General features: G+C 39.0%; 707 protein-coding genes, 3 rRNA genes and 100 pseudogenes (1 of these 810 only partly in view). 306 read left to right on the forward strand and 504 right to left on the reverse strand.

The window, feature by feature from the left end; genetic code table 11:
• The first annotated feature begins 76 nt into the window (after positions 1–76).
• The gene (locus tag P4S71_RS00005) at positions 77–1195 is read left to right on the forward strand and encodes an ISAs1 family transposase (RefSeq protein ID WP_337149777.1); all 1119 of its coding nucleotides are present in this window, start codon (positions 77–79) and stop codon (positions 1193–1195) included.
• A 33-nt stretch (positions 1196–1228) separates the two neighbouring features.
• On the opposite strand, the gene P4S71_RS00010 is transcribed toward P4S71_RS00005, so the two are convergent.
• The 3 genes from P4S71_RS00010 to istA all read right to left on the reverse strand — a co-directional run bounded on the left by P4S71_RS00010 (position 1229) and on the right by istA (position 4691).
• On the reverse strand, positions 1229–2269 hold the full coding sequence (locus tag P4S71_RS00010) for an IS481 family transposase (RefSeq protein ID WP_337149778.1): 1041 nt from the start codon (positions 2267–2269) through the stop codon (positions 1229–1231).
• Positions 2270–2400: 131 nt separating this feature from the next.
• Positions 2401–3129 carry an IS21-like element helper ATPase IstB gene (gene istB, locus P4S71_RS00015; protein WP_337149779.1) on the reverse strand — a complete coding sequence of 243 codons (729 nt, stop codon included), beginning with the start codon at positions 3127–3129 and terminating at the stop codon, positions 2401–2403.
• A gap of 11 nt (positions 3130–3140) precedes the next feature.
• Positions 3141–4691 carry an IS21 family transposase gene (gene istA, locus P4S71_RS00020; RefSeq protein WP_337149780.1) on the reverse strand — a complete coding sequence of 517 codons (1551 nt, stop codon included), beginning with the start codon at positions 4689–4691 and terminating at the stop codon, positions 3141–3143.
• A 219-nt stretch (positions 4692–4910) separates the two neighbouring features.
• On the opposite strand from istA, the pseudogene P4S71_RS00025 reads away from it, so the two are divergent.
• Positions 4911–5429, forward strand: a pseudogene (locus P4S71_RS00025) (IS3 family transposase); the annotation flags it as partial.
• Between the two features lie 436 nt (positions 5430–5865).
• On the opposite strand, the gene P4S71_RS00030 reads toward P4S71_RS00025, so the two are convergent.
• The 20 genes and pseudogenes from P4S71_RS00030 to P4S71_RS00125 all read right to left on the reverse strand — a co-directional run bounded on the left by P4S71_RS00030 (position 5866) and on the right by P4S71_RS00125 (position 56771).
• A complete protein-coding gene (locus P4S71_RS00030) occupies positions 5866–6267 on the reverse strand; it encodes a hypothetical protein (RefSeq protein ID WP_337149781.1) in 402 nt (133 codons plus the stop codon).
• The gene (locus tag P4S71_RS00035) at positions 6242–6772 is read right to left on the reverse strand and encodes an MBL fold metallo-hydrolase (protein ID WP_337149782.1); all 531 of its coding nucleotides are present in this window, start codon (positions 6770–6772) and stop codon (positions 6242–6244) included. The genes P4S71_RS00030 and P4S71_RS00035 overlap by 26 nt, the downstream gene beginning before the upstream one ends.
• Positions 6769–7446: a hypothetical protein gene (locus P4S71_RS00040; RefSeq protein WP_337149783.1), complete on the reverse strand. Its 678-nt coding sequence runs from the start codon at positions 7444–7446 to the stop codon at positions 6769–6771. Before P4S71_RS00040 ends, P4S71_RS00035 begins: the two co-directional genes overlap by 4 nt.
• A 94-nt stretch (positions 7447–7540) precedes the next feature.
• Positions 7541–19744, reverse strand: a complete 12204-nt coding sequence (locus tag P4S71_RS00045; RefSeq protein WP_337149784.1) for an amino acid adenylation domain-containing protein — start codon at positions 19742–19744, stop codon at positions 7541–7543.
• Positions 19745–19746: 2 nt separating this feature from the next.
• Positions 19747–24414: an amino acid adenylation domain-containing protein gene (locus P4S71_RS00050; RefSeq protein ID WP_442961649.1), complete on the reverse strand. Its 4668-nt coding sequence runs from the start codon at positions 24412–24414 to the stop codon at positions 19747–19749.
• 26 nt (positions 24415–24440) lie between these two features.
• Positions 24441–29708: pseudogene (locus tag P4S71_RS22970) on the reverse strand (non-ribosomal peptide synthetase); the annotation flags it as partial.
• A gap of 89 nt (positions 29709–29797) precedes the next feature.
• Positions 29798–36673, reverse strand: a pseudogene (locus P4S71_RS22975) (MupA/Atu3671 family FMN-dependent luciferase-like monooxygenase); the annotation flags it as partial.
• Complete coding sequence (locus P4S71_RS00065; protein WP_337149787.1) at positions 36670–39093, reverse strand: non-ribosomal peptide synthetase; 2424 nt, start codon at positions 39091–39093, stop codon at positions 36670–36672. The gene P4S71_RS00065 and the pseudogene P4S71_RS22975, both read right to left, overlap by 4 nt.
• Positions 39027–44255 carry an amino acid adenylation domain-containing protein gene (locus P4S71_RS00070; RefSeq protein WP_337149788.1) on the reverse strand — a complete coding sequence of 1743 codons (5229 nt, stop codon included), beginning with the start codon at positions 44253–44255 and terminating at the stop codon, positions 39027–39029. Before P4S71_RS00070 ends, P4S71_RS00065 begins: the two co-directional genes overlap by 67 nt.
• The gene (locus P4S71_RS00075) at positions 44240–47419 is read right to left on the reverse strand and encodes a non-ribosomal peptide synthetase (protein ID WP_337149789.1); all 3180 of its coding nucleotides are present in this window, start codon (positions 47417–47419) and stop codon (positions 44240–44242) included. The genes P4S71_RS00070 and P4S71_RS00075 overlap by 16 nt, the downstream gene beginning before the upstream one ends.
• A 92-nt stretch (positions 47420–47511) precedes the next feature.
• Positions 47512–49203, reverse strand: coding sequence for a cyclic peptide export ABC transporter (locus P4S71_RS00080; RefSeq protein WP_008138112.1), 1692 nt, complete (start codon positions 49201–49203; stop codon positions 47512–47514).
• 12 nt (positions 49204–49215) lie between these two features.
• Positions 49216–49587: a penicillin acylase family protein gene (locus tag P4S71_RS00085; protein WP_337149790.1), complete on the reverse strand. Its 372-nt coding sequence runs from the start codon at positions 49585–49587 to the stop codon at positions 49216–49218.
• On the reverse strand, positions 49503–49754 hold the full coding sequence (locus tag P4S71_RS22980; RefSeq protein ID WP_442961639.1) for a penicillin acylase family protein: 252 nt from the start codon (positions 49752–49754) through the stop codon (positions 49503–49505). The genes P4S71_RS00085 and P4S71_RS22980 overlap by 85 nt, the downstream gene beginning before the upstream one ends.
• Before the next feature lie 94 nt (positions 49755–49848).
• On the reverse strand, positions 49849–51681 hold the full coding sequence (locus P4S71_RS00090) for a penicillin acylase family protein (protein WP_337149791.1): 1833 nt from the start codon (positions 51679–51681) through the stop codon (positions 49849–49851).
• Between the two features lie 170 nt (positions 51682–51851).
• Positions 51852–52766: a chlorinating enzyme gene (locus P4S71_RS00095; RefSeq protein WP_008138108.1), complete on the reverse strand. Its 915-nt coding sequence runs from the start codon at positions 52764–52766 to the stop codon at positions 51852–51854.
• A 59-nt stretch (positions 52767–52825) separates the two neighbouring features.
• Positions 52826–53065: an acyl carrier protein gene (locus P4S71_RS00100; RefSeq protein ID WP_008138106.1), complete on the reverse strand. Its 240-nt coding sequence runs from the start codon at positions 53063–53065 to the stop codon at positions 52826–52828.
• Positions 53066–53092: 27 nt separating this feature from the next.
• Positions 53093–54531 (reverse strand): annotated as a pseudogene (locus tag P4S71_RS22985) (amino acid adenylation domain-containing protein).
• A 77-nt stretch (positions 54532–54608) separates the two neighbouring features.
• The gene (locus P4S71_RS00115) at positions 54609–54797 is read right to left on the reverse strand and encodes a hypothetical protein (protein ID WP_337149794.1); all 189 of its coding nucleotides are present in this window, start codon (positions 54795–54797) and stop codon (positions 54609–54611) included.
• 76 nt (positions 54798–54873) lie between these two features.
• Entirely contained in the window at positions 54874–55446 is a 573-nt protein-coding gene (locus P4S71_RS00120) for an alpha/beta fold hydrolase (RefSeq protein WP_337149795.1), read from the reverse strand.
• Positions 55447–55656: 210 nt separating this feature from the next.
• Positions 55657–56771 (reverse strand): annotated as a pseudogene (locus P4S71_RS00125) (IS3 family transposase).
• A gap of 77 nt (positions 56772–56848) precedes the next feature.
• Between P4S71_RS00125 and P4S71_RS00130 the strand changes: the two are divergent.
• Together P4S71_RS00130 and P4S71_RS00135 are read left to right on the forward strand one after the other, a co-directional pair.
• On the forward strand, positions 56849–57280 hold the full coding sequence (locus tag P4S71_RS00130; protein ID WP_337149796.1) for a hypothetical protein: 432 nt from the start codon (positions 56849–56851) through the stop codon (positions 57278–57280).
• Between the two features lie 94 nt (positions 57281–57374).
• The gene (locus tag P4S71_RS00135; protein WP_337149797.1) at positions 57375–58328 is read left to right on the forward strand and encodes a hypothetical protein; all 954 of its coding nucleotides are present in this window, start codon (positions 57375–57377) and stop codon (positions 58326–58328) included.
• A gap of 135 nt (positions 58329–58463) precedes the next feature.
• Here the strand turns inward: P4S71_RS00135 and P4S71_RS00140 are convergent, their stop codons facing one another.
• The 3 genes from P4S71_RS00140 to P4S71_RS00150 form a co-directional block, all read right to left on the reverse strand.
• Positions 58464–59504 carry an IS481 family transposase gene (locus P4S71_RS00140; RefSeq protein WP_337149778.1) on the reverse strand — a complete coding sequence of 347 codons (1041 nt, stop codon included), beginning with the start codon at positions 59502–59504 and terminating at the stop codon, positions 58464–58466.
• Between the two features lie 380 nt (positions 59505–59884).
• Positions 59885–62056: a S46 family peptidase gene (locus P4S71_RS00145; RefSeq protein WP_337149798.1), complete on the reverse strand. Its 2172-nt coding sequence runs from the start codon at positions 62054–62056 to the stop codon at positions 59885–59887.
• 310 nt (positions 62057–62366) lie between these two features.
• On the reverse strand, positions 62367–64154 hold the full coding sequence (locus P4S71_RS00150) for a M61 family metallopeptidase (protein WP_337121013.1): 1788 nt from the start codon (positions 64152–64154) through the stop codon (positions 62367–62369).
• A 204-nt stretch (positions 64155–64358) separates the two neighbouring features.
• Between P4S71_RS00150 and P4S71_RS00155 the strand changes: the two genes are divergently transcribed.
• The 6 genes from P4S71_RS00155 to P4S71_RS00180 all read left to right on the forward strand — a co-directional run bounded on the left by P4S71_RS00155 (position 64359) and on the right by P4S71_RS00180 (position 71645).
• Complete coding sequence (locus P4S71_RS00155) at positions 64359–65894, forward strand: GGDEF domain-containing protein (RefSeq protein ID WP_337149799.1); 1536 nt, start codon at positions 64359–64361, stop codon at positions 65892–65894.
• Positions 65895–65969: 75 nt separating this feature from the next.
• Entirely contained in the window at positions 65970–67313 is a 1344-nt protein-coding gene (gene ppnN, locus P4S71_RS00160; RefSeq protein ID WP_337149800.1) for a nucleotide 5'-monophosphate nucleosidase PpnN, read from the forward strand.
• 10 nt (positions 67314–67323) lie between these two features.
• Entirely contained in the window at positions 67324–68097 is a 774-nt protein-coding gene (gene xni / locus P4S71_RS00165; RefSeq protein ID WP_096794594.1) for a flap endonuclease Xni, read from the forward strand.
• Positions 68098–68166: 69 nt separating this feature from the next.
• Positions 68167–68544: a DUF3192 domain-containing protein gene (locus tag P4S71_RS00170; protein WP_007376313.1), complete on the forward strand. Its 378-nt coding sequence runs from the start codon at positions 68167–68169 to the stop codon at positions 68542–68544.
• A gap of 17 nt (positions 68545–68561) precedes the next feature.
• A complete protein-coding gene (locus tag P4S71_RS00175; protein WP_337149801.1) occupies positions 68562–70250 on the forward strand; it encodes a hypothetical protein in 1689 nt (562 codons plus the stop codon).
• 387 nt (positions 70251–70637) lie between these two features.
• Complete coding sequence (locus tag P4S71_RS00180; protein WP_007376316.1) at positions 70638–71645, forward strand: isocitrate dehydrogenase; 1008 nt, start codon at positions 70638–70640, stop codon at positions 71643–71645.
• Between the two features lie 67 nt (positions 71646–71712).
• On the opposite strand, the gene P4S71_RS00185 is transcribed toward P4S71_RS00180, so the two are convergent.
• The gene (locus P4S71_RS00185; RefSeq protein WP_337149802.1) at positions 71713–74733 is read right to left on the reverse strand and encodes an immune inhibitor A domain-containing protein; all 3021 of its coding nucleotides are present in this window, start codon (positions 74731–74733) and stop codon (positions 71713–71715) included.
• Positions 74734–75221: 488 nt separating this feature from the next.
• On the opposite strand from P4S71_RS00185, the gene P4S71_RS00190 reads away from it, so the two are divergent.
• On the forward strand, positions 75222–76946 hold the full coding sequence (locus P4S71_RS00190) for an acetolactate synthase 3 large subunit (RefSeq protein ID WP_337149803.1): 1725 nt from the start codon (positions 75222–75224) through the stop codon (positions 76944–76946).
• Entirely contained in the window at positions 76946–77443 is a 498-nt protein-coding gene (gene ilvN, locus P4S71_RS00195) for an acetolactate synthase small subunit (RefSeq protein WP_007376319.1), read from the forward strand. Before P4S71_RS00190 ends, ilvN begins: the two co-directional genes overlap by 1 nt.
• A 91-nt stretch (positions 77444–77534) precedes the next feature.
• Here ilvN and P4S71_RS00200 read toward each other — a convergent pair whose 3' ends face one another.
• From P4S71_RS00200 to P4S71_RS00270, 15 genes and pseudogenes are all read right to left on the reverse strand, one after another.
• Positions 77535–77810: an HU family DNA-binding protein gene (locus P4S71_RS00200; protein ID WP_002962474.1), complete on the reverse strand. Its 276-nt coding sequence runs from the start codon at positions 77808–77810 to the stop codon at positions 77535–77537.
• 206 nt (positions 77811–78016) lie between these two features.
• A complete protein-coding gene (locus P4S71_RS00205; protein WP_096794590.1) occupies positions 78017–78556 on the reverse strand; it encodes a DUF3833 domain-containing protein in 540 nt (179 codons plus the stop codon).
• Position 78557: 1 nt separating this feature from the next.
• Positions 78558–79045, reverse strand: a pseudogene (locus P4S71_RS00210) (chalcone isomerase family protein).
• A gap of 54 nt (positions 79046–79099) precedes the next feature.
• Positions 79100–79600 (reverse strand): DUF2878 domain-containing protein, encoded by a 501-nt coding sequence (locus P4S71_RS00215; RefSeq protein ID WP_337149804.1) that lies wholly within the window; start codon positions 79598–79600, stop codon positions 79100–79102.
• Positions 79578–80838: pseudogene (locus tag P4S71_RS00220) on the reverse strand (class I SAM-dependent methyltransferase). The gene P4S71_RS00215 and the pseudogene P4S71_RS00220 overlap by 23 nt, the downstream one beginning before the upstream one ends.
• Before the next feature lie 39 nt (positions 80839–80877).
• A pseudogene (locus P4S71_RS00225) lies at positions 80878–81613 on the reverse strand (DUF1365 domain-containing protein).
• Complete coding sequence (locus P4S71_RS00230) at positions 81606–82862, reverse strand: NAD(P)/FAD-dependent oxidoreductase (RefSeq protein ID WP_337149805.1); 1257 nt, start codon at positions 82860–82862, stop codon at positions 81606–81608. Before P4S71_RS00230 ends, P4S71_RS00225 begins: the two are co-directional and overlap by 8 nt.
• Positions 82859–83569, reverse strand: coding sequence for an SDR family NAD(P)-dependent oxidoreductase (locus P4S71_RS00235; RefSeq protein ID WP_337149806.1), 711 nt, complete (start codon positions 83567–83569; stop codon positions 82859–82861). Before P4S71_RS00235 ends, P4S71_RS00230 begins: the two co-directional genes overlap by 4 nt.
• A 2-nt stretch (positions 83570–83571) precedes the next feature.
• Positions 83572–84000, reverse strand: a complete 429-nt coding sequence (locus tag P4S71_RS00240; RefSeq protein WP_007376327.1) for a nuclear transport factor 2 family protein — start codon at positions 83998–84000, stop codon at positions 83572–83574.
• A gap of 1 nt (position 84001) precedes the next feature.
• Positions 84002–85395, reverse strand: a pseudogene (gene phrB / locus P4S71_RS00245) (deoxyribodipyrimidine photo-lyase).
• The gene (locus P4S71_RS00250; protein ID WP_096794581.1) at positions 85395–86348 is read right to left on the reverse strand and encodes a YbgA family protein; all 954 of its coding nucleotides are present in this window, start codon (positions 86346–86348) and stop codon (positions 85395–85397) included. The pseudogene phrB and the gene P4S71_RS00250 overlap by 1 nt, the downstream one beginning before the upstream one ends.
• An 8-nt stretch (positions 86349–86356) precedes the next feature.
• On the reverse strand, positions 86357–87037 hold the full coding sequence (locus P4S71_RS00255) for a ChrR family anti-sigma-E factor (protein WP_007376330.1): 681 nt from the start codon (positions 87035–87037) through the stop codon (positions 86357–86359).
• Positions 87030–87653 (reverse strand): sigma-70 family RNA polymerase sigma factor, encoded by a 624-nt coding sequence (locus P4S71_RS00260; RefSeq protein WP_002962457.1) that lies wholly within the window; start codon positions 87651–87653, stop codon positions 87030–87032. The genes P4S71_RS00255 and P4S71_RS00260 overlap by 8 nt, the downstream gene beginning before the upstream one ends.
• Positions 87654–87721: 68 nt before the next feature.
• Positions 87722–88300, reverse strand: a complete 579-nt coding sequence (locus P4S71_RS00265) for an LON peptidase substrate-binding domain-containing protein (RefSeq protein WP_337149807.1) — start codon at positions 88298–88300, stop codon at positions 87722–87724.
• Positions 88301–88535: 235 nt separating this feature from the next.
• Entirely contained in the window at positions 88536–88808 is a 273-nt protein-coding gene (locus P4S71_RS00270) for a hypothetical protein (RefSeq protein WP_337149808.1), read from the reverse strand.
• Positions 88809–89109: 301 nt separating this feature from the next.
• On the opposite strand from P4S71_RS00270, the pseudogene P4S71_RS00275 reads away from it, so the two are divergent.
• A pseudogene (locus tag P4S71_RS00275) lies at positions 89110–90800 on the forward strand (alkaline phosphatase D family protein).
• A gap of 54 nt (positions 90801–90854) precedes the next feature.
• Here P4S71_RS00275 and P4S71_RS00280 read toward each other — a convergent pair.
• The 3 genes and pseudogenes from P4S71_RS00280 to P4S71_RS00290 all read right to left on the reverse strand — a co-directional run bounded on the left by P4S71_RS00280 (position 90855) and on the right by P4S71_RS00290 (position 95454).
• Positions 90855–92332: pseudogene (locus tag P4S71_RS00280) on the reverse strand (cellulase family glycosylhydrolase).
• A 323-nt stretch (positions 92333–92655) separates the two neighbouring features.
• Positions 92656–93009: a hypothetical protein gene (locus P4S71_RS00285; RefSeq protein ID WP_096794578.1), complete on the reverse strand. Its 354-nt coding sequence runs from the start codon at positions 93007–93009 to the stop codon at positions 92656–92658.
• Positions 93010–93102: 93 nt separating this feature from the next.
• Positions 93103–95454: a TonB-dependent receptor gene (locus tag P4S71_RS00290; RefSeq protein WP_337149810.1), complete on the reverse strand. Its 2352-nt coding sequence runs from the start codon at positions 95452–95454 to the stop codon at positions 93103–93105.
• Between the two features lie 219 nt (positions 95455–95673).
• Between P4S71_RS00290 and trhA the strand changes: the two are divergent.
• From trhA to P4S71_RS00305, 3 genes and pseudogenes are all read left to right on the forward strand, one after another.
• Positions 95674–96301: pseudogene (gene trhA, locus P4S71_RS00295) on the forward strand (PAQR family membrane homeostasis protein TrhA).
• A 281-nt stretch (positions 96302–96582) separates the two neighbouring features.
• Complete coding sequence (locus P4S71_RS00300) at positions 96583–97449, forward strand: hypothetical protein (protein WP_337149811.1); 867 nt, start codon at positions 96583–96585, stop codon at positions 97447–97449.
• Positions 97450–97623: 174 nt separating this feature from the next.
• On the forward strand, positions 97624–98277 hold the full coding sequence (locus P4S71_RS00305) for a hypothetical protein (RefSeq protein WP_337149812.1): 654 nt from the start codon (positions 97624–97626) through the stop codon (positions 98275–98277).
• 695 nt (positions 98278–98972) lie between these two features.
• Here P4S71_RS00305 and P4S71_RS00310 read toward each other — a convergent pair.
• The gene (locus tag P4S71_RS00310; protein ID WP_337149813.1) at positions 98973–100241 is read right to left on the reverse strand and encodes an IS110 family transposase; all 1269 of its coding nucleotides are present in this window, start codon (positions 100239–100241) and stop codon (positions 98973–98975) included.
• A gap of 313 nt (positions 100242–100554) precedes the next feature.
• Here P4S71_RS00310 and P4S71_RS00315 point away from each other — a divergent pair, with 313 nt between their 5' ends.
• From P4S71_RS00315 to P4S71_RS00330, 4 genes are all read left to right on the forward strand, one after another.
• On the forward strand, positions 100555–101841 hold the full coding sequence (locus P4S71_RS00315) for an ATP-dependent nuclease (protein ID WP_337149814.1): 1287 nt from the start codon (positions 100555–100557) through the stop codon (positions 101839–101841).
• Positions 101784–102230: an ATP-dependent endonuclease gene (locus P4S71_RS00320; protein ID WP_337149815.1), complete on the forward strand. Its 447-nt coding sequence runs from the start codon at positions 101784–101786 to the stop codon at positions 102228–102230. The genes P4S71_RS00315 and P4S71_RS00320 overlap by 58 nt, the downstream gene beginning before the upstream one ends.
• A 393-nt stretch (positions 102231–102623) precedes the next feature.
• Positions 102624–103727 carry an ISAs1 family transposase gene (locus tag P4S71_RS00325; protein ID WP_096793603.1) on the forward strand — a complete coding sequence of 368 codons (1104 nt, stop codon included), beginning with the start codon at positions 102624–102626 and terminating at the stop codon, positions 103725–103727.
• Between the two features lie 178 nt (positions 103728–103905).
• Positions 103906–104964 carry a hypothetical protein gene (locus P4S71_RS00330; RefSeq protein WP_337149816.1) on the forward strand — a complete coding sequence of 353 codons (1059 nt, stop codon included), beginning with the start codon at positions 103906–103908 and terminating at the stop codon, positions 104962–104964.
• Positions 104965–105281: 317 nt separating this feature from the next.
• On the opposite strand, the gene P4S71_RS00335 is transcribed toward P4S71_RS00330, so the two are convergent.
• Together P4S71_RS00335 and P4S71_RS00340 are read right to left on the reverse strand one after the other, a co-directional pair.
• Positions 105282–105593, reverse strand: a complete 312-nt coding sequence (locus P4S71_RS00335; RefSeq protein ID WP_149603666.1) for an MGMT family protein — start codon at positions 105591–105593, stop codon at positions 105282–105284.
• Positions 105583–106479 (reverse strand): LysR family transcriptional regulator, encoded by an 897-nt coding sequence (locus P4S71_RS00340; RefSeq protein WP_008137116.1) that lies wholly within the window; start codon positions 106477–106479, stop codon positions 105583–105585. The genes P4S71_RS00335 and P4S71_RS00340 overlap by 11 nt, the downstream gene beginning before the upstream one ends.
• A gap of 122 nt (positions 106480–106601) precedes the next feature.
• Between P4S71_RS00340 and P4S71_RS00345 the strand changes: the two genes are divergently transcribed.
• Positions 106602–107684 (forward strand): efflux RND transporter periplasmic adaptor subunit, encoded by a 1083-nt coding sequence (locus P4S71_RS00345; protein WP_096794571.1) that lies wholly within the window; start codon positions 106602–106604, stop codon positions 107682–107684.
• Between the two features lie 2 nt (positions 107685–107686).
• A pseudogene (locus P4S71_RS00350) lies at positions 107687–110754 on the forward strand (efflux RND transporter permease subunit).
• Between the two features lie 108 nt (positions 110755–110862).
• Here the strand turns inward: P4S71_RS00350 and P4S71_RS00355 are convergent.
• The 11 genes and pseudogenes from P4S71_RS00355 to P4S71_RS00405 all read right to left on the reverse strand — a co-directional run bounded on the left by P4S71_RS00355 (position 110863) and on the right by P4S71_RS00405 (position 127226).
• Positions 110863–111195: a PBPRA1643 family SWIM/SEC-C metal-binding motif protein gene (locus tag P4S71_RS00355; RefSeq protein WP_096794569.1), complete on the reverse strand. Its 333-nt coding sequence runs from the start codon at positions 111193–111195 to the stop codon at positions 110863–110865.
• A gap of 446 nt (positions 111196–111641) precedes the next feature.
• Positions 111642–112679 carry a 23S rRNA pseudouridine(2604) synthase RluF gene (gene rluF / locus P4S71_RS00360; RefSeq protein ID WP_337149817.1) on the reverse strand — a complete coding sequence of 346 codons (1038 nt, stop codon included), beginning with the start codon at positions 112677–112679 and terminating at the stop codon, positions 111642–111644.
• An 86-nt stretch (positions 112680–112765) separates the two neighbouring features.
• A complete protein-coding gene (locus tag P4S71_RS00365; protein WP_337149818.1) occupies positions 112766–113836 on the reverse strand; it encodes a DUF418 domain-containing protein in 1071 nt (356 codons plus the stop codon).
• A gap of 30 nt (positions 113837–113866) precedes the next feature.
• Positions 113867–115081 (reverse strand): EAL and HDOD domain-containing protein, encoded by a 1215-nt coding sequence (locus tag P4S71_RS00370; protein WP_007376348.1) that lies wholly within the window; start codon positions 115079–115081, stop codon positions 113867–113869.
• Between the two features lie 90 nt (positions 115082–115171).
• Positions 115172–116707, reverse strand: a complete 1536-nt coding sequence (locus tag P4S71_RS00375) for a glycogen synthase (protein ID WP_337149819.1) — start codon at positions 116705–116707, stop codon at positions 115172–115174.
• 86 nt (positions 116708–116793) lie between these two features.
• Positions 116794–118095 carry a glucose-1-phosphate adenylyltransferase gene (glgC, locus tag P4S71_RS00380; protein WP_008137132.1) on the reverse strand — a complete coding sequence of 434 codons (1302 nt, stop codon included), beginning with the start codon at positions 118093–118095 and terminating at the stop codon, positions 116794–116796.
• A gap of 14 nt (positions 118096–118109) precedes the next feature.
• Complete coding sequence (locus P4S71_RS00385; protein WP_337149820.1) at positions 118110–120647, reverse strand: glycogen/starch/alpha-glucan phosphorylase; 2538 nt, start codon at positions 120645–120647, stop codon at positions 118110–118112.
• Positions 120640–122702: pseudogene (gene glgX, locus P4S71_RS00390) on the reverse strand (glycogen debranching protein GlgX). Before glgX ends, P4S71_RS00385 begins: the two are co-directional and overlap by 8 nt.
• Positions 122695–124923, reverse strand: coding sequence for a 1,4-alpha-glucan branching protein GlgB (gene glgB, locus P4S71_RS00395; protein WP_337149821.1), 2229 nt, complete (start codon positions 124921–124923; stop codon positions 122695–122697). The pseudogene glgX and the gene glgB overlap by 8 nt, the downstream one beginning before the upstream one ends.
• Positions 124923–126914 (reverse strand): 4-alpha-glucanotransferase, encoded by a 1992-nt coding sequence (malQ, locus tag P4S71_RS00400; RefSeq protein ID WP_337149822.1) that lies wholly within the window; start codon positions 126912–126914, stop codon positions 124923–124925. The genes glgB and malQ overlap by 1 nt, the downstream gene beginning before the upstream one ends.
• Positions 126915–126923: 9 nt before the next feature.
• Positions 126924–127226, reverse strand: coding sequence for an isoamylase early set domain-containing protein (locus tag P4S71_RS00405; RefSeq protein WP_007376355.1), 303 nt, complete (start codon positions 127224–127226; stop codon positions 126924–126926).
• Between the two features lie 371 nt (positions 127227–127597).
• Here P4S71_RS00405 and P4S71_RS00410 point away from each other — a divergent pair, with 371 nt between their 5' ends.
• Entirely contained in the window at positions 127598–128560 is a 963-nt protein-coding gene (locus P4S71_RS00410) for a hypothetical protein (protein ID WP_337149823.1), read from the forward strand.
• A gap of 31 nt (positions 128561–128591) precedes the next feature.
• On the opposite strand, the gene P4S71_RS00415 is transcribed toward P4S71_RS00410, so the two are convergent.
• On the reverse strand, positions 128592–129020 hold the full coding sequence (locus tag P4S71_RS00415; RefSeq protein ID WP_007376357.1) for an Lrp/AsnC family transcriptional regulator: 429 nt from the start codon (positions 129018–129020) through the stop codon (positions 128592–128594).
• A 197-nt stretch (positions 129021–129217) separates the two neighbouring features.
• Between P4S71_RS00415 and P4S71_RS00420 the strand changes: the two genes are divergently transcribed.
• The 6 genes and pseudogenes from P4S71_RS00420 (at position 129218) to P4S71_RS00445 (ending at position 138514) form a co-directional block, all read left to right on the forward strand.
• Positions 129218–130423, forward strand: a complete 1206-nt coding sequence (locus tag P4S71_RS00420) for an aspartate aminotransferase family protein (RefSeq protein WP_337149824.1) — start codon at positions 129218–129220, stop codon at positions 130421–130423.
• Positions 130424–130473: 50 nt separating this feature from the next.
• Positions 130474–131507: pseudogene (astA, locus tag P4S71_RS00425) on the forward strand (arginine N-succinyltransferase).
• Between the two features lie 7 nt (positions 131508–131514).
• Complete coding sequence (gene astD, locus P4S71_RS00430; protein ID WP_337149825.1) at positions 131515–132981, forward strand: succinylglutamate-semialdehyde dehydrogenase; 1467 nt, start codon at positions 131515–131517, stop codon at positions 132979–132981.
• Positions 132982–133016: 35 nt separating this feature from the next.
• Complete coding sequence (locus P4S71_RS00435) at positions 133017–133820, forward strand: DUF1338 domain-containing protein (protein WP_337149826.1); 804 nt, start codon at positions 133017–133019, stop codon at positions 133818–133820.
• Positions 133798–134742: a hypothetical protein gene (locus P4S71_RS00440; RefSeq protein WP_337149827.1), complete on the forward strand. Its 945-nt coding sequence runs from the start codon at positions 133798–133800 to the stop codon at positions 134740–134742. The genes P4S71_RS00435 and P4S71_RS00440 overlap by 23 nt, the downstream gene beginning before the upstream one ends.
• Before the next feature lie 820 nt (positions 134743–135562).
• Positions 135563–138514 (forward strand): TonB-dependent receptor, encoded by a 2952-nt coding sequence (locus P4S71_RS00445; protein ID WP_008137163.1) that lies wholly within the window; start codon positions 135563–135565, stop codon positions 138512–138514.
• 527 nt (positions 138515–139041) lie between these two features.
• Here P4S71_RS00445 and P4S71_RS00450 read toward each other — a convergent pair.
• Positions 139042–140321 (reverse strand): annotated as a pseudogene (locus P4S71_RS00450) (flavohemoglobin expression-modulating QEGLA motif protein).
• A 146-nt stretch (positions 140322–140467) separates the two neighbouring features.
• Here P4S71_RS00450 and P4S71_RS00455 point away from each other — a divergent pair.
• The 7 genes from P4S71_RS00455 (at position 140468) to P4S71_RS00485 (ending at position 147277) form a co-directional block, all read left to right on the forward strand.
• Positions 140468–140725 carry a DUF3081 domain-containing protein gene (locus tag P4S71_RS00455; protein WP_007376364.1) on the forward strand — a complete coding sequence of 86 codons (258 nt, stop codon included), beginning with the start codon at positions 140468–140470 and terminating at the stop codon, positions 140723–140725.
• Positions 140725–141030 carry a hypothetical protein gene (locus tag P4S71_RS00460; protein ID WP_149605466.1) on the forward strand — a complete coding sequence of 102 codons (306 nt, stop codon included), beginning with the start codon at positions 140725–140727 and terminating at the stop codon, positions 141028–141030. Before P4S71_RS00455 ends, P4S71_RS00460 begins: the two co-directional genes overlap by 1 nt.
• A gap of 440 nt (positions 141031–141470) precedes the next feature.
• Entirely contained in the window at positions 141471–142046 is a 576-nt protein-coding gene (gene betI / locus P4S71_RS00465; RefSeq protein WP_007376366.1) for a transcriptional regulator BetI, read from the forward strand.
• A gap of 1 nt (position 142047) precedes the next feature.
• Complete coding sequence (gene betB, locus P4S71_RS00470; RefSeq protein ID WP_149615223.1) at positions 142048–143511, forward strand: betaine-aldehyde dehydrogenase; 1464 nt, start codon at positions 142048–142050, stop codon at positions 143509–143511.
• 11 nt (positions 143512–143522) lie between these two features.
• A complete protein-coding gene (betA, locus tag P4S71_RS00475; protein ID WP_096794553.1) occupies positions 143523–145190 on the forward strand; it encodes a choline dehydrogenase in 1668 nt (555 codons plus the stop codon).
• Between the two features lie 158 nt (positions 145191–145348).
• Complete coding sequence (locus tag P4S71_RS00480) at positions 145349–146566, forward strand: BCCT family transporter (protein WP_033038804.1); 1218 nt, start codon at positions 145349–145351, stop codon at positions 146564–146566.
• Positions 146567–146575: 9 nt separating this feature from the next.
• Positions 146576–147277, forward strand: a complete 702-nt coding sequence (locus tag P4S71_RS00485; RefSeq protein WP_007376370.1) for a TorF family putative porin — start codon at positions 146576–146578, stop codon at positions 147275–147277.
• A 29-nt stretch (positions 147278–147306) separates the two neighbouring features.
• Here P4S71_RS00485 and P4S71_RS00490 read toward each other — a convergent pair whose 3' ends face one another.
• From P4S71_RS00490 to fdxA, 5 genes and pseudogenes are all read right to left on the reverse strand, one after another.
• On the reverse strand, positions 147307–148482 hold the full coding sequence (locus P4S71_RS00490) for a putative bifunctional diguanylate cyclase/phosphodiesterase (protein WP_337149828.1): 1176 nt from the start codon (positions 148480–148482) through the stop codon (positions 147307–147309).
• A complete protein-coding gene (locus P4S71_RS00495) occupies positions 148464–149231 on the reverse strand; it encodes a hypothetical protein (RefSeq protein ID WP_337149829.1) in 768 nt (255 codons plus the stop codon). Before P4S71_RS00495 ends, P4S71_RS00490 begins: the two co-directional genes overlap by 19 nt.
• 398 nt (positions 149232–149629) lie before the next feature.
• Positions 149630–150808 carry an IS4 family transposase gene (locus P4S71_RS00500; protein ID WP_050484169.1) on the reverse strand — a complete coding sequence of 393 codons (1179 nt, stop codon included), beginning with the start codon at positions 150806–150808 and terminating at the stop codon, positions 149630–149632.
• Positions 150809–151143: 335 nt separating this feature from the next.
• A pseudogene (locus P4S71_RS00505) lies at positions 151144–153386 on the reverse strand (DUF5916 domain-containing protein).
• A gap of 147 nt (positions 153387–153533) precedes the next feature.
• Positions 153534–153857: a ferredoxin FdxA gene (fdxA, locus tag P4S71_RS00510; protein ID WP_024599924.1), complete on the reverse strand. Its 324-nt coding sequence runs from the start codon at positions 153855–153857 to the stop codon at positions 153534–153536.
• A 194-nt stretch (positions 153858–154051) separates the two neighbouring features.
• On the opposite strand from fdxA, the gene P4S71_RS00515 reads away from it, so the two are divergent.
• Both P4S71_RS00515 and P4S71_RS00520 read left to right on the forward strand, forming a co-directional pair.
• Positions 154052–155659 (forward strand): NAD(P)/FAD-dependent oxidoreductase, encoded by a 1608-nt coding sequence (locus P4S71_RS00515; protein WP_002958627.1) that lies wholly within the window; start codon positions 154052–154054, stop codon positions 155657–155659.
• A 95-nt stretch (positions 155660–155754) separates the two neighbouring features.
• On the forward strand, positions 155755–157254 hold the full coding sequence (locus P4S71_RS00520) for an amidase family protein (RefSeq protein ID WP_096794550.1): 1500 nt from the start codon (positions 155755–155757) through the stop codon (positions 157252–157254).
• Between the two features lie 31 nt (positions 157255–157285).
• Here the strand turns inward: P4S71_RS00520 and P4S71_RS00525 are convergent, their stop codons facing one another.
• From P4S71_RS00525 to dapA, 21 genes are all read right to left on the reverse strand, one after another.
• Positions 157286–158590 carry a DEAD/DEAH box helicase gene (locus tag P4S71_RS00525; RefSeq protein WP_002958629.1) on the reverse strand — a complete coding sequence of 435 codons (1305 nt, stop codon included), beginning with the start codon at positions 158588–158590 and terminating at the stop codon, positions 157286–157288.
• A 90-nt stretch (positions 158591–158680) separates the two neighbouring features.
• On the reverse strand, positions 158681–159910 hold the full coding sequence (locus P4S71_RS00530; protein WP_337120954.1) for a beta-ketoacyl-ACP synthase: 1230 nt from the start codon (positions 159908–159910) through the stop codon (positions 158681–158683).
• Positions 159910–160635 carry a 3-oxoacyl-ACP reductase FabG gene (gene fabG, locus P4S71_RS00535; RefSeq protein WP_337120953.1) on the reverse strand — a complete coding sequence of 242 codons (726 nt, stop codon included), beginning with the start codon at positions 160633–160635 and terminating at the stop codon, positions 159910–159912. The genes P4S71_RS00530 and fabG overlap by 1 nt, the downstream gene beginning before the upstream one ends.
• Positions 160632–161087, reverse strand: coding sequence for a hotdog family protein (locus P4S71_RS00540; protein WP_337121199.1), 456 nt, complete (start codon positions 161085–161087; stop codon positions 160632–160634). The genes fabG and P4S71_RS00540 overlap by 4 nt, the downstream gene beginning before the upstream one ends.
• Positions 161080–162249 carry a beta-ketoacyl-ACP synthase gene (locus P4S71_RS00545; RefSeq protein ID WP_337120952.1) on the reverse strand — a complete coding sequence of 390 codons (1170 nt, stop codon included), beginning with the start codon at positions 162247–162249 and terminating at the stop codon, positions 161080–161082. The genes P4S71_RS00540 and P4S71_RS00545 overlap by 8 nt, the downstream gene beginning before the upstream one ends.
• Complete coding sequence (locus P4S71_RS00550) at positions 162246–162806, reverse strand: DUF3261 domain-containing protein (RefSeq protein ID WP_337120951.1); 561 nt, start codon at positions 162804–162806, stop codon at positions 162246–162248. The genes P4S71_RS00545 and P4S71_RS00550 overlap by 4 nt, the downstream gene beginning before the upstream one ends.
• Complete coding sequence (locus P4S71_RS00555) at positions 162794–164032, reverse strand: NAD(P)/FAD-dependent oxidoreductase (protein ID WP_337120949.1); 1239 nt, start codon at positions 164030–164032, stop codon at positions 162794–162796. Before P4S71_RS00555 ends, P4S71_RS00550 begins: the two co-directional genes overlap by 13 nt.
• Before the next feature lies 1 nt (position 164033).
• Positions 164034–166274: a transporter gene (locus P4S71_RS00560; protein WP_337149830.1), complete on the reverse strand. Its 2241-nt coding sequence runs from the start codon at positions 166272–166274 to the stop codon at positions 164034–164036.
• A 46-nt stretch (positions 166275–166320) separates the two neighbouring features.
• Positions 166321–166830, reverse strand: coding sequence for an outer membrane lipoprotein carrier protein LolA (locus P4S71_RS00565; protein WP_007378691.1), 510 nt, complete (start codon positions 166828–166830; stop codon positions 166321–166323).
• Positions 166831–166853: 23 nt separating this feature from the next.
• On the reverse strand, positions 166854–167282 hold the full coding sequence (locus P4S71_RS00570; RefSeq protein ID WP_007378690.1) for an acyl-CoA thioesterase: 429 nt from the start codon (positions 167280–167282) through the stop codon (positions 166854–166856).
• Positions 167275–168819 (reverse strand): HAL/PAL/TAL family ammonia-lyase, encoded by a 1545-nt coding sequence (locus tag P4S71_RS00575; protein WP_337120945.1) that lies wholly within the window; start codon positions 168817–168819, stop codon positions 167275–167277. Before P4S71_RS00575 ends, P4S71_RS00570 begins: the two co-directional genes overlap by 8 nt.
• Positions 168812–169780, reverse strand: coding sequence for an LpxL/LpxP family acyltransferase (locus tag P4S71_RS00580; RefSeq protein ID WP_337120944.1), 969 nt, complete (start codon positions 169778–169780; stop codon positions 168812–168814). Before P4S71_RS00580 ends, P4S71_RS00575 begins: the two co-directional genes overlap by 8 nt.
• The gene (locus P4S71_RS00585) at positions 169770–170519 is read right to left on the reverse strand and encodes a glycosyltransferase family 2 protein (RefSeq protein ID WP_337120943.1); all 750 of its coding nucleotides are present in this window, start codon (positions 170517–170519) and stop codon (positions 169770–169772) included. Before P4S71_RS00585 ends, P4S71_RS00580 begins: the two co-directional genes overlap by 11 nt.
• Positions 170512–170877 (reverse strand): ApeI family dehydratase, encoded by a 366-nt coding sequence (locus P4S71_RS00590; RefSeq protein ID WP_337149831.1) that lies wholly within the window; start codon positions 170875–170877, stop codon positions 170512–170514. Before P4S71_RS00590 ends, P4S71_RS00585 begins: the two co-directional genes overlap by 8 nt.
• Positions 170861–172225 (reverse strand): AMP-binding protein, encoded by a 1365-nt coding sequence (locus P4S71_RS00595; RefSeq protein ID WP_337149832.1) that lies wholly within the window; start codon positions 172223–172225, stop codon positions 170861–170863. The genes P4S71_RS00590 and P4S71_RS00595 overlap by 17 nt, the downstream gene beginning before the upstream one ends.
• Positions 172218–172784, reverse strand: a complete 567-nt coding sequence (locus P4S71_RS00600; protein WP_007378684.1) for a hypothetical protein — start codon at positions 172782–172784, stop codon at positions 172218–172220. The genes P4S71_RS00595 and P4S71_RS00600 overlap by 8 nt, the downstream gene beginning before the upstream one ends.
• A 4-nt stretch (positions 172785–172788) precedes the next feature.
• Entirely contained in the window at positions 172789–173034 is a 246-nt protein-coding gene (locus P4S71_RS00605; RefSeq protein WP_002958648.1) for an acyl carrier protein, read from the reverse strand.
• A gap of 21 nt (positions 173035–173055) precedes the next feature.
• Positions 173056–173313 (reverse strand): phosphopantetheine-binding protein, encoded by a 258-nt coding sequence (locus P4S71_RS00610; protein ID WP_008137204.1) that lies wholly within the window; start codon positions 173311–173313, stop codon positions 173056–173058.
• Positions 173310–174050 (reverse strand): lysophospholipid acyltransferase family protein, encoded by a 741-nt coding sequence (locus P4S71_RS00615; protein ID WP_033040640.1) that lies wholly within the window; start codon positions 174048–174050, stop codon positions 173310–173312. Before P4S71_RS00615 ends, P4S71_RS00610 begins: the two co-directional genes overlap by 4 nt.
• A 34-nt stretch (positions 174051–174084) precedes the next feature.
• Complete coding sequence (locus P4S71_RS00620) at positions 174085–174798, reverse strand: beta-ketoacyl synthase chain length factor (protein WP_198403034.1); 714 nt, start codon at positions 174796–174798, stop codon at positions 174085–174087.
• 116 nt (positions 174799–174914) lie between these two features.
• Positions 174915–175832, reverse strand: coding sequence for a 4-hydroxy-tetrahydrodipicolinate synthase (gene dapA / locus P4S71_RS00625; protein ID WP_096794539.1), 918 nt, complete (start codon positions 175830–175832; stop codon positions 174915–174917).
• Between the two features lie 171 nt (positions 175833–176003).
• Between dapA and P4S71_RS00630 the strand changes: the two genes are divergently transcribed.
• Both P4S71_RS00630 and P4S71_RS00635 read left to right on the forward strand, forming a co-directional pair.
• Positions 176004–176657, forward strand: a complete 654-nt coding sequence (locus tag P4S71_RS00630) for a DUF6058 family natural product biosynthesis protein (RefSeq protein ID WP_007378679.1) — start codon at positions 176004–176006, stop codon at positions 176655–176657.
• Between the two features lie 129 nt (positions 176658–176786).
• Positions 176787–177647 (forward strand): delta-class carbonic anhydrase, encoded by an 861-nt coding sequence (locus P4S71_RS00635; RefSeq protein WP_008137213.1) that lies wholly within the window; start codon positions 176787–176789, stop codon positions 177645–177647.
• Between the two features lie 77 nt (positions 177648–177724).
• Here P4S71_RS00635 and P4S71_RS00640 read toward each other — a convergent pair whose 3' ends face one another.
• The 7 genes from P4S71_RS00640 to P4S71_RS00670 all read right to left on the reverse strand — a co-directional run bounded on the left by P4S71_RS00640 (position 177725) and on the right by P4S71_RS00670 (position 182238).
• On the reverse strand, positions 177725–178489 hold the full coding sequence (locus P4S71_RS00640) for a 2-keto-4-pentenoate hydratase (protein WP_337120938.1): 765 nt from the start codon (positions 178487–178489) through the stop codon (positions 177725–177727).
• A 138-nt stretch (positions 178490–178627) separates the two neighbouring features.
• On the reverse strand, positions 178628–178975 hold the full coding sequence (locus P4S71_RS00645) for a hypothetical protein (protein ID WP_337149833.1): 348 nt from the start codon (positions 178973–178975) through the stop codon (positions 178628–178630).
• 108 nt (positions 178976–179083) lie between these two features.
• Positions 179084–179242, reverse strand: coding sequence for a hypothetical protein (locus P4S71_RS00650; RefSeq protein WP_337149834.1), 159 nt, complete (start codon positions 179240–179242; stop codon positions 179084–179086).
• A gap of 26 nt (positions 179243–179268) precedes the next feature.
• On the reverse strand, positions 179269–179424 hold the full coding sequence (locus P4S71_RS00655; RefSeq protein WP_337120935.1) for a hypothetical protein: 156 nt from the start codon (positions 179422–179424) through the stop codon (positions 179269–179271).
• 302 nt (positions 179425–179726) lie between these two features.
• A complete protein-coding gene (locus tag P4S71_RS00660; RefSeq protein WP_007378673.1) occupies positions 179727–180014 on the reverse strand; it encodes a putative quinol monooxygenase in 288 nt (95 codons plus the stop codon).
• A gap of 79 nt (positions 180015–180093) precedes the next feature.
• Positions 180094–180909 carry a 2,5-didehydrogluconate reductase DkgB gene (dkgB, locus tag P4S71_RS00665; protein ID WP_337149835.1) on the reverse strand — a complete coding sequence of 272 codons (816 nt, stop codon included), beginning with the start codon at positions 180907–180909 and terminating at the stop codon, positions 180094–180096.
• 156 nt (positions 180910–181065) lie between these two features.
• Entirely contained in the window at positions 181066–182238 is a 1173-nt protein-coding gene (locus tag P4S71_RS00670; protein ID WP_337149836.1) for an MFS transporter, read from the reverse strand.
• Positions 182239–182354: 116 nt separating this feature from the next.
• Between P4S71_RS00670 and P4S71_RS00675 the strand changes: the two genes are divergently transcribed.
• The gene (locus tag P4S71_RS00675; RefSeq protein ID WP_337149837.1) at positions 182355–183242 is read left to right on the forward strand and encodes a LysR family transcriptional regulator; all 888 of its coding nucleotides are present in this window, start codon (positions 182355–182357) and stop codon (positions 183240–183242) included.
• Positions 183243–183274: 32 nt separating this feature from the next.
• Here P4S71_RS00675 and P4S71_RS00680 read toward each other — a convergent pair whose 3' ends face one another.
• Together P4S71_RS00680 and P4S71_RS00685 are read right to left on the reverse strand one after the other, a co-directional pair.
• Positions 183275–183571 (reverse strand): hypothetical protein, encoded by a 297-nt coding sequence (locus P4S71_RS00680; protein ID WP_007378868.1) that lies wholly within the window; start codon positions 183569–183571, stop codon positions 183275–183277.
• A gap of 182 nt (positions 183572–183753) precedes the next feature.
• The gene (locus P4S71_RS00685; RefSeq protein WP_007378869.1) at positions 183754–184023 is read right to left on the reverse strand and encodes a hypothetical protein; all 270 of its coding nucleotides are present in this window, start codon (positions 184021–184023) and stop codon (positions 183754–183756) included.
• Positions 184024–184262: 239 nt separating this feature from the next.
• Between P4S71_RS00685 and P4S71_RS00690 the strand changes: the two genes are divergently transcribed.
• Together P4S71_RS00690 and ykgO are read left to right on the forward strand one after the other, a co-directional pair.
• A complete protein-coding gene (locus P4S71_RS00690) occupies positions 184263–184529 on the forward strand; it encodes a type B 50S ribosomal protein L31 (protein WP_007378870.1) in 267 nt (88 codons plus the stop codon).
• The gene (ykgO, locus tag P4S71_RS00695) at positions 184529–184663 is read left to right on the forward strand and encodes a type B 50S ribosomal protein L36 (RefSeq protein ID WP_007378871.1); all 135 of its coding nucleotides are present in this window, start codon (positions 184529–184531) and stop codon (positions 184661–184663) included. Before P4S71_RS00690 ends, ykgO begins: the two co-directional genes overlap by 1 nt.
• 63 nt (positions 184664–184726) lie before the next feature.
• Here ykgO and P4S71_RS00700 read toward each other — a convergent pair whose 3' ends face one another.
• From P4S71_RS00700 to P4S71_RS00735, 8 genes and pseudogenes are all read right to left on the reverse strand, one after another.
• Positions 184727–185113 (reverse strand): OsmC family protein, encoded by a 387-nt coding sequence (locus P4S71_RS00700; RefSeq protein ID WP_096794534.1) that lies wholly within the window; start codon positions 185111–185113, stop codon positions 184727–184729.
• Between the two features lie 72 nt (positions 185114–185185).
• Entirely contained in the window at positions 185186–185575 is a 390-nt protein-coding gene (locus P4S71_RS00705) for a cytochrome b562 (RefSeq protein ID WP_096794533.1), read from the reverse strand.
• Between the two features lie 135 nt (positions 185576–185710).
• Positions 185711–187489 (reverse strand): sugar phosphorylase, encoded by a 1779-nt coding sequence (locus tag P4S71_RS00710; RefSeq protein WP_033030120.1) that lies wholly within the window; start codon positions 187487–187489, stop codon positions 185711–185713.
• A gap of 39 nt (positions 187490–187528) precedes the next feature.
• A complete protein-coding gene (locus P4S71_RS00715) occupies positions 187529–188761 on the reverse strand; it encodes a glycosyl transferase (RefSeq protein WP_096794532.1) in 1233 nt (410 codons plus the stop codon).
• Positions 188754–190499: an HAD-IIB family hydrolase gene (locus P4S71_RS00720; RefSeq protein ID WP_007378876.1), complete on the reverse strand. Its 1746-nt coding sequence runs from the start codon at positions 190497–190499 to the stop codon at positions 188754–188756. Before P4S71_RS00720 ends, P4S71_RS00715 begins: the two co-directional genes overlap by 8 nt.
• A 145-nt stretch (positions 190500–190644) precedes the next feature.
• Positions 190645–191881: pseudogene (locus tag P4S71_RS00725) on the reverse strand (uracil-xanthine permease family protein).
• Between the two features lie 9 nt (positions 191882–191890).
• Positions 191891–192520, reverse strand: a complete 630-nt coding sequence (upp, locus tag P4S71_RS00730) for a uracil phosphoribosyltransferase (RefSeq protein WP_007378878.1) — start codon at positions 192518–192520, stop codon at positions 191891–191893.
• Between the two features lie 146 nt (positions 192521–192666).
• Positions 192667–193560 (reverse strand): annotated as a pseudogene (locus P4S71_RS00735) (phosphotransferase); the annotation flags it as partial.
• Positions 193561–193652: 92 nt separating this feature from the next.
• On the opposite strand from P4S71_RS00735, the gene P4S71_RS00740 reads away from it, so the two are divergent.
• Positions 193653–194912: an IS4 family transposase gene (locus tag P4S71_RS00740; RefSeq protein WP_337119945.1), complete on the forward strand. Its 1260-nt coding sequence runs from the start codon at positions 193653–193655 to the stop codon at positions 194910–194912.
• A gap of 1105 nt (positions 194913–196017) precedes the next feature.
• Entirely contained in the window at positions 196018–196686 is a 669-nt protein-coding gene (locus P4S71_RS00745; RefSeq protein ID WP_337149838.1) for a hypothetical protein, read from the forward strand.
• Here P4S71_RS00745 and P4S71_RS00750 read toward each other — a convergent pair.
• Complete coding sequence (locus P4S71_RS00750; protein WP_096792602.1) at positions 196618–197715, reverse strand: ISAs1-like element ISPsesp1 family transposase; 1098 nt, start codon at positions 197713–197715, stop codon at positions 196618–196620. The two genes, P4S71_RS00745 and P4S71_RS00750, sit on opposite strands and share 69 nt — an antisense overlap.
• Positions 197716–197739: 24 nt before the next feature.
• On the opposite strand from P4S71_RS00750, the gene P4S71_RS00755 reads away from it, so the two are divergent.
• On the forward strand, positions 197740–198114 hold the full coding sequence (locus P4S71_RS00755; protein ID WP_337149839.1) for a hypothetical protein: 375 nt from the start codon (positions 197740–197742) through the stop codon (positions 198112–198114).
• A gap of 547 nt (positions 198115–198661) precedes the next feature.
• On the opposite strand, the gene P4S71_RS00760 is transcribed toward P4S71_RS00755, so the two are convergent.
• From P4S71_RS00760 to P4S71_RS00805, 10 genes and pseudogenes are all read right to left on the reverse strand, one after another.
• Positions 198662–199636, reverse strand: coding sequence for a transposase (locus tag P4S71_RS00760; protein ID WP_337149840.1), 975 nt, complete (start codon positions 199634–199636; stop codon positions 198662–198664).
• A 105-nt stretch (positions 199637–199741) separates the two neighbouring features.
• Positions 199742–199849 (reverse strand): annotated as a pseudogene (locus P4S71_RS00765) (transposase); the annotation flags it as partial.
• A gap of 363 nt (positions 199850–200212) precedes the next feature.
• On the reverse strand, positions 200213–200443 hold the full coding sequence (locus tag P4S71_RS00770; protein WP_337149841.1) for a hypothetical protein: 231 nt from the start codon (positions 200441–200443) through the stop codon (positions 200213–200215).
• 111 nt (positions 200444–200554) lie between these two features.
• Positions 200555–201442: an AbiTii domain-containing protein gene (locus P4S71_RS00775; protein WP_337149842.1), complete on the reverse strand. Its 888-nt coding sequence runs from the start codon at positions 201440–201442 to the stop codon at positions 200555–200557.
• Between the two features lie 107 nt (positions 201443–201549).
• Entirely contained in the window at positions 201550–201996 is a 447-nt protein-coding gene (locus tag P4S71_RS00780) for a hypothetical protein (protein WP_182672628.1), read from the reverse strand.
• 106 nt (positions 201997–202102) lie between these two features.
• The gene (locus P4S71_RS00785) at positions 202103–202429 is read right to left on the reverse strand and encodes a hypothetical protein (protein WP_337149843.1); all 327 of its coding nucleotides are present in this window, start codon (positions 202427–202429) and stop codon (positions 202103–202105) included.
• Between the two features lie 388 nt (positions 202430–202817).
• Positions 202818–203222, reverse strand: a complete 405-nt coding sequence (locus tag P4S71_RS00790) for a hypothetical protein (protein WP_337149844.1) — start codon at positions 203220–203222, stop codon at positions 202818–202820.
• 529 nt (positions 203223–203751) lie between these two features.
• On the reverse strand, positions 203752–204117 hold the full coding sequence (locus tag P4S71_RS00795) for a hypothetical protein (protein WP_337149845.1): 366 nt from the start codon (positions 204115–204117) through the stop codon (positions 203752–203754).
• 335 nt (positions 204118–204452) lie between these two features.
• A complete protein-coding gene (locus P4S71_RS00800) occupies positions 204453–205541 on the reverse strand; it encodes an IS91 family transposase (RefSeq protein ID WP_337149846.1) in 1089 nt (362 codons plus the stop codon).
• Positions 205538–206371: a tyrosine-type recombinase/integrase gene (locus P4S71_RS00805; protein WP_337149847.1), complete on the reverse strand. Its 834-nt coding sequence runs from the start codon at positions 206369–206371 to the stop codon at positions 205538–205540. The genes P4S71_RS00800 and P4S71_RS00805 overlap by 4 nt, the downstream gene beginning before the upstream one ends.
• 306 nt (positions 206372–206677) lie before the next feature.
• On the opposite strand from P4S71_RS00805, the gene P4S71_RS00810 reads away from it, so the two are divergent.
• The gene (locus P4S71_RS00810) at positions 206678–207646 is read left to right on the forward strand and encodes an integron integrase (RefSeq protein ID WP_337149848.1); all 969 of its coding nucleotides are present in this window, start codon (positions 206678–206680) and stop codon (positions 207644–207646) included.
• 184 nt (positions 207647–207830) lie between these two features.
• On the opposite strand, the gene P4S71_RS00815 is transcribed toward P4S71_RS00810, so the two are convergent.
• The 5 genes from P4S71_RS00815 to P4S71_RS00835 form a co-directional block, all read right to left on the reverse strand.
• Positions 207831–210086 carry an acyl-CoA dehydrogenase gene (locus P4S71_RS00815; RefSeq protein WP_337149849.1) on the reverse strand — a complete coding sequence of 752 codons (2256 nt, stop codon included), beginning with the start codon at positions 210084–210086 and terminating at the stop codon, positions 207831–207833.
• Positions 210087–210576: 490 nt separating this feature from the next.
• Entirely contained in the window at positions 210577–211605 is a 1029-nt protein-coding gene (locus tag P4S71_RS00820; RefSeq protein WP_096794516.1) for a zinc-binding dehydrogenase, read from the reverse strand.
• Between the two features lie 10 nt (positions 211606–211615).
• Positions 211616–213028, reverse strand: a complete 1413-nt coding sequence (locus P4S71_RS00825) for a TolC family protein (protein WP_096794515.1) — start codon at positions 213026–213028, stop codon at positions 211616–211618.
• The gene (locus P4S71_RS00830; RefSeq protein WP_096794514.1) at positions 213021–216173 is read right to left on the reverse strand and encodes an efflux RND transporter permease subunit; all 3153 of its coding nucleotides are present in this window, start codon (positions 216171–216173) and stop codon (positions 213021–213023) included. Before P4S71_RS00830 ends, P4S71_RS00825 begins: the two co-directional genes overlap by 8 nt.
• A gap of 9 nt (positions 216174–216182) precedes the next feature.
• Positions 216183–217352 carry an efflux RND transporter periplasmic adaptor subunit gene (locus P4S71_RS00835; RefSeq protein ID WP_096794513.1) on the reverse strand — a complete coding sequence of 390 codons (1170 nt, stop codon included), beginning with the start codon at positions 217350–217352 and terminating at the stop codon, positions 216183–216185.
• Between the two features lie 119 nt (positions 217353–217471).
• Between P4S71_RS00835 and P4S71_RS00840 the strand changes: the two genes are divergently transcribed.
• On the forward strand, positions 217472–218410 hold the full coding sequence (locus tag P4S71_RS00840; RefSeq protein WP_007375510.1) for a LysR family transcriptional regulator: 939 nt from the start codon (positions 217472–217474) through the stop codon (positions 218408–218410).
• A 30-nt stretch (positions 218411–218440) separates the two neighbouring features.
• On the opposite strand, the gene P4S71_RS00845 is transcribed toward P4S71_RS00840, so the two are convergent.
• The 8 genes from P4S71_RS00845 to P4S71_RS00880 form a co-directional block, all read right to left on the reverse strand.
• Positions 218441–219439, reverse strand: a complete 999-nt coding sequence (locus tag P4S71_RS00845; RefSeq protein WP_337149850.1) for a GGDEF domain-containing protein — start codon at positions 219437–219439, stop codon at positions 218441–218443.
• Positions 219440–219853: 414 nt separating this feature from the next.
• On the reverse strand, positions 219854–220825 hold the full coding sequence (gene moaA, locus P4S71_RS00850; protein WP_007375513.1) for a GTP 3',8-cyclase MoaA: 972 nt from the start codon (positions 220823–220825) through the stop codon (positions 219854–219856).
• Positions 220826–220920: 95 nt separating this feature from the next.
• Complete coding sequence (locus P4S71_RS00855) at positions 220921–223155, reverse strand: xanthine dehydrogenase family protein molybdopterin-binding subunit (RefSeq protein ID WP_337149851.1); 2235 nt, start codon at positions 223153–223155, stop codon at positions 220921–220923.
• Between the two features lie 68 nt (positions 223156–223223).
• Positions 223224–223712: a (2Fe-2S)-binding protein gene (locus P4S71_RS00860; RefSeq protein WP_007375515.1), complete on the reverse strand. Its 489-nt coding sequence runs from the start codon at positions 223710–223712 to the stop codon at positions 223224–223226.
• A gap of 102 nt (positions 223713–223814) precedes the next feature.
• Complete coding sequence (locus P4S71_RS00865) at positions 223815–224429, reverse strand: nucleotidyltransferase family protein (protein ID WP_096794509.1); 615 nt, start codon at positions 224427–224429, stop codon at positions 223815–223817.
• Entirely contained in the window at positions 224423–225451 is a 1029-nt protein-coding gene (locus P4S71_RS00870) for an XdhC family protein (protein ID WP_096794508.1), read from the reverse strand. Before P4S71_RS00870 ends, P4S71_RS00865 begins: the two co-directional genes overlap by 7 nt.
• Positions 225452–225611: 160 nt before the next feature.
• Positions 225612–226301, reverse strand: a complete 690-nt coding sequence (locus P4S71_RS00875; RefSeq protein ID WP_337150159.1) for a DUF6279 family lipoprotein — start codon at positions 226299–226301, stop codon at positions 225612–225614.
• Complete coding sequence (locus P4S71_RS00880; RefSeq protein ID WP_337149852.1) at positions 226229–226456, reverse strand: hypothetical protein; 228 nt, start codon at positions 226454–226456, stop codon at positions 226229–226231. Before P4S71_RS00880 ends, P4S71_RS00875 begins: the two co-directional genes overlap by 73 nt.
• A gap of 595 nt (positions 226457–227051) precedes the next feature.
• Here P4S71_RS00880 and P4S71_RS00885 point away from each other — a divergent pair.
• Positions 227052–227777 carry a tetratricopeptide repeat protein gene (locus P4S71_RS00885; protein WP_007375520.1) on the forward strand — a complete coding sequence of 242 codons (726 nt, stop codon included), beginning with the start codon at positions 227052–227054 and terminating at the stop codon, positions 227775–227777.
• 62 nt (positions 227778–227839) lie between these two features.
• Here P4S71_RS00885 and P4S71_RS00890 read toward each other — a convergent pair whose 3' ends face one another.
• The 11 genes and pseudogenes from P4S71_RS00890 to dnaK form a co-directional block, all read right to left on the reverse strand.
• Positions 227840–229258 carry a coniferyl aldehyde dehydrogenase gene (locus tag P4S71_RS00890; protein WP_096794507.1) on the reverse strand — a complete coding sequence of 473 codons (1419 nt, stop codon included), beginning with the start codon at positions 229256–229258 and terminating at the stop codon, positions 227840–227842.
• A gap of 180 nt (positions 229259–229438) precedes the next feature.
• Positions 229439–230908 (reverse strand): SLC13 family permease, encoded by a 1470-nt coding sequence (locus P4S71_RS00895; RefSeq protein WP_007375522.1) that lies wholly within the window; start codon positions 230906–230908, stop codon positions 229439–229441.
• Between the two features lie 9 nt (positions 230909–230917).
• Positions 230918–231874, reverse strand: coding sequence for a porin (locus P4S71_RS00900; RefSeq protein ID WP_007375523.1), 957 nt, complete (start codon positions 231872–231874; stop codon positions 230918–230920).
• A 174-nt stretch (positions 231875–232048) separates the two neighbouring features.
• On the reverse strand, positions 232049–233413 hold the full coding sequence (locus tag P4S71_RS00905; RefSeq protein ID WP_096794505.1) for a sigma-54-dependent transcriptional regulator: 1365 nt from the start codon (positions 233411–233413) through the stop codon (positions 232049–232051).
• Positions 233406–235135, reverse strand: a pseudogene (locus P4S71_RS00910) (sensor histidine kinase). The gene P4S71_RS00905 and the pseudogene P4S71_RS00910 overlap by 8 nt, the downstream one beginning before the upstream one ends.
• Positions 235136–235511: 376 nt before the next feature.
• Complete coding sequence (locus P4S71_RS00915) at positions 235512–235775, reverse strand: CBU_0592 family membrane protein (RefSeq protein WP_007375526.1); 264 nt, start codon at positions 235773–235775, stop codon at positions 235512–235514.
• Between the two features lie 150 nt (positions 235776–235925).
• A complete protein-coding gene (locus P4S71_RS00920) occupies positions 235926–236177 on the reverse strand; it encodes a hypothetical protein (RefSeq protein ID WP_096794503.1) in 252 nt (83 codons plus the stop codon).
• A 42-nt stretch (positions 236178–236219) separates the two neighbouring features.
• Complete coding sequence (locus tag P4S71_RS00925) at positions 236220–236624, reverse strand: DUF1761 domain-containing protein (RefSeq protein WP_033029847.1); 405 nt, start codon at positions 236622–236624, stop codon at positions 236220–236222.
• Positions 236625–236747: 123 nt separating this feature from the next.
• Positions 236748–237208: pseudogene (ybaK, locus tag P4S71_RS00930) on the reverse strand (Cys-tRNA(Pro) deacylase).
• A 99-nt stretch (positions 237209–237307) separates the two neighbouring features.
• Entirely contained in the window at positions 237308–238447 is a 1140-nt protein-coding gene (gene dnaJ, locus P4S71_RS00935) for a molecular chaperone DnaJ (protein ID WP_007375530.1), read from the reverse strand.
• A 200-nt stretch (positions 238448–238647) separates the two neighbouring features.
• Positions 238648–240564, reverse strand: a complete 1917-nt coding sequence (gene dnaK, locus P4S71_RS00940; RefSeq protein ID WP_007375531.1) for a molecular chaperone DnaK — start codon at positions 240562–240564, stop codon at positions 238648–238650.
• A gap of 240 nt (positions 240565–240804) precedes the next feature.
• Between dnaK and P4S71_RS00945 the strand changes: the two are divergent.
• The 5 genes and pseudogenes from P4S71_RS00945 (at position 240805) to P4S71_RS00965 (ending at position 247075) form a co-directional block, all read left to right on the forward strand.
• A pseudogene (locus P4S71_RS00945) lies at positions 240805–241619 on the forward strand (thioesterase family protein).
• 184 nt (positions 241620–241803) lie between these two features.
• A pseudogene (locus tag P4S71_RS00950) lies at positions 241804–242969 on the forward strand (PqiA/YebS family transporter subunit).
• Positions 242966–244621, forward strand: a complete 1656-nt coding sequence (gene pqiB / locus P4S71_RS00955; protein ID WP_096794502.1) for an intermembrane transport protein PqiB — start codon at positions 242966–242968, stop codon at positions 244619–244621. Before P4S71_RS00950 ends, pqiB begins: the two are co-directional and overlap by 4 nt.
• Positions 244621–245229, forward strand: coding sequence for a PqiC family protein (locus P4S71_RS00960; RefSeq protein WP_096794501.1), 609 nt, complete (start codon positions 244621–244623; stop codon positions 245227–245229). Before pqiB ends, P4S71_RS00960 begins: the two co-directional genes overlap by 1 nt.
• A 463-nt stretch (positions 245230–245692) precedes the next feature.
• Positions 245693–247075 carry a Na+/H+ antiporter NhaC family protein gene (locus tag P4S71_RS00965; protein ID WP_096794500.1) on the forward strand — a complete coding sequence of 461 codons (1383 nt, stop codon included), beginning with the start codon at positions 245693–245695 and terminating at the stop codon, positions 247073–247075.
• A gap of 67 nt (positions 247076–247142) precedes the next feature.
• Here the strand turns inward: P4S71_RS00965 and P4S71_RS00970 are convergent, their stop codons facing one another.
• Positions 247143–250025 (reverse strand): insulinase family protein, encoded by a 2883-nt coding sequence (locus tag P4S71_RS00970; RefSeq protein WP_096794499.1) that lies wholly within the window; start codon positions 250023–250025, stop codon positions 247143–247145.
• A 240-nt stretch (positions 250026–250265) separates the two neighbouring features.
• Between P4S71_RS00970 and P4S71_RS00975 the strand changes: the two genes are divergently transcribed.
• Positions 250266–250682, forward strand: coding sequence for an MAPEG family protein (locus tag P4S71_RS00975; protein ID WP_033038149.1), 417 nt, complete (start codon positions 250266–250268; stop codon positions 250680–250682).
• A gap of 67 nt (positions 250683–250749) precedes the next feature.
• On the opposite strand, the gene P4S71_RS00980 is transcribed toward P4S71_RS00975, so the two are convergent.
• Positions 250750–251490 carry a peptidylprolyl isomerase gene (locus P4S71_RS00980; RefSeq protein WP_096794498.1) on the reverse strand — a complete coding sequence of 247 codons (741 nt, stop codon included), beginning with the start codon at positions 251488–251490 and terminating at the stop codon, positions 250750–250752.
• Positions 251491–251739: 249 nt separating this feature from the next.
• On the opposite strand from P4S71_RS00980, the gene P4S71_RS00985 reads away from it, so the two are divergent.
• Complete coding sequence (locus P4S71_RS00985; RefSeq protein ID WP_096794497.1) at positions 251740–251925, forward strand: hypothetical protein; 186 nt, start codon at positions 251740–251742, stop codon at positions 251923–251925.
• Between the two features lie 87 nt (positions 251926–252012).
• Positions 252013–253631: pseudogene (gene ushA / locus P4S71_RS00990) on the forward strand (bifunctional UDP-sugar hydrolase/5'-nucleotidase UshA).
• A gap of 29 nt (positions 253632–253660) precedes the next feature.
• On the opposite strand, the gene P4S71_RS00995 reads toward ushA, so the two are convergent.
• Both P4S71_RS00995 and P4S71_RS01000 read right to left on the reverse strand, forming a co-directional pair.
• The gene (locus P4S71_RS00995; protein WP_096794495.1) at positions 253661–254605 is read right to left on the reverse strand and encodes a hypothetical protein; all 945 of its coding nucleotides are present in this window, start codon (positions 254603–254605) and stop codon (positions 253661–253663) included.
• Positions 254598–255493: pseudogene (locus P4S71_RS01000) on the reverse strand (hypothetical protein). The gene P4S71_RS00995 and the pseudogene P4S71_RS01000 overlap by 8 nt, the downstream one beginning before the upstream one ends.
• A gap of 221 nt (positions 255494–255714) precedes the next feature.
• Between P4S71_RS01000 and P4S71_RS01005 the strand changes: the two are divergent.
• The 3 genes from P4S71_RS01005 to P4S71_RS01015 all read left to right on the forward strand — a co-directional run bounded on the left by P4S71_RS01005 (position 255715) and on the right by P4S71_RS01015 (position 263269).
• Positions 255715–256569, forward strand: a complete 855-nt coding sequence (locus tag P4S71_RS01005) for a S1/P1 nuclease (protein WP_337149853.1) — start codon at positions 255715–255717, stop codon at positions 256567–256569.
• A gap of 43 nt (positions 256570–256612) precedes the next feature.
• Entirely contained in the window at positions 256613–259819 is a 3207-nt protein-coding gene (locus P4S71_RS01010) for a TonB-dependent receptor (RefSeq protein WP_337149854.1), read from the forward strand.
• Positions 259820–260149: 330 nt separating this feature from the next.
• Positions 260150–263269 (forward strand): TonB-dependent receptor, encoded by a 3120-nt coding sequence (locus P4S71_RS01015; RefSeq protein ID WP_337149855.1) that lies wholly within the window; start codon positions 260150–260152, stop codon positions 263267–263269.
• Positions 263270–263321: 52 nt separating this feature from the next.
• Here the strand turns inward: P4S71_RS01015 and P4S71_RS01020 are convergent, their stop codons facing one another.
• Positions 263322–263753 carry a MarR family winged helix-turn-helix transcriptional regulator gene (locus P4S71_RS01020; protein WP_096794491.1) on the reverse strand — a complete coding sequence of 144 codons (432 nt, stop codon included), beginning with the start codon at positions 263751–263753 and terminating at the stop codon, positions 263322–263324.
• Between the two features lie 150 nt (positions 263754–263903).
• Between P4S71_RS01020 and hmgA the strand changes: the two genes are divergently transcribed.
• Both hmgA and maiA read left to right on the forward strand, forming a co-directional pair.
• Positions 263904–265205, forward strand: coding sequence for a homogentisate 1,2-dioxygenase (hmgA, locus tag P4S71_RS01025; RefSeq protein ID WP_096794490.1), 1302 nt, complete (start codon positions 263904–263906; stop codon positions 265203–265205).
• 2 nt (positions 265206–265207) lie between these two features.
• Positions 265208–265837: a maleylacetoacetate isomerase gene (gene maiA, locus P4S71_RS01030; RefSeq protein ID WP_096794489.1), complete on the forward strand. Its 630-nt coding sequence runs from the start codon at positions 265208–265210 to the stop codon at positions 265835–265837.
• A gap of 33 nt (positions 265838–265870) precedes the next feature.
• On the opposite strand, the gene P4S71_RS01035 is transcribed toward maiA, so the two are convergent.
• Positions 265871–266104, reverse strand: a complete 234-nt coding sequence (locus tag P4S71_RS01035; RefSeq protein WP_007582405.1) for a TIGR02647 family protein — start codon at positions 266102–266104, stop codon at positions 265871–265873.
• A 122-nt stretch (positions 266105–266226) separates the two neighbouring features.
• Here P4S71_RS01035 and P4S71_RS01040 point away from each other — a divergent pair, with 122 nt between their 5' ends.
• On the forward strand, positions 266227–266529 hold the full coding sequence (locus tag P4S71_RS01040; RefSeq protein WP_096794488.1) for a DUF1496 domain-containing protein: 303 nt from the start codon (positions 266227–266229) through the stop codon (positions 266527–266529).
• Positions 266530–266583: 54 nt separating this feature from the next.
• Positions 266584–266892 (forward strand): VF530 family DNA-binding protein, encoded by a 309-nt coding sequence (locus tag P4S71_RS01045; RefSeq protein WP_010553962.1) that lies wholly within the window; start codon positions 266584–266586, stop codon positions 266890–266892.
• Between the two features lie 50 nt (positions 266893–266942).
• Here P4S71_RS01045 and P4S71_RS01050 read toward each other — a convergent pair whose 3' ends face one another.
• The 8 genes and pseudogenes from P4S71_RS01050 to P4S71_RS01085 all read right to left on the reverse strand — a co-directional run bounded on the left by P4S71_RS01050 (position 266943) and on the right by P4S71_RS01085 (position 279197).
• Positions 266943–268562, reverse strand: coding sequence for a diacylglycerol kinase family protein (locus P4S71_RS01050; protein WP_096794487.1), 1620 nt, complete (start codon positions 268560–268562; stop codon positions 266943–266945).
• 560 nt (positions 268563–269122) lie between these two features.
• On the reverse strand, positions 269123–269749 hold the full coding sequence (locus P4S71_RS01055) for a TetR/AcrR family transcriptional regulator (protein ID WP_096794486.1): 627 nt from the start codon (positions 269747–269749) through the stop codon (positions 269123–269125).
• Positions 269750–269845: 96 nt separating this feature from the next.
• The gene (locus P4S71_RS01060) at positions 269846–271264 is read right to left on the reverse strand and encodes an efflux transporter outer membrane subunit (RefSeq protein WP_337149856.1); all 1419 of its coding nucleotides are present in this window, start codon (positions 271262–271264) and stop codon (positions 269846–269848) included.
• Positions 271261–274395 (reverse strand): efflux RND transporter permease subunit, encoded by a 3135-nt coding sequence (locus tag P4S71_RS01065; protein ID WP_096794484.1) that lies wholly within the window; start codon positions 274393–274395, stop codon positions 271261–271263. The genes P4S71_RS01060 and P4S71_RS01065 overlap by 4 nt, the downstream gene beginning before the upstream one ends.
• 12 nt (positions 274396–274407) lie before the next feature.
• Positions 274408–275576, reverse strand: a pseudogene (locus tag P4S71_RS01070) (efflux RND transporter periplasmic adaptor subunit).
• Between the two features lie 308 nt (positions 275577–275884).
• Positions 275885–277165: a hemolysin family protein gene (locus tag P4S71_RS01075; RefSeq protein WP_008134367.1), complete on the reverse strand. Its 1281-nt coding sequence runs from the start codon at positions 277163–277165 to the stop codon at positions 275885–275887.
• A gap of 153 nt (positions 277166–277318) precedes the next feature.
• Positions 277319–277999, reverse strand: coding sequence for a substrate-binding periplasmic protein (locus P4S71_RS01080; RefSeq protein ID WP_096794483.1), 681 nt, complete (start codon positions 277997–277999; stop codon positions 277319–277321).
• 88 nt (positions 278000–278087) lie between these two features.
• On the reverse strand, positions 278088–279197 hold the full coding sequence (locus P4S71_RS01085; protein WP_337120883.1) for an arginase family protein: 1110 nt from the start codon (positions 279195–279197) through the stop codon (positions 278088–278090).
• A gap of 465 nt (positions 279198–279662) precedes the next feature.
• On the opposite strand from P4S71_RS01085, the gene udp reads away from it, so the two are divergent.
• Positions 279663–280418: a uridine phosphorylase gene (gene udp, locus P4S71_RS01090; protein ID WP_096794481.1), complete on the forward strand. Its 756-nt coding sequence runs from the start codon at positions 279663–279665 to the stop codon at positions 280416–280418.
• Positions 280419–280486: 68 nt separating this feature from the next.
• On the opposite strand, the gene cdd is transcribed toward udp, so the two are convergent.
• Both cdd and ppc read right to left on the reverse strand, forming a co-directional pair.
• Entirely contained in the window at positions 280487–281413 is a 927-nt protein-coding gene (cdd, locus tag P4S71_RS01095) for a cytidine deaminase (RefSeq protein WP_337120881.1), read from the reverse strand.
• Positions 281414–281548: 135 nt separating this feature from the next.
• A pseudogene (ppc, locus tag P4S71_RS01100) lies at positions 281549–284194 on the reverse strand (phosphoenolpyruvate carboxylase).
• 120 nt (positions 284195–284314) lie between these two features.
• Here ppc and P4S71_RS01105 point away from each other — a divergent pair.
• The 5 genes and pseudogenes from P4S71_RS01105 to P4S71_RS01125 all read left to right on the forward strand — a co-directional run bounded on the left by P4S71_RS01105 (position 284315) and on the right by P4S71_RS01125 (position 288145).
• Positions 284315–284713: a thiol-disulfide oxidoreductase DCC family protein gene (locus tag P4S71_RS01105; protein ID WP_096794478.1), complete on the forward strand. Its 399-nt coding sequence runs from the start codon at positions 284315–284317 to the stop codon at positions 284711–284713.
• A pseudogene (locus P4S71_RS01110) lies at positions 284710–285431 on the forward strand (SDR family NAD(P)-dependent oxidoreductase). The gene P4S71_RS01105 and the pseudogene P4S71_RS01110 overlap by 4 nt, the downstream one beginning before the upstream one ends.
• A 9-nt stretch (positions 285432–285440) precedes the next feature.
• Entirely contained in the window at positions 285441–286049 is a 609-nt protein-coding gene (locus P4S71_RS01115) for a flavin reductase family protein (protein WP_337149857.1), read from the forward strand.
• Positions 286050–286150: 101 nt separating this feature from the next.
• The gene (locus P4S71_RS01120; protein ID WP_138490371.1) at positions 286151–287371 is read left to right on the forward strand and encodes a M24 family metallopeptidase; all 1221 of its coding nucleotides are present in this window, start codon (positions 286151–286153) and stop codon (positions 287369–287371) included.
• Between the two features lie 114 nt (positions 287372–287485).
• A complete protein-coding gene (locus P4S71_RS01125; protein ID WP_096794475.1) occupies positions 287486–288145 on the forward strand; it encodes a DsbA family oxidoreductase in 660 nt (219 codons plus the stop codon).
• A 278-nt stretch (positions 288146–288423) separates the two neighbouring features.
• On the opposite strand, the gene P4S71_RS01130 is transcribed toward P4S71_RS01125, so the two are convergent.
• The 4 genes from P4S71_RS01130 to P4S71_RS01145 form a co-directional block, all read right to left on the reverse strand.
• Positions 288424–288624 (reverse strand): hypothetical protein, encoded by a 201-nt coding sequence (locus P4S71_RS01130; RefSeq protein WP_337149858.1) that lies wholly within the window; start codon positions 288622–288624, stop codon positions 288424–288426.
• 1218 nt (positions 288625–289842) lie between these two features.
• Positions 289843–290364: a hypothetical protein gene (locus tag P4S71_RS01135; RefSeq protein WP_337149859.1), complete on the reverse strand. Its 522-nt coding sequence runs from the start codon at positions 290362–290364 to the stop codon at positions 289843–289845.
• A 348-nt stretch (positions 290365–290712) separates the two neighbouring features.
• Positions 290713–291881 (reverse strand): IS3 family transposase gene (locus tag P4S71_RS01140; RefSeq protein WP_442961640.1). Its coding sequence is split into 2 segments (ribosomal slippage): positions 290713–291635 and positions 291635–291881, totalling 1170 coding nucleotides; the frame shifts between segments, so codons are not numbered across the junction.
• 844 nt (positions 291882–292725) lie between these two features.
• On the reverse strand, positions 292726–293484 hold the full coding sequence (locus tag P4S71_RS01145) for a hypothetical protein (protein WP_096794473.1): 759 nt from the start codon (positions 293482–293484) through the stop codon (positions 292726–292728).
• Positions 293485–293784: 300 nt separating this feature from the next.
• Between P4S71_RS01145 and cysB the strand changes: the two genes are divergently transcribed.
• Positions 293785–294762: an HTH-type transcriptional regulator CysB gene (cysB, locus tag P4S71_RS01150; protein ID WP_337149861.1), complete on the forward strand. Its 978-nt coding sequence runs from the start codon at positions 293785–293787 to the stop codon at positions 294760–294762.
• 184 nt (positions 294763–294946) lie between these two features.
• Here cysB and P4S71_RS01155 read toward each other — a convergent pair whose 3' ends face one another.
• From P4S71_RS01155 to P4S71_RS01200, 10 genes and pseudogenes are all read right to left on the reverse strand, one after another.
• Positions 294947–295225: a peptidylprolyl isomerase gene (locus P4S71_RS01155; protein ID WP_149605028.1), complete on the reverse strand. Its 279-nt coding sequence runs from the start codon at positions 295223–295225 to the stop codon at positions 294947–294949.
• Between the two features lie 237 nt (positions 295226–295462).
• Complete coding sequence (locus P4S71_RS01160) at positions 295463–297172, reverse strand: FAD-binding oxidoreductase (RefSeq protein ID WP_337149862.1); 1710 nt, start codon at positions 297170–297172, stop codon at positions 295463–295465.
• Positions 297169–298926, reverse strand: coding sequence for an alpha-keto acid decarboxylase family protein (locus P4S71_RS01165; protein ID WP_337149863.1), 1758 nt, complete (start codon positions 298924–298926; stop codon positions 297169–297171). The genes P4S71_RS01160 and P4S71_RS01165 overlap by 4 nt, the downstream gene beginning before the upstream one ends.
• Positions 298913–300517 carry a flavin monoamine oxidase family protein gene (locus tag P4S71_RS01170; protein WP_337149864.1) on the reverse strand — a complete coding sequence of 535 codons (1605 nt, stop codon included), beginning with the start codon at positions 300515–300517 and terminating at the stop codon, positions 298913–298915. The genes P4S71_RS01165 and P4S71_RS01170 overlap by 14 nt, the downstream gene beginning before the upstream one ends.
• Positions 300475–300705 (reverse strand): FAD/NAD(P)-binding protein, encoded by a 231-nt coding sequence (locus tag P4S71_RS01175; protein ID WP_337149865.1) that lies wholly within the window; start codon positions 300703–300705, stop codon positions 300475–300477. Before P4S71_RS01175 ends, P4S71_RS01170 begins: the two co-directional genes overlap by 43 nt.
• Before the next feature lie 241 nt (positions 300706–300946).
• The gene (locus P4S71_RS01180) at positions 300947–301369 is read right to left on the reverse strand and encodes a thiol-disulfide oxidoreductase DCC family protein (protein WP_337149866.1); all 423 of its coding nucleotides are present in this window, start codon (positions 301367–301369) and stop codon (positions 300947–300949) included.
• A 24-nt stretch (positions 301370–301393) separates the two neighbouring features.
• Complete coding sequence (locus P4S71_RS01185) at positions 301394–301921, reverse strand: response regulator transcription factor (RefSeq protein WP_337149867.1); 528 nt, start codon at positions 301919–301921, stop codon at positions 301394–301396.
• Positions 301918–303159 carry an ATP-binding protein gene (locus tag P4S71_RS01190; RefSeq protein WP_337149868.1) on the reverse strand — a complete coding sequence of 414 codons (1242 nt, stop codon included), beginning with the start codon at positions 303157–303159 and terminating at the stop codon, positions 301918–301920. The genes P4S71_RS01185 and P4S71_RS01190 overlap by 4 nt, the downstream gene beginning before the upstream one ends.
• Before the next feature lie 61 nt (positions 303160–303220).
• Positions 303221–303625, reverse strand: coding sequence for a nuclear transport factor 2 family protein (locus P4S71_RS01195; protein WP_024595765.1), 405 nt, complete (start codon positions 303623–303625; stop codon positions 303221–303223).
• Between the two features lie 8 nt (positions 303626–303633).
• A pseudogene (locus tag P4S71_RS01200) lies at positions 303634–304940 on the reverse strand (amidohydrolase family protein).
• Between the two features lie 153 nt (positions 304941–305093).
• Here P4S71_RS01200 and P4S71_RS01205 point away from each other — a divergent pair.
• Positions 305094–306173: a ketoacyl-ACP synthase III gene (locus P4S71_RS01205; RefSeq protein WP_182712350.1), complete on the forward strand. Its 1080-nt coding sequence runs from the start codon at positions 305094–305096 to the stop codon at positions 306171–306173.
• Between the two features lie 70 nt (positions 306174–306243).
• Positions 306244–306630 carry an SMU1112c/YaeR family gloxylase I-like metalloprotein gene (gene gloA2, locus P4S71_RS01210; RefSeq protein WP_002959006.1) on the forward strand — a complete coding sequence of 129 codons (387 nt, stop codon included), beginning with the start codon at positions 306244–306246 and terminating at the stop codon, positions 306628–306630.
• 34 nt (positions 306631–306664) lie between these two features.
• On the opposite strand, the gene P4S71_RS01215 is transcribed toward gloA2, so the two are convergent.
• Positions 306665–308029: a leucyl aminopeptidase family protein gene (locus P4S71_RS01215; protein ID WP_337149869.1), complete on the reverse strand. Its 1365-nt coding sequence runs from the start codon at positions 308027–308029 to the stop codon at positions 306665–306667.
• An 87-nt stretch (positions 308030–308116) separates the two neighbouring features.
• Positions 308117–308539 (reverse strand): hypothetical protein, encoded by a 423-nt coding sequence (locus P4S71_RS01220; protein WP_002959004.1) that lies wholly within the window; start codon positions 308537–308539, stop codon positions 308117–308119.
• A gap of 103 nt (positions 308540–308642) precedes the next feature.
• On the opposite strand from P4S71_RS01220, the gene P4S71_RS01225 reads away from it, so the two are divergent.
• The 3 genes from P4S71_RS01225 (at position 308643) to P4S71_RS01235 (ending at position 313465) form a co-directional block, all read left to right on the forward strand.
• A complete protein-coding gene (locus P4S71_RS01225; protein ID WP_337149870.1) occupies positions 308643–308813 on the forward strand; it encodes an oxidoreductase-like domain-containing protein in 171 nt (56 codons plus the stop codon).
• A 321-nt stretch (positions 308814–309134) separates the two neighbouring features.
• Positions 309135–311789, forward strand: coding sequence for a TonB-dependent receptor plug domain-containing protein (locus tag P4S71_RS01230; RefSeq protein WP_337149871.1), 2655 nt, complete (start codon positions 309135–309137; stop codon positions 311787–311789).
• Between the two features lie 242 nt (positions 311790–312031).
• Entirely contained in the window at positions 312032–313465 is a 1434-nt protein-coding gene (locus tag P4S71_RS01235; protein ID WP_337149872.1) for a tetratricopeptide repeat-containing sulfotransferase family protein, read from the forward strand.
• Here P4S71_RS01235 and P4S71_RS01240 read toward each other — a convergent pair.
• A complete protein-coding gene (locus P4S71_RS01240) occupies positions 313462–314370 on the reverse strand; it encodes an alpha/beta fold hydrolase (RefSeq protein ID WP_337149873.1) in 909 nt (302 codons plus the stop codon). The two genes, P4S71_RS01235 and P4S71_RS01240, sit on opposite strands and share 4 nt — an antisense overlap.
• Positions 314371–314498: 128 nt before the next feature.
• Between P4S71_RS01240 and rlmF the strand changes: the two are divergent.
• Positions 314499–315430, forward strand: a pseudogene (rlmF, locus tag P4S71_RS01245) (23S rRNA (adenine(1618)-N(6))-methyltransferase RlmF).
• Positions 315431–315452: 22 nt separating this feature from the next.
• On the forward strand, positions 315453–316457 hold the full coding sequence (gene ltaE / locus P4S71_RS01250) for a low-specificity L-threonine aldolase (protein ID WP_337149874.1): 1005 nt from the start codon (positions 315453–315455) through the stop codon (positions 316455–316457).
• Here ltaE and P4S71_RS01255 read toward each other — a convergent pair.
• The 7 genes and pseudogenes from P4S71_RS01255 to P4S71_RS01285 form a co-directional block, all read right to left on the reverse strand.
• The gene (locus tag P4S71_RS01255; protein ID WP_008133830.1) at positions 316431–317024 is read right to left on the reverse strand and encodes a thymidine kinase; all 594 of its coding nucleotides are present in this window, start codon (positions 317022–317024) and stop codon (positions 316431–316433) included. The genes ltaE and P4S71_RS01255 overlap by 27 nt on opposite strands.
• Positions 317025–317083: 59 nt before the next feature.
• Positions 317084–317554: a methylated-DNA--[protein]-cysteine S-methyltransferase gene (locus tag P4S71_RS01260; protein ID WP_096794457.1), complete on the reverse strand. Its 471-nt coding sequence runs from the start codon at positions 317552–317554 to the stop codon at positions 317084–317086.
• Positions 317554–318907: pseudogene (locus P4S71_RS01265) on the reverse strand (DNA-3-methyladenine glycosylase 2 family protein). Before P4S71_RS01265 ends, P4S71_RS01260 begins: the two are co-directional and overlap by 1 nt.
• Before the next feature lie 74 nt (positions 318908–318981).
• A complete protein-coding gene (locus tag P4S71_RS01270) occupies positions 318982–319593 on the reverse strand; it encodes a superoxide dismutase (protein ID WP_008133824.1) in 612 nt (203 codons plus the stop codon).
• Between the two features lie 22 nt (positions 319594–319615).
• Positions 319616–320122, reverse strand: a complete 507-nt coding sequence (locus tag P4S71_RS01275) for a hypothetical protein (RefSeq protein ID WP_007375592.1) — start codon at positions 320120–320122, stop codon at positions 319616–319618.
• Positions 320123–320198: 76 nt separating this feature from the next.
• Positions 320199–320681, reverse strand: coding sequence for a GNAT family N-acetyltransferase (locus P4S71_RS01280; protein WP_337149875.1), 483 nt, complete (start codon positions 320679–320681; stop codon positions 320199–320201).
• Between the two features lie 12 nt (positions 320682–320693).
• Positions 320694–325457: a PAS domain-containing protein gene (locus P4S71_RS01285; RefSeq protein WP_337149876.1), complete on the reverse strand. Its 4764-nt coding sequence runs from the start codon at positions 325455–325457 to the stop codon at positions 320694–320696.
• A gap of 244 nt (positions 325458–325701) precedes the next feature.
• Here P4S71_RS01285 and P4S71_RS01290 point away from each other — a divergent pair, with 244 nt between their 5' ends.
• The 5 genes from P4S71_RS01290 (at position 325702) to bfr (P4S71_RS01310) (ending at position 331184) form a co-directional block, all read left to right on the forward strand.
• Positions 325702–326580 (forward strand): cation diffusion facilitator family transporter, encoded by an 879-nt coding sequence (locus P4S71_RS01290; RefSeq protein WP_096794452.1) that lies wholly within the window; start codon positions 325702–325704, stop codon positions 326578–326580.
• A 101-nt stretch (positions 326581–326681) separates the two neighbouring features.
• On the forward strand, positions 326682–327752 hold the full coding sequence (locus P4S71_RS01295) for a PepSY-associated TM helix domain-containing protein (RefSeq protein ID WP_096794451.1): 1071 nt from the start codon (positions 326682–326684) through the stop codon (positions 327750–327752).
• A 74-nt stretch (positions 327753–327826) separates the two neighbouring features.
• The gene (locus tag P4S71_RS01300; protein WP_337120851.1) at positions 327827–329962 is read left to right on the forward strand and encodes a TonB-dependent receptor; all 2136 of its coding nucleotides are present in this window, start codon (positions 327827–327829) and stop codon (positions 329960–329962) included.
• Between the two features lie 274 nt (positions 329963–330236).
• The gene (gene bfr, locus P4S71_RS01305) at positions 330237–330707 is read left to right on the forward strand and encodes a bacterioferritin (RefSeq protein ID WP_007375598.1); all 471 of its coding nucleotides are present in this window, start codon (positions 330237–330239) and stop codon (positions 330705–330707) included.
• A 12-nt stretch (positions 330708–330719) separates the two neighbouring features.
• Positions 330720–331184 (forward strand): bacterioferritin, encoded by a 465-nt coding sequence (gene bfr / locus P4S71_RS01310; protein WP_002958984.1) that lies wholly within the window; start codon positions 330720–330722, stop codon positions 331182–331184.
• A gap of 67 nt (positions 331185–331251) precedes the next feature.
• Here the strand turns inward: bfr (P4S71_RS01310) and P4S71_RS01315 are convergent.
• The 3 genes and pseudogenes from P4S71_RS01315 to P4S71_RS22990 all read right to left on the reverse strand — a co-directional run.
• Positions 331252–331445, reverse strand: a pseudogene (locus tag P4S71_RS01315) ((2Fe-2S)-binding protein).
• A 367-nt stretch (positions 331446–331812) separates the two neighbouring features.
• On the reverse strand, positions 331813–332184 hold the full coding sequence (locus tag P4S71_RS01320) for a hypothetical protein (RefSeq protein WP_337149877.1): 372 nt from the start codon (positions 332182–332184) through the stop codon (positions 331813–331815).
• 367 nt (positions 332185–332551) lie between these two features.
• Positions 332552–332863, reverse strand: a pseudogene (locus P4S71_RS22990) (transposase); the annotation flags it as partial.
• Between the two features lie 33 nt (positions 332864–332896).
• Here P4S71_RS22990 and P4S71_RS01325 point away from each other — a divergent pair.
• Positions 332897–333073: pseudogene (locus P4S71_RS01325) on the forward strand (IS110 family transposase); the annotation flags it as partial.
• Positions 333074–333101: 28 nt separating this feature from the next.
• On the opposite strand, the gene P4S71_RS01330 reads toward P4S71_RS01325, so the two are convergent.
• Positions 333102–333293 carry a hypothetical protein gene (locus P4S71_RS01330; RefSeq protein WP_337149878.1) on the reverse strand — a complete coding sequence of 64 codons (192 nt, stop codon included), beginning with the start codon at positions 333291–333293 and terminating at the stop codon, positions 333102–333104.
• Positions 333294–334086: 793 nt separating this feature from the next.
• Here P4S71_RS01330 and ltrA (P4S71_RS01335) point away from each other — a divergent pair.
• A complete protein-coding gene (ltrA, locus tag P4S71_RS01335; RefSeq protein WP_337149879.1) occupies positions 334087–335100 on the forward strand; it encodes a group II intron reverse transcriptase/maturase in 1014 nt (337 codons plus the stop codon).
• Positions 335097–335441: a group II intron maturase-specific domain-containing protein gene (locus P4S71_RS01340; protein ID WP_337149880.1), complete on the forward strand. Its 345-nt coding sequence runs from the start codon at positions 335097–335099 to the stop codon at positions 335439–335441. Before ltrA (P4S71_RS01335) ends, P4S71_RS01340 begins: the two co-directional genes overlap by 4 nt.
• A gap of 83 nt (positions 335442–335524) precedes the next feature.
• On the opposite strand, the gene P4S71_RS01345 is transcribed toward P4S71_RS01340, so the two are convergent.
• The 3 genes and pseudogenes from P4S71_RS01345 to P4S71_RS01350 all read right to left on the reverse strand — a co-directional run bounded on the left by P4S71_RS01345 (position 335525) and on the right by P4S71_RS01350 (position 337655).
• Positions 335525–336298 carry a hypothetical protein gene (locus tag P4S71_RS01345; protein ID WP_337149881.1) on the reverse strand — a complete coding sequence of 258 codons (774 nt, stop codon included), beginning with the start codon at positions 336296–336298 and terminating at the stop codon, positions 335525–335527.
• 264 nt (positions 336299–336562) lie between these two features.
• A pseudogene (locus tag P4S71_RS22995) lies at positions 336563–336829 on the reverse strand (transposase); the annotation flags it as partial.
• Between the two features lie 160 nt (positions 336830–336989).
• Entirely contained in the window at positions 336990–337655 is a 666-nt protein-coding gene (locus tag P4S71_RS01350) for a hypothetical protein (RefSeq protein WP_096794446.1), read from the reverse strand.
• A 687-nt stretch (positions 337656–338342) separates the two neighbouring features.
• On the opposite strand from P4S71_RS01350, the gene ltrA (P4S71_RS01355) reads away from it, so the two are divergent.
• Entirely contained in the window at positions 338343–339698 is a 1356-nt protein-coding gene (gene ltrA, locus P4S71_RS01355) for a group II intron reverse transcriptase/maturase (protein ID WP_337149882.1), read from the forward strand.
• 68 nt (positions 339699–339766) lie between these two features.
• Here the strand turns inward: ltrA (P4S71_RS01355) and P4S71_RS01360 are convergent, their stop codons facing one another.
• On the reverse strand, positions 339767–340423 hold the full coding sequence (locus P4S71_RS01360) for an AbiU2 domain-containing protein (RefSeq protein WP_096794445.1): 657 nt from the start codon (positions 340421–340423) through the stop codon (positions 339767–339769).
• Between the two features lie 606 nt (positions 340424–341029).
• Between P4S71_RS01360 and P4S71_RS01365 the strand changes: the two genes are divergently transcribed.
• Positions 341030–341368: a hypothetical protein gene (locus tag P4S71_RS01365; RefSeq protein WP_008134410.1), complete on the forward strand. Its 339-nt coding sequence runs from the start codon at positions 341030–341032 to the stop codon at positions 341366–341368.
• A gap of 594 nt (positions 341369–341962) precedes the next feature.
• On the opposite strand, the gene P4S71_RS01370 is transcribed toward P4S71_RS01365, so the two are convergent.
• Positions 341963–342874 (reverse strand): LysR family transcriptional regulator, encoded by a 912-nt coding sequence (locus P4S71_RS01370; protein ID WP_096794444.1) that lies wholly within the window; start codon positions 342872–342874, stop codon positions 341963–341965.
• A 190-nt stretch (positions 342875–343064) separates the two neighbouring features.
• On the opposite strand from P4S71_RS01370, the gene P4S71_RS01375 reads away from it, so the two are divergent.
• The 3 genes from P4S71_RS01375 (at position 343065) to P4S71_RS01385 (ending at position 345916) form a co-directional block, all read left to right on the forward strand.
• Positions 343065–343742, forward strand: a complete 678-nt coding sequence (locus tag P4S71_RS01375; RefSeq protein ID WP_007375605.1) for a glutathione S-transferase family protein — start codon at positions 343065–343067, stop codon at positions 343740–343742.
• An 86-nt stretch (positions 343743–343828) separates the two neighbouring features.
• Positions 343829–344956: a zinc-binding dehydrogenase gene (locus tag P4S71_RS01380; RefSeq protein WP_337149883.1), complete on the forward strand. Its 1128-nt coding sequence runs from the start codon at positions 343829–343831 to the stop codon at positions 344954–344956.
• Between the two features lie 399 nt (positions 344957–345355).
• Positions 345356–345916: a TMEM165/GDT1 family protein gene (locus tag P4S71_RS01385; protein ID WP_337150160.1), complete on the forward strand. Its 561-nt coding sequence runs from the start codon at positions 345356–345358 to the stop codon at positions 345914–345916.
• A 121-nt stretch (positions 345917–346037) separates the two neighbouring features.
• On the opposite strand, the pseudogene P4S71_RS01395 reads toward P4S71_RS01385, so the two are convergent.
• The 4 genes and pseudogenes from P4S71_RS01395 to P4S71_RS01410 form a co-directional block, all read right to left on the reverse strand.
• Positions 346038–348190, reverse strand: a pseudogene (locus tag P4S71_RS01395) (TonB-dependent siderophore receptor).
• 87 nt (positions 348191–348277) lie between these two features.
• The gene (locus P4S71_RS01400) at positions 348278–348805 is read right to left on the reverse strand and encodes a DUF6436 domain-containing protein (RefSeq protein ID WP_007375609.1); all 528 of its coding nucleotides are present in this window, start codon (positions 348803–348805) and stop codon (positions 348278–348280) included.
• Positions 348789–350255 (reverse strand): methyl-accepting chemotaxis protein, encoded by a 1467-nt coding sequence (locus P4S71_RS01405; protein ID WP_337149885.1) that lies wholly within the window; start codon positions 350253–350255, stop codon positions 348789–348791. The genes P4S71_RS01400 and P4S71_RS01405 overlap by 17 nt, the downstream gene beginning before the upstream one ends.
• A gap of 136 nt (positions 350256–350391) precedes the next feature.
• Positions 350392–350946, reverse strand: a complete 555-nt coding sequence (locus tag P4S71_RS01410) for an isochorismatase family protein (protein WP_337149886.1) — start codon at positions 350944–350946, stop codon at positions 350392–350394.
• Positions 350947–351418: 472 nt separating this feature from the next.
• Between P4S71_RS01410 and P4S71_RS23000 the strand changes: the two genes are divergently transcribed.
• The 3 genes from P4S71_RS23000 to P4S71_RS23010 are packed head-to-tail and all read left to right on the forward strand — an operon-like array spanning position 351419 to position 355609.
• Positions 351419–352117 carry a hypothetical protein gene (locus P4S71_RS23000; RefSeq protein ID WP_442961641.1) on the forward strand — a complete coding sequence of 233 codons (699 nt, stop codon included), beginning with the start codon at positions 351419–351421 and terminating at the stop codon, positions 352115–352117.
• Positions 352047–353516: a two-component regulator propeller domain-containing protein gene (locus P4S71_RS23005; RefSeq protein ID WP_442961642.1), complete on the forward strand. Its 1470-nt coding sequence runs from the start codon at positions 352047–352049 to the stop codon at positions 353514–353516. Before P4S71_RS23000 ends, P4S71_RS23005 begins: the two co-directional genes overlap by 71 nt.
• Complete coding sequence (locus P4S71_RS23010) at positions 353513–355609, forward strand: EAL domain-containing protein (protein ID WP_442961643.1); 2097 nt, start codon at positions 353513–353515, stop codon at positions 355607–355609. Before P4S71_RS23005 ends, P4S71_RS23010 begins: the two co-directional genes overlap by 4 nt.
• Positions 355610–355657: 48 nt before the next feature.
• Here P4S71_RS23010 and P4S71_RS01420 read toward each other — a convergent pair whose 3' ends face one another.
• Complete coding sequence (locus tag P4S71_RS01420; protein WP_096794438.1) at positions 355658–356554, reverse strand: cation diffusion facilitator family transporter; 897 nt, start codon at positions 356552–356554, stop codon at positions 355658–355660.
• Between the two features lie 446 nt (positions 356555–357000).
• Here P4S71_RS01420 and P4S71_RS01425 point away from each other — a divergent pair, with 446 nt between their 5' ends.
• Together P4S71_RS01425 and P4S71_RS01430 are read left to right on the forward strand one after the other, a co-directional pair.
• On the forward strand, positions 357001–357954 hold the full coding sequence (locus P4S71_RS01425; protein WP_007375614.1) for a slipin family protein: 954 nt from the start codon (positions 357001–357003) through the stop codon (positions 357952–357954).
• Between the two features lie 21 nt (positions 357955–357975).
• The gene (locus P4S71_RS01430; RefSeq protein WP_008134418.1) at positions 357976–358431 is read left to right on the forward strand and encodes an NfeD family protein; all 456 of its coding nucleotides are present in this window, start codon (positions 357976–357978) and stop codon (positions 358429–358431) included.
• Between the two features lie 34 nt (positions 358432–358465).
• Here P4S71_RS01430 and P4S71_RS01435 read toward each other — a convergent pair.
• Positions 358466–359337 (reverse strand): annotated as a pseudogene (locus P4S71_RS01435) (SMP-30/gluconolactonase/LRE family protein).
• A gap of 154 nt (positions 359338–359491) precedes the next feature.
• On the opposite strand from P4S71_RS01435, the gene P4S71_RS01440 reads away from it, so the two are divergent.
• Positions 359492–360328 (forward strand): patatin-like phospholipase family protein, encoded by an 837-nt coding sequence (locus P4S71_RS01440; RefSeq protein WP_096794436.1) that lies wholly within the window; start codon positions 359492–359494, stop codon positions 360326–360328.
• A gap of 9 nt (positions 360329–360337) precedes the next feature.
• Here the strand turns inward: P4S71_RS01440 and P4S71_RS01445 are convergent, their stop codons facing one another.
• From P4S71_RS01445 to P4S71_RS01455, 3 genes are read right to left on the reverse strand one after another with little or no spacing between them, the layout of a single operon-like run.
• The gene (locus P4S71_RS01445) at positions 360338–360583 is read right to left on the reverse strand and encodes a hypothetical protein (RefSeq protein WP_008134420.1); all 246 of its coding nucleotides are present in this window, start codon (positions 360581–360583) and stop codon (positions 360338–360340) included.
• Positions 360580–362175: a PepSY-associated TM helix domain-containing protein gene (locus P4S71_RS01450; protein ID WP_337149887.1), complete on the reverse strand. Its 1596-nt coding sequence runs from the start codon at positions 362173–362175 to the stop codon at positions 360580–360582. Before P4S71_RS01450 ends, P4S71_RS01445 begins: the two co-directional genes overlap by 4 nt.
• Positions 362172–362459, reverse strand: a complete 288-nt coding sequence (locus P4S71_RS01455) for a hypothetical protein (protein WP_007375620.1) — start codon at positions 362457–362459, stop codon at positions 362172–362174. The genes P4S71_RS01450 and P4S71_RS01455 overlap by 4 nt, the downstream gene beginning before the upstream one ends.
• Before the next feature lie 642 nt (positions 362460–363101).
• On the opposite strand from P4S71_RS01455, the gene P4S71_RS01460 reads away from it, so the two are divergent.
• From P4S71_RS01460 to P4S71_RS01470, 3 genes are all read left to right on the forward strand, one after another.
• On the forward strand, positions 363102–363323 hold the full coding sequence (locus tag P4S71_RS01460) for a hypothetical protein (RefSeq protein WP_007375621.1): 222 nt from the start codon (positions 363102–363104) through the stop codon (positions 363321–363323).
• 180 nt (positions 363324–363503) lie between these two features.
• Positions 363504–365528 (forward strand): hybrid sensor histidine kinase/response regulator, encoded by a 2025-nt coding sequence (locus P4S71_RS01465; protein ID WP_337149888.1) that lies wholly within the window; start codon positions 363504–363506, stop codon positions 365526–365528.
• A gap of 32 nt (positions 365529–365560) precedes the next feature.
• Positions 365561–365800 (forward strand): hypothetical protein, encoded by a 240-nt coding sequence (locus P4S71_RS01470; protein WP_077535661.1) that lies wholly within the window; start codon positions 365561–365563, stop codon positions 365798–365800.
• Positions 365801–365909: 109 nt separating this feature from the next.
• Here P4S71_RS01470 and ahpF read toward each other — a convergent pair whose 3' ends face one another.
• Both ahpF and ahpC read right to left on the reverse strand, forming a co-directional pair.
• The gene (gene ahpF / locus P4S71_RS01475) at positions 365910–367490 is read right to left on the reverse strand and encodes an alkyl hydroperoxide reductase subunit F (protein ID WP_337149889.1); all 1581 of its coding nucleotides are present in this window, start codon (positions 367488–367490) and stop codon (positions 365910–365912) included.
• Between the two features lie 155 nt (positions 367491–367645).
• The gene (gene ahpC / locus P4S71_RS01480) at positions 367646–368215 is read right to left on the reverse strand and encodes an alkyl hydroperoxide reductase subunit C (RefSeq protein ID WP_007375625.1); all 570 of its coding nucleotides are present in this window, start codon (positions 368213–368215) and stop codon (positions 367646–367648) included.
• Positions 368216–368472: 257 nt separating this feature from the next.
• Here ahpC and P4S71_RS01485 point away from each other — a divergent pair, with 257 nt between their 5' ends.
• The 3 genes from P4S71_RS01485 to P4S71_RS01495 all read left to right on the forward strand — a co-directional run bounded on the left by P4S71_RS01485 (position 368473) and on the right by P4S71_RS01495 (position 370195).
• Positions 368473–368892, forward strand: a complete 420-nt coding sequence (locus P4S71_RS01485; RefSeq protein ID WP_033030720.1) for a DUF3429 domain-containing protein — start codon at positions 368473–368475, stop codon at positions 368890–368892.
• A 67-nt stretch (positions 368893–368959) separates the two neighbouring features.
• Positions 368960–369361, forward strand: coding sequence for a hypothetical protein (locus P4S71_RS01490; protein WP_008134428.1), 402 nt, complete (start codon positions 368960–368962; stop codon positions 369359–369361).
• A 3-nt stretch (positions 369362–369364) separates the two neighbouring features.
• Positions 369365–370195 carry a class I SAM-dependent methyltransferase gene (locus tag P4S71_RS01495; RefSeq protein WP_096794431.1) on the forward strand — a complete coding sequence of 277 codons (831 nt, stop codon included), beginning with the start codon at positions 369365–369367 and terminating at the stop codon, positions 370193–370195.
• Here the strand turns inward: P4S71_RS01495 and P4S71_RS01500 are convergent.
• Complete coding sequence (locus P4S71_RS01500) at positions 370181–371788, reverse strand: GMC family oxidoreductase (protein ID WP_337149890.1); 1608 nt, start codon at positions 371786–371788, stop codon at positions 370181–370183. The genes P4S71_RS01495 and P4S71_RS01500 overlap by 15 nt on opposite strands.
• 101 nt (positions 371789–371889) lie before the next feature.
• Between P4S71_RS01500 and P4S71_RS01505 the strand changes: the two genes are divergently transcribed.
• The 4 genes from P4S71_RS01505 (at position 371890) to P4S71_RS01520 (ending at position 376251) form a co-directional block, all read left to right on the forward strand.
• Entirely contained in the window at positions 371890–372897 is a 1008-nt protein-coding gene (locus P4S71_RS01505) for an AraC family transcriptional regulator (protein ID WP_337149891.1), read from the forward strand.
• 28 nt (positions 372898–372925) lie between these two features.
• On the forward strand, positions 372926–373921 hold the full coding sequence (locus P4S71_RS01510; protein ID WP_337149892.1) for a Gfo/Idh/MocA family protein: 996 nt from the start codon (positions 372926–372928) through the stop codon (positions 373919–373921).
• 441 nt (positions 373922–374362) lie between these two features.
• A complete protein-coding gene (locus tag P4S71_RS01515; RefSeq protein WP_007375632.1) occupies positions 374363–375103 on the forward strand; it encodes a FadR/GntR family transcriptional regulator in 741 nt (246 codons plus the stop codon).
• 284 nt (positions 375104–375387) lie between these two features.
• Positions 375388–376251 (forward strand): DMT family transporter, encoded by an 864-nt coding sequence (locus tag P4S71_RS01520; protein ID WP_337149893.1) that lies wholly within the window; start codon positions 375388–375390, stop codon positions 376249–376251.
• Positions 376252–376331: 80 nt separating this feature from the next.
• Here the strand turns inward: P4S71_RS01520 and P4S71_RS01525 are convergent, their stop codons facing one another.
• From P4S71_RS01525 to P4S71_RS01535, 3 genes are all read right to left on the reverse strand, one after another.
• Positions 376332–377321 (reverse strand): MFS transporter, encoded by a 990-nt coding sequence (locus P4S71_RS01525; RefSeq protein ID WP_337149894.1) that lies wholly within the window; start codon positions 377319–377321, stop codon positions 376332–376334.
• On the reverse strand, positions 377321–377527 hold the full coding sequence (locus tag P4S71_RS01530; protein ID WP_337149895.1) for a hypothetical protein: 207 nt from the start codon (positions 377525–377527) through the stop codon (positions 377321–377323). The genes P4S71_RS01525 and P4S71_RS01530 overlap by 1 nt, the downstream gene beginning before the upstream one ends.
• Before the next feature lie 73 nt (positions 377528–377600).
• Positions 377601–378695: an NADH:flavin oxidoreductase/NADH oxidase gene (locus P4S71_RS01535; RefSeq protein WP_337149896.1), complete on the reverse strand. Its 1095-nt coding sequence runs from the start codon at positions 378693–378695 to the stop codon at positions 377601–377603.
• Positions 378696–379172: 477 nt separating this feature from the next.
• On the opposite strand from P4S71_RS01535, the gene P4S71_RS01540 reads away from it, so the two are divergent.
• Together P4S71_RS01540 and P4S71_RS01545 are read left to right on the forward strand one after the other, a co-directional pair.
• Entirely contained in the window at positions 379173–381587 is a 2415-nt protein-coding gene (locus tag P4S71_RS01540; RefSeq protein WP_337149897.1) for a TonB-dependent receptor, read from the forward strand.
• Between the two features lie 85 nt (positions 381588–381672).
• Positions 381673–383253 (forward strand): tetratricopeptide repeat-containing sulfotransferase family protein, encoded by a 1581-nt coding sequence (locus P4S71_RS01545; protein WP_337149898.1) that lies wholly within the window; start codon positions 381673–381675, stop codon positions 383251–383253.
• 87 nt (positions 383254–383340) lie between these two features.
• On the opposite strand, the gene P4S71_RS01550 is transcribed toward P4S71_RS01545, so the two are convergent.
• From P4S71_RS01550 to P4S71_RS01595, 10 genes and pseudogenes are all read right to left on the reverse strand, one after another.
• A complete protein-coding gene (locus P4S71_RS01550) occupies positions 383341–383829 on the reverse strand; it encodes a GNAT family N-acetyltransferase (protein ID WP_096794423.1) in 489 nt (162 codons plus the stop codon).
• 417 nt (positions 383830–384246) lie between these two features.
• Positions 384247–384549, reverse strand: a pseudogene (locus P4S71_RS01555) (hypothetical protein); the annotation flags it as partial.
• Between the two features lie 215 nt (positions 384550–384764).
• Positions 384765–384938: pseudogene (locus P4S71_RS01560) on the reverse strand (transposase); the annotation flags it as partial.
• 214 nt (positions 384939–385152) lie between these two features.
• Positions 385153–386128 (reverse strand): annotated as a pseudogene (locus tag P4S71_RS01565) (transposase).
• A gap of 691 nt (positions 386129–386819) precedes the next feature.
• A complete protein-coding gene (locus tag P4S71_RS01570; RefSeq protein WP_096794420.1) occupies positions 386820–387236 on the reverse strand; it encodes a GFA family protein in 417 nt (138 codons plus the stop codon).
• 227 nt (positions 387237–387463) lie between these two features.
• Positions 387464–387661 (reverse strand): annotated as a pseudogene (locus tag P4S71_RS01575) (transposase); the annotation flags it as partial.
• Between the two features lie 37 nt (positions 387662–387698).
• Positions 387699–388373 (reverse strand): annotated as a pseudogene (locus tag P4S71_RS01580) (IS30 family transposase); the annotation flags it as partial.
• A gap of 8 nt (positions 388374–388381) precedes the next feature.
• A protein-coding gene (locus P4S71_RS01585) for an IS3 family transposase (protein WP_096794087.1) occupies positions 388382–389562 on the reverse strand; the annotation gives its coding sequence in 2 pieces (ribosomal slippage) (positions 388382–389304 and positions 389304–389562; 1182 coding nt in all).
• A gap of 77 nt (positions 389563–389639) precedes the next feature.
• Positions 389640–389933: pseudogene (locus P4S71_RS01590) on the reverse strand (transposase); the annotation flags it as partial.
• Between the two features lie 256 nt (positions 389934–390189).
• Positions 390190–391089, reverse strand: a complete 900-nt coding sequence (locus P4S71_RS01595) for a LysR family transcriptional regulator (protein WP_096794418.1) — start codon at positions 391087–391089, stop codon at positions 390190–390192.
• Between the two features lie 471 nt (positions 391090–391560).
• On the opposite strand from P4S71_RS01595, the gene P4S71_RS01600 reads away from it, so the two are divergent.
• The 5 genes from P4S71_RS01600 to P4S71_RS01620 all read left to right on the forward strand — a co-directional run bounded on the left by P4S71_RS01600 (position 391561) and on the right by P4S71_RS01620 (position 396901).
• Positions 391561–391971, forward strand: a complete 411-nt coding sequence (locus P4S71_RS01600) for a DoxX family protein (protein WP_096794417.1) — start codon at positions 391561–391563, stop codon at positions 391969–391971.
• Entirely contained in the window at positions 391968–392450 is a 483-nt protein-coding gene (locus tag P4S71_RS01605) for an efflux RND transporter periplasmic adaptor subunit (protein ID WP_337149901.1), read from the forward strand. Before P4S71_RS01600 ends, P4S71_RS01605 begins: the two co-directional genes overlap by 4 nt.
• A gap of 11 nt (positions 392451–392461) precedes the next feature.
• Positions 392462–393061, forward strand: coding sequence for an efflux RND transporter periplasmic adaptor subunit (locus P4S71_RS01610; RefSeq protein WP_337150162.1), 600 nt, complete (start codon positions 392462–392464; stop codon positions 393059–393061).
• Positions 393062–393077: 16 nt separating this feature from the next.
• Positions 393078–396182 carry an efflux RND transporter permease subunit gene (locus P4S71_RS01615; protein ID WP_096794415.1) on the forward strand — a complete coding sequence of 1035 codons (3105 nt, stop codon included), beginning with the start codon at positions 393078–393080 and terminating at the stop codon, positions 396180–396182.
• Between the two features lie 143 nt (positions 396183–396325).
• Complete coding sequence (locus P4S71_RS01620) at positions 396326–396901, forward strand: TolC family protein (protein WP_442961650.1); 576 nt, start codon at positions 396326–396328, stop codon at positions 396899–396901.
• On the opposite strand, the pseudogene P4S71_RS01625 reads toward P4S71_RS01620, so the two are convergent.
• Positions 396891–397424, reverse strand: a pseudogene (locus P4S71_RS01625) (transposase); the annotation flags it as partial. The gene P4S71_RS01620 and the pseudogene P4S71_RS01625 overlap by 11 nt on opposite strands.
• A 229-nt stretch (positions 397425–397653) precedes the next feature.
• Entirely contained in the window at positions 397654–398943 is a 1290-nt protein-coding gene (ltrA, locus tag P4S71_RS01630; protein WP_337149902.1) for a group II intron reverse transcriptase/maturase, read from the reverse strand.
• Between the two features lie 1235 nt (positions 398944–400178).
• On the opposite strand from ltrA (P4S71_RS01630), the gene ltrA (P4S71_RS01635) reads away from it, so the two are divergent.
• Complete coding sequence (gene ltrA, locus P4S71_RS01635) at positions 400179–401534, forward strand: group II intron reverse transcriptase/maturase (RefSeq protein ID WP_337149903.1); 1356 nt, start codon at positions 400179–400181, stop codon at positions 401532–401534.
• Positions 401535–401656: 122 nt separating this feature from the next.
• Here ltrA (P4S71_RS01635) and P4S71_RS01640 read toward each other — a convergent pair whose 3' ends face one another.
• From P4S71_RS01640 to P4S71_RS01650, 3 genes and pseudogenes are all read right to left on the reverse strand, one after another.
• On the reverse strand, positions 401657–402091 hold the full coding sequence (locus tag P4S71_RS01640) for an AraC family transcriptional regulator (RefSeq protein WP_337149904.1): 435 nt from the start codon (positions 402089–402091) through the stop codon (positions 401657–401659).
• Positions 402092–402181: 90 nt separating this feature from the next.
• Entirely contained in the window at positions 402182–403231 is a 1050-nt protein-coding gene (locus tag P4S71_RS01645; protein ID WP_337149905.1) for a DUF6414 family protein, read from the reverse strand.
• 512 nt (positions 403232–403743) lie between these two features.
• A pseudogene (locus P4S71_RS01650) lies at positions 403744–404147 on the reverse strand (hypothetical protein).
• 256 nt (positions 404148–404403) lie between these two features.
• On the opposite strand from P4S71_RS01650, the gene uvrA reads away from it, so the two are divergent.
• Positions 404404–406962, forward strand: coding sequence for an excinuclease ABC subunit UvrA (gene uvrA, locus P4S71_RS01655; RefSeq protein ID WP_337149906.1), 2559 nt, complete (start codon positions 404404–404406; stop codon positions 406960–406962).
• Positions 406963–407014: 52 nt separating this feature from the next.
• On the opposite strand, the gene P4S71_RS01660 is transcribed toward uvrA, so the two are convergent.
• Positions 407015–407506 carry a DUF2798 domain-containing protein gene (locus tag P4S71_RS01660; RefSeq protein ID WP_096794411.1) on the reverse strand — a complete coding sequence of 164 codons (492 nt, stop codon included), beginning with the start codon at positions 407504–407506 and terminating at the stop codon, positions 407015–407017.
• A gap of 64 nt (positions 407507–407570) precedes the next feature.
• The gene (locus tag P4S71_RS01665; protein ID WP_337120831.1) at positions 407571–408161 is read right to left on the reverse strand and encodes a rhamnogalacturonan acetylesterase; all 591 of its coding nucleotides are present in this window, start codon (positions 408159–408161) and stop codon (positions 407571–407573) included.
• Positions 408162–409170: 1009 nt separating this feature from the next.
• Here P4S71_RS01665 and P4S71_RS01670 point away from each other — a divergent pair.
• From P4S71_RS01670 to P4S71_RS01715, 10 genes and pseudogenes are all read left to right on the forward strand, one after another.
• On the forward strand, positions 409171–412200 hold the full coding sequence (locus tag P4S71_RS01670; RefSeq protein WP_096794409.1) for a TonB-dependent receptor: 3030 nt from the start codon (positions 409171–409173) through the stop codon (positions 412198–412200).
• Between the two features lie 313 nt (positions 412201–412513).
• Complete coding sequence (locus P4S71_RS01675; protein WP_337149907.1) at positions 412514–413887, forward strand: glycoside hydrolase family 28 protein; 1374 nt, start codon at positions 412514–412516, stop codon at positions 413885–413887.
• Between the two features lie 14 nt (positions 413888–413901).
• Positions 413902–414531, forward strand: coding sequence for a bifunctional 4-hydroxy-2-oxoglutarate aldolase/2-dehydro-3-deoxy-phosphogluconate aldolase (eda, locus tag P4S71_RS01680; RefSeq protein WP_007377238.1), 630 nt, complete (start codon positions 413902–413904; stop codon positions 414529–414531).
• 64 nt (positions 414532–414595) lie between these two features.
• On the forward strand, positions 414596–416041 hold the full coding sequence (gene uxaC, locus P4S71_RS01685; protein ID WP_337149908.1) for a glucuronate isomerase: 1446 nt from the start codon (positions 414596–414598) through the stop codon (positions 416039–416041).
• Between the two features lie 57 nt (positions 416042–416098).
• Positions 416099–417781 (forward strand): DUF4861 domain-containing protein, encoded by a 1683-nt coding sequence (locus P4S71_RS01690; RefSeq protein WP_337149909.1) that lies wholly within the window; start codon positions 416099–416101, stop codon positions 417779–417781.
• A 44-nt stretch (positions 417782–417825) separates the two neighbouring features.
• Positions 417826–418650 carry a glycoside hydrolase family 88/105 protein gene (locus tag P4S71_RS01695; protein ID WP_337150163.1) on the forward strand — a complete coding sequence of 275 codons (825 nt, stop codon included), beginning with the start codon at positions 417826–417828 and terminating at the stop codon, positions 418648–418650.
• A 29-nt stretch (positions 418651–418679) separates the two neighbouring features.
• Positions 418680–419873 (forward strand): glycoside hydrolase family 88/105 protein, encoded by a 1194-nt coding sequence (locus P4S71_RS01700; RefSeq protein WP_096794406.1) that lies wholly within the window; start codon positions 418680–418682, stop codon positions 419871–419873.
• Between the two features lie 9 nt (positions 419874–419882).
• Positions 419883–420790 (forward strand): annotated as a pseudogene (locus P4S71_RS01705) (glycoside hydrolase 43 family protein); the annotation flags it as partial.
• Between the two features lie 36 nt (positions 420791–420826).
• Positions 420827–421567: a hypothetical protein gene (locus tag P4S71_RS01710; RefSeq protein WP_337150164.1), complete on the forward strand. Its 741-nt coding sequence runs from the start codon at positions 420827–420829 to the stop codon at positions 421565–421567.
• A gap of 221 nt (positions 421568–421788) precedes the next feature.
• Complete coding sequence (locus P4S71_RS01715) at positions 421789–422520, forward strand: alpha/beta hydrolase (protein WP_157770570.1); 732 nt, start codon at positions 421789–421791, stop codon at positions 422518–422520.
• 170 nt (positions 422521–422690) lie between these two features.
• On the opposite strand, the gene P4S71_RS01720 is transcribed toward P4S71_RS01715, so the two are convergent.
• The 6 genes from P4S71_RS01720 to kduD all read right to left on the reverse strand — a co-directional run bounded on the left by P4S71_RS01720 (position 422691) and on the right by kduD (position 428428).
• Positions 422691–423707, reverse strand: coding sequence for a LacI family DNA-binding transcriptional regulator (locus P4S71_RS01720; protein ID WP_007377232.1), 1017 nt, complete (start codon positions 423705–423707; stop codon positions 422691–422693).
• Positions 423708–423970: 263 nt separating this feature from the next.
• Positions 423971–425272, reverse strand: a complete 1302-nt coding sequence (locus tag P4S71_RS01725; protein ID WP_007377231.1) for a TRAP transporter large permease — start codon at positions 425270–425272, stop codon at positions 423971–423973.
• On the reverse strand, positions 425272–425763 hold the full coding sequence (locus P4S71_RS01730) for a TRAP transporter small permease (RefSeq protein WP_007377230.1): 492 nt from the start codon (positions 425761–425763) through the stop codon (positions 425272–425274). Before P4S71_RS01730 ends, P4S71_RS01725 begins: the two co-directional genes overlap by 1 nt.
• Before the next feature lie 6 nt (positions 425764–425769).
• Positions 425770–426747 carry a TRAP transporter substrate-binding protein gene (locus tag P4S71_RS01735; protein ID WP_337149910.1) on the reverse strand — a complete coding sequence of 326 codons (978 nt, stop codon included), beginning with the start codon at positions 426745–426747 and terminating at the stop codon, positions 425770–425772.
• 52 nt (positions 426748–426799) lie between these two features.
• Entirely contained in the window at positions 426800–427642 is an 843-nt protein-coding gene (gene kduI, locus P4S71_RS01740; protein WP_007377228.1) for a 5-dehydro-4-deoxy-D-glucuronate isomerase, read from the reverse strand.
• A gap of 21 nt (positions 427643–427663) precedes the next feature.
• Positions 427664–428428: a 2-dehydro-3-deoxy-D-gluconate 5-dehydrogenase KduD gene (gene kduD / locus P4S71_RS01745; protein WP_008134475.1), complete on the reverse strand. Its 765-nt coding sequence runs from the start codon at positions 428426–428428 to the stop codon at positions 427664–427666.
• A gap of 131 nt (positions 428429–428559) precedes the next feature.
• Between kduD and P4S71_RS01750 the strand changes: the two genes are divergently transcribed.
• The 8 genes from P4S71_RS01750 to P4S71_RS01785 are packed head-to-tail and all read left to right on the forward strand — an operon-like array spanning position 428560 to position 434967.
• The gene (locus tag P4S71_RS01750) at positions 428560–430062 is read left to right on the forward strand and encodes a tagaturonate reductase (protein WP_337149911.1); all 1503 of its coding nucleotides are present in this window, start codon (positions 428560–428562) and stop codon (positions 430060–430062) included.
• Between the two features lies 1 nt (position 430063).
• Entirely contained in the window at positions 430064–431551 is a 1488-nt protein-coding gene (locus P4S71_RS01755; protein WP_008134477.1) for a UxaA family hydrolase, read from the forward strand.
• Positions 431552–432502 (forward strand): sugar kinase, encoded by a 951-nt coding sequence (locus tag P4S71_RS01760; protein WP_096794401.1) that lies wholly within the window; start codon positions 431552–431554, stop codon positions 432500–432502. It begins immediately after the preceding gene.
• Positions 432502–433095 (forward strand): pectinesterase family protein, encoded by a 594-nt coding sequence (locus tag P4S71_RS01765; RefSeq protein ID WP_337149912.1) that lies wholly within the window; start codon positions 432502–432504, stop codon positions 433093–433095. The genes P4S71_RS01760 and P4S71_RS01765 overlap by 1 nt, the downstream gene beginning before the upstream one ends.
• Complete coding sequence (locus tag P4S71_RS01770; protein WP_337149913.1) at positions 433068–433550, forward strand: hypothetical protein; 483 nt, start codon at positions 433068–433070, stop codon at positions 433548–433550. The genes P4S71_RS01765 and P4S71_RS01770 overlap by 28 nt, the downstream gene beginning before the upstream one ends.
• A 25-nt stretch (positions 433551–433575) precedes the next feature.
• Positions 433576–433803 carry a hypothetical protein gene (locus P4S71_RS01775; RefSeq protein ID WP_337149914.1) on the forward strand — a complete coding sequence of 76 codons (228 nt, stop codon included), beginning with the start codon at positions 433576–433578 and terminating at the stop codon, positions 433801–433803.
• A 20-nt stretch (positions 433804–433823) separates the two neighbouring features.
• Positions 433824–434207 carry a hypothetical protein gene (locus tag P4S71_RS01780; RefSeq protein WP_337120815.1) on the forward strand — a complete coding sequence of 128 codons (384 nt, stop codon included), beginning with the start codon at positions 433824–433826 and terminating at the stop codon, positions 434205–434207.
• Positions 434185–434967: a hypothetical protein gene (locus tag P4S71_RS01785; RefSeq protein ID WP_337120814.1), complete on the forward strand. Its 783-nt coding sequence runs from the start codon at positions 434185–434187 to the stop codon at positions 434965–434967. Before P4S71_RS01780 ends, P4S71_RS01785 begins: the two co-directional genes overlap by 23 nt.
• Positions 434968–435071: 104 nt before the next feature.
• Here the strand turns inward: P4S71_RS01785 and P4S71_RS01790 are convergent, their stop codons facing one another.
• Together P4S71_RS01790 and P4S71_RS01795 are read right to left on the reverse strand one after the other, a co-directional pair.
• A complete protein-coding gene (locus P4S71_RS01790; RefSeq protein ID WP_306724873.1) occupies positions 435072–435689 on the reverse strand; it encodes a LysE family translocator in 618 nt (205 codons plus the stop codon).
• A 61-nt stretch (positions 435690–435750) separates the two neighbouring features.
• The gene (locus tag P4S71_RS01795; protein WP_337149915.1) at positions 435751–438237 is read right to left on the reverse strand and encodes a S9 family peptidase; all 2487 of its coding nucleotides are present in this window, start codon (positions 438235–438237) and stop codon (positions 435751–435753) included.
• Positions 438238–438403: 166 nt separating this feature from the next.
• Here P4S71_RS01795 and P4S71_RS01800 point away from each other — a divergent pair, with 166 nt between their 5' ends.
• From P4S71_RS01800 to P4S71_RS01810, 3 genes are all read left to right on the forward strand, one after another.
• Complete coding sequence (locus tag P4S71_RS01800) at positions 438404–439408, forward strand: LacI family DNA-binding transcriptional regulator (protein WP_008134483.1); 1005 nt, start codon at positions 438404–438406, stop codon at positions 439406–439408.
• On the forward strand, positions 439405–440628 hold the full coding sequence (locus P4S71_RS01805) for a glycosyltransferase (protein WP_337149916.1): 1224 nt from the start codon (positions 439405–439407) through the stop codon (positions 440626–440628). Before P4S71_RS01800 ends, P4S71_RS01805 begins: the two co-directional genes overlap by 4 nt.
• A gap of 121 nt (positions 440629–440749) precedes the next feature.
• On the forward strand, positions 440750–441976 hold the full coding sequence (locus P4S71_RS01810) for a threonine/serine ThrE exporter family protein (protein WP_008134486.1): 1227 nt from the start codon (positions 440750–440752) through the stop codon (positions 441974–441976).
• Positions 441977–442333: 357 nt separating this feature from the next.
• Here the strand turns inward: P4S71_RS01810 and P4S71_RS01815 are convergent, their stop codons facing one another.
• The gene (locus P4S71_RS01815) at positions 442334–442681 is read right to left on the reverse strand and encodes a hypothetical protein (protein WP_337149917.1); all 348 of its coding nucleotides are present in this window, start codon (positions 442679–442681) and stop codon (positions 442334–442336) included.
• A 260-nt stretch (positions 442682–442941) separates the two neighbouring features.
• Positions 442942–444666 (reverse strand): ubiquinone-dependent pyruvate dehydrogenase, encoded by a 1725-nt coding sequence (gene poxB / locus P4S71_RS01820; RefSeq protein ID WP_337149918.1) that lies wholly within the window; start codon positions 444664–444666, stop codon positions 442942–442944.
• Positions 444667–444982: 316 nt separating this feature from the next.
• Here poxB and P4S71_RS01825 point away from each other — a divergent pair.
• The 3 genes and pseudogenes from P4S71_RS01825 to P4S71_RS01835 all read left to right on the forward strand — a co-directional run bounded on the left by P4S71_RS01825 (position 444983) and on the right by P4S71_RS01835 (position 448723).
• Positions 444983–446637 (forward strand): annotated as a pseudogene (locus P4S71_RS01825) (pseudouridine synthase).
• A 182-nt stretch (positions 446638–446819) separates the two neighbouring features.
• Positions 446820–446975 (forward strand): hypothetical protein, encoded by a 156-nt coding sequence (locus P4S71_RS01830; RefSeq protein ID WP_337149919.1) that lies wholly within the window; start codon positions 446820–446822, stop codon positions 446973–446975.
• A 158-nt stretch (positions 446976–447133) separates the two neighbouring features.
• Positions 447134–448723: a tetratricopeptide repeat-containing diguanylate cyclase gene (locus tag P4S71_RS01835; protein ID WP_337149920.1), complete on the forward strand. Its 1590-nt coding sequence runs from the start codon at positions 447134–447136 to the stop codon at positions 448721–448723.
• Positions 448724–448759: 36 nt separating this feature from the next.
• On the opposite strand, the gene P4S71_RS01840 is transcribed toward P4S71_RS01835, so the two are convergent.
• Positions 448760–448978, reverse strand: a complete 219-nt coding sequence (locus P4S71_RS01840) for a DUF6500 family protein (RefSeq protein WP_007377212.1) — start codon at positions 448976–448978, stop codon at positions 448760–448762.
• Between the two features lie 29 nt (positions 448979–449007).
• Positions 449008–449262, reverse strand: coding sequence for a hypothetical protein (locus P4S71_RS01845; RefSeq protein WP_007377211.1), 255 nt, complete (start codon positions 449260–449262; stop codon positions 449008–449010).
• 480 nt (positions 449263–449742) lie between these two features.
• Between P4S71_RS01845 and P4S71_RS01850 the strand changes: the two genes are divergently transcribed.
• A complete protein-coding gene (locus P4S71_RS01850) occupies positions 449743–450168 on the forward strand; it encodes a hemerythrin domain-containing protein (protein WP_337120807.1) in 426 nt (141 codons plus the stop codon).
• Positions 450169–450254: 86 nt separating this feature from the next.
• Here P4S71_RS01850 and P4S71_RS01855 read toward each other — a convergent pair whose 3' ends face one another.
• Positions 450255–450668: a hypothetical protein gene (locus P4S71_RS01855; RefSeq protein WP_337149921.1), complete on the reverse strand. Its 414-nt coding sequence runs from the start codon at positions 450666–450668 to the stop codon at positions 450255–450257.
• Positions 450669–451084: 416 nt separating this feature from the next.
• Here P4S71_RS01855 and P4S71_RS01860 point away from each other — a divergent pair, with 416 nt between their 5' ends.
• The 10 genes and pseudogenes from P4S71_RS01860 (at position 451085) to P4S71_RS01905 (ending at position 467418) form a co-directional block, all read left to right on the forward strand.
• A complete protein-coding gene (locus P4S71_RS01860) occupies positions 451085–453445 on the forward strand; it encodes a TonB-dependent receptor (RefSeq protein WP_337149922.1) in 2361 nt (786 codons plus the stop codon).
• Between the two features lie 10 nt (positions 453446–453455).
• Positions 453456–455608: pseudogene (locus P4S71_RS01865) on the forward strand (FAD-dependent oxidoreductase).
• Positions 455609–455610: 2 nt separating this feature from the next.
• Positions 455611–456428 (forward strand): annotated as a pseudogene (locus tag P4S71_RS01870) (DUF547 domain-containing protein).
• A complete protein-coding gene (locus tag P4S71_RS01875; RefSeq protein WP_337149923.1) occupies positions 456415–457749 on the forward strand; it encodes an ABC transporter substrate-binding protein in 1335 nt (444 codons plus the stop codon). The pseudogene P4S71_RS01870 and the gene P4S71_RS01875 overlap by 14 nt, the downstream one beginning before the upstream one ends.
• Positions 457746–459513, forward strand: a pseudogene (locus tag P4S71_RS01880) (ABC transporter permease). The gene P4S71_RS01875 and the pseudogene P4S71_RS01880 overlap by 4 nt, the downstream one beginning before the upstream one ends.
• Before the next feature lie 39 nt (positions 459514–459552).
• The gene (locus P4S71_RS01885) at positions 459553–460191 is read left to right on the forward strand and encodes an ATP-binding cassette domain-containing protein (protein ID WP_337149924.1); all 639 of its coding nucleotides are present in this window, start codon (positions 459553–459555) and stop codon (positions 460189–460191) included.
• Positions 460192–460223: 32 nt separating this feature from the next.
• Positions 460224–460904 (forward strand): CDP-alcohol phosphatidyltransferase family protein, encoded by a 681-nt coding sequence (locus tag P4S71_RS01890; RefSeq protein WP_182720929.1) that lies wholly within the window; start codon positions 460224–460226, stop codon positions 460902–460904.
• Positions 460897–461688 (forward strand): sterol desaturase family protein, encoded by a 792-nt coding sequence (locus tag P4S71_RS01895; RefSeq protein ID WP_337149925.1) that lies wholly within the window; start codon positions 460897–460899, stop codon positions 461686–461688. The genes P4S71_RS01890 and P4S71_RS01895 overlap by 8 nt, the downstream gene beginning before the upstream one ends.
• 430 nt (positions 461689–462118) lie before the next feature.
• Entirely contained in the window at positions 462119–464245 is a 2127-nt protein-coding gene (locus P4S71_RS01900) for a family 16 glycosylhydrolase (protein WP_337149926.1), read from the forward strand.
• A 239-nt stretch (positions 464246–464484) separates the two neighbouring features.
• Entirely contained in the window at positions 464485–467418 is a 2934-nt protein-coding gene (locus P4S71_RS01905; protein ID WP_337149927.1) for a TonB-dependent receptor, read from the forward strand.
• A 244-nt stretch (positions 467419–467662) separates the two neighbouring features.
• Here the strand turns inward: P4S71_RS01905 and P4S71_RS01910 are convergent, their stop codons facing one another.
• The gene (locus tag P4S71_RS01910; protein ID WP_007377195.1) at positions 467663–468421 is read right to left on the reverse strand and encodes an SDR family NAD(P)-dependent oxidoreductase; all 759 of its coding nucleotides are present in this window, start codon (positions 468419–468421) and stop codon (positions 467663–467665) included.
• Between the two features lie 130 nt (positions 468422–468551).
• Here P4S71_RS01910 and P4S71_RS01915 point away from each other — a divergent pair, with 130 nt between their 5' ends.
• Both P4S71_RS01915 and P4S71_RS23015 read left to right on the forward strand, forming a co-directional pair.
• Positions 468552–469454, forward strand: a complete 903-nt coding sequence (locus P4S71_RS01915; RefSeq protein WP_337149928.1) for a LysR family transcriptional regulator — start codon at positions 468552–468554, stop codon at positions 469452–469454.
• A gap of 3 nt (positions 469455–469457) precedes the next feature.
• Positions 469458–469690: pseudogene (locus tag P4S71_RS23015) on the forward strand (IS110 family transposase); the annotation flags it as partial.
• A gap of 39 nt (positions 469691–469729) precedes the next feature.
• Here the strand turns inward: P4S71_RS23015 and P4S71_RS01925 are convergent.
• Positions 469730–470539: an SDR family NAD(P)-dependent oxidoreductase gene (locus P4S71_RS01925; RefSeq protein ID WP_007377192.1), complete on the reverse strand. Its 810-nt coding sequence runs from the start codon at positions 470537–470539 to the stop codon at positions 469730–469732.
• Positions 470540–470599: 60 nt separating this feature from the next.
• Positions 470600–470953: a MerR family transcriptional regulator gene (locus P4S71_RS01930; RefSeq protein ID WP_096794380.1), complete on the reverse strand. Its 354-nt coding sequence runs from the start codon at positions 470951–470953 to the stop codon at positions 470600–470602.
• Positions 470954–471835: 882 nt separating this feature from the next.
• On the opposite strand from P4S71_RS01930, the pseudogene P4S71_RS23020 reads away from it, so the two are divergent.
• A pseudogene (locus P4S71_RS23020) lies at positions 471836–472102 on the forward strand (IS110 family transposase); the annotation flags it as partial.
• A gap of 35 nt (positions 472103–472137) precedes the next feature.
• On the opposite strand, the gene P4S71_RS01935 reads toward P4S71_RS23020, so the two are convergent.
• Positions 472138–472422, reverse strand: a complete 285-nt coding sequence (locus P4S71_RS01935) for a hypothetical protein (RefSeq protein ID WP_007377189.1) — start codon at positions 472420–472422, stop codon at positions 472138–472140.
• 453 nt (positions 472423–472875) lie between these two features.
• Between P4S71_RS01935 and P4S71_RS01940 the strand changes: the two are divergent.
• Positions 472876–473490, forward strand: a pseudogene (locus P4S71_RS01940) (TonB-dependent receptor); the annotation flags it as partial.
• 51 nt (positions 473491–473541) lie between these two features.
• Here the strand turns inward: P4S71_RS01940 and P4S71_RS01945 are convergent.
• From P4S71_RS01945 to P4S71_RS01955, 3 genes are all read right to left on the reverse strand, one after another.
• Positions 473542–475014: a S41 family peptidase gene (locus tag P4S71_RS01945; protein WP_337149930.1), complete on the reverse strand. Its 1473-nt coding sequence runs from the start codon at positions 475012–475014 to the stop codon at positions 473542–473544.
• A gap of 129 nt (positions 475015–475143) precedes the next feature.
• A complete protein-coding gene (locus tag P4S71_RS01950; RefSeq protein ID WP_337149931.1) occupies positions 475144–475461 on the reverse strand; it encodes a hypothetical protein in 318 nt (105 codons plus the stop codon).
• 421 nt (positions 475462–475882) lie between these two features.
• Positions 475883–476281 (reverse strand): GNAT family N-acetyltransferase, encoded by a 399-nt coding sequence (locus P4S71_RS01955; protein ID WP_337120797.1) that lies wholly within the window; start codon positions 476279–476281, stop codon positions 475883–475885.
• A 147-nt stretch (positions 476282–476428) separates the two neighbouring features.
• On the opposite strand from P4S71_RS01955, the pseudogene P4S71_RS23025 reads away from it, so the two are divergent.
• Positions 476429–476694: pseudogene (locus P4S71_RS23025) on the forward strand (IS110 family transposase); the annotation flags it as partial.
• 36 nt (positions 476695–476730) lie between these two features.
• Here P4S71_RS23025 and P4S71_RS01960 read toward each other — a convergent pair.
• From P4S71_RS01960 to exaC, 5 genes are all read right to left on the reverse strand, one after another.
• Positions 476731–477549 (reverse strand): hypothetical protein, encoded by an 819-nt coding sequence (locus tag P4S71_RS01960; protein ID WP_337149932.1) that lies wholly within the window; start codon positions 477547–477549, stop codon positions 476731–476733.
• A 264-nt stretch (positions 477550–477813) separates the two neighbouring features.
• A protein-coding gene (locus tag P4S71_RS01965) for an IS3 family transposase (RefSeq protein WP_337149933.1) occupies positions 477814–478928 on the reverse strand; the annotation gives its coding sequence in 2 pieces (ribosomal slippage) (positions 477814–478676 and positions 478676–478928; 1116 coding nt in all).
• A 367-nt stretch (positions 478929–479295) separates the two neighbouring features.
• On the reverse strand, positions 479296–479529 hold the full coding sequence (locus tag P4S71_RS01970) for a hypothetical protein (protein ID WP_007379016.1): 234 nt from the start codon (positions 479527–479529) through the stop codon (positions 479296–479298).
• Entirely contained in the window at positions 479526–479903 is a 378-nt protein-coding gene (locus P4S71_RS01975) for a hypothetical protein (RefSeq protein ID WP_337149934.1), read from the reverse strand. Before P4S71_RS01975 ends, P4S71_RS01970 begins: the two co-directional genes overlap by 4 nt.
• A gap of 350 nt (positions 479904–480253) precedes the next feature.
• Positions 480254–481774 (reverse strand): acetaldehyde dehydrogenase ExaC, encoded by a 1521-nt coding sequence (exaC, locus tag P4S71_RS01980; protein ID WP_337149935.1) that lies wholly within the window; start codon positions 481772–481774, stop codon positions 480254–480256.
• Positions 481775–481936: 162 nt separating this feature from the next.
• Between exaC and P4S71_RS01985 the strand changes: the two are divergent.
• Positions 481937–482829: pseudogene (locus P4S71_RS01985) on the forward strand (helix-turn-helix domain-containing protein).
• A gap of 82 nt (positions 482830–482911) precedes the next feature.
• Entirely contained in the window at positions 482912–483943 is a 1032-nt protein-coding gene (locus P4S71_RS01990; RefSeq protein WP_337149936.1) for a LacI family DNA-binding transcriptional regulator, read from the forward strand.
• A gap of 95 nt (positions 483944–484038) precedes the next feature.
• Here P4S71_RS01990 and gtfA read toward each other — a convergent pair whose 3' ends face one another.
• A complete protein-coding gene (gtfA, locus tag P4S71_RS01995) occupies positions 484039–485511 on the reverse strand; it encodes a sucrose phosphorylase (RefSeq protein ID WP_337149937.1) in 1473 nt (490 codons plus the stop codon).
• Positions 485512–485686: 175 nt separating this feature from the next.
• Between gtfA and P4S71_RS02000 the strand changes: the two genes are divergently transcribed.
• The 3 genes from P4S71_RS02000 (at position 485687) to P4S71_RS02010 (ending at position 490746) form a co-directional block, all read left to right on the forward strand.
• Positions 485687–486916 (forward strand): MFS transporter, encoded by a 1230-nt coding sequence (locus P4S71_RS02000; RefSeq protein ID WP_007378862.1) that lies wholly within the window; start codon positions 485687–485689, stop codon positions 486914–486916.
• Positions 486917–487083: 167 nt separating this feature from the next.
• Entirely contained in the window at positions 487084–489474 is a 2391-nt protein-coding gene (locus tag P4S71_RS02005; protein ID WP_008139277.1) for a TonB-dependent siderophore receptor, read from the forward strand.
• A 324-nt stretch (positions 489475–489798) separates the two neighbouring features.
• Complete coding sequence (locus P4S71_RS02010; protein WP_096794365.1) at positions 489799–490746, forward strand: carbohydrate kinase family protein; 948 nt, start codon at positions 489799–489801, stop codon at positions 490744–490746.
• A 45-nt stretch (positions 490747–490791) separates the two neighbouring features.
• Here P4S71_RS02010 and P4S71_RS02015 read toward each other — a convergent pair whose 3' ends face one another.
• The 3 genes from P4S71_RS02015 to P4S71_RS02025 form a co-directional block, all read right to left on the reverse strand.
• Positions 490792–491181: a nuclear transport factor 2 family protein gene (locus tag P4S71_RS02015; RefSeq protein WP_058553102.1), complete on the reverse strand. Its 390-nt coding sequence runs from the start codon at positions 491179–491181 to the stop codon at positions 490792–490794.
• An 82-nt stretch (positions 491182–491263) separates the two neighbouring features.
• On the reverse strand, positions 491264–491914 hold the full coding sequence (locus P4S71_RS02020) for a DsbA family protein (RefSeq protein WP_096794364.1): 651 nt from the start codon (positions 491912–491914) through the stop codon (positions 491264–491266).
• Positions 491915–491954: 40 nt separating this feature from the next.
• Entirely contained in the window at positions 491955–492833 is an 879-nt protein-coding gene (locus P4S71_RS02025; protein ID WP_096794363.1) for an MBL fold metallo-hydrolase, read from the reverse strand.
• A 119-nt stretch (positions 492834–492952) separates the two neighbouring features.
• Here P4S71_RS02025 and P4S71_RS02030 point away from each other — a divergent pair, with 119 nt between their 5' ends.
• Entirely contained in the window at positions 492953–493840 is an 888-nt protein-coding gene (locus tag P4S71_RS02030) for a LysR family transcriptional regulator (protein WP_096794362.1), read from the forward strand.
• A gap of 95 nt (positions 493841–493935) precedes the next feature.
• Here P4S71_RS02030 and P4S71_RS02035 read toward each other — a convergent pair.
• From P4S71_RS02035 to P4S71_RS02045, 3 genes and pseudogenes are all read right to left on the reverse strand, one after another.
• Positions 493936–494314: pseudogene (locus tag P4S71_RS02035) on the reverse strand (STAS/SEC14 domain-containing protein).
• Positions 494315–494412: 98 nt separating this feature from the next.
• Positions 494413–495105, reverse strand: coding sequence for a cupin domain-containing protein (locus P4S71_RS02040; RefSeq protein WP_337120792.1), 693 nt, complete (start codon positions 495103–495105; stop codon positions 494413–494415).
• Between the two features lie 49 nt (positions 495106–495154).
• Positions 495155–495775 (reverse strand): glutathione S-transferase family protein, encoded by a 621-nt coding sequence (locus tag P4S71_RS02045; protein ID WP_337149938.1) that lies wholly within the window; start codon positions 495773–495775, stop codon positions 495155–495157.
• 389 nt (positions 495776–496164) lie between these two features.
• Here P4S71_RS02045 and P4S71_RS02050 point away from each other — a divergent pair, with 389 nt between their 5' ends.
• On the forward strand, positions 496165–496683 hold the full coding sequence (locus P4S71_RS02050) for a TetR/AcrR family transcriptional regulator (protein ID WP_008139285.1): 519 nt from the start codon (positions 496165–496167) through the stop codon (positions 496681–496683).
• Positions 496684–496767: 84 nt separating this feature from the next.
• On the opposite strand, the gene P4S71_RS02055 is transcribed toward P4S71_RS02050, so the two are convergent.
• The 5 genes and pseudogenes from P4S71_RS02055 to P4S71_RS02075 form a co-directional block, all read right to left on the reverse strand.
• Positions 496768–498237 (reverse strand): carbon starvation CstA family protein, encoded by a 1470-nt coding sequence (locus tag P4S71_RS02055; protein WP_337149939.1) that lies wholly within the window; start codon positions 498235–498237, stop codon positions 496768–496770.
• A gap of 268 nt (positions 498238–498505) precedes the next feature.
• A complete protein-coding gene (locus P4S71_RS02060) occupies positions 498506–499423 on the reverse strand; it encodes a carbohydrate kinase family protein (RefSeq protein WP_337149940.1) in 918 nt (305 codons plus the stop codon).
• A 2-nt stretch (positions 499424–499425) separates the two neighbouring features.
• Positions 499426–500949 carry a mannitol dehydrogenase family protein gene (locus P4S71_RS02065; RefSeq protein WP_337149941.1) on the reverse strand — a complete coding sequence of 508 codons (1524 nt, stop codon included), beginning with the start codon at positions 500947–500949 and terminating at the stop codon, positions 499426–499428.
• Between the two features lie 60 nt (positions 500950–501009).
• Positions 501010–502731 carry a purine-cytosine permease family protein gene (locus tag P4S71_RS02070; protein WP_337120791.1) on the reverse strand — a complete coding sequence of 574 codons (1722 nt, stop codon included), beginning with the start codon at positions 502729–502731 and terminating at the stop codon, positions 501010–501012.
• Between the two features lie 372 nt (positions 502732–503103).
• Positions 503104–503777 (reverse strand): annotated as a pseudogene (locus P4S71_RS02075) (HAD family hydrolase).
• A gap of 427 nt (positions 503778–504204) precedes the next feature.
• Between P4S71_RS02075 and P4S71_RS02080 the strand changes: the two are divergent.
• Together P4S71_RS02080 and P4S71_RS02085 are read left to right on the forward strand one after the other, a co-directional pair.
• Positions 504205–505731: a catalase gene (locus P4S71_RS02080; protein ID WP_337149943.1), complete on the forward strand. Its 1527-nt coding sequence runs from the start codon at positions 504205–504207 to the stop codon at positions 505729–505731.
• A 99-nt stretch (positions 505732–505830) separates the two neighbouring features.
• On the forward strand, positions 505831–506346 hold the full coding sequence (locus P4S71_RS02085; protein ID WP_337149944.1) for an ankyrin repeat domain-containing protein: 516 nt from the start codon (positions 505831–505833) through the stop codon (positions 506344–506346).
• Positions 506347–506418: 72 nt separating this feature from the next.
• On the opposite strand, the gene P4S71_RS02090 is transcribed toward P4S71_RS02085, so the two are convergent.
• From P4S71_RS02090 to P4S71_RS02100, 3 genes are all read right to left on the reverse strand, one after another.
• Positions 506419–508581, reverse strand: a complete 2163-nt coding sequence (locus tag P4S71_RS02090) for a M1 family aminopeptidase (RefSeq protein ID WP_337149945.1) — start codon at positions 508579–508581, stop codon at positions 506419–506421.
• Positions 508582–508817: 236 nt separating this feature from the next.
• Positions 508818–509573 carry a hypothetical protein gene (locus P4S71_RS02095; protein ID WP_337149946.1) on the reverse strand — a complete coding sequence of 252 codons (756 nt, stop codon included), beginning with the start codon at positions 509571–509573 and terminating at the stop codon, positions 508818–508820.
• Positions 509567–510430 (reverse strand): ABC transporter ATP-binding protein, encoded by an 864-nt coding sequence (locus P4S71_RS02100; protein WP_337149947.1) that lies wholly within the window; start codon positions 510428–510430, stop codon positions 509567–509569. The genes P4S71_RS02095 and P4S71_RS02100 overlap by 7 nt, the downstream gene beginning before the upstream one ends.
• Before the next feature lie 509 nt (positions 510431–510939).
• Between P4S71_RS02100 and P4S71_RS02105 the strand changes: the two genes are divergently transcribed.
• The 3 genes from P4S71_RS02105 to P4S71_RS02115 all read left to right on the forward strand — a co-directional run bounded on the left by P4S71_RS02105 (position 510940) and on the right by P4S71_RS02115 (position 512953).
• On the forward strand, positions 510940–512280 hold the full coding sequence (locus P4S71_RS02105; RefSeq protein ID WP_337149948.1) for a sensor histidine kinase: 1341 nt from the start codon (positions 510940–510942) through the stop codon (positions 512278–512280).
• Complete coding sequence (locus P4S71_RS02110; RefSeq protein ID WP_337149949.1) at positions 512274–512633, forward strand: LytR/AlgR family response regulator transcription factor; 360 nt, start codon at positions 512274–512276, stop codon at positions 512631–512633. The genes P4S71_RS02105 and P4S71_RS02110 overlap by 7 nt, the downstream gene beginning before the upstream one ends.
• 80 nt (positions 512634–512713) lie before the next feature.
• Positions 512714–512953, forward strand: coding sequence for a LytR/AlgR family response regulator transcription factor (locus P4S71_RS02115; RefSeq protein WP_337149950.1), 240 nt, complete (start codon positions 512714–512716; stop codon positions 512951–512953).
• 61 nt (positions 512954–513014) lie between these two features.
• Here the strand turns inward: P4S71_RS02115 and yddG are convergent.
• Positions 513015–513928: pseudogene (gene yddG, locus P4S71_RS02120) on the reverse strand (aromatic amino acid DMT transporter YddG).
• A 447-nt stretch (positions 513929–514375) separates the two neighbouring features.
• On the opposite strand from yddG, the gene P4S71_RS02125 reads away from it, so the two are divergent.
• The 7 genes from P4S71_RS02125 to P4S71_RS02155 all read left to right on the forward strand — a co-directional run bounded on the left by P4S71_RS02125 (position 514376) and on the right by P4S71_RS02155 (position 522048).
• The gene (locus P4S71_RS02125; RefSeq protein ID WP_004334664.1) at positions 514376–515029 is read left to right on the forward strand and encodes a TetR/AcrR family transcriptional regulator; all 654 of its coding nucleotides are present in this window, start codon (positions 514376–514378) and stop codon (positions 515027–515029) included.
• 3 nt (positions 515030–515032) lie between these two features.
• Positions 515033–515515, forward strand: a complete 483-nt coding sequence (locus P4S71_RS02130) for a putative 4-hydroxy-4-methyl-2-oxoglutarate aldolase (protein ID WP_182692420.1) — start codon at positions 515033–515035, stop codon at positions 515513–515515.
• 435 nt (positions 515516–515950) lie between these two features.
• Positions 515951–517126 carry an amidase family protein gene (locus tag P4S71_RS02135; RefSeq protein ID WP_337150165.1) on the forward strand — a complete coding sequence of 392 codons (1176 nt, stop codon included), beginning with the start codon at positions 515951–515953 and terminating at the stop codon, positions 517124–517126.
• The gene (locus tag P4S71_RS02140; protein ID WP_337149951.1) at positions 517123–518706 is read left to right on the forward strand and encodes a gamma-glutamyltransferase family protein; all 1584 of its coding nucleotides are present in this window, start codon (positions 517123–517125) and stop codon (positions 518704–518706) included. Before P4S71_RS02135 ends, P4S71_RS02140 begins: the two co-directional genes overlap by 4 nt.
• Positions 518694–519518, forward strand: coding sequence for a sulfite exporter TauE/SafE family protein (locus P4S71_RS02145; RefSeq protein ID WP_337149952.1), 825 nt, complete (start codon positions 518694–518696; stop codon positions 519516–519518). Before P4S71_RS02140 ends, P4S71_RS02145 begins: the two co-directional genes overlap by 13 nt.
• Before the next feature lie 3 nt (positions 519519–519521).
• Positions 519522–520751 (forward strand): pyridoxal-phosphate-dependent aminotransferase family protein, encoded by a 1230-nt coding sequence (locus P4S71_RS02150; protein ID WP_337149953.1) that lies wholly within the window; start codon positions 519522–519524, stop codon positions 520749–520751.
• A 13-nt stretch (positions 520752–520764) separates the two neighbouring features.
• A complete protein-coding gene (locus P4S71_RS02155; RefSeq protein WP_337149954.1) occupies positions 520765–522048 on the forward strand; it encodes an allantoate amidohydrolase in 1284 nt (427 codons plus the stop codon).
• A 128-nt stretch (positions 522049–522176) separates the two neighbouring features.
• Here P4S71_RS02155 and P4S71_RS02160 read toward each other — a convergent pair whose 3' ends face one another.
• The 8 genes from P4S71_RS02160 to P4S71_RS02195 all read right to left on the reverse strand — a co-directional run bounded on the left by P4S71_RS02160 (position 522177) and on the right by P4S71_RS02195 (position 527735).
• Positions 522177–522479 carry a hypothetical protein gene (locus tag P4S71_RS02160; RefSeq protein ID WP_337149955.1) on the reverse strand — a complete coding sequence of 101 codons (303 nt, stop codon included), beginning with the start codon at positions 522477–522479 and terminating at the stop codon, positions 522177–522179.
• A 44-nt stretch (positions 522480–522523) separates the two neighbouring features.
• Entirely contained in the window at positions 522524–522772 is a 249-nt protein-coding gene (locus P4S71_RS02165; RefSeq protein WP_008133477.1) for a DUF1272 domain-containing protein, read from the reverse strand.
• On the reverse strand, positions 522766–523128 hold the full coding sequence (locus P4S71_RS02170) for a 2OG-Fe(II) oxygenase (RefSeq protein WP_170071259.1): 363 nt from the start codon (positions 523126–523128) through the stop codon (positions 522766–522768). Before P4S71_RS02170 ends, P4S71_RS02165 begins: the two co-directional genes overlap by 7 nt.
• A 234-nt stretch (positions 523129–523362) precedes the next feature.
• Positions 523363–524901, reverse strand: a complete 1539-nt coding sequence (locus tag P4S71_RS02175) for a glucan biosynthesis protein (protein ID WP_337149956.1) — start codon at positions 524899–524901, stop codon at positions 523363–523365.
• A gap of 363 nt (positions 524902–525264) precedes the next feature.
• Positions 525265–525714, reverse strand: coding sequence for a hypothetical protein (locus P4S71_RS02180; RefSeq protein WP_337149957.1), 450 nt, complete (start codon positions 525712–525714; stop codon positions 525265–525267).
• 41 nt (positions 525715–525755) lie between these two features.
• On the reverse strand, positions 525756–525992 hold the full coding sequence (locus tag P4S71_RS02185) for a hypothetical protein (protein WP_337149958.1): 237 nt from the start codon (positions 525990–525992) through the stop codon (positions 525756–525758).
• 116 nt (positions 525993–526108) lie between these two features.
• Positions 526109–526657, reverse strand: coding sequence for a hypothetical protein (locus tag P4S71_RS02190; RefSeq protein ID WP_337149959.1), 549 nt, complete (start codon positions 526655–526657; stop codon positions 526109–526111).
• Between the two features lie 172 nt (positions 526658–526829).
• Positions 526830–527735 carry a hypothetical protein gene (locus P4S71_RS02195; protein ID WP_337149960.1) on the reverse strand — a complete coding sequence of 302 codons (906 nt, stop codon included), beginning with the start codon at positions 527733–527735 and terminating at the stop codon, positions 526830–526832.
• A 384-nt stretch (positions 527736–528119) separates the two neighbouring features.
• On the opposite strand from P4S71_RS02195, the gene P4S71_RS02200 reads away from it, so the two are divergent.
• On the forward strand, positions 528120–529388 hold the full coding sequence (locus P4S71_RS02200) for an IS110 family transposase (RefSeq protein ID WP_337149961.1): 1269 nt from the start codon (positions 528120–528122) through the stop codon (positions 529386–529388).
• 34 nt (positions 529389–529422) lie between these two features.
• Here the strand turns inward: P4S71_RS02200 and P4S71_RS02205 are convergent, their stop codons facing one another.
• The 4 genes from P4S71_RS02205 to P4S71_RS02220 form a co-directional block, all read right to left on the reverse strand.
• Positions 529423–530076, reverse strand: coding sequence for a hypothetical protein (locus P4S71_RS02205; protein ID WP_337149962.1), 654 nt, complete (start codon positions 530074–530076; stop codon positions 529423–529425).
• A 95-nt stretch (positions 530077–530171) separates the two neighbouring features.
• Entirely contained in the window at positions 530172–530543 is a 372-nt protein-coding gene (locus P4S71_RS02210; RefSeq protein WP_337149963.1) for a hypothetical protein, read from the reverse strand.
• Between the two features lie 528 nt (positions 530544–531071).
• Positions 531072–531323 carry a Rho-binding antiterminator gene (locus tag P4S71_RS02215; RefSeq protein WP_337149964.1) on the reverse strand — a complete coding sequence of 84 codons (252 nt, stop codon included), beginning with the start codon at positions 531321–531323 and terminating at the stop codon, positions 531072–531074.
• A 10-nt stretch (positions 531324–531333) separates the two neighbouring features.
• Positions 531334–532173 (reverse strand): DUF417 family protein, encoded by an 840-nt coding sequence (locus P4S71_RS02220; protein WP_337149965.1) that lies wholly within the window; start codon positions 532171–532173, stop codon positions 531334–531336.
• 284 nt (positions 532174–532457) lie between these two features.
• Between P4S71_RS02220 and P4S71_RS02225 the strand changes: the two genes are divergently transcribed.
• Positions 532458–533924 carry a DASS family sodium-coupled anion symporter gene (locus P4S71_RS02225; protein WP_033038247.1) on the forward strand — a complete coding sequence of 489 codons (1467 nt, stop codon included), beginning with the start codon at positions 532458–532460 and terminating at the stop codon, positions 533922–533924.
• A 97-nt stretch (positions 533925–534021) separates the two neighbouring features.
• The gene (locus P4S71_RS02230) at positions 534022–534456 is read left to right on the forward strand and encodes a GNAT family N-acetyltransferase (protein ID WP_337149966.1); all 435 of its coding nucleotides are present in this window, start codon (positions 534022–534024) and stop codon (positions 534454–534456) included.
• On the opposite strand, the gene P4S71_RS02235 is transcribed toward P4S71_RS02230, so the two are convergent.
• The 3 genes from P4S71_RS02235 to P4S71_RS02245 form a co-directional block, all read right to left on the reverse strand.
• Positions 534443–535093, reverse strand: a complete 651-nt coding sequence (locus tag P4S71_RS02235; protein WP_337149967.1) for a trimeric intracellular cation channel family protein — start codon at positions 535091–535093, stop codon at positions 534443–534445. The two genes, P4S71_RS02230 and P4S71_RS02235, sit on opposite strands and share 14 nt — an antisense overlap.
• Positions 535094–535839: 746 nt before the next feature.
• Positions 535840–536436, reverse strand: coding sequence for an RDD family protein (locus P4S71_RS02240; RefSeq protein WP_337149968.1), 597 nt, complete (start codon positions 536434–536436; stop codon positions 535840–535842).
• A gap of 105 nt (positions 536437–536541) precedes the next feature.
• On the reverse strand, positions 536542–536712 hold the full coding sequence (locus P4S71_RS02245) for an ATP-binding cassette domain-containing protein (protein ID WP_081824533.1): 171 nt from the start codon (positions 536710–536712) through the stop codon (positions 536542–536544).
• Between the two features lie 225 nt (positions 536713–536937).
• Between P4S71_RS02245 and xdhA the strand changes: the two are divergent.
• From xdhA to puuE, 8 genes and pseudogenes are all read left to right on the forward strand, one after another.
• Positions 536938–538436, forward strand: a pseudogene (xdhA, locus tag P4S71_RS02250) (xanthine dehydrogenase small subunit).
• Positions 538423–540763, forward strand: a pseudogene (xdhB, locus tag P4S71_RS02255) (xanthine dehydrogenase molybdopterin binding subunit). Before xdhA ends, xdhB begins: the two co-directional pseudogenes overlap by 14 nt.
• Positions 540756–541646 carry a xanthine dehydrogenase accessory protein XdhC gene (gene xdhC, locus P4S71_RS02260; RefSeq protein ID WP_337149969.1) on the forward strand — a complete coding sequence of 297 codons (891 nt, stop codon included), beginning with the start codon at positions 540756–540758 and terminating at the stop codon, positions 541644–541646. Before xdhB ends, xdhC begins: the two are co-directional and overlap by 8 nt.
• On the forward strand, positions 541643–542143 hold the full coding sequence (uraD, locus tag P4S71_RS02265; protein WP_337149970.1) for a 2-oxo-4-hydroxy-4-carboxy-5-ureidoimidazoline decarboxylase: 501 nt from the start codon (positions 541643–541645) through the stop codon (positions 542141–542143). Before xdhC ends, uraD begins: the two co-directional genes overlap by 4 nt.
• Positions 542140–542478 (forward strand): hydroxyisourate hydrolase, encoded by a 339-nt coding sequence (uraH, locus tag P4S71_RS02270; protein ID WP_024593716.1) that lies wholly within the window; start codon positions 542140–542142, stop codon positions 542476–542478. The genes uraD and uraH overlap by 4 nt, the downstream gene beginning before the upstream one ends.
• Positions 542479–542480: 2 nt before the next feature.
• Entirely contained in the window at positions 542481–543845 is a 1365-nt protein-coding gene (gene guaD, locus P4S71_RS02275; protein ID WP_337149971.1) for a guanine deaminase, read from the forward strand.
• 5 nt (positions 543846–543850) lie between these two features.
• Positions 543851–545062 (forward strand): urate hydroxylase PuuD, encoded by a 1212-nt coding sequence (locus tag P4S71_RS02280; RefSeq protein WP_337149972.1) that lies wholly within the window; start codon positions 543851–543853, stop codon positions 545060–545062.
• Position 545063: 1 nt separating this feature from the next.
• Complete coding sequence (gene puuE / locus P4S71_RS02285) at positions 545064–546002, forward strand: allantoinase PuuE (RefSeq protein ID WP_337149973.1); 939 nt, start codon at positions 545064–545066, stop codon at positions 546000–546002.
• A gap of 96 nt (positions 546003–546098) precedes the next feature.
• On the opposite strand, the pseudogene P4S71_RS02290 reads toward puuE, so the two are convergent.
• Positions 546099–548602 (reverse strand): annotated as a pseudogene (locus P4S71_RS02290) (S8 family serine peptidase).
• A 580-nt stretch (positions 548603–549182) separates the two neighbouring features.
• Between P4S71_RS02290 and P4S71_RS02295 the strand changes: the two are divergent.
• From P4S71_RS02295 to P4S71_RS02310, 4 genes are all read left to right on the forward strand, one after another.
• Complete coding sequence (locus P4S71_RS02295; protein ID WP_096794322.1) at positions 549183–550685, forward strand: curlin; 1503 nt, start codon at positions 549183–549185, stop codon at positions 550683–550685.
• A 78-nt stretch (positions 550686–550763) separates the two neighbouring features.
• Complete coding sequence (locus P4S71_RS02300) at positions 550764–551123, forward strand: curli production assembly/transport protein CsgE (RefSeq protein WP_337150166.1); 360 nt, start codon at positions 550764–550766, stop codon at positions 551121–551123.
• Positions 551113–551535, forward strand: a complete 423-nt coding sequence (locus P4S71_RS02305; protein ID WP_033015061.1) for a curli assembly protein CsgF — start codon at positions 551113–551115, stop codon at positions 551533–551535. The genes P4S71_RS02300 and P4S71_RS02305 overlap by 11 nt, the downstream gene beginning before the upstream one ends.
• Positions 551535–552308 carry a CsgG/HfaB family protein gene (locus P4S71_RS02310; protein ID WP_337149974.1) on the forward strand — a complete coding sequence of 258 codons (774 nt, stop codon included), beginning with the start codon at positions 551535–551537 and terminating at the stop codon, positions 552306–552308. The genes P4S71_RS02305 and P4S71_RS02310 overlap by 1 nt, the downstream gene beginning before the upstream one ends.
• 65 nt (positions 552309–552373) lie before the next feature.
• Here the strand turns inward: P4S71_RS02310 and P4S71_RS02315 are convergent, their stop codons facing one another.
• The 4 genes from P4S71_RS02315 to P4S71_RS02330 all read right to left on the reverse strand — a co-directional run bounded on the left by P4S71_RS02315 (position 552374) and on the right by P4S71_RS02330 (position 557107).
• Entirely contained in the window at positions 552374–553063 is a 690-nt protein-coding gene (locus P4S71_RS02315; protein WP_337149975.1) for a helix-turn-helix transcriptional regulator, read from the reverse strand.
• Between the two features lie 96 nt (positions 553064–553159).
• A complete protein-coding gene (locus P4S71_RS02320) occupies positions 553160–554671 on the reverse strand; it encodes a trehalase family glycosidase (RefSeq protein WP_337149976.1) in 1512 nt (503 codons plus the stop codon).
• A 14-nt stretch (positions 554672–554685) separates the two neighbouring features.
• Complete coding sequence (locus tag P4S71_RS02325; protein ID WP_033028472.1) at positions 554686–555924, reverse strand: MFS transporter; 1239 nt, start codon at positions 555922–555924, stop codon at positions 554686–554688.
• A 175-nt stretch (positions 555925–556099) separates the two neighbouring features.
• On the reverse strand, positions 556100–557107 hold the full coding sequence (locus P4S71_RS02330; protein ID WP_007378432.1) for a LacI family DNA-binding transcriptional regulator: 1008 nt from the start codon (positions 557105–557107) through the stop codon (positions 556100–556102).
• A 285-nt stretch (positions 557108–557392) separates the two neighbouring features.
• On the opposite strand from P4S71_RS02330, the gene P4S71_RS02335 reads away from it, so the two are divergent.
• Positions 557393–559645 (forward strand): TonB-dependent receptor, encoded by a 2253-nt coding sequence (locus P4S71_RS02335; RefSeq protein WP_337149977.1) that lies wholly within the window; start codon positions 557393–557395, stop codon positions 559643–559645.
• A gap of 62 nt (positions 559646–559707) precedes the next feature.
• Here the strand turns inward: P4S71_RS02335 and P4S71_RS02340 are convergent, their stop codons facing one another.
• The 7 genes from P4S71_RS02340 to P4S71_RS02370 form a co-directional block, all read right to left on the reverse strand.
• Positions 559708–560817 carry an ISAs1 family transposase gene (locus P4S71_RS02340; protein WP_337149978.1) on the reverse strand — a complete coding sequence of 370 codons (1110 nt, stop codon included), beginning with the start codon at positions 560815–560817 and terminating at the stop codon, positions 559708–559710.
• A 130-nt stretch (positions 560818–560947) separates the two neighbouring features.
• Positions 560948–561466 carry a hypothetical protein gene (locus tag P4S71_RS02345; RefSeq protein ID WP_007378435.1) on the reverse strand — a complete coding sequence of 173 codons (519 nt, stop codon included), beginning with the start codon at positions 561464–561466 and terminating at the stop codon, positions 560948–560950.
• 75 nt (positions 561467–561541) lie between these two features.
• A complete protein-coding gene (locus P4S71_RS02350; protein ID WP_337149979.1) occupies positions 561542–563080 on the reverse strand; it encodes an EAL domain-containing protein in 1539 nt (512 codons plus the stop codon).
• 88 nt (positions 563081–563168) lie between these two features.
• Positions 563169–563792, reverse strand: a complete 624-nt coding sequence (locus tag P4S71_RS02355; protein WP_337149980.1) for a GDSL-type esterase/lipase family protein — start codon at positions 563790–563792, stop codon at positions 563169–563171.
• On the reverse strand, positions 563792–564301 hold the full coding sequence (locus P4S71_RS02360; RefSeq protein WP_337149981.1) for a DsrE family protein: 510 nt from the start codon (positions 564299–564301) through the stop codon (positions 563792–563794). The genes P4S71_RS02355 and P4S71_RS02360 overlap by 1 nt, the downstream gene beginning before the upstream one ends.
• A gap of 206 nt (positions 564302–564507) precedes the next feature.
• Positions 564508–565605, reverse strand: a complete 1098-nt coding sequence (locus P4S71_RS02365; protein ID WP_096792602.1) for an ISAs1-like element ISPsesp1 family transposase — start codon at positions 565603–565605, stop codon at positions 564508–564510.
• 180 nt (positions 565606–565785) lie between these two features.
• Complete coding sequence (locus P4S71_RS02370) at positions 565786–566259, reverse strand: flavodoxin family protein (protein ID WP_007377069.1); 474 nt, start codon at positions 566257–566259, stop codon at positions 565786–565788.
• 124 nt (positions 566260–566383) lie between these two features.
• Between P4S71_RS02370 and soxR the strand changes: the two genes are divergently transcribed.
• The gene (soxR, locus tag P4S71_RS02375; RefSeq protein ID WP_337149982.1) at positions 566384–566815 is read left to right on the forward strand and encodes a redox-sensitive transcriptional activator SoxR; all 432 of its coding nucleotides are present in this window, start codon (positions 566384–566386) and stop codon (positions 566813–566815) included.
• Between the two features lie 544 nt (positions 566816–567359).
• Here the strand turns inward: soxR and P4S71_RS02380 are convergent.
• The 43 genes and pseudogenes from P4S71_RS02380 to tagH form a co-directional block, all read right to left on the reverse strand.
• Positions 567360–568526, reverse strand: coding sequence for a lipase family protein (locus P4S71_RS02380; protein WP_096794312.1), 1167 nt, complete (start codon positions 568524–568526; stop codon positions 567360–567362).
• Between the two features lie 27 nt (positions 568527–568553).
• Complete coding sequence (locus P4S71_RS02385; protein ID WP_007377072.1) at positions 568554–569072, reverse strand: DUF6795 domain-containing protein; 519 nt, start codon at positions 569070–569072, stop codon at positions 568554–568556.
• Between the two features lie 321 nt (positions 569073–569393).
• A complete protein-coding gene (locus tag P4S71_RS02390) occupies positions 569394–569549 on the reverse strand; it encodes a hypothetical protein (protein WP_337149983.1) in 156 nt (51 codons plus the stop codon).
• Positions 569550–569708: 159 nt separating this feature from the next.
• A complete protein-coding gene (locus tag P4S71_RS02395; RefSeq protein WP_337149984.1) occupies positions 569709–569906 on the reverse strand; it encodes a hypothetical protein in 198 nt (65 codons plus the stop codon).
• A 59-nt stretch (positions 569907–569965) separates the two neighbouring features.
• Positions 569966–570304, reverse strand: coding sequence for a hypothetical protein (locus tag P4S71_RS02400; RefSeq protein WP_337121173.1), 339 nt, complete (start codon positions 570302–570304; stop codon positions 569966–569968).
• Positions 570298–571071, reverse strand: coding sequence for a ChaN family lipoprotein (locus P4S71_RS02405; protein WP_337149985.1), 774 nt, complete (start codon positions 571069–571071; stop codon positions 570298–570300). The genes P4S71_RS02400 and P4S71_RS02405 overlap by 7 nt, the downstream gene beginning before the upstream one ends.
• Positions 571072–571291: 220 nt before the next feature.
• The gene (locus P4S71_RS02410; protein WP_337149986.1) at positions 571292–571711 is read right to left on the reverse strand and encodes a hypothetical protein; all 420 of its coding nucleotides are present in this window, start codon (positions 571709–571711) and stop codon (positions 571292–571294) included.
• 163 nt (positions 571712–571874) lie between these two features.
• Positions 571875–572648, reverse strand: a complete 774-nt coding sequence (locus tag P4S71_RS02415; RefSeq protein ID WP_337149987.1) for a ChaN family lipoprotein — start codon at positions 572646–572648, stop codon at positions 571875–571877.
• Between the two features lie 292 nt (positions 572649–572940).
• A complete protein-coding gene (locus P4S71_RS02420; protein WP_096794307.1) occupies positions 572941–573666 on the reverse strand; it encodes a hypothetical protein in 726 nt (241 codons plus the stop codon).
• The gene (locus P4S71_RS02425; protein ID WP_337149988.1) at positions 573663–574535 is read right to left on the reverse strand and encodes a hypothetical protein; all 873 of its coding nucleotides are present in this window, start codon (positions 574533–574535) and stop codon (positions 573663–573665) included. The genes P4S71_RS02420 and P4S71_RS02425 overlap by 4 nt, the downstream gene beginning before the upstream one ends.
• A 184-nt stretch (positions 574536–574719) precedes the next feature.
• Positions 574720–575037 carry a hypothetical protein gene (locus tag P4S71_RS02430; RefSeq protein ID WP_096794299.1) on the reverse strand — a complete coding sequence of 106 codons (318 nt, stop codon included), beginning with the start codon at positions 575035–575037 and terminating at the stop codon, positions 574720–574722.
• 9 nt (positions 575038–575046) lie between these two features.
• A pseudogene (locus P4S71_RS02435) lies at positions 575047–576678 on the reverse strand (RHS repeat domain-containing protein); the annotation flags it as partial.
• Positions 576679–576927: 249 nt separating this feature from the next.
• On the reverse strand, positions 576928–577050 hold the full coding sequence (locus P4S71_RS02440) for a hypothetical protein (RefSeq protein ID WP_337149990.1): 123 nt from the start codon (positions 577048–577050) through the stop codon (positions 576928–576930).
• A 379-nt stretch (positions 577051–577429) separates the two neighbouring features.
• The gene (locus P4S71_RS02445; protein WP_337149991.1) at positions 577430–577594 is read right to left on the reverse strand and encodes a hypothetical protein; all 165 of its coding nucleotides are present in this window, start codon (positions 577592–577594) and stop codon (positions 577430–577432) included.
• A pseudogene (locus P4S71_RS02450) lies at positions 577594–581908 on the reverse strand (RHS repeat-associated core domain-containing protein). Before P4S71_RS02450 ends, P4S71_RS02445 begins: the two are co-directional and overlap by 1 nt.
• Entirely contained in the window at positions 581908–582219 is a 312-nt protein-coding gene (locus P4S71_RS02460) for a hypothetical protein (RefSeq protein ID WP_337121165.1), read from the reverse strand. Before P4S71_RS02460 ends, P4S71_RS02450 begins: the two are co-directional and overlap by 1 nt.
• Before the next feature lie 65 nt (positions 582220–582284).
• On the reverse strand, positions 582285–582413 hold the full coding sequence (locus tag P4S71_RS02465; RefSeq protein ID WP_337149993.1) for a hypothetical protein: 129 nt from the start codon (positions 582411–582413) through the stop codon (positions 582285–582287).
• On the reverse strand, positions 582385–582756 hold the full coding sequence (locus P4S71_RS02470; protein ID WP_337149994.1) for a hypothetical protein: 372 nt from the start codon (positions 582754–582756) through the stop codon (positions 582385–582387). Before P4S71_RS02470 ends, P4S71_RS02465 begins: the two co-directional genes overlap by 29 nt.
• Positions 582753–583781, reverse strand: a complete 1029-nt coding sequence (locus tag P4S71_RS02475) for a hypothetical protein (RefSeq protein WP_149613847.1) — start codon at positions 583779–583781, stop codon at positions 582753–582755. The genes P4S71_RS02470 and P4S71_RS02475 overlap by 4 nt, the downstream gene beginning before the upstream one ends.
• Positions 583782–583783: 2 nt before the next feature.
• Entirely contained in the window at positions 583784–584074 is a 291-nt protein-coding gene (locus tag P4S71_RS02480) for a PAAR domain-containing protein (RefSeq protein ID WP_007377083.1), read from the reverse strand.
• Between the two features lie 40 nt (positions 584075–584114).
• On the reverse strand, positions 584115–584471 hold the full coding sequence (locus P4S71_RS02485; RefSeq protein WP_007377084.1) for a hypothetical protein: 357 nt from the start codon (positions 584469–584471) through the stop codon (positions 584115–584117).
• Positions 584472–584478: 7 nt separating this feature from the next.
• The gene (locus P4S71_RS02490; RefSeq protein ID WP_008137752.1) at positions 584479–586356 is read right to left on the reverse strand and encodes a type VI secretion system Vgr family protein; all 1878 of its coding nucleotides are present in this window, start codon (positions 586354–586356) and stop codon (positions 584479–584481) included.
• 73 nt (positions 586357–586429) lie between these two features.
• The gene (locus P4S71_RS02495) at positions 586430–586909 is read right to left on the reverse strand and encodes an Hcp family type VI secretion system effector (RefSeq protein ID WP_007377086.1); all 480 of its coding nucleotides are present in this window, start codon (positions 586907–586909) and stop codon (positions 586430–586432) included.
• Between the two features lie 239 nt (positions 586910–587148).
• On the reverse strand, positions 587149–589752 hold the full coding sequence (gene tssH / locus P4S71_RS02500) for a type VI secretion system ATPase TssH (RefSeq protein WP_008137754.1): 2604 nt from the start codon (positions 589750–589752) through the stop codon (positions 587149–587151).
• A gap of 22 nt (positions 589753–589774) precedes the next feature.
• On the reverse strand, positions 589775–590764 hold the full coding sequence (gene tssG, locus P4S71_RS02505) for a type VI secretion system baseplate subunit TssG (protein ID WP_033028453.1): 990 nt from the start codon (positions 590762–590764) through the stop codon (positions 589775–589777).
• Positions 590761–592587 (reverse strand): type VI secretion system baseplate subunit TssF, encoded by a 1827-nt coding sequence (gene tssF, locus P4S71_RS02510; RefSeq protein WP_008137759.1) that lies wholly within the window; start codon positions 592585–592587, stop codon positions 590761–590763. Before tssF ends, tssG begins: the two co-directional genes overlap by 4 nt.
• Entirely contained in the window at positions 592584–593069 is a 486-nt protein-coding gene (tssE, locus tag P4S71_RS02515; RefSeq protein WP_007377090.1) for a type VI secretion system baseplate subunit TssE, read from the reverse strand. The genes tssF and tssE overlap by 4 nt, the downstream gene beginning before the upstream one ends.
• A 17-nt stretch (positions 593070–593086) precedes the next feature.
• Positions 593087–593863 (reverse strand): type VI secretion system accessory protein TagJ, encoded by a 777-nt coding sequence (locus P4S71_RS02520; protein WP_007377091.1) that lies wholly within the window; start codon positions 593861–593863, stop codon positions 593087–593089.
• Between the two features lie 2 nt (positions 593864–593865).
• Complete coding sequence (gene tssC / locus P4S71_RS02525) at positions 593866–595230, reverse strand: type VI secretion system contractile sheath large subunit (RefSeq protein WP_337150167.1); 1365 nt, start codon at positions 595228–595230, stop codon at positions 593866–593868.
• 197 nt (positions 595231–595427) lie between these two features.
• A complete protein-coding gene (gene tssC, locus P4S71_RS02530; RefSeq protein WP_007377093.1) occupies positions 595428–596918 on the reverse strand; it encodes a type VI secretion system contractile sheath large subunit in 1491 nt (496 codons plus the stop codon).
• Positions 596915–597418, reverse strand: coding sequence for a type VI secretion system contractile sheath small subunit (tssB, locus tag P4S71_RS02535; RefSeq protein ID WP_007377094.1), 504 nt, complete (start codon positions 597416–597418; stop codon positions 596915–596917). The genes tssC (P4S71_RS02530) and tssB overlap by 4 nt, the downstream gene beginning before the upstream one ends.
• Positions 597419–597434: 16 nt before the next feature.
• On the reverse strand, positions 597435–598010 hold the full coding sequence (locus tag P4S71_RS02540) for a hypothetical protein (protein WP_337149995.1): 576 nt from the start codon (positions 598008–598010) through the stop codon (positions 597435–597437).
• Positions 597973–598548 (reverse strand): type VI secretion system protein TssA, encoded by a 576-nt coding sequence (locus tag P4S71_RS02545; protein WP_337149996.1) that lies wholly within the window; start codon positions 598546–598548, stop codon positions 597973–597975. Before P4S71_RS02545 ends, P4S71_RS02540 begins: the two co-directional genes overlap by 38 nt.
• 203 nt (positions 598549–598751) lie before the next feature.
• A complete protein-coding gene (locus P4S71_RS02550) occupies positions 598752–599549 on the reverse strand; it encodes a PP2C family protein-serine/threonine phosphatase (protein ID WP_007377096.1) in 798 nt (265 codons plus the stop codon).
• A complete protein-coding gene (locus P4S71_RS02555; RefSeq protein WP_337149997.1) occupies positions 599542–599727 on the reverse strand; it encodes a hypothetical protein in 186 nt (61 codons plus the stop codon). Before P4S71_RS02555 ends, P4S71_RS02550 begins: the two co-directional genes overlap by 8 nt.
• 112 nt (positions 599728–599839) lie before the next feature.
• Positions 599840–600268, reverse strand: coding sequence for a type VI secretion system-associated protein TagF (gene tagF / locus P4S71_RS02560; protein WP_337149998.1), 429 nt, complete (start codon positions 600266–600268; stop codon positions 599840–599842).
• A complete protein-coding gene (gene tssM, locus P4S71_RS02565; protein WP_337149999.1) occupies positions 600250–602508 on the reverse strand; it encodes a type VI secretion system membrane subunit TssM in 2259 nt (752 codons plus the stop codon). The genes tagF and tssM (P4S71_RS02565) overlap by 19 nt, the downstream gene beginning before the upstream one ends.
• 17 nt (positions 602509–602525) lie before the next feature.
• Positions 602526–603758 carry a type VI secretion system membrane subunit TssM gene (gene tssM / locus P4S71_RS02570; RefSeq protein ID WP_337121158.1) on the reverse strand — a complete coding sequence of 411 codons (1233 nt, stop codon included), beginning with the start codon at positions 603756–603758 and terminating at the stop codon, positions 602526–602528.
• Between the two features lie 10 nt (positions 603759–603768).
• Positions 603769–604146: a type VI secretion system protein TssL, long form gene (gene tssL / locus P4S71_RS02575; protein WP_337150000.1), complete on the reverse strand. Its 378-nt coding sequence runs from the start codon at positions 604144–604146 to the stop codon at positions 603769–603771.
• A 142-nt stretch (positions 604147–604288) separates the two neighbouring features.
• A pseudogene (locus P4S71_RS02580) lies at positions 604289–605047 on the reverse strand (DotU family type IV/VI secretion system protein); the annotation flags it as partial.
• A 19-nt stretch (positions 605048–605066) separates the two neighbouring features.
• Positions 605067–606395 (reverse strand): type VI secretion system baseplate subunit TssK, encoded by a 1329-nt coding sequence (gene tssK, locus P4S71_RS02585; protein WP_008137773.1) that lies wholly within the window; start codon positions 606393–606395, stop codon positions 605067–605069.
• A 16-nt stretch (positions 606396–606411) separates the two neighbouring features.
• Positions 606412–606875: pseudogene (gene tssJ / locus P4S71_RS23030) on the reverse strand (type VI secretion system lipoprotein TssJ).
• Positions 606876–606890: 15 nt separating this feature from the next.
• Positions 606891–608162 (reverse strand): type VI secretion system-associated FHA domain protein TagH, encoded by a 1272-nt coding sequence (gene tagH, locus P4S71_RS02600; protein WP_337150002.1) that lies wholly within the window; start codon positions 608160–608162, stop codon positions 606891–606893.
• Positions 608163–608684: 522 nt separating this feature from the next.
• Here tagH and P4S71_RS02605 point away from each other — a divergent pair.
• Together P4S71_RS02605 and P4S71_RS02610 are read left to right on the forward strand one after the other, a co-directional pair.
• On the forward strand, positions 608685–610658 hold the full coding sequence (locus P4S71_RS02605) for a serine/threonine-protein kinase (protein WP_008137777.1): 1974 nt from the start codon (positions 608685–608687) through the stop codon (positions 610656–610658).
• A 208-nt stretch (positions 610659–610866) separates the two neighbouring features.
• Positions 610867–611214, forward strand: coding sequence for a hypothetical protein (locus P4S71_RS02610; protein ID WP_337150003.1), 348 nt, complete (start codon positions 610867–610869; stop codon positions 611212–611214).
• 90 nt (positions 611215–611304) lie between these two features.
• Here P4S71_RS02610 and P4S71_RS02615 read toward each other — a convergent pair whose 3' ends face one another.
• Positions 611305–611676 carry a DUF1294 domain-containing protein gene (locus tag P4S71_RS02615; protein WP_033039797.1) on the reverse strand — a complete coding sequence of 124 codons (372 nt, stop codon included), beginning with the start codon at positions 611674–611676 and terminating at the stop codon, positions 611305–611307.
• A 51-nt stretch (positions 611677–611727) separates the two neighbouring features.
• On the opposite strand from P4S71_RS02615, the pseudogene P4S71_RS02620 reads away from it, so the two are divergent.
• A pseudogene (locus P4S71_RS02620) lies at positions 611728–612260 on the forward strand (hypothetical protein).
• Positions 612261–612322: 62 nt separating this feature from the next.
• Here the strand turns inward: P4S71_RS02620 and P4S71_RS02625 are convergent.
• A complete protein-coding gene (locus P4S71_RS02625) occupies positions 612323–612865 on the reverse strand; it encodes a carboxymuconolactone decarboxylase family protein (RefSeq protein WP_007377107.1) in 543 nt (180 codons plus the stop codon).
• Between the two features lie 111 nt (positions 612866–612976).
• On the opposite strand from P4S71_RS02625, the gene P4S71_RS02630 reads away from it, so the two are divergent.
• Positions 612977–613564 (forward strand): TetR/AcrR family transcriptional regulator, encoded by a 588-nt coding sequence (locus tag P4S71_RS02630; RefSeq protein ID WP_007377108.1) that lies wholly within the window; start codon positions 612977–612979, stop codon positions 613562–613564.
• A gap of 66 nt (positions 613565–613630) precedes the next feature.
• Here P4S71_RS02630 and P4S71_RS02635 read toward each other — a convergent pair whose 3' ends face one another.
• The 5 genes and pseudogenes from P4S71_RS02635 to P4S71_RS02655 all read right to left on the reverse strand — a co-directional run bounded on the left by P4S71_RS02635 (position 613631) and on the right by P4S71_RS02655 (position 619090).
• A complete protein-coding gene (locus P4S71_RS02635; RefSeq protein WP_337121153.1) occupies positions 613631–615751 on the reverse strand; it encodes a methyl-accepting chemotaxis protein in 2121 nt (706 codons plus the stop codon).
• Positions 615752–615856: 105 nt separating this feature from the next.
• A pseudogene (gene arsJ / locus P4S71_RS02640) lies at positions 615857–617073 on the reverse strand (organoarsenical effux MFS transporter ArsJ).
• A gap of 24 nt (positions 617074–617097) precedes the next feature.
• Complete coding sequence (locus P4S71_RS02645; RefSeq protein WP_337121152.1) at positions 617098–618108, reverse strand: ArsJ-associated glyceraldehyde-3-phosphate dehydrogenase; 1011 nt, start codon at positions 618106–618108, stop codon at positions 617098–617100.
• Between the two features lie 32 nt (positions 618109–618140).
• Complete coding sequence (locus P4S71_RS02650; RefSeq protein WP_096794284.1) at positions 618141–618497, reverse strand: metalloregulator ArsR/SmtB family transcription factor; 357 nt, start codon at positions 618495–618497, stop codon at positions 618141–618143.
• A gap of 164 nt (positions 618498–618661) precedes the next feature.
• On the reverse strand, positions 618662–619090 hold the full coding sequence (locus P4S71_RS02655) for an organic hydroperoxide resistance protein (protein ID WP_024594483.1): 429 nt from the start codon (positions 619088–619090) through the stop codon (positions 618662–618664).
• 123 nt (positions 619091–619213) lie between these two features.
• Here P4S71_RS02655 and P4S71_RS02660 point away from each other — a divergent pair, with 123 nt between their 5' ends.
• The 3 genes from P4S71_RS02660 (at position 619214) to astB (ending at position 622784) form a co-directional block, all read left to right on the forward strand.
• Positions 619214–619648, forward strand: a complete 435-nt coding sequence (locus P4S71_RS02660; RefSeq protein ID WP_337121204.1) for a MarR family winged helix-turn-helix transcriptional regulator — start codon at positions 619214–619216, stop codon at positions 619646–619648.
• A gap of 45 nt (positions 619649–619693) precedes the next feature.
• The gene (locus P4S71_RS02665; RefSeq protein WP_337121151.1) at positions 619694–620800 is read left to right on the forward strand and encodes an L-dopachrome tautomerase-related protein; all 1107 of its coding nucleotides are present in this window, start codon (positions 619694–619696) and stop codon (positions 620798–620800) included.
• A 637-nt stretch (positions 620801–621437) separates the two neighbouring features.
• Positions 621438–622784, forward strand: coding sequence for an N-succinylarginine dihydrolase (gene astB, locus P4S71_RS02670; protein WP_337150004.1), 1347 nt, complete (start codon positions 621438–621440; stop codon positions 622782–622784).
• An 87-nt stretch (positions 622785–622871) separates the two neighbouring features.
• Here the strand turns inward: astB and P4S71_RS02675 are convergent, their stop codons facing one another.
• The gene (locus P4S71_RS02675; protein WP_337150005.1) at positions 622872–623726 is read right to left on the reverse strand and encodes a mechanosensitive ion channel family protein; all 855 of its coding nucleotides are present in this window, start codon (positions 623724–623726) and stop codon (positions 622872–622874) included.
• Positions 623727–624001: 275 nt separating this feature from the next.
• On the opposite strand from P4S71_RS02675, the pseudogene P4S71_RS02680 reads away from it, so the two are divergent.
• Positions 624002–624674 (forward strand): annotated as a pseudogene (locus tag P4S71_RS02680) (SDR family oxidoreductase).
• 127 nt (positions 624675–624801) lie between these two features.
• Here P4S71_RS02680 and P4S71_RS02685 read toward each other — a convergent pair.
• The 8 genes and pseudogenes from P4S71_RS02685 to P4S71_RS02715 all read right to left on the reverse strand — a co-directional run bounded on the left by P4S71_RS02685 (position 624802) and on the right by P4S71_RS02715 (position 628473).
• A complete protein-coding gene (locus P4S71_RS02685; protein ID WP_337150006.1) occupies positions 624802–625140 on the reverse strand; it encodes a carbon starvation protein CstA in 339 nt (112 codons plus the stop codon).
• A 252-nt stretch (positions 625141–625392) separates the two neighbouring features.
• Positions 625393–625774: pseudogene (locus P4S71_RS02690) on the reverse strand (VOC family protein).
• A 410-nt stretch (positions 625775–626184) separates the two neighbouring features.
• The gene (locus P4S71_RS02695) at positions 626185–626547 is read right to left on the reverse strand and encodes a hypothetical protein (protein WP_337150007.1); all 363 of its coding nucleotides are present in this window, start codon (positions 626545–626547) and stop codon (positions 626185–626187) included.
• Positions 626548–626755: 208 nt separating this feature from the next.
• Positions 626756–626913: pseudogene (locus P4S71_RS23035) on the reverse strand (transposase); the annotation flags it as partial.
• Positions 626914–626999: 86 nt separating this feature from the next.
• Positions 627000–627629, reverse strand: a complete 630-nt coding sequence (locus P4S71_RS02700) for a hypothetical protein (protein ID WP_337150008.1) — start codon at positions 627627–627629, stop codon at positions 627000–627002.
• A gap of 201 nt (positions 627630–627830) precedes the next feature.
• Positions 627831–627986, reverse strand: coding sequence for a hypothetical protein (locus P4S71_RS02705; protein ID WP_337150009.1), 156 nt, complete (start codon positions 627984–627986; stop codon positions 627831–627833).
• 4 nt (positions 627987–627990) lie between these two features.
• Positions 627991–628170, reverse strand: coding sequence for a hypothetical protein (locus tag P4S71_RS02710; RefSeq protein ID WP_337150010.1), 180 nt, complete (start codon positions 628168–628170; stop codon positions 627991–627993).
• Entirely contained in the window at positions 628171–628473 is a 303-nt protein-coding gene (locus P4S71_RS02715; RefSeq protein WP_337150011.1) for a BrnT family toxin, read from the reverse strand.
• A 387-nt stretch (positions 628474–628860) separates the two neighbouring features.
• Between P4S71_RS02715 and P4S71_RS02720 the strand changes: the two genes are divergently transcribed.
• Positions 628861–630174, forward strand: coding sequence for a M20/M25/M40 family metallo-hydrolase (locus P4S71_RS02720; RefSeq protein WP_337150012.1), 1314 nt, complete (start codon positions 628861–628863; stop codon positions 630172–630174).
• 6 nt (positions 630175–630180) lie between these two features.
• Here P4S71_RS02720 and P4S71_RS02725 read toward each other — a convergent pair whose 3' ends face one another.
• Positions 630181–631074 carry a LysR family transcriptional regulator ArgP gene (locus P4S71_RS02725; RefSeq protein ID WP_337150013.1) on the reverse strand — a complete coding sequence of 298 codons (894 nt, stop codon included), beginning with the start codon at positions 631072–631074 and terminating at the stop codon, positions 630181–630183.
• Between the two features lie 95 nt (positions 631075–631169).
• Between P4S71_RS02725 and P4S71_RS02730 the strand changes: the two genes are divergently transcribed.
• On the forward strand, positions 631170–631772 hold the full coding sequence (locus P4S71_RS02730) for a LysE/ArgO family amino acid transporter (RefSeq protein WP_337150014.1): 603 nt from the start codon (positions 631170–631172) through the stop codon (positions 631770–631772).
• Positions 631773–631859: 87 nt separating this feature from the next.
• On the opposite strand, the gene P4S71_RS02735 is transcribed toward P4S71_RS02730, so the two are convergent.
• From P4S71_RS02735 to P4S71_RS02750, 4 genes and pseudogenes are all read right to left on the reverse strand, one after another.
• Positions 631860–632657: a response regulator transcription factor gene (locus tag P4S71_RS02735; RefSeq protein WP_007379040.1), complete on the reverse strand. Its 798-nt coding sequence runs from the start codon at positions 632655–632657 to the stop codon at positions 631860–631862.
• A gap of 154 nt (positions 632658–632811) precedes the next feature.
• Positions 632812–633528 (reverse strand): SIR2 family NAD-dependent protein deacylase, encoded by a 717-nt coding sequence (locus P4S71_RS02740; RefSeq protein WP_337150015.1) that lies wholly within the window; start codon positions 633526–633528, stop codon positions 632812–632814.
• Positions 633525–634539, reverse strand: a pseudogene (locus P4S71_RS02745) (Kelch repeat-containing protein). The gene P4S71_RS02740 and the pseudogene P4S71_RS02745 overlap by 4 nt, the downstream one beginning before the upstream one ends.
• A 105-nt stretch (positions 634540–634644) precedes the next feature.
• Positions 634645–635277, reverse strand: a complete 633-nt coding sequence (locus tag P4S71_RS02750; RefSeq protein WP_337150016.1) for an NAD(P)-dependent oxidoreductase — start codon at positions 635275–635277, stop codon at positions 634645–634647.
• Positions 635278–635378: 101 nt separating this feature from the next.
• Here P4S71_RS02750 and P4S71_RS02755 point away from each other — a divergent pair.
• Positions 635379–636277 (forward strand): annotated as a pseudogene (locus P4S71_RS02755) (LysR substrate-binding domain-containing protein).
• Positions 636278–636298: 21 nt separating this feature from the next.
• Here P4S71_RS02755 and P4S71_RS02760 read toward each other — a convergent pair.
• Positions 636299–637165 (reverse strand): diguanylate cyclase domain-containing protein, encoded by an 867-nt coding sequence (locus tag P4S71_RS02760; protein WP_337150017.1) that lies wholly within the window; start codon positions 637163–637165, stop codon positions 636299–636301.
• A 474-nt stretch (positions 637166–637639) separates the two neighbouring features.
• On the opposite strand from P4S71_RS02760, the gene P4S71_RS02765 reads away from it, so the two are divergent.
• The 3 genes and pseudogenes from P4S71_RS02765 to P4S71_RS02775 all read left to right on the forward strand — a co-directional run bounded on the left by P4S71_RS02765 (position 637640) and on the right by P4S71_RS02775 (position 642261).
• Positions 637640–639700, forward strand: a complete 2061-nt coding sequence (locus P4S71_RS02765) for a TonB-dependent receptor plug domain-containing protein (protein ID WP_337150018.1) — start codon at positions 637640–637642, stop codon at positions 639698–639700.
• 99 nt (positions 639701–639799) lie between these two features.
• Complete coding sequence (locus P4S71_RS02770) at positions 639800–640240, forward strand: YfiR family protein (protein ID WP_337150169.1); 441 nt, start codon at positions 639800–639802, stop codon at positions 640238–640240.
• 4 nt (positions 640241–640244) lie between these two features.
• A pseudogene (locus P4S71_RS02775) lies at positions 640245–642261 on the forward strand (EAL domain-containing protein).
• Positions 642262–642297: 36 nt separating this feature from the next.
• Here P4S71_RS02775 and P4S71_RS02780 read toward each other — a convergent pair.
• The 13 genes from P4S71_RS02780 to P4S71_RS02840 form a co-directional block, all read right to left on the reverse strand.
• Positions 642298–642933 (reverse strand): methyltransferase family protein, encoded by a 636-nt coding sequence (locus tag P4S71_RS02780; protein ID WP_337150019.1) that lies wholly within the window; start codon positions 642931–642933, stop codon positions 642298–642300.
• A gap of 626 nt (positions 642934–643559) precedes the next feature.
• Positions 643560–643674, reverse strand: a 5S ribosomal RNA gene (gene rrf, locus P4S71_RS02785).
• Positions 643675–643885: 211 nt separating this feature from the next.
• Positions 643886–646775, reverse strand: a 23S ribosomal RNA gene (locus P4S71_RS02790).
• Between the two features lie 298 nt (positions 646776–647073).
• A 16S ribosomal RNA gene (locus P4S71_RS02795) occupies positions 647074–648609 on the reverse strand.
• The 16S, 23S and 5S rRNA genes sit together here, the layout of an rRNA operon.
• An 870-nt stretch (positions 648610–649479) precedes the next feature.
• Positions 649480–652824, reverse strand: coding sequence for a type I restriction endonuclease subunit R (locus P4S71_RS02800; protein ID WP_337150020.1), 3345 nt, complete (start codon positions 652822–652824; stop codon positions 649480–649482).
• Positions 652825–652883: 59 nt separating this feature from the next.
• The gene (locus P4S71_RS02805) at positions 652884–654623 is read right to left on the reverse strand and encodes an SWIM zinc finger family protein (protein WP_337150021.1); all 1740 of its coding nucleotides are present in this window, start codon (positions 654621–654623) and stop codon (positions 652884–652886) included.
• A gap of 8 nt (positions 654624–654631) precedes the next feature.
• A complete protein-coding gene (locus P4S71_RS02810; RefSeq protein ID WP_337150022.1) occupies positions 654632–654790 on the reverse strand; it encodes a hypothetical protein in 159 nt (52 codons plus the stop codon).
• Between the two features lie 51 nt (positions 654791–654841).
• The gene (locus P4S71_RS02815; protein ID WP_337150023.1) at positions 654842–656371 is read right to left on the reverse strand and encodes a restriction endonuclease subunit S; all 1530 of its coding nucleotides are present in this window, start codon (positions 656369–656371) and stop codon (positions 654842–654844) included.
• Complete coding sequence (locus P4S71_RS02820) at positions 656361–656483, reverse strand: hypothetical protein (RefSeq protein ID WP_337150024.1); 123 nt, start codon at positions 656481–656483, stop codon at positions 656361–656363. The genes P4S71_RS02815 and P4S71_RS02820 overlap by 11 nt, the downstream gene beginning before the upstream one ends.
• A complete protein-coding gene (locus tag P4S71_RS02825) occupies positions 656473–657939 on the reverse strand; it encodes an ATP-binding protein (protein ID WP_337150025.1) in 1467 nt (488 codons plus the stop codon). Before P4S71_RS02825 ends, P4S71_RS02820 begins: the two co-directional genes overlap by 11 nt.
• Positions 657929–658513: a DUF1016 N-terminal domain-containing protein gene (locus tag P4S71_RS02830; RefSeq protein WP_337150026.1), complete on the reverse strand. Its 585-nt coding sequence runs from the start codon at positions 658511–658513 to the stop codon at positions 657929–657931. The genes P4S71_RS02825 and P4S71_RS02830 overlap by 11 nt, the downstream gene beginning before the upstream one ends.
• Positions 658503–660188 (reverse strand): type I restriction-modification system subunit M, encoded by a 1686-nt coding sequence (locus P4S71_RS02835; protein WP_337150027.1) that lies wholly within the window; start codon positions 660186–660188, stop codon positions 658503–658505. Before P4S71_RS02835 ends, P4S71_RS02830 begins: the two co-directional genes overlap by 11 nt.
• A 463-nt stretch (positions 660189–660651) precedes the next feature.
• The gene (locus P4S71_RS02840; protein ID WP_045984404.1) at positions 660652–660897 is read right to left on the reverse strand and encodes a YfhL family 4Fe-4S dicluster ferredoxin; all 246 of its coding nucleotides are present in this window, start codon (positions 660895–660897) and stop codon (positions 660652–660654) included.
• Positions 660898–661137: 240 nt separating this feature from the next.
• On the opposite strand from P4S71_RS02840, the pseudogene P4S71_RS02845 reads away from it, so the two are divergent.
• The 3 genes and pseudogenes from P4S71_RS02845 (at position 661138) to P4S71_RS02855 (ending at position 662623) form a co-directional block, all read left to right on the forward strand.
• Positions 661138–661400, forward strand: a pseudogene (locus P4S71_RS02845) (helix-turn-helix domain-containing protein).
• Positions 661387–661728 (forward strand): HipA N-terminal domain-containing protein, encoded by a 342-nt coding sequence (locus tag P4S71_RS02850; protein WP_337150028.1) that lies wholly within the window; start codon positions 661387–661389, stop codon positions 661726–661728. The pseudogene P4S71_RS02845 and the gene P4S71_RS02850 overlap by 14 nt, the downstream one beginning before the upstream one ends.
• Positions 661729–661801: 73 nt before the next feature.
• On the forward strand, positions 661802–662623 hold the full coding sequence (locus P4S71_RS02855) for a type II toxin-antitoxin system HipA family toxin (RefSeq protein WP_337150029.1): 822 nt from the start codon (positions 661802–661804) through the stop codon (positions 662621–662623).
• A 109-nt stretch (positions 662624–662732) separates the two neighbouring features.
• Here P4S71_RS02855 and trhP read toward each other — a convergent pair whose 3' ends face one another.
• Entirely contained in the window at positions 662733–664118 is a 1386-nt protein-coding gene (trhP, locus tag P4S71_RS02860; protein WP_337150030.1) for a prephenate-dependent tRNA uridine(34) hydroxylase TrhP, read from the reverse strand.
• Positions 664119–664334: 216 nt separating this feature from the next.
• Between trhP and ndk the strand changes: the two are divergent.
• From ndk to der, 9 genes and pseudogenes are all read left to right on the forward strand, one after another.
• Positions 664335–664767, forward strand: a pseudogene (ndk, locus tag P4S71_RS02865) (nucleoside-diphosphate kinase).
• 168 nt (positions 664768–664935) lie between these two features.
• A complete protein-coding gene (locus P4S71_RS02870; RefSeq protein ID WP_007377441.1) occupies positions 664936–666066 on the forward strand; it encodes a bifunctional tRNA (adenosine(37)-C2)-methyltransferase TrmG/ribosomal RNA large subunit methyltransferase RlmN in 1131 nt (376 codons plus the stop codon).
• A 116-nt stretch (positions 666067–666182) separates the two neighbouring features.
• Positions 666183–667975, forward strand: a pseudogene (pilW, locus tag P4S71_RS02875) (type IV pilus biogenesis/stability protein PilW).
• Positions 667972–668820: a RodZ domain-containing protein gene (locus P4S71_RS02880; protein WP_337150031.1), complete on the forward strand. Its 849-nt coding sequence runs from the start codon at positions 667972–667974 to the stop codon at positions 668818–668820. The pseudogene pilW and the gene P4S71_RS02880 overlap by 4 nt, the downstream one beginning before the upstream one ends.
• A gap of 5 nt (positions 668821–668825) precedes the next feature.
• Positions 668826–669944, forward strand: a complete 1119-nt coding sequence (ispG, locus tag P4S71_RS02885; RefSeq protein ID WP_337150032.1) for a flavodoxin-dependent (E)-4-hydroxy-3-methylbut-2-enyl-diphosphate synthase — start codon at positions 668826–668828, stop codon at positions 669942–669944.
• Between the two features lie 136 nt (positions 669945–670080).
• Entirely contained in the window at positions 670081–671361 is a 1281-nt protein-coding gene (gene hisS, locus P4S71_RS02890; protein WP_008139559.1) for a histidine--tRNA ligase, read from the forward strand.
• A gap of 19 nt (positions 671362–671380) precedes the next feature.
• Positions 671381–672001 carry a YfgM family protein gene (locus tag P4S71_RS02895; RefSeq protein ID WP_337150033.1) on the forward strand — a complete coding sequence of 207 codons (621 nt, stop codon included), beginning with the start codon at positions 671381–671383 and terminating at the stop codon, positions 671999–672001.
• Positions 672002–672011: 10 nt separating this feature from the next.
• Positions 672012–673190, forward strand: a complete 1179-nt coding sequence (bamB, locus tag P4S71_RS02900) for an outer membrane protein assembly factor BamB (RefSeq protein WP_008139563.1) — start codon at positions 672012–672014, stop codon at positions 673188–673190.
• 93 nt (positions 673191–673283) lie between these two features.
• Positions 673284–674750 (forward strand): ribosome biogenesis GTPase Der, encoded by a 1467-nt coding sequence (gene der, locus P4S71_RS02905; protein ID WP_033017497.1) that lies wholly within the window; start codon positions 673284–673286, stop codon positions 674748–674750.
• 80 nt (positions 674751–674830) lie between these two features.
• Here der and P4S71_RS02910 read toward each other — a convergent pair whose 3' ends face one another.
• Together P4S71_RS02910 and P4S71_RS02915 are read right to left on the reverse strand one after the other, a co-directional pair.
• Positions 674831–675334: a TFIIB-type zinc ribbon-containing protein gene (locus P4S71_RS02910; protein ID WP_337150034.1), complete on the reverse strand. Its 504-nt coding sequence runs from the start codon at positions 675332–675334 to the stop codon at positions 674831–674833.
• A gap of 40 nt (positions 675335–675374) precedes the next feature.
• Positions 675375–675962, reverse strand: coding sequence for a DUF4202 domain-containing protein (locus P4S71_RS02915; RefSeq protein WP_084166005.1), 588 nt, complete (start codon positions 675960–675962; stop codon positions 675375–675377).
• Between the two features lie 226 nt (positions 675963–676188).
• On the opposite strand from P4S71_RS02915, the gene P4S71_RS02920 reads away from it, so the two are divergent.
• Both P4S71_RS02920 and P4S71_RS02925 read left to right on the forward strand, forming a co-directional pair.
• A complete protein-coding gene (locus P4S71_RS02920; RefSeq protein ID WP_337150035.1) occupies positions 676189–677916 on the forward strand; it encodes a DUF885 domain-containing protein in 1728 nt (575 codons plus the stop codon).
• Positions 677917–678035: 119 nt separating this feature from the next.
• Positions 678036–679343, forward strand: a complete 1308-nt coding sequence (locus P4S71_RS02925; protein WP_337150036.1) for a DASH family cryptochrome — start codon at positions 678036–678038, stop codon at positions 679341–679343.
• A 29-nt stretch (positions 679344–679372) separates the two neighbouring features.
• Here P4S71_RS02925 and P4S71_RS02930 read toward each other — a convergent pair whose 3' ends face one another.
• On the reverse strand, positions 679373–680455 hold the full coding sequence (locus tag P4S71_RS02930; protein WP_337150037.1) for a YeiH family protein: 1083 nt from the start codon (positions 680453–680455) through the stop codon (positions 679373–679375).
• Between the two features lie 121 nt (positions 680456–680576).
• Between P4S71_RS02930 and P4S71_RS02935 the strand changes: the two genes are divergently transcribed.
• Positions 680577–681455: a LysR family transcriptional regulator gene (locus P4S71_RS02935; protein WP_337121129.1), complete on the forward strand. Its 879-nt coding sequence runs from the start codon at positions 680577–680579 to the stop codon at positions 681453–681455.
• A gap of 81 nt (positions 681456–681536) precedes the next feature.
• On the opposite strand, the gene P4S71_RS02940 is transcribed toward P4S71_RS02935, so the two are convergent.
• From P4S71_RS02940 to P4S71_RS02970, 7 genes are all read right to left on the reverse strand, one after another.
• Positions 681537–681896, reverse strand: coding sequence for a GFA family protein (locus tag P4S71_RS02940; RefSeq protein ID WP_337121128.1), 360 nt, complete (start codon positions 681894–681896; stop codon positions 681537–681539).
• Between the two features lie 455 nt (positions 681897–682351).
• Entirely contained in the window at positions 682352–683449 is a 1098-nt protein-coding gene (locus tag P4S71_RS02945) for an ISAs1-like element ISPsesp1 family transposase (protein ID WP_096792602.1), read from the reverse strand.
• Positions 683450–683484: 35 nt separating this feature from the next.
• Positions 683485–683961: a TlpA family protein disulfide reductase gene (locus P4S71_RS02950; RefSeq protein WP_337150038.1), complete on the reverse strand. Its 477-nt coding sequence runs from the start codon at positions 683959–683961 to the stop codon at positions 683485–683487.
• 83 nt (positions 683962–684044) lie between these two features.
• Positions 684045–685484 (reverse strand): hypothetical protein, encoded by a 1440-nt coding sequence (locus tag P4S71_RS02955; RefSeq protein ID WP_337150039.1) that lies wholly within the window; start codon positions 685482–685484, stop codon positions 684045–684047.
• 41 nt (positions 685485–685525) lie between these two features.
• Positions 685526–686011, reverse strand: coding sequence for a hypothetical protein (locus tag P4S71_RS02960; protein ID WP_337150040.1), 486 nt, complete (start codon positions 686009–686011; stop codon positions 685526–685528).
• A gap of 1088 nt (positions 686012–687099) precedes the next feature.
• Positions 687100–687297, reverse strand: coding sequence for a tautomerase family protein (locus P4S71_RS02965; RefSeq protein WP_007377422.1), 198 nt, complete (start codon positions 687295–687297; stop codon positions 687100–687102).
• A gap of 123 nt (positions 687298–687420) precedes the next feature.
• Complete coding sequence (locus P4S71_RS02970) at positions 687421–688341, reverse strand: LysR family transcriptional regulator (RefSeq protein ID WP_024604337.1); 921 nt, start codon at positions 688339–688341, stop codon at positions 687421–687423.
• Positions 688342–688902: 561 nt separating this feature from the next.
• On the opposite strand from P4S71_RS02970, the gene P4S71_RS02975 reads away from it, so the two are divergent.
• Positions 688903–689388, forward strand: coding sequence for a hypothetical protein (locus P4S71_RS02975; protein WP_337121123.1), 486 nt, complete (start codon positions 688903–688905; stop codon positions 689386–689388).
• 33 nt (positions 689389–689421) lie between these two features.
• Here the strand turns inward: P4S71_RS02975 and P4S71_RS02980 are convergent, their stop codons facing one another.
• Positions 689422–690627, reverse strand: a complete 1206-nt coding sequence (locus tag P4S71_RS02980; protein WP_337121122.1) for an anhydro-N-acetylmuramic acid kinase — start codon at positions 690625–690627, stop codon at positions 689422–689424.
• Positions 690628–691323: 696 nt separating this feature from the next.
• Between P4S71_RS02980 and P4S71_RS02985 the strand changes: the two genes are divergently transcribed.
• The 8 genes from P4S71_RS02985 to P4S71_RS03020 all read left to right on the forward strand — a co-directional run bounded on the left by P4S71_RS02985 (position 691324) and on the right by P4S71_RS03020 (position 696867).
• Positions 691324–691593 carry a reverse transcriptase domain-containing protein gene (locus tag P4S71_RS02985; protein WP_337150170.1) on the forward strand — a complete coding sequence of 90 codons (270 nt, stop codon included), beginning with the start codon at positions 691324–691326 and terminating at the stop codon, positions 691591–691593.
• A gap of 149 nt (positions 691594–691742) precedes the next feature.
• Positions 691743–692267 carry a hypothetical protein gene (locus tag P4S71_RS02990; RefSeq protein ID WP_337150041.1) on the forward strand — a complete coding sequence of 175 codons (525 nt, stop codon included), beginning with the start codon at positions 691743–691745 and terminating at the stop codon, positions 692265–692267.
• Positions 692255–692392, forward strand: a complete 138-nt coding sequence (locus P4S71_RS02995; protein WP_337150042.1) for a hypothetical protein — start codon at positions 692255–692257, stop codon at positions 692390–692392. Before P4S71_RS02990 ends, P4S71_RS02995 begins: the two co-directional genes overlap by 13 nt.
• Before the next feature lie 53 nt (positions 692393–692445).
• Positions 692446–692613: a trypsin-like serine protease gene (locus P4S71_RS03000; RefSeq protein ID WP_337150043.1), complete on the forward strand. Its 168-nt coding sequence runs from the start codon at positions 692446–692448 to the stop codon at positions 692611–692613.
• A 63-nt stretch (positions 692614–692676) separates the two neighbouring features.
• Positions 692677–693165, forward strand: a complete 489-nt coding sequence (locus P4S71_RS03005; RefSeq protein WP_337121120.1) for a GNAT family N-acetyltransferase — start codon at positions 692677–692679, stop codon at positions 693163–693165.
• Between the two features lie 174 nt (positions 693166–693339).
• Positions 693340–694368 (forward strand): NADP-dependent oxidoreductase, encoded by a 1029-nt coding sequence (locus P4S71_RS03010; RefSeq protein ID WP_101216278.1) that lies wholly within the window; start codon positions 693340–693342, stop codon positions 694366–694368.
• A 50-nt stretch (positions 694369–694418) separates the two neighbouring features.
• On the forward strand, positions 694419–695036 hold the full coding sequence (locus P4S71_RS03015; protein ID WP_096794241.1) for a glutathione S-transferase family protein: 618 nt from the start codon (positions 694419–694421) through the stop codon (positions 695034–695036).
• A gap of 211 nt (positions 695037–695247) precedes the next feature.
• Entirely contained in the window at positions 695248–696867 is a 1620-nt protein-coding gene (locus P4S71_RS03020) for a methyl-accepting chemotaxis protein (protein ID WP_337150044.1), read from the forward strand.
• A gap of 104 nt (positions 696868–696971) precedes the next feature.
• Here the strand turns inward: P4S71_RS03020 and P4S71_RS03025 are convergent, their stop codons facing one another.
• The 3 genes from P4S71_RS03025 to P4S71_RS03035 form a co-directional block, all read right to left on the reverse strand.
• Complete coding sequence (locus P4S71_RS03025; RefSeq protein ID WP_007377413.1) at positions 696972–697280, reverse strand: YkgJ family cysteine cluster protein; 309 nt, start codon at positions 697278–697280, stop codon at positions 696972–696974.
• 344 nt (positions 697281–697624) lie between these two features.
• Entirely contained in the window at positions 697625–698032 is a 408-nt protein-coding gene (locus P4S71_RS03030; protein WP_007377412.1) for a phosphate ABC transporter substrate-binding protein, read from the reverse strand.
• 253 nt (positions 698033–698285) lie between these two features.
• A complete protein-coding gene (locus P4S71_RS03035) occupies positions 698286–700214 on the reverse strand; it encodes a RecQ family ATP-dependent DNA helicase (protein WP_337150045.1) in 1929 nt (642 codons plus the stop codon).
• Positions 700215–700461: 247 nt separating this feature from the next.
• Between P4S71_RS03035 and P4S71_RS03040 the strand changes: the two are divergent.
• Positions 700462–701765 (forward strand): annotated as a pseudogene (locus P4S71_RS03040) (NAD(P)/FAD-dependent oxidoreductase).
• A gap of 95 nt (positions 701766–701860) precedes the next feature.
• On the forward strand, positions 701861–703360 hold the full coding sequence (locus P4S71_RS03045; protein ID WP_337150046.1) for a DUF2235 domain-containing protein: 1500 nt from the start codon (positions 701861–701863) through the stop codon (positions 703358–703360).
• Positions 703361–703771: 411 nt separating this feature from the next.
• On the opposite strand, the gene arfA is transcribed toward P4S71_RS03045, so the two are convergent.
• Together arfA and P4S71_RS03055 are read right to left on the reverse strand one after the other, a co-directional pair.
• Positions 703772–703972, reverse strand: coding sequence for a ribosome alternative rescue factor ArfA (gene arfA / locus P4S71_RS03050; RefSeq protein WP_007583517.1), 201 nt, complete (start codon positions 703970–703972; stop codon positions 703772–703774).
• Positions 703973–704176: 204 nt separating this feature from the next.
• Entirely contained in the window at positions 704177–706717 is a 2541-nt protein-coding gene (locus P4S71_RS03055; RefSeq protein ID WP_337150047.1) for a TonB-dependent receptor plug domain-containing protein, read from the reverse strand.
• A gap of 670 nt (positions 706718–707387) precedes the next feature.
• Here P4S71_RS03055 and P4S71_RS03060 point away from each other — a divergent pair.
• Both P4S71_RS03060 and hemH read left to right on the forward strand, forming a co-directional pair.
• Positions 707388–708715, forward strand: a pseudogene (locus P4S71_RS03060) (HD domain-containing phosphohydrolase).
• Positions 708716–708789: 74 nt separating this feature from the next.
• Positions 708790–709808: pseudogene (gene hemH, locus P4S71_RS03065) on the forward strand (ferrochelatase).
• Positions 709809–710672: 864 nt separating this feature from the next.
• Here hemH and P4S71_RS03070 read toward each other — a convergent pair.
• Positions 710673–711830 (reverse strand): benzoate/H(+) symporter BenE family transporter, encoded by a 1158-nt coding sequence (locus P4S71_RS03070; RefSeq protein WP_337150048.1) that lies wholly within the window; start codon positions 711828–711830, stop codon positions 710673–710675.
• Positions 711831–712206: 376 nt separating this feature from the next.
• Between P4S71_RS03070 and P4S71_RS03075 the strand changes: the two genes are divergently transcribed.
• On the forward strand, positions 712207–712911 hold the full coding sequence (locus P4S71_RS03075; protein ID WP_033030033.1) for a hypothetical protein: 705 nt from the start codon (positions 712207–712209) through the stop codon (positions 712909–712911).
• Positions 712912–712999: 88 nt separating this feature from the next.
• The gene (locus P4S71_RS03080) at positions 713000–713743 is read left to right on the forward strand and encodes a reprolysin-like metallopeptidase (RefSeq protein WP_007378991.1); all 744 of its coding nucleotides are present in this window, start codon (positions 713000–713002) and stop codon (positions 713741–713743) included.
• Positions 713744–713837: 94 nt separating this feature from the next.
• On the opposite strand, the pseudogene P4S71_RS03085 reads toward P4S71_RS03080, so the two are convergent.
• Positions 713838–715060, reverse strand: a pseudogene (locus tag P4S71_RS03085) (alkaline phosphatase family protein).
• Positions 715061–715250: 190 nt separating this feature from the next.
• Between P4S71_RS03085 and dgt the strand changes: the two are divergent.
• The 4 genes and pseudogenes from dgt to P4S71_RS23040 all read left to right on the forward strand — a co-directional run.
• The gene (gene dgt / locus P4S71_RS03090; protein ID WP_337150049.1) at positions 715251–716717 is read left to right on the forward strand and encodes a dGTPase; all 1467 of its coding nucleotides are present in this window, start codon (positions 715251–715253) and stop codon (positions 716715–716717) included.
• Between the two features lie 238 nt (positions 716718–716955).
• Positions 716956–717507: a hypothetical protein gene (locus P4S71_RS03095; protein WP_337150050.1), complete on the forward strand. Its 552-nt coding sequence runs from the start codon at positions 716956–716958 to the stop codon at positions 717505–717507.
• Positions 717508–717538: 31 nt separating this feature from the next.
• Entirely contained in the window at positions 717539–718303 is a 765-nt protein-coding gene (locus P4S71_RS03100; RefSeq protein WP_337150051.1) for a hypothetical protein, read from the forward strand.
• Positions 718304–718308: 5 nt separating this feature from the next.
• Positions 718309–718463: pseudogene (locus P4S71_RS23040) on the forward strand (cell wall anchor protein); the annotation flags it as partial.
• A 759-nt stretch (positions 718464–719222) separates the two neighbouring features.
• On the opposite strand, the gene P4S71_RS03105 reads toward P4S71_RS23040, so the two are convergent.
• The 4 genes from P4S71_RS03105 to P4S71_RS03120 all read right to left on the reverse strand — a co-directional run bounded on the left by P4S71_RS03105 (position 719223) and on the right by P4S71_RS03120 (position 723652).
• A complete protein-coding gene (locus P4S71_RS03105) occupies positions 719223–720326 on the reverse strand; it encodes a DUF1570 domain-containing protein (RefSeq protein ID WP_337150052.1) in 1104 nt (367 codons plus the stop codon).
• Positions 720327–720328: 2 nt separating this feature from the next.
• Complete coding sequence (locus tag P4S71_RS03110) at positions 720329–720814, reverse strand: hypothetical protein (protein WP_033037885.1); 486 nt, start codon at positions 720812–720814, stop codon at positions 720329–720331.
• A gap of 321 nt (positions 720815–721135) precedes the next feature.
• A complete protein-coding gene (locus tag P4S71_RS03115; RefSeq protein ID WP_337150053.1) occupies positions 721136–722233 on the reverse strand; it encodes a Fic family protein in 1098 nt (365 codons plus the stop codon).
• A gap of 267 nt (positions 722234–722500) precedes the next feature.
• A complete protein-coding gene (locus P4S71_RS03120; RefSeq protein WP_337150054.1) occupies positions 722501–723652 on the reverse strand; it encodes an ISAs1-like element ISPsesp1 family transposase in 1152 nt (383 codons plus the stop codon).
• 799 nt (positions 723653–724451) lie between these two features.
• Between P4S71_RS03120 and mntA the strand changes: the two genes are divergently transcribed.
• From mntA to P4S71_RS03145, 5 genes are all read left to right on the forward strand, one after another.
• The gene (mntA, locus tag P4S71_RS03125) at positions 724452–724841 is read left to right on the forward strand and encodes a type VII toxin-antitoxin system MntA family adenylyltransferase antitoxin (protein WP_033037881.1); all 390 of its coding nucleotides are present in this window, start codon (positions 724452–724454) and stop codon (positions 724839–724841) included.
• The gene (gene hepT, locus P4S71_RS03130; RefSeq protein WP_033037879.1) at positions 724834–725259 is read left to right on the forward strand and encodes a type VII toxin-antitoxin system HepT family RNase toxin; all 426 of its coding nucleotides are present in this window, start codon (positions 724834–724836) and stop codon (positions 725257–725259) included. Before mntA ends, hepT begins: the two co-directional genes overlap by 8 nt.
• A 991-nt stretch (positions 725260–726250) precedes the next feature.
• Positions 726251–726613, forward strand: coding sequence for a hypothetical protein (locus P4S71_RS03135; protein WP_337150055.1), 363 nt, complete (start codon positions 726251–726253; stop codon positions 726611–726613).
• Between the two features lie 83 nt (positions 726614–726696).
• Positions 726697–727269, forward strand: a complete 573-nt coding sequence (locus tag P4S71_RS03140) for a hypothetical protein (RefSeq protein ID WP_337150056.1) — start codon at positions 726697–726699, stop codon at positions 727267–727269.
• The gene (locus tag P4S71_RS03145) at positions 727270–727611 is read left to right on the forward strand and encodes a hypothetical protein (protein ID WP_096794225.1); all 342 of its coding nucleotides are present in this window, start codon (positions 727270–727272) and stop codon (positions 727609–727611) included. It begins immediately after the preceding gene.
• A 481-nt stretch (positions 727612–728092) separates the two neighbouring features.
• Here P4S71_RS03145 and P4S71_RS03150 read toward each other — a convergent pair whose 3' ends face one another.
• A complete protein-coding gene (locus P4S71_RS03150) occupies positions 728093–728812 on the reverse strand; it encodes a hypothetical protein (RefSeq protein WP_008136853.1) in 720 nt (239 codons plus the stop codon).
• 541 nt (positions 728813–729353) lie between these two features.
• On the opposite strand from P4S71_RS03150, the gene P4S71_RS03155 reads away from it, so the two are divergent.
• A complete protein-coding gene (locus P4S71_RS03155; RefSeq protein WP_337150057.1) occupies positions 729354–732506 on the forward strand; it encodes a DUF3427 domain-containing protein in 3153 nt (1050 codons plus the stop codon).
• Between the two features lie 84 nt (positions 732507–732590).
• On the opposite strand, the gene P4S71_RS03160 is transcribed toward P4S71_RS03155, so the two are convergent.
• The 9 genes from P4S71_RS03160 to P4S71_RS03200 form a co-directional block, all read right to left on the reverse strand.
• Complete coding sequence (locus P4S71_RS03160) at positions 732591–733382, reverse strand: hypothetical protein (protein WP_337150058.1); 792 nt, start codon at positions 733380–733382, stop codon at positions 732591–732593.
• Entirely contained in the window at positions 733316–734908 is a 1593-nt protein-coding gene (locus tag P4S71_RS03165) for an ATP-binding protein (protein ID WP_337150059.1), read from the reverse strand. Before P4S71_RS03165 ends, P4S71_RS03160 begins: the two co-directional genes overlap by 67 nt.
• Positions 734886–735104 carry a hypothetical protein gene (locus P4S71_RS03170; protein WP_337121110.1) on the reverse strand — a complete coding sequence of 73 codons (219 nt, stop codon included), beginning with the start codon at positions 735102–735104 and terminating at the stop codon, positions 734886–734888. The genes P4S71_RS03165 and P4S71_RS03170 overlap by 23 nt, the downstream gene beginning before the upstream one ends.
• Before the next feature lie 8 nt (positions 735105–735112).
• Positions 735113–735559, reverse strand: coding sequence for an ABC-three component system middle component 1 (locus P4S71_RS03175; protein WP_337121109.1), 447 nt, complete (start codon positions 735557–735559; stop codon positions 735113–735115).
• A complete protein-coding gene (locus P4S71_RS03180; RefSeq protein ID WP_442961644.1) occupies positions 735552–736334 on the reverse strand; it encodes an ABC-three component system protein in 783 nt (260 codons plus the stop codon). The genes P4S71_RS03175 and P4S71_RS03180 overlap by 8 nt, the downstream gene beginning before the upstream one ends.
• 53 nt (positions 736335–736387) lie before the next feature.
• Positions 736388–736810 (reverse strand): hypothetical protein, encoded by a 423-nt coding sequence (locus tag P4S71_RS03185; protein ID WP_337121108.1) that lies wholly within the window; start codon positions 736808–736810, stop codon positions 736388–736390.
• 1709 nt (positions 736811–738519) lie between these two features.
• Positions 738520–739617 carry an HNH endonuclease gene (locus tag P4S71_RS03190; protein WP_337150060.1) on the reverse strand — a complete coding sequence of 366 codons (1098 nt, stop codon included), beginning with the start codon at positions 739615–739617 and terminating at the stop codon, positions 738520–738522.
• The gene (locus tag P4S71_RS03195; RefSeq protein ID WP_337150061.1) at positions 739614–740210 is read right to left on the reverse strand and encodes a class I SAM-dependent methyltransferase; all 597 of its coding nucleotides are present in this window, start codon (positions 740208–740210) and stop codon (positions 739614–739616) included. Before P4S71_RS03195 ends, P4S71_RS03190 begins: the two co-directional genes overlap by 4 nt.
• A 207-nt stretch (positions 740211–740417) precedes the next feature.
• Positions 740418–741662 carry a UPF0149 family protein gene (locus tag P4S71_RS03200; protein ID WP_337150062.1) on the reverse strand — a complete coding sequence of 415 codons (1245 nt, stop codon included), beginning with the start codon at positions 741660–741662 and terminating at the stop codon, positions 740418–740420.
• Positions 741663–741891: 229 nt separating this feature from the next.
• Between P4S71_RS03200 and P4S71_RS03205 the strand changes: the two genes are divergently transcribed.
• The 4 genes from P4S71_RS03205 to P4S71_RS03220 all read left to right on the forward strand — a co-directional run bounded on the left by P4S71_RS03205 (position 741892) and on the right by P4S71_RS03220 (position 745194).
• A complete protein-coding gene (locus P4S71_RS03205; protein ID WP_337150063.1) occupies positions 741892–742629 on the forward strand; it encodes a substrate-binding periplasmic protein in 738 nt (245 codons plus the stop codon).
• Positions 742630–742675: 46 nt separating this feature from the next.
• Positions 742676–743263 (forward strand): substrate-binding periplasmic protein, encoded by a 588-nt coding sequence (locus P4S71_RS03210; protein ID WP_337150064.1) that lies wholly within the window; start codon positions 742676–742678, stop codon positions 743261–743263.
• Positions 743264–743276: 13 nt separating this feature from the next.
• Entirely contained in the window at positions 743277–743411 is a 135-nt protein-coding gene (locus P4S71_RS03215) for a hypothetical protein (protein ID WP_337121103.1), read from the forward strand.
• A 184-nt stretch (positions 743412–743595) separates the two neighbouring features.
• Positions 743596–745194: an ABC-F family ATPase gene (locus tag P4S71_RS03220; protein ID WP_081824564.1), complete on the forward strand. Its 1599-nt coding sequence runs from the start codon at positions 743596–743598 to the stop codon at positions 745192–745194.
• A gap of 908 nt (positions 745195–746102) precedes the next feature.
• Here the strand turns inward: P4S71_RS03220 and katG are convergent.
• Positions 746103–748283, reverse strand: coding sequence for a catalase/peroxidase HPI (katG, locus tag P4S71_RS03225; RefSeq protein ID WP_337150065.1), 2181 nt, complete (start codon positions 748281–748283; stop codon positions 746103–746105).
• A gap of 709 nt (positions 748284–748992) precedes the next feature.
• Here katG and P4S71_RS03230 point away from each other — a divergent pair.
• Positions 748993–749847, forward strand: coding sequence for a tetratricopeptide repeat protein (locus P4S71_RS03230; protein WP_007379037.1), 855 nt, complete (start codon positions 748993–748995; stop codon positions 749845–749847).
• Between the two features lie 20 nt (positions 749848–749867).
• On the opposite strand, the gene P4S71_RS03235 is transcribed toward P4S71_RS03230, so the two are convergent.
• The 5 genes from P4S71_RS03235 to P4S71_RS03255 form a co-directional block, all read right to left on the reverse strand.
• Positions 749868–750188 carry a hypothetical protein gene (locus P4S71_RS03235; protein ID WP_007379036.1) on the reverse strand — a complete coding sequence of 107 codons (321 nt, stop codon included), beginning with the start codon at positions 750186–750188 and terminating at the stop codon, positions 749868–749870.
• A 9-nt stretch (positions 750189–750197) separates the two neighbouring features.
• Positions 750198–750959: a nuclear transport factor 2 family protein gene (locus P4S71_RS03240; RefSeq protein ID WP_096794213.1), complete on the reverse strand. Its 762-nt coding sequence runs from the start codon at positions 750957–750959 to the stop codon at positions 750198–750200.
• Positions 750960–751040: 81 nt separating this feature from the next.
• On the reverse strand, positions 751041–751784 hold the full coding sequence (locus tag P4S71_RS03245) for a ferredoxin--NADP reductase (protein ID WP_096794212.1): 744 nt from the start codon (positions 751782–751784) through the stop codon (positions 751041–751043).
• Positions 751785–752158: 374 nt separating this feature from the next.
• Positions 752159–752863, reverse strand: coding sequence for a purine-nucleoside phosphorylase (deoD, locus tag P4S71_RS03250; RefSeq protein ID WP_024596283.1), 705 nt, complete (start codon positions 752861–752863; stop codon positions 752159–752161).
• Positions 752863–754095 carry a phosphopentomutase gene (locus P4S71_RS03255; protein ID WP_033028666.1) on the reverse strand — a complete coding sequence of 411 codons (1233 nt, stop codon included), beginning with the start codon at positions 754093–754095 and terminating at the stop codon, positions 752863–752865. Before P4S71_RS03255 ends, deoD begins: the two co-directional genes overlap by 1 nt.
• 192 nt (positions 754096–754287) lie before the next feature.
• Between P4S71_RS03255 and udk the strand changes: the two genes are divergently transcribed.
• The 3 genes from udk (at position 754288) to P4S71_RS03270 (ending at position 757300) form a co-directional block, all read left to right on the forward strand.
• Positions 754288–754920 (forward strand): uridine kinase, encoded by a 633-nt coding sequence (gene udk, locus P4S71_RS03260; RefSeq protein ID WP_007376640.1) that lies wholly within the window; start codon positions 754288–754290, stop codon positions 754918–754920.
• Between the two features lie 17 nt (positions 754921–754937).
• A complete protein-coding gene (locus tag P4S71_RS03265; protein WP_337150066.1) occupies positions 754938–756164 on the forward strand; it encodes a NupC/NupG family nucleoside CNT transporter in 1227 nt (408 codons plus the stop codon).
• A gap of 380 nt (positions 756165–756544) precedes the next feature.
• Positions 756545–757300 (forward strand): substrate-binding periplasmic protein, encoded by a 756-nt coding sequence (locus P4S71_RS03270; protein WP_337150067.1) that lies wholly within the window; start codon positions 756545–756547, stop codon positions 757298–757300.
• 239 nt (positions 757301–757539) lie between these two features.
• Here the strand turns inward: P4S71_RS03270 and P4S71_RS03275 are convergent, their stop codons facing one another.
• The 12 genes and pseudogenes from P4S71_RS03275 to P4S71_RS03330 form a co-directional block, all read right to left on the reverse strand.
• Positions 757540–757749 carry a cold-shock protein gene (locus P4S71_RS03275; RefSeq protein WP_002959120.1) on the reverse strand — a complete coding sequence of 70 codons (210 nt, stop codon included), beginning with the start codon at positions 757747–757749 and terminating at the stop codon, positions 757540–757542.
• Positions 757750–757989: 240 nt separating this feature from the next.
• Positions 757990–758693 (reverse strand): annotated as a pseudogene (locus P4S71_RS03280) (hypothetical protein).
• A complete protein-coding gene (locus P4S71_RS03285; protein ID WP_337150068.1) occupies positions 758690–759430 on the reverse strand; it encodes an iron transporter in 741 nt (246 codons plus the stop codon). Before P4S71_RS03285 ends, P4S71_RS03280 begins: the two are co-directional and overlap by 4 nt.
• Positions 759417–759770 (reverse strand): cupredoxin domain-containing protein, encoded by a 354-nt coding sequence (locus P4S71_RS03290; RefSeq protein ID WP_337150069.1) that lies wholly within the window; start codon positions 759768–759770, stop codon positions 759417–759419. Before P4S71_RS03290 ends, P4S71_RS03285 begins: the two co-directional genes overlap by 14 nt.
• The gene (locus tag P4S71_RS03295) at positions 759763–761076 is read right to left on the reverse strand and encodes an ATP-binding protein (protein WP_337150070.1); all 1314 of its coding nucleotides are present in this window, start codon (positions 761074–761076) and stop codon (positions 759763–759765) included. The genes P4S71_RS03290 and P4S71_RS03295 overlap by 8 nt, the downstream gene beginning before the upstream one ends.
• 26 nt (positions 761077–761102) lie before the next feature.
• Positions 761103–761760 (reverse strand): annotated as a pseudogene (locus tag P4S71_RS03300) (response regulator).
• A gap of 8 nt (positions 761761–761768) precedes the next feature.
• Positions 761769–762416, reverse strand: a complete 648-nt coding sequence (locus tag P4S71_RS03305) for a tetratricopeptide repeat protein (protein ID WP_337150071.1) — start codon at positions 762414–762416, stop codon at positions 761769–761771.
• A 27-nt stretch (positions 762417–762443) separates the two neighbouring features.
• Complete coding sequence (locus P4S71_RS03310) at positions 762444–763214, reverse strand: SDR family oxidoreductase (RefSeq protein WP_337150072.1); 771 nt, start codon at positions 763212–763214, stop codon at positions 762444–762446.
• Positions 763207–763899: a TenA family transcriptional regulator gene (locus tag P4S71_RS03315; protein ID WP_337150073.1), complete on the reverse strand. Its 693-nt coding sequence runs from the start codon at positions 763897–763899 to the stop codon at positions 763207–763209. Before P4S71_RS03315 ends, P4S71_RS03310 begins: the two co-directional genes overlap by 8 nt.
• Positions 763892–765361, reverse strand: coding sequence for an AMP-binding protein (locus P4S71_RS03320; RefSeq protein ID WP_337150074.1), 1470 nt, complete (start codon positions 765359–765361; stop codon positions 763892–763894). Before P4S71_RS03320 ends, P4S71_RS03315 begins: the two co-directional genes overlap by 8 nt.
• Positions 765358–766011, reverse strand: a complete 654-nt coding sequence (locus tag P4S71_RS03325; RefSeq protein ID WP_337150075.1) for a thermostable hemolysin — start codon at positions 766009–766011, stop codon at positions 765358–765360. The genes P4S71_RS03320 and P4S71_RS03325 overlap by 4 nt, the downstream gene beginning before the upstream one ends.
• Positions 766012–766355: 344 nt before the next feature.
• Positions 766356–770375 (reverse strand): rhombosortase-dependent M36 family metallopeptidase, encoded by a 4020-nt coding sequence (locus P4S71_RS03330; RefSeq protein ID WP_337150076.1) that lies wholly within the window; start codon positions 770373–770375, stop codon positions 766356–766358.
• Positions 770376–770505: 130 nt separating this feature from the next.
• On the opposite strand from P4S71_RS03330, the gene P4S71_RS03335 reads away from it, so the two are divergent.
• On the forward strand, positions 770506–771006 hold the full coding sequence (locus P4S71_RS03335) for a hypothetical protein (protein WP_096794200.1): 501 nt from the start codon (positions 770506–770508) through the stop codon (positions 771004–771006).
• Positions 771007–771028: 22 nt separating this feature from the next.
• Here P4S71_RS03335 and P4S71_RS23045 read toward each other — a convergent pair whose 3' ends face one another.
• Entirely contained in the window at positions 771029–771559 is a 531-nt protein-coding gene (locus tag P4S71_RS23045) for a GGDEF domain-containing protein (protein ID WP_442961645.1), read from the reverse strand.
• A gap of 83 nt (positions 771560–771642) precedes the next feature.
• The gene (locus P4S71_RS23050) at positions 771643–772470 is read right to left on the reverse strand and encodes a cache domain-containing protein (protein WP_442961646.1); all 828 of its coding nucleotides are present in this window, start codon (positions 772468–772470) and stop codon (positions 771643–771645) included.
• 454 nt (positions 772471–772924) lie between these two features.
• On the opposite strand from P4S71_RS23050, the pseudogene P4S71_RS03345 reads away from it, so the two are divergent.
• From P4S71_RS03345 to P4S71_RS03365, 5 genes and pseudogenes are all read left to right on the forward strand, one after another.
• A pseudogene (locus P4S71_RS03345) lies at positions 772925–774735 on the forward strand (glycoside hydrolase family 3 protein).
• Between the two features lies 1 nt (position 774736).
• Positions 774737–775468: a 5-oxoprolinase subunit PxpA gene (locus tag P4S71_RS03350; RefSeq protein ID WP_007376657.1), complete on the forward strand. Its 732-nt coding sequence runs from the start codon at positions 774737–774739 to the stop codon at positions 775466–775468.
• A gap of 299 nt (positions 775469–775767) precedes the next feature.
• Positions 775768–776454, forward strand: coding sequence for a 4'-phosphopantetheinyl transferase family protein (locus tag P4S71_RS03355; protein WP_149615016.1), 687 nt, complete (start codon positions 775768–775770; stop codon positions 776452–776454).
• 448 nt (positions 776455–776902) lie between these two features.
• Positions 776903–778969 carry a TonB-dependent receptor gene (locus tag P4S71_RS03360; protein WP_337150077.1) on the forward strand — a complete coding sequence of 689 codons (2067 nt, stop codon included), beginning with the start codon at positions 776903–776905 and terminating at the stop codon, positions 778967–778969.
• A 152-nt stretch (positions 778970–779121) separates the two neighbouring features.
• Positions 779122–779508, forward strand: coding sequence for a hypothetical protein (locus tag P4S71_RS03365; protein ID WP_337150078.1), 387 nt, complete (start codon positions 779122–779124; stop codon positions 779506–779508).
• A gap of 145 nt (positions 779509–779653) precedes the next feature.
• Here the strand turns inward: P4S71_RS03365 and P4S71_RS03370 are convergent, their stop codons facing one another.
• From P4S71_RS03370 to P4S71_RS23060, 13 genes and pseudogenes are all read right to left on the reverse strand, one after another.
• The gene (locus P4S71_RS03370) at positions 779654–780571 is read right to left on the reverse strand and encodes a heme ABC transporter ATP-binding protein (protein ID WP_337150079.1); all 918 of its coding nucleotides are present in this window, start codon (positions 780569–780571) and stop codon (positions 779654–779656) included.
• 3 nt (positions 780572–780574) lie between these two features.
• Positions 780575–781627 carry a FecCD family ABC transporter permease gene (locus P4S71_RS03375; RefSeq protein ID WP_033023434.1) on the reverse strand — a complete coding sequence of 351 codons (1053 nt, stop codon included), beginning with the start codon at positions 781625–781627 and terminating at the stop codon, positions 780575–780577.
• A gap of 2 nt (positions 781628–781629) precedes the next feature.
• A complete protein-coding gene (locus tag P4S71_RS03380; protein WP_442961648.1) occupies positions 781630–782595 on the reverse strand; it encodes a heme/hemin ABC transporter substrate-binding protein in 966 nt (321 codons plus the stop codon).
• A 570-nt stretch (positions 782596–783165) separates the two neighbouring features.
• The gene (dapE, locus tag P4S71_RS03385; protein WP_337150081.1) at positions 783166–784380 is read right to left on the reverse strand and encodes a succinyl-diaminopimelate desuccinylase; all 1215 of its coding nucleotides are present in this window, start codon (positions 784378–784380) and stop codon (positions 783166–783168) included.
• Positions 784381–784575: 195 nt separating this feature from the next.
• Positions 784576–786288 (reverse strand): (2,3-dihydroxybenzoyl)adenylate synthase, encoded by a 1713-nt coding sequence (locus P4S71_RS03390; protein ID WP_096794193.1) that lies wholly within the window; start codon positions 786286–786288, stop codon positions 784576–784578.
• Entirely contained in the window at positions 786285–786449 is a 165-nt protein-coding gene (locus P4S71_RS03395; RefSeq protein WP_232525558.1) for a hypothetical protein, read from the reverse strand. The genes P4S71_RS03390 and P4S71_RS03395 overlap by 4 nt, the downstream gene beginning before the upstream one ends.
• A gap of 53 nt (positions 786450–786502) precedes the next feature.
• On the reverse strand, positions 786503–787903 hold the full coding sequence (locus P4S71_RS03400) for a condensation domain-containing protein (RefSeq protein WP_337150082.1): 1401 nt from the start codon (positions 787901–787903) through the stop codon (positions 786503–786505).
• Positions 787870–788319: a phosphopantetheine-binding protein gene (locus P4S71_RS03405; RefSeq protein WP_337150083.1), complete on the reverse strand. Its 450-nt coding sequence runs from the start codon at positions 788317–788319 to the stop codon at positions 787870–787872. Before P4S71_RS03405 ends, P4S71_RS03400 begins: the two co-directional genes overlap by 34 nt.
• Positions 788320–788497: 178 nt before the next feature.
• Positions 788498–790027 carry an amino acid adenylation domain-containing protein gene (locus P4S71_RS03410; protein ID WP_337150084.1) on the reverse strand — a complete coding sequence of 510 codons (1530 nt, stop codon included), beginning with the start codon at positions 790025–790027 and terminating at the stop codon, positions 788498–788500.
• Position 790028: 1 nt separating this feature from the next.
• Positions 790029–790241: an MbtH family protein gene (locus P4S71_RS03415; protein WP_008139329.1), complete on the reverse strand. Its 213-nt coding sequence runs from the start codon at positions 790239–790241 to the stop codon at positions 790029–790031.
• Positions 790234–791418: a condensation domain-containing protein gene (locus tag P4S71_RS03420; protein WP_337150085.1), complete on the reverse strand. Its 1185-nt coding sequence runs from the start codon at positions 791416–791418 to the stop codon at positions 790234–790236. Before P4S71_RS03420 ends, P4S71_RS03415 begins: the two co-directional genes overlap by 8 nt.
• Positions 791415–793502, reverse strand: a complete 2088-nt coding sequence (locus P4S71_RS23055; RefSeq protein ID WP_442961652.1) for a phosphopantetheine-binding protein — start codon at positions 793500–793502, stop codon at positions 791415–791417. The genes P4S71_RS03420 and P4S71_RS23055 overlap by 4 nt, the downstream gene beginning before the upstream one ends.
• Before the next feature lie 114 nt (positions 793503–793616).
• A pseudogene (locus tag P4S71_RS23060) lies at positions 793617–796438 on the reverse strand (non-ribosomal peptide synthetase); the annotation flags it as partial.
• A gap of 130 nt (positions 796439–796568) precedes the next feature.
• Between P4S71_RS23060 and P4S71_RS03435 the strand changes: the two are divergent.
• From P4S71_RS03435 to P4S71_RS03445, 3 genes are all read left to right on the forward strand, one after another.
• A complete protein-coding gene (locus P4S71_RS03435; RefSeq protein WP_008139325.1) occupies positions 796569–797906 on the forward strand; it encodes a salicylate synthase in 1338 nt (445 codons plus the stop codon).
• A 130-nt stretch (positions 797907–798036) separates the two neighbouring features.
• Entirely contained in the window at positions 798037–799347 is a 1311-nt protein-coding gene (locus P4S71_RS03440; RefSeq protein ID WP_337150088.1) for a lysine N(6)-hydroxylase/L-ornithine N(5)-oxygenase family protein, read from the forward strand.
• Between the two features lie 127 nt (positions 799348–799474).
• Positions 799475–801499, forward strand: a complete 2025-nt coding sequence (locus P4S71_RS03445; protein WP_337150089.1) for a S9 family peptidase — start codon at positions 799475–799477, stop codon at positions 801497–801499.
• Between the two features lie 519 nt (positions 801500–802018).
• Here P4S71_RS03445 and P4S71_RS03450 read toward each other — a convergent pair.
• Complete coding sequence (locus P4S71_RS03450; protein ID WP_007376673.1) at positions 802019–803620, reverse strand: isocitrate lyase; 1602 nt, start codon at positions 803618–803620, stop codon at positions 802019–802021.
• Positions 803621–803862: 242 nt separating this feature from the next.
• Between P4S71_RS03450 and P4S71_RS03455 the strand changes: the two genes are divergently transcribed.
• Complete coding sequence (locus P4S71_RS03455; protein ID WP_337150090.1) at positions 803863–806043, forward strand: malate synthase G; 2181 nt, start codon at positions 803863–803865, stop codon at positions 806041–806043.
• Positions 806044–806269: 226 nt separating this feature from the next.
• Here P4S71_RS03455 and P4S71_RS03460 read toward each other — a convergent pair whose 3' ends face one another.
• The 4 genes from P4S71_RS03460 to P4S71_RS03475 form a co-directional block, all read right to left on the reverse strand.
• The gene (locus P4S71_RS03460) at positions 806270–806995 is read right to left on the reverse strand and encodes a YebC/PmpR family DNA-binding transcriptional regulator (protein ID WP_007376676.1); all 726 of its coding nucleotides are present in this window, start codon (positions 806993–806995) and stop codon (positions 806270–806272) included.
• Positions 806996–807127: 132 nt separating this feature from the next.
• A complete protein-coding gene (locus P4S71_RS03465; protein ID WP_337150091.1) occupies positions 807128–807733 on the reverse strand; it encodes an HAD family hydrolase in 606 nt (201 codons plus the stop codon).
• A gap of 331 nt (positions 807734–808064) precedes the next feature.
• The gene (locus tag P4S71_RS03470) at positions 808065–808559 is read right to left on the reverse strand and encodes a DUF6702 family protein (protein WP_337150092.1); all 495 of its coding nucleotides are present in this window, start codon (positions 808557–808559) and stop codon (positions 808065–808067) included.
• Positions 808559–811006, reverse strand: coding sequence for a M1 family metallopeptidase (locus P4S71_RS03475; protein WP_337150093.1), 2448 nt, complete (start codon positions 811004–811006; stop codon positions 808559–808561). Before P4S71_RS03475 ends, P4S71_RS03470 begins: the two co-directional genes overlap by 1 nt.
• A 1090-nt stretch (positions 811007–812096) precedes the next feature.
• Between P4S71_RS03475 and P4S71_RS03480 the strand changes: the two genes are divergently transcribed.
• The 5 genes and pseudogenes from P4S71_RS03480 (at position 812097) to P4S71_RS03500 (ending at position 818625) form a co-directional block, all read left to right on the forward strand.
• Positions 812097–812333, forward strand: a complete 237-nt coding sequence (locus P4S71_RS03480; RefSeq protein WP_007376681.1) for a hypothetical protein — start codon at positions 812097–812099, stop codon at positions 812331–812333.
• A 79-nt stretch (positions 812334–812412) separates the two neighbouring features.
• Positions 812413–813658 (forward strand): annotated as a pseudogene (locus P4S71_RS03485) (exonuclease SbcCD subunit D C-terminal domain-containing protein).
• Positions 813655–817305, forward strand: coding sequence for an AAA family ATPase (locus P4S71_RS03490; protein WP_337150094.1), 3651 nt, complete (start codon positions 813655–813657; stop codon positions 817303–817305). The pseudogene P4S71_RS03485 and the gene P4S71_RS03490 overlap by 4 nt, the downstream one beginning before the upstream one ends.
• Before the next feature lie 28 nt (positions 817306–817333).
• Positions 817334–817993: a class I SAM-dependent methyltransferase gene (locus P4S71_RS03495; protein ID WP_337150095.1), complete on the forward strand. Its 660-nt coding sequence runs from the start codon at positions 817334–817336 to the stop codon at positions 817991–817993.
• A 167-nt stretch (positions 817994–818160) separates the two neighbouring features.
• A complete protein-coding gene (locus tag P4S71_RS03500) occupies positions 818161–818625 on the forward strand; it encodes a hypothetical protein (RefSeq protein WP_033028639.1) in 465 nt (154 codons plus the stop codon).
• Between the two features lie 96 nt (positions 818626–818721).
• Here the strand turns inward: P4S71_RS03500 and P4S71_RS03505 are convergent, their stop codons facing one another.
• Genes P4S71_RS03505 through P4S71_RS03515 form a run of 3 tightly spaced genes read right to left on the reverse strand, consistent with a single transcriptional unit; the run spans position 818722 to position 820148 of the window.
• Positions 818722–819114 (reverse strand): ACT domain-containing protein, encoded by a 393-nt coding sequence (locus P4S71_RS03505; RefSeq protein ID WP_337150096.1) that lies wholly within the window; start codon positions 819112–819114, stop codon positions 818722–818724.
• A gap of 19 nt (positions 819115–819133) precedes the next feature.
• A complete protein-coding gene (locus P4S71_RS03510; protein ID WP_337150097.1) occupies positions 819134–819691 on the reverse strand; it encodes a DUF6942 family protein in 558 nt (185 codons plus the stop codon).
• 1 nt (position 819692) lies between these two features.
• Positions 819693–820148, reverse strand: a complete 456-nt coding sequence (locus P4S71_RS03515; protein WP_002959175.1) for a YaiI/YqxD family protein — start codon at positions 820146–820148, stop codon at positions 819693–819695.
• 130 nt (positions 820149–820278) lie between these two features.
• On the opposite strand from P4S71_RS03515, the gene P4S71_RS03520 reads away from it, so the two are divergent.
• Complete coding sequence (locus P4S71_RS03520) at positions 820279–820800, forward strand: lipocalin family protein (protein WP_007376693.1); 522 nt, start codon at positions 820279–820281, stop codon at positions 820798–820800.
• A gap of 208 nt (positions 820801–821008) precedes the next feature.
• Here P4S71_RS03520 and P4S71_RS03525 read toward each other — a convergent pair whose 3' ends face one another.
• Genes P4S71_RS03525 through P4S71_RS03535 form a run of 3 tightly spaced genes read right to left on the reverse strand, consistent with a single transcriptional unit; the run spans position 821009 to position 823295 of the window.
• A complete protein-coding gene (locus P4S71_RS03525) occupies positions 821009–821344 on the reverse strand; it encodes a DUF3325 domain-containing protein (protein WP_007376694.1) in 336 nt (111 codons plus the stop codon).
• A complete protein-coding gene (locus P4S71_RS03530; RefSeq protein WP_337150098.1) occupies positions 821341–822942 on the reverse strand; it encodes a PepSY-associated TM helix domain-containing protein in 1602 nt (533 codons plus the stop codon). The genes P4S71_RS03525 and P4S71_RS03530 overlap by 4 nt, the downstream gene beginning before the upstream one ends.
• A complete protein-coding gene (locus P4S71_RS03535; RefSeq protein WP_337150099.1) occupies positions 822939–823295 on the reverse strand; it encodes a hypothetical protein in 357 nt (118 codons plus the stop codon). The genes P4S71_RS03530 and P4S71_RS03535 overlap by 4 nt, the downstream gene beginning before the upstream one ends.
• A 346-nt stretch (positions 823296–823641) precedes the next feature.
• On the opposite strand from P4S71_RS03535, the gene P4S71_RS03540 reads away from it, so the two are divergent.
• From P4S71_RS03540 to P4S71_RS03550, 3 genes and pseudogenes are all read left to right on the forward strand, one after another.
• Positions 823642–823998, forward strand: coding sequence for a VOC family protein (locus P4S71_RS03540; RefSeq protein ID WP_337150100.1), 357 nt, complete (start codon positions 823642–823644; stop codon positions 823996–823998).
• A gap of 150 nt (positions 823999–824148) precedes the next feature.
• A pseudogene (locus tag P4S71_RS03545) lies at positions 824149–824727 on the forward strand (uracil-DNA glycosylase family protein).
• A gap of 304 nt (positions 824728–825031) precedes the next feature.
• Positions 825032–825898, forward strand: a complete 867-nt coding sequence (locus P4S71_RS03550) for a bile acid:sodium symporter family protein (protein WP_007376699.1) — start codon at positions 825032–825034, stop codon at positions 825896–825898.
• 407 nt (positions 825899–826305) lie between these two features.
• On the opposite strand, the gene P4S71_RS03555 is transcribed toward P4S71_RS03550, so the two are convergent.
• Positions 826306–827214, reverse strand: coding sequence for a LysR family transcriptional regulator (locus P4S71_RS03555; protein WP_337150101.1), 909 nt, complete (start codon positions 827212–827214; stop codon positions 826306–826308).
• A 121-nt stretch (positions 827215–827335) separates the two neighbouring features.
• On the opposite strand from P4S71_RS03555, the pseudogene P4S71_RS03560 reads away from it, so the two are divergent.
• The 11 genes and pseudogenes from P4S71_RS03560 to P4S71_RS03610 all read left to right on the forward strand — a co-directional run bounded on the left by P4S71_RS03560 (position 827336) and on the right by P4S71_RS03610 (position 836826).
• Positions 827336–828553: pseudogene (locus P4S71_RS03560) on the forward strand (acyl-CoA dehydrogenase family protein).
• A 9-nt stretch (positions 828554–828562) separates the two neighbouring features.
• Positions 828563–829384, forward strand: coding sequence for an SDR family oxidoreductase (locus P4S71_RS03565; RefSeq protein ID WP_337150102.1), 822 nt, complete (start codon positions 828563–828565; stop codon positions 829382–829384).
• Between the two features lie 13 nt (positions 829385–829397).
• A complete protein-coding gene (locus P4S71_RS03570) occupies positions 829398–830471 on the forward strand; it encodes a phosphotransferase family protein (protein WP_033040831.1) in 1074 nt (357 codons plus the stop codon).
• Positions 830471–831175: a histidine phosphatase family protein gene (locus P4S71_RS03575; RefSeq protein WP_337150103.1), complete on the forward strand. Its 705-nt coding sequence runs from the start codon at positions 830471–830473 to the stop codon at positions 831173–831175. Before P4S71_RS03570 ends, P4S71_RS03575 begins: the two co-directional genes overlap by 1 nt.
• A gap of 12 nt (positions 831176–831187) precedes the next feature.
• Positions 831188–831934, forward strand: coding sequence for an SDR family oxidoreductase (locus P4S71_RS03580; RefSeq protein ID WP_007376705.1), 747 nt, complete (start codon positions 831188–831190; stop codon positions 831932–831934).
• A gap of 324 nt (positions 831935–832258) precedes the next feature.
• On the forward strand, positions 832259–832768 hold the full coding sequence (locus P4S71_RS03585; protein ID WP_033028630.1) for a hypothetical protein: 510 nt from the start codon (positions 832259–832261) through the stop codon (positions 832766–832768).
• A 101-nt stretch (positions 832769–832869) separates the two neighbouring features.
• Positions 832870–833244 (forward strand): hypothetical protein, encoded by a 375-nt coding sequence (locus tag P4S71_RS03590; RefSeq protein ID WP_337121068.1) that lies wholly within the window; start codon positions 832870–832872, stop codon positions 833242–833244.
• 77 nt (positions 833245–833321) lie between these two features.
• The gene (locus P4S71_RS03595; RefSeq protein ID WP_337121067.1) at positions 833322–833636 is read left to right on the forward strand and encodes a hypothetical protein; all 315 of its coding nucleotides are present in this window, start codon (positions 833322–833324) and stop codon (positions 833634–833636) included.
• 3 nt (positions 833637–833639) lie between these two features.
• Positions 833640–834185 (forward strand): hypothetical protein, encoded by a 546-nt coding sequence (locus tag P4S71_RS03600; protein WP_337121066.1) that lies wholly within the window; start codon positions 833640–833642, stop codon positions 834183–834185.
• 197 nt (positions 834186–834382) lie between these two features.
• Positions 834383–835516 (forward strand): hypothetical protein, encoded by a 1134-nt coding sequence (locus P4S71_RS03605; RefSeq protein ID WP_337150104.1) that lies wholly within the window; start codon positions 834383–834385, stop codon positions 835514–835516.
• Between the two features lie 434 nt (positions 835517–835950).
• Positions 835951–836826, forward strand: a complete 876-nt coding sequence (locus P4S71_RS03610) for an SdrD B-like domain-containing protein (RefSeq protein ID WP_337150171.1) — start codon at positions 835951–835953, stop codon at positions 836824–836826.
• A 58-nt stretch (positions 836827–836884) separates the two neighbouring features.
• Here P4S71_RS03610 and P4S71_RS03615 read toward each other — a convergent pair whose 3' ends face one another.
• Both P4S71_RS03615 and P4S71_RS03620 read right to left on the reverse strand, forming a co-directional pair.
• Complete coding sequence (locus P4S71_RS03615; protein ID WP_033028627.1) at positions 836885–837217, reverse strand: hypothetical protein; 333 nt, start codon at positions 837215–837217, stop codon at positions 836885–836887.
• A 122-nt stretch (positions 837218–837339) separates the two neighbouring features.
• Positions 837340–837909: a short-chain dehydrogenase gene (locus P4S71_RS03620; RefSeq protein ID WP_337150105.1), complete on the reverse strand. Its 570-nt coding sequence runs from the start codon at positions 837907–837909 to the stop codon at positions 837340–837342.
• 227 nt (positions 837910–838136) lie between these two features.
• Between P4S71_RS03620 and arfB the strand changes: the two genes are divergently transcribed.
• Positions 838137–838550 carry an alternative ribosome rescue aminoacyl-tRNA hydrolase ArfB gene (gene arfB, locus P4S71_RS03625; RefSeq protein ID WP_007376712.1) on the forward strand — a complete coding sequence of 138 codons (414 nt, stop codon included), beginning with the start codon at positions 838137–838139 and terminating at the stop codon, positions 838548–838550.
• A gap of 543 nt (positions 838551–839093) precedes the next feature.
• Here the strand turns inward: arfB and P4S71_RS23065 are convergent.
• The 4 genes and pseudogenes from P4S71_RS23065 to P4S71_RS03640 all read right to left on the reverse strand — a co-directional run bounded on the left by P4S71_RS23065 (position 839094) and on the right by P4S71_RS03640 (position 841692).
• A complete protein-coding gene (locus P4S71_RS23065) occupies positions 839094–839669 on the reverse strand; it encodes an FUSC family protein (RefSeq protein WP_442961653.1) in 576 nt (191 codons plus the stop codon).
• A 57-nt stretch (positions 839670–839726) separates the two neighbouring features.
• A pseudogene (locus P4S71_RS23070) lies at positions 839727–840142 on the reverse strand (DUF2955 domain-containing protein); the annotation flags it as partial.
• Between the two features lie 10 nt (positions 840143–840152).
• Positions 840153–841217, reverse strand: a complete 1065-nt coding sequence (locus P4S71_RS03635) for an HlyD family secretion protein (protein ID WP_337150106.1) — start codon at positions 841215–841217, stop codon at positions 840153–840155.
• Positions 841207–841692: a MarR family transcriptional regulator gene (locus P4S71_RS03640; protein ID WP_337150107.1), complete on the reverse strand. Its 486-nt coding sequence runs from the start codon at positions 841690–841692 to the stop codon at positions 841207–841209. Before P4S71_RS03640 ends, P4S71_RS03635 begins: the two co-directional genes overlap by 11 nt.
• 714 nt (positions 841693–842406) lie before the next feature.
• On the opposite strand from P4S71_RS03640, the pseudogene P4S71_RS03645 reads away from it, so the two are divergent.
• Positions 842407–843509, forward strand: a pseudogene (locus tag P4S71_RS03645) (ISAs1 family transposase).
• 205 nt (positions 843510–843714) lie between these two features.
• Here the strand turns inward: P4S71_RS03645 and P4S71_RS03650 are convergent.
• Together P4S71_RS03650 and P4S71_RS03655 are read right to left on the reverse strand one after the other, a co-directional pair.
• Positions 843715–844598 (reverse strand): annotated as a pseudogene (locus P4S71_RS03650) (spermidine synthase).
• A pseudogene (locus tag P4S71_RS03655) lies at positions 844591–845213 on the reverse strand (fused MFS/spermidine synthase). The pseudogenes P4S71_RS03650 and P4S71_RS03655 overlap by 8 nt, the downstream one beginning before the upstream one ends.
• Before the next feature lie 532 nt (positions 845214–845745).
• Here P4S71_RS03655 and P4S71_RS03660 point away from each other — a divergent pair.
• Positions 845746–846126, forward strand: coding sequence for a hypothetical protein (locus P4S71_RS03660; RefSeq protein WP_337150108.1), 381 nt, complete (start codon positions 845746–845748; stop codon positions 846124–846126).
• A gap of 263 nt (positions 846127–846389) precedes the next feature.
• Here the strand turns inward: P4S71_RS03660 and P4S71_RS03665 are convergent, their stop codons facing one another.
• Positions 846390–847364, reverse strand: coding sequence for a transposase (locus P4S71_RS03665; protein WP_337150109.1), 975 nt, complete (start codon positions 847362–847364; stop codon positions 846390–846392).
• A gap of 84 nt (positions 847365–847448) precedes the next feature.
• Between P4S71_RS03665 and P4S71_RS03670 the strand changes: the two are divergent.
• Positions 847449–848288 (forward strand): annotated as a pseudogene (locus P4S71_RS03670) (transposase); the annotation flags it as partial.
• A 46-nt stretch (positions 848289–848334) separates the two neighbouring features.
• On the opposite strand, the gene P4S71_RS03675 reads toward P4S71_RS03670, so the two are convergent.
• The 3 genes and pseudogenes from P4S71_RS03675 to P4S71_RS03685 all read right to left on the reverse strand — a co-directional run bounded on the left by P4S71_RS03675 (position 848335) and on the right by P4S71_RS03685 (position 853057).
• The gene (locus P4S71_RS03675; RefSeq protein WP_337150111.1) at positions 848335–850725 is read right to left on the reverse strand and encodes an SEC-C metal-binding domain-containing protein; all 2391 of its coding nucleotides are present in this window, start codon (positions 850723–850725) and stop codon (positions 848335–848337) included.
• 410 nt (positions 850726–851135) lie between these two features.
• A pseudogene (locus P4S71_RS03680) lies at positions 851136–852227 on the reverse strand (IS91 family transposase).
• Positions 852224–853057, reverse strand: coding sequence for a tyrosine-type recombinase/integrase (locus tag P4S71_RS03685; RefSeq protein ID WP_337150112.1), 834 nt, complete (start codon positions 853055–853057; stop codon positions 852224–852226). Before P4S71_RS03685 ends, P4S71_RS03680 begins: the two are co-directional and overlap by 4 nt.
• A gap of 606 nt (positions 853058–853663) precedes the next feature.
• On the opposite strand from P4S71_RS03685, the gene P4S71_RS03690 reads away from it, so the two are divergent.
• Positions 853664–855964: an Lcl domain-containing protein gene (locus P4S71_RS03690; RefSeq protein ID WP_337150113.1), complete on the forward strand. Its 2301-nt coding sequence runs from the start codon at positions 853664–853666 to the stop codon at positions 855962–855964.
• A gap of 93 nt (positions 855965–856057) precedes the next feature.
• Here the strand turns inward: P4S71_RS03690 and P4S71_RS03695 are convergent, their stop codons facing one another.
• Entirely contained in the window at positions 856058–856558 is a 501-nt protein-coding gene (locus P4S71_RS03695) for a lactoylglutathione lyase family protein (RefSeq protein ID WP_007583656.1), read from the reverse strand.
• A gap of 114 nt (positions 856559–856672) precedes the next feature.
• Between P4S71_RS03695 and P4S71_RS03700 the strand changes: the two genes are divergently transcribed.
• On the forward strand, positions 856673–857539 hold the full coding sequence (locus P4S71_RS03700; protein ID WP_337121061.1) for a LysR family transcriptional regulator: 867 nt from the start codon (positions 856673–856675) through the stop codon (positions 857537–857539).
• A 10-nt stretch (positions 857540–857549) separates the two neighbouring features.
• Here the strand turns inward: P4S71_RS03700 and P4S71_RS03705 are convergent, their stop codons facing one another.
• From P4S71_RS03705 to P4S71_RS03760, 12 genes are all read right to left on the reverse strand, one after another.
• Positions 857550–858263 carry a glycosyltransferase gene (locus P4S71_RS03705; protein WP_337121060.1) on the reverse strand — a complete coding sequence of 238 codons (714 nt, stop codon included), beginning with the start codon at positions 858261–858263 and terminating at the stop codon, positions 857550–857552.
• A gap of 27 nt (positions 858264–858290) precedes the next feature.
• Positions 858291–859037 carry a TIGR04282 family arsenosugar biosynthesis glycosyltransferase gene (locus P4S71_RS03710; protein WP_096794167.1) on the reverse strand — a complete coding sequence of 249 codons (747 nt, stop codon included), beginning with the start codon at positions 859035–859037 and terminating at the stop codon, positions 858291–858293.
• A 241-nt stretch (positions 859038–859278) separates the two neighbouring features.
• Positions 859279–860031 (reverse strand): glycosyltransferase family 2 protein, encoded by a 753-nt coding sequence (locus P4S71_RS03715; RefSeq protein WP_007378780.1) that lies wholly within the window; start codon positions 860029–860031, stop codon positions 859279–859281.
• The gene (locus P4S71_RS03720; RefSeq protein WP_337150114.1) at positions 860024–861019 is read right to left on the reverse strand and encodes a 4Fe-4S binding protein; all 996 of its coding nucleotides are present in this window, start codon (positions 861017–861019) and stop codon (positions 860024–860026) included. The genes P4S71_RS03715 and P4S71_RS03720 overlap by 8 nt, the downstream gene beginning before the upstream one ends.
• A gap of 83 nt (positions 861020–861102) precedes the next feature.
• Complete coding sequence (locus tag P4S71_RS03725; RefSeq protein WP_337150115.1) at positions 861103–862377, reverse strand: NAD(P)/FAD-dependent oxidoreductase; 1275 nt, start codon at positions 862375–862377, stop codon at positions 861103–861105.
• A 29-nt stretch (positions 862378–862406) separates the two neighbouring features.
• The gene (locus tag P4S71_RS03730) at positions 862407–862772 is read right to left on the reverse strand and encodes a hypothetical protein (protein WP_337150116.1); all 366 of its coding nucleotides are present in this window, start codon (positions 862770–862772) and stop codon (positions 862407–862409) included.
• Between the two features lie 205 nt (positions 862773–862977).
• Positions 862978–863787 (reverse strand): glycosyltransferase 87 family protein, encoded by an 810-nt coding sequence (locus P4S71_RS03735; RefSeq protein WP_337150117.1) that lies wholly within the window; start codon positions 863785–863787, stop codon positions 862978–862980.
• A 13-nt stretch (positions 863788–863800) separates the two neighbouring features.
• Positions 863801–865309 carry a glycosyltransferase gene (locus P4S71_RS03740; RefSeq protein WP_007378777.1) on the reverse strand — a complete coding sequence of 503 codons (1509 nt, stop codon included), beginning with the start codon at positions 865307–865309 and terminating at the stop codon, positions 863801–863803.
• A gap of 3 nt (positions 865310–865312) precedes the next feature.
• The gene (locus P4S71_RS03745; protein ID WP_337150118.1) at positions 865313–865678 is read right to left on the reverse strand and encodes a hypothetical protein; all 366 of its coding nucleotides are present in this window, start codon (positions 865676–865678) and stop codon (positions 865313–865315) included.
• A 47-nt stretch (positions 865679–865725) separates the two neighbouring features.
• Positions 865726–866169 (reverse strand): hypothetical protein, encoded by a 444-nt coding sequence (locus P4S71_RS03750; protein WP_337150119.1) that lies wholly within the window; start codon positions 866167–866169, stop codon positions 865726–865728.
• A 524-nt stretch (positions 866170–866693) separates the two neighbouring features.
• Positions 866694–867371 (reverse strand): haloacid dehalogenase type II, encoded by a 678-nt coding sequence (locus P4S71_RS03755; RefSeq protein ID WP_337150120.1) that lies wholly within the window; start codon positions 867369–867371, stop codon positions 866694–866696.
• Between the two features lie 80 nt (positions 867372–867451).
• Positions 867452–868228 carry a DODA-type extradiol aromatic ring-opening family dioxygenase gene (locus P4S71_RS03760; RefSeq protein WP_337150121.1) on the reverse strand — a complete coding sequence of 259 codons (777 nt, stop codon included), beginning with the start codon at positions 868226–868228 and terminating at the stop codon, positions 867452–867454.
• 106 nt (positions 868229–868334) lie between these two features.
• Here P4S71_RS03760 and P4S71_RS03765 point away from each other — a divergent pair, with 106 nt between their 5' ends.
• The gene (locus tag P4S71_RS03765) at positions 868335–869237 is read left to right on the forward strand and encodes a LysR family transcriptional regulator (RefSeq protein WP_337150122.1); all 903 of its coding nucleotides are present in this window, start codon (positions 868335–868337) and stop codon (positions 869235–869237) included.
• A 53-nt stretch (positions 869238–869290) separates the two neighbouring features.
• On the opposite strand, the gene P4S71_RS03770 is transcribed toward P4S71_RS03765, so the two are convergent.
• Both P4S71_RS03770 and P4S71_RS03775 read right to left on the reverse strand, forming a co-directional pair.
• Positions 869291–869866, reverse strand: coding sequence for a DJ-1/PfpI family protein (locus P4S71_RS03770; protein ID WP_033030093.1), 576 nt, complete (start codon positions 869864–869866; stop codon positions 869291–869293).
• 86 nt (positions 869867–869952) lie between these two features.
• Positions 869953–871196 (reverse strand): annotated as a pseudogene (locus P4S71_RS03775) (NADH:flavin oxidoreductase/NADH oxidase family protein).
• Positions 871197–871278: 82 nt separating this feature from the next.
• On the opposite strand from P4S71_RS03775, the gene P4S71_RS03780 reads away from it, so the two are divergent.
• Together P4S71_RS03780 and P4S71_RS03785 are read left to right on the forward strand one after the other, a co-directional pair.
• Complete coding sequence (locus P4S71_RS03780; protein ID WP_337150123.1) at positions 871279–871572, forward strand: MerR family transcriptional regulator; 294 nt, start codon at positions 871279–871281, stop codon at positions 871570–871572.
• Complete coding sequence (locus P4S71_RS03785; RefSeq protein ID WP_008134402.1) at positions 871569–871703, forward strand: hypothetical protein; 135 nt, start codon at positions 871569–871571, stop codon at positions 871701–871703. The genes P4S71_RS03780 and P4S71_RS03785 overlap by 4 nt, the downstream gene beginning before the upstream one ends.
• 36 nt (positions 871704–871739) lie before the next feature.
• On the opposite strand, the gene P4S71_RS03790 is transcribed toward P4S71_RS03785, so the two are convergent.
• The 5 genes and pseudogenes from P4S71_RS03790 to P4S71_RS03810 form a co-directional block, all read right to left on the reverse strand.
• Positions 871740–871931 (reverse strand): DUF3185 family protein, encoded by a 192-nt coding sequence (locus P4S71_RS03790; RefSeq protein WP_007378812.1) that lies wholly within the window; start codon positions 871929–871931, stop codon positions 871740–871742.
• A gap of 103 nt (positions 871932–872034) precedes the next feature.
• Positions 872035–873500, reverse strand: a pseudogene (gene rmuC / locus P4S71_RS03795) (DNA recombination protein RmuC).
• Between the two features lie 1129 nt (positions 873501–874629).
• Positions 874630–877775: pseudogene (locus tag P4S71_RS03800) on the reverse strand (DEAD/DEAH box helicase).
• 422 nt (positions 877776–878197) lie between these two features.
• The gene (locus P4S71_RS03805; RefSeq protein WP_337150124.1) at positions 878198–879160 is read right to left on the reverse strand and encodes a transcriptional regulator; all 963 of its coding nucleotides are present in this window, start codon (positions 879158–879160) and stop codon (positions 878198–878200) included.
• A 15-nt stretch (positions 879161–879175) separates the two neighbouring features.
• Complete coding sequence (locus tag P4S71_RS03810) at positions 879176–880414, reverse strand: AAA family ATPase (protein ID WP_007378808.1); 1239 nt, start codon at positions 880412–880414, stop codon at positions 879176–879178.
• 774 nt (positions 880415–881188) lie between these two features.
• On the opposite strand from P4S71_RS03810, the gene P4S71_RS03815 reads away from it, so the two are divergent.
• Entirely contained in the window at positions 881189–882403 is a 1215-nt protein-coding gene (locus tag P4S71_RS03815; protein WP_008134405.1) for a hypothetical protein, read from the forward strand.
• Positions 882404–882468: 65 nt separating this feature from the next.
• Here P4S71_RS03815 and P4S71_RS03820 read toward each other — a convergent pair whose 3' ends face one another.
• Both P4S71_RS03820 and P4S71_RS03825 read right to left on the reverse strand, forming a co-directional pair.
• Entirely contained in the window at positions 882469–883344 is an 876-nt protein-coding gene (locus P4S71_RS03820; protein ID WP_007378806.1) for a DNA replication terminus site-binding protein, read from the reverse strand.
• Positions 883345–883693: 349 nt separating this feature from the next.
• The gene (locus P4S71_RS03825) at positions 883694–883837 is read right to left on the reverse strand and encodes a hypothetical protein (protein WP_337150125.1); all 144 of its coding nucleotides are present in this window, start codon (positions 883835–883837) and stop codon (positions 883694–883696) included.
• Positions 883838–884201: 364 nt separating this feature from the next.
• Between P4S71_RS03825 and P4S71_RS03830 the strand changes: the two genes are divergently transcribed.
• Entirely contained in the window at positions 884202–885551 is a 1350-nt protein-coding gene (locus P4S71_RS03830; RefSeq protein WP_337121048.1) for a class II 3-deoxy-7-phosphoheptulonate synthase, read from the forward strand.
• A gap of 62 nt (positions 885552–885613) precedes the next feature.
• On the opposite strand, the gene ppsR is transcribed toward P4S71_RS03830, so the two are convergent.
• Positions 885614–886423: a posphoenolpyruvate synthetase regulatory kinase/phosphorylase PpsR gene (gene ppsR, locus P4S71_RS03835; protein ID WP_007583184.1), complete on the reverse strand. Its 810-nt coding sequence runs from the start codon at positions 886421–886423 to the stop codon at positions 885614–885616.
• Between the two features lie 156 nt (positions 886424–886579).
• Here ppsR and ppsA point away from each other — a divergent pair, with 156 nt between their 5' ends.
• On the forward strand, positions 886580–888955 hold the full coding sequence (gene ppsA, locus P4S71_RS03840) for a phosphoenolpyruvate synthase (RefSeq protein WP_337150126.1): 2376 nt from the start codon (positions 886580–886582) through the stop codon (positions 888953–888955).
• An 84-nt stretch (positions 888956–889039) separates the two neighbouring features.
• Here ppsA and P4S71_RS03845 read toward each other — a convergent pair whose 3' ends face one another.
• Positions 889040–889249, reverse strand: a complete 210-nt coding sequence (locus tag P4S71_RS03845; RefSeq protein ID WP_007583189.1) for a PGPGW domain-containing protein — start codon at positions 889247–889249, stop codon at positions 889040–889042.
• A gap of 145 nt (positions 889250–889394) precedes the next feature.
• On the opposite strand from P4S71_RS03845, the pseudogene ydiJ reads away from it, so the two are divergent.
• Positions 889395–892441 (forward strand): annotated as a pseudogene (gene ydiJ, locus P4S71_RS03850) (D-2-hydroxyglutarate dehydrogenase YdiJ).
• A 140-nt stretch (positions 892442–892581) separates the two neighbouring features.
• On the opposite strand, the gene P4S71_RS03855 reads toward ydiJ, so the two are convergent.
• Positions 892582–893781: a cation:proton antiporter gene (locus P4S71_RS03855; RefSeq protein ID WP_337150127.1), complete on the reverse strand. Its 1200-nt coding sequence runs from the start codon at positions 893779–893781 to the stop codon at positions 892582–892584.
• Positions 893781–894992 carry a tyrosine-type recombinase/integrase gene (locus tag P4S71_RS03860; protein WP_008138992.1) on the reverse strand — a complete coding sequence of 404 codons (1212 nt, stop codon included), beginning with the start codon at positions 894990–894992 and terminating at the stop codon, positions 893781–893783. Before P4S71_RS03860 ends, P4S71_RS03855 begins: the two co-directional genes overlap by 1 nt.
• A gap of 148 nt (positions 894993–895140) precedes the next feature.
• Between P4S71_RS03860 and P4S71_RS03865 the strand changes: the two genes are divergently transcribed.
• From P4S71_RS03865 to P4S71_RS03880, 4 genes are all read left to right on the forward strand, one after another.
• Positions 895141–895704, forward strand: coding sequence for a YSC84-related protein (locus P4S71_RS03865; RefSeq protein WP_337150128.1), 564 nt, complete (start codon positions 895141–895143; stop codon positions 895702–895704).
• 291 nt (positions 895705–895995) lie between these two features.
• Positions 895996–896280 carry a BrnT family toxin gene (locus P4S71_RS03870; protein WP_008138995.1) on the forward strand — a complete coding sequence of 95 codons (285 nt, stop codon included), beginning with the start codon at positions 895996–895998 and terminating at the stop codon, positions 896278–896280.
• A 4-nt stretch (positions 896281–896284) separates the two neighbouring features.
• Positions 896285–896467, forward strand: a complete 183-nt coding sequence (locus P4S71_RS03875) for a hypothetical protein (RefSeq protein ID WP_008138997.1) — start codon at positions 896285–896287, stop codon at positions 896465–896467.
• 2 nt (positions 896468–896469) lie between these two features.
• Complete coding sequence (locus tag P4S71_RS03880) at positions 896470–896631, forward strand: hypothetical protein (protein WP_008139000.1); 162 nt, start codon at positions 896470–896472, stop codon at positions 896629–896631.
• 204 nt (positions 896632–896835) lie between these two features.
• On the opposite strand, the gene P4S71_RS03885 is transcribed toward P4S71_RS03880, so the two are convergent.
• The 4 genes from P4S71_RS03885 to P4S71_RS03900 form a co-directional block, all read right to left on the reverse strand.
• Positions 896836–897873 carry a patatin-like phospholipase family protein gene (locus P4S71_RS03885; protein WP_337150129.1) on the reverse strand — a complete coding sequence of 346 codons (1038 nt, stop codon included), beginning with the start codon at positions 897871–897873 and terminating at the stop codon, positions 896836–896838.
• A gap of 128 nt (positions 897874–898001) precedes the next feature.
• Positions 898002–899408 carry an alanine/glycine:cation symporter family protein gene (locus tag P4S71_RS03890; RefSeq protein ID WP_096794639.1) on the reverse strand — a complete coding sequence of 469 codons (1407 nt, stop codon included), beginning with the start codon at positions 899406–899408 and terminating at the stop codon, positions 898002–898004.
• A 121-nt stretch (positions 899409–899529) separates the two neighbouring features.
• A complete protein-coding gene (ctlX, locus tag P4S71_RS03895; protein ID WP_337150130.1) occupies positions 899530–900441 on the reverse strand; it encodes a citrulline utilization hydrolase CtlX in 912 nt (303 codons plus the stop codon).
• Entirely contained in the window at positions 900438–901508 is a 1071-nt protein-coding gene (locus P4S71_RS03900) for an ornithine cyclodeaminase (protein ID WP_337150131.1), read from the reverse strand. Before P4S71_RS03900 ends, ctlX begins: the two co-directional genes overlap by 4 nt.
• 172 nt (positions 901509–901680) lie before the next feature.
• Between P4S71_RS03900 and P4S71_RS03905 the strand changes: the two genes are divergently transcribed.
• Entirely contained in the window at positions 901681–902112 is a 432-nt protein-coding gene (locus P4S71_RS03905) for an Lrp/AsnC family transcriptional regulator (RefSeq protein WP_007377579.1), read from the forward strand.
• A gap of 69 nt (positions 902113–902181) precedes the next feature.
• On the opposite strand, the gene P4S71_RS03910 is transcribed toward P4S71_RS03905, so the two are convergent.
• The 3 genes from P4S71_RS03910 to P4S71_RS03920 form a co-directional block, all read right to left on the reverse strand.
• Complete coding sequence (locus tag P4S71_RS03910; protein WP_337150132.1) at positions 902182–903219, reverse strand: patatin-like phospholipase family protein; 1038 nt, start codon at positions 903217–903219, stop codon at positions 902182–902184.
• A 282-nt stretch (positions 903220–903501) separates the two neighbouring features.
• Complete coding sequence (locus P4S71_RS03915; RefSeq protein ID WP_337150133.1) at positions 903502–904491, reverse strand: LLM class flavin-dependent oxidoreductase; 990 nt, start codon at positions 904489–904491, stop codon at positions 903502–903504.
• A gap of 141 nt (positions 904492–904632) precedes the next feature.
• Entirely contained in the window at positions 904633–905376 is a 744-nt protein-coding gene (locus tag P4S71_RS03920; RefSeq protein WP_337150134.1) for a siderophore-interacting protein, read from the reverse strand.
• Between the two features lie 134 nt (positions 905377–905510).
• Between P4S71_RS03920 and P4S71_RS03925 the strand changes: the two genes are divergently transcribed.
• From P4S71_RS03925 to P4S71_RS03935, 3 genes are all read left to right on the forward strand, one after another.
• Positions 905511–905930, forward strand: a complete 420-nt coding sequence (locus P4S71_RS03925; RefSeq protein ID WP_337150135.1) for a MarR family winged helix-turn-helix transcriptional regulator — start codon at positions 905511–905513, stop codon at positions 905928–905930.
• An 80-nt stretch (positions 905931–906010) separates the two neighbouring features.
• The gene (locus P4S71_RS03930; RefSeq protein ID WP_007377584.1) at positions 906011–906424 is read left to right on the forward strand and encodes a S24 family peptidase; all 414 of its coding nucleotides are present in this window, start codon (positions 906011–906013) and stop codon (positions 906422–906424) included.
• On the forward strand, positions 906412–907671 hold the full coding sequence (locus P4S71_RS03935) for a Y-family DNA polymerase (protein WP_008139018.1): 1260 nt from the start codon (positions 906412–906414) through the stop codon (positions 907669–907671). The genes P4S71_RS03930 and P4S71_RS03935 overlap by 13 nt, the downstream gene beginning before the upstream one ends.
• Before the next feature lie 18 nt (positions 907672–907689).
• On the opposite strand, the gene P4S71_RS03940 is transcribed toward P4S71_RS03935, so the two are convergent.
• The 9 genes from P4S71_RS03940 to asd form a co-directional block, all read right to left on the reverse strand.
• Positions 907690–908160: a hypothetical protein gene (locus tag P4S71_RS03940; RefSeq protein ID WP_149606767.1), complete on the reverse strand. Its 471-nt coding sequence runs from the start codon at positions 908158–908160 to the stop codon at positions 907690–907692.
• Positions 908161–908601: 441 nt separating this feature from the next.
• The gene (locus tag P4S71_RS03945) at positions 908602–909120 is read right to left on the reverse strand and encodes a DUF4240 domain-containing protein (protein ID WP_007377587.1); all 519 of its coding nucleotides are present in this window, start codon (positions 909118–909120) and stop codon (positions 908602–908604) included.
• Complete coding sequence (locus P4S71_RS03950; protein WP_007377588.1) at positions 909120–909311, reverse strand: YwbE family protein; 192 nt, start codon at positions 909309–909311, stop codon at positions 909120–909122. The genes P4S71_RS03945 and P4S71_RS03950 overlap by 1 nt, the downstream gene beginning before the upstream one ends.
• Before the next feature lie 69 nt (positions 909312–909380).
• A complete protein-coding gene (locus P4S71_RS03955) occupies positions 909381–909662 on the reverse strand; it encodes a hypothetical protein (protein ID WP_337150136.1) in 282 nt (93 codons plus the stop codon).
• Between the two features lie 17 nt (positions 909663–909679).
• Positions 909680–909892: a hypothetical protein gene (locus tag P4S71_RS03960; RefSeq protein WP_007377590.1), complete on the reverse strand. Its 213-nt coding sequence runs from the start codon at positions 909890–909892 to the stop codon at positions 909680–909682.
• Between the two features lie 143 nt (positions 909893–910035).
• Positions 910036–910509 carry an ion transporter gene (locus P4S71_RS03965; RefSeq protein WP_337150173.1) on the reverse strand — a complete coding sequence of 158 codons (474 nt, stop codon included), beginning with the start codon at positions 910507–910509 and terminating at the stop codon, positions 910036–910038.
• A 5-nt stretch (positions 910510–910514) separates the two neighbouring features.
• The gene (locus P4S71_RS03970; RefSeq protein WP_337150137.1) at positions 910515–910751 is read right to left on the reverse strand and encodes a hypothetical protein; all 237 of its coding nucleotides are present in this window, start codon (positions 910749–910751) and stop codon (positions 910515–910517) included.
• A gap of 98 nt (positions 910752–910849) precedes the next feature.
• The gene (locus P4S71_RS03975) at positions 910850–911980 is read right to left on the reverse strand and encodes a DUF748 domain-containing protein (RefSeq protein ID WP_337150138.1); all 1131 of its coding nucleotides are present in this window, start codon (positions 911978–911980) and stop codon (positions 910850–910852) included.
• 253 nt (positions 911981–912233) lie between these two features.
• A complete protein-coding gene (gene asd, locus P4S71_RS03980; RefSeq protein ID WP_008139027.1) occupies positions 912234–913373 on the reverse strand; it encodes an aspartate-semialdehyde dehydrogenase in 1140 nt (379 codons plus the stop codon).
• A gap of 268 nt (positions 913374–913641) precedes the next feature.
• On the opposite strand from asd, the gene P4S71_RS03985 reads away from it, so the two are divergent.
• Positions 913642–914061, forward strand: a complete 420-nt coding sequence (locus P4S71_RS03985; RefSeq protein ID WP_007377594.1) for a hypothetical protein — start codon at positions 913642–913644, stop codon at positions 914059–914061.
• 92 nt (positions 914062–914153) lie between these two features.
• Here P4S71_RS03985 and P4S71_RS03990 read toward each other — a convergent pair whose 3' ends face one another.
• The 6 genes and pseudogenes from P4S71_RS03990 to P4S71_RS04015 form a co-directional block, all read right to left on the reverse strand.
• On the reverse strand, positions 914154–916787 hold the full coding sequence (locus tag P4S71_RS03990; RefSeq protein ID WP_007377595.1) for a TonB-dependent receptor domain-containing protein: 2634 nt from the start codon (positions 916785–916787) through the stop codon (positions 914154–914156).
• 74 nt (positions 916788–916861) lie between these two features.
• Positions 916862–919657 (reverse strand): hypothetical protein, encoded by a 2796-nt coding sequence (locus P4S71_RS03995; RefSeq protein ID WP_337150139.1) that lies wholly within the window; start codon positions 919655–919657, stop codon positions 916862–916864.
• A gap of 304 nt (positions 919658–919961) precedes the next feature.
• Positions 919962–921302, reverse strand: coding sequence for a tetratricopeptide repeat protein (locus tag P4S71_RS04000; protein ID WP_337150140.1), 1341 nt, complete (start codon positions 921300–921302; stop codon positions 919962–919964).
• A gap of 51 nt (positions 921303–921353) precedes the next feature.
• Positions 921354–921958: pseudogene (locus tag P4S71_RS04005) on the reverse strand (energy transducer TonB).
• Positions 921959–921967: 9 nt separating this feature from the next.
• Positions 921968–922378, reverse strand: coding sequence for an ExbD/TolR family protein (locus tag P4S71_RS04010; RefSeq protein ID WP_007377599.1), 411 nt, complete (start codon positions 922376–922378; stop codon positions 921968–921970).
• 50 nt (positions 922379–922428) lie between these two features.
• Positions 922429–922746, reverse strand: partial view of a MotA/TolQ/ExbB proton channel family protein gene (locus tag P4S71_RS04015; RefSeq protein WP_007377600.1) — the 3' portion only. The gene runs 210 nt beyond the window's last position; only the last 318 of its 528 coding nucleotides appear in the window; the start codon falls outside the window, past its right edge; its stop codon occupies positions 922429–922431.

Below are 922746 nucleotides of genomic sequence, written 5' to 3' on the forward strand. Positions count from 1 at the left end.
CAGGGCAAGATCATACTTAACTTGATTATTACTTCGAATCTGTGATCAAATCGCCTTTTTCTCAAAGGCGATTAACATGTCATTCATCAACCATTTCAACGACATTCAAGATACTCGTTCACACATCAACAAAAAACATGAATTGCTGGATGTTATATTCCTTACAGTCACTGCGATTATTTCAGGTGCTGAAGGGTGGAAGGATATTAAGCAATTCGGTGACAGTAAACTGACTTGGTTACGTAAGTTTCGTTCATTTGAAAATGGTATTCCTGTCGATGATACGATTGCTCGTATCATTAGCTCACTGGCCCCTGAAGCTTTATTAGCTTGTTTTGTTTCTTGGGTTAATGAGCTTAGAGATGCGAATAATCAAAGCGTCATTGCCTTTGACGGTAAAACACTTCGCCATTCTTATGATGGTGATAAAAAAACAGCTATTCACAGTGTTTCAGCTTATGCAGTTGAACAGGGCCTAGTACTAGCACAATGCAAATCAAAAAGTAAGAAGAATGAAGTATCAACAGTGATGGCACTTATTGAATTACTTGAGCTTAAAGGCAATATCATCACAGCAGACGCGATGCATTGTTTAAAGAAAGTGACGAAAGCCGTCAGCAAGAAAGACGGAGACTATTTGCTGCAAGTGAAGAATAACCAAGGAAAATTGAACAAAGAAATTCAAGCCTACTATCACAAAGTCAGACGAGAGCAGCCATCACTCATCCAGCAAAATAGCCATGAAACAGTAAATGATGGGCATGGTCGAATAGAGCAGCGCACTTACACTCAACTGTTGGTGACAGATTGGCTTGAGCAGCGCCACGGTTGGGTCAATTTCAACTCCATAGTCGAGGTAGTACGACAGCGTTATGTTGGTGATAGTCATACAATGGAAACGAGTTATTACATCAGCTCGCTAGGGATAAACCCAGAGCAAGTAGCCAAGTCTATTCGCCAGCATTGGGGAATAGAAAACTCAGCACACTGGGTATTAGATATGACATTTAAAGAAGACGATTCACGTATTCGTCGAGGTGATGCCCCCGAGAATATGGCGACCTTTAGACGATTTGCGATGAACTTAGCGAAATTAAGCGCGATAAAAGACAGTATGAAAGGTAAGTTGAAACAGGCTGCTTGGTCAGATGAGGTAAGAGAGCAGCTTATTTGTACTAGCTCAGACTTGATCTGACAGTTACCCATTTTTCTAATGGTGACTGTTAGTTTAGATTTGAGCTAAATTCTTTTCTGCCCAAACCGTTTTTCCATCCAGTAATGTTTCAAGTGGTGTTCGACCGCAACATACTTTTCCTTGATGAGTCCGATCATTGTTGTAGTAATCCATCCATTCGTCCAGATCTTTTTGTAGTTTTTCCATTGAATCGTACAACTTTTTGCGGAATGTGATTTGATAGAACTCGTTCAAAATCGTCTTATGGAAACGCTCACAGATACCATTTGTTTGCGGGGACATTGCTTTCGTTTTTGTATGGTCGATGTCGTTAATTGCCAAATATAGCTGATAATCATGATGCTCAACTCGCCCGCAATACTCAGTTCCTCGGTCAGTTAATATTCTAAGCATAGGCAATTTGTGACCTTCGAAATAAGGCAATACTTTATCATTGAGCATGTCAGCCGCTGTAATTGGCGTTTTCGTTGTGTAGAGCTTCGCAAAGGCGACTTTACTGTAGGTATCCACAAAGGTTTGTTGATAGATACGACCAACACCTTTAAGGTTACCAACATAAAATGTGTCTTGTGAGCCAAGATAACCGGGATGCGCTGTTTCAATTTCACCACAGGCTTCATCGTCATGTTTTTTCTTTTCTAGCGCAGCAACTTGAGCGTCAGATAAAATAATGCCTTCATTAGCGACTTTGTTTTCCAATGCTTTCAATCGTTTTTTGAAGTTTTCTAAATCGTGACGCAACCAGATTGAACGAACACCACTACCTGAGACAAACACGCCTAACTTACGAAGCTCATTGCTGGTTCTATGTTGACCGTGAGCAGGATAGTCAACTGCATAGTTAATGACGGCTTGCTCTGTTTCTTCGTCAACGCGATTCTTTATATTTGGTGTACGGCGGTTCTTTTCGATTAATGCATCAATACCACCTTCATTAACGAGTTCTTGATAACGATAAAATGTATCTCGTGATACGCCCATGACTTTACAGGCTCTTGATACATTGCCTAGTTCTTCGGCAAGGTTAAGTAAACCAGCTTTGTGTTTTATGATTGGATTGTTAGTATGCAACATGAGAGTTACCTTTTTGTTTGTTTTGATTTAAAGATTCGACACCTTTATCAAAACGGGTAACTCTCACTTTTTCAAGTTGAATTGTCAGATCTTGTCTGAACTAATACAGCTTATTTTAGGATAAATAACGCTCAAGTATGATTTTGCCCTGTCGATTCTCCTTTTAAATTCAACTTAATTGCACCATGAATCAGCCTATCTAAAATAGCATCAGCATGCGTTGATTCACCGATCATTTGGTGCCAATTTTCCTGTGGTAACTGACTAATGATGATGTGTGATTTATAACCATATCTAGCATCGATTAATTCAAGTAAGTCACTTCGTTGCTGAGCACTGAGTGGCTCTAGCCCCCAATCGTCTAAAATAAGTAAGTCGTATTTAATGAGTTTACCCAATAATTTTCGATAACTGCCATCGGCCTGTGCTAGAAATAGACTTTCAAGTAATTCTTTTAATCGAATATAGAAGACACTTTTCCCTTGTAAACAGTGCTCGTGACCCAAGGCACACGCGAGGTAGGTTTTGCCACAGCCTGTGGCGCCTGTAATTAATATATTCTGATGTAAACTCAGCCAGGTGCTTTGGCTGAGGCTACGTATTTGTGCTTTATCTAGATTGCGCTTCGGCGAGTAAATGAGTTGATTTAACTGACCCGGTACGCGGAATTTTGCTTGTCGCACTAGTCGCTCTATTTTTCTTTGGTCACGCGTATCAATTTCATGCGTTAGCAATAAACTGACGCGCTCTATAAAGCTTTGTTCTTGATATAGGTTTGGCTGTTCAAGCTGCTGCTTGAGTGCTTGCTTTATACCCGATAACTTGAGCAGTTGAAGTTGCTGATTAATTGTTTCTATCATGTTTGCATTCCTTAATGGTAGTAATCTGTGCCACGTATGTTGCTATGTGTAATTGGCTTTTCTGGCTCTGTTTGGAGTGTGGGTAATGGTTGTTGGTCTAACCCTTTTTGCAGCATTTGCTTAATAGATCTGAGTGTGGTCGTATTCATGCAAATTGCTCGGTAGCATGCTCGCTCGAGGCGTTCCTTTGAATACGTTTTAGCTAAACTTAACACCCCTAAACAAGTGCGATAAGCTTGCTCTGGATGACGTTTGCTATTAAGCAATAATTCAACGACTTGATGAGTATAATCACCGATACTCAATGCCCATGAGCGTAAATTTATCGGTGACTGCTCATGCTGTTTTTGATGCGCCTTTGGCATATGATGTGTCTGTGTCGTATGTCCGCCTAAACGGTTTGAGCGTGGATGCTGTGCTATTAAAGTACCGTCATAATAAAGCTGCACGAGTTGATTGGATATGTGTGCGCGTAATTGTTTTTTAACCCACAGATAAGGCACGCTGTAGTAATGTTTTTCTATTTCAACATGGTAATCAATATGCACACGCACTGTTTTGATTTGTGTATATTGATAGGGCTTTTCAGGCAATGGCTTTAATGCGTTTTTATCCACCATATCAAATAGCTGTTTACGTGATTGTTGATATTGCTTCATCACCTTATTGTTCATCATATCCAGTAGCTTTGCTATTTCATGATTGAGTTGCGCTAAGCTGTGGAAGGTTTGGTTACGTAAGCGTGCCATGATCCAACGCTCAACAATTTGTACGCCCACTTCAGCCTTCGATTTATCTTTGGGTTTATAAGGTCTAGCCGGAATGACAGCAACGTTAAAGTACTCGGCTAACTGGTAGTACGTCGGATTTAAATCAGGCTCGTAGCGACAGGTTTTACTGACAGCACTTCTGAGATTGTCGGGAATAACAACGTCAGGAACGCCGCCTAAAAATTCAAAGCAACGCGCATGACTCATTACCCAATCTTCAAGTTGCTGACTATACGTTGCTTCAGCATAGGTATAATTTGATGCACCTAGCACAGCAACGAATATCTGAGCAGTGCGTTTTTCCTGTGTCGTCGGACAAGTAATGGTAATTGTGGGGCCACAATAATCCACAAACAGCTTTTCACCCCCTTTATGCTGCTGACGCATTGAGAGTCGTTGCGTACCTAACCATTGTTTATAAGCTCGGCAGAAGTGACTGTAGCTGTAATAAGACTCACCCATTTTTTCAAGTAACTCATCAAACACGAGCTGTAATGTTAGGTGTTTATGTTGTTTTAAGTCTTTATTGATATTTAACCAGTCAGGCGTTGGGTGTCTTTTTTTACGCGTTGAGAAGCGCTTGAGTTTGGTGTTGAAAAATGTATTTTGCTGTTTATCCTCAGGTATTGGCCATTGATTTAAGCCTAACTCATTGGCCTTTTTAAGGTAATTAGCCACAGTACCAGGTGAAATATTTAAACTTCTGGCAATCTCTCGATGGGATAATTGTGCTGAGTACTTCAGCCGTAAAATGGAATGTAATTTACTCATAGATATAGGTCTTGTTGTCATTGTTGGTATCCTCATCAAACGATTCAGATAACGGTTTAACACACCTACAAAAATGATAAAACGTGAACTCGGTTACGAGTGGTATTAAGCTTTGAACGGCAAAATCATTAAGAGCATAAAAGTGATCATTTACAAGTGATTTTAGTGATCAAAGCTTAATGAGAATAAGCGATCAAAGTTAATGCAATTGGGTGATCAAAGCAGGAGAGAATATGCAATGTTGTTGAGCCGGATACCGTGTGGTGCGGTGATGTGACGTATATTTGGACAGGCAATCGCTGGGCTTATTTAGCCGTGGTTATTGATTTATTTGCACGCAAAGTGGTTGGCTGGGCAATGTCGTTGTCACCAGATACTAATTTAACGCTAAAAGCGCTTGAACTCGCATATGAAAGCAGAGGGAAACCGACAGGACTCATGTTCCATTCAGACCAAGGTAGCCATTATACAAGTTTAAAATATCGCCAACGTTTATGGCGCTATAAAATCACACAAAGTATGAGTAGACGTGGAAATTGTTGGGATAATGCGCCAATGGAGCGATTTTTTAGAAGCTTTAAGACGGAATGGATGCCAAAGATTGGATATGGAAACTTTACAGACGCTAAATATAGCGTAAGTGATTACATAAATGGATATTACAACAATGTTAGGCCGCATCATTATAATGCCGGTTTAGCACCAAATGAATCTGAGGTTAGATATCAAGATTCTAAAACTGTGGCCAAAATTAGTTGACCACTACACAATGATATTAGTGAGTTACAAGATAAAGCAACCGATTGGTTATGGACTTATAATAATGAACGCCCTAATATGCGCATAGGTGGCATAACACCCATACAAAAACTGGAAAAGTTAAACAACGGAAATTCTACAGATAGCCTCCATTAAAAATGGGGGAATTACCCTCCTAATAGCAATATAAAAACGCCATTTCAAAAGAGAATCACACCAAGATATACGGTGACTATTGGGTTTCAAATGGTGGCACCAATAAAGCAAAGATAAAACTTAACAAATATTGAAAAACCAAGCGTGTTAAAAATTGAAGAAACGATTGTCGCTTTTTTAACATGTATGCAAAAAATGGATCGCTTCAACTTACGACAAGAAGCCCTAGAATGAAGAAACGTCCACTTTTATTGGCCAAAAATTAACTCCGAAATTTGAGTTATAAATTTATAGTCTTCCTACCAAACATTTTTTCACATTTTATATCGGTATCATGACATAACTGAAGCATCTTATTTGACTGAATAATTTGTTCGGAGTCGTCATTATAATCAAGCCCCATAAAGTAGTTAAACCAAGGTTCAAGACCCAGCGCATAAATATAAACTTCTTTTGGTTTGAAGATTTCAACCATGCCGAAACCAAGCTTAGAGTCACAACCATTCAGGCGACGTGAGTTTTTAATTTGCTTGCTGACCTTTTTTGTATGTAATGCGCCATACATCCAGGTATAAGGTGCACCAACACATTCCATGCCAATGGCAAGTATATCAACATCGCCGACCGCTTTTTGAATATGACGATACATGTTTGGATCAAGGTTGGCTGAATCTGCACCCAAAAAACTTCTTACCGTACAGCTCAATAAACCAAGCGGCTTTTGATCTAATGTTCAAATCACCATGTTCGCCTAAAAATGGCAAAGCTATAATTTTTCCACCTGGTAAGGCTATTTCTTCCATATCTTCAACTTCCATCACTTTGAAGTTCAGCTGCTGCAACATCAACTTCAGCGAAGGATCAGCTAACATTCCACCATTATTTTTTGGAACGATCAGAGTGTCTGTCTTATGGCGTAATTGTAATAAGGTTTCTAAATTTACATGATCTTGATGTGAATGAGTCAAACATATGTAATCTATTTTATCCGGCAGCTGATTGAAACTAAACACATCTCCAATATAAGATTCGTGAACTGAGGCTATTACAGGGTCAATCAGGATACTAATATCTTTAGTTTCAATTAAGAATCCGGCGTGGCCCGTATATTCTAATCGAATACCATCGGTGACTGGCTTGTATTGATTTTTCGGTGACTCAGTAGTAAATAAATCTTCTTTGGTCAACCCCCTCGACATTTGCACTGAGCAAATAATTCATCCAATTCTTGCGCACTTAATGGATGCTGACGAGCTTTTGATATTCTATCGAGTATCGGCGAAGTGAAATTGAGATCAATATGAATATGAGCATCATCTACCAAGCGTGGTGTACTAAATACAAATGGCCGTTGGTTGGTATCTGATACCAAACCAAAAGCTACCGTTTGTAGCTGTGGCTTATAGTAATCACTCTTGTACAGCAATCCTTCAAGCAATCGATAAGACGGATTGTGTTCCATATCAAAAAACAGTTCTATATAGCCTTTTAGGGCGTCCGGAAGTTGTTCATATAGATATTCAATAGACTCACCAGTCTTGTGCGCCCGGATCAATTCGTCAAGCTCGCTAACTGCCGCAGACAATGCAACCAAATCAGAACATTCGTTTTTAGAGAATTCGATCAACGCTCTAATATCTTCTATTTGGTCTTCGCTACAGGCCAAGAAATCAGAACCCGACATGCCTGGTTCCTGATTGGCCATAATGTGCAAATGTGCATTATTAACAAACGATTTCATAATTCGAGTATGCGTATGCACTAAATGTCTTGCGCCCTGTACAGGCGGCAACAAGTATGGCCATGCATACCAGTTGTTAAATAAAGGTTCGAAATATACCTGCTCTTTTAAATAATACATTGCTTTTACCTTTTTTATTATATTTTAATTGTTAAATTAGATAGTTATACCAATCGCACTAAATAAGTGTTTATCCTCATTGCATATTGATCACTTATTTAATGCGAATGGTATTAAATTTATAACGATTCGATGTACAGGGCTCAATCTGCGTTAATGTTCTGTGTTCAATAATTTTATATGCTACATCGGTGACACACGGTGCTTGCAAAATACTTTGATGCCCGCCTTCTAACATATGATGATTAACAGTATCAGCTACGTATTTCTGCCATTGATTCCCAAGATGAATATCACAATCGGCAGATTGAAGTACCAACAAATCATCAAGCTGATACGAATCGCTGTGGTATGACCATTTACTCTGTGCTTTTATCACAGCTTCCATACCCTCGGTCCAGCTAGAATCTCCGAAATCTTCCTCCAACGAGTCATCCAGTACCGATATGTCCTGCTCGTCTATACTTTTGTATTCGGCATAACCATCTAAGACAATAAGCTGTGCTGGTTGATGGAATTTAGTTTGCAACAATTTAACCATTTCAAAGGCAACAGCGGCCCCCATTGAATAGCCCAGCAATACATAAGGCCCTTCATTTTGATGTTGCAATAGTCGCTCAACGTAATGTTCTGCCGCCGCTTCAACGCTACAGTGAACCTCACTTTTTCCGTCAAGACCTGACGGGTTAAAAGCATAAACACTTTGCTGCTTACCAAGATTGCTTGCCAGTTCTGAGAAGATATGACTGTATCCTGCAAAGCCCGGCACCATATACATTGGCACATTGTTACTATCCGTATCACCGCACTGAATTTCGACAAGCAAATCAAATACCTTACCCTCCCCACTGCGAAAAATAAGTTCCGCCTGACTGCGAATGGTTTGGGCATGCATTAACTCAAACAAGGCAATCTCGACACTAAACTCAACTTTAATTTTTGCTACTAGTTTCATTGCCAGCAACGAATGACCGCCAATCATGAAGAATTGATCTTCAACACTGATAACCTTTTTATCCAGCGTTTCCTGCCAAATTTTAGTCAACTTATGCTCTGTTTCGTTTTCCGGTGCCACATAAGTATTTTCCAACGTCTGTGCCAATTCAGGAGCAGGCAAAGCTTTGTAGTTAATTTTGCAACTTAAAGTCAGTGGCATTGAATCCAGCCAGACAAACACAGAGGGCATCATAAACAGTGGCAGTTCGACTTGCAGTTTACTGCGACATTGTGCCAACAGCAGTGCTTTTTCCTCATCGCTACCGTTTTTTTCATGTACAAGATAGGCTACTAGTTGTTTGTCAATCCCTTCATTACGAGCTACAACAACGGCATCTTTAATGCCATTACACTGGTGCAATTGATGTTCAATCTCACCTAGTTCTATACGTAAACCGCGCAATTTTACCTGGGTATCAATACGGCCGACAAATTCCAGGTTACCGTCAGGCAACCAGCGCACCATGTCGCCTGTTTTGTATAAGCGGGTCGAATGCTCATCGGTAAACGGGTTATTAACAAACTTCTCTTGCGTCAATTCAGCTCGGTTCAAGTAACCCCTAGCTAAACCAACACCACCGATAAGCAGTTCACCAACTACACCCTCTGGTAACAATTGCACCCCCTGATTAACTACATACATTTGAACATTGTCTATTGGTTTACCCAAATGCAGGTTCGTTTGACCAGTTTCAAAGGTGCCAATACTAGCCATTATCGTGCATTCTGTAGGGCCATATGCATTGTAAAATCTACGATTCTGACTCCATAACTGAGCTGTTTCTCGCGAACAAGCTTCGCCGCCAACCATCAGATGTGTCACCGAGGTAAACTGGTTAATATTGAGCTGCGGCAATAATGCTGGAGTTAAAATCATATGGGTCAATATATTATTTTGAACCATTGCGCCCAAATCATCGAGCGATTTGGTCGTTTGAGCCGATGGCAAATACAACTGGCCACCGCCACATAACGCCATGGTCCACTCATAAATAGAAGCATCAAACGCAATTGAAGCAAACTGCAATACACGACTTTGGGTATTGATATCAAATTCATTGACTAATCTGGTAGCAAAATTGCACAGCCCCTGATGCTCAATCATTACACCTTTTGGCAATCCTGTTGAACCTGAGGTGTATATCACATACGCCAATTGATTCGATAATTCTAACAAATCAATATTGTCACTTGGGCAAGCAGCTAATTCCTTTTGCACTTGCTCACTGTCCATACAGACGTTTTGTACACTTGTGTTCAATTTATTAGCAAGTGAATTTTGAGTCAATATCCAGTTAACATTACTGTCTTCAAGTAAATAGTTGATACGTTCCTGTGGTGAATCCATGTCTATAGGCACATAGGCACAACCTGCTTTAAGTATACCCAATATGCCAATGAACATATCTAAAGAACGAGTCATACATAATGCAATCAAGGTGTTTGGTTTTATGCCTAGTTCCTGTAAGTAATACGCAACTTGGTTAGCTTTTTGGTTAAGCTCACCATAGCTCAACGTATACTGTTCAAACACTAACGCTGTTGTATTCGGATGATTTTTCACCTGATCTTCAAACAACTGATGGATACCACAATCACTAGGATACTGCTTTTTAGTATCGTTATATTGACATAACAACTTACTGCTTTGATTATGAATCAACATGTCACAACGATTATGTGACTGTTCTATATCAGCCAACATTGCGTTGAATGCATTAACATAATATTCGCCTATCTGTTCAATCAAAGCGCTGTCATACATATCTTCATCAAAGGTGATGGTCAATTTAAGTTTGTCCAGACCAATGGCTCGCGAGAAGTTAATCGTAAAGTCAAAGTTGGTTTGACCAAAGCCCTGACCATCGCTGAACTCCATATCAGACTGATCTGCCAAATCTTCATACGCGTGGAAATGAGTGTAGTTAAACACAACCTCAGCAAATGAACGACCGGTATCACGCTGTATCGCAGATGACGGATAATGACGATAGGCCATAGTGTCTGTCATTCGGTTTCCTACCGATTGAATCAGATCAGCCCAGCTTCCCTCGGCCAATTCAAAGCAAACTGGAATTGAGTTCAAAAACAAACCAATGCCTTTATCACCACCTTCATACTCAGGACGTCCGTTGACAACAATGGATGTCAGTGCATGTGACTCGCCGCTAAGCATAGACAATACTTTACTATGCGTCGCCAGCAATACTGATTGTACCGGTACACCCTGATCTTTAGCCAGTTGCAACACCAAGCCTGACAACTCAAAAAAGGCATCTACACCGTATTCCTTTTTCACTCGGCTGCGATGTTGCTCAACAACAGATTTGCACGGTATCTGCTGCATCAGCGCTTCTTCAAGCATCGATTGCCAGTAAATTTTAGCTTTCGGGTTTTTCAGGATTTGTATTTCCTGGGCAACAAAGTCACGAAACACAAATTCCTGCACAGCTTCAGGCAATGTATTGCCAGCCAGAAGCGTCTGATAATGAATAAACAACTGGCTGACAAACATTGAATCACTCCAGCCATCAATCACGCCGTGGTGGAATTTAAGTCCAAATTGGATACTTTGCTTAGAGCGTTTGTGAACAAACACCTTGAACAATGGCCCTGTCCAATTAAAGCTAATAGTTTTTTCAAGCTCTACCCAGTCAACAATATGTTGATTTTGTTCGGTTTCGCTCATGTCACTAATATCTTTGAACGTCAGCGGTAAATCTACGGTTTTATAGATTCTTTGCAACGGTCTTTCACCGTCTAAATAAAAGCCAGTGCGCAGTGCCGGGTGACAGGCGAATAAATAAGACATGGCTTTGACAAAACAGTCGTGATCCCATCTAGTTTTAATCTGTATGCTAAAGATATTATGATAATCTTCACTGTCGCTTTGCAATTGCGAATGGAAGACCATACCCGTTTGCAATTCAGACATAGGATAAACATCTTCATAAAGCACCTTGTCATCACCCAGAGCTTCGCGCTCTTGTTTGCTCAGCATTGAGAATGGTTCAACTTGGATATTGGATATTTCGTTATCACCACCAGTTTCAATATAGGTAGCCAACTTTTCTACCGTCTGATATTTGAAAATATCCTTAACGCTGATACTGCCATCACCGTTATGCAACTCGTTCACTTTAGATACAATACGAATCGACAAAATAGAGTCACCGCCTAAGTTAAAGAAGTTGTCATTGATGCCCACTTTTTCTATGGCCAAAACATCCTTCCATACGTCACACAAAACCTGTTCGATATCGTTTCGAGGCGCGAAATAACTGGTCAGCTCCACTTCGCTTATCTTAGGTTCCGGTAAGGCTTTACGGTCAATTTTTCCATTAGTGGTCAAAGGCATGCTTTCAAGCACAACAAATACTGACGGCACCATGTGCTCAGGCAGTTTTGCATGCAAGTGGTTACGCAACCTTTCTATCAATGATTTTTTGCCTTCATCATCTTGTGGTAAATCTGTACCAGCCACATACCCTGCCAATTGCTTGGTCGGTGATGCGCCGTCATTGCTTTGCTCATGCACAATGACTACAGATTCTTTAACATCTGGAAAGCTGGTAAGCTGGTGTTCAATCTCGCCCAGTTCTATACGGAATCCGCGTACTTTAACCTGATGGTCAACACGGCCTACAAATTCAAGCTCTCCTGTCGGTAACCAGCGTACCTGATCACCGGTTCTGTACAGAGATCCTGTCTGCTCAGCAAACGGGTTAGCAATAAAACGCTCATCCGTCAGTTCGGCCTGATTCAAGTAACCACGGGAAACACCACGCCCACCAATGTACAGCTCACCAACCGCACCCATCGCTGACAATTGACCATACTCATCAAGCACGTAGGTTTGAACGTTTGACAGCGGTCCACCGATTGAGATCAAACGGCCATCTGCTTTGTAATTACCGGTAAGCTCTGCATAAGTTGCGAAGGTTGTAGTTTCTGTTGGGCCATATACATGGAGCAATTTAGTCGGTTTACCATTATCTAAAATGCGCTGTACAGCCTCGTAGTTAACCTGCTCACCACCAAACAATAAACAGCTTAAATGTCTGAGCAAGGCAGGGCGCTCATAAGCCACCTGATTCACAAGTGCTGTGGTCAGAAACATTACTGACACAGAATCATCTATCAGTTTTTGCTCCAGCGCCTCGGGGTTAAGTAGCGTATCTTTGTCAATGTACGCCACACTTGCACCATTACACAAAGCCCCCCAAATCTCAAAGGTCGCCGCATCAAAAGCCGGTGTAGCAGCATGGGCAACCACGTCTTGTACGCCAATCTCAACATAATGCTGATCACGCACTAAGCCCACCACGTTATGGTGATTAACCATTACGCCTTTAGGCTGACCGGTTGAACCTGATGTGTAAATTACATACGCTAATTCATTTGCACAGGACGCATTGGCAAAACAATCCGGATTTTCGATACTGTATTTGCCGCGAACGCGCTGCCAGATTCTGGAATCAAGTGCCAAAACACGTAAGTCTTCAAACGGCATATCTTCAATCAGCTCGTCCTGGGCCAATACCCAGCTGATTTCCGCATCTTCGACAAGGTAATCAATTCGTTCTTCAGGTAAATTCGGGGCAATCGGCACATAGGCACCACCAGCTTTAAGTATCGCTAGCATACCCACCACCAGATCAATGGAAGATTCCATGCAAAGACCAATCAAAGTCCCCGGCTTCACACCTTGTTCAAGAAGGTAATGGGCGACCTGGTTAGCCTGTTCATTAAGCGTTTGATAGCTAAGAGTTTCACCCTCAAAGATTATCGCTGTGCTTTGCGGATTTACAGCGACCTGCTGCTCAACCAATTGATGGATGCCACTATCGTACGGATAATCCCTCTGGGTGTCATTCCAATCAGTCAACAGGGTTTTACGCTGTGACTGGTCGAGGATAGGCAGCGCCTGAACCTTCTGTGTTGGCATATCAACGATAGCTTTGACCAATTCTTTAAGACCATCGGCAAAGCGCTGCAAAGTTTCCGGCAGGAATACTGAGGTGTTGCAAGTCCATTCAAGCATCAATTCATCAGCAAGCTCGGTCACATGCAGACCCAATTCGTAATCAACGCTTATATCTGCATCTTCTGTTTGATAAGGCTTAAACGTCAACCCTGACAAGTCAAGTTCACCCTGTTCAAAATTTTGCAGCGCAAAGACAATTTGATATAAGGCGTTGTGGTTGAAGTTACGTTCAGGGTTAAGTTCATCAACCAGCATTTCAAACGGAATATACTGATGGCTGTATGCATCAATAATGCTTTGCTTGTTACTGGCCAGCAGTTGTTCAAAATCAGGGTTACCGTGGAGGTTACAGCGCAGTACCAGGTTGTTAAGGAAAAAACCGATTAAAGGTTCGACTTCCTGCTGGGCACGACCAGCAATTGGTGTGCCCATAACTACATCGGTGTCGTTGCTGTAACGCGCAATCAATACCGAGAATGCAGTTTGCAGGAACATGAACATGGTCACATCGTTATCTTTGCAAATTGCCCTGACCTGTTCGGTTAATACCGGATCAAAGTGACTAACGCAGGTAACACCAACGAAGGACTGAACCTCAGGACGTGCTTTGTCCAGCGGCAAACTGTGCACTGGCTGGATACCACCAAGGTGCGTACGCCAGTAATCAAGCTGGCTTTGCTGCACCTCACCTTGCAACCAGTTGCGTTGCCACTGGGCAAAATCGGCGTACTGGATGGCTGGCATTGTCAATGGGTTGTCTTGACCTGCAACATAAGCACTGTACAAAGCATTAAGCTCCCGGGTGAAAACACCCATCGACCAGCCATCAAAGGCAATATGATGGGTTGTGATCAACAACAGATGATGTTGCTCATCCAGTGTCAACAGTTGTGCCCGCAGCATCAGATCATTTCCTAAGTCAAACGCATGCTCTGACTCATGACGCACCAAACGATTTACTTCAAGCTGTTGTTCATCCGCCGATAAATAGATCAATGAAGTCTGTTCAAGGATAAAATCCTGTGCCTCTCGTATCCGTTGAAAAGCCTGCCCGTCTTGTTCAAAAAAATTGGTACGCAATACTTCATGACGGGCCACAATGGTGCCCAGCGCCCGTTCGAAGCTAAGATGATCCACTCCTCCTTCAAACGACAACAGGGTTGGCATATTGTAATGACTGCTGCTCTGCAATTTGTCAACAAACCACAAGCGCTGCTGGGCAAATGATAATTGCAAATTCTGGTCGCGAGAAACCACCGAGATGTTATTTTTCTTTACCGTTTCAGCGGTTGCTATCACTTTAGCCTGCATTATAATAGTCTGATTGTCGAAAATCTGACGAACACTTAATTCCACTGACAAGGCGTGCTTGATGGCACTGACCAAACGGGTTACCAGCAAAGAGTGACCACCGAGTTCAAAAAACGATGCGTTGGTTGAAATGTTTTCAATTGATAACAACTCACTCCAGATATCCGTCAGTTGTTGTTCAATTTCGTTAGCAGGTGTAACGTAGCCGATTTTTGCAATAACCGCCAATGGCAATGCTTTACGGTTTACTTTACCGTTAACAGTCAATGGGAAGGTATCAAGCACTATATAAGAAGTAGGCTGCATATATTCTGGGATACGATTGGCCAGCCATTGACGCATGTCGCTGATCAAGACTTGTTCATCTTCGACTTTTTTGTATGCAACCAGATAGGCAATCAATTGTTTGTCTGAACCTTCGCCGCTGACAGCGACCAAAGACTCGCTGATGTTTTCATGCAAAGTTAATACGTTGGAGATCTCACCCGGTTCAATCCTGAACCCCCTGATCTTGATTTGTTCATCGACTCTGCCAATAAATACCAAATTGCCGTCTGCACCTATACGAACCAAATCGCCCGTTCGATAACAGCGGATAGACGGGTTTGTTCCATAAGGATCAGCGATAAAGCACGATCCCATCATTTCAGGCTGGTTAATATAACCACGCGCAACACTTATGCCTGCAACATACAATTCCCCTACAACACCTTTTGGTACCGGACGTTGTTTTTTGTCAAGTACATACAAACGGGTATTACTGATTGCCTTTCCAATGGTCAGTGGTGCATTAACAACAACCGGTGCAATACTGGCACAAACTGTAGTTTCAGTAGGGCCATAGGCGTTAAACATTGGATAGTGTGAGCCCCACAATTGAGCAAGTTGCTCATCACAGGCTTCACCGGCAACCACCAGACTTTTCAAGCTGTATGGCTTAGTAACATCCATATGCGGCAACAATGCTGGTGGTAGGGTAGCGTGAGTGATTTTTGACTCAACCATGTAGTCTTGCAATAACACAGGTGTTTGCTTTTGCAAGTCTGTACAGATATGCAACTCGGCACCGTTAAGCAATGCCATCAACCATTCCCAGGTTGCCGCGTCGAAACTCATAGAAGCGAACTGGATCACACGACTGTTACTGTCAACACCAAATCTTGCCCGTTGATCGCAAGACAGACTAACCGCGCCCTGATGTTCAACCATAACGCCTTTGGGCAATCCGGTAGATCCCGAAGTGTAAATCACATAAGCCAGATTGGACGGTTTAACCATAGTCTCAGCCACATCCGGTGATGTTGTCGGATACAGGCCCAAGATACTGGTATTGCCAATAAATACTGAGATATCAGCGTCAATAGACGTACGTTTCAACACTTCAGGCTGAGTCAATACAATGGTTGCACCACTGTCACTGAGCATATGTTCAATGCGAGCCACAGGATAATTCGGGTCAAGTGGCACATAAGCACCACCAGCTTTCAAGATGCCCAATACACCAACCATAGTGTCAAGTGAGCGATCAGCACAAATACCTACAGGCATATCTGGTTTGATACCATTTTCGATCAAATAATGAGCTACCTGATTGGCTCGCTCGTTTAACTGACGATATGTCAATGAGTGACCGGAAAAAACCACCGCCTTATTGTAAGGCGTTGCTTGAGCTTGACGCTCAAACATCTGATGAATACACAGATCCGTAGGATAATCACTAATGGTACCATTGCCGCTTGCCAACAACTGTTGTTGCTCGACATCAGATTGCAACGGCAGGTCAATGATTTTACTGTGAGGCGCAGCGATAATGCCTTCAAGCAACAGAGCAAAACTTTGCGCCATGCGTTCAATGGTAACTGCTTCAAACAAGTCGGTATTGTATTCCCAGCTTGCCGTCAAACCCTGCTCAGATTCCTGCATGCTTAAGCTTAAATCAAACTTGGCAACACTGTGTTGCTGTTCAACTGGTTTGAGGTTCAAACCCGACAGGGTCAATTCTTCCATTTGGTTGTTCTGCAAGATAAATACCAGCTGGAATAATGGACTGTGGCAGAGGTTACGTACTTGTTGGTGTTTCTCAACAAGCATTTCAAAAGGTACGTGTTGATGATCAAACGCTTCAAGAGTGGCCGTTTTTGAACGCTGCAAACACTCAACAAAACTCGGATCCCCCGATAAGTCATTGCGTAATACCAAGGTGTTAACAAAAAAGCCAATCAGCGATGAAACCTCAGTCTGGGTGCGGTTTGCCACTGGGGTGCCCATCACGATATCGGTTTCATTTGAATAACGCGATACCAAAAGTGCAAAAGCTAACTGCAAGGTCATAAATAAAGTTGAGTCGTTATCAAGACTCAACTGATTGAGCTGGTCATTGAGATTTTTGTCCAGCTGCTGACAATGAACGGCACCAGCAAAGGTCTGCTGCTTAGGTCTGGTTTTATCCAATGGTACACTGTGTACCTGCGGCAAGTCTTCAAGTCGCTTTTGCCAAAAATCCATTTGCTGGGCAAGAAAATCTTTACCCTGCCACTCACGCTGCCAGCTGGCAAAATCGGCGTATTGAATTTCCATCGGTTGCAACATATTGTGTCTGCCATCAATGTGAGCATTATACATAGCACCCAATTCATAGATGAATACTCCTAGTGACCAGCCGTCTGTAGCAATGTGATGCATGGTAATCAGCAACGTATGCTCTTCATCCGCTTCTTTGAGCAGACAAGCCCTGATCATTAAATCATTAGCCAAATCAAACGGCTTTTCTGCTTCTATCCTGGTATAGGCTTGAACTTGTTCCTGTGCCAAACCGGCTTCAACAGCACTAAAGTCCACTTCAACCAGTTCAAGACCATTATCTGCATCCAGCACTTGTTGATGCGCAACACCAGCTTCACTGGTCAGATAAACCGTACGCAAGACTTCGTGACGTACAATGATGTCATTAAGTGATTTTTTAAGTGCATCGACATTTAATTGCCCTGACAGCTTTAGGCCAAGCGGCATATTATATTGGTTGCCCGCGCCTTCAAACTGGTCAATAAACCATAGCCTTTGCTGGGCAAACGACAACGGTAAAGGTTTACCATCACGCGCCACAGGCACTATCTGGGGAATTTCGTTTTTCTTTTCACCAGTTTCAATCAACTTAACCTGTGAGACGATATCTGCCGCTTCAAACAGCTCCATAATGGTCACTTTGACATTGAAATGCACCATTATTTCAACTTCAAGACGTATTGCGGTCAGCGAGTTGCCGCCGAGGCTAAAAAAATTATCATTCAAACTAACCTTTTCAACACTCAACAGCTCTTGCCATATGGTGGCTAGTTTGATCTCAAGCTCGGTCGTCGGCGGCACAAATTCGCACTCGTCAAACCAAATAGGCTCTGGCAAGCTTGAGTGATTGACATCATCGTTTTCATTGAGCGGCAATGCGGACATTATTTTGTATCCCACAGGTACCATAGCTTTTTCAATGCGACCGCTTAACCAGCGGTTTAATTCGTTGATGAAATCTTGTTCAACTTCAGGCATTTGTTCGGCAACCACATAAGCTGCCATTTTTGATTCATCACCTGTGACCACAACTCGGGCATCGGTCAACTGTGGATGTTCTATCAAGGCATCGGCCACTTCAGCAAGGTTAAAGGTCAACCCGTCAACCTTGATTTGATTGGCCAGTTTACCGACGAAAACCAAGCTAGCATCCGCCATTCGACGTACCAAATCACCTGTTTTGAACAACTGTTGTCCGGCAGTTTTGGCAAACGGATTGTTGATAAAACGCTCATCAGTCAGCGTCTGGTTCTGCCAGTAACCACGACCTACAATAGGGCCACCGATATGCAACTCACCAACCACACCTGTCGGTGATTGGGCACCGTACTCATCAAGTACATAAATTTTAACACCCGCAAGTCCATCACCAAGATTTTTGCCGATATCACTTGTAAGTTTAACAAACGTAGATATACCACACGTTTCCGACGAGCCATAAATACCAAGCAGATTTTGCGGTTTGCCATTGGCATTAACCTGTGCCAGTGCTTGCGCTTTTGGCTCGCCGCTAACCAGCAAATAACGCAAAGTGGCAAACGCATCAGCTTGCTCATCGGCGATACGGTTAAACATCGCTGCGCTAACAGCAAGCAGTGATACGGACTCAGTTTTAAGTTGTTTTGCCAATGCGCAGATATTGCTCTGAATAGCAACCAGTTTGGCACCACTGCAAAGGGCAGCCAAAATTTCAAAGGTGGCCAATGACAATGCCGGATTGATCAACTGTCCAACCACATCTTTTTGAGCAATACTGACAAACTGACTGTCGTTTAACAATGCGGCAATATTTCTATGGCTGGTCATTACTCCTTCAGTGGCGGTAGAGGCATCGGCATAACTGACATACGCCAGCTGCCCCGTAGTATGACCCAAAGTTTTGCTGTCAGGATTTTGCTCAGAATAACGACCCAACAGGCGTGTTCTAATATCGTTGTCCATCGGCAACATTTTGAGCATTTCAAACGACTCGTCTGACAACAACTCGCTTTGAGTCAATAACAAGTTAATGCCGCTGTGCTCAACGATATGGTCAATGCGATCTTCATCCCACTCAGGGTCAATCATCACCCATGCACCACCGGCCTTAAGCACCCCCAGCATGGCGATAACCCGATCACCAAGTGTGGCTGAAATATACTCAATACATATGCCCACTACAGTGTCAGATTTAACTCCTTGCTCCAGTAAATAATGAGCAACTTTATTGGCCTGTTCGTTAAGTTCAGCATAACTTAAACTGTCATCATCAAACACGACGGCTGTTTCTTGTCCGTGTTGTTGTGCCTTGGCTTCAACACGCTGATGAAGACAGAGAGACGCTTCACTTTTAGCAGTGTTGGCTGTAAGTTTTTTCTGTAGCAGTGCCCTTTGCTGCGGGTTAAGTTTTGCCAATTGCTGTTTAAACTGTTCGGCTTTGTTGGTGTTAATCTTGTCACTCATTATCATTCTTCCTTATTTGCCAGCGCAGATTCGATATCTGCCTCAGACATGTCTTCTAACTGTGCGAATAAATCGTTCATTGCTTCCTCATCTAGGTTATTAATATCCGGTTCAAGTAAAAGCGCATCAACCTCTTCGTCCTGTAGATGTTCCTGGGTAATTGGCAATACCATTATTTCCGTTTCCGGGGCTTGTATAATACCGTGTATCAAAGTTTGCAGACTATCGGCAAAGCGCAATAAGGTTTGTTGTTCAAATACGGCCGTGCTGCATGTCCAGACCAGTTCCAGCTCATTTTCCAGCTCGGTAACGTGCAGGCCCAACTCATAGTCCGGCGTCAACTGGTTGTCTTCATGCTGGAATGGTTTAATGGTCAAACCCGACAGTTCAAGTGGGGCTTGTTCAAAATTTTGTACTGCCAACACCACCTGATACAGCTCGTTGTGACTGAAACTGCGCTGAGGCCTGAGTTCATCAACCAGCATATCAAACGGAATATGCTGATGAGTAAAGGCATCCAGCAGGTTCTGCTTATTTTCAGCCAACAGCGAGGTGAAGGTAGGATTACCCGATAAGTTATTGCGCAACACCAAAGTATTGACAAAGAAACCAATCAATTCAGCGGTATCCTGTTGGGTACGACCTGCTATCGGTGTGCCCATAATAATATCGGTCTCATTACTGTAACGGGACAACAAAACCGAGAACGCCGTTTGCAAGAACATAAACAGGGTTACGTCATGGCGTTGACAAAAATCATTGATCTGCTCTGTCAATTCGCCATTCAGACGGCAACGATGCTCTGCGCCGACATAGGTCTGTTTTTGTGGTCTTGGATTATCCAGCGGTAAACGGTGCACTGATGGTATGTTGTGAAGATAGTTGCGCCAGTAATCCAGATGCCCTTCCAACACGTCACCACTTAACCTGTTGCGCTGCCACTGTGCATAATCAGCATACTGCACCGGCAACGGTGCCAATGTGTTATCTTGCCCGGTAAGATAAGCGGCGTACAACACGCCCAGCTCACGGGTAAATATCGCGGTAGAAACCCCGTCAAAAGCAATATGGTGTGTGGTCAGCAACATAATGCGCTCAACCTCACCACCATTTTGATTGTCTGACAATGTCAGAATACGGGCACGCAGCATCAAATCAGTGCTTAAATTAAATGGCCTTCTGGCTTCAACGGCCGCAAGAGTTTTAACCTGGGCATAACAGCCTTCGCGGGTTTCATCTTTAATCAGTTGTTGTTCAAGTACAAACGGTACCGCTGGATAAATCACCTGATGGGCCTGACCTTCGTGCTCTTCAAAACGAGTAGACAATACCTCATGGCGTTCAATCAGTGTGGTCAATGCCCGTTCGAAACAGCCATGGTCAAAATGACCACCAACTACCATCACGTTTTGCAGGTTGTAATGGGCACTGCCTTCGAGTTGGTCAACAAACCACATACGTTGCTGGGCAAACGACAGCGGCAGGTTTTGCTCTCTAGATACAATGTCAATATTGACCTGTTCGACCTTGTCCGCCTCATCTATCACCTTAGCGAGCATAACAATGGTCTGATTTTCGAAGATATCACGCAACTCCAGTCTTACCGAGAACACATTGGTAATAACAGAGGTCAACTTGGTGATCATCAACGAGTGACCGCCCATTTCAAAAAACGATACATCGGTGCTTACCTTTCTCAGTGACAAGAGTTCAGTCCATATTTCACACAATTTCCGTTCAGTCTCGGTTACTGGCTCTACACAATCAGACGCTACAACATCATCAAACTCAGGTAACGGCAGTGACTTGCGGTCAATTTTTCCGTTTACTGTCAGTGGCATCACATCTAGCACCACAAATGACGATGGAATCATGTGCTCTGGTAGTTTAGTCTGTAAATGACTACGGTAATGCGTGACCAATCCACTGCCTTCTCCCTGTTGTTCAAATGCTTCAGGCACCACATAAGCCACCAGACGTTTATTCAGAGACTCAATATCTGCCAAATCTTCCAATGCCAGAACCAACGCTTCTTTAACACCGTTGATACTGGTTAATTGATGCTCAATTTCACCTGGTTCAATCCGAAAACCACGTACTTTGACCTGATGGTCAACCCGACCAATAAAGTCTAATGTACCGTCCGGCATCCAGCGTACCAGATCACCTGTTTTGTACAGTCGCTCAGCCGGATCGTCGTTAAACGGATTAATGATAAACTTCTCGTCTGTCAAGTCTTGACGGCTGAGATAACCTCTGGCAACACCACGACCACCTATTAACAACTCCCCCACTGCGCCTGCTGGCAACAATGTTGCGTGCTGGTCCATCACATAAACCTGTACATTAGCCAGAGGAGCACCGATGGTAATTTGTCGACTGCCTTCAGTGTAATTGCCGCTTAACTCAGCAAACGTAGAGAAAGTTGTCGCTTCAGTTGGACCGTAAACGTGTAACAGTTTTTTCGGTTTACCATGGTCAATGATAAGCTGTACTGCACTATAGTTAACCTGTTCACCACCGAACAACAAGCAACTCAATTTGCTGAACAATGTCGGACGCTGAAAAGCGGCCTGATTAAGCAATGCTGTAGTAACAAACATCACTGAAACAGATTCACGTTGTAGTGCCTCGTCCAGTTTGTCGACCTGCAACAACGTATCTTTGTCAATGTAAGCGACTTTTGCGCCATTACATAAAGCCCCCCATATCTCAAACGTAGCCGCATCAAAAGAAGTACTGGCTGCCTGTGCTACCACATCACCCAAAGCGATAGACACATAGTTCTGATCGCTGATCAAACCAACAATATTTTGATGATTGACCATAACCCCTTTAGGCTGACCTGTTGACCCGGAGGTATAAATTACATAAGCCAGTTGTTTTTCGCTAAACGTATCGTTAGCCACATTATGGCTATGATAGTTAACCAATTCATTCAATTTTGCATCGTCTAAACACAGTATGGACAAATCGGTTACCGAAGTCTCAAACTTTGACACCGCATCGGTAAGTACCAACTGTATCGAGGAGTCTTCAACTATGTAGTCAATCCGTTCCTGTGGCAATTCCGGGTCAATCGGTACGTATGCTGCGCCAGCTTTAAGCACCGCCAACATACCAATCACAATTTGCTGCGAACGTGCCATACAAAGACCAACCAAGGTATCAGTATCAACCCCCTCTGCCTTAAGGCAATGGGCAAGCTGATTAGCTTGTTCATTCAATTCACTATAGGTTAACTGATACTCACCAAAAGCAAGCGCTGGTGCGTTGGGATTAAGCACTACGTGCTGTTCAAACAACTGTTGCACACTACTTTGTTGCGGGTAATCGACCTGTGTATCGTTCCAATCGTTAACCAGTGTCTGACGTTCTGCTTCACCAAGCAAATAGCAAGGATTGTGCTGCTGGTCAACATCCGCCAGCAACGCTTTGAATACATTGATGTAATAGCCACCCATGCGTTTGATCAAAGCTTCGTCGTAACGATTCATGTCAAAGTTGATATACAATGACAAATTATCTGAGCCCATAGCAGTTCTTGAAAAGTTAACCACAAAATCGTAGTTGGTTTGTTCAAAGCCCTGCGAGTCCAGCACCTGCTCATCCAAATCAACTTCAATATCACTAAAGGCGTGGAAGTGGGTGTAGTTGAATATCACCTCAGAGAATGTACGTCCGGTATCCCTTTGGATAGCCGATGATGGATAATGACGATGAGCCATTGATGTACTCATGCGCTCGGCAACCGAAGCCACCAACTCTGACCAGCTGCTGTCCGGAGCCAAATCAAAACATACTGGCATTGCGTTCAAAAATAGTCCCAGACCGCGATCACCACCTTCATATTCAGGTCGACCGTTAACTACTACCGACGACAACGCCTGTGAATGACCACTCATGCTGGTCAATACCTTAGCATGTGCGCTAAGCAATACCGACTGTAAAGGTTCGCCAAGTTTCTTGGCTACGGTATACAGTTGTTGAGACAAATCCGAAAACCCTGGAACATTATATAATTTGTCAATGCGGTCTTCATGCTGGTTGTTACTTTTAAGTTTGTTCGGAATTTGCTTCAACGGCGCATCTTCGAGTACCGACAACCAGTAGTTTTTCGCATCAGGATCGGCCAATGCAGTCAGTTCCAATGCAACAAAATCACGAAACACATATTCTGTCTGCGGTGCAGGTAATGCTTTGCCTGCCATTGAGTTCTGATAATGAATAAATAACTGGCTGATAAAACTTGAGTTACTCCAGCCATCATAAACCGCATGGTGGAAGCTCAGGCAGAATTCAAAGCTGTCTTCAGTGCGACGGTAAACAAACAACTTAAAAAGCGACCCATCCCAGTCAAACTCTACACTTCTTTCCTGAATCAGCCAGTCGGAAACAAACTGATCCTGTTCATTTTCAGACAAATGACGTATATCACCACAGACAAGTGGTAATTGTTCAAGTTTGTTTACACGCTGCAATGGACGATCGCCATCCATGTAGTAAGCGGTACGCAATACAGGATGCTGTTCGAACATCAGACGCACTGCCCGTTCGAAGGTATTCTGATCCCAGGGCATCTTGATGTGATAACTGAAGATGTCATGGTACACCTCGCCGCTGTTTTGCAATTGCGTGTGAAATACCATGCCCAGCTGCAATTCAGACATCGGGTAAACATCATCATAAAGCGCTAATTGGGCTTCTCCAATTTCTTCACGCTCAGCATCGTTAAGCAATGAGAACGGTGCAACTTTAAGCACAGGCTTGTCATCTGTTGCATTGTCGACCATGTACTGAGCCAATGCTTTAGCCGTTTGGTGTACAAAAATGTCTTTAACAGTCAAGTTCGCATGATCACTGCTTTCAAATGCCTGATTGACTTTGGAAACCACCCGTATAGACATAATAGAGTCGCCACCAAGGGTAAAAAAGTTATCTCCTATGCCAACCTGGCTGATGCCAATAATTTGCTCGAAGGCTTCACATATTACCGCTTCTACCTCATAAGAAGGCGCGACGTATTCAATCTGTTCAACATCAAAATCTTGTGGTTTAGGCAAGGCTTTACGGTCAATTTTACCATTTACCGTCAACGGCATAACAGGTATCACTACAAACACCGACGGCACCATATGCTCCGGCAGTTTACCATCCAGATAGGTACGATAGGCGGCAATCAAGTCACGATATTCAATCTCGTCATCATTGCTCTCAGGGTTAACGTAAGCAACCAAACGTTTGATTTCTGTACCTTCATCCTGACACACCATAACAACGGCATCTTTAACACCAGCACAGGTCACCAGCTGGTGCTCAATCTCGCCCAGTTCAATACGGAATCCTCTCAGTTTCACCTGATGGTCAACTCGGTCAATATATTCCAACAGCCCCTCTGGCAACCAGCGCACTAAGTCGCCTGTTTTATACATACGCCCAGTTGGGTCAGCAGAATATGGGTCAGCTACAAACTTGTCTTCTGTCATGCCCGGTTGATTCAGGTAACCTCGAGCTACAGCGGCACCACCTATATACAATTGGCCAACCGCACCGATCGGCATTTCTTTTAAGTCATCTGAAAGTACATACACTAAAGTGTCGCCAATGGCGCGACCGATAGACAACGACTGTCTGTGGTCAAAATCACGTGCTATAACATGGCAACAAGCAAAAGTTACACATTCTGTAGGACCATAACCGTTAACTACCCTGATATCAGGATTAGCGTCAAACAAGTTTTTCACTGACTTACTGGAGACCACATCACCACCGGTAATAATGGTTTCAAGTGATGTATTGGCGCTTTGAGGGCTGTCTACCCAGAGGTCAAACAAACGTGCAGTCAACCATGCCAGATTGACTTTATTCTCAGCAATCGTTTGATTAACCAGATCAATATCCACTTTTTCGTGTGAATAACATACCGCAGTACCACCACTTAGCAATGGCACCCAAATTTCAAAAGTCGCAGCGTCAAATGATATAGGCGCAGCTACCAAAACTTTAAGGGGCTCATTTATACCCACATAATCACCGCTGCCATGAACCAGTCGGACCACGTTTTGGTGAGTGACCATAACGCCTTTTGGCTGTCCGGTTGAACCTGAGGTATAAATCACATAAGCTAGTTGCGACGATTTATGTGCGACTTCAACATTATCGGTTTTGTATCTGCCTAACAAACTAGTTCTGATGTTCTCGTCGAGCGGCAAAATTTTAAAATCATCAAAATCAAGCTCGCTCATCAAGTCGCTCTGGGTCAAAATAAGTTCAACCTTGGAGTCTTCAAGCATAAAATCAATACGATCTGCCGGAAGATTTGGATCTATCGGCACGTATGCCCCCCGGCTTTGAGTATACCCAGTATACCCACCAGCATATCCAGTGAACGGTCCAGACATAGTCCAACCAAGGTGTCAGGTTTAACCTGTTGGTCCAGCAGATAATAGGCAACCTGATTAGCTTGCTCATTAAGCACTCCATATGTCAGCTCTTCATCTTCATAAACCACTGCAATGGCATTTGGATTACTTAAAGCCTGGGCTTCAAACAAGTGATGAATACAGGCATTTTCATCAAAGCCTCTTTTAGTCTCGTTCCACTGGTTATATCGCTGATGTTCTGCGTTGGTCAGCATCGGCAAATCAGTAATTTTACCGTCTGTTCCTGCCAAAATACCATCAAGGATAACTTCCATATGGCCAAGCAAACGCATAATGGTTTCTTCGGAAAAATCTGCTCCCTTATAATCCACTGAAAATTCAAGTTCAGGCCCTACCGCGACACTGAAGGACAAACCATAGTTGGTCTGTTCGTCATCGGCAAAATCATCAAACGCCAGCCCGTTGTAACCAGTGCCGTCATCCACAAGCTCTTCGATTGGGAAGTGGTTAAATGCAAATAGGGAGTTAAACAGTGAGACATTTTTTTCTACGCCACTGAGGCGCTGAATGTCAAGCAACGGCAGATAGCTAAACGACTCTCTTTCTACCCCTTGTTTGTGCAACTGCTGCAACCATGTATTGATATCGGTTTCTGTATCAAAGTCCATGCGTACTGGCAAGGTGTTGATAAACAAACCAGCTATCTGCCCGACATCAGCCAACTTGGCAGGTCTTCCTGCGGTAGTCTCACCAAAGACCACAGTTTTCTCACCACTGTAACGGTGCAGCAAGTAACCCCAGGCACCCTGAATGATGGTGTTAAGGGTAGTTTTAGTGGATTTTGCCAGCTGCTGTAATGCTGCGGTTTTATCTTCAGGTAAATAAACTGCGGTATAACCTGAGCCAGTATCCTGTGACTCAACTTTTAACTGATCAATACCAATTTCAGTCGGTGATTCAAAATCACCTAGCATCTGCTGCCAGTAAACACGTGCTGCCGGTTTGTCCTGATCGTTCAACCACTGAACGTAGCCACGATATGGGACCAACGTCGGCAATTGCTCAGTGCGACCCGCCTTAATGGCTTCATAACACAGTATTACGTTTTTAAGCACAATCGCCTGAGACCACGCATCCATTACAGCATGGTGATAAGACAATAATAAACGTACAGTTTTGTCATCCAGCTGAAACATTGATAGTCTCATCAAAGGTAGCTGGGTAATATCAAAGCCCTGCTTTTTGTCAGCCCGTCGGTAGTTTTCAAAGGATTTTCGCTGTTGTGTTACATCCATATCACGCAGGTCTTTAACCGTGACATCTAATGAGCCGTTGGCAACCACCAATTGATGCATCTGCTCGCCGACAAACACAGTACGGAACACATCGTAATGATTCACAACCTGCTGCCAAGCCCGACTGAATGCGTCAATATCCAGATCACCGATAACGTTCAGGAATAGCTGGGTTATATAAGCTGATTTATCCATCAGGCTGTGGAACAACAAACCCTGCTGCATCGGTGTAGAGACATAAACATCTTCAAGGGTAGGGTGATCAACCTGCCATTGTTGCAACTCTTGTGCATTTATCTGTGCCAGTGGGAAATCACTTGGGGTATAACAACCCGCTTCATCGCTCTGGCAATGTTCGACAATCTGCTCAAGGCCTGACTTAATGCCCTCAACCAGATCCGTCATCATCTGATGATCGTATTGCTTTGAGTTATAACCGATAGCGATAGTCAATTGACCTTCAAGAACACTGCCGACAATGCTCAGCTGATGCTCACGCTGGCGTTTAACGCTGATGATATTACCGGCGCTCTCATCTGCAATACTAAAGATACTGTCGGTGCCCATGGCTTGGTCAACCTGACCAATATAGTTAAAAATAATCGGCGATTCGTTGCCGTGGCATTGATTGTTGATCCCTTCGTCACGGACAAGGAACTTAAGCAAACCAAATCCGATGCCTTTGTTGGGCACCTGACGGGTTTGCTCTTTAACAGCCATAATTCTTTGTGCAATATCAACACCTTTCTCACTGTGCAATGTCAATGGATAAATGCTGGTAAACCAACCCAGGGTATCACTATGATCAATAATTTCATTAAGCGCTTCACGGCCATGCCCTTCCATATCAACCCGAGCGGCAGATTCACCACTCCAGTCATTAATGCCTGACAGCAATGCCGTCAGCAGTAAGTCGTTGATCTCGGTACGATATGGTTTATTGCTGTCAGTCAACAGCGATGTGGTTTTCTCAGCATCAAGGGTGAATGAAACTTGCCCGGTTGTTGCAACAGTATTGTCTACCACTTCACCATGACCTACAGGCAATGGTGCTACTGCAATTGACAGTTGCTCCAACCAGTAATCACGCTCTTGCTGCACCGCATCGGTGGCAGCATGTTCAAGCAGAAATTTGCCCCATTGTTGTAAGGACGATGTTTTCGCAGTCAGTTTAACGGGTTTTCCGCTAGTAAGTTGTTCATAACCAAGCTTTAAATCAGTCAGTAATATACGCCATGAAATACCGTCGACCACCAAATGATGCAATACCAGCAACAGGCGTTGCTCACCCTGCATTGAGGTGAACAATACCGCTTTAAACAGAGGCCCGTCTGTGATGGACAAACTTGCCTGAATCGCTTCACCACGAGTTTCAAGCGCTTGGGTTTGTTGTTCGGCACTTAGGCCGTCAAGATCTTCAACAACCACTGAGGCTGCAACCATGGCGTTGTCAAATATCTGGTAATTGGCTTGCCATTGGTCCTGTTCTTGAGTAAAGCGCAATCTCAACGCATCATGACGCTGATACAAAGCCGTAACCAATTGCTTTAACAGCGCCTTATTAAATTTTTTCGGAGCTTTAAGCAACAAAGCATGATTATAGTGCGAACGGTCAACCGCATCGCCACTTTCAAGATACCAATGTTGTACAGGTAATAGTGCCTGTCCTGCTTCGCTTGGTGTTTGCGGTGCTACAATGGAAATATTGCTGCCTACCACCTGCAATGCCAATTCGCGAATGGTTTGGTGTTCAAACAATTGGCGTGTCGCCAAACCAAGACTATTGCGATTACACGAAGCTATCATTCTTATGGACAGAATTGAGTCACCACCAATAGAAAAGAAGTTGTCAGTTACACCAACCTGCTCAATACCCAACTCGGTTTGCCATATTTCACACAACTGACGTTCAATGTCAGTTACTGGTGCTACATAAGTCGATTCACTCAATATTTGGCTGTCAGGCTCCGGCAACGCATTACGGTTGATTTTTCCATTTGGCGTCAATGGCAACCCATCGAGCTGGACAAAAGATGCCGGGATCATATATTCCGGTAAAGAGGTTTTAATGTGCTCGCGCAGCAAATCTTCATCGATATTAACACCTGACTCAGTAACCACATAGGCTAACAAACGTTTGGGTTCACCCCATGCAATTACAACAGCTTCTGTGACTTTTTTATAACTCAGCAATGCAGATTCTATCTCGCCAAGTTCTATTCGGAAACCGCGTACTTTAACCTGTTCATCGATACGACCAAAGTATTGCAGGCCACCGTCAGGCAACCAGCGTACCAGATCACCGGTTTTGTATATCCGACCTATTACATCGTCATGTGCAGTGAACGGGTTATTGATAAACTTGTCAGCAGTCAGCTCTTCGCGCTGGTAATAACCACGCGTTACGCCGTCACCGCCGATAAACAATTCTCCCACAGTACCTCTTGGCACTAATTGCTGATATTGATCCACTACATAGAATTGAGTGTTAGCAATGGGTGCGCCAAGATCAACACTTGTCAGCGTAACATCTGAAATGGCCGACCACACCGTAGTTTCAGTAGGGCCGTACATATTAAACACCTGACCTTGCATATGGCTTAGTACTTGTGAGGCAAGCTCTGGGGATAATGCTTCACCACCAATACACAAGTGTTTAAGTTGACCAAGTGCCGATTGACCATCAGTTTCCATTACCATTTCATGGGCAAATGTAGGTGTACACTGCATGTGGGTAATCTGATGTTCAGTCATCAGTTGCGCAGGTGACCAGTGGTTCTCAAGACGCCTGGCCAGCAATTGCTGTTGTCCTGCCAACTGCCTGACATTTTGCTGCAATTGATGTAACTGCGGCAAATGATCTATGCTCAGTTGATGATCAACGCCAAAGTCAATCAAACAGGCAAGCTCTGTCACACCAATTTCCTGTAGCTCTTGAATCTGGCTCATACAGCTCTGAGGCGTGCCCATCAGGCCGCTGGTTTGGAAATGACGTTCAAAACCCATGTCCAACAGGGCATCTACGTCGTTGTACAGGTCAAGACCCGCTTGCTCTGCCAGAGGTCTAAGCAGATTAATAGACTGACGCAGGTAGTTTTTGAAAGGTTTTTCAACAATCGCTTTAACCTCGTCAATGTTCTCGCCGACAAAGGTATGGAGCATCACGGCAACCTTGAAGTCCTCGACGCGGTAACCGGCTTCTACTAAGGCGTCCTGATAAACCTTGATGTTTTTTCCAAGGGTTTCTTTGCCCTGGCTCAACAAATGGGTCAACAAGTGCGCACCAGTCAATCCTGCATTTCGGAAAGTCTCGGGATTGCCACCGGCAGTGATCCAGGTCGGCAATGTTTTTTGCACCGGTTGTGGGTGCAGATAAATCTCTACTTCTTTTCCTATACCATTGGTGCGCAGCATTGGCGCACCTTTCCAGAACTCTTTGAGCACTTCGGTATTGGTTTGTAACTTCTGATGACGGGTATGATAATCATCAGGGGCTAAAACAAAATCATTTGGATGCCAACCGGAAGCCAGGGATAATTCAACGCGACCATTGGAGATGTTATCTACCATCGACCATTCTTCGGCGACACGTATTGGGTCGTGCAGTGGCAATACCACACTACCCGAACGAATAGCAATATTATTAGTAATAGCAGCAACCGCAGCAGCAGCTACAGATGGGTTCGGGAACGGATCACCAAAGCTTGCAAAGTGACGTTCAGGGACCCAAATCGCTGCCATGTCGTGAGTATCAGCAAATTTGGCCCCTTCAAACAACAAATGGTATTTATTAACCGACTGATTACTTTCTTCAGCGGCAAAATAGAACAAACTGAAGTCAAGTGCCTTGGTGTTTTCAACCGGCACCGGACGGTCTGGTTGAACCACCACTTTGTGGCCGTTACCAAGGGTCCAGAACAATTCCAGCACCGAGATATCAAAACTGATACTGGTCACAGCAAGCCAGTGGTCCTGACCTTGTGATGTTCCAAACTGCTTATCCAAACCGGTAAACAAATTAAGCACGTTATGATGTTCAATCATAACTCCTTTGGGTTTACCTGAAGAACCAGAGGTGTAAATCATGTACGCCAAATCAGATGAAGTCAGACCAATGTCGTCTTTATCCATATTGGTTATTGCTTCATTAGTCCATTCACTGCGGTCATCGATGTAAACTTTCTGCATAGTTTCAGCAAAAGATGACTGGGTAAAGCTGTTACGTTGGGTCAGCAACAACTGTGCGTTGGAATCGCTGAGCATATGGTTAAGGCGATCAACTGGATAACTAGGATCAAGTGGCACATATGCTCCACCCGCTTTAAGGATTGCCAACAGACCAATCACCATATCCAGTGAACGCTCAATACACAGCCCGACCAAATGACCAGATTTAACCCCTAACACCTTGAGATAGTGAGCCAACTGGTTGGCTTGAAGGTTAAGTTGCTCATAGCTTAAGCTGTTGTTTTCATACACCACGGCTATAGCCTGTGGATTCAGTACAACCTGCGCTTCAAACACTTCGTGAATACATAACTCTTTAGGGTATTCAACTGCGGTATCATTCAACTCATCAATCAGCGTATTGCGCTCTTGCTCGCTAAGTACTGGCAACGACTGAATGTTAGTGTCTGGGTTAGCTACAATACCCTGCAACAGAATTTCCATACTGTTACCGAAGCGTTCAAGGGTTTGCTCATTAAACACAGCCGTATTGCAAGACCAATCAAAGATCAGATTGTCGCCATCAAAGTTAACATGCAGACCCAGTTCAAAATCAGGACTAAGCTGCTTGTCATCGTTTTCGTAAGCACGGGTTGTCACGCCAGACATGTCCAGCTCGCCATGTTCAAAGTTTTGTACCGCAAACACAATCTGGTTAAGCGGACCATAACTCATACTACGCTCAGGTTTTAGCTCTTCTACCAACATTTCAAACGGAATGTACTGATAGGTGTAGGCATCAAGTAAACGGGTTTTGTTTTCCGCCAGCAATTCAGTGAAGGAAGGATTACCTTCAAGATCGCTGCGCAGCACCAAAGTATTAACAAAGAATCCAATCATCTGCTCAAGATCCTGATGATCACGTCCGGCAGTCGGCGTACCAATCACGATATCTGTTTCATTGGAATAACGCCCGATCAACACTGAAAATGCACTTTGCAGCAACATGAACAGCGTAACGTCTTTGCTCTGGCACAAAGCCTGAATCGAACGACCCAGCTCAGGATTCAATGGACGCTTTTGAGTGATACCAACAAAAGATTGCTGTTTGGGCCGTGGATAATCCAGCGGCAAACTGTGCACCGGTGGCATACCTGCCAAATGTTGTGACCAGTACCCCAGACCTTTGACCAGTTCATCACCTACTAACCGCTTTCGCTGCCAGTTAGCGTAATCAACATATTGCAGCTCAAGTGCTGGCAATGGGTTTGCTTTGCCGTTAACAAAAGCACTATACAAACGGTTAAGTTCGTCAGTAAAAACCCCATTGACCAACCATCAAACGCGATGTGATGCAGCATCAGCAACAATACATGTTCGATATCACCTTCAGCGTTGTTAACGGTTACGATGCTCGCTCGCAACATTAAATCGGCGCTCAAATCGAACACTCGTGCCGTTTCGGCCTGTACTCTTTGTTCAAGCTCTTGTTGCTGCTGTTCAAATGGTAAGTAAGTCAAAGACGTCTGTTCAAGTTTAAACTCGGAATTACTTTGAATGGTTTGACAAGGCTGTCCGTCAATCTCTACGTAAATAGTTCGCAGAATTTCATGACGTTCCATAATGGTTCCAAGCGCATGCTCAAGGATGGAAATATCAAGTTCGGCGCAGAATACCAGCGGGCTTGGCATATTATAATGACTGCTGCCCTCTAACTGGTCGATAAACCACAAGCGCTGCTGGGCAAAAGATAACGGCAATACACTGTCGCGAGCTACGTTGCTAATGCTGACATGTTCAACCGTTGCAGCACTATCGATCACTACAGAAAGTGCAATAACTGTACTATGTTCAAACACATCACGCAGCGCCACGGTAACAGAGAACACTTCATTGATGGCTGTGGTCAAACTCATTGCTAGCAATGAGTTACCACCAAAATCGAAAAACGGCACGTCGGCTGAAATGGTCTCTACCGGCAACAATTCAGACCAGATTTGACACAAACGCTGTTCGGTTTCGGTTGTTGGTGCGACATATTGTACCTGCATCATCTGATTTAAATCAGGCTCAGGCAAACGTTTTCGATCTACTTTACCATTGGTGGTCAGCGGCATTTTGTCTATGCTCATAAAGATCGACGGTACCATGTGCTCTGGCAATCTGAGCTGTAGTTGCGTACGCAATTGCGCCGTTTTTATATCTTCATTGCCTGTCTCAGACAGGACATAACCCACCAGATAACTATCCTGATGATAAGTAACTACCGCATCTTTAACATCGGTGCAACTGCGTAGGTGTTGTTCGATTTCGCCAAGCTCAATCCTGAAACCACGCAGTTTGATCTGATGATCAACACGGCCAACATATTCAACCACACCCTGTGGTAACCAGCGAACCAAATCACCAGTTTTGTAAAGTCGCGAAGCCGCATCATCACTAAAGGGGTTGGCAATGAATTTTTCTTCTGTCAATGCCGCCTGATTCAAATAACCACGGGATACTCCATCACCACCGATGTACAGTTCACCAACAGCACCTATCGGCACAGGCTGACCCTGATCAGACAAAACATAAACCAAAGTATCGGCAATGGCTCGCCCGATAGGAAGTGATTGGACTGATTCGATATCACGGTCGACAACATGACAACAAGCAAAGGTGACACATTCTGTCGGGCCATAACCGTTAACTACCCTGATGTTCGGATTCATATCATACAAGCATGCTACTGACTTGGCAGATACCACATCACCACCGGTCACTATCGTGCGCAATGGTGTATGTGCGGTATCTTTTGCGTCAACCCACACGTCAAACAGCCCTGCCGTCAACCACGCCAGATTGATCTTATTTTCGACTATGGTACGGTTGATTTGGTTAACATCAATTTTGTCTTGCGGGTAACAACACACAGTGCCGCCATTTAACAGCGGCACCCAAATTTCAAAGGTTGCCGCGTCAAAAGAGATTGGTGCGGCGTGCAACACTCTAAGCGGCTCATCGATACCTATGTACTGAGCTGCTCCACAAGTTAAGCGAACCACATTTTTATGGCTGGCCATAACACCTTTTGGCTGTCCTGTTGAACCAGAGGTATAGATCACATACGCTAGATGATCCGAATGTTGCTCCACACTATCAAGGTTGTTTGTGCTGTATTTGGTCAATATGCGTGAACGGATGCTTTCATCCAGCGGCAATACTTTCAAGTCATCAAAATCAAGCTCTGACATCAATTCGCTACTAGTCAATACCAATTCAATACCGGCATCTTCGATCATAAAGTCGATGCGGTCTTCCGGCAGGTTCGGGTCAATCGGCAAATAGGCACCACCGGCTTTAACAATGCCCAGCATACCAATAAACATATCCAGAGAGCGATCAACACACAGCGCGACCAAAGAATCCGCTTTAACCTGATTTTCAACCAGAAATCCGGCGACCTGATTAGCCTGCTCATTCAGTTCTTGATAAGTCAGTGACTTATCTTCAAAAATCGCTGCTACATTATTGGGGGTCGCTGCTACCTGCGCTTCAAACATCTGACCGATACAGGCTTTGCTGTCAAAATCGGTGGCGGTGTTATTCCAGTCAATCAGGATTGACTGTTGCTGCGCAGTATCAAGTAGCGGCAATGCCTGAATGCTGGTGTCTGGGGCGGCAACAATGCCTCTAAGCAATACTTGCATGGTTTGGGAGAAACGTTCAAGGGTCTCAACTTCAAATACTGCGGTATTGCATGACCAGTAAAGTTCCAGTTCACCGTCTTTTTCAGTAACGTGCAGACCCAGTTCATAGTCTGGACTCAATTGAATGTCATCGCTTTCAAACGGTTCAAGACTTAGATCGCCAAACTCAAGATTACCGTGATCAAAGTTCTGCACAGCAAACACCACTTGATATAAGGCGTGATGAGCCAAACTGCGCTGGGGCCTAAGTTCGTCTACTAATACCTCAAACGGCATATGCTGATGGTCAAAGGCTTTAAGCAACTGTGTTTTTTGTACGGCCAGCAAATCACTAAAGCTTGGATTACCCTCAAGATTACAGCGAAGTACCAGTGTGTTGACAAAGAAACCAACCATCGAAGCCACTTCAGCCTGAGTTCTGCCCGCAACCGGGCTACCAATCACAATATCGGTTTCATTTGAGTAACGAGCCAACATGACTGAGAAAGTCGTTTGCAAAAACATAAACAGGGTTGAGTTGTGGTCTTGACATAAAGATTTGATTTGTGCGGTCAAATCACTATCGATAACAGTGGCATGGCCGACTCCGACAAAGGTTTGTTTTGCCGGACGCGGTTTGTCCAGTGGCAAGCTATGTACCGTTGGGATATCGGCTAGATACTGAGCCCAGAAGTTGAGCTGTCCCTGAAGTTCTTCGCCCTGCAACCAGTTACGCTGCCAATGAGAAAAATCGGCATACTGAATTGGCATCGGTGCTAATTCGGGAAGTTGACCTGTGATATATCCTTGATACAAAGCGCCCAATTCGCGAGTGAATGCACCGAGGGAAACACCATCAAAAGCAATGTGATGAATGGTTAACAGAAGGAATCTTTCAGACGTTTCAAGCTCGATGATCTGCGCACGTAACATCAAATCACAGCTCAAATCAAACGACTGACTTGCCTGATCCATAGCGTATTGTTTAACTTGCTTATATTGGTCAGCCGAGTTCAGCGTTACTTGCTCAAGCACAAACCTGGGCATAGGTTGAATTACCTGACAAGTTTGGCCGTCACGCTCAACATAACAGGTGCGCAACACTTCATGACGTTCAATAAGGCTGGATAATGCTTGTTCAAAAGCACCGTAATTAAAATCACCTTTAAGGCGCAACTTGTTTTGCACATTGTAATGGCTACTGCCTTCAAGTTGATCAACCAGCCACAATCGTTGCTGGGCAAAAGACAACGGCAAAACACTATCGCGCGAGACCTTGCTGATGTTGACATGTTTAACCGTTACCACACTGTCAATCAATGCACCGAGTGCATGAATGGTGTTGTGTTCAAACACATCACGCAACGCCACAATCACAGAGAACGTTTCATTAATGGCGGCGGTCAGGGTCATGACAAGCAGCGAGTTTCCCCCAAAACAAAAAACGGCAGGTCGGCTGAAATGGTTTCTACTGACAACAAATCTGACCAAATTTGACACAGTTGCACTTCGGTAGCGGTAGATGGTGCGACATATTGTGTCTGTGTCATCTGGTTCAAATCAGGCTCAGGCAGCCTTTTACGATCCACTTTACCATTGCTAGTCAACGGCATTTTGTCCATGTTCATAAAGACCGACGGTACCATGTACTCAGGCAGCCTAGCCTGTAGTTGCGCACGCAATTGTGATGCTTGTACACCTTCGTTGCTTGCCTCAGTCAATACATAACCCACCAGATAACTGTCTTGATGGGAATTACCCTGATGGTAAGTGACTACCGCATCTTTGACATCAGTGCAGCTACTTAAGTGTTGTTCGATTTCACCCAGCTCAATTCTGAAACCACGTAGTTTTATTTGGCTATCTATACGGCCGATATATTCAATCACGCCTTGTGGCAGCCAACGAACCAAATCGCCGGTTTTGTACAGTCGCGCAGCCGCATCGTCATTGAATGGGTTAACAATGAACTTCTCCCGAGTCAAAGCAGCTTGATTCAAGTAACCACGGGACACGGCATCACCACCGATATGCAGCTCACCAACGGCTCCTACTGGCACAGGCTGGCCCTGCTCCGACAATACATATACCAAAGTGTCGGCAATGGGGCGACCGATAGGCAATGACTGCGCAGGGTCAATATCCCGGTTGATAACATGACAACAGGCAAAAGTGACACATTCTGTCGGCCCGTAACCATTCACAACCCGAATATTCGGATTCATATCATACAAACGGGTAACTGACTTGGCAGATACCACATCACCACCGGTCACTATGGTAAGCAGCTGTGTTTGGGCGGTATCTTTACCGTCAACCCACACGTCAAACAGTCCGGCGGTCAACCATGCCAGATTGATCCCGTTTTGTTCGATGGTGCAGTTAATTTGGTCAACATCAATTTGCTCATGTGGGTAACAGCAAACAGTGCCACCACTGAGCAGCGGTAGCCAAATTTCAAAGGTGGCAGCGTCAAAAGAGATTGGCGCTGCCTGCAACACTTTAAGCGGCTGGTCAATACCTATGTATTGATCAGCGCCACTGGTTAAACGAACCACGTTTTTGTGGCTGGCCATTACACCTTTTGGCTGTCCTGTTGAACCGGAGGTATATATCACGTAGGCCAATTGTTCAGAACTTTGACCGCTGATATCAAGGTTTTTGGTACTGTACCCGGTCAATGCGCCTGCCCGGAGCCTTTCATCCAGTGACAATACTTTGAAGTTGTCAAAATCATGCTTTGACATCACTTTGCTGCTGGTCAGTATCAGTTCAACACTGCCATCAGCGATCATAAAGTCGATGCGCTCTTTGGTCAAGTTAGGGTCAATCGGCAAATAAGCACCACCGGCTTTGACAATGCCCACCATGCCAATGAACATATCCAGTGAGCGATCAATACACAGTGCTACCAAGGTATCCGCCTTGACCTGATTTTCTACCAGAAATCTTGCGACTTGATTGGCCTGCTCATTCAGTGCTTGATAAGTCAATGACTCACCTTCAAAAACCGCGGCAATATTGTTGGGATTCGCAGCCACCTGCGCTTCAAATAGCTGGCCGATACAGGCATTGCTGTCAAAATCGCTGGCGGTGTTATTCCATTCGGTCAGGATTGACTGTTGCTGCGCTGTATCGAGTAACGGCAATGACTGAATATTCTGCTCCGGCATATCAACGATGGCACTCAGCATGATCTCAAAGCTTTCTGCCAGTCGTTTGGCTGTCTGTTCAGTAAACACACTAGTATTGAAATCCCATACCAAACTCAAGCCGTCGTCCATATCGGTGACATGCAGACCCAGCTCATAGTCAGGGCTGTGCTGTTTGGTTTGGGTTTCAAACGGTTTAAGGGTCAAACCCGCAAAATCAAACACCGCCGGCTGATAATTTTCGACGGTAAAGATCACTTGATACAGTGAGTTATGATCGGATCTGCGATGTGAAATTAATTCATCCACCAACAGGTCAAACGGCAGATGCTGATGGGTAAAGGCATCCAGCACCATTTGTTTGTTGTCACCGAGCAAGTCGGTAAAACGGGGATCACCCTCCAGTTTCGAGCGCAATACTAGGGTATTGACGAAAAAGCCTATCAGTGGCTCGGCATCTTCATGGCTGCGACTGGCAATGGGTGTACCCATCACAATATCGGTCTCATTGGCATAACGACCCAGCAATACCGAGAATGCAGTTTGCAGCAACATAAACAAGGTCACGTTGTGGCTTTGGGCCAATGATTTGACCTGTTCTGTCAAGCGGTGGTTTAAGCGACAGCTGTATTCTGAGCCAACAAAAGTCTGCTTTGGTGGGCGTTTTTTATCAAGGGGCAAGCGGTGCACCAGCGGCAGCTCGGTAAGTTGCTCACGCCAGTAATCAAGCTGCTGAGACTGTACCTCCCCTGGAACCAATTACGTTGCCAGCAAGCGAAATCGGCATATTGTACTGTTAACGGCGGCAACGGATTGGCTTTATTGTTAACAAATGCCGTATACAACTCGCTTAACTCGCGAGTGAATATGCTTAAACTTACACCGTCAAAGGCGATATGCGGTACAGTTAGGATCAATACGTGATCGTCCTGCCCCTGCACCACAACATTGGCACGCAACATCAGTTCACAGGTCAAATCAAACGGTTTTAGCACCTGCTCACGAGCAAGTTTTTCAATCTCTGTTACTTTTTCATTGACGGGCAAGTCAACCACACTAGCCTGTTCAAGAATAATGCTGACTGCACTTTGGATTAATTGATAAGCCTGACCACCACGATCGGTAAAGGTAGTTCTAAGTACTTCATGACGTTCAACCAAAGCGCTTAATGCACGCTCAAAACAAGTGTGGTCAAACTGTCCGCTTAACTGAAAAATGCTTTGCAAATTGTAATGACTGCCACCTTCAAGCTGGTCGATAAACCAAAAGCGTTGCTGGGTAAATGATGCAGGAAGCTCTTGCTCTCTGGAGACCACCGGTAATTTAACCACAACCGTTGCATGGCTGTTTTCAATCACTTTAGCCAGTTCTCCAACGGTATTGTTATCAAACACCTGTCGCAAGCTCAAACTCACTGAGAACGCGCTGTTAACAGCACTGGTTAAATGAGTCACCAAAAGTGAATGACCACCCAATTCGAAGAACGATGCATTGGTACTGACTTTTTCAAGCTTTAACAATCGCGCCCATACAGCACATAATTTTTGCTCGGTGTCAGTCACCGGAGCGACAAATTCAGTCTGCATCCATTGACTCATGTCCGGCGCTGGTAAGGCTTTGCGATCGACTTTACCTGTTTGGCTTAACGGTAGTTTATCAAGAGCAATAAAAGTGGCTGGTTGCATATATTCAGGCAAACGGCCTTTAAGCCACTGGCACACTTCATTGATAAATTCAGCATTGGCAGTTACAGATGCACTGGGCACCAGATAGGCAATCAGTTGTTTGTCTGAGCCTGAACCGCTGACCAAAATGAACGACTCGTCAACGCCTTCGTTTAAATTCAAGGTTCGGACAATTTCACCCGGCTCGATTCTGAAACCGCGAATTTTCACCTGATCGTCTACACGACCAACAAAGACCAATTCGCCGTCTTCACGTAAACGCACCAAATCACCGGTACGATATAACTTCTGGCCCGGGTATTGCGCGTGCTCGATAAAAGTATCAGCGTTCAGTTTTGACTGGTTAAGATAACCCATGGCGATACCGTCACCACCCAATACCAACTCTCCGACAATGCCGATAGGCAAGAGGTTTTGCAACGGATCCATGACCATAGCAAAGCCGCCATCTATGGCTTGACCTATAGGGTAATCGGTGTTTTGTGACAGTTCTTTAATGTTGTAACTTGTACTGAAAGTGGTGTTTTCAGTAGGGCCGTAAACGTGTAATAGGTTAGTCGGCTTACCTGCTGTGAATATACGCGAGACAGCATCGTTGTCGACTAACTCACCACCAAACAGTACGTTTTTAAGCGTGCTGAAACCAGCGGGGTTGATCAACGACATTTGATTGAAAAGCGCGGTGGTCAAGAACAGGGTTGTGATCTTTTTATCTACCAGTGTTTCACTCAACAACTTAGCGTCAAGCAACACTTCTTTGCTAACAAATTGCAGTTGGGCACCGTTTAACAATGCCCCCCAAATTTCAAAGGTCGCGGCATCAAAAGAACAGTTAGACGCCTGTGCAATTACGTCTTTTTCGTTCAATTCTACATAGCGGGTATTTTTAACCAAACGCACTACGTTCAACTGATTGACAACAACCCCTTTAGGCTTACCGGTGGAGCCTGATGTATAGATGACATAAGCTAACTGTTTTGCAGGGTCGGTTGGTATTATTGTTAGATTATCTACACCCAATTGCTCTAAAGTCCCGGCCTGAAATAATACATCTACCGCAATTGGTGCAATTGAATGAGATGAAAACACAGACATACATTCGCTGTGGGTCAACACCACTTTAAGATCTGCGTCTTTAAGCATGTAGTCGACACGCTCGCCTGGATAATCCGGATCGATTGGCACATAAGCAGCACCCGCTTTTAAAATGGCCAGCATGGCGACAATCATGTCTGCGCCCCGATGCATACAAAGACCAACAAAACTGCCCTGGATTACGCCCTGCTCTATCAGATAATTGGCCAGTTGATTGGCCTGTTGGTTAAGCGTTGCATAGTTGATGTTTTCATCATCTGACAACATGGCAACATTGTCAGCATGTTGCTCTACCTGTTGTTCAAATAGCTCGACGATGGTACTAGCTTTTGGATATTCACCATGCATTTGCATCAATTGCTGCTGTTGCGCTTTATCGCTGCTCGATACCAGAGATAGCTGTTTAACATCAGTAATATCATTAGCAAAGCCGACAAGAATTTCCTGCATCGCAGACAAAATGCGGGTGATGGTAACATCTGTAAATTGCTCCGCGTTATACTTGAGCAACAATTCCAATCGCTCGCCCGGCATAACCTGTAAGGTCAAAGCGAAGTTGCTTTGCTCGTCATTTTTAAGTGAATCAAGGTCAAAAACAGATTGCGGATTTTTAATAGCTTCGTCTATCGGGTAGTTTTCAAAAACCACCAATGAATCAAACAAAGCAACATCATGGCCTAACGGGCTTGTCGCCTGAATCGCAGGCAAAGACAAATAACCATGCTCTTTACGGGTAATACTGGACTGATACAGATCCTGTAACCATGATTCAAGTGGTTGATCTTGTGAAAAATCAACGCACACAGGTAATGTATTAAGAAACAAACCAACCATTTGCTCAACACCGTTCAATTCTTCAGGTCGACCAGCAACGGTTTCACCGAACACCACCTGCTCTTCACCGCTGTAACGATGCAGCAAGTAAGCCCATGCGCCCTGAATAACGGTATTTAAGGTTGAATTACTGCGTCGCGCCAGTTGTTGCAGTTGTTCTGTCTGAGATGCTTCCAGCAACAAGCGCATCACTGGGGCGGCAGTAGTATTTTCGCCAACCACTGGCTTTTCAACACCCAGACGGGTTGTGACCTCAACGTCTTTTAATGTTTCCTGCCAGTAATTTTCGGCAACACCACTATCTTTTTGTTGCAACCATTTAATGTAGTTCGCATAAGCAGGTACTGCTCTCGATTGAATCTGCTCACCCGTGTTTAAGCTGTGATAAGTCTGGAATACTTCGGCAAAAAGATTAGCCACTGACCAACCATCAAGCAAGGCGTGGTGACTAGTCCACAGAAAACGAAATTTATCATTCGATTGACGGATCAGGGCAAAGCGCATCAAAGGCCCAAACTCGATATCAAAACCTTTGAGCTTATCGGCCTGACAATACTCGTCAAATTTGCTTTCAAATGATCCTGAGCCAGTTGACCAGTCATCTTCAAACCATGGTAATACCGATGCTGACAACACCAGTTGGTCCATTTGTTTGCCAACAAAAACAGTGCGCAATACCGGATATTGCTGTTGCATTTTCTGCCAGGCGCTCTTAAAGGCATCTACGTTTAAATCTTGCCCCAAATCCATCGATAACTGGGTCAAATAAGAAGACTGTTCCAACGCACTGTGGAACAACATGCCTTGTTGCATCGGTGTTGAGGCATAAAGGTTTTCAAATTTCGGATATTGCTGCTGCCATTGATCCAGCTGTGACTGACTTACGGTAGCCAGCGGAAAATCACTCGGGGTAAAGCTGCTGACACTAGCATTTTGACAGTGATTGATGATGTCTTTTAACGCAGTTTCAAACGCATCAGCCAGTGTTTGCATGGTTTCACAGTCAAAGCTCAAACCGTTATAGTCCATCTCAAAGGCCAAGTTAGCACTGGTTACCATGCCGTTGAAGCCAATCACATACTCTCTTTGACGATTTTTACTGATGGCGTCTCCGGCAAACCCTTCAGCCATAGTGAACAAGGTATCACTGTCGGCGTGGTGGTCAAACTGACCCAGGTAGTTAAATACAATCGAAGAAGGCGCAGCTAACCTTGCGGCTTTTAAATCTTCGTCGGCTGCTAAATCGTGTAACAAACCAAAACCAATGCCATGGTTTGGCACATTGCGCAATTGCTCTTTGGCCGCTTTGATCACTTGTGTGATTGAATCAGGCTCGGTTACGTTTAACGTTACCGGATAAACACTGGTGAACCAGCCGATGGTTTGACTGAGATCCAATTTGTTACTTAACGCTTCGCGGCCATGGCCTTCCAAATCAACGCGAACTTTATCCTGACCTGTCCAGCGACTCATTGCGATGAACAAAGCCGATAACAATAGGTCATTAATTTCTGTGTGATAAGCCTGATGACAACCGGTTAACAACGCCTGTGTATGGCTTTGGTCAAGTTTGACGGTTATTTTTTGTGTAGTACTGTGACGGTTATCTTCAACCTGATGATCAACCAACAATGCCGGCACTTCAATATTAAGCTGAGCCAACCAATCTGCTCGCTCAGCTACAAGCTGTTCAGTTTGGGCATAATCGACTAAAAACTCTCCCCATTGCTGCAATGAATTAGTTTTGGCCGCTAGCTTAACAGCATTGCCCGCGACAAGTTGCTGATAACCCAGAGTCAAATCTTGTAACAAAACACGCCAGGAAACACCATCAACAATCATGTGATGCATTACCAGTAATACTCGACTGTCATTGCCATCGGCTTCTAAGTAAACGGCTTTAAACAACACGCCTTCACCCAATATAAAACTGCTTTGTGCCTGCTGGCCAATTTCGGCCAGACGGGTTTGATAATCTGAATGCGACAAACCACGTAAATCCTGATAGCTGATCGCATCGTCAATCATCATTGGCGTAACTGTGGTGTAGTTGGCCAACCATTGGTTGTCTTGTTTTGAAAAGATCAGTCGAAGTGCGTCATGACGCTGACACAAGGCATTCATCAAGGGATTTAGCTGCTCGGCAGTAAAATCTACTGGCACCTGTAACAATAGCGACTGATTGAAGTGATGCTGGTCTGTAGGGTCCACATTTAACCACTGCTGCATGATTGGCAGCAAAATTTGCTTGCCCAGGCTGTCGCCTTGAAAGACTGTTTCAGTTTTTTCGTAATTGCCTGCATCGCCAGTTCAGCAATCGTATTAAATTCAAATACCTGTCTGGCAGTAATTTGGACCCCCTGCGCACGGGCACTGGAAATCACCTGCAATGTCATGATGGAGTCACCGCCGATACTGAAGAAGTTATCGTTAATACCAACCTGCTGAAGACCCAGTACGTCTTGCCAGATTTGGCATAAGGTTTTTTCCATATTGGATTGTGGTGCAAGATAACGACCAAATTGGTCAGCTTTATCTGGCTGTGGTAATGCTTTGCGATCAACCTTACCGGCTGTTGTCAACGGCATGGCATCCAATACAACATAAACAGACGGGATCATATAACCTGGCAGCTTCTGCGCAAGTTGTTGTTGCAACTGTACCGTTAATTCTGCCGTATTCTGAGCAACGACATAGGCAACTAATTGTTTTGGTTCGTCGTTCAGTAAAACAAGGCATTCACTGACCTGTTCACAAGCCAAAATAGCAGCTTCAATTTCAGGGAGTTCGATACGGAACCCACGCAGCTTAATCTGGTAGTCAACACGGCCAACAAATTCAAGGTTGCCATCTGGCAACCAACGTACCATATCGCCAGTTTGGTAAAGCCTATCACCGGCGTCAGTAGTAATGAATTTCTCATCGGTCATATCGGCGAGATTATGATAACCTTCTGCCAGTCTTTGACCTCCGATATACAGCTCCCCAACGTGACCTACTGCCACTTCACCACGATTGTCATCTAGGACAAAAAGCTGTGAACCACTGGCAGGCCGTCCAATAGGCACTTGTTGGTTCTGACCTTTATAGTCTGCCGTATCAAATACACTGGCAACAACGGTTGCTTCTGTTGGACCATAGGTGTTTAGAAGTCGAACTTTGCGGTCAACAACCTGTTTCCATTTCTGCAACGCTTTGAAAGACATAGCTTCGCCACCGAGGATCACAAGTCGCAAATCGCTGTTGTTAAGCTTTTCAAGCTCGGCTTTGTCAGCACACAAACCATGCCAAAAGGCAGTGGGTAAAGTGATCACGCTCAAGCGGCTTTCGATAAGCTGGCCAACAAATTGTTCGCGCCCGGCCATGATCCCCTCACTGCTGACAACCAACGCTGCCCCCACGGCCAATGAAGCGCAAACTTCTTCGATAAAAATATCAAATGACAAAGAAGAAAACTGTAATACGCGATCATCTTTATTAACCTGATAATCATTTTTAATTACATCACAATAATTGGCCATGGCGCGGTGTGATACCACAACGCCCTTTGGCTGACCAGTAGATCCTGAGGTATAGATTATGTATGCGGGGTCAGAATCTACCGTTTTCAATTCTGTATTTGCGCTGGAGTATTGCTCAATATCTTCCATAATATTTTCAATACAAATAATTTTTCTCGGATCGAAAGCTAGGCTATCGACCAGCTTAGCTTCGCTTATCAACAATGCAGGTGCACTGTCTTTGAGCATAAAGCTCAAGCGTTGTTCCGGATAATCAGGGTCCAGTGGCACAAAACAACCACCCGCTTTAAGTGTCGCCAGCAATGCCAGCACGCCATACCATGAACGGTTAATGCAAACGCCAACACGGTCACCTGCTGTTAAGCCCTGCTCTTTAATATAGGCGGCCAACTGATTGGCACTTTGATTCAATTCTCTGTAGCTAATTTGCCTGTCCTGAGCCACAATAGCAATGCTGTCAGGTCTGTAGGCAACCGCCTGTTCAAACTGATGATAAAATTGTTGGTTTTGACTGCTGTCAACTTGTTTGTCATTAACACTGTAGTCTAATAATTGCTTTTGCTCGGACTCTGGCAAAAGTTGAATTTGATGGATAGGTGTTTCGGCATTGCTGAGCAACGTATCAATTAAATGGTTGGTACGGGCTTTAATCAACGCAATGTCGGCACTGTCAAAATAGGCAAAGTTGTAATCAAATTGAATTTCAGCGGTATTATTAGTTTCAGATGCCCACACCGTTATGCTGATTGGGGTCGTATCATGGTTATTGCTCAAATAGGCCAACTGGGTCTGACGACCTTCGATCACCAAATCATTTTCAAGCTGGAGGTAGTTAAATGCAACATCGTAGACTGAATCAGACCCCGGTGGCAATTTCAAATCATTGTTCAAATGACCGATTGAGTAATGTTGATGACGATAGTTTTTCTTTTGCTGACTGAAGATTTCCCTGCTGATGTCGACAAATGAGCGTTGATCATCAACATCCAGCAGCAATGGGCTGACACTGGTGAATACCCCGATCATCTCCTTTTGGCTATGGCCTTTACGGTTATGTACCGGCACCCCGAAAACTAGTTTACGGCTTTTGTAAAATTGACTGAAATAAATAACAAAAATGTTCAAATAAACTTGATTAACACCAATGCCATACTGCTTGGCAAACCCGGCAACTGCTGCAATTTGGTAGGTAGTAAGATCAAGTACCTCACGTGCGCTGGGCACCTTTTTAGGATTTTTAATCTTGTAAATATGCTGAGCTTGCAACAAGCTATCAGGTAATTCTCGACAGTACTCCGCCCAATAACTTTTGTCTTTTTGAAACTTTTTGCTGTCCAAATAACGCAGGTCTTCATCGATAATCGTCTCCCACGGGATCTGTTCGGTAATAACTGTATCATCGTCGTTGTATAAACCACCGAGCTGTTTGATCCAGTTGGCAAATCCCCACCCATCCATACAGAGATGATGACCGAAACAAATATAACGATATTCGTCATCGGCAATTTTTAACACAAACGCTTTGAATAACTCTTTATTTTCTATTTCCAGTGGCGCTTCAAACAACTCGGTTAACCATTGTTCGGCACTTTCTAAGGGATTAGGCAGGGTTGAAAAATCATGTACCGATAAAGTTAGCGTACGCTCATTGCTAATGGTCTGACGGATGCCTTCATCGTCGGCAATAATACGGATGCCGAATGCGTCATGACGCATAACAAGTATCTGATGAGCTTTAGTTAGTTTATCTACATCAACCCTACCAAAGCGAACATAACCACCGATATTGTACAATGGGTTATCAGGATAATGCAGCTGGTCAAAATAAATATCTTGCTGCGTTTGCGACAAAGGGAAGTGTTTAGTTGTCATTGCTGAAGATTTCCTCATGGAATAAAATTTATTATTATTATTTCCGGACCATCAGAAAATTCTGATGGTCCTTATTTGGCTATCGTTATGTATTAAGCCTTGCGGGCTGCATCTGTGCTAGATGGAACGTCAGATATTCTCTGTCCTCGTTCCATAATGATCATGTGGTCTGCAACATCAAAGAATCGGTCATCATGACTGACTACAACAACCGCTTTTCCCTTGCTTTTAAGCTCAGGCAATATCTCGTAATAGAAGATTTTTTTAAATTCAGGATCCTGATCGGCAGCCCATTCATCAAAGACGTAAATTTGCTTATCTTCAAGGAAAGAGACTAGCAAAGCCAACCGCTTTCTTTGCCCATCAGACAAACTAATGGTAGAAAAACAGCCATCTGAAAAACTCACAACATGATCAAGTTTCAGTGTCTTTAAATACTTTTCAACCTCTTCAGGAGCAGCATTTTTAGTGGTACCCAATAGGCGATCAAACAGATAAAAGTCAGTATAGATAGCTGTCACTTCATTTCGAAAGCTGCTTACCCAATCTCCGTCAACCAGCTGATTACCCATGAAAATTTCACCGGAATCAGCTAGGTAGTGTGAAGAAATCAATTTAGCTAACGTTGATTTACCCGACCCGTTGCCACCAACAACAAAAGTTATTTCACCTTTATTAATCTCAAAATCCAAGGGTCCAATGGAGAAGTTTTTGGTTTCGTTTCCTTCTTTTGCAGTGTACTGGTAGGTAATTGCATTGAAGCGCAATGTCTGCCAACTAGGCAACGGTTTTACTTCAGGGGAAATATTTTCAAGTGGCATTTCATCGAACAGTTTTTCAGCTTTGGTCAAAGACACGTTTGCCGTATTTAATTCAGGTATTGCCATCATGACAACGCTGATAGGACCAGTAATATACAAAAGTACCATTATAGAAGCGAATACTTCAGCTTGACTCACTGAATTAAAATTGAGGAATATAAACGCCATAAACCCGATGATAAAGAAACTCATCATGTCACCGTAATTAGTTGCACAGCGAACAAAGGTAACCACAACTTTATTTAACCCGCGGTATTCTTTTTCTACCTTTATCAATGTGTTTTCAAAGTAATCTTCACGTTTAGCATGACATAACTTGAGTTCTTTCACCCCATGGGTATTACCACGAATTCCCTCAAGCAACTCGTCAACTTTATCGCGAGTTCTAACTATAAATTTAATACCAAGTAAAATAGGGATCATAAAAGTTATGCTGCCGAATAGAATTGCGCCGCAAATAAACACGAAAATCTCTGTATTGACATACAATAGATAGCCCATCATACCAATGATGGTAACGATACTAATTAATAGCTCAGGCAGCATCATTGAACCCGCTACAATGGCTTTAACGTCAGAAGTAAACGAAGCCAACAAACGTGAAGAACCCACATTTTCAAGGTTGGATAAACGAGACTTAAAAATAACATTATAGTACTTCAGACGTAGTGCTGATGCAGTATCAATAGCAACATGTAACAAAGTTAATTGTGATAAAGTACGGGTGGCTAGTATTACCAAACAGGACACTAAAAACACCAAGCCAAATTTGGCATTACTCAATTCAAATCCCATAAAGTAGCTTGGTGTTTGCTGTGCTACCTCAAAACCTGTGTTATCCGTAAAACTGTTCAGTACAACAGGGATCAGGAATGCGTATCCAATTCCGGCCAAAGTACCTAACAGCAAAGAACAAAAGACCTTAAACGGTGCCGTGGCAATTAATATTCTAAAAATTTTCATTCTTATTTACCCCTAATCAGCCGTTTTGGGAACAACTAAATTCAACGTTTTCACTACTTCATTTTGTCCTGTAACCAGCAAGTGATAATCACCGTTGGCAAAAGTTTCTATAGAATCATCGTAATGGTCGCTTACTAAATTGCCTGACTGCCCAGTAGAGTTTTGATAGAAATAGTCTTGCTTATTGTCAGAAAACTGGATGATTTGTCTATAACTTGAACCGACCATTTGGTAATAGCCCTTGCCTTGTTTGAAACTAAATTCCGACATATTGATGCTATTTGGTGATCCTCCCTTAGCTATTTCACGCTCAAATATAATATCCAAACCTTTGATTGAACTAAATGGACGATGAACAAAAGCACATGGTGCACCGCCCCCCATGTCCAATCTGATATATCATCACCAAGCAGACCTTCTAGCTCTTCATAAGTTTCTTGTATTGCCTCAATTTGAATGTTTTCGCAACTTTCTTTTTCATTAGAACTTAAGCGGTCACACCAATTAACAGTTTCACTGTTTAGCAAATCGTTGATTTGCGTGATACTCATGTCATTAATAAAAGCCTGCTGAATTGATTTTAGGTTCTGCCTCCCCAGTAATCTTCAAACTCATCGTTCAATAAAAGAGGTCGCAAATGACGCATCAAGGTAAAAACACCGTAGTGCCAATACTTTCAGGCCCAGTACTACCATCCCAGTCACGCAAGATATTAAGCATTTGATTAACATGTTCATCTGAGGTTTTAAGGTTTATTAAGGTAGGTAATATAACCAGAACTTCTTCGTCAAACATATCCATTTGCATTGACTGTTGATCGGCAAGAGAAATCTTTTCTGATTTATCCAACTTAGCTTTAATCAAATTTTCAATTCTATTTGCCCGATGAGGACCAGCCCAATCACGGGATATAAAATGATCACCTCCATTAGACACAACTTTATTGTTTGCTGAGATGAGGTACCCTTGCGGTGGGTTAAAACTTTGTGGCATCTGATCGATTGGAATATAGCCTTGCCACGCATATTCCAGATCCCAACCTGGTACAGGAATACTACCCTGTCCTTTACCCCTAATTGGCACTCTTCCAGCGCCTAATTGACCAATATTTTGTTGAGCATCAACATAAAACATATTTACTACGGGCGTAATAAGCAAGTTCATAGCCTTATTGAAAGACACCCAATCATGCGCATAATTAAGTGCAAAAAAGGCTTCATATGAAGTGTCTTTTTCTTCGTTACCAGCCCAGCGCAATGATACTGGCTGTTTAAAAACATCAACCACATCAGAAATTATAGGGCCATATTCAGTTGACCTTACTTTAATTTTTAAAGGCTTCAGTGGTTCACGTAATATGGAAGGAAAATCAGCTTTAACGTTAATCGTTTCGATAGAAGTCTCAAAATCAATCCAGCTATCACCACGTCGATATTGATTATTATTTGCAAGGTTAATTTCTTCATAATACAAGTCCATGGTATCAGCCATCATGTTTGTACTACTCCAACCTATATTTGCATTTTTACCTTGCATGATTATAGGAAGACCTACCAAGCTTGCGCCAGTTACATCAAGTTTTTCGCCTTTTAGTGAAACCGTATACCAATACGATGGCAACTGTATAGCCAAATGAGGATCACTCGCTAAAGTAGCAAGGTCATTCTTGGTATGCTTACCTGAAAGTACCCATGCGTTGCTGCCAACATTCTTTCCACCAATGCCCCACTCATTTTGAAGCTGGGAGTTCAACGTATTTAATGCAGTCAGGCTATCTGTAGCTAATTTTGATGCATTAACTGTGGACTTAGTTTCTTGAACCTCCTCGTTAGTCATTAATAACTGTGCTTTTTCAGCACTAAGTAATTTGGAAATAACAAGGCGTTGAATATCTTTTTGAAAGTTACCAGCCAGTCCTAAACCGAACATTTTATACCAGGCTAGTGAATGAGATGGATGCCAGCGTTGAGGTTGAATACCCATTATAGAAAACTCAACAGGCAAGCTTTGAGCACTGTCTAACCAACTGTTGATCCCCGCAGAATATGCCTCCAAAGAATTTTGAGCCGGCCTTCCTAGTGAGTCCCAAGCCTCATTTGTATTTTTAGAAATACCCATGGTACGCATATAAATATCAAGATTAACCGCATCTTTACCAAAAATTTCACTAAGCGTTCCTGTAGCCATTCGACGCTGTAATTCCAATTGCCATAATCTGTCCTGAGCATGAATAACACCCATCGCAAAGAATGCATCATTATCATATTGAGCAATAATGTGTTTAACACCTTGAGCATCTGTCTCAATTTGAACAGGAGCCTGTATACCAGCAACTGATATATTTCCAGATATTGTAGGCTTTGTGTTTAATAAGTAAGAATATCCATTACCTAGTATAAAAATCACAGGGACAACAATCAGGCCGATGAATAAAAAAAGTATCGGTGAATTTTTATAAGCCAGTTTAAAAACTTCCATAGTATCAAACCCTTAAATGTTATTTAAAATAGTTTAACTATCGTTTTGACAAACCAGAACTATCAAAATTACACCTTGATACCAGTCTGGTATTTTTATTATTTTGCCCACCCTTTCCCTAACGACTTTAAATAAAAGAGATTGGCAACAACAGCTTTTAGCTATCAACCTTATGCTGTAAAGGGATTACCTTTAAGGTTTTGCGATACAACTCGGTTGCTTTGCTCTTTGTTTTCTCCTGCTACAAGAACAACACCATATTTGTCGAGAGAAACCTTGCTGCCGTATTCATCAATAGAATCGGAATCTGGGTAAATTTTCACTGATGAAGGCACATAGCGGGCAGTAACCGCTAAGCGAGTTTGATTTTTAGTAATATTAGGCAAAGATGAGTGCATCAGCGTTGACCAAAATATGACAAATTGTCCTGCTTTCATTTCTAAAGAAACAGCTTTTGACTCATCAGGAATAAAGGCCTTGTCTTTTTGCAGATTGCGATAATCGTAACCAAAAAAACCTCGCTTAACACCATCCTTTTCCATACTATTAACTGTTTCTGGTGAATACTTCATTTCAAGTGTTTCATCGTATACCATTTCTTCATGTGTACCCGGTATGAAACGTAGGCAACCATTTTCTTCTGTAACATCTGTTAACGCAGTCCACACAGTAACTGCGCCACCAAAGTCACCTTCCATCGGCCAAACGACTTGTGGTTTTCCCGAGGCATGAGCAAAAGTGTCGGCCTGATGCCAATCAGTTCCTTCATCTCCAGGATATTTTGGAAACATTTCACTGCGCCAGCAAATTAAATCTGGACCTAGAATACTTGCTATTTTATCTGTAATTTCTGGACGAACTACATGTTGACTAAGCTCATCAACATCGAGGTGACGATCATAACCAGAAATAACACTAGTATTATCAAGATCATAAGCTGCATTTGTACGATCGAATAACGCAGCCCGTATTTTTTTATATTTAGTAAGAATTTCTTCCCTTTCATACAAATCAAAAGGACCTGCAAAACCCTTATCTCTGAATGACTTAAGTTCTTCAGAGGTTAAACTATACGAATTATTCATAATTATTATTTCAATCCATATTATTATTAGTTGAATATTAACTTACGTTATTGATAAAATTAGGCACTAGCCGAAGCTGACAAATATGAAGCTACCCATCCTTTTAACGTTGGGTTCTCCATTAATTTAGACGTTGGCACTTCAATATTTAGTGCATCTTCAATTTGAATTTGTAAATCAACAACTGTCAAAGAAGATGCTCCTATATCGAAGAAATCTTGCTCCTGTGAAATACCATCAAAAATTGGTTTTTCTTTAAAAATGCCTTTTATAACTTCATTTATTTTTATTTCACCCATTATTATTTCTCCTTATTACTGGTTTAATTACATTCTTATAGATTTATTGTGAAAAGCTTTTTTATCAATTTTTCCATTTTTACTGATGGGTAAATTTGAACTAAAATTAATTACATCGGGGATCATATAATTGGCTAATTTAGTAGAAAGAGAACTTTTCACTCCTCTAACAGTCCATTCAGTATCTTCACCCACTTGCAAATATGCAGTTAATAGTTGTTCACCAACACCATGTTCTTCTAATAAAACTATCGCATCATTGACATGTTCCAAAGTTAAAATACTACTTTGAATTATTTCTAATGAAACTCGATAACCTCGTATTTTTATTTGATTATCTTTTCTACCTACAAATTCAAATTCTTCGTCCAAATTTTTTCGTACTAAATCTCCGGTACGATAAAGTAAGCCTTTATCAATACTTGGTTCTTTGAAAAAATTTATACTTTTAGAATTTAAATAACCTATTGCAATACCAAGGCCAGACGTAACTAACTCACCGACTTCACCATCAGCAACTTTTTCTAAATTACCGTCAAGTAAATAGACTTGGGTTCCAGTAATAGCCCTACCGATTGGCACAACATCATTCGGTCTATTTAAAACAGTCATACGGTGGCAACACGTAAAAGTGGTATTTTCAGTAGGCCCATACCCATTTATTACAGTAATTTCTGGATATGCATCTAAAACCGTATTAATAAGTTTTGAAGAAAGAACATCTCCTCCTGCTAATAACGTTTTAATTGGAGAAAGAGCAGAGATATAACGGCTTGCGATAAGATGAAATAACGCAGCTGTCAGCCAGAGAATAGTGACGTTATTGTCTTTTATTTCACGGGAAAATAGCTTAGGGTCAAGAATTGAGCCTGAATAGAGTACTAAAGTTGCTCCTGTACATAGCGCCCCCATATTTCAAAGGTTGAAGCATCAAAGGACAATGGTGCAAATTGAAAAATGTTATCTGTTGACTTAATTTCAATATAATTTGTATTTTTCACAAGACGAACAACGGCTCGATGAGGAATAACAACACCTTTTGGTTCACCTGTAGAGCCTGAAGTGAACATGACATAACATTTGTCATCCAATGCATTTTCACTCAAACAAGTTGACGTTAAATCAATGCCGTCGGATTGAGATAAGTCATCCATTAGAGTAATATCATTCAAATAGATAGCAGTCCGCTTATTATCAAGTAACTCACTACATTCGCCATTTGAAATAACTAACTTTACATTGGCTGTGTCTAAGTTTTTAATACTAGTGGATATAGGGGTATTATGATCAACAGGTAGATATGATGCACCACATTTTAAAATAGCCAGCATTGCTACAATCACTTCCAACGATCGAGTCATTGACAAGCCAATAACATCTCCTTGCTGCGCCCCACAAGACAATATATGTTTAGCAAAAATATTTGCCTTTATATTGAGTTGATCATAGCTTAGCTGTTTTTTCAAACTTAACCGCGGTATTATTTGGACTTATCTTTGATTGTTTTTCTACAAGTTCATGTACTAATAAAGCATCTTCACTTTTATACAACATTTGATAATTCCATACTTAAATAACTAGAAATATATTCTAAAGTTGTTGAGTTTTGGCGAATTAACCCATAATGGTCCCCTAAAGGATCTATATATAACTGTGAACCTTTGATTACTTTATGAATTTTAATGGCACTACTCTCATTGGTTTGCTGATCTTTTTCTCCACCAATAATCAATGTTTTCGTATTTATTGAACTCGCTAGTTTCTCAAAGTTGGTATCACGATATGATAAGTAATTAATTGCGTACCGATTAAAAAAATGTGGTTGTGAAAAGGGTAAATTTACGCCAGAAGGTATTTCTGACCTTGTAGGATTTTTTAGGCTGGAGCCGATTAAGAATAAATTCGGCTTTACTTCTATCAATCGCAGCAATTGGTAGTAAGTTATCAATATCTATTCCGTACTGAGTAACACAATCACGATCATTTAATAGGACAAATTCTCCATTAACGAGAATTAAATAACTGAACCTATTTGGATTTTGATTTGCAGCGGCTAGTGCAATCCCAGCGCCAGAACAATAACCAACTAATATAGTATCCTCAATATTTTTGTGATTTAGTACAACCATTAAGTCTTTAACATGATTTTCGACAGTGAGTTCACCGTCTATTACCTGTAGGGAAGAAGAATCGAGTATCAACCGACTTTCATAAGTAATAATATTAAATTGGTTATGAAAATAATCAAAGAATGAGTTAGCTACATCTAATTTAAGTCCAAATGGTAATATCAGACAAATCCAAGGAACATCCTCAGAATAAAAAGATATACGATAATCAAGAGAAATTTTATTATTTTTAACAGAAGAATATTTTGACAACTTAAATCCCTATAAGTATTAGATGAAGTTCTTATCCGTGAAGCCTTGGTTTATTACATTTTCTTAACACCTTATTTATATTATTCATTCATAAAAGAATGTCAACCAATAAAATATCTTAGAGTTTTATTTCTCATCACTTGCAGCGTAAATAGATGAATGAGCGAATTTATACATAAAAGTCACATTGACGTGGTAATCCCCCCATTTTTAATGGAGGCTATTTGTAGAATTTCCGTTGTTTAACTTTTCCAGTTTTTGTATGGGTGTTATGCCACCTATGCCCATGTTAGGGCGTTCATTATTATAAGTCCATAACCAATCGGTTGCTTTATCTTGTAACTCACTAATATCACTGTAGATATAATGACTTAGCCAGTCATACCTAACCGTGCGATTAAACCGCTCTACATAAGCATTTTGTTGCGGGTTACCTGGTTGAATAAATTGTAATTCAATATTATTATTTAACGCCCACTCTGCTAATTTATGGCTAATATATTCAGGCCCATTGTCACACCTGATAGCTTTTGGCTTACCACGCCATTCTATAATTTGATTGAGTAAGCGGATAACACGCTCAGCGGGGAGTGATAAGTCAGCATCTATTGTGAGTCCTTCGCGATTGAAATCATCAATCACATTGAACAAGCGACACCCTCTGCCATCAGATAATTGGTCGTGCATGAAATCCATTGACCAACATTCGTTAATGGTCTCAGGGACAGCCAATGGTTCAGGCTTCTTCCTTGTTAGACGTTTTCTAGGCTTTATTCGCAGATTCAACTCAAGCTCACGGTAAATACGATAAACGCGCTTATGATTTCATGTGTAGCCTTTAACATTGCGTAAATATAAAAAACATAAACCGAATCCCCAATTACGCTGACATTGGCTTAAATCCAATAGCAACGCTGCAATTTTCTCATTTTCATCAGACAGTTTTAGCGTATAGCGATAGCATGTTTCATTTATCATAAAAGTACGACAGGCTAGGGCAATACTTATTTTATTTGTGCTAACGACTTCATGAGCCAAGACTTTGCGCTCAGAAGCCTTTACCATTTTTTTGCCATTGCCTCCTGAATGACCTCAGATTTTAGCCGCTCTTCAGCATACATTTTCTTTAAACGGCGATTTTCATCTTCAAGCTCTTTCATTCGTGTCATTAAAGACGCATCCATGCCGCCGTATTTTGCGCGCCATTTATGAAAGGTTGAGTTGCCCATACCATGTTCACGGCATAGCTCAGGAATAGGCACGCCGCTTTCTGCTTGTTTTAAAATGGCGAGGATCTGACTGTCTGTAAAATGTGCTTTTTTCATAATTTTCCCCTGTGTTTACAATAAGAGAAAACTCTACGTTTGGCATCTATTATTTTTCGGGAGGATTACCGATTGTTTTGGAAGAGTTTAATGGCAGTGAGACAAAGCCGTATGTGAATACCGTTGAAGATGCGGTATCGATTGCAAATGAATCTGCAATGTCTGTGATTCATCAGCCAATGTTTCTTTCTGCATGGAAAGACGCAGTATCTTTATATCCTAAGTATTTTGTCATACCTCAAAAAGGCATCGATCAAGTAGAAAATTGGCGTGAATTAGCTCCAAACTGGGATGAGAAAAGTAATTTAGGCAACTTAAAACCTAATTCTAGATGGACGCTACTCGCGATCTGGAGCTTGGTGGATGCAAAAAAAGTACGAAGTATTCTCAAAGAATTGGGACGCGATGCGTCGCAACAGGGTCTGGACCTAATGAGTTTTCAATGGCTTGCAAAGTCTACAGCTACAAACCGTAGAGACATACTAACTAGACTTTTTGCATATTACTAAAAACGTCTAACAAGCAATGTTTCGTTCCTCAACAAATTATAGCCCACTATTTTAGTCCGCTTATGTGAGCGTTATATTCACAAGGAGTTTTGAATTGGCAATAGATGTTGCTTTTAGCATTCAGGCAAATGATTATTTAGACCCTGATCGAGCATATGATCTTTACTGGTCTGGCGTTATCACAGATAAGAAGAAGTTTCTTTGTCCAGGAACTGATTGCACGGCGCAAGTAACCTGCGCAAACTTGGATGAAGATCTTCTAGATATGAAGGTCGTCCCGCACTATCGAATCTACGGAGAGCATTCTAAAGACTGTGAAGTTTTTGATAATAAGCCTCTCAATCTTCAATATGAAGATGGCACATCTGTAAAGGAAGAAAAGCGGACTGTAGATGAATCTATTGTAGATACCTTTCTTCTAGAGCGACCAGATTCTTATTATGATGAAGCTCGATCTGACCGTGGAGCTAATAATCAAGTTTTTAAAAAGCCCGAGTTTGTCCGCAGATCAAAAGACACGAGACTAAGAGAAACAGGAAGTATCGGGAATATATACTCTGTTCGGTCTGTTGTTGGAAGATATATCAGATATAGAAACGATGGCTCCATTAAGCAGCGTAGAGTAAACATATTAGGCAAAGACATATATTACCGAAGTATATTTAAATGTATATGGGAGCAAGACTTGAATGAGCTTCTAAGCTATCCTGTAATTTACTATGGATGGGCATTTATAAATAGGCTTCCATCGGGCGCTGGATATCAGATTAAATTTAAGAAGAAATTCAAGAGAGGCGATGATGAATATACGAGCACGATAATGATCGCCGATCGTTTGATTGAAAGCTATAAAATAAAAAAGTTAGTTGCAACAAGGCTTGAAAAGATAAATGCACAAGATAAGCCAACAGCGTTTGTATTTGTGTATGGTGAACCCAGTGAGAACATATCACAGGCGGGTAACAAATATGCCAACTTCTCAATAAAAAACCTAGACATGATAGACATTAATTATGATTGTCCGTTGCCAAAAGAATATAACAAGTAAAGCCAGCCGACGCATAAATGAGAGCGAATGGGTCAAACTTTGACTTCACACATTAAAAACCTTCATTGTCTGCTAATGTGTACTAGCTCAGACTTGATCTGACAGTTACCCATTTTTCTAATGGTGACTGTTAGTTTAGATTTGAGCTAAATTCTTTTCTGCCCAAACCGTTTTTCCATCCAGTAATGTTTCAAGTGGTGTTCGACCGCAACATACTTTTCCTTGATGAGTCCGATCATTGTTGTAGTAATCCATCCATTCGTCCAGATCTTTTTGTAGTTTTTCCATTGAATCGTACAACTTTTTGCGGAATGTGATTTGATAGAACTCGTTCAAAATCGTCTTATGGAAACGCTCACAGATACCATTTGTTTGCGGGGACATTGCTTTCGTTTTTGTATGGTCGATGTCGTTAATTGCCAAATATAGCTGATAATCATGATGCTCAACTCGCCCGCAATACTCAGTTCCTCGGTCAGTTAATATTCTAAGCATAGGCAATTTGTGACCTTCGAAATAAGGCAATACTTTATCATTGAGCATGTCAGCCGCTGTAATTGGCGTTTTCGTTGTGTAGAGCTTCGCAAAGGCGACTTTACTGTAGGTATCCACAAAGGTTTGTTGATAGATACGACCAACACCTTTAAGGTTACCAACATAAAATGTGTCTTGTGAGCCAAGATAACCGGGATGCGCTGTTTCAATTTCACCACAGGCTTCATCGTCATGTTTTTTCTTTTCTAGCGCAGCAACTTGAGCGTCAGATAAAATAATGCCTTCATTAGCGACTTTGTTTTCCAATGCTTTCAATCGTTTTTTGAAGTTTTCTAAATCGTGACGCAACCAGATTGAACGAACACCACTACCTGAGACAAACACGCCTAACTTACGAAGCTCATTGCTGGTTCTATGTTGACCGTGAGCAGGATAGTCAACTGCATAGTTAATGACGGCTTGCTCTGTTTCTTCGTCAACGCGATTCTTTATATTTGGTGTACGGCGGTTCTTTTCGATTAATGCATCAATACCACCTTCATTAACGAGTTCTTGATAACGATAAAATGTATCTCGTGATACGCCCATGACTTTACAGGCTCTTGATACATTGCCTAGTTCTTCGGCAAGGTTAAGTAAACCAGCTTTGTGTTTTATGATTGGATTGTTAGTATGCAACATGAGAGTTACCTTTTTGTTTGTTTTGATTTAAAGATTCGACACCTTTATCAAAACGGGTAACTCTCACTTTTTCAAGTTGAATTGTCAGATCTTGTCTGAACTAATACAGCTAATGGCTGTGAGTTCGGCCACTCGACAACATAAAATGTTGTTTATAATTGGCAAGGTATTTTACTGTGTCGGATGGCGTGGCTTCGCCACTTATCCGACCTACGTCAAAATGTAAGTTGGTTAAGCCGAAGGCGCCACCCAACAAAGCTTCAGATTCACGCCTTGAAGGTCAGCAGCTGGCAATTAGTAGCCATAAATAAACGAATCAAACATCAACAAAAAAGGCGCTTCCTTTACGGTAAGCGCCCTTCTCTAATCTCACTAATTACTTATTTTACGATTGTCATTTCGTCTAACAAGTTTTGTGCATTATCTACTTTATCCATTACCCACAGCATGTAGCGCGAATCAACGTGGATTGAGCGATTAAGCTCAGGGTTGTAATCCCAATCACCAATAATACTTTCGTAAACACCGTCAAACAGTAAACCAACAAGCTCTGCTTTGCCGTTAAGTGTTGGCGAACCTGAGTTACCACCGGTAGTGTCTACATTTGATAAAAAGTTAACGGGTACTGTATTCATGCCACCTGTGTAATCACCGTAAAGCTTGGCTTTAATTTGCTCTTGTAACTTTTTAGGTGCATTAAATGGGTCAACATCGGTGTTTTTAGCAAGTAATCCTTCAAGCGAGGTAAACGGTGTTGCTACCAAGCCGTCTTGAGGTGAGTAGCCGCCTACGGTGCCATAGGTAACACGGAGTGTGCTGTTGGCATCGGCGTATACAGGTTTGTTTTTAGCTTTGTTAAACGCAATGATTGCGCTCATTAGCTCTGGGCGAGCTGCTTGTAATTTACCTGCAAGTGCTTTTGATTTATCTTCCTGTGCTTTCATTACTTTAAATATTGCTTTAGCGTACTGCACAAATGGGTCTTGGCTTTGATTTAGCTGGCTAAACGATTGTTCAAATAATGAATTGCGAACAGTTGCATTATCAAGTCTTGACTGTTCATACATGCTATCAAGTAACGCGCTTTGGGTTGCTTTATCAAACCCATTTTGTACTTTAAATACGTTATCAACCTCGCTAAAACGCTCTTCTTTTGGAAGTGCTGCATACAATTCTAAAAAGTGCAGTAAAATAGCTTTGTCTACTTTGCTATCATAACGGCGCGTCATGCGCTCAAGCCCTGCTTTAATGCGAGGTAAGTCACGCTCTTGATAACCCGATTCACGTTCGCTATTTGGCTTTTGCTTTTCGTAACCTAAGCGGTATAAACGTCGTGCTGTGCTGATCATCTGTGAGCGGTGCACATAACCTAACATACGATCGCGTTCACTGTGCTCTTGTGATTGCGCAATTAGCTCTGATAGCTCACCTAGTACACTTCCGTATTGCTCTTTACGTGTACTATCGCTATTGATCCAATTAGTTAGTTCTTGTTCAAACTGTTTTTTACGCTCAAACATAGTACCTTTTTTAAAGCTTTCGATCATCGAACCATAATTTTTAATGTAGTTGTTGTAACCTGCTATGGTGCTTTCGTAAGCAATACGCGCTTTACTGCCGTCTTCTGAGTTTTCTTCAATAAGCGACACGTATTTTGAGTTATGAACGCGTGCTTTAGGGTAGCTGTCGTTAAATACGTTATCTACCTCTGTTGCTATACGGTAGCGGTTAGTGCGCCCAGGGTAGCCTGTAACCATTACAAAGTCGCCTTCTTGCACGCCTTTAGCACTTACTTTTAGGTAAGAGTCTGGTACGTAAGGTACGTTGTCTTCGCTGTACTCTGCTGGTTTTCCATCTTTGCCTACATAAGCGCGGTAAAAACCAAAGTCGCCTGTGTGGCGCGGCCACATCCAATTATCTATATCGCCGCCGTATTTACCTACGCCCATTGCCGGTGCATAAGTTAAGCGTACGTCTTTAATTTCAAGTGACTTAATTAGGTAAAACTCTAAACCACCATGAAACGAATACACGTTACAACGATAGCTTTCGTCGGCTTCACACTGGGCTACTAGCGCTTTTTCATTTTTTTCGAGTGCGTCGTAGCGTGCTTTTGCTGTTAACTCGTTAGTACCTTTAATTACTTCATCTGTTACGTTGGTAACCGTTTTTGTTACATAGACGCGTGAGCCCGGTGCTGCAGGTAAATCTTCTGTAGGACTTTTAGCTAAAAAGCCATTTTCTAAAATATTGTTTTCAGGTGTTGAGTTGTATTGTACCGAGCCATAAACACAGTGATGGTTTGACACAACTAAACCCTTAGGCGATACAAACGATGCTGTACAGCCACCTAGGCTAATTACCGCATTCATTGGGAATTCGGTTAATTTAGAAATAGATTCAACATCAATTTCAAGCCCTTTGGCTTTTAAAATTGATTCTAACTCTGGAAGTTGGTGTGGTTGCCACATGCCTTCGTCGGCTATGGCACTACTTGAAAGTGATAAAGAAAATGTGGCTACTAATGTAGCTACAAGAGGTTTTAAACGCATTATAGAATCCTTTTTATTGTTTGTTCGATAGTAACCGATTTACTTATTAAATAATTGAGCCATTACTAAGAATGATAAATGACAAAGTAAAGGGAGCACACACTCCCTTACTTTAAATGAATGTATTTAAACTAGATTTAATACCAATCTGCTTATATATTAAGTCTATTTAACGTTAAGAAAATCACGCTAGAACTAGGCAAAAATTTTTGTATCTAGTTGTTCTAAATAAAAAATTTTTAACGACGTTATAGTGAAATTTAATTCGTTAAATTGTTCAAGTATTTATGCAGGTTGGTATAAATCACTTTTAGTCTTTTTTTACATCTGCAGGGTGTTCTACACCGATCCACGCTTTAAATAGGGCTTTTTGTTCAAGCGTAGCGTCTTTATTAGCAACTACTTTTTTAGGTTTATCAAAATCTTCTGATAATACTAATGTTAAGCTATCAAGAGCATCGCGACGAATATAGTCAACGGTTACTTTCTCGCCTGCTTTAAATGTTTCTAGGCTCGTTTTTAAATCTTTACCTACATGATGCTTATTTATAGCAACAATTTTATCATCGGTAGTTAAACCCGCTTCCCATGCACTTCCGCCACGACGAACGTAACTTAGTGTTAGTAACTCACCGGTATTTTTAGCGGTGGCGTCAATACTCGCAAGCGCTTTTGCTTTCTCTGGTCGTTCATATTTTAAGCCCACTTTAGCAAGTAACTCATCAAAGTTGATACTTGCAGGCGATTCTACATTTTTTTGCCACCAGCTTGAGTAATCACGCCCTGTTAAATCTTTTAAAATGTTAAGCACATCTACGTCTGTAAACCCTGCTGGCATTTTATGATTGTTATAAAGTGCTTTGTGCACATCGCGGTAGCTTATTTTACCTTGGCTTTTTTCTAGTAAGTCGATATCTAAAGCAAGTGAAAGTAACGAACCTTCTGAATATATATTGGTGCTGTAGTTACGTGCGTGATCGCCACCTTGATTAATCCATTTATCAAAACTTGTTTCACTTGCGCTTTGCACTTCACGGCCCGGTGTTTGTAAATGACGGTTGATTGTTTTACTCATTACTTTAAAAAATTCATCTGTTGTTTGAATGCCTGAGCGCACTAATAAATGATCTTCAAAGTAACTTGTTGAACCTTCTGCGATCCAAAGTAGTTTAGAGTAATTCATATTCGTGTAATCGTACGGCACTAAACCCTGTGGGCGGTATGCTTTTACATTCCATGTATGAATAAATTCGTGTGCGGCTGTGCTTATAAAACCTAAGTAATCTTCTCGGCTACCAAATCGATCGCGTGGGCGTTGTATAATAGTAGAGTTTAAATGCTCAGTTGCACCACCCGCTCCCGACGTTGCATGTACCATAAATACATAACGTTCATACGGATAGCCATCCCAAATTACATTACCTGTCGCTACTAGCTTTTTCAGATCTGTAAGCATTAAATCTACATCGTAGTTACCATCGCCCCATACAACTAAGTCATATTCGCGGTCATCTACTTCAAATGTGTGTAATTGATTTATACCTGTTTCGATTGGCGAATCAACAAGCACATCGTAGTTAGCTGCTTTGAATGAATTTTTACCCTCTAAATTATCCATACCTGATACAGAACGCCATTTTTTAGGTATATCTAAATTGACTGTTACTGGCTCTTGACGAAACGACTCGCTAAACATAAAAAAGCCTGATGCATCAATAAATGCATGGCTGTCGTCAATATGACGGGCGCGTTTGCCTAGTTCATTTGCATACACTTGATAATCAACATTAACTTCTGTTGGCTTATTAAGATGTACACGCCATGTACTATGGTCAATTTTTTCCCACGTTAACTCTTTGCCATCTTCATCTTTTGCATTGAAGTAACGTACGCCATTGGCTAAGTTTAAAATTTCGTATCGCCCGGTACGCCAAGCAGGAAGTTTTACATCGATATGAGATTGTGCTGATTTTGGAAATTCAACACTTACATTACCCAAATGATGCTGTGGTTCAGATATTTTTAATTCGTAATTTACATCAGCAAAAGCTGAAGTAGAACATGCAGCTACAATCGATAAAGCTAATAACTTTTTCATAAAAACTCTTAATAGAAACTTAATTATTAGCTAGATTAACAAGCTCGGATTTAAATGTGAATTAAATACGATAAAGAGTCTTGTACATGAGTTTATACGCATTAGCTTACTAAAATTACTAAGTTTTTAGTTAGATAACTACACATAACAAAAATTTGTTGTAAACTGAAGATAATATAACTAATACGATGGCGGTAAGCTTAGGTGTCTGATAAATCTAACGCTACAGATAGGAAACTAAAACAAGCAATTAACGCCCGAATGGCTGTTGAAGACGCGCGTAAATATCAGGTGGACACTCTTTCTGATTTCTCAGCTAAATTATCATTGAGTTGTAAAGGACTTGATACTGAATTAGATAATAGGCTTGCTAAGTTCAGGGCTGCACTCATTAAAGGTGTCAGCTTTGAAGATCTATCGCCATTGATAAGTGAAACAATTGTTTTATTAAAAAACCAAGAATCAGTACAACTCTCCCAACAACGAGATTTGTATAGCAGCGTACAGAATGCTGGTAAACAACTGCAAAAAACAAAAGGGTTACCAGAGGATACACGTAGAACACTTCGCCATTTATTAGATCACGAAATTAATCAAGTGCACTCTACCCATGATTTTATACCTTTACTTGACCAACTAATTTCTTTTTATCATCAAACATTAAGTCTCAAACTAGAAGCTGCGTCTGACGATAAATGTACTGCAACACCTGAGCTTGCACAAAAATTACTAAAATTAGCTAACGAATTAGTGTTGGAAGACGAAGCAACTGAAGAAATTAAATACATAAAAAATTGTATTACAGAAAGCGACACGTTAGATGCACTGTTAAAGGCTTCTATTAATATAATTAGTGTTATTGTAAAGAATATTAATAAAGAGCGTAAATCGGCACAAAGCTTTTTATCTTCTTTAAACCAAACACTTGAAGATTTACATCATTCAATTGTATCAACAAGTAAACACTCAAAATCGATGGAAGTTGAGTTTGATATTTTGAATAAAAGCATTGAAAGTAAAATTAAAAATCTTAATGTGCAAACTCAAAATGCAACTTCTATATCATCTTTAAAAGAGTTGGTTGATAACGAATTAAAATCGCTTAGTGAAGACTTTATTGCAAAAGAAAAACTTGAACGCACTGACAGAGAAATGCTGGTTTCTAGCTTTGATGAAATTAATGGTCGTATTGGTACCCTTGAAAGCAAACTAACAAAATATAAAAAACGCTTAAACGAACAACGTTTTAAAAGTCTATTGGATAGTTTAACAAAACTGCCTAATCGTGCTGCATTCGATGAACGTTACAACCATGAAATACACCTATTTAATGTTCAGTCATCGGATGTCACTCTTGCGGTGATTGATGTTGACCATTTTAAATCCATTAATGATAGATTTGGTCATACTGCTGGGGATATAACACTACAAGTTATAGCCAAAGCACTACAAAAATCTGTTAGAAAATCAGATTTTATTGCCCGTTATGGCGGTGAAGAGTTTGTTTTACTTATGCCTAGTACTTCGCTCATAAATGCTACGGCCCCTCTTGATAAACTGAGGAAGATAATTAAAAGTATTCCTTTTAAATTTAAAGATAAACAAATTGAAATAACTATTTCTCTAGGTGTTACTCAGTTAAAGAAAGGCGATACACCTATAATCGCTTTTGACCGAGCAGATGATGCTCTTTATGAAGCGAAAAATACAGGTCGGGATCGTCTTTGTATAAGTAAATAATGTCATATTTTTTATTTTAAATAAAAGATATCACGAAGTGGTAATTTACATAAAAGAATAGCAAGGAGAACGCCGATGCTAATACAATTAAACCCAACTGGGGTTTTAGATTTATTGTCACAACTAGAAGTTGATTTATTAGAGCAATCATCCACTAGCGAGCGCTATAAACTATTTAGAAATTGTGCACTTGCTGTGCTAAACGTGGGGAGTCATACGGACGCCAGCAACGAAATTTATGATAAATATCAAGATTTTGATATACGCCTATTGAGCCGTGAACGCGGGATTAAAATTGAGCTTGAAAATCCACCCTTAACTGCTTTTGTAGATGGTGAGATTATCACCGGTATTCACGAACATATTTTCTCTGTTATCCGCGATATTTTATTTATATGTCAAAAATACGAAAAAAATCTTAAAGAACAAAAAGCCATTACTCATATGGTGTTTGACATGCTAAGAAATGCCGATGCATTGCGCGTAAATAGCGAACCTAGCATGGTAGTTTGTTGGGGCGGACATTCTATTAATGAAGTTGAATACAAATATACTAAGCAAGTGGGATACGAATTAGGCTTACGCGGTTTAAATATTTGCACAGGTTGTGGACCTGGCGCAATGAAAGGCCCTATGAAAGGAGCCACCATTGGCCACGCGAAACAACGCATTAAAGATAATCGTTACTTAGGCTTGACTGAACCAAGTATTATTGCTGCTGAACCACCGAACCCAATTGTAAATGAGCTGGTAATTTTACCTGATATAGAAAAGCGTTTAGAGGCATTTATACGCACCGCTCACGCTATAATTATTTTTCCTGGTGGAGCTGGCACCGCAGAAGAGCTTTTGTATTTATTAGGTATATTGTTACATCCTGACAACGCCAAACAATGCATGCCTGTGATTTTAACGGGCCCAAAAGAAAGCGAAGCTTATTTTAAAGAACTGTGCGAATTTGTTGAAATGACATTAGGTAAAGAAGCGCTCAACAAATTTGAAGTAATTATTGATGACCCTAAATTAGTTGGACAAACATTAAAGTTAGCAATGACTGATGTACGCAATTATCGTAAAAGCGAAGGTGATGCGTATTACTTTAACTGGACGCTAAAGATTGATAACGATTTTCAGCAACCTTTTGCACCAACCCATGAAAATATGGCTGGTCTTGATTTACACCTTAATCAACCGAAACAGTTATTAGCAGCTAATTTACGACGAGCATTTTCAGGAATTGTTGCCGGCAATGTAAAAGACGAAGGTATAAAAGCGATTAAACAAAATGGCCGTTATATTTTAAGCGGTGAGCCCGCTTTGATGAAAGATATGGATAAACTGCTTCAGGCATTTGTTGACCAAGGACGTATGAAACTCCCTGGTAGTAAGTACACTCCATGTTATGAAATAAAAGCATGAGTTTTATAATTTGAAACCACATTTACTTCTTATAGATGCGCTTAATCTAATTAGGCGCATTTACGCGGTTGACGTAAACCAAAAACACCACAGTGATGATCAAATGATCGAAGCATGTTGTGCTAGAGTAGCTCATGCATGCAAAAAACTACTTAACACTACCAACGCCACCCATGCTATTGCTGTGTTTGATGGTGACAGAAGTTGGCGTTACCATTTCTATAAAAATTACAAACATTCACGCTCGCCAATGCCACAAATTTTGAAGGATGCATTAATACATTTCAAAACAGCCATTGAAGAAACAGGTATTGTAGTATTTGAACCTATTAATGACGAAGCTGACGACATTATTACCACTCTTGCGTGTAAAGCTGCAACGAATAATGTAAGCAACACAATTGTATCTACTGACAAAGGTTTCTTACCTCATTTAGGTCAATACATAACTATTTATGATTACTTTAAAAAGCAATACCTTGATGAGCACAGTATAAAAGAACGTTTTGGAGTTCAACAAAGTAGGTTAGTAGACTTTTGGGCACTCGCTGGTGATAAAACCAATGATATTCCAGGCGTAAAAGGCATAGGGATAAAGTCGGCTCAACAACTTATTAATAATTATAATACTGTTGAGCAAGCGCTAGAAGATAAATTACTAAGCCCAAGTATTCATAAAAAGCTAGAAGCAAATATGGATATGTATGTAATCTCAAAACAACTGGTTAGTTTACGCACGGATATAAACTTGGGTTTTAGTTTAAAGCAATTAAGGCTTAGTTAGTCGCATGTTTATAGCGTGTGCTAATTACAATACGTATACTATTATTAGATTCTGTGACCAGAGTAAATAATGTTGAAAAAGTTTTTTAGGTATTTAATTCTAGGTTTAGGGCTATATGCGCTAATAGCAACATTGGTGATCACTTTCTATAAAGATGACCCCCAAGCGATGATTTGGCAAGACCGCGAAGCATTTAATAAACGTTATATCGAAAAGCTTTCACTAGAGCAGCCTACTACTATTAATAGTGTACTTGACTACTTAGGCAGCCCAGATCTTACTTTTGCAAAACGCAATAGTGATGAAGTACTTCAAATCATTTTTTATCGCACGCAACATAAAACGTCCGATGGCATAACAACCATAGATGAATGTACCGGACTGTTATTTAAAAATGGTCAACTTATTTTGTGGGGGCCTAGTGCTTATAAAAAATATCAGGATTAAAACTAGGTGAAGGCATAATGAATGAGCCTATTTCTGTCAAACTAAACCAATTACTTGAAAATACAAAACTATTTTTAACTTTATATAATGTAAAAAAACAATGGCAGACAGTCTACCCTGCAGTATGTAAACTTTCTGAGCAATACAGAGAATTATATGAGCAATACCCTGTAGCTTTACAAGCTAGGTGTGCTGTATTTAACCCTAAATATAGTTATTCTGTTAATTTGGTTATCAATCAATGTGTTTTAACCGCTGCTTTGTGTAAAAGCCAGCAATACAATAATCAGCTTAGTGAATTATATATCTGTGCTGCACTTGTTGATCACTTATGTGTGGGTGAGCAACTAAACAAGCTTTCCAAACAATTAAAGTTTAGTGATAGTGATAAAAAAATATGGCAACTACGCCACCAGCTCACCGCTAAAATAATCTTAACTGGTGGTGATTCAGCAAAACCAATAACGCAAGTTCTTGCAAAACTAAGTAAGTACAAGCAAGCATTAGTCACTACACCAAAAATAATGCTTTATGATGGTGGCATTACGCTTGTTGCTATCGCTAATATAATTGCAATGAACATTACTTATAGCCCTTCTAAACAACATATTAGTCTTTTTAAAGCTCTCGGCGATTTATATATACGTACACCTAACCTATTTGCGCAACAGCTAATAAAATTTTTAATCGCACATATAGGCCCATTATTACCGGGTAGCCGAGTTATATATAATGATCAATTAATGGTGTATTTGGCCAGCGACAATCAGCAGCGTCATATACTAATAAACGTCGAGAATAAAAATAAAATAGCGTGGTATAGAGTCAAGGCATTGCTAAACAGCAACGCTATCCAGTGGCAATCAAATGATTCACGTATCCAAATTAGTGTATGGGACAGTGAGCATATAACTTCCACTGCCAATATACTAAATAATGGGTCGCTAGCTTTGATAGAGTTAATTAGTCGTCTTAAGTTGCAGCATGAATACAGCTACAAAGCGTTAAGCCAAATTATGGCGCCTTATCCTAATGTAATAGAAAATCTATGTGAGGCTGTAAAACCTTATAATAATGAACATCAAGCGGCTAAAAATTTGAAACATAGTCTATCTATGGTTGGTTATTTTAATGCCCCTGCAATTATTCAGCGAGTTATATTTGAGCAACTGGTTAAGGTAACTCCTCACCCTTTACAACAATTTGTTTTAACGCGACTAGAGTGCATAGTAGAAATTATTGCTCTATTGGTTAGTAAAAATAAAATGATTCAATTTGAACATATCGCACTTCCTCTTTATGGCTATGCTTATTTTTTATTAACACAATGCAGTACACATATATCTAGAAAAATAATGATTGATGAAACACCTAACACCACATTGAATACGCCTATTAGTGCCTTTTTTGGTGTTAGTTCATTAGACACTGAGCAGCTAAAAGCACAACTTACATTACTATTAAGTGATAACCCTTGGGCAATCGCATTATTGGAAGCTGAACATCTTCCAAAAAAGCAGCTCAACGAACGCAGTAAACTATGGGTAGCAATAAAGGCGCTTACACAAACCGTATTTAAACCGCAGCTAAAGCTAAGCACTTGGCAACAGCAAATATTAGATCAGCAATTAACTACTCAAAAATGGGAAAACCATCACTTATTTAATGAACAGCTCCAAGAGCTTGCCTTATCTAATACTATTTAATACCAATCCGTAATAATACTTAATCAATTTGAGGGATTAAACCTGACGCTAACTGCGTTTAATCTACTTGCAATAAGCAAGCTAATGACGCGCAAATTCGCCTTTTTTCATTGAAAATCTCTGGCTAGAAAAATAATTTTAAATATCATTATGGTTCAATATGTTAGTAAATATCTTGTTCTGTGTTCAGGTTATTTAGTCTTTTTATTTCCATTATAAATACAATTTATACCCAGTATTTGTAGTATAAACTAGCAAAATGGGCGATAAGTTGGTATAAATGCGCCCTTACAATTTTCAATCCCATTCACATAAATGACCTAACAAGCTGTTACTCTCTCAGAGTAATAATTTATGTGCAAATCAAAATCTTTAAAGGAAAAGTCAATGGCCAAACAAACCATCACAGTGATCAAAGGCGACGGCATCGGTCCGAGCATTATCGACTCAGCACTTGAAATATTAAAAGCCGCAGGTTGCGACTTTGATTATGAATTTGTTGATGCAGGCCTTGCAGCACTTGAAAAAACAGGTGAGTTACTTCCGCAAGAAACGGTTGATACCATTGCTAGAAATAAAATCACATTAAAAGGTCCTTTAACTACGCCTGTAGGTGAAGGTTTTACGTCTATTAACGTAACGCTTCGTAAGCAATTTGGTTTATACGCTAACGTACGCCCAGTTAAATCATTTGTTGGTACTAAAGCGCGTTACGACGATATTGATATCATTACTATTCGTGAAAACACCCAAGGTATGTACTCAGGTGCTGGCCAAGTAGTAAGTGAAGACGGTAATGAAGCACAAGCAAAATCGATAATTACGCGTGAAGGCGCAGAAAAAATCGTAACTTTTGCATACGAGCTAGCGGTACGCGAAGGTCGTAAAAAAGTAACTGCCGTTCATAAAGCTAACATTTTAAAATCAACATCTGGTTTGTTTTTAAAAGTAGCACGTGAAGTAGCAGAGCGTTACCCACAAATTGAATCAAATGAAATGATTGTCGATGCAACATGTATGAAGCTGGTAATGACACCTGAAGAGTTTGACGTAATTGTTACGACTAACTTATTTGGTGATATTTTATCTGACCTTTGTGCTGGTTTAGTTGGCGGTTTAGGTATGGCACCTGGTGCTAACATTGGTGAAGACGCAGCAATTTTTGAAGCTGTACATGGTAGCGCGCCTGATATTGCAGGCAAAAATCTAGCTAACCCAACATCTGTAATTTTAGCATCTATTCAAATGCTTGAGCATTTAAATATGGGCGATACAGCAGAGCGTATTCGTAGTGCTGTTGCTGATGTAATTAAATCAGGCGACCGTACAACTCGCGATTTAGGTGGCAGCCACGGTACCACTGATTTCACTCAATCAGTAATTGACCGTTTATAATTAATATTTGTTATTAATTTAAAAAGCCCGCTAATTTAGCGGGCTTTTTTATGTTTGCTAACTACGTTTATACTAACCTAGTGTATTTATGCAAGTTAGTATTAAACCTAAATAAGCCCAAAAGTAGTAATCCTAATAAACCTGAAAGTGATCCGCCACTTGACCCCGAACTACTTTGTTGTTTTTGCACAGTAGCAGATAACTCTTTAGTAAAAGTATCATTGGTTTGAGTATCAGTAACATTCAACGTTACGTTATATGTCCCGTCAGTTTGATAAGTATGTATTGGGTTTTGTAAATTTGATAACGCACTGCCATCACCAAAATCCCAACTGTAAGTATAACTATTAAAGCCGCCGGTTACTTGGGCATTAAATTGTGCGCTTAAATCACTAACGGTAGCGTTTGCGTTTATGCTAAGCGGAACAGTTGCAGTTACATCAATCGCTTTAGTTTGCTCCGTGCCTTCGTTATCCGTCACTGTAAGCGTTACTTGGTAATCACCAGAGTATAAATAATTATAAGTAAGCGATTGCGTCGTTAAAGTACTTCCATCCCCTAGCTGCCAATTATAAGTATACGGTGCGACCCCACCTGTAAGCGAAGCCTCAGCTGTTAAAGTTCCTTGGTTTATTTCATATTCAATTTCATTTACAGATAATGGTTCAGCTAGTGTAACTTGAACTACAGCTACTTGATCTGAAGTACCATTACTTGCCATAAACTCAACGTTGTAAGTGCCATAGTCTTGGTATTCATGAGTAGGGGTTAACTCTATGCTTGAGCTACCATCATCAAAATTCCACGTAAATGTATCCGAAGGCGTGAGTGCAAAACCTTCTACATTAAAATTAACGGTTAAACCTGTTTTGGTAAAATTAATACCCTTAGTGACATCGTAATTAAGCTCTACTTCTATGTCTTCACTATCAGCTGACTGATTTATAATATTAAACCCAAAACCAACCTGTGGAAGCATAACACCCGATGGTTTTTGTGCTGAAAAGCTATAATCGTTTTTATCAGTGAACTGGGTGATAGCTGATAAATCATCATCACCTAACCCTGCCCTTTGTTGGTATAGACTAAAAGCAGCATCACGTATTTGAATTGCTGAAGCAGCCGGAGTTTGCGTACTGCCTTTATTTATTGAGCGCTGATCGGCATCTACCACTAATGCAAAACCACTGCCTGGATGCTCGGTAGTGTTATTATCTGCTTGAGATTCATTGCTGTACCACAATAATAACCCCGGTGAGTACTGCTCTGCTTGTAAGCTATTGTCAACGTCTGTGTATGAACGCAATTGTAAATAGTAATGTGATGGTGATGCATATGTGTAATTACCAATTTTTTCAAAGCCATTAAACTCAGTGTTAACTTGATCCTGTGCATTATTTTGCCAAATTAAAGTATCACTTTGCTCAATGCGCATATCATCAACAACAAAACCATAATAATGTGTGTTCGCATCTGTTATGTATTCAATTTTTAAATCAATTGTTTGCCCAGCATAAACTGATAAATCAAACTTATGGGTTAAATAGCCGTTAGGTTGCTTAGCATCACTATTAAGAAATGAATCACCTGAGATATACGGACCAATATCACCGTAGTATGGATTAAGCGCTTGCGTATAATTACTCGCGATTGGCTCGCCATTTACTTTTACTTGAACTAAATCGTAATCGCGCTCAATACTGTAATAAGCAATAAAGCTTAAAGTAAGTGTCTCAGTTATGCTTGGTAGCGCTATTGTATTCGCTAAGCTGTTGCTAATATTGTCGCCCGTATTTGAATAGTATTGAAAATCACCTTCTACTGGAGCCCTAAATTTTTCGAGCCTTGGTGGCAGTGTTATTTTTATTTGATTTTGCAGTTGTGAAGTACTCGCAGTATTAATTAATGTTTGCTGTGAGTTAGCCTCTATCTCATCCATATCAAGCGTAAGCTGGTTAACCCAGTTACCCCGGTATCGTTTTTGTAAATACTCAAGCGCATAAGGACTAAACATAACCGGCTCTGAGCCTCTTGGCGAACCAGCCCAACTTCCTGTCGACATAACTGACCAAGACGCGACGGGCTCACCTACCGTGTTAGATTGCAAGTCGTATTCATCCAATAATCCTAAGTCATGTCCAAACTCATGCACTACCACACCAATCCCTGCATCAATAGGGTTAATGGTATAACCAAAGAGCTTAATATTGCTGCCTGCGATCTCGCTCGGCCCGCTATTTTCATCAAACACATAGTAGCGGTGCGACCAAATAGCATCGGTGCTTAGGTAACCGCCACCTGCTTCCTCACCAATACTTGAATGAAAAATCATTACATGGTCAATGATGCCATTAGGTTCATTAACAATACCGTCGCCATCAATATCATCTAAATCGGTTAAATCATAATCCGCTAAATTAATATTAAACTTTGCAACCGCCTTCTCCACAGCCTCTTTAATTAAAGCGGGTGCATTTATATCCCGTGTACTGCCTTGGCGCTCACCATATATTTTTGCATTGCTATCAGCGGTTACCCAGCCATATACCTGTCCGTTAAAGTTTAAGCTGTTCCCCGAAGCCACTTTATAATAATCAGCAGCCGTTTTTAAGCTTTGTCCATCAGGGCCCGTATAACCTTGAGTATTAAAAAGCATTTGCTGATAGTGCTCAGTTGAATATTCAGCGTAAAACATGTCGGTGTCTTGCTCTACAAGCTGATTGTCGTCATGTTTTAGATCAGGGAAATCAATTAAGATAGCTAACACTTTTACATCATTAACACTTTGATCTGGCACTAGTGACGTTGAAAAAGCAACCTGCTGTTTATTTGTGTTTGAAAAAACGTTAGAGGAGGATTTAAATTGCCTAAAGCCATTTTTAATTGAGTGATTGGCAGCTTCTTTATTACTCATATATGACTTAAATGAACTATCTAACTCACTTGAAGATATTTGGTCTCTTTTTTTAAGCCAATATAAAATACGTTCTTCGTTAGTTATACCAACATCATGCGGACTTATATTATTAGCTGCCACTATTGGGCTTAATAGCGTAGTTAAAAGCGCAATTAACATCACTTTTTTCACTGTGTTTTCCTCAAACATAATTATGTAGTAATCATACCTAATAATAGGAATTTAAACAGGCGATAAAAACATATAGTTAACATATGCAATAAAAGTTAATGGTCTCTCACTATTTTTTTATATCTAAAATCGAACCCACAACCTAAAGTGCATAATTTCTGCTAGTAAACTCAGTTAAACACAGAGTTTCTGCAGATTTAAATTAAAAAAAGCCACAAAACGAATTTAAAATGCAAAAAACCGCTTTCAAGGTTGACATAAAGGCTCAAAACCCTTAAAAATAAACCTATACAGAATTTTTAATTTAAAAGCAGTGTTTTGCTAAGTAGAGTAAAAACTATGAACACACACATTAATCTTTTAGTCGTACTCGTACTGGTCTTAGTTATAAGCCTAGCGGGGATGTATTAAAAGGTGATACTGCTTTTAAAAACCCTCGCACTACGCGGGGGTTTTTTTATGCATAAAAAGCGCACAGAGGAATGAGGATGAGCAAACAAGAATATAATGGTTCTGAACTAGTTGTTCAGGCATTAAAAGATTTAAAGGTTAAATACATATTTGGCTACCCCGGTGGTTCAGTATTAGATTTATACGATGCACTTTTTCAACAAGATGATATTGAACACATACTCGTGCGTCACGAGCAAGCTGCTACGCATATGGCCGACGGCTATGCACGAGCAACTGGTGACGTGGGTGTTGTGCTTGCAACCTCAGGCCCTGGCGCTACAAACTGTATTACAGGTATTGCAACGGCCTACATGGATTCAATTCCTATGGTTGTATTATCAGGCCAAGTACCTACAAATTTAATTGGTGACGATGCATTCCAAGAAACTGATATTGTTGGCTGTTCTCGCCCTATAGTTAAACACAGCTTTAATTGTAGAAGTGCTAAAGACATCCCTGCAATACTCGCTAAAGCCTTTTATATAGCCAGTACAGGTCGTCCAGGCCCAGTTGTAGTTGAACTCCCTAAAGACATGCTAAACCCTGCGATTAAGTTTGAATACGAATTTCCTCAAACAACAGAACTTAGAACCTACAGTCCTAATACTAAAGGTCACTCTAAGCAAATTCGAAAAGCTGTTACTGCCATTTTAGAAGCTAAAAAGCTTGTTATTTATTCGGGTGGCGGCATTGTTATTTCAAACACGTCAGAGCAATTAACACACTTAGTTGAATCGTTAAATGCGCCAATTACAAACACACTAATGGGATTGGGTGGTATTTCAGGTGTGCACCCTAACTTTGTCGGTATGTTAGGCATGCACGGTACACTAGAAGCAAACAAAGCAATGGCTAACGCCGATGTTATTTTGGCATTAGGTGCCCGATTTGATGACAGGGTAACTAATAATGTTCAAAAGTTTTGCCCTAATGCCACAATTGTACATGTAGATGTAGACCCAACCTCTATTTCTAAAACAATCAAAGCGCATATTCCCGTTGTGGGTTGCTTAGCAACGGTGCTGGAGCAACTACAAGCAGGTATCGATAAAAGCCCAATTAAAATCGACCGCAGCGCACAAGAAGATTGGTGGCGTCAAATTATCAGCTGGCGCGAACAAAAATGTTTAAGCTACAACACTGATAGCGAAAAAATTAAACCACAAGCCGTTATAGAAGCTGTTTATAAAGCCACTAATGGCGATGCTTACGTAAGTTCTGACGTTGGTCAGCACCAAATGTTTGCAGCGCAATACTACCCATTTAAACATCCTCGTCAGTGGATAAATTCAGGCGGCCTAGGCACTATGGGCTTTGGTTTACCTGCTGCAATGGGTGTAAAGCTAGCCTTTCCGGATAAAGAATCTGTATGTATTACAGGTGATGGCTCTATTCAAATGAATATCCAAGAACTATCTACCTGTTTACAGTACAACCTTGCGGTAAAAGTTGTATCACTTAATAACCGCTCTTTAGGTATGGTACGTCAATGGCAAGATATGGTTTACGGCGGACGCCATTCATCATCTTACATGGATTCCCTCCCTGATTTTGTTAAGTTAGTTGAAAGCTACGGACATGTAGGTATTCAAGTAAATACGCTTGATGAACTACAACCTGCAATTGACAGGGCGATGAGCATAAACGACCGCTTAGTCTTTTTAGATATTCTTGTCGACGAAAAAGAGCATGTATATCCAATGCAAATTAAATTAGGTGGCATTGATGAGATGTGGTTACGTAAAGGAGTAAAAGCATAATGCGTCGTATTTTATCTATATTATTAGAAAATGAACCCGGTGCTCTATCACGTATTGTTGGGCTTTTTTCACAACGTGCATACAATATTGATAGCCTGACTGTAGGTACAACTGATGATCAATCATTATCGCGTATCACTATTACCACCATGGGTGATGACCGTGTTGTTGAGCAAATAACAAAGCAAGTTAATAAACTTGTTGATGTATTAAAGATTATAGATTTAACCGAGATGAGTCACATCGAACGCGAGCTTTTATTAGTTAAAGTATTCGCGCAAGATGAATCAACCCGTGCTGCAGTAACCCGTGTGGTCGATGTTTTCCAAGGCGCTATTTTAGATATGGGACGTCAAAGTTACAGCCTACAACTTGTTAGTAGCACAGATAAGATAGAATCATTTTTAGATACGTTGCGACATGAAACTGACATTATTGAAGTTGTGCGCTCAGGTGCTGTAGGCATAGGAAGAGGCGATAAAGCCTTAAAAGCATAACTTACCTATAATTAAGCCATTGAAATTTGGCTTTTTAATAGATAAAAAAAAGGGCTAATTAGCCCTTTTTTTATTTAATTTGTTAAACCTATTAAGGGTTTACTTGGTCTTTAAGACCTTTACCTGCTTTAAAGCTTGGGATAGTTGCTGCTGCGATTTGGATCTCAGCACCCGTTTGTGGGTTACGGCCAGTGCGAGCTGCACGTTCTTTTACTGAGAAAGTACCAAAACCAACTAACGCTACTGAATCACCTTCTTTTAAAGAAGAAGTTACAGCACCGGTAAACGCGTCAAGAGCACGAGTAGCGGCAGCTTTAGAGATTTCTGCATCAGTAGCAATTTTTTCAACTAATTGAGCTTTATTCATTGTTAGATTCCTATTCGTTATTATTTTGCCTTCGCAAATCCTATCTTTATGCATTTTTAAACAGTTAGCAACAGCAAATTGCATTTTTTGTTTAAAATCTTCAAAAACACATAAAATTTAAATAATTCTCGGTAAAATACAGCATGTTGAGTTAACAACAACTTAATTTAAGTACAATTTTGGTGCAACTTAGGCAACATAATAAACTATATTTTTTCGATAACTAAGGTCACTTCCCCGACCTCGACACCAAACTTAACAATAGATGTGCGGTTTATCAAGCGCGTTTGTGTAACCAAGTACATCCAATCGTCAAAATTAACGTTTAAAGTGCTGTCATCATATGCAAGTTCAACATTATAGTTCCAATGAAATACACTGCCATTACTTTTCCCTTTAGCTACACCAATAACATCATCAGCAGTGCCCGTTAGGCTGTTATCGTTATTAAGCGTTACTTTCCAAATACGTTTTTGTGTTTCACCATCATCGTAAACAAAATCTTCCTCAATAACGCCCTGGTTACCATCCCACGTTGCATTCATATCAACAACCAGCTTGCGGGTCAATTCGCCCTTAAAGTCTTGTACAACGCCATAGGCTTTTAAATTTCCACTAAAAAATGTTTTAAAGTCGAAATTTGGCGATGTGTTTTTATAATGTTCAACATTTGGCGCTGAACAGCTAATTAAAAGTAGAGCTGATGAGCAGATCAATGCTGTTTTTAACGTGTTTAATATATTCATATTAATTCCCTAATAGTTGCTTTCGTAGTTTTGGCTCAGAGGTTTTTTCATCAAGCCAAATAGCTAAAAAGTCACTCGAAAATTGAGGTTCATCAATTTCACCCATTTTTTCATCATTATGATAAAAAGTGCTCATACCTTGCTCATTTGTCACTAATGTTAGTGAGTCACCCTTTTTTATATCAGGCCAAATAGACAATAATTTACTGTCATATTTATCAGCTAGCTCTTTTTTCCAAGATGTTCCCACTGCTCATTTGTTGCTTTAACTATTTCTTTAGCTTCAAAGTCGCGTAAATAGGTAAGCTTAAACTTAATAGGATGTGTTCCTGCGCTGTAATTACCTGAAGGGGTAAATAGCACAGCGTCATATACATCCCAAAATAAATACTCCATTCGTGCTTCGCCTACTTTATTGAATTGTGTGTTAGCTAAAACAATTGAAGTTGTAAGCAAATAAAAAGTAACTGCCTTTAGTAAAGATTTCAAAATAAGCTTCCTTTGAGTCAATGGGTAATGTTACGAAATAGAAATTATGGAAGATCAGCGATTGATAAATAACTTGATTTTTTGGTTTATAAAAAGAATAACAGTAAACACTGTAGACCAAAGCGCCCCGTAAACGAGCCAGAATTGCCATAAAGGGAACCCTAAACTTATTACTTCAAAGCGTGCTCCAGCCCAATAACTTGCTGGCGCAAAAGCCATGCATACTAAAAAGGCCTGCCAAAGTTTTAACCTACCTAAAAAGATCATTGAGGTGTTTAAAGAAAGTAATAATGCAACCCATAAAAAGGCGAGCCATAGAGGAAAGGGATAAACTTTAAATTCTAACAAGCCTAACTTTACCGCTATAAACTCTAACAACATTGCTAAAGGTAGGGCTTTAATTAGTAGTAAGGTGTCTTGTTTTTTCTGCTTTGACAAACAAAACATTAAAACAATAATTAATCCGCTAAAAAATAGCGAATCAGCCTCAAGCAGCAATGATAAAAACCACACTGCTTGAAATAAAACAAAATTAATAACCGAGCGCAATATCATCGTTATCGCTCATAAACCTCGGTTTACGTGCCATTAAATGCACTGTGCTTGTAGCTCTAGCTCTAAACGCACCTTCGCAATAAGCAAAGTAAAATAACCACAAGCGATAAAAGCGTTCATCAAATTTTGAACGGTCCAAATCTGGCCAGCTTTTTATAAAACGGGTTCGCCAATCAGCTAATGTTCGTGCGTAGTGAGCGCCAATATCATTAACAGTATGAATTACCATGTCGGTATTATTTTTAATCTGCTCACTCATTTCGTTAAGTGATGGCAAACATCCGCCCGGAAAAATATACTGTTGGATAAAGTCAGAATTTTTTAAGTAGTGCTTATAACGCTGATCGCCAATAGTTATAGCTTGAATGAGCATTGCGCCATCGTCTTTTAAGAGCTCACCACACTGAGTGAAGAAGCTAGGTAAATAGTCATGACCAACCGCTTCTATCATTTCAATAGAAACAAGCTTGTCGTATTTACCTTTTAGTAATCTGTAATCGAGCTTGAGTAATGTTATTTTATTCTCAAGACCAAGCTCAACAATCTTGTTAGCTACATAATCATGTTGCTCATCAGATATGGTTGTTGTAGTTACATGGCAATCGTAATGTGTGGCTGCATATATAGCAAAAGCCCCCACCCTGTACCAATTTCAATTACTGAATCATTTTTTTGAAGCTCAACTTGCTCGCAAATGCGTTTAAGCTTGTATTGCTGCGCCTCTTCAAGTGTTGCTTCTTTAGTAGGATATACAGCACTTGAGTAAAGCATTTCTTTACTTAAAAATGATTCGTACAAATCATTACCTAAGTCGTAATGAGCAACAATGTTCTTTTTAGAGCCTGATTCAGAATTTTTATTTTTTATGTGATTAAATCGGTGTGCGATATTACTAAAAAATGCGAATTTTTTTCAAACTCATCGAGTTGCTTTTCGTTTATAGCAAATATTTCTATAAATGAAGTTAAGTTGTCACAAGACCAGTGACCCAAAATATACGCTTCACCAGCGCCAACGCTCCCAGATAATGCAAACGCTTTATACATAGCTTTATCATTAACTGTAACAGTTGCTTTTAGTTCTGAAGATGAATCCCCAAAAATAGTTCTTTCGTTTCCCTCAATCAAAACTATTTGACCAGTTTTAATTGACGAAAAGGCTTTAGTTACTAATTTTTTATATATGTTAGTTAACCAACTAGTGCTTTGTTCACAATTTAAGCTCGACACTTTATCCATTAAAATACCTATTTATTGTTCTAACTATCTGTATATGTTTTATGGCCTACCTGAGTGACCTAAAAAAGGCACTCGCTTTATAAATAACTTTAGCGCTTGATGGTAAATACCTTTAAATATCGACCACGTCATGGCCGGAAAACGTTTTAGTAACTTACTGACTTCTTGATTAGTAAGCTCTGCACGTTTCAAACGAAGTGTTGCATCAAATAATAATACTTCATCTCGTTTATTTTCAATATGTATCAATGTTTTATCAGGCGACTGTCGAATATGCCAATGATAGTTCATATCTAAATTCATAAAAGGTGATACGGAAAAAACCTTCTTAAAGTTCACTTTTTTTCTAAGGAGACTAAATAGTAATGGCGTTCATTCCACGGTGTATTACTTACTTCAGCAATCATATACGTAAAGCTATTATCGCTATTACCAAAAAGTAAAAATTAACAGGGCTAAAATAAACCCCTAAACAGCGTAGTTGCCCAAGCATATAAACATGAGTAAATGTTTCCTTTATACCTAATGAAGAAAGTTGCTTATGAGCACGTTCAATAATGGGAGATTGGTCAGAAGCTGATAAACTTTGAAGGTAATCTGCCTCGTTAAACTTTAAGGCTTTTAAGCCTGATGTACCTAAGTTTTTATGTACACCATTTAATTGCTGAGGATTGTTTAGATCGACCCACATCATATACAAAGGATAGCTAAAACGATGTTCTTTAACAGCAAAACGGCGATGTTTTACATCGCCTAAATAAACTGCACTAGTCAAATTCGACCCCAAGCTGTTTAGCCACATCTACACCACTGTGTACACCATCTTCATGGAAGCCATTGTACCAATAAGCACCACAAAAATAACTATTATTGTTCCCATCAATACTGTGTTTTAATTTTTGAGCAGCAATAGATTCTTGGTTAAATACAGGGTGATGATAGGTAAACTCGCGCAAAATTTTACTTTGGCTTATTCCTTCAAGATGATTAAGCGTTACACAAAACTGTGTATCCGATTGTATACCTTGCAAAATATTCATTTGGTAAGTAACAACAGCTGCTTTATCAGTGTTGTTATTAAGTAGGTAGTTCCAGCTTGCCCATGCCGCTTTTCTATCTGGTAAAAGGTTTGTATCGGTGTGCAGCACCACTGAGTTTTCAGTGTAAGCTATTGCCCCCAATACTGACTTTTCTTGCTCCGTAGCATCACCAAGTAGTGCAAGCGCCTGATCTGAATGACAAGCAAATATTACTTTATCAAATTTACTTTGCTCACCATTGGCAAACTCTATTGTTACTTCATCATTTTGACGCGTAACAGATTTAATATTTGTATTGAGGTTAATTTTGTCGGCAAAGCCTCTGATCAGCGGCTTAATGTACTGACGAGAGCCTCCTAGTACTACATACCACTGTGGTCTATTGGTTACATCTAAAAGCCCATGATTAAAGAAAAACTTAACAAAAAACTCAACGCCTACGTTTTCCATTTCTTTAATACTGGTAGACCAAATAGCCGCGCCCATAGGAAGAATATAATGGTATTTAAAAAAGTCGTTAAACTGGTTATCGTTAAGCAATTGTCCTAATGATTGTTCAGATTGATAGTCACCTTTTTCATGCATTGCTTTGCACAGTTTGTTAAACCTAACAATGTCGTACAATAAACGCCAAAATTTTGGTCTGAAAATATTACGGCGCTGTGCAAACAAACTTGTAAACGTATGGCCATTATATTCAAAACCAGTGGCTTCGTTGTGAACACTAAAGCTCATTTCTGTTTTTTGTTTATTGACACCAATACGCTTTAGCAGTTTTTCAAAGTATGGGTAAGTTCGGTCATTAAACACAATAAAGCCTGTGTCTATTGCGTATTTTATGCCGCTTACATCAACATCAACTGTTGCAGTGTGGCCACCTATGTAATCATTTTTTTCAAAAATGGTTACATCATAATGTTTGTGAAGCAAATGCCCACATGTTAAACCAGATACACCAGTTCCTATTATTGCTATTTTTTTCAACGGGCTAATCCTTTTGCGATTCTAAGCCAAAGTGGGAGTGGTAAAATACGTAATGCTTTTAATATAAGTGTAAAACGATAAGGGAAATGAACGTCTTTGCGGCGTATTTGAATACCCTTAATCATGTAGTCAGCGGCTTTTTCAGCGGTAACGGCCATAGGCATCGGGAAATCATTTTTACTAGTGAGCGGGGTTTTTACAAAACCTGGATGAACTAAAGTCACATCAACATCATTTAAATCAACAGCTAAGCTTTTTGCTAAGTAACTTACACCCGCTTTTGATGCACCATAAGCTTCTGAACGAGGTAGCGCAAGATAAGTAACACTTGAGCTAACTAAAACAAGCTGGCCGCCTGGATTTATTTTAGGAAGTAACGCCTCAAGGCAATACCCCATAGAAAGTAAATTGACGTTTATTACACGCGCAAATAATGCACTATCAAAATTTCGCGCATCATCTATATATTCACAGTTACCGGCGTTTAAGATAACTCGATCAAAATGAGGAAAGCCAATAGTAGACTCTTTTATATCTTGCAGGTTAGTTGCATCAAATTTACAAGCTTGAATATTGTCGTATTTAGCAAGCTCGGCGAGCTTTTCACTATTACGTCCGCAAGCTATAACAGTGTCTCCTAGCTGCGCATATTTAATTGCTAGCTGCTCGCCAATACCTGATGTAGCACCCGTTATAAGTGTGATCATAATTAACCTGTCCTTTTATCAATTAGCTTTATAACGCTACCAAGTAAAGGAATGTGTTTGTATAACAACTCGCCCACATTAAAGTAGTCTCTGTGCTTGATAATTTTGCCATCTTTAAAAATAAGCTTGCTATGACCTTCTACCGAAATAGTTTTACCTGATGAGAGCTTTGGATGTGCATAATGCATAGTCCAATAAATAAAAGCATTGTTACCGCTATTAAACGAATCACTAATATCAAACTGACAATGCTTAACATTGCTGTATAAGTTAGCAAAGTACCTGCGCAATTCTACAATGCCATTAATTTCATGCATCGGGTCTATAAACTGTATGTTGTCACAGTAAATATCACTCAATAAATCAAGATTAGTGCTATCAAGCTGTTGGTATATTTCAACAAATTTATCTACTGGTAACTGGTTATCCATATCACACCTTAAATGCAGCAAGTGCACGTTCTCGTGCCGCTTTATGATCAACTATTGCTGGCCAGTAACATTCCTTATCTTTGCCTGTTGCGGCTAAATAAGTGTGTGGAAAATGAATGTGTTTATCTGGCACGTTTTCAAGCTCTGGCAAATACTTACGGATAAACTTGCCCGTTGGATCAAAGCGCTCGCTTTGTCTGATAGGATTAAAAACTCTAAAGTAAGGCTGAGCATCACAGCCCGTACTTGCAGCCCACTGCCAACCACCATTATTTGAGGCTAAATCGCCATCAATTAAGTGCTGCATAAAAAAGCGTTCACCTTCACGCCAGTCTATTAATAAATGCTTAGTTAAAAAGCTTGCAACAACCATTCGTAAACGATTATGCATCCAACCGGTTTGCTTAAGTTGTAGCATTGCTGCATCCACTAACGGGTAACCTGTACGCCCTTCACACCATGCTGTAAATTCATTTTCGCTTTTACGCCACACTACAGCGTTATACTTTTCGTTAAAGTTATCACCGCGCGAAAGCTTCGGAAATTCAGCAATTAAATGCCTGTAAAATTCGCGCCAAACAAGCTCGTTAATCCACGTAAACGTTTTACTTTTTGATGTAGTTAAAATATCAGGATAACGCTGCTGAATATTAATAAGCAGTTGCTTTGTGCTTACAATACCTAGTGCTAAATACGGGCTTAAACCCGATGTGCCTTTTACACTGGGAATATCACGCTGGTCGTCGTAACTTGTAAGTTTGTCGCATATAAAATTATCAACTACGGTAGAGAGTGTTTCGTCGTCAACCAGCCACTTATCTGAGCACCCATCATTTTTTAGTAAATCACTCTCGTCAAATTCAATAGGGTCAGAAGTTAAAGGCCATTGTGGTAAACTAAAGTGTGTATCTTGATACTGCTTTAACCATGCACGTTTAAATGGAGTAAACACTTTATACATTTCATTACTTTGATTTTTAACTGAGCCTGCAGGCGCAATTAAATCACCTTCGTACAAAGTAAAAGTAATTGAACGCTCATCGCATTCATGCAAAATTGCTTTATCGCGGTTTACTTCATTAAGCTCATATTCTGTATTAGCAATTACGTGTTTTACATCGTTTGCTTTACAAAAGTTAATGAGCTCGCGCGTACAATCACAAAAGCTAGGCGCTTCAATAATATGTAAAGTAATACCGTAATCAGCAAGTTGGGATTGAAGATAAGTAACTCGGCGCTTGAGTAAGTCAATCTGAATAGGCGCTGTTTGGTGTTGTTGCCACTGCTTTTCAAACACAAAAAAATGGCGTGTTTAGCGCCATTGTTTAGCGCTTGAATTAACGCTTCGTTAGAAAAAAGGCGCAAATCGCGCCTAAACCAAAATAATGTATCCATTAAATACCAAATCGTAGTTTTAAATCGTGAGGGTATGGGTTAAAAAACACTTGTTTTTCAAGGTACTCATTCGGATGAACTTTCAAATGATGTTTTAACAAGGTAAGTGGTACATACAATGGCACCAATCCTTCGCGGTATTCATCTATCGCATCACGAAGTTCTTGTTTTTCAACCTTCGATAAATCAGTTTTAAAGTAGCCTTGTAAGTGCATTAGCGTGTTGCAATTATTTCTGCGAGAAGCTGGCTTTTTAAGGCCTGTCATCAAACCTAAAATATATTCATCAGCAACTGCATTTATATCGTCACCTACAAACGTTCCAAGCAGGTTACCCAAATCACGATAAGCTTGATAATTGTGAGCCATCAACAAATATTTATACTGAGAGTGAAATTGAGTAAGCTTGTGAACAGTAAGCGGCTCTTGTACTAACTTTTGCCAGTTTTTAAATACGTAAATTCTCATTACAAAGTTTTCACGTAAATGGATATCGTTTAAACGCCCGTTTTCTTCACATGGCAATAATGGGTTGTGCTTCATTATTTGCTCAGCAAAAAAACCAACGCCTTCTGAGGTATTACCCGTGCCTGCTTCATTGTATATTTTAATGCGTTCCATACCGCAACTTGGACTTTTCGCGCAAAATACAAATCCACTCAACTCTTTAGCTTGTTCTGTTGCAACTTTTTTACCATATTCGGTAAGTTGTTGACCTACTTCGCCAGTGCCATCTGGGCGACATACTTTAATAGTATCGCCCACTTTAACTTGGCGAATAGTTGGGCGAGGTATCGGTAAACCAACAGCTACTTCCGGACAAAACCGTGTGTATTCAACGTGTTTACCTAGCTCATCCATACAAAAATTTGATTTTTTATGACCCGTATCAAATCTAACTTTTTCGCCTGCTAAGCAGGCGCTTATACCTATTTTTATTATATCTGTGTGCATATATTCTCTTAGTAAATCAAATTACCTATTGGATTTAGTAACTTGCTGAAGCCCTTATTAAAATGTAGCGCACTACTGACAACTGTAAAGCACAAACACCCGTCTTTCGTTAAAGGTGTATGCTGATGACTACCATCTTGCCATATGAAGTCGCCTGGTACGTAACTACCATCTTCGTCACTAAACTCACCATCTAGGAGTAAAGTAACTTCAAATCCAGTATGCGTATGCTCTGGTATTTCACCACCCGCATCAATGTGTAACAGGCTAGAACGCAGCGCACCATCATCAAGCGAAACTCGAGATCGCGCTAACTTACCAACTTGTGTAAATTTACTATGAGAAATACGCGTTAAAGCACGTGGAAGCTGGTAGTTATGTTCATTTACTTTAATAGAAACAGGCTCTACCTCATAAACTTCGTCGATAGAATCATCAGATGTGATCATATCAAGAACATTCAATTCAAAGTCTTCAAATAACTCAGATTGCTCTGTTTGAACTGTCTCAAATTGGACTGGCTCTTCACTAAATAACGCGTCTGCGTTACTTGCTTCAATTTTAGCGACTTTAGCTTGGCACACAGGGCACATATCTACATGTATAGAAACGGCTAAACTCAGTGATGTAGCAAGTGATGCATCGCAATACTGTGTCAGTAAAGTTTCACTCGGGTGATGTTTAATCATGCTGATCTCCCATTTCATTACGTAATTTTTGCAAGGCCAAACGTAACCGTGATTTTACCGTGCCTACTGGAATGTTAAGTTGATGTGCAAGTTGCTCTTGCGACATATCTTGAAAATAAACGCCTCTTACCACTTCACGTTGAGCGATTGGTAGCTTGTCTAAATAGCGTTTAATTTGCTTGTCTTCTAAATGATCACTGTATTCGTGATGTGTATCTTGTGATTCGTTTAATAACGGCCAAATATCTTCGCTTATGTTTTCTTCTTTGTTACTTTTCATTTTGCGAAGCATATCGAATGAAGCATTACGCATAACGGTATAAACCCACGTAGTCGCTGCACCTTTATCACTGTGATACAAATGTGCTTTACGCCAAACAGACGTTAACGTCTCTTGAACAAGCTCCATTGCTTGAGCTTCAACACCAAACTGCTTAATTCCAAAGCGTTTAATTTTTGGCGCAAAATATTCAAATAAATAGGAAAACGCTTTTTTATCGCGTGATTGCGCAACGTCTATAAGCGCTTGCATGAGCTCTTTACTCGGCGTTTCTGGCATGGCAGTGTACTTACCTGTATTAGGTTCACAACGTGGTGACTGTTGTTGACTTACCATAATAATTTATCCCATTATTGCTTTTGTATTAAGTAATACGGGCAATAATTAATTTAGGATCATAAAATTTAGGCAAATTCGTTATTAATCACAGTATGGAGGAAATTCAGTAAGTTATCAAAGTTCGTTTCAAACGCAAGTTGCTGTTTTTTCTCGATAGAAATAGGTAGGAGCTCAAGCCAACGTGCTGCAACCCAAGGCAACTTGTCAAAATGAGTTTTTTTGTACAGTAAACTAAGTTCCGGATTACTTTCAAAGACGTTTAAAAGCGCATCATGTAATAGGTAATGTTCGCCAATTGAATTGTTAATGTCTTTATACCAATAAGGCGTATTACAAGGCGATATCAGCCCATGTCGCAGTTCGTCTTCGTCTTGGTAAGCATCATTAATTTGCACGTTTTTAGATGCATATACATCAATTAATAATACATCGTTATCGTCTTGGTCAAAATCGATTATATCAACAAGACAACCTTGCGCACTTATATTAAAAGGCGTGTCATGCTCAAATGTACAAAGCACAAACCCTGTATTATTTTTTAATGCGTTTTTAACCATATTTAAATAGCGAGGCTCAAATATGCGTAATCGCGTATAACCTTCAGGTAACATAAAAATGGGTAATGGAAAAATCGCACGTTTCATAAAGTCTACTTATTTCAAACACTCTGCCTTTACTTACGTGCGCTTTTGCTAAGTCGATCAGCTTTGCATGAATCGAATTAATTACCTACTTCACCATTGGTTAAATATTAAACCAGCTCCCCATGCTTTTTAGTACTTGGACTGAGTAATATGCACTTATCATACTGGCTACTGGCGCTAACATTAAAGCAAATAACCCAAATTCACTGCTCATCGTTTTAATCCTTTAAATGGTTTATTTAACGTTTTTAACACTCGCGTCAGTATTTTTAGACGCAGTATTCTCGGTTAAAACAGCCTCATCTAATATTCCAACTAAAACAGTTTTAGCATCAAAATAAAGCGTTTCTTTTAATGACTTTTCAAGTTCGAATGTTGTTTGCTTAACGTAGCTTGTTACACTTTGAGCTAATATATCAGTAACATCTAGGTCCACTTCTGTTGCGTGTACTTGCGCAGAACCTAATACTAATAAACTTGCCATAGCGATTTTAATTGAATATTTCATAATGGTATTCCTTGTTTGTATATTGTTTGATTAGACGAAGTTATATAATCAAGGGTTGTGCCAACATGAAAATAAAATTAAAGCATTGTAATTAAATAGGTTTTTATAAATTTAATTAATTTCAAAAATTCACACTCTATTAATCTAACCACTTAATTTTATTTTTTGACCAATATTTGGTTAATAATTAAGATCTATTTACCCACGTTAATAAAAGTCACAGTAAATACATTTAGCGTTTATAAAAACGTCATATCTAAACGTTAAAGTTCCATTACTATAAATAATTGAAAAGTGCAGTATGTCTATCTTATCTCGTCGTGGTTTTTAAAAACATCAGTAGCCAGTGTATTTACCGTTGCTATTTCCAGCGCTATAACAGGCTGCGCTCAAACACTAGCTGACAGACCATTATCAGCAATTGAGTTTAAGCATGGTGTTGCCAGTGGTGATCCACTCAGTAATGCTTTAATAATTTGGACGCGAGCCACAACCTCTCAACCATCTTCCATTGCGACTGTTTCATGGGAGCTGGCAACTGATCCTGATTTTAAAAATATATTACGCAGCGGTTACGAACAAACAGATAAAAGCCGCGACTTTACTATAAAAATAGACGTGCAAGATCTTGCACCAAATACCGAATACTTTTACCGTTTTATGGGTTTGCAAACACAAAGCCCTATAGGCCGAGCTAAAACACTGCCAATAAGTAATGTTGAACAAATAAAAATGGCTGTTGTGTCGTGCTCAAACTACCCTGCTGGGTACTTTAATGCCTACACTGATGCCGCCAAGCAAAAGGATTTAGATGTAGTACTGCATTTAGGAGATTACATTTACGAATACCCAATGGGTGGATACGCCACTGAAAATGCTGAAAAAATTGGCCGCCAATTAGCCGCCGATAACAGCGGTGAAATTATTACTTTAAGCGACTACCGCAAACGCTATGCAATTTACAGAACAGACAAAGGTCTACAAGCACTTCACGCAGCAGCGCCTTTTATTGCAATATGGGATGACCACGAAGTTGCTAATGATACATACAAAAATGGCGCGGAAAATCACAACACTAACGAAGGTGATTTTTTTAAACGTCGTGCAGCGGCTATTCAAGCTTATTACGAATGGCTGCCAATTAGACCGCCTATGGGCGAACAAAGCCCGCAAATATATCGCACGTTTGATTTTGGTAATTTAATAAGCTTACACATGCTAGATACGCGCGTAATAGCACGCGATAAACAACTCGCTTACAGCGACTATAAAAACCCCGAGACCAAGCAAATGGATATTGCGCGCTTTGTCAGTGATTTAAATAATCCAAAAAGGCAGTTACTAGGTAAAACACAACTAAACTGGCTCACGAGTGCAATAACTGAGTCAAATGCAAAGTGGCAAGTATTAGGGCAGCAAGTACTCATGAGCAAAATGTGGCTGCCTACTGAAATATTCTCGCAATCCGATCGCACTAAAATCCCGATGGTATTAAAAGAGCTTGTTGCAATTAAAAAAACAGTGTTAGCAAATAAAGCGGTAACACCCGAGCAACTCGCACGCGTAAATACTTTAATGCCTTATAATTTAGATGCGTGGGATGGTTACCCAAGCGAGCGCGAAGCATTATACAAAAGCGTTACTGCATTAAATAAAAAGTTAGTCGTGGTTGCAGGTGATACGCACAATGCGTGGCATGGCACATTAAAAAATGCAAAAGGCGAAAGCGTAGGAGTAGAGTTTGCAACACCTGGTGTTACATCCCCGGGTATGGAGCATTATTTAGCGCTTAATACAGCACAAGCAAAGCAGATGGCTGACTCGCTTTCATTGTTAATAAACGACTTAAACTATTGTGACTTATCACACCGTGGCTATATGTTACTGACTATTACTAAAGAGCAAATCACAACCGATTGGCGCTATGTAGATAACATTAACACTTCAAGCTACAGCATTGTTAATCAACATCAAAGTGTTTATAAAGGATAATAAAAAAGAAGGTAAACACATTATTTACCTTCTCGTTTATTTTATTAAACGCGCTTAATTACAACTATAAAGAAGCGTCCACGAAGCATCACTTCCTGGAAGGCTGTTTGTATACCAATTTGCACTGTATGCATTGCCTTGATATTGTATTTTGTCGTCGGTGTTATTGTGTGTAAATGGACCGGCCGAATAATCCTTTTTCACCCAATTAGGGTATGTATTAATACCATTACAATCGGTTGAACTTACAACGCTACATCCATTTGCATCAACATTTGTACCAGCGGGTGTATCTGGGCACTGATCAATATCATCATTCACTCCATCATTATCCGCATCACTTTGTGGTTCAACTACTTCAACAGCACAACCCACATCATTAACGGTTTCCCCTGCAGGTGTATTTGGACATTGATCAACACTATCGCTAATACCATCAGCATCGGCATCAGTTACCGCACAACCAATACGATCAACCACTGTATCGGCAGGAGTATTATCACACTGATCAAGGCTGTCACTTATACCATCGCCATCAGAGTCTAAAGCAACGGTACTGCCACCCCAACCTTGAATGATCTCTTTAACTTTAGTGCCTGAAGCGGTTAATGAATTCCAACTGCCGCCAGGGGTGAATAACGAAGCCCCTTCGTTTTTATCATTAATAGACCAGTTAGCGTGACTAATATTGTTTGTTTTAAAAAATGCCATCCATGCATCTGTTTCATTAGCATTAACACCACCATTGCCATCAGCATTAACTGTCCCCCACTCTGTAGCAAACAATGCAATACCGTTGTCGAGTGCTGTTTGCGCTTTATTTCGATATGATTGTCCGTGCGTGCCAGCATAAAAGTGCAGAGTGTAAGCAATATTGGCGCGATCTATCGGATCTTGTGATGCCACATCAACGTCTTGAGACCATGTTGGTGTACCAACCACAATTAAATTATCAGGATCGATTGCTCTAATTTTATCAATTACAGTTTCGGCGTAAGGCTTAATATCGTTAACCCATGAAATTTGTAACGGCTCGTTATAAATCTCATAAATAACATTATCGTATTGCCCATACTTTGTAGCTACGTCTTCAAAAAATCGAACGGCAGTAGCCTGATCTGTATGTGCTTCATGGCTATGAAAGTCAATAATAACGTACATATCTTCGCTAATAGCAGCATTTACAACAGTATCAAGACGGCTCATATTCCCATCCCAGTCATAATTTAAGCTACCACCAGCACTTGACCCATGGCCTATTGCCGCGCGAATCAATGTTGCATTAAATTCAGACTTAGCACGTGCTACTGTTTCTGCGGTATAAAATTTTTCAGCCCCCACCCCGTGTTACTCCAGAATAAGCTGGTACCTGCAAAGCTCGTATTTTCACCACCAGCAAGAATTTGATTACCGCTAACCGTTAATTTCTCAACAGCGGCATTAGCCATTGTTGAACAACCTAATAATAAAGCTAACGATAAGCTCGTCAGTTTAAAGTTCCTTTTGTTGTGATTAATTAAACTGTTATTCATAATATTTCCTTAAATTGAAGTTATCAGTCGTCATTTCGCTGATGTAATAAAGTAAAACCGCAAAAAAACAATACAAAATAAGTGTCATTTATATTTTACGTAAGTTAAAAGTACCAACTTATTATTAACATTAACTGAACAAAAAATTCACGAAGCACTGCCGTGAATTAGGAAAAGGAGAATAAAAGGCATGTTTAACGAAGTTCGAAGATTTTGTCGGGGATATATTGTTTTTTACACTTTTTTTACATTAGGTAAAAATAAAATGTTTAAGTAGAGTAAATAGGTAGCCATCGATTAAGAAACACCTCCTTGCATACATTTCAGTCAATTATATTGGGCAACACCTTACGTCCTAAACGATAGGCATCTGCAATACTCAATACCCAAATAACAATCATTAAAGGCACATACTTATATTCAGCGAATTGGGCGCAGGCGTCAGAAGGTTGTTGCGCGGCTTTTAAAATGGCCGTAACCGACATAGGGATTTTTCCGTGTACAATTTCATTTGCAGTACACTGTGCAATCGCAAATATATCTTGAAAGGTTAAAATTAAAAGAACAGAAAATACCCCCGCAAAAATAGCGCCTATAAGGTGTTTTTTTAAAGAAAAATGCCCCGCTCCAGGATAAACAATGGCGGTAAGTAAAGCAGCTTTAAGATCTGGTTTCATATTTATCCAATATAGAAATTACACTTTTTAAAGTGGTCACATAAAAAAGCCACTTTGCAGTGGCTCAATTAAAATATCAAGTAGTTAAATGTATTATTGTCCACCAAACCCGAGAGTTAACTCAATACCAACAAAACGAGGTGCCCCTGCAACAAATGTTGGATTGCCAAATCCCCCTCCAGTATTACCTGCATCAACTAAATACTCTTTATCTAATAAGTTACTGGCAAAAATACTAACGGCCCAATCATCACCACTTGCAATTCCTAAGCGCGCACTGACTAATCCAAGCCCTGGTTGGCTAATATCTAAGCCTGATATTGGCGCATTTGCTGGCTCAAAATACACTTCAGAGCGGTAGCTATATATTAAAGAGCTCGTTAAATTAAGTGAGTTTGACAATTCTGTTGAATAAAACAGCCCCGTACTAAACGTCCACTCTGGTTGTAATCTAAATTTATTACCTGCGAGGTTACCGTTATTACTATCATCATCTATTTCAGCATCAAGGTAAGCCGCATTGGCAAATACCTCAAACTCATTATTAATTAACGCCCTTACTTCAGCCTCTGCGCCAACATTAGTGGCAGAGCCCGCATCAGCAGAAAACGCAACGCCTTCATCATCCTGTAACGTAACCTGAAAGTTAGAGTAATCTTGATAAAATACAGCGACAGAGTAATCTAAACGCCCGTCAAGCGCTTTGCCTTTAATACCGGTTTCGTAGTTCCAAATAATTTCCGCTGGAACTTCTGATATAGAGGCTTCAGCATTCCCTTGTTCGTCGTTAGCCGAACTTACTTCAAGTACTTCCGAACGACGCCCTTTTGAAATAGTCGCATACATATTTGTAGTAGGGTTTATTATATAAAGCGCATTAAAACGTGGCAGCCAATCATCATAATCAGCATCGCCATAGAATGTTTCACCATTTGTATCAACCGTAAACAATGGCGCTTGTGTTAAAACACTATTGGGTGCAGCAGAGCTATAACCACTGCGCTTTTCTTCTTTTATATAACGAAGACCCGCTGTTAACTCCAGTGCCTCAGTTGCAGCATAAGTTACATCAGCAAACGCTGAGTACGCTTTGTTTTCACCATAGTTTGTAAACTCTAATGAATATGGCAACTCGTTTATTGCACCACCTGTTAATACTGGCGTTAAAATATTAACGCTACCATCATTATTAATACAAGGAACACCTGTACCCAATACGCCTAAGCAATTTAAGAATATAGACTCCTCTGTACTAAATGGAATACGCTGGCTACCCTCTTCTTCAAAGTAACTCACACCAAAAATACTAGTAAACTTATTCTGCGTATAAACAGCGCGTAATTCTTGGCTAAATTGATCGCCCTCAGCAGCTTCTGCAAATTCTAAAAACCATGCCTGCGTACCATCAGCATCAAACACTTCTAAAGAATCAAAGTTACGCCCTGCGGTAATTGAGGTGATTGTTAAATCGTTACTTACATCCCAATTTACAGTCAAATTTAAATCGTTAACTGTGCGCTCCACACCTAAGTCTTTTTTTCCAAACACAAACTCTGCATACGGACTACCTGGCATTTCAACAAAGCTATATGGACTTGTATCACCACCGGTTGGTGCATAAAGCCCATTTTTAAAAGATGTACCCGAGTCATCATTTTTTTCATACGTATACACCAAATCAATCGTTACATCGTCACTAGGTGTAATACGTAAAGACGGACGATAAGAAAAACGCTCAATAGCATGCATGTCATCTTGCTTAAACCCAGCCGGATTTTGGGAGTTACTATTTCCTGCAATATTTTTTATAAACCCATCACGTTCACGATAAGTAAAAGCAACACGGCCTTGCATTAAATCATTACCACCCGTTACAAAACCACTAACACCTTTGGCCGAGTAATTACCAACGGATACTTTTAATTGCGCCGAAAAATCTTTTTCTGGTTTACGTGTTGCTACACTAATAGCACCTACAGAAGCTGCTGTTCCAAACAGTGTCGCTTGTGGTCCTTTAACAACTTCAATCCCTTCTACATCAAAAAGCTCAAAGTATGAGCCACGAGAGCGTGATACATCTGCTCCGTTATAATAAATAGACACACGAGGGGATGATTGAGACGACCCACTATCAGACGTAATACCACGAATTACAAAGCCTGGGTTGTTAGGGCTTTGCTCTTGAATAACAAGCCCTGGTGTTATTTCAGATAAAGTGTCGAGTTCGCCAATACCTAAGCTTTCTAAAAAGTCGCCATCGTAGGCACTTATTGTTACAGGCACATCTTGTATTGATTGCGCACGCTTTTGAGCAACAACCACTATTTCATCAAGTTCTTTATTTATGGTTTGATCTGCAAAACTATTTGTTGATGTAACGCAAATCATCGCCACAGACAATTTAGTAAGTTTAAGAAAAGGCCGTGTTGTTAATTTATTTTTCATGTTTTTCACTGTTCGTCCGGTTAATTGTTTTTAGGAATTACCGGTAATCTAACGAACTATTACGACTTTTTTACGTCTTATTAATTACGCATTGGTTAAATTGATGTTTCAACTTTATGAAAAACAATAAATTATTGTATTCATATAAAAATTATAATATTGAAAAACTCAGCGTACACTTGTACACTAAAATTCATTCAAATAGTGGTAGGATCTGTTATGTCGTTAGAAGCGCCCTATTCTAAAAAAGAAGAACAACTAAACGTAATTAGCCATGCACTTGGTATTGTATTTGCCGCATTTGTTATGTGGGATTTATTTAGCCAAGCCACCAGCACTAAAGCGTATATTAGTACTGTAATTTATGGCAGCAGTCTATTTGTACTATTTTTGTCATCCACTTTGTACCATGCCAGTATTCAACCGCGCTTAAGAGCCTTTTATAAAAAGTGCGATCACTGCGCCATATACTTATTAATTGCCGGCACCTACACTCCCTTTTATTAATCTCATTAACTGGTGCTTGGTCATGGGCAACTCTTACATTTATTTGGACTGTGGCACTAGCAGGCGTTGCATACAAAGTATTTGTAAAAAACGGTAATAAAAAAATATCACTCGCCACCTACTTACTCATGGGTTGGTTTGCACTGGCTATTGTTTATCCGCTTTATTCAAGTGTTGATGTAAAAGCACTTTACTGGCTACTTGCCGGCGGTATTTTTTATAGTTTAGGCACTTTTTTTACAGTGCTAAAAGCACCCAATTTAGCCACGCTATTTGGCACTTATTTGTTATTGCTGGGTGTGTTTGCCATTATATTTCAATTAGTAATTATGTTTATTGAGCTGGTATAGCCATTTAAAATGGTCAGGTTTGAGCGATAACCGGTCATTGAAAGTGGCTAAATATCGTCGTTAATTGATTGGTCAAACTGCTCTTTGCTCATATATTCATGTAAATGAGCGACAAGCGCATATTGTTCAATTTAACTTTAGTTAAAGTTTTAGAAAACTTAGGGATAGTAATACCTTAGGTTATTTGTTAAAACTATATAAAGTAGATAAATGAGCGTTTAGTCGGCAGAAATATGCGCGATGAGCGCACTATTAGATGGTTAATCGAAGTATGAGTAGAATTGTACCTGATAGAAATTGGTGGCAAGCGGAATCTAAAAGACGCGACGGTCTATCAACTTGCCCTTATGCAAATTCCCATAAATGCCCACGGTACTTTGAGAGCTTAGTTTTGTTATCTCGCATTAATATGATTGCAGGGATTACAAAAAGTAAAACTGAAGAACTAATTTCTTTCTGGAGCAGGACAAGTTTTTCTTCACTTTGTGATGAAGAAGTTCCAGCAATTTATACAAAAGAGTCTGGAGGTCTGTCGTCCGTCAGTAATTTTTGTCCTGAAGTTTCGTTTAAATATTTGCATTATTACGCTGACTATATGTATAAATATGTTGATGAAATAGATCAGGATCTTGGTACTCGCATAGCACAACGTGATAATTTGCCAAATGACTGGAAGTCCTCATGGATGTCGGTTAATCCTAAGTATTATTTAGACTGCGAAGTATTTGATAGCGTGAGGGATTTTAATAAAAACCTAGCTAGTAGCTTTATTAATAGATTGCACCCAAATATTATTCAACAAATTGACCGAATGGATAATTGTTTGGACCAAAATGACCCTGCGGGAGCTATACACGCTGCTGCCAATATATTAGAAACAATGGCAAAAGACATTACTCAAAATCCTAATGTCTCGAACCAATCATTAGGTGGTTTTTTTGAGCAATTTAAAAAGGTCTCAAAGTTACCTGAAAATCTTATTAACGCAATAATGGATATCTATAAGCTTCGTAATCAGTTGCCCACGGCGGGTCATGGTAGTCTAGCTAAACCGGATTTAACGATGGTCGAAGCTATAAGTATTGGGGCTATGACGAAAGCAATTCTCGAAATTGAGTATCGTAGTAAAACCATTTAACAAATGACTATTGTGCGACTATAGCTGGTACTTTGACGAAGTTCGCCTTGGACCTATAAGCAGACTAAATAGGGGGAAATACAATCGTTCAAAAGTCAATTTTTTATACGAAAGCAGACATAAAAATATATAAAAGTGTGATTAGTCATACCACACCATTTCAAGGAGTATTAATTGGACACCAGTGAATGGAAAAATAAGACTCTTACGGAATTATCTCTTTTAGAGTTAGCATATGCACATTTAGGTGGAGCTACTTTTTACCAACTTAAAGACGGCCACCTAAAATCAATCCTACCGATTGCACTTCAAGAAATTAATCACGCTAAACATATGGAGTATTCAAAAAACTTTATACCTGTTGTTGGTGCTTTTGCAGTTATAGAACAAATAGGTTTTTGTTACGCGCGTACGGATATGGATGAATTTTCTAATTCGGCCTCTAGTCCCATTTTAAAAGCCTTATATTATTTTGCTGAGTATCCCGAAGGTCACATTGATACGAAAGCAATATATGCATTACGCAATTCATTTCTTCATAACGCAAGTTTAATGGCAATTGCACAGCATAGTAACAAGCCCAGTTTTAATTTTAGATTTGATAGAGAAATACAAACTTTAGTTGAATATTCATCTGTGAGTTGGGATGGAAACATTGAAAGCTATAAACCTGAGATGGCTACTTTAATTAATCCAAACAAAATTATAGATCTTGCCTCAGCGGTTACACAGAACACTCTGGAATGCTTAGAAGCTGGTAGTTTAAATGTGACCCTTGCAGGTGGTGAAAAAGAGCTGTATTACAGGTATCTAAAGCATTTCAGTTAATGCAATATAGCAATATTGAGCTCCAAGAAAGGTTGAGCATAAATGCCTAGCAAGTGATTAATGTTATCACCTTCTGCTCATAGCACCTTGGCGAAGTTCGGCTAGGAGCGATAACCGGTCATTGGGATTGGCTAAATATAATTGCTTAACGGTTAAACATTAGGTTTAATGGATACATAATAAACGCTGAGTAACTCAGGGACAGCTTAGATACGATAGACACGCCAGTAATGTTGGCTTGATATCGCTTAGGCAATAAAAGCAAGTTCCCATAGTGTAAACAACACCAACTCTGACACACCGAGCAGGTAGCGCCTCAGTCCAACAAGCGATTATGCAACACAAACTGCGTGTCGCATAAATACTAAAATGTTATAGCTCAAGTGAAACGTCAGAAGTGTTTCCTTTTGCTCGCTAATTTTAAGATTTTCACAGGGTTTACAGCTCGCCAGCGTTGTTCCTGTTGCTTTCGTTAAAGTCTGGTAGAATTTGGGTAATAAAACGCGGTCATCGAAGGCTGCACTATTTGGCAAAGGAATGGCCGTCAATATCAACCGTCCGTTCCTTGCTCAGTGCAACTCCAATATCACCGTAAAAAAATCAATCAGTTGTAGTGGATTTTAGCATCGCCATACTTTTTGTTTGGCGGCACTCACGTCAGCTATAACAACACGCCCTGAGGTGGACAGCAAGCGCTAAAGCTCACTTTCCACCGCAAATTTTAACAGCGGTGAACCCTTACTTTTCAATGCGGTTAAGTAAGTTGATTCATCGTAGGGCGTATGTGTTTTCCAGCACCTAAATAGAATTCGTATCCACTTAAATGCCAATGATCTGATGATGGTATTATGGGGTTTTCCTTTGGCTTCTTGCTGCCGATAATAGGCTTTTGCCCAAAATGAATAGCGCACAGATAATCCAGCCCATTCCACAAATGTTTGCCTTAAAAATTTAGTGCACGAGTATCGCCAGTGTATCCATTCCTTTTTGCCACTGCGTTCGGTTACTGGAGCAATGCCTGCGTATTTTTGTATGTCAGCGGCGCACTTATAGCGGTCACGATTTGACCCCATAGCGGCTAATAATCGAGGTGCTAATTGTGGGCCTGCACCTGGTAAACTATCAAAAATAGCGCGATCTTTATGTTGCTTATAAAGCGTTTTAATTTCGTCATCAAATCGTGTTATTGCCAGCATGAGCTGTTTTAGTTGAGGAACGAGGCATTCAATAAGCAATAAGTTTGGCGTGATCACCGCCATATCATCGGTAAGAATTTCAGCATCCTTTATTTCTTTTATCCGCTTTTCATTAACGAGTGGGTAGCGGGAATTATGTTGATTAAAGAAGTCGAGTAGTGTTTGTTTCCTCGCTTTTTTAGCGTGAGCAAGAGAGGGCCAGCGCAGTAAGAAGTCACAGAATATTTGAGTGTCTTTTTCTTTAAACCAATCAATCACGTGGGGATAATAATTTTTTAGCGTTGTGGCTATTTTATTGGTTAAATTAACACGATCTTGTACTAGTTTACGTCTGTATTCGACAAGCTGCGCAAGACACCTAACGTCCTCTGAATCCGGCCTAATAACCGTTAATTTATCCATGTGAAGTTGTAAGATTTCAACTTGAATAATTGCATCAGTAGGATCATCTTTAGCCCCGCTGTGCGTAAATGCAGCACGGTATTTAGCAACACTTGATGGGTTAATCACAAATAATACAATGTGCTTAAATTTACTGAGTGCATATATAAGTGGGCCTTTTTTTAGCTCACACGCGACGGCAACAGATCTGCCGTTGTAGCGTTGTTTTAACTCAAGCGCCCATGCATTAATTGACTTAGGTTCAGAGGAAATCACACTTAAATGTTGTGTATTTGTGTCACGATTTATTTCACAAATATCGTGTTTACGGTCAGCCCAATCGATCCCGATAAGGGCTGCAAAATCTGAGACGTTAAAGGCTTCCATTTTGGGCCTCCTAGAGGTAAAGTGAAAGAATAAATAGAGGCTAATAGTGTTTCTCGCAGGTCTTATAGATAGTCGGCATTACGACAATCCCTGAGTATGCGTATTGAAACAAATAACTCCTGTTGATCCGAAAGTCTTGTTACAAACATTGATTGTTTCCGCTCAAATATTCGTGATCAACAGAAGCATATTCCATGTATTAATGAGATAGGTAAATACATTAATTAATGGAACGGAGTAACTATAAGGCGCTTAAATCCGACGTCGAAAGAGCCGGCGCGGTTTAGCGCGGCGTTATAACTCAGGAGGCAAAATGGAACTCTCGAAAATAAAAATAATAAACTTCAGATCTATAGAAAATATAGAATTCTCGTTGAGAAATTACACATCTTTGATTGGCGCTAATAATACTGGTAAGTCAACAATATTTAGTGCGATAGATTACTTTCTTAATCAGGTTAAGCCTCAGTTTTCTGATTGGAGAAATAACAATTATGATGAGCCCATCATAATTGAGTGCTGGTTTGAAAATTTGCAGGGGTGGGAATCTGCGTGTCCCGGAGTTGCTGGTATTGTGCAGAACAATGAGATCCATCTACGCTTAGTAGCATCCGCCGATGTTGAAACCTCTTCAATTAACGTTGATTACGAAGCTCATATTCGGGAAGAACAAATTGATGGTTGGTCATCTGGCTGGAGAGATCTTTCTCAGACCATTAAGGATATTGCAGCTGAGCAAGGTATAACAGGAACTAGTTGGCGAACAGTATCAAACCGAGAAACCATAAAGCAGTATCTAAGAGAAAATGATGCAGACCTGATCACTACAGGTGACTATGTATGGACTGATGAGGGCATAAGTATTAAACCTGCCCTGCAACAAGCTTTACCAAAGTGTGTAGTTATTCCAGCGGTTAGCAAGATTAGTGATGATTTAAAAACAACAGGGAAATCGCCCTTTAATCAATTGCTTTCTTCTGTTGTAATGCCAGTCATTTCGCGCTCGGACGAGTTTAGAACTCTGCAGACAGCTATCCAGGCATTAACTGAAAAAATGCAGGGGCAAGCCGAAGACGAATTTGAAGAGATCAGAGGTATAACTGATTCATTGACTACTCGTTTGTCAGGTATTTTAGACGCCGAAGTACTAATGAGCCTTAATACTCCTGACTCAGAGAAGTTTATTAACTCTGGAGCGACCCTTTTAGTCAATGACGGTCATACTACGTCTCCAGACAATCAGGGCAATGGTGCACAACGAGCTTTGACTTTCGCATTATTAGAAACAATAGCACGAATGGAAAGCGCTCAAGGTGGCGAACAAGTTAAATCTACATTGTTACTATTTGAAGAGCCTGAACTTTATATCCATCCTCATTTAATGAGAAAACTAAAGGGTATACTTGAAACTATTGGTGCAAGTAGCAATTGGCAAGTTGTTTCAACTACTCACTCACCATTTCTCATTGATGTAGCTTCTGACCCTAAGTCTTTGGTGTTGGTATCTAGAAATGGGAGGGAGAACCCTCGGAAGTTAAACAGTTGCAATCTGATCCATTCGCCGTGGCGGCGAATGGCGCTCAAGAACGACAAGCTTTAAGAGCAACCTTAGATTTTCACCCCACAGTTTGTGAAGCATTCTTTGCTAGTTGCGTTGTTTTAGTCGAGGGTGACAGTGAGGTGGCTGTCTTTAAACGGGCATATGAAATACTTGAAGCATTTGAAATGGAATCAAGTAATGTTGAGAACACTACAATTGTTTCTTGTGGTGGTAAGTGGACGATCCCTGCAATAGCAAGACTCTTAGCTAATTTCGAGGTACCGTTTAGAATTGTCCATGATATGGACAAAAAAGATCGTACTGAAGAGGAGCTTCAGGAGTTGACAGGTATTGATCCCTATCGAGCTAATGCAAAAATTGATAGTGCAGCACCAAATGTAGAGAAGTTTGTAGTCAGAAGATACGTTAGAAGATTTGCTATGGCCTGATGCTCGACCAGCAGGAAAAGACAAGCCTTATCAAGCTTGGAAGAGAATTAACTACTTGCTCGAAAATGTCGATGAGCTTCGTGAGCTAACAGGTTTTAGAGATTTGCTCTCTTTTGTGTATGAGCAGTAGTGGTTAGAGAGTTATAACAAAGCATTTAAGAGTGATTCCCAACGATTGGCATTTTCAGTTCAAGGTTGGGTTTCGTGTTTTCGGCGCAATGGGTAAAGAGCGATAAGCGGTCGATCAGGTGAGTCGTTTTTAACTTAGTAAGAATAAGAGGACACTTTCCTCTTTTTACATATTTATATAAGTTACACAGGGCAAGATCATACTTAACTTGATTATTACTTCGAATCTGTGATCAAATCGCCTTTTTCTCAAAGGCGATTAACATGTCATTCATCAACCATTTCAACGACATTCAAGATACTCGTTCACACATCAACAAAAAACATGAATTGCTGGATGTTATATTCCTTACAGTCACTGCGATTATTTCAGGTGCTGAAGGGTGGAAGGATATTAAGCAATTCGGTGACAGTAAACTGACTTGGTTACGTAAGTTTCGTTCATTTGAAAATGGTATTCCTGTCGATGATACGATTGCTCGTATCATTAGCTCACTGGCCCCTGAAGCTTTATTAGCTTGTTTTGTTTCTTGGGTTAATGAGCTTAGAGATGCGAATAATCAAAGCGTCATTGCCTTTGACGGTAAAACACTTCGCCATTCTTATGATGGTGATAAAAAAACAGCTATTCACAGTGTTTCAGCTTATGCAGTTGAACAGGGCCTAGTACTAGCACAATGCAAATCAAAAAGTAAGAAGAATGAAGTATCAACAGTGATGGCACTTATTGAATTACTTGAGCTTAAAGGCAATATCATCACAGCAGACGCGATGCATTGTTTAAAGAAAGTGACGAAAGCCGTCAGCAAGAAAGACGGAGACTATTTGCTGCAAGTGAAGAATAACCAAGGAAAATTGAACAAAGAAATTCAAGCCTACTATCACAAAGTCAGACGAGAGCAGCCATCACTCATCCAGCAAAATAGCCATGAAACAGTAAATGATGGGCATGGTCGAATAGAGCAGCGCACTTACACTCAACTGTTGGTGACAGATTGGCTTGAGCAGCGCCACGGTTGGGTCAATTTCAACTCCATAGTCGAGGTAGTACGACAGCGTTATGTTGGTGATAGTCATACAATGGAAACGAGTTATTACATCAGCTCGCTAGGGATAAACCCAGAGCAAGTAGCCAAGTCTATTCGCCAGCATTGGGGAATAGAAAACTCAGCACACTGGGTATTAGATATGACATTTAAAGAAGACGATTCACGTATTCGTCGAGGTGATGCCCCCGAGAATATGGCGACCTTTAGACGATTTGCGATGAACTTAGCGAAATTAAGCGCGATAAAAGACAGTATGAAAGGTAAGTTGAAACAGGCTGCTTGGTCAGATGAGGTAAGAGAGCAGCTTATTTTAGGATAAATAACGCTCAAGTATGATTTTGCCCTGATAAGTTACATAAAGCAGAATATATATAGCTAGTAATAACTTATGCTTTTTGATATTAATACAAACTCATAAAATAAGGACGTTTTCGTGCTAAAAAAGGGAAAGTGTCCTCTGATAAAGTTGTTATTCATCATATTCGTAGTAGGTAAAAATGGATAGTACAGAAAAAAAACTCAAAGTTATCATCCCACAAGATGTTCAACAAAAAATAGACAATGATGAGTACATATTAAGAGGTAGTCAAGTTAGAGATAATTTGGGGAAAATTGTTTGTAACTTAGAGACATTGGATGTTGAAGGTGATGATTATTTTTCTCCTAGTCTTTTCTTGATACAAAATAACCACACGTTTATATCTCAATCTGTTATCTCGAAAAAGCTTATTAGTGACCTTGAAAGCACTAAAAGCAAGTTTGCCGCAATAGAAAACAAGCTTGATGAGGTGATTGAGTTTCAAACGAATTCCTTGATGTCAAAAGTTTTAATTTTCAATGAGTTGTTTGCTACATTCCAAGAAAAAAGTAGCCTCTCAGATCAACGTTCGGTCTTCTCTAGTGGTGTTAATGCTGCTTCAGAAATAGCTGCTAACTTAGAGTTGTATCTTAAAAGATATTTAGATGGGACAACCGTCTTTCATCAAAACTCACACTATAATAGTCAGCTTTACTCTGACTATAAGAAGATAGATGGATACAAGCCAAGTATAAAAAGAACAAAGTTTAGTAAGTTTTCTGATAGCAAAGCTTTTTATTTTACCTACGCATTTATGAACATCATTAACAATCTAAATGTTCTTAGTTTGTGTGTAGATAAAAAGGTTCATCCCAGATATCAAGATAACCTCCTTGAAGTCAGAACCAAACTGGTTAGTTTGATAGAAATTCTGATTAATGGTTTGTGTAATGAAAATGATATCTATCAAATGTGTTATTCAACTAATTATTCAAACTCATATTACCCATTGGAAAAATTGATGGAAATAGTCGAGTTTGACTCTAAAAGGTCAATAAACGATCTAATCTTAGCTCATTATCCTACAGAAGTTAGTGTTAGTTATGATGAAAGCCGCGTAGATTCGTTGAATACTTGTATTTCATTGGTTAAGGAAATTGACAACCTGTTATCTCGAAGTAATCAACTTTCTGATTTGAAATTAGAAGAAATACCTGAAATTACCGAGCTTGTATGGTTGGCGCTGAATGATGAATAACTAGTTGCTCAATTTCGTTTGTAAACTCACTGGGACAATTAACAGTTGGCTTGGCGCTTCGAGCAAGTATAGCCAATAGTCAATTGCCCCTTAGCAAAATGTTATCAACGGCGGCTTCTGGCACTCTCCAGCCAGTCGACAACATAAAATATTGATAATAATTGGCAAGGTATTTTACTGTGTCGGATGGCATGGCGAAGCCACTTATCCGACCTACGTCAAAAGGTAGATTGCTTAAGCCGAAGGCGCCACCCAACAGAGTATCAATTCACGCCTAGAGGTCAGCTATGGCACTTACCTGCCCATACATAGTCATATCACTCCCACCGGCACTCGCGCATATTTACTTTGTCATTTTTAAACAATACTCCTTCTGATAATAACTTTTCACGTTGTTCTTGGTATTTTTCGCTACCTTCAGGGAATGATATTTTACCTTGGCTATTCACTACCCTGTGCCAAGGTATAACTGAGTCGTTTGGCATCACTTTTAATAAGCGCCCAACCAACCGTGAGTTTTGAGGATAACCCGCAAGAGCTGCAACTTGACCGTAACTTGCTACTTTACCTATTGGTATGCCTGCGATAACAGTATAAATAAGTGTTTCTTTATCAATATCAGCGTTCATTTAAATACGCCTCACTAAGTACTTTAAATTGCTCCCATATAGTGCGCGCTACAGGGCCATGATGCACTGCATGTTGTCTAAAGGCTCTAATTTGTGCACTAAACTTATGCTCACGGTCAGTTATGTGTATTTCTTGAAGTAAGCCTGCTTTTATTTCAGGGTCGCAGTGCTCTAGGCTCATCATTGCCCAACCTGCGCCTGAGAGTAAAAACGATTTTAAGGTCGATACATCATCAATTTTCATCATGGCCGAGCCTTTTGAGTACGATAGTCTGTCACTGTCGATACTCAAATCACTTTCAAACATGGCTAAACACGGATACGTTTGCAGTTCGCTATAGGTTAGCTTTTGAGGAAGTACGCCTTTAGCGCTGACAATGCCAATATCGAGCCTGCCTATAGGTACGCTTTCTAAATCGCCTGTCGCGTGAAATAAATCAAACCACGGGCCAATGCCTAATTCAGCTTGCCCACTGTTTACTTGCTCTAACGAAATAAAGCGCTTCCCGCTTGTTAAGCTAAATTCCGTGCTGGTAAACAACCTAAAAGTATTACTTATGATCTCGTTGTAACTTTGCATATGGCAAAGTTGTTCGTAACAAATTCTAAATTGGGGCTCATTCCCGAGTGCTAATTCTTTAGCAAGCTGTGCTAACTCGCCGTTCGCATGCAGGAGTTGCTGCGCCTCGCGGTGAAAAATACGCCCTTTTTCAGTAAGCTGTAATCGGTACTTACTTCTATCTAGTAACTCAAATCCTATTTTTTCTTCTAGTTTTTTAATAGCAAGTGTAAGCGCGGGCTGCGTTTTATGTAGCTTTAGTGCTGCCCCACTTAAGCTTGCGCTTTGCACTATGGCATCTAAAATTATTAATTGATTCAGCTTCATATACCGCCCTGCAACATTATAAGTAAAACTTATTGAGTTTCTAAAATTTAATGATTTTTATTTTATATGTTTGCAGCGTATGCTGCACTTAATTATTTTGCCATCACTGCAACGGAGAAGACATGAAACTCTTTCGTCTATGTTTATTAACAACGACCTTACTTAGCTTAATAGCCTGTTCTGAGCCAGAACAACAAGTTAAAGAAGAGCCCATTCGCCCTGTTAAATTATTCAACATAGGTCATGATTCTCAAATTAACATTCGCAGCTTTCCTGCTGAAGTTGTTGCAAACCAAGGGTCATACCTTGCTTTTAGAGTAAATGGCGAGCTTGTAAAATTTCCTGTCTTAGCAGGCGAACATGTAGAGAAAGGCCAACTATTGGCAAAGCTCGATCCTGAAGATTTTGAATTGCAATATGATGATAGAAAAGCTAGGTATGAACTTGCAAAATCTCAACTTAACCGAATAGAACAATTATTTGAAAAACGAATTACTAGCCAATCAGAGCTCGATAAAGCAACTGCTGATATGCAAGTTGCTGAATCAGCATTTAAAATTGCACAAACAAACCTTGAGTACAGTGAATTACGTGCTCCTTTTAGTGGCATCGTCGCTAAAGTATTTGTTAAAAACTTTGAAAATATTCAAGCGAAGCAAAATATATTACGTTTAGAAACCCGCGATTTAATGGACGTTGAAATACAAGTTCCTGAAAAAATAGTTGCACGCTTTAATAAAGGCACTAGCTACCAACCTACTGTTAAATTTGACGGTTACGACGACAAAGAATACACCTTAACGATAAAAGAATGGGATACGCAGGCAGACCCTGCAACACTTACTTATAAAGTTGTTTTTTCTCTGCCTGTACCCGATGACTTTAATTTACTTGCTGGCATGACAGGCAGTGTACTAATTGATTTGAGTAAAGTAACTAACTCACAAGTTGCTTACACAATTTTACCTATCGAATCCGTTTTTTCTGATCCCCAAGAAACCATTAAAAACAATGCATATGTTTGGCTTTACGACGAGCAAACAGGTCAGGTTCATAAGCAAGCGGTAGAAATCGGTCAACTTCATCGCGACGGCATTGAAGTACTAAGCGGCATTAAAGAAGGTCAAATAGTTGTGGCTGCGGGTGTACACTCAATAAAAGAAGGAATGAAGGTACGCGCGTGGAATAAAGAGCGAGGCTTATAACAATGAGCTTTGCACAACTCTCCATAGAAAAAAAGTAATCAGCTGGATGTTTACGTTGCTGCTATTAATTGGTGGTAGCGTATCGTATTTTGATTTAGGGCAATTAGAAGACCCTGAATTTACACTCAAAAAGGCCATGGTTATAACCATGTACCCAGGTGCTTCACCGCAACAAGTTGAAGAAGAAGTAACCTTCCCAATCGAAAATGCGATTCAACAATTACCTTATGTCGATTATGTAACGTCAATTTCGTCAAATGGAAAATCGCAAATTACAGTAGAAATGAAAAGCACCTACCGTAAAGAACAACTGCGACAAATATGGGATGAAATGCGTCGTAAAATTAATGATCTCTCCCCCTCATTACCTACCGGTGTCTACCCAAGTATAATTTTAGATGATTTTGCCGACGTATACGGTGTGATGTATTCGGTAACAGGCGATGGCTATTCGTATGATGAACTTAAAGATTACGTAGACTATTTAAAGCGCGAGCTGGTACTTGTTAAGGGGGTTAGTAAAGTTACCGTTGCTGGAGAGCAGCAAGCACAGGTTATGGTAGAGATATCGACTCGTAAATTAGCGCAATTAGGCATAGCTCCTAGTCATATATTTCAACTATTACAATCGCAAAACACGGTATCAAACGCGGGTAAAATTCGCGTAGGCGATGAATCAATCCGTTTTCATCCAACGGGTGAGTTTAAAAATGTAAAAGAGCTTGAAACGCTACTGATTTCAAAAACAGGCGCAAGTGAGCTAATTTACTTAGGTGATGTAGCCAAGGTACACAGAGAATATGCCGAAGTACCAAGTAATATTATTCGCTACAATAATGAACAAGCATTATTAATAGGTGTGTCATTTACCTCTGGTGTTAACGTGGTTGATATAGGCAAGCATATAGATGAACACTTGGCATCGCTTGAGTATCAACGACCACATGGCATTGATATTAGTTCGGTATACAATCAACCTAAAGAAGTTGAAAAGTCAGTTGATGGATTTATTATCAGCTTGGTTGAAGCTATTGCGATTGTAATTGTGGTTTTGCTTTTGTTTATGGGGCTAAAAAGCGGCATTTTAATTGGTGGTATTTTACTACTGACCGTACTAGGTACGTTTATATTTATGAAGTTGTTTGCTATCGATTTACAGCGCATATCGCTTGGGGCACTTATTATTGCACTAGGGATGCTGGTTGATAACGCAATAGTAGTAACCGAAGGGATACTAATAAACCTTAAACGTGGCCAAACAAAACTCAAAGCAGCAGTTAATATTGTTGAACAAACTAAGTGGCCTTTACTAGGTGCAACAGTCATTGCGGTAACCGCGTTTGCACCAATAGGTTTAAGCTCTGATGCCAGTGGTGAATTTGCCGGTAGCTTATTTTGGGTGCTGTTTATTTCGCTTTTATTAAGTTGGATAACAGCTATTACATTAACGCCATTTTTTGCCAATTTAATGTTTAAAGAAACTCAATTCAAAGGCGAAAATGACCAAGAAGATGAAGACCCATACAAAGGCTTTATTTTTAATGGCTATAAGGCTGTATTAGATTTTTCTCTACACTTTAGAAAAACCACGCTTATATTAATGGTTGTTTTACTGTGTACTGCGGTTGTTGGTTTTGGCTCTGTAAAACAGTCATTCTTTCCTGCCTCTAATACACCTATGTTTTATGTAGATTACTGGCAAGCACAAGGTTCTGATGTTCGCTCAACCCTTGAGGGAGTTAAACAGCTTGAGGCGTTTTTACAAAAAGAAGAACTCGTTGAAGAAGTAACAAGTACCACAGGGCAAGGCGCACCGCGCTTTATGCTTACCTACGCGCCAGAAAAGTCATACCCAGCTTATGGGCAATTGATTGTTCGTGTTGCCGATAGGGAAGCTGTTGCCACTATAATGCAAAAAGTCCGTGATTATTCAAATCAGTATGCGCTTTCTGCACAACTTAAAATTAAACCAATGGAAATAGGCCCTTCTACCGATGCCAAAATAGAAGCCCGTTTTTCGGGCCCTGATCCTGTTATTTTAAGGCAACTGGCCGCTAAAGCCGAAGAACTGATTGGTAACGATGATGGCGCATACAATATTCGTAATGACTGGCGCGCACGTACCAAAATGATTCGCCCACAGTTTAACGAACAAAAAGCACGCCGCTTAGGCATTAGCAAATCAGACTTGGATGATATATTACTCACCAGTTTGTCAGGTAAGCAAGTAGGTGTATATCGTGATGGTACGCAGTTGCTGCCTATTATTGCACGATCCCCAGCTAACGAGCGCTTAAACGTAGAAAGCGTTCACGACCTTCAAATATACAGCCCAGTACTTGGTGTATTTGTACCAGTAACCCAAGTAGTAGACGAGTTTATTGTACAATGGGAAGACAGCCTAATAATGCGCCGCGACCGTAAACGTACTATTACTGTGATGGCCGATCATAATGTACTCGGCGATGAAACCCCAGCTAAACTATTTGCGCGTATTCGCGGCCCAATAGAGAATATGGAACTGCCACGTGGTTACCAACTGGAATGGGGCGGCGAGTTTGAGTCATCAAGCAAGGCTCAAAAAGCAATATTTGGCTCTTTACCATTGGGTTACTTAGCTATGTTTGCAGTAACTGTATTATTATTCAACTCAGTTAAACAACCTTTGGTAATTTGGGCAACCGTGCCTCTTGCTATTATTGGCGTAAGTGCAGGGTTATTGATTATGAATACACCATTTAGCTTTATGGGTTTGCTTGGTTTGTTAAGCTTAAGCGGTATGTTGATCAAAAATGGGATTGTGTTGGTCGATCAAATAAATCTCGAATTAAGGGAAGGTAAATCGCCTTATGAAGCCGTATTTGACTCTGGTGTGAGTCGTGTACGCCCAGTTGCTATGGCCGCTATAACCACTATTTTAGGTATGATCCCGCTGCTATTTGACGTGTTCTTCCAGTCAATGGCGGTAACCATAATGTTCGGTTTAGGCTTTGCCACCATACTAACCCTCATTGTAGTGCCAGTACTTTACACGGTTATATTTAGAATTGATTACGAACCGCGTAAGTAGTTAAACATCTAATCGGTTAACATAAAAAATGCCACTGGCTCAAGGTCAGTGGCATTTTTATTTAATACCGATGAAAAAAGAAAGGCCATATATTGAGTGGTTAATAAATTAGCCGCAACACTTTTTGTATTTTTTGCCACTACCACATACACAAGGTGCGTTACGCTCTGGTACTTTATCAAATACTTGTGGTGTTGACTTGCTAAGCGCAAAGTCTAGTTCGCGAATATCTTCTGGTACGTCTGCTTTAATTCCAATCGAAGCAAACAGCGAATGATCTTCTAGTATTGCTTCTATTTCTGATTGTCGTTCAGCTGAGTTTACAATTAGCGTTAACGGGTGCAACTCTGTGCCTACCTTTGCAGTACGATTTGGCGCAAATCCATTACTGTTATTTTTACCCATTATATCGGGCTTACCCATAAAGAAAAACTTTGACATGCTACTTCTATAACCTTTCTACATTATTAAGACGGCGCATCTTAACAGCTTACCCAACATATAACTAAGTGTACTTGTTAATGCACAATATAAATTAGGCTTTAGCGTATATACGCCTAATATAACGACATAAATAAGCTATTTAATGGATTTAAAATAGAGATTTAGACAAACCTTAAATTCGTAATAGAGTGAAATTACGCTGACTCAACTTAGAGACATTTTAGTATCTAATATCAATCTGCAATAATACTTAATCAATTTGAGGGATTAAATCTGACACTAACTGTGTTAAAAATTACTGATATACGACTGCATGGATGCAGGAGTAATTAGTGATAACAACTAAATAAGAAATTTTTGCCTTGTTATCGACACTATTTTCTTACCTCAAAATAACACACTTAATTAAGCTAAGTGGTATAACACCACCACTTAGCTGCACATTATTTTTTTAAACTGAGAATACGGCCTGAGCTTGGTTGTGAGTCTGATTTAGCATTAGACGACTTATTCTCTTTAATACTTTTTGGCTTACCAACATACGTGGTAGAACGCTTTTGATAAGGCGCTTTACTGCGCTCATTTTTGCGCTCGCCATTAGCATTACTACGCTCAGAGTTGCGACTTGAATTTCGCTCAGTACTACGCTCGCCACTTTGTTCGCCTTTATTAAAACGGCGAGGATTTTCACCCTGAAAATCACGTTTTTTGGGAGCCGACGGCGTATTATTTTCTGATTGTTTGTTAGCATCAAGCGAATGCTCTTGGGTTTTACCTGAGTCAGAAATCGAGTCGTTTATTTGCGCCATTTCAGTATCAGACAAATGACGCCACTGCCCTACCTTTAAACCTTTTAGTGTTACGTTCATTATACGTGTGCGCTTTAACGTAACCACTTCGTAACCTAAATATTCACACATGCGGCGTATTTGGCGGTTTAAACCTTGGGTAAGTACTATTTTAAATTCTTTAGGGCCACTTTGCGTGACTTTACATTCTTTAGTGACGGTATCTAAAATAGGCACGCCATTGGCCATTTTTGTAACAAACTGACGATTAAGCGGTTTATCCACCGTAACAACGTATTCTTTTTCGTGATTATTGCCCGCACGCAAAATTTTATTAACGATGTCACCTTCGTTAGTTAAAAATATAAGCCCTTCAGACGGTCTATCTAAGCGCCCTATTGGAAATATACGCGTAGGATAGTTAACTGCTCGTATAATATTACTTTGAATTTTACTTTCGGTAGTACACGTAATACCAACGGGTTTGTTGTAAGCGATATAAACGCGCTTTGGTGTGGCTTTAAGTGGCTTGCCATCAATTAATACAACATCGGTAGCGGCTACTTTTACGCCCATTTCTGGAGAGTAGCCATTAACGCTGACACGACCCTGCTCAATATATTTATCGGCTTCGCGGCGTGAACAAAATCCTGTTTCACTAATAAATTTATTTAAACGTTTTAATTCGGTCATGGCACTTATAGCGTAGTAATTTTTAAGGCGAGTAGTGTAAACCACCCACACTATTTTTTCGCCCCTAATTTAGAATTTATAGGTGTTTAAGCATTAATTTTTGCTTTCGTTAATTTACGCCATACAAATTCAAGCGGGCCTTGGTTAAAATAGCGGCTGTATATAAAGGTAAATATGAGCTGCATTACAACTAATGCCGTTGCCAGCACCCAGTAATCAATACGATCAAAACCGAGCACCCAGTGTGTAAATAGCACTTTATATAACAATAGTTGCATGAGTGTTTGGCTAATATACAAGGTAAATGCTAAGCGCCCTGTTTGCTGAATAAGCTTGCCAACGTGTGCGCTGTTATTGCAAAATTTAACAATTAAATGAATATACAGCGTCGCCATTCCAAGTGCCGCAAACATATTTATTAACTCTTGTATGGCATACATAAAGCCACTACTGTATTGCGAGGTATAGAGCCTAAATGCACTCAAGATCGTGGTTGCAATAACGATTGTTACTAGCTGTTTTGTGCTTAAGCCTTCACTAAATACCCCCTGTTTATACAAGTAAATACCAATGAGCATAATCCCTGCACACATCCACAAGGTCATTATCGGCACTATAAATACCATTAATGCATTCATACCGAAATTAGAAATAAAATAATCAAAATAATGTGGGCTATATAAAGAAATAAAATCTTGAGAGTCGCGATAAATAATATCCACAGGTGCACTATACATAACCAGCCCAGTGGTGATGCCACACAGTAAAATAAATGCAAGACCTCGCCTCAAAAGTAACGCATTATCGCTTTGTAGGTATTTCAGAGTAAACCAACCTGAAATGCCATAAACAAATAAAATATCACCAGCCCAAAGTAAAAGCCCATGCGCTAAACCAAACAGTATTAACCAGTAAAGCCTACTTTTTAACTGCACATCAGACTTATAACGTTGCCATTGAATATAAAGCCCAGCCCCAAACAGCAAACTAAACAGCGTTCTAAAACGACCGTCTACAAATAAGGTACTAAAAATATAAATAATAGAGTCACTAACAGGGGCATTACTGTGCGCAATGTAGCCTAATTCAAAAACACCAAAAGCATAGCTATTCATGTAAACTAAGCCCAGTACAGCTATGCCACGAATGAAGTCCATATTGTAATTGCGCATTAAAGCTAGTGTCCGTTAAATATTGTTCTTATAGCTGTCGGCCCAATTGACCGACTGCTGGTAGAGTGCAGGCAGTATAGCATTGTCTATATTCAACAAAAGCCCAGCTTGCTCTAACGCCCACCAGCTTCCAGTTTCGTATGCTCTAACAACATTTAAAATATAGTAAAGGTTATTTTTATCATTTAATAATGCAGCTTTTATCTCATCTGGAAAAGGCAGCTTTTCAACGAGTAAGCTCATCGGTTGATCAAGTATTGCATCAAGCAATGAAAATAAACCGGTTAAAAAAGCCTCTCCAGTTTGGCTCTTTGCTACATTTTTTGCTAAAAGCTCACAAAAACGAGCACGAACAACGCAAACCTGCATTAGCTCAGCAGGCTTTTTTCCTGCTGTATGAGCGGTAACAATAAGGCTCACAAACTTTTTAAGACGATCATGCCCTAAATAGACAAGTGCTTGCTTTAATGACGATATTTGACTTTGTATAGGAAAAACACCACTGTTTATTAAACGCAGTAGTTTATATGCAAGGGCGGCATCTAGCTCAAACAACCCAGATATAACTTTTATATCTGGGTTTGGCTTCATTATTTCAGCATAAATAGCGACAACTAACCCATAATTATAATCGATATCGTTTTGCTTGATCATAGTGGGTTTTGCAAAAAAATAACCTTGGAAATAATCAAACCCCATATCAAAGGCTAATTTATAGTCGTCTTGAGTTTCTATTTTTTCGGCTAATATTTTTATTTGTTTATGTGCTTGCAGCTTTTTAACGATGGGTTGTATTTCGTTAAGCGGTGTCATTCTTATATCAAATTTTATTAATTTGACGAGCTTTAAAAAACGATCCCACTGTGGTTTATACACAAAATCATCGAGTGCGAGTTTATAATTACTATGAAATAAACCTCGGCATAGTTCGTAGTTATCATCGTTTGGCTCAATGGTTTCAAGTAGTTCGATTACAACATCTTGGCAAGGCAAAAAAGCGCATAAGTCGAGCTTCAATGATTCAGGACCAATATTAATGAGTGCTTTTTTACCTGATGTAATATGGCGAGTACCTAAGTTAAGTTGATTCTCCATAATAAGACGAGCGGTCGCTTGGCCTTCTGCAATATCAGGAAAATAATTTTTAGGGCTATCACGAAAAAGTAGCTCGTAAGCTACTACATTTTGACGACGATTAAATATTGCTTGCCTTGCAACAAATACAGACACATTACCTACTTCTTGTTTTTTATTTCAGACTAAGTCATTAAACATTAAAGCGATACAATTGTCACTGAACTTTGCAAAGCACGTAATAATTTACCTATATAAGGTTGTTATATAAGCAGTTGCGATTTGCGTCCATGAAAAACGGGCTTGCTCAGCACCCTTTTTTACTTTATGCCACTTTTGAGGTTCTTGCTTTTTAATTGAGAGTGTTTCGTCTAAACAGGTGATTAAATTACTAGTTTGAATGGCTAATGTGTCGCCACTAAAACTAAAACCATTTTCATTATGCTGAACGGTGTCTTTTAATCCGCCAACACTATGCACCAAGCAAGGCTGTCCCGCTCGCATTGCCAGCATTTGACTTATACCACATGGCTCAAACGAACTTGGCATTAAGAACAAATCACCTAGTTGATACATTAAATCACCAACACCTTGACCATAACCTTGCAAAAATAAAAGGTTAGAATTGCGTGCCATTGCTTTAGTAAAAAGACTTTCAAGTTCTTTGTCACCCGAACCTAAAACAATGAATCGACCACCGTATTTATTAACTAGTTGGCAAACGTTATCAATCGCTAAAGTACCGTTCACCTGCTGGCACAACAACAAGACTTTTTGCTCTGTAAGTCGGCCTACACTTGTTACTAATGGGCCATTATTTGCTGCTGCTTTAAATTGCTGTAGTCGCTGGTGCGCAATATAATAACCACTTTGAAGCTGTTTATCGTTACTCATCCAGCTAAATAAAGTGTTCTCTATTTTTTTATATAAAGTATTTAAGTCTGCATTTTCATTTGTTAACTTAGGATACTCACAGCCATTTAAAATACCAACCAGCTTGCCTTGTTCTGCCGCATTTTGCAGATCTTGCTCAAGCCCTTCGCCGCCAAAAAAACCATGTTCATAATTACTTGGTTTAAGTACTTCTTGGCTATAGGTTGGTGATACAACATGTACTTTATCGCATAGGTTAATGGCACTGCGCATTGGGTTAAAACAATGCGGGTAACGTGGATCACATAAATGTTGACCGTTATAACTAAGCGAAGGAAACCATGCTTCTAGACTCGAGTCATCGTGCTTAAAAGGCCTTATTCCCTGCAGCGCTATGTTATGTACAGTGTAGGCTATATGTATGTTATTTAGTGCGCTATAACGTGGCTCAAATTTAATTAAAACGGCAACACACGCGCTGTGCCAATCATGCAAATGTAATGCATTAGGGCGTGTAAGTACCCCTTGTAATAATGCCTCACAAACTGCGGCATTAAATAAAGCAAACTTGGTTGCATCCGTGGCAAATGGCCTACCGGGTGCATCGTTGCAGTAAACAGTGCCAGATTCACTAAACAATGGGTGGCTAATAACAATTTGGCTGACATTACTTTGCGTTTGTCGTACTTTAAAAAGTGTTAAAACATGTGGCTGTGCATTAAAAGCAACCGTTACTTCACCGAGATAAATACGCTCAATAAACGCAAAGCCGTAATCAGGAATAACAACATCTACAGTTACACCTTGCTCTGCCAACGCCTTTGGTGCATCACGCACTACATCAGCTACTCCACCTACTTTAGCGCCTGGTAACGCGTCGTTCTCTGCTGCAACCATTAATACATGCATTAATTTACTACTTCCTTTAACCTAATGAGCCTGCTCAATAAAGAGCAAGCCTTGTTGTCATGCTTAAAATTAGTTAGCTAGTTTATTTAAGCTAACTTTTTATTTTCATTTGCTTGGCGCGCAAGCTTTTTTGCAAGCTCAGTGAGCATATCACGGGTCACGAGTACGATGCCTTTTTTAGACACTCTAAAGCCATTGTCTTCATCTGTCTTACGATCAAAACCAATTTCTAGTCCTGCTGGTATCTCACAGCTTCTATCTATTATCGCCCGCTTAATTTTGCAGCCTCTATTTATAATTGCACCAGGCAATATAACTGACTGCTCTATCTCGCAAAATGAACGAATATGTACATTTGAAAACAATAAAGACTTTCTAACAGCAGAGCCCGAAATAATACAACCACCAGAAACTGTTGAGTCTAAGGCCATTCCGCGCCTATCATCGTCATCAAAAATAAATTTAGCGGGCGGTAATTGTTCCTGATAGGTCCAAATTGGCCACATCGGATCGTATAAATCAAGTTGCGGCTCAGGCATTACCAGTTCCATATTAGCTTCCCAGAATGAATCTAGTGTACCTACATCACGCCAATAAGGTTGCCCTTCTTGGTTTGGATCTCTAAATGGGAAGGCAAATACGTTATGCTCTTCTATTATCGCTGGAATAATATCGTGGCCAAAATCGCGACCAGAGCCTTCATTTTCAGCATCTTTTTTGAGCTGTTCGAACAAAAATTCGGTGTTAAATACGTAATTGCCCATTGAAGCTAAACACGTACCTGGCTTACCAGGTACTGAACTTGGCATTGCAGGCTTTTCGTCAAAACGGCAAACACGATTTTCCTCATTAACGGTCATTACACCAAAGGTATCGGCGGCTTCTTCTACGGGTACTTCGATGCAACAAACAGTCATGTCGGCGCCATTTTCTACGTGCTTAGCTAAAAGAGCACCGTAATCCATACGATATACATGATCGCCCGATAAAATCATCACATATTTTGGTAGTTCATGACGAATAATATCTATATTTTGAAAAACAGCATCGGCGGTTCCACAATACCAATCATCGCCTTGACGCTGCGATGCAGGTAGAATTTCAACCGACTCTCCCAATTCCTTTTTAAAATGCCCCCAAGCACGGTTAACGTGCCTAATAAGTGAATGAGACTTATATTGTGTGGCAATACCAACGCGCCTAACGCCTGAGTTAATACAGTTAGATAACGGAAAGTCGATTATTCGATGTTTACCACCAAAGTAAACCGCAGGCTTTGCTCGCCAGTCAGTCAGTTCATGCAGGCGTGAACCGCGACCTCCAGCCAGTATTAGTGCGTAAGTTTCTCTGGTTAGGCTGCTTATATAACGATTTTCGTAGTTGGGCATAATACTCTCTCCATTTAGTTTTTGCTGTTAGTGGTATGACTTTTAGTTGTCGTTAAGTCTGTTGCACTAATGTTGAGGGGTTCTAAATGCCAAATGTCGTCACTGTATTGGCTTATGGTTCTATCACTTGAAAACATGCCACTGGCTGCTGTATTTAAAATACTAATTTGTGTCCAGTAGGCTTGATCAGTGTAGGTCTTCTCTACTTGTTTTTGAGCATCAACATAGCTTTCAAAATCATGCGCGACCAACCAAGGATCGTTCGGGCTCTTAATCGCATTGATCACGTCATCAAATAAGCATGGTTCGAATAAATTAAAATGGCCACTTTCTAAAAGCTGCATTACGTTTGCCAAGTCACTATTTTGTGAAATTAAATGATCTGGATTATAACGTGATTTAATATCATCAATTTGATGTGCTTGAGCACCAAACAAAAAGAAATTATCAGCACCCACGGCATCTCTAATTTCAATATTTGCGCCATCAAGTGTACCTATCGTCAATGCACCATTCATCATGAACTTCATGTTACCTGTACCTGATGCTTCTTTACCTGCGGTAGACACTTGCTCTGACAAATCGGTTGCAGGGCAAATAACTTCCATTGCTGTTACGTTATAATTTGGTAAAAATGCTACGCGTAAATACGGTGCTGCTAATGGATCTTTATTAATAACCTCAGCCACATTGTTGATTAGCTTAATAATTTTTTTAGCCATGTAATAGCCTGGCGCTGCTTTACCACCGAGTAATACACAACGCGGAACAAGCCCTTGCGTATCACCGCGACGAATACGGTCATATAGATGAATTACATGCAACACATTAAGTAGTTGGCGTTTGTATTCATGAATTCGCTTAACTTGTACGTCAAACATCATCGATACATCGAACTCAACACCGCAACGCGCTTTGACTAAATCAACAAGGCGTTGTTTGTTTTCGCGTTTAGCTGATTGCCACTGAATATGAAAGGTTTGGTCATCAAAAAATCGACGTAGTTGACTAATTTGACTAAAATCGCCTACCCAATCGTTACCAATTTTTTCGCTAATTAAGTTGCTTAGAATAGGGTTGCAGTGAGCAAGCCAACGACGTGGTGTTACGCCATTTGTTTTGTTATTAAACTTATCTGGCCACAGTGCATAAAACTCTTTAAACAAGCCTGCTTTTAGTAACTCAGTATGCAGTGCCGCGACTCCATTTACGGAGTAACTACCGACTATTGCTAAATAAGCCATACGAATTTGCGGCTCATCACCTTCTTCAATAAGCGATAGCGCTCGCTGTTTGTTAACATCCCCTGGCCACTGCTGTGCAACTTGGGCTAAAAAACGTGCATTTATCTCGTAAACTATTTCTAAAATACGCGGTAATAACCTTGCAAACAAAGATACTGACCACTTTTCAAGTGCCTCAGGAAGTAAGGTATGATTTGTATAGGCCATTGTTTTAGTAGTAATTTTCCAAGCATCTTCCCAATCAAGTTCGTAGTCATCCATTAAAATACGCATCAGCTCTGCAACAGCAATACTTGGGTGCGTGTCGTTTAATTGAAACACATGAAAATCAGAAAAATCAGAAAAACTCTCACCGTGTTGTGCAACCCATTGATCAACAATGTCTTGAATACTCGCAGACGATAAAAAATACTGTTGGCGTAACCTAAGTTCTTTACCATTTTCGCTACTGTCGTTTGGGTAAAGCACCATAGTAATTTGTTCAGCTAGATTTTTTTGTGCTACAGCTTCTGAGTAACTACCAGCATTAAACTCAGTTAGATTAAATTCATCTGTCGCTTCTGACTTCCACAGACGAAGTGTATTAACAATATTATTTTTATAGCCAGGAATTGGTACATCATAAGGCACAGCTAATACATCGTGCGAACTCATCCATTGACGATGCTCTCGGCCATATTTATCTGTATAGCTTTGCACATAGCCACTAAACTTAACGCGCTTTGCATGCTCTGGAGCACTCAGTTCCCATGGATGTCCTTCACGAAGCCAGTTGTCGGGTTGTTCTATTTGATTTCCGTCATTTATAGACTGATTAAACATACCGTATTCGTAACGAAGGCCATACCCAATTACAGGCAGGGCCAAACTTGCACAGCTATCTAAAAAACAGGCTGCTAAACGCCCTAAACCACCATTACCTAGCCCTGCATCATGTTCGGCATCTTCAAGCGTTTCGACTGTTGTACAATATTCTTGTAATGCAGAAGCAACTTGATCATCTAAATCTAGATTTAAAATAGCGTTACCCAGTGCTCGTCCCATTAAAAACTCAAGAGAAAGGTAAGCCGTTTTACGGCGCTTTTGCTGTCTAATTTGTTGATTGGTTTCTCTGCAACGAGCAACAAGTCGATCGCGAATAGTGAGCGCTAATGCATGATATAAATATAACTGTGATTCGCCGACCTTATCTCGGCCGAGGGTGTAATAAAAGTGACGTGTTAAATCATCTTTTAACGTACTTTCATCAATAACAGGGCCTTCTTGCCAACCCTTTACTACACACACTTGTTCATCTTGCTTAGCCATGACCTACTTCCTCTAAATTTGAACTGAAAACCCAGCTACTTTGTGCAGAAATTTCAACCATCGCATCGTTGTTACTACTTACAGATGCATTATTTACACTTGATAAAACCATTTGCCAAGGCGCACTTATTGGAGATTGCGGCAATTGGCAGGACATTACTTTTTTACTCGCATTAAAAATTATTAAAAGTGCATGTTTATTTTGCTTATCGAGCAAGCTGTACATTAAAAACTGACGCGTATTTTCATGCCAATGCGCGTCAGTCATAGTTACACCTTCTTCGGTAAACCACCTAACTGTAAAGCGCTCATCAATATCATCTAAAAACACACTGTGTTTAAACGCACTGTGGGCACGTCTGATTTTTAGTGCATCGTCTATAAAACGAGTCAATGTATGATTTAATTGTGAGTCTTTCCATGCAAGCCAACTGGTACGATTATTTTGGCAATAAGCATTATTATTTCCCCCTTGCGAGTGCGCTATTTCACTCCCAGATGAGAGCATAGGAACTCCTTTGGACAAAATAAGTGTAAGCAAAAAGTTTTTTTGCTGTTGCAAGCGGAGCGCTGTTATTTTGGGATCATTTGTAAACCCTTCTACACCACAATTAAAAGAATGATTAGCACTGTGACCATCTCGATTTTGCTCACCATTTGCCTCATTGTGTTTTTCTTCGTAGCTAACTAAGTCAGCAAGCGTAAAACCGTCGTGACTCGTTATAAAATTTATACTATTGAGCGGACCGCGCTCACTGTGCTCGAAGATATCAAATGAGCCATGTAAACGTTTGGCAACGGTGGCGATAATGCCTTCTTCACTTTTCCAAAAACGCTTTATTACATCACGATATTGATCGTTCCATTCTCGCCAAGGTGCCGGAAAAGCACCTAACTGATAGCCACCAGGGCCTATATCCCACGGTTCACTAATGAGCTTTACTTTGTTTAAAATAGGATCTTGGGCAACCGCTTGTAAGAAAGTATGAGAAGCGCTAAACCCAGATTGAGAACGCCCTAAAATAGTCGCCAAATCAAACCTGAAGCCATCAACTCCCATTACTTCAACCCAATAACGAAGACTATCGAGTACAAGTTGTAATACACGAGGGTGGTCAATATTAATCGTGTTACCGCATCCAGTATCGTTTATATATAAATCTGGTCGATCGCTTACAGTGCGGTAATAAGCTAAGTTATCAAAGCCTCTAAGTGACAATATTGGGCCATCATTACCGGCCTCTGCGGTATGGTTGTAAACAACGTCGATAATAACTTCAATGTCGGCCGCATGAAGCTCTCGCACCATTTGCTTAAACTCATTTATATCGTCTTTAACCAAGTAGTCATTATGAGGTGTAAAAAGTTAAGCGTGTTGTAACCCCAATAATTTTGCAGCCCTTTACCCGTTAAAAATTGTTCACTAATAAATGAATGAACAGGTAAAAGTTCCACAGCTGTAATACCAAAGCTCTGTAAGTGTTCAATAAAACGGGGATGACTTAGTCCTAAAAATTTCCCTTGTAGGTACTTAGGTATTTCGGGATGACGGCACGTTGCTCCTTTCACATGGCATTCGTATATAACCGTATTTGACCATCTATGGTTTGGCTTTTTATGCGCGTACAACACAGGTGCTGCTACTTTTGACTTAGGTATATCAATCGCATTATTTACGGTGCTTTTAGTGCCGATTGGCATTTGCCCATAATGACGCTCACTCCAAGTAAACTCACCAAATAAGTCTTTTGCGTAAGGGTCTATTAATAGTTTGTTTTCGTTAAACAATTGACCGTGCTTAGGGTTATATTCACCCTCTACTCTAAAGCCATACAAAGCACCTGCATTTAAAGGAAATATATGAATACTCCAAATGCCGCCTTCGTTAATGCTCATTGCCACCTTTAATATTTCTGAATGGCCACTTTTGTCAAATAAACATAAATAAGCTTGAGTTGCTTTTGGCGCATAAAGTGCAAAATTTACACCGCCGTCAGTAACACTTGAACCTAAGGGTTCAACTTGGCCGTGAGTGACTTCAAATTGATTACTCATCTTCGACCTTTTGTAAATAAATAGTAGTTAAACCACCAATGGCAATAGAAATGCTTTGAGCGAACCCATGATTAGGGCTGTCGAAGGTAGTAACTGTCTTTGATTCGTTTTGTGTAACGTCTATCCCTGAGCCAAAATAATCGGTTTCATCTGTATTTAAAATTACTTTATAGCGGCCTTTATTTGGCACACCAATGACGTAATTTTGATAAGACTCTGGAGTGAAATTAGCTATAACAACCACTAAATTTCGTGCATTTTTGGCATACCGTACAAAACTTAAAATACTTTGAGCGTTATTGTTGTTATCTATCCAATCAAAGCCTGCTGCACTTGTGTCAAGTTCGTACAAAGCAGGTTGGTTTTTATATACATGATTGAGTGTTTTAATTGTTTGTTTTATACCATTGTGACTTTGATGCTCTAATAAGTGCCAATCAAGCGAATGATCGTGGGCCCACTCAGTGCGCTGAGCTATTTCACAACCCATAAACAATAATTTTTTACCTGGATGCGCCCACATAAACGCATAATAAGCTCGAAGGTTTGCGAACTTTTGCCAATCATCCCCTGGCATTTTTTCAATAAGTGAGCCTTTGCCATGCACTACTTCGTCGTGACTCAATGGCAGTATGAAGTTCTCACTAAAGGCGTATACCATCGAAAAGGTTATTTCGTGATGGTGGTGCTGTTTGTAAAGCGGATCGCGTTGCATATAGTGCAAACTATCGTTCATCCAGCCCATATTCCATTTATAGCCAAACCCTAAACCGTTATGCTCAACACTTTGTGTAACACTTGGCCATGCAGTTGATTCTTCGGCTACCATCATGATGCCAGGGTTGTTTTTATAACTTCGTAAATTAACCTGCTTTAGGCACTCGATTGCACCAAGGTTCTCGCGTCCTCCATAACAATTAGGGATCCATTCACCTTCTTTACGGCTGTAATCTAAATACAACATTGAAGCCACTGCATCTACTCGTAAACCATCAAGCCCAAATTGGTGTAACCAATACATTGCATTAGAAATCAAAAAGCTTTTAACTTCAGGGCGATCGTAATTATAAATATAGGTATTCCAATCGGGATGAAAACCTTGACGCATATCGGCATGTTCGTACAAATGAGTGCCATCAAAACGATGCAAACCATGCGGATCACTTGGAAAATGCCCAGGTACCCAGTCGAGTAAAATACCTAAATTTGCTTTATGGCATTGCTCTACAAAATATTTAAAACTGTTATAGTCACCAAAACGGCTAGTAGGTGCAAATAAACCAACGGGTTGATAGCCCCACGAGCCATCAAACGGGTATTCACTGATAGGCATAAGCTGTAGGTGGGTGAAATTCATTTCAAGTGCATAGCTAACTAGCTTGTCAGCAAGCTCTACGTAACTTAAATAACGATTATTTTCAGCGCGTTGCCATGAGCCTAAATGCACTTCATAAATACTAATTGGTGCATCAATATGGTTACGCTTTTGTCTATTTTTTAAGGCCTGTTCATCAAGAATTATAGGTTCTGGTTTGTATTGCAATACACTGGCAGTACCGGGGGCTTGCTGCATTTTAAACGCATATGGGTCTGCTTTTTCAAACACGTCTCCACTTTGTGCGGTAATTGCAAATTTATAGCACATGTCAGCTTTAAGGCCTGGTATAAATAATTCCCATACACCACTTGCAGGATGAAAGCGCATAAAGTGACGATTAGCTTGCCAAAAATTAAATTCACCAATAATTGATACACTTGCTGCATTTGGCGCCCACACACAAAAACGCACCCCCTCTACATTTTGTTGAGTGCTAAAATGTGCACCAAAGTGTGAGTATGCATGCTCTAAACTACCTTCGTTAAATAAGTACATTGCCTGTGTATCGAGCGCAGTGTCAAAACTGTATTCATCGTAAAACGTAACGGCTGTATTTGTGTATTCAACATCACATTGATATGGCGCGCTTGGCAATGTTTTTAGCTTTGCAATAAACAAATCACTTTGCTTATATCGCAGCGCTTTTATTTTTTTACCGCCAAGGTTAATTACAACATTCAACGCAGTGGGTAAGTAAAGTCGTAACTCTGTGTCTGTGTTTGTTAGTTTATGTGCCCCAAGAAAGCTAAACGGGTCTTTAAAACGACCTGCGCTTAACGCTTGTACTTGATCATCATAACTATTAAAAGAAGATCCAATATTATCTACTGCTGAGCTACTCATTAACCTTTCCTTATTGAATCTATTGCAGCTAACAAAGAGGCATTTTTACTAAAAATCTCTTCGCAAGTGTGTGTTAAAACACGCCGCCAATTGGGATACTCGGTATCTGTTCCTGGAATATTCACACTGTAAAGCTGCTCATCTAAATCATCTATTTGCAGCGCAAGTAATCGTGATTGCGACTTTGCTAAACATAAGGCAAGTGATTTATAAACGTCCATTGCATTAGCTTGTAGGTTAAGTTCTTTTGTTTGATTGACATTAATAAAGCGCAATAATCGCTCTTGCTCTTCAACACGTTGGTGGGTTAAGTCGTTGCATTGCTGCTCGTTAATTAAACTGTATTGCTGCTTTATATCTAAATCATCGTGTTGCCACCAGCCCATAAAAGGAGGCACATCGTGATTGGCAATCATTAATAAGCAACGTGATGGTAAATCGTTAACCAATAAAAATTCATCATCGTGCTGTTTTTCAAAATAAAATAAGCTGTTAGAAAAAATACCGCTAGAGGCTAAAGCATCTCTTACCTCAGGGGGGACTACACCCAGATCTTCGCCAATAACAATACTTTGATTAATATGCGATTCAATTTTTAAAATTGCGAGTAAATGCTCAAACGGATAATAAACATAACAGCCATCTTGTTTACCATTCGTTTCAAAACACCACCATAAACGCCTAATAGCCATTACATGGTCAATTCTGAGACCACCTACATTTTGCATGTTTGCGCGAATAAGTGAGCGATAAAACTCGAAGTGATTATTGCTAAGACTGCGAGGATTGAGTGCCGGAAGCCCCCAATTTTGACCTGCTTCAGCCCATGGGTCTGGCGGGGCACCAACACTTGCCTCTTGGCTAAATAATGATTGCTGATTTTTAAATTCGGCCCCATCGCCAGCACACCCAACAGCTAAATCGTTGATTAAACCAATAGCCATTCCCAGCTCTATACAACTTTTTTGACAAAGTGCTAACTGTAAATACGCTTGCCACTGCAAATAATAGTCAAACGTTAAATTATCTGATTCAAGGGTATTTAGCGTACTTGTATGAGTGTTACAAAATGCTGTAAACGCTTGTCGACGCTCATTACTGGCAGTTAATTCAAACTGACTATAAAGCGCTTTAAATAACGTATATTTAATACGACTTACGTTTTCGTAATTTATAAATTGATCATTGCTTTGCATGAGAGAAATAACATCATCACTTTGCATTAAAGCATTTAGCTCTGCATTGTTATTAGCGTCGTCACATAAATCAATGGCAATATATAAAGGGTTTAGCAAAGCACGACTGTTAGGGCTATAAGGACTTGCTCGCTCTGGCATATCGGCAAATAATAAATGAAGTGGATTAAGTAAAATATAATCCATGTTTTGCGCACTACATAAATGAGTTAACGATAATAAATCGCTAAAATCGCCAACACCTAATAGCGCTTTATTTTTTAAAGTATAAAGCTGAATAGAGAGCCCTGTACGCTTTATATCATCTACTTGATATACTTGTTCAGGAACAGACCAAACCTGTGTATTTGAAAATTGCTCGCCTACTTTTATCGTTGCATCATAATATCCAGCTGGGATAAAAGGTAATTCAAGCGCAACCTCAATATATCGCACGCCATGCAAGTAATATTCACCTGTGACAGGTAAATCACGCATAGTTTGAAATGCCAAGTCAAGACCAAGCGCCTCTACTTTTATGCCTACACATAAATGCTGTTGACGCTCATCTATACGAATCTTTAAGGTATTTTCAGGCCATTCAAGCAAGCTAACACGCGGAACTAATTGCTGCCAAGTAGCTGCATCTAATTCATAGTTAAGATGCGCTATTTGATTAGCATCGTTAGTGTCAATACCACAGCACTGTAAAGCTTGCTTTCGTGTATCGTTGCTAAAAACAACCTGTTCACCAGTGTATTTAGTGAATTCATAACCAATGCCATGCAGGTAAAATAACTGCGAAAGAGCGTCCATTTATTGGCCTTAATTTATACGTTGCGTATTCACTATGCTATTTTCTGTGCCAAATGTATTACCAATGTAACCGTCGGCTTGGTGGTCGTTATCCCAAATATCTCCATTGATTAGATAACGAAAATGGAACTGCTGATCAATAGGAAGGCGTTGCTTACACTTAAAAACGCCCTGTTTTTTATTGAGCTTCATTGGCACTGGCTGCCAATCATTAAATTCACCTAGCAAACAGACTTGCTCTGCCTCAGGGTGAGTGAACTCAAAAGTAACTTCAGCTTCATCTTTTGTTTTAAAAAAACGTTTATTCAACATAGCAGGCTCCAACTAAACCATAAAGGGTAATTAATCTTTGCCACAGGCCATACAACTAAACAAAAAGGCGATGTGGATTCCATTCAAAATCATTAAACACGTTGTAAGTTAACCAAAACTTTATTTACGCATTATTACAGTGCAGCAATTCTTTTTTTGCACCTAAAAAGTGCAGTTAGTATCTAAACATTCACTTTTGTAAAGCTCAATATTATAGAGCAATATTTAAACCAACTAGACGTGCCACACTTTATTTATTGTCTCAACTTTTATTAGTACCAAACATGAAATAATTCAAAAGTATTACTTAAACTTATAAAATTCTTTTGTTATGCGCTTTTATAAACGATAATAAACCGCATATTAATACTTTGAAATATCATAATTTTCATGTTGAAAAAAGCATTCTAATAACTATAGCAATCACCTTTTTAATAATAGCCACACTTATTGGTTCTTCAATCTATACCCTTTATAGCAAAAAAGAAATCTCAGTTGATCCTAAATTAAAAGAAATATCAGGTATAGAATTTGATAAGCAAAAACGCCTATGGGCTATTAACGATGGAGGCAATGAACCCAAACTATATAGGCTCAACAAAGATGGCTCTATCGCCAAAGAAATCTTAGTTGAAAATGCCAAAAACATAGACTGGGAAGATATGACTCAAAACAAGTTTGGGCATTTTTTCCTAGGTGATTTTGGCAATAACAAAAACGATCGCAGATGGCTCACTATTTATAAAATAGAAAACCCAATAGATATAAAAACAGATATAACTCAAGCAGAAATTATAAAATTTACCTACCCAGAAATGGATGGAAGTCCAATAAAACCCAATAATCGAAATTTTGATTTAGAAGCATTTGTCGCGCTTGGCCGTCATTTATATTTATTTACTAAAAACCGCACTGAACCGTTTGATGGTATTACTAAGGTATATAAAGTGGGCGATCACGCCGCTAACTTTAAAGCTGAGTTAATCGATTCTTTCAAAACATGTACTACATTAGAAAAACTATGTTGGATAACATCAGCAGCCTTAAGTCCTGACCGTAAAAAATTGGTATTACTTGATTCAACCAGTATTTGGTTATTTGAAAACTTTGAAGGTGATAAATTTTTCTCTGGTGATGTATCAAAAATAGACCTAGGGATTGTTACTCAAAAAGAGGCTGTTACGTTCTTTGACGACAACACCATTGTATTTACCGATGAAGAGTTTAAAGGTATTGGCGGTAATGCTTACTTTATTAAGCTTGATGAAGCAAATAAAACAGTGGTGAAAAGAGTAAAAGTGACGCCAAAAATAACCAATGCATCAACAAAGTAATCTGATGCATTGACATGATACATACTCAGGCTCATCGCTTAAATTTGGTTTCTAAAATAACAGACGATGTTGTACGCTCTACCCCATCAAGGTTGCCAATATCGTCTAGCAAATGACTAAGTTGCTCCAAATTTTGTGCTTGAACTACCGCAATTAAATCAAACTCGCCACTTATTGCATAAAGCTGTGAAATAGCGTCAATTTGTTTTAGTTCTAAGTTGGTTTTAGTGGTGAGCTTTTGCTTTACTTTTATTGATACATGCGCCGATACCATTTTGTTTAAATAGTCATCTCCGTAGTCTACGCTATACCCTTTAATTACCCCGCTTTCTTCTAACTTTAACATTCTACTTTGCACTGTAGAGCGCGACAGGTTCAATAGTCTGGCAAGGTCAGAAATACTCGCGCGTGCATTTGTTTTTAGTATCGATAATAGCTTTTCGTCTTGTGGAGTTATCATAATGGTTATTTATTTCGTTATTTTGCCTTTTATTCTAATCATTTTTCACAAAATAGCACTGCAATTTTAACTGCGAACCTTCGATAATAGTGTCCAATAAAAAATAATAACGTGTTTGCTCAAGAATAACGGCTATATTCTTCTTTAATTTAGCAACTAATCTTTTATCTAAGCCCATTTAATTTAGGTGTACAAAAATGCAAGTAACTAGAGACTTATTTAACGACGTAATGGTACCAAACTATAACCCATCAGCAATTATCCCAGTTCGTGGTGAAGGTTCACGCGTTTGGGATCAAAATAATAATGAGTTCATTGATTTTGCCGGTGGTATTGCCGTTAACTGTTTGGGTCACTGTCATCCTGCATTAGTTAAAGCATTAAAAGAGCAAGGCGAAAAAATTTGGCATTTATCAAATGTTATGACCAATGAGCCAGCACTTCGTTTAGCTCAAAAAATGGTTGAAGCAACATTTGCTGATAAAGTTTACTTTGCAAACTCAGGCGCAGAAGCAAACGAAGCCGCGCTTAAATTAGCTCGTCGTTATGCATTGGACGTATATGGCGCTGAAAAAACGCAAATTATTGCATTTAATAAAGGTTTCCATGGTCGTACATTCTTTACAGTAACTGTGGGCGGGCAAGCGGCTTATTCAGATGGCTTTGGTCCAAAACCAGCTGACATAGTACATTGTGATTTTAACGATATAGCGGCATTTGAAGCGCTGATCAGCGATAAAACATGTGCTGTTATGATGGAGCCATTACAAGGTGAAGGCGGTATTATTTCACCAACAGATAAATTTGCTAAAAAAGTACGCGAACTTTGTACTAAACATAACGCGTTACTTATTTTTGATGAAGTACAAACGGGTGTTGGTCGCACAGGCGATTTATACGCTTATGAAGGTTTAGGGGTTGTTCCTGACATTTTAACAACGGCAAAAGCATTGGGTGGTGGTTTTCCAATTGGCGCTATGATCACACGTACACCGATTGCTGAGCATTTAAAAATTGGTACTCACGGTTCTACTTATGGCGGTAATCCGCTAGCTTGTGCTGTAGCTGAAGCCGCATTTGATACAGTAAATACACCAAACGTACTAAACGGAGTTAAAGAGCGCGAGCAATTATTCCGTGACGGATTAAACGCAATTAACGAAAAATACAACGTATTTAGCGAAGTACGTGGTAAAGGCTTATTAATTGGCGCAGTACTAAATGACAAATTTCAAGGACGTGCACGCGACTTTTTAGTAGCCAGTGCTAATAATGGTTTAATGAACCTTGTAGCTGGCATGAATGTAATTCGCTTTACACCGTCTTTAGTTATTCCGTTTGAAGATATTAAAGAAGGCTTAGCGCGCTTTGAAAAAGCAGTTAGCGATGTAGTAAACGGTTAATAGAGTTTAAATTAGCACGCCTACAAGCGTGCTATTGGAGCAAGCAATAAATGCAAGTATTACGTCCTATTACTGCCAATGATTTTGACGCGCTTAAACAAATAGCGATTGAATCCGGTCATGGGTTTACCTCTTTACCTGTGGACGATGCACAGCTTAAAGAAAAAATTGAACGTGCTGAAAAAAGCTTTGCCAAAAACATTAACCAGCCACTTGATGAAAGCTATTTATTTGTTTTAGAAGACAGTGAAACAGGTGACGTTATTGGCACAACCGCTATAGAAGCCGCAGTAGGTTTATCGGTGCCTTTATATCATTATCATTTGGGTAAAACAGTACACCACTCGCCTACTTTAAATGTATATAACACCGTTGATATTTTAAGCATGTGTAACGACTACACAGGTTGCTCAGAAATATGCACATTATTTTTGCGAGAAAATAGCCGCAAAGGTTTAACGGGTCGATTTTTATCACGTTCACGCTTTTTGTTTATGGCTCAGCATAGCGAGCGTTTTGCCGATACCGTTATCGCAGAAATGCGCGGTGTTAGCGACGAAGACGGTCATTCTCCTTTTTGGCAATGGCTGCAAGAGCACTTTTTAGTATCGAATTTCCACAAGCGGATCACTTAGTTGGCTTAGGCGATAAGGTATTTATTAGCGAGTTAATGCCTAAATACCCTATTTATGTGAACTTGCTTAGTAAAAAAGCCCAAGCAGTGATTGGGCATGTGCATGAAAAAACAAAACCTGCGCTAAAACTATTAGAAAAAGAAGGGTTTGAGCACAGAGGCTACGTTGACTTATTTGACGCAGGCCCAACAGTTGAAGCAAAGCTTGGAAATATTCGCAGCATTCGCGATTCTCAAGTTTGCCCTGTTACGATTGGCGAGCTTGATCACATATCACAAAATAGCTCTGATACGCTGGCTGTATGCAATCAAGGCGTAAGTGGCTTTAGAGCAACATTTACCAAAGACGCACATTACAATCATGCAAAACATACCCTCGTCATTAGCCAAGATGTGGCTAATGCGCTTAATTTAAGCCAAGGAGATGCAGCGCGATTTTTCCGCCTGTAAATAATTTATGAATACACACCTAATTAATAACCAATGGCATGTGGGACTTGGTCCAGCATTTGAGTCAATCAATCCAAGTAATGGCGATGTGGTATGGCAAGGTAATGGCGCAAACGCCCAGCAAGTAGATTCTGCTATAAAAGCAGCTAGAGCCGCGCAATTACAATGGGCAGACAAACCACTTGAAGAGCGTATCGCCATTTTAGAAAACTTCGCAGCACAATTAAAAGAACACAGCGAAGAATTTGCTAGCATTATTGCACGCGAAACGGGTAAGCCATTATGGGAAACCCGTACCGAAGTAGGCGCAATGACAGGAAAAGTAGCTATATCTGTAAAAGCCTACCATGAGCGTACAGGTACAACCGAAAACCCAATGCCCGGTGCTAAAGCGTTTATTAGACACAAACCGCATGGTGTTGTGGCTATTTTTGGCCCGTATAACTTTCCTGGACATTTACCAAACGGGCATATTGTTCCTGCAATTTTAGCCGGTAATACCGTTGTATTTAAGCCATCAGAATTGACTCCGCACGTTGCAGAATTTACCCTCTCACTTTGGTTAAAAGCAGGTTTGCCAGCGGGTGTTATTAACCTTGTGCAAGGTGAAATTGAAACAGGTAAAGCGCTTGCTTCTCATAAAGATATAGATGGCTTGTTTTTTACCGGTAGCTCAAACACAGGCCACTTATTACATAAACAGTTTGCAGGACACCCTGGCAAAATTTTAGCACTTGAAATGGGCGGCAATAATCCTCTTATTGTAAAAGATGTGAGCGATATAAGCGCCGCTGTACACGATATTATTCAATCAGGCTTTATTACCTCAGGTCAACGTTGTACGTGTGCACGTCGCTTATTTATTGAAAAATCAGCCAACGGTGATGCTATTTTAGAAAAGCTAATAAGCGCAACTAAAAACATAGTTGTAGACGACAGTTTTGCTACAGAGCAGCCTTTTATGGGTGCAATGATAAGCGAAAAAGCAGCACTGGGTATGGTTGCCGCGCAAAGTGAATTAGTCTCAAAAGGCGCGCAAATCCTTGTTGAACTTAAGCAATTAAATCCAGGCACAGGTTTTGTAAGCCCGGGCATTATTGATGTAACAAGCATTACCGACATGCCAGATGAAGAGCATTTTGGGCCGCTAATTAAAGTGTATCGTTACACCGACTTTGACAGCGCAATTATTGAAGCCAACAACACAAGCTTTGGTTTATCTGCAGGTTTACTTAGCGACAGTGAAGATGACTACACTCACTTTTTAAAGCGCATTCGTGCCGGTATTGTTAACTGGAACCGCCCTATTACAGGTGCCTCTAGTGCAGCTCCATTTGGCGGTATTGGCGCCAGTGGAAATCACAGAGCAAGTGCCTATTACGCCGCCGATTATTGCGCATACCCTGTAGCATCTGTTGAGTCAGATAAAGTGAGCTTACCGCAAACTCTAGCACCAGGCTTGGTAATTGAATAAGCAATAAAACCAAATTTTAGATTTAAGGACTTAACATGCATACTGATGTAAATACATTATTTGAGAACCTTTGGGAAAACTATTTAAACGTAACTCCATCGGCAGATAAAATTCATGACCTTTTAGGTTCAACGCAAAAAGATGACATCATTAACGATCATATTGCGCTGCGTACATTTAATATTGAAAAAGTGGGTCTTGAAAAGCTCGCCGCTCACTTTTTAGCAATTGGTTACAAAGAATGTGGTGAGTACCACTTTGAAACTAAAAAACTTTACGCAAAACACTATGAGCATAGCGATCCTAATCAGCCAAAAGTATTTATCTCTGAACTATTAGTAGAAAAATGCTCGCCAGAGTTACAAGCCATCGTAACCGATATGGTAAGTCAAATTGACGAAAGTGCAGTTACAGCAGACAACTTTTTATATTCAGGCACGCATTGGCAAGTAAGCACCGATACTTACAAACAACTGCTAGCTGAAAGCGAATATGCAGCGTGGATGTCGGCGTGGGGTTACCGTGCCAATCACTTTACCGTAAATATTAATACGCTTGCTAAGTTTGATAACATTCATGATGTTAACCAAGCCCTAAAAGACGCAGGTTTTTCGCTTAATACATCAGGCGGCGAGGTTAAAGGCTCTCCAGAGGTGTTACTAGAGCAATCGTCAACACTTGCTGATGAATACTCAGTTACCTTTAGTGACGGTGATATGAGCATCCCTAGCTGTTTTTATGAGTTTGCTATTCGTTACCCTAAAGCAGACGGTGAGCTTTATACTGGTTTTGTTGCAGCCTCTGCTGACAAAATATTTGAAAGCACCAACGCTCGATAATAAAATTCAAAATTTAGTACAAAAAAGCCCGAAAGGGCTTTTTATAAAGACAACACTGGAGATACTTGGTATTTTTAAAGAAAAAGGCATAAATATGAAGTTTTTTAAAATATGTATTCTTATCAGTTTATTAGTTACACCTTCTTTAATTTATGCGAACCCTTCCCTCACTATTTTATCTTATTCGTATTTTTCAGATGAAGATGCCGATTCAAGATCCGGCGAACAATACTATAATTTTTTTCAGCCAATTTTGAACACGTATTTTAATACCGTTTTAACGAGAACAAATCATGCTCGATTAATTAAACGTTTATCGACTAACGAGGCAGTTTGTAGCTTTAATTTAATAAAAACAAAAGCTCGAAACAAACAGCTTGTCTTTTCTCAAATTCCAACTTATATGCATCAGCAACGCAGATTATTCGGTTTCAAAAACACTTTAAAAGATTTACCTACAAAAGTTTCTATTTCAAAATTACTTAATAACAAACACACCTTTGCCATAGTTAGTTCAACAAGTTATCAACAATTAGATGTGATATTTTCGGATTATAGAACCCAAGTAGCAAAAATAACAGGCGTAAACAGCTTTGCTCAACTTAGCCAATTATTAATTCATAAACGTGTTGATATGATCATCGATTATGAAAACACTATGAAAATGAACTTAACAGATACGCAATTTTCTCAGCTAGAAAGTCGAGACATTAGTGAATACCCCGAGTTTATAAATGGGTACTTTGCTTGTAGTAAAACTTCAGAAGGAAAAAAAGCAATCGCCTTAATTGATAATTACATGAAAACACCTGCAGCCTATGATTTTTTAAAGCAGACTCACCATAATTCGACTTCGCCAGAGGTAGCAGAGCGGATGATGGCAATATATAAAACTACGTTTAATATAGCTCAACACAAATGAATATTAAGATTACCGATTAATTTTATTAATCGGTAAGCTCAACTAAATAAGTTAATGCTATTAATACGCTTAATTCAGGTGGTATTTCCCTGTGCCATACAGTGTAGATGCACTTCCGCTTGACGTGTTTTTTGCACTAATAAACTCAACAACTACCTAAACATCTGAAACAGTGAAAATTACTGCAGAACCTTATCGTTTCATTGTTATAAGCTGTGTGACAAGTATTATCATTAATAATGGGGCAGTCTGTTTGTAAAGGCAAAACACGGTACTACTTATACGGTAGTATTTACGGTTCATTTTGCGGTTTAATGTTTGATGAAGCGAACTCCCCACCCGACAGTACTAAACAATAAAACCAGTATTTTGATTCTGTATTTCCGTCCCTACTTGCGACAATATAAATGAAATTATCAGCCTATTCAGTTACCTAAATAGAACAACAGTGGTTTAATTATCAGCTGTATAATAGGCGCTTATAAAATTAGCTACGACAACCCACTACAACGTTTTAAACGTGCAGAAATCATCGCTTCAAATGAGCAAGCGAAAAGCAATGTTTTGACGGCTTAACACAGAATACTTGTGTAACTGCATTTTTTAGATAAATCACAGATAATTTTCATTCTATTAAATAGACTATTTTTATTATTTAGAGAGTTAGAATCGCCCCTTCCGTCATAAATCAGTACTTAACAACTAATTTAAAACAAATAAATGAAAGTTAAAGCTATTTACATTCTAAAAAATAGTGTTAATGTTTATGGTGATTTATTAATCAAAAGTAAGTCAAATAACAATGAATTAGGGAAAATTAATGAAAAAATTTAACAAGAAATTATTATCTATCGCTATTGCTGCCTCTATCAGTATTTCTAGCACTGCGTTTGCTGCTGATACTGGTGGACTGAAAATAAGAGTTACAGATAAACAAGGCAATCCAGTAGCTGGCGCAACCATTTCAGTGCAGTCACCAGAAAGTTTAGTTAGTAAAAAAGGAGTATCTGACTCTGCAGGTTATGTTTTACTTAGGGGCTTAGATCCATCAAGTAAATATGTGGTCGATATTACAGGAAATTCAATTCAACCATTCGAAGCAAAAAATGTTCGAGTAATTACAGACAAAAACTTAAATTTAAATTACTCAGTCGTTTCCAGTACTGATTCAATAGAGAAAATTGTTGTATCAGGCCGTTCTGTAACTGCAATTGATACTACATCATCGTCTACTGGTCTTGATGTTACTCTTGATATGACGGAATCGCTTCCTACTGGTCGAAGCTTTCAAAGCTATCTTCAACTAGTACCTGGTGTAAAACCTACTACCGATGGCAATCCATCGTCGAAGTCAGGTGTCAACTATTCTGATATTGGTGGTACTGTTGGAAGTTCAACAGACAACGTTTATTATATTGACGGTGTTAATGTAACAGATAATGTTGATGGTACAGCCGGTGGTAATATCAACTCAGAGATAATTCAAGAGCAGCAAGTCATTACTGGTGGTGTAGCAGCAAAGTATGCCGGTGGAGCTGGTCTTGTATCGCGTGTTGTTACAAAATCTGGTAGTAATGAGTTCCATGGCTCTATAAATTATTACTTTCAAAATGACAGCTTAGTCGCCGATTACGAAAATGAGTCAAAAGAAAATAATAATTTCTCAAATTATGACACTGCAATTACCCTAGGTGGGCCAATTATCAAAGATAAACTTTGGTTTTTCGCGTCTTATCAACTCAAAAATAGTGACAGCGACATCAGCGATCCTGACACTGGTGCATTCAGCCATTCAGTAACAGATGAGTCTGATCTTGGCTTTGGTAAGCTTACATGGCAAGCAACTGACAACGATCGACTCGTCTTTACTTACTTTAATGATCCGAGAGAAAAATCAGGTTCAACATCAACTACAACGGCATTTAATAGACAGTCAGGTACAAAACTTGGTGGCGACAACTATAAACTTGATTATTCACATTCGTGGGAAGATTTAATTATAAACGCCGGTTATATGAGTCATGAAGCTGAATATTCGTCTGTAGCATCAGATAAATCAACACGCAGTGATGTTGCCTTTTTAAGTGCATCGCCATCTAAAGCTCAAACCGATATCGGGGGTTTAGGTGCTGACACTCTGAGGGATCGAAATAAGAAAAGCGCATACATTAACTTTGAATATTATTTAGATACTGATTTTGGTGAACATACTATCGAAGCTGGTTACTCTGTTGAAACAAACGAAAATATTACAAACAGTGTTTACAATGGTAGTACTCAATATAATTCTATTGCGGCCGCTGATAGTGGCGTGTCATTTGAAACATACGCAATAGGCTCTTGGACTGGTGAGAAAGGTCTTGCAGCGGCTGATTACGTGCGTGTTGCAAAAGCTCTAAATGATAGTGGTAACTTACACGGTGCAGATACAAGTGGCGATGGTATAGTCGATGAAAATGAAGTTAAAGCTATCATATTTAGTAGCAGTGCAGGTAACCCTACCGGTGATATAAATGCTTATCAAATAGAACAAGTTCAGCAAGCAAAGTCTAAACTTGAAACTAAAGGTAAAATGATCTATCTACAAGACAGCGTAACATACGAAAACCTAACCGTTAACGCAGGTTTGCGTGCTGAAAAGTGGGATCATATAGCATCAACAGGCGAGACTATATTTACTTTTGATTGGGAAATAGCACCTCGCTTAAGCATTGTATACGATATTTTTGGTGATGGTGATTCTAAAGTTTGGGCGTTTGGTGGCAGATATTACGATCCACTTCGTACTGACATGACTTCTTTTGCGGGTAATTTAACCGGTTCTGTTTTAGAAGAACGCGTATATGTCAACGATGACTGGGTTACCTTTAGAACACGCGGTGGTGCAAAACAGCAAGATGCCTTTTTCTCACCGAGTACTAAAACACCTTATACGGATGAATACTTAATTGGTTATTCAACGAATCTGACCGAAAGTACTAATATATCCGTAACGTATACTAAGCGTACTACTAAAGATATTATGGAAGATTACGATTTAAGTATCTATTCCGAAGAAGGCTACTTAGCAGGAACGGACCTAGAACTTCCTCTTTCATATTTTGGTTATGATGAAAACCCAGGTTCTAACTATGTTATTGGTACTCTTGCTGGCGGTAAACGCGAGTATACAGGTATTGAAGTAACGTTTAAAAAACTTCGTACTGATAATTGGTTTATGCTTGCGTCATACACAAACAACGATGCAAAAGGTAATTCGAATTCAGATGGCAACGCTGATTTCCAAGGTGACTGGGAAATTTTAGATCCTCGTGCGCCAAATATGTATGGCAAACAGCCAGGTAATGTTGAGCATCAGTTTAAATTGTTAGGTACATATTATTTTGATAATAATATTGAGGTAGGTGGTGTATATAACTGGAATTCAGGTACTCGCTATAGTAAAACGCAATCAATTTCAGGACGGTACCTACCACTTCAAGTTGATACTGCCTATGACTTTGGCGGTTATACAACTAATTGGGTAGCTGATGGAAACGTAGGTAGCGAAGTAACACCATCTTATGGCACATTAGATATTCGTGTTAAATATACTCATGACTTTGATGGCTATAAAGCAGAGTTCTTTTTAGATGTATTTAATTTGCTTGATGATCAAGCAACAACGGTTGAACAGAGCTTAGAAAAAGGTGATGGTACATTTGCATTTGGTCAAGCAACCGACTGGGTTGAGCCTCGTCGTTTTTACTTAGGCGCTCGACTTTCATTCTAAGTTATTAATAACTGAATAATGAAATGAAAAAGCCCGGATATAAATATTTTATCCGGGCTTTTGTATTTTTATAAAAATGACCTAGAGTAATAACTTAAAATAAACGACTAGGGCATGTTGCTCTTTGGTGGTTGGTATGAAAGTAAGAGAAATGTTCGAGTTAGCATAAAGCCATCTGCAAAGGGATGGTTGAAATTAGCTGAAATGGTCGAATCTGTCGAATTGTTAATACCAATTCAACAGACAGACAAATTGTGTTCAAGAGACAAGGACGCAGGTAAGACGCGGAAGCTGTGCTCGGCTCTTACATGGAGTAAACCAATAGGGTAAAGCAGGAGCAGTTACCGAACCACGAGGTTAAAAACCTCGCGCCGCGATATGATTCTCCCTGATTTAACGAAATTCAATCGACAAAGTTCAACACGCCTTAGCCGTTAACATATAAACTAGCTTTGTCACGCCAAAAAGCTTATTAGACATCAACAGTTCTTAATTCTATTAAAGGACTTAATTTCAATAATTTATAATTATAAAAATAACGGCTTATAATCGTTTTCTAACTTTTCAAACGATAAGTCGCCAATAAAACGACCGAAGCTCAACCAAGTGGCCAAACCGCGTAAATCTTTAAAGTGTGGCGGCACAAATTGTGGGCTCTCTATCACACCTAAATCATGAAGCTGCGATATTAATCTAAAGTCATCTATCGATATTTTACCTACCAATAATAAAGGTAGCCTATCGATTCGACCAAGCTGGATTGCTACGCGTATTAAGTTATAAACCAGTACAAAGCCTTTAATGTAGGCAATATCTTTTGTAAACGGCAGACCTGTTGGCGTACTACCTCTAAATACACGCTGCGCAAGTGTGTAACTGTCATCTTTTGATAAACCTTGCGCTACGTAGTCACGGTAAATATCTACAAACTCAGCGCCATCTATTACCTTTGTAACGGCTTGAATACGATTCACTAATTTAGATAAACGCCTTGGGGTCGATTTTAATGTAATAATTTCGGTAAGTACCGCTAAACCTTCTTGGGTAATAGTCGAGCTTGGCGTACCTTTACTTAAACAGGTTAAATAAGGCTGAGCCAAACCATTTTGAGTTGTGCCTACGTGTATCCACCCTTCGTGAACTTCTAAAATATCAAGCTCACGCTGGGAAAAACTTACATCTTGATTTAGTTTTATATTATTTGCACCGGCGGCTGCATCACTGACAATCCCATCGCTAAGCATAACCTCTACGTTTATACCTGCCATGCTGGCATTTACTTGCTCAGACAAAATACGCACCGCATCAACAGCAGCAATATTTTTAGGGTCGTCAGGTAGTATGTCGGCTATGAGTAAATTTTGCAGCGGTTTATCTAGCATATTAGCTAGCTCAGAAAGTGAGGGCTCACCGGCATGAAATAAATCTTTAGGATGACCAAATAACTCTACCGATAAGTCATGGAACTCAGGTGTGCCACGATACTCAAGCATGCTTAATACTGTTTTATACTCTGTGCACATTTTTCCCATGTATTGAGCAATGGGATTTAACTGCCCCAATTGATTAATAATGTTACGGTGCAAAGTAGAAAACGCTTGGCGTAACTCGCTAGGTACAAAACCAAGATCGCGCTGTTGATAGTATGCACGATCGATCAGTGGATTTTTTGACATTTTTGTCTAAAAAACTCCTCTTTAGTTTGTTTATCCCAATTAATAGCATCGAGTATCCTAATAGGCGTTTGCAATGCAATTAATTGATCCGATAACTCACGAGTTTTTAGTAGTAACGCCTTGTCTATCATGGTGTAAGCTCAACAATAAATGAGTTTTGAGCATAATTTAAAAAGGCTAAATTACAAAGCAATATCACACTTTTTTAGCTATTGTTTTTAAGTTGATCGACCCTCATATCTGTATCGTATGAGTTACTAAATAAAAGGTATAAAGCATGAAAAACGAACTCGACAATAAACAGATTTTGGCCGTTTATGAACGTATAATTCAAAAAGGCGAAATGACTGATGAAGGTAAACATTATCAAGGGGTTACTGCTTATTCTGACGTAGACGGTTACACCGTATATTTACAAGGTAGCGGCGTAGAACTGCGCTTTGGTTTTCATAATACTTACCACCTTGACTACCAACATGAAAAGCATAAAGACGACTTTTTGAAAAAATTATATAACATTGCAAACGAGCGATAATGCACCCACGAAAACTAAGACACCGCCCTACCAGTAAGCTCAATACTACTTTTATTAACCAAGTAGTAGAAGAGCTTCAAGCTGATCCAAGCAAAATCTCAATTATTCAAAAAAACCTAGAACAGTACCGCTCTCAAACTCATTTAAAGCGTGGTTTTTTACTGGCTATAGAGCGTTTTGATTGGGTCTTTGAGGCAAGCAAAGATATAGACTTTATTTGCCAGCAAATTTTAGCTGATGACTACATTGGCAATAGACTAAGACGTTACCCCCTACTATTTAAAGGCGTTATTAATAACGCTTAATTGCAATAAAAATTTAAAATCAGAGCATCATGTTGTCCGAATCTAGTTTAAATATTAATTAATTTATAGGTCAACTATTTACACATGTGTTTATTAGAACACTAACTAATTGTAGGTTTAATACTCTTTTGCATTAAAATAACACTATTAGTACTCTAACTATTACGGTACTAACGATTTTATAATAATTTTCTTAATTTATTATAGTAACGAAATCATCACCATTTCAAAAACTCAAAAAACAAACTTAACCATTTGATTTTATTGAATACACATCCACTTTAAAATCATTGCATTTATTCTATTAATCACTAGATCATTAATGTTCTATCTACATTTTAATATCTCGGTGTTTACCTTAACCTTGAATTATTAGAGCTATTACCTTAAGCTTATCTTTATTGAACGTTCAATTAATAATAATTATGCCTAAAGTCGGAATGGAACCTGTTAGACGTCAGCAGCTAATTGACGCAACTATAGAGTCAGTTGCTACTAAGGGACTTCAAGGCACAACGATAAACAGCATTAGTAAAAATGCAGGTTTATCATCAGGTATCATTAGCCATTATTTTGGTGGAAAGCAGGGGTTAATTGAAGCCACGGTTAGATACTTACTAACAAGCTTAAAGCAAGGCTTAATAAGTAAAGTAAGTCATCAAACCACTGCCACTGAGCGTTTAATGTTTATTATCGAAGCCAACTTTGCGCTTGTACAACAGCGTAATGATACAACCCGAACGTGGTTGAGTTTTTGGGCGCAATCGATGCACGATGAAGAATTACACAGACTACAAAACGTAAACAGTAAACGCTTGCAAAGTAATTTAGCATTTTCTTTTAAGCAATTAATGCCTATTGAGCAAGCAAATCAAGCTGCAGAACTTAGCGCCGCGATGATCGATGGCCTATGGTTAAGAGCAGTACTGAGTAAATCAGACAATAATCAGTTTAAACACAGTGAAAAGTTAGCAAAAAGCTATGTACTTTCACTTATCAAGCAATATGGAGCCTAGCGTGACTACACCTGTCTATCAAAATTTTATTAACGGCCATTTTCTTGCAAATCAGAGCGGCAAAACATTTGATGTAACAAACCCAGCAACGGGTGAGGTTATTTACGCAGTAGAAATTGCCGACGAATTTATTCAAAACGCAGCCATTGCCAGTGCAAAGCAAGGTTTTGCACAGTGGTCAGCAATGACACCCATTGAACGTAGTCGTATTTTATTAAAAGCAGTGGCTATTTTACGCGATCGCAACGATGAGTTAGCACTCGTAGAAGTACTAGATACCGGTAAACCAATGCAAGAAGCAAATTGTGTTGATATTGAAACCGGCGCTGATGTAATTGAATACTTTGCAGGCCTTGCACCAGCACAAGTAGGCCAACAACAAATGGTTGGTGATGACTTTTATTACACACGTAAAGAGCCATTAGGTATCTGTGCGGGTATAGGTGCATGGAACTACCCACTACAAATTGCATGTTGGAAGTCGGGCCCTGCCCTTGCTGCTGGTAATGCATTTATATTCAAACCATCTGAAGAAACACCACTTGGCGCAATTAAACTTGCAGAAGTATTTGTTGAAGCTGGCGTACCTGCAGGTGTGTTTAATGTTGTTCAAGGCGCAGGCGATGTAGGCCAGTGGCTAACGCAGCATAGCGATATTGATAAAGTGTCGTTTACGGGTGAAGTAGGCACAGGTAAAAAAGTAGTGGCAAGTGCTGCCGGTACGTTAAAAGATGTCACGATGGAACTTGGTGGTAAATCTCCACTATTAGTATTTGATGATGCCAATATAGAGCAAGCGGTTAGCGCTGCTATGTTAGGTAACTTTTATACGCAAGGCGAAATTTGTACTAACTGTACACGTATTTACGTTCATAAAAATGTATATCAGCAGTTTATTGATGAGCTTAAAGCGCGCACTGAGAAAAACATTATTGCTGGCGACCCGCAAGATTTAAATACAAACTTTGGCGCACTTATCTCTAAAAAGCACCAAGAACTAGTAATGAGCTACGTTAATAAAGGTATTGAAGAAGGTGCAACGCTATTAACTGGTGGTACAACGCTTTCACCTGAGTCTGCACCTAATGGCTATTTTGTAGCACCGACTGTGTTCATTGATTGCAACGACGATATGACTATCGTTAAAGAAGAAATATTTGGCCCTGTAATGAGCGTGCTTGTTTTTGACGACGAAGACGATGTTATTGCACGCGCTAACGCAACTCACCTAGGCTTGGCCGCAGGCGTATTTACTAGCGATATTAAACGTGCGCACCGCGTTATTCATAAGTTACAAGCTGGTATTTGTTGGATTAATGCATACGGTAACTCACCTGCTGAAATGCCAGTTGGCGGTTATAAGCAATCGGGCATTGGCCGTGAAAATGGTATACAAACTCTTGATCAATACACGCAAACTAAGTCTATTTATGTTGGTATGGCCGACATAGAAAGCCCATTTTAAGGCGCCCTACTATGAGTAATCATTACGACTATATTATTGTTGGCGCGGGTTCGGCGGGTTGTGTTTTAGCAAACCGTTTATCTGAAGATTCAAGTAACCGCGTGTTACTACTAGAAACTGGCGGTAGCGATAAAAGTATTTTTATAAAAATGCCAACCGCGTTATCTATTCCTATGAATAGTGACAAATACGCATGGCAGTTTCATACGCAGCCTGAGCCTCATTTAGATAACCGTGAAATGCATTGTCCTCGAGGCAAAGTATTAGGCGGCTCGTCATCTATTAATGGCATGGTATATGTACGTGGCCACGCAAAAGATTTTGACGAATGGCAGCAACACGGTGCAAACGGTTGGGATTACCAATCGTGTTTACCGTATTTTCAAAAAGCAGAAAGCTTTTACCTTGGTGAAAATACTTACCGTGGTGGCAAAGGCCCGCTTGGCGTTAATAACGGCAACGAAATGAAAAACCCGCTTTACCGTACGTTTATAAAAGCAGGTGTACAAGCTGGTTACGCTTCTACAGATGATTATAATGCGTCGCAGCAAGAGGGTTTTGGCCCAATGCACATGACCGTAAAAGACGGCGTGCGAAGCTCTGCGTCTCGTGAGTATTTAGACCCTGTTAAATCGCGTAGTAATTTAACGATTATTACCGGTGCACTCGCACAACGCGTGATTTTAGATGGCAAAAAAGCCACAGGCATTGAATACAAAGTCAATGGCGACGTTAAAACCGCACATGCTGCAAAAGACGTTGTACTAAGTGCAGGGCCAATTGGCTCTCCACATATTTTACAACTCTCTGGTATTGGTGATACTCAAGCGCTTGAAAAAGCAGGCGTTGAAGTACAGCATCATCTACCAGGTGTTGGTCAAAACTTACAAGATCATCTTGAGTTTTACTTTCAATACAAGTGTAAGCAACCTATCACGCTTAACGGCAAGCTAGGCATTGTTTCAAAGGGGTTGATTGGCGCGCGCTGGTTATTAACGCGTTCGGGTTTAGGTGCAACGAATCATTTTGAATCGTGTGCGTTTATTCGCTCAAAACCAGGTGTTGAATGGCCAGATATTCAGTATCACTTTTTACCAGCGGCTATGCGCTACGATGGTAGAAGTGCATTTGCAGGTCATGGTTTTCAGGTACATGTTGGCCATAACAAGCCAAAAAGTCGTGGTAGTGTCACTATTGCCTCTGCGAACCCTGAGCAACCACCAACCATTTTATTTAATTACCTTGAACACCAAGACGATATTGAAGGCTTTAGAGCGTGCGTTCGCCTAACACGCGACATAATCGAGCAAAGTGCCTTTGATGAATACCGCGATGAAGAAATTCAACCAGGTAAGCATATCCAAACAGATGAAGAAATAGATGCCTTTGTACGCCAAGCCGTAGAAAGTGCCTACCACCCTTCTTGCTCATGCAAAATGGGTGAAGATGATATGGCCGTTGTTAATTCAAATACGCAAGTACATGGCATTGAAGGACTACGTGTTGTTGACTCTTCTATATTCCCAACAGTTCCTAACGGAAACTTGAATGCGCCTACTATTATGGTTGCCGAAAAAGCAGCTGACATAATTTTGGGTAAAAACCCATTACAGAAATCGGATGTGAATGTTGCCATAACAACAAACTGGCAAGAAACACAACGTAGTTCAAAGATCTAACTTTAGCCACATGCTCAGGTTTAGCCTCGTCGGGCTAAACCTGAGCGTGCCTTGCAGTGGCACACGATGTAAATAGGTTACGTTGTGTTAATGCGAGAATAAAACAATAAAATACGGAGTGCTTATGAATTATTTTTATTCATTATTGGAGGGTAACAATGACTATTTGGCTTAATGCAGGCATCATTTTTACTTTACTCGCAGTTGTTATTATCTTACTTAAATGGGGTAATGTACGTGTAGTAGGTGTAACACCGGTAAAAACCTTTACGTTTATAGCGATACTATTTACATCAGGCCTTGATGTTGGCCTTATTATGTTTCCTTTAACTGAGTTTGCAGGTTATGCAGACATAAAAGCAAGCCCAGAATACGCGTTTGCAAATCCACTGGCTATTGAATTTGGCTATTGGGGATTCTTGATCTGGGGATTTTACTTTCTTACGTGCTTTTATTTCTGTGTAATAGAACCTAAAGTTAAATTTTTCGAAATTCCTTGGGTCAAATTTATCAATAATGTTGTAATTATTGGCACATGTGCATTTACCGCTTATTTACTACTTACAAATTTACCTTGGTACTTACCCGAATTAGGTGACGGTACAAGTGTAGTTAGCGAGTTTTATTTAATTGTATTTGCTGCGATTTGTTTTGCAGTGTACTCAAGCACCGACATTAAATATGTGCGTATTTTAAGTATTGCGACTACGTGGTTATTCTTAGCGTTAATAGGTTTCATGTGGGTTGGCGCGTTTGTTATTGGTGATAGTGAAATGTCTGCGTTTACTAATAACTTGGGCTCAATTGGCACTTACTTTGCCAACATTAACGAATTTGTTTTACCGTTGAATGATTACCATGAGTTTTACTTATTTTGGTGGTTTGCGTGGAGCATAATGATTGGTCAATTTACATCACGCTTTGTTGGTGGACTTAAAACATACCAAGTATTAGGTGCGATGTTGATATTCCCTTCTATTCCTATTGCGATATGGTTTAGCGTACTTTATCACTACCATGAAGCAGGGATCCCAACTCAAGGTATTAAAAACTTTGCTATGGTATTTGTAGGTATTGTATTTGTAATCAACTCACTCGACTCGTTAGTGCGTTTATATACAGATAACCTAAACCTTACTGTTAAACGTTTTGGTAAAATGAAATATATACTTGGGAATGTTGTCGCTCTGTCTCTATTAACACTATTATTTAAACTAGAGTTTTTACAAATTCAGTGGGTAGGCGCATTAGTTATTGGACTATTCTTTCTGTGTGCTGCTTTTATTGGATACAGTAAATTTAAAACAGTCAAAAATATAGACAGCTCACCAAAAGCAAACAAGATTGATTACACAAAAATAGACACAGTACACTAGGGATAAACAATGAATAACAAACTAAAACAACTTGTAGTAGCACTACCATTTGCACTTTTATCAACAACGGCAGCTGCTGATTGGTCAACAACAATCACGGCAGCGTCTGACTACACATTTAATGGTGTAACACAGACAGATAACGACCCTGCAATTCAAGGCAGCTTAGATTATGCTTTTGATAGCGGTGTATACGCCGGTGTTTGGGCATCAAATGTAGATTTTGGTGATGACACTGATTTTGAACTTGATGCTTATGTAGGCAAGTATGTGCAGCTTGATGAGCAGTTTAGCGTTGACTACGGTATTGCTTATTACACTTATCAAGGTAATAACAGCGATGGTAACTACGCTGAAGCTTACACTAAGTTTGGCTATGCGAGTGAATACGGCCAAACTGAGCTTAACTTTTGGTATAGCTGGGATTACTTTGGTCAAGGTGGAGGTCATGTAATCTCAATGGTTGCACACACCTATGAGCTGGCTCCAAATCATGCACTACGTGCAAGTTTTGATATATCAAACTCACTTGATGGCCAAAAATGGGCGTGGGACGTTAACGAGAAAAAATCATACAACCATTACCGTTTAGCATATCAAACTAGTTATGAAGGGTTTGGTATTGAAGTGGCGGCTGAAAATACGAGCCTTGACTACGATTACGCAGATGAGCGTATCGTACTTGCCATATCACGTACTTTTGATTTGTAAGTAAAACACATCAATAATTAAAAGGCTTCTTATGAAGCCTTTTTTATACTCTCAAGATAAGCGCATAAAGAACTCGCATCTAACGGTTTAGAAAAATAATAACCTTGTAAATGCGAAACGCCTAAACTGTATAACTTTTCGCTCTGATCAATTGTCTCAACACCTTCAGCAACCACATCAAAGCTAAGTGAACTGGCCATTTGTACCACTGCATTTACTATACTCAGACCTTTTTTATCGACATCTTGAATAAACGTTTTATCTATTTTTACGATATCCACACCAATATCTAACATACTTGATAAGGATGAATAGCCAGTACCAAAGTCATCTATCGATATCCTAGCCCCTAACTCTTGCAAAGATTTAACCGTTGATAAAAATGTACTTTTATCCTTAGCAAATACTGACTCAGTGATTTCTATATGTAACTTATCAGCTGGAAAGCTAAGTTTTCTTAAAATATCAGCAACTTCAACAACAAATTTTTGCCCTTGAAGCTGCATAACAGAGACATTAACACTAATTGATAAATCGGGAATGATTCTTTGAAACTCGAGCCCTTGAATACACGCGTTTTTTAAAACCCAGAGTCCAATTTCACTAATCATCCCATATTGCTCTGCAATAGGAATAAACTCATCCGGTAGAACCGGTTCACCATCCATTTGCCAACGTAAAAGTGCTTCAACTGAACTGGGGAAATTTGTATTCGAATCTATAATAGGTTGAAAAACAAGCGATAAACTTCCGTCTTGTACCGCAAAAGAAAGCCTGTCATTTAAGCGTCTTATACGCTCAAGTTGCATACGCAAATTATCATCAAAATAACTAATTTTTCCTCTATTAATACGCTTTTGATGATACATCGCCATATCTGCGTTTAGTATTAATTCGTCCAAATCACTGCCATGTTCAGGATAAAATGCAATACCTATCGTTGCACCTATTCCCGCTTTGTAATGGCTATTCGAGTGTACTTGTGTAATGGCACTAATGATTTTATTTGCAAAATCATTAGTTTTATCCTTACAGTTATAATCAGTAAGTAACAAAAACTCGTCACCTCCCCACCGACATTTATACTCATTTTGGCTACACACTGCTGAAATTCTCTGGGCAGTTTTTGTTAAAATCTGATCGCCAACCTCATGCCCCATAGTATCGTTAATATGTTTAAAGCCATCTAAGTCAATAAATAACAACGCAAATGATTCATTAGGGTATCGCGATAGCCTTTTTTTGACTCTTTTAAAAAAGCGTTTCTATTCAATAATTGAGTAAGGGAATCGCTATTTGATAGATGATAAATTTCTTGTGTTCGTAATTCGACACGCTGCTCCATCAGTTCTAATAGTTCAATATTTTGATTTTTTAAATGGATGGCATTTTGCGTAAAGTTTGCAGCCTTGTGTAAAGCAATAAGCGTAACAAACCCAAAGCCTATACCTAATACTCCTAATACATTTTGATAATGTTCTTCAGATAGGGTCAGTAGCACTGAATATGGTATCAATAACAAAAATGCGTAAATAAAACATGTTGGTCGATGCGCTGAAAGAATATTTGCAGAGCCACCACCTAGTGCAGAAAAAATGAGGATTATACTTGTAAGCTCTAGGACGCTGAAAGATGAATGGAAATACAATCCATAACAGCACCAAATCAACGCAGTGAGGGTTACACTTAAAGAGAATCTATATAAATCAACATAACTCGCTGCTTTACTGCTTCGTTTAAAATAGTAAACATCTATGAAACGGATCCCTAAAACAACAACCATGATAAACCACCAAATAAGCTTATCGGTAACTGAAGTAAAAGACTTATCACTAAAACCAAAAACTATGCCCGTACTAGCAATAAAAGATATAAACAATCCAGAGTAGGCATTTAAATAAAGGATCCGCACACTATCATTTAATTCTTTTTCTATTAGAGGGCTCACATGCATTAAAGATATGCCTTTGTTTAATATTATCAACTTTTTATACTACTAAACGTAAGCTTTAAATTCGATATTGTCCAATATAAGGTGTCTTTTGATGTGTTTATTTTCAGTGCTATAGAAGGTAAAAACGATAGATATGAGCGTTGTTCTTCACAAAGCGAAGACCCTATGTACTTGCTATGTTGAATTAATTTTATTGAGGAAGTAGTTCAGCAAACACTACCTTTACTGAAAATTTAAATCTGCTAGGGGCTGTTTATCTTTCGAGGTTAAATTTGCAGCAGTCTGTTTGGTATTTAGGCAAGGCAGAGTCTATGTAGTGTGGTTATTTCCCATAAATAGGCGATAACGTGGAATAAATGCCAAACATGCGCTGCCCGAAGGGCTGAGGGATCCCCACTTTATCCAGCGGCCTCTTTTTGATAATTAGAAATAAAGTTTTTTAAACTTTTTTCTATATAGCTTTGTGTAATACGTCTCTTACATAGCTTTATGACTTGCTTGGCTAAGGTTAAAAATGAAAGAACTCGGCGATTCTTAACACTATTTGCTTGAAATTTTATATGCCACTTTCTTTTTTCTGCTTCACACCCTATAAACCATAACGCAGTGCTCGCTATTGTGGCTATCAAGCATAATATTCCTATTCTATTTATGCCGGTGCTTTTACTAAAACGCCACGAAAAACCATATCTCAAACTTTTGTCATCGCGGAAATTTTGCTCTATTTGCATTCTTTTACTATATAAACCAACTACTCGCTTACTCGTCATTGTATTGTCTGATGTCGCGAGTAACCATGGCTCTTTCGCTAAGTTTTGATACATTTTTGTATCTTTCGTAAATCTGCTTTTTCCTTTTCTTCCTTTATTTTTTCCATGATATACGTGTAAAAATGCATCGCATGCTGTCGGGCTGGACTGAGTTAGTCTTGCTTGACCTAACGCCTTTGGTATATCGCTGGCACCAGCCCTAAGTTGTTTTAATGTATGCCATTGTGATTGCATGGCTAGTTTACACTTCATTGAGCCTCTTAATCGACCTATCATATGCCAACCAAGTTCGCGTACTTTACTATACCAAGGCGTAAGAAAGCCGCCGTCTGTTACAATATAGACACTAGGATGTCGTCCAAGCACTTCATAAAGTTCATCTAAAAACAGGCTGTTGGTTGCTGGGCTATCAAAATTCTTCTGCTCAACAATCATGTTATAAATCACGATAGAGCGCCCATCCACAAGTAAGCTTGCTCGCAGTAAGTGATAGTCGTGACCACAGGCACCGCTCCAGTCAACGGCAATTGCAAGCATTGGTAAAGAGTCGATAATAGGATGAGCTAATGCTTTATAGATAGCGACCCTTTCATTGTAGAGGTGAGTATTTTTTAAGAAGCGATCAACGCGTTTTATTTTATGTTTTACATCCACAGCGCCAGACAAATTTCTGCCGATTTCAGTTAAGGTAAGTTTATTACCCGAAATTAATGCATTACTGCAGCTTAGTAATGTTTTTACTCTGGCATTATTGAATGGCGCTAATGCATGTTTAAAGTACTTATGGCAAACTGATGTGTCAGGCATAGCAGTTGTGACTTATGTGGGTTGTGGTGATTTACATAAGATCATAAATTGCTGTGCCTGTCACGTTTTGGGGATTCGTCAGCCCGAAGGGTTCTGCCTAGGGGCAATTTACTCTTTGTTGCTTGGTTTTAACTTAGCCCGCTAGGTTACAAACCTCACGCCGCGATTAAATCGCCCCTAGATTGAACAAACTTTAATCCTGAAAGGTCAACAGGCCCTAGTAAAAGAAATTTACTATTAAACTCGAAACTATACATATGATTATTGTAATTAAATAAAATTGTAACAGTCTTTCGAGGTGACTAATAAGCATTAATCACCTCGTTTTAGCTACTTTAAAGTTGCCATGCATAGCTAACTTTTGTAAAAAACGTACGCTGATCTCGTTCAATATTTTTGAGTGAATCGTCTTGGTACCCTCTATCTGAATACCCTAAATAAAATAATGTTTGTGCGTTAATTTTATATGAGTAAACAAGCTGGCTACCATAATCCTTATTAGTTTGACTAACCTGATAAAAGTAAGCTTTTTCGTTACGATCTATATCTTCAAATTGTAAAATTAACTTAAGTATTGAACGCATACTGAATTTATAATGAAGCCTAAAATCAACCAAGTTCGCTGTGAATACACGATCCCCTTGTGGGTTGTCTAATTGGCTGTAATTATGTTTCACATCAAGCTGCCAGTGGTCGTTAATATCCCATATTACTTGAGTTTGGGTATCAAACACATCGCCAATCTGCTCATTCGCATAATCAATTCGGCTAGCGTATTCAAGATATAACGAAAGCTTTAAATCTTTAGTAGGTTTGAATCCAGTGTAAATATATCCAATATTTTGATTATAAAAATTATCGTTATAATTTTCATAACGGTGCACTAAACCAATTTCAAAAATGGATTGTTTTTGACCTTTGAAGCTTAAAAAACCTTCGTATTCTTCTTCAAGTAAGTCGCCGTTTTGCGCCCACGTTTTATCCCAGTCAGCTTCATATGACCATGAAGTAAGTAAATCTGACTCATCTCTGTACCATGTTTGTCCGCCACCTAAGCCTACTTTTTCATAATCGACTTTAGCTTGATAACCTAAATCAGTGCGGTAATCCTGCCCAATATTTTCATAAGAGGCGAACAATTTGTAATCACGTTTATCACGGGTAAGTTCCAGGGCATATGCTTCATCTGACTGAGTTTCAGATAAGTTATAGTTTTCAATTAAAAACGCCGAGTTGCGAGTATCAGCCGTCGATACTTGATACAAAAGAGTATCCGATTGATTAAACCAATAACTACCATCAACTGACAATACTGTATTATGGTAGCTATCACTTTCTCTATGTGTGCTTGAAAGTCCAATAGTACCTTGCTGACCAATATCATATTGATAACGCCCAGCCACCGCATTCGTTTTTTCGTTTAAGCTTGCAAAGCCAGAGCCCTGATTCGTTGGCAGTAAAATATTACTGTTGTCGTCGTCAGCCAGCATTAAAGCATAACTATGATTGCCTGTTTTACCCGTTAATTTTGCGCCTAAATTAGGCTCTGCAATTGTACGCGTGTATAAAAGTTCAAATAAGCTGCTTTTAAAGTAAGAAGCACCATCTAAAAAGAAAGGACGCTTTTCAGCGTAATAAATAGAGAAGGTTGTGTTTACATCAAGTTCTAAAGAGTCTGTTTCTACTTGCGAGAAATCAGGGTTAATTGTTGCGTTTAAAACAGCGTCTTTTGTTAAACCCCAGCGTAAATCTAAGCCCACTTCAGTGTCTATATCGCCATTATTCCAATCACCCGGTAATTCAGGTTTGTTATCGTTACGAAGTGCCGTCAAGGTAGGTGTTAATTGAATATTTTTACTTGATTCAATGTCACTAAAGCCAACTAACTTATCAAACTGACAAAGGCTGCATTTCACATTTCTGTCAAAGCCCATGTTTGATAGCTGATATAATACATCTCGTTGATAGTTTCTCATTACAGAAAAACCCCACGTTAGCTCATTTTTATTTTCAGGAAAACGCAGTGCTTTAAAAGGAATACGCATTTCAACAACATAACCTTTCTCGTTAATTTGTCCTGCGCTATCCCAAATAGCATTCCATGAAGTATCAGAGCTCCACCCATCGGTATCGGTCATTCGTATATCGCCTTGCGCGCCCAGCGGGTTCACATGGAATTCATAGCCACTGCGTTCATCATTAAATGTATCAATAACTAGAATAACTACGTCGTCTTCCCAGAGCGTATCACGATCACGAAGTGATGCACGAATTTGCGTAGGGTCTGGGTCTTGTGCAACATAGGCAACATATAAGTTTGTGCCATCTTCATAGATAAAGGCATCAGTTTTTACAGGAGGAGTGCCTTTTTCATTAGGCTCGTCTTGGTAGAGTAAGGAAACACGTGTCGCATCTTTCCAATGCGCTTCATCCATAACACCATCAACGGTGATATTTGAAGCAATGCGGGATAAGGATACTTGCTGTCTTTCAGCGGCTACATCTAGGCTGGATAGTAATAAAGAAAAACTTGAAAGTATAAAAATAATTTTTTTATTATGGTTATAAAGAGTTGCATAAACATCCATTTAAATTTGCTTTACTCGTTGTGAGTAATTTATAGGATGAATTGTAATTTAAGCGAGTACATTTGTTAATACCTTGCAAAGATTATTACGCTAAATATTAACGAATTAATAATAAAGGACTAATTTTAAAATGATAATTAAGTTTCGAGTAACTTAAGTTTGTTGTCTATACCATTCCATACATCAGCGTCCTCTGGTGCAGGTTTAACCTCTGTAATGCGCGGCCAGACCAGTGCAAGTTCAGCATTTAATTCAGTAAACTCTTTTTGAGACTCTGGTAGCTCATCTTCTTGGTATATCGCATCAGCTGAACACTCAGGGACACATAAGCCACAATCAATACAATCAATCGGGCTAATTGCTAAAAAATTAGGGCCTTCAAAAAATGCATCTGCTGGGCACACTGATACGCAATCGGTGTACTTACATTTTATACAATTTTCGGTGACAACAAACGCCATACTATTTTAATACCTAAGATTTTGAACAACAGTTGTGGATCATACCCATCCACCCCAAAAATACAATAAATAAGTGCCATATCAGGCTATTTTAACGTAAAATGCGCGCCTAATGTTTGCACACTCGTTGTGCCCTGCATCCCCTTATTGTGAGCGGTAATAATACCCCGCTATGACACCTAAAAGAGATATAAATGATACGTTTAACCGAAATAAAGCTGCCACTTGATCATGACGAAGACGCAATTGGTCAAGCAATTGTAAATAAACTAAAAATCCAACCTGAACAATTGCACAGTTTTAATGTGTTTAAACGTGGTTATGATGCACGTAAAAAATCAGCTATTTTACTTATTTATACACTCGATATAGAAGTTGATAACGAAGCCGAGCTACTCGCAGCATTTGAAAAAGACCAGCATGTAAAAGTAGCACCAGACACAAGTTATAAATTTGTAGCCCAAGCTAACAATAATATCAAAGAGCGCCCTGTCGTGATTGGTTTTGGTCCTTGTGGTTTATTTGCGGGCTTATTACTTGCTCAAATGGGCTTTAAACCCATTATATTAGAGCGCGGTAAAGAAGTACGTGAACGTACAAAAGACACGTTTGGCTTTTGGCGTAAACGCACACTTAATACAGAATCAAATGTACAATTTGGTGAAGGTGGCGCAGGTACATTCTCAGACGGTAAGTTATACAGCCAAGTAAAAGATCCAAAGCATTATGGCCGAAAAGTCATTACTGAATTTGTAGAAGCAGGCGCACCCGATGAAATTTTATACGTAAGTAAGCCACACATTGGTACGTTTAAACTTGTCACCATGATTGAAAAAATGCGCGCTCGTATAATAGAGCTTGGCGGCGAAATTCGCTTTAGCACACGTGTTGACGATATTCATTTAGACGACGGGCAAGTAACAGGTTTAACGCTTTCAAATGGCGAGCAGCTAAACACTCGCCATGTTGTATTAGCCGTTGGCCACAGCGCACGTGACACGTTTGATATGATCCACAAAAAAGGGATTTATGTTGAAGCAAAGCCATTTTCAGTCGGTTTTAGAATCGAACATAAACAATCAATGATCGATGAATGTCGTTTTGGCACAAATGCAGGAAACCCAATTTTAGGCTCTGCCGATTATAAACTTGTGCATCATTGCGACAATGGCCGCACGGTTTACAGCTTTTGTATGTGCCCAGGTGGCACAGTAGTCGCGGCAACCTCTGAAGAAGGCCGTGTTGTTACCAATGGTATGAGTCAATATTCACGAAGTGAGCGCAACGCTAACAGCGCTATTGTGGTAGGTATATCACCAGAGCAAGATTTCCCTGGTAATCCACTTGCTGGAATAGACTTACAACGCAAACTTGAAGAGCAAGCGTATGAGCTTGGTGGTAGCAACTACGATGCACCAGCGCAGTTAATTGGAGATTTCTTAAAAGGTAAATCATCTGCAGATTTAGGAGAAGTACAACCCTCTTACACACCTGGTATTAAGTTAACTGACTTGAGTAAAGTGTTACCACAATTTGCAATTGATGCCCTTCGCGAAGCGATACCAGCGTTTAATAAACAAATTCGTGGTTTTTCAACTAACGACGGTTTATTAACCGGTGTGGAAACACGTACTTCGTCGCCTATTAGTATTAAGCGTGATAAAACATTCCAAAGTATTAACACCAAAGGGCTTTACCCTGCAGGTGAAGGCGCAGGTTACGCTGGCGGTATTTTATCAGCGGGTATTGATGGTATTAAAGCAGCTGAAGCAGTCGCACTGTCTATGTTAGAAAACGCTTAAACCTCTTTTTTAAGCTGTTTATCGAAAAGCCTCACTTTGTGAGGTTTTTTTGTGCTAAATGTATAGAAAATAATAACACCTCAAGCACCTCAACAATGATCAAAACATTTACCTTTTCGTTGCTTATTGTATTAGCAATTTTTAACGCTAAAGCACAAGAGCTAAAAACCATCGATGAAATCCACACTGCATATAAAAATAATTCTATTAATGCACAGCAACTCACCCAAAGTTATATAGAGCGAATTAATAAACTTAACCCACAATACAATGCAGTTATTAGTATTGAACCTACAGCTATTGCTCAAGCTAAAACGTTAGATGAACTTGCCGCCAAAGGCTCTTGGGCAGGTCCATTACACGGAATACCTGTACTTCTTAAAGATAATATAGAAACGAAAGGCACACTTCCCACAACGGCTGGCTCTTTAGCACTTAAAAATAACGTTACTAATAATGATGCTTTTGTTGTTAAACAACTACGTAATGCGGGCGCTATAATTTTAGGCAAAGCTAATTTAAGTGAATGGGCAAATTTTCGTTCATCCTATTCATCGTCAGGCTGGAGTGCCGTAGGTGGGCAAACACATAATGCGCACGATGTAACACGTAATCCATGTGGTTCTAGTGCAGGCTCTGCTGTGGCAATCGCACTTAACTTTGCGCCTATAGCATTAGGGACTGAAACAGACGGTTCAATTACGTGCCCTGCCTCAGTAAATGGAGTTTATGCAATAAAACCGAGTATGGGCCAAGTATCACGCTCAGGTGTAGTGCCTCTTTCTAGCAGTCAAGATTCAGTAGGGCCGATGGCGCATTCACTTAAAGATGCACTGCTGGTTTTGTCGGTTTTGCAAGGTGAGGACCCCCTTGATGCAACAACTACAGGGTTTGAATTAAAAGCAGGTAATCTAAAATCAAAATCGTCACTTATTATCGGTGCGCTACCTAGCGATAAATTTACAATTGAAACGCAGCGCCTTTATGCCAAGCAGTTACAAGCATTAAAACAGGCTGGGCACACTGTTATTAATGTAGTTATTACTGATAACTTAGATACGCTATTTGTTGATGAATACTATATTTTACTTTACGACTTTAAAGCCGAAATTAATCACTACCTCGCAAGCACTCCCGCACAAGTAGCTGTTAAAAGCCTAAAAGCACTTATTAATTTTAATATTCAAAATAAAAATACAGAAATGCCCCACTTTGAGCAAGATATCCTAGTTCAATCGCAGGCTATTGATTTAACAAACAAACAAAAATACCAAGAGACTAAAGAACGCTATCGCACTTTAGCAACGACAGCCATTGTTAATGTATATAAAAACAACAAGCTTGATATTGTTATAGCGCCTACAGTATCACCCGCCTGGAAAACAGACTTAGTTAATGGTGATAATTTTAATGGCAGTAGTAGTTCGTTATCTGCTATTGCAGGAACAACGCACATAACCCTACCTGTCGGAAAAGTAAGTGGTTTACCGGTTGGTTTGTCCATAATAGCAAATAAAGAGGACGAGCAAGCGGCTTATGTATACGCAAATATTATTGATGAGGTGTTATCACTAGGCACAAAAAAACCTGAGTAAACTCAGGTTTTTTTAAACTAAACGGCGTTAACTATGACTTTTTAAGTGACAGTTTTTCGCCTTTTAAGCTTTTACGAACGCTTGAAATACGTGAGCGATTTACTGCTCGCGCTTCACCGGTTGCTTGTCCTGATAACTTGTTAGAACGTGTACGGCGTAAATGCGCTGGTTTTTTACCAATTTTATCAATGAGTACTTCACGGTTACTTACTTCGTAACCTTCTAAATATACACGTTTGATTTTTTGACCGATTAACGTTTCAATTTCAAACAAAGTGTTTTCTTCTTCGCGGCTAACAAATGAAATTGCTTGACCTTGGCGACCAGCACGACCTGTACGGCCAATACGGTGAACGTAATCTTCTGCAAGCCATGGTAAATCAATATTAATTACACGAGGTAAACCATCAATATCAATACCGCGAGCAGCCACTTCTGTAGCCACTAATACGCGCACTTTACCTTCTTTAAATTCACGAAGTGCACGACGACGGTTACCTTGAGATTTGTCACCGTGGCAAACGCCCGCCGGAATACCATCAAGGTTAAGCTCTTTTACAAGCTCGTCAGCCGTTTCTTTCATGTTTACAAATACAAGCACTTGTTGCCAGTTTTTCTTACCAATCAATTCAGAAAGTAGCTCTTGCTTACGACGTTCTTCAACAGGGTAAACAACATGCTCAACAGTGCTTGCTGTACTGTTAGTTTGATCAACACGTACTATTTCAGCTTGTTTTAATACCTTAGATGCAAACTGTTTAATTGCTGCAGGGAATGTAGCTGAGAAAAGTAAAATCTGGCGCTCTTCTGCACAGCTTTTAATAACGTTTTGCATATCTTCAATAAAGCCCATATCAAGCATACGGTCAGCTTCATCAAGAACAAGGTGCTTAACACTTGCAAGGCTTAAGTTACCTAAACGAATATGATCAAATAAACGACCTGGTGTAGCAACAACAATATCCACACCTTCTTTTAAAGCGTTTGCTTGGCCGGCGGTACTAACACCACCAAATAAACTAACGACTTTAAGCGAAGTATGCTTTGCAAAATCTCTGAAGTTATTTGCAATTTGTTCTGCAAGTTCACGCGTTGGCGCAAGTACTAATGCATGAGGTGCATTCGTTGTGCTGAGTTCAGACTCAACCAATTTTTGGATGATAGGTAAAGCAAACGCGGCAGTTTTGCCGGTACCAGTTTGTGCACTGGCTAAAACGTCTTTACCTTTACGAACAGCAGGAATAGCTGCGCGCTGAATGGGCGTAAGAGTGTGATAGTTAAGTTCGTCCAACGCCTGGATGATTTCAGGAGCGAAACTAAAAGATTTAAAATTCATGCTGTATAACCTACGGCCACATTATCAAGGGTCGCAAATTATACAGCAAAAACGAGTCAACAGTTAGTCATTAGTTCTATTTTAACGCGTTTAATCTGCTTTATAACGTTTAAATATTAAAGAGGTGTTAATACCACCAAACGCAAAGTTATTACTCATCACATAATCGGTATTAATCTCACGTCCTTGATGCCTTATGTAATCAAGCTGAGCACATTCGTCATCAACGTTATCTAGATTAATTGTTGGTGCAAACCAATTATCAGCCATCATATTAATGCTTGCCCATGCCTCTATTGCCCCACAAGCACCTAATGTATGCCCCAAATAACTTTTTAACGAGCTAATAGGTTTACTACCCAATGCTTTAAACGTTGCGTGAGACTCGGCAATATCACCTTTATCTGTTGATGTACCATGAGCATTAACGTAACCAATTTTTTCTGGTTCTAAATTGGCATCTTGTAGTGCCATTTCTATCGCTAGTTGCATTGTTTTTGATGTTGGTTGAGTAACGTGCTGTCCATCAGAATTACAACCAAAACCAACCACCTCAGCTAATATTGTTGCTCCGCGCGCTTTTGCATGTTCGTATTCTTCTAAAATAAGTGTACCCGCGCCTTCGCCTATCACTAAGCCATCACGATTTACATCAAAGGGACGAGGTGTTTGCTTTGGTGTGTCATTTTTTGTAGATGTTGCATAAAGCGTATCAAATACTGCAGCCTCTGTGATGCATAATTCCTCCGCTCCACCAGCCACCATTATTTTTTGTCGGCCAAACTTAATCGCTTCATAGGCGAAGCCTATTCCTTGAGATCCCGATGTACAAGCAGAGCTTGTTGTTATAACACGCCCTTTTAAACCAAAAAACACACCAACATTTACAGGGGCAGTATGTGCCATCATTTTAATGTAACTCGTGGCTGTTACACCTGACATCGACCCCGTTTCCATCATATTTGCAAAGGCGAGTAGTGGCTCAGTAGAGCCCGTAGATGAGCCATACGCTATGCCCGTAGAGCCATCTGTTAGACTGTCGTGCTCTAGTAGTTTGGCTTGTTCAAGTGCGCATTCAGTAGCACGAGTTGACATAAGTGATACTCGCCCCATTGAACGGATTTGTTTTCGTTTGTAATGACTTGGTCGCTCAAAGTGTTTAACTGGCGCGGCTAAACGGGTATTGAGTTCGTTAGCTATATCCCACTCTGGCATAGTAACAACCGCATTTTCGCCTTTAATTAAGGCTTGTTTAAATTCAGACCAATCATCACCCAATGCAGTGACCACTGACATACCGGTTACGACAACGCGTTTCATCAAACCATGCCACCATTAACAGAAATTACTTGGCGTGTAATATATGCTGCGTCATCAGACATTAAAAAAGCGACGGTTCCTGCAATTTCTTTAACGCTCCCCATGCGCTTGAGGGGGATCATTTTCATCATTTCATCAATAGGTAATTCGTCAGTCATCGCCGTTTCTATCAAACCAGGTGCCACACAATTAACTGTGATTTTGCGTTTTGCCAATTCTAATGCAAGTGCTTTAGTAGCTCCAATAATACCAGCTTTTGCTGCACTATAATTTACTTGCCCTCGGTTACCTGCAATACCTGATACCGACGACATTGTAATTATTCGCCCACCTTTACGGCTTTGTACCATAGGCATTACAGTTGGGTGTACTACATTATAAAACCCATCAAGGCCTGTACGTATTACACAATCCCAGTCTTCCCCTTGCATAGCAGGAAATGCCATATCGTTAGTAATACCTGCATTACACACCACGCCATAATAAGCGCCATGCTTAGCTATATCTTCTATTATTTGTGCTTTGGCTTGCTCTCTGTCGCATACATCAAATTGTAATAAACTGGTAGCTCTACCTAATGCATTAATCTCATAGCATGTTGCTTGAGCCTGCTCAACACCCGATCTGCAATGCACTGCAATATCAAACCCTTGCTCAGCAAGTTTTAACGCAATAGCTTTACCAATACCACGGCTTGAACCTGTAACTAAAATTCTTTTTATCATTGATTTTCTCTTATAAATTCCAGCGGATTTTCAGGCTGAAATACATTAATTTTTGCTTGGCAAAGTACAGTCTCACAATCATGTATTTGGCATTCAAATACACTCAAACCTGACTCTTCTTGATATAGCTTTTTCACTTCAATAGTCAGCTTACTGCCGTTTTTAAAACACGGTAGATAAGTTTGATATTTTCGCGTACCAATTAAAAAACCAATTTTTACAGGTTTATTTTCATCATTCGCCAACGCGCCAGCGTAAGCGGCAATAGACTGCGCCATATACTCAACGCCAATATAGCTAGGTACACCATTAATCGCAGGACTAAAAAAAGGGCTTTGCTCAGTGATAGTAATAATGCATTGTGCTTCATCTTCGCTATACGCTAAAAGGCTGTCGATTAAAATCATAGGCGCGTCGTGCGGGACTACTAGCTCTATAGGGTAATTAGTCAACATTAACTCCCAATATTAAGCTGGCATTATTACCGCCAAATGCAAATGAATTAGATAAGCAGTATTTAAGAGCGGGCTTAAACGCTTGTTTTATTATTTTTATATCAGCCAAATCACCGTCTTCTTTAATTGCGTTATATGGCAGTATATGTTGGCCGCTGTCTTTTAATAATAACCAACATATACCGGCTTCAATGGCGCCTGCAGCACCTAAAGTATGTCCTGTTAAATGCTTACTTGAGCTAAGCGGGGTATTGTTGCCAAACACGCGATTAATTGCAAGTGCTTCCATTTCGTCATTTTTGAAGGTGGCCGTACCATGGGCATTAATATAGTCAATATCACCAGAGGATAACTTTGCACTTTTTAATGCTTTTTCCATTGATTCTTGAGCACCCATTCCATTAGGATCAGGTGCAGACATATGATGAGCATCAGAACTTTCCCCACTGCCTACTAGCATAATGCCGTTATTTATTATTGGTGTATTTTTAGTCATTACAAATAAAGCTGCCCCCTCACCAATATTAATGCCGTCTCTATTGCTAGAAAAAGGCTGACATAAACCTGAGCTTAAAGAGGCTAGCGAATCAAAGCCATTAATTGTTAATTGACACAAACTATCTGCACCACCACAAATTACTACATCAGCTAAATCAGCATTTAACAACGCACGCGCACTAATTAGCGCTTTTGCACTTGAGGTACACGCTGTAGAAATACTGTAACAAGGCCCTAATGCACCTATTTTATGTGCAATGTAATGAGCGGGTGTAGCTAACTCTTGATCACTGTAACTAAAGTCATCAGGCCAGAGCTTTGTACTTTCATAGCTTTTACGCGCTCTTTCACCATCATGAATACCTGATGTACTAGTACCCATTACAATTGCAATACGCGACCTATCAATATGCGAAAGTTTATCTAAGGTTGGCTTAATCTGTTCTAAAGCTAGATCAATAAATGTATTGATACGTTTATTATTTGATAAAGCAATAGACTGAACTTGCCCTACATACAGCAGGGCTTGCTCAGCACTTAAACTTTTATTTAAAGTTAATAAAGGAGTTGCAGGGTTATATTTATTTAAGCTTGTTGTGGTTGCATCTTGGCCTATGCCCATCGCACTCACAATGCCTAAATCATTCAGCCAATATGTCACTGTTCTACCTTTTTAAATGTTATTTGATACTGATGTAAAATATTGTTCAACGTTGTCGAATCATCACTATAGTCAATAGTGATAAATGTACCCTCATCGTTAAATACCTCCCGATTAGAGTCAACCTGCTCTATTAAAGCACCCTCTAACTGCTTTTGTAAAAATGCTACTGGCCAATGTACTAATGCAATATCCGCCAAAATATAATGAGGGTCTATCCCTTCTACCGCCAACATCTTTCTTGTTTTTACTGGACCATTTAAAGGTTTTTCTAGCTCCATAATTGGAAAGCCTTGCACTGTCATTAACAATAACTTAATTGCACCTTTGCCATTTATAGCTAATTGAGCAAATACAGTGTGTGTGTTTTGCTGATTCGTAATATACAAAACATGCTGCCAAGACTGGCCAAACATTTGTGTTGGGACGCTATTAATATTTAATTGGATATTAGGCGATAGATACACTCTATTTTTAGATGCTGTTAAACTCGTACATGCACTCAATACAGCAAATATAAATACAATACACACCGCATACTTAATTAATTTTGACATAACTGAGCCAACACATTTAAACGACGTTCACTTTGCGCAACAAATGGATTATTAGTATCCCATGCATAGCCCGCTAAAATAGCACTGATCATTTCTCGTACTTGGGTATTTTGTTCAGAGTAAAATATTACATCCTGAAAACGTGTATCGTACCACCCTGTTACAAATGTTCTAAAACAATCGACTCCAGCTTGTAATGGCTGTGCGTAGTGGGTGTCAAAATCAACGTTCTCATCTTTTAAATAGCGATCAACAAGTGGGGCAATTAAATTTGCTGATTTGAGTGCAATTGTTACACCTGATGAAAATACAGGGTCTAAAAACTCCCCCGCATTACCCAATAAAGCAAAGTGCTTACCATATAACTTACTCACATTTGCCGAGTAACCTTTAATATTCCTTGCAGGAGTTAATAACTGACGTTGTGCCAACAGTGTTTTTAAATAAGGGTCTTGCTCTATAAATTGATTTAGCACATCGCTAGATTCGTCGTTATTAAGACGCTCCGACTGCGCCACAACACCAATACTCGCAGTACCATCACTAAAGGGAATAAGCCAATACCACACATCAGAATATTGAGGATGTACGGTAATCAAAATTTTATTGCGATCGAAGTTTTTATCACTAATATTGTCTTTAAAGTGGCTAAAGTAAGCGCTGCGTACAGGAAAGTGAGAGGGAAGCTCTAAATCTAACAATTTTGGTAATACACGCCCAAAGCCACTTGCGTCCAATACAAACCGAGCATTAACGCGGTAAGCTTGCTGCTGCTCGTTGTGCACAAGTAACGACGCACCATTTAATTCGTCATTATAATCGACTACAGTGTGTCTATATCGAATTTCTACGCCTTGGTCTTGTGCTTTGTCTGCTAATAACTTGTCAAAGTCGGCTCTTTTTACTTGGTACGTAGTGCCTGGGCCATCAGTGAATTTTTCGGTGAAGTTTATAGTTGTATTTTGCCCCGCCCGATGAAAAGCAGCACCATCTTTAAATTGAAAACCTAAAGACGCTGCATTGTCATGTACTGAATCAATTAAAGCTGCCTCTTCTAAGTAGGCCATGCATTGCGGTAATAAGCTTTCACCAATTGAAAAACGCGGAAACACCTGTTGCTCGAGTACAAGTACCCGCCAACCTTTTTGAACTAACAGGCTACTAGCCAGAGCGCCTGATGGACCCGCGCCAATAACAACAACATCGTACTGCTCAAGGTTATTCAATTTATTGTTCCTTTTGAGGCTTTAAAACACTTAGCGGTGATAAAAAATAAATAGCTAAGATCCCGACCATTACACTCAGCCCAAAGCTAAAAATAGCAGGGGTTTCAGAGGCACTCAGCATGCCAAATACCCACATTGATGACGCTGCAGATAAACTAATCGCCAGTACATTTTTGGGCTCTAACTTATTTATTTGATAAAAAACGAGGTAATCAATTGCTAAAGCAATAACAAGTAATGCACCGAGCAAATTAAATAACGACAAGCTACCTTGAATTGCGTTACATATCCAAAGCATACTCAATACCACAAAAGATAAAATGGTTACTTGCAGAAGCGCTATCTTAATCGAAAATCGCCAGCTAAATAGTAGCCAGCTGATCAGACCCGCGAGAACCAAGCTTAATAGCAAATATTCGCGGTAGTCACTTAATAAAGCACTAATTTGTTGAGGTTTGTTATAAATATAAACACCTTTGCTTTTTTCAACTTCATTAATTAATTGATCAGATGAAATACCCGAAATAGACATCCATGTTATCGATTGACTTGGCTCAACAACCATTTGAGAAAGCAGTAACGGTTTAAATGTACTCGCGACGAGTGTTTCATAAGTGATTAACGGTGATTTTGTACTTGCAAGTGCTTGCCCTGTAACGCGCTCTGCAATATCCAAAGTCCCTTTGTTTTTAGCCTGTTCAAACACAGCCTGGTTATCGCCCTGTCTTTGTAAACTAGGCAACCAATGGCTAATGCTATTATGTTTAAAATTTGGGTCTAGTTGGGTTAAGCGTGTTAAAAATTGTTCTTGTTTTTGTAAAAGCGCTTCGTCGCTATTTGCAAACATAAAAACAATTTGGCTGTCCCATTGTCCAAGTAATAACAAATGCTTTTTTTCGTTTAGCATTAAGTGATCGGAGCTTGCATTTAATAGCTTTACATCATCATTAAAGCTAATTGGTTTAATTAAAAATAACGCACTGATAAAGGCCAGTAATGTAATAAGTATTGGTGTTTTTAGGTGGTTACAATATTCAAAAACATTGATGAGTTTTTTACTCATTAATAAACTCGAAGGCGATAACGTGAGCGTAGATTGCCACAATGGCAAAACTAACACGGTAAATAGCCATGCACTCACCAAACCGGCAATAACAAACACCCCAACTTGAGACAATAACGTCAGTGGCGCACCGAGTAAGCAGCAATAACCCAGCGTAGTCGTAATAAGAGACAGTAAAAGCGCAGATTGTGTCCCTTTGCTGTAGCCTTTTTCATGCTCTTTTTTGGCTAAATCAGTCATGCCATGAAATGCATAATCAATGGCAATACCAATCAAGGTAACTGCAAAAACAAGCGTTAATAAATGAATAGTCTTAAATAGCAACACCATAGCGATAGCGCCACCAGTAAGTGCGCTCAGTACGGTAAAGCTTGCTAATAAAATACTGTTTAAACGCCTAAATACCCAAAATACCATAACAATAAGGGCTATTAAGCTAATGCCACCAAACAAGCTCATCTCGTATTTAGCTTGTTTAGCATTTTCAGCCGTATGAAATAGCACACCGGAGTAAGTAATGCTTAAATCAGGGTAGGTTTTATTAAGTATATTGATCTGTTTAATTATCGCGCCAGCTAAATCAATTGATTTATTAACCCCTAAATTTTCAGGCGCTAAGTTTGCCAAAATGACACGGTATTCAACGCCTTTTAAACGTCGAGTTAAACGGCCTTGTTCAAGCGTAAACAATTGGCTTTGTTTTAAGTTATCTTCTATAAATGCCGCTAAGCTCAAACTTGTATCTTTGCTTAAGGTAGCACTTACAAATGGGTTGCCTAACTGATTTAATTGCGCAAGGTAATAATGTTCAAACGTTGTTTTGTTGCTTAATGTTTGTTTGTAAGTATCACTTAATAACGCATGTTTGAAAGGTGAGAATGTTTGCGCTAAATCGTTAACGGACGGAAAGTTAAATGTGCTTTTAATTGCATTATCGTCAAGCCATTTTTGGAAATCATCAAATGCTTTATTTTTATTATTTCCTGCAAACGAGAACATAACACGGTTAGCATTTTGTTGAAAAAAAACATCTTCCGCATAGGCAATTTGAGAGTGTGATTTTGGTAACAAGCTAAACATATCGGCGCTAAACGTTGGTTTAGACAGCCAAAAAGCTGCAGCAAAAAGTAAAATTAAACTGCTAAACCACCCTACAATAACGGTAATTCGTTTTGTCACTGCACTATTCCCTTAATTAACCACTGCATTATTTAAAAACATAATTTTATTTGGGATAAGTAAACTCAATTTTTGTGTTATTTCCTGAGTGCTCATTTAGTGTAATACTGCTCACTTGCTTAGCAGTATTACATAAAATAAAATCACTAAATAATTGCTGTAGCATCGCTTCTTTTGGTGTTAACTGTGTGCAACCGTCTTGCATTTTAACAATGTCAAAACGTGTTTCCAGCGCACTCATATTTACGCTAAGTAAGTCACTCAGTAATCCTACAAATTGCTCGCTACCGGGTTGTGGTATTAACTCACCATTGGCATTTTGTGCAAGCACTTTGCCGTTTTCTATTATGAGCATACTCTCAACAGGCATTTTCACTTGCCAAATTAGTTTTTCGTCAATTAACGAAAAAACACCCGACGAAATAAAAGGCTTAGCAAATCCATTAAATTGCTTATATTGCTTAAACTCACCTTTAATAGCTGCTGCATTTACTACAGAGCAAAACAGCAAAAAGCTAATGGCAATGCTCAATGTAAAACATTTTAAAAAATTCATTTAATCGCCTATAAAATAAAAATTTAATTCAAAACTGCTTTTAACTTATTAAATAAAATAGCGGGTGATTCAAATTGCATTTCTTTGGAGCTGATCTCAACCGCAACTTGCGTGGTTGAGGCTTTAGTAAGGCGCTTATTAGTTAGCGAGTCAGTGATTACGTAGTCAATCCGTAGTCGATTCTCGAATTCTTTTAAATAAGCCGCTACTTTAATTTTTTGAGTAAATACCGCTGAGGCAATATACTTTATTTGCATATCAACAATAGGCCACGCGTAGCCCGACTCATGCATTTGTGGGTAATCGTAATCAAATAAACGCAGTAACTCACAGCGCGCTACTTCTAAATAACGTGGGTAATTACCATGCCATACAACATTCATTGGGTCGCAGTCATGAAATGGAATTTCAATTTCTACCACATGCGTTAATAATGCACCTTTACTATTCATACAACGCCCAACGTTTAGTTTGAATATACCCTATTGTTTGCCTTAGCACGGCTTCCATTGGTCTATCCTCTGTGAGGTTTTCAAAGTAATCAGTTATATCGGTATACATGTTTTGCATATCTTGCGTTAAAGTCGAAAACTCAAGATCGCCTTGCTTAATACGTAATCTAACACCTTGAATACTGGCTAATAACGTACTTGCTAACACTTGTTCTGTTAGCTGTAAAATACGTAAACAATCGCGTGACGCAATAGTCCCCATACTCACTTTATCTTGATTATGGCACTCTGTAGAGCGAGAAAAAACGCTGGCCGGCATGGTTAATTTCAATGCTTCAGCAGTGTAAGCACTACAGCCAATTTGAACCGCTTTAAAACCATGATTAATATAACGGCGCTCTGGTGCACTATCAGACAAGTTTGAAGGTAGGCCGTTGTTGTACTTAGTATCAACCAAAGAAGCAATTTGTCTGTCTGCTAAATCAGCAAGGTTTGCAACGGCTGTTTTCATGCTATCCATTGCCATTGCAATGTGGCCACCGTAAAAATGCCCGCCGTGCAATACATGCTCACCTTGGCCGTCAATTATTGGGTTATCGTTTGCTGAGTTAAGCTCGTTTTCTATCATGTGCCTAAAAAACGGCAGACTGTCTTGCAGCACACCAATAACATGGGGTGCACAACGGATTGAATACCTATCTTGAAGTCTGTCTGCATTACGAGGGTGATCGTGATGGTTTAAATCTTTTCTTATCCAACGCGCAATTTGTTGCTGCCCTGGGTGCGGCTTAACTGAAAATAATATCTCATCAAAATGATGGCTATTTCCTTTAAGTGCCAAGCTTGCTAATGCAGTAATACGGCTCGCCAATTTAGCCAAGTAATTAGCCCTATCAAATGCTAAACACGCTAATGCAGTCATTACCGCTGTGCCATTCATAACGGCAAGACCTTCTTTTGGCCTTAGTGTTAGTGGCTCTAAGCCAACTTCTTTCATAACTTCAGCACTGTTACGTACTTGGTCTTTGTAAAACACATCACGCTCGCCTACCATCGCACCAGCAACGTAAGATAACGGTGTTAAATCACCGCTGGCACCTACTGACCCTTCTTGTGGGATCACAGGCACTATATCGTTATTTAAATAATCTTTAAGTAGGTGCAGCATTTCCCAGCTAATACCAGAATAGCCTTGTGAAAGTGATGTTAAGCGGGTCGCTAAAATTGCACGCCCTTGCACTTTATTAAATACATCCCCCAGTCCACAGCCGTGAAAGCGAGTTAAATGCAGAGGTAATTCATCAACTAAATCAAGGGGTACTGCAACTGTTACAGAATCACCGTAACCAGTTGTAACGCCGTAAATTACGCCATCTTCTTTTAAAAGTGTGTCTAAAAAACACAAAGCGCTATTAATTTTAACGCTAAAAGTTTCACAGCTATTTAATTGCACTTGTGTTTGATTAAAGGCAACTCGAACAATATCTTCAATTGATAATCGCTGATTGCCAAAAAGCTGTATATTTTGTTCAGTCACACTTGCTCTCCATTGATTGATCGCGCACTACCTGCTGATCACTTTTCCAAAAATCGTAAAAATTAAACCACTGATAAGGATATAAAGCTGCGTAATAACTCAAACGCTCTGCATAGTCAGTAATAATAAGTGTTAGCGCCTGCTGTCGCTCTCGTCGAGGCATTTTTAATGATTGGCTGTAATGCTCAAATATCACTTGATACTTTTTGCTTTTTTTATCTTTTAAACAAAACAAAAAGTAAACGGGACAATCAAGCAACGCGGCTAATATAAAAGGCCCCTGTGAAAATGGGGCGTTTTTTCCTAAAAATGGTACCTGTACCGACCGAGAAGCCGTTGTTGTGCTTGTTCTGTCACCAACAATAACGATTATTTCCCCCAGCTCTACTTTTTCTTTTAATAAAATAGCTAAGTCAGGGCCCATATCAGTCACTTGTATTAAATTAACCGACACATCTGGGTTAATCTTTTTAAGCATTTTATTAAATTCAACAGCGTGATGAGTAAACACCAATACATTTATTTTTTTACTGCTGCGGTGTTGGCTAAGTGCCCTGCATACTTCTAAATTACCCAAGTGAGAACCTATAAAAATAGCCCCTTGGTTTTGCTCATCTAACTCAGCAAATAAATGCTCATTAGTGTACTTAATATCACGTTGGGTTATTCGCCCAAGCCAAGCATCAATTTTATCTAATGCGCTATCTGCAAAACTGCAAAAGTGTGTTAATTGCATTTTAAACGTAACAAGTTGTTTGCAGCCTTGGTAAACATTAACCTGCGCTAAAAACGCTTTAGATGCTTTACGTGCTACTTTTCCTGTTAAGAAAAGATAAAAAACCACAGGAAACAAAACAATCCACAGTCCTTTTCTACCCAGTAATTTATGGGCAAATAACAGTATTTGAATACCTAAAAAATTACCGCGTTCCTGCATTTTAGACCAATGTTTAGCGGCCATAACGCCTCTTTAATTTATGACAAATTAACACAGGAGAGCGAATCAACATGCCAAAAAACAAACGAGTGTGTAACCAGGAAATACGCGCATTATCGTGCAATGGTTGAAAATGAGAAAGCCCATTTTCAGGGTAAATTACTTGGCTAGGTAAAAATACAAAAGGCACATTGCGCCAATATAAACGCACTAAAATTTCAGGGTCAAAATCCATGCGTTTTCCAAGCGACACCTCATCAATTAGCTTTGTACTTTGCTCAAGTGGATACACTCTAAAGCCACACATCGAATCTACAATTGTAAAACTTAACGTTTCAATCCATACCCACACATGCGTTAAATAACGTGCTAAATAACGGTGTTTAGGCACTGAGTCATCATATATTGGGCAACAACTTATAAGCGCTTTAGGCTGAGCATTTGCAAGTGCTATTAGTTTTTTAATGTCAGCTAAATCATGCTGCCCATCTGCATCAACCTGTATCGCATGTGAAAAACCTAGCTTATGTGCCTGCTTTAAGCCTGTTTGTACCGCGCCGCCTTTGCCCTGATTATCGTCGTGGGTAACTACACTCAACTGCGCGTATTTTGCATCAAGGTTACTGAATACATTTTTAGCTTCGGCGTTGCTTGCGTCATCAACCATAATAATAGGAAGATTAAATGACGATAATTGGCTCAGTACATCATCAATAACCGTAATATGATTATAATTTGGGATAACAATGCAAAAGTTATTCATTTATTAGGCTATCAAAAACAACACGGCCAGATGCATGCTGTCCTTTGTTTGAATTATAAGAAAAGGTATATTTATTCTCTGCTTTTTGCTCAAGCAATAATTCAACTGTTATACCTGGGGTGATCACTACCTGAAACTTTAATACTTCAACATTTTTAACAGGTTGCTGAACCTTATAATATTTACAAATTGCAGCCACAGCCCAGTCTAATTGCACAACACCTGCGAGTATTGGGCCATCCGTAAAGTGTCCTTTGAAATAATCTAAATCATGGGGGACTAATAAACTGAGCGTGTAACCCCACTCTGTTTTTTCATAGGTAAGTAAATCAGGCTGCGTTTTAATCAACTTTTTCAAAAAGACACTCCAGCGCTTTTAAGTTTAATTTAGCTTGTGAGTTATAAGGTAATTGCTCTACAAAACGCCATTTTTTAGGAGTACAAATACGTTCAAAACGCACCAAAGCATGCGCTTTGAGTAGATTATTAGTTGCTAATTTCCCATCACTATTAAAAAACATCTGCCCCTTTTGAGTGAGTACAATAATAGCGCCTACAATTAACCGTTCACCAGGTAAAGCAATCACTTTAGCTTCACTGACCCATTCACTTGTACATAAGTGTTGCTCTAGCTCATCTAGGCTTAATCGCTTTTCTTCTAATTTTATAATCCGGTCAAACCGGCCTAGTAATCTAAATTGGCCATTTTGAAATACTTCTCCTCTATCGTCCAAAGGATAATTTTTATCGTGCACCAATGGCGAGCTCAATACCAGACGCTGATCGTTTTGCGCCCTTACTTGAATACCCGAAAATGGCTGCCAAAAGCTAACTTTATCGAGTGAAGTAACTTGTCGATATGCTATTCCGCCGGTTTCTGTACTACCAAAAACTTGTGTAACAGGCTTATTTAATTGCTTATATAGTGACACTGCATCTTCATCGAGTAATGGCCCACCTGATGAAAAAATCCATTGTAAATGCGCTTTTTCATCCACCAGCACATTGTCAATACACAAACGTTTTAATTGTGCAGGGCTTGAAACAAGTACCACTTTTTTAAATAACCTAAGCTTTTTAGCTACATGCTCGGGGTAATGCAGTAGTTCTGTATTAACAACTTTCCCTGCACGCAATGGCCACAGTAACCTAAACAGTAAACCGTATATATGCTGATGCGAAACACTTGCTATAAAAATAGGATTATCAATCAGTGCGTAGCTGTTAATTAATGTATTTACTTCTTTATTTATTACCTGCCACGTTTTTACAATTGGCTTTGCTTTACCCGACGAGCCCGACGTATAAAAAACGATTGTACCTTCTTCAGGCCAATTAATTGTTTCAATGAATACAAAGTGAGGTTGATTGGCTAAAGTGCTTACATCTAAAAAATCAGCCGCTAAATCAGCTATTAATTCAGACTCACCAATAAAAAACGGCGTCTGTTTAAGCAAGGAGTTTAACGTTTCAGGTTGCCCATTAGGCGGCAAAATCACTGTATTTCCGTGTAATGCCAAAGCAAATAAGTACACGGAAAATTTGTAGGCGTCTGTGGTGTATAAAACAACCGATGATGTAGCGTTTAACGTTGATAGTTTTGCTAAAACCTCATTTATATCACTAACAAACTCACGCTCAGAAATATCATTATCAGTATGATTAAAACATGTTCTTATTGCATTACTTTGAAAAGCATTAAACACCGGCGTTCCTTTTTACTTTTTGTCTGACTAACCACTCTATAGCAAACAATGTGCCCATAGCTAAGTAAGCAATAAAACCATTATAAAAAGCCCAGGTTTCTAGGCTACTAAAAATACTGGTGTACAGGGCAATACCACCGTTTAATACAAAAAACAGACACCACACTAGCGTTACTTTTTTTGTATAAATCAGAGCGTTTTCATCAAGTGAGGGCTCAGTAATGCGCGCAAAGGTTTCAATAATAGAAGGCCCTTTATACAAAGAATACGCAAACACAACTAACATAACTAAATTAATGATTACGGGATACAAACGCAGCCCTAAGTCGCTATCCATTACCTTGGAAATCAAAATAGTAATGACTGCTAAAAATGTAGCGGGCTTTAACCACGGCATTTTATCAAATAAGGCTCTGCTTAACCAAAGTCTAAGCCCGAGTAAAAATAGCAGTAATACTGTAATAATCTGACTATTAAAACGCGTAAGGCCTACGTACACAATAATAGGGTAGCAAGCCAAGCAAATCATAATTAACGTTGTTAAAACTGCTTTTAACATAGTATTAGTTAACTAACTTTTCTATTTCGGTGACTATATCTTGCACTGTGCGCACAAGCTTAAAGGCATCAGGCTCAATTTTTTTACCTGTGATTTCTCTTAATTTCACAACTAAGTCAACTGCATCAATACTGTCTAAATCAAGATCTTGGTATAGGTTAGCCTCTAAGCTAATATCTTCTGGGTCTATTTCAAATTCGTTTTCTAAAATGCCGTGTAATACATCATAAATTTCAGCAGCAGTTTTCATTTTTCTTCCTACTTTTATATATTAAGAACGTGCTTGTTCAATAAATTTTGCTAAAGAATTAACTGAGGCAAAGTGCGCTTTAGTTTGCTCAGAATTTGCATCTATTTTCACATCAAATTGCTTTTTTATCGCAAGGCCAAGCTCTAACGCATCTATGCTGTCTAGCCCTAGCCCATCTACAAATAAAGCGTCATCGTCTTTAATGTCAGCAGTGGTCATGTCTTCAAGGTCAAGGCTTGAGATAATCAGTTGTTTTATTTGTTCTTTTAATTCGCTCATATATTTTTTAGCTCTTGTGTAAAATAATGTTGTAAATCTTTAGTCAATTGGCGTGATTGCATTGCAGGCATATCGCTGTCGTACGTTGCACAATTAAACTGCTGGCTCGTAAGCCTCATTGTAAAATGCGCCTGATATGGCGCGACTTTATACCAAGGAGTGCCTTTGGTTAAAGTGTTTGGTTTCATTTTAATTAAAAAAGTAGTGATAGGCGCATTACATCTAATTGCAATATTTGCAGCGCCACGTTTAAACTTTAATTTTTTGTGAGGCTCTGTCCGTGTCCCTTCAGGAAATACAATTAAGTTATTACCCGTTTGTAAACTTTGCTCGCACTCTCGTAATAACTCTTGCGGATCATCATTACTTATATAGCCTGTGCTTTTAATAACGCCGCGCACAAAAGGGTTTTTAAATAAATGCGCCTTTACTACGCAATCTGCGTTTTTTATCACCGAAATTAAAACAACAACATCAATTAAAGAAGGATGGTTTGCTAATATCAATTGTCCTTTTAAGCTTTCAATTTGTGCTTTATCGTTAACATGAAACCGAATAGCACCCAGTAAATGCATTAAGCTAACAAACAATTTGAAGCAGTAATGCACTGTTTTTCGAGCTTTAAGCTTTTGTTTAACTGGGTTATTTTCAAATAAACGCTGAGCGGGAAAAATAATAAAGGCTAATACTAAACCACCAATTCCAAAAACTGAAAAGCAAAATGCAGTAGTAATCATTCGCCAAAACAATCCACATAGCCTTTGTGCATTTTTAAGCATGGTACGTAAGCTGCCAATCGTGCTCAAGCGCGTTATGAACAAGTAATATATTGCTGCGCTCATACAAAGCTTTAGCGCATTGGATACTCATTGGTAAGTCGCTTTTTTCCATGCCCGTATTAAATACTTTTTTTAAACTAAAATGAGGTTCGCCTTCTTGCGGGGCTCTGATTATTAAACCAATTGAGTGTGCTATTTGCTGTTCATCAGCGAACTGCACGTAAATGTCAGGGAGGGTTTCATCGGTATGGACTATTAATATATGTTGCTGTTCACTATCAATAAGGCGTACAACGCCATCTACTAGTGCATAAATAAAGCTTTCAGCGCCTGCCGAAATTGCATTTGTAGCACTTGTATTACCCTGTATTATCCCAAAAAGTCCTGAAGCCGCATTATGCACACTTAGCCCAAAACCAGTTGGCGACAAAGGCTGATCATTTACTACATCAACAAGTAAGTTAGACGTTTTGTGAAAATCGCCGTGGCGAGAAGAGAAAACACTAGGTAAATTAATATAGCTACCTTGAGCACTTACTTGATGGGCACTAAAGAGCGCCATTTTAATAAAAGGAGTCATGCGGCGTCGCTGCATAGCAGGCACCCAACTAAGATTTAATACGGAGGAATCAAACCAATTACTCTCTTTTATTTGTCGCTGTTCAGGCTTTATCCATATAGCGAGTTCTTCAACAACAAATTTCACAGATATACATATTTTATTAATTATAAGGACGAGAATTTTACCGATATTAGCAATAAAAGTAAATAATCATTAAATAAAAGCCAGCAACTAAAATCATTCAGTACTGGCTCATATTACTAAGAAAGTAGAGCAATATTTTTTATATCTATATAGTCAGCCTTACCGCCTACTACATCACTTTCGTTAAGTTGATTTATTAATGGCAAACCGATTTTTTGTTGCTCCTCGCTAAGCGGTAAATACGGTAATCTAAATACTGGATTTACTGCACCTGTCATCATCAACGCGGTATTAATAGCAATCGGGTTTGGTTCACAGAATAACCAGTTCATTAATGGTTGTAACGAAGTATTTAGCTCGTTATTTTTAGTATCCATTAATTGGCGAAATAACCCAGGTATTAAGTTAGAAGTAACCGAAATAACACCGTGCGCTTTATGTGTGTGGCGCGCATCGTGGCTTTCGTCATCGTTACCCGACCAACATGCAATACCTTGTTGCTCATAATGGGCAATGCGTTCATTGCCGCCACACTCTTTAACACCAATAAAATATTCGTGCTTTGCAAGTGGCTCAATAATATCAGGTGTTAGGTCTTGACCTGTGCGCCCTGCTACGTTGTAAATAAAGGCTGGGCCAATATCAAGCACACGCTTAAAGTGCTCTTTAACACCCGCGATTGACGTACGTCCGTAGTACGGGTTAATTTGCAGTGCTGCATCCATACCGCTGGCAAAGCCATATTTAGTTGCTTTAATCGCTTCACGGGTGTTGTTACTACCGGTATTACCAACAATAACCAGTTTGTCGCCATACTTGTTTGCACTGTGCGCTATAAGCATTAAATGCTCTTCCCAGTTCATTAACTGGCCTTCGCCTGTTGTGCCACCGACTACAATGCCATCAACGCCCGCTGCAATTTGTATTGCAACGAGTTCATCGTACTTTGCTAGGTCTATTTCACCGTTTGCTAAGTATGGCGTTTTAATCGCTGTAATAAGGCTTGCTTGTTTAATTTGTTCTAGGGTGCGCATAAAAATTCATTATTTATAAAACTTGCGCTATTTGTAACATATTTGCCAGTACTTTTGGAGGTGTAAGCGCATATTTAATTATAAAATACCTTGTGTTATTGAGTTTGTTAATTCAAAATTAAGCACTGTATACATAAACAGTATTTGTATTTTAACGATACCAGAGGCTTTATGCGTTTATCTGACTACTTAGCAACTCATTTTTATAACACCGATGAACTATGCCAAGCATTAAATATAGATTCAGACATGCTTTTAACTTGGCAAGAGCAAAGTGTTTTCCCCAAACCAAGTTATTGTATTAAAAGTCAACTTAGTTGTAGTTCATATTCAGGTTTGTATGAATGCGAAGAGTATGACGATTACTACCCACGCGGCTGTGTAAATTGGGGGCAAGGTTTAATAAAACAAAAAATAGAATCATCAAGCCATGCTTTTAATTACTTTGCACAACAATACATTGCCATTTTGACTAAATTAGCTCAGCAAGGGTTTGAATTTAATGAAGAGTTATTTGGCTGCGAAATAGACGAGCACTTACAACAAGTCTGGCAACAATTTTTATGCAGTAAATACGGCGTACTTACTCAAAATGGATTAATAGACGAAATAGTCGCTGTTGATATTGGTCGCTTAGTTGTAGACGATATTACCGAACTACGAAGTAAAGCGAGTTTAGACAAAGACGAGCGTTCTTACTTACATCCCGCTATGAAGCTTTTAAACCGTGCACTGAGTCATGGTGCCGATCATGAAAAGCAAAGCACATTACGCACTCGCTACATTGATGCACTTGTTTTAAAGTATGATTTGTCTATTAAATAACATTATATTAAGTTGATTATTTACTATTTTAGGATTATTTTTAGATTAAATGAGATCTATTAACGTAACTATCACGTATCAAACGAGCGAAAATTCGCAATAAAGCACCTTAATAAAGGCACTGACTCAATGACAATGAAAACAAAAATAAGCTTAATTTCTGCTGCACTCACAATTCTTTCTTTTAATACGCTTGCTAAAGCTAACCACGAGAACGTAAGCGATGACGTAGTAAAAACACAGCGCGCCGCACTTGCTAAAAACACAATTAATAAAGGTTTTGGCCCTCAATCTCCGCGTAATATTGATAATCATAAAGGCGAGAATACAGTAATATTTTCTGATGCGCCTGCTTCATCACAAATGAACTTATGCAATATCCATTTTCATAAAAATGCAGAACACGCCGGCGGCGAGTTTAGTAAATATGCAGGCAATGGCGATGGTCATGGCTATCAAAGTGGCTATGTGTATTCAGGCTCTTTAACTAAAAATGAGAGCAAACCTACAAAAATAAAGATTTGTCCGAGCGAACACGGCGCTCTTTCAGTAGGCGACACCATTGAAGTTCACAATGTGCATAGCAGTGCAATGGTTAAACCTGGCCCTACACTGGGTAGTTGTTTGAGTGATTCGATTAAAAATCCGCAACTACGTGTTGAAGCGCAAGTATACGTATTAGTAAACGATGCAAACGCGCTTGATTTTAACGAAATAAGTAACGTGTCATCGGTTAATGGCTATTACCAAGCAGCGAATGCACTTACTAATACTGGTGAAGCAGTTATTTATACCGGCTCTACCACTGGCCCTGGTTACAATGAGGCAGGCTCTCCTTTCCAAGTAACATGGTCAGTTAAACCAAAAGTAGCAAAAGTAGATATAAACAGTGTAGGTAAGTGGTGTGAAAGTAATACCTTTAATGAAGATCATGCTCACGGTGTAAGAAATCTCGTAATAAACCCTGCATTACTCTCTAAAATCAAATAATTAAAATTTAGCCTAATAAAAAACAACCCACTAATTAGTGGGTTGTTTTATTATGACCGTTAAAATGAGTATTACGCTTAATGGGATAAAAATGTCACATTAAATGTATTTAAATCTTCATATGTAATACATGTTTGCTCATTGGTATTAAGCTCAACAACACCACAATAAGAACCTGTTATAAACACTTGCCCTGCTTTTAAGCTAATTCCCTTTGCTGATAAGTAATTAACTGCCCAATAAAGTGGAAGTTGCGCAAATTCAGCAGGATGCACACCCGCTAAATTTAACTCCAGCTCAGTTTGCTTAACGTTTATATTTACAGTACTTGCGTTATACGCTTTGGCTTTATCTATTTTCGGGCCTAAATACACGCCTTGATTAGATAAACCATCAGCCAGCTTTTCAATGTGAGTGCTTGGAGTGTCTTCATCAAATCTTTTTTGAATAAGCTCAAGTGCCAAGTGGACGCTGGCAAATGCAGTATCCACGTCTTCATTTGTATAGGTTTTATTACTTGGTAAATCGCTTTGTAAAATAAATGCAATTTCTGGTTCAATAAGCGCTTTATTGTTTGTTGTATACAGTGGGCAATTTTCAGCTTGTTTTATAGGTGCATGTAAAAGAGGCGCTAATATAATTGAGCCATCATCTAAAGGCAGCATACACTTCCAGCCATATACAGTTTGATCATTTAAGTAAATCATCAACTTTTGTACTTCTATCGCATCGTCAGTCGAGTCTAGTACTAACTCTTTGGGAAAGTTTGAACGCGCTGGGTTTTCTTCTCTTTGTGCTAATAAATGAGTAGCAATTAGTTTTAGCTGTATTGAGTTGTTCACATAAATCTCTTTAAAATACGTTGCTGGTTAAGCAGTAAATAGGAAGGATTATATTATTAATATATTAGTTTAGGCATTGGAACATCATGTTAAATGCCTCTAGTTAAAATTGTATTTAAAACAAAGCGTGGTAATTATTTAAGTATCAACAGATTTAAGCGAGCGTAAAAACAGCCCTAAGCCACCAAACGCTAAAATTATAATAACAATCAAATCAAACGACGTCATAGTTCGCATACTAAATCGAACACTCGATATAACGCCAAATATTAGTGCTGTTAACGAGCCAAGCGATAGCACCCAGCCTAAAATGTTTTTAGAATTATAAAAAATTAGGCCCACACCAAAAAGAAACGGGATCATAACCATGCCGCCTGTAACGCCAAAGCCACCTAAAGCATTAACACTATAAATGCGAGAGCTTAGTCCAAAATTAGAAGTCACCGAAATTGCGTTTAGCAGCATATAAAAGCCACCGCACATCATAATTAATTATTCCTTTTATATTTTTAACTTAATCGTTTTAAATGGTAATTGCTCAACTATTAACATTGACCGCGGTCTACAAATCAATCAGTGCACACGCGAAAACACTTATTGCGTAATTACATGCCAAATAACATAAAACCAAGATAAAAAACCATGCAAAATTGCCCATAACACAGACTCGTTAGCACTCCATGAAATAGCAATTGCTAGGGCTGTACCAAAAGAGACTCCATATTTTACTATTTCATTTCTTGAGTTTCTCATTAATTATATTCCTAATTTTTAACTTGTTAGCTGCTTGATTTGCTTACTAAAACTGAAAGCTCTTTACCATCAATATTGATACTTGCTTCTTTGCCTAGTTCAACAACTAAAGAGGGAGCCATGTGTTTTCCACCTAGCTTCAGGTCAGTTGCTAAACTAACAGAAGAATCATCAATTTGCATTAGTAAGAGCAAAACCATATGAATTATCAACTAAAACAGGTGGGCCAAGTAGATTTTCTATTACCATAAAATTTGGCGTTCACTACAAAACTATCTTAGATTTCGACACACTACGAATTCATAAAAAGAGTCCTATTAGGTTGCATTGATATATTGGGGAAGTTGAGTATTTTAGAGGCAGGTTAGAGTGAAAAAATAAAAAGGTGATGTAAGTTAACAGCACCTATTTGAGTATTTACTTTATTACATGTAATTTAGCTAAGTATTTTAATACATACCATAATAAGCACTATAAAAATAATTTAACCAATTGATTTATATACATCGATACTACTATTGGTTAAAAGCCCAGTAACTTGCATACCAAACGCTTTAAAGTGTGGCTCGTTTTTATGCGCTTCAAAGTGTTCGTCAGACGCCCACTGTTCGCTAACTACATAGTCAGTATGTTCATCATCACTTTTTACCGATAATTCATAACGTAAGCACCCTACTTCTTGGCGCGATGACTTTTGTAAGTTTTCAAGTGCTGTAAGCATCACATCTGCATCAATATTTTTGCACGACAGTGCAGCTATAACCGTTAACATGTGTATTCCTTTTTAAAAGTTAAGGTGTAGATAATCTACACCTTAAAATATTTAGTTTAACTTTGCGTTTGAGGTAAGTTTACTGATCCCACTGCGGCGCAAAGTCTGGTGTTGCTTGGCGGTCGCCACAATCTAGAGCGTCAATGCGGGCTATGTCTTCATCATCTAATTTAACGTGGTCGTTAAAGTTATCTTCTAAATTTTTGCGCTTAGTTGATGATGGAATTGTCGTCATACCGCTGGCGTTAACCCATGCTAAAACAACTTGTGCTGGACTTGCATCGTGCTTTTTAGCAATGTCGATAATGGTTTGATCTTTAAGTACTTTGCCTACTACAAATGGCATGTACGCCGTTACGTGTATATCGTGCTGAGCACAAAACGCACGCAATCTAGTATTAGTTAAATATGGGTGAACCTCAACCTGATTGGTAAATATTTCACGCGAGTCGAGTGTTTGCATTGCTTCATTTAAGTTTGCAATGGTGAAGTTTGATACACCAATGTGTTTGGTTAAACCAAGCTGCTTCGCTTTTAGTAATTCAGTGAGGTATTCACTCATTGGCTCGTCGTTAGCAGGCGATGGCCAATGAATTAGCAGTAAGTCGACCGAATCAACTTGTAGCTTTTCAAGTGACTTTTTAACGCTTGGAATAAAGTCGCTTTTGTTTAATTTGTTATTCCACACTTTGGTGGTTAAGAATATTTCACTGCGCGGAATATTGCTGTCTTTTATAGCTTGGCCTACTTGCTCTTCGTTGCCATAAATTTGTGCGGTATCAATATGGCGAAACCCAACTTCAAGTGCCATTTTTACTGAGTTATAGGCAGTGTCGCCCTCTAAGCGGAATGTTCCCATACCTAGTTCTGGCATTTCTATTACACGTTTTGTCATGGTTTATCCTTATAAAATAATCGGTTAAAAACAAGCTCTTTTAAAGCTTTACGAAATACACCTTTTACTTCTTATTGCGACTGTCACTTAAAAATCTATGACCTTATAACAGGTATGAGGTCATTAATTTTAGTTTCAATCTTAACAGCTAAGACTTTATGCTTGCTGAATTTCACGTTTATCAAGCATACCGCTGTAGCGTGTAACACCGAGGGCTAAAACAGAGATAACAGCGCCTATCCATGCTGTGTCTTGCAGAGTCATGTTCTCTACTACGCTACCGCCAATAATTGAGCCAAGAGCAATACCAATATTAAATGCGGCTATGTTTAAACCTGATGCAACATCTACCGCATTTGGCGTGTGCTTCTGCGCTTGCTTTACTACATAAAGTTGCAAGCCTGGCACATTGCCAAAAGCAAATGCGCCCCAGACTAGAATAGTAAGTACAGCGGCAATTTTTGATTCCATCGTAAAGGTAAATATCAGTAAAATAACACTCAAAGCGCTGAATATAATACTCAAAGCGCTAATTGGGCCGCGCTTGTCGGCCAACTTTCCACCCCAAATATTACCTACCGCTACCGATACGCCGTAAACAAGCATTATTAAGGCAATAGCCGAAGGCGCAAAGCCTGTTTGTTGCTCTAAAATAGGTGCTAAATAAGTAAACGCTGTAAACGTGCCGCCGTAGCCCAATATCGTCATTAAATACACGAGTAATAAACGCGGTTTTACAATTACTTGTAGTTGTTCTTTAAACGTGGCTGGTATTGATTGTTTTAAGTTTTTTGGCACTAAAATAGAACTGCCGATTAATGCAATTAAACCTAATACCGACACAACTAAAAACGTTGCACGCCAACCAAAGTGTTGTCCAATCCATGTACCTAGTGGCACACCAGTTACGAGTGCTACAGTAAGCCCGGTAAACATAATGGCAATTGCACTGGCTTCTTTGTCTTTGCTTACTAGACTTGTGGCAATAATCGATCCGATTGAAAAAAACACACCATGGGCAAGCCCCGTTAATATGCGCGCAAGTATTAATGTTTCGTAACTTGGCGCTTGCCAAGCAAGTAAGTTACCCAATACAAACAAGCCCATTAAGCTTATTAAGACCACTTTACGATTCCAACGACCCGTTAAAGCTGTTAGCACCGGTGCACCAATAGCAACGCCAACCGCATATAAACTTACAAGCAAACCTGCTGAAGGTAGGCTTACGCCTAAGTCGTTTGCAATGGTGGGTACTAACCCCACTATTACAAACTCAGTTGTTCCTATTGCAAATGCGCTTAAGGTAAGCGCCCACAAAGCCAATGGCATAGTTATATCCTCATTAATATATGAAGAATATAGTTTGGCTAAAATATCGTTTGCAAAAAATAGCATTAGTGACAAAATACTTTTGTTAATAATGCAAAGATGGTGTTGGTATATTTATGGCTGTTCATTCAAAAACTGAAGATTTAGAAACGTTTATAACGGTAGTCGATTGCGGAAGCTTTTCGGGGGCGGCTAATTTGCTCGATCAACAAGTGGCTAAAGTGTCGCGAGCTGTATCACGCCTTGAAAATACACTGAAATGCACTTTGCTAAACAGAACAACACGCCGATTAGAACTTACCGAAGAAGGCCATACTTTTATAAAATATGCGCGCGAAGGATTAAATACGCTTTATACCGCTGAAGAAGCCATAAAGCTTTTAAAACAAGCGCCAAGTGGCAAGCTGCGAATAGATGCGGCAAGCCCTTTTGTATTGCACCAACTTACGCCTTTAATTGGCGAATTTGCTAAGCAATACCCGCACATAACGCTTGATATAACCTCGCACGATAGCATTATTGATTTACTTGAACATAAAACCGACCTAGCCATACGCATTGGTGATTTAAAGGACTCAAACCTACATGCTCGTAAGTTAGGCCATAGTAAACTGCGTATAGTCGCAAGCCCTGAGTATTTAAAAAGTAACCCTAAAATTAATGCTATAAATGATTTAACCAGCCATAAATTAATTGGTTTTACCGACTCACCTAAACTTAATAGCTGGCCGTTAATTCAACCTTTAAAACTAAGCTATTCGCTGAGCGCGAGTAGCGGAGAGACAGTACGACAATCATGTTTAGTAGGGCAAGGCATTGCTCTACTTTCGGATTTTATGATTGGAAATGACATAAATGAAAAGCGACTTATTGAATTACTACCCAATGCGGTTATGAGGCCAAATAATCGTGAAATTATACAAGCGGTTTATTATAAAAACAGCGCAGTTTCGTCTCGTATTGTCGCTTTTTTAGATTTTATAAAACCAAAACTAACTTTGTGATCTTTTAAAATAGAAATAATAAAGGTAATAAATTAATCATCGAGTGTTATTTGATAACCAACATAAATAACCATGGCTCTCATCCTCATCTCTCTCCATGATATAAACTGCGTTTGCCTAGTTATGTACGCTTCCCAATCGTTACTAGGAAATAAATTAAATTGTTTTTCATCCGTTATTTCAAAACCGCCTCCGGCCAATAAACTATCAAAATCATTATACTTTGTATGTGAGCTAATAAAGTCAGGTGTCATTAGTTTATTAAGCGGTATTTGATTATCTTTCACTATTGTTTTTATATTATTTACTAACTTATTAATGTCTGCCACTGTTGACTCCTGTTAACTGACTAATTTTAACAAACATTTCTTAAAAACTTGAATTATTAAACTAATTTAGCTCGGTATAACCAAACTTTAATCAGAGAGTAAATTTATATTAGTCTAATAACGCTTTAATCATAAAGTTAAATTATTCGTATTTAGAGTAAAACTAAGCATCTAAAACAATATTAGTTTTGATGCTCATATTGACCTCGATAAATTTCAAAAACTTTTAATACCGTATGCTGTTCTTTAGATAAATTATCAAACCAATCGTCAAACAATTCATCATTGTCTTGCTCACTGAGTGCCATATATTGTGCCAATAACTCAACAATGTCGTTGTGGTTACAACTTAAAGGATTAAGTTGATGTGCTAAGGCACTATGGTCACGCTCTCTTAGGGTATCCATCACCCCTTGATCTATTTTTTCTTGTTGTTGTACTGCGTCGCTCATACATTACCTCTGTGATCAACTGTAAATGCGGTTTTAACGTTTTTATTAGCTTAAATATAGTTATAACAGCCTAAACGCTAATAGCCAGCATTTTTAATCTAAGTGCTTATTTTTTGATTTATTTGCACAAATAGCCATCAAACTGGTGCTTTTCACTGCTTTTAAAACTATTTGCAAAGCACAAAAAAATGCGTTAAATTAAATGATATATTATCACATATCATTTATTGAGGCGCATTATGAAACCAAATATTCACCCTGACTACCAAGTAGTTGCTTTTCACGACACCGCTGCCGACTCTTATTTTATTATCGGTTCAACAATTAAAACCAACCGCACTGTTGAGGTAGACGGTAAAACTTATCCGTATGTGCCTATTGATGTGTCGAGTGATTCACACCCTTTCTATACAGGTAAGCAAAAAACCGTAACCACAGATGGTCGTGTTGCACAGTTTAATCGTCGATTTAAAGGTGTTTCAACGAGTAAAAAAGAGGAAAAATAATGAAGGTACTTAGCTCACTCAAAAGTGCAAAACAGCGCGCTGGTTGTCAAATAGTTAAACGCAAAGGCCGTGTATTTGTTATCTGTAAAAGCAACCCTCGCTTTAAAGCCGTTCAAGGGATGAAAAAGAAGTAATCTCAGCGGGGTATTAATACATAATTAGGTAGCTTATTTAAGCTACCTAATTTTAGGACGTTACTATTTTACAATGACTGAAAATTCAGGCACGGCCTGAATTACTTTTTTAACAGTACACGTATTAACAGCAGCTATAAGGGCTTTTTTATATTTTTCAGGAAAACCCTCTGGTAGGTTAATTTCAATAGCAAATAACTTTTTACCATTGTCATCAACGTTTTCATTGTTTTGTGTTAGCGTCATTCCTTGTGTAGAAATATCACGTTGTTCACAAAATTTTCGTGCGTAAAACCCTGCGCATAGCACCATGCTCACTAAAAAATAGTCAAAAGGTTCAGGGTGTTCGGCACTCCCACCCGCAGCAATACTTTGATCGCTTATCACTTCTAAATCGCCAAATTTTGCACTTTGCTTTTGGCCTTCTAACATTGAAACTGAAATTTCCATTGTTATTCCTTATATAACCTAAATGTTGGTTAAAATATTTACTAATACATAATTTTTTAGTTTGAGCCTAGATTACGAACCAAACAATAATTCAAAAAAGCCTGGTGGCTCATGTAGTTTGTGATATTTTTTACGTAAATCATCTATATTTTTTAATGATGCTTTCGCCTCTGCGAGCCCTTGTTCATTAGCCGCATTTTTAGCAAGCTCAGCCTGAGTAATTACTTTATCAAGGCCTTGTAATGACTGTTCGGGCTCTTTATAAAATTTGGCTGTTTTACTTACTTTTACCAGCTTAATAAACTTATCGATTGCGATATTAAATTCTTTTAGATCAGTTGCTTGTACTGCTTGTTTATAAGCAAGCCCTGTGTTTTTCATGTTTATTTCGAGATCAACAGGCTGATCAGCAAATGCTAATGAACTAAATAACAATGTGAAAAATATATAAAAAGACTTCATGAACAACCTTACTAAGTTAAAAACCTACAGATTGTATCAAGGATAGAAAAGAAAGTAACTCGGGTAGTAGAATAGATCGAAACTAACTGTAAAGCCCCTTTACAGTTAGTTTGATATTTAAATTGTTAAAAATATTTACTGCAGGTTGCTCAACCACACGCTTTGATATGGCTCGAGTTCAATATTTAGCTGCCCTTCTTCTATTGTGTTTACTGCGACTAAATCGAACCATTGCTGCGTATTAATTAGGTTTAAATCGGCTAGTATTAAGGTTTGTGCTTTATCGCTTATATTATAAACACAAAATATACTTTGCTTTCGATCGATGCTTTGTCGCCAAAAACCAAATAATCCCCCCGCTAAATGCAGCGTAAACTGCGTGGCATTAGGATGAAACGCACTTTGCTTTTTACGTACACCCAATAACGCTTTAATACCGTTAAATACTTTATGATGATGGCTGTATTTTTCACCAATCGCTGCTAACAATTTTGACTCTTGCCAACGATGACGGTTAATGGCTCTGTTGTGTTGAGAGTTTTCAAAACGCTCGTAATCGTTTGTTGTGCCAAGTAAACTATGGATATAAAGCCCTGGTATTCCCTCAAGTGCAAACATAATTGCGTGTGCACACATAAACCGTTCAAGGCCAAATTTGTCTGGGCCGTTATGTGTTCCTTGTAGCGCATCGAATAATGCAATGTTTAGCTCATACGGGGTATGTGTGCCGTCATTACTGGTACGCATTGAAACACGCCCACCAAATTGCATCGTTGTGCTTACGAGTGAAGCCACTTCGCTAGGTTCTAATAGACCCTCAATTGGCCTAAGCCCAATTCCGTCATGCGATGCTATAAAGTTAAAGTAGGCTGTGCCGTTTTGCGCCGGCGGCATACTCATCATCCAGTGTTTAAGTGCTGTGCTATCACCACTTAACAAAGTGTGTAGCAATAATGGTGGCAGTGCAAAGTTGTAAATCGCATGCGCTTCATTGGCGTTACCAAAATACGATAGGTTTTCTTGATTTGGGATATTGGTTTCGGTAATTATGACCACACTTGGCTCTACATGCTCAATAAGCGTGCGCATTAGCCTTACGGCTTCATGTGTTTGTGGTAAGTTAATACAATTTGTATTTAGTTGCTTCCATAAAAAAGCAACTGCATCGAGTCTAAATAAGCGCACACCGTTGTCTAAATAATGCCGAATTATACCCACAAACTCTTTAAGTACATCAGGATTGCCAAAATCAAAATCAACCTGATCGTGACTAAACGTGCACCATACGTGCTTTTCGCCGCTTGGCGTTGTTACGGTATTCAATAACGATGAGGTACGCGGGCGTACAACTTGGCTTAAATCATCAGTTAAGCTTGCCGTTTTAAAGTAATCTTTACCTGGGTGTAAATCGTTTAAAAAATTCTCAAACCATACGCTTCTGCTTGAGCAATGGTTAATTACTAAATCAGCCATTAGCTTTACATCTTTGGCTATGTTTTGAATATCCCCCCAATCCCCTAGCGATTCGTTAACTTGCACGTAGTTCATTACTGCAAAGCCTTCGTCTGAGCTGTACGGGTAAAATGGTAATATATGCAGCGCATTAAGTTGCATATCGCATTGATCTTTTATAAATCGGTGTAGTGTTTTGAGCGGAGCTTCCATTGGGCTTGATACCGCAAAATCACTATTATCATGCTTAATAATTGAATCGCCATAAGCTATCAATACTATATCTTGTTCATCCCACCTGTTTGTATGCGGTGTCGGGTCGCGCAGTGGACTGCTGCCTAAAATAATCTTAATCAATTGCTGAGCAAGCTCAGCAATTGATAAGGGCAGTTCAACATCCTCATAAATTATTCGAAGATGTTGCTCTACCCGCTGTAAAAATAGTTCGTTAACTGTGCTCACATGCGCCCCTTTTATTTTTTAGTTACTTAACCTGAACATTTATTTTTTAGGTTGGCTATATTCTTTGTTATCTAACTCCACTGCTTCTTTTAAGCGCTCAAATACATCTGGCATTGCTGACACAACACGGTTCCAACTTGGTACAAATGGCGCTTCCATTGGGTTATCTAAAAATTGTTGCCCTGCATTCATAATATTTTGTGCAAACATTTCTACTGCTTTTTCTTCTTGATGCACATCAAGCGTTAAGCCATTCATTATTGCATCATTATGGTAGGTTTCTATAAAATCTAAACCAATACGGTAATACGTTGCTTTGAGTGAGCGAATAGTTTCACTGGTAAAAGTAACGCCTTGTGTTGCTAGCTTTCTAAATAAAGCTTTGGTTATATCAATCGACATCTTAGATAACCCAGCACTTTGATCATCAAGTGATAGTACTTGGTGTTTGTGATCGTAGTTATCGGCGATATCTACTTGGCACAAACGATTATGTGAATAATTACGATACATTTCACTTAGTACGCCAATTTCTAATCCCCAATCACTTGGGATGCGAATGTCGTTTAATACATCACGTCTGAACGAAAACTCACCTGCTAATGGGTATCTAAATGAGTCCATGTATTCCAAATAGTCGCGGTTACCTAATATAGTTTTGAATGAACGCAGTAGTGGCGTTACTAATAAGCGTGATACACGGCCGTTAATTTTTCCGTTTGCTGTACGCGGGTAAAAGCCTTTACAAAATTCATAGTTAAAACGCGGATGCGCAACAGGGTAAATTAAGCGAGCAAGTAGGCTTCTGTCGTAGGTTAAAATATCGCAATCATGCAGCGCGATAGATTCTACTTCTGCTGTTGCTAGCTTATAACCCATGCAGTACCAAACATTTCGGCCTTTTCCAAGCTCTCTTGGCGCTACGCCTAGCTCTTGTAATTCTTTATCAAGAGCTTGTAAGCGCGGGCCGTCGTTCCAAAGTACTTTGTGGTTTTGATTTAACTCTTTAAAAAAACCAAGTGCGTGGCGATACTGTGCTTCGTCAGCTCTATCTAGGCCAATAGTAATTTGCGATAAATACGGTACTTCACGCAACTCGCTAACTATATTTTGCAGCGCAGGGCCTTCTAACTCGCTAAATAACGATGGTAATATAAGCCCCATTGGACGCTGCTTACTAAACCCGATTAATTCTTTTTCTAGCTCTTCAATTGGTCTGTCAGCTATATTGTGTAATGTAGTAATTACGCCATTTTGGTAAAAATCAGCCATGAGATGTTTGCTCCTCAGTAATACTTAAAATACTGTTAATACAAGGTAGTGATGTTATTTCTTCAATCCAACCTAATGGTGCTGGCGATTGTGAATAGCGTGCCTTGTTATGTGACAATTTAACCGGTTTTTTGCTCGCCGGATTTGCAATAATAATGGCAATATTGGCTTGCTCTAACATTTGCTTATCGTTATCGCTATCGCCCAATGCTATGACTGTGAGAGGCTTTCTAAAGTGATGGGTAAACTGCTTAACCAACCACTGCTGTGCAGCGCTTTTGTCTGTATTTTTGGCAATATGAATAAAGCGCCCTCCTACTTTTATGTCGTAACCAAGCGCTTTAACATCTTCGACAAAGGTATTTAGTAAGTCATCATTGCCATACCAATAAAGTGGATCTGAGTAGTCTCGCGTTTGCGCACGCCTTGCTTGTTCGTCACTCAACCCTGTTAACTCAGAGATTTGTTCACCGGTTAAGTTACTAAATAATTTATAATGCGCTTTGTATTTAGAATCGAGCGACTCTAAATCACTTAATAAACGCGACAAAGGCTTAGCTAATACAAAACACCAATAAGCGCCAACTTTTTTACAACCAATCGGTTTAAGTTCAAAGTAGTGATCGGGTATATAAACTGCAGCGCCATTTTCAACAATAAAAGGCTGTTGGATGTTTAATTCGTTTTTAATTTCAACCACTTCGCAAAATGTTTTACTGGTATTAAACACCACTGGGATATGTGCGTTTTGTAACTGTTGCAATAACACACTCACATTACTGGTGTTGTAATCGCTATGATCGAGTAAAGTGCCATCTAAATCGGTAAAAATAATTGGCTGAAGGGTGTCATCGCTAATTAAATGCATCCCACTTATATCGCGATTAGCATCAAGCTCAATCAGTGCGTTTGCTTTACTGCTCAAAGTATTTAAATTTTCGCGTGTAATACGCTCAAAATGAGAAATAAACCACACTAACTGCGCATTAGTCATCGTGCCTGATCCTGCACCTTCTTTAGCAATTAGTTTTTGCTCTTGCTCTTGTCTCCATGTAAATACATCACTAAAGCTTGGCGCTTTAAGCATTACGGTGTAATCAATTTTATTAAAAATTGCTTTATACTCATTGGCTAAACAACTGTTTATACAACGACGCCACACGCCCTCCTTATCATGAAGCTGCTCCAACTCATTAAGCGGTTCACTCAATGAAAATAATGGCTGCGGCTCACTGCCTACACACCATCCTTCTAAAATAACAATATCGACAGGCGTTGAATTAGCTAACCATTCATTTTGAGAAACGCAATCATCAATGTGTTTATTAAAGCGTGGTAATGGCACATTTATATCACCTGCTAATAGCTGCGAAATAGTGCTATTCATCAACTCCGTGTCATGAGTACCTGGTACTCCACGAGTTGCAAATAGTGGATGAACATCCTCAGCAAGTTGTTTACGCGCTTGCTTAGCTAAATAAAAATCGTCAATAGATAATGCGACACTGTTAAGGGATGTGTTTTTAGAAAACCACGTAACTAAAAAATCAGCGAGTGTTGTTTTCCCTGATCCTTGGCATCCATTTATGGCAACAAAAATAGGAGTATTTGTTTTTTTAGATTCGAGGATGTCATGCGCGAGTGGAACAAAGTATTGCTCACTCAAATATTGATACTTTAAAGGCAGTTGGTGCTTTGCTAAAAACGGGGTTATATCCACAATATTGGCCTCTGACATAGTAACTCCTTGCATACAATACGTTCTGAAGGAGTAAATGCAGATACTAGACCAATATTTTTTTTGTATATTTTTTAATAGGTTAAAAAAATAGCGCATTTAAAATGCGCTATTATGGTGCAAACTAATTAGTTAATGTTCAAAATTAAGCCTCTACAGGCTCTGCTTTAGGTAATATTAAGTTAAGTACGATACCTAAGATGGCGCATAAACTTACGCCCTCCAAACTAAATTGGCTACCACCAACATGCATTCCTCCAATACCGCACACTAAAATAAGGGCAACAATGCTTAAGTTGCGCGGCGCAGTTAAATCATCTCCCGACTTAACCAGTGTATTTAGGCCAACAACGGCAATAGAACCAAAAAGTAGAATCATAATACCGCCCATTACAGGTACCGGTATTGTTTGCAGCCCAGCCCCCATTTTAGCGATAAACGCTAAAGCAATAGCAATAATGGCCGTCCACATCATTACTTTTGGATTAAAGTTTTTGGTAAGCATTACTGCCCCCGTTACTTCTGAGTAAGTAGTGTTAGGCGGGCCACCAAATAATGACGCGGCTGATGTAGCTAAGCCGTCACCAAACAAAGTACGGTGCAAGCCAGGCTTTTTCAAAAAGTCTTTGTTGGTTACTTGGCTAATCGCCATCATATCGCCAATGTGTTCAATGGCTGGCGCAATAGCCACTGGCACCATAAACAAAATAGCTTGCCATTTAAATTCTGGCCATGTGAAGTTAGGCACAGCGAACCATTGTGCATTACTTACTGCGTCAAATTGCACAACACCTAAAATAAGCGATAAGCCATAACCCGCTACAACCCCTGCCAGAATAGGAATAAGTTTAAATACCCCTTCCCCATACTGCAAAAACAAGCGTTACTAATAACGAAAACATCGAAATAAAAATAGCGTTATTGTAATCAATAATTTGAAGACTGCCGTCGCCACTTTTACCCATCGCCATATTTACAGCAACAGGTGCAAGGGCTAAACCAATAACCATAATTACGGGGCCTACAACCACAGGTGGTAAAATTTTATGAAGCGTTGCTACGCCTTTAAATTTTACTAATAAGCTCAACAGCATATATGCAAAACCTGCCGCCATTAAGCCCCCCATTGTCGCGGGCACACCCCACATTTGCACGGCAGCAATAATAGGTGCAATAAAAGCAAATGAAGAGGCTAAAAATATAGGCACTTGACCTTTAGTCACTATCTGAAACAGCAAAGTACCAATGCCTGCGGTAAACAATGCCACACTCGGATCGAGCCCTGTTAATAGCGGCACAAGCACCAATGCACCAAATGCTACAAACAGCATTTGTGCACCCGTTAAAATGGTTTTTATAGAAAATGTGGCGTTATTTTGCACTGAACACTCCTAAACTGTACCGAATATTTTGTCGCCCGCATCACCTAAACCGGGCACTATGTATCCTTTTTCGTTCAGGTGGCTGTCTACTGATGCAGTAAATATTTCTACGTCTGGGTGAGCCTCAAGTGTTTTTGCAACGCCCTCCGGTGCTGCTACAAGTATAATAACTTTAATTTCTTTACAGCCTGCTTTTTTAAGCATGTCGATAGTGGCAATCATTGAGCCACCGGTTGCAAGCATTGGGTCAATTACTAGGCTCAAACGCTCGTCAATATTACCTACTAACTTTTCAAAATAAGGGATTGGCTCTAGCGTTTCTTCGTTACGTTGAAGACCTACAACACTAACCTTAGCGGCTGGTAGTAATTGCATTACACCGTCCATCATACCAAGGCCTGCACGTAAAATAGGCACTACTGTAATTTTTTTACCTTTAATGTGCTGCACATTTAATTTATTGCCGTCCCAACTGGTAATTTCGTTATCTTCAAGTGGAAGGTTTTTAGTAGCTTCGTAGGTTAATAATGTGCCTACTTCAGAGCACAGTTCACGAAAGCTTTTAGTGCTAATGCCATATGCGCGCATTAAACCAAGTTTATGTTGAACAAGAGGATGAGTAATAACGTGAATAGCCATGATAAAAACCTACAGAGACAATAATTAGCGGTATTTTATATTAAAAAAGGTCATTTGACCTGTAATTTTAATGGGATTTTCATATGCTGTGCAAAAATCTATTGCTTTGCTTGATATTTATGCAAGTGGCTAACACAGTCTGTTTATTAAATATTAGCTGCTAACCAGTTATTTACTTGCTTAAGCATATAGCTATTTATTTTTTGATGTTCAGGACTCCAGCCAACTAAAAACCGATAAAAGTCAGCCCATGCCGCAGGCCATAAAACGAGCCAATCGTCAGCTATTTTACCTGCTGGTGCTGTAGGGTGATAAATATTAATAGCAGCCTTTAAATTATCAAAATAGTACACAAGGTAATCCTCAGCCCATTCGTGTAATTGTGCATCACTTAAGCAACTGGTCATAAAACACATTACATCAATTATCCCACTACCTGCACCTATATACTGAAAATCATAACCGAGTATTTTATCGCGCTCATTTGCTGCAAAGTTAGCAAGTTTTGCATCGCCATGAATCAGCGTTTTATACGCACAACTTTGTAGTTCCTCATCTATTTTATGTGCAAAATTTTTAATATCGGACTTTTCATTCGCGTTTGTTTTTAATTTATTAAACTCATCTGGCCGCGTACTTAAATGCCAATAATTGCCTTGCCGCCACAAGCCGTCAACAGGTTTGTTTAGGTTAAATGCATGAAAGTGCGCAAGCCACTTTAATATAGCTTTTATATGTTCGCTTTTCGCTTGAGTAAACCCATGCTTGGTAAAGTCTTTAAACACCAGCGCGTATTCATCATCTTTATTAATTGCGCTTATACATTCAATACTTTGCGCATGTACTGGTAAATGCTGGCTATAAAGCTTATAAAAAGTGTATTCAACGCTATAGGAATGCTGCTTTCTTTTAAGTGCAAATTCGCTTTGTTTAATTTTTGGATGGTTTATATAGCTAGGTATTTTAATCGCTTTAATAACACATGCCTCATCATCAAGCTGGCACTGCACAATACTGCCACAGCCACTCCAAAGGGATGTTCATAGGTTGGATCTTAAGAAAACTTGAAGTTGAACTCTGTTAATGATCAAATAGTTACGCCAATAAAAACATGACTAAAAACAGAGTTCACATGCAGATTAACCAAGTTTCAAACCAATTAAAAGCCCTTATCTCAGAAAAACACCTCATTGAGCTTGCAAAAACCTCTGGATTTCAAGTTCGACACCGTTGCCTGTCGATCGTTTCTCTGCTCAAAGCCGTATTTAAAAGCTTATCTTGCCTGCAAGACGCTAACTTGTCAGATATCCATCAAAACTTGCGAACGCAGGCTGATTGCACGATAAGTTATAAACCCTTTCATAATCAAATTCGAAAACCAGCCTTGACTGAGCTTGTCCGTGAGCTCGTTATTCAAGCGATGTCTAAATTGACTGTAAACACGCTGGATAAAACCTTTTTTACCCAGCGAGGAATACAGCGAGTGTTATTGCAAGATGGTTCTTCATTTGCTCTACATGATGAATTAGCGCAGGTTTTTGCTGGTCGTTTTACTGCTGTAAGTCCTGCCGCAATTGAGTTGCACGTTACCTATGACCTATTTAATGAACAACCCTGCGAAATAGATATTCGTCCTGATGTTGAAACTGAGCGCGCCTTTTTACCAGGTAGCCACACACTTGAAGATACGTTATTACTTGCTGATGCTGGGTATTTTGACTTAGATTACTTTGAGCAAGTAGCTCAAGATGGCGGATATTTTTTGATCAGAGCAAATAAAAACATTAACCCAATCGTTACATCAGCTTATTGCGCGGGTATAGAACTTAAGGAAAAGAACATTAAAATCAAAACGTTACTCGATAAATTCGCAAGCCAACCACTTGAATTAACAGTACGTTGGAAGAAAAATGGGCCCGAGTACAGGCTTATCTATTTACCAAATGAAAAGCGCCCCGTTTTCCTTGTTACTAATTTAAAAGAGGCACAGTTTAGCTTTGACGAACTACTCGATATATATGCAACTCGTTGGCAAATTGAGTTGTTTTTCAAAGAACTAAAGTCATGGAATAACCTTAAAGGGTTCATCACACGAGATCCTCATATTGCCGAATCATTGGTTTGGCTGAGCATACTGCAAACACTTATCAAGCGTTTTATCTGCCATAGTGCAGCGGGTATGTTTAAGTGTGCGATCTCGACATTTAGAGCGAGTAAGTGCAGTTATCTTTGGTTGGATGATATTCTGGATTGCATAGAACAAACACGGTGCAGCCATAAGATACATCGTGTATTTGAGCTACTAGCGGTAAATTGTAAGCGGCAAAGCATTGAGAAAAACAATGATATTTGCCGTTTTAAGATAGGAAGTCACACGGTCTGTGTTCCTTAAGAACTAAGCTATGAAGGGATGTTAACGTATCGCCAATTTCAATGTGCTTAAAATGAGGTTGTAATAAAGGAATGTAAAATGCCATGGTAATATTAAATAATTAAATTTTTTGTAGTTTAACATTAGTGGGCGTTTTTAATAAAACTACTTAATAAAAACCGAACGGTTTAACAAAAATATACATTTCTTTTTGACTGACACCCATCTTAATTTATCTATACAACTTGTTTCTAAAAATGCAAAATTTAGGATGGGCGTCTGGCTTATTTATCTTTGTTTTTTAGCAAGCTTGTGACGCATCATTACTGGGAAATGGGATACATGATAATTAACAAAAGCAAAAACTTAGATGTTTATACATCGGCTCGTCTTGACTTCAAGGGAGCGTCCATATGTGTCATGTTAATTTGTTTTATTAATATTTAGTCAAAGTTAGACATAGCCAAAGTATAACTTGTATAAAGCAATGCAGCGTCTGCTCGGATAACGTGTTCTAGTAACGCCTGTGCTCCTAATTATACTGATGGGCATTGACATAAACTATAAGCCTGACTTAATATCAACTGGCTAAAAATCAAGCAGGAAAGAAGTAAATTTATTCTACAGGATGCTTACCTCTTTTTTCTAAAGAACATTTCTTTTTGACTGACACCCATCTTAATTTATCTATACAACTTGTTTCTAAAAATGCAAAATTTAGGATGGGCGTCTGGCTTATTTATCTTTGTTTTTTAGCAAGCTTGTGACGCATCATTACTGGGAAATGGGATACATGATAATTAACAAAAGCAAAAACTTAGATGTTTATACATCGGCTCGTCTTGACTTCAAGGGAGCGTCCATATGTGTCATGTTAATTTGTTTTATTAATATTTAGTCAAAGTTAGACATAGCCAAAGTATAACTTGTATAAAGCAATGCAGCGTCTGCTCGGATAACGTGTTCTAGTAACGCCTGTGCTCCTAATTATACTGATGGGCATTGACATAAACTATAAGCCTGACTTAATATCAACTGGCTAAAAATCAAGCAGGAAAGAAGTAAGTTTATTCTACAGGATGCTTACCTCTTTTTTCTAAAGAAACATAAAGCAAAGGAATCGCAAATGAAAGCCGATGGACATATAAAGATATCTGTAGAAGCAATTACTCAAATGCAAAAAAACTGTCAAGTGGAAAGGAAACTCTGTAGCCTTCCAATATTCGTAAATGGGACTTATCAGTGGAGCAACCCCGAAGTTTCAAATCGAGCTGATTTTATCTCTGCATTTATTGCCTACATGGTCAACCTTAGAGCATATAATTTTAACGCTTTCGATCCTAGAAAAAATCTTGCAAGACGAATCGCAGCGGTTGATTTTGATGAAAGTTGGACACATGAAGCTCCAACTGGCCAGCGTTATCACTTCATGAAATCTTCTAATGAAACCGAATATGACTCATACATTAATGGCTGTGTGTTCATTAAGGAGAAGATGGATCGATGGGTGATTGAGTGTAAGCAAAAAGTTAATATTTTAAAACAGCTTCAAAATGATAATGAAAATGTAACTTTTCAAACTAGGAGGTACGGGGTAAAACATTTAGCTTTGGCTTTACACGCATTACAAGATTCATTTTCTCCAGCCCATACAGTAAGAAGTGAAAAAGCTATATATCAAATCAAATGCAGAAAAGCAGGGCGCGAGCATACTTTGTTAAAAATGTTAACCAAAAAGAAGTTCTTCTCTAAAAGCATCATCATAACAAGCTCTTACACACTTACTTCTTATTGACCCCTTGCTTTTCGTATGCTGCTTTATCATGTTCCTAACGACGCGTCTAAATAGTGCCATATGTTGCGCACTTAATGGCTCATTTATTTGACAGGCATCTTCTTTAAATACGACATCCAGTATCCAGTGTTGCTGATTTTCTATCAGCCAATGTTGTCTTATTGCTTTACTTATCAATATATTGTCTGTCAACGATGTTAGGTAGTAATGTGTGTCAATACTCGTTCTATTACCCTTCGTTCGCTCTCGCTGCACCGCAACGATTGTCCTAACTGATGGCCAGCTCTCTTTAATTTCACTCGGTAATAAACGCGCATCAAGACAATCTATCGTGCGTACTTCTTTTCGCCCATGCCCTGCATCTTGTGTTACATGACTAAGTATCTCTGAGTTTTCAGATTCATACTGGTGTGTAAATGCATCTTGAATCGCGCTATAAAGTTTCTTTTGATTACCCTTTGCTTGCACTAGATAATCTGCATGTCTGCTAATTAGCTGTTTTAGCGTTTCTTTTTGGCAGTGCAAAGCATCAAGTGTAATGACGGTGTTATTGATATCGAGTATTTTCAATAAATCCCGAACTGCCGGTATTTCATTCGTCTTACTGCCAACTGTTTGGTGGAATAATGTGAGACCTGCCTCACAATCAAATGCTGAGACGAGGTGTAATTTATCAGCAATGTGTTTACTTGCTCCGCGAATAGTTTTGCCATCGAAGGCAATGACAGGATGCGCTGATTTAACGCGGTTTTGATTGACCCAGCTATACATCGCGAGTAGTAATGAGTCAGTATCAACGGTTCTAAAAATCCGAGCAATACTATGTCGAGTGGGTATGCCATTTTTGAAAGAACGAAATCCTCTTAACCAATTAAGCTTACTTTCGCCATAGACTTCAATATCTTGCCAGTTTTCACACCCTGATGTAACGGCAGTAATAATAAGAAAAAGCACATCAACTAAGTTATGGTGTTGATTTATATGTGAACGATTATCTTTGACGAGTTCTAAATGTGAGAAGAGTGACATAATAAGTTTAAGGTGATTAAATTTATGGTATTAGATCATAAAATTTGTTTATTTACAAAGTGTGATCCCGCCCTGTGCAGAAAAGAAGCTATGATCAGTGGTGTTGATGCTGCAGAAGCTAACCACCCCCATCCAATCATTAAAATATTTGATTATGATAAGCAGAAACATGGTTCACCAATAGACACAATTACTCCACACTCCAAAGGTGATATACACTCAGGGTCTTTGAATACTAATTCAGGTAAACTAGCTGTAAAAGCAACACAAGAGTTGATTATTTGGGGGTTACAATCGGTTTCTCAAAATAAAGATTCACTAGCTGGTTGGGGAGCATATAAAGCAAAGTGGTTAGCACAAAAAAACCTACCTAGTACGGAAAATTATAAATGTTCATAAGTAAAAGTAAATTAAAACGGATATTGTTTAATAAGATTTCTGGATCTATCTATTGGTTACTCGTATGGCCTTATATTAGTATGATTTTTCAATCCAATTCGCATTATCCTGCCTACCTTAAACCTATAGGTGTGTTTTTTGTTTCTTCAGATTCATCAGCGCCTGAAGGATACTATACAAGTATGTCCTATTTTATCAGTGACATTTTTCCTGCTATATTTTTCTGGGGGATATGGGCGGGAATAGTTATTATATTACCAGCAGCTAAATTTAAAAAAGATTAAAATTATCGCCATTTTAAACTACAGCTAAACTATGAAGCTACTTTAATCAGTTAAAGTTAAAATAGACAGCCACTATAATTAAACAAACAAAACGTTGCCATTAAATTTAATTTGTTGGTTAAGAATTTATCTTTTACTACTCGATTACTTACATTTCATCCATAAAAAAATTAGCACGCTTAAACCTAAATTCGGCCCATGAAAATAACTGCATGGTGCAGTTGTGATTTATTACTGAATAGTTTTACTGAGTAGTTTAAGTTTTATGCCAATAGCTTTTCGCAGTTACTGATATTCGCTCGCCGCTTTCGCTTTAAGTTTTCACAATAACTTTTTTGTGAGGCTGGCCTGCCTACTGCGCCATGAAATACGCGCGTAAATTGGGTTGTAAGCTTTAACCAGTTTTCGGGGGAAATATTAACTCTTTCGAGTAAGGGTAAGTGTGTACTTTTAATATAACCGCGTTTATCCTCTCGTATACAACGCCCTGTTAATTCAACAAGTTCAAGGTACGATTTAAGCTCAAACGGGAGTCCTTTTGGCATTATCTGACGTGGCATTCCTGCAAAGCGCAGTAGTTGTTTTGGTTGTTTGCCTTCTTTTGCGTATGTTAGTCGTTGTTTAACGCTGGTGTGGTCTGATTCCTCAGGCGTTTTAGCCATTTTAGCTCTAATTGGGTTTAAATCGACATACGCCATACAAGCGGCAAGTGCTGCTTCATCTAATAATGCTTGTGATGTGAATCTGCCTTCCCAGAACCGTCCTGTGCAGTTATCTTCTTTATTTGCTCTGCGCGCAATGTTTTCATTTAACAACCGCATAAACCAGCTAATACTTGATAGGCGCTCGCGGTAGTCGTTTACTGTTTGATTGAAAAAGATAAGTTCGGCTTTACTTAGCTTTTCACCCTGTATGTATTTTTGCGTAAGTACAGTACCTTTACAGATCTTATGCCAGCGAATGATAATCGCTTTATCGTTTAATCGATTCGCTTTTTTATCATCAACATACAGTACTAAGTGGGTGTGATTACTCATAACAGCGTAAGCACATACATCAATACAAAATACCTTCGCTAATTCAAGCAGCTTATCTTTAACCCACCCTCGTCGATGCTCGTAAGATTGACCAGTAAAACGGTCTTCGCCACATAAAAATGCACGGCGCACGCAACGCGAAATACAGTGGTAGTATTTTGTATCAACCAAACTTACTTGTCGTTTTCTTGCAATTGCCATAAGACACCCTGCTTGTTTTTTGTACTAATTAAAGGCTAGCCTTTAATTTTGAAAAGTGCAAAATTTAGGATGGGAAAATTTAGGATGGGTGTCTAGTTTATTTCTTGTAAAACGGTCTTCGCCACATAAAAATGCACGGCGCACGCAACGCGAAATACAGTGGTAGTATTTTGTATCAACCAAACTTACTTGTCGTTTTCTTGCAATTGCCATAAGACACCCTGCTTGTTTTTTGTACTAATTAAAGGCTAGCCTTTAATTTTGAAAAGTGCAAAATTTAGGATGGGTGTCTAGTTTATTTCCTATAAAGCTAACGCCTCAAACAACAGCGCATAGGATGGCGTTGTTTTTACAGGCTTTTTCTTTTAGCAAAAACAATGACAGCCGTTTATGCGTCTGATTGATTTGACTTGTTAAGTCTCGTTTTATACTGAGCTAGCTTTTGCAAAAACTGCTCTATGAAGTCTTTATCTGCTGACTCTGCTGTAAGCGATAAAGCAAACTTCGCTTCATTTCTTATTTCTTCGCATTGCTCAATTGTGGCACCATCATTACTGCAAAATTTAGGATGGGTGTCTAGTTTATTTGTTTATTAAAACAAATTTGTGCGGATTCAACTGCTCTTTTTAAATCACTAGATACAATATAGTGATTCTCATATTTATTCATTTCATCAAGTTCAGGTAGATTACCAGCAACAATACCTGATTGATCGTATTTCCTAACCCAATCAGTAAAACCACTCGCGGAAACGCGAGGATAAATTGCACCGGTCGGCTTACCATGCCGAATTAAGACTATTTCCATTAGAAACCTAACGCCACCTTAAGCGGCAATAAAATAGCTGGCTAAAATTAGCGAGGAACGAGCAAAAGCCAGCTGTTTTTTGTCCGTTTGAAGGTCTTGTTAAATTTACTGCTACGATAAACCGTAAAATTTGGTGATGCCTGCACCTAATACATTAGCAGCAGTTGCCAAAGATATAGCCCAGCCACCACTCGCAGCTTTAGAGCACATATTACCAATCCAAGAACTTACATTGGTACCAAACTGACCTTTAGGACTAATTGTGCCATCATTGTCTATTGCATGCTTTAGTTCTGCTATATCGTTTTCAGGGACATTATGCTTAGACAGATACTCTGCTAGCTCCTCAAAATTATTAGACTCACTAATAGTCATTTCTAAATCTTGAGTAAGCTCACTATCAGTAACGTCACCTAATACACCTTGAAAGTTCTTTATATTTATATTTGTACTCATATGTGCCTTTTTAACTTCTTCATGACTGAAACTAAGCCCTTCGCCAGTTACACCTTCTTGCTCTAATTTCAGAGCCCATTGCAAAATTGTGTTACGAACATTGTCTACAACAGGGACCAATGACGTTGCTGAAAAGCTAAGACGAAATTGATACTCAACCTGAAAAAATTCTTGCAACGATGACAGTTGAGAACCGGTAAAGGGAATTAAGAAACCTTTCCCATGTTTAGAAATAATCCCTTCTATTTCAGCTATTGACTGACGAAAGTGAAACACAGATAGAGTATCTTCTATTTCGTTGTCACCAACTTGAACTGGAATTGGACCTCGGACCGGATTTATAGCCTGTAATGCACCTTTTATGCGTCGATACATTGGCACTTCACTACCTGAGTTATACCCATTCATTTCAGCTTCAATCCACTGTCTTGAGTCTTCAATTGACAGTTTTATGGCAACAGCAAACGCCTTGCGGAGTAAGGATTGAATTGAAATATTGTCATTCATTGCGTCTGCTTGCAATTCTAAGATTATTGAACTCATATATCCTCGTAAATTTAACGCCCCAATAAGGGGCTGATAATAGTTTGCTAAAATGTGTAGCGAAGCGGAACCGAGCAAACTGTTAGCAGTCCCGCTTAATTGGCTTGTTATGTGTAAACTTGCTCCAAACAGCTGAATTCACTAAAGATAACTTTAAAAGTAGAGCCTGAACGAAGTTCTAAAACATGTTGGAATAAACCGTCAACAATAGATATTTCATGTGTTAATACATCACCATGAAATGTGTCACCATAATTAAATGGGTTTTCAGAACCCAAGATTTCATATGACTTAACATTAAAATAGTTAAGTACAATATCACGATCATGTTGCTGACCGAGTAAATTTAAAACAATAGATAATGATGGTTCAAATGGGCGGATTTTATTTCTATTTTCAGCGATAGTAATCGATGTTACCCACGAATCATGAAGAGATTGAGGGTGGTTTAATTCATATCGCTCACTATTTGAAGCGAATTCAAATAATTCATTTGGATAAATATCCTTATTTGAATTTAGATTAGAAATATATTGGTCAAAACTAGAATTCATTCACCTAACTTCCATTTACACATAACGCCTTAATAACAGGCAATAAAATAGTTGGCTAAAATTAGCGACGAAGGAGCAAAAGCCAACTGTTTTTTGTCCTTGTTTATTAACTTGTTAGTTTCTCGACAGTAAATGAACCTGTCAATTTGTAATTTGCAATTAAGAATATTAAAGCCAATATTGCGCCAAACATAGAAAGACCGCCAGCCAACCACTTTGTTCTACGGTATGACTTTTCTCCAGCTTTTACTCGTTCCCATTCTGCTTTTAATAAAGGCTTTGAATCGTCAATTAAATTTTTAGATAGCAAAGCGGCATCATTGTACTTGTTAGCATTAAATGCAATTTGGATATTGTTTAGTGAATCTAGAAAAGCTTGATTCTTTTCTCTCAAAGCCTCATCTGGATCTTGTGCATTTATGCGAGTTAGCATTGATGTACAAGATTTTACGTATTCTTTATGGGACTCTTGTATGTCATCTGGTTTTGAAGGTGCTTGTTGAGTCCGAGTTGAATAGTAATATGAAATATAATAGAGACTCGCAACAATAGTTGTTACTTCATTTCTTAACCCATCTATCCATGCTTGGCGGAACTCCGATACTTTTTGCTCTTTATTATTGATTAAGTTAAAAAGAGAAAAATTCCAGCCATAGTGGCTGCAAATAAGGTTCCAAATACTAATATCGATTTATCCACGATTCTACCCTAGAGAACTAACGCCTAATTAACAGGCAAAAAATGGTTGGCTAAAATAAGTGAACGGAGTGAACAAAAAGCCAACTGTTTTTTGTCCTTGTTTAATTTCTTGTTATGTTTTTTTATGACCCGTTTTCAATTTTTTGAGACTGCCAAGTACCGCTACAATTATATAAATCTTTCCAAGTACCATTAGCTTTATTTCCAGTGTTTGACATTACACCATTGTAGTCAACGGCGGTAATTATCGTGATTGCAAATCCTCCGGCAACCTGATTATTAGCATCAATAGTTCCTGAAACGGTATAACCACGACCAAAAGTATCTCTAGCTGAACCGACTATCTTATTATGTAATATTTCAACAATACCTGTTGCATCGGCGCACGTATCGCCATTTTTGTCTAAATCTGTATTTGCTACAGCCACAATTTTATGTAAGTTTTTTACTCTAGTATCGACATTGTTCTCTACAGATGAACATCCCGCTATACATAAGAAAGCTAAACTTACGGTAATAAATTTCATGAAAACTACTCCTTGTTGGATAAAAACATAACGCCCCAATAAGGGGCTAAAAATTGTTTGCTAAAATGTGTAGCGAAGCGAAACCGAGCAAACTGTTTTTAGTCCTGCTTAATTGGCTTGTTAGGTAACTATTTACGCTTTTTTCTTCTTCTGCGCTTTTGCACTACATTTCTATCAAAGCTTCTAGGAGGCCTCTTTATTTTTGGAGCTTTCGGTATTCTCCTTACAGAATTTATAGCGTAAGCGATTAAGGAAACCACAAGCAACATATACAATATTATTACTAAATAAAACTCGAAAGGCTCACTTTCTACATTAATTGTAAAATGTTTGAAAGATGTTTCGCCTTTCGTAATACCAATATAAATTAGCCAAATACAAGTGAGTAACGATAGCGCTCCTTCTATTAGTTTACGCATAGCCGATTGAGTTACCTAACGCCCATTTAAGAGGCAAAATATAGTTGGCTAAAATAGGTGAACGTAGTGAACAAAAAGCCAACTGTATTTTGTCCTGCTTGAAATTCTTGTTATGTTCGTTTTTGCAATTTTGGAGTTTGTTTTTCGAATAAAAAGCCTAAGGTATCAGCAATGTGTCCTACTGCGGTAACACCCCTAAGTGTCAGTTCTTGATCGATACTAAAATAGCGACTCACATTATTGCCAAATGATTTAATTATATTGTTAATTTCCCCGGTATTGAATATTTCAATAAACCGAGTACATGGTGCCGATTTCTGATTGCATGAATCTGTACAATTTTTGGCATCTACTGCTAGCTCTTCGTAGTTACTTACCAACACCTCTAGCTCTACTTTATTATCCGCCGCACTAGCCAATGCGCTTATAAAGATGGAAAGCCAAGTCAAAGTAATTATTAAAACTCGAATTTTCAATTTTTTCTCCAAGAACATAACATTTTAGTATTTATGCGACACGCAGTTTGTGTTGCATAATCGCTTGTTGGACTGAGGCGCTACCTGCTCGGTGTATAGAGTTGGTGTTGTTTATGCTATGGGAATTTGTTTTTTAGAGGCTCTAGCTAAATCAGCTAATTTAATAAGCTTACCTATTATAATTTAAGCTTTCCCTGCATTGCTCAGCGTTTATTATCTATTCATTAAACCGAATGTTTAACCGTTAAGCAAGGATATTTTTCGCTCGCACAGTCGCTATTAGCCTGAGCAATTAAGCAGGTTAACTTATTAATTTGATGCAGCAAGCAAGGCTGCTAACTCGTTCGCGCTATTTTATTTGTCGCCTCATCTAAATTCATCACACCAATAAATCGTAAGGTACCTGCCTTACAATGCTGGCAAGGCCAATGCGGTATCAGTGTTACGTTTTCTGTCTTTAGCTTCTCCACTTTACCTATGTGTGATTCTTGTGACCTTATTAGTGCTAACTTTCGCTTGCGACATGCATTAGCTAAAAAACCATAGTGACGAATGCGCATAAACCCTTTCGGCAATACATGTTGTAAGTAACGCCGTAAAAATTCATCACAGCTCAGTGTCATTACTTTATCGCGGTTCTTATCTGCATAATCTCGGTATTTAAAACTCACAGTTTGTTTATTTGCTCTCACTAAACGTGATTCTGACATTACGCCTTTTCGGGTATAGCGAGCAAGGTAGCTAACTAAATTTTCACTGTACGTTAAACAGGCTTTGCTATAAACACACCATTTGGTTGGCATGTTTATCTTCGTAAATGAACTATCGCATTCATTTAACGCCGCCAGCATTTTACCTCTAAAGACTGTTGATAACGCTTTCACGGGGTATAAATAGCCTTTTTCTATTTCATGCCAGTGCGTTTTTTCAAGTGCACCTGCGGGTATCAAACAATGCAAGTGGATATGCTGACTTAAGTTTTGCCCCCATGTATGCAGTACGCTTGTCATGCCTAACTGACCATGCCTCTTTCGTTTCGCGAATTTGTTCAGCGTTTGCCATGCGGCTTTAAATAAACAATGATACAACGCGTTTGGGTTGTAGTGCGCAATGACATTTAACTCATGGGGGAGCGTAAAAACAAGGTGGAAATACCGACACGGTAATAAATCCTCTTGCTGCCTTTGCACCCACTTAGCCGTAGCCATGCCTTGGCAACGCGGACAATGACGGTCTCGACAGCTACATCCAATCTTTTGTGACTCACCACAGTTATCACATTGCCATGCTTGGTAACCGAGCTGACCCGTTCTGCATGATTGAAGGTGCTGACAGACACGCAGTTGTTGATAGCTCATCGTATGATGCTGGCGATAATTCTCAAGATTCGAGTTTAAAATATCAGCGAGGTGTAAAGCGCTCATTGTTTACTCCAGCTCGCAAGTAAATCAATGCCGCCATGCCCTAATTCAGGTAACCAATGTAAGTAACTTTGTGTGGTTTTAATATCACTGTGACCAAGCTGATGTTGCAGTTGATGAAGTGGCATACCTGATTCAAGTTGGTGTGTTGCATAAGCATGGCGTAGTGCATGTGGATTACAGTGTTTTAAACCACACATTTGTGCATGTTTTTTCAATGCCTTTCTGAAGCTTGAAGGTGACATAGGTTTATCCATTAACCATCGTGAATAAAACATCCAGCCTGTTGGGTGATACATTTTCCAATAGCGACGTAATTGATTTAGCACGCTATCTGATACAACAACATAACGTGACTTATCTCCTTTACCCTGTTCAATTAAAATGGTTTTACGCTGTCCATCGATATCTTGCACTTTGATGCGCAGCAGTTCGCCAATACGCAAACCACATCCATAACACACCACTATCAATGTTTTTAAGCGCATATCGGTGCAACTTTCTATAAGCCGTCGCATGTCATCGCGCGATAAATACGTGGGTGCGCGAAGTTTTACTTTTGGCAGTACAATATCTAAGTTAAGTGGCTGATGTAAAATATTCTTAAACAAGAACCAAATACTGTTTATCTGTATTTTTTGGCTTGCTCTAGAAAGTTTACGAATCGCAGGATCGTTAAAAAAGGCGTTAAGTTCCTCATCAGTAATCGAATCGAGCGGTTTATTAAAATAATGACTGAGTTTTAGTAAATGTTCACAGTAGCTTTTACATGTACTTTGCGAATAACCACGATAGGCTATTTCAGTTTTGACTTGTTCAATGAGTGTATTCATGACTTACCTCCAAGTTATGGGATAACCCCAAGGTAAGTGTGGCTCAAATGGTCAGAATAGGATCTCCGCGTAGCGGCTTAGTTCAACAATTTTATAGTGCGCTCATCGCGCATATATCTGCCAATGTCACGCTCATGTATTCAATAATTCTTTTTTAACAAATAACTTAACACATTGCTACATATAATTTTTTATTAGCACTCAAACTCTCAATAAAAGACAAAATGCGCTCGTCGCTCATTTTCTTGAATATGGGAGCAGCACAACTATACTGTATATAAATACAGCACTGTTATTGGTGGTAATATGAAAACACGTTCCCCATTTTTAAATTACATAGCTGAATATATGCTAGTTCGTCAATATTCATTACGCACCGTAGATACCTACCTAAGATGGATTGCATCTTATATCCATTTTCATAATAAGCGCCACCCCGCATCAATGGGAGACAACGAAGTCGAGCGCTATTTAGAACATTTAGTGTTAAAGCAAAACGTTGCACCACGTACGCAAGCCACCGCACTCAATTCATTGTCATTTTTATACAAGCACATAATAAAAAAAGAACTCTCATTAAATTTAAATTTTGCCCGTAGTAAAAAACAAGCAAAGCTCCCTGTCGTGATGACCCCAGAGGAAGTTAAAATGTTGATGGCTCATTTAAATAAGCGCTATTATTTAATTGCAGCCCTTATGTATGGAAGTGGCTTAAGAGTAATGGAAGCGGTGCAATTAAGAGTAAAAGATATTGATTTTGATTATAAATGCATTCAAGTATGGAATGGAAAAGGTAATAAACACCGCATTGTTACGCTGGCCACAGAGCTAATTCCTATACTGAGAAATCAAATTTTGAACGTTGATGACTATTTAAAACTGGATTTAAATAATACGAAATATTCTGGCGTATGGATGCCATATGCTTTAACAAAAAAATATCCAAGTGCCGCAAAATCGCTTGCGTGGCAATATTTATTTCCTTCTCATATATTAAGTTCAGATCCTCAAAGTGGTGAAATAAGGCGACATCATTTTCATCACTCTTGTATTAGAAAAGAGGTTAAAAAAGCCGTCCAAAAATCAGGGTTAACAAAAATAATAACACCTCATACATTAAGACACTCTTTTGCTACTCATCTACTGCAAAATGGCGCCGATATAAGAACTGTTCAAGCTCAGCTTGGCCATTCTGATGTTAAAACTACACAAATTTATACCCATGTACTACAACAAGGTGCTAACGGGGTTATCAGCCCTTTTTCAAGATTATAAGCGTCTCTTTTTAGTCCTCTACGCATACATATTCGCTTTAAGACCAATACCGCTATCTATTTCTACTTTAAAAAACACATAAAAAAGCCCCGCTTGTTTTTACACAAGCGGGGCTCCACACTAATTTTTTACTCAAGAATAAAAGCGCCGATACTGCGGGCGCTTTGCATCATTGAATTTAATTTTACTGATTAACTACGCTTTTAAGCGGGTTAATCGGCTGTGCGTTATCGTCTAGTATGTTCATATCAAAATCGAACTCATCTACACGAATCGCTTTTTCACGTTTGATGTTGTAATCAATTAACTGAACGTGTTCAGCTTGGGTAATTACGTTCGCCGCTAGTGCGTTATCAAGCGTAATGTTAAAACGTGCACCTGGTTTAATTACTTTAGCACGTAGTGCTTTTTTAACTTTAGCCAGCTCGCCAAGTGATGCCATTTTAGCTTTGTAAGCTTGCTCATTAATATGATGACCATCGCCCTCAACTGGCTTAACTAAATGCGTAATTTGCGCTTTAAATGCGGTATCTAGCTGAGCTTGCTTAGCTAGATCGCGGATTAAATCATCGCTAATTTTTGGCATTTTAGTTGAGTAGTTCATTGTAATAAAACGAATAAACTTACGTGTACCACTTGCAGGGAAGTTATCTAAAAACTTATGCAATGCTTCTTCAGCACTTTGTAGTGCAAAACGCGTCGCGTAATGGAAATACGGCGCTGCTTGCTCACGGTCACTACTTGATACTTTTTGCTCGTAATATTTAATTGATGCCATAGCTGCATATAAGAAGCTCATTACATCGCCTAAACGTGCCGATAGCATTTCTGCTTGTTTTAACTTACCGCCAAGTACAAGTAACGAAAAGTCTGCGTACACTGCAAGTTTTGCAGATAACTTATGTACTGCTTTTTCGTAGTCGCGTACTTCTGGTAATTCAGAGTTTGCACTTGCTGTAAATGGTAAAACACCAAGGCGGAAAGCACGTAAGCTGTTTGCTGTGCTGTAGCCAATTGTTTTACGTAAAATACCGTTAAATTCTTTATCTGCGCCTTTGTCTTCGCTATGAATTGACTCAACCATAGATTGTAAATATGGGTGACAACGCATAACACCTTGACCAAAAATCATCAGGTTACGAGTAAGAATGTTCGCGCCTTCTACCGTAATGGCAATCGGTTGTGCAACATAACCACTTGCTAAGGTATTTTGTGGACCGTTTTGAATCGCTTTACCTGCTTGAATATCCATTGCTGAATCAAGTACGTCGCGACCAAGCTCTGTCATGTGGTATTTAGCGATTGCGGTTACTACTGATGGTTTTAAGCCCATGCCTAAGCCTTCAGTTGTAAGTACACGCATTGCTTCTTGTAGGTATGTTTTACCTGCAATGTCAGCTAGTTTTTCTTGAATACCTTCAAATTGGCCAATCGCTAAACCAAACTGTTCACGCACTGCTGCGTATTCAGACGCTGATTTAAATGCAACTTGTGCTGTACTCACACCTAGCGCAGGTAATGAAATACCACGGCCGGCACCTAAACAGCTAACCAGCATTTGCCAACCACGGCCGATGTTTTTTTGCCCGCCAATAACAAAATCCATTGGTACAAATACTTTGTTACCACGTGTAGTACCGTTGTAAAAACGAATACCCATAGGGTCGTGGCGATTACCAAGCTCAACACCTGGGTGCTCTTTTGGAATAAGTGCACAGGTAATACCTAAGTTTTCTTTACCACCTAATAAACCATCAGGGTCAACTACTTTAAATGCTAAACCAAGTACGGTAGCAATAGGTGCTAGTGTAATGTAGCGCTTGTCCCAAGTAATTTCTAAACCAAGCACTTCTTCGCCGTTGTACATACCTTTAGTTACTTTACCAACATCAGGAATACCGCCTGCATCAGAACCCGCTTCTGGGCTTGTTAATGCAAAACATGGAATATCTGTACCATTTGCTAGGCGTGGTAGGTAATGTGCTTGCTGTTCTTGCGTACCAAAGTGAAGTAGTAACTCACCTGGGCCTAACGAGTTTGGAACCATGACGGTTACCGCAACTGCTGAACTTTTAGTCGCAATTGTGCCAACAATGGTTGAGTTTGCATAAGGGCTAAACTCTAAACCACCAAACGACTTAGGAATGATAAGCGAGAAAAAACGCTCTTTCTTCAAAAATTCTAAGATGTCATTTGGTAAATGAATGCCGTTTTGAATCACTGAATCGTCAATCATGCCCAGTAGTTCTTTTACTGGACCGTCTAAGAATGCTTGCTCGTCTGCGCTTAATGTAGCTGCAGGTACGTCGCGCAATGCGCTGAAATCAGGTTTACCTTGATAGATAGACCCTTCAAGCCATACATCACCCGCGTCTAGCGCTTCTTGTTCTGTGATAGAAATACTTGGTAATACTTTTTTTAGTTTTGTACGTAAACTCATGATTGAACTCATCCGACCAGCTAAATAATACCTACATTACGTCATAAAAAATCGTTTAGATCAATTACTCTATTCAATTAATTAACAGTTTTTTCAATTTATTTTCTTTACCTGAACGTAAACTGTTGAAACACAAAGGCTTACAGTTGTACGCTGAAAATAACTGTTTTTATTAAAATGACGAATAAAACAGCTAATAAACCTGAACTCTGGATAATAAATCTATCTCTAGCAGCTATTTTCAGTGCTAACTGCGTTGAATTTACTTGCAATAGGCCAGCTATTGACGCGTAAATTCGCCTTGTTTTCATTGAAAATCTCTGGCTAGAGAAAATAAATTTAAATATCACCATGATTCAATATGTTAGTAAACCTCTTAACCAGAGTTCAGGTTAATAAATAAAAATACGATTTGGTGGGATGCAAAATACATAAAATAGGCATAAAAAAACGCAGCATAAAATGCTGCGTTTTTTAAAGTGACGTATGCTTATGGTGCTACATGAACAACTTGTTTACCCGTAAAGCCACCCGCTAATTGCTTATTAAGCGCATCAGACACAGCCTGTGCATTAAACTCAACTGCGGTGAGTGCAGGCGTTTTAATATCGCCATTACACGCGCCTTCTAGCAATAAGTTACCCATAAAGCTTAAACGCTGTTGTGCACATAAACTATTAGCAAGCCATGCACCACCAAGCGATACCACGCTAATATTGGGCGCTCTGCGATACATTAGGTCCTGATCAAAGCATGGCAATGGATTTAGGCATGCAATTTTGCCGCAAAAACGCATTAACTCAATATTACGAGCTGTTGACTCACCACCAATTGTATCTATAACGGCATCAAAACCTTGTGGGCCGAGCTCTCTGCGAATTTTGTCACACAACTTTTTATCGTTGTAATCAAAAACCACCTCAGCACCTAACTGCTTAACCAGTTTATGGTTTCTTTTCGATGCAGTTGCAAAAACGTTTGCCCCCCGCTGCTTAGCATACTGAATAGCAAACTGCCCTACGGCCCCCGCACCACCTTCGATAAGTACAGTGTCGCCTTCGTTAATACTTAATTTGTCTATGCTTATAAGTGCAGCCATACCGGCACAAGGCAAAATAGCGGCCACCGCAGGGCTTAACCCTACTGGTAATACCGATACTGCGTAGTTAGGTACTTTTGTGTATTCACTCAATACACCTTGACCACCCACACTGGCATGCCACATGACCCGCTCACCCACGCTAGGAAAAACGCCTTTATTTGCTTTTACCACCACTCCCACGGCGTCAAGACCTAAAACATGGGGGTATTGCCAATTACAAAAACCCGATTTGGCAAATTGCCCATCAACAGGATTTAAGCCAACGTATTCAACTTTAATAAGCAATTCGTTGTCTGCACACTCTGGGACAGGCAATTGAACGTCAGCCAAGCTAATTTCTTCGTTTGGCTCTGGTAATACAATAGCGCGCATAGTGTGCGGTATAGTGTATTCATGTGTAACATCAGTATTAGGCATCAATATAACTCTACTTCTTAGTGTTGCTTAAAGCATAACTCCATCGCCCGTTAAATGACTGATAGGCATTAACTTTAGCGAGTAGCGATGAAATTTTTGAATCGACAGCGTTCTCTTGCGCTATTAAAACATCCTGACGCGCATCTAACAACTCAAGATAAGGAATTTGCCCTTCTTCGTACATTGCCTGTGCTTGTAAAAATGCTTTATTAGCAAAGTCATAACGCTCATCGGCAAAGCGTTTTTGCTGTGCTTGATTGACCAACAATTGCAGTGAAAGTTCACTTTCACTTAGTGCACTTAACACCACTTGTTGATAATCGCTGTAAGCGGCCTCACTTAAAAACTGCTGCGCGTCACGCTGCGCTAAAAGCGCAGGATAACTTAAAATAGACCACTGTAACTGCGGCGCTACTTGCCACTGTTGTTGTGTATCACTAAAGCCATTACTACCTAAACTAAGTACTCCAGCAAAACCACTTAAACTTATATCTGGCAATAACGCTTTGCTTGCGGCAACACTTAAACTGTTAGCTTGGCTAAAGTCATAAAGCGCACGACTAATATCGGGTCTTAGCGCAATTGCATTATTTGGCTCATTAAGAGACACCTTAAACTCATGCTCTAAAATAGCTTGTTCATTACTTAATTCAACGTTTTGCGTTAAACGCCCAGTAAGCACGGCAAGCGTTGACAGGTCGCGATATTTTGCATATTCAAAAGCAGGAACAAGTGCTTGCTGCTGTCTAAGCTGCGCCATAGTACGATTTAAATCAAGTTCGCTTGCAACACCTTCATCAACGCGAGCTTGTAGTACGTCTATGCTTTGTTCAAGCGCTTCTATTTGCAGCGCTACAATGTGTTGTTTTTCAACATTACCCTGATAGCTTACAAACCCTTTAACAACCGACGAGACTACTTCAATCTGAAGTAAACGTACTTGCTCTGCTTGGCTCATAGCCGATGCATTTGCCGCATCAACCAATGCTGTAATGCGCCCAAACAAATCAAGTTGCCAGTCGAGCGCTAAATTAGCAGTTGATTGGCGGCTATTTACATCGCCTAGGCCACTGCGCTGAGCACTAATTTCAGCACCACCTTGCGGCAGGTATTGTGCTTTTTGCTCACCTAATCGTGCGAGCGCACTTTTAAGCGTTAATTGGCTAGTTTTTAAATCGTAGTTATTTGCAAGTGCCTGAGTTACCAGCTGATTCAATTGGCTTGATTCAAGCCCTTTCCACCAGCTTGTTTCGTCAGCGCCAGTAAGCTGCTCAGCAACGGCTGCTTTTGCAACAAACTCATTAATTGCGTTTTGCTCACTGAGCGTATCTATTTTGCTCGCACAGCCTGATAAAAACGCAGCCACCAATACAGTACTTATTGTTAAGCGTGTTTTTAGCGTTTTATTTGCTAACTTATTCATGTGGTAACTCCTGCGCTTTTTCTTTTTTATTTACTACAAGCATATAAAATACCGGTGTAAACAATAAGCCAAACACGGTTACACCAATCATGCCTGAGAACACGGCATTACCCATTGCATGGCGCATTTCGGCTCCTGCGCCGGTTGCCAATACAAGCGGTATAACACCAGCTGTAAACGCAATTGAGGTCATTAATATTGGGCGCAGGCGCATACGACACGCCGCTAATATGGCATCAAAATGTGATAATCCAGTCTCATTTTGATCTTTCGCAAATTCAATCATAAGAATCGCATTTTTGGATGCCAAGGCAACTAATACGATTAATGCTATTTGCGTAAATATATTGTTGTCTGAACCTACAAACCACACACCAAGTAACGCTGAAAATATGGTCATTGGCACGATTAAAATAATAGCCAATGGTAAACGCAAGCTTTCATACTGAGCAGCAAGTACCATAAATACCAGTAGCACTACCAGTGGGAATACATACACCATGGTATTACCCGCAAGTACTTGTTGGTAAGTAACCTCAGTCCACTCGTATTCAATACCACTTGGCAAGTTATCAGCAAGGATTGCTTCAATCGCCAGCTGTGCTTGATCTGAGCTGTAACCCGGCGCTGGGCTGCCGTTAAGTTCTGCACTTGGGTAGCCGTTGTAATGCATTACACGGTCAGGACCAATTGTTGGTGTAACCGTTAATACTGAACCTAATGGCACCATGTTACCCGCGCGGTTTCTCACTTTTAAATTAAGGATTTGGTCAGGGTCTAAACGGTAATCAGCATCTGCTTGCGCATTTACCTGGTACGTACGACCAAACAAGTTAAAGTCATTTACATACACCGAACCCAAGTAAATTTGTAATGCATTAAATACTTCATCAAGTGGAATACCCTGAATTAGTGCTTGTTCGCGGTCTACATCTATATCCATTTGTGGTACTTGAATACGAAAACTTGAGTAAAGCCCCATTAACGCAGGATCTTGCTGTGCTTTACCAATAACCGTTTGCAGGCTATTAAATAACGCTTCGAATCCTTTGTTTGATCGGTCTTCAATTTGCAACTTAAAGCCACCTGTTGTGCCTAAACCTTGAATTGGCGGTGGTGGGAATACCGCGACAAATGCTTCATCAATTGCGGCAAACCGTTGGTTTAGCTGCGCGGCAATAGCCATTGCAGATTTACTTGGATCGGCGCGGTCTTCAAACGCATCTAAAGGTGTAAAAACAATACCGCTGTTAGGGCTATTGGTAAAACCATTTACCGACAAACCAGGAAAAGCAACCGTATGCGCAACACCCGGAACATCTAAGGCAATTTGCTGCATTTGTCTTAATACATCTTCAGTGCGGTCAAGGCTTGCTGCGTCTGGTAACTGAGCAATCGCCACTAAGTATTGCTTATCTTGTTGTGGAATAAAGCCACCAGGTACGGTATCAAACAGTTTAATTGTACCGCCAACCAGTGCAACATAGGCCACCATAGCAATTAGGCTTAGACGAATTAGCTTTTTAACCAATTTTTCGTAGCCCTTTGCGCCACGGTCAAATATGCGGTTGAATGGTTTAAATAACCAACGACCAAATAATTTATTTAGTAAACGTGTAAATGCATCTGGTTTTGCATCGTGCGATTTTAATAACAGCGCTGCTAATGCAGGTGAAAGTGTTAATGAATTAAACGCTGAGATAATAGTCGAAATTGTAATTGTAAGTGCAAATTGCTTATAAAACTGACCAGACAAACCCGTAATAAAGGCGGTTGGAATAAATACTGCACTTAATACCAATGCAATAGCAATAATAGGGCCGGTTACTTCGTTCATAGCAACGCGGGTGGCTTCAAGTGGTGATAAACCTTGCTCTATATTACGCTCAACGTTTTCTACAACTACAATCGCATCATCTACAACAATACCGATGGCAAGTACTAAGCCAAATAACGATAAGGTATTAATCGACACACCCAACCACTGCATAACAGCAAACGTACCAATAAGTGAAATAGGCACAGCAATAAGCGGGATAATAGACGCACGCCATGTTTGTAAAAATACAATAACTACAATTACAACCAGTACAATGGCTTCAAGTAACGTTGCAATTACTGCGTCAATCGAGCCGCGTACAAATACAGTAGGATCGTAAACAATGTCGTATTTAACCCCTTCTGGAAAATCTTTTGATAAACGCGCCATGGTTTCGCGCACTTGATCCGAAAGCTCAATAGCATTAGAACCTGGGCGCTGATATATAGGCATTGCGAGCGCTGGTTGAGTGTCTAACTCTGCGCGCAGTGAGTAAGTATTTTGCCCTAATTCAACACGTGCAATATCAGATAAACGTGTTAACTGACCTTCATCGCCTACTTTAATAATTACTTGTTCAAACTCTTCAATACTATTTAAACGCCCTTTCACGTTTAATAGTATTTGGAATTGGCTGTCGTTTGATACCGGCTGAGCACCTAAGCTACCTGCGGCCACTTGTTGGTTTTGCGAACGAAGCGCAGTTACAACATCGGTTGCTGTTAGCTCACGTGCTGCTAATGCATCTGGGTTTAACCATACCCGCATTGAGTATTTGCCCGGACCAAATAAGCGAATGTCGCCTACACCAGGTAGTCGTGCAATTTCGTCTTTAACATACAAATCGGCATAGTTAGATAAATACGCGGTATCGTGTGTTTTTTCTGGCGAATATAAATGCACCACCATGGTTAGATCCGGTGATGACTTTTCGGCTACCACGCCTAAACGTTGTACTTCTTCTGGCAAACGCGGCAATGCACTGTTTACACGGTTTTGTACTTGTACTTGAGCACGGTCTAAATCGGTACCCAATGCAAATGTTACCGTTAGGGTCATACGCCCATCGCTGGTTGCTTGTGAAAACATGTACAACATGTTTTCAGTGCCGTTTATTTCTTGCTCCAGTGGTGTTGCCACTGTTTGAGCAATAACCGTTGGGTTAGCACCGGGGTAACTTGCTGTTACAACTACTGTTGGTGGAACAACTTCTGGATATTCACTTACCGGTAGCTGAAATAAAGAAATGCCACCTGCAATTAAAATAACTAAAGACAACATAGCCGCAAATATCGGCCGTTGAATAAAAAAGTGTGAAAATTTCATCAATAAACCTTATTGCTTAGCCACTAAGCGTGATTCGTCATTAGAGAGTGTGAATGCAACATCACTGCTGTCTATTGTCACTGTGTTTGGTGCAATTGGCATACCAGGGCCTACGCGAGCAGGACCATTTACGGCAATCACATCACCTTCAGACAAACCCGATGTTACTGCGCGAAGCGAACCATAACGCTCACCCACAGTGACTAATTTGTACTGCAATACGTTGTTTTCGCCAACGGTTAATACAAAGCGATTTTTTAAATCAGTGCCGATTGCTCTGTCTGGCACAATAATTTGTTCACTAATTGAATTAGCCGCTAATTTAATACGCGCAAATGACCCTGAACGAAGTTGGTTATTATCTTCGTCAAATACAGCGCGCACACGCAAAGTACCCGTAGAGGCATTAATTTGGTTATCAATAAAGTTGATATACCCTTTGTATGCAAAGTCGTGTTGCCCTACTTTTTGCATAACAACAGGCTGGCGGCTAGCGGCTGTTACATTACTAAAAGCACTATTCCAAGTGCGTTCATCAATATCAAAGTATGCATACATTTTTTCGTTAGAAACAATGCTTGTTAATACACTTTGACCCGCAATAATATTATTACCTCTAGTAATGTTTGCACGCGAAATAACACCATCAATTGGCGATACAATTGAAGTGAATTCTAAATCTAGTTCGGCTGATGTAAGCTGTGCTTGCAAAGCAACAAGCTGTGCTTCACGTTGGCGTAAAACAGATGTACGAGATTCAGCCTGCTCAGTAGAGATTGCTTTACGCTGTGTTAAACGTACCGCGCGTTTAGCTTCACTTTTTGCTTGTTCTAATGCAGCTTGTGCACTGTTAATTTGTGCTTCAAGGCTTGCTACCACAGCCGCAAATGGGCGGTCATCTAACTTAAATAATAGGTCGCCCTTTTTAACATTGTCGCCTTCATTAAATGCAATGTGATCAATAACACCTGACACACGCGGCATTAATGCCACTTCTTGAGGAGACTCTAAACGCGTTGTATAGGTGTGCCAATTCTGTACTGGTTTAACAAGTACCGTTGCAACATCAATTGGTTGAAGATGTTGCGCCTGAGCTGAAGGTGGTGTGCTTTCGTCAGCACAACCCGCAAGTGTTAATAATGCGCCAGCGAGTGCAGCAGCAATTAAATGTTTTTTCATGAAGACGCTCCTTTTATAATTAGTGTTGCATAGTACGTATTAAGCTTGCGGACAAAAAGCATAGATTTTTAAATTCATTAGTGCCAAAATGGCATCAATAAATTAATTAGGATGTAATAATGGATACGACAAGTCGGCTTTTGATGTTGCTTGAGGTGGTAGAACAAGGCTCTTTTGCCAAAGCGGCTGAAATTCGTAACATTGACCGTTCTGTTATTTCTAAGCAAATTAGTCGCTTAGAAGACGAGCTCGGCGTTAGGCTACTTAATCGCACGACTCGCTCATTTTCACTCACTGCTGCAGGCGCAGAAATGATAAAAAAAGCCGCTGAGCTAAGAGAGCTGCTTGGTGAAACAGTGCGCATGGCTGAAAACTACCATTTAGAGCCCCGAGGCGTATTAAAAATCACATCATCAACCTTGATCGGACGCCGTTACTTGCAACCGGTACTGAATAATTTTCAAAAACGCTTTCCTCAGGTTGAGGTAGAACTTCGTTTAGATGATAGGCTCGTTGATATTGTGTCCGAAGGCTTTGATTTAGCATTTAGAGTTGGCGAGCCAAAAGATTCATCGCTTATTGCTCGTAAAATTGCGCGTAACCGACTATTAATTGTCGCAGCACCTGAGTTTATAGAGACTTATGGGATGCCTAAAACAATGGAAGATTTAGCCGATTTGCCCGCAGCAAGCTATGCTAGCAATTCTATAAGGGTTGAAGGAGTCGATTACTACAATAGTAAAGGTGAGCCTTGTGAGCAAAAAATAAAGAGCGTATATCGTGCAAACGATGCGGAAGTACTCCTAATGAAAGCAATTTCAGGCACGGCCTATTTTGTAGCACCCGCATTTATAATTGGCAATGAAATCACCGAAGGTAAATTAATTCCGCTCTTAACGGATATAAAATTGATGGAATACAGTGCTATGTATGCTGTGTACCCACATCGTGACTTACCTGTGCGAACGCGATTGTTTTTTGATGCGGTCCGAGAGTACTTAGGAAAAGATAAACCAATTTGGGAAAATGGCATTCCTAACTTTGAACAAATGTATTAAACCAAGTTGAGTAGAGTTTTCTTCAATACGTTAACCATATACTTTATTGCGCCCAAGGCGTTTTGCTTTATAGAGTTCTTTATCTGCTGAGTTCACAAACTCAAGAAGAGTTTGACCGTTTTTGTATTCAGTTACCCCAATACTGATGGTTAAATTAATCACTTTACCGTCGATGTCTATATTAGTGGTTTCAACTATCGATCTTAGTTTTTCTGCAGCGGCAAATGCATCATCAGCGTTTTTGAATGAGCTAAGAAGTGCAAACTCCTCGCCTCCGACTCTAAATACATACCCTTTAGCGAGAGTCACTCTTAACAATGCAGCAATTTCTACGAGTACTTTATCGCCGACATCGTGACCATATTTATCATTCACTTGTTTGAAAAAATCTAAATCTAATAAAAACAAAAAAAGTTGAGATTTATCTTGTAGTTCCACTTCAAAATAATGGCTCATTGAAAGTCGATTGCCTGCTCCTGTTAATGGATCAAGTAATGCTAAGTTTTTTAATCGTTTAGAAGAATGTGCCCTACTCACTTCAAAAATATGTGACACTGCCCATATACTTATATACGTGAGTGATAAATTTAAGCTTAGATTAAATGTGGTAAAGGGGAGCAATGGCGACTTTTCGAATAAGATAATACTTTGCAGACTAAGTAAGGACGCTGATAAAATTACCCCTGCGTATTTACCAAGCAGAAGATAATACAAAATGGGGAGCGCAAATGACCAAATGAATACACCATTTTTAGGCGTTGCTATGTAAGTTCCAAACACCACTATTAATGTAATAAGCGCGCACATTACAATCGATTGCCAAGCTTGAAGCGGTTGTTTACCTAAGCGAATAAAAGTGTACAAACAATATAAAGAAAAACATATTTCTAAATAACCAAGTGTATAAAAGTTGTTTACTGTTAAATTAAAGGCAGAAAAGATTGCAGATAAGCTGCCAAAGCAGAAGCACATCCACCTAAGTACATTCCATCTCAGAACTTTAGTACTATTAAGAGCTGCGATATCCATTCATAAAACTTAATAATGAAATAAAAATCCAGTTTAACGTGAAAAATAGAGATAACAAGCTTTACAAATATAAAATTCTGAGTATTAGTACTGTTTTTAATAAGTTAAGCTAGGGCGTGTTGACCTTTGGTGGGTGAATTTGCAGCAGTGTGTTTGGTTTTCAGGCAAGGCAGAGCCTATGTAGTGTGGTTATTCCCCATCAATAGGCGATACCGCAACATAAATACCAAACACGCGCTGCCAGTTGGCTCATCCTAAGAGCCATTTATTCCTTGTTGCATACATAGATGTAACAAGGAAAGTAACGCAGAAACTGTTACCAAATTCGCAAACTTCACCCTGCGATTAAATCGCCCTTCCATAGTAATAAAAAAACACTTTATTGCTGCGGGCTTATTTATACTTAAAAATCAGCTAGCCACCCAACATCGATAAATTAGTCGTAATACCCGTATTACCTTGTTGCAATAAGTGAGATGGCTTTTTAGTTTTAATATAGCGCGATAACAATGCGATTAACGCTTCGTTTGAATCGCTGTTCATATGCTCTCTTAGAGAGATGCCCTCTTCAGAGAATAAACACAAATGTAAATTACCTAACGAAGACACCCTTAATCTATTGCAGGTACTACAAAAGTCGTTGCTATAGGGCATTATTAAGCCAATATTGCCTTGATAATCTGGGTGCGAAAACTCTTGCGCGGGGCCCGCTGAAGCACCTTGAATGATACGTTGCCACCCTTTTTGCAATAACTTGGTTTTTATTGATTCACCTGAGAGATGGTTTGCATCAAAAAAATCTTTATTATCGTTTGTCTGCATCAATTCAATAAAACGAATAGTGACAGGTCGGTGTTTAAGCCAACTTAAAAAGGTGTCTAGCTCTGAGGCGTTATATTGTCTCATCAGTACACTATTTATTTTTACTGACGAAATACCGCTATCAACCGCTGCATCTATACCACGCATCACAGACGCAAATTTATCGTGCCCTGTAATTGAGTTGAACATACGTGGATCAAAGCTATCAATACTCACATTAATGGCACTTAAGCCGGCATTTACCCAATCATTAATGTTTTTTTGTAAAGAAAAACCATTTGTGGTCGCGGCGATTTGACTTATACCGGTTGTGTCTTTTGCTGCGCGGATGACATCTATAAAGTCTTTTCGAAGCGTTGGCTCCCCGCCGGTAATACGTACCTTTTTAATACCATGATGAGCAAATGCTTTAATTGTATTACTTATTTCGTTAAGCGAAAGAAAGTCTCGGTCGTGGTCACATTGATAACCATTTGGTAAACAATAAACACACTTAAAATTACACACGTCGGTAATTGATAAACGTAAGTAACTAAATTCTCGTCCTGCTGGATCGACTAACATAACTAAACCTTGGGTATAACTTAAGTATATTTATTACATGTTAAAGAGGTCGCATTAAAATACAAACCTCTTACACATATACTGCTTTTACTGTTTTATGTTGACAAGCCCTTTTTAAGCTCATCTGGTTTCATAGGTAGGTTTCGTAAACGAACGCCAACCGCATTAAACACGGCATTACCAATCGCGGGGGCGATACCAATAACGCCCGGCTCACCTAAACCAACCGGAAACTCGTCACTTTTTATAAATTCAATATCCATATCCGGTACATCTTTCATTCTAAGTGGTAAGTAAGTATTAAAGTTGGTCGCTGAAACCTGTCCGTTTTGATACGTATTTGATTCATGCAACGCAAGGCTCGTTCCCCAAAGTGCAGACCCCTCTAATTGCGCTAACGCGCCATCAGGATGAACTATTAAACCTGCATCAACAACAATATACAGCTTTTTAAGGGTAATTTTTCCATTACCACGATTTACATGCACATGTGCCGCTGTAGCAATCCATGCAGGCATTGTACGTTCTTGCCCTGAGCTCGCTGAAAAGCCGATACCTTCACTTTCACCTAACTTAATATTGGCTACTTTTTCAGATACTTTTGTAAGTACGTTATGCAAGCGTGCTGCCCCGCCGATACTCTCTGGTGCTTTACCTGCTTGCTTGCCTTTTGCATCTAGCATTTCAAGGCGAAAAGCAACAGGATCTTTCCCCTGTTTGTGTGCAACCTCGTCAATGAACGATTCAAGGCTCCACGCAATCCAACCAGGCCCAACCGAGCGTAACCATCCTGGAATGAATGTGCTTTGTACAAGCTCATTATTAATGGCTCTTGCGCGATGGCTGTTCATGCTATACCAATGATCGGCACCCGATGCAGAAAACGCGTCAAACTTGCCTTTTCCATCAACACCTGGGGATAAAAACCCCGGTGCCATTGCCTTGGTTGGCCAACCCGCAGCAAAAGCATGTTCTAAGCCCGTGAAAACGCCGTTTTTATCAAACGATGCCGTCATTTTTGCAACAGAAGCTGAGCGTGATTGGTCAAATAAGCTGTCATCAGCGCGAGTAAATACAAGTTTTACAGGTTTGCCTACTGCTTTAGCTGTAAGGGCTGCGGGTACAGTCCAATCACCAAATAATCTACGACCAAAGCCACCACCTAAATAATAAGGGCGAATAATGACTTTCTCTTGCGCTACTTCAAGTGCTTTAGCTATCGCAGGTAGTGTTAGCGACTGCCATTGATTACCGGTATGGATAATCCAATTTCCATCTTTATACTGAGCAAGGGCATTTAAAGGCTCTAATTGGTAATGGCTAGCGGTCGCTGTGGTATACATTGATTCAAGTAATTCTTTGGCATCGTTTTGCGTTTTCTTAATATTGCCTTCATCAACAAATAAAGTGCCTGAATCGGTTTGCTCACACAAACGTATACCCTCTTTTTGAATATCAGACTCAGTTACGTTTGCTGCGTTACCTTTTTTATACTTAACCTTTAGTACATCAACCGCTTTAATGGCACTGGGGTAGTTATCAGCAAGTACAACAACCCACCCTTCTACCGTATTACTTGGGTCGGTTAAAATCTCATAACCTTTGTACCCTTTAATAGCTTTTGCTGCTGTGTCATCAACACTTATCACTTTACTGCCAAACCGTGTTGGCGGAATTACTGGACGAGCATAGAGCATCCCCTCAACTTCTACGTCAATACCATACACAGCAGTACCATTGGTTTTAGCTGGTATATCAAGCGCTTTAAAATCTTGTTTAAGCCCTGTTAAATGGCGTTTATTGGCAGGTTTTAGTGGTAAAGTAGCAACTTCTTCACTTGTAAAAGTACGATTAAACTCATCTTTTTTAACTAAATCAGCATAACTAACAGATTTATCGCCAGAGATTATATACCCTTTTTCAGCGTGGCATGTATCCACAGCCACACCCAACATTTTTGCGCCTGCTTCTATTAGCGCAATTCTACCAGCGGCACCTGCTTGGGAGAGTGGTTTAAAGCTTTGAAAAACCGACCACGAACCGCCAGTTACCATATAACCCCATTTTTCATGGGTATCTACATACGTAATTGATACTTTTTCCCAATCACATTCCAGCTCATCTGCAACTATACGCGCTAATGCAGTGCCTATATGTTGACCCATTTCAGCCTTTGCAATGCTTACTTCGACGCCACCTTCGGTGTTCATTGTCCACCAAATTGTAGGAGAGAATGCTTGCTGAGCTATTGATTCTTTAGCGCTTAGCGAGCCCGAAAAAAATGCTGGAGCAAACGCCATAACCAAACCTGCGCTTGCAGTACCAATCATGAACGAACGGCGGTTTAAATTAACGGTTTCACTATTTTTTGAAATAATTTTTTCATTATTAGCTCCAGTTAAGCGTCTTGTGCGTTTGGATCAAAAATATTGACAACACTTTGTGACTCATCAGCCGCTCGTTGAATCGCTGTTTTAATGCGTTTGTATGCCATACAACGGCAATAGTTGCCGTTCATATAGTTGGCTATTTCGTCTTCAGAGGGATTTGGGTTCGTTGCCAGTAATGTAGCTGCTTGCATTATCTGGCCCGATTGGCAGTAACCACATTGTGGGACTTGTTCGTCAACCCATGCCTTTTGCAGTGGGTGTTCGTTATTTAATCCTTCGATGGTAGTAATTTTTTTGCCCGCAATAGCGCCTACAGGCAACAAGCACGAACGCGTAGCTTGTCCATCTAAGTGCACAGTACACGCACCACACATCCCAATACCACAACCAAATTTTGTCCCTTTTAGTCCAATTTCATCACGAATAACCCATAACAACGGTGTATCTTCACTTGCGTGTGATTCAATCACCTTGCCATTAATTGTAAACGTCACCATAGCTTGCCCCTTGATTAAGCTTTTATAGTAACTCTTTAAGTTATTCGTATAGCTTAAAGAGTTACTATAACTATTAAAAAATGTAATTACTGACCTTACTCATTACTTTTGCCGTGAAAATACTTTACAGCGTTTTTCTATAAACTCATGGAGTTGCGCTTCAGTGTCTATATCCAAACTCGCACATTTTAAATTAACAGTATTAACTTCTTCATCATTGCAACGCAGTAGATGCTGCGCACCTTTATCTGTAGTTAAGTCGCTAAGCTTCGATAGATCAACGTTAGGAAATATCGCAGGCACGCCTAAACGCTCGCCGTAATTAGCACACCAACGAGCAGGATGCTTTTTAAAATTTGCAACTAATTCACTCAAATGTTCTGTAGTAAGCTCAACCTGATCAGCAAGCATAAATAAAATACCATCTGGCTGCTGATTTTTTAAAATAGCTTTTGTGGCTGTCGCAATAGAATCACCTAAACCTTTATCCCATTTTTTATTTTCAATCAGCTTAATATTTTTATTATTTTCGAGCGTGTTTTTTACTTCTTTATGCCATGCACCAGTGACGACAAATACAGGTGAGCTATCAAGTGCTTGTATAACATCAACCGCACGTTCAATCATCGTTTGGCCTGCGCCAATATCGGCAGTTAACTTACAACCATTGAACCGTGATGACTGCCCCGCCGCTAATATCACCTTAGCGATTAACACTTTTCATTTCCCCAGTTACTCAATGAGGTGGCATTTTTATTTGAAAACACGGCGTGTATTTCGCTAATGAGTGAAAGTGCAATGCTCTCTGGTGAGTCGCCGCCTAGATTTAAGCCTACAGGACCAAATACAGGTGACTTTACTTTCTCTAGCGAAGTATTCGCCTGCGTTAGCACTTGCGCACGTCTATGTTTAGGGCCAAGTAAACCTATGTATTTAAATGCTATATCAGCGAGTACGCAAAGCACACTAGCATCAAGCTCAACACTGTGGGCCATTAAAACAGCGGCATCCACTTTGTTTTCTATACAATACTCACGTAATTGATTTGGCTTAGAACGTAAAATAGCATCAGCATTTGTAAAGTACTGCCTTTTAGCATTTGCTGGACGCGTATCCCATACGGTTACACTCCAACCAAGTTGTTTAGCAAGTGTATAAACAGGCACCGCGTCTGCCCCACCTCCTACAATAAGTATATGAGGCGCAGGGTAAATAGAAATATCTAAAAACGTTGCATCATTAATTTCAATCAGTTGAGCTTTTCGATTAATTGATAAACCTTGTTGCTCTGCGTTTAGAGCAAATTCCCCACAGCCACTAGGTATAATAGGGTTCACTTGTTGAAGGTAGTGCCCCGCTATATTGTCGTTAAGTGCTTTTCTCATATGTTCAAGCTGCAAATACTCGTTAGCCTTATGAATTGGCTGAAGTAAAATATGCACTATACCGCCACATCCAATACCTAACTGAAATGTTAAATCATCTTCATCTGTTGCATCGTAACTTATCGTTTTACTAGTTAACGTGCTCATTACTTGCTTAGCATGTCGCTGTATGTCAGCCTCTAGGCAACCACCAGAGAGCATACCTAAACGCTGCCCTAAACTCGAAATAAGCATCATTGCGCCTAGCTTACGATAACTAGAACCTTCTATTTGATACAAAGTGGCTAAAACCCACTCTTGTTTATCTTTGAGAGGCTCCCAGCTATTTAATATATTTTTTAAATCAGTAACCATACACTTTTACCTTAAAAATCATCGTGTGTGCCGATGATTACTGCCACTTTACGTGACAATTTTTAGATTCGTTTAAACAACTACAAAAATTGAACAGCAACCTTACTTTGCCGTAACCTTATGTAACACTTTTATAGCAAAGTGATTGATTATTAATGTTTTAGCCCTCAATAATATCATCCAATGTGTCGATTAGCTCATCAAAACGTTCATTTACATTTTCGCGTTGTTTATCACTTAAAGTGGTATTTAACTCATTTAATAAATTTACATATAAACTAAGGTTTTCATCATTAATTTTAAGCAGCTCTGGGCTCATATATAATTCACGTTCTTTTATAACCGTGCTTAATTGCTCAATAAACTCAGATTGCGTTAAATTTTCACTTTCAAATACTTGCTTAGCAGCATTTAAACGCTGTTGTTTGTATTCGAGCCACAGCTCACTTGAGTCCTGATGTTTATCGTTGGTCAGTTTAATTAGTATTTTTTGCTCAGCATTAAGTTTTCCGAGCCATTGCTCGTAATATTCTAATTGTTCTTCTAAACGATCTTTTTTACGTGCTATAAAAGTTTGCTCGTTAAGTTCATCGCGTTCTTCATCAATTTTTTCTTGAATATTATTTATGAATGTTTTGCGCTGTAAAGGCGTTAAATTTTCACCTAATTCAGCCAAAGGCAAATAAGCGAATTCAAGTAAATTTCGCCAATGTTTTTTTGCAAAAACAACGTGTTCTTTAAGCTGAACGGGTTTTAAACCTTCGTTAAACAAGGTTTTTATATTTTGTATATCTTGTTTGTATGCTGGTAACTGCGTTGACCTATGCCAATGCTGTGTTGTTTCGATAATTTTTTTAGTTGCTTGTTTTGTTGTTTATTTAAATCAACATAATCATCAACCCAAAACGATGAAAGCCAGCTTAAATTATTATAAGTAAATGAGGCAGAGCAACTGCATAAAAACAACATGCTAATAGCGACGCCTACATGTTTGAATTTTTTCATTTTAGTGTTGTTTAGCATCCCATTCCTTTTTTAACTTATATTGTTATTAAATAAATTCATTTGATAATAATTATCATTTACTATTGACTTGCATTCTATTGCAAGTGATAATCGTTCGCATAAACACAGTGTAACGACCTCAGTGCCTAAGGAAGAAGTTACAGCAAGGATGCTGATATTTAATTAAGAAGACTGTGCCGCTTCGTGTTTGCTACTTACTCGACCCAAGTAATCAGCACTCAAGATCACAATTACTTGCTACATTGCTCATATTAGTGACGGTTGATATGACTCAAAAAAGCCCTAACGGGCTTTTTTTATTTCTTTAAATTTTCTGCAATATCTGTATCTTACACACCACTTATAAATTTACTTCATGCAAAAAAACTCTGTTTTGAACTATACATTACATATTCAGCCAAACTAGAAGCACTGTATCTTGCGTTTATATAAAAGCTGGCGTAAAACATAACAGTAGACACTTCTTTTTGCACTCACATTTAAACGTTACAACAGTCTATTTAGCGCATTAATTTGTAATAAAATGACGTTTGACTAATACATATTGCAACGATTACTAATTGGAGACATGAATATGTCACAGTTTAATTTAAAAACTTTAATACTTGCTAGCGTGTTGCTTACAAGCCCTTTTGCCCATGCAGGGCTCGAAGATGGCATTAAAGCAGCTAATGAAGGTTACTTTGAAGAAGCCCTGAAAGAGTTTGAATACCTTGCTGATAAAGGTTATGCACCTGGAATATATGAACTCGCGAAGTTATATGAAGGGGGTTACGGTGTAATTCGCGATTACCGTAAAGCCGCTCAACTTTATCAAGAAGGTGTTAAGAAAAACCATGTAGACTCTATGTTTGCATTAGCGGTGTTATATGATGAAGGCAAGGGCGTTAAGTTAGATAAACAAATGGCGTTAAACTTATTTGAAAAAGCAGCCAATAAAAATTTACCCGCTGCGCAGTTTAATCTTGGTGTTATGTACGCGAATGGTGATGGCGTTAGCCACGATTTTGAACTTGCAAAAAAATGGTACGAAAAAGCAGCCGCTAATAATTACTCACTAGCGCAATTTAACTTAGCACTCATGTATTTTGAAGGTTTAGGCATGCCAAAAGACTTAGAAAAGTCATACATTTGGAATACTATTGCTGAATACAACGGTAATATGCAAGCAAGCCATAGCCGAAAGCTCGATGAACGAAAAATGCTACCTAAAGAAGTTGAGGAAGCTAAAGAAAAAGCGGACGCTATTTATACCAAAATTTTAGCTGGTACATATGCAGGTGAAGGCCGATTGTTCTAATCTTTATATTCACTAAAGCTGAACTATTACCATAGTTCAGCTTTTTTCATCTGAAGCCACACCTACTTAATATAAAGCCACTTTAAAAGCTTTATAAGCACGTTACTTTGCTTGAGTAACATACCAACTCGCGGATTAAATGAACCTGAAACTAGCGTATTTTTAGCATGGCTAAAGGTTAAAAATCCTTCTTTACCATGGTAATGCCCCATACCTGAGTGCCCAACACCACCAAATGGTACATCATCCGCTGTAACTTGCACTAGCGTGTCATTAACAGCAACTGTACCGCTGAGTGTTTGCTTAATAATATAGTCTTGAGCTGGTTTATCTTGCCCTAAAATATAAAGTGCTAATGGATGGTGATGTTGTTTAATGTAATCAATAGCATCGTCAAGTTTGTTATAACTCATTATTGGTAATATAGGGCCAAATAATTCATCCTGCATGAGCTGCATTTCATCGCTTACCTGTGTAACAATGTGCAGCCCCATGCGGTGTTTTTCTGCATCTTGCTGGTTTTGCTCAAGCGGTTTTACAATCGTTGCACCGAGTTCTTGTGCTTGCGCTAAATAACCCGTTAAACGCTTGTAATGTGCATCGCTAATAATCGATGTTAAGTTTTTACCTTCAACACCCTCTTTAAAATGCTTTTTATAAAGCTCACATAATTGCTGAATGAGCTGATGCTCAAGTGCTTGTGGTACCAATACATAATCGGGTGCGACACATATTTGCCCAGCGTTAGCCATTTTCCCAAATAGTAACGTTTGCGCTGCTTTTTTAATATCAGCCTGCTCGGTAATAACAACGGGTGACTTCCCCCCAAGTTCAAGTGTTACTGGTGTTAAGTTATGACTCGCTGAGGCCATCACCAATTTACCCACCGCAGTTGAGCCCGTAAACAATAAGTGAGCAAATGGCAACGATGAAAACTCACTTGCAACCTCACTGCCGCCCTGAATTACTTTGCAGTGCTCTTGTATTTCGTCGCTAAATAATTTTTCAAGTACCACATTTGTGTGTGGTGTAAATTCGCTCAGTTTTAACATCACTCTATTACCTGCGGCAATCGCTGTTACAACAGGTACTATGGCTAATTGAATAGGGTAATTCCACGGTGCAATAACGCCAACAACCCCTTTAGGCTGATAAGTTACACTGACTTTTGAAGGCCATAAACTTAAACCTACCGCACGATTACTTGGTTTAGACCAGTTAGGCAATTTTTTTATTATATGCGCAAGTGTTTGTACTGTAGGCAGAATGTCGCCAAGTAAAGTGTCAAATGCCGTTCGGTAGCCAAAATCTTTTGAAACTGCATCTACAAGCTCTTCTTCAAGTTCAACAATTCGTAATCGGAGATTTTTTAGCAACGTAATACGTTTATTAATTGGTAAATAAGGCGTACTTAGAAAGGCATCTTGTAACCCATCAAACTGTGTGGTTAAAGAAACTGTATTAGAAGTGTCAGTGGTCAAAGTAGGTTACTCAATTTTCAAAGTTACTGCAGATAATAACCCTGAACTGTTTTTCGAGCAATCACACTAATTTAGCTATAATAGCCAAACAAGTAAGCATTAAGAGTCGTTTTGCCCAGCACTGAGATGATAAGCAAAACGACTCATATCGAGATAGCTATAAGCTAAGTTTAAGTTTGTTTAAAAATTAAATACTTTTGCTGCAATAGTCATCGTCACTAATGTAATTAAAATTATCGCAATAATATTAAGCATAAACCCTGCTTTTATCATATCTCGTATTTGTATTTTTCCCGAACCAAAAACAATTGCATTTGGTGGTGTTGCCACTGGCATCATAAACGCACAGCTACATGCAATAGCTGCTGGAATAACCCAAACTAAAGGCGATCCGAAAATACTCTCCGCAACAGGGCCTAAAAGAGGTAAAAAACCAGCGGCAGTAGCCGTGTTACTGGTTATTTCGGTTAAAAATGTAATTAACGCAACAACCACCAATACAGCCATAACCAGAGGTATTGCGCTTGCACCTTCAATTAAATGCGCAATGTATTGTGCTAAGCCAGATGATTTTATTTGCGAAGCGAGTGATAACCCTCCTCCAAATAATAATAGTACTCCCCATGGTACTTTCGATGCACTCACCCAATCTAAAATTCGTTCATCACTGCCTTTATTGGCTGGTAAAACAAATAATAACAATGCAGCCGCTATTGCTATTGCTGTATCTGAAATTTTAAGTCCAGAAAAATCAGCGAGTAAAGGTCTAAAAACCCAACAAAGAGCGGCTAATACAAACACATAAAACACCCCTTTTTCAGCACGCTGCAAAGGACCAAGGGTCGTCAGTTCTTTTATAAAAACAGATTTACTGTCGTGTAAATGTTCTGTTTTTTCATCAACCTTGTAGCTGAATTTTGTGAGCCAAACCCAACATACTATCAACATAACAATTGCTAACGGAACACCAACAAGCATCCATTGACCAAACCCTATTTCGATTTGATAGCTTTCTGACAAATAGGCCGCCATTAAGGCATTCGGCGGTGTACCTATTAGTGTTGCAATTCCTCCAATGCTCGCACCATATGCAATAGATAACAAAAGTGCTTTAGCAAATCCATCATCCTCTGAGTTTGATTCGCTCACTAAGTGTATGATTGAAAGTGCAATTGGTAGCATCATTACTGTCGTTGCAGTATTTGACATCCACATAGATAAAAATGCTGTCACCAACATCATAGCTAAAATCTGTAAACTCGGCTTTTTACCCGCATAAAGCATCGTCGTTAACGCGATCCGTTTATGTAGCCCCCAACGTTCCATCGCGATGGAGATCAAAAAACCACCTAAAAATAAAAATATTAAGGGGTGCGCATAAGGCGCTGCGGTACTTTTTATAGGTGCTATATCAGCAATCGGCGATATAACAAGTGGCAATAATGATGTTGCAGGTATTGGCACAACTTCACTAACCCACCACGATGCCATCCAAAAAGCTAACCCTGCGGTTTTAAATGCAAGACCAGACATACCACTAGGAGGGTCTATCAAGCACGTTAATAGCATTACAGCAGGGCCAAGCCATAATATAATTTTTTGCGTTAATGTATTTTTCACTGGCTCGTTTTTTATAATTTTCTGAGTCATAATTTGCCCTTAAAATTTGTACTTGAGACCAAGTGCGACACTATTATCCGCATTTTCTTGGAGATCTAAATCGGTATACAAAAGATACGCTGTGGTTTGCTTGTCAAAAACATAGTCAAGTCCAGTACTCCACTGAATCGCTTTTGACTCTTGACGAATTGCAGAGTCATCTTTAGCAAATTGTAATTTTGGAACCCATTTATCAATTGTATAACTTGCACTTAATACATAACCGTTGCCTGACTTAGTCTCATCAACTGATTCCGAATGTTGGTACAGTGCACCTAGCTGTAATTTCTCAAATTTATACACGCCCACGATTCGGCTAGCTGTAATATTGTTCAAAGAATCAACCCTACTTAATGAGACGTAATAAGGTGTATTATTTAAATTACGGTCACCGTAGATTAGCGTCGCTGCAAACCCTGCTTTGTTATTTTTATTATCGTCTTTTGGAGCATAGGTAAACGAAAACTGAGCATTAGACCAATATTGAGATGTGTATGTAAGCGTATCACCAAGCCGATCTTGCCCAGCAATTACCTGCGCCATATCACCTTGGGTTTCATTGAAGTTATCTAATTTTCCTTCGGAGTATTTAAAGCGCGTATCGTTTCTACCTATAACGATTTCACCAAACGCCCCTTTTAGACCCAAATAAGTATTACGTGCTGTAAACGGCTCTTCTGTATCATCCTCTTCAAAGCCTTTCACCTGTACTTCGTATTTAAAAACTGCACTTAAGTATTCATTTAATTTATGCTGACCTTTTATACCAATACGAGAAAAAGGCGCTTCAATTTGCGTACCTTCTTTGGCGTAGCGCATAATACCAGTGTCGGTATTTGCGATTTGAACTTCTGCTTTACCGTAAACGGTATAATCAGCGGCTAAAGTAATACTGGGCAATATTGCTAAACTACTCAGGGGTATAAGCAAAGTAGATAGGTGTGTTGTTTTTATCATTGTGCGTCCTAATTATTAGAATCAACTTATTGTCAGCTCTAATAAGGCAAATTTACTGCCAATGATATAAAAACCTTTTTTCATAACCTTAAAAAAAATTGCTGTTATTATTTATACAAGCGTGTGCGGTTAACCGCACACTTAGAAATGCATGTTGTCACTAAATCCGCACAACTATTCCGTAAACATATCTCGATTAAGATTATATTTACTCATTTTATCGTAAAGTGTTTTACGCGCAATTTGCAGTGTTTCCATGGTATTTTTGATGCTTCCATGATTTTGCTCAAGCGCATATTCAATCAGTGATTGCTCATAAAAAGCCACTTTTTCTGATAAGCTCAAATCAGGAGATAATCCACCAAACTGCTGCGTATTAACCTCGGTAAAGGCAAGTTCGGCGCCAAGTAATACCGCACGTTCGGCTTGGTTTCTGAGCTCTCTTACATTACCAGGCCAATCATAAGCAACTAAGCGCTGTTGTATTTCGCTGTTCAGGGGTGCTGGAGGCTTGTGATAGCGCGTTGCAGCAATGGAACTAAAATGCTTAAACAATAAAAGTATATCTGCTTTTCGCTCTCGTAAAGGCGGAATATTTACTTTAACTAAGCTCAACCTGTAATATAAATCAGCTCTAAACTCGCCTTTTTCAACTAATGACAGTAAGTCTACTTTTGTCGCAGCTACAATTCTTATATCTAAATCAATTGCTTTGTTATCACCTACAGGGGTTACTTTTCGCTCTTCTAAAACGCGCAGTAATTTAACTTGCAGCGACATGGGGGTACTTTCTATTTCATCTAAAAAGACCGTACCGCCTTGTGCATATTCAAACTTACCTTTACGGCTCTGCGTAGCACCCGTGTATGCTCCACTTGCTGCACCAAACAGTTCACTTTCTATTAATTGCTCTGGTACAGCCCCACAGTTAATCGCCACAAAGTTACAGCTCGAACGAATACTCTGATCATGTAAGTAGCGTGCTACGAGCTCTTTTCCTGTGCCGGTTTCACCTTCAATCATTATATCTGTTGGCGTATCTATTACTGTATTTAATAAATGCATCATATGTTGCATTTTGGGCGTATCCCCCAATATACGTACACCCGGCGCAGATGCTTTTTGCACAACCACTTTTAATGCGCGATTTTCCATAACAAGACTGCGCTTATCACATGCTCTGGCAATACAATCAAGTAAGTGTTCGTTCAGCGGTTTTTCGAATAAATCGTATGCCCCTAATTGCATTGCTTTTACCGCAATGGACACGTCGGCATAGCCTGTTAAAAATATCACAGGAAGCTCACTGTCAAAGGCTGTGATTTGCTCGAGTAAAGTTAAACCGTTCATTGTGGGCATATTAATATCGCTAAGCACAATTCCATTATACCGTCGGCTAAGCTTACTAAGGGCCGTACTTGCGTCGTTAAAACACTCTACTGTATAACCTTCTAGTGTGAGTAGTTGTTTTAGCGAATCTCTGATCATCGCTTCATCATCAATCACTATAATGTGTTTACACAACAAACTATCAATCATGCTTATCCCCCTGCTTACTTGAAAGACTAATAATAAATTCAGCCCCACCTTGCAATCTATTGTGTGCGCTTAAAGAGCCATTAAATGAATCAATAATCTGTTTTGATATTGATAACCCTAAACCGAGACCTTTGCTATCTTTAGTGCTGTAAAAGGGCTCAAATAAATGACTAAATACATGTTGTTCAATACCCGAACCGGTGTCTAAAATAGAGAATTTAACGCGTTCTTCAAAACACTCCAAATTGAAGGTCAAATTACGTTCAACAGCACCATTCATAGCTTGGCTGGCATTGGTAATTAAATTAACCAGCACTTGTTCAAACTTAAGAGCATCAACCCAGACGATGACTGCTTCATCAAATTGCGGGGCTGCACCTGCACATTGTCTTGCTTTAACTGCGCGCTAGAAATCATTAATGCATTATTAACAAGCGCAGCAAGCGGGTATGGTCTTAATTGCATCCCTGATGGTTTACTAAAGTGTTTCAGCTGCCCCACAATTTTATGCACTCGCTCAACTAGCCCTTCAATAATAACCAAACTTTGACTTAAGGCTTCGTAATTACCTTTTGCTAATAGCCGCTTAGCACTTGCTAGGTATGTATTAATTGCACTAAGAGGTTGGTTTATTTCATGATTTATACCAGCACTCAGCTGCCCTATAGTAGCCAGTTTAGCTGATTGCACTAAAGCCGTTTGTACCTTTTCAAGCGTTTGGGTACGCTCTATTACTTTTTGCTCAAGACTATGCCTTGAATAAAGTAATTTTTTATATCCAGCAAAACGAGCTAATAAGCTATACCCAATAATAATTAGAAAACTGTAGATAATAATAACCCAAAATAAGCGCGATATTTGTGCGCTATCGACCTTTGATACATCGACAAGAATATGCATTGTGGCGTTAAAGTTATTGAGTTTCATTGAGGACGAAACATATCGCTGTTTATCAATTTTAAATTGCGTCGTACCTTGGCTCTGAGACTGATGCTGCTTTATGTATATTGGTTGATGATCCAGATAAGAACGGCTAGATTTAATCTCCTGCTTTGCAGTAATTCCGAGCTGAGTAAAGCTATTCAAACGCCACTGTTCAATATCAGACATGGCAATAACGTGATCGGGAAGTTGTAAATAAAAATGGCTCCCCTTCGACGTGTTTAGCAACTCTCTATCATTTTCGAACTTACTTACATTAACTTTTAAAACCACTACTCCAATGGCCTTATTATCACTATAAACTGCTTGTGAAAAATATATGCCTCGTTTATTTGAGCGTATACCAAGTGCAAAATAGGCCACTTTATCATCCGTAAAAGCACGTTTAAAATAGGGTCTAAAAGCATAGTTACTGCCCAAAAAAGTGTAATCAGTCTGCCAATTACTACTTGCAATAACATCACCTTGCGTATCCAACACAAAGATGTCAGACGCACCGCTGGCTTGCTGAATATCAGCTAGATAATTATTAATTGCGCTATAATGTTGTGGTGATCCTGATACAAAACTTATCATCAACTCATTATAAGTTAATAACTCTGGGATCGCAGAAAAGCGTGCAAGTTCAGTATCAATATAATTATTTAATTGAGTAACTTGACGTTCAGCCTGAAGGTTTGCTTGCTCAATATCATGAGTTCGTCCGAGAAAAAATGATATCAACAAAATAAATATGGGTAATATACAAGTAATAATGATTCTTTTAGAAAGAGAAAACATACTGACCCACAAAATAACCTGATGAATTTAAAAAACCTAGTTTAACGGCTTATTAGTCATAGCGATATAAACTTTTATTGACAAAAATCAGAGCGAGTAAAAACAAAAAATCACCGCAACCAAAAATGTTCACGGTGATTTTTTATTATACCAATTCACTTCATTAAGTTATCTATTTTGAGGTAGTAAACATTGCCGATAACAAGGTAAAAAATCGTTATTTAGTTGTTCCCAGCAATGACTTCTGCATTGTTTTATCTACTGCATCCATGGCGTTGTAAATCAGAAATTTTGACTTCTGTTAGCCTCAGGTTTTATCCCTTAAATTGATAACGTATTATTGCAGATTGATATAGAGCATCATCTATTCGCTAAATTAGCTTGCAGTTACAGCTCTTCGATTTTTAACATATTTGTATAAACCAATTAATGACGCTGCAATCCAGAATATTTCGATTACAAAACTGGCTAAGTTAAAGTTATAACAAAGGCTGATCAACAATAAAATGGCCCCCGTTAAATTCATCATATTGTACATTAAGCTAGTTGGAGATGTTTTACCTAGCTGCAGTAAAAAGAATGAGCCAACGACTAAAAAAGTACCTGTCATACCTATGATGTCAAATAAGAGTGCTATCACGAAACTATCCTTTATCCATTTTTAAATAACCCAAAAAACTGGCCCGATCCGTGGGGAGGGTATTTTTTCATTCATTGAAACAGCAAAACCGGGCGATTCTATCAAGATGATAAATTCTAACAAGGGCATATGTCCGCATAAGCAATATGCTTATTTAAATGTAACTTTACCACCAATAATTTTATAAGCGGGTATCCCTCTTATCACAGTAGGCCTTGCAAAAGGACGATTACAGTTAGGGCAAATACAGGGCTCTTTTGTGAAATTTTGGCTAATACGTTCTATAAAACATTTAACAAGCGCTCCTTTACCGCCCTTTCGATACTTAAATAAGGGGGTTTTGCAAGCAGAACAAAAAATATCAACCGTTTTTGTTGGCCCTTTTTTATTTGGTTTAGCCATAATTAGTCATTAATTCAAAGTAATACCTAAAGTGTAACAAGACTAAGGCCAAATACCCAAAATTAGGCCCATTAAAGAAAATTGTAAAATATGAAAACTACCATTAATTAAAAACAGCTTCATCGGCCGTTGCTCAAAAATATAACTAAGCCCAAGTGAACTACTAACCCAAAATACACCGATAATAAATCCAGTTCCTACACTTTCACCAACGTTAGGGTTTTCACCTAGAAACAATGCAAGCAAAAAAGTGGCTATAAAAGATAATAAAAAGCTCCCTCCAAAAATTAATTTTGGATCTGCTGATTGCAAATCTAGCTCTGTTAAACCACAACTTTCAAGCCAAGCTTGTTTAAACATTTTATTTGAATACCAAATGCCGCCAAGCATAAAGCAAGAGAGCGCGGCAATTAATACCGCAAAATAATCAACATCAGAAAAATTCATATACTGCCATAACTTATGCATGATGGGTTATTTGACTGTAGTTAATAATTATTAAAGCGGCAAACTCATAATCTGGAAACTAGGGCCTTATATGGACTCCCCGTAAATGTCAAAAAGAAAAAGTTAAAATATCCCCAGTTTTGCACCAGTTAATGTAATAAGATCGGTTGTCATTAATTTCACTTCTAAACCGCGTTTTCCTGCACTTACATATACGTGCTCAAACTGTGATGCACTACCATGAATGTAGGTAGCGAGGCGTTTTTTTGTCCCAGTGGACTTACCCCTCCTAAAATATACCCCGTACTGGCTTGTACTTTTTGTGCAGCCGCCATTGCCACCTTTTTAGATGAAGCTAATTTTGCCAATTGCTTTAAATGAATTTGTTGAGAAACAGGTGTTACTGCAACAATTAATTCGCCTTCATGTGTTTCAAGCACTAATGTTTTAAATACTTGATGGCTATTAAGCTTTAACTTTTCAACTGCTTCAAGCCCATAGTGACTATTGCTAGCGTCATGCTCGTAACTTAAGACATCAAACGGGATTTTTGATTTTTTCAATAGATCGATTGCAGGTGTCATAATACTTAATCATTTTTTATTAACAGTAACAAAAATAAAATTTAAAGCAAAAAAAACGACGCTAAATAGCGCCGTTTCATTATTTATAATAATTTAAATTTACTTAGTTAAATCATCAAAAAACTTTTTAACACCGTCAAAAAAACCTTGCTCTTTAGGACGGTTTTTAGAGCTATCTGTGCCCATACTTTCATCTAATTCAGTCAGTAATTCACGTTGACGCTCGTTAAGATTTACTGGCGTTTCGATTACCACTTTACAAATTAGATCGCCTTGGGCACCACTGCGTACAGACTTAACACCTTTACCACGCATACGGAACATTTTTCCCGTTTGCGTTTCAGACGGTATTTTAAGTTTTGCACGACCATCAAGTGTCGGCACCTGAATTTCGCCACCTAAGCCTGCTGTAGTAAAGCTGATTGGTACTTCACAATATAAGTTATTCGCTTCACGTACAAATATTTCATGCTCGCGAACCGATACCTGCACGTACAAGTCGCCAGATGGCGCGCCGTGCATTCCGGCTTCGCCTTCACCCGTTAAGCGGATACGGTCACCGGTATCAACGCCAGCTGGAATCTTAACTGAAAGCGTTTTGGTTTTTTCTACGCGGCCTTGACCATGACACTTGTTACAAGGATCTGAAATAATCTGACCTTGTCCTTGACACGTTGGACATGTTTGCTGCACAGCAAAGAAACCTTGGCGCATTTGCACTTGGCCAGCACCATGACATGTAGTACATGTTTTAGGTTTAGAACCCGCTTTAGCACCACTGCCGTCACATGGCTCACAACCCACCCATGTTGGTACTTTAATTTCAACTTCTTTACCACGAACCGCTTCTTCTAAGCTTAAGTCCATGTTGTAACGTAAGTCAGAGCCACGTTGCTGACGAGATTGACGTCGACCACCGCCACCACCAAAAATATCGCCAAATACGTCGCCAAATACATCACCGAAATCACCTTGGCCGCCGCCGAAACCACCATGGCCACCACCGCCGCCTTGCTCAAATGCCGCATGACCATGTTGGTCATACATTTGGCGTTTTTGCGCATCGGTTAAAATTTCGTAGGCTTCTTTAACCTCTTTAAACTTTGTTTCGAGATCTTTATCGCCTGCGGTACGATCTGGATGATATTTCATCGCTAAGCGTTTATACGCTTTTTTTATGTCTCGCTCACTCGCATCTTTGCTTACGCCGAGGGCTTCGTAATAATCGCGTTTTGACATATCTATCACACTACTCTTTTCTATTTGCAGCGTAAGCTGCTGGATAAACCGATAAATCGCATCGATTTATCATTGAATTTGAACCTTAAACACATGCAAAAGGCGCGACAAGCTATTGCTCGCGCGCCTCAATTGTTCATCCTAACCTAAACACTCAACTGAGTTAAGTGTTTTTGGCTAGCGAGAAGCGTTAGCAACAATTATTTGTCGTCTTTCACTTCTTCGAACTCTGCATCAACAACGTCGTCATCTTGCTTAGCTGATTGCTGTTGCTCGCCTGCATCTGCTGAACCTTGCTGCGCTTTCGCTTGAGCAATTTCCATCAGTTTTTGAGACTTTTCAGCAAGCGCTTGAGTTTTAGCTTCAATCTCTTCTTTATTGTCGCTCTTAATAGCCGCTTCTAAATCTACAACAGCCGCTTCAATCGCTTCTTTGTCTTCATTTGGTAATGCATCGCCAGCTTCTTCAATTTGCTTGCGAGTACCATGAACTAAAGCATCAGCTTGGTTACGAGCAGCTACAAGTTCTTCAAACTTTTTATCGTCCTCAGCATGTGCTTCTGCATCACGAACCATTTTTTCAACTTCTTCATCGCTTAAGCCTGAAGATGCTTGAATTGTGATTTTTTGCTCTTTACCTGTATCTTTATCTTTCGCAGATACATGTAAGATACCATCGGCATCAACATCGAATGTTACTTCGATTTGCGGTGTACCACGTTGTGCTGGGCGAATACCTTCTAGGTTAAATTGACCTAGAGATTTATTGTCGCTTGAACGTTTACGCTCACCTTGTAACACGTGAATTGTTACAGCAGATTGGTTATCTTCAGCGGTTGAGAATGTTTGCGATTTCTTAGTAGGAATCGTCGTATTTTTCTCAATCAATGCAGTCATTACTGAACCCATTGTCTCAATACCTAGAGATAATGGAGAAACGTCTAGTAATAGTACATCTTTAACGTCACCAGCAAGTACACCACCTTGAATCGCTGCGCCTACTGCAACTGCTTCATCAGGGTTTACGTCTTTACGTGGTTCTTTACCGAAGAAATCAGCAACTGTTTTTTGTACTAAAGGCATACGTGTTTGGCCACCAACAAGAATAATATCGTTGATGTCGCTTACTGATAAATCAGCATCAGCAAGTGCACGTTTAAGTGGCTCTAGAGACTTAGTTACTAAATCTTCAACTAGTGATTCAAGCTTAGCACGTGTTAGTTTCACGTTCATGTGCTTAGGACCAGATGCATCAGCAGTTACATACGGAAGATTTACTTCAGTAGATTGTGCAGATGAAAGTTCAATTTTTGCTTTTTCAGCAGCTTCTTTAACACGTTGCATTGCAAGAGGATCAGCTTTTAAGTCTAAGCCTTGATCTTTCTTGAATTCAGCTACTAGGTAGTTGATTACACGGTTATCGAAATCTTCACCACCTAAGTGAGTGTCGCCGTTTGTAGCAAGTACTTCAAAAGTGTGCTCGCCTTCAACTTCATCAATTTCAATGATTGATAAATCGAAAGTACCACCACCTAAGTCATATACTGCAACGATGTTTTCGCCACGGTTTTTATCCATACCGTAAGCCAGTGCCGCAGCAGTTGGCTCATTGATAATACGTTTAACTTCTAGACCCGCAATACGACCAGCATCTTTCGTTGCTTGACGTTGTGAATCGTTAAAGTATGCAGGTACTGTGATTACAGCTTCAGTTACTTCTTCACCTAAAAAGTCTTCAGCCGTTTTCTTCATTTTTTTCAGTACTTCAGCAGAAATTTGTGGTGCAGCGCGTTTTTCGCCACCCGCTTCTACCCATGCATCGCCGTTATCTGCTTTAATGATTTTAAACGGCATGATGCCGATATCGCGTTGTACTTCTTCGTCTTCAAAACGACGACCAATTAAACGCTTGATTGCAAATAATGTGTTTGTCGGGTTAGTAACCGCTTGACGCTTAGCAGATTGGCCTACTAATGTTTCGCCGTCTTGCGTGTAAGCAATAATAGACGGGGTTGTGCGATCGCCTTCCGCGTTTTCAATAACACGTGCTTTGCCACCATCAAGTACTGCAACACAAGAGTTTGTAGTACCTAAATCGATTCCAATAATTTTACCCATGAAACTTCTCCAACTTCAATATTCGTTAATACGTTCGATGACTTAGTAAATAGGGATGCGCCAAACTTATTTCAACTGTAAAAATGAAAAAAATTCATTTTTTATGATTTATTTACAAAATAACCCTAATAATTGTAAGGAATGATGATTTTTACACCGCCAGAGGCGCTTTTAATTACTGGTCTGACTAGTTTGGTTGTGTTATAAATTTATTAAATCGCACTTTAAAAGGACATCTTCATGCATTTTGAACAATTACTTCTCCAAGCTGAAAAAATTGGAAGTTCAGATAATACCGAACAATTAACTAGCACAATGCAATTTCCAGAAAACTGGTGCCAAGGCAGAACTGCTTTTGGTGGGCTATCAGCCGCACTGTTGTATCAAGCAATCAGAGGTAAGGTTGCAAGTGATCGTCGTCTACTTTCTCTTAGCACTAATTTTGTAGGACCATTGCTTGCCGATACTCCCTTTTCTTTATCAGTAGAAATACTACGACAAGGTAAAAGTAGTACACAAGTACTTGCCAAAGCCATTCAAAATGAACAAGTGTGCGTTATCGTACAAGCATGTTTTGCTAAAAGTAGAGAGTCGGGTGTTAATGTGCCCGTTTCGAAATCTTTAGGGTTAAAACCGGTAGACGAGCGCTATACACTCCCTTTTGTTAAAGGCCAGATGCCTGAGTTTTTTCAGCATGTTGATTTATGCCCACAACAAGGCGCTATGCCATTTAGCAGCGCAGAAACTTCTCACTTAGGGGGCTGGATGCGCTTTAAGCACACCCCAGAGCAAATAACAGAAGCGCACGTTATTGCATTAACAGATGCATGGCCACCTACGTTATTACAAATGTTTAAACAACCCGCTCCAGCTAGTAGCATGTCTTGGTACTTAGAGTTTGTGCAAGAACCAAACTTAACACCTGGCGAATGGCTTGGCTTTGAAGCAATCACTCATCATTCAAAAGATGGTTATGGTTTAGAAGATGGCTGTATTTGGTCACAATCAGGGAGTTAATAGCCCTTACACGCCAAACGGTGGCGTTATTTGACTAAAAACCCTAAAGCCAAACAATATTAAAATGTTTGGCTTTTAAAGGCTTATTCACTGTTCGCGTTGTATTAATGCATTAAATATTGCAAAATTGGACAAACATTCTTCTTGCTTGGTATTAAATTGCAAACTGTCTGCCCCTGCTGCGATCTGATCATAGACATACCTCGCATAATCGCGAAACAAATGGCGATATGCCCACATTGTCATCATAAACTTTGCGAAGCCGATGTGAATCACGACAGCCGTATTGTTGCACTGAGTTTTAGCGCTTTGTTAATGTTGCTAAGCAGCATGTTTTACCCTTTCATTTCATTTAGCAGTAGCGGCATTACTCAAACAATTACTCTACCCGATGCCGCACGAATTTTATTTAATTACGATAGCGAACTACTCGGCTTATTTATTGATCTTAGTATTATTGCCCTGCCTATGGGTTTACTCCTTATTTTGATCCCTCTGCACTTAGGGGTATTAAAAACATTGCCCGAAGGCATAGCAAGGCGGTTATTGAAATTCACGCTTGCGTTAGAGCCTTGGATTATGTCAGAAATATTTTTAATCGGTGTGCTGGTCAGTATGGTTAAAATTATGTCGCTGGCTGATATTAGCTTTGGGGCAAGTTTCTGGGCTTATGTAGGGTTTGTTATTTTATATATAGCAGCACTTGTTCACTTAAATCGCCCGCGTTTATGGGCTCAAATTAAGCCTGTAAAAATACTCGAAGGCGCTGATAACGCAAAACGCGCAATTGATGAAAATATTAAAGCCTGCCATGTATGTCACCAACTATGCACCGGTGATATCTGCCAACGTTGCCACACTAAAACACACGTCAGAAACCCTTATAGTGTACAAAAAGCAACTGCATGGTTAATAACCTCTGTTATTTGCTATATTCCTGCTAATGCTTTACCAATAATGCATACCACTAGTTTAGGTGATGAATCCCCTCTACATTAATTGGTGGTGTAATTACACTTTGGAAGAGTGGTTCCTATCCCATTGCTGCCATTATATTTTTAGCCAGTGTGGTTGTACCGCTTGCTAAAGCGTTTGTGCTGAGCTTTTTATGTATTATGGTTACAAAGCCTGCAAATCGGCATACAAAAAGTTATACTCGAATTTATCAACTGACTGAGTTTATTGGAAAATGGTCCATGATAGATGTATTTGTCGTTGCTATTTTAGTTGCCTTGGTACAGCTTGGTAATTTAATGTCGGTAACTCCAGGTCTTGGCATTGTATTTTTTACAGTTATGGTATTATGCCAAATGATGGCTGCCCATGCCTTTGACCCACGACTGTTGTGGGATTCACCTAAAAATAAGATATCAGAGAATAAAGCATGACCGAAACTGCTGAAATAACAAAAGAACCGAAGATTTCCGCCATCTGGATCATTCCGGCAATTGCGCTTTTAGTGGGCATGTGGATGCTATATCAATATCAAGCAAATAAAGGCCCTACTATTTTTATCGAGATGCCACAGGCCGAAGGTATTATTGCAGGTAAAACGGAAATAAAAGTACGCAGTGTAAAAATAGGTCAAATCGATCATATTCGTTTATCTGACACACAAGACAGCGTTATTGCTCGTGCACAAATAGATAAAAATTACAATGACTTATTAACCGATGATGCAAAAATTTGGGTCGTTAAACCTCGCATTGATGAAACAGGTATTAGTGGTATGAGTACTCTTTTATCAGGTGTTTATTTAGAGTTTTCTCCAGGAGAAAGTAAAGAACTAAAAGAAAGGTTTACGCTCCAAGATGAACCCGCACTTATCGGTAAAGACGTTAAAGGCGGTCGCTTTAAACTCCTTAGTTATAATGCTGAAGTACTAGATGTAAGTACCGGTATATTTTTCAAAAATTACAAAATAGGTCAGATAGAAACCGCTACTTTTGATTGGGAAAACCAAGCAATGAAGTATGGCGTGTTTATTAAAGAACCTTATCAAAACCTCATCACTATGAATTCTATTTTTTGGGTGAACGCGGGTATTGAAATTGACCTCTCTGCAGACGGTATTAATATAAATACTGGCTCTTTAAGCAAACTTTTAAAAGGCGGTGTTTCTGTTGGGTTACCTGAGCAACAGGCACCGGGTGAAATAGCACAAGATGGGCATAGCTTTTCATTAAGCCAAAGCTATAAAGAAGCGTTAGAAGAGCGCTTTTACGACTTTGATTACTACCTAATTGAATTCGAACAATCCGTTAGAGGGTTGCGCACAGGAGCGCCTGTAGAATATAGGGGTATGCGTGTAGGGACTGTTGTAGAAGCCCCTGCTAATGTAATTGTTAACGGTAAGCCCGCTCACTTTAGAAACCACAATACGGCCGTTCCGGTACTTATAAAAGTAGAATACGGACGCTTGTATCATGACAGTGCTTCAGCTAAAGAATATTGGCAAGGTAGTTTAAAAGGCTGGATTGAAAGTGGGATGCGCGCTTCATTAAAGCCCGGCAATTTATTAACGGGTGCGGTGTATGTTGATTTTGATATATATCCCGACGCACCCGCAGCGCATTTAGGCAAACTTGTTCAATATGATGTTTTTCCAAGTATTTCCAGCGGTATAACCGTATTGGCAGATCAAGTATCTGATGTACTCAATAAAGTTAATGACTTAAAAATTGAAGATAGCTTAGCGCAAATGCAAGCGACATTTACTGACTATCGAGCGCTTGCTAATGAAATGCGAGAGCTACTGAGCCAAAAAGACACACAAAATTTACCGGGTGACTTTAACCGTAATTTTGAGAAAATGACAAAAAGTATGGTGCAATTTGAAGTAACCATGCGTCAATTCGACAAAACAATGGCCAGTTACCAAGCCGGTTCTGAACTTCATCATCAAATACAGCAAACATTAAAAGAATTTAAACGTTTAAGTGAAGGGTTACAACCGCTTACTCGTGGTTTGAACGAACAACCTAATATGCTAATTTTTGATAAATCATTACCCGCAGATCCAAAACCAAGGAAGCAATAATGAGATCGTTATTTTTAACTGCAAGTTTATTATTACTATTGTCAGGTTGTAGTTCATCAATACAAACTGCGACACAGTATTACCAGTTTGAACAGCCAATAGGCGCTTCGTCTCGCAACATTGCGGATACAGATGCGCAACTAAGAATACAAACTGTTGTACTCAGAGGCGCTTTAAATAATTTGGGCATTGCTATGAAAATAGATAGCAACCAAATTCATGCTGCAAATTACAACCTGTGGGGTGAATCGCCAGATGTAATGCTTACTGCCACAGCCCAGCAAACACTTTTTAATGCTATGCCCAACTGGATGGTAATAAAAGGCTTACCGGTCATTACTGAACTTGATCAACAAACATTTTATGAACTTGAATACGAGATTCACCACTTTAATGGCGATATGCAAGGTAACGCCGATATTTCGGGGCTCTGGCGCTTGTACTATACACATCCAGAAACCGGACGACGTCTTGTAAGTATTCATAATTTTTCAAACCTAGTGCCTATTGATGATGATGGCTATGACGGCCTGGTTTCGACACTTGAAGCAACATGGCTAAATATAAACCTAAATGTTGCAAAACAAATAGAACAAGCAAGACTTTAATCATTAAGTGACAATATAATCACGGCGGTTTTATCATCAATTACCGTCGAATCTTACTTTTTGCTGCTTCTTCAATAATTTTTTAAGTTGATGAATGGCATCTCTTTACCTCAAGGAATTAGCGCTACAAAGCACTCAATTAAACCGCCTCTAATAAAACTTTATCAAACATGTAAATTTTTGTTGACTGAAATTAAAAAGCAGATTATTTTTGCGCCGATGTTTTTACAGGCACAACAATAGCGGTTTGCACTCCTCGCACCGTCTGGCGCCAAAGCCAACGCGTTTCACTTAAGCCGCTATTTAACATAACTGTTTAAGTGTCCCTCCCACGCGTACAAAAGCAGTGACTTGGAAAATGATTTAACAACAAACTTATCATCTTCTTTGTTTTTGTATAAGCAGTTTAAAAATTAATACTATTTTAATTTTTATACATGCTTTTAATTTTGTGAATACTTAAATGCTTGAACCTTCTGCGTTAAGTTTACTGCCACCGTTGGTGGTAGTTGTATTGGCTGTTGTATTACGCCGCCCTATTTTATCTTTACTTATTGGTGCTTTAGTTGGTTTAGTTATAGCCGACCCTGCACAGGTACTTACTAACTTTGCGAGTACATCGCTAAAAGTGATGACAGACGAAACCATCGGCTGGCTAATACTTGTATGTGGTGGTTTTGGCGCACTTATCGCACTATTAGTGCGTACAGGTGGTGCATCGGCTTTTGGCAAGCTAGCTCTTAAGTACACCAAAGGTAAGCGTTCATCTTTGTTTATGACCTTTTGTCTAGGTGTGGTTATTTTTATTGATGACTACTTAAATGCGCTTACTGTGGGTGAAACCATGAAACGCATTACCGATAAATTTAAAGTGAGCCGTGAGATGCTTGCTTACGTTGTTGACTCAACTGCTGCACCAATTTGTGTGCTTGTCCCTTTATCTACCTGGGCGGTATTTTTTAGTGGCTTATTGGTAGATAACGGTATTGCTGAGGAAGGCAAAGGGATTGCTGTTTATATTCAAGCTATTCCGTACATGTTTTACGCGTGGTTTGCAGTGCTTGTTGTTTTACTTGTTGTGCTGGGTGTTATTCCTGCGATTGGTCCAATGAAAAAAGCAGAGCAAATGGCTCAAATTGAGCAAGCTCAAGTTGAGCCAGCCCAATACAATGACGTTCAAACAGCGGATGAATATGCAGTAAAAGCCGTAGAAGAAAACTTTGAAGATGCTGATCCTAAAGGTAAATTACGTAACTTTTTGGTGCCGATTATTTTACTGGTTGCATTTACTGTTTACTTTGAAATAGACGTATACAAAGGCTTATTAGCAACAATGGCGGTCACTCTCCCGTTTTATGCTCTACAAAAATTAATGAGTGTAAGTGAAATGATTGAACGCATGCTTGATGGCTTTAAAAGTATGATCCCCGCGATTGGTACTGTTATAGCTGCGTTTATATTTAAAGATGTATGCGACTTAATTGGTTTGCCTCAGTTTGTTATTGGCAGCTTAAGCCCTTATATGACCGCTGCATACTTACCTGCCGTGGTATTTATTTCAATGGCTATTTTAGCGTTTGCAACTGGGTCTAGCTGGGGTATTTTTGCTGTATCAATTCCGATTGTTATGCCACTGGCAAATGCGGTTGATGCAAACATACCACTGGTCATTGGTGCGCTATTATCGGCTTCCTCTTTTGGTAGCCAAGCGTGTTTTTACTCAGATTCAACCGTACTCGCAGCGCAAGGCTCTGGTTGTAATTTAATGAGCCATGCCGTTACACAATTGCCTTACACGCTAATTGCTGCGGCATTAGCTGTTATAGGCTTTTTGATAATGGCTTAAATTTGCTTAAATAAAAACCCCAATGTAGTGATACATTGGAGTTTATTTTTAGCTACATAAATAAAGCTTACTTTTGTAGCTTTATGCCATTGTAATAGGCATCAAGCGTTGTGATTTTAGTTTGATTTGGTAAATCGGCAAAGTCACTTTCTATAAACTTAGTACCACGTAATTGCACATTTAAACGTGCGGCATTAGGATTAAGCATTGTTTGCTTGTAGTAATCTTTTATATCTGCAAGCGTTACTTTTTCAACTTCATCAATCAGCTTTTGCTTAGAATCAAAGGTAAAGTTTTCACGGTACCAATCGTTTATAAGTGGGCTCATTTCGTCATTTAAGTTTTTAGGCTGCTCTTTAAGTGATACAAGTGTAGAGTTTTTAAGCTGCTCAAAAGTCTCTTCGCTCATGTTATCAAGTTCAACTGCGTATTCTTTTTTAAACTTATCAAAACGAGCTTGTATTTCTTTTGGTCCTTTAACCGGTGTTTGAATATACAAACCAATTGCTGAGTAATCTTCAATTGGGCGAGCTAACGCACCTACTGCGTATGCAAGTTGCTCCTCTGTACGCATTTTATCAAACGCAACTGTTCTAAAATGACTTTGTAATACAGCCGCTTCTGCTTTTTGTTTATAACCCGCAACAGGATGAACGGTCATATCGACCACCGCTACATCGGCTACATCAATATCTTTTTGCAATACCAGCGTTTCGCCAGGTTGTGGCAACCATGCTTTGCTTCGCGCAAATTCACTGCGCTTATGATTACTTGGTAATGTTGCACTTAACTCTTTTGCTATCGCGTCTATATCTTGCTGATTGTAGTTACCGTAACTAAATACGCGTAAATCGTTTTGTGCAAACGTAGCTGTTTTTAATTGTGCTAAGTCGGCAACACTCAGTGAGTCAGCGGCTTTGATAAGCGCATCTGTATCAAAACCACCTGTACGCGTTAGTTTTGAATACTCGCCAAATGCTTGTGCATACGGAAACTGCTTTTGTTGATTTAGTAAATTACGTTTAAAGCGATCAACTGCTTGGCTAAATGCTTGTGCTGTTTCATCGGCTTTAAATCCGGTTAAAGCTTGTTTAAGCAATACATCTTGCTTATCTGTAAAACCACTCATAGATAAAACAAGACCATTACTAGGTGCTAAGCTTACGCTCATACCGGCGATTGCTGCTTCGGTACTTAACTGACTTTGTTGAATATTATATAAATCAGCCCAAACAGAATAAAGGACTTCTGCTTTAATATCGTTCAAACCTGGTTGAGTATTTATATAAACTTCAACAAGCCCTTTTGGCTGCTCTGCAAATTTTTGACTTGCTTGGCGCCATACTTTTACACCATTTTTATCGTAAGCAAGTTCTGGGTGTTTTTGCTCTTTAAATGCTTGAGTTTTTATTGCGAAATTTTCAGGCAATAAATTGTTTACTGTTGGTAGTGCTAGCTTAAATTCGCTTGGTTTTTTCCAGCTGGCAATTTCATCATCGCTAATGTCACTGATGCGGTATTTACCGTCGTAAAAGTGTAGTTGTGAATCTGTCTCTTCTTGCTGCGATACATACCAAATACGAAGGGTATCGGCATTCAACTGCTCAAGCACATTGTTCACAGCGTCAGCGTCAAACTTTGCATAATAATAAGGTGCATTAATAGCGTGATTTAACGGATAGTCTTGCATGCTTTGCGTAAGCGAGCTTACATAATTAAACTCATCACCTTTTTCTAAAAACTTAAACTGGTTATTAAGTGATGTACGAATTTCGTTGAAGTACTTGCTATCAACGCCTTCTTTTTTAATTAAATCGATGTACTGCATAATAGTCGCAACTATTTCGTCACGATTTTTCATGCCTTCATCTGTAAGCTCTACATTTACATTTAACGAACCGTAGTTGCCATATTGATTTGGTGCAGCTGAAGCTGAAAGCTGAGACACCCACCCTTTATCACGAAGAAGTTGCGCTGGGCTGCCCGGCATTTCATTACTTAGTAAATACGCTACAAAACGGTTTGGTTTAAGTGCAAATTCGCTATTATTATTAGCAATGGTGAAATCAAGCTGCAGCTGTTTTACATCTTCATTTGGTGCATAAAACACGCGTTTTCCGCCAGCGTTATCAAAATCAAGCTTTGCAGTCACTGTAGGTTTTTCGATGTTTTTATTTTTTATATCAGCAAAGTATTTTTGCGCTTTTTGTTCCATTTCAGCAATAGGTAAATTAGAAATAAGCGCAACTTTCATAATATTTGAAGAGTAGTATTTATTATAAAAATCAACCGTTTCTTTATGCAGCGAGCTGCTTTCTTTATCGCCAAGCGTTTCAAGGTTCCCGATTAAAAAACGATTAGCGGGGTGATCGCCCATCATTTTACGCGCGAGTTTAAACTGACCAAAAAAGTCCATTTCGCGGCGCATTGACCACTCTGCGTTCACTGCATTTTTTTCTTTGTCTGTGTATTCTGGGTATAGCTTTGGCGCTTTGAAAAAATCGGCAAAACGATCTAATCCTTCATCAAACGCGTCGTTATTAATTTTAAACATGTAATTGGTAATATCGAGCCACGTATACGCGTTGTGCGCGCCACCATTTTTGGTCATAAAATCAGAATACCCTTTTGTATCTGGGTAACGATCTGTGCCTAAAAACAGCATGTGCTCTAAATAATGCGCCATACCTTGCTGCGACATCGGGTCGTGCAGTAAACCAACACCAACGCTTAGTGCCGCTGCTGATTTTTCAGCACCCGGATCAGACACTAAAATAACTTCAATGTCGTTTGCCAGCTTAAGTGTTTTATATTCGCGGTTATCGTTAGGACTTACGACTAACGTATCTGATAGTAAAGAGGCCTGAGGCGCCCCTGAAACCGAAGCCGTATTTGAACAACCACTTAAAATTGCAAGTGCGATGGCACTAAAACCAATAATCTTTTTCATTTTTGTTTTCCATTAAAAAGTATTGCGCAAAATAGCGTGCGCCAATTCAAAGCAATATAGTTAAGCTAAACTAACATTTTCAATTAATAACTTTCTACAAAATAACGCTATTTTGTGTAACACATTGTGAAAAATGACTTCATAATCGAATATTAGATTGGGAATCTGCCAACCTTACAAGATTAAAAATCATTCAATATCAAAAGATACACAAACTCTAAATAATAATAAGGAAAAATAATGGAAAAAATCATCATACTTGCCATGTTCACACAAGTTACACTTTCACTGGTTGTTATGCTCATTATGGGTAAAAGGCGCTTTGCAGCAGCTAAAAATAAACAACTAGATTTAAGGGATTTTAAAACAATGCAGTTAGATAAGGCTGGCGACACTATTAGGGTTGCAGATAGGAACTTTTCGAATCAGTTTGAAATACCTGTACTTTTTTACGCGGGATGTTTACTTGCACTACAACTAAATAGCGCCAGTACACTTGTGGCTATATTGGCCTGTTTATTTGTAGCAACACGAATTGTGCATAGTGTTATTCATTTAGGTAAAAATAACGTACGCGCACGTTTTAACGTGTTTTTACTGGGTTGTATTTGTGTGTTTTCAATTTGGCTTGCGATGGTTTGGCGAGTATTATTTTAAATAGCAAAGTTTAATAATAGTAATGTGGACGACTGGTTTACGCCATCCACATTACCGTTAATTTTAATTATTTAGCACGTTTTAAACGAGGTAACGCAAGTAAAAAAGCACCTAAAAGCCAAATTAACCCGCCGCCAGAGCTACTACCTGAATCTGTTGATGTGTCAGCGTCAATTAACGTATTTGCAGTGACTGTTAGCCCTGCTGAAGAATTCGGGTCATCATCCATTACAGTTACGCTTTGAATAGTCACTAAATTAGCACTGCTAATCGTTACGTCATTGCTTGAACATTGTTCAGCAGTAATATCAACAACTGGAGTTTCACCACAGTGCACCAAAGCTGCAATTTTATCTAAAGTAGATTGACTCGCTGCAGTAATTTGTCCGAACACAGTAAAACCACCATTTTGCGTATCAAGTGCAGCACTGTTATCGGTGATATTGAAAAACCACTGGCTTGTCGCGCTATTAGCATCACCTGATAATTTAGCCATAGCAATTGTACCCTTAACATTAGAAAAAACCGGCTCATTTATTACAGTAGGCTTTGTCGTAATCGCATCTAATGAATCAGAAAATGTAAATCCACCACCTTGAATAACGAAATTACTGACAGAGCGGTGAATCACTGTTTCGTTATATGAATCATCTTGAACATAACTTAAAAAATTTTCGACTGTTTTAGGTGTTTGTTGATCAAAAAGATTAATTTCTATCACACCTTGGCTCGTGTTCATTTCGACAATAGTAGCGGTGCTAGTAAAACTTGCTGCAGCGAGTACTGAGCCAAGTAAAAGTTTTTTCATGTTACATTCCTGTTGTTATATTTTTTAGATAAGTAGTTAATACGTTAACACATTAATACCATAGGCGATTAAAATCGATTCTAAAGTGCGAGCTGATACAAATTAGACCGTGTTGATAACAAATTAATTACATACATCATTATTTATATGCTTTTTAGCTATATAAATTTAATTATTTACAAATAAATCATCTAAAAAGCGTGACTACTTTTTGTTACTTTAAAAAAACACAAACAACAGGATCTAACAATGCCACACACTAAACAAACGATTTGCGACTTTGGTTTACACAAAGGTGAACCATACACAAAACTACCGGCGAGCTTTTTAACATGGATGATAGGTACTAATCACAGCAAGCGGGAATATGCGAATACCGAATTAAGGCGTCGTGAACGTGCTGCAACAAATCAATTAACTACACCTTCTAAATAAAATGTAAATAAGTACGTTTTTTTAGGATTAAACTAGTTTAAACTACCCGCTCAATAAATTAAGTAGACCTTAATCCATAGGTATTTTATGCGTATTATTATTTTATTCTCAATTATTCTTAGTGTACTTGGTTGCACTTCATCATCAACTAGTAGTCCCTCAACTCAATACTTAACTGTTCTACATACAAATGATAACCATGGACGTTTTTGGCACAATGAAAAAGGCGAATACGGCATGGCTGCACGTAAAACGCTTATTGATTCGCTTCGAGCTGAAGCGAACAAACAAGGTCATGCCGTTTTACTACTCTCTGGTGGTGATATTAATACGGGCATTCCTGAGTCAGATTTACAAAAAGCAGAACCTGACTTTAAAGGAATGTCGCTGATTGGTTACGATGCAATGGCATTAGGTAATCACGAATTCGATAACCCTATTGATGTTTTGAAGCAACAACAAAAATGGGTGAACTTCCCTTTTTATCAGCCAATATATTTGAAAAAGAGTCAGGCGAGCACGCTTTTGATGGCTACAAAATATTCAAAAAGAATGGATTAACTATTGCTGTTATTGGTTTAACAACAACCGACACAGCCAAAATTGGTAATCCTCAGTATATTGGGCACTTAGAGTTTAAAGACCCTGTTGACGTTACAGCAAAACTAGCTAAAGAAATAAAAGCTAAGTATAACCCTGACATTACAATCGCCCTGACTCATATGGGTCATTATGTTGATGCTAGCTTTGGTATTAACGCACCCGGTGATGTAACACTCGCTCGCTCACTTCCTGCAAACACCCTTGATATGATCATTGGTGGCCACTCTCAAGAACCTGTATGTATGAGCGATACAAATGTAAATGACGATAGCTTTAAACCAGGTCTTGCCTGTAAACCAGACCAACAAAACGGTACTTACATTATGCAAGCCCATGAATGGGGTAAGTATGTTGGTAAAGCTGAGTTTAAGCTTGAAAACGGAAAATTAACGTTACTAGACTACAAACTGATGCCAGTTAATTTGTATGTAGATAAAGTACAAGCTGATGGCTCAACTAAAGAAGTATTAGCAAACGAGTACATTAAACCAGACTCAAAACTTGAATCTTATTTAGCGGTATACCAAGCTAAAGGCGCTAAACAAATTGAAGGTACCATTGGTGAAGTAGATGCTCGCTTAGAAGGTGACAGAAACAAAGTTCGCTACCAACAAACAAATCTTGCACGCGTAATTATTCAAGCTCAAATGGGTGTAGTGGGTGCAGACTTTGGACTAATAAGTGGTGGTGGTATTCGCAGCTCAATAGAGGCTGGTGAAGTGAGCTATAAAGATATTTTAAAAGTACATCCTTTTAAAAATCGTATTACTTACATGGATTGGCAAGGCAGTGATTTATGGGACTATTTAAATACAGTAACGAGCTTCCCACCGGATGCTGGCGCTTATTTGCAATACCATAAACTATCGTTTGAGCGTAAAAATGGACAGTTAGTTAATGTGCTTATTAATGGCCAGCCTTTTAATAAACATAATACGTATAGAATGAGTCTAAATAGCTATAACGCATCAGGCGGTGATGGCTACCCTGCGCTTACAAATAAAAAGGGGTTTGTTAGTACAGATGAAACAGATGCCCAAGCCCTTCAAGACTTTATATCAAAAAACAGCCCTCTTAAAACGGCTGAGTTTGCTCCTAAGTAAATAAAGATAATAAGAGGAAAGTAGCTAAGCTACTTTCCTCTTATTTCGATATTGCCTTTTCTAATATTTGCCAGCCCATAACTATGTAAACGAGAGCGAGAGCCCTCACCATACGCTTTTGGTGGATAATATAACTCTTTCTCTTCAGGGCATTCGTTAAGTACTTCATCTAGTGCCGCACGTATTTCACTCAACGTTTTTTCAAGACTATTATTAAAGTTAGGCCTTTTTCTAACCGTATGGCCGAGTTCGACCAACCTATAAAAATACTTGTTAGCAAGCTCTAGCAGCTCCTCTGGCACATCTTTATTATGACTAAGCGCTACATCATCGTTCTTTGTACAATACTCTACAAGTGCTAAATAAAAGCACAATGGCTTATTGGCTAAACACATTTTTTGTTCTGTATTACAACTACTTGATAATGTTTTATCGTTAAGGTCAACAATAAGTATCAGCGGCGTAGGCTCTGCAATTGATTGATGCTGTGCATTATTAAACCGCTTATTGCTTTGTTTAATAAACGCAAACTTTACCCAAAAACTAACCAACACACTTAATACTAAAAATATAAAATAGTAAATAAAATGGCTCAATGTAAAGTGGGTTTGTTGGACGTTAAATACAACTAATACGAGCCCATTATTAGTGCTCAAACTACGTATTATTTGGTGTGGGTTTACAGGTGTTACCATTTCGCTTTTTGGTGCAATAGCAACAACTTTGAGCTCGTTCGAATTAATGTAGCTATTTAAAGTTTTAATGTAGCTGTTAACTGCATCTTTATTACCTGAATGCTTTAGCAGCTCATTTGATAAATCGAGTAATGGTAAGTCGAGTGCTATTTGTCTTTCTATCTGCGTAATTTTTTGTTTAGCTACTTGCTGGCTTTTTTGAGTTACAGAAATATAAAAGACAGACGATAAAATAAAAAACAAACTTATAATAACAAGTAATTGCTTATACTTACTCATCACCAGCCTCCTCTTTAAGCTTACTAAGCTGGCGCCACAGCGCCAAAATGGCTGGACGTTTTGATAGTAATGCAAACTTTGATCTTTAGACATATCAAGCAAATTTTCCTGCACTGCGCATAATAAATCAGTGTTGTTTTGCTGCATTTTTAAATACCATCTTGTTCCAGAAATATTATTACTCAATGGCGTAATATAGTTTTTTGAAAAACGTTTTTCGTCGCTCTCTTTCCAAAACGAGGCAATAATATCTACTTTTCCGTCGGCGAGTAAATCACGTAATTCGTTATGAGAGCTAGCATAAGTGATTTTCAAATTAGCTAAATTTATATCCAACTCTTTAAACGTCTGCTTTGGTAAAATATGCCCAGAGCGGCTGGTCGGATAATCAAGCAAACCTATGCGCTTATCTAAAAAGTATTGTTTTGTGATTCGAGGTTTTTCTTTAGAAGATATAAAAAAGGCCGTGTAGTCAGAAAAGCCAACAACAGGCTGGTAGTTATAGGTCGACTCTGCTTTAAAGGCTGCCATAATATTATTTTTAGCCAAAATTAAATCAGCAATACCTTTACCAACAAACTCAAAGCTGTCTGCCGTTCTATACCCCCAATATCCTTTTACAGAGCCGTACTGCTTAGACACTACGTTATCAGAACACAAGTTTTGTGTTAATAACTTGGCTATTTTTTTTGATTGCGTAAAAACAATCAATTGGCTTTTATTACTTGTTGCTGTTGTTTGACACTCTGTTGAGGTTTCGATCATAACTGGGAAATGCAAATCATCGTTATACACACTCACTTGTCCACAAACCCACGTAACGACCAATAAAATAAACAAAAATGTAACAATTAACGTTTTATGTAACACGATATTTTTCAAATTCAACGCAGTGCCACTCAAAAATAAATCATATATTGTATTTGAACAACTTTACTTACTTATTACAACAAGTAATTTTACCTGTTAATTATAAGTTATTGATTTTAATCACAAGTGAATAAGAAAGTATGAATTTTAATAAGTCCTTCCTATCAACATTAAAAGTGAGGACAATTGACCGCATTAGCTTATAGCAACCCCATGAAATATTCATTTAGGAAGTTCTAATGCATAACAATATAAAATACTCGATATCTTCTGCACTTTTGATTAGTGCAATATTCACAAGCACGGATTCACATGCTTGGGGTCAAAATGGCCATCGTATTGTAGGGAAGATTGCAGAATCTCATATAAGCGAAACAACAAAAACGGCAATACAACCCTACCTTGATGGTGAGTCACTTGCGCAAATATCAACGTGGCCTGATGAAATGCGCTCTGCTCCTGGCGAGTTTTGGCAAAAACAATCAGCTCGTTGGCATTATATTAATGCAGCACCAGGAAAATCTTTCAGCTTCAATCACGATCATACTAAAAACAAAGAATCTGTAAGTAATATTCTTGAAGGCATTCACTATTCAATGCAAACGCTCACTGATAAAAATAGCACCTTGGATGCTAAACAGTTCAGTTTACGTTTTTTAGTACATTTGGTGGGTGACAGTCACCAACCATTTCATGCTGGTCGAAGTGAAGACAGAGGTGGTAACCGTATCAAAGTTTCATTTTTTAACGAAGAAACAAACCTTCACAGCCTTTGGGATACTAAGTTAATCGAAAACCAAAACTTGTCTTACACCGAATTTGCACAATTTATTGATACAAACAATAAAGAACTAATTGCTGAGTATTTACAAAGCTCACCTAAAACTTGGGTTGAAGAATCTCATAATTTAGCAACAAAAATTTATAAGTACACCAACGACGAAGTTGGGTACAGCTACATATATAACAACACTCCGATTATAAAAACGCGCTTACAACAAGCGGGTATTCGACTAGCTGGATTACTAAATGCCTTATTTGACCCTTCTGCAAAAGAGTTAGAAACGGCACTAAAAATGACAACTGACAAATAAACTGTATTAAATTTATATAACCTACACACGGGAAATCAACATTATGACTAAGCTTCGCCTTTCGAAATTAACTGGAGCGGTAATTTTAGCTCTAGGTGTTTCTACAAGCGCAATGGCTGCTGATACTTCATCTGCAATGCGTGGTAAAATTACGACGCCTTCAGGTGGCAGTGCTGCAAACGTTAAAATCAAAGTAGTTCACCAACCAACGGGAACTATTAGCGAGCTCACTACAAACGAAAGTGGTACGTTTATCGCTAATGGTTTACGTGTAGGTGGTCCTTACATGGTTATCATCGATTCTGATAAATTTAACGATACGACTGTTGAAAATATCTATCTAAATCTGGGTGAAACATACCGCTTAAGCTCGCAGCTTGCTCCACGAAACATCGAAAAGATTGAAGTGTCTGGTTATAAGATTGTTCAGCAATCAGGTGGCTCTAGCAGTACATTTGGCTCTGACACTATTGAGAATATGCCAAGCTTTAACCGCGACATTAAAGATATTGCGCGTTTAAATCCACTCGCCAGCATTAATGGTAGTGGTGAGCTAACGTTTGCAGGTAGTAACCCGCGTACCAACGGCTTAACTGTTGACGGTATTGGTCAAAATGATGACTTTGGTTTAAGTTACGGTGGCTACCCTACTTCGCAACCACCTGTAGCACTTGATGCAATTGAGCAAATTTCTGTTGATGTATCTCCGTTCTCAGCCTCTAAAGGTAACTTTGGGGGAGGTACCATTAATGCAGTAACAAAATCAGGTACTAATGAGTTTAAATTTTCTGGCTTTTATGAAATATCTACGCCAGATATTGCAGGTGATGTAGATAGTATTTCTCAAGTATATGCTGATGGTAGCCCAGTTTTAGATGAAGATGGACACCGTACATACGTTATTGATCAGGTAGAACCAATTCAAACTGAGAAACGTTATGGCTTTAATGTTGGCGGCCCATTAATCGACGATACTTTGTTTTACTTTGTTAACTACAACAAATGGACAAGTGAACTTGATTTAGATTACGGTTTTGAAGGCTCTGGTGCAACGAATGAATATGATGTAACAGAAGAAAGCTACAACCAATTTATTAATATTTTAAATAATGAATACGGCTTAACCGATTCTCTAGGTGGTGACCCTAAAGATACAAACGAATCATTGCTTGTTAAATTAAGTTGGAATATTAATGATGATCATCGTTTAGATTTCACTTACCAATGGCAAGACGATAAAGACGAAACAAATGTCGGCACTGGCGGTAGTACAGTAAGCTTAGCGTCAAGCCGTTATACTTACGCTACTAAATTCAATAATTTTGCGACAAAATTATATTCAGACTGGAATGAAAACTTCTCAACTGAAATTGGTATCGCTTACAAAGATGTATCATCAAGAAGCTTAACTAACTCTGATATTGGCTTTGTGAAAGTTGAAGAATACTTCCGTGGTCCAGCTTATGAGTTTGGTACAGATGAATTCCGCCATGCAAATAGCTCATCGACTGAAAACTTAACGCTTACTTTCGATGCCACTTACTTAATGGATGAGCACGAAATTAACTTTGGTATGCAGTATGAATCGCTAAATTTATATAACTTATTTGCATCTAACTCATTAGGTTCTTGGGAATTTGATGACTTCGAAGGTTTTGCAAACCGTGAAGTGGGTAACTTTAGAGGTACATACGACTTTTCTTACAGTAACGCGTACACAAATAACCCAAATGACACTGCATACGATGCGACACGTAACCAATTAGCACTTTATATCGAAGACACTTTTTATGTTGGTGATGATTTAGAAGTAACAGCTGGCGTTCGTTATGAGCGTTTATCATCAGACGATAAACCAACTTTAAACGAAAACTTTTTAAATACTTACGGCTTTAGCAATCAAGAGAATCTTGATGGTTTAGATATAATTTTACCGCGTATTGGCTTTAAATATTATGCAACTGAAGCATTAACCATTAATGGTGGTATAGGTCGATTCCAAGGTGGTATTCCAAACGTTTGGTACAATAACTCTTTCCAAAATGACGGTATTACATTTGTTGAAGCACCTCAAAGCGCTATTAATGATTATTACGCCAATAACCAAGCCGATATTACGCAAGTACCTGACGCTATTAAAACCACGTTAGTCCAAGGTGCCGGTAGCACAAACTATGTTGACCCTGATTTTGAGCTTCCATCGAGCATAAGAGCTCAAGTTGGTTTTGAATACGAGTTTGACTCAGAACTACTTGGCGAAGGCTTCAAATGGCAGGCTGAAATTGCTTACCATAAAAAAGAAAACGAAGCTGTATGGCATAACACTGCTTTAAACCCAATTGGTGTTGCTGCTGATGGTGAGCGTGTAATTAACGAAAGTATTTATACTGGCGACCTTGCTGATAACTTTGATATTGCAATGACTAATTCATCTGACGATGGACGTTCAATCATTATCTCTACCGGCATAGCAAAAGAATTTGAAAATGGCCTGTATGTTTCTGCAAGTTATGCACACCAAGACGTAACTGAGGCCTCATCGGGTTCATCTTCTCGTGCTCAAAGTAACTACCAATACAATATTACACGTAACCGCAATGAAGACTTTGCAGATCGTGGTTCATACGAAGTAGAGCACAGCTTTAAAATAAACCTAGCGTATAACACTGAATTTTTCAGTGGCTATGCAACTAAGTTTAACGTGTATTTTGAACGCCGCTCTGGCCGTCCATTTAGCTACACTATGGGCATGTATCAAGATAGTGACTTAGGTGACACACGCGACTTTTACTCAAGCTCTGCTTACCTAGCTTACATTCCAACTGGCGCTAATGATCCAAATGTAAATTGGGATGAGTCTGGTTTATCTTGGAATGAATTAGAAACGCTTCTAAATCGTGCTGGTATCTCAGAACGTGGTGAAATTTTAGGCCGTAACTCAGGTACTCAACCTTGGGTTACTACGATGGATGTAAGTATCAAACAAGAAATCCCAGGTTTTGCTGAAGGTCACAGCGGTGAGGTTTACTTCATGGTTGATAACTTCGCAAACTTACTAAACAGTGATTGGGGTGTTGAAAAACGCTTAGGTTTCTCTGACCAAGCTGTTTATGATTTTGGTGGGTTAGATGATGAAGGTCGTTATATAATTGATGGCAAATTTAATGGTGCTGACGTTCGTAACTACAGTCAATACCAAACTAGCTCATCAGCTTGGCAGGCTAAAGTTGGTATTAGCTACAAGTTTTAAGTCTTAATAGGTAAGTAATAACACATTTAGTTATTTGTTAACAAAACCCATTGCAAAATTGTAATGGGTTTTTTGTTTTTCATACCCCAATTTCACATGTTTGTCATAAAGCCCACGTAATATATACCCCGATATAGAGTTATTGCTCGAAAAAACACTCAAATAGACAAAAATAGTACTATTTATTAAAAATATATTGCAGTTGTATTTTATTTGTAACGAATAAATAAGGTACACTAGTAACGGATTTTGAATAAATGAACTTCAACTGTTTATTTTGCAAAATTTTAAAATAAAAAAATTTAATTAATAACTACACGGGAAAATTAAATGAAAACTCAATTACGCAAAACAGCTCTTTCACTTGCTATTGCAGCATGTGTTGGTGTAAGTGGCGCTGCAATGGCTAACGAAACGACCTCTGCAATTAAAGGTCAAGTAATGGGGCCTAACGGCAACCCAGCAGCCGGCACTAAAGTAACAATTTTACACGTACCTTCTGGATCAGTAAAAACAACTGAAGTAAATGACGCTGGTTATTTCACAGCCAAAGGCCTACGTGTTGGCGGTCCTTATAAAGTAATTGTTGATTCTGATGTATATGCAGACCAAGAATTCAATAACATTATTCTTAATATTGGTAACGACTACCCAGTAAACGTTTCTCTTGAGTCACAATCAAGCATGGAACAAATTGTAGTTTCTGGCGCGCCAATTAGCTCTATGTCTGGTGGTACTGGTCCGGCGTCTACTTTCACACTTACAGATCTTGAGAATCAACCAGCTATTAACCGTGATTTGAAAGATATCATTCGCGTTGATCCACGAGTAGCAATAGATGATAGTCGCGGCACAATAAACTGTGGTGGTGGCAATCCAAAATTTAATAGCTTGACGCTAGATGGCGTTCGAATGAACGACAACTTTGGTTTAAGCTCAAATGGTTACCCTACTATTCGTGCCCCTTTCTCTTTTGATTCTATTGAACAAGTAGCTGTAGAACTTGCACCGTTTGATGTTCAATACGGCGGTTTTACATCGTGTAACATCAACGCAGTAACCAAGTCTGGCGGCAACGAAATTCATGGCGGCGTATTCTTCGATTACACTAATGACTCAATGAAAGGTGATACAATTGAAGGCGAAGACGTTGATAATGGTAGCTACAATGAAAAACGCTACGGTTTTAATGTTGGCTTACCACTAATTAAAGATTCATTATTTTTATATACTTCATATGAAAAACTAGAAGGCGTAGCACAATTTAACTATGATCCTTTAGGTTCAAGTGTTTCTGCAAGTGATTTAGCACGTATTCAACAGATTTCACAAGATGTATATGGCTACGATGCAGGTACGACTCCTTCGAGTGCACCTGTAGAAGATGAAAAAATACTAATTAAATTAGATTGGAACATTAACGACTCGCATCGTGCTAACTTAATTTATAACTATAATGATGGCTTTACATTATCTCAATCTGATACTGGCTCAACTCGTCTTTCATTAGACAGTCATTTTTATGAGCAAGGCGCAGAATTTACTTCAATCATCGGTTCACTATATTCGGATTGGAATGACGACTTTACAACTGAAATCCGTTTAGGTAAATCAGAACTAGATGCACGTGTTGAATCACTTGATGCTGCAAGCAGTTTTGGTGAATTCCAAGTAAACACATTGGATGGAGGTCGAGTATATTTAGGACCAGATGATTCTCGTCAATCAAATGATTTGGATTATGATACAACTACATTTAAAGTTGCTGGTACGTACTACCTTGATCAACATACGATAACGGCTGGTTACGAGTATGAAGAGCTAGAAGTATTCAACCAATTCGTTCAACACACGCAAGGCGAATGGAGTTTTGCTAGTATTGATGATTACGAAGCCGGAATTGCAAGTGCAATTTTCTATAATAATGCCGCAGGTACAAATAATGCTGCAGATGCAGGTGCTAGCTTTTCATATGCTCAACATACTTTTTATGTTCAAGATGAATACAGCTTCTCAGACATTGATGCATCACTAACGTTTGGTCTGCGTTACGACAATTATACCAGCGATGACAAGCCTACATTAAATGAAAACTATACTGCACGTTATGGTTTCAGTAACCAGAGTACATTTGATGGTATTGATTTAGTTCAACCTCGCATTGGCTTTGAATGGTATGCAACTGATGCACTTGAAGTTCGCGCAGGTTTAGGCTTATTCTCAGGTGGTAATCCAAATGTGTGGTTATCTAACTCATATTCAAACGACGGCATCACTAATATTAGCGCAAATCAGTTTGGTGCTATTGATTTATTTGCTACACCAAATGTCAATGGTGGCAAACCAGGTTTTGATGTACCACAGTCACAGTTTGACAAAGTAGCTAACACAGTAATTGGTTCTGGAGATAGTTTTACGAACGCAGTAGCTTCTGATTTTGAAATCCCATCAGAATGGAAATACTCAGTAGGTGCTACATATACAACGGAAGACGAATATGTAATCTCATTAGATTACCTTTACACTAAAAAGCGTGATGCAGCGACATTAATAGACCAAGCCCTTACTGACAGTGGTACTACTACTTTTGATGGCCGTCCTATTTTAAAGTCTATCGAAGATCGTGACGGTGATTTACTTTTAACTAATGTTAATGGCGACAGTGGTGAAACTTCTATCATCTCTGCAGCTGTAAGCAAAGCATTCGATAACGGCATTAAAGTACAACTATCGTATGCTTATACAGATGCTGATGATGTTAACCCAATGACAAGTTCTACAGCGAGCTCTAACTACGGTAACTTAGCAACGTCTAACCCGTTAGATCCTGGTGTATCTTCATCAGATTATGAAATACCTCATCGCTTTACATTAAATCTTGCATACACGCATGAATTTTTCGATGGGTATAGTACTCGCTTTAATTTATTCGGCGAAGCATACAAAGGCCTACCTTACAGCTTCACATTTAATGGTAACGATGAAGATACATTTGGTGATTTTAATTCAAATGATTCTCGCCAACTACTTTATGTACCATTAGTAAATGATCCTAACGTTGTTTATAACATGTCAGCAGACGAGATTAATGAATTTAATGATTTCATTGCATCTGAAGGCTTAAAACGTGGTGAAATTACGGGCCGTAACGCGCAAAATTCTGATTGGTTTGTTAAATTTAACTTTAAACTAACTCAAGAAGTACCTGGCTTTATGGATGGTCATAAAGGCGAAGCATTCTTTGTTATCGATAACTTAACTAATATGTTAAATGATGACTGGGGTGTACTTAAGAAAGGTCCATTCGTTGGCGCTCGTATGATTTCAACAGACATTGATGACCAAGGCCGTTACGTTTATTCAAACTTTAACGGTAATAATGCAAACACCACAACTCAACGTGATGCATCTCTTTGGGAAATGCGTGTAGGTGTTCGTTACACTTTCTAATTTAACTTATTAAATTAGTTAATATTTTAAAAGCCCACTTTGGTGGGCTTTTTTATGCCTTTAATTTGTTATTTAACTTTTCAAAAATACTCACTAACACTTCGCATTCTTCGTTGGTTAAAGTGCTCAGTAATTGTTTTTCCCAATTCAGTGCATCGGGCGCTATATTTTCATATAAGCTTTGCCCTGCTTTGCTCAGTACAAGTAAGGCCGCGCGTTTGTCTTGCTTATTTAGCTCACTTCTCACTAAACCTTTATCTATTAAAACTTTTACCGCGCGCGACACTGTCGACTTGTCCATATTTGCTTGCGTGCATAAATCCTTTGCGTTGCTTTGGCCATATTGCGCTAAGTTAGCAAGTATTCGCCACTGGGGAATATTTAAACCGTATTTAGCTTGATAAACCTCGGCAAAGTCGTTACTTACACGTGTTGCTATATTGGTTAATTGATAAGGTAAGAACGTTGCTAGATCAATTTTCATTTTTGGTAATCCCTGCTTTATTAGGTTTACTTTGGTGTTCATTAATATTTACGCAGGTGCGTAGTTGCACATTTGATATTAGTCTCACTTGAGAGTATCTTAACTGAAATAAAAAGAATATTAAACCAACCTCTCTCACAGGAGTCAGTAATGGCGACACAATTAAGTTATATGACCGGTTTTGGTAATGAATTTGAAACACAAGCGCTACCCGATGCACTGCCAATAGGACAATTTAGCCCACAAAAGGTCAAATACGATTTATACACCGAGCAATTTAGTTCGACTGCATTTACGGCTCCTCGCGCTTCAAATCGTCGCACTTGGTTTTACCGCCTTCGTCCATCTGTAGTGCAAGGTGATTACCAAGCAATTGATAACGGCCTAATAAGAACAGCCCCAATCACTGAAGCCGTAACACCACCAACAATGCTACGTTGGAATCCTATTGATATGCCTTCACAGCCTACTGACTTTATTGATGGCTTGGTAACTATGGCAGCTAATGGCAGTGCTAATGGGCAATCGGGTATTGGCATTCATGTATATGTCGCTAATCAGTCAATGCAAGGACGTTACTTTTGCAATGCCGATGGCGAAATGTTGTTTGTCCCTCAGCAAGGTGAGTTATTAATTCACACCGAGTGCGGTAAGTTAAGCATTAAACCAGGTGAAATTGCTGTAATTCCCAGAGGAATTAAGTTCTCTGTTGATTTAATTGACGATACAGCCCGTGGTTATATTTGTGAAAATTATGGCCATGCTCTTGAGCTTGCCGAGCGAGGACCTGTTGGTGCAAACGGTTATGCCAACGACAGAGACTTTCAATACCCCGTTGCTGCCTTTGAAGATAAAGAAGGTGACTTTGAGCTTGTTTCTAAATTTAACGGTAATTTATTTAGCTGTGAAATTAAGCACTCTCCTTTTGATGTGGTTGCATGGACAGGTAACAGCTCCCCCTATAAATACGACTTATCGCGTTTTAATGTGATGAATACAGTAAGTTTTGATCATCCCGACCCATCTATATTCACTGTGCTAACCTCTCCTTCTGCTACTGAGGGTATGGCAAATGTCGATTTTGTGATATTTCCACCGCGTTGGATGGTAGCCGAAAATACATTTCGCCCGCCTTATTATCACCGCAATATTATGAGTGAATTTATGGGCTTGATTGAAGGTGTGTATGATGCAAAAGAGCATGGTTTTGTACCTGGTGGCGCAAGTTTACACAATTGTATGTCGCCACATGGACCTGAAGCCGACGTATTTGAAAAAGCCTCAAACGCTGAGCTTACACCACAAAAATACGAAAACACATTGGCCTTTATGTTTGAGTCGCGCTATATAATTTCACCGACAAAATATGCATTAGAAGGTAAAGAGCGCCAACTAAACTACACCGATTGCTGGCGTACTATTAAAAAACAATTTACAGGTTCACAGGATTAATTATGAAATTATACAGCTACTTTCGCTCATCAGCGGCTTATAGAGTGCGTATAGCGCTTAACTTAAAAGCAATCGATCATGAACTTGCTATTGTTAACCTTTTAAAATCGGAGCAGCTTGGGGAAGAATACTTAGCGACTAATCCGCAAGGGTTACTACCTGCACTTGAAACCGATAATGGTGTTTTAGCACAATCGCTTGCAATACTGGAATGGCTAGATGAAACTTATCCGCAATCGCCATTAATTACAGGGACTGCGTGGCAAAAGTCGCAAATAAGAAACTTAAGCTTTGCCATTGCTTGCGATATTCATCCTGTTAATAATTTACGCGTGCTGAAGTATTTATCGAACGAATTAGGTGTTGATGATGAGGCTAAAAATAAGTGGTATCGACATTGGATAGAAGTTGGTTTTGAAAAAATAGAACTGATGCTAAACGAAAATGATGACTACTGCTTTAGTGACCAACCAACACTTGCTGACATTTGTTTAGTGCCGCAAGTATTTAATGCAATTCGTTTTAACGTAGATATGAGCGCTTATCCAAAAATTGCAGCCATTTACGAACACTGTAATAAATTAGCTGCATTTAATGATGCTGCACCGCAAAATCAACCCGATGCAAATTAAGCTAGTTCAGTAACTAACCAGAGTTCAGGTTAGCTAGCTTTGTAGCGCACTATGAATAACCGTAATGTGCTCAATTAAATCTAAGCCCAGATCAGTTAAATATCCGCCATCTGGGCTATCTATAATCCCTTTTTCAAATAAACGTTGCGCTGCGCTAAGTAAGCTTGGCTCTGCGTCTGAATGTAATTTAATACCTTGCATTTTACTGTCGCGAGGGAATTTTGCTAATAGTGTGAATTCTTCGATCATTGTTTGATTAAATTGCATTGTGTGCACCTTATTATTGTTCTGTGAATAACTAAGTTTATAATTAAATCACTTTGTGTACTTTACACTAGCACGTTTTTTAGCTTAATGTATTATTTTTACCCCCTATTTAAAGGCCTCTAATGCGTAACTTTTTAATTCTATGTTTTTGTTTTAGCAGCTTATCGTATTCAATACTTAGTGAAGCAACAACGCTTAAAACCCATTCAATTATTGATGCAAACCAGTTTGTAAATGAAGAATCAAACTGTTGGTATGACAACAAACGCTATAGCGAAGGGGCGTTAATACAAATTCACTCATTTACACTTTTGTGCGGTGCTAAAACACCCCAGCACAGTAACAGCCAACTCATTTGGCTTAAAATAGATAAACAAGGTAATGCTATTTACCCAACAGCTCCTAAAAAAATCACTGTGAATTAGCGCTAAAAGCTGATTTGAGCTACAATACACGCAGTTTAAATAAGTAGTATGGCTATGGATAATCAACCTAAAAACCCTTTACATGGGGTAACGTTAGAACAAATACTTGTTGAGTTAGAACAGCGACTTGGCTGGAGAACACTTGGCGAGCAAGTAAAAATCAAATGCTTTACTGATCAACCGAGCATTAAATCGAGTTTAAAGTTTTTGCGTAAAACGCCTTGGGCTCGCGATAAAGTGGAAGCACTTTATATTCACACTATAAATAACAAACCTATTCGTAGACCAAAAAGTGCACCAAGAGAAACATCTTCTCAAGCGCCGGATACTACAGGTTTTGTTTGGCCATCAATTAAAAAATGATATAAAAAAGGAGCTAATTTAGCTCCTTTTTTGATTGTAGCAAGCGCGATTTATTGCTCTTTGCAAATCACATTTAATGAGGCTGGTTCAATAGTAATAACCAGTTTTTGAGCTGTTTTAACCTCACCGTCAAGTACGTACTTAAGCTCTCCTTCGCCTGTAACCTCGACCCTTTTAGCATTTGTATGGTGCGAATTTATTGCTAAATGTGTTTGCGTTAAACTACTAAACATCAATTCTGCAATACTTAGTACTGTAGTTGAATCTTCATTATTTGGTGTTAACCAATTTACATCGAGTAGTCCGTCACTATGATCAGGTTGCCCGCCACCTTGCGCCAATAACGTTGTAAAAGGCGCAGCATTAGCCACAATAAAGCTATTGGTGCAAATTTCTTGAGGTTCATTGTCATCAAGCTTTACGTTAAGTAACAATGATTTTTGCTCGTTAAAGGCTTGAAAAAAGCCGTTCAAATAAGCAAGTTGCCCTGATTTATTTTTGGATTTTCTATCTGCTTTTTCAATCATTGACTGCTCAAAGCCAATACCCGCAAGCAACAATACCAATTCATTATTGCAATAAGCAGTATCTATTAGGCTTGTTTGACCATCTATAATTAAATCACAAGCTTGTTCTACAGGAATAAATTTAGAGCTAATACCCATTAATACATGGGCTAGTGCATTCGCTGTACCCATTGGGATGATACCTAGTTTACATCGTGTATTTACAAGTATGCTTGCAACTTCTGCTACGGTACCATCGCCACCACACGCTATTATAATATCTGGATTTTGCGCAATTGCCTGTTTAGCAAGCTCAATACCATTAACCTCTTTTGAAGTAGTAAGTACTTTCAAATCGTAATAAGCCGATAGCCGCGCAACAATTAAATGCTCTTTTTCTTGCCATAATCGCGTACCCGATACAGGGTTTGCAATTAAAACGGCTTTGTTTTTAATCAGCAGTTCGCCTTTTTTATGGCGTTTAGCTAGATGACGAAGCTGATGCTTATTTAAGTTTGCGGTTTCGCGGGTTTCTTTTATTTGTGCAAGCACTTCATGTACATCTGCATTTTTATTTTGACTCAATAAATAAGCCGCCATAACAAAAACTGAACGCCCACGCCCTAAAGCGCAATGTACAACAACGCGATGATTTTCTTTAATATGGTGATGTATCCAATTAATAGCCTGATTTAACTGCGAATGGGTAGGAATACTATGATCGAGTACCGGAATATTTAAGTAATCAATACTTTCTTGCGTAGAGCTCCATTCGAGGCCGTCAAATTCACACGTTACATCTAAAATAGCCGTGATCCCGTTACTTTTTAATGTATCTATATCTGAGGGGAATAATCGGCAAGCTAAAAATAGATTTTCGTTTATTTGTTGAATGGGCGGTACTTTATCGCGCTTACGTGACCAAGCATTATAGATTTGTACACCAAGCAGAAATGGCACAAACGCCCAGCGTATATAAAAAGGGATCACCCCATTTTCACGTTTTCTAAATATTTTTGCAGTATTAAAAATATATGCGGTACTCACTAATAAAAGTGACAGTGCAGTCCAATAAAAAATAATAGCAAAATAAACAGAGTCCACTTCCCAACCAATAAAAATAAGCAGTAGTGCTAAAAGTGAATAACCAATTGCAGCCCACATAATTTCTCCTTGTTATAAATAATCCCGTTTTTTAATCTTAATTTAAACGGCTGTATAAATTCTTGTGCAAGTATCACGCCATATAAAAAACACTTAAAACTCAAAAATATATCTTAACCAACTGATATTTAAAATAATAAAATACACTCCCTCAAGTATCCTCATTCTTTGTGCACTTTTTACAGACATGTGAATAAATTATACCTACATGTTTAGTTTCAATATCTTAACGGTTGTTGCTTGTATTAACGTATAACTCAGCCAGTATAAATAACTTGAACTCTGGAAAATAAATGGTTAGAGAAAAATAAATATGGTTCAATACGTTAGTAATTCTCTTAACCAAAGTTCAAGTTGAATAGCAATTTTTGCCTCCAAATCACCATTTCAAACGTTTACTCAATGATAATAAGAAAACAGGACCACTGTGGATAACGGTAACCAACGCCCTCTTTTTAGCGCAAAAGAGCAAGGAGATACTGATGGACAAATTTGTGGGCTAAAATAAAAAAGCTAGCCAAGGTATTGGCTAGCTTACTTTTAGTTATCTATTTTTAACGTTACTGGGCTTTATCAAATGGCATCAGTAATGTTTTCATCGCAGGGCGAAGCGCTATTAATACCGTTTCTTCGGTTAGTTCAGGGTAAAGTAACTTTCTGAGTAATAACCCTGCCATCATCGAAAAAATAACATTAATTCGGCTTTCAAGTTCAAGCTCATCAATGTCTTTGAGCGCACTTCGCTCGCTTGTTAAAAGCTGCCTCATGCGCCCTCTTGCTTGAATATCAGTTTCGCGCAAAAGAGTAGCGACTTTCATATTACGACCTGCTTCTGCCATCATGTCTAAATCAATAACACACGAGCCCGTATCCATGTGTCGTTGCACACCAATATTTAAGCCATCTAAAAGAGCTGCTAAAACATCACCGGGGTGATCTTCAAACTTTTGAAAGATAGAGAACATTTCTTCCATATCTTTTTCAATAATGCTTTCTATAATGGCTTCTTTGCTTTCAAAGTAATTATAAATATGGCCTGCACTCATCCCTGCCGTTTTAGATATTTCTGCCATACCTGCACCGTGGTAACCTTTTCGGCGAAAACACTCTGCAGCAGCCGCTAATATTTGCTCACGCCTAGCCAGTGCTATCGCGGGATCAGTTTGCCTTTTTGCTTTAGGCTTCATGTTCAACTCCACTACCAAGTTATAAGCTCAGTAAAGCAAGAGCTATAAATAGTCTCGCCATATAAATTGTAATGCGGCTTTAAAAAGCCGCATATATTATTTCTCTTCCTGAGTTATTTCACTGGTTACGTTCCATCCGCCACCAAGCGCTTTGTACAAGTTAATTTGACTCGCAAGATACGCTTGTTGACCCGCAATTAACTGCTGTTGTGCGCCGTACCATGTACGCTGAGCATCAAGTACTTGCAAGTAGCTATCTGCACCTTTTTCGTAACGCATTTTTGATAAATCAAACGTGATTTGTCGGCTACTTATAAGCATATCAAGTGCACTTAATTGCTCTTGGTAGCCCTCTCTATCGGCAAGTGCATCAGCAACTTCGCGAAATGCATTTTGAATTTTTTGCTGATACGTTGCTACCGCAATTTCTTGATCTGCTTTTGCTACATCAAGATTTGCTTGGTTACGTCCCATATTAAAAATAGGTAAGCTAATTGTCGGCACAAAACTCCATGTACCCGAGCCTGAATCAAACAAGCCACTTAAATCACTTGAAGCAGAGCCGGCATTGGCTGTTAAGCTAATGCTTGGATAAAACGCCGCACGTGCAATACCAATATTGGCATTTGCAGCAAGCATTAAATGCTCAGCGGCTTTAATATCAGGGCGCTGCGATAACAAGTCAGACGGTAAACCAACGGGTACTTCTGGCATGCTGATCAAGTTAGTCAAGTCTTTATCTGGCAGTAAATCAGCTGAAACAGATTTACCCACTAATAAATCTAGGGCACTTTTATCACGCTTTAACAAACGCTTGTACGTTGCTATGTCTACTTTTGCTGTAGCAACTGTACTTCTAAGCTGCTCAAGGGTAATTGAAGAAGTTGCACCTAAATCAAAGCTTTTTTGCGTAAGCGATAATGACTCTTGCTGAGAGGTGAGCGTTTCTTTTGCAAGCTCTAGCAGTTGTAAATCCGTCGCGTAATTGAGCCATGCATTTGCCAACTCTGAAATTAACGACACTTGCGTGCTGTATTGGCTAAGCTCTGTAGAGTATAAATTTTGCAGGGCTTGCGCTGATTGGTTACGCACTTTGCCCCAAATATCTAACTCGTAGGAGGTAATACCCACTGTTGCACTGTACTGCGAGCTAATAGTAGCATCGCCAGTCCCCGCTAAATCAGCAGGTAAGCGCTGACGCGTACCTGATGCATTTAAATCAAGAGACGGATACAAAGCAGAGTCTTCAATTTGATACAAACCACGCACACGCTGCACATTAAGCACTGCAATTTGCATGTCTTTATTATGCTCAAGACTTTGGCTAATTAACGTTTGTAGTTTTTCATCATTAAAAAACTGCTGCCAATTTAATTGCTGCGCAGCGCTTTGCGCAGTACCTGATGCATAAGCATCAGATACTGGTAGCACAAGGTCTTTTTGCTCTGGCGCTAATTGACAACCGCTTAGCACCAATAAAGCAATTGCACTTAGGCTGAATGTTTTAATGCTCATTCTGCGCTCTCCTTTGTTGTTTCGTTAGTTTTACCAGGAAATATACGGCGAACTAACACAAAGAATAACGGTACAAATACAACAACTAATATTGATGATGCGAGTGTGCCGCCAATAATCGAAATACCTAACGCATTTTGCGCACCAGAACCCGCACTTGAGGCTATTGCTAGTGGTAAAACACCACAAATAAAGGCCATCGAAGTCATGAGTATTGGGCGCAAACGTAAGCGTACAGCTGCAATAGCAGCATCAACTAAACCAAGCCCTTCTTCCATTTTATGAATCGCAAACTCAACAATAAGTATCGCATTTTTAGATGCCAAACCAATGGTAGTCAACAAGCCTACCTGCAAGTAAATATCGTTAGATAAGCCACCAGCGAGTGCCGCCATAATCGCACCAAATATACCCAGTGGTACAATCATCATTACCGCAAATGGTACCGACCAACTTTCATAAAGCGCGGCTAAACATAAAAATACAAACAACAGCGATAAGCCATATAATAAGGGTGCTTGACCACTACTTGAGCGCTCTTGGAATGAAATACCGGTCCACTCAGACGAAATACCATTAGGCAGCTGTTTAACTAATCGCTCCATTTCATCCATTGCTTGTCCCGTGCTGTAACCAGGCGCTGCACTACCTTGAATTTCCATTGCTGAAAAACCATTGTAACGCTCTAAGCGTGGTGAACCGTATGTCCAAAACGAGCTAGCAAAAGCTGAAAAAGGCACCATGTCGCCATTATCATTGCGCACATACCACTTGTTTAGATCCTCAGGCACCATACGCGATTGCGCATCACCTTGTAGGTATACTTTCTTCACGCGACCACGGTCTATAAAGTCATTTACATAACTACTACCCCAAGCGGTGGCAAGCGTGCTGTTTATATCACCTTGTGAAACACCAAGTGCTTCAGCTTTAGCTAAATCTACATCAAGTTGAAGTTCTGGCATGTCTTCTTGTCCATTTGGACGTACGCCCGCTAAAATTGGGCTTTGGCTCGCCATACCTAATAATTGGTTTCTTGCCGCTAATAAATCATCATGTCCAAGGCCAACACGGTCTTGTAAAAAGAGAGTAAAGCCATTGGCCGTACCCAGCTCAACAATTGCCGGCGGTGGAAATGCAAAAACAAAGGCTTCTTTTATTGTTGAAAAGTAGCCCATTGCTTTACCTGCAACCGCTTTAACAGATAAATCATCTCGCTGACGCTCATCCCAATGCTTAAAGTTAACAAACGCAATCGCTGAGTTTTGGCCAGAACCTGCAAAACTAAAACCAGTCACGGTAAAAATACCGTTTACTGCTTCGGATTGATCATTTAAGAAATGGTTTTCTACTTTTTTAACAACCTCAAGTGTTTCTTGTGTTGTAGAGCCTGCCGGTAATGACACTTGGTTAAACAAAATACCTTGGTCTTCGTCAGGCAAAAATGCCGTTGGTAAGCTTGAGAATACATAAACCATGCCGCCCACAATCACGCCATAAATAAGCAGATAGCGCTTAGAGTGCGTAAGCATACGGCCCACAAAACTTTGTGCACCTGAGTTTGTTTTATCAAAACCACGGTTAAAGCCTGTAAAAAATCGGCCAAATAACGTGTTATTGTTATGTACATGGCTTGGTTTTAAAAGCGTTGCACACAATGCAGGTGTTAAAATTAGGGCCACTAAAACCGATAACCCCATCGCAGATACCAGTGTTATAGAAAATTGACGATAAATAATCCCAGTAGAGCCGCTAAAGAACGCCATTGGTATAAATACCGCAGAAAGTACCATGGCAATACCGACCAACGCGCCTTTAATTTCATCCATAGATTTACGCGTAGCTTCAAGTGCCGATAGCTTCTCTTCGGTCATTAAGCGCTCAACGTTTTCGACTACAACAATCGCATCATCCACAAGTAAGCCTATGGCAAGTACCATCGCGAACATGGTTAACGTATTGATTGAATAACCAAATGCGTACAAAATACCAAACGTACCAAGCAATACCACAGGCACGGCAATGGTCGGAATAAGCGTTGCTCGGAAGTTTTGTAAAAACAAATACATGACGACAAACACTAAAATAACCGCTTCAATAAGCGTATGAACTACTTTTTCAATTGATAAAGATACAAATGGTGTGGTGTCATAGGGTACAACTACATCTAACCCTTCAGGAAAATAAGGTTTTAACTCTTCAATTGCGGCTTTAACGCCTGCTGCTGCATCAAGTGCATTCGCGCCACTGGCCAATTTAATACCTAAACCCGAAGCAGGTTGTCCATCGTAGCGTGCTACAACACGGTAGCTTTCGCCACCCAACTCTACACGTGCAACATCCTCAAGGCGGACAAAAGAGCCATCAGGATTTGTTTTTACTAAAATATTCTCAAACTGCTCGGCCGTTTGTAAACGACTTTGCGCTGTCACCGTTGCATTAAGTTGCTGCCCAGCAACTGCTGGCATCCCTCCTAATTGGCCCGCAGATACTTGTGCATTTTGCGCGCTAATTGAGGCGCTAATATCCGCTGGCGTTAGTTTGTAATTTTGCAGTTTTGAAGGGTCTAACCAAATTCGCATAGCGTATTGTGAGCCAAATAATTGCACTTCACCTATACCTTCAACACGTGAAACAATATCTTGCACGTTTGATGATACATAATCACCAATATCGATGTTAGTCATACTGCCATCTTTAGACACAAAACCTAATACCATCAAAAAGTTACGAGCAGACTTTGCAACAACGACACCTTGCCTTTGTACTTCTTCAGGTAAAAGTGGTGTTGCAGTCGCTAATTTATTTTGCACTTGAACTTGTGCAATATCAGGGTCTGTTTCGGCACTAAATGAAAGAGTAAGCGTTGCTGAACCGCTCGATTCAGACGTTGATGACATATAAAGTAAGCCATCAAGCCCCTTCATTTTTTGCTCTATAACTTGCGTAACCGTATCTTCAAGCGTACGTGCAGATGCACCAGGGTACGTTGCCGTAATACTAATTGCTGGCGGTGCAATTGACGGATACTGTGCAATTGGCAAGCTTTGTATAGCCAAAATACCTGCTAGCATCACTACTATTGCCAGTACCCATGCAAAAATGGGCCTGTCGATAAAAAATCGTGACATTACAACTCTCCGTTATTGCGCTTTATCAGCTTTTGTAGATGACTGAATTTCAGAAGGACTCACTGGCGCACCCGGGCGAATTTTTTGTAAGCCTTCTACAATTAATTTATCGCCATCACTTAGGCCATCAGTAACAAGCCAATCTGAACCAACGGTTCTATCCACTTTTAACACGCGACTTTCTACTTTATTGTCTTTACTGACAACCATTGCTGTTGGCTCGCCTTTGTTGTTACGGCTTACACCCCGTTGCGGTACTAAAATCGCATCCGCTTTAACGCCTTCAACAATAGATGCACGTGCATACATGCCTGGTAATAATAGCTTTTCAGGGTTAGGGAATTTAGCGCGCAAAGTTACAGAGCCGGTACTTGGGTCAACAGTCACTTCTGAGAACTGCAACGTTCCTTTGTGAGAATACGCCGAGCCATCTTCCATTATTAATTCAACATCTGTTTGGCTGTTTGCATCAATACCTAAACGGCCAGATGCAATCGCTTTTTTAAGTTGCGTCAACTCATTGCTCGATTGTGTTAAATCAATATAAATTGGGTCTAATTGAGTCACCGTTGCAAGTGCTGTACTTTGATTTGCACTTACTAGTGCACCCACTGTTACGCTTGATTTACTAATTTGGCCACTAATAGGGGAAGACACATGGCTGTAATCAAGGTTAATTTGCGCTGATTTTAACTGGGCTTTAGCCGTTAATAATTCAGCATTTGCTTGTTTGTACGCAGCATCCGCTTCGTCAAAATCTTGTTGACTCACTGCTTTGATTTTTAAGAGTTCGCCGTAACGTGATGCTTTTGATTTAGAGCTGGCGATGCTTGCCTCTGCGCGTGCAACGCTCGCTTCACTTGCTGCAAGGTCTGCTTCAAATGTAGCTGGGTCTATTTGATACAGTGCTTGGCCTTGCTTAACCTCTTTACCTTCGACAAATAAACGAGATTGCACAATACCACTTACTTGTGGGCGAATTTCAGCAATTTGAAATGCACTGATACGCCCAGGAAGTTCTTTTTGAGAGTAAGCGCTTGGCTTTTTAATGTGAGTACACCCACTGGCACAGCTTGAGGAGCTGAAGCTTGTGACTGCTCAGTTGCTTGGTCACAACCAGTTAAAGCAACAGAACCTACGAGGGCGGACAATACAAATAAAGCGATGCGGGAACGCTGCATGTTAAATACCTTTTAGTTTAGAGTGAACGATCATTCTAAATTAAAACGCGCTGAGAATGAATCTTAATTAGAAGAAATTTACACAAACTTACACTCCTCAGTACAATATACGTCTTAGGTTGCATTTAATGTTAATTAGATGAAAATAGAATCAAGACTGTATGAATATAAAACAACTGAACATACTGAAATAATATCTCATTTTAGAAACGAAGTGTTTAACAGACACAAAAAAGCCAAGCAAATACAGCTTGGCTATTTATATAAAAACTAAAGCGCACCTTATTTTAAAGGATATTAGCACTATGCTAAGTAATAACTCTTGAAACTAATAACTGCTCTACCCTAATACCCTCTACATCAACCACTTCGAATTTAAAGCCTGAAAAGGTTAAATGTTCCGCACGCTTGGGTATTCGCTTCATATTGTAAATTAAAAAGCCTGCAACGGTTTCATAGTGCATTTGCTCAGGAAACTCTTCTATGTCCAGCAGTTTTGCTAAATCGCTAATCGGAGTTAAACCATCAACTAACCAAGAGTCTTGATCGCGTTCTATAATTAATTCATCGCCTTGGTGAGTTATTAAATCCCCCATAAAGCCTTTCATTAAGTCTTTTACCGTAACGATACCGACCGATAAAGCGTATTCATTAACAACAACGGCAAACGGTTTGGCTGCACTTTTAAAGGCATTTAATGCTTCTGATAGGCTTAATGTCTCGGGTAAATAAAAAACATCTTTATCAATCAACTCATCATTTATATTGGCTGCTTCACCTTTTAATACTTGTCGTAAAATATCTTTTGATTCAACAGAGCCATGTAACTTATCTAAGCTCCCTGACACCACTAAAAAGTGATTATGAGGATGATCAATAATTTTAGTCGCAATATCATGACTCGATTCGTTTAAATCAAAATAGACAATTTGGTCGCGTGGCGTCATTACACTTGATAAAAACCGCGCTTCTAAATCAAACACATTGCCTATTAATTCATACTCTTGCTTTTGCAAGCTTCCGTATGCAGCACCTGCATCCATCATCGCAACAATATCTTCAGTTGTTACATTGTCTTCCCGCTCTGCAGGTACTTTAAATAAGCGCAGTACAAAGTTAGTTACACCATTAAAAAACATCACTAACGGGGTTAAGGCAAAGGTCACCCAACGCATTATAGTCACCACTCTCACAGCGACTGCTTCTGGCATGATCATCGCTAAGCGTTTGGGCATTAAATCGGCGAACAATATAAACAAAGACGTAATAGTAAAAAACGAAAATAAAAAGCTAATTTTCTCTACATGTGCGCCTTGATAAAATAGTACCAACACGCTTTCAACATAAGGAGATAAAGCCTGCTCGCCCACAATACCACCCAATATCGCAATCGCGTTGAGTGCTATTTGGATCATGGCAAAAAAAGCCCCTGGATTTTCTTGTAGCTTTAATACCGCTGCTGCTTTTATATTTCCTTCATCTGCCATTACTCGCAGTTTTATTTTACGCGACGCCGCAATTGCTATTTCTGACATAGCAAACAACGCACTGATCAAGATCAATAAGCTAATCCCGATTAAATCACCCATTTAACGCTCCAAAAAAGTTAGTGCTTTTGAAACAAAAGCAGCTGATTATAGTCGGTTTTTTAAACGCAGCAATTTAAATTTAAAAATATATTAAAGTAATTATATTTCATGGTGTTATATTAATAAAACCACTTATTTTACTGTTCTAATATTTTAAAATGCAGCTTTTAATTGCGTAACTAAGGCAGGATCCATATTAATATTGCAAGCAAAGTACAAAGGGGATTGTGTTGTATTCAAACTCAGAACAGGTTCAAGTAATTTAAGCCTTGGCTCAGCTTGAATTCGATAGTCAAATTGCTTTTTACTAAGCACAACAAAATCTAGAATATCGTCGCGAGTACTAATAAGTTTATCTATTTTGTCTAGGCTATCTATAAGTAATAAATGCTTACTTTCGCTAAAGCCACGCTCTAACAAATAATGATGACTAAAGTTATCACGCAGTACTGCTATTTTATACTTTTTGGCATCATTGAGAGTATTTAACTTTATACCTCTCGACTTAAGCCCATATATAGCAGAGTCAAAGCTTTCTAGCTCGCCTATCCAAGTAAACTTATTCTCTCTATTAGGGAGTCGCACTATCGAAAATATACAGGTGTTTTTATCACGTAATGTTGCGTTGTACGATATGGCCCAACTATAGGCAAACATAGTGTAATTTATACCTGTACCTTCTAGCGCTTTATGAACTTTATCGACAGAGCGGCCAATGAGTTTGTTATCTTCATTGATGTACTGAAAGTCCGGAAATACTTCCGTTACGATTGTAATTTCAGTGGCGTTAACCTTAATACAGATAACGCACAGTAAAAAGATAAACCACTTCATTTAACTGAGCCCCATGATAAGTATATTAATAAATATAGCTGAGGCTCTGCGAACTGCTAGTTTTTAGTAGTGTATAAGCACGACCAATTTACTTGTTCATTGCGTTGATTAAAAAGGCCGATATTTTAGCGCCTTCTTTGAGCGTTGTTTCAGAACTAGACTGGCCAACAAGCGAACTGTCGGTGAATGGCGCTATTTCCATCATATCAGCCCCCGTAATTGGAAACTCATCCGCAATGGCTGATAAAATATCAAGCGCATGCTGTGGTGTTAAACCATTATGTTCTGGCGTACCTGTGGCAGATGCAAACTCGGCATCAAGCGCATCAATATCAAAGCTTACATATACTTCATCAACGTTATCGGCTTTTAACTGAGCAATAGCGTCGGCAGCAACCGCTGCTGCGCCGCGCTCAATGATTTCATGTGCCCAATGTTGCTTAACGCCAAAGGTACTTTCCCAGTGCGCTTTAGGCTTGCCACTTGAGCGTATACCAAATTGTATTAAATGATGCGGTGCCGGTAAAAACTCTAATATATGTGTACACCACGAGCCAAAACATAAATCAATACCTAAGCGCTCCACAAGTAAATCGGTATGCGCGTCAAAATGAATAATAGCCGTGCGCTTACCTTGCTCACGTTTTGCTTTTAAGTACGCTTTAGTAAGTGGGTAACTAATTGAGTGATCGCCACCAATACCAAATAATCCTTTATCTTTAAACGTTGCGTAAAAACTGTCGCAGACATCTTCAGTGATTGATAACGGGCTTACGTAATAGTCGTTATCTTCATCACCATATAAGGCTTTTTGGCAATTAGAAATGGTTGCATCATTTAGGTATTTGTCATGAAGTAAATGTGGAATTACACGAACATCACCTAAATCAAACGAATGACACTGCGGTTGCTGATCAATTAAAGCTGAGCGCACAAACAATGGCCCCCAGTTTGCGCCGCGTAAAATCCCACCGCCACAGTCTGAACTAATACCTAACATAACGGCTTTATGTGGTGAGCTTGGTAATTCGTTTAAAGACTCGCGCCACAAGTTATCAACGTTTTCAGTTTGTCCGTAAAGTTTATTACGCAGTGCGGCTTTGCGCTCTTTTGCAGTATTTACTGTGTATACGCCATCGCCCGGTGCGCACAAACAGTGCTCAACTTTGTTTTTAAATGCTTCAAATTGTGTGCTCATAATAAACTCCTTCGGTTTTTATTCTGTACGTAGCTAATTAGTTTTGATTACTTTTGATTAGTTATGCAAAATCACTAAAAGTGCCTAAACTTCAAATAAATGTCACTTTGCTAAACAAGTCAGTGCTTAATATCAGTAAACACGTTAGTTTTCACGTGTTCACTACAAGATTAAGCCATTGAATTTATTTGATATTAATGAAAATTTGTAATCATCCATTTAATCGTAGTTACGCGCTTGGGTGATACTTATTATGTCTGCTTGAACATGTCAACAGCGTAACAAGGCTACGTATATTAGTACTTGATTGAATATTCATAGTTGATGAATAAATCAAATTAGCCCTTAAAATTATTAAGACTTAATTGAAGGAGTTAAGATAAAACGGACAATCGTCCTGTACTTAATAAACGTTTCTAGCAATGATGCTAGATTGACAACAATTTATTATAAAAAGGCTTAGCTATGGAAAAGGTATTTCACTTAGGACTATGTATTGACGATCTTAAAAGTGCAAAACTTGCGATTGTACCGGGCGATCCAGATCGTGCAGCACGTATTTCTCAATTCCTAGACAACCCAACCTGCCTGGCTCAAACTCGTGAGTTTCATGTTTACTTAGGCCAACTAAACGGCCACTCTGTGGTTGTTTGTTCTACGGGTATTGGTGGCCCATCTACGTCGATTGCAGTAGAAGAATTAGCACAACTTGGCGTGCGTAAATTTTTACGTATTGGTACAACCGGTGCAATTCAGCCACACATTAACGAAGGCGAAATTTTAATTAGCCAAGCGTCTGTACGTTTAGACGGTGCAAGCCAACATTTTGCACCACTTAGCTACCCTGCTGTATCTGACTTTTATGCAACACAAGCTATGGTACAAGCATGTAAAAACTTAAATATCGATTTCCACATTGGTATTACGGCATCAAGCGATACATTCTACCCAGGACAAGAGCGTTACGATACGCATTCTGGTTACGTTCCTAAATCACTACAAGGTAGCTGCGAAGAGTGGCAAAAACTGGGCGTAATGAACTACGAAATGGAATCGGCAACATTATTTACTATGTGTGCAGCCCTTGGTTTACAAGCAGCATGTGTAGCAGGCGTACTTGTTAACCGTACTCGCCAAGAAATACCAAATGTAGACCACGGTGAAATTGAGCGTAAATCTGTAGCAGTCGTATTAGAAGCAGCTAAAGTATTACTTGATTAATACCAAGTAAACTCAATAGATAAAATTGTAAAGCACAGCTCTGGCTGTGCTTTATTGTTTTTAAGAGGTTATTTTAGCTGAGCGCTAATTACTTCTATTGCCGGTAGATTTTTAAAACTTGCAAGTACAGCACGTGCTACACCCGCTTGGTTTTCATGGCCTGCGGTTTCTAAAAGTGTAATTGATTTTACTGTACTTTCGTTAAAGCTAAGCCCAGCTAAAAAGAACTGACTTAGTGCACTTTGTAGTGGCGATAAACTTGGACTGTAAGCTGCATTTTCGGCGTAACTTCCGTAAAAATCACCATCACTAAATGTACTTATTTTTACGGCGCTAAAGTTTTGGCTGTAAGGCACGTACGCATTAAGTGCAAAACGCGCAAGGGTTTCATCAAGGCCATCAAAGCTAAAATTACCTTGCTGTGGTTTTGGGTTAAATAAGCTAAATTCGTTACCTAAATCGGTAGGTCCAAATGAATGCGGCAGTAATTCAGCAAGTTTAAATTGCTGATCAGGAAGTAAAATATCAAACTCTTTCGCATCAGCTAGTTCGTTCATAAACTGGCGACAATACCCACAAGGCGCATCGCTAATCGCAATTTTAACTATTTTTTTAGCGCCGTTTAACCATGCGTTATTTATAGCCGATTGCTCTGCATGAACCACTAAACTCAATGCTTGATGATCAAACTCTACATTTGCACCAAAGTAAAAGTTTACCTCACCGTTTTCATCAAGTGCTTTAACAATTGCGCCTACATGAAAATCTGACACTGGCGCAACGGCATACTCAGAAGCTAAAGGTACTAAACCTTGTAGTAATGCATCATCAGACACATTGAGTTGAGCGCATAACGCTTTAATATTACTAGAATTTAATATGCCACGTTGTGATTTTAATTGACTACGTAATGACGCTGTTTGCGCTACGTTTAATGTGATGTGCGAATTTGTAAGTGCTGTATCTTGCTGTACAGTAAAAGTTGCTGAAGCCATAACATTTTTTAATTATTCAATGGCTAAGTAGTTTAAAAGGTTAGGGTGTTAAATACCAGCCTATTTAACGCAAAAAAAGGAGCACATCGCGTGCTCCCTTTTAATACCAAGAGGAATACCTAACAAAATAAAGTGTTAGCCGGTATTACGCATACCTGCAGCTATACCTGTCATAGTGATCATTAACGCATTATCAATGTCACCTTCGTTTCGTTTTTCCTCTGAGCGAGCACGGCGTAAAAGCTCAACCTGTAGTAAGTTAAGTGGATCGGTATACGGATTACGTAAACTAATCGACTCCTTAATCCAAGGTTGTTCGGCTAGTAGGCTTTTTTGTGGGCTAAGTGATTGCACCAAGCTAATAGCTTCTTGAAGCTCTTTACGAAGTGTTACACCCAATGGTTTGTACATATCTTCCACCAGCGCATTGTCGTAATGCTCACTCAACCAGCAATCGGCTTTACTGAATACCATTTCTAGCATTTCTAAGCGCGATCTAAAGAACGGCCACTGTAAGCTCATTTCGGTTAGAGTTTCTGCGCCGTACTTATTAAGCGCAGCCTTTAAGCCTGTTAACGCACCTAACCATGCCGGAAGCATTAAACGGTTTTGACTCCACGCAAAAATCCATGGAATAGCACGCAGGCTTTCAACACCGCCATTAGGATTACGTTTTGCAGGGCGAGAACCAAGCGGTAACTTAGACAGTTCAAGCTCAGGTGTTGCCATTCTAAAGTAAGGTACAAAGTTTTCATCGTGGCGAACTACATTACGGTAGTGTTCACACGACTCCTCACTTATTAGCTTCATTACTTCGCGCCACTGCGGTTTTGGCTCCGGCGGCGGTAATAAGTTACTTTGTAGTACCGCGCCTGCGTAAATATTTAAGCTTTGCAGTGCTACATCGGGTAAACCAAATTTAAAGCGGATCATCTCGCCTTGCTCGGTTACACGCAACCCCCTTTTAACGAACCTGGCGGTTGTGAATGCAGCGCTTGTGCGGCAGGTGCACCGCCACGCCCTACTGTGCCACCACGTCCGTGGAATAAAATAAGTTCAATACCACGCTCATCAGCAAGTTGTACTAGTTTGTCCATTGCTTCGTACTGGGCCCAACCAGCTGCCATCATGCCGGCATCTTTAGCAGAATCAGAGTAACCAATCATTACATTTTGGGTGTTTTTAATGTGCCCGCGATACCAAACATTATCAAGTAATGTAGTAATTACATCACTGCCTGCGTTTAAATCGTCGAGTGTTTCAAACAACGGTGCTACTGGTAAATCAAAGCTACAGCCGCTTTCTTTTAGCAATAATTGTACTGCTAAAATGTCTGATGCTGTTCGCGCCATCGAAATAATATACAAGCCAAATGTTTGTTCGTCTTGCTTAGCAATAACATCAAAGGTGTCTAGCACTTCTTGAACATCAGGGCTTGGTTGCCAATGTTTTGGAATAAGCGGTCTGCGAGAGTTAAGCTCAGTAAGTAAAAAAGCTTGTTTGTCTTGCTCTTGCCATTGGTTGTAGTCGCCTAAACCTAAATAACGAGTCAGCTCTGAAAACACATCGCTGTGGCGAGACGAATCTTGGCGCACATCGAGTTTAGCTAAACGCAAGCCAAAGCTATTAATACGGTACAGTAAATCAAGCAATAAGCCATCAGCAACGACTTTCATATTACACTTTAATAACGAGCGATAGCAGAACCTCTACAGGGTGTTTAAGCTGATTAATATCGGTAATTAAATCTTGTGAATCGCTACGCTTATTTTTAATTTTAGCGCCAAGATGAGCTACTGTTTCTGCAACTTGGTTTTTAAGCTTTTTGATCACCGCTCTGTATGGTTCAAAGTCTTGACCTGCCAACTCAATAAGCTCATCACTGGCATCTGACATAGAGAGTTCAGCGCATAACGTTTTTAAATCTTGAATATATAAGTTAAGCGCCATCCAACGACCATGGTCAAGCACTTCTGCTGTAACCTGCGATGTTACAAATGGATTTCCATCACGGTCTCCACCCATCCACGATGTAAATTCAATCGGGCTGTAATCTTTTGGTAGCTCTAAACTTAATTGCTCTTTAACATTGGCTGAAAATTCACGTAAAAAGCGCGGAACAGCGTGCCATAGACTGTTTTCGATTACCGCATAACCCCATTTAGCTTCATCAACTGGCGTTGGGCGAGAGCGACGAATGTCGTCGGTATGCCAAGCCTGGCTAATAAGCTGTTCAATACGATTTAAAATAGCATCTCGCTCTAGCGGTAAGTTATCTTTTCGCTCAAGCGACGCTAAGCAATCACTTAGTTCAACATGTTTATTAATAATAGTACGGCGCGTCACCTCGGTTGGGTGAGCGGTTAATACTAAGTTTATGTGGAGTTTTGAGAGTGTTTCGGCCAAATGATTACTGTCTAGCTGGCCTTGTTCTGCTTTTGTAACTAACGTTTTTAATGTTTGAGTGAGAGGGTTTTGTTGACCAAGGCCAACGTCATTAAAACGCGAAACGGTATGAAATTGTTCTGCTACATTAGCAAGGTTTAAAAAATGATTAAATGAACGGGCAACCGGCAAAAGCTCTTCATCACTAAGCGCATGTAAAACATCTATTAGCGCTTGTCTGTCGTCTTCATTACCACTGCGAGATGATTTAGATAAAGCCCGAATTTCTTCTACTTTATCTAAAATAGCTTGGCCTTGAGCATCTTTAATTGTTTGTCCTAGAAGTTGCCCTAGTAAATTTACATTACCTCGCAAGGCGGCGTATTGTTCACTCATTTATCATTCTCCTTTATTTCGTAGGGCACTATTAATATCATCATGTAGGGATATTTAATAGATCCATTTGCAATGTCTTGTCGTAAAAAAATATATATAAAATAATCACAAAGCAATTACATGATCATTTTTTACGATGGTAACTGCCCCCTTTGCAGCACCGAAATGCAGCAACTAAAACACGCTGATTCTAAAAATCTAATTACGCTTGAAGATCTTAACGCGAGCGACTTTAGTGAGCGCTACTCGTATATTGATAAAGACCAAGCAATGACTTATCTGCAAGCTCAAAAGCTATCAGGTGAAATGATTTACGGGCTTGATGTAACGTACGAAGCATGGAAAATAGTGGGTAAACACGGCTGGTTGAAAATTTTTCGCTTGCCAATAATTCGCTTCTTCGCTGACTGCGGATACCTGTTATTTGCTAAGTATCGGCACCCCATCAGTCGCTTTTTAATGCCAAATACTCAGTGCAGTAACGGCCAATGTGGACTAAAAGCAAAAGGTGATAAATGAAAACCATTGTTTTATTCGGCGCAAGCAGTGCCATAGCAAATGCATATATAGAACATTTACAAATAAACACGCCTACTCATCAGATCGTTTGTATTAGTTCAAAAAGTATTGAATCTGGTTCAAGTGTTGTCCACCTGCATACTGACTACACAAAACAAAGTTTAGCGAGCGTTACTAATTACCTAAAAGCGCAAAATGCCGATATACAACAAGTTATTATATTCAATGGTACACTGCACAACGAAACCCATATGCCCGAAAAAAGCTGGAGGATTTAGACGCTGAGTATTTTAGCCAACTTCTAAATTCAAACACCCTAACTCCCCTACTTTGCTTGCAGAGTATTTTGCCGCTTTTAACACATAAAACGCAGTGTACTATTACAGCACTTAGTGCGCGTGTGGGCAGCATTAACGACAATAAATTAGGCGGTTGGTATACGTATCGCGCCTCCAAGGCTGCGCTTAACATGCTATTTAAAACCGCAGCGATTGAGCTTTCACGCCGAGCTAAAAATACCAAGCTCGTTTTATTTCACCCAGGGACTACTGATACTGCGCTTTCAAAGCCATTTCAAAAAAACGTACCCGCTGGAAAACTCTTTACAGCTGAATTTGTAGCTAAGCAGCTTTTTACACTTACTTTTAATAACCCTCATTTAGAACTCAATGGTGAGCCTGCCTACTTAGATTGGCAAGGCGAAACTATACCGTGGTAAGGACCTTTAATGCATTTTACTAAAGAGCGCATAAACGCACTTGAAAAACACACCCGTACTCATTTAATTAATTCGCTTTCGGGTTTTAAAAGCGCCAACTTAATTGGCACGCAAGACAAACAAGGCAATACTAATCTCGCCATTGTTAGCTCTGTTATTCATTTAGGTGCTCACCCTCCGCTAGTTGGCATGATAATGCGACCAAATAGCGTGCCTCGACATACGTTCGAAAACATAATTGAAACAGGTAGTTACACCATTAACCAGGTTAATAAAGCGATTTATAAGCAAGCCCATCAAACTTCAGCTCGTTACGATAAAAATGAGTCTGAGTTTGATACGACGGGGTTAACGCCCGAATACTTAAACGACTTTGCAGCGCCTTTTGTTAAAGAAAGCCGCTTAAAGTACTCGGTTAAATTTGTAGAAAACCAACATTTAGCCATCAATGGCACAGAGCTTGTGATAGGTGAAATCACTGATGTGTATTTAGATGAAGTAGCACTTCAAAGTGATGGCTTTTTAGATTTACAGGCTATTGAAACCGTGGCAGTAACCGGGCTTGATAGCTACCACACAAGTAATAAACTCACGCGTTTACCTTACGCTAAAAAATAATATGCCCTTTTAAGAGGCTGTAAACTAATAGCCTCTTATCGCATAACATTGAATTTTACCTTGGTATTGATCACACTAGCTAAAAATCCAAGGAGAAAAACATGACCACCATAGGTATAGGTACACAATCAAGCGAGCAAGCGTTGGCAAGCCTAAGTAACATGACGCAAACGCTAACCCCTATTGCTGCTGACGAACATTTAGAGCGCATAGCCAAGGCGCAAGCGTATATGCTAGCAAACAACATAGATGCAATTTATTTAAACGCTGGCACCAACCTTACCTACTTTACAGGCATGAAATGGTACGCGAGCGAGCGCATGGTTGGTGCGATATTACCCGCCCTTGGTGAAGTACAATACATTGCGCCTTATTTCGAAATTGGTTCACTAAACGGGTTTAAAGTAATAGATGGGCCTATTCATGGGTGGCAAGAGCACGAAAATCCTTATGCACTTTTTGTTGAAGTACTAAAAAAACTTAACATTAATGAAAACGCAACTATTGGCATTGATGAAAGCGCACAATTTTTTATATTCGACGGCATTAATAAAGCACAAATGGGTTTAACCCTCATAAATGCACAACCTGTAACGGCGCATTGCCGTATGCATAAATCAGTTCATGAACTTAGCTTAATGCAACGCGCGATGGACATGACCTTAGCCGTACATCAAGCCACAGCAAGCATGCTTTATGAGGGAATAACCACCACCGAAGTAGAAGCTTTTATTAAGCAAGCACACCAAAAAGTAGGTGCACCAGGTAACTATTTTTGTATTGTTTTATTTGGTGTTGCAACGTCTTTCCCGCACGGTGTTAAAGATGCCCAAATACTTAAAAAAGGCGATATGGTACTAATTGATACTGGCTGTAAAGTACACGATTACCTATCAGACATAACCCGTACCTATGTATTTGGCGAACCAACAATGCGCCAACGTATGTTTTGGGATCATGAAAAAGCAGCGCAAATGGCGGCATTTAATGCAGCTAAAATTGGTGCTACGTGCGAAGACGTTGACGCGGGCGCACGTAACTATTTAGCAGCGCAAGGGCTAGGCCCGCAGTACCAAACACCGGGTTGCCCGCATCGAACGGGTCACGGTATTGGGCTAGATATTCACGAATGGCCATACTTAGTTGGCGGTGATAAAACCCTACTTGCCCCAGGCATGTGCTTTAGTAACGAGCCAATGTTAGTTATACCCGATGAATTTGGCGTGCGTTTAGAAGATCATTTTTACATGACCGACAACGGCCCTCATTGGTTTACACAACCAAGTTATAGCATTGACGACCCATTTGGGCTTAACGCTTAAAACTGAATACCTTCAAGAGCAGCTGTTTAGCTGCTCTTTTTAGTTTGGTATTGATAAAGTGCAGTTCATCCCAATATCCCCTGTTATACCAAAGCAATCCTCAAAAGGATAAATATGAAAAACTTTAAAATTGATATCGTTTCAGACGTAATGTGCCCTTGGTGTGTAGTGGGTTATAAAAACCTAGAAACTGCATTAGAGCAACTCAAAGACGAAATGAGCGCAGATATTACGTGGCATCCTTTTGAACTAAACCCAGATATGCCAATTGAAGGTCAAGACTTAAACGAACATTTAATGCAAAAGTACAACTTAAGTGAAGAGCAAGGCGACGAAAATCGTAAAAACATGTTCGAAGCCGGTCAGCGTGCTGGGTTTACCTTTAATTTTGATGGCAAACGCATCATGATCAACAGCTTTGATTTGCATCGTTTATTAATGTGGGCAGGTGAAGAAGGTAAGCAAACCGAATTAAAACTTGCCTTTTTTGAAGCGCACTTCACTGATTTAAAATACTTAAATCAAGAAGAAGCACTACTCGACGTTGTTGAAAAAGTAGGTCTTGATAAAGAAACTGCGCGCGGTATTCTACATTCAGACAAATACGTACAAGACGTACGCCAAGAGCAAGACAACTTTAAACAAATGGGTATTACGTCAGTACCTACATTTATCATAAACGATAAGTATGCACTTACTGGCGGACAGCCAAGCGACTCATTCATTCAAGCACTAAAACAAATTAGTGAAGAAGAAGCCAAGCAAGACGCTTAACGAGTAAATTGTTGCTTAACACTTAAAAAAGGCTGCACATTGCAGCTTTTTTATTACGTATAAGTAAGCGAACAATAATCACCTTACTATAAATTTATTAGATATTTTATCGTCAACATACAGCACTAAATGCGTGTGGTTATTCGTAACATCATAAGTGATTTATCTCTAACACAGCCTCTAGGATTCTCATAAATGATCTTTACAGTATAAAAATAAGGATGGGTATCTGTAGTGGTCAACTAATTTCGGCTGATGGGCAGAACGCCCAGGCAACGCTATTTTCGTCTGCGTAAAAATTTAAGTTGAACCCGCCTAATATTGGCAACTAGCTTGGCAACTAGCTTGGCAACTAGCTTGGCAACTAGCTTGGCAACTAGCTTGGCAACTAGCTTGGCAACTAGCTTGGCAACTAGCTTGGCAACTAGCTTGGCAACTAGCTTGGCAACTAGCTTGGCAGAGAAGGTACCACCCATCATATATATTTAAAAACGTAGGTCGGATAAGCAAAGCGCCATCCGACACAGTAACTCATTTGAGTCTCGACGAACATAAACAGCTAATTTATATAGCAAAATTAAGTAGAGCTGGCCCCTTAATTGAACAAGCAAAGATCTCCCAATTAAGATGGGTGTCACGTTAATTTCTTAGAGAAGGTACCACCCATCATATATATTTAAAAACGTAGGTCGGATAAGCAAAGCGCCATCCGACACAGTAACTCATTTGAGTCTCGACGAACATAAACAGCTAATTTATATAGCAAAATTAAGTAGAGCTGGCCCCTTAATTGAACAAGCAAAGATCTCCCAATTAAGATGGGTGTCACGTTAATTTCATATATATTTAAAAACGTAGGTCGGATAAGCAAAGCGCCATCCGACACAGTAACTCATTTGAGTCTCGACGAACATAAACAGCTAATTTATATAGCAAAATTAAGTAGAGCTGGCCCCTTAATTGAACAAGCAAAGATCTCCCAATTAAGATGGGTGTCACGTTAATTTCTTATCACGTTAATTTTTTTCGAACCCGCCTAATATTCAATATTGGCAACTAGCTTAGCAGAGAAGGTACCACCCATCATATATATTTAAAAACGTAGGTCGGATAAGCAAAGCGCCATCCGACACAGTAACTTATTTGAGTCTCGACGAACATAAACAGCTAATTTATATAGCAAAATTCAGTGGTGCTGGCCCCTTAATTGAACAAGAAAAGCTCTCCCAATTAAGATGGGGGTCACGTTAATTTTTTCTTGTTTAATTATCATCTATACTCGGCCACTAGTGCGATACCCAGGCACTTTGTTCGCATTAATGCGTACAAGTATCCCAGAACTAATGCTGGTAATATTTGTGATTTCCTCACTAACACTACCTTTACCAACAGCAACAATTGAACCAGTAAAAATAACTATTATAACAAAAAAGCAAAAAGAGACCTGGACCTATTCATTTTCATTAAGTATTTTTATTGCATATTCATGTCCATTTTCAGCCGCTTTTTTTAAATAATAATCCGCATAAATACTATTTTTTAACGGAGAGTCTCGCAGGCCGTATACTCCAAAAAAAGATAATATAAGTTCTTATACATATCATTTGAAAAACCTTGCTTATCAGCTCTGTTTGATAGATAAGAAACCATTTTAAATAGTGATTCTGAATCATTCTTTTTCATTGCTTCATCTAAAGTCAATTGACCGAATAATATAGCAGCCTCATCATCACCCACATCAGATGCTTTACGTAAGGAATTTTTAGAAAAGCAATATCACCATATTTTCCAAGTTGATATGCATAATATAAATTTACACTAGAATCTAAAATACCTTCCTCAAAAGATAACTCTAGTAGCTTGGTACCTTTATATACATCTTCTGCTTTTTCACTTGTAATTAAAAAACTACCCAGAATATGCTTTGCTCTTATATTCCCTAAATCCGATGAAATTGAAAGCATTTTTCTAGCTTCTTTATAATCTGGATTTTGGTTGTATGCTCCCAAATATAAAATGTAACCAGACAGAAAATACGCAGTGCTGTCATTCTGCAATATCCCTTGTTCTAGTATATTAGAAACATCTTTCCATTCGAGTTCCTGTTGTGCGTCAATATCATCCTTTATCAACTCTAAAGTAACATTCTCACTACAATTACCCTTTGCTTGATGGCAAAAAAATACTACTAACAATATAAAAAATAAAAACTTACTCAATTAATCCCCCAGCGGTCCCTTAGACTGATTATAAAACGACTCTATGAAAGTACTGCTTATTACGTTAAAATTTTCTACTACAGGATAACTATAATTCATATAGCCTTCAGCAGTTCCAATGATAGCTGAAGCTTCAACTCCAACGTACCCCATACAAGAAATTAGGATGACAGCCATCTTAATTTAACCACAAAACTGTGCCACTAAATTTAATCTTTTTGGCAAAGATTTCATCTTTTTTACTCCGTTCTTCGCTAAGAAAATTAGGATGGATGTTAACGTTATTTTTTTATCGTCAACATACAGTAATAAGGAGGTGACGTGGTCAACTAAATTCAGTCACCCTAGTTAAGAAACCATATCTAATGTTTCGATTCGTTCTTCAAAGTCATTTGGGCTTTGATAATTTAAGTACGAATGTAAGCGACGACTGTTGTACCACATACAGATGTAATTCATTACATCCTGTTGAGCCTCATAACGCGTTGGGTAGTTTTTCCAATGCACGCGCTCTTGCTTCAAACTACCGAAGAAGCTTTCTGCAACAGCATTATCCCAGCAACAGCCTTTCTTACTCATGCTACCAATGAAGTCATTTGACTTGAGCAATTTACGATATTGGTGGCTTGCATATTGAACCCCTTGACCTGAATGGATAATTAACCCTGTTTTGGGCTGGCGTTGCCACATCGCCATAGTCAGTGCGTCACAGACAAGCTGCGCTTTCATTCGTGAGCCCATGCTCCAACCAACGACTTTGCGCGAATATAAATCAATCACTACCGCCAGATACAACCAACCTTCTGCAGTCCAAACATAAGTAATATCTTGTACCCAGGCTTGATCAGCTGCTTCAACGTTGAAGTTTTGCTCAAGTACATTGGGATAAATAGGCTTATTATGCTCACTATTCGTTGTCACTTTGTATCTCTTTTTATAACGCACCCAGACATTTGCCTCTTTCATTAGCTGTGCTGTTTTGTGACGACTCACCGGAAAACCGAGTGCATTTAAGACTTTCTGAATACGCCTTTCACCGTAAGTATTATCACTGAAGTGCGCTATGTCCTTGACACAATCAATCATTTCTTGATGTGTTGGATCCTCTGATTTAGTTGAGAATCGCTTTTGATAACTATAGTAATTGTTACTTTTTACACCCAGTATTCGGCACATTGTCGCCACAGGCCAGGTCTTCTTGTATTGGGTTATGAACGAATATTTCACTTCGTTTCTTTGGCAAAGAAGACCGTCGCTTTTTTTAATATTTCACGCTCCATTTCTAGGCGTTTCACTTGCGCTTTTAGCTCTCTGATCTCTTCTTGCTCAGGGGTTAAATTACCGTTCCCTCTAAAAGCATGCCCATCATCATTTTCAGCTTCTTTTATCCAGCGACCAAGCATGTTGGGATTTACCCCTAAATTTCTAGAGGCTTCTGCTTGTGAGTAGTTTTGCTCAACAACTAATGCGATAGCATCAAGTTTAAATTCTTTGGAATACTTTTTACGTTTTGTCATTATCGATCTCCAGTTAAGTTGATTATCTCTTAACTGGGGTAGTCGAATCCATTAAACCACGTCAAGGTGTTATTATTCACAGTAGTATAAAGGACTTAACTTAAACCCACCCTCTTCGATTCCCGTAAATAATTTTCACCACATAAAATTATGCAGGGTGTCATCATTATTTTTTAGTAACTCTGCTTTTCAAAAAGATTGCGACGCACCATTACAGTGATATTAAATAAGATGAAAAGCATTAATTTTTTATGTTTATAAACTAACTCGTTTTGACTAAAAGGGAACGCCTATATGTGTCTTTGTTATTTCCTTTATTTATACTTATCAATAAAATAACCTAATTTATATGCGACTAAAAATGTAACTATCAGTATAGCCAAGGATATACTCAACCTTTTGAAGGCAATTAACTTCAGTTCAATAGGATTAAGTAAAGCAGCTAATAAATTGCCGAGCACACTTAAAAATGATAGTAAGAATAAAAATAAAAGAACGAAACCAATAATTTTTTCAATCATTTAATTACCATATATAGATTCTTGGCTAAGTAATAGTTGCTTCAAAAACCAAAGTAGACTGCCACATTAATTGGACTAACAAAACTGCGCCACTAAATTTACTTTTTTGGCTAAAGTTTATTTTTCATTCCATTTTTCGCTAAGGAAATTAGGATGGGTGTTAGATTTATCATTCGAGTACCGATTACCTGTAACAACACGACAAGCTGATCAAGCATTTTAGTTGAGGGGTAGGCTGAAATAAAAATATACAAAGCCAGAAAGTTTCTGGCTTTCAAATAACAATTTAAAATGAAAGGATGCTTATCGCTGATAACACATATTTACCATTTCTTTTTAGGAGCAAATAATATATCCAAGTCGTCCTGCTCTTGTTCGTTTTTCTTTTTAAGCGCATTAGCATTCGATGCCCGAAGCTCTACACTAATTGCCTCTAGATAACCTTCCACTTCTTGGCGTTTAGCTGAAACATATTCGTCAGAATAAGTAACCCCGTTAAGAGTAACTTGGGCTTTTTCAAAATATTGCCTAGCAGAACCTACCATGTTTGCCGAACGTGCTGATAAACCGCGTTTTATTTGGCTTTCTATATTGATACGAAGTTGAAGCTTTTCTAATCGTTTATCTTCAACCGTAAACACTTGGCTATCAACTCGCCCTTTATTGTGTTCTGAGCGTAACACTATACGTAATTTTTTTATACCTTGGATAAGACTTACAAGCTGTTTGTCGTTACTTGGTAAAGACAGCGAGTCATTATTATTGCCTTGAACAGGTTGCGTAAGATGCTCTTTTGCTTCACTTAACCTGTTTTTAAGCGCCTTTGAACCAGTGGAATTTGCCACCATAGTTTTCAGCGCTTCATAAACACGGCGTTGTAGTACGCGAATAATAGATTCGGACAAAGGTATGTTGGCACTATTCGCAAGTGCTTCTTCAGTCTCTTCTATTATCGCCTTTTGCTTTGTAAGCTCTTTGCGACGTTCGCCTTCTTGTTTCTCTTTGTGTTGCTGTACAGCACTTACCCAAAGCGCAATCACAATAAGTGCGACTATGAGCACAATAATAATTGAAACGATCATAGTGTAATTCTCGGATTCATATCTAATTTTTTAATCTTACATTAAATATATACTAACAGGGTAGCTTTGCGCTGCTTAACTTATAAATATGCTAAAAAAGCATTACAAGGAGGGCCTATTATAAGATTATCTCGGATAATCATTGCTATCTGAAGCATATTTATTGTGCTAGCCTTAGATCCCAAACAGATAAATGTGTATGCCTAAAACTCAAGGTGAATTTTAAAATTAAAAAACGCTTGGGTTTAACACGTATTACCTTTATAAATTATATGAATAACAACGTTAAAATATGCAGCTATGAAATTACAACAACTCAGATATATCGTAGAAGTACAAAATCATAAATTAAATGTTTCAGCAACTGCTGAAAGTTTATTTACCTCTCAACCTGGTATTTCTAAACAAGTACGTATGTTAGAAGATGAGTTGGGTGTACAAATTTTTGGCCGCAGTGGTAAACATTTAACCCATGTGACGGGCGCTGGCGAAGAAATAATTAATATTTCCCGAGAAATACTTTCCAAAGTAGAAGGCATAAAAGCGGTTGCAAATGAGCATACATTACCAGATCAAGGTAAGCTTAATATTGCAACAACTCACACGCAAGCCCGCTACGCTCTTCCGAGTGTTATTCAAGGATTTATGAAGAAATATCCTGCGGTTTCACTCCATATGCACCAAGGTACACCACAACAAATATCAGACGCAGCTGCTCGTGGCGACGCTGATTTTGCAATTGCGACTGAGGCACTTCATCTTTATTCAGATTTGGTTATGTTGCCATGCTATCACTGGAATCGCAGTATTGTTGTTGCAAATGACCATCCTCTTGCGAAAAAAGTAAATAATTTAACTGTTGCCGACATAGCGCAATATCCGCTCATTACTTACGTATTTGGCTTTACGGGTCGCTCAGAACTAGATAAAGCATTTAGTGCACATGGTCTTGAACCCCATATTGTATTTACAGCAACCGATGCTGATGTAATTAAAACCTATGTTCGTCTAGGGTTAGGGGTCGGTGTAGTCGCTTCAATGGCAATAGATCAAATAAGTGATACCGATTTAGTCTGTATTGATGCGAGCCATTTATTTGAGGCAAGTACCACTAAAATTGGATTTAGAAAAGGCAGTTTTTTACGCACTTATATGTATGACTTCATTGAGCGTTTTGCACCACACCTAACAAAAGAACGTGTTGAACGAGCAAGTTTATTGCGTAACCAAGATGATGTAGATAAATTATTTGCAGATATCGAATTACCAGTTAAGTAATCAATAATTTAATTAGTTAAAAACCGCGTAGATATAAAATGCGGTTTTTTTAATACTTTATAATAGTAAACAACCCAAAATTTTAGGTTAGCGCGTGTTTATCTTCAAAGGTTAAATTTACAGCGATGTGGTCATTTCCCATATACAAGCAATCACAACACGCAAATACCAAAAAATCATTTTATTACGTGCGATAAAGTACTTTAATTACATGCCAGCCAAATTTTGTTTTAACTAGATGAGGCTCTAAAATTGCGCCTTTAAACGCAACCTTATCGAACTGTGGAACCATTTGCCCACGACCAAATTCACCTAAATCACCGCCTTTTTTACCCGATGGGCATGACGAATACTTTTTAGCTAAGGTTTGAAACTTTGCACCTTTGCCCAACTGCTTAATAATATCTTCTGCAATCTCTTTGTGCTTAACCAAAATGTGAAGTGCGTGTGCTGTATTTGCCATGAAAAAAGCCTTTTCTACCGTTAGCTAAAATTAAACGCGGCGATTTTAACACAACCCCATACACCTAGCATCTACTTATACCATAGCTATAGTTACCACACGCCTTGCAAAGATTTATAGATTTTAACTAGAATCTTATATCCGATTAAAAATGCCATTTTTACTTTTTAATAAAATAAAAATGACATTTTAGCTAACTTAGATTTTTATGGCTTAAAAAAGCTTAATACGATCAAATTAAATAATCGTTTTACGTGACCTCAGGTGGTTAGCAGGATCATGCGAATACCTTTCTTTTACCTTCATAAGATCCTCATAACAGCCAAGAAAATAGTCTTTTGTAGGAATTGCACTGTCTTTAAAGCTAATAAATGCGCCTTCAGTCCCTTCAATTTGGGTCTCTCGGCTTACCTCAATCCAATCCATTGCTCTATTAATGTAATTGTAGACTTCATTATTTTGACCTTGTTCTTTTAACTCAACAGACTCATTCCACCATGTTTGGTACTGAATAGTGTACTGCGATTTTGAATAAGGAAATGAAACGCGGGCGTTTGCTTCTTTTTCGCTTATTTCATTATAAAAAGGACCTGCAATTGCACCAAGTGTAACGTAGCTGAATAAACCTAAATCACTACTCTTAGCATTAATCAGATCTGACGTTAAACTTTGAATTAACTGCTCTTTTCCGTTTTTTGTTAAACCGCTACCTTTTACAACCTTAGAGGTTAATTTATGGGGTGCTGGTGCATCAAAATCAGGCGTAAATGGCGTGCCATCGGCATTAGCTAAACTACCTAAACGCTTTTGCTTTTTTAATACATCGAAAAGGGAGTTTCGTGACCAATTTCCCATTAATGCACTATTATAGTTCGCTTTAGTATCTGTACCTTGATGTATTGGCGTACTATTTGGAAAGTACTTTGAGACAAATTGTTCTAACGCTTGCCAACTTCCCTGCCAATAGCCGTACATGGTACTTGGGTGGTACAAAAGCTTGTTTTGACTGTTAGCCGCAATAGCATTAATTTTTAAATTAGTGCCTACCAGCTTGTCGGTACTTGCATTATTTATAACGTCTTCCCATCGCGATAAAAGCTCAAGCGTAGACAAATCATCCTCATTAGTATTCCAGTTTATTACAAAGCGATGGATCTCGTCTGGGATCTCAAATGCTTTTACTTTAAAGTGGGTAACAATACCGTAGCTTAATGCCCCGCCACCACGTAGTGCCCATAGTAGTTTTTTATGGGATGGGTCGTTTGCATCAACAATATCGTCCTCAGCATTTACTTCGATAACTTCACCGTTGCCTAATACAACCGTAGCCCCCACTAGCGATTCACAACACATGCCTTTACTGCGAGTCCATGGCCCCCAGCCTCCGCCTTGAATGAACCCCGCCAAACCGACTGTTGCGCATGTACCATGCGGTATTGTCAATGGCGGGTTATTGTCAGCAAGCTTTGGTACCACCTGAAAAAAGCGATAACCGGAGCCTATATTTGCAATATAGTCACCGTTCACTTTCTTAACGTTAAACTCTTTTAATCGGCTCAAATCTAATAAAATCACATCGGTGCCCGTACACTCCCCTTCGTGATCGTGCCCACCAGAACGAACGCGGATCGGTAAGTTTAAGCTAATTGCTTGCTTGTAAGCCTGTGCTACATTTTCTGTTGATTCACACATTACGATAACTGCAGGATTGAATCGCAAACGAGTATTAAATATAAGGGTTTGCGCTTGATACCCTGTTAAACCTGGAGTTTCAGACACCGAGGATGATGCTTGAGTTAGCAGCTGATCATCCTTAAAACCCGAAGATTTAAGTGCTTGAACAAATTTAAGCGTATTGTTCCAATAGTTTAACATCAGGCTCTGTGCGCTTTTAAGTTGCTCGTGCGGCAGCTGCGAAACTTCATGAACTGTATTTGGGTTATTCATCGTATATTCCCTTTATTATCCTTGTGACATATACACTCGTCACGTTTTTGACCTGTTACTGATTCTGCAAGCGTTTGGATTGCTGGCGCTAAATCATCACGTGCAATATCAACTTTAATGAAGTAAGGCGTTGACGTATCTTCATATAAGATATTAAGTGCATTTTGCAGATCCGCCACCGAATTGACATTTAAATATTTAACACCGTAAGCTTGAGCTAATGCTTCGTAGTTCCAAGAAGGTAATTCATCAAAAGGAGCAAATTTCCCCTCAGGTGTAAATGCGCAAATATCTACAAATGATTGCTCAATGGCATACACCTCGTTACTCATTACAAATACAGCGGTATTACAGTGATTACGACTCAGTGTTGAGAGTGTCTGACACATCATCATAAAACCACCATCACCTGCAATAACTATACTGCGATTATCATTAGCAAGTGACACACCCAAAGAGCATCCGGTTTCATGGCCCAATGATCCCCACGCGGCATCACTAACAAAGTGGCTTTTTTCTATGCCAATCAATCTTGCAGCCATATAAAGTGATGAACTTTCACCTAAAATAAGGTTGTAACCTTTTAAGCTACGAGATCCGTTTAACTCTTGTTGATAAAGAGTAAAGAAGCTTTCGTAGCTTATTTGGCTGTGAAAATCAGCAAGCTCAGTGTTTAATGGTGTATTTAACTTAAAAGAGACTGAGTTCAAAGACGAAGTTGATCGCTCAAAATATGCCGTCAATTCGCTAATAAATACAGTTAAGCTGGTATGGATGAAGTGATCACTATTGCCAACAAGCGCACCATCCATATTAACTCTTATTAGATCAGAGCCTTGCTTAGTTAGCATAGTGAGGTAATCATCAGTAAAAATAGCGCCAAGCGCTAAAATTGCATCGCACTGCGACACATAATCGAACGTTTCAGGTAATGAGGCTTCACCTGCATAGGTGCCTACAAATAAATCGTGACCGACTCCACTTCGCTCGCTGATCACCGATTTAGCTAACGTGGTAGTGGTATACGCAATATTAAGCGAAGTTAAAAGCTTCTCTACTTTATCTTGTAAACCTAATCTCGCTATTTCTATGCCAAGCATGATTACTGGCTGTTGTGCAGTTTCTAGCTTTTGTATAGCCGCGTGTAGTAATGCATTTTGCATATTTAAATCAACGGACGTATCGGTAATAACAAGCGGGTACGCTGGAGTCGGGCATTCTGCTCCCCACACATTTTGCCAAGCTTCTAAGTAAATTGGCCTTTTTTCTTTTATTGCACACGCCAACGCTGCATCGATAATTTGAGGAGCCGTTTCAGGATCTGACAGTATTTCGCTTGCCACGGTAACACTTTCAAATATAGTTTGGTTTGATTTATAGTTACCCGTTGAATGATGAAATAATGCGCCGGTATCTGCGATAATTTTTCGATCATCAATTGATGGGCTGGCCGTTATCACCACCACAGGATTTCTTTCAACATAGGCCCCTGCAATTGCGTTTATAACACTTAATGTACCGACTCCATATTGTACAGACACTGCGCCAATCCCTTTGTAACGAGCATAACCTTCGGCCGCATAACCTGCACCTAACTCCGTTATGTCGCCAACCGCATCAATACCATCAAACTTATCAAGTGCGCTCATAAACTCCTGTACATAGTCACCCGGTACTTGGAATATTTTATCTAGGCCTTGCTCTTTTAAGCGCGTTAATAAATAGTCAGCAACTGTAAATTTATTGGTACTCATGGTTAATCCCTTCGTATGCAAATTTTGTTACTTCGTCTAGCGTTTTACTGCATGCATTAGGCTGTTTTTTTTCAATTTTATCGTTACAGGCTTTATTACAATCAACGGGTAAATAGTTATGTTGTTGCTTTAGCCAGCATGGTGTGGGTAAATCAAAAAATTCCTCGAGTGTTGATTCTGCTGTATTTAAAGCACCTTCAACCCAACCTTGCTCGTATGAGTACGCCTCACCAATAATATAAATCTTTTCTTTCTCAACAGGGTGGCGCATACGACACATAATTTCATCTAAACGGTAATTTGCTTTCCATTCATGCCATCCTCCGCCATATGGGGCGTCTCCCCAATCTTGGTAAATGGCAGAATACGGCATCGCCAATTCTTTTTGCTCATGAAGCGCTTCAATTTGTCTATGTGCGGATTCCACCATACCTGTGGTTATTTGGCATTGGCTTTTAGGGACTATTTCTTGTGGGGTATAGTCTTCACATCCATAGCTGGGTGTATAACCTGAATATAACTCACCAGATTCCAAGCCTTTCCAATAGGGGATAGAGCCAATGTCATTATATGACGCCATCAATAACGAGTTTGTATTTGGTAAACCGCCTGCTTGGTCGCACTCTGTTCCCATATAATATGTTTGCCTAATTGGTAAGTCGGTCACTGAACGACCTGCAACTAGGCCTAAGCTTCGCCACCAAGGCTGCTCGTAAGCCATAAACATTTTTAGCGCTTTTTGTATAAGTACTGAAGGGATATTTTCTTTTAACCACGGATCAGCAAAAAACTCCGACTCGATAAGTTCTAATGAACGTCGTGGCATTGCCAAAATTAGTTGTTTCGCTTTTACAATTTCCTGATCAGTGACGGTTACGTCATCAATTGTTTTGCCGTATTGATCTGTACACGTTGATTGAAATATTAATTCATATCGATAATCAGGATCATTCAGGTAGTTAATTTTTACTAGCCGTTTATTCATTTGTACTTTTTCGTCTTCGGCTAAACAACTTTTTAACGCTTTAAACTGCGCGCACAGCGTTAATGGCAGTGCCTGAAATCCATCTGTGAGAGTGAGAAACTCAGTGTCATCACTGTATTCTGTTGCTGGGAGCTGAGTAACCGCACTTGCATTAGCAACATTAGCATCGTACCCGCCCGCCTCTTTCATGAATAAATAAGCTTCGTTACTTAGTACTCGCTCAAGTAAATTCCAAAAACCATACTTCCAGATCTCTTTGCCAAATACTTTAACTTTCATTTGCTCGCACAAGCTCATGTCAGCAAAACCAGGACAAATTAAGTTCATCACCTTAACTTGTAAATCCTCGGGTCCATAGCCGCGTTCAGATGCGTTTAACTTATAAGGTATTTTGTCAGGGCACTGCGCAAAATCTCGGTAACGAAAATACTGACCGCGCAAATAAAAGAGATTATTTTCACTGCCCGCTTTTATATCTTTCACAGCGGGATCTTTTGAATCAGGGTACATGGGTAAGGAAGAGCCCATTGGGAAGTTTTGCGTTTTCAGGTTCAAATCATTAACTAATGCATTAACCATAACGTGATCTGAAGGAATAAAGCGCATTCCCCCAACTCGGCAACTACATTTGGTAACCCTGGTAACTTTTTACTATATAAACGCCCGCCTATGCGGTCACTGTATTCAAATAGCGCAATACGCTTTTCTTTGCCTTCATGCTGTTGTAGCCTCCACGCGCTGTAAACACCAGACACACCGCCACCAACAATTGCTATATCAAGTTCGTTTTTCATAGTCGTCTTTTCCTTAGCTAGATTAAGCTAAAGTTACCCATAAAGACTACAAAGTTCTATTACGCTTTATTACACTCTATGACAAATATCTGTCCAACCACATCTAGCAACGACGGTTCTTGTATTAGAAAATGAGATAAGCTGTGAAATAAACTAGACACTCGCTGTAATTTATCTGACAAAAGTTAAGATAAATATCAACGTTATTCTATTCTTAGCGGCAGCGCCAATAACAACCAAGTTACAAATAATGCGCAGCGTCGCTTGGTGCGGGAATTCTACAATACTGATATTTTCCAAACAAGGTATAGCGGTTTAAAGCAACCCTATCGTACAACCAGTTATTAAACCTATTTGGCAAAATACTAAATACGTTTGCTAGTTTGTATGGGTAACCTAGCTGCTTAACAACATTAAAAAAAGCATGGCTTTGTGTAAATGCTTTACCATTTTCAACAAGCACCATTGAAGCGTATTCACTGGTTGAAAAACCAAAGTGTGTTAACAACAGTTCTCCTTTTGGAGATTGCACGCTGCATAATTTAAAAATAGTATTTTTATCGTGAGCAATAATAAAATTACACCACGCGCTGCACAGCTTACATTGCGCATCAAATAAAATAATTTTTTGGTTTTGCATTAATATAGCTGCATCATCGCCCATAAAACTTTCCTTAAATTAAGTACTTTACTGTTGCACCGGCTTTTTTAGTAACTTGCGCTGCAAAGTACGCCTATGCATATTAAGTTGCCGCGCGGTAACCGACACATTGCCATTATTACTGTGTAATACTTGTTGAATATGCTCCCACTCTAAGCGCTCCGGCGACATAACCGCATCATCAATAACATTCGATGCCAATGCCACAGGCTCGGTGTTAAGCGCTTTTAATAATGTTGCCATATCAACCGGCTTAGTAAGGTAATCGTTTGCACCTAACCGCATTGCCTCTACTGCGGTTGCAATACTTGCAAACCCAGTTAGTAAAACAATATGAGTTTGGGGGAGCAAACTACGCAGCGGCTTTATTAACGCCAAGCCATTGTCATCGCCTAGTTTCATGTCTAATAAAACAAAGTCGGGCAATAATTTACGCGCAGCAAGTAACGCATCACTTTGGTTATGGGCCACCTCACAGGTAAAGCTTTGTTTAGTTAAGCGCCTTGCCAGTGTGCTGGCTAAATTAATGTCGTCTTCAATTATAAGTAACTTCATGAGGCTGTTTTCTCGGTGTTTACAATAGCGAGTTTAACTTTGGCGACAGCGCCGCCATCTGCATGGTTAAACAAGGTAAGTGAGCCATTTAAACGCTCAAAAGTAACATTTGATAAAAGCACAGCAAGCCCCATTCCCTGATCGCTTGGCATAAGTTGCCCGCCAAGTTCTGCTAATTGCGATGATGAAAAGCCACGGCCAAAATCGCGAATTAACAAGTAAACGCATTCACTATGTAAGTTATCTTGCTGCCAACTCAGCTCTAATTGAGTTTGGCCTTGTTTTTGATTAGCGAGCGCGGCGTTTTGCAATAAATTTAAAATTGCAGGCAATAACATCGCATCACTCAATAGCGTTGCCGCAATAGGTGGCGTAATCCATTTAATTTGCTGTTCAGGGTATTGCAGTAAAAGCGTATCTGTAATTTGCGTTTGCAGTTGCTTTACGGTGGTATGCTCTTGTGAATTTTTAAGGCGTAATTGCTCTGAGAGTTTTCTAAAGTCGTTAAGCTGTGTACTGCATTGAGTAAGCGGCGCTTGCATGTGTTTAACAATAGGGTTGTTTGGTTGCTCTTCTAATAACTCTTCAAACAGTAACTGTAAGTTTGCAATTGGGGTCGCTAGTTGATGGGTTATTTGTGCAGCGGCCCCATCAAGGGTAACAAGCTGTTCATTACGCAATTGTTTTTCACGCACGTTTGCAATAATTCGCTCTCGCTCTTTAAGTGCCCTGCTCATTGCGCCAATCACTAATGCGATTACGCTAGCACTTAAAACAAAATTAACCCACATGCCAATAAAATGACCACTCATATTCATTTGATGCATACTGTGATCGGGCATCTTTATAAGTAAAAAACTGTATGCGGCAATGGCTAATACCGCAATATAAGCTAATCCTTTTTCTCGCAACGTAACAGCTGCTATCATTATCGGGAGCAATAACAGTGATACAAATGCATTAGTTGCACCGCCACTTAGTGAGAGTAAAACCGTTAAAAATAATACATCAGCGGTTAACTGCATCAACATACCCAAAGGTTTAGCGCGGCTCACATTACGATAGGCAAACAGGCTAATAAGCTGAAACACAGCCTCAACGGCAATAACAATCAGTAATGGCAGTAATGCAATTTGATGTTCTAATAAAAAATAAACGCTAAGCACCGCAATTAATTGCACGGCAATAGCGCCGCTTCGCAGCATTAATAGTCGACTAATGGTGGGGTCGGTACGCATTAACAAGAGGTAATTGCCCAATCAAATGTTTAATAAGGTTATTTTAACGGTTATGTGATTTTTAATCATCATCCATCGAAATTGAAAACGGTGCACAAGGCGTTCCTTGATGAAACACCATTTTCCATTGTTCATTACTTTTACGCCAAAGCGACATACGCAATGAATAATTAAACTCAGCGCGAGCAGAGCGCCTAAAAGCAGCTTGGTAACTAAGTTGCACTACATCATCGCTTAGCATTCGGCCCTTAAAATGCTGATTATAAAACTGTGGCACAACCTCGGTAGGTAAACGAGTTAGTACTTGGTATTTATTAAAGGTAGTGCCATTGGCAGCAATTTCGATAAATTCATCATCGAGTAAAGCATCTAATGCGCGCTCAGATTGGCGAACTTCTGGGTCTAGTAACTGGCGCTCAGCGTCAATCAAATGATTAAACAACGACACTTTTATTTTGCTGCTCATAACCTTCCCTATTGTTTATAAACTTGCCCGGCTTTCATAACAAATTGCACGTTTTTCAGTACGTCGATATTTTTAAGCGGTGAGCCATTCACACTGATAATATCTGCTTGTTTACCAACACTCAAGTCGCCAATGAGTGCGCTTTGTCCCAGCAGTTTAGCTGCATGTATGGTTGCTGATTTAATAGCTTGGGCTTCGCTCATACCATTGTTTACCATTAAACTAAATTCGTTAGCATTGAGCCCATGACGCGACACCCCAGAGTCTGTTCCAAAAGCTATATTGACCTTATTTTTCAGTGCAAGTTTAAACGAAGCCTGCATTTTTGGAGTTACTTCACGCACTTTATCGGCTATTTCCGGTGGCATATTTGGATTTGTAAGCACCTCTTCACTGACCGTTGCACCCGCTAAAAGCGTCGGTACTAAATAAGCTCCCGTTTTTTTAAATAACTTTATTGCCTCTTTATCTAAGTAAGAGCCATGCTCAATGGAATCCACACCGGCTTTTAAGGCCGCTTTTATACCTTGTGTACCGTGTGCATGGGCTGTAACTTTACGCCCTAAGTGGTGAGCCGTATCAACTATTGCAACCAGCTCTGCATCTGTAAGTTGTTGGTTAACACCAGCAGCGGTATTACTTAGTACTCCACCCGTGGCAGTAATTTTAATTACATCAGCACCACTTTTAATTACCTCGCGTACCGCACGGCTACAATCATCCGCGCCATTACAAATACCAATCCCGCCTGTAACCGCATCTGTAATATCTTTTCGATATCCGTGCATATCTGCGTGTCCACCGGTAGGCTATATTGTATTACCCGCTGCAAAAATGCGAGGGCCGTTAATATCATTTCGCTCAATAGCGCGCTTTAGCGGAAATATTACTTTGTGATCGCTACCTAAATCACGCACTGATGTAAAACCCGCATCGAGCGTACGTTGTAAATATTTAATTGAGCGCAAAGCATAATCGGCATCATATTCTGTAGCCCAGCGGTGAGGGTTTGCTTTTGAATCTCGCTCAAACGTAACGTGAACATGCATATCAATAAGACCAGGCATTACAAATTGATTTTTAAGATTGATAATATCGGCATCAGGTAGGTTAAGTTCTGCTTTTGTGAGGTAGCCGTTTTTAATGGCTGTTATTGTATTATCTGTTATGACTAACGTTTGCTCTCTTTTACTTTTTGATCTTCGGATGCAAGTAAAATACCAGCATAAATAATTTTATGCTGTTGAGCAAAAGCCCCATTTGTTATTAATGCCAGCGTTATTGAAGTGAATGTTGTTATTAGTGTTGTTTTCATACTTGCTCCTTTTTTATACTAGCATTACCTTAAATAACCTGTAATTGCGAATATTTACGATACAAAACATGCTATAAACTAGTCTTGAAAGCCGTTTTTTGGTATAACTCCCCCATTAGTAACACATGTCAGACCACCTTAAGAGAACATACTATGCCTTACGCACATATCACTGGTTGGGGTAAATGCATTCCACCAGCAAGCATTAGCAACGATGAAATTAGTGAAATAGTTGATACCACCGACGAGTGGATAACCACGCGTACTGGCATTAAATCTCGCCGAGTGAGTCATGTAAGTACCGCTGAGCTGGCAACCGTTGCAGCTAAGCATGCTATTGCGTGCGCAGGCATTGATCCTAAAGATATTGATTTAGTGATATTAGCAACCTGTACACCTTCTACTGTTGTGGCAAATACCGCCTCACAAGTGCAAAAAAATATTGGTGCAACAGGCGCTGCCGCAATGGATACAAACGCGGCATGTTCGGGCTTTTTATATGCGTTGCAAGCTGCTACAGCACAAATTCAAGCGGGTATGATTAAAAAAGCAGTCGTTATTGCCGCTGAACGTATGACCTGGTATGTAAACTGGGCACGTCGCGACAGCGCTGTTTTATTTGGTGATGGCGCAGGTGCAGTAATACTTGAAGCTGCCGATACCCCAGCTGGTTTACTTGGTACCAAAACCGGTTGTGACAGCGAAGACCGCGATATTTTACACATCACCAACTTTGGTAGCGATTTAAATAAGTATGAGCCAATTGGTCCTTCTGATTTATTATTTGAAGGCCGTGAAATTTTTAAACGTGCTGTAAAAGGTATGAGTGAAGCCTGCGACGACGTACTACAACAGGCCAACTTAAGCCTTGACGACATTAATGTACTCGTTCCACACCAAGCTAACTTACGTATTATTCAGGCTATTCAGCATCGCTTAAAAGTACCTGACGAAAAAGTAATGGTTAACATTGGTGACTATGGTAATACCTCTGCTGCGACTATTGCTATTGCGTTATGTGAAGCGGTTGAGCAAGGGTTAATTAAACCGCATTCAAATATTATGTCTGCAGCATTTGGTGCAGGCCTTACGTGGGCTGCAAGTTACATAAAATGGGGCGAACGTGTAACGCCTATTAGTGTAAGCGATGCTGCTTTACCACCATGTGATAAAACTGGTTTAGAGCTTGTAGCACCGGCCGTTAAAGCATGTAAAGAAGCCGAGCCTAGCTAACACAACATGTAGTAAGCCACATATAAAATGCACTTATTTAAGTGCGTTTTTGCTTTTTAAGGAATTAAATTTGAAACTTTTAGGTATTCATCACGCTGCTATAATTTGTAGTGACTATGCACGTTCTAAACACTTTTATAGCAATGTACTTAAACTTAACGTTATTAATGAGCACTTTAGAGCTGATCGTAATTCATATAAATTAGATTTAGCCATGCCCGATGGTAGCCAAATAGAGCTATTTTCGTTTGATGGTTCGCCCGAAAGACCCAGCTATCCCGAAGCACAAGGCTTAAGACATTTAGCTTTTAAGGTAGCGGATGTACAGATTGCAAAAACGTATTTAGAATCGTGCGACGTAAAAGTTGAGGATATTAGAGTGGATGAAATAACCGGCAAAAAGTTTACCTTTTTTGCCGATCCAGATAACTTGCCACTTGAGCTTTATGAGGTTTAAAACTCAAGTTATTTCTTACTATTAAATCAATAACTTACTTATTAAAACGATTTTGTAAGTAGTTAAATACAGCACGAATACCTAACGCTTCACCACCCGTTGGACGACCTGGTAATGCACGTAAGTTCCACGCCATTACATCAAAGTGTACCCACGGTGTTGTTGGTTCAACAAATTCTTTTAAGTAAAGCGCTGCAGTAATAGCACCACCAAACGGTGTACTTGCACAGTTTGCCATATCGGCTACATCACTTTTTAGTAAGTTTTTGTATTGCTCAAACAGCGGAAGTTGCCAAACAGGATCATGGACACTTAAACCTGCATCAATAATACCGTTTGCTACATCGCGCTCTGTTGAGAAAAAGCCAGGAAGCTCCGTGCCTAACGCAACACGACATGCACCCGTGAGGGTAGCAAAATCAATAATTAGCTCAGGATTATCGTTTTGCGCTTCGCTTAATGCATCACACAATACTAAGCGGCCTTCAGCGTCTGTATTATCAATTTCGACCATAATACCTTTGCGCGTTTTAATAACATCGCCTGGGCGAAATGCATTGCGCGATACTGCATTTTCAACCGCTGGTACAAGTACACGTAATCTAATTGGTAAGTTAGCTGCCATAATAAGCTGCGCTAGTGCAATTACATGCGCCGCGCCGCCCATGTCTTTTTTCATGTTACGCATGCCAGAGCTTGGTTTTAAATCAAGTCCCCCTGAGTCAAAACATACGCCCTTACCGACTAGCGTAATTAATGGAGCATCTGTCGCGCCCCATTTTAAATCAAGTAAACGCGGTTTATTTTCGCTTGCACGACCCACCATATGAATAGTCGGGTAGTTTTGCTCTAGTAACTCATCGCCAACCCACTGTGAAAATTCGCCATTGTAAGTTGCAGCTAAATCTTCCATAACTTGCGATAAATGTTGCGGCATCATATCTACCGCTGGAGTATTAACTAAATCACGTGCAAGTGTAATGGCATCAGCTTGTTGGCTAATGCGTTCATATAACGCTTTATCGCTAATGGCTAATTGCGCCTTTGCCGTTGGCTTTTCTTTATATTCACTAAATTCGTAACCACCAAGTACAAACCCTAAAGCAACCTGCTCTACAAAAGCGCTGTCGCCTTGAATTTGATAAGTACCTGTAGGAAGTGTATTTGCTAAATTACCCGCAGCCCAAAAATCATCGCTGCTTTGCATTAGACAAAATACCTGGCTTAACTCGCCCGTTTTAGCATCAGGAATTAAAGCAACACCTTGCTTTTCAAAACCTGTATTAGTTAACCAATTTTGTATAAATGCAGGCTGCTGTGCTTGCCAGTCAGATAATTCGTTTTTAAGAATAAAAGATAAAGGAATACCAGAAGATGTATGACGTAGTAATGCACTCATTAAAAAGCTCATATAATATAAAAATGGTACTTAAGAGCATATCAATAAGCGCACCTAAAAGGTATCGCTAATTTGAAGGGATTTTAGCTACTTTTTTAAGCTATTTTTAGATTCTTGCTTTTGATTTTCTTGATCTATTTTAGCATCTAGTTCTTTAATAGATTTGTTCATATTAAACGAACTTGGCAGTACATCAACTCCTACCAAACTCCCTAATTTAACAACTAAAGGAATTGTAAGCGGAGCAAAAGGTAATACAGCAAATACACCGAGCCCTAACCCTTTTAAAATATCAACAAATTGCTCATTTGCGCGTTTTAACTCTTCTTTACTTGTGTGGCCTTGAGTGTAACGCCTATAAATAGAGAGCATTTCTTTAGTTTCTTGTTTTTCTTGGGCGAGTGCGATTTTAAGCGCCACCATAGCACGGCGAAAACGCAGCTGTTGGCGTTTTTTACTAATTTTAACTACCCGCCAAGGTGCACGGTGAATAACTTTATATAATCGCATAACTTTTATTTTCACACAGCAGCACAGGTTCACAAAGAATAATTTACTTACAACACCCTTTAACTTACCCTTTGCACCAAATTAGTATTAAATACATACAACAATGCAGAATATAACAAATCAATTACCGCAAAAACCTGAAAAACCAAAATCTGATGAATGTTGCGGTGGTGGCAGTTGCTGTCCCTGCGTATGGGATGAATACAAAGAAAAATTAGCAGCTTGGCGGTACGCACAAAACATTGAAAACCCCACAAAAAAAAGAAACAAATAAATAACATTTAAATGCAGTTAGCGCATTAATATTCCCCTCAATAGCCTTATTTGCACTTATTTAGTTCATTTTAGTTTTACTTTGCACCACTGTTGCATTTTTTCTTAAATTGAATCTTTTTGTTATCAAACGGTTAATTAGTAATTGCCCTTCCTGTTTTTTATCTATAGTCTGTAGATAGGACTTCACAAAAAGTAAGCTTAATTGATTAGGCTTTTGAGCTAAAACCTCAAACTTATGTGAAACAAAAAATTAAGTTAAAAACAAATGATGTGAAATTCACATCAAAAATAAGAATTATTCTAACTGGGGAAAATTAGAATGAAATTAAAAAGTAATGCGCTAAACCAAGCAATCAAATTTGCTTTAGCTACAACCACTGCAGGGTTATTTATTTCTGGATCTGCTATTGCGGCAGACGAGCAGGAACAAACTAAAGTAAATAAAAACGTTGAGAAAATTGCCGTAGTAGGTACGCGTTCAGCTCCTCGTTCAATAGGTGACTCACCGGTTCCAATCGACATTATTGGCGGCGAAGAGCTTGAAAAGTCAGGTAACACTGACATGCTTGAACTTTTAAAAGGTGCAGTACCATCGTTTAACGTACACCAAAACCCTATCAGTGATGCGGCTTCTCTTGTTCGTCCAGCTAACTTACGTGGTTTACCGTCAGACAGCACATTGGTTCTTTTAAACGGCAAACGTCGTCACCGTGCTTCTGTAATCGCATTTTTAGGCGGTGGTATTAACGATGGCGCGCAAGGTGCTGATATCTCAGTTATCCCTAGTATTGCAATCAAGCAAGTAGAAGTACTTCGTGATGGTGCTGCAGCTCAGTATGGTTCTGATGCAATTGCAGGTGTAATGAACTTCCAACTTAAAGACGCGTCAGAAGGCGGTAAATTAGAAGTTCGCCACGGTCAGTTCTACGAAGGTGATGGCGATACAACTCAAGTATCGGGTAACATTGGTTTACCGTTTACCGACAACGGTTTTGCTAACTTAAGCTTTCAATACAAAACAGCTGATGCAACTAGTCGCTCTGTACAGCGTCCTGATGCTGCTGGACTTGCAGCAGCTGGTGTTCAAGACGTATCGCCTTTAGCTCAAGTTTGGGGCGCACCAGAAGTCGATGATGATATTTCAATTTTTGGTAATGTTGGATTAGAGCTAACAAACGATTCTGAATTTTACATGTTTGGTAACTACTCTGAGCGCGATGTACGAGGTGGCTTCTATTATCGTAACCCTACATCTCGCCCAGGTGTATATGGTGGTAACATTCGCGATGTTAATGGTGTAAATATGCGCCGCCCTGGTGATGACAACCCAGTTGGACAAACTGCTTGGGATGCTGCTACACCTACTGTTTTAGTTGGATCTTTAGACGGTTATGACGCTCAATTAGATTGTCCAGTAGTAGAAATTCAAGCTAACGGTGCACCAGATCAATCTGCAATAGATTCACTAACTTCTGCTAACTGTTTTGCATTTAATGAAACACTGCCTGGCGGTTTTACACCTAACTTTGGTGGTAACATTACCGATACTTCTTTAACAATTGGTACTAAAGGCATGTTCACTGGTGGCTTCTTAAAAGATGCATTTTATGACATTAGTGGTACGGTTGGCTTTAATGAATCTCGCTACTTTATTTACGATACAGTTAATGCGTCATTAGGCTTAGACTCACCACGCGACTTTAGTCCAGGTAAATACTCGCAACTAGAGAAAAACTTCAATTTAGATATTTCTAAAGGATTTGATTTTGATTTAGCATACGATGTAAATATTGCCGGTGGTTTAGAGTGGCATGAAGAAACATTTACAGTAACATCTGGTGATGTAGCGTCATTTACTGCAGGTGAGTTTACTGAGCAAGGTTTTGGTATAGGTTCTAATGGTTTCCCTGGTTTTAAACCATCTGACGCGGGTGAATACACTCGCCGTAACTACGCTGCATTTGTTGATATTGAAGCCCCATTTACTGAAGATTTTTTAATGGGCTTAGCTTTACGTTTTGAAGATTACGACAGCTTTGGCACAACAACAAACTATAAAGTTATGGCGCAGTACCATGTAACGGAAGATTTAAACGTGCGTGGCTCTATTAGTACAGGCTTTCGTGCACCAACGGTTGGTCAAGCTAATGTAAGTAACGTACAAACAAGCTTAGACAATGGTGTATTACAAGATTCAGCACTACTTCCACCAACGAACCCTATCGCGGTACAATTAGGTGGTACAGAGCTTGAGCCAGAAGAATCTCAAAGCTACACGTTTGGCGCTGTATACACTATTGGTGATTTATTTTTAACGCTAGATTACTACAATATCCAAGTAGAAGATCGTATTAGCCAATCAGATAAAATAAACTTAAGCCAAGCAGATAAAGATACACTTGAAGCAGCTGGCGTACCTAATGTACAGAGTCTTGCACAAGTAAGCTTTTTCACGAATGACTTTGATACAACAACACAAGGTATCGATTTAGTTGCAAACTATACAGCTGAATTAATGGGTGGTAGCTCTACATTTAGCCTTGCTTACAACTGGAATGATACTGAAGTAACTCAATTTAGTGATATTACCGGTGCATTTAAAGTTAAGCGTTTAGAAGAAGACTTACCTAATCACCGTGCTACTTTCACATTGTCTCAACAGTGGGAATCTATCTCTGCATTTGCTCGTGCAAATTACTACGGCGAATACCAAGGCGTTCACGTAGATTACGATGCAACAGCAAAAACTGCTGACGCAGCTGTAACTATTGATGCTGAAATTACTTACTTCATGAATGAGTCAATTAGCTTCTCGGTTGGAGCTCAAAACTTATTTGATCAGGATGCTGAAAAACTTGATTTTGCTGAAGCAGCTGGCGCGCCAAATAACAACTGGGGTGGTAAGTATTACGAAACATCTCCGTTCGGTATTAATGGTGGCTTTTACTACGCTAAAGCAACATACACGTTCTAATATTTTTACATAAAGAAGTGGAGGCGAAATGTTAAGACATTTCGCCTTTTTTATTTTATAGTAAATAAAAATGAACAATACCAATTGCATTGAATAAGTGTTCTATTATAGCGCTCAGAAAATAGCGTAATAACAAGGCGAAAACTATGATATATAGTTGCTCTATATGAATAATTTTTAACGCAGTGAGTACGCTATTTAATGCGATAGAATGATTATTTTTTAATAAAATTGGTATAACTATGCTACTCAAAAAAGCTAATCAGTTACTACAACAAAACATGCTCAAAGAAGCTGAGTTTCACTATAAGACACTATTAAAAAGCAACCCTGAAAATGGTGAAGCTTTATTTGGTTTAGGCAAAATCGCATTGAGGTTAGAGCGATTTGATGCTGCTGTGTACTTACTCCAAAAAGTGTGTGAACGCATGCCTCATATGCTTGAGCCACTGCATGCACTAGCCGATGCGTTTAATGGTGTCAACTCACCAAAAGATGCACTTACTGTGCTTGAATATGCAAAAAGTCTAGCAAATAATAACCCTGAACCTCATTACTACTTAGCTCAGCACTATTTAACACATGGCAATTTAAATAAAGCGCATACCACATTTGCACACGCATTGAGTATGGGGGTTTACCCCGTAACTGCTTATATTTTATTTGAGTTAGTTCAATTAGGCCGCTTTGACAAAGAACACAACTACATAAGTAATCTGCATCATTTATTAATGCAAACAGATAATTTACGACTCAAAATGGTGTGTTATTACGCACTCGCTAAAAGTTACGATAAACTTGAAGACATTGAACAAGCATTTAATTACTTTGTACTAGCAAATAAACTACAACGAAAATTAAGTAACTTTAATACTCAAGAGCTTGAACCTTTTTACAGCGAAATAATTAAACACAATACCAATGCCTTTATGCAAAAACGTGATAAAAGTTTTACAACTAATATTACGCCTGTCTTTATTATTGGCATGCCTCGAAGTGGCTCTACCCTTGTAGAGCAAATGTTGGCAAGCCATAGTCAGTTTTCGAGCCTAGGAGAGAGTACGAGTATTAGTAATAACGCAGTTGCTTTTATCGAACAAAAAACGGGGATTGCTTACCCGCAATGTTTAGCGCATTTAACGCCTGATTTAATCAAAAAAGCCCGCGAAATGTATATCACAACATTAAAAACAGCATCGCCCATCAGGCCTTTTATAATAAATAAACTGCCAAGTAACTACCTATCTCTTGGACTTATTTATGTCCTTTTTCCAAATGCCAAATTTATAAACTTAACGCGTGACTTTAATGCAACTGCTTTTTCAGTGTTTAGTAATTACTTTGCTGAAAACGAGCCTTATTTTTGCTCTCTCGTGGAGTTTAAGCAATACCATACTTTATATGAGAAATTAATGGGTCATTGGCAGTCTCTTGAAAATATGCCAATTTACAACATGAATTACGAAGCATTAATAAACAACCCAAAAGGTCAGCTAACTGCATTACTTAACTTTTTAGGTTGTCAATATGAAGATGGTTGTTTAGCATTTCATAAGCGTACATCAGCTGTTACTACGCTTAGTAAGCATGCCATTCGAAAGCCTGTTAATAATTCAGCACTTACAAAATGGGAACGCTATAGAGCGTCTTTGCTTAAATTGCTTGATGAGAACTAGTTAACAGAATGTACTTCAAACCAATTAAGTAAATCTTTAAATTGATCATCGCGGGCACTCGGATGGGTAAGCATATTAATATGGTCGTAATCAAAATTATGCCCGTGTTTACGACCGTAAATTCGCATTTGTTGAATGCCTGGCCCCGATTCGTCCATAAATTTTTGAATATCGATTGGTTGCGCTAATGCTTTATCTTTTACCGCAGCAATATGAAGTGTTGGCGGTAAATGCAGGCTGTTTAGCGCTTTTGCATAATCAAAATTATCATCAGAATCTATCCATGGCTTCTTTTTAGCCCATTGCATACTTTGATAATGCGACTTTTGAGTTTCATTATCGCTTCCCCACTTATAACTTTTAGCATTTAAATAGCCATGCTTTTTAGCAAGTAAAGGTGCCATAAAATACCAAATCAAATTGGCTTGTAATAATTTTTGAGGATGATTATTAAATAAAGAACGCTTAGAACCAAAATACACACACGCTTTTACATCATTAATATATTCTGGAAAGCGTGCAAATACACTGTTCATCAATACCCCGCCCCAAGAGTGAGCAACCCAGTAGTCAGGCTTTTTACCTTCAATCAACTCTATTTGCTTAATAAAGGCTGGGATATCTTCTAAAATGGCCTCAGTTTGCCCGTATTTAGCGTCACTTGAAATAACCGGTTTACTATCACCTCGGCCACGTAAATCAGCCACATAACATCTATACCCATGCTCAGCCAAAAAAGGGGCAAGTCCTTTATTGGAGTGCGTGTAAAAAATTTTACCGTTTTCTACAGCTCCATGCATAAAAAATACGACAGGCCCTTGCTGATTTTCATCACTGATACGGCGTAAATGAAGTGTTTGTTGATCAGCTAAATTGATAATTATTGATTGCTGAGAAATTGCCACAGTTATTCCTTTTTATTATTTTCAACTCATCCTACCAGTAATATTAAATATACCAAAGGAAATGTCTGCACTTTACTCATCAGCATTTGTTACACTTACGTCATTATATCTGTTGTTAAAATGAAGCCATGAAAGAAAATAAAACACGTTCAAAATTACACCTCGCAACCTACATAAAAATGGGTACGACTTCGATTTATTAACAACAGAGCACCCTGCTCTACTGCCATTTGTTATAACCACACCTGCAGGTACTAAAAGCATTGATTTTAGTGATAACAAGGCTGTTAAAACACTTAATCAAGCTCTTTTAAAAGCGCATTATAATATTGATTTTTGGGATATACCCGAGCATAACTTATGCCCGCCTATACCTGGGCGTGTTGACTATATTCACTACTTGGCCGACCTATTAAGTGATGATAATCAACAACAAATACCTCTAGGTAGGCAAATTAAAGTGCTTGATATTGGCACTGGCGCTAACTTGGTTTATCCACTTACGGGTACAAGTGAATATAAGTGGCATTTTACAGGGACTGATATTGACGCAGCCTCAGTAAAAATAGCAAAGCAAATTGCGCAGTTTAATGGTTTAAAAATAACCCTAAAACAACAAAAAAACGCATCACATATTTTTAAAGGCGTTATTAATCAAAAAGATCTATACCATTTAACGCTCTGTAACCCGCCGTTTCATGCAAGTGAAGAAGAGGCAAGTAAAGGCAGTGAACGTAAATGGAAAAACTTAGGAAAAACACCCAGTAGCACGCTTAACTTTGGTGGTCATAATAATGAATTATGGTGCGAAGGCGGTGAAGTACGGTTTATCTCTAATATGATTAAAGAAAGCGAAGACTTTGCAGAACAAGTACTGTGGTTTACGTCGTTAGTCTCTAAAAAAGATAATATTGCAGCGCTTGAAGAAGTGTTAAAAGCTCACCCAATAGCACAGTATAAAATAGTTGATATGGCACAGGGTCAAAAAATTAGCCGCTTTATTGCATGGAGCTATTTTGATAAAGAAACTCGTGAACAAATATGTAGCGAGCTTGATTAAGCTATAAAAGGAAAAGCAAACCATGATAGATTTTCGCTCTGATACGGTTACAAAACCAACAAAAACAATGCGCGATATTATGTACAACGCACCGGTTGGTGACGATGTATATGGTGATGATGAAAGCGTTAACCAGTTAGAAGTCTATGCGTGTAAGCGTTTTAATTTTGAAGCCGCACTTTATTGTAGCTCAGGCACACAAGCCAACTTACTTGCGTTAATGGCGCACTGTGAGCGAGGTGACGAATACATTTGTGGCCAAAATGCTCACAATTATAAGTTTGAGGGTGGCGGCGCAGCTGTATTAGGATCTGTTCAGCCACAGCCTATTGAAAACGAAGCTGATGGCAGCATCCCTTTTAGTAAAATAGCGGCGGCTATAAAACCTGACGATTGCCATTTTGCAAAAACGCGATTGCTCAGCTTAGAAAATACCATTGGCGGAAAAGTACTCCCGCTTGAGTACTTAGCCCAAGCACGTGACTTTGTTAATACGCATAGTTTAGCGCTGCACTTAGACGGCGCACGTGCTTTTAATGCCGCTGTTGAGCTAAAAGTTAATATTACTGAAATCACAAAGCACTTTGACTCAGTTTCTATTTGTTTATCTAAAGGTTTGGGGGCCCCCGTAGGCTCTTTATTATTAGGCTCACTAGCACTTATTAATAAAGCAAGACGATGGAGAAAAGTACTTGGTGGCGGTATGCGCCAAGCCGGAATACTTGCAGCCGCTGGGCAGTTTGCACTTGAGCACAATATAGAGCGCTTAAAAGACGATCATGAAAATGCACGTTATTTGGCTCAACAATTAAGTGAAATCAGTGGTTTTACTGTCGATATGACTAACACCACTAATATGGTTTACGCAACTTACGCTGGTAATATAAGCATTGAAGAGGTTGCTAAAGCCCTTAAACAACAAGGTATATTATTTAGCCCAAGCAAGCAGCTTAGGCTAGTAACGCATTTAGATATTACGCGCGAAGATATTGATACATTCCTAAATGCTTTGTCGGCCCATATTTAACGCAGCTTTATAATGTTTGCGGCATACCGAAACATATCGGTCATTGCCGCCAATTTCGACTTGGTTACCATCGGCTATTGCTTCACCATTTTCATCGGTACGCAGTACATGGTTTGCTTTACGTCCGCAGTGGCATACAGTTTTAAGCTCAATTAACTTATCAGCCCACGCTAGCAAATATTGCGAGCCTATAAATAACTCGCCTCTAAAGTCGTTACGCAAGCCATAACACAATACCGGTATACCTAATTCATCAACTACATCGGTTAATTGCATTACTTGTTCTTTTGATAAAAATTGGCATTCATCAACCAATACACAATGGCGTTTTTTATCATTATTGAGTGATTGAATAAGATCAAAAACATCTTTACTAGCATCAAAAACATGCGCATCTGCTTGTAAGCCAATACGAGATGATACTTTACCCACACCTAGCCTATCATCAATGGCTGCGGTGAGGATCACAGGTTCCATACCACGCTCTTTATAGTTAAATGCCGATTGTAATAACGTGGTTGATTTACCTGCATTCATTGCAGAGTAGTAGAAATATAATTGAGCCATTGCTGTGCCATTTTATAAAAAGTGCGCTTATGCTACCTTAATATTAAATTAATACCAATTCACATTAGCCCTTCATGTTTTAATAACCACCGTTTTCTATCCAAGCCTCCCGCATAACCCGTTAACTTTGCGTTAGCACCAATGATCCGATGACACGGAACAATAATACTAATCGGGTTTTTACCATTCGCAGCGCCTACCGCTCTCACTGCTTTGGGGTTGTTGAGTTGATTTGCAATATAACCATATGTTTGCGACTCCCCAAAAGGAACTGTTAATAACGCCTGCCATACACTTTGTTGAAATACTGTACCGTTTGTATCAAGTGGTACCTCAAAAGTAGTGCGTTTTTTTGCAAAATACTCGTTCAATTGCGCAGCGCAAATAAGCACCGCTTTGTTAGTAACTTGCTCAAATGGCGTATGAGAGTGCTCAACTGGTGGATAAAACCCAACATAACTCACACCTTTATCGGTTGCTTGAATAATAATGTCGTCTATTGGGCTTGGTATTTTTGTTTGAATTATCATTACAATTGCTGCCAAAGTTGAAACGTTAAATAAGAGCGAAAAGGAGCGCAATGAGCAGGCTCAAAAGGGTTTGCTGCCGCTTGTGCTTTTTTAATCCCTAAGTCGCCATCAAGTAGTATATCGGGTTGGCTTTGTCCTCGCAGCTTTGCATAGTTTACCGTCCAAGGGCCAATTCCTTTTAAACTAAGCCATTCGTCTAAATCATCATTTTGAGGGTTTAACGCACAAAATTGCGCTAAGTTATGCAGCGCATTTTTACGCGCCTGTGGCATTTTAAAAAATGTAAAATCACTATTAGCAACAATTTTAGCCGTAGGAAAATAAATGGCATCGCCCTTTTTTTCGCCTAATTCATCAACTAACTTTGTTACTAAATTATGCGCCGCAGTAACACTTACTTGTTGCCCAAGTACCGCCCTTATACCGGCTTCAAAGCTTGACCAAATTCCTGGAAGCCTGAGTCCCTCGCACACTGTAAATGCATTGTTTGTATTAGCGCTTAAATGCGTTTCAATTAAATTAATATCGGCATCCAAATCAAGTACACGACGTATATTATTTATTACTGGTTGCAGATGACGCGTATTATCTATGTCAATAAACACCCTAAAGTGGTTTCTACTCGCTATAAATTCAGCGGTAAAGCTTCCTTTATATTCCTCACTTGCAAAAGTACGCCCGTAACTCGTTTGCGTTATCCACTCCATTGGTTTTATCAAACGCCTTTGTAAAAAACACTGCAAAGCAGGCCAATTATAAGGCGGCCTAAATGGTAAAGTTAATGTGAGTGTTGACGTTGGTTTTTTATCGCCACTGCGCAGCTTCGAGGGGGCTATATTTAACTGCTGTAAAAATGCATCATTAAAGCGCCTAATGCTTTTAAAGCCAGCGGAAAAAGCTATTTCTGTCATTGGTAGGTTTGTTTCTTGAATCAGTTTTTTAGCAAAATGGCATTGATTGAATAACCTGTATTGTGTAATAGACACACCAAAATATTGTTTAAATAAACGTCTTAAATAGCGACTACTAATACCTAGACGACCTGCTAATTTTTCGCAGTCATGTTCATCATTTTGATTCTATTAATTGTTTTGCTCTCAACGCGGTAGTTTTTGTCCCCTGCCACGCTGCACTGCCAGGTGCACTATCAGGTCTACATCGAATACATGGCCTAAAACCATCTTGCGCTGCATTGTGCGCAAACTGATAATAAGCCACATTCTTTTCATGAGCCGTTGGTGCCGGACAAATTGGTCGGCAATATATTCCAGTGCTTTTAACCGCTACATAAAAAAGACCATCAAAACGAGGGTCTCGACTTTGACGTGCTTTTTGCCAATGTAAAAATTTCATAAACGGCTCTACAAACTAATTTAATAGAGCCTAGCTTATAGAAAATAAACTGTATTACTAGCCATATTCGGCACTTAACCAATAGCAGCTAAATAGCGATTTTGTACTTCAGCCCAATTAACCACATTATAAAAAGCAGCAATATATTCAGGGCGTCTATTTTGATATTTTAAATAATACGCATGCTCCCACACATCAAGGCCTAATATAGGTGTATTACCTTCCATTAATGGACTATCTTGATTAGTACTGCTTTGTATAACTAATGACCCATCAGGTGCTACACATAGCCATGCCCAACCACTGCCAAATTGACTCACAGCCGCTGCAGTAAACTTTTCCTTAAATTGATTAAAACCACCAAGCTGCTCATTAATTGCTTGTGCCATAATATCACTTGGCTCTCCTCCTCCGTGGGGACTCATGACTGACCAGAATAAGCTATGATTTAAATGCCCACCAACATGCTCCTGCACTGCTTTTTTTAAATCATTTGGTAAGCCATTAATCTCTCTCAATAACTTTTCGGCATCTAAATCAGCAAACGGTGTATTCGCTAAAGCAGCATTAGCTTTATTGATATAGGTTTGATGATGTAAAGTATGATGAATATGCATTGTTTTACCATCAATATGAGGCTCAAGCGCATCGTACTCATAGTTAAGTGCAGGCAAAGTAAAAGCCATAAATACTCCTTTTTCTTTTAAATTAGTGCAGTTGATTGTTTGTAGTACTCTCTGAGCATAAGCAAAAATTTACTTGCTCAATAAGTTCGGGTAAAGAGGGGTAACGACGTGCAAATGACACAAGCTCAGCTGATGTTTTAAGATAATGATGCTTACTTACCTTTTGTACATCGTAATGAGTGTGCTTAATAAGTGGAGATAATGATAAGTGAACTTCACATAACCATTTACATGCATTTTCAGGTTGCTGCATTGCAATATAGGTATCAGCTAAATTATGGGAGGCAACAACAAGTGCAGGAATACAATGTTCAATAGCATAAATGACATTAGTATTAATTTGCGCACATAAGAATTGTTGTAATAGATGGCCAGCGAGTGTTTTAGCTAATAAGTACTTGTCACGCGCTTCAAGTAATGCACCTTGCTCAAAGGCATAATTGCCTTGCATGATGTTTGACTGCCAAGGGCTCAATGCTTGCTCAAGATAAAGTAAATCAGGTTGCTGCTGTTTTTGACCTAAGATCATAAAATCATCTATGCGTTTATTTAATATGCTATTAACTTACACACCATAAAACGCAAATGCAAATGATTTTCATTATCTATTTTGCAAAATTAATTAATTCATCCCCTGCTAATCGGTAAATAATCCATTCATTTTGCGCTTTAGCACCCATGCTGTCGTAAAAATCAATGGCCGGTTTATTCCAATCTAAAACCACCCATTCAAACCGACCACAGTTATTGCTAATCGCTTTGTTAGCTAAGTGTTTCATAATTACTTTTCCTGCGCCTTTCCTACGGCTATCTGGACTTACGTATAAATCCTCGAGATATAAGCCATTCTTACCTAACCATGTAGAGTAGTTATAAAAATAAACAGCAAAGCCTATTGGCTCATCGCCATCCAAACAAATAATACTATGTGCTGTCGCCCCTTCACTAAATAATGTATCTAATATGGCTTGTTCATTTGTTTTTACTGCGTCTGGTTCTTTTTCATAGATGGCTAACTCGTTTATAAAATGTAAAATCGTTTTTGAATCACTTGGTCGCGCATCACGAATTTCAATTATTTCACTCATATACTTTATACCTCAAATATATTGTTCTAATTTATCTTTTAAAAAATCCAATTGTATTGGCTTGCTTAAATAATCATCCATTCCGGCAGCAAAACACCTTTGCTTATCTGCATCCATCGCATTTGCCGTTAATGCTATTATTTTAATATCTTTGTGTTTGTCGCCCGCTAAGCCATTTCTAATAGCTTTTGTGGCATCAAAGCCGTCCATCACTGGCATTTGGCAATCCATTAACACAGCTTTAAAATAACCTTGCCCATGAGTATTTAAAATATCAATTGCGAGCTGTCCATTTTCAGCAAGCGTAATATTACAATTAAGTTTTTTAAGCATTAACGTGGATACTTGCTGATTAATTGGATTATCTTCTACAAGTAATATTTGAATAGGTTCACTTAATTTTTCTTTTTTCAAAGATGAGATATAACCGGATGTAACCAACGGTAATGTTTCATCATGCTCATTATTTGTAATTACCGACAACGCTGAAATCAGATCCGCCGTTGTAACAGGTTTAGGGAAATAAGCTTGAAATCCAATGCTTGAATAACGCTGAGCACCTTCCATACCAGCAATACTCGTCATCATAACAAGGGGCATATTTTTAAAGTCATCGTTTGCTTTTAAAGCCTTGCAAAGTCCAATCCCGTCCATGCCAGGCATTTGCATATCAAGCACTGCAATATCATACATTTTTAGATTACTGCTGATGCGGCTTTCACACATTGCAAGTGCATCATATGCATCGCATGCAAGCGCTACATGGGCGCCCCAATGCTCTAGCTGCTGGGATATAACAATTCTATTAGTCTCATTATCATCAACAACTAAGACAGATAAACCTTTTATATTTAGCTTTTGTATATAACGTTCTTTTTGCTCACTTTGGGTGACTTGTATAGTCACAGTAAATTCACTGCCTTGGCCTGCTTCACTTTTAAGTGAAATTTCCCCACCCATCAGCTCACACAGCTGTTTACAAATAGCTAAACCGAGTCCAGTGCCACCATATTCTCGCGTTGTTGAAGCATCTACCTGAGAAAAAGGTGAAAATAATTGATGCTGTTTTTGCTCATTAATACCAATACCTGAATCTTTTACTTTTATTTGTAGCACTAAGCCTTGTTCTACTTTATCTATTTGAGCACTAACGACAACTTCACCTTTACTGGTGAATTTGACTGCATTACTCAATAAATTAGTAAGAATTTGACGGATACGACCTGGATCGCCACACAATTGTGAAGGCTCTAAAGCGACTAAGTCTAAGATAATTTCAATGCCTTTATCTTGAGCTGTAAAAGCTTGCGCAGCTGCAACTTCACCAATTAAATCACCCGCATTAAAATTAATACTTTCGAGCTCTATTTTACCCGCTTCAGCTTTAGAGAAGTCCAAAATATCATTAATAACCCCCAGCAATGAGTGAGCACTTGTTTTAGCAATCTCTACTTTTGTTTCAATTGGTTTCGATAAGTTTTCAAGCTCAATAAGCTCTAGCATGCCAAGTACACCATTCATCGGCGTTCTAATTTCATGGCTCATCGTCGCTAAAAATTGACTTTTAGCAACCGCAGCATCTTCAGCCTTAACGAGGGCAACACTAAGCTCTTCTGCTATTTTTTTACGGCGTTGCGATATAAGCGTACTTCCGACTAAGGTTGCTAATGAACGTAAATAAGTTTCTTCGTTTTGAGTCCAATAATGGTGTTCATCCACTTTTTCAGCACTCAAAATCCCCAAATTCCCATCGCCCGAAGAAATTACAACATCAATTAACGATTTAATATTTAGCGGCCTGGTGTAGTCATCAATAAACTCAGCTGTTGCAGGGTTCATATTGACATTATCAACCGCAATTAAGTTATGCTTGTAAATAGCAGAAAAATACGCAGGAAAGTCTTTAACTTTTAGCTCATTTTCCGTGCGAACCAGTCCCTCGCCTTTAGTATGTAAACTATGACGCACCATAGCATCACCGGCCTCATTAAAAATCCATAACGAAGCACGCTCTACATTCAATACCTCACACATTGATTTAACAACTAGTTTGTTCACTTCGCTTACATCACTACTTTGTACTTCAGGCGCAATGGTTAATTGGGCAAGATTTTTGTTATATCGGTTTGCTTTTTCACTTTCGATCTCTAAACGTTTATGAGCATCAATACTTTGAAATGAGCCAAATATACGTATGCATTCACCATTTTTAAATTCAGCTTGACCCATAGACTTAACCCACCTTTCTTTACCTTGATGGGTTAAAATTATCAGCTCAACACTCCAGCTTTCACCTAAAGTAACTGCATTTTCAAATAGCTTAGAGATTTTATCGCGATGTTCTCCCAGCTTGTAAAAATCTATTGCGGTCGCTAAATCGGGTTCATATTCATCAGGTACACCATGAATAACTTTAACTTCATCTGACCAATAAAGAGTATGGGCTTTTAAATCTATTTCCCACGCGCCAATTTGTCCCTGCTTACTCATTGATTCAAGTAAACTTTGCTGACGTTTTATTTTTAACTGTATATTGTAGCGCTCAGTAATATCCAATATAAAGCCATCAAGGTACAGAACAGTACCGTCAGAGTCATAGATTGCCTTACCCTTTTCATTAACCCATCGAACATAACCATTTTTTGCTATAATTCGGTATTCAATTGACCACGTACTATGCTCTTTAATAGATTGGTTAATTGATTTTTTTATATGATCAATATCTTCTTCATGAAGAAGATCAAAGAAACGCTTATTTTTATTATTAATAAAATCATCTGCGGCATAACCAGTGATATCTTTAGTTTGATCACTTAAATAAAGCATCGTCCATATTTCATCTGACTCGCAGCGATAAATAATACCGGGAATATTTTCAACAAGAGACGCAAACTGATCACGGCTGCTTTGTAGTTCAGACTCCGTTGTTTTTCTTTGAGTAATATCTACATGCGTCCCAATCATTCGTTTAGGTGAGCCGTCGCTATTCCATTCAACTACTTTAGCTGTATCAAGTACCCAGACCCAATGCCCTAACTTATGCTTCATCCGAGCTTCGCTAACATAAAAATCACTGCCGCCAGCTAAGTAGGTTTTTAATTTTAATTCTGATTCAACTAAATCTTCTGGGTGTGCATATTTATACCAAGTATCTATGCTGCAAGGTTCTATTTCACTAAGTGTATAACCAATGATTTCAGCCCAACGTTTATTAAACGTAACTTTGCTTGTATCTACATACCAATCCCAAATACCAACAGCGGTACTATTGATAACAAGTTCAAGTTGTGTTTTATGCTGTTCTAATTCAAATTCCTGTAACTTAAGTGGAGTAATATCAGTGCGAATTGCTATATAGCTTTGTGGTTTACCCTCATCATCTAAAAATGGCGCTATAGTGGTGTCCATCCAATATAAGCTACCGTCCTTTGATCTGTTACAAATTTGCCCATTCCAAACTTCACCACGCTTAAGCGTTGCATACATTTCTTCAAAAAAAGCATGTGAATGCGTGCCTGAATTTAATAACCGGTGATTTTGACCTATAAGCTCATATTCTTCATAACCACTTATTGCACAAAATTTTCCGTTCACAAAAACTATTGTTCCGTGTAAGTCAGTAACAGCAACAATTGCATGCTTATCAAGCGCTGATTTTTGCTCTGCTAATTGCTTAAGTGCAATTTGCAATGCAGCTCGTTGTTCTTGCAAAGTACTTTGCTGTTCTTGATTTACTTTTACAAGCTCATGCAGATCTTTTGAAAGCTGATTAAACTCAATACTGTCGTTTAAAATAGGGATTTTTACATGTTTCCCTCTGGTTATACTTTCAACAATATTAGTTAAACGAATTAACGGGCGAGATAATCTACGACCAAACCACCAAGACGAACATAAAATAAGCAGCAAAGATCCAGCATTAGTTAAAATAGCAAGCCGCTTATAATAGAGACTGCCTTGTAATGCTGCTTCAGCTGGTTTGGAAACTAATAATTGCCAACCTTGCTGGCCTAAAAAATCAAGTTCATTAATGTATGCATAAAATATTTTTTCATTGTTATTAGCATAACTAAACACTTGTTTTGGTGCGGAGCTGTTTTGATTTAAAAGCGGTGGAGTAGTAACGGAAGCCCTTGTTTGCTTTTCGATTTTGTTATTGTGCAGTATAAAGAATGCAACACTCGTATTTTTTGCCTGTATTTTGCTTAAGTTGTTTAGCAGTCCCTGTAAGTTCACATCGGCTAGTAATACACTTTTTAGTTTATTTTGATCGTCAAATATAGGTAACGACACTATATGATGCGCATGTCCTTCAACCACCATAGAGTGAAATAATGCTTTATCTGTTTTATTTTGTGCTATGAATAATTTAGTGAGTTCTGATTCTTGAATTTGATTAAATAAGGAAAGTTCTATTTTTGCTTTGTTAGACAACACGTCAATGATTTCAATATGATTTATAAAATCATATTGTCTGACAAAATCATTTATTAAAGCGTGTTCCTTGGTTGGACTTATACTTAATTGCGACTTTAATAAATACAGATCATTAACTTGGTCTAAAAACCAAATTTCAGCAAATTCCTTTCCAATATTGCTGAGTTCATTTAGTTCGCTATGCACACTTTGCTTAAGCGTATTATTTACGTGCTGAAAACTAAACCACGTTAGCAAGCATAACGGCCCTAATGCTATAATTATAAAGGTAATAATTAATTTACTTCGAACAGATTGTCCTTTACCTGTTAACACTCCAAAGTTTAAACCCTTATCCATGCTTATTGCCTAATAGCTTATAGTCATTTTATAGTGACTATATTAATGCATTAAATATATAAAGACGCAAGTTTTGAGCTATAAACGCCTTAAAAAATCGGTATTTAGCGTTATAACGTCAAATTAGCATTACAATAAAAAACATGCCAATAGGATTAATTTTTTGACTCCTTTGTCACTCTTGTAGCTGTTTTAAACTCCCCATGATATAAGCATTATTCAATAAAAGTGTTTTGAGAGCATTATGGCGCACGATCACTCACATAGTCATGTAGACGAAAACCAAAGCGATAAACAGCTCGCCGTTGCTGTTATCATTAACGTATTACTAACCGTAACCCAAGTTATTGGCGGGATATTTTCGGGTAGCTTATCGCTTATAGCCGACGCACTTCACAATTTAAGCGATGCTGGGGCAATATTTATAGCGCTCATTGCACGTAAAATCGGTAATAAACCAGCTGACGTAACTCATCATTTTGGCTATAAGCGCGCTGAAATCCTCGCTACTCTTTTTAATAGCACTACATTAATTATAATTGGCCTATATTTAATTTTTGAAGCCATTTCTAGCTATTTAAATCCACAGCCTATTAATGGTTGGATAGTTGTGTGGGTGGCAGCAATAGCATTAGTTATTGATTTAGCAACAGCGTATTTAACCTACCGAGCTGGTGCAAATCACAGCATAAACATAAAAGCGGCTTTTATTCACAACATCTCAGATGCAATGGCCTCTATTGTTGTTATTATTGCTGGCACTTTAATTATTTTATACCAGTGGTATATCGTTGATTTAATTGCCACAGTGCTTATTTCTGTGTATGTAATTTATCATGGTATTTTATTATTAAAGCAAAGCGGCAAAATTTTAATGCAAGCAGCCCCTAATAACATTGATACACACGCAATATCACATGCTATTAGTAATGAATTTAATATCGAATCGGTAGTCAGCATTAAGCTTTGGCAACTAGATGATAAAGAAAATCATTGTGAGCTTGTTATTAGCACTCAACAAACAATTGATTTACCCGCAGTAAAAGGCTTCTTACACGACAATTTTAACATCGAAAATTGCATAATAGAAACCAGACCTATTGCAAATAAAAGCGCAGAATAATAGCGTTAATAATAAGCTAAACAAATACATAACTATTTAATTGAAAACATCTCGTATTATCATTTACAATATTGCTACTAACTTATAATGAGATACTGTTTTTGAAACTTTGGTTACGTAGAATTCATTTAGGCCTTGCCCTCATTAGCGGACTATTTTTATTAATAGTGAGCTTAACCGGTGCTGTTATGATTTATGCAAAAGACATACAGCACTTCATTCAGCCAGATAAATGGCAAGTTATTCCGCAGCCTCGTACATTAAACAATCAAAAATTGATAGAAAGCGTGCAAACGCAAACACAACAAAAAATTGTTTTTTTTATGCCCGAGCAAAATAAAGCATTAGCTTGGCAATTTAGATTGGCTAACAAGCACTACGTGAGTGTCAATCCTTATTCTGGAAAAATAATTCATAGCTATCAAACAACAGACACAATTTATGGCTTTGCTTTAGGCTTACATCGCTGGTTATTATTTGAAGATAGTGATGGTAAAAAACCATTTAAAAATTGGATGTCAGTGTGTGCATTATTACTTTTAATCAATGTACTAATCGGCTTTTACCTATGGATAAAACCAAAAAACAGAATTAAGCGTTTAGCTATTAAGCCTAAAGCCAAATTTAGAGTGCTAATGTATCAATTACATACCGTACTTGGTGTTTACTTTTTTATACCGCTTGTACTTATTGCCTTTACTGGTATGGCATTTAATTGGAAAACACAAACTCAATCAGTATTAGAATTTGTAACGTTTAATAAAGTAGAGCAGAGGCCCAAAGCGCCAAAAATAATAGCGCCTTCTCAAGCTGATATAAACTATAACGAAGCAATTAGAAATGCTGGGGATGTATTCCCTGATGGTCGATTATTTAGAATTTACTTACCTAAAAAAGCAGACGATGCCATTGCGCTCAGAATTCAAAACCTTGGTGAAAGCCATGCTTATAGTTGGGTATGGGTAAATCCATTTACAGGCAAAGTATTAAACTCATTTGACGCAAGTAAAGCCAACTTTACGACGCAAGCATGGAACTTTAAGTATAAATTTCACATTGGGGATTTTGCAGGCCCCATAGTGCAATTTATATGGTTATTGATTGCCCTTTCACTCGCATTTTTTATTGTAAGCGGTGTGTATTTTTGGTTAAAACGCCACAAACGAAAATAAATCTCATTAACACTTGCGTGATTAGTTGATAATAATTACCATTGCGAAAATTATTATCAACTAAGAGCTCTCCCATGTTAAAAACTTCGTTTTGCCTTATTGCTGTTGCAGTAAGTACTAACACGCTAGCAGATGAAAATAATAAAAATGAATACGCTTCTGAACAATTAGAACATGTCATTGTATCTGGCAGTCGTATCTCAGAAAGTATTGACGAAGTACCTGCCTCTATTACCGTTATTAATCAACAACAAATACAGCAGCATTTAAAAGTAAGCTCAGAACTGGGGAGTTTACTTGCACAAATGGTTCCAGGACTTGCCCCAGATACAGGCAGCTCAAGTAATTCAGGACAAACGCTACGTGGCCGTGCACCTTTAATAATGATTGATGGTGTACCGCAATCAACCCCTCTTCGTAACGGCTCTTTAGGTATAAAAACACTTGATGCAAGTGCCATAGCGCGCATTGAAGTTATAAAAGGCGCGACTTCTATTTATGGTAATGGTGCTTCAGGTGGCATTATTAACTACATAACAAAACAGGCTCGCAGTGATGGTAAGCCTGAAGGTGAAATAAGTATTTCAAGCCGCTTTAGCGCTGTTAAATTAGCAGAAAGTGGCGGCGGTAGAATATCAGCAGCAGTAAACGGCAAGATCGATAAATTAAGCTACCTGTTAACGGCAAACTATGAAGAAAACGGCGTGCAACGCGATGCACAAGGCGATATTTTAGGCTTACAATACGGTTTATCAGACTCTGAAACTCAAAATTACTTTACTAAACTAAGTTACGATTTTGACGACGAAAAGCAATTGCAGTTTAGCTATAACTTTTACAGCTCACAGCAAAAAACTGACTTAGGTGATATTACTGGCGATGGCAATATAGGGGAAAAAACATACGCTATTCACGTACCTACAGAACTACAAAAGCAAGGTAAGCCGCAAGGACCCGATGGCAACGTTAATATTACTCTAAAATATGTTGACTACGCGTTGTTTGAAAACACACAAATGACCCTCGATCTTTATAAACAAGATATAGAAAACGTATTCTTTTTCTCCACTAACCTAGCTAACCTCGATGAAGGCTATACCGGTGGTCAGTCCGTTATTAAATCAGAAAAGCAAGGTGCAAGGGCTACATTTAATAGCCAGTTTGATTTTGAAAACGTAGCAGCCACCCTAATCTACGGCATTGATGCCTTAAACGATAAAACATCACAACCTTTGGTGGATGGCCGTGTGTGGGTGCCAGAAATGGACATGGAAAGTGTTGCTGGTTTTTTACAAACAAAATGGGTAATAAACGACGATATTATTGTAAAAGCAGGTGTAAGAAACGAAAGTATTGATTTGAGCGTAAGTGATTACCAAACATTAAAACTGTGTAGAACCCCTTCGCAATGCTCAGTCCCATTAAATGTGCGTGGTGATACCATAAACTATGACGCTACAACGTATAATGCAGGCATAAAATACAATTTAACAGATGTATTCAGCCCATTTTTTAGTTATTCACAGGGATCTGATATTTCTGATATTGGGCGCTTACTTCGCGCTGCAACCGTTGACGATATTGCACTTATTCAGACACAAGCATCTATAATTGACAACTACGAAGTTGGTTTCACTTCACAGTTTGAAAACGTTCGTTTTGAATTTGCACTGTACAGAAGTACTTCAGAGCTTGGCACCAGTAATGAATTTAACGAAGTAACGGGTGTTTACGAACCCGTACGCGCACCGCAAGAAATATGGGGTTACGAAGGTTTAGTTAATTATACTATTAATCAAGATCTTAAATTAAGTGCTACATACAGCTACGTAGAAGGAAAAAATACTGAAGCGGATGAATATTTAGGCGCAAAACAAATCAGCCCACCTAAAGCCACTGCTAATTTAACATGGCAAACTAACGAAAAGTTATCACTTGCAATGAGTTTTTTATATGTAGGTGACAGAAAGCGCTTTGATAAAAATGCACAAGGTCAATACTCCGGAGATCAGGGCCCGGTGAGTAGCTACAACACATTTAATTTAAGTGGTCAGTACAATGTTAACGCCAGGTGGAGTGGCTATTTTGGTATCGAAAACCTGTTCAATAGCGATTACTACCCTGCCCGCGCACAATCTTACACTTACGGCGGCTATAACATCAAAGGATTAGGCACAACGGCTACCCTCGGTGCTAAATACCAGTTTTAATTAGCAATAGACTCAATAAATAGGCATCATCAGCATACCTATTTATTTAAAAAATAATATGAAAAGCAGTATCTCAACTTATTGTTTATAAATACCTCTAGTAATCATTCTCAGATACTAATACAAATAAAAAACTGTCCATAAACCAAGCAATAACGCAAACTTAAATAAGAATCAAAACCAATAGTAACACAATGATTTTTATAGAGAAAACTTGCAATTCATTCAATTTATACTACACTGCTTACAATTGAAATAGTTAAGGCGATTTATCATGAAAGGTAATCAAAAAGTAATCGATGCGTTTAATACATTGTTAGCTAACGAATTAGCAGCAATCGATCAGTATTTTATACACTCGCGCATGTATGACGACTGGGGTTTAAACAAGCTATACGAACGCCTTAACCATGAAATGGAAGAAGAAAAAGATCACGCAGATTGGCTTATTAAGCGCATCTTGTTTTTAGAAGGTGTACCAAATATGACTAAGCGCCGTGACTTACTTATCGGTAGCGATGTAAAAAGTATGATGCAAAACGATTTAACACTAGAGCTTGAAGTAGTAGCGTGTGTTAAAGACGTAATCGCAATATGTGAAGAACAGCAAGATTACCAATCACGTAGCATTTTAGAAAAGCTGTTATTTGATACCGAAGAAGATCATGTTTACTGGTTAGAGCAACAACTTGGTCTAATTGATAAAATTGGTTCTGAAAATTATCATCAAGCACAAATGGCTTAGTAGGAGCATATTATGAAAGGCGATAAAGACGTTATTGCGGCGCTAAATAAAGTACTCGCTAATGAGCTTGTTGGTATTAACCAATATTTTTTACATGCACGCATGTTTAAAGACTTTGGCTTCACTCAACTAGACAAAGCAGATTACAAAGTATCTATCCAAAAAATGAAAAACGCCGATCGATTAATTGAACGTATTTTGTTTTTAGAAGGCTTACCAAACCTTCAAGACTTAGGCCGATTACGTATTGGTGAAAACAGCGAAGAAATGATTGCTGCTAACATGAGCTTTGAACTTGATACTATTGATGAGTTACGAAGCGCAGTTAAACTGGCTGAAAGTAAAAAAGATTATATTACCCGTGAAGCCCTTGATCACATTTTAAATGAACAAGAAGAGCAAATTGATTGGTTAGAAACCCAACAGTTACTTATTAAAAATACGGGCATTAAAAACTATTTACAGTCTCAACTGTAAACAATAATTCAGCCATAAAAAAAGCAGCTAAAAAGCTGCTTTTTTTATATCTAAATTTTATATGTAATTAAGCAACTTGATCCGTTACATCCGCAATCTGAATAAGTCTGCGATTAAGGATCTTTTAGTACAACCACAACACTTACCGCATTGGCTGCCCACTTTAAGCTCTTTAGTTAATTCACGCATGGTTGTTGCACCATCGTCAATTGTTTGCTCAATTTTTTTATCAGTCACACCGTGACATAGACAAATATACATGAATACAAACCACTCTCAATTACATTTAGTATGTGTATATTAATCTAAACGAAAATAGTTATCAATTATTTTATTGGCTAATATGTATCTTTTTTCAGCTTATGGCCAGTGCCACTTAAATTGAGAATTCGCGGCAGCTTGAGAATAGTTTGAATTTTAAGCAAGGTGTTGCACACAGATTGAGATTTATTAACTAAAGCCTCACCTTAAATTTAAGTAAGGTTAGGTCTAGGTAAATATTTGAATGGATGAAAATTAATGACATTAAGGCTTCAGAAGCCTTAATGTATAAGTACGGAATTTATGGGAAGGTGATTTCCGGTTTGTACCATGAGCAGACATTGGTAACACTCATATAAGCGGCGATTTACTGCTCTTGTGAATTGTTCGTCTTAATGTTTTTGTTATGTGCGTATATATCAAGCGCCGCTTCACTTGCTGAGGTTATAGCTGCCACGCCACGCAAGGTGATGTCTACATCTAATTCTATGTACGAACCTAAATTAGTCGTAAACGCTGCGAAGCTGTCCTTTAACTCAAAGAGATAAATCTTTTGAAACGCTTTGCAACTCGAAATATTTTTCATTTTTGAAGATATGCATTCTTTGCTTAAGTCAACCGCCGACTCATATTTTACTACCATTTTTTCTAATTGCGCTTTGTCGTCAATATTTTCAGCGAACGAGTAAAAACTAGCGAAATAAAAAACTATAATTACTAACTTTAAAATTCTAAACATAATATTCCTTTTCGAACATAACGAGACTGTAGAATAACTCCAACAACCAAATTAATTTAAAAACGAGCGCCTAAAATCAACGCTAAGCGTTTTTAAAGCATTAGGTAATGCATTTGGAACCCATAAAACAGGCTGTTTTTCTTAAAAATGAGTAATTCTACAGCCTCAACGAGCCTGTAGATTAACTCGTTTTTAAATTTGTTTTTATTGATAAACAAACCATAGCTGAGTTCCTATTTTGGTTCAATTGATTACTGTATTTTTACGCAGAATATAAAGAAGTGTTTTATATTGTTTTAATTGACGTTTTGGAAGGGATTACGGGTGGTTGAGTAGCTTTAATTTAGGTTAAAAGGGCTTACCCTTCTTAATGCATCGTGTTTTGCAGCTTTTCTATATTATGAACTAGGCAATACTGTTGCCATTGGGCGTTCACTTTCGCTTGACTACGTAAGGTCAATTTATTCATCCCTTTATTCACTGTGATATTCCGCTTTTTATTTAAAGGAAAGCAGGTTCAATACAGCCGAATCGCTTGCCATTCTTTAATAAACAGCTGTCGTCGCCCTATTGGGCTGTCTATTTTTACTTTCATCTTATCAACATAGCTCAGCTTTTTATGTGATTCATTATTTATAAAAATGCACTCTTCATGCTGTTTTTTTGGCTTTTCTCGTAATAGTTAGGATGGGTGCCATCCTAATTAGCTTTGCAAGAAGTCAAAGGAAAACCTCATAATACCATCATCAGATCATTGGTATTTAAGTGGATACGAATCCTATTTAGGTGCTGGAAAACACATACGCCCTACGATGAATCAACTTACTTAACTGCATTGAAAAGTAAGGGATCACCGCTGTTAAAATTTGCGATGGAAAGTGAGCTTTAGCGCTTGCTGTCCACCTCAGGGAGTGTTGTTATAGCGAATCATCCTCTGGCTTTTTTGCTTTTTTAAAGCTATTAGGTGAAAGGCCTTCTTTAATTATTTTATCTAATTCAGCTCTTTTCTTTGAATCGTCGCCATTCTCATTTTGATCCAATTTTCTTTCTTCGGCTTTTGCTAGGTTTTTTAACGAAGGTTGAAACATTGACATTATTTCTACACTCACAATATATCTCCATGAATTAATTGCTGTTGCAATAATGACTATTGATATAAGGGCAATAATATAAATTACAAATTACTCGAAAATTGACCTTTCGCTATAACGCTTACATAAGCTGAAAATTATAGTTGGCTATAATGTTTGAGGAACGAAAAACAGCCAACTGTAATTTTTCCGTTTAATGTTCTTGTGTACGCCCGACATGGGCATTGACTTATGAGGTGAAAGTCCTCTGTAGGAAGATCACCGTTTAAATAACATGCTGTTATTAAACGATAGACACTCGCAAATGGCAAGGGCTAAATCGTGAGAGATAGTCTGGAGGAAGCCGCTAGCATTCTTTATAAAAATAAGTGCGAGCTGATGAACAAAAACATCATATGAGGCGTAGGCTGGAGACGAGCTAGCACAAGATAGCGAAGTCATCTGATCTAACGGCCATCGTAAATGATGCAGTTGTGCAGAGAAAGTCGATGCACCTTATTCGGGGAGATCTGATAAACACGCATCCGCGCTAACGCTTGGACGATCACCAGTTAGGGACTGGTTTTTCAACCCTTGGCGCTTTGGTTGCTGCGACCTACAGCGAGCGAAATAGCAGTAAACAAGCATTAGTTTAGACGCGCTTTATCGAGTAATCGCTAGAGTGATTTATCAGAAGTCAGCAGACGGCATACGACTGCATGGATGCAGGAGGTAGAGCAACGCAGGAGCAGTTGCCGAGTAGCCCAACACTTATCGTAATGGATAAGACATGGTGAAGGCCTGAACATCTTAACCAGAGGAGATACTACAAATGAACTTGAATTCACATAGATCACCGTGTTGTGATAGTGATGAACAGCGTTCTATGGTGAATAATACCTCGAATGAATACAACCAAACAAATCATGACCTGATGGCAAGGGTACTGAGCAACCACAATATTAGCGCTGCATGGCAACATGTTAAGCGCAATAAAGGGGCTGCCGGTATTGATAATATGAGTATTGAGGAATTTAATCACTTCGCTAAGTTACATTGGCTGGGTATTAAACACCAATTACTTAACGGCACTTATCAACCCTTGCCAGTCAAACGCGTGATAATACCTAAACCTGATGGCGGTGAGCGAATGCTTGGGATCCCCTCTGTTATCGACAGAGTGATCCAAAAAGCCATTGCTCAAGTGATTAGCCCTTACTTTGAGCCTCAATTTTCACCACATAGTTATGGTTATCGCCCTCATAAAAGAGCCAGTCAAGCAGTGAACCATGTTCAATCTTGTGTTAAACAAGGTTATAAAGCAGCGGTTGATATCGACTTGTCTAAGTTCTTTGATGAGGTAAACCATGACATGCTGATGAATCGTATTGGTCGTAAAATCAAAGACAAAGCACTCATGCACCTACTCGGTAAATACTTACGAGCGGGGATCGCAGAGCGCGAAACGGGTCTGTGGTTTGAGTCAACCAAAGGAGTCCCTCAAGGTGGGCCATTATCCCCTTTGCTTTCCAACATTTTACTCGATGAATTAGATAAGAAGTTAACCTACAAACGCCTTAAGTTTGCACGTTACGCTGATGACATAATCATTTTAGTAAAAACGAAAAGCGAAGGGCTAATAATCCAACGGGAAATTACAGCGTTTATCACTCAGCGATTAAAACTCAAAGTGAATGAATCGAAAAGTCGAGTCGGTCCAGTATCAGGCTCGAAATTTCTTGGGTTTACCTTCCGCTACGCTCAAGTGCAGATGCACGAACAGGCGCTAAAGAAATTTAAAGCAAATGTAAGGGAACTCACTAACCGCAACTGGGGATCTCAATGACCCTACAAATTCATAAACTCACGCAGTATTCACGTGGCTGGGGACACTATTACCTAATAGCCAACGCTTATCAGTTAACGGTGGATTTAGATCATTGGATCCGCCGTAGGATAAGAATGTGCTACTGGCGGCAATGGCGTAAACCACGCACGAAAGTACGCAGTTTAATAAAGCTGGGTGTTAGCGAACGACTCGCCATAGCCTGTGGTATCACCAGTAAAGGGCCTTGTCGAAGCTCAAAAGCAAAAGGAATTAACATAGCGCTAGGCAATGACTATTTAGCGTCACAAGGTTTAGTGTCATTGAGAGATATTTGTATCGGTATTCATTACGGGAGATGAACCGCCCATTGCGGACCCGCATGATGGGTGGTGTGGGGGCTGGAGGTTAGAGACCTCCGGCTACCCGATTATATAATTTTATATTACTCATATCGCCTAAGTTGAATTTCACTAAACATAGGATACAAATAATTTAACGTTAACATATTATTATTGAGGTTAAATTTTACCCCTCTAGGGGATGTCTCAAATGATTCAGAATTACGATTATATAGATTAAGTACGATATGATCACTCTCTACTGAATAGAATATATCAGTACTAGGTCTAGCGGCTTTTCCGTACCTAACTATTGCAGAACCATCTTCACTTCCTTTAGCCGAAGCAGAAAGCTGGCTATAGACTTCACCCGTTTGAGAAAATACGATAAATGGCTCATTTTTGTTAATTTTTGTTTCTAAAATGCTACTAATTTCATCTATAGATATTCTCTTCCCTTCTTTATTTTTTACCGAAGTTAAGAACCAAGATGCTACAATAGACACAGGTTTTCCAGGCTCTTTCTTACTGTTTTCAGCTTCTATTTTTATCAACTTATAATGGTAATCAGTAAGCATTCTAAATGCTTCTAACTTGCAGTTATCATTATTCTCAATAACCTTTGCAAGATCTTTTTGAAACACTCCAGAAAATTCAATAGTATAAGAATCAACCTCTCCTTTAGCCTCAGCTCCAAGACCAACCCTTTTTAATATTTTATCTAACTCTGCTTTAGCTAAGCCTTTAAACTTTAACTCTTTGCTAAAACCTTCCAAGGAAATTTTTGAACAAAGACGGTTAGCGTCTTCAACGAGATCATTATTGCTAGCAAAGCAGCTAAAAGATAGAAAAGCCCCAATAATTAAAACAAACTTCACATTGAACATCATTTAATCCTTGTAGTTATTTTGCACATACTATGCTTAATTACTAAATTTACATAACGAGCCTGTAGATTAACTCGTTTTTTTATTTATTTTTATTGATAAACAAACCATAGCTGAGTTCCTATTTTGGTTCAATCGATTACTGTATTTTATGCAGAATATAAAGTGGGAGTTTGGTGTTGTTTTGATTGGCGTTTTGGACGGGATTACGGGTACTTGAGTGGCTTTTATTTAGGGTAAAAGCGCTTACCCTTCTTAATGCATCGTGTTTTGCAACTTTTCTATATTATGAACAAGACAATACAGTTGCCATTGCGCATTCACTTTCGTTTGACCCCGTAAGGTCAATTTATTCATGCCTTTATTCACTGTAATGTTCCGCTTTTTATTGAAAGGAAAGCAGGTTCAATACAGCCGAATCGTTTGCCATACTTTAATAAACAGCTGTCGTCGTCCGATTGGGCTCTCTATTTTTACTTTCATTTTGTCTACATAGTTCAGCTTTTTGCGTGATTCCTTATTTATAATAATGCACTCTTCATGCTGTTTTTGTTGGCTTTTTTCGTAATAATTAGGATGGGTGTCATCCTAATTGTCGTTACTTACAATTAGGATGGGTGTCATCCTAATTGTCGTTACTTTTCATGTATACTCCGATCTATTTGTGATTTATAACGCCTTGCTAAGTTTTGCACTCATAATATTGTTTGTTTTTTACCTGTTTACCACACCATTTTTTGAAATTTATGATGAAAGAAGTATCATTCAAATTCCTTCTAATCGCGATATTGGCTTTATCTGCGTTCACTTCATTTGGAAATGGCCCAATAACCGTCGCAAACCAACGACCTCTTTTATAAATACTTGCAGAATAGTTATGCTTTTTCGCTTTTTCGACTTCATGATTGGCGGCTGTTAATTCACTATCGGAACTTATAACAATCCCCCATTCTCCTGTATCAATATTTATCTCGCTGGCTCGCTGAATTGTGTCAGAAAACTTATTAGCACTATCCTGATTTAACGCACTACCAACTCGACGTAATATTTCCTCAGCATCATTTGGATATAAGACAAATAACAAGGCAAGAACTTCATCTTTTTCCTTACCATTACCACTTACTATTTTAGGAACAATACTGGTAATAAGCTTCTCTTTCATTTGTTTTTGAGTAGCTTCAAATTTTTTAATTTCAAGCATGAGCTCCTCATGTTTGATTTTTTTATCCAAGTTTTCGACTTCTGTTTGAAGGTTAACAGACATATACCCAATGAAGGCAACCCCCAAAGCAGATAGAAGAGATAGAACTGCAATAAAACCTTGAACAGAAAATTTACTATCCTTCATAAAGGGAGCTCCTACAATAAGTTACAATTAAAAACTTAACGCTGTTTTAAGCGGGAAATTTCAGTTGGCTAAAATAAGTGAGGCACGAACAAAAAGCCAACTGTAATTTTTACGACTTGAAAACCCTTGTGTACGCCCGACATGGGCATTGACTTATGAGGTGAAAGTCCTCTGTAGGAAGATCACCGTTTAAATAACATACTGTTATTAAACGATAGACACTCGCAAATGGCAAGGGCTAAATCGTGAGAGATAGTCTAGAGGAAGCCGCTAGCATTCTTTATAAAAATAAGTGCGAGCTGATGAACAAAAACATCATATGAGGCGTAGGCTGGAGACGAGCTAGCACAAGATAGCGAAGTCATGTGATCTAACGGCCACCGTAAATGATGCAGTTGTGCAGAGAAAGTCGATGCACCTTATTCGGGGAGATCTGATAAACACGCATCCGCGCTAACGCTTGGACATTACCAGTTAGGGACTGGTTTTTCAACCCTTGGCGCTTTGGTTGCTGCGACCTACAGCGAGCGAAATAGCAGTAAACAAGCGTTAGTTTAGACGCGCTTTATCGAGTAATCGCTAGAGTGATTTATCAGAAGTCAGCAGACGGCATAGTAGCCCAACACTTATCGTAATGGATAAGACATGGTGAAGGCCTGAACATCTTAACCAGAGGAGATACTACAATTGAACTTGAATTCACATAGATCACCGTGTTGTGATAGTGATGAACAGCGTTCTGCTGTGAATAATACCTCAAATGAATATAACCAAACAAATCATGACCTGATGGCAAGTGTACTGAGCAACCACAATATTGGCACGGCATGGCAACATGTTAAGCGAAATAAAGGGGCTGCGGGTATTGATAATATGAGTATTGAAGAATTTAATCACTTCGCTAAGTTACATTGGCTGGGTATTAAACACCAATTACTTAACGGCACTTATCAACCCTTGCCAGTCAAACGCGTGATAATACCCAAACCCGATGGCGGTGAGCGAATGCTTGGGATCCCCTCTGTTATCGACAGAGTGATCCAACAAGCTATTGCTCAAGTGATTAGCCCTTACTTTGAGCCTCTATTTTCACCACATAGTTATGGTTATCGCCCTCATAAAAGAGCCAGCCAAGCAGTAAATCATGTTCAATCTTGTGTTAAACAAGGTTATAAAACAGCAGTTGATATTGACTTGTCTAAGTTCTTTGATGAAGTAAACCATGACATGCTGATGAATCGTGTTGCTCGTAAAATCAAAGACAAAGCACTCATGCGCCTACTCGGTAAATACCTCCGAGCAGGGGTAGCAGAACGCGAAACAGGTCTGTGGTTTGAGTCAACCAAAGGAGTCCCTCAAGGTGGGCCATTATCCCCTTTGCTTTCCAACATTTTACTCGATGAATTAGATAAGAAGCTAACCTACAAACACCTTAAGTTTGCACGTTATGCTGATGACATAATCATTTTAGTAAAAACGAAAAGTGAAGGGCTCATAATCCAACGGGACATTACTGCGTTTATCACTAACCGATTAAAACTCAAAGTGAATGAATCGAAAAGTCGAGTCGGTCCCGTATCAGGCTCGAAATTTCTTGGGTTTACCTTCCGTTACGCTCAAGTGCAGATCCACGAACAGGCGCTAAAGAAATTTAAAGCAAATGTAAGAGAACTCACTAACCGCAACTGGGGGATCTCAATGACCCTACAAATTCATAAACTCACGCAGTATTTACGTGGCTGGGGACACTATTACCTAATAGCCAACGCTTATCAGCTAACGGTGGATTTAGATCATTGGATCCGCCGTAGGATAAGAATGTGCTACTGGCGGCAGTGGCGAAAACCTCGTACCAAAGTACGCAGTTTAATGAAATTAGGTGTTAGCGAACGACTCGCCATAGCCTGTGGTATCACCAGTAAAGGCCCTTGTCGAAGCTCAAAAACAAAAGGAATTAACATTGCGCTAGGCAATGATTACTTAGCGTCACAAGGTTTAGTGTCATTGAGAGATATTTGGATCAATATTCATTACGGGAGATGAACCGCCCATTGCGGACCCGCATGATGGGTGGTGTGGGGGCTGGAGGTTAGAGACCTCCGGCTACCCGATTATGCTTCATTTTCCAATGATTGTTTAAGCTTGTTAATAAAGGCTTTTCCATTTTGATCAAATGGAAGAGTAACCTTTATATCCGTATGAACTGTTGGATCTGATATATCATTAAAGATTTCTTGAATTAACTCCAAAATGTATTCAACATCGTCATGTTCGAATTTTAAATCAAGTGTTTTACGACCCATTAATGTTCCCAAATCATTATGAGCTAATAATTTTTGTCGCCACTTTTTAATACCAGTAGAAACATACAATTCTTGGAGTTTCTTCTGCTTTTCATCTAACCCTGGGCATTCACATTGTTTAATTATCCTAGCTAAAGATAGGTTTTTATTTTTACCTGTTTCAGCTGGATCTAACAAACAAGCAATACTTAAACATAACTTTTCTATATAAGCTTTTTGAATTCGACTGAACACTAATGGATTGAATTTATTTAACACGCTGATTGAGTGCTCTTCAGTGAATAATTCACTATATAGAGTTAAATCTACACATAGATTTGAAAAGTAGTTATTGATTACATCTAACTCAGATTTATTGACCTTTGCTCTGTCAAATTCAACTCTATGGGGCTTTGGTAATCCATGCGTTTCACAAAAGTCGTCGTAAGTTGCGTGAATAGTGACTTTTGATTTATCGTAACTCATTGCAACTCCGTTGAAGCATAACGAGCCTGTAGATTAACTCGTTTTTTATTTGTTTTTCTTGATGTATTAACCATAGCCGAGTTCCTATTTTGATTCAATTAGTTACTTCGATTTTACGTAAAATATAAAAAGAGGATTTGCTGTTATTTTAACTGGTTTTACAAGGAATTACGGGGGTTTTAGAAGTTTATTTTAGGGGATCAAACTAAAGCCGACAGTCACTCTAATTGAACAAGTAAATGCACGGTTATTCTCATTTAATCCATTAAATAAGTCATTAGCCCTATTAAACCTAAATTACACACATGAAATGGCTGCATGATTCAGTTTTAACTTTTTATTGAGTAGTTTAAGTTTTATGCGAGTAGTTTTTCGCAGTTACTGATATTCGCTCGCCGTTTTCGGTTAAAAACTTTACAGTAACTTGCTTATTATGACAGCCTGTCTACTACATCATGAAATACTCGCGAAAGTTTAGGATGGGCGTCTTTGTTACTTTCACTTATGTCATTAAATGTTAATTTTTTTGTCACCAATCTTAAGTAAATTACTATGTATTATCATTTTACTAACAATTAGGTTGGTAAATAATATAGGATTACAGTGATGAAAAATTTATTTTTAAAAGTAGTTTTAAGTCTTATTTTGGCGATATCATTTTCAAGTCAAGCCAAAGTATTTACTTGCAGTGGTATTATTACAGACGTATTTTCAACGTTTGATACTTTTGAAGTTCGTTATGAACGAGCTTCTGGATTTGAGCTTGAACCTGTTATTGTATACCCAGAACAGGCATATCTATTAGCACCGGTATTAGTGGCAATAGCTGAAGGAAAAAATGGCAGTGAATACACTTTAATTATAGAGAATAGAGACGGTAATGATAGCCGTTGCCATGATGGTGAAAGTGAGAATGCATTAATTGGTTTATCAAAGATTAACTAATAAGACGTTGTAGCCTTTTAGTCATATTGTTACGACTGAGTGACTTAATAGATTATATCCTGACCTACTAAAATTCAATTTCAGAACTAAGCTAAGAAACTAAGATGTTGAATATAATTTATTTTCGGCTTAATGAGATACATATTTTATGTGGGTTGGGTGTATACCTTTATGTCAGTTCTGGTCTATGGCTTAGTTTTTAAGCGGCATAAAGATAAGCAGTAATACCAATCCGCAATAATACTTAATCAATTTTAGGGATTAAATTTAACGCTAACCACGTTAAAAATTTCTGATATAGAACAACTAAATAACGAAATTTTTGCCTTGTTATCGACACGATTTTCTAACAAAATAAACTAGACAGCCACTCTAATTACGCAAACAAAACGGTGGCAATTTAATTTAATTTTTAAGTTAATAATTTACCTTTTATTGCGGGTTATTTTCATTTCATCCATTAGATAACAGTGAACGAATAGGTCGCTGGTTAAAAACAATCGATTCAAAATAATAGGATTTTCTCCTAAAAAGGGTAATTACACAGTTTAAGTACCTAAAAATAAATATAGCGCCCTGAGATTACTCACTTTATTAACTTTCATTTGTTACTTTTATTTTTTGTACTAAAAAATCCACAGCCGCTTTTACCTTTGGTACTAAGTAGCGTTGTTTTTGATATAACAAGTACACGGCCATTTCGGCGCTTTGCGTTATGGTAAGTTCATGTTCAAACGTAAGCTCTTGCAACTTTCCTGACTCTAGATATGAAGCTAACGCCCATCGGGTAGACATTAAAATACCTTCACCGTTGCACGCTTTTTTTGCAAGCCAAGGTCCATTGTTTGAAATAGCGACAGCAGGACCTGAAACATCATGCCATTGACCATTCATATTGCACAACCAAGGCGTTGGCCCTAATGGAGCTTTAAAATAAAGACCTTTATGATGCTGCAACTCCATCGCGTTCATCGGCACACCGTATTTTTCTAAATAACGGGGTGAAGCGACGGGAATGAATCCATTATCCATAAGCCTTATTGCAAGTACTCGCTCATTTGGGGCGTAACCGCCACGAATAGCAATATCAACATCATCACGTCCAAGTGTTGATAACTCATCACTTAAACTAACATCTAATATAATTTCTGGGTACAGCTGGCTGAACTCATCAAGTAAAGGAAGTAGGATTTTTTCGCCAAAACCCACCATCGAACTGATACGTAGACGTCCCATTGGGGTAGTTTGGTAACTACGAACAGTTTCATTGCTTTGCTCTAACTGATTTAGTATTTGCTGCATGTCGTTATAATAAATCTGGCCTACTTCAGTCAGCTTTACAATACGGGTCGATCGCTTTAAAAGCGTTGCACCTAAACTTTTTTCTAAATCTGCAACTCGCCTTGATAAAGAAGATGGCGGTACATTAAAAACTTTTGCAGCTTTAGTAAAACTTCCTGTTTCTACTACTTTATTAAAATATCGTATTGCCCGAAGTTGATCCAACTCTTCTCTCCATTAAGTAAATTTGCGAATGCCTTTATTATTGTCTTAAAGGCAAAAGTGATTCGCATTTTCTCTTATATATAACCAAATTAAAACAAGTAATAATGTATTTAGCTTAACAAATGAGGTTTTAATTTGCATTTTTGATGCAATTAAAAAGTACCTTCACATTAATAATGGGAACTGATTTATGATTACTTTGCACGGTTTCGCCGCGAGTAACTATTACAACTTAGTAAAACATGTACTTTTGTATAAAGAACTCTCATTTAAAGAACACCTAATTTATAGTGGTAACGATGACTTATTGGCCATCAGTCCGGTCGGTAAAGTCCCGGCTATTACTACATCTGAAGGACTTAATATTTCAGAGTCGAGTGTTATTTGCGACTTTATTGAAGAAACTTATCCTGAAAATGCGTTATACCCAGAAAATGCCGGAGAACGCGCTGTTGTTCGCCAAATAATGAAAGTAGCTGAACTTTATTTTGAATTGCCAAGTAGACGATTAATACCTTATGTATTTTCAGGCACTGAAGCCCCTGAATCACTAAAAGTTGAAGTACGCCAAGTATTAAGCCGTGGCGTTATTGCCTTAAGTCGATTATGTAAATTTTCTCCTTGTATTGCGGGTGAGCAATTTACAATGGCTGATATTTACGTTTATTACGTTAACACCATTGTCAGTGCTTTTGGCTCTAGCCAACTTGACTGGGATGTACTTGCACAAGTACCTAAAATGAAAGAGTGGAACGATTCGATGAGTCAATCTGCTATTGCCCAAAAAGTAGAAGCGGATCGACAGGCAAATATACCTGAGTTTATGCAAAAGATTAAAACTCAAATTCAAGCAGTGAATCCAAAGTAATATTTTACGCTAAGTGTAATCAAAAAATAACCAATACGATAAAGCGATTGGTTCAACGAACTTAATTATTGACAGGAGTGACCCAAATGACTGATACAAATATTCAACTTACTTCAACTATTAGTGAAAATGGTAAGCTAACACTTGCTTTAAAAAACATCGAAATGCCGCAACCTGGCCCCGATGAGGTTGTTGTTCGTCTTGAAGCTGCTCCACTAAACCCTTCAGACTTAGGCGTTTTATTCAGCGCAGCTGATATGTCTACAGCGGTGCAATCAGGTACTGTGCAAAACCCTGTTATTACAGCTGATGTTCCGGCTCAATTTATGCCCTCACTTAAAACGCGAGTTGATAAAGCAACGCCAGTTGGAAATGAAGGTGCTGGGACTGTTGTTGCAGCTGGCTCATCGCCCGCAGCACAAGCATTAATAGGTAAAACCGTAGCTGTAATTGGTGGAGGAACTTATCGTCAATTTATATGTGCCAATGTGCAGAGCTGTTTAGAATTAAAAGAAGGGACTACAGCTAAAGAAGGTGCGTCATCTTTTGTTAACCCGCTTACCGCACTAGCAATGGTAGAAACCATGCGCGCGGAGGGTCATAAAGCCATTATTCATGCCGCTGCAGCTTCTAACCTAGGCCAAATGTTAAACCGTATTTGTATTGCCGATAGTATTGATTTAATAAATATTGTGCGTAAAGCAGAACAGGAAACACTATTACGTAACATGGGTGCAAAATATATTGTTAACTCAAGTAGCGACTCTTTTCTTTCGGACTTAACGGCGGCAATTATTGAAACGGGTGCAACGATTGCGTTTGACCCCATTGGCGGTGGTCAATTAACAAGTGATATTCTTAATTGTATGGAAGTTGCTGCAGCTCGTGATATGAAAGAGCACACTATTTATGGCTCTGACACATTCAAGCAAGTTTATATTTATGGTGCATTAGATCGAGGCCCAATTACGCTAAACCGTAACTTTGGTTTTGCTTGGGCTGTAAATGGATTTTTATTATTTAATGCATTAGGTAAATTAGGAACTAATACAGTAATGGCGATGCGCGAACGTGTTGCAAATGAAATTACTACCACATTTGCAAGTCACTACACACATGAAGTGTCATTAGCTGAAGTATTGCATTTAAAATCAATTGCGGCTTACTCTAAACAAGCAACCGGTGAAAAATACTTAATTAAACCTCAGGCTTAAGTGAATTTTAAAGCTCACTATGGTTTAACTAATTGATTTTAAATATGTAAAAGCAGATGCTATTTATAGCGTCTGCTTTTTATTCATTTTTTAAAATAAAAGCAAACGGCATACTCTTCTTAATATTTACCGAATAAAAAATTTATGGAATAATGCAATTTCTCTTGGGGGAGTAGCCCACTCAGTACTGTCAATTACAATAAACAACTAGTTAGTGAACTAGAGCACTTATATTTTAATTAATTGATAGACGAGTAAACTTATCAACATAATTGCACCTCACGTGCATGGTAAGTTTGTAATGTTGTAGCAGCATTATCGGCGAGACCTAGGTAGGCACTATCCTCATGGCGGGAGATAGTTGTTTGCCTTGGTTTAATATTCCCGCCTGTAAGTAATATTTATGGAAGTTTTTTCACATCAACCGTCACCGTAGCCTTAGCTGAAATAGGCGATAAAACACAGCTTTTATCGTTAGTACTTGCCGTCCGTTTTCACAATAAACTAGCACTTATTTTAGGTGTATTAGCCGCAACTATTATTAACCATGGCCTCAGTGCTTGGTTTGGAAATTGGCTGAGCAATAACTTTGCAACTCAGTACATGCCATGGATTGTTAATGTTAGTTTTATTGGCGTTGGCCTTTGGCTGCTTATTCCTGATAAGGATGAAGAAATTAGCCATAAGCACGATAAATATGGTGCTTTTTTTGTCGCGTGTATATTGTTTTTTATTGCCGAAGTTGGTGATAAAACACAAATAGCAACCATTCTATTAGGCGCGCAATACCAATCAATTTTGTGGGTTACTCTTGGCACTACACTGGGTATGTTAATAGCAAATATACCTGTTATTTTTGCAGGTAATGCGCTTTTAAGCCAAGTGCCATTAAATACAGTGCGTGCAGTTTCGGCCAGTGTATTTGTTTTACTAGGGTTATATGGCTTTGCTACTATTTAACCTAAACTCCGGAGAATAAACCTATCTCAAGCAGCTATTTCCAACCTTAACTACATTTAATTTAAAACGAAAGCTCAATATTATTGAGCTTTCGTACTTTTATCTTAGAGGTACTTTGGTATTAAAACTGATATTTTGCAGATAAATATACGCGTCTTGGCTCACCAGGAAAATGCCCAGTACGGTCAATAAAGCCACTCGATGCATATTCTTTATCAAAGACGTTTTTAACTGATATTTGCCATGTCCAGTTTTCTACTTGCGTTTTCCAGGCCATGTTATAAATTGTATATGGTTTAACGTGTGCGCCATCAAGGCTTACTTGTTCGTCAACATAGTCAAGCCCTGCAGCTATTGATGAGTTGATGCTTGGTAAATCGTAGCGCGTCCATAAGCCAGCTGTATTTTGTGGGGCATTTGCAAATTTATCAGTGCCTTCTGCTTGCGCAGAAAAATCTTCACTTTGCTCATTAATACGCGTGTCGTTATACGCATAACTTGCGGTAACAACCCACTTGTCAGTTATATCACCCACTATCTCAAGCTCAAAACCATCACTTTGTACTTCACCTAGGGATTCAAGTTGATCAATTCCCGTGTCGTTTTGCAATAAGCTGGTTTGTAATATATTTTTACGAATAATCTGATACGTCGCAATATTAATGGCTAACGAGTCATCAAGTAACTTAGTACGTAAACCTAGCTCTGTAATATGGCTGTTTTCAGGCTCAAATGGTCCACCAACTTCTTGCGACTGGCTTGCTGCATCTTGCGGTAAAAAACCGGTGCCATATAAAGCATAAGGAAAAAAGTATCGCTAATATTGTAGCTAGTACCTACCCTAAAAGTAACATCGCTATCAGAGAACTCAACGTTAGATACTTTATCCGTGTCTTCAAAATGATCGTAGCGCAAGCCTGCGGTTATATTCCATTTTTCAGTGATATCTACTTGGTCTTGTATATAAATACCTAACCTTTTTGAGTCTGTGCTTATAATTCGCGGTGTTATATTTTCTAAGTCGTAATTAGCCGCCGATGTTAAACCATATTGTGGATCAATCAGCGAGAGTCCAGGTACAGGGCCGCCTTTACTTTGTTGAGTCGCAGTGCGGTACACGGCATCAAATTTTGATGAGTACCAATCAGAGCCCACTAAAAATATATGTTCCATATTGGCTATGGTTGTTTCAGCAATTAAATTAGCGGTAATACTTAGCCCTTCATTCTCGCGCTTTTGATCTCTAAATTCGCGTTCACTCCAATCAACAACACCATCATTATCGGTATCAGACAAGCCACGTGGCTCATGATAGTTTTGTTGCTCTTCATTGGTAAAATAACGAGTCGTAACATCTAAGCTAAACACATCACTTAATTGGTTTTTATACGTTGCTTGGTATACGTCCGCAGACATTTTTTGATAGTCAGTTGCTTCATTATGATTCCAATCTCTACTTGCAATAAAATCACCATTTTCGTCAACAGGCACACCACGTAAACGTGCTCCTCCTAAATCTTGATCTATATTAGTATATTGCAGCACAAGATTAGACTCATCATTAAAATCAAAGCGATAGCCTAAATCTATAATGGTATTATCTTCTGACGTGTTATATCTAAACGGGTTTTGACTATCTTTGTAAATACCAATTCTGTAAGCTTGCGTTTGCTCATCATTCACGCTACCCGTTGATTCGAATGCGCCACTTATAAAGTCATCATTCCCGATTTCTAATTCAATGGCAGTATTAGCGTCATATTGTGGCTTTTTAGTCATATAGTTAATAATCCCACCAGGATTACCACTTCCATAAACGGCCCCACTGGGACCTTTTAACACAGCAACTTGCTCAATGTTAAATAACTGCGGAACAGCAAAGCCATTAAACGGATCACCTTTTACGCCATCATATAAAATTTCGTCTTGGCGAAATCCTCTAAAAGTAACACCCGAATAGCTAAAACCATTTACACCTGCGATATTACTGTATAAATCGGTAATTTGACGTGCAGCTTGGTCACTTATTAAAGCTTGTGGCAATATTTGAATTGATTGTGGTATTTTTTCTAGTGGAGTATTGGTGCGTGTGCCAAATGCTGACTCTGTTGGTCGATATAATGAAAAAGCGCGACCCGTTACTTCAATAGTCTCAATAGCGTTTTCAGCTTTGTTTATTGAATTAGGTGATGTTTGTTCTACTTCACTAGCGATTACGTTTGCAGAACTAAAAATAATAGATGTGATTGCAAGAGATAAAAGAGAAAATTTCATTAGAATTAAATAGGCAAAAATACGGTGTGGGCATGATAATGAAAATAAATCTCACTTGCAATAACGTAATTAATTAACGAGGCGTGTTTATGATTCGTTATTTGTGCAATAACAGCCCTTTGTGTCAGTAATTAATAACTCAGAATTAAACCCTGAAGCCAAATTAGTAATGACTGTTTCAACAAAGCCACTCCCCTGTGAACACGCTAATCCTTCAGACAATGGCCCTGCATAAACAAATTGCCCGTGCTTATCTATAATGACAGCAGCAGGCGTAGCAGGTACAACTCGCTTCAATTGCTGTGTTAGTTGAACCTGCACAACACCAAGTCCTTTGCTTTTAGCAAAAGTAGTGAGTGAATTTATATGCGGCTTAGCCTGCGTAAAACAGCCACAACTTTCCTCAGTAACGAGTAGCAGCGACGCTGTATCTTTATTGTCCCACACAATCTGTTGTTTAAAATCATTAAACCAACTTTTTTGCATAAATACTTTAGCGCTATCAAAAGTTTTTAACTGCCCTAATTGAAAATACACCAGCCCAGTTATAACAACGCTAAACCACACAATGATAAGTATGGCATTCCAATAATTAACCTTATTTAAATTTGGCAATACTTTGCTCTAGCACGTCAATACTGACATGTATTAATTGTACTTTAGAGGTCAGTTGTTGAACTATTTTAGTGTCTTCATATTGATTTTTTCGCATATGATCAGTGCTCGTAGCTATTTGCGAGGTGTTTACTGCTTGTTCTGCAACAACCTGTGATACCGAATTTGTACTTGTAGATACCGCAGTAATTTGCTCGCTCATTGCAGAAATATTCTCTTTCATTGCAGTACTTATATGTGTTAAATCAACAACAAAATCAACACACTGGCTCATAGACTGGGTTGATGTTTTACTGTTATTAACTAAATCTTTTAATGTAAGGCTAATTTTGTCTGTCGTCGCTTTACTGTTATTCGCAAGTGATCTAACCTCATCAGCAACCACAGCAAAGCCACGGCCGTGCTCACCCGCTCTCGCAGCCTCAATTGCCGCATTTAATGCTAATAAATTAGTCTGTTCAGCAATACCTGATATTTCATTAAGAAGACTTGAAATAACATCCCCAGCGGCAACTAAATGATTAATTTGCTCTTCAGTATGATTTAAAAGAGTTAGTAGTTCTCTACTCTTACTGTCAGTTTGTAGCACTTCATGCAAGGCATCACTTGCTGCTTGGGTAATGTTATCTACTTGATGTTTTAAAATCTCACTTTCTTGCTCTACAAGTTTAAAGCCATGCGCAACTTGGGCACCCGAACTGGCAATATCATCAGTTTGTTGTGTTCGTTGCTGTGCCCCGTCAGCTAATTGAGCCTGTACTTGAATCAACTCTTGAGAGTTACCTTGTAAAGAGTCAGATTGTGTCTGCACTTCTTTAATTACATCAGATAAATAGTCGAGCAACGTATTAAAACCTAAAACAGCTTCACTTTCAGTAGCGTCAGCCCGTAAAGAAAGCTTAATGTGAGCAGGGTCTTGCATTATTTGCTCTGTTGCATAGCTTAGCGATAAACCAGCTCTACGCTCTCGTCGTAATGTTACTGCGATATACCCAGCTACGATTACTTCAACTATTGCATACCCGGCATGGATAAGTACCGTTGTAAAAGCAAGTCTGTCAGGGTCGAATACATACACACCTGTATTTTGAGTTTGTAAGTAATAAAAAGAAAAGTGATGGACAGCGACAAATAAAATTGCAGTTATAAATACACGCCATTGTACAAATACGATTAGCATGGGCATTAAAATAAATATTTCAAAATGCACTTCAATCAGACCAAACGTTTGTTGTATATGCAAAAAAGAAAACATCATAGTTGCTGCTGCAACAATATGTGGTGTTATTTGACTATTTACATTTGTGTTGAGTAACCAAATAGGTAACAAACAAAGTGGCAAACCTACAACAAAAGCTTGCATCAACGTATCAAAATATAAGCCTAAAACTATTGATTCAATAAATAGCAGACTAAATATAATTGTAAATAACCTAGAAACATTAGACATAAAAACCTTACTACTTTTGATTTATCAGTTAAGCCCGATTCATACGTAGTTAAACGCCAATAAGTTCATTGGAATCAGGAAAATTTGGTGAATTTATTTATCCGCTTTATTTTTAATTTAAAGCAGGGTCTATTCATTATTTTATTATAGACAAAACTTCTTTAAATGTTGTCGTTGCTGAATTTTTTACCCATTGAAAAATAACAGTTTCAGCACACGAAATTATAGCACCCGCTTGTTGTAATTGATCAATAGCAATTTGCTTATGCTTTTCATTTCTAGAACCAACGGCATCTGCAATCACAATTACGTCAAACCCGCTTTGTAAAAGATCTAAACATGTTTGCAATACACAAACATGTGCTTCAGTACCAACAACAATTATCTGAGGCCGAGCAAACTGCTTCATACTCGCCAGAAAACCAGGTTCGGCACAGGCACTAAAATGTGTTTTATCGAAATAGGTTGCTTTTGGTAAAAGCGCTTTTATTTCATCTTGTGTGCCACCTAAGCCTTTTTTATACTGCTCTGTAATTAAAACGGGTATACCATGTATAAGGCTCGTTTGAGCCAGCTGTAAAGTACAGCTCAAGATTGTAGGAAAACACTCTATCGCAGGTGCCAACTTGCTTTGCAAATCAATCACTAAAAGCACACTTTGTGAAGCATTAATATTGAATACCCTACTCATATTTACCTCATGGGTTTATAACACCAGTATTTAAAAGTTAACTTAATTCAATCACCAAGAAATGTTTGACTCATGTATCTTTCATACGAGTCAAAATTTAAATTTATGCTATATTACAATACTATCCTACTTATTATGGGGCGAGTTTATAAGTGTATTGGAGTAAGTTTTTTTCCTCACCATCACTGTTTGTTTTCTTTGCATAGGAAGTGTATCAGCTTCGCAAAATTATGCTCAACAGCTACAACGCATCTCAACTGATGAAGGCTTATCACAAAGTTATGCACTGCAATCGATTCAAGATGATATTGGTTACATCTGGATTGCCACGGCACAAGGACTAAACAGATATGATGGTTATCAAATAAAAACCTTTGATGGGGGTTTCGACCTAGACCAAGACTACATTAATAAACTGTTTAAAACCCAAGACGGTCAAATAATTGTTTCTACCGATGTATCTGGCGCATACATGATTAACCCGCTGACCCTAAAAACAGAAAAAATTTATTCGGGTCAACTAGATAAAAAACAAACAGATTTCTCTCCTATATCTAGTATCACACAATTAGAAAATACATTTTATTTTGCGATAAACGAAAAAATATTTAGCTTTAATAATGATCAAAAAAAATTAGACTTAAAAATTGCTCTAAAAAATAAAAATTATTACATCAGAGCTCTCAAAATTTACGACAATACACTCTATATAGGTACAGATAATGGACTTTTTACGTATAATTTAAAAACACAAAGTCTGGCGCCGCTGACAATTCACCAACCTAAAAAAACAACAGTCGACAACAATGACATCAAGTTTTTAACAATTGATGATGACTTAGGGCTGTTAATTGGCACTGTGGAAGGGATGTATCGCATTGCATTTAACACCACTAAACAGATTGATCCTACCCAGATTACCACTCTTATTGCTGATTATAATATTTGGGATTATGCGAACACTGTATATGGTGAGTTTATTGCAACTGAAAGTGGCTTGTTTCAATTTCACAGAGACACAACCCAATTAGAATTCATTTTAAGCTTTGATAAAAGCAAATTTAACATCACCGAAAATACAATAAACAATTTAATGCTTGATGAGATCAGGTGTACTTTGGCTCGCGTCTCGAACACAAGGCGTACTTACATGGGCAACTCAGACTCGTAGATTTAAGCAAATTACCTTACCTAAAAACAATACCATAAATAAAATTTATCAAGATAAAAATCACATTCTTTGGTTAGGCACCAACGATGGTCTAACTCGCTACAACTTAACAACAAAAGACAGTAAAACATACTTGCAATCAACTGACTCTAAAGCGGTTTATGGTGAATATTCCGTATACGACATTTTTCCTTCTCAGCTTGATGATAAGTACCTCTGGTTAGTGCGGTTTAATGGACTGGATCTATTTGATAAAAGCACCGGCAAAATTATCGAAAAAAGAAACCAGAAAAAAAGTGGCGTGAATGGTGAGAATTTATATGGATTTACCCCTTTCAGCTCCGATGTTTTTACCTATATGTCTAGTGAAAACTTTTATATCTATAGTGGAAAAACAGGAGAAAGCAGAGTAATCAATGGATTGAAAGACAAAGTAAACCCTCTAAAGGCTTATACATTTCACCAACCATTGAAATCGCATCCTAAAGAGCTGCTATTGAGCACTGCAAAAAGACTATATCGCTATAATGAGAAAACGCAAAAGCTCACCACTATTTTTCAATCGAACAGCACTAAAGATAATGTTTTTCATACAGTAGAAAATATTTACCTTGATGAAGCTCGTGATACTTTGTGGCTAGCTACCACTCAGGAAGGGCTAATTGGTGTAAACCCAAGTACGTATCAAAGAAAACATTATATAGGCTTAAAAAACACACTGAGAACTGATTCTATCTATTCGTTGCTTGCAGATGATCACAACGGATTTTTATGGGTTAGTAGTAATAATGGTTTATATCAACTCAATTTAGATACGCTTAATACTAATACTTACACAATAGAAGATGGTTTAAGTACAAATGAATTTGAGCCAATTTCAGCCGTTAGACTGCAAGATAATCAGCTCGCATTTGGCAGTAACTCTGGACTACAGGTATTTGATCCATCTGATTTTATCACTACCAGTTCAAAGAGTAGCCTTGAAATTACTGATATAGACCTATTTTCAAAAAGCCTAAGTTATTATCCAAATGAATACACTAACAAGCCATTAATGCTTAGCCATAAAGATATGGGCCTGATGATTAGCTTTTCTATCTTTGATTATCAAAACAAAGACAAAGTACGTTATAAAGTCACTTTATCAGGACCAACCTTGCTTACCTATGATGATTTAAAAGTAAATAAAGTCTTTTTTACTAAATTACAACCCGGCGATTACTCTCTCACTGTATCGGCATACACCAGAGATGGAGTTAATATAAGCATACCAAAAACATTCAACTTTAATGTAGCGTATGCCCCTTGGCAATCACCTATTGCCTATATTGCCTACTTATTCGGTATTATCATCATTTTGTCTTTACTTTTTGGCAGTATCGCAGTCGCCAAATTGTGATTGGAAAAGCTCACAGAGCGACGATCGATTCGCAAAAGCAAACTGAGCTTGCGCTTAAAAATAATAAAAGCGGTGTATGGAACTATTACTTTAAGGATAACTCTGTAAACACACAACGCGGAAAAGAGCTAGGTTATTTAGACTTACCTAAACGTATTCAACTAGATGATTTTTTAGCCTTGATACATCCAGATGATCGCCGACAAATTGAGGGGCAATTACTTTCATATGCTCAGCAAAACGATACGCTAAGCTTGCAAAATAATTGGCAAGCTACATATAGATTACGCCATAAAACAGGTCATTGGTTATGGTATCAAGACCTTGGCCAAATTGTGTATAAACCACAATCCTCTGAGCCTTTGTATATTTCAGGTATTTATACAAACATTACAGAGCAGCGAGCCAATGAACAACAAGCGGCTATTCTTGGTCAGGTTTTTAGTCAAATAACCGATTGGCTATTGATCCTTGATGATCAACTTATGCCTTTTTCAGCCAATAATAGCTTTATTAATACATTTTCAAACAAAAAATCTATTGCCGAATTAAACCCTAAACTTTTCATTAAAGCGATAGGTAAAGCCAAGTGTAAAGAATATTCAGCAATATTAAAGGCGTTAAAGCCAACACAAAATTGGCGTACAGATGCCTATATCAACACAGCAATAAACAATGAACATCCTATACATATAAGCGTTACAGCAGTAGCAAAAGACACCAATGACGTAAGCTACTACGTTGTCGTTATTTCTGATTTAACCGAACAGAAAAACGCAGAAAACGAGCTTCGCTATCTAGCAAACTTTGATCCCCTAACACGCTTACCAAACCGTAGTTTAATGCATCAAAAAATAGAAAAAGCGATTAATCATGCAGACAAAAGTAATAAGCAATGTGCACTACTATTTATCGACCTTGATAAATTTAAACCCGTTAATGACTCATTTGGGCATGCCGTAGGCGATAAGCTACTTTGTAATATTACAGAACGCGTAACAAATATACTGAGTAACAAAGCAACACTTGGCCGCCAAAGTGGTGATGAATTTTTAGTACTGATAAAGCATGTAGATTCACTAAAGTCGCTTACTGAGACAGTAAAAAAAATTAGCCGCGAATTGGCAAGCAAAGTCATTATTGAGGATTTCTCTATCAATATATCTGCCAGTATTGGTGTTGCCCTTTATCCATTCGATGCTATAAATGCAGATCTACTGATCCGAAATGCTGATGTTGCGATGATGCATGCAAAGCAAGCTGGCAGAAATGGATTTAAATTTTTTAGTGAAGAAATGAATGAAGAAATAAAACAAAAGCTTATTCTTGAAAATGATTTAAAAGATGCCGTAAAAGACAATCGGTTTTTTAATCATTACCAACCTATAGTTGATATAAAAACAAAAACTATTAATGGCGTAGAGCTACTGATGCGCTGGGATAATAAAGGTCAATTAGTGTCACCTGCTTTATTTATCCCTATCGCAGAAGAAACAGGATTAATAGAAAAACTTACAGAGCAAGCAATGAAACGAGCACTTATTGAGCTTGCTCCAATTCTGAGCAATAACCCATTGTTTTATATTTCTTTGAATTTATCACCTAAACATATTTTAAAAGCGAATATAACTGAGCGGCTACTCTATATATTAGCAAAATCACAAATATCACCAAGGCAGATCAGACTTGAAATTACAGAAAGTATTTTACTTGAAGACAAATTTAAAGCAGCTAAACAATTACAAAACTTAAAAGCAGCTGGTTTTAAATTACTGCTAGATGACTTCGGCACGGGTTACTCGTCATTAACGTACTTAAGTCAGTTCCCTATAGATGTAATTAAGATTGATCAAAGTTTTGTTAATAGTATTGGTATTGATAAAGACGATGAATCTATTATTAAAACCATATATTCGTTAGCTGAAAACTTAGAGCTTTATTGCATTGCTGAAGGTGTTGAAACACAAGAGCAAATGATATTTTTAGCAAATATAGGTTGCCATGTACTACAAGGGTATTACTTTGCAAAGCCAATGAGCGCCAAAGAGTTACGCAAAAATAGTTGTTTTGAAGAAATTTTGGGGTTAATTTAATTTTACTAATTCGCATGCGAATAAAATCACGCCCAGCATGTTCATAAATTAATGAACATGCGTATGCTCAGCATGGCTCTCTATTTGCAACACACTACTTTTAACATTGAATTTGTCTGACAGCACTTGCTCTACTTTTAAGCGACACGCTTCGTCGTGTTTTTCAATAGTGCAGTGCTGTTTAAGTACAACATGGGCACCAACTACGATCCCTCTATACTTACGAGTAACAGTGACATTATGCACATCATGCACGTGCTCCATATGCGTAATTTCGTTTTCAATATCAATTGCTTTTGGTAACTGCGCTTTATTTAAACGTAAACCTTTAATACAACTAATAATTACTTTAATACCAGTAAATAAAACAAACGACGCAATCAACATGCTCGATAGAATGTCAATTACATCCCAGCCAGTAAAATAAATAAGCACACCAGCAACAAAAGTCGATACAGTAGAAATTAAATCAAAAAATGAGTGTAAGAATACGGCATAGATATTAATACTTGCTTTGCGTCCTTTGTATAAAACCCAAGCAGCTGCGCCATGAAACAAAAACCCGATCCCCGCAATTACCGACATTAAATAACTATTAATAGCAAGCTCATGCCCCTCACTATGATGCATGAACCGTTCACCGCCTTCATACAAAATAATTAAGCTAATAGCTAAATACAAAACACCATTTACAAGTCCACCTAATAACTCAGCCCGTTGATGTCCATCATTATAGGTTTTAGCAAAATGAATCGCTAAGCTAGACGCAATTAAAGCAATAAAAAGTGAGCTATTATGGACAAATAAATGACCCGCATCAGCAAGTACCGCAAGTGAATTTGAATAATAAGCCCCGATGACTTGAATAACCATAAATGAGCAAGTGATAGCCAGGGCAATCAGTAGCCTACGGCGTGAAGCTTGGTGTGTAGTGATCTCTGTCATGAAGTGCTTGAATTACCTATACTTAAAATGCAAGTAAGCCATTAAAAGGCTCAACTGGAAGGAGTAATGATATACAGTATCAATTGTAATACTTTACGCACTTAAACGCACTAAAAAGTTAAGTAAATAGATATAATAATTTTGTCTCGTTATGGGGTGGTTTTCTCATTGTTAAATAGCCCTATATTTAAGTAAATTAATATACACTTATTGAGTTACATCCAATATAAAACTGAGAATAGAATATTTTTGTGGAAGTAAACTTTTCGGTTCGTGCAGTAAAAATTGATAAAATTAAAATGCCAGCACTTTCAAAAAATGCTATATCAACCCCTTCTCTAGTGCCTATTTTTGTGGTTAAAACGCCTTAGTAGTGATAATCTACACACGCTGAAATTATAAACAATACAACTGCTCAGCGTTTAATTATTATAAGGAATGTTTAAATGGATCCAGTCACACAAATTCTCGATATGGTTTTTACTGTTGAGGCTTTTTTACTTGTTTTTGTTATCGTGCTTTTAAAAAGTAGCGTTAAATTTGTACCACAAAATCGCGCTTGGTTAATCGAACGTTTTGGTAAGTACCAATCAACTAAAGAAGCTGGCCTTAACTTTATTATTCCATTTATTGATAGAATATCGGCTGATCGTAGCTTAAAAGAACAAGCTCAAGATGTACCATCGCAGTCAGCTATCACTAAAGATAACATCTCACTTATAGTTGATGGCGTACTGTACTTTAGAGTACTAGACCCGTACAAAGCAACGTATGGCGTTGACGACTATACGTTTGCGGTTGTACAACTTTCGCAAACAACCATGCGTTCAGAATTAGGTAAAATGGAGCTTGATAAAACATTTGAAGAGCGTGATTTACTTAATACAAACATTGTTGCAGCTATAAATCAGGCATCTGAGCCTTGGGGTATTCAAGTACTTCGCTACGAAATTAAAGATATTGTGCCGCCTAACTCTATTATGGAAGCGATGGAAGCACAAATGAAAGCTGAGCGTGTTAAACGAGCTCAAATTTTAGAGTCAGAAGGTGATCGCCAAGCAAATATCAACGTTGCTGAAGGTAAAAAACAAGCACAAGTACTTGCTGCTGAAGCCGACAAAGCCGAGCAAATTTTACGCGCTGAAGGTGAAGCAACAGCAATTACTACGGTTGCAGAAGCACAAGCAAATGCACTTATTAAAATAGGTGAAGCCGCAGATACAGAGCAAGGCCAAAAAGCAATTCAGTTAGACTTAGCAACTAAAGCAATCGCTGCTAAAGAAGCCATTGCTCGTGAGTCATCAATTGTATTACTGCCAGACAACGCGACAGATGCAAGTTCAATGGTTGCCCAAGGTATGGCAATCATTAATAGCTTAAATAAAAAGCATCAGGGTTAATAACTAAATAAAGAGGTTTGTATGGATTTTATTACGCAAAATTTACCGCAAACACTTATGGTACTTGGTATTGTTGCTTTAATAATAGAAGTAGCAGTACTTGGCCTTTCTACATTTATTTTATTGTTTTTTGGATTATCGTTATTCCTTACCGGATTATTAATGAGTTTTGGTATTTTACCTGACTCATTAACCATAGCCCTTTGGAGTAACGCAGTTGTAACCGCAGGCTTGGCGGTTGTACTTTGGAAACCATTAAAACAAATGCAAAATCGCGTAGATAAAAAACAGGTAAATAGTGATTTTGCTGAACTTACTTTTGTACTTGCTAGCGATGTAACAGAACAAGGTTTAACTACACATCAATACTCAGGTATTAGCTGGAAACTCAAAAGTGAGCAACCAATTAGCGCCGGTACTGAAGTCTTAGTAACCAAAAAAGAAGTGGGTGTTATGTGGGTTAAGCCTAAAAGCTAATCATCACTTTAAAACAAGCACTGTGTATAATAAATTACAGTAAAACGGGCGGCTCAAACTGCCCGTTTTTTATGCCTGAGATTTGAAATACAGCGCCTTGTTCACTAACAGTATTATTAATCGCCTCATCAAACGCCGATGTCACAAGTAACAACTCAGCATTTTTACCACCGAATGCAGCGCATGTCGGTTTTAATGCACAAAGCTTTATCGTTTTAATTAACGCACCGTCTGGGGATAAACAAATAACACATCCCATTCCCCAAACAGCTAGCCACAAATTACCTAATTTATCGGTTACGCAGCCATCGGGGTCAACATCAGTATTATTAAATTGATAAAAAACACGTGGCTCAGCGCAAGGTTCGCCAGTTTGCTCATCCAAATCTAATACATAAATACAGCTCGTTAAAGAGTCGCAATAATAACCGCGTAAACGTGGCTTATCAAAGCACAACCCATTTGGGATACTCAAGCCATTTACAACGGCTTTAAGCTGGCGTTTATAATAACGGTATATTTTACCATCCCCTTTTTTAGCATTTACATCCATTGTACTTAACCAAAAGCCACCCCATGGATCAGCACGGCCGTCGTTTGAACGCCTATTTAGCTGTGTATTTTCAATATTAAGAATAAGATGGCGAGTAGTTGAATTAATATGATATTTATATAAGCCAGTACTTGTACAGAGCAGCAAGTGCTGCTCATCAATCCAAGCGATTGCACTGAGCGTATCGGGCATATTAACTGTTTTTAGTTGGCTTTCACTGTGTATGTTTTTGCTTAAAAGTAATTTTTTATTTATGTCGACCCAAAAAAGGTATTCAGCACAGGATGCCAAAGTGGACTTTCTGCAAGCTGATACTGTGTGCTGTCAAAAATGGTTACGCTAGGATCAAACATAAGTAATTATTCTTTATTATTAACAAAGCCTTGTAATATTAAACATTACCAGAAAACAGTGAATTTCGCGATGTGTACTCAGCTTTAATTTATCAACACCATTAGTAATTTTTAGACTGAGTTGATAACATAAAATTTCATAAAAGGATTGACCATGAACAACAATAATAAAAATACACTCGTCGTTGAAGGCGGTGCAATGCGCGGTATATTTGCCGCAGGTGTACTTGATGAGTTTTTAAAACAACAATACCAACCGTTTGAACGCTATTTTGGTGTTTCAGCCGGGGCAACTAATATAGCCGCATTTTTATGCAAACAACCAATGCGAAATTATAAAGTGATTACCGACTACTCGTGCCGTCCTGAATTTATTAATTTAGCGCGCTTTATTAAAGGTGGTCATTTATTTGATTTAGATTGGTTATGGCAAGAAACAATTCGCGAAATACGCCTCCATACAGAGGTATTCGAACAAACTCCACACGAGTTTTATATTGTATCTACGGCAATCGAATCAGGCAAAGCACACTATTTAAAAGCCACCAGCGCCGAAATGGTGCATCAATTAAAAGCATCATGCGCTATACCCATTGCATATCGTGACTACCCTATTATTAATGACATAGCGATGACCGATGGCGGTGTTGCTGATTCAATTCCGGTTATAAAAGCTTACGAAATGGGTGCACACGAAATCACCGTTATTTTGTCTCAATGTTTAGGCTATCGTAAAAAACCAAGTAAGGCACCTTGGCTTACTAAAAAAATGTATAAAAACTATCCAGCATTAATTCAAACGACCTTAAACAGGGCTAATTTTTATAATAAGTCTATCGATTTTATTATGAATCCACCTAATGACTGCAAAATCAATATCATTGCACCACCGGCTAATTTTAAAGTTGGGCGTACCACTAAAAAGTTTGAAATACTTAATAGTGGTTACAACATGGGAATTGATGCTGCTAAGGCCTTTTTAGCTAAATAACTGCATTTTTTAACCTAATAATTGCGGTGCTTTACCCGCAATAACTGCAGTTAGTAAACCAGCTAACATAGCTCCCACAACGGTGCATATTGCACCGCCTAAAATACCGTAAATACTCATAAAACATATCAGCGCTAAACCAAATAACAGTGTACTTAAAAATGTTTTAGTCACTATTGTTAGTGTATTTTTTCGTATGTTGAGCATCATTAGTAGCAAACTCACCATTGCAATTGTAATTAGTAGCTCGTTCATGCGGGTTGTACCTCTGCTTGTAATTTTTGTGTGTTTTTTATTTTTAAGGCACCAAAAATACACGCGATACCCACCACCATAAAGCTTATATCTACTACCGCAACAAACGTACTATTAAGGTTAATAACATTGCTCACGCCAAATATAATATTGAGCGGCAGCACCAACGCAAGCGAAGCGCCGCATAGCAAAAGAGTCTGCTTAAAATAGTTTTTATAACCTACAGGCAATACACTTAAGAGTAACCATGCCAACCACGTGTAAAAAAACACGGGTCCAAAAAAGCTATTTTGCGCCACACCAATAACGGTATAATTAAGTACAACTTGTAAAGGAAATAACACAAAGCTTGCTAATACCAAACCTCCACAACTGCCAATAATAAAACGATTCCATCGTGCATATGCCTGCATACTCAGCGACGGGCTACTGCCACGTGTACGCTTTGCCAGCCACATCATCATCCCTGAAATAGGTAAAAGCGCGGTACTTAAGCCAAGCAATACCCAAAGTAATTTTACAAACACCCCTGCAAAGTTCCCAAAGTGCAGCGGAAACATCAACTCAATTACTTGTATTGATATACCCGAAATATCACCAAAACTACTCATCGACTGCACAAACCCACCATTGCCTTGATAATGCAGTAACTGAGAAGCAACAGCCTCACCACCTAACAAACGTAAATACACCTGCGCATTCGCATCGTTATGCGCCATTATTGTGACATCCCTAATTACTGCTTCAGGGTAACGGCTATGGGCATTCTCTAAAATAGTGTCTATTTTTGTAGGTTGCTTAATGTGGCTAACTACCGGCTCAGGAATGGCGGTAAACGTTTCTATTAACTTATCTTGATCGCCACCAAAGCTCACAAACGCAGCTGCTGGTAGTAAAATAATGGTCGCGAGCCCTAAAAATGATCCTGTAAAACCAATCACAATATTAAATACGCTGCCCCAAATACCTATAACTTTGTGAGCATCACTGACTGCAATATCTAACCCTTTATTTCGTCTAAACGTAAAAAGCTCTTTTATCAATTTACGATGAATAAACAAGCCTGTAACCGCACTTACTAAAAGCGTTAGGCCTAAAAACCCAGTGAGTATTAACCCAATTGGTCGCCCTAAATGCAAGTCTGCATGAAACTCGCCTATATAAGTTGGCGCATCCGTTTTTTTATTAGCGTAAAATTCTTTACTAGGCCCATAGTAAGTATTTTCCAGCGCCAATGTATTGGGATGAAATTGAAATACTCTGGCCACCTCTTGGTCGTAATTTTCATCACCATGGTGAGATTCAAATACCAACGTTAATAAATGAAAGTTATGTCCACTTGGCAAAAACACATGAATGTTTTCGCCAAATTCACTAGGTACTTGTTTATGGTATTCATTTACTAGTCGATTAATTTGCGCGCTGGCAACGTGTTGGCTAGATTGTAGCTCTGGATTTGCCCATATTTTTAACTCAGGTCGCGACAGCACTGCTAATGCCCCACTAAATGCAACAATAAATAGCAGTACCGCAGTAATAATTCCTACCCAGCTATGTAATAAAAATAGCTTTTTTAAAGTGATCGACTTCATCCCTGCCCCTGCGTTAACGCCCAAAAACTCAATAAACCATGTGATACACACAGTACAATCATCACAACAAAAGGTTGCCATACCTTTTGCGCCAAATACGCATAAATAAACAACGCAGTCCAAATAACAGGAAAAAGTAAAATAGGCAGTAATATTTGTTCATTCATTTGAAACGGTAAGTAGGTTGTCATACCCGGAATTATTATTACCGCAGTAATTAGTGCTAATACACACGCAATTAAGTGTCTTCGCCGTGTGGCTGTAAACGTTTTTTTATTATCCATTCTTCGCTCATTAAATTTGCCTAAACATATACAAAACCGCACATGCAAATGATAACAATTGCCATTATATTGTGCATTTATTACTTAATGCAATTTATTAAACAAATTAAGCCGCTTTTATACTAAAAACACGATTGGTTTTTCTTATTAGCTTTTATGCTATGCAGTGCAATTTAGGTACGCAGTAATGCCCCTTTTCAGTGAAGCCGAGTTTGATTTTTTCGTTTTCTCTTGGCTTACCTGTATTAGCTACTCCCTCAGGCTACGAGTTGCTTAAACATTAGATGGCGTAACAGCCCTTTTAAAGCCTTTTATAGTCACTTATTTTTCTATTAAACTATTCATACGGTTTCTAGAAAATTTCACTTTTGTTAGTTTTGGTCTTTACCGAATCGTATTTGGTGGTATTTTATTAACTAACCTGAATTCTGGTTAAGAGATTTAAAAACACTATAAATAATAACGATATTTAAGTCTGTTTCTCTCTAGCTAGAAATTTTTGGTGAAAACAAGGCGAATTTACGCGTCAATAGCTGGTCTATTGCAAGGAAATTCAACGCAATTAGCGCTAAAAACAGCTGCTTGAGATAGATTTATTATCCAGAACTCAGGTTAGCTATAACCTACACATAAGAGAACATTATGAGCGAAAAAATAAACGAAGAAGCACTCCACGCACTTAAAATAGCCTTTACTTACATGCCTAAAGCGATTGAAGTGACAAAGTATGAATATGGCGAGCGCTACCAAAGTGTGCTTGATCACATTGAAGCTGTACGCGAAACATTGCTTATTAACGATGTTGATCCTGAAGAAGTAGGCGGCGATATCAACCCTGAGTACACACCCAATTCAACTTATTAATATAATGATTTGATAATTAAAAGATTTATAAATAATCTTTTGTGCTCAAATTCAGTAAAAAATATTGAACAAGTACTACAAATAAAAGCTGAATAACGCTATCTTTAGTTAAGCTGCTTTACTAGCTAGTTCCATATCAAGATATTAATTAGATTCTAAAAAATTAAGGGATGTTTTCTATTGAATTTTCTTAGACGTTTTCACGATATAGTATCGGATCAAGACCTTAATTTTGACGATAAAACCCACCAGCTTCTAGAGTTCGGACTCGAGGTTTTTAACCTCGATTTAGCAATCATTAGCCGTGTTGAAAATAACTGTTATTCAGTGTTACATGCCATAACCCCTAATAACGAATTAAAAATAGGCACTCAATTTGATCTGGATGGCACCTACTGCGTACACACACTTGAGGCAGGTTCCGCACTTGCATTTCATAAAGTATCACAGAGCATAATTGCAGATCACCCATGCTATATTAATTTTCAGTTAGAATCGTACATTGGTGCACCTATAAAAGTAGGTAACAATGTATACGGTACTGTTAACTTCTCTTCTGCAACTGAATCACCAGTATTTTCAGACGACGCCTACGACTACATTGAGTTGTTTGCACAATGGTTAGGGGCTGAATTTGCTCGCAGCATCACAAGAGAAGAACTCACTAAAAACAGTAATAGTTTATTGAAACTAGAAAGTGTAGCTAATATAGGCACGTGGGAAGTAGACTTAACTAATAATAATATTTATTGGAGTCAACAAACTAAACGCATCCATCAAGTTGACGAAAATTATCAACCAAAAATAGACTCTGCGCTTGAATTTTATAAAGAAGGTCAAAGCAGAGATAGTATAACAAAAGCAGTCGAACTCGCCATACAATCAGGTGAAAAGTGGCATTTAGAACTGGAGATAATCACAGCTAAAAAGCAACATATTTGGGTGTCAACTTTTGGCGAAGCTGAGTTTGATGATGGTATTTGCGTAAGACTTTTTGGCACATTTCAAGATGTGACAGAGTCAGTTACCCTCAGAGAAGAACTTAAAAATAAAAAGGCCGAAGCGGAACGATTACTTGACGATAGAAGCATGTTACTTGCAAAAATAAGTCATGAACTAAGAACACCGCTCAACGGTATAACAGGCATGCTAACCACATTAATAGATGAACAAAACGAAGAAAAACGGTCTGAAAAAATAAAAGTTGCATTACGCAGTGCCGATATTCTTCTGAGCATAATCAATGAAGTACTCGATTTTTCTAAAATCAATCATGGTGAATTGAAACTCGAACCAACCGATTTCTTACTTAAAACAATTTTTACTGATCTTACTTCCTTGTACTCCCCATTGTTTACAAATACTAATGTGGACTTAAAAGTTAGCAATAATATACCCGACCATTGCTGGGCTTATTCAGACAATACAAGATTAAGTCAAATAGTCTCTAACCTATTAAGTAATGCTTTGAAATTCACCGAGCAAGGGTCGGTAAAATTGCAAACATCAATAACTAAAGCGAGTAATCAATTCACTTTAAATATTGAAGTGCATGACACAGGTAGAGGCATGACAAGTGGGTTTTTAAAGTCATTATTTTCGCCTTTCACTCAAGAAGTCGACGCCAAAAACAGCAAAGGTGGAACAGGACTTGGCTTAGCAATAGTTAAAGAACTTGTAGAGTATATGGGCGGTACAATAAAAGTAGAGAGTGAGATAAATAAAGGCACACATTTTTTACTGAGTATTCCAATTAAACCGGGCAAAGAACAAATACATCACTCAAGTAACATATCGCAAGTTAATCTTTATGCTTGCAAGCTTTCTGTTTTAGTTGTCGATGATAACGATATAAATAGATTAGTACTTGATGCATCATTAAATAAGTTTAATGTGAGACCCGACTTTGCAGTTGATGGGCAAGACGCCATATTAAAGTGTCAGCAAAAACACTACGATCTTATTTTTATGGATTGTATTATGCCTATACTCGATGGCTTTGAGGCAACAAAACAACTGCGTTCAAAAAACATTTGCAGGCATGACTCAACTTATATTGTTGCCTTAACAGCTAATACATCAGCGCAAGATAAGCTAGCATGCAAACAAGCTGGTATGGATATGTTTATCTCAAAACCGTTTAAAATGCACTCATTAGAAATTGCGATTGCATCGGCTGCTGAGCGGCTGAAACTCAAACATTAATAAGAAAATATAATTGTATAAGGAATTCAACAATGAAAAATATATTTAGAACCGTACTGTTCGCTATATTAGCTATAGTGCTATTCAAAGGTTTTTCAACTCAACAATGGCCGCCATTAATTATTGTCATTGTTGGGATCAGTATTTTACTACTCTCAACTTTTGTTACAAAGGCTAAATCTACTAGAGGCTCGTCAAGTTATGTAGGCGGTGGCACGTCTCATACGGATAGCAATTGCGGCGGTGGTGATTCTGGTGGTGGCTGCGATTAAATCGCATGTTAATTTTTAAGTATAAAAAAGCCGCCTTTGGAGAAGGGCGGCTTGGGTGAACAAACAGCTAAGGGTGAACGCTGTTATATCAAGAGATATTTCTGGTTAACTATGCAGCACTTTGATCTTGCTCGGTTTCATCGCTGTGGCGAATTAAATAATCAAATGCGCCTAAGCTTGCCGTTGCACCACTGCCCATTGCAATAATAATTTGTTTAAACGGAGTATTGGTTGCATCCCCCGCGCCATAAATGCCTGGTAATGACGTTGCGCCTTTAGCATCAATCAGTATTTCACCAAATTTACTTAATTCAAGGTCGCTGTCTTTTAACCACTCGGTATTTGGTATTAAGCCTATTTGTACGAATATACCGGCAAGCTCAAGCTCTTTGCTCTCCCCCGACACTCTATCTGTGTACATTAAGCCTGTTACTTTTTTACCATCACCAAGTACTTCGGTTGTTTGTGCACTTTTGATAATAGTAATATTTGCCATACTTTTAGCTTTACGAATAAGCACTTCATCAGCTCGTAATGTGTCTGCAAATTCAAGTACCGTAACGCTTTGCACAATATTGGCTAAATCGATTGCCGCTTCTATACCTGAATTACCACCGCCAATTACAGCAACAGGTTTGCCTTTAAACAAAGGGCCGTCGCAATGTGGGCAATATGCCACACCGTGGCCGCGATATTCTTGCTCCCCTGGTACGTTCATTTCGCGCCAGCGTGCACCAGTGGCAAGTACGAGCGACTTAGCTTTAAGTACTGCGCCATTTTCTAGTGTAATTTCGTAACCATTGTTATAACCAAGTGCCGCTGCACGTTGATTATGCATTACATCTACATCGTATTCTTTAACGTGCTCTTCAAGCTGAGCAACTAATTTTGGCCCTTCAGTCGCCTTAATCGAAATAAAGTTTTCTATTGCTAATGTATCGGCAACTTGTCCACCAAATCTATCAGCCACAATGCCTGTATTTAACCCTTTTCGCGCTGAGTAAATCGCAGCCGATGCACCCGCAGGCCCACCACCGATGACAAGTACATCAAATTTATCTTTTTTGCTTAGCGACTCAGCTTGGCGCTGTGCCCCTTTGCTATCTACTTTATTAAGTATGTCGGTAAGGCTTAGTGCACCTTGGCTAAATGGTTCGCCATTTAAATATACAGCCGGTACAGCTAAAATATTTCGCTCTTCCACTTCGCCTTGAAATAACGCGCCATCAATCATGGTGGCTTTAATATTACTGTTTGTCGCAGCCATAGTGTTAAGTGCTTGCACGACTTGCGGGCACGTTTGGCAACTTAGACTTATGTATACTTCAAAGTTTAACTCTTGAGTAAGCGATTGTATTTGCTCAATGTCTTCGCTTTTGGCTTTACTTGCGTGTCCGCCAGTATGCAAAAGTGCTAACACTAAACTTGTGAATTCGTGACCCATAGGTACGCCTGCAAACGTAATATGAGTGTTTTTAATAGGTGAATGTACAACCATTGATGGGCGACGCGCGCTTGTATCAGGATTGTTTATTACCGTAAATTTATCGCTTAGTGAGGCTAAATCGTTTGCTAAGCTTTCTACCTCTGCTGATTTTTTGCTGTCATCCAAGGCAATAAGCAGCTCAACAGGTTGAGTAAGCGATTCGAAATGGCTTTTTAATTGATTTTTTATGTTGTTATCTAACATGGCTTAACCCTTTTAGGAAAATTTAAACAGCAAGCCTCCCAAGCCAAATAATGCATGTGCTTAAACAAATATATTGATATAGGAGGCATCAACAAGCGTACGTTTGTTGATTTAAGGGCAGTTACCTGCCCTTACTTGATTGGAAAATCAGGTAGTTAGATTTTACCAACTAGGTCTAGTGAAGGTGCAAGTGTGTCTTCACCTGGCTGCCAAGATGCAGGACAAACTTCACCGTCGTGAGTTGCAATGTATTGTGCAGCTTGTACTTTACGAACAAGTTCTTTAGCGCTACGGCCAATTCCTAAATCGTGAGTTTCGATAATTTTAATTTCGCCCTCTGGGTTCATTACAAATGTACCGCGAAGTGCTAAGCCTTCTTCTTCAATCATTACACCAAAGCTGCGTGTAATACGTCCTGTTGGGTCGCCAATCATTGGGTAAGTAATTTTACCAATTGTGTCTGACGTGTCGTGCCATGCTTTATGAGTAAAATGAGTGTCAGTAGATACTGAGTAAACCTCTACGCCCATTTCTTGAAGTTGTGAGTAATGATCTGCCACATCGCCAAGTTCAGTAGGACATACAAATGTAAAATCAGCTGGGTAAAAGAAGAAGATTGACCATTTACCTAGAACATCTTTTTCAGACAATTCTACAAAGTCACCGTTGTGGTAAGCGGTTGCATTGAATGGTTGTAATTTTGTGTTGATTAATGAAGTGCTCATGGTATTCCTCATTTATATTTAAGTAGAATTAAAGTTACTCAACGCAGCCGTAGTATGTGGCCTCTTGCGTTGGCTTGATTAGTACAATAAGGCCAATTGATAATTAAATAAAATTGATTGTTTAGATTAAACTAATCGATTTTTAAGATTGAACTAGATTGTGTCTTTTCCCGTAAAAATAACCGGCTCTAATTTTTGGACCAAAATACTGTTACAATACCCGCGCTTTTAATTATATAAACACAGGGCATACTGTTATGGAAAAATTTATCAATCACATTCAATTAGGCTACTTAGGCTTAATACCATTTTTAGGCTGCGTGGGTTGGCCGCTTGTGTTTGGTAGTAACAGTATTAACTTAGAATTTTTCACTTTTTATAGCATTGCTATATTAGCATTTATGACAGGTAACCTATGGCGAGCGGGTGAGCAAAGTTATAGCGATGCAGTAAAAGCCGTACTACCGGTTATTCCTGTGCCATTTTTAGCCTTTGTACCTGTTGAGTGGGCATTGGGTTGGTTAGCTATAAGTTTTTGGCTTGTGCTACTTTTTGAAAAAGCGACTGCGCAATGGCAAACCTACCACAAGGATTACCAAAAAATGCGTGTTGTACTTACCTCTGTTGTGTTTGTTTGTCACATTCTGACTATTGGTATGAGTATTTATCCTAAATAGCAGCTGTAAACTTAAATATTGTTCGGTAATAAGGTAATATCCGCACACTGCTATTTGAGGACACACCATGATTGACCAACTACGCCAACAACTCGACGAACTTGGCGAAAACTACGTAGAAAAAAACGCTGCATTTAAAATCAAAGTGATCCCATTTTTTTGTGCTATTCGCATTAAAAAAGATCATAAAAGTGAAGGTCGTTTAAGCTTTTATTCAAGTCAATTACTCGAAATATTTTTAGTCGTCTTATTTTTGTTATTCGGTTTAACACTTTACGATACAGATGCAGGATTTACTCATGGCCCTATTCATATTGCCTTTGCTGTTTTAATTACTTTTAATCTTATTATTAAACAAATCGCAATCGAAGGGTTAAAAACCAGACTTGCGTTTCATCGTTTACTAGCAAAAGACTCACAAACAAATAGCGATATAAATAATACTGCTACAAACATAAACGCTAAATAAAATATGTACTTAAATCCTCAATGGCGAATACTCACTGTAGGCGATGGCGATTTATCGTTTTCGAATGCTATTTACACTCACCTATCGCCAAAAGCTTTAGTCGCATCTACTTTCGATGACCAGACCACAATTGAGCAAAAGTACCAGCACAATGCACTTAGCAATTTAAAAGCGCACAACGTTGAAGTACTCAATGGCTTTGACGTAACAAACCCTGCGTGTTGGCAAGCTCTAAGTGAAAGCAAGCACAGCTTTGATGTGGTTATTTTTCAGTTTCCACTCATACCTGCGTTTGTTGGCCGTGAAGCGTTTGAAAACAACACGCGCCAAACCAGCATGAATGTACTTAACCGCGCTTTACTGCACCAGTTTATTAAATACGCTAACGAATACGCGCTTGATAAAAATGGTCCAATGCTGTGCTACATCACCTCAAAGGATGTAAAACCCTATCGCGAATGGAATATAGAAGGCAGTTTAAATACTCATCTAAACATTGAGTATTGTGGGCAAATGCCTTTTGATATTAGCCGCTTTGAAGGTTATAAAATTCGTAATGTTGACCGCGATAAACACGTTAAAGACACCAGCGGTATAACTTACGTTTTCAGCCCAAAAAGTATCGATAAACATACTAGCGAATTAAGCTCACGTCTTACAAAGCCTACATACTTAACACCAAACCATTGCCCGCTTTGTCGCGTTGGCCCCTATATGGCAAATGAAGATGAAACTAAGCATATAAATGCTAAAAAACATAAGCAAATGCTGCACCTTGAAAGCGATTGGCAACAATGGCTAAATGATTTTTATAGCTCGTTAATCTCTAAGTGATAATTTAATTAAATCAGCCGCTTTTTCTGCAATAGCAATAACGGGTGCATTAGTATTACCAGTAATAATGCTAGGCATAATAGACGCATCAACCACGCGTAAATTACTCATCCCATGAACCCTTAAGTTTGTATCTACCACAGCCATTGAGTCTTGTCCCATTTTACATGTACCAACTGGGTGATATTCGGTATCTGCTGTTTGACGAATGAATGCAATAAGTTGCTCATCGTTATTTATATCAAGCGGATACACCATTTTTCCGCGTATGCTATCAAAGGCTTTGCTTTGCATAATCATCAACGTTTTTTTAAGACCTAATAACATTGCTGCTAAGTCATCTGGATGGCTTAAATAATTAGGGTCGATAAGCGGTGCACTACGCGGGTTGTTATCAGCTAACGTAATCGTGCCTCGGCTTTTAGGACGCATAATACTGCTGTGTATACTGTAACCATGCCCAGTGTGTAATTTGCGACTATGATCGTCCACCAGCCCAATAACAAATTCTAATTGAACATCTGGCGCTGGCGAGTCTTCAAATAATTTAATAAAAGCATGCGACTCTGCAAAATTACTGGTTAAACGCCCTTGTCGTTTACTGAACCAATCTACACAACCTTTTAAAATATGCCCTATACCTAACGGGCTCATCCCAAACGTGCCTTTATTGTATTTGGCTTTAAATAATGGCACCACGGTTAAATGATCTTGTAAATTATTACCGACTCCCTCAAGCGGCACAGCAACGTCAATATTATGCGCTTTTAAGTGATTTTTTGGCCCAATGCCTGAAAGCATTAATATTTGCGGTGAATTAATCGCTCCAGCACTCAGTATTACTTCTTTACGTGCGAGCAAATTAATAACCTGATTATTGCGCTCTATTTGCACGCCTTTCGCTATGTTATTTTTTATATTTATTTTATTAACATGGCTATTGGTTAATACAGTTAAATTTGGGCGGTTTAAATACGGTGTTAAATATGCCTTTGCTGCACTACACCGCTCGCCATTATGCTGCGTTACTTGCGATAAACGTGCACCACTTTGTTCTTCGCCATTTATATCGGTACTTAAATTAACGCCCTGCTCAGCACAGGCATTTAAAAAGTATTGATTGACATGGCTTGGGCTATTTAGCTCTTGTATATGCAGTGGGCCTTTTGTACCGTGAAGATCATTATTTATAAACGTTTTATTGTTTTCAGCTTTAATAAAATATGGAAGTAAACTCTCAAAATCCCAACCAGTATTGCCACTAGCCGCCCATTGGTCGTAATCGTATTTATTACCTCGAATATAAACCATTGCATTAGTCGAGCTTGACCCACCCAATACTTTGCCTCTAGGTACAAACCCGCAACGATTATTCAGCGCTTTTTGCACTACTGTATTGTAATGCCAACTATTAATACCATAAGGCACACTCGCCGCAATTCCCGCTGGCATTTGAACAAATGCGCTGTTATCACTTTTTCCTGCTTCAATTAAGCAAACGCTTACATTTTTATCCTCTGACAAGCGCGATGCAATAACGCAACCGCCACTGCCAGCTCCAATAACAATGTAGTCAAATGCGGTGTTGTTCATGGTGTACCTTAATTAGAATTTAAACGGCTTTAATGGCAATAGTGCATAGAAAAACTCAGCAAAACTTGATATTTTTAGACACCGTTTATTTGAGGTTAACTATGAGCAGCCTAATTAGAGCTACGTCACTACAAGGTATAGATACCCTAATTAGAGAGTTTGGCGGCGACCCGTATATGATCATGCGAAGTAATAATATTAATATTGACTTTGAATGCCTGGAAAACCAATATCTGCCTTATCGTGCCTACGCCGAGGTATTAGAGTACTGCGCGTGTAAATTTAATTGCCTCAGCTTTGGCCTTCAGCTTGCAAGCAGGCAAAATTTTGATATTTTAGGACACGTTGCAATAGCAGCCAAAAGCGGCACTAACTTAGGTGATGCGCTCAATTGGGTTGTTAAATACTTGCATTTACATAGCCCTGCACTGAGTTTAACGTCGCACCCTTTAGAGGATGAAAAAAGCTTATTTCTCTCATTCGAAATTAGCCTAAAACCCTTACCTAACATTAGCCAAGCGATTGAGCTTACCATTGGTTTAGCACTCGCTATTATAAAAAAGCTGAGCAATAACCGCTGTAAACCAATGAATGTATTTTTGCCACAAAGATTAAGTGCTAACGCTCGCGCTTATAACGCGTATTTTGGCTGTGACGTTATAGAACACCGTAATAGCGCCGGCATTGTAATAGTGAAAAGCGACTTGGCACTTAAGCTTGAACAATCAGAGCTAAATACGGTACAAGCTGCGCTGAGTTTTTTAGCCAAAAATGCAGAGCACACGCAATCCTTACCCAACCAAGCCAGTGCGTTAATAAGGCCAATGTTGCCTATTTATCAATGCAGTAACCAAACTATTTCTGCTGCGCTGGGTATGCACCCTCGCACCCTACACCGAGAACTTGCAAAACATAATACGAGCTTTGTAAAACTAAAAGATGCCACTCGCCGCGCTTTAGCTGCTCATTACTTAGCGCAGAACCAATATACAATATCAACCATATCTGAGCTTTTAGGGTATCAGGAGCAAGCAACATTATGTGCTAATGTTAAACGCTGGTTTGGGTGTTCTCCTCGTACATACAGGGCTAAAAAAGTGATAGACTAAGCGCTCTTATATTTTCTAAGGAGCGGGTATGAACTTTGTTATTGTTGGCACCAATTTTATTAGCGACACATTGTTAGCCGCTGCAAATACGTTAAACGATTTTAATTTGTACGCAGTGTGCTCGCGTGCAGTATCAAGCGGCGAAGCGTTTTTAGCCAAACACCCACAAAATGCACAAGCTAAAATTTTCACCTCAATCGAGCAAGTTTGCCAAGATCACAATGTCGATGCTGTCTACATAGCCGCCCCTAACAGCTTACACAAACAATATGCCGTTATGTGCCTAGAAGCGGGTAAACATGTCCTTGGCGAAAAACCATCAGCAGCCAATTCTAAAGAGCTTGCAAGCATTATAGCTACAGCAAAAAAGCATCAGCGCCTTTACATGGAAGCCATGATGACCACTCACTTGCCTAACTTTGCACGGCTGCAACAGGCAATGGTAAAAATTGGCACACCACGTAAATACATTGGGCAATATAGCCAATATTCATCTCGCTACGATAAGTACAAAAATGGCGAACGGCCAAATACATTTTTACCTGAGTTTGCTAATGGTGCACTGGTTGACTTAGGTATCTATCCGCTTTATTTACTCATTGCACTTTGGGGCGCACCAAAAAGCGTGAGTGCCAGTGGCGTATTGCTTAATACAGGTGTAGATGGTGCGGGCGATGTATTACTAAATTACGCAGATAAACAAGCTGTTATTAGTTACTCCAAAATATCGCAAGGCGACAACATAACCGAAATACAAGGCGAACTTGGCCGTATTCGTATCGAAGCCGTATCACAACTTAAAAAAATAGAGTTTATTGCTAACAATGGAGAGCGTGAGTTAGTGTCTATCGCATTTGACGAGCACTTTATGAAATTTGAAGTTGAGCATTTTATGCAAATGGTTAGTCAAAAAAAGTTACAATCGGACATTAACACACATCAATTAGCACGTAATGTGATGGCAGTACTTGACGAGGCCCGTAAACAATTAGGGGTTATTTACCCAAACGACACGGTATCCTAAAGATCTAAAAATAAATGTAGGCGTTAACCAACGACAATTAACGCCCACAGTAATTTATTTTATAATATGACTTAGCTACCAATATTACCTAAGCCAGAGCGACCCCCTTCCATGGGCAATCAATTTGGCTTAAATTACTTTTTACAATTGCTGCTAATGGCACATGCACTTTCAATATGTAAATTATTTGTTTCAAAAAAGTACGATGCAAAACTATCACAGCAAAACCTACCAATCAAGATTACCAATTATTTATTTTAAATTAAATTGGTAATACATGTAAAATTACCAATAATGTACTATGATTTTAGTTATAATATGACTTTGCAATTTTGACATAGTGGTTAACTTTACGGTAACCTTTGGTCTTAACATTTGGTCTACGCTTTAAGTTTTACAAGATCTAGCGCGTACAGTCCTTAAGGTATATAAAGGTAAAATATGGGAAATCGTCGCTTATTTTGGCGCATCGTTGATAAGGTTGAGTCTTTAATAAACCAAGGTGAATTTTCTGCTGGCATGCGTTTACCGCCAGAAAGAGAACTAGCAGAGATGTTCGACGTTAGCCGCCCTACAATTAGAGAAGCTATTATCGCATTAGAAGTGCGCGGTCGTGTTGAAGTAAAAACGGGTTCAGGTGTTTACGTAGTAGAAAGCCTCGACGCACCAATTAAATCCCAAGAAATCAGTGCTTTTGAACTAACTCAAGCCCGTGCACTCATCGAAGGTGAAATTGCAGCTTTAGCAGCGTTAAGTATTACAGAACAAGAACTTGAAAAACTAAACAAGACGCTTGAAGCCATGCAAGAAGGCTTATATGTTGAGCAAGCAGACAGAGAATTTCATGAAATAATAGCACGTGCAACGCGTAACAAAGCGCTTGAATTTGCCGTCGCTAATTTATGGGATTTACGCTTAACTAATGCACAAATTGTAACTGATTACAGTAGCGTATGTGCTAATAACAACGAATGCGTAATGGACGAACATACTGCTATTTATAATGCATTAAAGCAACATGATGCAAATGCTGCTCGTGCAGCAATGCATCAACATTTTAATCGACTCATTAACGCGTTATTTGATGCCGTTGAGTCACGCGCTTTAGAAGAAGTGAAACGTAAAAATAGCGAAAAACGAGGCCTCTACTCTTTAGATGGCCTAGTAAAAAGCGCTCATTAATACAATGAAAAGCTAGCACTCGTCCTGATTGCTAGCTTTTTCTCCTCTTTAGCAATAAAAATACCACTTAAATTTAGAATAACCCTCCTTACTTTTGAACATAAAACCTTACGTATAAATATAAAAAAAGATACTATGCCTGCCATTCAACTGGTTGTAATAGCAATCTGCTTGTATTGGATCTATTTGACGATAAGAAAATCACGCTAGAACTAGGCAAAAATTTTTGTATCTAGTTGTTCTAAATGAAAGATTTATGCAGATTGGTATAATTAAGGAGTATTATGCAAGCATCTTCAAAAAGTTATTTACTGGCTATCGTGTGTGTACTGCTTGCCATGATGACCATTCAAACGGGCGCGTCGTTTGCAAAACAGCTTTTTCCAATTGTTGGCCCTGAGGGTACAACGGCCCTTAGACTTGGTTTTTCTGCCTTTATACTTTGCTTAGTGTTTAAGCCTTGGAAACACTTACCCTCGTCGGGTAATCGTATTCCTATAATTGTGTATGGTTTAAGTTTAGGCGGCATGAACATTTTGTTTTATTACGCCATTGAACGCATTCCACTAGGCATTGGTGTAGCGCTTGAATTTACAGGTCCGCTTGCTGTTGCCTTGTTTTCATCGCGCCGTAAACGTGACTTGTTTTGGGTGGCGTGTGCTATTACCGGTATTTTGCTTTTGCTTCCTGATATGAGCGGCCAAGACAGCCTTGATCCGTTAGGTGTAGCGCTTGCGCTTGGTGCCGGTGCATGTTGGGCAGGTTATATATTATTTGGTAAAAAAACAGGCACACAAAGCTCTGGTGGAGCCACTGTCGCATTGGGAATGACCGTTGCCGCTATAGTGCTAGTCCCTTACGGCGGCATTATGCAAAGCGCCGCGTTTACATGGGAAATTATCCCACTGGGTATTGGTATTGCTATTTTATCAAGCGCACTGCCTTACACACTTGAAATGGTTGCACTGCGTAACATGCCTTCACAAGGGTTTAGCGTAATGATGAGTTTAGAGCCTGCAATTGCCTCGCTCGCAGGGTTTATTATACTGGGTGAATTGCTTACTTTATGGCAGTGGCTCGCTATTTTACTTGTAATTATTGCATCTGTTGGTAGCTCTTTTTCAAACGCAAAAAAACAAACTACTTAATTAACTACCAAACTAACCTAAACAAGCTAAATAAAGTCACCACGCACATGGTGACTTTATTGTGCTCTTTACAGTGATTTTTAACTCACAGCCTTACTTTGCTTTTTAGTTGTAACTAAATAGCCAATCAACGAAATAAGCGGCATGCTCGTAGCAACCAGTGCAATACCTGTCCATCCGCCCGCTTCATATAATGGGCTGGCAATAAGCGAGCCTACTGCGCCACCTACAAATATACTCGTCATGTAAATAGCATTTAAACGCGCACGGCTTTGTGGCTCTAGTGCGTACACTGCACGTTGACCCAATACCATATTAGCCTGCACAGCAAAATCAATAAACACACCGGTTAATGCCAATACTATAATGCCGTAAGGTAACTCAAATAAGCTTGGTAAAAAGCACAATGCTGCAATTAGTTTGGCCAGTAACGATACCTGATGTGTATAACCTTTATCAGCCAAACGCCCAATAATGGGGGCAGCTACAGCACCAGCAGCACCCACTAGTGCAAACAATGCTATTTCTGATTGGGATAAACCATACTCACGGGCAAGCACAACCGGTACGCTTGTCCAAAATAAACTGAACGATGCAAACATTAATGCTTGAAAAAGTGAACGTTGGCGCAGCACTGGTTGGCTAATCATTAACTGTTTAAGCGATTTTAATAACTTAAAATACGTTGTTTTATGGGTTGGTTGCCTGCTTGGAATAGCAAAATAAATTACGCCAGCAATAAACACCATACACCCTGCTGCAAAGTAAAATACGGCGCGCCAACCAAAGTGATCGGCTATTAAGCTCGATATAGGTCTTGCTAGCAAAATACCTAACAACAAACCCGCCATAATATTACCAAGAACTTGTCCGCGTTTTTCGTCAGACGATAAATGCGCAGCAAGCGGAATAAGCACCTGAACAGAAACCGAGCTTATACCTATCATCAAACACAAAATAAGCATTACATTGGGTGAATCAGCAAGTGCCGTACCCACTAAACTCAAAAACGACACAGCTAGAGTAATAAGCATTAAACGCTTATTTTCAATTAAGTCAGCTAATGGCACTAAAAAAACAACCCCAAAGCGTAGCCTATTTGTGTAAGCGATACGATAAGGCTAGCACTGCGTGAACTTAATCCAACTTCTGGGGCAAGCAACTCAATAATAGGTTGAGCGTAATAAATATTGGCAACAATAAGACCGCAACACAAAGCAATAATAGTAACGAGTGTATTGCTAAGTGGTTGCGCTGAAACGCCTGTTTGGGTCATGTGTGTCTCTACTTTACAAAAATAATAAAACCCAACCAGCAAACGCGGGTTGGGTTATAACCTCGTAATTTACTTATTTTATTGGTGATGGCTGCCCATGTGGGCTTGAACGTAAATATTGTTTAGGTGCAGTTACTGTAGCGCCAAGCTCTGCAGCTGCATGCCACGGCCAGTGCGGGTTATATAAAATACCACGCGCTAGTGCTACGCCATCGGCTTGATGCTCACTAATAATATCTTCTGCTTGTTGCGCCTGTGTAATTAAACCCACCGCTATAACAGGCATTTTAACCGCTTCTTTTATGGCTGTTGCAAACGGTACCTGGAAATTAGGTTTAACTGGTATTTGTTGCTCTGGGCTTAGGCCCGCCGTACTTACATGAATAAAGTCACAACCGAGTTCATCAAGCGCTTTACTAAGCACTATCGATTGCTCTAAATCCCAGCCACCTTCAACCCAATCAGTTGCCGAAATACGCACACCTACTGCTTTATTACTGGGGAATACCGCTCTTACCGCTTTAAAAACATCAAGCAATAAGCGCATTCTGTTTTCTAGGCTACCACCGTAGTTGTCGTCGCGCTTGTTTGAAAGTAGCGACAAAAACTGGTGTAACAGGTAACCGTGCGCACCATGCAGCTCGATTAAATCAAGGCCGAGTTCATCAGCGCGTTTAGCTGCACTGACAAAGTCTTTAATTAGTGAATCTATGTCAGATTGGCTCATTGCTTTTGGTACTGGGCTTTTATCGTCGTACCCAATTGCCGAAGGGCCGAGCGTTTGCCAGCCATTGACATCATCAGGTGCAATGGCATCGCCACCGTCCCATGGTTTTTTAGTTGAAGCTTTACGCCCAGCATGCGCTAACTGAATACCAATAGGCATAGGGCTGTATTGCCTTACTGCTTTTAGGCTTTTGCCTAGTGCTTGTTGGGTTTCGTTATTCCAAAGCCCTAAATCGCCGTAACTAATACGCCCTTCTGGGTTTACTGCTGTTGCTTCTAAAATAAGTAACCCTGCACCACTTAAACTCAATTGGCCTAAATGAATAGTATGCCAATCGCTAGCAGCGCCATTATTGGCTGAATACTGGCACATGGGTGCAATAATAATACGGTTATCTAACGTTACTTGCCCAAGTGATAAAGGCGAAAATAGTTGGCTCATTGTTAATCCTTAAAAACACGCACAAAAAAGTGCGGACAAAATAAAAAAGAGAATACGAAGCGGCAATCAAACACGCTCACTCAAAAGCTTATGCAGTCACTTATAATTACGACTATCACTCATAATGGGGATAAAAACACACTTTAATAGTGCTAATAAAAGTATAAGTAATGACATTATGAAATATTAATTTTAATGTAATAATCTGTTTAACGAGCACGTCATAACACCAGCTTTAAAACATGAATGACTATTTACCTTTAAACAAGGGTGTAATTTTTAATCTAACTGTACCTAATTACACTAAGCTATTGCTTGTATTGCCTATTAACCAAATAAAAACCCTGAAAATAAGCCATATTTATTCTATAAAAGTGAATTAAAATTCAATTTAAATATTCCCAGCTACTTCACTCCCTGATAAACTGCTTAACTTAATTTACTAATGTAAAACATTTGAACTGGGGATCACTTTTTATGTTTAAACCAAGCTTGTTAACCTTGGCTATTTCCAGCGCTGTTTCTAGCGTATTTTTATTACCAAATGCCGCTCTTGCTCAAGAAGAAGTTGCCGCTAAAAACAAATCACTCGAAGTAATTGAAGTTACAGCAACAAGGCGCAGCGGCTCTGTGCAAAATGCACCGCTAAATATTACCGCCCTAGACGCTGATATAATGAAAGATCAAAATATCAATGAGCTTGCGGATGTAGCACGCTGGGTACCTGGTTTAACAATCACCGATCAAGGTGGCCGCTCAGGCTCGCCTATTATTGTTCGTGGTTTAAATACAAATTCTTCTGGTCCATCGTCAGATGGCGGCACAGTATCTACTTATATAAACGAAATTCCAGTTTCGGTAGATATGCGCCTAGTAGATATTGAGCGCGTTGAAGTATTAATTGGGCCACAAGGCACCCTTTATGGTGCAGGCACATTAGGTGGTGCAATTCGTTACATGCTTAAACAGCCTGAGCTTGATTTTACATCGCTTGAAGTATACGGCGACCTATTTCAAACAAAAGAAAGTGACTCTTTAGGTGGCGAAGGCGGCTTTATATTTAACCTTCCTATTATTGAAGATAAATTAGCAGTTCGTGCAAGCTTAAACGTATATGAAGATCCTGGTTTTATCGATTACGGCTACGTAGTACGCGAGCCAGGCGTATCGTTGCCAGATCCAGATTGGAGCGATAGCTCAGCAGTTAATAACAACCTTAAAAATGTAAAAGACGCCAACGGCGAAACCACCACTACTGGTCGTATTTCTGTTCGCTTTAAACCAAATGAATCGTTTGAAGGTACGCTTAACTACTTTTACCAAAACCAAGACAGCGAAGGCCGCTCGATTGTTCATTACAACAGCCTTAATGCAAACAACGGTTTAAGCGACGTAATAGGTAAATACGAATCAGCTTATCGCTTTGAAGAGCCTCGCGAGAAAAAAGATCAATTACTAAGCCTTGAGCTAAAAGCCGACCTAGGTTTTGCAGAGCTGGTATCGGCTACTGGTATTTCGAGCTTTGATGCCGACGGCCAACGCGACCAAACAGACTTACTTATTCGTCTTGATTACGGCTATGAAGAGTTTCCTTCGTTTTCATCTTTCACGCGTGAGATTGAAGAAGAAGACACCTTCACCCAAGAGCTGCGTTTAGTATCGCAAGGCGATAGTGACTTAAACTGGATTGTTGGTGCGTTTTACAACAAAATAGAAACGGATGCTTCTAGTAAAGAGTTTACGCCTGGCTTTGGTGACTTTGCAGTAGAAAACTTTGGCGCTTCGCAGTCTCGCCCAGATCAACTTGAGTACTTCTCGGTAGATCGTACCGAAATAACAGAATCAGCTTTATTTGGCGAAATAGGCTACCAAGTAACAGAAAAACTAGACGTAACTTTAGGTATGCGTTTATACCAATACGACGTTGAATCTGAGTCAGCTGTAGATTTTCCATTATTTAATACCTTATTTGATGACGCAGCACCTGATGCTATTTCATTAAACTTTGAAAAAAATGAAGCTGACGATAACGGCAGCCTCTTTAAGTTTAATGCTAAATACCAATTCACAAATTCAGTCATGGGCTATGTAACGGTAAGTGAAGGATTTAGAATCGGCGGTTCAAATGGTTTAGCACCGTGTCCTGATCCATTACCAGCTAACCAAGCAGGTTGTGGTAGTCCAGAAGAAATGCTTTACGATGCCGATACAACAACAAACTACGAGTTAGGCTTTAAAAGCACCTGGTTTAGAAGCCAACTTCACTTTAACGCCGCGCTATTTAACGTAGATTGGGATGATGCACAAATTGCAGGTGCTACTGATGTAGGCCAACTACCGTACTTATCTAACGCAGGTAGCGCTAACGCAAAAGGGATTGAAATATCTACCCGTGCCATTTTATCTGACTCGTTTTCAGTTTATGCAACCTATGCTTATACAAAAGCAGAGCTAACATCAGATGCACCATTTTTGTTTAATGCTGATGGTACCGATGGCGCAGAAGACGGCGACCGTTTACCAGGCTCTCCAGAACATCAGTTCTCAATGGGTGTAAACTATCAAACAGATGTATTTAGCGATAAAACCCTTGATATTAACTACGGTTTAACCGCGCAAAGCGATGTAATTACAAGAGTTGGCTTGCATGACAATGGCGAAACACTACCAGGTTACAGCTTAAGTAATATATCAGCTAAATTAACAGCTGATGCATGGTCAACTACCCTATATGTTGATAACCTATTCAACAAATACGCGGTTACATCCGTTCGTCGTTCAGATGCCGATATAACATCAGCTAATGGCGCCGACATACAACGTAACTACGGCCATTACATTAATCGCCCGCTTACGGTGGGTGTTAAATTTAACTACAAATTTGAAATATAGTTTATAGTAATTTTTAAACAATGTTCTAAGGCTCAAATTTATTTGAGCCTTTTTATTTTCTTTCACAAAATAATTACCAAAAACCATGCAGCCAAATTTAAAGCAACTTCATCAAAGCGCAATACACTCCCTAAACCAAGGTAAAATAGAGCAAGCACACAAAGCCCTAGTGGAGTTAGTTACACTCAAACCAGACTTTGCTGATGGGTATTTTTTGCTGGCAATGGTTAATTTAACTGTTGGGCAAATACACAAAGCAATAAAGCTCATCAAAAAAGCCCTCACCCTTGGCCAAAGTATTGAATACACCGCGCAACTTGCTAAATGTTACGCACTTACTGGCGAATTACAAAAAGCAAAAAACACCGCTCTATCGGTTTCATTAAAGCAAATAACTAAAGCCCTTGATGCCGACACACTTGGCGTTGCACTTACTCAAGCAGGCATTCACGAACACGCACTTAACTACTTTGAGCACGCTATTAAACTGGCTACAGCGGCTAACAAAGCTCAACCCCCGTTTTATTATAACTACGGCGTAAGCGCTAAGTTTTTAGGATTATTCGATAAAGCCCAACACGCTTTTGAAAATGCCATAGCGCTTAACCCACTGCACCATCAAAGTCATTTTGCATTAAGTGATTTAACTAAAGTAAGTAAACAAAACAATCATATTGAGCGCTTAAAAAATGTATTTGAGCAAGTAACACACCCCGATGCAAAACTGCATATAGGCCATGCTTTAGCAAAAGAGTATCAAGATATTGGTGAATATTCAGAGGCTTTTAACGCGTTAGAGCAAGGTAAAGTAGCAAAACGTGCTGTACAGCCGTTTGATCATAAAAGCTCAACTGAGTTATTTGAACATATTAAACACTTAAGTGAGCAGCATAAACAAGCGCTAACACAAGGTAACCCAACGGCCGAACCTATTTTTGTATTAGGCATGCCCCGCTCTGGAACCACATTGGTTGAGCGTATTTTATCGAGCCACAGCGACGTGCAATCAGCCGGTGAATTACAAGACTTTGGCCTAAGTGTTAAAAAGCTGAGCCAAACACAAACACCCCATGTGCTCGACACTCAAACGCTCAGTAAAGCCTACGAGCTTGATTTTAATCAGCTTGGGTCAACCTATTTAAACGCAACACGCGTAATAACAGGCAGCCATAAACACTTTATTGATAAGCTCCCGTTTAACTTTTTTTATATCGACTTAATAACCAAAGCACTGCCAAACGCCAAAATAATTTGTATGCTGCGCGATCCAATGGACACCTGTATTGGTAACTACCGCCAATTATTTACCATTAATAACCCCTACTACGCCTACTCGCTCGATTTACTCGACACAGCAAAATTTTACAGTCGTTTTTACAAACTAATGCAGCACTTCAGCATGCAACACAGCAATATAAAATTAGTAAAATACGAAGAATTAGTCTCACAGCCCGAGCAGCAAATTAAAGAGTTAGTCAGCTTTTGTAACTTAGAGTGGCAAGAACAATGTATAGATTTTCACTTAAACACTGCACCGGTCTCTACCGCCAGTAAAGTGCAAGTACGCCAACCACTTAACAACAAAGCAATTGGCCGTTGGAAAGCGTTTAAGCCACATACTAATACAGCAGTGGAGTACCTTTTAAAACAAGGTATTAGCGCTTAGTAAGCGTGTTTTATTATGGTTAGTGAAAGCAGCGAAGCTGGTCGCTTTATTCCAATTACTAGCAGAGATAAATCATAATGTGTGAAGTTACACACCTACAACTTTACTTCGCCTTTCAATTAGTACAACGTCACGCCAAACATTATTCATTTGACCAAGTTTTTCACGAATACCTAGTTGGCGGAAGTTATTATTTTTATGAAGTTTGAGGCTACCTTTATTTTCAGGAAAAATAGCAGCTTGAAGCATCCATATGTTATTTCTCTCAGAATCTGAAATTAGATTTGAAAGTAATTTTTGCCCAATTCCTTTTCCTTGAGCATCCAGTGCAACATACACACTAACTTCTGCTACGCCAGAATATACTTCTCGAGTTGATATGGCTGAAAGTGCAGCCCAGCCTAGAATATTATTATTGTCCACTGCCACAATCCGAGAGTGACTAAGCATTGAATTATTCCACTCATCCCAACTTTTAGTTACCTGCTGGAAGGTGGCGTTTCCGGTATCAATACCTTGCTTATATATACTTTGCACTGAAGGATAATCAGCCTTATCAAACGCACGAATAATCACAAATCCCTCCGAGGCAACTAACGAGCCTTTAGATTAACTCGTTTTTAATTTATTTTTATTGATGGTTTAACCATAGCTGAGTTCCTATTTTGGTTCAATCGATTACAGTGTTTTATGCAGAATATAAAGTGGGCGTTTGGTGTTGTTTTAATTAGTGTTTTGAAAGGGGTTACCGATATTTGAGTAATTAGAGAAGAGGATAAACGGCGAAACTAGACAGCCACTTTAATTATACAAGCCAAACTGTGTCATAAAATTTATCTTTTAAGTTAAAAATTTACCTTTCCTACTGGATTACTTTCATTTCACCTATTAAATAAGTCATTAACTCTATTAAACCTAAATCACACGCATAAAAATGGCTGCATGGTGCAGTTGTGATTTATTACTGAATAGTTTTACTGAGTAGCTTAAGCTTTATGCAAGTAGCTTTTCGCAGTTACTGATATTCGCCCGTCGCTTTCTGTTTAAATTTTCACAGTAACTTGCTTGTGAACTTGGCCTGCCTACTGCACCATGAAATACACGCGTAAATTGTGTGGTGAGTTTTAACCAGTTTTCGGGGGATATATTCACTCTTTCGAGTAAGGGTAGGTGCGAACTTTCAATATAACCTCGTTTACCTTCTCGTATACAACGTCCAGTTAACTCAACAAGTTCAAGATACGATTTAAGCTTAAACGGCAGCCCTTTTGGCATAATTTGACGTGGCATGCCTGCAACGGCGAAACTAGACAGCCACTTTAATTATACAAGCCAAACTGTGTCATAAAATTTATCTTTTAGGTTAAAAATTTACCTTTCCTATTGGATTACTTTCATTTCACCTATTAAATAAGTCATTAACTCTATTAAACCTAAATCACACGCATAAAAATGGCTGCATGGTGCAGTTGTGATTTATTACTGAATAGTTTTACTGAGTAGCTTAAGCTTTATGCAAGTAGCTTTTCGCAGTTACTGATATTCGCCCGTCGCTTTCTGTTTAAATTTTCACAGTAACTTGCTTGTGAACTTGGCCTGCCTACTGCACCATGAAATACGCGCGTAAATTGGGTTGTAAGCTTTAACCAGTTTTCTAAAGATATATTCACCCTTTCTAATAAAGGCCGGCGAAACTAGACAGCCACTTTAATTATACAAGCCAAACTGTGTCATAAAATTTATCTTTTAGGTTAAAAATTTACCTTTCCTACTGGATTACTTTCATTTCACCTATTAAATAAGTCATTAACTCTATTAAACCTAAATCACACGCATAAAAATGGCTGCATGGTGCAGTTGTGATTTATTACTGAATAGTTTTACTGAGTAGCTTAAGCTTTATGCAAGTAGCTTTTCGCAGTTACTGATATTCGCCCGTCGCTTTCTATTTAAATTTTCACAGTAACTTGCTTGTGAACTTGGCCTGCCTACTGCACCATGAAATACACGCGTAAATTGTGTGGTGAGTTTTAACCAGTTTTCGGGGGATATATTCACTCTTTCGAGTAAGGGTAGGTGCGAACTTTCAATATAACCTCGTTTGTCTTCTCGTATACAACGTCCAGTTAACTCAACAAGTTCAAGGTACGATTTAAGCTCAAACGGCAGCCCTTTTGCCATAACCTGACGTGACATGCCTGCAAAGCGCAGTAGTTGTTTTGGTTGCTTGCCATCCTTTGCATACGTTAAACGCTGTTTGATGCTGGTATGGTATGACTCCTCTGGGGTGTTAGCCATTTTCGCTCTAATAGGGTTTAAATCGACATACGCCATACAAGCAGCAAGTGCCGCTTCATCCAGAAGTGCTTGGGACGTAAAACGTCCCTCCCAAAACCTACCTGTGCAGTTATCTTCTTTGTTCGCTCTGCGGGCAATATCTTCATTTAGTAATCGCATAAACCAGCTAATACTGGATAGGCGCTCGCGGTAGTCGTTTACTGTTTGATTGAAAAAGATAAGTTCGGCTTTACTTAGCTTTTCACCTTGTACATATTTTTTGCGTAAGTACAGTGCCTTTACAGAGCTTATGCCAGCGAATGATAATCGCTTTATCGTTTAATCGATTCGCTTTTTTATCATCAACATACAGTACTAAGTGGGTGTGATTACTCATAACAGCGTAAGCACATACATCAATACAAAATACCTTCGCTAATTCAAGCAGCTTATCTTCAACCCACCCTCGTCGATGCTCGTAAGATTTGCCTGTAAAACTGTCTTCTCCACATAAAAATGCACGACGAACACAGCGTGAAATACAATGGTAGTATTTTGTATCAACCAAACTTATTTGTCGTTTTCTTGCAATTGCCATAAGACACCCAGCTTGTTTTTTGTACTAATTAAAGGCTAGCCTTTAATTTTGAAAAGTGCAAAATTTAGGATGGGTGTCTAGTTTGTTTCCTTGGCGTAAACCGCAAGACAAGTAACGAAAAAGCCGTCAGACTGATTTGCCTTGTTAGCGGTCATTTTGGCTCAAGTTAGCAATGACCTTTTTTGCTGCAGTGGAAAGCAGAAGCTTAGAATACAGCCGATGAAAACCGCCAAACATGTGAAACACTATACCGAACTTGCCATCTGCTCTCGTCGAAATTACTGCAGAACCAAAATACAGTGTAGTAGACGGTGTTGTGCCATCTTGCGGCTTTACGCAAAGCCAGGACCTCGTTTGCCATGCAGCAAGTAGAATTTCGTTACTTGATCGGCTCTCGACCTGCCATGCTGAGAGCTCGGTTGAATTTGACTGCGCAAGTAGCGACACCTCTTCGTCCGAAGATGGAATACAAAGCGCCTTAGCGAGCAACCAACGCTCAAATTTAAATAGACGTGTTGTGTAGAAGGCCTCAATGAACTGAGACAACGTCACCGATTTAGAGATCGAAGTACAATAGCAATCAGTGAACGCCCGCTTATTGTAAGCACTAAGCAATGAGGTATTGGGCGCAGGTACTAGTGATGGCATTTGTATCATGTCTCTTTTGAGCTAATGTTTGTCCACTGCTGCTTTATGGCTGTCTATCAAAAACTTTGACTCCATCAGGAATCTGATACCAATCTTGTTTCTCGCTTACCCAAACATGAATAGTAGGGTTAATAATACTGGTGTCTGATAAATTACTAGGCTTAAGTTTTAGCTTACCAGGCTCATTGGGATCAAAGTGGTAGATTCTATTCCCACATGTAGGGCAAAACATCGCACCACTGGTATTACCACTATCCGCAACCCGACTCCAACTCTTCATTTCGCCTTGAAACTTGACGCTATCCGCATTAATCATAGCAGTTATACTAAAAGCACTAGTGGATAATTTTTGACACTCTTTACAGTGACATGCAGCAACGAACAAAGGCGGCTCCAATAACTCATACTGAACTCCGCCACATTGGCATGAACCTTTAATTGAATATCCTGTATTACTCAAATTTTTCTCCTTACTATGGCGGGCAGCTAACGAGCCTGTAGATTAACTCGTTTTTTATTTATTTTTATTGATAAACAAATCATAGCTGAGTTCCTATTTTGGTTCAATCGATTACTGTATTTTATGCAGAATATAAAGTGGGAGTTTGGTGTTGTTTTAATTGGCGTTTTGGACGGGATTACGGGTACTTGAGTGGCTTTTATTTAGGGTAAAAGCGCTTACCCTTCTTAATGCATCGTGTTTTGCAGCTTTTCTATATTATGAACAAGACAATACAGTTGCCATTGCGCATTCACTTTCGTTTGACCCCGTAAGGTCAATTTATTCATGCCTTTATTCACTGTAATGTTCCCGAACACTGGCTCAATACACCCGAGTCGTTTGCTATATTGTCGTCGACCTATGGGGCTGTCTATTTTTACTTCCCGAATTCATTATGCAAGTGCACCAAACCTTAAATCACTAATTAATAAAGACTTCTTCAGCTGTCTGATAATTTAGTATTTTCCTTGGGCGAGTATTAATTTTCATTACAACCTCTTGGAGTTGTTCATTAGTTATAGTTGAAAAATCAGTTTTCTTTGGGAAATAACGCCTGATCAGACCGTTTGTATGTTCATTTGTTCCTCGTTGCCACGAACAATAAGGATCAGCAAAGTAAATAATAAAATCTAGTTCTTCTTCCAAAGCTTTAAATTTCGAAAATTCTTTTCCATTATCCAAGGTCAGAGTTAACTGTTTATGCTCTGGAATCTCTTTAAACATCTCTACTGTAGCCGTATTGAATGACTCAGCTTGCTTAGTCTCTATTTTTTGCGCGATTAAATATCGAGAGCTACGGTCAACATGGGTTACAAAAAAACCAGAGCCCTTTTTGCCTTCAATTAAATCACCTTCCCAGTCACCTATTCGGCTTCTGTCTTCGACTATTTTTGGTCGTTCGCTAATACTTACTCTATTCTTAATTTGCCCACGTAAATCGCCATATTTACGTTGTTTACGTCTTTTTTTATGCCTCTTAGCTAAGTCTTTGTATAGCTCTCCACCTGCTTTAAAATCCTTAATCACCCATTGATAGATTGTTTCATGGCTGACATGCATTAATTCATCTGACGGGTTATCCTTCTTAAGCCGACCTGTAGTGGTCAACTAATTTTGGCCACAGTTTTAGAATCTTGATATCTAACCTCAGATTCATTTGGTGCTAAACCGGCATTATAATGATGCGGCCTAACATTGTTGTAATATCCATTTATGTAATCACTCACGCTATATTTAGCGTCTATAAAGTTTCCATATCCAATCTTTGGCATCCATTCCGTCTTAAAGCTTCTAAAAAATCGCTCCATTGGCGCATTATCCCAACAATTTCCACGTCTACTCATACTTTGTGTGATTTTATAGCGCCATAAACGTTGGCGATATTTTAAACTTGTATAATGGCTACCTTGGTCTGAATGGAACATGAGTCCTGTCGGTTTCCCTCTGCTTTCATATGCGAGTTCAAGCGCTTTTAGCGTTAAATTAGTATCTGGTGACAACGACATTGCCCAGCCAACCACTTTGCGTGCAAATAAATCAATAACCACGGCTAAATAAGCCCAGCGATTGCCTGTCCAAATATACGTCACATCACCGCACCACACGGTATCCGGCTCAACAACATCAAACTGTCTATCAAGCAGGTTTGGGATTTCAAGGTGTTCATTACCACCACGTTTATATGAATGTTGAGGTACTTGGCAGCTTTCGAGCTTTAATTTAACCATTAGCTTAGCTGCACGATAACGGCTCAATTCAAAATCATTGTTCGTTGCTATCGCTGCGATTGTCCGTGCCCCTGCTGAACCACCACTCATCGCATGTATTGCTTTTACTTCAGCCTCTAACCTTGCTTGCTCAGGTGTCGGCGCTGTATCCCGTATGGCCCAGTACTTATAGCTGCTGCGATGCACATTGAATACGCTACACAGCAGACTAATTGGATAACGCTCTCGTTGATTTAACTTCTCGATTAACGAGAATTGTTCAGGGAGTCGGACATCAAGAGAGCGGTAGCCTTTTTTAATATATCCTTTTCTAATTCAATGCGTTGGATTTGCTTTTTAAGTTCGCGGATTTCAATTTGTTCGGGCGTCATTGGTGACGCTGATGGTGACTGACCATTGCGTTCTAGCTTTAATTGAGTAACCCACTTACTTACGGTTGATTTACCCACCCCCATCGCTTTTGCTGCGTCTTCTTGCGTATAACCTTGGTCTACTACAAGCTGAGCCGTTTCTAATTTAATTGCCGCTGAATATGTTGCGCGTTTTAATTTCGTCATTTTTTCACCCAAATTTGTATGCTTATTAGCATAACATTTCTTTCTTAATGGGAGGCCAAAATCACTGTACCACTACAACCTGCTATAGCATCTGGAGACCATCCCATTGCTATCTTACTCAACACAAGCTCGTACAGTGCCTTATTGTTTCTTTTTCTTGCATGCCTGGAGACCTTCCTTCTTTCCATCGCTTTTTCGTGCGCTGCCTCATCGAAATAATCATAGTAGGGTGGCTTATTTCGCTTAACTTCACGCATGATAGTTGTATGGTGTCGATTTAATAGTTTACCAATGGATCGGCAGCTTTCGCCACTGTTGAATCGATAGTAGATAGCTTTTCGTTCGAAACTGTTAAGATGTTCATAAGACATTCTGAATTCCCTCGATAATGAGTTTGGTCGCACTTACTACATTAGCAAATACTTCAGAATGTCATATTTTTTGGTGGGTTATGGTCAGTGGTGCACTTGCATAATGAATTCGGGTAGTTTATTTCTGTACCAGAACTTGTCTGGTAACGGACAGTTTAAAAGATCAGAACTTTGGTTATGATTCAGTTTCTGCAGCCTTAGCAATAAATTAAGAAATTATAGTCTCCGGCATGCTTTTTCTTTTTTGCTAACGCAACTAACTCATTTTACCTAATCGTAAAATTAACAAGTCGAGAAAGTGCCTAACCGCTGGCACTGAAGTTCGGTGAGGCGGAAGCACAGCGAAGAATTCGACCTTTTTTCCTTTCCACTGTGGCAATATTCTTAGTAGTTTTTCATCGCCGTTTCTTGGACAGGCAATAGGCTTAGGCAGAAAAGTTATGCCAAAGCCAGCCTTTACCATTTCATATGCTGTGCCGGGCTCTCCAACAAGTGCCGCTGCTGGCTCGTCTAAGGAAATTTGCTCACCGGAGCTGTTGTGAAAAAGCCGCCAATCTGCTGGTATCATTACGCTATCGGTCACTACTCTTGGGACTGCTCTAATCGCTTCTGGATCATTAATATCAAGGCCCGACATAGCAGGCGCACTGCTCCAAAGCTCCATTTGATAATCAAATAATTTTCGAGCAACTAAATAGGGCTGCGAAGGTCTGCCTATTCTGATAAAAATATCACAATCCTCTACGATAGGGTCAATTTCAGCATGATTAATCTTTAATGTAGGCTTAACTTCTGGCCAATGCTTTAAAAACTCGGACATTGCAGGCGCGACAATGTTACGTGTAGTTAATGTAGAAGCGGCAATACGCAGGGGGCCTGCCGGATATTCAGCAGCTTGCCTGAGTGTCTGTTCAGCATCGCGTTTAACGCGCTCGGCCATTTGTGCAATGGCAAGAAGTTGGTCTCCAGCAATGGTAAGACGGATCCCTCTTGGTAGCCTATCGAATAAAGGCACGCCTGCTTTGTTTTCTAAACGTTCAAGCGCACGGGAAAGGTTTGATTTTGGAATGCCGGTTTCGCGCTCGGTTGCACTTAAGCTGGCATGTTGAGCAAGTAGTGAAAAAGTACATAGGTCGTCTAAGTGTGAGCTGCTCATCGTTATGTCCTGTTTGTCTGTTTAACTGTAGCTGATATATAAAATAGTAGCACAAATAGTCGTTTCATATTTGAATCGTAATGTTACATAATTTAATAAATATCGGGACGAATGTAAAAAATTTACTCAATGCTCGCTGGTGTCAAATTTAAGCAACTTGCGGCAGATGGAGCAAGCGCAATTTTGTGTGAGAAGTCGAAATATTTATTTGTTTAACAGCTCTATAATGAATGCTTCAACTGAATACCATGCAGCGAACCTAAGCCCTTGATAACGTAATTCGCGCTTAAAATAAGGACACTATTCATTTTTGAAAAAGAAGCTTTAATTTCGGAATGTATTCGTGCGTTTCATTTTCAGAACTCAGCGTTCCTTTCATGCACATTCTTTAAAACGAGCACTTCAATTACACTGTGCTTGTTAATTCCATACTCATCAGTAAAACAACATTTATAAAAGTGGAGAAAAGTTGTGAACATTCAAAGCGTCAACGCTCATCAACACAATGAACCACAGACTAAAAACCCTAGAAGAGACGACACAAAAAGTCCAATGGACTGGGTCGGTTTGTTCATATGCTGTGCCTTAGCGCTCATATTTGAAGGCGCTAGGGGCGCAAAGCTGGTTGGAAGTGAGAGCATAATCACTTTATTTCAGCAAATCGGCTATGGCGAATGGTTTTGGTATTTCACCGGTTTTGTTGAAATCATTTCAGCACTAATATTGCTCTTTGCCGTCACACGAAAGCTAGCGGCATCCTTACATACCTGCACCGTGATTGGCGCGATATTCACGCATGTTTTTCTTGTTGGCGGAAGCACTCTGCCAGAGTTCATCTTATGTCTGTTAGCCATTTTTGTCTTATGGTGGAGTAAACAATGAAATCAAAAGTCCTAATATCGCTTTGTGGATTACTGATGATAAGTGCATGTAGCCAAGAAATTCCGCAAAACAAAGCAAAACCTGTGGATTGGATAAAAGTTGGCAAGTCGCAGCAAAACTATGTTCGCGTATTCCCGGGAGTCGTCGAGTCGATTGAACGCGTTACTGTTGGCTTTGATATTGGCGGGCGAATTGTCGAAATCAACGTTGATACCGGCGACCGCTTTAGTAAAGGAGACGTATTAGCAAAGTTAGATGACGAAAGTCAGCGCCTCTTAATTGATGAGCTAGACGCCAATATTATGAGTGCCAAAGCCGCGTTTAAAGAAGCCAACGCCAAACTAATAAGAGCTACTAGCTTGGCAGAGCAACAGGCTATTTCCCAAGCGGAGTATGACGCTGCGGTGAGAGCGCAAGTAAGCTCGGGTGCCGATATCAAACGCCTTGACGCCCAGAAAAAAGTGCAGAAAAAACGTTAAAAGACACCCATATTTTTGCCCCCTATAACGGGCAAGTAATTAATAAAACTGCAAATTTGGCGCAAACGGTTAATGCAAATCAAGAAATCTTGGAAATTCAAACCGATAGCGAATTACGAGAAGTGACCATTTCTGTACCTGAGAGCTTAATTAACTTGTTTAGCCAAGGCATGAGCGCACAAATTGAGTTCAGTGCGTTATCTTCAACAGCAGTGTCAGGCAAGGTTGTTCGCATTGGTAAACAAGCATTGGGCATGGCTGCCTTTCCAGTCACTATTTTATTGTCAGACGTGCCCGAAGCACTTGTAAATGGCATGACGGCATCAGTTTCAATTGATTTTAGAATAACCAATAACGCGCTAACACTTACTATCCCGCGCTCATCCTTAGTACCTGACAACAACAATGAATATTATGTGTTTGTGGTTGATGAGGAGGCAAATCACGTCCGTAAACGAAGCGTTAACCTAGAAAAGTTGAGTAATGAATTCGCTCTTGTAAATAGTGGCGTAAGCGCGGGGGAGATAATTATTGCAAAAGGCGCCATATTTTTATCCGAAGGCCAATCGATATCACTGTTGAGTCAAGACATTCGTAATTTTCCTGAATAGCTGGAGTAGTCAATAAATGAGTTTTGGTCAGCGTGTATTTGAAAACCGTTCTGTCGTCTTTTTAAGCGTCGTCTTATTAATGGCATTTGGTCTTTATAGCTATTTTAATTTGCCAGCTAGAGAGGACCCGGCCATCACAATCAGAGTGGCTAATGTAACTGCACTTAATCCCAGCATGTCGGCTGAGCACATGGAGCTTTTAGTTACAAAAACACTAGAAGAAGCGATTCGCCAGCAAGGAGAAGTGGAAAAAATCTCATCTATTACACAGCCAGGCCGCTCAATAATTAAAGTAGAGATAAAATCGAAATATTTTGAGCTTGAGCAAATCTGGGATGATATTCGAGACCGACTCGCCGCAGTGCAAAGCGATTTACCTGCGGGCACATTACCACCATTATTAAATGATGATTTTGGCAATGTTGCCGCCGCAACCATTGCGCTACAGTCAACAGACTACAACATGGCTGAGCAATTTGATATGGCACAGTATCTTCGCGACCAGTTGTTCGGCATTCCCAATACCAAACGCATCGACATTTTAGGCGCGCAAGCTGAGCGAGTATACGTTGAAATTTCGAACACGAAATTGGCGGAACTAGGTATCCTGCCCGATGAAATAATCGCGACCTTAGCACAGCAAAATATCATTCAAGCGGCAGGGGGAATTGATACAGGGGTAAGCAACTATATTGTAGAGCCCACTGGCACCTTCAATACCCTTGAAGATATCGAAAACACGCTCATTCGCCTACCCAATACGACAACTATTTTAGCACTCAAAGATATTGCCAATATTCGCAAAGCCTACATCGACCCGCCAAGTCGCAAAACCTATTTTAATGGGGCCCCCGCGATAATGCTCACGCTCACCATGGTCGAAGGCAACAGTGTGCTTGACTATGGCGAGGCGGCGCGCGCAAAAATTGATTATTTAAAAACGACGCTGCCGGCTGGATATACGCTAAGCATAGCGACATTTCAGGCCGACCAAGTGGCAGATGCGGTGTTTGGCGTGACGAGTAATGTCATTCAAACATTGTTTATCGTATTAGCCGTTGTTATTTTCTTTTTAGGCATGCGCACTGGCTTAATTGTAGGCGCAATTGTGCCTAGCGTGATGCTTATCACTATTGCCATCATGGGTTTTTATGAAATTAACCTGCAGCGAATGAGCTTAGCGACCTTGGTTATCTCTCTAGGTCTCTTAGTAGACAACGGTATCGTAATTGCAGAAGATTTTAAGCGCCGCTTAGACAATGGCGAGGACAGAACCGACGCGCTTGGCTTAACCGTGAAAGAGCTCGCCTTTCCCTTATTGTCATCAACCTTAACTACCATTTTAGTTTTTTTACCGCTAATGCTTGCTGAGCATGAGTCTGGGGAATATACGCGAACCATTTCACAAGTGGTCATGATTTCTCTAACCACGTCTTGGATTTTAGCCATGACACTTACGCCCATTTTATGCACGCTGTTTATTAAAACGCCTAACAAAAACTCGGGCCCGTCGGGCATACGGGAAATAGGCACAAAAGCATTTGATAAGCTAAATTCTCTTTATTCACGTGCACTCTATCGAATACTCAAAATGAGAGCATTATTTTTAATCACCATGGTGATACTTTTTGTTGCTGCAGTAGCTGGGATCCGTCAGGTACCTCAAAACTTTTTCCCAAGCTCTGACCGTTCGCAGTTGCTTATTTATTTTGATTTGCCCGCCGGGGTAACTGAGCGTCAAACCGACCAAGAACTTCAACAAATATTTGCTTTTCTAGACGACGAAGATAAATGGCCCGAAATATTAAGCACCGCTGGGTACACAGGCTTTGGTGGACCCCGATTTGTGCTGTCTCTTGCACCGATTGACCCTGCCCCTAACCGCGGCTTTGCGGTCTTGAACATAGACGAGTTTGATAACGTGAAAAAGGTTAAATTTCGATTAAGAGATGCTCTTACCACTCAATTTCCGCAAGTAAAAGCGCAAGTAACAAATATGTTTCTGGGCCCCTCTGACCCCACCATTTTTGAAGTAGAAGTGTCAGGCCCTGACGCATGGACGGTGTATGACACCAGTAATGCCCTACAAACACTCATAGCTGAACAAGACGGAGCGGTCGATATTCGTAACGATTGGGAGAATCGCACCATTAAATTAGTGGTGAAAGTCAACCAAGCCAAGGCGAGGCTTGCAGACGTTACTAGCGCTGATATTAATCGTTCATTAAATCGATATTACAACGGTGAGCGCATGAGTGACTTCTACGACGGCGATGAAATTTATCCCATCGTGTTGCGAGCGCCGAATGCTGAGCGAAGAAACCTCGATAGCCTACAAAACATTCAAGTTTACTCTAGCATGACGGGCCAGAGTGTAGGTTTAACACAAGTTGCGCAAATCCAGCCTGAAAATGAATTTGCCCGTGTAGGGCGCGAGGATTTAAGCAGAACGGCTACTGTCTCTGCCCGAAACGACTTTATTACTGCACAAGACTGGGCTCCCATTTTAGATGAAAAGTTTAATGTGATTCGAGCAGCCTTGCCACCTGGTCATAGTATTGACTTAGCAGGCATTGTAGTAACGTCCCAACAAGGTCGCGCCGCACTAGCTGCAAATATGCCGCTTTGTTTGGCTTTAGTGCTGATTTTATTGGTGCTGCAATTTAATGGCTTTAAACGCCCAGCACTGATTTTTATGACTCTACCGCTACTGCTCATCGGCGCAGTCATTGGACTTTTTGTCATGCGCGTAGACTTTGGTTTTATGGTGATATTAGGTTTGTATGCCTTGTTGGGTATCATTATTAATAATGCAATTGTGTTGGTTGACAGAATAGATTTAGAACGAAAGGAGGATGATTCTGTTGATGCGATAATACGCGCATCAGTGATGCGTTTACGACCGATTTTGATGACCACAATCACCACTATTTTAGGCCTTATGCCGCTTATTTTAGCCGTTGACCCGCTGTTTTACGGTTTAGCCGTGGTAGTCGCCTTTGGCTTGGCTGTCGGCACGATTTTAACCTTGGGTGTTGTACCAGTCCTATATAGTTTGATGTTTGGCATCAAGCCACATGCCGACGACAATTCTCCATCAATTGAGGAGCTACGCGCATGAAAGTAAATAGTCTCGTTATAGTTATGGGTTCAATGTTGATAGCAGGGTGCACAACTTTAGGCCCCGACTATCAAGCACCAGAACTATTACAAACTCAAATGCAGTGGACTGAGGCAACGCAAAAATATGCGATAGCAAATAATATGCAAAGTTTGCAATGGTGGCAAAGTTTTGAAGATGAGCAGTTAAGTGAACTCCTCATAAAAGGAAGCACTGGAAATCTTGATGTGCGCGAGGCATTCCTGCGTACTCAAGAGGCCAAAGCCTTGTACCGAGTTGAGGAGTCGCGAGGCCAAGCAGAATTCTCACTTGATGCGCTTGGTAATCGCTCCCTAACAAGCGAGAACGGACAAATACCACTTGGGCAAATTCCGGGTGCGCAAACTGAGGGTTATTTTTTCAACATGGGCATGGCAGCTACGTGGGAATTAGATGTGTTTGGACGTGTCAAACGCGCGATTGAAGCTGCTGATGCAAAAGTAGAAATTGCCCAAAGTAGCTACGAAGGATTGTTGTTAACCATTCAAGCAGACATCGCCAGCACTTATTTTGAGATACAGCAGCAAAATTTACAAGTTGAGTATCTGCAACAACGCATCGAATTGCGGCAGAAATCATTACAGATGACAGCAAAACGGGCATTAGCAGGAGCCGAATCGTTCTTTCAAGTCGCCCTAGAACGTTCAGCTTTTGAAGAACTGAAGTCAGGCGTTCAATAATACGTTTGCTTGCGCGTTCTAGTTTTGCTTTTTTACGCCCTAGCTCATCGAATGTGCCGCTCCACTCCTTACTCGCATTGGACTTTAATTTACACCCATCAATGGCAAACATGTTACGACCTATCAAGCCCTCTTCATCACATATCATCAGCACTTGCGTAAAAAGCGGTTCAATCTGTTCATGCATTTTAGCCACAAAACCCGCTATAGAGGTGTAATGCGGCTGGATATCACCCGACACACTCATAAATAAAATGTTCGTCTCACACGCTTTAGCAATTCGGCGGCTACTAATTAAACCATGTGCATAGCCCAGTAAAATAATCTTTAGCATTACCGAAGGTGGATACGCCGCCGCGCCCGTTTTGTCATTGTTGTACCACGCGTCAAATCCCGATAAATCGAGTTTATTTTCGACAATATAACAAAGGGCATACTCAAAAGTGCCAGGCAGAATTTGCTCAGCGAAATTGATAGGAATGAATTTATTTTGACAGGATAAGTCAGGCTTGTAGTTAGCCATAACAGTTTACCGTGGGTGAATAATATCTATTAGATCACAGCGAACAGATGGATTCAAGGTTAAAAAGCAACCAACTAAGAATAGTTGGATACGTTCCTAAAAAGAGTAATTCTACAACCTATCGTGGTAGAGCGACCTATTGCTAGGCCGACCCCACACAGATCCGGACGTGCGGAACTACCGCATCCGGCTCTTCAGTTATATATTCACTCGTGTAAAACACACTACCCTAGTACCAATCAACAAAGATATTTCGCTTGCTGACTTTGATACTCTCAATGTTAAAATACCCTATCATCTTCTTGAAATTACTCCAGTTATAACTTCGTCGACCACTGCGTCTGTTCAACCATTTATATAAACTATGTAGCACATAGTCATATATTGTGGATAAGCTTCGGCTGTTGTCTGGTAAACCAAAGTAATTTCTAAATCCTATCAGTTTTCGTCTCAATTGAGGTAGCCAGCTTTTCAATTTTAATGAATACCTTGCTTTGATCCATCGATAATATTCACTCAGCGTCGCCTTTTGCTTCTTCGCAGCCGTTCGTCGCCTAAGTCGTGGCTTACCATTTGAATCTGTGCCCCAATAGAACTCAAACCCTAGAAATACAAAGTGACGTTTTCGACCAACATGAAATCTACTAAATCGCATTAGCGAGGTTTTGTCTTGCGCAACGTCTAAATTAAATTTCTTTAATCGCTTGGGTAACACTTTATAAAAGCGCTCTGCGTCATTTGCAAATTGAAATGCGCAAACAAAATCGTCTGCATAGCGGATCATCATTGCACTTCCACGCATCCTCGGCTTTACTTTCTTTTCAAACCAGAGATCTAAAGCATAATGCAGATATATATTAGCCAACACTGGGCTGATAATTCCACCTTGAGGGCTTCCACTTGATGGTTTAGTGAATACGCCATCGGGTGATTTTATCCGCGCTTTTAACCACTGGTTGATTAAATTAAGCATTGCCTTATCATCAATGCGTAACGCTAACATTTTCATCAGCCATTCATGCTCAAGGTTATCGAAGAAGCCTTTAATGTCAGCTTCAACGATATAACCATATCCTTTAAATTGAAGATTCATTGTTAGGCTATGTACTGCTTGATGTGCACTTTTATTCGGCCTATACCCATAGCTATTGCGCATAAAGTCTTGCTCCCAGATACTTTGCAGGATCTGACTAACACTTTGTTGCACAAGCTTGTCATCAACCGTTGGCAGACCCAAGGGCCGTTGTTTACCATTCGATTTAGGGATGAAAATGCGTTTAATATCATTAACTCGGTAGCGTTTCTGTTTGAGTTGCTGACTTAAACGTTCGATATTTTCAATTAACGTCGACTTGTATTTTGGCATCGTAATGCCATCAATACCCGGACTGGCTAATTTATTGAGTTGACCCCAGCTTTCATACAGGCTTGCGGCATCTAGCAATCCATATAGATTCTGAAACCTGTGCTTAGGGTGAGTATGTGCTTTAAATGCAAGGGTATTAAGTGTTGTTGTCATAATATTTCCAGCCCTACTTTGTCCGGTCTATGTGTCGACTTAGTACCCGATATAACTGTCAGCTCCTTCGCCATGTACAGGGCTTTACCCTGCCCAGACTACTATGGGCTGATCTGACTTCCAAAAGGTCATCGTTAGCTTTGCTTTTCGTTAAGCTTTCCTACCACCATCCTTGTGGAACACCTTTGGATCTCTCAAGTTCTCAAACCATCTCTTTATACATGCCACGGCTTTGAAACTCCGCTGACTCGCCACAACCTTACTAACACGGCTGTTTTGCATGGACTTCGGTGGCGTTGCAAACCTCGTCAGTCAGATCTAATATTTATCGGAGCGATATCAGCACTTCAGGATCACGATAACCCCTATGGCCTACATAATTCTCTGTGTACGCTTCGCCAATCTTGTTCGTGTGATGCAGTCCTCACTGCTGAAAAGCAATTGCTAATCCCACACTCCGCCAAAGGCGCAACACTCGATACAGGAGGTTAGTTAGACCTTGCCCGACAGGGACTTGCACCCTGCAAGATGGATCAAGCTTAGCTTGACGCACCAACGCTTTGCTAAGCGGCAATAAAATAGTTGGCTAAAATCAGCGAGGAACGAGCAAAAGCCAACTGTTTTTTGTCCGTTTAAGCAACTTGTGTACGCCCGACATGGGCATTGACTTATGAGGTGAAAGTCCTCTGTAGGAAGATCACCTTTAAATAACATACTGTTATTAAACGATAGACACTCGCAAATGGCAAGGGCTAAATCGTGAGAGATAGTCTAGAGGAAGCCGCTAGCAAATCTGCGAGCTGATGAACAAAAACATCATATGAGGCGTAGGCTGGAGACGAGCTAGCACAAGATAGCGAAGTCATGTGATCTAACGGCCACCGTAAATGATGCAGTTGTGCAGAGAAAGTCGATGCACCTTATTCGGGGAGATCTGATAAACACGCATCCGCGCTAACGCTTGGACATTACCAGTTAGGGACTGGTTTTTCAACCCTTGGCGCTTTGGTTGCTGCGACCTACAGCGAGCGAAATAGCAGTAAACAAGCGTTAGTTTAGACGCGCTTTATCGAGTAATCGCTAGAGTGATTTATCAGAAGTCAGCAGACGGCATACGACTGCATGGATGCAGGAGGTAGAGCAACGCAGGAGCAGTTGCCGAGTAGCCCAACACTTATCGTAATGGATAAGACATGGTGAAGGCCTGAACATCTTAACCAGAGGAGATACTACAATTGAACTTGAATTCACATAGATCACCGTGTTGTGATAGTGATGAACAGCGTTCTATGGTGAATAATACCTCAAATGAATATAACCAAACAAATCATGACCTGATGGCAAGTGTACTGAGCAACCACAATATTGGCACGGCATGGCAACATGTTAAGCGAAATAAAGGGGCTGCGGGTATTGATAATATGAGTATTGAAGAATTTAATCACTTCGCTAAGTTACATTGGCTGGGTATTAAACACCAATTACTTAACGGCACTTATCAACCCTTGCCAGTCAAACGCGTGATAATACCCAAACCCGATGGCGGTGAGCGAATGCTTGGGATCCCCTCTGTTATCGACAGAGTGATCCAACAAGCTATTGCTCAAGTGATTAGCCCTTACTTTGAGCCTCTATTTTCACCACATAGTTATGGTTATCGCCCTCATAAAAGAGCCAGCCAAGCAGTAAATCATGTTCAATCTTGTGTTAAACAAGGTTATAAAACAGCAGTTGATATTGACTTGTCTAAGTTCTTTGATGAAGTAAACCATGACATGCTGATGAATCGTGTTGCTCGTAAAATCAAAGACAAAGCACTCATGCGCCTACTCGGTAAATACCTCCGAGCAGGGGTAGCAGAACGCGAAACAGGTCTGTGGTTTGAGTCAACCAAAGGAGTCCCTCAAGGTGGGCCATTATCCCCTTTGCTTTCCAACATTTTACTCGATGAATTAGATAAGAAGCTAACCTACAAACACCTTAAGTTTGCACGTTATGCTGATGACATAATCATTTTAGTAAAAACGAAAAGTGAAGGGCTCATAATCCAACGGGACATTACTGCGTTTATCACTAACCGATTAAAACTCAAAGTGAATGAATCGAAAAGTCGAGTCGGTCCCGTATCAGGCTCGAAATTTCTTGGGTTTACCTTCCGTTACGCTCAAGTGCAGATCCACGAACAGGCGCTAAAGAAATTTAAAGCAAATGTAAGAGAACTCACTAACCGCAACTGGGGGATCTCAATGACCCTACAAATTCATAAACTCACGCAGTATTTACGTGGCTGGGGACACTATTACCTAATAGCCAACGCTTATCAGCTAACGGTGGATTTAGATCATTGGATCCGCCGTAGGATAAGAATGTGCTACTGGCGGCAGTGGCGAAAGCCTCGTACCAAAGTACGCAGTTTAATGAAATTAGGTGTTAGCGAACGACTCGCCATAGCCTGTGGTATCACCAGTAAAGGCCCTTGTCGAAGCTCAAAAACAAAAGGAATTAACATTGCGCTAGGCAATGATTACTTAGCGTCACAAGGTTTAGTGTCATTGAGAGATATTTGGATCAATATTCATTACGGGAGATGAACCGCCCATTGCGGACCCGCATGATGGGTGGTGTGGGGGCTGGAGGTTAGAGACCTCCGGCTACCCGATTAGGCTTTTGTACGCTGAACTAGATTACAGTATTGGAAGATACACATCTGTGATCATATCCGATTCTTTAATTTGAGGACCAACATTAACATAATGAAAAAAATGGGGAAATCAGTAAGTGTTTCACCACTTTTAGGTAACCACTCTTTATATAAGTCTCTCGCTGTAGTCATATTTTCACGTGAGCCTAAATGACGAACTTTTGCGCAACGTAGAGCTGGAATTGTTTTAGCAACAACTCCATAGGTATTTTTGGCAATTTCATGTTCAACAGAAACACATAAATCTACGCGATAATCTGATGGTGAAACTATATTAGGATCATTGTAATGAACCCCATAGCTACGATGAAGTTCCGAAGGTGGTAGTTTGTTTTCTTTACGCCATTCGACAAGTTTCATGATGGAATTATTTTCAAACATAGGAGAACCGTGATGTTCAACAACCGCAACTTTTGTTTTAGGAAAATTAATTATTTCAACGTCCATTTATACTCCTAACTAAAGAAAAGCCTAACGCTTTGCTAAGAGGAAAATAATAGTTGGCTATACTGTGCGAGGCACGAGCGCGGCCAACTGTTATTTTTCCTGCTTGAGTAACTTGTTAGGCGACGTTTGACGATAAACAAGAATTGGATGAACTAACACTCGAGGGTATCTACAAGTTCTTACCATAGACTCCATACCATCAAAACCTCTAAACATACCTCTAAATGCGCTTTCAACACTTTCATGATCTTCAAGCTCATCTTTCTCGAATTCAATTAACGGCTTAAACTCTTCATCTTCTTCATTCGGGACAGAAGTAACAACTCCAATAATAGTAAATTCTTCTGTTGGAAAAGAGCCGTATGTAAAATGAAAAGCTGTAGGATCTTGTATAGCAAAATTAGATGAGTCTAGGTGCCCAAATAAATGCTCATCCATTTCACCACTAAAAGGATAAACTCTAATGTTTATAATATTTGGTAAAAAAGCATCTATCCATGTTTTCATTCCATCCAATATCCATTGTGGAACTACATCAACACCTGTAACAGATGCTTTTAATTGATCAAGATTAGATTGAAGTTCTTTAGCTTGTTGCTTAGCTTTCTGTTTTTGATTTCTATCACCGCTAGCATTCTGTAAAGATTTGATTTGGTCTACGATCACTTGATATTCAGGGGAGCTTTCAAGCGTATTTGATGAACTCTTATTTATTAATTCGACTATTGACGGAAAGTCTTGACCAATTTTCTTCATCCTCTCATAGTCTTCGAAAACAACTCTGCCGGTGCACTTAACACAAAGCGCATTTTTAAGAATATCTCTAACTTCTGGGCTTTTTAACGTCTGAGTTTCGTCTAAAATAGATAAGTCTAAAAGGTAGCCATTAGAAGAAAGCTCTTTTTCCAATTCTTGTAACAGTGCATGATGAGGTTTGATTGTAGCTTTACTTTGTTCTTTTTCGTGCTCAACACCACCTGCGTCATGTTTAAATACTTTAAAGTCATAATTTCTTTTATTGTCTGACGTTGAACCTTTTTCTTTTTGAGTTTCTTTTAACTCAACAACTCCACCTGTAAGTTGGCTATATAGTGATATAGATTTTTCCAAATCAACATATAAATAGTCATATAAATTCATTACTAAATTTCCTTATCGCACACTCGGTGCTATTCCAGTCGCCTAACATCTTTATCAAAGGACACTTTCCCTATTTTAGCGCGAAAACGTCCTTATTTTGTGAACTTATATTAATAGCAAATAGTGTAAGTTATTACCAGCTATAAATATTATGCTTGCTGTAGGTTATTTCGCTATGTAAAAAAAGGGAAAGTTTCCTCTTATTCTTACTAAGTTAATAACGACTCACCTGAATGACCGCTTATAGCTCTAAGCCGACTAATGGATACATGCAATTTGCAGATACTCAATACTTTAAAAACCTTCGCTATATTACCAAGCTGAAAAGTAACTCCAACAGCACACTATTTTGCCATTATAGGAGCTTGTTATTCTGTTTTTAAGACCATACTTTTCGATTGGGTAAGTATTACTAGCACAAATAGTATCTCAGTGATCCCGCCAATTACAAAATTGGCATTTAATACAATACGCAACAATACTCTAAGGCAGCATAATTGCACTAATATTAGTTACAAATCGTTACTCGAATACACACTTAAAATAGGGAATTTATAATCGGCAAACGATACAGTTACCGATTGTGTTTCGTTGCCTTTAAAACCGAGTTTAAATTCCATTGGCATGAATCGGCTGCCGTCAGCAAAAGTGCAAGTAAGTGCTCCTCGCCTAATTCTCGATTGCCCGACGATAAGTTAGTTAGCGTTATAACAGCCCAGCGTTCGCCCTCTTCATTGCTCATTAATACATAATTAACGATTTTAAAATCCCCTTTTTTAGGGGTTATGTTGCTATCGTTTGCAAACGATAAGTGCATGCTATTTGGTACTGCACGGTCAACATTTAGCGCTTTGATAGAGTCGGCTTGGGTTGCCCACGAAAGCACCAATAAAATGATCACTAAGGCTTTATTCACTGTTAGTTCCTTTTTATTACCAAGTAACATACCTAGTAAATTACATAACAATAACTGTTTAAATTATATTCGCATTCCATACCTATTATGTAAACAAACAATCATCGTAATTTTATCCAGCGCTTTGGCTGCGCCACTACAGACTAAGCGCTCATTCAGTGTGCTTGCGCTACTTTGGGGTAATAACGAGTGATAAGAGTAAATAATTCAAAGCTAACTTAAAGTAAAAAGCGCGATTAAACAGGAGTATAAACGTATGGCAAGCACACATAAAAACTCAACTATGGATTTATCTGATCCCAGTAACAGCATTCAAGTAAGAGGGGCACGCGTTCACAACTTGAAAAATGTAGACGTTGATTTACCTCGTAACGCATTGGTTGTTTTTACAGGAATATCGGGCTCTGGAAAATCGTCGCTTGCGTTTGGAACGCTGTTTGCTGAGTCGCAGCACCGCTATCTTGATTCAGTATCGCCTTACGCCCGTAGGTTAATAGATCAAGTTGATGAGCCCGATGTTGATTCTATTGAAGGACTACCGCCTGCCGTTGCTTTGCAGCAGCAACGCGGCGCACCCTCGGTTCGCTCATCCGTTGGCAGCATAACAACTATTTCTAACGCGCTACGCATGCTTTACTCTCGTGCTGGCGATTACCCAGCTGGGCAGAGTATTTTATATGCCGATGCGTTTTCGCCGAATACGCCACAAGGTGCGTGCCCAGAATGCTCAGGAATAGGCCGAGTGTTTGAAGTAACCGAAAAGCTACTTGTGCCAGACGATACAAAAACTATTCGCCAGCGCGCCATTGAAGCGTGGCCACCAGCATGGCAAGGTAAAAACCTAAGCCGTATTCTTACTTCCCTTGGTTATGACATAGACACACCTTGGAACAAACTTTCTAAAAAAGCACGGGATTGGATTTTATTTACCGACGAAACACCTAGTGTGCCGGTATACCCAGATTACACCTATGAGCAAACACAAAATGCGATAAAAAATAACGAAGATCCAAGCTACATGGGAACTTTTTCAAGCGCTAAACGCTTTGTTTTACAGTCTTTTGCTACTACCCAAAGCCCGCGTACTAAAAAGCGCGTATCACAGTTTATGCAAATATCGCAGTGCCCTACTTGCCAAGGTAAAAAATTAAAACAAGCATCGTTAAGTGTTAAATTTGCAGGGCTTGATATTGGCGAGCTATCTCAACTTACATTAAACGAGCTTGCTAAAAAACTAAGTAACGCCGCCAATACCAAAGTAAATAAAAATACAAAAAATCCAGAGCAAGCCATTGTTACGCAGCGCATTGCCAGCGATATACTCACCCGTATTGAAGCACTAACCATGCTTGGTTTAGGATACTTGTCGCTTGAGCGTACAACGCCAACGCTCTCACCCGGAGAGCTACAACGATTGCGACTTGCCACACAAATTCGCTCTAAATTATTTGGGGTAGTTTACGTGTTAGATGAACCTTCAGCGGGTTTACACCCTGCAGACACTCAAGCACTTTTAAAAGCGCTTGATGAGCTAATAGCGGCTGGCAATTCTGTATTTGTTGTTGAACACGATGTTAGCGTTGTTGAACATGCTGATTGGATTGTTGATGTAGGCCCTGATGCCGGTGTGCATGGTGGCAACATTATTTACAGCGGCCCTGTTGAAGGGTTAAGAAAAATAAAAAATTCGCACACCGGTCGTCACCTTTTTGCTAAAAACGCCAGTCAAGAGTCAACTCAAAACAGCGCGCAAAAAAAGGAGCAAAGGCAGCCAAAAGCGTGGTTAAAATTGGCAGATATTGAGCGTAACAATCTTAAAAAACTCAATGCAGAATTTCCACTAGGTGTTATGACAACCGTTACTGGTGTTTCGGGCTCTGGTAAATCAAGCCTAGTAAGCCAAGCGTTAGTAGAACTTGTTTACGAAGCACTTGGGCAAAAAGTAATACCGGAAGCGCCAACCGACGAAGCCGACTTACTCGAACAAGAGCTGCAAACACACACCAGCGGAAAAATCATTGAAGGAATAAATAATATAAGCCGCCTGATTACCGTAAATCAAAAAGCGATTGGCCGTACCCCTCGTTCAAACTTAGCTACCTATACGGGTTTATTTGATCATGTGCGTAAACTATTTGCTTCTACCCAAAAAGCGAAAGAGCGCCGTTACGATGCCGGTCGCTTTTCGTTTAATGTTGCTAAAGGTCGCTGTAAAAACTGTGAGGGCGTTGGCTTTGTAAGTATAGAACTGCTGTTTTTACCTAGCGTTTACTCACCTTGCCAAGTGTGTCATGGCAAACGTTATAACGAGCAAACACTTGAGGTTACATATCGTGATAAAAACATCAGCGATATTCTCAATTTAACGGTTGCATCGGCGTATACCTTTTTTGAAAATGAACCTGCAATACTGCGATCACTCGATGCACTTATGCAAGTTGGTCTTGGGTATTTACGTTTAGGGCAACCTGCCACTGAGCTTTCGGGCGGTGAAGCGCAGCGTATTAAATTAGCAACCGAGCTGCAACGTGCGCAGCGCGGTAACACACTTTATATTCTTGATGAGCCAACTACAGGCCTGCATCCATCGGATGTATCAATGCTAATGGCGCAGTTAAATAAATTAGTTGATGCTGGCAATACCGTTATTATGGTTGAACACGATATGCAAGTAGCCCGCAATAGTGACTGGGTAATTGATGTAGGACCCGGTGCTGGTGAAGAAGGCGGCTTAATTGTAGCGCAAGGGAAACCTACAGATGTAGCCCAATCTAAAATAAGCCGAACAGCACCTTTTTTGAATGGCGCAATTTAAAGAGATGGTAAACACTAAATAACAAAAAAGAGCCAATGGCTCTTTTTTGTTATTAGCTTTTTAAAAAGCGTTCTATTTTAGGTTTTACCGTAACCGACATTATCAGCATTATAGTTAAACCTATTGGTAATGCAGCTAATAATCCTTCAGCCCATCCAGTTACAAATACACGCATATCTGCATAGCCAATATTATTAGTAGCGGTAACAAACGCCATCACCGACTCCATGATCAGCGCCATAAAAACACTAATCACTAAATTACGTTTTAGCTCGCTACTACTAGGCAATAACTTATTAACTAGCTTATGCATTAAGGTCATCATTACAAAACCAACAGGCGCCATTACAAGTACTGCACTTATAAATGAGGTAAACCAATCTGCATAAAAATGCTCTGTAACACCCACATTCACATAAGTCATAATGCCAGTTAAAGTACCGCCAATTAAGGTAATAATACTTACCATAACAAGTATTTTATAAATTACAGGTGTTTTTTTAAGCTCAACCATTACTGGATTTGCTGATACGGATGTACTCATTTTTGGGCATGCCTTAAGCGTTAAATAGATGACAAAATCAACTATAGCAAATTAATTGATAATATCAACCTTTTAGTTTTAAATGCTTTGGATCGGGAGTACGTAGCTTTTTTACCAATGGGTGGTTCAATATTTTTAGTTGAGTTAATACCAATTGTGCGACTTCGCGTGCACCAAGCTGATTTAAATGCGTATCATCTGTTACCCCAAATGGGTAGTTAGGGTGTAAATTTGCACCAATGTGCATAAAACGAAGTGCAGAACCTTTATCACCCAAAGATTGAAAATATGCCGTGGTTACCTTTTCCATATCTATAAAATCAACACCTGTTTCTTGTGCAACCTGACGGACTTTATCAGCGTATATAGGGTGTGTCTCTTTTAAAGTACCCATTTTGTTAAAGTAACGACGCGTAATTGGAGTGAGCAAAATAGCATGTGCTTTTTTAGCATTAATATCATTAATGAAATGAGTAAGATTATCTGCAAACTGTTCAGGTGAGGTATACCTATCTATTTTTTTCTTGGATTCATCATTGTGGCCAAACTGAATAAACACGTAGTCACCAACTTGAATATTATCTATTATTTTTTTCCATAGCCCTTCGGTTTTGAATGTACGCGTGCTACGACCATTTTTAGCTAAGTTGACCACAGAAACTGATTCATTAAAAAAATGCTGAATGGCATACCCCACCCTGTTTCAGGATAGTCTTTAACATCTTTAATAGACATGGTTGAATCCCCAGCCATATATATATGTGTTGTACCTTGTTTACTCATTGCAAAAAAACTACTCAATATTAGTATTGAGCCTACTATTTTTTTATCATTATTATCTCCTGCTTACGAAATAAGCTATAACGCTTGGCTAATTGACTGATTTAATTCAAAGGCTTTTATTAAAAATAACACAATTGCCACCGGTGGCAAACAAAATAATATATAGTCCATATATTATTCAGTTGTGCTTAAAGAGTGTTGAACTTTTTGGATTGATATTTGTTCAATTTAGGGGGCGATTAAATCGCTTTGCTCGGTTTTTTGCCTAGTGGGCTAAGTAAAAACCGAGCAAAGTTTCCGCATCCGCCTTGTCTAAACGGCTGTAAATTTAACCTCGAAAGATAAGCAAACCCAAGGGCGTGTTGATCTTTGTGGATTGAAATTTGTTCAATCTAGGGGCGATTTAATCGCGGCGCTAGGTTTGTAACCTAGTGGGCTAATTAAAAACCGAGCAACAAAGAGTTAATCGTCCCTAGAAAGAACCTAAAGGGCAGCGCATGTTTGGCATTTATGCTGCGTTATCGCCTATTTATGGGGAATAACCACACTACATAGGCTCTGCCTTGCCTAAAAACCAAACAGCCTGCTGCAAATTCAACCACGAAAGGTCAACACGCCCTAGTCTATTTCAGATAATTAAATGTTAAATTATGTGAACTAAGTATTAATTTTATTGTTTTTATTATTTGACAGTCGCTATTTTTAGGTATAGTTTTCATCGCGTGCCACCGGTAGCAATTTATATCGTTCATTCATTGGCATTTTAAATTAAATTACTTAAACATATATTTTTCAGTCATTTATGTTAAATATAGCAAACACATGGCAAAACACCGACACGGCCATGTAATTTATAACAATAAAACACAACTGGGATCGCAATGGCAGCAATTACACACAACTTTAAACTAAACACACTCATGACCTATCTTATTTTAGGTGGCGTAATTACTAGCAATGCTTTTGCAGCTGAGCAATCACAGCAAAAGGCCAGTGACGACAGCGATGACATAGAAATCATTCAAGTAAAAGGTTATCGCGGTAGCATTAACGCAGCTCTTATGGCAAAACGTGAAGCTGTTGGCACACGCGAAACCATTATTGCAGAAGACATTGGTAAATTCCCCGATTTAAATGTAGCAGACTCTCTTGCTCGTGTACCCGGAATTTCAATTGAAGAAGATGCCGGCGAAGGTCGTCAAATCACGATTCGTGGTTTAGGTTCTCGCTTTGTTAAAACAACTATTAACGGTATGGAATCAGCATCTGCTGGTGCTGCAACAGATGCTGCTGGCGGTTCAAATACTTCTCGTGCATTTGATTATAATGTATTTGCATCTGAGCTTTTTACTCAAATTGATGTCGATAAAACAGTTTCTGCCGAAATGGAAGATGGCGGTATTTCAGGTAATGTTAATTTACAAACGGCGCGTCCATTTCAGTATGATGGTTTTAAAGGTTCTTACAACGTAAACGCCCGCTACAACGACATTTCTGAAGATGTATCCCCTCGCATTTCATTTATGCTGAGCAATAACTGGGATAACAAATTTGGAGTGTTAGCATCGGTTGCTTACAGCGATGGAACAGTACAAAGCGAAGGATCATCAAGTGTGCGCTGGACCGTCAATAACCCAAAATACCAAGATGATGGTTTACCTGTAACGCAAGGCGGCACTAACTATTTAACGGCTTCGCCTAAAACACTATTACAAGAAAATGGTAACTATACTGATGATAATTTAGATGGCTTATATTTACCGCGTATCCCTCGCTATTCTATTTTTTCTAAGCAGCAAAAACGTTTAGGTGCAACGGTTGCTTTTCAATACGCTCCCACCGACAACCTGTCTATGAATTTAGACATATTACATGCAGCCCTTGATACAACAATGGATGAATATCAATACTCTGTATTATTACGTGACCAAAAAGACATTGTTCCAGAAAACATACATATAGATGATAACAATACAATTGTAGCGGGAGCCTATTCTAATGCAATTATTCGCTCTGAAGCTCGTCAAGATAAGGCTGAGTCTGACTTTGACCAAATAAGTTTTTCTGGTGATTGGTATATTAACGATCGCCTTCAAATGAACTTTTTAGTTGGTATGGGTAAATCTGATTTAGACGTTCCTTACTCTAGAACATTTGCACTCGACAGCGCAGGTTCGACTGTTGCTTATAGTTACGATAGTAATATTGACCCTTTGGAGTTAATAAATAATCCAGGTGGAGTAGCAATAGGCAGTGGTGAGTTAAATTCGACCATGCCTTCATTTGCATTTGCTGCTGGCCAAGCCCCTGGCGCCACATTTACACGTGCCGATTTAGAAAATTCAATGGTAGATGGTAACAACTACGCCGCAGCTCTAACACGTAACCGCGCTCAAACAATTGAGAGTGAAAATAGTACAGTTAAAATCGATTTTAGCTACGAGATAAATGACCAATACACAGTTAAATTTGGTGTAGGTCAACGTTCGTTTGAAACAGAGCAGCATGATTATCGATCTTCGTGGAAAGACCTTAATATTGAAACAAATAAAACCAGTGGAAAAAGTGCTGAAACACGCGTTATGGATTTAGATAATTCACAAATAAATGGCTTATTATTTTCAACTACGTTAGATAAACAAGGTGTCAAATTTGGTAATGATGCTTCAGTACCTGCCACATCAACACTAAACGATGGCACATGGTTAACGCCTGATTACAATGCAATGATGGCTGCATTTTCAGGTCGTGATTTTTTCGAAGCTAAAGAAGAATATAAACGCACATATTATATTAAAGAAGAAGTAACAACAGCGTATGCTCAACTTAACTTTAGGCACGACATTTTTGATAATGAACTGCGCGGTAATATAGGTTTACGTTATGTTGATAATAAAAATACCAGTCGCATCGTTAATTTAGATCACATCTATAAAGATGGTTACACAGCAGGTCGCGGCGACGGTGCAAATTTTGATAACGGCTACAGTTGGCGCGAATCAGTAAGTAAAGGTGACGAATGGTTGCCATCGTTAAATATTGCTTACGATATCACTGAAGATCTAGTTGGTCGCTTTAGTTATTCACATGCGATAACTCGCCCTAAATTGTCTGATTTACGCTCATCGATTAGTGTTAATGTCCCTGATGAAAACGATCCTACAGCATCAATTAAACGTGGCGCGGGGCCCTCTTTACAACCTTACAAATCGAAACAATATGATGTAGGCCTAGAATGGTATTTTGCAGAAGAGTCGCTTATTGCAACTTCATTATTTTATAAAGATATTACTGGCTTAACTAAGGACAGTAGTGATGAGGTATTAACGCAAGATGAGTTGGATCGACTCGGGATTGATATTGGTGATATGGACCCAAGTACTATAACTTGGCAAGTATCTCAACTCGTTAATACGGATGCCGAGGGTATGTGGGGGGCTGAATTTATCTATCAGCAACCTTTTACATTTTTACCTGCACCATTTAATAATTTAGGTCTGCAATCAAACTATACCTACATTGATTATTCTCGCGATGTTGAAGACCCTTTCTATGGTACTGAGCTAAATTTGGTAGAAGAAGAAACGTCCAAAAATTCGTACAACATTACACTTTATTATGAAGAAGAAAGCTGGTCGGCACGTTTTTCTTATAACTACCGCAGTGGGTATAACAAACAGTACCTCAATGAATATAAGGATGAATCTACTTTTGTACGTGGTTATGATGCAAAAGCTAAACTTAACTTTTCTGCTCGCTATGAGTTGAGCGAATCGATGAGTGTGTCGTTTGAAGCAGTTAATTTAACGGACGAAAAACAAGAACAATGGAATGATATTTATACCCAGCGTCCTTATGAGAGCTTATCCTCTGGTCGTCAATTTTTAGTAGGCTTGCGCGGATCATTCTAACAATGATCTTACCTAAAATAGCCGGTAACTTTGTTACCGGTTATTTTATATCAAAAAGCTATAGTGATTTTAATTATCACAAAAACAAATTGCCACCGGTGGCAATGGCTGATAAAGTTAATTTATAATAACTAACTCAATAATATTTAATCGTGTTAGTTAAGCGTACCAACAGCACTACTAATAATAAATAAGGTGCCACACTGTAGGATACATACATGGATAATACACGTAGATTTTTTATAAAGGCAGTTGCATCTAGTACATTACTTGGAGGAGCGTTAGTTGGATGTAAATCAGCCCCCTTGTCGATATGTTAAGTAGCCCTGTAAGAGGTGATGACTGGAAAATGGCAGATGCGATTAAATCATCCATTAAAGTCCCCTCGTTCCCAGATAAAACATTTAATATTATTGATTTTGGCGCTAACGGCGATAATAAAACTAACAATACTGTCGCAATTAATAATGCAATCAAATCCTGTAACGCCCAAGGAGGGGGACAGGTAATTATTCCTCAAGGTCAATTTATAACAGGCGCAATTCACCTACTTTCTAATGTTAATTTACATCTAGAGGAAGGCGCTATACTCAGTTTTAGTACAAGCCCTGAGGACTATCTTCCAGCTGTATTTACCCGCTGGGAAGGCCTGGAAATGATGGGTTACTCACCGCTTATTTATGCTTTCGAGCAAGAAAATATTGCTATAACAGGCAAAGGGATTCTTGAAGGTAATGCAAATAATACCACCTGGTGGCCATGGAAAGGTAAGCACAAAGAGGCTCACTGGGAGCTTTTAACTGACAATAATGGCCAGATAATTGAGCAAAAAACAGCTCGAGATAAGTTAATGCGAGATGCTGAGCAACATATCCCCGTTGAGCAGCGCATTTATGCTGATGGCGCTTATTTACGCCCTCCTTTTATACAACCTTATCGCTGTAATAATGTACTTATTGAAGGTATCACAATTAAAAACTCGCCATTTTGGCTAGTAAACCCTGTACTTTGTAATAGTGTTACGGTTTGCGATGTCACTTTTTCAAGCCATGGACCTAATTCTGATGGCTGCGACCCTGAAAGCTGTAATCACGTCCATATCAAAAATTGTGTATTTGATACCGGAGATGACTGCATTGCAATTAAATCAGGAAGAAACGCTGATGGACGCAGAGTAAATACAGCCTCACAAAATATTGTCATTGAAAACTGCCATATGAAAGAAGGTCATGGCGGCGTCGTAATAGGCAGTGAAATTTCTGGCGGTGTGAATAATGTTTTTGTACAAAATTGTACTATGGATAGCCCCCATTTAGAGCGTGCTATTAGAATCAAGACCAACTCAGTTCGAGGTGGTTTAATTGAACACATCCGTATTCGTAATATTGAAGTTGGTACCGTTAAAAATGCGATTGTAATTAACTTTTACTACGAAGAAGGCGATGCGGGGCAATTTGATCCCATTGTCCGCGATATAAAAATAGACAACTTACATTGTAAAAATGTACTCAGTAAAGCCCTTTATCTTAATGGCTTTGCCCGTGATCCAATTAAAGATATTACGCTAACAAACAGCCACTTTGACCAAGTCGGTGATGAATCAATCGTTAACCATGTGACTAATTTTACAATTGATAATGTCACACTAAACAAACAACCAATGTCATTAGCTAAAATAACCCAGTAAAAGGTAGTAAATGAATGAGCAATAAACCGTTTTCCGCATTAATGGCATCACAACCTATTTTACCAATCATTCAAGCTAATGATGAACAACAAGGTATTGATATAGCAAACGCAATGTACGAATCAGGGATTCATCTTGTTGAAGTTGTATTAAGAACAGAGCAATCGATTAATGCCTTAAAAGCTATAAAACACGCAATACCAAACCTTATTGTTGGTGCAGGAACGGTGACGAGTACACATATTTTGGACAAGGCACTTAACGCAGGTGCTGATTATATTGTTACTCCTGCCGTCTCTTCTAAATTACTGGATGCGCTTTCTAGCTGTGAAGTTCCATGCTTACCTGGTGTATCAAATACTTCTGACATATTACTTGCAACAGAGTTTGGTTTTAATGAACAAAAATTATTCCCCGCTTCTCTTGCTGGAGGCCAGCCTTTTTTAAAAGCAGTATCGAGCGTATTTAAAGATGTTCGCTTTTGTCCAACAGGTGGAATAAATCAAGATAATTATCAAGAATATTTAGCTCTGAGTAATGTTTTTGCCGTAGGTGGTACATGGGTAGCCAATCCTCAATGGGTGATAAATAAACAGTGGCAACTTATTACACAGGCATGTTCACACGTACTCGAAGCTAAATAATTTAAGTTTATAAAATTTGCCACCGGTGGCTAAATAGGTAAAAGAAATGAATGCAGGAATTTCCATGACGAAGAATATTGAACAATTAAAATTACACCCAGACCGTCTTTTCTCAAGTGATCCAAGCGTTATTAAGATTGCACGCCAACTGTATGAAAAAATAAAGGATTTACCAATTATTAGCCCACATGGGCATACGGATCCAAGTTGGTTTAACGAAAATAAGAACTTTGGCAACGCAACTGAACTCTTTATTAAACCTGATCACTATGTATTTAGAATGCTGTACAGCCAAGGTATTGACCTTACCACGCTAGGGATCCCCGAGCATGGCCTTGAAGGTGATATGGAACGCTCGAGAAATGCGGATCCAAAAAAAGCGTGGCAAATTTTTGCTGACAATTATCACCTATTTGCTGGCACACCAAGTGGTTACTGGTTAGATGCGGTATTTAGTGATGTATTTAACTTTACAGAAAAACTTTGCTCTGTAAATGCACAAGACTACTATGAAAAAATAACGGCGGCCTTAGCAACAAAAGCATTTAAGCCACAAGCACTGATGGACAGATTCAACATTGAACTAATTGCAACAACTGAAGGTGCTTTGGATACACTCGCGCACCATAAAGCGATTGCTGGTACATCGATGGAAAAACGTGTTATTACCTCGTTTAGACCAGATGATGTTGTTGATGCAAGCCGAGAAGACTTTATTGAAAATATAAAAAAACTAGGTGAACTAACCAACCAAAATACTGCTACATGGCAAGGTTATCTAAGTGCAATTCAAACTCGCCGTGATTATTTTAAACAAGAAGGCAGAGCAACAGCAACTGATCATGGTCACCCTAGTGCACTAACTGCTGATTTAAGTTTAAATGAATGTGAAGCCCTTTTTGAAAAATGCCGTACAGGTCAAGCAACAGAACAAGAACAAGAGCTTTTTCGCGCCCAAATGCTAACTGAACTGGCTGGAATGAGTATAAAAGATGGCCTAGTGATGCAAATTCATCCGGGGGCACACCGAAATCATAACTTACCAATATTCAATCAATTTGGCCGAGATAAAGGCGCAGATATACCAAGTCAAACCGAGTATGTTAATGCACTTAAACCGCTGTTAAGTAAATACGGAAATAACCCAAATCTAAAGATTATTCTATTTACCCTTGATGAAACAACTTACAGTCGTGAACTTGCGCCCCTCGCAGGCCACTACCCTAGTTTAAAACTAGGCCCAGCATGGTGGTTCCATGATAGCCCCGCAGGTATGTTAAGATTTCGTCAGCAAGCAACTGAAACTGCTGGATTTTATAACACGGTGGGCTTTAATGATGATACGCGAGCATTTTTATCAATTCCTGCACGTCATGATGTAGCACGCAGAGTAGATTGCCGATATTTAGCCGAGCTGGTAACAAATCATCAAATTAATGAAGAAACAGCTCACACGTTAGCTTATCAATTAACCTATGGGTTAGTTAAAAAAGCATATAAATTAGATTAGCTTATTTAATTAACAGCCAAGTACTTTTTGCTTGGCTGTTATTATTGGGAGAAGATTATGACAATAAACGCCCCTTTAAAACAGTTTGCACTCACATCCGGTGCTATTATTTTTGCAAGTTTGTTTCTATCGGCTTGCCAGCAAAAAGAAAGCATTGCAGCATTACCAACACTTAAAAAAGCGCCCCCTTTAGCACAAATAGAAATCAGTAACCCCTCTGATTTTGCACGTCCTGATGAGCCTATCTACGTGAGCTACTACGACTTAGGCCTCACATCAAAAGAAGCACTCAGCGTTTTCAGTGCTGATGTGGAACTTCCAAGTCAAGCAGTTGATATTGACTACGATGGCACTGTTGACGGACTTTACTTTGTTGTTGATTTAAATAACAGCACACCTGTCAGTATTACTATTGAAAATACACCTGTTAGTGTTAAACCTGTCGATAAAGTAAAACGAGTACAGGCAGATCTTGCCCATAAAGTTGCTGGGCAATGGCACCCGCATAGTCGCCCCCCTAAACACCAAATAAATACAGGTAAAAAAGAATACGTTGGAGGTCATTTTGAAAATGTTAAATCACTTACACCGCCAGATTACTATACGGACCATTCAAATTGGATACGCTATGAAGGACCCGGTATTGAATCAGACAAAGTAGGCTATCGCTTTTATTTAGATTGGCGAAATGGCTTTGATATTTTCGGTAAATTAACACCAGAACCCGTGTTACACCAAGTTGGCTTAGATGGATATGAATCTTATCATCACAAAGCACGTTGGGGGATGGATATCCTTAAAGTAGGAAGCTCTCTCGGTGCAGGCGGCTTTGGTGTAATGAATACAAAAAACCAGCTTGAGCACGTCGCCAATGTAAAAACACGGACAGCACGCATTGTCGAAAATGGCGATTTACGCGCGAGTGTACAGCTAGATTATAACGACTGGAAAAGCTCATATAATCAACAAAATCTTGTTGCTGATATTAGTATGCATGCAGGTTCACGCCTAGCAAATGTAGCACTAAAGCTAAGTAAAGACTTACCGAATATGGCTACAGGCATTGTTAAACATGAAAATACTGTGTTCATACAAGGTGATTTAAACAACTTAAGTAACTATGGCTATAGCTATATTGCTAGTTGGGGTAAACAAAGCTTAGATAAATCACCACTTGGTATGGCTATTTTTTTCAAAAAAGGCGATCTAAAAAAAGTAACCGAAGATAAAAACAACTATCTCGCGATACTTGAGCCTAAAGGGGATAAATCTCAGCAACGTGTTAATTACTATTTTGCTTCAGTGTGGCAACCAGAAAGCGGCATAAATAGTAAAGATGCTTTTATTGATTATTTAAACAAGGAAGCCGAAAAATTAACACAAAAACCACGTTTGCGAATTAAAACGCGTTTATCAGCAGCTCAATTCAAAGCACCACTTGATGCAAAAAGTGCTTTAAAGTGGACACAGGCATTAGCTGACACCGAGCTTTCTCATAAAGTACTTGGTTATCACTATATGGGCTGGGATGTAAACCGTAAACGCTTACCAAAATTTGAATACGATATCATTGGTATTCAGCCTTACGCATATAATCAGTTAGCTCTATTGACCGGAAAAAAACAGTACAGCGAAGTCATTGAAAAAGTAACCGCGAGCTTCATTTCTGATCAAGGTAAAATTTATGCGTATAAAAAAAGTAACTTCAATATTGATAACATCCCCCTGGCCAAAACTTAATTAGCTTATATGAGCGTACAGGTGAGGCTAAATACCGTGTAGCTATTGAAACACTTAGAGAACAATTGCACGATCAACCACGCACCTCTGCTGGTGCTTTTTGGCATAAAAAGAAATACCAAGGTCAAGTATGGTTAGATGGTGTTTACATGGGTATGCCATTTTTAGCTCATTATGCAAAAAAATTCGAGCTTGGTCATAAACAGCAAGAAACGCTTAATGAAGTAGTCAACGAATTTAAACTTACTCGCGAATTTTTACGCGACTCAAATACAGGGCTTTACTACCATGCATGGGATGAGCTAAAAGCACAAAGTTGGGCTGATAAAAACACAGGATTGTCGCAAGAATTTTGGGCTCGCGGCATGGGCTGGTTAGCCATGGCTGTTGTTGATGTACTGGATTATATTCCGACAGAAAATATCGAGCAGCGTGATTTTTTAGTCACAATGATTGGTGAGATTGCCGTTAGCCTTAAAAGTGTTCAAGATCAAAACACCGGAACATGGTGGCAAATACTTAACAAACCTGCGCAGCGCGGTAATTACCGCGAGTCGTCAGCCACAGCAATGTTTATTTACTTTTATGCCAAAGCAATCAATAAAGGCTACTTAGCTAAAGAATATACTGCTTTAGTAAAATCAGCTTATAAAGGTTTACTCAGTGAATTTACCCTTGTTCATAAAGATGGAACTGTTTCTATGCTAAATCAATGCTACGTAGCAGGGTTAGGTTTTGGTCGTGATGGAAGCTATGACTATTACATGAGCGAACCTATTAGCCGTAACGATCCCAAAGGTGTTGCACCATACATTTTGGCTGGTATCGAAATGGTTAAGCTACTAGGTATAGATAACTCAGTAAAGTAAGTCATTCTTCAAAATAAGGTTGCGTTACTATGCATTTACCATTTAGTTCAGCTGTATTTTCAGTGCTTATCTGTATTTTTTGTTGTGTTTTTACTTTGAAAGCCGAGCCATTACCAAATGAAAATTTATGGTCTATCAGAATGGCTGAATCAGAGATGCAGCGCAACCCACAGGCGTATACCCTCGATTGGCGCAAAGCGCCACGTTGGGATTACACACACGGCCTTGAGCTACTCGCATTCTCTCGACTTTATCAAAATACAAAAGACAAACGCTACTTTGATTATATACGTGAGTATGTTGATAGCTTAATTAATGAAGATGGCACCATTAAAAGCTATCAACAGAGTAAGTATAATATTGATATGCTCAACGCCGGTAAATTATTGTTTTTTATGTATGATGAGACTAAAAACAATAAATATCGCTTAGCAATCGATACTCTTTACAAGCAGCTAGAACATCATCCTCGTACTAAAGAAGGTGGGTTTTGGCATAAAAAGCGTTATACCTCCCAAATGTGGCTCGATGGGCTTTATATGGGTGCGCCCTTTTATGCACAATATATACGCCGCTATGGCAGCGAAACGCAATTCGACGATGTAATCAAACAGTTTGAATTAATAGAAAAATACCTTTATCGCAGTGATACTAAACTACCTGTACATGGGTGGGATGAATCTAAACAACAGGCATGGGCAAATCCTAAAACAGGACAATCGCCTAATCATTGGTCTCGTTCTATTGGTTGGTATGCCATGGCAATGGTCGACGTACTTGACCAACTCCCGAACAATTACAATAAAAAAATGTGGCTAAACACACGCTTTAAGGCGCTAATTGATGCCGCTCTTATTTACCAAGATAGTTCTGGCACCTGGTTTCAAGTAACTGATAAAGCAAGTATTAAAGGCAACTACCTAGAATCATCAGGCAGCGCTATGTTGACTTATGCTATGGCTCAAGGTGTTATGAACGGCTACCTTCCTGCGGACTACTTGTTACATGCACAGCGAAGCTACAACGGTTTAATTAAACAATTTATTTTAGTCGATGCAACGAACCAACGTATTTCTTTTACTCAGACATGTGCCGTAGCAGGCCTTGGTGGTACACCCTATCGCGATGGTAGCTTTGGGTATTATATAAGTGAGGATATTCGAGCCAATGATCCTAAAGGCGTAGGGCCATTTATTTTAGCTAGCCTTGCTTTGATGCGTTAAGGCCTAATAATGCGACCAATAAATATAATAATACTGTTAAAATTTTTTGTATATTACCTCGTTACTTTTTCATTTTCAGCCAAATCAATTGCCCCACCAGACGCGGCCTATGTAACAGATAATACTGGTATTAACCGCGTTAGTTTAAATACCGACGATTATACAAATCCTATATTACACGCCGATTATTCCGATCCTGATGTTGTTGCTGTCAATGGCCACTACTACATGACCGCGTCTAGCTTTAATTCAGCCCCAGGATTGCCAATACTTCATTCAACCGATTTAGTTAATTGGTCTTTAATTAATTACGCACTAACAGAACAGATCCCCGTAACGCATTACCAAAAAGTGCAACATGGTAATGGTGTTTGGGCACCAAATATACGTTATCACAATAACTTGTTTTGGATATTTTACCCAGATCCTGATTTTGGTATTTATGTTACCACGACAGCCAATCCAGCAAAAAATGGAGCAAACCGCGCTTAATTTTATCAGGAAAAGGACTCATCGATCCAACACCTCTGTGGGATGATAACGGTAAAAGTTACTTATTACATGCTTGGGCAAAGAGTAGAGCAGGCTTTAATAATGTTTTAAGTTTGAGGGAAATGACAAGCGATGCATCATCGGTAAGCAGCCTATTTACTCATATCATTGATGGCAAAAATTTCCCTGGATATAGGACGATTGAAGGACCCAAATTTTATAAGCGTAATGGCTATTATTATATATTTGCCCCAGCAGGTGGCGTTGATTTAGGTTGGCAATCGGTGTTTCGTAGTAAAAATATAGCCGGTCCTTACCAAGCTAAAATAGTTATGAATCAAGGTAATTCTATTATTAATGGCCCGCATCAGGGTGCTTGGATACATACTGACTTTGATGAAGATTGGTTTATCCACTTTCAGTCAAAAAAAGCGTATGGCCGTATCGTACATTTACAACCAATGCAGTGGAAAAATGATTGGCCTATCATCGGCAAAGACGAAGACGGTGATGAAATAGGTGAGCCTGTTTTACGCTATAAAAAACCAGTGCATAGCGATACAGTGACGATTAAATCACTTAAAGCAAGTGATGATTTTACTGCTGAACAACTGGCTCTACAATGGCAATGGAATGCAAATTCTGATGTACGTTGGTATTCGCTAACTAAAAAGCTTGGTGTTTTGCGCTTATATCAGCAGAAAAAAATAGCCGAAAGCAATGACAGCTTGTGGTTAACACCTTCTCTATTACTACAAAAATTACCCACAAATACCTTTACTCTAACCACTAAACTTACGTTACCTAAATTGCCATTAAAAGGCCAAGCAGGACTTGTTTTATTTGGTGAGAACTATGCATGGATCGGTATTACTTATGATAAAGAAACGCAAACTAATCAACTGGTTTACGCACAATGTATAAATGCACGTAAAGGCTGTAATGAACACTTAAAAGAACCTCAACCTTTCTCTGGTAATAATGTTGAGTTACGTATGACAATGCAACCCACTGGCGATGCTATTTTTAGTTATCGCACTAATAGCACAGATCCTTTTCGAATTATTGGTGAACATTTTAGTGCTACAAAAGGACGCTGGGTAGGAGCAAAAGTGGGTTTATTTCATGTTGCATCTAAGCCAAACGCAACGCAATTTATAGATGTTGATTATTTTCGTTTCACACCAATAGAGCAAAATTAAAAATGCGTAATAGCAACAGATTAATTTATTGTATTATACTCATTCTAGGTAGCTTTTTTATAATATCATCCGCATATGGAAAAGAGTACACGTTGCAAAATAGGTATAAAAAATTAATAAAGGATTACCCACAAATACAGTTACCCTCACAAACAATACCCCGCGAAATCTTGTCCTATCAGGATGTTGTTTATAAAAAAGTTACCGACCATGTATTAGCAATGTCTATTTATCGCCCCAAAAATTCAACCGCTTCCTTACCACTTGTTGTCATGATTCATGGTGGGGGCTGGCAATCAGGAACACCTGAACTATTAAAAACATTAGCATTTTCTATTGCAGCACAAGGGTTTGTGGTTGCAGTGCCTGCATATAGATTATCAACAGAGGCGCAATATCCTGCTGCAATTAATGATTTAGCCACTGCGCTGAATTGGCTTACAACTCATAAAGCACAATATAATATAGATACATCAAAACTAGCGCTAATTGGCAGCTCTGCAGGAGGGCAAATGGCGGCCTTACTGGCCTACAGTCAAGGGCAATTAAAAGAAACTAATAACCCACTTATAAAAGCTAACGTATTAATAAATATTGATGGATTGAGCGATTTTACAACACCTATAGCCCTACGCTATGAAAATGACCCAAGTAAAAAAATAACATCTGCGAGTGCTTGGCTCGGTTCGCGATATGAAGATAACCCCCAGCGTTGGCATAATGCGTCACCAATTAACTATATTAACGCAAGCTCACCCGCGACCTTATTTATCAATAGTAGTGCTAAGCGTTTTTATGCAGGCAGAGAAAAAGCCATCCAAAAGTTAAACTTTCTGGGTATAACCACTGAAGTTTATCAATTTAAGGATGCTCCTCATTGTTTTTGGCTATTCCAACCTTGGCAAACAGACACAATAAAAGCAATGACGTTATTTTTAAAAAAACAGCTATAACGGGTATTTTATACCAACCGGCTTATATATGGGGTCTATTTAACGATAAGAAAATTGCACTATAACTAGGCAAAAAATTTTATATCTAATTGTTCTAAATAAAAAATTTTTAACAACGTTATAGAGTGATTTAATTCACTAAATTGTTCAAGTATTTATGCCGTTTGGTATTATTCGCTACATTGCCCTGTCGACTCTCGCTTAACTAAAGTGGGCGTAACCGTTTTTTGAAGTGGTAACTTTTCTTTTGTTGCACGTGACTTATTTATTAACTTTTGTACTGCTAAACATGCCATATTATAAACAGGTCGACGAATCGTCGTTAACGAAGGAATAATGCGCGACGCTAAAATATTATCATCAAATCCTGCAACTGAAAGCTCATCGGGTACTTTGATATTTAAGTTACTTGCAACTCGTAATGCCGCTGCGGCCATTTCATCATTATTAGCTACAATAGCTGTTGGTCTATTAGGCGTGTCTAACAGTGTTTGTGCGCACATTAAGCCACTTTCGTAATTATTTTTCCCTTCCACAATACGACTGTCTGGTAGTTGCACATTGTAAACCTGTAACTCAGCCAAAAAACCGGCTAAACGCTCAGTAGATGAACGAAAATGTTGCGGCCCAGAAATAAAACCAATATCGGTATGACCAAGTTCAACTAAATGGCTTGCCATATCACGCATGGCTGCACGCTCATCCGAGACAACTATATTGTCTGCATCATCTAAATCAACAGAGGCAAGGCGTACATAAGGACATTGTGCTTCACGAAGAGCCGCCGCAAGTGCTTTATTTTCAGATACTGGTGGTAGGATAATCACGCCATCTAATTTTGAGCGTGAAATAAAACGTAAGCAATCATCAATAAAGTCCTCATGCTTTGACGACCCAGGGTGAACAACTAGCTCATAACCCAGTTCGGCGCACACACTTAAAGCACCGCGTTGTACTTGGTCAATATAAAGCGCATCAGGGTTATCATAAATTAGCCCTAATAAATAAGAACGACTAGATGCGAGTCCACGAGCCTGCTTATCTGGTGAAAAGCCTGTTTCTTTAATTATTTCCAGTACCCGCTCACGCGTTGCCTCACCTACTGCTGGTGAGCAGTTAATTACGCGAGAAACAGTACGTTTTGAAACACCTGAAAGCCGTGCTACATCATTGATCGTTACTGACATTATAAGTTCCTGAACAAGGGTAATCTTCAATTTTACCAGCTACTTGATGTCTGTAAAGAAACCATTGCAGTGATTAGTCTTTCAAGGCAAAAATGAACCCAAAAATAAATTATTTTGTAAGACAATAGTTATAACAGCGGTTGGCTTTTACGCAAAATAAATTCGACCAACCGCTTTTTGTATAGCCTATTGTAGTAGATTCAGCGCTGTTAGCGTGAAAATTACGGCTTAAGACAAGTTTATTATCCCAAGTTCAGATTATGTTACTCAATAAGACCAAATAAGCGAGGTAAAAACTCACTCACAGCAGGTACGTATGTAACCAGCATTAAAACTAAAAACATAACGATATATAATGGGATCATTGGCTTAATAATTTTATGAAGAGACGTTTTAGCCACTGCACAACTTACAAAAAGTACACTTCCTACTGGTGGCGACACCAACCCTATGGATAAATTTAATACAATCATAATACCAAATTGTATAGGCGACATACCAAACTGTTCAGCCACAGGCAAAAATATTGGCGTAAAAATAAGCACCGCAGGAGTCATATCGATAAATGCTCCCACTAGAATTAAAATCAAGTTTATGAGTAATAATATAATAATTGGGTTATCACTGAGTGTTAAAAAGAAATCACTGACAATTTGCGGAATATGGGTAAACGATAGCAGCCAAGACATTGCAGAAGAAGCACCAATGATGAGCATTACAATCGCGGTTGTTTCACATGCTTTTAGTAATATTCCAGGTAACGCGGCTAAACTAATTTCCTTATAAACAATAACAGATAATATTAACGCATAAATTACCGCGATTGCCCCCGCTTCAGTTGCAGTAAATACCCCTCCAATAATACCGCCTATTACAATAAAAATAAGCAGTAAACTAGGAAAGGCAGCCAACACTTTTTCAATAACAATTTTCAACGGTAGGCGTGCTGTTACAGGGTATTTATTTTTAATAGAATACACCGCACAAACAGTCATTAATGCAAGTCCAACTAATATACCCGGAAGGTAGCCTGCTATAAATAATGCCGCAATTGAAACACCACCACTGGCGATTGCATAAATAATTAAAATATTACTGGGTGGAATTAGCATGCCCGTCGTGGATGCCGTCGCGGTGACAGCAGCCGCAAAGTTTTCACTGTAACCATGTTTTTTCATCTCTGGTACCATAAAACTACCAATCGCTGAGGTTGCAGCTACAGCAGAACCTGATATTGCACCAAATAGCATACACGACAAAACATTTACCAACGCTAAGCCACCAGGTAAAAACCCTATTAATGCCATCGCACATTCGATTAACCGCTTGGCGATCCCTCCTTGGCCCATGATAAGCCCAGAGAGAATAAAAAATGGAATAGCAAGTAAAGCAAAACTATCTAATCCACCAGCTAGCTGTTGGGCGATAGTCGTCGCCGCCGGCGTAAAATCCATATGCATTAATAAGGCGAGTAAAGTAGCTAAACCAATGCATATTGAAATAGGGACATTAATAAGTAGTAATGCAAAAAAAGTAACGACGAGAATTATTGCTGTAAAATCCATTACACCTCCTCCTTCTGTCTAGTAGCGGCTAATTGAAGTAAATTATCTAAGCAATTAATCGCAATAAGTACCCCGCTTAATGGCAACACTAAATAAACAAATCCCATATTAATGCCTAAAGCTGCTGATGTTTGCTTCAAATCAAAGCTTAATAGCATCAATAAAGCGCCCCCATAAATTAATAGACTGCTGGCTGTTATTAGCGCTATTAATTCTATAAAAATAGCGCATTTGTGCTTTAGTCTCGGTTTCATTTTTTCATAAAACAGATCAAGCCCTAAATGTGCACGTGTTCGATAAGCGTAGGCTGCACCTAATACGCCAATCCAAATAAGCAAAAAGCGCGCTAATTCTTCGGTATATGAACTTGGCGAACGCATTATAAATCTCGAAAAAACCTGCCAGCAAACCACCGCAACAATGGCAACCATAGCCATAATCAAAATACGCTCAATTAGGTGATTTAAAAGTGTGTTAAATTTACGCATCATCTCTCACTACATTGCTTTAATTTTTGTTATTACTTTTGCAACAGGAGTGTTGTCAAAAGACGCATGAAACTCAACGACTTGATCGCGAAATGCTTTTTTATCTGGATAGGTTACTTCAACACCCGCTTCAATTACTTTTGCAAGGGCGTCATCAGAAGCGGTTTGCCATAACGAACGCTGGTACTTTACTGAATCAGCCATTGCTTGGCTTAGCCATTGCTGCTGCTGGGTATTTAACGAATCCCACACACTTTGGCTGGCTATAATCACATCAGGTACAAACGTGTGTTCATCTAATGAATAATATTTTGCTATTTCATAATGGCGAGATAAGTAATAACTAGGTGGGTTATTCTCTGCACCATCAACAACACCTTGTTGCAGAGCTGCATAGAGTTCACCCCATGCAATAGGCGCAGCTGCACCACCAAGGGCTTGAACAGTGGCAACCGCAGTTGGACTATTCAGTACTCTTATTTTTTCACCCACTAAGTCACCAGGTGTGTTGATTGGTTTATTCGTTGTATAAAAACTACGGCTACCCGCATCGTAATAACCCAGCCCTTTAAGTTTTGCAGTTGCAACCTTATCGAGCAGATTTTGGCCTGTTTCGCTATTAAGTACTCGCCAAAAATGTTCACTATCTCTGAATAAGTAAGGGATACCAAATACTTTCATTTCAGGTACAAACCCTTCAAGAGGACTGGCTGATACTTTGGTTATAGCAAGGCTGCCTATTTGCAATAGTTCAATTAATTCTCGCTCAGAACCAAGTTGGCCACCTGGGTAAATTACTATCTCCATACTCCCCTTTGAATAGTAATCTAGCCGCGTTGCCATAAATTCCATCGCCTTGTGAACCACATGACGAGTATCAAGTGTATGCGCTAATGTTAAACGTATGGTTTTTTTATCATCGCTACAACTGGTGAGTAGCCCGATCGATAAAACCAAAAAAACGACATTGAGAAGATTCTTATGCATTATTATATTTCTTCTTATCAGTGTGTGTGAATAAGCGATTGTACGAACTACATTACCTCAGTTCATGAGGCTGATATTTATCCATATCATCATAATCTAGATTTTCGCCAGCCATCCCCCAGATAAAACTGTAGTTTTGAGTACCCGATCCAGAATGAATAGACCACGCAGGTGAAACAACGGCCTGTTCATTATGTATCCATAAATGGCGCGTTTCTGTGGGTTCTCCCATAAAATGGCACACAGCTTGTTGCTCTGGTATTTCAAAATAAAAATACACTTCATTACGTCGATCATGTTGATGAGCAGGCATTGTATTCCATACACTACCAGGCTTTAGCTCAGTCAAACCCATTTGTAATTGGCAAGTTTTTACAACTGTATTAATCAGCATTTGGTTTATATCACGCTCGTTAGACGTTTCTAAAGCGCCTAAATGCAAGACGTTTGCATCATTACGGGTAACTCGTTTATTTGGGTATTTATGGTGTGCTGGCGCCGAATTTAAATAAAACTTAGCTGGATTTGTGTTATCACAGCTTTTAAACGTCACATTTTTTGATTCTTTGCCTATATACAAAGCATCTTTGTAGTTAAGTTCAAACGTCTCATTGTCTGCAGTTACCGTACCTCGGCCGCCTACATTGATAATGCCCAATTCACGTCCATTCAAAAAATGAGCTGCTTTAAGGTTATCGACTGTCTCTAGCGTTAAAGCTCCTGCTGTTGGAACCGCACTACCTACCATAAAACGTTCGTAATGCGTGTACAGCCAATAAATTTTGTCTACTTGCATAAGCTTATCAACCAAAAACTCATCTCTGAGCTGCTGTGTATCGTAGCCTTTCACTTCATTTGGACCAACGGCGTAACGTGACTCAATTTCTGTACTCATAGTTTGCTACCTAAAATAAAGTTATCGTGCTAACCAGCCGCCATCAACAGCTAAAATATGACCATTAACATAATCGCTAGCAGCTGATGATAAAAAGATGGCGGTTCCAATTAAATCCTCAGCTTCACCCCAACGCCCTGCTGGTATACGTTTTTCGATCTCACTGTTTCGAGTAGGATCATCTTGTAAAGCTTGTGTGTTATCGGTTTTAAAGTAACCGGGAGCAATTGCATTTGTTTGAATATTATATTGCGCCCATTCATTCGCTAATGCTTTAGTTACGCCTGCAATAGCATGTTTACTTGCTGTGTAAGCAGGTACTGTCATGCCACCACTATATGAAAGCATTGACGCAATATTGATAATTTTCCCTTGCCCTTTTTTAATCATTGCAGGTGCAAGTGCCTGAGCAAGTAAAAAACTAGCATCAACATTTACTTTCATTACGTTTTGCCACTGCTCGTACGGATAATCTACGGCTGGACTTCGAAAAATAGTGCCACCTACATTAATTAAAATATCAACAGTCCCAGCATACTCTAATGCACGCTCCGCAAGCGAAATTACAGCATCTTCGCGGCTTAAATCAGCAGATAATTCAATCACTTGCCCTGATTCATTTTTAATCATCTGGCACGTGTTTTTGCAACCATTCTCTTGGCTACTGCTACATATAATATTTGCACCTGCTTGAGCTAAACCCAAGGCTATTTGCTGCCCTAATCCACGGCTGGCCCCAGTTACTAAGGCCGTCTTTCCCTTTAAATCGAATAAATGCATGCTCATTGCCAATTCCTATCGTTAATCTCTATATTTATATAATGTAAATAAAATAATTTGAGTTGTTAAAAGCCATTCTTCGCTACCGGTGGCAGTTTGTCAAATTTAATTTGCCACCGGTGGCATTTATAAGTAGTATGAAATCAACAACAGGCCAATCGATACTCAAAATGGGTTATATTATGCAAACATTGAATAGAAAAAACTTTAATAAAAACAAATACCCAACAAAAATAATGCAATTTGGTGAAGGTAACTTTTTACGCGCTTTTGTCGATTGGCAAATAGATAAATTAAACCAAACGAGTGATCTAAGTGCAGGCATTGCAATTATTCGCCCAATTGATTACGACACATTACCGCTGCTAAATACACAAGATGGTTTGTACACCACTATTATTCGTGGCTTAAATGAGCAAGGTGAAACCGTAAGTGAAGAGCGTATTATTGGTTGCGTTAATGAAGAGATCCCTATTTATAAAAACCTTGAGCGTTTTTTAGAGCTTGCTACAAATTCTGATTTGAAAATCATTTTTTCAAATACAACTGAAGCAGGCATAGAGTACATTGATTCAGACAAGCTAGAGGATAAACCTGCAAAAGCATTCCCAGCAAAGCTAACACAATGGTTATTTCATCGATTTAATCACTTTGCTGGCTCAGCAGAAAGTGGCATGGTCATTATTCCGTGCGAACTTATTGATTACAATGGCGAAAAGCTCAAAGAAATCGTTTTAAAGTACGCAAAAAACTGGCAATTACCAGAAGAGTTTACCCAATGGTTAAATGTACATAACCATTTTTGCTCAAGCCTAGTTGACCGTATTGTGACAGGCTTTCCACGAGACGAACATCAACAACTGCAAGAGTCACTCGGTTATTTAGACAACTTTATGGTCACTGCCGAGTATTTTCACTTATTTGTTATTCAAGGACCAAAACATCTCGCTGAGTTATTGTGTTTGAAAGACAGTGACGTAAATATAAAAATTGTCGACGATATTTCACCTTACAAACAACGCAAAGTGGCTATTTTAAATGGAGCACATACAGCGTTAGTGCCGCTGGCATATATGGCAAATATTGACTCGGTTGGTGATGCCCTTAATGCTCAATTATTTGAACGATATTTAACTCAACTCATTGCTGATGAGATTATTCCGACCCTTGATTTACCCGCAGATGAGCTAAAGAAGTTTGCCAGCGATGTACTTAACCGCTTTAGAAACCCCTATATTTGCCATCTACTATTGTCTATTTCACTAAACAGTATGACTAAATTTAAGACACGCCTGCTACCTCAGCTATTTAAATATGTGGAATTAAACCAAAAGGTTCCTGAGTTAATTGCGATGGCAATGGCTGGACAAATTTTATTTTACCGTGGTGTACGTAATGATGAGTCTATAGCTCTCAGTGATAGCGAACAATGGTTAGCGTTTTTTAAAGACAACTGGCTGGAGTATGACCGTGGTAGCTTAAGTATTGATCAATTGGTTGAAAAGTTCCTAGCCTGTGATTGGCACTGGGAAACAAATTTAAATGATATTTCAGGCCTTAAACAAAGCATCGTAGGCTATCTACAGAGTATGTTGAACACCAGTGTAGCAGCCACCATTGAAAGTAAATTAGGTCAATAAAATGAAACCATTAATCAAATTACACCCAACCGATGATGTAGCAATTGCCATGCGCAATATTGGAGCAGGCGAAACATTACCGGTTGATGGCATCGACATTTTAGTAACTCAAGATGTAGACAAAGGTCATAAAGTAGCTTTGCGTGACATAGAAAAAGACGAGAAAGTTATAAAATATGGAGCTCCAATTGGCTTTGCTTTAGCTAATATACCAAAAGGTACGTGGGTTCATACACACTGTGTTAAAACCACCCTAAACGATGAACTTGAATATCAATACACCCCTGAGTTTATTGACCAAGCAGCAGCAACTCCATCACCCGATGTTAATATTTATCGTCGTAAAAATGGCGAAATTGGTATACGCAACGAGATTTGGCTTATCCCTACTGTTGGCTGTGTAAACGGTATGATTGCACAAATGAAAAAAGAGTTTATGCAACGAAACCCTGATCTTGGCATTGACGGAATTCATGTTTTTCCTCATCAATTTGGCTGCTCACAGCTCGGTGATGATTTAGAAACAACCCGTATTCTTTTACAAAACATGGTATTGCACCCTAATGCAGGCGGTGCGTTGGTTGTTGGCTTGGGGTGTGAAAACAACCAATTAAATGTGTTTAAAGAAGGGCTTGGGGATTTTGATGAAAACCGCGTTAAATTTTTAATCACACAACAAGCTGATGACGAAATTGAAGATGGTGTCGCTCTTCTCGAAGAAATTTATAGTCGAATAAAGCACGACAAACGCGAACCTGGAAAATTAAGTGAAGTTAAATTTGGTTTAGAGTGTGGTGGCAGTGATGGCCTATCGGGCATAACAGCTAACCCTATGCTAGGTGTGTTTTCAGATTATTTAATAGCCCAAGGCGGTACAACCGTGTTAACCGAAGTACCAGAAATGTTTGGTGCCGAAACGCTATTAATGTCGCGTTGTAAAGACGAAGCAACCTTTCATAAGTTAGTTGAAATGGTTAACAACTTTAAAGGTTATTACAAAGCACATAATCAACCCATCTACGAAAATCCGTCACCTGGAAATAAAAAAGGCGGAATAACCACATTGGAAGATAAATCACTAGGGTGTACACAAAAAGCTGGCAGCAGCAAAGTACAAGCCGTCTTACACTACGGTGAACGTTTGAGCGTACCCGGTTTAAACTTACTAGATGCACCTGGCAATGACCCAATTGCAACAAGTGCTTTAGGTGCTTCTGGTTGCCACATTGTACTATTTACCACTGGTCGTGGCACCCCTTATGGCGGCTTTGTTCCTACGCTTAAAATTGCCACTAATTCAGAGCTAGCCAAGAAAAAAACACGCTGGATAGACTTTGATGCTGGTGTGCTCATCAACGATGTAAGTATGGAGCAAGTGCATGGTGAGTTTGTTGACTTGCTTGTTGAGATAGTCAACGGAAAAGAAACCTGTAATGAAAAGAATGATATTCGTGAAGTCGCTATCTGGAAAAAAGGAGTCACGCTTTAAATGTCTATCAAAAAAATAGCAATTATTGGCGAGTGTATGGTTGAGCTATCGGGTCAATTATTTTCTTCTATGCAACAAAACTATGGCGGTGACACAATGAATACCGCTATTTATTTGAAAAAGCTCGCAGGTCAAAGTGTTGATGTAAATTATGTTACTTGCATGGGTGCCGACACATTGAGCACCGCGATGATAAAGCAGTGGCAAAAACATCAATTAAATACTGATTTTGTACTTATCGCACCTGATAAACAGGTTGGTTTGTATATGATTCAAAACGATGTTCAAGGAGAGCGCTCTTTTCAATATTGGCGAAGCGACTCAGCAGCAAAATATTTGGTAACACATCCTGATTTTAACCATATTGTCGCGCTTCTTAGTCATTTTGATGCTATTTATCTATCAGGGATATCACTCGCTATTTTATCAGTTAAAGATTGCAATACCCTGCTTGAAATTCTAACAAAGCTTGCTCATCAAGGTGTCGATATTATATATGACAGTAATCACCGCCCGGCTCTTTGGGCAAGTGATGAACACTGTAAAAAAACCAACAAAGTCATGTATGCGCTTGCTAATTTATCATTGCTCACTTTTGATGATGAAGTACAAATTTGGGCCGATAATAATATTACCGCTTGCCATTTTCGTTTGCACAAAGCCGGCGCTCAGCATGTGCTCATAAAAACAGGTGCTGATGGTTGTCAGTACAGTAATAAAAACACTTCAGAGCCCCGCTATTTTAAAACCAACAAAGTCGATAATGTTACTGATACAACAGCGGCTGGGGATTCATTTAACGCGGGGTTTCTAGCATACTGGCTACACGGTAATTCAATAGAGGACTGTGCCAAAGCTGGTAACTTATTAGCCGGACAGGTTATTCAACACCGAGGGGCGATTGTAGGTATTGATACTGATTCAATAAAAACGTCAATAATAGGTCGTTAATGATGAAGTTTACTTTTTTCGTTATTTGTCTATTGGTTAGTTGCAACATCCACTCAAAAACACCGGCCATTGGAAGTGAGCCCAGTACTATTTTGTATGTGGATAAGCATAACCCTAAATATTTCAGCTCGATTCAACAAGCTATTGATGCGAGTACTCACTTTAAACGCGTTATTATTTTAATCAGCGCTGGCGAATATAACGAAAAGCTATTTATAACTCGCAATAACTTAAGTTTAGTTGGTCAGTCGCAAAGTAATACGCGAATTACTTTTCCTGAGCTTAGAAATAACTGGCGAAAAAATCACGACAGTGATTGGGGGGCGGCGGTTGTAAATATTGACGGTAGCGATATAAATATCGTCAACTTACAAATCAATAATCACTACGGCCGAGAACACAATACTAACGAGCACCAGTTTGCGGTTCGTAGTTTTGAAAAGGCCACCCGCATCACCTTGCATCAATGTAACATTAGTTCCGACGGGGCCGATACTCTGAGTTTGTGGAATAAAAAGATGGATTATATTACCATTCATATTGCTCATTTACTGGCGCAACCGATATGGTGTGTCCTCGTGGTACCGCGTTAATTGAGCATTCTAAATTCTTCAACATAAAGCAAAGTGCCACTCTTTGGCATGATGGCGAACTCAATGTAAATCAAAAGCTCGTTGTAAATGACAGTGAATTTGATGGTGTAAAAGGTTTTTGGTTAGGTCGACATCATTATGATGCACAGTTTTATTTAATTAATAACCAGTTCTCTAGCCACATGGCTGACAAACCAATATTCAAAAAAACCTACCCTGATAAAAGCCGTAATAAGGCAAACAAATTTGGCGCTAGGTATTTTTTTGCGAATAATCAAAACATTAATAGTTATTCATGGGCGCGTAATAATTTTCAGCCCACTAACACTTATTTAGCCCAACAAACTGTCGAACAGTGGGTATTTGGTGATAAATGGCATCCAAATGCCGTACTTCATAATTTAGCACAACAAATAAATAAAACTGCTTTTGCTACTGATAGCTTTAGCTTATAAACATAACAATTTTAGGGTGCATACTTTGGATACAATCAATAAGAAAATTAAATATTTAAGTTTAAGTGTATTTGTTTTATTAGTGGGCGTATTCACCTCTCACAGGTATGCACTCGACTCAAATTTAGCCTTTAAAAATGCCGATGGATACGGGAAATACACGCAAGAGGGCGTGACGGCAAAATCTATATTGTTAACTCACTGGAAGATAATCCTAAAAACCCAGCAAAGGGAACACTTAGACACGCCTTAAAGCGTAAATACAAGCGCACAGTGGTATTTAATATCTCCGGTGTTATTCATTTAAAAGAACCCATTATTGTAAAAAGTGGCTTTTTAACTATTGCAGGGCAAACCTCTCCTGGTGGCATTACCGTTGCGGGTGCGCCAGTTCAAGTTTCGGATGCTGATCATATCATTATTCGCTATATGCGTTTTCGCCTTGGTACATTTAAATTAGCTGAAGATTCGATGTCTGTGCGCAATAGCCGAGATATAATAATTGATCACTGCTCATTTAGCTGGTCAGTCGATGAAACTGCTAGCTTTTATAATAACCAACGATTCACGCTGCAAAATTCAATTGTAGCTGCGAGCCTTAATCACTCAATCCATCCCAAAGGGCGTCATGGCTATGGTGGAATTTGGGGGAAATAAAGCCAGTTTTATTAATAATGTCATCGCTCATCATAATAGCCGCACACCACGATTAAATGGTTCACGCTTAAAACCCCCTTACGATGAACAGTTTGAATTTGTTGAATTTTCCAACAATATCATTTTTAACTGGGGCAGTAATAACGTTTATGGTAGTGAGAATGGCCGCTTTAACTTAATAAACAACATTTACAAACCGGGACCCGCAAGTAAAGTAATACAACTTGTTGATTTATGGTACTCACCAAATATAACAAAGTCTCAAGCTTATATATCTGGTAACTATTTTGTGGGAGATGAGAAAATAACTGCCGATAACCGACTGGGTGTAAACTATCGCACTAGCAAAGATGCAAAACGTAAAAATATATCAATGGATGATAAACGACTCAGTCGAGTTAAGTTAGAGCCAATCAATGGTGCTGTAAATAGTGCGACAATAAATAGTACTCAAAAAACCTACAGCACACTTATAAAGGAAAAAAACGTAGGGGCTAATTTTAATGCCAATGGCATGTTTTTAGATAATATTGATACACAAGTGTTAAACCAAGTAGATGGTAGTACGCCTATTAATGGCAAAGGTTTAATAAACAGTGAACTAGAAATGATTAAAAGCTGGGAAGAATATGAACGACAATTTCTAGGATTCCCTGACATAATTGATAAAAATAAAGATGGTATAAATGATCGTTGGGCAGCTAAAAATCCAACTAACCAACATAATATAAACGCTTATATAAATTCGATTACGGAGTAATCATTCTTCACTTTTATTATATGAAGGCCGGCTGGTGAATAAAGTCATCCGGCCTCTGAATAGGTCAAACTTAGAGATGACAAATATGTTCCTTCGCTAAGCGATTACCCTAGCGCTAACCAGATACCTACAGCAGCCATTAAGCTGCCAGCAATACGGTTCATCCATTTTATATTATCGCCACGGCTTAAAAATAAACGCAGGCTTTTACCGCCTGTTGCGTAAGCTAACATGCATACAAATTCGCTCACCATTATTACACTTAACAATACTAAAAGCTGAGGAGCTACAGCATGCTCAACACTTATAAATGGCGGCAGTAGTGAAATCATAAACGCCCAGCCCTTAGGATTTGCAATTGCAGTTACAAAACCTTGGGTAAATAACGACTGCCTACTTACATCACTTGGCTTTGAGGTATCAATGGACATTTTTCCTTTGGCTCGCCACATGTTAACGCCAATATAAATTAAGTACGCGCCGCCTACCCACTTTAAAATAGCGAACGCATCTGGGTAATTTAGCATTACGCTTGCAACGCCTAAAACCGCAGCTATAGCAACACTTGCGACGCCTAATAGCTCGCCTATCATCATCCATAATGTGCGGCGCACGCCAATGCTCATACCCAAAGTCATAGCGAGCGTCATACACATACCAGGGGTGATAGACACAAAAAAGAACGTAGGAATAAAAACCGCAAGTGCTGCTACATCAATCATTAATTTACTCTCATATTAAAAGCAAAAACGCGGCTAAATAGCCACGTTTTGAATACTTATTCTACTCCTGGCCTGCGGTTGGCTCTGCGGCTTTATCAGTAGTCACTTGCTCAGTAGTTACTTTTACCGGCTCAACTGTATCACTAAGCAAGTACTTGTCTAACCACTGCTCTTGTTCCCACAATACATGCAATAAGCTTTTACGCGCGCGGTAACCATGTGCTTCATAAGGGAGCATTACTAAGCGAGCATCTTTACCTAAACCTTTTAGGGCTGCGTACATGCGCTCACTTTGCATTGGGAAGGTTCCTGAATTAGGATCTTCTTGGCCGTGGAGCATTAGCATTGGCTCGTTAATTTTTTCAGCATGGAAAAACGGCGACATATTAGCGTACACAGTTTGTGCTTGCCAAAAATCACGTTCTTCTCCTTGAAAACCAAACGGCGTTAATGTGCGGTTATACGCGCCACTGCGGGCAATACCTGTTTTAAATAAATCGCTATGAGCCAATAAGTTAGCAACCATAAATGCACCATACGAATGCCCTGCTATGGCAATTTTATCTTTATCGGCAATGCCTTTTTTAACCAATACATCAACAGCTGCTTGCGCACTTGATACTAACTGCTTTCTAAAGTTATCGTTTGGCTCGCTGCCATCAATACCCACTATTGGCATTTTAGGGTCGTCAAACACGGCAATCCCTTTGGCAAGGTAAGGCATTGGGCCCCAATAACCAATGTAGGTAAATGCATAAGGCGATTCGCGTACTTGCGATGCAACCGCTTTATCTTTGTATTCAAGTGGGTAAGCCCACATAAGTACCGGTAACGGGCCTTGTGTTTTGTCATACCCTGGTGGTAAATAAAGCGTGCCAGAAAGCTCAACCCCGTCGTCGCGCTTATAACGTAACTGCTCTTTAGTTACCCCTTTAAATGCAGGATACGGGTGCTCAAATGTCGTTAACTGCGTTAGCGTGTCGTTATCTAAATCGCGTATAAAAAAGTTAGGTTGCTCAGTTTTAGATTCACGAATAGTAATAAATCGCTCACCTTCGTCGTCAAGCAGTGCGCGAACGCGCTCGTAGTATGGCGCTTGTGATTGCCATAAACGCTTACTGCTATTTGTTTTAACATCGTACCTATCTAAAAACGGCACATTACCTTGCTCTGAAGCACCATTACCGCGCAGGTAAATATAACGCCCGCCTACAATTTTAATTACGTTTGCGCCTAAATCATTGCGCTCGTAAATTGCATTACCTGGGTCTTTGTACGCATCGTTGTAACTACGCTCTGAAAATAGCATGCGGTTTCTGTCGGCATTTCGTGGTTGCACTATGTAAGTACGTACTTGGCGATCGCTAAAGCGCCAGTCTGTCAGCATTGCTACGTTTTCGTTGCCCCACTCCATTCCAGCATAACGGCGCTCTACTTTGGCAAATAATTTAGGCTCGCGTTTAAATGGTGCACGTAAGCTGTAAACATAATCATGATGCTCAACGTCGGTTTTCATGTCGCCGCCATCTTGCGCCTGCGCCCAAATAACTTCAGCGCCTTGATCGGCTCGCCATTCAAAATCGCGGCGGCCAGTGCGAACACTGTCGTAACCTTGCGGAATATTATCGGCAAGAGGTTGCTTTGCAAGTTCGGCTAAAACATAACCGCGCATGCCCCATATTTGCCAAGTGCTTGCAAAACGGCTGTACGGTACTTGATACGAAAATGGCTGGCTAATACCTGCAACCAATATATTTGTCGAATCAGGTGATATCGAAAACGCTTTAAATAAAGAAGGACGTCCAATTGCTTGGGCATTACCATCAAGTGTTATGTAAGCCAGCTGACCTAAGCCATAAAATTTAAACTGCGCTTCATCAAATGGGCTTGTTAATAGATTTTGATAAGTGCGAGCGGGCGCTTTTTCACCAGTGCTTTGTTGAATAACAGGCACTACATTTTGACTGTCGTTTTGCAAAGCAGGTTTACCAACATTTACCGCCAAGTTTGCCACTATGGCGCTACTGTCAGGTAACCATTCGTAGGGAGTTGCTGTTATTACTGAATTGAGTGCTGCACTTGAAAGCTCTTTTGCTTGTTTTGTTTCAACATTGTAAAGCCATAAATTTGCTTGGCTAGGTTGCTCAACTATAAACGCTAAATACTTGCTGTTAGACGACCACTGAGGAGAGCGAATAATACCGCGTGGTAAATTATTAATACTAATCACTGTACCAGTGCGAACATGTTTAAGTTCAACAGCGCTAAACTTAGCGCTCACACGAGAACGCGAAAAATTAGCTGGGTTCAATTTAATCCCTGCAAGCTTAAGCTCTTCTTTTGCAAGCTCATCAAGTGTTACCACTCGTTTGCGTTCAAATAATGCAAGCCACTGACCATCGCTCGACAAGTAACTAGTGGGGGCTAATTTAGCATCAACCAAAGCTGCAAGCTCTGGTGAGGGCATTTGATACCCTTGTTCTGCATAACTTGCTGGCAATAATCCAACACAACAAATAAAGGCAACTAACAGCCTAAAAGCGTTCATGTTTTTATCCTTTTGTTATTTTTTACTTTTATAAACGTATATAAACACGTTTTGCTTTGTTCATAAAGCATTAAGCTCGTTTAAAGTATTCCAATAGATGACTTAATAGTGTTATTTAAGCTACACTATTGCGCTATTTATTCACTATTTCGGCACTTTAAGTACAATGCAGAACAGAGCTAAATCAGTCACTATTTTTGATGTTGCAGATCTTGCTGGTGTATCAAAGTCAACCGTATCCTTGGTGCTTACTCAAAGCGATAAAGTCGGCAAAAAAAGTAAACAAAAAGTACTAAAAGCCATTGACGAACTAGGCTACATTTACAATCGCGATGCAGCAGCTATGCGCTCAAGGCGCTCTAACTTAGTCGCTATTGTAATAAACGATTTAACTAATCCGTATATGGCGCAACTCGCGACTAACCTTGAGCGTATTTTAAACGAAAATAACTTACAAGCCATGATAGTAAGTAGTAATAATAATCTTGAGCTGCAAACAAACGCGGTTAAAAACTTAAAAGAATACAACGCCGCCGCATTTATTATTTGCCCTGTTGCTAATACTTGTGCCAAATGGCTCGATACTCTCAGCGCACAGCAAAAAGTAATGACCTTAATGCGAGAAGTTCCCTTTAGCGCAGCGCCATGCGTACTTCCCGATTATAAAAAAGCCAGCCACGTAGCCAGCATGCATTTGCTTGCACAAGGCGTTACACATATTGCATTTATAGGAAGCGAGCTAACGCTAAGCGACTCTCAAGCACTTCAAAGTGGCTTTAATACTGCTTGCTCACAGCACGGCGTTACGCCTTTGGTAGCCATATCATGCAGTCAAAACCAAGCGCTTAGTGCTAAAAATGCATTTATTGAAGCTTACGCAAAACACCCTCAGTTAAGCGCCCTTGTATGCGAAAATGATATAATTGCACAAGGTGTTTTTGCTGCAATACAGACGCTTAACATACCAACCAATAACAATATAAAAATAGCGAGCTGCTACCACTTACCTTATTATAGCGTTATGCCTTACAGCTTAAGCACCGTTGTAATTAACACACATGACATTGCTAAACGTTGTCACCTAGTACTCAAAGAATTGCTACAAAACACAGCTCCGCCAGTAAAAACACTGGTAAATGTAAACTCACTAATTAGAGATTCTAGCCAATGAAAAAAGTGCTGGTAATTGGTTTCGTATGGCCAGAACCAAATTCATCTGCTGCGGGAACGCACATGATGTCGTTATTAAATACTTTTAGAGCGCAAAACTGGGACGTTGAATTTGCAACGCCCGCGCAGCGCACAGAGCACATGGTAAACCTTGACGCTTTTGGCATAACCAGCCAAAGCATTGCACTAAACTGCGATAGCTTTGACGAATACGTTAAAGCCTATAACCCCGATATAGTCATGTTTGACCGTTTTATGATGGAAGAACAATTTGGCTGGCGCGTCGATAAACATTGCCCTCATGCGATTAAAATTTTAGATACCGAAGATTTACAATGTCTGCGTAACGCTCGTCACGAAGCGTTTAAAGGTGAGCGTGAGTTTACAATCAGCGATTTACACTCAGACATAGCAAAACGCGAAATCGCCGCTATTTTACGCTGCGATTTAAACTTAATTATTTCAAGCTATGAAATGCGTTTACTAAGCAGCGTATTTAAAATAGAGCCAAGCTTATTGCACCATTTACCATTTATGGTCGATTTAAGCTCATTACCTGCAAGTACAAAAACGTTTGAGCAGCGCCAACATTTTATGACCATAGGCAATTTTAGGCACGCACCAAACTGGGATGCCGTGTTACACTTACAAAAAATATGGCCACTTATTCGCAAGCAACTCCCAAAAGCAGAACTACATATTTATGGCTCCTACCCACCACCAAAAGCCACGGCACTAAATAACCCTAAAACAGGGTTTTTAATAAAAGGCTGGGCCGATAATGCGTTTGATGTAATGCAAAGCGCACGTGTATGTTTAGCACCACTTCGTTTTGGTGCTGGCATTAAAGGTAAATTGCTTGAAGCCATGATTATGCAAACACCCAGCGTTACCACCAATATTGGTGCTGAGGGCATGCATAATGATTTACCATGGCCTGGTAAAATAGCCAACACCGCCGACGATTTTGCCAATGCAGCTGTTGAAATGTACACCAATCAAAGTGACTTTGAACAAGCGCAGCAAGATGGCAATACACTCCTTAATACGCTCTACGATAAAGCACAATTGAGCACGGTGTTAATTAAAAAAATCGATTCAATAAGTAGCGATTTAAAGGCTCATCGCGAAAAAAACTTTACAGGCCAAATGCTCAAACATCATACAATGCGCAGCACTCAATACATGTCGCAATGGATAGCTGAAAAAATAAAAAATTAGATTAAAAATGACTAGACACACACCAATTAGTGTTTAAAATCGCGCCCATCAAACGTGGGCAGTTTTAGCTGTATTGTCTATATTTTTAGCTTAGTTATCGCAATATTTGGTCCAAAAAGATTTGAAAACTGCAACCTTTACAGAAAAACGCAAATTTATCGTTAAATTGGGTAAAATGCTTCACAAGTATGGTACGCCTGCTTACCGCCTAGAAGCCCACCTAATGGAAGTGGCTACCTATTTAGGACTTAAATCGTCGTTTGTTATGTCGCCAACTTCGGTAACGTTTGTTATTTGGACTGATGGCCACGAAGACGAGTACACCCATGTTGCTCGTGTAGACCCTGGCGATCACGATTTAGGCTCACTTGCCGATACCGACGACCTTGTAAACCAAATGCTTGACGACAAGTTAACTTTACAAGAAGTTGACGCCCAGTTAGATGCTATTTACGACATGCCAAACCCATACAATAAACTTGTTACGGGCGTTGCCTTTGCAACTTCTGGTGGTGCGTTTGCCATGCTAATGGGTACTAGCTGGACTGATGTTATTTGGTCATCGCTACTTACTTTGGTTGTTTATGTGTTTGTACTTTGGTCTGGACGCTCAAAACGCGTAGCTCATATGCTTGAGCCATTGGTAGCCATAATATCGGCAATACTTGCATGTGCAGTAAGCGTGTACATAACGCCCGAAATAAACATACGCTTGGTGGTACTTTCGGCCATTATTGTGTTTATACCCGGTTTAGCACTTGCGCTTGGCTTAGCAGAGCTTGCGGCGCGGCATTTAGTGTCGGGTACAGCAAGAGTCATGGACTCGTTTATGCTGTTATTTAAACTCTATTTTGGCGGTTTTATTGGTATAGGTATTGGCTTTGCACTCTTTGGGCAAGCTGACTTTGTACAACCTGATCCTCTACCAAAGTGGACAGCATGGCTGGCTATATTTTTACTTTGTAGCAGCCTAATCGTTATTTTTAGAACCAAACTTAAACACGCAGTTTGGTCTATTGCATCAGGATTTATAGCGTACGGCACAAGTATTGGCTCAGCTATGTATCTTGATTACACGTTAGGTACGTTTGTGGGTGCTTTATCGGTGGGTATATTTAGTAACTTGTTTAACCGTGTTGCTAATGCGCCGGCCTCTATTGTAGCCATGCAAGGCTTAATTGTATTAGTACCAGGTAGCAAAACCTATATTGGCTTAAACTCACTCATTGAAGGCCAAGACTTTATATATGCAGAGCATATAGGCCAGCAAACGTTTTTAATATTTATGTCGCTTGTTGCAGGGCTAATATTTGCAAACGTCGCCCTACCGCCTAAAAAGAGTTTGTAAGTGATACTGAGCACTCGCTTTACTTTAATTGAGTAAAGCGAGTGAAACGTTAAGCTAAAAACAACCGCCAAGTAGCAATTGAGTGTTTTAGCTCATTACATTGCACTTGAGTCAAACTCAAAAACCTCATAGTGATTCCAACGTAAAAACAGTTCACCGCTTTCTAAATAACCTGAACTCTGGATAATAAATCTATCTCAAGCAGCTATTTTCAGCGCTAACTGCGTTGAATTTACTTGCAATAGGCCAGCTATTGACGCGTAAATTCGCCTTGTTTTCACTAAAAATCTCTGGCTAGAGAAAATAAATTTAAATATCACTATGATTCAATATTTTAGTAAATCTCTTAACCAGAGTTCAGGTTAAATACAGATTTATGTCATCACTTGATGGATAGCAAAAATCATCCCAGTGATCACAAAAAAATATCCAAGGTAGGGCTAATGCTGTTTCTTGATCCCAGCAAATTGTTACTGTTTGCGAATCATTTACTAAGCCCTTTAACCATTGGCGTGTTAACTCACTCCCTTGTGTGGAGTCGAATCTTTTTGCTCCAACCGGAAAGTTAATGGGTGTGGCGGCAATTAATGCTCTTGCTTGATCTTCACTCAATGGATTGAGTTTATTTAATGTAGCTTTAGAAAAATCACCATGGGATGAGCTAATCCAGCGCCATGCTAAAGAAAAGTCTTCAATTTTAATCAACGCTCTATACCTACTTTTATAAACACGTAATTGACCTCATAGGTTATTACTATTACCTACTCTATACAAACCTCATGCTATTTTACTTTTAGTTCAACAAGTTAAAAGAAAGCACTATGGTTTATTAATATTTAAGAAAGTATGTCCGACGTTTTTTACATTACGTGAAAGGCATACCTTTGCAATAAGCACATAATAGAGGACATTATTGCTTCATACTTCCCTATTGAGCCAAAGTACTCAATAGGGAAGTAACTTAACTAACGTAACCAATTAGTTTTACCCAGTTCGACAACTTCATCGCCTTTTCCATTTATTAACGCCTTCATCATGTAAACACTAAAGCCTTTTGCTTGCTCTAATTTGATTTGCGGCGGCATTGAAAGCTCTTGTTTTGCGGTATCGACTTCTAAAACAACAGGTCCTGAATGGTTCATCATCTCGCTCATTGCCGATGGTAATTTTTTAGGGTCGTCCACATGAATCCCTTTTAAGCCACAGGCCTGTGCAATGTTAGCAAAGCTTGGGTTTTCTAAATCGGTATCGCTTGATAAAAACCCACTGGCTTTCATTTCCATAGCCACAAAACTAAGTGAGCGATTATTATAAACAACAATCTTTATTGGTAAATTGAGCTGTTTAAGTGAGATTAAGTCCCCCATTAACATCGAAAAGCCACCATCACCACACATTGCAATGACTTGGCGATCTCTATCTACAGATTGAACCCCCATTGCCTGCGACATAGCATTTGCCATAGAGCCATGATTAAACGATCCTATTAAGCGGCGTTTTCCATTCATTGATAAATAACGCGCAGCCCACACTGTTGGCGTACCTACATCGCAAGTAAAAACAGCATCGTCAGCCGCTTGCTCGTTGAGTAAACGTGTTAGGTATTGCGGGTGAATTAAATTTTGCGAGGTTTTGCCACTGGCGAGTTCATCGAGATCTTTTCGCGATTCTTTATAGTGCTTAACACTCTTTTGTAAGTGCGAGTCTGTGCGCTCACCTTCAATATACTCAAGTAATGTGGCCACTGAATTTTTTGTATCCCCTAGCACGCCACAGTCAATTTGCACGTGTCGCCCGAGTGACGCAGCCTGATTATCAATTTGTAATATGGTGGTATTTTCGGGATAAAAAGCACGATAAGGAAAACTAGTACCAATCATAAGTAACGTATCGGCTTCTTGCATTGCATGATAGCCCGACGCAAAGCCAATAAATCCGGTCATACCAACATCGTAAGGGTTGTCGTACTCTATAAATTCTTTACCGCGCATAGCATGCACAATTGGTGCTTGTAGTTTTTCTCCAAGCGCAACAATTTCGTCGTGGGCATCTTTACAACCTGCACCGCACAATAAGGTTACTTTTTTACTTTTATTAAGATGAGTCGCCATTGCTTCAATATCAGATAAAGCGGGGGTATACGTTGCAGGTTTTGGCACGTTCCATTTTGGCTTAATAGCTTTGGGCATATCTTTTAATGCAATGTCGCCAGGTAACACAAGCACACTCACGCCTTTGTTTAATATTGCTTGTCGCATTGCGGTTTCTAGCAGGTACGGCATTTGCTCGGGGCTCGACACCATTTCACAATACACACTGCATTCTTTAAATAATTCTTGCGGATGGGTTTCTTGAAAAAAACTACTACCAATTTCAGGTGAAGGAATATGTGCGGCAATAGCTAATACCGGTACATTATTGCGCTGACAATCAAATAAGCCATTAATTAAATGAAGATTACCCGGCCCGCAAGAACCCGCACACACCGCAAGCTCGCCTGATAAATGCGCTTCTCCACCGGCTGCAAATGCGGCAACTTCTTCATGTCGCGTTCCTAGCCATTCAATTGTGCCCATTTTTCGCAGACTTTCACTAATGCCGTTAAGTGAATCGCCAGTCACTCCCCAAATACGTTTTACGCCCGCTTGTTCGAGGGTTTTAGTGATAAAACTTGCGATATTTTGACTCATAATATAGAACTCCTAAATATTCAGTTATTCTGTAAATTGATTTTTCGCCTCTGATCTATCAGGTAAGTCATGGTTTCGAAATGCGCTCAATTATTGAGAATCGATAAGCTTAAATATTTTGATAATGATAGATATATTACTACTGAGACTTTACTAACAAACGCCTAGGTTTGCTGCGCCCCCATACTGATACATAAAACATGAATGTCCGCTTTAAAGTGCTTATGAATATGCGGGTGCGAGATTTTTAGTGGCTTAACTATGAATATGTTATTATGCGCTCAATTATTTTACTGAATGCTTTTCTCTTACTTCTATGTCAAATTCTGCTTCTTGCTTTACATTATTTTCTCAAAATATTGATGCTCTCGCGCTTTCTGAAAAGTTTACTTTCCCTTTTTATTACGAGCCGCAACCATTAGCTGTAGCAGCCACAAAACAATTACAGCAACAACTTGAAACGTTAACGCATTTAAAAGCAGAAAATGCAGGTAAAATGTTTGGGGTTTTAGTGGTGCAAAATGCTAAGCAACAATTAGGCTTTTTAAGCGCTTATTCGGGGCAAATTGAAGGTGATAAAAGCAACATTAGCTTTGTGCCGCCTGTTTCTAGCATGCAGCTACAAGACGATAGCTATTTGGCTCAAAGTAAAATAATTAACGATATTAATGCTCAAATTGAGCAATTAGAAAATAGTGAACAACTGCATGAAGTTAATAGCAAACTTGATGATGCAACACAGAGCTACCAGCAAGCGTTATTAGCTCAACAGGCGGTAATGCAAGCCGGTCGTCAGCAAAGAAAAATACAACGTACCGAAGGCGAATTAGAGCTTAGCGAAAGTGATTTTGAGCAGTTAAAAAATAAGCTTGCAGGGCAAAGCATCGTAGAAAAAAAGCAACTGCTGGCACTTAAAGCCTATTGGCAAAATATAATCGAGTCACTGCAGCAAACACACATCAATATTTCTGATGAAATTGCTCATTTAAAAAAACGCCGTAAAACGCTTTCTAAAAGCTTACAAAAAAATTATTTGCGCAGTACCAATTTTTAAATGCAAATGGAGAAACTACAGATTTAAATGCTATTTTTGCAGCATTACCTGAGCACACTCCTCCTTCGGGTGCTGGCGATTGTGCTGCGCCAAAATTATTACAATACGCCTATAAACATGACTTAAAGCCACTTGCTATGGCTGAATTTTGGTGGGGAGCAGCGCCTAAATCGGCAATTAGGCAGCATAAAAATTACTACCCATCTTGTTACAGTAAATGCCAACCAATACTTGGGCATATGTTAAAGGGTTTAAACGTTGAAGATAACCCGCTACTTATCAACCCAGCTCAGGGTAAAGATTTAAGTATTGTTTATAAAGATGACGACTTACTTGTGGTAAATAAGCCCGCTGAGTTTTTATCGGTACCTGGCGTTAATATTAGTGACTCAGTTTATATGCGAATCAAAACGCAGTTTCCAGAGGCATCAGGCCCACTAATTGTACACAGATTAGATATGTCGACTTCTGGGTTATTGATGATTGCACTTAATAAACGTGTGCACAAAGCACTGCAAAAGCAGTTTATTGAACGCACTATAGATAAACGTTATGTCGCACTAGTTAATGGTAACGTAGCTGAGGACAGCGGAGTAATTGATTTACCCTTAGTGCTCGACTTTGATGATAAACCGCGCCAAATGGTGTGTTACAAACATGGTAAGCCGTCGCTCACTATCTGGCAGGTTTTAGAGCGTAACAACAACATTACCCGATTACAGTTATACCCTAAAACAGGGCGAACTCATCAATTAAGAGTGCATTGCGCACACAGTTTAGGTTTAAACATGCCAATTATAGGCGACACACATTACGGACAAAAAGCCGATAGATTACATTTACATGCAGAATACTTAGCATTTACTCACCCCATTACGCTCGAGCGATTGAAATTTGAAGTCGCTGCTGATTTTTAATCAAATGCATATGGCCACAACTGCTATATTATACAAATTATGGTTTTTATTAGTTAAATTGAAATCGTTTATGATTAAGTTTTTTTCAAAAAACAAATATAAAAATAGATTCAAGAAATAGCTTAACAAACAATATAAACAAAATTATTTCACTGATAAAAATAAGTCATCAAAGGGTTAAAATGACTAGCAATATACAAATAAACATTTTAGATAATACTTTATGGGCAAAGTGTATTGCTCTAGTCTCGTTTTTACTTTTGTGTAATTTTGCCTCAGCTAACGATGAGCCATATCCGCAAAATTACCAAGCGGCTCAAGCCTCATCAATAACATAAAACTAAATGAAATAGACTATCTTCAAAATGAAGACAAACTCACTCAAGCGTTTAAAATAAGCAAAGAGCAAAATTGGGATAAACTTCATCTAGAAGCGGCCGCTTTGTATGCGGAGCTACTTTTTAGACAAGAAAAATACGAGGCGTTAAACACACACTTGTCTTATTACTTAAAGAACAAAGAGTTACCAAATCAAAAAAGTGTTCATTTATTATTTCTCGAATCACAACTGAAGTCTTTAGCGAGAAAGCCAAACCCAGCTCCAGCACTAATACTAGCCACGAAATTAGAAGAGAGCTTGCAACAGTATTCGACTAAAGAAAAAATCATTATTTTACGAGCACTTGCTTACTATTACACAGATACAGATGCATTGAAAAAAACCCTAAATGTTGCTCTAGAGGGGCTAGAATTAGCATTAAAAGATGACGATTCAGCATCTCAAGGATACTTTTTTAGAAAAATAGCCGATGCATACAATTATCTAAACGAAAAAGACAAAGCCGTATATTATGCAAAAAAAGCGGTTGCGGCATATGAGCAAACACAAGATGGGCTTTTTACTGCAAAAGCATATTGGAGTTTAGGCAATATATTGCTTGAGATAGAAAAACCTAAAGATGCCTTAATATACCTAGACAAAGCATTGCTCTATTTTAAAAAAGCTAATATGCAAAAAGGCTTAACCTTTGCTCAGTACTCAATTGCCAGTATTGAGTACTTACAAGCAAACTACGATAAAGCTTTAACTTTAACTAAAGAAAATATTGAGCTTGCTCTTTCTGCAGGTGTTCACGACATGCAACTCGCTTCACTCATTTTGTTAGCTGACATATATATAAAACTAGATTTACTTGATCAAGCAAATGAAGCAAACGATGAGGTATTTTTAAAATTAGATAAATTCAGCCGCAGTATTTATAAAGCCGATTTTTTAAGTAAACGCTATGAGCTAAAGCGACGCCTTAACTACACTGACGAGGCTTTTGAAGCAATTGAACAAAAACTCCTTTATACAAAAAAACACTACGAAGCTACCAGTGAAAGTAATATAAAAACACTTCAGGTGCAATTTGAAGTAAAAGAAAAAGAAGAAAAAATTCAGCAACTAGAGTACGAAAAAGACATTAGTGAACTGCAAGCAAAAGAAGAGTACCAACAAAAAATAATTTGGCGACTTAGCGCTGCTATTGCGTTTATTTTAGTTATTGTTTCATTCTTTTTATTTTACAAACAGGCTCGACAACGTCAAAAATATCACGATATTTCATTAACAGATTATCTAACAAATAGCCCTAATCGTAGAGGAATAATGCGCGCAGCAGAAGCAAAGCTTGATGAAGGTAAAATGACGATAGCAATTGTTGACTTAGACTACTTTAAAAAAGTTAACGACCAATTTGGTCACGATGTTGGAGATTTAGTTCTTATTGCCTTTGCAAAAGCTGTAAAAGAAACACTAAATGGTGATCATCAGTTTGGCCGCTACGGCGGCGAAGAATGGTTGTTTGCACTTAATTTGGTTGACGAACTAGCTATTCGAGATATATTTGACCAGCTCGCCACTAGGTTTACCGAGCATTGTAGTAATATAAAAGACCTTCCTAGTGATACAAAAATCACTTTTAGTGTGGGAGCCTCTGTAAGTAGCCCTTTAAAAAGTACACTAGATGTTCTTATTAAGCATGCAGATAAATTACTTTATAAAGCAAAAGAAAACGGAAGAAAACAAGTCGTTGTTGATTAAATAAGCACAGCTAAAAGTATTGGCTCATTTACTTGACTAAAGTCCGTCTAAAACCATCTGTTTAATTTTATGTGCTTTTACAAAATGATCTAATTTATGGGTGTGTATCCACCAAGTAGCGGCCTCCATAAGTAGCTCTGGGTCGTCGTTTTTATTGGCAAAAAATGCATAAAAAGAAAGCCCCACATTTTCGCCTTTAGCTGCTATTTTTTTATCGCATACGGTAATTATTTTTGCTCTTAGTTCTTCTCTCATACATACCTTATTTAATTATATTTTTACTATTAAAATACGCCATTTAAAACGCTAACGATTAGCTGTAAAAGGCTTCTATCAACCAAGCCATGATTCTCAAGCTCTTTATTAGGCGTATTTACTTTTGCAGCTTTGCATTCATTATCTAATGTCTCATTTTTACGTGTATCGGTTTCGTATGCAATATCTGCTTGTTCCATACATTTTGCCGAGCCTGCGTAAGGCTTCGCCGTACAAGCGCTTAGTAATAATAAAAGTGAAATTGCTATCAACAATTGCTTCATAACCAATCCTATTTTTACGCAACTTATTTACTTTAAATCACAGCTGCAAGTTAGGGTCAGAACGCGAGGCAGTACTACATGCACTCAGTAGAGCGCACAGCAATAATGCGGCGATGGGGGTTTTTATGTTCATCCTTAAACTATCCTATTAAGTTAACGTGCTACCTGCATTTATACCGATTGATGTTATATGTGGGAGTAACATATAGGTTGTACCTAAATAACGCTGCTACTTTATCACTGCAATAAAATAAACAACCAGTAAATATTTGTAAGGTTCTGTAGGGATTTATACTCACTTTTATAATTGAACTACGCAAAAACCTGAAATTATTGCATTCATGCAAATGTAAAATTTACAGTGATAGCAGCCTAAGAATAAAAAAATTAAAATATATTCATTAAAATACAATAACTTAATATTTGGCATTTCGTTTGCTAGTTAGTGTTATAAGCAAATAAATTGTAAAAGGACTAATTATGAATATTTTTGAAGCGCTACGTCACGATCACGACAAACAACGAAAATTAGTAGATGCGCTTATTCAAACACACGGCGACACAGAGCAGCGCCACAAGTTAATGGATGAGCTAAAAACAGAATTAGAAGAACATGCAAAATTTGAAGAACGTTACTTTTATAACCCACTTATGTTTGATGACTTAACTCATGAAAAAGCACGCCACAGCGTAGCTGAACATCACGAAATTGATGAATTAATTGAACAACTTGAAGATACAGAAATGAGCTCGTCTGCATGGTTAGTTACAGCTAAAAAGCTGCACCATTTGGTACATCATCATTTAAGTGAAGAAGAACACGAAGTGTTTCAATTAGCGGGTAAAGCACTTAACGAAGGGCAAAAAGAGAGCCTTGCTGAGCAATATAACGATGCTATGCACTAGTTGCATAACATATAAATCGACTTCCACACACTCCCTGTGTACTTATTGGTTATAAGCCATATGGCTTATAACCATTTTTTCTTTTACTACTTCACAGTAAATTTCACGTCTTGGTCGCGTAATAAGTAAAGTGTAAAACACGCAGCCCACATTGGCCATGCAGTGAAGAATAATAAGTTATTAAAGCCATCTATGTATTGGTTATAAGATGAAAGCGTAGACAAGCCATGCATCACAAAAATCACACCATAAGTAATGCGTTTTTTAATACCCGCTAAAAATGCCAATACTAATACAAGTTGCAGAGCACCGATAACATAAGCAACCATGTCTGATGAACCGCTGATCCCATAAAAGTGCTCGAAAATACGTGCGCTATGGCCTGGATTTACGAATTTATCGAATGTCCACATGATCATTACAATAAAAACGCCTAAACGAAGCGATAAAAGAGACCACTGCAGACGATTTTGTACGTCTGAACTCATTGAACCTGTCATAAAATTCCCTCAAAAATGTATAAATAAACCTTGAAGTAATCAAGACCGTATTAGTTAGTTTTTATTTCAACACAGCGTAATTATTTTTGCTTATTTTACTTTTAGAAAATAAAGCGTGGATTATTTGAAATATGCAGATTTATTATATGGAAGTTAATACATAATAAAAGGTTAACTACCCAAAAGTAGACTACAATAAAAAAGCCGATTAAAAGCAATAATTTACAGGGAATATCATACAATTGCTCTATTGATGTTTCATCCACTAATGAAACAACATTACTTAATTACAGCCCCTAAAAAGCAACTGTTTTTATAATGTTCTATAAACAAAAAGAATCGAAGGTTTACTGAAAGTTATTTTTAAACCTTTCGGTCTTTATCGACATCAACATATAACCGTAGAGAGAAAACGTTTGAAACACGCATACTTGGCTTTATCCTTAGCCGCTATATTAAATACACCACTTAACTCATTTGCAGCTGAAGAATTAAAAATAACAAAAAATGATGTAATAGAGCACATTGAAGTGGCGGGCCAAATTACTAAATCTCAAGGCCTTTCAGTTAAAGATACCACTGTAGATGGTCCGTTTGGTGATAACTTAGCACTACAAGATATAGCCCGCTCGGTAACACCAATTTCAAGTGAGTTAATAGAGCAACTTAATATTACTACGCTACAAGATGTATTAGCAGTAAGCCCTAATACCTATTCAGCGAGTGGCTTTGGTGCACCAAGTTTGCCAACAATTCGCGGACAATTGGGTGAGCTTTTTCAAGATGGTACACGCCGCCAAGCTGGCAATAATGGTTTTGGGGTGCCGTTATCGTTCAACGCAGTAGAACAAATTGATGTTGTAAAAGGCGCACCGCCGGTTCTATTTGGCTCAAGTCAACGTAACGGCGGCTTTGTGAATCTACATTCTAAAAAAGCATCTACCGATGAAAGCAAAGGCAAAGCAAGTTTATCCGCGGGCCGGTGGGATCAATACCGCGTTTTGGTCGATTACAGCGCACCGATTGTAAAAGACAAAGTTGGCTTTAGAGTGAGCGCTGAGCACATAGATAACGGCAGTTACTATGATTTTTCAGGTACTAAAAGTGACAGCCTATTTGCTGCCCTTCGGGTATTACCTGATGACAAGAGCAGCTGGGATCTTAACTTTGAGTTGTACCAAGTTGAATTTACCGATAACGCAGGTATTAACCGCCCAACACAAGCACTCATAGATCATGGCTTATACATTACTGGCCAAGGCGTACAAGCAAATGGCAGTACAATACCAGCGGCTGGTTCTATTGTTTCACCTACTGGGCAAGTAAAAATAGACCGTAGTACGGTACTTACCGATCCTGATAATCAAAACGAAGCTACTACTTACTTACTACACAGCATTTATAAGCGTGAACTTTCCAGCAATGCATCAATAAAAAATATTACGTATTTTCAGCACTTACAACGCGAAGAAATTGCACAAAACAGCTTTGTTGAAATTATAGACGGTGCCGATACCGCGCAAAATCGTACCGAATTGACTTACCAATGGAGCAATGAACAGCAAACAATTTTTGCATTTGATGTGCGCTATAATCGCGTATTAGGCTATAGCCAATTTACTACCGAAGCCGACTTGCCTATTGATTTAACTGGCCCAATTTCAAATCGTCGTATTCCTTTAACCGATACGCAACAAGCGCGTTTAATTGAAATTAGCCCGGGGGTGTTCGTATCTCCCGGTGGCCAGTACGATATTAATAACGATGGTAGCGGCGACTTTAACTTATCAGACACTACGGACTCTCGCTCATGGCAAACTGGGCTTGCTATTCAGCAAGATTCAGATTGGACAAATAAGTTTCATACAAGCGTAGGTTATCGTGTTGATTATTATGATGTAGATGCGCGCGACCCAATCGCACCACAAGGTCAAGTTGCAGCAAGTGATAGCATTAATGACACGCTGCAATCGGGTCAAGTTAGCTTTAATTACAAACTAAATAATGATTACACCACTTACGGTGCAGCAAGTTATAACGAAGCTACATCAAACAGCATGGCTGGCGGTACATCACTGGGTGGCGACAACACAATCAGTGCACAAAATTTTGCTACCGAAAACACCCTTGTTGAGTTTGGTTTAAAATACGCACCAACCGACAGCGATTGGTACGCCGATGGTGCTTTGTTTAGCCAACGTCGTAGTTTACGTAACCGCGATGGAAGCAATACCGGTATTCGTACACAAGGGTTTGAAGGCCAAGTGTTTTACGATGCCTACCCTTATTGGTTAAGTGCCGGCTACAGTTATATTGATGCACGTTACGACAATTCTGCAAGCAGTCAAGATTCAGCGCAAGTAGCAGATGCATTTGACAACTCTCGCCCAGATATTATCGCAGGCACCGGTGTTGGTGCGCCAAGCTTTACACCATTTGCGCACTCTAATCGCCAAGTTCAAGGTATTCCTGAGCAATCGTTCAGTTTTAACGGAAATTATTCAATTAATTCGAAATGGCAAACGGGTTTTTCAGGTCTATATACAAAGAGTTACCCATTGGACTTTTTAGCGACGGTAAAAATTCGTGATCAGTACACATTAAACGTAAATACTAGCTATGCTTTTACGCCTAGTACTAAATTACGTTTAGATGTAAATAACGTCACAAATCAAAAAAACTGGCGCCCCGTATTTGAAGGCGGTTACTTTGGTGCAACTTTAGCTTTTCCTGAGTTGCCAATAAACGCCAAGTTAACCCTTACGCATAGTTTTTAAGAGAGAGAACATGATTAAAAAAATATTTCTATTATTGATTGCAGCGGCCGCCGTCGGTCTGTTCTTTCATTTTGACTTACACCAACTACTTACGCTTGATGGCTTAAAAGGATCGATGGATCAGTTTAGCGATTACAAAGAGCAGTCACCGTTACTCGTTATTGGTGGGTTCTTTTTACTGTACGTAGTAGTAACTGCTCTCTCGTTACCAGGCGCCGCTATTTTAACACTTGCCGCAGGTGCATTGTTTGGCTTAGTTGAAGGCTTATTGGTTGCATCTTTTGCCTCAACTATTGGCGCAACACTTGCTTTTTAGTATCGCGTTACTTACTACGCGACACTATTAAACAACGTTTTCCTGAGCGCTTAGCCGCAATTGATGCTGGCGTTGAAAAAGAAGGTGGATTTTACTTATTTACTCTTCGTTTAGTGCCGGTGTTTCCGTTCTTTTTAATCAATTTACTAATGGGTGTTACCTCAATAAAGTCATGGACTTATTACTGGGTAAGCCAAGCAGGTATGCTAGCCGGTACGTTTGTATTTGTTAATGCAGGTACGCAACTGGCGCAAATAGAGAGCTTATCTGGAATTTTATCATTCAACTTAATCTTATCATTCGCTTTATTGGGTATTTTTCCATTCATTGCTAAAGGAATTTTAAACGTGTTTAAAAAACGTCGCGTATACAAAAACTACACTAAACCTAAAAAATTCGACCGTAACATGATTGTTATTGGTGCAGGCGCAGGTGGTTTGGTAACAAGTTATATTGCTGCTGCTGTTAAAGCAAAAGTAACCCTTATTGAAGCGGGCGAAATGGGCGGCGACTGTTTAAACTACGGTTGTGTTCCAAGTAAAGCCGTTATTAAAAGCGCTAAAATTGCAGAGCAAATTCGCCACGGTGAAAACTACGGCCTAGAAAACGCAACACCGCAGTTTTCGTTCAAAAAAGTAATGGCACGTGTACACAAAGTAATTGCAGATGTAGCACCACACGACAGTGTTGAGCGCTACACCGACTTAGGCGTAGATGTTGTAAAAGGTTACGGTAAATTAATCGACCCGTGGACTGTAGAAATTAAACTTAACGACGGTGGCACGCAAACACTCACCGCTCGTACTATTGTAATTGCAACTGGTGCACGCCCATTTGTACCGCCACTACCTGGTATTGAAGAAACAGGCTATGTAACAAGCGATACATTGTGGAATAAATTTGCAGAGCTAGATGAAGCCCCTAAAAAACTTGTAGTACTTGGTGGTGGCCCAATTGGTAGCGAATTAGCACAAAGCTTTGCACGTTTAGGTTCAAGTGTTACGCAAATTGAAATGAGCGAACGCATCATGATCAAAGAAGACCTTGAAGTGTCTACTTTTGCTCATGAAGCGTTAACCGAAAGTGGCGTTAATATTTTAACATCGCACCAAGCACTTCGCTGTGAAACGCGCGATGGTAAAAAATATATTGTTGTTAAGCATGACGACAAAGAAATAGATATTGAATATGACGAGCTATTATGTGCCGTTGGAAGAAGTGCGCGCCTTAAAGGTTATGGCCTTGAAGAGCTAGGCATAGAAACAAACCGTACTGTTGTAACTAACGAATACCTAGAAACACTATACCCAAATATTTTTGCAGCAGGCGATATTGTAGGTCCATACCAGTTTACACATGTGGCAGCCCACCAGGGTTGGTACGCAGCGGTAAATGGCTTATTTGGTAACCTTAAAAAGTTTAAAGTAGATTACCGTGTTATTCCGTGGACTACGTTTATTGACCCAGAAGTTGCACGTGTTGGTTTAAACGAGCAAGACGCAAAAGACAAAGGCATAGATTACGAAATTACTCGCTTTGAATTTGAAGAGCTAGACCGTGCAATTACCGACAGCGCTACAAAAGGCTTTATTAAAGTGATTACACCAAAAGGCAAAGACAAAATATTGGGCGTTACTGTTGTATCTGAACACGCTGGCGATTTAATTGCTGAGTTTGTACTGGCAATGAAACACGGTTTAGGCCTTAACAAAATACTCGGTACTATCCACAGCTACCCTACTTGGGCTGAAGGTAATAAATACGCAGCAGGTGAGTGGAAACGCGCTCATGCACCTGAAAAAGTGCTTAACTTGCTTGAAAAATACCACACTTGGCGTCGAGGTTAATTATGTTTAAAACACCTTTAAAAGCATTACTACTTGGTTCGGCTTTAGTTGTAACATCGTTTGCAGCGTCATTTTCGGCCCAAGCCCAGAGCATGCACGATAGCTGGAATGCATTGTTAAATAAGCATGTTGTCGCCATTAACCATAATCACAGTACTGAGGTTGATTACGCTGCCATAAAACGTGAGCATGCACAGCTAAAAACGTATTTAGATTCGTTAACGGCTGTAACGCAAAGCGAATTCGACGCATGGGAAAAGCCTAAGCAACTCGCTTTTTTAATCAATGCATATAACGCATGGACTGTTGAACTTATATTGACTAAGTATCCAGATCTTAAATCAATCAAAGAGTTAGGGAGTTTTTTAGTTCACCGTGGAGTAAAGAGTTTATTCCTTTACTTGGCAAAACTCGCAGCCTTGATGATATAGAGCATGGTTTAATACGTGGCAGCGGGAAATACAACGACCCACGCATTCACTTTGCAGTAAATTGCGCGAGTATTGGTTGCCCTGCACTTCGAGAAGAAGCGTATACAGCCACTGATTTAGAGAGCCAATTGCAAGAGCAAACGGTGCGTTTTTTATCAGATATGACACGTAATATGGCTCAAGAAAATACGCTAAGCCTCTCTTCAATATTTAAGTGGTACGGCGATGACTTTGAAAAAGGCTTTCGAGGTGCAAACACGCTACAGCAGTTTTTCTTGCAATACAGCGATGCACTTAAACTGATACCAGCTCAGCAAAAAGCACTTAAAAATGATGACATGGAAGTTAAATTTTTAGACTACAACTGGGATTTAAATGTTCGCCATTAAGTTTTGGCAAACACAGGCGCGATACAGCTTTTGCTGTGTCGCGTTTTACGTTTGTACAATCGCAAATTCAGCTGTTTTTTCGAGCATCGCGTTTGCTAATACCGTTATTAACTCAAATAGTAAAAGTAATTTAGTAATAAACACACAACAGGGATCTCGCTGGCAACAAGTTCAAGCACTTGGTAGCAATCAAGATGTATACTTTTATGCATGGGGCGGCGACGCGCAAATAAATGCTTATATTCAATGGGCAGCACAGCAAGTTAAAACTAAGTACAACATTAACCTAGTGCATGTAAAATTAAGTGACACCAGCGAAGCAGTAAGCCGTGTACTTGCCGAAAAATCAGCAAACAATAACAACCAAGGCAGCGTAGATTTAATGTGGATCAACGGAGCTAACTTTGCCACCATGAGTGAGCACTCTCTGCTTTTAAGGCAATGGGCGAGTAAACTCCCCTACTTTGCATTAACCGATGCTGCTAATAACCCTGCTGTAACCTTTGATTTTGGTTTACCTACCAATGGGATGGAAGCGCCATGGGGGCAAGCGTCACTTACGTTTTATTACGACAGCATTGCAATAAATGGTAAGGCAAACAATAAATTGCCGACGACATTAAACGAATTATTAAACTGGAGCGCACAAAACCCTGGTCGCTTTAGTTACCCAAAGCCACCTGACTTTTTAGGTATGAGCTTTTTAAAATACGCCTTAGTTGTACTGCATCAGCAAAGCAGCGAAAATATTAAAGCGCAGCTAAACCAACCAGCTACAACTAAAAATACAACACAAGTGTTAAACCCACTGTGGGACTTTTTAGATAAACTACACCCAACGCTTTGGCGTGGTGGCACTCATTTTATGCAAAGTGGTGCTCAAATGCGCCGCCTTGTGGACGATACAGAGCTGAGTTTAGCCTTTACTTTTTCAGCACCTGAAGTACCCGCAGCTGTAAAACGCTATGATTTACCAAACAGCATTCGCAGCTATGCAATGAGTGATGGCAGTTTAAGTAATACCCATTTTGTGGCAATCCCTTACAATGCAAGCCACCAGCAAAGTGCGCAATTAGTGGCTAATTTTTTACTCAGCCCTGAAGCGCAAGCTGAAAAGCAAAAAGCGCATATATGGGGCGATAAAAGCGTACTTATTCAATCAACGTTAACGCCTGAACAACAAGCCTTATTTAAAACAGCTAAACCGCATCCAAGTGCACTGCCTTTAAACAGTATTAAACGCACATTGAGCGAACCTCATCCAAGCTGGGTAAACGCCATTATGCAAGGTTGGCAAACCCGTTATGGAGTAAGCCAATGAGCGTTATTTCAAAAAGTGTACCGATTAATACCAAAGCAACAACGCAGTGCAGCACCGATATGTTTACGCGCATTGTAAAATTTAGCCCGCGATTTTTACTCGCTTTACTTATACTACCCGTACTTGGTGGCTTAATTAGCGTATTGCTGCCTGCCTTTGGTTATGCGCCCGTACTTGAGCAAACAACGTTTAGCTTGCAAGGTTTTAATGCCCTTTGGCAAACACCTGGCCTTACTCAAATGGTTACCTTAAGCGTTGCAACGGGCTTAATAAGTACTCTGCTTGCATTTATCATTACCTTAATGATTTTAGCTGCGTTTTTTAATAGCCCGTGGCTTAACCGAATTCAGCGTTTATTGAGCCCTATATTAGTGATACCTCATGCCGCCGCGGCTATTGCAGTAGGGTTTTTAATTGCCCCTTCAGGTATGATTTCACGCTTAGCGTCGCCTTGGTTAAGCGGCTGGGAACTTGCGCCAAACGGCATGTTTCCGCATGATTCGTTCGGTATTAGTATTATTTTAGGCTTAACACTAAAAGAGCTTCCCTTTTTATTATTAATGGCACTGGGCGTACTTGCTCAACCTGAGCTTGGCAAAAAATTACGCCAGCAACATAAGGTTGCGCTTAACTTGGGTTATTGCCCAATGACCGCCTTTTTAAAGTAATACTGCCAAGTCTTTATCCGCTGCTGCGCTTACCCCTTTTAGCAGTGCTTGCCTATGCAAGCGCAAGTGTAGAAATGCCACTCATTTTAGGCCCAAATACACCACCCACGTTAGCCGTTGCAATAATGCATTGGTTTAACGATGTTGATTTAAACCTGCGCATTAAAGCCTCAGCGGGCGCTTTATTACAACTGGCTGTTACAGGTGGGTTATTAGCCCTTTGGCTTGGCGCAGAAAAGGCCGTAAAAGTGCTATTTAGCGACTCCCTCACTAATGGAGTGCGCGAATACGGCGGATTTTATTGGCAAAAAATAACGGTCGTACTCACCATATTAGTAATTAGCTTTATAATGTTGTCACTTATTGGTTTAGTTATGTGGTCGGTTGCAGGCTTTTGGCGCTTTCCAGATGCAATGCCTGAGCAATTTACACTACTGCATTTTAAAAGTGCGCTAATGCAAATGAGCAGCCCGCTTTTTAATACCCTAGCAATCGGTTTAGTAACCACATTATTTGCCATTATTCTTACTCTATTGTGTTTAGAATCAGAGCAATTGAGTGACAAACCGATTTCTCGTTTTACCAGTTTAATTATTTACTTACCGTTATTAGTACCCAGTATTGCCTTTTTGTTTGGGCTAGTATGGATACAACAATTGGTAAATAACCAAGCCGCATTTTTTAATGTGGTACTTACGCATTTACTGTTTGTGTTGCCTTATGTGCTTTTGTCACTTGCGAGCAGTTATAGGCGCTTAGATCCTCGTTTTGCTCATGTTGCAGCAAGCCTAGGCGCAGCGCCATGCAAGGTGTTTTTAAAGTAAAACTACCTCAGTTGTTTGCCCCTATTTTAATTGCAGCCGCGCTGGGCTTAGCAATTAGTTTTGGACAATACCTCCCCACGCTTTTAGCTGGCGGCGGGCGCATAGCCACAATAACAACCGAAGCTGTTACGCTTGCCAATGGCGCAAGCAGACGCACCAGTGCCGTGTACGCTATTATGCAAATGGCGTTGCCACTTATTGGATTTATACTGGCATGGGGTTTACCTAAATATTTTTCAAAAGTGCACGTGTTTAAACGTGCACATATTTAAAGCACCCATGTTTAACACTATCAGGGTTAAGGTTTTTTAATGCAGTCATCGTTACAGATTAAAAATTGTCAGCTTTATCGCCAAAATGAGCTGTTACTTAGCTTAAACGAGCAAGTTAATGGCGGTGAAATTCTGACTATTATGGGCCCATCAGGCAGTGGTAAATCAAGCTTATTAAATTGGCTTACGGGTACTTTACCAAGTAGCTTTAAGGCCAATGGAGAGGTGTGGCTTAATGGCCAAAATATCAATAACACCCCTCCACACTTGCGCCATATTGGAGTGCTTTATCAAGACGCTTTATTGTTTTCGCATTTAACTGTTGCTGGTAACATTGCCTTTGCAATGCCCAAAGGTAATAAAAAACAACGCATTGAAAAAATAGAACACGCACTTGAGCAAGTCGGTCTTAAAGATATGGGCAATCGTCACCCCGATAACTTATCGGGCGGGCAGCAAGCCCGTGTTGCATTATTACGTATGCTGCTGAGCGAACCTAAAGCCATTTTACTCGACGAACCCTTTAGCAAACTCGACACCCAACTGCGTGTTGATACACGTGAACTCGTGTTTAGCCAAATACGCGATCATAAGCTACCTGCAATTATGGTAACTCATGACCATAGCGACGCCGACGCTGCAAATGGTAAACTCATTACTTTAAATAGCGCACTTTAATCCGTGGCTTTAATACGCATAAGGCAATAAACATGCTAGACAAATTTATCACCCCTGTCATTAAGCCTCTTTTAACACCTGTGGTTATGCTTATGCATAAACGCGGCATAACCGCCGATCAGCTCACTGTTGTAGGCTTTTTAGTTGGCTTATTAGCCGTGCCATTACTGGCGTTTGAAATGTGGTACGGCGCATTAGTGGCCATTGCTTTAAATCGAATTTTAGATGGACTTGATGGCGCATTAGCACGTTATGCAAACCAAAGTTCAAGCGCGGGTGGCTTTTTAGATATCACACTCGACTTTTTATTTTACGCGGCTATTCCGCTTGGCTTTATTTTGGCAAACCCTGAGCAAAACGCGATAGCGGGCTCCTTATTACTTGCCACTTTTATTGGTACGGGCTCAAGCTTTTTAGCTTTTGCGATTGCCGCCGAAAAATTTAAACTCGAAAAACCGCAATTTAAATATAAAAGCTTTTACTACTTAAACGGCTTAACCGAAGGCACTGAAACAATAGCGCTATTTATTGCATTTTGTATTTGGCCGCAGCACTTTGCGGTTATGGCGAGCATTTTTGCTATTGCGTGTGGCATAACTATTTTTACCCGTATACATGGCGGTTATCACACGCTTAAGCAACAAGAAGCCGATGCTAACAAAGCAGCTGAAAACGTGCCTAGCAGTTCAAATTCTGAGGTAATAAATGACTAATGAAGTATGGTGGCGACTAGGCTTCTTTTTTAGCATTTTAGTTATAATGATGCTGCTTGAAGCGCAAAAACCAGCGCGTAAATCACCAATAAAAAGCAGTACACGTTGGTTTGCTAACTTTGGGTTAGTGTTTGCTTCATCAGTTGTTGCGCGCTTAGTGGTTCCCATTGGGCTAACCGCTGTTGCACTTTACAATCAAGAGCACGGCATAGGCTTATTTAATCAAATAGCTCTACCAAGCAGTTTAATTATTATATTGAGCATACTTTTACTCGATATATTAATTTATTGGCAGCATAGATTATTTCATCAAGTGCCTATATTATGGCGCTTGCACCGTGTACATCACGCCGATGCACACGTAGATACCAGTACAGGGCTGCGCTTTCACCCTATCGAAATTGTACTGAGCATACTTATAAAACTCATTGCAATAACTGCTCTTGGCGTACCTGCCATTGCGGTACTTATTTTTGAAATAGCACTTAATGGTTTAGCATTATTTAATCATGCAAATATACGCCTACCTAATGCCATTGAAAAGCCGCTGCGTTTAATACTAATGACGCAAATATTGCATCGAATTCATCATAGCCAAGTCGTTAGCGAAACTAACTCAAACTATGGTTTTAGTGTAATTTGGTGGGATAAATTATTTGGTAGTTACAAAGGTAAAGCTAAAAAAACCGACGCAGATATAAATATTGGCTTAAAAGAATACCCAAGCCAAAAGCAAAATGCCTCGTTGTGGGGATTACTTTCAATGCCTTTTAAAAACAAGTAAAAACAAGTAAAAACAAGCATATTTTATCTCATACAATACCAATCCACTTAGAATTACTTTTATGTAGATTGGTATAAACAAAATACTCTTTAAATACTATAAATATACCTGTAACTAACCTTTTAATTGTTAAGTCCTTTCCTACTTTTAGTCGTAAAAAATATTCCGTTCTTGCTCCCATCAAAAAATACAAACAACGTAACCATGTGTATAAAATGCAATTTATGTACAGTCTCAAATTGGTAAACTGGTCTTACCGTAAACTAATTGTAAATAAATTAGACAAATAAGTTGACCAATTCGCCACTCCGCAATATCATTTGTAAGCGCTTACAAAACACAAGTTAATAATGTAAGCGCTTACAGCATGAAGAACAAAGCTCAAAAAACAATTAATCTGACAATAATCTGTTGAAACCGGGGTTCAGTTATGAACATTGAAACAACGCACATTACACGTTTACTTGCCGCTATCTCTTTAGTTACGTTAGCTGGCTGTGGTGGTGACTCTGCCACTAAATCAAATTTTGAAAATGTAGATGCCTCTGAGCCAGTATCAGATTGGCAAATGGTTTGGAGCGACGAGTTTGAAGGTTCAGCCATTGATACAAACAAATGGAACTATGAATTAAACTGCGATGGCGGTGGTAACAACGAGAAACAGTGTTACACCGACAGCGAGCAAAATGCATTTATTGCAGACGGTGTGTTAAACATTGTTGCCCTACCCGCTGAAGAAGGTGCAGAAAAACCTTACACTTCAGCGCGCTTAAATACGCGTTACAACGCTGACTTTACATATGGTCGCTTTGAAGTGCGCGCCAAACTTCCATCAGGACAAGGTAGCTGGCCAGCATTTTGGATGCTGCCAACTGATGAAGTTTACGGCACTTGGCCTCGTTCTGGCGAAATAGATGTTTTAGAATCAGTAAACCTTAAAACACCAGATGAAGACGGCGGTATAGAGTCTAGTATCCACGGCACCCTTCATTACGGACGCGCGTGGCCAGATAACAGCTACACAGGGCAAGAATACAAATTCCCTGAAGATACTAATCCAGCAGATAATTTCCACACGTATGCTGTTGAATGGCAAGAAGGTGAAATTCGCTGGTACGTAGATGGTTACCTTTATGCAACTCAGCGTCAATCTGAGGTTTTATATAATTCCAAAAATGAGCCTGCGGGCTTAAAACATCGTGGTTGGTTTGCAGAATACTTTGAACAAGGTTCTGGCGAACTTACAACGCATTGGGATAGCGCACCATTTGATAAAGACTTTCACTTATTGCTAAACCTAGCAGTAGGCGGCGACTGGCCTGAAAACGTTAATGATTTAGGTGTAGACGCTAGCGCATTTGAAAACGGCCAAACCTTTGCTATTGATTACGTACGTGTTTATCAATGTGCATCGAACCCTGATACAGGTAAAGGTTGTGAAACCATTCGCCCAGGTTACGATAGCTTAAACGATGCCTTACTTGAGGGTGAGGCACCAGTTCCTATAGCTGGAGGAGTTACTCCATTAACCATATTTAGTGATTCTTTTAATATTAATTGGCCTGCATGGGATTGTTGCGGAGGTTCAACTCCTGCAATAGTAGCTGACGCTCAGCAAGGTAATACAGTTGAATTTAGTGTTGGTGAAAACCCAACTGTAAACGGCTTTATCTCAAGAGCAGCAAACATTTCTGATGAAGCAGGCGTAGCATCACCTTTCGATGCAACACCACTGTTAGCACAAGGGTATTTTCAATTTAAAATGAAAGTAACTAGCGCACCTGCTGATGCAAACTCTACATGGGTTATTAAGCTTGAAAGCGCAGGGGACACACCTACTGCAGCCGAATTGCCTATTACTCAAAGCGTCGAAGGTATTGCCCCTGTTGTAGGTCAATGGCAAACATACACCTTTAAATTAACCGATCTTGTTGCTGCAAACCTAGATATTAGCGCAATTGATGCGGTTATGATCTTTCCTGCTTGGGGCACTGGTAATGGTGCTGTTTATAGAGTTGATGATGTAAAAGTTACGCAAGATTTCCCTGAACTTGATGTGTTCTCTGATACCCAAAATCTTGATTGGCCAATGTGGGACTGCTGTAGCGGCTCTACGCCAGTGGAAGCAATGGATGATGAACAACATGGTATAACTGCAGAGTTTACAATAAACGATACGCCCACTGTAATGGGCTTTAATAGCCGTACATCTGTTGGCGGGAGCGGCGAAGCATTTGATGCAAGCGCTATCATAACGGTTGGTCAAATTACGTTTGATATGAAAGTTACGAGTATGCCAAGCACACCCGATGCCCCATGGTTTTTCAAAGTTGAATCAAACGAAGGTGACTCTGCCGTAGAGCTCGCACTTACTGAAAGTCTTGAAGGCATTGCCCCTATTTTAAACGAATGGCAAACATATACTTATACGCTTTCTGACTTATCGGCTGCCGGTTTAGATGTAAGTGCAATAGATGTATTAATGATTTTTCCTAATTGGGGCCAAGGTGCTGGCGCAGTATACCGTGTTGATAATGTAAAAATTTCAAACCCATAATTAAGATTTCACTGACAAAATTCTAGGTGTTTATACCAATTGCATTAAACAAGAGACCTATTATAGCGCTAAGAAAATAGCACAATAACAAGGCGAAATTGTGACATATCGTTGTTCTATATGAATAATTTAACTCAGTTAGTGAGTTATTTAATGCGATAGAATGATCATATTTTTAATAAAATTGGTATTACACAGCACCTTCACTCTTGAACAACATTTTATAAAGCAGAGCTATTATGAACACATTCAATTTTAAAAAGAGCCAACTTGCGGCTTCTGTGTCTCTCATCATTGCTGCGAGCACATTAAACACAGCTATCGCTGCAGAAGCAGACATATCAGCAAAGCCTGATGTAGAAATTATTGAAGTAAAAGGTATTCGTGGTTCACTTATTCGTTCTATGGATATGAAACGCGACTCTTCTGGCATTGTAGATGCCATTTCATCTGAAGAAATGGGTAAATTCCCAGATACCAACTTAGCAGAATCATTACAACGTATTACCGGTGTATCGGTAAGTCGTGCAAACGGTGAAGGTAGCCAAATTACAGTGCGTGGTTTTGGCCCTGAGTTTAACTTAATTACCTTAAATGGTCGCCAAATGCCGGGCACAGGTTATACACGTTCGTACAACCTTGAAAACATCGCCTCTGAAGGTGTAAGTGCCCTTGAAGTGTTTAAAACTGCACGTGCAGACGTGCCAAGCGGTGGCTTAGGTGCAACGGTAAATATTTCTACTGCGCGCCCTTTTCAAAAGCCGGGTCAAAACTTTTCAGCTACCGTTAAAGCAAACCACGACTCGTCAAACGAAGCTGGCGATGACGTAACACCAGAGTTTTCTACGGTTTATAGCAATACTTTTGTAGATGACACTTTTGGTTTTGGTTTTTCATTTTCGCACCAAGAGCGTGACTTTCAAAAACAAAGTGCCAATATTCAAGGCTGGCAGGCAAACGTAGACTTACCTGAATTAGATAGCAGCAACGTAGTTGATAACCGCACAGACCCTGCAGGTAACTACTACCTCCCTAAAGACATGAACTACTCTATTGAAGATGTAGAACGTGAACGAACAAACGGACAAGTTACCTTTCAATACGCACCGGTAGATGGCTTTGTAGCAACACTTGATTACACTGCAAGTAAAGCTGTAACAGGTTCTCAGAGTATTGGTTGGGGTATTTGGAACGACTTTGGTAGCAATATTAATGGCTACGAACTAGATGAAAATGGTACAGCTGTTTATGCTGATATTAGCGGTAACGATGCGTCATTCACAGCTAATAAAGGAACTTCAGAAGTAAAAGCACGCTCACTTGGTTTAAATCTTGATTGGGAAATTAACGACACATGGCACGTAGAGCTTGATTACCACGACTCTAAAAATGAGACTGATAACGGCGCCGACAATGGGCTGGGAAGTGCAGGCCAAGTAATTTTAGGTTCTGATCAGCTAGCTAATAAAATTTATGATTACCGCACGGGCGAAGTACCCAGTGCACAAGTTAATTGGTTAAATGGCACAAGTGAATTAACGCCTGGCGAAATTGATTCAAACTTTAGTCAGTTTACTCACTCACCGGGTGAATCAAACATTGAACAATTACAGCTACATACAACATGGTATAACGAAAGCTACGACATTGGTTTAGTTAAAGTTAAATTTGGCGCATCACGTACTGAGCAAAACACCGGTGGTTACACCGCGTGGAGTGGTTTAGTAGGTGGTCCAGGCTTTAACCCATCGTATACAGAAATATTCCCAGATAGCATGTTTACCCGTCACGATACATCGGGTCTTTTAGATCAATTTGCTGGCGGCGGTAGCGACTTACAACCTAATTACTACTACACGTATGACTTTGATGAAGCTGTTGCACGCCAAATTGCTTATTTAACAGCAGATGTAACAGGCTCAGATGCATACGCAGCTAATGCCTATATGGATGGTATTGACAGCGAAAGCTACGTAGAAGAAATCACTAATAGCTTTTATGTTCAATCAAGCTGGGAATTTGACGTAAGTAACTACTACGTAAAAGTCAATGCAGGCCTACGTTATGAGCAAACAGACGTAACCAGTACTGTACGTCAACGCGTTGAAGATCAAGTTAATTGGATCAGCGCTTCAGAGTGGATCATGCAATACGCTGCTGGCGGCGATGATAACTTCTTAGAGCAACAAGGTGATTACGATGTTTTACTGCCTTCAATCGACGTAAGTGTTGATTTAACTGAAGACGTAGTAGCCCGCGTATCTTGGGGTAAAACAATGTCGCGTGCACCACTAGGTAATTTAGCCGGTGGCCGCAGCTTAACAGGCAGCCCAAAACCAGGTTCTCGCACAGGTAGTCAAGGTAATACAAACTTATTGCCGTTTGAATCAACAAACCTTGATTTATCACTTGAGTATTACTACGCCGAAGGCAGCTACGCATCTGTTGGTTACTTTAAAAAAGATGTTGATAACTTTATTCAAACCACCATTACGCAAACCACTATTGATGGCTTGTACGATGTTTTAAACGGCCCTCGTTACTTACAAGCCGTAAGCGATATTGAATCACGTGGCGAGCAAGCAACAACCGACGCTATTTTTGCACAAATGATTGCCAGCGGTTACGGCAATGCAAATGGCGTTATTGAGCCAAACAGCGACGATCCGCTAATTACATGGAATATTAGCCAACCACAAAACACCGACAGTAAATCGGTAGATGGTTTTGAAGTAGCTGTTCAACACTTAATTGGTGAAACCGGTTTTGGTGTTGGTGTTAACGCGACGTTTGTAGATGGCGACGTTGAATTTGATAGCGAAAGCCTTGATCAACAAGCACCACTTACAGGCTTAAGTGACTCAGCTAACTTCCAAGGCTTTTACGAAAAAGACGGCCTATCAGTTAAAATTACTTATGCATGGCGCGACTCATACCTAATTGGTGTAGGCCAAGCGCAAGGTTCAGCTGATGCGCCTCCGCAATATGCTAAAGCGTATGGCCAATGGGATATGAGCGTTAACTACGATGTAAACGAAAACGTAACGGTATTTTTTGATGGCATAAACTTAAATAATGCAACCGAAGAAGGTTACGGACGTTACGAAGAGCAGTTCTTATTTGCTAATCAATACGGTCCTCGTTACTCAATTGGTGCTCGTTACACGTTCTAACTAAATTTCCTTTAGTAAAAAATGCAAAAAACCGCTCACCGAGCGGTTTTTTATTGTCTAAAGTCATAATTTTTTAATAAGTGATACCAATCTGTTTATATATGGGGACTATTTAACGTTAAGAAGATTACGCTAGAGCTGGGCAAAAATTTTTGTACATAGTTGTTCTAAAGAAAAATTTAGACGACGCTATAGTGAAATTTAATTCACTAAATTGCTCAAAGATTCATGCCGGTTGGTATGATTACATATACATACCGCCCGATACCTCAAGTCGTTGGCCTGTCATCCAACGGTTTTCGTCCGCTAATAAGTTAGCAATCATAGGCCCTATATCGTCTGTTACACCAACTCTGCCCATTGCCGTTTGTGATGTAATAAACGCATTTACTTCATCGTTATCACGAACGACGCCATTACCAAAGTCGGTTTCAATTGCACCAGGGGCTACAACATTTACCGTAATATTTTTAGGTGCAAGTTCTTGAGCTAAATACCTTGTCATTACTTCTATTGCACCTTTGGTCATTGCATAAGTAATATGACCGGGTAATGAAAAACGCGTTAAACCACTTGATAAATTAATAATACGACCACCGTTTTTTATAAAGGGCAACAATGTTTGGGTAACAAAAAATACTCCCCTTAAGTTAATATTTATTAACGTATCAAAAGTTGATTCACTTGTGTCTGCAAAACTGCTAGTAAGCCCCACCCCTGCATTATTAATTAAGTAATCAAACTCACTTTGTTGCCAATGAGTCTGCAGGACATTTTGTAGTTGTTGTGCAAAATCCTCAAAGCCGAGCATATCACTTACATCTAATTGCAATGCAACCGCTTTAGAGCCTAGCTCCTGTACTTGCTTTACAACCTCTTTTGCTTCTTTTTCATGACGACGGTAAGTAAAAATGCAATCGATATTTTGCTTTGCAAGGCAAAGCACCGTGCTTTTACCAAGCCCACGATTACCACCGGTGATCACTGCAATTCGTTTGTTCATTGTTATATCCTGTTGAAAATAAAAGCGGTGAGTTAAATAACTTCCAAGCCAGTATATTTTTTCAAGCAACAAAGATAAACAGGCTGAAAAGAGTTACACTGTTCAAAATAAACGAACAATAAACAGTGTTATGAAAGACCTAAACGCAATACGTATTTTTATTAAAGTAGCGCAACTCAGTAGTTTTTCTAAAGCAGCAACAAGCTTAAATCTTCCTAAGTCAAGTGTATCGCAAGCAGTAACCATGCTTGAAAGTACATTAAATACGCGTTTATTACACCGTACTACACGCACTGTAAATATGACTTCAGACGGTGAGCTATTTTATCAACGTGCACTAGGAATTATCAGCGACGCTGACGATTTAAAAAATTTATTTGTAAGTGAGGATAAAGGTTTAACAGGCCGAATACGTGTAGATATGCCACAAGCTGTTAGTCGAGATACCATCATTCCAAACTTAAGTTCGTTTTTAAAAATGCACCCAAATCTTGAAATAGAACTTGGCAGCTCCGATAGACGAGTAGATGTCATTAAAGAAGGATTTGATTGCGTAGTAAGAGTGGGCGAACTTACCGACTCATCGTTAATTGCACGACGTTTGGGCAGCTTTAAAGTTTTAAATTGCGTAAGCCGTTATTATGTAAAAAATCATGGTTTACCTAAAACTCTTAACGATTTAAAAAATCATTACATTGTTCGCTACAGTCAAACACTTGGTATCCCTGATCCGGGTTTCGAATATTTAGATAGCAATAATCAATTGCAATCAATAACGATGAAAAGCCAGCTTACTGTTAACTCCTCAGAGGCATATTTAAGCGCAGTACTGAGTGGTTTCGGGCTTATTCAATCACCTATTCACGGTATAAGTAAATACCTTGAATCTGGCGAACTTATACAAGTTTTGCCTCAATACGCGATGCCCGACCTACCAATCAATATTTTGTACCCAAATAGGCATCAACTACCCAAGCGCGTAAGTGCATTTATGCTTTGGCTTGAAGAACAATTGAGCGTCTTTACAAAGTAATAATCTGTGCGTTATTCATTTTGCGCTAAAGCATCGTTACTTAGCCACGATAGTTGGCAGCAAGAAGCAAAGGAAAACCTCATAATAGCATCATCAGATCATTGGCATTTAAGTGGATACGAATACTGTTTAGGTGTTTAAAAATACATACGCCCTACGATAAATCAACTTACTTAACTGTATTGAAAAGCAAGGGTTCACCACGATTAAAATTTGCGGTGGAAAGTGAGTTTTAATGCTTGCTGTCCACCTCAAGGCATGTCGTTATATGAACCTTAAACTAAGCTTTTTCCCAATACATTGTCCTTAAACATGCTAACAACTATTTTGACTGTCCTTTTACGTGAAAATAATCGAGGTATTAAAGAGACTACGTAATTAATCTTACCCGATACTGTATACATTCTATTTTTTTCGTAAGCCGCGAGCGCAGACTTAACTACCTTGCTTGCAGGAGCCAAGTTCATATTGGATGTATCAGCATTAGCATTTTCCATAAAACGAGACTCTGTAGTACCGGGGCACAAGGCCATGACGCGAATATTCTTATCTAATAATTCTCCGGTAAGAGCCTCTGAAAAACTTAATACAAAAGCTTTAGATGCACCATAAACAGTCTGGTATGGTAAAGGTTGAAAAGAACCAATAGATGCTACATTAATAATTCCGCCGCTATTTTTATTTACCATTGCAGGCAAACATAAATGAGTAAGTTCAACTAATGCATTAACATTTAACATCAACATTTTATGATAAGTTTCAAAACTCTCACCAGAAAACTCACAAAATTTTCCAAAACCAGCATTATTAATCAAATAATCAACTGACAAGCCTAAATCATTTATTTGTTCAAATAATTTTTTAGGGCCATTTAGTTCACTTAAATCGGCGGGAATAGTTTTAATCCAAATGTTCCTATGTTCACGCTCTAACTCTTGCGCTAAACTTATTAGATCGCTATGCGTTCTGGCTGTTAGGATTAAATTAGCTCCTTTGCTAGCGAGTTGTTTAGCAAACTCTTTCCCGATGCCTGAAGATGCGCCTGTAATTAATATATTTGTGTTTTCTAAATTCAGCTTTTTCACTATAAATCATCCTATGAGTTAATTATCAGTTAACTGTAAGCCTTTCCCTTGAGGGGAAGGTCAAGTGAATTCTTTAACTAAATCTATTTTAAATTGCTTCAAATTCTCATTTTTCAGCAAAATCTCGTCAATCTCTTGTTTTAAAAGTGATATTTTTTTATCTATAAGTAGGTGAATCAAATCAATAGGAAGTTTCTTTTCCTCCGTTTTTTTAGACACTATATCCTTGATTTCACCGAGGCTAAACCCAAGGGTTTTAGCACGACAAATCATACTTATAACCATAACATCATGATTACTATAAATACGGTAGCTACCTTTTCTATTTGGAAGCGTTATCAAACCAATTGACTCATAGTACCGAATAGCTTTTCGAGTTGCTCCAGTCAATTCAGAAACACGACCTATTAACATAGTAATCCTTATGAGTGATGGAATAGATAATCGTCTAATGCTTACATTAAACGGCTAAAGAACGTTGGCTGAAATGTGTGAAGCACGAACAATAGCCAGCTGTTATTAGCCCGTTTGAGAGTAAACTTGGTGAGCAGGCTTCAATGAGTTTTTCCATTGACCTAATCCTCTAAACACGGCCACCCCACTAAAAAGGGTTATAACGCCCGCATAAACAGCGGAGCAAGTTGGACGCTTTTTTGCGCCGTGTTTTGCAAAAAACCGGCCTGCTTGCGGAATCAGGTTTGATGCGTTTGGTATATTTTTTTGTAAACGTAAAAACGAAATATTAAGGCTTGAAATAGTGCTGCGAGACCAAACAACAATGAACCTTTATAAAACAAGGACGGTAGAACAAACGCCATTGGTATAGCAGCATAATATAAATAGGAAGGATTTGTGTATTTGCTTATTAAAAAATGAAGTGGAAACCCAATTACTAACCAACCTACGATAGAAATAAACAGATAAACACCCACATATAGTAAAAATGTAACAACCAACCCTAAAAGGTCGTTTACTGATGATGGTGCTAAACCAGTAAATAAAGCCGAGACAGCAATGCCTATTCCCACAAATAAGAGGCTTTTGAGTATTGCGTCATCCCACCTTCCAAGACTCAATTTTTTATCCTTAAAATATACCGAGCCTGTAGATTAACCCGTTTTTTATTTGTTCTTTAATAAACAAACCATAGCTGAGTTCCTATTTTGATTCAATTAATTACTGTATTTTATAGAGAATATAACGTGGGAGTTTGGTGTTGTTTTAATTGCCGTTTTGGAAGGAATTACGGGGGATTGAGTGGCTTTTATTTAGGGTGAAAGGGCTTAACTCTAAATTTTAAGACAAACGTTTGTGGAATGGGCAGGATTATCTGTGCGCTATTCATTTTGGGCTAAAGCATCGTTACTTGGCCACTATAGTTGGCAGCAAGAAGCCAAAGGAAAACCTCATAATACCATCATCAGGTCATTGGCATTTAAGCGGATACGAATCCTATTTAGGTACTGGAAAACACGTACGCTTTAAGACGAATCAACTTCCTTAACTTCATTGAAAAGTAAGGGTTCACCGCTGTTAAAATTTGCGGTGGGAAGTGAGCTTTAGCGCATGCTATCCACCTCAGGGCGAGTTCTTAGATTTCAAAGTGATGCAATATACGCCTCGGATTTTTTACGATAACTCTCTTCAAAAGCGATAATTGCAGCCACCACGCCAGAGCCTAATAAAACAAACATGGCTGATGGAAATATAGCTGTTGATAAAACAAACAATTGATTAATCCCAAATCCCGTTTTCATGAAGAAAGATGTGATAAAGGCAATAATTGATACGACAATAGCAATGAGCGCTAAAACAGTTGTAACCCTCGTGATTAGCAATAGCAAAGGTAAGTTTTGTGTAGATAAATTTTTATACGGCTTCATCGTAGATTCCTTTCATTGAAATATAACGAGCCTGAAGATTAACCCGTTTTCTATCTGTTTTTATTAATAAACAAACCATAACTGAGTTCCTATTTTGGTTCAATCTATTACTGTATTTTATGCAGAATATAAAGTGGGAGTTTGGTGTTGTTTTAATTAGTTTTTTGGAAGGAATTACGGTGGTTAAGTGCAAAATTTAAGGTGGGTGAATATTTTTTAGGTCCCTTGGTACGAAGTTCATTAGGAGCATGGCGCATGATAACCATGACACCATAGCTCGAATATATGTCAGTACCTTTGCTTTTTAGCAAGCTTGTGACGCATCATTACTGTGATATGAGATACGTGATAATAGAATAAAGGCATCAATTTTGATGTTTATACATTAGCTCGTCTTGACTTCAAGGGAGCGTCCATATATGTCTTTGTTATTCTTATTCCATTTGTTATTTCGTAAGCGATATTGAATTACGTGGTGAGCAAGCAACAACCGATGCTATTTTTGCACAAATGATTGTCGGCGGTTACGGCAATGCAAATAGCGTTATTGAACCAAACAGCGACGATCCGCTAATTACATGGAATATTAGCCAGCCACAAAACACCGACAGTAAATCGGTAGATGATTTTGAAGTTGCAGTACAGCACTTAATTGGTGAAACCGGTGTTGGTGTTAACGCGACGTTTGTAGATGGCGACGTTGAATTTGATAGCGAAAGCCTTGATCAACAAGCGCCGCTTACAGGCTTAAGTTACTCAGCTAACTTCCAAGGCTTTTACGAAAAAGACGGCCTATCAGTTAAAATTATTTATGCATGGCGCGACTCATACCTAATTGGTGTAGGCCAAGCACAAGGTTCAGCTGATGCGCCTCCGCAATATGCTAAAGCGTATGGCCAATGGGATATGAGCGTTAACTACGATGTAAACGAAAACGTAACTGTATTTTTTGATGGCATAAACTTAAACAATGCCACCGAAGAAGGCTACGGACGTTACGAAGAGCAGTTCTTATTTGCTAATCAGTACGGTCCGCGTTACTCAATTGGTGCTCGTTACACGTTCTAAACTATTTCCTAGTTAGAAGGTTAAGCCGCTTGTTACAACAAGTGGCTTTTTTTATAGCGTTTTTATTTGCTCAAGCAACACATTGGTTGTCCAATCAAGGCCGTTATACGCCACATCGGGTTTGTAAAAATCCCCTGCCCCTCGCGCTCTGTTTACGTATACTTTGTTAGGTACAATCACTTTGCCTAAGCCTGAAGGTAAATCAGCTAAGCGTACCTCCATATACATAGAATCAGCGCTACTTGGTGCACCAAATAATGTTGTATTTTCAAAAAGCTTAAACTTATCAAGCGCATCTAAACAAGCACTCGCACATTGCGGCGGCACTATAACAAACACCTTGGTTTTAAAGTCACTCACTAAAGGCTTTTGTGGTATGTTATTTAGCGTATTAGTTTCTTGCTCTACATAAAATGGATCATCATTTTTAAGTGATAAAGCCATGCCAGTAGAGACGGTTTTGAGAGTTTTCAGTACTTCGGATTGATCTTTTACAACGTCCAATAAAGACTCTACATAGTCAGTATTATCTTTTGATGCTCTCCACCACACTTGCGTGTTTTGAGAAGTATTATTTGCTTTTTGCTCTACTACTTTTTGGCCCCATAATCCTTTTGCTATTTGTGAGCTCCAATAAGATGAGCCACCTTGGTTATGGCGCAAATCTAATACCACGGCTTTTGCAGTAAGTAACTTGCTACGTTGCTGTTGTATTTTTTCAAACACTTTATTGTAGGCAGTAGTTTGTTTATCGGTTGATGAAAAGCTAGGCATAGCAATCCAACCAATGTTTTTTTCAGGCCACGTTAAATCAATGGGGAGTTCATCACCGTTGTAGGCATTTTCTAAATGCTTACTGACAGACTTAGGCCTTACTGACCAATGTAATACGTGTGTATAGGTATCGCCATTGGCTTTAACAAATTCGCATTCTTTTAGAGGAGTTAAAAATGGATTGCCCTCGTCACTTAGTAACCGCCAACCTTGCTGCCACCAATGCCCAGGTTGTGCAACTTCACCATGAAACTCAAATATTCTCTCACGCATTAAGGTATCAGTGCTTTGCCCATCACATTGGCTTACAACGTCGCCTTTGCTAATATTGCTGGCTTCGCTGTAATACACTTTTAGCGCATCTCCTCGCCAAACAGCACTAAAGCCTGGCCAGCGGCGCGCGGGTCTATCTACGCTTGAAAACGCACCAGCATGACCATCTTGTAACACAGTACTAAAGCGTGCAATTGCCGCAACATGCGCCTGCGGCCCGCTTGCTTGAGCCGACAATGTAAGTGCCTCAGTTTTTGCTTGTTTTAATAAATCAGGAAAAGTTGGGTTATTAACATCGAACATACCAGGATGATTTTGTGCAGTAATACTATAAGCCGCGTTAATATCGCGCTCTGTTATGCTGCGCCACTGCTCAGGTGTAGTAGGTAGAATGGGTTCTTGTGCAGCATTTATAATTGGTGATAGTAATAAAGCGCAGAGCAATACATGATTGGTTATTTTTGTTTTTATAGTCATAAGAATCCGTTTAAATGTTGTGGTATATATAATTTAAGATGCGTGTTTTATTTAATACTGCTCAAAGGCGCACCATTTTAAAGTTTTCAATAGCTAAATTTTACTAGTTACCCACCTCACGGCGAGTTGTTATGTCTTGGCAACTTGAAACCTGCCGTGTTTAACCCAACCACAAAAAAATACAGAACTAACAACACCCTGAATTAAAATAATCCAGAACAAAGACTCCTCGAGGAAATCTGGATAGTTCAGGGTATGTATCAATGAGATTAAGCCGAACACGCTACCAAAACTAAGCAAGCCTAGTATGGTCAAAGTAGAAAAGTAGCCAATATTCTTTCTAGACACTATGCCGTAAATGGCAACGGCTACTAAACAAAGATAAATCGCTGATGAAACTATAGTTAGACCATTTAGCTCCCCGTCTACAATTTGTTCCTGAGTCAACTTAACTCCTCTCATTAGAAGAAGTAGTATTAACCAGCCAATAGTTAGATTTTTCATCATACTCTCTGTGAACATAACGAGCCTATAAATTAACTCGTTTTTTATTTTTTATTAATAAACAAACCATAGCTGAGTTCCTATTTTGGTTCAATCTATTGCTGTACTTTTACTCAGCATATAAAAAAGAGTTTAATGTTGTTTTAATTGGTATTTTGGAAGGGATTACGGGTGTCTGAGTGCAAAATTTAGGATGGGTGTCGCTGTAATTGCTGCGTCGCTGTAATTGCTGCGAATCACCCTTAAACAGTTTGTTATATGCCGCTTTAAACTTACTATAAAGCAACTTCCATTTTAAAGTAAGAAACATCAGCTTTATAAAAACGCTCTCCGTATGGCTGCATACCGAAACGCTGATAGAAACTTAAAGCTGATTCCCTAGCATCACACCAAAAAAATTTACAACCGTATTATTAAGGGATTGAAGAATAAACTTTAGCATTTGAGAGCCAATGCCTTGCCCTTGATAATCAGTTTTAGTAGCAAACTTACGTAGGCGAGCTTTATGTGATTTTATGTATACGGAAGCAACACAAACAAGTTCGTCATTGATAAATGTACCAAAATGAATTGCATCAGGATCACCATCTACATGGCAATATTCAGGAGGCTTGTTTGGCCAAAGAATACTTTGTCGAAGCGGGATTGTTTGCTCCCAGGAAATATTGCGAATTTCCATATGATTTTGAAGAACCTCTATAGGCATATAACGAGCCTGTAGATTAACTCGTTTTTTATTTGTTTTTATTGATGAACAAACCATAGCTGAGTTCCTATTTTGGTTCAATCTATTACTGTATTTTATGCAGAATATAGAGTGGGAGTTTGGTGTTGTTTTAATTAGTTTTTTGGAAGGGATTACGGTGTTTGAGTGGCTTTTATTTAGGATAAAAGGGCTTAACTCTAAATTTTAAGGCAAACATTTGTGAAATTGGCAGGATTATCTGTACGTTATTCATTTTGGGGTAAAGCATCGTTACTTAGCCACGATAGTTGGCAGCAAGAAGTAAAGGAAAACCTCATAATAGCATCATCAGAACATTAGCATTTAAGTGGATACGAATCCTATTTAGGTGCTGGAAAACACATACGCCCTACGATAAATCAACTTACTTAACTGTATTGAAAAGCAAGGGTTCACCACTATTAAAATTTGCGGTGGAAAGTGAGTTTTAGTGCTTGCTGTCCACCTCCGGGCGTGTTGTTATGTGCCTAATACATCAAGGCGCAGCTTTTATACTTTTCGCCTACTTCAACAGTATGCTCGGATCTGATTTTAGAAAAAACAGCTAAAGAGTATGTTTCATGGACTTTATATACAGTTAAAGATTTCCCACTATTTTCGAATTCTTTTTCATGACAGAAATCCATACCGTTATATAATCCATTATTAGAGCCTAGATTGATATAAACAGACGTAAATGTCGTTGGGTAAACGGAAGTATTTTCTGTTTCTTCTTGGTCAATACCTAGAACTTCAATAGAAATACCGCCAGACATAATTTTATTAAACTGAAGAGTAGACAATGAGCTAATGTGATCTAACTCTTTTTGAAAATTAACATCATATTTATCACTGACTCTTTTTAGTTTTCTAAAAGGTTTTCTATCTAGATTTTTTGAACTACAAGCCAACTGAAGAGTATCTTTATATTTATACGCAAAGATTAAATAACGAGTACCTGCTTCACCAATAAGTCTGGAACAGTGTGATAATGAAGTTACTTCTATTTCTTTTCCTCGACTAGATTTCCAAGATTTCTCTACTTCAAAAGTATATTTTACAAAATCTTCTGGTTCTTCAAAAATCGTTTCTGTAAAACTTTTTGTTTTAAGCAATTTTCCAATAAATATTTCTTCGGCTTCATCCATGACCATTTCAGCGGAAGGAGGATGGCACTTACAAGCAAAAACCATTTGACTGATAAATAACAGTGAAAGGATTAAATATTTGAGCATGATACTCCTTGGCACATAACGAGCCTGTAGATTAACTCGTTTTTTATTTATTTTTATTGATAAATAGACCATAGCTGAGTTCCTATTTTGATTCAATCGATCACTGTATTTTTCATAGAATATAAAAGCTGGTTTGGTATTGTTTTAACTGGCGTTTTGGAAGGATTTACGGGTGTTTGAGTGGCTTTTATTTAGAGTAAAAGGGCTTTCCCTTCTTAATGCATCGTATTTTGCAGTTTTTCTATATTATGAACAAGGCAATACAGTTGCCATTGGGCGTTCACTTTCGCTTGGCTGTGTCATGCCTTTGTTGACGGTAAGGTAATCCCCCCATTTTTAATGGAGGCTATCTGTAGAATTTCCGTTGTTTAACTTTTCCAGTTTTTGTATGGGTGTTATGCCACCTATACCCATGTTAGGGCGTTCATTATTATAAGTCCATAACCAATCGGTTGCTTTATCTTGTAACTCACTAATATCCCTGTAAATATAATGACTTAGCCAGTCATACCTAACCGTGCGATTGAACCGCTCTACATAAGCATTTTGTTGCGGGTTACCTGGTTGAATAAATCGTAATTCAATATTATTATTTAACGCCCACTCTGCTAATTTATGGCTAATATATTCAGGCTCATTGTCACACCTGATAGCTTTTGGCTTACCACGCCATTCTATAATTTGATTGAGTGAGCGGATAACACGCTCAGCGGGGAGTGATAAGTCAGCATCTATTGTGAGTCCTTCGCGATTGAAATCATCAATCACATTGAACAAGCGACACCCTCTGCCATCCGATAATTGGTCGTGCATAAAATCCATTGACCAACATTCGTTAATGGCCTCAGGGACAGTCAATGGTTCAGGCTTCTCCCTTGTTAGACGTTTTCTAGGCTTTATTCGCAGATTCAACTCAAGCTCACGGTAAATACGATAAACGCGCTTATGATTCCATGTGTAGCCTTTAACATTGCGTAAATATAAAAAACATAAACCGAATCCCCAATTACGCTGACATTGGCTTAAATCCAATAGCAACGCTGCAATTTTCTCATTTTCATCAGACAGTTTTGGCGTATAGCGATAGCATGTTTCACTTATCATGAAAGTACGACAGGCTAAGGCAATACTCATTTTATTTGTGCTAACGACTTCATGAGCCAAGACTTTGCGCTCAGAAGCCTTTACCACTTTTTTGCCATTGCCTCCTGAATGACCTCAGATTTTAGCCGCTCTTCAGCATACATTTTCTTTAAACGGCGATTTTCATCTTCAAGTTCTTTCATTCGTGTCATTAAAGACGCATCCATGCCGCCGTATTTAGCGCGCCATTTATAAAAGGTTGAGTTGCCCATACCATGTTCACGGCATAGCTCAGGAATAGGCACGCCGCTTTCTGCTTGTTTTAAAATGGCGAGGATTTGACTGTCTGTAAAATGTGCTTTTTTCATAATTTTCTCCTGTGTTTACAATAAGAGAAAATTCTACGTTTGGCATCTATTATTTTTCGGGGGGATTACCGTAATATTGCACTTTTAACCTAAAGAAAAGCCGGTTCAATACAGCAAAATCGCTTGCCATTCTTTAATAAACAGCTGTCGTCGCCCTATTGGGCAGTCTATTTTTACTTTCATTTTGTCTACATTGCTCAGCTTTTTGCGTAGGGTAGGTGTGTTGCTTATTGTGCTTTGTGATTTATTTATCATTGCGTTCATACGAAAGCTGGTAGCGATCATGAATTTAATGGTGAGAGATGGTGTCATCTGGAACCCTAAATTGGTTTAAAATTAGGTATTGACACCAAACTTACTTTTTAACTTATAACTCATCCCGCGAAAAATCAGTTATACTATCTCCGAACTGACTGATGGCTCTCTCCTTCAAAGGATTTAGTAACAAGCGCAGCTCAATCAAATCATTGCCTACATCAGCAATCTCATCTGAGTCATCTGACGTTTCACATATTTTTGCCATTTCTTGTTCAAGTGCTATGAGACCCTCTAGCACGTATTTTAGCTCTGATCCTGCAAGTTCAAGCTTGAACTGACTCATACAATCTTTCCTTCTTTCTTAAATACTCGAGATGCTTTTAGGGCCATTTCCTCAAGAAGTCCCTTGAACTTGTCAACCGGCATATTCCGAGTGGGCGAAATACAGTAATGGTGTGGCTTATCCTGAACCATCTTCAATCCATGAGGCGGCTGGGTATCCGGTGGAAACCTCCAAACCCAACCAGTCATTGGTGCATTGTTGATACCTTCTATATCGAAAACGCTGATCCCTTTTCCGTTTGCGATAATAACCTTAATTCCATTTACGGTTGTAACATCAACATCACGAGCTCGAACATTCGATAGACGAGGACTTGAAGCATTTCCGAGGCGGAAAAGCTCTTCGGGTAGGATGTAAAATTCTTTTGGGTACATAATGATCTCCATATCGTTGACAAAAAGTTAGTTACTCTCTCTGAGGCCTTTATCGTTTTATAGACCGTAAAGTTTCATAAATTACGATGTATTTATCTTAGCCATCAAATAATCTTATGTAAACAACTAGCTAACTATGAATCAGCTTTTTATAAAACTCATATTATTAAATCACTTTTTTAACGCAGTTAATGAATTATTTAAAGCGCTGAAGTTTCAAAAGTTTAATTCAATTAGTATCCTATTTATGTATTACAACAAGCAGTAAGTGGTGCAATGGACCCCTTAAAATGAAAAAGCGCTGCAAATATGCAGCGCTCATTACTGAGTGGTTGTTGTATTTAAATTTTTTAAAAGAAGCCAAGCGGATCTTCGCTGTAGCTCACTAATAAATTTTTAGTTTGTTGGTAGTGATCAAGTGCCAGTTTGTGCGTTTCGCGCCCTATTCCTGATTTTTTATAACCACCAAACGCAGCATGTGCTGGGTACATGTGATAGCAGTTGGTCCACACTCGCCCTGCTTCTATTTTACGACCCATACGATAAGCACGGTTCATGTGTCTGCTCCATACACCGGCGCCTAAACCAAACTCAGAGCTGTTGGCAAGCTCGAGTGCTTCGGCTTCATCTTTAAAGGTCGACATAGAAATAACAGGGCCAAAAATTTCTTCTTGGAACACACGCATGTCATTTGTGCCTTTAAGCAGCGTAGGTTGTATGTAGTAACCACCGTTTAAGTCATCACTTAGCTGCTCTACATTACCACCAGTGAGTACTTCAGCGCCTTCTTTTTTACCTATTTCAATGTAGCTCAGTATTTTATCAAATTGCGCTTTTGAAGCTTGTGCGCCAACCATGGTTTCGCTATCAAGTGGGTTTCCGCGTTTAATTTTTAAGGTACGTTCGAGTATTCGTTCAATAAACTGCTCGTAAATATCTTCTTGAATAAACAGCCTTGATGGGCACGTACACACTTCGCCTTGGTTAAAGTAAGCAAGCACGGCACCCTCAATGGCTTTGGATAAAAACGCGTCGTCTTTTTCCATTACATCATTAAAAAATATATTAGGCGATTTACCGCCAAGCTCGACCGTAGAGGGAATAATATTTTCCGCAGCGCATTTTAAAATATGTGACCCTACAGGCGTTGAACCCGTAAATGCAATTTTAGCGATTCGTTTACTGGTGGCCAGTGCTTCACCTGCTTCTTTACCAAATCCATTTACAATATTAAGTACGCCTGCGGGGAGTAAATCGCCAATAATTTCCATTAACACTAAAATAGAAGCTGGGGTTTGCTCAGCCGGTTTTAAAATTACGCAGTTACCTGCAGCAAGTGCTGGCGCGAGTTTCCAGGCAGCCATTAAAATAGGGAAGTTCCACGGAATAATTTGTCCCACAACACCGAGTGGTTCGTGAAAATGATATGCAACGGTGGTTTCGTCTATTTCGCCTATTGTGCCGTCTTGCGATCGCAGGCACCCTGCAAAGTAGCGAAAGTGATCAGCCGCTAGCGGAATGTCAGCAGCGAGTGTTTCACGAATTGCTTTACCGTTATCCCATGTTTCGGCTACGGCAAGTAACTCTAGGTTTTGCTCAATTCGGTCGGCTATTTTTAGCAGTATGTTACTTCGGTCGGCCACCGACGTTGTGCCCCACTGCGCTCGCACTGCATGCGCTTTGTCGAGTGCCAGCTCTATGTCGTCTTTATCTGAGCGCGGTATTTGGCAAAACACTTTACCGTTTACTGGGCTTATATTATCAAAGTATTGGCCATTCACTGGCTTTACCCACTCTCCGCCAATGTAATTACCGTATTGTTGTTTAAAGTTTAAAAGTGCGCCGTCGCTGCCTGGATTTGCATATATCATGTGTGTGCTCTCTTTATTGTTGTTAGCTAAAGGTCGAACATTTATATAAATCAAAATGCTTTATATTTAATCGACATTAAACTAACAAGCGCCTAAAAACTTGATTAGCTGTCCACAAAAATTGTCTGTGAGTCCACATTAATAAAAACCTAAAGGATTGATATGCACACATCTCAGTTAAACAAAAAACGCCAACAACTTGATGTATTAATTGAAAATAAAGTCACGTTTGCGGCCGATAACAGTGAGCTGAGTATTTACGACACGTATCAAAGTGCGCAAAAGGTGGCACTGCACTCAAACGAACTGCTGTTTTGTGCAATGCTTAGCGGCAAAAAGGTAATGCACGTAGAAAGCAGCCAATACCATAAAGCATTTTTACCACATGAGTCGTTTGTATTAGCGCCAGAGCAAGGCGTATTAATTGATTTTCCACAAGCATCAATGAGCACTCCTACTACCTGTTTAGCCATTGAAATTAGCACCGACAAAATAACGAGCGTGGCTAATGCGCTTAACATGCAGCAAAACTTTGCACACGATAGCTTGTTTGAATATGTACCGCAGTTAGTGCACACCCAACACAATATTCAAACGCAGCAATTATTAGAGCGTATTGTGCATTTATTTAGCGAACAAGGTGCCCAACGCCATTACTTGATTGACTTGTCGTTAAATGAATTGATCACCCGTTTATTACAACAACAAAGCCGTGAGTTATTACTGGCTAACTGCGATAAACCACACCTTAAAACAAACGTTAGTGATGCCCTGCTTTATATTGAAGAACATTTAAATGAAACGCTCGACATAAATGCCTTATGCAAAATAGCCTGCATGAGCCGCAGTAAATTTTATCAGCAATTTAAACTCACATTTGGTACTAGCCCAGCCCTTTGGCAACAACAGCTAAGACTAAAAAAGCGCGCGCTCAATTGCTACAAGGTCATGCAATTAGTAAAGTTTGTTTTGATGTTGGATTTAATAGTGCGAGTCATTTTAGCCGTTTATTTAAACAAACCTTTGGCATTGCCCCTAAAGAGTGCCGACATTAGCCCTAAAATCTCATTTTTTACTTTGCTAACTCGCTGAATATGTTAATTTATTAATACCCTGTTTAATGGCTAAAAATAATTAATGAGCAAACCAATCCGCTGGACCCTAAAAAGTATCGCTAAAGAATTAGGCGTGTCTAATGCGACGGTTTCTAACGCGTTTAATCGCCCAGATCAACTCTCTGCCAAACGCCGTGAAGCCATACTTAATGCATGTAAAGAGCTTGGTTATTATGGCCCTAATAAGGCCGCGCAATCGTTGCGTAATGGCACATTTAATATTGTTGCTTTAGTGCTGCCCGATAGTGTGGAATACATGGTGTCTGACCCCGTTGCTAGCAGCTTTATGCGCGGTGTTACCTCGGTGCTTGAAAAAAACGGCATTAATGTTTTATTGTTTTCAGGTAATAGCGATAACCTTAACAACGTGGTCGACTTGGTAGATGGCTTTATTTGTTATGGCCGCCCTCGTAATAACGCGTTAGTTGAGCAGTTAAAAACAGTGTCTAAACATGTAGTGACAATTGATTTTGATATTGCTCGCAATGCCTCTGTAAATATTAATAACGAGCAAGCAAGTTACGAAATTGCTAAACACGTACTGCATAAACAAAGCGATAAAGTGGCTATATTAGGGCTTAGATTACTTGATGAAAACGTATTATGCCGCGTGTATGAACACCACGAATTTGAAACCGGACAATCTATTTCGCATCAACGTTTACGCGGGTACCAACGCGCTTTAAGCGAGGCAAATATTACGGTAGCTGACGATCGTATTTGGAACATTCCTGAAAGTAGCGAGCGTTTTGCTAATATTGCTGCTAAAGAGGTTTTAAGTGCTTCCCCTCGTCCTAACGTTATTATTTGTATGAGTGATTTAATTGCGCTTGCCACAATGCGAGAAGCAATAAAACAAGGCATAAAAATAGGTGAAGAACTGCGTATTGTGGGCTTTGATGGTATTGATGAAGCAGCCCGGTTTGTGCCTCGCCTCACCACCATTCATCAAAACAGCCAAGAAAAAGGCGTTATAGCCGCTGAATTATTTATTTCTAAAGAAGAAAAAACTCAGGAAGTCAGTTACGAATTAGAGATTGGTGCGAGTAGTTAGCTTACAAACCTTGTAATAGTTTTATGTGTTAAAAAGCCAAGCTACTTAAGCTTGGCTTTTGCTTTACATGGCGTTTGTAAATTACTTTTATAATATTAAGCTAAAAATGAATTTAAGTTAATCGTTGTTTCTTCATCGCCGTTCACTTGTGTAATAAGTGCATGGCGTAATTTAAAATCAACAGTGAGTGAAATAATTTGCTCATCTAGTTGCCACGATAAACAACACATACTGCCTTCACCTTGCGCACTAAACTCACCTGCAAATGCGGGGTGTGTATTGCGAATTTTAATTAATTCAATTAAACCTTTTACTACAGGCTTATTTAAGGCTTTGTCAATTATATTTGCATCTAAATATGGGCGGTTAATATCACGGCCAACATTTGTATTTGTCAGTAATTCCATGTCGTTTTCACAGGCAAATAAGCCGCCGTAATACACTTGTGGTACACCTGGAGCAAAAAATTGAATTGCACGCGACAATAAGTAATCAAAGTCTTTAGCGCCTAATGCGTTGTAGTACGTACAGTTAACTTGATATAAGTCGACATTACTCGCCGCAGCGCCCGTAGCTTGGCGGCTTTGATTGTTGCTGTTGGCGTGCATTGTTTCGACTAGGTTATCAATCTGCTGTGCATTTAATAGCCCTGGTTTGTCGCCCATTGGACCTGCGTCAATAATGCCAATACCGTCGTGTGTATCAAGTACAGTTAAGCAGTTACGTGGCGAAATTTGTAACCATTTGAGCAGTGCATCTACATCGTTGTTAAATAAGCTGTGTAAAATAAGCGGTGGTAACGCAAAGTCGTAAACCATATTTACGCGTTTTGCCACTTCTACCTGAGTTTGATAATGGCTATGTATTTCTGCAATGGTTTCCATGCCTAAATCGTTTGCCTGCTTAGATAAGTTATCTAGGTAGCCAAACGTTTCATCAAGCATAAAGCAGTTAGTGCCAGCTTGCTTAATGGCGTAACCCGCCGCATCTAAACGAATAATATTTACATTGTTAGCCGAAAATTTAGTAAGTACGTTATTTAAATACGCAACACCCGCTTCTACTTTTACATTTATATCGATTTGATTGTCGGTAAATGTGGTCCAAAAATCATACGTTTTACCATCGCCACACTTCATTGGGGTAAAGCAACTACCTGGACGCGGGCGGTAAATTGCTTTTTGCTCAGCTTCGCTCATACCATCGGGAAAAACATCTTCTTTGGTTAAAAACAAATCCCAAAATTCTGACTGCTTACCTTTCGCTAATACATCTTGAAACTGAAAAGACTGCGCCGATACATGGTTAACAATTAGGTCTGCCATTAAGTCGAGATCTTTGCCTAATACTTGTATGTCTTCCCAAGTGCCTATTCTAGAATCAACTTCACTATGATCAATAGGGTCAAAGCCAGCATCGCTGCCATCAATAGGGTTGTAAAATGGCAATAAGTGCACACCACCAAATACGCCTTTTAAAGGGCCGTTTAAAAGTGTGGTTAGCGCGCCTATATTTTGGCCAGTGATTCGATCAGCGTATGTGATCAATTGAACTTTATTCTTCATCATTGTGTGAATACCATGTTGAAACTTAATCGATTAAGATATATCTTTAACTAGCGAGTAAGAATTTACAAGTAATTTTTAAAAATTTTACATACAAAAATCGTGGCTCACATGATACTACAATAAGTAACTGATTGACTTACTGGATGTTAACAGAGCATTTAACGAGGAAAAATACATGACAAAATCACACACACACGTAAGCAACGATCCGTTGCAACAAATACGTTGGCTTACATACATGATGTTTTTTATGTTTGCCATGACCTCTGACGCAGTAGGTATGATCATCCCTGAACTCATTACTGAGTTTGGGCTGAGTATGACCCAAGCCAGTGCATTTCATTACGCGCCTATGGCACTCATTGCCTTTAGTGGATTGTTTTTAGGCTTTTTAGCCGATAGCCTTGGGCGTAAAAAAACTATTATGCTAGGTTTATTAATATTTTCAGCGAGTTGTTTTTTATTCGCCTTTAGCACCAGCTTTGCATTCTTTTTAGTACTCCTTTGCTGTATAGGCTTAGCGATTGGTTTATTTAAAACTGGTGCACTTGCCTTACTTGGTGATATTTCACATAGCAACGAGGACCACACTAAAACAATGAATAAGGTTGAGGGTTTCTTTGGCATTGGTGCCATTGTAGGACCTGCGCTGGTTGGCATATTACTCGTGCAAAATGTAAGTTGGACATACCTGTATATTATTGCAGGAGTTATGTGTTTAGTGCTTGCTTTTTTAGCTTGGCGTGCCGACTACCCTAGCGTTGTTAAAACAACTGAAAAGCCAGCCTCTTTGGCAACCACCATGAAAATGATTAAAAACCCGTATGCCCTTGGTTTTTCGCTAGCTATCGCACTTTATGTAGCTACTGAAGTTGCTATATACGTATGGATGCCTACGCTTTTAAAAGACTACACTGGTTCTTGGCCACTCCTTGCAACCTATGCACTAACCATATTTTTTGTACTACGTGCAGCAGGTCGCTTTATCGCGGTATGGTTATTAAACCGTTATAGCTGGCAAGGTGTTATGGCTTATTTAAGCTTTGGCATTGCATTGTGCTATGTAGGTACGTTATTTGGAGGCGTTGATTGGGCTGTCGTGTTATTACCGCTTTCGGGTTTATTTATGTCAATGGTTTACCCAACTTTAAATTCCAAAGGTATATCGTGTTTTGCAGTGCAGCAACACGGTGCTGTAGCAGGCGTTATACTCTTTTTTACTGCTTTATCAGCTGCCTTAGCCCCATTGTTTATGGGTATGATCAGCGACTACTTTGGCCATGTACGCTATGGATTTTACTTAGCAACAGGCTTTGCAGTTATTCTGTTTTTAGCTATGTTATTTAATTATAGCCGTGACCCATCAGCAAGTGCTTTAACAGAAAGTAACCCAATTACAGAGTAAATTTGTATTTTAATACAATAAAAAACACTATAAAAAACAACAGATGGGTAAATAAATAACAAATTAATAATAAAATAATTTGCTTATTGTAAAATATTTGTTATTTTTACTTAATCGATTAAGTAAAAATAACAAACCCATCGGGCTCAACACAACGAGGCGTTCACATGACAACACACAATACACCTTTATATTTAATCAGTGCTTTAGCACTTGCCGTAAGCCAAGGCGTTCACGCACAAGAAACAGATCAAGCAAAACCAGAAGCGTCACAAAACAAAGGTCTTGAAACAATTGTTGTAACCGGCGTACCACGTCGAACAACAATCATGGCTTCTAGTGTATCAGTTAGTAGCGTATCACTTGAACAAGTTCAAGTGTCTACCCCTCGCTCAACAGCAGAAGCGTTTAGAATTATTCCGGGTATTCGTGCAGAATCTACCGGTGGTGAAGGTAATGCAAATATTGCTGTTCGTGGTTTACCTGTAGCATCAGGCGGTGCTAAATTTCTACAATTACAAGAAGATGGGTTACCTGTAATGCAATACGGTGACATCGCTTTTGGTAATTCTGATATTTTTATGCGATTAGATAATACGGTGCAAACAATTGAATCGATTCGTGGTGGCTCAGCATCTACTGCAGCAAGTAATGCACCTGGTGGCATTATTAACTTTATCTCTAAAAATGGCGAAAACGAATCTGGCAGTGTGTCTACAACACTAGGCTTAGATTACGACAGCGTTCGTACAGACTTTGAATACGGCACTTACTTAACCGATAGCGTGCGTTTTCATGTTGGTGGTTTTGTTCGACAAGGCGAAGGCCCGCGCGAAACAGGTTACACGTCTAATAAAGGTGGCCAAATTAAAGCTAACCTTACAAAAGATTTTGAAAATGGCTACGTTCGCCTTTATTACAAACACTTAGACGATAAGAGTGTTGGCTACCTTCCTATGCCAATGTACTCAAATGGTGACTCTATTGCTGGCTTTGATGCGCAATCAGACACCCCTCACTCAGCGTTATTTACTAAAACAGTACGCTTAAATGGTGAAAACCAAATTAGCAGCGGCGATATCCGTGATGGTATGAATCCAAAGGTTGACTCTGTTGGTTTTGAAGCTGTATTTGATCTAGATAACGATTGGCGTATTGAAAACCGTTTCCGTAAGTCATCAATTAGCGGTAACTTTAATTCACCTTTCACAGAACAAGTCGGTAGTGCAACATCAATAGCTGAAAGCATTGGTGGCGCAGGTGCAACCTTGAGTAACGCGAACACCGGTGAAGCGTTTAACGATGGTTTAGCAATGAAGATGGTGACATTTGATGTCACAATGAATGACTTCGGCTCTATAGTTAATGACTTTAAATTAACTAAATCGTTCGACGATGATACCAGCCTTACATTTGGTTACTATGCATCTACGCAAAACATTGCTATGTCGTGGTTATGGAACTCTTACGTAATGGAGCTCAAGGGTGACAATGCTGCATTATTAAATGTAACAGGTGCCGATGGCACTGAGTTATCTGAAAACGGTTTATACGCTTACAGTGCATTTGGTAACTGTTGTCAACGTGATTACGATACAGAATATGATACTCGCGCCCCTTACGTAGCATTTTCGACTAAGCTAGGTGATGTCAGTATTGATGCAAGTGCTCGCTACGATAGCGGTGAAGCTCGCGGAACATACGCAGGTGCAGTGACTTCAACAGTAGATATGAACCGCGACGGTGTGATCTCTGTGCCGGAACAAAATGTTGCTGGAATTGATACTGCAAACGCAAGTCCAGTAAACTATGACTGGAACTATTCGTCTTATTCAATTGGTGCTAATTACCAAATTGACCCAAGCCTTGCCACGTTTGCACGTATAAGTAAGGGCGGGCGAGCAAACGCCGACCGACTTTTATTTGGTAAAGTACGCGCCGACGGCTCTGTTGCAAAAGAAGACGCAGTTGATGAAGTGAACCAATTTGAGTTTGGTGTTAAAAAGCGCTTTGATTCATTATCAGTGTTTGCTACTGCGTTTTTTGCCGAAACTGAAGAGCAAAACTTTGAAGCAACATCACAAACATTTTTTGACCGTGAATACGAAGCAAAAGGGATCGAAATAGAATCCACTTACTTTATAGATGCATGGGATTTCCGTGGTAATTTAACCTGGACCGACGCAGAAATAGCCAAAGACGCACTTGCTCCTGAGGTAGTAGGTAATACACCGCGTCGTCAAGCTGATTTAATTTATTCATTAATGGCACGTTATAACTATGAGCAAGGCTCTGCTGGCCTTAGCTTTATTGGTACTACCGATGCATATGCACAAGATAATAACGACCTTAAACTTGACGGTTACACACAAGTAAATGGCTTTGTAAGTTATGACTTATCTGAAAACCTTAACATTGCCCTTAATGTAAATAACCTCTTCGATACAGTAGGTATTACAGAAGCGGAGGAAGGTTCAGTACCTGAAAACAACATTATCCGTGCTCGTGCTATTAATGGCCGTACAACATCTTTAACGCTTAAATACGCGTTTAACTAATAGAGTTCTAGTGTGTAGGCGCTGAAACGATTTTTTGTTTCAGCGCTTTATAACTAACCAAACTTATTTAACCTGAACTCTGGTTAAGATATTTACTAACGTATTGAATCATGGTGATATTTAAATTTATTTTCTCTAGCCAGATATTTTCTGTGAAAACAAGGCGAATTTACGCGTCAATAGCTAGCCTATTACATATAAATTCAACGCAGTTAGCGCTGAAAATAGCTGCTCGAGATAGATTTATTATCCAGAGTTCAGGTTATTTAGTAATTCTCCCACTGACTTTAACCTAGCCTTGCTAGGTTTTTTAGGATTTACAATATGACCCAACTACTTAGCCTCGGCGAACTACTGATTGATATGCTGCCGCAAGACTCTCAAAACAGCGCTTATTTACCTATTGCAGGCGGCGCACCTGCTAATGTAGCCGTAGGCTATGCAAAGTTAGGTGGTAAAGCTGCTTTTTGTGGTGGCATGGGCGATGACTACTTTGCCAAGCAACTTGCTAAAGCACTTACACAATACAATGTAAGCACTGACTACTTATTTACAGTTATGGGCTCGCAAACTGCAATGGTAATAGTTAGCCTTGATGATACAGGCGAGCGCAGTTTTAATTTTTATCGCCAAAATACGGCCGATTTACTTTTAACGAGTGATCACTTGGCGCAAATTCAATGGGAAAAACTAAGTACCCTACACTTTTGTTCAAACACGCTTACCAATAACGCAATTGCGCAAACTACATTTAGCGCTTTGCAGCTTGCTAAAAGTAACAATAAATTAGTAAGCTTTGATGTAAATTTACGCTACAGCTTATGGCAAAGCATAGATGATATTGAAGCAAATGTACGTGCTTGCTATGAGTATTGCGACATAGTTAAACTCTCTCGTGATGAGTTAAACTTTTTAGCAGAACAAACAAAGCAGCTACCCGAGGATTATTTACAATCACTTTTAGATGTTGGTGTTAGCGTAGTATTTTTAACAGATGGTCCTGAGCCTGCTACGGTTTATCATAATGAGTTCACGCTAAGTGAAGCGGCACCAATTATTACAGCAGTTGATACAACAAGCGCAGGCGATGCTTTTATTGCTGGTGTTTTATATTATCTAAACCATAACAATGAAGATGTATTACTTACTACTAAAATAAATGATGAGAAAATAGTAAAACGCGCCCTCAACTTTGGCCTAAAATGCGGCTCAAAAGCCTGTTTAGCTAAAGGGGCATTTCCGGCATTACCTGTACTGGCTGATGTAATTTAATAGACCTAATGTTTTTTAAGTTCAAATATATGCAGTAACGCGTAGTTACTGCATAGCATCAAACACCATTTTACTATCCACTATTTGTTCAAAGTGCGTTATTTTTTGATTTTTAAGCTGCCAAATATGCGCGACCCTAGCTTGCATTTTTTTACCCGTTTTAATATAAGTACCAGAATACGTGCCATACACTACAACAGTATCATCTTGGGATAAGTAGTTTTGTGGCGTAAACGTATAGTTATACCACTCGCTTGCAAGCTTTTGAAAAACATGTTCAGTAATATCATTCATACCATGGTAAGTACCAGCATAGGCAAAACCGTCAGCCTCTTTCCAAGTAATAGTATCACTTGCATGAGCAACTAAATTTTGCCCATTCTCTTGTGATGTTTTGCCTTCATACGTACTTTTAATTATGTCTATGTTGCTCATTTTCACACACCCTTGCATTATAAAAAGGAAGCTCAATAAAGCTGTAATATAAACAGCTTTATTATTTAGAAATTTCATCACACTATACTAGCGCAACTGATTGCTGTAAGTAGGTAACCCACTGCTCAGTTTTTCCATAATAATGGGCTATATCAGCTTTTTGCCACTTACCTGTGTCAAATTTAAATGCTGCACTAGGAAAACCTTGCCCATGAATATCGTGTAATAAGCCGCGGCTTTGTGCTATGTGTTGATCTGTTGCATCGCCTTCTAGCGCATTAAAGTGGGTTTCAAATACGGCCTTGTTTAAACCCAGCTCCAATGCAATATCAGCCAGTACATGCAGCTGCATAATGTTTTTACCCTGAGCATAATAAGCATGTTGAATACTATTAAGCATTTTCCCACCTGATATACCAAGCTCTTGCGCTGCCAATATAGCGGTAATAGCCGGAGCCGAGTTGAGTATAATATCGTTGGTTTTTAAAAGCCCATCGGTATAGTTACTACCAAATACCTGACCTGTTTTCTTCGCTATGACACTGTCGTTTTTAAGTGCAAATTCACGCCATGCAGGAGTCACTGATTTTACATTATCACCTGTTAGCATGCCTCCACTGTGTACTTTTACAATTAAACCATCAATATTTTCAGCAGCGGTGATCAAGGGCACACTGCCATAAGTCCAACCACATAAAGGGTCAACAATTATATGTAACGTTACGTTTTTCATTAATATTTCCTATCTAAATAATTGCTTAACGCAAGGGCGCTTAGTGCCATTGCATCTCACCCATAACCACTTTTGAGCCCAACTCTAAAATGCTTCTTGCACCTAAATCAGGGTAGGCTTGAGTCATGAACTCTACAAATTCAGTTGAGTTTTTTGCATTTTTTGCAGCGCTATCCGCTTTATTTAAGTACCCTTTCATGAATGACACACCAGAAAGGTCTTGTTTACTGCCCTGTAAAAAGTGACCTGGAATAACAGTCTGTGGTTTTAAATTCTCAATGTTATCTAATGTTGACTGCCAAGTTTGACGCTCTGCGGCAGTGCTCGAATCAGCCAACCACACATGCATTTGATCAAATACTACAACCCCACCCAGCACTGTTTTTATAGAAGGGATCCAAAGGTAAGTATGCTTTGGATCATGCTGTAAATTTTTAATAATAATTTCTTTCCCATCTATAGTTAGGGTATTTGATAGTATTACTTCTGGCAAAATAAGTTCTTTAGGTGCATTGCTCTTTAAAATAGGCCCCCAATAATTTAACTTTCCTTGCATTGAGCGTTTAATATTCTCTACTGTTGATTTAGTCGCTAATAACTTTGCTTTTGGAAAAGCAGCTTTAATTACATCTAAACCAAAGTAAAAATCAGGGTCGCTGTGACTAATATAAACAGCTGTTAATGTTTTACCGCTCGCTTTTATTTTTTCAACCAATGCTTGTGCATCATTACGCTGAAATTGGGCATCCACTAATAACACTTCGTTATTACCACTTATAATGCTTGATGAGACAGCAAAAATACTTTTGTCTTGTGGGTTATATACATCCACAACTAATTCACTTTGCGCTAATACCGGTTGCATTAATGTACTTGCTAATAAAGCTGTTGCTGCTAATACGTGTTTAACTTTTTTCATTCTCAGTAGCCTGTTTGTTATTTCGTTAAGATGAGGCTATTGTATGTTGCAATTTAAGAATTAAAAACTAGACAGAATGCAACTATCTGTTGCATAAATCGAACATATAGGCAAAGTGAATGGATAGAATTATTGCAGCTGATGTATTTATAAAAATTGTAGAGCAGAAAAGTCTAGCCGGTGCTGCCCGTGCTTTAGATATGTCTAGATCTATGGTTACACGGTATTTGAATCAAATGGAAAAGTGGGCAAATACCCAACTACTCCATCGGTCAACAAGAAAAATAACACTCACGGCAGAGGGTGAAAAAGTACTTAATCATAGCCGAGAGCTCATTGCCATCGCCCAAAATATTAGTGCGCCGATAGAAAGTAATAACAAATTAAACGGGCAAATTAGGTTGTCGTGCTCGCCTTTTTTAGCACATGATGTACTACAAGATATGTTCCAACAATTCTTACGCGCTCACCCCGAAGTCAGTATTGATGTACAAATTAGTAATCACGTTACAAATTTAGTAGAAGAGCGAATAGATTTAGCAATTAGAATTACCAATGACTTAGATCCTAATATAATTGCTCGCCCACTTGGGAAATGCCATTCAGTATTATGTGCAAGCCCAGAATATTTAGAAAAAAACTCTAAGCCTATAACTACGGATGATTTGAGTCGCCATAACTGTTTAAACTATTCACGGTTTGAAAAAAGTATGTGGCATTTTTCACACCCTGAAAAACCCGTATCTGTGGCGATTGCTGGTAACTTCAGTGCTAATGATTCGAGCTTACTGTTAAAAGCTGCTCTTAATAATCAAGGAATAACTCTACAACCTAAGTTTGCTGCGCAGAAATATATAAATAATGGAAAGTTAATACATTTACTACCACACCTTAAACCACAAACTTTGAGCATATACGGTATTTACCGCTCCAGGAAACATCAATCACTTGCACTTCGTTCATTTATTGATAGCTTAGTAACGTATTTTGATAAAATTGATACCTAACAATAAGCAAAAACTATTAGACGCTCGCTATAAGTCCTTTATTTAAGAGTTGAAATAGCGCTTTGTAAGCGCTATTTTTTGGGAGAAGGGATTTATTATTCGTCTAACCAATCTATGGCTGCGGTAGCATTTTCAAAGTATTGAACCTCACCCGATATAAACCAGTTACCTATTTTTGCCATTCGAGCTTGCCACTCTTTATTACCGTAAATAGCTACTTTTTTAAATTCTTTAGAGTGCTTAACACCTAATTTTAAGTCATCCCACGCTGCGCGTAACTCCCAACCTTCAAGTTCGCTACCATCTATTAAGGCGTTCACGACTGGGTGCTTAACTTCGCCAAGAGCTGAGTTTATCATTGGGGTAATTATTTTGTAGTCGTCGTGAGTAAGCGTACCAACGGCTTTAAGTTTTAAAAAACTCTCTTCCTGCACGTTCAAGACCAATCGATAAACCATGTGTTGTGTGCACCATTACTGCTCTCCTTAAATAGGCTGAGAGGTAAAAGTACACCTTCTAAAATTAATTAGTCCTGAACTAGATCAATAAATAGTCTCAAATAAACGACTCAATTACGCATTTTGTACGCGAGATATCTGGTTTTCTACATCAATTAAATGACCCGTTTTAAGCCATACTTTTGCACCATTACTTCCCGCTTTAACGTTAACGGAGCTATTGATAGGCACTCTTAACCAACTGTTTTTTACAAAAGTATCGGCTTGCTCATCAAATGAGCCTTCTAGTACTAAGAACTCTGCTCCACCTTTTGCGCTTATAACCATGCAGGCGTTGGGCTTAAAGTGCAACAAGCTTACGTCTTCAAAGTCGTCTTTGTATAAAGGGGTTACGGCAACATTTTTAAAACTAGGATGCACCGTACTTTGCATCAAGTTTGTTTGCAAACGCACGTGCGTTCGATCATCTGGCTGAAACTGCCATAACTTTACAAATATAACGCAACCATTTTCAGACCCCGGTTTGTGCTTTGATTGCGGTGGATTACGGATATAAGAACCTGCCGCAAAGTCACCATGCTCATCTTGAAATACCCCTTCAAGCACAACAAACTCTTCACCGCCTGTATGTACATGCGGCGAAAATTCACTGCCAGGTGCATAACGAACAATGGTCGTTGCGCGAGCAACTTCGTCGCCCACTCTATCGAGCGCTCGTCTATCAACACCCGCCATTGGCGATGCAACCCACGGGAGCGATTCGCTATGTACCACAACTCGTTTACTAAAATCGGCAGCTATTTTCATATTTGGCTCCTAAGCGTAACTTCACTTAAATTTTAAACTAATAATCTAACTAAGCTGCAACACTTGGGCGTTTTGCTACTTTTTCTTGCCATGCAACTAAATGGGTTAACTCATTCGGGATTGCTATTTGTGCAAATCCAGCAAATACCAGCCCAGCATACAATGTAATATCAGCAATACTAAACTGCTCACCGCCAACAAATGCCGATTGCGCTAGTACATCATTAAAATAGCTAAACCCTTGGCGCGCTTTTTCGCCTTGTTTTTCACCCCAAGCCACATTTTGATATGTTTCAAGCTCAGGACCTAAGCCATCAGTTGCATGATGAAAGTAAGTTGCCACAGCGTCAAGCACCATAGATTCTGCGCGCTTTTGCATCATGTTAATTACTGCCCGCTCTTTTGCGGTTTCACCCATTAAAGATGGGCCTTCAAACGTGGTATCAATATACTCAGTAATAGCGGTACTTTCTGATATAAACGTGCCGTCATTTAGCTCTAATACCGGCACACCTGCTAATGGGTTTTTAGCTAAAAAGGCTTTTGTTCTGTGTTCACCATTTAATAAGTCAACAGGTACAAACTCAACATTCGCAGTGGCATTTTTTTCAGCTAAAGCGATACGAACACGAAGTGGATTTGGAAAGTTTTCTACATCATAAATTTTCATAGCAATCTCTACCTTTATTGTTTAGAAGTGAATTAACGGCGCAAACTACCTACCGATAGGTAATTTATAATATTAAACTAAATTTAAGTCAACGTTTAAATTATTCTGATTTATGGGATTTAACTTAATTCATAATAAAATTTGGGGGTTGCTTAAAAGTAAAAACACTTGTAAATAACTACCTACTGGTCGATAATTTTACTGTACCAATTGCATTAAATAAGTGATCTATTATTGCGCTAAGAATATAGCGCAATGAAAAAGACGAAAATTATGGCATGCAGTTGTTCTAAATGAATAATTTTTAACGCAGTTAGTAAGTTATTTAATGCGATAGAATGATCATGTTTTAATAAAATTGGTATTGCTACGGATAGGAAATATTAAAAATGAGTAAAAAAGAAGCTTTATTAAAAGCAGCTGAAAACAAGGTGCGCCTTGGCGGGTACAGTAATTTTAGTTTTAGAGAGCTAGCCTGCGAAGTCGGCATTAAAAGCGCCAGTGTGCACTATCACTTTCCAACTAAGGCCGATTTAGGTGCAGAGCTTGCTCATCAATATACTGATTCTTTTTTAGCTGCGTTAGGCGAGCCAAGCGAGCTTAAAGCAAGCGGTAAAAATCCTATTGATGTGTACATACAGCTTTTTAGAAGTGCATTAGTAACCGATAAAAAAATGTGTTTATGCGGGTTGCTAGGAGCCGAAAGCGATAGCCTTCCAGATAAAGTACGCCTTGAAGTAAAACGCTTTTTTAATCAAAACCTAACATGGCTTAGCGCTGCGCACTTAGCTAATGGTGAACTCAACCCTACTAAAGCGGCTATTCAAACAGTGAGCTTGCTTGAGGGCGCTATGATGATAAGCAAAACGCTCGACGATAATAGTTACTTTGAACTTGCAACTCAGTAATACCTAAATTTAGTACACAAAAAAAGCGAGCTATTGATAATCAATAGCTCGCTTTTTTAATGCTTTAAATAACTTATGTGATTATTAAACCGCTGTTGGTTTAACTTTATGCTTAGAGTGCACAATTGCTAAAACAATTAAACCTATCACAGCGACTGCTGCGCCAATAGGTTTACCTAAATCGCTTGATAAGTTAAGGCCAATTGCTGCCGTGCCAATATAAGAAACCGTTACCGCTGTTGCAATAACAGCAGGAACGCTGGCAATCCAATGGAATGTGCCACGGTCAAACAAGTACTTAGTGGCAAGCCATAATACGCTTGTAGAAAGCAGCATGTTTGAAAATGCAAAGTAGCGCCAAATTAATGAGAAATCGAGCTTCGTCATAAAGTACGCTATAGCAAGTATAGGCACAGCTACTAATAAGCGATTACGTAAACTTTGTGGAATATTAAACGCATCAACAACAGTTAAACGTAATGAGCGGAACGCTGTATCACCAGAAGTAATTGGGAATACGGCTACTGCAATAATTGCCATTATACCGCCAAATACGCCTAAGTAACTGTTAGCTACATGGTTTACTACTAAACCTGGACCACCTTGATCAAGCAATGCTTTTAAGCCTGCGTAACCCTCTGGGAACGCTGCAATACCAGCAAGTGCCCATACACAACCTACAATACCTTCACACATCATAGCGCCGTAATAAACTGGACGTACGTATTTTTCGTTAGTTAAACAGCGCGCAATAATAGGCGCTTGAGTAGAGTGAAAACCACTAATAGCACCACAGGTAATTGTTATAAATAACAATGGCCATGTTGGTAGTCCATCTGGATTTGGCTCTAAAAAGTCATGTGCGTGATCAGCTTCAAAGTAAGCTAAAAAGTCACTTGGTACCGGTAAGTGCGGCGCATTAATAAGTAATGAAATAGCAATTGCCACTGTCATTACAATCATTAGCGCACCAAAAATTGGGTAAAACTTAGTGATAATTTTATCAATTGGTAGCAAGGTCGCTAAAAAGTAATACGCTAAAATAGCAAGTACCCAAAAGGTGTTGTTTGCCAGTATTGTACCTTCAAAAAAATCAAGGTTACTTAGCAAACCTGCAGGGCTCATAATAAATACTACACCTACAAAAAACAGTAGCATGGCAGTAAATACAAGCATAAAGCCTTTAAATACGACGTTGTAATAATGGCCTGCGATTTCTGGTAGGCTTTTACCGTCTTCTTTTATACTCATTACACCTGAGAAGAAGTCGTGTACAGCGCCACCTAAAACATTACCAAGTACAATCCATACTAGTGCAACTGGTCCGTATAAAGCACCTAAAATTGGGCCAAATATTGGGCCTACGCCAGCAATGTTTAAAAACTGAATTAAAAATGCTCTTACAGGGTGAATAGCGACGTAATCCACACCTTCGCTAAAGCGTTTTTGTGGTGTGTCAGCAGTTGAATCCAAACCGGCTTGTTTTTCAACAAATGGGCTGTAAAACTTATAGCCCAGTATTAAAATAGTGAGGCAGATAAAAAAGATGATCATAAAGCACGTTTCTCTTTTTGTATTTGTATTATAGAGCGCATTGTGTGTCGCCCCGCCTTTTCAATCCGTGAATAATCGACGAACAATAACAAAGCTTCAACCCTCAAACAATAAGACGTTTAGCTAATACAATAATCGATATAAGCCACTATTTACGCAACCTGCACACTTAACGTTCCACATTGAATATTTATTACACGCGTCTTATTTTGGGCACAAAAAAAGCGGTTAAACTTTTACGTTATAACCGCTTTCACACACAATGTTTTTAAAGTGGGTTCATAAACTCACTAATTTGTTGATGCGTTAAAGTAGGTGTTGCGCCAGAACTTTCGGCGACCATTGCTCCAACGGCACATGCAAAGTCTACGGCATATTGCGCGTCGTCGTTGCTACAAAGCTGATAAATTAACGAACCTAAAAACGAATCCCCTGCGCCAACAGTGTCAATTACGCTAATTAAATAACCTGAATTATAAAAATTATCGCCTTTGATTGTTAATAAAGCACCGTGGCTACCTTTGGTTACACATAAGTAATCGGTATTTGTTTGCTGTGCTATAAACGCTAAATTTTGTTCAAGCGAATGAAACTTACAACCCATCGCTTTTGCTATTTCGTATAGCTCTTCATCGTTTAACTTAATAAAGTCTGCTTTATTCATTAAATCTACAAGTGTTTCTAACTTGTAATGCGGCGCACGTAGATTTACGTCAAATACTTTAAAATTTGCTACATCAACGAGTTGATTTAACGTTGCTAAAGACGCTTCGCTTCGCCCAATTAGGCTGCCAAATACAAATACATCGCTACTTTTAACTTTACTAAGTAACTCATCGGTAAGCGCTATATTATCCCACGCAGTATCTGCCACTATTTCATAACTTGCAGAGCCACCACTGTCGAGTGTTACCTCAACCGTGCTAGTTTTTTTATCACTGTTAATAGCAATGTACTCGCAGCTTACGCCCTTGCTAGTAATTTCGCCTAGTAACTCAGCGCCTAACTCGTCGTTACCAACAGCGCTGATCATGTCGGCTTTAATGCCAAGTGAGTTAATACGCACACACATATTAAATGGCGCGCCACCTAAGCGTTTACCTGAATCAAAACAATCCCACAGCACTTCGCCAAAACAGCTAACACTTACGTTTTCGCCTGATTTATGATTAATTAAAATGCTCATAATTAGTTACTCTTTTGCTCAAGTACGTTTTTCATAATGGCTTTAACTTTACTATTAGGTGCATACAGCGCAGCAATCGACTTTTTATATTCAGCAGTAAACGTTTCGTTATGCTCAAGCTTACCAAACAAGCTCGTTAACTTTAAAAATGCAATCGGGCTAGTTTGAGTCTCTTGCGCGTAAGAATTAAGCTCTTTGTGCATCGCATCTTGAATTTCAAGCTGCTCGCCGTTTTCACTTAAACCTTTATCGCTGTATAAACACCAAGTAGCAATAACAAGCGTTGCCAGTGATACATCTCGACCTTGTACTAGGTTTTCGTTAATTGTGGCAATTAAAAACTTAGGCAGTTTAGCTGAGCTTTCACTACAGATACGCGCTAGGCTGTCTTTAATATTAGGATTAGCAAAACGCTCTATTAACGTATCTTTGTAGCTTTCAAGGTCAATGCCTTCAAGTGGTTCAAGATTTGGGGTTACTTCTTTATCCATAAAAGCACGTAGGTATGTGGTAAATAATTCATCCGATACCGTTTCGTCAATAGTGCCATAGCCATGGATTGAACCTAATAAACCAAGTACAGAATGCCCTGCATTAAGTAAGCGTATTTTCATGGTTTCGTAAGGCGTTACATCAGTAACAAACTGTGCACCAACAACGTCCCAATTTGGGCGAGAGTCACTAAATGTGTCCTCTATTACCCATTGTGTAAACGACTCACAGGTAATTGGCCACTCGTCGCTAACACCATATGCATCAACCACGTAATCAATATCACTCTTTTTAGATACCGGAGTAATACGGTCAACCATCGCATTTGGAAACGATACGTTTTGCTCAATCCACTCACTTAGGTTTTTGTCTTGCTCTGTAGCAAAGGCTAAAAGCATTTTGCGTGTTACGTTACCGTTGTGCTGAATGTTATCGCACGACTGTACTGTAAACGCGCCTAGGCCTTGCTCTTTACGCAATTTTAACGCAGCAGTAATGTAGCCAAACGCTGTAATTGGGTCGTTTGGGTTATTAATGTCGTTAATAATATCTGGATTACTGGTGTCAAACTCGCCCGTTGCAGGGTTAAAGTTGTAGCCGCCTTCGGTAATAGTAAGCGACACAATTTTAGTATCGCTGTGCGCTAACTTATTAATTACCGCTTGTTTGTCCTCTGGAGCAAACAAAAAGTCGATCATTGAGCCAATTACTTTGTTATCTATTTTACCGTCTGGGTGTCTAACAGTAAGCGTATAAAGGTAATCTTGCTGCTTTAAAATATCACGCAGACCACGGTTACCCTCTAAAAGGCCAACACCACATATACCCCATTGCTCAGAGCCCGGAGTTTTTAAAAGCTCGTTAACATACACTGCTTGGTGAGCACGATGAAAACCGCCCACACCAATATGTACAATACCGGTTTTAACTGCGCTACGGTCGTAGGTTGGTGTATCAACATGGCTTGGTAATTGAGCCAAGCTTTGTTGGTTTAGCCCTGTAACTAGAGCGTCAGTGTGTTGATGTTGCGTCATGGTGCGACCTTACTAAACAAAGATAAAATATAAATTACGATACTGTATTACGATAAGTAATTACGATGCTGTATTGAGTACTTTATGGCGTTTTAACGACCAGTACGCAGTAACAAAATAAATAACAGTACAAATAAAACAGGCTATTTCGAACTGCGATTTATTAGCGCTGTACATATTCATAGTTTCACTGAAAAACATCACTTGGCTGGCAAATATAAAAATAATAACCAGTGAAACCGTAGAAACCGCGTTAAGTACTTTTGTAAATACAGAGCTGTCAATTACTGGCTTTGGAATGTCTTTAGCCTCAGCAGCTTGATATTCTTTAATATCACGTTGCTCTTGCTCTTCTGCTTCAATCTCTTGTGTGTAATCGTCACCAGCGCCGTATTTTTTAGCTAAAAGCGTGTAAACAACAATGGTGAAAATCCATGTAGGAATAAACAAGTAGTAAAACGACATTACATCAATTGCGTTTAAGCCAAAGCCAAACACAAGTGCTAACGCCCAAGATGCTATAGCCGGTACGCTGCGGGTAATATTTTTATATTTAGCCCAGTAACGTGTTAGGCCAATTTTAGGAAATAACACATGCTCAGCAAACACAATGCCGCCTACTGGTACAACTAATAAGCCTGCGTAGGTAAGTAGCGGAAGCATTTGAGAAAATACAAATGGGAAACACGCAATAATTACGGTTACAACACCTACAATAGCGGTGGTGCGTTCACGTGATTGATTAACAAATATAGATTGTGCTGCAAGGCCTGCACGGTAAAGGTTTGCGTTAGCTGTAGTCCAACCGGCAATAATTACAATAACAAAACCAGTCCAACCTAATGCATGGTATGCAACATCGCCCGGATCAAGTGATGAAATAGTTGTTTTAAGTAATACCGCAACACCTGCGCCCATAATACCGGCAGAGATCCACGCTAAGTAATGACCAAAAAACATGCCCACACCAGAAAACAAGCCATAGCTTTTGCGTTTAGCAAATCTAAAAATAGCCATGTCGATTAAACCAAAATGAGTAATTGAGTTAGCAGCCCATGCAAAGCCAATCACTTCTAATAGGCCAATGCCCTTTTCACCATCGGCGTTGGTGCCCGTCCATATGGAGGAGTCGCCTATGGTCATAAAGTCGCTAAAGCTACTTAAAGAGGTAGAACCTAATACATGATTTGAAAGCTCAGGGAATAACGCGAACGAGCCTGCAATAAATATAACAAATAGCCACGGCGCACACAGCTTTGAAAAGTCAGCAACCGTAGAAAAGCCATACATCGCAACAAATACAACAATAGATCCAACAGCTAAAACAATGGCTACAAACCAAAAGCTATTTGGATACCAATCAAGTTGCGCAGGTATATCAAACAAAAACCGCACGGCGGTGGAGGATACCGTGATCATAGCGGCCGATATAACACTAAAAATAACCACGTTAGCCCAGTTATAGAGCTTGGTCATTGAGTTACCAGCAATTTTGTTTAAGTAGTTATATAAACTTAAGCGGGTTTCTACTGCAATGGGTGCAGTAATCAGCCACCAAGAACACATTGCTAACAGGTTACCTATTAATAAACCAAGTAGAATGTCGATGGTTGAAGCGCCTAATGCAACAAACGTTGCACCAATAACAAATTCAGTAGCCGCAACATGTTCGCCAGCGTATAGCCCTGCAAAATGCTTCCAGCCGTGAAGCTTATTATTAGCAACAGGAAGTTGCTCTTCGTTTACATCTTTAAATGTTTGTGTGTGTGGACTCGTTGCCATGGTATTTCCTATTGTTAACAGCAAAATATTTGATACCAATCTGCATAACTATTTGAATAATTTAACGAGTTAAATTACCCCATAACGTCGTTAAAAATTTTATATTTAGAACAACTAGATATAAAAATTTTTGCCTAGTTACAGTGCAATTTTCTTATCGTTAAATAAACCCCATATTCAAGCAGATTGGTATAGTACCTAAATACTTTGCCTTTTATAATTTGGCTTATAAACACATGATGTTTTGCCATGTTTTGTTTTATTTTTAGTAAAGCAAAACCATCTACATTTATATTTTGCGTTTGCTTGCCTGTCAGTGAGTAAGGCGAGCAAATCGCGTTTAAAACTTTGTGTATTTAAAAAGCTGCGTGTTTACTGCTTTTTAAGTTCAGGGTATGCACTAAAAAATCTTGCCAATGCGTTAAATGGTCAACATTTGGGTAAGCACCGTGTACATGATTAACAGAGCCTTGCATATGTTGCCCACCGCTGTAATGCAGTACTTGCATATTGGCGTCAATTCCTGCGTTTACGCCGGCTTTACTGTCTTCAATTACTAAGCAATGCTCTGGCTTTACACCCATTTGTTTAGCTGCATGTAAAAATAAATCGGGGGCTGGTTTGCCACGCTTAACTTCGCTGCTGGTAAAAACCGTATCGCTAAAGTACTTGCTTAAGCTCACTACGCTCAACGCTTTTGCAGTGCGTGCTGGGCTGCTGCTAGTAGCTATACAAATAGGCACAGCTAAATTGTTAAGTACGTCTTTTATACCGTCAGTCGTGGTTAGTCCGGTTTCAAATTCGTTTAACAGTGCCTCGCGGTAGTCACCTTCAAAGCTTTCAGGAAGAGTGACATTAAATGCATCCGCTATTTTTTGGCTTACTGTTTTAAAGTTGCAGCCTAAAAAGTGTTGCTGTACATAAGCGCGGTCAATCTCAACGCCTTTTTCAACAAGCATATTAATGAGTACGTGTGCGCTTAAAATTTCGCTATCAATAACAACGCCATCACAATCAAATATCACTAGCTCAATATTAGTATTCATCTTGTCACCTTATTCAAACTGTTTGATTTAGCTAATTTAAGCATAACGAGTTAAGCGCGATTAATATTGTGCAACTTTTTAGTACAATCCAGAAATGAGCATAAGCCCACAGATTGAGCATATTCCCTTTATTGCGCGAATATGTCAACACACTGTAAGTATAAAACGCACCAACGTGGTGAAAATACCGCCAGATAAAACTAAACACCTTTGTATTTAATAAATTTTATAAAAGCATATTGCGACTAAGGTCGTAGTAAAAAAATTACATTAATGTAAAAAGTGTATCTGCAAATTCATTTCATCTATTTTACAAATCACATCAATCTAATTAATCAGTTTTACCGAAGTTAATAAAATTAATACTATCGTTAACAGATTAACAGCCTGCACCACTGCCGGCACTTTTAAATAGATGAGGTCGACAATGAATACTCAAATAAACAAAACAAAATTAACACTCACTGCACTGGCACTTGCAATAGCATTACCGGCAAGCGCAGCAACAACTCTTACTAAGGATAACGGCGCAGCTGTTGGCGACAACCAAAATTCAATGACTGCTGGCGAACGTGGCAGTGTATTACTAGAAGACGTGCAACTAATTCAAAAACTGCAACGCTTTGCACGTGAGCGTATTCCAGAGCGTGTTGTGCATGCTCGTGGTACTGGCGCACACGGTGTGTTTGTAGCATCAAAAGAGCTAGATGATTTAACAATTGCAGCACCGTTTGCACAAGCAGGTAAAGAAACAGACGTATTTGTTCGCTTTTCCTCAGTAATTCACTCAAAAGGCAGCCCAGAAACACTGCGCGATCCACGTGGCTTTGCAACTAAGTTTTACACAGACCAAGGTAATTGGGATTTAGTAGGTAACAACTTACCGGTGTTTTTTATTCGCGATGCAATCAAATTTCCAGACATGGTTCACTCTTTAAAACCATCTCCGGTTGATAACATTCAAGATCCTAATCGCTTTTTTGATTTTTTCTCGCATGAACCAGGTTCTACACAAATGCTAACGTGGGTTTACAGTGACTACGGTACACCAGCAAGTCTTCGTAAAATGGACGGTTGGGGTGTACATGCATACAAAATGATTAACAAATCGGGCGATGTTAAATACGTTAAGTTTCATTGGGTAAGCCAACAAGGTATTGATAACCTTGACGCAAAAGAAGTAGCTAAAGTGCAAAGCCAAGACTTCCAACACTTAACACGCGACCTTTACAGCGAAATTGGTAAAGGCAACTTCCCTAAGTGGGATCTATACATTAAAACGCTTGATCCCTCGCAGCTTGATGACTTTGATTACAACCCATTAGATGCAACAAAAATGTGGTTAGACATTAAAGAAACTAAAGTAGGAACAATGACCCTAAACCGTATGCCAACTAACTTCTTCCAATCTACGGAACAAGTAGCAATGGCACCGGCAAACATTATTCCAGGTATTGAGCCATCAGAAGACCGTTTATTACAAGGTCGTATGTTTTCTTACGCTGATACACAAATGTACCGCCTAGGTGCTAACCACCAGCAACTGCCAATTAACCGTGCAAAAGTTGAAGTGGTTAACTACAACCAAGACGGCGCAATGAATATTGGTAACACTACAAGCAATGTTAACTACCAGCCAAGCCAAGAAAACGTAGCTGAAAACCCAATTGCACGTAGAAGTAACACAGAGCTAAAAGGCTTTGTACAACAAGCTGCGATTAAAAAGCAGCAAAACTTCGCGCAAGCAGGTGTTATATACCGTGGTTTTAGCAAGCAAGAACGTACAAACCTAATTAATAACCTAGCAGGCGATTTAGGCAAAGTGCAAAACAGCAGTGTTAAACACAAAATGCTTAGCCACTTTTACAAAGCTGATAGTGAGTACGGTACACGCTTAACTAAAGCTGTAAACGGCGACCTTAAAATGGTTAAACAACTAGCCGCTAACTTATAAGCAACTAGTTAAAAGCAATTAGTCCCAACTAAATAGCTATTTAAACCACAACCATGAGGAAGGAATAAACCCCTTCCTCTTTTATAAGAGACAATTGTTATGCGTAATTTATTAATTATAGTCGCTCTATTTCTGAGCTTTACCAGTAGCGTTTACGCTCAAAATACATCAGATACACAAACACCCAGTACGCAATCTGAAACCCAACATTCTGCAAAAACTCAATACGACAGCTTATTTGCCTATTACTTTGCCGCAGCACGTACCAACGACACCGACGTAATAAAGCAATTTGTAGATGCCGGCATTCCTATCGATAGCTACAACAATAAAGGCTACACCGCGTTAATGATTGCCACTTATCACGGTAATAAAGACACGGTTAACACGCTTTTACACTTAGGTGCTAATGCCTGTCTAGAAGATAACCGAGGCAACACTGCACTTATGGCTGCTATATTCAGAGGTGAATTTAGTATTGCTAAAACACTCGTATCACTTGATTGCGACAACGCGCATCAAAACAAAGCCGGCCAAACAGCCGAGCAATTTGCACAAACTTTTGGTCAACAAAAAGTTATAGAGTTACTAGCACAGGTAAATAATGGAAAATAATCTGCACGCAACAAAAAGCCCTAAAATAATAGGGCTTTTGATTTACTAAATATATGTTCAAATTAAACGTACTTACTCTAAAAACAGTGTGTTTATTAAGCTTTCTTGTTCTTTCCCAGCTTCATGTTTTAATGCTCGTATAAAATCCATAGAATTGGCGGGACTGCTTGGATAAGCATGATTTTTCCAAACCAACTTGAGCGCATTAATAATGGGTTTATCCCCAATCGCAGCGCGTAGCTTAGCAAAGACAATGGTTGCTCGCGAATATTGGTCAAAGCTTTGTGTAGCATCAACTAAGGCTGATCGCTCCTTTATGTTCATCAACATACTTTGCTCATAGCGTGTTGTTTCATACTCAACCAGCGCTTGCATGGTCGCTTTCCCATAACGCTGCTCTATAACAACAAGCTCAATATACTTTGCCATAGACTCCACTAAAAAAGCGCTATCTGAAAATACTCCATTACCAATATCATGGCCAAACCATTGATGCGCAGTTTCGTGAACTGCACGGCGATAGCGTTGATCAAAGCCTGCATTAGCACTTGGCTTTGCTCTAAAACCAACACTGTCTTCAATAAGTATAAGTTGCGGCAGGGCATAACCTGTTCCACCAAATTTAGGCGAGCCTATTAAGCTCAATTGTTTTGCTCTATATGGGCTTATATTATTAAGCCATTTTATTGTGTCGCCCATTGCACTGAGGTTTACGGCTATAGACTCCGCTCGTGCTGGCTCGTTTTTATCTTTAGCAAACACGTTTAACATCACGCCATTTTGCTGCTTGGTAACAGGGGAATAAGGCACCGTCACCCAAGCTGGGATTGCATTTATGGGTGTACGAGTCTCAAAATGAAATATTTCGCGGTCATCTTTGCTGGTACGTGATATTTCCTCTCCTTGGGTTATAACCTGATAATCACTTGTTGTACTCACTTTACTCGACATAGTAAGCCACTGGTAATGAGTACTTGCTTTCGCCGTTTTAGCAAATAGCTTCGTGGGTCTAATCACCGATTTCACTTTAAGTGCGTGTTGCTGACGAAGTATAGGATCGGTTAATTCATAATTATCTTGATAGCCAACAGTCGGCAATAAAGGCACTGATCGTATATAGCTAAATTCAGGGGTTATTATCTGATGGCCTCTCACTGGCCAAAGCTTAGCTTGATGAACATCAAACCGTGTAACTAGTTTACGTATTTCTCCTGGCTGCATTTCATTCTCAAACTTAAACACAGCTTGATTAAGCAAGGGAAAGCTTTTAGCCCTTTGCGCGCCATCGATTTCAATATCGGCCCATGTATAAAAACCAGAGCGCCCAACCAATATCTCTTTAATAGGATCTTGATGGGTGTTTTTTAAGGTATATATTAAGGAAAAATGAGCTTGCTGCTGATGCGGATAAAAGTCTACATTAGCATCAATGTGCACAATGTTTGGCTGTGCTACATTGCGCCATTGTGAGAATGCTTTTTCGTATTGTGCTTTAAATGCCTCGCGTTTATGCGAGTTGGTTAAAGGCTTCTCCTCAACCAGTCTTAAATGTAATTGAGTAAATAGTGCCACAGTGATAAGTAAAGGAATAAGTAACCAAAAATGTTTAACCCCCATTACTCTTTGGCTCAAACCGGCACCTCGGTGATTAAAAATCCCCGTAATTATAACTAAGCTTATACACGCAACTAACCAAACTGATATATAAGGCCAATAACTACTTATACTTGCACGATAACCCCAAAAGTTATCAGGTGCCTGCAAAGGCGTCCAACCAACACTCCACAATGTATGCGTAAGACCAAGATAAGTCATTATCGGTGTAAATTTGATCAGTAAAATAACAGCAATTAGCAAACCCGCAATAAGCTGCGAACGACACAAATTAAATACACACAAAAATACACACGCGATAATGGCAAGCACAATTGCCATCAAAAATAAAATGGTTAAATGTACTTCAAATTGATATGCACTGTGTAAAAACCACTGAGCTGCACTTGCCCCTAATAAGCTCATTGTTAAAAAAAACAACATCATAGTACCTAGGGCCAATAACTGACTGTTTAAAAAGTAATATGTTTTGAGCGGTGTGGCAGCGATCAGCTCAGCTATATTATAGTATTTAGCGAAACAGCTTACTTGCCAGCTCCACAAAGCCATTAATAAAGTGCCAAACAACAATTGCATATCAAATGCATAATAACTGATCGCATCAAGGCTTGTGGTGCTCATAACACTCATTGGTTCAACATAACCAGACGACGAGGCAACACTATTAAAAACTATCACCGGCCAAACAAAAATAATCAGTAAAGTAACAGGGTGTAAAACCAAATTAACCAGCGTAATTTTGTATAAACTGGCGATCATCAAAAATGGTTTTTGCGTGACTCTCGCTGTTTTATATTCAGCGGGTTCTAACGTGTTGTAACGAACGCATTCGTTAGTATTTTTACCTTTTTTACTCTTTAATAATGTATTTTTTTATTTTTACTAAAAGTAATATAAAAAATACCAACAGCAAGCATACTCACAACAACGCGATTAATAGCAAATGAAGCCCCTAATGAATTGGTTAAACTGTTTATTACGGCTGTGTATGCAAAAGGGTCAAGCCAAACAAATAATGTATAAAAGCGATTGCTTATAATACTACTTCCAGCAAGTAATGGATTTCCGGTAATACTTGCAAGCATTATGTAGCCTATCCACAACACCGCAAAAACAACATAATTGGGTAATGAAGTAGTTGATTTATGGCAAACAAAAAAGGCAACAACAACTAAAAAGCAGCTATTTGGTAACAACACTAAAAAGCTATTAAATACAGTAAAAGAAACCATATTCGGTATATAGCCAAATTGCCTTACATGCATGTATATCATTACTAAAACACTGATTAAGCTAATAATAAAAACCAAGCAAATCAGTAAACATACTCTTGCTAAACTGCGCTTAAATAGGCTAGTTTGCGTAGCATAAATAAGCTCCTGCATAGACGCGTGCTGATCTCGTAAAAATATAACGGGCGCCAATACTCCTACAAGCACAGGTAACTGCATCATTTGTAGCATCGTAATATTTAACTTAAATTGTTTTAACGAATCAACTTCAACTGCTGCAAGCCCAGAGGACAACATAACCGAAAATATTAAAGGAATAATAATGCACAGCCAAACAAGTGGTTGGCGCACTGCATATCGCCACTCATTAAAAATTAACATGTGTGACTTCCTTCATTGAGTGCAAAAAAGTACTTGTCTTGAAGCGTAGCGGGCGAGTTTATTGCATTTTGTGCAGGCGCTGTGTCTGCATAGACACGAAATGACGCTCTACCATAGCGATGGCTCTTACTTAATACATGCTGATTTGGTATGCCCGTAGGTAAACTTTCGAGCTGCCAAATCTTACCTTCTAAAGGAACTAGTAACTCTTTTACGTCACCGCTTTGTATGAGTACTCCTTGATCTATAATGGCCACGTAGTGACATAAATTTTCTACATCTTCAACAATATGGGTCGATAACAATACCAACCTATTTTGACTAATACTAACGAGTAAATTATTTAAACTTTCTCGTTCCACAGGATCAAGCCCAGCAGTGGGTTCATCCATAATAATTAGTTTTGGGTTACCTAACAAAGCCTGAGCCACGCCAAAACGCTGCCTCATTCCTCCCGAAAAATTAACGACCTTTTTATTAGCAAACTGAGTCAAATTGGTTAGTTCAAGTAAACTATTAATTTGGTTTTTGCGTGCATTACCATCTATGCCTTTTAATACGGCAATATGCTCAAGTAACGCCCGACAACTCATGTTGGGGTACACGCCAAAATATTGTGGTAAATAGCCTAGCTGCGATCTAAGCGCATCTGGTTGGCTAATCACATCAAGGCCATTAAAATTAATATGTCCGGAGTCGGCATTTTGTAAACACGCGAGTGTGCGCATAAGTGTTGATTTACCCGCTCCATTAGGGCCAAGTAGACCGACCATACCGGCGGGTAGAGTGATCGTCACATCATTCAAAGCCTGCGTACCATCTGCGTATTTTTTGTTGATATTTTTCAGTGTAAGCATTAGTTTCATCCTTAATTGGTATAGCACCAGCTTAAGAAAGCAAGTCAATACAAGCGAGAAAATAATGGTTAACGTATTGAAATAAATGATGAACATAAAAAAGTAACGTTGGTCATTTAAATATGACCTTTCATCATTTAAATAAACGGCCTAGTATGCTTAAAACGGTTACTAACCCTATGAAATTAAATAATTATTTTAAAAATAAATTATGATTGAAACAGTTTTATGGATAAACTAGCGCGCTCAGCGTAGTGAATTGTGCAAAGGTAATGTTTAAAATAAAAAGACAATTTTATCTAAGCGTACCCGCTCAGAAACTATAATAAAAACGGAGTCACATATGCAGCAAGCCAATACACCAATATGGCAACGCTTTAGCATTACCCAGCTAATAATTTTTTACCGCTAATAGCCGCTATTATGCTCGACTCTCATATACGCTTTTTGTCATCACATATGGATTCAACTAGCCAATATCTGACTATTAATATTCAACTTTTTTTACAGTGTATTCCCTTTTTATTGCCCATGCGTTTGCATATCGTTTATTACTTACACCCGCAATCATAGTTTGGCTGTTAGGCTTTTTAGCCTATCCATCTCTCTTGCTAGTATTTAATAACCAACTTCTTAACTTTTCGCAATGGCAATACCTTGATGCACAATGTTGGACACTGTGCGCATCTGCAAGTGGTATATGGCTTATTACTAAACGCACTAATAAAAATAACAATGTGTTGAGTAATAAATGGCTTAAATCCTTGTTTTCACTTGATACAGTCGTGTTTATAGTACTTTTAGGTTGGGCAATAGTTACATCAAGCATACTCAATACGCACACTGATCCTATGTTAAACCAGCCTATTGAGCCTGTTATTGATGTTTATAAAGTATTCACACAGTTTGATACTTTTTTGGGTTACCTTTGGCAAATTACTGTTTGTGCCGGATTAGTATATGGAGTGTATTTATTAAATAGATATTTATTAATACGCTACGTATTAACCTATCATGGCGTATTAATATTTTTGTTTGCAAGTTTAATAAGCCTCGTTGTACTTACACCTATATTAACATCGTGCTTGCTACTGTTACCTATTAACGATTTACCCTCAGGCATTGCTAACTTAACACCAGGCGGTAATGATAATATTTTCAGCCCTGAAAATTATCAGTTCGTATTTTTGTTTTTGGCTATAAGCACACCGATTATTTTAGCGTTTGAACGACAGCAACAACACGTTCAAATTAGCAACATTGCCCAACAACAAACAAAAACAGAGCTAAAGCTACTTCAACAGCAAATTAACCCTCATTTTTTATTTAATACATTAAACAACCTTTACGCACTGACATTAAAAAAAGCAGATAATGCACCGGATCTTGTTATGCAATTAGCTAACTTACTGCGTTACAGTGTTTATGAAGGCCAAAAAGCACAGGTGAGTTTAGAAGAAGAAATCAATTACTTAAAAGGTTTTATTGCATTGCAGCATTTACGAAGTGCTGAGCGCTGCAACTTTGATGTGCAATGGCCTGAATATCAACAACACTATTTAATTTCGCCGCTACTGTTAATAATGATTTTAGAAAACGCGATAAAGCATGGTGTAGAGCCCACGTCACAAAAAGTAACGGTTGTGTTTAAAATCACCATGGCCGATAACATACTAACGCTATTTTCCTCTAACCCTATTCTACCTAATAACAATTCAGAGCATGGGATGGGACTTAACAATTTACGCCGTAGGCTAACTCTTTTATATCCAAATAAGCACACATTAATTATTAATGAAAATAAAAACCTTTGGCAAACCACACTTAAATTGGAGCTGGCTGCATGCTAAACACAATAATTGTTGATGACGAGCCGCTCGCGCATGACGTTATACTGCATCATTTAAGTGCCCATAAAGATATTAATATAAGCGGACAATACCTTAACGCTAAAGATGCATTATGTGCTTTAGCCACATCATCTATTGATTTGTTATTTTTAGACATAAACATGCCCGAACTATCAGGGATTGCATTACTAAAAGTGCTCGCGAATCGACCACAAGTGATTATTATTAGTGCGTATCAAGAATATGCTTTAGCCGGTTTTGAACTAGACGTAACTGACTACCTACTAAAACCAGTCTCTGCGCAACGCCTTGAACAAGCACTCAATAAAGTACGGAAAAAAGAAAACACATAACGCTAAATCCCAAGGCACCTCTGACTATTACGCTTAAAATCGATCGTGAAAAACATAAAATTCAATTAAGCGATATAGACATGTTTGAAGCGTATGGTAATTACGTAAGAGTATGGCAAGGTGAAAAATCATTACTTGCAAGCAGTACTCTCAAATACATATTGCAGGAACTTGATACTTCATTTATTCAAGTCCACAAATCTTACGTGATTAACAAAAATAAAGTTGTTGCGTTAAGTAATGAAAGCGTTCAACTAGCATCAGGCGTGTCAGTTAAAATTGGCAAGTCATTTAAACAACAAGTGCGCGACATTATTTAACCTGAGATCTTATTTTATGTTTATCTAAAACATAACTTTAAGCTTTTCCCTAACAACGACTCTAGACTTTAACACTTAACCTTTGCGGCTTTTCTCGCGTTACAAAGTAGCAAATTAGCGAGCCCACTGTTACCAGTACAACCCCTGCCAAAACGAAGCACTCAGCGTAATAGATAAATACAACGCCGAAATAATAGTAGAAAACACCGGTGTAAAGTACGAAAGTGTTCCCAAAAGCATTAAGTTACCGCCAATAATAGCTTGATTCCACAGTGCATAACCGCTCCCCACTACTACACCAGCTAATAGCAACGTTATGCTTGAGCCCAGTGAAAACGTTAATGGCGCTTCATTACTAAAACCATATTGCGCCCACAAACTCATTGCCGTGACAGTAAAAAATAACGTAATAGCATTTTTACCATTACTCAGCTTTTGCGTAACTACGCAATAAATAGCCCATATAAACGCTGCAGCTAATGCCATTAAGTAAGTAGCAGGATTATCAGCAAAGTTAGTAACAAGCGTATCGAGTGACATTTTTTGATCGCCTGTAATACACCAAGCAACGCCTAAAAAAGCAATGATCATGCTTGGGTAAACCCAGAAACTTACTTTTTTACGACCAATAATAATAGAGAGCAGTATAGTCAGCGTGGGCCATAAATAATTAATAACCGCCATTTCCATTGCCTGATGACGGCTATTTGCCATACCAATAGAAAGCGCCAAGCAAATTTCGTACGCTACAAATAATAAAGTACCTACTCCCAAGTAACGTTTCGAAAAACCACTAAACTTGGGCACTCCCATAACCAAAATTAAAAATATCGCACTGACAGAATACATAGCCGACGCACCACCAATGGGGCTAAACAACTCAGAAATATCTCGTAGTAATGCAACTAAGCAACTCCACAGTAATATGGCCGCGACTCCATAAAGCGTGTATTTATTTTTGCTTATAAAATCCATTTGCCAATCCAAAAGTACTACTCGTAAATTTGAAACTAAACTAACAGTAATTATTTAATTAAACAATAAGGGTCTGTTGTTCTTTCAAGGTTGAATTTGCAGCAGTCTGTTTGGTATTTAGGCAAGGCAGAGCCTATATAGTGTGGTTATTCCCCATTAATGGGCGATAACGTAGCATTAATGCCAAACAGGCGCTGCCCAAAGGGTTCTTCCTAGGGGCTACTTACTCTTTGTTGCTCGGTTTTTACTTAGCCCACTAGGTTACAAATCTCGCGCCGCGATTAAATAGCCCCTAGTTTGAACAAATTTTAATCCGCAAAGATCAACAGACCCTAAAGTTAATAGCTTAAACCTCTCGTTTGTTTTTAGCATTCACCCTTTTTAGTAATTGACCTTTTGGTCAGTAAAGCTACAATCAATCAATACGTTAAACACGCAAACTTTATAATGACCACACAAATAAAGCCAAATAAAAAAGAAGTCACACGCGAGAAAAACCAAAAACTAATTTTAGATGCCGCCGAGCAATTGTTTTCGCAATTAGGTTACGACGGAGCAAGTATGAGCATGGTTGCTAAAGAAGCGCAGGTGCCAAAAGCTAATATTTTGTATTACTTTAAAAGTAAGGATGGTCTGTACGAGTCTGTGATTGACCGCATAATAGCTAATTGGAACTTAGGGCTCGATAACGTCACAATTAACGACGATCCAGCTACCGTGCTTTATAACTATATTAAAAGCAAAGTAATACTGGCCGTAAATCAGCCAATGCAATCTCGCTTATTTGCCAGTGAAATACTGCGCGGTGCACCCTATTTACAAAACTACTTTAGAACCAATACCCGCCCTTGGGTTAAACAAAAGGTTGATGTACTTCAAGCATGGATGGACGCTGATAAAATGGATAAGGTTGATCCCTACCATTTGCTCTTTACTATTTGGTCTACCACGCAATATTACGCCGACTTTCAGGCTGAGGTTTTACTCGTAATGAACAAATTAGAGTACGACGAAACCGATGTGGCACAAATTACGCAATCAATTGCCCACATAATTTTAAAAGGTATTGGTCTTAAAATACCTGAGCAAAGTGAGACTTAACCCATGACATCCTTTACTACACCCGATTTATTTGACGATCATCGCGATAACGTGCAAGTAGCAGACAGCGGCCTTTATCACTTTGGTAAAAAAACCACGTTTTATGGCAAAGTAGTTACCGTTACCTGCCCAGAAGACAACTCTTTTGCCGCCGATATATTGCATGAAAATGGTGAAGGTAAAGTATTGGTTATAAACGGGTTTGCGAGCAAACGCTTTGCGTTTATAGGCGATATTATGGCTGAGCGTGCCCTAAATAATGGCTGGGAAGGCGTAATAATAAATGGCTGTTGCCGAGATATAGAAATACTTGCCACGATGAACTTACCTGTAATGGCGCTAGGCTCTACACCGCGTAGTACCTTAAAGCGCGGCTTTGGTGATAAAAACCAAGCTGTTACCATGCTTAGCACCACTATTGAACCTAACAATTGGGTTTACGCCGATATTAACGGTTTAATCATCAGTAAAACGCCCCTTATTTAGCACTCAAAACCATATAAATAGAGACCAACTTGGTGCATCTGCGCACCAAGTTGGTTTGTTTTAGCTCATTTTAATCTCACTATTTCTACAGACCACATTTACAAATCTCATACAACCCAACAAAACCTGACCAGTTGGACAGGATTTTAATTTATGGCATTCCTCTTGCTTAGTCTAAGCACTATAAAATCAAAACTACCGATTAAAAAGCGGAGCCTTAGCAATTGCATTAAATTAGTGATCTATTATAACGCGAAGAAAATGACGCAGTGAGTGCGCTATTTAATCCAATAAAATGATCATGTTTTTAATAAAATTGGTATTCATAATAATAATAACCAGCCCGCTTTTTAATCACTCTTAACTTAATAAGTAAGTACTTGGTCAGTTTTATAATAATGAGCTGCAAATGAGTGATAAAAAAACAACAAAGGTATATTTTGCAATCACGGTCCTACCCTGTGGCAAACAAACCACTCTGGAGTGCTTGCAAACAATCGCTTAGCTGTAAAAGATGTATTTGCAGTAAAGGGCGAGCGTAACAGCGCAGGCAACCCACACTGGTTTAAAACAGCTAAACCGGCTCAAAATACGGCAAGCTCGGTTAATAAGCTCATGACCGCTGGTTGTAACTTTATAGGCTTTACCCATACTGACGAGCTGGCTTATAGCTTAGAGGGTAATAATATACATTATGGCGCTGCGCAAAATCCTAAATTAAAAGGGCATGCTTGCGGTGGTTCGAGTATGGGGTCTGCTGCTGCAGTTGCTGCTAACTTAGCTGATATTGGCTTAGGCACCGACACCGGCGGCTCAATTAGAGTACCCGCCAGCTATTGTGGTTTATATGGCATAAGGCCAAGCCATAACGTGATTGAAAAAGACGGCCTAATACCGTTGGCTCCGCCTTTTGATACCATAGGTTGGCTTACCCAAAGCGCCGAGCTATTAAGCGATGTAGGTAATGTACTGCTACCAAATCAAGCTATTAATAACGTTGATACCTTAGTTATTTGCGAGCCGTTATTTGAACTCGTTGACCCTGTTTTACAAGCCCCACTTAAACAATTGCTTGAAAAAACCAAGCCTAATTTTAAGCACCATAAAGAATTTGAACTACCTAACAGCAGCTTATTAAATGAACTTGCTGATAGTTTTAGAGTACTGCAAGGGCGAGCAATCGCAAAAACGCATAAAGATTGGCTTCAATTGCCGGGGCAACTTCCCCAGTTTGCTCCAGCAATTGCGGCACGTTTTAATATGGCGCTTGCCCTAACTGTTCAAGAAGAACAAGAAGCACTAAAAGTACAAACCCAATGGCAAACACTAATAGCTAAAAACCTAAATACAAACAGCTGTTTATTTTTGCCAACCACCCCCACAACTGCACCTAAATTAGGCGCCGACACAAGCGCCTTACGCATGCAAATTATTACGCTTTCGGCAATTGCAGGGCTTAGTGGCTCAGCGCAAGTGCATTTACCGCTGGCTGATTTAGTAAATGATCATCCGTATGGTTTTTCATTAATGATGAGCCACGGTAACGATAAAAGCTTACTTGCTTGCGTTAAGCACCTAGCTGCACACTTTAAACAGGACACACCGGCATGACCACACACAACATTGCATTTACCGCGTCTCATTTTTCGGCCACTGAGGCGGGTATAAATATACTAAAACAAGGCGGTACAGCTACCGAGGCTATGGTAGCGGCTGCCGCTGCTATTAGTGTTGTATATCCACATATGAACTCAATTGGTGGCGACAGCTTTTGGCTTATCGATAACCCAAATCAAAAAACGCCCACTGCTATTGACGCCTGCGGCCGCGCAGCAACTAATACAACGCCCTATAACCCGCTCACGCAAATACCAGAGCGCGGCGGATTAAGCGCACTGACTCAAGCGGGCACAATACGCGGTTGGCAAAAAGCGCTTGAACTAGATGAGCATGCGGCACTACCACTGTCAAAAATTTTAGCACCTGCTATTGAACTTGCTCGCGAGGGTTTTACCGTAACAAAAAGCTTGCAAGCAGGCTGCGAAAAGCTAGCCGCTGCTAACAATACCAATGAGGCGTTTAAAAACCTCTACATACCCAATGGCAAGCCCTTACAAGCAGGCCAGCATTTTAAAAACCCTAAACTTGCAGCAACGTTTGAATACCTAGCAAAGCATGGTTTAAACGCATTTTATGAAGGCGCACTTGCCAACTCATTTGCCGCCGACTTAGCAAAAGCAGGCAGCTCAATTACCGCAGGTGACATTGCAAATACTAAAGCCGAGGTAGTTACTGCGCTAAATGCAAACCTCAGTGGTATTGATTGCTACAACTTACCCGCGCCAACACAGGGCGTGCATTCACTACAAATAATTGGTGCCGTAAATAAGTTAAAGCATTTAGCTAAAACCGATGCCGACTGGACACATTTAATTGTTGAGGCAACTAAACAAAGCTTTACCCATCGCCCTACCCTTTGGGCTGACCCTGAAGCATTAGGAGACGATTATAAAAACGCACTAACCGATAATCGCTTAAGCGAACTTGCTAACAATATTGATATGGCCAAAGCCAAAAAATGGCCATTTAACGCAGAGCCTGGCGATACTGTGTGGATGGCAGCCAGAGATAAAAACGGGCAATTAGTCAGCTTTATTCAAAGCATTTACTGGGAATTTGGCAGCGGAATATTAATGAGTGAAGGCGGCTTTGTGTGGAATAACCGTGGTTTAAGCTTTAGTTTAAACAATCAAGATACCAACGCCCTTGCTCCAAATAAAAAGCCCGCTCATACACTTAACCCAGCACTGGCAAAGTTTAGCGATGGTCGTCGACTTGCTTACGGAACAATGGGCGGTGAAGGGCAGCCACAAACTCAAGCCACTGTTTTTGCAGGCTACGCGTGGCGAAATAAATCTATAAAACAAGCAATTAGCGACCCTCGTTGGTTACTTGGACGAACATGGGGCGATACGAGTACAAATTTAAAAATTGAAAAAGAGTTAGTTTTTCATATAGAACATGAATTAAATCAACGTGACCACGATTGGGTAAGCGTTGATAATAATAACGAAATGATGGGGCACGCTGGGGCTATTTTAGATACACCTACAAGCCTTGAAGCTGCAACAGATCCTCGTTCAGATGGACGTGCAACAGTAACTACAGCAGGAACACAATGTCAGAAATAATAAATCAATGGCCAATTATAGTAGCCTTAATAGCAACCGGTATTTTTGCCGGTATTTTAGCAGGACTTTTTGGTGTAGGCGGCGGTATTGTTATCGTCCCTGTGCTGTATTTTTTACTGCAAGGTTTTGGCGTAAGCCCAGAGTCGGCAATGATGATAGCCACCGCTACATCACTTGCAACCATAGTACCTACTTCGCTTTCATCTATTCGCTCGCATCATAGCAAAGGGAATATTGACCTTTCGCTAATAAAATACTGGGCACCATTTATTTTAGTTATGGCCGTTGTAGGCAGCTACTTAGCGCACTCAATACGCGGTAATGCACTGGTACTTATGTTTGCCTGTATTGCTATTTTAGTCAGTTTAAACATGCTATTTAGAGCCGGCGCACCCGCGCTTGTAAAACAACTGCCAGGAAAATTTGGTCAAGGGGTTATGGCAAGTATTGTAGGTGGTTTGTCGGTAATGATTGGCATAGGTGGCGGCACTATTGGCGTACCTATGCTAAACGCATTTAATGTACGCGCCCATGTTGCAGTAGGTACTGCGGCCGTTTTTGGTTTATTGATTGCACTACCAGGCGTTATTACCTTATTAAGTATTGGCACAACGCCAACCGATGCTCCCCTAGGTACGTGGGGGTTGGTTAACCTCCCTGCCTTTTTTCTTATTATTCCGTTGACTATTTTATTTGCGCCTATTGGCGTAAAAATTGGTAGCAAGCTGGATCAAAAACAACTAAAACGCGCCTTTGCCGTTGTCTTAATGATAACCGGCATACGCATGCTTATTCAGACTCTGGGAGCCTAAAATATGTTTAATAACACGCAAGTTCAAACCTTAAACCCACCACAGCGTTTATTAATGGGACCAGGCCCAATTAATGCCGACCCTCGTGTTTTACGTGCTATGTCGGCGCAGCTTATAGGCCAATACGACCCAGTAATGACCGGTTTTATGAACGAAACCATGGCACGTTACCGCGAAATTTTTAAAACCAAAAACGAATGGACCATGCTAATAGATGGCACATCGCGCGCAGGGATTGAAGCCGTATTATGCTCAATTTTACGCCCAGGCGATAAAGTCCTTGTGCCAATTATGGGGCGCTTTGGCCACCTACTTGCTGAAATAGCAGAACGCGTTGGCGCAAAGGTGCACACAATAGAAGTACCGTGGGGCGAAGTGTTTACGCCAGAACAAATCGAAAAAGCCATTGTTGATGTAAAACCCCATGTACTTGCTATGGTACAAGGCGATACATCCACCACCATGAACCAACCTCTTGAGCATATTGGCGATATTTGCCAAAAGCACGATGTACTATTTTATTGTGATGCTACCGCCTCCATTGTGGGTAACGAACTTCCTGCCGATGAGTGGAAACTCGATGCACTTTCTGTTGGCCTGCAAAAATGTTTAGGCGGTCCTTCTGGGTCTGCGCCATTAACGCTTAGCGACAAATGCGCCGAGTGGATCCAAAAACGTAAAAAGGTAGAAGCAGGTATTCGCACAGCCGATCATACCGACGGCACCGAGCCCTTTGTACGCTCAAACTACTTTGATTTAGGCATGATCATGAATTACTGGGGGGAAGAGCGCCTTAATCATCATACCGAAGCCACCAGCATGCTGTATTGCGCCTCAGAATGCGCCCGCATTGTTATTGAAGAAGGCGTGGATAACTGCGTAGCGCGCCACAAATTACATGGCGATGCCATGCTAACAGGCATTGAAGCGCTCGGCTTAAATGTATTTGGTGATTTAACACATAAAATGAACAACGTACTGGGTGTTTATATACCCGAGGGCATTAATGCCGATCACGTACGCGGGCAAATGCTAACCGATTTTGGAATAGAAATTGGCACCTCGTTTGGCCCGCTGCATGGCAAAATTTGGCGTATTGGTACCATGGGTTACAACGCCCGTAAAGATGCTGTATTACAAACATTGGCAAGCCTTGACGCTTGCTTACATGCCAACGGTTACAAAGGCCCTAAAGGCGAAGCCGCCATTGCCGCCCTTGCTCACTATAAATAAAAAAGGATTTAGCATGACGATTGTAAGCCCACAACACAGCCCTTTATTAGACAAAGAACTTGCTGATGAATACGCAACACGCGCTTTATCTCGCTGTAAAACCCTCAGCGCACTATCGCAAATGCAAGGCGGTATTCACCGCGTGTACTTATCAAAAGAGCACAAAGACTGTAACGCCGTTACTGCATCGTGGATGGTTGAGGCAGGCATGCAATCGTGGCAAGACGAAGTGGGCAACCTTTGGGGGCGACTAAAATCATCAAACCCACATGCTAAACGTTTAATTATAGGATCGCACCTCGACACCGTTCCAAATGCAGGTGCGTTTGATGGTATTTTAGGTGTACTACTGGGGATAGAAATTGCAGCGCTTGCACATAAGTTAAAGCTCGACCTGCCCTTTCATTTAGATGTAGTGGGCTTTTGCGATGAAGAAGGCACCCGCTTTGCCACCACTTTAATTGGCTCAAAAGCCCTCGCTAACGAATTTGACCCACAGTGGCTAAACATTGAAGACACAAACGGCATAACTATGCGCCAAGCCATGCTCGACTTTGGTTTAAACCCCAACGACTATGCAAAGGCCGCACTAAACAAAAACGAATTACTAGGTTACTGGGAAACTCATATTGAACAAGGTCCGGTACTCGAATCGGTTAATCAGGCGTTAGGCGTTGTAACTGCAATCGCAGGAGCAAAGCGCGCCATGCTTACCCTAACAGGCCAAAGCGGTCATGCGGGTACAACCCCAATGAACTTGAGGCAGGATTCACTAGCAGGCTGCGCTGAATTAGTAACCGAAATTGAAAAACTAGCAAGTAATGCTAAAAATGGCGAAGTTGCCACCGTAGGGCAAATACAGTCTCGCCCTGGGGCTACAAACGTGATTGCAGGCAAAACAACCATAAGCCTAGACGCACGCGCACAAAGCGACACCGATCTCGCTAACTTACTAAGCGTCATACAAAACAGCGCTCAATCTATAGCAAGCAAACGCAATTTAACGCTTGATTGGCAATGGACGCATGCCGCCGATGCCGTAGCGTGCGACACCACTATTCAGCATTTGTTTTCAAGCGCATGTAAACTCAATAACCAAGCATCGCCTTCACTTGCCTCAGGCGCAGGGCACGATGCAATGGCAATCGCTCCAATTTGCCCCGTTGGCATGTTGTTTATACGCAGCCCTGGCGGTATAAGCCATCACCCAGCAGAAGCGGTTATCGACAGCGATGTAACAAAAGCACTCAGTGTAATGTACAGCGCGCTTTTACTTTACGTGAAAGAGTGTGAGTGATTTTAAGGGAATCGAGTAAACCAAGTATATTAACTTGGTATGCTTAGGGGCTTAAACCTCCTCAAAGCCATTTGGAGGTTATTACTGAAGGCTGGTAAATGCAGGAATATACGTTATTTAAAGTAGCTTTATCGAGCTACCCTTTGCTCTTTTAGGCTAAGGCGTTTATGTGAGCTATATACGTGTTGAATGTTTGTACCATTGACCAAATATGCATCCATTTCAACGGTAATTAGCCCCGATAATGGCTTGATTTCTAGAACACCCAACTCACCTAAATTTGTAGATAGTAAAGTATTATTCCTAAAAGCGAACAAAGTCTTGTCAGTATCTCGTAAGTCACCATTCACATATAATTTAACACCACAAAACCAAGCGTTAATTATTTTAACTTTGATTGACTTAACGGTAAATTCAAAGGGTTTTCTCATCAGATCTCCATACCCAGAAAATGTAATTATTATACTTTATGTTCTTATGTGTTTGGCGCACAAACACTTTCTTTTAATACCCGCTTAGTCGATGCTGGGTAATTTTTTAGTGCAGCCAAAGGGCGAATTGGTCGCTGAACCAAATTACCTGAGCAATTTGGGCACACGTTATTTAACAGCGTTTGAGCACAGCCAGAACAAAACGTGCATTCAAATGAACAAATAAAAGCCTCACTGGACTCTGCAGGTAGATTCTTATCACAACATTCACAATTAGGTCTTAAATCTAGCATTTAGAGCTCCTTTTTATCCACCCAATGCTGAGTAAATATCTATTACCTTTTATAACTTTTGATACCTGATGCTCACTTACATCAGGGCGGAAAAGCTTAATTCGCTTTGTTTCAAATATCGGATTACTACAAATAAACTCACCACCCAAATCTGCTTTTTTAAGCACTATATTCAATCGATAGTGTTTACCAGATTCAACTTTGTCTGTGTGTGGTGCTATTTCACTTCCTTGTGGGAATTTAAGCAAATATGTATCAAATTTAATTGGCCACGTAGCACCACAAATCAACATTTTATCGTAGCCTGATTTTTGTCGGCCTCGCTCCCAACAAAATAATTTACTCAAAAAAAACATACAATCCCTCGAAACAGCTAACAAGCTGCAGGTTAACTCGTTTTTTATTTTTATTGATAAACAAACCATAGCCGAGTTCATATTTTGATTCAATCGTTTACTGTATTCTACGTGGGATATAAAAGAGAGTTTTAATGGTGTTTTGATAGGCGTTTTAAAAGACATTATGGTGGCTATAATTGACAGAAAATCAAAATATAGCCACCCGTTTTACTTTAATGCTTATTTAAGGTCTTATTTAATCGTTACCTTTGCATCACTTACCCATGTCTCAGTTATAGCTTCATCATTTTTATCAACTAAATACGCGCGTATGTTCACCGGATTATTGTTAGCTTGTTTGTAGTCAAATGCTAATCGCCATTGGTTTGTACCAACTACCGGATAAACCCCAATAGGCTCTAGTATTTCACCGTTGCTGGCTTCAACAATCGGCTTTATACCACTTTTGTTATCTAAGCCTTTAAACACTGGGCCTTCAAAATCAATCACCATCTTGTTAACACCTTCAGGGATTGGCTGGCCGGGAATCCCGCCTAAGCCTTGTCGAGTATTTACAACGCTTGCAAGGTTTTTTGATTTTGGATCGAGTGGACGCCATTCAATATCATAAGAAAAGGTAAACTCATCACCTTTGCGCGCCTCTTTTTCAGGCACCCAGTAGGCAACAATGTTGTCAAACGTTTCATCTTTTGTTGGAATCTCTATTAACTGAACTGCGCCTTTGCCCCAATCGCCAGTAGGTTTAATCCACGCTGATGAACGCTTATTGTAAAATACGCCGTCGTCCTGGTAGTTATTAAAGTCACGGTCTCTTTGGATTAAACCAAACCCTTTTGGGTTCTCATCAATAAAACTATTGGTCGACACCGACTGAGGGTTATTTAATGGGCGCCAAACGTATTGACCCGATCCTGTGTGAATCGCCAGGCCATCGCTGTCGTGAATTTCTGGGCGCCAATCTTTAGCTTCTGTTTTATCTTTTTGTGAGTACCAATACATACTGGTTAACGGTGCTACGCCTAAACGCTCAACATCAGCGCGCATATACAAATTTGCCGTTACAGAGGTAATATGGCCTTTGGCTTCTTTGTTATCTTTACTTATACCAAATCGATAAGCACCAGTGATAGAAGGCCCTTCAAGCAATGCCCAAACAGACACACTTTCACCTTTTTTCTCTGCGGGGCCAATCCAAAATGCAGAAAAGCGCGGAAATTCTTCTGGTTGATTCATGCCCGTATTAATTGCAATACCTCGAGCCGACAGTCCATATTGCCCCTCTGGCCCGTCGGTACGAAAATAAGACGCACCTAAAAAAGATATCCAATCTGGTTTCATATCTGGGCGCATTATTCTAAAGCCTGCAAATCCAAACCCCTCTGGGAGATCGTGAGCTGGGCTGTCATCAGGCATATCAAAAACATCATTACTAAAAGGTACATTTTGTACCTGATTTTTATCGTCTCTGATGTAAATACTTACTGGCTCAGGAAAATATCGCCCAGGGTAAAATAATTGTACAGGTGCCTTTTTTCCACTTGGGTATAAGGTTTCATCTTCTTTAAAGCGTATTTTCCAATGTTCGTCATACGTAATTTTATCGATTAACTCCGGCGCTGGCACCTTGGTTTCTGTATAGGGCTTTTTGGCTGAGGCTTTTGCCAGCGCTTTTAAGTCTTCGAATGAAAACTCCGTTTGATCTACTGCTTCTGTCGCGTAAGACGACATCGAAGTGCTAAAAATAATTGCGATAAATAACTTTAATTTCATAAAAAGAATGTCCAATAAATTGAGTCAAATGAAAATGGGAACGCTGCACGAACGTATGTTTAACTTAAAGTTCTGTATGGATATTACGTGACGTAATATGAACTAGCGTTTACTAAAATATTGTTATTTGACTACAGGACCTCCCATAATTATTTTTTTAGGGTATTGGTTTTAAGGGAAATTGCGCGCGTTTAATGATATCGCTGAAGTGAAATAAGCGGGGATAGCGTAATTTATTATTAGATCGCTGGTATTCAAATGGATAAGGGTTGTATTTAGGTGGTGGAAAACGAAGAGGCTCATCGCTTTGAAATTTGCAATTAATGGCTGGATTTTATTCGCCGTCCACCTCAGGGCGTATTGTTAGCGCGTACTTTGCTGAATACTTGGCTTTTCCCAACCAAGAATATTTACGCAATAATTTACACCAACCACTAAATATTCCGTTATTTCTGAATTACCACACGATGAAAAACCATTACGCTTACTTTCTAAGTCGAACCAGCCACCAGTAATTATTTCGTAGAGCCACCCTGCTTGTAAGGAACATTCAGGCCAAAACTCTAACAAGTCACCTTCATCTAAGACTCGAAAACCTGCAGGCTCTTCGAAAATAATATCAATTTTATCACCGTCAATAGATATTGTAATTGTTAGGAGATCAACATCAAAATTAAGGTTTATAACCTCAATAGTATTAGTTGAATTATCACTCTCTAAAATTTTATATTTCACAAAACCTCTGAGTACCGCTAACGCCTCGTTAACCGGAGCGTAGGTTGATAGCGTTTTTGCGCCTTTTGTTTTCTGCAAAAACGATGGCAACCGTTTACGCTTCTGTGCTTAACGACTTATTAGGTGTTTTTATCACTTTTGTTTGGAATGTCATTGCACAAAGCACACTCTACACCTTTACGTGATTGATATAGCCTTGAACATATAAATATTGTTGTTGTGATTGAAGACCAAGTACAAGCAAAAATTAATGCTTCTTGGACTGAATGCAGTTTAAGCAACTCAACTATAAAAAGTAAGGCAGCTACTCCAAGAAATACTTTTAATGCTCTAACGAACCAAAACTTAAATCCCATTTGAACTCCAAACCTGAGAAACACCTAACACCCGCATAATGGGCGGATTAGCTTGGCTATAATTAGCGAAGAATGAGCGCCAGCCAAGCGAAAGACGTCCATTATTAATGCGTTTGTTAGGCATTTTTAACTGATAGGTATTCTTTGTATTGTTCTTCCATCTCTTTTTGTATCCATTCTTCTGTTACACCAAATTTTTCCCATACTTTTAAGTAAATAGTGTCAATTAATCGGTCTGTAACTTGAAATAAATAAATCATATCTTGAAGCTCTTTAAGCATAACGACAATGCCATCACTTGTAGGGTCATAAAAGTGAGTAGCATAATCATAGAAGAAATCATGAGCTAGCCAATTACGTTTTTTCAGTGATAGGTTGAGCCTTTCTTCTATTTTAATAGGGATTTCAATTTCAGATTTAATTTGATTTAGTAGCCTACCAAAGGTTTGCTTGTTTAAGTGATCATATATATCTAACCACTCTTGTTCTGTTAATGCCGATTCATCAAGTAATTGGTATGCCATAGCAAAGTTGACCATACCTTTTTCTAAGCATTGACCTGCATAGGAAGCTAAGCCATAAAATGCAAATACCTCTTTTTGATCTTTATCTTCAATTGGAGGTATTGGGTTTATATCTTCTATTTCGATATTGTCAACGAGCATAATTGACTCACTAAATTCCTAACGCCCCGCTAAGGGGAAATTTATTGTTGGCTAAAATGTTGAACGGAGTGAAAACAGCCAACTGTAAATTTTGATTTCCCCTCTTGAGCGACTAGTTATATTTTTATTTGTTCACTCTATCCAGAATTAAACAATATATAGGTTATTTTATTTATGCTTTAGCATAAGTTTTATTTTCTAAATTACCAAAACTTATACAAGAGCTTAAAACTCCCTTAACTTTATCTTCCTCACACATAACCCACAAAGGAGTACCCATGAGATCGTATGCCCCCACGAACTTTTCGGCCATACAGAATTCAGACAAATTCCTCATTATTTCATCACATATCGAGACATGACCGAGTACATAAAACTCATCCATATATATCCCTTTTCTTTGTTCAAGAACTACCGATGTATTTTTAATTTCACCACCCGGCGATTTATATTTACGAGACCAACATATAAACAAACCAGAATTAACCCTAAAGTTCAATCTTTCGCTAACGCCATGAAGCCCTTCATAAAACGCCTTTATTAAATCAAAATCATCAAGACCATCGGAATTAGATGAGCCAATTTTTAAAGATTCTTTCAACAATGAATGTAGTGAATCTCTAATTTCTAGAATGTAATCAGCCTTACCTCCGTTAAAACTATAGATTATTGATGTTGGTGAATTGTTTGGAAATAAACTTGTATAAATAACGTCTGGATCGAAGAATCTAATATCAAACTTCTTTTCCATCCTGTCTATCACTTCATGAAATGATTCTTTGTGTTTATAGAAGTTTGAGAAAATGTTCTGAGATTTTCCTAACTTAATTTGAGCTGCAGACTGCCTAGAACGATGATTTGAGGCCACTAGTGCCACCAGTGGAAACAGCAGTGCTAAGACTCCAAGTGGTATTTTATAAATTTCTACAAATTTATTAAAACCAGTGTAAGAAAGATCTAGGATTAAGTTTGAGTTTAAGAGAATTACTCCCCCTAAAATCAGAGATATAACAACCGGAATTAAGATCGATAGCCAAAATTCAGTTAGGCTAAATAAGCTTTTTCGTTTTTCATACAATGAATTGCTACCTCTTTAAATGCTCTGGATTAGTCATTAAATTTAAAAATATAACGCTAAGCTAAGGGGCAAATTGCTGTTGGCTATAATGTGCGAGGCACGAGTTCAGCCAACTGTTGTTTGTCCGTTTGAGCGCCTTATAGTTACTCCGTTCCATTAATTAATGTATTTACCTATCTCATTAATACATGGAATATGCTTCTGTTGATCACGAATATTTGAGCGGAAACAATCAATGTTTGTAACAAGACTTTCGGATCAACAGGAGTTATTTGTTTCAATACGCATACTCAGGGATTGTCGTAATGCCGACTATCTATAAGACCTGCGAGAAACACTATTAGCCTCTATTTATTCTTTCACTTTACCTCTAGGAGGCCCAAAATGGAAGCCTTTAACGTCTCAGATTTTGCAGCCCTTATCGGGATCGATTGGGCTGACCGTAAACACGATATTTGTGAAATAAATCGTGACACAAATACACAACATTTAAGTGTGATTTCCTCTGAGCCTAAGTCAATTAATGCATGGGCGCTTGAGTTAAAACAACGCTACAACGGCAGATCTGTTGCCGTCGCGTGTGAGCTAAAAAAAGGCCCACTTATATATGCACTCAGTAAATTTAAGCACATTGTATTATTTGTGATTAACCCATCAAGTGTTGCTAAATACCGTGCAGCATTTACGCACAGCGGGGCTAAAGATGATCCTACTGATGCGATTATTCAAGTTGAAATTTTACAACTTCACATGGATAAATTAACGGTTATTAGGCCGGATTCAGAGGACGTTAGGTGTCTTGCGCAGCTTGTCGAATACAGACGTAAACTAGTACAAGATCGTGTTAATTTAACCAATAAAATAGCCACAACGCTAAAAAATTATTATCCCCACGTGATTGATTGGTTTAAAGAAAAAGACACTCAAATATTCTGTGACTTCTTACTGCGCTGGCCCTCTCTTGCTCACGCTAAAAAAGCGAGGAAACAAACACTACTCGACTTCTTTAATCAACATAATTCCCGCTATCCACTCGTTAATGAAAAGCGGATAAAAGAAATCAAGGATGCAGAAATACTCACCGAAGATATGGCGGTGATCACGCCAAATTTATTGCTTATTGAATGCCTAGTTCCGCAACTTAAACAGCTGATGTTGGCAATAACACGATTTGATGACGAAATTAAAACACTTTATAAGCAACATACAGATCGCGCTATTTTTGATAGTTTACCTGGGGCGGGGCCACAATTAGCACCTCGATTATTAGCCGCTATGGGATCAAATCGTGACCGCTATAAGTGCGCCGCTGACATACAAAAATACGCAGGCATTGCTCCAGTAACCGAACGCAGTGGCAAAAAGGAATGGATACACTGGCGACACTCGTGCACTAAATTTTTAAGGCAAACATTTGTGGAACGGGCAGGATTATCTGTGCGCTATTCATTTTGGGCAAAAGCATATTATCGGCAGCAAGAAGCCAAAGGAAAACCCCATAATACCATCATCAGATCGTTGGCATTTAAGTGGATACGAATTCTATTTAGGTGCTGGAAAACACATACGCCCTACGATGAATCAACTTACTTAACCGCATTGAAAAGTAAGGGTTCACCGCTGTTAAAATTTGCGGTGGAAAGTGAGCTTTAGCGCTTGCTGTCCACCTCAGGGCGTGTTGTTAGAGCTAAAAATTACCGACCCTTACTTTGTTAATAACGTCCTCATTTGATTTGTTATATTTAGATTCATTGTTGTAGACAGTTGAGCCAAAATAAGTGCCTCCTGCAAATTTTATTGACCACCCTTTATATTCTTCTTTATTCCCTTTTATTTCAAATGCGCCAACTCTAGCGTGATTGGCTACATGAATCATACCGCGCCATTCAAGTTGATCATTCTCCATTTCATGACCGTAATTTTTAATTAACATGAGTTCTTTCGAGAATGATAAATTTGAAAATATTAAACTATATTTTAATTTTATTTCTTTGTTATTCAGATAAAATTTAGAGTCGTTATAACTTATCGTTTGCCATAGTCCGCGACTTGTTTTATGAGTAAAGCCATTTTCTTGATTAAAGTATTTTACTTCAATACCAAAATAAGATGGTTCAAAACCCTCTTCAATTAAATGATCTTTAGGAAATAAGACATAGTCAATTCTAACATTTACATTTTCAGATAAATGAATACCATTAACTTCTGGATAAATGTAAAAGTCTGCAGCTAACTTTTCATTGAACCAATTTTTTAACTCTGGTTCGCTTGTGAACCTTTCTGTTGTTTCACGTAATTTATTATATTTTTCTTTTTTTAAAAGAACTGTTTGATTAATCAAAGCTCGAATTGCTTTTTCTGAACCAAACTCATCTTTAATGTTTTCTATAAATTGAGCTAATTTATCATTAACCTCTTCAAATTTTTTTTGTTCAGCTAAAAAAGTTGATTGATAATCTGGAAAGCCATTAATAGTGTTAGTGATTCTTCGCTCTTCATCCCATAAAGAAGAAATCTCTTCGTACGCAATTCTATTTTTGATAGAACGTTCTTCTTCAATATTGGGATCAAATACTTCAGGTTGTTTACCATTAAGTATTTTAATAGCATCAATTTTTTTAGTGATCCTCCGCGCTGTTCACCACATTGGTTACACTGGTAAACATAATGAATACCACCACCAAATTCTCTTGTTTTTATTTCTTTGTGCATTTCACAATTGCAAGGTCCTGTAGCTCTCGCATTTTCCAAAGACTCTCTTTTATTTTTAATTTCTACGAGTTCTACAATGAGCAGATTAGCGTCCATATTCATCCTTTAGCTCTAACATCTTATTGAACACCACTCTGGGGGTTTATAACACCCCAAAACGGCGTATATTACATTGTTCAATAATTCCACTAAGTAACTTCAATGTAAACAAGTAATTAGGCATGTTATAAAAAGCCCTTTGTTATTTTGCACCAAAACGGTGTTTAATAATGTTATTGGACAAAATTAAAACAGCTGTTTATTTGAACAGCTGGCTATGTAAGTTAGCTTTATTTATGTAGCTACCTTTACAACCATAATTAACAAACGTACGGATACTAAGCGCTAGTTAAGGCTTATTGAGGCTTACTTATACTGGTTTAGCATTTTTTTACGCTTTAATAGCTGGCGTTTAGCCTTATTCGGTAAAAAACATTATTAAAAAATTAAGAGGAGTAATAGGAAAATTTTGGCTTTATGTATTTAGCACGTATGAGCTAAAGCATTAGTTAGATAAGCGAGCCTTAACATATTGAGGATACAGGCTCGTTGAGGTGTTTATGATAAAACGAATGAGTGAGGTGCTTACTTTACATCAAAGTTCACGTGGTCAAAGTATGGATTTTGTTCACGCGCTTTAAGTACGCTGATTGTAGTGAGCACTATGAGTTGCAGCTCGCTATTTACGTTAACAACTATGCATTCGTCTCTATTAGCATTGCGTTTTGTGTCAGTTGCCACGCCACATACATCATCACCATTTTTTAATATAAGCTCAATGCTTAAATGGTGCATACAGGCAATTTCGATGTAGTCGTATTGGCTGCAACTAATCATAACGTCCTCTTTATTTAGTCGGCTTAAAAATCATTAAAAAAGCAATAACAACAAGGTTGGCTATATACCACAAATCTTTAATTACAAATTGCCCTAAACGATCCAATAAAGTGGATGAACTAAATGCACCGGTTGCGGTAATTAAGAATGTTTGGGTCATCATAAATACGCTTAAACACGCTAAGCCACTTACAATAATTAGCTTTTTATTATTTAAAAATAGCCCTAAGCCCAATAACACAGCAAATAATACATCAAACCCGCCAATCACGTTAGACGCGCCTTGTACGCTAAATACCGTGTATAACCACGACATAAACGGTGAGGTTTCTACTAAACTTACAATGCCTTTTGCTTCAAATTCATAAAACTTCATGCCGCCAATCCACAATAAAACCATAGCAACCGGTATAAAGTTTAATAGTACGTGTTGTTTGTCGGTAAGTTTGTCTTTATAAAACAAAAATACATACAAAGGCACTACAGCAAAGTATTTAATTATGCCCTGCCCGCTACCAATGATTGGAAAGCCACCAAGTTGTGCCATCCAACGGTTACTGGCAAACAAGGTAAGTAATGCAACTAAACTTATAATTGCTGCAAGTAAAAGTGCTGGTGTAGGTTTCATTAGTTTAAGGCAAGCGAGCACGGTGGCAAACGCTAAGGCAATCATAAAGGAGCCACTAATTAAACCTAACGCAGATACAGACATTAGCGAGTCAACGCCATAAAAACTAAACGTAGCCGTTAACGTATTAGGGTTTGCTCCTAAAGCAAACGATAAGCCAAGTAACAAAAAGCTACTCGCTAATAAAAAAGTAATCACGTTGTTGGTTAATTTTAAGTTCATTGTATTTCCAAGTATTCGTTGAGGTTTATAAAGACCTTACGAACCTATAAAACAATTCAAGCTAACTCTTAATAATCATAGTTGATTAAGCACACTGTAAGCTCTTATCGGGTAATGTAATCAATCACTTTAGTTTATAGTTTATTTCCTCTTTATTAATAAAATTAAATAAGTCTAATATTCATATGATGTGCGTCATTTTTTTATTATTAAATGAAGTAGAATAACGTTGCCTTTTCAATACACAGAATGCATGCATTTCTATAACTTAGGGACATTTTTTAATGAAGGGTACTGATATTCGAGTTACCTCTGGACTGATTTCTATAGCCATTGTTTTACTACTTTGGTTTGCTGTACCGCCTCCGCAAGGTGTAACTGAAAACGCATGGCATTTGCTCGCTTTATTTATTGGTACTGTAGTTGCCATTATTGGTAAAGCAATGCCTATCGGCGCCATTGCTATTTTAGCTATTACTTCTGTTGCGTTAACCGGCGTAACTAATGACAGCCCATCTGGCGCTATTAAAGATGCATTAAGTGGCTTTTCTAATTCATTAATTTGGTTGATTGGTATTGCTATTATTATTTCTCGGGGTTTAGCTAAAACTGGTTTGGGAAATCGCATTGGCTATAATTTTATTTCTCTTTTTGGTAAAAAAACAGTTGGTATTGGCTATGCACTCGCACTTTCTGAACTTGTTATAGCACCTGTAACGCCAAGTAATACCGCGCGAGGCGGCGCTATTATTCACCCAATAATGAAGTCTATAGCAACAAGCTTTGGCTCATCCCCTGAGGAAGGCACATCTCGTAAAATTGGGCACTACCTTGCTTTAGTGAGCTACCATATAAACCCTATTACATCAGCTATGTTTATTACAGCGACTGCGCCAAACCCGCTAATTGTAAAACTTATTGCAGATGCTACTGGTGCAAATATCAGTATTACTTGGAGTACGTGGGCGCTCGCAGCGCTTGTTCCTGGTTTGCTATGTATTGCCCTTGTGCCTTTGGTTGTTTATGCCATTTACCCACCTGAAGTTAAAAGTACGCCCGACGCTAAAACCTACGCAGAATCTAAATTAACTGAAATGGGCCCAATGAGTTATGGCGAAAAAATAATGGTGGGTGTTTTTGCTATGCTGCTTGTTTTATGGGCCGGCGTACCTGCAATGATTTTAGGGGCTGACTACGCAGTTAATACAACCGCAGTGGCTTTTTTAGGTTTGTCGGTTTTATTAGTCACTGGTGTATTAAGCTGGGACGATGTACTTAAAGAAAAGTCTGCGTGGGATACCGTTGTTTGGTTTTCAGCATTAGTAATGATGGCCACTTTTTTAAATAAACTAGGTTTGGTAACGTGGTTTTCAACACTTGTTGAGAGCAACATTGCGCAACTGGGCTTTGACTGGATTGTATCGGCCATTATACTGGTAGCTGTGTATTTTTACGCTCATTACTTTTTTGCCAGTACCACAGCACATATTACTGCTATGTTTGCCGCATTTTACGCCGCAGGTTTGGCGCTTGGCGCTCCGCCTTTATTTTTAGGTTTACTGTTAGCTGGCGCTTCATCACTCATGATGTCGTTAACGCATTACGCAACAGGCACATCACCCATAGTGTTTGGCTCAGGCTATGTATCGTTAAAAGACTGGTGGGTAATGGGCCTTATAATGAGTGTTATTAATTTAAGTGTATGGGGAATTGTTGGCGGGCTTTGGTGGAAAGCACTTGGGTATTGGTAGTATTGCCTTTGTTAGTTTGGCTTGCACATTTAATACTGCGCACTTATTTTGATTCGTTCTACAAATATAAACATTGAGGCTGTTGCAAGGGAGCACTATGGTTTTTAAATTTATAAAGGCAGCATATTCAGACCGAGACTACTTATTAAGCCTCAGAAAGCTGACTATGGTCGAACACTTAGAAAATGCCGGGTTATTTTTAACAGATCAACAGCATGTTTTAAGGCTTGATGATCAATATGACTGCTCCCATCTTATAGTTATAAATGAGGTACCAATTGGTACTTTAAAATACCAAACGCACGCTCAACACGTTGAAATAATGCAATTACAAATACATCCATTGCACCAAAATAAAGGGTATGGGAAAGCGGTTATTGAACAAGTAATTACAAATGCGCAGTCAAAACCCATTAAACTCACCGTGCTTAAAAACAACCCAGCATTAGGACTTTATAAGCGGCTGGGTTTTACTATAACGGGTGAGGATAATTACGAGTACCACATGCAAACGCGGGCTATTCGTAGCTAAAATTAGTCGCTTTGATCTCTGAAGTCTTTTTTCTGAAAATAGTTAAATGCCAACCCCAATGCAAAGAGCCTAATCTTAAAAAGATAGTCGTGAAAAATGAGCCTAAAATACACCAAATGTAATCTACATTAAGGCTAAATAAAGCGGCATAAACTGCACCACCCGCTAAACACGCAGAGGCGTAAGGTTCGCTGCGCATAACAGTTGGCACCTCACGGCAAATTACGTCGCGTATTAAACCACCAAATATACCTGTAGTAATGCCCATGGTAATTGCGACCACCATGCCAGAGCCATTAATGAGTGCTTTTTCTATCCCCATAATATTAAATAGCGCCATACCCACAGCGTCTACCAATAAAAAGTAGTAGTTATTAACGCGCGGTAAGTATCGAATAAATACAACCGCAGCTATAACGGCCCCATAAGTCGAATATAAATACTGTGGGGTAGCAATCCAAAATACCGGTTTGTTTAAAAGTATATCTCTGAGGGTACCGCCCCCTAATGCTGTAACAGTTGCAACCACTACGACGCCAAAGCCACTAATGTTTTTTTCATACCCAAGCAATGCCCCTGCAACAGCAAAAAATGCAACACCGAGTAACCCTAGTACCATAAAGTATTCAGCAGTCATGGTAATTCCTTTTTAAAGTTTATTAGGAGTTGTATCAACTTACGTGCCAAGAAACTGAGTAAATATAAATAAACTCACAATTTAAGTGACTGAAATTTATAAGCTTAGTTCATTTATTAAAAAACGTTAGCTATGTGATATTTAGTGAAGGATTAACAAGAGTAATTATTTTAATTATGGGTAGTTTTTACACGTTAAAGTACAGAGGGATTTTGTTACAGAGTTGCAGTCGAGCACTTTTAAATTTTAAGCAAAAATTAAATGAACAATAAAGCTATTACCAATATTACAAAAATAATAGGCAATATTGCATGTTGCCAGTTTTGTTCTTTATTTTGATTATAGAGTGTTTGCATTGAGCTTTTATCATTATTGGTAAAACTATGCTGGCACTGCATACAGTTTTGGGCTTTTATGCTCACCCAAGTACCACATTTAATACATGCGTAACACCTCGACAGTTTATCAAACTCGTTTGTTTTCCTAAATATTCTCATTTATCACCTCATTGCTTTTCGCCGCAGTAAGAAACCCAATGAATAATATATATGTTGAGTAACAAATTAAAGAAGCCGCTAGTGCTAAAATTAGCTGTGTGTTGTTTTTCATAATCATCCTTGGTTACTAGTCAAAAAACAATCGGTAAGGTTTATTAATTATATTACCAATTTAGTGAAATACGCCATTTTGTAACTTTTGCTAATCAAACTTAAATCCGGGCAAAGTTGTCCTAATTAATATCTTGATTAATCTACATAACTCACTTTTGTTCCCGCTAAATGATCATGTAAACAGCGTTTATCTTTTCCAAATATAAATAATTGATTAACAAAACCAGCTATAAACTGACCTACCGAAGGGACAAGTGATAATAGTTGCATACAAAGCATGCGTTTAAAGTAAATTGTAGTAAAGCTTGCTTGTGTACCATCTAAATTTTCAATACGGATAGACATTAAAGATTTACCAATTGTTTGTCCGCGTTGGTACATGAGGTAACCATGAAGCACTAACGTGCTTAATATGCCATAACCTAGCAAACCTGCAGATAAAGTAAGTGTTGGTTGGCTTAAACTACCAAACCCTACGAGCATGAATACAGGTACAAAACAAACAACACCTAAAACGCCATCAACAATAGCAGCCACTAACCTATCTGAGCGCGTTGCTTTTTCTCCTGCTACTTTTGATACAACATTTACAGATGGGCTCTGCGCTTCTCGCGTTTTAATTAAGTTGTCTATTTCTTTTGCTCGATCTGGGTAGGCTTCGCGATCTATAGCTTTCGCTGATGAGTAAAGCTCATCTAAAGTGTAGGTAGAAAAATCAATTTGAGAGTCCATTTAAATCAAGTCCGCATTTTCATTTAATCGTAATTTAACACAATTAATTTAGGTTATTCAAATGTTTATGTGATTTTAATAACATACCATAACGTGTTGACGTTGTTATAACTCGAACCGCAAGCGTGCTGCTAAATCGCGCGTATCAGCAAGTTCTTTTATATTCATTATAAAAAACATGTCCCCTTGGTCAGGTTTAATCACACCATAAAGCATTTTCATTAATGTGTTTTTACCAGCACCATTTTCACCTTTGGACCCACATATTAAAAGCATCCACTTTACCTAGCTTTATTTTTAAGGCTACGCCGTTATTACCTACACCTCGACAATTTTGCCGCTTCGAATCACCAACTGACCAAGCGGTCAACAATGGCATAGTAACTGCAATAAGCTAACTAAAGATGAAAAAGTATTTTTGTTACCCGTGCGCAAACAACAAGAAAAAACATACGCCAAGCCTTTATGTATCAGGGCTTTATAAAAATTAAGGGGGTCTGTGTGATTCAATTTTTATTAAATAACACGCCAATTGAAGTACAAGAATATTCGCCAAGTCTCACCATTTTGGACTGGCTACGCACCAAAAAAGGGAAAGTGGGCACCAAAGAAGGGTGTGCAACTGGCGACTGTGGCGCGTGCACAATTTTAGTGGGTGAAGAGCGTATAAATGCAAACGGGCAAACTAGTTGGCAATACAAAACAATGAACAGCTGTTTATTGTTATTAGGTAATGCGCATGCAAAACATATAGTAACAGTAGAGGCTGTGACTACTGGCTTATACCCAAACTTAACCGATTTACACCCCGTACAACGTGCACTGGTAGAGTGCCATGGTTCGCAATGTGGTTTTTGCACGCCCGGTATAATAATGAGTTTGTTGGCTCTTTATATTAATGAGCCAACGTACCCTGGTAAAAAAGCGATTATTCATGCACTTGGCGGTAACTTATGCCGTTGTACAGGTTATAGCCCTATATTACTTGCAGCCGAAAAAGCCTATAGCTATGAACGCAAAGCTGAACCGTACTCAGCAATGGCCGTTCAATTTAAAGCATCACTTAATACGCAATATGATGACGATATTCCATTTTTAAAAAATGGTCCTCGCAAATTTTACTTACCACAAACTGCCCAGCAACTTGTTGAGCTAAAAGCGCTTTATCCTTATGCACATTTAGTTGCTGGTGGCACCGACTTTGCCATTGAGCTTAGCCAAAACATGCTCTTACCGGATGTAATTATTTCCCTTAGCCAAGTAAAGGATCTTTGCACCTTGGCAGATAATAACGGTGAGTTACACATTGGTGCAGCACTTCCTTATAGCCAATTTGTTGAAGTATTTTATAACCATTACCCAGAGTCAAAAGAGCTATTTGAACGCTTAGGATCAAGCCAAGTACGTAACAGCGGCACACTGGGTGGCAGCATAGGGAATGCCTCTCCTATTGGCGATCCAGCTCCCTTTTAATCGCTCTTAATGCATCAATGGATTTATTAAGCAGCGCAGGCACGCGCACTATTAAAGTTGCCGACTACTTTATTGATTACAAAAAAACGGTTCTTAAAAGCGATGAAGTAATTAGTAAGTTCACCATCCCAAAGCGCCCAGAGTCACTAAAACTGGCATGTCATAAAATATCAAAACGCTTTGAAGACGATATATCTACCGTTTGTTTGGTACTTGCTATAGAGCATTCACAAAACATGATTACTCAAGCCCGCTGCGCTATGGGCGGTATGGCAGCTATTCCTAAGCGCGCGCAGCATATTGAGCAAAAGCTGATATCTCAATCGTTACAAGTAAGTAGCTTTATAGACGCAGCAACGGCTATTAACGATGACTTTACACCTATGAGCGATGTAAGAAGCAGTGCGCATTATCGCACTACGGTAAGCAAAAACTTATTACAACGCATTGGTATTGAGTTTTGTGAGTCGCAAGCACGCAACAATAACAACATTGCCATTACGAGGATCTCACATGCGTCACTTTGAAATGGATAAACTAAAAGCGCAAGGTGGTAGCGTTGGACAGTCTAAATATCACGAAAGCGCTATTAAACAAGTTTGTGGCAGTGCAAATTTTGCCGACGATAACCCTGAGCCATACGGTTGCCTGCATGCTTACCCAGTGCTCGCCCCTGTTACAAGCGGCTTTATTAAATCAATAGATACAAGTCACGCACTGGCAGTTGAAGGCGTTAAACGTATTTTATCGGCCGAAGATGTACCGGGTAAATTAGATATTGGCCCAGTATTTCCTGGTGACGTATTACTCACTAACCATGAAATTCAATACCACGGACAACCTGTATTAATTGTCGTTGCCGACAGCTACACCATAGCACGTCGCGCGGCACGTTTAGTGGTTATAGAGTGCGAGCAAACCACACCCATACTCGATATTAAAGAAGCTATTAGCAAAGAGCATTGGGTAAGGCCGCCCCATTCACTTAACCGTGGTAACAGCGAAAACGCCATTAATAACGCAGCCCACCAGCTTAAAGGCGAAATAAACATAGGCGGGCAAGAACACTTTTACCTTGAGGGGCAAATAGCACTCGCTCAGCCAGATAACGACGGGGGGATTCATGTTCAATGCTCAACTCAGCACCCTACTGAGGTTCAGCACTTAGTTGCTAAAATTTTAAAAAAGCCATTTAGCTTTGTAAACGTAGAAACCCGCCGTATGGGCGGTGCTTTTGGCGGTAAAGAAACTCAAGGCGCACCATGGGCATGCCTTGCAGCCCTTGCGGTTTACCACCTTGGTTGCGCAGTAAAAATGCGCCTAGCCCGTAGCGACGATTTTAAATTAACCGGTAAGCGCCACCCTTTTTATAATCAATACCATGTTGGTTTTGACGAAAATGGTTTAATAGAAGGTGCCGACATTACCGTAAATGGGTTTTGTGGCTACTCGCCAGATTTATCTGATGCAATTGTAGACCGCGCCATGTTTCATGCCGATAACGCCTACTACTACCCAGCCGCCACAATTAAGGGTAATCGCTGTAAAGTGAATACCGTAAGCCATACCGCATTTAGAGGATTTGGTGGCCCGCAAGGAATGATTATGGGCGAGCTAATAATGGACGATATAGCAGCCAAATTAGGTAAAGATCCGCTTGAGATCCGAAAACTCAATTTATACAGAAAAGGCCGCGATACCACGCCGTATCATCAAACCGTAGAGCAACATATTTTAAAAGATATGATAAACCAGCTTGAAGAGTCAGGTGACTACTGGGCACGTAAAAATGCTATTAAAGCATTCAACGCATCGTCACCTATTATCAAAAAAGGCCTTGCAATGACGCCGGTAAAATACGGTATTTCGTTTACGGTACAACACTTAAATCAAGCTGGTGCATTAGTGCATGTATACAGCGATGGCTCAATACATTTAAACCATGGCGGCACCGAAATGGGCCAGGGGCTAAACACCAAAATTGCGCAAATTGTAGCTCATGGCTTTGGGGTCGATTTTAACGCGGTAAGTATTAGTGCTACGCGTACCGACAAGGTACCAAACACTTCACCAACAGCGGCCTCAAGCGGTACCGACTTAAACGGTATGGCGGCGCTAAATGCAGTAAACACAATAAAAGAGCGCTTAATAAATTTTATTACCGAGCACTTTGAAGTAGACAGCAACACTGTTGTATTTAAAGATAACCTCATTACTTTTAGTAAAGGGGAAATTAGCTTTAGCGAACTTGCAAATCTTGCTTACATGAATCGTATATCGCTTTCATCTACCGGTTATTACGCCACACCAAAAATTCATTACGATAGAGCCAAAGGTGAAGGCCGCCCATTTTTTTACTACGCTCACGGCGTAGCACTCAGCGAAGTAGAAGTAGATACCCTAACTGGCGAAAACACGGTAACCCGCGTTGATATACTGCACGATGTAGGCAGTTCAATTAATCCAGCTCTTGATATAGGCCAAATTGAAGGCGCCTTTGTGCAAGGTATGGGCTGGCTAACAACCGAAGACTTACAATGGAATGATAAAGGCCAGCTTGCAAGCTTTGGCCCAGCCAACTACAAAATACCAGCCATTGGCGATACCCCTGCCGAATTTAACGTCAATCTTTATAACTCAGCAAATCCAGAAACCACCGTGTTTGAGATCAAAAGCCGTAGGCGAGCCGCCATTTATGTTGGCCTTTAGTGTATGGAGCGCTATTCGTAATGCAATAAGCAGTGTGGCTGATTACAAATACACCGCCCCACTGGATACACCTGCAACCCCAGAGCGAGTATTGAGTGCAATTGAGCAAACCGCTAGCTGGTTTAAGGAGCATCAACATGACTAATTTAAATGAGTCGTTTCAGGGTTTTCATACACAAAATTGGGCGCAGGCTATAAACGAGCATGAACAAAGCGGCACTAACTATGTAATTGCCACGGTGCTTGGCACTAATGGCTCAACCCCACGCGGCACAGGCTCAAAAATGGTAATAAGCGGTGAGCATATTTACGACACTCTTGGCGGTGGTCACCTTGAATATGTAGTAATAGAAAAAGCCCGCGAACTACTTGCCAAAGGCGAAGCCGCCCAAGTAATAGAGCAATTTAACCTAGGTGCAAATTTAGGCCAGTGCTGCGGCGGCGCTGCCACCGTTATGCTTGAATGCATGCAATGCGAGCGCTTTACCCTCGACATTTATGGAGCAGGCCATGTAGCACAGGCGCTTGTTGGTATATTGGCACAGCTGCCTATGCGCATACGCTGGATAGATAGCCGCGCAGATGTATTCCCACAAGCTATTCCAACTAATGTAGTAAAAGTGATTGATGAAGAGCCAACAGAACAAGTAAAACGTGCGCCTAAAGCTAATAACTACTTAATACTTACCCATAACCACCAGCTCGACTTTGCACTCACCCAAGCCATTATTAAACGCGCTGATGCCAATTGGCTGGGCGTTATTGGCTCTGACACTAAAGCAAAACGTTTTAAGCAACGCCTAGCCCATCGCGATTTTACAGCCGATCAAATACAGCAAATGACCTGCCCTGTTGGGCTTAAAAACATTACGGGCAAATTGCCAATGGAAGTGGCTATTTCGATTAGTGGGCAGCTAATTGGCCTTTATCAGGCTATGCAAACCCAAGCGCCAAAACGCCAAGGCTTGCAATGGCGTACACTAAAAAATGCCTTAATTAGCAGCACGCAGGAGGAAGTAGACGCATGAGCAGTTTACAAATAAATACGCTAAATGATGCACAAGCAAAACAAGCACTTGAGCATTGCTGCGCGGCCCCTAACTGGGTGACTGGCATGGTAAAAGCAATGCCATTTAAAAGTGCTCAACAGCTGTTTGAATGCGCACAAAGCACATGGGATAGCCTTGGCGAAAGCGACTATTTAGCTGCCTTTGAAGGCCACCCGCAAATAGGCGACTTATCAACCCTTAGCAAAAAATACGCTGCTACCGCACAAAAAGCGGGGCATGAGCAATCAGGTATGAGCAAAGCAAACGAAGCCGTACTTATCAAAATGATTGCCCTTAATAAAGAGTACCTGAACAAGTTTGGCTTTATTTTTATTGTGTGCGCCACCGGTAAAACGGCCGAACAAATGCTCGAACTCATAGAGCAGCGCATACACAACACCCGCAGCACAGAGCTTGCTATAGCGGCGGGCGAACAAGCCAAAATAACAAAAATAAGATTGGAGTCACTGCTATGAACAAAAGCCCTATTACCACCCATATACTCGATACCAGCACCGGAAAACCAGCAGCAAACGTTGCTGTTAAGCTATTTAAACTTACAAATAACGAATGGGTACAACTAACCCAAGGCACAACCGATACCGATGGGCGAATTACCGACTGGCTAAATACAGAAGTAGAATTTGCAACCTATAAGCTAGTATTTGATTTAGATAGCTACTACCAAAATCAACCTACCCCTGCGTTTTACCCAGAGGCGCAAATAACGTTTAGATTACAAGATACTAAACATCATCATATCCCATTGTTGCTTAGCCCGTTTGGCTACTCTACATACAGAGGTAGCTAACTATGAGCACACAAAACAATAATGACTTAACAGTAGTTTGTGCCGATATACTCGACTTTGTTGACGACCCTGCCATTGCTGGCGAAAACGCTCACCGTTTTTTTGAAAAAGGCGCATTAGTTATTAAGCACGGCAAAGTAGTTAAACTTGGTTACGAGCAAGACATACTGCCAGCAATTGATAAATCAGCGCGTGTTATCCGCCACGATGGCAAACTCGTTATGCCTGGTATGATTGACACCCACATACACTTACCACAAACCGAAATGGTGGGTGCGTACGGCGAGCAACTGCTAAGTTGGCTCACCGAATACGCGTTTCCGACAGAGAAAAAGTTCACGTGTAAGCATTATTCAAAAGAGATATCTAACCGCTTTTTAGACGAGCTGCTGCGCAATGGCACAACCACTGCCCTTGTATTTGGCACAGTGCATCCGCAATCGGTTGATGCGTTTTTTAAAGAATCACAAAAACGCAATTTACGCATGATTGCCGGTAAAGTAATGATGGATCGTAACTGCCCAGACGACTTATCTGATTGCGCGCAAACAAGTTATGACGAATCTAAAGCACTCATCGAAAAATGGCACAATGTTGATAGGTTAAGCTACGCAGTTACACCGCGTTTTGCTCCTACATCAACCCCTGAGCAACTTCAAAAATGTACTCAGTTGCTTGAAGAATACCCAGACACCTACCTGCATACACACTTATCTGAAAACAAAGACGAGTGCGAATGGGTAAAAGAGTTATTCCCAGAGTTTGATGATTACTTAGGCGTGTACGAGCAAGCAAAAATGGTACGTAAACGCTCAGTATTTGCCCATAGTATTCATTTATCTGAGCGCGAGCTTTGCTGCCTTGCAGATAACAATGCGGCAATATCGCACTGCCCTACCTCAAACCTATTTTTAGGATCAGGACTTTTAAATTTAAAAGCCTGTGAAGAGCATGGCATAAACGTAGGCATGGGTACCGATGTAGGCGCAGGAACAAGCTTTTCTATGTTACAAACAGGTAACGAAGCGTACAAAATTCAGCAATTACAAGGCCAACGTTTTTCAGCATTTAAAGGCCTGTATTTAGCAACTCTCGGCGGTGCCAGAGCACTTGATTTAGAAGGGACAATTGGTAATTTTGAAGCCGGTTGTGAGGCCGATTTTATTGTGATGGATTGTTCAGCAACTTCATTTTTAAAATTTAGAATACAACATGCCAAAACCCTGCATGAAAAACTATTTGCAATGATGATGTTAGGCGACGACCGCTGCGTTGAGCAAACCTACATTATGGGTAAAAGTGTGTATAAGCGCGATGATAACAATCAATTTTCAGACACCCGCTCACCGGTATTAGAAGAGGCTTAACCGTTATGGAAAACTATTTATTTGAGCTTGCTCATTTAGTACTGCGTTATTTTCATGTTATTGCTGGTATAGCATGGATTGGCGCTTCATTTTATTTTGCATGGCTTGATAACAACCTACAAACACCACCGCAGTGGAAAATAGATAAAGGCATAAAAGGCGATTTATGGGCCGTGCATGGTGGTGGCTTTTACGAAGTGGCTAAGTATCAAAATGGCCCTGAACAAATGCCTCACACCCTGCATTGGTTTAAGTGGGAAGCCTACACAACGTGGATCACCGGTATATTGTTATTTAGCTTACTTTATTATGTTGGCGCCGATGTTTACTTAATTGATAACAGTAAAAGTGAGCTAAGTAAATTTGCCGCTATTGGCGCATCACTTGGTTTTATTGGCTTAGGCTATGGTGTTTATCGTTTATTGTGTAAAAGCCCACTGGTTGAAAACGGCAAAGTGTTTATTGCTGTCGTTATTGGTTTATTAGCTCTGTGGACTTTTGGGGTTGATCAATTATTTAGCGACCGCGCTGTTTATATTCATGTAGGTGCACTTATTGGCACGTGTATGGTGGGTAATGTGTATCATATTATTATGCCAGGCCAACGCTATATGGTGAGTGAAGTAGAAGCGGGTATAATCCCTGATTCAGCGCCAGGTTTAAAGGCAAAGCTGTGTTCTATTCATAATAACTACGCCACGTTACCTGTGGTATTTATTATGCTTAGCAATCACTTTCCTTACACGTATAGCCACAACTTTGGCTGGCTTATTTTAATTGTGCTGTTTGGTATTGGTATGTGGATACGCCATTACTTTAACTTAAAGCACCAAGGCATTAATAAACCCTCGGTACTTGTAAGTGGTATTGCCGCCTTTTTTGCCCTTATGCTCGCCATAGCACCTTGGCCCAGTACACCAACAAATGCAGGCGAAAGCGCGCCTTTACAAGCAAGTATTACCGACGCACAAGCGTGGGATATAATCAGTAAACACTGTACTGGGTGCCACAGCGAAACACCTACATCAAAGCTTTTTCAAACAGCACCGCTTGGCTTTAAACTCGACTCTATTAGTGATGTAAAAAAGGCCAGCACGCTTATTCATACCCGCGCGGTTATTACCAAAGACATGCCATTAGCTAATATGACCAAGATGACAGACACAGAGCGCGAAACGCTCGGGTCTTGGCTCACAGCACTTAAAAAGGAGCAATAAAATGAGTGAGCAATTTAAAAACTACCCGCGCGATTTAATTGGTTATGGCCCTGATGTACCCCATGCAAATTGGCCCAATAAAGCACGTATTGCCGTGCAAGTTGTATTAAATTACGAAGAAGGCGGCGAAAACTGCGTGCTGCATGGTGATGCAGCCGCTGAAACGTTTTTATCAGAAATAGTCACTGCCCCGCATGTTGAAGACCGCCATATAAGCATGGAGTCTATTTACGAATATGGCTCACGCGCGGGCGTGTGGAGGCTACTGCGTTTATTTAAAAAATACGATATACCGGTCACCATTTTTGCAGTGGCGATGGCCCTTGAGCGCCACCCCGATGTAGCTAAAGCCTTTGTTAAAGCGGGCCACGAGATTGCAAGCCATGGCCTGCGCTGGATTAATTATCAAAATATAGATAAACAAACCGAGCGCGAGCATATGCAACAAGCCATTGATGTAATTAAAAAGCTCACAGGTAAAAAGCCCAAAGGCTGGTATACCGGCCGAACTAGCCCAAATACCGCAGCACTTGTAGTTGAAAATGGTAATTTTTTATATGATGCCGACGATTACAGCGACGACCTACCTTTTTACAGTATTAAAGAAGGTAAACCACAGTTAATAGTGCCCTACACGCTTGATGTAAACGACATGCGCTTTGCCGCCGTGCAGGGTTTTAACGCAGGCGATCAATTTTATAATTATTTAAAAGATGCATTCGATACACTATACGAGGAAGGCGATCCAGAAGGTGAAAACGCCCCTAAAATGATGTCGATAGGTTTGCATTGCCGCTTAATTGGCAGACCAGGAAGAATAAAAGCATTAGCACGGTTTTTAGAATATGCCCGATCGCATGATCAGGTTTGGTTTGCCACGCGTGAGCAAGTAGCCGAGCACTGGCTTAAAACCCATCCGTATAAAAAATCGTCGCTCTAATCCATTCAAAATAAACTCTAATTACTTATTACCCTCATCGTAAACATAAAAAAGCCCAGCTTTGCTGGGCTTAAATTACTTTAGATGTAGTAAAGTTTATTCAAAAGAAACGGTGATGATATTCGAACACACATTTTCTGTTACACATAATTGGTAATCGTACGATGGTAACGTAGCTCCACGCACGTAATCACGGTAACGACCGTTATCTGAAACGGTATCAACTAACTCGCCATTACGGTAAACGCTTAATGACTCTGCACCCACTTCTTCCCAGCTAAGTTCTACACGCATCGTACCTAAACGTGTTTTGTTAGCGCGTTTTAAGTTCAGCTCAAGGGTCACGTCACTTACAACAACCGTTTGAGTAAATGAATCAGTATTACCTTCACTATCTGTAACCGTTAACTCTACATCGTAACTACCTGATTGGGCATAGGCATGTACTGGTCTTGAGTCAGTTGATGTTGCACCATCACCAAAGTTCCAGCTCCACTGTGTTATATCATTATTAGCATCACTGCTTGTGTCTACAAATGCAGCGGTTAACCCTTGTGTATCAACAGTGAAACTAGCAACAGGTGGTTGTGCACCTACTTCACCAATAGCACTGAACGTAAGTGACCAACTATTAATATTACCTGTATCTATACCTGCCGTATCGACAACATTTAACGTCCAATCACCGGTTCCTACTTCGCCATTAAATACACTTGATGTAAACGTTTTAACAATATCGTCTTCGCTACCACCTTGATTACTTTGTAGAGTGACTTCAGAGCCTTGCGGTGAAATAAGTGTAAGTACTAAATCGCCAGACCACGTATGTATGATATTTACATCTGCTGAAGTACCAAAAATAGTTAAATCATCAGCAACTGTGATAACCGAATTAACGCCTAATGGATCGTTATCAGGGATCGGTAGATTTTCTTCATTACTATACGTAAAGTCATTTAAACCAGCAGGTTGTAACATTAAACTTACTGTTTTTTCTTTAACAATATCATCTGATGTTGCTGTAACAGTAAACTCATAATCACCCCATGGCGTATTTTCATCGGTCTCAACACTAAGCTGTACTGTTTCGCCTGGACGTGCTGTTAATGCAGATAAATATGCACCACCAAGACTAGATGTTAAATCAAGTGTTACTTCACCATCCCACTGTGCAATAGAACCTATTTCAAATGTATACGATGCAGTTTCGCCTACTGTTTTTTGCTGTGATACAGGTGTCACAGACATTATAAAACTCGGGGTTGGGTCTGCATCAAGTAATGCTTGGTTTGCATTGAGTCGAGTGCCAGCAACCGTTTTACCTTGTAATGCAGTATTTACATCACCACTGCTCATCAATAACTGTTTAAGTTCTGTGGTTGTTAAATCTGGGTTGATTGACAACACAAGTGCAGCAACACCTGCAACATGAGGTGTTGCCATTGAAGTCCCTGAGTAAGTAGCATAACCGTTACCAGGGACTGTTGATAAAATAGCACTACCAGGTGCCCCCATATCAACACTGGTTAAACCCCATTGTGAGAAGTCAGATAAATTATCGCTGCTATCAGTGCTCGCAATAGAAAAAACACTCTCGTGTTCATAGCTTGATGGGTAATGCGGGTTTGCATCATTATCAACTGCATCATTACCGGCAGCGGCAACAAATAAAATGTCAGCTTGCTCACTTACTGTAATTGCATCAGCTAAAGCTTGGCTAAAACCACCACCACCCCAACTATTGTTTAGAACACGTAAATTAACACCTGAATTTTTAAGGTTAACCATATAGTCAATACACTTAATTGCATCTGATGTTGAGCCATTACCAGCCGCATCTAAAAACTTACAACCAACAATAGATACTTCTTGGTTTACACCTACAATACCCGTTGAATTGTTACCGCTTGCACCGATTGTGCCTGACACATGAGAACCATGTCCTTGGTCATCCATTGGGTCGCCAGCATCTGTAATCGCGTTAATACCATGAATGTCATCAATATAACCATTGCCGTCATTATCAATACCATCACCAGCAATTTCGCCCGTATTAACCCATGCGTTATCAACTAAATCGGGATGACTATAATCAACACCTGTATCAATAACACCCACTACAACATCGCGGCTACCGATAGAAATGTCCCACGCTTCAGGTGCATCAATATCGGCATCTGTAACACCACCTGTTTGGCCCTCATTATTTAAACCCCATAGTTCATCAAAACGAGGATCATTAGGAGAGCTTGTAGCAATACTCACTCGGTAATCTGGCTCTACATATTCAATAGCTTGATTTGACTTCAAACGCTCAATAGCTTCTTTGGTACTCATACCAGAGACTTTAAACTTAGCTAAACGGCCCGAAAATAATGACGTAAAGTTATCATCAACCTCATCATTATTTAAATCCGATATTTTAGCTTTAACCATAGCGCGTACTTGTTTACGCATTTGTGGCGTTGTATTTTTTTATATTTAACAATTATAGAGTCACTACTTGCAGTAACTTGTTGCAGTACACCTGCATCAGGTAACTTTGCAGAAGCTAAACAAGGTAGTAGCGCGAGCGTAATAATAGATAATTTTGTTTTCATTGTTCTATCCATAGTAGGGAAGGCTTAGAAACACTAAGCAAGTTTTTCACTACTTCAAGTACAAGGGATCACATGGCAAGATATAAGCAAACAACCAAACACCAAATTAAACAAGTAATAAAGATTAAAAATAACAAAAAACCATTATTTTTAACTAGAATTGGCAAAAAAAACACCTAATACAGTCATTATAATGAATTTATTACACTTATCTCTACCCAATATAGGGTCATGTTTTTTTACTGCTTTTTTCGAATAAAATCTAAAAAAGCAAGGTTATAAGCTTAACCATTTGAAATATAAAATAAAAAAATTGGTAAAAAATGATGATTTAAGAAATTCATATTGAGGAATACAGTTAGTACTTGATTATGAATTTAAGCTTAAACTTTGTCAGTGTTAGCTTTATGACAAGACTCGTTCTTACTCAATAATCATATATTTCGCTTCACTCACTTACATAAGTAACTAAAGCGGATCACAAAACATTATATCGGCACGGCATGCTGAGACAGCAAATACCTTATTAAAACCTATAACATTTAAGGTGTTTGATTTTATCATTTCAAGGAGAAAAATAATGAAGTTGAACAAATCAATTCTAAGCTGCGCGGTTGCAATTGCAATGAGTACTAGCTTTGCCTCATATGCTGAAACAGGTAATAAATCAGTATCTAGCTCTGAACTTAACACCAAGGTATCTATTGCAAGTACAGCTAATTCAATGACACTTGCTCAAACATTGAATAATAATACGGCATTGTTAATACAAAATGGCGATAGCAATACCATGCTTGTCACAACAACAGGCAATAATAACGATACAGAAGTAACCCAAGCACAGTTTGGTAACTATGCTGAAGTAACTACAATTGGTGATAGCAACTCACAAGCATACGCTCAAGATGGTACTGCGAATGGATTAATAACCGAAGTTACTGGTAATAATAACCTCTTACTTGTAACACAGGTTGGCCAAGGTGTTTTGGTCAATAACGAAGCTATAAATACAGTAACTGGTGATGACAACTTGATTGAAGTAGAACAAGGCACTGGCGGTCATTGGTTCTACAACATGGATATGCAAGGTAATGGCAACGAAATAACTTCGCTGCAAACGGGTGAATGGCATGAAGCTGAAATAACAATGCTCACTGGCGATCAAAATACACTCGATTTAGAGCAAGCAGGTTACTGGAACACCTTTAAAGTCAGTTCTTTACAAGGTAACGACAACGAGCTTGATATTGAGCAAGATGGTGATCGTAATGCGGTAACACTCAGTGCTATTTCTGGCGACGCTAACGAGTTTTCCATTGAACAAGATGGCAATACAAATGCTGTAACATTTGCAGCGGTTGTGGGTAATGATAACGAAATAGACATTGACCAAGAAGGCAGTAACAACACCGCAGACTCAGCGTTATTTGAAGGTCAAAACAATGAAGTAACCATTACTCAAGTAGATACATACAACACTGCTACCGCTGAACTTATTGGTGATAATAATGAGCTAACAAGTAATCAAAATGGTTTGTTCAATGACGCTTACATGGGCGTGTTAGGTTCTGATAATGAATTTACGATTGATCAGGTAGGTGAATTTAACTCAGCACATTTAGTTAACTTCAATGGCTCTGATAACGACATAAATCTAACACAAACAGGCCAAGATAATACCGCTGTTGTGGAGTCATCCTACCCAGACACTTCACTTACTTCAAACGATAACGATATTGATATTGTTCAAGATGGTGCTCTAAATGAAACAATGCTAACACTTGCTGGCATTTTAGACAGTAACGGTAGTCAAATTGATATTGCTCAAACTGGCGAAATGAATGTTATTGATTTAATGGTTGAAGGCAATGACCACAGCATTGATATTTCACAACAAGGTGAAAATAACTGGGTTGGCGGAACAGAGCAATCAGCCTTTTTAGTTGGCGGTGAAAACGTATCATTTAGCGTAACTCAGTTGGGTAACGATAATATTGTTGAAGGCGCTGTCATTGGCTTTAACAGTACAGTATCTGTTACTCAAATGGGTGATGGTAATACGGCAACAATTACACAAATGTAATTGCAAAGGTTGGGGAGAGTAACTCTCCCTTTTAATTATGAACAATAAAAAAATAGCTTCGCTGGTTTCTTATTCGTAATTTCATTATCTTTTAGCACTGCAGGTTATGCAGCTGATGAGTTGGAAATAGACGGTTTATTACTCGATAGAAGCATTAGTCGCTTTGGTCATCAATTTTATTACGAGTTCTCAAATTACTGGCGAGATTTACCCTCAACTACAGGGTTTAATATTGAAATTAAAGAAACAGTAATCCCAAAAGCAGGCACTAAACTTTCTTTAATAATGAACAATAGACTGGTGTATGCAACATACTTAGGCCGAAGGTTAGAGCCATTAGATGAACGTGTTGAACAAGCCGTGTATACCGTAATTGATGCAATGGCTCGTGAAAATATGGCAGTGTCGTCTCCCGATATGGCCATAAATGGATGGTAAAATGAGAATAATAATATTTATAATAACAACATTAAGCTTTTCAGCCGCCGCGACTGAAATAATTTATACCCCAATTAACCCAAGCTTTGGCGGTAATCCTCTCAATGCGAATATGCTACTTAGCAAAGCACAAGCTCAAAATAAACATAAAGCGCCAGTAATAGAAAAAAGTTACACCGAGCAATTTCAAGATTCTTTAGAACGCACTTACTTAAATCGAATGGTAAGAGAAATAACAGATATGGCGTTTGGTGAAAACATAGACGACAGTATTTTCAATCAAGATTCCATATTTATGAGTGGCGATTACCAAATAGAAGTTATAACCAGTACCACAGATAGCATTACCGTAAGAATAACAAATATAATTGATGACACCGTGGTGATCATTGAAGTACCGAGGTTTGGATAATGTATAAACTACTTATAACAATTGTAGTTCTTAGCGTAACGGGCTGCGCAAGTTTGGGAAATTTAATACCACCACAGCAGCAGCAAGCAATGAGCTTAGAACCAACAGAAATTTTTTCTGATTTAAAAAACCTACCCAAACCCATGGGTAGTATTCCTGTTTCAGTTTATTCATTTAGAGATCAAACAGGCCAATATAAACCGCAAACAAATGTGAGTTCATTTTCTACCGCTGTAACTCAGGGGGCTAATTCAATACTAATACAAGCCTTACATGAGTCGGATTGGTTTACACCGGTTGAACGTGAGGGTCTGCAAAATATACTAACAGAGCGAAAAATCATTCGGGCGGCTCAATCAGATAATCCAAATCAACCAGATTTACCCCCATTAACAACCGCCAAAATAATTTTAGAAGGCGGTATTATTAGCTACGACACCAATGTAAAAACAGGTGGTTTAGGTATGGAATACTTTGGAATAGGCGCATCAGAGCTTTACCGTGAAGATGCTATTTCAATATACTTACGTGCTGTTGATGTACGAACAGGGCAAGTATTACTATCGGTAGCAACCAGCAAAAAAGTACTGAGCCAAGAAATGCGTGCCGGATTTTTTAGGTACGTAAGTTACAAACGATTAGCTGAAGCAGAAGCTGGCTTTAGTGATAACGAACCTATGAGTATTTGTGTTACCCAAGCAATAGAAAAAGCACTTACAGACCTAATAACAAAGGGCATTGATAAAGGGTTATGGGCCAAAAAAGTAAGTTAATAATTAAGATAAATAAGGCTACTTTTAAGTCGCCTTATTTATACAAAAATTTAATCCTGAAAAGGTTATTTAGCCATTGGCAGTAAAACAGAAATATAACGTTGCGCCCAATTAGCTAGCTCTACTCGATTACGCGAACTAGTTTTTTTAAACGCACTGTATAAATGGGTTTTTACTGTGTGGTCACTTATATTAAGTTTATCGGCAATAGCATTATTACTGGCACCTTGCGCTATGAGATAAATAACCGATTTTTCTCGTTTAGTTAAATGATCATAATCATCTTTTTTTATTTCTATACCATCGTACAAACTGTTAAATGATGATGCTACAGCCAAAATATCATTGAATGCGATTGAAATAATTTTTCGTGCAAACCAGAGTTCACCAGCATTTATTTTAACTAATCCTTTAAAAATAACTTCTGGAGGATCCGATTTATAAAATACGCCATTGAAATGATTGAGAAGTAAGTTCTTTTCACATACCGTTTCTCGCTCAACATTAAAGACAACAACGTTACAGTGCTTCGCTAAGCAAATTAAATCGGTGGGAATAAGGTCTTGCCAATTATTTTTAGTGCCATCAATCAAAAACAAATCATAGTGCGATCGTTCTTCTAGCTGAGGTACTGTGTCATCCATTTTTATATCGGTAAACAGCGCTTGTAGTGTTCTTAATATAGCGGTGTAACTATGAGAGTGGAAAGATGACTGAAAAGTTGTTCTTACAAATACGCGATTTTTATGTGACATAAATTTCATCCATGAAACGTTTATGCAACATTACCTAAGTTATAGGTAACATACAATCCGATAATGGTATTAAAAAATTATAAGTAACCCAATTATTTAAAACTCTGGATTATTTAATAACGTATAAAATCTTGCCGTTACACCATTAGTCCAACCAAAACCCTGCTGTACTTGATATTCACCACCACCGGCTAAAACCGCTGGTGTGCACACATTGTATTTTTCGAGTAAGCACCTATTTGCTGCAAAGTTTTGCTCAACCATATTTACCCAATTTTGCATTATATGTGTACTCAATTGTGTTATACCGTAGTTATTAAGCCCTTTTACCGCAAACCATTGTAGTGGAGCCCAACCATTTGGACTATCCCACTGCTGAGCCGTTTGAGTAATAGTTGTAACAATGCCACCCTCTTTTAAAAATTCATTGGCTAATCTTGTAGCTACCTTAGTTGCTTGCTCATTACTGGCTAAATTAACAAATAAAGCAGTAGTTGCCGCTGCACTAAGTATTGGAGATTGAGTCGTTGTACGGCAGTTATAATCAACAAAAAAACCGGTTGCTTCATTCCAAAGGTAAGCATTAATAAGCGCCTTGCGATTGCTAGCAAGTAATTGGTAATGCTCTGCTTGTTCACTATTGCCGAGCAATTGAAAGAATTTGCTTAACTGATTCTCTAAGTTATACATAAGGCAGTTTAAATCTATAGGAACAATATCAGTTGTTTGAATAGAGCTTAGTAAATTAGATTCACCAAGCCAACGAGAACTAAAGTCCCAACCCGACTCACATGCGGCGCGAATATTACGATAAAAATCAGATTTTTTCTCCTTCGCCAACCCTTCCGCTAGCGCTAAATCTTCACGCAATGACTCTGCTCTTGGCTCACTTACATCGTCCCAATAACGATTTAAAATACCACCACAAGGCATTCTTACTACCCGCTTTGAGCTCAATACATGAGTCGAAAGCAACTGAGCGCCTTGCATCCAAAATATATATTCTTTTTCAAGTGCTGCAACACACATAGCAAGCCATTGCGTATTGAGTGATTTACTATGCGTATGTTCCCATAATAATTCGACCATGAGTGCTAAAACAGGTGGCTGCGAGCGTGATAAATAATAGTGACGGTTACCATTTGGAATACAACCATAATCGTTAATTAAATCGACAAAGTTAAGTAGCATATCTTCAACTACATCACCTTTATCTGCATCGATTAAACCCAATGCTGTAAAATAACTATCCCAATAGTAAATCTCTTGAAAGCGCCCGCCAGGCACAATATAGCTGTGCTTTAGTGCTAGTAATGAATCTTGCTTTGGGGTATCAGCCTCTCTTCTAAGGCCATTCCATAACGAGTCTATATAATGTTTAACCGATGACGTATCAGCCTCAGTGCCCATTGCTAGCACTGGGGAAGTAATAAAGTGTGCGTTTACAAACTCACTAAGCTGCGTATTAGTTAAAGGCGCTAATTGTTCATAGCTTTTACATGCACTTTGCCAATTAACACGCGCAATTGCATCTGCGAATGTTTTACAGTCGCTAAATACATGCTGCATTTGAACATCTTTAAATAATTGGCTGTCAAAAAAACTCATAACTTTCCTTACTGTTAAGCTGTCGTTGCGTGTTGTGAGATAGCGTCGGTTCGCTTTTTGAAAAAAATCACGCTAATAAAAATCAAACTAATGGGAACCAAAGAAAGGTAAAACGCATGCTGGCCACTAAAGTGCTCAAACACATAACCAGTTATTATTGAGCCTGTTGTGCCACCAAGTGCTGAAAAAACTACAATTAAACCAGTCATAGCTGCATGGCGATGTTTTTCAAGAGCGCTGAGCATAACTGAGTTAAGTACCGGATAAATAGGCGCCATGAAAAAACCAATTAACGGTAAAATAAATGCAGCAAGTGGTGCATCAAATAAACTAATTACTGTATTTTCAGTAACATTCTCAGTAAGCGGTAGGGTAATAAGTATGAGGCCAGCCATCGCAATTAAACAACTGCTCAATACAACAAACCAGTGAATGTGTTTAAGTACTTGCCCTGCCACTAAGCGCCCAAATGCAAGTGCCGCAGCAAAAATACTGGCCAGCTGGATACTAATAGCCACAGGGAGTTTTAAAACTTCATTATTGAATGTGGGTAGCCAAGTACCTACGCCCTGCTCAATTAATACGTATAAAAAAGCGCTAATTATAAATATGAGTACCAACGGTTGATATGTTAGCTTAAGCATGGCGATAAAATCGAACCAACCGGAGCGTTTAGTTTTACTTATAATGGCGGGCTTTATAGGCGCAGCAATTACGCTCGCTATAACAATTAGGGTTAGCGCTGCCAGTAAGTAATAAACGTTGAGCCACGCGGTTGAATCGTTTGGATCTATAAAAGCAGTAAAAATCCAATAGCCACTTAACACACCAACCATGAAAATGCCTTCAATGGTGTTTAACAATGAAGAGTGGCTATTTGCATCATCTGTCACTTGGCCGATAATAGAGTAAACCGACACTTTAACCACAGCAAAGCCACAACCAATGGCGGCAAATAAAATTTTAAACGCATAAAAGTCACTAATTAAAGCCGTACTTACACAAGCAAGGGCAACAACAGTAAGTGCCCCAAGCATGGCCAGTTTATAGCCTAGGCGAGGAATAAACGAAGCCACTACAAATGACATTATCGCAATGGATAAATCTTTAAACCCCTCAAGCACTGAAGCTTCTGTTTTACTTACCCCAAGGGTATTTATTGCCTGCAAAATAACGGTGCCCACGCTATTTAACAAAATAGCGAAAATAAAGTAACTTGCTGCAATTGCCAGTGTGACTTTTGTTTTACTCATAATTACCCTCGCTTTAAAGCGTTATTTAAACGCTATAACGACCTTTATTGTATGCCTATAACAAGTGCATACACAGTGTGTGTTTATATCAGTGAGGTTTGAGTTTAGTTTAGAATAGCCACCAATGCAATCGTTTGCATTTTAAATTTAACATTAACTCAACATGATTTATAAACTATCGTTTACTTGATTGGCGGGTAATCAGTTCAATATCAATTACTTGTGATTCAACTTTTTCACCAGCTAGTTGCTGCATCAACTTTTGAACTAATAGCGTGGCTGCGTACTGTGTGTTTTGTCGGATAGTTGATAATGAAGGGTGGCTAATGTCGGCCATAGCAATATCATCAAAACCTACTAGAGCGACATCATTAGGAATGCTTACATAACGCTCTTTTAAGGCTTTCATGGCACCTAAGGCAACCATATCACTACATGCAACTATAGCATCAAAATAAAGGCCTTTTTCACGCAGTAATTGGTTGATTGATTGATACGCTGAGCTACTTGTTATATCAATAGATACAACATGTTGCTCTAATTTATGAGATGCTAATGCGGCAGAGTACCCTCTATGACGCTCACTAATTTCACCATGTTCTGGATCGCCTAAAAATACGATGTTTTTAGCTCCGTGCTCTATTAAATGCGTTGTTGCTTGCAAGCCTCCCAAGTAATTGTCACTTCCTACAATGGGGTAGTTGCTAGGTGTTTTAGGATCTCCCCATACCACCAGTGGAATACCTGCGTTAGCTGCATTTTCTATATTGGTTTGGTTTTTACCTTGACCTACAACAATAATACCGTCTGCACGGCGGCTATTAATAAAATAATTAGCCCAATCGTCTTGCGCCATGATTGAATTAGATAGTAAAAGCTCTAACCCTTGCTGATTAAGTGCAAGATTAATTTCGCTCACTACTTTAAGTAAAAACGGATCGCTAATCGACTGCTCTGTTTGTTCGTCAAGGTTAATTATAACCGCAACTACATTGGTTTTTTGTGTCCGCAACCGACTTGCAGCCGTATTAAGACTAAAATTATGCTCTTTAGCTAAGCGCTGAAGTTTATCGCGCGTTTCTTGTTTAATTAGCGGGTTATCATTAAGCGCACGCGAAACTGTAGAGGTAGACACGCCTGCTAGTTTCGCTAAATCAGTTAATTTAATTTTTTTGTTATTCATGATCTTCCTAAATAGTCGCTTACCACTGATCAATACAATTATCTAACTCGCTGACAATATAGCATTATTATTTTTTGCTGGCGCGAACAACGACCCAAAAAGTGTTTAACATATAAATAAGCTCAATAAATAAACTATATAAATTCATAAATAATTTACAAATAAATATTGCAAACGTTTGCATTTATCTCTAAGGTTTCAATATACACAGCCTATTTACAATGATTTTTAGTAAAAAGACTGCAGAAATACACTGTTTAATACACGAAAAACGGGATCACACACATGAAAATCAGTAAAGCAAAAAGTACACTAGCGTGTGCCATTACTTTAGCGCTTAGCACTCAATGCGCATTTGCTGCAGAGCAAACACAAGAAAAACAAAAAGTTGAGCGTATTGTAGTATCAGGAACACCCACAGGTGTTGGAATAAGAAAAATAGATGCCAGCTATGCGGTAACTAATATCGATAGTGAACAAATTATTAAATTGTCTCCAAAAAGCACCGCTGACTTATTTAAAGCAATACCTGGAGTTTGGGTAGAAAGCTCAGGTGGTGAGTCAGGTGCGAATGTATTTGTTCGTGGTTTTCCTGGCGGTGGAGATGCCCCATTTTTAACGCTAAGTGTTGAAGGTTCACCAATTTACCCAGCATCAACCTTATCGTTTTTAGAAAATTCATCAATGTTTCGTGTTGATGAAACCATTGAAACTGTAGAAGCACTACGTGGAGGCCCAAACCCTGTTTTATCTAACGGACAACCTGGGCTAACAACCAACTTTAGGTTAAAACGTGGTGGCGAAGAAACAGAAGGCTTATTTAAATACACAACTTCTGATTACGACTTACAGCGCATTGATGCTGTAATGAGTGGTGAAATTACTGACGATTTATACTTTATGGTTGGCGGGTATGTAAAAAGTTCACCAGGTATTCGTGATGCGGGCTTTACGTCAGAAAAAGGCAGCCAATTTACAATTAACATCACTAAAAACTTAGATAACGGCGAGCTTAACTTTTATACCCGCCAAACTGACGACCACGGCGCGTGGTACTTACCAACACCACTCAATGTTGATGGTATTGACGCACAATACACACAACTAGGCACGCTAAATCGCCAAGCAACAATATTTACAGGGCCAGATTCGCAAGCACACGATATTGACTTAGGTGATGGCCGAGGCTGGGACGGCCATGTTTCGGGCGGTAGTATTAAGCTAGAGCTAAAAGGTGGTTGGCATTTTTCAGATCGCTTTAACATTACTAAAGGCGATGCAAATACCTACGGTTTAGTACCTAGTGGCTCAGCAACAACGGTTGGAGCAGTTGCTGATAACGGCCAAACTGCATTTGGAGCAGTTACAAACACTGAATACGCAAGCGATACCCCAGTCCAACAACTTGGTCGATGGGTAGTACTTAAAGAAATCAGCTCATTTACTAATGATTTAGCTTTTTCGAAGAAATTTGGCGACCTATCAACAACCTTTGGATATTACACTGCAAGTACTTCGGCAAAAGATTGGTGGAGCTTAGGTAACACTGCATACCATGTACTTGAATCAGGTGGCGAAGCATTAACCGGTATTGAATGTAACCAAAGCACCGATGGCTGTGATTTTAACTACGATATTAGCTCAACAGGTGATGCCCGAACTAACGCGTTTTATGTTACTGGTGAATACAAATTTGCTGATGCATTCACACTGGATGTTGGCGTACGTCAAGAAAACCACGAAGTACAATACAGTGTAGATGAAGGCCTTGACGGCATTATTACTAAAGCCGTTAGCTATGATGAAAGTAAAACATCGTGGACTACAGGTTTAAACTACTCAATTAACAATGATATGGGTGTATTTGCTCGTGTTAATCGTGGTTATAAAATGCCGTATTTTGATGACTTTAGAGATAACTTTGATGCTTACCAAGGTGGCGAAAAGCTTATTAAAGAAATTACTCAAGGTGAACTAGGTTATAAATTAATTACTGAATCAACCGACTTTTATGCAACCGTATTTGTAAACGAAGTAAAAGGCGACACTTTTGTACGTCGCCCAGGTGTACCAGCAGAAATTTTAACAAATGAAGCGTACGGTATAGAGCTCGATTATAACTTTAATCATGAGTCTGGTTTTTCTGTTAATTTAAACACCACATTGCAAGATGCTGAAATTACGCAAAGTCCAACAAACGATGGCAACCAATCCCAGCGCCAACCAAAATGGCAAGTACGTGTAACGCCAAGTTACGACTTTGAGCTACAAGGTATGTATGCAACTTTATACGGTACACTTTCAGCGGTTGATGATCGCTTTGGCAATAACGAAAACACTGTAACACTCGATGGCTACGAAAAAGTTGATTTAGGTTTAATATTAGAACCAATGGAAGGCATTAAGCTTCAAGTAGCAATAGATAACTTAACAGATGAGCAAGGCATTACAGAAGGTGATCCACGTAATGCTGATGCACCAAATGGTCGTTACATTATGCCTCGCACAACGCGCTTTAGTGTAAGTTACGCGTTTTAAATAAAATACAATATAAAGGGAGCATTCGCTCCAGGGCAAAAGCATGAAAAAAGTCTATGCGTTCAGTACCTTTTCAAGGTAGGCTGTACTGCGCATAGCTTTTTTCTGTTTTGCGGGCATGCCTTTACTAAAGCTTTTTCTGCTTTTAGCTGATTAAATGCGATGTGTCTCAGCCCCGCAAATACAGGTGCTGCACCTTCGCGCCTAATTCGACACTCATCTTCTTTAAATCCTACATCTAAACGCCAATGTAATCCATTTTCTATTTGCCAATGTTGTCGTGCTCCTCTCGCGAGTTCTTCCGCTGTTAAATTCGCTGAACTAATATAGTATCTATAGCATAACTCATTGCTTAATTTACCTTTTTCTTTTCTATAAGAAACAATAACACCCACTGTTTTTACACCTTCCCAGTGTATCGTTTCTGATAAACCGCTCACGTTATGGCTCACTGCACAGCACCTAAATTCTTCTCTATTTTTTTGATAATCGGCTTCGTTAAACAAGAGCCCATCAGATGCTTGTCGTGCTACCTCAGGTAATAACACATCTTCTATTTGTGACAGTAGCCTTTTATGGTTTGCTTTTACCGCAAGTAAGTAATCGGCTTCTTTACCAACTATTTTTTTTGCAATTGATTTTTGACACCCCATAGCGTCAATCGTTACTAAGCAGCCTTTTATCTCTAATAATTCAAGCAGCTCTGGCAACGCTTTTATTTCATTCGACTTTTTATCAACAGGGCATTGTGCCAAAACAACACCATTTTCGCATGCAAATGCACTGATCATATAAAGCGCATCGCGTCTATCTGACTGATTAAATGAACCTTTCAATCGTTTACCGTCAATAGCAACTACACCGCCTTGAGTTAATTTGGAGCAGGCTTTCATCCAAGAAGAAAAGGAATCTTGGAATTGCGTCATGTCAATACGGCTCATTACACGAGCAATTGTGTCATGGCGAGGGATCCCTTGTTCAAGAAGAACATATTTTCTGAGCCAATCTAGTCTATCATGACCAAAATCTTCAATCTCTTCCCAGCCCTGACAGCCTGAAACAACAGCGCTAACAGCTAAGAATATGATATCAAATAGTTTATGAACAACTTTACCTTGTTGGCGAGGGTCGTCGATTGATTCGAAATATTTAAATAGCTGAATGTTAGACATGGGGATGCTCCTTAAAAAAGGAGTATAAGATCATACTTTTAAGTCAAGGTAAAGTTCGTGATCTTGCCCTGGCATTCGCTCCCTTTCACTTTAATTAACCTAAGCAAATAAATTTAAAGGCTAAAGTGAATTACTCAATACTCGCTTTTAATTTATTTAACGCATCAACCGAAAAACCTCGGTCATAAAAATATAGAATTTCGCCGCTGCTATTTATAAGTACCACACGTGAGTTATTTGGGCTTTGATTACCTGTAAACTTTTGTACCGCTTCACCATCTTTATAAATAGTAATTACCCCACCCCATAATTCTTTAGGTATGCCTTTGCGCATACCGCTGTCGATAAATGTGCTAAACATACGTGGTGCCATACCTGCAATGGTTGGTAGTTCGTAAGTTGGAAGCGTTACACCGGCCATATCTAAACCAATTAACCAACGGTCTATATCAAACTGGCTGTCTTGCTTGTAACCAATAAGCAGCAGTGTTTTATCTGCGTTAAAGTCGCGGGGTATAGTCACTATGTTTTGCTCTAAGCTTTCACCGCTAATATTGGGAAACTGCTTACCTGTAACTTGCTGATTTGGGTACTGCGATGTACATGCGCTCAGTAATATAAAAATAAAAACACTTAGTATTGATTTCATTATGATTAAGTTCCTAACATTTTAGTTTTATAATAACGTTTGTTTATATGTTTTAAAAATTACAAATATCTAAATTCAAACACTCTGTTTTGCCATATATTCATGAAACTTATTAACCTTCATTGGTCGGCCGTACTTCCAACCTTGCCCGTAATGCACTCCCGCAGTTTTTAAAATAGCTTCTTGCTCATTAGTTTCGATGCCCTCAGCAACACAGGTATAATTAAACTTTGTCACAAGCTCCATAATGTTCGGGATCATAGAAGCCTTTAGACCCTCAGTTGCTATATCTTGCACAAATGTACGGTCTATTTTTAACTGATGAAAGCTCAAATTTTGTAAATTTTTTAAATTAGAATAACCCGTACCAAAATCGTCTAATGACAAGTTAAAACCCGATTTAACCAATGTTCTAAAATGCGCATGAGCAATACTGGTATCAAGGTATTCATCTTCGGTAATTTCAAGGCAAATAATAAATCGAGAATTAGTAAGTTCAGAAACTTGCGTTAAAGATGATACATTTCCTTGCTCTACATCACATGGAAATATATTAAGCGATACTTTAAAACCCTCAGGTAAAATATCAATAGCTGTAAGTTCCTTGAGCACCGTTGCAATCATTGCTTCAGTGAATTTCCAAGTTAAATTATTTTTTCTGAGTAGCGGAATAAACTGATCTGGGTAGAGTGTTCCATATTTATCTTTAAAACGAGCAAGTACTTCACAACCTATTACTGTGCCTGTTTGCAAACAAATAATAGGTTGGTAGGTCCAATAAAAAGAGTTTTTATTTAAGCCTAAACGAATACGATTAAATGTAGAACGACGATCGGCAATCAGATTATCAACAAGTAATGCACTCGATACTCCAGCCAAACAGGTTAAAATGAGGGATATAATTAGTAAAAAGTGATTTTTAGCAAAAAATTTATTCCAAGGCATATGAAGTGCAACGCAGTAATTGCTATTTTGTTCACTGCATATCAGCTGCCTTTCATAAGGAAGATAAACATTATTGACTAACGTATCGTAAACACCACTTTGCCCCGCCAAATGATTAATAGAACGCTTGTGTTTATAAACAACTTCCCACATGGGTGAGCTAATTACGTCATCATTGAATACTTTAGTATCTATTATTAGATTGTAGTCACCTTGACGCACTATAATAACTTCCATTGGGCGGTCACTAAACAACAATAAATACAATTGAGGTTCAAAGCGTACTCGAATATTTTCATCTACAATAATATAATCTGGGCTTTTATCATTAATAACTTTATCTAACAACCCAGCTCCTGTAGTACATACAAGCTGATCGTTCTTAAAAAAACCTATATCTATTACATATTTTGCATCAAATAAAGCACGACGCATCTCAAGCAACGTTGCTTGGTCACATTGTTTAAAACCGAGGTTATTTAATGGAGTAAGAATTCTGCGCCGTTCTTGTACTGCGGTATCGATATGCTTAACTAGGTGTGTAGCGTCTTCACTTATTGTAGCTGCTAGCTTTTGGCCTGCAAAATAAAGTAGTATCAAGCTCCCTGTCACAAAAACCGAGATGCCAGTTAGCAGTGCTATTATTGATTTCTTATGGCCTTTTTTCATCGTATCCTTACTAATATAGTGTGTGCTTTAAATACACATTTTATAAATACATAATGACTTAAAAAATAAATAAATGGCTTAACCAAGTTTACTTTTTCACAACGTCGTAAAGCGTTTTGGCTATTACTTGATGCTGACTCTCACAAATATGAATTCCATCTTCTGTTGATACGTGCACTAAAGATTGAAGATCAATAAATATAATTTTTTTATTTTGTGCAATATTTTTGAATTGCTCTTTTAGCGCAACGTTTTTGCACTCCGCACCTTCATAAACATGCTTGTAAGGGCCTCTACAACGTACATAGGCCGGGCTCAAAATAATTATTTTTGGCTTTTCATCATGTTGATTATTTAAACTATAAAAATCAAAAATATCATTAATTAAATTATTTAGCCCCAGAGCAATGCATTCTGGAGCTAAATTAAAACGCTTTTTCAGATCGTTTGTCCCAAGTGCAATAATAATTACATCGAGCGCATACTCTTCCAAATAAGGTTTTAAATAACTAACACCCGAAAGTGAACCGTTATACGGCGGATGGTTTACTAAGGTACGATTGGGTTGCCCTGCTTCAATAATATTAAAGCCTGACCCTAATTTTGTGGCTAATTGTGATGTCCAACGAATACTTTCGTCAAAACGCCCTCCTGTAACGGGGTTTAAACCCCAAGTATTAGAGTCGCCAAAGCATAAAATGTTTTTTATCATTAAAATGGATTCAACGTATAGCCTTGCTGTTGTAGTTGGGCATGAGCAGTCATCGCAGAAAGTGACATTTTAACGCCTGGAATAAGCTGTTCAGGAGTAACTTTAAAATGTGTAGCTGACTGACCACACACAAAAACCTGTGTATTATTTACGAGTAATTGTTCAATTAAGTACCGGTTTTTATTATCAATATTAAACCGCTTTTTATATTCGCTATTAGCTAACATGTCAACACTTGCGCTACCGTGCACAACTAAAGCGAGTTGTATATTTTCAGGCTTTACACCATGCGCTACATGCATGTTAATAAAACGCGCTAACGAATTTATTGAATTATTTTGCGCGCCTTCTTTGGCTCCCTCGCTAACATCAAAAGCTATTCTAAACGAGGTAGAAGCACTAATTGGCTCGTGTTTTGGTACATTATAGAAGCTGCCAAACCCTTTGATCGGGAGTTCATTAGCTTGTGAAAGCGGACTAATAAGTAAAAGTAATAGTAAATATTTCATAAATCCTGTGTTTTTAAGTAATCAAGCCTATTTAATATACTACCAAAAGCAGGGCGTGTTGATCTTTTTGGATGAAGTTCGTTCAAATTAAAGACTGTTTAATTACGATGCAAAACTTGTAATCAATAAATGAAAGAAGTGCAACACCTTCGCTCTGCTCGAACAGCGTTTATGGGACAGGGCGCGAGCATACTTTGTTAAAAATGTTAACCAAAAAGAAGTTCTTCTCTAAAAGCATCATCATAACAAGCTCTTACACACTTACTTCTTATTGACCCCTTGCTTTTCGTATGCTGCTTTATCATGTTCCTAACGACGCGTCTAAATAGTGCCATATGTTGCGCACTTAATGGCTCATTTATTTGACAGGCATCTTCTTTAAATACGACATCCAGTATCCAGTGTTGCTGATTTTCTATCAGCCAATGTTGTCTTATTGCTTTACTTATCAATATATTGTCTGTCAACGATGTTAGGTAGTAATGTGTGTCAATACTCGTTCTATTACCCTTCGTTCGCTCTCGCTGCACCGCAACGATTGTCCTAACTGATGGCCAGCTCTCTTTAATTTCACTCGGTAATAAACGCGCATCAAGACAATCTATCGTGCGTACTTCTTTTCGCCCATGCCCTGCATCTTGTGTTACATGACTAAGTATCTCTGAGTTTTCAGATTCATACTGGTGTGTAAATGCATCTTGAATCGCGCTATAAAGTTTCTTTTGATTACCCTTTGCTTGCACTAGATAATCTGCATGTCTGCTAATTAGCTGTTTTAGCGTTTCTTTTTGGCAGTGCAAAGCATCAAGTGTAATGACGGTGTTATTGATATCGAGTATTTTCAATAAATCCCGAACTGCCGGTATTTCATTCGTCTTACTGCCAACTGTTTGGTGGAATAATGTGAGACCTGCCTCACAATCAAATGCTGAGACGAGGTGTAATTTATCAGCAATGTGTTTACTTGCTCCGCGAATAGTTTTGCCATCGAAGGCAATGACAGGATGCGCTGATTTAACGCGGTTTTGATTGACCCAGCTATACATCGCGAGTAGTAATGAGTCAGTATCAACGGTTCTAAAAATCCGAGCAATACTATGTCGAGTGGGTATGCCATTTTTGAAAGAACGAAATCCTCTTAACCAATTAAGCTTACTTTCGCCATAGACTTCAATATCTTGCCAGTTTTCACACCCTGATGTAACGGCAGTAATAATAAGAAAAAGCACATCAACTAAGTTATGGTGTTGATTTATATGTGAACGATTATCTTTGACGAGTTCTAAATGTGAGAAGAGTGACATAATAAGTTTAAGGTGATTAAATTTATGGTATTAGATCATAAAATTTGTTTATTTACAAAGTGTGATCCCGCCCTGGTTTATGGGATGTTATTTCTATAAAGGAGTAATAACACGCAGCCGCTATATTGCCTGCGTGTTAACATCTAAAAATAAACACCCCGTCGAGGAATAGGTTGTTTATTATGCTGCCGATTGCGTATTTTTATGGCTATGGCTTACAAAGCGCATACCTAAATAACCAAAGGTTTGCTTAAACATCTGTACAAAGGCATCAGGGGCTTCAAAAGAAGAGGCATTTGATAGCAACGAGAACTCTTTTGTACGTAACGCGCGTAACTTAGGCTTTAAGTTTTCGTCGTCCATGTAATCTGTGATCCGATCGATAAACGATTTCATTTGTACCGTGGTGTTATACCAATACACGGGGGATGCAAAAATCCAATGTTCATAATCGAGTAACGACTCAAAAACAGTATAAAAATCATCATTTTTATAGTTCTTACTATAGCAGTATGGCGGTATTTTATAGTCATCAAGACAAATAACGCGAATATCATTTTGCTCTGCATAACTATTAGCATGTGCTGATGTATTTCCTTCTCTACGTGCACTTGAATAAATTATTACTGAATTTTTTTTAATTTTATATTGCATTTAACTCGCTCCTTTTTTATGTTGGGAGCAGCTTAAAACCTCAACCATTATTGAGGTCAATATATGGATTTAAAATGAGCACAGAACAAAAAAATTAACAGAAGCTAACCTAACCGTCGGCTATGTGGCAAAAAGAAGTGGTGTAAAAGTATCAACCCTACATTTTTACGAAACTAAGTATTTAATAAGAAGCTGGCGAAATAGTGGTAATCAGCGTAGATATAAACCCGATGTACTTCGCCGTGTGGCGGTTATAAAAGCAGCGCAAACAATGGGAATTACGCTAGAGGAAATTAAAAACACGCTAGCCACACTGCCAGACAACAGAACCCCGACCAAGCAAGACTGGTCAGCGCTTTCTAAGCATTGGCAAGCACAGCTCGACGATCGCATTGCTTATATGCAGCGTTTACGTGACAAAGTAGATGGCTGTATTGGTTGTGGCTGCTTATCACTTAAAAACTGCCCTATTTACAATAAGGATGACCATTTAGGAGAGCAACAAAGCGGTGCTGTATTGTTAGATAAAGTTGATTATACCAATTCTCCTAATTAAGTGATCTATTTTGAGGTAAGAAAATCGTGTTGATAACAAGACAGAAACTTTTAACGCAGTTAGCGTCAGATTTAATCCCTCAAATTGATTAAGTATTTTTGCGGGTTGGTATAGCAAAAGTAAGAACGTTTGAAATTATTTGTCAGTGCTTTAAACCACTAAGGCTATTTAATCGCACCGCGAGGCTTGTAACCGAGTGAGCTCGGTAACTGCTCATGCGTACTTATTCTTACATCCATGAAAGAGTAAGTAAAAATAGAGCAAAGTTTCCGCGTCCTGTTCACGCCCTTACCTGCATTTATGTAAGCAAATACCCCCTAGGACGAACCCAAAGGGAAACGCATGCTTGGCATTTATATTACTTTATCACCTATTTTTGGGAAATAACCACATTGCATAGGCTCTGCCTTGTCTAAAAATAAAACATACTGGTGTAAATTGAACTCAAAAAGATAAACAAGCCTAGAGAGTAGTAACTAACCTGAACTCTGGATAATAAATCAATCTCGAGCAGCTATTTTCAGCGTTAACTAAATTATCTCTTTTAACCTAAACCATTTAAGCCATCTCTAGCAGCTCGGTATAAAGCACCTAACGTAGAATCAAACACCCATTTAATAAAGCTGTAAGTAAGCTCTACAGCTTTATTAATAACTTTACCGGCAAACACTAACATATGCCCTAACAAGCCTAGCGTTTGTACTGCAAATGATGCAGACGCCTTTGCTATTTTATCGATAGTACGAGCAAGCATATCGTAAAACGTTAATCCGGTTCCAATAGCTGCTTGTGCAGCGACAGCGCTGTAATAGCCCGCATCTTTTAACAAGGTGATTAATGCCGCACTTAATTTATCAGACCAATGCGCATTAAATGAAGCTTGGTTTCTATCTTCAAACTTTAAACGCACTGGTGTGCTTAGAAAATGATTAGCTTTTACGGTTAAGTTATTCCAATCACTGCTGTTTGCCGTATTAATATAACCAGGCGTTCCGTCCAACTTATGAGCAGCACCTTTAAGACCTTGCCCATTATCTAAACGGATTTCTTGCCCATTATACGGTGCATGTGAAAATGGCCATAAAGGGACTTTAGCAACTGGGTCTGCACCATGAGTACAACGGTAAATTTTATCAATTCTCGATGTCGCTGCCCTTGAAAAACCTTCAAGCCCTACTCGCGGTGAGCCAAATGTATACAGCTTTACTGGTAATGAATATTCCGCTTTGATCCAATCAGCGGATAACGTAGCTAAAGCACCACCTAAACTATGGCCAACAACATGAACACCACCCGTCATTTTATTCTTAATATTAGCAGTGACAAACTCTTGTAGCTTAGGCTTCATAGTATAAAATGTTTTATTAAACCCCGCATGCACCATACTACCGTTTGAACCACCGCTTAAACCAAAATGAGCATCAGTTATGCCATCACGTATTGTATCGGTCCCTCTAATAGCAATTACAGACTCCCCTTTAAAAGCCCCCGTTCCGTGACCAACTAGGCCAAAACCAGAACTTAATCCAAATAGGTGCGAAATAAAGCCGCCTGACACACCTTGTACTGAACTAGGACTTACAGAAAAGTCGAACTTTCCACGTAAAGCCGGAGATAAAGAGTTATTAATTAGATCCGTACTTTTGATATCTTTGGCATCATAAGCAAGTAACGCGAGTTGTACCGCTTGTGCAGGTGTTAATGTATTCATGCTAAATCCTTTTAAATTGTTTATAAACTAAATTTTACAGGCTGTATAAACTGTAAAAACGTGTTCTTTATCTTCAACAACCGGTATATCGTAAGTTTGAGGCTCTTTTGCAATGTCGCACACTAGATTATTTAAATACTCATTCAAAGTTTTACTTTGCTTATGTAAACCAATTCTGGCAAACCATAAAACAATATCTTTCGAGTTATCTTTTTTTATGTAGATGTGCTGAATTAGAGACCCATTATCGAACATATTCGCTGGCTTAGAGGTTTTAATAACTCGCTCAGGAAAAGAAAAATTACCATTTTCGTCTGACGTCGTTTCATCTAAATACTCATCACCAAAAGTGAATGACTTAAATATGGTAATATTCGCAAGTGGTTTACCATCATTTAGCAGTTGACCACTTATCGGAACTGATAAAGTAAAATCCTGCTTTTTTGAAAAGCCAAACATATCTGCAAAAGCCTGTGTTGTAGTAAAAAAAATAACGGTAATAGACACTACTACCAGTAAAGAAATCTTTAAACGTGATAATAACAAAGCAAACTATCTCCCAAGTTTTAGCTATACATTACGTAATATATATTTCTATTTAATTACACTCTTTAAGTGCTTTTTATTTTAAATAACAAGCGATAATCAAACTTATTAAAACTAAAAACTCTAATAAAATACAATTATACTGCATGCATTTAGAACAAAAAACAACCAGTTTGTTTTTTATCCGTGCTGCGCTATACATCAGGGCAAAATCGTAGATTTAACTCTGATTTAAAAGTATGTTTTTATACTGTTTAATGAATGAATATACCGACCTATAACAACCATTGATTTAAGTACTCAACGTTAAAAAATAAGTCGTTAACGGTTTATTTTTTGAAAGTAAGTTTTAAGTTTTAATAACCCAGATTCAAGTTCAAACTTTTGTATTTTAGGATTTTTAAACTTTAAGCCGTTTGAAATATGAGTATTAATCATCGTCGCCATACCTTCAAAGCCATCTGGCGCTGTAGCCACTAAATCAATAAGTAAAGGCTGAATAAGCGGTCGATGCTCTTCTATTAAAGTGGGGGTCTCGTATATATCGTAAACGAGGTTGGTTAGTGTGTTCTGTTTTTTTGTTCCATGTAATTTCTATAGCGCTTTAAATTAAAGCGTTAATAGCTCCTTTATATTTCAGTTTTCATTTAATGATTCATTTTCAGCTAATGATGCTTTGGCTTGCTTTTGTATATATTGAGCGCGATGCTCCCAATCGGTCCTATTTGCATAATTTATTACATAATCTGTATGAGAAATCACTTTATTCCACATACCAAGCTTTTGGTAAATAGTTGATAATTCAAAATGTGCCGAAACAGTTTGAAAATTCATTTCATTATCATGGAGTAAATATAATTCATATAATCGTGCAGATTCTTTTAAATCCTTTTTTACGAAGTGGCCACTTCGGTATATCCAAGCAAGTTTTTTAAAGCACTATACTCGTTATTTGCAATACGAGAATTAATTTCCTCTAAATAACGAGACCCATCTCCAGTGTGCACGCCTATGTAATACAAAGCCTCCCAATCACCAAGACTATATGCTTTTTCACACCATGCTTCTAATTGATCAGGTGCATGCATTAAGCTCTTTTCGCATTGCTTAGCGGCTTTCTCTACAGTTAGGTTAGGGGAGTTAATATCTATACTAGGAAAAAGTGATGCTCTCAAAACCGAAGGAAATACAAAACACCAAGTAAAGATAATTATTGATATTATTTTTACCATTGTAGTGAACCATCACTATTCACACGCTTTTCAGGTATATGCACTTGAAAAGATTTAACAGATGATTCGTACGGGTAGCCTTCTCGATAAAAATAGCGTTCTTTTAAGAATTTATCCTGATTAGAGTCACCTGAGCAGCGTCTATCACTTATGCAACTTAACCCTCCGATAAAGTCGATAAAGCGTACATTGAAAATATTGTGATCTTTAAGAAATACATCAACACCAGGCTGGTCTGCTGCATTTAGTACAGCATGAGAGCGATGCATAAAAGCAACAACCCTATTCTGACTTGAACGGTTTAATATAGTAGCTAAATTAACTGCCCAAAGTGCGTTTCTATAAGTATGAGTATCAAAGCAATCGCCTCCTATACCCTTCTCTGAAGAGCATACACTATCCATTATATCCATTGTTTCAACTAACACGTCGAGCGCGACTATTTTCATTCCAATATCGCGCGCAGCCTTAACAAGTTCACCATAAGCATGAGGTGTTAAATAGCCATGGGTCCAATACTTATTAAAATACTGCTGTATAACATTAAAGCCTTTACCTGTGCGCTGATAAAAGTCTATTTTTTCCTGCATAGCTCTTGGTAACATTTCGATTGCAAAATGCGTGAAACCAGCAGCTTTTAGCTGTTTGATTGCCTTTATTGCTTCATACTTATAACCAGCAGTGCTATGACTCGATTCACCAAGCATCACTAAGCGCGCATTACCGGCCATTGTTTTATAATTTACATCCGTGTTTATCTTATTCACTGTATTTCCTTATATTTTAAAACTTAGTCGGTTAATTACACTCATACTCTATATTTAAATGTTTGCTAACTACAAGCCATGAAGCTAACTCAAGGTTTACTCGGGCTCTAAAAAATAAATTTAGTAGTCAATACCCTATATGATGAAATTTTTATAGTAGCTATAAGTCCCCCAATATTGGGATAGGTGTCACTGTAATTTTCCTTTGTGGATTTGATAGTTAATTGTTCATTGCTACGACAGCATCTTCTTTTAGTGCTTTAGCTAAGGTATCAGAGCCATCGCCTAACTTTTGATCTATCACATATTGTGCATTAATAATAACATTTGGCCAATCTTCAAGCTTTGTATAGATTTTTGCTAAATCGTAATGAATCGACCTTAACAGAATTGGATAGGGCTCTTTTGCTTGGGTCAGAAAAAGCTCATATAAACGGGCGGCTTCTTTTAAATCTTTCTCAATAAACAAACCTCCGTCATAAAGCCACGCAAGCTTGCGAATAGCCAAATTTTCATTTTTCAACACGCGACGTTTTACTTCATTTACATAACGTGAACCGTCTCCTGTATGATAACCAATATAAAGTAATGCTTCCCAGGCTCCCATTTCATAAGCTTTTTCACACCAGCTTTCAAGCATCCTAGGCGCGTACATCAAGCTTTTTTGGCATTGCTGCATAGCTGTACTTTTTGATAGCTTGGGATTATTTATATCAAGGTCTGGCCATAAATTTTTTGATAAAGATTTGGCCTGAACTTGAACAATGACTGTGCTATAAACAAAAAGAGCTAAAAATATTTTTTTACCATTTTAGTGTTCCATCTGCATTAACTCTTTTCTCAGGAATATGGACTTGAAACGTTATAACTGAAGATTTATAAGGGAAGCCTTTACGATAAAAGTATTGCTGCTTGAGTGTATTTATTTCAGTAGAGTCACCTTCACAACGCCTTTGAGATAGACAAGCAATGCCACCTATAAAATCTATAAATCGAATACTGTTGATCCCCTTTTTTTGCATAAGAGTATCAAGACCAGGCTCATAATCTGCAGCTTGTACAGCATGCCATCGGTGCATAAAAGCAACTACACGATGCTTTTCCGACTCATTTAAGATTTCAACGATGTTGTCAGCCCAAATACCATTGCGACGAGTATGTGTATTAGAGCACTTTTTATCTATATACTGATCATAAACACACTCTTTATCCATGATCTCCATCATTTCTTGTGAAATATCTAAGGCTATAATTTTTAAGCCAATATCTCGAGCTGCTTTTGCTAATTCTCCATAAGCTTTAGGAACTAGATATCCCCAAGCCCAATTTTCATCAAAATATTGCTGAATTTCTTTGAAACCTTTACCTGTTCGTTGATAGAACTCTATTTTTTCTTGCATTGAACGTGGCAGCATTTCAATTGCAAAATGCGTAAAACCTGCAGCTTTTAACTGTTTGATCGCCTTAATTGCTTCATACTTATAACCAGCAGTGATATGGCTTGATTCGCCAAGCATAACTAAGCGCGCATTACCGGCCATTGTTTTATAATTGACATCCGTGTTTATTTTATTCATTACCTATCCTTGTTTTTTAAAACTTAGTCGATTAATTAAATCCATACTCTATATTTAAATGTCTTCTAACTACGAGCAGTGAAGCTAGATCAAAGTTTACTCAAGCCCTGAAAAGTAAGCTTAACAACAAATACCAATACATGATGGGGTCACTGTAATTTGTTATTTGCAATGAGGTTTGTGTTATTTTTCGTTTCAATCATTTAAAGCGGCAATTAAATAAAACACCCTCGATTTAAAGTGGATATTTTATTTAGCTGCTGATCGCTTATTTACTTTAAACTTGACGTAATTAGAACTGCTTAATTAGCGTATATGGCGCATCAGCGGCTAGCCGTGTTACCACATAACCATAAGTAGAGCCGTAACTCCCCTCTTCAACACTATTATCCATATACAACACCATATCTTCTATGCCGTCGTTGTTATAATCGCCTTTAGCCATAACAGTTAGCTTTTGAATACCGCCGCTGTTGTCGTAATAAATAGCTTGGTCCTTATTTAATGACTGCACTTCTTTAACACGGCTCATTTCTTCCCAGCTACTTGCACTTGCTAAGCGGCGCTCATCGTCATTTGAAATAATTAAAGCGAGCTCTGGAGGCATTTGTTTTGGTAGTGCTGAACCATGTTCAAAATCAGTCAAAAAACTAGCATCAGAAGCGTTCAACTCCCCCATATGTGACCATATTAAACACACTTTATTCATAGCTTTTATAACGCCCTGCTCTCGATAACTAAATGCGTTAAAACCTTCATCCAAAGCATTAAATAAAGTATTACAGCTAGTAACTACTTTATTAGGGTTACCGTCTTTAAGAAGACTTTCTTCAAAATACCACTTTTTATAAATTAGAGTCTTAACCTGTTCCTGCTGCTCTAATGCCATAGCCTCTGTAAAGTATCTATTGGTTTTATTTTCCGAGCTATATGTCGGAGTTATTTTGTTTTTGTCTATTTCTGCACATGCTGTACTTGAGATACTAATACATGCAAGTAAAATTAATTTCTTTATCATTTTGCATTCACCAGTAAATTGCGGACATAAGTATTGCGCTCAGCCGATACATCTTTTCTATTTGATTCAATAGCCGCCTTTTTAAAATCATGGACTTTCATATGCTTGTTAAAATTAGGGAAAGTGTCTTTAAGTTTTGTCATCCCTAAATTAAATATTAAATCAAACAGGGCTAACTTAACATCATCTGGGTAACTTGAAAATTCAGATGCGCCATATATACGTTTAAGCTCACTTTCAAACGTTTTAATATGCTGATCAATTTGAGCGTTTGCTACAGCTTCAGTAATTATTAACTTAGTAAAAGGTTTGAAACGACCAAAGCCTTCATCCTTACCAAACGGTCTTGATTTAATTAGTTTAAATTCATCTTCAATTTGCTTCGTTGATGCAATAATTCCCGTATCTCGAACGGTGAAAGGAACTTTTTTTGCAGCCTCAACATCTTTTAATAAATGACCTACGCCAACGGTTACATAGCCTTTTGTATCTAAATACATATGAGGAACATTACCTTCATATTTCACCATACTTTGTTTTAGTTTCGTTTTTAAATTGCCAGATATTGGTATAACCGCAACCGCTGCAGCACTCGCTAGCTTTTCATTAATTTTTTTATGAGTGCGCCCATTTGGATCTATTTTTCCATCTGGACGTACCATATTTACCACTTTGCTTTGAAACAACTTAATAGCCGCTACGGTTTTAGAGTTCTCAGGACGTGAGCCTAAACGACCGTCTACGGTAAGTTTTCTAGCGGGTGCTATAAGGGAAAGAAGTGAATTTAAAGCAGTTTGTACTGCTTTTACATCGTCTGGCTTATTTGCGTCGACAATCCCTACGGATTGGATTAATTTCATTGCTGGCATCGAAGAGTCCTTTTCTTTAGTATTATGTTGCTTAAGTGCAGCGTGTTAGTAGTAAATTAACACCCATTAATTAAAGTGGGTGTCTTAATTATTTTTTGCGTTAACACTATTTAAAGTGGGTGTCTTTGTTATTTTCCTGCCTAAAATATTATGGTCAACCAATTCACTAACCCTAAGTGTTAGATTACAACATTAACCACTCTTTAAAACATTTATTGCACACCCCTCCACCTTCTAATAATGGTAGTAAAAGTGAGTCGCTATACTGCTCGTCAGACTCACCATATAAACTAACAACATCTAAACCAACAAAAGGAGATGGAAGCTCACTTTTTGCCAAAAAGTAAGTTACAGAGTCAAAAAGTACATCACCATCATAGAAATCTAATTTTAATTTCACATAATCAATTTTTTCACCAGCTAATACAGCTTGTTGTAAAAGTTTCGAAACGTATGGATTTCCACCTGCTTCACCATGTTTCTTACAATAAATTAGAGCCATTAAAGAATCCTAATCAGTTGATAATCTTCCAAAGTCGTTATCTTTGAAGAGCTTGTAGTAACCTCTTCGTGTTTTTTCATACTGAGGACCTTCCCCAGCAGATAAAATATCAGCAACATGGGATAAACAGCTATTTGTATATACATGATAGGCTCCCAACTCTTGTCTTATCATATTTTTCTGAACTAAAATTGCAGCTTCAGCATCTGGCAGCGGTATTCTAGCCTCATGAGCTAGCTCCCCCTTTCCATTAAAGGAGCCTGCTCGGATAATAGTTGTTTCGCTCCAATCTTCAGCAGTTATAACCTGATGTGTTGCGTAACTTAGGTCATCATGAAAAACTTCTATTGTAAAATGCCCCTCTTGATGCCCATTTACAAACTGCCTCACAATTGCATAACCCTCTTTACAACTCAACCCAAACGGATCTACCCAATTCACAGGGTTTGGCGCATATTGATAGTGATTTATCCCACCCACTAACCCTATCGGGTCTTGGTTTATAAAGCGCTGTTGTTTGGGGCTGTAGTAGCGGTAGCGGTTATAATGTAAGCCGCTCTCCTCATCTAAATATTGCCCTTGAAAACAAATTGGCTGAGTGAAACTATTTTCTTTATTAGTGTCAGACTCAGCTTTTAGCTCTTCATAACCATATACATCGGCTTTATTTTCCCATACGACTTCTGCTTTGTTGTTTGTTACAAAACGTGGGGTATTCAGTTGATCTAGGTGGTAGTAGTACACCTCGCCTTTTTTAATAAGCGCTACTGGGTGAAATTGATTTGGCAGGTTGATATACCAGGTATATTCACCGTGCTGGCATTCGCCGATTAACTGGTCGTTATCCCAAATGTAGTCAATTTTACCGTGCTCGGTGTGCTTGGCGATACGACGACCTAATGGGTCGTAGTCGTATTGCGTGAGCGTGCCGTTGTTGTTAAAACAGCTTAACTGGTTAAACGCGTTGTATTCGCGGCGGGTTTTAATGCCTTTGCCGGTTTCGCGTATTTGGTTACCAAACTCGTCGTAGTAAAAGTCGCTGTCGCCAAAGTGTGTTAGGCGGTCGGCGTTGGTGGCACTGTTTATTATAGTGTTGTTAGTGCTTTCATTGTTTACTACTGAGTCAGCGTTGCTACTATTTTTGCTACTACTTTCACTACTATTTGGTGCTAACTCATTGTATTCGCTATGGGTGGCGCGTGTTAAATTAATAGAAGAGCTGGCATTAGTATACTCGTTACTGGCTGCATCATGTTCTATACCCTGCTCGCCTGTATCACTAGTGTCTGTACCGCTAATGCCCGCATCGTTTGTGTTTGATTGAACAGTCTGACTTTGCGGGTTACCAAAGCTATCCCACTGGTAGTGTGTGGTTGTATCAGTACGTGAGCTTGCCAGTGTTTGTTGTATTAACTGCCCCAAGCTGTTGTATTCAAAATTGATATTGTGGCTGCTTACGCCTTCGTTTTTACGGGCAATCAGCTGGTTTACGCTGTCGTAGTTGTACGTACAGGTATCGAATAGTGCTTGTGCTGGGTGTGTAAGCTGTTGCTGTGTTAAGCGGTTGAATACATCAAACTGTTGGGTAAGGGTAATGCTGTTACCAAACTGCTGGGTTTTAATATTACCTTGGCTGCATGGCCATAGAGAACTTAAGCAAAAATGCCCAAGCCTTTATAACTTCCATGTTGTTAAAGAGCGATTTATCTTTAAGATGCGTGTCTGGTTATTTTTCTTCTAAGAATGTTTACAAATACTTAAACTAAACTTCTATACCTTCAATAAGATTTGCAAATCGACCATAGCTATTAAATAGGTCTTTATCATCACCTAAATCACTTTCTAAAAATAGATAGACCAATCTGATTCTACCTAAAGGATAGTAGCTCTTCATACAATCAATTTTATTAAAAAAGGCCTCAGAGCCTCTAATGCTTCATAGGCTGCTTTACTGTTGGGTTTTGCTAAAAGCATACTTTCTAAGTCACTTCGCTCTTTTTTTAATTTAGCCATTTTATTCATTTTTACCATCATCTGGACATACATATTCACCACCCCACTTTTCTTTAAATTGCTTGTTGGGGTTGTTTTTTAGCGTCAATGAAATAATATTTTTAATTACGGAGTCTGTCTTATTAAAAAACCCTCTTCATTAAAACCAAACATAAAAAACTACTTAGCAACGAAAAAAGTTATACTCATTTCTATTTACTATTTGTAAAAATAATTTATCTAATATTCAATTATTTTTATACTAATTTTATTATCATTTAAGAGCTTAATAAATTGATTTTCTGAACTTAATTTACTTACTTCTCCAGACTCAATTTTATCAAAGAACCATTTTGAATTAGTAACTTGGAATATCTCAATCCAATCATCTAGGATAAGGCTATTTATACTCATCGCCCCCCATCAAACCATGACCACAGCCCTCTTGTAATAAAACCCTGTGACTCTCAAACGAATAAGCAATCAATTTGGGCCAATCACTATTATTGGCACTTTTTACTTCTCTCTCATCCACACAAGAAATAATGTAATATTTATTTTTCATTATGGTTTCTCTTTAATTATTTTAACGTTATCGAAATTTACTTTCCGTCCATCTGCTTGTAACTGCACAGCTCCACCTGCACCATATTGTGGATATGCCTCGGCAAACGGCTCTTGCTTCGTTTTGTCTTGATCACCCTTCCAGTTTGGAACTCTTGCTTGTACTTCCCCATTTTCGAATAATTGTAGGGTATCAAACTCACCTCTTAAACGAGCATCACTCCAAGAGCCCTCTCCATTGTCGTCAGAACCAAATTCAGATCCTTTTATCTGAAACGCCTCACGAGCCTCTAAACCACTATTGTATTTCACAAATCCAAAATAAGTAGTTGGTGCAGAAAGGCTTTCAATTGTCATCGGGGCAAACTTATTCACCTTACCATCATCATCCTTGTATCTCATATATCTATACCCAGTACTAGGTATAGTTGAACTAGGGCCAGATAAACCAACATAAAAGTCAGGAGTTCCCTCCTTACAACTCAATCCAAACGGATCCACCCAATTAACTGGATTCGGTGCATATTGGTAATGGTTAATTCCACCCACAAGGCCAATCGGATCTTGGTTTATAAACCGTTGTTGTTTAGGGCTGTAATAGCGATAGCGGTTGTAATGTAGGCCACTTTCCTCGTCTAAATACTGCCCCTGAAAGCGGATTGGCTGAGTGAAGCTGCTTTCTTTATTAAAGTCAGGCTCGGCTTCTGGCTCCTCATAACCATACACATCGGCTTGGTTTTCCCACACGACTTCTGCTTTGTTATTGGTAACAAAACGTGGGGTATTAAGTTGGTCTAGGTGGTAGTAGTACACCTCGCCTTTTTTAATCAATGCTATTGGGTGAAATTGATTTGGTAGGTTGATATACCAGGTATATTCACCGTGTTGGTATTCGCCAATTAGCTGGTCGTTATCCCAAATGTAGTCAATTTTGCCCTGCTCGGTGTGCTTGGCGATACGGCGCCCGAGAGGGTCGTAGTCGTATTGCGTGAGCGTGCCGTTATTGTTAAAACAGCTTAACTGGTTAAACGCGTTGTATTCACGGCGGGTTTTGATCCCTTTGCCGGTTTCGCGTATTTGGTTACCAAATTCATCGTAGTAAAAGTCGCTGTCGCCAAATTGTGTTAGGCGGTCGGCGTCGGTGGCACTGTTTATTGTAGTGTTGTTAGTACTTTCATTATTTGCTACTGAGTCAGCGTTGCTACTGTTTTTACTACTATTTTCACTACTATTTTCACTACTATTTAGCGCTAACTCATTGTATTCGCTATGCGTGGCGCGTGTTAAATCAATAGAAGAGCTGGCTATATGCTCATTACTGGCTGCATCATGTTCTATACCCTGCTCGCCTGTATCTCTAAGGTCTGCATCGCTTGTGTTTGATTGAACAGTCTGACTTTGCGGGTTACCAAAACTATCCCACTTATAATGCGTAGTTGTATCAGCACGTGAGCTTGCTAAAGTTTGTTGTATTAACTGCCCCAAGCTGTTGTATTCAAAATTGATGTTTTGGCTGCTTACGCCTTCGTTATCACGAGCAATGAGCTGGTTTACGCTGTCGTAATTGTACGTACAGGTGTCAAATAATGCTTGCGCTGGGTGTGTAAGCTGTTGCTGCGTTAAACGGTTGAATGCATCAAACTGCTGAGTCAGGGTAATGCTGTTACCAAACTGCTGGGTTTTTATATTACCTTGGCTGTCGTAGCTTAATGTTACAAGTTGCTTTGCAAGTTCAATCACTTTGCTGTTGGTTTGCAATAAGTTAATAGCGCTTAGCTGGCCAAACTGGTTGTAGCTGTATTTAAGCGTTGTTGAATCTGGCAGTGTAAGCGTTTGCCTTCTGCCGTATTCGTCGTAGCTGTATTTTAAGGTGTGCGCTTGTTGCTGATTATGTACTTGCTCAGCACGCAGTAACCGCCCGCCTTTATCAAACTGCTGCTTTAAAGTTGATTGTGCATTATGCGCACGGGTAATTTTACCTTGCAGGTTATAGCTGTAGTAATTGGCGTTATTAACGATGTGAGTATCGGTTGCCAAACTTGCATGCTGCGCACTCACGCGGCCTAATTTATCGCGATCTATTTTTACGTGGCGTTTGTTGCTTTGCGTTACTGAGGTTAAGCGGTTACAGGCATCGTATTTATATTGCTGTAGCGTGCCATCAAACCCGGTTATTTGTGTTGGGTTTTCGTTCGCGTCGTAACTTATGCGGTATACGTGGCCGTCGCTTCGCTCGATGGCTGTTAAGTTTCGCTCTTTGTCGTACGTTAAATGCAGTGCGCTGCCATCGGGCTGAATAACACAATGCGGTTGGCTTAGCCCTTCAAAGTGTTGCTCTGTGGTGTCGCCTTTGCTGTTTTGCGAGCTAATTAACCGCCCTGCTTCGTCGTAACTAAAATATTGATGCTGTTTATTTTCAGGCTCTTTTTCATCAAAGGCAATGGTTTGTGTAAGCTGGCCGTGCTCATTGTACTTATATTGAGTGAGTAAACCTGCGTTATTAAGTGTGGCATTTACGCGACCTAAATTGTCGTAACTGTAACGTATTAGCTCATCGTTAAGGTGTTTTGCTAATAGCTCGCCTTGTTCGTTCCAAATAAACTTGGTGATTTGGCCATTTTTATTAATATGCTGGGTTAACTGGCCGAGCTTATCGTAGCTGTATAATGTGGTGCGGCCATCGCCAAAGGTTTCGCTTTGTAATAAGCCAGCCACACTGTATTTACGCGTAATGGTTTGGCCATCAGGTAAGGTAGTTAATACACGTTGCCCAAGTTGGTTGTAAGCAAAATGGGTTTGGCTACCATCTGGCTGCGTTAGTGTTTCTAATTGGCCGAAAGGTGTATAGCTATAGCGCGTTGTGCTGCTATCGGGCTTTATTTCACTGAGCTTTTGCCCTTGCGCATTGTATGTATATTGCCATACGTTGCCGTTAGGGTCGGTATGTTTTACCAGCTTACCTTGTGCGTTATGTACAAAGTGCTCTTTGTGGCCGCGAGAATCTATACAGGTTGTTTCACCAGCCTCTAAGTTATATTCAAACTGGTAAGTATAGGTATTGTTATCGCCCCACTGTTTTATACATTTAGCGCTGGGTGAGTAGCTATCCCACTCAAAATGGTGGCTAAAGCCACTGGCTCGGGTACGCTTTGTTAATAAATTAGCGGCGTTGTAGGCGTAACGCTCAGTTTCGTTTTGCTGATTAGTTGCTTGAATAAGGTTGTTGTTTTCGTCATATTCATAGCTTGCAAGTACAGGGTATATAAGCTGCTGTTTATTATTTTTATCTGTGTGGTAAGCCGCAATTTTACTTAGTAAACCCTGTTGGTTGTAACTAATAATACAGCCACGTGCTTTGTTTACTTCTATACGATTTATGCGCTCTTTAGCATCGTAATAAAAACCAATACTTTGGCCTTTTTCATTGATTATTTTTTCAAGTAACCATGAATTTTCACCGGCTTTAAAGGTCAAGTGTTGATCGTCTGGCGTAACGAGGACTTGCTTACCATTAGTTTGATAATGTAGCGCAAGGTTACTGCTTAACTGATAGCTCGATTGCCCAGGCTTTACTTTTTCAAAGCGGTGTTTAGCGCCGTGCTCATCTTGGTACTCTAACCAGTAAGTCCCTTTTTGCTTAGGGCCTACTTTTGGTGGCGGCAGGTAATGCTCTGTAAGGCTTGCCATAAAATCGTGGCGCCAACCATTTCCCATAACACTGCACACATCGGCATGGGATGAGCGGTACAAACGTCGCCATATTAATTGGCGACTGCCTGCTAAAGTAAAATCAATTAGCGGCAGTATTTCTTCACCCGATAGCATTGAAACCGGATCTGAACGGCATTCTTGCTCAGTAATGGGTGTTTCACTTGGCGTCGAATCGCTTGCCCCCCGTATTTGTTACCGGTGCTTGCGCGGCACTTTTTCCTGACGCGGGTGACTCGCCCTTTTTAGCTGATTTTTTACCTGCTGAGCCAGCATTTGTATTATCGCTGACTTGAATAGCCGACTTTGCTTTTTGGTGATAGCAACTCACAGTACCTGCAACTAACGCTTGCGAAAGTACACTGGCAGTTTCACGTGCTGTGGCACTACGAGGACATTTCACACCGGCAGTGTTGAGCAAGTTAATTACGTCGAGACGTTTAGTTGCATCGCTTGTTAATGTACTGCCAACTTGAGCAATTTGCTTTTTAGCACTTTCAGGCGTGTTAGCTACTACAGGAGCATAACCAGATGGCGTTTGACCTTTACCAGCAACGAGGCAAATAGGGTAACTTTTTCCTTGTAAAACAACTGTATTACTTTGCATTAGTTGTGTGCTTCCTCACTTATCCATAAGTATGATGCTACTGCTTGGTGCTTTGCTTGTTCTTGCGAAATCATAAGAGCGTGTTTGCAATGATTTTCAATAACGGGACTCGTTGCTAATTGATATAAATTAACAACGCCTTCCAGCGCACCAATTTGGCCTAACTTATAATTAGGCAGCTCATAATGTGTCTGCTCATTAATTAACGCACTGAGCAGCTGTAAATCGTTTAACCACACTTCACTGTCGTGGTTAATGCCATTTCCTGGCGCAAAAATAATATCAATAGACTGCTGAGCTTGCTCAGCCACTCGAGTAAACATACCGTTTAATTGATTATGTTTAACAAAATCAATTGAGGGTGTTATTTCGTAGTTTACTTGCGACCACCCAGTTTTTTTGCCTCAAGTGTTGCAAATACTCCGCCAACACCTTGGTAGCTGTATTGCCCTGATGCATCAGCTTTAAAAGTTGCATCAAGCGCAATTATATTTACTTTTTCCAATGATTTTTTTAGTTAAAGCAACTGCGACATGTGCACTCGTTACACCATAAAATAATAAGTGTTCAACATGATCTGGGTATAACTGCTTTAAACTGCTTTCAAGTAATTGCTTAAGCTCACTTTGATAAGATAATGCAGGCAAAAGCCAAACAAGCGGCGTATTAAAGTCTTCTACTTTATTAATTAGCTCTTTCGATTTTACGATGCAATCGTAAATACATACATCCCACGACTGCCATTTTTTCCCTTCTAGGGCGGCAGTCACATCACCATATAGTAATTCATCTACACTTGTCGTCGCAGGCATTGATAAATAATCTATTGATACGCTAAAAGCACTCATAACAATGTTCCTGAGTTTTCTTTTCTAGCGGCAACAGACTGATAATAAGTATATAGATTAAATACCGCTTGGCTTTGACAATCCATTGCTGACATCTCTATCGCATTTAATGGCTCATTTAATGTTCTGCCTGCAAGTAACCTCAGCGAAGACATCTGGCTTTCATAGCTTGGCCAGTTAGCCTGTAACTGCCGCTGAAAATCTAAACAGGCTTGTTCATTACCATTTCTCGCTTGCATTTGTGTTTCAAAGTTTACGAGTACATCTAATTTTTCACCAAGAATACGTTTAATCAAGGCAACTATGTGCTCTGGCTTTTTTACTTGATGCAGCACCGTATTAGCAAGCGGGATAAGCTTTACAAACCCACTTTGTAGTAATACTTGCAAAGTATGATCAACAGATACAATGTTACTTGCATAGTTACTAACAGCATTAACTTGTTCAAGACTTAGCGATAGTAAAAAAAGAGACATTAACGGTGAGTTAACAAGTCCATTTTTGGTTAAATTATCAAAAATATTTATTAGTTCTTTGGTATTCGATTTACTTGTGACGAATAAAATCTCTTCAATTGCACTCAAAGCTTGGTCTGAAATTTTATCCTCAGTGCTATAAGCTAAAAACAAAGTGCTTATATCAATTAAAGGCACAAGGTTGAGGCTGTGTTGCTGTAATAAAACTTTACGTATAATTAACTTTGCAACCGCGTGTAACTCAGGCTCGTTAAGCACACAGTTGATAAACTTAATATTTACGGTTTGAGGAAGGTTTGCCATTATTTCTATACAAGCTTGAGAAATAGAATTATGGGTCTGTCCACTTTCCTGAAATACAATTAGCTGCTCTAAATTTGGCTTAACAAATACTTGGCTTAAGTTATTACGTTTAGCATTTAACCAACATAACTCTAGTAGCCTTTTTTTGAGTGTTTTAACATGCCCTACAGAAGTAAACGGGCAAAGCTGCGCATTACTAATTACCAGCAATTGAGCTTCATAGTTACTTAAGTAATTAGATAGCAACGTTAGCCACCTATTAATACAGTCGGATTACCAACAACAATTTTTCCACCATGGGAGCTATCATCACCCATTCTTGCGGCTGGTTTTCCATTAATTTTAACTGAGCCAGATCCTGACTTAATGCTATCGGGTGGACCAATACATACCATCATGTCGCCTTTGCGAGCTGCGGGCATACTTCCAATTAATACATTGCTAGAGCCTAGAACAACAGGACCACCAACATGCGGAACTGTGCCGGTAGTTTTAGGACACACATGCATATGACCAATTGTAGCTGCTGGCTTACCCATTTAGACTCCTTGTCTTATTACTGATTTTTAAGTAATTCTGTTATTCGTATAAAGGAATAATTAATAATTTATTATGTGCAACTAAGCGAGATAATTCATCAATTAGTTCACTTTTAGTATAATCCGAAAGCGCCACAGGGCTTTGCATTACATACTGATATAACCCTGATACAACATCCTCACTATTTAACGAGGTATGTAAGTATACAAAAAACTGTTGTGCATAGTAGCCATCCATTGCCTTTAAATGACTTAATGCAGGATTTAGCAATGGATCATCAGGCCTATTAACTGGTAAACAAATCAAATGAGGCAACCCATAACGACAATATACAACATGCCCATTGTTATTAATGCCATTTCTCAAACCTGTTTGAAAACTATTTATTATTTCCATAATTGCATTAATTTAATTTAATTAAACCGGCAGATAAAGTAATGGCACTGCCATCCACTTTTATATTACTACCTTTAATATTTATATTAGTGCCTTCAATAGTTATATTACCACTGCTACTCATTTTAATCTGAGCAGATCCTGTTTTAATAATAATTTCATCACCGGCTTCGATATTTAATTTTTTTCCTACTTTTAAAGTATCATTCTCACCTATATCAGCAATATGGTTTTTAGCTACTTTTAAGCTGTCATTGTTAGCTATATCTACTTTTCGATCGTTACCAATTTCAACATTATGGTCGTTATCGGTTTTATCATTTTGATCGTTTTTAACATATAGTTGTTTATCTTTTTCAGCTTGTATGTATAAAAGCTCACTGCCTTTTTTATCTTCAAAACGCAGCTCATTGAAGTTATCAGCGCCACCTTCTTTTGTTGATCGTGTTTTAATCCCACTTTGTGTTTTTTCAGCGGGTAATGCATACGGAGGCATTAAATCAGCGTTATAAATTGCGCCGCTAATAATAGGTTGATCTGGGTCACCATTTATAAAATCAACAAGTACTTCTTGCCCTACACGAGGAAAGAAAAAGGCGCCCCACTTTTTACCAGCCCAATTTTGAGCAACACGTATCCAACATGAACTTTTCGAATCTTTTTTGCCTTCTCGGTCCCAGTCAAACTGCACTTTAACGCGACCAAATTGATCAATCATTATTTCGTCAGCACTGTCGCCAGTCACTATTGCCGTTTGCACACCATTGATTACAGGCTTCTTTTTATTAATTTGTGCTCTGTATGGTATTTCTTTTGGTACACATTCAAAGTGATTTGAGTAAACCTCGTCTGCCGCGCTTTGCTGACCACCTGATTGATTAGGCACCGTTATTGACGTCATCATTGACGTTATAACAAAGGTTTTACCTTCTAATCTAGGATCTTCATGTTTTTTAAAACCAAATAATTTACCCACGGTAAAAGAACGACAATCACTTTTACCGCTTGATAATTTCATGTCTCTTTGCAATGACTCTAACTGTACCGATGCCATACTTGCTGCACGAGGGTGACATTCAGACTCACCTGTATATTCGAATATTTCTGATACCGATTGTGTTGGCAACTCAGGATTTGCTTGCTCTCCATCAGGGTATCTTGAGGGTTGCTTAAAATCGTACCCAACACGTTTAAAGCTACCAGGGGCAATGCTTAAACCACCTTGCCAGCGTGATACATGCGACTCGCTAAGGTGTCCGGTTGAATAAACTACCTTTGCCTCTCCACACACTTCGTAGGCTGTAACATCGTCAGCTAATACAAGTGTATGATTGCTGTTTGAGTGTTCAAAGAAGTAAAAAATGCCTTCATGTTGAAGTAAGCGTTGTATAAAATCAAAATCTGATTCTTGATATTGAACACAATATTCGTATTTAGGGTAGGTTTTGCTTGTTTTGTCTGAAAAGGCAACACCGTGTTGGCCAAACAAATCTGTAAAAATATCTTTAATTGTTTTCTTTTGAAAAATACGACTATTTTTACGGTTGCGCATTGACGCCGCAAAAGGAACTATTGTCGCTTGATAGTCAATATAATTTTTTTGTTCATCGACATCCGCTGTACGACTGCCATTTGAAACAAGATGACTGACTATGCCATGGTAATAACGTTCGCCGCCACCCTCAGCATTTTTTACTTTTATAGAAACAGGCTTACCAACTAAGTCTTCATGTGCTATTTGCTTGCCAATCGTATACATATTAGCTGACATAACAAATAAGTCAGACATTGCCTCTTGGGCGACAAAACGAGTTAAATAGAGGGCGTCTTTACCAGCAGGGGTGCTAATTTGAATTACGTTTTTATCTTGTGTTGCTTTTTGCATTCCTTGCTTTTCCCATCCTAGAGATCAAAAAAAGCTCTGAGCAAAGCCCAGAGCCATTATTAGACAACAAATATTACATTTGTTGACCTTTAACACCGCTGTAACCATATACAAGTGGCGCAGTAATGTTATTTTTGTCGTCTGTCGGTGTAACAGTCATCATCATTTCAGTGTAGCTGATAGTGATTGTTTCAATTGGACGATCGTTCTGTACTGATACTGAATAGCTAGAAATCATTGCATCTGTTAGTTCGATTTTCATGATTTCTTCAACTTTATCACCTTGTTTAGTGATATGGAAAATAGCTGGTAAACCTTTACCAATAGTTGCTTCTTTGAAAAGGTCAGGAGACGCTTTATCTTGAAGTTTAGTAATTGTTACATCGCCTAAACGAGTAGAGCTAGATTCACGATCCATCGCTGTACCAGTGGCTGAGCTAATTTCACGGCTTACGTTCCAATCAAGTGATAAAACTGTAATTAAATCTTTGAAAGACTCAGCAGTAGTTTCGCCTTTGATTGAACCGTATTTTAAATATGTATTTGCTTGCATTTGATAATGCTCCTTTTAATTAAACAATGTTATCCATTAATACTGGATTATTTACTTTGGTTTCCCAAAATTCCTTTGAAATCATTATCTTTATAACAGCAATGAAAAGGTCTTCAGAATTCCTTTCCCTAGATGAAGACAATGTCTCAAAAATTCCATGTAGTTACCTAAGACACCAAAATTATAATGCCCTAAAACTAAAGAAACAACCTTATTACTCAGTTATATTAAAAATAAATTTAATTTAATTCAATTTCAAATTCATTATCTTTAATTAACAACAATATACTACTAACTTTGTTGCCATCTACCATACTAGATAATAAAACTTCAGATAATAAAGGTAATACTTTATTTTGCAAAATCGTATGTATATTCCTTGCACCCGACCCTGCATTTTGACAATTAGCAATAATATACTCAACAACATCACTTTTATAAGTGAGTTTTGCGTCATAATTCTTTTTAACTCTTTTAATTATTTTATCTATTTGAATCCCTGCGATTTCAGTCAGTATATTATCACTCAATGGAATATAAGGAATTACGTTAATCCGTCCTAAAAATGCAGGTTTAAATGAACCTAATAAATCGTCTTGTAATGCTTTTAATAAACCTTTTATACTTGGTTTACTCTCTTCATCTTCAAATAAGCTCATTGTGGTATCTGTGCCCACATTTGAAGTCATAATAATAATTGTATTTTTAAAATCGATGTCACGCCCTTCACCATCTTTAATTGTACCTTTATCAAACACTTGATAAAAAATATCTTGAACACCTGGGTGCGCTTTTTCCATTTCATCTAACAGCACAACACTGTAGGGCTTCCTTCTTACTGCTTCGGTTAAAATACCGCCTTCGCCATATCCGACATAACCAGGAGGTGAGCCGAGCAATAAAGACACCTTATGCTCTTCTTTAAATTCAGACATATTAATAATGGTGACATTTTCTTCGCTGCCATACACTTCTTGGGCAAGTGATAAGGCTGTTTCTGTTTTACCAACACCACTTGGGCCAGCGAGCATGAAAATACCATTTGGTCGACTTTCATCGGCTAGTTGAGCACGAGACGTTTGTACAACCTTAGCGATTAAATCAAGTGCATGATCTTGTCCTACTACACGCTCTTTCATTTGGCTTGCTAGGTTTAAAATGCCATGAATTTCATCTTCATGCATTTTCCCTACGGGTATTCCCGTCCAATCAGAGATAACCTGTGCAATCAACTCTTCATCCACTTGCCAATGCACCATGTTATGCTCGTATGAGGCAAGTTTATGTTTACTTTCTTTTAACCTTTCAAGCATCTGTGCTGAAGATTCATCCTCTTCGGAGTTTATTGATTCGAGTGCTTTGTTGAGATCTGTAACAATCTCTTTTTCTAATTTAAATTGCTCATTTAATGGCTCAAGTTGCTTTTCAATATCAACTAACTCAGCTTTTAGCGTATCTAATTGTTCTGAGTGATCTAACCCCGTTTTTTGTTCGCGGTTTAGCATCTGTACTTGCGTTTCAATCTCACTTAATCTATTGACAAGTTGCTCTATATTACTGGGGGTCGATGCTTGGCTCATGGCAACACGCGCACAAGCAGTGTCGAGCAATGCAACCGCTTTATCTGGCAATTGTCTTGCTGTTATATAGCGATGAGATAAGTGAACAGCGCTCTCTAATGCTTGCTCAGAAATAAATACTTTGTGATGGCGTTCCATTACAGGCACTAATCCGCGTAACATAGCCACTGCTTTTTCTGGTGTTGGCTCTTCAACTTTAACAACCTGAAAACGACGAGTTAATGCGGCATCTTTTTCAAAAAACTTTTTATACTCAGCCCATGTTGTCGCAGCGATTGTACGTAATTCACCTCGAGCGAGTGCTGGTTTTAATAAATTTGCAGCATCATTTTGACCAGCGGTACCACCACTCCCTATCATAGTGTGCGCTTCATCAATAAAAAGAATTACTGGATTAATCGCATTTTTCACTTCATTAATTAAAGATTTTAAGCGATTTTCAAATTCACCTTTCATACCAGCCCCAGCTTGAAGCAAAGCTAAGTCTAAGCTATGAATTTTCACATTCTGTAACACTGCGGGTACATCTTTTTGTGCGATTCTAAGTGCAAGTCCCTCTACAACAGCCGTTTTACCAACACCGGCCTCACCGGTAAGAATAGGGTTATTCTGTCTACGCCTTGTTAAAATATCGACCATTTGACGAATTTCAAAATCTCTTCCTAAAATAGGATCAATTTTTCCTTCCAGTGCTTGCGCCGTTAAATCAACAGTAAACTGGTCAAGGCTAGGGGTTTTAGAACTTAAGTTTGTTTGTGCAGTTGCACTTTGTACCGAATGGTTTCGCTCTTCTGATTGGGCAACTATTTCTGGCCAGGCATGCAAGAGTTGCCCAGGTTCAATTTTATTAAATAACTTACTGCAACGAGTCACTAAGCTCGAAAGTGTATCGTCTTTAGTGAGTGTATAAAGAACATAAGCACTGCGAATTTGGTTATCTGTAAATTCTATACTTGTGCTTAACCACGATTGCTTTAATAAGCTAGTCACATGAACGGATAAACTAGGTGAAGACTCACTACCTGTTTTTAATGATTCAAGCGACTGATTTAAGTCTTGTTGAACTCTATCAATATCAATATCGAATGAGCCAAATATAAGCCTAACGTCATCTAATTTTTGTTCAATCATAGCAAGTAACCAATGCTCTAATTCAACAGTAAAATGACTACGGCTATTACAAATTGCAACAGCAGCTTCTAGGCTCTTTCTACAGTCGGGACTCAATTTTTCAACGAGCTTATTCAGTGTCATCGAAGACATACACTATTCCTTTTAATTTTAATTATCCTTTAAACGATAACTTAGTAGGTTTATTTTTAAATGTGTTTTTACCGGCGCCTAAAAAACTATTAGCGCCTAGTTGACAATTATTTTTAGAAAGCGATACCGCCTCTAACTCATGAAAATCAGATTCAATAATTAACCGAAATTGAACTGAATTTCCGACATAATCTTTTATAATTTTATTGCTAAGCTCAAACAAAGACCCTTTAGGTAATAACGATTTAGCTTTCGAGGGGTCATCTGAAGAAATATGAATTTCAATGCTTGATGAAACATCCCATATTTGCTTACCAATCACAGTGTCAACACCTAAGCGTGCATGTTGCCCTTCAAAGAGTGCCTGACTAGCTAGGCGTGTTTGCTCTTGAGGCTTAAGATCATGCCACTGGCCAATCATTTGTTTAATCGCAACATCACACCCTAAATAAGAAGTAAGAATGCTTTTTAGATCCGATGCATTTCTTATCTTTCGGCTATATAAACCAGAAAAATGAAGTTGATGTTCGTTGTAACCTCCACTTAACAAACCTAAAATTTGTGTGTATGGGTCTTTATTCTTATCTTTATTTATATGATTCAGTGATGGTTTATATTTTTTCCAAGCTCTGTAATACAAAGAAATTAGGCGATGATTAAACATGTCGTAAAAATCACGCATAGTGGTGTCTTTATATCTCAGGCGTTGCATAACCAATTCACTGTAAAATTGTGGTAGCGCACCTGAGCAACCTGTTAAGCCCATAAAAGATACCTGCATATTTACTTTATGGAGGCCATCTTCAAAACTTGTTTCCTCTAATTTTGTAATCGCGTTACCTGGGTAACCAAACTTTTGAGTTGCCGTAAATTTAATAAGCTCGTGCTTTGGGTTACTATCGTAGCCTACGTGACGGTGCTCTAAGCCATCCTTTTTAAGCTGGTTTTCTATTATGAAAACGGCTTTATAAAAGTCTATTTGCGATGCTTGAGAAATAATATGCTTAATCATAAAAGAGGACTATCACCCACTCTAGCTGGCCACTGATAATATATTTGTTCTTGCTCTTTTAATCTGAGGCTAACACGCGTAAAGCTGTTAATTGCAGCAAATTGTGCAAAAAAATGGTCTAAAATAGAGGCAAAGAAAAACATGCCGCTGCCAGAAAAGTCATCATTAGCAAAGGTAATTTCAATATCACTACCCGTTGCAAAACTCACCCTGCCACTTTGTACTACTCGTGCAGTTGAAGAGGTAACTAATACTCTGTAGATATTGTCAATCATGCCTTTTGTCTGCGGTGAAGCTCTAAAATCATAAAGACGAAGGACTTCTTTTAATTTGACACATGCATCATCACCACTAAAAGCATCTAGTGTTAAATGATTAACTAATTGCCACCTTGTTGCGTCAGCTAAAATTGGCCTAACTGCATGCGTAAAAGGAATTAAACAGCGGATTTTTTTAATTACATCACCACGTTCAGGCATAAGTAGCCCAAGCTCATCATCGCCAAAAGGCATACTTGCAGGTAAATTTCGGTTACTGCAATTTGCACGAACAGTTAATACAGTATTTCCCTCACCGTATTCCATTGCACTGTTTTCAAACGTCGCATCTACAAGTGATAAAAATGTCTCAGTTCCTGATTCAACATAACCACCGGCCCAAGATGCAGTTTCTCTTCGTATGTGCCAGAACAAGTCTTCATGCCCCTGGTATTTAGGGTGCGTTTGTCCGTAAAAAGGGGATACAATCTGCTTATTCCCTTTATGATCAAAAGCAATTACTTCACAAAGGCCAATCACCTCAGATATTTCTGAGTCCATATAGCGGGGTGTTAATTTATACTCGTATTCACTTATTTCTGGTCGTATTGGCTCTAGCTCTTGCTCAAATAGATTAATAATTGGCGTACAACCAAGTAAAAACATATTTTTATCAACTTGTTTTTCAAGCTCAGCTGATTCTGTATCTAAGTAAAAATACAAAGTACATTGATTAGACTTTTTAGGCAGTGACGACTTAATTCCTTGTAACTCAAAAAATCTAAACTTCTCTGGGAAAGTAAAATTTTCAACTAATAAACGATAACCGGAAGAAGAGCGCTGTGAATAAGGAACAACGGCTTCGTTTGCGTCGAAACCAACAGCTTTAAGTTGATCTTTTGATACGTACTTAATCCCTTCTTCGCCATTATCAATCGCAACTCCAATACAATGCTTAAAAAGTAATTCATACACTTTTAACGTATGGTGCCATTGACCATTGATGAATATACGTAGTCTCTCAAGTCCTGTTTCTGCCAGCGACACACCTTTGTATTCACCAGTTAACTCAAGTTTAAATATTGATTTTGCTTTTTCATGCCACCTCGGTTTAGGCGCAACAAATGGGCTGTTGTCAAACTGAGCGCTTGTTATTTCTACAGGCCATAAGTAAGTTTCATAACAGGTTTGAAACTTACATTGCTTCATAGATTCAACATTTGTTTCTACTTCACTCGCTCTAGGTATCACAATACCCGTGGTAGATAGGTTTTCGGCTTCTAACTTAACTATCGACATTGATGGTATTGGTGCTTGATAATCTGGCAGCATCTGACCCAGTAAGGCATCCGTTAGTTCAGGGAAACTATCGTCTAACTTTTGTCTAATATTGGCGGTTAAAAAAGCAAAGGATTCTATTAGTCTCGATACATGAGGGTCTTCAATATGATCTTCACTAAGCTTTAATCGCCCCGCAACCTTAGGATATTTATCAGCAAAGTCTTTACCTAAATGGCGCACAAATGCTAATTCACGATTATAATACTTTAATAATTCATCGTTCATAAAGATGCCTCAATAATTTTCATGCCTAAGTTAACTGGCTCAACTTCAGAATCAAAACTAATGAATTCAGGCTCGGGATCAGCATACAAAAGCGCATTTATTCGCAAATTGAGTACTCTATTAATTGGCACTTCTTCATCAGTAAACACCTCAACCTCAAGAAATCGTGGTTCAAATTTTAAAATCGTATCTCTGACCGTCTCACACAATAATGTTCGTCCTTCATGAGAGCTTACTGACATACTCGAAAAGTCAGGAAGCCCATATGATAAGCAAGATGTTGTTAATTCATCATATTGTGATGGCCATGTATGCCATTGAATTCGCGCATTAAGCAACGCTTCTATGTCTCTTCGCACATTTTTTCTGAGTTCACTAATCGTTATTCCTTCGGTGCGAGAAGGTGCATCTTGAAAGTCGGGCTCATCATCGATAAGTTTATCGATAATTGATGCTTGAAGCTGTTGCTTATGTTCAATCATGATTATTCAAATATAAATTAGGCTGTTTCGAGTGCGTTTATTTTTAAGTTAGGAATAGTGATTGCCTCATCATTAACAAATAGCATTTTCATTCCTTTACCGATAATAAACTCGTCTTTAAGTTCTTCCCAATCAGACACTTGCCCTAATTTTTCAATGTCGCTGTTTGAATTTGCATAAACAAGCGGTAAATGAGCTGTACCTGATGGGCCATCTTTAATTGTTATTTCCACTCGTAACCAAATACTTTCAAGTAGTGATTCGTTAGGCTGTACTCTTAATGTTTCTATTTCATTAAAATTGGCTAAATAAAACTCGCCATTTGTACCTAACACTTCTAAATATGGGCCCAAGGTATCATCAAGATCTCGAATTCCAGTTGAATCATCTTGTGATATTGTAGCTCTAAGCGCTTCCATTTTTAGGGCTAACTCAGCGGCTTCATTAACTTCATTTTCGAGTAAAGCAACATGCATTTTTAAAAATAAAGTGTCGAGTTCATCTGCATCATGAAACAGTTTAGGAATTCCATTGCCTTGATAAAAATCAACTCTCGACTGCTGCGCACGAATTAAGTGACGAAGGTTGACCGCACCAACGGCAAATTCTGGGTTCTTTTGAACCATAAAATCTAATTGTTTATCTGCTTTTTCAAGTTCACCATTAATACAAAGTAGCTCTGCGTAAATACTTCTAATATCAAAGTTTAAAGGTTCATCTTGCAACTCAGTTGCGCAGCATGACAATGCATCAGTGAGTTTCCCCTCACGAATTAAGCTATGTATTTTTTTCATTACTATTCCTTTATTTTATGGTGAGGACTAAGCTCAGTTATTAATTTAATGCTAGAAACCATTTGATCTAATTGAAAGTGTGGTTGTAACTGCAAAACAGAAAAGTAATGCCCTGGATTAGCCTTATTTTCACTAACTTTTATCTTTGCATTACTTAATGGGTATTTGCTTCTGATTTGCTCAGAAGCTGAATCTGATGCTGTGGTATAGTTATTTACCCAAGCCTGTAAATCTCTTTCACATGCTTGCGCAGTACTGTATGAGCCTACGCGATCACGTGCTAATAATTTTAAATAGTGCGCAAAACGAGAAACACACAATATATACTGCAGCATTGAAGATAAACGCGCATTTATATTTGCAGCACTTGAGTCATAATTTTTTGCTTTTTGAACAGACGCATTACTATAAAAAACAATGTGTTCTGTATTTGTAACCGATGAAGCAGGAATAAAACCAAGCTCAGAAAACTGTTTCTCAAACTTACTTGTTACCAATAAATTCAAAGGCGGTTTAGCCTCTTTTTGATATGTATCATTAGCAAAATTGTCTCGTGCTAGCCCTGTCACTAACCCTTTTGAAACTTTCCCTGGTTCAATGCCACGAATATGACCAAACCAGCCACTCTCACAGTAAGCTCTTATTATTGTTGATACGAACTGGAAAGAAGCATTTCCCCAAAGCATATCTGTTTCAGGGTCAACAATTTGCTCTTTAAAATAAAAATCTTGATGGCGTTTGCCGTCATTACTATAAGGTGGCCTAACGAGGACATGCGGTAATGTAAAGCCGATAAATCGCGACTCTTCCATCTTTCTAAAGCTCTGCCACTTTGCATATTCAGGCTGTTCAAAATGATTAAAAAGATCGGAGTAATAACCTAAGTCAGAAAAACTATCAGCGCCAAATAAATTGGGTGAAGCACAACAGATGAAAGGAGAAAAAGCGGCAGCCGCCGTTCTTGATATCTCTTTTATTGTATCAATATCGTTGTAAGTCGTTCCTTCAGAAAAGGTATTTGTTATTTCGTAATCGCCAATAACAACCCCAAAAGGTTCTCCCCCGGCACTATCAAACTCGCTTTGATATAATAATTGGAAAAACATGCTTTGATCAAAATCAATTGCTTTATTTACATCCTTAGATAAGGTCATCCAATTACAGTTTAATACTTTTACTTTTACTTTGTTTTCTTTATCGTATTGCTCGCTCTGCAATAAAAGCCACCACATATTACGCCAGCTAGCTTCTAATTTTTGAAACCGTTTATCGTGAATAATTATATTTAGTTGTTTAGATATAAGCTGATCAAGCTCAACTATAATACGTTGTAGATAGGGACCTAAAGACTCCTTATTCCATGAAATAGGTGAATCAGAAGAGCCTTCAAGCCATAATAATAATGCTTTATCTAGGTTTTTTCGTTTAAAAACCTATCAAGCAAAGCTTCATTATCACTTATTCGAGACTGCGACTTTTGTTGAAAAGTGAAGTCTTGATTTATAAATGAAAACTCTTCGTGATTCATTCTAATGCATTATCCTTAACGCTAGAGAGAGGTTAGTTAACCAATCTCAGGAATTTTAGCTACAAGGCGTAAAGAAGAAGTAAGCTCTTCCATTTGTAACCAAGGTTTTAACCAGGCAACAGCATTGTAAGCACCAGGTTGACCTGGAATTTCTTTAACCGATACTTTTGCATCAGCTAAAGGGTAACGTGCTCTAATATCTTGACCACCGCCTTCTGTCGCATTAACGTAAGATAGTATCCAACGATTTAACCAAGATTCAACGTCTTCTGCTTCCATAAAGCTACCAATTTTGTCACGAGCCATCACTTTTAAGTAATGCGCAAAACGAGACGTCGCCATTAAGTATGGTAATCGAGCTGAAATTGCAGCATTAGCAGTCGCATCTGGTGTAGAGTAAATTTGTGGTTTTTGACAACTTTGACCACCAAAAAACACAGCATAATCAGTATTTTTATAATGACAAAGTGGTAAAAATCCTAATTTGCTTAGCTCTGCTTCGCGACGATCTGTTATACCAATTTCAGTCGGACATTTTAGATCTGGGTCGCCGTCATCACTAGTGAAAATATGTGTTGGTAGGCCTTCTACTTTACCGCCACCTTCAGCACCACGAATAGCAGTACAAAAGCCGTATTGAGCAAAAGCTTTTGTCATATTTGTTGCCATAGCGTACGCTGCGTTGCTCCAGCAATAGTCTTTATTTTCAGTACTGACCGAACGACCATCTTTAGGCTCAACTTCAAACTCTTCGTAGTTAAACTCTTCCACTGGCTTCGAAGCAGCACCGTACGGCAGGCGAGATAAGAAACGAGGCATTGTTAAAGATACAAAACGTGAATCGTCACTGTCTCTAAATGAGCGCCATTTTGTATACTCTAATGATTCAAAGACTTTTTCTAAATCGCGAGGTTTTGTCAATTCTTCCCAGTTATCGAAACCAAATAATGATGGCGACGATGCCGCAATAAATGGACAGAAGCCTGCAGCTGCAACATTAGACATTAAACTAAGTGCTTCAACATCTTCAGGATGATTAGTAAATTCGAAATCGCCAACGATTGTGCCGTAAGGTTCACCACCTGGTGTGCCAAATTCAGCTTCGTATATTTTCTTAAACGTCTGGCTTTGATCAAATTCAACCGCTTTACTTAAATCTTTATGAAGTTCTTTTTTCTTCATATTTAAAACACGGATTTTAAGTGTGCCACTTGTTTCTGAGTTCATCACTAGGTGATGTAATCCACGCCATGAACCTTCAAGCTTTTGAAATTCATCACTGTGCATAACAACACTTAGCTGCTTTGATATTTTTTGATCGATTAATTGAATTGCTTCATTAAACGTCACAGTCATGTTTTTATTCCACTGGACTGTCCCTTTCAAGGCTTCTTCAGTCAGTGTTTTAAGTAACTCTTCTGCGCGACTCGCATCTGTTTGCTTAGTTGCACCAATAGCTTGTTCAAGTAAAGATGAACTCACTTCAGTCGTTGACTCTAATTCTGTACTTAGTTGCTCTGTACTCATTTTTCAGTCTCCTCTAATTTAAGCTCTTTAGCGATAGAGTCTAAACTTGCGGTATTACTAAGTACTTCTTCTAATACATTTTCAAGTTCTTCTGAGCGGTCAATTTTAGTCATTAGGTCGCGTAGTTTATTACGTGTTTCCATTAATTTACGTAATGGTTCAACCTGATTTACAACAGCTGCTGGCTCAAAGTCATCAATCGATTTAAAGTTAAGCTTAACTTCAAACTGAGAACCTTCATCATTTAATGTATTGTCGACTAATAAATTCAGAGAAGGACTCATACGCTTTAAAACATCATTAAAGTTGTCGCGATCTATTTGTATAAATCGTCTGTCTTTAAGTGGCTTTAAGGCATCAGCATTATCTCCTGAAAAGTCCCCCATCACACCAACAACAAATGGTAATTCTTTTTTAACCGCTGCGCCTTCAGTTTCCACATCATAAGTGATATGTACTCTAGGCTTACGAACTCGTTTTAATTTATCATGGATACTCATTGAGAACTCCTTTTACTTATGTTTCAGTTTCGCTGATTTTAATGCCAGACAACTTAAAGTACCCAGTCCTAGCATCACTATCTGTAATTAGTTCATTTAATAACTCAGGTAGCGATAATTCGCTCCATCGAATTACTTGTTCTATCGTGTACGACATCGGCGAGTGAGGCTCTGTTTTTCTAAAGAATGTGGCTATTTCTTTTAGTTTACTTATTGCATTTTCTCTAGAATTAATCTCATTGCTATTCGCTTTTTCAACTACGCCTTCGACTCCCGCATCGTTCTCAGTTTCTAGCTCAACATTTTCACTAGCATTCTTTTCAGCTAGCGCTTGTTCTGCCGCTTCAAGCTTATCTGCAGCAACGTGTTTTAGTGCCGCCAAACTCACTTCAAGTGCCTGTTTTATATTAGAAGTCGGCTGTGGTTGACCTGTCACTCTGTCCATTACTTCACTAAGCGTGGAAAATTGCTCAATCGCTTCTTCAATATCTAACTTTAGAGAGACAAAAAAATCAGTACTGGTTTCTGCCGCACTTTTTTCTATTAATTCGAAGTCAACTGCACCTTGAGTAATTTTTTTCTCTTTTATCATCACTCAAACGAGAAACATCATATCCTTGTTGATATTCCCAAAAAGAATAAGAATTCATACTTACACTATCAGTTAAGTAAATACTCTTTATTGGTATGATCAACGTACCTTCACCCGCAGAGCCATTTAACCCCACTAGTGCTGATACTTTATCCCAAATTTCATCATCTGAGTCGAGTGTAGGGTATAAATCGTCAAAGTGATTTTCAATTAGGTTATGAGCAACTTTAAAGCCAAACGCCAAGCCTTTAAAGCCGTAAATACGACACATTGCTTCAATTAGCCATGCCAAATATTCAATATCTTTGCTTTCGGTTTTTATTGCTTTGCTACATTGCTCAAGGAGAGGTAACCAGTCTCGCGACAAAGAGGAGATACCTTGCTCATCAACCAATGCATTTCTTTCAGCCGCTCTGAGCTGATTTCTCAAATCTTTTAAAGCATAATATGTAGACGTAGGAGAGACATCTGAGCGGGGATCAATACCTGCAATCTCAGTGTCTGAAATAGGGGAGATATATTCATCTAATAAAAACATTCCATTGTCCTAATAATTATCCATAAAACTCCAATAAAGCGGAGCGGATTTTATATTACATTCTTTATATTAAAATACAAGCTTAGTTAAAATTGTGTTTAAAAATTCATTATTGCCAATATATAAACAATCAATTTTTAGTATACTTTCAAATAACATCATTTAAATAATTTAAAACAATCTTATTTAAAATAATCAATATGTTATTTAGTAAATAAAGGAATCGTCGCCTCATCCATATTATTAATAGCATTAATATCTTGATTATCTTTTGTTTCATCATATTTAATTAAAATACATGTCACATTATCTCTTGCACCTCGAACTAAAGAAGAGTGCATTAATGCCATACCCGAATCAATAATACTATTTGGTTCTAAAGACATGCATATATCGTCATCAGATAATTCTCCAGTTAGCCCATCAGAACAAAGTAAAAATATATCACCGGTTCTTATTTTATCTTTAATAACATCCACTTTTACATTTTCCATAACACCAACTGCGCGTGTTATTACATTAGATAGAGGATGATTTTTCGCTTCTTCAACAGAAATAACCCCTTCATCAATCAAGTCATTTACTTGGCTATGATCTCTTGATATCTGCTGAAGCTCACCATCACGTAATAAGTAGGCTCGGCTATCACCAGCCCATAAAATATGGTAGTTCCCATCTTTTAAAAATAACGCAGTAACCGTACTACCCGCCGTTTTATTATCTAGATAAGAAGCACTGTATTCACTGAGCTGTCTATTTGCTTCTTCAATCGCCCCCACAATATGAGAAATACTTAAAACATCTAATTCAAGCTCTTGAACTTTTGTCCTAATAACATCAACAACTAACTGGCTTGCGACTTCACCGGCTTCATGGCCTCCCATGCCATCAGCAACAACCCACAGGTTATGACTATTAATTTCTACATGGGCATCTTCATTTAGTTGCCTAACAACACCTCGGTGGGTAATGGCATAACTTGTACAAAATTTACTAATCACTATTTTTTACCTGCGTATAATTCCATTCCCAATGTTTCCACCTACCATCTAACATGGCTGCAACTTGATTTACAGGAGGTAGTGCAGATGTAATAAGCACCATTGGTTTGATGTTAAATGAACCATGTGTCCACCAAACGCTATAATCACCATGTTTCTTATGTAATATGGCATGCATTGCATCTTCTAAAACATTATCTGACAGCTCAGTACCTGAAAATTCAAACGCCTCACCCGCTTTGTTTTTATCGGGTGAGTGAGAATAGCTGACCTGCTTTTTTCAGCCGTCATTATATTAAGCGTTTGGGTGACCTCTTTTCTCCACGAAAAAGATCAACCGAGCCCTCTAATACTTTTAAAACCACATCTTCATACTCTAAAGAAAACACACCTGAGTTTAATATAGCGATAGGGTCACTTTGCGTCTCACTCAATAGAGTAAAAGGATAATGCCTTCCAACCGCATCCATACTCGGTATTATGGTTCCCATAACCCCGTTGTCGCCAACTATATTAGGGCTCAAGGCAAAGTGCCAGACAGGCGCTACCAAGTAATTATCCTGCCATGCTTCTCCTAGCTGCTCCTTACTAACAGCAATGGCTGCTTGTAACCATTGCTCCCAATGCTCAGAAAATGCCTTAGAAACGTTATCTTGAACAAAGTCGCCTAAAGAGGGCACTTTACCAAGATAACCTATATTTATAATCGTGTCGGACATGAAAACTTCTCTACGCTTGTATTCCAAAATGGATGTCTGATTGATTTAGGCAACAATTCGACTTTTGCATTATTTCCCATAATTGAAAAGTGCAGCTCTAGATCGTTACGAGTTTGGCTTCTTTTTTCGCTAAGCTCATCAAGCATTCTATAAAGTGACCATTCACCCTGATAAGTTGTGTTAATTGAGCGGCCACCATTTGGAGGCGTAAACACCACTCTTGTTTTACTTTGACCAGATGCTCCAGGCCAAATAAAATTTGTTACTTTTAATGGACCATGTCGGTAAGTCATTGACTGTCCATCAATTTCTATCATAAGGCTAGACACTGTTTTATCCAGTTTAAATGTTCGTAAACCAAATTCTATTCTAGGGGTATTACTTCCACCATCAAAAAAAGCGGTTTGGATTTGATAAGCATGTTCAAACATTTTTAATGTTTCACTGCTAATACCAATGTCTTTTTCAAACTTCCATGGACTTGAGCTTATATCAACGCTAGGCGCAACATAGCTATTGAAAAAGCTATCAATGGTTCCACCTGGTCCAAAAAAGCGAGCAAAGTCTTTCATATTTACTTCTTTATCTGCCTGTGGAGAGAAAGGGTACCTTCCCACAATCGCAGCATTGTATTCTCTTAAAACTTTGCTTTTCCAAATTTCGTTCAGGTGCCTGTTTGCACTATTTTTGGTGATATTACTAGTGTCTCTGCTTATATCTAATAACCAGCTATTAAATGGATAAGGTAAATCTCGACTTTGAAACTCTAATTGACGTATAAAGCTTGGTTTACTCTTACCACTAATTTGATCTTTTATTGAATATTTAAGCTGATCGCCTCGATCGAGCTTGGTTAAATAAATATTAAGCTCTCGCAGATTTTTCTGAATATTATCGAGCTGTTGAGAATCAATGTTTATCACATCTTCAAATGCTTCTTCGACTTGGTAACCTGGCAACTTTATGTCGAACTTAGGCGCTTCGTCAGGTAAAAATCGCTTGATCCTATTTGCTTTCGTTTGCATTGCAATTTCAGCAGCATTAGCAGCCAGTTTACCTGCTGCTTTTTGATTTTCCGATACCGGTAGTTTTGTCAGCTGAACATTCTTTTGAACTGCAGTAATAATATTTTTAATTGGCGCTTCTGAACCCGCTAATACATCCGTAATATTAACGCCCTCTGCCGGTGAGCTATATTGATTAAGACTTAAGTCATCTAAGAACGACTGCCAATAATGAATATAGTCTTGAAAATAACGCTGCTCTAATTTCTTTTCTATTTCATCTTTTGAAATATCGTAAGTGCCTGATGCTTCTTCACCATACACCCAACTACTGGCCATTAAATTACCTAACATTTTACTTTTTTCAACATTAAAAATACCGTGAAATCCATTAAATGTGTACAACCCAGGGATATTTCTAGTTAGCTCACCATTATTACGAAACGTAAATTTTTGCGCACTTTCAAAACTAATAATATCGGTTAATCTAAATGGCGGAATACTACTATTAAGGAAGTCAGCTTGCAGACGTTGATACGCTCTTTCTGCTATAGGCAACTTAGTTAATTCAGCGCGTGCAGTACGTACAGCTTGGTTATCAACATCAGTTTGATTAATACCTTTGTTCAACAAAGCTGAAATATGACCCATTAATTCATCTCTAATTTGAATACTCTTATCACCCGGAAGGTTTCTTTCTAAGTAAGCATCAAACCATGCTGTAATGTCTTCACTTTCAAAATACTCTGGTTGAAATAGCATTAAATAACACTTCAAAGTCTCATATAAATAACTAAGGTGCTCTGGATGGGCTGCCATTTCTTTTATAAGGGTATTGCTGATAAATGGTTCTAAATAAGTTTGTAAAGAGCGATCGTAAGCATTAACAGAAGATGCTTTAATTTCATTTAATTTATTAAAACCAAATGATGGTGACTCTTCCGAGTCCATTAAAAATGGCGCACTTGCTGGTAAATTTCTCAGCGCGTTTAACCTATCATTTAAAACCACTAAGTTATTTCGATCAAATGACGCTGAATCAAGCTCTTGATATGTCGAAATAGCCTCTTCAGTTTCTGCAATTAAATTACTATTCCATGCAAAACTAAAGTACCAAGAAATTGAAAAGCCAAATAGCGCAATAACAGCTAATGAGATACTAGCAACGCGTAGCCATTTATTTTGTTTGTCGTGATGTTTATTTGTACTTGCTAAATTTTGCTCTGGAAAAATCACGCTTTCTAAAACATTTTTTATAAAAAGCTTTTTGATTGATTTATATAATCTGTTTTACCTGAGTTAACATCATTCAAAAAGCTAGAAGGCGTTCCTTCTTGAGTTGCGCTCGTTAAGTAAACGCCCCTAAACATGGGCAGCTCTTCATATGCATTAGGTGTAAATATTTCTTTTAAAAAGCCATCAGCGACACCTTGAAGTACTCTTAGCTGCCTAGGGAATTCGAATATTTTAGCTCTAATCGCTTCGTTTCTTTCATTTATCAATCTGCGATTAAGCATTTCTGTTAATTTAGAAATTAAAGTATGAAATTCTTTATTAAACGCTTCTACCTGGGTGTCTTTAGCAAGATCAAGCTCAAAGGTAACTCCCCATACTTGTTCACATTCTTCTTCCGTTAATTCGCCAAAAAACTCTCTGAATCCTTCAATTAAATCAACCTTAGAAAAAATAACATAGACAGGAAATGTCATCCCAAGCTGATTTTGAAGCTCTTGTAGCCGTTGCTTTATTGCACGTGCATGCAAGTTACGCTCAGTTTTAGTCTGACTCATCAACTCAGATATACCCATGCTGATCATCACACCATTAATTGGCCTAAGTGGACGATACTTTCGCAATAGACCTAAAAACCCTTCCCATGCTCGTGAGTCATGTTTTGCATGACTATTTTGAGTTGTATACCTACCGGCGGTATCGATCAATACCGCTTTATTAGTAAACCACCAATCACAATTTCGTGTACCACCGATGCCATGAACTAAATCAACGCCCAGTTTATCTTTTAATGGATAATCCAATCCTGAATTATTAATAACGGTTGTTTTACCCGCGCCAGGAGGGCCGATCATTATGTACCACGGCAACTGGTAAATATTTTTACCTTTGAACAACTTAACATCTTTTAACAAGTCGATAGCTTCATTCATTCTTGTTTTTAGAGTCGTGATTTCTTCGTTTACTTCACTGCCGCCTGAGTCATCGCTATCGATTAACTCATCAGCCATTTTTTCATCTCTTTTATTTTGCTGCACAAGACGATAAATTTTTGTCACAGAAAAGAGCAACAATATAAGTAATATTGTTAGCAACCTTGCAGCAATACTTGCTAAAGGGACGTAATCTGCCACTGCAATTAAAGGACCACCAAACCAAATCAATAATGATAAAGCTAGGAAACCTATAATTAGCATCGCGGTACGAGATGTAAGAGCGTATGTCATTTTTTTAAATTTTTGCGAGAAACTCATATCAGCCTCATTAAAATAATAGATCGATTTCAATTCGTCGGTTCAATGACCTAGAAGCTGAATCTGAATTGCTGGCGATTGGCTCTGCGGCCCCTTTACCTTCAGGCCATAAACGGCCACTAAGGTTAGTACTTTTAGCCATAGAATTAGCAACTTGTGTTGCTCTAGCTAAAGAAAGGTGCCAATTTGAGGGGTATCTGTCGGTACTAATAGGCGTGTCGTCTGTGTGACCCGTAATTAATATTCTGCCTTTTGTTCCCTCTAAACTAAGTGCAAGTTTCTCAAGAATAGGCTGAAAAGAAGGCAGTAACTGTGAATTACCTTGATTAAACAAACTTTCACTTTTGATGGAAATTCTGATCCGATCATTACTTTTTTTAACAACCACAATCCCCTCTGTATTTCGGTTTGTAGTAGCTGCTCTAAAACTAATAATTGCTGGTCTTTTTTATCGATAGTTTGCTCATTTGCGAGTGGATGAATAACGGCAAGTTTTTCATTGATAGCAAAAACATCATCATTGAGTTTCATATTGATAAATAAATAAACGGCAAGTAACACGAGCCCTAAAACAGAAAAAATCACCCAAAGCGGTACTTGATTTCTAAGTTCAACACCTGCAGCAACTCGCTCTTTCCAATTAGGTGATAACTTGTTATTGATTGGCCCATCTAATTGATTTAAAAGGTGGTACATCTGAGAACGGTATTCTTCAACTTTATTATCACCAACAGTATCTAATCTATATTTGCCCTTAAAACCAAGGTTTAAACAATGATACTGTAACTCTAAAAATTGCTTGTTTTTTCAGGTTGTAACAGCGCGTCATCGAGTAATGTATAAAAATATTCACCACCAAATGTTTCTTTATGGAATGTAGATAATAAGCTTTCATCGGCCCATTCCATTGAGCTCCATTTTGAATTTAATACCGATTCATCGAGAATAGCACATAGGCAGTAGCGCGCATTGTTGATGATATCTTTAGATAAATTTTGGTTGCGAACTTCAACTTCAAACCGCTTTATGGCCTCAACACAACGGTGTTTTAAAGCTGCTAAATTTGTCATTTCGGCTGATTGACTAATAGATATGACTATTGAAAAACAGTCAGTTGCAGCTTCTAAAAGAGGGTTTTTAAAGATAGACACTTTGACGCTACTTGGTAGCTTTGTCGATGGCGATTCGACAGACATCACCGTTTTATCAGCATCACTGTCAGTATTTGCTTTACTAGAGGTATCACGTCCTAATCTACCAGGGCGTGGTTTGATAATGGTTTCGTCCATTGAAACTCTTCCTTTAAAATTAAGTTCTAATTGCCCAAAGGCTTAATTGTAGTTCTGGGTAGCTACCTGATAAATGAATGGCAATTCCGCCACTAGAGCGCAACTTATCCCAATGCTCTCCCTGTTTATTTAATTCAAAATAATGGAAACCTGCATGATATGGGATTTGTCTTGGGGCTGTAGGTAAACTACTGATTGTTATTCCTGGTATTTGGTTATTAACAAGATCACGTATAGTTTCTACACTGCCTATTTTTATCTGTGATGGCAGTATTTTACGTAACTCTTCATGCGGAACACTTGCTTTTATTGCTAGAATAAATTGAGCTGAATTTAGCACCGACTTATCGTTTAATGCACCAAATGAAATTCCAAATTTGCTTTGTTCTAACTTTATTTCAGTTGCTGTTTGCTCAATAACATGACTCAACGACTGATATAGGAAGTTAACGACTTCGCTAAACACTTGACCCAAGTTTTTATGATCGTATTTAGGGAGCTTAGGAACTCGTTTATTAACAGTACTAAACGTCGACAGCTCTCCGGCAAGCTCAATCAACCTAATATACAAGATATTTGGATGGATATTATTGACTGATAATAAGTTGTCAAATACTGCATCATACTTATTTAATGTTTGCAGCATAATAAAGTCGGCAACTGATGTACTTCCTGCATATCCTTGACACAATCTAACGGCGATGCTTTCTGAGCGCTGTTTGATCATTGAACCAATTTCGCGAACAAGACCCAAAAGAGGCTTGCATTGCCCTACTTTTAAAGATGCCGGTATATACTTATTATCTAGCTTTATTTGCCCTTCACTACTAACGTCTAGAATTCTTGCTAAAGGCAGCAATATATAACCAGAGTGATCATCAGAGGAAAGTACTAACTTACTATATATTTTAGCGACTTGAATAACTTCTTGAGATTGCGCCCCCACTAAATCGTCACTCACTGATAAATCATTCAATTTATAACGAGTTACAATATTTTCTTCTGGGGCAGATAAGTTTATGCCGCTATTTTTCAATGCCGGTATTGCAAGATAAACTATCTCGTCATATATATCTTTGCCGACCACTAATGGCTCAGGCAAAGAAGTTGACTGAGGCATATCTATCGGTAGTAAATCTGGGGTAATTGCCGACAGTGATTCAATCGCAAATTGACCCGATTTTAGCAGTTCAGTATCAATTGCTACCTCAAGTATTCCCCAAGGATCTGCAAGGTTACCACTGCACACTTGTTGGATTACATTCGCAATATGTTTATCTGATTGCTGGAAGTGTTGCGGCCTTAAAAACATCCCTTCAGTCCAAGCAACACGAGTGTTATCACCCATTTTACAAATCCTTTTTTTATTTCTCTCTCATGTATGTAGCAATAGCTTCTACATTGACATTTATATCATCATAACCGGTAGGATCAACTTCAATTACAGCTCTCCATCTTGCCTGATCAATGTTTCTATAAGCAACCACAACCCCCACATAACGAGTGTTTCGATTGAGACTCATTTTATATTTTTGTACTGTATTTGGCTGTAATTCAAGCTCGTCTTTTTTTAACAGATCAGGCCCTAATAATTTTTCAGGCGTATCGTAAAGGCTAAAAAATCTTGTGTATCAAAAATAGTTCGAGAACTAAGTTCAAATATTTTCATAACTACAGGTGAAGGTCTATCCGACGTATCAGGATTAACATTCTTAGATACATTAATAATCAGATCTGTTGAAGGCGGAACAAGTTTATTAACGGTAGAACATCCTAGTACTAAAAATAGTAAACTAAAACTCATTAAGTAGAGCTTAATTTTATACATTGTTTAATTTCCTTTCTAAAGCGTTTCTTTAAGTCTATCGTTGTATGCCTTTAAAAAATCATCTGACAAAGCCATTGCCCCTTTGGAACTAACGTCTTGTGACAAATCATCATGTAAACTCTGATATAACTTCCAGCATTTAGATTCAATTTGCCCAGGGATAATTTTTAATACGTTAGAATTATCATTTGCTTGCTGACTTATCTGTTGGGGAGAAACTTGGTCTAATATCCCTTTAAGTACACCATCTGCACCGGCTAATAACGCATGTTCGTGCCTGCGAGAGTCAATAAAGCTTTCATTTATCGACTCCTTAGACGAAAGGAAGCTTGCACTATTCCTTATGAATAAATTCTGAATAACGTCATCTATATTAGCAGAAAATTTTAAAGGGTTGTTTTGTTCAGTTTGAAACATTGTATGATTTAACCTCAATTGACTTTTTACATGCGCTCTTTGACGTAAAGAGTCCATAAGGCCATTGAGTAATAAATTAAGGCCTTGCCCCATTTCAAACCAATGCTTTTCTGTATTTAACGAATTTTGTACTTCAGGCTTTATATTTAAACCTGTTAAAAATGCATCAGATAACGCAGTACTGTTTTTTGCAGCTATTTTTGGTGATGCAGTCTCGACAGTTTGTTCTTTAGGGGCTATTTTTCGACTTTCCGATTGTACTAATGGAGAATTCGTTTTTAACTCTTGAACATTCGCAGAGTCATGTTTTGATGCATCGGAGTGTTCTGGGTTCATCAGGCGTGATAAATCATCCCAATCTTCTGGGATCTGGTTACCTGAGTTCAAAAAGGGCTCTTGCACCATAGAAACTCCAGGCATTGATTCATCTAAAATAGATTCGTCTAAAAACTGATGCGATTGTGAAAATGAATCTTTACTATCCGCACGGTAATTATTATCACTGTTTTGACTGGCCGAAAAATCGGTATTACTCACTGGTGAAACGCGATCATCAACCAACTTAACATCAATTTGAAAGTCGCCAATAGTTAATACGTCACTGTCAGCAAGAACCTGCCTATTTCCTTGACCAAGTGGGGTTACAGCAAAGTTTATAAAGGTGCCATTCGTTGAATTATCGTAAATATAAAAAGAATCACCTTCTTTTACGATTTGTCCGTGTTTACTTGATATTATTTTTTCAGGATCGGGCAGGTGCCAATCACAAGCCTCAGAGCGACCAAAGATAAGTTTATCTACTACAGTCTTAGATGCTTCAATTTCAGGTGAGAGTCTATGATAACTAGTTATGTTTAGTATCAGTTCCATTTGATAAGTCAGTCCCTTAAATCTTTATTGTCGGTAGGATAAAGTAGAAGAGAAACTATTGTCAACATTGAAATTAATATATAAATATAGACTGACTTTTGTTGAGCCATAAAATACTGTAAAAATAAATATTAACTTAATCGAAATACTGAACAATTGTGGCCGTTAATATTTTTACATTTCGGCCAAAATCCGTTCTCTATAAAATGAAAAAGTAAAACCTCAATTGATTTATCTTGATTACTTAATCTCATTCATTGACGCCCTAAACTCTCTTTTTTACTTAAGTATGTGCTCAAAAGTGGGTTTATTTTTTATATTTTTATAAAGTTACATTTGTTAAATATTCCCGATAGCGTATAAATTAGCTGTTTCAAAATTTAGATATAAATATTCAATAATTGAAACATTGCTATAGTCGAGATTTTTTGTAAAAATGTACGACAATATCAGAGGAAATTGATAATAAGTATAAAGCTTACCTTTGTAATTATTTAAATAAACACAATAAAAGGATTTATAATGAGCGGTATTAACAACCCGAGTGACAAAACTCAAATTGCATCACTTGATTCTAATCAAAAAAGAACCTCTGCTAAAAATAAGATTAACCTCATCGGAAAAAAGATTTCCGATCGCTACCTGGTTGAAGAACTAATTGGACAAGGCGGCATGTGCTACATTTACAGAGCGCGTGATACCTTCTTAGAAAATGTAAATCGTGCTGAAGCATTTGTTGCTTTAAAAGTGTTGCAAGAAGAGTTTTCATACTCAGAAGAAGCAATTACTCTTCTAAAAGACGAAACAGCAAAAACACAACAGCTCTCCCACCCTAACATCGTTAAAGTGTTTTCAGCAGATTCCGATGGCGATTTATATTACGTCACAATGGAACTTGTTGAGGGAGAAACTTTAGAACAAATAATTAAACGCAACAAGCCCTCAGGCATGGCATTTAAAAAAGCGAAAGTGATTTTAGAACAGCTTGCTGATGCTCTTATATATGCACATTCAAGAGGGGTGATTCATAATGACCTCAAACCATCCAATATCATATTTGACAGTAATGGGGACTTAAAAGTACTCGACTTTGGTATCGCAAAGCATAAAAACATTGAAGATGCGTATGCCGTTAGAAGTAATGTTGAGTTGGGCGATATTGGCGGTTATACACCGACCTACGCAAGTCCTGAACAACTAAATGGTGCCAGTGCTACCGTTAAAGATGACGTGTTTTCATACGCATGTATTGCGTTTGAACTATTAAGTAGTAAACATCCATTTAATCGAGTTGCAGCCGATAAACTACCAAAGAGTACCACTGCTAAACGTCCAAGCAATTGTCCACTTTGGTTATGGCAAAGTATAAATAATGCACTATCGTTAGAAACGTCACAACGACAAAGTTCTTTATTACCTATTTCTAAAAAACTTAAGTCTAATTTAAAGCCAGCGATCGGTTTAGTCGCTGCATCCGTTATTTTAGTTATTGTAGCTATTCAATATCAATTAGCTAACACTGTGCAAGTAAAACAACTAGAGGCAAAACTTGATAATGCGAACGCAATTAATCAACAAGTAGAAACCTGGATGTCTTGGAATGGGCCTCATATTTTAGATAAGTTAGCTGAAATTCCTCCGCAGTACGAAGTATTAAAGCAGGGCCTATTAAGAGTAAATCAAACGAGCATATTAGGCAGTTTTGATAAAAGAGCTAATAACTTTAATAATAATAATTCAAATAAATTTAAAGATTTTGATAAAACAATTTCAATCTACTCTAAAGCTCTCGACTACTACCCTGACTCAGAAAAACTTTCAGTGCAGTTAGAGAGCATCCTAAGAGAGCGTCAGTCAATAATTTTTGATATCACATCGAGAATTAATTTATTGTTAGAACAGTCTCGTTATAACGAAAGTGACAATAATAATATCCCGCAGCTAATTCAAGACTTAAAAGAAGTTGATAATACCTACGTGTACGAGCCCTCTTCCTTACATTTTGATAATTTTAAAATAGCGTTAGACAAAGCAGTAGAAGAAGATGACGTAATTGCGCAAAAAGCACTCTTAAATGTTGGTAAAGCGATATTTACCAGCAATCAAAAAGCTGAACTCCTTTTCGCAAATTTACTCAAAAGAGAATCTGCAATTGATGCACTGACCTTTTATCAGAAAAAATTAGCGATAGGTGAGCAAATTACCTACCCACTCTCGGATGCTATTGTTTTTTATCAACCAAGATTTCAACGTTACTCTGAACAATTGGAAGGTATTGAGGATTACAAGCAGCTACTAGAGTTTGAAGAACTTATTAATTTAGAGTCTGCTGATCTACCAACTGATTTCCCTCTTCTAGTGACATTAAAACAAGATTTGTCAAAGCGATATATTACAATGGCTAATACTCTAATGAAGCGAAAAATGTACCGAACTGCGGAGCAATTAGTCGAAAGAAGTGAGGCCATTACGCAGTCGTTAGACAGTATGCTGTAAATAAAATAGTTAGGCTACTAACTCAGAGTTTGTTTAGATGATGAGCGTAGCAATAAGAAAATAACTATAATTGAATATATGGTGGATACATATTAGACTATCCACCGCTTTTTAAACGAGAGTCAAGGACGACGAGTTGAGCTTTTAAGACACTCCTCCAAGATTTTTCGTAACCTTCAACATTTTTAAATTACTTAATGGAGTATCGATGAAAAACTTAAGCGCACTTGCAGCCATCCTATTACTAAGCGGTTGTTCAACCACCTCAACAGTTGATAAAGTCGTCACTGAGGTTGTTACCGAAGCCAAAGTAGATGTTGAAGAAGTTGTAGCACCAATTTCATTAACCGTTATTACGACTCCCGCAGATGCTCGCGTTCGTATTATGAACATAAACCCGGTCTATCAAGATGCCATTGAGCTAAAAGAAGGCAAATACGATATTGAAGTCAGCAGAGCTGGATACCAAACCTACAGAAAATGGGTCGTTGTTGACAAAAAAACTATTTTAACTGTTGGATTAGATGAAGTACTAACAAGTCAATCTGAACAGTAAGCCATTTATACTGTTAAGTAACCTGAACTCTGAGTAATATATTATTTACCAAAGTTCAGGTTAAGTTAGCTCAGCAAACCTTCTATTTAGTCAAACGAGTAAATACCCCCTATTCAACCAAAAATACACGATCCCACCTAAATTAACTGCAATGCATACCCACAGCACAAATATAAAACGACGTTTTTTAGATTTATGACGTAGTAATTGTTGTGCAAATAATGCACCTGGCCAACCACCACACAGAGCAAGTAATTGCAACGTGCGCTCAGGCGTACGGTTTACTTTTTTATGTGCCGATTGTATTGCTTTGCGCTTATCCCAAGCATACATTAAAAATGTTAACATACTCAAAATACTGAGATAAATTGGTATATAAAGAGCAATATAGCTAAGCATGTAAGCTAGCCAAGTTAAAGCAATAAAAAGACTCGATATTGTTATTAAGGCTTTTTTTATCAATTAATTATCACCTATACTGAACGCACAGAATTTAAAAATAAGAGTTAAATTATGACACATTTTAAAGCGTTATTCTTAGCGTTGCTCCTCTGTTCATTTACTTTTAGTTACGCGGACGAAAACAACTTAACCCTCGATAAAGAGCTAGCAATATTTCAGCCTTACTTAGGCACTTGGCAAACCGACTTTAAGGTAGTCTCAGGCGCAAAGCCAGTTCAGGATGTCGGCAGGTGGGAACGTACGCTAAACGGTAAAGCTATTCGTACTATGCACTCTATTAATGAGGGTGAGTATGGCGGCGAATCGACGATTTTTTATGATAGCAAAAAAAGTCACTCGTCTTTTATTACTTCACAACAGCAGGTTTTTATACAAAAGGCACTATAACAGTATTAAGCCCGACTCAGTTTGTAGCCTACGAAGAAGTAACAGGCAGTAAAGAGGGAGTGACTAAGGTTAAGTCTACAAGTGATTTAAAAGACGATAAATTCATTGTATCAATCTCTTATTTAAAAAAGGGTGAGTGGACAAAGCCCGAACAACGTATTTATACACGCAGTACAAAAGCCGTTAAGTTTAAATAATCGCAATTTATAAACACAAAAAAGGCAGCCTAAGCTGCCTATTGTCATTTATAAAACCGTATTTATTTTACGTATTTTTTAAATGCATCATCTACTGGTGTATCAGCAAGGTGATTAGTGTAGTTGCTCATTACTTTTTGAGACAAGCCTACAATAATTTCAAGTAGTTGTTGCTTAGCGTAACCTGCGGCAAAGAATTTTTCGATTTGCTCATCGCTGATCACGCCACGTTCACGTGTCATTGCGAGTGTAGTTTCACGAAGAGTTTCTAGCTTAGGGTTTTCAAGTGGTGTTTTGTTAACAAGTGCGTCAACAATACCTTGATCAACCTTCATTGCCGCTGCAATACCACTGTGAGCAGGAACACAGTAATGACAGTCGTGCTCTACGTTAATTGATTGCCATACTACTGTTAGCTCTTCTGCATTAAATGACGTTTTTTGAAACAAGTCATGCAGTACTTGGTAACCTTTAAGTAATGTTGGTGCTTCAGCCATTACTGCATGTAAGTTAGGAAGCATACCAAATGCTGCTACTGAATCAGCTAAAAGTGGTTTTGCTTCTTCTGGTGCATTTTCTGCCGTGTATAAAGTAAATTCTGCCATGTTTAGCTCCAAAAATAATTAGGTTTATGTAACTTCGAAACACATACTATTTGATTTTGAGCGACTGTTCAAGTTAAAATTGAGCAACTGTTCAAATTAATTGAGAATGAAATGGTTAATAAGGTTAAATTTGAACGCGAAAATGTTGTTCGTGTTGCCAGCCAATTATTTTGGGAAAAAGGCTTTCATGCAACCTCAACGCGAGACTTACAAGAAGCCGTTAATATGCGACCAGGCAGTATTTATTCTGCATTTGGTTCAAAAGAGGGGCTATATAGTGAGTCACTAAAAGACTATACGGTGCAAATGAAAAGCCAAATTGACGGTTTTTTATCTTCGTCAGACACAACCTTAGGTGGCTTACGTGCATTTGTAGAAAATGTGGTAATTAAAAACAAAGATTGTAGCCCGAGTGCAATCTGTATGTTAGTAAAAGCTAACAATGAGTTTGCCGATAAAAACAGTAGTTTATATGAATTGAGTTTAGATTTAGCGGCTAAGTTTGAAGGTTATCTCACTGTACTTTTCGAGCAAGCAATAGCAAAAAATGAGTTGAGCGATAAATTAACAGCTATTGAGTACGCACGTTTTTTTCAGATTCAGTTTACAGGGTTACGTGGTTATTTTAATCGACCAGGCGTTGAACTACTGGCCCAACCTATGATCAATCAAATGTTTGCGCTCATGAAAAACCTATAAACCGCTTGTTTTAATTAAAAAAGGCAGTAATTTAATTGCTGCCTTTTTATTTTTTTACGTTCAATATTACGTTTTTAACTTATTAAGCTCTGAATCTTGTTGCGTTACAAGCTTGTTGAGTACTTCACTGCTATCGCCTGCTTGTGCCGATAAATCGGATAGCTGCGAAGCTGCATCTGATATAAGTGTTAAATTACGATTTATTTCTTCAGTTACTAAACTTTGCTCTTCAGCTGCCGTGGCAATATGTGTAATTTGATTAGTTATTTCATCAACTTTAACCACTACACTGTGAAGAGCATCAAATGCAATTGAGGTTTCATCAACAGCACTTTGTGCGCGCACTACGCCTTTTTCTATTACAGTTGAGGCATTGCCAACTTCGTGTAACAAACTATCGATCAATTTACTGATATCGTCAGTCGATGAACGCGTTTTAGACGCAAGCGCTCTTACCTCATCAGCAACTACCGCAAAGCCTCGGCCATGTTCACCAGCACGCGCAGCTTCAATTGCCGCATTAAGTGCCAATAAGTTAGTTTGTTCTGAAATGGTACGGATCACATCCAAAATTTGCGTAATATCTTTACTACGCGATGCTACTTTTTCAACCGCTTGGTTAGCTTCTTTAATTTCTTCAGACATAGTTTTAACTTGGCTCATCGCTGACGACAAACTCGACTCACTACTAACCACTAAGCCATTAATTTCATCTGCCTGCTGCGCTGACTGTTCTGATGCTCTGGCAACTTCGAGTGCTGTTGCGCTCATTTCGTTCATAGCTGTTACCACACTTTCAATTTCTTGAAATTGCGATTGCACATTTTGCTTTGTATCTATGGCAATGTGTTGCGCTATCTCGCCTTGCTGTTTGGTTTGTTCAGACACCGCTTTTAGTTCAGAAATTAAATCACGTAGTTTTGCTAAAAATCGATTAAACCCACCAGCTAATGCAATAAGTTCAGCGTGGCTATCAACATGCAATGTATGCGTTAAATCACCCTCAGAGCTTGCAAGGTTATCAACACGTTGTTGAATTTGTCGAAGCGGTGCAACGATGCCGCCAACCACTAATTTCATTATAACAAATGCAATTGCAGCTATAGCTAAACCGGTTACTAAAATAATAGACCCTAACGATGCTGCAGTTTCTTGCATGTTTTCAGCCAACGCTTCAGGACCTGCGAGCGCAAGCTCTGTTGGTACTTCAATAATTAAAGACCACTGCTTATTGGCAAGTTTAATATTGATAGGGTAATTAACAAGGTACTCGTTATTAACCTTAAAAATACCGCTTTGTCCTTTTGACTTTTCAATATCGTTGTACAACGACGAGCTAATCGCTTCTTTTAGTGGACGCCCTAGTTTAGTTTTATAATGGCTACTGCCAACAATTAAGCCTATGTCACTCAATAATGTTACTTTTGCTTTACCGTTATAGAGTTGTTTAGAAAGCTGTTCAGTCATCACTTGAAAAGTAGGCAGTGTTAAGTCTACACCAGCTAAACCAATAAACTGCCCAGATTTTAAAATTGGCACTGTTAATGACGTTAACATTACCGAATCACCAGACGGAATTTCGTAAAGGTAAGGCTCCATAATACATGGTGTGAGCGTATCCTTTGCACATAAGTACCATTCAGCTTCGCGAAGTCCAAATTCGTTCAAATTTGTTATATATTTGTCAGCTGCATTAGCCACTTTTTGCTGTTCTACCGTACCATTCTCGTCCCGAGTAATATAGACTTCGAGCGTGCCATCACCATCAACAGAATGCTTAAAGCCCCGCTGGAATTGAGCATCTTGTCCATCAAAAGCATTAGCTTCGAACTGAGAATAAATAGAAGATAAAAGTGTATTATTTTCTAAAATAGAGCGGTTTATGCTTACAACTGTATCTCTACTTAGCGTATTTTGTTTTGCAGCATCACCAAGTAATGCGGCTAATGAATACGGAACTCGGTAAGCCTCGTTAACAAAGCCAGCAATTCGTTCACCATATACTGCAGCATTAGCATTAAGTTTTTCTTCAACCTCAGCAACGATATACTCTTCAGATTTGCTCGCTAACTGCTCATTGCTTGATGATAATTCCCACCATAAAACACTAGAAAGCACCAATACTGTAATAAATATACTCCCGACGGTAAGCCAGAGTAACTTTTTTGCTAACGATATTTCCCGCATTCCATACACCTTTTGATTAAATCTACAGCTATAGTTTAGTAGTTTTAAAAAATGAAGCTATGAATATCATCAAACAATTTGAATTTAATACAATTAATTGGGTTTTTACTGCTTTTTCAGGTATGCCGTCGTAATTGTCGCCATTATTAACAAACAAACACTTACCCATAAACACGCACTAAGCCCATATACTTGAAAAACCCAACCAGAAAGCACCGTACCAAGCAAACGCCCTATCGCATTGGCCATATAATAAAAGCCTACGTCGAGTGACACCCCATCATTTTTAGCAAAACTTACTATTAAGTAACTGTGCAGCGATGAATTTACAGCAAATACTCCACCAAAAATAAGTAAGCCGATTACAAGCGTAAAATGTACCGCTATATCCAATTGCATCAACAACGCTAAAATGCCAGTTACACCACTTAATAAAACGACCCACCAATACGCTTTTTTGACCGAATGTGAAGTTGAATCACCTTGCCCAGTTATTCGCGGTGCTTGCGATTGCACCAGCCCATAAGCAATTACCCACAAAGCCATAAAGCCGCTGACCCACCAATGATCCCAGTTAAACTGAGCGGCTAAGTAAACAGGTAGTGCAACTACAAACCATACATCGCGCGCCGCAAACAAGCATAAACGCGCTGCACTAAGTAAGTTGATTGCCCGGGATTTAGAAAATAATTCTTTAAACTTAGGTTTGTTTTTAGCTTTACCAATCTCGCCTTTTAAAAAAATTAAACTAATAACCCACGCAACACTGAGTAAAGCAATTAGGCTTATTAATGCCCCCACAAAACCAAACACAGTTAGTAATAAGCCGCCTAAAAAAAGCCCACTCCTTTTAACGCATTTTTAGAGCCGGTAAGTATGGCAATCCATTTATATAATTGGCTTTGCCCTGCATCGTCTTGTGGTACTAAATACTTAATGGCGCTCTTTGCGCTCATTTTATTTAAGTCTTTTGCTATGCCACTCAGTGCTTGCGCTGCCATAACATAGGCAACGGTTAGCCAATCCCCTGGCACGCAAAGCATGGCTAAGGCGACAAGTTGTAGCCCAAGCCCTACATTCATGGTTTTGTTCAACCCTAAATGCGCGCCAAGCCAACCACCTACTAAATTGGTGATCACCCCAAATATTTCATAAAACAAAAACAACATGGCTATCGCAAATGCACCATAACCCAACTGATGAAAATACAGCACCACCAACATGCGTAGCGCACCATCAGTTAAAGTAAATGCCCAATAGTTACCAGTAATTATTAAATATTGCTTTATAGAACTTGGTAAATTAGCTAACTGCGCAAGCATAGCGTTAAACCTTTTTAAACGAGATTAAGCAAAATCACTTTGTGCAACTTTAAGCATTAGCTCAGCAGTACGGTTTGCATAACCCCACTCGTTATCGTACCAAGCGTATAGTTTAAGTTGAGTGTTGTTAATTACCATGGTTGAAAGCGCATCTATGGTGCAGCTGCGCGGATCTGTTTTGTAATCTATAGATACAAGCGGTCTTTCTTCGTAGCCTAAAATACCTTGTAACTCGTTATTTGCAGCGTCTTTAAACCAAGTGTTTACTTCATCTTGTGTAACACCTCGCTCTAGCTCAAAAACACAATCGGTAATTGACGCGTTAGTAAGAGGTACACGCACAGCATGACCGTTTAATTTACCTTTAAGCTCGGGGAAAATATGCGTAATAGCCGTTGCACTACCGGTTGTAGTAGGGATTAAACTAGTACCGCACGAGCGCGCACGGCGTAAGTCTTTATGAGGTGCATCAATAATTGTTTGAGTATTAGTAATGTCGTGAATAGTAGTCATTGAGCCGTGCTTAATGCCCACTTTTTCTTGCAGTACTTTTACTATTGGCGCTAAACAGTTAGTTGTGCAAGAAGCAGCCGTAACAATTTTATGCTCACTTGGGTTATAAAGATCATCGTTTACACCCATTACTACATTTAATATACCGTTTTCTTTTACAGGCGCGGTTACCACAACACGCTTAACACCTTTCGCTAAATATTGATTTAACAGTTCAGTGGTTTTCATTTTACCGCTGGCTTCTATAACTACATCGCAATCTGACCAATCAGTTTCGTTTATGGTTTTGTTGTTGGTAACTGCAATCGTGTGTTTACCCACACTAAAGCTATTATCGTCACTAGAAACCAGTTGTGCTAAGCGCCCATGTACTGAGTCAAACTCAATTAAATGTGCGTGGGTTTTAGCATCGCCCGCTACATCATTTACTTTAATAAACTCTATTTCTGGCCAATCAACTGCTGCACGCAGAGTTAAACGCCCCATACGGCCAAAACCGTTAATACCTACTTTAATAGTCATAATTAAATACCTTTAATAAGTTAATTTATTAGTTAGTTACAGCAGCTAGTAATACGTTCAGGGCGATTACCCATAACATTTAAGCGCGTTAAATCGTTTTCATAAAATGAAGGGTTAGCAGTAAGCGTTTGCGTTAATACATTTTTAGCCCACTCTGGCAGGGCTTTATTAATACTGTAATAAACCCATTGATTTTGTTTACGGTCGCTCAATAATCCGCATTGTCTTAACTGTGCTAAATGGCGAGACACTTTAGGTTGGCTTAGCTCAAGTGCAGCAACCAGTTCGCATACACATAGCTCTTCTTGGTCGCTAATAAGCAACATTGCTTTTAAACGCGTATCGTCCGCTAGGCATTTATAAAATTGAAGTGGGTTGAATTGTTCCATACTGTCCTCACTGTGCTTATGCATACACAATAAAACAAAATAACAATATATGGAATAGTGAATATACGATTTATCGTATATTTAATTTTTATGCCTTAAACGCAAAAAAGCACACAACGACTAATTCTCGTTGTGTGCTTTTATAACTTTTCTTTATTTAGTTATTAAATAACTGAAAGCTCTACTTCAATATTGCCACGTGTTGCGTTTGAATATGGGCATACTTGGTGTGCTTTATCTACAAGCGTTTGCGCTGCAGCTTTATCCATATCACCTAGTGACACAGCAAGTTTTACTGCAATACCAAAACCGCCTTCAATAGCACCAATAGACACTTGTGAATTAATATGTGTGTCGCTTGGTAAATCTATTTTTTCACTACCTGCTACAAATTTAAGTGCACCAATAAAACATGCTGCATAACCTGCGGCAAATAATTGCTCTGGGTTAGTGCCTTGTCCGTCGTCTCCGCCTAAACCTTTAGGTGTTGATAAATTTACATCTAAACGACCATCATCAGATTTAGCTACGCCTTCACGGCCGCCAGTTGCAGTTGCTTTTGCAGTGTAAGCTACGTTTTGTAATACATTCATAATGAACTCCAAAGTTTAATAATTAATTTAGTTTGTGTGCAAAATAATAGAACAAGTAATTAGAGATTGCAAATACTTTGCATGCAAATTAAAATAGCATGTATCGAAATAAAGGATAACGTTATGCCGTTTGAGCAATTAAAGTTAAAAAATCAGTTATGCCATCGGTTATACATGGCATCTAACAGCATTGCGCGTGCGTATCGCGAGCCTTTAAACGAGCTAAATTTAACTTACCCGCAATACGTAGTAATGATGGCGCTGTGGGAGCAAGACGAAATAACAATTGCAGAGCTAATAGATAAAACCGCGATAGACGGCGGTGCTATGACCCAAATACTCAAAAAAATGAGCGACAAATCATTACTGGCTGTTATTAAAGATGAGCACGACAAACGCAAACGCCTAGTGCAGCTAACCCAGCATGGCCAATCGCTCAAGTTAAAAGCAGCCGATATTCCTAAAAATATTTTATGTAAATTTGATAGTGTAGATGCAGCGCAAGCGAAGCAGTTGATGCAGCTGCTCGATTTAGTAGTAAACGACTTAGCCGATTAGGCTCTTAATTTTTAAACAATAAACGTGTTTTAAAAGGTTTTAAAAATGACTCATATTAAAAAATTACTATTAGCAGCGGCGTGTAGCACGGCACTTTTAGGTAGCAACGCTGTAACTGCTAACACCGCTGGCCAAAATGCTGATTTAAAAACAGTAGCCACATTTGATGCGCAGCACCCACCGGGCAACATTGCTATTACCCCATCAGGCAGAAAATTTTTATCTGTGCATGGCTTTTTTGGCCAAAAGCAAAAAATTATGGAACTTTTAAGCGATGGTACAACTAAGCCCTACCCTAATGAAGAATGGGCATACGCGTACAATAACGGTAAAGGTTTTTACGACGTACTTGGCATAAACGTATCAAGCGATGGCGTGTTATGGATGCTCGACACTTCAGGGCCCGATCACGCTGGGCGCTTAGTAGGTTGGGATACAAACAAAGAGCAACTGCACAAAATTATTTATCTGGCTAAACCGACCATTACCGACACCTCATTTTTAAACGATTTAGTCATCGATAATAAGCATAGCGTTGTATACATTGCCGACACAGCCCAAGGCAGCCAAGCCGCTATTATTACGGTAAACCTTAAAACAGGTGTCGCACGTAGAGTGTTGCAAAATAGCCATTACACCACCGCCGAAAATATCGATATGGTTATTGATGGGCGCACAATGAGCCTTGGCGGCCAACCTGCCCGCTTAGGTGTTAACCCTATTACGCTTGACCCTAACGAAGACTGGCTTTACTTTGGCTCAATGTCGGGCACGTCGGTTTACCGCATTGCCACCAGCGATATAAATAACGAGAGCCTTTGGGCTAAAGCGCTTGAAGACAAAGTTACGCGTTACGGCACTAAGCCAATTTCAGACGGTATTATTGTTGATGGCGGCGGTAACATATATGTAACCGACATAACCAATGGCGCAATTGGCGTAGTTAAACCCACTGGCGACTACGAAGTATTATTTAAAGACGAACGTTTGAGCTGGCCTGATGGCTTTAGTTACGGAGCCGATCATAAAATATACTTTACCGTTGACGATTTACATAATTCGCCTGTACTTAATAATGGCAAAAATCAAAGCCACGGTAAGTTTAAAGTAATGTCGTTCGAGCCTTTAGTAAAAGGAAAAGTAGGCCGCTAATTTACTTTTCAAGTGACTACATTTTTAAAAAAGCCTTGCACATTTAAGTGACCTAATAGTTGCAGGGCTTTTTGTTAAAAACACACCACACTGGTGCATATTTTAAAAATACTTCACCGCTTTGGTGCTAATCCTTTAGTACGTATTTACACTTAAATACTAAATACCTGATTTCTATTCATAAAATATTCAAGTTAATGTTGGCATACTTCTTCCTATAAACTGATGTGTTCAGTGAAAATACCAAGGAAAAACCATGTTCAACTTATACCATACCCTTTACCTTTTATGGCGTTTAGACATTAGCGTTTGGCAAGTTAATGATCCAACAAATACCCATACCACCGCTGACAAAGAGCGCGTCTATGTTAAGTAACATCGTATTGTGTAAAGGCTTGGCATAAAGCTTAAATGTAAAAACTTACTTTAGGCTAAGCTTTTGCACACTATGAAATTTATGTGTACATTTTAATTAAACTTCAAATTAATCGTTCAATATAAAAACAACCCCCTTGTAATAAACTCCACATTTAAAAACGTCGAAAAAATTAGTAAAAACACTGCGTTTATAACTTTGCAAGCAGCCCTATTGCGTTGTATTGTTGCATCCTATTGAAAATTTTTAGTTGGAACGTGTATGCACGCTTTGGAAGTTAATTTTGATGGCTTAGTTGGCCCTACTCACAACTACGCTGGTTTATCGTATGGTAATGTTGCCTCGTTAAATAACGCAGCAAGCTTTTCAAATCCTCAAGAGGCAGTGCTTCAAGGCCTTGAAAAAATGAAAGCGATGCACGACAAAGGCCTAACTCAAGGTGTATTTGCCCCTCATGCGCGCCCCGACTTAAACGTACTGCGCCGCTTAGGCTTTACCGGTAATGATGCACAAGTAATTCATAAAGCATTTAAAGCTGATCCTATTTTATTACGCGCGTGTTATTCAGCGTCAGCAATGTGGACAGCCAATGCCGCTACGGTATCGCCATCTCCTGATACAACCGACGGCAAAGTACATTTTACTTCAGCTAATTTAAATAATAAGTTTCATCGTTCATTAGAGCCTGCAACCACTACACGCTTATTAAAAGCGATGTTTAACAACGACAAATACTTTGCGCACCATACCCATTTACCCGACCAAGGCTTTTTTGGCGACGAAGGTGCAGCAAACCATACTCGTTTTTGTGACAGCCACGGCGAGCAAGGCCTTGAAATGTTTGTATTTGGTGCCAGCGCGTTTAACAGCCAATTACCAAAACCAGCTAAATTTCCTGCAAGGCAAACACTCGAAGCCTCAGAAGCAATTTGCCGTTTACATAACTTAAAAGATTCAAGCCAAATTTTACTACAGCAAAATCCAGACGTAATAGACCAAGGTGTGTTTCATAACGATGTAATTGCAGTAGGTAACGCCAACGTATTACTGTGCCACCAGCAAGCATTTTTAAACCAAACACTGGCACTGCAAGATATTCGCGAAGCGTATGTGGGCAATAAAGAATTTTATATTATTGAAGTACCAACCGATAAAGTAAGCATTACCGATGCTGTAAGTAGCTACTTATTTAATAGCCAACTAGTGAGCCTTGAAGATGGCTCAATGCTGTTAGTGGCACCACAAGAGTGTAAACGCAACAGCGCGGTTAACGCCTACATTGAAGAAATGATCATGGCTGATAACCCAATAAACCAAGTACAGTTTTTTGATTTACGCCAAAGTATGCAAAATGGCGGCGGCCCAGCTTGCTTGCGCTTACGTGTAGCTCTTAACGATCAAGAACTTGCTGCAGTAAACCCAGAGGTTATTTTAACTGATACCAAATACACACAACTGTGTGACTGGGCAAAACGTAACTACCGCGACAAATTAGGCGCAAGTGACTTTGCAGACTCAGCTCTACTCACCGAAAGCTACCAAGCACTTGATGAACTTACACAGCTACTAAATTTAGGTTCAGTGTACGACTTTCAATTAGAAGGTTAATACCTCAGTTAACACAAAGGCTAATACAAAAATAGCGAGCCAAGGCTCGCTATTTTTATTTGTGCTTATGTTTATGTTAATACATATTTAAGCATCTTTGTTAACAGTTACTGCCGACGCCATAGACTCCGATATATGCAGCGTACGCTGCGGAAACGGAATACTCAGCCCTGCGCCTTCAATAGCTTCTTTAACACGTTTATTTAAATCCCACACAGTTTGCCAATAATCACCATTAACAGCCCACGCACGTAATTGAATGTTCACTGCGCTTTCGCCTATTGATGTCACCATTACTTTGGGTGCAGGCTCTGCGAGTAATCGGCTCTCTGATGCGGCTAATTCTTTAAGTACATTTAAGCCAACATCAATAGAGTCGGCATACGAAATACCCACTACTATGTCCATTCGTCTTTTACCATTACGGGTAAAGTTTTTAATATTGCCACCCCACACTTTGCCGTTAGGCGATGCAATATAAAGGCCGTCGGTGGTTTTAAAAATAGTGGTAAACAGGTTTATTTCGTTCACAGTGCCAAGCGTGCCACTGGCATCAACAAAATCGCCTATTTTAAAAGGTCTGAGTATTAGCAGCATAATACCTGCAGCAATATTACTCAGTGTATTTTTAAGCGCTAAACCAATAGCCAAGCCAGCAGCCCCCATTAGCGCAATTAAACTGGCCGTGTTTACGCCAAAAATATCTAAAATAAATAGCCCGCCAATTATATAAACTAAATAACCAGCAATACTCGATAAAAGAGGAAGCAGCGTACTATCCACTTTTTTTAATGGCGATTTAGCGTTTTTAATCGCTTTTTTAACCGAGCGTGCAATTAAGGCACTCGCAATTAAAATCACCAACGCTAAAATCACTTTGTACCCTAAAGTGATGATTGTTTCTGAATGGCTTTGCCAAAACGCTAAAAGTTTATCTTTCATGTTTGTTCCGATAAATGTTGCTGACACTCAGCAAAATAATGGTTAAATCTAATAAAAACCGACTTCAAAAGAAGTGGCGCGAGTATATAGAATAAAAAATTTAAACCTATCTTTTTTAATCACTTATTTCAATTTTAATAACGGCTTAAAAACCATGATGATTGAAGTACAAAACACACCTATTTATCGCTAATTTATAGCGACTATTCAATGTAGGTTAATCGTTTATTGGTATGGTGACTTTAAGTTTTTAACGTTCATTAAAGAGGTTATCTATGGCAAAAGAAAAAATAGTACTCATAACCGGCGCTTCAAGTGGCATTGGTGAAGCAACCGCAAAAACCCTTGTAAATAATGGTCATAAAGTAATACTTACCGCTAGACGCGAAGATAAGTTAACTGAGTTAGTAAAGTCGTTAGGCTCAAATAATGCGCTGGGCGTAGCCGCAGATGCAACCGACTTTACCGCGCTTGAAAACGTAGTTACCAAAGAAGTTTGGCCGATTAGATGTGGCCTTTGCTAACGCAGGCATGGGCGTTTCAACCGCAGGCACCGAAAAAGGTGACCCAGATGAATGGTCAACCATGATCGACATAAACATTAAAGCGCTGCTGTGGACTGCAAAATTAACACTGCCGCATTTACGCCAAAACAAAGGTCACTTTATATTAACCAGCTCAGCTGCTGGTCGTAAGCCACTAGGAGGCTCTATTTATGGGGCAACTAAATGGTTTGCTTATGGCTTTGGACAAAACTTAGCTGAGGAAATGAGCGAGTGGAACGGCCGCTGCACAACCATAGCCCCAGGCATGGTAAACACCCCATTTTTTGATGACGCTAAACCCGACAAACTCGACCCGCAAGATGTAGCCGACGCCGTACTGTTTGCTATTGAAGCAAACCAGCGAAACAGTGTGCGCGAGATTTATTTAATGCCAACTAATTAAACATTCTTTAGTTTGGGCTGTTAGGTTTAATACTAATGGTGTTAAGCCTGATGGTTGTAGTGCTTAGTTTGGGTTAGATGTTAGTAGGTAAGAATGAATTAAAGGTATTGAACATTTAGAGGCTTTGTTAATTGCCAATGCTGCCCTTAAACCATATGTAAGCAAAATATAGAACAACGGCAATATATCCAAAAGAAATAACTAGGTTTACTTTCCAAAGGTTTAGCCAAAAATTGCCTCTGAAATAAGTGCGTTCTCTTACTTTATGATTGAACAATGCTACTGAAGAGGGCACTAATATTAACGCAGACCAACCAAGAATAGGTAACACCATAAACATAACGCCTATGCCTGCACCTCCTGCTGAAGCCTCGGATGCTTCACCATCAATTGAGGCTAGCATCACGTAGCCTAAAATAAACCCTGCAATCGCAAGTATAAAACCTAAAAGCTGAAGTGTTCTCATTATTATCCTTGGCAACTAACGAGACTGTAAAATAACTCCAACAGCCAAATTCAATTAAAAACGAGATCCTGTAATTAACTCTAAGCGCTATTAAAGCATTAGGTATTATTTGGAACCCATAAACAGGCTGTTTTTCTTAAAAAAGAGTAATTCCACAGTCTTAACGTCCACTTGATCGGACAAAAATAGTTGGTTGGAACATGAAACGAGGTAAAACCTAACCAGCTTTTTTTATTATATTTAAATTACTTACTAGGCGCGCTTATCTACTCGCCATGGTGGATTAAGCCTGTTTTTCCCCGCCCAATACAGTTTGATTTTATTACCTGATGGATCGTGCAATATTGCTTCACGCCACAGATAACTTTGATCTGTTGGCTCTTGATAAAACTCGATGCCAATAGATTTTAAATCAGATACCCACTGATCAAGTTTTTCATGCTCAAAATAGATTACTACGCCATTTAAAAAAACTACCAGTTTCTAATAAAAGTGAAAAGGTTGAGTTTCCGTCAGGACATTCAAAACGGGCATAATGGGGAGTATCGACAATTTGGGTAAAACCTAGTTTTAAATAAAACTCAGTCGCTTTATCCATGTGTTTAACTGGCAATGTAACTTGATTAAGATTCACGAAACCTCCTTGTGTGCCTAACGAGACTGTAGAATAACTCGTTTTAATTTATTTTTATTGATGGATAAACCATAGCTGAGTTCCTATTTCGGTTCAATCAATTACTGTACTTTTACGCAGCATACAAAGAAGTTTTTTGATATCGTTTTAATTAGTATTTTAGAAAGGACTACGGGTGTTTAAGTGGCTTTTATTTAGGTTAAAAGGGCTTTCCCTTCTCAATGCATCGTGTACACAGCCCTTCTATATAATAAACAAAGCAGTACAATTGCCATCGACCTACTGACTTTCTCTTTTTACTTTCATCTTGCTAATGTAGCTCAGTTTTTACGTGATTCATTATTTATAAAACCCACTTGCCATCATGATCTAATTGACAATTTCCGTAACAGTTAGGATGGGTGTCAACGCTATTTGTTACCTACACAAAACCTTAATTTTAGTAACTTTACAGCCTCGTAGAGTAAAACAATAGGCATTGTATAAACTGGCCAGATAGCAACTTGCATTAAACTAGAACCACAATCCCCATTACCATAACGCAAAATTTCTAACCCCGAAGGAATACATGCAAGCACGAGTATTGTGATTGGAATATGCAACCGTTTAACTTTTTGAAAATACCTAATAATCGTTGCAATAATACTAACGACAAGAGATATAAAAAGTAAATTAATTGAATCGTTCCAATTTTCCTCATAACCAACACCACTAAAACACGCATACGAATGCGAGGAAAACATTAAAAATAGTAGCGTGACTCCAAACTTCATGTAATACCTAACGAGCCTGTAGATTAACTCGTTTTTTATTTGTTTTTATTGATAAACAAACCATAGCTGAGTTTCTATTTTGGTTCAATCGATTACTGTATTTTATGCAGAATATAAAGCGGGAATTTGGTGTTGTTTTAATTGGCGTTTTGGACGGGATTACGGGTACTTGAGTGGCTTTTATTTAGAGTAAGAGGGCTTACCCTTCTTAATGCATCGTGTTTTGCAGCTTTTCTATATTATGAACAAGGCAATACAGTTGCCATTGCGCATTCACTTTTGTTTGACCCCGTAAGGTCAATTTATTCACTGTGATATTCCGCTTTTTATTTAAAGGAAAGCCGGTTCAATACAGCCGAATCGTTTGCCATTATTTATAAAAACTCACTCTTCACACTGTTTTTGTTGGCTTTTTTCGTAATAATTAGGATGGGTATCATCCTAATTGCCATTTACATGATCACCACTGGAATATCCCAGTTAGTTTGGTCACTACCTCCAATTCCTTGATATTTTGCATTGTCCTCAACTCCTTTAACTATGCTTGAAGCTTTAATATTTGGATGCTTTTTAGAAACTATATCAAGGTCTATTTGCGACTGATCACTGTAGTTGACCTGTACCCCTGTAACCGTGAGCCCCATACTATCCGTTTGAATGAAGTCAAAGTTACCTAAATATGTTGCTTTACCTGACTCTATTTTAAACTCGATTGAGATAGGGCTGGCTGGATTTATATGTGCATAACCACTGTGAACTCCCCAGCGCCATACTTTATAATCACCTTCAGGTAATTCAATAGCAAAAACCTCTCCTTTACGGTTTAAATGAGAGAAGTCACCCTTAGGAGGTATTGGGATTAAAGCTACTCCTTCACCAAATTGAATTTCACCGCGAATCTGATTGTCAATTCCATGGTAATAAACAGAATAGCCAGAATAACTTCCTTTATAACTAACCGAAGAAATTAATACACCATTACCAGATTTTTGGTTAAGCGCATAATCATTCTTAATCGTCTTAGTTGAAGCACAGCCAGTTAAAACTAGAGACAGTAAAATTAAGCTAAAAAATTTATTCATATACACTCTACATTTTTACGAATTTGAATATTATTTCCTTCAACCACATGATCTTTTAATTTTTTAGCCATATATGCCACATCCTTGATTGGAAGCCTAACGCCCTTGTTAACAGGAGCTTCTAATTGGAACAATTAAGTTGATAACCAAACCAAGACCAAAGCTTCCTGTTGAACAGCTCGTTAGCAGGGCTCATATCCGTTATTTATCTTTGATTCTTTTCATTTCGTTTAACTGATACTGCTTTATTTCTGGAGTATCAAAAGAATATTTAGGCTCATCATTAGATGTTTTTAAATGTGCCCAATTAGTATTACCTTTCATATTTTTTACGTCGCTCAGTTTTACTTTATTCATAAAATTATTTCCTTTCTTTTGGCTTTTTAAACTCTTTTAATTCTTCTTCAGTTGGAATTGATGAATCTGGATCATTTAGAGCGGACTCCAAAATTTCAGACTCACTGATTTTTTCAACCTCAGATTTACTAGTTTTACCTTTTGACTTTTTAAGCTGCTCAAAACTTACTTTAACGATTGTCATTTAAACCACCTTTGCATAAGGTTTAAGAAAACCTCTTTCATAAGACTTTCTTTCTCTAGAATTAGCCTTTCTAGCTGATATTAAGCGAATTGTCCCACCAGAATCTCTTTCTGTATAAATTACGAATAAAATACCATATTCAGTTGTTCCAATTGTTTGAAATCTCGATTCATTATAATCATGTCTAGTATCCTCTCGTTCTATCCTTTTCTCATCAAGAAAAATATGAATAGCATCAGCAAAGTCAATTTTGTGCTTTGCCAAATTAGTCGCGTTTTTCACCTCATCCCACTCAAAATCCATTTTATTTCTCCTATTTAAATATTTAACAATGCGATGCCTGCTAATAATTTAGTCTACGACATTTGTCGTTTTACAATGGTTTTACCCTAGCTATAAAATAAGTATTTGTAAACAGCTAGTTCCGTCTCAACTTTTCTAAATGCAGCAAAAACCCCAAATTATGGAGGTCAGTAATATCAGGCAAATTGCTGTTTAGTTACACAAGTTGATTATTAGTTAAGTGGTTATATTTTAAATACCTGTGTTTAAACTAATAACGCGTTCACCCTTAAACTCGTAACTCGTTATTGCTTATAAAATTAGTTAAAAATCACAATCTACTTCTATTGAATCCTTATTAATTTTACTTCATATTAAATATTCTTATTTTTTACTTATTATACTGTTATGTCATTTTTAAAATTTAGCCAAGCACTTATTTTTACCCTTGCGAGTACCCTATCGCTTACAAGCCATGCAGCGCTTGATAAAAACGAGCGTGAAATAGTAAAACAGGTCGATAAAAATATTCCCCAAGCACTTAAAGAAATAGAGCAAGCCGTAAATATTAATAGCGGTTCGCTTAATATTGAAGGTGTAAAAAAGGTGGGCGCTATTGCGAGCGAGCAACTAAAAGCCATTGGTTTTAAAGTAGAATGGCTGGATGGCAGTGCGTTTAACCGCGCAGGCCACGTATTAGCAACCCATGAGAGCAATGATCCCAATGCAATAAAAATACTGATGATCGGCCATCTAGATACGGTATTTGCCAAAAACGATAACTTTACCACTTATAAAAAGCTTGATGCCAATACAGCCAGTGGCCCAGGCGTTGCCGATATGAAAGGCGGTAACACGATAATAATTACCGCACTTAAAAGCTTACAATCCCTTAATTTGCTCGAAAATGTAAGCATAAAAGTATTACTTACAGGCGATGAAGAAAGCAGCGGTCGCCCGCTTAGCTTATCTAAACAAGCTATTGTTGATGCCGCAATTTGGGCTGACGTAGCGCTTGGCTATGAAAATGGCGACAACAATATTAAAACAGCGATGGCGGCGCGCCGTGGTTATACCGGCTGGACGCTAAACGTAACGGCAAATGCTGCACATTCGTCGCAAATATTTAGCGAAAGCGTTGGTTATGGCGCTATTTACGAGGCATCGCGTATTTTAAATGATTTTAGGGAGCAACTTGCCACGCAACCTAATTTAACATTTAATCCTGGGCTTATTGTAGGTGGTACAAATGCCGACTACGACAGTGCTAATTCGTCAGCAACGGCGTTTGGTAAAAGTAATGTAATAGCACAAACCGTGCATGTAGCAGGTGATTTACGCGCACTTTCACCAAAACAGGTAGAAAACGCAAAAAGATCAATGCTACTCATTGCTAGCAACAGTTTAAACGGTAGTAAAGCTGAACTTATTTTTGAAGATGGTTACCCGCCAATGGCATTAACTGATGGCAATAAAATGCTATTAGAATTATACAGCGACGCAAGCCACGACTTAGGCTTTAACAAAGTAGTAGCCGCCAATCCTCGCAATGCGGGTGCGGCTGATATTTCGTTTGCGGCAAATCATGTTGATATGGCACTTGATGGTTTAGGCTTGATGGGCAGCGGTGCGCACACTAAAAACGAAACAGCCGATTTAACCAGCCTTGATAAAAACATTAAAAAAACGGCATTACTCATTTATAGATTAGGGAAGTTATAAACACCTTTAAATTGGTTCTAATCGGTTAGCCGCAACTTGCATTGCAAACTTACGCAGTGCTTTAAGTTGCGGGCTTTCACTTTGCCAATAATGCCAGTACAAGGGCGTATCAATATAATACTCTGGAAATAAGTCAACTAACTCCCCTTTTTGCAGGGAATCACCAAGCTGCAAAGTCGGCAATAAGCCATAGCCTAGGCCTGCTATCATGGCTTGTTTAAACCCTTCTGATGAGGGATATATATGTATATACTCTGGCGTTGAGCCGTTAATATCGGCTAAAAACTGGTGCTGTAGCTTGTCATATTCACTAAAAACTAAACAAGGTACCTGCGCCAATTGCGTAAGCGAAGTGAGGTTATGCTGTTTAATAAAGTGAGGACTCGCAATTGCCTTGTAACGTATAGCACCTAATGGGCTCGCTAACCCGCCATTTACAGGCTCAGAAGATGAGCTAATACATACCATTACCTCGCCGTCTTTCATTCTTTTATGGGCGATGGATTGATCCTCTGAGATCACTTCAAATCTAAATTTACAATCAGATTCTGTATCTAGTATGGCAAGGGCTTCTGGCAACCATGTAGCTAGTGAGTCAGCATTGGCAGCCAACTTTACACTAAGAGGTGTGTTTAAGCTGGAGTGCTCGTTAAGTGCATCTACGTTTAAAGCAACTTCTAGCTGCAGGACTTGTTGTAAATGATTAAGTAAACGCTTGCCAAGAGCGGTTGGGCGCGGTGGCTGCGTTCTAATAATTACAGGCTCTCCAAGTTTGGCTTCGAGTTGATGAATACGCCGACTTACTGCCGATTGCGTAATAAATAGCTTTTTAGAGGCTTTTTCAAACCCGCCTTCACTAATAACCGCTGACAGTGCATTGAGTAGTTGATAATCAATCATGAGTTTTACGCATATAACCCTAAATATATTCATTGGATTTGTAACAGAGTACCCCCTACTCTGCAAGGCATTGAATGATTGAGTGGATTTAAAGTATGTCGTTTTTATCGGGTGTGATGCTGGGGCTAAGTTTAATTATTGCCATTGGCGCGCAAAATATTTGGATTTTAAGCCAATGCATGGCTGGCGCTAATCGGTTTGTTTTAGCCACGGTATGCATTATTTGCGACGCGACTCTTATTTTAATAGGTGTATTTGCAGCAAATGAATTACAGCAGTTATTACCAGGATTACTGCCTTGGTTAACATGGGGCGGTATTGCGATGCTATTGTACTTAGCGTATGGATCTGCAATGCGAGCGATTAAAGGGACTTCGGGTTTAAAAATAAGCCAAGTAGAAAAAGTAAGCTGGTGGAGTACTGCCCTTTCGGCCTTTGCAATCAGTTTGCTAAATCCACATGTGTATTTAGATACCGTGTTATTACTTGGCAATATTGGCGCTTTACAACCAAACCCAATGCATTTTGCACTTGGTGCTTGTGTTGGGTCAATAATTTGGTTCAGCACTTTAGTGCTTTTTGCACCTAAACTTAAAAGTATATTAAGCTCATCATTAAGATGGCGAATATTTGATACCACAATTGCAGTTATATTATGTTTTGTGGCGTTTGGGCTTTATAACGTACCTAGCCAATAATAAAAAAGCAGCGACTCTTAACAAGCGCTGCTTTAGTTTCATCTGCTCAGGCTAATGCATTTTTACTGCTAGCCTTAAGTTTATAAGTTAAGACATTATTTTAAACAGTAAATCTCTAACTGTTGCAGGCTCAAATGGTTTATCACAAATGGCATCAACGCCAGCTTGAGCAATATTGGCTAAGTGAGTGTCGTTTGCTTCTGAACTCACCATTAAAATAGGGATATGTGAGTAGGTGTTTGACCCTCTGACGGTTTCGGTTAGCTCTTTTCCATCCATTTCAGGCATATTATAATCAGTAACAATCAAATCGAATGACTGTGTATTTAATTGTTCGATGGCTTGTTTGCCATCTTCAGCTTCTACTGGTGCTGGGATCCCCATCCCCGCGAGTACGCGAATAATGTGTTTACGCGCAAAGCGACTGTCATCAACTACAAGTACACGTAATAAAGTAATATCAAAGTGTTCAAGCTCAACTTCTTCTTCACTAATAATATCTAAAGTAGCTTTAAGTGCGCGCGTGATAGCTTCAGCACTAAATGGTTTAGGCAAAATAGCTAATACACCCGACTGCCTTAACTGCTCTAAGTACTTTTTGTTACGCTCACTCGACACCAACATAAATGCTTGGTTTTCTGTTAGTGGATTTGATCTGATTTTTTGTAGTAAGGAGTCAGCGGTACCGTCTGAAAAGTACATACTACTAATAACTAAATCAGGCTGGTAACTATTAAGCATTGTTAGCGCTTGTTCTTGCGATGTTGCTTTTTCAACCTGCTTTACACCACACTGAGTCAGTGATTTTATAATAAGCTTTTGTTGAACATCTGAAGGCTCTACTAATAATATTGATAAGTTTGCTATTGCTGTTAAATCACTCATTTACATCTCTTCAGTGTTGTTATGTTTACAGTATGACGATTAATTTATAAGTTAAGATTATAGATCAACAATGTACAAGCGAAGGAGAAATACTTTATAAAATTGTAAAATAAATATAAATAGCGTATTTATCACACATAATCACCAACTTAATTTAGTTATTTTGAATATACTCAAGCGCAGTCATTTTTTTATAACTCACATTAGGGTGTAAAATGTGTGCCGGCTCGGGGTCTACAACTTCAATGGGAATGTTGTAATCACGCGCTATTTCTATCGCCATTTGCGTAATATTAACGCTAAACGAAGTCCCCATAAATACAATTTTATCGGCATTACTCATGCGTTTTTGCGCTTCGCTAATTCTATAAAGCTCGGTGTAGTACTCATCAAACAATAAAACAAAGGGTTTAAAAGAATAATTAAGCTCAGGTGATCGGTTTTTAATATTAAACACTTCAAATAAGGAGTCGTGCAGGCAGCTTTCATCTACCTTTTCCCACGAAGCGGCAAACGGGGTTACATCATCGCCTTGATGGTGAAATAGCGTCATTTGATCGAGCCGGCCATGAATAGCAATGTAATTTTTATTACCTGCTTTGCCATCAAGCCCATCTATATTTTGAGTAATTAGGTTTTTATCACTCAGCCAATAGTGTACGTCGTTTGGACCATGATTGCGATACGTTGCAAAGCGATGGTAATACCACGCTAAAAACTCTTTCGGTGCGTTTTGATACATTGCGCGCGTTGCCATTTCCATAGGCGTATAATTTTTACTGCCGATGGTCCAGTAACCATCCTCCCCTCTAAAGGTTGGAATACCGCTGGCTGCGCTTACTCCAGCTCCTGTGATGTAAAGAGTGTTCACTTTTCAACCTCGTAACCGAGTACGTTAGCGCTTACTTGCTGACTGTTATCTATACCACCAATTCGATATAAAACCCCACTGTGCTCAAGTAAACCACGATGATCCATGCTCTTTACTTCAACTGGGGATAAAATCTGCCATTCGTTTTTTGATACTAAAGCGCCAAACATGGTCACTTGCAGGTGCAGGTTTGCCGTCGTAACCTATTGCGCTGTAGTTATATGGGTTATTAGAGCCTGCCATCATATAAATATTGCCATTATAGCTGGTGGCTGCCATTCGGTAGTGAGCAGTGCCTGTTGGATGTGGCAATGTGCGCCAGTCTATTTTTTGTGGATTAGTTGAATCTATTGTGCCTTTTAAGCACTGTGCTACACCTGCAAACGAGCGACGCGAATCAGGGTTAGCTTGTGTTTTAACACCATCACACACAACAATTGTATTGCCGCTAATTGCTGCCGCTTGACCAAATACGGGATCACCTAAAAATGGTGAGGCTTGCTCCCATGTATTATTTTGCGTGTCGTATACTTGTACTAAATTTACGTTGCCGTCGTTATGCCAACCGCTAATTAAATAAATGTAACGCGCTTTGTAGCTCAGCGCTACGCTATCGTCTACGGGTACTGGCATGCTTGCAAGATGAGTGTAGGTATCTTTTATTACGTCGTACCTATATACGTCGGGGCTTGAAACTTCAGTATGATCCTCTGCAACTGTATAGCCGCCAAACACATAGGCGTATTCACCTAAACCGACTGCGGTACTTGCTAAGCGCCCTTTTAATGGCAAGCTTGAAGGCACACCAGTTTTAGATTGCCACTGTGAATCGCCAACTTTAAGCGCCCACACTTTGTTATGCACTGACGAGTACTGTTTATCGCGGCCTAATCCCATAAAACTTAAAAAATAAGGCTGATTTTTAATAATAACTTTAGCCACAGCATTATTTGCAACAGGCTCAGGTAAAGCAGGAAGACTTGCTAACGCAAGCGAAAAAAGAAGGCTCATAAGACAAATAATTTAATAAGGATTAATACTCTCAGATTAAATTATTTTGCCCTTAGAGCCAGCGCTTAGCATCTAAATAATCAAATGCTTTAAACTTAATATAAGTTAATAAGCAACACTGATACGTTGGTTTAAGTGTGCAGCTTTTTGTGCTTCGTCAACTAATGCTATTGCATAATCAGTGACTGATATTTTGCTTTCACCAGCTTCATTTGTAAAAAACTGATCTCCGCCAATACGATAAGGACCTTCACTTTCAGCAGGATAAATTACTGCAGCAGGGCTTACAAAAGTCCACGAAGCAGAACTAGTCGTCGTTTTAAATACATTTAATGCTTCACCTTGTGCGAGTGCTTCATCTTTGTAATCTGCAGGGAATTCAGGTGTTGATACAAGTGTTACCCCAGGTGCAACCTCTAAGCTACCCGCACCACCTACCCAAATCAAACGTGTGCTTGTTCCATTTAAAGCTGTTAATAAACGCTCTGCGGTTTGTGCAACTAATTCATGATTACCTACTGCACGTCCCCCCACTGAAGCAATAAGTACATCTATACCTTTAAGTACTGAAGCAATATTATCTTGGCTTTGTAAATCAAATACGCGAACGACAGTTGTATTATCTGTTATTTTCGCTGCGTCACGTACAATGCTGACCACTTCTAAACCGCGCTTAGTTGCTTGTTGTACGATTGTGCTGCCAATCCAGCCTGTTGCGCCTAAAACTGCTACTTTCATTATCTGTATCCTATTATTGAGTTAATGAAGTTAGTTTACTTGCACGCTTTTAAGTGATAAACACACTGTTAAGATACATATTAGTTCATAATAAGTTACTAATGGATAAAATTACTGCAATTACAAGCTTTGTAGAAGTTGCCCGCTGTGGCAGCTTTACTAAATCTGCTGAGCACTTAAATCTAAGCCGCTTACAAATTACTCGTCACGTACAAGAAATAGAACAGTGGTTATCGTTGAGATTATTTCATCGCACAACACGTAAAGTAAGTTTAACTATTCAAGGTGAAGAAGCATTAATTTACTGCCAACAAATACTCAGTACAGTCTCTGATTTAAAAAGTCGTGCTCATAGCCATAATAATGAACTAGTTGGTACAATCAGAATTGCATCGCCCATTGGGCTGGGTCAAAATTTATTATTTGAAAGAGTGGAGCAATTTTTACGACTACACCCCAAAACAAATGTTCAGCTTGTACTTTCGGATAACTTATCACAGTTGGTAGACGAACGTGTTGATGTGGCACTGCGCTATATTGAACAACCTGAAGATCAACATATTGCCCGTAAACTAATGCATATTGATGGTGTGTTATGTGCCTCGGCAAACTACTTAGCTGAGTCGCCCCCTTAATTAAACCTCAGGACTTACTAAATCATAATTGCCTAGTGCACAGTAGTGCGACAAAATGGCGAATAATATCGGCAACAAATGATCAAAAAGTTGCAATTAAGGGGAATTTGCAATCAAACGAAATGGGCATTTTAGTTAAAGCGGCAATTAGGGGGATGGGAATTGCTAATATTCCTTGCGATTTAGCAAATAAACACTTAAAAAATGGCGAGCTAGTAGAAGTCTTGCCGCATTATTATTCACCTGGCCATAGCCTATGGGCGGTGTACCTATCACGAAGTTATCAGCAAACGTTAGTACGTACATTTATTGATTTTTTAGCACTCAATTGGCAACAAGATATTAAAAAAAGTAGTTCAGCATAGACATTAAATTAATAAAAATGACTACATAACTTTAGCAACATTTGCGCCTTTAATTTTGTACATAGCTTGATCGGCATACTTAATGAGTTGATGATCAGTTTGTCCATCATTAGGGTAATTGGCAATACCAATACTAGGATAGATATTGAGACTTAATTCATCCAATTGAAATTCAGCCTTAAATTGAGCTAAAATTTTACGCCTAATAACAACACTTTCGGTTGGTGACTTTAAATTATCTAAAATAATTAAAAACTCATCCCCACCTAAACGCCCTACAGTGTCATATTCCCTCATTACATTCGACAGCCTCTGTGCAATGCTATGCAACAACTTATCACCAACGTTATGACCATAAGTATCATTTACAGCTTTAAAGCCATTTATATCAATAAACAGTAGTGAAAAAAATAAATTATCTCGGTGAGCTTTTACAATTACTTTTTGCAATCGATCCATTAATAACGAACGGTTTGGTAAACCCGTTAATGCATCATGCCCTGCCATGTAATAAAGCTGCTCTTCCATCTCTTTTCGCTCGGTAATATCGTGAGCCACTGCAATTCTTACTTGATGTTCTTCAGACCAGCGAACAGACCATAGTATGTGGACTAATTGTCCATTTTTTCTGAGCCAAAGATTTTCAAAACGAGGGTTTATTAACTCTCCTGATAAAAGCGAAGCAATTGCATCGTGCGTTTTTTGATGATCTCCAGAATAGACATAATTAATCATTTTTTTACCAACAACTTCATTGGCTGAATAACCAAAAATTCGCTCAAACGCGGCGCTAACAAAAACAAATGTACCTTGCTTATCTACAACACAAACAGCATCAAGCATTAAATCAAGTACTTCTTGTAAATCCACTAACCCACTTTTTATCATACCTGCTTGCCTCTAGGTTTAATGAAGCTAAATCCAGTATTCGACACCCCTACAACAAAAGCAAAAAATAGCTTTAAAGAAACGATATATTCACTCTCATTTTAATAATGTGCCATCTATATAAATAGCGAGTAATAATTAAGCCTATAACGCATTGCTAAACCATGACAGCTCAAAACTACTTATACTTGATGATTACCTATGAAACAGAGTTAAAATATAGGATCTGTATTTTGCTTTTTCCAATTTAGTAACCAGATAAAATAGCCCCGAGATAGAATGAATTTTAATTCTGAAAGGTCAACTGGCCCAAGACGTTTATTATTTTGAGCGAACTAAACAAATTCCAAAATCAATTTTATTAATAATATAAAGTGCTTTCACATCATTAATTTATGTTAATATCATGTGATAACAGATGCTTTACAAAAACAACGATTGTTTTTGAATTTGGATTGTGTAGGAGACACCTCATTGAAAATATCACAACGCTTTTTATGGCCATTAACCTTTATTTCTCCCTTACTAATGGCTGAGCAATTTGATTACGAAAACCTTGACCTTGATGCCCTAATGGGAATGGATGTTCAAGTCACTTCAGCAATGAAAAGAACTCAATCAGCATTTGATACAGCCTCCTCTATTTATGTTTTAAGTAAAGAGCAAATTACTAACTCTGGTGCTATGTCTGTACCTGAAGCACTAAAAATGGTTCCTGGGCTTATTGTTAGACAACTCGATAATAACCAGTGGGCTATCTCTTCGAGAGGCGTTGCTTCTCGCTTTTCTAGCAAGTTATTAGTCATGATCGATGGCCAAAGTTTATATACACCAAAATTTGCGGCTGTTTATTGGGAAACACTCAATGTTCCTTTGTACGATATTGAACGCATAGAAGTCATTCGAGGGCAAGGTGGGCTTTTATGGGGAAGTAACGCAAATAATGGTGTTATCAATATTATTACTAAAAATAGTATTGATACTCGTGACACATTAGCAACAGCAACCACCGGCAATCAAATAAATGTCGATACAAATTTTCGTTATGGAAACGATATTGGTAATAAAGGCAGTTATCGAATTTATGGCCATGCAAAACATGCAAATGCATCTAAAAAAGGAGCTAGACTCAAACCAAATGATACTACGAAACAATATTCTTTTGGTATACGTGCTGACTATACACCTAATGATGAATTGTCGGGTTTATTTCAAGGCGATGTTACGCATTCAAAATTAGGCCAAAACTACCGAGGTGTAGTTGATGCTACAAATGAAAACATTGCATTTTCTGATGATTTAAAACGTATCGACTCACGTATGATGGCCCGTTTAGAACACAGAATATCAGGCAATGCCAATCAGATGTTACAGGTATCATGGCTCAAACAAAATGGATCTCAAGCCTACATAAAAGAGCATTTCGAATCGATAGATATTGACTACCAAATGAATTTTATTTACCAGTCACTACAGTTTGATTGGGGATTAAACTACCGCTATAACACCATTTCATTTGCACAAAGTGTCTTTTTAGATAGCGATAAAGATTTGGATAACCTTCAGCAGTATGGTGGGCTTATTCAAGCTCAATATAACTTTACCCCTGATACTCTCGATTTTATAATTGGCACTAAATTAGATCATAATGATCTAACAGGGTGGGAAAACCAACCTTCAGCAAGGTTAGTTTACAAACCAATCGAGAATCATCTTGTTTGGAGCGCTATATCCAGAAGTGTACGAATCCCCACGCTTATTGAGTTTAACGATAACTTTAAACTTAATGGAACCAAAGTTATTGATGTACTTGGCACAAGTACAGGGCTGGTAGCTATAGATGAATATCGAATCGCCACTTTTTTAAATGGTAACGATAAAGTGAAATCTGAGAATTATATCTCTCACGAACTAGGTTACCGATTTTCCGATAACGATTGGTCAATAGACTTTTCCGCTTATAACACGCACGGTAAAAACGTAGCGGTTATTAACTTAAATACCCATTTTGAACAATTCTTGCCTGCTCTCGCTCTGTTTCGATCGGGAGAGATCCCACAAGCAGCTCAAGCGCTTACAACAACTCAAATCAACCTTGATTTAATCTCTGTTGGAAAAACAACAGCAAAAGGTTTTGATATTGTTTTATCGTGGCAACCTATGGATACCCTCAGCGCAGAACTTGGGTACAGTTATACAGACTTTAAATATAGTTTACCTTATGATACACGGCCTGTGGTTGGGTTTGATTCAACAAATAGGCAGCTATTTGCAAAAGCAAGTTACACTCTATTTAACGGACACTCTCTGTTTTCTACATTACGAGTAGAAAATTCTAATGCGTATAACACAGATAACTACGCAGCATTAGATTTGACTTGGAATTGGCAGATAAATCAACAGTGGTCAACAGCGCTTTCAGGTAAAAATTTATTAGCTAGTTCTCACATCGAATATGGTAATACACGCGAAACCTATACTATACCCAATTATATTGATGAATCTTTTACATTCACAATTATGACTACGTTTTAAGTTTATAACATGCTCAAGTCAAAAAGTTTAATCCATCGTACCTTAATTATATTTGTATTTTTATTTAGTGCGAATTGTAATGCAATGGAAAAAGAATACATGCTTAAAGCAGGCTTCTTATATAATTTTGCCAGATTTTCTCAATGGCACTCGCTTCCTCAAAAAGACAATTTTTTTACTCTATGCAGCCCTGATAAACACTTTATTGAGTTAGCAAACATTGTTTTAAAAGAACGAATAGTAAAAGAATTACCTTTAAAGAATAAACATATTGCTCTCAACGATATATCGAACGTATCGTGTGATATGCTTTTTATAACCGTCAATACAGTCGCTAATTGGGAAAACCTAAAGGTTTTTCCTTATGACAATATTATGGTTATAGGTGAAACTGAAGGTTTTATTAAAAATGGCGGACACATTAGGTTTTTTCTTTCAAGTGGTAAAATTCGTTTCGAAATAGCGCCTAAAAAGCTTAAAGAAGTAGGTATTACGATGAGTTCAAAAGTATTACGCCTTGCTCGCGTTGTTGATAGATAATGCAATGAAAAAACTATTTTTATTAAACACAATGAGCAAAAAACTTTTAGTCATTTTAATGTGTGTCGCCCTCGTATCAACCGCAACAGTCACAACCGTATTTAGTGCCTATGAAATAAGTAGCGCGAAAGAAGAGCAAGTAAAAAGTTTAGTATCTCTTTCTAAAATGTTGTCCCCTAATATAACGACAGCGCTTATGTTTGACGATGCAGAGGCAATACAAGAACTTATTAACCCACTGCTTATTCGCTCAGATATAGTATCTGTGATTGTGAGTAACTCAGATGGTAAACCACTTGCTATCGCCAATTCTCTGTCTAAAACAGCACAACATAGTATAGAAATAAGTACCGTTTTAGAGCTAGATTCTCATTGCTATGGTGAGCTAAAAATTAGGGCTAATGATAGCTACATTAATGATAGAGTGGCATTTTATAGTAAATTTCTTATTATTTTGATGATATTTACATTTATTGTGAGCTTACTATTATCCTTATTACTCAGACGTCGGTTTTTAAACCCTATATTATATTTGGCACAAACAGCTAACCAAATAACAAAATCGAATGACTATAGCTTACGTGCAAAACAGCTCTCGCAAGATGAGGTAGGCGAACTTACTTCCTGTTTCAACGATATGTTACACACGATTGAACAGCGAGAAGGTTCACTTGAAAATCAAGTTCGGCTTCGTACTAAAGAACTTGAAAATGCAAATTTCCAATTACACCAATATGCATATGAAGATGGCCTTACAGACCTACCTAACAGACGTTACTTTTACGAAAAACTACAAAGTTTAATTAGCAAAAAAATATAACTTTTGCCCTTATTTTTATTGATTTAGATGGCTTCAAAGAAATAAACGACAGTCTCGGGCATGACTATGGCGATTTACTGTTACATCAAGTCGCAGTTAGATTACAAAACTGCATAACAGCTAACGATACTGTAGCAAGACTAGGCGGTGATGAATTTACTCTTATTCTAGAAGGAGTAGACAATCAAGCGAGCGCAAGTAAGGTTGCAAATGCAGTAAAAAGTAGCTTAATGCAGTGTATTCATCTAAAAAAGAAAAGGTGTATGTGACTGCAAGTTTAGGTTTAACTTTTTATCCAACGGATGGGGTAACAGTAGAAGACTTAGTAAAGCGAGCTGATCAAGCAATGTATTTATCTAAACATAAAGGTAGAAACCGCTACGAATTTTTCACTTATGCTATGGAAGAACAAGCAATCGAAAAGCGCCGTTTAATAGAACAAATACATACTGCCCTTAAAAAAAGTCAATTTGAGCTTTATTATCAACCCATTTTTTCTATCAATGGTACATCAGTACCCAAAGCCGAAGCGTTAATACGCTGGAATCACCCTGAGCGAGGTCTAATTGGCCCAAATGAATTTATACCAATCGCTGAAAAGAATGGCTTAATAAGCGATATTGGCCAGTGGGTAAAACTACAAGCAATTAAAGATACTGTTCAATTTAATCTACTTTGTGAAACACCTATACAAATTAGCGTAAATACGTCACCACTTGAGATTGATCGTGCTGGTAATTGGGTAAATGAATGGCTAGAAGCAAGTGAGCAATACAAACTCCCCGCCCATACTATTCTCATAGAAGTTACAGAGAACACTCTAATGGATCCTGATTCTTTAATACAGAGTCAATTAAAGCGACTTAACGCAAAAAATATTGATATAGCAATAGATGATTTTGGTGTCGGTTATTCATCACTTGCCTATCTTCAACGCTTAGATATCGATATCCTAAAAATTGATCACTCTTTTATTAGAGATATAGAAACCAATGAAAACAGCATAGCGCTTATAAAGGCAATAATAACAATGGCACATAATTTAGGTGTAAAGGTTGTCGCTGAAGGGGTAGAAACCCAACATCAGTACTTACTATTAAAACAGTTAGCATGTGATTATATTCAAGGTTATGTATTTTCAAAACCAATCACTAAACAAAGCTTTATTGAAAAGTACGTAAAATCTAAAGTATTACTTTAAAATTAAATACCAGCTCGTATGTGGGTAGTGTCTTTATTACAACCAGCGAGGTACGCGTTTTTTATAATACTGATACTGCTCTGAAAAAGATTGCGATAGATGCTCTTCTTCTACTAAAGTTTGTCTATATAAAGCGGTAACCCCTACAATCAAACATACCAGACTAAATACACACGGCAATGCTAAAAAGAAACCAATTTGAGCCGCTGCAACACCTAAATACATAGGGTTGCGAGAATAGTCATAGAGTCCAGTGGTTTTTAGCTCCTTTGGCCCATTAGGATCTATTCCTGAGCGCCAAAGTGATGCCATATCAAAATGTACAAACATACTTAATATAAACCCAGCACTCAGTAATACATTGCCAAACATGACCCCAGGCCAACCGTTTAAAGGTTCAAATAATACTAAGTAATTATCTAATTCAGGAATAAAAACTCTCACAACACACACAAACCAAATAGCAGCCCTGAAAAATTTAAACGCCATATGGTTCCACCAACTAGAGCAATACTGCTGACCAGGAAAAATAACGCCAGAGGGTGTGATTCGATTCTTATAAATAATTCTATAAGTATAAAATCCCGCAACAAATGTATAGAAAATAGCGAGGTAAATACGTGTAAACTCTATTAAGGATACTGAGTCATCTATAAAGGGTTGATAGTTCATTGAGGGAGCTCACACACATTATTTTTTAGCTAATACTATAAATTAACTTTAGTGTTCATACTGTTAATTAACAAGCAAAGTCAGCTAAATGGGCATAAAAGATTAGAGTAAGTTTACCAATGATACCATGTATTATCCATCCACTTTTCTGCAGAAGTAAAAAAGCCCGAATCGTTAAATTCAGGCTCTCTACAATTTGAAGTCGGTGCGCTACGCAGTAGAATGTCGTGGTGCCCACAGCGGTGGAGGGCCACAGTGAAATGCTACACTATCGTTGTGTCGGGGCGGCCTTCCGCAGGGCTCGCTTTCGAGCTGTTTCGTTTCACTACTGAGTTCGGCATGGGCTCTTGGCTATTTATTAAATCCCAAACAGCAAAAAAACCGTCACATTTCTGTAACGGGTTTCTTTAATTTGAAGTCGGTGCGCTACGCAGTAGGATGTCGTAGTGCCCACAGCGGTGGAGAGCCACAGTGAAATGCTACACTCTCTTTGTGTCGGGAGTCGCTACGCTCGCCCGACCTACGTGATAGGTGTTGATGTGAGTGTATATTAATTACGCGTATTTTACTTTTCTGCAGACGTAAAAAAACCCGACTATTTCTAGTCGGGCTCTCTACAATTTGAAGCCTGGTAATGTCCTACTTTCACATAGCAAATGCTACACTATCATCGGCGCTGTTTCGTTTCACTACTGAGTTCGGCATGGAGTCAGGTGGGTCCAAAACGCTATTGTCACCAAGCAAATATGGTGCAAAGAATTAATGACAAGCACGTAGTGCTACCATTTTCTTTGCGCAAGGTGCCTAAACTTTAACGCTACGCGCTAAGAGTCACCTCTTGAATTTGGAAAATATCTGATAATATTTTTTAAGTCTTTCTAAGTAATATCTACTTTAGTCATATTAACTTCTTCGCGTGTTTCACTATCACATAAAACGCGTTTGGCGTTGTATGGTTAAGCCTCACGGGTAATTAGTACAAGTTAGCTTAATGGCTCACACCACTTCCACATCTTGCCTATCAACGTTGTAGTCTTCAACGGCCCTTCAGAGACTTTAAAAGTCTAGTGAGAACTCATCTCGAGGCCTGCTTCGCGCTTAGATGCTTTCAGCGCTTATCAGTTCCGAACGTAGCTACCGGGCAATGCCATTGGCATGACAACCCGAACACCAGCGGTTCGTTCACTCCGGTCCTCTCGTACTAGGAGCAACCCCTCTCAATTCTCAAACGCCCACGGCAGATAGGGACCGAACTGTCTCACGACGTTCTAAACCCAGCTCGCGTACCACTTTAAATGGCGAACAGCCATACCCTTGGGACCGACTTCAGCCCCAGGATGTGATGAGCCGACATCGAGGTGCCAAACACCGCCGTCGATATGAACTCTTGGGCGGTATCAGCCTGTTATCCCCGGAGTACCTTTTATCCGTTGAGCGATGGCCCTTCCATTCAGAACCACCGGATCACTATGACCTACTTTCGTACCTGCTCGACGTGTCTGTCTCGCAGTTAAGCTGGCTTCTACCATTACACTAACCGTACGATGTCCGACCGTACTTAGCCAACCTTCGTGCTCCTCCGTTACTCTTTAGGAGGAGACCGCCCCAGTCAAACTACCCACCAGGCACTGTCCGTAACCCCGATTCAGGGGCCAACGTTAGAACATCAAAACTACAAGGGTGGTATTTCAAGGTTGACTCCAACAAAACTAGCGTCTCATCTTCAAAGTCTCCCACCTATCCTACACATGTAGGTTCAATGTTCAGTGCCAAGCTGTAGTAAAGGTTCACGGGGTCTTTCCGTCTAGCCGCGGGTACACAGCATCTTCACTGCGATTTCAATTTCACTGAGTCTCGGGTGGAGACAGCGTGGCCATGGTTACACCATTCGTGCAGGTCGGAACTTACCCGACAAGGAATTTCGCTACCTTAGGACCGTTATAGTTACGGCCGCCGTTTACCGGGGCTTCGATCAAGAGCTTCTCCCTAAGGATAACCCCATCAATTAACCTTCCGGCACCGGGCAGGTGTCACACCGTATACGTCATCTTGCGATTTTGCACAGTGCTGTGTTTTTAATAAACAGTCCCAGCCACCTGGTCACTGCGGCTCCCGTCCGCTTAGAGAGCAAGTCTCATCACAGATAGGAGCGTACCTTCTCCCGAAGTTACGGTACGATTTTGCCTAGTTCCTTCACCCGAGTTCTCTCAAGCGCCTTAGTATTCTCTACCTGACCACCTGTGTCGGTTTGGGGTACGATTCCATATAATCTGAAGCTTAGAGGCTTTTCCTGGAAGTATGGCATCAGCAACTTCATCACCGTAGTGACTCGTCTCGTGTCTCAGGTTTAGTGTTCGTCCGGATTTACCTAAACAAACGCCCTACTCACTTTCACATAGACTACCAACGCTATGCTTGCTTAGCCTGCTCCGTCCCCCCATCGCAATTATATCGAGTACAGAAATATTAATCTGTTTCCCATCGACTACGCCTTTCGGCCTCGCCTTAGGGGTCGACTTACCCTACCCTGATTAACATGGGATAGGAACCCTTGGTCTTCCGGCGTGGGAGTTTTTCACTCCCATTATCGTTACTCATGTCAGCATTCGCACTTCTGATACGTCCAGCATACCTCCCGGTACACCTTCAACCGCTTACAGAACGCTCCCCTACCACTCAGAATAAATTCTGAATCCGCAGCTTCGGTGCATAGTTTAGCCCCGTTACATCTTCCGCGCAGACCGACTCGACCAGTGAGCTATTACGCTTTCTTTAAAGGATGGCTGCTTCTAAGCCAACCTCCTGGCTGTCTGGGCCTTTCCACATCGTTTCCCACTTAACTATGACTTTGGGACCTTAGCTGGCGGTCTGGGTTGTTTCCCTCTTCACGACGGACGTTAGCACCCGCCGTGTGTCTCCCGGATATTACTTTACGGTATTCGGAGTTTGCAAAGGGTTGGTAAGTCGGGATGACCCCCTAGCCTTAACAGTGCTCTACCCCCGTAAGTATTCGTCCGAGGCTCTACCTAAATAGATTTCGGGGAGAACCAGCTATCTCCCGGTTTGATTAGCCTTTCACTCCTAGCCACAGGTCATCCCCTAACTTTTCAACGTTAGTGGGTTCGGTCCTCCAGTTGATGTTACTCAACCTTCAACCTGCCCATGGCTAGATCACCGGGTTTCGGGTCTATACCTTGCAACTATTCGCCCAGTTAAGACTCGGTTTCCCTACGGCTACCCTATTCGGTTAACCTCGCTACAAAATATAAGTCGCTGACCCATTATACAAAAGGTACGCAGTCACCCAACAAGTGGGCTCCTACTGCTTGTACGTACACGGTTTCAGGTTCTATTTCACTCCCCTCACAGGGGTTCTTTTCGCCTTTCCCTCACGGTACTGGTTCACTATCGGTCAGTTGGGAGTATTTAGCCTTAGATGATGGTCCACCTATATTCAGTCAAAGTTTCACGTGCTCCGACCTACTCGATTTCACTTAAAATGTCTTTTCATGTACGGGACTATCACCCTGTATCGTGGCACTTTCCAGAGCCTTCCATTAACACATAATAAGCTTAAGGGCTGTTCCGATTTCGCTCGCCGCTACTTTCGGAATCTCGGTTGATTTCTTTTCCTACGGGTACTTAGATGTTTCAGTTCTCCGCGTTCGCCTCGTTAACCTATGTATTCAGTTAACGATACCTGCAAGCAGGTGGGTTTCCCCATTCGGAAATCCTAGTCTCAAGCGCTTTTTACTAGCTTGACTAGGCTTATCGCAAGTTAATACGTCCTTCATCGCCTCCAACTGCCAAGGCATCCACCGTGTACGCTTAGTCACTTAACCATACAACCCAAACGGGTCTTTTTTTGTGACAGTTTAACTTCGCCAGAAGTCAATATTGAATACTAAAGTAGATACCAATCAATCAACTCATAAGAGTTAACTAAATGGCACTCAATGGTACTGCTACCATTGTTTTTTTACTTTTGAAAACTCTTGATAAATACAATGTATTCATCAGAATTTTATTATCAGCTTTTCCAAATTTTTAAAGAGCATATTAATTAGTTATCCCAAAGGGACAAGCACTAATTAACAATCATCTGTGTGGACACTACGAACAAATAAGTTCTAAATCGTATAAGGAGGTGATCCAGCCCCAGGTTCCCCTAGGGCTACCTTGTTACGACTTCACCCCAGTCATGAATCACTCCGTGGTAAACGTCCTCCCGAGGGTTAGACTATCTACTTCTGGAGCAACCCACTCCCATGGTGTGACGGGCGGTGTGTACAAGGCCCGGGAACGTATTCACCGCGTCATTCTGATACGCGATTACTAGCGATTCCGACTTCATGGAGTCGAGTTGCAGACTCCAATCCGGACTACGACGCACTTTAAGTGATTCGCTTACCTTCGCAGGTTCGCAGCACTCTGTATGCGCCATTGTAGCACGTGTGTAGCCCTACACGTAAGGGCCATGATGACTTGACGTCGTCCCCACCTTCCTCCGGTTTATCACCGGCAGTCTCCTTAGAGTTCTCAGCATTACCTGCTAGCAACTAAGGATAGGGGTTGCGCTCGTTGCGGGACTTAACCCAACATCTCACAACACGAGCTGACGACAGCCATGCAGCACCTGTATCAGAGTTCCCGAAGGCACCAAACTATCTCTAGTAAGTTCTCTGTATGTCAAGTGTAGGTAAGGTTCTTCGCGTTGCATCGAATTAAACCACATGCTCCACCGCTTGTGCGGGCCCCCGTCAATTCATTTGAGTTTTAACCTTGCGGCCGTACTCCCCAGGCGGTCTACTTAATGCGTTAGCTTTGAAAAACAGAACCGAGGCTCCGAGCTTCTAGTAGACATCGTTTACGGCGTGGACTACCGGGGTATCTAATCCCGTTTGCTCCCCACGCTTTCGTACATGAGCGTCAGTGTTGACCCAGGTGGCTGCCTTCGCCATCGGTATTCCTTCAGATCTCTACGCATTTCACCGCTACACCTGAAATTCTACCACCCTCTATCACACTCTAGTTTGCCAGTTCGAAATGCAGTTCCCAGGTTGAGCCCGGGGCTTTCACATCTCGCTTAACAAACCGCCTGCGTACGCTTTACGCCCAGTAATTCCGATTAACGCTCGCACCCTCCGTATTACCGCGGCTGCTGGCACGGAGTTAGCCGGTGCTTCTTCTGTCAGTAACGTCACAGCTAGCAGGTATTAACTACTAACCTTTCCTCCTGACTGAAAGTGCTTTACAACCCGAAGGCCTTCTTCACACACGCGGCATGGCTGCATCAGGCTTGCGCCCATTGTGCAATATTCCCCACTGCTGCCTCCCGTAGGAGTCTGGGCCGTGTCTCAGTCCCAGTGTGGCTGATCATCCTCTCAAACCAGCTAGGGATCGTCGCCTTGGTGAGCCATTACCTCACCAACTAGCTAATCCCACTTGGGCCAATCTAAAGGCGAGAGCCGAAGCCCCCTTTGGTCCGTAGACGTTATGCGGTATTAGCAGTCGTTTCCAACTGTTGTCCCCCACCTCAAGGCATGTTCCCAAGCATTACTCACCCGTCCGCCGCTCGTCAGCAAAGTAGCAAGCTACTCTCTGTTACCGCTCGACTTGCATGTGTTAGGCCTGCCGCCAGCGTTCAATCTGAGCCATGATCAAACTCTTCAATTAAAAAGTTTTATGTCTTTCGACAGCTCAATGAATTCTGAATTTTTGTTTTTGTTGCCAAAAACGAATTGACTGTGCGTTATTATTTTCACTTTTAAAAAAGTGAAATCAAAACAGCTCAAGGCTGAATCTTTTAATAACATATGGTCACTCAGCTTCAATTGAGACTCTAATTTTTTTGCCTCGCTAATTACCCATAAAGAGTAAGTAGTTTGGCTGTTAGAACTCAATCTGTACGAGTGCCCACACAGATGATTGCTTTATATTGTTAAAGAACGTTTTGAGTCGCTTTAACGCCTCAAGGGGTGCGAATAATACACCCTTTATTTTTCGAGTCAATACTTTGTTTTAAACTTTCTTTTTAGAAGATTTAAAACCGAAGTTTTATTTAACTCTCTGAGTAGTTCGTGCCTCGCTATGCGTTGGCGTTTCCCGTCTCAGTGGGGTCGCATTATAGGGAGATTCGAGCGAGGGTCAATGTTTTATTTCAGCTTTTTTACAATCAAATGAATTTAGTATAAAAGCTATACAAATAAAGGGCTACATCGCCTTTTTCGCCCATTAAACAACCAATTTGTACACAAATCCTAGGGAATTTAAAGACACCTCTATAAATAACACTGCAGAGCTATGTTAACTGTGCGGTTATCACTACTGCATTAAATAAGTGTTTTACTATAGCGCCACTAAAATAGCGCAATAACAAAGCTGACATTATAATGTATTGATCATTGAGCTTAAGCTAATTAAGTAGCTTAAGCTGTATCTATGAAATTCAATTGAATTTTCTTTTCACAAGTTTACTGAACAGATACCAACTTTTAAACACTACCAATTATTCGCTTAGCTATTGAACATCGCCCGCTTTATGTTTTACTTCTCTTTATTCGCTTTTACATTTTGTGCTTGTTCGAATATTTCTTTGTACACTTCGTCGTGGCTTATTGGTGGGTACTTAAATTTAGCCAGTATTAAAATAAGCTCTACTCTTAGGGATGATTTAATATCTTCGCGGTGGTTCCAATCAACAAATTTAACTTTGTCGTCCACTATCACTTTTACCGCTTGGGCGAGCTCAATTAACTTATCTTCGGGATAGTCAAAATCATATTTAATTGCGAGCATTTTTAATGCGTCGTAAAAGCCTTTTTCTTCAATATCAATGCCTAGCTCGTCGCCGGCGTTCATTTCGTCGCGTACGCTGTAAATCATATCAACCATACTTTCTGAAAAGTCATCGAGTACGCTACTTACCAGTATGTCATCATCTTTTCGCTCGTTATAGCGCTGTACCAGCGATTCAAAGCGTTTAGTAAAGTCGATACCTTGGGTTTGGTTTACTTTTTTAAGCTCGCCTATGGCTTTAGCTAACATTTGTTGCAGTATTTTTATTTTGGTATTGGGAAGTTTTATTTTTTCTATTTTGGCGATGTAGTCGTCATTAAAAATATCAATTTCGCCACCGTCTTCATTGCCGAGTTTAAACACTTCTTCTACGCCGTCGCTTTGTAGGGCTTCGGCTATCATTTCGCGCACTTTGGCGTTCATTTGCGCGGTGTCGGGCGCTTCGCCTTTGGTTAGCTTGTAAATAATAGAGCGAATAGCGAGATAAAAGTGAATATGATTACGCTCATTTTCGTTAATTTTTTCACTACCACAACATATATCGTAAGCGGCTTTTAAACGCTTAACTAGATCCATAAAGCGTTTTCGGCGCTGTTCGGTAATTAGCGCAAACTCGGCTGCGTAGTTTAAACAATTTAACTGTGCAACGGCTTCGCCGGTAAAGTACGCGCTGCTGTCAAATTTATGAAATAACTGAGCAAGTAACGCTAAGTGGTTTTTTACTTCGATAACCGAGGCGGTAATGTCTTCAAAGTTGGTTTCGTCTGTTTTTGAATACTGCGCTAACGCTTTATTCATTTCAGATTTAATACCAATGTAATCGACTACCAAGCCTTTATTTTTACCTTCAAACTGGCGATTAACCCGCGAAATAGTTTGTATTAAGCTGTGCTTTTGCAGTGGTTTATCTATGTACATGGTGTCTAAAAATGGCACATCAAAACCGGTTAGCCACATATCGACCACTATGGCTATTTTAAAGTTTGAATGTTTGTTTTTAAATTGCTTATCAAGCTCTTTACGCTCGTCTTTACTGCCCAGTAAATTATATAAGCGTGCGACGTCGTCTTTGCCACGGGTCATTACCATTTTTACTTTTTCAGAAGGGGCTGCAATACGGCCTTCGCTAATAGCACGCTTTCGCTCTGTATCCGATAAGTTTTGCGCGTTGTCCTGCTCGTTTAAAGAGTCTACAACCTCAAACCAATCTGGGCGTAATTCTTCTAATTCTTGATACAACTGATAAGCAATACCACGCGAGCTACACACAAACATTGCCTTACCTGCAACCGTTGAGCATTCTTCAACACGTTTTTCGTAGTGCTGCACAAAATCTTTTGCTAACACTTTAATACGGTCTGGGTCGCCTAAAATGCTATTCATGTTCGCAGTGGCTTTTTTACTGTCTTCTATTTGCAGCTCATTACTGCCTGCATCGGCGCATTCTTTGTAATAGGCCTCTATTTCTGCCAGCTTGCTGTTGTTTAAACACACCTTGGCGGCGCGCCCTTCGTAAACAATGCGTACGGTTATTTCATCTTTAACCGATTCGGTCATAGTATACGAGTCAACCACTTCACCAAACACATCTAAAGTCGCGTCTACTGGCGTACCCGTAAAGCCAACATAAGTGGCGTTTGGCAATGAGTCATGCAGGTATTTTGCAAAACCAAAGGTTTTTCTCACTCCGGCATTAGGGCCTTTGTCGGTAATAGTAATTTTTTGATCGAGATTAACTTGGCTACGATGCGCCTCATCTGAAATACAAATAACATTAGTGCGATCGGTTAATAGCGCAGTGTCTTCGGTGAACTTATGAATGGTAGTTAAAAATACACCGCCGCTGTTACGGCCTTTTAATAGCTCACGCAAGTGAGTACGGCTGGTCACTGTTTTTACCGTGTCATCACCAATGTAGGTTTTAGCATTACCAAACTGCTGCGAGAGTTGATCGTCTAAATCGGTTCGGTCGGTAATTAAAATAATGGTCGGGCTTTTAAGTTCAACGCTTTTCATTAACAAGCGTGTTAAAAATTGCATGGTGTAACTTTTACCGCAACCCGTTGCGCCAAAGTACGTACCGCCTTTACCATCGCCTTTTGGCTTTAAATGCAGCTTTATATTTTCGAACAGCTTATTAGCGGCATAATATTGCGGGTAACGCGGCACAATTTTTTTCTCTTTTTTGCCCGCGCTTTTATTATCAGAATCAGGGAAGAATACAAAGTTGCGCATTACATCGCGCAAACGCGCTTTATCAAACAAGCCCTGTAATAAAGTATGTAATGAATTTATGCCCTCTTGCGCTGTTAGCTCGTGCCCCGTTACTTTGCCCCACGAGTAAAAAAACTGATACGGCGCAAATAAGTTACCCATTTTATTATTCACGCCATCGCTTATAACGCACAAGGTATTAAACACAAATAATTGAGGAATAGCGCGTTTGTAGCGCACCGTTAGTTGCTCAAACGCTTCAAAAATAGGGGCTTGCTCGCGTATCGCGCTTTTAAATTCAAACACCACCAGCGGCAAACCATTCACATATAAAATGCCATCGGGAATGCGCAGTTCAATATTGTCGTAGCTTGTGGGGCTTTGTATTTCTAACTGGGTAACAAACCGATAAATGTTGTCGTCTTGCAGGTAATTCACACTCGCTTCACTTACTTTATCGAAAGCAGCAATAGCACTGCCTGCTATTAAGCTGCTTTTAATGCCTTGCTCAACGTTGTCGTAATCGAGTAATTGAATATATAAATCTTTTTGAGACTGGCTCTTCGCCGCATCACTAGTTTGACCACTTAACATGTCTCTTTTATGTAAAAAGCCATCACTTAGCCAGTTACAAAAGGTTTTATTGCTCTCGTATAAATCACTGGCTGGGAGTTTTTCAAGCTTTGCAATAATCGAGTCTACTTCACCGGTAGTAATATTATTTTTAGCGTAACGCGTGGTTAAAAAAGCACGGAGGTCTTCTTTAATTAATACGTCGCTATAGTTGCGAGTGAGCTCACTGCCCAATAAATGCGGGTAGCCTTGTTCGGCTAATAACTCAACCACCGCTTGTTCTAATTTGGCTTCAGTAAATTTCATCTATTTAGCACCGTCCGCTGGTTTATTCATGTTAGTTATTATTTTTTAAACTTTTATTCTTAGCTACAATGCGGGAAGTATTCTCGCAACAACTTCATCATATTGCGTTTTTGCTTAAACTTCTTAGCCAATGTAGTAATCATTTCATATAATAGCGTGCAGTCGGCATTTTTATCTTTTAAGCTTTTTTCTATTTTAATTAATAAATTAGTTGCTTCACGGTAAGCGTCATTATTGGTTTGTCCAATTATGTTGCTAAGTGATTTGTGATACAAGTCAATCGACTCTTGTGGATATTGCGCCATAATTAAACCAGCCAACGTTATCAATTGACTCGACTTAACCTCATGTTTTGCAGCCCATGAACGTGCTTTTTCAATGTCATTTTGATCAATATAAAAATCCAGTAACTCGCACGGGTAATTAGAAAAACGAGAAGCCCCTTGGTTTGATTTAGCCGCTTGTTCTGACAAAGAAAGCAAGAGCTGCTCTACCTTTTGCGTAAACTGCGCATCAATTATGCCGGTTTTTTGTTGTAATGTGTGTAAACCTTTAAAGCCATTAAAACTCGGGTTATCTACAAATAACTGCCACGCGATTGCCCATGCCGCTTTAAATTCTGATAACTCAAGGCGAATGTTTATCTCATCACGTTTACATGCAAGCACTTCATGTGGATTACTTGCCCGTTGATACGCTTGCTTTAAATAGTATTCGGCATCTAACAGCTCATTACGGTCTTTGCAAAGCGCACTTATTTTTAAATAATCCGACGAGTCAGCGGCTGTTAGTTTAATTAAACGCAGTTGCGTTTGCCAATCATCCTGCGCTTGCGCTTGTTTTATTAACACGGATGTAAGGCGTGTAAGTGCGTTTTTTTGCCTCCAATCATCAAAGTCAACGCCTGCGTGAAGTCGCTCTTCTATTGCCGTTGTACACAGCCCTAAAAACAAGGTATTTACACTGGCTGTTATATCAAAGTCATGCGGTACACTCGGGAATACATCGTATTTGTAATCTTCAAAGTGTTCAAAAATCCACTGTGCTTTTTGCTCATCAGGCCAAGGCTGTTGATTAAAAAGCTCGCTCAAATTTTGGTTAAGCTGCCCCTCTATATCAAAGCGAAAGCCGCCGGAGTCATCAATGTCTTCAAGTACGGTGTTCAAACGCACCAAGGCTTTAAAATTCAACTGCCATTGCTGATCAACGGGCAGTTTTTCTATTGCAGGAAATATCATTTCAAACAGTGAGTCTGCGTTAGCAAAATAGCTACGTACTTCATTCCAGCCCCATACTGATTTTTTAGGCAAGGCTTTAGTAATAAGTTTGCTTAGCTCACCTGTACTCATAGCTTGCTTGTCGTTTGACATCATAAATACCCATTTATCGTATTCATGCTCTGACTCATCTAAAAAACCCATGATTATATCGGTAAGTTCCTTAGCCGGTTTATCTAAAAACCACGCCATTAATGCCCCGCGTTCGTTGCCTTGTGTTGTAGCATCGGCGTTTGCATTGGCTAATTCAGTAGCAGATAAACTATTAACTTTGAGCGCCACGGCAATGGCATGTTTACATACCTCTTGATAATCGGCTGCGGGGCACGTACAGCTTGCCATACATTGTCCGCTTTCACTATTTTCTAAGGTGACTTTGTATTTATACTGCCCCGCCACGCTCGCCATTGCTTGATCACCCACAATAAGTAACTTACTGACATTATTTGATGCGTACAAACCATAACCCAAATCGTAAGTTTTGCTGGCCACGCGTTGCTTTATTTTATTTAAATCAAACATACTAATTCTTATTCACTCATTGTGTTAATTGGCAAAGCACGTAAGTCTTCTTTAATTAATACATCACTATTACTGCGGTTGAGCTGACCGCCCAATAAATGCGGGTAGCCTTGTTCGGCTAATAACTCAACTACCGCTTGTTCTAATTTGGCTTCAGTCAATTTCATCAAACAACCTTATTCTTATTATTTTAAATGGTTAAGTGCTTAGCCTATGTATTAATCTACTGTTTCATCGTCGGTAGCTACATCGGGTATTTGTAATTCACCAGAGATGAGTTTGGGGAGTAACGTATTTCTTAAACTTTCAAGTTGGTTGATATTTAATTTGTTGAAATTTATCTTGTTAAAATAATCCTCGATTACTCTGTCAAACCTATAAAGAACTTCTACTGAAGGAAAAAGTAGCTCTAAGCTATTAAGTACTTTAGTTGTCATGCTTGGTACAGCTGACCCTACATTCATTGCTGCAAAGTCTAAAGCTTTCAAGTGGTAAAACATAAACTTTGCAACCTTTGGTACTTTAGGGATCGTGTAAAACATAGTATCAACAGTCCAAAATGAGCCATTTATATGCATAATATTACTCAAAGTGCCTTTCCTAGGGATAAGTACAGACTCCCCCTCATACAAAAAACTTTCTGCATAACGCATAAGTCCGCCCGAGCCGTAAACAGGATACTTTCCATCATCTAATTTTTTGTGATCTTTACCATATTTAACTTCAAGTAAATCACTTAGATATTTTTGCTTCCAGCCTTTTGGTATCCAGCCTAGTTGTTCGTTGTGTTCGAACTCATTGGGGAAGTGGGCGTGGGTGCTGGCGTGTTGCTCTAATATTTTAGGATTGGCGCTAAAGTTTGGTTTAACGGGTGTTTCAGCGGCTTTTTCTGATACTTGCTCTGCTGATTGTGTTGCTTCTTTTGTCGGTAACTGTGCTTGTAATTCGTGAGCGAGCGCAATGAGTGAGGCTTTGCATTGTGTCGCATTGTGTAAGCTGTTCAGTGCCGCTAAGCGGCGCTGTGCTTTTTGTATTAACTCGTCAGGCAGACTAGTTTCAAGGTTTTCTAAGTTAAAATCAGCGCTGGCAAGGAGATTGTCGAACACAGGATCAAAATCAACAAACCAGCTTTTAAACAACGCCTGCGCCATTTGTTCTAGGGTTTGGTTGGTTTGATGATTAATCAAACTTTTTTCCTCAAACTTTTTAGATATTGAACAGAGGCGCTCTCTTAAACTTGCAGGAGGCATTGGAATAGGTAACTCGCGTATATCTTTCAAGTTTAGGGTCTTCTGAACAGTCGTGTTTAGTCTTGAGTCAATAATGTGTTTGGAAGGGCCACTTAGCAAAACTATACGCACCCATTGTCGTAATGCTGGATCTTCTAATCTAAGTACAGCAATCGCTCTTGCTGCATTCCAGCCTGACATTTCTTGAGTTGCAATAACGCAATCTCCGGGATTTCCTACCAATGTAATAAGAAGCTCCTCACCAGATAGACGAGTTCTTTTGTACTCTTCGTCAACATCCGCCGAAATACAAAAATCTGGTTTTGATGCTACTCCTCCATTTTTTACATCACTGACTCTTATCAGTGGTATCCCATCATCATAGTGTTTCCCTGGGTACATCACCCCAACAGACATAGACTTTGGGTTTTGCAGAAGACTACTTAAAGAAACTAGACTCCAACCCTCAGGGATTATACCTCCAGATGATTCCCATAATAACTTTTGCTTATCGGCCATAACCCAACGCCTCCAAATTTTTACAAATCGCTTTATCAAGCTCATCGCTTTGCTTCATTTCGCTATAAAAGCGTTGGCTAAGTGCGAGTTGTTTATATTTATTATTTTTCATTGTTTAACACCTGCCAATATCCGTCTTTGTTTGCGCCGATCCGCTTGATTACGTTATGGTCTTTTAACCACTTAATATGACGTTCAACCGTTGCAGTGCCTACTTTAAGCTGCTTAGCAAATACTTTTGTAGACAATGAAGGCGAGTGCTTAATGCACGTTAACAATGGCTGAATATTTTTGGGAATAATAGTTTGATGGTTTATTCCATCATTTATTCCATCATTTATTCCATCATTTATTCCATCATTTATTCCATCATTTATTCCATCATTTATTCCATCAGTCGTTACTACTGCTTCATTACTGTGGCGTATTTTTCTTGGAAACTCCCAATCGGTAAAATCACCTGACTCAGAGAATACAGGTAAACCGATGTTTGCCTTGATGCAATACTCTTTTATTCTTTGTATACCGCTGCCCCATTGCTCAACTAAATCGAGTTCCTTAAATACCCTCGCAATCACCGTATTACGGATTTCAGAACGCCCTTTTAACGCATCATGAATAGTTAGCCCATGTGGTAAACCGCCTGGCGATACAATATTAAGAATATCATCGTAAATACCTATTTTTATATCTCGTCCAAAATTGCTGTAATCTCGATGCATTACTGCATTGAGTAATGCCTCTCGAATTGCTGGAAAGGGGATCTCAAAGGTATCAGTACGCTGCAGCCCCAGTACCTCTGCGCGTAAATGAAGATGATTTTTTATAAATAGTTCTGCGTTTTCTATTTGCTGAAAAAGATCACCCGTGTACTCTTTTTTATCTAAAAAGATAGACATGGTAGTGCCTTTAAATCGGCTACATTTTATTTCTACATGCTCATAAAAGCCCAGTAAAATTAGCAAGCCATGTGTGGGGTAAAGCATATTATTATCGTTTTTGACCAGCTTTAAACTTAATAATTTTTCTGGCGTTAATGGTTTACCATGTGCTGCAAAACGTTGTTGAAGTGGCGTTAAATCAAGGGTTGATAAATCCACTTCATAGTTAATAAGTGAGTCAAAGCTAATATGGTTACGCTGGCGTTCAAGCTCTATCACTTGCGCCTGACTGACTATGCGATTAGTCGCACCAATACGTTGATAACAACCCAGCTCTTTGCCTTTACTCTTTAAATAATAAGGGAGTAATGCTCCGCGCTGCACTTCTATTACTAATAACTCAACCCCGTTAATATTCTCTATATAAATATTAGGTAATAGCGTAGGCGCAACTAGTTCATGCATTGTTGAACTAATTTTATCCATTAATTCAAATAGATCAAAATGTTGCAAACCTATTAGAGTTCTATTATCAGAAACGCCTATAACCAGCTTTCCACCCGCAGAGTTGGCAAAAGAGATAATGCTTTTAACCCACTCTTTACTGGTTGGTAATTGCACTTTAAATTCTAAATTTTTGCTTTCACCTTTTTCTATATCAAGCAATAAAGGGTGTTTATTTTCCATTACATCGCTCTCTATAATTATGCGTTTCCACGATTCTGAGGGTCGCTTTACCAAGCCCTAATAAAAACTGTTGTAGGTTATTTATAATACCTTGCTCAACGGGTTGTTTATTTTTACTTGAGAGTAAACGCTCGTAGTAAAGCGTACCAATTTGGCGATCTAAGGCGCGTACACTCCAGTTTTGTTGACTGGCCTCATGCATATACCATAAGCGGGCATTTTCATTTTCAATGCGGATAAGCGTTGAATAATGCGACCAACTCAATTTGGCAGACACTGTCTGCCATTTTGAAAAGGCTAAGTAAAAACTGCGCATATTGCGTAAGTTTCGAGTTGAATATCCCTTACCAAATTGTGCGGTTAATTGTGTTGAGAGCAACGCAAGTTGTGTTTTTCCATATTCAGCTCGTGTCGCTCCTTGCTGCTCTTGTTCAATAATTAACCGTCCAATTTGCCAATAGGCGTTCACTATAGCGTGATTAACGGTTTGTTTAACCTGTTTACGCGCTTGCTCGATAACCTGTTTAATTTCTATTAATATGGCGGGGTTATTTAATGCGTTACTATTTTCCATAACCCAGCGCCTCTAAGTTTTGTCGAATAGCGTTGTCTAGCGCATCGCTTTGGCTCATTTGGCTATAAAGGGTTTGGCTAAGTTCGCTCATTTTAGTCTCAAACGGGATGCCGTCATCTACAATATCGGCAGCGCCTACATAGCGCCCAGGAGTAAGTACGTAGTCGTTCGCTTTTATATCGGCAAGGGCGGCTGATTTACAGTAACCGGCTACATCTTTGTACTCTTGTTCTTGCTCTTTATTTGCGCTTTGCTCTTTTTGTGCGCTTTCTGGCTTCGCACTTTCAGTGGTTAGCTCTTCGCCGCGCCAAATATGGTAGGTTTGGGTTATTTTAGCTATGTCGTCGTTGGTGAGTTCTTTTAAGGTACGGTTAACCATAGAGCCCATTTCGCGGGCGTCTATAAATAGCGTTTCGCCTTGGCGGTCGCGGCGTTTTAGTAGGCCTTTTTCGTTATTGCCTTTTTTATCTTTACTTATAAACCATAAACACACCGGAATTTGCGTGGTGTAAAACAACTGCCCTGGTAGGGCTATCATGCAATCGACTAAATCGTTTTCGATTATTTTTTGGCGAATATCACCCTCGCCACTGGTGTTTGAACTCATTGAGCCGTTAGCCAGCACAAAGCCTGCGGTGCCATGTTCGCTGAGTTTTGAGATCATATGCATTATCCACGCATAGTTGGCATTACCAGTAGGCGGTGTTGGGTAACCGGCCCAGCGGGCATCGTCAACTAATTCGTTATCGGCGCGCCACTGTTTTTGGTTAAACGGCGGGTTTGCCATAATGTAATCGGCTTTTAGGTCGGGGTGTTGGTCTTTAAAAAAAGTGTCGCCGGCTACATCGCCTAAATTGCCCGATATACCGCGCACGGCGAGGTTCATTTTGGCTAGTTTATAAGTAGTGTTGGTGTACTCTTGCCCATAAATAGACACATTTTTTTGATTGCCGTTATGGCTATTAATAAATTTTAGCGATTGCACAAACATACCGCCCGAGCCACAACAGGGATCGTAAATTTTACCTTCGAACGGTTCAATCATATCGGCGATAAGGGTAACGATTGATTTTGGGGTATAGAACTCGCCCCCGCCTTTACCTTCAGATGCAGCAAATTTCCCTAAAAAGTATTCGTACACACGGCCAACTAAATCTTCTTCTGTTTTTTCGTTTTGGTTGGCAATGGTGTCGATATTATTAATGGTGTCGATTAACGCTGAGAGCTTACTGGCATCAAGCCCTAAGCGTGAAAAGTAGTTATCGGGCAATGCGCCCGCGAGTGATTTATTGTTTTTTTCAACGCCGTGCAGGGCGGTATCTATTTTAACAGCAATATCGCCTTGCTTTGCGTTGGTTTGAATGTATGACCAGCGGGCGTTTTCTGGAAGATAAAACACGTTATACATCGCGTAAAAGTCGACCATGTCGATGTATTCATCGCCGTGCTCAGCAATAATGGCTTTTTGACGTACTTCAAACTTGTCACTGATAAATTTAAGAAAGATTAAGCTTAAAACAATGTGCTTATATTCGGCTGATTCAACACTGCCTCGCAGTTTATTGGCGGCATCCCAAAGCGATTCTTCAAACCCGACTTGTGCTTGTTTTGTGGTTTTTTTAGCAACTTTTTTAGTAGCGGGCTTTATGGCGGTTTTTTTAGGTGCGGTTTCCATAACTATCTCAGACCAGAATATCAATACAAATTATTGAGTTATCATACCGTAAATAGCGCGAATTATTGAGACTTAATTAAAAATATATGAGGGGATATTTATTAGGGCGTGTTGATCTTTGTGGATTGAAATTTGTTCAATCTAGGGGCGATTAAATCGCGGCGCGAGGTTTGTAACCTAGTGGGCTAAGTAAAAACCGAGCAACAAAGAGTTTATCGTCCCTAGAAAGAACCCAAAGGGCAGCGCATGTTTGGTATTTATGCTGCGTTATCGCCTATTTATGGGGAATAACCACACTACATAGGCTCTGCCTTGCCTAAAAACCAAACATACAGCTGCAAACTCACCCACCAAAGATCAACACGCCCTAGTCATAATACGTAATATGCGAGCAGTTTGATTATTGCGACAGTGTCGCAACTTTCGCTTTGTAACCCATTACACATAAAAGCCAATTAACAAACTAACTCGTTAGCCTGACATATTTTTCAGCCAGTTCGTCTATATTTTCTCGATGATTAGGATCGGGCTTTATGCAGTCAATTGGGCATACGCTGACACAGGTTGGTTTGTCGTAATGGCCTACGCATTCAGTGCATTTTGCGGGGGCTATTTGGTAAATTTTAGCGCCCATGTAAATGGCTTCGTTAGGGCATTCTGGATCGCACATGTCGCAGTTAATACATTTGCTGTTAATTAGTAAAGCCATTCTCTAACCTCTAGTACTTCTAGCATAAATTTGCAGCCGTAAATTATGCATTTTATTCTGCGTTTTCTTGTTGATCTCAATCAATAAAAATTACATTGGGTAACTCGCATTCAATCATTAACTTTATAACTAAAAATGGACACTATAATATCCATTACGCTCATAAAAAAGCAATTTTGGACACAGTAATGCCCAATCAAGTTCGCGAGGTTCTGTTATTAATTATTAAGCGAAGGTGATGTGCAGCTGGCTTTTGCTGAGCACCTAAAAGAACGTCGCAAAAAAGCAAAAATGTCACGCGAGGCGTTAGCTAAAAAAGCACAGTACCGGCTTCTACAATAAAAAAGTTTGAGGTTACAGGACTTATTTCGTTTAGGCAGCTATTGCTTTTGTGGCAAACACTCGACGATTTAACTCGTTTATATGACTTAACAAAAGCGCCAACTCAAGGCAAGAATGCGCCAACGCCTATTGATCAGGAATTAAACAATGGCCTTTATTAAACCCATAGAAAAGCTAGAAGTAAAACGTACACTGTCAGACTCAACAGAGTTAATGGTGGGTGTACTTGCTCAAAATAGGCAAGGTGTTTACTTTCAGTTCGACCAAAGTTATTTAGACACATATGGTAATCTTTCGCCATTCTCACTCGCCTTCAATAGAGATGTTCAGTTAGCACCCAAAAGCCCACATAATGGATTGCATGGGGTCTTTTCTGATTGTTTACCTGATGAGTGGGGGTTACTACTACAGGACCGTGTATTCAGACAAAATAATATAATGCCTAACTTTGTGACCCAAATGGACCGCTATCTTTTGTTGGCCATTTAGCTATGGGGCATTATCGTTTACACCTGAAACTCATTATGATGGCACAAATGACGATGACGCTGGTCTTGCTACATTGGGTCAACAAGCCCAAACAATATTTGACGGGCAGACAGAAAAAGTACTTTCTGCGTTAGTGGCTGCTGGCAGCTCCGGCGGTGCACACCCTAAAGCTCAAATTTATTTTCCTGACAATAATATACAAGAATGTAGGACAAAACCTAAAACAGGCGATGATGCTTGGTTAATCAAATTCACATCCAAAAACCTCGCTTTAGGACATGAGAAAGGGTTATGTGAAGCTGTGTATTTGGATTTAGCTGAACAAGCGGGATTAAACCCACCTCAACGATTACTGGTACCCGCCCCAGAAGGGACCGGTGCAAAGCAATGGCTTGCCTTAAAGCGATTCGATAGGTTTAAATTAACGGGTGATAAAATGGGCTGCAAACATATGCATAGTGCATGTGGCTTGCTAGATGCTGATTTTCGTACACTTACATTAGATTATGAGGATTTAATTAAAGCGAGCCGTGTTTTATGCAAATCACCTGCTGCGGGGCAATTACAATTTCGTCGGGCTATGTTTAATTTATTTAGCTGTAACCAAGACGACCACAGTAAAAAATGGGCTTTTTTACAAGAAGATTCTGGTGAGTGGGATTTAGCGCCTTTTTATGATGTCACTTTTAGTCCTCACCCTTTTAACGAGCATGCTACTTCGTTTGCTGGATTTGGAAAAAACCCGCCACTAAAAGCGATTCAAAAGCTGGCCTCTGCAGCAGGTTATGCAAACTGGAAACAAGTACAAGTTATAATATCTGAAATAGCGGAGATTATTTTAAACTTTAAAGACACCGCTAAAACACTCGACGTAAATAAAAAACGATTAGCTTAATAGAGCAACAGCTTAATAATACGTACGCCATGAATAAGCATTTAACGGGTAGTTAAAATAGATTATGAAGTAACACCAAAATACCGATTTTTGGTGTTACTTATACCCCTTAAACTGCTTGTTTAAACGGATTGCGGGTATCTTGGTTTTCATCTAGGTTACGCATTAAAATAGCGTGCGCTAAGTTAACGCCCTCATCTAGCGGTATTTTTACAGTGTGACCAGAGCCTTTAGCATCGCTAATACTTTCGCCTTTTTTGTTTTCCATGTATTCAAGCACAAAACTAATATTTCCCTTTGGCGTCATTAGCTCTAAAGAGTGGCCTGTGCAAAATTTATTTTTAACGTCTATTTCAACTAAGCCATTTTCGCAGCGCCCAAGTACTTCACCCACAAATTGCTGCTTAGTTGATACAGAGTGACCATACTCGTAATTTTGGTAATCTTGATGGGCGTGACGTTTTAAAAAGCCTTCGGTGTAACCACGGTGCGCAAGGTTTTCGAGTGTTTTAAATAAGTTAGTATCAAATGGTTTACCCGAAGCCGCATCGTCTATTGCTTTGCGATAAACTTGTGCTGTGCGCGCCACATAATAAAATGACTTAGTACGCCCTTCTATTTTTAAACTATGTACACCCATTTTTGTGAGCTGCTCTACGTATTGCACAGCGCGTAAATCTTTTGAGTTCATAATATACGTGCCGTGTTCATCCTCAAACGCAGGCATGTATTCGCCAGGGCGGCCTTGCTCTTCTAACATGAATACATCGTTACTCGGCGTCCCTTCTCCCAATGTAGGAATCACCTGTTTTGGGTCAATTTTATGCACCATTTCACCGGTTTCATTTTCAACACCTGGCTTAACATCATAATCCCATCTGCATGCATTAGTACATGTACCTTGGTTTGGATCGCGTTTGTTTATATAACCAGAGAGCAAACAACGCCCTGAATACGCCATACACAGTGCGCCATGTACAAATACTTCAAGCTCAGTATTTGGGCAAAGTGTGCGTATTTCTTTTATTTCTTCAAGCGAGAGCTCGCGAGATAAAATAACCCGCTCAATGCCCTGCTTCGCCCAAAACTGCACACTTGCAAAGTTAACGGCGTTTGCTTGCACCGATAAGTGAATAGGCATCGCCGGCCATTTTTCACGAACCAGCATGATCAAACCAGGATCTGACATAATCAGCGCATCGGGTTTCATTGCTATAACTGGCTCTATATCACGTAGATACGATTTAACTTTCGCGTTATGCGGCGCAATATTAGACACCACATAAAATTTTTTATTTTGCGAATGTGCTTCACTAATACCAATTTGCAGCGTGTCTAGGTCAAACTCATTATTGCGCACACGCAAACTATAGCGGGGTTGCCCCGCATAAACCGCATCTGCGCCATAAGCAAACGCGTAGCGCATGTTTTTTAAAGTGCCTGCAGGGCATAATAGTTCAGGAGTAAAAGGCGTTGAAGAAATAATGGGTGACATGTGCGCTCCATACATCGAACCGAGTATAAGTCGGTTGCATGATTAATTAATTTACGAGCGCGGCATTATAAATCCGCCAAGCATTGTGCTTTTGATCAAGATCACAAAACTGCAATCAAACTGGTTTTTAATAAAATTAGGATTTTTCACTTAAAACGCGTATAATTCGCGACCGTTAATATTCACACTTTTACTTAAAATTATTGGAGCATAAAGATGGCTTTAGAGCGTACTTTCTCAATCGTAAAACCTGATGCAGTTGCTAAAAACCACATTGGCGCTATCTACAACCGTTCTCGAATCTGCTGGCCTTAAAATCGTTGCAGCTAAAATGGTTCACCTTTCACAAGAGAAAGCTGAAGGTTTCTACGCAGAACATAGCGAACGTCCTTTCTTCGGTGCTTTAGTATCTTTCATGACATCTGGTCCAGTAATGGTTACCGTTCTTGAAGGCGAAAACGCTGTTCTTAAAAACCGTGAAATCATGGGTGCTACTAACCCTGCTGAAGCACTAGCTGGTACTTTACGTGCAGACTACGCTGATAGCATCGACGAAAATGCTGTTCACGGTTCTGATGCTGTTGAATCTGCTGCTCGCGAAATCGCGTACTTCTTCGCTGACGAAGAGCTTTGTTCACGTACTCGTTAATTCGAATTCGTTAACATATTGAAAAGGGCTTTCGGGCCCTTTTTTAGTCATTACGTAAAGTATTAATCAGTAAACTAATAATGTTTTACTTAATGATTAAAGTGAGTGAATTGTGTACAATTCGTCCTCGTAAATTTTATCTCCACCGTCACCGATTGAGGTTGTTTCATGACCGAGCAAAAAAAGATTAACTTATTAGATTTAAACCGAGATGCAATGCGCGAGCTATTTGCATCGTTCGGTGAAAAACCGTTTCGTAGTGACCAGGTGATGAAATGGATTTATCATTTTGGCGTAGATAACTTCGACGAAATGACCAACGTAAATAAAAAGCTTAAAGAAAAGCTTAAAGCTGAGTGCGAAATTGTAGCGCCAGAAATAACAGTTCGCCAACAAGCAAGCGACGGTACTATTAAGTACGCACTTATTCTTGAAGGCGGCCAAGAAGTAGAAGCTGTTTGGATCCCTGAAAAAGAACGCGCTACTTTATGTGTATCATCACAGGTGGGTTGTGCGCTTGAATGTACTTTTTGTTCTACTGCGCAACAAGGCTTTAACCGTAACTTAAAAGTATCTGAAATCATTGGCCAAGTTTGGCGTGTAGCTAAAGATATTGGCCTTGATGGTCATAGCGAAAAGCGCCCTGTAACTAACGTTGTGATGATGGGTATGGGCGAGCCTTTACTTAATCTTAAAAACGTAGTGCCAGCAATGGAACTAATGATGGACGATTGGGGCTTTGGTTTATCTAAGCGCCGCGTAACATTAAGTACGTCAGGCGTTGTACCTGCACTTGATTTACTAAAAGAGAAAATTGACGTAGCACTGGCTATTTCATTGCATGCACCAGATAACGCACTGCGTGACATTTTAGTGCCCGTTAATAAAAAGTACCCAATTGAAGAATTTTTAGCCGCGTGTCGTCGTTATATCGACGGCTCTAAAGCTAATAAAGACGTAACCGTTGAATACGTTATGCTTAACGGTATTAACGACAGCACCGATCAGGCGCATGCACTCGTGCAAACGTTAAAAGGCACACCATCTAAAGTAAACCTTATTCCGTTTAACCCGTTCCCAGGTAATGAGTACACTCGCTCAAGTAACAGCCGTATTGATCGCTTTTCAAAGGTATTACAAGCAGCTGGCGTTACCTGTATTGTTCGTCGTACTCGAGGGGACGATATTGATGCAGCTTGTGGACAACTAGTGGGTGATGTAGTGGATCGTACTAAGCGCTTAGCTAAAAAGAAAATGCGTGATGATAATGCGATTAGTGTAAACATTCATCAAGCATAACTTTTAGTAAAATACTTAAAGCCTTTATATTAATTCGTTTATTTTTAAATATATGATGCAACATAAAGGCTTTTAGGTAAGATAGAAGATATGGATTAAAATACAGAGATAAGGTAATGCGATCTTTACTTGCTTTAACTATATCGGCACTCGCTCTAAGCGGGTGTGTAACCGAAAATAGTTATAACGGCAGTGACAAACCCGTCGTCGAAAATAAAATTAATAATATAGGCGCAGCGCGAACGCGTATTGCTCTAGCATTACAATACCTAAATACAGGCAATAATTCTCAGGCTAAATATAATCTAGAGCGTGCAGCCGAATTTGCACCAAATTTACCAGAGGTTCATTACTCTCTAGCTTATTACTATCAACAAGTTGGTGAAAATACACTGGCCGATAAAGCCTACCAAAAAGCACTCGCCATAAAACCAGACGATCCAAATACCTTAAATAACTACGGTGTATTTTTATGTGGCATAAATGAATACGACCGAGCCACTGATCAATTTTTAAAAGCAATAGAAATCCCTAGCTACATTCGTGTTGCAGAAAGCTACGAAAATTTAGCTTTATGTGCCATTGAGTTTAACGATTTTGATAATGCTGAAAGTTATTTTAAACAAGCTATGAACCACAGCTCGCAAAGAACGTCTACTTTAATCAGTTTAGCTGCACTGTTTTATGCTAAAAGTGATTTACACAAAGCAAGTGAGCTTTTAAAGCGTTATGACGATACAGGCAAAGTTTCATCTCGGGCTTTAATGCTTAACTATTTAATAAAAAATCGAATGGGTAAAATAGAAGATGCAGAAAAAATTGCGACCACTATTTCACAGACCTACCCAACGAGTAATGAAGCATACGTAATTCGAGAGCAAAAAGTACGGTTAAGCGAATTTGAAATTTTAAGAGAAAAATACCGAAAAGCTAAACTTGATGAATTACAAGAAACAAGTAATGGTGGACAAATTAGTGTTAAACCAAAAATAAAAATCACCCGGAAAAAACACATTGCTAGAGATAATTCAACAAGCTTAGTTACCAACGATAACAAACGCATAAGTTTAGCACCCCAAACTCAAATGGATAATGCAAGTTCAGTTATTGCAAGTACTGTTAATCCAATTAATAAAGGAAATACTTATACAAGCGCGCCCCCATCATCTATTTCAGAAAAAGAAACGACACCAACAGTAACTAGTTCAAGTACTAAAACCGATACATCGGCTATCATGCTTGCTTTAACAACTGGTCATAATTCAACTAATACGATGCAAAAAACGGTCGCCGCTCCACAAGTACCTAAATCACAAAAACAAGCCGAAAAAACATTAACTAAACCAAATGACAGCATTAAAATAATTTCTTTTGGCGCCCCTAAAGATGCAAATTTTAATTCGCAGCAAACTCCCCTGTAATAAAGGCTCCTATAGAACAGAATGATTCTGATGTTGTTTTTTACACTGCAACGAAAGATACTAACGTGTTTGCTGAAAGTAGCCGCCAAAATAATAATGACATACAGTTTAAGAGTTATGAGGCAAGTGAACACATTGAACCACCAATGCTTAACCCTAAAGTACCAACTTTAAGCATCCCATTTCATGTAATTCAATTCGGTGAAAACCTATTTAGCATTTCGGTGCGATACAATGTTAAACTACAAAAACTTCTACAATGGAATGGTTTAAAAGAGTCGGATCGGGTAATGAATGGAAGTAAAATTTACCTAAACGATCCTAATGTTTATTACGAAATTAAAGCTGGCGACACCCTTTACGAAATAGCTACCCAGCGGCGTGTATTAATTGATCAATTAATGCGATGGAATAAATTAAGTCCTGACATAGCACTTACGCCAGGGCATAGACTTTTACTAGTGGATCCAGACTCATACACATTATGAATGAAGACAATACGCAAACACAGAGCGAACAACCAACGGTTGGTCAAATACTAAAAGCACATCGTGAGCAAGCGAATGTGAGCATTGAAGCAATTGCTAAGCCGTTAAAACTATCTGAACTACAAATAAAGCGTCTTGAAAACGATGAATTTCAATTACTCGGTCCTATTACGTTTGTAAAAGGTTATATTAAAAACTATTGCCGAGAATTAAAAGTTGATTGCACGCCTATTCTAGCTATGATGCCAGCCCCACCTGAGCCGGCTAAACCCGCGAACATGCAAAGCTTTTCACGCCGAACGGAGAAAGAAGCCAATGACAGCCGATTAATGTTCGTGAGTTATATTATTTTAGCGATCGTCATTGGTTCGTCTGCACTTTGGTTTTGGCAAAATGCCACGCCAATTGAAGAACAAACAAGTAATATTAATGTTGAGAACTCAATTATGAGTGAGCGACAAGCAGCACAATCTCCTTTTTTTGAACAAGAACAACAAGCAGATACTAATAAAACGGTACAATCGCAAAGCGAAACATTAAATGATTCAGTAGAACAACCCGTAGAAACAGTAACTACTGACCTGGATAAAACACCAGGTATAAGTACAATCGTGATGAACTTTAACGATGAAAGCTGGGTTGAAGTTTATGACGGTGAGGGTGAAAAAGTCGCTTTTGGTGTTAAAAAAGCAGGCTACCAGATGACGGTTAGCGGTACTCCTCCTTTTTCTGTTGTACTAGGTAAGCATGACGTTGTAAGTATTACCTTGGATGGTGAGCCTATCGACATTTCGGCTTTTCCTAAAAATCGTTTAGCTAAATTTAAATTACCACTAGCAGAGTAGTCGCTATGTTTTCAGAATCTCCAATTAAACGCAGAAAATCAACTCGTATCAATGTAGGTAATGTACCTATTGGTGATGGTGCACCGATTGCAGTGCAATCAATGACCAATACCGATACCATGGACGTAGATGCAACCGTGGCACAAATTCAGGCAATACAAGATGCCGGTGCCGACATTGTGCGTGTGTCAGTGCCAACAATGGATGCAGCAGATGCATTTAAAAGTATTAAAGAACAAGTCACTATCCCTTTAGTAGCCGATATTCACTTTGATTACCGTATAGCCTTAAAAGTGGCAAAATACGGCGTGGATTGCCTACGAATAAACCCAGGTAATATAGGCAGCGAAGAACGTATTAGAGCCGTGGTCGATTCAGCTAGCGAGCATAACATTCCTATTCGTATTGGTGTAAATGGCGGCTCACTTGAGCGCGACTTACAAGAAAAATACGGCGAGCCTACACCTGAAGCCTTATTAGAATCAGCAATGCGCCATGTAGATATATTACGCCGTCTTGATTTTGACCAATTTAAAATATCAGTAAAAGCATCAGATGTATTTTTAGCGGTAGGCGCTTATCGCTTACTTGCTAAAGAAATAGACCAACCACTGCATTTAGGTATTACCGAAGCGGGCGGAATGCGCTCAGGCTCGGTTAAATCCGCAGTAGGTTTAGGTATGCTACTTGCTGAAGGCATTGGCGACACACTACGAGTATCACTTGCAGCCGACCCAGTACAAGAAATCAAAGTCGGCTTTGATATTTTAAAATCGCTGCGTATACGCTCTCGCGGTATTAACTTTATTGCCTGCCCTAGCTGCTCACGCCAAGAGTTTGATGTAGTTAGCACCATGAACCAGCTTGAAGAGCGTTTAGAGGATATTATTGAGCCTGTATCGGTTTCGGTAATTGGTTGTGTTGTAAATGGCCCAGGTGAAGCACTCGTTAGTGATATAGGTCTTGCTGGTGCAAACCGTCGCTCTGGCTTATATATTAATGGCGAGCGTCAAAAAGCACGTATCGATAACAATAATATTGTTGAACAACTCGAAGGTTATGTACGTGACTTTATAGCCCAAAAGCAAAACCAAACACCTATCGACATAAAAATAGTCGAATAAATACCGTATTTAGCGGCAGACAACGCTGTTTGCAGTTTACCTTTATAGCTAAAACGCTATAATGTCAGGTCAATTTTTAGCATTCTTGTTGTGTAAGCATTTTTTATTACACATAAACAGCATTTAGGATTTATCAGTGGCAAAACAAATTCAGGCAGTTCGCGGTATGAACGATTGTCTGCCAGGCGACACACAAGTTTGGCAGAAAGTAGAAAGCATTTTACGCGAGACAGTAGCATCGTTCGGTTATCAAGAAATTCGTTTTCCTATTGTAGAATCAACCGACTTATTTAAACGCTCTATTGGTGAAGTAACCGATATAGTAGAAAAAGAAATGTACACCTTTGCAGATCGCAATGGTGACTTATTAACACTGCGCCCTGAAGGCACCGCTGTATGTGTGCGCGCAGGTAACGAAAATGGATTGTTATATAACCAAGAGCAGCGTCTTTGGTATATGGGACCAATGTTTCGCCATGAACGTCCGCAAAAAGGTCGTTACCGCCAGTTTCACCAATTTGGTTTAGAAACATTTGGTATTGCCACAGCCGATATAGATGCCGAAGTTATTTTATTAACAGCGCAACTATGGGAAGCATTTGGTATTACTGAGCACGTACGCTTAGAGCTTAACTCATTAGGATCTAACGAAGCGCGCGCCGATTACCGTGATGCATTAGTAGCTTACCTTGAACAACACATAGATGTGCTGGATGAAGATTCAAAACGTCGTATGTATTCAAACCCATTACGCGTACTTGATAGCAAAAACCCAGATGTACAAGCCATATTAACCGACGCACCTAGATTATCTGAGCACCTAGATGTTGAATCAAAAGAACATTTTGAAAATTTATGTGAACGTTTAGACGCTGCAGGCGTCTCATACACGGTTAATGAAAAATTAGTACGTGGTTTAGACTACTACAACCGTACCGTATTTGAATGGGTAACCGACAGTTTAGGCGCACAAGGCACTGTTTGTGCAGGCGGTCGTTACGATGGTTTAGTTGAGCAACTAGGTGGTAAAGCAACCCCAGCGGTTGGTTTTGCAATGGGCCTAGAACGTTTAGTATTATTGCTACAGGCTATTGAGTGTGTGGGTGACATTCGTCGCAATGCTGATGTATATTTAGCAGCGATGGGCGACAAAGCAAGTATTCAAGCACCTATTATAGCCTCTGAACTACGTCGTGACGTAGCCGGTTTACGTGTTATGGTACATGCTGGCGGCGGTAACTTTAAAAAACAATTAAAACGTGCTGATAAAAGCGATGCACTTGTTGCTGTTATTATCGGTGAAGATGAATTAGAAAAAGGCGTTGTGACTATAAAGTACTTACGTGAACGTAAAGAACAAGTCACATTAGAATTAGAACAAGCTAAAACGCTATTAGCTGAGCTTATTAACGGCTAAGCTGACATTAGAGGTAAACATGGATATACATTCAACAGAAGAAGAACAAGCAGAAGCCATTAAACGTTTTTTCCGTGAAAACGGCGTTTCACTTGCACTAGGTATAATTGTTGGCTTGGGTGGTTTGTATGGCTGGAAAGCGTATAACCAAAACCAAATCACAACAGCTGAGAAAGCATCAAACTCTTTCACTAAGCTTGTTGAAGGTGATGATGTATTATCTTCAGCAGATACGTTTATCAGCGAAAATAAAGACACAAACTATGCAACATTAGCCGCATTTGTTGCTGCTAAAGATGCTGTAGATGCGCAAAAGTTAGATGTAGCAAGCGAAAAACTGAGTTGGATCGTATCTAATGTGCAAAATACAGAACTAAAAGCAATTGCTATTACACGCTTAGCCCGCATTCAAATTGCACAAACTAAATATGACGATGCATTAAATACATTAAATGCACCATTACCAGAAGCATTTAACGCAAACGTTGCCGAGCTTAAAGGCGATATTTACGCTCAGCAAGGTAATAAAGATCATGCTCGCACTGCTTATCAAGCAGCTGTAGATGCAGGTGGATTAACCAGTAACCCACTATTACAAGTTAAGTTAGATGACCTAGCAGTAACTAGCCCAGCGGCTTAAGGTTTTAGGCATGAGAAAATTAACGACTGCAACCCTTGCCCTATGTATGGCAACACTGATGGGTTGTTCATCAAGTGATGATGAAGACGAACTAGTACTTCCTGAAATTGTAAACCAGTTTGAAACTGACGTTGTTTGGCAAGAATCAGTTGGTGACGGTGTAGAGCATTATTTCTCTCGACTAACGCCTGCTATTTATAAAGATACTGTATACGTTGCTAGCCGTGAAGGCCAAGTTGAAGCACTTTCGCTTACGAATGGCGACACAAAATGGGAAACTGACGTGCGTCAGGATTTATCATTTTGGCCATGGAGTGACAACGGTACAGCAAAATTATCAGGCGGTATTTTACAAGCTTATGGTAAGATTTATATTGGCTCTGAACATGGCTTTATTATTGCCCTAGATCGCGAAACCGGTGAAGAAGTTTGGCGTAAAAATGTACCTGGTGAATCGCTATCAAAACCAACTGCTGGCGATGGCTTAGTTTTTGTTAATTTAGCGTCTGGTAAATTATTAGCGTTACACCCAGATACAGGTGAGCAGCGTTGGAGCTTTGAACAAGAAGTACCGCCGCTAACATTGCGCGGACAAAGCTCGCCAACCGTTGCTAACGGTGGTGTATTAGTTGGCCTTGAAACAGGCAAGTTAAACGTTTTGATTTCAGAAAGTGGTTACTCAGCATGGAGCGCAGAAATAGCGGTAGCTAAAGGTGCATCAGAGTTTGAACGCCTAGTTGACGTAGATACTCAACCACTTATTAGCGGCCCATACGCATATGCTATTGCTTATAATGGTAACTTAGCCGCTATTGATATTCGCTCAGGTAATATTGTCTGGAAACGTGAATACAGTAGCTACCGCGATATTGCAATGGACGCACAAAGTATTTATGTAGTAGATAGCGATGGTGTTATTTACGCATTGGATAAAGATTCAGGTATTGAACGTTGGAGCCAACCCGCTCTACGTGGTTGGTACTTAACAGGCCCTACAGTTGCGGGTAGCCATTTAGCTATAGGCGACCAAGAAGGTAACCTGCATTGGTTAAATAAAGAAACTGGCGAGCTAGTATCTCGTGAAGACTTTGACAGTTCAGGATTTTTTATTGAGCCTGTTGTTGCCGACGATAAACTGATTTTATACACCCGTGATGGTGAAGTTAGTGCGGTTAAAATACCGAACTAACTTACTACTATTAGTATAACCTGCTAATAGTTAATTATTTTTTGTAAGGCTTCGCACTGCGAAGCCTTTTGTTGTTTTTTAAAGAGGTAGTTTATGCTTCCCGTGATCGCTCTAGTTGGGCGACCCAATGTGGGCAAGTCCACATTATTTAACCGTTTAACACGTACTCGTGATGCGCTCGTAGCCGATTTCCCTGGTTTAACACGAGATAGAAAATATGGCCAAGCTAGTTATGATGGCTATGAATTTATCGTGGTAGATACGGGTGGTATTGATGGCTCAGAAGAAGGCATCGAAATCGAAATGGCAGATCAATCTCTGCTAGCCATTGAAGAAGCCGACATTGTTCTGTTTTTAGTAGATGCTCGTGTAGGTATGACCGTAGCTGACCAAGCAATTGCTAATCACTTACGCAAGCAAGATAAAAAGTGTTTTGTTGTTGCCAACAAAACCGATGGTATTGATGCAGATTCAAACTGTGCTGAATTTTACCAATTATCATTAGGTGAGATTCATCATATTGCGGCATCTCATGGTCGTGGTATTACGTTATTACTTGAGCAAACACTTCAGCCGCTTATTGCTGAATTAGCTGCACAAGACGAAGATGTAACAGGCGATGACGAAGAGCTTATTAATCTTTACGAAGAAGATGAAGACAGCGACACCGATCACCAGGCATTTGCAGACAAACCTGTAAAGCTTGCCATTATTGGTCGCCCTAATGTTGGTAAGTCTACACTTACTAACCGCATACTCGGTGAAGAACGCGTAATTGTATACGATATGCCAGGTACAACACGTGACTCTATCTACATTCCGATGACGCGAAATGAAAAAGAATATGTGTTAATTGACACAGCCGGTGTTCGCAAACGTAAAAAAGTAAGCGACGTAGTTGAGAAGTTCTCTGTAATTAAAACGCTTCAAGCAATCGAAGATTGTAACGTTGTGTTATTGATTGTTGATGCTCGCGATGGTATTTCAGATCAAGATTTAAGCTTATTAGGCTTTGCTCTTAACTCAGGTCGTTCATTGGTAATTGCAGTGAACAAATGGGATGGCTTAGACGATTATGTTAAAGATCGTATTAAATCAGAGCTCGATCGCCGTTTAGGCTTTATTGACTTTGCACGCCTACACTTTATATCTGCACTACACGGTACAGGTGTTGGTCATTTATTCGAATCTGTTGACGAAGCGTATGAGTCTGCAACTAAACGTATAAGTACTGCAATGTTGCGTCGTATTATGGACATGGCTCAAGCCGATCACCAGCCGCCACTTGTTCGTGGTCGTCGTGTTAAGCTCAAATATGCGCATGCCGGTGGTTATAACCCACCACGTATTGTTATTCACGGTAACCAAGTTAAAGATTTACCAGATAGTTATAAACGCTACCTGATGAACTACTACCGTAAAGCGCTTAAAATTATGGGCACCCCAATCAAAATTGAATTTAGAGAAGGTGAAAACCCATTTGCTGGTCGTGTTAATAAAGTAACACTGTCGCAAAAGCGTAAAATACGTGCATTTGCTAAAGAAAATCGTAATAAATAAATTCGTTAAAAATTAGTTTATTGTAATAAAAACGGCGTACTTTTTAGTACGCCGTTTTTGTTTTAATATGTTTTTAACAGTCACAAACTAAGTAAAGCTAAGCGAACCAAGTTCTCAACGGTGGTTTCATGCGCACTTTTATTTTTATTAGTTGGCGTAAACCTAGAAGTAGGTGATTTAATAGTTATAAACCCATGATTGGTTGCCATTTCATGAGCTAATAGCTTACGCTCTTTGGGTGTTAAGTGGTTTTCGTGTATTTTTGCCAGCTCGCCACTATCAAGCCATATTCCTGCACAGCCTGGGCATTCATCTATTTCAACGGCCTTTACTGGCGAAAAATACCTGCGCATCATTACAATTTTTTTGCACTTTGGGCAATTAATTCGTAGTGATACATCGTATTCACTCTCGCTATGTTCACTCAAATGCTTTAGCAACACCTGACCATGCTTTAGCTCTGGCGAGCTAAATTTAAAAATTTGGCTGTTATCAAAAAATACGCCGCCTTGCGCTGAAGTGTAAACAGTAATACCGCCAATTAATAACTGCTCGAGAGATGCATTTGTACGTGGGCAATGCATTTAAAACTCCTTTTTATTTTAATACTTAACTTATACTACTTTACTCAAGTGCTTTGTGAATAAGCCCAACAAGTGGTGCGGGTAATGTAATATTACCTGCAAGTACAAACTCATGCGCTTCATCTGACATTTTTTGCCAAGTACGACGAATTATACCAATCCACTTTTCCTCATTGTAATCTGGTTTTGCATTGGCAAATCCAAGCATATAATGTTCAATAAACACCAAACTAGCCACATTTTCAACAAGCTGGCTGTCTGGATTACGTTTAATATTCTTTTTAGCGACCGCATCGTACACTCGGTTTTGCTCAGCTTCATCGTAACCAGCTTGCTTCATGAGCGCAACAACACTGCTAGCATGAAATATATAAAGTGCACTGCGCCATTGATGATAGCCCTGCTTATTCATTTCAAAGTCACTACGTGGCGACTTCCAGCGTTGTATATGCTGCCCGCGCACTGCAATTTGCATGAGTTCATCGGCATCTGGTTTAAAACGAGTTAACATTTCGCTCATGCGCAAGGCGTATAAACTTTCTTTAGGAAAGCTTTGTCCATTGTGCTGTTCACTATTTGGGTCTTGGTTATTAGCTTCATCAATTAAGGTAATTACTTTATTAAACATGACGGTCATTTTTTATAATAAGTTTTAATCATTCTAAACGCTGATAAAACAATAAACTAGTACGCCAATCAGTTACGCAGTGAAATTTGTTCAATCAAAAGTAAAACCTAGAGGTACTGGTTATAAAAGTAAGCGCATTGATTAAGTTAACTTGGTACTATATTGAGCACAAATTAAAATAAAAAAGCGCGATAAATAATAACTAACTCGCCAATAACGGATGACTATGTTTAAAAAAACTCTTTTAGTTATATGCTTAGCGGTTGCATCGCTACCAAGCTTAGCCGACAGTAACACTGATTTAAAAACCATTATTGATAACCACTGGCAAAACGCCAAAACCGAAAAAATATTTTTTCGTACCGATCCAGATGGCTGGAAGCCAAACGGTACATTGCCAAATTGGAGCGAGCAAGCCATTGCAAAGCGCCAAGCTTATAACAACAGCGTACTAAAAAGCTTAGCCAGCATTGACCCAAAAACGCTCAACAACAAGCAGCTAATGAACTACCGCTTATTTAAATATGAGCGAGAAACAGAGCAGCAAAGCTACCTTTATCAAGATAAGTATTTTCCGGTTAATTTTTTAAGTGGCTGGCATACTTATTTTGCCGAAGCACCGGCTAACATGGCATTTTTAACACCCGACGATTACAACGCATTTTTAATCAGCCTTGCCGACTACCCTCGATTTAATCAGCAAAATATTGATTTAATGAAAGAAGGTATAAAAACAGGCTTTACTCATTACTGCAAAACCTTTGAAAATTACAACCAAAGCATTAGCGCGCATATTGTTAAGCAACCTGAAAACAGTGCCCTTTACGAGCCCTTTACACGTATACCAAACACGTTTACAGCAGAGCAAAAAGCCACATACCAAAATAAAGCAAAGGCCTTAATCAGCTCAAAAGTAGTCCCTGCTTATCAGTATTTTTACGACTTTTTTGAAAACGATTACATGCCTAACTGTAGAGCCCAGCCGGGTATTGCAAGCGTTAAAGGCGGGCTTGAGTATTACAAATATGCAGTTAATTACTACACCACAACCAATGCCACACCAAAGAAAATTCATGAGCTTGGCTTAAAAGAAGTGGCGCGTATTAAAGCGCAGATGCAAAGCATTATTGATAAAGTAGGTTTTGATGGCACATACAGCGATTTTTTAGAATTTTTAGCAACCGATGAGCAATTTTACGCAACAGACGCGCAAGACTTGCTAGAAAAAACCGCTTTTATAACGCAAAAAATGTATGGCAAGTTACCAACCTACTTTAATAATTTACCGCGTAACACCTTTACTATTAAAGGCTCAGCGAGTCGTGGTGCGTTTTATATGCCACCTGCTGATAACCGCTCCCCTGGCACTTACTTTTTGGCCTCAACACCTAAGCTACAGCCTTTGTATAATTTAGAAGCACTAAGCCTTCACGAGGCAATACCAGGGCACCATTTACAAAACGCCATTGCAATGGAGTTAAATGTACCCCAGTTTAGACGCACACTTAGCCACTCTGCATTTGGCGAAGGCTGGGCACTATACACCGAACGCTTAGGTAAAGAAGCCGGCTTTTATCAAAGCCCCTACAGCGACTTTGGTCGTTTAGGCTACGAAATGTGGCGTGCTGTGAGGCTTGTTGTTGATACCGGTATTCATGCGTTTGGTTGGAGCCGCCAAAAGGCTATTGACTACTTGGCAGATCACACTGCTTTGCCACAAAGTGCGGTGGAGGATCAAATAGATCGTTATATTTCATGGCCAGGCCAAGCGCTTTCGTACAAAATGGGCGAAATAAAAATACGCGAACTGCGCGCAAAAGCCGAAAAAGAACTCGGTGCTAAGTTTGATATTCGCAGCTTTCACGACACCGTTATAGGTCAAGGTTCACTCCCTATGGCTGTACTTGAAGACGTAATAAACGATTGGATAGCAGAGCAAAAATCAGCTATTTAACATTAAAGGAGGCGGTATTATTTGCCGCCTCTTTTTAAAACCCTCTTAAACAGCTCAAAACTAATCCCTACCCGCTTTTGCTTCGTAGAGCTTTAGAGTTTAAAAACCTGAGCAAACCTATGAGCAAACGTATTTTATATTGGCTACAAAACGATTTACGAATAGACGACAACCCTATTTTAAGCGAACTTGCTACTGAGCAATGCGCGCTTGATATTGTATTTGTTATAAACCCGCACTGGTTTAAAAATAATAACTACCAACAAAAGCCATATGGCGTGCACAAACATCAGTTTTTAATGCAAAGCTTGTACGAACTACAACAAACACTTATTGAGCGCGGGCAAACCCTGCATGTGCTTGAAGGCGAACCCGTATCGCTTTTAAAAGCGCGTATAAATGAGCAAAATATAGATGAAGTGGTATACAGCGAGCAATTTGGCCTGTACGAGCAACGCCAAATAAACTTACTCAAAGCACATTGCCCTAATACTAAATTTACAGGGTCGCAGCAAGACACGCTCTATAAGCAAAGTGACCTACCCTTTGATTTAAACGAATTACCTAAACACTTCACCCCGTTTCGTAAAAAGGTAGAGGCCGCCACTAGCCCCATTTCACTTTCAACATTACCAAACGGTTTGCTCCCTCAGCCAATAACCTTGTGCGCTAAAAAACCTTTAGAGCGTATAGCAAATAATGGTGTAATGCATGGCGGGCTTAAAAGTGCGCAAACACACTTAGAGCAATACTTTTCAGGCTTGCTGCCAAGTACTTATAAAATCACTCGAAACGAGCTTGATGGCTTTAATAACACCACAAAATTTAGTACCTGGCTTGCTTTTGGGTGTGTAAGTGCGCGGCAAGTTTATAACGCCGTTGAGGCGTACGAACATAACCAAATAACAAACGAGTCTACCTACTGGATTAAATTTGAATTGCTATGGCGAGAATATTTTAAATGGCATGCACTTAAGGCAGGTAAAAGCCTATTTAATTTTAAAGGCCAAAAGCAAACAAAACCCCTTACTACATTTATGCCAAACCGCTTTGCTACGTGGTGTAATGGCTCAACACCCTACCCATTAGTCAATGCCATTATGAATGAGCTTAACGCTACGGGTTATATATCAAATAGAGCAAGGCAAATTGCAGCAAGCTGCTTAGTGAACGAGCTTGGCCTCGATTGGCGCTATGGGGCAGCTTATTTTGAACAGCAACTGATTGATTACGATGTAGCCGCTAATTGGGGTAATTGGCAATATATAGCAGGTGTAGGCGTAGATCCGCGTGGTGGTAGGCACTTCAATATTGAAAAACAAACGTTACAGTTTGACCCGCACGCTGTTTACACTAGTAAATGGCAAGGCAATGAAAATACCTGCACACAGCTAGATACTTTAAACGAAGTTGATTGGCCAATTTAAGCCGCCAATCAACTTTTACCAAGTAACGTTTAAAACAGCTCAGCAATGCCTATATTAATAGCGTAACCACCCAATGTTAAAAACAAAAATAAACACAGCGCCAGTAACAGCGGTTTAATACCCGCTTGGCGAATAGCGCCAACATGTGTGCGTAAGCCTAAAGCCACCATCGCAATCGTGAGTAATATATTATCAAACCAAACAACTGCGCTTGTAGCCACTTGAGGAATAATAGAGAGTGAATGCACACCACTTGCCACAATAAATAACACCGCAAACCAAGGGATCGTAATACCTGCTTTTTGCTCGCCGCCATGCACGTTATTGTTTGTTTTAGCATGCTTTTTACTTTGCCAAAACGATAAGCCCACTAAAAATGGCGCAAGCATCATCACCCTTAGCATTTTTTCTATAACGGCGGTATCAGCAGCATTGGCGCTTACAGCTGTGCCCGCTGCAACCACTTGTGCTACTTCATGAATGGTTGAACCAACAAAAATACCATATGCGTGCTCACTCAGCCCCATGTAATCAAACATAATTGGGTAGGCAAACATGCTTAACGTGCCAAACACCACAACCGTTGCCACCGCTACCGATACTTTATGCGCCTGCGCTTTTATAACCGGCTCAGTTGCCATAACCGCAGCGGCACCACAAATAGAACTACCCGCGCCAATTAATATGGTTGTTTGTTCATCAAGCTTAAATACGCGCTTACCTAGCTGCACTGCCAAAATAAATGTGCCTAACAGCATTACAACATCGGTTAATAAGCCTTCCCAGCCCACGCCCGCTACTTGCGCAAAAGTAATTCTAAAACCAAATAAAATAATACCCGCTTTGAGTAAAATACTTTTAGCGTAATCAACACCTACATCGGTACGCGTAGCTATACGCGAAAACACACTGTTGCCCACAATAATACCAACCACAATACCAATAGTGAGTGAGCTAAATTGCGCAGTTTGCATTATTGGTAATTTACTCAGCGCAATAGCAACACCCGCAAGTACAATAACCAGTAACATGCCAATCCACCAGCGCGTATCGCCGTATTGCTTAGTATTAATACCCAAAGGCTGAAAACTATTTTTAATAGCGCTAAGCATAATATTCCCTCACTTAAACCATGTTGATGTGTTGACTTAATTGTAAAAAAGCTCAAAATATAACTCCAATATATTAAAATCATGATTTGATAACCTAAGGTTATACAGTTTAAGGTGTTCAATGAACTTACATGCACTTAGGGTGTTTTATACAGTGGCTAAATTGGGTAGCTTTTCAGGCGCAGCCGAAGCGCTTTTTATAAGCCAGCCCGCTGTTTCTAAGGCGCTAAAAGAGCTAGAGCATCAGTTAAACATTCTACTTATTGAACGTGCATCTAAGGGTAAAAAGCTCACCTTAAGTGAAGGTGGACAAGCACTTTTTGAACATGCGCGTAGTATTTTTGCTATTGAAAAAGCAGCCATTGAAGATATTAAATCGCGCACAGGCCTTAAGCGCGGCACACTTGTTATTGGCACCAGTACCACCATTGCCAGTTATTGGTTACCGCCTTATTTAGCTAAGTTTTGCGCGCAGTACCCAGATATAAAAGTAGAAGTACAAGTTGCCAATACCGCGCAAATTGAGCTTGCCTTACTAGAATGCACTATCGATTTAGCACTGGTTGAAGGCACACCAACCGAGCCGCATATTATAAGTAAGCACTGGCAAAACGATTTAATGAGTATCGTTATACCCAGTAACTTTAAGCCCGCTAAAAACTTAAAAGCATGGTTAAACAAACAGTTTTGGTTATTACGTGAGCCGGGCTCGGGCACTTTAGAAATGTCGGTTAAGTTATTAGCCCAACATGGCGTAATAGCAGAGCGCAGTATGCAATTGGGCAGCAACGAGGCAATAGCAAGGGCTGTTGCTCAAGGTATGGGGGTCGCTTTATTGCCAAACGTAGTTACTGAGGATTTAGTGCAGCTAGGTAAATTAACACGCCTGAGCCAAAAAAATAACGAGCAACTCTCTCGGCCGCTATACCAACTGCATTATAAAGACAGACCGTCTTCACATGCCGCACAAGCATTCGAAAAAAGCCTGTTTAGTGAATAATGTTTATATCAATAAGTGTACACGCGATTTGTAAGTCGCGTATATGCGATTATTGGTAAGCTTAGCCTCTTGTTGAGTGCTTTATTGCTCGACATATTTAAATGTATTCGCACCATCAAAATATCTGATATTTACTGCTTTAATAATATCTGAGTTTACCATTCTGGCATTTATTGCAACTCTATTTGTACCATTATCTCGTTTTTGAGTGTAATGAGTGGTGCAACCACAAAACGAGCACGAGTGATACGAACGTAGTTTATTACCCCATAGATATACAGCATTATTTGATTCTTGTTTTATTACTACTTGATTCGCTGTGTAATATACCCACAAAGCTGCAATACGATAACATATGGAACAATTACAACTGGTTACTGATTTCGGTAATTTTTTTGTGGTTATTGCTATATTTCCACAATGGCAAGTTGCTTCGATCATGTAGCCTCCTTGGACAGTTAACACTTTAGTATTTACACAACACGCAGTTTATGTTGCATAATCGCTTATTGAACTAACAAAACTAGACCGCCACTAAGCAGGTTTAACTGGAGATCATCCTAATATTGTTCAGCCTCTATCTAGGGTCTTATATGGACTCCCCGTAAATGTCAAAAAGAAAAAGTTAAAATAAATTTAGATGCTAGCTTATATACGGGCTCAAATTATTTAAACAGGACAGCCACTCTAATTGAACAGACAAAAAATCTCCTAGATTCTAATTGGAAGTGCACCACCTACACATTAATGTATTAATAAACTATTTATTGCAGCTCACCATCTAACTTATAAACAGATTAGCTAAACCGACAAGCTCTAATATAAATAGCTCTATTTACAAGCCCTGCGTTAAGTCTTGCGCTAACGCAGGGCGCGAGCATACTTTGTTAAAAATGTTAACCAAAAAGAAGTTCTTCTCTAAAAGCATCATCATAACAAGCTCTTACACACTTACTTCTTATTGACCCCTTGCTTTTCGTATGCTGCTTTATCATGTTCCTAACGACGCGTCTAAATAGTGCCATATGTTGCGCACTTAATGGCTCATTTATTTGACAGGCATCTTCTTTAAATACGACATCCAGTATCCAGTGTTGCTGATTTTCTATCAGCCAATGTTGTCTTATTGCTTTACTTATCAATATATTGTCTGTCAACGATGTTAGGTAGTAATGTGTGTCAATACTCGTTCTATTACCCTTCGTTCGCTCTCGCTGCACCGCAACGATTGTCCTAACTGATGGCCAGCTCTCTTTAATTTCACTCGGTAATAAACGCGCATCAAGACAATCTATCGTGCGTACTTCTTTTCGCCCATGCCCTGCATCTTGTGTTACATGACTAAGTATCTCTGAGTTTTCAGATTCATACTGGTGTGTAAATGCATCTTGAATCGCGCTATAAAGTTTCTTTTGATTACCCTTTGCTTGCACTAGATAATCTGCATGTCTGCTAATTAGCTGTTTTAGCGTTTCTTTTTGGCAGTGCAAAGCATCAAGTGTAATGACGGTGTTATTGATATCGAGTATTTTCAATAAATCCCGAACTGCCGGTATTTCATTCGTCTTACTGCCAACTGTTTGGTGGAATAATGTGAGACCTGCCTCACAATCAAATGCTGAGACGAGGTGTAATTTATCAGCAATGTGTTTACTTGCTCCGCGAATAGTTTTGCCATCGAAGGCAATGACAGGATGCGCTGATTTAACGCGGTTTTGATTGACCCAGCTATACATCGCGAGTAGTAATGAGTCAGTATCAACGGTTCTAAAAATCCGAGCAATACTATGTCGAGTGGGTATGCCATTTTTGAAAGAACGAAATCCTCTTAACCAATTAAGCTTACTTTCGCCATAGACTTCAATATCTTGCCAGTTTTCACACCCTGATGTAACGGCAGTAATAATAAGAAAAAGCACATCAACTAAGTTATGGTGTTGATTTATATGTGAACGATTATCTTTGACGAGTTCTAAATGGGAGAAGAGTGACATAATAAGTTTAAGGTGATTAAATTTATGGTATTAGATCATAAAATTTGTTTATTTACAAAGTGTGATCCCGCCCTGTGCGCTAACGTACCCGTTGGCTTTTCAACTACACGTACTAACTCTTTGCCATTTTGTTTGACAATAAAGGTAGGTGTGTATTGCAAGTCGTTAGCTTGTGCAATGCCTGCATCGTCTTGCTTGTTGTAACCCACGGCAACAAATTTAATATCGGCAAGTTGCACTTTAGATTCATCAAGCAACTTAACTAAACGCGGTACTTCGCGCTCACTGTCGTGGCACCACGTGCCGAACAATACAATAAGCTCTTTACCTGCTAATTTTTGCATTAGCGCTATATCTTGCGCCGTTGGCGTAAACACTTTGTATTGTTCGTTAAATTTATCGTAGTCGCTTAGCAGTGCTTGCGTACTTATCTCGCCCGAAAATGGCGCCGTAGCAGCGCAGCTTACAAGCGGCATGCTTAAAGCGCACAGTAAAATTAATTGTTTAAACATAAGGTTACTCTTACTTTAGGTATTAATTTAGGTATTAGACGACTATACCCAATATTGAGTGTGGAGTGAACAACTCAAAACCGTTACTTTTTATCCATAAAAAAGTTAACTTGCGATAAGTTAGTTAAATATTCTCGCCTTACGTTTTTATTCTCAGCTAGCTTATCTAAGTCACCAATTAAGGTAACTAGTTTATTATGAGAATGGCTGCTTGTTTTTTTAAACTCGTCTTGCTTTTCGTCGCTCTCAACACGCTCTTTTTTATTCATGTTGTAGCTGTTTTCGCTTTCTTCAAGCCAAATATTGTCAATTAAGCGAATGTCGCTTTTAGTAACGGTTTGCTCTTGCATCGCCACTTGCAGCTCGTATTGATTTGTTTGCGGATTAAACTCAAACATTTTTGTATCAACATCAACCTCGTGAGACTGATCGAGCCCCACAAGTTCTTTATTTTTAACGGCGGTGTTTACGTTATAACTCTCTTCTTTGTCGTAATAATCAGGGCGACTATATTGATAATCAAAGTGGCTACTTACATTTTTACTTTGCGTTACACCGCTAAGATCCCCTAATTGGGCTTGTTCTGTCGCTTGGCTTAGCTCAATTGTACTTTTAGGTTGATAGTCGCCGTTATCAAACGCATAAGAAAACGTAGCATCAAAATCAGCGAGCTTAGAAATACCCGTGCCTAATGTATTTGGCGCCTTATTACCAAGCCCTTGGTAACGGGCATCGTTTGTAATCATGTTATCAACCAAATCAGCAACCATAGCGCGCCCGTCATTAAAGTGCTGTTCTGCAAGTGACTCCAAATTGCTATAACGCTCAGCCGCTGATGACATACTCGCAAAAGCGCCTTTAAACAATGCAAAACCTTGTTGCATTGCCTCATCGCCACTTTTACCAAATGCCGATGTTTTATCATCTTCAGTACTGTTTACTCGGCTATCTTCTAGGCTTTGATCGAGCGACGCTAAATACTGCTGCATTTGCTGCGTATCTTTAGCGCCAATGGTAGACATATCGAGTGCAAAGTCGATTTCGTTTTTCCCACTCTCAGCCTTAAACACAAGCGCTTGCTGATTTTTCGTTTCATCAATGGAGTAACTTAAATCAAGCGTGTTTTCGCCTGTATCAAGCGCATCATTTTGCGTTGTTGAAAACGACACATTAAAACCGGTTAACTGCTCACTATTAAAGCCCGCTAAAAAATCTAAGCTCATGTCTGTTTGATTTGGGACTATAAGAGGGTTGAATGAATTTTCACTCACTTTAAAAAATTCATCGGCCATTTCGCCAACACCCGCCATAACCTGCGTTAAAGCGCCATGTTCAGCCTCTGATAAATTGCCATTAACTTCGTAACTTATGCCAAAACCATCTATCGCTTCACCTGTTTCTTCGTCATAACCTTGTGATGAGTTAAAGGTAATGTTTATAACATCACCCTCTTTAGTTTTTACCGAAAGCTCAAACAGGTAGTTATCGTCATCCTCATATTTTGCGCGATTGAGGCTTTCCATGTATGGATTAAGTGAGCGCTCAACACGTTGCTGGCTTGAGGCTAAAAAGTTTTTTGCTCATGCCCTAGCTGACCTAAACTCGATAAAATATCACTGGTATTAGCATACGCGCCCTGAATATTTTTAACTGACGTATTTAGTCTCTCAATTAATTGAGTGCTGTTTTCGTTTTTTAATAACCCCTCATGCTGAGAGCTTATTACGGTGCGCAGGGCAAGTTCTTCATCGGAGAGTTTATATTTAAGCGCGCTAGGTGTGCTTGAAATTGTAAATAAAGAGGTAAGTTGCTGTTGTAAAACGTCACTTACCTTTTGATTACTGGCTAGTGCTTCATCAAGAGTTTCATTATTTAACTGGCTTAATAACCCATCGGATATTTTTGGCGCGTTAGTTTGCAAATCATTAATAGCTTGAAGATCGCCGCTGGTGTGTAGCGCAGGAGTCACAGAGGTTTGGTTAGTGTTATTAACTGATTGGGCAAGCAAAGTGTTTAAATTAGCCAAACTGCCAAATACATTATTAACCATGATTATCCCTAATCGCTAAACTCTATTAAGTAATTTATCGGTCGTTTGGTTAAAAGCTTTAGGTTATTTGAACGCTTAAATTTGAGCTCAACAATGAGCAGATTAAATCACAAGATCATATTTTTATAATTGTTGATTAAAATTCCACTCTGAGTCGAAAATGAGCCTATTTATCCACTTTTAGACTGCATTTATAATGATTTTTAAATAGTTGTACTTGAAAATAACTATTTTCTTCCTTCAGGCTGTATAAAATTTAACTCTATGGAGAGTATTTATGAAAAATGAAATAACGTGCAATTTTTTTCTTGATGTGAAAGAAGGTAAATTAATAGAGTTCAAAGAACTCATTTATAAAATTGTGGATGTTGTAAAAAGGAGCCTGGCACTTTAACGTACACATATAATATCAGTGAAGATGGGAAAAAAATTCACATCGTTGAGAGATATAAAAATATAGCGTCAATCATCAGTCATATTGATGAAAGTTTTGCGCCATTCGCGAAAGCTTTTTATCCTTGGTTGATATTTATGCATTAAATGTTTACGGTGTTCCAGATAACAATTTACGTGAGAGACTGGACGTATTTGGCGCTAAATACCATGTATTAGTGGATGGGTTTTCTCGATAATAATACAAGAAAAGCACTAATATAAAATTATACACTTGTGAATATTACTCTTTTTATAAATAACCAGCTTATATATGAGGGCTATTTATCGACAAGAGAATTGCGCTAAAACTAGCAAAAACACGTATACATAATTGTTCTAAATAAAAATATTTAACCTGCCCCCTGGTTAAGAGATTTACTAACGTATTCAATCATGGTGATATTTAAATTTATTTTCTCTAGCCAGAGGTTTTCAGTGAAACAAGGCGAATTTACGCGTCAATAGCTGGCCTATTGCAAGTAAATTCAACGCCGTTAGCGTTTAAACTAGCTGCTTTTAATTTGCGACTCTATTAAAACAATTTCTGTGTATCTTCAGCATAAGCAATAATGAAAGGTATTTGTAAAAAAGTATAGAAGAGAGCCATTGATTATAGTTCTAACTCCATCAATGGCTTATTTATATCTGTATACCTATGATGATTTTTTTAGCGTTTCAGCAAAAATTTCTCCTGAAATAGCCCAATCTTCTGTTTTTACATCATTAAAAATAACGTAAACATATTGCGGATCAACATCAGCGTGTTTAGCTATTGATGCTGTCACTTCTTTTGCTATCGCTTGTTTAGCATGATCACGACCTTCAAACATTTGAATATTAACTACTGGCATTAGGTATCTCCTTTAATTAGATAGGTGTTAACTCGTCAACGATATGACGAAAACAGCATAACAAAGACGCATAAGTAGATAAATACGTAAAAAGGAGACTCTAAGTAGCATTAATTTCTACAATTAATTAAAATTACCTTCATCTGATAAGCGTACAAATTCGTCAATAATAAACCTGACACTGGGCAGGAGATGTTTTGTTTTTGGCCAAATAATATGTAACTCAGTTGAAGCAGGATTTAACTCTGGCAAAATTGGTACTAGCTTACCTTCATCTAGCCAAGGCTGAAGCAAAGACTTAGGGAACTGAATGATTCCCGCGCCAGCAATACAAGCATCGACCATAGCATCACCATCACTAATTTGATGAAAGGGCTTAGGATGAAAGCGCATATCATCACCATCGGTATTTTTAATTAACCAATGTAGTGAACTACCGCCTCGCCAAGCCACTATGCACTGATGGCTTGTTAACTCAGCAAGACTCGTTGGGGTACCTAAACGTGCTAAATAAGCAGGAGAAGCGGTTAAAATCAAATGTTGAGAAGTCAGTTTTCTAGCAACTAAATCACCACTATCTTTAATGGCACCAAATCGAATAGCTAAATCAAAGCCAGCATCGAGAGGATCAATAATTTTATCATTAAAAGTTACTGTTAGTTTTAATTGTGCATGTTGCTCAGCAAGCTTCAATAAAACAGGTAACACAAAAGAGCGACCAAACGCAGCTGGCACATCGATTCGTACTCGACCTGAAGGTTGGGATAATTTTGATTGTAACGCTAACTCTGCTGACTGAAGGGTATCTAATGCCAATTGACAGCTTGCTAAATACGCCTCTCCTTCAGTAGTTAAACTCAGTTTCCTAGTTGTGCGATGAAAAAGCTTGGTGTTTAAATGATTTTCTAATTTAGCAATGCTTTTACCTAATGCTGATTTGGAAATACCTAACTCTTCAGCTGCTGCGGTAAAGCTTTCATTTTTGGCCGCTGCGGTAAAATAGACAATGCCTCGAAAGGAATCAGATAACACTGTTGACGACATACAATAACACCTATTTATATGGTTAAAAATAAAACACTTCTTTCTAAATAATTACCTTATATTTGGCCTTAGATCATTACGACCTCGCATGGTCACTCAACATCAAAAATCGACCGTCAAGGCTACTAAAATGTTTTGATGTAGTTACTTGGAATCATAGCCAATACTTCTCAAAAGCTCTAATTATATGTAAGTTATCAGAGTATTCTAATTTCGAAACTATATCCAAATATTCTACTTTGTAAAAAACAGACTGTGTATCTAACTGAACTCTAGTTAAGAGGTTTACTAACACATTGAGACATGATTATATTTAAATTTATTTCTCTCTCACCAGAGACTTCCAGTGAAAACAAGGCGAATCTACACGTCAAATATTAACTTCATACCTTATAATTTCTGATTGAGAAATGATTTCAAAATCGAGTAAAAAAGGACCGATCCTTTTTGATCAAACCACTCAATAATTGTACTAATCAATGCAATTAGTCATAATTCTGTAACTTTGATCCGCGATAATCTTTATCCGATAAATGAATACACTCTAGAAGATTAAGTAAGATGAGTACACCTTTAGTGCAACTAACATTTGCACTGCAATCATTTGAAGATCCGATGTCTGCGGCTATGAGCCACACCATGGAATACGAAAAATTATCGCTTACAGCCAATGCTGCGCATAATATTACACTGCAATGTGTATTGCCTGATGCAGTCAATGAGGGCGATATAATTTCGCTTAGCGCAACACATCCAAGTGCGCGTGGTGCACAGTACTTTAGTGAGCACACACTCACTAATGCAGATCTTGAACGTGATTACGTAAACCTTACTTTGAGCCAAATTACACAAAGCCAATACTTTGTAATGCAAATGATGCTGCACGGTAAACACGCAACTTTAAAAAACAGCCTACAATTCGATATGCATATTAACGCATTTGAACAAGGTTACTGCGCACCCTTTGTTAATGTAGAACGGACTAAACCACAAGGTATTCGTAGCTATTTTGCGAGTATGGGATCTACGTTTTTATCGCTGTTTTAGTGCTGGCTGCACTCTTTGCAGATTTATAAGTTATTAGTCTGCAAAACTTACTTTACCCATAGTGACTCCCGCGATACCTTGTGCAGTATTACTTAGGTGTTGCTGCTCTCCTGCTAGGCATTCGTTTGCTAAAATAGCAAATAACACGGCCTCTTTTGCGTCGGGATTTATACCTAAATCGTCAGTATTTTTAAAAGCCTTAATACGTGGACAAAGCGCTGTAAGTTGCGCCATTAGTAACGGATTATGAATACCGCCACCACTTGCATACACCACACAATTTTGTGCGCGCTCTGCACACTCGTTTAATGCATTTGCTATAACGGTTGCAGTAAAGGTATTTAAGGTGGCCATTATATCTTCATAGCTTAAATGGTGAGTATTTGTAAGTTGCTGTGCGGCGTTTAAATACGCTAAGTTAAATACCTCAGGCCCTGTGGTTTTAGGCATTGGGAGTTTAAAAAACGCGTTATTACATAATGCATTCAATAATGGCGTATTTACCTTGCCTGCTTTTGCTATTTTTGCGCCATCGTCATAATGTAGTCCTATAAAATGCTGCTGTACGTAGGCATCCATAATGGTATTACCGGGGCCAATATCGGAGCTAAACACACCGTTTGCATCACCATTTTTGGGTAAAAACGTTAAGTTAGCTATGCCGCCCATATTTAGCAAAACCCGACTTTCAATAGCGCTCGAAAAATATAAATAATCGCCATACACAGCCAGTGGTGCGCCCTCGCCTCCTGCGGCTATGTGTTTTTGCCTAAAATCCCCAATGGTTGTAATACCCGTAGTAACGGCTATTTGGTCGCTATCGCCAATTTGTAAGGTGCCGTTATTAAAGCTTTTGTGATTATGTTGCGACTGCGGACAGTGGTAAATGGTTTGCCCGTGGCTCGCTATTACATCAATATTTGCTGGTTTTATTTGCCAAGTATGTAAGCACTGGTTAACCATATCGCCATGGAGTTTACCTACCCACGGGTGCAATAAAGTAACAAGCTCTAAATCGCATTCTCGCTTAGCAAATACCTGCTTTATTTTAGTTTTATAATCGTCGTTGTAGTCAACGGTGGTAAAATTTAAAACCTCAATGTGTGTATTTAAGCCTGCGCCCGTTACTTTACACAGTGCAACATCAAGCCCGTCCAACGAGGTTCCGCTCATTAAACCAATAATTAAACGGCTTGGTTTTTGGGCGCTGTTATAAAGCGCTTTAATGTGAGGGTGCATAATGGCATCTAAAATAGGTGTAATATTTTGCTTATATTAGAGGACTTTAAAACAAAGTAATAGACATAACTCTCACAACAAACACTTGAGTAAATTAAACTGATAGAAATCCAGTTTAAAATAACTAATACTTTACAAGTAACTGATTCATGGTGTAGTTTTATTATGCGAGGCGAGAGTTTAACTTTCTGCTGTTAATCTGCGGCGGTCATTGGCATGTTTCATTTATATCCGTTTCTGATGCTCTGCTCCTTGGTGTATCAATGTATAAGAGAAAACAAAGTCGCCTCGCTTTTTTATGGATGAATATTTTATGAGTTACCAATGCTGAATTTTTCTACTTCACTAATAATCAAGACACCAACATGTTTGAAAGAATGTAAATGTGTTGAAGGTTTAGCTAGGTTTCTTGGGTTTACTTCTTACAGTCAATTAGATGAACTAGTATACCCATCAATTAATCATCTTTATTATAGCTTTAAAATTCCAAAAAAACGGTCATAAGCGCATAATAAAAGCACCGAGGAAATCTTTAAAAAGTATCCAAGAATTGATCAACATTGAATTAGGTAACTATTTTTCTCCTAGAAACTCGACTCACGGCTTCATTAAAAATCGCAGTATTGTAAGCAATGCAGCTAAACATGTAGATAAAAAATATGTATTGAATTTAGACCTTGAAAATTTTTTGATTCAATCCATTTTGGACGAGTAAGAAATCTGTTTTGTTCTTACCCCTTAGTTTTATCGAAGCCTGTTGCGACAGTGTTATCTCATTTATGTTGTTATCAAGGAAAGTTACCCCAAGGCGCACCAACATCTCCTATTATTTCAAATATGATAGCTTACCGGTTAGATAAAGAAATTCAGTATTTAGCATCGAATAATAGGTGTACATATACACGCTATGCGGATGATTTGACGTTTTCATTCACCCAAAAAGAAGAAAACTACCCAGATCTATAGTCAAGGTATCGAGTGATTTAGACATCACTATTGGCCATGACCTCAAGGAAATTATATCAAAAAATGGATTTACTATTAATGACTCTAAAACACGCATTTCTTCAAAATGCCAAAGGCAAGAAGTTACAGGGATCACAGTTAATGAAAGAATGAATGTTCCCAGAAGTTTTATTAAACAAACTCGATCAATGCTTTATGCTTGGAAAACTTTTGGGTTAGAGAATGCCGAATTCCACTATTTAGACAAATATCATAAGAAAACCTTATTTGAAAAGCACAAAAGAAAAATAGATAAAAAAGAGGGGGTATTTTTTCAGAAAATAGTCAAAGGGCGTATTAATTTTATAAAAATGGTACGCGGCTCAGAAGACATTATTTATAGAAAAATTGCTTATGACTATTCTGTATTAACTGGTAAACCTAATTCAGACTTAATTAAAACCCCCTTAGATAAAGTGTGTGATTCCATATTCATCATTGAAAATATGCTTGATGCTTCGCAAGGGACAGCTTTTTTATTAAAAGATATAGGGATGATAACAAACGAACATGTCGTGGAAGGTATTGATGAAGACAACCCTGAGCTTCTGGAGTTTTTAGGCATTTTGAGCAAACAAATAAGAAAAATGTTACTTTTAAAAAATCTTGTAAATCTAGAGATTTGGCAATATTAAAACCAACAAAAGATTTTAATGGTATCAAAAGGCTCGACGTTGGTGATGATAGCTCACTAGATATTGGTTCAGAAGTTACAGTGTTAGGCTTTCCTCAATACTCACCAGATGAAACCCCTATATAAATACTGGAAAAATTATACAGTCGAAAATATTATATGACCAAAAAATATGGCTTTTGGATATTCCTATAATTCATGGGAATAGTGGCGGACCAGTATTAGATAAAGATCAAAAAGTTATTGGCATAGCATCCAGAGGATCTGCAAAACACGACCAATCAACTAAGCTACATGGCTTTATACCCATATCAACTTTGTTGAAGTATTTTAAAGAAAAATCTTAATAATTACCTATAGAGCAATTTCAATACCTCTTTTATATAAAAATCATTTGTGGACGGAATCCAATGATCACCCTCAGAGATTTTAAAGCCCAAGACGCGCCTTTTATTATTAACACCTTAAATGATGAACAGGTGACTCGTTACTTATCGTCAAAAATTCCGTTCCCGTATACTCAAGCCGATGCTGATTGGTGGATAAACCAAGGCTCAAAAAACGGTATTATTAAGGCCATTGTTGTAAATGGGGAATTTGCGGGCTGTATTGGCATAACTTCCGGCGAATTTGAATACAGCCACAGTGGCGAAATTGGTTATTGGCTAAATAAAACCTATTGGGGGCAAGGCATTATTACTCGCGCTATTGAACTTATCTGCGAAGAAGCGTTTGCGCAATCTAACCTAAATAGAATTTTTGGCGCTGTGTTTGCTGGTAATACTGGCTCTATGAAGGCACTTACTAAGAGCGGCTTTGAACAAGAGGCTGTGCTTAAACAGGCCATTTATAAAAACGGGGTGTTTTACAACAATCATATATTTAGTAAGCTAAAATAAACCATTTAGAATAAATACTCTGCAAAGCTTGAATTACCAGTACCTCGCCCAAAGCTCATCTATTGAGGTAAAAATATATATTTACACTGCTTAGCACGCATTATTGTTTAGGTTAGATATTAATTTAACGCATAAACATTCGCTAAGTAAATTCACTTTAATAGGAGATCTTTTATGTCTACAACTAGTCGCCAACTTACTCTTGAATCACGCCCTAATGGCGCTCCAACAGATGAAAACTTTAAATTAAAAACAGTAGAGCTTCCTGCATTAAAAGACGGCGAAGTTTTACTACGCACTATTTACCTATCACTAGACCCGTATATGCGTGGTCGTATGAGCGATGCTAAGTCGTACGCAGACCCAGTTAATATTGGCGATGTAATGGTTGGCGCAACCGTGTGCCAAGTAGAGGAGTCTAAAAACGATAAGTTTAGGATCGGCGAATGGGTACTTGCCTACACAGGTTGGCAAGACTACGCCATTACCGACGGCGAAGGCTTAATGCAGTTAGGTAAAGAACCTGCAAACCCTTCATACGCATTAGGTATTATGGGTATGCCTGGCTTTACTGCTTACATGGGTTTACTTGATATTGGCCAGCCTAAAGAAGGCGAAACCGTAGTTGTTGCAGCAGCAACAGGCCCTGTAGGCGCAACCGTTGGTCAAATAGCTAAAATTAAAGGCTGTAAAGTAGTGGGTGTTGCTGGTGGTAGCGAAAAATGTGCACACGCAGTTGAAAAACTAGGGTTTGATGCCTGTATCGATCACAAAGCTGATGACTTTGCGGAGCAGCTAGAAAAAGCCTGCGATAAAGGCATTGATGTTTACTACGAAAATGTGGGCGGAAAAGTATTCGACGCCGTACTGCCACTATTAAATACCGCAGCGCGCGTACCACTGTGTGGTTTAGTATCGCAATACAACGCTACTAGCTTGCCAGAAGGCCCAGACCGCTTAGGTATGCTAATGGGTCAATTGCTTACTAAGCGTATTAAAATGCAAGGTTTTATCATTTTTGATGATTACGGTGACCGTTACGACGAGTTTGCACAAGACATGCAAAAATGGCTACAAGACGGAAAAATTCAATACCGTGAGCACATGGTAGAAGGCATCGAAAATACAGTAGACGCGTTCAACGATATGATTTGCGGCAAAAACTTTGGTAAAACAGTGGTTAAAATTAATAACCCACTTTAATTTTAAACGGCTTGTAAGGCCAAGCCCTTACAAGCCATAAAAGGACTGACATGATTAAACTACACCATTTAAATAAATCCCGTTCTAAACGTATAATTTGGCTTTTAGAAGAGCTAGATGTTGACTACGAAATTGTGGCTTATCAGCGTAATAAAGACACCTTCCTAGCCCCTGACGAATTAAAACATATTCATCAACTTGGTAAGTCGCCGGTAATTGAAGACGGCGGTTTAATTATTGCTGAATCAGGCGCTATTACCGACTACCTTATTTCTAAATACGGCAACGGTAAATTTGCTCCAAAAGTAGATACCGCTGAATATGTTGACTACCAGCAATGGCTGCACTTTGCAGAAAGTTCAGCAATTTTACCGCTTTTACTTAAAATGTTTGTACTAAAAGATGGCGCTAAAACACAGTTTTTAGAAGGCTATGCCGACGCTGAAACAGCTAAAGTAATTAGCTACTTTAACGACCGCCTTGAAAGTAAACGTTATTTAGTGGGCGATACCCTAACGGGCGCTGATTTTATGATGTCGTTTATTGTTGAAATTGTTAAAAACTCAGGCCAATTAGCGCACTTTAAAAACCTCGTTAAATACGACGAGCAATTACAAAGCCATGAAAAGTTTCATACAGCTAATGAGCTAGAAGCAAAGTACGACTAATAAATGATTTAATATAGATAAACTCAAGAGGCCTTAGGCCTCTTTTTTAGCTTTATAGCTTAACCATAAATTTTATATACATATTTTTTACAAAAAAACTTATTATTGTGCTAAAACTAGTAGTCATGGTGCATAATGCATTCATTATTCTAAAATTTCTTAATTGTACTGGTAAGCTTAAAACGAGTACTTTTCATATTTGGGACAAACCATGACAATAAATATGCGCTTAGCTACTGGTTTCGGCGTGATCTTATCAATGATGCTTATTTTAACCATTATCGGAATTTCACGTGTTAGCCTCATTAACTCTAATATTACTCACATAACAGACGTAAATTCGGTAAAACAGCGATACGCTATTAATTTTAGAGGCAGTGTACACGACAGGGCTATTGCAGTTCGCGATGTTGTGTTAATAACAAGCCAGAGCGATTTAAATACTGTTTTTAATAATATAAAAGAACTCGACGCATTTTATCAAACATCGAGCCGCGCTATGGCCGAGTTAACTACAGATATGTCGAGTACAGAGCGCTCTCTTATAAATAAAATTAACCAAATAGAACGACGTACCCTCCCTTTTATACAAAATGTAATAAGCGCTAAAAATGCGGGTAATTTAAACGAGGCTTCGAATATTTTATTAAACGATGCCCGCCCTGCTTTTACCGAGTGGCTTAATACCATAAATCAATTTATAAACTTGCAAGAGCAAGCAAATCAAATAACAACTATCGATACCCGCGAAGTAGCCAGCTCATTTAAAATATGGATGATTTCGTTAACGGCACTCGCTATTATCATTGGTGCAAGCGTCGCTTATATTATTAGCCAGCTGATCAGAAACTCAGTCGGTGGAGAACCGCAAGAAGCCGCTGAAGTAATTGCACTTATCGCACAAGGCGATTTAAGAGGCGATGTACACTCGTGTTGCCCCAACAGCATGATGGCATCAGTAGGAGTAATGCAAACTAAGCTAAAAGCCATTGTAGATAGTATTATTAATTCATCTAAAGAGCTCTCAACACATTCGGCAAGTGTGGCATCAGGCTCACAACAAGCACTAAGCGCAGCCGATACACAAGTGACATATACCAATTCTGCTGTCAGTAGTTTAGAAGAAATGAGTCGCAGTATTCACTCTGTTGCCGATGCAGTAAGGCAAACTGAAGACAATTCAAAAGTTACGGCCCAGTTATCGCAGCAAGGCAGTACGGCAGTGCAAAAAGTAGCAGCCGAAATTGAACAAATATCGGTAACAGTAAAAGCGACGGTTACTCAAGTAAATGTACTTCAAGAACATGTAAAGCACATTGGCGATATTTTAAGTGTGATACGCGGTATTTCTGATCAAACAAACTTGCTTGCACTAAATGCTGCAATAGAAGCCGCAAGAGCAGGCGAAACAGGCCGAGGGTTTGCCGTTGTTGCTGATGAGGTAAGACAACTTGCCCAGCGTACCGGTGATGCAACAGGCGATATTGAAAAGATGATTTTGCAAGTACAAGAAAACACGCAAGCATCGGTAACAGCAATGGAAACCACTGTACCGCAAGTAGAAAACGGCTTAACGCTTACTCACGAGGCAAACGAGTTACTACACCAAATACAGCAACAAGCTAACGACTCATTAAGTAACGTACTTGAAATTGTTGAAGCAACATCAAACCAAGTAGCCACCGTGGCGCAAATTAGTACCGGCGTTGAAGAAATTGCCAGTATGTCGAAAGAAACCAGTATGTCACTTAATAGTAACGCACAAGAAGCCGTTGCATTAGCTGACCTTTCAAACACACTTAAGAAATATATTAGTTACTTTAAAGTTTAAGTGTTTAGCGTTTTACAGTAATTAAAAAAGGGGCTTTAAGCCCCTTTGTTGTAGGTAGTAATAAGTTGTATGTAGGTATAATCTAGTTAACTAACTTGCTATCACTATATACCCGCTAAATCGCGCTCAGTAATACACTCACCCGACGCCATTTCAAACTCGCGGCATACCAATGGGCGGTTTTCGTAAATAGAGCACATAAGCGTATTTCTATCGAGCGCTTCGCACCAACCATCGTCTGCGCGCTTCATTACCTCGCTCCCCCATTTGTCGTATTCAATATAGTTAAAGGGCACGCCGGTATCGGTTACTATGCGCACTTCTAATTGGCAACAACAGGCTTGGCAGTTAGCACATGTAACTGGCTCTGAGATAGTAGAAATATTTTCAACGGGGATAACAATATGCGGCATAGTGGCTTAAATAAGAGAAACTCGTCAATTAGGATACACGAGCGGTCAAAACGTGCTAGTAAATTTTATTGTAGTTGATAAATATAATACTAATCCGAAATAATACTTAATCAATTTGATTAGTTAATCTGATACTAAAATTTCTTATATACGACTGTATGGGTGCAGGAGGTAGAGCAATGCAGGGAGCAATTATCGATAAAAACTAAATAACAAAATTTTTGTCTTGTTATAAACAATACTTTTTTATCTTAAAGTAGCTCATTTAATTAAACGAGCGGGTATGCCAATTAAAAATATTAAGCGTGCTATTACTTAGCACGCTTGTTTGGTGTTTTTTAATATTAAAAGTTTAAAACCACTTTAACATCGCCCGATACCGCAGAGGTAGAAACAAAACCAATGGTATTTGGGTTAGTTGCAACCATTTTAATGACCTCAGCGTCATTTTCGAGCGCTTTAGGTGGCGTGCCTTTGCCTGTAAAAATAAGTTTTGACCAATATGCTCTCAACTGTGAAGCGCTTTTATTGAGTAACTTGCTGTTAAACTGCTCTGTAGCGGTATTTTTTTCTTCTTGAGATACAGGAATAATTGTATTGCCATTACTAAACGACTTTTCTTTTCCGGTGTAAATTCGAGTAATAACAGACTCGTCAAAGCTGCTATCATTCGAGGGATGCACAATAATGGCAAAATCTGCAAAGGCAACATTACTAAACAAAAACAGAACACATAACACTAATTTTTTCATCTCTATCCCCTTAAAAAACAATACCAAACGTGGTTACTTTACTATTACTCATTACTGCTGATGAAAACGAGCCACTTTGTCTCTTTCTTGCAGCAGTTTTAAACACATCTAAAACAATCAATTTTGAAGTCTCGATGCTCACATCATCTATGTATGAACGAAATATCCACGTTGAGTATAGTTAAACCACGAGAAAATAAACAAAAATTTAACATTTTTTATCGTTATTCTGGTTTGGTAATTATTTAAATACCTATCTAGCAAGAAGTGTTGCTTTAATTTCGCTATAACGCATCTGCTCGCACAGTGCAAAACCACTCAGCTGGCGCACTTTATTACGCGCAAATAACGGCACACTCATCCCCGCTAAAAAGCGGCATTGGGTTTCAATACCCACATTATGATTACCCTTACCTGCCATATGCGCTAAAAACTCATCTACCTTTTGATAAATAAGTTGCTCGTCAATATAGGCAGGCTCTATAGAGTATTCAAGCTTAACCGCATGGCCTCTACACACACTACAATGCCCGCATTGCTCAGGTGCATTTTGATCGTCAAAATAGCGCGCTAAGTTATAGCTTAAGCAACTTTGTAGCTCAAAAAAGCGAACCAGTGCAGCAATACGTTTAATTTCGGCCTGTTCTTTATCGCTAAAGTAGTCGTGCAGTTGCTGGGCAAGTTCAGGGTTGTTTATAACCTCTCCATGCACTTTGTATACTTGGGTAATACGTTTAGTTTCAAGCGTTATTAGGTTTTTTTCGGCTAGGTAGTCAAGAGCAGCCACTACACGTTTTCGATCAACCTGCGCGGCTTGTGTAAGGGAGTCAAAATTTAGCGTACCCCATATTTTTTTAAAATCGGTATGGCTAAATATTTGTGTTAAAAATGCTTGGCGCTGCTGGTCAAACTGGCTTAGTAGCTCGTTTTTATCAACCAAAAATTTGTATTTAAAATCGGCATAGTAGGCATATTGTGGCGTTATTGCGCCTTGCATTTCTAGTTGTACTAGCAAGGTTTTAAGGGCCAGTTGCCTAATATTGCTTTCGCTTGAAAGGCTGTACTCTTGCATTTCCCATTGCTGGTGGCTTTGGCGAATATCGTTAATTACATATTCAATACCGCTAAGCTCTGGGGTGTCGCCATATACAAAGTTTTCAACCGTATTTAGCCCATCTAAATTGGCAAGGGTGTAGCAATTTGATGGATTGCCATCGCGCCCTGCACGGCCAATTTCTTGGCTGTAGTTTTCTATCGATTTAGGTAAGTCATAGTGTATAACAAAGCGAATGTCCGACTTATCAACGCCCATACCAAAGGCAATGGTAGCCACCACTACGTTAATTTTACCCGCCATAAAGTCATCTTGAATTTGCCAGCGTAGCGTATCTTCAAGCCCTGCATGGTAAGCAACAGCGTGAATACCTTGCGCGCTTAGCACATTAGCGACTTGCTCTGCGCTTTGCTGTAGCGTTACATACACAATACCAGGGCCACTTTGCGCGCGCACAATGTTGGTAAGCTCGGTATTTTTATCGGCTGTTTTAACACTCAACACGCTTAAATCTAAATTAGCGCGGTAAAAGCCCGTTTGTACAATGCACTCAGGCGATATAGCAAATCGCTCTGCCATATCGCGTTTTACTTTTTTTGTGGCCGTTGCAGTAAGCAACAACACTAAAGGAATATTAAGCTCTTCGCGGTAACGTGGCAGTTTAAGGTAGTCGGGTCTAAAGTTATGGCCCCATTCTGATATACAGTGCGCTTCGTCTACCACCAGCATAGAAAGCGCCACTTGGCTTATAAATTCTCTAAAGCGTTCGTTTTTAAATCGCTCAACCGAGACCATTAATACTTTAATTTTACCGTTTCGCACGTCGTTCATTATAGTGCTGCTTTGCATTTGATCTTGGCTCGAATCAAGGCTGGCAGCATAAATGCCTTTGCTATTTAAAAAGCTAATTTGATCTTTCATCAACGCAAGTAAAGGCGAAACCACTAAGGTTAAATTAGGTAAGTGCAAAGCAGTGAGTTGGTAACACAACGATTTACCCGAGCCGGTCGGAAATATAGCCAACGACGATTGACCATTTAAAAGCTGCTCTATAGTTTGTTGCTGCCCTGTTCTAAATTGGCTAAAACCAAAATGTTGTTCAAGTGACTGAATTAATGGCGTGGTCATAAATACCCTTTTCGTTGTTTTTCAAACAGCGATTTAACTGCACAGCTAAGCGATAAAAAAGTGAGTATAACTTATATGCCTTTAATCATCATTTTTTGCTGACATATCCTTTATTTAAGCGCAAAATAACCTCACTAAAGAGTATGTTATTACGTTTGCCAAAAATAATTTTCATAATACCCAAATAACCTCAAAACACTAAAAATAATACAGATTATTTGGGTATATTATTTTTAAGGGCAACGTTATGAGTATTACAATACCTAAAATCGTCGTTATTGGCGGTGGTGCTGGCGGGCTAGAGCTTGCAACCCAACTAGGGCATAAACTAGGGAAAAAAACCAAGCAGATATACTGTTAATAGACAAAAACCGTACCCACATATGGAAGCCGTTACTGCACGAAGTAGCGACAGGCTCTATTGACCCCGATTTAGATGGCGTTGTGTACTCAGCCCATGCCGCAAAACATCATTACCGTTTTCAACTTGGTACTTTTTGCAATATAGACCAAAGCAATAAAACAATTACTCTCTCCCCGCTCAACGACGAGTTAGGCCACACCATTTTACCTGGGCGCACGGTACGCTACGATCACCTTGTTATTGCCATTGGCAGCGTAAGTAACGACTTTAATACCCGAGGTATAAAAGAGCATTGTTACTTTTTAGACTCAAGCCAACAAGCAGAACGCTTTCAGCATTCATTACTCGACAGCTTTACGCGCCTTCATCAGGACGACAATCAACAACAATCGCTTAATATCGCCATTGTAGGCGGCGGTGCTACCGGTGTTGAACTCTCAGCTGAGCTTTACCATGTGTCTGAGCTATTAAAGTTGTATGGCTTAACAAATATGTCATCTAAACGTTTACATATACATTTAATAGAGGCAGGCCCGCGTATTTTACCTGCATTACCAGAGCGCATAGCCACCAGCGCCAAACGCGAACTATTAAAACTCGGCGTAAACGTACGTGAGCAAACGCAAGTAAAAGAAGGCACCGCACAAGGCTTTATCACCAAAGATGAAGAACACATTGATGCCGATATTATGGTGTGGGCAGCAGGCGTAAAAGCGCCTGATTTTATAAAAGATTTAGGTGTTTTTGAGTTGACCCGCAGCAACCAAATTCAAGTAAACGAGTTTTTACAAAGCACCGTTGATGAAAGCATTTTTGTGTTAGGCGATTGCTGCGCATTTACGCAAGCAGATGGTAAGCAAGTACCACCACGCGCACAATCGGCGCACCAAATGGCGCAGTGCGTCGAAAAAAACCTTATCGCAACGCTAAAGCAGCAACCACTACGCGGCTTTAAGTATAGCGACCATGGCTCACTTGTTAATTTATCAAGCTACAGTACTGTGGGTAATTTAATGGGTAACCTCACCAGTAATACCTTTTTTATTGAAGGTAAAATTGCCCGCTTTATGTATATATCGCTTTATAGAATGCATCAACGCGCTATTCACGGCAGTGCAAAAACCTTTGCATTATGGATAAGCGAAAAAGTACTGCGTGTAGTGCGCCCAAAAATGAAGTTACATTAAAGGCGATTTAAATTAAAGGCAGTGAGCGTTATCACTGTCTTTAATTTTTAACATTGTCTGTGTAGAGTATTTAAAACAACTAAGGAAATTGGGTTATGACGGGCAAAACGCTAATTTTCAACTTTGATGGCACAGGGAATGAGCCCCGTGACGCAGAGCAATTTAGCTCAGAACACTTTAAAGAAGACGCCAGTATTTCTAATATTCTAAAATTACACTTACTGCTTGGCGGTAAATTAGAAGACTCCCCCATTACCCCACAGTCAAACCAACTCAGTTTTTATTATCAAGGGATAGGCACTAAAGGTAGTCGCTTAAAGCGTGTATTAAACCAAACATTTGCACCTCGTGGTGACGATGTAGCCAGTATTTTAAATCAGGCTTTAACCGATTTTAAAACTCATTACCAACTAGGCGATTCACTACTTTTAGCAGGCTTTAGTCGAGGTGCAGCACTTGCCAGGCGCTTTGCAAAATGTTTGGAGTTATTAATATGTGAGCGAGTCTACCTTTGTGTATTTGATACAGTAGCCTCAATTGGCTTATCAAAAGTAAGTAAAGCAACGCGCGGCGCTGAACATGTTATTTTTGAAAACCACACCATAGCCACAAACGTATCTCAAGCTCTGCACTGTGTATCCCTTGACGAAAAACGCCGCGCCTTTGAACCCACACTAATGAACCATCAAAATAACATTACCGAGCTGTGGTTTGCGGGCGCGCATTCAGACATTGGCGGTGGTTACTACCGCGATGGCCTAGCCGATATTAGCCTGCGTTATGCACTTGAGTGGTTAATAGAGCAACCGCTTAATATTTCGTTACTAACTAGCCACGATATAGATTACACAACACTACTACCCAATAACAACTTAGTTGCGCAAGATGATGTGACGGTTATTCCTGATCCGCTCGCATTAAGTCATCAGCAAAATTACTTTTGGTTTAACCCCTTATTTAAACTAGTAGACAGAGAATGCTATGTACTTATAGATAACGAAGCTAGCAATCTTAAACCTTTAGTGCATCACAGCGTTGCAGAGCGTATTAACAAGCTAACCAGTTACCGCCCAGAATCGCTTAAAAAACTGCATTACAAAATTAGCTATAACGACAACACCACGCTTAGCTTTATTGGTTTAAGCCAACATATAGAACTGGCTAATCAAAACATGAATGTGCTGAGCGTTAACCAAAGCCAAGATGTAATAGTATTTGCTAGTGAGCAATACAATGCAACTGGCCTTATGCTAGAGCAAGGCGCTACTTACCGTTTTACCCCATATCCAAATCAATACTGGTTTGACGATGGTATAAAGTGCACACCAATAGGTTGGCATCGCGATAATGTGAAGCTTGGCGTAAAAGAAATCCCAATGGCAGTGCTTGAGCCATTTAGACGATTGCCTCATGCACAATGGTTTTCGTTGATAGGAGCGATTAATAAAAACGACGAGCACCTATTTAAAATAGCTGACGGCGCTGATATTAAAATTACTAAATCTGGTGAGTTTTGCCCATTTGCAAACGACTTAAGCCGCTTTTATGGTGCGAACGCAGGAAAAATAAAAGTAAAAGTAACAAGACTGGAATAGCCTGTAGACGCGCAGCTTGCTGGCGTGTAAAAACGCAGTTTTTAGGGTATTAAGTAATGAGAAGCTTTGCTTCTAACGTGAGCAAGCTCGACGTCTACACATCATATTCTGAAACTTGGGTATAAACCCTGTAGACGCGCAGCTTGTTGGCGTAACGAGTGCAGCTCGTCATATTTTAAAATGAAAAACAGACTTTAGGTTAGAAGCTGCGCTTCTCGCGTGAGCAAGCTCTACGCCTACAAGAAATCGTAACCGCAGCTCAATAATCATTACCTTGTAGACCCGCAGCTTGCTGGCGTAACGAGTGAAGCTCGTCATATTTAAAATGAAAAACAGACTTTAAAATTAAAAACGATGCTTCTCGCGTGAGTTAGTTCTGCGCTGTCGAAAGCCCTATTTGATCGGTGCTATTTAAGCGGCGATTAAATAGGACTCTTGTCCTGAATGCTTGTTGCTGCGTTTAAACGAACCTTTACCTTTTTTAGCTTTAACCACTTGTGGTTTAAATAATTTAGAGGTGACCATCGCCGCTAGTGCATTGTGGTTTATAACGCCTCGTCCTGTGTCTACCGCGCTGGTGTTTGCGGTTTTTGCTTTAGATTTTTTAGTCATATATTTCCTATCAACTAATGGTTATTTTAAGTTAAATAATAAAGAGGCTTTTATATTGGCCTATTTAAGAGATGGCGATTGTAGGCTTAATTTTCAACCGCGCAAGTATTTTTAATGCCCAACAGGTGCTTTTTTATAATAAAAAAGCATAAAAAAAGCGCAGTTAATAACTGCGCTTAATATTACTTTAGTTTACTTTATAAATTAAAAACTAAAGCTTACTTTTGCATAATACGTTCTGCCGTCAAAACCGTATGGCAATGCGCGTACAGGGTATTTAAATGCGCCGTTGGTGATAAAATTAAGTACTTCGTCATCACCTAATTCATCTGGCGTTTCGTCAAATACGTTATCGGCACCAACCGAAAGCGCAAACATGTCGTTAATTTGGTAGCTAACATTTAAATCAACTAACACTGCAGACTCAACTGTACTTGTTGGTTTAAATGAACCCGTAGGCGAAAGCTCACCTGGTAATGAAATATGGTCGTTACCAAAGTATTTTACGTCTGTTTCGCCAAAGTAGTTAAAGCGAATGGTTGATGTGTAGGCATCGCGTTCGTAGTCAAACGTAAGCGTTGCACGTTCGCTCGGTTGTCCGTCGGTAAAAAAGCTGCGTTGTAAATCATCAAAAGCAACCGCTTCAGGAATACCGTCTTTTGCATTTACGCTGTCAATTTTAGTATCGTTTAGGTTACCTGCAAAGGTTACTCCTAAATTGCCGCCTTCAACTTCAGTGCGGTACGATGCAATAATATCAACACCTTGCGTAGTAGAATCAACCGAGTTTGAGAAGTAGTTAGCTTGCACTGCACCAGTTGCTTGTAGCGCTGCAACCGCTTCTGAGCTAAACGATACGTCGTCAACCGAAAGTAAGCTGCCAAGTGTAATACGGTCTTCAATTTCTACACGGTAAAAATCAACCGTTAACGAAAGCTCGCTTGTTACATCGTAAACAAAACCTGCACTGTAGTTTGTTGATGTTTCAAGCTCTAAGCTATCTACGCCTAGCGCACTTGGGAAAGCGGTCCCAGTGTTTGCCGTGAACGACTGCGTTAATGTGCCGTCTGAGCCTAAGTTAGTTGTAAAAGCTGTATAACCACTTTGTTGAAGTGATGGCGCTCTAAAACCAGTAGACAGTGCACCACGTACTGCAAAGTCATCTGAAAATTCATAACGTGTTGCTAATTTACCAATTAAATCATCCCCAGCATCTGAGAAATCTTCATAGCGTAGCGCACCACTTACGTTCCATGCGTCGGTGATCATGGTTTCTACGTCTACATAAACTGCGTAGCTGTTACGGTCGCTGTCGTTAGTTGCCTCTGGGCGCAGGCCGTTATAAGCTTGAAAACCACACTGTGCAAATTGATCCGGATCGTTTACTGATGGGTACGAGGTATCCATATTTGCTAACCCACACGCGTATGATGCTTCATCGCCAGGCACTATTTCGTAGTTTTCTTTACGGTATTCGGCGCCTACTGTTACATATAAAGGCTCACTACGGCCAATATCTACAATACCGTTTACATCAAGGTTAACCGTTGTTTGATCAAATCTAAAACCACCTGAGTAACCGCCAGTAGGGCCAGAGTTTGCTGCAATATCGGTATCGCTTGCACTTGGGTTGTTAAATAAATACTCAGCCGCGTAAGAAGCGTTTAATGTATTGCGTGATGTAAAATCGTATTGGTTTTCACCATAAACAGCCGATACATCGTAAGTCCAGTCTGTGTTTATATCGCCTTTAAAGCCAAGCGCGACTGAAATATCTTGTGCTTCGTTATATATGCGCGGTAAAAAACCATCACTATATACTTGGGTTACGTTTTTAGAGGCTTCGTTAAAGTTACGGTAAAAACCATTACCCAGCGCCGTGCGCTCAGAGTAGCCACCAAACGAGTAAAGCTCGCCGTCGCCCATTGGTAATGCCATGTTGTAAAATAACGACGTAAATTCACTTTCTGAGTTACCTTGGCCCCAGCGTACATCTTCACTTAGCGTACCTGGTTCAACATTAAGCGAACCACCTGTATCGCGCTCTGCACGATTAGTTCCGTCGGCATCACGGTACTCAAGCGATAGGTTAATAAAGCCGCCTTCGTTACCTAATTCAAAACCACGATTTAAACCTGCTGAAATAGTGTCGCCGTCACCTTCACTTGTGCCGCCGTATTGTACAAAACCCGTTGTAATACCGGTTGAGTTATTAAGAGATAAGTTAATAACACCTGCAATCGCGTCAGAGCCATACTGCGCTGCAGCGCCGTCGCGTAATACTTCAACGCCTTTAAGCGCCGTTAACGGAATAGCATTCATATCAGTACCCGCAGCGCCTGCACCTACAGTACCGTTAAGGCCAAAAATTGATTGGTTATGACGACGTTTACCATTTACTAATACAAGGGTTTGATCTGGTTGTAAGCCGCGAAGTGTTGCGGGTCTAAATAAATCAGAACCGTCTGATACTTGTGTACGCGAAAAGTTAAATGAAGGCGCTGTCGCTTGAAGGCTTTGGCCTAATTCAGTAAAACCACCTTTAGTTAAATCATCCGCGTCAATTAAATCAATAGGAGAAGAAGACTCTGTAGAGGTGCGGTTAGATACACGCGATCCTAATACAGATATTTGCTCTATGTTTTTACCAGCTTGCACTGGTGCTTCTTCTGCGTTAACAATGCTTGGTGCGCTAAACGCAAAAGCAACGGCTACAGCAAGTGTATTTAAACGGTATGTTGACATAGTGACGACCCTGTTTTTTGTGTGTTCTTATAAATTATTTAAACCACTTTATTAGCAGCCTGTGCAAACATCCTAGCAACATATACAAATAAAAAGAAACAAAAAATGGTCTAATTATGCAAATATTTTATAACATAAGAAAAAAACACTTAAAAGTGCGTTAAATACATACAAAACAGGTATTAATTTTCAAACCGCTTATTTTAACGTTTTGTTTACAATGTAAATTATAATGGTTATTGTCTGTTTTGACGGGTAATGAACAAAAAATACTCGTAACTTAGTCTAAGGCACTATTTACTTTTATTTCTTCGTCGAAAATAGCATATAGCGCAAACAAGCATTTTTAACTTGCCGACTACTCAGTAATTAACTTTAAGCATAAACATTTAGGGCGTGTTGCTCTTTGGTGGTTGAATTTGCAGTAGGCTGCTTGGTTTTTAGGCAAGGCCCATGTAGTGTGGTTATTATCCATAAGTAGGCGATAACGCAGCATAAATACCAAACATGCGCTGCCCGAAAGGTTCTTTCTAGGGACTAATTTTAATCCACAAAGATCAACGCGCCCTAATCATCTTTGACAATTATGTAACTGGAGTGATTTTTTGAGCTACGCTTTAATAAAGTAATTTAAATAAAAAATACATTATTGACTTGTAAGGATAAAGCTATGACAGACACAGCTAAAAAAGCTGCCATGACTCACATTGATGTACTATGCGTTGACGATGATGAAATAGTATTGCGTTCACTCACCCGTTTACTAAAAACAAACAAACTAACGGCGATCGCGTGCAGTAACCCCGAAACAGCTTTAACACATTTAAAAAGCCACGAGTTTGGCTTAATCATCAGCGATATGCGCATGCCAAAAATGAATGGCGCACAGTTTTTAGAGCAAGCCCGTAAGCTTGCGCCTGACACACAGCGTATTTTATTAACAGGGTATGCCGACATAGAAACGACCTTAGCCGCAGTTAACCAAGGTCAAATAAGCGGTTATATCCAAAAGCCTTGGCAAAACGATCTGCTACTTGGCAGCATTAATAATAGCCTTGAAAAATTTCAGCTAAAAAAACAAAATCAAATACTTGAAGAACAAGTAAAAACTCAAAACTTGGAACTTATCGAATTAAACAATGATCTTGAACAACGTGTAGAAAAACGAACTAAAAAAATCAAACAAGTTTTAAAACAATTAGAAGAAGCAAGTGAACGAGAAAAGATAGAGCATAAATCAACCGTCGAGCTTTTATATAACTTTATAAATGCAAACCCTTATCTCGATGGAAATAGGGCACAAAACATTGCCAATACCTGCACCCAAATAGCGCTTTATTTAAATTTATCGCAGAAAAGTATCGATCTTGCGCCGATGGCAGGCTACTTAGCGCAAATAGGGTTACTTGCCATGGATCCTGATCTTTATAAAAAACCAGTCAATAAATTAAGCGAGTCGCAGCGTAAAACATTTTATACGCACCCAAGCACAGCGCAATTAATGCTAATGCCAGCAACACATTTACATGATGTTTCTGACGCTATTTACCATCAGTTTGAGCGTTATAACGGGAATGGCATGCCAAAAGGTTTAGCCGGCAACGATATACCGATTGGCGCAATGGTGTTGGGTTTAGCGCGTGATTACTGGGATGCTTTTGAACAAAGTAATGCCGCAAATGAGCAAGACCGCCATGTACATGCGCTCGATACTGTAAAGCTTTATAGCGGTACATTTTATCACCCTAAAATTGTACGTGCTCTTGAGGCTAGTCAAACAAAAATGCGTGAGCAAAAAGCTCAGCTGGTTCAATACTTATTTGTAATGCTAGCGAACTTAAAGAGAACATGATTTTAGGACACGCTCTGCATAGCCACACAGGCATAATGCTATTACCAAAAGGCCATATATTTAGCCGCAAATCAATCGAAAAACTGCAACAGCTTGAAGCCAAAAAGCCGACTCCATTTAGAATAATGGTTAAAACCGCTAAATGATTGATCTAAATCGCAGTTTTTTTCGTTACAATGTGTCTAAAATAAATTAATGACTTTGCTTGAAGGAGCACACCGTGTCGCGATTTTCTGCCGTTACCGACAATCCCCACGATCAGCGTTTTAACCAAAAAACGGGAATATTGCTTACCAACTTAGGTAGTCCTGATGCGCCGACGGCTGCAGCACTGCGTATTTACTTACGAGAGTTTTTATCAGACCCCCGTATTGTAGAAATACCACGCCTAATATGGATGATTATTTTGCATGGTATTATTTTACGAGTCCGCCCTAAGCGTTCAGCCAAATTATATGAAAGTATATGGACCGAAAACGGATCACCACTAACCCATATTACACGCCAGCAAAGTATTAAGTTAAATACCCTACTAAAAGAAAAAGGCTACACCAATACCGAAGTTGTTATGGCAATGCGCTACGGCAATCCATCTATTGAAGCTGGCCTTGAAGCCTTACGAGAAAAGGGGTTAACACGTATTGTTATAATGCCAATGTATCCACAATATTCGAGCCCAACTACGGGTTCTACGTTTGATGCTGTATCAAACGTACTCCGTAAATGGCGCTGGGTACCAGAGCTACATTTTATAAACGGCTATCATAAAAATACACGCTATATTGAATCGCTTGCAAACAGCATCAGTGAAGATTTAGAAGCCAACGGCGTGCCACAAAAATTGGTTTTTCGTACCACGGCATGCCTAAACTATTCTTAGAACGAGGCGACCCGTATCATTGTTTGTGTTTACAAACGACCCGCTTAGTAGTAGAAAAGTTAGGCTTGGATAAAGATAAAGTAATTAGTACGTTTCAGAGCCGCTTTGGCAAAGCTGAATGGTTAAAACCTTATACCGATGCAACACTTCAAAGCCTACCAAGTGAGGGAATTAAAGACATAGCGATTATAAGCCCTGCTTTTAGTGCTGACTGCCTCGAAACACTTGAAGAACTTGAAGGCGAAAATCGTGAAATTTTTGAAGAAGCTGGTGGCGAAAAATACCGTTACATTGCGGCACTCAATGACCGAGACGATCACATTGAAGCCATATATGATGTACTAAAACCGATGTTATAAACGTTCATAACTGCGCGTAAATAGTGACTTTTAAGCGGTGTTAGCATTAACACCGCTTTTTATTTTATAAAACCTCACCTACAACAATCAAACACCCAACTTGTAGGTGCGAATTTACTTCGCGCTTGTAAAAATTTAAAAATTAGCGAGGTATAAAACCTCACCTACAGCAATCAAACACCCAACTTGTAGGTGCGAATTTACTTCGCGCTCGTAAAAATTTAAAAATTAGTGAGGTATAAAACCTCACCTACAGCAATCAAACACCCAACTTGTAGATGCGAATTTACTTCGCGCTCGTAAAAATTTAAAAATTAGTGAGGTATAAACCTCACCTACAGCAATCAAACACCCAACTTATAGGTGCGAATTTACTTCGTGCTTGTAAAAAGTTAAAAATTAGCGAGGTGTAAAACCTCACTTACAACAATTAAGTACCCAACTTGTAGGTGCGAATTTACTTCGCGCATGTAAAAGCTTAAAAATTAGCGAGGTATAAAACCTCGCCTACAACAATTAAGCACCCAACTTGTAGGTGCAAATTTACTTCGCGCTTGCAAAAAGTTAAAAATTAGCGAGGTATAAAACCTCACCTACAGCAATCAAACACCCAACTTGTAGGTGCGAATTTACTTCGCGCTCGTAAAAATTTAAAAATTAGTGAGGTATAAAACCTCACCTACAACAATTAAGCACCCAACTTATAGGTGCGAATTTACTTCGCGCTTGTAAAAATTAGCGAGGTATAAAACCTCACCTACAACAATCAAACACCCAACTTGTAGGTGCGAATTTACTTCGCGCATGTAAAAGCTTAAAAATTAGCGAGGTATAAAACCTCACCTACAACAATTAAGTATTAACTCAATCCTTTCGGGTAATCATTACCGTGCACACACCTGCGATAATTCCCCAAAAAGCAGATCCGACCGAGAGCAGCGTTAAATCTGACGCTGTAACTAAAAATGTTACAATGGCAGCTTCAGTATATTGCGAGCCATTCAATGCTTGCTGCAAACTATTCGCAATAGTGCCAAACAGTGCAATACCTGCAAGTGCCAAAATAAGTGCTTGTGGTAAACTTGCAACTAGCCCAACTAACGTTGCTGCACATAACGCCATTATTATATAAAAAACACCACCAGCAATACTTGCCCAATAACGCTTATCAGGGTTTTTATCCGCTTCTTCGCTCATGCAAATAGCGGCGGTTATTGCAGCTAAATTTATAGAATATGCCCCAAATGGTGCAGTTATAATATTAATGAAGCCTGTCACATTAAGTGATGCAGAAATAGGTACTTTATAATTATGTGCTTTGAGGACGGCTATACCGGGCAAATTTTGCGACGTCATGGTGACAATATAAAGTGGTAAACCAATGCTAATACATGCTTTTAAGTTAAACATGGGAGCGGTGTAAGTAAATTGGCTCATTTTCCAATGCAATGCAGTCGTATCAATATTTCCCATACTCCACGCCAGTAACACACCCAAAATAAGTACACTAAGCATTGCAAAGCGGGCAAAAAATCGCTTACCTACAAAGTACATAAGTACCATTAAGCCAATCACTAAAGGCATGTCGTTCATGAAATTAAACACGTCAATGCCAAACGTAACAAGTACACCAGCAAGCATGGCACATGCTAGTTCACTGGGAATACGGTTCATTATTTTTTCAAACCAGCCCGTTATTCCCGACAAAAAAACTAATAACGCCGATAGCATAAATGCACCAATCGCTTCATTCAAGTTATACCCTTGAGCGCTTGAAATAAGTAATGCAGCCCCAGTCGTAGACCATGCAATTAATACCGGCACTTTATAATAATACGATAAACCAATGGAACTAAGCCCCATAACCAAACCAAGCATTAAAATCCAGCTGGCAACTAAATCAGGAGTGCCTCCTAGGGTAATTACGACTTGGTAAATCAACGCAATTGAACTCGAAAAGCCAATAATAACCGCTACGAGTCCTGCTGTAATTCGATTAAGCAACTGATCAGAAACCGCCATAAATCCCTCTAATATTTATTTTTATGTACACAACATACGTGGCTAATATTTTCTTTGCAATTAACTATTACGCTACAAAAAGTGAAATAAATTCATTTTTATTTTTTACCTAAATTAATAACCAAACCAACATAAAACTATTGTATTAAACAGAATAAAAAAGTTATCACAAACAATCTAAAGCCCGCTAAAACACTGACAAAACCAGTACATAACCACTCAATTTTTGTACCTGTAAAAAATAACCATAAGTTTAATAAGGGATTTAAAAATAAAGTGCTTAACACTTTTTGATTACATTTATTCGCTTGATCTAATCTAATTTATGCTATAAAACGTAACAAATAGTTAACTTAAAACACCAAAAGAGAAACAGATGAAAAAAGTTGCAGTCTTAATTATTGCCATTCCCTTGTCGGCATTTGCACTTTATGAACTATTTATTCATACCGACCACACTGCAGAACCAATTGCACCTGTAGCAATTGACTTAGTGCCGGTTAGTACTCTTCGTACACAAAATACACATGCGCCAGCCCCTATTGATATGAGTAAAGATCCTATTAATGTCAAAGCGGTTTCAGCCCCAAAACAAAATATGACATTTAATGAATTCGATGCTGTAAACCGCCTCTCAAATAAAGCAAAACAAGTACTTATAAATGCAAAAGTGTTACCAACTGACTTACATAATGAAGCTTACATTGAATTTGACTTAGCTTCATTGCAGGCATTAAAAGCGGGCGAAAACTTCGACTTAGCAATTCCTCAAACAGCCGAAACGTTCACGGCAGAGATCACTAATGTTATTGAATCAAGCAACGGTGATAAAAGTATATTTGGCCGCGTAGTTGGCGTAGATGGCGCAATGCACAACACAGTATTAACCGTAGGAAAAGACGCCGTATACGGGCAATTTACGGCACCTTCGGGTAATTACGTATTTGAAAGTAAAGGTAAGTATGGCTGGATAGCTGCAAAACGTGATTTATATAAAAATCATATAGAGCATGACGTAACGGCACCTAAACCTAAAATTGAAAAAGGTGTAGACATATTTGCACCAAAAATAGATGGCTAATTAACCAAATTAAAAATTTGAGCGCACCCGTTGCGACAATATTTTAAACACCAAAAATCAACCACACTAAGAGTAAGGAAATACAATAATGAAAAAAGTAATCACTACAACCGCTGTTGCAGCAGCACTATGTGTAGCAAGTGTTGCACAAGCAGAGACTATTGATATCGGTATTTTATATACAGATCAGTCAGCAGCGGCTACTAGTAATATCAACACTAAAATCAATCAGCTAATTGCCTTCACAAATCAGGTTTATAGCCAAAATGGTGTAGGTATTACGCTGCGTTTAGCGGGTACACAAAACCTAGGTGACTATGCCATTACACCATCAGAGCAGTGGCTTGATTCGGTAACCGAAAGCAGCTATGTAGATGGTTTACGCAGCGATTGGAAAGCCGATATGATTGCCGTACTAGGTACTGGCGAAAGTGCTGGAAATGGACTTATTTCATGTGGTTTAGCATGGGTTGGGCAAGGTACTAACGGCAACCTATACAACTCAATGAGCGACCGCATGTATTCAATTACAGCTATTGATTGTGGTGCAACTACGTTTGTACATGAACTTGGTCATAACCAAGGCTTAGCACATTCACGTAAACAGGGTGATACTTCTGGTGGTGTATACACTGACGGTATGGGTCACGGTGTACAAAATGAGTTTGCAAGTATTATGGCCTATCCACATGTATATGGAAGTGCAACACAATACGACTACTTCTCTAATCCTAATTGGAGTGTAAATAACATACCATTTGGTGTAACTAACCAGTCGTATGCTATTCGCACTGTAACAGCAACTAAAACAAGCATTGCCAATTTTAAATAAATGCTTATAAAAGTGGGTTATCCATTACCCACTTTTAAAAAATAAACATTATAACCTTCCCCCAAGAGCGCTTAGCGCTCTTTTTTGGTAAAGCTTAATGTACAACCATTTTTTGCTTTATAGCGGGCATTAACGTTTTACCGTCACCATCAACTTTGCTTAATAATTTAAGACCCATTACTTTTGCAAGCACAGGGTAAATATCAAGATTACTTACTTTATCTAAGCTAATTCCTTCTTTAAAAGCAGGGCCACTAGCTATAAACGTAGCAGCCATGTCATCGGTATAGGCATAGCCATGCGTACCTAAATACATCGGCTTTTTAGTATTAGTAAACACCGCAGGTGCTGTGGTTTGTACAACGATATCGCCCACACGCGTACCTTTATTATAATGATAGCCTGCTAATTGTTCATCAGTTAAAACGGTATAACGTCCTTTAGCCGCTTTTTCTAAACGCGCTTTATAGCCTGCTATATCAGCATATTTAGCATTCGGTTGTGTATAAATAAGTAAACGAGGGCCTGTATTTTTAACTAAAAAGTTTTCATCTTGAGGCAATGTTGTTACATCAATACTTTTATCTGGGTTTACGCTCGTCATACCGTGATCTGATACAATTACTAGGTTTACGTCTTGCTCTAATTTGCGTAGGCGAGTTTGTAATTGCCCCATCAACTCATCAAGCTGTTTAACTGCATCTCGAGTTTGTGGTGCGTCTGGCCCAAATTCATGACCCATGCTATCAACCAACGAAAAGTAACTTGCAATAAAACGCGGGCGCTGTGCTTTTGGTAAACTTAACCACTGAATAATTTGATCTACACGGCTTTGGTAATCGCTATATTTAGAATAATGGTAAAAGTAATCGGGGTCATGCCGTTAAATAACGCATCCGACTCAGGCCAAAAGTACGTTGCTGATTTAAGCCCCTGCATTTTTGCTAAATTCCAAAGAGGGATACCTTTTACCCAAGTGCTATCGCCAAGTGCTTTACCCATACTGTAACACTCATTTTTGCGGGCTTTATCGCAAAAGTTATTATCAACAATACCGTGATTGACAGGAAGTAAGCCCGTAATAATAGAAATATGATTAGGAAACGTTTTAGTAGGATAAACAGGTATTAACTTTTGAGCGCGAACGCCGCGATCGGCCATTGCCTTTAAGTTTGGCGCACCGTGCTTTTCAATGTAATCCCAACGCAGACCATCAATTGATACAAGCACCACCGTTTGCTCTTTTGCTGCAAGTGCAACATTACTCATTCCTGTTAATAGGCAAATTGATATTACCTTTAAGATCCACTGCTGCATTATAAATACCCGCCTAGTTAAAAGTGCGCTAAATACTGAAAATAATGATTTGATAATACAATTGACTGCCCGCAAATGATACAAGCGCCTGTACCTAACTCATCTAGGTGTATATATTAACGTAAGTATATTAAAAAAGAATGACACCGCGCACTCACTTTGCCAGTCATCAACAATAAAAAGGACAACGATGACTATTGATTTTAGTAAAAAAATAACCCCTGCGCGCATGTATCGCACAACATCTAACTTGCAAATGGCGCTTGAAAGCGACCGAGGTCGTATAATAAACAGTGCTGCTATTCGTCGTTTGCAACAAAAAACACAAGTATTTCCACTTGAGCGTAATGCAGCCGTTCGTTCGCGCCTTACTCATTCGCTTGAAGTACAACAAGTTGGTCGTTTTATAGTGCAGCGTATTTTTGCTAATTTAAGCTACCAACAACAAAAAGACTACGGCCTAACAGGACTAGAACGCCCACTAGAAAGCCTAGTAGAAATGGCCTGCCTCATGCACGACATAGGCAATCCGCCATTTGGACATTTTGGCGAAGCAGCTATAAATCATTGGTTTAATAATAATTTGCTAAGCGTTACACCCGAACGTTGTAAAGAGCCAAATACAGGCATTGGCGTTGTTTTTAAACACCTTGCACTGGATATTTGTAACTTTGAAGGTAATGCGCAAGGCATACGTATTATTCACTCTTTGCAAACACTCAATCTAACCTACAGTCAAAGTGCGGGGATTTTAAAGTACACCCGCCCAGCAGGCCTTGATACAAAAGACATACCACAAAATAAAAACTACTTAATGAAAAAAGTTGGGTATTACTACAGCGAAAAAAGCTTCGTAGAAACACTACAAAAGGAATTAACCATAGAGCCTTATTGCCGTCATCCTGCCAGTTATATAATGGAAGCTGCTGATGATATTTCATATTGTCTTGCCGACATTGAAGACGCTGTAGAAAAAGATATTATAAGCACTGAGCTATTATGCATTCAGCTTAAAAGTCACTATAAAAAAGCACTTATAAATCTCACCATTGACGATTCTGAACACCTAGATTTTGTAGATAAAGCCGTAGACTACGCACTCGAACGCGCCAAAGCACAACCATATAACTTTAACAGTGAATTTTTTATATACTTGCGCGTTTCACTCCTGCACCCGCTGGTGAGTCATGCGGCAAAACGCTTTATCGAAAACATAGAGCCGATTTATCATGGCGACTTTAATCATGCCCTTTTAGAGGACAGAAGCCACCTGCATGCTGTTACCAAAGCATTAAAAAATGTAGCGCTTAAATATGTGTTTTCAAACAAAGAAGTCGAAAAGCTCGAACTGCAAGGCTATAGAATCATTAACGGCCTACTTGATTGCTATAAACCATTACTATTATTAAATAGCGACGATTTTAAACGTGCGCTCAATGGCGATTCACGATTGTTAATCGAGTCAAGATTAGTTAAAAAACTATCTAAAAAGCACTTAAACAGCTACTCACATGCCATTAACGCCATGCAAGAGGAACCTAATCACTTTGCCGCATACGAGTTTTATTACCGTTGTAGATTGATTCAAGATTACATAAGCGGCATGACCGACCAATTTGCCTACGACGAGTATCGTAGCTTAATGGTAATAGACTAATAACGCGGTAAGTTTTAGGCTCTGTCGCCTTTCAGGATTAAAATTTATTCAATTTAGGGGCAGCGCATGTTTGGCATTTATGCTGTGTTATTGCCTATTTATGGGGAGCAACCACACTGCATAGACTCTGCCTTGCCTAAATACCAGACATACAACCTCGAAAGATAACCAGCCCCTAGATAAATTTTAGTTTTGCGCTTAAAATCGAACTATTAATGTTTAAGCGCTATTTACCTTTATGATCACTTTACTAACACGCCTTACCTTTTGTTTTGCCCTATTTTATAGCGTTAACAGCGCAGCATATAACGAAGCCATGTGCATACTTATAAAACAAGAAATACAGCAAAATAGTGGTGATAAAACAAGTCGAAAATACAGAAACGCAATACGCGACTACAACAATAACTGTAACAAACCCAAACAAGCCCAAACATACCCAAAACCGCCAATAGAAACAGCTCCGGTTATAACACCAGTGCAATCTCAAGTTGTGGAGCCAACACTTAACACGCCACAAAATCCAGCAACACTACAAACGCCACTGCCCGTTAGTATTAAAAACGAGCAACAACAAAACACGATTGAACAGCCAAATATTAATAATGAAGTAATAATAAATGCAGAGCCTCAAGCCAAATCAGTTATTGATCAACAAAGTACACAGCCACTAAAAAGCAGTGTACCTGTAAAGGTTAAAACACCAGCAAATATAACTGCTCCCGTAGTAAAACCAGCACCGGTTATTGTACCTGCACCAATAGAATCAAAGTTCGCTGCTTTTACCTAGCTTATTATTTGTAATAGTAATACTTATTGCTGTGATGGTATTAATACGTTTACGTCGCACTAAACAAAGTAAAGCCGAAATTATTGCGCCTGTGGTAACTGAAACACAGGTACTTAAATCACAAAAAATAGCCCCACCATTAAACGTAAGTACGAAAGATGCGCCAACCAAGCAAACGCCAACCAATGCGCCTGAAATAATAGATGAAAATAAAACAATAAAGAGCAACCAGCCACAATTAAAAGCCAATAAAACACAAAAAATAAACGCCGACCACAACAATATTGACGAAGTCTTGCCTACAACATTAGCGCAAACAAACGAAGCAACATTTACTGAAATAAAACCAAAATCAGAACCAAACTACACCGAATTTGCAGCAGCCGCTAAAACCACTGAAGCGCAAGTTAACAAGGCCAATCGCTTCACTGAGCCACAAGTACAAGAACTTGACCCCCATGCCCAGCCTATAAAAAAACAACCTAAACAAACAACACAATCTTCTGCAACCGTGCACAGTAATCCACTCATAAATAATGAGCTAAAACCGGTTATCGCAAGCCCAGAACCGTTAAAACCTAGCGAAACTACTGACGATTTACATACGCCTAAAAAAGTAGCGACCCCAGAGTTTACCAACTTTAGTTCCGCGCACAATTTTAAAGAACCAGAAATACGCACCTTCGATCCAAATGCTCCGCTACCAGGCGAAAAAGTAATGCCTAAAGCAGCACCAAGGCCTATAAACGCAGAGCATGAAACAACAAAGAGTGCAGCTGAAAAAAAGAAACAGTAAACAAAGCAAGCAGCAATCCATTTGCAAACTTATCGCTTGATGAAAGCTGGGATCCAAATTCGGCAGAAAAGCCAACTATAGAAGAAAAAAACGCGCACCTAAATCACAAGCACTCATTGACGCAGAAGAACGCGCTAAAAAAATGCAAACCAAAGAATGATCTGCCTGCGATAAAAACGTAAGTGCGATTTTACATCGCGCTTTGGCTTATAACTTTAACGCTCACCTAACTCCTGTAGACGCAAAGCTTGCTTGCGTGAAAAGCGCAGCTTTTAATTTGTAGATGGGCTTTATCGCCACAACCTTGTACATGCCTAAACACAATGCGAGGTATAAAACCTCACCTACATTAATTTAAACACCGCGCTCAACAAAGCGTAGGTGCGATTTTACATCGCGCTTTGGCTTATATAACTTTAACGCTCACCTAACACCTTTAGACGCAAAGCTTGCTTGCGTGAAAAGCGCAGCTTTTAATTTGTAGATGGGCTTATTCGCTACAACCTTGTGCATGCCTAAACACAATGCGAGGTATAAAATCTCACCTACAATAATGTAAACACCGCGCTCAACAAAGCGTAGGTGCGATTTTACATCGCGCTTTGGCTTATATAACCTTAAGGCTCACCTAACTCCTGTAGACGCAAAGCTTGCTTGCGTGAAAAGCGCAGCTTTTAATTTGTAGATGAGTTTATTCGCTGCAACTTTGTACACGCCTAAAATACAATGCGAGGTATAAAACCTCACCTACAACAATGCAAACACCACTCTCAACAAAACCGTAGGTGCGATTTTACATCGCGCTTTTGGTTTTAGTTTCAAATTACTATGAATAACGCATAAATAACCGTAATCCGCTCATTAACCTCATCAATACACATACAGACAGGTTAAAAATTATGAGCCCTGAAAGGCATTTTTAACCACTGAGAATACTCACGTTTAAGATTTGGTAATTGCGTATACAGCATTTTTTTAACTTTTTTGCAGACAACTTACTACACGGTGATTGTTGCTCAGTAAGCATTATATTTTTTAGTAAAGCTCTACCTGCTTGTGTATCCATTAAAAAATAAATAGCAGCCCAACTACTTGCATAAAGTTTGCTGTTATCGCCTTTTTTCCACGTATCCTCTAAGCCGATTAACCAATTAATTGTAAATACACTTTTAGTAATATTGTTATTCTTTGTCCACGATCTATTTGGTTCAACAATACCTGTTTGCATATTATTTTTAGTCAGCTCAAAGTACTCCGCAAACCCTTCATTTAGCCATCTTGGTGTGTAGCCCAATACAGCCTTATTTATGGCGTGCACCGCTTCATGAACCGACGTACGCATTGCACTTTGTGCATTATCATAATGAATAAAAGCAGAATTACTCCCGTGAAAATACATACCCGCAGTGTTTTTAGGATCACCACCGCGATGCTTTATTACCGACTCGTAAGCACTGCGAGTAGCCAAAACCGTTAGGTTTAGTTTCACCTTTTTAAGCGCATGCACACCAATTACTTGGCCATACGCCTTAAATACCGTATTGATCTTAATGCGCAACTCTTGATTAAATGACGACGGTAAATTAGGTGTATTTAAAGTAAGATCAAAATAATCTAGCGATTCAACAAAACCAGGATTGTAAGTTGCTACTGCAAAGTCAGGCTTTTTATCACTAAAATGAGGAACGCCCTCACTGTCGGTCCACGTAAATATATCGCCATTACGTTTATATTTAACCTCACCTAACGATACATCTACGCAACGCGTATTGTTAACTTGTGATAAGTGATTATCGGCAGACACTAACGTATGTTGCAACGTCGTTGTGCTTACTTTTTCGGGCCGTTTTGTACTTAAAGGCTCAGTAACTATTTGCGATGCTAGATCGTTATATATGCGTTTAACCTCACCAATTGGGTCATTATAATTAAATACCCGTCCAGTAAAATGATTAGCAATAAGTGCCGACGCAATTAGCAGCACAAAAAATACAAACACCACGCGTAATTTAGTTTTAAACATATTTATGGGTGCTCTTTCCACTGTGCTTCAAAAAGATCTTTTTGCTTACCCCTATATTCGCTGCACCACACAAAGTCGGCCGACCCTATCCCTTTTTTACGGCAACGTTTAGGTAGTTTATAAAATGTTGACCAAGCATCAAGCTTAGCAGCATCTTTATAGCTATCGCTGTGCAAAGACATGTTTGATACTTTTTGATTGAGTAGCCAATTGCTATTAGGCGTACGAGTTGAGGTAGAAGAAGTAGCCTGATAAGCGCTACCACTCTTTTTAGGCTTACTGCAGTGATTAGCAAGTAATGTAAATAGCGCTTTATCGCGTGCAGTTAAACGCTCACCTTCTTTATTACTGTAGCCACTTCTAAATTGAGACCGAATAGCTTCGCGCTGCTTTTTAATGCTATCGCATTGGGCTTGTGTGTAAGCCTCACCAGCTTGAGGCAAAGTTGTAGATACGCTAATAAGTACCAGTAAAATCCATTTGATCATTATTCATTCCCTGAATTAAAACTTTAAAAGAGTGTACCTATAAATGTGAAAAAACACATCAACATTACTAATCCAAAAAGCAAAAATTAAAGCTATGGGTGGGAGTTCACATTAGCCTTGGCTTTAATAAAGCGCTCACGAGGTAAAAAACCTCACCTACAATAATTAAACCACCATATTCAACAAAACCGTAGGTGCGATTTTACATCGCGCTTTGGTCTTGGCTTTTACAAAAACACCATGCGAGGTATAAAACCGCACCTACAACAATTCAAACACCTATTCGCCTCACATAGCGAGGCGAATAGGTGTTTAATTGCCTCATTGGACAACCTTGTAACGTGTACTACGCCCACCTGCGGCGGTTTTTATCATGAATCCAAGCGTTTGCAAGTCCGATAAATGGCGTGTTGCGGTTGCACGGCTAACCTTAGCCACTTTTTGATACTGACTCGCACTAATACCCTGTTCAAATTGGCCATCAAGTAACTTATTAAGCACTTTTACTTGCTGCTCACCTAACTTTGTTTGATCTTTACTTGCCCAGTAATTGGTTTTAAAAATTGTTTGCTCAATATTATTAAGCGTATGGTGTATCGCATTATTGAGCGTACGTAAAAACCACTTAATCCACTTTGTAATACAAAGCTCTCCACGCTGAGTTGCTTCAAGCACTTCGTAGTAGCTTTTTCTGTCTTCTAAAATAGCCACCGACATAGCGTAAAACCGAATTGACTCAGCATGTTCTTGCGCTAATGCCAGGTCGGTTATAAGCCGTGTAATACGCCCATTACCATCCTCAAGTGGATGTATTGTTACAAACCATAAGTGTGCGATAGCTGCCCGAATAAAAGGGTCTATTTGAGGTTCATTTTGCGCTTTGTTAAACCAGTTAAAAAATAGCGAAAGCTCTTTATTTACTCGCTCTTTAGGAGGCGCTGTAAAATGTAATATCGGTTTATCTAAGCGCCCCGACACTACTTGCATAGGCTCGTCACCACGCAATTGCCCGCCTTCAATTTTAGTAAACAAGCTTTGCTCACCTGCAAACAATAAGCGATGCCAATTAAGCACTCGCTCTAAATTAAGCGCTGAGTCTGTGTTATTTATCGCATCAAGCATAATCTCTGCAAGATTATCGCTTTGCACAGTTGTTGGGTAAGGCTGCTCATCAATATTGAGCTTTTTTGCAAGTGAAGAGCGAACCGAAAATGCATTAAGCTTTTCGCCCTCAATCGCACTGGAGTGAATAATATTTGCAAGTAAGGTATCAAGGGCCTGCTGCTTTTGATGAGCAGTTTGCACGCCCATACGCCCTACTAATAAACCTTGATTATATGAAAGCTCCCTTAGCAAAGGAGCAAGCGCCGCATCATCCCACGTAAAGTTTGGCCAGTTTTGCTGTTGCCATATCCACATAGTCTTTATGTCCTAAAATTGATTAGCTTCAGTCTACGTCAATTATTCGCCTCATACAATGAGGTGAATAATTGAGTTAATTGCCTCATTACTTTTAAGCGCTACACAGAGAAGAAATAAACAAGCAATTTAAAACTAGGTGTAAACCTCACCTACATTAATTTAAACACCACATTAAACAAAACCGTAGGTGCGATTTTACATCGCGCTTTGGTCTTGGCTTTTACAAAAACACCATGCGAGGTATAAAACCGCACCTACATTAATTTAAACACCACTCTCAACAAAACCGTCAGGGCGCGAGCATACTTTGTTAAAAATGTTAACCAAAAGAAGTTCTTCTCTAAAAGCATCATCATAACAAGCTCTTACACACTTACTTCTTATTGACCCCTTGCTTTTCGTATGCTGCTTTATCATGTTCCTAACGACGCGTCTAAATAGTGCCATATGTTGCGCACTTAATGGCTCATTTATTTGACAGGCATCTTCTTTAAATACGACATCCAGTATCCAGTGTTGCTGATTTTCTATCAGCCAATGTTGTCTTATTGCTTTACTTATCAATATATTGTCTGTCAACGATGTTAGGTAGTAATGTGTGTCAATACTCGTTCTATTACCCTTCGTTCGCTCTCGCTGCACCGCAACGATTGTCCTAACTGATGGCCAGCTCTCTTTAATTTCACTCGGTAATAAACGCGCATCAAGACAATCTATCGTGCGTACTTCTTTTCGCCCATGCCCTGCATCTTGTGTTACATGACTAAGTATCTCTGAGTTTTCAGATTCATACTGGTGTGTAAATGCATCTTGAATCGCGCTATAAAGTTTCTTTTGATTACCCTTTGCTTGCACTAGATAATCTGCATGTCTGCTAATTAGCTGTTTTAGCGTTTCTTTTTGGCAGTGCAAAGCATCAAGTGTAATGACGGTGTTATTGATATCGAGTATTTTCAATAAATCCCGAACTGCCGGTATTTCATTCGTCTTACTGCCAACTGTTTGGTGGAATAATGTGAGACCTGCCTCACAATCAAATGCTGAGACGAGGTGTAATTTATCAGCAATGTGTTTACTTGCTCCGCGAATAGTTTTGCCATCGAAGGCAATGACAGGATGCGCTGATTTAACGCGGTTTTGATTGACCCAGCTATACATCGCGAGTAGTAATGAGTCAGTATCAACGGTTCTAAAAATCCGAGCAATACTATGTCGAGTGGGTATGCCATTTTTGAAAGAACGAAATCCTCTTAACCAATTAAGCTTACTTTCGCCATAGACTTCAATATCTTGCCAGTTTTCACACCCTGATGTAACGGCAGTAATAATAAGAAAAAGCACATCAACTAAGTTATGGTGTTGATTTATATGTGAACGATTATCTTTGACGAGTTCTAAATGTGAGAAGAGTGACATAATAAGTTTAAGGTGATTAAATTTATGGTATTAGATCATAAAATTTGTTTATTTACAAAGTGTGATCCCGCCCTGACAAAACCGTAGGTGCGATTTTACATCGCGCTTTTGGTTTTAATTTATTTTTCGAACCTAAATAAACGCATCCATATTTGGTAATTGTATTATTTATTCACTTAGCTTATTTGCAACTTTATTAATTATTTTTATGCATAAATGAATGTGGGCTAATTCAGAAGTAAATAAGTTTTTTTGAGTTTAAATGTATATTTATCGTCCAAAAGTTAACTTTACCTTATTTATAAATAATAGAATCGAATCTAAAATATAAATTACTTAAGCTAAGTTAATGACACTTTGAGATTGATAGCTCACCTAAGCAACTGCAGAAGCCCGGCTTGCTATTAGGGCGTGTGACCTTTCGTGATTGATTTTGCAGCAGACTGTTTGGTATTCAGGCAAGGCAGAGTCTATGTGCTGTGGTTATTCCCCATAAATAGGCGATAACGCAGCATAAATACCAAACATGCACTGCCTTTTGGGTTTTTTTAGGGACAATTAACTCTTTGTTGCTCGGCTTTTACTTATTCTTGCATGGATGTAAGCCAGTAGGGTAAAGCAGAAGCAGTCACCGAGCCCACTAGGTTACAAACCTCGCGGCGCGATTTAATAGCCCCTAGATTGAACAAATTTCACCCCACAAAGGTCAACACGCCCTAAATAAAACAAATATCAATTTTAATGTTCACTAGAAAACTGATAGGTTATTATTACAGTTTTTATCAATGGTTAGTTTTTCGTGGCAAATGAAGTTATACAGAAAATAATTAAGTACTTGCAGCAAAACACCGACATTGACGTGGTTTGGTTATATGGCTCCCACGCAAAAGGGACAGCCCAACCCCATAGTGACATTGACTTAGCCGTAGCATTTAAAAACTTTGATCTGGAGTTCTTTGATAAGCGCCTTAGACCAAAAGAGCTTGAGCTTGAAATAAGTAATGCACTTAATCTTAACGAACAACTTATTTCGATTGTTGATATAAATATTATTCCAAGTTATTTAGCTTTCAACGTTATTGAATATGGAAAAATAATTATAAGCAATAATAGTGTTAGAGCGATGAAAGAGCAGCAGCGTATATATAGCCAGTTCGAATTTGAAACCATAGCGAGTAAACATGACTGATACCGGAATTACACTTTATTTAAGTGAAGTAACACGCCATATTGACGAATATATGCAAGAACTCGACGAACTCAGTCAAATCGATTCACTTAATAGCAGAGATTACCGAGCTGCAGAGCGATTACTACAGTTAATGACCGAGGTGTGTATTGGTTTATCAAAGCATTGGCTTAAGCAGCACAAAAGTAGTACCAGTAGCAACGCCTATCAAACATTTAGCGAACTTACTAATTTAGGCTTTTTGAGCGAGGCAGAACTACTGTCATGGCGTAAAATTATAGGCTTACGAAATGCACTTGTTCACGATTACTTAAATATTGATCAAAGTATCGTTAAAACAATCATTAAAAAGCAACACTACATAACTATGCACGCATTTAGTATTAAAGCGATTACAGAGCTAAACAAAGATTCATAGATAAAACCTCACCTACAATAATGTAAACACCGCACTCAACAAAAGCGTAGGTGCGATTTTACATCGCGCTTTGTTCTTGGTTTTAATAAAGCACCATGCGAGGTATAAAACCTCACCTACATTAATTTAAACACCACTCTCAACGAAACCGTAGGTGCGATTTTACATCGCGCTTTGTTCTTGGTTTTTACAAAAACACCATGCGAGGTATAAAACCTCACCTACATTAATTTAAACACCACACTCAACAAAACCGTAGGTGCGATTTTACATCGCGCTTTGTTCTTGGTTTAAATAAAACACCATGCGAGGTATAAAACCTCACCTACAACAATACAAACACCACACTCAACAAAGCGTAGGTGCGATTTTATATCGCGCTTTTGGTTTTAAACAAAGCTCACTCATACATCTGTAGGCGCAAAGCTTGCTCGCGCGAAAAGCGAAGCTTTTAAAATAATTTACTTATATCGCATTGGCGATGGCAACCAAGGGGCGCATAGCGCTGTCCCCCTTAGAATCACACAGCCCCCTCAATTTCACTTATCTTTAAACACAAAATTATTATGAGCGTAAACGCCATGAAAGCATCACTTTCACATCCCTGTACGCTGCCCAGTTCGGATATCTCTACCCTCTCGTTCAAAACTACGTTTTTCACCCATTTGCAAGCATCGCTTTCCTCGCATTGCCTAAAGGGATTTAGGCACTTGGAATTTGTCGGGAACAAAATTCCGCCATGCGAGGTAATTACTCATTAATTATGTGTTTGCAGGTGAAGTTGAAGGGGATGATTACCAGGGCATCAGTCTTTAAATATTTGCTGTAGGCACCCTACTTGCTCTCGTAGGAAGGGTAGCTTATTGAATTTCATATAACATTAGCAACCACAATTGCTTTACTCTTACTAAGTGAAAAGCAATTATGTATTGACTACTTAATTAAAAATCATTAGTCTTTTTTAAACAATTGAAAAGTAAGGATACTGATCATGGCTCTAGAAATTAGAATCTGCTTGGATGCAGTTACTGCAGAAGTAGTAAAATGTAAAACTGATAAAAACAATACTTTCTCACAAGATAACAATCACATAAAAAGTAAAGTAATCACCTCAGGTACACCATATATTTGGCGCAAAGAATACACTGACTCTTTAACCGCTCCTACAACAGAACAAAAAAATATAGTCAATCAATTTGCGCTTTTATCAGCACAATCAAGAAGAAACATAGCTGGAATGCTGCGAGATTTTGGCAGCGAAACATTACTTGCTATTTCTGACTTTCAAGCTCAAGTTATACCATTTTTAGCAAACAACACACATGGTATTGTTGGTTCAGGCCCACATCAATAGAAGCTCGCAGTTCAAAATTTGTTACTTTAGCGGGTAAATATGAAGCATCTTTAAAAGATATACGGGCCGCACATAAGTCAGGCATGCCTAAATACCATATGGTCGCTTTAGAGCAAAAAGCTCTTGGACTATTTAAAGAGCTTCAAGTTAAATATCAAGCTGAACTACAACGCTTTATGAATACTAACCGTGCAAGTCGCAGGGGTACGGTTTGGTCTAATCCTAATCGTGGTGTTCACATAGCTAAAAGTGCCAGACACTCCACTAAATTAGATATAAGTAGCACCGCAGAATTTAGAAAAATTAAATATATTGAAAACACAGGGCGTTGGCTTGGTAATGGAATGATCTTACTCGATGGCGCTTTTAGAGCAAACTCGGTTTACAACAATTACAAAAATGGTGGCGACTGGCAAAGAAGTCTATCAACTGAATTGGCCAGCTTTGGAGCTTCTACTGCATCTGGTATTTTTGTCGGTTCAATTACTACCACAGCACTAAGCTCTTTACTTATGTTAACTCCTTATGGATGGGTTATTGCTATAGGTGTAGGGTTATATGTCGGTTTTACAGCAAGTATTAAAATGAATAATTTTATGAAAAAAACTTCTGAAAACATATACGACAGAAAACCTATATTTGAAGGGACTTTTTAAATGCCCGCAGCTCATTTAGCTGGATATTCTCTGATCGTATTTATGATAGGTACTTTTGCCTCCGGCATTTTATTTTCGAGAATTTCAATCAAACATATTAATAAAAATATGGAAAAAGATGGTGTGCTTCCCCCCAGTTGGGATAAAGGCATTGGCGCTAGTGTGTCATTTTATATATTTTCGATGTTTTTTGAACGCTCCCGTATACCAACTCCGATGTTTGATGGACGTTTTGTAGCCAAGTACTCACGTCCAATTGACAAAGTAATAGGCGCAGTCCACTTGATTTCAGTCACAGGAATGATGCTTTGCCTTTGTATTGTTTCTTATTTTTCAAAGTAATTAATAGTAAGTTAAATTTACATATCCTAATGTTTTTGGGCATAAAAGCGTAGTCTTTAAATTATCGGCAGAAACTTATCTCGCACCTTGATTTTTACTTACAAAATTGTAAATAATTCATTCGAGTGTTTGCCTGATTGCTAGCGGCAACCAAAGAAAGACAAGCGCCAGTCTCTCTTTGGAACCACTACACCCCTAAATTTCACTTATCTTCAAACACAAAATCAATATGGACGTAAACGCCATGAAAGCATCACTTCCCTCGAATCCATGCGAGGTAATTACTCATTAATTATGTGTTTGCAGGTGAAGTCGAAGGGGGAAGTGTCTTAGCAGCGGCCTTAAAATTAGCTGTAGGCGCCCAACTTGCTCGCGCGAAAAGCATAGCTTTAAAATAATTTACAAATATCGCGTTGGCGATGGCAACCAAGGGGCGCATAGCGCCATGTGTTCATTATTGAAATACATTATTTCAACAGCTTTATATACCTGAAAATTCTTTCATCCATTTTAAAATAGGCTCTTTGTTTGGGCTATAGTAACTTAAATGCGGCAAGCCTATTATTGCAGTTGACCTACCATTAATATCAGCTTTAAAACCATAACATTGCCTCTCTCCATGCTCTGCTGGAATGGTTTCAAAAGTATTTAAATTACTTTCATCACAGTACATCGATTTTAAAAAGCCAAACGGTGAGTGAAGTTTGCCATTTCCAAAAGTGATGATTACTTTTGGTCTCACTATTTCTATAACAGCTTGATGAAAAGGCCAAAAAGTACCTGCAAAGCCAAAGTTATAATCTTCGTGAGATGATGATTTTGAAGTGGTAAAAATTAAATTGCTAGCACATACATCAGCCACACTTTGGTCCAGTCCTTCAAGTAAACCTTGAATTCGCTTTTGAAGTGGAGCGGATCCTTTTGCATATTTATTGTTGCCTTGCTTAGAAGTCGATTTCTTTTTGGGTTTTTCCCATTCTTCATCTAAAAAAGCATTACTCGTGCGAACTAGTGTATCTGCCATAAAATTACCTAACTTGCATTCACCAGATCCACCCGGGTTTAAACCTAATAAATACACATCTCCTTTTTTTAAGGTTTCATGCGAACTATAAATCCCCTCACCAAAGCGGTTATATAAATGACCAAATTGTTGTGTAGCTATGCCTAGCAGCTGTTCCTTCTTAATCCCTATATCCATATTTATTCCTTTTTTTCCTATTAAGACCTTATTGCAGAATATGATTCATACATTAAAAAATTGTAATAAACTAATTAAATGTCGAGGGTACTCTCAATGAAATTTTCTTAGCAGCAGCCTTAAAATTTGCTGTAGGCGCTCAGCTTGCTCGCGCGAAAAGCGAAGCTTTTAAAATAATTTACTTATATCGCATTGGCGATGGCAACCAAAGAAAGACAAGCGCCGGTCTCTCTTTGGAATCACACGCCCCCTCAATTTCACTTATCTTTAAACAAATAATTAATATGAACGTAAACGCGATGAAAGCACATCCATGTGCAAGCATCGCTTTCCTCGAATCCATGCGAGGTAATTACTCATTAATTATGTGTTTGCAGGTGAAGTTGAAGGGGATAACTTCTTAGCATCATCATTTAATTACTCTCTCGGCTAATACTTAACTCACACGTTTGTACTTAATTACTAGTAACTTAGTCAATTATTACTTGTAGCTATACCGTATTTAAGTAAACTAACCACTCGCAAACAGGGAGTGGTTTTAATGCAGCAAATTGGTATTTACGAGCAGTTAATTACGCAAGTAATTAAGCAAAACTTAGCGCGCGACCAATTTTATGTGGGCGAGCGCCAGCTTGAAACGGCCGAAGCGGCAACTTGGCTTTCACGCTTTTTAAGTAAACTTGTAACGCATGCAATCGATGCCATTCCTAACTCAAACGAGCGCCTACAAGAACAAATTAGCCTAGCTAACAGCCTTGTACTTTGGCTTAAAGATCATATTCGCGATGACGAGCTAATTAACGAAAATCTTATCGACAGCCAAGGCCGAATACTTACCGCGCTATTTAATACCCAAAACCCTATTGCGGCCAACCTTAAAGATTACTCAAGCGATATATTCCCACTCACAGGCCTTACGCAAAGTGAGTTATTTAGCGGTGCTAATGCAGGTATATCGCTCGAAACCGAACTAAAACGCGAGATTAAATCGTCCGACACTATTTACTGGCTGGTCTCATTTATAAAATGGACAGGTTTGCGCATTTTTAAAAATGAGCTTGAAGCGTTTACCAAAAGCGGTAATAAACTCAAAGTTATTACTACTTCGTATATGGGCGCAACGGATGCTAAAGCCGTTGAGTTTTTAGCAAACCTACCAAATACCGAAGTAAAGCTAAGTTATAACAATCAGCAAGAACGCCTACACGCTAAATCTTACTTATTTATGCGCAATACGGGTTTTCATACAGGCTATATTGGCTCGTCTAACTTGTCGCATTCGGCGCTTACCAGCGGCCTTGAATGGAACTTAAAAATTACCGCACAAGAAATCCCGCACATAATAGCTAAAACCAAAAGTACGTTTGAAACCTACTGGGAATCAAAAGATTTCGAGCTATTTACAGGCACTGTTGAGTGTAAAGAAAAGCTCATTAATTCACTTAACGAGCAACGCGGTGTTGGGCAATCAAGCAGCCAGTTTTATTTTGACATAACACCAAAAACGCATCAGCTCGCTATTTTAGAAAAACTAAGTGCTGAGCGCAGCGTACATAATCGCTATAAAAATTTAGTGGTTGCTGCAACCGGCACAGGCAAAACAATAATATCGGCGTTCGACTTTAAAACCGTTTACGATAAAAACCCAAACGCACACTTTTTGTTTGTAGCCCACCGAGAAGAAATACTAAAACAAGCGCAAAGCGCTTACCGTGGCGTGCTTAAAAATAACGACTTTGGTGAGTTGTGGGTAGGTAACTACAAACCACAGCGCTACAACCAATTATTTGCGTCAATCCAAACGCTGAACAGCCAAATTGAATCACTCAATTTAACCCACGATTACTACGACTACATAGTGATAGACGAAGTACATCACGTAAGCGCTGCCAGTTATCGCACCATTTTAAGTTACTTTACGCCCGCAATATTACTTGGCTTAACCGCCACGCCAGAGCGACAAGATGGCGCAAATATACTCGATGATTTTTGCGGAGTAATAGCCGCTGAAATTCGCTTACCAGAGGCAATAAATCAACGCCACTTATGCCCGTTTCAATACTTTGGATTAGATGACGACACCGACCTAAGCCAAATAACATGGCGAGGCGGCCGTTACGATATAAGCGAGCTAAGTAACCTTTATACAGGCGAGAACAGCCGCGCTAACAAAATTATATCGAGCCTTGCTGATATCATAACCAATGTACACGCTATTAAAGCACTCGCGTTTTGCGTAAGCCAAAAACACGCTGAATTCATGGCCTCTAAATTTAACTTAGCAGGCATAAACGCCGATGTACTGACCAGCAAAAACACCAATGAGCGCGCGGCTAAACAGCAAGCACTGCGCCAAGGCGAAATACAAATACTTTGCGTGGTTGATATTTTTAACGAAGGTGTCGATATACCAGAGGTCGATACCCTGTTATTTTTACGCCCAACCGAAAGCCTAACGCTGTTTTTACAGCAATTAGGTCGTGGTTTGCGTTTACCCGACAACAGCCAAAAGCAATGCTGTACCGTGCTCGACTTTGTAGGTAATGCTCGCCCAGAATACGACTTTGCCAGTAAATTCCGCGCTCTAATTGGTAAAAGCAATCAGCCAATAAAAACCGAGATTGAAAACAACTTCCCGCATTTACCACTAGGTTGTCGTATAGAGCTACAAAAACGTACACAACAAACAATATTAATAAATATTCAGCAAGCTATAAACTCTAAACGCCGTTTACAGCAGCTTATAAATAGCTATTCGCAACACTCTAATGACGCGCTAACGCTAAGTAACTTTTTACGTATAAACCCACAAGTCACGCTTGAAGATATATACAAACCAAAAGATAAAAAACTCGGCGGCTGGCACTGGCTAAAAGGCGATGAAATACCCGCAAATCAAGCCGATATTTACGCCGCGTATTATCGCGCTATCAACACCCAATTACTCAGCTGCGACTCGCTCAGCTACTTATGCTTTTTACGTGATTTATGTAATAACAACTTTAGCTTTACCCAAACACCACAAAACCAACAGTACGCGCTTATGGTGCATTACAACTTTTGGGATAACACAGGCACAGGTTTAGGGTTTAAAACGCTTGAGCAAAGCTTACAAGCACTTAAACACAAAGAGCTACAGCACGAACTTGCTCAAGTAATTACGCTGTTAATAAACCGCATACACCAGCAAGAAAGCGACTTAGCGTGCTTACCAAGCCACCCAATTAAATTACACAGCCGCTACACACGCCAACAAATACTCGCAGCTTTTGGGGCGCACTCGTTTGAGCAAAAGTCATCTGCTCGTGAGGGTGTTCTTGTATTCCATGACCAAAACCTAGAGCTGTTATTTGTAACGCTTAATAAGTGTGAAAAAACCTACTCACCCACCACGCTATATCACGACTACGCAATCAGCCCCACACTGTTCCATTGGCAAACGCAAAACAGCGCCCGCCCAGAACACGGCCGAGGCCTTAGTTATATTCAGCACCAAAAAGCAGGCAAAACCATCCTGCTATTTGTGCGCGAACAAGGTAAAGACGAAAACGGCCGAACTATGGGGTTTGTAAACTACGGCGAAGTAAAATACCAAAGCCATAATGGCAGCCAACCAATGAACATAACGTGGGAATTAACCAACCCCATGCCAAGTGAAATGTGGCATGAGGCAGGGAAATTAGCGGTTGGTTAACTGGCAGTTTGAAATTTAACTTTACTTTTATGAGTTATGAAGCGAATGATGTCCATTTAAGCCTTTGGTTTTCATTTTTGCATTTTAATTTGTTTCAAGCATGTTAATAGGCAGTTGTGTTAAGCCCGCGCGTTTATATTTATAGCGAATAAAGTTGGAAATTGATTCTTCATGATTTGATATGAGGATTTGTCTGTCATTAAACTCTACCCTAAAAAGATCGCAAAGAGATGCTACATTAATTTCATCCATTGATTGAACAGGATCATCAATTAAAACAAATGAATTGGATGCATAGACCTTATTTAAAGTTAAAAAGAAAGCCATGCCTAAAGCCGCAATCTGACCACTACTCATTGAGAGAATGGCATCATGCTCAGAATGTTCCACAGTGCTAAACTTTAATACCTTACCGTCACCACTTGCTAAAAACAGGCCTAGACCTCGTTGGTAGTTTTGGATGAGGCGCCCACTATATATGTGGAATAATAACCCAATGTCACCAATCATTCTCTTTGTATATTGCTCTACAGTTGCTTCTATTGTTTTCCTACTAGTTACAATTTTCTTTTTAAGCTTTTCACCTGCAGCTATTTTCTTTTCCAGTTTTTCTACTTCGAGTTTCGTCTGCTGTAATTCATCGTGTTTAAACTGATTAAGTTGATCTGATAAATAAGACTTTTTGTTTTCAAAATCTTCCAAGCTGAGTTTATCTATATCAGACTCATTAATGAAAGTGGAGGATATGATCGAGGCCCAATTTGGCGGAATCACATCTGACTCAGGCTGTTTAGCTTGCTCTAACGTATCTATTGCTTTTTGTAGGAAAGAGTTCTGGATGGCTTCACTACTTTCAAAAGTGCTATGTGGGAACAATTGATATTCAGCAAGTTCTTTAATAATTGACCTGGTACTATCAAATTTAACCGAAACTCTTTTAACTGCTCGTATAAAGCTAGATTAAAGTCGAATAACAATAATTCTTTCGCTGTATTCAATTTTATTTTTATAGTATCTAAACAAAGTTTGATAGAGGTATTAATTTCCTCTATCTCCTTTGCAAATACGTCGATATTTTCTTTTACATCATCAATAACTTTTTGTGCAGCTTCTTCCAATGTACGTTTACTTTCCCAAGGAATATTACAAAAAGGGCAATTTAGTTCATCATTACTACAATTTTCGTGAAATTGTTCGAGTAAGTCTTTTTGTGCTTGGAGAAGCTTTAATCGCTTTTGGCTCTCTGAATCAGAAAGAAGTTTCTTTTTGTCTCTTTCGCCTATTAACTCCTCAAGTTCTTCGCTTTTAAAATCTTCAGATAATTGCTCAAGTTCTCTTTTTAATATTTTATCAGGCGCGGTTTCACATATCGCTATATTTTTATTGACCTGATTTAAATTTTTATTTACAACGCCGTAATCTTCATATTTATCTACAAAAAAACCTACAGTAAGTGCTATCTTGATATCTTCCTTTTTATTTAAGAGATCAACTATTTTGTTATTGCTCTGCCTAATTATTAATTCGTCTCTATTTGCAAGTATTTTTGCAACATTATCTACGTCAATAATTAGCTTATCGAATGCAGCTTGGTCTGAGGTAGTTATTGGGTCTTGAGTATCCCAATTTGGTATTTTTGTTGAGTTGCTTAATCGCTTGTATGAACTTGAATCAGAGCTATCGGCCAATTGAGTGCTTAAATCATTTAATGTTGTTTTTAGCTCTCCTAAACGATCGGTATGTTTTTTTCCGACATAATCTTCATTGATTTGCGACTCTAAACTTTTGAAAAATTGGATCTGCTCTGATAATTTATCAGTGTTAATAAGGTGTTCTATACCTTTCTTTCTTTCATTAGCGTTTGTAGAGTGTAGATACCTATTCTCACCTTGCTCTAAATAATTGAGTAGACTGAAATTCTTAAGGAAATTTCTTCCGAGAAAATCTTCTATCAATGAATCAGATACTAGATTATTAAAATTATCTGAATCGAAATTTTCTAATTGATATAGTTTAAAAATAGAAAAGTTATCAGGAGCATTGTTTTTTTCATAACTTAAGTCTGAAGTTAACGCTACCCTTGCCAAGTACAGGGTGTCGTTTCCATCTTCACTTATTAATTCGGTGCGTATTACAAGGTTACCCTGTTTTTGTTTATTCCAGTACAAATTTTCTTCGAAGTGAGTCTTCTTTTTACCTTTTGCAATAATGCTATTATTGCGTGCTATAACCCTTTGAATTTTTCCAGTGAATAGCAATTCAACAGCGTCAAAGATACTAGTTTTTCCGAAACCATTTGGACCATCTAAAGTTATCAATGCAGAGCTTTTTAGATCAAAGTATGCTTCTTTAAACGGCTTAAAGTTTTCAATTTTAATTTTAGCTATTTTCCATTTCTTCACTGATTAAACTCCTTATAATCTCATCTGGCTGTGCATCATTATTCTGTTGTAGAATAATTTTTTCATATAATTCGTGAACATTTTCTTCTATTAATGCTTCATCTAGATAAACTTGTATTGGTTTTAAATTACCTTCTTTAATCGGTACTCTAATAAATGGTACTTTTATTAAGATTCGTGCTGCGACACTATACAAAGTAGGTTCTAAAGGGCTCTCTTTGTATTCGGAAAACCTTTTTCATCAGTTACAACATTAAGTAAGCTATTAATATCATGGCCTTCTAATAACGAAAGCTCTGCATCACTGAAGTATAAAAAATATTTTTTAAAATAATATGGGTTTTCTTCAATACTAAATACCTTGGCTTCAATTTTTTTGAAATCAGCACGATGTTCCAAATTATGTAGGACAATTAAATCGGTATTCTTTTCAAAAGCAGGATCCGATTTGAATGCCTCAGGAGCCTCACTATTTACAATACTATTAAGCTCCTGAGGTGAAGTAAGAACTTTACTTTCGTATAGAGCTAAGAATCTCTTTTTGTCTCCATAAGCTTGAATTAAATAGGTCGGCTGATTATCGTTACCAGTGCCATCTACTCTTTTATAGCCATGGTTGATAGCAAATTCTTCTATAATTTTTTTAATCATCTAATCTCTCTCCAGCAACTTGACAAGATATAACTCTTGCTTCAAAAGCTTTAGTAACATTGTTGCGATCATTTCTCGTGCTTAAAAATTGTTCTTCTAGGCTCTCTCTTTCAATTCCTCCTGCTGAACAAAACCTTTCAACGGGTGAAAATTGATTAGCACAATCTGCAATCAACCACTCATATTCAACTAAGATATCAATTAGGTTTTCATCCTCCTTAAGTTGAGATACAAGATCTTCTGAAAACTTTATTTCTCTTACTCGTTTATTTGCCCTTATAGATGTTGGTAGGTACTTGTCCATTTTCTGACATTTGTAATAGGGTATTACGTTTGCTAATACAGGGTATTTTTTGATTTCTGCGATAATGTCCACGTAATCATAAACTCGCTCATTATTGATACTTTTTTCTGATGAACCTAAGCAAAGAGACTTCCATAGCTGTGAGAAATCAAGGTTATCAAGAGTCTTTATTTGCTTCAAAACTTTAACAAGCTTTAATTTTATATCTTTATCTACGCCTTTAAAGCTTGTGCTATTTATGTAGTCATAAAAATGAAAATATAAAGCCTTTTTTGCTATTGCTCTTTGATAATCAATGTCTTCTGAGTGCGCAACTTCTTCATGGAGTAAGCTCTGAAGTTCTTTACTATAGATTCTTTCCTTATAAGCTACTTCAGCGGCCAAGATTGATAGGTCTTGGTTACAAGCATGTATATACACAACTTGGGACGCAATTTTACTGTGAAGAAGATTAAACTTAAAATCTATCAAAAATTCTGTTGCAGCTAGGTTGCGTAAACTTAAGTAGTCAGAGATCTTCTCTTTTACTTTTTTTCAATATCTTGAAGATAACAGTAAGCTAGGTTTTGATCTTTACCCTCGTAAGAGTAAAATTCGACTACGTTTCCATCATCTTCTTGAAAGTCTGAAGAATCGTCTAGCTTAGAAGTCACATGAAAATAGCGTTTGGTATGCTCATCACAATCAATGTGCGTAGCAGCTGCCTTGCTTAATGCAGGTAGATAATCGTTTCTTTTATCCTTATCTAATGCTTTAACTTGGTGTGTAGAACCAGCTTTGCCATTTTGATAAATAGAAAAATCTTCTAGACTATCTAATTGAAGTTCAAATTCTAACTCATTAATTAGGCAGCAAATACTGTGGTAAAGGGCAACATGGCCTTGATATATAAAGCCACTCCAAGTTGGGTTAGCTGTATGTGGGAATGAGAACTCATGAGGTTGCACTTAATTCATCCTTTACTCTTAAGATTAATAGAATTTTAAATTGTTAAATTTTAAAAATATTATAATTGTATCTGCGACTAATATTTCTTATTTAATATCAATAAAGATTTTAGGATATTGCTTCATAATACCTACGTGCTTTAATCAAAGATTATTTGAATAAAATCATGTGATTAAGAAATAAACACCCATTCCCTGCTATCACTCCGAAAATACTTATGTGTTTAAAAAAGGCTATAATTACGGGGTTTGCTCCCGACAAATTCCAAGAGCAGAAACACCTTTATGCCGTTTAAGTTGCCATGACTTCGCCATAGATGGCGAATACAAAGCAGTTACGTTCACATCAATTTTTAACTTGAGGACACAGTGTGATCCTCGGGTGCGCCGTAGGATTCCATAAGGTAGACGGCGGTATTTACCCTTTGGTTGCCATCGCCAACGCGATATAACTTCGAATAGAGGTTTTAAAATCCCTAAACTCATACGCCAATTTATGAGCGCGATATAAAATCGCACCTACACATTAATTACACCGAAATTTAAAAGCTTCGCTTTTCGCGCGAGCAAGCTCTGCGCCTACAAGTCAAAAGCCGGATATTAACTCCCGCCTAAATTTATAAACACCAATCTACCAATACACTCCAATTCCCCGTGATCACACCTGAAACTTAGTTAATGATGAGTAATTTACAGCATGGATGCTGTACAAAGCGTAGCTTGGCTATGGATGGCCTATCTACGCTGGTTACGTTCACATCATTCACGTAAGTTGAAGATAAAGTGTGATCCTCGGGTGCGCCGTGGGTGACGAGTGACCGAAGCGAAGCTTCGCAGCACGAGGAAGTGGAAGCATGGATGCTGACAGGAACCCTGCTTCATGGACGAATTACCTCGTACAATGTCAAAATATCTCTCAAATGCCGCCCTTTGGTTGCCATCGCCAACGCGATATAACCTCGAATAGAGGTTTTAAAATCCCTAAACTCATACGCCAATTTATGAGCGCGATATAAAATCGCACCTACACATTAATTACACCGAAATTTAAAAGCTTCGCTTTTCGCGCGAGCAAGCTCTGCGCCTACAACCCAAAAGCACGATGTAAACTCCCGCCTGCATTTATAAACACCAATCTACCAACACACTCCTATTCCCCGTGATCACACCTGAAACGATCGTAATGATTAGTAATTTACAGCATGGCGGAATTTTGTTCCCGACAAATTCCAAGTACCTAAATCCCTTTAGGCAATGCTGTACAAAGCGTAGCTTGGCCATGGATGGCCTATCTACGCTGGTTACGTTCACATCATTCACGTAAGTTGAAGACACTGTGTGATCCTCGGGTGCGCCGTGGGTGACGAGTGACCGAAGCGAAGCTTCGCAGCACGAGGAAGTGGAAGCATGGATGCTGACAGGAACCCTGCTTCATGGACGAATTACCTCGTACAATGTCAAAATATCTCTCAAATGCCGCCCTTTGGTTGCCATCGCCAACGCGATATAACCTCGAATAGAGGTTTTTAATCCCTTAAATCCCTTAAATCCCACGCAAAAAAACAATTTATGAGCGCGAGATAAAATCGCACCTACACATTAATTACACCAAAATTTAAAAGCTTCGCTTTTCGCGCGAGCAAGCTCAGCGCCTACAAGTTAAAGCCCAAGATAAACTCACGCCTACGGCACGAACTACAAATTATTCATTACACGTCATACCTTGGCTTTTCTTCCGCTACTAAATCCAGCCCTGTACTTGGTTGCTTATATTTAAAACTAGCCGCTTCTTCAAAATAACCTTTTTTTATCCATAACTTTGCACTGTTAACCTGTGCAACCTGATATGCCCAATTACTTACTGCAAGTGACTTATCTGAATCACAATTAAAGAAATCACTAAGTTCATTTGTTAAATGCTGGCTATTAGTCACTAAATTTTGTTCTTGCCAGCGTTCGCGGTACAGTTGGGCGGCTAAAAAATCGCTTTTGCTCTTATTGCATTCACTGTGCGCTGCCACAAAGTTATGACCTAAATCATTTGCGTAGCGGGAAAACGGTATAAAGTGATCAACCTCAATAGCGTTTTTCATTAGCTTTTGGCAATAAAAACAGGTGTTTGATTGCAACTCTACTAAAATAGGTTTGGCTTTAGTGAGTGCGTTACGGTCTACGCCAAATAAAAATTCGTGTAGTTGGCTTTGCGGGCCAATAAGCGCTTGGTTGTGTTTTATACTTTGAATTTTTTGCAGCCATGCGTTTTTTGCTAAATAAACAACTAGGTCGTAAAAACGCCTAAAGCAGCTAGCAATACCTGCATTTAACGTGATGTATGATTGGCCTTTTATATGGGGATACAAAAAACACTCTTCTTTGCCATTTAATTTTTGTAATAACCATAGCGGGCCCTCTTTAATGGTTTTTAATGTTGAGCTGCGTATATTTTTCCAACCTTGGCTCTTTTTTAATTGGCTAATTGAATTTATATTATTTAATTTTGCATCATGAAGCGTAGTTATAATTTTGGCTTGTTTACTGGAGTCGGTATTTTGTAAAAGTAGTTGCTCTGTATTGTTACCAGTTGCGCCAAATGGCGATGCTTGGTGCCAATATAAGGTAATAAATTTGTCGACTAATTCATCAAATTTTATTTGTAACTGTGCTTGTGGATCAGCATGATGTTTTTCGATACTAATATCAGCCAGTGCATGTAAAAGCGCAAACTTATAAGTAGCACTAAAATCGCCTTCAACTAATAAGCGCTGAATATAAGCAATAAAGTCGAGTTGCTGTATTGACCCACTCATAAAACGTGCACTACTTTTATAAGCGCATTTAGCCACACTTCACTTTCGCGTTCTGGTCGCTTGTCAACACTTTGCCATTGTTTAATAGCTTTTAACTGCGTATGGCTAAGTAAATGCGTTAAAGCATTTTCGTTTAAATCGGTAAATTCACGGCCATTATGCACACGCTCTGACTCGCCATATTTAAACGATACATACAAAACACCATTGGGTTTAAGCGCATTTTGTAGGTTTAAAAACACCTGCGGTAACTCAGCTTTTGGAACGTGCAATAAACTCGCGCAACACCAAATACCATCGTATTTATTTATACATTTAAGCTCTTGAAATGTTTTAACCGCTACAGGTTGTTGTAAGTAACTGCTTGCCAACTCTGCCAGCTCTTGGCTTGCATCAAACGCACTCACGGTAAAACCCTGTGCTTTAAAAAATGCGGCATCGCGCGCACTGCCACAACCGGCGTCTAAAATACTCCCATGCTGTGCAACGTGCGGTAAAAACTCAGCATAAAGCGCCGACATATCAACGTTTAGTGTTGAGTCGCTAAAGGCTTTGGCATTTTGGTTGTAATAAGTAAGTGTGGCGTTTGACACGAGACTCACCGCTCCTTGGCTAATCGTTTAACAGCTAAGGCACTGTTAATACTGCATTCATTATTTGTTCAATCTACAGGAACAAGTGCATTAAATACAGGTTTAATAAGTAGAAATTTTTAAATTAATACGCTGTTATTATTAAGCGCTGATGTGAGTACTAAGCGCGACATAAATCACGCTTAGCACTTTTTACGCGTTTAGTTATTACTTTTTTCTTAGCCAAAAAAGACTCGCGGGAACCGAAATCCATGCCTGTTTACCTAACGACTCAAGGTAAACACCCACCTCTTCTTTACTGCCTGGGCTGTAATATGGTGGCTGTTGTTCTTTTAGTTTTTCTTGGCCGGTGAGTATTTTGGTAAAGTGTTTATTTTGCTGCTGGAGCATTTTTTTGTAATCGTTTGCGGGTTTTGAATCGCCATGCATTACAAAAGCACTTAGCGCACGGCTTGCTGTTGCGTGTAGTTCTTGAAAGTCAAAGTCGGCTAATAAAGCCTCTAACTTCTCCCACTCTTTATTTATAATTAGGCAGTTCATTAATAAAAAGCGGTTTGCTTGATTATCGTTTGGGTTTAGCTTTAGTAACTCTTCGAGTTCTGATTGTGCTTTTACGGTATAACCATGCAGTGCGTGTATTTTTGCTCGATGCGCGCGAAGCATCATATAGGGGCGAGTTTCTTGTAGTCCCCAAAAATGCCCAGCATTGTCTTTAATAAATTGCTTAGTTATAAGCCCACCTTCCATGATTTCTAGCAACATTTGCATTGGCTCAAGTGCTTTTAGCTCTGTATCGGCGAGTACAAGTCCAAGTAATTCATCAAGCTCATCTAACTCATTTGGTTCTTCGTCTAAAAAGCTGTTGTTAAATACAGCCTCATCTTCGTCACTTAAAGTTAGGTCGTTACTAAATCGAAGTTCAAAAATAGCGTCGGCCATAAAATAAACATAATTACGTTTATATTCTTGGGCGTTATATTGGGCAAATTCACCAAATTCTTTTGCTGCTGCTTTTTCACTAGAAAATGCTTTTAAAACGCTGTTCAGGTTATTAAGGGCCTGTTTTTGCTCTGCATCAAGCATACGCTTATTTATATGTTTAAGCGCCTGTAAAACCCCTTTACAGTAACTTGGTAGGGGCATATTAGGTTTTAGTGAATCACGGTAGTCTTGCTTAGATAGGCTACACTTGGCTGGCATTTTTAATTCGTTTTGAATTGCTTTTTCCATGCACTGGTTATACAGAGCCATTAAGCTTTCTAAGTATTTTAGTTCAGTCGCATTTTGAACATTAAGATCTCCAAATAGATCTGGTTGCCACTCACTAGGGTTAAGCATTTGTGGTAATACACCCAACCCCATTAAATAACCCTGAATAAAGTAATAATCTGGTTTTTTAGTGCTCAATTCACTGAGTTTTACAACATCGTTACGTATTTTGGTTGGCGACATAACTTGCTCTACTATTCATAAATTTATTTGTAGTGTACCGATTGATAAAGTTAGCAACAATATTTTTTCTTAAGTTTATAAAATAAGTGCAATTGTTAAACTTAAACGCTCAGCTACCTTTCTCTGCTTAGTGAGCTATTTACATTTTTACACAACCCCAGCACTAAAATGCTCAAGCTAGTTTATACTGTATTAAAAACAAACAATAATTAATTGTATTAGAGGCGTAATGAATAAACTAATAACCCTATTTATTTGCTTAATTTTTAACGTGTCGCCTACTGTGTTTGCTTGCGAAAGAACTTTAAGTGTTGCATCGCACGATGCATTTTGGCCGCCATATGTGTTAGGTATTAATGGTGAATTACAAGGCGCAGAGGTAGATGCACTTAACATTATATTTGCCGGCTCACCTTTTTGTTTTAAGGTTGAATTACTGCCTAATTCAAAGCGCGCTTTTGTTGAGCTTAAACATGGCCGAATTGATTTAGGCTGGGCAGCTAGCTATACCGATAATCGTGCTAAATATGTTCATTTTAGTGAAAGTTACCGTACGGAGGTAATGCGTTTATACGAAAACAAAAACAACCAACACAATGTTGATAGCTTAGAAGATATTTTTAAACAAGGCCTTACTGTAGGCGCTAACTTTGGTAGTTATTACGGTGAAGAATTTGAACAATATAAAACAACGTATAAAAAACAAATTGAGTACACCAGCGCAGTGAGCAAGCGCTTCGCAATGCTTAATAAGCAACGTATTGATTTTGCAATTGAAGATGAGCTAGCGAGTGCTTATTTTATTAAACGAAGCTCAAACTTAGCACCGGTTAAAAATATCAAATTTATAAATAAAGACGCAATACATTTAATGCTAAGCAAAGATACGGTGTCGGTTGAAGAGCTTGAAGTAATAAATAAACACATAAAAAACAATCAAACGGCACTTAAGGCGCTATTTGAGTAATGTTTAATTGCCAGCTATAACCGCAAGCGCAATTAATTGGAGTGTAATGAAAACTATAATAGTCGTTTTTGCTGTATTACTGTTAAGTACCTTTAATGCGCACGCATGTAATAAAACTTTTAAAGTTGGCACAAATGAAAATTACTGGCCTCCTTATGTTGAGCTAAAAAACGGGGTGTTGTCGGGTATTGAAATTAACGTTATAAAAACGTTGTTTAAAGGCTCCCCTTTTTGCTTGAAATTTAGCGTATTACCTAGCTCTTTACGCGCACAAGAAGAGTTAAAGCAAGGCCGTATAGATATTATGTTTGCGGCAACTAAAACTAAAAAACGAAGCAAATTTGCGTATTTTAGCCAAAGCTACCGTGACGAGGTTATGCTGCTTTATAAAAATACGCTTTCCCCTAATTTAAGTTCAATTGAACAACTATTTAGCCAAGGCTTTAGTATTGCCGTTAATCGAGGTAGTTATTATGGCGAGCAGTTCGAGCAACTTAAAACAGCATATCCTAAGCAAGTTGTGCTTATTTCGACCGCCGATAAGCGCTTTGAAATGCTTGATAAACAGCGGGTAGATTTTGTGATTGAAGACGCTTTGTCGGGGCTGTTTTTTAAAACAATCATTAAATATTGAACCGGTTACTAATATGGCATTTTTTAATAAAGCCCCTGTGCATTTAATGCTGAGTAAAAAAACGGTTACGCTTGATGAACTATCGGTTATTAATCAATTAATTCAAAAAAATAAAAAGGCCACAGAACGTATTTACCAAACTTATTAACTGTTTTGAGCTGTAAAATCACTTATCGCTATCTGTTTTTGCTTTAATTTAAAGCGCCTTTTATCTTCCCTTCCTCTTGGCTGATCTGTATAATTCGCCAGCTAATTTACCCTATTGTCTGGTTCTTGTTTGTGGCGTGTTGCTGCAGCGTACTCCTGTCAGTACTTATCTAGGATTACCTTTTTTGATCTCCACCGCAAATATTACGATGCAGTTTGGCGCAGAGCCGTTGTTTGAAAACATTTCAGCTAAATTTGGTAACGGCAACCGTTACGGTTTAATTGGCGCTAACGGTTGCGGCAAGTCGACTTTCATGAAGATTTTAAGCGGGGCGCTTGTGCCAAGCGCGGGTAATGTATCTATTACTCCAGGGTTAAAAGTAGGTAACCTAAGCCAAGACCAGTTTGCCTTTGAAGAGTATAGCGTTGTAGACGCTGTAATTATGGGTGACGTTGAGCTTTGGAAAGTAAAGCAAGAACGCGAACGTATTTACTCTTTGCCAGAAATGAGCGAAGACGATGGTATGAAAGTAGCTGAACTTGAAAGCGTATTTGCTGAAATGGACGGTTACACGGCAGAAAGCCGCGCTGAAGAAATTTTGCTAGAAGCGGGTATCGATAAAGAATTTCATTATGGATTAATGGCAAACGTTGCTCCAGGTTGGAAATTACGCGTGCTTTTAGCACAAGCGTTATTTGCAAACCCAGACATACTGCTACTCGATGAGCCTACCAATAACTTGGATATTCATACAATTACGTGGCTTGCCAACGAGCTTAACAAGCGTAAATGTACGATGATTATTATTTCGCATGACCGTCACTTTTTAAACTCTGTATGTACACATATGGCCGATATAGATTATGGCGAGCTGCGTATTTACCCTGGTAACTACGAGAAGTTTTTAGAAGCGGCAGGGCTGCAGCGCGAGCAACTTTTAGCTGAAAATGCTAAAAAGAGCGCTGAAATTGACGAGCTACAAGACTTTGTTAACCGTTTTGGTGCTAATGCTTCAAAAGCAAAACAAGCAAGTTCACGCGCTAAAAAAATGGATAAAATTAAACTTGATGAAGTTAAATCGTCGAGTCGTATGAGTCCATCGCTTTCGTTTGACGAAGGTAAAAAAATGTATCGCCAAGCGCTTGAAGTTAACAAGCTTGGCCATGGTTTTGATGGCGAAAAGTTATTCACTGGCGGCGACCTACTACTAGAAGCTGGCGCTAAGCTTGCTGTTATTGGCGAAAACGGGGTAGGTAAAACTACTTTTTTACGTTGTTTAGTTAACGAGCTTAAAAGTTTAGAGGGCGAAATTAAATGGTCTGAAAATGCGACCTTTGGTTATTGCCCGCAAGACAGCACTAAAGATTTTGATAACGATTTAACCTTGTTTGATTGGATGTCGCAGTGGCGCACAGTTAATCATAACGATTTAATGGTACGCGGCATGCTGGGTCGTTTGTTGTTTACAGCTGACGATTCAAATAAAAAAGCGCGCAACTGTTCGGGTGGTGAAAAAAACCGTTTGTTATTCGGTAAGTTAATGATGCAAGACGTTAACGTACTGGTAATGGACGAACCGACTAACCACATGGATATGGAAGCCATTGAAGCGCTTAACAATGCGCTTAAAGACTTTGAAGGCACGCTAATTTTTGTAAGCCATGACCGTGAGTTTGTATCGTCATTAGCGACGCGTATCATTGATATTAAAGATAAAAAAGTAATCGACTTCCAGGGTACGTTTGACGAATACCTTTCAAGTTGTGAAGAGAAAAAAGCGTAAATTTTTCTCATTACTTTTAAAAACGGTGCTAAATTTAGCGCCGTTTTTTTATGGGTGGTAAATAGTGAATTTAGGCATTTTTGCATAACCCCTGTAGACGCACAGCTTGCTGGCGTGTAAAAACGTAGTTTTTAGGGTATTAAGTAATTAGAAGCCTTGCTTCTCACGTGAGCAAGCTCAACGTCTACAAAACATATTCTGAAACTTGGGTATAAACCCTGTAGACACACAGCTTGCTGGCGTGTAAAAACGCAGTTTTTAGGGTATTAAGCAATGAGAAGCCTTGCTTCTAACGTGAGCAAGCTCTACATCTACAAATCATATTCTGAAACCTGGGTATAACCCCTGTAGACGCACAGCTTGCTGGCGTGTAAAAACGTAGTTTTTAGGGTATTAAGTAATGAGAAGCTTTGCTTCTAACGTGAGCAAGCTCAACGTCTACAAGTCATATTCTGAAACTTGGGTATAAACCCTGTAGACGCACAGCTTGCTGGCGTATAAAAACGTAGTTTTTAGGATATTAAGTAATTAGAAGCTTTGCTTCTAACGTGAGCAAGCTCAACGTCTACAAAACATATTCTGAAACCTGGGTATAAACCCTGTAGACGCGCAGCTTGCTGCCGTGTAAAAACGTAGTTTTTAGGGTATTAAGTAATGAGAAGCCTTGCTTCTCACGTGAGCAAGCTCTACGTCTACAAATCATGTTCTGAAACTTGGGTATAAACTCTGTAGACGCGCAGCTTGCTGGCGTGTAAAACATAGTTTTTAAGTTGTGTGATTCAATGATTAGAAGTTCTTGCTTCTCGCGTGAGCAAGTTCGACGTCTACAAATATATGTTTGCCACTGCGTTATAAATAAAAAAGGGGGAGTAATTAATTACTCCCCTTTTTTATGTTCATCGCACAGATTATTTAATATCAAACCTGTCGGTATTCATTACTTTTACCCATGCATTTACGAAGTCGTGAACAAAGCGTTCTTTGTTGTCGTCTTGCGCATAGAACTCAGCAAGTGCACGTAAAACCGAGTTTGAGCCAAATACTAAATCAACACGTGTTGCAGTCCATTTAGTTACGCCGCTTGTACGCTCTACAAGATTGTACAACCCTTTTTCAGTAGGCTCCCAGCGGTACGCCATATCCGTTAAGTTTACAAAAAAGTCATTACTTAAGGTGCCGACATTACTTGTAAATACGCCATGCTGACTGCCATTGTGGTTAGTGCCTAACACGCGCATGCCACCAAGTAATACTGACATTTCTGGTGCACTTAAACCCATCAACTGGCTACGCTCTAGTAAAAGCTCTTCCGCGGATACTACATAGTCTTTTTTCAGCCAGTTTCTAAAGCCGTCATGAATGGGTTCAAGCACATCAAACGATTCGGCATCGGTCATTTCGTCTGTTGCGTCCCCTCGTCCTGGCGCGAACGGTACGGTTACATCAACACCAGCGCTTTTAGCTGCTTGTTCTACTGCGGCTATTCCGCCTAAAACAATTAAGTCGGCGATGCTAACTTGCTTGTTTAAACCTGCTTGTACTTTTTCAAGTGCAGCTAGTACATTTGCTAAACGTGTTGGTTCGTTACCTTGCCAATCTTTTTGTGGTGCAAGACGAATACGTGCGCCATTTGCGCCACCACGGTGATCAGAACCACGATAAGTACGAGCACTGTCCCATGCCGTGCTAATTAAATCAGCAGCGCTAACGCCGCAACTAAGTAATGTTGCTTTTAAATCACTAATTTCGGCGTTTGTGAGTGTGTAGTCAACGGTAGGTACTGGGTCTTGCCAAATAAGATCCTCGCTTGGCACATCGGCACCTAAATAACGTGATTTAGGACCTAAATCGCGGTGAGTTAATTTAAACCAAGCACGAGCAAACACATCTGAGAAGTAATCAAAATCGTTATAAAAACGCTCAATAATTTTACGATACGCGGGATCCATTTTCATGGCCATATCGGCATCAGTCATTATTGGGTTTAAACGAATTGATGGATCTTCTACATCAACTGGCTTGTCTTCTTCTTTAATATTAACCGGCTCCCACTGATGAGCGCCAGCTGGGCTTTTTGTTAATTCCCATTCGTAGCTTAACAGTAGTTTACAGTAGTCGTTATCCCATTTAGTTGGGTGGGTAGTCCATGCCCCTTCAATACCAGAAGTTACTGTATCGCGACCAATACCACGTGTTGTGGTGTTGTTCCAACCAAGACCTTGCTCGTGTACATCAGCAGCCTCTGGCTCTGGCCCTAGGTTTTCGGCTTTACCGTTACCATGCGTTTTACCTACGGTATGCCCACCTACGGTAAGTGCTGCTGTTTCTTCATCATCCATTGCCATACGCGCAAACGTTTCGCGAACTTGTGCTGCGGTTTTAAGTGGATCGGGTACACCATTAACACCTTCTGGGTTAACATAAATTAAGCCCATTTGTACTGCGGCTAACGGGTTTTCCATTGTATCTGGCTTGTCTACATTGGCGTAGCGTCCGTCGCTTGGTGCGAGCCATTCTTTTTCAGCTCCCCAATATACGTCTTTTTCAGGATGCCAAATATCTTCGCGCCCGCCTGCAAATCCAAAGGTTTTTAAACCCATTGATTCGTATGCCATGTTGCCCGCTAAAATAATTAAGTCGGCCCATGAAAGTTTATTGCCGTATTTTTTCTTAATTGGCCATAATAAACGACGTGCTTTATCGAGATTGCCATTATCAGGCCATGAATTTAGTGGAGCAAAACGCTGATTAGCTGTACCGCCACCACCACGCCCGTCAGCTAGTCTGTATGATCCTGCTGAGTGCCATGCCATGCGAATCATTAAACCACCGTAATGGCCCCAATCGGCTGGCCACCACTGCTGGCTTTGTGTCATTAAGTGTTTTAAATCGGTTTTTAAGGCTTCTAAATCTAGCGTTTTAAATGCTTCAGCGTAGTTGAAATCGCTGTCATATGGAGTCGTTTTTGTATCATGTTGATGAAGTATGTCTAAGTTAAGGGCGTTTGGCCACCAATCGGTATTTGGATTAGACGTTTTAGTATTACTACCATGCATGACCGGACACCGGCCTACTTTAGGGTTGCTCATTCTGAAATCCTTATAGTACAAAAGTAACGGTTATTTTATTTAGTTGGTTTATAACTTAGTACACCGGCCTAAATACTTATGTGTATTTAATATAGGCTTATAAATTATGCTATACCAGCACCGAACGGCTGTTTAAAACGATTGCTGTCATTTATAATTTTGATGGATAGTTAGTTGTGCATACTTTTTACTGCACTTTCTAACTGTATTTAAAATACGAGATTAAAATATTTATCTTAACTTTTTTAGAAGACCTGTGATCGCACTGAAAAATTTCGGCGTATTGATAAGTGAAGGGCTCAAAAGTGGCTTTGATTTACTTAAGCGCACATTGGAATATCCCCTTCACCATGAAATTATAGTTATAACGATAAAGGTGTATTACTTAAGCCCAATACACCTTTACTTTATAAACCAGATACCTTGTGTATCTTCTTATTTTAACTAACTGAATTGAGTTAAGTAATTGTTCAGCTAAATTCAGTTAGTATGCAATTTATCTCCTGTATTTCCCTGCAACTTTTGTTGTTTTAGCAGTTTTGGCCAGTTCACCTTGAACTGGCTTTTTTTTGTAAAATTTTTGGCTTCACTAGCTTTGTGCCTTTTAGCTGTGCGTGTTAAAGTTACACTCGTAATTAATTTAACTAGGCATACCAATGCGTTATTACATATCCTTACTTTTTGTTTGTTTTACATTTTTTTGGCTACTGTGAACGCAGCAGAACAAAGGCCAGAAGTGCTCACTGCGCAAGAACAACAACATGCCCTTAGCCAACTAAAGGAGCCTATGTATAAACCACTTTTAGAACGCTACGTTTTAGATGAACTAAAAGCAGTACGACAAGATCAACAAAAGCTACGTGAAGATGTAACTAAACAAGTTACCCACGCCCAACTAGATACCGCTGATCGTGCGCTCACATACACAACCGATACCATTAATAATGTGTTTTTTATTATTACTGCCACGGCATCTATTTTGGTTTTAGTGGGTTGGAACTCGCTACGTGATGTTAAAAATAAAGTAGAAGATATTGTAAATACACGCGTAAGTGTAATTACGGATGAATACGAAGACAGATTAAAAATTCTTGAAGAAAAACTGCGTGTACGCTCTGAAGAAATACTCAGTAACCAAGAACGTATATCGGTTACCAACGAGGTTCATTCGCTATGGATGCGCGCCAATTTAGAAAGTGATTTTGCAAATAAAATTGAAATATTTGATGAAATTTTAAAACGTAAACCAGAAGATGTAGAAGCAATAGCTTATAAAGCTGACGCACTACTGGAAATTAACGAAACAGCGCAAGCAATTGAACTATGCAATCAAGCCATTGATATAGATAGTGATTATGGCTACGCATACTGGCAAAGAGCCTGTGCTTTTGCCCTAATACATGAGCATGCAGATGCCCTAGCCGATATTAAAATGGCACTAGATTACTCGCCTAATTTACGTAATGAACTATTACACGAAAGTGCATTTGCAAGCTTACACGATAACGAGAGCTTTAATACAATTGTGGCTGGTGAAGCGTCTGGAATACAATTAAATTTATAGTATGCTGCATGCAGTGCATTTTAACGTTTAAAATATAAATCTATTGCTTTAGCGAGCAGCTCGTCGAGCTGCTCTTCAAAATTATCTATATCAATATCAAAATGATTTAAGTACGCCTTAGCTTGTACTTGCGATAAGTTACGGCTATTTACACTGTATTGACGCTCATCTTTTTGTTTATCGTAACGAGGTAAAAAGACAAACAAGCCGTAATAAGGCGATTTAATATGCTTGTTAGCAAAACGGCAAAAATCTTCTATATGGTTAGCACCATCAGGCCCTAAGCAGCCTGGCTCAACTCGGTACATTAAGCGAATTTTTCTTTCGTCACTTATTTGCATAACAGTCCTTTAACGGAAAAATAAGACGCGTATTATTTTGCCGTCTTTAATTTGATAGCTCGAAATTAGCTCTGAACGTTTATCTACAACGTTTTTATCAGTGGAGCATGTTTCTGATAACTCATGATCTATTACTATGTCACCGTGCACTATGCGCTTAATTGGCGATGAGTGAATACATTTGAGCTTTTTAAACATTAGCCCATAACGTGCGATTAGTTTTTCTTTACCTTTAAATAATAGCTCATTTGGGAAAATATAAAACTCTACATCTTCAGAGTACACGCGAATAAACTCTTCAATGTTACGTGCGTTGTAAGCGTTGACCAATTGCTCAACCACGGCAAGTGACTCACGTGACTGCTTTGCCTTAGTTTGCTGCTTAGTAGTAAGAGCCTCTTTAGCTTGCGTAACTGCTTTTTCAGCCTCGGCAACAGCCACTGCTTTCTCTACTTTATTTTTTGGCTTTTCTACTGGCTGTGGTGCTTCGTTACCGAATACTTTTGAATCATCTGTTTTAGCGGTGTCGATTACCGGTTTTTTAAGTTCGGGCGCTTTGTATTCAAGAGTATTAATTTTATCGTTAGTTTCTATTTCAGTTGCAAAGTTATCTGTGTTGGTATTTTTTGAGACTGAGTCACCTTTATTTGTAACAACTTGCTCTGCACTTTTGAGTTTTGGCTCGGTTACTTTAGGTTGTTGATCTGAGGCATAACTAATCAATGCAACTGTGGTGATTAATGAAGCTAAAATAATGGATAACGGTTTCATAACTTTCCTAATATGAACACTAAACGCGTAATGTGGTGCAACATAACAAATTTTAGAGTTTGCGGGTAGTCATTCAGCCACTTACCAGTACTGTTCGACTGTTATATGTCCAGGCTCTCTGCGCCTGTTACGCTTAAAGCTTTTCCCTATAAGAAGTTCGGTTGTGTCTTTTACCATTTGTGGATTGCCACAAATCATAAATTGGGCATTATTTGGTGCTGGATCTAACTTTACTTTATCAAATAGGCGACTACTTTGAATTGCATCAGTAATACGCCCATGTAAGCCCTCTAACGGCTCTTCTCGGCTCACAACAGGTATATAATTAAGTTGTGCTGGGTAAGCTTTTAAAAGCTCATTTATAAGCGGCTGGTAACTTAAATCACTATTAAAACGTACGCCATGCACTAAGTTTATATGCTGATACTTTTGCCATACCTCAGGTTGTTGCAATATTGATAAAAATGGCCCGATGGCTGTGCCAGTGCCTAACATCCACAACTGCTCACTTTGTGGAATTTCGTCAAGCGTAAAAAAACCTGTTGCACGGCGCTCAATTAATATGTTGTCGCCTGGCTGTAGTTTTGCTAAGCGCGGTGATAAAAGCCCATCAGCTACGTTGATAAGATAAAACTCTAGAGCTGAGCTATCGGGTGAATTAACGTATGAATATGCACGCGCTATGCGTTTATCATCCTCAATTATTGAAAGCTTAGTAAACTGCCCTGCTTTAAATGGCTCTACATCGGCATTAACCGTTAAGCTAAAAAGCGTTTCGTTCCACCATGTTACTTTTTTTACAGTTGCATCAACCCAATTAGACATATTTGACTCCACAATTTAGCGGTTAATCCAGTAAATTATAAAAATGTATGTGCTTTAAACACTAGCATTAACTAGGTAATAGTTATACAAAGCGCTGATGATTTTTATACAAAACAATATGCACCTTGTAGACGTGCAGCTTGCTGGCGTTTAAAAGCAGCGCTTTTAGAATGATAGCTTGAGTATGTTAAGTAATGAGAAGCTGCGCTTCTAACGTGAGCAAGCTCTACATCTACAGCACCAAGCCAAATTTACCTTGTAGACGCGCATAAAAAAAGCCGCATTAGATGCGGCTTTGGAGGTTAGTCTCACTTCACTTTGGGCGTGTCTCCAAAACTTAGTGAATACGTTACCAAGGAACTGTTATGTATTATTTAAGCTATTGACTCTAATGCAATTTTAACCATTTCGTTAAACGTGCTTTGACGCTCATCAGCAGGTGTTGCTTCACCAGTAATTACGTGGTCGCTTACTGTAAATAATGCCATTGCGTTTGCGCCGTATTCAGCTGCAACGCCATATAAACCCGCCGTTTCCATATCTACTGCTAGCATGCCTAACTTGTCTAAATCTTTATAGAACGAGTCGTCTGCTTGATAGAAAGTGTCGGTTGTAAATACGTTACCTACTTTTGCTTCAATTCCTAGCTCTTTTGCAGCGTTTACGCCGTTTAAAAGTAAATCAAAGTTAGCAATAGCAGCAAAATCGTAGCCACGTACACGTGCACGATTTACGTTAGAATCTGTGCTTGCACCTTGTGCAAAAATTACGTCACGGATTTTGATATCTGTGCCAATACCGCCACACGTACCAATACGTATAATATTTTTAACGCCAAAGCTTACAATTAGCTCACGAGCATAAATAGACATTGATGGAATGCCCATACCTGAACCCATGATGCTTACTGGCTTACCTTTGTAAGTACCAGTGAAACCGTACATGTTACGAACGCCTGTAACTTGTACTGCATCATCTAAAAAGTTTTCAGCAATATATTGCGCACGTAGCGGATCGCCTGGCATTAATACTGTTTCGGCGAAATCACCAACGTTTGCACTGATATGCGGAGTACTCATTAATTGTTTTCCTTTTTATTTGGCATTGTTAGCTCATTTAAAAAGCTGTCGCCGTAATCAAGTGCAGGTAAACTAAACCACTGTGCTAGGGTTTGGCCTATATCTGCAAAACTGTTGCGTTCACCTAACGGTGTATTAATCATACCTGGTTTATATGCAATAACAGGTACGTATTCTCGAGTATGCTCAGAACCTGGAAAGGTCGGGTCACAACCGTGATCTGCAGTGATCATTAATATGTCATCTGCGTCTAACTGATTTAGTATAGTTGGTAAATAGTCATCAAACTCTTTTAATGCTTTTGCGTAACCTACTGGGTTACGGCGATGACCAAATTTTTCATCAAAATCAACTAGGTTAGTAAAAATTAAGCTGCGATCTGGCGCGCTTTTCATTACTTCGCTGGTTTTTTCTAGCAAGTTCATAAGCCCAGGTGCTTTATGCTTTTGGGTTATGCCCTGATGCGCGTAAATATCTGAAATTTTACCAATACTAATTACTTCGCCGCCGTCTTTTGCTAACACGTCTAGCAATGTGGGTGCTGGCGGAAGCACTGAATAGTCGCGACGATTACCCGTTCGAGCAAAATCTTGACTATTTGAACCCAAAAATGGCCGCGCAATCACTCGTCCTATATTCATTTCATCAAGTAGCGCCCGTGCGATTTCGCAAACTTGATAAAGCTTCTCTAGGCCGAATGATTTTTCATGCGCGGCTATTTGAAACACGCTATCAGCTGAGGTGTAACAGATTGGTTTACCTGTTTTTACGTGTTCTTCACCTAGCTGTTCTAAAATGGTCGTTCCCGATGCATGGCAGTTGCCTAAAATACCAGGAATACCTGTGCGAGCTATAAACTCGTCAATAAACTCTTGTGGAAAACTCGGCTGTGTTTTTGGAAAATATCCCCAATCAAACAACACAGGTACGCCTGCCATTTCCCAATGACCTGATGGTGTATCTTTTCCGCTAGAAAGTTCTTTAGCGTAACCCCATGCACCTTGTGGTGTTTGGCGATCAGATATTAAACAGGTTTCTCCACCTGCAGCTTCACATGCGTCTATTAATCCTAATTTAGATAAATTAGGAAGCGACAGTGCACTGCCAGTTTCGTCGTAATATGCTTTTAGTAAGTGAGCAAATGTGTTAGCGCCAAGATCACCAAATTTATCTGCATCTGGTGCTGCACCGATTCCTAGGCTATCTGCCATTAAGATAATTGCTTTTGCCATTTTGACCTCACTTTGTTTCTAGGTGGTTACTTTATCCGCTCTTTGAATTTTCCGTACAGGACAAAAGTCCTGTTTCATAAAACCTAAACATTATAAATTTGCATTCTTGAGCGAAGCAAAAGAGATTAATCGTGTCTTTTTTGCTATTGTGATCTACCAACAATATATCCTTCTGTGTGGGTGAGAACTTTAGTGACACGAACTACTATTATAGCTATTGCAGGCGCGTCTGCGTCGGGCAAATCTCTTTTTAGCCAAACTATATACAATGAATTGGTTAACGAGCTTGAACCAGGCGCTATCGCCATTATTGAAGAAGATGCTTATTACAAGGATCAGTCGCATTTGCCGATGGCTCATCGTACGCAAACGAACTACGACCATCCTGATGCATTTGAACATGCGTTGATGCTTGAGCATTTAACGCAACTTCGTTGTGGTAACTCAGTTGAAGTACCAACCTATGACTATGCACAGCATACACGCAGCGAAAAAACTCGCCGAGTGCCTGCTGCAAAAATACTCATTGTTGAAGGTATTTTATTATTGAGTGACAAAGCGCTTAATAAAGAATTTGATATTAAGGTGTTTATAGATACACCTTTAGATATTTGCTTAATGCGCCGTATGCAGCGTGATATGGAACAACGAGGCAGAACTTTACAATCTGTTGTTGAGCAATATCAAGCAACTGTTAGACCGATGTTTTATCAATTTATTGAGCCTTCGAAACATAACGCCGATTTAGTTGTGACTCGAGGCGGTATGAACCGTGTTGCGATTGATATAATTAAAAGTAAGATAAAATATTTACTACAAGAATAACAACGGGAAACATTTGTATGACAACATTTATGAGCTTAGTTGGCATGTGCGTGCTGCTAAGCATTGCCTTTGCTGCGTCAACTAATCGCAAGGCAATTAATTTAAGAACCGTTGGCATAGCATTTGCGATGCAAATTGTTATTGGCGGTTTTGTTCTGTTTTTTGAAGCAGGAAAAAATGTATTAACGAGCATGTCAACGGCCGTTTCATCGGTAATTGGTTATGCGAATGATGGTATTGGATTTTTATTTGGTCCACTTGCCTCACAAGATACATTAGGTTTTATTTTTGCAATTCAAGTTTTGCCCGTTATCGTGTTTTTCTCAGCATTAGTTGCTGTGCTATATCACCTTGGCATTATGGATTGGATTATTAAGATATTAGGCGGTGGTTTACAAAAATTATTGAAAACCTCACGTACTGAATCACTTTCAGCAACGGCGAATATTTTTGTTGGCCAAACTGAAGCCCCTCTTATTGTTAAACCGTTTATTGCAACGATGACTAAATCGGAATTGTTTGCAGTTATGGTAGGTGGCTTAGCCACGGTAGCAGGCTCTGTAATGGCCGGTTACGTTATTATTGGTATTGAGCTTAAGTATTTAATAGCAGCGAGCTTTATGGCAGCTCCAGGTGGTTTTTTAATGGCCAAGATGATTGTGCCAGAAACTGAAACGCCTAAAGATAACTTAGCTGATTTAGATTTAGATGATGAAGATAAGCCAGTAAATGTAATTGATGCAGCTGCATCAGGTGCGGCAAACGGCATGCATTTAGCACTTAATGTAGGTGCAATGTTACTTGCTTTTGTAGCGCTAATTGCACTGTTAAACGGTTTATTAGGCGGTATTGGCGGGTGGTTTGATTACCCAACATTAACGCTTCAAGAAATATTAGGTTATGTATTTGCTCCTGTTGCATGGTTACTAGGTGTGCCATGGGATGAAGCAATTATAGCCGGCAGCTTTATTGGTCAAAAGATAGTAGTGAACGAGTTTGTTGCTTACTTAGACTTTATAAATTATCGCGATACGTTAAGCGCGCACACACAAGCAATTGTTACTTTTGCTTTATGTGGGTTTGCTAACTTATCATCGATAGCCATTTTACTAGGTGGATTAGGCGGTATGGCGCCTAGTCGGCGAAAGGATATCGCGCGCTTAGGGCTCAGAGCAGTGTTAGCAGGATCTATGGCTAACCTAATGAGCGCAGCAATTGCTGGGTTTTTCCTCTCGCTAGCTTAGAAACTTATTGAGATGAAACCGGTGTTGCAAAACAAGAAGATAGCTGCTTTAAGGGGTTAAAGTACTATCTAACTTGAACGATACTTCACCAAGGGCCGCAAGGCCCTTTTATCGTTTTAGTACTTTATATTTCAAGTTATCAATCCCTTAATACTTCATACCAAGTTCAATTGGCATAAAAATCATGCGGGTTAAATCATTTTAGAACGTCGTTACACAGCCTCCTAGGCTGATTGCTACAACGTGAAAACATAACTCAGCACGCAATTTATATTTACACTCAAATTTAAATAAACCAATATCTTAGTCACTAATTTTTATGATTAATTTTTTGTATTTTCAATATTTTAAGCCACACTTATATCACTATATTTAACTGAATGACGATTCGCTATTGTGAAATATATTATTTATTTTCTTTTTTTATTTACTCTGTGCATATTCAAGCAACAGAAACACTGCTTGTTGTTACAGAATTAGCACCACCGAATCAGGTATTGGTTGATGGTGAAGTAACAGGAGAAGGCACTCAATTAATTCGAGATATATTTGCAGAGGCTAAGCTAACACCTAATATACAAATGTATCCGTGGGCGCGTGCTTATAAGTTAGCAACCGAGCAAAGCAACGTTTTTATTTACAGCCTAGCAAGAACACCAGAGCGAGAAGAACAATTTTATTGGATTGCACAAGTGGGACGATTTGATTTGGGGTTTATAGCTCTTTCAGAGCGTACTGATATAGTTATTGAAGGTACCGAGCAAGCTAAAAACTACAAAATAGCGATGCAACGCAATGACTTCTCTACACAGACTCTTTTAAAACTAGGTTTTGAAGCAGTATTCACTAGCGACATTCAAAAGTCATATGATTTATTGCTCGCTAAAAAAGTAGACTTAGTTGTAGACGATCCACTTTATATGCAACAGCTAAGTGATTATTTAAAACTTGAACCCAACCATTTAAAGTTTGTATATAGAATAAACGAACTCACTGTAGGTGCTTACTTAGCAGCGAATAAAAAAACAGACGTTAATGTTGTTAATGCACTTCAGAAGGCGTTCACTGAAATGGAAAAACAAGTGCGTTACCTTATGGAATTCAGGGTAATTAATTTCTATATGGGATCTATTTAACGTTAAGAAAATTACGCTAGAACTAGGCAAAAATTTTTGTATCTAGTTGCTCTAAATAAAAATTTAACGACGTTATAATGCAGTTTAATTCGTTAAATTGCTCAAAGATTTATACAGGTTGGTATAGTGAGTAAATAAGTGGAGTTGATCTAATCTAATAAACGCAGGTAACTTTCATCAAAATTTAGACACAAAAAAAGCGCCTTAAGCGCTTTTTTCATTTTACTTAAAAAGTAAAATTATACAGCTGTGATGTTATCAGCTTGTGGACCTTTTTGACCTTGTGAAAGAGTAAACTCTACACGTTGGCCTTCAGCTAAAGTTTTGAAACCTTCGCTTTTGATTGCTGAGAAATGTGCGAAAACGTCTGGGCCATTTTCTTGCTCGATGAAACCAAAACCTTTAGACTCGTTGAACCACTTAACTGTACCTGATACGATGTTAGACATTGTAATATCCTGATATAAAATAAAAAATATGCTCATAAGAGCGGGTGTAGCAAAAAATGAGATGGTACTTTAAAAACTTCAGGACGGTACTACAAGTATTACTTATACAACATCGAAATGGAGATTTATAGCTTACATGCTTTCTTTCTAGCTGCAGCCCACTATATAGATTTTTTAAAACATGTCAAGTACCTATCTATAATCAGAGTAATAAACAACCAAAGTCGCTTTTATTCGTTATTAAAATTCAAACTCTAATGCGAGCCTAAAGCTATGATTTTTTTTGATTGGCTTATCTCAGTGATAAAACCCGCTTCCCATTTTAACTGTTTTTGTCCATCAAAACGCTGTAAACCTATAAAACCTGGCCCTATACCCACAAAGTCTTCACCTACGTAAACTTCAAGAGAAGGCTGAAAAGCAGAGCGATATCGATAGCGATATTGTGCTCTAAACTCACTTTCCCATTCATTTTTAATGTCTTGCCCCCACTCGTACACTAAAAAGGCATTCATAGTTAAGCTTGTTTTGCCAAACTCTTTTTCGATCACAAAACCCGTAGTTGCTTCATATACGTCTTCATTATGTTTTTTTTCAAACTCAAATAATGCCCCCCAATCGGCCCATAATTTACCTTGCTCAATCAATTGCCAGCGTAGTTCAAGCTCATAAGCTTCTAAACCAAAGTCGCCGTTATCGTCTCGCTCACCAACTAAATAGCCTTCGAGTGCCATTGTATCGTTAATAGCACCGCCACCACCCAAACGCTGCGCTAATATGTTGCCACTATCTGTTTGGTGCGACACCAACCGCCATTCAAACTCTCGCTCAAAAGGTAAAACATAGGGGTGATATACCTTATCAACAACAATACCATCGGCCTTTGCTGGGATTGAAAGTACCAACAAACAAAAAACCGCTAAATATAGGTTGAGTGCTTTCATACACGTTCCTTAGTTATTGAAGCTGAAATAACATAACAAAGTGATAAAAATATCACGCTACCTGTACTATATATAAGTACACTCATTAGATCAGGGGTAGCCTCGTAACCAACAAGAGCACGCAGTACGCGCCCGAGCTCAGAGTTTTCGCTTAATACATCGCGTAAATCCCACACGGTTGCGGTGTTGGTAATTAAGTCTATTTGGCCTGCCAAATCCAGCGCAACTAATAACTTAGCCGCGCTGTTAAAAGCAAGCAAAGTAAAAAGCGGATACATACCAAAACGGTGCTTAATTGCATTCATTAAAAAGTACAGCAATACGCTAAAACTTAAACAAATTCCAACACCTAATAAAGTCCCAATAAATAAGCTTTGCCCTGCATCATTACTTTGCCAAAAGCTGGTGAGGTAAATAATATAGTGGCTTAAATACATTGTTATTGTGCTTATAACCGCAATATAAAAAGCCGCTAATTTTTGCTTTATTGCAAATACTAATACAGCAATAAATATAGTAATACAGAGCCCTATTTGTGAGTACTCTAACCCTTGGTGTTCAAACCACTGACTCACCCACGACGCACTTTGCATGTACAAAAACGACATAAGCGCGCCAATTAATAAAGCAGACCCTATTTTAAAAGCGCTTTGCTTTTTAACTACTTGTAGTAGTACTAATAAAATAGCCACTGGTAGTAATTGATTAAGGCTCATGACTAAACTAGTTATTAGCATGCTGCGCCCCTTCATCGCTAACTATAACAACGCCCCTTGCTGTATTGGGCGAGAACTCACCAAAAAATTCGTAATGCCCTTTACTAAGCGGCCCTATATAAATAATGCTTTTACGGTTTGGGTAGAGTACTTTTTCTCTGTTTAGATCAAAGCTATCAAACTCTTCTGGTGTGCTATCTTGGTTTTCTATCAATAGTTTTACTTTTTTATTCGCGGGAATGGTAATTTGTGAAGGGTAGAACAAGTGATCTTTTAAAATAATAAGGTACTCTTTACTCGCCACGTTAAACGACAAAAATAGCAAACAACAAAGGCACCGATTAAATAAACGTTTAGTCACTTTTTACTCCTGTAAAAGTAACCTTAACAGTTAGTCCGCCTAAATGACTATTCGCTAAATGAATAGTTGCGCCATAAATAGCAATTATGTGTTGAACAATCGCCATACCTAAACCGGCACCTTGCTCGCCTGATGGATGCTGATCGCCACCTACGCGATAAAAGCGATTGAATATTCGCTCTTTTTGCTCTTCAGTCATGCCCGCACCAGAATCATCAATTTGCCAACTAAAGCCGTTATTACTTGATGCTAATTTAATTATAATTTGACCATTATTGGGTGTGTATTTTATGGCATTGCTAAGTAAGTTAGCGATAAGCGTGGTTAATGTAAACTCATCACCATTAATAATAAAATCATCGCCTTCAAGACTAATTGTTTGGTTTTTTTCATCTATTTTGTCGTATTGCTCCGATACGACTTGCTGAGTAATCGTTAGCAATGCTTGTTCGCTAAATTGCCTCTGCCATTGTTCAGGCTGAGTGCGTCCTAAAATTAGCATTTGCTCAACAATATTACTTAAGCGATTAATGCCCTGCGACATAGCTTGTAATTCTTGATGGTCTTGCAGATTACTTTGTTTATTAGCCAAATTATGTACATTAATTTTTAAACTACTAAGTGGAGTACGTAATTCGTGAGCTGCATCTGAGGCAAAAAAGCGCTCCCGTAAGTAGGCCGTTTCTACGCGTTTAAATAAGTCGTTTAAACGATTAATAACCGGTTTAATTTCCTCGTCGGTTACTTGCCAGTTAATTGGCGTAAAATCGTTAGCTTGGCGAGACGCTAACTGCTTAGATAATCGGGTAAGAGGGGCTAATGCGTATTTAACAAAAAAGCTAATAAAAATAGCAAGCAGAGGGACTGCCCAAAGCATAGGTAACATTGCAGATAAAATAACGGCTTCAGCTAATTCAAACCGCTTTGCCATAGGTTCAGCAACGATGACTTTACGGGTATTTTTACTCATCACAAATACTCGCATACGCTGCCCTGCTACATTGGCCGTTTGAAAGCCCTCGCTAAAACTAATTTGGTTATTCGTTAAACTCGATGAGCCACTAAGTAAATTATTATTTTGCCAAATTTGATACAACAATTGAGCGCTGTTATTACTTACTTGCACTGCACTTGTGGTTATTGCTAATGGCTGTTCAATTAAAACCCCTGCAACTATTTTAAGCTCATCATCAAGCAAGTTTTCACCATGATGCATACTTTTTTGATAGCCTTTTACTAATGCCAAAAAGCACGTAAGCACCATCATAGACAGTAAAATTAAGGTCAGACGTTTACGAATAGACATTTTCAACCTCGAAAGATAAACACGCTCTAGCGCTTGCCAACCACGTAGCCAATGCCACGTAAGGTTTTAATAAAGTCGCTAGGGAATTTTTTTCTAAGGTGGTGAATGTGTACTTCTATCGCGTTAGAGCCGACTTCTTCACCCCATTGGTAAAGTTTGTTTTCGAGTTGTTGTTTTGACTGCACACGACCTTGGTTTTCCATTAACGCTTTTAAAAGCATGTATTCTTTACGCGGTAATGTCAGTGACTCTCCATTGAGTGTCACCGTATGAGCAGAGCTGTCTATGACCACCTCCCCGCATTGCAGTAAACTCGATTGAGTTTGATTAACGCGTCGACTTGCCACACGTAGTCGAGCAAATAACTCTGCAGGGTCGAACGGCTTTGCAAGGTAATCATCAGCGCCCATATCAAGACCTTGCACTTTGTCGTCTATACTGCCGCGAGCAGTTAAAATAACCACTGGAATTACTTTTTTGTGCTTTAATATGCTTTAAAACCAGTGAACCGTCACCATCTGGCAACCCTAAATCGAGAATAACGAGTTCAATTTCACCACTAGAAAGGCATTCTAGGGCGTGTTTTACTGTGCCACTATGCTCTACGCTATAGCCCTCTTGGCGCAAAGAGCGAATAAGCCCTTGCGCCACTAAATGATCGTCTTCAACGAGTAATAAATGCATTGTGTCGTTTATCTTTTAAGTTTTTTGTCTACTTTTGCCAATAGCTGGCTTATTGCTTGTTGACGATATTTGTCTGCTTTAGCGCGAGTATCACGGATACCCGCAGCTTGGGCTGCTAGCAAACGTGCTTTCGCTTCTTTGTAATCGCCTTCATCGTACAAGTATTCACCATATAAGTAGTTAGTATCAATGCCTTCGAGATTAAAAGCGAGTGCTTGTTTAAATAATTTTTCAGCTTTGTCATCATCACCAAAACCAATTGGCCAACCAGGTACTTTACTGTAAAGCGTTGCAAGGCTTGCGTATGCTGAGCCATCGAGTGCTGTACCGTCAATTGAGAGCGCCTGTTCGAGTGACGTTTTTGCCTCTTTTGCTAAACCAAGTGCTCCCAACCCGCCTTTTGCACCTGCAAAACTAGCTAACACAATGCCATTCCAAATATGCGTTTGTGCCAAATTTGGGTAGTTTTTAACAAATAACGCGCTTTGCTCACTTAATTTCGTGAACGCATCTATTTGCGCGTCATCTTTAAGTTCATAATTAGCAATTGCCCACTTTTGTTGAATAGCGACTAAATCTTGCGATTCATCAGCATAGGCCGATACAGTAAATACACTCGTGAATACTAAATATAATGCTAAGGTCATTTTATACATAATTTTATCCTCGTTGTTCATCTATTTTTAACTTAAAAAACGTTTTATTTTAGGTAGTTGTTTTGCAATGGCGTTATCTACAATACGTGGGAAAGCGCCATTAATGCGTACAAATAATTTTTCAGGAAAGCCGATAAAACGCCGTGTCTGATTAGAATCAAGAAGCGCAAGTAACTCTCTGGCGACTAATTCTGGCGAGTCCATTTTATTACCGAGTTCTTTATTCAGCGCACGGGTTTTGCTGTTATTAATGGTGGTGTCAGTGGCTCTTGGCGCTAGGTAAGCGACTTTAACACCCGAACCGTATAGCTCCCGCGAAAGCGCCTCTGTAAAACCACGCAAACCAAATTTACTCGCGCAATAAAGTGTTTGAAACGGGTAGCCAATACTGCCAAACGATGATCCCACGTTAACAATGGTGCCTTTGGTATACTCTAACTGCCCTAAAAATAGCTGACATAATTTAATAGGCACCGACAAATTGGTACTTAGCATATTGTCTATTTGCTCAGAGCTTGTGTGCTCAAGACTTTGCATTGCATTAACACCGGCATTGTTAATTAGCAATTTAACGCCGCCTAATTGCTTTGCTTTTACAGCTAAATGAATGCGTGTTGTATCGTCGGTTAAATCGCCAATAAATATTTCACTGTCTGGGCATGTAGCACTGAGTTTTTCAAGAGCTTGAGCATTTCGCCCAACAAGGAGTAACTTCCACCCTTTTGCATATAGGGCTTTAGCAATTGCTTGTCCTATTCCACCGGTAGCGCCAGTTAATAAACACAAAGAGCTACTCATGCCTGCTTGCCTTGTATATTGGCTTTAAAAAAGGCTCATCATCCAAACCACGAAATATATCGCCATATAAACGATAAAAGCGCTTTGCCCCATGGAGTATGGCTTGTTGATCTGCCTCGTCTGTTATTTGATTCATTAGGTTTTCAAAAAACTTTACGTGCTCTATATCAAGCGCACCATGGGACGTTAAATAACTAAATGCTTTTTGAGGTAAGCCCACAGCGTTTGCAATATTTGAAGCGGCACCATCTGCAAGTGCAATGGACGTCCCTTCAAGCACATGTACCATGCCAAAAAAGCTCAATGGGTTTTTACGAGCAATAGAGTCGTACGCATAAGACACCATCATTTCAGTGGCAAATTGTGGCTGACTACACCGTACGGTTTCTTTATCAAAACCGCAGGCTGCAATATCGTTAAGTACCCACTCTTGGTGGCCAATTTCTTCTTCAATATATTCTGCGACGGCTTCGCGCAACCATTCTTGATCGTCGGTTAATCGTGCACCAACCAACATCATTAATGGCACGGTGTGCTTAACATGGTGGTACGCTTGCGCTAAAAACGAGGCGTATTCTTCAAGTGATGCTTCGCCTTTAAAAACACGCTGAATAATAGGCGCTGCGAGTAAGTAATCTTGCTCTTGCGTCGTTTGCTCTTTAAGGATGTTAAAAAAATCACTCATTAATTACTTCTCCAAATTGATAAAATTGCTCAAAAACGTCATGATACTGTTGGCTAATTGCCATTCGTTTTGGGCGATTATTTGTAGTTAACAACCCTTGTTGCACACTCAACGGAGCCGCTAAACGATGCCACTTTTGAATTCGAGCATAGTCGGGTAGTTGTTTATTAATTGCGTTAATGTATTGAGCTAACTCGGGGTTACATAGCTTTGAATCGGCGTAAATAATGGCACTGAGAAAAGGTCGCCCCTCACCAAACACAACCGCTTGTAAAATACCGCTTTGACTGAGTAATAGTGATTCAGGCCACTCGGCACTGATGTTCCGCCCCATGCTGGTAATAATTAGATTTTTTAATCGGCCTTTTATAAATAAAGTATTTTGACGCTGCTCGACTAGATCGCCGGTTGCATACCACTGGTTTTTGTTGTGAGGTTGATGGTTTAAGTAACCTAAAAACAAATCGCCTTTTATAAAAAGCTGGCCATTTTCAATTTTGGTTTGAATATGAGGTAACACAGAGCCGGCACTTTGGAGGTTATCGTTTGTGGGCGTATTTAAACTAACTACAGATGCCGCCTCAGAAAGCCCATAACCTTGGTACACCGGTAAGTTTAAGCTACGCGCTTTTACTATTAGCATTTCGCTGACAAGCGCACCACCTACTGCAATAAACTGTAACGAACTAGGCGGTTGCCACCCATCTTCTGCAAAAGTAACTAAGCATGCTAATAGTTCAGGCACTAAAATAAGCGTATTTGGCTTAACTTTATCAATCGCAGCTATAAACTGTGCGGGCTGTTTTAATGCAGTACCAACAAAGCCTAATTCATTTAACGGCATTAAATGCACTGTACCGCCACTTTTTAAAGGGGCATACACACCGGCTATATTTTCAAGCAATACAGCAAGCGGCAATAAACATAAATGAACAGGCTTTTTAATATTAATTTTATCGCACAGAGATTGAGCTACCTGCATTTGGCTATTTGCAGATAAACACACGCCCTTTGGTTGCCCAGTCGATCCTGACGTAAACGTTACTTTTTGAGTATCTGGAAAATAACTGACGGGGTTAGCTACAACGATTTCGTAAATATATAATGTGTAACACTCAAATAAAGTAATTGATGCAGTCGGCTCCCCGAGTAAAGGGTTTGGTGTGTCGCTCATAAATATATTAGCGCCGCATTGCGCTAGTACATATTGAGTTTGTTGCTCACTAAAAAAGTGAGCTATTGGCACAGCCACTTTATTAGAAACCGCAGTAGCGGCATCAATAACAAACCAAGCTGGCGTATTATCGAGCTTATAAGCGATACATTTGCCGTTAAAGCTATGTAGTATTTTTACTACTTTTTGTATTTTCTGGTTAAACTCACCACCGTTAATTTCAAGTGTTTGCTCTTTATTGTGGGCAATAATTAATGGCGATATTGCATGGGTATTATAGTAATTCATACATTCACCAACGCATTTACCAAAGAATTGATATTTGAGTGGTTTTGCTGCATCAAACTAAAAAGCATTGGGGTATTTAATACTTGTTGGTGAGCTTGATCTAAACTCACAACGCATACGGTAGGCTGATTAGCGTAGTAACTTCCCCAACTCAGCGGATGCTCAACAACAAAACTGTTTGCCACAGCAATTTCAGTACAATTAACGCCTAATAAGCGCAGCATCGCACGTACTTTTTTAGTGGCGCAAAATACTAAATGTTTTGCTCCTACACTTTGCAGGGCTTCATTAACAACAATAAAATGCCCAAGCGTTGCTTTGCGATGTGTAGAGCATAGATTGCCAAGCTCAAATACTTTATTACGCTGTGTAGGCTCAGGTAAAAAATACTCAATGGGCTGTGCTAAGTATTGCTCTATAAATAGAGGTGCTGTTGCTTGCCTTAAACCCAATGTGCACTGCCCTTCGTTTGTCGTGTATTGGCAAAGTAATGGCATAAAAGAGGTAAGCGTGGCGTTATAAGCGACTAAAAACCCTTCTTTAACTGTGTTTTCTAACGCACTTCTATGCTCATCATTAATGCAAGCACTAACAAAGCGTGAGTTATTTTGAATATAAACGGGTGATGAAGGTAGGTGTGCTAATTGCATAAACATCGCTCATATAAAGTATATGTTTGTAACTTAGCGAGCGAAACTTAAAGAAAACTTAAGAAAATAAATATTATATCAACCTACATAAATCTTTGATCAATTTAACGAATTAAATTGCACTATAACGTCGTTAAAAATTTTTTATTTACGACTGCATGGATGCAGGAGGTAGAGCAATGCAGGGAGCAATTGCCGAGAACAACTAGATACAAAAACTTTTGCCTAGTTCTAGCGTAATTTTCTTAACGTTAAATAGTCCCCATATATAAGCAGATTGGTATTAATCAAATAAAAAAGCCCCTGAATAAATTCAGGGGCTTTTAAATAACGTTTATTTAAACTTATTTACTAACGTTTTTACGACGTCTGTTAAACCACACTAATGGGGTAAGTAATAAAGCAATAAAGCCAACACTACCACCGCTAGATTTCTTCTCGGTTACAGGTACTACAGGAACAGCTTCATTTTTTACCATTACTGTACTTTGCTGAGCTACAGTTGTCGTCCCATCACTTACCGCAACCTCAAATACAAGTTCTTCATCTGCATTTATAGAGCCAGGTGTGAAAGTCAATATTGCTGTATCTATACCCGACAGTGTTGCCGCTGTACCACTAACTTGCGTCCAAGCATAAGTTAATGCATCACCATTTCTATCTGTGGCAGTCGCTGTAATAGTGCCAGTGCCAGACTCAGTTATTTCTGCTGAATCACTCTCAACAAGTAACAATGGCATCGCGTTATCACATGATGTTGCAGCGTCTCCTGCGACTACTTTGGAGAATACAGGCGATAACACGTTAGACATTGTTAGATTATCAATCCACCAACCAAAATCAGCAACAGCCGAATCAGATGAAATACGGAAACGAATTTTAGCTTGGTTGCCATTTAAAGCATCGCCAAAATTAATTGTTTCGTAGTTGCCAAAAGCCCCATCGTCTTGAATATTACGTCCTGTAAATGTATTTCGCTCTTGGAGTGCTTGAGAGGTATTTTCAATTAGTGGGCCGTTATAACCAACACTAAATTCCCCACCCACTTGCGTTACATCCGTCCACTCGCCATCATTAACACTAATTTCTACAACACCACCATCCCAATTCTCTTCAATGAGGTAAAGGTGCCAAAATGATATTTCAAAATCACCTGAGTAACCTATTTCAAACGATTTAGACTCAACCGCCACATCAGTTTGGAAGCTATTGTTATTTAAAAACATTGCCTGAGCGCCTAAGCCAAAGCCCGCAGCATCAAAAGTGGTTATATTGCCACTGTTATCCATGCTCTGCGTACCGATAGCAGCATCCCCACCAAACATTACATTTTCGTTTAAATCAAATAATGAGGCAGCCGACACTTCCATATCATCTGAAACAGTAGCACTGACAGGTGCTTCATCTTCAAAATCTATATTTACAGTGAATGAAATTGAATCTTCTAGTGCTTCAACAATATCATCATCCGTTTCAAGCTCAGGGAAGGTTACTGCTATTTCTAGTGTTTCAGCGGTGCCTGCATCATTTAAAGTAATAGTGATAGCGTCACTTGTTGATATTGCAAATGGTGCTGTTTCAGCAAAGGTAACTAACCCATCATTTTCAAGTGTTACATCATGATCGCTCATTACCGTTAACTGCGCTTTAGTCCCTGTTAAGGTTTCACTACCACGGTTAACAATGCTTACACTAATAGAACCTGTTTCACCTTTATCTAGAATATTATCGTTAGTACAATAACCAAGCTCAGCACCGTTATATGCGTTATTAACTATCACGTCGCTTAACGCGAATGTAGCAAGCTCAGATTTATCAGATTCAACAACCCCCGTTAAATCATCACTGAAACGCTCTGGCGATTCAGCTCCTAATCCCATGCCACGCTTAGCAAATGCTCCTAAAATTAATTTATAATCGGCAGGTTCAACAGCATAAGCAGCAGCTAAGATGGCATCACGCGCTTCAGTGTAAAGCGGAGCTACTGGCGTTAATTTATAGCCAGCAACAAGGTAGTCAGCCATGCGGTTTTGAGCTTCCTCAAAACCATGCTCGTTAATTAATGCTACATAACTTTCCCATAACATCGTTGCCCAAATTTCGCCTGCGGCATGTGGCGAAGCTACGCTTGTTGGTGTAATACCAATATCAGCGCCTGCATTTTCTGTAATATGGCGGAATGATAATGCATTTACTTCGGTATCAGTTGAGTAAGGTACGCGACGAATACCGTAATAAAAGTCCTCTACAAATGTACCGCTACCATATGCCTTTTGGAATTTATCATTGCCTGTAATGTTAATATCATCAGCTTTAGCAATAAACATGAGTGAATGGAAGTCCCCCCAACCCTCGCCCATTGCGCGACCTTGGAAGTTAATTAAACCAGATGAGTTACCCACTAAACGGTTACTGATATAGTGTCCCCACTCATGAGCAATAATACCATTATCAAACGTACCATCTTTTAATGTTGCTTTAGTAAACATATCTACAGAAACAGTATCGCCCGCAGCCATTAAGTCATACATAGCATGACCATCAGCGTAATTTAATCCCATATTTGGAATAGTAACTGCATCATCTTCACCGCCCATTGGCGCTGGCTCATCTGTGTCTGGGTCATTATTCACAACAATTGCTGCTATTGCGCCCGCATTTTGTGCATTTTTTACTTTAATTGTGAAAGAACATGAGCCGCGATCGACTAACGCTATTTTACCTGCAAGATCTGCGGCATTTATAGCAGGCTCACACCCATCATTAATACTTGTTGAATCGGCTGTATTACCATCGTCTAAGCGAACAACATCCCCTTTAATATCACTAAATTGATATTGACCAAAGCCTGACTCTTGTGTTGAATCTAATAAACCTAAAGTCGCATGCGAAGTAACTGTAATACCAAAATCAACACCGACTTGTGCATCTTTACTATTGTATAAATACATTTGCATACGAGGGCTTGCACCATCTGCAGGTGTCGACATATTGGCATTGTTACGTCCTGAATTATCCTGCGCTTGTGCTTCAATTGGATCGCCTTCTATGCCTCCACGTTCAAAATTAGATAGCTGCGCAACATTTGATGTTTCATCAAAGCCGTGATCGTAGAAAAAATCATGTAAAAAGTTATTCATATAAAATAAATTAACAATTGCGGCTTTTCGATTAGCGTAACTATTAGCAACTTGATCTACTTGGTACGGATAATCAAATGTCAGATCGGCTGTGGTGTCAGCTGTAAAGTCGCCTTCACTAAAATCTTGTGGCGCAACAACATCAGCATAAGCAAATACATTGTTGCCCGATGTAGTTGTAGCATCATCAGCTAACCATGGATCCATTGTGCTTAATTTACTGTAATAAGATAACGCAACCATTGGCGCGTCTAAAATTTCAGTTTCATCAACTTGATCAGGCCCATCAGCTGGAATTACATCACCATGAGGGCTTTCCATTGGGTAGCCATCTTGATTAGCATACACGCGATAATTAAAGTCGGCTGCATGTGATTTCAAGTCTTTCTTAAAATAAACTTTGTTATTTTGAGTGCCAATTACATAGCTATAATAGTCGCTTTCAAGCGCATTTTTATCCGCAACTTCGACTTCAACATAATATGCTGACTCTAATTGTCCTGCGACTTCAAAAAATACTTTCTTCGCGCGGGGTTCACCTAATATAATTTTAGAATCATCACCTGAGGTGGCCTGATATTTAGCATATCCACCTTCTTCGCCAATCTTACGAAGCGATGCATTAATACCAGCCAATTCCAAAAGTGCAGATTGAATGCTTTGCTCAGCATTTACAAAGCCACTCAGAGCCGCAAATGATTTTTCAGCTGACGACGTATCCGCAAAATAACCAGAGCCAGCCACAAGGTTAAACTCTTTATCCATTATTAAGTTGAATTCACGATTAAAAACATCAATACCATGAACCTGCTGTTTATACTTTGCGACTATTGAGCCTCGCTTTTGCTCATGCAAATCAGTCATTACTGCTGATGATATTGTGCTTTTCTGACTGCTAATACCAGTTAGAGATTCTAAATAAAGATCCGCTGCATATTGGTTTCGTTTTGCAGGCTCAATAAGCGACATATTTGGCGCCTTTTGCCCCACCGCTTGCCATAGAAATGTGGCTTTACCCAATTGTTTGTCATAAATAGAACGATGACCAGATACTGTCGTTCGCTCAGCTAGTGCGCGTTGCTGCATTGCCGCTGGTGCTATTGCTTGAGTTTGAGAGTTTGCAGTTACATCAAAGTATTGCGCTGATTCAGCTGCGGTTAGTTGTCCTGCGGATAAAGTAGCTGCAACAATTGTTGCTACTGTGGTTAGTTTGAAATTAGACATAAAACACCCTGTTATATTTTGTAATTTTTGTTTATTAAATGTATTTTAAATGTAATACCAAATGACAGTAGCAATAAGTCGTGTAAAAAAAGCTAAAAAACTCTATCTTGTATAATAAAAAGGTAAAAATATGAAACCGCCGTATTTAATAATTGCATTGATATTTACTGCTTCAGGCACTTTGACTGCCTGTAATAACAGCAAAGAGCCAGCTGCTGCAGCCGTACAACAGTCTGAGCCTCAAACTCCAACACAGGTCAGCATAAAAAATAAAACGGCAGTAGAAGATGTTAGCCAAAAAAGACATCTGCAAGCAAATAGCATTATGTCATCAGGCGATAAATTGATTTTTAACTCAAAGGTATTGAAAAAGGGGGATATTGTTTTTAACCAAACGATGCAACAAAAAGGGGTCGTTACAGGAACACTTGTTCTTACGCTTGCATCTGATTTTGTACCAAAGGATTTAGCCAACAACTTTAATTTAATACGCTCGACTGCGCATAACTATATGTTACTAGTCACTCAAGACGATAATATTAAAGCCGTTGCTAAATCATTAAGTGCTTATTCTGATGTAAAAAATGTCGAAGTATCCGTAAATTACTCACCTATAGAAACCCAATTTTAAATACTGATGGTTCTATAAGTCGTTAATTTTTGTCAGCTATTACACAGCGGTTTCGGCCGTGCTCTTTAGCGTAATAAAGTGCTTTATCCGCATATTTGTACACTTGGTCTATATCGTTACTGTGCTCAGGCCAGGTTGCAATACCTATAGAAATAGTAATAAATCCAATAACGTCCATGCTTGTTGAGGCAACGGTTGTTCGAAGTCGTTCAGCTATTTTAAAAGCACTTTCGCTGTCTTCATTTGGTAATATGAGTACAAACTCTTCACCACCAATACGCGCTACAACATCATCCTTTCTGGATAGTTTTTTTATAATATCGGTGAGTGTTTTTAGTGCTTCATCACCTTTATCGTGGCCAAAGGTATCATTTACACGCTTGAAAAAATCGATATCAATTTCCAATATTGCAAATGGAATTTGCTTAAGCATAAGTTGATTAAGTAATCCGTTTAAACTTCTGCGGTTATGCGCCCCTGTAAGTGGGTCTGTTTGTGCATCATGGCGTAATTGGCCTATTTGAGTTTGTAAAATACTCACACCTTTTAACATGGCAAGCTTTAACCTCTGGCTTTCAAAATACCATGCTTTTATATTCTCAAAATTTTCAAAACTAGCCGGGTTATCAAGTGTATTTACTTTGTTTGCGAGTTGTTTAAGCGGCCTAGAAATAAAATGAGCAAAAAGCCTATAAGTATAAAAGTAATAACCGCCATTGGTAACGTACGTTTGATAACTTCTATAATCAATGTATCAAGTGAGGCTAAGGTATTTTTAACTGGACGTTGCGCAATAACTCCCCAATGTGCTTTTTTTACTGGGGCATAGCCTGCTAGCATCTCAACATTTTGGCTGCTTTTAACATTCGCAATCCCTCCTTTTCCATTAATAACATCATCTATAATTGCGTTATTATTTACATAGGTGCCGATACGAATATGATCCGGATGATAAAGTATGCGTTTATAAGAATCGACCACATATATATGTGTCCCTTCATCGTAATAATGTTGATCCAGTAAATCATTCAAAATGCTGCGCTCTTTTAAATAAAGAGATCCACCAAGATAGCCTAAATAATTCCCTGCATTGTCAAATAACGGATGGGAAATAAAAATTATCAAATTACCTGCGGCTGACATATAAGGTTTACTAATGAGCGGGCGCTTTTCTTTCAATGCTTGTATTGCGCCTGGAGAAGAAATTGTTTGCTCCATTATTTGCGGTAAAACAGGAGACGTAGCTGCAATAATACCGTTCTTGTTTATCACTACAGAATTAAAACTATTTGTTTGTAAATTTAATCTGGTTACTTCTTCTTTCAATAATTTTTCATTATTTATTTCTTGCTCTATTATTTTTGCTGAATAAGTAAGTTGCTGCATTGCAGCTTCTAAAAAATTATCGGTTGCCGAAGCCAACTTATTTGCATAAGCATAATTGCTTTTTAGTGTGTAATTCATTAACTGCTCTTTTTGCACTTGATAAGTAGAATAAAAACTACTTACTAGAGTGCTCAACGAAGCAGAAAATGCTAAAAGCAGAATGAGTAACCTTAGATTAAGTGCAGGTAGTAATTTGTACAGCAAATGTATATCGTCCACAGTACAAGGCAGTTAAAGCTTGCACTTATTATTGTATATAAAGCCTACAATTATACCCTCTTGAAAACTTATAATCTAATGTTTACAAAGACAGAAAAAATATATGTAAGTACTGATTTTCATTAAATTTAACGATATAAATTTTATCTATTCGTTACAATACGTTAATGGCTTTAGTAAAGAAAAACCATGTTTTGCAGTTGCACTAAAAAGTAGATAAGCTGCACACACTTATCTATTTTATTTAGCTTTGGAGTGTGTTTTGCTAAATAAGTATATTGTGTCGTCTATCGTTTTTTTATCTGGGTGCTTCATGCCAATACAATCCTCGTTCGCACAACCTGTACTTTCTCTTGAACAACAGCTTGGTCAAAAGCTCATGCTTGATTTTCGCTATTTTTGCGAACAAGGTACGAATAAACAATGCAGAACACCATTAACTCAATTACCAGATAAGCTTGCACACATAATTGCAAAGCATAACATTGGGGGGTTATCTTGTTTTCTGAAAATATCCAATCAATAGAGCAAACTATTACACTGAATGCTCAACTGCAAAATGCAGCAAGTAAATCGAGTAGTAAACTACCGTTATTTATATCCATAGATCAAGAAGGTGGACGAGTAGCTAGGTTACCGCGTGATCTAGCTACTTCATTTACTGGCAACATGTCGATTGGTGCAACATATAAAAAACACGGAACAAGCTTCGCTACAAAAACGGCAACGGTTATTGCTAAAGAGCTAAGTTCTTTGGGTATTAATGTAAACTACGCGCCTACTATCGATGTAAATATGAACCCAGATAATCCGGTAATAAACGTACGCTCTTTTGGAGAAGACCCTGTTTTAGTTGCCAAGCTTGGTGCTGAACAAGTTGCAGGATTTGAAAGCAATGGGGTTATTACGTCGTTAAAGCACTATCCTGGGCACGGCGATACCAGCGTCGATAGTCACACTGGTTTACCTATGGTAAGTCATGAAAAAGAGGTTATTTACGCTCAAGATTTAGCACCATTTAAATACATTATTGCAAAGCAAAATCCCGGTATGATCATGACGGCGCATATTCAGTATCCTGCGCTAGATAGTACAACGTTTGTAAGCGTTGATGGAAAAACCATGATAAAACCTGCAACGATGTCTCGTAAAATAGTAACCGACATTTTACGAGGAGAACTAAATTACCAAGGTGTTGTAATAACTGATGCGCTTGACATGGCTGGTATTAGCCATTTCTTTACACCCACTCAAGCGGTAATTAATACATTTTTAGCTGGTGTTGATATTGCACTAATGCCAATTGAAATTAGAACGCCAGACGATTTAATAACGTTGGATGAACTTATAAAATCACTTGCCGCAGCGGTTAAATCAGGGCAACTTGATGAGCAAGAAATAGCTAAATCAGCGCAACGTATAATATCACTTAAAAATAAGTTTAGATTAAACACTCATTTGGACCCGATCAGCGCACTTATAAATGCAAAACAAACAATTGGCAGTGCAGCACATCGTGAAATAGAAGCGCAACTAGCTGTGGAGGCTATAACGCTAGTTAAAAATAATAAAAACACTTTACCGCTTAGCCTTAAAACAGATCCGCATATTCATATTATTATGCCTGACACACGTAAGTGTATGGCAATGCAACAAGCCATTGAAGCTATAAGCACTCAAGTGCTTAACTATACTTGTAGCAGCCTGCAAGGTTTTAACCCGCAGCAAGCACATATCGATATAACCACTGCCGATATAATAATTGCAGGTAATGCGACACCAAACCAAAGTGCGGTAGAAATTGGCGGCATGGATGATTTAAAAGACGACGCTAATTTTGCACTCAATAATTCACAGCAGCCAAAAGCACTTAAATCATTACTCAGTTTTGCTAAAGCCAATAATATAAATACCGTATTTATAAGCTTAAGAGCCCCTTACGATATTGCTGAATTTGGCAACTACGCACAAGCTGTACTTGCATCCTACGCATATAATATTGATGTCGATAAAAACGATGTTGTATCTGGCCCTGCTTTTACCGCGCTTGCAAAAGTACTACTTGGGCAGTCACCCGCCAATGGTGTATTACCTGTCACTATAAAGCAGCAAAAGGCGCACTAATATGAAACTTAACTGTGATTTAGGCGAAAGCTTTGGCGCATGGAAAATGGGCCTTGATAGCAGCGTAATGCCACATATTGATATGGCTAACATTGCCTGTGGTTTTCATGCCGGCGATGCCGATGTAATGGCAAGCACGCTCACTCTTGCAAAACAATATAACGTACAAATTGGCGCTCACCCGAGCTACCCAGATCTGCAAGGTTTTGGTAGGCGCTCAATGAATCTTAGTGCAAGCGAGCTAATAAACTGCCTACATTATCAAATTGCAGCGGTTGAAGGTATGGCAAAAGTGCAGGGATTAACACTTAGCTACGTAAAGCCACATGGTGCGCTTTATAACGACATGATGGCTGATGAAACAATATTAAACACTGTCATGCATGCCATTGCCATCTACCCAACCCCATTAAAGCTCATGCTACTTGCAACGGCTAAAGCACATAGCCATCAGCAACTTGCCAAAACATACCAATTAACATTAATTTTAGAAGCCTTCGCGGACCGTCAATATACCGATGCAGGACTGTTAGTGTCGCGAAATATTCCTGGTAGCGTGCATAATAAATCGGCACTGATTGCGCAAGTAAAACAACTGTTAACTACAGGCTGTGTAACAACTCAATCGGGAAAGGTATTACCTTTACATGCTGATAGTTTATGTGTGCATAGCGATAACGAAGCAAGCATTGCCCTTATTCAGGAGATCAAAGCTCTGTGCCAAACTCGTTAAACACTCAAAAACTAAGTAACCTGAACTCTGGTTAAGAGATTTACTACGTATTGAATCATGGTGATATTTAACTTTATTTTCTCTAGCCAGAGATTCTCAGTGAAAACAAGGCGAATTTACGCGTCAATAGCTACTCGATATAGATTTATTATCCAGAGTTCAGGTTAATTAATCATGCATATTGTACATTACGCAATGAGCTTAAGCTCAACACAGGTCATAAACTTTACTTTATTTATTATATTTTTAACGTACCATTAAAGCGCTACTCTTAATTTTAGGAAAAATGCAAATAGCATATGGAACTTTCCCCTTATACTCAGTTTACACCCTACCTTAGCCACAGCACTTTTTGTTGTAAATTTGATAGTAACCACTTTATTGATAGTGACTTTTCGAGTTATCAGATTTTTTCACCGCTGCAACTTCAAAAAGCAGTCACAAAACGAAAGGCCGAGTATTTGGCTGGCCGATTTTGTGCGAAAAAAGTACTAAACGCACTCGGTATTTCCTCTTTTGATATTCTTTCTGGCAATGATCGCGCGCCGATATGGCCTGATAAAGTTATCGGTAGTATTACCCACACTCAAGGGATTGCAATGGCAATGGCCTCTCAGCGCACAGATATCGCTGGCATTGGTATTGATATCGAACAGCTAATGAGCGCAAAACAAGAGCGAGAGCTACAAGAACAAATTTTGCACCCTAATGACTATCCTCAGTTTAGATTGTTCGCAGAGCAGGTATCACACCCGTTAACCATTATCTTCTCAGCAAAAGAAAGTATTTTTAAAGCTTTGTACGCAAGTGTGAAACAATTTTTTGGCTTTGAAGCGGCTACGCTCATTGCCTTTAATGAACAACAACTGCAATTTAAAATAACCCAAGCACTTTCACCACAAGTGCCTAAAGACACTTACTTAACCGTATTTTACCAATGTGACAAAAATATAGTGCTCACAGAGTGCGAATTCAAAAATTCCTAGTTATACCAACCAGCATAAATCTTTGAGCAATTTAACGAATTAAATTGCACTATACGTCGTTAAAATTTTTATTTGAAACAACTAGATAAACAATTTGTCTGGGACCTGTTTATCTTTCGAGGTTAAATTTGCAGCTCTATGCTTGGTATTTAGGTAAGGCTGAGCTTATGTAGTGTGGTTATTCCCCATAAATAGGCGATAACGTTGAATAAATGCCAAACATGCGCTGCCAGTAGGGTAACGCAGAAGCCGCTACCAAGCCCACTAGGTTACAAACCTCACGCCGCGATTAAATCGACCCTAGATTGAAATAACAGCCAAACCACCTCCCTACTGATTAACAATTAAGTTAAAAATACAACATTAATTAACTTTAGTGTTGTATTTTAATACAACCAAATATAGTATTAAAAACAATTATCATTTACATTTACAAAAAGGAATACCTGTGAAATTTAAGGATGTTTTAATCCCCCTCGCAGCACTTACATCTACTACAGCTTTAGCTAATTCTGATAACAATGACGCAGTGGATCAAATGACCGTTATTGAAGTTACTGGAGAGTTATTATCAAGAAGTCTACTACAAAGTGGTAATAGCGTTGTTGTTTTCGATAGTAAAGAGCTTGAAAGCCGCCCCGAATTAAGAACAGTAAGAGACGTACTAAGCGAAATTCCAAACATCACAATGGTCACTGGTACTGGTAAAGCTCCAACAGTAAGGGGTATTGATGGTACTGGAGCCGCAGAAAACGCGAATGCATTTTTTGCAGGCAGCAGAGCACGCTTAAACTGGCAAATTGATGGTCGTTCAGCGACTTATAACGAAATAGTTTTTGGCGATTTAGGTATTTGGGACCTTGAACAAATTGAAGTTCTCAGAGGGCCACAAAGTACTTTAGCTGGGCGTAATGCAATAGCAGGTACAATACGCGTAGAAACACAAGATCCGACGTTTGAACAAGAGTTCACAATTCGTGCTGAAGGCGGAAATTTAGACCAAAAACGACTTTCAGCTATTTATAATCAACCTCTTTCGGAGCAGTTTTCCTTACGAATTGCAGCAGATAAATTTGAACGTAGTTCATCTGTTGATTATGAATCTTACCCTGGTGTCAAAGACCCTGCTGACATGGAAGGCCGTGCAATTAGAGGGAAATTACTTTATGAGGGCGATGACAAATACGGTACACGCGTGGTTGTCACACTAACCGATAACAAATACAGTGGTCCAAATAGTGAAATCATTGATTATCCATTTGATCAGCGTCGTTCTAACTTTCCGCAACAACCCGTTCATGTTACGCATACTAAAAGCTTAGGCATTGAATACAGCGCATCATTAACTCAACAACTACAGTTAGAAGTAACGGCTTCAGCAACAGACTTTAATTTTGAACGTAAATCTACGCCAGATGGGTCTAAAGCGAATATTGATAACAAAGAGTTTGTGATAGAACCTCGTTTACGCTATCAAGGTGATAACGGCGAACAATGGGTTATTGGTAGTCGCTACTACACTTCAAAACAAGATGATTGGATCCAATTCATTGTAAAACAAAGCTTTACTGATGATTCAGATAATTTTGCAATCTACTCTGAGGGTGCCCTCCCATTTAGTGACAAATTTGAGCTAACGGCAGGTTTACGCTACGAAAAAGAAAACCGCAAACGTGAAGGCGGTGATCCTGATAGAGCGATTGCAAAAATAGAATCCGATAACGACTACAGTGCCTTATTACCTAAGCTTGGGCTCAGCTACCAAGTAAGTGATACGCATATTGTCGGTTTACAATTATCTCGCGGGTATAATGCAGGCGGCGGCGGCATTTCCTTTGGCGCACCAATTGTTAACTATGAATATGATGAAGAGTACGTAAACTCTTTAGAAATCTATGGTCGTCAGCAATGGGCTAATAACAGTATAAGCACATCTCAAAACCTGTTTTATTCGCAATATACAGACATGCAACTACCTTTTGATTTAACACCTGAAAACTCACGTGATGAAGCTTATGTAGTTAGAAATGCAGACGAAGTAACTACTATTGGTTTTGAATTTAATGCCGATTGGCAGATTAATGATCAGTTCAATCTTTATGGTGGTTTTGCACTGTTAGATTCAGAGATCACTGATTATCCAAACTCAGGCCTAGAAGGGAACTCATTACTTACGGTTCCTTCTGCTTCTATGAAATTAGGGACCACATGGCAATCAAATAATTGGGTTGTTAACGTTAGTGGCCAGTACACTGATGGCTGGTATACCAGTATTTCAAACGATGAAGGCGGTAAAACAGACGCTTTTGCGACCTTTGATACAAGTTTGAACTACGTTATCTCTGAGCAAGCTAAAGTGTATCTTTCAGTACGTAATATTTTTGATGAAGATGCTCCTGTTGCATTGTATCCAGGTACAGCACCTGCTGATAGCAATGAACCTGATACTAACTTTGATACAGCAGTATTGACCCAACCAAGAACGATTAGTGCGGGCATACAGTATACATTCTAATCAATCAGATTTTTCCACGGCAAAGCTAAATTATTTGCTGTGGAAAATCTATAAAATCAATAACAAAGGTTATTAAGTATGACAACAATTAAATACGATAGCAGCCTCTGGCCATTAGCTGTAACAGTAGCAAAGGGGAGTGCACGCTAGCAATGCACTTAGACTCTTTAATATCATGGGATCGTTGGTTTGATAGAGCTGAAGCATTTATTGTAGTGCGTGTTTATACAGATGAAGCATCCTTACAACACCCTAAAGGGGCGGGTCCTGCAACACAAGAATGGCTTAAAAATGGTGCGGCAGAGAAAATGCAACAACTTGTTCAAGCGATGCTTATCGTTGTTCCTGAGGAGCAATATCAAAAATTGCAGAACATGAGCGTTCAAAAAGCCTTTGGTATACCTGGAGCCGTATTTAAATCACTTGATGATGCTGCAACATGGCTACAGGCATCAGCCAAAGAGATAGCGATACCTGAAAATATTGAATTACAAGATGTAGCTACACTTGTCCACTCTCATTGCGGTAATACCAATTAGCTTAATTAAGTGATCTATTTTGAGGTAAGAAAATCGTGTCGATAACAAGGCAACAAAGAGTTAATCGTCCCTCAAAGGGAAGCGCATGTTTGGTCTTTATGCTGCGTTATCGCCTATTTATGGGCAGTGACCACACTACATAGGCTCAGCCTTGCCTAAATACCAAACATACTGCTGCAAATTTAACCTCGAAAGATAAACAGGCCCTAGTTACCCCTTTATAAAAACACTCAATAATATGTAATCGATACAACTTAAAATCATATATTTGTGAGTGTTTTTCCGCCACCATAATGTGGGGAAGTACATCTTCAATATCTGTTTGCAGCTTTGCATTAATATTATAAACATTACTTAAATGGCGCTGTGTTAGTACTTCTTCAGGCGAGCCATGAGCAACAACTTTTCCTTTATCAAGCATGTAAATTCGATCTGCAAAGCTCGCAGCAAGTGATAAATCATGAAGAACAGCAACAACTCCCGCGCCTTGTTTTGCCGTTGTAACGGCTTGGTTCATAACTTCATATTGATGATATAAATCTAAGCTAGCAGTTGGCTCATCAATTAATAAATAAGCATTTTTTTGCTGAGTTAAACTTGGCTGTAATTGGCACAATACACGCGCTAATTGAGTACGTTGCTTTTCACCACCAGAAAGCTGAGTAAAGCATTGCTGTGCTAGGTGAGTAATCCCTACGGCTTTCATTGCATCATTAGAGCACTGTTTCAAAGTAGCCTGCGTACACTGTTCTTGATGACTAAAATGCGCCATATCAACAACTTCATTAACGGTGAAAGGAAAATCTAACTCGTAGCTCTGGGTTAATACCGCCCTTAATTTAGCAAGCTCTAGCAAACTATACTCATTTAACTCTCGTTGATTAATATTTATCGTTCCGCCACTTAACGGCAAGTCTCCTGATAATGCTTTCATTAATGATGATTTACCTGCGCCATTGGGACCAATGATAACTACAATTTCATGTGGTTTTACATAAAAATCAATATTATCCAGCAACGTTTTATGTTTAATTTTTACGCTAAGTTGATTGCCAATTAACATAGTTCACTTTGCTCCTTGGTAAGTTTTTAGCAGCATAATCAAAAAGAATGGACCGCCAATAGCACTGGTTATTAGACCAATGGGCACTTCTGCTGGTAACATTATGGTACGGGCAAATAAATCAGCAAGGCTAAGCATTAATGCTCCCCCTAACATACAAGCTGGTAATAAATAACGGTGATCTGGGCCTAATATTAAGCGCATAATATGCGGCACTATTAAGCCAACAAAACCAATAACGCCCGTAATTGCGACGGCTGCGGCAGTGCAAAGTGCCGTATATATAAAAACCTGCTTTTTCAATTTAGTCACATTAATGCCGACATGCTTCGCTTGAGCCTCTCCTAATAAATACACGTTAAGAGGTTTAGATAAACGTAATAAACCAATACAACAACCAATAATAATACCGAGTGTTGGCATTATCATCGCAAGGTGATTCCCCGCCAAAGAGCCCATACTCCAAAATGTTAAATCACGCAATTGTTGCTCATTACTTACCAGTGTTAAGATACCGATAATAGCGTTTACAATCGCATTTACGGCAATCCCTGCCAGTAGTAGACTAACGATAGTAAAACGCCCATTTTGCGCGCCCAACCGATAGATAAACATGCATACCGCTATACAACTCAAAAATGCCCCTACAGGCACCGCATAGTAGCCTAAGTTGTCGCTAAAATTAGCAAACAAGCTTGTTCCTAATACAATAGTTGCTACTGCACCTAACGCTGCACCACTGGCAATGCCAATCAAGCCAGGATCTGCTAATGGATTTCTAAATAAAGCTTGCATTGCAGCACCGCAGGTTGCTAAACCAGCTCCAACAACCATCGAAAGTAGAATACGAGGAAGGCGGATCTGCCAAATTATAGCGTGTTTAAGCTGATCATCTACCGGTTGGGTTAGCATAAGCATCGTCTCGCGCAGCGTTATCACGACCCCTCCCTGACTTAGAGCAATAAAAAATACCAATATACAAATAATAAACAAAACAGGAATAGATAAAACCCGTATCCGTTGTTGCGCTAATAACCTATTTCCTAACGCCAGCATAACTATCGCTCGTCCTGTTGTTTTGTGCTGTTTTCAGCTAATTTTAAAAATCTATATTGATAGCCATCTGGCAAGCGTGTTTTAGGATAAAATGCATGCGCTAGTTCTACGGCTGCTTGAGGCGTTCTAGGCCCCATACTTAACAAATAGAGCGCATCAAAATTGTAAATACGTCCATTTTTTATCGCATTTGAATATTTAAAAACAGATAATATTTCAGCGCTTGGTTGCTGATCATTGGCGCCAATTCCCATACTAATAATCACATCAGGATTTAGTGCCAATGCAGCCTCGCTTGACATCGTCTGCCAGTTAACCATTGTTTGAGCCATCATATTCACTCCACCGGCAATAGTTACCAACTCATCAGCAGTCGTCTCTGCCCCTGCAACCATAAGTTTACTACTGCGGATAACCAAAACCTTAGGTTTAGTACTTGTTTGCTCTAAAATATATGACAAGGCCTTGCGGTCCGCTTGCAAAGAGTCTGCGAGCATATTGCCCTTACTCACAACATTTAATTGTTTGGCTATTTGCTCTATTTTATTTTCAATACGCCAAAAGTTGTCGTTCTCATGCAAGATAACCAAGTTAGCGCCAGTGAGCTTTAATTGCTCAACCATTTTTTTAGGACCAACATCTGATTCAGCGAGGATAAGATCTGGATTTAATGACAACACACCTTCAACGCTTATTTTGCGAACATAGCCAATTTGTGGCTTCTGAGTTGCAGCGGCTGGATAAACACTGGTGCTATCAACGCCAACAATGCGTTGTTGTTCACCAAGGGCGTAAATAACTTCTGTTATTGAGCCCCCTGCAACCACTATTCGCTGTGGATTAAGAGGCTGCGGACTTGCATGTACATAGCTATTAGCAAGTAAAGTAACAAACATAATAAATAAAATAGATAAGGGTTTCATTGATGTTAAATTTAATTTGAAAACAAAAATACTAACAGTTTTCATTTACAACTTGTAGTTTTTATTATGATTGTTTTAATGACCTATAAAATTTAGTTTAGCCTCTTAGGTAATAAGGTATGTTAGCTTTTCAGAGTTAAATTATTTCAATTTAAAGGCCATTTAATCACGGCGTAAAATGTGTAACCAAGTCGCCCCATAACGGCCCGCGTTACTCTAATAGCTGTATCCTTGTGAGAATAATTAAAATAGTGGATGACAAAAGGGTTTCATCACCGAGTCAAACCTAAATAGCAGCGAGTGTCATCCATGTTTGTCATCGCCTACTTATGGTAAATAACCACACTACATAGGCGCTACCTTGCCTAAAAATCAAACACTCGGCTGCAAATTCAACATCGAGAAGTAAATTAAAGCTTATTTTTCCCCTATTTATTTAACCTGAACTCTGGATAATAAATCTATCTCGAGCAGCTATTTTCAGCGCTAACTGCGTTGAATTTACTTGCAATAGGCCAGCTATTGACGCGTAAATTCGCCTTGTTTTCACTGAAAATCTCTGGCTAGAGAAAATAAATTTAAATATCACTATGATTCAATATGTTAGTAAATCTCTTAACCCGTGTTCAGGTTACTTAGTAACTTTTTAAACACCGTAAAATAGATATTTGTTAAATTTCCAAGCTCGCTAATATGAACTCGTTCATTTTCTTGATGGATAGTGCCGTTAGTTAAACCAAGTTCAACTACTTGCGGACAAATATCGCTAAAAAAACGGCCATCAGAAGTTCCTCCTGCAGTTGAGGTTTGAGGAAGCAAACCAGTACATTGATTAATGGCTGTTTTACACTCTTTTATTAGCGAAAGTTTATTTTTACTATTCTCTGCAGAGTAATAAGGGTTGCAAGCATGCGATGTTGTTAGTGAGAAATCATTAGTAGTTCGCGTTACAATATGAGTGACTAAATGAATTAGATCATCTTCACTGTAAGCCGTGGTATAACGAATATTTAAATTAATTATTACAGCGTCAGGTATGACATTATCGCTGCACAAGCCTGAGTCAATATGAGTGACTTGCATTGTTGTACCAAGCTGATTGCTATCTCTATTATCCCAATCAAATTTCATTAAATCTTTTACAATGCTACAGGCATGATGGATAGCATTAATGCCTTGAGTCGGATAAGCAACATGCGCACTTTTTCCATTAATTTGAATGGCAAAACTCAACGCCCCTCTGCGTCCAATTTTTAGCATGTCACCGCACTGCTTTATTGATGTCGGTTCTCCAACAATACAATAATCCAAGTCCTGTTTTGCATCTTTAAAGTGTTTTACAATTTCACATGAGCCGAATAAAGCATCGCCCTCTTCATCGCTGGTAATTAAAAACCATAGTCGCCCAACAAAGCTCCCTTCGAGTACTAGCATCTCAGCTGCAACTAAGGCTGCGGCAATACCGCCTTTCATATCTGCGATACCTCGACCGATCAGGTAATCATTTTTAATTTTACCTGCAAAAGGTGGGGCTTGCCATTTATTAAGATTACCTGCGGGCACAACATCCGTGTGCCCACAAAAACCTAAATCGGGTCCATCACCATTAGATATAACAGCAATTAGGTTACTCACCCCATGACTTTCAAATGTATCGATTTTTGCTCCCAGCATTGATAATTTTTTTGCAATCCATGCTTGGCAACCTGCGTCATCAGGTGTTACCGATTCAAATTGCAGTAATTCACGTGCATACTCAATTACTCGACTTTGGTATTCGCTCTTTAACTCAGCCGTTAAAGTAAATTGTTCATCGATGATAAGGCTCACCTCATAATTAAATAAAGGGTATTGAGGGAGTTTGTTTCATCAACAAGTTAAACAACAAACTCCCAGTAATAACTAATACTTTAAACGCACTACCAATCCACTATTAGCCACAATCAACATCATTAGCTTGCTTATATTCAGCAGCCAGCCATTGCGGTACATCCTCTGGTGGTGATTGCGCATCATTAATTTAATTCACACTGTTTGTATTGCTTGATGTTGCTTATTAAGCTCAAGGTGAATTTGTGCAGATAATTTTTTACGAGCAATTTTACCTATAACGGTTAATGGGATATGTTCAACGTACGCCACTGTATCTGGCAACATATAGCGTGCAACACCTTGTGCCGCTAAGTATTGCCTTACGTCTTTGAGTGCTAAGTTAGGCGAATTTGGGTCTTGCGAAACAATAACTGCGCATGTTCGCTCACCGAGTTGTTCGCAAGGTAGTCCCACAACAGCAACATCTTTTATGCCATGATGACAAGCTAAATGAGCTTCTAATGTTTCAACAGAAATAGTCTCTCCACCTCGGCGAAGAACCTCTTGGATTCGGCCTTCAACAATAAGGTGACCACTGCTTAGCCGCCTTACCTGATCCCCAGTACGGTAATAACCTTCAGTAGTAAATGATTTTTGATTGGCCTGCTCGTCTTTATAATAACCACGGATTGTATATGGACCTCTGGTCAACAGCTCGCCACACTTTCCCTTGGCAACATCCTGGCCTTGTTCGTCCACCACCCTAACTTCATCCAAATCAGATAATGGACGTCCTTGAGTCTTGAGTTTTAAAACACTAGGATCTGAATTACGAGTGAAATTAAGAAGTCCTTCAGCCATGCCAAACACTTGTTGTAAATTACAATTAAGTTCATTACCGATTCTGCGAGCTGTAGCTTCATCAAGTTTAGCACCGCCAACTTGTAATAAATCAAGACATGCCGCTGGAGGTGTTACTAATGCAGCATAATTAAGCCAAGTTTTCACTAAAGTCGGCACTAACGCTGTCACCGTAACCCCTGCTTTTTCAATATACTCAAATGCAATTTCAGGACTCGGCACTGGACACATAACGACACCAGCCCCCACTTCAATCGCACCTAAAATACCTGGGCAAGCTAATGGAAAATTATGCGCCGCTGGTAATGCTACAAGATAGCGGTCTTGTGAACTCAATTCACACAGCTTAGCACTGGCTTTTATATTGTAGAGGTAATCTCTATGTGTTCTTGGAATTAACTTCGGTATTCCTGTTGTACCGCCTGAGCATAATAATAAAGCCATTTCAGCAGGATCCGCTGCGAGACCAGGAAACTCAAGTGCTGTCATTTGAGCTTCAGTTGCCTTAGTAAATCCTAGTAAAGATAATATTGACTGATGCGGTTTTAAATCTAGGCCATCCACAACAACATGTTTAAGTGTTGGGACTGTATCAAGTAGCTCATTGGCAAATGCATGACAATCGAAGCTAATCGATTGTTCACTAACAAACCAAGCACGTGCTTGTGTTAATTTCACAAAATGCAAAATTTCACGTTGTCCATGTCCAGGTAACGCCATGACAGGAATAACGCCAAGCTGGAGTAAAGCGAAAAAGGTTAATACAAATGCATTATTATTACCCATTTGCATCACCACTTTATCACCTCGTCCAAGACCAATACTGTGGCAATGCTCTACTATATTATTCACGACAGCGCTTATTTCTTGGCCTGTCATCTGTTGCCATTCACCAGATTGAAGGTCGGGGCCGCTGAGCAAAATAACATCAGCATATTGCTTAAGTTTTGCAGTTAACCAATTTGCAAAGTTTTCATTTTTCCACACCCCCTGCTCTTTGTACTTTCTGCTTATTTCTTCTGGCCAAGCATATAACCCGGCTTCGGTAGGCACAAACTCAGTCACAGTGACCCCTCCATTTCCAATTCAGCACTGAGTGCGTCATCATCTAAATCTAAGATTTCACAATACACTTGAGCAATTTGTAATACTTCTTCAGCATCGCTCGAGTCAGTAATTGAAGCGGCAATGCCTGCAATAGAAGGTGAACTAAATAAGCTTTTCATGTCTATCGAATTGGATCCGAAGATTTCCCTAATTTGCGCGATTAACGAACTTGCTAAAACAGAATCCCCACCCGCAGCAAATAAGTTTTGATGAATATTACTACCATCCCCCCGATCACTTCATGCCAAATAGAAGCTACCACACGAACTATTGGCATACTTAACGAGGTTTCATCATGTTCCAAATTTTTAGTAATTACTGGCTCTTGGACCTCAGCAACGGCTCTATTTTTGGGTAACGTATCACCAATATGCGTATCCCAATAATCCGGCTCAGTGACGAGGTTCACCACGGTATTACTGAAAAAATTAAACATTGCATCGAGCACACCATCAACAAAAGCATCCTCTCGACAATCCCAGTTAATTAAAATACCACCATCAAGTTCAGTTACTTGCGCATCAAGTAATACCTGTGGCCCTTGAGAAATAATCCAAATAGGATCCCCAAATACTCGGCGCACATTTGCATCAAATAACTCACCTAAATTTAATGCGCTTGTAAATACAACAGGCGCTGTTACTTGCTGCCCACGTGCACGCCCTAAATCTCTTAAAACATGGACTCCACCGTAGTCTGCGCGCGCTGCTCCCTCGTGCATACTAGATTGAACATCACGCGCTCGTGTCACAAAAGTTGCAGTCGGGCCAGTATCAACATCGAGGAGTATTGAACTACTAAAGTCGCCTACCACCTCTTTAATATTAGGGCCTGCGAGTGGACGTTGAAATAAAGGAACATTAAGAATAAAACGCGGATCTTTGCTCCATCCAGCCAGAGTTTCTGCCAGCACGGTTGCTAACACCACTGATGGGGTTAATCCATACTGACGACATTGCGCATATAATTGTGCTTTACGCTGCGGATCAATATTAAAATGGCGTCGTGTTGTAATAGGATGCTGCGATGAAGCTGCTTTTAAAGGCAGTAATGGGCCATTGGGTAAAGAAGCTAGCTGTGTTTGCCACCACATTCCTGAGCTTTCTTTTATTGACTCCCAATTATGCTCAATGGCCATTCGGCAATCTTTATAACTCATTGCTAAATCAGCAAGTTCTACATTGGGGTCATCGTATAACAGTGCAAGATCACGTAGTAGCGTGCGATAACTAACGGCGTCTGCAGCTATCATATCAATGTCTAAATGCAGGCGACTGTTACCATTTTCTAATAAGCTTAAAGCGACCGCAAATACTTCTCCTGACTCAATATCTAACATTTGTGATGAATAGGTCGAGCGATACTGCTCTAATAACTGCTGCGCAACATCAGTAGGTTTATCTCGTAAATCATTAAAAATGACATGCACTGTATTATTACTTGGATTATGTATTTGCTGTCCGCTGGAACATACTTGTAAACGCAACGAGCTATGACGTTGAACAAGTTTCTCTATTGCTAGCGTCAAACGGGCTAAATCTAATGGCTGTGACTTATCATTGATTGCCGACAACTCAAATTCACAATACAGATGCGCTGATACCCCCCAAGCGGTTGATTAACATCACGTCCTAACCAATAGGCATACTGCATAGGCGCAAGTGAAAAAGGCGCATGAGGAAGTTTCCCGATTTTTATTTTTGGGACCCCAAATATAGTGTCTTGTGTATTATCAGCGAGGCTGGCAGCCGATACCCTAAGATACTCAACCCATGCCCCCACGAATGGTTTTTTAGCTAAATCTGCAAAGTTAATATCATAACCAGCCGCTCGCCAAGTTGACACTAAGTTCATTAATGTGATCGAATCAAGTCCTGCTTCAATTAGGTTACATTCTGCTGAGACAGCGCCAGGCTGTAAATTTAACGTATTACTAACGACAGCAAGTACATCTTCTAATAGCGAGGCTGAATTACTATTTTTATTCATTTGGGTAGTTTCCATTCTTAATGTTTGTCTTTACCAAATCATGTTGTTGACTTGGCGAGGATGTCTTGTTGCTTCAAACGCAGCAGCTCTAGCCGCTGTTGATGCAAAGAAGAAGTACTTTTTTGATTTGCTTGCCACTGCATAAGTAACGCTTTCTCATCCAGTTTTCCATTTACTGTTAGCGGGAATTTTTTAACAAATAGAAAGTCTGAAGGTAAATAGTGAACAGGAGAAGCTGAGATAGATAATTTCTCAATGTTGCTATTGGTTGTGCGGTAAATGATTCCTCTGTCGCGATTAAAATAGCAATTAAGCCATCTGATAAACCACTGTCGAGGCATGGTTTTGCTATCACGGCTGCTCTTTGTATCTTTGCATGAGATTCTAAAACAACTTCTATTTCACTCGGCTCAATACGAAATCCCCTTACTTTTAATTGCCTGTCTGCGCGACCAAAATAAAAGAGTTGACCATCAATTTGCTTCGCTAAGTCACCCGAACGATACATCCGCTTCCCAGTGTGAAAAGGACTGGCAACAAATCGCATCGCGGTTAGATCAGGGCGATTGATGTAACCGAATGCCACTTGATCTCCTGCTACATAAATTTCACCAATTTCACCATCAGCCACTTTTTCTAAATTTTCATCAAGTAAAAGCACCTCCAAACTAGATAGCCCTTCACCTATTGGACTATTTTCAGTGCCACAAAGTGAATCACTTAGTGTTAGCCATGTTACGTGCACCGTTGTCTCTGTGATCCCGTACATGTTTATCAATTGCAATGTTTCGCAAGGGTAAAGCTGCCACCATTTTTTTACTTTATCCAAATTAAGTGCTTCACCACCAAAGACCACTTTGCGCAAGCATAGTGGTTGCTCACTCATTTTTAGAGCCTTACTTTCTGCGTCAATTAAGGCATAAAATGCTGAAGGCGTTTGATTAAGAATAGTGACCTTTTCTGCTCTCAAATATTGCACTAAGGCGTCTGGTGACCAAATTACACTTTTTGGAATAATCGTTAGCTTGGCTCCTGTGGTCAAGGCTCCCCACACTTCCCACACTGAAAAATCAAAAGCCAGTGAATGAAACAAAGCCCAAACATCAGTATGTGTTGCATCTAATAAAGACATTGCCGCATTAATTAAGGCCAGAACTTGCTGATGCCCTACAACAACTCCCTTAGGGTTTCCCGTCGACCCTGAAGTAAAAATAATATAAGCGAAAGCACCTGCGGCTCTGTAAACAGGTTTCTCGTGCTCATCTGGAACAAAGTTAAATTGGTCCTCGACAAACAACAAATGACTCATAGCTTTAGTAAGTGAATCGTTACCCCAAAGCGTCTTGCTCAACTCTCGCTGAGTAACAATTGCGCTAGGCTTACTACAAGCAATTATCCAATCGATCCTTTCTTTGGGGTAGTCGGGATCAATCGGCACATAGCACGCTCCAAGTTGCAATATTGCTAACACGTGAATAATTTGCTCACAGTTTCTAGGCAGTATTAAAGCCACGCAGTTTCCTGTACGAACACCACTTGCATAAAGTCGATGTGATGCCAAATCAGCTTTTTGTTTAAGCGCTTTATATGTCAAGGAGCTATGTTCATCACTAACGGCGATGCGATTAGGGTGCATAACGGCTTGTTCAGCAAAGGATTGATACAGGCATGCTGTACCTGCTGGCATCCCTTTGTTAATCTGATCCATATTAATTCCCATCCATCTCTATGAGTGATTTAGGACGTAAATCTGTCCAATTATCATTTAGCCAACTCAAACAAGTATCACGTGTTTGAGGGCCAAAAACCTGCTCCCAACCAGAAGGAATAGTTAATACTTCAGGCCATAACGAATACTGTTTTTCATGATTGATAAGAACTACAAATGCCATTGATTCATCATCGAAAATATTTTCACTCATGATTTAACTCCAAAGAGACTGTTGATAGGGGGTTTAATTCGCTGTTATTAAGTTGCGCAGAATTTGCGGCTTCATGACTGAATTTGTTACAACTATCGACAACTGCTTGCAAATAGAACTCAAAATCAGTTAATAGCTGAGCGCTACGTTTTTTGCCCACTGCATGCGGGTCAAAGCTCAAACGGATCTTGGTTGTTGCACCAGGGTAGATAAATAAAGCAGCGGCTTGGCCAACCGAATCTTGCCACTTAACATCCTTCAATCCTGCCAATGCAACTGGTAATGTAAGTCCTTGATATGAATCGACTTGTTTAATTGGATCTGCGGTTTGTGTATCCGCATCAAGGGCATTTTCAATAACTAATAAAGTATCAAAAAATTCACCAAAACGATGAGTCGCCTCCAAATTATCCAACCTAACCGGAGCTAACGCTTGCCATTCAAATTGTTCAGTTTGCAACTGCTGCAACAACGCAATTGGACTACTCAAAGGATCGGTCTTAATCCGTATTGGTACTAACTGAGTAACCAATCCAACAAGCGTTTCAATACCTGCTAACGACGCTGCACGACCAGAATCAAATAAACCAAATACGACATCGTCCTGATTAAGTGCATTACCCACTGTTTTAGCCCATGCCAATTGAAATAGCATGGCCGTAGATACATTAATCTTTGCAGCTAATGCTTTAACATCTGTGTTTACAGCAGCACAAAGCACACTAGATAATTCTTGTGAAGGAAATCGTTGCTGTCTTGTCGGGCACAATAATGAAGGGGCTTTGAAACCATTCAGCGCTTTATTCCAATATTGACAAGCTATTGTCGGATCTTGTTTTTGTAACCAATCAAGATATTGACCCCAATGTAAATTTGGATAAGCTAAAGTGGCTTCAGCACTCATTCCTCCAAGCCACTCTTGCAAAATTCGAGGGGCTGACCAACCATCAAGCAGTAAGTGATGACAATGAATCAAAATTAGCCACTGACTATCACTTATACGTATAGATAAAAATCGCATGAGTGGCGGAGCATCAAATTCAAAGCGATATTGGTACCATGCTGTGCGATGCTGCGCTAACAATGCTTCATATTGCTCACTTGGTTCACCACGTAAATCTAAAGTTTCCCATACAGGCTCGAGTATATCGGCAGTAAAGGTAGAAAATGTTTTCACAAAAAGCCTGATCTTAGCGCGTCATGACGGCGCAGAAGATCGGCGGCCCCTGCTTTTAAAGCACTTTCAGATATTTCTGGGGTGTGTTGATTAGAAAGAGTTATTTCCATTTGTGTTGTCCATGGATCTGCTAGTCCATGACAGTGGCGAAGCATTTCAACTTGCAGTGGCGTAGCTGGCTTAATTGTCAAATTATTACTATCAGCAAGACCTTGCGCTTGTAGCTGTTGTTGTTCTTCAATAAAACAGTCGTGTAGTTGATGAAAAAGCTTATTTAACTCAGCTTTAAATCGTAGTAGATCACTATGGTGCAATTCGCTACTAGGTGCTATCGCATTAAAGTGAAGTGTTTTTATCCCTTTTTGTTGGCTGTAATAGGCTGTTAAATCTAAAGAATTTAGTAACGGCCAGTGATCGGAGCAAGCTTCAGTAAGCTGCTCAAGAAGCGGAGTTACTGACCATAAATCTGAATTGGAGGATAAATTTAAATCACCAAGAAAATTAAAACCGACTAACCATCCATTTACACCTTGTTGAGCAGGCGCGACACCACTTGATGATACAAAAGGAGAGTCTTGCTGAATAATTTGACCACACCATTTACGCAACACTGTTTCTATCAACTGGCTCGACATTTCGTCCGATTTAGTCTTTAAAACATCACTATTGAGAGCAACATAAACTTCACGGGCAAACCAGCCAATGGTCCTGCTTAAATCTTGTGTTGGTTCCTGTACTTCTCGACCATGCCGCTCTAGTACCAAGGTAGGGCAGCGATTATCTAGCGCTGGTTTTAATTTTGATGTAATAGCAGCTAAGCAACTTATAGCAGGTAATAAACTAGCCAGTGGAAGCCCTAACCTACGAGCGACAGTTAATGCAGGACATGTTTTATTATAAGGTTCCAAGCTCCAAGTTAATGTGTGAGCACTTACCAACGTTCCCAAATTGGTTGAATTTGGCGCAGGTATATACTGCTGGCTTAATTTATTTATATGATTGGACCAACTACGCCATGATGTTGGTACGGGAGGTAATTCAAGTTTTTCATTACTCACTTGCTGATTTCGGACAATCGCAAGGTCTTCAGCCAAAATATGCCATGATGAGGCATCTATGACTAAATGGTTTATGGCAAACCAAGCCCTTTGGTTATTATTTTCATTTTCTTTAACTAACAATACGGCAACCATAACACCGTTTTTAGGACTTAAATTACTGCATAGTTGTTTTGCCAACTCAGCTGCTGATAATACACCTGAGTTTTCTAAAGTGGGTAAATCAGCATTTTCAGAATACACTCTATATTTATTATCATCACACTGTTGATAAGTTTGCTCACAATAAATAGTTTGGGTATTTTCAACTGGAACATTTAGGGATAACTCTCCCGTACCCGATTGCACCAATTTAGCTCGCAACAACCCATGGCGATTAAGTAAAACATACACAAGCTCTTTTAGTTCACCAGCCGTCATACTTTCAGGCACTACTACACTTGCTAGTTGTGCAAATCGATCAAGCGGTGTCGCTGTATTAAGGTAGCGCTGCATTAATAAAGTTGAAGTAAGCTGACCTTTATCATTACTATCGTGGTTAACCGTTTTACTATTTTGACTGTCTCCGAGGGGATCAACTTCGTGTAATTCTTTAACCAAATTCGCAATGCATTTTGCATTAAATACTTGGCGAGGAGTAAGGTGGATCCCTTCTCGACGAGCGCGACTGACTAATTTTACAACTGAAATACTATCGCCACCCACTGCAAAAAATCCATCGTCAATGCCTATTGTCTCAATCCCTAAAACGTCACACACTAAATTACATAGCTTTTTCTCCAGTTCATTGCGAGGGGCTCTTTTGGCAATAACACCTAAATCATCAGGTATCGACAGCGCTTTACGATTAATTTTTCCATTAGGTAATTTAGGTAGTTTTTTATTAATTACAAAATACTTGGGGACTAAGTGAGGAGGTAGAGCTTGCTCACATACATAGCGAAAGCGGGCTATTAAGTTTAAATTAGCCTCTTGATTATCGCTTAGTTGCTCTATTTCATTTTCAATATAACAAATTAACTCCATCGCACTTTGAGTAACTGCTCTGGCAATTACAGCGCAAGGACATTTAATTAACAGCTCAATGGTTGACTCAACTTCGAGCGGCTCAACACGAAAACCTCTAATTTTCACTTGCTCGTCTATACGGCCAATGTATTCAATATTTCCTTGAGTTGTCCATTTTACTCTATCACCACTTAGATAAAGTCTTTCACCTTGTTCAGCAAAAGGATTAGCAATAAACTTGCTTGCTGTTAAATCACTACGATCAAGGTATCCTCTTGCTAATCCAGCACCAGCAATTGCAAGCTCACCAGGCACCCCTAAAGGCGCTAATTGCAAGCAACTATCTAAAACATAAACTTGCCCTCCTGCAACTGGCCCACCTATTACCGGCTTTTCAGCGGCATTGGTTTTAGCAATCATTGCATCCACTGTTGCCTCTGTCGGGCCATATAAATTAAAGCCCACCGTACCAGGCAGGCTCTTTATACGTTGCCAAAGCTCTTGTTTTACCGATTCACCACCAAAACCCAATATTGCAGGTGTGTGAGGTTCAATAAATTGCCCATTGGTATCTGTAAGTCCTGACTGTAACCACGGTAATACTTCATCTAGCATACTGGGAGTTAACTCAATAAAATCCATTTTTTTAAGCATTATCTCTTTGGCAAGAGTGACCGCGTCTTGCATCGTATTTGCATCAAATAAATAGACTTTATGGCCTTCAAACATCCACAGTGTGGGTTGCCATGAGGCATCAAAAGCCAAAGACCAAGCATGGCCAACTTTTAGCTGATTATGTTCTACAAGCGCAGAAGCTTCGCTATAGAGATCGTGTTTATGACTAGCAATAAGGTTAACCAGCGAAGCATGTTTTACAACAACACCTTTTGGCTGCCCTGTTGAGCCTGATGTAAACGTAATACAGGCTGGATGAGATGGGTGCAATGGCCGGCATCTCTCTTCGTTTGTAAGATTAAGATCACTATTTTTTATACTTAATGCTTCATTCTCAATAACTAACAAACTGACTGTTTTAGTTTGTAATTCAGTCGCTTTAGCTGATTCAAATGAATGTGTATCACCGTTATTAATTACTATATTTGGCGCCGCCAATGTAAGTACTCGGTTAATGTAATCCTCTGGATAATTTGGATCTATAGGTACAATAGCGGCACCAGCCTTAAGTGTACCAAGCATCACAACGAACCATTCCAACTGACGAGGCATTATTATGGCAACCCGATCCTCTGGCCCAATCCCTTGCGATACTAGCCACCTTGCGACTCTATTTGCTCTTGCATTGAGCGTTAGAAAACTGAGGTCATGCAGCACGTTTTGTTTTTGCAAAATACTCTTTATCGTTTCACTGCCAACTAACTCAACGGCAGTTCGATTTGGGTATTTACTCACGGTACTCTCAAACCAAGCAACGAGCGTTGTTACTGGGCTTACAAAAGCATCGCGTTGACCCCATTTTATTAACTGATTTTCATCGGGTAATACAGTGGTAATGTTAGCTAGTGCTATATCTGGTTCTTGGACACAATGTTTAAGTAACTGTAGCAACCGTTTTAAATGATTTGGTATGGTTTTTGGTCGATATAATGAAGCACGCCAAGTGGCTTGAAACTGAAGGCAGTTATCTTTTAATAATGCGTCAAAAGAGAGATCTGTTTGCGTTGTACCATTAAAATACTTTTCCCAATGTACATCTAAGCCATCTATTATGGGTGGAGACATCCCATGGCTTAAGAAAGTCACCATAGTGTCTAATAATGGGTTTTGCGATTCCCCTCGTTTTATTTGTAATTTTTCAAGTAATAATTCAAATGGTAAGTCTGCATGTGAAAAAGCAGCACGACATTGTGTCGCACAATCACGGATCAGCTCACGAAAACAAAGTTTATTATCAACCTTAATCCGCAGTGGAATAACATTCCCAAAATTACCTATCAGATCACTCAGCTCAGGTAAATTACGATGCGAAGCCACTGTCCCTATCGTCACTTCTGAGGCCCTAGAAAGCCGAGTCATTAATAAAGCAATCACCGCAATAATGGCTTCAAAAGTTGTAACTTGTTCTTCTCGTGCTAACGTAAGTAGGGTTTGTGTTGTTGCTTGATCAAGATTATCACTGTGCCAGCCACCATTTTCATTTTGCTTCACTCCCCGAGGAAAATCAGTTGGAAAATCAATAGGCTCAGGTAGCGGTGTAAGCTGCTTTTGCCAGAACGCAACCTGCTCTTTGCTTTGTTCGGAATCTTGTTGCCATTTTTCACGATGCCATTGAGCAAAATCTAAATACTGGATGGGTAAAGGAGCCCATTGTTTAGATTCGCCGCTCTTAATTAGCCTATAGTATGTTGATAATTCATTAGAAAAAATACCAAATGACGCCCCGTCCCAAACAATATGTTGCCCTACCATAACTAAAGTGTGATGACTGTCGGTCATTTTTACGAGAGCAAGTCGAAGTGTACTCTTAGTTGCAAGATCGAAAGGTTCTGTACTTGCATGTTGTGCTATTTCTTTAAGACGTACTTCTCGCGTCTGATGATCTAAATCTTGTAAATCATATTCACACCACTGCAAAGGAAACTCATCAAGCACTTTTTGTCGAGCACCAACAATAGGGTCTGCATAATAGGAAGTTCGAAAATACTGTGCCTGTTCACTAATTCAAAACAACTTTGCTGTAAAACACGCGCATCTAAACAACCTTTAAATTGCCACAAGACACAAACATTGTAAGCAGACGAAAGTGGGTCCAGTTGATTAAGTAACCACATCCTTTCTTGCGCATTAGAAAGTACATAACTGGTCTCATTTTTTGCTTTTGAAACTGTAAAGCTTTGATTTAATGTCGATAAAGAGTCCACATTATTATTCGGCATGATTATTTTTCGAGTTGCCGCCAATTTTCTCGCAAGCTTTAGCCTAAGTGCATTATCCATAAAACAGACCCTAAAATATAAACAATAATAATTTGCATTATTATTTACTGTAGTTATTATTGCAACACATTGATTGAAAATTAATCCCGTGTGTATGCAAAATGTATTTTGAAAAGGAGCATAAGATATTATGAAAACTAATTTTTCCAATGAAGGCACAACCCAAAGCGATGAGCAAAATTTAATCTTCGCACGAGCAGCCGCTCTAGCCGACAGTGGTATATTTAAAGAATATTTAATTTACGAAGATAACGGTGAATGTTGGTTTGCAGGGGGTATTGTTCGATCTATAACAGTATTTGCAACTCACATTGAATCTAATACCTCTGCAGGAAAAACTCAGCGCCAAGTTAACAGCGAAAACCTCTGCCAAGTCCTACAGCAAGAATTAAATACTTGGGATGGTGAGTGGCAAGCATGCGGATGGTCTAGTTTTGAATTCGCGTATGCCCTGAAATCACCAGAACTATTAACCGAAGAAGAAAAAGCAGGTCAAGAAGCGTTATTATTTATTTGTGAGCCAAAAATAACGGTATCCCTGGGGAAAAAACCAACACTCATTAAATCTAAATCCAGTGAACTTGAGCAGCAAGTACGCTTAATACTAGAAAATGCAGTTGTACGAGCACACGTTCCTTACAAAAATGTCGAAATACCAGACAATATTAATTATAAAAATGCAGTCAAAAAGTCTGTCGCCAATATTAAAAATGGTTTACTAGAAAAAGTCATACTCTCGCGTAAGGTTCCCCTACATTTTTCGCCCGATTACACTGCGACTTGGCTTCAAGGGCGTTCGATGAACACACCGGCTCGTTCATTTACAATGAATTTAGCTGGTTGGAAAATCACTGGGTTTAGTCCTGAAATTGTACTTTCAGTTGATGAAAACCGTAAAGTTACAACAGAGCCGTTAGCGGGTACTCGACGATTAGAAGGTAATCCAGAAACAGATCAAAAAATATTTGATGAGTTACTAAAAGATCCAAAAGAAACCCACGAACACGCAATATCTGTGAGACTTTCAGTTGACGAAATGAATGAAGTTTGTGAGCCAGAATCTGTACATGTACCACAGTTCATGGTTCAAAAAAAGCGAGGTTCTGTGCAACATTTAGCTTCGAGAGTCTGTGGCACTCTAAAAACAGAATATAACGCTTGGCATGCATTCGAAAGCCTATTCCCTGCTGTTACAGCGTCTGGTATTCAAAAGCTGGCTGCTTTTTCAGAAATACGACGACACGAAGGCAGTAGCAGAGGGCTTTATGCAGGCGCAATTTTAAAACTAGATCACACAGGCGTTATTGACGCAGCATTAGTTTTACGCAGTGTTATGAGTAAAGGCGATCAGCATTGGTTACAGGCTGGAGCCGGAATTGTACTTGATTCAACACCAGAAAGAGAACTCACCGAAACCAGTGAAAAACTAGCAAGCATTTCACCTTGGGTTGTTGAAAAAACAAGCTAAATTAACGTAATTCATTAAATAAGGATACTTAATGAATCCTTATTCAGCTAATACCCACTGCTACACATTTTTATAAACAAAAGTAAATTTATGTAGCAGATAAAAGTTGTTTTAAACGAGGAGTTTAAGCATGGCACAGCCACTAATACCTACATACGATATCATTGGTGTCGGATTTGGCCCATCAAATATAGCTTTGGCGATTGCCTTAGAAGAAATTAAAAGCAATTCTACCACACTAAATGCCTTATTTATTGATAAACAGCCAGAATATCAATGGCATGGTGATACTATTACTAACCAAAGTGGGCTACAAGTCTCATTTTTGAAAGATCTTGTCACATTGAGAAATCCAACCAGCCCTTACTCTTTTTTAAATTATTTACATTCACATAATCGTTTAGTGGACTTCATAAATTTAAGTACTTTCTACCCAAGCAGGTTAGAATTTAATGACTACCTTCGCTGGGTTGCGGGTCATTTTTCTTCTCAATGTCAATACGGCGAAGAGGTTACCTCTATTGAGCCGGTTATGGATAATCAAAAAGTAAAATTACTCAAAGTGACAACAGCAGATACAGGTGGTACAAGTAAGATCCGTTTTACTAAATCACTTGTTATGGGCACTGGCGGAACCCCTTTAATACCGGAAGTTTTTCAACCGCTAAAACAAACCCCGCTTGTATTTCATCATACTCACTACCTATCAAAAATGGCTAAACTTATTCCAGTAAAAACAAAGGATTTACGCATTGCTATAATCGGTGGTGGGCAAAGTGCTGCGGAAGCTTTTATTGATATTGATGATAATTATCCACACGCAAAAGTTGATTTAATTATGCGTGGTAATTCGATGAAGCCAGCAGATTCAAGTCCCTATGTGAATGAAATTTTTAACCCATCATCAACAGACTCTATATTCAGTAAAACGCAGCAAGAAAGAGAAGAGCTATTAAAAGAATATAAATACGCTAATTATTCAGCTGTTGACTCATCGATGATTGAGCAAATATATAATATTTTTTATCAACAAAAAGTTGCCATGATGGAGCAACATACATATTGCCCTAACAGTGAAGTTACTGAAGCATCTGAAAAAAATGGAAAAATAACGCTGTCTATACTTGATAGAAAATCAAATCAGCATGCCACGAATAATTACGATTTAGTAATTTTAGCTACAGGGTATCAACGACCTAAAATGGCACCTATGTTAGAACCTATTAAAGCCTATTTAGGAAACATTGATATTGATCGAAATTATCAAGTTAAAACGGACGAGCGTTTTCTTCCATCGTTATTTTTGCAAGGACGTTCAGAATCATCCCATGGTTTAAGCGACACTTTACTCTCAATACTTTCAGTGAGATCAGCAGAAATAGCACTCTCATTACAGGCAGAGTTGCAAGAACAGGCTCAGCAAGCAGTTGCTTTAGCTTAACCACTTGAAATGCATATTACTCAAATAAGTCATTATCTAAGTAATGTGCATTCATCGCAATCGGGTTTATTTTCAATCATTATTGCCTTATAACAGATGTGATACTGTTTAATAACAAGGAATAAAAATGAAGTTTATTGCCCCTTTTGCGCTTTTGGCAACAGTCAGTTTTTCAGGTTTTACGAGTCAAACAGAGCAAACGCTACAACTTGAAAACGTATTCGACCTTGAATATGCGAATCAGATAGATATAACCGAAGACGGTAAAACCGTTTACTTTGTGCGTAATCGTATGGATATAAAAACAGATCGCAAAGTGGGTAATATTTGGTCTGTTGATTACAAAACCAAACAAATGCAACCATTAACCTCTGGCGTGCATATGGATTATTCGCCAGTACTCTCTCCTGATGGTCAACGCCTTGCGTTTATATCAACACGTGATGGCAGCAGCCAAATATATATAAAATGGCTTAAAACAGGTGCTATGGCAAAAATCAGTAACTTAACGAGTAGCCCTCGTGCAATTACATGGAGCCCTGATTCTAGCCAATTAATATTTAGCATGTTTGTACCAAGTGCAACTTCAGCCCCCGTAAACCTGCCCGGTAAACCAAAAGGGGCAACGTGGGCAGAACCCGCTAAATTTATTGATGATGTTTATTACCGTTCAGATGGTGGCGGTTACACACAAAAAGGTTTTAGCCAATTATTTTCCATAGATGCTAACGGTGGTAATGCCAAGCGACTCACTCATGATGAGTTTGATAACGCCGGCGATGTAAGCTTTAGTAACGATGGTAAATCACTTTATTTTTCTGCAAACCGACATAAAAACAACCGGCTAAAATTCACAAATAATGAAATTTATAAACTTGATTTGGCCTCGCAAACTATAACCGAAATTACTAACCGAGATGGCCCTGATGAACAACCTAAAGTATCGCCCGATGGCCGTTACTTAGCGTACACAGGTTATGACGATAAACGCACTAATTACGAAAATGCTCAACTTTATATTCGTGATTTAAAAACAGGTAACACAACTAGTTTAACGCCAAATTTTGATCGTAGCGTTGGGCAAATAAAATGGAGTGCAAATTCAAAAGGTGTGTACTTTAGTTACGCTGATAAAGGTCAAACGGCCCTTGCCTATCAACCACGCAGTGGCAAGCGTAAAATAATAACAACCCAAATTGGCAGCGTTGCCTTTGGTCGCCCTTATTCTGGTGGCGACTTTGATGTAAGTGAAACTGGAGAGGTAGCCTTTACCCTTGCTGACACCCAGCGCCCTTCAGATATAGCAACAATTAAACGTGGTAATGCGCAGCGCTTAACAACCCTTAATAAAGATGCACTAGGCAATAAGCAACTTGCCAAGGTTGAAGAAATATGGATTAAATCGAGCCACGATGAACTCCCGATTCAGGGATGGATTGCCTACCCGCCAGAATTTGATAGCAGCAAAAAATACCCGCTAATACTAGAAATTCACGGCGGCCCTGTCGCTAATTATGGCCCGCACTTTAGCGCTGAAATTCAACTGTTTGCAGCCAAAGGTAATGTCGTTTTATACATGAACCCACGTGGTAGTGATTCCTATGGTAAAGAGTTTGCACAAACTATTCATCATAATTACCCAAGTAACGATTTTGATGACTTAATGACAGGTGTTGATGCGCTAATAGCGAAAGGCTTTATTGACGAGTCTAAATTGTTTGTAACCGGTGGCTCTGGTGGCGGTGTGCTAACAGCTTGGATTGTAGGTCATACCGATCGCTTTGCTGCGGCTGTAGTTGCCAAACCGGTTATTAATTGGATCAGTTTTGTATTAACAGCAGATTTTTACCCGTTTTTTGCTGATTATTGGTTCCCAGGTAAACCATGGGATCACATTGAGCACTACATGAAACGCTCGCCTATTAGCTATGTTGGAAACGTTAAAACTCCTACTATGTTGCTCACTGGTGAATCTGACTACCGTACACCAATTTCAGAAACTGAGCAGTTTTATCAGGCATTAAAATTACAAGGTGTTGATACTGCAATGGTGCGAATTCCTAATGCTTCACATGGCATTACAGCTCGGCCATCAAACTTAATGACCAAGGTAGCTTATATTCAATGGTGGTTTGATAAACACACTAAATAATAAATTTATAGCTTAAATAAAAGCCACTTCAAATAAGTGGCTTTTATATTTACCACTATAGTATTCAAACTGTAAACCCCCTTTACACTTCTGTGACAGTTAAATATCGGACTTAGCTAAAACTTCAGTTAGTAAAATTTCGGTTTATAACATTTTTTGTAACTTGAGTTGGTAAAAAATCGGTTTGAGTCACTGTTTATAGCCTTTCAGTTAGTAAAATTTTGTTTTATAGCACAAAGAAGTTAGTAAAAAATCGGTTTATAAATTCGTTTAGTTTGCCTATTAAAGCAAAAATCAGTCACTTACCCGCCTTTTAAAGTTGCCGTAAACGCTTTTTACAGCAAAATCACCCCAAATATGCCGTTTTATGAAAGGTTAGTTAAACTCTGATCTGTAAATTGAGACAGGTAGTTAAATAGTGATCCAAAATGATTTAGTTAGTTAAAATCTGCTCTAAATAAAAATTAAAGCAATAAAAAAGGGCCTATTGGCCCTTGAGTAACACTATCTAGTTAGGAATTAAAACTGGTTCATGGTGTTGTCTTCACCACCGGCTTTTAGCGCATTATCACCAGAGAAGTATTCTTTGTGCGTATCGCCCATGTTAGACCCTGCTAAATCTTGGTGCTTAACCGATGCTTGCTCACGGCGAATTTCTTGGCGTTGTACGTCACGTACATAAGCCAGCATACCCATATCGCCAAAGTAACCTTCTGATAAAATATCAGTGCTTAGCGCAGCTGTATGGTATGTCGGCAAGGTTATTAAGTGATGGAAAATACCGGCTTCACGTGCGCCATCGCGCTGGAAGTTTTGCACTAGTAAATCGGCTGCTTGCGCAAGCTCTGTTGCATCCATTTCTGGTGCCATAAGGCCTTTATTATCACCAAGACTTGGGTAAGCACTAAGGTCACGGCCTGCCTCTTCCCACTCTTGATACACTTGCTCACGAAACTTAAGCGTCCAGTTAAACGAAGGCGAGTTGTTGTATACCAGTTTTGCATTTGGCACGTGTTCTTTTACACGATTTACCAGTTCTGCAATTTGTTTAACATGTGGTTTTTCTGTTTCAATCCACAGTAAATCAGCGCCCGACTGCAAGCTAGTAATACAATCTAGTACTACACGATCTTTTTCCGTGCCTTCACGGAATTGGAATAAACCGTTATCTAGACGAGTTGGTTTACATAACTGGCCATTAATTTTCATTGCCGTGTCGCCTTCATTTAAGTCATCAACACCGTTAATTGGCGTGGTTTCTAAAAATGCATTGTATTGGCTTGCTAAGTCACCTGGCGTTTGCGAAACAGGTACCTTTTGCGTAAGGCTGGCACCCAATGAATCTGTACGTGCCACAATAATACCGTTATCAATACCTAGCTCTAAAAAGGCGTAACGTACTGCGTTAATTTTTGCTAAAAAGTCTTCGTGTGGAACGGTCACTTTACCCGCTTGGTGACCACATTGTTTAGCGTCAGATACTTGGTTTTCTATTTGAATGGCACACGCACCGGCTTCAATCATTTTTTTAGCCAGTAAGTAAGTTGCTTCTTCGTTACCAAAACCTGCGTCAATATCAGCAATAATTGGCACAACATGGGTTTCAAAGTTGTCTATTTTATCAATAACAGCTTGAACATCGCCTCCGTTCGCTTTTGCTTCATCTAGGTCGTTAAACAAGTGATCGAGTTCACGTGCATCTGCTTGCTTTAAAAATGTGTAAATTTCTTCAATTAATGCAGGTACCGATGTTTTTTCGTGCATGCTTTGATCTGGCAGCGGACCAAATGCAGAGCGAAGCGCTGCAACCATCCAGCCACTTAAGTATACATAGCTGCGTTTAGTTGTTTTTTGATGGCGCTTAATAGCCATCATCATTTGTTGTGCTGTAAAACCATGCCAACAGCCTAAAGATTGTGTGTACTGGCTTGTATCTGCGTCATATGCTGCCATATCTTCACGCATTACGTCTGCTGTGTATTGTGCAATTTCAATCCCAGTACGGAAACGGTTTTGCAAGCGCATGCGGCTTGCATATTCAGGGTTGATTGCGTGCCATGCGCTACCTTGAGATTGGCAAAGAGTTGAGAGTGTGTCTGTTTCGCGTTGATATGTTGTCATAATAAAATCCTTCGAACGGGTGTGTAAATAATTTTAGTGTTATGAGAGTGGCTACGTTACTCATGCTCCGTAGCGCTTAAATCAACATTAGGCTCATTTTTTAGATTTAGTAAATTTATAGTTGTTATTACGGCTATATATTTTATGAATGGCTAAAAAGCACTCAACATTGCTTTTTTGCGTTATTGTTGCCTTAACGCACAAGCGCACAACAACATCGCGACCGTTTAAGGAGGGCAATTATGTCCCACACTCTCACACACTCAGGACTCAGCGTAGACACACAACTCGCTGATTTTGTTAAAAGCCAATTACTCCCTGGCACTCACTTAAGTGAGCTGCAATTTTGGCAAAGCTTTGCACATATCGTTCAAACGCTTACTCCTATAAATAAGGCACTGCTTGAAAAGCGAGAGCTGCTTCAACAGCAAATAGATGACTATCATCTAGCTAATAAAACGTGGAATAGCGCCAAGTACCATGCCTTTTTACAAGATATTGGCTACTTGGTAAAAGAGCCTGCCAACTTTACAATTGAAACCCAAAATGTAGAGCCTGAAGTGGCCCTTACAGCAGGCCCTCAATTGGTTGTGCCTGTAAGTAACGCACGCTTTGTACTTAATGCCGCTAACGCGCGTTGGGGCTCGTTATACGACGCTTTATACGGTACTGATGTACTAAGCGAAGATGACGGGGCTGAAAAAGGTAATACCTACAACCCTGTTCGTGGCTTTAAGGTAATGGCCTACGCTCGCCAGTTTTTAGATAAAGCATTGCCGTTGACTAATGGCTCGCATATAGAAAGCACGAATTACTCAGTAGTAGATGGCGCACTTTTAATTACCTTGCGTGATAGCTCTCAAACCACATTAGCTGACCCGTCTCAGCTTATTGGCTATCAAGGAGAAGCGCAAAATCCAACTGTAGTGTTATTAAAAAACAATGGCTTACATATAGAGCTGCATATCGATCACCACCACATTATTGGCCAAGCTGATAAAGCAGGCTTAAAAGATGTAGTGCTAGAGGCCGCGCTTACCACCATTATGGATTGTGAAGATTCAGTAGCTGCGGTAGATGCAGAAGATAAAGTACAAGTTTATAAAAATTGGCTTGGGTTGATGCAAGGTAACTTAGTTGAATCGTTTAAAAAAGGCGATAAAACTGTAGAGCGCACTCTGCAAAGTGATAAAACATACACCGCACTTGATGGTGGCACAGTTACTTTAAAAGGCCGTAGCATGATGTTTGTAAGAAACGTTGGCCATTTAATGACGAACCCTGCTATTACCGATGTGTACAATCAACCGGTATTTGAAGGCATTATGGATGCGATGTTTACTGCTACTGCTGCCCTGCACGACCTAAATAAAAAAACAGGTATAAAAAATTCAAGCGCGCAAAGTATTAATATAGTTAAACCAAAAATGCATGGCCCTGAAGAGGTAGCATTTACTAACACTTTATTTAGTTTAGTAGAGGAAGCGCTAAGCTTACCTAAAAACACGCTTAAAATGGGTATTATGGATGAAGAACGCCGCACTTCTGTAAACCTAAAAGCCTGTATTTGTGCAGCTAAAGAGCGTGTTGTATTTATAAATACTGGATTTTTAGACCGTACCGGCGATGAAATTCATACCTCTATGCAAGCGGGCGTTGTACTTCCAAAAGCACAGATTAAACAGCAACCATGGATACAAGCTTACGAGGATCGCAATGTCGATATTGGCCTTGCTTGTGGCTTGAGTCATAAAGCACAAATAGGTAAAGGCATGTGGCCAATGCCAGATAAAATGGCATTAATGATGGAGCAAAAACTAGCGCATCCTAAATCAGGCGCTAATACAGCATGGGTGCCCTCCCCTACAGCTGCTACCCTGCATGCAATGCATTATCACGATATAAACGTATTTAATGAGCAACAAAGCATAGCTAAACGTACTATTGCTAGCCTTAATAACCTACTTACACCGCCGCTAATGACAGACCCTAAAACGCTTTCAAAAGAAGATATTCAAAGTGAGCTAGAAAACAACGCACAAGGTATTTTAGGTTACGTTGTACGTTGGATTGATCAAGGCGTAGGCTGTTCAAAAGTACCTGACATTAACCATATTGGGCTAATGGAAGACAGAGCCACACTGCGTATTTCAAGCCAGCATATGGCTAATTGGTTGCTAAATGGCGTGTGCTCACAGGCGCAAATAAAATCAACCATGGCTAAAATGGCCAAAGTGGTTGATGGTCAAAACGAGCATGACACTGCCTATACACCCATGGCAACAGACGAAGAAACCCTTAATAACAGCATTGCGTTTCAAGCCGCTACTGCATTAGTTTTAGAAGGCGTAACACAGCCTAGTGGTTACACTGAACCATTACTGCATAGCTACCGTATTAAATACAAAGCACAACATTGTTAATCACTCCAAATTTTTAACACGTGCTTGAATTGTTTTTTGAGTCAAACCAGCCTTCGGGCTGGTTTTTTATAGCCTAGAATTAAAATAGCAGCGCTTTTATGGCATTTTAAAAATATATATATTCAAATAAGCATAATACACATGAATATCTAACATTTATTCAAACGTAAAAAAGCGTGTTTTGCATACACAAAACACGCTTTTTAAAGCTTTTAACCGTTTACGTTTAATTTTTTACAATGGCATTGTGATAAATATTTTGTACATCGTCACAATCTTCAAGCATATTTATAAACTTATCGAAGTTAGCGATAACTTCTTCGTCTTCAATTTCAATATTAACTTGAGGAATAAACGTAATTTCGTCTACTTCAAAATTAATACCTTCAAATGCATCTTCGAGGGCTGTTTTAGCTTTAAAGTATTCTGTTGGCGGTGCAAATACCGATATTTTACCGTCCTCGGCTTCAACGTCGGTTACATCAACATCAGCCATCATTAATGCTTCTAATACGACCTCATCGTCATCGCCTGCAAAGCCAAGTACCGCATAATGATCAAACATATGCGCTACGCAGCCAGGAGTACCAATTTTTGAGTCTGTTTTAGTAAATGGCAAACGTACATCTTTGATAGTACGGTTCGGATTATCGGTCAAACAGTCAACAATAACCATGCAATTACCAGGGCCATAGCCTTCGTAACGGGCAACTGAATAGTCTTCCCCTGCTCCACCGGCTGCTTTCTCAATTGCTTTTTCAATAACGTGTGCGGGAACTTGGTCTTTTTTAGCTTTTTCGATTAGGCGGCGTAATGTTTGATTTACTTCGGGATCGGGTTCACCACTTTTTGCTGCAACGTAAATCTCTTTACCATACCTTGAGTTTATTTTCGTTTTAGCATTAGCCGTTTTGATCATAGAACTTTGACGAACTACAAATGCTCTGCCCATTTTGTGCCTCTAATGAATACGTTACGTTTTGCAGTATTTTACCAATTCAAAACGTATTGGGCTAGTTTTGTAATTTAAATAGTGTACTACTTACTACTAATTAAATTAAGTAACACGCTATTTAACATAACTCTAATTTTCTGAGTAACTATCAATTAATCCAACTAGCTCATAAAAGTCATGTAAAACGTAGTCAGCTTGATCTGCATAACCAGGAGTTACATCAGGAGCATATAAACAAGCACGCATATCTGCGTTGTGTGCAGCTTGTATGTCATATAAGTAATCACCAACGTAGAGCAAATTAGCAGAACTAATATCCCAAAGCGTAGCAATTGCATTTAATGCACTTGGATCTGGTTTTGCGGGTGCGTCACTTCGCGTTAAAACCGTACTGATAGGTAATGGATTATTCTGAAGTTTTATTGATGCTGCTTTATCAAAGTTTCGAGTAACTATAGCCATTGGAATTTTTTTAGCTTTTAACTGTGCAATAGCTTCGCTAACACCTGGTAATAACGTGGCATGTTGAGCATCGAGTAACTCATGCTGATGCACAATATTCATAGCTTCTTCACGCATGTAAGGTGATGGGAGTTGCGCTATAAAATCGAGTAAGTCCTGCTCACAAGGACAGCCTATTTGTGCTTTTATAAGCGAAAAATCTAATTCAGACGATACCAATGTGCCATCTAAATCAAAAATAACACCATGAATAGCCTCTACCTGAGTCGTCATATCATTCCTTGGGTGTAATAATAATTTACTAAACGTATTTTAAACATAAAATGCTCTACTACTTATGCCCAAATTATGGGGAAATAACATCAACTACATTTAAATTAATAATGCGTAAACACATCAATCAACTGATAATAAAGAAAAAATAAAAACTTAGTAATTACCTTTAGATTGCGCGAAACAAGGTAAATATACAATACAAATTGATTGATTTTACGGTACTTTACATAGTACAGATCAATTATGAATGTATCTTAAACAAAAGAAGAGAATACGCGCACATTAATTACAGTGCGCGTAGATTGGGAAAGGTTTATTCAAATAATAATTAATTTTGCTCGAAGCGGGTTTCAAGCCACGTATCATCTTGGGCAAAGTTTAAGGTTTTAATCCTACCTTTCCCCTCAACATTAACCATATTCACCTGAGTTGGCCATAAATCACGCAGTGCACCATTACTCATTTTAATCCCTTCAATCCCTTTTGGTATAGGTGCTTCTTGGTAAACCCAAAAAAACTTTCCATCAACTTGTGCACCTACAAAGCTAAGCGGTATAGATTCACCACTTAGCGTTTGTAGCGCAACGTGCGATTCAACATACTTAGCAAAACGTTGTTGATCGGTTTTATTACTAATAATATCGATTTTGCCTTCAAATAATGTTCCTACGGCATGTTCGGTATCGTGTAAGTAAAAGCGATGCATTAACTCAACATTATGCGTTCGTTTGTTAAAAAGCACCGTTGTAACTGACGATTTTAGTTGATGCGCTATACTTGGCGCAGCAACTAAAAGGCAAACAATAATAAGCAAAAAGCGCATTATTGCGGCTCCTCACCGTCATCCTTTTCGTCTTTTTTCTCATCACTTTTAAGCTCAGTTTTAATATCTTGCATGATATCGCGACTCACTTTAGCTTTACTCTTTTCCTTTTTAAACACTTCAATACGTGAAGGAATAATACGGCGAGGGTAATTGTTGTTTTCAACATCTACATCAGCTGTTTCCCAACCTGGATCGACAGTCACTGATACAAGCGGCTTGTTTTTATCGGTAACAATCAGCTTTTGAACGTTTTTATAATTACGACGCCAAATTTCAGCAGGAATATAGCGATCTTCTTTAGTGCCATCTTCATATGTTAGCTCAAGTAATATAGGCATTACCAAACCACCTAGGTTTGAAAATTCCATTACGTAATAGTTTTTATCTTCTTCTAAAGCGCGTTCAAGCGTTTTACGCTCCCAGGGCTCTAAGCCTTTTAAAAACTTGTTGTACGAGTTGCGTTCTTTATTGGTTACAGTAAAGCGGTCGTTTTCGTCATAAAAATCGGTAACATCAGGGTTTTGCTCAACCCATGTTTTTTTACCTTCTGCGTGGTTACGCTCAACAAATAATGACGTAGGCTTGTCTGCTTCAATATCGCGTAAACGGCTGTAATCAATATCAGGGTTTTTAGTATCTAAGCGCAATTGATACACTTTATCTACAGAGATATCTACATGGTCTGTGGTGTAAAACCAGCCACGCCAAAACCAATCTAAATCAACACCCGATGCTTCTTCCATTGTACGGAAAAAATCTGCTGGGGTAGGGCGCTTGTATTTCCAGCGCTGAGCATACTCTTTAAAAGCAAAGTCGAATAAGTCACGGCCTAAAATAACTTCACGTAAAATATTAAGTGCTGCAGCAGGTTTAGTATAAGCATTAGGACCTAAACGTAGTACGCTGTCTGACTGAGTCATAATTGGCACTTGGTTTTGTGACTTCATGTAGCTCACTATATCGCGAGGCTCAACGCCCCAAGGAATAGTAGGATCCCATTCACGACCGGCAACGCCATCTAAAAAGCTATTTAAGCCTTCATCCATCCACGTCCATTGGCGTTCATCTGAGTTAACAATCATTGGAAAATAAATATGACCCACTTCATGAATAACTACGCCAAGTAAAAAACGTTTTTCAGCTTGAGAATAAGTACGTGTACCATCATCTTGTAGCTTAGTGCGCGGACCATTAAAGGTAATCATTGGGTATTCCATACCGCCAACAGGGCCATTAACAGATTGAGCTGTTGGGTACGGGTAATCAAAAGAATACTTAGAGTACACTTCCATTGTGTGTACTACCGCTTCAGTTGAGTACTTCTCCCATAAGTCACCACCTTCTTTAGGGAAGAACGACATTGCCATAACTAAAGGCTGAACGTCACCACCTTGCTGATAACCTTTTGCATCCCACATAAACTTACGAGACGACGCCCAAGCAAAGTCACGAACATTCTGTGCTTTAAAGTGCCACGTTTTAGTTTTGTCTGTGCCTTCTTTTTCGTTTTCTAGCGCTTCTTCTGCGTTAACAATAAATACAGGACGCTTAGATGTTTCAGCTTGCTTTAAACGTTTGCGCTGCGTACTTGTTAGTACTTTGCTCGCGTTATCAAGCTTACCTGTTGCCGATACAATGTGATCCGCAGGAACGGTAATCTCAACATCGTAATCACCAAACTCAAGTGTAAATTCACCAGAACCTAAAAATGGCTTGTTTGTCCATGCTTCGTAATCGGTATAAGCCGCTAAACGAGGGAACCACTGAGCAATTAAGAATATGTCGTTGCCATCTTCTTCAAAATGCTCATAACCAGAGCGCGCACCCACAGCATCTTCTTCAACAATATTGAAGGCAAAGTTCATACTAAATTCGACTTCTTTACCTGGTTTTAATGGCTCATTTAAATCAATACGCATTAAGGTATCAACTACAGTTACGCGCAGTTCTTTGCCATCGTCATCTTTTACGCCACTAATTGTATAACCCAGTTCGTTGTCGCTCATAAATTGCTGACGACGTAGCTCACCTAAACTTAATTTAGCAGGCTTTTGTGCTGGTAGGCTTTTTAACGTACTTTTAAACGTTTTAGTTGTTTCGGCAATAGAGTCACTTTTAAAAATATTTTGATCTAGCTGTAACCATAAATATTTAAGCGTATGTGGTGAGTTATTTTTGTATTCAATATTTTGGCTACCCGTAATACGGTGCTTTTTTTCATCTAGCTTTACATCAATATCGTAGTTAACACGTTGCTGCCAGTATTTTTCACCTGGTTCACCTGCAGCACTACGATATACATTGGGTGTAGGAAGCGCTTCGTCTAATTGACGAAACTTATCAACATAAGAACCTTTTGTTTGCTCAACTGAGGACGCCATAACAACACTCGACATTGCCAGTGGCAATACAAAAGCGCTCAGCGTAAGACCTATTTTTTTCATTGTTAGTCCTGATAAATTTTAGTAAGGGTACTTTGACAAAATAACAGCTTAGCTTCAATAAATTAGCGATAAAGTGTCGCTTTTATAAGGTGATATTCACCAAAAATTTACAGCACTTTTATATAAGTGCAACCATAACCAATATAAGCAAGATTAAAACTGTAAAGGGGTTTACAAAACACCAACACCGCGCCAAACAAAATAGGGACAAGCACTTGAATCTATGAGGTTCAGACCCAATTCATCGCTAATAGCTAAAGTGAAAACGTCTAACTTGAAAGTGGAGATTGCTATGAAGTTTTATATTATAAAAAAAGAGCAGCAACTCGAAGCAATTCCTGCACAGAAGTTAATCCTTGAAAGTTACCAAGCTTATAATACCAATTTTATTAAAACATGATCACTCTAGGGTCTGTTTATCTTTCGAGGTTGAATTTGCAGCAGACTGTTTGGTGTTTAGGCAAGGCAGAGCCTGTGTAGTGTGGTTATTCCACATAAATAGGCGATAACGCAGCATAAATGCCAAACATGCGCTGCCCTTTGGGTTCTTTCTAGGGGCAATTTACTCTTTGTTGCTCGGTTTTTACTTAGCCCACTAGGTTACAAACCTCGCGCCGCGATTAAATCCCCCTAGATTGAACAAATTTTAATCCTGAAAGGTCAACAGGCCCTAACGTATTAAATAACTCACTAACTACGTTAAAAATCATTCATATAGAACAACTATGTATCATAATTTCAGCCTTGTTATTGAGCTATTTTCTTATCGCTATAATAGATCACTAATTTAATGCAATTGGTATAACTACAAATTTGTAAATGTGATATGTGCATGCGATAAACAAGATGCGCTAAAAAGGTTCCCATCCATACAAAAAAGTAATAAGAAACACATTATTATTGGCGTAAATATTGCTGCAATCTCAATAATATTGGCTATTTATACGATAAATTAAAAATAGTTAATATTTTTATTGATCTTTAATGCTGTTTGTATTTAAAATCGCCCACCCTTTTATTTGAGGCAAATAAATTCGTCACATTTATCCTCAAATAAATATAGATTAGTAGCAATAAATGCGGTGGACTCATGGATTTTTATATCCTAAAAAAACAACAAGAACTAATTGCTATCCCGGCAAATGAGAACAACTGTAAACAGTATCTCGATTCTGGTTATTTTTACATTGATAAAGTAGCAGCATGTAACGAAGTTAATGCTTTAAAAGTGCTACAAACTAAGCAAACTAAAACACTAAAGTACCCACTAATTATGGCATTGCTAGCATTACCGATTATTTTTGTAGGCTGGTATAGTTTAACCTAACCTTAAAATGGTCCTTAGGCTTGCATCTTTAATTACCTTGGGTATATTGGCGCTCTTACTGGTTTTTTAAGAGCGCGACATGAAAGTCCTCCACACCTCAGATTGGCACCTTGGCCAACAATTTTATGAACACGACCGCCGTGTTGAACACCAAGCCTTTTTTACATGGTTATTAGCCACTCTTGTTGAACAACAAATAGACTTACTTTTAGTTGCTGGCGATATTTATCATACCGCGACTCCAAGCGCTAGCGCCGAAAATCAGCTTTACCAATTTATTAAAGACGCCAAAAAGGCATGCCCACAATTACACGTAGTAATTATTGCGGGTAACCACGACTCTGCAAATCGTATTTTGGCAGCTCAGCCATTACTAGCACAGTTTGATACTCACGTAGTAGGGCGCTTTGATGTCGCAACACCCGATGAAACTGTTATTCCCATAAATACTAATGGTAAACGCGCTGTAATCGTCGCTATGCCATTTTTACGTGCAAGCGATGTAAGTTTGCTTAGCCAAACTGAAAGCGGCTCTAGTTATGCTCAAGGCGTTTCAAAAGCTTACGAGCTTGCACTAGAACAAGCTACTAATATAAACGAGCAAAACTCACCATTAATAGTTATGGGGCATTTACACGCAAAAGGCGGGGATATCTCAAGTGATTCTGAGCGTAACTTAGTAATAGGTGGTGAAGAGTCTATTTCTGCTAATGTATTTGGTAAACAAGCCAACTACGTCGCTCTTGGGCACTTACACAAAGCGCAACAAGTCGCTAAAAGTGATGTTATTCGATACAGCGGCACACCTATCCCTATGTCGTTTTCAGAACGTAACTACACGCACCAAGTAAATGTTGTTGAGTTTATTATTGATGAAAAACAACATATTAGTACAACTGTAAACCCCTTTACATTCCGCGCTCTGCCGATGTGATTATTTTACCAAAAAGGAGTGTGTACCATTAAGCGAACTATGCGAGCAAATTAAAGCGCTCGACACCGCACAAAATATAATAGCGCCTTATTTACGTGTAAAGCTTAAATCAAGCGATACCGACACCACCTTCAGAGAACAAATAGAACAAGCACTTGAAGGCAAGCATATTAAATTTTGTGGTATTGAACGTGTACGTGAGCAATCAGCGCAAAATGACGACAACACCGTATTTGAAGATTTAAGCGAAGTTGAAATGCTCAACCCACTAAATTTATTAGAGCAAGCATTCGCAAACGATAAAGACATGGCAGGGCAAAGCGTACCCGATGAGCTAAAAGCACTTTTAAGTGACGTGATAAACGAGCTAACGGAGCAAGAACAACTATGAAAATAACCGCAGTTCGTATTCATAATTTAGCCTCAATAGTTGACGCTGAAATAGATTTTACTAAAGCCCCATTAAAAGACGCTGGTCTATTTGCCATCACAGGCGATACTGGCGCTGGTAAAAGTACCTTTTTAGATGCCATTTGTTTAGCCCTTTATACAAAAACAGCGAGGCTGCGCGGTGATAAAGGTAACTTAATTGAGTTTAACGGCGACAGCATTAAACTCAATGATGCGCGAAACTTGCTACGCAGAGGTACATGGGAAGGCTACGCCGAGGTCGACTTTTTAGGACAAGATAAACAGCTTTATCGTGCACGCTATACAATTTCACGAACCCATAAAAAAGTAACAGGTAAACTTAAAGTAGCAGAGCACACATTAGTTACCCTGCCAGACGAAACTTTAATAGCTGACAAAAGCCACACAATAAAAGAAGTTGAGAGCAAAATAGGGCTTAACTTTGAGCAGTTCTCCCGTGCCGTACTTTTAGCACAACATGAGTTTGCTGCATTTTTAAAAGCCACTGGCGATGAGCGAGCGCAGCTTTTAGAGTGTTTAACAGGCACCGATAAATTTAGCCGTATTGGCGTGCGTATTTTTGAGCGCCATAAAGAGCAAGTAGCAAAGCTTGAAGCGCTTAAAGCAGGCCTTCAAAGCTATACTTTGTTAACGCGCGATGAACTTGGGCAACAACAAACCAAGTTAACCGATTTAAAAGTGCAAACAGAACACACTAAAAAAGAGCTATCCAAAACCGAAAAAGCACTTAACTGGTATCAGCAAGCTACAGTGCTTGAGCAAAACTTACTGCAAGCACAGCAAACCCAGCAACAAGCAAGCTCAGCGCTTGAAAGTATCGTTGAGCAAAGCGAGCAGGCAAAACAAGCTAAACAAGCGCTTGAAATAAAAGATAACCGCAGCCGTTTTAATTTGTTAACCGATCAAAATACGGCGTTGGTTCAGCAAATAACATCACTTAAAAGTGTTGATCATTTAGCGGTAATTAACGAGCGTAATACCGCGCTTGCTAAGCATACCGAGCTACTTAATAACGCCAATGAGCAAAAACAAAATGCAGCGCCTATTATAGCTAAAGCGAGAGAGCTCGACAGCAGCATTGCTTTGCAAACTCAAGCTGTAAAAGGCACAGAGTCGCAAATAACCAAAGAGCAATCTCAATTAGATGAGTTCACACAGCAGCTTAAACAAAGCAATAACGAACTTGAACTTGCTAATACCGACTCAACTAAAGGCCAGCAATGGCTTAATGAGCATGCACAGCTGCATGTTTTAGCAAAAGACTGGATCTACTATCAGCAAAGCTTCAATACCTACTTAAATGCACAGCAGCAATTAACCGCAAACGCTGCGCAAAGCCAAACTCTTAATAGCGAGCTTGCAGGTCAGAACGATCTTTTAAATGCGCAAAATAATAAAGTGCAGCAGTGCGAGGTGGCACTTAGTGGTGAGCAATCAACTTTACAGGCATTAAATACTCAGCTTAATGAATTTAATGCAGAGCACTGCGACGCGCAGTTAAAAAGTATTGATTACTTAAAAGAGCAGCGCGAGCGTTACGGGCAATTTAACGCAGAACTAAAACAAAGCACTCAACGCCAACACGTACTTAATCAGCAGTTAAATGAAAGCCAGCAAGCCCATACTTTACTTAATCAGCATTTAATAACCAGCGAGCAAGCGCTTAAAGGTAGCGAGTACGCACTTAACCAAGCGCGCTTAAGAGCCAGCGAAAACGTAGAACATTTACGCACTGAGCTTCGCCCTAATGAGCCTTGTTTAGTGTGCGGTGCAACTGAGCACCCGTATGCGGTAAATCAAAATCAGCAATTAAATAACTTAATTACTGATTTTGAAAATGCTTTTAATATAGCTAAAAAGCAATTTGACCATGCACAAAGCGAGCTGCATAAGCATCAAACTCAACATGCCGTATTAACTGCTGAACACGGACAACTTGAGCAAATAATACAAACAGCAAAAGCCAAACAGCTCGACATTAAAAATACCATGCAAGGCGCACGCACAGAGCTTAACGACTTAACGCCTGAACAGCTTGAAGTAACTTATAAGCAATTAACGCAGCAAAAAGCGCAATACTTTGAGCAACAAAAACGTCAACGTACACTGCAAACTAAAGTAAATGAGCTACAAGCAGCACTTAAAGCAGAGCAGCAAGTACAGCAGCAACTGAGTAATAAACACCTTGAGCTTACACATCAGCAAAACCAAATAACGAGTAAGCATAGCGAACTAAGTGCGCAAATTAACGAGCTGGGTGCAACGCTCAATAGCCAATTTGAAAACAGTGATTTTTGGCAACAACTTCAAGCCAATACACTTGAACTTAGCGAGCTGCACGAGCAGGTTACGCAGTACCAGCACACTCAAACGCAACTTGAGCAAAGCCAAAAATGCCAACACACAGCTAATGAGCAAATAAAGCAGCTTACCCCGCTTGTAAGCAAAAGCGAGCAATCGTTAAAAGTACTTAATGAAGAGTTTGTAAAAGCTAAAGCGCTATTAAACGCGGTACAAAGTGAGCGCTCAGCTTTATTTAATAATGAGCAAATAAGCGCAGACGACTACCAAGCAAAACTCACAAGTGAGCAAGAGCAAAAACAATCGCAGGTTCAAGCGAGCCAAAAAGCCTATGACGACGCTATAAAACAACGAGATGAGCACGCTATAACGCTTAAAAATGTTGAGCAACGCTTACTTGAAAACAGCCAAGAACTAGCAACACTTGAGGCACGTTATAACCAGTGGTTTACTGACTTTAAAGCGCAATATAGCAATGCAACGCACGAACAGGTCAAAATTTTACTAACGCTAAGTAGCGATACTATTAAAGCGCATTTAAATCAGCACGAGCAGTTAACTCAAGCGTTAACAGATGCAAACGCCGCATTAAAACAGCAGCAACTTACGCTTGAAAAACACAACAGTAGCGATAAACCAACGCAAAGTGCAGAGGCTTTAAGTACGCAATTAAGCAGCTTACACGAGCAACAAATGCAGCTGCAAAATTCATTACTAGCAACTAATACCGCTATTGAGCAACACAACCAAAACGCAAAGGCGCTTGAAGGTAAGCAAGTTGAGTTAACTACGCTTAAAACACAGGTAGAGCAGTGGCACTTGCTTAATAAAGTATTGGGCGATGCAACGGGTAAAACCATGCGTAACTTAGCGCAAACACAAACGTTAAAAATATTACTGCACTATGCCAACAGCCATTTAAAAACACTCAACAAACGTTACGAATTAACCGCCATAGCGCAAACGCTTGATATTGCGATTATTGACCGCGACATGGCCGATGAGCAACGCTCTGTTAATACGCTCTCGGGCGGTGAGTCATTTTTAGTATCGCTAGCGCTTGCACTTGGTTTAGCATCGCTTTCATCTAACAAAGTACAAATCAATTCTTTGTTTATTGACGAAGGGTTTGGTACGTTAGACAGCGAAACCCTAAGCATTGCAATGGACGCTTTGGATTCTTTGCAAGCACAAGGCAGAAAAGTAGGCGTTATATCGCACGTAACACAAATGAGCGAGCGTGTAGCCACTCAAGTGCATGTAGCCAAAAAGCCAGGTGGATATTCCACAGTTGAAGTTTTATAAGCAACATTACTGAAAACAAGGAGATACAATGCCAACGTTTACAGGCGAGCAAGCAACACAATACGATAGCCGCATAACCCGTTTAGTTCCTGGTTATGAATTATTACATCAGCTCACTAATGCGCAACTACAAGCAACGCTAAGCGACAATGCGCATATTTTAGTAATAGGGGCAGGCACAGGCAAAGAAGTACTTGCACTGGCTGCACTAAACCCTACATGGCAATTTACTGCGCAAGATACATCAGCCGATATGCTCGCTATCGCACAGCAGCAATTTGATGAGCAAGGCATAGCAAGCCGCGTCAATATTCACACCGGACCTGTTAATAAATTATCGGTTAAAGCCGATGCCGTTTTATGTTTATTAGTAATGCATTTTTTAGAAGATAACGGCGATAAAAAAGAGTTATTAAAAGCAATTAAAGGAAGCCTTAAAAAAGACGCAAACCTTTATATTGCAGATTTAATGCGCCCTGAAACTTCATTTGAGCGCGAAGCCCAGCTTACAACGTGCGCGCAATTGGGTTTAACCGAAACAGGTAAAACACAAACAGGGCATGACTTAGAAAATGAGTTTTACCCGCTTGATAGAATGCGCTTTAGCGAACTGCTAAACGAGTGCAAATTTGGCATTCCGAAGCTGTATTTTAAAGCCCTAGGTTTTAGCGGATATGTAATAAAATAGTTTTAAATTTAAGTAATATAGCCACATAAACACCGAGTATGCTTACTCGGTGTTTTATTTTATACATACATTTACAACTTCTCACAGCTGCATACAAAGCACATACATATTTTTTATGTTTTAAGATTTACTATTTCTATATCAACATAAGCAAATAGAGAATCAACATGAAAAAATCGTTAATTGCTGTTTTACTCCTCTCGGGTTGCGCATCACAAGGTGTTGACCGTAACGGTCAAAATCAAATAATTAAACGCTATTACGCCTCGGTAGAATCTATGCAACGTGTCACACTCTCATCAGAAGTGGGTACAGGCATAGCCGCAGGAGCTGGTTTTGGGTTTGTAGATAGCTTAGATGGCAATACAGAAGAAATGATAGGTGGGGCAATAATCGGCGGGTTAGTTGGAGGGTTATTTACCGCATTGTTTGAAGGCGGCAACGATGCATATCAGTATAATCTATACGCTACCAGCGAAGGTGAATTTACCGTAATTCAAAAACAAAAACTCGATCAAAACACTCAATGCGTAGTAGTAAATGCCGGTAAAAAAATTAAGCTTGAGCCAGTAGATAAACAATACTGCGAAAATAGTCCAAATGTGTACAAAAAAGCTGATGTTGCTCTATAGCAATATCAGCTTTTGTATTGTTGTAGGTCGGTTAAGCGAAGCGCCACCCGACGCACTAATATCCACGTTACTCAGATCATTACTGTGTCAGCAACCCTAACCAATCTCTTCAAGTGCTTTCATTGCGGCTTGTGCTTTATCTGTTTGTACAAAAATATGGTCGTGATAAAACGCAGCTACTACATTAGCGCTAATGCCATGCTCAGTTAGCTTTGCAGATACCGCAGCTGTTAGCCCAACGGCCTCTAAGCTTGAATGTACGTTAAGGGTAATTAAATTATATTTACCCTCGTAAGTAATGCCTGCTTTATCGGCAGTTTCAGCTTTTAAAATAAGGGTTAGCCCTTCTTTTTCAACATAAGTAGCAAGTGGCTCTAAATGAATATAATCAGCCAATTTTCCTGCTAAGCAACAAAAAATATATTCGCCTTGCTTAAGCGCTGGCTGCATTGATTTTAATAATTCGTTTAACTCTAAAATTCCGGCCATGGTCGTTCCTTACAATGTGTTATTTTTTTAGCTGCGCGACTAGCTCGCTTAATCTCGCAATTTTTATATTACTTAGCTGCCTGTAATCAAAATATGGGCACACAATAATGTTGTTAGTTGTGTCTATTGCAAACTCGTCGTCAAGCCAATCAAATTGTGCATGCAACTTACCTTGTTGTAATAAGTTTTTAGCGTGCGTACGCCCAGCAATTATATGTAGCTGGTTTTTATTGCTAGTAGCTTTATCTGGGCAAGTAATAGTTGTGTCAGGCGCGCTAAATAGCAGGGCGGTTTTACTGTTTTTTTGCAGTAAATACTCATCGCGATATTGTTGCCAAGTAGGGGCTTGTTTGGCAAATGAGTAATGCTCGCTTGGCAGGGAAAATAGCACTTTTGCATACACGTTAAACACTTTGCGCCAACCATTACCACAGTGCTGGTTTATGGTATTTATTTGCTCATTTATAACCGGTTCTAGGCATTCGAGTGTTTCAAAAAACGGCATTGGCGGCGCTTTTTCTACGTATACCGCCACGCTAAATTGCGTATCACCTAAGCCAACTAATTGTGTGTTCAAACTAGTTAGCCTTGTTTTGCGCTAAAATACGGTCGAGGTTATTTGCAAAGTTTTGGCGATCGGTTTGGCTAAGTGGCGGCGGCCCACCACTCATTTCTACGCCACTTGAGCGCATGGTATCCATAAAGTCGCGCACGTTAAGTATTGAGCGGATATTCTCGGTGGTATAAAGCTCGCCACGTGGATTGAGCGCTTGCCCGCCGTTATCAATTACTTCACTTGCTAGCGGAATATCGCCTGTAATAACTAAATCACCTTTTTCAACACGTTTTACTATTTCGTCGTCGGCTACATCAAATCCCGACGATACTTGAACGCGGCTTATGTATTTTGACGGCGGAATACGCATTGCGTGATTGGCCACTAAAATAGTCTCGATTTTCATACGCTCTGCAGCTCTAAAAAGTATTTCTTTTATAACAACAGGACACGCGTCTGCATCTACCCAAATTTTCATGCTATGGTCATTTTTATTGCTTTAGAATTAATATGATCCTATAGCAAATTTTTTTAATCGGCTAGCAAACTTTATATCCATCTATATTTAGATAATACGTACGATTTATGTAATTAAAAAAGGAGCTTACATGAAGGCTATTAAATACGGTTTACTTATTACAGGGTTATTTTTTCTTAGTGCCTGCACCAGCCCTCCGGAGGGAATAACACCCGTTAAAAACTTTGATATACAAAAATATAAAGGCAAGTGGTTTGAAATAGCGCGTCTTAATCACTCATTCGAAGAAGGTATGGAGCAAGTTACCGCGACTTATTCAATTAACGACGACGGCACAGTAAAGGTCCTTAACAAAGGGTATTTAACGGATGATAAAAAATGGGATGACGCCGAAGGCTTAGCCAAGTTTGTAGAGGGCACAGACACAGGGCATTTTAAAGTCTCGTTTTTTGGTCCATTTTATGGCGCTTACGTGATTTTTGAACTTGACCAACCCGATTATCAATATGCATTTATAACCAGTTACAACAAAGATTACTTGTGGTTTTTGTCGCGTACACCAACGGTTAGCAAAGAGCTTAAAGAACACTTTTTAACTAAAGCTAAAGAGTTGGGCTTTGCTACCGATGAAATAATTTGGGTTGAGCAATAAACAATGTAAAGCCCCTTTACAGTAGTCATAAAAGAGTCATCTAACAGTAAAGTAACTTAAATATATTATGGTTATATTGTGTGTACTTGCCGTGAGACAGCAAGTATTGGAAACACTGAATATCCCCTATTGTTGGCAAGCTATATAGCTTGCCATTTTTTTGCCTAATATATGGGAAAGTAACGGATCACGTTTTTACTAACTAAGGCTAGTTTAATGCTAAAAACAACCCACTTAGTACAACTAACACGCTATTTAAAACACTAAACCACTTTACGTAGTCTACTAAAAAATTATAAAAAACCATTATAATTAAGACACTTAGGCTCATAAATCCGCAAAATAGTAATGCACCATATCCATCTTGAGTAACTAAACAAAGCACTAAGCTTAGTAAAATACTGATCCAAGCAGCTAATAACAGCTTTTTACGTTGGGATTCTGTAGGGCGTTTTTTAAATACGTCTTTAAAATGATTATACTTAGCCAGCGCAAAACAGTTAAAACTGAGCAGGCATAGGCTAAAACCGAGTAAATCAATCATGGTTTTTGCCTTTTAAGGTTATTAGATTGACTAGGGCTGATTGTTTTTGAGTTGCTTTTAGCAGTACGTAATTTTTCGGTTTGTATAAAAAACAATATACTAAATAACAAAAACAGTGCATCAAAAGTAAATAAAGCCCACTGTTTGTGCATCAAATAGCTAACTATATTACCGTTAGTTGTAAGTGCATTAATAACCGGTACGCTTAAACATGCAACAGCATTTATAGCTGCCATAACTCGCCATTGCAGTGTGTCGCGCTTTATAAGTGCTAAAAGAGCAACCGCTAGCCATGTTAAAAAGAACGCGAGTATTTCTTTATCGGCGCGCTCTGCGGTAGTTGGGCTAAGTAGTCTGTTAGCAATAAAAAATGCACACGTTGCCAGTGGAAGTCCCATAATAGTGGCTAGGTTTAACCCTTCAACTAGTTTTAAACCAAACGAAGGCTTAACGTTATTTTTAGTTCGCTCGCGAATTCGCTTAGCCCACATAATACAGCCAGAGCCAATCATTACACAGCCTGCAATACCGCCTAATACGTATAACCAGCGCAACAACCACGTAGCTAAACGCCCTGTATGCATAGAATTAAGCGATTCGTAAAGCGCTTTGCTGCTAGTTAGCTCGTCATCAGTTTTAGCGACCATTTGCCCTGTAGCACCACTAAATATTAAGCGTGGTGCTTGGTCACGTAGTGTTTTACCTGCGCTTACCAATACGGTAATTGTTGAAGCTGCCATATTTGGTTGGTTAACTTGTACGCGAGTAATATCTGCATGAGGCCACTTAGTATAAACCTGATCCAAAATACGTTGTATTGGCACCATTGGCAATTCGCCTTTGGCTTTATCGGTCATGGTGTTGCGAGGGGTTACATCGTTAAAAAAACCACGCATGCCGTTATCGTAAGTTACTTTTACAGGGTAGGGAAACAACATAAATATGAGCGTAATCATGCCAGTGTAGGTAATCATTAAATGAAAAGGCAGGGCAAGCACAGAGCTTAAGTTATGGGTATCTAACCACGTACGGCTACCTTTGTTACGCCTAAAGCTAAACATATCTTTAAAAATACGCTTATGAATAACCACGCCCGATATAATGGCAATCAGCATAAAAAAGCTAGCAAAGCATACAATCCAGCGTGCTGTTATTGCATCCATGTAATGTAAATCATAGTGCAACCGATAAAAAAAGTTACCACCTTTAGTATCTACAAAGGGCTCAAGCTCTTGCATGGTATTAGGGTTAAGCTGCGTGTTTTCAAACTTACTGCGGCGCTGGCCTGGTTCTTTTGGCTTTGCATAACCATAAATTAAATAAGGAATACGCGGCTCAGGTAATGTAATACGCCAGCTTGATGAGTTAGCTCCATGGTTAGCTAAGTAATCAAATCCGGTAATTATTTGTTGCTTTTGCGCTTCTATACGCTGTGTTTGAGCTTGCACATTATGTATGGCTGGTTGATTCCATAAGGTTATTTCGTCTCTAAAAAAGCTAAGAGTGCCAGCAAAAAATATTAAATATAATAACCAACAAACGAGTAACCCTACCCACGTATGTAGCCAGGTCATTGAGCGGAAAAAACTGTCTTTCATAGCCAACCCTTCAATACAGCTAATAAACAAATTTGCGCACTAGTCGTTAGTAAAATACTGATCCAAACTGTTTTTAATGATTTAATATAAAACGCATAAATAAAAACTAATGCATAAATTAGAATGCTTAATGATACACACAGCAGTACCGCATCTGATTTGGTCAGCGGTAATAAAAAACTCAGCAAAGCAGTGCTCGCAGCCGTAAAAGAATAGCCGCCAACAATGGCAATTAAAAAGCGTAAAAACACTGAAAAACGATAGCTAAAAATAGGTGATAGTTTAAAAAATTGCGATAACAACTCAATAACGCGTAGTTTAGTGGGCTGCGCACTCAGATGGTGTGCCTGCATAATGAATTAATCTCTTATAAATACAGCGGGTGAAAAAATAAAGCATTATTATATAGCCTACAAATACAAAAGATAGTTATTATCATTCGTGATATTTAAGTTTGTCCAACCAAAAAATTTATTACTCACCTGCTCTCTGATAAAGTAATTTTTTAACATATTGAACCATAATGATATTTAAACTCAACGCAGTTAGCGTTGGAAGTAACTGCTTGAGATAGATTTATTATCCAATAATTCAGGCTACTTAGTAAAATAGTGATCTCAAATAACATCAGTATATTTGATTAGCAACTAACTAAGGTTTAAGGTTGTTTATTACACTTTAATAAGAGCTTTAATAACGATGAGCGATCACGAAAAACTAAATTATGTCGAGTTCCCTGCTTATGATTTACCTGCTACTAAAACCTTTTTTAGCAATGTATTTAATTGGCAATTTACAGACTACGGCCCCGAATATACGGCGTTTAACGGCCAAGGGCTCGATGGTGGATTTTTTAACGCACCGCTTAAATCGTTAACTCAAAACGGGGCTGCACTCTTAGTTTTTTATAGTAATGATATCCACGATACCTATAAAAAAATAGAGCTGCATGGCGGCACAATATTAAAGCCCATTTTTGAATTTCCGGGTGGTTGTCGGTTTCACTTTGCAGAGCCCAGCGGCAATGAGTTTGCTGTATGGGCAGACAAACAATAGATTTTATAAGGCCTGTAGCCCGGAAGTAGTTAAAGATCACGATTTTACCAACTAACGTCCGTTTTAATTAAAATAAACCGATATTTTACCAACTCATTTGTTCTAAATGGCCATTTAGGATGAAAATTAAGCATTTAAGGCCAAATAAACATGAATAGTCACCAATTGATAGAGCAAGTTAGTAAATGCGTGATCTGTGAACCTCATTTACCTTTAGGGGCTCGCCCTGTTATACAATTTAACCAAAACGCACGCATTTTAATTGCAGGCCAAGCACCTGGAATAAAAGTTCATGAAACAGGCGTGCCATTTAACGATGCAAGCGGTAATCGCCTACGAGAATGGCTTGGGCTAACAAGAGATGAATTTTACGATGCCAATAATATAGCCATTTTACCTATGGGCTTTTGTTATCCTGGTAGGGGAAGTCGGGTGATTTACCACCTCGAAAAGAATGCGCACCTACATGGCGCGAGCAATTATTGACTGCCCTACCAAATATTGAGCTGACAATAGTGCTTGGTAAATACGCACAGGCATATCACTTACCGGACACTAAAAAATGCCACTCACGGAGTTAGTAAAATCGTGGCGTGAGTATTGGCCAAACTATTTAGTGCTTCCTCATCCCAGTCCGCGCAATAATATATGGCTTAAAAAAATCCATGGTTTGAACAAGATGTATTACCAGAGCTTGATAAACGCATTGCGACTATTTTAAATAAGTAACACTTCTAGCATTAGGATTTATTGTAAAGGGGCGTTATACCAATCCGCAATAATACTTAATCATTTTGCGGGGCTAAACGTGTCGCTACCTGTGTTAAAAAATTCTCATTTACGACTGCATGGATGCAGAAGGTAGAGCAATGCAGGAGCAATTGCCGAGAACAACTAAATAACGAATTTTTTGCCTAGCTATCAACACGTTTTTCCATCCTCAAAATAGATCACTTAATTAAGCGAATTGGTATACAGTTAACTTAAAAATTAACACTCTAATTAAAAACAATAACAAACGAGGTTACCTAATTTGAATGCATCTATATTAACTGAAGTAATACTTCCGCTCGCCCTTGCACTTATTATGTTTGGCATGGGACTTGGGCTCACTACAAACGACTTTACCCGGTTATTTAAAAGCCCACTCGCCATCGTTATGGGTTTAATTGGCCAACTTGTAGCAATGCCTTTATTGGCATTAGGCCTATGCTATTTACTTAACTTATCAACACCTATAGCCATTGGTTTAATGATATTAGCCGCTTGTCCCGGCGGCACCATGTCAAATGTAGTAAGCCAGCTCGCTAAAGCTAACTTAGCACTTTCGGTAAGCTTAACAGCCGCTTCCACCGCTATTAGTATAATAACCACACCGTTTATTATCGGCTTTGCTATGAGCCAGTTTGCGCCAGCAGATAACGCTAGTTTTTCTATTTTGACGACATCACTTGGGTTATTTTTTATTACCTTAGTGCCTGTTGCTGTAGGTATTTGGTTACGCCATTTTAAAAATGATTTTGCTATTAAAACAGAACCGTTTTTTAGACGCTTCTCATTGTTTTTTATGCTCATTATGATTGCCGCATTGGTAATAAAAGAGCGCGCTTTATTAGTTAGCTCATTTAACGATGTATTTTGGGCATGTATAGCACTGAATGTAGGCTCGATGATTGTAGGTTGGTTAATTGCTATGTGTTCAAAATTAAATTTAACCGATTCACTAACTCTTTCTATTGAGGTTGGGATTCAAAATGCATCACTGGCTATTTTAATTGCGATTAGTTTTTTAAATAAACCAGAATACGCAGTTACTGGCGGTATTTATGGCCTGGCAATGTTTATAGGGCCACTGCTGTTAATTGGCGGATTAAAGCTTAAAAATAAACGCACCATGTAGTTATAGCTAAAAAGCAGGGCTTATTATTGCTTGTGTAAGCTCTGTTTATTCTTAAGATTTACTTTACACGGACACATTTCACTCTCCACGCTTGGACCTGTTAACCTTTGCGGATTAAAGTTTGCTCTATCTAGGGATTATTTAATCACGAGACTCGGTAACTGCTCCTGCGTCCTGATGATATCCCTTACCACCATATAGGCAATAAAGAGTAAGTCGCCCCAAGGACGCCTCCAAAGAGCAGCCGCATATTTGCCATGTTTATACTAATCTGCCTATATAAGCAGATTAGTATAAACATGCCCTAGACATCTACAAATATAAATATAAATTCATTATTAGACTTTGCTGTAGACTTAAAACAAATCCACTTGAGAATGATTTTTAAGTGTCGTTATAAGCTGTACTTAACGCTTAAATATACTTTCTACTTGGCTGCGTAGCCATATTAATGCATCGTCTTTATCTGTATTTTGGTGCCAATATAAGTGCTGATAAATAGTAGGCATAGTGGTTGGTACTGGACGCGCAATTAAAGTTTCATCAAGTAGCTGACTTGCCACCATGGAGGGCAAAGTGAGTAAAAATGGTGAATTTTTTATTACCTCTTTTGCTGAAAAATACGTTTGACAACGTATAGCAACCTCACGATTTAAGCTTAACTGTAATAATGCTATATCCTCAATAACCGTACCCGTTGGTCTGTTAGATACAGCTACATGTTTGGCCGTTAAGTAATTATCTATATTTAATTGGTTTTTAAGTGAGTGATCTTTTTTCATTAATACACAAAAGTGATCGCTCGAAAGTACGGCATGGCTAATAGGTGATTTAATTGCTCTGGCTACATCTATTGCTATATCAATTTGATGATTAGCCAATTGTTTGTGCATATCATCACGGTTCAATTTTACGCTGGCAAGCGTTGCCTTTGGCGCGTGTTCAGCAAGTATTAGTTGTAGTTTAGGCAGTACTATTGGCTCAATAGCATCGTGCAGCGCTATTTTAAAAGTTTGAGCGGTAGTGGCTAAATCAAACTCACCACACGCTTGTAATACTTGGCGTAACTTTTCGAGTAAATCTATTAGCGCAGGCGCCATGCGTTGACACGCAGGTGTTGGCAGCATTAATTGCCCTTGGCGTTCAAATAAAGGATCGTTCAATACGCTGCGCAGGCGTTTAATCGCATGGCTTACCGCTGAAGGGGTTATATATAAAACCTTGGCTGTTTCGCTCATGTTTTTCTCAAAGTACAAACTCTCAAATATTTTAAGAAGATTTAAATCGAGCTGCTGAATATTTTTAGCTTCTATCATTCGAGTTTACGCCCTTTAACTTATGAATATAATTCACATTTGATTGGTAATATATTTCATTTAATTCATTGGATCGAATGTTTTATGCTGGATTTAGGTTTTAAATAAACAGAGCAACCGTATGAACTTTGAGCCAAGCCAAAAGAGCCAAGATTACTTAAATCGTGTTAAAGCATTTATGCAAGATCACGTACTCCCTGTTGAGCAAACAGTCGTTGCGCACAACCACGCAAAAAATAGCACAAACGATTGGACAAGCTGGCAATTAGCACCTCAGATTGATCTATTAAAAGCAAGAGCAAAACAAGCTGGGCTTTGGAATTTATTTTTACCCGATAGCACGTTAGCACAAGGTTTGAGTTGCCTTGAATATGCTCCCATTGCAGAGCAAATGGGGCATTGTTTATTTGCATCAGACGTTTTTAATTGCAACGCCCCCGACACCGGCAATATGGAAGTGCTATATCACTTTGCAAACGATGAGCAAAAACATCAATGGCTAACACCATTATTAAACGGTGAAATACGCTCTGTATTTGCCATGACCGAACCCGAGGTAGCTTCCTCAGATGCAACAAATATGCAAGCAACAATAGATGTTGATGGCGACGACCTAATTTTAAATGGTAAAAAGTGGTGGACTACAGGACTTGGCCACCCTAATGCGCAAGTGGCTATTTTTATGGGACTTTCCAATCCAGAAAACGATAAACACAGTCAGCACTCAATGGTATTGGTGCCGCTAAGTACGTCGGGTGTAAATATTAAACGTATGCTAAGTGCTTGTGGTGATTTTGACCCTCCATACGGCCACGGCGAAATGGAATTTAATAACGTACGCGTACCAAAAAAATCTTATTTTAGGCTTAGGTAAAGGCTTTGCTATTGCACAAGGACGTTTAGGGCCTGGGCGTATTCATCATTGTATGCGCGCTATTGGCGCAGCAGAGCGCTGTTTAGAAATGATGATTAAGCGAGGTATGTCGCGCAGTGCTTTTGGTAAGCAGCTTATAAAGCTCGGTGGTAACTTAGAGCGAGTAGCACAAGCGCGTATGGCAATCGATCAAGCTCGGCTACTTACTTTACATGCAGCATGGAAAATAGACACCGTTGGTGTTAAACACGCCATGACCGAAATATCGAGCATAAAAGTAGTGGTACCAAACATGTTGCAAATGGTGTCTGATATGGCTATGCAAATATTTGGGGGGCAGGGGTGTCGAGCGATTTCCCTATCGCATCGTTTAATGCAATGGGGCGTATTTTACGCCTTGCTGATGGCCCCGATGAAGTACATATGGGTATGGTTTCTCGCCTCGAAATAAACAAATACCGCTAAGGCTACCACATGAAAACAAGACTCATAATAACAGGTGGAGCAACAGGGCTTGGTAAAGCATTAGCACTAAGTTATGCAAATAACTTAGGCGCCAACTTACAAATTTGTATTGCCGATATAAACGCCGAGCGCGCAGCAGCGACAATTGCCGAGCTGCAAGCATTAAAAGCCGATGCGTTTTATTACGCCTGCGATATAACTAAGCAAGCTGATATAGAGAGCTTGCGCGATATAATACAAACCAAATGGCAAGGCGTAGATATCGTTATTAATAACGCCGGCGTTGCTACCGGCGGTTCACTTGAGGGCGAGACAATTGAGCAATGGCAGTGGATAATGGATATTAATCTGCTTTCGGTGGTGCGTGTTTGTAAAACCTTTTATCCCGTATTTAAACAACAAGGTAAAGGTTACTTTATTAACATTGCCTCACAGGCTGGTCTTACGCCTATTCCGTTTATGAGTAGTTACAATGCAGTAAAAGCTGCCGTGGTTAGCTTTAGCGAAACCTTAAAGCTTGAATTAGTTCACGACAACATTGATGTGAGCGTTGTGTGCCCCAGCTTTTTTAAAACCAACTTAAACGAATCAATGCGCACAAGCGAGCCTGCTATGCGAACTATGCTTAACCGTGCATTTGAACGCTCCCCAATTAATGCCCAGCAAGTGGCTGATATTATTTACACGCAATCACTCAAACGGCCATTTTTAATTTTGACCCATAAATTAGGTAAACAGGCGTTTTTCATGAAAAAGCTCTTACCTGTTGAGTGCTACATTAAAAATATGCTGAAAAAAACACGTTCTATGCAGCGCTTAAAATCAAAATAATAAAAGGCCAACGATGAACACACAATTATTAGATCAAGCCAAAAGCGTGCGCCAAGGCGAAGAGCTCGATATACAAAAAGTAAATGTCTGGCTTAAGCTGCACATGAGTAATTTAAGCGGTGAGCCAAGTGTTACGCAATATGCCGGTGGCGCGTCAAATTGGACCTACAGCCTTGACTACCCAGAGCAGTCGCTTATTTTACGCCGTGCCCCAAAAGGCACTAAAGCCAAAGGCGCTCACAATATGGGCCGCGAGTTTAAACTACAACAAGCACTAAAACCGGTTTACAGCTACGTGCCAACAATGAAAGTATTTTGCGAAGATAAGCGCATACTCGGCACCGACTTTTATGTAATGGAAAAGCTAACCGGCATTATTGCGCGTAGAAATTTCCCGCGCGAACTAACTACAACACCTGAGCGCACAAAACAACTTTGCGAAAATGTACTCGACTGCTTAGTAGAACTACACAAAGTTGATTACAAACACGCTAATTTAAGTCACTTAGGTAAAGGCGAAGGGTATACACAACGCCAAATTAGCGGTTGGAGTGAGCGCTTTATCAAAGCAAAAACATGGAATGTCCCCAGTGGTAAAAAAATCATTAAGTGGCTTCATAATAATATGCCTGCCACTGAGCATATTTGTATTACTCATAACGATTTTAGATTTGATAACGTTGTGCTTGATGTCAACGACTACACTAAAGTGCGGGGTATTTTAGATTGGGAACTCGCCACGCTTGGCGATCCATTAATGGATTTGGGTAACACACTCGCGTATTGGGTAGAGCCTGGGGATGACTTTTTAGCGCAAGCTACACGCCGACAACCAACACATTTAAAAGGCATGCTGACACGAAAAGAAGTTGTGGCTTATTACTGTAAAAAAATGAATATTACAGTCGACGATTTCACTTTTTACGAAGTGTATGGCTTGTTTAGATTAGCAGGCATAGTTCAGCAAATTTATTATCGTTATCATCATGGGCAAACAACAAATCCCGCATTTAAAAACTTTTGGGTATTTGTGCATTACCTTTTATGGCGCTGTAAAAAAGCCATTAACAATCAAGGAAACGCCTAATGTGTATTTTATATTTAGTACGCCATGGGCAGGCAAGCTTTGGCGCAGATGATTACGATAACCTTTCGGTAAAAGGGCAACAACAAGCTACATTAGTGGGCGAGTATTTAGCGCAAAAACAACTCATACCCGATGTAGTAATTACAGGCACTATGCAGCGCCACAATCAAACCGCAGAACTCAGTTTAGCTTCACTTAATAATACGTCCGCTGTAATTAATGATGCGCGCTTAAATGAGTACGACCACGAGCATATTTTAGCGGCTTCTAATCCTGAGCTTACCACTCCAAGCCAAGTACATGCCGTGCTTAGTAAGCAAGTCGATCCAATGGAGTATTTTAAAACAGTATTTATTAACGCCATAGAGCAGTGGATGCTTAATCCTGACAGCACGCTCTATAAAGAGTGCTTTAATGCTTTTTGTGCTCGAGTATTGGGTGCGCTTGAAAAAATAGCCAAAGAACATGATGGTAAAAAAGTCATTATTTATACGTCAGGCGGGCCTATTAGTATTATTACCAGTCATTTAATGGGATTAAAGCTTGAGCGCTTTATTGATATTAATTGGGGTTTAGTTAACGCAGGTGTTACTAAAGTTGTGGCGCGAGGCAGAGGATCAAGCCGTAAATTAGGTATAAGCAGCTTAAACGAGCATCACTTTTTAGAGCAATACCCACAACAAAAATTAATTACCTATACCTAAGGAGCAAATATAATGCGCAAAAATATACTAATAACAGGTGCAAGTTCCGGCTTAGGAAAAGGCATGGCACAAGAGTTTGCTAAAAAAGGCTGTAACCTTGCTCTATGCGCTCGCCGATATGAATTATTAGAGCTGTTAAAAGCCGAACTTGAGCAAGTAAATCCTAACATTACCGTCAGCATCAAAGTGCTTGATGTAAACAACCACGAGCAAGTGTTTTGCGTGTTTAAAGCCTTTAATGAAGAGTTTAACGGGCTTGACCGCATCATTATAAATGCAGGAATGGGCAAGGGCGCATCTATTGGTACAGGCTATTTTACTGCCAATAAACAAACCGCTGAGACCAACTTTGTAGCAGCACTGGCGCAGGCCGAAGCTGCAATGGAGATTTTTAGAGCGCAAAACCACGGGCACTTAGTGACTATTTCGTCAATTAGTGCAGTGCGTGGTTTTAGACGCGCTATGACGGTATATGCAGCGACCAAAGCTGCAATAACATCACTGAGCGAAGGCATTCGCATAGACGTAATAAATACACCAATAAAGGTAAGTTGTGTGCACCCCGGTTTTATTAGAAGTGAAATAAACGAAAAAGTAAAAACAGTGCCCTTTATTGTCGATACTGAAACAGGCTGTAGAGCACTTGTAACAGCTATAAATAAAGAAAAAGCCAACAGCTTTATACCAACGTGGCCATGGGCATTTTTACATTGGATTTTACGTATAGCCCCGCTGACTACACTTCGTAAAATGTCTTAAATAAACTCACGCCCCAAAATTGTTGTGGGCTTAAGTTTATCATTGCAAATAACCTAGCAATATATTAACAAAAAGAAATCCTCTTGCCTTATATCTGTAAAAAAACATACTTTTTTTGCTTTAAAAACAACCATAAATAAATTAACCAACTTTTATTGCTAATGATTTTTTCTTATTTGTTATCCTTAAAGTTGCATTTGTTAATAAAACATTTAAAAAATGCACTTCCTGTGTTTAAATTGGCGCCAATGGATTACGAGCTCTTAGAAAATGAGATTAAACAAGGACGTAATACAATAATAATTATTTAAACACGGAAAAATTATGAATAAAAAAATTTTTGCAGCAACCGCTTTACTCGCTATGACTTCGACTTCTTTACTTGCATCTAGCGAAACATTACAAGCAAGTGTAAATGGTTGGAGCGAACCAACTTTTTTAGAAAATAACAAAGTACATTTTGGTAAAATTCGTTTAGCTACAGGTTCTACTTGTACAATGGATAATGCTGGCGCAGTAACGGGCGATTGTGATGCTTCAGACTCAAACATTCAATTAGGTGGCGTAACTGTTTCAGGTTTGGCTCCAAATTCAGCAATGAACATCACTGTATCAGGCAGTACAAGTGCCAACCTTACTTTCGCTCCAGTAACGACTGCCACTGATGGTACTTCAACTGTAACAACGGCTGATACTGTTGCTTCTGCATTTACAACTGATGCAAGCGCAACTGATATCGTAATCGGTGTTTATGGTGATATGACAGTAGCTGCCGATCTTACTGCTGGCGCTGCTTATGAAGTAGACTACACTGTCGATGTATCTTTTCAGTAATATTATTTCTTATATTATTATAGCCCTAGGCTACTAATAATATAAATTGTGTGGAGCTTAATGCTCCACATTTTTGCTTTATCATGTTGTTGAGTTGTCTCATGAGTTTTAAATTTTTTCGCTGGGCAACGCTTTGCCTGACTCTTCTATTACCTCAAATTTGCAGTGCTAATCTTTCTCTATCTGAATATCGTTTATATTTTGATGGACGAACTAAAAATAATTCATTAATGATCAGAAATACATCTGATAAAAACCTCGACTTTAAACTTAGTATCACGCACAAAGACATGACCGAAGAAGGGTCACTAATAGATGCAACACCTAAGCAAGTAGAGGGTCGTTCTGCTGCTGGCATGTTACGCTTTTCTCCACGCCGTGGTTCTATAGCGCCAAAAGGCATGCAAGCTATAAGAATGACGGTACGAAAAAAGCAGAATTACCCGCAGGAGAATACAGAGCGGTACTTAAAATAGTTGCGTCAGAAGCACCAGCCCCTAATGCAGAAGGAATAACCATACGCCCTAAAATATCTTACAGCGTTCCGGTAATTGTGCGCCATGGGCAGTTAGAAGCTGATTCGCAACTAATCAACCCGCAACTAATTAGCCAAAATGGTCGACCAACCGTTACGTTTTGGCAAACGCTAACGGGAAATCGTTCGTTATATGGTAATTTTGAACTGCTAGACAGTAATAACTTATCTGTTGGGGAAGTAACAAACGTAGCCGTTTATACGCCTTTATCGCGTCGTAAAGTCTATATTTCGTTGCAACAGCCCGTTGTCGGTCCGCTTACACTTAAATACAAAGAAAATCCCCAATATGGTGGCAATATTGAGTTAGCAATACCCGTTAATATTCAATAACACGTGTTTAAGCTAAACGCATTGCGTTATGGCGCTTTAATTAGTTTGTTGCTCATTGTTATTGTGCCTCAAACATTAGTCGCTAATGAGCTAACGCCTCTTCATCAATGGACTATTGATGAAGAGGCGTTCGTGATCGTAAATGTAAAAGTAAATGGCCGTTCAGTGGTATCCGACTTAGAAGCTTACTACACGCAATCAAATAAGCTGTTACTACCAATCAGTGTTCTTAAATCAACGATGGGGATTAACTTTAGTATTACCGAAGGGAGTTTAACTGCAACCGTTGATTCAACGAAGCTTGCACTAAGTACAACGTTATTGGCAGCTCAGTCGGTAACACCAACGGCATCTTTTTGGGCAAAAGACGATTACGATCATTACGTAGACTTATCCGTTATTAATACGCTTTTAGAAACCGACTCAACATTTGATTACTCACTCATGCAAGTCTCCTTTATGAGTAATTTATTAAGCACCACAAATGATAAAAAAACACGTCAATCACGCATAAGCAAGCTATTGCCCCACAATATGATCACTTTATAGAAGATCAATATCGTCTACTTACCTACCCAATTTCTGAGTATACAATTTCATCAACTGCCACATCTAAACAAGCACGTTATAAAGGCTTAATTAGACTCAACAGCTATTTTGATTTATTTCACCATAGAGCAGAAGTTCGGTTTAACAAAAATGAAAATAGCGACAATACATTTTTTAAAATTAGCAAAGATTTTAGTTTGACCGAGCAAGATCATTCATTAGCTCGCATTCATTATCAATTGGGTGATATTCAATCTCAATCAGATCAGCTGACGACAGCTTCAAGCCAAGGCAGAGGTATTTATATCTCGAATGCCGATCCACGCTCAGCACAAAATTTTTCGTCAATAACCATTGAAGAACCCGCTTTACCCGGTTGGCAAGCTGAGCTATATCGCAATGGGCAATTTTTAGCGACCACACAAGCAAATGACGATAATTTAGTTAAGTTTATCGATATAGAAACATTTTATGGCAATAATATTTTTGAAATAAAGCTTTTTGGCCCCCAAGGTGAGCAAATTACACGCACTCAAAAATACACGATAGGGCAGGATGCCCTATCACCAGGGAAAATAAGCTATCAAGTTGAGTTAATTGAAACAGATAAAAGCGTATTTGATAACAACCAAAATACTCAAAATACATTTAGTGACACATTTAAAGCCAGTGTTTCATATGGGATAAGTGAAAATTTAACCTATGATGCACAAATCACTCAACTAGCATCTGATGAGCGCTCTCGCTATATATCATCAGGATTAAATATACTTACGGAGCATGGCAGCTATCGATTTTTATCTAGCAAACAACTCAATGCTGGCAGCGCTTATTATGCAGGCTTTAGGGGCTTGTTCTCTAATGATTTTTATAACGACGTAAACGTCAATTTAGAATATACCGCCTTAGATGATTTCTCGAGCGCATTGTTTTTACCACAAAATAATGTGCTTAAAAATAAATTATCAATTAGTTTAAATGGTCGTTCTGATTCGTTTGACTCTTTAAACTGGAATATGAAATGGCTTAACGAAAATCGTGAAAATAAATCAAACAACAATACATTTTCATTAGGTATCAATAAAAATCACATTGGTGGTACATGGGCTGGACGCCTTTTTTATGATGAACAAGAAGATGAATTAACCAATCAACTTTATTCATCTATTGATATCGCTTCTTGGAAGTGGACAAATACACTCGATTGGCTGCCTATAAATGGGGAAAGCTTGTTAGCCTGCGTAGTAATTTACGTTGGCCGCAAACACAACAGACCTTTAACCAAACCCAGTTATCGTATAACCCTGATTCATCAGCGACCGCGCAACTAAGCCATCAGTATACTTATCGCTATGATATTTTTAATGTTCAAGTCTCAGGCCAATACGATAGTCGTGGTGATTGGCGCGTGTCATTAGGTTTAAACGGCACATTTAGCTTTGATCATCTTGAGTTAGATATGATATTTGACACCCCACGAGCTCTTAGCGGCGGACAGCTTGAAGCATCTGCTTTTATTGACTGGAACGAAAATCGAGTATTTGATCAAGGTGATGAAGCATTAGAAGACGTTCGCTTTACCGGTAATTATTTATGGCGAAATAAATTCACCAACAATACAGGTAAAGCGCTACTGCCAAGTAGTCACGGCGGGCAAATTTTAGAGGTCGATTTACGCACTTTACCTAATCCATATTTGCAACCTGTACTTGGAAAAATAAAAACCTACGCTCACCGAGGAGGTCAGACTAAAGTTGATGTACCAATGGTTATTTTTAATGAAGTAGAAGGGACTGTTTATTTTGAAAATAACGATAAAAGTAAACCTGTTTCAGGCGTAACCGTTTTTTTAAAGCAAATTAATGGCGACAAAGAATACACAACAACTACCGAGTACGACGGGTATTATTATTTTTCTAATGTGAATCAAGGAAACTACAAAATTGAAGTTGAAGCAAATACATTAAATATAAAAAGCCTCGTTACTAAAAACTTACCAGAGCGCGTTGTTACCTCAAAAACAGGTGATACTATTATTCTAAAAGATATCGTTCTGCAACCTAAAAACAATACAATAGACTCAATAGAGTTAGTTGATAAGCCATCAGAAAAATCTTATTTTGTTCAGCTTGGTGTATTTAAAAAATTTGAATCGGCAGTAATAGTAGCAAAAGAGATTGACTCAAAAGCGCATCCTTTAAAATTATATAAACATCAAAGCCGCAACAGTTACTATTTAGTAACAGGCCCTTATGCAAACGCCCAAGACGCGCAAACAACAATTAACGATGTCTACTCAACGCCTGCATTACATGGCAGCTTTATGGTCGACGCTATACGTTATACATCTACAGATTGGCAACTAATGCACGCATGGGGAGAGCAAAAAAGTGATACGAAAGAGCTCTATTATTGTCAATATGCCGCGTATACCTCTAAAAAAACAATAAAACCTCAATTGATAAAAGCTGATTTCCCACTGTTCACTATCAACAGAAATATTAATGGTAAAAAATATTTTTTATTACTCTCAGGCCCACATATTGAGCAACCACAGAGCGCATGTAGCGCTTTAACTAGTCGGCAAATAAACGAAGGCTCTACACCAATAAAAAAATCCTGGAGCGACTTATACAAATAACCTTAAACTAATGAGTTATTTGGCGCTTAAAATACTCATATATTAATTAAAATTAGTATTATTGAGCTGTAAAGTATGTCGTTTGTGAGAGGCCTTTTTTGTCAAGATGCGTTATACACCTTATTTCGCAGCGTGCACCTGCCGATTCTGCAATCCAATTGGATTGAGACTGTTTTTTTATATAACAAGCAGAATAAAATGCATCTTCTTTTTGTGCAGAAACAACAGCACAACGCGCATAATTACCAAGCTGCAATACTTTTATTGGAAATATTTGCTCCTGAGCAATAACTCCAGCACTAAAAGCTTGAGTTGATTTTGCGTACGTGGATACCGAAAAATACGCAGTAAAAATAAAGAATAAACCAATAACCACATGCCATTGCTTCATACATTACACCTAAAAATACAGATAATTAAATTGTAGAAGTAAATAAACTTTATGCATCTGTTTATAAATTATTTTAGGCATTAAAAAAGGTGGCAAAAGCCACCTTTTTATAAAACAAAAACTTATAGAAGTGCAAAAAGCTTTTTAAGTTGTGGCATGTACTCGCTCACAAGCTCAAGGTTACTTTCGCTAACGACTGGCCCACTTGATTTAGCGGCACTTGATGCGTTACCTAATGAGCCCATTAGCGAGCTAGCGCCTTTGTCTTTAACACTTTTCATACTTTGAAAACCACTCATTAGTTTATCTGCTGTTTCTTTATTTTCAGTAGATAAGCCAGATTTAAGGTTTTCGATGTAAGCCATAGACACTTCAGAACCGACAGTAATTAACTGCTCTGGAGTAAAACCGTAACGACTTGTTACGCCTTCAAAACTTTTGTATAAGTCTTGCTCTTTAATCATGCTAAGCGCGCTGTTAGCTAGCGAGCCTTGCTCTGATGTTGTTTGGTCAGCCGACGCACCTAACATGCTTCCTAGGTCCAGCCCTTTTAGAGAATCTTGAGCGCTCGCCCAACTTGTTACCGCTGGTAGTGCTTTCATGTAGCTTTGTAAATCACCTTCAGTGATATCTTTTGCAACACCAGAGAAGCTCATTGCTAACAAACTAAGTGATACGAGTATTTTTTTCATGCAGGCATTTCCTATTATTGTGGAGCTATTATTATATGAAGCCCTAAATAGATAGGGCTGTGCAATTAGAAACTAAATAATTGCATATGCCAATACATAATAATGTATTGGCGAATTTTACAGTACAATTCATGGGAGTTGACCTAAAGTACTACGATTTTAGTTGATTCACCCCAAGTCAATGTACAGATGATATAATGCATTTTTAACAATGAGAGCTGAACACAATGTTAACAATTTCAAATACAGTCACAATTGATGAGTGGGAACTAGAGCTTACAGCTATTCGCTCTCAAGGTGCCGGTGGTCAAAATGTTAACAAAGTAGCAAGTGCTATACACTTACGTTTTGACATTAATCGCTCTAAATTACCTGACTTTTACAAAGAACGCTTACTCGCTTTAAAAGATTCTAGAATCACTAAAGATGGCGTTTTAATAATTAAAGCCCAAAGCCACCGGACCCAAGAATTGAACAGAGATGATGCACTTAAGCGTTTAAAAGATCTTATTTTGAGTGCAACCGTGGTGAACAAAGCTCGAAGAGCCACCAAGCCAAGTAGAAATTCTCAGCGCAAACGCATGGATAAAAAAACCAAGCACGGCCAGAACAAAGCATTGCGTGGCAGTGTGAAAATTTAACTGCTAGGCGCGCAGCTTGCTGGCGTATAAAAACGCAGTTTTTAAAATAACTTAATAATTAGAAGCCTTGCTTCTCACGTGAGCAAGCTCTACGTCTACAAAACGTGCAACCTTGTTAACTGGTAGACGCGCAGCTTGCTGGCGTGCAAAAACGCAGTTCTTAAAATAACTTAATAATCAGAAGCCTTGCTTCTCACGTGAGCAAGCTCTACGTCTACAAAACGTGCAACCTTGTTAACTGGTAGACGCGCACTTGCTGGCGTGTAAAAACGCAGTTTTTAAAATAACTTAATAATTAGAAGCCTTGCTTCTCACGTGAGCAAGCTCTACGTCTACAAAACGTGCAACCTTGTTAACTGGTAGACGCGCAGCTTGCTGGCGTGCAAAAACGCAGTTCTTAAAATAACTTAATAATCAGAAGCCTTGCTTCTCACGTGAGCAAGCTCTACGTCTACAAAACGTGCAACCTTGTTAACTGGTAGACGCGCACTTGCTGGCGTGTAAAAACGCAGTTTTTAAAATGGCTTAATAATTAAAATTTATTTAATCAAAGGTATGATGGCGCGTTGCACTAAAGCGATTAAGTAAATGATGCATAACATACACAGCACATAAGCTTAAAACAATAGCCACCGACACCGAGCTAAACCGGTATAACGCACTGTAAATAAGATCCTGCCCCGGCCCTAAAGAATTACCAAATAAAATACCAAACGTAGTTAATACGCCAAACCCAATACCGGGTATTCCGCCGCCTAAAATGTGAAAGCGTGCAAACACAAACGATAATATCCATAAAATAACCATCGGAAAAAGCAAAAAATCGGTATGGCTATACAAAAACAATTGCGATAAAAGCGCCGCATTGCACCCAATAAGAGTCCCAATAGCTCGCTGCCAACCCGCCATACCAGCTGCTTTCCAGCACAATGAAAACAAAATTAATACCGAGGCGGCTTGCGCTGAAATTGAGTCTTGCAAGTTAAGCACCTGAAAAACCACAAACGAAAGCGTTGCCACAGTTGCACAAAGCAGTACTTCATGACGAATACTTTCTTTAGCCTTAGCGGGCATAACTCGTCCGGGCCTTGCTGTTACATTAGGAAACAAACCATGCATTAATGCCGCTATAATTACAGTTAATATTATTGCTAAACCATTACTTAAAATAAGCGGATAAATACGACTTCCTTGATCAACATAGCTCGAAAAATGCAGTTGAATTGAAAGGCTCACTACGCCTAAAGCACCAAATAAAAACGCGCTACCACTGCTCATTTTGTGAAATAAAAAACAAAATATCCCAAATACTAACAACGTCATTACAACGGGTAAGTGCGAAAAAAGCCTTGTATTATTAGCACTATAAATGCGCTAAAAGCCGCTGAAGCTATAAATTGATTAATAACACCTCGGCTTAAAGTAGGCACCATACCGAGTAATAACATAGGGTAAACAGTGAAAAATATACCGTTTGGCCAATTCATTAATTTACTAATGGCAAAACCAATAGTGCAGCCACCGGCTATGCGCAGCGCTTGGCGAAGACCGTTAGAATCTAACTGCGGTGCTTGGCTAACAACTTGAGTCATACTTTCTCCATTAATAAATGTAGTGCAACCAACTAATAAACCTAATTTGCGCTGCACCAAACCAATGCCCAATAGTCGACTCTGGGAGTAATTGTACTGTTGCTCGTGCACCACTTGGCATAGCAGCAATTAAATTTTTACTGTTAACCAATTTTAAATGAATACGCTGGCGCTGTGCATCGCGTACCCAGCGGTTGCTGGTTTCGGTAATACTAAGTAAACCATTTGCGCTTAATTGACCATTGCTTACACCGGGCTCAAACGCTTCAAGTATTGCGTCGTAAACCTCTCCTGGGCGGCTGTCAAATACCACTTTAGCTAAGCTGCCGGGTTTCATGTGCAGGAGTGATTTTTCTCTAAAATCGGCAACTAAGTCTGCCTTTTTAGCCACAATCGCTAATAAAGGCTGGCCTGCAACAGCATACGCTCCGTTAAGCAATTGTAAGTTAGCCACTACACCATCGCTCAATGCGCGTACTTGTGTATACGATAAGTTTAGCGCAGCGTGTGCTAACTGATTGGCTGCATGGCGCATTGCTAAGTTTTGCTCACCCGATTCACCACGCGCTAAAATAGCTTCTGCTAATTGTGCCTCAAATGCAGCTACGTTTGATTTACTTGACTCAAAATTTGCCCGAATGCTTTCAAGCTCTTGCTCCGATATAGAACTTTGTTTATAAAGTTTTTCGCCTCGACTTTTTAATAACTTTTGTTCATGCTGCTTTGCTTTTGCTGCACTTATTTGTGCCTCCAGCGCCTTAACGTTTGTATCCAAGCGTTTATTTTGCAATGCAGCATCGTCAAGAGCCAGCTGAGCTTGCTCATACGCCAAGTTATAAGGCCCTTGGTCAATATAAAAAAGCACATCACCGGCTTTTACTGATTGGTTATTACTTATTAGCACATTGGTTACTCGGCCACTTATTTGTGGCGATATTTGCACAACAGGATGATACACGCGTGCTTGCGGCGTTACAGGTAGGAAAATATCAGCCAATAAATAATAAATAAACACTAAAACAAACCCCACAAGGGAGAACCTTACATAGCGTGCAAATTTTTGATCAGGTGTCATTTTTAGCCTTAATTTGAGATTGAATACAAGTGAGTGCGTTTTTTTCCATTTTTACTAAGCCGTATGCCATTGCATCTAGCTGCTCATGGGTAAAACCGTTATATAACTGCGCTTTAATGTCTGTTATTCGCTCATTTAAGGTGTGTAAAATACTGCGGCCTTGCGCGGTAAAATACACTTTTTTACTGCGTTTGTCGTACTCATCTACGCGGCGCACAATCAGCGATTGCTCTTCTAACTGTTTGAGCGTGCGCGTAAGCGACGGCATCTCTATGCCTAAGCTCTGTGAAAGCGCTAACTGGGTAACGCCCTCTTTGAGCATATTTATATGCATTAAGGCAGTCCAGCGCGACTGTGTTAACTCTAAAGGCTCAACAGCAATAGTTACCGCTTCACGGCATAAGCGATGCACACGGCCCATATTGCCGCAAAGTGTTAAATCAAGAGTTTCATAAAATGGAATGTTTTTAACCATAGCGCACTTAATTAGTTAGCAGGCTAACTATAATATCACTACTTAATAAACAACGTAAATATATTAGTTAAAAATGGATTAAAGATGTGCAGTAGGGCATAAAGCGAGGTGTCTCAAAATAAAAGCCGAATTTGTAGGTGCGAATTTACATCACGTTTGCCTGCAAATAAAAATATAAGCGAGGTATAAAACCTCACCTACATAAATAAACGCCGAACTTGTAGGTGCGAATTCACTTCGCGCTTGCCTTTCAATAAAATATAAGCGAGGTATAAAACCTCACCTACCTAAAAATAAAAGCCGAACTTGTAGGTGCGAATTTACTTCGCGTTTGCCTGCAAATAAAAATATAAGCGAGGTATAAAGCCTCACCTACATACATAAACGCCGAGCTTGTAGGTGCGAATTCACTTCGCGCTTACCTTTCAATAAAATATAAGCGAGGTATAAAACCTCACCTACATACATAAACGCCGAACTTGTAGGTGCGAATTCACTTCGCGCTTGCCTTTCAATAAAATATAAGCGAGGTATAAAACCTCACCTACCTAAAAATAAAAGCCGAACTTGTAGGTGCGAATTTACTTCACGCTTGCCTGCAAATAAAAATATAAGCGAGGTATAAAGCCTCACCTACACAGGGCAAGATCATACTTAACTTGATTATTACTTCGAATCTGTGATCAAATCGCCTTTTTCTCAAAGGCGATTAACATGTCATTCATCAACCATTTCAACGACATTCAAGATACTCGTTCACACATCAACAAAAAACATGAATTGCTGGATGTTATATTCCTTACAGTCACTGCGATTATTTCAGGTGCTGAAGGGTGGAAGGATATTAAGCAATTCGGTGACAGTAAACTGACTTGGTTACGTAAGTTTCGTTCATTTGAAAATGGTATTCCTGTCGATGATACGATTGCTCGTATCATTAGCTCACTGGCCCCTGAAGCTTTATTAGCTTGTTTTGTTTCTTGGGTTAATGAGCTTAGAGATGCGAATAATCAAAGCGTCATTGCCTTTGACGGTAAAACACTTCGCCATTCTTATGATGGTGATAAAAAACAGCTATTCACAGTGTTTCAGCTTATGCAGTTGAACAGGGCCTAGTACTAGCACAATGCAAATCAAAAAGTAAGAAGAATGAAGTATCAACAGTGATGGCACTTATTGAATTACTTGAGCTTAAAGGCAATATCATCACAGCAGACGCGATGCATTGTTTAAAGAAAGTGACGAAAGCCGTCAGCAAGAAAGACGGAGACTATTTGCTGCAAGTGAAGAATAACCAAGGAAAATTGAACAAAGAAATTCAAGCCTACTATCACAAAGTCAGACGAGAGCAGCCATCACTCATCCAGCAAAATAGCCATGAAACAGTAAATGATGGGCATGGTCGAATAGAGCAGCGCACTTACACTCAACTGTTGGTGACAGATTGGCTTGAGCAGCGCCACGGTTGGGTCAATTTCAACTCCATAGTCGAGGTAGTACGACAGCGTTATGTTGGTGATAGTCATACAATGGAAACGAGTTATTACATCAGCTCGCTAGGGATAAACCCAGAGCAAGTAGCCAAGTCTATTCGCCAGCATTGGGGAATAGAAAACTCAGCACACTGGGTATTAGATATGACATTTAAAGAAGACGATTCACGTATTCGTCGAGGTGATGCCCCCGAGAATATGGCGACCTTTAGACGATTTGCGATGAACTTAGCGAAATTAAGCGCGATAAAAGACAGTATGAAAGGTAAGTTGAAACAGGCTGCTTGGTCAGATGAGGTAAGAGAGCAGCTTATTTTAGGATAAATAACGCTCAAGTATGATTTTGCCCTGCTCACCTACATACATAAACGCCGAACTTGTAGGTGCGAATTCACTTCGCGCTTGCCTTTCAATAAAATATAAGCGAGGTATAAAACCTCACCTACCTAAATAAACGCAGTGCCTGTAGGTGCGAATTTACTTCGCGCTCAAGTAACTTATCTATTACTTAGCGCTTTATAAAAGCACCTTAAAAATTAAGTAAATTAGCGGGAGAATATTGGTCGGTAAGCACTTTCGTATCAGCAGGCCAATCTTGACCGTCTTTTGTAAAATGCATAAATTCGCTAATTGCTTTTATATCAATGCCGTATTTTGCCAAGCGAGGCTCAAGTATTTTAACCTGTGCCTTTATTTGCTCGTTAGTTGGCGGCGCTTTAAGTCCCGCTAAAATAATACGGTTACTACGATTTTCACGGCTTACATTTATAAAGTCGCCAAATACAGCGTGGTAAGTTGCCGACTCATGCTCATAAAGCTTACTACTTGAAAATGTATTTGCAGCTATAACACCACCTTCGGCCAATACGCTTTGTACCTCTTCAAAAAACTCTTTAGTGAGTAAATGCTCCGGAATATAGTCGCCGTTAAAGGCATCTAAAATTATCCAATCGTACATTTGCTTTTTAATAGCGGCGCGTTTTATAAAAATACGGCCATCTTGCACGCTTGATGTCACTAAGTCGTTTTCTATAAAGTTAAAGTAATCGCGTGCAACTTTAGTTACAGCGGGATCTATTTCAACATTATGAATTTTTGCTGTGGGGTATAGTTCATGAATAACATTAGAAAGCGTACCGCCACCTAATCCTATAATAAGTACATTTTTAGGGTTATCGGCTACTAAAAGGCTGGCAAAAGTAAGTTTAGTGTAGTTAAAAACAAGTTTGTCAGGGTCATTTTTGTACATGCAGCTTTGGCTTGTTTGGCTACTTTTAGTATTAAATTTAAGACAACGTAAGTCGCTAGTGTCTTCAACAATAATATTGCGATAAAGCGAGCGCTCTTCATGAATAACCTTACTAAACGCAACCCCGAAAACACGATTAACGGCAGTAGTAAATATTTAAGCATGAGCAAGCTCCTTGTTATTCACCAAGCTATTAACAACAATAGCCACTAAACCAAGTGACCCAAGCGTTAAAGCAAAAGCGCCAATAATTGTATTTACGTCAAACGCGAGCACAAAGTAAAAAGAGGTGATAATAGTACCCAGCGCACTGCCAAGCGTACTTACAAAGTATAAACGCCCCGCTACTTGACCACTTTTATCGCTATCGGTTACCAATAAACGTACTGAGTAGGGCGAAATCATACCTAAAATAACGGTTGGAATAAAAAATAATGCAGTTGAAGCTAACAGCGAACCATAACGGCTATCTTCAATATGCGTGAATATAAACTCCATTATTGGCTGCGAAAATAACGTAATAGGCACCACCATAATGCTGGCGACTAAAAATATTAAACCATATTTAGTAAGAGATGCATTTTTAGTACTTAGCTTACCGCCAAGTAAATAACCAAATGATAAGCTGAGCATAAACACCGTTATTATGCTGCCCCATATATGTACACTGCTCCCAAAAAAGGCGCAAGTATTCGCCCTCCTAAAAGCTCAATCCCCATAATGCAAAAACCACTGCAAAAGGCTAAAAAATAAATTAATGCGTTTGTTTTTAAAGTCATGTAATTATCGTTTTGTAACTTAATAGAGTTCCATACTAACGTGATGTAAACATGCCCGCTAGTGTAAAAATCACTCAAGGCAAACCTTTTAAAGCAAATTAACCGTGTTTCATATTAGCGGTGCGCAACAGAGTAATTTAGTAATAACCTAAGTTTATCGTGGTGAAACACGCAGCGCAGGCAAAGGTGACTCGTAGTAGATGTTTTAGAGTAATCGCTACTTAATAACAAAAAATTACGTTAAACCACTCAGTACTTTCTCAGCACTTTGCATTTTTTAATGGCTTTTTATTTAGTGGTGCCTTTTATACTTAAGTAATGATCTGCTTTGCGTGAAAACCGGCATTGCAAAACTATGATGTGTGAAGTCAACATTTGACCGTTCCTCCTTATATTCTGTGTAAAAGTACAGTAATATATTGAACCAAAATAGGAACTCCGTTATGGTTTGTTTATCAATAAAAACAAGTAAAAAACGAGTTAATCTTCCAGCTCGTTAAGTACAAAATAAACTTATGCATTCGAGGCAGCTATGGATAAATACAATCCTAATCAACCAGTAAATTCTAAAAATTGGTTAGCACTTGATGAAGCTATGCGAATTGAACTGGTTCATGACTTTCACTCAGCATTTGACCTTGAAATGGCTGATGAAGCTTTAAACTTACACTCCACAATCCATGTGCTGGTTGAAAATCAATTAGCTATGGGGGCTGAATTGGTACCTGAGACTATTGCAAAACTTACAAGGCAAGGTTTGGATCGACATGAAGCAATCCATGCTATTGGTGCGCTAATCTCTGAAGATATCTTTGATGCTTTAAATGGAAATGCAAAAGAGTTTTCTCAAAAAAAGTACAGAAGAAAGCTTGAAAAAATCACAGCGAAAAGGTGGCTTAAAGGGCAGTATTAAAACTGAACTAAACTAGACGAACTAAACTAGACGAACTAAACTAGACAGACGAACTAAACTAGACAGCCACTTTAATTAAATAAACAAAACGCTGCCATTAAATTTGATTTATAGGTTAAGAATTTATCTTTTATTACTCGGTTATTTACATTTCATCCATAAAAAACAAATTAGCACGCTCAAACCTAAATTCGGCTCACGAAAATGACTGCATGATGCAGTTGTGATTTATTACTAAATAGTTTTACTGAGTAGCTTACGTTTTATGCAAGTAGCTTTTCGCAGTTACTGATATTCGCTCGCCGCCTTCTGTTTAAATTTTCACAGTAACTTATTTGTGAATTAGGTCTGCCTACTGCGCCATGGAATACGCGTGTAAATTGAGTGGTGAGTTTTAACCAGTTTTCTGAGGATATATTCACTCTTTCGAGCAAAGGAAGGTTCATATTATCAATGTGCCCGCGTTTGTCCTCTCGTATTATTCGCCCTGTTAGCTCAACAAGTTCTAGGTACGATTTAAGCTCAAACGGGAGCCCTTTAGGCATTGTTTGACGTGGCATGCCTGCAAAACGAAGCAGCTGTTTTGGTTGTTTACCCTCTTTTGCGTGTGTTAAACGCTTTTGTACACTGGTATGGTCTGACTCCTCTGGGGTGTTAGCCATTTTAGCTCTAATAGGGTTTAAATCTACATAGGCCATGCAGGCCGCAAGTGCTGCTTCATCTAATAATGCTTGAGACGTAAAGCGCCCTTCCCAAAAGCGGCCTGTGCAGTTATCTTCCTTATTTGCTCTGCGGGCAATATCTTCATTTAACAACCGCATAAACCAGCTAATACTTGATAGGCGCTCGCGGTATTGGTTTACTGTTTGATTAAAAAATATGAGTTCTATTTTACTTAGCTTTTCGCCCTCCATGTATTTTTGCGTAAGTACAGTGCCTTTACACAGCTTGTGCCAGCGAATAACAATCGCTTTATCATTTAGCCTATTCGCTTTTTTATCATCAACATACAGTACTAAATGGGTATGGTTACTCATTACGGCATAAGCACACACATCAATACAAAATACCTTCGCTAACTCAAGGAGTTTGTCTTCAACCCAGCCTCTGCGGTGCTCGTAAGATTGGCCAGTAAAACGGTCTTCGCCACATAAAAATGCACGGCGCACGCAACGCGAAATACAGTGATAATATTTTGTATCAACCAGACTTATTTGACGCTTTCTTGCAATTGCCATATGACATCCTGCTTACTTTTTACACTAAATAAAGGCTAGCCTCTAACTTCGAAAAGTACAAAATTTAAAGTGGGTGTCTTGTTAATTCTGGAATACCGTAGAGGTTTAGTGCAAGACAGCGTAGATTTATCTAATAAAATTACCGCGACATTAAAGAATTATTATCCTCAAGTGCTTGAATGGTTTAAAGAAAAAGACACCATGATTTTCTGTAACTTTATTCAAAAATGGCCCTCATTAGAGAAAGTTAAAAAGGCCAGAAAAGAAACATTATTAAACTTTTTTAATGCACATAATTCACGTTATACAGATGTTAATAATAAGCGGATCGACAGTATAAAAAATGCAATGGCGTTAACTGAAGATAAAGGTGTAATAGAGCCTAATCAATTATTAGTAGAAGTACTCATTACTCAATTCAAAGTATTATTACAAGGTATTGAGCAGTTAGATATTGCTGTAAAGTTGGCTTACAAAGCGCAACAAGATAAGAAGATATTTGATAGTTTACCAGGTGCAGGCCCACAATTAGCTCCACGTTTATTAGTTGCTTTTGGTAGTAATAGAGCTCGCTATAAGGATGCGTCAGAACTACAAAAATACGCTGGAATTGCGCCGGTCATTGAGCGCAGCGGTAAGAAAATGTGGACACATTGGCGATATAGTTGCCCGACTTTTTTAAGGCAAACATTTGTAGAGTGGGCAGGCTTTTCTATTCGTTATTCATTTTGGGCAAAAGCGTATTACGAACAACAAAAGGCTAAAGGAAAGCCACATAATAGCATTATTAGATCATTGGCATTCAAATGGATAAGGATTGTATTTAGGTGTTGGAAGACGAATACACCGTATGATGAATCGACATATTTAGCTGCATTAAAACGAAGAGATTCGCCACTTTTAAAGTTTGCAATAAATTGCTAATTTTACTAGCGGTCCACCTCAGGGCGTGTTGTTATACGGGCTGATATCACGAAAGATTCAAATCAATACAGCACTTTTTATACTTTTTTCCACTACCACAACTACATGGGTCATTACGTCCTAGTTTACCTGCTTTCTGATTTCTCGATTTTTTTAAATTATTCGCTAACTCATTTAATCTATCTAGTTCCAAACTTGGTATTTCATCTATCGAGATATCACTCCATTCTACCTTTTCGAGTATTAATTCATCAGAATAAAATAATTCGATTACCAATCTAGTAGCATCATTTACAGCTAGCATGGCCGAGCGAGAGTGTTCCAAAACAAACTTTTCATTTCGAGGGAAACATGACTCCTGCCAGCAAAATACTGTTAACTTGACATCGCCATATAGTGAAAGTGGAAATGGACGTTGAGTTTCTTTTTGTTTCACTAATACTAAATCGATATTATCAATAATCGTTTTTCTACACTCTTCAGCGCAATCTAGTAAAAAACTCGAAATACGAGTTCTACCTTTTTGTTGATTGGTGGATAAGACTTTTATTATTTCCATTAAACGCACAGGCATTTTTTGGATAAGTGGAGAAACCAACTCGGGATCATTAAGCTTATCAGCAAAATAATTATCTACATCTAATCTATAACCGTGGAAATTAATCCTTGTTTCAGGTGTATCTTTAATACTATTTGCATAAGAAACATAATTATTATGTTTTAGGTACATCCCTAGATGATCAAGTTCATCATCACTTTGAATCACTTCAGATAGAAATGAATTCATTCTCTGCTCTAAGAAGTGTAAAAATATAAGTGGGTTATTAAAAACGTCCGAATATACCCTTAGGTCATCAATAGATATAGACCATGTTGGGGTTTTACCCAATTCAATACCGATAGACTTCAAGTGTTGTATCTGAGCTGCTATCTCAGTAAAACTATCAAGTGTGACAGGCAAAATTGTTATTTTTCTATAGTCAGAATGAGAAAGAACACCAATTTCCTTATGATTTTCATCAAAAATCGAAACAGACGACTCACTCAATAAATAATCAACAAAACGTTGTGCCTGCTGGGATGGGTTAAGGACTAATCCTTTTATTGATTTAACATAAGTAGGAAGATCATTTGCTGGTGAAGTATAAGTAAAAGCTCCAGCTTTTACTTCAATAACAAATAAATGGTCATCATAACTAACCAAGCCATCAGCTTCACACCATTCCATCCTTCCTTTTTTACCAACACCTGAACGATAATAAACAGAGCGATATTCTTGAGACCCTGAAATAAGTTTATTTAAGTATTTAAATGGCAGTTCTTCAGAAATGTTCTTCTGTTTCTCATTCCAGTCAGGCTTGTAAAGAGGAGCATGAGAAAATATAACTCTTTGCATAACCCTATAGAAATTGTCAAAAAGGCTATTTAGATCGAAGCAATAATACTTACCATTTAATTTAACAAAAGGCTTTTTAAATACAGGCCAAATTCTTAATGGCCAACCTCGATATTCACCTTCAGCGAAAAACTCTTTATCTTCACCTCGACTGAAAGATAGTGAAGAAAGCAATTTCTCAGGAATATTAGTCACTTTAGCCACATCAAATAAATCAAGCCCCACTAACCGCCCGCAAATTTCTTCACTGCGGCTACCCCAGTTATTTTCATCAATAACTAACCGAAGGAATTCGCCAAAGTCTTCTCCCTCATCAATTTTTTCTCCTTGCATAATTCTATCTTCTGCACATGCCATAGTTTCTTTTTGAAACAACTGCATATCTTTCATGGCATTTCCCATGCCATACATTAATGAATCTTGTATTTTCATTAATTCAGAAATTAACTGTTTGGTACTTATTCCAAAATGTTCCTCAATTACACTTGAGTGAGTTAGTAAAAGGTCTGACAAATGAGCTTCTTGAAATTGATGATATCGTTCACCACGAACATTGCACCAATACATTTGCGCTTTGAAATAGAATTCTTCTTCATCCATATCTATATCAGGGTTTAATGCTTTTCTTTTTGCTGTATGGCATATATGGTAATTACAATTAATTAGATTAAATAGTTCTTTAACAGCATTGTTTAGTTCAATCCAATCACTTTCAGATACTTCCGGTTTTAATGTTGAATTTGGTAAAACTGAGACAATAATGCTCTGTAAGTAGTCAAGCATTCTTACCGATAGAACGTTCTCTGAATTAGTTTCAATTTCTGACTTTACCCCAATATGTTGCATTGCCATTTCAGTCCATGCACGCTGTAAAATTTGCTCAGCGGGAAGCTCACTAACCATCAAAGATATTTTATCTACCAATTTATCAATCTGAATTACAATGCCATCAAAATCACCAGCTAATTTCTTCTGCAAATCTACAAATTGATTTTCATTCAAATTAGACTGATAAATGGTTTTATCACCAAATCTAGCCATCTCTAAAGGCCCAGCTTGATAATACTCATCTGCTTTTACTTGTTTATTTTTTTCATGAAGTGCTCACAGTTGGGGATTTAGGATGCCCGTATAACACTTTAGTATTTATGCGACACGCAGTTTGTGTTGCATAATCGCTTGTTGGACTGAGGCGCTACCTGCTCGGTGTGTCAGAGTTGGTGTTGTTTATGCTATGGGAATTTGCTTTTTAGAGGCTCTAGCTAAATCAGCTAATTTAATAAGCTTACCTATTATAATTTAAGCTTTCCCTGCATTGCTCAGCGTTTATTATCTATTCATTAAACCGGATGTTTAACCGTTAAGCAAGGATATTTTTCGCTCGCACAGTCGCTATTAGCCTGAGCAATTAAGCAGGTTAACTTATTGATTTGATGCAGCAAGCAAGGCTGCTAACTCGTTCGCGCTATTTTATTTGTCGCCTCATCTAAATTCATCACACCAATAAATCGTAAGGTACCCGTCTTGCATGACTGGCAAGGCCAATGGGGTATTAATCGCTCTTGCTCTACCTTCGGCTTCACCGCTTTGCATGGGGTTGCTGATACTTGAGCCTTTATTAACCCTAACTTTCGCTTGCGACACGCATTAGCTAAAAATCCATAGTGGCGAATGCGCATAAACCCTTTGGGCAATACATGTTGTAAGTAGCGCCGTAAAAATTCATCACAACTCAGAGTCATGACTTTATCGCGGTTGTTATCTGCATAATCGCGGTATTTAAAGCTCACTGTTTCTTCAGTCGCTGACACTAATCGCGATTCTGACATTACGCCTTTTCGGGTATAGCGAGCAAGGTAGCTAACTAAATTTTCACTGTACGTTAAACAGGCTTTGCTATAAACACATCATTTGGTTGGCATGTTTATCTTCGTAAATGAACTATCGCATTCATTTAACGCCGCCAGCATTTTACCTCTAAAGACTGTTGATAACGCTTTCACGGGGTATAAATAGCCTTTTTCTATTTCATGCCAGTGCGTTTTTTCAAGTGCACCTGCGGGTATCAAACAATGCAAGTGGATATGCTGACTTAAGTTTTGCCCCCATGTATGCAGTACGCTTGTCATGCCTAACTGACCATGCCTCTTTCGTTTCGCGAATTTGTTCAGCGTTTGCCATGCGGCTTTAAATAAACATTGATATAACGCGTTTGGGTTGCAGTGCGCAATGATATTTAACTCATGCGGGAGCGTAAAAACAAGGTGGAAATACCGACACGGTAATAAATCCTCTTGCTGCCTTTGCACCCATTTAGCCGTAGCCATCCCTTGGCAACGTGGGCAATGACGGTCGCGACAACTACACCCGATTTGTTGTACTTCACTACAGTTATCACATTGCCATGCTTGATAACCGAGCTGACCTGTTCTGCATGATTGAAGGTGTTGGCAGACTCGTAACTGCTGATAACTCATTATGTGGTGCTGCCGATAATTCCCAAGGCCAGAATTTAAAATATCAGCGAGATGCAAGCCGCTCATTGGTTTCCCCAACTTGCGAGTAAATCAATGCCGCCATGCCCTAATTCAGGTAACCAGTGTAAGTAACTTTGCGTGGTTCTAATGTCACTGTGACCAAGCTGATGTTGAAGTTGATGAAGCGGCATCCCTAACTCAAGTTGATGTGTTGCATAAGCATGGCGTAATACATGTGGATTACAGTGCTTTAAACCACACATTTGTGCATGTTTTTTCAATGCCTTTCTGAAGCTTGAAGGTGACATAGGTTTATCCATTAACCATCGAGAATAAAACATCCAGCCCGTTGGGTGATACATTTTCCAATAGCAACGTAATTGATTTAGCACACTATCTGATACAACAACATAGCGTGACTTATCTCCTTTACCATGTTCAATTAAAATGGTTTTACGCTGTCCATCGATGTCTTGCACTTTGATGCGCAGCAGTTTGCCAATACGCAAACCACATCCATAACACACCACTATCAATGTTTTTAAGCGCATATCCGTGCAACTTTCTATAAGTCGTCGAATATCATCACGCGATAAATAAGTAGGTGCCCGAGGTTTTGCTTTAGGCAAGGCTATGTCTAAGTTCAGGGGGCGATGTAAAATATTCTTAAACAGAAACCAAATGCTGTTTATTTGTATTTTTTGACTCGCTCTGGAGAGCTTTCGAATAGCGGGATCTTTAAAAAAGATATTCAGCTCATCATCAGTAATTAAATCGAGTGGTTTATTAAAATAATGGCTGAGTTTAAGTAAATGCTCGCAGTAACTTTTACAGGTACTTTGTGAATAACCACGGTAGGCTATTTCAGTTTTGACTTGTTCAATGAGTGTATTCATGACTTACCTCCAAATATGGGATAACCCCAAGGTAAGTGTGGCTCAAATGGTCAGAAAAGGATCTCCGCGTAGCGGCTTAGTTCAACAATTTAATAGTGCGCTCATCGCGCATATTTCTGCCAACGATACGCTCATGTATTTTATTAATCATTTTTACCAAATAACTTAACACATTGCTATATATAATTTTTTATTAGCATTCAAACTATTAATAAAAGAGAAAATGCGCTCGCCGCTCATTTTCTTGAATATATGTGTATCACAACCACACTGTATATAAAAACAGCGATTTTATTGGTGATAGTATGAAAACACATTCCCCTTTTTTAAATTAGATAGCTGAATATATGCTGGTTCGTCAACGCGAATCAACTAGACAGCCACTTTAATTTATCACCCGCACATCACCCATTAAAGTAAGCCACTATTACTACTAAACCCATCCTAAACTTTGCGACATTGTTTATTAAACACTCTAATTAAGTGTTTCGATAGCTCCTCATAACATGGGTAAAGTTTTGTAAATTCTATGAATATACTCAAATAGATTTGTATAGTGCACTTAAATATAAAGTCATTATATTTCTACAAAAGGGAATATTTACTATGAATAAAATTATCGTTGCGCTAATTATATTAAGTTACGAGTTGCTAAATGTAGCCTGTGCTGCAGAGCAATTAACAGCTACTATTATTGGGTCAGGTTCACCCATTTATAATGAGAACCGAGCGAGTGCAAGCACGTTAATTTCGCTAGGTGACACACATATTTTGGTTGATATGGGAAACGGCACGCAAGCCAACTTAAATAAATTAGGCTTTAATGCTAAAAATATATCAGCATTATTTTTAACCCATCATCACCTTGATCATAACGAAGAATTTGTTCCTATGTTTATTGGCTCTCTTTTAGGTCGAAATAACTTCACTATTATGGGTCCACCTAATACCGTTAAGCTCACAGAGTTAAATTTAGAGCTATACAACGAAGACATTTCATATCGTTTGAGCAAAACAAACCGAACACTTGATGAGCGTAAAAATGCGTTTGAAGTAAAAGATTTAAAGGGTGGTGAGTCGTTTAAAATAGACGATATTGTTGTTACTACACTCAAAGTACCCCATACAATTTATACTATTGCCTACCGATTTGATCATAAAGGGCGGTCTATCGTTATTACTGGTGACCTTACTTATTCTGACGAACTACCTGCATTTGCTAAAAATGCCGACTATATGATCATTGATTCGGGCGGCATGATAATGAAAGACGGACGTCGTAAAAGTAAAAGCGGCAATAAATCGTCTCAAAGTCGAGAAAATAAAAAGCCCAAAGGAAATGCGCATCTAAACCTAGCTGACTCAAGCTCTATGGCTAATAAAGCGAACGTTAAAAATTTGGTATACACCCATTTTAATTCAACGGTTGTTGATACCGTAGCAAGCATGAAAGAAATTCAAAAAAATTACAGCGGTAATGTAATTTTTGGTGAAGATTTAATGGAGCTAAAAAAGACGGCTCAAACTACCTCTCCTAAAATAGCAAACAACTATACCGTTGTTGATACTAACCAAAGGGTTGCTTATAGCAACAATGACGTTATTGAATTACCGCAAAGCGACGATGCTTTTTTTGGTCAAGACGCGAATTACATTATTAATCCGCCTTCGTACACTGATAACCATAACGGCACAGTTACCGATAATATAACGGGATTAACGTGGCAACAAGAGATGGGTAGTAAACTGTCTTTTGAAGAAGCACTAAAAAAAGTTAATAGTGTAAAATTAGGTGGCTTTAGCGACTGGCGAATACCGACTATTAAAGAGCTTTATTCTTTAATTGAATTTTCTGGCAGCGTGAAAGGAGATAAAGCGCTTTATCCTTTTATAGACACCAATTACTTTAATCAGCCTATTGGTAACACAAGTGCAGGGGAGCGAGAAATAGACGCGCAAACGTGGTCAAGCACCGAATACGTTGCTAAAACCATGAAAAGCGATAACGCTGTTTTTGGCGTAAATTTTGTTGATGGCCGTATTAAGGGCTACCCAAAATATAATCCACGTACTCAAGAGCCTAACAAAATGTATTTTAGGTTTGTTAGAGGAAACACTGATTACGGAAAAAACGATTTTGTTGATAAGAGTAACGGCACTATTTTAGATACAGCTACAGGATTAACGTGGCAAAAAGCCGACAGTAACAAAGGGCTAAATTGGCAGCAAGCACTCCAATACGCTGAAAAATCAACGTTAGGCGGTTATAACGATTGGCGCTTACCCAATGCCAAAGAGCTGCAAAGTATTGTTGATTATACTCGCTCGCCAGCTACATCTGATTCTGCTGCGATAGATCCTATTTTTGAAACATCATCAATTATAAATGAGGTCGGTGAAAAAGATTACTCATACTACTGGAGCTCTACAACTCACCTTGATGGTCCGGTGCCAGAAGAGGGCGCGGTATATATTGCTTTTGGTAAAGCACTGGGCAAAATGCGCGGTACAACGCTTGATGTGCACGGTGCGGGCTCTCAACGCAGCGATCCTAAAGTAGGAGAACCTACATCGAGAGGTCCGCAAGGCGATTTAATTCGAGTGAATAATTATGTTCGTATGGTAAGAGGCGGCGTAGTTGATGTGGCAACAGGCACCTTGTTAGAGAGTAAAAGTGAATACGCTTATATTAGCTTACCTTTAGCAAACAACTCTCAAAAAGCGCAAGCAACACCAACGAATAAAAACGGTAATTTTATTAAACGATTTGATAAAAATAATGATGGAAAAGTAGAACGTTCAGAGTTTAAAGCCTCAGATAAACGCTTTAAACACCTCGATAAAAACAACGATGGATATATTAGCGCAAATGAAGCGCCAACAGGTCCACCAAAAAAAGAGCGTTAAACTCACTCTGTTAAACATAAAAATAAAGTTAATCAAAAAGGTCGCAGTAAATACACTGCGACCTTTTAAGCTTAATATTTAACTCACCTGAACTTAATAAGCGCCTGCGCTGTAAATTAGCTCGTAGCTGTGGCTGTAAATCTCAAGGATGTTACCAAACGGGTCTTCCATGTAGATCATGCGGTATGGCTTTTCGCCAGGGTAGTAATAGCGCGGGGCTTGCATACGCTTTTTACCGCCAGCTTCTACAATACGCTCTGCTAAGCCTTCTACATCAGGGTCTTGAACACAAAAATGAAAGATCCCTGTTTTCCAGTATTCAAAGTTGTCTTTTGGGTTTTCTTGGTTTTTAAATTCAAAAATTTCTACACCAATACGATCGCCCGTTGAAAGGTGCGCTATTTTGAATTTTTCCCATTTTTCACCAAATACTTCTGTACACATTTCGCCAATGGGGCTTTTGTCTTCGGTTATTAAAGTGGGTTCCATAATGGTGTACCAACCCATAACCTTAGTGTAAAACTCAACGGCTTTTTCAACGTCGGGAACCGAAATACCAATGTGCGAAAAACTACGTGGGTATGTATGACTCATAATGCTTCCTCTTTAACTTGTGACTTATCTTGTGACTCGTTGATGGAGTTAGTTTACGAATCGAAAAACATTAAGTAAAATTATCATTAATCATCATTTTGAGTACGTTTTGTAATGATAAATCCGACATGGTTAAACACATTTTGCACCTTGGTTGAGGTAAATCACTTTACTCAAACGGCTGAACGCTTATTTATGACGCAATCTGGTGTAAGCCAGCATATTAAAAAGCTAGAGCAACAAGTTGATTGTGCTTTACTTGAGCGCCACGGTAAGCAGTTTTCACTCACGCCACAGGGTCAAAACTTATATCAGCAGGGTAGCCAACTTATCAAAGACTGGCAGTTTTTAGAGCAGCAATTAAAAGATGATTCACCTTTTAGCGGAGCAGTAAAAATTCAATCGCCGGGCAGTTGTGGTTTAAAGTTTTACAATCAATTATTAGCACTGCAATGTGAGCATAAAGCACTAACTATTGATTACCGCTTTGCGCCAAATGTGAGTGTGGAGCAAGCTGTGGCAAATTACAGTGCCGATATTGGCTTTTTAACCCAAGCCCCTTCACTTAGCGAAGTGATCAGTTATAAAATTGATAAAGAAGCGCTATTACTTATTACACCAGCGGGTATAAATACACCGAATTGGCAAACACTGTGTGAGCTGGGTTTTATTGCTCATCCTGATGCAAACCATCATGCGCAACTACTACTTAGCGAAAACTACGATGAATTTGAACATATTGAGCAAATAAAGCAGACGGGGTTTTCCAACCAAATTAGCTTAATACTAGAGCCTGTAAGTTTAGGCTTAGGTTTTACGGTATTACCTGCCAATGCGGTAGGTGCTTTTAATAAGCCTGAGCTTATTAAAACGCACTATTTAGCCAATCCCGTTAATGAGACTATTTATGCATGTCACCATCGAAATAGGCCACTGGCAAAACGGATGAATACAGTGATTGAGTTAATTAAGTCAAGTTAAGGTAAATACCTTATTTTTGTCTTTCGTCGTATTGAGTATTAAGCTGAATACCTTTTTCATAGCGCTGATTCATCGCAGTATCTGAACGGTTAAAATAATATAACCACTTCATGTACTGATTAGTTAAAGCCTGTCGATAGAGTCCGTTAACTTGAAAGCGTATCGCAGAGGTTTCGCTAATAAACGGTAGACGCTTTGCTTTACATTTGAGTTTAAGCCGTAAACATAGCTCTGTATCTTCAAAAATATCTATTGGCGGCAACATACCTACGTCGAGTAGAAGTTGTTTTTTTGCAAATAAACAATGGTCTAAATAATACACTCCCCGTTTATCACCGCGAATATAATTAGAATACCAAGAGGTAAACTGAAGTAATGGATGGCGTATATTAAATTTATGGGTAAATGCCCCCCACGACATCTGATCTGCGTGTTTGTTTAACGCATTCAACCCTGCAATATCAATTATGCTACGAGGGTGATGAAGCACAATTGTGTCAGCATTTGCTTGCACAATACCCGCATTGAGCCGGCCTGCTCGTGATGCTATATCGGTTTTAATTAAGCACGCGCCCGCAGCATTAATTATATCGATGGTGTTATCGGTGCTTCCCCCATCCACACAAATTATTTCGCAGTTTTTTAAATGTTGATACGCCTTGAGGATCCGTTGTAAATACCCTGTTTTTTCTTCATTTAAAGTAGGAATAATAATACTTAACATACTTTTATAACCTCATAGTTCAGAATATTACTCATGAAAACTCACTTTAGCGAGCGAGAATAGATCATTAATTGTATGTAATAGAGCTTTACGTGCTGGGCGAGTATCTGACTGTAGATCAATAAATAATTTTTTAAGATCGCTGACATAATCAATATCGTAACCTGGTAAGCAATACTTCACCGATAATTTATTCTGCCTACACTGTTGTGATAATGATTGTGATAATTCATTCGTGCTCCAAGGTAAATGGGTTAATACTGGCCAAGCTACTTTGTTAGCCATAATGATGACGCCACCATCATCAGCGTGATGCAAAGCTACGTCATTACTTTGTAATGCACTAATCGTTGCCTCAAAATATTGATGGTTAAGTATTGGAGCATCAGTACCTATGAACACTAGTTGCTCATGCCCTTGTACTCGCAGCTGATTATCAACATAGTTTAATCTATCGCCTAAGTTACCTAATTGCCCAAGCGGTAATTGCGTTATTACGTGGGCATTACTTACTAAAGAATGCGCCCACTGAATATCGCTTTCGCTTGAACAAGCAATAACAACAGGCCCTTGCCAATTATTAGCATCTTCTATTGCGCATGCTAATAATGCATGTGCAATTTTAAGTGCGCATTGCGCATTCGAGCCTTCAGCAAGCCGCTGCTTACCTTGGTTGAGTTTAGGCCGTTTACAAAAAACAACTAACGTCGCTTGATTTATAACTAATCTAATTGTTTGTTTTGACGCTTTATTACTTTGGTTTATTTTATTCATTTTAATCACAGCTCACGTAGCACTAATAATTTTGTAATTCGCATTTATAACTAGGGCTTGTTTATCTTTCTAGGCTGAGTTTGCAGCCGTATATTTGGTTTTTAGGTAGGGCTGAGCCTATGTGGTGTTGTTATTTCCCGTAAAGAGGCAATAACGCAACATCAATGCCAAGCATGTACTGCCCTTAGGTAGTCCTAAAGACGACTTACTCTTTGTTGCTCGGTTATTACTTAGCCCACACTTACTCATACTCACTACCTTTAAGCTGCGCTGTATTTTTAACACTGGATTGGCGAATAAATAACGTTGCAATCATGGATAAAATACCGATACCAGCTTTAATTGAGCCCATTACTGTGCCGCTAATTTTTGATTGTCCTATTCGCACTTTAGAGTCAACAGCGTATTCGCTCACTTGCATACCAAGAATGATCGCTTTAACCTGCATTTCTACAGTCCAGCCAAACGAGGTATCAGCCATATTTAAAGTGTGCAGCGACGAGAAGCGAATGGCCCTAAATGGTCCTAAATCAGTTATTTTTTGCTGCCAAAATAGTGTTATTAAGTGGCTAGATAGCCAGTTACCAAAGAGTTGTGGTTTAGTTAAAGCTCCATTTTCAATGGTGCCTAAGGTTCTTGATCCAATAGCAAGATCGTCACCATTAACAATCCCATTTAGTAATGAAAGGGCTTGATCTACAAAGCAAGAATCATCACCATCTACAAAAAGTACAATATCGCATGAGGGAAGCTTAGCAATAGCGGTTAAGCAGGCAATACCATAACCAGGTGTACTTTGATGAACAACTTGAGCACCATTAGCGGTTGCTACTTTTGCAGTGTTGTCTGTGGAACCATTGTCACAAACAATAACGTTATCAATAACCGCCTGCTCATCAAACATTAAAGTAATCAAATTTCTGACCACAATGGAAATAGCTTGCTCTTCGTTAAGAGCAGGAATAACAACGGCAACTTTATGACCTTTATACATTTTTAATCTCAATAATGTTAACGCCGCCACGTGATTTTTCAGACATTTTCACAGGGCTAGCTGCGAGTGTATCTTTTTTGATAATGGCGGAAGTTTTTCGGTTTATTTCAGCAAAAGACAATGTGCCTGTTGGGCAGGTTTGTACACAGGCGGAGCAACGAACGCATTGTGGATCGGTCATTGGTTGGCCTTTACTTGCAAAAGCCATAACATCAATGCCTTGATGGCATACAGTTGTACATTGATTACAACTAATACATTTCGATTTTTCACTAACAATAGCAAAGCGACCAAAGCGACTGTATATATGCATTAATGCCGCTAATGGACAAGCAAACCGACACCATGTACGCCCTGAGTATTTAAAATAAAGGCCAAACCCTAAAATACCGGCTAATAAAATATCAACGACCCACTTATAACTAAATGCGTTTACTAATTGGTAGTCCTTGTTCTCGCCTTTTAAAAACAGATTAAACATATGGTTCATCCATGACTCAGGATATATCCACCCTAAAACACGAATGACTAATAACACTGCCGCTATTAATAAAATGAACTGGCCAAGCATATTTAGCTTATTCCACTTAGAACCGTGTGGCATTTTATGGCGTTGCAGATCTCCCATAGTTTCAGCCATAGCACCGCAAGAGCAAATCCAACTACAATAAGCGCCTTTGCCCCACTTCATCACAATAATTGGAATAATAACGAATGTTTGAATAGCCCCAATAACTAACCAAGCAACTTGGGGAGTGTCGGTGAATACGGTATACACACCTAACGGCCAAGCGAAGATAAAACTATATGCATGCCAATAAGCGCGTGGGTGTCCCCATTCAGGCCATGTATGCGTCGCAAGTTCTTGCGCTGAGATATAACTGGGAAACAACGCATCGGCAAAGCTTTTACCTATTCCTGCATCAAATACACCGTTATAGCCAAGTAATGGTAAAATTATTTCTGGCAATAAAAATAATGGAAACAATTGAATCGCAAACAAAACAGACGTTTGTACTGTTACATAAGGTGTTTTGCGTCGTTTAATTCGTTGCCAACCAAAAATACCAATTAATAGGGTATAAAGAACGGTGTAGTAAAACGAACGACTTTTAAAGAAACCGCTATTGTGCCAATTAAGGTACTGCGATCATTCACTTGCAACTGCCACCATTCACCAAAGCCTGCTATTAAGATTGGCATTTGATCGGGATAAGAAAAAGTACTCCAAAATGAATTTAAAAAACCATAGCCTTTCCAATCGTATAATGCAGTTAATGCGACTAAAAACAGGGCAAAGAAAGCCCAGCCAGACCATGTGCTTTCACCACTGATATTGATTTTTGAACGTCTGAAGAAATCTAGCGGGGCTTCACGACCAGTCGCTAACAACACGCTATCGTTATCTAATATTTCATCTGTACCATCTTTATTTTTTAACTGCACAGACCGTGGTGAAATTTTACTGACTTGAGTCGCCATTTTAAGCGTCACTTTGTCATCTTTTACTAATTGAGTTACTTGTTCGACATTCTCTGGTTTTGCCCGGTTAAACTGAGTTTGTCGATAAGATAAAGTAACTTTAGCGCCTTCCTCTGCTGTTGCAATCGCAGCCTCTAATGCGCTATCACCTCCGCCAACGATTAATAGTTCTTTATCTTTATAGTATTGTGCGTCAATAAAACGATTTGCTACCTTTGGTAAATCTTCACCTTCAACATTTAATTTTCGATAACTTCCAGAGCGCCCAATAGCAACAATCACACGGTGAGCCACTAAGCTATCACCATTCTCTAAAGTAACACGTAGTTTGTTGCCCTCTTTATTTACATGGCTAACTTGCGCCAGTTTAGCTTCAATACTGTGGGCAGTAGTTTGCTCTTTAAGTTCGCTCAACAGGTTTTCTTTATGACTTACTTTATTTGAAAATTGTAATTCGCCTTCAGGCTTCATGTCAGTGGGGTAAGTATAAATAGGTTTATTATTAGGAAAATTTTCAATCGTTGAAAATGGTTTATTACCTTCTAACAACGTAACATTAAGCTGCTGTTTTTTACCTTCAATAGCGGCAGAATACCCACTAACACCACCACCAATAACAATAATATCTACAACATCAGCTGTTTGCGTACGGGTACTAAAAGTAGTATCAGCAATAATGGTTCGAATAGCTTTAGCGCCCGTATCGCTGGAGAATTTAAGTAAAGGAATACCCGTTAAATCACCAACAACATACACACCTTTAATATTGGTTGTGCCATCGGCATTCACTAATGGTTGCTTTTCTACAGTACGATCAGGCCATTGTCCGTGCAACCAGTGATAATAATTATTAATAATGTTCAATTTGTATATTCCAATATAAAGTTTTATGTTTATGAATTATCAATGTGATTCCGCTTTGAAGTCTTTTTGATGCCGTGATAAATCAGCCTCAATAACGTTAACGCGTATAAAACACCTAAAAGTACAACAGGCCAAAGCGCAGGTTGCCATTGTTGACAGCAAAGGAAATTACCGAGCACTTCGTATGTCATGGGCATAAGTAATAACCAAGTAAGTAAATAAATATTTGGGCGCAAGGCAAGCAAGGGAACTAACGGGAGTAAATACCAAGGAAAAAGCACAGGGCTTAACATAAGAGGTAAAGCCAAGGCTGCTTGCATACAAAAATAAATAGCCGATGTACTCATGTAGCGGGCTTTACTGTATCTAAAACTTGTATAAGCAATAAACAACACCGCAATAACTCCCATAACAAAAAGCGCTAAAACAACCTGAGAATTAGTTAATAGAGAATCAAGTGCAGTAAAAATAGGGGACGCATTACGCCATTTTTCAAAAACACACTAATACTGCCTACGGGTACGTACCCAAGCGCAATGGTAGTACCATAAATTAGCGCGACAGTCGTAACCCAGCTGAGCACCAACATTAGAGCGGGTTTTAATGATTTTTGTAAAAAAATAATGGCAGTAATAACATAACGGGTAAAATTTTCAGCGACATACCAATACCAATAGCGATACCGCAATATAAAAGTAATTGTCGCTGCCAAAAATAAATTGCGACAACAACTGCCAATGCAGAAAAAGCATCTATGTGTAACCCAACACCAGTTTCTAAAATCAGCAGTGGCGACAACGCAACAAGTGCTAAATTATTTAATTTGTTGGCCTTTTTTAATACTAAAGCCGACACGTACACCGTTAATAACCCTGCAAGTAATAGCAAAAACCGCCATACCAACTGTGCCTTTTCAACTCCAAATGATGATGAAAAAGTAAATAAAGCCAACGCTAATGGAGGATAAATAGTGACATAAGCTGCATGCTCTTTAGGTGGTTGCCACTGTTCTCGCAATTGTGTTAATTCAATCGCGTCATGGCTGATGCTATAAGGGTCGTAGCCTTCATATGCTATTCGCCCATCAAATAGGTAACGACTTGTGTCATTAGAGGTATAAGGCTCAACGTCAATCAATACAATACGCATTAGAAAAGCGGTGATTAGTAGCAGCTTATAATTTTTTAAATAACGTGATTTAGGAGATAAAGACCAAGCTACCAACATAAAAAATGCCATTAAACAATATTGAATAATGGTATAAACTCCAATACTGCTAACAGGAAATTCAGTATTGCTTTGCGACGTATTTGCTAAAAAATAACTCGAAAAACTCAGGGCAATTAAACTAGCTAAGCTTATAAAATAAAGCCAAGATTTACTTTTAGTTGTGAAACTTGGCTTAAACAATTGCAGGTTCATTTTAAGCGTGTCTAGATAGCTGATAATGACTATAAAAGCTATTAACTGCAGACATAACAAACCCAAGAGCTAACAACGATACAAATGGCAATATAAACCAATATTGGTAAATAACAGCCCACACTAAAACTACGACATAGATAGCTGCAACTAAAAATTCAAAAATGGCACCTTTAGGAGGTAAAGGTTTATAGTGCGGCTTATTTTTAAAGCCCTGCGAAGCTTGATTTTCACTTTTATAAGTATGTTCTGCTTTTTGTAGTTCACCTGTTTTAGGTGTGCGGACAAATTCACTTTCTTTGCCCATTAAAGCTTCAAAACCAGCCTTAGAATTATTAATTGCCAACTGTATACCTAACAATACTAAGTTAGGTAATTTTGCTAATGCACGTATTTTTGAGCGACCTAAAACTACTTGACCAAAATATAGGTATGCAATGTGTCCGCCTGAAGACATCAATAATAAGGCAATATCAATCCACCAAACGTTTATGTAATCATATTGCGCACGTAAATATAAGCTAGGTAATAAGAAAAATAATGTATCTAGCATCATGACTAAATAAGCTAGGTTATTTGATAAATGAAACGTTGATTCAAGTTTTTTAACAAGCGGTATTTTTGCTTTCCATACTGTTTTTAGCATTTTAAGCATGACTTGTACGCCACCTTTAGCCCAACGGTACTGCTGAGTTTTAAACGCATTCATATCAGCAGGCAGCTCACCTGGACATGTTATATGATTTAAATACTGCATTTTCCAACCAGCTAGTTGAGCTCTATAACTTAAATCTAAATCCTCAGTTAATGTATCAGCACTCCAATGGCCTGCATCAATAATGGCTGAAGTGCGCCAGATACCTGCAGTCCCATTAAAGTTAAAAAGCATATCACTCGCACAGCGCACATGCTGTTCTAACCCAAAATGAGCATCGAGCATTACAGCCTGTGTTTTTGTTAATAAGCTACTACGACGATTTAAATGCTCCCATCGCAACTGCACCATGGCAATATCAGTTTGAGTGAAAAAATGAATACTTTTTAATAATGTATCCGGAGTAGGTATAAAGTCAGCATCAAAGATAGCAATAAATTCACCATCGGCCGTTGTCATTGCCTCTTTTAATGCACCAGCTTTAAAACCATGACGATTGGTTCGCTGTACGTGCTCAATATTTATGCCTTGTAGCTTATAATGCGATACACGTTCAGCAATAACCTCACTTGTATCGTCATTAGAATCATCAACAATTTGTATTTGTAAACGATCAGCCGGATACTCCAATAATACAATTGAATCAACAATCCTTTTGGCAACTAACCTTTCATTATAAAGTGGAATTTGAACTGTTATCTTTGGTAATTTCTCAAACATTTTAGGTGATTGAGGTGTAAAATTTCGATATTTAAACCATCGAAATACCATAGACAAACGGTGCAAACCAAATAAAGATAAAATAGCTAATAATAAAAAATGAACAACAAGTACTAACGAACCAATTAACGACATAATTTAATAAACCTTAGTAATACCAAATTGAATATTATTACCTTGCAGGATATTGCTACCGTAAATTTCACGTGTAAAAGTAAGCTCAATACCAAAGCCAGCTAATGACGAGTTTTTATCAAAATTCCAACCTGTAGCCAGTTCAAATTTTCCTGAGTCAAACTCTAAAGGATTTGATAAATTTGCAGCATTGATTGAAGTTGACGAATCTGCATTTTCTGCACTTAGTATTCCGTCAAGTTTGGCACGCATATAAATGTTTTTATTAACGTTAAAACCATACTCAAGCAAGTATCTGTATTCGTCAGAAGGCTCTGCGGTACGAACTCGATAACCAACTTCAGCCCCAATATAACCAAACTTATCCAACCCTTTGCCTAACAATATTTTGGCTTCGTAGTCTTCTTGGTTATTTCCTAACCCATCATCCTCATCATATAAAAAGGGGTTTTAACTAAAAAAGAAGTAGATAGAACAAAAGGTTCTGCCTGCCATTGATATCGAATACCAACCTCGGTATCACCAAAACCGCTGGCGCTACTTGTGCCCGTTACAGAATCTTCTTGTTCATAGCTTTGATGTAATAATGAGCCATAAATAGAGAAGTTATTCCCTAAACCATGCTCCAAGTAAAGTGATGTATTTTGCCCTTCAAAACGCTCAAAGGTTGGGTTGTTTCCACGATATTTGCTCGACGTATAATCAGCGTAACCTAACTTAATATAACCACTTCCTTCTTCACCAACCCATGCCCCAGCCGACACGTTAACTGACGCTAAGCTGATAGATAGAGCGATGGCTGAAAAAGATATTCCCTTTAATATGTAACTTTTTTCATTGTGATCTTTTTTAAATTTCATTTTTATTTTCCACTAATTTATTAAATTTAAATTTTGAAGTAATTAACTAAATTTTTATCGTGATTTTCAATTAGCATGTTTTATTTCGCTTTAAGTTTAAAAAAACCAGACGTTTATAAAATAAATAATGCTTATTTATGAAAAAAATCAAAAACTGATAATTTTTTTAATTAATCTAAACCTGTTGATATCAAGTAATGCTGTTCTAAGCTAAAACCTAAAGTTTGTTATTTAATTTAGGAACATTATGGAAGGTAAGTTTCGCAACTGTGTCACGAATTAATCACAAAATTATCACATTTTATCAATAGGGAATGAGCGCTCTGATATAAGCTCTAATTCAGATGAAATAGGGCATTAATTGCGCTTATTAATACAGAGATTAAGTTAAGAGGGTAGGGGTAAAAAACTAGACGAGTAAATAAACACTTGCTTAAAAATATAGCATTAATAGTGGTTCAAACGTAAACCCCCTTTACACCTAAAATGCACAAGCACCAAAGGTATAAAGGGTATGATTAAAATTAGTTAACGCTTTCTAATTTTACTTTTAAATCGAGTAAATCGGTTGCGATTGTATTTGGCTGTATTTCCCACGGATCGAAAATAGAGTCTTTAGATCGTTGAATCCACGCTGCACGCATACCGTGCGATATGGCACCGGTTACATCAAACGGATTACTTGATACAAGCCACGTGTTTGCGCCTGTCGAATTGGTTTCGCGTAAAAAGTGGCTATAAACCCCTGGATTTGGTTTAAAGGTTTTAACATCGTCGGCACTTACTACCCCTTCAAAAAGCTCACTAATGCCAGCGGTTTCTAATAAGGTATGAACTGCGTCGGCAGCCCCATTTGAAAATGCAAACAAACGGTAATCTTTTGCTTTTAGTTGCTCAAGGCCCGCTTTTACATCATCGAACGCAGGAAGCGTTTTATAAAGATCTAGCAGTTGCTCTTTTTGACCTTCACTTAGCTCGGTTTTGTGCGCTAAGCAGGCGTAATCGAGTGCGTGTTTTGTACATAGCGAAAAGGGAATATAATTTTGCATTAATCCACGTCTAAATGAATACTCTAATTGCTTTTCGCGCCATGTATTTGAAAATGCTTGGGCGTTATCGCCAATCATGTCGTCGAGTAAGGACAGTACGCCGTGAGTGTTTATTAGCGTACCGTATACGTCAAATGCAAGTGTAGTTGCCATGTTTGCTCCGCAATAAAATAAATTAAGTTGGTTTTAGAGTACTTGCTTACAGCTTAACTTAATTTGAACGAACGCTCAATTTAATAAAACTTGTATGCATCAAGCGCTAAAATATCCATTTCGATGTCTTTATGTATTTTTTCAACTTGACCGTCACCACTACCAAGCGCAGCAAAAAGAGGTAAAAAGTGCTCTGCAGTAGGGTGGTTAAATAAAGCATGGGGTGCTTCATCTAAATAGTTAAGTAACGCTTGGGTGTTTTGCGTTATTAACTTTTGCTCAACCCAATGGGTAAACTCATTAACCATTTGAACACGGTTAGGTGTAGCGGGGCTTTTAAATATTTCACGTAGATTGTGACTAATACCGCCTGAGCCAATAATTAATACGTTATCGCTGCGCAGTGGTGCAAGTAACTGTCCGTATTTATACATCGCTTTAGTGCCAAGACGTGTATTAATAGATACCTGAACAATAGGGATATTAGCTGCTGGGTACATTAAGCGCAGCGGGATCCACACACCATGATCCCAACCTTGCTTGGCACTTTGCACGGCTTTAATACCCGCTTTGTAAAAGTACTCACTAATAGTATTAGCAAGCTTAGGGTCTCCTGGTGCTGGGTATTGAATTTCATACAGGGCCTTAGGAAAGTTATAAAAGTCGTGAATAGTATGCGGCGCATCTCCCGATGTAATAACTATATCGTGCGCTTCATCAAAGTGGGCAGAAAACACCACAATAGCTCGTGGTTTACTAAGCGTTTGCCCTAATGATGCAAGAAAATCTGACGTAGCCGATTGCTGTACAGCCATCATTGGCGAACCGTGAGATATAAATAAAGCGGGCTGAGTCATGCTAAAGCCTTAAACAAATAGATGTGTTATTAAGCACTATATTAGTTTTTATTTTGACGATAAATATGGTATTTATTTATACATTATCAATAAAGTATTGTTAAAGATGGATAAACTCACCACCATGAAAACCTTTTTGGCCGTTGTGCAAGAAGGATCGTTTTCAAAAGCGGCCGATAAGCTCGATATTTCCCCGCAGTTAGTCAGCAAATATATTTCTGCGCTGGAAGATAATCTACACACGCGTTTATTACACCGTACAACGCGAAAAGTAAGTGTAACAGAGGCTGGGAACCAATATTATCAGCGTTGTCAGCAGGTGCTTGTTGATATTGAAGACATGGAAAACTCACTAAATAACTTAAGCGAGAATGTTTCGGGTGTGCTTAGTATTAGTGCACCTATGTCATTTGGTACTAAGCATTTAGCAGGTTTGCTGGTTGATTTTCAAAAGCAGTATCCAAATTTAAAGTTAGACTTACGGCTCACTGACCAATATGTAGACATAGTAGAGCAAGGTATTGATATTGCGCTGCGCATTGGCGTATTAAAAAACTCAACGCTCATAGCTAAAAAAATTGCCCCTATACGTTTATCTGTATTTGCGTCACCCGACTATTTAGAACGCCATGGCATGCCACAAACGCTTTTAGATTTACAGTCGCATAATTATTTACGCTATTCCCTTAGCGAGCCCACAAAACGCCTATTTGGAGTTAATGAGCTAAAAAGCGAGCTAAAGCTTGAAAGTAACTTTGTGGCTAACAATGGTGACTTACTACTAAATACAGCCATTGCGGGAGGTGGTATTGCTATGCAGCCCACATTTATTGCAGGCGAAGCGCTGGCTCAAGGTAAAGTAGTGCGCATTTTACAAGACTACGAACCCGACCCAATGGGACTCTATATGGTGTATGCTAATAGACAGTTTTTACCGAGCAAAGTGCGTGCTTTTGTTGATTTTGCGAGCGACTTTTATGGCGATACCCCATACTGGGACTTAGGGTAGGGGAGTGATATGCCGATTACAAACAGTTGTATAAGTAGTTTTACTTGGGCCTGTTATTTTTTATGCCACTGATATTCCATTTGTTTTGCTGTTAAGCAAGCAAATTCATCAGTACTGCACAATGCTACTAATTGCAGGCTCATATCTATGCCAGCCGAGATCCCCCCTGATGTGATAAATTGATTATGCTGCACCCAACGTTTATCACTAATTACATTTAAATCAGGAAATAATAACGCCAATTCATTTTGATCTTCCCAATGCGTTGTTACATTTAAGCCATGTAATAAATCGGCTTTTGCGAGCAAAAACGCGCCCGTACATACAGACGCAACACGAGTAGCTGTTTTTGCACTTTTACTGATCCAATCAATCACCTGCTTTTTATTAAATTCGGCGGTGTGATCGCCACCTACCACAATTAATAAATCAATATGAGGGTGATCTAAAAAGTTGTAATGGGGGTTTACACTAAAACCTCCGCGCGCTATTACAGGCTTACTTTGCTCTGCAATAAAAAATACATTCCAGTTATTTTCAGCTAAACGCTTAGCGGTACTGAAAACTTCAAAAGGGCCTGAAAAGTCGAGTACTTCTGCGTTATCATAAATATAAATGCCTATATTCATTTAGGTCTCAAAAAGCTCAAATTAATATGAAGCTTTACCTTAGCCTATAAAATCATCATTGGTGTATTATTTTAATTTAAAAAACCCTACTTAGCCTCAACATTAAGCTCATGAGCAAAGCGTTTACGGTAACGCTTAGTTAATTTAACCGAACGTAGTTGGTCGCCAATTAAAGTAAATACTGGTGAGGCATTTATTTTTACGGGTTTGCCTTGGCCTATACGGCATATTTGTCTTTTAACCAGTGCCATAGTGGCAAGTCCTGCGAGGGTTTTATCTTGCCAAGTAACATTGGGTAACACGGCTAATTGCAGTGGCTCATTTTGCCATTTGTTTGGTAAATTTGGTTGGTATGCAAGCGCAGTGGCAATACCCACGAGGGCAACGCCACTTTCAATCACGTTGTTGGCAATAGATAAGCGACTAATACCGCCTGTAGTCATTATTGGGACTGATGAGCGTTGGCTAATCGCTTTTGCAAACTCTAAAAAATACGCTTCGCGGGCAAGCGTGCGCTGATCACCTGTTTTTCCTTGCATGGCAGGTGCTTCGTAACTACCACCCGAAAGCTCTACAAAATCAACATTGAGTTTATTCAATAAATCCACTACAACTTGCGCGTCACTGGGTTCAAACCCACCTCGTTGAAAATCAGCAGAGTTTAACTTTACCGAAAAGGTAAGTGAGCAAGTGGCTTTAATACTGCGGGTTATTTCGAGAAGTAAGCGAGCTCTATTTTGTAAACTCCTCCCCATTTATCGTCGCGCTTATTGGTTAGTGGCGATAAAAACTGAGCCAGTAAATAACCATGCGCTGCATGTATTTGTACGCCATTAAAACCTGCTTTTTCAGCTTGCTGCGCAGTTTGTGTAAAGCGGGTAATAACATCGTCAATATCAGTTTTCGTCATCGCTTTTGGTACGCCAAACAAGTGCGAGTGCTTACCCATATTAAGTGCAACACTTGACGCTGATAGAGCCTTTCCACCCATTTTTTTAAATACTTGCCTACCAGGGTGATTAATTTGCATCACCACTTTGCAATTATTTTGCTGCGATAAACGAGCAAGCTCTGCAAAGGCAGTAATATCGGTACTTTGTTCAAGCACAAGGCCGCCTGGGCCTGTCATCGCTAAATGATCAATCATTACATTGCCAGTAATAATTAGCCCAGCTCCCCCCACTGCCCATGCGCTATAAGCATTTTTGAGTATTTGGGAGGGCGTTTGATCCTCTTGCGCAAGGTTTTCTTCCATAGCGGCTTTGGCAATACGGTTTTTTAATACTAAACCACTTGGCAAGGTAAAAGGGGTAAATACAGGGTTACGCATAGTTATGGGCTAATTAAATTGACATTAAAGCGACTATAACCTTAAAGTTAGCTTGAAGGTCAACCTACTAAGTTTATGTAAAGTGGAGTTATTATTAGTTATGAAAATAGGCGAACTTGCAAAACTTACCAACATACCCGCCAGTACTATTCGCTTTTACGAAAGCAAAGGGTTATTAACACCAACCACTCGCAGTGCTAATGGTCATAGGCTGTACACCCAACAAAACTTAGAAAAATTGCAGTTAATTAAATTTTCACAAAGCTTGGGGTTTTCACTCAACGAAATACCTTTATTACGTAACGAAAACGACGAGCTAAACCACACAGTAATAATTGAACGTTTAGAAAAAAACAAAAAGAAGCTGACATTTTGATTGAGCAAATGCAGAAAAAGTCACAACGTATTGGCAGTTTAACTACGTTACTCAACTCTTATTGGGATAAAGGCGAATGCCTGCCAGAAGGCAAATTGAATGAATTACTAAAAGTGATAGATTACGAATAAATGAATACAGCTTACTAAAATAAGCTGTATTTTATATTACTTAAGCTTTTTAATGCCAATTAATACACAGATGGCACCGCCAATAATACCCGCCCATGCTTCTATTGGTGTATCACCACTGAATGCACGGCTTAACTGCGAAACCGCCGCATCATACACGTCATATCCCCACATAATTAAAGCGATACCTATAACGATTAAAACAATACCTATAATCTTATTACTCATAAACACCTCTAATCTCTAACGTACATTATTTAATAATATTTACTTAAGTGTGCTTTAAAACTTAAGGTAAGTTTTTATTTTAAGTCAAAACACTTAAAATAATTTAATCGAGCTCTAGCTGCGCACGTTCAACGCTCTCACTAGGTAACTCTTTTTGTACCGATACACCAAGCTCTTTAAACTCTGATGCTTGTTTAATTAAATTACCTTTACCGCGGTATAATTGCGAGAACGCTTTGTCGTAACTTTCTTTCGCTTTATCAAGCTGCTTACCTACGCCTTCCATACTTAATAAAAAACCATTGAGCTTGTTATAAAAACGCTCAGCTCGATTTGCCAACTCTTTTGAATATTTGGTTTGCTCTTCAAAACGCCAAAGCTGTTTAACAATATTTAAACTAGTCAGCAGGGTAGTGGGGGTGGCTACTAATATATTTTTTTCGATTGCTTGTTGGTAAATATCACTTTGATATTTAAGCGCCTCAACAAAAGCTGATTCTATTGGTACAAACATAACCACCACTTCTGGCGAGTTAATACCAGGCAAACGGTCGTAAGATTTACTCGCAAGCTCATTAATACGTGCTGCAACCGCATTTACATGCTCTTTAATCGCTTGATTAGCATCTAACTCATTTTCAGCATTTACGTAGCGTGTATAAGCATTTAATGATGTTTTAGCATCAATAACTAAGTGGCGGCCTTGTGGTAAGTACACAACTACATCAGGGCGTAAGCGGCCATCTTCAGTGTTAAACGACACTTCGCGCTTGTAATCAACACCTGCGCGTAAGCCTGCGCTATCTAACACGTTTTCGAGCATGAGTTCCCCCAATTACCTTGGGTCTTCTTTTGCCCTTGTAGCGCGTTACTGAGCTTGTCGGCTTGATCTGTTATAGCTTGGCTTTTAGCTTGTAAATGCAGTAGCTCAGTTTTTAGCGCGGTCCGTTGCTTTATATCTTCAACGTGTATTGATTCCATTTTTTCTCTAAAACCTTTTAGCTCGCCTTGAACTGGTTTTAATAATTGCTCAATGCTTTCTTGATTTAAGGTTTTAAAGCTTTGTGATTTTTCTTCTAAAATTTTATTGGCTAGATTTTCAAACTCTTTTTTGAGCATATTTTTACTTTGCTCAATTTGCGCGAGTTGCTCACTAAAGCTTTGCTGTTTCTGCTCAAGGGTGGTGCGCATATTATTATACTCAACATCGCGTTGATTATATTGCTCACGAAGCATTGTAAGCTCGTCTTCGGCTTTGCGCCAAAAATGGTTGTATTGAATGCTTTGTTTTTCTTGTTCGCTAAAACGCGTTTTAAAATGCTGCGCCTCATCGCGCTGCTCTTGGTGAGTATGTTCGAGTAGTTCGTGATCCTCAAGTAAGGTGCTGTATTGTAGCTCTTTATTATCAAACTGATTTTGTAAGACTGAAAGCTGTTGTTGTTGTTCGCTTATTTTTAGGTGTAGCTTTTTGCGAAGCTGCGCAGATATAACACCATAAAATACAATACCTAAAATAGCACCAGCGCCTGCACTTAACCAATCGATGTTAGTGAGTATTTGAGTGAGCATAAAAATAAACTTATAAGATTTAGAGACATGCCATCATAACCAATAACAAGCAATAGAAGTAGAGGAGCAAAGAAATTACAGACATAAAAAAACCAGCTCAAATAAGCTGGCTAAATATTACTAAATTAAGTAATCAAAGGGAAAATCAACATGTACCCGAGCAAGCTGCAACTTAAATACGCATTTGCCAAAATAAATTACATTATTTGGCTAAGTTGTATAACAACAGGTATTACAGTAGACCGGTAAATGAAGTAATTAATTCAAAAATAATTTAATAACTTTAAGTGATACCAATCAGCATAAGTATTTGAACAACTGAACGAATTAAATCACTTCATACCAAAGCAGATTGGTACAAATTCGTTTATCTGAGTAGTGGTTGATTGGAATTGGCAAATTTTAGGCATAAAAAAAGCCAGTTCAAAATGAAGTGGCTTAATTATTACTAAAATTAGTAATTAAATAGGGGGAATCAACATGAAAACTTGTATTAACTGCAATTAATCAACAAGCATAATAGTAGACGCCTGTTTTTAAATTAAGTTCAGTAAAAACTCAAAAAAATTTAAATAATATTTAAATGATGAATTTTGACCATAAAAAAAGCCAGTTCAAAATGAAGTGGCTTAATTATTACTAAAGTTAGTAATTAAATAGGGGGAAATCAACATAAAACTTGTATTAACTGCAATTAATCAACAAGCATAATAGTAGACGCCTCTTTATTAATTAAGTTCAGTAAAAACTCAAAAAATTTAAATAATATTTAAATGATGAATTTTGACCATAAAAAAAGCCAGTTCAAAATGAAGTGGCTTAATTATTACTAAAGTTAGTAATTAAATAGGGGGAAATCAACATAAAACTTGTATTAACTGCAATTAATCAACAAGCATAATAGTAGACGCCTGCTTTTAAATTAAGTTCATAAAAAAATAAAAAATTTTAAAATAAGTGCTTAACGCTAAATTTTAGACATAAAAAAAGCCAACTCAAAATGGGCTGGCTCAATCATTACTAAAATTAGTAACTAAATAGGGAAATCAACATTATCGCTTGTGTAAAATGCAATTTAACAACAAGCAAAGTAGTAGACGCACTTTAATTAATTAAGTTCAAAAAAAATCTAGTTTTTTATTAATGACAACATTTGCTGTTCATCAAACTGGGTAAAACTCATTGATTTATCAGTAAATAATGCATCAACTAAAGCTTGCTTATCTTCTTGCATTTTAAATACTTTTTGCTCAATTGAGTTACTCATTATGAGTTTATATACAAACACAGGGTTAGTTTGGCCAATACGGTAAGCTCTATCAGTCGCTTGTTTTTCTACAGCAGGGTTCCACCAAGGGTCAAAATGTATAACGGTGTCTGCCTGTGTTAGATTTAGACCAGTACCGCCAGCCTTTAAGCTAATTAAAAATACTGACGTGTTACCGCTAGTAAATTCGTCAATTACTTTATCGCGATGACGTGTTTGCCCTGTAAGCAGACTAAAATCTATATTTATTTCAGCAAGACGTTGAGCGATTAAATCAAGCGCCGATGTAAACTGACTAAATATAATAACTTTACGGCCAAGGCTTAACATAAGCGGTAAGTGTGTTGCTAGCCATTCAAGCTTCGCAGATCCAGCTTGCGTATCCGGTTCAATTAATTTTGGATGACAACAAATCTGTCTTAGTTTTAAAAGAGCTTCGAGAAAGGCAAGTTTACTTTTTTGCACGCCTTGTTCGGCAAATAAGTCAGTTAATTTTTCTTCTAGTGAGCGAGTTATCCCTTCATACATTTCTTTTTGTTTAGGTTCAAACTCAAACTCTTTAGTTAGCTCTGTTTTTTCTGGTAGTTCTTGCGCTACTTGCGCTTTAGTTCGGCGCAAAATAAACGGCATTATTAACGCTTTTAATTGTTCAGCACGTTCCATATCGGCATCACGTTCAATTGGAGTTTGGAAATGCTGTTTAAAATGCGCTTGAGAGCCAAGTAACGATGACATAGCAAAATCAAGTAACGATTTAAGCTCAAATAAATTATTTTCGATTGGCGTACCACTTAAACATAATTTAAAGTCAGCATTAAGACGTTTAACTAGGCGCGATACTTGTGCTGTATCGTTTTTTATATATTGCGCTTCATCTAGTATTATATTTTCGAAATACAGCGGTGAGTAATAAGCAATATCACGTTTTAATAATGGATAGGTGGTTAAAATACATTGCGATTGCGCTAAGTGTTGCAGTGGTTCGTTACGATTCGATCCAAAAATAGTCGTTACTTTTAAACCTTTGGCAAATTTAGCTATCTCATTTTCCCAGTTACTAACTAAGCTTGTAGGGCATACTATTAGAGTAGGCCCTGCTTGCGGTCGGTTGTAAGTGCTAGTCAAAAATGCGATAACTTGCAGTGTTTTACCTAATCCCATGTCGTCAGCTAAAATACCACCTAGCTTGTGGCGTTTTAAAAAGCTTAACCAATCTACCCCCTGCTGTTGATACTCGCGCAATACAACAGAGTCATTCAAGCCATGCAACGATACAGATGGCATTGTACTATCTGAATTATTTAATTCTTTTAGATAGCTTTCTAATGAATCGTCATGCAGTTCTACATTAATTGCTGTATGTTTTACTAATTCAGGTAAGTACGAAAGCGGAATATTAAATTCATCTCTTATTTTTACAAATTCAAAACGTTGCTTAAATTCATTCAGTAAATTTATAGCCGATTTGTTTATAACACCAAATTGACGACCTACTGGATAATAGTGAAACAACTCACTTTGGCGGTTTAACGATTGATAAACTAAATCATCGTTATTAAAAAGTAACGCTGCTTTTGCATCATGGAGCACCACTTTACAATGCATTTGATGGCCAATAGCTCTGTTTACATTTAATGTTACTTCACTTTGAGGATTGGCAATATTAACTTTACTCACACTTACTTTCCATCCGCGTTCTTTAAAGCAGGGAAATAACTCGTAAATTAACCAGTGTAAATGAATAGGAGATTGCTTAGTAAAAATAAACTCACTTTGTAAACCCCTTTACAAAACTCAAAACCTAGATTTACTAACTCATTCGTAACTGTATTTTCAAATGCATTATTAATTATGTTTTGAGGGGCAGATCCTGCTAAGTAATTTTTATTTTTATACTTAAATAATAACGACAGTGTTAAACCGCGTTCTTCCATCGTTACTTTTAAAACAGCGTTACTGGCTGCTTTTGGCAATATTGTTTTGGAATTGGTTGGATGAGGTATAACCCCCGCACCAAAATTATCTGCCAACTGTTTATAAATTCTATCGAAGTTTGAGCTATGTAAAGCTGGTATTGTTTGTAAATGCGATATTTCGTCTGCACTTAATGGCGTACGTATACGCCCTATTTTTAAATAATCTAAATCTATGTATGTAGGTGGCGTTGTTTTAATCAGTGCCCAATTTTTGCTTTGCTCCAAATTAATACCCAACTGCGTTAAATCTTTTTCTTGTTTCCAATTAAAGTTCAGCGCTTGGGCACTTTGTGGCTTAATTGCAACACGAGAGCGTTGTAAAAATAATCGTTCTGTAGCAATAAGTTGTTGCAACGCATTAAAACCCCATAAACCTTTGAGTTCAATATTACCTACAGCATTTTGTGAACGGATCCAACTATAAAGTCTAAAATCACTTTCGAGTAAATCATTCGGGGTTATAAAGCTATTAAGTTGCTGATCGGTAAGGTTACGACCTAATGTGTAATTTTGATCTTTATCATAATTAGCTATTTTAGGTGATAAAAATACTTTGTTATTTTCAATATCTAATACAAAGAGTAAAACTTGCGACGGTATTGTTTGCTCTGCGCTTTTGAGTGCGCTTAACTCACTAAACCAATCATTAATAAAGTAATCTTCTCCGTATTCACCAGAGTGCTCTATTTTTAGTTTTAATAAAATTGCTGCTAGGTGACGGCATTTAGTTTTTATATTACACGTACAATGTGTATCAACCGAATAACCAGTTGGTATTTTACTGATCTCTATACGCTGATTGAACGGTGTACCGTTATCACCTTGCACAGTTGAATCAACAACAGAAAAGTTAGAAGTATGCTCTAACCAACTGATTTTTCCGTTTTTGTAATACTCTTTACCTTTGGCTAGCACATTGGGTCGAAACAGCTTATTTATAAAGCGTTCTGAAAGAGGAAACTGAGTAGCCTGCTCATTTTTAATTTCTTCAAAAATAGCCAGTAAATCATTTTTTGATAAGTTAGCAGACATGTCACTCTAAGGATTAGTTTTTAAAAATAATTCTGCCAGTATATGCCTTATGTGCTCTGAGCTAAAGCTATATTAACGCAATATAAACTGGTTGGAGTTGATTGGTTAGTAAAAAATTGGTTTATAACTAAATTTAGAATGGATTTTGTTGAATAAATTGCAAATGTTGCTGATTCAAAAAATAAAAACAACTTAAACAATAGTTAGAGCGCTTTTAGATCAGAATTTTACTAACACTTTTTAAAACATATGGTGAATAGATAAAAAAGAGGCGAATAGTTAGTAAAAAAATGATCTACGCAATAAAACAGGCTAAATAAGCACATTAACGGCGTGTACAGATCAGATTTATACTAACTAAATAATATTGCAGATCAATATTTAACTAACAAAACAAACTGGATAGATCGCTATTTTACTAACTAATTAAAAGCACTTAATAGCTTTGTAAGTTGCTCTAAGCGCTTGTCTGTCATCACTTTGTTGTTTATTTTTATAGAAACATCGCCACTTTTAAGATTTCGTTGAAGTGAAACAAAATCATTTTCGAGAACAGCTTCGCGTTTTACTGTAGTTTGCGGTTCAGCTGTTAAGCATTTAGTAACAGCCATTGCACGCTTGTCGTCGCTTGTAATCGCGTTAATGTCATTGTTACTTGCTAGCTCTTGAACCAACCGATTAAAGCTCTCAGGATCACGCTCCTTTGCAATAACAAGCTTTTTAGCAACTTCTCTACCAACATGATTAGCCGTAGGATAAAGCGCAATAACCTCAGCTGGTATTTGTTCATAGGCTTTAATTGCATCTGCAATGGCAGTATGCGAAACAGCTTCAAGAGCAGCTATTTCTCGGTAAGATCCTTTTTTACCTTGTTCAATTAATTCATTTTTAGTTTGTTGATAAGCTTGTCCTAACTCCCATAAACTTGGTGCTATGTATTGATCAGATGAAACAGCTAAAATTTTTGCATCTTGTTCAGTAAAGTCACTTGAGCTAAGCACTAAATAATCAGCGTTACCTAGAATACAGGCCATACGACGACGTGAACCTGCAAGAACTAAACTTTTGTCACCTTGATCCCAAAGCAAAGCAGGGTGCTGATTTCGACCATCATCGCTAATTGCAGGAAGAATATCTGATACTGACTTTTCGTTAAGAAGTGCCTGTACGCGACGATTTTTGCCATATACACCAGTGGTAGATTCAATATCAGCATGTGCGATCACTTTACAAACAAGCGTAATTTGACGAGCAGGGTCGCTCGGTGCAGGCATTCTAATTACATCGCCAGCATTCGCTTGTTCTAGTAATGCATCAAGACTACTGCTGCCTACAGCTGTTGCAAATGGATCTAAGCGGGTGTCATTTTTACGTTTTTTAGCCATTTTTATTTAACATCCTTACTTAGGCGTATTTAATTTTGATTGTGTGGATTGCCAATTAGATCGAATTAGCATTTCAAGTTCGTCAACAACATCTTTAATGTTTTCTTGTGCACGCATAAGCGATTCACGACTGGCTAAACTATCAGACGCTTTTTGATCAAAAATAGTATTAAAAGATGAAGAGCTCGCTGTAATTGCAGAACTGTGGTTAATTGGGTAACTCATTACTTGGCGGCCAAATGCACTACGAACATCTTTAACAATATCGCGTTGTGAATGGTTACCTTTTACATAATTGGTCACAAGAAACTGCATAAAGTCCCAACCTTCATGTCCAAGCGCAGCAACAGTATGATAAATCTCGCCTAACCTTTTTAGATATTTATTGTTTGCATCAAAATCGACAGCTTCAGGATGAACAGGAATAAGCATCGCTGTAGATGCCATTAATGCATTATAAAACATAAAGTTAAGAGTTGGGGCTGTATCAATAAGTAAAATATCAAACTCATCTTGAACCGGCTCGATTACTTTTTCTAATAACTTATGATAATGGCGAGTTTGCTCATAATTTGAAGTATCTTTTAATAAAGTGGCAGTTTCGTGCTCAAAATAAAAGTCATCCATACCCGATGGTAAAACGCGAATATTTGGAATATGCGTAGGTAAAAATGAGTTTGATACAAATTCAGGCCATGTTTCGCCTTCGTCTAGATCTATGCAATCGCGCATTAAATCACCAACAGTAATTGGATCATGTTCGCTAGAGGGGAAGAAGCTAGATGATGATCCTTGCGGATCTAAATCAATAATACCAATGCGATAACGTTTAATATTGGTTGTGGCAAGTGCCGCTGCAATATTAACCATACTGGTTGTTTTACCACAACCGCCTTTGAGGGAGTTTATAACAATAACTTGAAGTTTGTCGTCGCTAGTGCGGTGATCAGGCTTGATATCCATAATATCAGCCATTGCAAAAATATTTACAAGTGTGTAAGCATAATGGCCATTTGCACCGCGTTTTATGTTTAAATCATCAAAATCACCATTATCATGGCGTCTTTTTAAGGTACGATTATTACAACCTAGTAAATCGGCTGCTGCTTTTTGGGTGTATGTTCTTAACTCTTTTTCTTCGGATTTAAGATGAGCGCGATAATGTTGAATACGTCCTTCTAATGACTTTTCTGCAACTTCAGCAGTCGCTTTTAAAAGTCGATAGGTATTTAGCGCATTATTGTTGATAGACATACTTTCCTTCCTCAAAGTTAGGCAGTAAGTATAATGTCCATTCAATTTGCTGTAAACAACTATTTATGGCGACATGCATTTTAAAAAGAAGACATCTAATAATATTTTTACATCATTAATATTGCTTAGTATAAATAAAGAAGTTTAAAGGTGGTTAAATATATAAGGTAATAAAGGTTAAGGGTGTATAATTAGGATATAACTTGATGATAAATATGAATAATATTAAAAAAAGCAGATCACCTTTATACTTGGTTAAGATCAGATCTTTATTAACACTCAGATCAGCTTTTTACTAAGGACTAATTGAGATATATAGTTATGCACAGCTTACTCATTAAGTTATGAACAAAAACACCTCTTGAGATCCGATTTTTACTAAGTAAATTATAAAGTTATGCACGGGTCTACTAGATAAAAGGGGCATTGAATTAGTATAGATCTGATCTGTAGTAAGTACAGATCAGATCTATTCTAACTCGATATTGCTTTATCCACAGGAGAATTACTTAAAAGCGTAATTTGTCGTGTTTAATTTAATAAAATATCAATTACACTGGACAAAATAATAGCTGAGTTAGTAAAAAAGAGATTTATAACTCACTTGTTAGTATAATAATGATCTGAAAACACCAAAAATTGACAACAGTTAGTATAAAAGTGATCTGAATGTTTTATTTAAAGTCAGATCACTTTTATACTAACTTAAACATTTAACTTTTCTTGTTTTATGTGTTGTTATTAACTGTCGCAATAAAAATGGAAATAAGAACAATGAGCCGAAAGGTCAACATCTCGGTAGATAACTTGCCTGATACACTAAGAGGCCAAATTCACGGGGTGGAAAGTGCAATTGATAACGAGAGTTTAGCACTATTTACAGATAATAAAGATGTTCGCATTTCTATTGAAAATGCTGCTCATGGATTACGTGCTTATTCAAATACGTTTAATCACTATGATTTATGGGGACGCTTTGTTCGTTCTGGCCATAAGAAATTGCCGCTTGAAGAAGCACCGAAAAAAACAATCATTACACGTAAAATATCAGAAAAAGTGGACGGTATTTTATACGATGGCGAAATAAAAATAACACCTGCTGTTGTGAGTACTCGTAAAGATGGCGAAGACGTAGAATATTTGGTTTGGCCATCAGATAGAGAAGAAAAAGTAGAGCGAGCCTTAATTCGTTTGGCTTCAAAAGGTAAAATAGTAAAAATTAATTTTAAGTCCGGTATTCAATATGCCGTGGTTTTTTCTATGAACGAGTTAGCGCAAGAACTCAAAGCGGTAGGGCAATCAATGCCGTATCCTGCAATTAAAGAATCACTTGAAGCATTACAAGGCTCTAAACTTTCGTTTAAATATTCGGCAACAGATACAAAAAACTCTGACATTGATGATTCCTTTTACGAATCAAACATGAACTTTTTATCGTCACTACATTTTAGTGGGAAAAAAGGTCAAGGCGGCAATGTTAAATGTGTAGCTTGTTTAAATGCATTTGTTCATAACATGATTGATAACCTTGAATACAAAGGGTATTACTTTAATAGCGCACAAGAATTAAAACGGGGATTGTCGCGTTGGATGATGCTTCGTTTGTACCATCTTTGGCGATATGCTGCTCCAGGTAAAACATATCATTTTAGATTGCTTTCTATTATGGAAAAGTACGGTTCTATTTATTCAACTGACAATATTACTGAGAATAAATTAAAAGCATTACGCCGTGATATGACAACAACAATGAAAGATTTGATTGAAAAAGGTGCGATATCAGAATACAGCATTACAAACGTCAAAGATGACAAAACTGGTAACATTATTGATTACACATACGAAATGCACCCGTCTGATCAGTTTTGTGACGAAATACTGACATTAAATAAGCATAACAAACGTATTGAGATTCAAGGTGGTAAACGCATTGTTGAAAATGCGGTTTTGATAGATGAAGATAAAATTGAAGAGATAGTAGAAAAATAGCAACGAATTTATTTTATTATCAATAACTACCTAAAAGGCCACTTAATGTGGCCTTTTTAACATAATCATTTATCTACTTGTTCTAAGTAAAGTCTGTTGACTAAAAAGTCATAATCTCGTTTGCGTGGATGGCTTAATGGTTTTTCATAGTTTTGTAATATGCCAAGTTTTACATCGGGTTCCGGATTAATTAAGATAAATGGCAATGCTGCACTAACGTGATACCTATTTTGTGCCGTGTATCTTACATTTACTTGGGGACTTACGCGAGTAGGGCGGCGTATTCGTAGTTTTTCTTTTTCACCTAAACTAGCAACTCGTGCTTGTTCTTGAGCTACAAGTAATTGCCACTTTTGCTGATCGATCATTCTTGGGTTTCGATAACCGGCCGATTTATCGAGCATCTCTAGTGCCATTTTTTTAGTAAGTGTTTTTGTTGCATGTTTGTGCATCCAGGTAAACCTAACTGAAAATGGGGATTCACTCTCACTATGAATTTTACGATATGCAGCAAGCGTTATTAAATTTGGTATAGCATTGTGAACAGCTTCAAATCGCGCATCGTTGCTATCAATAGCTAAAATACATTCTTTAAATGTAGCTTTAGCTTTATTCACTTGGGCTATACGATTATTTAAAGCATGTTTATCTGCATTTTTAATAACAAGCAAGCCTGGGTGCCTTTTTAAAACACGACTGCTTAAGCCCGATTTTTTATAAATGTCAGAAAAGGAGTGAAGGATTGCTTTTTGAGCCGGAGCGCCCGATATTTTAGAAACGATTATAGATTCTGGAACTTTACTTTCATCTATACTACTAACATCAGGTAACTGATAGTACTCTGCTTTGGAAAATTCACACTCTTTCAGTTCTTCAATTAACCTTAAAGTTAACTCGTTCATTAAATCAAACTGACTTCTAATTTGTACCTTAGTTACCATTACCCACCTCAAAGAACACATCTTACTAGGTCAATATTATTACATGCACTTTGCTTTGTCTAAATAAATAATCAAATCTACTCAGTGCTTATATATTCATTAGTTAAATAAAGTATGATGTGTTCTTTCTTTAAAGTGAAATCCCTAAACTAAGAATTAAACTTTTACATATTTGATCTTTGTATTACATCAACCAGTTAATGCGCTTAGTTCTGAATTGGCTGATTAACTAAGAGTAGGGAAGATGAGTTAATCGAACTTATATCGTATTAGTAACACGGTAATGAGACTAAATATAAAAGTTTTTAACTTCAGCATCATTCTAAAAATATCTCTACCATTTGGGTTTTTAATCATGATAAACACTATCGTGTTGGTAGAGAAAACGTAAATTGCGTACCACACCTTTACGTTTTGGCGCTTGTGAATCTAGTTCTTTTGTGAATACTTTACCATGCAAATAAATGATTAACACATCCGCCATATCATACATTAAGGCCTGCACATAGTAGTTGCTAACTATTAATTAAATCTCACTGTAAAGTTAAGGCTACATTACACATCATTTAAGTATGATGTGTTCTTTGCTAAGTTACATATAATAAACCCTTATGCTCTATTTATTCTCAATGCGCTAAAATTGCAATTAGCGCTCTATAATTGCTTGTATTTAAACACTTTAGTTTATTAAAGATAAAATTAAAGTGTATGTTATATAACCACATGGATTAAATAAGATTACTATTATACTTAACTCATAACTAAATAATTGGTAAATAGTGAATTTAGTCCTTGAACATAGGGGCCTGCATACGGTAATTTCTTCTTATCAGGTAATGTAGGAATGAGGAAAGAACATGCAATCGTGGAACCCAAATAGCTGGAGAGAGCTGCCAATACTGCAGCAACCACAGTACCCAGATCAAGAAATACTTAAATCAGTAGAAGGCCAATTAAAGACGGCTCCGCCTTTAGTTTTTGCTGAAGAAACAAGAAGCTTATTTAAACAACTTGAAGATGTGTGCGAAGGCCGTGCATTTTTACTTCAAGGTGGTGACTGTGCAGAGTCGTTTAGCGATTTTAATGCAGCTAACATTCGCGATACATTCAAAACAATTTTACAGATGGCAGTTGTATTAACATACGGCGGTAAATGCCCTGTAGTTAAAATAGCGCGTATGGCTGGTCAATACGCTAAACCTCGTTCAGCAGACTTAGAAACAATTAATGGCGTGTCTTTACCATCTTACCGTGGCGACATCATTAATAATATTGAGTTTACAAAAGAAGCACGTATACCGGATCCACAACGTTTAATGACGGCTTATCATCACAGTGCCGCTACGTTAAACTTATTACGTGCATTTGCACAAGGTGGCCTAGCCGATCTTCACCAGGTTAACCGCTGGAACATGGGCTTTGTTGCTGCAAATCCACTTAAAGAAAAATACCAACAACTTGCAGATAAAATTCAAGACGCACTAGAGTTTATGGAAGTGTGCGGAATTAACTCTACAATTGCGCCAAGCTTAAAAGAAACCGATTTATACACTTCTCACGAAGCTTTACTACTTGGTTACGAAGAGGCACTAACACGTCGCGACCATTTATCGGGTGATTGGTACGATTGTTCTGCTCACTTTGTTTGGATTGGTGAACGTACACGCCAACTAGACCACGCACATATTGAATTCTTTAAAGGCATTAAAAACCCAATTGGTGTTAAAGTTGGCCCAGGTATGGACCCAGACGACCTAATTCGTTTAATTGACGCATTAAACCCAGATAACATTCCTGGTCGTTTAACGCTAATTACGCGTATGGGTGCAGACGTACTTCCTGAAAAACTCCCAGCATTAGTAAGAAGAGTTCAACAAGAAGGCCGTAAAGTAATTTGGAGTTCTGATCCAATGCACGGTAATACTGAAAAAGCGACTTCAGGTTACAAAACGCGTAACTTCGATAATATCATGCGCGAGATCAGTCAATTCTTCGCTGTACACAAAGCTGAAGGTTCATACGCAGGTGGTGTTCACCTAGAAATGACAGGTCAGCACGTAACAGAATGTACAGGCGGTGCTTACGGTTTATCTGACGATGACCTAGCGCAGCGTTACAAAACTCAGTGTGATCCACGCCTTAACGCCGACCAAGTATTAGAGTTAGGCTTTTTAGTCGCTGATTTACTAAAAGACGCACGTAAATAATATTTGTTGAAATAAAAAAACCGCTTAATTGCGGTTTTTTTGTTTCAAATTTGATGAGTAAGTTAGTACTTACGTCGCTCTAAATCTGTTTCTATCAGTATTTTTGCAGAAATTTCTTCAACAGAATGATGCGTAGAATTAAAGTAAGCTATTTTGTGCCGCTTATACAACATTTCCACTTCGCGCACCTCAATACGGCACTGTTTAATAGACGCATATTTAGAATTAGCCATACGTCGATGCCTTATAGCCGCAAGTCTCTCAGGGTCAATCGTAAGACCGAATAACTTATGTTTATAAGGGACTAAACATTTAGGCAAACCTTCATTATCTAAATCTTCTTCTGTAATAGGGTAGTTAGCCGCTTTAATGCCGTACTGCAGTGCTAAGTATAAGCTTGTTGGTGTTTTACCACTTCTGCTAACGCCAATTAAAATGATGTCTGCTTCGGAAAAGTTTTTAATATTTCCGCCATCATCATTCATAAGAGCATAGTTAACCGCATCAATTCTAAAATCATAACTTTTTTCGTGGATAGAATGCGTACGATGCATTTTTGGAACAGGGGCTACATTGAGTTCTTTTTCTATTTTTTCGCTATACGTAGTTAAAAAATCATACGTAACTGCATCAGCCGATTTTATAATTTCACTTAAATTGTGATTCACAAAAGTAAAAAACACGAAAGGCTTTTCACCTGTTTTTGCAGCGGTTGCATTAATTAAAGCTTTAATTTCGTGCGCTTTTTCTTCAGTTTCTACAAATGGAATTGTTTTATGATTAAAATCGATAGGAAACAACGACAAAGTCGCATGCCCAAACACCTCTGAAGTAATTGCTGTTCCATCTGATATATAAAAAGCAGTTCTCATAATTAACCTTTTTATTGCGTTTAAATCCCTAAAATAGGTTTCCCACGGTTTACGTGAGGACTGTTGCCAGTGTAGAATGACGACGACCTTTATAAAAGGTTTTCTTTCTTAACTCTCACAGTTAGACCTACAATTTGTTTTTTTGGAGAAAGATCCGTGCAAGAATACGTTCTCTGGTATCAAGAGCTTGGTATGCAAGATGTTCCTCGAGTTGGCGGTAAAAACGCGTCACTTGGTGAAATGATTTCAAACCTCGCAAACGCTGGTGTACAAGTACCGGGTGGTTTTGCAACTACCGCAGATGCTTTTAATGAGTTTCTAGATCAATCAGGACTCACCGCCAAAATTCATGACATCCTAGATACACTTGATGTTGATGATGTAAATACTCTCGCTAAAGTCGGTGCCGATATCCGCCAATGGATAATCGACACACCATTCCAACCACACCTAGATCAAGCCATTCGCGACGCATATAGCCAACTCCATGGTGATACTGCAGCAGATGTTTCATTTGCAGTACGTTCATCAGCTACCGCTGAAGATATGCCTGATGCATCATTCGCAGGCCAACAAGAAACTTTCCTTAACGTTGTTGGTATCGATTCAGTCATGGTCGCTATTAAACACGTATTTGCTTCATTATTTAACGACCGCGCAATCTCATATCGTGTTCACCAAGGTTACGATCACCGTGGTGTTGCGTTATCAGCAGGTATACAGCGCATGGTACGTTCAGATAAATCAGCATCTGGCGTAATGTTTAGTATCGATACTGAATCTGGTTTTGAAGACGTTGTATTTATTACATCAAGCTACGGCTTAGGTGAAATGGTTGTACAGGGCGCGGTTAACCCTGATGAATTTTATGTTCATAAACCAACACTCCTTAAAAACAAACCTTCAGTAGTACGTCGTAATATTGGCTCTAAAGCCATACAAATGATTTACTCAGAAGATAAAGCACATGGTAAGCAAGTAGACATCGTTGATGTTGACCCTGAGCTTTGTAATAAATTTTCGATTACAGATGAAGAAGTGCAAGATCTTGCCAAACAAGCTGTAATAATTGAAAAACATTACGGTCGTCCTATGGACATCGAATGGGCAAAAGACGGAAACGACGGTAAACTATATATAGTTCAAGCACGTCCAGAAACTGTCCGCTCAAACGAAGACTCAAACGTAATGGAACGTTTTCAATTAAATGGCACAAGTAATGTACTTGTTGAAGGCCGTGCAATTGGTCACAAAATTGGTAGCGGTGTTGTACGTGTTCTTGATTCAATCAAAGAAATGGACCAGGTACAAGTAGGCGATATTTTAGTTACCGATATGACCGACCCTGATTGGGAACCAATCATGAAACGTGCAGCAGCGATTGTTACAAATCGTGGTGGCCGTACGTGTCACGCGGCAATCATTGCACGCGAACTCGGTATTCCGGCAGTTGTTGGTTGTGGTAATGCAACTGATTTAATTAAAGCGGGACAAGAAGTAACAGTATCGTGCGCCGAAGGCGATACCGGCTTTATTTACGAAGGTATTTTAGATTTTGAAATACTAACGTCACGCGTTGATAAAATGCCAGAACTACCAATGAAAGTAATGATGAACGTGGGTAACCCCGATCGCGCCTTTGACTTTGCACGCTTACCGCATGCAGGTGTTGGCCTTGCGCGAGTTGAATTTATTATCAACCGTATGATTGGCGTTCACCCTAAAGCGTTATTAAATTTTGATGCTCAAACCGATGCATTAAAAGCAGAAATTACTGACATGATTGCCGGTTACGAATCACCAGTAGAGTTTTACATAACAAAACTGGTTGAAGGTATTTCAACGCTTGGTTGTGCTTTTGCACCGGAGCGTGTAATTGTGCGTATGTCTGATTTTAAATCAAACGAATACGCAAACCTAGTTGGTGGCCAGCAATACGAGCCAGAAGAAGAAAACCCAATGATTGGTTTTCGTGGCGCCGCACGTTATATCTCTGAAGACTTCCGCGATTGTTTTGCACTAGAATGTGAAGCTATAAAACGCGTAAGAAACGACATGGATATGGCAAACATTGAAATCATGATCCCATTCGTACGTACCCTTGAAGAAGGTAAACGCGTAATTGAATTACTAGAAGAGCATGGCCTTAAACGTGGTGAAAATGGTCTTAAAGTAATCATGATGTGTGAGCTGCCTTCAAATGCATTACTTGCTGATGAATTTTTAGACATGTTTGATGGTTTTTCTATCGGCTCTAACGATTTAACACAGTTAACGCTTGGTCTTGATCGTGATTCAGGTTTAATCGCACATTTATTTGATGAGCGTAACCCAGCAATTAAAAAACTACTTTCTATGGCAATTAAAACAGCTAAAGAAAAAGGCAAGTACGTAGGTATTTGTGGTCAAGGTCCTTCAGATCACGAAGACTTTGCAGCATGGTTAGTAGAGCAGGGTATTGACTCTGTTTCACTAAATCCAGATACAGTAATAGAAACATGGTTATACCTAGCTAAAAAATTAGCAAAGTAATAAATATGTAAGCTATAAATAGGTAAGCTATAAAAATGCCAGCAATAAATTGCTGGCATTTTTTTATACTCAATTAAAAGTAAATTAACGGGCTAATTTTTTATCTAAATAGGCACATGATTTAGTTAACGCCTTTTGACAAAATGATAAGTAATGTCGCGCTTTAGGATAGTAAAACGAAAAACACAATAAACCCGCCATAAAAAATATAAGTGAAGGGCCAGGTACAATCGCAAAAAATAATCCTAGCAAAATAAATAACACGCCACTGATCTGTAATAGTAATTTTTTCATATAACACACCTCATTACTCGTTAACTTGAGTATAATTTAAGCTGCATTAAAATCGACTAAAAGAGTGTTACAAACTGTAAAATCTTCAATTTCTATTCGCCATCACCATGATATAATTAGTCAAATGCCCTAAAATATCGCCGTCATGATAGCAACAATTACACAGCAAGATGCCGCGACAGAACTTGTCGCTAACTACCTAAATACCATTGCAAACCAAGGTTTTACCGGAGATACCGACGCAAGTTATGCAACGCGTATTACCGCTTCAACCGATAACAGTGTGTATCAGCAAATACCGCAAGGTGTTATTTTTCCAAAAAGTGAAAAAGATATTCAACTCGCACTGCAAACTGCATCTCGCGACCCATTTTTATCATTAACTTTTGGCCCTCGTGGTGGCGGAACAGGTACAAACGGTCAATCGTTAACACCAGGTATTGTTGTAGATTTGTCTCGCTATATGCGCGAAATCCTCGAAATAAATGTAGAAGAAGGCTGGGTACGCGTTCAAACTGGCGTAATAAAAGATCAACTTAATGACTTTTTAAAACCTTATGGTTTTTCTTCTCACCCGATTTATCTACTAGTAACAGGGCAACTATTGGTGGCATGATAAGTACTGACGCCTCTGGGCAAGGTTCGTTAGTTTACGGAAAAACAAGCGATCATGTTTTAGGGCTTACAACTTATTTAGTCGATGGTACACCTATGTGTACCTCACCAATAGACATCGACAAAGCAAAAATTATAGCCGAGCAAGACTCTTTAATTGGTAGTTTATATAAAACAGTTTTAGATATTTCAGTTAATGAACGCGCAGCTATTTTAGCTAAGTTTCCACGGTTAAATAGGTTTTTAACCGGCTACGACCTAGAGCATGTACTAAGTGATGACTTACTTACTTTTGACATGAGCCGACTAATAACAGGTTCAGAAGGCTCATTAGGTATAGTAACTGAAGCTAAATTAAACCTAACGCATATTGCCGAATTCAAAACGCTTATTAATATCAAGTACGATAGCTTTGACTCAGCACTTCGTCATTCACCGTTTTTAGTTGATGCACGCGCAACATCGGTAGAAACCGTAGATAGCAAAGTTTTAAACTTAGCGCGTGAAGACATCATTTGGAATTTAGTATCGGACTTAATAACCGACGTACCAAATAAAGATATGCAAGGCCTTAACATGGTCGAGTTTAATGCAGTATCAAACGATGATATAAAAGACAAAGTAGACACGCTTTGTAAACTTCTAGACGAATGCGTAGCAAATCAAACTAATGGCGTTATTGGTTATCAGTTAACCAGTGATAAAAGCGATATACTAAAAATTTACGCAATGCGTAAAAAGTCTGTGGGTTTATTAGGTAATGTGAAAGGCAGTCAAAAACCACTCGCCTTTGCAGAAGACACCGCTGTACCGCCTGAAAACTTAGCAGATTATATTGTCGAATTTAGAGCATTACTCGACAGCCATAATTTACAGTATGGTATGTTTGGCCATGTTGATGCGGGCGTTTTACATGTGCGGCCGGCACTTGATATGTGTGACCCAGAACAAGAAAAACTACTGCGAACTATTTCAGATCAGGTCGTAAAACTAACCGCTAAGTACGGCGGTTTAATGTGGGGCGAGCACGGTAAAGGTTACCGAAGTGAATATAGTCCTGAATTTTTTGGTGAGCATTTATATACGCAACTTCGAAAAATAAAAACAGCTTTCGATCCTAATAATCGTATTAACCCTGGTAAAATATGCACTCCTATCGATAGTGAAGACTCACTAGTTAGTGTGGATGGACAAAAGAGATCACACTTCGATAAGCAAATATCAATAGAAGTTAAAACCAGTTTTAACAATGCAATGACCTGTAATGGTAATGGCATATGCTTTAATTACGATGAAAATTCACCTATGTGTCCATCGTATAAAGTAACTGGCGATCGCCGTAATTCACCAAAAGGACGCGCAAGTTTAATGCGCGAATGGCTTCGTCTACAAGAGTCAAAAAATGTAGATTTGCTCGAAGTAGAAAAGCAACTTAACAAAGGTGAAGTAATCACCTGGTGGGAACGTTTTGTTCATAGCCGCGAAAAACGAAAAGGTATTTACGACTTTTCTCACGAAGTAAAAGCGTCAATGGATGAATGTTTAGCATGTAAGGCATGTACAACAGCATGCCCAATTAAAGTAGATGTACCCACTTTTCGTTCGCGCTTTTTAAATTATTATCATAGTTATTATGCACGTCCGCTAAAAGATTACCTTGTTGGTAACATAGAAAACAGCGCGCCATTAATGGCAAAGTTTGCAAAAGTTATAAACCCAATTGTTAAAACATCATTAGTAAGCAATGTTATTAAAAAAACAGTTGGCTATGTTGATACACCACAGTTAAGTATTCCTGCACTTTCAAAGCGTATTACTAAAACACAAAAATTTGATTTTGATTTATTAAATAAATTAAATGCAGAGCAACAAAGTGAATATGTATTAATAGTACAAGACCCATTTACGAGCTTTTACGAAGCAGAACTAGTAGAAAGTTTTATTACTTTAATAACCCAACTCGGCAAAAAACCAATGCTATTACCTTTTAAACCAAATGGTAAACCGCAACACGTAAAAGGTTTTTTGCATGAATTTAAAGTTACAGCTAAAAATGCAGCTGAGTTTTTAAATAAATTAAATGATATTAATGCACCGCTAGTCGGTTTAGATGCTTCACTCGTTATGTGCTACCGCGATGAATATAATACAATTTTAGAAAATAACCGTGGTGAATTTAACGTGCAACTTGCCCATGAATGGCTCGAAACACAATCGTTTAAAACACTCAGTGCAAAGCAAAATACAGATACCGAATTTACATTACTGAGTCACTGTACTGAAACAACTGCACTGCCAAAAGCGGCAAATGTTTGGCAAACAATTTTCAGTGATATTGGTTTAACATTAAAAACAACAAATACAGGTTGCTGTGGAATGGCGGGAACTTATGGTCACGAAGCACAAAATCAGGATAACTCACGTGCACTTTACGAAATGAGTTGGAAACCAATTGTAGATAAAAATAAACCAGAGCAACTTTTATCTACGGGCTTTTCTTGTCGTAGCCAAGTTAAACGTTTTGAAAAGTTTAAACCAAAACACCCAATTGAATTACTCGCACAGGTACTTAGCTAATAAAAGTTAAAAAAAGGCGTAACTTAAAAATAAGTTACGCCTTTTTTTATTTATACCCATTCGCTTAATTAAATGATCGTTTTTGAGGCTGGAAAAACGCCTTGATACCTCGGCAAAAAATTCACTAATTTTTATAAAAGCTATTTAGATTTTTTAGCGAAACTGTCTGCAATTGGCTTTGTACTTATACCGTGAATAAATACACTAAACAAAATAGTCGTCATTGCTATTGTCGCTATTTGATATTTGTTTTCTATTTGCGTATCTATCACCATCAATGTAAAAACAATTGATGCTAATCCTCTTGGTCCAAACCACGCAAATGTAAAACGCTCTTTAATACTCAATGCCGTAAACTGCAGAGACAGCATAACTGGGATTATTCTAATCAATGTTGTACTTAACAAAGCGTAAATTATAATTTCAGTATTTAATTTAGGAATAACTAAGTAAGCACAAACAAACCCGAACAAGCACCAAATCATTAACGATGTGAAATCTGCGATATGCTCTGAGTCTTCAATTAATTCTGTTCTAACTTCTTCGGTCGAAAATTTATCAAATAATAAACCGGCAATAAACACCGCAATAAATCCACTGCCATGAAAATACTGAGTGACAGAAAAAACAGCCATAGCAAAACCGAGTAATAAAAACGGACTGGTATTTTGTGCAAAGTAATGACGTTTCATTGCAAAGTTTAAACTCGGTATAAAAACAGCAATACTTGTAATAGCTATTAATAAAGCCAAGCCAAGCTCTCGTCCAAACACACTTAATGTTTGTGTTGCTGTAATAGCTGAATCAGGATTTTTAGCGAGTAATATAAATATTAAAAATATGGGTACGCATAATCCATCGTTCAAACCACTTTCAGTATTTATTCCTTCGCGTATTTTTTCAGGCACTTGTGTACTTGCTAGTAACCCTTTACTTAATGCCGCATCAGTAGGTGTTAAAATAATAGCGAGCAAAGCCGCTTGAATAAGTGAAAGCTCAGCAAAGAAAAATAAAGCAACAGCAATACCGAGTAATAAAGTTAAGGGTAGGGCAACAAACAACAGTAAACTAGGATACTGAAAACTATGCCTTAATACACTTAGCTTTGATTTAGCTGCATCAGAAAATAAAAATATACATAGCGTAAGCTCTATAAATGGTAATAAAAGATCAACGCCTTCTTTTATTTTATCCCCTTCGTTGGGTAGCATAAAAGCTAAACATATTCCGCCAACAACAAAAAACATTGGGCCTGTTACTTCTGTTTTTTCTAACTGGCGAAGTGTTAAAGAATAAATTAAAAATAATCCGCCTATAAATGCTATTACTAAATACTCCATTAAATTTTCCTTTTAAGTCCTGATTTTGCTCGCTCTTTAATATTTGTTTGAATATAAATTTGATCGGTAGTCGCAATTTTAGAATGACCTAAATCTTCTGATAAATGTTTGAGCGGTCTGGTTTGTGCATCATGTGTTGCACCAGTATGACGAAGCCAATGCGCAGTTGCAGCGCCAAGTTGTTCAGCATCATCTTTAAAACCATCATCGAGTAATGATTGCTGTGCATAATCAAAACTTTGTTGTACTAAACGCCTAATTTGCCTTACGGTCATACCACCTTGCCCGCGAATTTTATGAACCAAAGGATCTGACTCATCAACACGGGGAAGGGCAGGTAAACCTCTGTATAGTCTATAACGTTTTAAATATTCAACAAAATCATCGCTTAAGGTTACATCTCGTAATTTATTACCTTTTCCCATTATCCGTAAAAACCAAAAACCATCATTATCTTGCCAAAAATGAGACATCACCGGCGACCATTGTGGGCGCTCAGATAATTCTGAAATTCGTAAATAAAGACCTTTTAAGCAGGCAAGCGTAAATAAATTTCGCTCTAAATCAGGGTTATGTTCGCATAAATCACGCGTTACACCAAAAACGTATTCCCATTGAATATCGCTTAATGTGTCTGGAATTTGAATTTGTGATTGAACAACTAAGTACGGACTATTTTTTTTAACAACAGGGACAAAGTTAGCAAATGTTTTTTCTTCTAGTAGGGCAAACTTATAAAACACATTTAATGCTGTAAACATAGACGATAAAGTTTGTTGGCTGGCAGTTGATTCTTTAAGCATAAAAGGGCGCCAGTTTTGATTTAATCTACGAATTCCTTGTTCATCTTTATAACGCCATTGCACTGAAGTTGCAGCCCATGCTTTATCGGGTTCGACCATAAAATCAACGTAAGCTTCAATATCTTCACGTTTTAAATCAAATACTGATTTTTCTGCTATTAACCACGACCATAAATAAAAGCGTTCAAGCTCATTTCGAAAACGACTATAAGTGGCTTCTGACTTTCGGCCATAAACATATAAAAACTGATACAAGAATGTCAGATCGGCTTTTGATTCAGTTACAGTCAAGCCAATTTCCTGTATAAAGGATGCAAGTTCTGGGTATTCTGAATTGAGAGTACCGTCATCTAGATGGGCAATTTGATATCTTAATTGTTTTAACGTATCAACCAAAGCAACAAGCATAATGTATAAATATTCAATTAAATAATAGACTTACAGAATAACGTTAAAGTCCGATACTGTCTAGTATTGGACATAGTAAAGCTCTAATTATTTTAATACCATGATTATTCTATGGTTGTTGGTTGCTATATCTTATTAAGGAAAAATCATGAAAAAACTAATTATACTAAGTGTACTTGCTTTAACTGTTACGTTAACTGGGTGTGCTACTACAGGTAGTGCATCGCCAAGCGAAAAACGTTCACTTGTACAAAGTATGAAAACAAACACATTAGATAAATTATACGCTGAAAAACCTGATGTTAAAAAACAAATTGCTAACTCTGCTGGTTATGCTGTATTCGATAACGCGAATGTAAATGTAGTGCTTGCTAGCTTTGGCGGTGGTTACGGTGTTGTTAGAAATAATCTTACAGGTAAATCAACTTACATGAATATGGGTGAAGCCGGTTTAGGACTTGGTTTAGGCGTTAAAGATTTTAACGTTGTAATGGTTTTTCATAACCAAGCTGCACTAAATAGATTTATTGAACATGGTTGGGCTTTTGGCGGAAACGCTGATGCAGCAGCTAAATATGAAGATAAAGGTGGTGCTTTGGTTGCCGAAGCGATTGCAGATCAAGTTACTGTATATTCTGTAACCGAAAACGGCCTTGCACTACAAGCTGTATTAAAAGGTACTAAGTTTTGGGTTGATTCAGAGCTTAATTAACCACCAAATTACTCTCCTAAAAGCGAGGTGGTTTGTATAATCACGCTCGCTTTATTAAAACCAATGCAATTTAACATAACGTAATTTATGGGCTGAACCTAAGTATTTACACCTAAACAGAAAAATATACTTTTGGTAAGTTACTTTCTGAAACATATTTGTTATTTGCGTATTGAAACTAAAAATGGGAAAATTATAAGGATGTCTAAATTATATATACAAAAACAGTATGTGTTTTAGAAAAATAAAATTTAGTGATTTTAATCATTACTTACTAACAAGGAAATAGTTGTGTTATTTGAATGGGATGATAATAAAAATAGTAAAAATATAGATAAGCATGGTATCGATTTCAATGATGCTGTGACTATATTTGATGATGATGAAAGAATTGAAGCTATAGATGACCGTAATGATTATGGTGAAGAGCGGATACAAGTTATTGGAGAAGCTAAGCCCGGTGTTTTAATGGTTGTCTATACATGGAGAAAAAGTGGTACTTCAAGGCGAATGATTTCTGCTAGAACTGCCAGTCAAAAAGAACGTGTTGTGTATCAAAGTATGAAAGCGAGATAAATTTATGTCAGAAACTCATATTAAAAGAAACAAAGATGACTCTGTAGATGGAAAGACTGACTACGAGCGCCTAAAAAAAATGACTGAAGGTGAGATCGAGGAAAATGCAAAAGATGATCCCGATGCTCCACTCTTAACAGATGAAGAACTGAAAAAATTCAAAAAAGTTAAAAAATCAAAGGATTGATAATGGAAAATAAAATTACTAAAAATTATATCAAGGGCAATAAATCTACGGGCAAGACTAACTGGTCAACTGTAGTAGTAAGTTCTAACGAGCCGAAAATAGATGAGGAAAATCCCGAATTAGTTGGTAAAAAACAATTTAAGAAAGTAATAAAAAATAAATAAAGAGCGCTTTATGAAAGTGCTTAATTTGTACAACAGTTATCATTTCGACAATATTATTTCTAAATTAATACACTAAAATAAAAGGGCTTTCTGCCCTTTTATTATTAATAGCAGACCGTAATTTATGGGCTTATAGTTCATATCCACCTCAATTTGCTATAGAACAATAATTCTAAAGTTTTCATTCAGTGTAAATTACCAATACTATTTAATATCAAACTTTAAGTTATTTAATTTCTTGTCAAACGTCTCAGCCAATTTCTCAGTTTCACTAAAAACGGTATTCCAATATTTAATACGTGTATCTGCATCAAGATCGGTAAAGTCATTCCTATCTGGAATTTTTCCGTACGGTAAGCTTGCTACAAATTCTTTTGATGGAGTAATCATCACAACGTTATCGTAATTAAGTGGTGATACTTTGCGTTTTAAATTTTTATCGAACCACCCTGCTTTTGGCTCTGAATTAAAATGCGGATATAAAATTAAGCCTGGGTTATTAATTTTTAAGTCAAAGTGGTAATCAATTATTCCGCCATCGCGATATATTCCTTGCGGCGAGCCTGCAATATTTTTTATGCCTTGCATAACAAGTGGTATTGAACCCGATGCAAGTAACGCGTCTTTTAAATTATTTTGAGTAAGCGCTATGTTTTGCGTTTTAAAATTGTAGCTGTCGGTAATTGATAAGTCACTTGTTGCTGGGCCAAATATAAAACGCTCATACTGCGAGCCTAATAATTTTCGGTTAACGCGGTTTAGCATATAACTTTTTGATAAACCCAGTAGTTGTATAAATTTATTTTCGCTGGCAATAAAGCCATTTGATTTTGCCACTATAAAGTGTGCTTTAAATACGGGGTTATTTATAATTTCGGTTACGCCGTTATCGCCAAAAACATCTTCAAGTAATGCGCGCGCTTTTATTGTTATTTCATTTTGTGTTGGTTTATTACTAGAGTATCGGGTTTGCGAATACGATTTTGCTAATCGCTCAATGGCAGCAACGGGATCGTTTTGTGCAAAACACGCTGAGCGAAAAGCGCCAGCAGATGACCCAATTAAATTAAGTGGTTGGGTACGGTTTTTAAAAAATTCACCAAAAATATACTTATCCAACCCAAATAATGTAAACCACTTTGGCCCACCACTTGCGCCTAAAAATGAGGTGAAAAGTTCAGGTTTAAAGCCCTGTTCGTTAATAATTTTAGCCGCTGTTTTCCCTGCGTGAATCTCGATCATCTAAAAACGTGTACCTTTTATTTTGGTTGCTTCTGTTATTTTCACAATACTGAAAGTGAATACTTATGCAAAACAAAAAGCGATTTTATGTTGCCATAAAACCGCTTTTTATAGTTAAGTGTGCTGAATTAGTCCCAAATGCCGTCTTCGCATTTGCCCTGTACTTTTACATCTTTTACTTTAAATTCGGGCTCTAAACCTTTGTCTCTTTGTGCGTGGTAATCGCTCGTGACAGACAAAATAGTCGGCGTTAACAGTATAATAGCGATAACGTTAACCACTGTCATTAACCCTAAGGCAATATCGGCTAAATCCCAGACTTCTTTTAATGTGGCCGATGCGCCCCACAACATCATTGATAAATAAAGCAAAGTGTAAATGCCGCGCCCTACTTTGTTGTCGAGCTTAAATAAGTGCAAGTTGCTCTCTGCATAGGCGTAGTTTGCCACCACCGATGTAAAAGCAAATAAGGTAATAGCGGCTGCGACAAAATAAACACCACCTTGTGCTAAATGAGCAGTCATCGCGCTTTGTGTTAAACGAATGCCTTCCATTTCACCGCTTATGTCTATATCGGCTAATAAAATGATCACCGCGGTACAGCTACACAGTACGATTGTATCGAAAAATACGCCTAGCATTTGTATGTAACCTTGCGTTACAGGGTGATTAGGAATTGGGCTGGCACTTGCTGAAGCATGCGGCACACTACCTGCACCGGCCTCATTAGAATATAAACCACGTTGAATACCGTTTTTAATGGCAGCGCCCATTGCACCGGCGCCTGCTTCTTGTAAACCAAACGCTGATAAAAATATATCTTTAAGCATGGCGGGTACTTGCGTAAAATTTATAATCGTAATAATAACGGCGGCAAGTACAAATACAATGCCCATTATTGGCACAACACGCTCTGCAAATCGGGCAATTGCTTTAAAGCCACCGAGTATAATTGAGCCTGCTAGTACGGTAATAACCAGGCCTGAATAAAATGTAGGAACTTCAAACGCGTAGTTAAGTGCGTCGGTAATTGTGTTAGTTTGCATTGCGCTAAACGTAAAGCCGTAACCTAAAAACAAACACGCGGCAAACATAATGGCAAACGCCCGGCTACCCAAACCTTGTTGAATATAATACGCAGGGCCGCCTCTAAACTCGCCGCCACTATCACGCACTTTATATACTTGCCCAAGTACACTTTCGGCAAAGCCTGTAGCCATACCCAATATGGCTATTACCCACATCCAAAATATAGCGCCGCTGCCGCCAAGTGAAATTGCAACCGCCACACCGGCTAAATTACCAGTACCTACTCGTGCGCAAAGCCCTGTACACAATGCTTGGAATGATGAAATGTCGTTTTTTTTACATTTGCTACTGCCTTTTAAAAGGCTAAACATATGTTTAAATTTAAGTATTTGAATTGCTTTTAGTCGTACTGAAAACCATACCCCCGTAAACAAGAGTATATAAATAAGTACTTGCCCTTCTCCCCATAAAAGGTTGTTTACGCTTTTGACGACGGTATCGAACATTGCTAATTCCTTCTTATATTTTTTATATTAATACCCTTTTTTGGGTATAACGGCATTTGCTTACGACATCGACTAAAAATTTAATGCAAATAAGGCAGCTAAGCTGCCTTAAAACTATACATTATTTATTTTGCAAATGAACTCCTGCAATCATGCACCTAACTGAGCCACCAGCCGACTCAATAGTCGGTATTGGTAATGGCACAAGCTTAGCCGTTTTTTGTATAACTGTTATTTGTGCCGGTTTAAGTGCATTAAACGCAGTTTGCGATAAGGCTAAAATACGACCATTTTTACCTTGTAGCTCAATAGCATTGCCACAAAAGTTATTAATTTGCTCAAGCGTTAAATCGATCACTTGATGATGGCTTTTTAAAAAATGTTTAGCTAACTGTGCACGTTGTTCAATTGGCACCATATTTAAACTGATCATTACAAATTTTGTAGCAATACACATTAAAACATTAGTGTGATAAACCGCAGTTCCTTGTTCGTCATATGCGTTAAACACTATGGGTGATAGTTTTAATTGCTCACATATTGTATTAACCACCGACTTGGTAGTTCTTTTTGATTCTACCGCGTAAGCGAGTTTATTTTGATGATCGATAACCAGTGAACCAGTGCCTTCAAGGAATGAATTTTCTTTCGATAAAAATGAATAATCAGTCACTGAAGACACTTTATAGTGATCCGTTAAAAAATCAATAATATCTTTTCGATATTCTAACCTTCTGTTTTCTACAAACATTGGATAGATTATTAATTGGCCACTTTGATGAGTTGAAAACCAATTGTTAGGAAAAACTGAATCGGGAGTGCGTGTTTGCTCATCTTCAAAAAGGTGAACTGTTACCCCTTCATTTTTTAATATTTGTACGGCATTAGTCACTTCTTTAAATGCTTGTTCACTTTGATTTTGTGCTAAGCATTCACTTTGAAATGCGTTATCGAGCATTGTGTGGGGGTTAGATGTAAAGTGGTGTGGCCTTACCATCACTACAGCATTGGGGGCTTGGTTTACTTCGATCATGCCACGTGCTCTTTTACTAATGGTTGTTCACTAAGCACTGAAAATAAATTACGAGGGTCCGCTTGTTGTGTAATTAAATCAAGCAAAGCAAACTCGCCCGTTTTAATTAACTCATCGCGTATAAATACCAGTGCGGTAAAGTCTTCGCTCGCAAAGCCAACGCCGTCAAAAATGGTTAATTCATCTTGGCTAGTACGCCCAAGCGACTGCTTATTAATAACTTTATGAAACTCAGTTACTGTAAAGCTTGGACTCATTTGTTGAATTTCGCCCTCTATTCGAGTTTGTGGCTCGTACTCAACAAATACATTAGCACGCTCAAGCAATCTAGCATCTAACTCTGTTTTACCTGGGCAATCACCACCTATGGCATTAATGTGCACACCTTGTGGGATCATGTCATTTGTTAAAATAGTGGCGTTAGTTTTATCAGCAGTACAGGTAGTGATAATATCTGCACCTTTTACTGCCTCTTGTACACTATTACAAATAGTCACGTTTAATCCGCATGCACTTAAATTAGCAAATACTTTTTTAGAGGCGCTTTTATCTATATCGTATAAACGAATATGCGTAATACCTAGTACCGCTTTAAAAGCGAGTGCCTGAAACTCTGATTGAGCACCGTTGCCTATTAAAGTAAGGGTTGTCGAGTTTTTAGGTGCTAAATATTTAGCTACCATTGCAGAAGTTGCGGCTGTACGTAGTGCTGTTAGTAAACACATTTCGCTTATCATAACCGGATAGCCACTATCTACATCGGCTAAAATACCAAATGCAGCGACTGTTTGAAGTTCTCTAAAGATGTTTTTTGGGTGACCATTTACATATTTACAGCTGAACATTTGGCCATCACTCACTGGCATTAGCTCTATTACACCCTCTGGTGAGTGTGCTGCATACCTAGGTGACTTATCAAACTCTGTCCAACGGGCAAAGTCGGTTTCTAATTTATGTGTTAGATCTAGCAAAACGTTTTCGACCCCTAAGCTATTTATAAGCTTAGCCATTGCCTGAACGCTAACAAATGGAACGCCTTGTTTTGGCTGTGCTATAAAATGACTCATGTTGAAACCTCTTGAATAAATGTATTAGTTAATTTAAAACAAGTTTAGCGAGGCTACGTGCTATTTAATATGGCAATTAATTACACAAATAGTACTGATTTTTATCATTTTGCTATGCAGTTATGTACAATTTATGTATTTTGGTCAGTAACTTCTTTTAAAGGTTTGATTTATGACTCCCTATATTTATGACTCTCTTGATAATGCTTTAATAGCAGAATTACGAAAAGACGGCCGCGCTTCTATTTCAGCTTTAGCCGGTTCTTTAAATGTATCACGCGGGACAGTGCAAAATAGGTTAGACAGATTAGTTAGCTCAGGCGCTATATTAGGGTTTACTGTACGCGTTCACGAACACATAGAAACAGAAGCCGTGCGCGCAATTATGATGATAGAAGTCGTTGGTAAATCTACCTCACAAGTAATTAAAACAATGCGCGGAATACCCGAGCTTATAAAATTACACACCACCAATGGTGCATGGGATTTAGTTGCAGAGCTTCAAGCTGCAAACTTAAGTGAGTTTGATGGAGTGTTAAGGCAAGTACGCGAAATTGACGGTATTTTAAATAGTGAAACAAGCATATTGCTTTCATCAACTTAAGTTATTTTTAATATTTCAATTGAAAAATTTTTGAATGAATAATACTGCAACTTCAAGTTCCAGTATTATTCATGATTTGGGTATCCGATTGGCTTCATTGTAACGATACTCGCTTTGTGAGTAGTTATGCGTATTGCTGATCTCAAATTGGCTTTGCTGCGCTAAATAAGATCGACCTGCAGCCAAGCCTAATTTATGATCAAAACGTAAATCGTTATTTGAACTACCTAATAATTTGCTATGCAGTTTTTCGTCTGCAAAAATTTGTATTATTTCCACATCACTTGGTGGATTTGCAATAAACTCAAGCTCATCTAAATACGCTTTTTCGTGCTGTATTAAGTAGTCCAATGTTTTTGGACAATAACCTGATGCAATAGCAAATGTTCTTAGCTTTTGCACCCATGCAGATTGCGCTTGAAAATTAGCGTCAACCGTTCTTATTACAACAATTTTACGTGCACCTCGGTTGTAAGCTTCACGCACGGGAAGTGGTGCGGCTAAACCGCCGTCTAGATAAAAATCGCTCTGTGCTTGTTCTTCAACAAGATGTGTTTCATTCGCTGCTTTTGCGTTTAACCAAGGTGTTAGCTTTACACCTTGTTTGTATAAAAACGGCAGTGCGCTAGAAGCCTTTAACAAATCACGCCATTGACCACTATCACCAGTTGGCGATAAGTAATAAGCTTTTCTGTCTCGTGCATTTGTAGCTGTTATAAGTAGTTCACGCTCACCTAAACTAGTTTTAGCTGTTTTGAAATCTATAGCTCTGTTTACTTCAGTGGTTTTGTCAAAGTACCAATCTAAATCAACTATATGCTTACCCACTAATCCGCGACCAAGCTGAAAAAAACGCTTATTACGCGAAAGCCCTCTGATCAGGCGTTTAGCGTAGCCTTTTTGACGCGCTAAGTAGCTAGTTAAGTTTTGCGAACCCGCTGAAGTGCCAATAAATAAATCAAAAGGGTCATAGCTTTGTTCTAACCACGCATCAAGTACGCCCGCTGTGAAGATCCCTCGCTGCCCGCCACCTTCAGCAACCAGTGCAACTTTTGGTTGCGCTGTTTTGTTAACTGAATTAGCTGTTGCGGTGTTTAGAGAGTTCACGGTGTACCTGCCTTTAATTTTATGATGTCTGGTTTAATAGCTACATTATAAAAAACAAAAGTGATATCTTAAAATTGATTGTTTAAATCAGTTCGATTGAAAAAACAGAACGGTATATAAAGCAAAATATGTACTAAAAATAGCAATCAAATTTACTTTGAATATTTAAATAACAAATACAGACATCACTTAAAGTTAATAAAATGAGTAAACTAATTTAACTTTTAATGATGTCTGTATGTTAACAAGCCCAGAATGTACGCTTGCTTAACTAACTATATATTAGTGCTTTATTTCCATTAAAATTTCGAGTGCACGGTGGCGTTTTTCACTATCGAATACATCATTGGTAAATATAAACTCATCTACTTCTAGCTGTTTCGCTATCATCTCTAACTTGTGTTTAATACTTACATGTCCGCCTACTACGCTTAGGCTTAAAAAGTTCTCTACATGAGCGCGTTCTTGTTCGCTCCATAACCCGTCCATACTTTCAACGGGTGGTTTTAACCACAGCTCGTTACCGCGTATAAGTTCGAGCACACGTTGCTTAGAAGTAGTCGACAAATATTGCGCTTCATCGTCGGTATCTGCAGCCACTAAAGGCAGTGCAAGCATGACGTATGGCTTATCAAGTACGCTTGATGCTTTAAATTCACGCTTATACAGCGCTATTGCCTCGTGCACAAAACGCGGTGCAAAATGCCCTGCAAATACATACGGTAACCCTTTTTGCGCCGCTAACTGCGCGCTAAATAAACTCGAGCCTAATAGCCAAATAGGCACGTTTGTGTTCTCCCCCGGTATAGCACGTACAGGGTGTGTACCATTGTAAGGACCTAACAATGTTTGCAGCTCAGTTACTTCACCTGGAAAGTTTTCTGCGCGGCTCATATCGTTATTTAGTGCACGACTTGTTACAGGATCGCTACCTGGTGCACGCCCTAACCCTAAATCTATTCGCCCTGGATATAAGCTCTCTAACGTACCAAATTGTTCAGCAACAACTAATGGGGAGTGGTTTGGCAGCATAATACCGCCCGATCCAACGCGTATCTTTTTGGTATTACCTGCAATATGGCCAACCAAAATTGAAGTGGCCGCACAAATTATACCTGGCATATTATGATGCTCAGCAAGCCAAAAACGGTTAAAGCCAAGCTCATCAGCACGTTGAGCGTATTTAGTACTTTTATGAAGAGTGTTAGTTACGCTGTCCCCTTTGATCATGGGGGCAAGTTCTAATAACGAAAAAGGAATGGAATTTAACAAAATAGCAGCTCCTAAAAATGCATGCTAACAATGTATTACATCATTAGCATAAAACACTTAAATGGGTCTGCTATTAGGTCAATTCAAGTTACGCAGTGGTATTAGAGCAAAATAGGTATATGTTATTTTGCTCTAAGGTATTCAGGCAAGCTGTGCATCACGTTGGCGCTGCATTTTATAGCCTTCTGAATCCACGCCTTTTTTCCAATATCCTGAGGAAACAATATTACCGCGCGGTATATTAAATTGCTCTGTTAACAATGTTTTTGCCCTACGAACAAGCCCAGCTTCCAATGCCATAAATACAATGGGAGGCTCTGCTGTAATGTGCAAATTTTGAAGCGCGCTAAGTAGCGCCTCGTCAGCGTTGTCGGTAACAAGCCAATTAACATCGCGGCTTGTTTCTAAATCAATAATATCTTTTTCGGTGGGTACATGTACAAAGGCATCAATTTTTGAAATTAAAGGTAATTGCTGCACATACCCTTTTATTGCATTTACCGATGTTAAATCGCCGAGCAATACATAATGCGAATGCGCATAATTATCTAGCTTTTTAGGGCCAGGACCTGCAATACCTAACTCGTCGCCTACTTTTGCAATTTTAGCCCAGTCAGTTGCCGGACCTTGGTGCATATTTATCACAAAATCAAGTGTTAGCGAGCCTGTTTGTGCATCTACATGCCTTATTGTATATGACCGTATACAGGCTGTTTTTAAGTTAAAATCTACTTCACCATCTTTTGGAAATAGTACTTTTACATAGTTACCAATGTACTGTGAGGTTAAGTCGTTAAAATCTTCAGAGCCTACAACAATGCGCTGTAAATGCGGTGTGATTTGCTCTGTACTTAATACGTTGGCTTTGCGAACTTGTTTACTCATGTATTACCTCGTTTTACAAAACTTAGACTTTAATACCAACCTGCTATAAAAAGCAGGCATTGCACAACGCCCCATTGGTTGATAAAATCAACTATAACAAGTTAATTGACTTTGTCAACTATATTGAGAGTTCTATGAATACACCTTTATCAAATACGCTGTTTGAATTAATGCAAAATTACCGTGTAACAATTCGTGAAGCAATTAACGCAGGCGAACTGGGTATTAATGCTATGCACGTACGCTGCATGCATATTATCGCGAACGTAAATAACTGTACGGCTAACGATATTGTTACTAAAACGCAGCGCGATAAAGCGCAAATAGCACGTTTAATTAAAGATCTTATTAGCTTAAATTTAATTAATAAACAGGCGAGTGAGCATGATAAACGCTGCTTTATTTTATCGCTCACAGAGCAAGGTAAAGTTCTTTTTGATAAGTTATTAGCCTCAGAGCAAAAAATAAATAATCAAATGTGTAAAAACTTAAACCCTCAACAAATCAAAGACTTTTTAGATACCGCACAACAAATGATCAAAAACATGGATTGATCAGCCATACATTCTTGGCATAACTTACACAAAACGCATATACTGTACACTTATACAGTATATGCGTTTTAGGTTGTGTTATGTTTGTCATTCCCATTTATATAGAAGCAGGCGTGTGTGGTTTTGAATCACCCGCAGCGCAATACACCGAGCTAGGTGTAACCCTTGATGAGCTTTTAATAAAGCATCCAGATGCTACGTTTATTGGTATTGCATCGGGTAACTCTATGCAAGAAGTCGGAATTTTTGAAGGTGACTTATTAGTTATCGACCGTGCAGAGCCGGTAAAAAATGGTGACGTTATTGTTGCTAACTTAAATGGTCTTTTTGTATGCAAACTGCTTGATAAAACCAATGCGCGGCTGCTTTCAGCTTCCTCTTTACATAAGCCTGTACAACTAACCTCTGCAGACGAGTTTCAGCTCGAAGGCGTAGTAACGCTATCGATAAGAATGCACAGGCAAAGCCCAGAGTTACTAAAATGTATGCCTTAGTTGATGCTGTGTCATTTTATGCCAGTGCCGAAAAAGTATTCGACCCTGCTATTCGATCCAAACCCGTGGTTGTACTTACTAATAACGATGGCTGTGTATGCGCTATTTGCCCTATTGCTCGGCGCTTAAATATTCCTAAATTTGGCCCGTACTTTAAAGTTAAGCATTTACTTGAGCAAAACAACGTTGTTATTCGTTCTAGCAATTACGAGCTTTATGCTGATTTAAGCGACAAGATGATGAATATTATTGGCCGCTTTTGCGATACACAACACATATACAGTATTGATGAATCGTTTTTGCACTTTAATGGCTACACATCATTAATTAAAGACTGGCACGAATACGGCCATACAATAAGGCGCACAGTGTGGCGCGAAACGAAGCTTCCTGTAGGTGTAGGTTTTGGCCCAACCCCTACTTTAGCAAAAGCCGCTAACCACGCCGCTAAAAAACTCAGTGGTTTTAATGGTGTAGCAGTCATAAATAGCGAACAAACTCGCCAAGCTATTTTACAGAGAATGAGCTGCGAAGATGTATGGGGAATAGGCCGGCGACTAGCTAAAAAGCTTAAAATAATGAATATACACACCGCCTGGGATCTTGCTCAGCAAAACCCTAAAGCAATGCGCCGTGCATTTAGTGTGGTTGTTGAACGTACAGTAAGCGAGCTTAACGGGATAACATGTTTAAACTGGGATGATGTACGACAAGACAAGCGGGAAATTTATTCGACCCGTAGTTTTGGAGAGCGCATATGTGAGCCAACAGCCCTTAAAACGGCGCTAATTAACCATGTAACCACAGTGGCTAATAAACTAAGAGCGCAACGTTCGCTCACTCACCAGCTTTATATTTTTGCAGCCAGTGGCGCGCACGAAAATAGATATTATAAAAAGTCGTTTGTGTATAAGTTCCCCTCACCCACTAACGATACCTGCGTGATGGCTAATGCTGTATCTGAGGTATTTGATCAAATATACCAACCTGCAGTTAGGTTTTACAAGTGTGGTGTAGGCGCTTTAGAACTTACGTCACAGCAATTTCAACAAAGTGATTTGTTTAACCAACGTACTGACAACCCACAATTAATGAGTTGCCTAGATGCTATAAATACACGGTATGGGAAAGGAATGCTTAGTTTAGCTAGTAGTAAATTAAATGACCGGTGGCACATGAACCGTGATTTTTTGTCGCCGCAGTACACCACGCGTTGGCGCGATATCCCTAAAATATACTGCGAATGATTTGCTACTTACTACTTACTAGATGCTTTGTTTACTTTCATCTGCTTTTTTAAATGTGCACTCTACACTGGGTTTGCTCAATGTGTACTTTAGTGTGTTATCAGCTAAAAATTGGATGCTTTGGCTAATTGTTTTTTCGTTTATTGCATCTTCACAACGGCTCATTCTTAAACCGTTTTCAAGGCCATCACTTTTATATTTAAGTGTGCTGGTTATAAAACAAAAGTTTGGTTTTTTAATGGTTCGGGTACCATTGTGGAGCGATCCAAATATAATTTGCTTACCTAGTTTAAAACCCGCACTTGCATCACTTTCATCTGTCAAACTCAAATTACTATTAACACATAATCCAGAATTAGCCGACACAACTTCGTAGGCTCCCAATTTTGACTTTAAAAGCGGTATAAATCGTGTTTTATTACTCGGCTCAGAAAAAGCATTTGCACTTGTAAAAGCGACAGTTAATAAAGCGAGTGTTAAATATTTCATTTCGTGGGTGTATCCTCGTGAGTCAGCGTGTTAAATAATAGCAAAATGCCTAATCACTTAGCTTTTATAACTTTTAACAACTATAACAGAGATTTACTATAAAAGGAGAGAAGTCGTATTCAGGAACCAAGGCGTGAGCAGCTAGCGGAAGCTTTGCTCGACTATTACTTATTCTTACATGTGTAAGCCAGTAAGGTAACGCAGAAGCAATTACCGAGCTCACTAGGTTACACACCTCGTGCCGCGATTAAATCCCTCTAGATTAAATACGTTTAAATCAACAAAGATTCCTCCTAGATACTGCATTACAAACCATTTTGCTGTTAAGTACTTTAGTTAATACGTACTTAAACAACAAAACGATTTATATCAATGCGCTTACTTGTAAGGAGACATTGGACTCATTAAATTGTTTAGGTAGTACAAAAATTACTGTTTATTTTATTGCCAATACTTTGCAAATAATAAAGGGTAGCTTTGCTTTAAAAACTTAGGTTTGTCTTTAAAACGTTTACCTTTGGGTTCATCGCTGCCTGATGGAATAAACGGCAATTCGTCTTCGCTGCGTTCTTCAAATAATAAACCGGCTATTAAATCATACTCATCAATGTACGGATAAGGCTGCTCGTTCAAGTAATAAACAGGTGTACACTGCGCTATCGAGTCAGCATTTTCTAAGGCGTTTTCAAATACTGTTTTACCGCGAGAAATTAACCAACATCTAAACTCGCTAAAACCGTAATCGTCGTTACACCCAGCCATCACAAAGGCAGCGCCAAACAAATCCCAGGTAAAGCATTTGCGCATATGTATGCCAAAGTGCTTATCAAAATCAATAAGGTGTTGATCGCTTAAATCATTAAGTTTAGTTTTTAGGTTATCGCTCACACTTTGCGGATCGAGCCCTAAATCAGGCGTGGTTACTAATTCCCAAAAAGCCTGTTCTGTTAACGCTGCCATTATAAAATCTCTTTTACTCGGCCAACTTGACCATCTTCTAAACGTACTTTAATACCGTGCGGGTGATTAGGTGATTTTGTTAAAAGACGCTCAACAACACCTTCGGTTAATGTACCGCTGCGTTGATCTTCTTTTAATACAATATTTACTGTTATGCCTGGTGAAATTTGCGAACGCGTAGGAACGGCCATAATTGAAACCTTTAAAGTAATTTATGTAATTATAAACATCACTGTGCTGTCAAACCAACTAAACCACTATTAATTGGCGAAAAATAAGATATGTGCTGGTTTTGCGTCCAACTTAATACTCGTAAGCTCTTTGAGTATTATATTTGTTAATTCGTCAAGCTGCGGTGTTGCACTTTCAAGAGCTATATCATCATTAAAAAAGCACTGCACTTTTAACGTGTTTGTTTCGTTATTTAAATCCACTGAATGCGTTAAATAGTGAAAGCCAAATACGGTTTCTTTTATTGTTTCACACGCAATAGTCAATACTGAGCGGATTTGCTTATCGCGTTGTTTTTGAGTTTTAGTCATAAATGTACTAGCGCTACTTATTTAGTCTGGGCTTGCTGCTGCTTTTTAAACTCTTCGTAATTAGAGTCCTGTTTATTTAAGCATTCGTAATATTCTTTATCCGCTTTATAGTTGCACTCATCAAGACGTGCAGATTGAACTTCGTGAAAACGTGCATCAGAGCTGCAACCAGCCAAAATACAAAATCCGATAATAAGTAATGCGCTGTTTTTTAGTTTATTGATAAACATTAAATTTCCTTACACTTTCGATATCGAAAAAGCGTTAAAATATTATTGTATATTAGCGTCCTAAAATTTTAATTTTCAAAGGTTCTACTATTATTTTTATGTAGCGATGCTAACAATTGCCAGCTAACGACATAAATACTCTATCAGTCCTCAAAATCTTGTTTCCGCGCTTCTGACAATGCTGATGCTAGTAACCCGGTCGGTACAGCAACAATACCAAGACCTATTGTTAGAATAAAGAATGTAAATATTTTCCCTCCGACAGTAACCGGATACATATCGCCATACCCAACCGTAGTTAAAGTTGTTACGGACCACCAAAGAGAATGAAATACAGAACTAAATTGTTCTGGTTGAGCATCACTTTCGCAGTAGTAAATACCTACAGCAGATAAATAAAGCATAATAGCAGCAACAAAACCAAAAAGAATTAGTTCTTCTTTAGCTATTACTAACGCTCTATGAAAACGTTTAATTGCTTGATTATATTTAAATAACTTTAAAATTCTAACTAGCCTTAAGAGCCTAAAAATACGAATAGATCGTAAGTCATAACCAGTAGATAGGTAAAAAGGGAGGATAGCTAATAAATCAATTAAACCATAAAAACTAAAAATAAATTTTAACTTTTTTTAGCTACCAAACATCTTAGTATGTACTCAAAAGAAAAGATAACGACTGTAATTATTTCAACAAGATAAAGAATCCATTTTAAATTTTCAGATAAATTAGGTAATGTATCGATAGAAAAAGTAACAAGTGAAACTATAATTAAGAATTGAATTAGTAAAGCGAAAACCTTTCCTCGTAATGTATTAGTATTATCTAATAAATCTGTAAAAAAATCTTTTCCTACCACCGCTACATCCTTTAGACAAGTTTCAAGTTAGCAGTTTAACATAAATCGTTATTAAAATTCTATCAACATGATTTTATTAAATAATTAATAAGAGTAATTTAATCTCCTTCATTATTAGCAAGTTCGCTATTACTTGAGTTTTCGAAAGAAACGACGTTATCGACCTTCATGCTAAAGGCATCAAAAAATGCGTTTTTTAGTACAGAAATAACAGCTTGGAAAGTCGAAACATCCGTATTATCTAGTTGACCTTCAATAGGAATGCGTGCAGCAACAAGTTTAGATTCATCGTTTTCGAGTATAGAGCCGAGTAAATCAACACTGCCTTCAAATATGGCAGTAAATATGCCGTCATCATCTTTTTCTATATCTTCGCGCCAAGAAAATACACTAAGGTTTTGAACACCCGCTTTTACATAACCATTTAAGTTATTATCTTTAGCCACAAGTTCCATTGCGCCATCAATGCCCCCCGCTTCAATATCAAACGGTGTATACACTTTAAATACAGTGTCGAGATTTTTAACTGAGAAGCGCTGTACCTCTGCGTTAAAATCAAAATTAGCGTGCTTGCTAAAAGGGTCTAATTTGCCATTAAGCCTTAATGCCGCCTCCCCCATTAACGCACCTTCTACGTTTAGAGTAGTCACAAGTGTTTTTGATAGGTTTTGCGCATTAGTTATGTTTTCAATTCTGGCATTAATATTTGATATAAAAGTGGGTTTTTCACCCTGACTAGTTGCATTAACTAGGGACAACTTACCTTGTTCGATAGTTAAGGTATCGATTGAGAACAACACTAAATCGTTGGCAAGTCCGATCCAAGTTGTTTCATCTTTTACACGTTGATTTTGCTCTGCTGCGTTTGGGTTTTTATCATAAATAACAATTTCGGGGCGCATAAAAGCCATATTTGTTACCAGATTCCCTTTTAAAAGCGCCGACCATGCAAGTGAAAAATCAAGTGTTTTTACCGCAAGTAAAGGTCTAGGTGCTGTGGTTGCGTTAGTAGCGTAAATTTCTACATCGTCAATGGCATAAGCGCCACGATATAAAAACAAATCTACATCACCTATATGTCCCGTAATACCTTGCGTATGTTTTAGCTGGTAATTTACATACTGCTGCACTGCATAAGGCGCAGCTATTCTGAGGGTAATTAGCAGTAATACAATTACGACAAGAAAGCTGAACCATTTACGGTGTAATGAATTTAAAAATGAACGCATTGTAATTTCCTTTATTTCCACCTACAAAGCAGTATTTTAAACATGTAAAAACTACGCAATTTTGTAATAGCAGTACATATAATGCGAGTAAAATACGTATTCTATAAGGTTTGTTGTAGTTAGCTGGTTAACATGGGAATTACAGCAAATGATGTACCAGTTTATAAAGCCCGATTTATAAACTGGTAAAGCAGGTTAAATAAAAAGGGTTAGCAAATTGCTAACCCTGAAAAATAAAATTTACTAACAATGTTTACTCATCATCAATAATAATGCGTAACATGCGGCGCAATGGCTCTGCGGCGCCCCATAAGAGCTGATCTCCCACTGTAAACGCGCTTATGTATTTAGGGCCCATGGCTAATTTACGAATACGGCCAACAGGAATACTTAATGTCCCCGTTACTTTAACTGGGGTTAAGTCAGTAGCGCTAATTTCGCGCTCATTTGGAATAACTTTAACCCATTCATTATGCGAGGCTAAAATTTCTTCAATTTTGTCTACGCTAATATCTTCACGTAGTTTAATGGTCATTGCTTGGCTATGACAGCGCATTGCACCAATACGTACACATAAACCATCAATTGGCACTGGTTGCTTAGAAGAGCCTAAAATTTTATTGGCTTCAACCTGCGCTTTCCATTCTTCTTTAGACTGACCGCTTGGCATAGGTACGTCAATCCACGGAATTAAACTGCCTGCTAATGGCACACCAAACTGGTCTTGTGGCAAATCACTTGAAGCCATTTTTTCGCTTACTATCTTATCAATTTCTAAAATAGCAGAGCTTGGGTTATCTAGTTTATCTGCGACACTTGCATGAATAGCGCCCATTTGTGCAATAAGCTCTTTCATATTTCGTGCACCGGCGCCCGACGCCGCTTGGTAAGTCATTGGGCTTACCCATTCAATTAGGTCTTGCTCAAATAAACCACCTAATGCAAGTAGCATTAGCGATACTGTACAGTTACCGCCCACAAACGTTTTAACGCCTTGCGCTAAGCCTTGTTCAATAACATCTTTGTTTACAGGATCCAGCACTATAATGCTATCGTCACTCATTCGAAGTGCTGAAGCGGCATCAATCCAGTAGCCATCCCAACCAGATTCTCTAAGTTTTGGATATACGGAATTGGTGTAATCGCCGCCTTGGCAAGTAACAATAATATCCATTTTAGCAAGTTCGCTAATGTCACTTGCATCAAGCAATGGTTTTGCATCGCCTGCAATGTCCGGTCCTAACTGACCCGCTTGCGAGGTGGTGAAGAAGGTAGTGTCGATATGGGCAAAATCACTTTGTTGCTGCATACGTTCTAATAACACGGAGCCTACCATGCCACGCCAACCGACTAATCCTACTTTTTTCATTGTTTTTTCCACTGTTTTGTTCATAAAAGATGCCTTAATACATTAAAAATTAAATTCATTGCGTGAGATTTAATTTTCATTAACGTCAAAATAACACCACCAGCCCCCTAAAACTAGTGAATAAAGTAGAACTCAAATTTTTTTCATAGTGTAAAAAATGCAAAGGCATGCAGTGCTTATTTTAAACTTTAATAAAAGCTTAACCTTGTTGAAACTTATATTTACCACGCTTAATAGACACATTGAATAAAGATGTTTTGTGTAATTCTACATTCAACTAAAGGAAAAGATAATGAAGACATTCACTCTTGCTCTACTTACTTTAAGTTCAGTATCACTTAATGTATTTGCAGATACTACGCTTTCAGCAAGCACAATAACGCTAAAAGAAAATGAAAAAGTATCCTTTGAGCGCGCAGAAATAAATATGGAACAGCAACAAGGTATATTGGTAAATACTGCAACAACCTATTACGCACCACAGGTTTGGATAAATGGGCGCTTAGAGCTGTTTTTTGTGGGTTCTACAAATGGAAATCAATTTTGTGAAGAGCGTGGTCACAATCAAGAAATTTCTGGAAGCACAATTACCTGCGGAGAGGATGAAAGCGCCTACGGAGACTTCGATTGGTATAACCAATCATGGGGCATGAAAAGTACTGGTAGTAAAAACCAATGTTATCAGCTCTATGCAACTATAAAGTGCAAATAGAAAAAATATTGACACAAAAAAGCCCCGTTAAATAACGGGGCTAATCGGTAACTATGGTTATTATAATTCCCTTCCTTGGGCAAAGCTATGCGTTAAAATTGATACTTATACTCAACCGAAAACTCAGTTCCTTTTTCCTTAGAACGAGTTAATACTCCATCCGCTTCAATTTTTTGATCTTGGCCTAAAATATTCAACACTTTAAACTTAATGCTCGAATTGAAATCAGGGAAGTAAGTATAGTTTAAGTCTACAGAATGAAATGGCTGCTCCATCCAATCCTCTTGACCTTCAATACCCGGTATAATGATACGTTCACCAAATACATTATAAATAATTGTCGCAGCATGCTCTCCACTTGGCGCATCGTAGCCTAACTGCATATTTACCACGTATTTAGAGTGTCCGGTTAAACGTCTCTTTGTATTTGTTACAGCAGCTGAAACCCCTGTTTGATCCACAATTGCTTGTCGATCTAACTTTATTTCAGAATCACTTAATGTAACATTACCACTTAAAAAGATATCTTGGCCGATACCACCTAAAAAAGTAAAATCTTTTAGGTAATCAAATTCAATGCCTGCTACATAACCTTCCTCAGCATTCGCTATTCGTACTAATGGAGGACCGTCTTGAGAAGGTGATTGCACTGATTCAATAGGGTCAGTCATATCTTTATAAAATAAACCTACTGAAAAGTTTTCACCTGTATCGTAGTAATTTTCCCATCGGAAATCATAGTTTTTGATTTGTGTTGTACGCAGGCCCGGTGTTCCCCCTACTGGATATTCTGTAAGTGGATCAATATATGTTGATTCTGAAATCTCACGTAAATCAGGCCGTACAACTGTTTCACCATAGCTTAAACGATATTGGGTTTCATCATCATAAACATATGTAAATGCTAACGCACCATAAACATCATCTTCTTGAAAAGCTAAATCTGCAAGCTCGTCGTACTCAATTGATGAGTCAAGACCCCCTGTAAATGGATCTAAAGGGACAGACACTTGCCTAAAGTCTTCCCAACGAATACCACCACTTATACGCCATTTATTATTAAAGAAAAAATCTGCTTCAAAATAATAAGCATCCGTTTTTTGAGCCGACCTATAATCATCACCGGAAACAGTCGTATCATTTAAAATAGGTAAATTAAGCTGAGCATTAGCAATTACATCATCAGATAAAATGCTGTTTAATTTATTGCCATTTAAATCTACACCGCTAAAGGCACGCGTATTAATGTCAAAACGACGATTAGACGCTGAGCGTTCTTTTGATATAAAATCAGCACCTGATTTTAATTCAATATCAACGCCATCAAGCATAATAGGGAACGTGAAGTTAAACCCGTAATTCTCTACTTCATCATTTAAATCTTGATACGTATAGCGTGCTGCCGTTGTTGCATTAGTTAAAGCGATTTCATTTTGAACATCATAATTACCATCTTCGTTTTCATCAGTAACAATAAATCGCGTTGTTAAGTTACCTGGTGCATAACGATTTGAACGACCATTAGAGTATTTCCAATCAAAGCCTGCAAAGTTTAACCAATCAAACGTATGCGTGCCTTTAATCTGATTTACAATTAACTCACGCTCTTCGTAGCTAATATCGTAAGAACGAATGCGTTTGTTATCCGATTGATTGTTGTTCTCATCAATACCTAACCGGTCTCTAACTTTGTCTTCAGTATCACGAAGTATCAGCGAACTAATATCAATACGATGAGACTTATCGTACTCAATACCAAAATTAAACATCCCAGAAAGCTTTACGTTATGCTCACTAGAGGTCACTTTGTCATAACCTCGCGTAAGCGCAGCAGTAGACTCCCCTAGACGGAAATCTTGCCCTTGGTATTCTTCACCTACAAAATATTTATTATCGTAACTTACAGCAGATAAAAACCCATAACGCCAATCACCTGACTCAAAGCTATTACCCAGTGTTACAGTAAATTTAGTATTTGGGTCTAAACTTGTTTCAGTTGGGTCATAATCTCTATTTAAATCAAGTGCTAATGCACGACTTTGCTCAGGTGTAACATCATCAATTGATTGACCTGATTTATAAATAGCTTTAATCGAATCGGGCATTTCACGTGTGCCGTCATCAAAACCATACCAATCATCAGAACCGCCATTGTATTCAAGGCCATCATCAAAATTGTTGCTGTTGTAACCTAACTGACCTGTAACATCAAAAACAAACTGATTCGGAATACTTTTTAATCTTATATCTACATTACCACCACCAAATGAAGCTGGCATTGATGGTGAATAAGATTTTTGTACTGATAAGCTCTCGATTATACCTGCTGGAAATAAATCCAAAGGGATAACTGAACGTGTTGGATCAGGACTTGGCACAGCAGCACTATTTAATTGCGTACTCGAATAGCGCTCGCCTAAACCCCGTACATATATAAACTTACCGTCAACTAATGTAAGACCCGTTACACGGCGCAAAGCGCCCGCAGCATCGCTGTCACCACTACGGGATATTTGCTCTGCTCCCATGATATCGGCAACAAATGCTTGTTGCTTACGCTCTTCAAGTACAGCCGTTGCAGTGCCTTTTAAACGACTAGCACTAACCACAACTTCTTCGAGTACAGCTTCATCATCAACTTCAGCAGCATTAACTGACATGCTTAGACTACATAAAATTGCGGTACTTAAAGCTGATAAACTAAAATGTTTGGAAAATTGTTTCATGTTTACCTCTATCTGATATAAAACAGAAAGTTATAAAAAGGTGTTAAACAAATTTAACACCTGTTCTTACTGTGTTATTCCAGACCTACAGTCCAACCAGCGGTCCAATCATTAGTACTTGAAACTGCACCTATATGGTCAGTAGTATCAAAGAAGCTATCGATTGCCTTTACGTCTGTTGGAACTGTTGTATCTATTGTAAAAATACCATTTACAACATCAGGTTGTCCTGTTGCAACTAGATTACCTAAGGTTGTCGTCCACCAGTTTTGCGTATCAAAAGTAACGCCACTTGGGTCTTTAAAGTTTTCTGAGCAAGCAATAACTGAAGACTTAATCAATAAAGTTCCGTCGTTGGCATTATTCACTGTTTCGCTTTCAGTAAATAACGGGGTTCCAGAGTCATCTTTTGCAATACCTTCAATTTCTAAACACTCACCCATCCCTACTGGACCGGTAACAATAGTGTTATAGATTTGAGCGCCTGTGCCTTCACGGAAATACATACCTTCACTATCATCTTCACCATCAAAGGTATTACCTATGATAGTTAAGTTAGCAATAGTCGGATTTGATTTAGGTAATTCTGACGGTGATTTACCATCGTTATCTGATTCAATTCCACGGTTTGCATCCGAATTATCAGCAGCTTGCTTTACAAGTACATGTTGTAATTTACCTTGGAATCCATTATCCCAGTCAATACTGTCATCTTGAATACTTGTAAGCACAACGTATTTTGCTTGAACGTTACCACCAAAAAACTCTATTCCATCATCTGCATTTTGGTGAACCTGTAAGTATTCAACGGTTGTACCAGAGCCAACACCGCCAAAAGTAATACCGTTTATTTCATTACCCGGTGAAAGTAAGTAGCCACCATTCATTACGCGAACATAACGCAAAGTACCTGAGTTATCAGTCGTCTCTGTACCACCAAATACCGCTCCACTTTCTACGCCTTCTACTTGAAGAGCACAATCACCAGTATCTGGGCATTTATTAGACGGGGCATTACCAAGAAGCACTAAACCACCCCATTGTCCTGCAGCTGTTGCTTCGCCAGCTACATCTTGACTAGATGTAAACGAAATAGGCTTATCTTTTGTGCCGTTAGCTTCTATTTTAGAATCACGACCAACAACTAAATAATCTTTACCGTTTCTACCATAAACGGTAACACCAGGTTCAATTGTCAAAGTAGCTGAGTCTGTTTTATCACCCCCAACGAATACAGCGCCGTCAAGTGCATAAAGGTTACCAGCGGTTAGTGTTAAATCAGCTGTAATACGACCCGATATTTCACACGTTGTCGTTGTGCCATCACCTGGTGAAATTGAAGTTGTTCCTGTAGGGCAACCTGCAACGGCTTCAGGTGCGGTAACAATTCCGCCACCATAACCAAATGCCCAGCCTTCACGCCAATCATCAGAATCATTCAATGCACCCGCAAAATCAACTGTGTCGAAAAATGCGTCAACGGTATTAGCAACATCCTGACCAGCACCTAACAAAGGAGAGCCGGCAATAGGCTGACCATTAACACCTAGCATAGGTTTGTCATTAATAACGTTACCAGATTGCGCCGTAAACCACCCTTCTAACGCTAAAAGTACTGAACCATCTGCACCTTTAGGGTCTTTAAAGTTTTCACCATTAGTACAAGACATAAAAGTGTTTTGCATTAATATAGTGCCATCGTTAGCATTATTTACTGTTTCGCTATCAGAAAATAAAGCCGTGCCATCATCAGCCAATGCAATACCTTCAAGCTCTAAACACTCACCCATTTCATCAGAGCCTGTGATCACTGAGTTGTATAGGTGTAAACCGGTGCCTTCACGTAAGTAAATACCTTCAGCATCGTCTTCACCATTAAAGTTATTACCAACAATAGTTAAATTAGAAATCATAGGCAACGATTTTGGATCTTTAGAAGGGATTTTACCGTCGTTATCAGCTTCAATTCCTCGGTTTGCATCAGTAGAGTTTTTATCTTGCTCGACGTAAACAAACTGCATTTTTCCTTGGAAGCCATTATCCCAGTCAATGCTATCATCATCGATACTTGTTAAAACAACGTGTTTTAAATTAACCGCGCCACCAAAAAATTCAACGCCATCATCCGCATTATTATGAACTTGTAAGTAATCAACTGTTGTACCAGAGCCTACCGCACCAAATGTAATGCCGTTTAACTCATTACCAACAGAAAGTTCAAAACCCGCATTTTTAACGACTACGTATTTAAGAGTACCTGAACTATCAGTGTTATCAGTACCGCCAAACACAGCACCAGACTCAACACCTTCTACTTGAAGTGCACAATCGCCTTCAGCAGGACATTTATTTGAAATACCATTGCCTAATAACACCATACCGCCCCATTGACCTGCAGCAGTTGTTTCACCTAAAACATCTTGCTTAGATGTAAAGATAATTGGGTCGTTTTTAGTTCCTGACGCTTCAATTTTTGAGTCGCGACTAACAACAATGTAATCGCCTCCATTATTACCAAAGACGACAGCGCCTGGCTCAATAGTAAGCGTTGCACTTTCTGATTTATCTTTACCAACAAAAACAGCGCCATCAAGTGCCCAAATTGCATCAGTTGAAAGTGTTGTATCTTGTGTTATTACACCAGAAAGAACCTGAACAGTAACAGAACGACCTAAGGCAGTAGATACCTCAGTTGATAAACTTTGGCTAAATGTACCGGGTAACTCTTCAGCTGTTGGTGGTGTTGGATTTGTAGGTGAAGTTGGTTGTTCAACCGTTTCTTCAACATTTAGATTTATATCACCGCCACAGCCGGCTAATGTAATTGCAGTAGCCACAAGGCTGACCTTGAATAAGTCAGATAATTTCATTGTTCACTCCGTTAAAGTATTTAATTATTTTGTTAGCGCTTTATTAAACTCAAGTCACCTTAAGGCACTTTTTAATGCATTAAGGTCACTTGAGTTCTTAGCTGCGACTACCTTACGGGAGCTGTATGACAGAGCCGTTACACTTTAATAAACATAAGATGACAAAGTTATTCTCATAAATTTCAAATGGTTAATTAAAAAAACAAAAAAACCGCCAAAAATAAATTTAAGGCGGTTTGCATAGTGCGATTATGAAGTAGCTTGACGTGTATACCTGTTACCAAATAATCACGCTAGTTAAAAGTTAAAGTAACGCTGTTCTGAGTGTTTCTGCATGTACTTTTTCACGCTTCACATATTTGATCCATTGCTGTGCTAAACGCTGTGACTTTTTATGCTTTTGGGCTTGTTCAAACGCTAAAATTGATGCATCAAAATTTTGTAAATTGTACTGCGCCATTCCCAAAGCAACAAAAGCGTTTGATTCAAAATCAAGGTCACCTTTATCAAGCGCTTTACGCGCAGCATCGGCAGCTTCTTCAAACTGCTCAGTATTTACATACACTTCGGCTAAACGTTGGTCGTACTTACCACTTGGCGATAAATCAGCCGCCTTAGCAAAATACGTGATTGATTTTTTATCTTCTTTTGCCTGGATCATCGCCTCAGCAACAAAAGCATAATTTTTTGCAGTTTGCTCTGCAATTCCAGCATCTATAGCTTTACTCATAACAGTGGCGGCTTTATACGCTAAGCCATTATATAAATACACCTGAGCCAATTGGCGTAAATCAGATTTAGAGGTTAAAAAACCTTGCTGATACGCGGCTTCAATAACACTAAGCTGTTGCCTTTCTTTCCCTAATTCACCATACATACCCGATAACTGAACCCAGTATTCAGGTTTGTTGTAAAGCTTTACCATACGTTCCAATACATCAACCACTTTATCTGTTTGGTTAAGCGAGTAATACATTGCACGCTGTAAAACTAGCCAATTTTCTTTAGGTGTTTTACCTTCACTATCGCTTAGAGTAATTGCTTGGGTAATATAATTAAGGCCTTGCTTAAAATCTTTTAACTGATAATAGGTTTGTGCTCGCAATACATAATAACCATCAGTAATCGGTTTAGTATTAATAGCATCCCATTGGTCTAAAAATGCAATCACTTTTTCATAGTCACTATTAGCCATTGCCAATTGAGCTAAACTGAACGTCGTGCTCACACGCAGTGATTCTGGGATACCTTCCTCAGCAACTACTTTTTCAAACGCTGCAATAGCTTTTGGTAAGTCATTTTCATTGTAATATATGAAACCATAAAAATTATGCATCATCGCAATTTCGTACGAGTTCATACTCGATGAGCGCTCATTTATGCTATCAAGTGCTTCAAGTCCTGCCTTAACATCGCCATCATCGGCGAGCTTTTGTGCACGTGCCAGCTGGCTGTATACTTTTTCACGTAAAGCTGGCACACGTTTAGTTTTTTGCTCTTGCGCCGCATTGGCTGTAGCTACATCTACACTGGGTAAAATGCTCAGTGCACTAGGAGTAATAATACTTGTACTTATCGCTGCGGTACAAAACAGTGTTAATTTTAAAAGTTTTGCCACAGGTTGTAATGTTGTCATTGATTTCATAATCGCCTCGCTTTTCGAACCATTTACTCGTAGGTTTAATTAATCGCTAAATTAACCACTGATCTGGAAAGAAATTTTGTTCTGAACACCCGCAACTTCAACAGCTTCGCCATTAACTACGCGAGGTTTGTATTTAAATTTAAGGGCTGCATCCATTGCAGCTTTATCAAATAGTGACTCAGGCTCTGCTTTTAAAACGTGGGGCTCACGCACAGTACCTTGTTTAGTTACAGTGAATTCAACAATAACGTAACCCTCAATACCACGTGACAATGCACGGCGCGGGTAAACTGGAGCCACTTTTACTATCGGTAAATATTCGCCATCACTTGAGTCCAGCGATAAGCCACCTGATAAATTGACATCCGCATCAACATTGGCACCAAAGTCAAAGTTGTTAGCATTTGCATTAGCATCACTACTTTGCATTTGCGGTGACTCCATTGGTGGAGGCGGTTCTTTTGGTGTGGGTGGCTTTTGTGGTTTACGTTCTTTTTTTGTACGCTTTCTTCTTTTTTAAGCCTTACAAAATCAAGTACGTTCCCTTTAGCGGGTTCACTCATCGCTCCATCGCCGCCAGTTATAAGTGCTTGCATGCCTAAAAAAAGCATGAAAGTCACTACACTAGCTATAATTAATGCTACTAAATAACGCATTGCTAACCCTTATGCTTCTTGAGCTGCAATCGACACATCAAACACACCTGCGGCACGTGCTGCATCCATTACCTTTATCAATGTATCTGTTGTAGATTTTTTGTCTGCCTGAATTACAACACTGCCTTGAGGATTTTCAGCTTTTAAACGCTCAATGTTTGCTTGAACAGCTCGTATATCAATTTGACGTTTATTGATCCAAATCTCACCTTTGTCTGAAATAGCCACTAATATGTTTGCACGTTCCTTTTTTACAGCTGTTGCAGCTTCTGGACGATTTACATCAATACCAGCTTCTTTGACAAACGATGCTGTCACAATAAAGAAAATAAGCATTATAAAAACAACATCTAACATAGGTGTCATGTTTATTTCTTCTGCTTCATCTTCTTGCATTAAATTACCTAAAGGGGCTCTCATTTTTATTCTCCTAGGATAAGCGAACTTGTAAGGCGCTTATCAAAATTTATTTAATGGTCTAACACCATGCTGTCTTCAAGAAGCTCTACTTCGCGCTTAGCTTTACGTTGTAAGTACGTTGAGGCAAACACTCCTGATAACGCACCTACCATACCTGCCATTGTTGGAATAGTTGCTTTAGATACACCTGACGCCATTGAGCGAGCACTACCGGTACCTGTAATTGCCATAACATCAAATACTTCTATCATTCCGGTTACCGTCCCTAATAAACCGAGTAGCGGGCATAACGCCACCATCACATTAATTAAAGGCAAATTGGTATTAAGGCGCATACTTGCTCGCGAGATCATAGCTTGACGTATTTG

It is taken from the genome of Pseudoalteromonas sp. B62 (assembly GCF_037162565.1).
GTDB classification, from domain to species: Bacteria; Pseudomonadota; Gammaproteobacteria; order Enterobacterales; family Alteromonadaceae; genus Pseudoalteromonas; species Pseudoalteromonas fuliginea.

What these genes read in the sequence shown, in the direction of transcription:
- P4S71_RS00255 (WP_007376330.1), bottom strand. Translation starts at nt 87,037, where the DNA reads ATGATTAAACATCACCCGAGTGAAACTTTACTGACACAGTATTGCGAT.
- P4S71_RS03315 (WP_337150073.1), bottom strand. Translation starts at nt 763,899, where the DNA reads ATGAGTGATTTTTTTAACATCCTTAAAGAGCAAACGACGCAAGAGCAA.
- istA (WP_337149780.1), bottom strand. Translation starts at nt 4,691, where the DNA reads ATGACAACAAGACCTATATCTATGAGTAAATTACATTCCATTTTACGG.
- P4S71_RS03320 (WP_337150074.1), bottom strand. Translation starts at nt 765,361, where the DNA reads ATGAATTACTATAATACCCATGCAATATCGCCATTAATTATTGCCCAC.
- P4S71_RS01945 (WP_337149930.1), bottom strand. Translation starts at nt 475,014, where the DNA reads ATGACTATAAAAACAAAAATAACCAATCATGTATTGCTCTGCGCTTTA.
- P4S71_RS00925 (WP_033029847.1), bottom strand. Translation starts at nt 236,624, where the DNA reads ATGAATTTTTCTGATGTTGATTATTTTGCGGTATTAATTGCCGCGCTC.
- P4S71_RS00285 (WP_096794578.1), bottom strand. Translation starts at nt 93,009, where the DNA reads ATGAAACCAGATCTTAAAGCTGCTTTACTTACCGCCATTGTTTATCCT.
- P4S71_RS01045 (WP_010553962.1), top strand. Translation starts at nt 266,584, where the DNA reads ATGGATAATCAACCTAAAAACCCTTTACATGGGGTAACGTTAGAACAA.
- malQ (WP_337149822.1), bottom strand. Translation starts at nt 126,914, where the DNA reads ATGGACGCTCTTTCGCAGTTATTTTACCTGCATGGCATTGGTTATGAA.
- P4S71_RS01605 (WP_337149901.1), top strand. Translation starts at nt 391,968, where the DNA reads ATGAAATCAAAAGTCCTAATATCGCTTTGTGGATTACTGATGATAAGT.
- P4S71_RS01375 (WP_007375605.1), top strand. Translation starts at nt 343,065, where the DNA reads ATGATTACTTTGCACGGTTTCGCCGCGAGTAACTATTACAACTTAGTA.
- P4S71_RS00325 (WP_096793603.1), top strand. Translation starts at nt 102,624, where the DNA reads ATGTCATTCATCAACCATTTCAACGACATTCAAGATACTCGTTCACAC.
- P4S71_RS03505 (WP_337150096.1), bottom strand. Translation starts at nt 819,114, where the DNA reads ATGGCCGGAATTTTAGAGTTAAACGAATTATTAAAATCAATGCAGCCA.
- P4S71_RS03255 (WP_033028666.1), bottom strand. Translation starts at nt 754,095, where the DNA reads ATGGCAAAAGCAATTATCTTAATGGCAGATAGCCTAGGAATCGGTGCA.
- P4S71_RS02320 (WP_337149976.1), bottom strand. Translation starts at nt 554,671, where the DNA reads ATGAGTTTTTTTGACAGCCAATTATTTAAAGATGTTCAAATGCAGCAT.
- P4S71_RS02770 (WP_337150169.1), top strand. Translation starts at nt 639,800, where the DNA reads ATGCTTAAAGCAGGCTTCTTATATAATTTTGCCAGATTTTCTCAATGG.
- P4S71_RS02215 (WP_337149964.1), bottom strand. Translation starts at nt 531,323, where the DNA reads ATGATTAGTTGCAGCCAATACGACTACATCGAAATTGCCTGTATGCAC.
- P4S71_RS02915 (WP_084166005.1), bottom strand. Translation starts at nt 675,962, where the DNA reads ATGTTTAATAAAGTAATTACCTTAATTGATGAAGCTAATAACCAAGAC.
- P4S71_RS02480 (WP_007377083.1), bottom strand. Translation starts at nt 584,074, where the DNA reads ATGGGTAAGCCAGCAGCTACAATTGGTCATATGCATGTGTGTCCTAAA.
- P4S71_RS03515 (WP_002959175.1), bottom strand. Translation starts at nt 820,148, where the DNA reads ATGAAAATTTGGGTAGATGCAGACGCGTGTCCTGTTGTTATAAAAGAA.
- P4S71_RS00170 (WP_007376313.1), top strand. Translation starts at nt 68,167, where the DNA reads ATGTTGAAAAAGTTTTTTAGGTATTTAATTCTAGGTTTAGGGCTATAT.
- betI (WP_007376366.1), top strand. Translation starts at nt 141,471, where the DNA reads ATGGAACCTGTTAGACGTCAGCAGCTAATTGACGCAACTATAGAGTCA.
- P4S71_RS01975 (WP_337149934.1), bottom strand. Translation starts at nt 479,903, where the DNA reads ATGTACCCAAAAGAATTTTACATCCTACCCGAAGAGCTTTTCCGCCTC.
- cdd (WP_337120881.1), bottom strand. Translation starts at nt 281,413, where the DNA reads ATGGCTTCAGCAACTTTTACTGTACAGCAAGATACAGCACTTACAAAT.
- P4S71_RS02975 (WP_337121123.1), top strand. Translation starts at nt 688,903, where the DNA reads ATGAGTACACCTTTAGTGCAACTAACATTTGCACTGCAATCATTTGAA.
- P4S71_RS03905 (WP_007377579.1), top strand. Translation starts at nt 901,681, where the DNA reads ATGACTCCCTATATTTATGACTCTCTTGATAATGCTTTAATAGCAGAA.
- tssB (WP_007377094.1), bottom strand. Translation starts at nt 597,418, where the DNA reads ATGAGTATCCATGATAAATTAAAACGAGTTCGTAAGCCTAGAGTACAT.
- P4S71_RS00240 (WP_007376327.1), bottom strand. Translation starts at nt 84,000, where the DNA reads ATGGATAACCAGTTACCAGTAGATAAATTTGTTGAAATATACCAACAG.
- P4S71_RS03855 (WP_337150127.1), bottom strand. Translation starts at nt 893,781, where the DNA reads ATGGAGTATTTAGTAATAGCATTTATAGGCGGATTATTTTTAATTTAT.
- P4S71_RS02810 (WP_337150022.1), bottom strand. Translation starts at nt 654,790, where the DNA reads ATGAAATTGACTGAAGCCAAATTAGAACAAGCGGTAGTTGAGTTATTA.
- tssM (WP_337121158.1), bottom strand. Translation starts at nt 603,758, where the DNA reads ATGAGTTTCTCGCAAAAATTTAAAAAAATGACATACGCTCTTACATCT.
- P4S71_RS02025 (WP_096794363.1), bottom strand. Translation starts at nt 492,833, where the DNA reads ATGAAAAAAGTTAAACACGTATTAGCAGCAACAGCTTTATTAGCAAGT.
- P4S71_RS01710 (WP_337150164.1), top strand. Translation starts at nt 420,827, where the DNA reads ATGCAGTGGAAAAATGATTGGCCTATCATCGGCAAAGACGAAGACGGT.
- P4S71_RS03310 (WP_337150072.1), bottom strand. Translation starts at nt 763,214, where the DNA reads ATGAGTAGCTCTTTGTGTTTATTAACTGGCGCTACCGGTGGAATAGGA.
- P4S71_RS03015 (WP_096794241.1), top strand. Translation starts at nt 694,419, where the DNA reads ATGATTAAACTACACCATTTAAATAAATCCCGTTCTAAACGTATAATT.
- P4S71_RS03705 (WP_337121060.1), bottom strand. Translation starts at nt 858,263, where the DNA reads ATGTTAAGTATTATTATTCCTACTTTAAATGAAGAAAAAACAGGGTAT.
- P4S71_RS02965 (WP_007377422.1), bottom strand. Translation starts at nt 687,297, where the DNA reads ATGCCAGTAGTTAATATTCAAATGTTTGAAGGTCGTGATCATGCTAAA.
- P4S71_RS03580 (WP_007376705.1), top strand. Translation starts at nt 831,188, where the DNA reads ATGCGCAAAAATATACTAATAACAGGTGCAAGTTCCGGCTTAGGAAAA.
- P4S71_RS02140 (WP_337149951.1), top strand. Translation starts at nt 517,123, where the DNA reads ATGACCACACACAACATTGCATTTACCGCGTCTCATTTTTCGGCCACT.
- maiA (WP_096794489.1), top strand. Translation starts at nt 265,208, where the DNA reads ATGAAATTATACAGCTACTTTCGCTCATCAGCGGCTTATAGAGTGCGT.
- P4S71_RS03555 (WP_337150101.1), bottom strand. Translation starts at nt 827,214, where the DNA reads ATGATAGAAGCTAAAAATATTCAGCAGCTCGATTTAAATCTTCTTAAA.
- P4S71_RS01455 (WP_007375620.1), bottom strand. Translation starts at nt 362,459, where the DNA reads ATGGATAATAAAAAAACGTTTACAGCCACACGGCGAAGACACTTAATT.
- P4S71_RS00615 (WP_033040640.1), bottom strand. Translation starts at nt 174,050, where the DNA reads ATGATTACTACTGCATTTTGCTTTTCAGTTTTTGGAATTGGTGGTTTA.
- P4S71_RS03030 (WP_007377412.1), bottom strand. Translation starts at nt 698,032, where the DNA reads ATGAAAAAATTAGTGTTATGTGTTCTGTTTTTGTTTAGTAATGTTGCC.
- P4S71_RS01020 (WP_096794491.1), bottom strand. Translation starts at nt 263,753, where the DNA reads ATGAAAATTGATCTAGCAACGTTCTTACCTTATCAATTAACCAATATA.
- P4S71_RS00750 (WP_096792602.1), bottom strand. Translation starts at nt 197,715, where the DNA reads ATGTCACTCTTCTCACATTTAGAACTCGTCAAAGATAATCGTTCACAT.
- P4S71_RS23050 (WP_442961646.1), bottom strand. Translation starts at nt 772,470, where the DNA reads ATGAATTACACACTAAAAAGCAATTATGCTTATGCAAATAAGTTGGCT.
- P4S71_RS00415 (WP_007376357.1), bottom strand. Translation starts at nt 129,020, where the DNA reads ATGATAACTCCACAAGACGAAAAGCTATTATCGATACTAAAAACAAAT.
- P4S71_RS00830 (WP_096794514.1), bottom strand. Translation starts at nt 216,173, where the DNA reads ATGAAATTTTCACACTTTTTTATTCAACGGCCGATATTTGCGGCTATG.
- tssH (WP_008137754.1), bottom strand. Translation starts at nt 589,752, where the DNA reads ATGTCTTCGATGACACTGAATAAGCTCGTTGAAAAATTGAGTCCCGAC.
- P4S71_RS03815 (WP_008134405.1), top strand. Translation starts at nt 881,189, where the DNA reads ATGAGCCGAAAGGTCAACATCTCGGTAGATAACTTGCCTGATACACTA.
- upp (WP_007378878.1), bottom strand. Translation starts at nt 192,520, where the DNA reads ATGGCTATTCACGTTATTACTCATCCTCTTGTTCAACATAAACTTGGT.
- P4S71_RS02395 (WP_337149984.1), bottom strand. Translation starts at nt 569,906, where the DNA reads ATGAATTTTCAAACTGTTTCGGCACATTTTGAATTATCAACTATTTAC.
- P4S71_RS00460 (WP_149605466.1), top strand. Translation starts at nt 140,725, where the DNA reads ATGCACCCACGAAAACTAAGACACCGCCCTACCAGTAAGCTCAATACT.
- P4S71_RS01470 (WP_077535661.1), top strand. Translation starts at nt 365,561, where the DNA reads ATGAAAAATATATTTAGAACCGTACTGTTCGCTATATTAGCTATAGTG.
- rluF (WP_337149817.1), bottom strand. Translation starts at nt 112,679, where the DNA reads ATGACCGAATTAAAACGTTTAAATAAATTTATTAGTGAAACAGGATTT.
- P4S71_RS03465 (WP_337150091.1), bottom strand. Translation starts at nt 807,733, where the DNA reads ATGACGACTCAGGTAGAGGCTATTCATGGTGTTATTTTTGATTTAGAT.
- P4S71_RS00880 (WP_337149852.1), bottom strand. Translation starts at nt 226,456, where the DNA reads ATGAAAAAATTCAAACATGTAGGCGTCGCTATTAGCATGTTGTTTTTA.
- P4S71_RS01010 (WP_337149854.1), top strand. Translation starts at nt 256,613, where the DNA reads ATGACTAAGCTTCGCCTTTCGAAATTAACTGGAGCGGTAATTTTAGCT.
- P4S71_RS00005 (WP_337149777.1), top strand. Translation starts at nt 77, where the DNA reads ATGTCATTCATCAACCATTTCAACGACATTCAAGATACTCGTTCACAC.
- P4S71_RS03335 (WP_096794200.1), top strand. Translation starts at nt 770,506, where the DNA reads ATGAAACCGCCGTATTTAATAATTGCATTGATATTTACTGCTTCAGGC.
- pqiB (WP_096794502.1), top strand. Translation starts at nt 242,966, where the DNA reads ATGACCGAAACTGCTGAAATAACAAAAGAACCGAAGATTTCCGCCATC.
- uraH (WP_024593716.1), top strand. Translation starts at nt 542,140, where the DNA reads ATGAACAAAAGCCCTATTACCACCCATATACTCGATACCAGCACCGGA.
- P4S71_RS00975 (WP_033038149.1), top strand. Translation starts at nt 250,266, where the DNA reads ATGGAAAAAATCATCATACTTGCCATGTTCACACAAGTTACACTTTCA.
- arfB (WP_007376712.1), top strand. Translation starts at nt 838,137, where the DNA reads ATGTTAACAATTTCAAATACAGTCACAATTGATGAGTGGGAACTAGAG.
- P4S71_RS01530 (WP_337149895.1), bottom strand. Translation starts at nt 377,527, where the DNA reads ATGACCCAAACAGGCGTTTCAGCGCAACCACTTAGCAATACACTCGTT.
- P4S71_RS00660 (WP_007378673.1), bottom strand. Translation starts at nt 180,014, where the DNA reads ATGTTAACGGTTATAGCTGCACTGTCGTGCAAAAATATTGATGCAGAT.
- P4S71_RS23045 (WP_442961645.1), bottom strand. Translation starts at nt 771,559, where the DNA reads ATGTTAAAAGGTGTGAGTATTTTACAAACTCAAATAGGCCAATTACGC.
- P4S71_RS03190 (WP_337150060.1), bottom strand. Translation starts at nt 739,617, where the DNA reads ATGAGTGGGTCAATACAGCAACTCGACTTTATTGCTTATATTCAGCGC.
- bamB (WP_008139563.1), top strand. Translation starts at nt 672,012, where the DNA reads ATGAGAAAATTAACGACTGCAACCCTTGCCCTATGTATGGCAACACTG.
- P4S71_RS00385 (WP_337149820.1), bottom strand. Translation starts at nt 120,647, where the DNA reads ATGGCTAAGCAAGATGAACAAGTGTGTGTAGTAAAGGGTTGGCAAGAA.
- P4S71_RS00655 (WP_337120935.1), bottom strand. Translation starts at nt 179,424, where the DNA reads ATGCAAATTGATGATTCTTCTGTTAGTTTAGCAACTGACCTGAAGCTA.
- P4S71_RS01615 (WP_096794415.1), top strand. Translation starts at nt 393,078, where the DNA reads ATGAGTTTTGGTCAGCGTGTATTTGAAAACCGTTCTGTCGTCTTTTTA.
- P4S71_RS02245 (WP_081824533.1), bottom strand. Translation starts at nt 536,712, where the DNA reads ATGCTTTTAATATGTGGGTCCAAAGGTGAAAATGGTGCTGGTAAAAAC.
- P4S71_RS23000 (WP_442961641.1), top strand. Translation starts at nt 351,419, where the DNA reads ATGATTAACCCGCTGACCCTAAAAACAGAAAAAATTTATTCGGGTCAA.
- P4S71_RS02030 (WP_096794362.1), top strand. Translation starts at nt 492,953, where the DNA reads ATGGATAGAATTATTGCAGCTGATGTATTTATAAAAATTGTAGAGCAG.
- P4S71_RS03640 (WP_337150107.1), bottom strand. Translation starts at nt 841,692, where the DNA reads ATGGTTAAAAACATTCCATTTTATGAAACTCTTGATTTAACACTTTGC.
- P4S71_RS02470 (WP_337149994.1), bottom strand. Translation starts at nt 582,756, where the DNA reads ATGAGTGCTTTTAGCGTATCAATAGATTATTTATCAATGCCTGCGACG.
- P4S71_RS01675 (WP_337149907.1), top strand. Translation starts at nt 412,514, where the DNA reads ATGTTAAGTAGCCCTGTAAGAGGTGATGACTGGAAAATGGCAGATGCG.
- P4S71_RS03070 (WP_337150048.1), bottom strand. Translation starts at nt 711,830, where the DNA reads ATGGCGGTTTCTGATCAGTTGCTTAATCGAATTACAGCAGGACTCGTA.
- P4S71_RS01360 (WP_096794445.1), bottom strand. Translation starts at nt 340,423, where the DNA reads ATGAGTTACGATAAATCAAAAGTCACTATTCACGCAACTTACGACGAC.
- tssG (WP_033028453.1), bottom strand. Translation starts at nt 590,764, where the DNA reads ATGATTAAGCATATTATTTCTCAAGCATCGCAAATAGACTTTTATAAA.
- P4S71_RS03760 (WP_337150121.1), bottom strand. Translation starts at nt 868,228, where the DNA reads ATGACTCAGCCCGCTTTATTTATATCTCACGGTTCGCCAATGATGGCT.
- P4S71_RS01015 (WP_337149855.1), top strand. Translation starts at nt 260,150, where the DNA reads ATGAAAACTCAATTACGCAAAACAGCTCTTTCACTTGCTATTGCAGCA.
- P4S71_RS01840 (WP_007377212.1), bottom strand. Translation starts at nt 448,978, where the DNA reads ATGAGAGAAGAACTAAGAGCAAAAATAATTACCGTATGCGATAAAAAA.
- P4S71_RS01205 (WP_182712350.1), top strand. Translation starts at nt 305,094, where the DNA reads ATGCCTTACGCACATATCACTGGTTGGGGTAAATGCATTCCACCAGCA.
- P4S71_RS01645 (WP_337149905.1), bottom strand. Translation starts at nt 403,231, where the DNA reads ATGAATTTATATGACTATTTATATGTTGATTTGGAAAAATCTATATCA.
- P4S71_RS00745 (WP_337149838.1), top strand. Translation starts at nt 196,018, where the DNA reads ATGAAAGCCGATGGACATATAAAGATATCTGTAGAAGCAATTACTCAA.
- P4S71_RS01875 (WP_337149923.1), top strand. Translation starts at nt 456,415, where the DNA reads ATGTTCGCCATTAAGTTTTGGCAAACACAGGCGCGATACAGCTTTTGC.
- P4S71_RS00040 (WP_337149783.1), bottom strand. Translation starts at nt 7,446, where the DNA reads ATGTATTATTTAAAAGAGCAGGTATATTTCGAACCTTTATTTAACAAC.
- P4S71_RS02970 (WP_024604337.1), bottom strand. Translation starts at nt 688,341, where the DNA reads ATGTCGTCAACAGTGTTATCTGATTCCTTTCGAGGCATTGTCTATTTT.
- P4S71_RS01215 (WP_337149869.1), bottom strand. Translation starts at nt 308,029, where the DNA reads ATGAGTGCATTACTACGTCATACATCTTCTGGTATTCCTTTATCTTTT.
- trhP (WP_337150030.1), bottom strand. Translation starts at nt 664,118, where the DNA reads ATGTCACCCATTATTTCTTCAACGCCTTTTACTCCTGAACTATTATGC.
- P4S71_RS02280 (WP_337149972.1), top strand. Translation starts at nt 543,851, where the DNA reads ATGGAAAACTATTTATTTGAGCTTGCTCATTTAGTACTGCGTTATTTT.
- P4S71_RS03935 (WP_008139018.1), top strand. Translation starts at nt 906,412, where the DNA reads ATGTATGCCTTAGTTGATGCTGTGTCATTTTATGCCAGTGCCGAAAAA.
- P4S71_RS03435 (WP_008139325.1), top strand. Translation starts at nt 796,569, where the DNA reads ATGAAAACTAATTTTTCCAATGAAGGCACAACCCAAAGCGATGAGCAA.
- P4S71_RS00080 (WP_008138112.1), bottom strand. Translation starts at nt 49,203, where the DNA reads ATGAAAATTTTTAGAATATTAATTGCCACGGCACCGTTTAAGGTCTTT.
- P4S71_RS02495 (WP_007377086.1), bottom strand. Translation starts at nt 586,909, where the DNA reads ATGCAAGCAAATACATATTTAAAATACGGTTCAATCAAAGGCGAAACT.
- P4S71_RS03660 (WP_337150108.1), top strand. Translation starts at nt 845,746, where the DNA reads ATGGATAAATACAATCCTAATCAACCAGTAAATTCTAAAAATTGGTTA.
- P4S71_RS02880 (WP_337150031.1), top strand. Translation starts at nt 667,972, where the DNA reads ATGAATGAAGACAATACGCAAACACAGAGCGAACAACCAACGGTTGGT.
- P4S71_RS00520 (WP_096794550.1), top strand. Translation starts at nt 155,755, where the DNA reads ATGATCAAAACATTTACCTTTTCGTTGCTTATTGTATTAGCAATTTTT.
- P4S71_RS04000 (WP_337150140.1), bottom strand. Translation starts at nt 921,302, where the DNA reads ATGAAATCAATGACAACATTACAACCTGTGGCAAAACTTTTAAAATTA.
- astD (WP_337149825.1), top strand. Translation starts at nt 131,515, where the DNA reads ATGAATACACACCTAATTAATAACCAATGGCATGTGGGACTTGGTCCA.
- P4S71_RS02945 (WP_096792602.1), bottom strand. Translation starts at nt 683,449, where the DNA reads ATGTCACTCTTCTCCCATTTAGAACTCGTCAAAGATAATCGTTCACAT.
- P4S71_RS00140 (WP_337149778.1), bottom strand. Translation starts at nt 59,504, where the DNA reads ATGTTGCATACTAACAATCCAATCATAAAACACAAAGCTGGTTTACTT.
- P4S71_RS01750 (WP_337149911.1), top strand. Translation starts at nt 428,560, where the DNA reads ATGAAATCAACAACAGGCCAATCGATACTCAAAATGGGTTATATTATG.
- P4S71_RS02220 (WP_337149965.1), bottom strand. Translation starts at nt 532,173, where the DNA reads ATGAACTTAAAATTAACCAACAACGTGATTACTTTTTTATTAGCGAGT.
- P4S71_RS02820 (WP_337150024.1), bottom strand. Translation starts at nt 656,483, where the DNA reads ATGAAAAATAATAAATATAAACAACTCGCACTTAGCCAACGCTTTTAT.
- P4S71_RS03055 (WP_337150047.1), bottom strand. Translation starts at nt 706,717, where the DNA reads ATGTCAACATACCGTTTAAATACACTTGCTGTAGCCGTTGCTTTTGCG.
- P4S71_RS00215 (WP_337149804.1), bottom strand. Translation starts at nt 79,600, where the DNA reads ATGATATTGCGCTCGGTTATTAATTTTGTTTTATTTCAAGCAGTGTGG.
- P4S71_RS00755 (WP_337149839.1), top strand. Translation starts at nt 197,740, where the DNA reads ATGGTATTAGATCATAAAATTTGTTTATTTACAAAGTGTGATCCCGCC.
- P4S71_RS02425 (WP_337149988.1), bottom strand. Translation starts at nt 574,535, where the DNA reads ATGCCAGCAATGAAATTAATCCAATCCGTAGGGATTGTCGACGCAAAT.
- P4S71_RS01620 (WP_442961650.1), top strand. Translation starts at nt 396,326, where the DNA reads ATGCAAAGTTTGCAATGGTGGCAAAGTTTTGAAGATGAGCAGTTAAGT.
- P4S71_RS01275 (WP_007375592.1), bottom strand. Translation starts at nt 320,122, where the DNA reads ATGATCTTAGGTCAAAAACAGCAGCAACCTGATTTACTTTATCTTGAG.
- P4S71_RS02130 (WP_182692420.1), top strand. Translation starts at nt 515,033, where the DNA reads ATGACATCCTTTACTACACCCGATTTATTTGACGATCATCGCGATAAC.
- tssC (WP_007377093.1), bottom strand. Translation starts at nt 596,918, where the DNA reads ATGAGTACAGAGCAACTAAGTACAGAATTAGAGTCAACGACTGAAGTG.
- P4S71_RS03985 (WP_007377594.1), top strand. Translation starts at nt 913,642, where the DNA reads ATGAAGACATTCACTCTTGCTCTACTTACTTTAAGTTCAGTATCACTT.
- P4S71_RS02700 (WP_337150008.1), bottom strand. Translation starts at nt 627,629, where the DNA reads ATGAATAAATTTTTTAGCTTAATTTTACTGTCTCTAGTTTTAACTGGC.
- P4S71_RS03525 (WP_007376694.1), bottom strand. Translation starts at nt 821,344, where the DNA reads ATGATTGATTTACTCGGTTTTAGCCTATGCCTGCTCAGTTTTAACTGT.
- P4S71_RS03145 (WP_096794225.1), top strand. Translation starts at nt 727,270, where the DNA reads ATGCCCGCAGCTCATTTAGCTGGATATTCTCTGATCGTATTTATGATA.
- P4S71_RS01440 (WP_096794436.1), top strand. Translation starts at nt 359,492, where the DNA reads ATGAACAACAATAATAAAAATACACTCGTCGTTGAAGGCGGTGCAATG.
- P4S71_RS01300 (WP_337120851.1), top strand. Translation starts at nt 327,827, where the DNA reads ATGTTAAAAACTTCGTTTTGCCTTATTGCTGTTGCAGTAAGTACTAAC.
- P4S71_RS03265 (WP_337150066.1), top strand. Translation starts at nt 754,938, where the DNA reads ATGACAACATTTATGAGCTTAGTTGGCATGTGCGTGCTGCTAAGCATT.
- P4S71_RS01885 (WP_337149924.1), top strand. Translation starts at nt 459,553, where the DNA reads ATGCAGTCATCGTTACAGATTAAAAATTGTCAGCTTTATCGCCAAAAT.
- P4S71_RS02440 (WP_337149990.1), bottom strand. Translation starts at nt 577,050, where the DNA reads ATGGCTAAATTAAAAAAAGAGCGAAGTGACTTAGAAAGTATGCTTTTA.
- P4S71_RS03105 (WP_337150052.1), bottom strand. Translation starts at nt 720,326, where the DNA reads ATGTTTAAAACTAAATTACGCGTGGTGTTTGTATTTTTTGTGCTGCTA.
- P4S71_RS02060 (WP_337149940.1), bottom strand. Translation starts at nt 499,423, where the DNA reads ATGAGCATTTTAATTAATCATAAATCAGGCGAAAACGTAAGTGTTAGC.
- P4S71_RS03470 (WP_337150092.1), bottom strand. Translation starts at nt 808,559, where the DNA reads ATGCGCTTTTTGCTTATTATTGTTTGCCTTTTAGTTGCTGCGCCAAGT.
- P4S71_RS03245 (WP_096794212.1), bottom strand. Translation starts at nt 751,784, where the DNA reads ATGTCTAATTGGGTTGATGCAACTGTAAAAAAAGTAACATGGTGGAAC.
- P4S71_RS23065 (WP_442961653.1), bottom strand. Translation starts at nt 839,669, where the DNA reads ATGCATGGTTTGTTTCCTAATGTAACAGCAAGGCCCGGACGAGTTATG.
- P4S71_RS00600 (WP_007378684.1), bottom strand. Translation starts at nt 172,784, where the DNA reads ATGTTAAAAGCAGTTTTAACAACGTTAATTATGATTTGCTTGGCTTGC.
- P4S71_RS00840 (WP_007375510.1), top strand. Translation starts at nt 217,472, where the DNA reads ATGGATACGACAAGTCGGCTTTTGATGTTGCTTGAGGTGGTAGAACAA.
- P4S71_RS02445 (WP_337149991.1), bottom strand. Translation starts at nt 577,594, where the DNA reads ATGAAAAATAAATATTACATTATTTCTTGTGTGGATGAGAGAGAAGTA.
- P4S71_RS03045 (WP_337150046.1), top strand. Translation starts at nt 701,861, where the DNA reads ATGACGGGCAAAACGCTAATTTTCAACTTTGATGGCACAGGGAATGAG.
- P4S71_RS01915 (WP_337149928.1), top strand. Translation starts at nt 468,552, where the DNA reads ATGAAAGACCTAAACGCAATACGTATTTTTATTAAAGTAGCGCAACTC.
- P4S71_RS00570 (WP_007378690.1), bottom strand. Translation starts at nt 167,282, where the DNA reads ATGAATAGTAAAGGTGCATTATTAACGCATGTGGTAGAAATTGAAATT.
- P4S71_RS03755 (WP_337150120.1), bottom strand. Translation starts at nt 867,371, where the DNA reads ATGGCAACTACACTTGCATTTGACGTATACGGTACGCTAATAAACACT.
- P4S71_RS03890 (WP_096794639.1), bottom strand. Translation starts at nt 899,408, where the DNA reads ATGTTCGATACCGTCGTCAAAAGCGTAAACAACCTTTTATGGGGAGAA.
- P4S71_RS00265 (WP_337149807.1), bottom strand. Translation starts at nt 88,300, where the DNA reads ATGAAACGTGCGATTTTTCCATTACCCATTTTTATGTTACCTGAAGGT.
- P4S71_RS00905 (WP_096794505.1), bottom strand. Translation starts at nt 233,413, where the DNA reads ATGATTGATAGTTTGTTGTGTAAACACATTATAGTGATTGATGATGAA.
- P4S71_RS00445 (WP_008137163.1), top strand. Translation starts at nt 135,563, where the DNA reads ATGAAAAAATTTAACAAGAAATTATTATCTATCGCTATTGCTGCCTCT.
- P4S71_RS01075 (WP_008134367.1), bottom strand. Translation starts at nt 277,165, where the DNA reads ATGGGTGATTTAATCGGGATTAGCTTATTGATCTTGATCAGTGCGTTG.
- P4S71_RS01955 (WP_337120797.1), bottom strand. Translation starts at nt 476,281, where the DNA reads ATGGTTTGTTCATCAATAAAAACAAATAAAAAACGAGTTAATCTACAG.
- P4S71_RS01125 (WP_096794475.1), top strand. Translation starts at nt 287,486, where the DNA reads ATGAAAAACTTTAAAATTGATATCGTTTCAGACGTAATGTGCCCTTGG.
- P4S71_RS00085 (WP_337149790.1), bottom strand. Translation starts at nt 49,587, where the DNA reads ATGGGGGGCGGTGCACCATGTGCTTTTGTTCATCGTCCATTTAGTTCA.
- P4S71_RS00270 (WP_337149808.1), bottom strand. Translation starts at nt 88,808, where the DNA reads ATGAAATATTCAATTAAAATCGCTATGGCAAGTTTATTAGTATTAGGT.
- P4S71_RS01180 (WP_337149866.1), bottom strand. Translation starts at nt 301,369, where the DNA reads ATGGGCGATGATGCAGCTATATTAATGCAAAACCAAAAAATTATTTTA.
- P4S71_RS03620 (WP_337150105.1), bottom strand. Translation starts at nt 837,909, where the DNA reads ATGAAAAAAATACTCGTATCACTTAGTTTGTTAGCAATGAGCTTCTCT.
- P4S71_RS02940 (WP_337121128.1), bottom strand. Translation starts at nt 681,896, where the DNA reads ATGATCGAAGCAACTTGCCATTGTGGAAATATAGCAATAACCACAAAA.
- P4S71_RS01935 (WP_007377189.1), bottom strand. Translation starts at nt 472,422, where the DNA reads ATGAAGCCGTATAAAAATTTATCTACACAAAACTTACCTTTGCTATTG.
- P4S71_RS03540 (WP_337150100.1), top strand. Translation starts at nt 823,642, where the DNA reads ATGAGCGATCACGAAAAACTAAATTATGTCGAGTTCCCTGCTTATGAT.
- P4S71_RS01365 (WP_008134410.1), top strand. Translation starts at nt 341,030, where the DNA reads ATGAAAAATTTATTTTTAAAAGTAGTTTTAAGTCTTATTTTGGCGATA.
- P4S71_RS03715 (WP_007378780.1), bottom strand. Translation starts at nt 860,031, where the DNA reads ATGTATAAAGGTCATAAAGTTGCCGTTGTTATTCCTGCTCTTAACGAA.
- P4S71_RS01970 (WP_007379016.1), bottom strand. Translation starts at nt 479,529, where the DNA reads ATGAGTCAGTTCAAGCTTGAACTTGCAGGATCAGAGCTAAAATACGTG.
- P4S71_RS02710 (WP_337150010.1), bottom strand. Translation starts at nt 628,170, where the DNA reads ATGACAATCGTTAAAGTAAGTTTTGAGCAGCTTAAAAAGTCAAAAGGT.
- P4S71_RS00365 (WP_337149818.1), bottom strand. Translation starts at nt 113,836, where the DNA reads ATGGACTTCATTCGTGGCATAGCTGTACTGGGCTTAGTTTACATGAAT.
- P4S71_RS02015 (WP_058553102.1), bottom strand. Translation starts at nt 491,181, where the DNA reads ATGAGCAACATAGACATAATTAAAAGTACGTATGAAGGCAAAACATCA.
- P4S71_RS01445 (WP_008134420.1), bottom strand. Translation starts at nt 360,583, where the DNA reads ATGAACGAGCTACTAATTACAATTGCAATGGTGAGTTTGCTACTAATG.
- P4S71_RS01805 (WP_337149916.1), top strand. Translation starts at nt 439,405, where the DNA reads ATGAAAAAAGTGCTGGTAATTGGTTTCGTATGGCCAGAACCAAATTCA.
- P4S71_RS00375 (WP_337149819.1), bottom strand. Translation starts at nt 116,707, where the DNA reads ATGCATGTATTAATGGTTGCAGCAGAGAACGACGCGTTACCAGGCGCT.
- P4S71_RS03805 (WP_337150124.1), bottom strand. Translation starts at nt 879,160, where the DNA reads ATGGCTAAAAAACGTAAAAATGACACCCGCTTAGATCCATTTGCAACA.
- P4S71_RS00995 (WP_096794495.1), bottom strand. Translation starts at nt 254,605, where the DNA reads ATGAGTAAGTATAAGCAATTACTTGTTATTATAAGTTTGTTTTTTATT.
- P4S71_RS02980 (WP_337121122.1), bottom strand. Translation starts at nt 690,627, where the DNA reads ATGCACCCTCACATTAAAGCGCTTTATAACAGCGCCCAAAAACCAAGC.
- P4S71_RS02410 (WP_337149986.1), bottom strand. Translation starts at nt 571,711, where the DNA reads ATGCTTGAAAGCTGGTGTGAAAAAGCTTATGAAATGGGAGCCTGGGAA.
- P4S71_RS03235 (WP_007379036.1), bottom strand. Translation starts at nt 750,188, where the DNA reads ATGCAAATAAGTGACGAAAGAAAAATTCGCTTAATGTACCGAGTTGAG.
- poxB (WP_337149918.1), bottom strand. Translation starts at nt 444,666, where the DNA reads ATGAGTCAAAATATCGCAAGTTTTATCACTAAAACCCTCGAACAAGCG.
- P4S71_RS00180 (WP_007376316.1), top strand. Translation starts at nt 70,638, where the DNA reads ATGGCCAAACAAACCATCACAGTGATCAAAGGCGACGGCATCGGTCCG.
- P4S71_RS03350 (WP_007376657.1), top strand. Translation starts at nt 774,737, where the DNA reads ATGAAACTTAACTGTGATTTAGGCGAAAGCTTTGGCGCATGGAAAATG.
- ispG (WP_337150032.1), top strand. Translation starts at nt 668,826, where the DNA reads ATGTTTTCAGAATCTCCAATTAAACGCAGAAAATCAACTCGTATCAAT.
- P4S71_RS02355 (WP_337149980.1), bottom strand. Translation starts at nt 563,792, where the DNA reads ATGATAAAAAACATTTTATGCTTTGGCGACTCTAATACTTGGGGTTTA.
- P4S71_RS02230 (WP_337149966.1), top strand. Translation starts at nt 534,022, where the DNA reads ATGGTTTTTAAATTTATAAAGGCAGCATATTCAGACCGAGACTACTTA.
- P4S71_RS00095 (WP_008138108.1), bottom strand. Translation starts at nt 52,766, where the DNA reads ATGAATAATTCGTATAGTTTAACCTCTGAAGAACTTAAGTCATTCAGA.
- P4S71_RS03370 (WP_337150079.1), bottom strand. Translation starts at nt 780,571, where the DNA reads ATGTTAATTGGCAATCAACTTAGCGTAAAAATTAAACATAAAACGTTG.
- P4S71_RS01830 (WP_337149919.1), top strand. Translation starts at nt 446,820, where the DNA reads ATGACTAGCAATATACAAATAAACATTTTAGATAATACTTTATGGGCA.
- glgC (WP_008137132.1), bottom strand. Translation starts at nt 118,095, where the DNA reads ATGCCCAACTACGAAAATCGTTATATAAGCAGCCTAACCAGAGAAACT.
- P4S71_RS00720 (WP_007378876.1), bottom strand. Translation starts at nt 190,499, where the DNA reads ATGTCAGAGGCCAATATTGTGGATATAACCCCGTTTTTAGCAAAGCAC.
- eda (WP_007377238.1), top strand. Translation starts at nt 413,902, where the DNA reads ATGAGCAATAAACCGTTTTCCGCATTAATGGCATCACAACCTATTTTA.
- P4S71_RS00435 (WP_337149826.1), top strand. Translation starts at nt 133,017, where the DNA reads ATGCATACTGATGTAAATACATTATTTGAGAACCTTTGGGAAAACTAT.
- P4S71_RS01545 (WP_337149898.1), top strand. Translation starts at nt 381,673, where the DNA reads ATGCAGCCAAATTTAAAGCAACTTCATCAAAGCGCAATACACTCCCTA.
- P4S71_RS00820 (WP_096794516.1), bottom strand. Translation starts at nt 211,605, where the DNA reads ATGCCTAATACTGATGTTACACATGAATACACTATACCGCACACTATG.
- xdhC (WP_337149969.1), top strand. Translation starts at nt 540,756, where the DNA reads ATGACTAATTTAAATGAGTCGTTTCAGGGTTTTCATACACAAAATTGG.
- P4S71_RS00100 (WP_008138106.1), bottom strand. Translation starts at nt 53,065, where the DNA reads ATGGGTGAAATAAAAATAAATGAAGTTATAAAAGGCATTTTTAAAGAA.
- P4S71_RS02155 (WP_337149954.1), top strand. Translation starts at nt 520,765, where the DNA reads ATGACGATTGTAAGCCCACAACACAGCCCTTTATTAGACAAAGAACTT.
- P4S71_RS01285 (WP_337149876.1), bottom strand. Translation starts at nt 325,457, where the DNA reads ATGGATAAGGGTTTAAACTTTGGAGTGTTAACAGGTAAAGGACAATCT.
- P4S71_RS01270 (WP_008133824.1), bottom strand. Translation starts at nt 319,593, where the DNA reads ATGGCTTTTACTTTGCCTGCACTTAACTATGAGTACGATGCGCTTGAG.
- P4S71_RS01225 (WP_337149870.1), top strand. Translation starts at nt 308,643, where the DNA reads ATGCAGAATATAACAAATCAATTACCGCAAAAACCTGAAAAACCAAAA.
- P4S71_RS03885 (WP_337150129.1), bottom strand. Translation starts at nt 897,873, where the DNA reads ATGATCGAGATTCACGCAGGGAAAACAGCGGCTAAAATTATTAACGAA.
- P4S71_RS02190 (WP_337149959.1), bottom strand. Translation starts at nt 526,657, where the DNA reads ATGCTCGTTGACAATATCGAAATAGAAGATATAAACCCAATACCTCCA.
- P4S71_RS03825 (WP_337150125.1), bottom strand. Translation starts at nt 883,837, where the DNA reads ATGTATGATATGGCGGATGTGTTAATCATTTATTTGCATGGTAAAGTA.
- P4S71_RS01160 (WP_337149862.1), bottom strand. Translation starts at nt 297,172, where the DNA reads ATGAATAACCCAAATACAGTTCATGAAGTTTCGCAGCTGCCGCACGAG.
- P4S71_RS02485 (WP_007377084.1), bottom strand. Translation starts at nt 584,471, where the DNA reads ATGGAAATAATAAATAGTTTTCAAACAGGTTTGAGAAATGGCATTAAT.
- P4S71_RS00645 (WP_337149833.1), bottom strand. Translation starts at nt 178,975, where the DNA reads ATGATGTGCGGTGGCTTTTATATGCTGCTAAACGCAATTTCGGTGACT.
- P4S71_RS03240 (WP_096794213.1), bottom strand. Translation starts at nt 750,959, where the DNA reads ATGAAACCGTTATCCATTATTTTAGCTTCATTAATCACCACAGTTGCA.
- P4S71_RS01500 (WP_337149890.1), bottom strand. Translation starts at nt 371,788, where the DNA reads ATGAACAACACCGCATTTGACTACATTGTTATTGGAGCTGGCAGTGGC.
- P4S71_RS01895 (WP_337149925.1), top strand. Translation starts at nt 460,897, where the DNA reads ATGACTAATGAAGTATGGTGGCGACTAGGCTTCTTTTTTAGCATTTTA.
- P4S71_RS00335 (WP_149603666.1), bottom strand. Translation starts at nt 105,593, where the DNA reads ATGAACGCTGATATTGATAAAGAAACACTTATTTATACTGTTATCGCA.
- P4S71_RS02100 (WP_337149947.1), bottom strand. Translation starts at nt 510,430, where the DNA reads ATGCTTACACTGAAAAATATCAACAAAAAATACGCAGATGGTACGCAG.
- ilvN (WP_007376319.1), top strand. Translation starts at nt 76,946, where the DNA reads ATGCGTCGTATTTTATCTATATTATTAGAAAATGAACCCGGTGCTCTA.
- P4S71_RS03500 (WP_033028639.1), top strand. Translation starts at nt 818,161, where the DNA reads ATGAAAAAATCGTTAATTGCTGTTTTACTCCTCTCGGGTTGCGCATCA.
- P4S71_RS00835 (WP_096794513.1), bottom strand. Translation starts at nt 217,352, where the DNA reads ATGAAAAAACATTTAATTGCTGCTGCACTCGCTGGCGCATTATTAACA.
- P4S71_RS00550 (WP_337120951.1), bottom strand. Translation starts at nt 162,806, where the DNA reads ATGTCAAAATTAATTAAGTATGCGGTGTGTATTGTATTTATATTTGCT.
- P4S71_RS03275 (WP_002959120.1), bottom strand. Translation starts at nt 757,749, where the DNA reads ATGTCTAACATCGTATCAGGTACAGTTAAGTGGTTCAACGAGTCTAAA.
- P4S71_RS00250 (WP_096794581.1), bottom strand. Translation starts at nt 86,348, where the DNA reads ATGCACACAGATATAATAAAAATAGGTATAAGCGCCTGCTTAGCAGGC.
- P4S71_RS00960 (WP_096794501.1), top strand. Translation starts at nt 244,621, where the DNA reads ATGAGATCGTTATTTTTAACTGCAAGTTTATTATTACTATTGTCAGGT.
- P4S71_RS03940 (WP_149606767.1), bottom strand. Translation starts at nt 908,160, where the DNA reads ATGAAATATTTAACACTCGCTTTATTAACTGTCGCTTTTACAAGTGCA.
- dnaK (WP_007375531.1), bottom strand. Translation starts at nt 240,564, where the DNA reads ATGGGTAAAATTATTGGAATCGATTTAGGTACTACAAACTCTTGTGTT.
- P4S71_RS01755 (WP_008134477.1), top strand. Translation starts at nt 430,064, where the DNA reads ATGAAACCATTAATCAAATTACACCCAACCGATGATGTAGCAATTGCC.
- P4S71_RS03790 (WP_007378812.1), bottom strand. Translation starts at nt 871,931, where the DNA reads ATGAGTAATAAGATTATAGGTATTGTTTTAATCGTTATAGGTATCGCT.
- tssE (WP_007377090.1), bottom strand. Translation starts at nt 593,069, where the DNA reads ATGATTGAACATAAGCAACAGCTTCAAGCATCAATTATCGATAAACTT.
- tagH (WP_337150002.1), bottom strand. Translation starts at nt 608,162, where the DNA reads ATGGAACTGATACTAAACATAACTAGTTATCATAGACTCTCACCTGAA.
- P4S71_RS01795 (WP_337149915.1), bottom strand. Translation starts at nt 438,237, where the DNA reads ATGAACGCTTTTAGGCTGTTAGTTGCCTTTATTTGTTGTGTTGGATTA.
- P4S71_RS02935 (WP_337121129.1), top strand. Translation starts at nt 680,577, where the DNA reads ATGAACTTACATGCACTTAGGGTGTTTTATACAGTGGCTAAATTGGGT.
- deoD (WP_024596283.1), bottom strand. Translation starts at nt 752,863, where the DNA reads ATGAGTACTCCGCATATCAGTGCAAACGTTGGTGATTTCGCCGAAACA.
- P4S71_RS02675 (WP_337150005.1), bottom strand. Translation starts at nt 623,726, where the DNA reads ATGAAAGATAAACTTTTAGCGTTTTGGCAAAGCCATTCAGAAACAATC.
- P4S71_RS03455 (WP_337150090.1), top strand. Translation starts at nt 803,863, where the DNA reads ATGTCCCACACTCTCACACACTCAGGACTCAGCGTAGACACACAACTC.
- P4S71_RS01540 (WP_337149897.1), top strand. Translation starts at nt 379,173, where the DNA reads ATGTTTAAACCAAGCTTGTTAACCTTGGCTATTTCCAGCGCTGTTTCT.
- ltrA (WP_337149879.1), top strand. Translation starts at nt 334,087, where the DNA reads ATGAACTTGAATTCACATAGATCACCGTGTTGTGATAGTGATGAACAG.
- P4S71_RS01055 (WP_096794486.1), bottom strand. Translation starts at nt 269,749, where the DNA reads ATGAAGCCTAAAGCAAAAAGGCAAACTGATCCCGCGATAGCACTGGCT.
- ppnN (WP_337149800.1), top strand. Translation starts at nt 65,970, where the DNA reads ATGCTAATACAATTAAACCCAACTGGGGTTTTAGATTTATTGTCACAA.
- P4S71_RS02920 (WP_337150035.1), top strand. Translation starts at nt 676,189, where the DNA reads ATGTTTAAAAAAACTCTTTTAGTTATATGCTTAGCGGTTGCATCGCTA.
- P4S71_RS02125 (WP_004334664.1), top strand. Translation starts at nt 514,376, where the DNA reads ATGACCACACAAATAAAGCCAAATAAAAAAGAAGTCACACGCGAGAAA.
- P4S71_RS01715 (WP_157770570.1), top strand. Translation starts at nt 421,789, where the DNA reads ATGTCTATTTATCGCCCCAAAAATTCAACCGCTTCCTTACCACTTGTT.
- cysB (WP_337149861.1), top strand. Translation starts at nt 293,785, where the DNA reads ATGAAATTACAACAACTCAGATATATCGTAGAAGTACAAAATCATAAA.
- P4S71_RS02170 (WP_170071259.1), bottom strand. Translation starts at nt 523,128, where the DNA reads ATGTTTTTTTTGAGTAAATTATTTTGTTGGGAGCGAGGCCGACAAAAA.
- P4S71_RS02825 (WP_337150025.1), bottom strand. Translation starts at nt 657,939, where the DNA reads ATGGAAAATAAACACCCTTTATTGCTTGATATAGAAAAAGGTGAAAGC.
- P4S71_RS03445 (WP_337150089.1), top strand. Translation starts at nt 799,475, where the DNA reads ATGAAGTTTATTGCCCCTTTTGCGCTTTTGGCAACAGTCAGTTTTTCA.
- P4S71_RS03200 (WP_337150062.1), bottom strand. Translation starts at nt 741,662, where the DNA reads ATGTCGCCAACCAAAATACGTAACGATGTTGTAAAACTCAGTGAATTG.
- P4S71_RS03950 (WP_007377588.1), bottom strand. Translation starts at nt 909,311, where the DNA reads ATGGCCGTTCCTACGCGTTCGCAAATTTCACCAGGCATAACAGTAAAT.
- istB (WP_337149779.1), bottom strand. Translation starts at nt 3,129, where the DNA reads ATGATAGAAACAATTAATCAGCAACTTCAACTGCTCAAGTTATCGGGT.
- P4S71_RS03685 (WP_337150112.1), bottom strand. Translation starts at nt 853,057, where the DNA reads ATGAATACACTCATTGAACAAGTCAAAACTGAAATAGCCTACCGTGGT.
- P4S71_RS00780 (WP_182672628.1), bottom strand. Translation starts at nt 201,996, where the DNA reads ATGAATTCTAGTTTTGACCAATATATTTCTAATCTAAATTCAAATAAG.
- P4S71_RS00775 (WP_337149842.1), bottom strand. Translation starts at nt 201,442, where the DNA reads ATGAGTTCAATAATCTTAGAATTGCAAGCAGACGCAATGAATGACAAT.
- P4S71_RS01905 (WP_337149927.1), top strand. Translation starts at nt 464,485, where the DNA reads ATGAACACATTCAATTTTAAAAAGAGCCAACTTGCGGCTTCTGTGTCT.
- P4S71_RS02655 (WP_024594483.1), bottom strand. Translation starts at nt 619,090, where the DNA reads ATGAATGTATTACAAAACGTAGCTTACACTGCAAAAGCAACTGCAACT.
- P4S71_RS00965 (WP_096794500.1), top strand. Translation starts at nt 245,693, where the DNA reads ATGCTTGAACCTTCTGCGTTAAGTTTACTGCCACCGTTGGTGGTAGTT.
- P4S71_RS01700 (WP_096794406.1), top strand. Translation starts at nt 418,680, where the DNA reads ATGCATTTACCATTTAGTTCAGCTGTATTTTCAGTGCTTATCTGTATT.
- P4S71_RS02685 (WP_337150006.1), bottom strand. Translation starts at nt 625,140, where the DNA reads ATGAGAACACTTCAGCTTTTAGGTTTTATACTTGCGATTGCAGGGTTT.
- P4S71_RS00190 (WP_337149803.1), top strand. Translation starts at nt 75,222, where the DNA reads ATGAGCAAACAAGAATATAATGGTTCTGAACTAGTTGTTCAGGCATTA.
- P4S71_RS01170 (WP_337149864.1), bottom strand. Translation starts at nt 300,517, where the DNA reads ATGCGCTTTATTCCTTCAGATCACGTTATGGTTAATGCATTAGTTAAT.
- P4S71_RS00635 (WP_008137213.1), top strand. Translation starts at nt 176,787, where the DNA reads ATGACAATGAAAACAAAAATAAGCTTAATTTCTGCTGCACTCACAATT.
- P4S71_RS01350 (WP_096794446.1), bottom strand. Translation starts at nt 337,655, where the DNA reads ATGAAGGATAGTAAATTTTCTGTTCAAGGTTTTATTGCAGTTCTATCT.
- P4S71_RS01510 (WP_337149892.1), top strand. Translation starts at nt 372,926, where the DNA reads ATGAACTTTGTTATTGTTGGCACCAATTTTATTAGCGACACATTGTTA.
- P4S71_RS03005 (WP_337121120.1), top strand. Translation starts at nt 692,677, where the DNA reads ATGATCACCCTCAGAGATTTTAAAGCCCAAGACGCGCCTTTTATTATT.
- P4S71_RS00500 (WP_050484169.1), bottom strand. Translation starts at nt 150,808, where the DNA reads ATGCCTGACACATCAGTTTGCCATAAGTACTTTAAACATGCATTAGCG.
- P4S71_RS03095 (WP_337150050.1), top strand. Translation starts at nt 716,956, where the DNA reads ATGATCACTTTACTAACACGCCTTACCTTTTGTTTTGCCCTATTTTAT.
- P4S71_RS02005 (WP_008139277.1), top strand. Translation starts at nt 487,084, where the DNA reads ATGACAACACACAATACACCTTTATATTTAATCAGTGCTTTAGCACTT.
- P4S71_RS02800 (WP_337150020.1), bottom strand. Translation starts at nt 652,824, where the DNA reads ATGAAATTTACTGAAGCCAAATTAGAACAAGCGGTGGTTGAGTTATTA.
- P4S71_RS03495 (WP_337150095.1), top strand. Translation starts at nt 817,334, where the DNA reads ATGCCAACGTTTACAGGCGAGCAAGCAACACAATACGATAGCCGCATA.
- ahpC (WP_007375625.1), bottom strand. Translation starts at nt 368,215, where the DNA reads ATGAGCACTTCATTAATCAACACAAAATTACAACCATTCAATGCAACC.
- P4S71_RS01930 (WP_096794380.1), bottom strand. Translation starts at nt 470,953, where the DNA reads ATGTTAATAGGTCGTGTTTCTGAATTGACTGGAGCAACTCGAAAAGCT.
- P4S71_RS01450 (WP_337149887.1), bottom strand. Translation starts at nt 362,175, where the DNA reads ATGAAGTCGATCACTTTAAAAAAGCTATTTTTATTACATAGCTGGGTA.
- P4S71_RS02150 (WP_337149953.1), top strand. Translation starts at nt 519,522, where the DNA reads ATGTTTAATAACACGCAAGTTCAAACCTTAAACCCACCACAGCGTTTA.
- P4S71_RS03960 (WP_007377590.1), bottom strand. Translation starts at nt 909,892, where the DNA reads ATGTTTATCAATAAACTAAAAAACAGCGCATTACTTATTATCGGATTT.
- glgB (WP_337149821.1), bottom strand. Translation starts at nt 124,923, where the DNA reads ATGAGTAGCTCAGCAGTAGATAATATTGGATCTTCTTTTAATAGTTAT.
- ppsR (WP_007583184.1), bottom strand. Translation starts at nt 886,423, where the DNA reads ATGAGAACTGCTTTTTATATATCAGATGGAACAGCAATTACTTCAGAG.
- P4S71_RS00515 (WP_002958627.1), top strand. Translation starts at nt 154,052, where the DNA reads ATGATACGTTTAACCGAAATAAAGCTGCCACTTGATCATGACGAAGAC.
- P4S71_RS01770 (WP_337149913.1), top strand. Translation starts at nt 433,068, where the DNA reads ATGGTGTGTCCTCGTGGTACCGCGTTAATTGAGCATTCTAAATTCTTC.
- P4S71_RS00860 (WP_007375515.1), bottom strand. Translation starts at nt 223,712, where the DNA reads ATGGTGACGTTTACAATTAATGGCAAGGTGATTGAATCACACGCAAGT.
- P4S71_RS01535 (WP_337149896.1), bottom strand. Translation starts at nt 378,695, where the DNA reads ATGAGCCAACTATTTTCGCCTTTATCACTTGGGCAAGTAACGTTAGAT.
- P4S71_RS01290 (WP_096794452.1), top strand. Translation starts at nt 325,702, where the DNA reads ATGGCGCACGATCACTCACATAGTCATGTAGACGAAAACCAAAGCGAT.
- P4S71_RS01855 (WP_337149921.1), bottom strand. Translation starts at nt 450,668, where the DNA reads ATGACAGGTTCAATGAGTTCAGACGTACAAAATCGTCTGCAGTGGTCT.
- P4S71_RS03150 (WP_008136853.1), bottom strand. Translation starts at nt 728,812, where the DNA reads ATGGATATAGGGATTAAGAAGGAACAGCTGCTAGGCATAGCTACACAA.
- P4S71_RS00405 (WP_007376355.1), bottom strand. Translation starts at nt 127,226, where the DNA reads ATGTTGAATAAACGTTTTTTTAAAACAAAAGATGAAGCTGAAGTTACT.
- P4S71_RS00010 (WP_337149778.1), bottom strand. Translation starts at nt 2,269, where the DNA reads ATGTTGCATACTAACAATCCAATCATAAAACACAAAGCTGGTTTACTT.
- P4S71_RS00050 (WP_442961649.1), bottom strand. Translation starts at nt 24,414, where the DNA reads ATGTCTGAATTGCAGCTGGGCATGGTATTTCACACGCAATTGCAAAAC.
- P4S71_RS02045 (WP_337149938.1), bottom strand. Translation starts at nt 495,775, where the DNA reads ATGAAAATTTATGATGTAGAAAACTTTCCAAATCCACTTCGTGTTCGT.
- P4S71_RS01520 (WP_337149893.1), top strand. Translation starts at nt 375,388, where the DNA reads ATGCAAGCATCTTCAAAAAGTTATTTACTGGCTATCGTGTGTGTACTG.
- P4S71_RS02540 (WP_337149995.1), bottom strand. Translation starts at nt 598,010, where the DNA reads ATGATAAAAGAGAAAAAAATTACTCAAGGTGCAGTTGACTTCGAATTA.
- P4S71_RS03860 (WP_008138992.1), bottom strand. Translation starts at nt 894,992, where the DNA reads ATGCTTGTTGCTTTGGTTGATACGTTAAAACAATTAAGATATCAAATT.
- P4S71_RS00805 (WP_337149847.1), bottom strand. Translation starts at nt 206,371, where the DNA reads ATGAATACACTCATTGAACAAGTCAAAACTGAAATAGCCTATCGTGGT.
- P4S71_RS02040 (WP_337120792.1), bottom strand. Translation starts at nt 495,105, where the DNA reads ATGAAAATAGCTGCCGATTTTAGTAAACGAGTTGTGGTACATAGCGAA.
- P4S71_RS00355 (WP_096794569.1), bottom strand. Translation starts at nt 111,195, where the DNA reads ATGTCAAAGTTTTTCTTTATGGGTAAGCCCGATATAATGGGTAAAAAT.
- P4S71_RS00800 (WP_337149846.1), bottom strand. Translation starts at nt 205,541, where the DNA reads ATGAGCGCTTTACACCTCGCTGATATTTTAAACTCGAATCTTGAGAAT.
- P4S71_RS02090 (WP_337149945.1), bottom strand. Translation starts at nt 508,581, where the DNA reads ATGAGCACCACAAGCCTTGATGCGATCAGTTATTATGCATTTGATATG.
- tssF (WP_008137759.1), bottom strand. Translation starts at nt 592,587, where the DNA reads ATGAACGATGAATTATTAAAGTATTATAATCGTGAATTAGCATTTGTG.
- P4S71_RS02225 (WP_033038247.1), top strand. Translation starts at nt 532,458, where the DNA reads ATGAAGGGTACTGATATTCGAGTTACCTCTGGACTGATTTCTATAGCC.
- P4S71_RS03480 (WP_007376681.1), top strand. Translation starts at nt 812,097, where the DNA reads ATGGATTTTTATATCCTAAAAAAACAACAAGAACTAATTGCTATCCCG.
- P4S71_RS03460 (WP_007376676.1), bottom strand. Translation starts at nt 806,995, where the DNA reads ATGGGCAGAGCATTTGTAGTTCGTCAAAGTTCTATGATCAAAACGGCT.
- P4S71_RS01115 (WP_337149857.1), top strand. Translation starts at nt 285,441, where the DNA reads ATGCATTTTACTAAAGAGCGCATAAACGCACTTGAAAAACACACCCGT.
- P4S71_RS02430 (WP_096794299.1), bottom strand. Translation starts at nt 575,037, where the DNA reads ATGGCTCTAATTTATTGTAAGAAACATGGTGAAGCAGGTGGAAATCCA.
- P4S71_RS00760 (WP_337149840.1), bottom strand. Translation starts at nt 199,636, where the DNA reads ATGGCAATTGCAAGAAAACGACAAGTAAGTTTGGTTGATACAAAATAC.
- P4S71_RS02990 (WP_337150041.1), top strand. Translation starts at nt 691,743, where the DNA reads ATGAATGTTCCCAGAAGTTTTATTAAACAAACTCGATCAATGCTTTAT.
- P4S71_RS01785 (WP_337120814.1), top strand. Translation starts at nt 434,185, where the DNA reads ATGGTGGAATTTGGGGGAAATAAAGCCAGTTTTATTAATAATGTCATC.
- P4S71_RS01660 (WP_096794411.1), bottom strand. Translation starts at nt 407,506, where the DNA reads ATGAGTACATCCGTATCAGCAAATCCAGTAATGGTTGAGCTTAAAAAA.
- P4S71_RS03945 (WP_007377587.1), bottom strand. Translation starts at nt 909,120, where the DNA reads ATGGCAGCGTTAACAGAACAGGCTTTTTGGGAATTAGTAACCACGCCT.
- moaA (WP_007375513.1), bottom strand. Translation starts at nt 220,825, where the DNA reads ATGTTAGTCGATCCAGCAGGACGAGAATTTAGTTACTTACGTTTATCA.
- P4S71_RS02000 (WP_007378862.1), top strand. Translation starts at nt 485,687, where the DNA reads ATGACAAAATCACACACACACGTAAGCAACGATCCGTTGCAACAAATA.
- bfr (WP_002958984.1), top strand. Translation starts at nt 330,720, where the DNA reads ATGAAAGGCGATAAAGACGTTATTGCGGCGCTAAATAAAGTACTCGCT.
- P4S71_RS01800 (WP_008134483.1), top strand. Translation starts at nt 438,404, where the DNA reads ATGCAGAACAGAGCTAAATCAGTCACTATTTTTGATGTTGCAGATCTT.
- P4S71_RS02760 (WP_337150017.1), bottom strand. Translation starts at nt 637,165, where the DNA reads ATGATAAAAAGTGGGTTAGTGGATTTACAAGAAGTACTTGATTTAATG.
- P4S71_RS01735 (WP_337149910.1), bottom strand. Translation starts at nt 426,747, where the DNA reads ATGCATAAGAATCTTCTCAATGTCGTTTTTTTGGTTTTATCGATCGGG.
- P4S71_RS01035 (WP_007582405.1), bottom strand. Translation starts at nt 266,104, where the DNA reads ATGCAATTTAATCAAACAATGATCGAAGAATTCACACTATTAGCAAAA.
- P4S71_RS01490 (WP_008134428.1), top strand. Translation starts at nt 368,960, where the DNA reads ATGATTGACCAACTACGCCAACAACTCGACGAACTTGGCGAAAACTAC.
- P4S71_RS02695 (WP_337150007.1), bottom strand. Translation starts at nt 626,547, where the DNA reads ATGAAGTTTGGAGTCACGCTACTATTTTTAATGTTTTCCTCGCATTCG.
- P4S71_RS02610 (WP_337150003.1), top strand. Translation starts at nt 610,867, where the DNA reads ATGAAAAACTTAAGCGCACTTGCAGCCATCCTATTACTAAGCGGTTGT.
- P4S71_RS03365 (WP_337150078.1), top strand. Translation starts at nt 779,122, where the DNA reads ATGCACTTAGACTCTTTAATATCATGGGATCGTTGGTTTGATAGAGCT.
- P4S71_RS00810 (WP_337149848.1), top strand. Translation starts at nt 206,678, where the DNA reads ATGAAAACACGTTCCCCATTTTTAAATTACATAGCTGAATATATGCTA.
- P4S71_RS00530 (WP_337120954.1), bottom strand. Translation starts at nt 159,910, where the DNA reads ATGAAACGCGTTGTCGTAACCGGTATGTCAGTGGTCACTGCATTGGGT.
- P4S71_RS03285 (WP_337150068.1), bottom strand. Translation starts at nt 759,430, where the DNA reads ATGCTAATAACTAGTTTAGTCATGAGCCTTAATCAATTACTACCAGTG.
- ltrA (WP_337149902.1), bottom strand. Translation starts at nt 398,943, where the DNA reads ATGACAACAACACTTAATACCCTTGCATTTAAAGCACATACTCACCCT.
- P4S71_RS03770 (WP_033030093.1), bottom strand. Translation starts at nt 869,866, where the DNA reads ATGAATATAGGCATTTATATTTATGATAACGCAGAAGTACTCGACTTT.
- P4S71_RS01260 (WP_096794457.1), bottom strand. Translation starts at nt 317,554, where the DNA reads ATGATAATTCAAACAAAAATACCAAGCCCAATAGACGACATTATTATT.
- P4S71_RS01195 (WP_024595765.1), bottom strand. Translation starts at nt 303,625, where the DNA reads ATGAGCAGCAAAATAAAAGTGTCGTTGTTTAATCATTTGATTGACGCT.
- P4S71_RS00900 (WP_007375523.1), bottom strand. Translation starts at nt 231,874, where the DNA reads ATGATAAAAACAACACACCTATCTACTTTGCTTATACCCCTGAGTAGT.
- P4S71_RS01765 (WP_337149912.1), top strand. Translation starts at nt 432,502, where the DNA reads ATGATGAAGTTTACTTTTTTCGTTATTTGTCTATTGGTTAGTTGCAAC.
- P4S71_RS02315 (WP_337149975.1), bottom strand. Translation starts at nt 553,063, where the DNA reads ATGTCACATAAAAATCGCGTATTTGTAAGAACAACTTTTCAGTCATCT.
- P4S71_RS02380 (WP_096794312.1), bottom strand. Translation starts at nt 568,526, where the DNA reads ATGAATACATTAACACCTGCACAAGCGGTACAACTCGCGTTACTTGCT.
- P4S71_RS00290 (WP_337149810.1), bottom strand. Translation starts at nt 95,454, where the DNA reads ATGAAAAATAAATTAACAACACGGCCTTTTCTTAAACTTACTAAATTG.
- P4S71_RS02665 (WP_337121151.1), top strand. Translation starts at nt 619,694, where the DNA reads ATGACTCATATTAAAAAATTACTATTAGCAGCGGCGTGTAGCACGGCA.
- uraD (WP_337149970.1), top strand. Translation starts at nt 541,643, where the DNA reads ATGAGCAGTTTACAAATAAATACGCTAAATGATGCACAAGCAAAACAA.
- P4S71_RS03880 (WP_008139000.1), top strand. Translation starts at nt 896,470, where the DNA reads ATGGAAAATAAAATTACTAAAAATTATATCAAGGGCAATAAATCTACG.
- P4S71_RS03750 (WP_337150119.1), bottom strand. Translation starts at nt 866,169, where the DNA reads ATGAAATTTAAAAAAGATCACAATGAAAAAAGTTACATATTAAAGGGA.
- P4S71_RS02360 (WP_337149981.1), bottom strand. Translation starts at nt 564,301, where the DNA reads ATGAAATATTTACTATTACTTTTACTTATTAGTCCGCTTTCACAAGCT.
- P4S71_RS02055 (WP_337149939.1), bottom strand. Translation starts at nt 498,237, where the DNA reads ATGATCATCTTTTTTATCTGCCTCACTATTTTAATACTGGGCTATAAG.
- P4S71_RS00740 (WP_337119945.1), top strand. Translation starts at nt 193,653, where the DNA reads ATGCAGATTAACCAAGTTTCAAACCAATTAAAAGCCCTTATCTCAGAA.
- P4S71_RS00525 (WP_002958629.1), bottom strand. Translation starts at nt 158,590, where the DNA reads ATGAATTTTAAATCTTTTAGTTTCGCTCCTGAAATCATCCAGGCGTTG.
- P4S71_RS03530 (WP_337150098.1), bottom strand. Translation starts at nt 822,942, where the DNA reads ATGAAAGACAGTTTTTTCCGCTCAATGACCTGGCTACATACGTGGGTA.
- P4S71_RS02750 (WP_337150016.1), bottom strand. Translation starts at nt 635,277, where the DNA reads ATGAAAGTAGCAGTTTTAGGCGCAACAGGCTGGATTGGCAGCACAATC.
- P4S71_RS02400 (WP_337121173.1), bottom strand. Translation starts at nt 570,304, where the DNA reads ATGGTAAAAATAATATCAATAATTATCTTTACTTGGTGTTTTGTATTT.
- P4S71_RS03120 (WP_337150054.1), bottom strand. Translation starts at nt 723,652, where the DNA reads ATGTCACTCTTCTCACATTTAGAACTCGTCAAAGATAATCGTTCACAT.
- P4S71_RS00070 (WP_337149788.1), bottom strand. Translation starts at nt 44,255, where the DNA reads ATGCAGCAGTGGTTAAATGTGGACCCTACAGACCAGCATCACTTCAAT.
- P4S71_RS00670 (WP_337149836.1), bottom strand. Translation starts at nt 182,238, where the DNA reads ATGCCATTGGCTTTGTGGGCGCTTACCTTAAGCGCATTTGCAATAGGA.
- P4S71_RS02335 (WP_337149977.1), top strand. Translation starts at nt 557,393, where the DNA reads ATGAAAATCAGTAAAGCAAAAAGTACACTAGCGTGTGCCATTACTTTA.
- P4S71_RS01485 (WP_033030720.1), top strand. Translation starts at nt 368,473, where the DNA reads ATGGAAAAATTTATCAATCACATTCAATTAGGCTACTTAGGCTTAATA.
- P4S71_RS01890 (WP_182720929.1), top strand. Translation starts at nt 460,224, where the DNA reads ATGCTAGACAAATTTATCACCCCTGTCATTAAGCCTCTTTTAACACCT.
- P4S71_RS00090 (WP_337149791.1), bottom strand. Translation starts at nt 51,681, where the DNA reads ATGGAAGTTTTTAAACTGGCTTATAAAAATTCACCGATACTTTTTTTA.
- ahpF (WP_337149889.1), bottom strand. Translation starts at nt 367,490, where the DNA reads ATGTTAGATAACAACATAAAAAATCAATTAAAAAGCCATTTCGAATCG.
- P4S71_RS02960 (WP_337150040.1), bottom strand. Translation starts at nt 686,011, where the DNA reads ATGGTTAATAATGTATTTGGCAGTTTGGCTAATTTAAACACTTTGCTT.
- fabG (WP_337120953.1), bottom strand. Translation starts at nt 160,635, where the DNA reads ATGATAAAAAGAATTTTAGTTACAGGTTCAAGCCGTGGTATTGGTAAA.
- P4S71_RS02605 (WP_008137777.1), top strand. Translation starts at nt 608,685, where the DNA reads ATGAGCGGTATTAACAACCCGAGTGACAAAACTCAAATTGCATCACTT.
- P4S71_RS03995 (WP_337150139.1), bottom strand. Translation starts at nt 919,657, where the DNA reads ATGAAATTATCTGACTTATTCAAGGTCAGCCTTGTGGCTACTGCAATT.
- P4S71_RS00610 (WP_008137204.1), bottom strand. Translation starts at nt 173,313, where the DNA reads ATGAGCGAATTAAAAGAACAAATAAAACAACTGATTATCTCAAGCCTT.
- P4S71_RS01380 (WP_337149883.1), top strand. Translation starts at nt 343,829, where the DNA reads ATGACTGATACAAATATTCAACTTACTTCAACTATTAGTGAAAATGGT.
- ltaE (WP_337149874.1), top strand. Translation starts at nt 315,453, where the DNA reads ATGATAGATTTTCGCTCTGATACGGTTACAAAACCAACAAAAACAATG.
- P4S71_RS01425 (WP_007375614.1), top strand. Translation starts at nt 357,001, where the DNA reads ATGGATCCAGTCACACAAATTCTCGATATGGTTTTTACTGTTGAGGCT.
- P4S71_RS00705 (WP_096794533.1), bottom strand. Translation starts at nt 185,575, where the DNA reads ATGAAGTCTTTTTATATATTTTTCACATTGTTATTTAGTTCATTAGCA.
- P4S71_RS03665 (WP_337150109.1), bottom strand. Translation starts at nt 847,364, where the DNA reads ATGGCAATTGCAAGAAAGCGTCAAATAAGTCTGGTTGATACAAAATAT.
- P4S71_RS03270 (WP_337150067.1), top strand. Translation starts at nt 756,545, where the DNA reads ATGACGATTCGCTATTGTGAAATATATTATTTATTTTCTTTTTTTATT.
- P4S71_RS02110 (WP_337149949.1), top strand. Translation starts at nt 512,274, where the DNA reads ATGCTAAACACAATAATTGTTGATGACGAGCCGCTCGCGCATGACGTT.
- P4S71_RS03475 (WP_337150093.1), bottom strand. Translation starts at nt 811,006, where the DNA reads ATGAAAAAAATAGGTCTTACGCTGAGCGCTTTTGTATTGCCACTGGCA.
- P4S71_RS01420 (WP_096794438.1), bottom strand. Translation starts at nt 356,554, where the DNA reads ATGACAGAGATCACTACACACCAAGCTTCACGCCGTAGGCTACTGATT.
- P4S71_RS01505 (WP_337149891.1), top strand. Translation starts at nt 371,890, where the DNA reads ATGAGCAGCCTAATTAGAGCTACGTCACTACAAGGTATAGATACCCTA.
- P4S71_RS01515 (WP_007375632.1), top strand. Translation starts at nt 374,363, where the DNA reads ATGGGAAATCGTCGCTTATTTTGGCGCATCGTTGATAAGGTTGAGTCT.
- P4S71_RS00485 (WP_007376370.1), top strand. Translation starts at nt 146,576, where the DNA reads ATGAATAACAAACTAAAACAACTTGTAGTAGCACTACCATTTGCACTT.
- P4S71_RS00495 (WP_337149829.1), bottom strand. Translation starts at nt 149,231, where the DNA reads ATGCATGTGAGCCCTCTAATAGAAAAAGAATTAAATGATAGTGTGCGG.
- P4S71_RS00675 (WP_337149837.1), top strand. Translation starts at nt 182,355, where the DNA reads ATGGCTGTTCATTCAAAAACTGAAGATTTAGAAACGTTTATAACGGTA.
- P4S71_RS00870 (WP_096794508.1), bottom strand. Translation starts at nt 225,451, where the DNA reads ATGGTTACTGATTTAAAAAATATATTAAATAGCTGGGAGCCTCTCAAA.
- P4S71_RS00605 (WP_002958648.1), bottom strand. Translation starts at nt 173,034, where the DNA reads ATGAAAACTGCTGCTGAAATTTATGATGTATTACACGGCATTTTAGAA.
- P4S71_RS22980 (WP_442961639.1), bottom strand. Translation starts at nt 49,754, where the DNA reads ATGAGTATCACGCAAATCAACGATTTGCTAAACAGTGAAACTGTTAAT.
- P4S71_RS02210 (WP_337149963.1), bottom strand. Translation starts at nt 530,543, where the DNA reads ATGGACGCTAATCTGCTCATTGTAGAACTCGTAGAAATTAAAAATAAA.
- P4S71_RS00790 (WP_337149844.1), bottom strand. Translation starts at nt 203,222, where the DNA reads ATGAAATTTATTACCGTAAGTTTAGCTTTCTTATGTATAGCGGGATGT.
- P4S71_RS03355 (WP_149615016.1), top strand. Translation starts at nt 775,768, where the DNA reads ATGGAACTTTCCCCTTATACTCAGTTTACACCCTACCTTAGCCACAGC.
- P4S71_RS01050 (WP_096794487.1), bottom strand. Translation starts at nt 268,562, where the DNA reads ATGTGGGCTGCAATTGGTTATTCACTTTTAGCACTACTGCTTATTTTT.
- P4S71_RS01430 (WP_008134418.1), top strand. Translation starts at nt 357,976, where the DNA reads ATGGATTTTATTACGCAAAATTTACCGCAAACACTTATGGTACTTGGT.
- astB (WP_337150004.1), top strand. Translation starts at nt 621,438, where the DNA reads ATGCACGCTTTGGAAGTTAATTTTGATGGCTTAGTTGGCCCTACTCAC.
- P4S71_RS01790 (WP_306724873.1), bottom strand. Translation starts at nt 435,689, where the DNA reads ATGATTGATGTAGCAGCACTTGCGGTTTTTATTCCTACGTTCTTTTTT.
- P4S71_RS02095 (WP_337149946.1), bottom strand. Translation starts at nt 509,573, where the DNA reads ATGTTAATTTTTAATGAGTGGCGATATGCAGTGCGCCAACCACTTGTT.
- P4S71_RS00690 (WP_007378870.1), top strand. Translation starts at nt 184,263, where the DNA reads ATGAAACCAAATATTCACCCTGACTACCAAGTAGTTGCTTTTCACGAC.
- P4S71_RS03930 (WP_007377584.1), top strand. Translation starts at nt 906,011, where the DNA reads ATGTTTGTCATTCCCATTTATATAGAAGCAGGCGTGTGTGGTTTTGAA.
- P4S71_RS03375 (WP_033023434.1), bottom strand. Translation starts at nt 781,627, where the DNA reads ATGCTGGCGTTAGGAAATAGGTTATTAGCGCAACAACGGATACGGGTT.
- P4S71_RS00200 (WP_002962474.1), bottom strand. Translation starts at nt 77,810, where the DNA reads ATGAATAAAGCTCAATTAGTTGAAAAAATTGCTACTGATGCAGAAATC.
- P4S71_RS03110 (WP_033037885.1), bottom strand. Translation starts at nt 720,814, where the DNA reads ATGATCAAATGGATTTTACTGGTACTTATTAGCGTATCTACAACTTTG.
- P4S71_RS00175 (WP_337149801.1), top strand. Translation starts at nt 68,562, where the DNA reads ATGAATGAGCCTATTTCTGTCAAACTAAACCAATTACTTGAAAATACA.
- P4S71_RS03075 (WP_033030033.1), top strand. Translation starts at nt 712,207, where the DNA reads ATGAAAAAAGTTGCAGTCTTAATTATTGCCATTCCCTTGTCGGCATTT.
- P4S71_RS03410 (WP_337150084.1), bottom strand. Translation starts at nt 790,027, where the DNA reads ATGGATCAGATTAACAAAGGGATGCCAGCAGGTACAGCATGCCTGTAT.
- P4S71_RS03565 (WP_337150102.1), top strand. Translation starts at nt 828,563, where the DNA reads ATGAAAACAAGACTCATAATAACAGGTGGAGCAACAGGGCTTGGTAAA.
- P4S71_RS00585 (WP_337120943.1), bottom strand. Translation starts at nt 170,519, where the DNA reads ATGAATAACTTTTGCATTGTTATCCCAAATTATAATCATATTACGGTT.
- P4S71_RS00980 (WP_096794498.1), bottom strand. Translation starts at nt 251,490, where the DNA reads ATGAAAAAACTTTTACTTGGCTCAGTACTCGCTGCAGCAAGTTTTACT.
- P4S71_RS02165 (WP_008133477.1), bottom strand. Translation starts at nt 522,772, where the DNA reads ATGCTAGATTTAAGACCTAATTGTGAATGTTGTGATAAGAATCTACCT.
- P4S71_RS03700 (WP_337121061.1), top strand. Translation starts at nt 856,673, where the DNA reads ATGATAAATCCGACATGGTTAAACACATTTTGCACCTTGGTTGAGGTA.
- P4S71_RS02715 (WP_337150011.1), bottom strand. Translation starts at nt 628,473, where the DNA reads ATGGATTTTGAGTGGGATGAGGTGAAAAACGCGACTAATTTGGCAAAG.
- P4S71_RS03080 (WP_007378991.1), top strand. Translation starts at nt 713,000, where the DNA reads ATGAAAAAAGTAATCACTACAACCGCTGTTGCAGCAGCACTATGTGTA.
- P4S71_RS03535 (WP_337150099.1), bottom strand. Translation starts at nt 823,295, where the DNA reads ATGCAGGCACACCATCTGAGTGCGCAGCCCACTAAACTACGCGTTATT.
- P4S71_RS01080 (WP_096794483.1), bottom strand. Translation starts at nt 277,999, where the DNA reads ATGAAGTGGTTTATCTTTTTACTGTGCGTTATCTGTATTAAGGTTAAC.
- P4S71_RS03590 (WP_337121068.1), top strand. Translation starts at nt 832,870, where the DNA reads ATGAGTTTTAAATTTTTTCGCTGGGCAACGCTTTGCCTGACTCTTCTA.
- P4S71_RS02070 (WP_337120791.1), bottom strand. Translation starts at nt 502,731, where the DNA reads ATGGCAACGAGTCCACACACACAAACATTTAAAGATGTAAACGAAGAG.
- P4S71_RS03490 (WP_337150094.1), top strand. Translation starts at nt 813,655, where the DNA reads ATGAAAATAACCGCAGTTCGTATTCATAATTTAGCCTCAATAGTTGAC.
- P4S71_RS03025 (WP_007377413.1), bottom strand. Translation starts at nt 697,280, where the DNA reads ATGCCGCATATTGTTATCCCCGTTGAAAATATTTCTACTATCTCAGAG.
- P4S71_RS03585 (WP_033028630.1), top strand. Translation starts at nt 832,259, where the DNA reads ATGAATAAAAAAATTTTTGCAGCAACCGCTTTACTCGCTATGACTTCG.
- P4S71_RS01720 (WP_007377232.1), bottom strand. Translation starts at nt 423,707, where the DNA reads ATGTCAGTAACGATCAATGATGTAGCACGGCTTTCAGGTGTTTCAAAA.
- P4S71_RS02850 (WP_337150028.1), top strand. Translation starts at nt 661,387, where the DNA reads ATGGCCTTTATTAAACCCATAGAAAAGCTAGAAGTAAAACGTACACTG.
- P4S71_RS01145 (WP_096794473.1), bottom strand. Translation starts at nt 293,484, where the DNA reads ATGATCGTTTCAATTATTATTGTGCTCATAGTCGCACTTATTGTGATT.
- P4S71_RS00235 (WP_337149806.1), bottom strand. Translation starts at nt 83,569, where the DNA reads ATGATCACACTTATAACGGGTGCTACATCAGGTATTGGCGAGCAGCTA.
- P4S71_RS03920 (WP_337150134.1), bottom strand. Translation starts at nt 905,376, where the DNA reads ATGAGTAAACAAGTTCGCAAAGCCAACGTATTAAGTACAGAGCAAATC.
- P4S71_RS00205 (WP_096794590.1), bottom strand. Translation starts at nt 78,556, where the DNA reads ATGAATATATTAAACACGTTAAAAACAGCATTGATCTGCTCATCAGCT.
- kduI (WP_007377228.1), bottom strand. Translation starts at nt 427,642, where the DNA reads ATGAGTACAGAAATTGAGTCACGTTACGCCGTTGGTCCAAATGAAGTG.
- P4S71_RS02955 (WP_337150039.1), bottom strand. Translation starts at nt 685,484, where the DNA reads ATGGAAAGCCTCAATCGCGCAAAATATGAGGATGACGATAACTACCTG.
- P4S71_RS00345 (WP_096794571.1), top strand. Translation starts at nt 106,602, where the DNA reads ATGAAACTCTTTCGTCTATGTTTATTAACAACGACCTTACTTAGCTTA.
- P4S71_RS23055 (WP_442961652.1), bottom strand. Translation starts at nt 793,502, where the DNA reads ATGGAGTTAATTTGTTATATTGAAAATGAAATAGAGCAACTAAGCGAT.
- P4S71_RS02830 (WP_337150026.1), bottom strand. Translation starts at nt 658,513, where the DNA reads ATGGAAAATAGTAACGCATTAAATAACCCCGCCATATTAATAGAAATT.
- P4S71_RS00770 (WP_337149841.1), bottom strand. Translation starts at nt 200,443, where the DNA reads ATGGAAATAGTCTTAATTCGGCATGGTAAGCCGACCGGTGCAATTTAT.
- guaD (WP_337149971.1), top strand. Translation starts at nt 542,481, where the DNA reads ATGAGCACACAAAACAATAATGACTTAACAGTAGTTTGTGCCGATATA.
- P4S71_RS01060 (WP_337149856.1), bottom strand. Translation starts at nt 271,264, where the DNA reads ATGAGCATTAAAACATTCAGCCTAAGTGCAATTGCTTTATTGGTGCTA.
- P4S71_RS02420 (WP_096794307.1), bottom strand. Translation starts at nt 573,666, where the DNA reads ATGATAAAGAAATTAATTTTACTTGCATGTATTAGTATCTCAAGTACA.
- exaC (WP_337149935.1), bottom strand. Translation starts at nt 481,774, where the DNA reads ATGATATATGCAAATCCAGGCAGCGACGGCGCACTTTTAAACTTTAAA.
- P4S71_RS02080 (WP_337149943.1), top strand. Translation starts at nt 504,205, where the DNA reads ATGAATACTCAAATAAACAAAACAAAATTAACACTCACTGCACTGGCA.
- dkgB (WP_337149835.1), bottom strand. Translation starts at nt 180,909, where the DNA reads ATGACAAAACGTGTAATAGAAATGCCAGAACTAGGTATGGGAACATTC.
- P4S71_RS02625 (WP_007377107.1), bottom strand. Translation starts at nt 612,865, where the DNA reads ATGGCAGAATTTACTTTATACACGGCAGAAAATGCACCAGAAGAAGCA.
- P4S71_RS02010 (WP_096794365.1), top strand. Translation starts at nt 489,799, where the DNA reads ATGACCCAACTACTTAGCCTCGGCGAACTACTGATTGATATGCTGCCG.
- P4S71_RS02870 (WP_007377441.1), top strand. Translation starts at nt 664,936, where the DNA reads ATGACCGAGCAAAAAAAGATTAACTTATTAGATTTAAACCGAGATGCA.
- P4S71_RS01960 (WP_337149932.1), bottom strand. Translation starts at nt 477,549, where the DNA reads ATGGTCTATTTATCAATAAAAATAAATAAAAAACGAGTTAATCTACAG.
- P4S71_RS02050 (WP_008139285.1), top strand. Translation starts at nt 496,165, where the DNA reads ATGAGTAAAAAAGAAGCTTTATTAAAAGCAGCTGAAAACAAGGTGCGC.
- P4S71_RS01460 (WP_007375621.1), top strand. Translation starts at nt 363,102, where the DNA reads ATGAGCGAAAAAATAAACGAAGAAGCACTCCACGCACTTAAAATAGCC.
- P4S71_RS03810 (WP_007378808.1), bottom strand. Translation starts at nt 880,414, where the DNA reads ATGTCTATCAACAATAATGCGCTAAATACCTATCGACTTTTAAAAGCG.
- P4S71_RS03690 (WP_337150113.1), top strand. Translation starts at nt 853,664, where the DNA reads ATGAATAAAATTATCGTTGCGCTAATTATATTAAGTTACGAGTTGCTA.
- asd (WP_008139027.1), bottom strand. Translation starts at nt 913,373, where the DNA reads ATGAACAAAACAGTGGAAAAAACAATGAAAAAAGTAGGATTAGTCGGT.
- P4S71_RS02175 (WP_337149956.1), bottom strand. Translation starts at nt 524,901, where the DNA reads ATGAAATTAAAGTTATTTATCGCAATTATTTTTAGCACTTCGATGTCG.
- P4S71_RS00045 (WP_337149784.1), bottom strand. Translation starts at nt 19,744, where the DNA reads ATGAGTGACAAGATTAACACCAACAAAGCCGAACAGTTTAAACAGCAA.
- P4S71_RS02925 (WP_337150036.1), top strand. Translation starts at nt 678,036, where the DNA reads ATGAGCAAACGTATTTTATATTGGCTACAAAACGATTTACGAATAGAC.
- P4S71_RS01165 (WP_337149863.1), bottom strand. Translation starts at nt 298,926, where the DNA reads ATGAGTACCAATAAATTTACAGTTGCTGACTATTTATTAACGCGCTTA.
- P4S71_RS02235 (WP_337149967.1), bottom strand. Translation starts at nt 535,093, where the DNA reads ATGACTGCTGAATACTTTATGGTACTAGGGTTACTCGGTGTTGCATTT.
- P4S71_RS03295 (WP_337150070.1), bottom strand. Translation starts at nt 761,076, where the DNA reads ATGTCTATTCGTAAACGTCTGACCTTAATTTTACTGTCTATGATGGTG.
- P4S71_RS01730 (WP_007377230.1), bottom strand. Translation starts at nt 425,763, where the DNA reads ATGATGCGTAAATTTAACACACTTTTAAATCACCTAATTGAGCGTATT.
- P4S71_RS03675 (WP_337150111.1), bottom strand. Translation starts at nt 850,725, where the DNA reads ATGGCTAGATTTGGTGATAAAACCATTTATCAGTCTAATTTGAATGAA.
- P4S71_RS03975 (WP_337150138.1), bottom strand. Translation starts at nt 911,980, where the DNA reads ATGCGTTCATTTTTAAATTCATTACACCGTAAATGGTTCAGCTTTCTT.
- ctlX (WP_337150130.1), bottom strand. Translation starts at nt 900,441, where the DNA reads ATGATCGAAGTAAACCAAGCCCCCAATGCTGTAGTGATGGTAAGGCCA.
- dgt (WP_337150049.1), top strand. Translation starts at nt 715,251, where the DNA reads ATGACTATTGATTTTAGTAAAAAAATAACCCCTGCGCGCATGTATCGC.
- P4S71_RS01230 (WP_337149871.1), top strand. Translation starts at nt 309,135, where the DNA reads ATGAAATTAAAAAGTAATGCGCTAAACCAAGCAATCAAATTTGCTTTA.
- P4S71_RS00330 (WP_337149816.1), top strand. Translation starts at nt 103,906, where the DNA reads ATGGATAGTACAGAAAAAAAACTCAAAGTTATCATCCCACAAGATGTT.
- P4S71_RS01190 (WP_337149868.1), bottom strand. Translation starts at nt 303,159, where the DNA reads ATGCGTACCGACCCCACCATTAGTCGACTATTAATGCTGCGAAGCGGC.
- P4S71_RS02085 (WP_337149944.1), top strand. Translation starts at nt 505,831, where the DNA reads ATGCGTAATTTATTAATTATAGTCGCTCTATTTCTGAGCTTTACCAGT.
- P4S71_RS02730 (WP_337150014.1), top strand. Translation starts at nt 631,170, where the DNA reads ATGTCGTTTTTATCGGGTGTGATGCTGGGGCTAAGTTTAATTATTGCC.
- P4S71_RS03380 (WP_442961648.1), bottom strand. Translation starts at nt 782,595, where the DNA reads ATGAAAACTGTTAGTATTTTTGTTTTCAAATTAAATTTAACATCAATG.
- P4S71_RS02415 (WP_337149987.1), bottom strand. Translation starts at nt 572,648, where the DNA reads ATGAATAAAATAAACACGGATGTCAATTATAAAACAATGGCCGGTAAT.
- P4S71_RS02520 (WP_007377091.1), bottom strand. Translation starts at nt 593,863, where the DNA reads ATGAAAAAAATACATAGCTTAATTCGTGAGGGGAAACTCACTGATGCA.
- dapA (WP_096794539.1), bottom strand. Translation starts at nt 175,832, where the DNA reads ATGCGCACCCTAGAACAAATTAAACAAGCAAGCCTTATTACAGCGATT.
- P4S71_RS03955 (WP_337150136.1), bottom strand. Translation starts at nt 909,662, where the DNA reads ATGACTAAAACTCAAAAACAACGCGATAAGCAAATCCGCTCAGTATTG.
- P4S71_RS02805 (WP_337150021.1), bottom strand. Translation starts at nt 654,623, where the DNA reads ATGTTTGATTTAAATAAAATAAAGCAACGCGTGGCCAGCAAAACTTAC.
- P4S71_RS03845 (WP_007583189.1), bottom strand. Translation starts at nt 889,249, where the DNA reads ATGAAAAAATTACTATTACAGATCAGTGGCGTGTTATTTATTTTGCTA.
- P4S71_RS02705 (WP_337150009.1), bottom strand. Translation starts at nt 627,986, where the DNA reads ATGAATAAAGTAAAACTGAGCGACGTAAAAAATATGAAAGGTAATACT.
- P4S71_RS01220 (WP_002959004.1), bottom strand. Translation starts at nt 308,539, where the DNA reads ATGCGATTATATAAAGTTATTCACCGTGCACCTTGGCGGGTAGTTAAA.
- P4S71_RS01495 (WP_096794431.1), top strand. Translation starts at nt 369,365, where the DNA reads ATGTACTTAAATCCTCAATGGCGAATACTCACTGTAGGCGATGGCGAT.
- P4S71_RS01105 (WP_096794478.1), top strand. Translation starts at nt 284,315, where the DNA reads ATGATCATTTTTTACGATGGTAACTGCCCCCTTTGCAGCACCGAAATG.
- P4S71_RS02115 (WP_337149950.1), top strand. Translation starts at nt 512,714, where the DNA reads ATGTTTGAAGCGTATGGTAATTACGTAAGAGTATGGCAAGGTGAAAAA.
- P4S71_RS00480 (WP_033038804.1), top strand. Translation starts at nt 145,349, where the DNA reads ATGACTATTTGGCTTAATGCAGGCATCATTTTTACTTTACTCGCAGTT.
- P4S71_RS03205 (WP_337150063.1), top strand. Translation starts at nt 741,892, where the DNA reads ATGAATAAACTAATAACCCTATTTATTTGCTTAATTTTTAACGTGTCG.
- P4S71_RS02370 (WP_007377069.1), bottom strand. Translation starts at nt 566,259, where the DNA reads ATGCAATATAAAATTAAAAAAAATTCAGTAATAATTTATTCAAGTGCA.
- P4S71_RS02145 (WP_337149952.1), top strand. Translation starts at nt 518,694, where the DNA reads ATGTCAGAAATAATAAATCAATGGCCAATTATAGTAGCCTTAATAGCA.
- P4S71_RS00630 (WP_007378679.1), top strand. Translation starts at nt 176,004, where the DNA reads ATGCGTTTATCTGACTACTTAGCAACTCATTTTTATAACACCGATGAA.
- P4S71_RS02645 (WP_337121152.1), bottom strand. Translation starts at nt 618,108, where the DNA reads ATGACTATTAAAGTAGGTATTAACGGTTTTGGCCGTATGGGGCGTTTA.
- P4S71_RS03570 (WP_033040831.1), top strand. Translation starts at nt 829,398, where the DNA reads ATGAACACACAATTATTAGATCAAGCCAAAAGCGTGCGCCAAGGCGAA.
- P4S71_RS00785 (WP_337149843.1), bottom strand. Translation starts at nt 202,429, where the DNA reads ATGCTAACTCGCATAAATGCACAAGATCCAGATGAGGCTTTGAGAGAA.
- P4S71_RS01670 (WP_096794409.1), top strand. Translation starts at nt 409,171, where the DNA reads ATGGCAGCAATTACACACAACTTTAAACTAAACACACTCATGACCTAT.
- P4S71_RS03035 (WP_337150045.1), bottom strand. Translation starts at nt 700,214, where the DNA reads ATGACCACGCCATTAATTCAGTCACTTGAACAACATTTTGGTTTTAGC.
- P4S71_RS03990 (WP_007377595.1), bottom strand. Translation starts at nt 916,787, where the DNA reads ATGAAACAATTTTCCAAACATTTTAGTTTATCAGCTTTAAGTACCGCA.
- P4S71_RS00315 (WP_337149814.1), top strand. Translation starts at nt 100,555, where the DNA reads ATGGAACTCTCGAAAATAAAAATAATAAACTTCAGATCTATAGAAAAT.
- betA (WP_096794553.1), top strand. Translation starts at nt 143,523, where the DNA reads ATGAGTAATCATTACGACTATATTATTGTTGGCGCGGGTTCGGCGGGT.
- P4S71_RS03450 (WP_007376673.1), bottom strand. Translation starts at nt 803,620, where the DNA reads ATGACAACATATCAACGCGAAACAGACACACTCTCAACTCTTTGCCAA.
- P4S71_RS03615 (WP_033028627.1), bottom strand. Translation starts at nt 837,217, where the DNA reads ATGAAGCAATGGCATGTGGTTATTGGTTTATTCTTTATTTTTACTGCG.
- P4S71_RS03325 (WP_337150075.1), bottom strand. Translation starts at nt 766,011, where the DNA reads ATGCAATTAGCACACCTACCTTCATCACCCGTTTATATTCAAAATAAC.
- P4S71_RS00715 (WP_096794532.1), bottom strand. Translation starts at nt 188,761, where the DNA reads ATGGCTGATTTTTACCAAAATGGCGTAATTACTACATTACACAATATA.
- P4S71_RS03695 (WP_007583656.1), bottom strand. Translation starts at nt 856,558, where the DNA reads ATGAGTCATACATACCCACGTAGTTTTTCGCACATTGGTATTTCGGTT.
- P4S71_RS03635 (WP_337150106.1), bottom strand. Translation starts at nt 841,217, where the DNA reads ATGACACCTGATCAAAAATTTGCACGCTATGTAAGGTTCTCCCTTGTG.
- P4S71_RS02295 (WP_096794322.1), top strand. Translation starts at nt 549,183, where the DNA reads ATGAAGTTGAACAAATCAATTCTAAGCTGCGCGGTTGCAATTGCAATG.
- P4S71_RS03010 (WP_101216278.1), top strand. Translation starts at nt 693,340, where the DNA reads ATGTCTACAACTAGTCGCCAACTTACTCTTGAATCACGCCCTAATGGC.
- P4S71_RS03875 (WP_008138997.1), top strand. Translation starts at nt 896,285, where the DNA reads ATGTCAGAAACTCATATTAAAAGAAACAAAGATGACTCTGTAGATGGA.
- P4S71_RS00420 (WP_337149824.1), top strand. Translation starts at nt 129,218, where the DNA reads ATGCAAGTAACTAGAGACTTATTTAACGACGTAATGGTACCAAACTAT.
- P4S71_RS03415 (WP_008139329.1), bottom strand. Translation starts at nt 790,241, where the DNA reads ATGAGTGAAAATATTTTCGATGATGAATCAATGGCATTTGTAGTTCTT.
- P4S71_RS02660 (WP_337121204.1), top strand. Translation starts at nt 619,214, where the DNA reads ATGCCGTTTGAGCAATTAAAGTTAAAAAATCAGTTATGCCATCGGTTA.
- uxaC (WP_337149908.1), top strand. Translation starts at nt 414,596, where the DNA reads ATGACGAAGAATATTGAACAATTAAAATTACACCCAGACCGTCTTTTC.
- P4S71_RS02950 (WP_337150038.1), bottom strand. Translation starts at nt 683,961, where the DNA reads ATGTTTAAACAATTAATTTTACTGTGCGCTTTAAGCATGCCGCTTGTA.
- P4S71_RS03740 (WP_007378777.1), bottom strand. Translation starts at nt 865,309, where the DNA reads ATGTCGTTAATTGGTTCGTTAGTACTTGTTGTTCATTTTTTATTATTA.
- P4S71_RS00845 (WP_337149850.1), bottom strand. Translation starts at nt 219,439, where the DNA reads ATGGATATCGCAGCTCTTAATAGTACTAAAGTTCTGAGATGGAATGTA.
- P4S71_RS03405 (WP_337150083.1), bottom strand. Translation starts at nt 788,319, where the DNA reads ATGAATAAAAATAGTAATTCAGCCTCGCTATTAGAAGATGTACTTGCT.
- P4S71_RS02490 (WP_008137752.1), bottom strand. Translation starts at nt 586,356, where the DNA reads ATGCAAAAAGCAACACAAGATAAAAACGTAATTCAAATTAGCACCCCT.
- P4S71_RS03175 (WP_337121109.1), bottom strand. Translation starts at nt 735,559, where the DNA reads ATGATTAAAAAAATTATAGAAGAATTTGCTATCAACCATGGCTATAAA.
- P4S71_RS00920 (WP_096794503.1), bottom strand. Translation starts at nt 236,177, where the DNA reads ATGGCTAAACCAAATAAAAAAGGGCCAACAAAAACGGTTGATATTTTT.
- gtfA (WP_337149937.1), bottom strand. Translation starts at nt 485,511, where the DNA reads ATGATGAAGAATAAAGTTCAATTGATCACATACGCTGATCGAATCACT.
- P4S71_RS02735 (WP_007379040.1), bottom strand. Translation starts at nt 632,657, where the DNA reads ATGAGTGATTTAACAGCAATAGCAAACTTATCAATATTATTAGTAGAG.
- P4S71_RS00580 (WP_337120944.1), bottom strand. Translation starts at nt 169,780, where the DNA reads ATGGCCGCTAAACATTGGTCTAAAATGCAGGAACGCGGTAATTTTTTA.
- P4S71_RS02065 (WP_337149941.1), bottom strand. Translation starts at nt 500,949, where the DNA reads ATGACGCAACATCAACACACTGACGCTCTAGTTACAGGGCTAAACCAA.
- P4S71_RS03115 (WP_337150053.1), bottom strand. Translation starts at nt 722,233, where the DNA reads ATGTGGATATGGCAACAGCAAAACTGGCCAAACTTTACGTGGGATGAT.
- P4S71_RS02910 (WP_337150034.1), bottom strand. Translation starts at nt 675,334, where the DNA reads ATGCATTGCCCACGTACAAATGCATCTCTCGAGCAGTTATTAATTGGC.
- P4S71_RS01405 (WP_337149885.1), bottom strand. Translation starts at nt 350,255, where the DNA reads ATGTCTAATGTTTCTAGGTTATTTACAATTATATTTAGTCTGCTATTT.
- P4S71_RS00825 (WP_096794515.1), bottom strand. Translation starts at nt 213,028, where the DNA reads ATGAATAAGTTAGCAAATAAAACGCTAAAAACACGCTTAACAATAAGT.
- P4S71_RS03610 (WP_337150171.1), top strand. Translation starts at nt 835,951, where the DNA reads ATGGTTATTTTTAATGAAGTAGAAGGGACTGTTTATTTTGAAAATAAC.
- P4S71_RS01845 (WP_007377211.1), bottom strand. Translation starts at nt 449,262, where the DNA reads ATGAAGCAATTGTTGATAGCAATTTCACTTTTATTATTACTAAGCGCT.
- P4S71_RS01155 (WP_149605028.1), bottom strand. Translation starts at nt 295,225, where the DNA reads ATGGCAAATACAGCACACGCACTTCACATTTTGGTTAAGCACAAAGAG.
- P4S71_RS01690 (WP_337149909.1), top strand. Translation starts at nt 416,099, where the DNA reads ATGACAATAAACGCCCCTTTAAAACAGTTTGCACTCACATCCGGTGCT.
- P4S71_RS02340 (WP_337149978.1), bottom strand. Translation starts at nt 560,817, where the DNA reads ATGTCTAACATTCAGCTATTTAAATATTTCGAATCAATCGACGACCCT.
- P4S71_RS02200 (WP_337149961.1), top strand. Translation starts at nt 528,120, where the DNA reads ATGGAAGCCTTTAACGTCTCAGATTTTGCAGCCCTTATCGGGATCGAT.
- P4S71_RS03520 (WP_007376693.1), top strand. Translation starts at nt 820,279, where the DNA reads ATGAAGGCTATTAAATACGGTTTACTTATTACAGGGTTATTTTTTCTT.
- P4S71_RS01340 (WP_337149880.1), top strand. Translation starts at nt 335,097, where the DNA reads ATGACCCTACAAATTCATAAACTCACGCAGTATTCACGTGGCTGGGGA.
- P4S71_RS02635 (WP_337121153.1), bottom strand. Translation starts at nt 615,751, where the DNA reads ATGCGGGAAATATCGTTAGCAAAAAAGTTACTCTGGCTTACCGTCGGG.
- P4S71_RS02835 (WP_337150027.1), bottom strand. Translation starts at nt 660,188, where the DNA reads ATGGAAACCGCACCTAAAAAAACCGCCATAAAGCCCGCTACTAAAAAA.
- uvrA (WP_337149906.1), top strand. Translation starts at nt 404,404, where the DNA reads ATGGCAAGCACACATAAAAACTCAACTATGGATTTATCTGATCCCAGT.
- P4S71_RS03575 (WP_337150103.1), top strand. Translation starts at nt 830,471, where the DNA reads ATGTGTATTTTATATTTAGTACGCCATGGGCAGGCAAGCTTTGGCGCA.
- P4S71_RS02720 (WP_337150012.1), top strand. Translation starts at nt 628,861, where the DNA reads ATGTCATTTTTAAAATTTAGCCAAGCACTTATTTTTACCCTTGCGAGT.
- P4S71_RS03210 (WP_337150064.1), top strand. Translation starts at nt 742,676, where the DNA reads ATGAAAACTATAATAGTCGTTTTTGCTGTATTACTGTTAAGTACCTTT.
- P4S71_RS03140 (WP_337150056.1), top strand. Translation starts at nt 726,697, where the DNA reads ATGCCTAAATACCATATGGTCGCTTTAGAGCAAAAAGCTCTTGGACTA.
- kduD (WP_008134475.1), bottom strand. Translation starts at nt 428,428, where the DNA reads ATGAGCATGCATTTATTCGATTTAAAGGGAAAGACGGCCTTAGTAACT.
- P4S71_RS00895 (WP_007375522.1), bottom strand. Translation starts at nt 230,908, where the DNA reads ATGACTCAGAAAATTATAAAAAACGAGCCAGTGAAAAATACATTAACG.
- P4S71_RS01185 (WP_337149867.1), bottom strand. Translation starts at nt 301,921, where the DNA reads ATGAAGTTACTTATAATTGAAGACGACATTAATTTAGCCAGCACACTG.
- P4S71_RS01120 (WP_138490371.1), top strand. Translation starts at nt 286,151, where the DNA reads ATGACCACCATAGGTATAGGTACACAATCAAGCGAGCAAGCGTTGGCA.
- tssK (WP_008137773.1), bottom strand. Translation starts at nt 606,395, where the DNA reads ATGGGTGATAACACTCGTGTTGCTTGGACTGAAGGGATGTTTTTAAGG.
- P4S71_RS03440 (WP_337150088.1), top strand. Translation starts at nt 798,037, where the DNA reads ATGGCACAGCCACTAATACCTACATACGATATCATTGGTGTCGGATTT.
- P4S71_RS03020 (WP_337150044.1), top strand. Translation starts at nt 695,248, where the DNA reads ATGACAATAAATATGCGCTTAGCTACTGGTTTCGGCGTGATCTTATCA.
- dnaJ (WP_007375530.1), bottom strand. Translation starts at nt 238,447, where the DNA reads ATGTCAAAACGCGATTATTACGAAGCCCTCGGCGTAAGCAAAGATGCG.
- P4S71_RS03395 (WP_232525558.1), bottom strand. Translation starts at nt 786,449, where the DNA reads ATGAAAAGCTTATTTAGTTCACCTTCTATTGCAGGCATTGCCGCTTCA.
- P4S71_RS02840 (WP_045984404.1), bottom strand. Translation starts at nt 660,897, where the DNA reads ATGGCTTTACTAATTAACAGCAAATGTATTAACTGCGACATGTGCGAT.
- P4S71_RS03865 (WP_337150128.1), top strand. Translation starts at nt 895,141, where the DNA reads ATGAAAAAACTAATTATACTAAGTGTACTTGCTTTAACTGTTACGTTA.
- P4S71_RS01130 (WP_337149858.1), bottom strand. Translation starts at nt 288,624, where the DNA reads ATGATGGGTGGTACCTTCTCTGCCAAGCTAGTTGCCAAGCTAGTTGCC.
- P4S71_RS03765 (WP_337150122.1), top strand. Translation starts at nt 868,335, where the DNA reads ATGGATAAACTCACCACCATGAAAACCTTTTTGGCCGTTGTGCAAGAA.
- P4S71_RS03305 (WP_337150071.1), bottom strand. Translation starts at nt 762,416, where the DNA reads ATGTATAAAATGACCTTAGCATTATATTTAGTATTCACGAGTGTATTT.
- P4S71_RS00075 (WP_337149789.1), bottom strand. Translation starts at nt 47,419, where the DNA reads ATGACAACTAAACACTTCCCTTTGTCGCAAACGCAGCAAGATATTTAT.
- P4S71_RS01005 (WP_337149853.1), top strand. Translation starts at nt 255,715, where the DNA reads ATGCATAACAATATAAAATACTCGATATCTTCTGCACTTTTGATTAGT.
- P4S71_RS01175 (WP_337149865.1), bottom strand. Translation starts at nt 300,705, where the DNA reads ATGAAAAACGAACTTGATATAGCAATTGTTGGTGGCGGTGTGTCTGGT.
- P4S71_RS02310 (WP_337149974.1), top strand. Translation starts at nt 551,535, where the DNA reads ATGTATAAACTACTTATAACAATTGTAGTTCTTAGCGTAACGGGCTGC.
- P4S71_RS01900 (WP_337149926.1), top strand. Translation starts at nt 462,119, where the DNA reads ATGAACATTGAAACAACGCACATTACACGTTTACTTGCCGCTATCTCT.
- P4S71_RS00855 (WP_337149851.1), bottom strand. Translation starts at nt 223,155, where the DNA reads ATGATTGGTACTGCAAGCGCAGGTTTGGTTATGGCGTTTGCTCCAGCA.
- P4S71_RS01320 (WP_337149877.1), bottom strand. Translation starts at nt 332,184, where the DNA reads ATGTTTAGAATTTTAAAGTTAGTAATTATAGTTTTTTATTTCGCTAGT.
- P4S71_RS03135 (WP_337150055.1), top strand. Translation starts at nt 726,251, where the DNA reads ATGGCTCTAGAAATTAGAATCTGCTTGGATGCAGTTACTGCAGAAGTA.
- P4S71_RS02725 (WP_337150013.1), bottom strand. Translation starts at nt 631,074, where the DNA reads ATGATTGATTATCAACTACTCAATGCACTGTCAGCGGTTATTAGTGAA.
- P4S71_RS02895 (WP_337150033.1), top strand. Translation starts at nt 671,381, where the DNA reads ATGGATATACATTCAACAGAAGAAGAACAAGCAGAAGCCATTAAACGT.
- puuE (WP_337149973.1), top strand. Translation starts at nt 545,064, where the DNA reads ATGAGTGAGCAATTTAAAAACTACCCGCGCGATTTAATTGGTTATGGC.
- P4S71_RS01595 (WP_096794418.1), bottom strand. Translation starts at nt 391,089, where the DNA reads ATGAGCAGCTCACACTTAGACGACCTATGTACTTTTTCACTACTTGCT.
- P4S71_RS02650 (WP_096794284.1), bottom strand. Translation starts at nt 618,497, where the DNA reads ATGGAACAATTCAACCCACTTCAATTTTATAAATGCCTAGCGGACGAT.
- P4S71_RS00815 (WP_337149849.1), bottom strand. Translation starts at nt 210,086, where the DNA reads ATGAGTTTACGTACAAAACTAAAAAAAGTATTACCAAGTATTTCTATC.
- der (WP_033017497.1), top strand. Translation starts at nt 673,284, where the DNA reads ATGCTTCCCGTGATCGCTCTAGTTGGGCGACCCAATGTGGGCAAGTCC.
- P4S71_RS01065 (WP_096794484.1), bottom strand. Translation starts at nt 274,395, where the DNA reads ATGTCACGATTTTTTATCGACAGGCCCATTTTTGCATGGGTACTGGCA.
- P4S71_RS01640 (WP_337149904.1), bottom strand. Translation starts at nt 402,091, where the DNA reads ATGGACGTTGAAATAATTAATTTTCCTAAAACAAAAGTTGCGGTTGTT.
- P4S71_RS02815 (WP_337150023.1), bottom strand. Translation starts at nt 656,371, where the DNA reads ATGGCCGATAAGCAAAAGTTATTATGGGAATCATCTGGAGGTATAATC.
- P4S71_RS02345 (WP_007378435.1), bottom strand. Translation starts at nt 561,466, where the DNA reads ATGAAATCAATACTAAGTGTTTTTATTTTTATATTACTGAGCGCATGT.
- P4S71_RS01725 (WP_007377231.1), bottom strand. Translation starts at nt 425,272, where the DNA reads ATGGATTTTACAGCAATAATTCTCGTCGTTACTTTTTTTGCATTACTA.
- P4S71_RS00340 (WP_008137116.1), bottom strand. Translation starts at nt 106,479, where the DNA reads ATGAAGCTGAATCAATTAATAATTTTAGATGCCATAGTGCAAAGCGCA.
- P4S71_RS01910 (WP_007377195.1), bottom strand. Translation starts at nt 468,421, where the DNA reads ATGAACAAACGAATTGCAGTGATCACCGGTGGTAATCGTGGGCTTGGT.
- P4S71_RS01760 (WP_096794401.1), top strand. Translation starts at nt 431,552, where the DNA reads ATGTCTATCAAAAAAATAGCAATTATTGGCGAGTGTATGGTTGAGCTA.
- P4S71_RS02160 (WP_337149955.1), bottom strand. Translation starts at nt 522,479, where the DNA reads ATGAGAAAACCCTTTGAATTTACCGTTAAGTCAATCAAAGTTAAAATA.
- P4S71_RS00700 (WP_096794534.1), bottom strand. Translation starts at nt 185,113, where the DNA reads ATGGAAATTTCAGTTTCAATGTTAGAAGGCCAAAAGCAAAGTGCAAAA.
- P4S71_RS01085 (WP_337120883.1), bottom strand. Translation starts at nt 279,197, where the DNA reads ATGAGCACACAATTTGAAGCATTTAAAAACAAAGTTGAGCACTGTTTG.
- P4S71_RS02780 (WP_337150019.1), bottom strand. Translation starts at nt 642,933, where the DNA reads ATGAACTATCAACCCTTTATAGATGACTCAGTATCCTTAATAGAGTTT.
- P4S71_RS02545 (WP_337149996.1), bottom strand. Translation starts at nt 598,548, where the DNA reads ATGTTTTTATTAGATGAATATATCTCCCCTATTTCAGACACTGAGATT.
- P4S71_RS02365 (WP_096792602.1), bottom strand. Translation starts at nt 565,605, where the DNA reads ATGTCACTCTTCTCACATTTAGAACTCGTCAAAGATAATCGTTCACAT.
- P4S71_RS03710 (WP_096794167.1), bottom strand. Translation starts at nt 859,037, where the DNA reads ATGAATAAAATAAACCAAAGTAATAAAGCGTCAAAACAAACAATTAGA.
- P4S71_RS01040 (WP_096794488.1), top strand. Translation starts at nt 266,227, where the DNA reads ATGCGTAACTTTTTAATTCTATGTTTTTGTTTTAGCAGCTTATCGTAT.
- P4S71_RS02630 (WP_007377108.1), top strand. Translation starts at nt 612,977, where the DNA reads ATGGTTAATAAGGTTAAATTTGAACGCGAAAATGTTGTTCGTGTTGCC.
- bfr (WP_007375598.1), top strand. Translation starts at nt 330,237, where the DNA reads ATGAAAGGTAATCAAAAAGTAATCGATGCGTTTAATACATTGTTAGCT.
- P4S71_RS00970 (WP_096794499.1), bottom strand. Translation starts at nt 250,025, where the DNA reads ATGAAAAAGATTATTGGTTTTAGTGCCATCGCACTTGCAATTTTAAGT.
- P4S71_RS00145 (WP_337149798.1), bottom strand. Translation starts at nt 62,056, where the DNA reads ATGCGTTTAAAACCTCTTGTAGCTACATTAGTAGCCACATTTTCTTTA.
- P4S71_RS03830 (WP_337121048.1), top strand. Translation starts at nt 884,202, where the DNA reads ATGCAATCGTGGAACCCAAATAGCTGGAGAGAGCTGCCAATACTGCAG.
- udp (WP_096794481.1), top strand. Translation starts at nt 279,663, where the DNA reads ATGGAAAAGGTATTTCACTTAGGACTATGTATTGACGATCTTAAAAGT.
- P4S71_RS02020 (WP_096794364.1), bottom strand. Translation starts at nt 491,914, where the DNA reads ATGAAAAACGTAACGTTACATATAATTGTTGACCCTTTATGTGGTTGG.
- P4S71_RS03925 (WP_337150135.1), top strand. Translation starts at nt 905,511, where the DNA reads ATGAATACACCTTTATCAAATACGCTGTTTGAATTAATGCAAAATTAC.
- P4S71_RS00455 (WP_007376364.1), top strand. Translation starts at nt 140,468, where the DNA reads ATGAAAAACGAACTCGACAATAAACAGATTTTGGCCGTTTATGAACGT.
- P4S71_RS00985 (WP_096794497.1), top strand. Translation starts at nt 251,740, where the DNA reads ATGCCACACACTAAACAAACGATTTGCGACTTTGGTTTACACAAAGGT.
- ykgO (WP_007378871.1), top strand. Translation starts at nt 184,529, where the DNA reads ATGAAGGTACTTAGCTCACTCAAAAGTGCAAAACAGCGCGCTGGTTGT.
- P4S71_RS01280 (WP_337149875.1), bottom strand. Translation starts at nt 320,681, where the DNA reads ATGAGTGAAATAATTGAAATTCGTGATGCGCGACCAAGTGATTCAAAA.
- P4S71_RS01255 (WP_008133830.1), bottom strand. Translation starts at nt 317,024, where the DNA reads ATGGCTCAATTATATTTCTACTACTCTGCAATGAATGCAGGTAAATCA.
- P4S71_RS02305 (WP_033015061.1), top strand. Translation starts at nt 551,113, where the DNA reads ATGGATGGTAAAATGAGAATAATAATATTTATAATAACAACATTAAGC.
- P4S71_RS00300 (WP_337149811.1), top strand. Translation starts at nt 96,583, where the DNA reads ATGAGTAGAATTGTACCTGATAGAAATTGGTGGCAAGCGGAATCTAAA.
- fdxA (WP_024599924.1), bottom strand. Translation starts at nt 153,857, where the DNA reads ATGGCGTTTGTTGTCACCGAAAATTGTATAAAATGTAAGTACACCGAT.
- katG (WP_337150065.1), bottom strand. Translation starts at nt 748,283, where the DNA reads ATGAGCAACCCTAAAGTAGGCCGGTGTCCGGTCATGCATGGTAGTAAT.
- P4S71_RS03215 (WP_337121103.1), top strand. Translation starts at nt 743,277, where the DNA reads ATGGCATTTTTTAATAAAGCCCCTGTGCATTTAATGCTGAGTAAAAAA.
- P4S71_RS02240 (WP_337149968.1), bottom strand. Translation starts at nt 536,436, where the DNA reads ATGGACTCTCAAATTGATTTTTCTACCTACACTTTAGATGAGCTTTAC.
- P4S71_RS01990 (WP_337149936.1), top strand. Translation starts at nt 482,912, where the DNA reads ATGAGCAAACCAATCCGCTGGACCCTAAAAAGTATCGCTAAAGAATTA.
- P4S71_RS00260 (WP_002962457.1), bottom strand. Translation starts at nt 87,653, where the DNA reads ATGGTAAGTCAACAACAGTCACCACGTTGTGAACCTAATACAGGTAAG.
- P4S71_RS02930 (WP_337150037.1), bottom strand. Translation starts at nt 680,455, where the DNA reads ATGCTTAGCGCTATTAAAAATAGTTTTCAGCCTTTGGGTATTAATACT.
- P4S71_RS03330 (WP_337150076.1), bottom strand. Translation starts at nt 770,375, where the DNA reads ATGTCTAATTTCAAACTAACCACAGTAGCAACAATTGTTGCAGCTACT.
- P4S71_RS02330 (WP_007378432.1), bottom strand. Translation starts at nt 557,107, where the DNA reads ATGAATAACAAAAAAATTAAATTAACTGATTTAGCGAAACTAGCAGGC.
- P4S71_RS23005 (WP_442961642.1), top strand. Translation starts at nt 352,047, where the DNA reads ATGAGATCAGGTGTACTTTGGCTCGCGTCTCGAACACAAGGCGTACTT.
- hepT (WP_033037879.1), top strand. Translation starts at nt 724,834, where the DNA reads ATGACTGATACCGGAATTACACTTTATTTAAGTGAAGTAACACGCCAT.
- P4S71_RS01235 (WP_337149872.1), top strand. Translation starts at nt 312,032, where the DNA reads ATGCTACTCAAAAAAGCTAATCAGTTACTACAACAAAACATGCTCAAA.
- arfA (WP_007583517.1), bottom strand. Translation starts at nt 703,972, where the DNA reads ATGACTAAAAAATCTAAAGCAAAAACCGCAAACACCAGCGCGGTAGAC.
- P4S71_RS04010 (WP_007377599.1), bottom strand. Translation starts at nt 922,378, where the DNA reads ATGAGAGCCCCTTTAGGTAATTTAATGCAAGAAGATGAAGCAGAAGAA.
- P4S71_RS01410 (WP_337149886.1), bottom strand. Translation starts at nt 350,946, where the DNA reads ATGAGTAGGGTATTCAATATTAATGCTTCACAAAGTGTGCTTTTAGTG.
- P4S71_RS02350 (WP_337149979.1), bottom strand. Translation starts at nt 563,080, where the DNA reads ATGAAAAAAGGCCATAAGAAATCAATAATAGCACTGCTAACTGGCATC.
- P4S71_RS02555 (WP_337149997.1), bottom strand. Translation starts at nt 599,727, where the DNA reads ATGCATGCCATATTACATAAGAAACATGGTGATTATAGCGTTTGGTGG.
- P4S71_RS00150 (WP_337121013.1), bottom strand. Translation starts at nt 64,154, where the DNA reads ATGAAAAAGTTATTAGCTTTATCGATTGTAGCTGCATGTTCTACTTCA.
- hmgA (WP_096794490.1), top strand. Translation starts at nt 263,904, where the DNA reads ATGGCGACACAATTAAGTTATATGACCGGTTTTGGTAATGAATTTGAA.
- P4S71_RS00565 (WP_007378691.1), bottom strand. Translation starts at nt 166,830, where the DNA reads ATGAATTTTTTAAAATGTTTTACATTGAGCATTGCCATTAGCTTTTTG.
- P4S71_RS01850 (WP_337120807.1), top strand. Translation starts at nt 449,743, where the DNA reads ATGAATATTTTTGAAGCGCTACGTCACGATCACGACAAACAACGAAAA.
- P4S71_RS02325 (WP_033028472.1), bottom strand. Translation starts at nt 555,924, where the DNA reads ATGAGTAAAACAAAAGTCACACTGGCAATTGCAGCAAGTTACTTTATT.
- P4S71_RS03820 (WP_007378806.1), bottom strand. Translation starts at nt 883,344, where the DNA reads ATGGTAACTAAGGTACAAATTAGAAGTCAGTTTGATTTAATGAACGAG.
- P4S71_RS00685 (WP_007378869.1), bottom strand. Translation starts at nt 184,023, where the DNA reads ATGAGCGACGCAGTACAACAACAAGAAAAAATAGATCAAGGGGTGATG.
- P4S71_RS03155 (WP_337150057.1), top strand. Translation starts at nt 729,354, where the DNA reads ATGCAGCAAATTGGTATTTACGAGCAGTTAATTACGCAAGTAATTAAG.
- P4S71_RS00885 (WP_007375520.1), top strand. Translation starts at nt 227,052, where the DNA reads ATGTCACAGTTTAATTTAAAAACTTTAATACTTGCTAGCGTGTTGCTT.
- P4S71_RS00650 (WP_337149834.1), bottom strand. Translation starts at nt 179,242, where the DNA reads ATGAGAAACTCAAGAAATGAAATAGTAAAATATGGAGTCTCTTTTGGT.
- tagF (WP_337149998.1), bottom strand. Translation starts at nt 600,268, where the DNA reads ATGTCCGACACGATTATAAATATAGGTTATCTTGGTAAAGTGCCCTCT.
- P4S71_RS00310 (WP_337149813.1), bottom strand. Translation starts at nt 100,241, where the DNA reads ATGGAAGCCTTTAACGTCTCAGATTTTGCAGCCCTTATCGGGATCGAT.
- P4S71_RS03900 (WP_337150131.1), bottom strand. Translation starts at nt 901,508, where the DNA reads ATGAGTCATTTTATAGCACAGCCAAAACAAGGCGTTCCATTTGTTAGC.
- P4S71_RS02185 (WP_337149958.1), bottom strand. Translation starts at nt 525,992, where the DNA reads ATGGGATTTAAGTTTTGGTTCGTTAGAGCATTAAAAGTATTTCTTGGA.